Raw genomic sequence first — 894,321 nt, forward strand, 5'->3', positions numbered from 1 at the left:
CAGCTTGGAGACCTTGGCGCGGCTGGCGGCCATCTGGGCGACCAGGCCGCCTATCGAGTGGCCGATCAGGATTGGCGGCGTCTCGCAGGTCTCGATCAGACGCGCGATCTGGCGCGCATAGTCGCTCATCGAGACGCCGGCGGCGCTGCTGGTGCCATCGTGGCCGATCAGGTCGGGCGCCAGGACGCGGTGACCCGCCGCCTCGAACGGCGCGCGGAAGGCGTCGAAGGTCCAGCCGCCGCAGAAGGCGCCGTGGACCATGATCACGGGTGCGCGCATGGACGCCCTAAAGAAAACCCCGCCGACAAGCTCGTCGGCGGGGAACAGCCTACACGGTCTACTTCGCCTTGGGCGAGGTTTTGGCGGCCGCCTTTGTCGCAGGCGCCTTAGGGGCGGCCTTCGGAGCCGCGGCGGCCTTCGGCGCGGCCTTGGCGGTGGCCGGCTTCGCGGCCGGGGCCTTGGGAGCAGCCTTCGGCGCTGCGGTCTTGGCGGGAGCCGGAGCAGCCTCTGCCTTCGGCTGGGCCGGAGCCTTGGGCTTGGCGGCCGGAGCAGCCTTCGCGGCGGGCGCGGGTTTCGCGGCAGGCTTCGGAGCCGGCGCGGCCTTCGCGGGGGCTTTCGCAGCCGCCGGCTTGGCAGCCGGCTTGGGGGCTGCTGCGGCCTTGGCCGGAGCCTTGGCGGCAGGCGCAGCCTTCGCGGCGGGCTTCGGCGCGGCCTCGGCCTTGGCGGCGGGTTTCGCCGGAGCCTTGGGCGCGGCCTTCGGAGCCGCTTCGGCCTTCGGCTTGGCGGGGGCCTTCGGCGCAGCGGCCTTCTTCGGCGCGGGTGCGGGTTTCGCCGGAGCCGGAGCGGCCGCCACCGGGGTGGGCGCGGGAGCAGGAGCCGGAGCCGGTTCCGCCGCCTTCACGGGCGCGGGCGCGGGTTCGGGCGGCTTGGCCGGAGCCGGAGCCGGGGCGGGGGCCGGAGCCGCCGTCGCGGCCGGGGCTTTGGTCTTGCCCGTCAGCCAGGCGATCACGTCGTCGAGGATCTTCATCGTGTTGGGCTCGTCTATGAGATAATGGGCGTTGTTGGGATAGATCTTGAGGTCGGCGGTCGCGTACTTGCGGTCGAGACGTTGGACGTCGTCCAGTGGCGTGGTGCGGTCCAGGGCGCCGGCGTTGATCAGGATCGGCACGGTCACCTTGGTTTCGTCGACATAGGCCGTCTTGTGGACGTCCTTGTGCGGCCAGGCCAGGTCGGCCAGCACCTGGCCGCTGTCATAGACCATCGTGGCGTAGAGCGCGTCGTGACGCGCGGCCGGCACGGCGTTCATGACGCCGAACTTGAAGCCGGGCTTCCACATCTTGCCCGTCCGGGTCTCGGGCTTGTACTGCAGCGCCATGTTCAGGAAGGTGAAGACCGGCGAGAGCTTGGGCTTGCCGCGCGCGTCGGCCGGCGAGGCCGGGGCGAACAGCACCAGGGCCGACGCATGACCGGCCTCGGCGATCTTCTGGGCGATCAGACCGCCCATCGAGTGGCCGAAGACCAGCGGCTTCTGGCCGGTCTCCTTGGCCAGGGTCTGGGCCAGGGCGCTCATCTCGGCGACGTAGTCGGCCAGGGTGAGGCCGGCCAGGCCCGCGCGCGGACCCTCGACCGTGCGCACCGCCGATCGGATGGTTGGCGCCACCACGTTGTAGCCTTCGGCCTTCAGCCGTGCGGCGACAGGACCCCAGACGTCCCCCGCGCAGCCGTAGCCGTGAATCAGCAGAACTGTATCCGCCATTCGGTACTCCCCTGCGCGGGAGCTCAGCCGCCGCGCGCGAACCCCTGGAACGCGGCGACCACAACCTCGTAGACCCCGCGCTTGAAGGGTACGATCAGTTCGGGTGCTTCGTCGAGCCTGCCCCATTTCCAGGCGTCGAACTCGACGTGATCGTCCGCTTCCAGATCGATCTCTGCCTCTTCGCCGATGAAGCGATAGGCGAACCAGACCTGCTTTTGCCCAAGCCAGCCGCGCGAGCGCTTTTCGTTGGCCAGAACCTCGGGCGGGAAGTCGTATGTGATCCAGCCTTCGGTGCGGCCCAGCAGCGCGACGGAGCTGACGCCGGTCTCCTCGGCCAGCTCGCGGCGGGCGGCCGCCTCCAGGCCCTCACCGTCATCCACCCCACCCTGCGGGAACTGCCAGTTATAGGGCGGGGCTTGCTTGTTGCGCCGGCCCAGCCAGACGCGGCCGTCCCGATGGAACAGGACGACGCCGACGTTCGGGCGGTGCTTGGGATAGTCGAGCTCGGTCATGCCGAGCCTTTTTCCACGAGTTCTAGCGGCGCGCCACTCTTAGCGACGGGCGAGCGCGGAGGCCGGAGCCAGCTGGATGCCGCGCGCCTGCAGGCCGGCGGCCCAGACGCGCACCTGATTGATGGTCACCGGATAGGCGAAGCCCGAGCCCAGCGACTGGCCGCGACTGGCCGCGCCGGTCTCCAGAGCCTTGAGCTGGGTGTCGATGGCGGCGGCCGACAGCTCGTCGTCGATCACCCGGTCGGCGGAGGCGCGCGGGATCGGCCCGGCGCGGCGGGCAGCCAGGCCGTCGTCGACGAAGGCCAGGCCCCGCGACTTCAGCACGCCGTTGAAGGTGGCCATCGCCTGGTCGTTGTCGACGAAGCGGGCCCCCAGATAGTTCGACAGGCCGAAATAGCCGGTGGCGCGCGACATCAGCCACTCCAGCTTGCGCACGGTGTCTTCCGGCCGGTTGGCGGCGATCAGGGTGTAGGGACCCGGATCGTTGGCCGGATAGTCGGCCGGCTCCATCGGGGTCTCCAGCAGCACCTCGTGGCCGTGGGCGCGAGCCAGGTCGATCCAGCCCTGCAGGCCTTCGGCATAGGGCGCGAAGGACAGGGTGATCTCGCCAGGCAGGGTCTCGATCGCCGCGCGGGTGGTCTGGGCGTTGAGGCCGAGACCGCCGATGACCATGGACACCTTGGGGCGGCCGTTGGGCTGGAACGGGCGGGCATAGGCTTCGGCGGCGGTGCGGCCGTCGGCGCCGATGATCGGCAGCGGGCCGCCGCCGGGCCCCGGGGCGGTCAGGCCGGCGATCGGGGCCTGGGCCAGGCCAGGGCCCTGCTGGATCGGCGGCAGGTTCTGAAGGCCCTCGGCGGGCGGCGCCGCAGCCTCTTCCGGCTTCACCGGGGCGAAGGGATTGGCCGACAGGCCCAGCTGGCCGGGAACCAGCTCGGCCCCGTGCGGATCCTCGCCGCCCAGGCCCTCGCGCCAGCCGTCGGGTGCGTTCTTGGTGGCGCCGATCTTGGTCAGCTCCAGGCGAATCACCGGCGAACCGGCGTGCGGGTCGCTGGTGATCAGCACAAGCGTCGCCAGCGAGGCCAGGAACAGCAAGGCCGCGCCGCTGGCGCCGATGAAAGGATTGCTGACCGCGGCCATCAGCTTGGCGCGCAGGTCCCCGGACCCGCCCGGAGCGGGCGTGGCGGCGGCATAGGCGGGCTTACGCGAAAAGGAGACGGCCATGACCTCTTCAGCCTAGCGGGCAAGCTTCGAATATATGGTTAACGAGATGTGGCCGGATGAGGTCCTGATGGCCTTCGCGCCGCGGCGCGACGACGCGGGCGCCGCTGAAATTGGCGTTTTCTGCAAGCGCTGCAGGCGCTGGACGCTGAGAGCGGTCATGGGCGGTCTGATCGGTTGACGGGCGCGGTCCCGGCTCATTCCCTGGAGTCCTCTCGCGGGAGAGATCGGGCCCCGGCCCGGCGCTGAAGGCGAAACCGCCCCGGAAACGCTCAAGCAGAAGGACCGCGCGAGATGTTGAACGCTGGAAAGCAGGGCGCTTACCGCCCTCGCCGAAGGAGCAAGGCGACCGCCCGTCCGTCAGAGACGGGGCGCTGAATCTCTCAGGCCCAAGGACAGCGGGGGTGCGAAGGCGAGCCGTCCCGGCCCGCCCAGACCCACGCGTGCGCCAAATGCGGATTTAGAACTATTCCCATATCGATATAGTCAAACGTAATGAACGCGATCGTCGTGTGCGACTTTCGTGAGATTTCTATTAAATGTATAAAGTGACGATATTTGAATTGTTCATAAATCGGACATGGATGCGCAACGTTTCCACTTTGTGATTAAGTGGGCTCGGTCCTAGAAATTCTTAGTTTACCTGCGATGAAGTGTTGATGACGCTGAAGCCAGTCAAAATGATTGGGGATAGTCATGACCACTCGCATACCTGCCCGCGCCGCAACTCGTCTTAGGGCGCTGCTTCTCGCCGCCTCTGTCTTGGGGAGCGCGACGCCGGTCCTGGCCCAGGAAGCCGACAAGGCCGCCGAACTGGAAACGGTCGTGGTGACGGGCAAGCGCCTTTCGGAAGCCAGCGTCGCCATCGGCACCGACCACGCCACGGCCACCGTCTCGATCACCCGCGAGGCGCTGCTGTCGGCGCCGGCGGGCATCACCGGCCTGAAGATGCTGGAGAGCCTGCCGGGCTTCAACGTCCAGGCCAACGACGCCCTGGGCATGTACGAGTTCGGCAACTCGGTCTCGGTGCGGGCCTTCAACTTCCAGCAGATCGGCTTCCTGCTGGACGGCATCCCGATGGGCCGCAGCGACCAGTTCGGCGGCAGCCCGATCTATCGTTATGTCGACAACGAGAACCTGCTGCGGGTGACCGCCTCGGCCGGGGCCGGCGACGTCGCCCTGCCCAGCTACGCCTCGCTGGGACCCATCGTCGACTACTTCACCCAGGCTCCGTCGGAAGAGGCAGGCGGCGCGATCAGCCAGACCTTCGGCAGCGACAGCCTGCGCCGCACCTTCCTGCGCCTGGAGTCCGGCAAGGTGGGTCCGCTGTCGGGCTATGTCAGCGGCTCGTGGATCAAGGGCGACCTGTGGCGCGGCCCGGGCACGATCGATCGCAAGCACTATGAGGGCAAGCTGAAGTACGACCTGCCCAACGGCGGCGACATCAGCTTCCAGACGGTCCACAACGACTATTACGACTATGACAGCCCGTCGATCACCAAGGCCCAGTACGCCGGGACGGCGGGCGACGTGTTCGGCCGCCAGGGGCGCTATTTCGCCTATCTGGGCGCGGTGCCGACCTCGGTTCCGTTCGGAACGCCGCTGTCGATCCCGACGGGCAGCCTGCCCGAGGCCGTGGCGGGGGTTCCGTATTCCAACGCCAACTACGCGCAGTACTACAAGTTCGCGGTCAACAAGCGGAAGGACCACCTGTACGGCCTGACGCTGAACACCCCGATCACCGACAATTTCGACCTGACGACCACGGCCTATTACGAGGACAAGGGCGGCTACGGCGTCTCGCCCGAGGCCTATGCGACCTCACTGAGCAGCTACAACGCCGAGAAGGGCATCGTGGCCGGCATCGTGGCCCCGCGCGGCATCCAGTACGGCCTGTCGGGCATCGACGGCATCCGCAAGGGCGTCACCGCCAAGGTCGCCTGGCATCTCGGTTTCAACAAGATCGAGGCCGGCCTCTGGCTGGAGAACGACGACTATCATCGCACCCAGAACCGCTACAACGTCGAGAACGGCAATCCCGACGGCAAGCCCTTGTTCAACGAGCGGGTCCACGCCCAGCGCGACTACAAGTCGCTGCGCGAGACCAAGCAGTTCTTCGTCAAGGACACCGTCACCCTGCTGGATGCCAAGCTGAAGCTGGAGTTGGGCTTCAAGGCCACCGACATCGACTACAAGATCGCCGGCTATCGCAACCCGGCCGACTACATCAACAGCCGCCACCCGATCATCAAGGACAACTGGAAGGACAGCTTCCTGCCCCAGGTCGGCGCGGTCTACAACGTGACCGGCCGCGACCAGGTGTTCGCCTCGTACTCCGAGAACATGGCCCTGCCGCGCGGCGCCGACGACATCTTCTCGGCCGCCAGCCCGACCGTCGCCGGTCCCGATCCCGAGACCTCGACCAACTGGGAACTGGGCTACCGCGCCAACCACAAGACGTTCAACGCCTCGATCGTCGCCTACCAGACCGAGTTCAAGAACCGCCTGCAGGCCTTCGCCTCGCTGGTGCCCGGCGGCGGCGGCACGACCGAGACCTTCTACCAGAACGTCGGGGCGGTGAAGGCCAAGGGCGTCGAGTTCAGCGGCCAGTGGAAGCCGGAAGTCTTCGCCGGCAAGGCCTATTTCAACGCCAACGTCTCGTACAACGACGCCAAGTTCCAGGATGACGTCCTGAACTACCGCGCCAGCACCACGGCCGCGCCGATCACCCTGGCCGTCGCCGGCAAGAAGGTGCCGGACTTCCCCGACTGGGTGTTCCAGGGCGGCGTGACGCTGGAGCCCTTTGATGGCCTGCTGATGAATATTTCGGCCCGCCACCTGGAGAGCCGTTTCACCAACTTCGTCAACAGCGAGAAGGTCGGCGGTTACACCATCGTCAACGCCTATATCGACATCGGCGACGGCTTCGCGGCCGGTCCGTTCAGCCAGGTCAAGGCGCGGGTCAACATCGATAACCTGCTGGACAAGGACTATCTGGGCACGATCAGCACGACGGTGAACACGGCCGCCAGCTTCCGCCCGGCCTCGCCGCGCACGATCCAGTTCACGATCTCCGCAGACTTCTAGTCCCCGCCCTCCGGTCGGCCTCTGCAAGGGCCGGCCGGACCCTTTTCGAGCGTACCCATGACCCGTTTCCTCCTCGCCACGACCGCCGCCCTGGCCCTGGCCGCCGCCGCCGCGCCCATGACGGCCTGGGCCGCCGACCCGGCCGCCGCGCGCAAGCTGCACGAGAGCCTGCTGACCCTCGACACCCACCTGGACACCCCCGCCAACTTCGGTCGGCCCGGCTGGGACATTCTTGATCGCCATTCGGCCGACAAGGACGGCTCGCAGATCGACTATCCGCGCATGGTCGAGGGCGGACTGGACGGCGGCTTCTTCGCCATCTTCACCAACCAGGGGCCGCGCACGCCCGAGGCCACGCGCGCCGCCCGCGACGCGGCGATCATTCGCGGCGTTGAGATCCGTGAGATGGTCGCCAAGCACGGCGACAAGTTCGCCCTGGCCCTGAAGGCCGACGACGCCGAGCGCATCGCCGCCCAGGGCAAGCGGGTGGTCTTCGTCAGCGTCGAGAACAGCTATCCGATGGATGGCGACGTCACCCTGCTGTCGACCTTCTATGCGCTGGGTGTCCGCATCTCTGGCCTGGCCCATTTCAAGAACAACGACATGGCTGACAGCTCGACGGACACGCCCGAGTGGCATGGCCTGTCGCCGCTGGGGAAATCGTTCGTCGCCGAGGCCAACCGCCTGGGCGTCGTGCTGGACGGCTCGCACTCGTCCGACGAGGTGCTGGACCAGCTGATCGCGCTGTCGAAGACGCCGGTGATCCTGACCCACTCGGGCTGCAAGGCGGTGTTCAACCATCCGCGCAATGTCGACGACGCCCGCATCAAGGCCCTGGCGGCCAGCGGCGGCGTCATCCAGGTCGACGCCTATTCCAGCTATCTGATCGAGACGCCCAAGAACGCCGAGCGCGACGCGGCTGTGGCGGCGCTGCGAGCCAAGGCGGGCGCGCGGGCCAAGATGACCGAGGCCGAGCGCGCGGGCTTCATGGCCGAGATGAAGGCGATCGACACCAAGTACCCGGTTCAGAAGGCGACCTTCGAGGACTTCATGAACCACCTGAACCACGCCCTGAAGGTGGCCGGTGTCGACCATGTCGGGATCGGCATCGACTTCGATGGCGGCGGCGGGGTGACGGGGCTGAACGACGCCTCGGACTACTGGAAGATCAGCGAGCGCCTGCTCGCCGAGGGCTACACCCGCGATGACCTAGCCAAGATCTGGGGCGGCAACGTGCTGCGCCTGCTGCGCGCGGCCGAGGCGGCCAAGGCGGCGTAGGGGCCAACGAAAAGCGCCACCCCGGTTGCCCGGAGCGGCGCTGATCGGATCGAGGACGGCGGAAAGCCCTACTTGTTCTGGGTGACCGGCTTGCCGGACGCTGCGGCGGCCGCCTTGGCGGTGACCTCGGCGACCTTGGCCGCCGGCTTGGGCAGCTTGGGCGTATTGGCGACGCCGCCGGCGTTCAGCACGGCGATGGCGCGCTGCAGCTGGAAGTCGCCCTTCTTGTCGTCGAAGGCGGTCGGCGGGGCTTCGGCCGGGGTGTGGACCCCCACGCGGCTCTTGCCCTCGTCGGCGTTCAGCGCGTTCTTGAAGCTGGCCTCGCTGAACCAGACGCGGTTAGCGATGTCCTGGGCCTGGTCGCGGGTCTGGGCGACCTCGAGGTCCGGGGCGATGCCGGTCTTCTGGATCGAGCGGCCCGACGGCGTGAAGTACTTGGCCGTGGTCAGCTTCAGGGCGCCGTCGGCCCCGCCACGCAGCGGGATCACCGTCTGCACCGAACCCTTGCCGAAGCTGGTCAGGCCGACCAGTTCGGCGCGGTGACGGTCCTGCAGGGCGCCAGCGACGATTTCGGCCGCCGAGGCCGAGCCCTGGTTGATCAGCACGACCATCTTCATGCCGTTCAGCAGGTCGCCGGGACGAGCGTTGTAGCGCTGGATGTTGCGCGGATCGCGGCCGCGCTGGCTGACCACCTCGCCGCCGTCCAGGAACACGTCGGCGACGCCGACCGCCTGGTCGAGCAGGCCGCCCGGATTGTTCCGGAGGTCGAGGATCAGGCCCTTCATCTTCGGGTTCTTGGCCTTCAGCTCGTTGATCGAGGCGACCAGGGCGTCGGTGGCCTTCTCGTTGAAGCCGGGCAGGCGGACATAGCCGTAGTCGCCTTCCATGCGGGCGATGGCGGCCTTGGGCTTGATCACTTCGCGGATCAGCTTGACGTCGAATGGATCGGTCTTGTCGCGCGCGATGGTCAGGGTGACCGGCTCGCCGGCCGTGCCGCGCATCTGCTTGACCGCCTCGTTGACGGTCAGGCCCAGAACGCTCTGGCCATTGACGGCGGTGATGTAGTCGCCCGCCTGGACGCCGGCGCGCGAGGCCGGGGTGCCGTCCATCGGCGAGATCACCTTCACGACGCCGTCTTCGCTGGTCACTTCCAGGCCCAGCCCGCCGTATTCGCCGCGGGTGGTGTCCTGCATGTCCTCATAGGCGTCGGGCGCCAGGTAGCCCGAGTGCGGGTCGAGGCTGGTCAGCATGCCGTCCAGGGCCGCCTCGATCAGCTTCTTGTCGTCGACCTCGGTGACGTACTGGTCCTCGACCGTGCCCAGCACGTCGCCGAACAGCTCCAGCATCTTGTAGGTCTTGGTCTTAGGCGCGTTGTTCGCCTGGGCGATGGGACTGACATAGGCCATGGCCCCCGCACCGAGGACGAAGGCGGAAACGCCGATGAGCAGGTACTTGCGCATTAAGGCCCAGAAGGCTCCCTACGCGACGCGCGGCGCCGCAACCGAATTTAGCTCCACCCAACCCTGTCAGGGATCGGAGGTATAATTACGGCCACCATTACTGAAAAAGCCGTCTACCGCGACTCCTGTTTGAGCCAGCGCTCCGGATCGGCCGGGGCGCCGTTCTCGCGGACCTCCAGATAGAGTTCCGGCTCCGAGGATACATGGTCCGGCATCTTCCCGATGGGGGCGCCCGCCGCGACAGATTGTCCTTGGCTGGCCGTGATCTGGTCCAGGCCCGCGACGACCACGTGATAGGCGCCCTGGGTGCGCAGGATCAGCACCGCGCCCCAACCGTTCAGCGCGCCGGCATACTCGACGGTGCCGGCGGTCGGGGCGGCGATCGCCTGGCCCTTCTCGGTGCGCAGGGTCAGGCCGGGCGACTTGCCGCCGGCCGGCATCTCCTGGCCGAAGCGGCGGACGATCTCGCCGGCCGGGCGGCGCAGCACCAGCGGACCCGAGGTCTCGACCTTGCCGAGGCCGTCGGTCAGGGCGCCCAGGGTGCGCAGCTCGTTCTGCTGGGTCAGGGCCTCTTGGGCGAAGGCGCGCTCCAGCTGGGTCTTCTCGATGATCAGCCGCTCGATCTCGCCCTTGCGGTCGGCGACCGCGCTCTCGGCGGTGAACAGTTCGGCCGAGGCGGCGGCGGCCTCGCGGCGCAGGGTCCCGACCGCGACGGCCTGGCGGCCATAGGCGTCGGCGCGATGCTGCAGTTCGGGGGTCATGGCCCGGATCAGGATGGCGGCCCGCACCGCGTCGCGGGCGTCGGCCGGCGAGACCAGCAGGGCCGGCGGCGGGTCGCGGCGGAACAGTTGCAGGGCCGACAGCAGCAGGGACAGGCGCTGCCGGTTGCGGCCAAGGTCGGCCAGGATGGCGTTCTCGCGGGCGTTCAGGGTTTCCAGCCGGGCCCGCTTGGCGTCGACATCGCCGCCGGCGGCGATGCGTGCATGGTCCAGACGGTCCAACTCGGCGCGCAGATCCTGAATCTCGCGACGGGTGTCGATGGCGGTCTGGCGATCCCTGGCCCGCTGGTCTTCGACGACGCGATCCGCGCGCTGCCAGCCGACCACGGCCGTCGGAACGGCGAGGACCAGGGCGCAAACGGCGATGACGAGTCGCGAGCGGGACATCGCCAAACCTCTAGCCCTAATCGCGGTGGTAGGGCGAGCCCGACAGGATGGTGGCGGCGCGATAGACCTGCTCGGCCAGCATGGCCCGGGCCAGGGCGTGCGGCCAGGTCTGGATGCCGAAAGCCATGGTCTCGTTGGCCGAGGACAGGATCGAGGCGTCCAGCCCGTCGGCCCCGCCGATCAGGAACACCACGCGACGGTTCCCATCGTCGCGCAGCCGGGCGAGGTGGTCGGAGAAGGCGCGGCTCTTCCAGGCCTTGCCGTGCTCATCGCACGCCACGACATAGGCGCCGTCCAGGTGCGGGCGCAGCACTTCGGCCTCGGCCGCCTTGCCGGGCTTGCGGGCCTCGACCTCGACGATCTCGACCGGGCCCAGCGCCAGGGCGCGGCCGGACGCGGTGGCGCGGGACGCATAGTCCACGGCCAGCTGCGCCTCGACCATGCGGCCAAGCTTTCCGACGGTGAGGATGGTGATCTTCATTTCACCGAGCATGTGCCACGGCCGGGCCGTTTCGTCGCCACGAAAGCCCTGGTGGCTGTGACAAAGCAGTCCGGCGCGGTGAAGGCCAGGAAGTGCGGTCCGCCCTTGACGGTGGTCAACGCGATCGGTCCCGCCGCCTTCAGCGCCCCGACCTGGGCCGCGGCGCCGGCATAAGGCGTCTTCGGATCCATGTCGCCTTGCAGCACCAGGGTGGGCGGCAGCTTGGCGGGGCGCTTTCCGAACCAGGCGTCGCGCGGATAGGCGTCGGCCGCGCCGCCGACCAGCTGGCCGGGCAGGCTGCTGACGAACAGAAGGACCTTGGCCTCCGCCTCGACATCGGCCTTGGTCATGGCGGGGCGGGCGTTGTTTTCCGAGGCGCTGATCAGGGCCACCAGGGGAATCGACGGTGGCGACTGCGGGTAGGCTCCGAACGGTGCGCCGAAGGCTTCCAGGTCGGCCTCGGCCCTTTCCAGCGGCTTGGCGTCGCCGGCGCGCAAGGCGGCGATAAGATCGGGGATGCGGGCGCGCAGGGCCGGTGCGTCCAGCAGGGCGCCGAAGAACAGCTTGGGCTTGCCGCCAGGGACCAGGGCCGCCAGCTTCGGATCCTGCACGACCTGGCGGTAGGCCATCACCGCCGAGCCGCCGAGGCGGGCGCGGCAGGCGGCGTCGGCGTCGCACTGGGCCAGGACCTGACGGCCGACCCCATCAACGACGACCGAGCGGTGGCTAAGGTCGAGCGTCTTCGTGTCCTCCGGCGGGACCAGAGAGTCGAGGATCACGCCGTCCAGCCGCCTGGGCGGGGCGACCGCCAGGGTGCGCAGGACAAGCTGAGTGCCGTACGAGACGCCGTAGAGCAGCGTCGGCTTGTCGTCGCCGTAGCGGGCCATCAGCGCCGAGAGGTCGCGCGCGGCGTTGGTGATGGTGAAGGCCTTGGCGCGCGGGGTGTTCAGCGTCGGCAGGCAAGTTGCCCATTCCGCGCCGCGCAGGGCGGCACCGCCTGGGCTGTCGGGGCTCTCCTCGGTCGGGCACAGGCGCGTGGAGAAGCCGGCGCCGCGATGGTCGGGGATGATCAGATCGTAGCCAGGCAGCGCCGCCCGGAAGGTCTTCAGCAGCGGATAGAAACTGGCGCCGGACTCCCCGGGGCCGCCCGCGATCAGCCAGGCCTGGCCGCGCGAGGGGCCTTCGGCGGGAAAGCGCCGCACGAACAGGCTGGCGCGACCCAGAGCCGGAAAGGCGGCGGCCAGCGGCGTCTCGAAGCGGGCGCACAGGCTGCCGGCCAGGTCGCCTCGGGCGTCGGTACAGGGCTGGAAGGCGTCAGGGGACGACGGATCGGCGGCGGCGAACGCCGAGGGCGCGCCGGCTAGCACGGCGAGCCCGAACGCGGCGGCCGCGAAAATCTTGGATGTCATGAAGTTCCCCACACAGACGCGCATCATCTACGGCTGCACGCGCCGGCGCAGCTTAAGGTTTCGTCATGAGGGGATAGCGGTCGCCGCGACGGCCCCGCTGAATGGGGGACCGTCGCCGAGCCTTAAGATCAGTTCGCCGCGGTGCGGTGCGGGGCGTCGACCGCCCAGATCTTCTCGATGTTGTAGAAGGTGCGCACTTCGGGGCGGAACAGGTGGACCACGACGTCGCCGGCGTCGATCAGCACCCAGTCGCAGTGCGGCAGGCCTTCGACCTTCGCCCTGCCGTAGCCGTTTTCCTTCAGCGCCCGCAGCAGGTGGTCGGCCAGCGCGCCGACGTGACGGTGCGAGCGGCCCGACGCCACGATCAGGCTGTCGGCGACCGAGCTCTTGTCCGCCAAGTCGATGTGGACGATGTCCTGGGCCTTGTCGTCATCCAGACGTTCCAGGATCAGGCGCTCCAGCGCCTTGAGGTCGAGGGGCAGATTCAGGCCCTGGGATTCAGTCGAGGACTCGGCGCCGGCCAGGCCTTCGTGCGCACTAAGCGCGGGGTCGCTACGCAGCGGATTGCTCCTTATGGGTTCGCTGTGGATATCTTCCATAGCACGGAATTGAGCCGGAAGTGAGGGGGTGATGGCCGAACGGCGATTCGCCAGCGGCCCTGAGGCGTTCGCGCAACGCCAGAAAGCTTGGCCCTCAGCCCTTTTGCCTCGCCCGCATGGCCGTCGACGAGGCGAAGTTCAGCGGTCCGGTCAGGTACACCCAGGCCGGCGACTTGGCGTCCGGCAGCTTGGCGGCGGCGCTTGCGGGCCAGCGGGCGAAGGCGAAGCGGCGGGCGGCCGGCGAGGTGCGGGCCTTCAGCGCGATCCACGGGCGGGAGATCACGGCGACCGGAACCTCGCGCATGATCTGGGTCCAGCCGCGCCAGCGATGGAAGGTGGCCAAGCTGTCGGCGCCCATCACCCAGACGAACTTCACCCCAGGATAGCGCGCCCGCAGCACTCTCAGGGTGTCGATCGTGTACTGCGAGCCAAGGCGCGTCTCGGCGTCGGAGACGATCATGCCCGAGCCGCGCGCCCAGCGGCGGGCATTGGCCATCCGTTCGGCGACGGGGCGGGTCTCGTGGGAGGACTTCAGCGGATTCTGCGGCGACACCAGCCAGATGACGCGGTCCAGCTCCAGGCGGCGCATGGCCGTCTCGGCCACGTGGGCATGGCCCTCGTGCGCCGGGTTGAAGCTGCCGCCGAACAGGCCGACGCGCATGCCCGGCTCCAGGTGGAAGCCAAGACGCTGAGCGTTGGGCCGGCCGGCCTCAGGGACGAGTCTGGCCGGTCCCGCGAACCACATATTTGAACGTCGTCAGTTGCTCGGCCCCAACCGGGCCGCGGGCATGTAGCTTGTCGGTTGCGATGCCGATCTCGGCCCCGAAGCCGAACTCGCCGCCGTCGGCGAACTGGGTCGAGGCGTTGACCAGCACGATGGCGCTGTCGACCTCCGCCACGAAGGCGTCGGCGGCGCCGGCGTCCTCGGTGACGATCGCGTCGGTGTGGCCCGAGCCGTAGGCCGCGATGTGCCTGGCCGCGCCGACCACGCCGTCGACCACGGCCACGGCCAGGATCGGGGCCAGGTACTCGGTGGTCCAGTCCTCGGCGGTCGCCTTCTTCATCGTCGGCTCGATGGCGCGCGCAGCCGTGTCACCACGGAGTTCGCAGCCGGCCCGGATCAGGGCGTCGGCGATCGGCGGCAGCAGGCGTTCGGCGGCGGCCTTGTCGACCAGCAGGGTCTCGGCCGAGCCGCAGACCGACACCCGCCGCAGCTTGGCGTTGACGACGATGTCGACGGCCTTCTTCACGTCGGCGGCCGCGTGGACGAAGACGTGGTTCAGCCCTTCTAGGTGGCCCAGAACCGGGGCGCGGGCCTCGGCCTGGACGCGGGCGACGAGGCTCTTACCGCCGCGCGGAATGATCAGGTCGATGGCCTTGTCCAGGCCCGCGAGGATGGCGCCGACGGCGGCGCGGTCGGGGGTCCTGACGATCTGGACGGCGGCTGCGGGAAGGCCAGCGGCCTTCAAACCGCGTTCTATCGAAGCGTGAAGCGCGAGGTTGGAGTGGATGCACTCCGACCCGCCGCGCAGGATCACCGCATTGCCCGAGCGCACGCACAGCGCCGCGGCGTCGGCGGTCACGTTCGGGCGGCTCTCATAGATCATGGCGATCACGCCGATCGGGGTGCGAACGCGGCTGATGTCCAGGCCGTTGGGCCGCGTCCAGCGCGAGGTGGCGACGCCGACCGGATCGGGGATGGCGGCCACCGCCTCGACCCCGGCGGCGACGTCTTCCAGCCGCGCTTCGTCGAGGGCCAGGCGGTCCAGCATCGGGCCGGAGACACCGTTGGCCTCGGCGCGGCCCAGGTCCTTGGCGTTGGCGGTCAGGATGGCGACAGCGTCCTGCCGGATCGCGGCGGCCATGGCCTGGATGGCGGCCGTGCGCTGCTCTGGCGTGGCGAGGCGGAGCGCATGCGCGCCCTCGCGAGCCGTCCGGCCCATCCCCGCCATCGTCGCCTGCAAGCTGACGCCCGCGTCGTCCATCGTCCCCGTCCTAATCCTGGTAAGTTATGCTCAGGTTGAGGCTTACCTAGGCGCTTTCAGGGGAGGATGAAACCGGCTTCGTCTGAAAACGGACGGAGTTTTGTTGGAGCGGCCTTGCTCAGGATTAGTCGCCGGCCATCCAGGCCGGTATGTCGCTGGCGGCGTGCAGCACACGCCAGACGTCCGCCATGGCGCGCGGAATGACGTCCTTGGACTTCAAGAGCGGTCGCGAACCCGCGTCCGAAGCGCGTCGAAGTAGCTCGCATCCGCCTGGGCGCCAGACGGCGCGGTCGCGTCTGGCGACCTACGCAGCGTCCCACGCATAAGCCTTGTCCAGCCAGTCCCCGATCCGCCCGTCCGGCCGCGCCAGGGCGTGGATCCGGGTCATCTCGTCGTCGGACAGGTTGAAGTCGAGGATGTCGAAGTTCTCCTCGATGCGGGCCGGGTTCTTGGTGCGGGGGATGGCGATGATCCCCTGCTGGATGATCCAGCGCAGGGTGACCTGGCCGGGGGTCTTGCCGTGGGCGGCGCCGATCTCGACCAGTACCGGGTCTTGGGCGACCTTGCCCTGGGCCAGGGGCGACCAGGCGGTGATCGATGTCCCCAGCGCGTCGGCCTTGGCCTTCAGGGTCTTGAGCGACAGGTAGGGGTGGTACTCGACCTGGTCGTTGGCGATCGGGGCTTCCGACAGCCGCGAGGCTTCTTCCAGCAGGGCCGAGGGGAAGTTCGACAGGCCGATGGCGCGGGTCAGGCCGCGCGACTGGACCTCGTTCAGCGCCTTCAGGGTCTCGGCCAGCGGCACGTCGGGCTTGGGCCAGTGCAGCAGCAGCAAGTCGACATGGTCGACGCCCAGGCGCTCCAGACTCTTCTCGGCCGAGCGCTGCAGGTCGCCGTCGTGAAACTTGTCGATCCAGACCTTGGTGGTCAGGAAGATCTCGTCGCGCTTGACGCCGCTGGCCTTGATCGCGGCGCCGACGTCGCGCTCGTTGCCGTAGATCTGGGCGGTGTCGATGTGGCGATAGCCGACCTCCAGGGCCTTCTCGACCAGGGGCGTGGCCGTACCGTTCTCCAGCTGCCAGGTGCCGAAGCCGAGGGCGGGCATCAGGACGTCGCCCGAGCGGATGGCGGGAACGAGCTTGGACATGGAGAACTCCGGAAAAACGATCAGGCCGATATAGGCGCTGGCTTGCCCAGCGCCACCTTGGCTCGAACGCGCGAGAGGCCGATGAAGACCACGGCGACCAGAGCGAAGAACAGGCTCATCTCGACCATGGTCAACACCACGGCCGGATAGCCGCGCTTGGCGACGTTCATGAACGGGTATGGATAGAAGCCCGACAGCGCGCCATGGAGGAGGGTCCAGAGGCCGAACAGGGCCGGAAAGGCCATGGCCTTGGCGGCGACGATCCATCGGGGCCGGCCCTGGCCGCCGCGCAGGGCCAGGTCGACCAGATAGGCGGCGGGGGTGATGGTGTGCAGGATCGTGTCGGAGACCAACCGCAGGCCCTGCGGATGCCACTGCCAGGCCAGCAGGGTGTGATAGACCACCGCGGTGATGGTGAGGTAGGTGGCGATCGACGCGCGCGGGCCGCTGCGTTCGGCCCAGGCGGCGAAGGCGCTGGCGGGCGCGACCAGCGGAGCGGTGAGCGCCCCGGCGGCCAGCATGTTCGACAGGATGGTGAAGTAGCTGAAGAACTCGACCGACTTCACGGTGGCCGAGACCAGGGTCTCGTCATAGACCATCAGGCCGTACTGCAGGGCGGGGCCCAGGCAGGCGACGGCGGCGATCAGGATGCGCCAGGCTTTCAAGATGCGGTCTCCGTCGGATGGGCCTCGTCCCAGGCCTTCAGCACCTTCTTGGGCGCGGTCGCGCGCCACTGCCGGGTGACCAGCCGCTCGACCGTGCCCGGATGGGCGAGGGGCAAGCGGACCAGGACGTAGGGGTAGTTCTTGAAGTGGTCGGTGAAATGGAAGACGTCCGGCTCGGCCTCGACCAGCATCTCGCGCTCGTCGAACGGCACGGCCGGGCAGACCAGACTCTCGCCGTCCTCGAACAGCCGGGTCAGGAACTTGTCGTGCGCTTTCAGACAGGGCCGGCCATAGGCCGTGCCGTCCTCGACGCCGGGCAATTTGAACGCGAACGCTCTGACGTCGTCGTAGGTCATGGGCTCCTCACCTCAGCGCGACTATATGAGGGGAATGGACGCTGAGAACACCCTGAAGACGCCGGTCCTGGTGCTGGGCGCGACCAGCCTGATCGGCGGCCACCTGCTGGCGCGGCTGAAGGCCGAGAACCTGGACCCCACGGCGTTCAGCCGTCGTCCGCCGGTCGAGGAGACCTGCTGGATCGGCGGCGACCTGAAGGGCGCCGACCTGGACGAGCGCCTGCCGGTGGCGGCGACAGTGTTCGCCCTGTCGCCGATCTGGCTGCTGCCGACGGCGCTGCCGGCGCTGAAAAGCCGGGGCATGGAGCGGCTGATCGCTTTCTCCTCGACCAGCCGCTTCACCAAGGTCGACTCGCCGGACGAGGGCGAGCGGGCGGTGGCGGGGAAGCTGGCGCAGGCCGAGGCCGCGGTCGAACAGTGGTGCGCCGAGCATGGCGTCGCCTGGACGATCCTGCGGCCGACCCTGATCTATGACGAGGGCCACGACGAGAACGTCAGCCGCATCGCCCGCCTGATCCGCCGTTTCCACGTCATGCCGCTGTCGGGCGACGGCGCGGGCCTGCGCCAGCCGGTCCATGCCGAGGACCTTGCCGCCGGGGCCCTGGCGGCGGCCCATGCGCCGGCGACGAGAAACCTCGCCTATGACCTGGTGGGCGGCGAGACGGTGACCTATCGCCTGATGGTCGACCGGATCTTCGAAGGGCTTGGAAAGCGACCTCGCAGCCTGCCGATGCCGACCTGGCTTTTCGGCCTGATCATGCGGCTGGCCAAGCCGTTCTATCCGGGCGCGACCGTCGCCATGGGCGCGCGGATGGGCCAGGACCTGACCTTCGACAGCGCGGCGGCGACGCGGGACTTCGGGTGGGCGCCGAGAGCGTTCCGACCCAACTTCCAACGCGCCTAGTGCGCGTCAGACAGCACCATGGCGAACGGCGTCAGGCCGCCGTCGCGTTCGACATAGCCGCTGACCAGCTTGCGGTCGGGCGGCAGGACGCCCAGGTCGATCTCCTCGGTCGGAAACACCACGATGCGGCGGTCGCCGATGCAGACCACCAGCTCGTAGCCGTCCAGGGCCCGGCGGGACATGTTCTTGATGTAGGAATAGTACGGCTCGCGCCGCCAGCTGGCGGGCTTGCCGGCGTCGACGACCACATTAAGGCGCTTGCCGTCGCGGTCGCTGTACATCACGAAGCCGGCCTTGTCGGGCCGCCAGGCGTCGCCCAGCTTCTCGGACGTGATCCACAGGCACATGAAGCCCCGGCAGGCCTGGGGCCGCAGCTCATAGTTGCCGCAGCCGCCGCCCTTGCGGAAATGTGAGCACCAGACGCCGTCGGCCTTGTCCAGGGCCTCGATGGCCAGCACCTTGCAGCACAGGCCGCACGAGCCGCAGCTCTTGCCCGGCGCGGCCTGGGCATGGGGGAGCTCGTCGCGGATCTCTGGGGCGGTCGCGTCAGTCATGCGGCGAAGGTCCGGACGAGGCCAAGTTCGATGTCGCGGTCGGGACGGATCTCGAAGCCGCGCTGGCCGACCAGGACGTTCAGGGTCAGGCCGTCGGCGGCGCCGCGCGCGGCCCAGGTCCGCAGGGTCTGGTGATAGGGCGCCTTGCGCCAGGCCTCGGGACTGGCCGGATCGACCTCGACCACCATGCGCCGGCCCTGGTCCTCGCGGTGCAGGATGAAGCGCGCCCGGTCTGGCCGCCATTCGTCGCCCAGGCCCTCGCTCTTGAGCCAGTAGCAGGCGAAGTCGGCGCAAGACCTCGGGCGATCGGCATAGATCGCGCAGCCCGCGCCCTTGTGGAAATGGCCGCACCAGGCGTGCGGCGGCTTTTGCAAAGCCTCCACGCCCATCAGCTTGCAGCACATGCCGCAATCGCCGCAGCTCTTGTCGCCCATCCGCCCCTGCCCGAAGTGAGCTTAATCGTCAGGAGGCGGACATTAGCGACGCTGTGTGACGGTTTGATGCGGCGGCGTCACGCCGGGCAGGCCGACCGGGCCAGGTCGTAGCGTGCGAACGGCGCCTCCTTGGCCCCGCTCTTGGCGACGATGGTCCAGGTCAGTCGGTCGCCGTCGCGCCGCCAGCGATTGACGAAGCTGGCGTCCGGATAGGCATAGGCGATGTCGAACCCGCTGGGCTGGGCCGCGCCCTGGCCGACGGCGGTGAAGTCGCCGCCGAAGCTGTCGGACCAGAAGCCGGACACGCCGGTGGGCTGCCCGTCCTGGGGCGGCGCGCCCCGACCGCCGAACACCAGGTGGGCGGCGTAGCGATCCTTGGGGTCGGCCTTGGCGCGGCTGTCGGCGTCCACCGTCAGCATCGTTCCGAGCGCGACCGGCCTGGCGGCGAGGGTGATCTCGACCGCCTTGCCCATCACGTCGCCCACGCCGCGCCAGCAGCCTTTCAGCGCGCGCACCTCGGCGGGGACGGGCGCGGGCGGCGGATCCTCCGCCCGGGCGGCCCCGGCCGTCGCCAACACCAAAAAGCTGACGCTCGCCAGACGCATATCTACTCGACCCCCGTCGCGCTCCAAACGCCCAGCTCATTGCCCGACGGATCGGTGAAGTGGAAGCGGCGCCCGCCGGGGAAGCTGAAGATCGGGGCGGTGATCACGCCGCCGGCCTTGGTCACCTTGTCGAGCATGGCTTCCAGGTCATGGGCGTAGAGGATGACCAGCGGCCGATCGGTCGCGCCCTCCTGCGGCTTGGCGAACCCGCCATCGGCGCCCTGGCCCTCGAAGGCGACATAGTCGGGACCGTAGTCGACGAAGCTCCAGCCGAAGGCGGCCGAATAGAAGCTCTTGGTCGCCGGCAGGTCGCCGCCCGGCCATTCGATGTAGTCGATCTTGCCGTCTTCACGCATGGCGCGCTCCTCAAACATTGTTCTTTATTTGTTCTAAATCGCCGCTAAGGCAGAGTCCAGACGCTGGTGCGCTTCACGGCGAAATCCTCGAGCTCGCGGGTGGTCTCGACTTGGTACTCGGCCAGTTTCACCAGGTCGTCCTTGCGGAAGTAGGTGCGGCCCGGGTCGCCGATGAACACCGTCGCGCCGGCGGCCCGGCCTTTCCGCAGCCAGTCCATCACCGCCTCGGCCATGGGCTTTTCGTAGCAGATGTCGCCGGCCAGCAGGACGTCGGCTTCCGGCGGCGGAGCATCGAGCAGGTTGATGTCGGTAAAGGCCACCACGACGCCGTTGGCCTCGGCGTTCAGGCCGACGGCAGCCTCGCAGAAGACGTCGATGTCGGCGGCCAGCACGCTGGCCGCGCCGGCCTTCATCGCCGCGATGGCGACGATGCCCGAGCCTGTGGCGAAGTCGATGACCCGCTTGCCGGCGACGGTCTCGGGGTTGTCGAGGATGTAGCGCGCCAGGGCCTGGCCGCCCGCCCAGGCGAAGGCCCAGAACGGCGGCGGCAGGCCGATCTCCTCCAGCGCTTCCTCGGTCAGCGTCCAGATCGGGGTGATCTCGTCGGCCAGGTGTAGCGACAGCTCCGGCGCGTGTGGCGTCGCCTGGAAGCGCGTGTTGTCGCGGATGAAGGCGCGGCGGCCTGCCAGGGTCTGGACGATCATGGCCGCCTTAGACCACGGGGCGCTCTAGGCGGCGACCGGTTTGCTCGAGGCCGCTTTCAGCACGGTGAGGTAGCCCGGCGCGGTCAGCATGCCGGAGGTCAGGCCCTTCTTCTCCAGCAACTGGTGCGCCATCGGCAGGTTCCAGCACGGGGTGTGCATGAACAGGTGATGCTCGGCGTGGAAGTTGACGTGATAGGGCGCGATCAGGGCGCGCTCGATCCAGTTGGCGTTCGTGGTGCGGGCGTGGCGAAACGGGTCGGGCTCGTCCTTGGCCACCAGGGCGTGCTCGGCGATGTTGCGCAGGCGGGTGACCAGCGGGAACCAGGTCGCCATCGGCACGATCCACAGCGCCAGCCAGGCCCACCAGAGTCCCATCGCCGACAGCACGATCAGGATGCCGAGGTTCCACAGCAGGAATGGCCTCTGCCGGGCAATCTCGCCGGCGAAGATCGCGCCCTTGGGGGCGTCGCCCTTCATCTTTCCGAGCAACGGCCCGAAGCGCTGCTTGAAGAAGGTCTGGCCGGTCAGGTCGCGGACGATCTTCCGGCGGAGGGACTCCCGCGTGGTCGGGAAGGGGGCCGACAGGATCAGGTCCGGGTCCTCGGCCTGCTGGGCGTACTTGTGATGGGTCAGGTGATAGGGGCGGTAGCTGGCCAGGGACGCGCCGGTCGGGGCGGCGCACAGCCACTCGCCCAGCCAGTCATTGACCTTGAGGTTCGGATGCAGACCGCCGTGCGCGGCCTCATGCATCAGGATGGCCAAGCCCAGCTGCCGCGCCCCGATCAGCATCACGGCCAGCACGTAGGTCAGCGGATTGGGGAAGAAGACGAACAGCGCCCCGGCGCCGATGATCACGGTCCAGGCGTGGGCGACCATCCAAATGCCGCGCCAGGACGAGCGCGCGGAGATCCGCGTCCATTCGTCGGGCGTGAACAGGTCCTGCGGTTTGACGCGGGGTGCGACGGCCATGGAACGATCATCGCACATTCAGCTTAGGCCTGACAGGATGACCCTACGTCACATTTGGAGCCGCTCATGCGCCGACTGATCCCCGCTCTCGTTCTGACCGCTGTCTGCGCCGCCGCCGCCCCCGCCGCCGCCGCCAGCTTCGACTGCCGCAAGGCCCGTGCCGCCGACGAGAAGGCGATCTGCGCCAACCGCGACCTCAACGACCAGGACGTGCGGATGGACCAGCTCTACGGCATCACGCGCCACCTCGTGCCGATGGGCGGTCGCGGCGCTATCATGGACGACCAGCGCGCCTGGCTCGCGGCCCGCAAGGCCTGCGGCGGCAACCAGGCCTGCCTGGCGCGCAGCTACGACAACCGCATCCGGCAGCTGAACACGGTCATGGACCGCGTCTACAGCCAGGGGCCGTTCTAGAACCGCACCCCCGGCTTCCACAGCCCGGCGACCAGTCCGGCGAACACGATCAGCCCCGCCACGGCGTTGGACTTGAACAGCTTCAGCGCGCCTTGACCGTCGTCGACGCGGACGGCGGCCGCCTGGCGCGACAGGTGCAGGGCGAAGAAGGCCGCCAGCGGCAGGAACAGCGGCCCGATATTGCCAACCCAGCCGGCCGCGACCACGCAGACGAACGACGCCAGATAGAAGCCCGCCACGCCGATCTGGACGTGATCGCCCAGACGTCGGGTCGAGGACTTGATGCCGGCCAGGGCGTCGTCCTCGATGTCCTGGATCGCGTAGATCGTGTCGTAGCCCAGGGTCCAGAAGATCCCCGAAGCGTAAAGCAGGGCGGCCGACCAGGACAGGTGATGCGTGGCGGCGGCGTAGCCCAGCAGGGCGCCCCAATTGAAGGTCAGGCCCAGCCAGGCCTGCGGCCACCAGGTGATCCGCTTCATGAAGGGATAGCCGGCCACGAGGCCTAGCGACAGAACGCCCAGCCCGATCGCCACCCAGCCCAGGGTCAGCAGGATGAGCAGACTGACCAGGCTGCAGCCCACCAGGAACAGCCACGCCTGCTTGACGGTGATCAGCCCGGCCGGGATCGGGCGCATGGCGGTGCGGGCCACCTGGGCGTCGAAGTCGCGGTCGACGATGTCGTTGAACGCGCAGCCGGCGGCGCGCATCAGGGCCGCGCCGACGAACACCGCCAGCAGCAGCCACGGATTGGGCCAGCGGCCCTGCTCGGCGGCGGCCAGGGCGATGCCTTGCCAGCCCGGCAGCATCAGCAGCCAGATCCCCGCCGGCCGGTCGAACCGACCCAGCTTGAGCCAGGGCCGCAGGCGCTCGGGCGCGTGGCGGTCAACCCAGTTGGTCGCGACGGCGTCGGGGAGAATAGTGGTGGCGGTCATGCCGCGAGGCTTAACCCGCGCGCTCGAAGGCGTCCTATAGGGAAGATCGATCCTGTCGAGAAAAACGATCAATTGGATTTGTGAGGGCAATGAGGCGAAGGTCTTCCTGCAAGCCATTCGCAGGAGCGACCCTCATGACCACCGCCGCCATTCGCCTCTCCGGTTGGAGCCTGTTGGTCGCCGGCGTCGGGGCCGGCATCGTCCTGCCGCACCCGGTGACCACCCGCCTGTGGACCGCCGCCGGCAAGCTGTTCGCCCTCGCAGGCGACCACGGCATGGTCGCGCGCCTGACCTCGGCCACCAAGTTCGGCCCGAAGATCCGACGCGGCCTCAACACCCCTCCGCCGCGCCGCGTGGGCGGGGTCGCCGAGGCGTTCTAAGGCTTTGCGACCGTCTCGCAGGCGCGCTAGCGTCATCGCATGACTCCTGAGCCTCTCCGAAAGTCGCGCCGCCGCCTGAGCCGCGTCGAGCGCTGGGCGCTGGACGGACTGGGCGGGGCGCTGCTGGCCACGGGCGCGGTGGGGATCGTCACGCCGGGCATGCCGACCACGGTGTTCTGGATCGGCGCGGTGCTGTGCTTCCTGAAGACCCGCCCTCACGCCGTGCGGCCGATGCTGCGCGTGCCGGTGGTCGGGCCGGCGATCCTGTGGTTCCTGCGCTGGCGACCCTTCGGCGGCGGGCGCAAGCGCAAGCGGCGGGCCAAACGACAGGGCTGACTATGGGGCGGGAAACCACTATCTCCCCGCGATGACCGACGCTTTCGAGGATGAAGACGAGATCGGCGCCCGCAAGCGCGCGCTGTCCAACCGCCAGGTGCTGGGCTTCGTGGCCCGGTTCTGGAAGCGGCGGCCGGTCCTGTTTGGACTCGGCGTCAGTCTGACCCTGCTGGCGATCGCCTTCGACCTGGCCCTGCCCTACGCCTCGGGGCACCTGGTCGACACCGTCACCAGCAAGCCGCGCGGCGACGCCGGCGCCTGGCAGGCGCTGGGCGTCTTCGTCGGCGTCTATTTCGCCTTCGCGGTGATCCGCAACATCGCCCACCGGTTCTGGATCCCGCTGGCGGCCCGGAACATGGAGGAGATGACCAACGAGGGCTTCGCGAAGGTCCAGGCCTTCTCGTCCGACTGGCATGCTGACAGCTTCGCCGGCGCGACCGTGCGCAAGCTGACCCGCGCCATGTGGGGCTATGACAGCGTCACCGACGCGGTGACCATCTGGCTGGGGCCGGGGATCATCGTGCTGGTCGGCCTGTCGATCGGCATGCTGCTGCGCCAGCCGCTGGCCGGCGCGGTGTCGCTGGTCGTGGTGGTGGCCTATCTGTCGGTGAACCTGTGGATCACCGAGCGCTATGTGCGGCCCAGCAACCTGCGCTCCAACGCCCTGGACTCCCAGATCGGCGGAGCCCTGGCCGACGCCGTGACCTCCAACCCGACCGTCAAGAGCTTCGGCGCCGAACAGCGCGAGGCCGCGCGGCTGGCCGAGGTCACCGCCGCCTGGCGCGACGCGGTCATGGTCACCTGGAGCCGCTTCACCGACGTCTGGCTGGGGCAGAACCTGTTGCTGGTCGTGCTGCAAGCAGGCCTGACCGGCTCGATGGTCTGGGGCTGGACTCAAGGCACGGCCACGCCGGGCGACGTCGCCTTCGCCATCACCGCCTTCATGCTGATGAGCGGCTATCTGCGGAACTTGGGCGAGAACATCCGCATGCTCCAGAAGGGCATCGACGACACCGAGGATGTCGCGGCCTGGACGCGCCTTTCGCCGCAGATCGCCGACGCCCCCGGCGCGCCGGACTTCAAGCCGGGCGCGGGCGCGATCGAATTCCGCGATGTGACCTTCCGCTACAAGGCGGCGGGCGCGCCGCTGTACGACCACTTCAGCCTGAAGATCGCGCCCGGCGAGCGGGTGGCGCTGGTCGGGCCGACGGGCTCGGGCAAGTCGACCTTCGTCAAGCTGGTCCAGCGCCTGCATGACCTGCAGGACGGGGCGGTGGTGATCGACGGCCAGGACGTCTCGCAGGTCACCCAGGCCAGCTTGCGCCGCGCCATCGCGGTGGTGCCGCAGGACCCGGCCCTGTTCCACCGCTCGCTCTATGAGAACATAGCCTACGGCAAGCCTGGCGCGACCCGCGAGGAGGTCGAGGCGGCGGCGAAGAAGGCCCGCGCCCACGACTTCATCCTGCGCCTGCCCAAGGGCTATGACACTCTGGTGGGCGAGCGGGGCATCAAGCTGTCGGGCGGCGAGCGCCAGCGCGTGGCCATCGCCCGCGCCTTCCTGACCGACGCCCCCATTCTTGTCCTGGACGAAGCGACCTCGTCCCTGGACGTCGAGACCGAGGGCCAGGTCCAGGTCGCCGCCGAGGCGTTGATGGAGGGGCGGACCACGATCGTCATCGCCCACCGCCTGTCGACCGTGCGCGGCGCCGACCGCATCCTGGTCTTCCAGGGCGGCCGCGTCGTCGAGGAAGGCCGCCACGCCGAGCTGACGGCGCAGGGCGGGGTCTATGCCCGGCTGAACGCGATCAGCGCGGGGGTGGTTTAGGGCTTTGGCGTTAGGATCGTCCGTAGTTCGCCGCACCCCGGGTCGGCGGGCCGGATAGAGAGCCTCTTGCCGCCGACAATGAGATCGCGATGTTCTTCGGGATCGCTCAGTCGCGGAGCGTCGCTTTTGAGCCGTTCGGCCAAGCTGCCGACATCGCAAGCCGATGAGGCCTCGGCGATCTTGCGCCATGTGCCCGTCGTGTCAGCTTTGAAGATGTCGAACGACGCGCCAGCCCCGAGCAAAACCTCGTCCGTTCCATCGCCGTCGATATCAAGTAGCACGGCCGGGCATTCCGACCCGGAAGCGATGCAGGGAGAGCCGGTTTCCGCCGGCCAATCTTGCTTCCGGAAGCTTTCGGGAAGCACTTTGCCCGCCGGATAGACCGTGACCTTGGAGAATTCTGGCTTGTCCAGTTTCGGATAGGTTTTGGCGGTTAGGCTAAAAGCCTCGCGGGCGCGTTTGGCGACGTCGGCATTTGGATTTGCCTTCAGCCGCTCCAGCCCATCGCGCCCATACCGCCCGCTGTCGAAGCGCAGGAACTGGAAGTCGAACTCCTCGGCCGTGACCTTGCCGCTCTCTAGACGTTTGACCTGGCTGCCCACCGACAGTCGCGCCGGATCGGAGATCGGCGTGAACAGCGCGATCAGGAGCAACACCGAGACGGCGGCCATGATCAGGTTGGTCGGCTCCAGGGTCTTCATCCATGGGCCTGGCTTCAGAGCGGCGAGCGCGTAGCCGACCGTGAAGCCGATCGCGACCACCAGATAGGCCGTGGCGAACACCCGGTCGGGCGTCAGGCCATACTGGTCGACCCGCAGCCACAGGGCGTAGGCGGCCAGGATCACGATCGGGATCAGCAGCAGGCCCGCGATCCGCGCGGCCCAGCGCGGGATCGTCGAGGGCGGCTCGATCCCGTCCTGATAGGCGGCGTTGATCAGGATGATCAGGGCGGCGGCGGCCGACAGAAGCAAGCTCGCGGCGGCCTTGGTGCCCCATAGCGGCGCCAGGCCCGTGAAGGGGAGGGTGGCCAGGAAGCCGGCGGCGATCACCACCATCAGCGGCGACAGCCAGGCCAGCAGGGTCAGGCCGACGGTCCTCACGCCGCGCACCAGGCCGGCGCGGGCCTCGGTCAGTTGCACGGCCATGTGGACGGCGGCGGCGAACATCAGGCCGGTGGCCGGGAAGGCGAAGGCCGTCTCGCCGATCAGCTTCTGGATCGCCTGGACGCCGATCAGCTTGAACAGCGCCCCGGCCAGGAACAGCAGCAGCCAGAAGGCGCCGGTGAAGGCCAGCGAGAGGAACAGCCGGATGAGGTTGGTCCAGGCCAGATCGAAATAGTCCGCATAGGGCGCGACCGGCTTGCGGGCGGCGTCGGCCGGCTGGACCAGATGGTGGGCGATGAACAGCGGGGCGGCCGCGGCGATGAAGATCGGCGGCGATAGCGGGCCAGCGCCCAGGCGCTGGGGCTCGGCTCCCGTCCAGGCGGCGTGGACGGCCAGGATCGCGGTCAGGCCGGCCGCGAGGGCGGTCCAGGCGATCAGCGTCGCGCGCCGCATGGCCGAGAGCGCAGCCAGCGGAAGCAACGGGACCATCAGGACGCAGACCAGCAACGGCGCATAGAGCATCGGTACGGTCGCCGGCCACGCCTTGGACTCGTCGGCCTTCTGCAGCAGGAAGAGGGCGATGCCCTGGGCCAGGCCGATGGCCAGGCGGATCGCGGCCGCCTTGCGCGGCGTCGCGGCGTCGGTCGTGGTCATCCAGCGTTTCCCCTCATCGCGGGCACAGCATCACGCCCGCATGCGGTTGTGAAGCATTCCCGCTTGGCTTAGCAATTTCACCCTCTTTGGAGGGGTGAGTATGAAGCAGTCTTTCAGGGCCAGCGTAGCGGCCCTCTTTGTCGTCGCGGCGATCGGCGGCGCGCCCACGGCGTTCGCGCAGGAAAAGGGCGGTGACAAACCCGCCGCCGAGGCCAAGTCCGACCTGCCGGCGTTCCCGGCCGACAAGTCCGTCAAGCAGACGGCGACGATCGGCGGCAAGGTCGTCTCGTACACCGCGACGGTCGGCGTGCTGCCGGTGCGCGACGAGAAGGGCAAGAAGGTCGCCGAGGTGGTCTACACCTCCTACATCGTCGACGGCCCGCGCGACCCCAGCCGTCCGATCACGGTCGCCTTCAACGGCGGTCCCGGCGCGGCCTCGGTCTATCTGAACTTCGCCCTCGGCCCCAAGCGCGTGCAGTTCGGCGCGGAAGGCGACAGCCCCTCGTCGTTCAGCAAGCTGGAAGACAACCCCGCCAGCTGGCTGGACTTCACCGACCTCGTCTTCATCGACCCGGTTGGCACCGGCTTCTCGCGCTCGCTGGTCAGCGAGGAGGAGACCAAGAAACGCTTCTATGGCGTCAAGCAGGACATCGACTACCTGTCGCGCATCGTCTTCGACTACCTGGTCAAGACCGAGCGCCTGGCCTCGCCCAAGTATCTGGTCGGCGAAAGCTATGGCGGCTTCCGTGGCCCGCGTCTGGCCTATGAGCTGCAGACGGACCTGGGCGTCGCCGTGAAGGGCGTCGTGCTGGTCTCGCCGCTGCTGTCCAGCGCCGGCCGCGCCAGCCAGGAAGTCTCGCCCCTGCCGGCCATGTGGACCCTGCCGTCCATCGCCGCGGCCAAGCTGGAGCGCGACGGCAAGCTGACGCCCGAGAGCATCAAGGCCGTCGAGGACTATACGCGCGGCGAATACATGGTCGACCTGATGAAGGGCTCCGACCCCGCCGCCCTGGACCGCCTGACCACCAAGGTCTCGGCCATGACGGGCCTGGATCCGGTCTATGTCCGCCGCGCCGGCGGCCGCCTGGAGACCCAGTCGTTCCTGCGCGAGGTGTTCCGCGACAAGGGGCGCCTGGGCAGCCGCTACGACAGCAACGTCACCTCGCTGGATCCCTTCCCCAACGCGCCGGAGCAGGAGGTCAACGACCCGATCCTCGACGCGATCATCGCCCCGACCACCAGCGCCATCGTCGACTTCACCACCCGCATCGTCGGCTGGAAGCCGGAGGCCCGCTACGAAGCGCTGTCGGGCAACGTCAACCGCCTGTGGGATCGCGGTCGCGGCGCCGACACCGAGTCGGTCACCGACCTGCGCAAGGTCGTCTCGGTCGACCCGAAGCTGAAGGTGCTGATCGTGCACGGCTACAACGACCTGTCGTGCCCGTTCTTCGCCTCGCGCCTGATCGTCGACGCCATCCCGGCGACGGCCAACGGCCGCGTGACCCTGTCCAACTATCCGGGCGGGCACATGTTCTACAGCCGCCCCGACAGCGGCGCCGCGTTCCGCCGGGACGTCATGGCGCTGTACGCCGGGAAATAGCGATAGTGATGTCGGCGGGGGACAATCCCGGACGTCCTGAGTTCAATCGCCTGGATTCAAGCGACCGAGGACCACCCGATGATGAAACCCCCCGCCGCATCCATCGACGACTACCTGTCCAAGCTGCCCCTTGAGCAGCGGACGGCCCTGGAGACCCTGCGCGGCCAGATACGCGCGGTGGTCCCGCAGGCCGAAGAGACGATCAGCTATGGCCTGCCCACCTTCAAGCTGAACGGCAATCTCGTGCACTTCGGCGCGGCGGCCAAGCACTGCGCCTTCTATCCGGGGGCGGTGATGGATCATTTCGCCGACCGCCTTGCCGGCTTCGAAACCGCCAAGGGCACGATCCGCTTCCAGCCGGCCGCGCCGCTGCCGCCGGACCTGATCCACGACATCGTCGCCTTCCGCGTCGTCCAGAACCTGGAGATCGCCGCCGAGCGCGCGGCGCGGAAGGCGCGCTAGCGCGCCAGCCGCCCGTCCTTCAGCGCCGCCGGTTCGAACGAGAAGATCACGCTGGGATCCGGCTTGGCCACGCCCTTGATCAGCTTCTTGTCGCCAGCCGCGTGCAGCAGCCAGCGGATGACGTTGAGCCGGGCTTCCTTCTTGTGGTCGGCGCGAACGCAGATCCACGGCGCAACGTCGCTGTGGGTGCGCATGAACATCTCGTCGCGGGCCTTGGTGTAGTCGTCCCACTTTTCCTCGGCGACCTTGTCGAGGTCGCTGGTCTTGAAGGCCTTCAGCGGGTCCTCGCGGCGGACCTTCAGGCGTTCGGCCTGCTCCTCGCGGGTGATGTCGAGCCAGAACTTGACGTAGCGCAGGCCGTTCTCGACCAGCATCCGCTCGAAGGCCGGCACGTCGCGCAGGAACTGCTCCTGCTGCTCGGGCGTGGAGAAGTCCATCACCCGTTCGACCCCGGCCCGGTTGTACCAGGAGCGGTTGAAGATCACCGCCTCGCCGCAGGCCGGCAGGTAGTCGACATAGCGCTGGAAGTACCACTCGCTGCGCTCGCGATCGGTCGGCTTGGGCAGGGCCACGACCGTGGTCGCGCGCTTGGACAGGTGCTCGGTGACCCGGGCGATGGTGCCGTCCTTGCCGGCGGAGTCGCGGCCTTCGAACACCACCAGGATCTTCCAGCCATCCTTGATGGCCTTCATCTGCATGGCGATCAGGGCCAGCTGCAGCTGGGTGAGTTCGTTCTCGTAGTCGTCGCGCTTGCTCATGCGCGGAGCCTACCCCCAGAAATAAGAGTTGCGCTAGAAGAGCCGCATGATCCGTCTTTTCGTTCCCAATGACCTCTCCGCCGGCGCCGGCGTCGTGCCCACCGTCGACCAGTCCCGCTACCTGACTTCCGTCATGCGTCTGGGTGTCGGCGCCGAGGTGCTGCTGTTCAACGGCCGCGACGGCGAGTGGCGCGCGACCATCGTCGAGTCGACCAAGCGCGGCTGCCTGCTGAAGGCCGAGGAGCAGGCCCGGCCCATGGCGTTCGGACCCGACCTCGAGCTGATCATCGCCATGGTCAAGCGCAGCCGGGTCGAGACCATCGTCGAGAAGGCCGCCGAGCTGGGCGCGCGTCGCGTGCGGCTGGCCATCACCCGACGGACCAATGTCGACTTCGTCAAGCTGGGCCGCCTGGACGCCATCGCCATGGAGGCCGCTGAGCAGACGGGCCGCCTGGACGTGCCCGAGGTCGCCGATCCAGAGAAGCTGGACAAGATTCTCGACGGCTGGGACCCGGCCCGGCGCATGGTGTTCTGCGACGAGGGCGGCGACGCCCTGCCGGCGATCCAGGCCCTGGCGGGAACCGGTGATCCGGCCGCCATCCTGATCGGCCCCGAAGGCGGGTTCGCACCCGAGGAACGCGAGCGCCTGCGGGGGCTTTCCTTCGTCACGCCGGTGTCGCTTGGTCCTCGCATCCTGCGGGCCGACACGGCCGCCATCGCGGCCATGACCCTGTGGCAGGCGGCGGCCGGAGATTGGCGGTAAAAATATATGGCGAAGGTCGCCCCTTGAGGTTCGCAAAGAAAACGCCCAACTGGGCGTGACCGAGTTTCCGTCGGCGGAGAGATGGGCCTCTCCTCCCGTAGCACTACACCCTGGGGAGGGACGGCTTGCATGGCCGACACCACTAGCGTTCAAGATCGTCAGCTGACGCTCGCAGACCTGACCGACTATTTTGCTCAAGGGTCCAAGCCCAAGGAGCGTTTCCGCGTCGGCGCCGAGCACGAGAAGTTCGGCTTCTATCTCGGCGCCAACGCGCCGGTTCCGTACGAAGGCGACAAGGGCGTGCACGCCCTGCTGACGGGGCTTCAGCGCTTCGGCTGGAAGCCCGTCATGGAAGGCGAGGTCATTATCGGCCTGGAGCGCAACGGGGCCAATGTCAGCCTGGAGCCGGGCGGCCAGTTCGAGCTCAGCGGCGCGCCGCTGCTGACCATGCACGATATCTGCGACGAGACCGGCCAGCACCTGGACGAGGTCAAGACCGTCGCCGACGAGCTGGGGCTGGGCTTCCTGGGTCTGGGCTTCTCGCCGGTGTGGACGCGTGGCGAGGTGCCGATCATGCCCAAGGGCCGGTACGTGATCATGCGCAATTACATGCCCAAGGTCGGCAATCTCGGCCTCGACATGATGCTGCGCACCTGCACGGTGCAGGCCAATCTCGACTTCTCCAGCGAAGCCGACATGGTCGCCAAGTTCCGCATGAGCCTGGCCCTGCAGCCGATCGCCACGGCCCTGTTCGCCAATTCTCCGTTCACTGAAGGCAAGCCGAACGGCTTCCTGTCGGCGCGCGCCAACGTCTGGACCGACACCGATCCGAACCGCACCGGCCTGCTGGATTTCGTGTTCGAGGACGGCTTCGACTTCGAACGCTACGCCCGCTATTCGCTCGACGTGCCGATGTATTTCGTCAAGCGCGGCGACAAGTATATCGACGTGGCCGGACGATCCTTCCGCGACTTCATCGAGGGCAAGCTTCCCGAACTGCCGGGCGAGATCGCCACGATCAAGGACTTCGCCGACCACACGACCACGGCCTTTCCGGAAGTCCGCCTGAAGACCTATCTCGAGATGCGCGGCGCCGACGCCGGCCCGTGGAGCCGCCTATGCGCGTTGCCGGCGCTGTGGACCGGGGTGTTCTACGACGACGCGGCCCTGGCCGCCGCCTGGGACCTCTGCAAGGACTGGTCGCTCGAGGACCGCGAGGGCCTGCGTCGCGACGTACCGAAGCTGGGCCTGAAGGCGACCGTCGCCGGTCGCACCGCCCAGGACGTCGCCAAGGACTTCGTGTCCATCGCCAAGTCCGGCCTGAAGAACCGCGCCCATATCAACGGCGGTTTCCTCGACGAGACCATCTATCTGGGCGAGCTGGAGCAGATCGCCGACAGCGGGATCACCCCGGCCGAGCGCTTGCTCTCGCTCTACAATGGCGAATGGCAGGGCGATATCAGCCGCGTCTTCACCGACTGCGCCTACTGAAATCCCGCTCGGCGGGCCGCCCACGTCCGGCCCGCTCAGCGCGGAGGGGCAACGAATCACGGTCACGCGCCTCGGCGGCGCGGCCGCCACCAGCCACGCGCACTGAGTTTCGCGCTCTAGAAGATCGCGCGTACGCCGACGATGATCCCGACCCAAAGGCCTGCAGCGGCCCCAAGCGCGAAGAGCCGGCCCCAGGCAAGGCGGCGGAAGGGGTGGGTCGCGTGAACAGCCCGATCATATGAGACGTAGGCCATGGTTTCCTCCGTGCTCCTCTGGCGGGAGCTGACCGCAAGGTCACGCTCCCAACAGTTAACAAGGGCTTAAAGGCCCAACTAAAGCGATCCGACGCCCTTGTAGGGTTGGTCGACATCGCGCTCGGCGTCTTCGTCATCGGGCATGGGCACGTTCGGCGCCCAATGTTCGGCCTGGCTGGCGCCCGAACCGCTGTCGGTGTGGCGGACCACCTCGTCGACGCTCGCCGCTTCGAGCTGGGCGGCGGTGCGCTCGCCCAGCTCGAACGCGACGTGCTCGGGATAGAAGGCCACGCGATCAGCGATCCGCCCGACCGCCGAGAACGGGTCCTCGTAGGTCCAGACGGCGTTCTCGATAACCTTGGCGTCGCGATAGATGGTGAAGTAGTTGGCGTCGCCCTTGTAGGGGCAGTGGGTCACCTTGTCGGTCCGGCGCAGGAACGGCATCTGCACGTCCTCCCGCGCGAAGTAGTAGACCGGCGGATAGTTGGCCTCCTTCAGGACCAGGACGTCGTCGCTGTCGGCGATCTCGTGGCCCTCGAACAGCACGCGCACGTTGGTCGGCGCGCGTTCGAGGGTGATGGGGTGGCTTTCGTCGGGGATCTTCATGGCGGTTCCCGTCCTAAAAAGGGTTCGCTGAGGAAAACGCGCGGGACGGCGGCCAAGCTCCCAATCCAAACATGGGTCCGTTTAGGTCAGCGGCAAGCCGTTGCTTGTGAAACCGTCAGCCGCGTGATCTTCTCCCCGCCAAATTGGGGTCGATGGGGCGATTTGACCGGAGCGCGTCGGGCGAAAGTGTATACGGTTTCGCCCGTCGGACGCGCTCCAAACCTAACAACAGCGGCCTTCCGCTCGCGGAAGCCGTTGGGGGGTCAGGTCCCGTCTCTCGTCATGTTCAAGGCTAGCGTATGAATATCGTTATCGCCGCGGGGATCCTGGTCACGCTCGTGACCGGCATTCCCGTTCTGGTCCAGCTGCTGCGCGGGCACCCGCGTGGCCTGATCATCTGCTTCCTGGCCGAGATGTGGGAGCGCTTCTCCTACTACGGCATGCGCGCCATCCTGATCTTCTATCTGACTCAGCACTTCCTGTTCGACCCCAAGGCCGCGTCCGGCCACTACGGCTCCTACACAGCGCTGGTCTATCTGCTGCCGCTGATTGGCGGCTTCCTGGCCGACAAGTGGCTGGGCACGCGCAAGGCCGTCGCGTTCGGCGCGATCCTGCTCGTCGCGGGTCACCTAGCCATGGCGATCGAGGGCAAGCCCGCCGTGCAGACCCTGACCTATCAGGGCGCGACCTACGAATTCCAGGCCGAGGGCCGGGGACAGGACCGCGTGGCCAAGCTGGTGGTCGCGGGCAAGCCCTATGATGTCGCCGCGACCAAGGCTGGCGACTTCCAGATCAAGGACCTGCCGGCCGGCGCGCCTTTGCCCGCCGTCCTCCAGAAGGCCGACTACAAGCTGGACGTGACGGGCCGCGATCCGCTGTACCTGAACATCTTCTGGTTCTCGCTGTCGCTGATCATCCTGGGCGTCGGCTTCCTGAAGCCCAACATCTCGACCATCGTCGGCCAGCTGTACCCGCAAGGCGACCCGCGCCGGGATCCGGGCTTCACCCTCTACTACTACGGCATCAACCTGGGCTCCTTCTGGGCCTCGATCCTCTGCGGCCTGCTGGGCGTGAATGTCGGCTGGTGGGCGGGCTTCGGCCTGGCCGGCGTCGGCATGCTGGCCGGCTTCGTGGTCTTCGTGCTGGGCAAGCCCTGGCTGGAAGGCAAGGCCGAGCCGCCTCAGCCCAAGGTCCTGAAGGAAAAGGTCCTGGGTCCCATCAACCGCGAGCTGGCCATCTACGCCGTCTCCCTGCTGGGCCTGATCGGGATCTTCTTCCTCGTGCAGTTCAACGCCGTGGTCGGCGTCGCCCTGAACATCGGCATCCTGGCCTCGCTGGGCTACATCGGCTGGTTCATGTTCCGCAAATGCGGCAAGGAAGAGCGCGAGCGCCTCGCCCTGGCGGTGTTCCTGATCTTCGGCGCGGTGGTGTTCTGGACGCTGTTCGAGCAGGCCGGCTCGTCGCTGAGCCTGTTCGCCGCGACCAACGTCCAGCTGGACCTCGTCCGCGAGCCCGTCCGGCTGTTCAGCGGCGCGGTGACCCTGGCCACGCCAGAGCAGCTGTCCAAGGCCGGCATCGACGCGGCCTCGACCTTCTGGGTCAACACCAGCTTCAACGCCCCGCAGACCCAGGCCCTGAACGCCGGCTGGATCCTGATCTTCGCGCCGGTCTTGGCCGCGCTCTGGACCTTCCTGGGCGCGCGCGGCAAGGACCCCAATCCGGTCGTCAAGTTCGGCCTGGCCCTGATCCAGGTCGGCGCCGGCTTCCTGCTGCTGCAGTGGGGCTCCACCTTCGCCGACGGCGCGTTCAAGATGCCGCTTATCTTCCTGGTGCTGATGTACATGCTGCACACCACCGGCGAGCTGTGCATGTCGCCGGTCGGCCTGTCGCAGATGACCAAGCTGTCGCCCGGCGCGGTGGTGTCGTTCATGATGGCCGTCTGGTTCATGGCCGTGGCCATCGCCCAGTGGGTCGGCGGCAAGATCGCCGGCTTCGCGGCCACCGAGACGGTCGGCGGCCAGGTGCTGGACCCCGGCGCGGCGCTCGCCGCCTCGCTGAAGGTCTTCAACATCATCGGCCTGGTGTCGGTGGTGATCGGGATCGGCTTCCTGCTGCTCTCGCCGGTGCTCAAGAAATGGTCGCACGGCGCCGACGACACCACGGGTCCGACGGTCGCCGACGCTTCGGGGGCCTAGGCTGAAAAGGACCGAAGGGCCCCAGCATGGACTGGGGCCCTTCTCACGAGGCGCGGAGGGGCCGCGCCTCGACCCCAGGTGGGACCGTCCTTCGCGGTGGCTCAAACCGCGAAGTCCGTTTCCGCTCCTACCCGAAGCTCGTCGGTGAAACCGTCGAGCCAGGGTGGCGATCGTCTTGCCGCTAGGGAAGTTACAAGCCCGACAGGTGGATTAAACCTTTGCAAGGTTGCGCGGCCGGGCGCTGGCCCATAGGTCCGAGACCCGATGGAGGGCCCGATGACCGACCTTGTGAAGCCGCTGACCACCGACGACCTGACCGGTCCAGACGGCGAGGCCCTGCTGGCGCTGAACAATGACCACGCCGTCGAGCTGTCGTGGCTTGAGCCCGAGCGGATGGCGCATCTGGTCGCCGAGGCCTTCGTGGCTCGCCGCGTGGGCTTGGCGGATGCGCTGCTGCTGACCTTCGATCACTCCGCCGACTACGACAGCGTCAACTACCTGTGGTTCCGTGAGCGCTATTCGGCCTTCGTCTATGTCGACCGCGTGGTGGTGGCCGACAGCGCGCGGGGCAGGGGCCTGGCGCGCGCGCTCTATGACGACCTGTTCTCGGCGGCCCGGTCGGCCGGGCACGACCGCATCGTCTGCGAGGTCAATTCCGACCCGCCCAACCCGGCGTCGGACGCCTTCCACGCCGCGCTCGGCTTCGTCCCCGTGGGGACGGCGCAGATCCACGGCGGGAAGAAGACGGTGACCTATCTGGAGCGGCGGCTCTAAACGGCCGTCCCGCCCACCGTCAGGCCGGTGATCTTCAGGCTGGGCTGGCCCACGCCCACGGGCACGCCCTGGCCGGCCTTGCCGCAGACGCCGATGCCGGGGTCGAAGTCGAAGTCGTTGCCGATCATCGTCACCCGGGTCAGGGCCGAGGGGCCGTCGCCGATCAGGGTCGCGCCCTTGACCGGGGCGGTGATCTTGCCGTCCTCGACGAGGTAGGCCTCGGTGCACTGGAAGACGAACTTGCCGTTGGTGATGTCGACCTGGCCGCCGCCGAAATTGGCGCAGTAGAGGCCGCGCTTCAGCGAAGCGATCATCTCTTGCGGATCGTCGGCGCCCGCCAGCATGCCGGTATTGGTCATGCGCGGCATCGGCATGTGGGCGTAGGACTGGCGACGACCGTTGCCGGTGGCCTTCATGCCCATCAGGCGCGCGCTCATGCGGTCGTGCATGTAGCCGACCAGGACGCCGTCCTCGATCAGCACTGTCCGTTCGGTCGGGGTGCCTTCATCGTCGATGGTCAGCGAGCCGCGGCGGCCGGCCAGCGAGCCGTCGTCGAAGACCGTGACCCCCTTGGCCGCCACGCGTTCGCCGATGCGGCCCGAGAAGGCGCTGATGCCCTTGCGGTTGAAGTCGCCTTCCAAGCCGTGGCCGACGGCCTCGTGCAGCAGCACGCCGTTCCAGCCCGGGCCGAGCACCACGTCCATCTCGCCGGCCGGGCAGGCGACGGCGTCAAGATTGACCAGCGCCATGCGCAGGGCCTCGTCGACCTGGTCCTGCCACTTGTCGGGGCTGATCCAGGCGGCGAAGCCAGCGCGGCCGCCGGCGCCGGAGCTGCCGCTCTCGCGGCGACCGTCCTTCTCGACGGTGACCTGGACATTGACTCGCACCAGCGGGCGGACGTCGCGGAGCAGCTTGCCGTCGGCGCGCAGGATCTCGACCACGCGGCGCTCGCCGGCCATCGAGGCCATCACCTGCACGACGCGCGGATCGCGGGCGCGGGCGAAGGCGTCGATCTCCTGCAGCAGCGAGACCTTGTCAGAGAAGTCCGGCGAATTGACCGGATTGTCCTCGCCGTACAGCGCCTCGTTGGTCGAGCGCGGGCCCTCGGCGCTGACACCGGCATAGCCGCGCTTGGCGAGGCTGGCGGAGCCCGCGGCGCGCCGGATGGCGGCTTCGGAGATTTCGGCGGCGTGGGCGAAGCCGGCCGTCTCGCCGGCCACGACGCGCAGGCCGAAGCCTTCGGCGCTGTCGTAGGAGGCGCTTTTCAGGCGGCCGTCGTCGAAGACGAAGGCCTCGCTCTCGGAGCGTTCGAGGAACAGCTCGCCGTCATCGGCGCCGGCCAGGGCCTCGCTCAGGATCGCCTGGGCGCGTTCGCGATCGACGCCGGCGGCGTCCAGGATGGAGGTGGCGGCCAGGGCCGAGGCGGCCAGGGAGGAGGCGGAGAGCGGAGCGTTCATGTGCCTACAGGTAGGCTTTCCGAACGCGTCCGTCACCCCGCCCCCTTTGTCACAGGCGATCTGATCCGTGTGGGATCAGTATTCCCGGCGCACTTCGCCAGAGCCGGTGATCTCGGTGCTGACCGTCTTGGGTTCGGTGCGCAGTTCGACGTCGCCGCTGCCGGAGATGTCGATCTTGGCCTTGTTCGTGGCGAACAAGGCCCCGCCGCCGCTGCCCGAGACGTCGAACACCGCGTCCTTGGCCTTCAGGTCGGACAGGTCGACGGATCCAGATCCGGAATTGTCCACCACAAGGGTTTCGACCCGGCCCTGCGCCTCGACGTCTCCGCTGCCGCTGACTTCGACGGCGAAGGTCGGGTGGTCGTAGCGCCGAATGTCGAGGTCCCCGGAGCCGCGCAGGTCGAACTTGGTTACGTCCGGCGCGATGATCGTGATCTTCACGCGCTCGGAGTCGCTCAACACACGCACGCCGAAGGCATTGATCGTGACCTGGGTATGCTCGTCGCGCGCGCCGTCATCAAGGCTGATGCGGCCGCCCTCGACGCGGAGCCGGTCAAGATAGGCCTTGGGTCCCGAGGCGACGATCTTGGCCTCCGCCCCCTGGATGAACACCACGTCGACCGGCAGGTCGATCTGAAGCGCGTCCTTGCCGGTCCAGGCGAAGGTGCGGTCCACGTCGGCCTCCGACCGCTTGTTCGAGATGTTGAAGTGATCGCCGGTGCGGATCACCCGGCCGTTCTCGCGGATCACGACGGTCTCTTCGTGATCGAGCGGGAAGGTCCAGCCGTTCTTGAGGAACTCGGGGCCGGCCAGCGCGGCGACCCCGGCGAAGCAGCCGATGGCGAGCACGAAGCTGGCGCCGGCGACGATGAGCGTATTGCGGATCAACATGGTCCCCTCCGAGCCGCTTAGGCTTGTTCAATGGCCGGCTTCAGGAGCCGGAAGTGCAGCCGGGCGTACCAGACGACCGCGTTGAAGACCCCGACCGTGATCAGGGTGAGCAGGGCGCCCAGGCAGGCGGCCAGGCCCATCAGGCCAAGCCCCGCCAGGAAGGCGGTGATCGGGCCACCGGGCGGTCCGGTCAGCGGGCCTGCGGCGAACACGAAGCCGCCGGCGATGAAGATGGTCACGACCGCGACCAGCATCCCAAACAGCACGCCCAGCACGCCCATCAGCAGGGGCAGCAGGAACATCACGTCCAGGGCGCCCAGGCCCAGCAGGGCCAGGACGGCGGCCATGGCGTTGGAGGGGTTCTTCTTCTCCTCCCACTGCTTCAGACCGGCCTCGGCGCGCATCTCGCGGGCCAGGCGGTCGGGATCGCCGAGGGCCGCGGCCGTCTCGGCCTCGCTGCGGCCCGCGGCTTGCGCATCGGCGAAGTGCGCCTCGTGATCGGCGACGATGTCGGCGATGGTGGTCACCGGCAGACCGGCGAGACCCCGGCGCAGGCGGATGATGAACTCGGCGCGGGTCATGCGGCGGCTCCCACGATGCTGTTGACCGCTTGCGAGAACGCCGACCATTCGGCCTTCTGCTGCTCCAGGCTTTGGCGCCCGACCGTGGTCAAGCGGTAGTATTTGCGAGGCGGACCACTCTGGCTTTCAACCAGGTAGGTCTCGACCAGGCCATCCGACTGCATGCGGCGCATCAGCGGATAGATCGTCCCTTCCCCCATATCGATGTCCCTCGTCAGCCTGCTGGCGATCTCGTAGGCGTAGCTGTCGGCGTGCGAGAGCAGGGCCAGCACGCACAGCGCCAGCACGCCTTTCTTCAGTTGGATTTCAATCGTTTCCGGCACGGCGTCCTTGCCTCCGTTGATGCTCCCTTCTACCGACAGGTACTGAGTGGTGCAAGGTACCTACTCATGAATGATACGTAATGATGCGGACGGGCGTTTTGGGCGTTGATGAGAATGGCTCGCGACTAGAGCGCCCCAGGCCGGGGATAACGGGCATTCCCATGCCCAGCGTGTGGCCTCTGCCGCTTGGCAACCGCTAGGGATGCGCGTATGCAGCCTCCGGACCAGTCCTTTGGGGCGGGCTGCCGTCGACGCGCGATTTTATGAGCGCGAAGTCGATTGCGGAGCGCTCTGGGATCGTAATGTACAAGTCGGCGCGGGGCGGCCTTGATCGGGCTCAAACCGCCGCCGAAACGGGCCGTGAGGGATATGAAGGCGCAATTTTCGGGGATTCAGCGGATCATGACGGGCGCGTCTGCCCTCGCCGCTACGATGCTGTTCGCGGGGAACGCCCTCGCCGAGGATCTGCTGGGCCAGCCGACGCCGGGGGCCATCGACCTTCAGCCGGCCGCCTCGGTCCTGAAGCACGACGCGATCCGCTTCCACAACCTGGTGCTGATGCCGATCATCACGGCCATCACCCTGCTGGTTCTGGGCCTGCTGATCTGGATCGTCGTTCGCTACAATAAGAAAGCGAACCCGGTCCCGGCGAAGTTCAGCCACAACACCACGATCGAGATCATCTGGACGGTCGTCCCGGTGCTGATCTTGATGCTGATCGCGATCTTCTCGTTCCGCCTTCTGTTCGCCTACAACAACATGCCCAAGCCCTACATGACCGTGAAGGCCACGGGCTATCAGTGGTACTGGGGCTACGAGTACCCGGACCAGAAGATCAGCGAAATCGTCTCGCTGCCGCTGACCAAGGAACAGGCCGACGCCAAGAAGGTCCCGTACCTGCTGGCCGCCGACAAGGCGATGGTGGTTCCCGTCAACCAGGTCGTCCGCGTCCAGGTCACCGGCGCCGACGTGATCCACGCCTTCGCCCTACCGGCCTTCGGTCTGAAGATCGACGCCATCCCGGGCCGCCTGAACGAAACCTGGTTCAAGGCCGAGAAGACCGGCGTCTACTACGGCCAGTGCTCGGAACTCTGCGGCGTCGACCACTCGAACATGCCGATCGAGATCCACGTGGTCTCGCAAGGCGAGTTCAACGCCTGGGTCAAGGAAAAGGTCGCGCCGCCGGCTCCGGCCGCCGCGCCCGCGGCTCCGGCTGCCGCAACCGTGACCCCCGCTTCGGCGCCCGCCGCTCCCGCTTCCGCTCCGGCCGCGGCTCCCGCCGCGCCGGCGGCCTAAGATACGATCGTAGGATAGAAGTCCGATGGCTCACGCCGCAGACACTCACGACGCGCACGGCGGTCACGACGACGCCGACCACAAGCCGCCCTTCATCGCCCGCTGGTTCTTCTCGACGAACCACAAGGACATCGGCACGCTGTACATCCTGTTCGCCATCATGGCGGGCATCGTCGGCGGGGCCCTGTCGGGCCTGATCCGCTGGGAGCTGATGCAGCCGGGCATCCAGGTGTTCTCGGACACCGGCATGCTGGCGCAGATGGGCATCTTCAAGGGCAAGCACGGCTATAACGCCGTGGTCACCGCCCACGCCCTGATCATGATCTTCTTCATGGTCATGCCCGCCATGATCGGCGGCTTCGGCAACTGGTTCGTCCCGATCATGATCGGCGCGCCGGACATGGCCTTCCCGCGGATGAACAACATCTCGTTCTGGCTGCTGGTCGCCGCTTGGGTCCTGCTGGTCACCTCGATGTTCGTCGACGGCGGCCCGGGCCGCGGCTTCGGCGGCGGCTGGACGATCTATCCGCCGCTCTCGACCATCGGCCACAAGGGTCCGGCCATGGACCTGGCGATCCTGTCGCTCCACCTGGCCGGCGCTTCGTCGATCCTGGGCGCGATCAACTTCATCACCACGATCTTCAACATGCGCGCGCCGGGCATGACCCTGCACCGCATGCCGCTGTTCGCCTGGTCGGTGCTGATCACTGCCTTCCTGCTGCTGCTGTCGCTGCCCGTCCTGGCCGGCGCCATCACCATGCTTCTGACCGACCGTAACTTCGGCACCCACTTCTTCGACCCGGCCGCCGGCGGCGACCCCGTCATGTTCCAGCACCTGTTCTGGTTCTTTGGTCACCCGGAAGTGTACATCCTGATCCTGCCCGGGTTCGGCATCATCAGCCACATCGTCTCGACCTTCTCCAAGAAGCCGGTGTTCGGCTACCTGGCGATGGCCTACGCCATGGTCGCCATCGGCTTCGTCGGCTTCGTCGTGTGGGCGCACCACATGTACACCGTCGGCATGAGCATCAACCTGCGCGCCTACTTCGTGGCCGCCACGATGATCATCGCCGTCCCGACGGGCGTGAAGATCTTCAGCTGGATCGCCACGATGTGGGGCGGCTCGCTGGACTTCAAGACGCCCATGCTGTGGGCGATGGGCTTCATCTTCCTGTTCACCGTCGGCGGCGTGACCGGCGTGGTCCTGTCGAACGCCGGCATCGACTACAGCCTGCACGACACCTACTACGTGGTCGCCCACTTCCACTACGTGCTGTCTCTGGGCGCCGTCTTCGCCATCTTCGCGGGCTTCTACTACTGGTTCGAGAAGATGTGGGGCGTGAAGTACAACGAGTTCCTCGGCTGCGCCCACTTCTGGGTGATGTTCGTCGGCGTGAACCTGATCTTCTTCCCGCAGCACTTCCTGGGCCTGCAAGGCATGCCGCGTCGCTACGTCGACTATCCGGCCGCCTTCGAGACGTGGAACTACTGGTCGACGGTCGGCTACATGATCACCGTCGCCGGCGTCGGCATCTTCTTGATCATGCTGCTGGAAGCCGCGATCCGTCGCCGCCCGGCGGAAGCCAACCCGTGGGGCGAAGGCGCCACGACGCTGGAATGGACCCTGTCCTCGCCGCCGCCGTTCCACCAGTTCAGCGAACCGCCGGTGATCAAGGAAGACGGCCACCACTAAGGCCGGCTTCCAGGTTTGACCTGAAGCAAAAGGGGGCGCGGTCGGGATCCTTAAGGGTCCGGGCCGCGCCCTTCGCCCATTCAAGACCGATATATTCACCCCGATGTCGAAGACCCTCGCCATGACCCCGGAGACCGTTCAGCCCGACGTGTCGCAGCCAGACCTGTCTCAGACAGCGCGTTGGCAGGACTACTTCCAGCTGATGAAGCCGCGCGTCATGTCGCTGGTGGTGTTCACGGGCCTGACGGGCCTGCTGGCCGCCCGCGCGCCGATCCATCCGGTCCTGGGCGCCATCGCGGTGCTGTGCATCGCCGTCGGGGCCGGCGCCTCGGGCGCGCTGAACATGTGGTACGACGCCGACATCGACCAGCAGATGCGCCGCACGCGCGGCCGTCCGGTCCCGACCGGCAAGGTCAAGGGCGAGGAGGCCGCCTCGCTGGGCGTGGTGCTCTCGATCCTGTCGGTGATGTTCCTCGGCTTCGCGATCAACTGGTTCGCGGCCGCCCTGCTGGCCTTCACCATTGTCTTCTACGCCGTCGTCTACACGATGTGGCTCAAGCGCTGGACGGCGCAGAACATCGTCATCGGCGGGCTGGCCGGGGCCCTGCCGCCCGCCATCGGCTGGGCCGCGGCCACGGGCTCGGCCCCGCTGAACGCCTGGCTGATGGTCGCCATCATCTTCTTCTGGACCCCGCCGCACTTCTGGGCGCTGTCGCTGTACGTCACCACCGACTACGCCAAGGCCGGGGTGCCGATGCTGCCGGTGGTCAAGGGCGCCAAGGAAACCCGCAAGCAGATCCTGCTCTACAGCCTTGTGCTGATCCCGATCTGCCTGACGCCGGTGCTGACCGGTCTGGGCGGCCCGATCTACCTGGCCGTGGCCGGTCTGGGCGGCGCGGTGTTCCTGATCCTGGCCTGGCGCGTCTTCACCAGCAAGGCCGGCGACGCCGCCGACCCGCGCGTGACCGACCGCGCCCTCTACGAGGTCACCGAGGACGAGAAGGCCGCCGGCTCGAAAGCCGCCCGCAACCTGTTCGCCTTCTCGATTCTCTATCTCTTCGCCATGTTCGCCGCCCTGCTGGGCGAAGCCGTGTCGGGCGTGCACGCCCTGGAGCTGCTCAAGTGAATCAACCTCTAGACACTCAAGCCAACAGGGACGCCGCCAAGAAGGCGCGGGACGGGCGCAACATCGCGCTTGGCCTGGGTCTCGTGGCCTTCGTCATCATGGTCTTCGTGGTCACCCTCGTGAGGCTCGGCGCCAATGTCGCCCACCCGCACCCCTAAGAAACGCACCCCCAAGGCGGACCTGACCCCGCAGGAGCAGACCGCGCGCCGCAACGGCAAGGTGGCCCTGATCTGCGCCGCCGCCTTCTTCGGCATGGTCGGCGCGGCCTATGCGGCCGTCCCGCTGTACAAACTGTTCTGCCAGGCGACCGGCTTCGACGGCACGGTCCGCAAGGCCGAAGCCAAGCCGGACAAGATCCTGGACCGCAAGGTCACCATCCGCTTCGACGCCAATATCCGCGAGCTGCCCTGGAAATTCCAGGCGCTGCAGTCCAGCCAGGACGTGCGGATCGGCGAGACGGGCCTGGCCTTCTTCAAGGTCACCAATCCCACCGACAAGCCGATGACCGGCCGGGCGCTCTACAACGTGGTGCCGGAATCGGCGGGGCCGTACTTCCAGAAGCTGGAATGCTTCTGCTTCTCCAGCCAGACGATCCAGCCCCACCAGACGGTGGAGTTCCCGGTCGTCTATTTCGTGGATCCGCAATATGTGAAGGATCCCGAGACCGTCGGAAAGAACGAGATCACGCTCAGCTACACGTTCTTCCCCGCCGTCGATGACGGCAAGAAGACTAAAGTTGCGGCTGCGGCGACACCGCGCATCGTGGAACCCCTTGGCGGCGCACCGTCCAGGGGGCTATAGCGTTTCAGAACGACCACGGCGCGGGGGACCAGCGACCGTGATCAGAGGGATATAAGGGTTAGCAGCAACATGGCCGGCGCCGTCAAACACGACTACCACATCCTTCCGCCCAGCCCGTGGCCCTTCGTGGGCTCGGCCGCAGCCACCGTCATGGCCATCGGCCTGATCGGCTGGATCAAGGGCGGCGTTCTCGGCATCGAGAAGGGCAACTGGGCTATCTTCGCCGCCGGCATCGCGGGCGTGCTCTACACCATGTTCGGCTGGTGGTCGGACGTGGCCAAGGAAGCCAAGGCCGGCGACCACACCCCGGTCGTCTCGATCGGCCTGCGCTACGGCATGATCCTGTTCATCGCTTCGGAAGTGATGTTCTTCGTGGCGTGGTTCTGGATGTTCTTCGAGATGGCGCTGTTCCATCATCACCGCACCCTGTCGGCGATCGAGGAAGTCCGCACCGCCTGGGCCACCTGGCCGCCCGCCGGCGTCGAGACTGTCTCGCCCTGGCACCTGCCGCTGGTCAACACCCTGACCCTGCTGCTCTCGGGCACGACCGTCACCTGGGCCCACCACGCGCTGCAGGTCGGCGACCGCAAGGGCGCCAAGTGGGGTCTGATCCTGACCGTGCTGCTGGGCGCGCTGTTCACCTGCATCCAGGTGTACGAGTACAGCCACATCAACCACGAGCAGCTGTTCTATTCGGAAGCGGCCGTGAACTCGGGCCTCTATGGTTCGACCTTCTTCCTGGCCACCGGCTTCCACGGCTTCCACGTGTTCGTCGGCACGATCTTCCTGGTCGTCTGCCTGATCCGCCTCATGAACGGCGCCTTCACGCCCAAGCAGCACTTCGGCTTCGAAGCCGCCGCCTGGTACTGGCACTTCGTGGACGTGGTCTGGCTGTTCCTGTTCGCGTTCATCTACGTGATCTTCGGGGCCTCGCCCCACTAGAGCCCTCATGAGAGGGCTCTAGCCTCAAAGTTTGAGCGCGGCGACGCGCTCGGGGGTCGCAAGATCCTGAGGGGCCCGGAGCGCGGATCAGCGTTCCGGGCCTTTTTCGTTTCAAGGCTAGGCCTGACATGACCAAGACCAATCCCTATGCCGCCGGCGCGCGCGGCCTGTGCCCCAACTGCGGCGAGGGCCACCTGTTCGCGGGCTTTCTGAAGGTCGCCCCCTCCTGCGAGGCCTGCGGTTTCGACCTGGGCAAGTTCGAGACCGGCGACGGGGCGGCGACCTTCGTCATCCTGATCGCCGGATCGGTCTGCGCCTTCGGGGCGCTGTTCTCGATGTTCGCCTGGAACTGGCCGATCTGGGCGCTACTGATCGTCTGGTTGCCCGCCGTAGTGATCATCAGCCTGGGCCTGATGCGGCCGGCCAAGGGCCTTATGGTCGCCGCCCAGGTCGCCCACAAGGCCTCGGAGGCCGGCAGGGACCATGTCTGACGCCCTCAAGAAGCCCGGCTTCCCGATCGGCCTGACGATCGCCACGGCGATCGCCTTCGCCCTCCTCTGCGGCCTGGGCGCCTGGCAGCTCCAGCGCCTGCACTGGAAGGAGGGCATCCTCGCGCGGATCGAGACCCTGAAGACCGCGCCGGCCTTGCCGCTGATCCAGGCGCTGACGGCGCAGGCCCGCGCCGACGATCTGGCCTGGACCCGGGTGAGCGTCGATTGCGGCGACGTCGCCGGCCAGCCCCTGCCGCTGGTCTATGGCGTTCGAGACGGCGACGTGGTCTGGCGCGCCCAGGCCCCCTGCGCCGTCCTGGCCGGCCCCTACAACATGATCCTGGTGGACCGTGGCGTCGTCCCGGCCCTGACGGGCCAGGTCGCGCCGCCGCCGCGGTCCTTCGACGCGCCGCGCCGCGTCGTCGGCGTGCTGATGCCGATCAAGCAGCTGGGCGGCGACCGGGCCGAAATCCTGAAGCGCTTTCCCGGCCGCCAGCCCGCGCCCCTGGTCCTGATGGCCGAGAGCGAGGCCCCCGCGCCGGCCGGAATCACGCCTGCGCCGTTGCCGGCAGAAATTTCCAATCGGCACTTGGAATACGCTCTTACGTGGTTCGGTCTTGCCGTAACCCTGCTGTTTATCTATGCCGCCATGCTCTGGCGGAGAGTGAGACCCTGATGCGCTACGTGTCGACCCGCGGACAGTCCGCGCCCATCGGCTTCCTGGACGCGGTGCTGGCCGGCCTGGCCCCCGACGGCGGCCTGTACGTGCCCAACGAGTGGCCCAGCTTCTCGGCCGCCGAGATCGCGGGCTTCGCGGGCCAGTCCTACGCCCAGGTGGCCGCCGCCGTGGTCGGCAAGTTCGTCGGCGACGACATCCCCAAGGATGTCCTGTTGCAGATGTGCGAGGAGGCCTACGCCACCTTCGCCCACACCGCTGTGACGCCGCTGAAGCAACTGACCCCGAACCGCTACCTGCTGGAGCTGTTCCACGGTCCGACCCTGGCGTTCAAAGATGTGGCGATGCAGCTGCTGGGCCGCCTGTACGACTACGTGCTGGAACGCCAGTCGCGGAAGATGACCATCATCTGCGCCACCTCTGGCGACACCGGCGGCGCGGCCGTCGAAGCGTTCCGGGGCCGCAAGAACGCCCGCATCGTCGCCCTCTTCCCGGAGGGCCGCATCAGCGAGGTGCAGCGCCGGTTCATGACCACGGCCGTCGACGCCAATGTGGCCTGCATCTCGGTGCTGGGCTCGTTCGACGACTGCCAGGCCATCGTCAAGCAGGCCTTCCAGGACGACCAGTTCCGTCATGCCGTGGACCTGTCGGGTGTCAACTCGATCAACTGGGCGCGGATCGCAGCCCAGAGCGTCTACTACTTCACCTCGGCCGTCGCCCTGGGCGCGCCGAATCGCCAAGTGGCCTTCGTGGTGCCCACGGGCAATTTCGGCGACGCCTACGCCGCCTTCGTGGCCAGTAAGCTGGGTCTGCCGATCCACTCGGTGACCGCCGCCACCAATTCGAACGACATCCTGGCCCGCGCCATCGAGACGGGCCGCTATTCGCGCGGCGCCGTGGCCGCGACCCAGAGCCCGGCCATGGACATCCAGGTCGCCAGCAACTTCGAGCGCCTCTATTTCGAAGCCGTTCGCCGCGACGGCACCGAGACCGGCCGCGCCTTCCGCGCCTTCGCCGACACCGGTCTGCTGGACATCCCGCCGGGCGCCCACGCCTGGATGCGCGAGCTGTTCCGTGGCGCGTCGGTCAGCGAGGCCGACACCGCCAAGACCATGCTCTCGACCCTGAACGAGACCGGCGAGGTCATCGACCCGCACACCGCCGTCGGCCTGGCCGCCGCGCAGGGCGTGGACGTCCCGGCCTCAGTCCCGGTGGTGGTGCTGTCGACCGCCCATCCGGCCAAGTTCCCCGAAGCGGTCCAGGCCGCCACGGGCCTGGCCCCGGCCACGCCGCGGGCAACGCCGGACCTCTCGAAGAAGGCGGAAAAGTTCGAGCGCCTGCCGGCCGATAGGTCGTCCATCAAGGCCTTCGTGCGGACCTTCGCGGCCAATACTTGAGCCTGGGCTAGTGTTTAGGCGCGCGAGCGCCTAGATACCGCCGCTCATGACCACGATCCTCCGCACCCTGCCCAATGGCGTCCGCGTCGTCTGCGACCCGATGCCGGGCCTCGAAACCCTGGCCCTGTCCGTCGTGGCGGGGCGCGGGGCCGCCTATGAGGATCCGGCGCGGTCGGGCTGGTCGCACCTGCTGGAACACATGGTGTTCAAGGGCGCGGGCGGCCGCTCGGCGCGCGACATCGTCGAGGTCATCGAGAACCAGGGCGGCTCGATCAACGCCGCCACCGGCTATGAGCGCACCAGCTTCCAGGTCCGGGCGCTGAAGGGCGGCCTTGACCTCGGCATGGACGTCATCGCCGACCTCGTGCGCCGTCCGACCCTGGATCCGGCCGACCTGACCCGCGAGAAGCAGGTCGTCGCGCAGGAGATCGCCGAGGCCGCCGACGCGCCCGACGACTACGTCTTCGACCTGATCCAGCGTTCGGCGTGGGGCGACCACCCGGTGGGGCGTCCGATCCTGGGCAGCGACGCCACGGTCGAGGCCGCCACGGTCGAGGCCCTGTCCGACTGGCGCGCCCGGCTCTACGCCGCAGACCACCTGGTGGTCTGCGCCACGGGCGCGGTCGACGAGGCCGAGCTGATGGCCGCCGCCGAGCGCGCCTTCGGCGACCTGCCCGCCACGGCCGGCGCGCCCGTCCCGCAAGCCGCGGCCTTCATCGGCGGCCCCCAGGCCGAGACCCGCAAGCTGGAGCAGGCGCACCTGGTGTTCATGCTGCCGGCCTGCGGCGCGCGCGAGCAGGACTATTTCGCCCTCCGGATCTTCGCCGAGACCCTGGGCGGGGGCATGTCCTCGCGCCTGTTCCAGGAAGCGCGCGAGAAGCGCGGCCTCGCCTACAATATCGACGCCTATGCCGACACCTATGCCGACCACGGGGCGCTGGGCATCTATGCCGGCTGCGCCGCCGGCGACGCGGTCGAGACCGCCAAGGTCTGCGCCGAGGAATTGGTCAAGCTGGCCGAGCGCATCAGCGACGCCGAACTCGCCCGCGCCAAGGCCCAGCTGAAGGCCCACATGTTCATGGCCCGCGAGCAGCCGCTGTCGCGCGCGGAGCAGGGGGCAGGGCAGGTGCTGTTGTTCAACCGCCTCTATCCGACCTCGGAACTCGCGGCCGAGGTCGACGCGGTGACCCCCGCTGACGTCGCTCGCCTCGGCCAGCGCCTGCTGAGCGGTCGGGCCGCGACCGCCGTGCTCGGCGCCAAGTCGGCGTTGAAGGCCGGCGAGGCGTTCAGCAAAGCGTTGTCCTAGCCCGCTCGACGTCGGAAGGTGGCGGCGGTGACCAGATCAGAGCTTCGTCCTTGTCCGTCCTCCTGCCGTTCCTGAAAACCCGTCCCCGCCTGCAGCTTGAGGGCCGCGCCGTCTATCTGCGGCCGCCGCGTCCGCAGGACCATCGCGCCTGGGCCGCCCTGCGCGCCAAGTCCCGTTCCTTCCTGGAGCCTTGGGAGCCGACCTGGCCCGAGCACGACCTCACTCGCGGCGCCTTCCGGGCCCGACTCGCGGCCTATGCCCGCGAGCTGGAGCTGGGCGAGGCCTATCCGTTCTTCATTTTCCGTCGGTCGGACGACGCCCTGGTCGGCGCCGTGCGGCTTTTCCACGTGCGACGTGGCGTCGCTCAGACCGGCGCGATCGGCTACTGGGTCGGGCAGTCCTTTACACGGCAAGGCCTGATGAGCGACGCCGTCGAGACCTTGATCCGTTTTGCTTTCAGGGGTCTAGGGCTCCACAGACTTGAAGCGGCGTGCATGCCGCAGAACGCCGCCTCGGCCGCCCTGTTATTGAAATGTGGGTTTTCCGAGGAAGGATATGCGCCGGCTTATTTGAAAATTAACGGCGGTTGGCGAGATCATCGTCTGTTCGGCATGGTCGCGCCTGAGTAAGTGGCGTGACCCGACTGACGAGTTTTTGGGACGGGCATGTCTTTCAAGACCAGCGAGCGACGGATCTGGGACACCACCGCCACGCTTGAAGCGTTGGGCGGGGCCGACGTCGCGCTGTGGATCTGGGAGCCCGAAGCCGACCGCCTGCGCCTGAACGGCGCGGCGCGCGCCCTGGGCCTGGGTCCGCTGGCGCCCGAATGTTCCTCCGTCGCCTTCCGGGCGCTGGCCTTGCCGCAGGACCGCGCCCAGGCCGAGGAAGTGCTGAAGATGCGCGAGCCGGGTTCCGAGGTCGTCGCCCGTTTCCGGGTGCGCGGCGGCGAGACCTGCCTGTGGCGGGGCGTCTGGCTCGAGGAAGGCGTGCGCGCCGCCGGCGTCGTCGCCCCCGAAACGAAATTCACAGCCTCCGAGCGCTGCGAGCTCACGGGCCTGCTGGATCGCCGCAGCTTCATCGCCCGCGCTCGCGAACGCCTGCATCAGGACGGCATGCATGAACTGGTCGTGGCGGACCTCGATCGCCTGCGCCGCCTGAACGAGGCCTTGGGCCACGAACGCGCCGACCTGGTCCTGGCCGCCCTCGGCTCACGCTTGGCCGCCTCGTTCCCGGGCGACGCCCTGCTGGGCCGCATCGGCGAGGACGAGTTCGCCGTGCTGTGCGAGCCCAAGGGCTATGAGCCGGCCGAGATGCTGCGTTCGGCGCTGGAACAGCCGCTGCGCGTGGCCGGCTTCGACATCCACCCGACCCTGTCGATCGGCGCCGTCTCGGCCGAAGGCGGCCTGGACGCGCCGGACGCCGCCGAGCTGCTGCGTCGCGCCGAGCTGGCCGTCGAGGCTGCTTCGGCGGCGGGCCGTGGCGGCGCCGCCGCCTATGGCCGCTCCATGGAGACCGACGGTCTTTCGCGCCTGGCTCTGGAAGCCGACCTGCGCGGCGCCATCGGCCGGGGCGAGATCACGCCTTACTTCCAGCCGGTCGTGCGCCTGTCGACGGGCGCACTGTCGGGCTTCGAGGCCCTGGCCCGCTGGATCCACCCGCGCCGGGGCATGCTGCCGCCCGACGAGTTCCTCCCCCTGATCGAAGAGATGGGGCTGATGAGCGAGCTGGGCGCGCACATGATGCACACCGCCGCCAAGCAGCTGGCCGCCTGGCGCGACGACCATCCCGCGATGGGCGCCCTGACCGTCAGCGTCAACCTGTCGACCGGCGAGATCGACCGCCCGGGCCTGGTGGACGACGTGGCCGAGACCCTGCGCGTCAACCGCCTGCCGCGCGGCGCCCTGAAGCTGGAAGTGACCGAGAGCGACATCATGCGCGACCCCGAACGGGCCGCCGTGATCCTGAAGACCCTGCGCGACGCCGGCGCCGGCCTGGCGCTGGACGACTTCGGCACTGGCTTCTCGTCGCTGTCGTATCTGACGCGCCTGCCGTTCGACACGCTGAAGATCGACCGCTACTTCGTCCGGACCATGGGCAGCAACGCCGGCTCGGCCAAGATCGTCCGCTCGGTCGTCAAGCTGGGCCAGGACCTGGATCTGGAAGTCGTGGCCGAGGGCGTCGAGAACGCCGAGATGGCCCATGCCCTGCAGTCGCTGGGCTGCGACTACGGCCAGGGCTTCGGCTATGCGCCGGCGCTGTCGCCGCAGGAAGCCGAGGTCTATCTGAACGAGGCCTATGTCGACGGCGCCGCGCCGGTGAAAGCGCGCGGCTAGGCTCTGCCCGCCTGTGCCGACAGGTGGTCCGCACTGATTCCTAGCTTGGCCAGGGCCCGGGTCCACTTGTGTTCGTGGTCCTCGTCGAACAGCAGACCCTCGTCGGCGTCGCAGATCAGCCAGACATTGTCGCGCAGCTCCTGCTCCAGCTGTCCCGGACCCCAGCCGGCATAGCCGAGGGCCAGCATCGCCTTGCGCGGGCGGTTGACGCCGGCCATGGCGTCCAGCACGTCGCGGGTGGCGGTCAGGCCCAGGCCGTCTGCCACCGGCAGGGTCGAGTCCGGCGAGACGAAGTCGTCGGTGTGCAGCACGAAGCCGCGTTCGCGCTCCAAGGGACCGCCCAGGAGCACGAGGTCGCTCGGGGCCTGGATCTGCGACTTCACGCCCAACCGCGCCAGCAGTTCGAACACCGTCAGGCCCTCGACGGGGCGGTTGACCGCCAGGCCCATGGCCTGGTCCTCGTCATGGGCGCACAGATAGAGGACGGTGCGCTCGAAGCGAGGGTCCTCGATGCCGGGCATGGCCACCAGCAGCCGCCCGATCAGGAAGTCGCCGTCGTCGCCACCCGGGTCTTCGTCGATGAAGCTGTCCATGGTCCGAGCATTGGCCTTCGAGGTGACGGTTTCAAGTCGTTGAACGTCTCAAAGCGTGCTTGGCGTCCGCTCTCGCGAGGGATATTCGAACAGGCGCAATTTCACACGCACACGAGGAAACACGGCCCATGGCGATCAAGGTTGGCGACACGCTGCCCGCGGCGACTTTCATGACCAGCACGGCCGAAGGGCCAGCGCCGATCACCAGCGACGACATCTTCAAGGGCAAGACCGTCGCCCTGTTCGCCGTCCCCGGCGCCTTCACCCCGACCTGCTCGGCCAAGCACCTGCCGGGCTTCAAGGATCACGCGGCCGACCTGAAGGCCAAGGGCGTCGACACGATCGCCTGCGTCTCGGTCAACGACGTCTTCGTGATGAAGGCCTGGGGCAAGGATCAGGGCATCGACGGCGAAGTCCTGCTGCTGGCCGACGGCAATGGCGACTTCACCCGCACGGTCGGCCTGGACTTCGATGGTTCGAAGTTCGGCATGGGCGGGCGCTCGCAGCGCTACTCGCTGATCGCCAAGGACGGCGTCGTGACCCAGCTGAACGTCGAGGAAGCCGGCCAGTTCAAGGTCTCGTCGGCCGAGTACCTGCTCGAGCAACTGTAAGACGGTTTTGGTTCAGCTCCCGCGTTGAGGGGGCTGAACAGGAGGGGGCGCTGCGGCCGAGGCCAGCGACGCCCCCTCGGTCGTCGGCCTCCGGCGATGCCGGACCATGGACCGACAGACCCTCGGAAGGGGCGCGGCTGATCCGCTCCCGATCTCGTTACCGCAAAAAAGAATGGCGCGATAAATAAAGTCGTGGACATGGCCGCGCTGCGGGTCTAGAACGATTTTCATTGTCGCGGTAACAATTATCGCGGATCAGAAATGAGGGTCGATCCATGAGCCAGTCGAGTCAAGCTTCCCGCCGCGGTGTGATGACCGCCGGCTTCGGTCTCGCCGCCGTTGCAGCCGCTTCGCTGGGCCAGGGCGCCCAGGCCGCGACCGCCCCGAAGGGCGCCGCCGCGCCGCACGCCGCCAACAGAGCCCAGAGCGGCTTTGTCACCACCAAGGACGGCGTCCAGATCTTCTACAAGGACTGGGGTCCCAAGGACGCCCAGCCGGTCGTCTTCCACCACGGCTGGCCGCTCAGCGCCGACGACTGGGACGCCCAGATGATGTTCTTCCTGGGCAAGGGCTATCGCGTCATCGCCCATGACCGCCGCGGCCACGGTCGCTCGACCCAGACCGACACCGGCAACGAGATGGACACCTATGCGGCCGACGTCATCGCCCTGGCCGACCATCTGGACCTGAAGAACGCCTTCCACGTCGGCCACTCGACCGGCGGCGGCGAGGCGATCCACTACGCCGCCCGCGCCAAGCCGGGCCGCGTGGCCAAGGTGGTGCTGATCGGCGCGGTGCCGCCGATCATGCTGAAGACCCCCGCTAATCCGGGCGGCCTGCCGATCGAGGTGTTCGACGGCTTCCGCTCGGCCCTGCTGGCCAATCGCGCCCAGTTCTTCCGTGACATCCCGGAAGGTCCGTTCTTCGGCTTCAACCGTCCGGGCGCCAAGGTCAGCCAGGGCCTGATCGATAACTGGTGGCGCCAGGGCATGACCGGCGGCGCCAAGGCCCACTACGACTGCATCAAGGCCTTCTCGGAAACCGACTTCACGCCGGACCTCAAGAAGGTCGATGTGCCGGTGATGATCATGCACGGCGAGGACGACCAGATCGTCCCGATCGCCGACAGCGCCCACCTGGCCATCAAGCTGGTCAAGAAGGGCACGCTGAAGACCTATCCGGGCCTGCCGCACGGCATGGCGTCCACACATCCGGAGATCATCAACGCCGACCTGTTGGCCTTCTTCAAGGCGTAGGGGCCAAACGAAACCTCGCCCTTCGACAAGCTCAGGGTGAGGTTTCCACTGAATGGTCATTCGAAGTCGTCCTCACCCTGAGCTTGTCGAAGGGCGAGGGCGGCTTCGCGGCGTCTAAGCTCCCAGCACTTCCGGCGTCATCGCCTCGAGATCCGCCGCGCCCAGCATCACGCCGGCCGCCGCGCCCGGGACCTGGGCCAGGACCGATTCGGCGAAAACGCGGGCCAGGGCGCGCTTGCTCTCGGCCCAGGCCGCGTCCGCCTCGCCCGAGGCGGCCAGGGCGCCCTTGGCCAGCATCCAGCCGCCCACGACGTCGCCCAGCAGTTTCAGATAGGCCGTGGCGCCGCTGAGGGCGTCCGGCATCGACTTGGTCCGGCGGTCGACCAGCCAAGCCGTCGCCGAGGCGGCGGCGTCGAGGGCGGCGCCCAGGCGCAGGCCGACGGCCTTGAGGTCCGACGCGTTCAGGGCGTCGATGGTGTCGCGGATGTCGTCCATCAGGTCGGCGACGGCCTGGCCTTCGCCCATCGACAGCTTGCGGCCCACCAGATCGATGGCCTGGATGCCGTTGGTCCCCTCGTAGATCGGGGCGATGCGAGCGTCGCGATAGTGCTGGGCCGCGCCGGTCTCCTCGATGAAGCCCATGCCGCCGTGGATCTGCACGCCTTGCGAGGCGACCCAGACGCCGACATCGGTCGACCAGGCCTTGGCGATCGGGGTCAGCAGTTCCTCACGCAGCTTGGCGCTGGCGCGGGTCGTCTCGTCGGCGGCGGCGCGCGACAGGTCGGCGGCGACGGCGGTCGACAGGCAGATGCCGCGCGCGGCCTCGATATGGGCCTTCATCAGCACCAGCGAGCGGCGCACGTCCGGATGGTCGAACAGGCGCGAGGGATAGGCGCCGGTCCAGGCCGAGCGGCCTTGGGCGCGGTCCTGGCTGAAGGCGAGGGCCTGCTGATAGGCGCGCTCGGCGATGGCGACGCCCTGGGCCCCGACCTGCAGGCGGGCGGCGTTCATCATCACGAACATGTTCGGCAGGCCCTGGCCCAGGCCGCCGACCAGTTCGGCCTTGGCGCCCTCGAACAGCATCACGCAGGTGGGCGAGCCGTGGATGCCCAGCTTGTGCTCCAGCCCGCCGACACGCACGGCGTTGGCCTCGCCTAGCGAGCCGTCCTCGTTCACCAGCACCTTGGGAGCCAGGAACAGCGAGATGCCCTTCACGCCCGGAGGGGCGTCGGGCGTGCGGGCCAGGATCAGGTGGACGATGTTGTCGGTCGCGTCGTGGTCGCCCCAGGTGATGTAGATCTTCTGGCCGGTGATCCGCCAACCGCCATCAGTGTCGGACGTAGCCATGGTCGTCAGGGCCGCCAGGTCCGAGCCCGCCTGGGGCTCGGTCAGGTTCATGGTGCCGGTCCACTCGCCGGAGACCAGCTTGGGCAGGTAGGTGTGCTTCTGGCTGTCCGTGCCGCACAGCTCCAGGGCCTCGATGGCGCCCAGGCTCAGCATCGGGCACAGGCCGAAGGCCATGTTCGAGGCCTGGATCATTTCCAGCACCGCGACCTCAAGCGTCTTGGGCAGGCCCTGGCCGCCATGCTCGACCGGCGCGGCCAGGCTGGCCCAACCGCCTTGCGCGAACTGCTTGTAGGCGTCGGCGAAGCCCGGGGCGCAGCGGACCACGCCGTTTTCCAGCCTGGCGCCGACCTGATCACCGCCCCGGTTCAGCGGCGCCAGCACGTCGACGGCGAAGGCGCCCGCCGCCTCTAGCACAGCGGCCACCGTATCGGTGTCAGCCTCAGGGAAGGCGTCCGCCAGCCGCCCGAAGCCGGCCGCATGGCGCAAAGAGAAGGCGAGGTCGCGAACGGGCGCGCGAAAGGTCATGCGGAGAACTCCAGACTGTCGGCGACCTGTTTAGGCGGGGTGACGTTACGTCGCCAAGCCGGCCACAGCTTTCTGCGCAGGATCACGGTGTCGTGATCGCCGTCCCCTTCCATCGCATGATGGAGTTCTTAAGTCGCGGAAACAGTAACTAATGCTGTTTTAGTTTTAACTGGAGCAATCTCCCCGATGTCCCGTCCCTTCGCTTCCAAGCTCGCTTATGGCGCGCTCGCCGTCGCCCTCCTGACGGCCCCCGCCGCGCTGGCCGCGCCGGGCGTCTCCTCCACCAAGCCGGCCGACCTGCCCGCCGGCCACTATGTGCTCGACAAGACCCACGCCTCGGTCGTGGCCAAGATCAAGCACATGGGCTTCTCGAACTATCAGTTCCGCTTCACCAAGGTGGACGCCAGCTTCGACTACGATCCCAAGGCGCCCGCGGCGTCCAAGATCAGCGTGACCATCGATCCGGCTTCGGTCGACACCGCGACCGGCGCCGACGCCTTCGGCCTGAAGTTCAACAAGGAATTGGCCGGCGACGGTTGGCTGGAAGCCAACAAGTTCCCGACCGCCACCTTCGTCTCGACCAAGGTCGAGCCGGGCGCGGGCCAGACCGGCAAGGTCTATGGCGACTTCACCCTGCACGGCGTCACCAAGCCGGTCGTGCTGGACGTCACCTTCAACGGCGTCGGCTCCGGCTTTGCTCCGGGCAGCGTCAAGACCGGCTTCTCGGCCTCGACGACGATCAAGCGCTCGGAATTCGGCGTTTCGAAGTACGTTCCGCTGGTCGGCGACGATGTGCAGCTGAACATCGAAGTCGAGTTCGACAAGAAGTAAGACTTCAAGGGGATCTGGGAGATGTCCATGGCCGCAAGCCGTACGCGCTACACGACGGTGGCGATCGTCATTCACTGGCTGATCGCCGCGGCCCTCATCTTCCAGATCATCCTGGGCTGGCGGATGGGCGACGGGCCCAAGGGCCCGACGACCTACGCCCTGTTCCAGCTGCACAAGTCGATCGGCATCACCATCCTGCTGCTCAGCCTGGCGCGACTGGCCTGGCGGCTGTTCAACAAGCCGCCGCTCGCGCCCGAAGGCCAGCCCAAGTGGGAGCAGGTCGCCTCCAGGCTGGTCCACGTCGGCTTCTACGTCATCATGATCGGCCTGCCGCTGACGGGCTGGATCCTGGTCTCGACCAGCCGCGTACCGATCCCGACCCTGCTGTTCGGGGCGATCCCCTGGCCGCACATTCCGGGCCTGCCCGAGCTGGCGGCCGCTCCCAAGCACCTGTGGCATGAGATCGGCGAGCTGGGCCACGGCGTGCTGGTCAAGGTCACCTACTTGCTGCTGGCCTTGCACCTGGGCGCGGTGGCCAAGCACCAGATCCTCGACAAGGACGAGGTGTTCGCCAACATGGCCCCCGGCGCGCGTCCCGGCTGGAAGGAGCCGCGCGCCTGGCTGGCCGCCGCCGGTCTCGCCGCCGTGATCGCCGCGGGCTACCTCTACATGCCGGCGACCAAGGCCAAGCCCGCCGCGCCGGCGCCGGCCGCCGAACCGGCTCCGGCCGAAGCTCCGACCGCCGCCGCGACCCCACCGGTCGACTCCGCCGCCCCGCCCGCCGTCGAGGCCGCCGCCGCGCCGGTCGCCGAACTCAAGGACCCGGTCGCCTGGGTCGTCCAGAAGGGCTCGACCCTGGGCTTCAGCGCCACATGGTCGGAGAACGCCATCGAGGGCCGCTTCAAGACCTGGACCGCCGACATCCTGTTCTCGCCCGACGCCCTGGACCGCTCGAAGCTGACCGTGGCCGTCGACACCGCCTCGGTCGACACGGGCGACGCCCAGCGCGACACCAGCCTGCCCAGCGGCGACTTCTTCGACACCGCCGAGCATCCCAAGGCGACCTTCACCGCGAGCAAGTTCCGCAAGACCGGCGAGGGCAAGTTCGTCGCCGACGGGACCCTGGACCTGCGGGGCGTGAAAAAGCCGCTCAGCCTGCCATTCTCTTTGAAGATCGACGGCGACACGGCGACCGCCCGGGGTGTAACCACCCTCGACCGGACGACGTTTGGAGTTGGGCAGGGCGAATGGGCGTCGACGGACGAAATCGCGGCGAAGGTGAAGGTCAGCTTCAGCCTGACCGCCAAGAAGAAGTAGAGGCCGCCGCCGGCGCTCTGCGCGCCGGCGGCTTGGTCATCCTGCCGACCGAGACGGTCTATGGGCTCGGGGCCGACGCCAGCAACCCGGCGGCCGTGGCGGCGATCTTCGAGGCCAAGGGCCGTCCGCGCTTCAACCCGCTGATCGCCCACGTCGCCGACCTGGAGACCGCCGCGCGGATCGCCGAGCTCGACGACCGCGCCTACGCCCTGGCCCGTGAATTCTGGCCGGGGCCGCTGACCATCGTCGCGCCGATCAAGGACAGCGCCGCCGTCTGCGACCTGGCTCGCGCCGGCCTCGACACCGTGGCCATCCGCGTGCCGGGCCACCCGGTTTCGCACGCGGTGCTGGAAGCATTCGGCGGGGCGGTCGTCGCGCCCTCGGCCAACCGCTCGGGCCGTCCCAGCCCCACCACCTATGCCGACGCCGTGGCCGAGACCGGCGACAAGGCCGCCGCCGCCCTGGATGGCGGTCCGTGCGCCGTCGGCCTGGAATCGACCGTGGTCTCGGTCCTGGACGGCCAGGCGCGCCTGCTGCGGCCCGGCGCCGTGACCCGCTTCCAGTTGCAGCGGATCGTCGGGCCTCTGGCCGAAGCGGAAGACGACGCCAAGCGCTCGCCCGGCCGCCTGGCCCTGCACTACGCCCCCGACGCGCCGGTGCGCATCAACGCCAAGGCCCCAGAGGCCGGCGAGGCCTATCTGGCGTTCGGCGCCCTTCCGAACGAATTGGGGCCGGAGGGTCCTTACGTCTTCAACCTCAGCCCGTCAGGCGATCTGGCCGAAGCCGCCGCCAACCTCTTCTCATATCTGCGCGCCGCCGACCGTCTTGGCCCCTCGGCCATCGCCGTCGCGCCTATCCCGGAAGACGGCCTGGGCGAAGCGATCAATGACCGGCTGCGGCGCGCCGCCGGCTACGTAGGATAGACCGATGAAGAGCAAGACCCGGATCATGTATGTCGAGGACAAGTCCAAGGGCATCAACGGGCCGGCGCGGATCGGGCGGGTCGTCTCATCCAAGAGCGGCGAGACCCTGCACTATGCCGGCCAGACCTTCTTCGCCCTGCGCCACTCGGGCCTGAAGGCCAACTTCCAGGACAGCGAGACCGGTCATCCCTATTGGATCGCCCGGGCGCGCAAGGACGGCGCCGACCGATTGTTCAAGGGCGCGGGCGATCCGCCCGTGATCGACGACAATGTGCGCGAGGAATATTGGCGCGACATCCGGGGCCTGCCCGACCCGGCCTTGGGCTAGGTCCGCGAGAGTATTATACTGCGCCCATGACCAAGCCCGTCCCCGCCGATGTCGTCTCCCGGATCAAGGCCGTGCTCGGCGAGGGCGGCTGGAGTCAGGATCCGGACGTGCTGGCGCCGCACCTCGTCGAGTGGCGTGGTCGCTGGAGAGGTGAAACGCCGCTGCTGGTCACCCCCCGCACGACCGCAGAGGTCGCCGCCGTGGTCGGCATCTGCGCCGCCGAGGGCGTGGCGATCACGCCCCAGGGCGGCAACACTGGCCTCGTCGCCGGCCAGATCCCGCACGGCGAGATCCTGCTGTCGACCACGAAGCTGAAGGCTGTCCGCGACGTCGATCCCATTGACGACGCCATGGTCCTGGAGGCCGGGGTCACACTCTACGAGGCCCATCAGCAGGCCGCGCGGGTCGGTCGTCGCTTCACGGTCGGCGTGGCCTCGGAAGGCTCCTGCACAATCGGCGGGCTGATCTCGACCAATGCCGGCGGCACGGCCGTGCTGCGCTACGGCATGATGCGCGAGCAGGTTCTGGGCATCGAGGCGGTGCTGCCCAATGGCGAGATCTGGAACGGCCTCAAGCGCCTGCGCAAGGACAATACCGGCTACGACCTCAAGCAGCTGCTGATCGGCGCCGAGGGCACGCTGGGCATCGTCACCGCCGCCTCGCTGAAGCTGCACCCGCTGCTCGCCTCGCGGGCGGTGGCGATCGTCGGCCTGAACTCGCCGGCCGACGCCATCCAGCTGCTGGCCCGCGCCAAGGACGAGACCGGGGGCGGGGTCGAGGCTTTTGAGCTGATGGGCCTGCTGGGGTTCGCCCTGACCGTCCGCAACGTGCCCGGCCTGCGCGATCCGCTGCCGACCGAGCATCCCTGGTACGTGCTGATTGAGATCGCCAGCGGCGAGCCGGGGACGGCCGAGGCGGCGCTGGAGCGGCTGCTGGCCAAGGCCCTGGGCGATGGCTTGATCGCCGACGCCGCCGTCGCCCAGACCGAGACCCAGATGAAGACCTTCTGGCACATTCGCGAGGGCCACTCGGCCGGGCAGAAGCCCGAGGGTGCGGTCTGGAAACACGACATCTCGGTGCCGGTCTCGAAGATCCCCGCCTTTATCGAGCAGGCCGACGCGGCGCTGGAGGAGGCCTTCCCCGGCGTGCGGATCATCGCCTTCGGCCACGTCGGCGACGGCAATGTCCACTACGATGTGCTGAAGCCGGTCGGCGCGGACGACGACGCTCATGACGCCCAGCGCGAGCAGGGGGCCAGGCTCGTCCACGACATCACCGCTAGCTTCTCCGGCTCGATCAGCGCCGAGCACGGCCTGGGGGCGATGAAGACGGCCGAGGCCCTGACCTATAAGGATCCGATCGAGGTGGCGGCCCTGCGGGCTATCCGCGGGGCGCTGGACCCTCAGCGGATCATGAACCCCCGGATTCTCTTCTAGACGGACTTGGCCAAGGCGCGCCGCTTGCGGGCGCGCAGGGCCTGCAGGACCAGCACCCCGATCGCGCCCAGCGGGATCGTGGCCTTGTAGAAGCCGGCCTGCGAGCCGGGGCCCAGCACGTTGATGGCCAGCGGGATGAAGCCCCACCTGTCCGTGCCCTGCTGCATCCAGAACGCGCCGACGCCGACGAAGCACATCAGCGCCCACACGATGCGGAACTTCAGGGTCCGGTCGCGGGCGACCAGGAACGCGGCCACGACCATCGGCAGCGGCCAGGCGAGAGCGGCCACGAGGCCAAAAGTCTGGTTCATTCGGCTTTGCTAGAAGGACTTGGAGACCGCGTCCAGCGCGGCCTTGGCCTCCCGCCGCGCCTCGCCCGCTCGCCAGAAGGCCGCCAATGCGCCGATCGGCAGCGCGAATTTAAGCACGAACGGATAGAAGCCCATGAAGCCCTGGGTGGTCGCCCCCGCGCCGATCAGGGCCAAGGTGAGGGGCTGAAAGCCCCATTGTCCGGTGGTCCAGTTCAGGGTCGCCGAGCCCATCCCAACCAGGGCGGTGATCGCCCACAGCCACTTGCGCTTGAAACGCGGCGCCCGCAGCACGGTGATCAGCGCGGCCAGCATGGTCAGGGGTGACAGCGCCGTGAGCGCCATGAACACAAGATGGCCCGGGGGCTTGGCCAGTGTCAGGCGGTTCGTCTTGAGCTGGTCATCGGTGGCGCGCTGCAGGTGGAAGTACTCCGCGCGCCAGACGCCGCCCTTGGGGCGCTTCAAGCGGACATCATACAGCATGCCCTCGCCGGTATAGGTGAACTCATAGCGAAGCGAGAGGGTGTCCAGCGCGCCATACTGATAGAAGAAATTGATCAGGCGGCGACGCGAGGCCTCGCCCCGGGGCGTGTAGGCCTGCATCGCCTTGAACTGGCTGGCTGTGATCGCGGCCGAGGCCTCGGGGGTCAGCCGGGTTCGCAGCGCGCGCTCGTCGTTGGTCCGCACCGCCCGAAGGACATCCATGGCCACGGCCTCGGCCGCCGGGTCGGTCTTCAGATTGGTGCAGGCCGCCGTCAGACCCGCCGCCGCCAGAGCGGCGACGGTCGCCAAGATCCTGATCAAGCGCATGAACTCGTCTCCTGATTGGCGAGAAGGCTCGCCAAAGCCGGAGGTTTTGTCCAGCGGCTAAGCTTCGGGCACCCCCGCCATCATCGCCTTCAACGCCGCCAGGTGGCCCTTCAGCGCCTCGCGGCCAGGCTTCGAGAGCGACAGCCAGGTGCGTTGGCGGCCGTCGGAGGCGGCCTTGCTGACCTTGACGTAGCCGGCTTCCTCCAGGGTCTTCACGTGCTTGCTGAGCACCGACTCCGAGACGTCCAGCGCCTCGCGGACGGTGGCGAAGTCGATGGTGTCCACCGCCGCCAGCATGCAGCACATCTGCAGGCGATTGGGGGCGTGGATCACCGGGTCGAGATCGGCGCTCAAAGCGAGCCGCCGTTGCGCAGATCAGCGCGGAACGCCGCTTCCCACACGAAGCCGCCGATCGTGACGATCACGGCGACGATCGCGCCAAAGGCGAGCGGGGCATAGGTCAGCCCGCGTTCGCGGTCCAGCCATACAGCCAGCAGCATGCAGAGGGTGGTGATCGCCGCAAGGCCGACAGCGACCCAGCGCGTGCGCCCGGCGCGATAGCCGTTGATCCACATGCCGGTGTGCCGCTTGTACGCGCGTATCAGCAGGGAAAGGCCCGCCGCGAACACGAGATAGGCGGCGATCTTGCCCACGGTCGGCAGGCCTTGGACCGCCACCATGCCACCGATCAGCAGCCCCAGGGCTGGGTGGTACCAGGTCGGCGCCTTGGCGCGTTCGGCCAGGTCGGTATTGGCGGCTTCGACCTCGGCCAGCATCCGCAGGGTGTCTTCGTTTCGGGTCATCAAGACCTCCTTACTTTCCATTGCGGAAAGTCATAGCTCAACGCTTTCCGGATTGGCAAGTCAAAACTTTCCAACATGGAAAGTGTGGGCTCGACTCCGACACGCGCAGGGCCTTATCGCCGTCGCTCATGGGGACGTGCGGCGGCGTGTCGACTCAGGGGCATGACATAGCTGGCGCCGTCGCTCCTAAGTCTCTATCTCCCCGGCCATGCTGATGGTCATCTCGCCCGCCAAGTCGCTGGACTTCACCGCCCCCAAGGCTGTGCTGCCGCTCACCACGCCGGCGCTCAAAGCCCAGATCGTCGAGCTGGCCAAGGTCACGCGCAAGCTGACCGCGCCCGACCTCAAGCGGCTGATGCATATTTCCGACGCCCTGGCCAAGCTGAACCGCGAGCGGTTCCAGGCCTTCGACTCCGAGCTCGAGGACGGCCTGCAGGCGATCATCGCCTTCAACGGCGACGTCTATGGCGGCCTCGCGGCGCGCGAGCTGGATCGTCCGGCCCTGGAGTGGGCCCAGGATCACCTGCGGATCCTGTCGGGCCTGTATGGCGTGCTGCGCCCGTTCGACGCCCTCCAGCCCTACCGCCTGGAGATGGGCACGCGGCTGAAGACCAAGCGCGGGTCGAACCTCTACGACTTCTGGGGCGAGACGATCTCCAAGACCCTGAACGCCGCCGCCGAAGGCCATGGCGACCCGACCCTGGTGAACCTGGCCAGCCAGGAATATTTCGGCGCCGTAGACGCCAAGGTCCTGAAGCTGCCGGTGGTCACCTGTCACTTCAAGGAAGAGAAGGCCGGCGAGCTGCGGGTGCTGGGCTTCTTCGCCAAGAAGGCGCGGGGGCGCATGGCCCGCTACATCATCGACAACCGTATCGACCGCGCCGAGGGGCTGAAGGGCTTCAACCTGGACGGCTATGCGTTCAAGCCGAGCCTTTCGACCGAGGCCGACTGGGTTTTCGCTCGCCCGCAGCCCTGAATTCATCTATCGATGAATTTATAAAGGCTCGCTCTTCGCAATGGCGAGCTATATGTTGCGTCGCAACATTATTAGGGCGTCATCCAGGAGCGTTCCATGGCCGTTGACTTCGGTTTGCAGGGGCAGGTCGCTATCGTCACCGGCTCGACCAGCGGTATCGGTCACGCCTTGGCTGACGCGCTTGCGGCCCAGGGCTGCAACATCGTCATGAACGGTCTTGGCGAGATGAACGCCATCGAGCGCGCCCGCTCCGAGATGGCTGAGACCCATGGCGTCGAGGTGCTGTATCACGGCGCCGACATGACCAAGCCGGACCAGATCGCCGACATGGTTCGCGCCGCCAAGGCCGAGTTCGGCGAGCTGGACATCCTGATCAACAACGCTGGCGTCCAGCACGTGGCGCCGATCGAGGACTTTCCGGACGACAAGTGGGACCTGATCATCGCGATCAACCTGACCTCGGCCTTCCACGCCACCAAGGCGGCCGTGCCGATCATGAAGGAGCAGGGACGTGGGCGGATCGTCAACATCGCCTCGGCCCACGGTCTGGTCGCCTCGCCGTTCAAGTCGGCCTATGTCGCGGCCAAGCACGGCATCCTCGGCCTGACCAAGACCGTGGCCCTCGAGGTCGCCGAGCACGGCATCACCTGCAACGCCATCTGCCCGGGCTTCGTGAAGACCCCGCTGGTCGAGGCCCAGATCGCCGACCAGGCCAAGGCGCGAGGCATTTCGGAAGAGGCCGTGATGAAGGACGTGATCCTGGCTGCGCAGCCGACCAAGCAGTTCGTCACCTTCGAACAGCTGGGCGGCATGTTGCTGTATCTGGTCTCCGACGCGGGCGCTTCGGCCAATGGCGCGGCTTTCCAGATCGACGGCGGCTGGGTCGCGCAATAGGCTGGGCCGGTGCCCATCCCGCCCTTCACCAAGAAGAAGTCCGGCCCCCGGACGCTGAGCCTGGCCCTGCAGGGCGGGGGCTCGCACGGGGCCTTCGAGTGGGGAATCCTCGACCGGCTGCTGGAAGAGGACGACCTGGAGATCCGGGCGGTGACCGCCGCCTCGGCCGGCGCCATGAACGCCGTCTGCCTGGCCCAGGGCCTGATCGACGACGGCAAGGCCGGCGCGCGCCAGCGCCTCGAATCCTTCTGGCGACAGGTGAACCGGCAAGGCGGCCGCAACGTCTTCGGCGATACGTCGATCTGGACAAAGGCCTTCGGCGGCGGCGCAGACTGGCTGAAGAACACCCCCGGCTGGCGGATGGCCGAGACCTTCGCCATGTCGCTCAGCCCCTATGAGTTCAATCCGTTCAACCTGAACCCGCTGCACGACGCGCTGGAAGGCGAGATCGACTTCGGCCAGATCCGCGAGAACAGCCCGATCAAACTCTACATCGCCGCCACGGCGGTGCGGACCAGCAGGTCGGTGATCTTCCGCGAGACCGAGCTGACGTCCCGCCACATAATGGCCAGCGCCTGCCTGCCCCAGGTGTTCCAGGCCGTGGAGATCGACGGCGAGCCCTATTGGGACGGCGGCTTTCTGGCCAATCCGCCGCTGTGGCCGCTGTTCTATGACGACACCCCCGACGACATCCTGATCGTCAGCCTCAACCCGTTCGTCCGCGAGGAGACGCCCAAGTCGCCGGGCGAGATCATGGACCGGCTGAACGAGATCACCTTCAACGCCTCCCTGGTCTCGGAGCTGCGGGCCATCGGCTTCGTGCAGAAGCTGCTGGACGAGGGTCTGCTGAAGGACAACGCCCGGGGCCGCTACCGCCGGATGCTGGTCCACGCCATCACGGCCGACAAGCCGCTGGCGGACCTGTCGCTGTCGACCAAGTTCGACACTGAGTGGAGCTTTCTGACCGACCTCAAGGCGCGGGGGCGCGCGGCGGCGGAGGCTTGGCTGACCGACTGCGGAAACTGTATCGGTGTGAAGTCCAGCGTCGATCTGAAGGTCGGCTTTCCCTGAAAGACTTGGCCATGAACCATCCCGTGCCGACCGTCGGTGTCGTCTGCCTGCGCGGTGATGAGGTCCTGCTGATCCGGCGCGGCACGCCGCCCCGGCTGAACCAGTGGAGCGTGCCGGGCGGACGGTTGGAGTGGGGCGAGACGCTGCAGGTCGCCGCCCTGCGCGAGCTGAAGGAAGAGACCGGCGTCGAGGCTGAGCTGCTGGGCTTGCTCGACGTGGTCGACGGGGTGTTTCCAGCAAGACCGGGGGGCGAGATCACCCGCCACTACGTGATGATCGACTACGCCGCCCGCTGGACCGGCGGCGAGCCAGTGGCTGGCGACGACGCGGCCGAGGCGCGGTTCGTGACGCTGGACGAGGCCATGGCCCTGGTCGAGTGGGACGAGACGCGGCGGGTGATCGCGGAGACGTATCAGCGGTTCGGCGGCTAATTCTCCTCCCCCGCGATGCGGGGGAGGAGAAGCGCTTGCGCTGACGCTCAACCTCCGCAACATCCGCGTTCATGACCGTCCTCGAAGCCCGCGCCCCGCGTACGTCCCTCAGTCCCAACGCCCTGATCCTGATCGCCGCGTGCGTCGGCCTGGGCTGGGCCGTCGCCGCCCAGATACCCCCTGCGGGTCCGTTCACCTTCGCCTTCGTCGCCGCGACCTGGATCCTCAGCGTCGGGATCCACGAGTTCGGCCACGCCTTCGTCGCCCACAAGGCCGGCGACACGACCATCGTCGAGAAGGGCTACCTGACCCTCGACCCGCTGAAATATTCCGACCTCGTCACCACGATCATCTTTCCGCTGCTGGCCCTGGCCCTGGGCGGCATCGGCTTTCCGGGCGGGGCGGTCTATCTGCGCGAGGACCTGATGCGGTCGAGGGGCTGGCGGTCGCTGGCCTCGCTGGCGGGCCCGCTGGGGACCCTGGCGGTGCTGATCGCCCTGGCTGTCGCCCTGCCGTTCGTCGCCTCTGGCCCGCTGTACAACGCCCTGTCGCTGCTGGCCCTGCTGCAGGCCAGCGCCCTGGTCCTCAACCTGCTGCCGATCCCGGGCCTGGACGGCTATGGCGTCATCCGGCCGTTCCTGCCGGACGCCGTGCGCGTCAAGATGGTCAAGATCGAGCGGGTCGGCTTTCTGATCCTGTTCGCCCTGATCTTCTGGGTCCCCGGCGTCAGCGGCTTCATCTTCGGCGCGGCCCTGACGGTCACCGACCTGCTGGGCGTGTCGCGACCAGCGGTCGGGGCGGGCTGGCAGGCCTTCCACTTCTGGGGCTCTTGACCTTCCGCGCCTGACCCCCTCTCCTTCAAACAAGCGTTTCAGAGATCAGAGGGAGGTTCGCCATGGCCTACGCGCCGTTCAATCTGTCGGGCAAGGTGGCCCTGGTCACCGGCGGCAATCGCGGCATCGGCCTTGGCATGGCCAAGGCGATGGCTCAGGCCGGCGCCGACATCGTGATCTGGGGCTCCAATCCAGAGCGCAATCTCGAGGCCGAGAAGCAGCTGACCTCCCTGGGCGTGCGGGTGAAGGCCCAGACCGTCGATGTCTCCGACGAGGACCAGGTCCGCGAAGGCATGGAAGAGGCCGTGGCCGCCATGGGCCGGGTCGATAGCGTTTTCGCCAATGCGGGCATCGGCTTCGGCTCACCCTCGTTTGTCGAGATGAAGACCGAGACCTATCGCAAGGTGCTGTCGGTCAATCTGGACGGCGTGTTCTTCACCCTGCGCGAGGCCTGCCGCCACATGGTCGAACGGGCAAAGACGGGCGATCCGGGCGGTTCGCTGGTCGGGGTCGCCTCGCTGGCGGCCATCGAGGGCGCGGCGCGCAACGAGGCCTATGCCGCCACCAAGGGCGCGGTGATCTCGATGATCAAGTCGGTGGCCGTCGAGCACGCCCGCTACGGCGTGCGCGCCAACGCCATCCTGCCAGGCTGGATCGCCACCGACATGACGGCCGGGGCGCAAGGCAACGCCGCCTTCGCCGAGAAGGTCATTCCGCGCGTGCCCGCCCGCCGCTGGGGCGAGCCCGACGACTTCGGCGGCATGGCCGTCTATCTGGCCTCGGACGCCTCCAGCTATCAGTCGGGGACCACGATCGTCATCGACGGCGGATACTCGATCTTCTAGTGAGCTGATTTCTGGACTCTGAAGTCCAAAGAAAGCTCATGTAAAACAGGGCCTTGCGGAACCGACCGCGCGGTGAGAAGCTTTGCTTGTGGCAGTCCGGACATCAGATCCGGACGCCGACGAGGAAACGAGAGAACGATGACGCCCCAAGACGTTGTCAGCCTGGCTCCGCCGCGCGGCTTCCTGACGCTGATCGCCCTGGTCCTGACGGCCATGGCCAGCTGCTTCTGGACCGCCGAATCGGACGTCGAGACAGAGTTGGCCCGCCACCGCTAAGGCCGGGCTAACCTCGCGGCACGCTTGCCGGCGCGGGCGCGGCGCGAAACCCTCCCTGAAACAACGGGAGGACGGTCATGGGCCTGCGCACGCCGCTCTGCGATCTACTGCATATCGAGCATCCGATCCTTCTGGCCGGCATGGGCGGGGTGTCCTACGCGCCCCTGGCCGCCGCCGTGTCGAATGCGGGCGGCTACGGCGTGCTGGGCATGGCCGGGACCTCGCCGGACTTCATCCGCGCCCAGATGCGCGAGGTCAAAAGCCTGACCGACAAGCCGTTCGGCGTCGACCTTCTGGCCGCCACACCCGACGCCCTGACCGCCAGCGTCGAGGTCATCATCGAGGAGGGCGCCTCGTCCTTCATCGCCGGCCTGGGCGTGCCGCTGCCGATCATCGAACAGCTAAAGAAGGCCGGCCTGAAGGTCATGGTCGTCTGCGGGGCGGTGAAGCACGCGGTCAAGGCCGAGCAGGCCGGTTGCGACGCCGTCATCTGCCAGGGCGGTGAAGGCGGCGGCCACACGGGCCTGGTCGGGACCCTGCCGCTGGTCGCCCAGGCCGTGGAGGCCGTGAAGATCCCTGTGGTCGCCGCCGGCGGCCTGCACGATGGACGGGGCCTGGCCGCGTCCCTGGCCCTGGGCGCTCAAGGCGTCTGGATGGGCACCCGCTTCATCGCCAGCCATGAGGCCCATGCCGGCGACCTCTACCGCCAGGCGGTGGTCGAGGCGGCCGACGAGGATACGGTCCGCACCCGCTGCTACTCGGGCAAGCCCATGCGGGTGAAGAAGAACCCCTATGTCGACGACTGGGAGGCGCGGCCGGCCGACATCCAGGGCTTCCCGCAGCAGGCGATGGTCTCGATCCGGGCGGGGGCCATGGGCGGCATCGGCGGCCAGATCGAGGGGCTCGACCCGGCCAAGTCCTGCTTCGCCATGGGCCAGAGCGCCGGCGGCGTGCGCGAGGTGTTGCCCGCCGGCGAGATCGTGGCGCGGCTGGTCAGCGAGGCCGAGGCGGCGCTGGACCGGGCGTCGGCCTATCGGACCTGAATCTTAGCGCTTGTGCGGCGGCAGGATCCGCCCGAAGTGCGCCTCGACGGCCGCGTGGCACTCGCAGGCGCGCTTTTCCAGCCCCGGACGGTCCAGCACCTCGACCTTGCCGCGGCCGATGTGGATGACCTTCGCGTCCTGCAGGACGCGGGCGACGGCGCTGACCGTCGTACGCTGCACGCCCAGCATCTGGGCCAGGGTCTCCTGCGTCAGGCGGATAGGCTCCTTGCCCGAGCGGTCGTGGGCGAACAGCAGCCAGCGGCAGACGCGCTGCTCGATCGGGTGCAGGGCGTTGCAAGCCGCCACCTGCATCATCTGGGCGATGAAGGCGTCGGCGGCGCGATCGAACAGGTCGCCGACGCTGGCATGGCGGGCCTTGGACTCTTCCAGCTTGGCGGTCGAGAGACAGAAGGCTTGGCCGGGGACGCGGACCACGGCGCGGCCATAGGCGGGCTTGAAGCCGGCGCTGACCACGCCGCCGATCGCGCCCTCGAAGCCGATGCTGGCGGCCTCGATCTCCTGGCCGTCCGAGGTCACCACCAGCAGCGAGGCCTGGGTGGGGCCGCAGGGCAGGTAGGTGTGCTCGACGTCGTCGCCGACATCGAACAGCACGGCGTCGGCCGGCAGGTCGACGAGCACCAGATGCGCGGCCAGTTCGGCCAGGGCGTCCGGGCGCAGGGCGGCCAGCAGACGGTTGGAATCATAGGTCGGCGCGGCGTCGCCCTCGGCGGCGCTGCGGACGATGCGGGTGATGGCGGTCATGCGTGCCTCCCGTGAAGCTCGACTGCTTAAGCGCGTGGCGCACGGCTTAGTTTCCCGTGGACGGCGAGACTCTTCCGAAGCACCCTCCAGGCCGGGCTGGGAGGGGACCGATGATCGCCAAGCGACACCTGCGGCGGAGGCTGAGCCAGTATGGCGCGCTATGGCTCGCATCGTTCGTCGTCACCCTCTTCGTCATGGCCGCCATGGTCTTCGGCGTCAGGATGCCGCTGGCCGACACCGCCGATCTCGTCCTGCCGATCGCTCTGGCCCTGCTGGGCCTGGCGGTGATCGCCGGCGTGGGGATCACCTTGGCCAATGACGTCAGCCTGTCGACCAAGTCGCTGATCACGGCCCTGGCGCTGCTGCTGATCCTGCCCTTGCTGTGGGCTCCGGTCCTGGCGGTGATCGTCACGGCCGCCGTCGACGGGGCGTCGGTGGAATATTCCACGGCCTATGCCCAGTTCCGGATCACGGTCAGCCACCTGATCTACCCACTGGTGGCGATGCTGGGCGAGGATCCGCTGGTCGGCTTCGTCTGGCAGGCGTTCCAGGTCGTCGCGTCCGTGGTGGGCGCGGTCGCGTCGATCCTGCAGGTGTGGCGGGTCATCAAGCCGTTCCTGTACGGCGACGATGAAGAGACGGCCGAGGCCTAGCTGGACGGCGCCTAGCTCAGCGTCGTCGGGCCGGGCAGCACTCCATCCTCGTCCTGCTCGTGCAGCATCACGTGCAGGCCCAGGCCGGCCGGATGTTCGGCCAGGCGGCGGGCCGCGGCGCTGGCTTCGCCGCGCGTCTCGTAGGCGCCAAAGCGCAGGTTGTCGCCGATGATGGACCAGCGATCGCCGACCCGAACGACACCGTAATGCACCTCAGTCATGGGGGACCTCCTTGCAGTATCCACAGGGAACGCCCGATCTGTGGCGATCACAAGGCCCTTATTCTTCAAGCTTTTCTGACACCGGGGGACATTGTGTCCCCACGCGGGCCTTCGCCGCTCGCCCGTCAGGCGCGGGACGGTGACAGCCGCGCGAGGTTTGGCGATAACAGGCCCATGTCGCGTCCGTTTCTTATCGGTGTTCTTCTCAGCGCCCTCGTCGCCGCTCCGGTTCTGGCTCAGGAACGGGCCGTCGACGAGCGTCAGCGCCTGCTGGACCTGGCCTATACGCTGGGCGAGAGCCATGCCCTGCGCCAGGCCTGCCATGGCGTCGACGATCAGTACTGGCGCTCGCGCATGGTCCGCCTGACCGAGGTGGAACAGGCCGACCAGGCCTTCGATGTCCAGATGCGTGAGCGGTTCAACACCGGCTTCGCCTCGCGCCGCAGCGAATATCCGCTCTGCGACGAGGCCAGCCGCAAGGCCGAGCAGGCCACCGCCCGCAAGGGTCAGGCTCTGGCCCAAAAGCTCTCGCAGTCGATGCGTCCCGCGCCTCCGCCGGCTGGCCCGTCGGATTCCATGGCGGACGGCGAAGCGGCGCGCTAACCTCTACCCAGGTTTGTAAAGGAGCGTTGCTCTTGGGCACGTCCATCGTCGTTCTGGTCCTGCTGATCCTGGCCTTCGTGCTGGTAATGAGCGTCATCAAGATCGTGCCGCAGGGGCGCGAATTCACCGTCGAGCGGTTCGGCCGCTACACCCGGACCCTGAAGCCCGGCATCAGCATCCTGACCCCCTTCGTCGAGACGATCGGGCGCAAGGTGAACATGATGGAACAGGTGCTGGACGTCCCTCAGCAGGAGGTCATCACCAAGGACAACGTGTCGGTGAAGGTCGACGCCATCGTCTTCATCCAGGTGATGGACGCGGCCGCGGCCGCCTACCGGGTCGACAACCTGATCTACGCCATCACCCAGCTGGCCCAGACCAACCTGCGCACCGTCGTCGGTTCGATGGAGCTGGACGAGGTGCTGAGTCAGCGCGATGCGATCAACACCCGCCTGCTCTCGACCATCGACCACGCCACCGGTCCCTGGGGCGTCAAGGTGGCGCGGATCGAGATCAAGGATCTGACGCCGCCGACGGACATCACCAACGCCATGGCCCGCCAGATGAAGGCCGAGCGCGAGCGCCGCGCGGTGATCACCGAGGCGGAAGGCGAGAAGCAGTCCCAGATCGCCCGCGCCGAGGGCCAGAAGCAGTCGGCCATCCTGCAGGCCGAGGGCCGCAAGGAGGCCGCCTTCCGCGACGCCGAGGCCCGCGAGCGGGAAGCCGAGGCCGAGGCCAAGGCGACCACCTTCGTCTCCGAAGCCATCGCCAAGGGCGACGTCAACGCCATCAACTACTTCATCGCCCAGAAGTACGTCGAAGCCTTCGGCGAACTGGCCCGCAGCCCGCAGCAGAAGACGGTCATCGTGCCGGCCGACTTCTCGGGTCTGACCGGGACCGTCGCGGGCGTCGCCGAGCTGATCAAGAGCCTGGGCGCGGATACGCCGAAGGCGCCGCCGCCGTCGAGGAGCGCATCGACCGCCGCGCCGGTCAGTACGCAGGCCGGCCCGCCGCCCGCAAAGCGCGGAGCCTAGGTGATGGGGGCGATCGCCGGCTTCTACGCTTTGCAACCGTTCTGGCTGTGGCTGGCCGTCGCGGCCCTCTGCCTGGCCATCGAGGTCTCGACCGGCACCGGCTGGCTCCTGTGGCCGGCCGCCAGCGCCTTCGTCATCGGCCTGATCGCCCAGGCCCTACATCCGGGCCCGGTGCTGGAAATCGGCCTGTTCGCCGTCCTGACGATCGCCTCGACCTATCTGGCGCGGCGCTTCCTGCGGCCGGTGCTGGAGGCGAAGTCGCCGGACCTCAACGACCCGACGCAGCGGCTGATCGGCCAGCGCGGCCAGGTGCTGTCGACCTTCGAGCAGGGCCGCGGCCGGGTGTTCGTCGACGGCAAGGACTGGGCGGCCGAGACCGAGGAGCCTTTCCCGGTGATCAGCCAGGAAGTGGTGGTCATCGGCCTGGACGGCGCGGTGCTGAAGGTCCGCAAGATTCCCACCTGACGGAAACCTGCTGACAGAACGCGGCGCCGCCCCTGTTATCCGCCGACGGCGACACCATTTGAGCCCCGCATCAGCCAACTTGCAGGGCATGCGCGACTCTGAGCCTCGTATCGGGGCATCGTCGCGTTAGGGGAGACGGCGTGACTTCAATCATATCGGTAAAGGGTCTGACCAAGACCTATGCGTCCGGCCATCAGGCCCTCAAGACGATCGACCTCGACATCCGCAAGGGCGAGATCTTCGCCCTGCTGGGTCCGAACGGGGCCGGGAAGACCACGCTGATCAGCATCATCTGCGGCATCGTCAATCCCAGCCTGGGCGTCGTCCTGGCCGACGGCCATGACGTGGTGAAGGACTACCGCGCCGCCCGCTCCAAGATCGGCCTGGTGCCGCAGGAGCTGAATACCGACGCCTTCGAGACGGTCTGGGCCACGGTCAGCTTCTCGCGCGGCCTGTTCGGCAAGCCGCGCAATGACGCCCTGATCGAGAAGATCCTTCGCGACCTGTCCCTGTGGGACAAGAAGGACAGCAAGATCATGGCGCTGTCGGGCGGCATGAAGCGCCGGGTGATGATCGCCAAGGCCCTGAGCCACGAGCCGACCATCCTGTTCCTGGACGAGCCCACCGCCGGCGTCGACGTCGAGCTGCGCCGCGACATGTGGGAGATGGTCCGCCAGCTGCGCGAGAACGGCGTCACCATCATCCTGACCACCCACTATATCGAGGAGGCCGAGGAGATGGCCGACCGGATCGGGGTGATCAACAAGGGCGAGATCATCCTGGTCGAGGACAAGTCGGTCCTGATGCGCAAGCTGGGCAAGAAGCAGCTGACGGTGCACCTGCGCGAGCCGCTGACCGCCCTGCCGGCCGGCCTGGACGACCCCTCGCTGAGCCTGATCAATGACGGCGCCGACCTCGTCTACACCTTCGACACCCAGGCCGACGACACCGGCATCGCCGATCTGCTGAAGCGTCTCGCCGAGCACGGGATCGACTTCAAGGACCTCAAGACCGACCAGAGCTCTCTGGAAGACATCTTCGTCAGCCTGGTGAGGGCCCCGCAATGAACCTCTTCGCGATCAAGGCCATCTACCGCTTCGAGATGGCGCGGTGGTTCCGCACCCTGGCCCAGAGCATCATCGCGCCGGTGCTGTCGACCAGCCTCTATTTTGTGGTGTTCGGCTCGGCGATCGGCTCGCGCATGCAGTCGATCGACGGCGTCAGCTACGGCGCCTTCATCATCCCGGGCCTGATCATGCTGTCGCTGCTCAGCGAGAGCATCTCCAACGCCTCGTTCGGCATCTATATGCCCAAGTGGGCCGGCACGATCTACGAGCTGCTCTCGGCCCCCGTGGCCTGGTTCGAGGCGGTCACCGGCTATGTCGGCGCCGCCGCCACCAAGTCGATCTGCCTGGGCCTGCTGATCCTGGCCACCGCCCGGATCTTCGTGCCGTTCGAGATCGCCCACCCGTTCGTGATGCTGCTGTTTCTGGTCCTGACCTCGATCACCTTCAGCCTGTTCGGCTTCATCATCGGGGTCTGGGCCGACAACTTCCAGAAGCTGCAGATCGTGCCCGCGCTGATCGTGACGCCGCTGACCTTCCTGGGCGGCAGCTTCTACTCGATCAAGATGCTGCCCGAGGTCTGGCAGAAGGTCACCCTGTTCAACCCGGTGGTCTATCTGATTAGCGGCTTCCGCTGGAGCTTCTACGGCCAGTCGGACGTCGGCGTCGGCGTCAGCCTGGCCATGACCGCCGTGTTCCTGGTCTTGTGCCTGACGGCGGTGGGCTGGATCTTCAAGACGGGTTATCGACTGAAGGTTTGAGGCGAATCCATATTGAAAGTTGAGGAGCCGAAACCTCGTCCTTCGACAAGCTCAGGATGAGGTTTCTACTCGAACGCCAGCAACCGTCCTCACCCTGAGCCTGTGGAAGGGCGAGGACGGCCCCCCGGCGCTAGTCTTCGGTAGGCTCCCCCGCCTTGAGTCCCTGGACGCCGCCGCCCTTCACGCCCTTGCTGACCAAGGCCGCTTCGGCGGCCTTGACCATGGCGCGTTCGGCGTTGAAGGCCGTCAGGGTCTCGCACGCAGCGAAGAAGCCGGGATCGGTGTTGGTGTCGATCTCGGGCTGGGCCACGACCAGGTGCAGGTCGCGGGCCTTCAGCTTCAGCACCGCTTCCAGGAGGTCGGTGGTCGTGCCGGCCAGGGCGTGCAGGCTGAGCACCGCCAGGGTTCCGCCGGGCTGAAGCGCCGCCAGGGCCTTGTCGAGGCCCGGGCGGATGATGGCGTTGGTCAGGCACCGGTCGCTGAACACCTCCTGGCAGCCCAGCAGCAGCAAGCGCTCCTCCTGGACCGGGCTGAAGAAGACGCCCCTGACGGGCGGCAGGCGGTAGTAGCCGACGCGGTTCATCGCGTCGGCTTGGCAAACCCGGAGAGCCTTGGCGAGGACTTTCCGGGACCGCCCACAGCTTCTTAAGGAAGCAAGCTCGCCACAAGGGCCGAGATTGGCGTGGTGGGACGGCCGATCAGGGCCGACAGCTGATGGCCATCGTCGAACAGGCCGCCTTGCGACGCGCCGACGTCCGACTGGGCCAGGATCGCGGCGAAGGCGGCGGGCAGGCCCAGGCTCTCCAGGACCTTGGCGTACTCGGCCTCGGGCAGGTCGTTGTAGGGAATGGTCTTGCCGGCCTTGGCCGAGATCTCGGCGGCCAGCTCGGCCAGCGTGAAGGCGGTGTCGCCGGCCAGCTCGTAGGTCTTGTTCTCGTGGCCGTCCGTGGCCAGCACGACGGCGGCGGCCTGCGCATAGTCCGCGCGGGCGGCGGCCGAGATCTTGCCCTGGCCGGCGCTGCCGATCAGCGCACCCGACGCCACGGCGCCATGGATCGAGCCGGCATAGTTCTCAGCGTACCAGCTGTTGCGCAGCAGGGTGTAGGCCAGGCCCGAGGCCTTGAGCAGCGCCTCGGTGGCCTTGTGCTCGTCGGCCAGGACCAGGGGCGAGGCATCGGCGCGCAGGATGCTGGTATAGGCGATCCGCTTCACCCCGGCGGCCTGAGCGGCCTCGATGACGGCGCGGTGCTGGGGCAGGCGCTGGCCGACCTCATTGCCGGAGATCAGCAGCAGGGTGTCGACGCCTTCGAGCGCCGGGCCGAGGGTCTCGGCTTGCGTGTAGTCGGCGGCGCGGGCGGCCACGCCCATGTCGGCGGCCTTGGCCGGATCGCGGACCAGGGCGAGGATCTCGCCGGCCGGGACGCGCGTCTTGAGGCTTTCGACGACGAGGCGGCCTAGCTGGCCGGTGGCGCCGGTGATGGCGATGGTCATGATCGTTCTCCCGATGGGTATGACGGTCTCGATCTGGGCGCCTTGCTTACTTTTCGTAAGTACCCACATGAATGTAAGTATGAAAGAAACTTCGCCCCCTCCGATACCGCTTTCCGAGAAGCTGCTGCGCGGCGACCTGATGGCGCCCGACTGTCCGTCGCGGGCGGTGCTGCAGCACGTGACCAGCCGCTGGGGCGTGCTGGCGCTGATGGCCCTAGAGACGGGCACGCATCGTTTCAGCGAACTGCGCCGGGGGATCGGCGGGGTCAGCGAGCGGATGCTGGCCCAGACCCTGCAACAGCTGGAAGGCGACGGCTTCGTGCGCCGGGTGGCCTATCAGGTCGTGCCGCCGCACGTGGAGTACAGCCTGACGCCTCTGGGCCTGGAGGTCGCCGAGAAGGTGCGTGGCCTGGCCGACTGGATCGAACTCAATCTCGACCGGATTTTGGTGGGCGAGCCAGAGGAAGCGCCTGTCGCCTAACCTCTCGCGAATCGCGCCCGGTACGCGCCGGGCGTGGTCGAGAACTGGCGCCGGAAATGATGCCGCAGGGCCGGCGCGCCCAGGCCCACGGCCTGCGCGACCTGCTCGATCCCGGCCGGCGAGGTCTCCAGCAGGTCCCGAGCCCGGTTCAGCCGCTCGGCCAGCAGCCAGCGGGCCGGAGTCTCGCCGGTGGCGGCCTCGAACCGCCGCAGGAAGGTCCGTTCGCTCATCCCCGCGGCGCCGGCCAGGGCCTTGATCGTGTGGTCGCCGGCGAGATCGGCGCGCATGCGGTCGAGGATCGGCGAAAGGCGCGAAGCCTCGTGCGCCAGGGGCACAGGCCGCTCGACGAACTGGGCCTGGCCGCCGTCGCGATGCGGCGGCACGACAAGACGGCGGGCCACGGTATTGGCGGCCTCGGGTCCGAAGTCGCGGCGGATCAAGTGCAGGCCAAGATCGATGCCCGCCGCGCTGCCGGCCGAGGTCAGCAGGTCGCCCTCGTCGACGTAGAGGACGTCGGGTTGGACCGCGATCGCCGGATAGCGCTGGCGCAGCGCCTCGGCATAGCGCCAGTGGGTCGTGGCCCGGCGTCCGTCCAGCAGGCCCGTGGCCGCCAGCACGAACACCCCCGAGCAGATCGACATCAGCCGCGCGCCCTTGGCGTGCGCCTTCCGCAGCGCCTCGACCAGCGGGGCCGGCACCGGGTGATCCATTCCCCGCCAGCCCGGCGCGACGATGACGCTGGCCTGTTCCAGCAGCTCCAGCCCGCCGTCGCCGACGATCCGCACCCCGCCCAGGCCCCTCAGGTCGCCCGGCTCCACGGCGGCGGTGGCGAAGCGGTACCAGTCCGCGCCCATCTCCGGCCGCGGCAGGCCAAACAGCTCGACCGCCACGCCATATTCGAAGGTGCAAAGGCCGTCATAGGCCAGGGCGACGACGAGCGGCTGTGGTTTTGGCATGATCTTTACGGTCAATGTCGATCTCGCCAACTAACCCGCGTGGTGGCGCTAAGGCAAGTTTGTGGGCGTCAACCGTTGGAGACCGTCATGAGTTTCGTATCTGAGATTCCCGCCGCCGCCTCGCAGGTCGCCGCCGACCACTTCGCCGCGCGGCTGTCGCTGGAGACCGACTGCGCCGACGTCGCCGCCGCCCTGCAGGCGGACGAGGTCGATTTCGTGCTGCTGCATGTCGTCGGCTCGCCGCAGGCCTATGCCCGCCGTCACGTGCCGGGCGCGCTCCACCTGCGCCACGCCGACATGACCGCCGAGAGGATGGCGCAATGGCCCGCCGACACCCTGTTCGTCGTCTATTGCGCCGGCCCGCACTGCAACGGCGCCGACCGCGCGGCCCTGAAGCTGGCCAGGCTTGGGCGGCCCGTAAAGCTGATGATCGGCGGGATCACCGGTTGGGAGGACGAAGGCCTGCCGTTCGCGAGCGGCGAGGAGCCGGGTCGTCTCGGGGCCTAGAAGACCCTCGGATTGGCCTTGCGCAGGCCTTCATTCGCCAGGGCGTCGGCGCGTTCGTTCAGCGGATGGCCGGCGTGACCCTTGACCCAGCGCCAGTCGACGTCGTGCCGTTCGCGCGCGGCGTCGAGACGTTTCCAGAGGTCGTCGTTCTTGACCGGGCTCTTGTCGGCGGTCTTCCAACCACGGGCCTTCCAGCCCTTGATCCACTCCTGGATGCCCTTCATCACGTACTGGCTGTCGGTGTGCAGCTCGACCTTGCAGGGGCGGTTCAGGAGCTCCAGCGCCGAGATCGCGCCCATCAACTCCATGCGGTTGTTGGTGGTCGCGGGTTCGCCGCCGCAGATCTCTTTTTTCTTGTCGCCATAGAACAGGATGGCGCCCCAGCCGCCCGGACCTGGATTCCCCTTGCAGGCGCCGTCGGTATAGATCGTGACCTTCGGCGTCATGCGAACAGCACGAGTCCTTCGCGGTGGACGGCCAGCTTGCGCTCGTACTCCAGCGGGTCCTTCGGCTTGACCAGGGCGCCGGCGGGCGTCGAACCCCAGTCGGCCAGGCGGGTCAGGAAGAAGCGGATCGCCGCGCCGCGCGCCAGGATCGGCAGGGCTTCCTTCTCGGCCGGGCTCAGCGGGCGGCGGCGCTCATAGCCGTTCAGCAGGGCCTTGGCGGCGGTGATGTTGAAGCTGCCGTCGGGCTCGAAGCACCAGGCGTTCAGGGTCACGGCCACGTCGTAGGCGTAAGCGTCCTCGCAGGCGAAATAGAAGTCGATCGCCGCGGCGAACTTGCCGTTCGACTGGAAGAAGACGTTGTCCGGGAAGTAGTCGGCGTGGATCACGCCCGACGGCAGATTGCGCGGCCACATCAGGGCCAGCTGCGCCAGGTCGTTGTCGATGGTCGCCGACAGGCCCGGCTTTAGGTCCTCGGCGGCCTTGCGGTGCTTGGCGAACAACGGCGACCAGGCGCTCTGGCCAAGGTCGTTGGCGCGGCGGCCGGGATAGCCCTCGCCGGCCAGGTGCAGCCAAGCCAGGCCCTCGCCCGCCTCGCGACAATGGGCGACGGTGGGCTTGCGCACCGACAGGCCGGGCAGGAACTCGACGATGGCCGCCGACTTGCCGCGCAAGGTCGCCAGGGTCTTGCCGTTGCGGTCGGCGATCGGCCGGGCGCTGGGGTAGCCCTTGTCGGCCAGCCAGGTCAGCAGGTTCAGGAAATACGGCAGCTCGTCGGCCTTCACCCGCCGCTCGTAGACGGTCAGGATGTAGCGACCCTTCTGCGTCTCCAGCAGGAAGTTGGAGTTCTCCACCCCCTCGGCGATGCCCTTGAAGGCCAGGGGCAAGCCCAGGTCGTAGCCTTCGAGAAAGGCTTCGAGTTCAGCGTCGGTGATGTCGGTATAGACGGCCATGGCGTCGGGATGCTCGACGCGAGGCCTTCGGTCAAGCCGGCGTCTAGGCCGTCAGCAGTCTCGGCAGCTTGAACGTGATCGTTTCCCGCGCCTCGACCAGTTCCTCGACGGAGGTGTCGAAGCGCGCCGAGATGGCGTCGATGACGCCTTGCACCAGGTCTTCGGGGGCCGAGGCGCCGGCGGTGAGGCCCACGCGCGACACGCCATCGAACCAGGTCCAGTCGATGCCGCTGGCGTCGTCGATCAGGTGGGCGGCGGTGGCTCCGGCCTTCAGGCCGACCTCCATCAGGCGCACCGAATTGGACGAATTCTTCGACCCGACCACCAGCACCAGTTCCGAATGTTCGGCCAGGTGCTTGACCGCGTCCTGGCGGTTGGTGGTGGCGTAGCAGATGTCTTCCTTGTGCGGGGCGGCGATCCCCGGGAAACGCTCGCGCAGCAGGGCCACCATGTCCGCCGTGTCGTCGACCGACAGGGTCGTCTGGGTCAGGAAGGCCACGTTGGCGGCGTCCTTCGGCTGCCAGGTGGCGGCGTCCTTAATGTCCTCGATCAGAGTGACCGAGCCCTCGGGCAGCTGGCCCATGGTGCCGATGACCTCGGGGTGGCCGGCGTGGCCGATCAGCACGATCTCGCGGCCGGCGTCGAAATGCTTCTGAGCCTCGACGTGGACCTTGGAGACCAGCGGGCAGGTGGCGTCCAGATAGATCATCTGGCGCGATTGGGCCTCGGCCGGGACCGACTTGGGCACGCCGTGGGCCGAGAACACCACCGGGCGGTCGTCGGGGGCCTCGGACAGTTCCTCGATGAACACCGCGCCCAAGGCCTTCAGGCGGTCGACCACGTGGCGGTTGTGGACGATCTCATGGCGCACATAGACCGGCGCGCCGAACTTCTCGACGGCGCGTTCGACGATCTGGATGGCGCGATCCACGCCGGCGCAGAAGCCGCGCGGGCTGGCCAGCACGAGCGAGATCGGGCGACGAACCGGCATGGGGGCGGGCGTATGGGCGTTCATGCGCGGAAACTAGTCGTTCGGAGGGCCAGGCGCCAGGAGTCTGCGTCGTTGCGACGTCACGCATATGCCTTTATCAGGCTGCATGACGCCGACGGGGCTCCGTGGTCCCGCTTGGCTCTTCCTTTCTCGAACCGGACGTTTCATGCGCCGCACCTTGCCGCTCGCCCTCAGCGCCCTGATGGCCTTCTCGATCGCCGCGACGGCGACGACTGTTCATGCGCAGATGGGCCCCGGCGGCGGCCAGGGCGGCGGCGGCGCCGATGACGACGGCGGCGCGGCCAAGAAGAAGAAGCGCGACGAGGAATGGAACCAGCCCAAGGCGCCGCTGCAGCAACTGCGCAACGCTGGCCCGTGTCCCTATGTGAAGGTGCTGTACGACGCCAGCCGCTATGTCGAGTTCAAGGACGGCAAGGAGGCGGCCAACCAGGCCGGCTTTACCGGCGAGATCCAGAGCATCTCGTCGGGCTGCGCCTACAAGGGCCTGGAGCCGATCAAGATCCGCATCGAAGCCCTGTTCCAGCTGGGCCGTGGTCCGAAGGCCGAGGGCGAAAAGCACGTCTATCGCTACTGGGTCGCCGTCACCGAGCGGAACCAGTCGGTGATCGCCAAGGAATATTTCGACCTGCCGGTGACCTTCGCGGCCGGTCAGGATCGCGCCTACGCGACCGACACCATCGAGCAGATCACCATTCCGCGCGCCGACGACAAGGTCAGCGGCAGCAACTTCGAGGTTCTGCTGGGCTTCGACGTGACCCCGGAAATGGCCGCCTTCAACCGTGACGGCAAGCGCTTCCGGGTCAACGCCGGCCAGACCGTACAGGCTCAGCAAGCTGGGCAAGCAGGGAACACCACCAAGCAATGAGCGATTTGAAGCGGTCCCTGAGCGAGGCGGCCGCGGCCGCTTTCCAGGCCGCCGGACTGCCCCCCGAATTCGGACGCGTCACCGCCTCCGACCGTCCCGACCTGGCTGATTTCCAGTGCAACGGCGCCCTCGCGGCCGCCAAGAGCGCCAAGCGCAATCCCCGCGAGATCGCCGTACAGGTCGTCGATATCCTCAAGGGCGACCCGCGCCTGGCCTCGGTCGAGATCGCCGGCGTCGGCTTCATCAACATGCGCGTCAGCGACGAGGCCCTCTCGGCCCGCGCCCGCGAGATCGCCGCCGACGATCGCACCGGCGCCCAGCTGCTGGAGACGCCGCGCCGGGTGCTGGTCGACTATGCCGGTCCGAACGTGGCCAAGCCGATGCACGTGGGCCACCTGCGCGCCTCGATCATCGGCGAGTCGGTCAAGCGCCTCTATCGCTTCCGCGGCGACGACGTGGTGGGCGACGCCCACTTCGGCGACTGGGGCTTCCAGATGGGCCTGCTGATCAGCGCCATCATGGATGAGGACGCCTTCATCAACGCCTTGATGGAGAAGCTGCCCGAGGCTCCGCGCGGCTTCAGCGCCGCCGACGAGGCCAAGGTGATGGCCGAGTTCCAGAGCCGCATCACCCTGGCCGATCTCGACCGCATCTATCCGGCCGCCTCCGTGCGCCAGAAGGAAGATCCGGCCTTCAAGGAGCGCGCCCGCAAGGCCACCGCCGAGCTGCAGAACGGTCGGTTCGGCTACCGCCTGCTGTGGCGCCACTTCGTCAATGTCAGCCGCGTGGCCCTCGAGCGCGAGTTCCATGCGCTGGGCGTCGACTTCGACCTGTGGAAGGGCGAGAGCGACGTCAACGACCTGATCGAGCCGATGGTTCGCCAGCTGGAGGCCCAGGGTCTGCTGGTCGACGACCAGGGCGCCCGCATCGTCCGCGTGGCCCGCGAGGGCGACAAGCAGGACGTGCCGCCGCTGCTGGTGGTGTCGTCGGAAGGCTCTGCCATGTACGGCACGACCGACCTGGCCACCATCCTGGACCGCCGCAAGTCGTTCGACCCGCACCTGATCCTCTACTGCGTGGACCAGCGCCAGGCCCTGCACTTCGAGACCGTGTTCCGCGCCGCCTATCTGGCCGGCTACGCCGCCGACGGTTCGCTGGAGCACATCGGCTTCGGCACCATGAACGGCACGGACGGCAAGCCCTTCAAGACCCGCGCCGGCGGCGTCCTGAAGCTGCACGACCTGATCGAGATGGCCCGCGAAAAGGCCCGCGAGCGCCTGCGCGAAGCCGGCCTCGGCGCCGAGCTGACCGAGGAGCAGTTCGAGGACACCGCCCACAAGGTCGGCGTGGCGGCCCTGAAGTTCGCCGACCTGCAGAACTTCCGCGGCACCTCGTACGTCTTCGACCTCGACCGCTTCACCAGCTTCGAGGGCAAGACCGGCCCGTACCTGCTGTACCAGTCGGTGCGCATCAAGAGCGTGCTGCGCCGCGCCGCCGAGGCCGGCGCCGTCGCCGGCCGCATCGTGATCCACGAGCCGGCCGAGCGGGACCTGGCCATGCTGCTAGACGCCTTCGAGGGCGCCCTGCAGGAGGCCTACGACAAGAAGGCCCCCAACTTCGTGGCCGAGCACGCCTACAAGCTGGCTCAGTCGTTCTCGAAGTTCTACGCGGCCTGCCCGATCGTCAGCGCCGACACCGAGGAACTGCGGGCTTCGCGCCTGACCCTGGCCGAGACCACCCTGCGCCAACTGGTGCTGGCCCTCGACCTGCTCGGGATCGAAGCGCCGGAACGGATGTAGACCCGTCGGCCGTCTAATCAGGCGGCCAGGGCCCTTTCACAGTCCTTCAGGTCGAAACGGGCGACGAGCTGGGCCAACTGGCTGGCCTCCTGGGTCAGGCTGTGGCTGGCGGCCGTGGTTTGCTCGACCATCGCCGCGTTCTGTTGCGTGGCTTGATCCATCTGGCCGACCGCGGTGTTGACCTCGCCGAGGCTGGTGGCCTGGTTTCGCGCGGCTTCGGCGATTTTCTCGGCCAGATCCTGGATCTTGCCGAACTGTTCGACGACGTCGGTCAGTTCCTCGCCGACGCGGCCGACAAGGCCGACGCCGTTTTCGACGCTGCGCGATGCCTCCGAGACCAGGGTCTTGATCTCCTTGGCCGCGTCGGCCGAACGCTGGGCCAGCGCGCGGACTTCCTGCGCGACCACGGCGAAGCCGCGTCCGGCCTCTCCGGCCCGAGCGGCCTCGACGCCCGCGTTCAAGGCCAGCAGGTTGGTCTGGAACGCGATCTCGTCGATCACCGTGATGATCTGACCGATCTTGCGCGACGAGGTGTCGATATCCTCCATGGCCGTGACGGCCTGCTCGGCGACCTCGCTGGACTTGCTCACCAGTTCCCGACCGCGCGTGACCTCCTGCCGCGCCTCGCGGGCGTTCTCGGCGGTCTGCCGCACCGTGCTGGTCACGTCGTGCAGAGCCGCCGAGGTCTCTTCCAGCGTCGCCGCCTGCAGCTCGGTCCGGCGCGCCAGATCGTCGGCGGCGATCGTGATTTCCTTGGACCCCGCGCCAACAGCCGAGGCGCAGTTGACCACTTGGCCGATCGTGTCGCGAAGCGTCGCCACCGAGACGTTGAAATTGTCGCGAAGGCCTTCGAACTCCTCGGGAAAGGCCTGGTCGATGCGCTGCTTGAGGTCGCCGGCGGCCAGCCGGCGCAGGCCTTCGTCCAGCGACTGGATCATCTCTGACCGGCGACCGCGCGCGGACTGCTCGGCCTCCTCGCGGGCGCGTTCCCAGGTGGCCTGCTCGCGGGCGCGTTCGCCGGCGAGGGCGCTGCGGCGCTCGATCGCGGCGGCGCGGAACACCGAAATGGCGGCCGCCATCTCGCCGACCTCGTCGCGGCGGCCCAGCATCGGGGGCTCCTCCGAATAGTCCCCCGCCGCCAAGCGGCTCATATAGGCGGCGATGCGCGAGAGGGGGGTCACGATCCGGGCCTTGAGGCTGGCGACGCCCACGATCACCAGCGCCACCATCGCCACGGCCACGGCCGTAAGCAGGCTGATCACAAGCATGACGGACGACCTGGCCTCGGCGGCGGCGGCGTCGACCATGGCCCGCGCCTCGACCGTCAGGCCGTCGATGATCTTGCGGTGATTGTTGTAGCGGGCTTCCAGCTTGGCGATCGTCGTGTTGATTGCGATGACATCGCCCGACCGCACGGCCGGCGCGTAGGCCTGATCGATCAGGGTCCAGAAGCTCGTCACCTCGCGGTCCGACTGGTCCAGCATAGTCTTGGCCTTCGCCGTGATCGAAGCGGTCAGCCAGTAGGCGCGGCGGGTGTCGTAGTCGGCGCGCAGGCTCTTCAGTTTGGCGAGCGTGGCTTCGGCGCCTGAGGCGTCCTCGGCGCCCTGCCGCACGACCAGCATGGCCTCGACCAGATAGAGGGGCGGCGGCAGGATGTCGGCGACGAGGTCGTAGGCCTGGGTCTGCCGCTGCGAGACCGGCCCGCCTACGCGCAGGTGCATCAAGGCCAGGGCCGCGACAATCATGGCCACCATGAAGCCGGCCAATAGCGCGCCGCCGAAAAAGGCCCATCGCATCTTTAAAGCGCAAGGTCATCGTGCCGTCTCAAGTTGTGGATGGGTGGGTAAGCTTGACCTTAGGAATTCATCCTCTTCCGCGATCTATTAATCCGGCTGTAACTAGTTCTGCGGCGGAACGTCTCAGGCGCGGGTTCGCGGGGAAGCTATGAACAAGAAGATCATCGCCATGCTGATGGCCGGCGTCTGCGTCAGCGCGATCAACTCGCCGGCCCTCGCCGAGAAGGCCAAGTCCCCCGATAAGAAGTCCGACAAGTATGCCGACGCCATCGCCGGCCTAGAGCGCAAGGACGGCCTGCTGCCGGTCTTTGTCGACAAGAAGGATGGCAAGATCCTGGTGCTGCTGCCCAAGCCGGGCGCGGATGGGATCGCCGGACGTTATATCTACCAGACCTATCTGCGGGCCGGCCTGGGCTCGAACCCGACCGGGCTGGATCGCTCGGCCCCAGGCGACACCCAGATCATCGCCTTCCGCCGCGTGGGCGGCAAGGTGATCGCCCAGTACGAGAACTGGGGCTTTTCCGCCGCGCGCGGCTCGGTCGACGAGCAGAAGGCGGTGGCCGACTCGTTCCCGGTCTCCAGCGTCTGGTCGAACGCCATCGAGGCCGAGAGCCCGGACGGCGGCCTGCTGGTCGACGTGACCAGCTTCCTGACCCGTGACGCGCAAGGCGTCGCCAAGACCTTGAAGCGCAGCAAGCAGGGCGACTTTCGCCTGAACGACGGCCTGTCCTACGCCGACACGGGCGCCGTGAACGTCTTCCCGCTGAACGTCGAGCTGGAGGCGGTCGAGACCTTCGTCGGCGATGATCCGGGTTCGGAGGTTCGTGGCATCGTTCCCGATCCGCGCAACGTGACCCTGGCCCTGCACCACTCGCTCGTGGCCCTGCCCGAGCCGGGCTATCAGCCGCGCCAGAACGACCCGCGCGTGGGTGTCATCGACCACACCGTCGCCGACTATTCGGCGCCGCTGGGCGAGCCGCTGGTCTATCGGCTGGTCCACCGCTTCCGCCTGGAAAAGACCGATCCGAGCGCCGCCCGCTCGCCGGTCAAGAAGCCGATCGTCTTCTATGTCGACCGCGCCGCGCCGGAGCCGGTGCGCTCGGCCCTGATCGAGGGCGGCCGGTGGTGGAACCAGGCCTTCGAGGCCGCCGGCTTCATCGACGCCTTCAAGGTCGAGCTGCTGCCCGAGGGCGTCAGCCCGCTGGACGCCCGCTACAGCGTCGTCAATTGGGTGCACCGCCAGACGCGCGGCTGGTCGTACGGCCATGCTGTGGTTGATCCGCGCACGGGCGAGATCATCAAGGGCGACGTTCTGCTGGGCTCGCAGCGCGTCCGCCAGGACCGGATGATCTTCGAGGGGCTCGAGGGTGCGACCGCGACCGGCCAGGGCGGTCCCAACGATCCAATCGAGATTTCGCTGGCCCGCCTGCGTCAGCTGGCCCCGCACGAGATCGGCCACTCGATCGGCCTGCAGCACAATTTCGCCGCCAGCACCTATGGCGACCGGGCCTCGGTGATGGACTATCCGGCTCCCAGGATCGCCATCAAGGGCGGCCAGCTGGACTTCTCTGACGCCTATGGGCGCGGCGTGGGCGCCTGGGACAAGTTCGTGATCGACTGGCTGTACGGCGTCACCCCGGCCGGCGCCGACGAGAAGGCTTGGCTGAAGGCCAAGGCCGACAAGAGCCAGGCCGACGGCCTGCGCTATGTCTCCGACGAGGACGCCCGGGGCTCCGATACGCCGCATCCGGTCGGCGCGGTCTGGGACAACGGTTCCGATCCGGTCGTCGAACTCGACCATCTTATGGCCGTGCGCAAGATCGCCCTTGACCGCTTCGGCCTGGGCAACCTCCCCAAGGGCGGGTCGGTGGCCGACCTGCGCCGCGTGATCGTGCCGATCTACATCTTCCACCGCTACCAGGTCGACGCGACGGCCAAGCTGGTTGGCGGCGTCGACTTCACCTACGCCGCCGAGGGCGATGGCCATGAGGCCAGCAAGATCGTCCCGCCCGCCCGTCAAGCTGCCGCTATCGACGCCCTGCTGCGGACGCTGACGCCGGCCGCGCTGGATCTCTCCGACAAGACGCTGGACGTCCTGACCTCGGGCCAGTCGCAGGGCAATGACAAGGCCAATGATATCGAGACCTTCGGCCCTGGGCCGGTCTTCGACCTGCCGGCGACGGCGGATGTCGCCGCCGACCTCGTCTGGGGCGACCTGTTCGCGCCGGCGCGCCTGAACCGTCTGATGGAGGCCAAGCGTCGCGACGCCGCCCAGCCGGGCGTCGAGGGGCTGATGGACAAGGCGCTGGCCTTCGCCGCCTTTGACGGCCAAATGGCCGCTGGAAAGGCGGTCGGTCGCCAGGCCGAGCTGGCCCGCCGCGTCCGCCAGCGGATGGTGGTCAACCTGGCCAACGCCCTGGGCGACAAGGACCTGTCCCCGACTGCCGCCGCGGTGATCCGCGCGCGTCTGGCCGACTGGGGCAAGGGCCTTAAGGCCGTGGCCCCCGCCGACGCCGCCGATCGCGCCCAGGCCCGCGCCCTGGCCGGCGTCGTCACCGACGAGAGCGGCGATCGCCTGGCCGCGTTGATCGAGGACGGCAAGGCCAAGGTCGCCATCCCGCCCGGCCCGCCGATCGGCGAGGACGACTGGTTTGGAGGTATCGGCCTCTGACGTGGCAGGCCGTGCTTGACTCGCACGGCCGCCTCCCGCATCACCCCGACGACTCTCGCGGGAGACATCGGGATTCGTCCCGAGGCCGAAGGCGCAACCGCCCCGGAAACGCTCAGGCAAAAGGACCGCGCGGGTTTAGGAACGCTGGAAAGAAGCCTCCCGAAAGGGCGGCTCGCCGAAGGAGCAAGGCCATGCGAATGGCCGGAATCTCTCAGGCCTAAGGGACAGCGGGGGCGCGACCAGTCGGCGAGAGCCGACCGTCTCGCCGACCCCGTTTGGAGCCCGTCCAGTGTCCGACCAAGACCTCAAGAAGACCCCGCTCTTCGACGCCCACGTGGCGCTGGGCGCCCGCATGGTGCCGTTCGCGGGCTATTCCATGCCTGTGCAGTACAAGGACGGGGTGCTGAAGGAGCACCTGTGGACCCGCGAGCACGCCGGCCTGTTCGACGTTTCGCACATGGGCCAGGCCCGCCTGCGCTGTGCCAATGGTGACACGAGCCCGGCCAAGAGCTTCGAGAAGGTGGTCTCGGCCGACTACCAGGGCCTGAAGCCCGGCAAGCAGCGCTATGGCGTGCTGCTCAACGCGGAGGGCGGGATCATCGACGACCTGATGACCGCGCGTCCCGACGACGACGGCCTGTTCGTGGTGGTCAACGGCGCCTGCAAGGACAACGACTACAAGATCATCGCGCAGGCCCTGGCCGGCGAAGCCACGGTGACCCGCCTGGAGGACCGCGCGCTGCTGGCGCTGCAAGGTCCCGAGGCCGCCGCCGTTCTGGCCGCTCACGTTCCAGAAGCCGCCGGCATGGTGTTCATGGACACGCTGGCCCTGACCGCGTTCGGCGTCGACGCGATCATTTCGCGCTCGGGCTATACCGGCGAGGACGGCTACGAGATCTCGGTCCCGGCCGACGCCGCGACGCGCATCTGGAACACCCTGCTGGCCGACGAGCGCGTCAAGCCGATCGGCCTGGGCGCGCGCGACAGCCTGCGCCTGGAGGCCGGTCTGCCGCTGTACGGCCACGACCTGGACGAGACCGTCTCGCCGATCGAGGGCGGGCTGAACTTCGCCGTTGGCAAGTCGCGCCGCGAGGCCGGCGACTATCTGGGCGCGGCCCGGATCGCCAAGGAACTGGCCGGCGAACTGTCGCGCGTCCGCGTCAATCTGAAGGTGCTGGAAGGCGCCCCGGCCCGCGAAGGCGCCGAGATCGCTGACGAAGCAGGCAATGTCATCGGCAAGGTGACCAGCGGCGGCTTCGCCCCCAGCCTGGGCTTCCCCATCGCCATCGGTTTCGCCCCGCCGGCCTATGCCGCGATCGGAACCAAGTTGAAAGTCATCGTGCGAGGCAAACAGGCGGCCGCTGAAGTGGTCGCCACGCCGTTCGTGCCGAACCGTTACGTCCGCAAACTCTCATAAGGGCCGACAGAGATGCGTTTCACCAAAGATCATGAATGGGTCGTCGTTCAGGGCGACGTCGCCACGGTCGGCATCACCGCCTACGCCGCCGAGCAACTGGGCGACGTGGTGTTCGTCGAGGTTCCGGAAGCCGGCAAGACCGTGAAGCAGGGCGAGAACCTCGCCGTCGTCGAGAGCGTCAAGGCCGCCTCGGACGTCTACGCCCCGGTGTCGGGCGAGGTCGTTGAGGGCAATGCCGAGCTGGGCGATGCGCCGGAAACCGTCAACGCCCTGCCGGAAAGCGGCGGCTGGTTCGCCAAGATCAAGCTGTCGAACCCGGCCGAGGTCGACGCCCTGATGGACCGCGACGCGTACGAAGCGTTCCTGAGCACCCTCTAAAAACGTCCGCCTCCTCGCGAAAGCAGATCATGCGTTACCTCCCCCTGACCCCTGAAGACCGCGTCGAGATGCTCGGCGCGATCGGCGTCAAATCGATTGACGACCTGTTCGTGGACGTGCCGGCCTCGGCCCAGCGTTCCGGAACCGTCGACCTGCCGCTGCACGCCGGCGAGATCGAAGTCGAGCGCGAGATGGCGGGCCTGGCCCGTCGCAATCGCTCGGCGGGGGAGGGGCCGTTCTTCTGCGGGGCCGGCGCCTATCGCCACCACGTGCCGGCCACGGTCGACCACATCATCCAGCGGTCGGAGTTCCTGACCAGCTACACGCCCTACCAGCCGGAAATCGCCCAGGGCACGCTGCAGGTGCTGTTCGAGTTCCAGAGCCAGGTCGCGGCCCTGACTGGCATGGAGGTGGCCAACGCCTCGCTCTATGACGGTTCGACCGGCGCGGCCGAGGCCGTGATGATGGCCCACCGCATTACCCGCCGGACCAAGGCGGTGATGTCGGGCGGCGTCCATCCGCACTATGTCGAGACCATCGAGACCCTGGCCCACGCGGCCGGCGTCGCGACTGAGGCTCTACCCGCGGCCATCGACGCCGAGGATGCGGTGATCGCCGCTATCGACGCTGACACCGCCTGCGTCGTCGTCCAGACCCCCAACGTGTTCGGCACGGTCACCGACGTCACCAAGATCGCCGAGGCCGCCCAGGCCGCCGGCGCGCTGCTGATCGTGGTGACCACCGAGGCCGTCTCGTACGGCCTGCTGAAGTCGCCGGGCGAGATGGGCGCGGATATCGCCGTGGCCGAGGGCCAGTCGATCGGCAACGGCCTGAACTTCGGCGGCCCCTATGTCGGCCTCTTCGCCTGCAAGGAAAAGTTCGTCCGCCAGATGCCGGGCCGCCTGTGCGGCGAGACCGTCGACGCCGATGGCAAGCGCGGCTTCGTGCTGACCTTGTCGACCCGCGAGCAGCACATCCGCCGCGACAAGGCGACCTCGAACATCTGCACCAACAGCGGCCTCTGCGCCCTGGCGTTCAGCATCCACATGAGCCTGCTGGGCGAGACGGGGCTGCGCCAGCTGGCCGCCCTGAACCACCAGAAGGCGCTGGCCCTGCGCGACGCGCTGAAGGCCGTGCCGGGCGTCGAGATCCTGACCCCGCGCTTCTTCAACGAGTTCGCCATCCGCCTGCCGAAGAACGCCGCCGACGTGGTCGAGACCCTGGCCAACAACGGCGTCATCGCCGGCGTGCCGTTCTCGCGTCTCGACGCGGGCGCGGGCCTCGACGACGTGCTGCTGGTCGCGGCCACCGAAACCACGCTCGACATCGACATGACCTTCTTCGTCAAGATCCTCACCAAGGCGGTGGCCCAATGAGCATGAACAACGTCGGCCGCCCCACGCGCCCCGAAACCGCCAATGACGCCGCTCGCGGTCACGAGACCCTGACGGGCAACCGCGGCCTTCTCCAGAACGAGGCCCTGATCTTCGAGCGGGACGGCTGGAACAAGACCGGCGTCGACCTGCCCGAAGCCGCCGCCCCGTCGAGCGACCTGGCCGGCCTGCTGCGCGCCGAGCCGATCGGCCTGCCGGGCCTGTCGGAGCCCGAAGCTGTCCGCCACTATGTGCGCCTGTCCCAGAAGAACCATGCCATCGACCTGGCGCTGTATCCGCTGGGCTCGTGCACGATGAAGCACAACCCGCGCCTGAACGAGAAGATGGCGCGCCTGCCGGGCTTCTCGGACATCCACCCGCTTCAGCCGGAGTCCACCGTACAAGGCGCCTTGCAGCTGATGGACCGTCTGGCCCACTGGCTGAAGACCCTGACCGGCATGCCCGCCGTCGCGCTGAGCCCCAAGGCCGGCGCCCATGGCGAGATGTGCGGCATGCTGGCCATCCGCGCCGCCCACGAGGCCAACGGCCAGGGCCACCGCAAGACGGTGCTGGCCCCGACCAGCGCCCACGGCACCAACCCGGCCACGGCGGCCTTCGTTGGCTACACCGTCGTCGAGATCGCCCAGACCGAAGACGGCCGGGTCGACATGGCGGATCTGGAGTCCAAGCTCGGCGACCACGTGGCCGCCATCATGGTCACCAACCCCAATACCTGCGGCCTGTTCGAGCGCGACGTGGTCGAGATCGCCCGCCTGACCCACGCGGTCGGCGCGTACTTCTACTGCGACGGCGCCAACTTCAACGCCATCGTCGGCCGGGTGCGTCCGGGCGACCTGGGCGTCGACGCCATGCACATCAACCTGCACAAGACCTTCTCGACGCCCCACGGCGGCGGCGGTCCGGGCGCGGGTCCGGTGGTGCTGTCCGAGGCCCTGGCGCCGTTCGCGCCCACGCCCTGGCTGGTCCACGACGACAACGGCTTCTCGCTGGTCGAGCACGCGGGCGAGGCGGGGGCCGAGACGGCCTTCGGCCGCATGAGCGCCTTCCACGGCCAGATGGGCATGTATGTCCGCGCCTATGCCTACATGCTCAGCCACGGGGCCGACGGCCTGCGCCAGGTGGCCGAGGACGCCGTCCTAAACGCCAACTACGTCAAGGCGCGCCTGAAGGACGTGATGAGCCCGGCCTTCCCGGACGGTCCGTGCATGCACGAGGCCCTGTTCGACGACAGCTGGCTGGAGGGCACCGGGGTGACCACGCTCGACTTCGCCAAGGCGATGATCGACGAGGGCTTCCACCCGATGACCATGTATTTCCCGCTGGTCGTCCACGGCGCGATGCTGATCGAGCCGACCGAAACCGAGAGCAAGCAGGAGCTGGATCGCTTCATCGAAGCGCTTCGCCTGCTCGCCGGCGCGGCCAAGGCGGGCGAGACGGAACGCTTCAAGGGCGCGCCATTCCACGCCCCGCTGCGCCGCCTCGACGAGACCCTGGCGGCCCGCAAGCCCCGGTTGAGGTGGAAACCTGTGGCCGCGGCGCCACTAGCCGCTGAATAGCAAATTCCATACCCCCGTTGCGACGGCAGGGCGCCTTTACGGCGCCCTGTTGTCTCCACATATCGGGGGAGCGCATCCGGGCTGACTGGCTTTTCCAGGGAGCAAGCGGCGCGCAAGCCCGTTCGTCCTCCCATGACTGCTTTAGCCCTCGCCATGCCGCGCGCCCAACGCACCGCCGATGACCTCGCCCGCGAGCTCGTCGCGCGGTTTCTGCGCGTCATTTTGGTGACGCTGGGCGTGCTGCTGGTCATTGGCGGCATACTGATCGCGCCGCTGCCCGGCCCCATGGGGCTGCCGCTGACCGTGGTCGGCCTGATGCTGGTGCTGCGCAACTCGTTCAAGGCCCGCAAGCAGTTCGTCCGCTTCCAGCACGCCCACCCCAAGCTGATCTTCCCGCTGCGCCGCCTGCTGCGCCGCGAGCCGGAAGTCGTGCTGGTGGCCTGGCAGCAGACCCTGCGCGTCGAGCGCCTGATCGTGCCGCGCCGGTGGCGGATGGCCGTTCGCTGGCGCAAGTCCTTCAAGCAGCGCGCCGTGAAGCGCAGCCAAAGGTGAGCGCGGTCACCACGATCGACGACGATATAAAGCACAGGGTCCGGCGCCGCGCGCGCCTGGCCTTGCTGCTGCGCGAGTCCGCCGCCCGCGCCTTCCGCTGGATCGCCATCGGCTTCGGCACGCTGGTGATCCTGGCCGGCGCCGTGTTGACGCCGCTGCCGGGGCACCTGGGCCTGCCGCTGCTGGTTATCGGGCTGATGATCGTGCTGCGCTACTCGTTCGCTGCGCGGAAGACCTTCATCCGCTGGCAGAAGCGCCACCCCAAGCTGGTCTTCCCGATCCGCCGCCTGATGCGCCGCGAGCCCGAGGTGCTGCTGGTCGTCTGGCAGCAGATGCTCCGCACCGAGAAGATGATCCTGCGCCGCGCCCGCTGGCGCCTGCTGAAGAAGACCCGCAAGCGCGTGAAGAAGTACGTCGCGCGGAAGATGGCTCAGGCGGCTCCCCGCAAGGCTGCCTAGGAGGCCGTCTCGGCCGGTTTGCCGGCCGTATAGCGATAACCCTCGATCCCGACGTGCCGGGCGTTTTCCTCGCGCACCTGTGCGGCCGCCTCGTCGTACAGGAACGGCAGGAAGGCGTAGCGCTTGCCCTTCGTCACCTGCAAGGCCTCGTGCAACAGCGAACATGAGAATACGGCCGCGCCGCCGGTCGGGGCGCGATAGGTGCGGGAACCGAACTCGGGGAAGCGCAGGTCGCCGCCCTCGTACTGCTCCGCGTTCAGGTTGATGGTGACAGCGAAGCGGCGATGGGCGGTGCCCTTCGTCGTGTTGTCCCGGTGGGCCCGGAAGAAGGCGTTGTCCGCCGCGTCGTAGCAGGCGACCAGGTCGCGCTCCATTCGCGTGACCTGGAACTGGAAGGCCTTGGTGATCTGCGGAGCCAGGCGGCGCAGGATCCGCGCTCGCACCCCCTCGCGAAGCTCTCCGGGCGGCAGCACCAGGTCGCGGCGGATCTTGTGGCTGGCGTCATTGACCAGGACCGTCTTACCGGCAACCTCACGCATGAAGCCGGAGGCTGCGCCACCATCGGCGTCGTAGGCGGCGATCAGCGCCCGGCAGACATCAGGCTCGAACACGCGTGGCACGATCAGCACCGGCGCGAGCAGCTCGACGCTTGCATGGGCGGCGGGCGGCGGCAGGCTGGGCAGGGACTGATTCAGCCGCTCGGTGTCGGCGGCGGGCACGGTGGCCAGCACCCGGAAGTTCGGGTCGATCAGCAGCCAGCCCGACCAGGTCGGATCGCCGCTCAAGCCGCAGGCGGCTGTCGCCGAGCCGTCCTTGTCCAGCATCCAACGGGCGCCGGGCAGGCGATCCTCGGTGTGGGACCAGCGGTCGGCATCGCGCAGCAGGCTGAACATGGCCAGGTCCTCGCCGTCGATGCGCTGAGCGTGGGTGTCCAGCAGCCGCTCGATGGTGGCCATGAAAGTCTCGTCGCCGTCACCGACCACGGCCAGCAGCAGATAGCGCCCGGCGACGATGTCGAAGCCGTAGCGAGGGTTCTGGCGAGTGGCGGCGAAGAACGATGGGCCGGGATCCCCAGGCAGCAGCATTGATCCGTGTCCCTCCTCGACGCGACTGGGGGATTTTACACACCCGGCGGTAGTCAGCGCCACGACCGAGACCTCAAAAAGAAAGGGCGCGGACCTTGCGATCCGCGCCCTCTTGTCTTGTCCGATGGAGCTAGCCGCTATTGCAGCTTGGCGCCCATCTGGCGGATCGCGGCGTCGACCAGGCCGTCGTTCGTCGAACCGGCGAGGCGGGCGGCCAGGACGGTCTCGGCGGCTTGAGCGGCCAGATCGACCGCAGCGGCCTTCACGTCGGCGGCGGCTTGCGCCTCGGCCTGGGCGATCTTGCGTTCGGCCATTTCGGCGCGGCGCTTGATCTGCTCCTCGAGCTTTTCCTTGGCTTCCTCGGCCATCCGCTTGGCGTCGGCCTTGGCGGCTTCCATCATGGCGGCGGCCTGGCGCTCGGCTTCGTCGCGCTGGGCCTTGACGCCCGCGAGCAGGGCCTGGGCCTCTTCACGCAGGGTCTGGGCTTCGTCGAGCTCGGCCTTGATCTTGGCGGCGTAGCCGTCCAGCGCGCCGAACAGCGCGCCCGGCAGGACCTTCAGATAGACCAGCAGGCCGAAGAAGATCACCAGAGCGACCAGAACCCAGAACTCCGGGTTCGAGAGGCTGAACAGGGATTCGTGTTCCATCGTCAGCTCCTTAGGCCAGGGCCGACTTCAGCTCGGCGGCCGTGGCCGCCTTGCCGGTCAGCTTCTGGACGATCGCGCCGGCCGTGTCCTGCGCCACTTCGCGGACATGGCTCATGGCCGTGTCGCGAGCGGTCTGGATCGAAGCCTCGGCCGCGGCCAGCTTCTCGGCCAGGACGGCTTCTTCCTTGGCCTGACGCTCGGCGGCTTCGGCCGAAGCCTTGGCCTTTGCGTCGGCGGCCGTCTTCTGGGCCTTGGCGCGGGCCTCGGCCAGTTCGGCGGCGGCCGCGCGGGCCTGGGCTTCCGCCTCGTCCTTCAGACGACGGGCGTCGGCGATGTCGCCGGCGATCTTGGCGCCGCGCTCGTCGATCGCGCCGCTGACGCGGGGCAGCAGGCCCTTCGACAGCACCGCGTAGAGGACGGCGAAGATGAGCAGCAGCCAAACGATCTGACCGCCCCAGTGCTCGAACTGCAGCTGCGGAAGGCCGCCGCTTTCGTGCTTGGGGGCTTCAGTCGTCTCGACCGCGCCGTGATGTTCCGTCGCCATGGGCGAAGGCGCCTCTCAGCTAGTGCGCTTGAAGCGGACCGTCATCCGGCCCGCTCCAGAAAGCGCGAGAAAACAGAAAGCATGGAGCGCGTCGCTTCCGATGAAGCGCCGCGCTCCAGGGTCGGATTACGAGAACAGGATCAGGAAGGCGATGACCAGGGCGAAGATGCCCAGGGCTTCCGTCAGGGCCATGCCCAGGAACAGCATCGGGCGCTCTTGAGCGGCGGCCGTCGGGTTGCGCAGGGCGCCTTGGAAGTAGTTGCCGAACATCACGCCCAGGCCAACGCCCGCGCCGATCATGCCGAGCATGGCCAGGCCAGCGCCGATGTACTTAGCTGCAGCAGCGTCCATGATAGAGACTCCTTGGAAGGTATTTGTTGGAAAGGTTGATCAGTGGCTGTCGAGGTGCACGACGTCGTTGATGTAGACGCAGGCGAGCACCGCGAACACGAAGGCCTGCAGGAAGGCCACCATGAACTCTAGGGCCGTCAGGGCGACGACCGAGGTCAGGGCCAGGGCCGAACCAGCCCAGCCCAGGGCGCCGAGACCGCCCAGGGCGATCACGAAGCCGGCGAAGATCTTCAGCACCACGTGGCCGCCCAGCATGTTGCCGAACAGACGAAGGCCCAGGGTGATGGGGCGGATCAGGAACGACAGGATCTCGATCGGCACCAGCAGGAAGTACAGCGGCCACGGCACGCCCGACGGGGCGAACAGCTTGAAGAACTTGAGGCCGTTCTTGGCGAAGCCGACGGCGACCACGGTCAGGATGACCATCAGGCCCAGCGTCAGGGTCACGGCCAGCTGCGACGTGGCGGTGAACACCAGGAACATGCCCTGGATGTTCATGAACAGCACGAAGGCGAACAGCGTGAAGATGAAGGGCAGGAACTTCTTGCCGTCGTGGCCGATGATCGACTCCGCTAGCCCATCGACCAGTCCGTAGAGCATCTCGCCCACCGCCTGCAGGCGACCCGGGACGACGGCCTTGCGCGCCGCCAGGCTGTAGAACGTGATGACCAGCAGCGCCGCCAGCATCATCGCGAACACCGAGTTCGTGATCGACAGGTCGATAGCGCCGAGGCCGGGAACGGTCACGGTGGGCAGTTCCACGATCTTCTGGATCTGGAACTGGTGCATCGGATCGGCCATCGGCCCTAGTCTCTCTTCTGCTTGGGGGCGGTTGACCCGCCTCCCGTGTCTCCGTCGGCATTCCCTTGAGGGGACGGCGCCGACGCCTGCGCGCTCATTTTCGTCGCCTTGCGGACGACGGAGAAAATCGAGAGCCCCAAGCCGATCAGCAGACCGCCGACCATGCCCCAGGGGCTCGTGTGGACATAATGGTCGAGCAGCCAGCCGAAGCCGAGACCCACCAGTACGCCCCCGATCAAATCCGCCAGGAGGCGATAGCCGTCCTGGTTGGCCTTTTCGGACGCGGCTTTCGCCGGCTTTTCCGCCGCCTTCCTCGCCTCAAATGCGTCGAGCCGAGCGTCGAGGCTATCCAGAGCCTTGTCGTTCGGTTCGTCGGCCTTGGGCATGGGAGCGGCAGGTCCGAAAACGCCGCGGGCGCGCCAAAACAAGGCGCATTTCCGGCCGGCTTGATCGGCGCGGAACCTATAGACCTCGCTGCGGTGCGTCAAGGCGAGCGCTTCGTGGGCCAAGTGACGGGAATACTTAAGGATTTCGCCTTTGGCTTCAAGGAGGGGCAAAACCATCCCCTTTTCATTCGATTGGCCCTTGGCGCGCGGCCCTTTCGAAAGCGGGAACCGCTCCCTACATCTCACCCGTTCTTTCGGCGTCACACCCCCTAGGCAAGGTGTGGCGCGGCCCGATCACGCATTGATTTTTTCGCGGATTTGGGTTTTAGAGCCGCCGCCTCCAAACAACACGAAGATTCATGTCGCACCTGAAGAACACCGGATTCGCCGATCGTATCTCCTCGCAGCAGGAGGCCAAGAAGGCCATGCTGGCGAAGTTCAAGGCCAAGCCGACCGTCCAGGATCCCGATTTCGACAAGCGCGAGGAACTGCGCGCCGCCGAACTCGAGGCTGTCCGCGCCGCCCGCGCCGAAGCCAAGGAACTGGCCCGTCTTGAAGCCCTGGCCCGCCAGGAAGCGATCATGGCCGTCAAGCGCGCCGAGCGCAAAGAGCGCAAGACGATCGAAGCCGCCGAAATGCGCGTGCGCAAGGAAGAGAAAGCCAAGGAGCGCGACGAGCTTCGCGCCCTGGGCAAGACCAGCAACAGCAAGGCCAACCGCGCTCACGCGTGGGGCAGCCTCCTGGGCTGATCGCAGAAGGGGCCTTCCGGGGCCCCTTTTTCTTTGCCTGACGCCTCGAACCGGACCATGAGCCGATCATGGTTCACCTTGACGTCATCGCCAGCCTGTTCGTGGTCGCCGCGCTCGCCGGCGCGCTCGACGCCATAGCCGGCGGCGGCGGTCTTGTGACCCTGCCCGCCCTGCTGCTGGCGGGTCTGTCGCCTGTCCAGGCGCTGGGCACCAACAAGCTGCAAGGCGCGGTCAGCGCCCTGTCCTCGACGACAGCCTTCGCCCGACGCGGCCTGATCGACTGGAAGACCGCCTTGCCGGTGGCTGGCGCCGCCGTCATCGCTGGCCTGTGCGGCGCGCTTTGCGCGAGCCTGCTGTCGCCGCACCTGCTGCGGGCGATCGTGCCGCTGCTGCTGATCGCCATCGCCCTCTATTTCGGCTTCTCGCGCGCCCTGAAGGCCGAGGATGTCGCGCCGCGCATGGCGCTGATCCCGTTCGCCTGCTTCGTCGCGCCGCTGGTCGGCTTCTATGACGGCATCTTCGGGCCGGGCGCGGGGGCCTTCTACATGGTCGCGATCGTCACCCTGCTGGGCTACGGCGTGCTGAAGGCCACGGCCCACACCAAGCTGGCCAATGCCGCCAGCAATGTCGGCAGCCTGTGCCTGTTCATCCTGAAGGGCGCGGTCGTCTGGCCGGTGGGCCTGGCCATGGCCGCCGGGGCCTTCATCGGCGCCCAGGTCGGCTCAAGGCTGGCCATGCGCTTCGGACCCAAACTGATCCGGCCGCTGCTGGTGGTGATCTCGTGCGCCATGGCCGTGAAGCTGCTGGCGGACCCGAGCAATCCGATCCGGCAGGCGGTCGGGTTCTAGGGGAAGCGCCCCCTCCGTCACGATGCGTATCCGCATCGCGCCACCTCCCCCGTTTCACGGGTGAGGAGGATAGACTCTCGCTTCTCCTCCCCGCGTGCGGGGGAGGTGGATCGGCGCGAATACGCGACGAGACGGAGGGGGCGCTTCAGACGATCAGGCCGCGACCAGCTTCTCGGCCGTGCTCAGGTCAACGCTCACCAACTGGCTCACCCCCCGCTCGGCCATGGTCACCCCGAACAGACGGTCCATCCGGCTCATGGTCACCGGGTTGTGGGTGATGGCGATGAAGCGGGTCTGGGTGCGGCGGCGCATCTCGTCCAGCATGTTGCAGTAGCGGTCGACGTTCGCATCGTCCAAGGGCGCGTCGACTTCGTCCAGCACGCAGATCGGGGCCGGATTGGCCAGGAAGACGCCGAAGATCAGGGCGCTGGCCGTCAGGGCCTGCTCGCCGCCGCTCATCAGGCTCATGCTGGCCATGCGCTTGCCGGGCGGGCAGGCGAAGATCTCCAGGCCGGCTTCGAGCGGATCGTCGCTCTCGATCAGCTTCAGCTCGGCCTGGCCGCCGCCGAACAGGGCCTGGAAGAGGGTCTGGAAGTTGGCGTTGATCACGTCGAAGGCGGCCAGCAGGCGCTCGCGGCCCTCGGCGTTCAGCTCCTCGATGCCGGCCCGCAGCTTGCCGACCGCGCCCGACAGGTCGGCGCGCTCGACCCGCATGGTCTCCAGGCGGCCGGCATATTCCTGAGCCTCCTCTTCGGCGCGCAGGTTCACCGGGCCGATGGCGTCGCGCTCTCTCTCGAGCGCGAAGAGGTGAGCTTCTACGCCAGCGGCGTCCTTCGGCACGGCCACGGCCTCGCCGGCGACGTGGCGGCCCAACTCCTCGGGCTCCATACGGGCCTGTTCGCGGATGGCCGAGGCGACTTCGCCAAAGCGTTGGCGGGCGCCGTCCAGGTGGGCGACCAGGGCCGCGCGCTTCTCGCGGGCCTCGCCAGCGGCCTGCTCTGCGGCCCGGGCGGCGCGGTCGTTGTTGAGGCGGAGCGTCTCGGCGGCTTCCAGGGCGTCGCTGGCCTTGGCGCGGCGGGCCTCGGCGGCGGCGAACTCATCCAGCAGGACCAGCAGCTTCTCCTTCAGCGCCGCCGGCGCCTCGCGAGCGCTTTCCAGGGCGGCGGCCGCCTTAACGCGATCAGCCTCCAGGGACTCGGCGCGCTTGCCGGCGGTCTCGGCGCGCTTGGCCCAGTCGGCGCGGTCGCGCTCCAGGCTTTCCAGGCGGCGCTGGCGGCCCGCGCGTTCGCGGGTTTCGACGTCGAGGGCGGTGCGGGCGGCGCTGGCGGCCTCGCGGGCCTGGGCCGAAGCCTGACGGGCGGTGGCGAGTTGCGGCTGAAGGTCGCCCGAGGTCTGGGCGGCGGCGTGGGCTTCCCGGGCCTCCGCCAAGGCCGCGTCGACCTCGGTCTTGTCGGCCTCGAAGCGGGCGATGGTGTCGTCCAGCGACTGGGCGCGAGCGGCCCGCATCGCCTGCTCGCGCTCGAACTTGGCGACAGCCTCCCGCGCGCCGTTCAGCAGGCGTTCGGCGTCGGGCGGGCCGCGCCGCTTGTCGCGCAGCAGGTCCTCGACGGCCCGCATCCGGTCGGCGGCGGTCTTCAGGGCGGCGGCGGTGGCCTCGGCGCGGGGGGCCATGATGTCGATCTCGGTCTCGACCTCGGCCAGGCGCGTGCGCTGTTCCAGCCGCACGGCGGCGGGCTTGGGCGCGTCGGCGCGAGCCACGAAGCCGTCCCAGCGCCAGAGATCGCCTTCCTTGGAGACCAGGCGCATGCCGGGCTTCAGAGCGGCCTGCAGCTTGTCGCCGTCGGCGCGGGCGACGACACCGACGTGCGAGAGGCGGGCGGCCAAAGCGGGCGGGGCCTTGACCAGAGGGGCCAGCGGCTGCGCGCCCTCGGGCCAGGTCGGGTCGGGGGCCTCGGCGCCGCCCCAATAGGACGGGGCCTTGGCGTCGAGGGCGGCGTCCAGATCGTCGCCCAGCGCCGCCGCCAGGGCCGCGCCATAGCCCTTGTCCGGGGCGACGCTGTCGAGGGCAGGGGCGTGGCCGCTCTTGGAGCGGGGGGCGGTCAGTTGGGCCAGACCCCGGGCTTCCGTGCGCAGACGGCCCAGCTGATCCTCGACATTGCGGGCCAGCTGGCGAGCCTGGGCCTCCTGCTCGGCCGCCTTGACCCGTTCGTTTTCGGCTTCCTCCAGCGCCGCGCGGGCGGCGGCGAGGGCGGCCTGCGCATTGTCGAAGCGCTGGCGGGCGTCGGCGGCGGCCGGGTCGACCTCGGGACCGACGGCGGCGCGCTCGGCCTTGGCCTGGTCGAGAGCGCGGTTGGTGCGATTGGCGCGGGCCTCGGCTTCCGAGAAGCGCGCGGCGGCGGCGCGGAACTGGGCCTCCTCGGCGGCGACCCGGGCGGCCAGTTGCTCGACGGCGGCCTCGGCGGCGGCGCGGGCTTCCTCGGCGGACTTGGCGGCGGCTTCTAGCTCGGGACCCCGCTCCGGCGCGGCGGCGACCAGGGCGCGGACTTCGGTCAGCTCGGCGTCGATGCGGGCCAGGGCGGCGGCGGCGTCGTCCTTGGCCTGCGCCTCGCGCGCCAGGTCGGCGTCGATGCGCGCCAGGTCGCTTCCGAGACGTTCGAACTCGGCGGCGGCGGCTTCGGCTTCGCGTTCGGCGCGGTCCTTCTGGATGGCCAGTTGCCCCAGGATCGCCTGGGCGATGGTCGCTTCCTCGCGCAGCGGCGGCATCGCCGCTTCCGCCTCGGTGATGGCGACCTGGGCGGCGGCGCTGGCGCGGGCGGTCTCCTCGACCAGGCGGGCGGCGCTGGTGGCCTCGCTGGTGGTCCGCTCCAGCGTGTCGCGGGCCTCGGTCCAGCGGGTGTAGAGCACGGCGCCCTGCACGGCGCGGATCTCGGACGACAGGCGCTTGTACTTCTCGGCCTGACGGGCTTCGCGCTTGAGGCGGTTCAGAGCCGTCTCCAGCTCGCGGGCGACGTCCTCCAGCCGGGCCAGATTGTTTTCCGCGGCCCGCAGGCGCAGCTCGGCCTCATGGCGGCGGGTGTGCAGGCCCGAGACCCCGGCGGCCTCTTCCAGGATGCGGCGGCGGTTCTGCGGCTTGGCCCCGATCAGCTCGCTGATCTGGCCCTGGCGGACCAGGGCCGGCGAGTTGGCCCCGGTCGAGGCGTCGGCGAACAGCAGCTGGACGTCGCGGGCCCGCACCTCGCGGCCATTGATCTTGTAGGTCGAGCCCTCGCCGCGATCGATCCGCCGGACGACCTCCAGGACGGGATCGTCATTGAACTGGGCGGGGGCGGTGCGGTCCGAATTGTCGATGGTCAGGGCGACGTCGGCGTGGTTGCGGGCCGGCCGCGCGCCGCTGCCGGCGAAGATCACGTCGTCCATGCCGCCCGCCCGCATGGCCTTGGCGGAGTTGGCGCCCATCACCCAGCGCAGGGCTTCCAGCAGGTTGGACTTGCCGCAGCCGTTCGGGCCGACAATGCCGGTCAGCCCGGGCTCGATCCGGAACTCGGTCGGCTCGACGAAGGACTTGAAGCCCGAAAGGCGCAGGCGCTGGAACTGCACGCAGGCGGTCCCTTCCTGTCCTTTAGCCCTTCGCCGCGGCGGCGAAGGCCTTGGAGAGCACGGCGAAGTCGGCGCTGTGATCGTAGGGCGCGCCGTTGACGAAGAAGGTCGGCGTGCCCTCGATCCCGTCGGCCACCGCCTTGGCCATGCGGTCGTTGACGCCCTTCAGCGCCGCCGGGTCCTCCAGCGCCGCCTTGAACTGCGCGTCGGTCAGGCCGTACTGCTTGCCGATCGCCTGCAGGCCCTCGAACAGCTTTTCGCTGCGATAGATCTCTTCCTGCTTCTGGAAGATCGTGGTCAGCACCTCGAAGTACTTGCCCGGGATGCGGTGGGCCAGAATGAAGCCGGCGGCCGCGAACTCGGGCGGCGGGGTCAGGAACTCGCGGAACACCAGGCGCACCTTGCCTGTGTCGATGAAGGCCTTGCGGACCTCCGGCAGCACCGTCGTCCACCAGTGGGCGCAGTGCGGGCAGCTGGCCGAGGCGTAGACCACGAACTGGACCGGCGCCTTGGCCGAGCCCAGCACCATATCGCCCGGGACCGCCGGCAGCGGCGCGGCGCGCGCGCCGGAGGCCGTCGCCGCCAGGGCGAGACCCGAAACGATCAGCGCGCGCCGGTCGATCGCCATTACTTCGAAGCTTCCGCGATGGCGGCGTCCAGCTGGGCCAGGGTGACCTCGCCGCCGGATTCGCCGCCGACCTTCTTGCCGTTGACGATGAAGGTCGGGGTGCCTTCGATCTTGTCGGCCTTCATCGACTTCTCGATGCGCTCGGCCGACTTGGCGGCCTTTTCGTCGGTCAGGCAGGCGTTGAACTGGTCTTCGCTCATGCCGACCGCCTGGGCGATGGTCAGCAGCTCGCCGCGGATGTCGCCGGTCTGGAAGATGCTGGCCTGGGCGTGATAGATCGCGTCCGTCACCTGGAAGTACTTATCCTTGCCGGCGCAGCGGGCCAGCATGTCGCCGGCGTTGGCCAGGGTCGGCTCGCCTGTCAGGGCCGGGCGGGCGACATACTTGACCTTGCCGGTGTCGATGTACTTGGTCTTGAAGGCCGGGAAGACGTCAGCGTTCCACTTGGCGCAGTGCGGGCAGGCGACCGACGCGTACTCGACCACGGTGACCTTGGCGGCGGCGCTGCCCAGGGTCATGTCGTCGGCGGTGACCTTGGTTCCCGTGGGGCCGCAGGCGGCGAGCGCGCCCAGCGAGGCGGTGAGGGCGACGGCGGTCAGAAGCCGGCGGGTCAGCGGACGCATGGTCGATCTTCCTTGCAGTAGAACGGCGAAGTTAAGCGCGATTCTTAGAGGTGGCGAAAAGGGCGCCGATAAGGCCTGTGCAACAGCGCGATCAGGGTGGGGTTGTCAATCGGAAGGTCGGCGGATCGGGGGCTCAAGGATGGTCGCGCAGCACGCCTCGGCCCAGTTTCAGCAGGGCGTCCTTGAGGTCGCCGTCGGGCTGCCCCGCCAGGCTGTCGGAGAGCTGCTTCTCCTGCGCGGCGTCCAGCGGCGGCTTGCGGCGCGGACGCTGGGGCGCTTGCGCGGCGGCCGCCTTCACCGGCCCCTGGACGATGCGCAGGCGGGTGACCACGCCCTTGCCCAGCAGCATGTCGAGGCGCGCGGTGATCTGCGGCGCCTGATGCTGGATCAGCGAGGCAACGGGGCCGTCGACACGCAGCTCCAAAGCGCCGCCTTCGCCATTGCGGCCCTTGATGATGCGGACGGGCTCGGTCCGGCGCGCGAGGGTGTCGCCGACGATCTCGCGCCAGCGGGCCTGCAGCGCGGCGGGCCCCTTGCCGAAGCGCTCTTCCAGCGACTTCAGCAGCGGGGCCAGGCTCTTGCCGGCGGGCGGCGGCGGACGGCGCTGCGGGCGCGTGCGTTTGCTGCGCAGGATCGCGAGGGCTTCTTCCGCGGTGGGCAGGGGGCGGCGCATGCGAGGAAACTAGCATGCCGGGCTCGGTTCGCGGTAGGCGAGGGATGATGAAAGCCCAATCCCTTTCTCGTCGTGACGCGGTCCGCGCGGCCCTGCTGGCCTGGTACGACGCCCAGGCCCGTACCCTGGCCTGGCGCGTCTCGCCCGCCGACCGCCGCGCCGGCGTGCGCGGCGACCCCTACCGCGTCTGGCTGTCGGAGGTGATGCTGCAGCAGACCACCGTGCCGCACGCCACGCCGTACTTCCTGAGCTTCACCCAGCGCTGGCCGACCGTCTCGGACCTGGCGGCGGTGGAGGACGGCGACCTGATGGCCGCCTGGGCGGGGCTCGGCTACTACGCCCGGGCCCGCAACCTGCTGGCCTGCGCGCGGGCCGTGGCCGGCGAGCACGGAGGGGTCTTCCCGGACACCGAGGAGTCCTTGCGCGCCCTTCCCGGCGTCGGGGCCTATACCGCCGCTGCCGTGGCCGCGATCGCCTTCGACCGCGCCGCCAATGTCGTCGACGGCAATGTCGAGCGGGTGATGGCGCGGCTGTTCGCCGTCGAGGCGCCGATGCCGGACAGCAAGCCCGAGCTGAAGGCCCTGGCCGGCGACCTCGTCACCGACGATCGTCCCGGCGACTGGGCCCAGGCGCTGATGGATCTTGGGGCCACGGTCTGCAAGCCCAAGGCCCCGCTGTGCGACCGCTGTCCGATCTCGACCTGGTGCGCGGCCTACAAGGGCGGCGCGCCGGAGACCTATCCGCGCAAGACCAGGAAGGCCGACCGCCCGCGCCGGTTCGGCGTCGCCTATGTCCTGACGCGCGGCGACGAGGTCGCCCTGGTGCGCCGGCCTCCGAAGGGCCTGCTGGGCGGGATGCTGGGCCTGCCGACCAGCGACTGGCGCGCGACGTCGTGGTCAGATGCGGAGGCGGTCGAGGTCGCCCCGGTTGCCGGGGCCTGGCGCGACCTCGGCGCGGTCGAGCACGTCTTCACGCACTTCTCCCTGACGCTGCGGGTGTTCGCTGCCGCCAAGGAAGGAAATGGCGGCGCGAGCGCCGGCGACTTCGTCTGGACCCCGCGCGAGGGCCTGGGCGCGCTGCCTAGCGTGTTCCTCAAGGCGGCGCTGGCGGCGGAGCGGTTGCTGTAGGCGGGATGGCTACCGGCCTTTCAGGGCGGTGACCGCATCGACAAAATCATTGCCGAATATTTTCAGCAGAAAGGCCGCGATCACCAGGATCACCGAATAGCTCAGGGCGGAGATGACTCCTATCAGGATGTCCTTCCACAAGGGGCGGCCTTGCAGCAGTGCATCACGCTGGATGGAGGGCGTCTGATCTTCCAGCGTGATCTGGGCATAGGCGGATAGAGCGCCATCGGCGGTTTCGCGGAAGGCTTGCAGCGTCGTTGGCGTCCATTGCCGAGAAAAGCCACGCAGTTCGGCCATCGTTGGCGCTCGGCCTTCGCGGGCTCTGTGATCGAGCAGCCATTCCCGCTTGGCCTGCTTGTAGAGACCGTAGGCGATGAACCCTTCGATATCGTCCGAGGCGCGGACCAATTGGTCGAAGACCGGATTGTAGTCGGTCGTCGCCATGCGGGTGGGCTATTTCCTGGCCAGGACCGACTTGGCGCCGGCCAGGGCGCGTTCGTGCACGTCGCGGCTCAAGGCGACGACCTTGCTGCCGTCAGGGCGTCGGATTTCCTGCAGAACGCTGCCATTCCGCGCGCGGAAAGTGACGGCGCTTACGATCGCCCTGTTCGCGGATATCTTGCTGATGTGGACCATAAGGTGAACATTGCCGTCCCGCGTCCGGTCAGGCAAGGGCTCGGGGAGAAAATGAGCGCCTCAGTTCATCCCCGCCCGCACCTGGGCCCGCAGGACGTCGATCGGGGCCAGGCCCGCGTCGGTCTTGAAGTGCCAGTAGGTCCAGCCGTTGCAGGCCGGAGCCGACTGCACCAGGGCGCCGATCTTGTGGATCGAGCCCGACAGGTCGCCGACCGTGATCGAGCCGTCCGGGCGGACCTTGGCGGCGTGGTTGCCCTTGGAGCAGTACAGGGTGTCGCCCGGCGACAGCAGGCCGCTCTCGACGATGGTGCCGAACGGCACGCGCGGCTCGGCGCGCTTTGAGCCCATCACGTCCAGGTCTTCCGGCGCGATCGGCACGACCTTGGCGATGCGGGCCTTGGCGTGTTCGAGATATTCGGCCTCGCGCTCGATGCCGATGAACTTGCGGCCCAGGCGCTTGGCGGCCGCGCCGGTGGTGCCGACGCCGAAGAACGGATCCAGGATCACGTCGCCCGGCTTGGTGGTCGACAGGATCACCCGATAGAGCAGGGCTTCGGGCTTCTGGGTCGGGTGGGCCTTGTGGCCGTCCACGCCCTTGATGCGCTCCTCGCCGGTGCACAGCGGGATGGTCCAGTCCGAGCGCATCTGCACCTCGTCATTGGCCATTTTCAGGGCGTCGTAGTTGAAGGTGTAGCGCTTGGCGTTCTGGCTCTTCGACGCCCAGATCAGGGTCTCGTGGGCGTTGGCGAAGCGGGTGCCCTTGAAGTTGGGCATCGGGTTGGACTTGCGCCAGACGATGTCGTTGAGGATCCAGAAGCCCAGGTCCTGCACGGCCACGCCGACGCGGAAGATGTTGTGATAGCTGCCGATCACCCAGATCGCGCCGTCGTCCTTCAGCACCCGGCGGGCGGCCTTCAGCCATTCGCGGGTGAACTTGTCGTAGGCGGCGAAGCTCTCGAACTGGTCCCAGTGGTCGTCGACCGCGTCGACCTTGGAATTGTCGGGACGCAGCAGGTCGCCGCCCAGCTGCAGGTTGTAGGGCGGATCGGCGAAGATCAGGTCGACCGACTTCTCCGGCAGGGCGTTCATCTGCTCGATGCAGTCGCCCAGGATGATGGTTTCCGGCCCGAACTTCATGTCCCGCGTCCCTACAAAAGAGAGCGGAATCATGAGTCTTGCTGGTAAATGCGGAGTGATCAGACGTGGTTAGCGGGGCGTTAATGCGACCCTGGGACGACTATTTGAGTCCGACCAGACTCAAAACCTCTTTCGGATCAGAGGTCTAGGTCGTCGCCCAGCGCCAACTCACCGGCCAGGGCGGCCTTCACCGGGGCCCAGCCCATGCGGTGGATCGGCGAAGGGCCCAGCTTGCGCAGGCCCTCGACGTGGATCGGGGCGTGATAGCCCTTGTGGCCGGCGAAGCCGTAGCCGGGATAGACCGCGTCCATCTCGACCATGATCCGGTCGCGGGCCTCCTTGGCCAGGATCGAGGCGGCGGCGATCGAGCACGATAGGGCATCGCCCTTGACCACGGTCTTGATCGGGCAGGGCAGCTTGAAGGCGTAATTGCCGTCGACCAGCGCGATGGTCGGCGTCACCGACAGGCCCTCGATCGCCCGGCACATGGCCAGGCCCGTGGCGTGCAGGATATTCAGCTCGGCGATCTCCTCGATCGAGGCCATGCCCACGCCCCAGGCGATGGCGACGGCCTTGATCTCTTCCTCCAGGGCCGCGCGGGCCTTGGCGGTGAGCTTCTTGGAGTCGTTGAGGCCCTTGGGCACCCGGTCGGGATCCAGGATCACGGCGCCGGCGCTGACCGGTCCGGCCCAGGGACCGCGCCCAGCCTCGTCCACCCCGCAGACCGGCCCCGGTCCGCAGGCCAGTTCCAGCATCATGTCGGGTCCGGTGCGCATCGGCGGATGTCTAGGCCGGTTCGCGGTCCTGGAAAAGGAGTTTACGGGCGTAATAATTTCTCTTGACGGCTGGCGGGCGTCGCTACTCAATTGTTTACGAGTGTAATACGGGGGCGAGCATGGACCAGGCCTATCGGCGCGACATCGACGGCCTGCGCGCCGTGGCGGTGGCGGCCATCGTCATCCACCACGCCTTTCCGGGTCTGCTGCCGGGCGGCTTCGTCGGGGTGGACGTGTTCTTCGTCATCTCCGGCTTCCTGATCACCCGGCTGATCGCGCAAGCGCGGGACGCGGGGACGTTCTCGTGGGGCGGTTTCTACCTGCGCCGGGCCCGGCGGATCATTCCGGCCTACCTGCTGGTCGTGCTGGTCACCGCGGCCCTGGCGGTGGTGATCGAGATGCCGCGCCTGCTGGCCATGACCGGCGCGGCCACCGCCACCTCGGGCCTGTTCGCGGCCAATATGCTGTTCACCCAGACCGCCGGCTATTTCGCGCCGGGCGCCCAGCAGAACCCTCTGCTGCACCTGTGGTCGCTGGGCGTGGAGGAGCAGTTCTACCTGGTCTGGCCGGCGCTGATCGGCCTGCTGTCGTGGAAGCCTCTGCGCGGGATGCGGGCGACATTGGCGCTGGTCCTGCTGCTGGCCTCGCTGGTGCTGGCCCAGATCCTGGTCGGACGCGGCGCGACGACCTGGGCCTTCTTTGGCCTGCCGACGCGGGTCTGGGAGTTCCTGGCCGGCGGGGTCCTGGCCCTGGGCCTGGTCAAGCCGCCGGGGGACCGGACCACCGCCAATCTGGCCGGGATCATCGGTGGACTGATGATCGCCGGCAGCCTGGCCCTGCTGAACGAGGCCAGCGCCTTTCCGGGCCTCTCGGCCGTTCCGGTCTGTCTGGGGACGGCTCTGCTGATCTGGAGCGGCCTGGGCGCCGGCCCAGGTCTGGCCGTGCTGCGCCTGGCGCCGGTCGTCGGCCTGGGGCGGGTGTCGTACGCCCTTTATCTCTGGCACTGGCCGCTGCTGGTCCTGGCCGCCGACATCGGCCAGCAGCCGCTGACGACGCTCCAGCGCCTGGGCCTCCTCGCCCTGTCCCTGGCCCTGGCCGTCGTGACCTGGCGGCTGATTGAGCAGCCGTTCCGGCGCGGTCCGGTCGATCGGCCCTGGCGGCGCCTGGGCGTCCGGCTGCTGCCGCTGCTGGTCCCGATCGCCGCCGGCGCGGTGCTGTTCGTCAGCCACGGCCTGCCCCAGCGTCTGTCGCCGGCCGCCAGGGCGCTGGCCGACCTGGAGGAGACCGACGTCAACCCGGCCCGCAAGGCCTGTTTCGAGAAGGCCAGGACGGCCAAGCCCGAGGATTGTCGCTTCGGCGCCGCCCCGGGTCTTCAGGGCGACGACGTCCTGGTCTGGGGAGACTCCCACGCCGACGCCCTGACGCCCGGCGTAGTGGCATGGGCGACGCCACGCGGCTGGAGCGTCCGCGAGGCAGCGCGTGGCGGCTGCCCGCCGCTGGTCGGGGTCAATGTCCGCACGATGTACCGCTTCAAGCTGGAGTGCGCCGCCGCCGCCGACCAGGCCATGGCCCTGATCGCCTCAGACCCGAAGCTGAAGCTGGTGGTGTTGATGAGCCGCTGGCCGCTCTATCGCGACGCGCCGCCGTTCTACGACGTCAACTCGCCGCGCGTGACGATGGAGGTCATGGGCCAGCCCGGGAAGCGTCAGCGCGTGTCGACCGCCCTGAAGGCCACGCTGGACGCCATCGCCCGCTTGCGGCCCGACGTCCGGGTGCTGGTGGTCGGGCCGTTCCCGGAGCTGACCCTGGGCGCGCCCGAGTGCCTGGCCCAGCAGAAGCAGCTCGGCGGCCCGCCGGGGGTCTGCGCCAGCGTCGCCGCCGACCTGCCCCTGTCGCGAGCCCTGCCGGCCGAGGACGCCCTGCGCGCCGCCGTCCAGGATCGCCCAAACGTGGCGGTGGTGTTTCCGTCCGAGACCCTGTGCCGCAACGATCGTTGCCTGGCGATGATGGACGGGGAGCCGATCTATTTCGACGACGACCACCTCAGCGCCTCGGGCGCGCGCCGCCTGGCGCCAACGTGGCTGGAAACGGGTTGGTCACGCTTGGAGAAACCGGATCCGGCGCGTTTAGATGGGCCATGACCTTCAAGACCCTTGCTGTCGCCTTCGCCCTGCTGTCGACCGTCGCGCCAAGCCTCGCCCATGCCGATGAGGGCGGCTGGAAGCTGGTCTGGTCGGACGAGTTCGACGGCGACCGGCTGGACGACTCCAAATGGACCTACGCCGCCGACTGCGGCGGGGGCGGCAATGACGAGCGGCAGTGCTACGTGTTCAGCCCACAGACGGTGTCCGTCGGCGGCGGCGTGCTGAAGCTGACGACGATCAAGCGCAAGACCCAGGGCCTGACCAATCCGTGGGCCGGACCGACGGGGCCGATGAAGACCGGCGACTACGCCTCGGGCAAGATCCTGACCAAGGGCAAGGCCTCGTGGCGCTACGGGCGGATCGAGGCGCGGGCGCGCGTCCCCGGCGGCCAGGGCGTCTGGCCGGCGATCTGGATGATGCCGGAGCGCTCGGCCTATGGCGGCTGGCCGCGCTCGGGCGAGATTGACATCCTTGAGACGGTCAATCTGGGCGCGCCGTGCGGATCCTGCGAGGGCGGCCGCGAGAACCGGATCTTCGGCACGATCCACTTCGCCGGCGACGCGGCCGGCGCCCACAGGCAGGTCAGCACGGGCGCACCGATGCCGGCCTCCGCGACCGGCTTCCACGTCTACGCCGTCGAGTGGTCGCCCGAGGCCATCGTCTGGTTCGTCGACGGCCAGCGCTACGCCGAGGCCAAGGCGGCGCAGTGGAAGCGCGACGACCGCAACATGTCCGCCGCGCCGTTCGACCAGCCCTTCCACCTGATCCTCAACCTGGCCTTCGGCGGCCGCTGGCCCGAAGGCGCCAACGCCAAGGGCGTCGACGAAGAGGCGCTGCCGGCGACGATGGAGGTGGATTGGGTGCGGGTGAGCCAGAAACCCTAACGCATGTCGAGGGTCAGCCAGCGGACGGGCTAGTCGAAGGAGCTCGGGGGCCAAAGGCTTCCGCCAGATATGAAGCGCCAAGTCAGGGACAGCTTTCGACCCTAGTCGGACTCTCGCCCTCTAGTTACATTTGCGCATGGTCAAGTTCTGGAAGACCCTCGTTTTGGGCGTTCTTATCGTCCTGCCGCCCTTGAACGGCTCAATTGCGGCTGCGCCATCGACGGCGCGCGGCGAGTGGACCTTAAAGTGTATCGCGGGCAAGGACGAGTTCGCGTCAAACTGTGAAGCCGTGAAATTGACGCCCGGCTGGCGCGTGGAAATCAGCACGGGCGATAGCCAGCTATTCCTCGCGGTCGAAGCAATAGTTTGCCCAGCAGGGGGAGAACAAAAGTCGTGGTGGCGTGACGAGATAGCGGGTTTGAGTGCAGCTAAGCGCGCAGCAAAGCTCAATCAGGCGCTGGAACAAATGCGCCGTTCGGTGCGCCACCAATGTCCAAGCGCCTCGTCGAATGGCCCCAGCCTTGATCGATTTCCTGACATTGCCGTTCACGGTGATCCCTAAAAAGGCCGAGATCGCCAACGTCACCTCAGGACCGACAACCACCCTGAACAGCCCTTCGCCCGGTCCGCTCGCCGGCATGGCGCCCAAGGACCGGTCTCAGGCGCGGCCTTCATTTCCGCACCCGACCCTTCTCGGCCCCCAGCGATGTCCGCTCGCGGACGATTTGCCGGATGGGCGTTTGCACGCCTCAGGCGAAAGCTTGTTCGCCGCATTGTTGCTTGTGTTGGCCCTTATCTCGCGGGCGTTGGGGGCTCCGGCAAGTCCGGAGCGCTCATGTTTGTGAACGTCTCCTCAAGCTTTTCGAGCGTCTTCCTGAATGCGTCGGAGCTCAAAGGAGCCGCTTGCAATAGATATTCGCGCCAATCTTCTCTGGCTGCAAATCGTATCATGGATAACTTCATGTATACTTCCGGCATTTGGAATTTCTTAAAAACGCCGTTTTCTATGTCTTCGCGCAGAGCTTTCTCTATGGATTTAAGGGAATGATACCTGCCGACGAACTCGGGAATCAGGGTGTTCATGGTGGTAGTTAGATATTCCTTTTCGTCGCTGGAAAATTGTTTCAGCGAAAAAGGATACCGTCCGCCTTGGCGCATGGGAGATCGCATAACGATAGCGTAGCCACCCTTTGTCGAGAGTGCGCGTTGAAAGACTGACGAAACATCTCGATTTTCGGCATAGATGAATATTCCGACCTCAGGAGACCATCTTGCGCGCTCTAGGCTGATCTTGATGCAGATGTCGTTGCATTTTGCGGAAATTTCCTTAGACGTAAGCTTGCCTTTTTTTGCGTATTTAGCAACGCCCAGTGATAGATATTCCACCAAGTTATTCATCATATTTCAGCTTCCGCATTTAACGATATTCAACTCGAAGAACCGAAATCATGGCGAACGGGGAAAACGCGGCTGACGACTCTCCGAATTCCGCAATGTGGATTGAACAGCGTACGCGCAGCTTCTGGCAACGGACCATTGCACTCAAGCTAGTGAAGTCGACGTCCGCTCCCCCACCCTTCTCTGACCTCCGCGATGTCTGCTTGCGGGCCAAAGGTCAAATGTCCGGTTTTCGGGCGGCGGCCTGATTTCCGCTCCCCACCCTCAGCGGACCGTGAGGGCGGTGAGGGCTCGCCCTAAACCCGCGTCGCCATCGCCCGGCATTCCTCATGCCGATAGCACCCCACCAGGTGGTCATTGACCAGGCCGGTGGCCTGCATGAAGGCGTAGACGATCACCGGGCCGCAGAACTTGAAGCCCCTGGCCTTCAGGGCCTTGGCCATGTCGACGGCCAGCGGGGTCTGGGCCGGGACCTCGCCGGCGCGCCATTGGTTCTGGATCGGCGCGCCGCCGACCATGTCCCACAGGAGCTGGCCGAAGTCCTCGCCGCGCTCGCGCATGTCCAGATAGATCCGCGCGCCCGATATGGCCGCGTCGATCTTGCCGTTCGAGCGGATGATCCCGGCGTCGGCCATCAGTCGCGCCCTATCGTTCTCGTCGAAGCGGGCGACTTTCTCCGGATCGAAGTCGGCGAAGGCGGCGCGGAAGCCCTCGCGCTTGCGCAGGATGGTGATCCACGACAGGCCGGCCTGGAAGCCGTCCAGAACCAGCTTCTCCCACAGGGCGCGGCTGTCCCACTCGGGCACGCCCCACTCGTGGTCGTGATAGGCCTCGTAGAACGGGTCGCCGTTCATGCCTTTCCAGGTGCAGCGCGTGTGCTCGGTCATGCGGTGACGCTAGCAGAAGATCGCGGGCTGGCTAGAACTTTTCGGGAACATGAAAGCCGTAGCGACCGGATCGGCCGCTTCGTGCGTTGAAGGGATCAGAGGGAACAAACCAAGGAGCAGACGCCGATGAAGCGCCTGAAGACTCTCGCACTGTTGGCCCTGGCGACCGCGACGCTCGCCGCCACCCCTGTCCTGGCTCAACGCCACGACCGCGACGACAACCCGCCTGGCCCGCGTGGCGGCCCCGGCACCAACTGGGAGAACCCACCAGGCTGGCGTGGCGGTCCCGGCGCGTCTCCGGACCGGCGCTACTACCGCTGGAGCGGCAAGCGCGTCGAGTTCCGCTACAAGAACGGATACTACTACAACCGCGCCTACGGCTACTATCACCCGCGCTATGGCTGGTGGAACCAGCGCGGCAAATGCTGGCTCGACAATGACAACAACCCGCCCGGTCCGCGCGGCGGTCCCGGTACCAACTGGGAGAACCCGCCCGGTTGGCGCGGCGGTCCCGGCGCGTCGCCCGATCGCTTCCGCAGCTGCCGCTAGCTAGGGTCTAAGACAGCAGCCAGGCCGGTCGGTCCACCCGGACCGGTCGGCCGTCGGCGCTCAGGTCCGCGCCCTCGATGCGGTCGAGGCGCAGCAGGGCCATGGCCCGGCCGTCGCGGCCGCTCAGCACCTCGCCGGCCCGAAGCTCGCCGGCCAGCACCTCGGTCCCGAAGGCCGGGGCGGGGCCGTCGAAGACGATCGGCAACATGCGGTTCTTGATCACGCCACGCCGCTTCATGCGGCTGGTGGTTTCCTGGCCGACGAAGCAGCCCTTCTTGAAGTCGATGCCGGCCATCAGGTCGAAGTCGGCCTCGATCGGATAGGTGGTCTCGCTGCCCCAGTCGGCGGGGCCGGGAACGCCCAGCGCCAGGCGGTGGGCCTCGTAGGCGTCCTCGTCGGCGTTCGCCGGGCGGTCGTCATAGGCGCGCAGGCCCAGGCCCGGCAGGCGCGGGTCGGCATAGGGGCCGGCGGCGCCGTCGCCGAACACCGCCAGCACCGGCGTATCGCTGGCCTCCAGCGTCACCTTGGCGCGCAGGCGGTACATGATCAGCCGCGTCAGGATCGCCGCGCGGTGCTGGGCCGCCACGTCCAGCAGGGCGCCGTCTTCCGTCCCGGCCACGAACAGGTCGTAGAGCAGCTTGCCCTGCGGCGTCAGCAGGCCTGCGAAGCGCAGCTCGCCCGGCGCGAGGGTCTCGACGTCCTGGGTCAGCAGGCCTTGCAGGAAGCTCTTCCAGTCCGGGCCGGACACGGCGATGACGGCGCGGGAGGCGAGGTGGGCGACAACAAGCGTGCTCATGCCAGCGATATAGTCCCGACACGGGGTCGCCGCCACGCTGGGTTTCGCCGCGACGCCATGTCGCAGGACGCAGAAAGCTCAACCGTTAACGTGGGATGCGCCGACTCGCCGACTGATCTATGGATAGTCCGATGACACAGCGGGCCTTCCCGATTCTCTTCATCACGGCCACCCGCATCGGTGATGCGGTGCTTTCGTCCGGCCTTATCAAGATGCTGGCCGACCAGATCCCCAACGCGCGCTTCACGATCGTCGCCGGCCCGCTGGCCGCGCCGCTGTTCGCCCACGTGCCGGGCCTGGACCGCGTGATCGTCATGGAGAAGGGCAAGGGCAAGGGCCACTGGTTCAAGCTCTGGCGGCAGGTGCGCCACAAGAAGTGGAGCCTGATCGTCGACCTGCGCGGCTCGGCTACGGCCCTCTTCCTGCGCCGCGACAAGCGGGCGATCTGGAAGAAGCTGCCGGGCGAGGTGGTGCACAAGGTGGTCGACGCCGCCCGCACCCTGAAGCTGGAAGGCGATCCGCCCGCGCCGCACCTCTACATCACCCCCGACGTCCAGGCCCTGGCGGACGACCTGCTGGCCGGGGACGGGCCGATCCTGGCCGTCGGACCGGCCGCCAACTGGGTCGGCAAGGTCTGGCCGATCGAGCGCTTCACCCAGACGGCGGCCCGGCTGCTGGACAAGGACGGCCCGATGGCCGGCGGACGCCTGCTGATCCTGGGCGGACCGGAAGATACCCGCATGGTCGACGAGCTGCGCATGGCCTCCGCGCGCGGCCGGACCATCGACCTGACCGGCAAGGTCGACCTGCTGACCGCCTATGCCTGCCTGAAGCGCGCGCGGCTGTTCATCGGCAACGACTCGGGCCTGATGCACATCGCCGCCGCCGCCGGCGCGCCGACCCTCGGCCTGTTCGGCCCCTCGGACGAGCGCCGCTACTCCCCCTGGGGCGACCAAGCCGTGGCCGTACGTGGGCCTCGCACCTTCGACCAGTTCCTGGCCGTCGACCCCGATCTCTCCCAGGCCATCCGCCACATGAGCGACCTGCCGGTGGCCACCGTGGTCCGCGAAGCCAAGGCCCTGCTGCTCCGCACCGCCCCCGCCGCCGAGGTCTCGCCGCAGGAAGCGGTGGTCGAGGAGACGATCGCGGAGCAAGTCGCCGGCGTCGAGATCGCGCCGCCGACGGAGGAGCCTTCGCCAGAGCCCGTCGAGGCGGTGGTTGCCGAAGTCTCGTCTGAAGACGCCGTCGTCGAGGAAGCGCTGATCGAGGACCGTGAACTCGAAGAGGTCGCCCCCTCCGCCGCTCATCCCCGCGAAAGCGGGGACCCAAGCTGAGCGAGACGGTCTCACGCTGCTGATCTGGTCGGCCCCGTATGGGTCCCCGCTTTCGCGGGGATGAGCGGATAATGGTTGCGGGGTTTGAATAGGGCTCCTACGACCGCGAAAACCCCATCGCCAGGAGCCGTCCCATGACCCAGACCTTCGACCTGATCGTGCGCGGCGGCGAAGTGGTCAACCACGCGGGACGCGGGATCACCGACATCGGCGTCCGAGGCGGCAAGATCGTCGCCATCGGCGACCTGTCCCACGCCTCGGCCGGCGAGGTGTTCGACGCCACGGGCCTCACGGTCCTGCCGGGCGTGATCGACAGCCAGGTCCACTTCCGCGAGCCGGGCCTGGAGTGGAAGGAAGACCTGGAGAGCGGCTCGCGCGGCGCGGCCCTGGGCGGCGTGGTCGCCGTGTTCGAGATGCCCAACACCGAGCCGACCACCACCGATCCCGACGCCCTGGCCGACAAGCTGGCCCGCGCCAAGAACCGGATGCACACCGACCACGCCTTCTATGTCGGCGGCACCCACGAGAACGCCAACTTCCTGGGCGAGCTGGAGCGCCTGCCGGGCTGTTGCGGCATCAAGGTATTTATGGGCGCCTCGACCGGCTCGCTGCTGGTGCAGGACGACGAGGGCGTCGAGAACGTGCTGCGCCACGTCAACCGCCGCGCGGCGTTCCACTCCGAGGACGAATACCGCCTGGCCGACCGCCGCCACCTGGCCCGTCCCGGCGACTGGACCAGCCACCCGGAGGTGCGCGACGCCCAGGCCGCCCTGCAGTCGACCCACCGCCTGGTCCGCATCGCCAAGAACCTCGGCAAGCGCATCCACGTGCTGCACGTCACGACCAAGGAAGAGATCGACTTCCTGGCCCAGAACAAGGACGTCGCCAGCGTCGAGGTCACGCCCCAGCACCTGACCCTGGTGGCGCCCGAGGCCTATGAGCGCCTGAAGGGCTTTGCCCAGATGAATCCGCCGATCCGCTCGGCCGACCACGTGGCCGGCGTCTGGCGCGGGATCGAGGCCGGCATCGCCGACGTGCTGGGCAGTGACCACGCTCCCCACACCCGCGAGGAGAAGGCCCGCCCCTATCCGGCCTCGCCCTCGGGCATGCCGGGCGTGCAGACCCTGGTGCCGGTCATGCTGACCCACGTGGTCGACGGCAAGCTCAGCCTCGAGCGCTTCGTCGACCTGACCAGCCACGGCGTCAACCGCGTGTTCGGCCTGGCCGACAAGGGCCGCATCGCCGAGGGCTTCGACGCCGACTTCACCATCGTCGACATGAAGGCCCGCAAGGTCATCACCCACGACCAGATGGCCAACCGCGCCGGCTGGACCCCCTTCGACGGCTTCGAAGCCAAGGCCTGGCCGGTGGCGACCATCGTGCGCGGCATCGTGGTCATGCGCGACGACGAGATCGTCGCCGAAGGTCGTGGCGAGCCGGTGCGGTTCCTGGAGACGCTGAGCGGCTAGTCGGGGCGGGGAGGGCGCTCTTCCGGGGCGGAGAGGGTTCCGCTTCTCTCCTCCCCTCTTGGGGGAGGGGGACCGCCGAACGGCGGTGGAGGGGGAGGGCCGGATTGAACACCCCTATGAGCCGCGACATAACTTAGACCATGGACACTTCCGACTCCGCCCCCTTCCGCGACGCCCGCTACGCGCCCCGGGCGCTGGACGTCGAACGTCACGGCGACACCCTGATCCTGCGCAATCCGATGGCCTATTCGGACGCGGTGCGGACGACCACTCAGCCCCTGGCGCGCTGGGCCGTCGAGGCGCCGGACCGGGTCTGGCTGGCGGAACGAGACGGCGACGATTGGCGAAAGGTGAGCTACGGCGAGGCCAAGGCCAAGATCGAAGCCCTGGCCGGCGGGCTCGCGGGCCTGGGCCTCTCGCGCGGCCGGCCGCTGCTGATCCTGGCCCGCAACGGGATCGACCACGCCCTGATCGCCTATGCCGCCATGAGCCTGGGCGCGCCGGCCGCGCCGGTGTCGCCGCAGTATGGGCTGAAGGGTGCGGACCTGACCCGGCTGCAGCACGCCGTCGAGCGGCTGAAGCCCGCCGCCGTCTATGCCGACGACGCCGAAGCGTTCGGCGACGCCCTGGCCGCGCCGTTCCTGGCTGGCCTGCCGGTCGTGGTCAGCCGCAACGCGCGGCCGGGCGACGTGGCCTTCGACGACCTGCTGAAGAGCGCGCCGCTCTCGCCGGTCGCCCAGCCCGACGACATCGCCAAGCTGCTGCTGACCTCCGGCTCGACGGGGCGGCCCAAGGCGGTGGTCTGCACCCATGCCAATATCGCGCTGAACGCCGCCCAGATCGAAGCCTGCTACGCCGATCCCGAGCCGCCGGTGCTGGTCAATTCCGCGCCGTGGAGCCACAGCCTGGGGGCCAACGCCATACTGCATATGGTGCTGCATCGCGGCGGGACCCTGTACATCGACGCCGGCCAGCCCGTGCCCGGCCGTTTCGCCGAGACGGTGCGGAACCTCAGCGAGGTGTCGACGACCTATCACAACATGGTCCCCGCCGGCTGGGGGCTGTTCGTCGGCGAGCTGGAGCGCGATGAGGCGCTGGCGGCGAAGTTCTTCGAAAAGGTCCGGGTGCTGCAGTACGGCGGGGCGTCGATGGCCCAGTCGATCCTCGATCGCGTCCAGGCCGTGGCGGTGAAGACCGTCGGTGAACGGATCACCTTCGCCGCAGGCTATGGCGCGACCGAGACGGGGCCGACGGCCTGCAACATCCACTGGCTGAACGCGCGCTCGGGCATGGTCGGTCTGCCGACGCCGGGCACGGCGGTGAAGCTGGTGCCTGCCGGCGACAGCGGCAAGTTCGAGATCCGGGTGAAGGGGCCGCAGGTCTCGCCGGGCTATCTGGATCAGCCGGAAGCCACCATACAGGCCTTCGACGAGGACGGCTTCTATCGCCTGGGCGACGCCGCCCGGCTGGCCGATCCGGAGGATCCGGCGGCGGGGCTGGTGTTCGACGGACGACTGGTCGAGAACTTCAAGTTGGCCAGCGGCACCTTCGTGGCGGCGGGCGCCCTGCGGGTGGCGGCGGTGTCGGCGATCGGCGGTGTGGTCTCCGACGCGGTGGTTTGCGGCGAGGGCCAGGACGGGGTGGGCCTGATGCTGTTCCTCGACGCCAAGGCCTGCGAGCGGCTAAAAAACGAAAGAGAGGGTGACGGCGAAGCGGTGAGGGCCGCGATCGTCGATGGCCTCTCGCGGATGAACGCCTCGGCCAAGGGCGGCGGCGGCAAGGTGCTGCGCGCCCTGATCCTGGACGGCGCCCCCGACGCGGCCAGCGGCGAGCTGACCGACAAGGGCTATATCAACCAGGCGATGGCGCGGGACCGCCGGCCGAGAGAACTGGCGCGGCTGTTCGCGGAGAACCCCGATGCGGGGGTGCTGATCTTCTGATCCCACAAACCCCGCTCATCCCCGCGAAAGCGGGGACCCAAGCGGCGTTTCTAAAGATGCCTCGGTCAGCTCAGCTTGGGTCCCCGCTTTCGCGGGGATGAGCGGTTTGGGTGAGGTTTGGGGCCACCCCCAAACAGATCAGCAGCTGACCGAAATAGTAGAGTCCCCAGACCGCCAGGCCGGTGATCAGATTGTCCGGCAGCGGTCCCAGGCGGCCGAAGATCAGCAGGTCGGAGACCACGAACATCAAAGCGCCCAGGCCGACGGTCTTGAACGGGAAGCGGCTCATCAGCGCGGTGGCGGCCATCACCGCCAGGAACAGGCTGTAGGCCGTGACACCGTTGTCGCCGCTGGACAGCAGGCGGGAGGCCCAAACCACGGCGGGGGCCACGACTAACGGCGCTACCGAGCCTCCCCGGTAGTGGCGCAGGTAGAGGACACTGGCCACCACATGGCCCAGCAGGAACGACACCGCCCCAACCGTCAGGCCATGGGTCTCGAGCAATACGTCGCCGCCCGCGCCGAACGCCATGACCGCCGTCAGCAGCCAGCCGTCGAGCGACCGGGCTCGCAGCGCCGCATGGACCGCTAGCAGCGCCACGCCGGCGCCCTTCCAGGCGGTCTCGACACTCGGCGGCAGGGTCAGCCCCCAGGTCGCGACATAGCTGACGCCGGCGATGACGGACGCGATCAGCGTCCACCGCGCGGCCGTGCTCATCCCTGGCATGGTGCGTTTTCCCCCGATTTTGCCGATCAGACTGCAATGGCGACCGCCCGATACGCAACCGGGTTGGCGGCCTTGCCGAAATGTCGGAGACAGGAGGCATAAAAGCGGAGGAACTCATGAACGGCGCGGACGCCCTGATCACCACCCTGGCCGACAACGGGGTCGTCGCCTGCTTCGCCAATCCCGGCACCAGCGAGATGCAGTTCGTCTCGGCCCTGGACCGCGAGCCGCGCATGCGCTCGGTGCTGTGCCTGTTCGAAGGCGTGGCGACCGGGGCCGCCGACGGCTATGGCCGCATGGCCGGCAAGCCCGCCTGCACCCTGCTGCACCTGGGGCCAGGCTACGCCAACGGCGCGGCCAACCTGCACAACGCCCGGAGGGCGTACACGCCGGTGGTCAATGTCATCGGCGACCACGCCACCTATCATCGGGGCTTCGACGCGCCGCTGAACAGCGACATCGCCGCCCTGGCCGCTCCCAACGCGCTCTGGGTCCACTCGGCCGAGACCGCCGACAGCGTCGGCCCGCTGGCCGCCGAGGCGATCATCGCCAGCTATGGGACGCCAGGCGGCAACGCCTGCCTGATCCTGCCCGCCGACGCGGCCTGGAACGAGGCGACGGTCAAGGGACCGGTGGTGACGCCGCCGGCCTTCGCCGCGCCCGACATGGCCGTGATCGACACGGTCGCCAAGGCGCTCGGAAACGCCAAGACGCCGGTGCTGCTGGTGGGCTCGGGCGCTTGCGGCGAGGCCGCCCTGGCCGCCGCCGGGCGGCTGGCGGCGCACGGCGTCCGCGTGCTGACCGACACCTTCACGTCGCGCCAGGCCCGGGGCGAGGGCCGCTTCCGGCCCGACAAGCTGCCCTATTTCGGCGAACAGGCCCTGAAGGACCTCGACGGCGTCGACCTGATGGTCCTGGTCTCGACCCAGCGGCCTGTGGCCTTCTTCGCCTATCCGGACCGGCCCAGCGTGCTGGTCCCCGAAGGCTGCTCGGTCGAGACCCTGTGCGGTCGGGAGGTCGATGCGGCGGCGGCCCTGAACGCCCTGGCCGACGCGATCGGCGCGCCGGCGACGGCGGCGCTCGAGACCTATGCCGCGCCCGACGCCCCGGCCGGTCGCCTGGACGCCTGGGCGATCGGCGCCTCGGTCGCGCGACACATGCCGACGGACACGGTGATCTCCGACGACGCGGTGACCGCGGGCCTGCCGATCTTCACCCAGACCAAGGCGGCCCGGGCTCACGACTGGCTGTCCCTGACCGGCGGCGCGATCGGCCAGGGCATTCCGCTGGCGATCGGCGCGGCCGTGGCTTGCCCTGACCGCAAGGTCCTGGCCCTGACCGGCGACGGGGCGGGCATGTACACGGTGCAGGGCCTGTGGACGATCGTCCGCGAGCAGCTGGATGTCACCGTCGTGGTCTTCGCCAACCACGCCTACCGGATCCTCGGCATCGAGCTCTCCCGCACCGGGGCCGGCAATCCGGGGCCGGCGGCCTCGCGCCTGCTGGACCTGGGCGATCCGCGCATCGACTGGGTGAAGCTGGCCCAGGGCATGGGCATGGCGGCCGAGCGCGTCGAGACCGCCGAAGCCTTCGACGACGCCTTCGCCCGGGCCATGGCCGCGCCCGGCCCGCGCCTGATCGAGGCGGCGCTGTAGCCAAGAAAAAGGCCCGCCGGATCGCTCCGGCGGGCCTAGTCAATTAGAGATCAAGGACTGGGATCAGCTCTTGGTCTTGTTGGTCGGCAGCTTGCAGCCGCCGCCGATGCCCTTGGCCTGGGCGCAGGAGAGGAACTCCTTGGCCGCCGGCTTGGCGACGCCCGTCGGATAGCCCAACACCCAACCCGGCAGACCATCCGAGCAGGCGACTTCGACGAAGCCTTCGTTGTCGGTCGAGCCCATGATGCGGACGTCCGAGACCTTGCACGAGGCCTTGTTGAAGCCGACCAGGTCCTGGCTCAGGCGAGCGTACTGCGTGTCCTTCTTGGTGAAGGAGCAGCGATAGCCGTTGAACTCGGCCGTCAGGCAGTCGAACACCGTGCCGCCGGTGGCGGTGAACACGGCGATGGCGCCGACGTCGCTGTTCTTGCACTTCAGCTCGACGACTTCCTTCTTCGGGTCGGCGCTCGGCAGCATGCCGTACTTCTCGACGTCGCAGGGGAAGCCGGCCTTGGCCGACAGCTTGCTGTAGAAGCCGGCCTGCTCGGTCTGAGCGGCGACCGAGTCGGTCATCTTGCAGCCGCCGCCGACGAAGCTGGCCTGGGCGCAGGGGATCGACTTGACGAAGGCGCCGGTGGCCATCGTCTGCTGGTACATGTAGCCCTTGCCGTCCTGGCAGGCGACTTCGTAATAGCTGTCGGTCTTGGTGCTCAGGACGTAGCTGCGGTCCTTGATGACGCAGTTGTTGGCGGCCGCGGCGTTCAGGCCATCGACCAGCTGCAGCTGGGTCTGACGGTTGGTCAGCTTGCAGCTGACATTGCCGCCTTCTTCGTACAGCAGGCAGCTGTTGGCGACGACTTCGCCGTTCAGGCTCATCGGGTTCGTCGTCTGGACGATGTAGCCCGCGCCGCCCTTACAGGCGACTTCGAAGAACGAGTTCTTGGCGCCGGAGCCGATGGCGCGGGCGTTTTCCTGCTCGCAGGTCACGCCGGCCTTCTTGACGTAGGCGGCCAGTTGAGCGCCCGGGTTGGCGTTGCCGGGCAGCAGGCAGGCCAGACTGCCGACCTTGCCGTCAGGACCCGGCTGGCTCGATTCCAGGCAGGAATAGAGCTGCGGGGCGCCTTCCTTCTTGGCGATGACCGCGAAGCCCATGCCCTCGTTACAGGCGACTTCGTAGTACTTGTCGCCGGCCTTCTTGTCCTCGCCCAGGAACCGGGCGTCGGAGACGGTGCAGCTGGCGCCGCTGGCCTGAATGACGGCCGGGGCGTCCTTCTTGCCGATCTCGCGCGACTTGGCGTCGATGGCGGCGGGCTTGCCCTTCTCTTCCTTTGGCGCCGAAATGACGGCGGCCGGAATGAGAATGGCGACCGCGAGGGCGGCCGACAGGCCGATCGCGAAAGGCCTCATGGGTAACATCTCCTGGGTGGATTCCTCGCGCGGACATAAGCGCGTGCTTGTATCAGGGGTCAAGATACCGTCCGACCTAGGCACGACGATGACTGGGTTTCAGGGCAAAAAATGGGTTGGATCAACGATAAGCGCCGGTTGAACGGGGCCTGGGGAGAACGCAATGCGCGACGGATTTGAGGAAGAAGCGGCGCCCGAGGCGCCGGACGTCCGGAAGGCCGGGCGGCTGGTCTATCCGTTCGAGACCGCGCCCGAGGCCGGTTCGGGCGGCGCGGTCGAGGTCGCGCCGGGCGTCCTGTGGCTGCGTATGCCGCTGGGCGGCTCACTGCAGTTCATCAATGTCTGGGCCATCCAGGATGGCGAGGGCTGGGCGATCGTCGACACCGGCGTCCAGACCCGCGAGACCAGTCAGGCCTGGCGCGACGCCTTCGCCGGCGCGCTGGGCGGCAAGCCGGTCACCCGGGTGATCGTCACCCACCTGCACCCGGACCATATCGGCCTGGCCGGCTGGATCACCCGCAAGTTCGACTGTCGGCTGTGGATGACGCGGCTGGAATATTTCCAGTGCCGGATGCTGGTCGCCGACACCGGCCGCGAGGCGCCCGAGGACGGGGTGAAGTTCTTCCACGCCGCCGGCTGGGACGAGGACGCCATCGAGAACTACAAGGCCCGCTTCGGCGGCTTCGGCAAGGCGATCTACGCCCTGCCCGACAGCTACCGTCGGCTGTCGGACGGCGAGGACTTCGACATCGGCGGCAAGACCTGGCGGGTGGTGACGGGGCAGGGACACTCGCCCGACCACGCCTGCCTTTGGTGCCCCGAACTCAATGTGCTGATCTCCGGAGACCAGGTGCTGCCCCGCATCTCGTCCAATGTCTCGGTGTTCCCGACCGAGCCGGAGGCCGATCCGTTGAGCGACTGGTTGCGGTCGCTGGCCAAGGTTAAGGCGACGGTTCCCGACGACGTGATCGTCCTGCCCGCCCACAACGATCCGTTCGAGGGGCTGCACACTCGGATCGACGGCCTGATCTCCGGCCACGAGCGCGGCTTGGCGCGGCTGGAGAAGAAGCTGGCCGAGCCCAAGCGCGTGGTCGACACCTTCGGCGCCTTGTTCGCCCGGCAGATCGGGCCGGACCTTCTGGGCATGGCGACGGGCGAGGCGCTGGCCCATCTCAACTGCCTGGTCGGTCGCGGCAAGGTCCGGCGCGAGGTCGATGGCGAGGGCGTGGCCTGGTACGCGGCTTTTTCTAGTCTCGACTAGAAACGCTCGTTTGACATTTCGCATACGAAACATAATCTGCGGCCATGTCCGTGTCCGCCGACCGCCGTCTCATCTTCCTGCTCAACGCCGGCCATCGGCGCGTGCAGCGCTGGATCGAGGGCAAGATGGCGGCCAAGGGCGGCCTGACCGCCGCCCAGTCGGGGGTGCTGTTCTATCTGGGGGAGCAGGACGGCGCGCTGATCGGCGAGGCCGCCGACGCCCTGGACCTGGCCCCCTCGGCCATGACCGGCCTGATCGACCGCATGACCCGCGCCGAGCTGGTCGAGCGCCAGGCCGATCCCAAGGACGGCCGCGCCATGCGCCTGCACCTGACCGACAAGGGCCGCGCCGCCCGCCAGGCCGCGAAGGCGGGCCTCAACGGCGTCAACGCCCACCTGACCGAAGGCTTCACGGACGAGGAGATCGGCGTCGTCGCGCGCTGGCTCGCCAGTCTGCAGACCAAATTCCCCAAGGGAGAATGATGAGATGACCGACCCCGTTAGCTTCGGCCAGGTTAAGGTCGAGATCGACGCCGGCGTGATGACCATCACCCTGGCGCGTCCGGAAAAGAAGAACGCGCTCTCCAACGCCATGTACGGCGTGCTGGCCGACAGTCTGGAGGCCGCCGAGGCGGATCCCGCCGTTCGCGTCGTGGTCATCCAGGCCGACGGCGACAGCTTCACGGCGGGCAACGACCTGCAGGACTTCGCGGCCCAGGCCACCGGCGCCTTCACGGGCGAGCGGCATGTGCTCCGCTTCCTGAAGGCCCTGGCCAACGCCACCCGGCCGCTGGTCGCCGCCGTCCAGGGCCAGGCCGTGGGCGTGGGCACGACCATGCTGCTGCACTGCGACCTCGTGTTCGTGACGCCCGACGCGCGCCTGACCACGCCGTTCGTCAACCTGGCCCTGGTGCCCGAGGCCGCCTCCAGTTGGTTGCTGCCGGCCCGCATCGGCCACGCCCGCGCCTACGCGATGTTCGCCCTGGGCGAGGCGGTCGACGGTGCGACGGCCGTGGCCTGGGGGCTCGCCAACGGCTCGGCCGAGCTTGGCGATCTGCGGGCCCGCGCCCGCGCCGCCGCCGATCAGCTGGCCAAGCGTCCGCTGGGCGCCCTGACCGTCACCAAGCGCCTGATGCGCGACGCCGAGAAGATCGCCGCGCTGATGGACACCGAGGGCGCGGAGTTCGCCGCCCGCCTGCAGACCGCCGAGGCCCGTGAAGCTTTCATGGCCTTCGCCGAACGTAGGGCTCCCGATTTCTCGAAGGTGGGCTAAGCTCCACCGATAACAACACGATCTGGGAGGATCGCATGGCGGAACGGATCACCTCGCCCTTCGGGGCGAAGTCGACGGCGCGCGAGGTCGTCGCGGGACATGACCTGTCGGGCAAGGTGGCCATTGTCACCGGCGCTGCGACCGGCATCGGCGTCGAGACGGCGCGGGCCCTGGCCCTGGCCGGCGCGGAGGTGATCATCGCCGCCCGCAAGCCGGAGCTGGGCGAAGAGATCGCCAACCAGATCAATGAAGAGGCCGGTTCGAAGCGCGTCAGCTTCGGTATGCTGGACCTTTCCAGTCTCGAGGCCATCCGCCACTTCGCCCACCGCTGGGGCGATCGCCGGCTGAACCTCCTGATCAACAACGCCGGCGTCATGGCGTGCCCGCTGTCGCGCACGGCCGACGGGCTGGAGATGCAGATCGGCACGAACCACTTCGGCCATTTCCTGCTGTCGGTGCTGCTGGCGCCGAACCTGGTCGACGGCGCCGAGCACTCGGGCCACCGCTCGCGCCTCGTCTCGCTCTCCTCGATCGGCCACCGCCGCGCCGGGGTGAATTTCGAGGACCCGAACTACGAGCACCGCGACTACGACAAGTGGGAGAGCTACGGCCAGGCCAAGACCGCCAACAGCCTGTTCGCGGTCGGCTTCGACAAGCGGTTCAAGGACCAGGGCGTCAACGCCAACGCCGTCATGCCTGGCGGCATCATGACCCCGCTGCAGCGGCACATGTCGATCGAAGAGCAGCGGGCCATGGGCTGGCTGGACGAGAACGACAAGCCGCGCGAGGGCTTCAAGTCCACCGAGCAGGGCGCGGCGACAAGTGTCTGGGCTGCGGTCGGTGACGAGCTGAACGGCGTCGGCGGGCTCTATCTGGAGGACTGCAACCAGGCCGTCCCGTGGAGCCAGGAGCGCCCCTGGAACGGCGTCATGCCCCATGCCCTCGACCCGGACGCGGCCGAACGCCTGTGGGACCTTTCGGTGAAGACCACGGGCGCCGGCGCCTGATGGACGACCGGTCCGTCCTGCGTCTGGCGGGGGGCGCAGCGATCGTCGGCGCGGTGATCGACGTCATCGCGCCGTTCGTCATCTATCCGCACCTGGTCGAGCCGCAGCCGCATCTCGTTTACGTGACCATCGACCTGTTGCTGACCTTCGGCATGCTGGGCGTCTGGTCGGCGGGCCGGCGCACCGCGAGCCTTCTGGGCTTGGCCGGGTTTGTCGTGGCGCTGCTGGGCGTGATGCTGGTGCGGACCTCGTCGGCCAAGATGTTCGGCGAGGCCTCGTACATGATCGCCTCCAGCGTCTGGTCGATCGGCATGGTGGTCTGGGCTCTCGATCTCCTGCGGGCGAAGGCGTTTCGCATCCCGGCCGCCCTGTGGATCGCGGCCCTCGTCATCGGCCTTGTCGGCGCGGCCCTGAAGGATCACGGTCCCGTCGCGCACGTGGCGAAGATGAGCTTCATGCTCGGTTTCATCGTCGCCGGCGTCGACCTGATCAAAGCGCGTGGAGAACCCGCATGAGCCAAGCCAACAGTCTTCGGGGCAAGACCCTGTTCGTCACCGGCGCCTCGCGCGGCATCGGCCTGGCCATCGCTCTGCGCGCGGCGCGCGACGGCGCCAATATCGTCATCGCCGCCAAGACGGCCGAGGCGCACCCGAAGCTGCCCGGCACCATCTACACCGCCGCCAAGGAAATCGAGGACGCGGGCGGCAAGGCCCTGCCGCTGGTCGTCGACGTGCGCGAAGAGGCCAATGTCCAGGAGGCGGTCGAGAAGGCCGTCGCCCAGTTCGGCGGGATCGACATCTGCGTCAACAACGCCTCGGCCATCTCGCTGACTGGTGTGCTGTCGACCGACATGAAGCGCTACGACCTGATGCATCAGATCAATACGCGCGGCACGTTCGTCACCTCCAAGGCCTGCATCCCCTACTTGAAGAAGGCCGAGAACCCGCACGTCCTGATGCTGTCGCCGCCGCTGGACATGTCGCCGCGCTGGTTCGGCTCGCACGTGGCCTACACCATGGCCAAGTTCGGCATGTCGATGTGCGTGCTGGGCATGGCCGAAGAGTTCAAGAGCGACGGCATCGCCTTCAACGCCCTGTGGCCGCGCACCGGCATCGCCACCGCCGCCATCCAGTTCGCCCTGGCCGGCGACGAGGGGCTCAAGCACTGCCGGACGGTCGAGATCATGGCCGACGCCGCCCACGCGATCTTCTGCAAGCCGTCGCGGGAGTTCTCAGGGAATTTCCTGATCGACGATACGTTCCTGTACGGCGAGGGCGTCCGCGACTTCGATCAGTACAAGGTCGATCCGGCCGCCACCCTGATGCCGGACTTCTTCGTGCCGGAAAGCAGCGCGCCGCCGCCGGGGGTGAAGATCGGCTAGAGCCCTTTAGCTTTAGATGGAATCATCCAAAGCGTTCGAAAGGGCTCTAAATGTTTGATTCTAGAGCCTGTTTATCCCGTTTAGATGGTTCCGTCTAAACGGGACAGGCTCTAGCGTTGTTTCTTGGAGGTCGCTGCTTTGGCCGCGACCTCCAGCGATTTCCGCGACCATTCCAGCAGGATGTCCTGGTCGTCCAGCGCCTCGGCCGGCGCCACCCAGTAGGCCATGGGCTTGCCCTCGCCGAACGGGTCGAAGGCGTGGGAGCCGGCGGCCTCGAACTCGACCTTCAGCGCGTCGTCGCCCTTGAGGTAGAGGACGTCGTCGTCGATCAGGGCGAAGAACAGGCCGTTCGCATAGACGCCGACTCCGCCGAACATCCGCCGCGCGGTGATCTGGCCCAGCGGGGCCAGTTGCTCCAGAACGAAGTCCCGATAGTCCGCAGAGACCGCCATGTCCGTTTCCGTCCGCCCTGCCACGCCCGACGACGCGGGTCTGATCCACCAGTTCATCCTCGATCTGGCGGACTATGAAAAGCTGCTCGACACGGTGCAGGCGACGGAGGGCGATACGACGGCGGCCCTGTTCGGCTCTAACGCCCGCGCCTTCGCCGACATCGCCGAGATCGATGGCCAGCCGGTCGGCTTCGCTCTGTGGTTCTACAACTACTCGACCTTCGTCGGTCGGCACGGGATCTATCTGGAGGATCTGTTCGTACGGCCCTCCGCGCGGGGATCCGGCGCGGGCAAGGCGCTGCTGGCCAACCTCGCCAAGCGCTGCGTCGACGAGGGGCTGGGCCGCCTGGAATGGACGGTGCTCGACTGGAACGCCCCCTCGATCGCCTTCTATGACAGCCTGGGCGCGGCCGCGATGGACGAATGGATCATCCGCCGCCTGACCGGCGACGGGATCAGAAAGCTGGCGGGGCTCTAGGTCCTACTCCAGCCGGTCGGCCTTGCGCAGATCGGGGAACAGGAAGGCCCACAGGGCTGTGACCGCCATGGCCCCGACACCGCCGAACACCGCCGCGCCGATCGGTCCGAGCAGCCAGGCCATCGCCCCGCTCTCGACCTCGCCCAGCTCGTTGGAGGCGCTGATGAACACGCCCGAGACGGCGGCGACGCGGCCGCGCATGGCGTCCGGGGTGACGATCTGCACCAGGGTCTGGCGGACATAAACGGACAGCATGTCTGCGCCGCCCAGAACGGCCAGGGCGCCGACCGACAGCCACTCCAGCTTGGAGAGGCCGAATACCGCCGTGGCGAGGCCGAACACGGCCACGCCCGTGAACATGATCTTGCCGGCGTTGCGGCGGATCGGGTTGCTGGCCAGGTAGACGCCGACCAGGGACGCGCCGATCGCCGGCGCCGCGCGCAGCAGGCCGAAGCCGCCGGGGCCGATGTGCAGCACGTCCTTGGCGAACACCGGCAGCAGGGCCGTGGCCCCGCCCAGGATCACCGCGAACAAATCGAGCGAGATCGAGCCGAACACGATCTTGTTGTTCCAGACGTAGGACAGGCCTTCCTTGATCAGCTCCACGCGCGAGCCGGGCTGGGTTTCCGGCTTGGTGTTCTTGCGGATCGCCAGGGCCAGCAGGGCGGCGGCCAGGTAGAAGACCAGCGAGGTCCCGAAGGCCAGGGCCGGCGAGTGGATCAGCAGCAGGCCGCCCAGGGCCGGACCCAGGATCGAGCCGCCCTGCCAGGACAGCGAGTTCCAGGCGATGGCGCGCGGCAGCAGGGGGCGCGGCACAAGCATCGGCCCCATGGCGCTGCTGGCGGGCGACAGGAAGGCGCGGCTGGCCCCGAACATCACCGAGACGGCGAAGATCGGCCACAGCGCGTGCGAGCCCATCAGCGCCAGGACCAGCAGCACGCTGGCGCTGATCGCGTCCAGGCACAGGGTGGTGGCGACGATCAGCTTGCGGGTCCGGCGGTCGGCGTTCTCGCCGGCCACCAGGGTCAGCAGGAACAGCGGTACGAACTGCGCCAGGCCGATCATGCTGACCATGAAGGCCGACTCCCCGACCGAATGGGTCAGGCGGGCGATGGCGTAGACCTGCCAGCCCAGGGCCACCGACTGGATCTGCACCCCCAGGGTGGAGACGAAACGCGCCACCCAGAAGAGGAGGAAGTCAGGCTCCCGCAACAGGGCGCGGGTAGAGGTGTCGGGAGCGGGCGGCGCGGGTGAGGCAGGGTCGGACATCGGCCCGCAACATAGGCCGCGCTTCGCGCACCGCAACGTTATTGACCTGGGAAAGGCTTGGCCCTACAGCGCGCGCATCTTTTGAGGCCACGGAGCGTGATCAAGTCGCGCTCCGAATCCTTGGTAAGGAACCTTGGCGATGCCCCGCCTGCGACGAATGACGCGCGAACGCGCCACGATCTGACGCCCTCCCGGTCGCGCCTTCGCGTTGGGAGCCCCCGACGCCCTTTCGCATTACCCGAAGGCCGATGACCTCCGTTCAAAAGACCCTTTCTCCCGCTCCGTACCCGCCGCTGGTCTGTGAGACCCCGGCGATGGAGGCGGCTGTGACCCGCCTGATCGACCGGGTGTTCGGCCCTGGCCGTTTCGCCAAGTCGTCCGAGCGCCTGCGCGAGAGCAATACCCTGCTGCCCGACTGCTCGTTCGTCGCCCTGCGCGACGGTGAGCCGGTCGGCTGCTGCCGCATGTGGCCGGTGACGATCGGCGGCGAGCCCGTCGCCTTCCTGGGACCGTTGGCCGTGGATCCCGACGAGCGCAGCGCCGGCCTGGGTCAGGCCCTGGTCGAGAGCGCTGTGGAGGCCGCCCGCGCCGCCGGCTGGCGCGCGGTGCTGCTGGTCGGCGACGGCCCCTATTTCGGCCGGGTCGGCTTCACCAACGCCCACACGGCCGGCGTCGTCATGCCTGGTCCGGTGGATCAGCGCCGCGTGCTGCTGTTGCCGCTGAAGGAAGCCGGGGACGAAGGCCTCGCCGGCCTGGTCGCGATCGATCCTCGCGGTTGAGTGGCCGCTTCGGCTTGAGCCGGGAGGCCATACGGCCTAACTGATCGGCGATGACCGATGCTCCGAAGCCAGGCTTGGAAGGCGTCGCCCAGGCCGCGAAAGCGGCGGGGGCGCGCGGCCTGCCGCCGGTGCATCTGTGGAACCCGCCTCACTGCGGCGAGATCGACATCCGCATCCGCAAGGACGGGGTCTGGTTCCACGAGGGCACGCCGATCGGCCGCGAAGCGCTGGTGCGGCTGTTCTCGACCGTGCTGCGGCGCGATCCGGACGGCTATCACCTGGTCACGCCCGTCGAGAAGATGAAGATCACGGTCGAGGACGCGCCGTTCATAGCCACGCGGGTCGATCGTGAGGGCGAGGCGCTGGTCTTCCAGACCAATGTCGGCGACACGGTCGAGGCGGGTCCGGACAATGCGATCCGCGTCGAGATCGATGCCCAGACTGGCGAGCCGCGCCCCTATGTTCATGTCCGCCGGGGTCTGGAAGCGCTGATCGCCCGGCCGGTGTTCTACGAGCTGGCCGAGATGGCGCGCGAGCAGGATGGCGTCTGGGGCGTCAGCTCGAACGGCGCGTTCTTCCCGATCGCGCCGCCGGGAGCCGTCCCGGCATGACGCACTCGGAGATGTCGCGGCCAGACATGACGCGGGAAGAGCGCCGCGCCTGGATCACCGCCCGCCTGCATCCGATCTCGGACTACGACCCCAGCCTCGCCAATCCGAAGAAGTCCGACTACGATCTCAATCCCGGCTTGAGAGCCGATAATCCGCACGCCCTGCGTCCCGCCGCCGTGCTGGTCGGGCTGATCGAACACGAGGACGGCCTGACGGTCCTGCTGACCCGCCGGTCTGACACCCTGCGCAGCCACACCGGTCAGATCGCCTTCCCCGGCGGCCGCTGCGATCCGGGCGAGACGCCCTGGCAGACGGCCCTGCGCGAGGCGCAGGAAGAGGTGAACCTCGATCCGGCCCTGGTGACGGTGGTCGGCCTGCTGCACGGCTACCAGACGGTGACCGGCTTTCATGTGACGCCGGTGGTCGGGTTCATCGATCCGAAGGCGACCTTCGTCGCCAGCCCCGAGGAAGTGGCCGACGTCTTCGAGACGCCGTTCGCCTTCCTGATGGATCCGGTCAACCATCAGCGCCAGTCGCGTGAGGCTCCGGACGGAGCGCGACGTCACTTCTATGCGATGCCCTGGAACGATCGGTTCATCTGGGGGGCGACGGCCGGCATGCTCCGGTCGTTGTATGAGGCGCTTTACGACGAAAGCGGACGGGACCCCTCCGAATAGGGTGTTTCGCCGCTGGCGAAGTCGGGGTCTCCTGGCCTAACAATGTCGCCCCGTTTCAAGGGGCCAAGACGCGTACTTGTGGGAGTTCGGCGTTGAGCAGTGAATCGATCGGCGTTCAGCCGTGGATGGCGTTATCCGAGACAAAGGCTGTGTTCGCCGCCCTGGAGGCGCGCGGCTATCCCGGCTGCGCGCGCTTCGTCGGGGGCTGCGTGCGCAACGCCGTGATGGGCAAGCCCATCGACGATATCGACATCGCCACCATCCTGACGCCGGACCTGATCATCGACGCCCTGGAGCAGGCGGGCCTGCGCGCCATCCCGACCGGCGTCGATCACGGCACCATCACCGCTCTTTCGGGCGGCCGGCCCTATGAGATCACCACCCTGCGCAAGGACGTCTCGACCGACGGCCGCCGGGCTGTGGTGGCCTTCACCCAGGACTGGGGCCAGGACGCCGAGCGTCGCGATTTCCGCTTCAACGCCCTCTACGCCGATCTGGAAGGCCGGGTCTATGACCCGACCGGCGAGGGGATCAAGGACGCCCACGAGGGCCGCGTGGTGTTCGTCGGCGACCCCATGACCCGCATCCGCGAGGACTATCTGCGCATCCTGCGCTTCTTCCGGTTCCAGGCCTGGTACGGCAAGGGCGACGCCGACCAGAAGGCCCTGGCCGCCTGCAAGGCGCTGAAGGGCATGGTGTCGGGCCGCGCCGCCGAGCGCACCCAGAAGGAACTGATGAAGATGCTGGCCGCCGAGGATCCGCGTCCAGCCTTGCGTCTGATGGCGGCGACCAGCGTGCTGTCCTCGATCCTGCCGCAGGTGAAGTCGCTGGCCCGCTTCGAGGCCCTGGTCGCCATCGAGACCGAGCAACTGTTCGAGAACGACCCCGACCTGCGCCTGGCGGCCCTGATCCCGGACGACCCCAAGCTGGCCGCCGACCTGGCCGAGCGCCTTCGCCTGCCCAACAATGTCCGTGACCGGATCGTCGACGCCGTGGGCAAAAGCCCGCGCATCGTTTCGTGGATGAGTCCCCGGGAAGCGCGCCGGGCCGTCTACGGTTTGGGCGTTCGGACGTTCAGCGACCGGATCAAGCTGGCCTGGGCCGGTTCGGGCCGCGACTCGACGGCGCCGCAATGGCGGGCCCTGCTGGCCCTGGCCGAGACCTGGAACCCGCCGGCCTTCCCGCTGTCGGGCGACGAGGTCATGAAGGCCGGGGTGCCCAAGGGGCCGATGGTTGGGGAAGTGATGCGCGAGATCGAGATCTGGTGGATCGACCAGGACTTCATCGAGGACAAGTTCAGCGCTATCGAGCGGTTGAAGGCCGTCGCGCAGGGCATGGTCTACTAGGGGGCGTACGACGATGAAGATCGGCCTGCTCGAGACCGGCAATCCGCCGGGCGACCTCGCGGAGACCCACGGCAGCTATTCGGCGATGTTCGAGGCTCTGCTGGGGCCCGAGCACAGCTACCGCGTCTACGATGTCCAGAAGGGCGAACTGCCCGCCGATCCGGCCGAGAACGACGCCTATGTCATCACCGGCTCGGCGGCGGGAGTCTATGACCCGCTGCCCTGGATCGAGCCGCTGAAGGCCTTCCTGCGCGAGGCCAAGGGCGAGCAGCCGCTGGTCGGGGTGTGCTTCGGCCACCAGATCATGGCCGAGGCGTTCGGGGGCAAGGCCGAGAAGTCCGACAAGGGCTGGGGCGTGGGGCTTCAGGCCTATGAGGTCTCCGATCGCGAGGCCTGGATGGATGACGCGCCGCAGGTCGCCGTGCCGGGCTCGCACCAGGACCAGGTCACCGCCCTGCCGCCCGGCGCGCGGGTGCTGGCCGGCAGCGCGTTCACGCCCTACGGCATTCTGACGTACGACGACGCCAAGGCGATCTCGATGCAGTTCCACCCCGAGTTCTCGCCGGCCTACGCCAAGGCGCTGATCGAGGCGCGGCGCGGTACGCGGTTCACGGACGAGCAGGCCGACGCGGCGATCGCCAGCCTGTCGGCCGACACCGACGCCGCGCGAATGGCCCAATGGATCGGGCAATTCCTGAAGCAGGAAACCCAAGGCTAAGCTGGCGCGTTGCTCTCCTGGTGAAATCCGAGAGGTCCGTCCATGCGTATCGCTACCGTCGTGATCCTGGCCGGAACCCTGGCCGCCGCCGGCGCGGTCGTCGCCAGCGTCCAGGCCGCGCCTGATACCCAGGCGTCGGGGCCAGCGCCCGTGGCGCTGAAGACCGCCGCCAGCTTTCAGTCCATCAAGGATCCGGCCGCCCGGTCGCTCGCCCTGTTCCAGGAGGCCGGCAAGGTGATCCAGAGCCCGCGCTGCCTGAACTGCCACCCGGTCCAGCGCGCCCCGACGCAAGGCGACGACCTGCATCCGCACAATCCGCCGATGGTCGCCGGCGACAGCGGCCACGGCCCGGCCGGCATGCCGTGCTTCTCGTGCCATACCCAGGCCAACGTCCCGACCTGGGGCGCGGACATCAAGAGCATTCCCGGCGATCCGAAGTGGGCCCTGGCCCCGGCCGAGATGGCCTGGCAGGGCAAGTCGCTGGGCCAGATCTGCGCCCAGATCAAGAACCCCTCGACCAACGGCGGCAAGTCGATGGCCGAGCTGCACCACCACATGGCGCAGGATCACCTGGTCGGCTGGGCCTGGAACCCCGGCGCGGGCCGCGTCCCGGCCCCCGGCACGCAGGCGCAGTTCGGCGAGCTGATCAAGGCGTGGATCGACAGCGGGGCGAAGTGTCCTAAGGCGGCGTAGAAGCGCCTCGGACAAAGCGGTTGCTTGGATTGTCCGCGATGGGTGGGGAGCGGAAATCAGGCCGCCGCCCGCAAACTGACATCGCGAAGGTGAGAGAAGGGTGGGGAACGGAAGTTGAGATCCGCTAGGCCGACCGGAGGAGATCTTGTCCCGCGTCGGTCCAGACACCGCCACGCCCCGGTGGCGCCACGAGGCCGTGTTCCACGAGAAGCGCGATAGCCTTCTCGCCGGCGCTCATGCACTGGTGATCGAGCACGCCGCCCTCTTCGAGATACTGGGCACACATCTCGGCCAATGCGGCGAGGAGTTCTTGGTTAGCGTCTGGCATCTCACGATCATGTCCACACGAGCCGTCCTCGGCAATGTCCGACTAGGTCGAGAGCCGACCTCGGTCGGTGGCGATCCTTAAATCTCTTGGAGGCTGCAGCGTGCAGGGCTGATCAGGTCAGTCAAGGACCGCTCTCCGAGCGGCCGCTGCGCGGCGGCGAAGCCGTCCTTGAGTGACCTGATCAGCCCTGCGATCGTCTCGCCGTGAGATGTAAGGGGGGCGCTCTTCCGGGGCGGAAGGGCTTTTCACTGAGCGGGGGGCGCGCGCGCCTGAAACCCTCTCTCATAGAGAGAGGGAGGGGCCCGCCGCGTAGCGGTGGGAGGGTGAGAGGTTTCACCGGTGGCCGGTGAAGCCTGGACCGTTCCGCCGCGCGTTTCGTCGGCGCCTTGTCCGGAGAGGGTGTAACCTCTCACCCTCCCACGCCGCAGGCGTGGGCCCCTCCCTCTCTCAAAGAGAGAGGGTTTCAGAACGCGCCCTCGCGGGGATTGAGCGGCCTCTATCCCCGGCGTTCGCGGCGCCGAACCCCACGAAATCAATCGCTTCTCACTTTTTCGCGCCCCTGGATCATCGGCGTTCAACACCACCGCATACTCAACTTGTCCCCGTCGCGGGGGAGGGCGTTTGGATCCGGCCCAAAACGGCGGCGGGGGTAGGTTGAGCGGGGCCGCTGGCGGTTCCCGGAGGCTCGAAAGTCGCCCCGTCTGTACTCTTTAGGCAGATCGGTTGGCGAACGGGCAGTCTCCGGGGTTCAAGCCATCAGCGGAGCGACAGGGCGGTGATCGTACAAGCCGCCTATCGTGGATCGTCGGGGTCGAGACGGATGTAGCCGATCGACTTGGTCCGCGCCCGTCCGGGGGCAAATGGGGTCCCGAGCTGAAATACGCTCACGCCCCCCATCCTCACGGGCAAGAACAACCTGGCGGAGCGGTCTGCGAGCCGAAACACAACAAACCATTACGGTCCCCGGGTTCGCCCGGCCGCTCCGTCGCCTCCCCATACCCTTCAGCGGCTTCGCCGCGTGAAGCGGCGGACGCACGGCCGGAGCGAAGGGTTCAAAAACGTCCTAAGGCCACTTCACGGCCGGCGGCATCGAGCTGAGGATCGACTCGACATTGCCGCCGGTCTTGAGCCCGAACATGGTGCCGCGGTCGTAGAGCAGGTTGAACTCGACATAGCGACCGCGCTGGACCAGCTGCTGCTCGCGCTCGTCGGCGCTCCAGGCCTCGCCCATCCGGCGGCGGACCAGTTCGGGGTAGATTTCCAGGAACGCCCGGCCGACGTCCTGGGTGAAGGCGAAATCCCGGTCCCAGTCGCCGCTGTCGTGGTGGTCGTAGAAGATGCCGCCGATGCCGCGCGGCTCGTTGCGGTGCGGCAGGAAGAAATACTCGTCGCACCAAGCCTTGTACTTGGCGTGCCAGTCCGGATCGTGCTTGTCGCAGGCCCGCTGATAGGCGGCGTGGAAGTCGATGGCGTCCGGGAAGTCCTGCTGGCGCTGATAGCCGAGCAGGGGGGTGAGATCCCCGCCGCCGCCGAACCAGCTTGTCGTCGTGGCGATGAAGCGGGTGTTCATGTGCACGGCGGGCACGCGCGGATTGGTCATGTGCGCGATCAGGCTGATGCCGGTGGCGAAAAACCGGGGATCGTCGGTCGCGCCGGGCATGTTCTTGGCCATCTCGGGCGTGAAGGTCCCGTGCACCGTCGAGACGTGGACGCCGACCTTCTCGAACAGGCGGCCGTACATCATGCCCATGACGCCGCCGCCGCCGGCCTCGCGGTTCCAGGGCTTCTTCGTAAAGCGGCCGGGCGCGCCGGGATAGAGATCGGCCGGGGCCTCGTCCTCCAGGCGCTCGAATTCGGCGCAGATCTGGTCGCGCAGGCTTTCGAACCAGGCGCGGGCCCTGATCTTCTTGTCTTCGAGGGCCTTGTTGTCGTCGAGGGAGAGGTCGGTGCTCATGCCTGCCGATTAAGCCTACCCGCGTCCGTGTGCAAATAGGTCGCCGCGCCTAAGGCGAAACCGAAGGGCGGTATTCGACAAGATCGGGGCGACGACCCCATATAGATCAAGGTTTCCGCGCCTTCCGGAGTTCGTCCCATGCCCGCCGCCGCCAAGTCCTCCGCCGATGTCTGGATCGCCTCGGGCGTCCGCACCCCGTTCGCCAAGGTCGACGGGCCGCTGGCCTCGTATGACGCGATCGAGCTGTCCGTCCCGGTCGTGAAGGCCATGTTGGCAAAAGGCGCGCGGCCCGACTTCGCGGTCTGGGGCACGGTCATTCCGAACCTGACCTGGAGCAACCTGGCGCGCGAGGTTCTGCTGGACGCGGGCGCCGACCCGACCATTCCGGCCTTCTCGACCATCATGGCCTGCTCGACCAGCATGATCGGCGCGATCGAGGCGGCCGGCATGATCGACGGGCGCGGCCGCGACCTCGCTTTGGTCGGCGGCGTCGAGAGCATGAGCCGGGTGCAGATCGGCCTGTCGGTCGCGCTGTCGGACTGGATCCGCAAGTTCCAGGGCGCCAAGACCGGCCAGCAGCGACTGGCGGCCCTGGGCGCGCTGAACCTGAAGGATGTGAAGCTGTTCATCCCCAAGGTGGCCAACCGGGTCACGGGGCTTTCCATGGGCGAGCACACCGAGATCACCGCCAAGGAATGGAACCTGTCGCGCGCCGACCAGGACGCCCACGCCCTGGCCAGCCACCAGGGCGCGGTGAAGGGCTGGGAGGCAGGCTTCTTCGACGACCTCGTGATTCCGATCGGCGGCGCCAAGCGCGACAGCATCCCGCGCAAGGACTCGACGCTGGAGAAGCTGGCCAAGCTGGGTCCGGCCTTCGACAAGACCAGCGGCAAGGGCACGCTGACCGCAGGCAACTCCTCGCCGCTGACCGATGGGGCCGCGGCGATCTGGGTCGGGTCCGAGGCTGGCATGGCGCGCCTGCCGTCCGAGACCCCTAAGGTGAAGATCGTCGACTACGAGGTCACCTCGATCGACCTGCGCCATGAAGGCCTGCTGATGGCGCCGGCCTATGGCGTGCCGCGCCTGCTGGCCCGCAACGGCATGACCTATGCCGATGTCGGCCTGTGGGAGATCCACGAGGCCTTCGCCGCCCAGGTGCTGTCGCACATCGCCGCCTGGGAAAGCGCCAAGTTCTTGAGCGAGAAGGCCGGTGTCACCGCGCCGATGGGGGCTTTCCCGCGCGATCGCATGAATCCGTTCGGCGGCTCGCTGGCGCTGGGCCACCCGTTCGGGGCCACCGGGGCGCGGATCCTCAGCCAGGCGGTGAAGGAGCTGGCCGCCCGTCCGAAGGGCGAGCGCGCCATCGTCAGCATCTGCGCCGACGGCGGCCAGGGCACGATGATGCTGCTGGAGAGCGCTTAGGTTCGAGGAGCCGAAACCTTGTCCTTCGACAAGCTCAGGATGAGGTTTCTACTGCGACGTTTGATGTAGTCCTCACCCTGAGCTTGTCGAAGGGCGAGGGCGTATCCTAGGTCAGGGCCGTGAAGATCAGGGCCACGACGGCGACGTCGAAGATGCGGATGGCGACGGACAGCATTTGAAGACCCGTGGGCGATGAATTCACCAACGATTAAGCAAGACTGGCGCCAACCCTTCGGTTCCCAAAAGAGGCGGTTCTAGATGGCCCTCTTCTTCGACGCCGCCTGGTACGACGGGCGCCTCGCCGAGCGCGGTCTCAGCCGCACGATGCTGGCCGCCGCCGCCGGCTTAAGCGAGGTCGAGCTCGCCCTGGCTTTCAAGGACCAGCGCGAGCTGTCGATGCGGGAAGTCTCTGTCTTCGCCGAGCTTTTGGGCGTTGCGCCGGCCGAGGCGGCGTCTCGCGCCGGGGTTCGCCCGCCGCCGGCCAGCGACGCCCAGCGCCTGACGTCTCTGGAGGCGCGGGTCGCCGCGCTCGAGGCCGAGCTGACGCGCCTGAAGGGCTAGATCTTGGTCTTCTTCAGCAGGCCCGTTGGGGGACGGCGATCGGCCGGGCCGGAATATTCCGTCCCGAGATAGGTCGATCTGGCCGTATCCAGCACTTCCTGCCCACCACGCAGGCCGCGTTTCTGTCCAGGCTGACCCATGACATGCGCGGCGAAGGCGGCGAAGCCTCCCCGGCGCGGCGGGGGTTCCTGACGCGGTGGGGGGGCGTCTTCCTCCACGACGAATACGACCTCTTCTTCGGTCTCAGGACGCTCGCCATCGCGCGGCGCCGGCAAGGCGCGGCGCGCGGGACCAGGGCGTCGAAGAGGATCGATCGGGCCGCTCATGGTGAAGAGCCTAGGAGCCGGACGGTTAAGAACCGCTGGAGCGTCTTGGTTAAGGCGTGGGTTAGGGCTTGCTCGCCAGCTTGGCCAACTGCGCCTGCATGGCCTCCATCTGGCGTTTCAGGTCGGCCAGGGAGTCGTCGCTGGCGGGGGCGGGCGCAGGCGCGGGCTGAGGTTCGGCGGGCGCGGCGCCGCCGTCTTCGGGACGCACATAGGCGAACGGCGAGAACATCTTCATCGCCCGGTCGAACAGGGCCATGTTCTGGCGGATCTGCTCTTCATAGACGCCCATGCCAGGGATCTTGCCGGGGGCCAGGCCCGCGAACTGGCCGCGCATGCGCTCCTGCTGCTTGGAGAAGCTCTCCAGCGACATTTCCAGGTACGACGGCAGGAAGGCCTGCATCGAGTTGCCGTAGAAGCCGATCAGCTGGCGCAGGAACTGGATGGGCAGCAGGTTCTGGCCGCCGCCGCGGTTCTCTTCCTCGAAGATGATCTGGGTCAGGACCGAACGGGTGATGTCGTCATTGGTCTTGGCGTCATAGACCACGAAGTCGACGCCTTCCTTCACCATGTCCGACAGGTGTTCAAGGGTCACGTAGGACGACGAGGCCGTGTTGTAGAGGCGACGGTTGGCGTACTTCTTGATGATGACGCGCTGGCCGGTCTTGTCGTTGCCTGGCGCCTTCTCGGCGCCGGCCTTTTCAGTATTGACGGCCGCTTCGCCTTTTTCAGGGTTCTCGGACATTTCGTTCCCTAGAGCGTTTTCAGACGAAGTGGACACCGGTTCGTCGTCCGAAAACGCGTCCTGTGTAAAAGTGCCTGGATCATCGAGATGATCCAGGTGGGCGGTTACGCCCGCTTCTCGCACCGCACTATCGCTAATGCAAAGGCGGGGCGCCAGTGGTCTGATGACTTGGAGCTGTCGCCAAGCCGTGAAAATGTGCCCGTGACGAACGCCGTCGCGATGTGCATGCTGGATGTTGCATCGCAAAAGCACGGGCGCCGCAACCGCGAAGGCGTCACGTCAGAACCGTCACGGGAGCCTATCCATGAGCGACATCGTCATCGTCTCCGCCGCGCGCACGCCGGTCGGTTCGTTCAACGGGGCGCTGTCCAGCCTGCCCGCTTCGGACCTGGGCAAGATCGCGATCCAGGCTGCGGTCGAGCGCGCCGGCATCGCCCCGGCTGATGTCGACGAGGTGATCCTGGGCCAGGTGCTGCAGGCCGCCGCCGGCCAGGGCCCCGCCCGCCAGGCTTCGGTCAATGCCGGGATCCCGGTCGAGAGCCCGGCCTGGAGCCTGAACCAGCTGTGCGGCTCGGGCCTGCGCGCCGTGGCCCTGGCGGCCCAGCAGATCGCGGCCGGCGACGCCAAGATCGTCGTGGCTGGCGGCCAGGAAAGCATGAGCCAGGCGCCTCACGCCCAGAACCTGCGCAATGGCCAGAAGATGGGCGACCTGTCGTTCGTCGACACCATGATCAAGGACGGCCTGTGGGACGCCTTCCACGGCTACCACATGGGCCAGACGGCCGAGAACATCGCCAACCGCTGGCAGATCACGCGCCAGGACCAGGATGTCTTCGCCGTCGCCAGCCAGAACAAGGCCGAGGCCGCCCAGAAGGCCGGCAAGTTCGACGCCGAGATCGTTCCGGTCACCATCAAGGGCCGCAAGGGCGACACGATCGTCGACAAGGACGAGTTCATCCGCCACGGCGCGACTCTGGAAAGCGTCCAGGGCCTCAAGCCCGTGTTCGCCAAGGAAGGCTCGGTCACCGCGGCCAACGCGTCGGGCCTCAATGACGGCGCCGCCGCCCTCGTGCTGATGAGCGCCGACGAAGCCGCCAAGCGCGGTCTCAAGCCTCTGGCGCGCATCGCCTCGTGGGCCAATGCCGGCGTCGAGCCGGAGATCATGGGCACGGGTCCGATCCCGGCGTCGAAAAAGGCGCTGGAAAAGGCCGGCTGGACCGTCGCCGACCTGGATCTGGTGGAAAGCAACGAAGCCTTCGCCGCCCAGTCGCTGTGCGTGGTCCGCGAACTGGGCCTCGACCCGGCCAAGGTCAATGTGAACGGCGGCGCCATCGCCATCGGCCACCCGATCGGCGCCTCGGGCGCGCGGATCCTGACCACCCTGCTGCACGAGATGAAGCGTTCGGGCGCCAAGAAGGGCCTGGCCACCCTATGCATCGGCGGCGGCATGGGCGTGGCCATGTGCGTCGAGGCCGTCTGAGGTCCAACGACAACACGCTGAGTCACAAGACGTCACGCATCCCTGGCCGCGATCCGCGCGCTTCCTCTTGCTGAGGCGCGCGGATCACGCGAACCATAAGAAAACTGCGTTCGGGAGAGATCAGATGACCAGAGTGGCTTTCGTGACCGGCGGCACCCGCGGAATTGGCCGGGCGATCTGCGAGAGGTTGGTCGCCGACGGCCACAAGGTGGCGGCGGGCTATTCCGGCAATGAAGAAGCCGCGGCCGCCTGCGCCAAGTCGCTGGGCGTCATGGTGGTGAAGGGCAATGTCGGCTCCTTCGAGGATTGCGCCGCCGCCGTGAAGACGGTGGAGGCCGAGCTGGGGCCCGTTGACATCCTGATCAACAACGCCGGCATCACCCGCGACGGCATGCTGCACAAGATGACCTACGAGCAGTGGTCCGAAGTGATCCGGGTCAACATGGACTCGGCCTTCAACATGACCCGCCCGGTGATCGAGGGCATGCGCGAGCGCGGCTGGGGTCGCATCGTCAACATCAGCTCGATCAACGGCCAGAAGGGCCAGATGGGCCAGACCAACTATTCGGCCGCAAAGGCCGGCCTGATCGGCTTCACCAAGGCCCTGGCCCTGGAGAACGCCAAGAAGGGCGTGACGGTCAACGTCATCTGCCCGGGCTATATCGACACCGAGATGGTGGCGGCGGTGCCGGAGAACGTTCTGGCCCAGATCATCGCCGGCATCCCCGTCGGCCGGCTGGGCAAGGGCGAGGAGATCGCCGACATGGTCTCGTTCCTGTCGGGCGAGCGCGCGGGCTTCGTCACCGGCGCCACCCTCAGCCTCAACGGCGGTCAATACATGGCCTGACGCGGGCCTCGTCCACGTCTCTCGAAGCCGGAGCTTGACGCCGACTGTTGCGGTTTGGCCTCATGCCGCCGGCTTCGGGGTTTGGACGTTAACGCGTCCAAGATTCGCCCCAGTCGGCGGGCAGTACGGATCGCATGAAATTCTGTAAGGCGGAGTTGGCTCATCTGGGGACGCGCATGTCCCTGGCGATCGCGACTCTGATGGTCATGACGGCGTCCGCGAACGCCCAGCAACTGCACTCGCTGCGGGATGCTCTGCTCGGCCACAAGGGGCCGGCCGAGGCCCGCCGCGTCGCCGCCCCGCCGGTCGGGCGTTACGTCTCCGAAAGCGGCGGCGCCTTCATCTTCGACCAGGCCGCCCCCCAGCCGCTGATGAAGTTCGACAACAGCGCCGAGGTCTGGGTGCTGTCGGCCCAGCCGGCGTCGCGCGGAGATGTCATCTACCGCAACGATCTGGGCGAGCCCGTGCTGCGGGTGACCAAGCTGGGCGGCATGATCCTGTTCACGGACGACGCGCCGATGGGCGCGGCCGCCGCCCTGTCGGGCCGGGCCTCGTCGATCCAGCCGCCCGCGATCATGTCGTTCAAGGTCTTCGTCCAGCGCGTGACCATCGCCACCGCCCGCGCCAGTCGCGCGGCGCAACATGACATCGAGTTCTCGACCGTCGAGGACGTGCGGCCCGAGACCTCGGTCCTGGCCGCCGATTCCGCCACCGTGGTGGCCGAGGCCTTCGAGCGCATGGCCCGCAAGGGCGACCGCTCGCTCATTTCCAAGGTCTTCCGCGTCCTGCTGGCCGAGGGCCGCAAGCCAGCCGCGACCCTGAAGGACGGCTCCCTGACCGTCACCTATTCTCCGGATCAGGGCCTGGCCGGTCGGCCTTCGTCCAAGCGGATCATCAAGGTCATGAACCGCTGATCGTTCGCGACGAATCGTGGACTATGGCGAACATCGTTCTCCAAGCGTAACCATAAGCGCTCAGCGGCGGTTTACCCGTATGGTCTAGCTGGGTGACATACGCCTCCAACGGCGCCGCTCGGGCAGACTCGACCCGGAGTAGTGCGACGCCAGCGGGGCTTTTCGTGCATCCGCAAGGTTCTATTGTCTGCCCATGGATAGCCCCGAGCTCGCCGAGGTCCCTGAACGCGCACGGCTGAAGATGGCCGATATCGCCCGCATGGCTGGCGTGTCGATCTCGACGGTGTCGCGCGCCCTGGCCGGCAATCCGCTGATCCCCAAGACGCTGCGCGACCAGATCGTCGAGATCGCCCAGACCCACGGCTATGTCGTCAACCAGTCGGCGCGGTCTTTGCGCCTGCGCAAAACCGACACCATCGGCGTCATCATCCCCCTGGTCCACGAAGCCGGGCAGATGATCTCCGATCCATTCTTCCTGGAGATGTTCGGACGGCTGGCCGACGAGATCACCCGCCGCGACTATTCCGTCCTCCTGAACAAGGTGGTCGTCACCAAACCCGGCTGGCTGGACCGCATCATCCAGTCGCATCGCGCCGACGGCCTCGTCCTGATCGGCCAGAGCACCCAGCACGAGGCGCTAAACCTCGTCGCCGATACCTACAAGCCCATGGTGGTCTGGGGCGCTCAACAGCCGGGCCAGCGCTATTGCGCCGTGGGCAGCGACAATGTCCAAGGCGGGCGCCTGGCCGCCGCGCACCTGGCCGCCGCCGGCCGCAAGCGCATCGCCTTCCTCGGCGGCGTTCAAGCGCCCGAGGCCGCCCAGCGCTTCGAAGGCTACAAGCGGGGCCTCGCCGAGGCGGGTCTCCCATTCGACCCTGCCTTGGTCGTTCCTACGCCCTTCACGATGGATGAGGCGCAAGGCGCGATAGCGGCTTTCCTGGCGACGGACGTGGCTTTCGACGCCGTCTTCGCCTTCTCCGACGTCATCGCCCTGGCGGCGATCGGCGCCCTGACCGAGGCCGGCAAGAGCGTGCCGGGCGACGTCGCGGTGGTCGGCTTCGACGATATCGTCCTGGCCCGGCACAGCAATCCGCCATTGACCACGATCCGTCAGGACCTGGCGTCCGGGGCGCGGTCGATGGTCGATCTGCTCTTCCGCCGCATGGCCGGCGAGGACGCGCCCGCGACCTTCGCGCCGGTCGAGTTGGTGGTGCGCGGCTCCAGTGTCTAGGGCGCCTCGTCGACGGCGACCTACGTCGCTTCGACGCCGATCGACTTCAGTTCCTTGAGAAAACGGGCCAGGCTCTGGTGCGAACGCTTCAGGCCTTGCAGGACTTCGGGCTTGGCCAAGGCCGACTGCGGGACAATGAAGCCCTCGCGGCCGACGCGCTGGGCCATGCCCTTCTCCAGCATCTCGACGAAGCGGCGACGCACGGTCTCGTAGGGCAGGGCCAGCGAGTCGGCGACCTGGCGCACGGTCAGCGGGCGGCGCTCATGGTCCGGCGGCACCTCGTCGACGTCGGCGTAGAGGCCGCCGCGGATATGCGAGCAGTTGCCGGCCCAAAGGGTGGTGAAAACGAGGGCGTACAGGAGGTCCGAACCGTGGACTTCGTTGGCGATCTCGACCCAGCGCAGAATGTAATCCGTCGCGTAGCGGCTAGCCGCGCGAGCGTTGAAATACTCATCAGACATAGGTGACTCGGTTCCCCAGGGTCGTCGTTTTAACGCGACGTGAAAAGGATTGCATGGCTCGATGAACGACGCCATGCGACCAAGTTGCCCACTATGGGTACCCTATCTGAGCATCCGCGACCGGTTGACGCAGGTATGGGGGGCTAGAGCCTGTCCGTTTCTGATGGGACCATCAGAAACGGATAAACAGGCTCTATCTCAAACATTTAGAGCGTGGCAGGCGCCGAAACCGCTCACACTTTCGGCTGCCACGCTCTAGGTTTTCGAAGGGCTCCAGTCCGGCGCGGCCAGCTCGAAACCCTCGAAGCGGAAGCCCGGCGCGACGGTGCAGCCGACCAGGGTCCAGGCGCCCAGGCTGACAGCCGTCTGCCACCACAGTGTCGGAACCACCACCTGCGGGCGGCAGCCGGCGCGCAGGTCCGGACCTAGCACATAGGCCGTGGCGCCCTGGCCGTCGGGTGGCGACAGGGTGATCGAGATCGGCGCGCCGGCGTACCAGTGCCAGGTCTCGACCGCGTCGACCCGATGCCAGGCCGACATCTGCTCGGCCTCCAGCAGATAATAGATGCAGGTGAAATAGGCGCGGCCGTCCGGACCGGGTTCGTCTTCGAAGGTCCGCTTGTACCAGCCGCCCTCGGGATGGGGCTGCATGTCCAGCATGCGGATGATTTCCTTGGCGCCCAGGTCGCCGGCGATCCCCCGCCCGGTGTTGTTGGAGTCGATCACGCTACTCATCCCTTGAAGCTGTCCTTGGCGGCCCGGATCTCGGCGAAGGCCTGGGCGGGGGTCGGCGCGTCCGGCCGCAGCAAGGGCGCGCGCAGGAACGGGTTGGTCGCCTTCTCGGCGCCGATGGTGGTGGGCACGGTCGCTTCGCCGCGTTCGCGGGCCGCGAACACCGCCTTGGCGCGGGCCTTCAGGGCCGGGTCTTCGTCGACCGACAGGGCGAAGCGGGCGTTCGAGGCGGTGTATTCGTGGGCGCAGTAGACGACGGTGTCGTCGGGCAGGGCGGTGACGCGGGAGAGCGACTCCCACATCTGCTCGGCCGTACCCTCGAACAGGCGACCGCAGCCCAGGGCGAACAGGGTGTCGCCGACGAAAGCGACGCCGTCGGCGGCGTCGTGATAGGCGATGTGGCCCAGGGTGTGGCCGCCAGCGTCGATGACCGAGAATCGGGTCTCGCCCAGCAGCACGACGTCGCCGCCGCGCACAACCCGGTCCAGCGGCGCGATGCGGGTCACTTCGGCCGGGCCGGTGATGGACGCGCCCGTGGCCTTCTTAAGCGCCTCGTTGCCGCCGGCGTGGTCCGGGTGCCAGTGGGTGTTGAGGATCAGGTCCAGGCCCCAGCCCAGCTTGTCCAGTTCGGCCAGGATCGCCTCGGCGTCCGGCGTGTCGATGGTCGCGACCTTGCCGCTGGCCTCGTCGCGAACGAGGAAGCCGTAGTTGTCGGACAGGCAGGGGAACTGGTGAACGGTCAGGGGCATGACGGGCTTGCTCTATCGCGCCTCGGCCGGCGCGCCTACAAGGATGACCTCGACGCTCGGGAGACTCAATGCGCCGCGACGTGCTCGACCTGAGAGCCTTCTACGCCGCCCCGCTGGGGCGCGCGGCGCGCACCATGCTCACGCGCAAGGTGGAGGAGGCCTGGGGCAATACGCGGGACCTCGACGTGCTGGGCGTCGGTTACGCCACGCCGTTCCTGGACGCCGCTCGAGGCAACGCCCGTCGCGTGGTGGCCGCCATGCCGGCCCAGCAGGGCGTCGAGGTCTGGCCGCACGGTGGCCGCAACCAGGCCTGCCTGGTCGAAGAGACCGCCCTGCCGCTGCCCAACGCCATGTTCGACCGGGTCCTTGCCGTCCACGCCCTGGAAGAGGCCGACGACCCGGCCGCCCTGCTGGCCGAGATTGGGCGGGTCATGGCTCCCACGGGACGGCTGATCGTGGCGGTGTCGTCGCGCGATGGTGTCTGGACGGGGGCAGAGACCACGCCGTTCGGCCACGGCCGGCCCTATAGCCGCAGCCAGCTGGAATCGCTGATTCGCGAGGCGGACCTGGAACCGGCCGGCTGGACGCGAGCCCTCTATGTGCCACCGGTCGAGGCCATGGCGTCCTGGGCCGAGGGTTTCGAGCAGGTCGGCGCGCGCCTGTGGCCGCGTTTCGCCGGCGTGATCCTGATGGAAGCGATCAAGCAGACCTTCGCGGTCAAGCCGCGCGGCCATCGCGCCCGCGCCCGGGTGTTCGCGCCAGGCGTCCTGCTGCCCAGTCCGGCGGGACCTACCCCCGCGCGGCACGACGGCGGGCGGACCGTTTCAACTCATCAGGCGCCTGTTCCTCAGGCGCCAAGCAGTCGGGACGGCTGATCTTACTTGGAGCGAAGCGCTCGGACGCCTAGCTTATATCCCTAACAACCGTTCGCTCCCCGGGAACCGCGCCATGAAGATGATCGTCGCCGTGATTAAGCCGAGCCGCCTGGATGCGGTGCTCGAAGCGGTCACCGAGGCGGGCGCGTCGGGTTTGACTGTAACCGAGGTGCGCGGCTACGGCCGCCAGAAGGGCAAGACCGAGGTCTATCGCGGCGCCGAATACGAGGTGAAGCTGCTGCCGAAGGTCAAGCTGGAGATCGCCGTGCCCACCGACGTGCTGGAGCCCGTCATCGAAGCCCTGCAGCGCACGGCCAACACGGGCAAGATCGGCGACGGCAAGGTCTTCGTCATGGATCTGGAACAGGCCCTGCGCATCCGCACCGGCGAACGCGACGCGGCGGCCATCGCGGGATAAGACAAGCGGAGCCATGAGCCGCCCCGCGCGTTGTCGTGGTTCGCGACGATTTGGGGCGACATGGATCCGGGAACTTCCGTCTTCCAACCGGGATACAACTGCTGGCGGGTCGAGCCCGCCGATCGCGTTGCCCTGTTCATCGACAACGACGAGGCGTTCGACGCGCTGAAGCCGTTGATCCTGTCGGCCAGGAAGTCGATCTGGATCCTGGCCTGGGTGTTCGATCCCCTGACACGGTTGGATCCCGATCGGGTCAGACGCAGCCGCGATCCCAGCCGCGCCGACCGCATCGGCCTGATCCTGCGGCGGCAGGCGGCGCTGAACCCGGCGCTCGACGTCCGGGTGCTGACCTGGGACATGCCGTTCCCGATCGCCGCGTCGCAGCTGTTCGGCCCGCATCGCGGCGCGGCCTTCTTCGCCGGATCGCGGGTGAAGTACCGCCTGGACGCGACCCTGCCGGCCAGCGCCTGCCATCACCAGAAGGCGGTGATCGTCGACGGCGTAACGGCCCTCGTCAGCGGCGGCGACATCGGCGTCGACCGCTGGGATGACACCCGTCACCTCGACAACAATCCCCTGCGTCGCCTGCCGACTGGGCGACACTATCCGGCCCGGCACGAGGTCTCGATGCTGGTCGACGGCCGGGCGGGCGAGGCGATGGCCGACCTGTTCGTCGACCGCTGGAAAGCCTCGGGCGGCGATCCGATCGAGCGCCCGGACCGCCCCGACGAGACGCCCTGGCCCGACGGCCTTTTGCCCGACCTGCGCCGGATGCCCGTCGCGGTGGCCCGCACCTCGGCCGCGTGGCAGGGGAGGCCCGAGATCACGGAATGCCTGTTGCTGCACCTCTCGGCGATCCGGCGCGCGAAAGGGCTGATCTATCTGGAGAACCAGTACCTGACCTCGCCGATCATCGTCGAAGCCCTGGCCGAACGCCTGGCCGAGCCCGATGGGCCTGAGGTTGTCACGATCGGACCGGCGCGCAGTCCCAGCTATTTCGACCAGATGACCATGGACAGCGCCCGGACCTCGGCCATCAACCGCCTGCGCGAAGTCGACACCCATGGGCGTTTCTCGGCCTTCTCGGCCCATACGCCCAAGGGCGCGCCGATCATCGTCCACTCCAAGGTGGCGATCATGGATGACTGGATGCTGCGGATCGGCAGCGCCAACCTCAACAACCGCTCGATCGGTCTGGACAGTGAGTGCGACCTGGCCTTCGAGGCCAGGAGCGAGATCGAGCGCGAGACGGTGCGCGCCTTCCTGGGCCGCCTGGTCGGTCACTTCATCGACCGCTCCGCCCAGGACGTGCTGGAGGCGATCGAGCGCGAGGGCGGGCTGGGCGCGGCGATCAATGCGCTGGACGTCAAGGGCGGCCCGCCGCGCCGGCTGCAGCCCGTGCGGACGCGCAAGTTGAGCGGCGTTGAGAAGTTCATCGCCGACTGGAGCCTGGGCGACGCCATCGCGCCCGACGACGCCTGGCGCCCGTGGGGCCGTCGCGCTCGCCTGCGCCGTGACATCGCCCGGCTTACCCAGCCGCCGCCGGCGCCTCCCGGGCGGCTTCAGCCGTGATCTCCAGCTCGACCACCAGCGGCAGGTGGTCGGAGGCCACGCGGGCCAGAGGGCTGAACGGAGAGCTGACGCCGCGCGTCTCCAGGCCCTTGGTCAGGAACACGTGGTCGATGCGCATGAACGGGAAGCTGGACGGAAAGGTCGCCGTGGCGGGGCGCGGCCAGCTCGGCGTCGGCGCCTGGGCGTCGCGCAGGGCTGTCCGCAGCATCCGATAGGTCGCCGAATAGGGCGTGGCGTTGAAGTCGCCCAGCACCACGCCCGGGGCCAGCCACTCGTCCGCGCCCATCCAGTCGGGACCCAGCAGGGCGGCCGCCTGGCGCTTCTGTTCCTGCGGGATAAGGCCCAGGTGGGTGTTGATGATCTGAACCTTGGTTCCGCCGACCTCGACCTCGACCCACAAGGCCCCGCGCGGCTCCAGGCCGGGCACGCGCTTGTAGAGCGGCAGGCTCTTGGCCTTGACCCGCCGTTCGGGCAGGGCCGTCAGGATGGCGTCGCCGTAGAGTTCCTCCTCCACGGTCATGGCAGGATGGAAGTGGAAGCTCATCTTCAGCAGTTCGGCGAGGCGGTGGGCCTGATCGACGCCCTTGGTGCGGGCGCGCAGGACGTCCAGCTCCTGCAAGGCGACGACATCGGGCTTTTCAGCCGCGATGACCTCGGCCACACGCTCGACATCGAGCCTGCGGTCCGTGCCCACGCAGCGGTGGACGTTGTAGGTCATGAGACGAAGGGTCTTCATCCGTCGAAGAGATCGCCCGAGACGGGCGGAAGTTCCTTGTCGGACGACTTTCCGTGGGCCGTCGCGCCGTTGCGGCTGAGCATGAACAGGCAACTCTCGGCCCGCCAGTTCTCGAGCGCGCTGGCGGGGTTCATCGGCCGGGCCGGACCACTTCCGGCGAAGGCGGCGCAGGCGTCGACGCGCAGGTTCAGCTCGGCCGTCAGGGCCAGGAAGTCGGCCAGGGTGCAGAGGTGGATGTTCGGCGTCGACCACCACGGCATCGGCAGGGCCTTGGTCTCGGGCATCCGGCCTCGGCTCAGCAGCGACCAGCGCACCCGCCAGTGACCGAAGTTCGGGAACGAGACGATGGCCCGGTCGGCGATGCGCAGCAGCTCGTCCAGCACATGGCGCGGATGGCGCGTCGCCTGCAGGGTCTGGGACAGCACCGCGTAGTCGAATGAGCGGTCTGGGAAGTGGTCGAGATCCAGGTCGGCGTCGCCCTGCACGACCGACAGACCGCGCGCCATGCAGGCGGCTACGCCTGAAGCGCTGATCTCCAGCCCACGGCCGTCGACCTGCTTGTCGTGGCTCAGCAGGTCCAGCAGCGCGCCCTCGCCGCAACCGACGTCCAGCACGCGCGAGCCTGGGCGCACCAGGCGCAGGATCTCGCGGAAGTCCTCGCGGACTTTATTCTGGGAATTTGGTGTCAAATCAGCCCCCGGTCACGCTCGGCCGAACTCAGGAAGCCCGCCAGCGCCGCGTCCATCACGGGCTCGTCCAGCAGGAAGGCGTCGTGGCCCTTGTCGCTCTCGATCTCGGCGAAGGCGGCGCGGGCCCCGGCCGCGGTCAGCGCGCGGACCAGGTGACGGCTCTCGGCGGTGGGATAGAGCCAGTCGCTGGAGAAGCTGAGCACGCAGAAGCGCACGTCGCGCGCCCGGGTGAAGGCCTTGGCCAGCACCCCGCCGTGGCTGGCGGCGATGTCGAAATAGTCGGTGGCCCGCGTGATGTAGAGATAGCTGTTGGCGTCGAACCGGTCGACGAAGCTGGCGCCCTGGTGGCGCAGATAGCTCTCGACCTGGAAGTCGGCGTCGAAGCCCCATGACAGGCCATCGCGCTTCAGCTCGCGGCCGAACTTCCGTTGCAGCGCGGGCTCGGACAGATAGGTGATGTGCGCGGCCATCCGCGCCACGGCCAGGCCCTTGCCGGGCTGGACGCCGTGTTCCGCATAGGCGCCGCCGCGCCAGTCGGGATCGGCCATAATCGCCTGGCGGCCCACCTCGTGGAAGGCGATGTTCTGGGCCGAGTGACGGGAAGCGGACGCCAGCACGACGGCGCTGAACAGCCGCTCCGGATAGTCCACCGCCCACTGCTGGGCCTGCATGCCGCCCATCGAGCCGCCGATCACGGCGAACAGGGTCTCGATGCCCAGGGCGCTGACCAGCATCGCCTGGGCGCGAACCATGTCGGGGATGGTGATGACCGGGAACGCCAGGCCATAGACCTTGCCGGTCGCCGGATTGATCGAAGCGGGGCCGGTCGAGCCCATGCAGCCGCCGATCACGTTCGTGCAGATGATGAAATGCCGCGCCGGGTCCAGCGGCTTGCCGGGACCGATCATCCGCAGCCACCAGCCGGGCTTGCCCGTCGTCGGGTGCGGCGAGGCGACATACTGGTCGCCGGTCAGGGCGTGGCAGATCAGGACGGCGTTGGACTTGTCGGCGTTCAGCTGGCCATAGGTCTGGTAGCCGATCTCCAGGCCTTCAAGCATAGCGCCCGAATCGAGCCGCAGGGGTTCGTTCGCGGGAAACCGCCAGGTTCCCCCGCCGGCGGGTGTAACCAGATCGAGCGCAGCCATGGCCCGCCTTGGACCCCTTGGCGAACAAGGTGTCAACCACCGGCTTCCTGACAAGGCGAGGGACGGCTATGGAGGTCGCATGGAGCGACTGATCCTGATGCGCCACGGCAAGGCCGAGCGGCACGCCGCGAGTGGCGGCGATTTCGAACGCGCCCTGGCCGACAGCGGCCGGGCCGACGCGGCCGTCATGGGCCAGGTGCTGGCGCTGGCCGGCGTCGCGCCCGACCTGATGCTGGTGTCCTCGGCCCGCCGCACGCGTGAAACCGCCGAGCGTGTCGCGCCGAGCTTTCCCGCCGCGCAGGTCGAGCATCTGCGAGACCTCTATCACGCCGATCCGGAAGACGTCGTCCAGATGATCGAGGCGCACGCCGACAGCGCGGGCACGGTGATGGTGGTCGGGCACAATCCCGGCCTGCACGAGCTGGCCCTGCGCCTGGCCCTGCAAGGCGACGCCTCGCCGATCCACACCAACAAGCTGCGCAGCCGCTTCCCGACCTCGACCACCGTGGTGTTCGGCTGGACTGACAAGGGGCCGGCGCTGGAGCACCTCTTCTACGCACACGAGAACGGCGGAGCCGGCGGCGAATGACCCTGATCTACAAGATCCTGTCCCGCGCGGAGTGGGACGCCGCCAAGGCCGCCGGCCGCTTCGAGGGCTCGGCCGTGGACCATCAGGACGGCTTTATCCACCTCTCCGGGGCCGACCAGGCCCAGGAAACCGCCGCCAAGTACTTCAAGGACCAGCCGAACCTGGTTCTGCTGGGTGTCGAGGCCGAAGGCCTGGGCGCGGACCTGAAGTGGGAAGCCTCGCGCGGCGGCGCCCTGTTCCCGCACCTCTATCGCCCGCTTCTGGTCAGCGACGTGATCACCGAGGCCGATCTTGGTCTCGACGCCGATGGCGTTCCTCAGCTGGGCGATCACCTCGCATGAGCCTGCATGACATCGCCGCGCGCGCCCTGCACGCCCTGAACCCCGAGGACGCCCACGGCTGGGCCATCCGGGGCCTGAAGATGGGCCTGGGACCGCGCGAGAGCGGTCCCGAAGATCCGATCCTGGCGGTGAAGATCGCCGGCCTGGAGCTGTCCAACTGCGTGGGCCTGGCCGCTGGCTTCGACAAGAACGCCGAGGTCGCCGATCCCATGCTGGCCGCCGGCTTCGGCTTCGTGGAGGCCGGCACCGTCACGCCGCTGGCCCAGGCCGGCAATCCGCGCCCGCGCCTGTTCCGGCTCACCGAGGACCAGGCGGTGATCAACCGCATGGGCTTCAACAACGGCGGCCTGGATCCCTTCGCGGCGCGGCTGAAGGCGCGCCAAGGTAAGGGTGGTGTGGTCGGCGCGAACATTGGCGCCAACAAGGACGCCAGCGACCGTATCGAGGACTATGTCACGGGCCTGACCCGCCTGTGGGGGCTGTCGGACTATTTCACCGCCAACATCTCCTCGCCCAACACGCCAGGCCTGCGCGCCCTGCAGACCAAAGCGGCGCTGGAGGAGCTTCTGGGCCGCATCTCCGAGACCCGCGCGGCGATGAAGGTCGCCTCGGGCGCCGACTATCCGATCTTCCTGAAGGTCGCGCCCGACCTGGAAGACGGCGAGATCGAGGCCATTGTCGAGGCGGTGGTCGATGCGGGCCTTGACGCCATCATCGTCAGCAACACCACCATCGCTCGCCCGGCTACTCTGAGGTCGGCTCAGTCCAAGGAGAGCGGCGGCCTGTCCGGCGAGCCGCTGCTGGCGCCCTCGACCCTGGTGCTGAAGCGCTTCCACGCCGCCGCGGCCGGCCGGGTCGCCCTGATCGGCGCGGGCGGCATCGCCGACGGCGCCGGGGCCTACGCCAAGATCCGCGCCGGCGCGCGCGCCGTGCAGCTCTATTCGGCCCTGGTCTATGGCGGGCCGGGCCTGGTCACCCGCATCAAGCGCGACCTGGCCGCCCGTCTGCGCGCCGATGGCTTCGCCGCGGTCGAGGACGCGGTCGGCGCCGCATGACGCGTGAAAGGGTTTTGACGCTGCTGCGCCGCTTCGGCCCGCTCGCGGTCATCGTGATCCTGTTCGTGGCTGCCTTCGCCAGCGGGGTGACCGATCACCTGTCTCTGGAGGAGCTGCGCGTTCGGGGAACCGCGCTGCAGACTTTCGCGCGAGAGCGGCCGCTGCTCAGCGTGGCGATCTATCTGGCGATCTATGTCGGCTCGGTCGCCGTCTCCTTGCCTGGCGCCCTGATCCTGTCCCTGACCGGCGGCTTCCTGTTCGGCCCCCTGGGCGGCGGCTTCGCTGCGGTCACCGGCGCCACGGGCGGCTCGACCGTGACCTATCTGGTCTTCCGCACCGCGTTCGGCGACGTCCTGCGTCGCAAGCCCGACGCCTTCCTGGCGCGCGTGGCCGACGGGCTGCGAAAGGACGCCTTCAACTACCTTCTGACCCTGCGCCTGATCCCGGCCTTCCCGCTGCTGATCGTCAATGTCGCCGCCGGCGTGGCCAACATTCCCGCCCGCGCCTTCGTCCTGGCTTCGCTGCTGGGCATGATCCCGAGCTCCTTCGTCTATGCCGGCATCGGCGCGGGACTTGGCCATCTCTTCGCGCAAGGCGGGCCGGTGACCATGGAGACCCTCTTCTCGCCACGGATTTATCTTCCCATTGTCGGCATGGGCGTTCTGGCCTTTCTGCCGCCGTTGTGGCGCCATTGGCGCAAGCAGCGCCAAACAGCGCCCTTGCCACAGCCCTTGGACGAGAAGTAGCCGCCCCGGATGGTCGAAACGGTTTCGCCGTCAGAGACTGAGCCCGCCCCGCCAAGGAAACGATTTCCGTGGCCCGGCGGCCTGTCGGCGCGCCTGCTGCTGTTCACCGCCATCGTCGTCACCTTCGGCGGCCTGCTGATCCTGCCGCCGACCCTGGCGGCCTATGAGGAGCAGTGGCTGCTGGATCGCGTGCGGGCCGGGGAGCTGGCCTCGACCATCGCCGAGTCGGATCCGGACCTGCGGGTCAGCGACGCCGTCGCCAACCAGATGTTCGACCAGGCCGGGGCGGTCACCGTCGCCGTCCAGGCCGAGGGCGCGCGCCGCCTCGTCCTGCCGCCCAAGCAGCCGTTCAAGACGCCCTATCTCGTCGACCTCCGCCGCCAGAACCCCGGCTCGTGGTTGGCCGCGCCGTTCTTCACTCTGACCAGCCCCAAGGGCAGCATGGTCCGCGTGATGGCCGAGCCGCGCTTCCGCAAGGCCGAGTTCGTCGAGGTCGTGGTTCCGGACGCGCCTTTGAAGGCGGCCCTGGTCGAGTACTTCTGGCGGCTGGCCGGCGTGACCATGTTCGTCGCCGCCCTGGCCGGCCTGTTCGTCTACGCCTTCCTGAACGTCTTCCTGGTCCGGCCCATGCAGCGGATCACCCGCGCCATGGAAGCCTTTCGCGTCGACCCCGGCGATCCGGAGGCGCGCATCGCCGTTTCCAAGCGTCGCGACGAGATCGGCCGCGCCGAGGCCGAGCTGGACCGCATGCAGGTCGACCTGCTGGCGGCGCTGGCTTCCAAGGCCCGTCTGGCCGCCCTGGGCGAGGCGGTGGCCAAGATCAATCACGACCTGCGCAACATGCTGACCAGCGCCCAGATGGCCTCCGACCGCCTGGCCGCCCTCGGCGACCCCAAGGTGGCCCAGGCCCTGCCGCGCCTGGAGCGGGCCCTGGACCGCGCCATCACCCTGGCCTCGGACGTCATGGCCTATGGCAAGTCCAAGGAGCCCGAGCCGGTGACGCGGATTATCCCGCTGCGCCCAGCCCTGGACATGGCTGCGGAGGACGCCGGCTTGACCTCTCAGGGCGTCGCCCTGGAGACCGTCATCGGTCCGCGCGAGCTGCTGCTGGCCGATCCGGACCAGCTGCACCGCATCCTGACCAACCTGTTCCGCAATGCTCGCGAAGCCATCGAGGGCGCGACCGATCGGGGCGGCAAGGGCAAGGTGTTCGTGGAGCTGCGCCGCGACGTCGGCCACAGCATCCTGCGGCTGTCGGACGACGGCCCCGGCGTGCCCGAGCGCGCCCGCGCCAACCTGTTCCAGCCCTTCGTCGGCTCGGTGCGTCGCGGCGGCACGGGCCTGGGCCTGGCCATCGCCCGCGAGCTGGCCCAGGGTCATGGCGGCGACCTGGCCCTGGTCGAGACCGGACCGGGCGGCTCGGTGTTCGACCTGACCCTGGCCGGCGCGCCCGAACCGCTGCCGGAACCGGACGACAAGGCTGATGCGTCAGCGACCTAGGAGAGTCCGATGACGACCACCTGGACCATCGCGGTGAAGATCGGCGCTTCGGCCGACAGCGCGCCGATCCACGAGATCACGGTCGAGGCGCCCGACGTCCCGACCGCCCTGCGCCGCGTGGCGGCCATGGTCGCGGTGCAGGAGGCCTCCGACACCGAACTGCTCGTCGACGGCCAGGAGGAGGTCTTCTCCCGCGCCGAGGTCGAGGCGGGCCTGGAAGAGCATCAGGCCCGCACCTAGGTCTAGAGGGCCTTCAGAGCCCCTTGGCCACGCCTTCGCGGCGCGGGTCGGCGCCGCCCTCCAGCACATTGCCCGGCCGCACGATCACGCCGTGCAGGCCCGAGCCCTCGACCTGGCCGACCTTGATGTTGACGCCGCGCGCGTTCAGCGCCGACAGCATGGCGGGGCCGAACCATTCGGCGTCGCCGGAATAGCTGTCGCCCCGCGCCACGACGTTTGGCAGCGACACGGCCTCCTGCATGTTCAGGTTCCAGTAGAACAGCCCGACCATGGCCTTGAGATTATAGGACAGGATGGCGTTGCCGCCCGGTGAGCCGACGGCCGCCAGGAACTTGCCTTTCTTGTCCAGCACGATGATAGGCGACATCGACGAGCGCGGACGCTTGCCCGCCGCGATGGCGTTGGCGGCCGGCGCGCCGTCCTTCTCCTTGGGCGAGAACGAGAAGTCGGTCAGCTGGTTGTTGAGGAAGAAGCCGTTCACCATCCGGCCGTTGCCGAAGATGCTCTCGACCGTGGTGGTCATCGACACAACATTGCCGGCCGGATCGACCACCACCAGGTGGGTGGTGCCGCCCGGCTCCTTGGTCATGTCGACGCCGACCTTCGGCGCGCCCTTCGGCTTGCCGAATGGCGGGGCGGCGCCCGCCGTATCGGTGATCAGCTTGGCGCGCTCGGCGACGTATTTGGGATCCAGCAGGCCGTCGACAGGCACGGTCACGAACGAGGGGTCGCCGACATAGCGGTCGCGGTCGGCGTACATGACCCGCTCGGCCTGGGCCAGCTGGGTCCAGGCCACCGGATCGGTCGGGCCGCGCTTGCCGATGTCGGTATGCTCCAGCATCCGCAGCGCCTGGATCACGGCCAGGCCCGACGACTGCGGATTGGGCACGCAGACCGTATAGACCTTCCACGGCCGGCAAAGGGCGGGGGCCGCGCGCGGCTTGTAGTTCTTCAAGTCGGCCAGGGTGATGCTGCTGGGCAGCTCGCCCTCGTGCAGGCGGTCGACGATCGCCTGGGCGATCGGGCCGTCCAGCAGGGCCGCCGGGCCTTCGGCGGCGATCTTGCGCACTGTCGCCGCATAGGCCGGGTTCTTCAGCACGTCGCCGGCCTGATAGCGGGTTCCGTCCGGCTTGGTGAAGTACTTCAACGCGTCCGGCTGCGAGGCCTGCGGCGCGCGGCTGACGATCATGCCGGCCAGGCGCGGGCTGACGACGAAGCCGTCGTCGGCCAGTTTCTCGGCGTCCTTGAACAGCGTGTTCCAGGCGACCTTGCCATGTTCCTTCTGGGCTTGGGACAGCATGGCCACCGCGCCCGGCACGCCGGACGAGCGGCCCGACAGCAGCACCTTCACGAAGGGCAGGGGCTTGCCGTCCGGTCCCATGAACATGTCCGGCGAAGCGCCGCCCGGCGCGGTCTCGCGGCCGTCATAGGCCGTCACCTTGCCGGTCTTGGCGTCGTAGAAGACCATGAACGAGCCGCCGCCCAGACCCGAACTCTGCGGTTCGACTAGGCCCAGCACCGCCTGGATGGCCACGGCGGCGTCGACGGCCGAGCCGCCGTCGCGCAACACCCGCAGGCCCGCCTCGACCGCCAGCGGATTGGCCGCGGCGACCATGCCCTTGGCGGGCGTCGAGGTGGAGATCGGCCTGGCCTTCGGCATGCCCAGCGGGATCGACTCGGCGTGGGCGGCGGACACCGGAGCCAGCGCCAGTTGGAGTGACGCGGCGAGGGCGAGCAGGGAAACGAAACGACGCATACGGATCCTCTATGGCGGACGAGGGCGAACATTGGGGATGGCCTGCCCGCCGCCCCGAGGCGTTCCATGGACACCAATCAAGCGACGCTGTCACGTCCAGATCGTCTGCAAGCGGCCTCAATCCCACGCCCTGAACCGTTGCGCGGCAAGAGCGTTTCGCCGAGCGAACACTGGCGTGCGAAACTTTTCGAATTTTCCTGCGAACCGGGCTTGCGTTCCCGAAACGGACGGGCTACTTCCCCCGCCTCGCCGAAAGGCAATGCGCGCCCGTAGCTCAGCTGGATAGAGCATCAGACTACGAATCTGAGGGTCGGACGTTCGAATCGTTCCGGGCGCGCCATATCTTCCAATCACTTAAGCCCAGAGGGGCATGTGATTGAGGGCGGGATTTACAGCCTTTTACAGTCCTATTTACAGCGTGCGTTCACGTGGCGTTCTTTGCCCGCGTTCTCAATGCGCCGTGGACTTTTTCGCTTTTTGGATCTGCCTTGCTATCGCTTGGTCGATTTTGGCCTGCCCCGAGTTCGCCAACCCTCGCCGATCGGCTTGCCGTCGGTAGATTTCGGCCGCCCTGGTCGACGTATGCTCAAGCTGACTCATGATCTCGGCATCGCTGGCTCCAGCCGTCGCCAACTCGACGCCGCGCGTATGGCGCAAGCCGTGCAGCGTGAGGTTCGGCCGAATCTTGCCTGTCGTCGCTAGGGCGTCGATCAGGCGATCAATCGCCTGGTTGAGGGCACGTTCGTTGAAGGCTGCTTTTCGCGCGTTGTAGGCAATCGTCAGCGCTTGGTTGGGCGTGCTGTCTAGAAGCGCCGTCAGACGCGGGTCCTCGGGCTTGTCGCAAACCACCCGACGCTTTTCCGTAAGCCAGTAGAGTCTCGCTTCTTCTCGGCCTTGATCATCGAAGCCGCGCGTGCGGGCATTAAGCGGTAGCTTGCAGATCGTCCCTCTTCGGAACCCCCCGTAGCGCGCCAGCGCCAGGGCTCGCGCCAACCCAGGCATTTTGCGATCCAACGCCAGCTTCACGACGGCTTGGAATTCCCCTGTCTCCCAGATCGGATTCTTCTCCGGCTTGTCGTGCGGGCGCTTCACCTTCTTGATCAGTCGGAACGGGTCCTGGGCTAACCGGCCGTCGATGACGGCGGGAAGTAGCGCGTTCTTCAGCACCTGCATGTTCATGTTCGCCACCCTGTGGCCCCGGCGCGCCCAGACGTCATTCATGCCGTTGGTGAAGGCCAGGGTGACATCGCCGAGCAGCACATCGCCAAAGTCCGCTTCGATCTCGTCGATGCGCCGCTGATAGTCGCGCTGGGTGGCGCGGCTTAGGGCGAGGAAGTCGGTCGAGCGGTTGTAGGTGCGCAGCAAGCCGCCGATGGTGCCCGCAATCGGCGTTTGCGCGACATCCACGCGATCGAGCTCGGCGATAATCGCCACGACTTCCTCATGGAGCGCTTGCGAGCCGTCCGGGCTGTACAAGCGGCGCCTTATCTGGCCCCGGCGGAAGTAGAGGAGCTCACGGCCCCCACTCCTAACGCGCTGAACGTGGGGCGGTCCTTTTCTTTCGGTCATTTGGTCTACCTGCGTTGCGAGCAGCGCGCTGCTGCGCGCGCTCAAGGGCGTTGGATCGGCGCTGATGGCCGGCGATTTCGGCGGGAGCGGTTGGCTGGGTGTCAGCTGCAGTCGGCGTCCCTGACGACGTTTGGGCGCGCAAGGGCAGGCCTTCCACCCAGCTGTCGATGTCGGAGCGCTTCCATCGACGCACCCGAATGCCCAGGTCTATGGGAGGCACAGGGCAAATGGCGCGCAGCGCGGATTCGCTTAGCGATAGATAGGCGCAGAGCATCTCGCGCCCCATCAGCGCCGGCCAACTCGCAGGCAGTTGGGGCGTGAAATCCATCTCCCCGCTCATCTTTGTCGAGCTCCTCTCGCAGGCCCCATTTACCCCCGCACTCCAACACTCCAAACTCTATTGTGATTTCTACACACAATGGGGTTTGTTGCGCAAGGCATTTGGTGTAGGAATCACAATGCCCCCATTTCAGGGATCTGGAGAGATTCGAATGGCTCGCTTGCCCGGCCTAGTTCGCGCCATCGCTGAGCATGACAGGAGGGGCGAGAAGACCATCGCCCATATTGCTCGGCAGGTCAGAGATGCGGGGCTGATCTCATCGACCCGCCGTGGTGTGGGCGCATCCATCATGGCTTTTTCCGATGCCGCTACGCTTCTTATGGGCGTGTGTGGCGATAGCAGTCCTCAAGGCGCAGTTGCTGCGGTCCATCACCTACGCTCGCTCCAGCCGCTTCCTTGGGATCGGGTTGATCGGATGAAACGTGAGGATCTCGCGCCCTCACTGGCCTTTCTTCGCGATACAAAAGGCTTCGCCGGCACCCTTGAGAAGCTGATCGAGCATGCTCCGGAAGTTGAGCGGTGGCACGGGACGTATGCTGCGAAGGCTTCAGAACAAGAGGGGCTCTCTGAAGCTGAATTTTCGGCCCGCCGAGTGGCGAAGAAGCTGACCTCTGCCGTTAAGCGCGGCACCCCTGGCTACGGCAGATTAGTCCGCATCGTGTGCTACGTACCAGGCGTTGCGGCAGAGATTCATTTAGGAAACCCGTGGCTTAGTCTGGGCGAGGATGACGCCTTCCATGAATACTACGCGGTGCCCGACCGCGCCGCGGAGGACGCCGACGCTACCCTCATGGACTGCTCGATAACGATAGAGGTCGGACTACCGACACTGTTGGCTCTGCACGAAGCGGTCGTAAGGCCGTAACGCAGACCCCCATGACTTGAATTGTGTTCTTGACTCCTAATTCAGCGATCGGCACTTCTAATTGTGTGTTCAGCTCACAATAAGGAGGCGAGATGGCCCAGATTTCCGACACTCTGCCGCAGTGCGATGAGCCGCACCGGCATAAACCGTTGAATGCGCCACCAGCCGCAAACACGGCGGTCCACCGCCCTGATCGCCTCGAAGCGCTTCTGTTCGATGAAAGGCGCCGCCGAGATGAAGGCGAGCAGGGGAGCGCGATGAACGAGGATCAGCGCGCGCTATTACCCATGGCCTTGGCTTTGGCCCGCCTAGCCGCCCAGCGATCCGTGCTGTCAACGATGGGTGCGTGAACGTGGGGACATCAATGCCGCCTGCTGGAACGCGCGTGGGTATCTATGCGCGCTATTCCACTCAAAATCAGACTCAAGAGTCGATCGAGCGACAAGTCATCAATGCTGAGCGCTTTGCGGCTACCCGTGGGTGGATAGTCGCTGGAACGTGGGAAGACGCAGAGCGGTCGGGCACAACATTTGTGGGGCGGACCGGCTTCTTTCAAATGATGGCAGCGGCCGAGGAAGGGACCTTTCAAGTCCTTTTAGTGGAAGACATCAGCCGCCTTTCCCGAAAGTCCGGGGACACGCACGCCCTATTTGACGAGCTGGCTGAGCTTGGCATCGATGTCTGCACTGTCGCCGGCGGCCGATTGGTCGAGGGCGTCGATGTGATGGTTGGCGCCTTCAAGAACTCGAAGGATGTCGAGGAGGCCGCCTATCGCAGCCGTGGCGGGCAGGTGCGAGTGATCGAATCCGGCCGATCCTCTGGCAACGTCCCCTACGGTTATAGGAAGGTCTTTGGTCAGGACGGTCGTAACGGAGTTCGAGAGGCCGACCAGAAGAAGGCGCTCGTCGTTCAGCGCATCTTTGAGGAAACTGCAGCCGGGCTTTCGCCGAACCAGATCTGTTCAAACTTGAATCGGGAAGGCGTCCCTGGTCCGCGCGGAAAGGGTTGGCGTCCTGGCGCGCTTGTGGGGGCCAAGCAGATTGGCGGCGGCATCCTTCGCAACACGATCTACGTCGGCGAAATCCGTTGGGGTAAGACCGAACGGAAACGCAGGAAGGGCAAGATCGCCAACAAACAGGCTCCGGCGGAAAAAATCGTCACCGCGTTCGATCCCAGCTTGGCCATTGTCCAGCGGGACTTGTTCGACCAGGTTCAGGGACTGCTCGCAGGCAAGAAGAGCGCTTTCTTCAAATATAAGAAGGCTCAATATGTGTTCACCGGTAAGTACCGGTGCGGGCATTGCGGCGAGACAATGATCGTCTTGAGCGGCAGGCTCGCGTGCACCGGACGTAACGTTAAGGGCGCGGACTGCCAAAACCGTTGTCGCATTCCTCGCGAAGACGCTGAACGCGCAGTGCTTCAGGGGCTGTCCGAGAAACTCCTGCAGCCCGCGCTCATCGAGCCCTGCATCGACGCCTACCGCACGGAGGCCGAGAAAGCCTCTGGGGCCCTCCAGCAACAGAGGCTGGCAGGCGAGCGTAGGCTTGAGCAAATCGGCATCCAGATCGCGAACCTTTGGCCGATGATCAACGATAGCGCGACACCGCCGTTCGCAAAACAAGCGCTCCTGACGCAGCTCAACGCATTGGAGGAGGAGCGCCAGCGCTTGGAGCTGGAGCTGAAGCAGCGCCCGCCGGCATCACCCGCAGGCCTAGAGGCCGACGCAATTGTCGCTCGCCTTCGTGAGATGGTGTCCGACCTCTCAAATACCCTTCAAGGGGGCGAGCGAGACGCTGTGATCGCTCGTGACACGCTGCGTACTATGGTCGACGTCATCACGCTGAACCCGGATCTCGCGACGGCTGATCGTCGAGGAAGCGCGGTGGTGCACCTCACCGTCGAAGGCTCGCTTACCAAAATGCTGAGCCTGGCCGATGTCATCGTCGAACGCGACATCAAGCACCGTATGGGTCCGCGTACTACCCTTGATGTCGCGACTATCGGTTATGCGTTCTCATCAAAATTCTCTTACTATTCCGAGCGCTTAGCGGGCGTTCTCGCGGACATCCCGTTCATCACCCGTCTACTCGAACGCGCGCAGGCCCCGCTAACCAAGGCCCAGATGGTCAATGCGCTGCGCGATGACGAAGGTCCGTCGCAGGGCGATAAGCAACCTATCGAAGACCGCGTTCGCTACGTGCTGGATCAACTTCAGAAGCGTGGGGAGACCCACACCGTGCCGGTGCGCCAGACCTGGGGGTGGGTATTGAGCGATACGCCGGTGAGCGACGAGGAGTGGGTACGGCGCGCAAAACACCGGCCTGAAGAGGGAGCATTGCCGAGGATCATGAAAGGCTGGGCTCCGGAGGCCAGCGTCGTGGTGATCGGTGGCAGAGGATGAAAGCGAACCGAGTTTGCGCGACACAGGGGACTCCGCTGTTGACTCTTCTCTGACCTTGGGAAGGTCTGCATTTGAGCGGTCGAGCGGTTGGTTTCGACGCGGCTCCAGGCCTGCCTAGGCAGGGCGAGCGACAGCAAGCACGGTATCGACCAGAACGCTAACGGCTAAGGCCCCAGGCCCGTCTACCAGTATACCGCATTCCAAATTCGAATGCCGTGATCGCCGCAAAAGATTGGCGGAGCCAACGTAAGCGCTCACACCGTCAGCCAGGACGATTTTGGCGTGGAAGGTCTCGCCAAGAGCGGCCTCGTCCCCTTCCTAGAAAAAGCAATAATCAAATATCCCGGTGAGGAGGCTTTTCAGATGGATTCCGGGTCTCCCACACGCGCTCAACTGTGAGGCATCCCTAAGGATCAGCATCCGTTCTGTCGCCGTCGTCGCCTCAAAAAGCTCCACGGCCCATTCCGCACCCGCCCTGTCGATAAAGGGTATCATGATGACCAACCGGTCCACCGCGCGGCGCGCGACATGAGTGAAGGCGTCGTGAGTGTCGGTAAGCGTCGTGAAAGCTTCGCCGGCATGATGCTTCAGGGCATCTCCAAAGCGGCTCTGCTCGCCGGGAAGGGTTACAACAAGCCGTGTCGTTCCCTTTGGCGAGACGAGGTTTGTCGTTCTCACGTTCGTATCCGCGGATCGAAGAATCCGACAATGGGCTCCGCCGTCGCGGCTTCCCAGTTCGAGGCTGGTCCACCGCGCAAGACGGTGCGGGACAGAAGTTGGTTGGAGGCGATGCACGTGGTCTCGCTGACCATAATGCAGGCTGGACAGGCCCCGCCGCGGGCGTCGCAGAGCGATCCCGAGCCGCAGCGCAGAAGCCGGGGATCTATCGCGCGCCGCAGATAGTCCTCGGCGTGGTTTCGCCACATGGCGGAGATATTGCCGAGGTCCGGCGTCATCCCCTTGCGATAAAGGACGAACGCGAGGTCGGCCGGGAAGAGGTGTTCGCCGAGGCCGTCAGCGTCGAGGCCGGATAGGTCGGCCAGCGAGTGCATCAGCTGGTGGGCCAAGCTGTGAAGCAGGAGATAGACGTAGGCACCCAGCGATCTCGGCGTGCCGCCCCGCTCGCGGTCCTTGTAGTCCTCGAGAAACGGCCCGAAGTCCTGATAGGTCTCGATCAGGCGCTGACCGATATGAACCCCCTCGGGCGGCGTATCTGGGACCTGGTTCAGTTCGAGCCACTGCCGGACCTTGGCCTCGTCCAGCCGGAAATAGAGCGCTTCATTGCGTTGGCGCGTGACGTAGATCGGATGCTTGCGGGTACCCTGGACCGGTAGAGCGTCGAAGGCCTTGAGGCGCACAGGCATGGACACCGACCGCCCCTGGCTTTCCCGCTGGTAGATCGGGCCAGACGACACCCGCGAGTAGCCGAAGCTGAACTCACAGATCGGCAGTCCACGGATCAAGACCATCCGCTGAACGCCCATCCTGTCGAGGAGCGGTCCGATAGTGCCGCGATAGCGGGCAAGGGCGGCGGGATCGCCAGCAACATTGGAAAGCTGCGCGTCGGGCGTCATGACATCGACGGCCTCGAAGACCGGAAGCCGTTCGGCGATGTGCTCTTCGACAAAGGCGCTGTGCTGCAGCGCCAGGCGGATAGGATCGTAGCGGCGCGCCCAACCCTCCCGGTTCAGCGCCGCGCGGACCAGGGCCGGGCTCTGGACCTGCCCGCGGTCGACGACGCCGCTTTCGTACCAGGCCTCCCGAGCTTGGGTAATCGCGCCGCGCCAGCGGAGAATGCCTTCTTCCGACCCGCGCTCTTCCGCGCGCCGCAGCATGTCGACGAGATCCTGGTAATCGTCCCACTCCGTGGTCCGCCCCGCGTGGCGAAGCGCGGCCTCAATGTCGGCGTCGCTCGGTTCGGCGAACGGCACATCGTAGATGCGGGCAAGGGCGCGGGAGAGATCGAACCGCCGTCCTTCGGTCAGCAGGTCCACCACGTCGGCGTTGCGAAACTCGATGAAATTACCGCGCTGAGGATAGAATGCCGAGTTCGCCCGGTACGAGACCGGGAGCATGTTCACTTCAATGAACTCGTACTGCCGCCCGCCAGCCTGGCGATCGGCTTCCAGGATTTCGTAGGTGTCGTGGTCGGGTTTCTTCAGCTCCTTGGCGATGCCGCACTCGTTACAAACGAACCGCCATTCCGAGAAGACCGGCGCGCGGTTGTGCAGCGAGTAGTTCCGGGCCCCGCAGGTGCAGACATCGATGCGATGCACGCGAGAATCAGCAGGATCGAAGCGATAGCCGCTAGGGCTCAAAGGCTCGACGCTTCCGGACCAATGGGCATAGACGACGTCGACCTGGGCCCATCGACCGTCATGGTCGCCACAACGGCGCGGCAGGGGCTGACGGTCGAGTTCCTCGACCGAAGCGAACTCGCGGATGCGGCTGCAAACCCCGCACTGGAACATCAGCGGATAAGGCACGTAGCCCACCACGCTAGGGTCCGTGGTCTCGAAATGCTGGCGATCGATCTCAACTCGGCCCGTGCGGACATTGTAGAAATCGGAATCAAGCGCCAGGGCCGGGGCGACTTCGCCGGACGGACGGACGGACAGGGCTCGGGACTGCCAGTTCTCGGCGAACTCGCGGATGCCGTCGAAGATCTGGTTCTCTGTCGTCCGGTCCACCTGCACCGGCTTTCGGATCGGGACGGACCGACAGATGCCCTTGCCGCCCTCCCAGGTGAGTAGAACGCCCGGGGCGTAGGAGGTGGCGAGTTGGACCCGCGAGCGCACCATCTTCGGCGGCTCGAGATTGGGATTGGCGGGCGGTTCGAAGCCGCCGCGGATGGCGGCCGGGCGGCGGTCGCGCCAGCCGTCCTCCCGCTGCGGCGGACGGCCATTGGGCGGGCGGCTCACGCGTCATCTCCATCAAGCTCGGCGTCGGTTTCTGCAGCGGCGCCCCGCTGGCTGCGGATGGCGCGCATCACCCGCGCGAGGGCCGCCGGCTCAACCCGTGTATTGTTGGTCCTCGACGCCGGGTCGTAGGCGGAGCCTACTATCATGCCGGCCTCGTCCACGTCCCGCAGCGAGGTCATCGGCTTCTTGAAGACCGCGGTCTGGTCGATCCAGTAGTCACGCAGCCGACTCTCGGTGGATTGCGCCTTCATGGAGTTGGAAAACTCCTGTGAGGCCTTATCGACCAGGCGGCGATAGGGCTCGTCGTAGATGGGGCGGCCGACGTGATCTCGTCCGCGCCCCTCAAAGCCCGCGGCCCTTAGGATGAAGTTGCCGATCTCGTCGGGGAACCGAACGGGCTCCCGGCGCGCGTCGCCGCCGAGCCGGCCCACGTAGTCGAATTGTGGCGCCCGTTCCTTGGTCGCGTCGGCGGTGCGGATGAACTCGACGCCTTCCTTGGTGATCGCCCAGGCCTGGATGTAGGATGCGAACACCCGGCGGATGGCGTTCTCCGCCCAGCGCTCCACCGCCGGCGGCGCGATCATCCGCTCTAGGAATCGATGGAAGATGTCGTGGGTCTCGACTACGTAGCGGTCGCGGCGGCTCTGCGGCGTGGGCAGCAACATGACGAAGCCAACATGAGTCCGGCCGACTCGGCTCGACGCCTGGATGTATTCGGCGATGTCGGACGGCAAGCCGGCGAAGAACATGCTGTTGAAGCGGTCGACGTCGACGCCATGGCTGATGGCTGAGGTCGCGACGATGTTGCGGACCAAGCTATCGAGCGGCGGATATTCCTCTCCGGCGAAGCTGCGCTCAGCGTCACCCATGACGGTCTGAATATCCTTCATGTCGACACCGCCGGAGATCAGCCGGCTGTCGAAGTGCTCGATGGGCACACCAGCCGCCTGATGGCCTAACCGCACGGCGGCGTCGAGGGCGTCCATGATCTGGTCGCCGCCCTTCTTGTTTGTGACGTAGGCGAGCGCAATGCGGTGAAGGTCGACGACCGCCAGAACATCCTCATCGCGACCGTCAGCGACGCAACGGTCGATGGCGGCGCGGCGCCAGTCTCCGGCCCGGCCTGGGCTGATTCCCGCGCGGAGGCGGGCAACCGCTCTGGCGCGGGTCTCGTCAACGACGAGGTCGCACCAAAGCTCGCTGATCAGGGTGTGGAAGACTCCAAGCACATGGACCGAGGTCATCGTGTGGGTGGCGTCGTTGGTCATTAGCGAGACGTAGAGCCTCATCCAAGGCGACGTCGCTTCAGGCGCCTCCCAGGACGGAAGCGCCTCGGCCAGATGCTGCCGATCGGGATTGCGGGCCGGCGCGGGTGCCGGCTCGGCGAAGAATGAATGGTAGATGTCGGGACCCGGATACGGGAATCGAAGCGCGCGCCGCTGATAGAGGACTTCGATCTGCCGGTCAGGGTCGGAGATCGTGGCCGTCGCAGCGATAACCTTGGGCATGCGGGCTGCCGCCCAATCATCACCACTCCAAGCTCGCGCAAGCTGCAGGTCGTCGCCTGCGGCGGCGTCGATCTCCCGGAACACGTGCTCAAGGAGCGTGTCGAACAGACCGCTGAAGGTGCCGAGGCTTTCCTCGAGAAGGTGCGCCTCGTCCTGGATGATCAGGGCGGGGAACGGGTCATGGAAGATTCTCTGGCCGTTCCGATACGCAGGGAACACTGGCGCGTAGCCGGTGGCGGCCGGCCCGTCCCGCAGGTCGTCGGTCCGGCGCGGCGTGTCCAGGTGGCCGGTTGGTCCAACCCATCGCGCAAGGCCGAACATGCCGACCACCTTGGCCACCGTATTGGTGTCCTGTCCGAGCATCGCCAGCTTGTCGACGGTACCAAGCAAGACGGAGGGAGCCCGGGCGTAGATCGTGTCGTCCGTCAAAAGGAACGGGAGCGGCGTCAGCTGACCGTGGGCCTGATTCCAGGCGCAACGGCTATTGAAGCAGAGGATCGCAAGGCGTTTGGCCGTAGGTCCCTCGATCTCGTACCGACGGAGGCCCGTCTGCGAACCACAACACGGGCAGCTCGGGACCTTGTCATAGGCTGTCCGAAGCTCGCGATAGCGTCGTCCGCGATCTCGTATGGCGAGGGGCTCGTCCGCGCCGTCCTCCAGTCGCGCATCGTCCGCAAACTCGGCGTCGCCGGCGAGCGGCACGTCGGCACCGACGGCCGCATAGCGATTTGGGGTGTTCGACGCACCAACCCAGAAGCCGATCTCAAAGGGCCAGCTTCCGATGGCTTCTCGGTGTCGGATCAGCTCTGCGTTGATCAGAAGGCGGAGGAGGCGCTGGGCTTGCTGCAAGGTCAGGAGTCGCAATGGATAGCGGATCAGGACGCTTACGCCGCGGTCTTTGCCGCGCAGTCGGTCGAGGAAGAGCCCGAACAGGAGCGTCCCGTAGAACGCCTCCGACTTACCGCCGCCAGTGGGGAAGTAGAGGAGGCTGACCGTTTCCTCGTCCAGGCGCGCGTTGTAATAGGCTCGGTACTCCGGCATCCGCGACGCCAACGTCGGAATGTGGGCCAGGACGAACGCCAGCTGAAACAGGCGCCATCCTCGACCGGTGTCGGCACCATCGCGCTCGTAGAACGCGCGGTTCATCAAGAGCCACGCCTCGTAGGGTGCCGCCCGTAGTCGCAACGCCGCAGCGTTCGGCCCGTCTGGCGCCGCCGCCAGTTGCTGGGAAGCAGCCTGTGCCTCGACCAGGAGCTCAACGCCGCGACGGATGAAGCCAGCCTCATCCGACTGGCCGGCCTCGTCGACAGCGAGCCGCGCCGCTTCGATATCGGCGTCCTCGGGCGATAAGCCCTGGCGAACCTGGACGCGCAAACTGCTGACGTGGTCGCGGACCCAGGCGGTGTAAGCGGCCGGCAAGGCGTGGAGATCGCCGACGCGGAAGGTCCTATCCGCCAGGCGTCCAAATTGGGTCGGGATATCGGCGCTGCGCGGAATGATGCGCGGCTGGACGAAGCGAGGGGCCCAGGTGGTTGTGAGACAGACGGTCTCGGGACCGACTACGGCATCGACGCCGCAGTTCAAACCGATCGCCGGATACTCCAGAAAATGACGAAACCTGTACGACGGCTCCACGCGATCCAGCCGGAGTGGAAGGTGCGCCGCGCTGGGCAAATCCACCCGCAGCGCGCAGCCGAACAGGGCGTGGCAGCGCATCACCGTTTGGCGCAACGGGACATCCGGTGCCTGGTTGTCGAAGGTGACACGATAGGACTCCACCGTCGGATCGACGAAGTCACGTTGCCGCTCGACCGTGACAGTCAGCTGGGAGAGGTCCGGCGCCACGTCCGCTGCATTAACCGGAAGGGCCTGAGCCGCCGTTAGGAACGTGTTGTAGGCCACCTCGTTTTGCGCGTCTGCTGGCCGGATGACGACATTCCGCCAGACTGTGAGCCGGCCAGTTTCAGAGGCCAACCAGTCAGCCACGCCGGCCGCGGCGGCGAGGCGCAGTTGGTCGCGGTAGTCGTCGACCGCAACGGCCAGTGCATCCGCGCCATCCTCCAGCCGTATGTTCCCAGCCGGCAGCGTCAGCCGCAGCCGCACCCACTTGCCCGGTAGTTGCGCCGGATCGATGAGTCCGTAGGGGATGCGCCGGCCTTGCCGCAGCAAGGTCGCGATCCGAGGACGCGGCTCGGCTTCGGGCGCTTGCGCCGGATCAGGACCGGGCGGACCAGGTTCGGGCGGCATCTCCTCGACAATGGCGTCGTCCATATCGCCGCGCACGAGCTCGATATTCTGCGCGCGGTAAGCTTCGATCCGCACCTGTTCCTGGATTTCGGAGCGCCGGCGCCGCACTTCTGACCGGGCGGTCTCGGTCAAATCTCGCCAACGCGGCCGGTCGAGCCCCTGCTCGAGAAAGAGTTGCTGGCGGCGCGTGCGGATCGCCAGATCGATAGCTGCTTGGGTCGCCGTGTTGAGCCTAAAATCGATCTCGAGGCCGTTGCGAGGGTTCTGCAACTCCTCCCAGGTCGGCAGCGCTCGAATGTAGACCGCGGCGGAAGGCTGGATCGTCAGATCTCCGCCTGTGCCGGATCGCGTCGTGAAGTCGAGGCCGATGGCGGCGATGCGAATATCCGAGGTTTCGTCCTCCTGGCCGCTGTCGTCGAAGCGCGGCAGGAGCTGCCCAGAGAAAATTGCTCGCCGAGGTGACCGGCCGAAGATCACTCGTCCCTGCTCATCGGCACCCGACACCCGATCGACTATGAGATTGACCAGGGCGTCGCAGACGGCCTCCTTCACCTCCTCGCCGACGCCCCGCAGCTGGGTGGCAGAGTAGCCGTTGCTCATCCTCGGAATTCCCGGCGGCCTGTGACGGTGGCGACAAACTGTTCGGCGGCGGAGCGGACAGCCTTCACGCCGGATAGGCGATTGAGCTGGGAGGCGTCGGCGCCATGCGGGTCCACCAGGATGCTGCGGTAGGCGTCGTAGAGCACCGAGCCAACACGCTGGCGGACAGAGCGCTGTTCGATGACCGCCCAAGCCCAGAAACGGCGCGCCGTGCCCTCCGAGACGTCCAGGGCCTTCATGAACCGCAAGAAGGTATCGCGCTCACGCGGCGCGTGCGGCACGACATCGTGCAGTGCCTTGTCGACCTCGTCGTCGAGGGTGATCCAGTATCGCATCTTCGCGGGATCGACGCGCGGTTCGCCCATGCGCTCGGAGATGACTCGCAGGCGCGCTGAGATGGATTGGCCCGGAATGTCGCGAAACCTCTCCCGGACGACATCGTGGTAGTTGCGAATCTCCTCGGCAGCGACGGCGGAGATGTTCAGCAGCGGTCTCATCTTCTCGATGAAAGCCTGGCCCATAACGCAGATCTCGTCGCCTTCGCCCACCTTCGAAGCCTCGGTTTCCCCGTAGCTGACGAGCGCCTGGCTCGGCAGCCTGGACACGAGGCGCGTACGCGGACGGGCGATCACCCTCAGATCATTGGACAAGGTGAACTCGATCAGGTCGCGCGGCGTGCGCGAAGGGCCGGCCATATCGACTACGGTTCCCACTTGGAACTCGACGTCTGGAAGCGGCGCTTCAAGGGAGTCGAGTTTGATCTTGGCCCCGCCAAGGCGACCGGAAGTCTCGGCGGTCTTCTGAGCCAGCAGGCTCAAGCGGCGCTTCAACGGGGCGAACTCAGGATACTGCGACAACCGAAGAGCATCGCGGCTGGTCGCGCGCATCGTGTCCAGGTCGAGCAAGATCAGCAGCTCCTTCGGGAGCCATGGCTTGGCCAGCCAACCTAGTAATTGGGCGCGTGTCGGCCCAACCAAGATCAACCGATAAAACTGATTGCGCTCGCCATCCGGCAAGCTGGCGATGTCGGCAGCGCCCTGCAGGTCGGTGAAGTGGATCATGCCGTTGTCGACACGCGCCTCGAGGTCGGGCATCCGCGCGACCAGGTCTTCGTAGGCAAGCTCTGCGATCAGATCGCTCTGAAAGACGAAGAGACATTTGGAGCTGGAGCCGAGAAAGCGCTGCACGGCCTTTTCGAGAAGGCCGGACATCGGCGTAGCCGTGACCACGGTTTCGCGCAACGCCCGGGCCTTCACGATCGATGAGGTCAGGTCGTCGTGAGCGATCTGGGAAAGGACCGAGCCGACTTCGGTCAAATCCAAGATCAATGAATTGATTTCGTAGGACGCGACTTGCTCGGCGGCGACGGCGCGGCCCATCGCGGACGTGACGAAGTCGCTCAGGGCACCAAGCGAGGCCGGCAGAGACGCCGCGCTGCGCAGCCGTCCCATTAGTCGGCGGACGGTCTCGGCCCCTCGGGTGTCGCCCGCGTCGCTGGCGGTCGTCGCCAGAGCGCGAAGCTGCGCCAGTTCGGTGACGAGTTCGCCGCCGAAGCCTTCGACCGAGATGCGCTCGCAGCCTCGCCATTCGACCACTACTCCCTCGGCAGGGGCTGCCACGGCGCTGTCGGTGGCAAATACCACTTCCGAAGGGCAGACCTTGCGGTCGACCTTCCTGCGCATCCGGGTCTCCGTCGCCAAAGCGTCGAACCGGACAGCGTCGAACGTCCAGGGATCTTCGGTCAGGGCCACAACACCGATCCCGCGATGCGCCGCCTCGACCTTAGCGACGAGCTCACGGATCCTGTCGCGCCAGGTTAGCCCCAGGCGAGCTCGCCCCCGACGGGTCAGGTCGATCAACAGGACGTCGATCGGCAAGGTCGCGGCGTTGATCTTCGCGTTCGCCACATCGGCGGCACGAAGTGAAAACGAGAAGAAAGGCGCCGACTTTGGATCGTCGGCCAACCCCGTGCGGCTATGCACCCGTAGGTCGGTCTTGGCGCGCGCATGCCAAAGCAGATGACCGTGGTCCGGCACCGGGCCGTTCAATGGTCCACTGGCCACGACCTCGTCGAGGTTGGGATGGCGAAACTCGTCGTAGACCTGTCCGTCACGCGCCCTCCCAGTCAGGGTTTTCACGCGCGACAGCGCTTGGTGATAGTCGGCGAGTCCTGCCTCGGCCGGCTGGCGTATAGCTCGGGCATGGTGCCGAGTATGGCAACGGCCGATCGTGTCCTTGTCGGCGTAAACGTCCTTGAGTGGGCGATGCGCCATACTGGCGGCTGGGAACAACAGCGTGCGCAGACCGATCGGTGTCGACAGCGCCGAAACCGTCTCGCCGTTGCACGCCACCTGTATAGGCGTGGCGGAGAGGCAGTCGGCGAGACACGTCAAGACAGCGCCGGCGGCCAACGAGATTTCCGAGGCCGGCCAAAACAGCACCGTGCGCCGTCCACCTTCGCTTGCCGACTCGGCGATGATCTGTGCGAGCTTGCCATAGGCTGGCGAGACACCAAACGGTTGCTGGCTGCCGATCTGATGGAGGGGGAGCGTGCTCAGCGCTTGAGCGTAGGCGGCGGACGAGCGTTGGGCGCGCGGCGGCGGCGTGGCAGCCGCTACCCGTCTGGCAACGGAATCTGCCATTTGCTTGGCAAGTTGCCCCCTTTGGCCCGCCGCTTCTTGGCGTTGATCGAAACGCGCTTGAAACCCGGCCTTAGGCCCGCGACCCCGAGTATCCCAATCACGCGACATGGCGACCCGCGTGCAGAAGGGCGGAGGCTTCGTAGGCCGCGAGAGCGGCCTTTTCGGGGTCGGCGTAGACCTTTTCCGCCGCCGACAAACAGCCGGGTTTGGGCAGGTCAAGGGTGCGCAATAGCTGCACCGAAACCGCCGCCGTTCCTGACAGCGCTCGGTATCGCGCATCCACCGCTGCTGTGTTGAGGAGTTGGCAAACCTGGGTGACGTCGACCGCGCGATCCCCCATCAAGACAATGGTGTGGTTCTCCGTCACGAAGCCACCCCATTGGACATAGACCGCTGGGTCGACAACGGCTGCTACAAGCCGCCGGGGCTGTTTGTTATTGGTCGTCCTCTGCAGTACAGCCGCCGGCCGGCGGACGATTGATGTCGATTCCTCCTCGAAGGCGACGAAGTCCGCAGCCTTGCCGTCCTTGCCTCCAGGGCGACAGGTTTGGCCTGGCTTGACATTCTTGGCCCAGATCAGCGGGTAGACGTTGGATTCTTCGGCCTTGCGCAGGCGATCGCCCTCTCGGTTCCAGACGAAGTAGCCGGCCTTCGCTGTGATCCCGTAGTCAGCGAGCGTCGCGCCCCCGCGCGGCATGGCGTTTAGGGTCGGGCATGGCCAATGCTCATTCTGGTCCTCAGGCAGCGGATAGGCGCCGATGTCCGTGACCCCAACGATCGCATTGATGGTGCAGAAGCGGGTGTCAGCCCGTTCCGCCGCGCTGGTCTTGCGGAGGAGAAGCACGCTGACATCCTGGGCCACATCGGCGAAGACCTCGTCTCGAGGGCCGACATCGCCAACGCAAAGCACCTGGGCCTGGGCTTGCAAATAGCCGCGAAGCTTGGTGTAGAGCGGCCCGGTCCGAAAGCTCGATGGAATGACCAGGGCGACCAGGGCACCCGGCTTGGCGGCCCGCAGGCAGAGCTCAACGAAGACGGCGTATTTGTTGATGTTGCCGCTGTGGGCGACCTTCTTCCAGTGATCGCCTGTCAACACCGCTGGAGTGATGCGGCCGTAAGGCGGATTGGCCACCACCAGATCGAACTCGGGCTTCCAACGGCGCCGAAGTGCATCACCGACGTGTACGTCAATGGAGGAGGCGCCACGCAACCCTAGCCGATCAGCGATCAGGCCACGGGAGATCCGCGCCAGGCCAGGATCGATGTCCACCCCCCGGAGGCGGCCTGCGACTTGATCTGGCTTGGCACCAATGGACTTCATTCGCGCAGCGATGGTCGAGAGGAACGCGGCACCGCCGGCGGCCGGATCGAGCACAGATCCATTGTCGAGGTCGAACCCGTACTCGATGGCCAAGTCGAGCACGGCCTTGGCCAAATAGGGCGGTGTGAAGTAGGCGGCTTGGTCGCGCCTGACCTCGGCGGCGAGGAGCAGGGTGTAGAAGACGCCAACCCAATAGTGCCGCTCGTCGACGGTCAGGCCTGCTAGGACGCGAGAGAAACTTCCGTATTCGCCATCATCGCCACGCGATTCCAGGAGGTCACGGGCAAGACGTACGCGCTCGGCGTCCGCGCCGCTGAAGGCCTCTACCTCCTTCGCAGCCCGCCTCGCGTGCGCAAGAATTGCGCGTCCACCCTCTCGCCAAGTCACCATTCTGATTCACGCCCCAAGCGACAATTGCGCGGTCGATAGCTCGACGCAACTACTCCGCGCGCGGGGCGCGGCGATCAATCTCAACTTTGTGCCCGAAATTGGGGAACCAGGACTCTATGGACCAAGGTCTCGTGTCTGATGGTGGGCGGATGTCTGCTCCTGGCGTCGGCTGATCGGCGAAGGTGGTCGCCTGAATAGGCCGTCTGATCCGTTGCCCCAAAGCCAGTCTACTTCTGAAGGTGAAGTTCGGAAACGAAGAAGCTCCCAAGGCTCAATCGAGCCGATGAGGGATGATGCTCGAAGGTCGCCTTGCCGAAGGTCTGGCGCCACGGGGCGTCGGCTTGGCCGAGCGGCTCTTCGATAGTCGCGCGCCGACGCATCTCCGCAAGAACCCGCGCCTGGACGCCCTGCCGGATACGCACCGACCTGACGACACGATCGTCGACGATGAGGGGAGCGGGAAGGTCTAGGTGGATTTCCCGGCCGTAGTATTGCTCCCCGTCGGCCTGAAACCGTCGCCGGCTCGCGCGCGCCGCCAGCTCCGCTTGGGCGAGCCGTTCCTTTTCCGCGATTAATTCGACGCGTCGCCGTTCACTCTTGCCCTTTGTCGGACGAGACGAAGGGCTAGATCCAGACGGGGCGGACATGGATGAAGAAGTCGCACCAAACCCCGCCAAGCGAAGTGCGCGCGATGCCGTCGAGCGGAAGACCGCGTCGTCAGCGTACTCCAGTTGGTTCGCCGTCACCTCGAAGTCCTCTTCCTCGGCCGGCGGGTCTACGATTTTGAGAAGGCTCGTTTCCGCCCCGTCCTCCACGCCGATCGCCAGGCCGCACGCCAAGCGCTGGCCGGTGTGCCCTGGCGGGAAGATAATCGTTCGCTTCTGCGCCCGGGCGCCGGTCGGCGGGGGACCGGTTTCGCCAAGCTGCCTGTCGCGATAGGCAAGGCCGCTCTGGGTGCCCTTGCATTCCATGACGTGCCAAGTGCCCGCAGTGTCCTGGAAAACGAAGTCCGGCGACTTGTTTGGGCCGCGTTTGGCGGTCTTGACGGCGACGGCGCCCGTCGTGGCCGCGACGCGCTCGATGAAGTAGCGACCGTCACAGACGGTCTCGATCGGGAGCCGTCCCATCAGCCAATTGACCGGCACGCCCATGCCGAAGTCGTCGCTCAGGATTGTCTTCTGGTGCGCGTCCAGATCCCAGAAGCTGCGGGTCAGGCGCATATCCTGTGTGTCGGCAATCGCGTGGAGGTATCGCACCCAGGCCCAGAACTCGCTCAGGGACACGCCTGTGGCGTGCGAGGGAGTCGTCAGCAGGCCAATGGTTAGAAGGATCGACGGTAAGTTGACGCTCTCGACGCTGGCTCCGGCGGTGAACGTCGCCGGAAAGTGCGGCGGCCCCGGATTGGGCCAGCTTCCGCCATCGACTTCGACGTGCAGGTCTCTGTCCATGGATGCTTCTCGCCCAAATGTCCGCAGAGGAAAAACCGCTCTCCGAACTTAACCATAACAGGGGAGCAAGCTGTGTTGTCCAGCTATGCACGCTGGCGTTGCCAAATTTCGGTAGTCGGCACTCATCAACCATTGAGCGGCGGGTGGCCGAGTCCCAGGAATGTCGCGTTCCTGAAGGGGCGCCAACGGCGGCTATTGGCGCCGCTTAGATGTTTGGCATTTCTTTGGATCAGTGAAAGGGCCGTTCCAAATCCGCCTAGCCAGAAGCGTGTAATCAAAAGGAGGAGCTAGTGCCAAAGCTTAAGGCGGCGCGGGCCGTTGGACTGGACGACATCATGAGCTCGGCCTTCGTAGATGACGGCTCTTTGTTGGGGCCTGCTCTGAAGGGACACCTCGCCATACAGGCACTTTTGGTTGAGTTAATTCAGATTCGTATACCGGGTGACTCCGCCTGGGAGCTCAACTTTCCTGCCCAGACGAAGAAGGCGGTCGAGCTCGGCCTACTGCCAACACATCTCAAACTCGGGCTCGATAGTTTCAATCGGTTCCGGAATGCTTTTGCTCACGTATTCGGCCACCAGGTGCCGGTCGAAGACGTGCACGCCCTCGCTCGTGAACTAGAGGGCTACGGTGTAGATTTTAGCGACTCTGTCGGTAATCGCCCGCTAAAGGACGCCGTATCTGACTACAGTGGTGATCTGGGCCTTCTGCAGGAAGTCCTGTGGTGCTTGTGTTTTGAGGTTGCCTTTGCGCTGATGCAGGCTGGCGGCCGGGACTTGTTCAGCGACGGCTGACGATCGTCGGCGATTGCTTGCCGCCAGGGACCGACGCTGAATGTCGCGTTTCTGGATGTGCGCCAATGTCCGCCACTGGCGCGAGGCGGGCGTCTTCGCCGCCGTCGGGCACAGTGATTTGGACCGGACACGGCTGCGCCGCGCAATGGTACGCCGGCGCCTTGCGCCTCTGCATGGATCAGCCGGCGAATTCAGGTTGGCTTAGCCCTTGATGCGGCTTCGAGGAGCCCTAAGCGCCAATTCCTGAACGAGCGCTCCGAATGTTTCGGCCCCGACGATAGTGTCCTCGCCCGCGAAGGCGTGCTCAACCTTCTTTCGACTTGCCGAAAAGCGAACACGTCGCAGTGAACCGATTGCATCGGTCAGCGGCAGCCGAGAAAGTCCAAGGCCGTCTTCGATGGCGACGACATCGAACTGCTTCATACGCACCAGCTGATCCAGAGCAACCGCAAGAGGCCCATACTGACGCATAGGGACGATGAGGCCGAACGCGTCGTTTTCAACCCGCCAGCGCTGAGCTGCTGAGGTGTTGTTCACGATCACGAGAACGCAAGGGGAGGAGCGCTTGCGGTCGTTACGGCTTTGGATCCGCTCACCATTCAAATCCACGCGCAGCGTCGTTTTCCCGCCAAATAGCGCCTCGTTGAAAGCGCGAAGCTGATCTGCCGAGGCGCCAAGCGCAACCAGGCCGGCGCCAACGCACCAAGACGGCACCTGCTGTTCGAACTGGTCGTCGATCGCGCAGAACGTCAGACGTGACCACTGCGCCATCGTCATTTCTGACAAATATCGTCGGAAGAATTTCCCGGGGCTGGCGCCGCTCGCCATCGCGACCAGTTCGGCGTCTGTGATGTCGTAAAGCTCATCACGCCCGGCGTCGAGGTAGGCTACGACGCGTTGGTGCCACCGTTCCCACAGTTCCCATGTAATTTCGGGATCGAGCGTGAAGCTTCTATTGTGACTTGCGCGTAGGAAACGATCAAAGAAATCAAGCCAGACCGTGATCGCTTCTTGTGAACCTTGCAGCGGCGGCGCTTGCGGATCGGCGGGCGGCAGTTGTTCCAGTTTAAAGTCTGGACCAAGTAACTGAATAATTTCTGTGACTAAAGTCCGCTGAGTCGCGGCTCGACGACCGGCGACATTGCGCACCCAAGTGACGTTCAAAATCAGCGCGCTGATCCGCTGCCCATGTGCATCGAAAAGCTGTGCGAGTGCGGAAACGTGAGTGAGAATTTCGCCCGTATCGGCGGCGGCGAACCCATCGACCAAGGCCCTCTGAAGTTGGACGTTCGCTTGACCAAGGCGACGGCTAGTCATGGCTCCTGGCAAGACTGAAAGACCAGATAGCAGGTCCAGTGGAACGCGGGTTCGCGCGAAAAAGCGACGGCACGCCTCGATGAACTTGAGGGTTCGCCTAATATTGTGCTGCTCCGACGACGACAATTGATGGCCAGCATCGAGCGGAAGGCTTGCACCCCCTCGACCTCGAACATCGAAAAGAAAGCGCACCTTAGGCATCGCGGCTCACCAAGGCGGACGTGAAAGTTGGCAATACAGTCGCCCAAGGCTTGTTGGCGTCTGCTCCTGAGAGCAGACGCGCGCTGATGCGGGTCGTGTCTTCTAGATAGTCAAAAAGGGCGCTTAACCGATCTAGCAAGAAGGACAGCGTTGGCGCTGTCGGCGGGGTCGAACCCGCACCGCCACGAGCGGCCAGGTAGGTTCTTAAGCGGTCTTCGTCGTATTCGAATTCGGCCTCTTCGCGCTCCCAAGCGCCAACAGGCCAGTAGAGCGTGTCAACAAGATGCTGAAGGATTCCTGGGTCCTCCTCCAGACGCATCCGTGTCACGGGATCTTCGAACACCAGTTGAATTGCCAGTTGGAACGTCGCAGCCAATTCGCAATGAGGTCGATTGAGATCATCGCTCGTCGCGCGGACCTGATCGTTTACGTCGCAAGCACGGGCCAGCCTGCGCGTAACGTCGATAAAATGGGGACGCGCGCGCAGAACGGTCTCGAGCACGAGAATACGTTGGGCCCGCCTATCGATTTCCTTTTCCTCGCTCCCTGCGCTGTCATCCCATCGCGTGAGATTGCGCAGATGTTCTGTCAATTCTGGCGGCTCGTACGTGATGAGAAGACGATCGCTGAAGACTGTGTGTTCCACCGGGTAGGCGCTTGCATTTATGGCGAGACCCATTGCTTCAAAGCAATCTCTGTCAGTCAAGAAGCAAAAGAAGCCAAAATCGGTGACGATATGTTTTAGTTGCGTGAGCAGTTCGGCGATCTTCACTGCCGATTGTGGAATCTTATCCAACTCGTCCACGACGAAGACGGGAACCAGGCCGGCCGATTTTATCCGGTCAATCGCGAGAGGGAGTTCCCGATCTAGGGTCGCCACGGAGAAGTCGCGGATAAACGTATAGTCCCTGGCGCGCTTGCGGGTTGTGCGACGCGTGTCCGTCCAATTAAGCGCCAAAGTGCTTAGCAGGCCCGTCGCTAGGCCCAGCCCGATAATTTCGGTGAGGGAGCGTTGGTTTGCTTGGGCCAGTGCGCTGGCACCTACACCAAGGACGACCCCCATCAATTTGTTTGCGGCGCCCTTGAAGTCCAGACCACCCGTTGTCTTGGCCTCGATTTCACGCTCGAAGGCGTCCGAATTGGCTTCGGTCTGACTGGGCTTGCCGGCGCAGACCCGAAAGGCCTGAGCGGCGGTGGCGAGAGCTACGACCTCGCGAACGCCTTGATCGGCCGGCAAGCCGTCGAGACCAGCCGGAGGATCTGGCCAAAGCACGCCTGCGTTCAAGCGAGACAGCCGTTTCCAGAAATAACGGATCGTCGCGGGGTCTGGTGCCTGGTCGAGTTCCAGTTGAAGCTGACCTGCAAACTCCAAATGGTCGGTGCGGGGAACGACGGCTTGAGCATGAAGCTCGAACCCGGAGCCAATTTCCTGGGCAAAGGCGCGATACAGCGCCAGCGTGATCTGTATCAGAGCGCGATGAGCAGGCTCAGTAACGCTCTGGGGGTCTTCGCTGTCCTTGGATGGCAGCGACCCCCAAGTCGGTGCGATGAGGCTGGGACCGTGCAGCTTGACGATGAAAGGCCGCCTTGGCGCGTCTACGACGCCTCCGGCCGCCACGCTTTCGATCGCGTCCCAGCGCATATCGTTGACGACCTGCTCGACGAGCGCGGTCTTCCCTGCGCCGCGGTGGCCCGCGATAAGGAACGAGCGACCTCCGGCGGTTTGGCGCGCGACGTAGCGGTTAAGGCTGCGGCGTAGCACCCAATAGGCCGACGATTTAGCGAAGGCGCGGCGCGCTGGAATCGTCCAGGGGCCAACACCTCGGCCCACGCGCTCGATATCATCAATAACGATAGGCATCGTCAGCCCTTCGGCCCGGGGGGCACCGGCTTGGCGCTCGCGGTTGGCGTGGGCTTGCTTGACTGCGCCGGCTGCGGAGCCAGCATCGCAACACCAGAGGCGATGAAAATCAGCAGGAAAATAAGCGCTATCCCCGTGGGCGAGACGCGCCACCCTGCAACCCCGCCGCCTAGGCCGCCCCAATGATTTTCAAATTCAATGCTCTCGCCACGCTGGAGCGCTGATAGCAAGGCGCCGCCGAAGAGCAAGGCCAGCATGGCCAAGGCTAGGCCGAATGAAGCGCGCCCGATATCGATCATCTCCTCGCGGACGCCAGCATCGACCAGTGCCACCAAGACTGCAAACGCCACGAAGGTAAAACCGGCCAAGGTGCTGTTGCTAAACGTCGTCCAAGCAGAGCGTTCGCGGCTCGCCCAAAAAGTGCTCCACGCCGTGCGGCCGGCGGTAGCCGCCAAAACGCCAACCGCGATTCCCAAAGCTGCAACGCCTAGGGTGCTGGTCTGCAACTGGCCAAATCCGCCGATCCATAAAGCGATGGGCTTAGTTTGATTGCCGACAGTCCAGCCCAACAACAAACCGCATAGCAAAAGCCCAAGGCGCTGTGTCCAAATCCATCCGCGCGCCATCACGCCCCCTTTCGCATTGCCACGCTTTAGGGTTGCATGAGTATCCGTTTACCGTCCAGCCGCTCTTTGCCCCCGCGGTGTCGGGAATTATATTCCGACACTGGGCCAACTGACGGTAGGCGGATAAAGCTCGCCCTGTCGTCCCGTCCGGGCGATAGCGCAAACCGAATAAAGACCGTGTGGCCCTCGTGCGTCCTTGATGACCGCACATTTGCGCGTGACGGCCTAGGCTAACTGGTCAGCAAGTGCCCGTGGCAGACAAGATCAAGCGCGCGCCGCAGGGATCGTCTTGCAGCATCCGCTGGTTTACGGCGAAGCTTTCGACCAATAGCCCTGGCTCATGATGCATCCCAGCTGGTCGTCTTGGTGGTCGAACGCCGAGCGCGCGGCGCTGGCTTTTAAGGCCACCAGCCTAACCGGGTGCTGAATTTCCGCTTCTTGGAGGCATGCCAACGTCAGCTATTGGCGCTACTGCGAAGGCAGCTAACCTCCGTCCCGAGCTAGGGCCCGTTCGCGCAGCGCCTCGTAAAGGTTGCCCGGTCCCAACAGGATATCCAGCAGCTTCTCTCGCAGCGCCTCTGACGAGAGCACCTGCTGGCTCATGCTGGAGAACTGATCCTCGCTGCCGATCACCGCGTCTAGGAACTCGTCGCGGATCGTGGGGGAGGCGGCGAACTGTGCCTTGGTGTTCGCCATCGCTTGGGTCTGAAGATCCTCCGAACCCAGCATATGCCCCATCAGGACGCCGTTCAGGTAGATGAGCTGATTGTCGTCGGTGATCTCGCCCTCGAACAGGTCGTTCAGCTTGGCGATGATCTCGTCGAGCCTGGCCTTCTCCTTCTCGTGCAGGCCGCCCGAGCCTACCTCTGCCATGCCACTGAGCTTGGGAGCCTCGCTCGTGCCATACAGCAGGTCCTGCTGGCCCTTTGCCTTCAAGGCGTGATGCGTCAGGCGCAGGCCGGAGAGGTCGACCCCGGGGCGTTCGCGACCGAACTCAAGTAGGGGCAACAAGCGGCGGAAGAACAGCGAGCGCTTTTCAATCTCGGTATTGCCGTAGTCGAAGATCTGGCTGAGGAAGCTGTAGAGCCGCTGGAAGGCGGCCATGTCGCCTTTGAATAGCTCCAGCGCGTTCATGTGGTCCATCGCCTCGGCGGCGGCGCGTTCGTCATCCAGCGCCTTAGCGGTCACCCAGGCCTGCTTGGCGGCGGCGTAGGTCTTCACGAGGCGATCGGCGACGGGCTCCAGGGCGGCGATAAGGTCGCCCTGCTTGGCGCGTGGATCGAGTTCGACCCTGATCACCCGCTCGATCTCGTGATCGTCATAGTGGCCGGCGGCGTCGAGCTTGGCGCGGAGGTCAAAGATCAGGTTCGGATCGGTCGCCGCCTCCAGCTCCGCAGTCTCGTAGTAGGTGCGGAAGGCGGTCAGGATCTCCTCGGCGCTGTTGCAGAAGTCGAGGATGTAGGTGGTGTCCTTGCCCGGATGGGCGCGGTTAAGGCGGGACAGAGTCTGTACGGCCTGGATGCCGGCAAGGCGCCGGTCCACATACATGCCGCACAGCAGGGGCTGGTCGAAGCCGGTCTGGAACTTGTTAGCGACCAGCAGGAGATGAAAGTTCTCGGTCCTGAAGGCGTCGCGAATGTCGCGACCATTGAGGCCCGGGTTCAGCGCCGTGCTGGTCTCTGTGACGGCGCCAAGCGCCTCGTCCGGAACCTCGCCGGAGAAGGCGACCAGCGTCCCGAGCGGATAACCCATCTTCTGGATGTAGGCGTTGATCGCCACCGACCAGCGCACCGCCTCCTGACGGCTGCCAAGCACCACCATCGCCTTGGCCTTGCCGTCCAGCAGCGGCAGGACGTTCTCGCGATAGTGCTCGACGACGATCTGGACCTTCTGGGCGATATTGTAGGGGTGCAGCCGCACCCAGCGCATGATCCCCTTCAGCGCCGTGTCGCGCTCGACCTCGCGCTCGTCCCATTCCTGGCCGTCATTGGCGAGGCGGAAGGCCAGGCTGTAGGGCGTGTAGTTCTTCAGGACGTCGAGGATGAAGCCTTCCTCAATCGCCTGGCGCATCGAATAGACGTGGAAGGGAGCCGCCTGACCATCGTCGCCCGGGCGACCGAAGAGCTGCATCGTCTTAGCTTTGGGCGTGGCGGTGAAGGCGACATAGGTGATGGATTTGTCGCTGGCGGCGCGGCCAGCCATGTTGGCCATCAGCACCGCCTCGGTGTCGACCTCGCCGCCGTCCGCCAGTTCGGCGAGTTCGGCGTCAGACAGCATCTGCTTGAGCTTGGCCGCCGCTTCGCCGGTCTGGCTGGAGTGGGCCTCGTCGGCGACGACCGCGAAGGCCTTGCCCTGCGCCGCCGCCTGCTCGCGCACCGCTTCTAGCGCGAAGGGGAAGGTCTGGATCGTGCAGACGATAACCTTCTTGCCGGCGGCCAGGGCTTCGGCGAGCTGGCCGCTCTTGGAGCCGCTCTCGCTTTTGATCGTCGCTACCACCCCGGCGGTGCGTTGGAAGTCGAACAGCGCCTCCTGGAGCTGGGTGTCGATGACGTTACGATCCGAGACCACGATAACGCTGGCGAACAGCTTGTTGTCGGCGTCGTCGTGCAGCTCTGACAGGATATGCGCGGCCCAGGCGATCGAGTTGGTCTTGCCGGAGCCCGCCGAGTGCTGGATCAAAAACTTGCCGCCGGCCCCCTCGGCCAGCACCTGGGTGGCCAGCTTCCGGGTGGCGTCGAGCTGGTGATAGCGGGGGAAGACCGCGCTGGTGATGCGCTTCTTGGCGTCGCGCTTGGTCACCATGTAGCGACCCAGGATCTCCAGCCAGCTGTCGCGTGCCCAAACCTCCTCCCAGAGGTAGGCGGTGCGGTGGCCGTTCGGGTTCAGCGGATTGCCCTTGCCGCCGTGGTCGCCTTTGTTGAACGGCAGGAAGAAGGTGTCGCGGCCTTGCAGCTTGGTGGTCATGGCCACCTCGCTGTTGCTGACCGCGAAGTGGACCAGCGCCCCGCCGGGGAACGCTAGCAGCGGCTCCTCGCGCCCGCCCTTGGGCCGAGGGTCGCGGTCGCGCTTGTACTGGTCGATCGCGTCCTCGACGCTCTGCGTGAAGTCCGACTTCAGCTCGGCCGTCGCGACCGGCACGCCGTTGAGATAGAGCGCCAGGTCCAGGCAGTTCTCGTTGCCGAGCGCGTACTTCACCTGGCGCGCCACACGCAGGCGGTTGGCGCCGTAGCGGCGGACGATCTCGGGGTTCATGCCCATGGCGGGCTTGAACTGGGCCAGCTGGATTCGTCCCCGTGCGCCGAGCAGCTCAACCCCATTGCGCAGCACATCCAGCACGCCGCGCTCGTCCAGCGACTTGCGCACCCGGTCGGTTAGCACCTGAGCCGCTGCGGGGCCGTTGGCCCGGGTGAGGGCCTCCCAGGCCTCGGGCTGGCTGTCCTGCACCCAGGCGACCAGATCGTCGATATAGAGCGCCCGCGTCCGGTCATGGCGGTCTCCGGCCGCGCCGTCATACAGCCAGCCGTTCGCCGCCAGATGGGCGCAAATCTCGTCCTCGAAGCGGATCTCCTTGTGCAGGTCCATGCTCGCGCTCCTAGGCGTCTACGCCGGCCACGGGGGACCAAATCTGCTTGAGAGGGATCTTGGCGCGAGTTTCGTCCGTAAGCTGACCATAGCTGGCGAACAAAGCATTCAGCAGCTCGGGCATCTGCCACAGGCGCACCGAGAAGAACTCGCTGTCGATCAGCTTCTGGGCCGGGCCGTTGACGCCGGCGATGCTGACCAGCAGGCCGGTGCGGGCCTTGGCGGCCTGGACCGAGCCCATCAGCTTCAGCACCACCTCCTGGTTGGCGGGCGCGTCGCCGGACTTCACCTGCACGCAGATGCGGTCCTCGCCCAGGCCCAGCCGTCCGCCGGCCGCCAGGATGTCGACCCCGCCGTCGGGGCCGGGCGGCGAGACCTTGGTCACATAGCCCTCGATGCGCAGGATCTCGGCGACCAGATGGGCCAGGTCGTGGCCGGCGAAGGCCGACTTCACCAGGGCGATGATCTGCTGGCGGGCGATGTCCTCGACGTCCAGCTCGACATCCTCGGCCTCGGCGTCCTCGGTGGCGGCCTTGACCGCAACCACGCCCTGCTTGCCCAGTAGCGGGCCGGGGTCCCGGCCGGTGTTCAGCACCGCCTCGACCCGGGCCAGAGCCTCGTTCCGCTTGACCTCGCAGACGGTCATGAAGGCGCCCAGCGAGTGGCGCAGGTCCTGGGCGAAGGCCTCGCGCGGGACGGCTTCGTTCAGCCAGGTCACGGCCCGGGTGTGCGGGCAAACGCCGCCGGGCTGATAGACATAAGGCCCCGTCACGCGGCCGATGGCGACGCCGCTGGTGACCTTGCGCGGCAGCACCACCAGGTCCCCGACCGCGATGGTGTTGACGAACTGGTTCAACTGGGCGGCGAAGTTGCGCTGGGTGTTCTTGCCGCCCAGCGGATCGGCCTCCGCCAGCACGCGGCCGATGGCCTCGCGGTCCTTCAGGCCCGACAGATCGCCCAGCTCGTTGAAGCCAGGCAGCAGCTTGCCTTGGGTAATGGCCTCCAGCTCCCGCTCGCCATGGCGGCCGGCGCGGACGATCCACAGCCGGGTCATGCCGCCTCCGCCGTCTGGACGAGGCCCCGCACGTCGATCTTGCCGGTGACGGCGGCGGAGATCAGGGCGGCGCGGCGTTCTTGGAGAAGGGTGATGGCTGTCCTGGCCGTGCTGACCAGCGCATCAATCTCGTGAGCCTCACCCTCCAAGTACGTGGCGATCTGTTCCTGTTCAGCAATCGGCGGGAGAGCAACGGTAATTTCCCCGTAACGCGTCGGGTTAAGATTGCACTGGCCAATTGCAACAAAGGCTCTCGCTCGCGCCTGGCCAAGAACGTCTCGAGTATTCAGTAGCTTGGACATAAACTGCGGCGAACATGACGGGTTGAGGCGCAAACGGACCAGATATGAAGCGAACGACAATGGACATGAGGGCGGCTGCCGCAGAAGCCCCACCTTACCAATCTGATCCAAGCTGTTCGTTCGATTGAATAATAGGTCCAGCGGCCGGAGTAGAAGCGCCTCCTCAACCGAGGTAACATACTTCAAATCGGTCAGATCAATCTCGCCGTCCTGGATGTTCCCCATCCTCAAAACGGCCACGCCGTCATCTGCATCGAGTGAGTCCGAAATGCCGTAGTCAACCTCGCTGAAGGCCCTCTTCAGAAAGCAAACCTCCCAATGCGCGGGCACCTCGCCTAGCCATTCGACGCCGGAGTCCTTCATCGGGGCGGACGGGTCGAGACCCTTGGTGACGGCGTGGGAGATGACGGCCTGCCGCTTCTCCTTCAGTAGTTCGATCAGCCGCCGCTGCCCCTCCACTAGCGCGTCGATCTTAGCGACCTCTCTGTCGAGAAAGATCGCGATGGTGCGCTGTTCGCCCATTGAGGGGAAAATGCCGATCACTCGAACGAGGTTCTGGATCGAAAGGCGCGGCAACCCCGCGCCCTTTACAAACCGCGCCACCTGCTGCTGAACGAATTCAGATTGGCATAGGTGGTTCAAATAAGAGCAATCAAGCCGGTGTTGGTCAGGTCGGATTATTATCAGCGACGAAGCAACGACAAAATCCACCGCCTCAGACACGACTACAGTTCGACCTATAGTTCCATCCTTGCTGAACAATACATCCCCAATTTCGGGTTTACATCCGGCTTTGACCAGATACCTGTAATTTTCTTCAGACGTCTTCAAGCAGTTTTCAAAATCTATACCATTAATAGAAACGTTAACAGTCGAAACAAAGCAATACATACCATTTTCAGTGATTGGAGAAACGTGCGCTCCATCTGTTATTAGAGCGCAAAATCTCTTCAGAGCAGTCGTCTTCCAATGGAATGGAATACGTCCAAGCCACTCGACCCCACTCTCCTTGTAGCTCTCATAGGCCGGAAAACTCACGCCGCCAGCCCTTCGATCATCGCCTTGATCCGGTCGGTGACCAGCAACAGCTCAGCGTCGATCTCGGCCAGGTCGCGCGGCGGTTCGAACACATAGAAGTGGCGGTTGAAGGGGATCTCGTAGCCGGTCTTGGTCTTGTCGGCGTCGATCCAGGCGTCGGGGGCGTGGGGTAGGACCTCGCGGGAGAAATAGGTCTCGACGTCCTCGGACAACGGCACGTTCTCGGTGTCGCGGCGGGCGCTGTCGGCCAACGGCTTGCCCTTGGCCTTGCCCTTCTGGCCGACCACGGGCGCTCCGGCCTCGTCCAGCAGCGGCCGCTCGACCGTGATGGTGCGATAGCCGAAGGCTGCGTTGGCGAAGATCCGCGACAGCGGCGCCAGCTTGACCTTGCCGCCCTCGGGCGCGGCGGGCGGGGTTTCGCCGGAGCGGACCACGACCTTGCCGGCCTCCTTGCCGGCGGCGTCGACCAGGGTGGCGATCTGGGCATCCACGAAGTCGCCGAACAGCCGGGTGACCAGGGCGATGTCGTCCTCGCCCATCTCCTTGCGCTTGGAGCCCAGGGACTTGCGCATCTTCTTCCAGAAGCCGCTGGCGTCGATCAGCTGCAGCTTGCCCTTGCGGGCGGCCGGCTTCTTGTTGGAGACGATCCAGACATAGGTGGCGATGCCGGTGTTGTAGAACATGTCGGTCGGCAGGGCGATGATGGCCTCGACCAGGTCGTTCTCCAGCAAGTAGCGGCGGATCTCGCTTTCGCCGCTGCCGGCTCCGCCGGTGAACAGGGGCGAGCCGTTCAGGACGATGCCGAACCGGCTGCCGCCATCGACCGCCGGCCGCATCTTGGACAGCAGGTGCAGCAGGAAGAGCAGGGACCCGTCCGAAACGCGCGGCAGGCCGGGACCGAAACGGCCGGCGAAGCCCTGCTGCTCGTGCTCGGCGCGTACGATCTTCTCGACCTTCTTCCACTCCACGCCGAACGGCGGGTTGGACAGCATGTAGTCGAACTTCTGGGCGTGGTGTCCGTCGTCTGACAGGGTGTTGCCGAACGCGATGTTGTCGACGGGCTGGCCCTTGATCAGCATGTCGGCCTTACAGATGGCGTAGGACTCCGGGTTCAGCTCCTGGCCATACATCGAGAGCTTGGCGCCGGGATTGTGCTGCGCCAGGCGTTCCTCGGCGACGGACAGCATGCCGCCCGTGCCAGCCGTCGGGTCATAGATGGCGCGCACCGCGCCCGGTTCGCTGAGAGCGATGTCGTCCTCAACGAAGATCAGCTCGACCATCAAGCGGATGACCTCGCGCGGGGTGAAGTGCTCCCCGGCTGTTTCGTTCGATAGTTCGGCGAACTTGCGTATCAGCTCCTCGAAAACGAGGCCCATCTGGTGGTTGTCGACGACCTCGGGGTGGAGGTCGATCGCCGCGAACTTCTCGGTCACTAGGTAGAGAAGCTTCGCTTCGACCAGCGCGTCGATCTGAGCGAAGAACTTGAAGCGCTCGAAGATGTCTCTGACCGCTGGTGAGAAGGCTCGCAGATAGGCATTCAGGTTGGACTCGATGTTGTCCGGGTCACCCAGCAGGCGCTTCAGGTCTAACCTGTGCGTGTTGTAGAAACCGGCGCCTGAAGTCCGGCGCAGGAACGGGTCTGGATCGACGCCTTGGGCGACGCGCTTGTCGTGTTCTGCCAGTGTCGCGGCCTTGGTCGGTTCGAGTACGCAGTCCAGACGGCGCAGCACCGTGAACGGTAGGATGACCTTGCCGTAGTCCGCCTGCTTGAAGCTGCCGCGCAGGAGGTCGGCCACCGACCAGATGAAGGCCGACAAGGACTGTTGGTTCATGGATGGTACGCTCCCCAAGACAACGCCAGATAGACCAAGGCGCAGGTCTTCGCGCAAGGTCTAGGTGGCGTGCGCCAGCGTCAGATGCGGACGTGATATCAAGCCACGAAGACGTTGGCGCGATGATCGGCCATGTAGCGCGTCTGAGCTGACGCAAAGGCATTGGCGTTCCAGCTTGCCCCGACGTCCCCAAAGCCTGGCTGCCCCCAGTTCAAATGGTCGAGGCCTAGACGGCGCAGGTCTTCGCGATCGACCCGCGGCGAAACCAGAACTTCGCCGTCGTCGTGGAAGCTGATGAAGCCGCGGTCGAAGAGCAGATCGGCGTCCGGGGTAAGAAGCAAACCGTTCGCGCCATCGAGGCGCTCCTGGGCCGATGCGCAAAGGCGCCATGGCTTGATGTGGCTGGCGATCAGAAGGGCTGGATTGCTGACTCCAGTGAGTCTGCAGCACCGCTCCATCGCCTCGACATTTGCTCGGAACTTGCCTTGGCCGCGGCGGGCTTGGATCACGCTCCGCCTCACAGTGTCATCCAATGTCAGATCGCTAGCGATCCGCTGCTCAACGGTGTCCTCAAGCAGGTCGTTCACAACCTCAAAACTAAGGCTATTAGCGCCCGCGCGGTGCAGGGTGACGGCATCGAACGTTGTGACCGCTGTGATGGTGTCAAAGAGATCCTGCGCGATTTCGGCGAGGTACGCCTTCTGGTTTCCTGCTCCATTGCCAGGATTCAGAGGGGAATAGCGGCGGGGCAATAACGGGCGGATGACATCGATCATCGCCTTGGGGCTCACCGGACGCGCGAGCTGGACCCAGAACACTGGAAGGAGCCAACCCTCGTCACTCCAGTTTGACCCGGTCGTGCCGAACTCAGCAGGCTTGGGCGCGGTGAACGCAAAATCTGTAACGCGCCCAACATACCGAACGGCTTGGCCGGAGTAGGAGAGAACCAGATCGCCTGGAGAGGCGCGCCGCATGTTTTTATAGAATTCGCTGCGCGCGCCGTTGCTCTCGGTCTTTGGCGACCAGAGATACTGGCCCTCGACTTCCTGTCGCGCCGTCTGATTGTGGTTCACCCACCAGAATTGCATCGTCGCGCAGGCTATCGCGAAAATTGGCCTTAGCTAGAGCCAGGCCCGAGATTTCCGCGTTCAGCGGCGAGCGTTGAGTGCTGGGCACGGAAAATCTCAAGCTGGACTGCGCGACCTGCACCACGAGATAAAAGCCGGCAAAGCACGGCTCCGCGCCGCGCGCTTCGTTGCAGGCTCGGCATGCCGCGACCGTGTTCCACCAATTCCGCCGGCCGCCTCGGCTGCGCAGAATTAAGTGGTCTACGGTCGCAGTGTCTAATCCTGGTCCGTCCATAGCCATGACCCGCGCGCAATAGGCGCAGCGCCAGTTTTGAGCCTCGGCAAGGCGCAGTCGTAGGTAGCGCTTGTCAGCTTGGCGGGTCATGGCGTGGCGCTTAGAGGACCTGAGTCCGGATCGTATTCGCGTCGAACTCGATCCAGTTAGGCGCAGCGTCTATGGCCGGCGGAGTTCGCTGGTAGAGTGCTCCATAGTAGAGCAGGCGGCCTTCGCCGCTGAAGATGGCCGCGTGGCTCGGCTTTCGCCACGAGTGCCCGAGCGGTCCGAACTGCACCACCGTCTTGTTGGCGAGAACGTATCGCGGTCCGCTGCGTGCGAACTCCAGCTTCTGCCTCTCATACCCCGAGGTCTCAAGCTCCTCATAGCCTCGGTCATTGGGGAGCGGTGGGCAGACGAGAAGCCCGATCTCCAGGTTGTCGGGTAGCTCGGAACTCAGTCGCATGGAGAGGGCAGGGCCCAGGTCGACAGAGTATTGGTACGGGCGCTCGCGCTTCGCGTTGGTTGCGTTCCTTAGCAGCGCGCCGCCAGCCTTTCCGGGGACTTCAGTCATTCGGGTATCGCTATAAGTTGATGATGTTTCTAAAACAGCAACTCCGAGGGGTGATGTAAATTGTATCGAAATGAAACGTCGCTTTGGATGTAACAATCGAAAATATAGATAAGTGCTTCCGGGGATAAATGACGCTAATATTGTCACTCGATGGGCTCACTGACGCCATTCGCGTCATTCGATTTTCATTGCCGCCGATCTTGACATTCGTCATCACGCGCTTGTGATAATTAGAGCGTTTCGGCGGGATTGGACCGACGAGGCACGTAAAGTGCCCGCATATGGACAATTAACTCGATATTTTAGGTTTAAGTGGCCATATATGGCCGATGTTGCGGACTATCTCAGAGATTCAAGCGGATCTTGCCGGGCGCATCCGAGCCCGCCGTATCGGCCTGCAGCTAACGCAGCGCGCGGCTTCGGAACGCGCGGGCGTGGCTTATCGGACCTGGCGGAGGTTGGAAGCCGACGGCTCTGCTTCGATCGAAGACATGATCAGGGCCTCGTTAGCTTTGCGCTGTGAAGTGCCTATTGATGAGCTGTTCCCGCCAACAGTGGCCCAGAGTCTGGATGAGCTTTTGGCGCAGCAAGCTAAAGCCAAGGCGGCGCCAAAGCGCGTTCGAAAGGCGAGACAATCGTGAAGCTTCCCAGAGGGGCGCCGTTGCTGCTGGGGCTGCAGTTCTCGGACGCCGACGGCCCCACGCATGTTGGTCGAGTGGCTATGTCTGGCGGCCTCGCGCAGCTTGAATGGTCCAGCGATGTGGTTCGGGCGCAACTCCCTGTCGATCCCATCCTCTATCCGCCCGAGCCCGGCCTTGTTGCCGCGCGGGGGCGCAAGTTTGAGGGGCTCCACGGCTTTCTAGCGGATAGCTTACCAGAGGGCTGGGGGCGGCTGCTGATGCGCCGGCGACTCGCGGGGCTGGATTACGACATCGAGGATCTGACCCCGCTAGAGCGTCTGTCGCTCGTGGGGTCTCAAGGTCGCGGTGCGCTAGTGTTCCAACCGGAGACCACGCCCGCGAATGAGTTCGATGCCCTCGACTTGGACGAGCTTGCCGCAGCTTCGGCCGAGATCCTCAACGGTGAGGAGGCCGCACTTGAGTCCACACTAGCCGACCTAGCTGGAGCGTCGGGTGGAGCGCGACCGAAAATCCATGTCGGCTTCGATGGAGCGGGGCGCATCTCTGTAAGCCATGGCGAACCCGCCAGTGGGCACGAGGCTTGGATCGTAAAGTTTCGTGCGACGAATGACCCAGTAGATATTGGCCCCATCGAGGCTGCCTACGCCGCCATGGCGGTAGCGGCCGGACTGGAAGTCAGCGAATACCGACTGCTTTCGGCCCAGCAAGGCCCGGGCTACTTTTCTACACGCCGCTTCGACCGCCCAAGGCCTGGCGCGCGGCTGCACATGGTGTCCTTGGCTGGAGCGATCGAGGCCGAACCCTCGGCGCCGACAGTCAGCTACGACACATTCCTCCGGGCCACCCAGGCGATCACGCGGCATGCGGAAGATGTGAAGGCGGCGTACCGGCGAGCCGTCTTTAACGTGCTGGCCTCCAACCGGGACGATCATGCGCGTCAGCATAGTTATCTCATGGATGCGCAAGGTGTCTGGCGTTTGGCTCCCGCCTACGACCTGACCTTTTCTCGCGGCCCGGGAGGGGAGCACTACTTGGCTGTCGAGGGCGAGGGGCGAACGCCGACCCATGCGCATTTTGCGTCGCTCGGTGCGCGCCATGGTTTGAGCGCGGCTATCATCGACCAGATCGTTTCGCAGGCTCGGGAGGCTGTCGCCGGCTGGGATCGCTTCGCCACAGAAGCCGGCGTGGGGGGAGCTTCCCGTAGATCGATATCGTCGGTCCTGGCAGACGTAGATCGCTCGTTCCGATCCTAAAGGTCCGCAGACTAACGGGCTGGACTTAGAGAGAGTTTCTTGCTCATATTGGCTCGATCTTTCGGCGGGCGATATTTTCCCCAATTCTCCATACATGGAGAAAAATTACAGAGATCATTTAATTTACATTGATATCCGAGAAGTCTGTGAAAGAGATAGACTTGTCAGCAAACTACGAATCTGAGGGTCGGACGTTCGAATCGTTCCGGGCGCGCCATTTTCTCCCCGACATCGTTTGAAGGCGTTGCGGTCTCAATCATTGACCCGCTTTTTGCGCGTCGCCATCGTGGCGGTCGCGACTGGCTCGTCGGTGCTTGATGTCGTCCTCGGCGCATTCCCCTGGCCTCGCCTCCGATCGGATTTCCCCCGGTGTCGAGACGGCGGTTAGAGAAGCTTGGCCCGTAGGGAGGAAATCTTCCTTTCAATTCCCATTCAATAGGTAGGAATTATTCGGGCAAGACGACGCGTTTCTTTCCGCGTCGCCAAGGGGGATAGAGCGTTGATCAAGCGTCTTCTTATCGGAACCGCCGCGGGCGCCTTAGGCGCGGCTTTCGCGGGCGGGGCGTGGGCCCAGTCCGGCGTTCAGACGTCCGGCGACGCCGCAGTTGAGCAGGTGATCGTCACCGCTCAGCGTCGCGAGCAATCGGCCCAGGACGTCGGCGTGGCCCTGTCGGTGATCTCGGGCGAGCAGCTGGTCGCGCGCGGCGTCGCCACGGTTAACCAGTTGCAGTACGCTACGCCGAGCCTGGAGATCACGCCCCAGTTCGGAAGCGGTCAGCCCAGCTTCCGCCTGCGCGGCGTGGGCTTCGACGATTACGCCTCGAACAACTCCTCGACCGTCGGCGTCAGCGTCGACGAGGTGGCCTATCCGATCCAGGCCCAGACCCAAGGGTTGCTGTTCGATATCGCCCGCGTGGAAGTGCTGCGCGGCCCGCAGGGCACGCTGTACGGCCGCAACACCACCGGCGGCGCGATCAACTTCATCACCAACCGACCGACCAGCGCGTTGGCTGCCGGCGTGACCGCCGAATACGACAACAACGATGCGTTCAAGGCCGAGGGCTATGTGTCCGGTCCGCTCAGCGACACGCTCAGCGGTCGCGTGGCTTTCGTCACCGACCAGGGCGGCGGCTGGCAGAAGAACCGCGCCACGGGCCAGAAGCTGGGCGACAAGGACACCAGCTCGGTGCGCGGCCAACTGGCCTGGACGCCCAACGACAGGGCAGACTTCCTGCTCAGCATCCACGCCGGCTATGACAAGTCCGAGCCGACCGGACTCTATCTGTTCAATCCGCTGGGCTATAACGCCAGCCTGGCGACCATTCCGGCCGACGGCAGCCGCAAGAACACCGGCTGGGGCGGCTCGGCCGCCTTCGCGACGCTGACCGGCATCGCCGCCAACGCCAAGCCGTTCCACGACACCAAGAGCAGCGGAGCCTCGCTGCGGGCGCACGGCGAGACCGACGGCGTCGACCTGGTGTCGATCACGTCTTACGAAAAGCTGCACCGCAAGGAATACAACGACTGGGACGCCTCGCCCTACGCCTATGCCGGCACCTATTTCGACACCGACGCCAAGGTCTTCTCGCAGGAGCTGCGCGCCTCGTCGAAGACCGAGGGCCCGCTGCAATGGCTGGTCGGCGGCTACTATTCGCGCGAGACCATCAATGAGGCCTTCTATTCCGACTTCTACCAGTCGCTGCTGTTCGACACCCGCACGACCTACAGCCAGAAGGTCCGCTCGGCCTCGCTGTTTGGCCAGGTGGAATACGCGCTTAGCGATAGGCTGAAACTGGTGGCTGGCCTGCGCGGAGAAGACGAGAAGCGCCAGCAGTTCGACTTCGTCACGGCCGGCGTCTTCGCCCCCGGCGCGCCGCCGACCAACTTCAGCCCGACCGACGACAAGTCGCTGAAGAACAAGTCAGTGACCGGCAAGCTGGCTCTCGAGTACAGGCCGGTCGACGGCGTGCTGCTGTATGCCAGCGTCAGCAAGGGCACGAAGTCGGGCGGCTTCACGTCGTACAATCGTGGGGACGCCGCAGCCGTCGACGGCTTCAAGCCCGAGACCCTGTGGGCCTACGAGACCGGCTTCAAGTCCAGCTTCGCGGCCAACACGGTCCAGCTGAACGGCTCGATCTTCTACTACGACTACAAGAACCAGCAGATCCAGTCGGCGATCTACGACATCAACAACGGCCCGATCGGCGCCATCGTCAACGCTCAGAAGTCGCACCTGTACGGCGGCGAGCTGGAGCTGACCTGGCGTCCCGTTCCGGCCCTGCGGATCGGCCAGTCGCTGGGCTACAAGGCCGGCAAGTTCGACAAGTACCTGAACGACTTGGACATCCCCGCCAGCGTCGCGGCCAAGCGCGCTGTCTTTATTGACCGCACCGGCGCCAAGGTCGGCTTCCCGCCGCTCAGCTACGGCGGCGACATCGCCTACACCTGGGCGGTCGGCGACTTCGAGGTCGAGGCGCAAGGCAACTATGCCTTCCACGACAAGACCAAGCCGTTGCTGCTAGGCGCGCGCTACGACGTCGACAGCTACTGGCTGGCCAACGCCAGCGTGACGGTGTCGCCGGCCAAGGGGCCTTGGGCGCTGACCGCATTCGCGCGCAACGTCTTCAACACCAGGTACGACCTGACGCGGAACTTCTTCCTGCCGCTGATCGACATCGCCGCGCCCGGCCAGCCGGCGACCTATGGCCTTCGCGCCCAGTATCGCTTCTAGTCACGACCGTCGGGGAGACCGCCCATGTTGAAGACCCTGTTGCTGATCCTGGGCGGCCTCCTGGCCGTGATCGTGCTGGCCGGCTTTGTCGGCTGGCTGCTGCTGCGCGGCCCCGACATCCCCTATGAGAAACTCGAGGCCGAGTACGCCAGCAAGGCTTCGCACTATGCCGACCTGCCCGGCGGCGTTCGCCTGCACTACAAGGACGAGGGCAAGGCCGACGGGAAGCTGCTGGTGCTGGTCCACGGCTTTGGCGACTCCCACTTCTCGTGGGAGGGCTGGGTCGCGCGGCTCTCCGATCGCTATCGGATCATCACCGTCGACCTGCCGGGCCACGGCCTGACCCGGGCGCCCGTGGGCTACGTCGCGTCGGCCGACGGCTTCGCCGACCTGATCGAGGCCCTGGCCGCGAAGGAGAACCTTCCCAAGTTCGCCATCGCCGGAAACTCGATGGGCGGCGGCGTGGCCTGGCAGGTTGCCGTGCGCCATCCGGAACGCCTGAACGGCCTCGTCCTGGTCGACGCCGCCGGCTGGCCGGCGCAGACCCTGAAGAAGCCGCCCTTGGCCTTCAAGTTGCTGAAGTATTCGTGGGGCCGCGCCTTCCTGCGCTCGATCGACAACAAACCGCTGATCCGCTCGGGCCTGCGCGGCGAGGTCGGCGATCCGGCCGTGATCACCGACGCGTTCATCGATCGCTGGGCCGAGCTGCAGCGCGCCCCGGGTCACCGCGCCATCCTCATGTCGATCCAGCCCGGCAAGCACAGCCAGGCGACCCGCGAGGTTCTCTCCACGATCAAGGTCCCGACCCTGGTGCTGTGGGGCGAGATCGATCCGTTGATCGAGGTGGCCAGCGCCCACAAGTTCGCCGAGGCCATCCCGGGCGCCAAGCTGATCGTCTATCCGAAGGTCGGGCACCTGCCGCAGGTCGAGATCCCGCAGCGTTCGGCTGACGATACGGCCGCCTTCCTCGCCGAGGCTGGCGTCCGCTAGAGTACCCCCTATGCGTACCGACTATCTCGGCAACCCGGTCAGCCCGACACCAGACGCCGCCCTGGCGGCGGTGGACGGCTTCGTCGACGGCTTCCTCAGCTATGAGACCCGGGCGGCCGAAGTGATCGGGGCCGCCGAGGCCTATCCGGACTGCGCCCTGCTGAACGCCTATGCCGCGACGCTGTGGCTGCTGCTGGAGGCGCCGGAGGCCGCCGAACGCGCCGCGCCGTATCTCGCTCGAGCTCGGGCGGCGGCTGGTCAGGCCCACCCGCGTGAACAGGCCTTCGTCGAGTTCGTCACGGCCTGGTCGGCGGACGACATTCCCGGCGCCTTAGGCGTCGCCGACGCGATCCTGGCGGCGTGGCCGCGCGATCTGCTGGTGCTGAAGCTTCGGCAGTATCACGACTTCAACCGCGGCGACTTCCCGGCCATGCTGCGGGCGGCCAGCGCCGTCCTCCCGGCCGCCGAGGACGTGGCCCAGCTGCACGGCATGTTGGCCTTCGCCTACGAGCAGTGCCACCTGCTGGACGAGGCCGAGGCCGCCGCGCGACGCGCGCTGACCCTCAAGCGCAAGGAGCCGTGGGCCCAGCACGCTCTGGCCCATGTGATGCTGACCCAGGGCCGCATTGCCGAGGGCGTCGCGTTCCTGGAAGTCGTCCGCGACACCTGGACGGGCCTGAACTCGTTCATGGACACGCATCTGTGGTGGCATCTGGCGCTGTTCTATCTCAGCCAGGGCCGGTTCGACGCCGCCATGGCCGCCTATGACGACCACTGCTGGGCGCAGGCCAAGGACTACTCCCAGGATCAGGTCGGGGCCGTGTCGCTGCTGGCCCGGCTGGAGCTGGCTGGCGTGGATGTGGGCGAGCGCTGGAGCGATCTCGCCGATCACCTGTTCGTCCGCGCCCAAGATGTGGTCCAGCCGTTCCTGACCCTGCAATATCTCTACGGCCTGGCCCGGGCGGGCCGGCCCGAGGCAGGCGCCTTGCTGGCCGCCGTGCGTCGCGCGGCGCTGGAGGCGCCCGACTTCGTCCGCGAGACCTGGCGCGAGGTCGCCCTGCCGGCGGCGGAGGGTCTGGTCGCCTACGCGCGGGGCGACTATCCGGCGGCCTTGCGTGGCCTGCGCGCCGCCCTGCCGCGCCTGGCCGAGATCGGCGGCAGCCACGCCCAGCGGGATCTCTTCGAGCAACTGATCCTGGACGCCCTGATCCGCGCCGACCGGCTGTCGGAAGCCCAGCAGACGCTGGAGCTGCGGCGCGGCTTCGATCCCGACGGCGTCCCGCTCAATCGCGCCCTGGCGAGAGTCTACGACCGCCTGTGCCTGCCCGCCGAGGCCGCCAAGGCCCGGGCGCGCATCGCGTGAAGCTCCGCGCCCTTCTCGGTCTGGTGGCCGCCTGCCTGCTGGCGTTCGCGCCCGTCGCCCACGCCGCGCCCAAGGACACCCTGACCGTCGCGCTGCAGTTGGAGCCGCCCCACCTCGATCCCACGTCCGGCGCGGCGGTGGCGACCGACGAGGTGGTCTACCGCAACATCTTCGAAGGCCTTGTCCGCCTGGACGCCCAAGGGGCGGTCAGGCCGCTGTTGGCGACCTGGTGGGAGGTTTCGCCCGACGGCCTGACCTACACCTTCCATCTTCGAGAGGGCGTGCGCTTCCAGGACGGGACGCCGTTCGACGCCGGCATCGTCAAGTTCAGCCTGGAGCGCGCCCTTGGTCCGGCCTCGACCAATGTCCAGAAGCAGGCGCTGAGCGTCATCCGGCAGGTCGAGGTTATCGATCCGCGCACGGCGCGCCTGCATCTCTCCAAGCCCGACAGCAACCTGGTCTACACCCTGGCCTGGGGCGACAGCGTGATGGTCTCGCCGAAGTCGGCGGCGGGCCTGGCCACCACGCCGGTCGGCACCGGCCCGTTCAGGTTCGCCGGCTGGCGGCGCGGCGACGCCGTGAGCCTGGTCCGCAACGACGGCTATTGGGGCCAGCCCGCCAAGCTGCGTCAGGTGAGATTCAAGTTCATCGCCGATCCGGCGGGGGCCTATGCGGCGATCAAGACCCACGAGATCGACGCCTTCCCCGACTATCCGGCTCCGGAGAACTTGGCCCAACTGCGCGCCGATCCGGCCCTCAAGGTGATCACCGCCCCCAGCGAGGGCGAGGTGATCCTGGGCGTCAACAACCGTGCCGGCCCGCTGGCCGACGTGCGGGTGCGTCGCGCCCTGCAATACGCCCTGGACCGCCGGGCGATCATCGACGGGGCGATGTACGGCTATGGGACGCCGATCGGCAGCCACTTCCCGCCGCAGAATGCCGCCTATGTCGACCTGACCGGCCTCTATCCGCACGACGTCGCCAAGGCCAAGGCGTTGCTGGCGCAGGCCGGCTATCCCAACGGCCTGGACCTGACCCTGAAGCTGCCGCCGCCCAACTACGCCCGCCGTAGCGGCGAGATCGTCGCCGCCCAGCTGGTCCAGGCCGGCGTGCGGGTGAAGATCCAGAATATCGAGTGGGCCCAATGGCTGGACCAGGTCTATGGCCGCCACGCGTTCGACCTGACCATCGTCAGCCATGCGGAGCCGATGGACTACGCCATCTATGACAAGGCCGGCTATTATTTCGGCTATCACAGCGAGGCTTTCCACGGGCTGATGGAAGCCCTGACGGGCGCGACCGACGAGCGCCAGCGGGCGGCGATCCTGGGCCAGATCCAGCGCCGGATCGCCGATGACGCGGTGAACGGCTTTCTCTTTCAGTTCCCGCACCTGGGCGTGTTTGACGCACGCCTGAAGGACGTCTGGGTCAATTCGCCGACCCAGACCCTCGACCTGCACACGGCGGCGTTCGATGGCGCCGACGGGGCGGAGGCTATCACGAGCGGCAAGGCCGGTCCGGCCGGCGCCATCGTCACCGTGGTCCTGGCGCTCGCCGCGGTCGCTGGCCTGGCCTTGCTGGCCGTGCGCTTCGGAGCGGCCTATCTGGGCGGTCGGGCGATGGTGATGGTCCTGACCCTGCTGGCCGCCAGCGTCGTGGTCTTCGCCATCATCCAGGTCGTTCCGGGCGATCCGGCCGCCTACATGCTGGGGCTGAACGCCAGCCCAGAGGCCGTCGCCAATCTGCGCCAGCAGATGGGGCTGGAAGGTCCGGCGGCCCAGCGCTATCTCGCCTGGCTGCTGGGCATGCTGCACGGCGACCTGGGCGTCAGCTACACCTACCAGACCCCGGTCTCGGCTCTGGTCGCCGAGCGGATCGGCGTCTCGCTGCCTCTCGCCCTGCTGGCCCTGGCGCTGTCGGTCGCGGTCGGCGCGCCGATCGGCGCCCTGGCGGCGGCGCGGCGGGGCAGGGCGACCGACACGATGGTCATGGGCCTGACCCAGGTGGGCGTGGCCATTCCGAACTTCTGGTTCGCCGTACTGCTGGTCATGGTGTTCTCGATCGGCCTGCGCTGGGTGTCGGCCGGCGGCTTCCCCGGTTGGGACGCGGGCTTGATCCCGGCGCTGAAGGCCCTGGCCCTGCCGGCCATCGCCCTAGCCGCGCCGCAAGCCGCGATCATCGCCCGCGTCACCCGCTCGGCCCTGATCGACACCCTGGCCGAGGACTATATGCGCACTGCCCGCGCCAAGGGCCTGACGGCGAGCCAAGCGCTGTGGCGGCACGGCCTGCCCAACGCCTTGATCCCTCTGCTGACCATCCTCGGCCTGCAGTTCCCCTTTCTGCTGGCCGGCGGGGTGATCATCGAGAACGTCTTCTTCCTGCCAGGGCTTGGACGCCTCGTCCTGCAAGCCATCACCCAGCGCGACCTGATCGTGGTGCAGGGCGTGGTCATGCTGCTGGTCTTCGCCGTGGTGGCCACCACCTTCCTGGTCGACGTGGCCTATGTGCTGGTCGATCCCCGCCTGCGGAGGCGCGGATCATGAGCCGCGCCCGCCTTTCGCCTACGCTGATGGTCGGCGGCGTGATCAGCATCGCCTTCGTGGCCGCCGCGTTGGTGTCGCTGGTGTGGACGCCCTATGACGCGGCCAGCTTCGACATCGGCCACCGCCTGCAAAGCCCCACCGCCGCCCACTGGCTGGGGCTGGATCACTTTGGCCGCGACGTCGCTTCGATGATCCTGCTGGGCGCGCGCAACGCCCTGTCGGTTTCGCTGGTGGCCGTGCTGTTGGGCGCGGGCGTCGGCGTGCCGCTGGGCCTGCTGGCTGCCGCCCGCCGGGGCGTCGTCGATGAGCTGGTCATGCGCGCCTCGGACGTGGTCTTCGCGTTCCCGGCCCTGATCCTGGCGATCCTGATCACCGCCGTCCTGGGTCCGGGCGCGATCAACGCCGTCATCGCCATCGGCGTTTTCAACGTGCCCGTGTTCGCCCGCCTGACCCGAGGCTCGGCGCTCACTCTTTGGACCCGCGACTACGTCCTGGCCGCCCGCGCGGCCGGCAAGGGGGTGACGCGGATCTCGCTGGAGCACATCGCGCCTGGATTGCTCAGTGTGCTGATCGTACAGGCGACGCTGCAGTTCTCGCTGGGCGTCATCGCCGAGGCGGGGCTCTCCTATGTCGGTCTCGGCGTCCAGCCGCCGGCCGCCAGCTGGGGCAAGATGCTGGCCGACGCCCAGACCCTGGTCTCGGTCGCGCCGCTGCAGGCGATCTTCCCCGGCCTGGCCATCGTCATCACCGTGCTGGGCCTGAACCTGCTGGGCGACGGCCTGCGCGACCGACTGGACCCGCGCCTGGACGAGGAGCGCTAGGTGGCCCTGCTCGAGATCCACGACCTAAAGCTGACGCTGGGCGACCAGCCGATCCTTCGCGGCCTGTCGCTGACGCTGGAGGCCGGCCAGGTGCTGGGCATTGTCGGCGAGTCCGGCTCCGGCAAGTCGCTGACGGCCCTGTCGATCCTGGGCCTGCCGCCGCGTGGGGCGCGGGTCGAGGGCGCGATCCGCTTCGAGGACCGCGACCTCGTCGGCCTGCCCGACGACGAACTGTCCCGCCTGCGCGGCGACCGCATCGGCATGGTGTTCCAGGAGCCGATGACGTCGCTCAACCCTGTGATGACCATCGGCGCTCAGGTGGCGGAGGTCGTGCGCCTGCACCGCAAGGCCTCGCGTGCAGAAGCCATCGCCGCCGCCCGCGAGACGTTGGACCGCGTGGGCCTCGCCGACATCCCCCTGACGCGCTATCCGCACGAGCTGTCCGGCGGCCAGCGCCAGCGGGTCGCCATCGCCATCGCCGTCGTGCTGTCGCCCCGCCTGCTGATCGCCGACGAGCCGACCACGGCGCTGGACGTCACAACCCAGGCCGAGATCCTCAAGCTGCTGCGCCACCTGGTGCGCGAGGACGGCGCGGCCCTGATCCTGATCAGCCACGACCTGGCCCTGGTCGCCGAGGCCGCCGACCATGTGGCGGTGATGAAGGACGGCGAGATCGTCGAGCAAGGCGAGACTGGCGCCGTCTTCAAGGCCCTGGCCCATCCCTATACCCGCGCCCTGGCCGCCGACGCCGAGCGCCTGCCGGTCAGGACACGCACGCCGGACGCCCAGGCCGCGCCGATCCTGGAGGCGCGTGGCGTGGTCCGCGACTATACTGGTCCGCGCCGCTTCCTTCGCGCCGGGCCGCCGGTGCGCGTGCTGAGGGGCGTCTCGCTGGAGATCCGTCCGGGCGAGATCGTCGGCCTGGTCGGCGAGTCCGGCAGCGGCAAGTCGACCCTGCTGCGCGCCCTTCTGGCCCTGGATCCGGTCCAGGGCGGCGAGGTGCGGCTGGCTGGGGAGCCCTTCACACCCGCCTCGCCGCGCCGCCGTCGACGCGCCATCCAGCTGGTTTTCCAGGATCCGAATGGCAGTCTCGATCCGCGCTGGACGGTCGAGCGGCTGGTGGCCGAACCGCTGCACCTGCTGGACGTCAAGCTCTCCCCAACCGAACGCCGGGCCAAGGTCGAGGCCATGCTGGCCAAGGTCGGGCTGGCGGCCGAGGCCGCCGACCGCTATCCGCACCAGTTCAGCGGCGGCCAACGCCAGCGCATCGCCATCGCCCGCGCCCTGATCGTCGAGCCCGACGTCATCGCCCTGGACGAGGCGGTCTCGGCCCTGGACGTCACTGTCCGGGCAGAGGTGCTGGATCTTTTGGCGCGGCTCTCCGACGACCTGGGCGTGGCCTATCTGTTGGTGACCCACGACATGGGGGTGGTGCGCGGCCTGACCGACCGGGTGTTGGTCATGCGCGAGGGACAGATCGTCGAGGCTGGACCGACCGCCGAGGTCTTCGCCGCGCCAAAACATCCGTACACGGCGCAATTGATCGCCGCGACGCCGAATCTTGCCCGAGCGCTGGCCGCTCTCGGCTAGCCGCGCGCCGCGTAGACGCCTCGGGCGATGGCCCGCGCCAGGCAGTCGCCGGCGGCCGAGCCGAGGCGGGCGATGTGGCGCAGGCGGCCGGTTTCGCCCAGGTCGACGGCGCCCGAAGCGACCGCGAAGACCACGTCGCCGTCGAACGGCGTGTGGGCCGGACGCACCGCCCGTGACAGGCCATCCTGAGCCATCATCGCCAGGCGCTTGCACTCGGCGGCGGTGAGCGCCGCATTGACGGCGACCACGGCCAAGGTGGTGTTGGCGCCTTGCGTCAGCCGTCCCTGGCCGGCCAGGCGGGAGTCATCCGGCATCGGCTCGACCGCTCCGGCCGGCCCCGTGGGAATGCGCCCCCCGAACTCGCCGTCGATCTCGAACGGCCAGGCCCAGAAGGTCTCGCCGTCCGGCATGAACACCGAACCGACCGGATTCACCGCCGCCAGGGCGCCGACGATCAAGCCGTCGCCCAGGTCCAGGGACGCGGAGCCGAGCCCGCCTGGAACCAGGCCCGCCCGCGCGCCGCGTCCCGCCCCGACCGCGCCGAGCGCGAAGGTCGCGTCGGCCGCGGCCAAGGCTTCCTGGCCCAGGCGGCGGTACGGCGGCTCGAGCCCCCAGTCCTTGTCGCCGCCATTGCCCAGGTCGTACAGCACGGCGCCGGCCACGATCGGCGCTCTCGGCGCGCCGGGGCTGACCGGAAAGCCTTCCCCCGCTTGCGACAGAGCAGCCACGACACCGTCGGCCGCGCCCAGGCCGAAGACCGAGCCGCCGCTCAGCGTCAGGCCGTGCAGGCGCGCATAGCCATTCTCGGGCGACAGGGTTTCGGTCTCGCGCACGCCCGGCCCGCCGCCGCGCACGTCGACGCCGGCGCCCCAGCCGCCTGGGAAGCGCACGACGGTCACGCCGCTGCGCACCGCCTCGTCCGTGGCGTTGCCGACCGTCAGGCCGGGCACATCGGTGAGCAGATTGCGCGGACCAGGTCGAAGCAAGGCGATGTCCTTCCAGGGATTCGTGGGCACTCTAGCGAAGCCGCCCATGCTGAGCCTAGTCTTCCTGCATGAGCGAGCTTCCCGACCTGACCGCGACCGAACTCTCCCGGCTCTACGGCGAGGGCGGCGCGTCGCCGGTCGAGGTCACCCAAGCCGTGCTGGCGCGGATCGAAGCCTGTGAGCCGGACCTGGCCGCGACCTGGGCTCTGGACGCCGAGACAGCGCTCAATGCGGCCCGCGCGTCCGAGGGCCGCTGGCGGCGCGGAGAGGCGCTGGGGCCGCTGGACGGCGCGCCCGTCACGATCAAGGAACTGATCGCCACCCAGGGCGTGCCCAAGCCAATCGGCTCGGCCGCATCCGATCTTGTCCCCGAGCCGGTCGACGCCCCGCCCGCCGCCCGACTGCGCGAGGCCGGCGCGGTGATCCTGGCCAAGACCACCAACCCAGACTTCGGCATGCTGTCGTCGGGCCTGTCGAGCTTCCACGCCCTGTCGCGCAATCCGTGGGACCTGGCCAAGACGCCGGGCGGTTCTAGCGCGGGGGCGGGATCGGCGGCCGCCGCGGGCTATGGACCGCTGCACATCGGCACCGACATTGGCGGCTCCATTCGCCTGCCTGCCGGCTGGTGTGGGATCTTCGGCTTCAAGCCCAGCAACGGCCGCATCCCGATCGACCCGCCCTATATCGGCCGCTGCGCCGGCCCGATGACCCGCACGGTCGAAGACGCGGCCCTGGCCATGAGCGTGCTCTCCGCGCCGGATGAGCGGGACCATATGAGCCTCCCGCCGGCGTTGATCACCTGGGACGACCTCGATCTCGACCTGAAGGGCCTGCGGATCGGCCTGATGCTGGACGCCGGCGTCGGCCTGCCCGTCGAGCCCGAGGTCGCCGAGGCGGTGACCGCCGCCGCCCGGGCCTTAGAGGCGGCCGGAGCGATCGTCGAGCCGTTCGCGCCGTACCTCACCCGCGAGATGCTGGACGGCCTGGATCTCTTCTGGCGCACGCGGTCGCTGAGCGATCTCGACGCCCTACCGCCGGAGCGGGTCGAGCGCTGCCTGCCCTACATCCTCGACTGGGCGCGCGCGGCGCGCGGGGCCGACGGGCTGTCGGTCTATCGCGGCTTCAACCAGATCCAGCGCATGCGCGAAGCCGGCGCCAAGGCCTTCCAGCCGTTCGACTTCCTGCTCTCTCCCTCCGCGCCCATGCCGGCCTTCGATGCGCACCTACCGTCGCCGACCGACGACCCGGCCCGGCCGTTCGAGCACATCGGCTTCACCGTCGCCTTCAACATGACCGAGCAACCCGCAGCCTCGATCAACTGCGGCTATACCGCTGAGGGCCTGCCGATCGGGATGCAGATCGTCGGGCGACGCTTCGACGACCTGGGCGTCCTGCGACTGTCGCGCGCCTATGAGCGGCTGCGGCCGGTTCAGAGGCCCTGGCCGTCCAGGCCGTTCCACGACAGCCGAGGCTAAAGCTCAGGCGGCGGTTCTCCGTCAGCCGAACGTGAAGGCGTAGGCCTGGGCGCCGGCGTCGAGGAACTGGATCTCGAAGGTGCGGTCGCCGATCGCGCCCTTCTGCCGGATCAACTGATAGAGCCGCTGGCCGGTGATCACGCCATTGCCCTCCGCGTCGGTGTCCATGCCATGATCGGCGCCGGGCGGCTTGCCGTCTATCGTGACCCGGTAACGGACCTTGGCGCCATTGGCCGCCGGACCCAGCACCAGGTGCAGGTCGCGCGCGCGGAAGCGGTAGGCGATCTTGCCGCCGGGCGCTTTCAGGCCGGCCTGCTCGGCGCCGATGGTCCAGTCGCCGGCCAGGCCCCAGGCATTGAGCTTCAGTGGCCCAGCCAGCGCGTAGACGTGCCGGGCGTCGCGCACGGCGCCGCCGGCCGAGGCGAAGTTCTCGGCGCGGCCATAGCCGACATAGGTCTCGGGCGAGCCGACGTCCTTGCTGTTCGAGGCCGCCTGGGCGCCGGTGGCCTTGACCGCCACCAGGCCGCTTTCGATCTTGGCCTTGCCGGCCTCCGCCAGCAGTTGCTGGATCACCCGCTCGGACTGGTCGTAGCCGCCCTCGCCGAAGTGGTGGTGGCGCACCTGGCCGTTGGCGTCGATGAAATAGTGCGCCGGCCAGTACTGGTTCCCGAAGGCGCGCCAGATCGCGTAGTTGTTGTCGACCGCCACCGGGTAACCGATCTTCAGGTCGGCCACGGCCTTGCGGACGTTCTTGACGTCTTTCTCAAAGGCGAATTCCGGCGCGTGGACGCCGATCACCACCAGGCCCTGGTCCTTGTACTTCTCGGCCCAGGCGCGGACATAGGGGATCGCGCGCAGGCAGTTGATGCAGGAATAGGTCCAGAAGTCGACGACCACGACCTTGCCCTTCAGCTGGGCGGTGGTCAGGGGCGGGGAGTTCAGCCAGGTCACCGCGCCGTCCAGGGCGGGCGCGGCGCCTTCGACCGGCAGGGCTGTGCCCTGGCCGGGCTTGGCGCGCATCATCATCGCGCCGTCCGGAGCGCCATTGGCGGACATCATCGCGGGATTGGCGCTCATCATCGCCGGGTTGGCGGCCATCATGGCGGGGCTGCCGCTCATCGCGTCGCCGCTGGCGGGCAACAGGACCGACTCCTGCCGAGGATGCAGCTTGTTGACCAGGCCCTGCTCCAGCGCGGCCGTGCTGGTCTGCGAGACGCGGGTCAGGAAGCCGGTGTCGACGCCCAGGGCGATGGCCGCGACGGCGACCAGGATCACCGCGCCGACGCCGCGCCGGATCCACTCGCTGGCGCCGAGTGAGCGCTTCATGGCCGTGAAGACCTTGCCGCCGACCAGCAAGGCCAGGCCCAGCGAGGTCGCCGCGCCGGCCGCGAAGGCGACCAGCAGCAGGGTCGTCTGGGCGTTGGCGCCCTGCAGCGCCGCGCCGGTCAGGATCAGGCCTAGCACGGGGCCCGCGCACGGCGCCCAAAGCAGCCCTGTGGCGACGCCGAGCAGGGCGGAGGCGACGACGGTCGAGCCGCCGGCCGCCTCCTGTTCGTCAGCGCTCTGAGACAGCCGTCCGCCCAGGGCGACCAGCGGCCGGGTCAGGCGATCGGCCAGGCTCGGGACCAGCAGGGTCAGGCCGAAGAAGGCCATTAGCGCCGGGGCGACCCACCGGCCGTACTGGTTGACGTGCACGGCCCAACCGCCGCCGACCGCCGCCAGGGTGGCGACCAGGGCGAAGGTCACGGCCATGCCGGCCAGCATCGGCAGGCCGCTGCGCACGAACGGCTTGTCGGCTCGCGCGAACACGAACGGCAGGATCGGCAGGATGCACGGGCTGACAATGGTCAGCACCCCGCCCAGATAGGCCAGCAGGAAGAGGATCATTGGAATGGAGTCCTAGGCGGCCTTGAAGGTCAGGGCGACGCCGTTCATGCAGTAGCGCAGGCCCGTGGGCTTGGGACCGTCGTTGAACACGTGGCCCAGGTGACCGCCACAGCGTCGGCAGTGGATCTCCGTACCCCACAAGATGCTGCCGCCGGCGCTCTTGGCCGTGGCGTTGGGCAGGGACTGCCAGAAGCTGGGCCAGCCGGTGCCGCTGTCGAACTTGGTCGTCGACGAGAACAGCGGCAGGTCGCAGCCGCGGCAGCTGTACGTGCCCTTCTTGTAGTTCTTGTCGAGCGGGCTGGTGCCGGCGCGCTCCGTGCGGGCGTGGCGCAGGACCTCGTAGGCGTCCGGCGGCAGCATGCGCTTCCACTCGGCGTCGCTGCGGGTGACCTCGAACGTTTCGGCTCGCGCGCTGAAGCCGGCCAGGCCCAGGGCTGCGCCAAGGACCGAGAGGCCGCCGGTGGCCAGAAGGTGTCGTCGCGTCGTCATCGCAAATCTCCGTTTCGCCGCCCGTAATCAGATACGTCGCGGCGAGCGGAAAGGTTACGCGCCGATCGTTGATTTCGCCGCGTCTCATTTCGCGGGACGAAGGCCGCTCAGCCAGGCTTGCCGTACAGCTTGGTCAGATAGGCCTGGACTTGCTTGGCGTCGTCGTCGCTCAGCTCGGCGCCGTTGGCGCGCATGCGGTCGATGACGCTCGTCCATTCCTTGGCGGTGTGGCGGGCGTCGGTGACCATGCCCAGCTCGTGGCAGGACTGGCAGGCCTTGTCGACAATGGCCTTGCCGGGATCGACGCCCGCGTTCGCGGAAGGCGCGCTGGCCGGCGTGTCGGCGGTCGCCGCTGCGCCGGCGGCGGCAAATCCACAGGCCAGAGCCGCCCCGATCAGGAGCGCGTTTTTCAGAGACTTGCTGAACATGGTCTAACGGGTCTTCGCGTGATGGCTGCGCGGGACGGAGCGCCAGGTCCGCCCCCCGATCGCGCACCCGAGCATAGGACGATCGTCGCGCAAATCCATCGCGATTCACTGATGGTCCGACATGCGCCGCGCCTCATTCCGTAGCCACAGCTCGGCGACCAGCAGGTTGGGAACCCACGCCAGGAAAGAGATCGCGCGGTACCAGGGCAGGAACGGCAGGTCGAGGATCTGCACCGCCGGCAGGTAGAGCCGCAGGGTGACGGCGGCCAGCGTCAGCGCCCAGGAACGGATCATCCAGCGGCGGTGGTCGACGAAGCGCCGGTCCAGGGCCGCGCGCCAGCCCAACAGGGTGACGGCGATCCAGATCAAGGCCAGGCTTCCGAAGCCGGCGGTCGCGATTGGTCCGGCGAAGGACCCCGGCGCCAGGATCAGGCCGGCGACCCCGCCGACCAGGCAACCCAGCACATAGACGCGCCCGATCCAACGATGGCCGCCGATCTTGCGCAGGCCGGGCAGGAACTGCAGCGAGCCCAGCAACAGGGCAATGGCCGCGCCGGCAACGTGCACGACCAGCCAGGGAACCCCCAGCGGATTGCCCAAGGCTTCGGCCGAGGTGCGTGGCGGATGCAGAAGGTACCGCGCGGCATAGGCGACAATCCCGAGGCTCATGAGGGCGCCCAGGCTCCACAGGGCGCGGGCGGGCCAGCGGGGCGTCTTCGTCAGGGTCGTGGTGTTCACGGTCGGTCCTTCAGCGGTGTTCGCCGAACCTCGTTGCGGCGTGCGCGGCGTCTCGCTAGGCCTTGCTTCGCGAACGGCGCCAAGCTTGCGCGAACGGGACGGCATGGACGGGGAGGCGACGATTCAGCAGCGACAAGCCACCGCGCGGCGATGGGCGATCGATATCGCCCTGATGGCCGTGATCGGCCTGCTGATGGGCTTTCTGGGCCCCTTCGCCTCCGAGCGCGCGCCGATCGTCGGACGCTATGTCTACTGGATGATCTGCATGGTCGGCGGCGGGCTGATCGGCGTCGTGCTGGACGAACGGCTGGCGAGCCGCATGCCCGAGACCTGGCGACGCGTGGTGGTAGTCTCGGTGCTGATGGCGCCGCTGGTGTCGCTGCACGTGCTGGCCACCGAGCACCTCGTGATGGGCGGTCCGTTCGGCTGGGCGGGCTATGGACGGCTGCTCTGGCAAGTGTGGCCGATCTCGCTGGCGGTGATGGTCGTGCGGACCCTGGTCTGGCGACGCCTGCCGACGCGGGTCGAGACCCTGACCATCGTCGCCCCGCCGCTGCCCGAGGCCGAGGCGGCCTTCCGCAGAAGGCTCTCGGCCAGGCGACGCGGCGCGCGGCTGATCGCCGTCGAGGCCCACGACCACTATCTGAAGGTTCACACCGACGCCGGCGCGGAACTGATCACCCTGCGCTTCGCCGACGCCCTGGCCGAACTGGAACGCGCCCACGGCTGGCGCGTCCATCGCTCCTGGTGGGTGGCCGCCGAGGCGGTCGAGGCCGTCCGCTGGCGGCGCGGCGCCGGCGAGGTTCGTCTGGCGGGCGGCCTGGAGGCGCCGGTCAGCCGGACCTATGCGCCTATCCTGAAGGACGCTGGCTGGTTTTAGCCCCGGCGGACGGCAGCGCGATGGGGCCGGCTCAAGTCATTCGACTAAAGTTTTTACGCAACACAGGCTTCGTCAAGCTTCCAAAGCAATTGTCGGCGCGCGCCCGGCTCTGTAAGCAGGCCCCTTGCTGGTCGCCGTGAGGCGTTTTGGAAGGTCGCGAATGCCGAGTCCCTTGATGGCGGCGCTGAAGGATGTGGGAGACGGCGTTCGTCTCGCGCCCCTGTGGTGGCGGCTCGGCCTGGACCAGACGGCCTCGCGCTTCCAGAGGTCGATCCTGGGTCCGTTCTGGATGGCCTGCAACCTGCTGGTCGTCGCCTTCGCCCTGGCCTTCCTGGTCAGCGCCCTGATGGGCGTGGACATGTCGAAGAGCTATCCTCAGGTGGTCGCCGGCCTCTTGGCCTGGTCGCTGGTCGGCACCACGATCGCCGAGGCCCAGGCGATCTTCCTCTATAATTCCGGCCTGATGCAGAGCCAGCGCCTGCCGCTGACCTTCTACGTCTTCCTGCATGCGCAGAAGGCGGCGACGAACTTCCTGTTCCAGCTGATCGCCTTCTGGGCGGTGATGCTGGTCATCGGCCGGTTCGCCGTGCCGCACTGGACGCTGATCCCGGCCGTCGCGCTGATGCTGCTGGTCGTGTGTTTCCAGGGTTTCATCATCGCCATTCCGTCGACCCGCTTCCGCGACGTGGCCTACATGATGAGCTATGTCGTCCAGCTGCTGTTCTACGTGACGCCGGTGTTCTGGATGACGGCCAATGTCAGCGCCAAGCACCGCTGGGTGGTCGAGCTGAACCCGCTGGCTCACCAGGTCGAGCTGCTGCGCGCGCCGCTGACCGGCCATGCCCCCGCCACGATCGACTGGCTCTGGACGCTGGGGACGACCGGCGTCCTGGCGATAATCGCCCTCGCGCTGCTGGCCATGTTCCGCAAGCGCGTGGTCTTCTGGCTGTAGGAGACGGCGATGACGCATCAGATCAAGCTGACGAACGTCGATCTCGACTATTTCGTCTACAGCCTGCGCTCGCAGTCGCTGCGCAGCGCCGTGTTCAACCTCGCGGTCGGCGGCAAGATGTATAAGGCCGCCGGCGACGTCGCCGCGGTCAAGGCTCTGCACGACATCAATCTCGACATCGTCGAGGGCGACCGTATCGCCCTGGTCGGCCACAACGGCTCGGGCAAGACTACCCTGCTCAAGGTCATCGCCGGCATCTATTCGCCGACGCGGGGCGAGCTGTCGATCGACGGCGACATCACCTCGATGATCGCCATCAACGCCGGTATCGACATGGAGGCCACCGGCCTTCGCAACATCCACAAGCTGGGCCTGATGCGCCGGCTGCCGCGCAAGGTCATCGACAGCCGCGTCGACGCGATCGCCGAGTTCTCGGGCCTGGGCGACTTTCTGCATCTGCCGGTCCGCACCTATTCGGCCGGCATGCTGGCGCGCCTGATGTTCACGGTGGCGACCGAGTTCGAGGCCGACATCCTGGTGCTGGACGAGTGGCTCAGCGCCGGCGACGCCGCCTTCGTGCAGAAGGCCGCCGACCGCATGCAGCGCATGGTCGAGGACGCCAAGATCGTCGTCCTGGCCACCCATGACCACGACCTGGTCCGCCGGGTCTGCAACCGGGTCTGCGAGCTGCAGGCCGGCAAGATCGTCTTCCTCGGCTCAACCGAGGACTGGCTCGTCCACCGTGAGACCACTGCCGCATGACCCCCCGTCTTCTCGCCCACCAGGATCTTCGCGGCCTCGCGCCCGAGGTCTGGCTGGCGCGCCTGAAGCGCTCGGTCGTCGAGCGCGTCCAAAGCGGTCTCACCTATCCCGACTTCCCGTCGGCCGAGATCCAGCGCCAGTTTGTCGGCTCGGCCTATGAGGACGCCCTGGACGAGGCCGGCAAGTTCTACGCCTTCGCCCAGGAGGCCATGGCCGACCGCGCCTACAAGGGCTCGACGGGGCAGGGCTATCTGGACTTCGGCTGCGGCTGGGGCCGGATCGGTCGGTTCTTCCTGCGCGACTTCGACGCCAAGGACATGGTCGGGGTCGATATCGATCCGGACATGGTCGCCTTCTGCGCCGGGGCCGATCTGCCGGGCCGCTTCGAGGCCATCGCCAATGGCCAGCCGCTGCCGTTCGCGGACGGAACGTTCCGACTGGTCACCGCCTATTCGGTGTTCACCCACCTGCCGCCGCATCTGTTCCGCGCCTGGCTGGCCGAGCTGCTGCGCGTTCTGGCCCCCGGCGGACAGCTGGTGTTCACGGTCGAGCCGCCGCGCTTCCTGGACATGGTCGAGGCCATCGCGCCCGACGCCGAAAACGCCTGGATGGCGGCCTTGTCGATCTACAAGGAACAGCTGCCCAAGCTGCGCGCCGACCTCGCCAGCGAGGGCATCTGCTACCTGGCCTCGGGCGGCGGCGACTATCGCGAGCCTGACGTCTATGGCGAGGCGGTGGTGACGACGAAGTTCGTGGCCAAGGAAGCCGCCCCGCACGGCGGCGAAGTGGTGCGCTATGTCGATGATCCGGCCCAGTTCTGGCAGGCGGCGGTGGTGATCCGCAAACGCGACCCGAACGCGCCGAAGGGGTTCCTGGCGCGGACGATCGCGCGGTTGACGGGCAAGGCATGAGCACGCTGCCGCCTAAGGTGATGTCGGGCGGCCTCAAGCCCGGCCGCGACGTCACGGTCCAGGGCCTCGACGCCCAGGGCCGGACGATCCTGGCGGCGGCCGGCGGTGATCCGCAGATGGTCTGGACCCCGACCCGCGAGCAACGCGCGGGCTTACGCGCGGCCAAGGCCGTGCGGATCGACCTCAAGCTCGAAGCGACCGAAGGCGAGCTGGTCGGGCCGGCGCTGTATGCCGACTGGGGCGACGGCTTTTCCGAGGATTCCTACACGCGACTGAAGGCCGGGCCGGACGGCTGGTTCGCCTCGCTGCCGGCGCGCAGCTTCCAGCTGATCGGCGTGCGCCTTGACCCGTCCGAAGGCGCGTGTCGGTTCACCGTGTCCGACTTCAAGGTTACGCGCATCGGCGACCTGGGCAAGGATCCGCGCGGCCTGAAGGGCGCGGCGATCCAGGCGGTCAAGCCGTTGCTGGGCCCGTTGCGCAAGCCGGCCGGCGCGCTCTGGCGTCGCGGCCGGGCGGCGCTGCAGGGCTCGCGAGCGCCCTGCGTCGGCGGCGACGCCGGACCGGTGCAGGCGACCTACGCTCACGCGATCGCGGTGTCGAAGAACCTGCGCAGCCCACACTTCGCCGCCCCGATCGCCGCGCCGATCACCTTGCCGGCCGACGCGCCGAGGGTGGTGGCCTTCTATCTCCCGCAATTTCATCCGTTCCCGGAGAATGATGTCTGGTGGGGCAAGGGCTTCACCGAGTGGACCAACGTCTCCAAGGCCCAGCCCCAGTTCCTGGGCCACTACCAGCCGCGCCTGCCGGCCGATCTGGGCTTCTACGACCTGCGTCAGCGCGAGGTGCTGGCCCAGCAGATCGAGCTGGCCAAGGGCGCGGGCGTCTCGGCCTTCTGCTTCCACTACTACTGGTTCGCCGGCAAACGCCTGCTGGAACGGCCGATCGAGCTCTATCTGGCTGATCCGACCCTGGACCTGCCGTTCGCCCTCTGCTGGGCCAACGAGAACTGGACGCGGCGCTGGGACGGCGACGAGAGCGACGTGCTCATGGGCCAGGACCACTCGCCCGAGGACGACCGCGCCGTGTTCGAGGACATGGCCCGCTACATCCGCGACCCGCGCTACCTGAAGGTCGGCGGCAAGCCGGTGCTGGTGCTGTACCGCCCCGAGATCCTGCCGGACTCCAGGGCCACCACCGACCGCTGGCGCGCGCAGGCGCTAGCCATGGGCCTTGGCGAGCTGCACCTGTTGTGCACCACGGCCTTCGGCTTCCAGGACTATGCGTCGCACGGTTTCGACGGGATCATCGACTTCCCGCCCCACGCCATCGTCGAGGGCGAGATCACGCGCTCGGTCACGCCGCTGCACGCCAACTTCACCGGCAAGGTCTATGACTATCCCACCGTTGTGCAGTCCAAGCTGGACGAGCTGGCGGCGGTTCCGAACGCCTTCGTGCCGGGCGTCATGCCGGGCTGGGACAACCAAGCCCGCAAGCCGTGGGCCGGCCACGCCTTCCACAACGCCGATCCGGAAAGTTACCTGACCTGGCTGTCGGGCGCGTTGAAGCACGCGGAGGCCAAGCATCCGGCCGGCCAGGCGATGGTCTTCGTCAACGCCTGGAACGAGTGGGGGGAGGGCGCCTATCTCGAGCCCGACCGCTGGTTCGGCCACGGCTATCTGCACGCCACCCGCACGGCGCTGGCCGCCTATGCGCCACGCCTGACGGACGCCCATCCGCTGGTCGCGGCGGCTCAAGCCGGCTTCGTCAAGCGCGCCGAGGCGGTGACCCTGCTGCATCTCTTCTACCCGGAACTGATCGACTGGTTCGCCGAGCGCCTGGCCGCCACGACCGGGGTGCTGGACCTGATGATCACCGTGCCGGAGACCTGGGACGAGGCAAATCTGGCGCGGGCTCGTGAGGCGTTCCCAGCCGCGCACCTGGCCATCGCCGAGAACCGCGGCCGCGACATCCGGCCGTTCGTCGAGACCCTGCGTCGCGCCAAGGCTCTGGGCTATTCGGTGTTTTGCAAGCTGCACTCCAAGCGCTCGCCGCACCGCGCCAAGGGCGACCAGTGGCGGGCCGAGCTGGTCGATGGCCTGCTGGGCGGTGAGGCTGCGGCCCTGGCCTTGCGCGCCTTCGCCCAGGATCCTCAGCTAGGCCTGTTGGCCTCGTCGGAAGCGCGAATGCGGATCGGCGATCCGGACGTGATGGACAACAATCGCGTGGCCGTCGAGCGTCTGACCGCACGCATGGGCCTGAAGCCCCGGCCCGAGACGCCGTTCGCGGCCGGCTCGATGTTCTGGGGACGGACCGAGGCCTTCGCGCCGCTGTCCGACCTGACCGACGCCGAGATCGGCTTCGAGCCGGAGCTGGGCCGGGTGGACGGCACCACGGCCCACGCGATCGAGCGCCTGACCGCCGCCATCGTCGCCCGCGCCGGCTATCGCGCGAGCTTCGAACTGTGAGCAAGCTGGTCCGTCTCGCGCGCCAGGTGAAGCGTAAGCTGAAGGCCATGGTCCCCGAGCCGCGGCCGGCCCCGGGCGTGCCGCTGGCGGTGGTCGAGGAGCGGGCGGTCCTGACCCGCGTCGACGCCCCCATGGCCGGCCCGGCCGGCGTGATCGGTCCCGTCTTCGAACAGTCCGTGCTCGACGACCCCGAAGCCCGCGCACGGCTGGAAGGCAAGAGCGGCGGCGTCGATGCGCCCGCCTGGGCCGACGGTGTTGGCGGCGTCCTGCGCTCGGCCGTGGACCTCGTCCGCGTCGCGGACGTCTGGCACGCACCGGCCTTCGGCGCCGTATTCGATCAGGCCGGACAGGTCTTCAAGAGCTCGGTGCACGAAGCCCTCTACCTCACGCCGACCCTGGCGGCCCTGCCGCACACGCGTCGCGAGGGCGAGACCACGGTGTTCGTCCCGCCGGCGGACGCGCCGACCCTTCCGAGGGCCACGGTATTCATGGCCTGGGGAGGCCTGCACAACTATGGCCACTTCCTGATCGACTGCCTGCCGGCCCTGTTGGCGGCGGAGCAGGCCGGCGCGTTGGCCAGCCATCCGCCCGTCGCCCCGCCGTTGCTGCCCTGGCAGGCCGAACTTCTGGCCCTGCTGGGCCTGACGCCGGCCGTGATCGACGCACCGGTCGCGCGCCTAGGCGAGGCGGTGTTCACGACGCCGATGGATCACTTCCTGCACGCGCCCGGCCCGCCGCTGGACGCCGTGCGCGAGCGCGTCCTGGCCGCCTCGGCGATCACGGATGACCCGGCCGCTCCCAAGCGCCTCTACATCAGCCGCCTGGGCTCGCTGAAGCGGGTGCTGGTCAACGAGGCCGAGTTGGAGGCCGCCCTGGAAGCGCGAGGCTTTACGGTCGTGCGCCCAGAGACCTTGTCGGTCCGCGACCAAATCGCTCTCTTCCACCGCGCGGAGACCATCGTCGCCCCGGCCGGCGCGGCCCTGGCCAATGTGCTTTTCTGCAAGCCCGGCGCGACGCTGATCGAGATCGAGCCCAGCAACTTCACCGGCGTCTGGGTGCGCAACATCGCCCTGTTGGCCGGCGTCGACTGGCGGGGCTTCTTCGCGCCGTCGCCGCTCAGCGAGACCGAAATCCTGATGGAGGGCGAGCTTCGTCCGGCCTCGGAATTCCGCTGGCGGCTGGACCTGCCCGGGTTCCTGGCCTTCCTCGACGGCGCGTTCTAGGTCCATGGCCGCCTTCGTCGACATCTCGGCCGCCGACCGGGTCTCGATGGCGGAGGCGCTGAGCGGGGTTCACCGCGCCGCGCGCGTCAAGTTGATGGGCTCGAGCGGCCCGATCCCGCCGCGCCCGATGCTCTGGCCCTGCGCCGGCGACCTTCTGAACGCCATGCACGACCTGGACGGCCTGGTCGCGCCCGAGATCGACCTGCTGGTCGCGCACAGTGTTGTCGCTGGCGGCACCGGCGCGCACCTGAAGCTGGACGGACAGCTCGTCTATGCTGAGGGGCCATATCCCTTCTACATCCGCCACTGGTACGAGAACGACATCACGCGGGAGGCTTGGGACTTCCAGGCAAGGCCGCGCATCCGCCTCGACCGGGCCTTCGTGATCAGCCACTTCAACTATGTCTGGGGTCACTGGCTGACCGAGATGTATCCGAAGCTCTTCCTGATCCGCGCCCTCAATGCGGCCGGGATCACCGCCCCGCTGGTGCTGCCGTCGACCGCGCCGGGCTATGTCGCGCGGATCGTGCGCTCGATGCTGCCGGACCAGGAGATCGTCACCTACGACCATCGCGACGAGGCGGTCGAGATCGGCGCGGTCCTGCTGCCGCACATGCTGCACAAGGACTACCAGTTCCACGACTTCCTGCGTTGGGGGCTGGAGCGCGAGGTGCTGGCCTGGCCGCGCGCCGGCGCGATCGACAAGATCTTCGTCAGCCGGGGCGGGGTGCGTACGCCGCAATCGTTCCGCGAGATGGAGAACGAAGCCGAGATCGAGGCGGTCGCCCAGGACTTGGGCCTCACCCTGTTGCGGCCTGAAACCATCCCATGGGAGGAACAGGCCCGGATCTTTTCCCGCGCGCGGGTCGTGGCCGGCGAATTCGGCTCGGGCCTGCACAATGCTTTGCTGTCGCCGGAGGGCTGCCAGGTGGTGTCACTGAACTGGCTGGTCGAGGTGCAGTCGCGGATCGGCAACTTCCGCCGCCACGACATCGGCTACATCCTGCCCGCCGACGGCCGGGCGCGGCTGCACAGCATCGAGGCCCAGGCGCAGCCGTTCTCGATCGACCCCGACGCGTTCCGTCGCAAGCTGACGATCGCCGTCGAGCGCGCCGACGCCCAGCGGCCGATGGCGGGCTGGGACGACGCGCCAATGGCCATAGGGGAGCTGTTGCTGTGAAAGCTCTGCTGCTGGCCGTTCTGCTGGTCGCGACCCCGGCGATGGCCGTGCCGCGCGTGTCGCTGCTCAAGGCCTGCGAGACGCCGAAGGGGATCGAAGTCCAGGGCGGCGGCTATGGCGGTATCTCGGGCATCGACTACGATCCGCGCACCAGGCTCTGGGCCTTCATCAGCGACGACAAGTCCGAGCACGGCCCGTCGCATTTCTTCCTGGGCAAGCTCGACGCGCGGCCGGGCCAAGCCTGTGGCCCCGCACTGACGGCGATGGTCCCGCTGCGTCGCGAGGACGGCCTGACCTTTCCCGATCGCAAGGCCGGGACCGAGGCCGCGGACGGCGAGGCGATTCGCTTCGACCCGCTGAACGCGGAGCTCGTCTGGTCGACCGAAGGCGACTTCGACCACGGCTATCCGCCGGCCATCCGTCGCGTGAAGGCGGATGGGACGCCCGTCGCGCGGCAGGTCGTCCCCGACGCCCTGACCTTCCACGACGGCGGCAAGACCGGCGCGCGCAAGAACGCCACGACCGAAGGGATCAGCTGGTCCGCCGACGGACGATCCCTTTGGGTGTCGATGGAGTGGCCCCTGGTTCAGGACGGGCCAATCCCCTCGGTGGCCGAGGGCGGGCTGACCCGACTGAGCCGTCTGGATCGCGCGGGCAAGCTGGTGGCGCAGTACGCCTATCGCATTGACCCGGTGCAGGTCGCTTCGCCCGTGGGTGTCGGCGACAACGGGGTCAGCGAGATCCTGGCCCTGGACGATCATCGCCTGCTGGTGCTGGAGCGCTCGGGGATCAAGCAGGCCGATGGCCGCTACAGCTACCACGTCCGGCTCTACCTGGCCGACGTGGGCAAGGCTGAGGACGTGTCGAAGGTCGAAAGCCTGCTGGCGACGCCGGTTCGGCCGGTGGAGAAGCGGCTGCTGCTGAACTTCGACAGCCTCGGGATCCGGATCGACAACCTTGAGGCCATGGCCTGGGGACCGCGCCAGGCGGACGGCGCGCGGACGCTGGTGCTGGCCTCGGACGACAACTACGACGCCAAGCAGATCAACCAGATCCTGGTCCTGCGCTTTGAACGCTGAGGCGCCCAAGAGCCCCGCATGACCCTGGCGTGGCGATCAGGGCGCGGCGGCTCCCGGAGCCGCGCTTTCGCCGTGCAGGACCTGCCTGAGACGGTCCCGATCCAGGGCGCCTTCCCACCGCGCGACGACTAGGGTCGCCACCCCGTTGCCGACCAGATTGGTCAGGGCCCGGCACTCGCTCATGAAGCGGTCGACGCCGACCAGCACGGCCAGCGCCGCGATCGGGATATCGGGCACGACCGCCAGGGTCGCGGCCAGGGTGATGAAGCCCGCGCCCGTCACGCCGCTGGCGCCCTTCGAGGTCAGCATCGCCACACCCAGCAGGGCCAGCTCCTGGCCCATGGTGATATGGGTGTTGGTCGCCTGGGCCAGGAACAGGGTGGCGAGGGTCATGTAAATGTTGGTGCCGTCCAGATTGAAGCTGTAGCCGGTCGGAATGACTAGGCCGACCACCGAGCGGCGGGCTCCGGCGTTCTCCAGCTTCAGCATCATCTGCGGCAGCACGCTCTCCGACGAGCTTGTGCCCAGCACGATCAGCAGCTCTTCGCGGATATAGGCCAGGAAGCGCAGGATCGAGAAGCCGCACGCCCACGCGATCAGGCCCAGCACCACCAGCACGAACAGCAGCGAGGTGATGTAGAAAGTCGCCACCAGCGCGCCCAGCTGGATCAGCGCGCCAATCCCGTACTTGCCGATCGTGAAGCCCATGGCCCCGAACGCGCCCAGCGGCGCCAGGCGCACCACCACCTGGATGATGCCGAAGAACAGCTTGGCGGCGTCTTCCAGCACATTGGCGACCTTGTCGCCGAAGTCGCCCAGCCGCGTGCAGGCGAACCCCGTGAGGATGGCGATCAGCAGCACCTGCAGCAGGTTGCCTTCGGAGAACGCCCCGAAGAAGGTGTCCGGGATCAGGTGCAGCAGATAGGCGACCAGGCCCTCGCCGTGCTTGGCCTTCTCCAGATAGCCGGCGGCGATCGACGGATCGAGCGTCTTGGGGTCGATGTTGAAGCCGGCGCCGGGCTTCAGGGTGCGGCCGACCAGCAGGCCCAGCACAAGCGCGAAGGTCGAGACCACCTCGAAATAGAGCAGGGCCTTAACCCCCACCCGGCCGAACGCCTTGATGTCGCCCATCCGCGCGATGCCGCCAGCCACGGTGCAGAAGATCACCGGCGCGATCACCAGCTTGATCAGCTTGATGAAGCCGTCGCCCAGCGGTTTCACCGCTATCCCGACCTTAGGCCACAGCGCGCCGACCAGTATGCCGAGCGCGATGGCGATCAGAACCTGGACATAGATCGATTTCAGATGCCGCACCGCGTTCGTCCCCCGGAAGCTCCGCCCAAGCCGTGCGGACAGGCTTCGCACGCCCGCCATCTTGCGCTATTGACCCTGCGCCTCGCACGCAGAGGCCCAGTAGCTCAGCAGGATAGAGCAGCGCTTTCCTAAAGCGAAGGTCGGGGGTTCGAGTCCCTCCTGGGCCGCCAGTGGCCGTGTGTCGTTGCAACTTAACGCTGGCCTGACCCAAGTTGCAGCGACACGAACTTGCCGCCCTTTTCAATTTCAATAGGTTGCGCGGCCAGCGTTAAGTTGGCCCCACACGGCCGCCATAGAGAGGCAGGATGCGGGAAGCCGAAATTCGTTTCCAAGCAGTACGCGGTTCCTCTCAAGTCGACAGCATTATAAATTCAATAATATCAATTGCTTAGCTCTATGCTTCGAGGCTGGTCGGCAGTGAGGCGGCGGCGGAATTCTTCCAGCGGGATGGCGTTGCGTTCGTGGCCGGGTACGGCGATCACGGGCCTCGAAACGCGGGCGCCCAGCCGTCTCAATGTCTTTGGCGACTGGGTCTGGTAGTAGACGCGAACCGATCGGTTTCCCGCGTCGTCCACGAGGCTCATGAACATGAGCGCGCCGCCGGGCGGAACGTCGCCCGTGGCGTAACCGGGTGCGTCGAGCGTGGCGCCGAGCGCCGCCGCCATGGCCGTGACATTGGTGTCGTGGCCCATGAAAACGTCGACGCCGCCGGCTCCCGGCGCATCGAAGGCCTCGAGCACCCGCTTGCTCAGCGGGCCGGCCTGGCGCGCCGTCATGTAGGGCGAGCGCGTGAAGACGTCGAACAGCGCGGCGTGCAGCGCGCCCAGGCGCTTCAGGGCGCTGGGCTTGATGGCGCGCCAGCGCTTGTGGGCGGGCGACAGCCCCTCGACATATTGCAGGAGCAGCACCTGCGCTGTGCCGGAAGCGTCGCGCACCGGACCGGTCAGGTCTATCCCGCTTCCGTCCGCCGACGGGGTCACGGTGGAGGCGCGGCGGGGCGAGCAGGGCTTGGCCGCGCCGCAGTCCAGCACCTGGTCCAGTTCGTCGAGCGCCGGCTTTAGGCGCGCGGCCACGCGATCGACCCCGCCCGTATAGGCCTGGATCGAGGCGATGGCGGCGGCCGGATCGAACGGGGCGACGCCCGCGCGCAGAGGCTCGAACAGCGGATCGACTTCGCCTTGCGGGCGATGGCCGACACGGGTTCCGCATCCGGGCGTCAGGCCCTGGGCGAAGGCCTCGCCGCTGGCGATCGTGCGCTGGGCGGTGTTGGTCCAGATCCGCACCTGGCCCTCGGCGGGGCATCCTCGCGCGGGCAGGACCCCCAGGTCGGCAAGCCAGCGGCGGTCCGAGCGTCCCAGGATCTCGAGCGCCTTGGCACCGCGCGCCGTCAGGTGCTCGGGCGGAACCGGCCAGGTCGGCCAGGGGGCGCCGGTCTGGGTGTCCAGCGGCGCCTCGCCGATGATCGGCGCGCGCACGCCGTGGCGCATGATGATGACGACGCGCTCCACGCGCGGAGAGGCGGCCTGGCTGGCGTTGGCGCAGGCCAGGGCCGCGCAGGCGAGCAGAACTTGCGCCATCAGGCGGCGGGAGCGAAGGCCGAGCATGGGCAATCCTCTGCGGGGTCTGGTCCAAATGCAGCGATGCGCTCCTCGCGGGAGGAGCGCATCGCGTCTTCGTAGCGCCGGGGACCGTGGCGCCGTCAGAAGCTCTTCTTGAGCGTCAGCAGCGTGGTCCGGCCGGAGTCGACGACGTCCGACAGGGCCAGGCTGTCTTTGCCGATGTGCGACCAGTAGCTGTAGTTTTTCAGCAGGTTGGAGACCGAGAGGTCGAGCTTGAAGCCGTTGTCGAACGCATAGCCAACGTGCAGGTCGACGCGACGCATCGGGCGGACCCACAGGTTGTCCCACTCGCCGGGCTGATCCAGCACGTCATAGCCGGCCACGTAGGCGCCCGTGTAACGGTACATCACGTCGAAGCTGAAGCCGCCCTTCTGGTAGAACAGCTGGGCGTTGGCTAGCCAGTCGGGCGCGTTCTGGATGCGGTTGTCGACGCCGTCGCCCAGGTCGACGCTGGTCCACTGCCGGGTGACGTTGACGCCGGCGCCGAAGCCGCTGAGCAGGCCCGGCAGGTCCGAGAACTTCTGGCGCAGCTGCATTTCCAGGCCGTACACGTCGCCATTCCCGCCATTGGTCGGCTGGCTGATCGTGGTCTTGCCCTCGGCGTAGGTGTCGGTGTTCACCGAGCTGGAGCCGTTGTCGTACATGTAGTCCGACAGGCGCTTGTAGAAGCCGCCGAGCATGGCGTAGCCGCCCTTGCTGTTGCTCCACTCGCCCGACAGGTCGAGGTTGATCGCCTTGATCGGCTTCAGGTCAGGATTGCCCCGGGAGATCGAGACGCTGCCGTCGTCGCTGATCGAGCGGCGCTCGCCGCCGGCCAGCTGGATGAAGGCCGGGCGGGTGTACGAGGTCCAGACCGAGCCGCGATAGACGGCCGCGTCGTCGGGGCGCCAGGTCACGAACACGCTGGGCAGCACTTCATTATATTCGGTGTTGCTCTTGGCCCAATCGCCCGTCTGCTCGCCGGCGCTGGTGGTGGGGATCGCCCAATAGGTATTGTCGATCTTGCTGTGCTCGTAGCGCAGGCCCGGCGAAACCTCGACATCGCCGAACTGATAGTCGGCGACGGCGTAGATCGAGGCCACGGCCTCGTCGCCCTTCTGGGTGTTGCAGTTGTAGTTGTTGATCGCGTTGGAGCCGCAGGTGTCGAACGAGGCGGCGGTCTTGTACTTGTAGAAGTACTCGAACAGCTTCTCCTGGCTGACCTTCGGCACCCGCCACTCGTACTTACCCGGGAACACCGCGTCGTAGTAGCTGGTGGAGAGGCCGAGGCTCTGCCAGGTCAGGCCGCCCTGGCCGATCAGGTTGGCGAAGTGATCGTTCGTCCAGTCGCGGTTGGTCACCCGACGGTGGCTGTCGGCATATTTGCCGCCCAGCTTGATCCACTGCAGGGCGCCGCCCTCGAACACGCGCTTGGCGTCGAACTTGAAGCCGTACTTCTGCTGGCCGCTGTATTGCTCGGTCAGTTGGCCCGCGCGCCGCGCCAGCAGGGCGGTGTTGGCGTTGTTCAGATCGTCGTAGATCGTGGAGGTGAACAGCGGATAGGGCAGGTTGTCGGCATAGCCGATCGACAAGCCTCCAAGGGGACGATTGGAGCCGCTGTTGTACTTGTCGCTCTGGTTGATCCGCGCCGAGGCTTCGATGTGGTTCGGACGGTCGTTGGCGCCTTCGCTGTAGAAGACCTGGGGCGAGAGCGTCCAGGCGCCCAGCGTCTTGTCGAAGCCCGCCTGCAGGGTGGCCAGATCGGCCTCCTCGGGGTTGGTTTCGTACCAGACGCGGGTGGAGATGGCGTCGACGCTGAGAGCGTAGCGGCCGCTGCCGGCAACTGCCTCCTTGTAGCTCTTGCTGGTGCTGACGAACTGGCTGAGCGTCGAGTTCTGCTGGGTCTTGGCGTAGGCGTAGGAGCCGCGCAGATAGGCGTCCAGCGTGGCGTCCGGGCGCCAGTTCAGGGTGAAGTTGCCGCCCCAGCGCTCGGTGTAGCCGTTCGAGACGCCGAAGTTCACGCCCGTCTGGGTGATGTTCTTCTCGGGATTCAGGCCCGGATAGCTGGCGCCGGCAGCGTTGCGAACCAGGTAGCTCCAGCCGCCGTCGTTCTGGGCGGCCATGACGCCGGCCATCTCGCTGTTGGCGTAGTTCCGCTTGTCGTAGAAGGCGCTGGCATAGAGGCCGAAGCTGTTGTCCGGGCCGAATTTCTTGGCCAGTTCGGCCGACAGGCCGCCGCCCAGGCCCTTGTCGCCATAGTCGCGCGCGCGGCTTTCGACCCGGCCCGAGGCGGTGATCGAACCCGAGAAATCGTCGTGGAAGTCGAAGGCCGAGGGGGTGCGGAAGTCGACGGTGCCGCCGATGGCGTCGCCGTCCATGTCGGCGGTCGAGGTCTTGTTCAGCACGATCGTGTGCAGGCCCGAGGGCGGCATCAGGCTCAGCTGGACCTGGCGGCTGTAGGGCATGCCCTGCGCCACGGTCACGCCGTTGATCATATTGACGTTGAACTCGGCGTTCAGGCCGCGGATCGAGACGAACATGCCTTCGCCGCGCGAGGCGCCGTCGATGCCGCCGAAGAACGACGAGCCGGTGTTCATCACGTTGACGCTGGGCATCATGCCGAGGGCTTCGGCGACGTTGTGGACGGCCGTGTGTTCGAGATCTTCCGCCGACAGCACCGCGATCGCGTTCGCAGCGCGCATCTGCGTCTTGGCCGCGTCATTGCGCTTGGCGACGATCACGAGGGAGTCGATCGTGTCGGTCGGCTCGGCCGACGGCGCGGCCGCCTCGGCGTGGACTCCGCTCGCTCCGGCCAGGCCAAAGACCCCCGCCAACAGCGCCGCCTTGATCGACTTGCCTGCTTGCCCGCGCGGACGCTTGGCGCCCTCGCCAATCCACTCTTTCATGACCACACCCCTGACTTGGTTCGCTGTTCGCGACGGCGCGGCTCATAAGGGGCGGTTGAGACAGGGATGTGACATTTGTGCGCTATTTGTCACTCGTTCACACTTCGGCCTCGACAAAAGTCACATCATATCATCAGAATTACCACAAACGGTGTGCGAGCCGGCGACAGGGGGAATGGCATGCTCAGGCGTCAGGATCGTCAGCGCGAAATACTCCGCAAGCTGAAGCCCGGTGAAAGCCGGGCTATCGGTCGACTGGCCCAGGAGCTGGAAGTCTCCGAGGAGACGATCCGCCGCGAATTGCGGGTGCTCGAGGCGCGGGGCGCGGTGGTCTGGACGCACGGCGCGGTGCAGCTGGCGGCCGTCTCCAGCGAAGGGCCGCACGATCGGCGCATGCAGGAGAACCTGGCGGAGAAAACCCGTATCGCTACGGCTGCAGCGCCGTTCGTTCGAGATGGCGACACCCTGTTCATCGACGCAGGCACCACGGCCTGTTACGTGGCGCGCGCGCTGGCCGGCGTGCGCCGCGAACTGAAGGTGATCACCAATTCGCTGGTCGTCGCCCAGACCCTGGGCGGGCGCGACGGCAATAGCCTGTTCCTGGCCGGCGGCGAGCTGGACTACGACTACAAGGCTTTTTCCGACCACGTCGCCCAGGCCTATGTGTCCCAGTTCACGCCGCATCTGGCGATCCTGACCGTCGGCGGCGTCCATGCCGATCACGGCCTGACAGATCGGCACGCCCGCGAGGCGGCCATCAGCCGGATCGTTTACGAGCGCGCCGACCGGGTGCTGCTGGCCGCCGATCACACGAAGTTCGGTCGCCTTGGCCTCATCCGGACGGCCTCTGCGGAGGCGGTCGACATCCTGGTGACCGACAAGCCGCTGGATGCGCCGTTCGCCGAAGCCTTCCGTCGCGCGACCGTCGTCATCGCGGCCTAAGGAGGCCGCCATGCTCCGGAATATCTTGAAAGTCGCTCTGGCCGCCCTCGTCGCGATGGCTGTCCTTCCGGTCGCCGCGCAGGCCGCGCCGCCCTCGTTCTGGGTGATGAGCTACAACATCCGCTACGACAATCCTGACGACCGGCCCGATTGGCGCGCCCGTCTGGGGCCGATGGCGCGGCAGATCAGCTTCTTCTCGCCGGACATTCTGGGCCTGCAGGAAGCGCTGGCGCCGATGGTGGCGGACCTGTCAGCGGCGCTGCCGGACTACGCGCACTACGGCGTCGGGCGCGACGATGGCGACAAGGCTGGCGAAACCACGACCATCTTCTATCGCAGCGCCCGGTTCGAGCGACTGCTGGCGCAGACCCGGTGGTGCTCGCCGACGCCCGAGCGGCCGGGCAAGGCGTATGACGCGGCGCTGCCGCGAACCTATGCGCGGGTCGTGTTGCGCGATCGCGCCAGCGGCGTGCTGCTGGACGTGCGCAACGCCCATCTCGATCATGTGGGCGCGGAGTCGCGGCGGCTCTGCGCCCAGCAGATACGCGACCAGGCTGCCTGGCCCGGCGCGCGTCTGGTCGTGCTCGGCGATTTCAACAGCGCGCCTGGCGAGCCGCCGCACGAGGGCCTGACATCCGGCGTCGGCGGGCTGCGGGATGCGCGCGATGCGAGTCCCGTGGTCTTTGGGCCAGCGGGCACCTTCAACGACTTCTCGCCGGGCGTCCCGCCGACGGGACCTATCGACTACGTCTTCGTCGACCGCGCCTTGCGGGTTCTGCGCTTCGCCACCCTGACCGATACGGATGGCGGCCAGGCTATCTCTGACCATTTCCCGATCATCGCCCAGATCACCGCGCCCTGACGCATTGGTCCAGCCCAGGGCGCGCATAGGGGCGCTGTGGAATTGGCGGACGCCGATGTCCGCATTGGGAAACGAAACCCGCTCCTCTGTCGGCGCGACCTATCGGCGGGGCAGCAGGGCCTTGCAGAGGCTGTTGATGAGCGCTTCCGTCATCGCTCTGCGCCCCGACCGTGAGGATGAGGAACCTGGCGATTATTCTCAGTTTGTGTCCGGGCGGAACGCGATCCATGTCGCCCTCGGAGCCGCAAATCCGCCCGCATCCCGGCGGGCCGGAACGGGCCATTGCAAGGTCAGGCGCGGCGACGCGGCCGCCGGTTCGATCGGTAGCGGCGTTGCATTCCAGGAAAACAGGATTTGCGTGATCGTCGCGACGTCGATCTTTCGATCGCGCCCGTCCAACTCGCGCAACGTGATCTCTCCGGAAGGCTGGCAGAGGCGAGCGCTTGATTTCAACGTGCTGGAGTTCGGGTTGAAGTCCCGCAGGAAGGATCGAACCTTGCGATTGGCTTGACCGTCGTCAGCACCCAGGTGGACGGCCTGAACCTTGGCCTCGATCTTCGCGCCGCAGATGTTCTCGGTCCCGCTCATGACGACGCCGACATAGTCGCGCAGCACCGGGTGAAGCGGATCGCTCCGGTCGATGACCTCGACGGTGTTGTAGCGGGCTGCGGCGACCTTGATCAGGTCGAGCACGCGCGCCTGGCGGGGGTCGGCGCCGTTGATCGGCGACCAGGTCGAGAGCATCAGGCGGGCGCGGATCGCGGCCATTGACGTCCAGCGCAACTCGACGCCGATGGTCTGCAGAAGCGCGGCCCCAAAGGCTCCGTAGGGCGCTGCGAACGAGGTCGCCGCGTCCTTGGGATCGAACAGGGCGCCGCCGATATCCAGGGCGCCGATGGGCTCGCCCGGCGCGTAAAGATTGACCAGATCGGGGATCAGTCCCGAGTAGTTGGCCCGTCGGAGGTCCCGCGTGGCGGCGCCGACCACGACGGTCTGCTCTCGGATGACCGAGTCTCCGTTGGGGTTGACCAGGCACTGAGGGCAGGGCGCGTTGTCGATTTCGTCGTCGCTGAGTAGGCGCTGGTTCCCCGCGGGCAAGAAGAGCAGGTGCTTGCGAAAGATCAGATTGGACTTGATCGCGCTGACCAGGGAGTCCGAGGCGGACGAGTCGCTGATGTAACTCAGGTTCAGAATGTCGGCGCGACCGAGGAGATAGGTGAGCCCGTTCGTCATCTCCGCGTCGCCGATCACCGCCTTGTCGTCTGGGGAGCAGGTTTCCGGGGCCAGGCGATAGAATGCGACCTGAGGCAGAACGGGATCGAGGTCCGGAAAGGCCGAGCGCAACGGATAGCCGCTCGCCAGCGAGGTCACGACCGCGCCGTGACTGGCAAAACGTCGAGCATCCGGTGTCCAGCCGGACGTATTCAGCCCCGAAGCGCAGAGCGCCACGTCGCGCGAAGGTCCCAGGGCCCGAACGCCTGGGCGCGCGACGCCTGATCCCACACCGAACACCGCCACGGGATCGCTGTCGGCCACGCCGCTGTCGGGATCGGCGGCGGTCGCCGCGTCTTCGTCGGAAACGTAGAACATCGACGAGGAGAAGGGCGCGCCCCTTCGGTCCGCCAGCCCGATGTCCTCTACCCCGACCCTGCTCGCTGGCAGGAGCTTGGCCTTGGCCTTGAGCGCCGCGAGCAGCTTGGCGACCAGGACGGGGTCATAGGGCCACTGATCTGGGGCGACCTGCACATCGGGGGCCTGGGTCGGCGCGGGCGGTTGATCTTGACGGAAGGCCGCTGACAACCCGACTGGCGAGACCGTCCAGCGGGCAGGTATGAGCCGCGGCTGCGCGGCTTGGTCATGATTTTCCAGTTCCGATGGCGTCGGCGTCTTCGCCGGGCTTTCGGACTTGGGGGAGGGCGCGGCCGGGGCGATGGCGGGCTTCGTAGGCAGAGCCTTCTGGGACACCAGCACGCCGCGCTTCGCCAGGCAGTCCTCGGGCGGCTCCTTGCAGTACATCGCCTTGGCAACCAGCCCCACGAGCGCCTTGCGATCCGGGATCTGGGTGGGATCGACGGCGATGTCGGTCCATTCCGGAACCAGCGGCGCGGTGACGACGAGCTGGGGAATGGCGCTGGCGTTCAGGCTCTGGGACGCGCTGGTCGGCGCCGGCTTGAGCTTGAAGGTGCGCCAGCTCTGCGGCGCCAGGCCAAGGCGCACGGCGACCGGTTCGAGATAGTCGCCCTTGGCGATGCGCACCTGCACGCCGCGTCGAACCCGGAGGCAGGGCTGGGCCGTCACGACGGCTGCCCCGTCCTGATTGATCATGCGGTAGTCGCCGGCGTCGGGAACCCGGTCGCAGATCCTGTCGAAGAAATGCATCACCGTTTCGCCGGCCGGAAGCCGGTACTCAGTCGGTTTGGCGATCTTGCCGAACAGGGGGTTCAGTCGGTCGGCATATTTGGGATCGGCGCGAACCGCGTACTCGGTGGGCGGTGGCGTTTCGGCCGCGGCCAGCGATGGCGTCCCCCCGACCCAGAAGGCCAGTCCGGCGATGATAGCGCGCGAGCTCAGCGGCATAGGCTAGATCCGGGATTGCGTTCAAAACCACACGCTTTCAGCCGGTCTCCCAGCCAGCGCGTCGCCCATGTGCGAAAATCAGGCCCCCCGGTCGCGGACAACAGGGAGTCACGGTAACGGGTGCCGGTCTTGTTGTAGAAGGTGCGGGAATTGACCGCGATGATGGCCCGAAACTGGGTCACCGGACCATTTCCGCCGGTCAGAATGAACGCCGGCCCCCCACTGTCCCCGGGGCAGAGGTTGGCGTGAATGACGCTGTCGTCATAGACGGTGAACAGGTTGTTGTTCTCGACAGGCGCGTAGTACTCCGCGCCGCGACGCTTGGTGGCCGAGGCGGATGACTCGTCGATTTCCGCGTAGCCGATCTGATAGGCGCCATCGAAGTTCTGGGCGGCATCGACACGATCGCTGCGGCAGCCAAAGCCTGTCAGGAGCACGAACTTGTCCTTGCCGACCGCTGCGCTCATCGAGGCCTTCTGAATGCTCTCGTATTTGAACTGCTCGGGCGCGTTGAACGGCTTGTCGAGGATCTCGCACAGGGCGAAGTCGGCGGAAGGGTCATGGGGATAGGCTGGGTGGGGCGCGCATTTGGTCGTGTAACTGTCGCGGCCGAACTGGAATGAGACCGCACCCGATATCGGCAGGCAATGGGCGGCGGTCAGCATGACGCGCGGTCCGATCAGGGCCGCGGTGCAGGCTCGAGGGCCCTCCGCGGTGGAAAACTTGAAATAGAACGACGCCGGCCACTCGGTTGGGACGGCGTCCTGACCGCCGCGCAACTGCGGTCGATAGGCGTCGCCCAGCTGGGGTAGATCGAGGGCGGCCAGAAACGTGACGTCGCCTTGCGGTCGGGCGACTGGCGCGGGGCGACCAAGCTCGGACTCCGGCTCGGCCGCACAGGACCAGGCGCCAGCGACCATCCAGGCCGAGAGGAGCGCGACGAGGATTTTGCTGAGCGAGCCCATGACTCAGAGCGTCTTCATGTACTCGATTAGCTCCCAGCGCCGGGTCTCGCCGTCCGGGCCTTCGAAGATACCGGAGGCGTATGTGTGGCCCGTGTTGGAGTTGCCCGGCAGCTTGGTGTCGAAGGTGAAGTCGTTGCCGGGAGCCTGGGTGTAGACGTAGCCCACCTTCTTGGGATCGTAGGCCCTGGCGCCGACCAGGAAGGTCTTGGGCCGCTGGGCCTCGGGCAGCAGGAGGTCGTAGAGGGTTGGGACGCTGCCGTTGTGGAGATAGGGCGGGGTGGCCCAGATGCCGGTGAGTGGCCTGGCCTTGTAGCCCAGGATATTGCTCGCCTCGGTCAGGCAGCGTTGCTCCAGCCGCTGCTTTTCCGTCAGGGTCGCGGTCGGGGCGGTGATCCTGGCGGGGCGGTTGACGCCAAAGAAGCTGGCGGCCGCGGTTCTGACGATCGCCCCCTTCTGATCATACAGGGCGCCGGCGACGGTCGTGGCCAGGAGGCTGGAGAGCTGCTCTTCGTCTTCCAGCGGATCGCCGAAGAAGAACTTACCGGGCGTGCCCTTCAGGACGCCGGACGGCGCGGCCTTGGTGTAGGCGTTGCAGGCCATCCAGATGTCGGTCTTGGGCGGGTCGTCGCTCTTGAACAGAGACATCTTCGCCACGATCGGGGTCTTCAGGTCCGTCCGGTCGAGCATCGCGTGGCAGCTGGAACAGTGCTGGGTGAAGATCGCCCGCCCGTTCGAGACCATCTGGTCGTGGTTGGGCGCGACGCCGAAGACATCGGCGGGCCAGGCCGGCGGACGCAGGCCGCCCAGCTGCTGTTCGAACGCCGACAGATTGTGGACGTTGAGGCTCGAACGATAACCCTTCAGGTAGCCGGCGCGGGGCTGAACGTCGGCGAACACGCCGATCACCTCGCCGGCGTTTCGTCCGAGCGCCAGGATGTCGAACGGCTGGACGCCGGGCAGCGCCTTGTTGGGCGCAATGCCGTTCCACTGCACCACATCATGCTGGGTGACGTTCCACAGGAAGGGATAGCTGACGGGCGCGTCGGACGGCTGCGGCGGCGCATCCTTGCCGGCCACCACGTAAGCGACCTTGTTGTAGATGTGGCCGAAGGCGTCGAGCCGGCCGTAGCCATACTTCAAGTCTGTCTGATTGAGCTGGCCCAAGGCCAGCTCGTGGTCGACCAGCTTGGCCAGGGCCTGGCCAAGGCGATCGCGGTTCTCCGGCGTGTCGAGGGGGCGGCGTTCGGCGTCCTTGCCGGTCAGAACGGCCTTGGCGAAGCGATCGAACTTCGCCGGATCATCACGGGTTCGGACCAGCGCAGCGCGAAGGTCGGACATCAGCGTCTGGAAGTCGCCCAGGCCCTGACCGCCCTGGATGCGCAGGGACTTCCCGCCGTAGCTGACCTCTCCAGTATGGCAGGCCGAGCAATTCAGACCCAGCCAGGGTTCGGCCTCGGGCTGGTTGGCGCGCCACGTCATCGCTGTCCAGCTCAGTTGTTTTGAGGGCGTGCGATCTACGACGAAGCCGACCGGCAGGCCGGGCGTATCGGGATTGGGCAGGTAGCGCAGACGTTCGACGTGCGCGGCGCTGAGGAACGGCTCCGTGCCGTCGGCCATTTCCAACGCCCTGGCCCAGGACAGTGGCAGCAAGCGCGATCCCTGCGAGGCCTCGTACCAGACCTTGATCTGTTCAGGCGTCCAAAGCTGATCGAGGTCAGACCTGGCAGGCCCCGACTGATCGGTCGTGCAGGAACTTAGAACGGCCGCGGCGACCGCAACGGCGGCAAAAGGATAGAATGCGCGCATCCGATGCTCCCCCCGGAGATCCAAAGACCGGTGTTCTTTAAACGACATTCGTGGATTTATCAATTGTCAGTTGTGAAAACTGATCAATGCGCCTGAGGCGTGTTTTTGACGCTCGCGCGAAGTCAACGGTCGTGGAAAGCGATATCGACGAAGATCGTCGAGAGCGGAAAGTGGCCTGACCACTCTTTGGAAATTGACAGGCCAATCTCAATTGGCCATGGATGGACTAGCCGTGGGCGGCCCTGGGGGCAGGCGCGCTCGTTGCTCAGATAACAATCAAAGGGGCAGGAAGAACAGTGACTTGGCGCTCGGCGCGGCTGCGCATCCTCCTGCTGGTGATCGCCGGCACGATCATCAATTACATCGCGCGCAATTCGCTTGGCGTCCTGGCGCCGCAGCTGAAGCAAGACCTGGCGATCACGACGGAGCAATACAGCTACATCGTCGGCGCCTTCCAGCTGGCCTACACCGTCATGCAGCCGATCGCGGGGCTGCTGATCGACAAGATTGGCCTGACCGCGGGCTTCGCTCTGTTCGCCCTGGCCTGGAGCGTGGCCAACATGATGCACGGCGCGGCGAAGGGGTGGGCCTCGCTGGCGGCGTTCCGGGGCATGCTGGGCATGGCCGAGGCCGCCGCGATCCCGGCCGGCATGAAGTCGATCGGCGAGTGGTTTCCGGATCGCGAGCGCTCCGTCGCCGTCGGCTGGTTCAACGCCGGCACCTCGCTCGGCGCGGTGATCGCGCCGGTTCTGGTCGCCCTGGTCGCCAAGACCTGGGGCTGGCAGGCGGCGTTCTTCGTCACGGGCCTGATCGGCGTGGTGTTCGCCGGCGTGTGGTTCCGCTTCTACCGCTCGCCGGCCAAGGCAGGCTTCGTCTCGCCCGCCGAGCGCGCTGAGATCGAGGACGGCCAGCGCCCGGTCACCTCCAGCGCCTCGACCCTGAAGGCGATCGCCGCCACGCCCCGGTTCTGGGCGATCGCCGTGCCGCGCTTCCTGGCCGAGCCGGCCTGGCAGACCTTCTCGTTCTGGATCCCGCTGTACCTGGCCAAGGAGCGGGGCATGGATCTGACCCACATCGCCCTGTTCGCCTGGATGCCGTTCCTGGCGGCCGACGCCGGCGGCATCCTGGGCGGCTATCTCGCGCCGTTTCTGCAGAAGTGGCGAGGCCTGAGCCTGGAGGGCTCGCGCATCGCCGGCGTGGCCATGGGGGCCGTGCTGATGATCGCGCCGGGCTTTGTCGGCATCGTCGGCCACCCGATGGCGGCGATCGCCTTGCTGGCCATCGGCGGCTTCGCCCACCAGGTGATCTCCGTCCTGATCAACACCCTGTCGGCGGATGTCTTCCCCAAGGGCGACATCGCCAAGGCCAACGGCCTGGTTGGCATGGCGGGCTGGACCGGCGGCCTGCTGTTCTCGCTGGCGATCGGCCAGCTGGCCGACAAGATCGGCTTCGCGCCGCTGTTCGCCTGCCTGGGCGTCTTCGACCTGATCGGGGCCATCTGGCTGTTCGCCATGCGCCGCCATCTCATCGTGAAGGAAGCTTGATCGTGCGTAAGGCTAGTCTGGCCCAGCCGCCGCTTTTCGCCCTGGCCGAGCGCGAAGGCCCCCGCATGACCCTGCGCGCCGACACCGGCGCTGTCGCCCATGTCTTCGTGCTGGAAGAGGACGTCATCCGCGTCCTGCTGCTGGCCGATGGCGCGCCGACCTCGCCGCCCAGCTGGTCCATCGCCCCCGGACAGACCGACATCGCCGAGCCCGGCCGCGACCGCATTGACGTCTCGGGCTTCGCCGCGCCCGCCTTCACGCTGGAGGAGCAGGGCGGAGGCCTGGTCCTGGCGACCTCCCGTCTGCGCCTGGAGATCACGCTCGAGGGCTTCTTCTGCCGCTGGTCGCAACAGACGCCCGACGGCTGGCGCGTGATCGCCGAGGACCGCCCGACCCAGGCCTATAATTTCGGCTGGTGGGACGAGGGCGTCTATCACTACGTCAAGCGGACGCCGGGCCAGCGCTATTACGGCCTGGGCGAGCGGGCCGGGGCCATGGACCGCGCCGGGCGCCGGTTCCGCCTGACCAACTTGGATCCGATGGGCTACGACGCCTCGGCCGACGATCCGCTGTACAAGTCGATCCCCTACGTCCTGGTCGTCGACGCCGAGGGCGCGGCGCACGGGGTCTTCTACGACACGACCGCCGACCCGGTGTTCGACTTTGGCCACGAGCACGACAATTACCACCCGCACTACCGGTACATGCGGGCCGCGAGCGGCGACCTCGACTACTACATGATCGCTGGACCCGACGCCCGCGAGGTCACCCGCCGCTACACCTGGCTGACCGGCCGGCCGGCGCTGATGCCCCGCTGGGTGCTCGGCTATTCCGGCTCGACCATGACCTATACCGACGCGCCGGACGCGCAGAAGCGCATGGGCGAGTTCATCGCCGGCGTCAGCCGCCACGACATCCCGTGCGAGTCCTTCCACCTGTCGTCGGGCTACACCTCGATCGGCGACCGGCGCTACGTGTTCCACTGGAACCGCGACAAGTTCCCGGACGTGGAAGGCTTCGTGCGCGGCTATGCCGAGGCCGGCGTCGAGCTGGTTCCGAACATCAAGCCGGCCCTGCTGGTCACCCATCCGCGCTATGCCGAACTGGCCAAGAAGGGCTGGTTCGTCAGCGACGCCGACGGCGATCCGATCGTCTGCCAGTTCTGGGACGAGGTCGGCAGCTATGTCGACTTCACCCAACCCGCCGCCGTCGCCTGGTGGCGCGCCCAGGTGACCGAGCAACTGCTGGCCTACGGCATTCGCTCCACCTGGAACGACAACAACGAATACGAGATCTGGGATCGCCGGGCCCGCATCGCCGGCTTCGGAGCGCCGCGCGACGCGGCGGCCGAGCGGCCGGTGCAGACCCTCCTGATGATGCGCGCCAGCCGCGCGGCGCAGATCGCCTATCGGCCGAACGAGCGGCCCTATGTGGTCACGCGCAGCGGCATGGCCGGCATGCAGCGCTACGCCCAGACCTGGTCGGGCGACAACTATACCGCCTGGAAGACCCTGCGCTTCAATCAGAAGATGGGCCTGGGGCTGGCGCTGTCGGGCGTCTCCAACACCGGCCACGACATCGGCGGTTTCGCCGGACCCGCGCCGGAGCCCGAGCTGCTGCTGCGCTGGGTGCAGGCCGGGATCGTGATGCCGCGTTTCTCGATCCACAGCTGGAACACGGACGGCACCGTCAACGAGCCCTGGATGTATCCGGAGGTCACCCCGGCCATCGTCGAGACGCTGAAGCTGCGCCGGGCCTTGCAGCCGCTGCTGCACGATCTGCTGTGGCGCCACCATGCCGATTACGAGCCGGTGACCCGTCCGCTATGGCTGGACTTCGCGGATGATCCTCGGAGCTGGGAGGACGGCGACGCCTACCTGCTGGGGCCGGACCTGCTGGTCGCCCCCGCCCTGGACCAAGGCGTCGAGGCCGTGCGCGCCTATCTTCCGGCCGGCACCGTCTGGCGCGACCTGCGCGACGACAAGGCCTATGCAGGGGGCGAGGAACACGATCTCGCCGCGCCGCTCAGTGGTCTGCCGCCGATGCTGGCGAGAGAGGGTTCGGGCGTGTTCGTCGACCTCGCGCCGGCCGGTTTCGCCGCCGCTGCGCCGCGCCCCGGCGTGCTGCTCTATCCGCCGGCCGGCGCGGGGCAGATGAGCTGGAGCGGCTTCGATGAGAGCGACGCCGCGCCGCGCGATCCTGCGGCGCCGCAGGGCTGGACCCTCGAGGTCGAGGCCGACGCGGACACGCTGACGATCCAGGTGGGCTGGCGCGGAGAGGTCGCGCCAGCGGCCGACGCCCTGCGGCTGGTCCTGCCGCGCGGCGAGACCCGCCGCCTTGTCCTGAATGGCGCGGAGGTCACCGCCGAGCGGGAAGAGATCCTGGGGACCGAGCGTCTGGTCCTGGCCTGGATGGTCTGAACGAAAACGGCCGGCGCGGGGAACGCGCCGGCCGAACAGGACCTGTAGTGCCACCTCGGATCAGGGCGTCAGTTTCATCGCCTTCAGCCACAGGGCGTACTGGTCGAACCAGGCGTCGCTGGTCGTGCCTTGCGGCCGCGAGGCGAAGCCGTGCGCGCCCGCGCTGTAGAGATGGAGCTCCACCGAGGCGCCCGACTTGCGCCAGTTGTGGATCAGGCTGAGGTCCTGGGACCGGAAGAAGCGGTCGTCGGCGGCCAGGGCGGCGAACAGCGGCGGCGCGTTCGGCGGGACCACGTCCGACTGGGTCGGGCCGTAGATCATGCCGGCGAAGTCCGCCCGCGCGTCCGGCGCATTGGCCTGCAGGGCGCCCAGCACCGTCATCGCGCCGGCGGAGAAGCCGAGAACGCCCACGCGCTTGGGATCGACCCCCCACTCATGGGCATGATCGCGGACCGCGCGAATGGCGGCCTGGGCGTCGGCGACGGCGTACGGCGTCTGGCGGGTCCGCTCCTCGGCGCCTTCGCCGCGCTGGAATGTGCCGGCGAGCGCGGCCTTGAAGCCGTCGATGCTGTCGGGGAGGGGGATGGTCCGATATTTCAGGATGAAGACGCGCACGCCTAGCGGCGCCAGCCGCTTGGCCACGTCGTAGCCCTCGTTGTCCATGGCCAGGAACTGGAAGCCGCCGCCGGGGACCAGGATCACCGCCGGGGCGTCCTTGTCGGCCGCCGGGCCGCCCGGCATCAGGGTCAGGCTCGGCCGGGAGACGTTATAGACGAGGCGCTGGCTGGAATCCTGCCGCGCCCAGGCCTCGTGAGCGGGATTGGCCAAGGCGTTCGCCACGGGCAGGGCGAAGGCCGCAGGCTCCTTGGGCGCGGGGATCGGCAGCACGGCGTTGACCCAGCCGCCAGGCGCGGCCGGAGCGGGTTGAGCGGCGGGCGCGGCGTGGGCGGTCAAGGCGGCCAGGCAGGCCGCCGCGCCGGCCAGGAGGCCGAACAGTCTGCGGGAAGGGGCGTGGCTCATGGCGAGGTCTCCTGTGTCGCGACTTTGAATAAAAAAGGGGAGCAGGCCAGGCCCGCTCCCCATTGTAGGTTCGTCTGGGGAGGCGAGACCTAGAACTTGGTGTCGACCTTCAGGCCGAAGTAGCGGTCGCTGTCGCGCGACAGCACCTGGGTCACGAAGTGGACGCCGTACGAGCCGAAGCCGTCGCCGATGCCGCTCACGAAGTGCTCGTTGAGCAGGTTGTTGACGAACAGGGTGGCCTTGACGTCACCACGCGCCAGCGACGCCGAGGCGTTGAGCAGGCCATAGGCCTTCTGTTCGGCCAGCGGGTTGCCCAGCAGGTCGAAATTGACCTTGCTCTGGTACTGGTAGTTGACGGTGAAGACGCCCTTCAGGTCGCTGGCCAGATCACGCGTGACCGTGCCGCCCAGGTTGATCTTGAACTTCGGGCTGTTGGGCAGCTGGGTGTTCGAGCGGTCCTGAACATTGCCGAGGCCGACCGGGTTGGTCGACGGTCCGCAGCCCGTGCCCGTCTGGGCCTGGCCGGGATAGCAGGCCGCGTTCGGGAACGAGATCACTTGGGCGTCGGTATAGGCGGCCGAGGCGTCCAGGCGCAGCCACTCGACCGGCATGGCCTGGGCTTCGATCTCGACGCCCTTGGTGCGCAGCTTGCCGACATTGTTCAGCTTCTGCTGCAGGGCGCCGTTGATGTACTGCGACGACTGAGCCTGGAAGTTGTCGTAGTCGGTGTAGAAGGCCGCGAGGTTCAGCTGCACGCGGTTGTCGAAGAAGCGGCTCTTCAGGCCGGCCTCGTAGGACTTCGACTTCTCGGGCTGCACCGGGTTCTGGGTGCGCAGCGGCGTGTAGCCCGACGAGATGTCGTAGGCGAAACCCTTATAGCCGGTAGCCGCGCTGGCGTAGACCGAGACCCGCGGCGCCAGCTCCTGGTTCAGCGAAAGCTTCCAGGTGGCGACCGTGTCCTCGTTGCTGCCGGCGCACAGCTGGCTGCCCGCGCCGCAGGTGCCGATATTGGTCGGCGAAACATAGACCGTAGCGCTGGGCAGCAGATTTACGAAGCTGTCCTCGATCCGCTCGTTGTTGACGCGAACCGCGCCGCTGAAGGTGGTGTTGGTCGGGAACTTGTAGTCCACGCCCGCGAAGGCCGCGACGCTGCGCGTGCTCTGCCAGCCCGTCCATTTGGCCAGGAGCAGGGCGGGGCCGCGCTGGAAGTCGCGGGTCGTCTTGGCGTCTGCGTAGAAGGCGCCCACCACGTAGGAAAGCGGACCCTCGCCCTTGGAGGTCAGGCGCACTTCCTGGCTGAACGACTTGGAGTGATAAGGACCCGAATTGCTGACGCCGAGGCCCGGCTGGATCGGGCTGGTCACGTTCGGGGCCGTGCCGTTGACCGCCAGGTCGGTGCCATCGACGTCGGCCGCGAAGTTATACTTCCAGTCCTGATACGAGGTGACAGAGATCAGGTTGGCGAAGCCGAGATCATAGCTCAGCTTGCCGCTGAAGCTGGCCTGCTTGTTGTCGGTGAAGCCGACGTTGTCGACCCGGGTCTTGCGGTTGTTCGCGCCGGGCGTGATGCCGGCCAGGGCCGGTACGATCGAGACGCCGTTGAACTTGGGGATCACCGGCGTGGTGGAGCCCGCCGGAACGTAGTTCAGGTCGATGAGCCGCAGCGTCGCCGCGGTGCCGTCCGACTTGGACTTGGCGTAAGACCCGCTCAACGACATCACCAGCTTGTCGGTCAACTCGGACCGCAGCTTGCCACGGACGCCGTACGAGGTGTTGTCGTTCAGGCGTTGACCGTTGGCCAGGTTGCGGACGTTGCCGTCCCAGTGGTTGTAGTAGACGCCCAGGCGATAGCCCGTAGCGTCCGAGATCGGGCCGGAAATCGAGGCGTCGGCCTTGTAGCCCCGGTCGGTGGTGGCGGTGGCCGAGGCGTGGCCGCTGAAGGCGACCGAGGGATCGCGGGTGACGATGTTGATCGCGCCGGCGCTGGCGTTCTTGCCGAACAGCGTGCCTTGCGGGCCGCGCAGCACTTCGATGCGCTCGACGTCGGACAGGTTGTCGAAGGCCTGGGCCTGCTGGACCACCGGCACGTCGTCGATGATGACGGCCACGGAAGGCTCGACGCCGATCGAGAAGGCGTAGGTGCCGATGCCGCGCAGGATGATGGCGTTGTTCGGCGACGCCGTGCTCTGGGTCAGGGTCAGCGACGCGGCGGCGCGGGTGAGATCCCCGAACTCGTTGATGCGCTGGTTCTGGATCGTCTCGCCCGTGATGGCGGTGACGGCCACCGGAACGCTCTGCAGGTTGGCCGAACGCTTCGTCGCGGTCACGACGATTTCAGCCAGGCCGGTGGTCTGATTGTCCTGGGCCGCCGCCAGGCTCGGCATGGCCAGAACGCCGGTCGCCGCAGTGGCGAGCAAAATCAACTTTCGCATGATACCCTCCCTAAGTTATTGATTTTAATTTTGTTTAAGCTTGGCTACACCTTGCAAAAAGACTGGTCAAGCCAATTTCGACGAGTGGCTGAACAGTTTCGCGGAGCGGGGCTTTCATGTCTCACGGCCCGGAGGTTTCGGCGCGGGGCGCGGGCCGATAGAGCGTGCGGGCCACCGCATCGCGCCAGCCCTCCAGGCACTGTTCGCGCGACTGTGGCGTCATCTCGGGATCGAAGCGTCGATCCAGCCGCCAGCCTTCGGCGATAGCGGTCAGGCTGGGCCAGACGCCCGCGCCCAGGCCGGCCAGAAAGGCCGCGCCCAGGGCGGTGGTCTCGATATTGACGGGACGCTCGACGGGCGCGTCGATCACGTCGGAGAGGAAGGCGCACAGCCAGTCGTTGGCGGCCATGCCGCCATCCACCCGCAAGGCGCTGGGGCGCGAGGCGCCGTCGGCGAACATGGCCGCGATCAGGTCGTGGGTCTGGAACGCGACCGACTCCAGGGCGGCCCTGGCGATGTGGGCGGCCGAGGTGTCCAGGGTCAGGCCGTGGATCAGGCCCCTGGCGTGCGGATCCCAATAGGGTGCGCCTAGGCCGACGAAAGCCGGCACCATGTAGACGCCATGGCCGTCCGGCACCTGGGTCGCCATGCTCGAGGTGTCGGACGCCCGCACGATCAGGCCCATCTGGTCGCGCAGCCACTTGATCGCCGCGCCCGCCACGAAGATCGAGCCTTCCAGCGCATAGGTCGGCTGGCCGTCCAGCCGATAGGCGACCGTGGTCAGCAGGCGCGTGTTCGACGACACAGGCCGTGGACCGGTGTTCATCAGCATGAAGCAGCCGGTGCCGTAGGTGGCCTTGACCATGCCCTGATCAAAGCAGGCCTGACCGATCAGCGCCGCCTGCTGGTCGCCGGCCATGCCGCGGATCGGCACGGGCGCGCCGAAGAGGTCGGCCTGGGTCTCGCCGAAGTCGGCGCAGTTGTCGCGCACGTCCGGCAGCAGCGAGGCGGGGATGTCGAACAGCGCCAGCAGGTCTTCGTCCCAGACCTGGCGATGGATGTCGAACAACAGCGTCCGGGAGGCGTTGGTCGCGTCGGTCGCGTGCACGGCGCCGCCGGTCAGCCGCCAGAGCAGAAAGCTGTCGATCGTGCCGAACGCCAGCTCGCCCCGCTGGGCGGCCTGGCGGGCGCCGGGGACGTGGTCGAGAAGCCAGGCCAGCTTGCTGGCCGAAAAATAGGGATCCAGGCGAAGACCGGTGCGCGCCTGGACAAGGGATTCGTGACCGGCCTGCCGCAGGGCCCCGCAGCGATCGGCCGTCCGGCGGTCCTGCCAGACAATCGCCGGATGAACGGCCTGTCCGGTCCGCCGATCCCAGACCACGACGGTCTCGCGCTGATTGGCGATACCGATGGCGGCGACGGCGTCTGCGGCGACGCCGGCGCGGGCGAGGGCGGCGCGGGCGGTGTCGACCACGTCCCGCCAGATGGTCTCGGGGTCATGCTCGACCCAGCCCAGTTCGGGATAGCTCTGGGCGAACTCGCGCTGGTCGACGCCGACGACCGCGCCCTGAGCGTCGAAGATGATGCTTCGCGTGCTGGTCGTGCCCTGATCGATGGCCAGGATGTGGCGGCCGACGGTCATGCCTCCAGCGCCTCTACCGACGGCGTGACGCGGGCGCGATCCAGATAGGCTTCGAGGCGGACGGCCCCTTCCGGCGGTATGTGCAGGCCCAGCTTGCTGCGGCGATAGAGGACATCCTCGGCCGTGCGCGCCCACTCCTCGGCGACCAGATAATCGACCTCGGCGGCGTGCAGCCCCGCGCCGAAGTCCTCGCCGAGGTCGGCCAGGCTCCTGGCGTTGGCCAGGATACGTCGCGTCCGGGTGCCGTACGAGCGCGCCAGGCGGAGCGCGAGATCGTCCGGCAGGAATGGAAACTCGGCGCGCAGGGCGAGGGCCAGGGCGGCGCGGTCCAGGTCAGGCAGGTCGCCGCCGGGCAGGACGGCGCCCCGCGTCCAGGACGGACCGGCGTCGGGGAAGAACGCGCCGAGGCGGTTCATCGCCTGATCCGCCAGGTGGCGATAGGTGGTGATCTTGCCGCCGAACACCGACAGCACGGGGGCCTGCGCCTGCGGCGCGTCCACCTCCAGCACGTAGTCGCGGGTCACGGCCGAGGCGCTGTCGGCGTTGTCGTCGAACAGCGGACGGACGCCAGCATAACTCCATGTCACGTCGCGCGCCGTGATGGGGCGGGCGAAATAGCGATTGATGCTCTCGCAGAGATAATCGACCTCTTCGGCGGTGATCTGCGCCGGCCCCGGCGGGGCGTCCCAGGCCACGTCGGTTGTGCCCACCAGGGTGAAGCGATCCTCGTAGGGGATGGCGAACACGATCCGGCGATCGGGGTTCTGCAGCATGTAGGCGTGCTCGCCCTCGAACAGGCGCGGCACCACGATGTGGCTGCCCTTGATCAGGCGCGTTCCGCTGCCCGTCGAGACGTCCAAGGCGCCGCTCAGGACGTCGGAGACCCAGGGGCCGGCGGCGTTGACGATGGCGCGCGCGCGCACCGTACGCTCAGGGCCGTCCTGGGGCTTCAGCCGCGCTTCCCAGGCCGCGCCGACCCGGTGGGCCGAAACCAGCTTGGTGCGGGTCTGGATTACCGCGCCGCGCGCGTGGGCGTCCATGGCGTTGAGCGTCACCAGGCGAGCGTCGTCGACCCAGCAGTCCGAATAGGCGAAGGCCTTGCGGTATTGCGGACGCAGCGCCGCGCCCTCGGGCGAGCCCTTCAGCTTGAGCCCGCGCGACCCGGGCAGCCGGCGGCGTCCGCCGAGATGGTCGTAGAGGAACAGGCCCAGCCGGACCAGCCAGGCGGGACGGGTGGCGTGGGCGTGCGGAAGGACGAACCGCAGCGGCCAGATGATGTGCGGGGCCATGGCCAGGAGCGTCTCGCGCTCCTCAAGCGCTTCGCGGACCAGCTTGAACTCATAGTATTCGAGGTAGCGCAGGCCGCCATGCACCAGCTTGGTGCTCGCCGACGATGTCGCGCTCGCCAGATCGTTCTGTTCGACCAGCAGGACCGACAGCCCGCGACCGGCCGCGTCACGGGCCACGCCCGCGCCGTTCACGCCGCCACCGACCACCAGAAGATCGAACTCCACCCTGACGCTCTCCCTTATTTTGAGACCATGATTAGCGCCATTGACCGTAAATCGCAAATCCGAAAACAAAAAACGAAACCAGGTCGCGAAAAGCGCGCGCTCATCCGAAAGCGCCGCAAGCCGCGCTGGCCAAGAGCGAGCGCGGCGCGTTAAGCCGGGATCGGAGGTGGATTGATGGCTATCGAGCGACGTCACGAGGCGATTCTGGCGCTCGCCCGCAAAAGCGGACGCGTAACGGTCGAGGCCTTGTCCGATCAGCTCCAGGTGTCGCGTCAGACGATCCGCAAGGACCTCAACGATCTTTGCGACCAGGGTCTACTCAATCGCGTGCACGGCGGCGCGGTGATCGCCGGGGGCGGCGTTGACAACCTGGAGTACGAGGCGCGGCGCGTCCTGGCCCGAGAAGCCAAGGAGGCGATCGGCGCCGCGGCTGCGGCCCTGATCCCCGAAAAGGCCTCGCTCTTCATCAATATCGGCACGACCACCGAGGAGGTGGCCAAGGCCCTGCAAGGCCGGTCCGGCCTGCTGGTGATCACCAACAACCTCAATGTCGTCGACATCCTGGCGTCGTCGCCCGGCATCGAGGTCATCGTGGTCGGTGGACGCGTGCGAACCGCCGACCGCGCCTCCGTCGGGGCTCTCGCGGTCGACTTCATCCGCAACTTCAAGGTCGATTTCGCCATTATCGGCGCTTCGGCCATGGACGAGGACGGGTCGCTGCTCGACTTCGACATCAACGAGGTCCAGGTGTCCCAGACGATCATCCAGAGCTCCCGGCGGGTGATCCTGGTCGCCGACAGCCAGAAGCTTGGCCGGCCCGCGCCCGTGCGGATCGGTCACATCGGCGACGTCCACGTCTTCGTCACGGACCGGCTGGACAGCCCCAACCTGGCGGCGAGATGCGAAGCACAGGGCGTCCGTGTCATCGAGACGGGCGTGCGTTAAGAGGGTCCGACAGCCCGAGGTGCGCCCATCCGCCTGAGTTCATTATATCTTATTGTTTTAATTATATTTTCGAATGAAATTGAGATACCCGATCTGGGCAGCGCCGCCGTTATCATTAAGCTGAGCTTCACCTCCCCAGCAGACGTTGCGCCTCTCTTGTCAATGAACGCATACGGGGAAAAGCGGCATGCGGCTGAAGCTATCGGGCGCGATGAATTTGTTCGGCGCGGCCCTGTGGATTGGCCTCATTCTGCTGGCGGCGGGCTCGTGGAACGCGATCGCCACCCTGCGGATCGGTGGTCCCCTTTACGACCGTATCATCGCCGGCAAGGACCTCACCGCCGACATCCTGCCGCCGCCGATGTATGTGGTCGAGGCCTACCTCGACGCCGAGATGGCCTACTACATCCGTTCGCCCGAGAAGATCGAAGCCGCTACGCGCGAAATCCGTGACCGCCGCAAGGAGTACGAGGACCGGGTCACGCACTGGCGGACGGTCGAGATCGCGCCGGAGATCAAGAGCGTCCTGCTGGAGCAGTCAGATGCTCAGGCGCGCCGCTTCCTGGACGACGCTGAAGCCATGCTCGCGGCGCTAGGCTCCGGCGATCAGGTTCGGGCCGATGGTCTGCACGCTAGCATGATGAAAGCCTATGAGGCGCACAAGGCGCTGGTCAACCGCGCGACGCCGATGATCGCCAAGGACAGCGCCGCCGTCGAAGCCTTGGCGCACGCCAAGCAGCAGCTTGAACTGAGCCTGATGGCCGGCGTGACCCTGCTGCTGGCCGCGCTGATCGGTGGTGGGATCTGGGCCATGCGCCGCGCCATCGTTCGGCCGGTCGAGGCGATCACCCGCTACATGGGCGACCTGGCGGAGGGGCGCTACGAGGCGCCCGTGCCCTATGCCGGTCGTCACGACGAACTGGGCGAGATGGCGAAAGCCATCGCCGTCTTCCGGGAGAACGTGCTGGAGCGGCGCAGTCTGCGGGAACGGGAAGAAGGCGCTCGCGCCGAGGCCGAGAGCGAACGCCTTGCGGCAGATGCCGACCGTCGCGCCGCCGAGCACGACCGCCGCACCGCCCTGGACGCCTTGGCGGCGGGCCTGGAGCAACTGGCCGCAGGCGCGGTCGGCACGCGCCTGCACCAGGCCTTCGCCGCCGACTACGAACGCCTGCGCGGGGACTTCAACACGACGGCCGAGACTCTCAACGCCACGATGAGCGACATCGGCCGCTCGTCGCGCGGCGTCGGCGCTGGCGCGGCCGAGATCGCCGCCGCCACCGACAACCTGTCGCGGCGCACCGAACAACAGGCCGCCAGCCTGGAAGAGACCGCCGCCGCGCTCGGCGAAATCACCGGCGCGGTGCGCCATGCCGCAGATGGCGCGCAGAAGGCCAGTACGTTGGTCGACGCCGCTCGCTCCGAGGCCCGGTCGACGGAAACCTCGGTCCGCGACGCCGTGACGGCGGTGCGTGAGATCGAGACCGCCTCGGCCCAGATCGGCCAGATCATCGGGGTCATCGACGAGATCGCCTTCCAGACCAACCTGCTGGCCCTGAACGCCGGGGTCGAGGCGGCGCGCGCGGGCGAGAGCGGCAGGGGCTTTGCCGTCGTCGCTCAGGAAGTCCGGGCCCTGGCCCAACGATCCGCCGAGGCCGCCAAGGAAATCAAGACCCTGATCGGCGCGGCCACGAACAAGGTCGAGGTCGGCGTCGCCCTGGTCGATCGCACCGGCGTGGCCCTGGGCAGCATCATCGCGCGGGTCGGCGAGATCTCGACCATGGTCGCGGAGATCGCCGCCTCCGCCAAGGAGCAGGCCACGGGCCTGCGCGAGGTCAATGTCGCCGTCAATCAGATGGACCAGATGACCCAGCAGAACGCCGCCATGGTTGAACAGACGACCGCCGCGGCCCATGCCCTGAAGGGCGAGGCCTCCCGGCTGGGCGACCTGGTGAAGCGGTTCGACGTTCATCCCGGCGATCATCACGCCCGCGCGGCCTGAGCGTCCGCTACGTACGGGGCCAGCGCGCGGTAGAGCAAAATCGCGCGGCCCGCGCCGGAATCTCGCTTACATAGCGCCATGCCCGCCCGATCAGACCCCATCGCCGTCACCCTTCCGGATCGCGACGACGCGCGGGCGCGGGCGGTGGTCGCGGCCATGGATATCGTCGCGGGGCAGGGGCTGTCGGCGCTGTCGGTGCGCGACCTCGCCGCCGCGATCGGCAAGAGCACGACCGTCATCTTCAATCTCTTCCAGACCAAGGCCGGGGTGGTGGCCGCCATGGTCGAGGCGGCGATGGAGGAGGATCTCGCGTTCCATGACGCCTTTCTGTCCCAAGTCGACGGTCTGGTCCTGGATCATCGGAGAATGGTCGACATCACCGCGCGCTACGTCCTGGCGCGGGCCGAACCCTCGGCGCGCTTCGCCCGGATCTGGGAAGAGGTTCTGATCGATCCCGAGGCCGCCCAGGCCGCGCGCGAACCGCTGGCGCGATGGCTGGCGATGCGGCGAAGCAAGCTGGGCGGGCTGCTGGCCCGTGACGCGAAGCTGGCGGGCCTGGGCGCTGTCTATCTGCCCTATCTGCTGATGGAGGAGCTCTATGCCGCGGCCCTGGCGCGGCGGCTCGACTACGAACTGCTGCTGCGGGAGAGCCTGGAGGGGCTGGTGGCCATGGCGTTCGGCGAGCCGTCCGGCGGCGAGGCCAAGGTTGCGCAATGGTTCACCGACGCCCTGGTGCTGCCCGAGCCGCCCAGCAAGCGGTACGCCGAGCAGTCGGTGAAGATGCGTCTTCTGGACATCGCCGCCGACCAGATCCTGGAACGGGGGATCGGGGCGGTCACCAACCGCACCGTGACCCAGGCGGCCGGGGTCTCGACTTCGACCGTCCTCTACCATTTCGCCGACATGCGCTCGTTCCTGGCCGAGGCGATCTGGCACAGCGTGTTTCGCGAGATCCCCGACTATCTGGACACCCGCAGCCCGCGCGACCGCGAGCGGCCGGCGGACCTGGAGGGTCTGGCGGCGCTGCTGGCTCCGACATTGCGGCCAGGATCATCCGAGGACCCGGGACGCGCCGGCTTCTACGTCAAGTACGCCCGGCTGATCGCCCAGATCTGCCTGATCGCCCGCCGCGACGCCGCCTTCGAGAACATGGCCATGCTGCTGCGCGGTCCCGAGGGCGGCGGCACCTATGCGCGGCGCGACGCCGTCTGGCCGCCGATGTTCGACATGACCCGCCTCGGCGCCATGCGCTTCGCCATCTGGATCAAGGGCTCGGCCCTGTTGAGCGCGGCCTTCCCCGAGACCGAGGCTCAAGGGGCGGAGGCGCGGCTTGGCGCGGCTGCGCTAGCCCTGGTGCCGGTGACTGCGTAGCGCGTCGAACGAACGATATTATTCCAGCCGCTCAGTCGACTGTGTTTCCGCCCAGGAGTGCGTGAAAGAGTTCCTTTGCCGGGGCTTCATCAAAGCGACATGGGTCGCTCCTATATCCCTCTCGATGTCGAACAACTGATTTTTCCGGCCGCTTGTCGTCGGGAAGAGGGGGCGTGATGCGTGTACTGTCGAAAGTGAAATTCGTGGCTCTGCTGATGGGAAGCGCCGCGATCTTCGCGGGGCCGGCCATGGCGGCCGAGGCGGCCGCTCCGGCGGCGGACGAAGCTGTCTCCACCCGCCTGGACGAGGTCACGGTGACGGCGCGCCGCCGCGCCGAATCCGAACAGAAGGTCGCCGCCGCCCTGACCGTGGTCAGCGGCTCGGAACTGGACCGCCGCAACATCCAGACCGTCAACGACCTGGAGAACAGCGTCCCGAACCTGGAGGTCACCAGCCAGCTGGGCGGCGGCCAGCCACAGTTCCGCATCCGCGGCGTCGGCCTGACCGACTACGCCGCCAACAACACAGGCACCGTCGGCGTCTATATCGATGAGGTGGCCTATCCCTACGGCTCGATGACCCAGGGCGCGCTGTTCGACGTGGCCCGCATCGAGGTGCTGCGGGGTCCGCAAGGCATCCTCTACGGTCGTAACACCACCGGCGGCGCGGTCAGCGTCATCACCAACGCCCCGACCCAAACGTTCGACGCGGGCCTGACCGCTTCGTATGGCCGCTTCAATGCCGGCCATGTCGACGGCTTCGTCTCGGGTCCGTTGACGCAGACCCTGTCGGCCCGCCTGGCCATGACCACCGACCAGGGCGGCGCCTGGCAGTACAATCGCGACACCCACGAGAAGCTCGGCGACAAGGACCGCCTGGCCGCCCGCCTGAAGCTGGACTGGAAGCCCAGCGACGTCACCGAGATCGACGGCTCGCTGCGCTACAACCGCGACAAGTCCGACGGCCTGGGCCTGCGCCTGGTCACCCGCGCCTTCCAGTCGCACAACTACGCGCCGATCGGTAAGCTCTACCCGATCGACACCGACCCGCGGATCACCGGTTGGGGCATCACGCCCTATTTCGCCAACCTGATCGGCGCCTCGACCAACGCCAAGCCGTTCCGCGACAACGAGGGCGTCGGCGCCAATGTCCGCCTGCGCCACGACTTCGGCTGGGCCGCCCTGACGGCGGTGGTCGGTTACGAGACCTTCAAGCGCCGCGAGTTCAACGACTGGGACGCCACGGCCTCGAACGAAGCCGGCACCTTCTTCTTCAACGACATCGACACCCTGTCGCAGGAAGTGCGCCTGGCCTCGCGCGGCGACCAGTCGTTCCGCTGGCTGGCCGGCCTTTACCACTCCACGGAGTCGGTCGACGGCGGCTTCTATTCGGACTTCTCGGAAGCCTCGACCCTGAAGAACTGGTTCTCGACCACCTATAAGCAGGATGTCGAGACCACGGGCGTCTTCTTCAACCTCGACTACGACCTGACCAGCCGCCTCACCCTGTCGGGCGGCCTGCGTTACGAGGACGAGACCCGCGAGCTGAAGGGCTTCAAGACCCAGATCATCGCGCCGACCTACTCCCTGCTGGCCAACACCAACAAGGACCGCCACATGGGCGAATGGTCCGGCAAGGTCGGCGGCGAGTATCACTTCACCAAGGACGTGCTGGGCTACGCCAGCGTGGCGCGCGGCGTGAAGTCGGGCGGCTTCACGACCTATAACAGCGGCCTGCCCACCCAGCTGGACCCGTTCGATCCGGAAAAGCTGATCGCCTACGAGGCGGGCCTGCGCTCGGAGTTCTTCGACCGCCGCCTGCGCGTCAACCTGGCCGCCTTCTACTACGACTATCGCGACCAGCAGCTGCAGGGCGTGCTCTACACCCAGACCGGCCGGGTCGGCCGGATCATCAATGTGCCCAAGTCGCACATCGAGGGCGGCGAGCTGGAGATCACCTGGAAGCCGACGGCGCGCCTGACGATCAGCCAGTCGCTGGGCTACAAGTATGGCCAGTATGACGAGTTCTTCTTCGTCAACGCCACCGCCACCGAGGCCGCCAAGGACCCGGTGACTGGCCAGTACAACACGATCGTCTACAGCGACCGCTCGGGCGAGCGCCTGCCGTTCCCGCGCACCGACTACAAGGGCGCTGTCAGCTACGTGATGGACGTCGGCGCCTGGCAGGTCGAGGCCGAGACCAACTATAACTACCGCAGCGACATGTTCAGCACGTCGTCCAACTCGGTGATCGGCGACTACTGGCTGTTCAACGCCAGCCTCACGGCCCGCCCGGCCAACGGCAAGTACTCAGTGGGCGTCTGGGTCAACAACGCCACCGACGACTATTTCGAAGAGACCCGCAACGCCTTCATCTCGGCCGCGACGGCCTCGCCGCACGAGCCCCGGACCTATGGCGTTCGCGTAACCTGGCGCTATTGATCGACGGCCGTTTCCCCTTCGGCCATCGGCCTCGCTGCGGCGCGCGTTTTGCGCCGCGGCGAGGTTTCCGCGTTCTGGATAGGAGCTTGTCATGACGGTGGATCGCAGACAGGTCGTGGGGACGGGTCTGGCCCTGAGCGCGGCGGCCTTGGCCTCCGGCGCGGAAGCCGCTGAGATCGCCTTCCGTCACGGCGTGGCCAGCGGCGAGCCGGCCGCAGACCGGATGCTGCTCTGGACGCGGGTCACGGGTCTGGGCGAAGTCGACGGCCGCTGGCGGATCGCCACGGACCCGGCCATGCGCAAGGTCGTCGGCGAGGGGCGCTTCATCGCCCTGGCCGAGCGCGACTTCACGGTCAAGGTCATGGCGCAGGGGCTGAAGCCCGCGACCGACTACTGGTACCAGTTCGAGACCGGCGCCCAGCGCTCGCCGGTCGGTCGCACGCGCACCCTGCCCGTCGGACGGGTGGACCATCTCGACCTCGTGGTCGCCTGCTGCGCCATGTACACCATGGGCTATTTCCAGGCCTATCGGGCCATCGCCGAGCGGCCGAAGCTGGATGCGGTGCTGTTCGTCGGCGACTACATCTACGAATACGGCGCCTCGAACTATCCGGGTCTGCCCACCCTGCGGCCGGCCGATCCGCCGCGCGACACCGTCACGCTTGAGGACTATCGCCGCCGCTTCGCCCAGGCCCGGACGGACGCCGACCTTCAGGCCGCCCACCAGCGCGCGCCGTGGATCTGCACCTGGGACGACCACGAGATCGCCAACGACGACTGGACGGGCGGCGCTCAGCACCACGACCCGGCCAAGGACGGCGACTGGGAAGTCCGCAAGGCCGCCGCAGTCCGCGCCTATTACGAGTGGATGCCGATCCGCGATCCGGACCCGGCCGACCCCTACGCCATCCAGCGGGCGGTGGGGTTCGGCGACCTGGCCACCCTGATCGTGCCCGAGACCCGGCTGAAGGCGCGCGAGGCGCAGCTGGCCCTGCCAAAGGATCTGGACCGGCTGCCCGACCAGCGCCCCGACCTCGACGGCTTCCGCCGCAAGATCGCCGACCTCGAGCGCCGGATGCTGGGCCAGCAACAGGTGGACTGGATCGCCGCCGAGATGCGCGGCTCGGTCGCCGCCGGTCGGCCCTGGGTGCTGCTGGGCAGCGCCACGGTGATGGCCGACTACGCCTATCCGGACATGAGCCGCTGGGCGCCGGCCTCGGGTCCCCTGAAGGGTTTCTTCGAGTTGACCAAGCTCGACCTGCCGCTGCTGAACCTCGACGCCTGGTCCGGCTACGCGGCCGAGCGGCAGAGGGTCTATGACGCCATCCGCGCCAGCGGGGCGCGCACGGTGGTGCTGTCAGGCGACAGCCACATGGCCTTCATCAACGAACTGCACGACGCGCAAGGGCGGGTGGCGGTCGAGCTTTCGACCAGCACGCTCACCGGCCCGTCGCTGGGCGTGGTCCTGGCCATGAAGGACGCGCCGTTCGGCGAGCGTGTGGCCGAGCGTAACCGCGACATTGTCTGGTGCGATCATCTGGCGATCGGCTTTGTCGCCGTCCACGTCACGCGCGAGGCGGTCGAGGCCAGCTTCGTCAGCGTCACAAACCCGCGCGTCGCCGGTTCGCCCACCCCGGTGCAACGCCGCGTGCGCGCCGTCGCCGAGGCCAAGGGCGTCAGCGCCTGGTCCCAGCTCTAGGAGCCGTCATGTCTTCGCTTACCCTGAACCGCCGCGCGCTGCTGTCCGGCCTGGTCGTCGCCCCGGCCTTGCTGCGCTTCGGCCAGGCCCGAGCCGGCGGCGCCTATGTCTTCCCGCTCGGCGTGGCCAGCGGCGATCCGTCCCCCGACGGCATGGTGCTGTGGACCCGTCTGGCGACCGATCCCCTGGCTCCCGACGGCCTGGGCGGCATGGGCGCCGCCGTCCCCGTTCGCTGGGAAGTGGCCGCCGACGAGGCCTTCCGCCATGTGGTCACGGCCGGCGACACGACGGCCGAGCCCGCCGGCGCGCACAGCGTCCACGTCGAGGTCGCGGGCCTGCGCCCCGGCCGCCCGTACTGGTACCGCTTCACCGCGCTGGGCCAGCAGAGCCCGGTCGGCCGCACCCGCACCGCACCGGCCGCGAACGCCGACATCGACCGCCTACGCCTGGCCGTGGCCTCCTGCTCGCACTGGGAGCGCGGCTATTTCAGCGCCTATGGCCACATGGCCGACGAGAACCCGGACCTGACCCTGTTCCTGGGCGACTACATCTACGAATATTCGATGGGGCCGGACCGCAAGGACCAGGTCGTCCGCCCCTACGGCCTGGAAGAGGCCACCACCCTGGCGGGCTACCGCAACCGCTACGCCCTGCATCGCACCGACGCCAATCTGCAGCGCCTGCACCATGTCGCGCCCTGCCTGGCGACCTGGGATGACCACGAGATCCAGGACGACTATTCGGGGATCTGGTCCAAGACGCCCGGCGTCTCGCCGGATAGCTTCCGCCGCCGCCGGGCGGCCGGCTACCAGGCGTTCTACGAGGCCATGCCGATCCGCCGCACGCGTCTGGACGCGCGGCTGCAGATGCCGATCTACCGCCGGGTTCGCTACGGCAAGCTGGCCGAGTTCTTCATGCTGGACGGCCGCCAGTACCGCTCGCGCCAGCCTTGCGCCGACGGTCCGGGCGGTGGCAAGGGCCAGATCGTCACCGACGCGGCCTGCCCCGATCGTCGCGACCCGGCCCGCACCTTCCTGGGCTTCGACCAGGAGCGCTGGCTGTATGACGGCCTGGCCAACACCCAGGCGCGCTGGACGGTGCTGGGCCAGGACCTGGTGATGGCCGGCCTGCGCTTCGGCGACGGCGGCCCCGACACCAAGTTCTGGACCGACACCTGGGACGGCTTCCCCGGCGCCCGCGACCGCCTGGCCCAGGCGATCACGACGCTGAAGCCGCGCAACCCCGTGGTGCTGAGCGGCGACTACCACTCGTTCTGGACCAACGACGTCAAGCTGAACGCCGACGATCCGACCTCGGCCACCATCGCCACCGAGTTCGTCGGCACCTCGATCACCTCGTCGGGGCCGCCCTATGAAGGCCTGATGGCGGTCATGCCCAACAATCCGCAGATCAAGTTCTTCGACAGCCGGGTGCGCGGCTACATGTCGATCGACGTGGCGCGAGACCGGATGACGACCCGCTACAGGGTCATCTCTGACGTCCGCGACCCCCGCGCCACGGTCGCTACGCTCAACACCTGGGTCGTCGAGGACGGCCGCGCCGGCGCGACGAAGGTCTGAGGCCGCTCGCGACAACGCGCGGCGGGACAAGGCGCAAGCGATGATGGACGCGCGTCTAAGTTTGACGGAAAACCCGCGGCCGTGCATCGCAGAGGGGAAGACCCATAACAAGGCGGGGAAACGTGTCGGAAGGGCGCGCGCGCATCGTGGCGTGGCTGGGGCGGGAAATCCTGCCCCATGAAGCGGCCGTGCGCGTCTGGCTGCGGCGTTCGTTCGCCGCCGCCGGCGATGTCGACGATATCCTTCAGGAGACCTATTGCCGCTTGGCCGCTTTGAGCAACATCGACCACATCAGCGAGCCGCGCGGCTATTTCTTCCAGGCCGCGCGCAGCGTGGCCCTGGAGCAGATCCGCCGCGCCCGCGTGGTGCGCATCGAAACCGTCAGCGAGATCGAAGCGCTGGACCTGGCGCTCGAGGACCCGTCCGCCGAGCGCATCGTCTCGGGCCGGCGGGAGCTTGAGCGGGTGAGGGGCCTGATCGCGGCCCTGCCGGACCGGTGCCGCCGGATCTTCGAGTTGCGCAAGATCGAGGGCGTACCCCAGCGCGAGATCGCCCGACGGCTGGGCGTCAGCGAACACGTCGTCGAAAACGAGTCGGTGCGGGGGCTGCGCGCCATCCTCACGGCCATGACCGAACAGGATGCGTCGACAGGCGCGCACGGAGCCAGAGAGAAGACCGATGGTCGAACGCGAAAGCGCCGCTGACATCGAGGCGGACGCCGCCCGGTGGGTGGTCCGCGTCGACCGCGACGGCGAGGCCGTCCGCTCCGACCTCGACGCCTGGCTGGCCGGCGATCGCCGGCGTGTGGGCGCCTATGCCCGGGCCGAGGCCGGCTGGACCCGTCTGGACCGAGGCCGCGCCTTGGGGGGACAATCGCCGGCCGGAGCAGAACATGCGCGCCCGCGTCGTCGAGGCGTCCTGGCGGGCCTCGGCGCCATGGCCGCGGGTCTCGCAGGCCTGGTGGTCGCTCCGCGCCTGCTGGCCAAGCGCTACGACACGACCTTGGGCGAGATCCGCCGCGTGCCGATGTCCGACGGCTCGGTGGCGGCGATCAACACCAGCTCCGAGCTGGAGGTGAACATGCAGCCGAGACTTCGCGCCGTGAAGCTGCAGCGCGGCGAGGCCTGGTTCGCGGTGGCCAAGGACGTCGATCGTCCCTTCGTCGTCGAAAGCGGCCCGGTCCGCGTCCGGGCGGTCGGCACGGCCTTTTCGGTGCGCAAGCGCGAGGGCGGCAGCGACGTCCTGGTCACCGAAGGCGTGGTCGAGGTCTGGACCAAGGACGGTAAGACCCCTCCGCGCCGTGTCGCCGCCGGCGAACGGGTCTTCGCCAACAACGATACGGGGGTCTTGGTCCCGCCGGAGGCTGACGATGATCTGGCCCGGCGACTAGCCTGGCGTGACGGCCAGATCGTGCTGGACGGGCAGACGCTGACCGAGGCCGCGGCCGAGTTCAACCGCTACAACGACCGCAAGATCGAGATCGCCGACGCCCGTCTGGCGGACGCGCGCTTCGTGGGCTGGTTCCGCACCAACGACCCGGAAGGCTTCGCGCAAGCCGCCGCCGCCACCTTCAACGGCAAGGTCGCGCTTGGCGCCGACGCCATCGTCCTGCGGGGCCAATAGGGCCTCCTGCAAAAAAATTGACCGATGCCTGACGGAAACCGGTTTCCGCCGCATCGCTCCAGACAGGCGTTCCAAGAAGCGCCGTTTGAACCACAGAGGGAGGGGCGCATGCGGACGTCGCTGCGTACTTACGAAAAGTCCTGTTTGATGCTCGCGGCCGGCGCCAGCGCGCTTTTGGCCGCGTCCGGGGTTCACGCCCAGGTCCGCAAGTTCGACGTGCGCGAGCAGTCCGCCGCCACCGGCATTCCCCAGTTCGGCAAGCAGGCCGAGCTGCAGATCCTGGCCCCGCAGAGCGCGGTCGCCGGCAAGCGCGTCAACGCCGTGCAAGGCGCCTATACCGTCGAAGAGGGTCTGGCGCGCCTGTTGCGAGGCGCGGACCTGACCGTCGTGTCCAACAACGGTCGCACCGCGGTTCTGGGCCAGGCCGCCTCGCTGCAGCTGGCGTCCGCCGCCGCCGCGCCGATGATCGCCGTTCAGGCCGCTGATCCGGTCTCGGCGCCGCAGCAGGAGGCCTCGTCCGAGGTCGAGGCCGTGGTCGTCACCGGCTTCCGCGCCAGCCTGCAGAGCGCCATGAACCTCAAGCGTCGCGCCAGCGGCGTGGTCGATGTCATCAAGGCCGAGGACATCGCCGACTTCCCGGACGCCAACCTGGCCGAGTCGATCCAGCGCGTGCCGGGCGTCTCGATCGCCCGCGACGCCGGCGAAGGCCGCCAGATCACCGTTCGGGGCCTGGGTCCGCAGTTCACCCGCGTGCGCATCAACGGCGTCGAGGGGCAGAGCACCGCCAGCGGCACCGACAGCTCGGGCGGCGCCAACCGCAACCGCGCGTTCGACTTCAACGTCTTCGCCTCGGAACTCTTCAACAGCATCACGGTGCGCAAGACCGCCTCGGCCCAGACCGAGGAAGGCTCGCTGGGCGCCACCGTCGACCTGCAGACCGGCCGCCCGTTCGACTACAAGGGCGCGACCCTCGTGGTCTCGGCCCAGGAGGGCTATAACGACCTCTCCAAGTCGTGGGACCCGCGTTTCGCGGTCCTGGCCTCGAACACCTGGCTCGACGGCAAGCTCGGCGCGCTCGTCTCGGTCGCCTATACCGAGCGTGGCCTGCTCGAAGAGGGCCACGGTTCGGGCGGCTGGCTGAACGGGACGGAGGCCGGCGGCTTCAATCCCGCCTCCACCTTCAAGCCGGCCAGCACGGCCTCGGTCTTCACGCCCCGCTTCCCGCGTTACGGCCGTCTGAGCCATGAGCAGAAGCGCCTGGGCGTCACCGGTTCGGTCCAGATGCGGCCGGACGACAAGACCCTGATCGGCGTGGACGTCCTCTATTCGGACTTCAAGGCCACGCGCGAGGAGAACTGGCTCGAAGCCCTGTCCTTCGCCCGCAACGCCTCGCAGGGCGGCCGCCCCGAGATCATCGTCCGCGACGGCGTGGTCAATTCGAAGGGCGACATGGTCTACGGCCTGTTCGACGATGTGGACGTCGAGAGCGAAACCCGCTTCGACAAGCTGGACACCAAGTACAGCCAGGCCACGTTCACGGCCGAGCACCAGTTCGGCGACCGCTTCAAGCTGAGCGGCCTGGCGGGCTTCTCGAAGTCGGACTTCGACAACCCGATCCAGACGACGGTGATCCTGAACCGCGAGAACGCCGACGGCTTCTCGTATGACTATCGGGTCAATCCGAACCTGCCGGCGATGAACTTCGGCTTCGACGTCACCGATCCGTCGGCCTACAATTTCGGCGCGGCGCGGTCGGAGATCCGTCTGCGGCCGCAGGGCGTGACCAACAAGATCGCGACCGCCCAGCTGGACGGCGACTATCGTCTGAACGACGGCCTGAACCTGAAGGTCGGCGTCAACTTCAAGAAGTACAACTTCGACTCCTGGGCCCAGGCCCGGGTCAACGAGTCCGTCGTCCCAACCCTGCCGGCCGGCGTGACGCTGAACAGCCTGACCAAGTTGGTCTCGGGCTTCGGCCACAACCTCGGCGCCTCGGGCATCCCCACCAGCTGGGCCGCGCCGGACCTCGACGCCTTCGCCAAGCTGTTCAACATCTACAGCGGCACGGGCCTGTTCGAGCTGAGCGGCGCCTCCAACGCCAATGCGCGCGGCAATATCCGCAGCGTCGAGGAGAAGGACAGCGCCGCCTACGCGCAGCTGGACTTCCGCACCGACCACTTCGCCTGGCCGATCCGCGGCGATATTGGCGTCCGCTATGTGAAGACCGAGCAGAGCTCGACCGGCTATCAGCTGGTCGCCGGTGCGGCCCAGCAGGCCACCGTCAAGCGCGACTATGACGACATCCTCCCGGCGCTGAACGTCACGGCCGAGGTCACGCCCGACTTCCTGCTGCGTTTCGGCGCGGCCAAGGTGATGACCCGTCCGAACCTGGGCAGCCTGACGCCGGGCGGCAGCCTGTCGACGGTGGGCGTGTTCAGCGTCAGCTCGGGCAACCCGAACCTGAAGCCGATCCGCGCCACCACCTACGACCTGTCGGCCGAATGGTACTTCGCCAAGGATGCGCTGCTGTCGGTCGGCCTGTTCTACAAGGACATCGACACTTACATTCAGACCTCGCGCATCTCCCAGCCCTTCAACGCCTCGGGCCTGCCGCTGAGCCTGCTGGACGGCCTGGGCGTCTCGGCTGGCGACACCTTCCTGTTCAGCCAGCCTGTCAACACCAAGGGCGGTCCGCTCAAGGGCGTCGAGATCAGCTATCAGCAGCCGTTCAGCTTCCTGCCGGGCGTGCTGAGCCACACCGGCGCGATCTTCAACGTGACGGTGGTCGACTCCAAGATCGACTACATCTCGGCTCGCTCGCCGACCGGCTTCGTCCAGAACGACCTGGTGGGCCTGTCGAAGAACGCCTTCAACGCCACGCTCTACTACGAGGACGAGGCGTTCAGCGCCCGCGTCTCGGCGGCCTATCGCGACAAGTACCTGACCGCCGTGCCCAGCGGCACCAGCACCAACGACATCGACGGCGTGCGTTCGATCACCACCATCGACGCCTCGGCGTCGTATGCGATCAACAAGCAGTTGAAGCTGACGTTCGAGGGGCTGAACCTCACCGACGCCTTCAACAATCAGTACACGGACAGCAATCGCGATAGCGTCTACGTCTATTCGCACACCGGCCGTCAGTTCAACTTCGGCCTGCGGTACGCGTTCTAGACCAGCTATTCCTCCTTCCGAGGAATCTTGGGCGTCGGCTGTCCTCCCGGCCGGCGCCCGCCCCCTTTCGAAAGAGGCGTCATGTCGCAGATCTCTCCCTCGCGCCGCAGCGTCTTGGCGGGCGCGGCGCTGATGGTTCCGGGCGTCGCGATCGCCGCGCAGCGCTTTGACGCCGTGCTCTGGCGAGGGGAGGGGCGGCCTCCGGTCTCGGCCCCCGCCTATGCCAGTCTCTCGGCGGCGGTCGCGGCCGCGCCGGCCGACGGCAAGACGCCGTATCGGATCCTGGTCACCCGCGGCGTCTGGGACGAGCAGGTCGTCATCGACAAGCCGTTCGTCCACCTGATCGGCGAGGACCGCAAGGCCTCGGTGATCAGCCACCTTGCGGCCTCGGGCCTGACCGCCCCGGACGGCAAGCGTTGGGGCACCTTCCGCACCCCGACCCTGTTCGTGCGTGCGCCCGACTTCGCCGCGCGAAACCTGACCATCCAGAACGCCTTCGACGGCCTGGCCGAGATGAGCAAGCCGGGCGGGCTTCACTCGCATGACGGCGGCGGCCCGCAGGCCGTGGCCCTGATGCTGGACAAGGGCTCGGACCGCGCCCGCCTGACCGAGGTCGACATCCTGAGCTATCAGGACACGCTGTTCCCGGACGCCGGATCCAGCCTGTTCGAACGCTGCCTGATCACCGGCAGCTACGACTTCATCTTTGGCGCGGGGCGGGCCTATTTCGAGGGGTGCGAGATCCGCTCGCGGCCGCGTCCCGTCGACCCGGTCGACGGCTACATCGTCGCGCCCAGCACGCCGCTCAACCAGCCCTTCGGCTTCGTGTTCCAGGGATGCCGACTGACCAAGGAAGCCGGCGTCAAGACGGGGTCGGTCTATCTGGGCCGCCCCTGGCGCCCCTCCAGCCAGTTTCCCGACGGCCGCTACGGCGATCCGAAATACGTCGGCATGGCCGCCTTCCTCGACTGCTGGATGGACGACCACATCGCCCCGGCCGGCTGGACCGAGATGTGGTACACGGGCAAGGACGGCAATCCTCGCACCATGCTGCAGCCCGAGGACGCTCGCTTCTCGCAGTATCGGCCAACCGGGCCCGGCGCGGGCAAGCTGTCCCGGGGCCGCTGGCTGTCACGGGCGCAGGCGCGAGCCATGACCAAGGCCGCGGTGCTCGCCTGACGATCCTCGCGCTCGAGCCTCTATGGCGGTGGCAAAGCGACAAAGACGCATCCGGCTGAGCTTGGCGCGCGTAGATGGATCAGAGGTCCTTCTGCGGAGAACGCGCGATGCTACCGATGATCTTCGCCCTGGCCCTGAGCGCCGCGCCGGCGCCGCAATCCAACGCGATGGGGGGAGACTGGGTCGTCGATCTCTCCGCGAAGGAAAGCGAGCCCTACTTCAAGGGCATGAGTCTCGTTCTGGAGGCTGACGGTCGCGTCACGGGCAGCTTCTACGACAGCGCGATCGAGGCGGGCCGCTGGCGAGAAGCGCGCGGCCGCACGTGCGTCAGCTTCCGCACCAGCGAAGGCAAGGGTCCCTATCACACCAGCGCGTGCCTCAAGGGCGGCGCGGTCGAGGGGCAGACCTGGGCCGAGCACCGCAACTTTGTCTTCGTGTGGAACGCCCGGCGCGCCACGCCCGCCGACCGGGCCGCGCCGTGGTGGTGAGCGCCTAGGTTCGCCGGCAATGAAAGGCGCACATCGACCGAAAGCCGCCATAGCGCCTAAGATCTGCATGGCCTGCGGGCGTCCCTTCTCCTGGCGGCGCAAATGGGCGCGCGACTGGGAGCAGGTCAAAACCTGTTCGGAGCGTTGCAAGGGCGTGCTTCGGCAGGGCGCGCGCCAAGATTAGCGCCGCCCCCGCCCCCGCCGCCGCGACGTCACGCGATCGCGGGCATCTCCGCCAGCAGCTTGTCCAGCGTGACCGGATACTCCCGCACCCGAACCCCGGTGGCGTTGTAGATGGCGTTCGCCACGGCCGCCCCAACGCCGCAGATGCCCAGTTCGCCCACGCCCTTGGCCTTCATTGGTGAGGACATCGGGTCGGTCTCGTCCAGGAAGATCACCTCCTGGTGTGGGATGTCGGCGTGGACGGGCACCTCGTAGCCGGCCAGGTCGTGATTGACGAAGAAGCCGAGGCGCTTGTCGACGACCAGCTCCTCCATCAGGGCCGCGCCGGCCCCCATGGTCATGGCCCCGATCACCTGGCTGCGCGCGGACTTGGGGTTGAGGATGCGGCCGGCGGCGCAGACGGCCAGCATGCGGCGGATGCGGATCTCGGCCGTGACGCTGTCGACGCCGACCTCGACGAAGTGGCCGCCGAAGGTCGACTGCTGGTAGGTCTTGTCCAAGTCGCCATATTCCATGGTGTCCTCGACGACGAGCGGCGCATCGGCGGCGGCCTGGGACAGTGGCAGGCTCTGGTTGCCCAGCTTGACGCGGCCGTCGGAGAACTCGGCCGTGGCCGGATCGAGGCCGAGCTTGGTCGCTACGGCTTCGCGCAGCTTGACGCAGGCCGCGTAGACGCCCGCCGTCGAACTGTTGGCGCCCCACTGGCCGCCGGAACCGGCCGAGACCGGGAAGCTCGAGTCGCCCAGCTTCACCGTCACCTGGTGCAGGGGCACGCCCATCATCTCGGCGGCGGTCTGGGCGATGATCGTGTAGCTGCCTGTGCCGATGTCGGTCATGTCCGTCTCGACCACGACCTGGCCGCTACGCTCCAACCGCACGCGGGCCCCGGACTTCATGACCAGGTTGTTGCGGAAGGCGGCCGCCACGCCCATGCCGACCAGCCAGCGGCCATCGCGGACCTGGCCCGGACGTGCGCTGCGCTTGCTCCAACCGAATTTGTCGGCGCCGGTGCGCAGGCACTCGACTAGCTTGCGCTGCGAGAACGGCCGGCCGGGCTTCTCCGGATCGACCTGGGTGTCGTTGATCACGCGAAGTTCGACCGGGTCGAGGTTCAGCTTTTCGGCCAACTCGTCCATGGCGATCTCCAGGGCCATCAGGCCTGGGGCCTCGCCGGGCGCGCGCATGGCGTTGCCCTCGGGCAGGTCCAGGGTGGCCAGCCGCAGCTTCATCATCCGGCTGGGCGCAGCGTAGAGCAGGCGGGTCTGCTGGGTCGCGGTCTCAGGGCCGCCGCCGGGCAGGTCGCCGGACCAGCTCTCGTGGCCGATGGCGGTTAGCTTGCCGTCCGGCGTCGCGCCCAGGCGGATGCGCTGCACGGTGGCGGGGCGGTGGGTGGTGTTGTTGAACATCAGCGGCCGCTGCAGGGCGACCTTGACCGGACGGCCAGCGGCCTTGGCCCCCAGCGCGGCCAGGATCGCGTCGGCGCGGACGAACAGCTTTCCGCCGAAGCCGCCGCCGATATAGGGCGAGACCAGGCGGACCTTGTCCTTGGGAACGCCCAGCGTCTTGGCCACGTCGCCGTGGCCCCAGGCGACCATCTGATTGGAGGTCCAGACGGTCAGCTTGTCGCCCTTCCAGGCGGCGATGGTGGCGTGCGGCTCCATCATCGCGTGGGCGTGATCGGGCGTGGCGTAGGTGGCGTCCAGCTTGACCGGGGCCTCGGCGAACGCCTTGTCGAAATCGCCGACGGCGGTGTCGGGATTGTCCTTGCCGGCCGGCTGGGCGTCGTTCTTGCCGGCGGCCAGGTCGAAGCGGCCTTGCGCGCGGGCGTAGTCGACCTTGATCAAGGCAGCGGCGGCGCGGGCCTGTTCGAAGGTCTCGGCGACCACTAGGGCGACGGCTTGGTGATAGTGCTGGATCTCGGGTCCGCCCAGCAGGTTGGCGGTGTTGAAGTCGCCTTTGGTCAGCTTGCCGGCGCTCGCCGCGTTGACCACGGCCAGCACCCCGGGCGCAGCCTTGGCGCGGCTGATGTCCATCGAGACGATGCGGCCCTTGGCGATCGCCGCGCCCAGCACGTAGCCGTAGGCGACGTTCTCGAGGGCGTCATGGCGCTCATAGGCGTAGGGCGCTGCTCCCGTTGTCTTCAGCGGTCCGTCGATGCGGTCGGTCGGCTTGCCGATCACCTTCAACTGGTCGATCGGATTGGTCGTGGCGGGCTTGTCGAACTTCATGACTCTAGGCCCTCGCTTGGGTCATCGCCGCGCCCAGGGCGCGCTCGGCCAGGGTCAGCTTGAAGGCATTCTGCGCGGTGGTCTTGGCGCCGGTCAGCAACAGCTCTGACACCGGCTTGATCCCTTGCGGCAGGGCGCTCTCGGCCGCCTCGACCCGCCAGGGCTTATGGGCGACGCCGCCCAGGGCGACGCGACCCGAACCGTCCTTGTGCAGTATGGTCGCCACCGAGACGAGGGCGAAGGCGTAGGACGCCCGGTCGCGGATCTTGTGATAGGCGTGCGTCCCGCCGACAGGCCTGGGCAGGGTGACGGCGGTGATCAGCTCCCCCGGCGTCAGGGCCGTCTCGACGTGCGGCGTGGAGCCCGGCAGGCGATGGAAGTCGGCGATGGGAATGGTCCGGGTCGCGCCGTCCGGACGCACGGTCTCGACGCCGGCGTCCAGCACCCGCATGGCCACGGCCATGTCGGACGGGTGGGTGGCGATACAGGCCTCGCTGGTTCCCAGCACCGCCAGCGAGCGGGTGAAGCCGCCGATCGCCGAACAGCCCGCGCCGGGGTTACGCTTATTGCAGGGCATGTTGGTGTCGTAGAAGTAGGGGCACCGGGTCCGTTGCAGCAGATTGCCGGCGGTGGTGGCCTTGTTGCGCAGCTGGCCCGAGGCGCCGGACAGCAGGGCGCGCGAAAGAACGCCGTAGTCCTTGCGCACCCGCTTGTCGGCCGCCAGGTCGGTGTTGCGGACCAGGGCGCCGATGCGCAGGCCGCCGTCCGGAGTGGCTTCGATCCTGTCCAGCTTCAGGCCGTTGACGTCGATCAGCCGGCGGGGCGTCTCGATCTCCAGCTTCATCAGGTCCAGCAGGTTGGTGCCGCCGGCGATGAAGCGGGCGGTGGGGTCCTTGGCTACGGCCGCGGCGGCCTGGGCCGGGGTGCTGGCGCGCTCATAGGCGAAGGCTCTCATGCCATTTCCCCCTTGGAGAGGCCTCCCGCGACATCGGCGATGGCTTCGACGATGTTTGAGTAGGCTCCGCAGCGACAGATATTGCCGCTCATCCGCTCACGGAGTTCGGCCTCGGTCAGCTTCGGGTCTTTCGTGATGTCCTCGGTGACGTGGCTGGGCATGCCGGCCTTGATCTCCTCGAGTACCGCCTTGGCCGAACAGATCTGGCCCGGCGTGCAGTAGCCGCACTGGTAGCCGTCGTGCTTGACGAAGGCAGCTTGCAGCGGGTGCAGCCTGTCGGGCGTGCCCAGGCCCTCGATCGTGGTGACCTTGTCGCCCTCGTGCATGACCGCCAGGCTCAGGCAGGAATTGATCCGGCGTCCATCGACGATGACCGTGCAGGCGCCGCACTGGCCGTGGTCGCAGCCCTTCTTGGTCCCTGTCAGCTTCAGGTGCTCGCGCAGGGCGTCCAGCAGCGTGGTGCGGGTGTCCAGCGTCAGGGTCTGCTCGCGGCCGTTCACCTCGAAGGCGACCTTGACCAGGCTGGGGGCGTCGGCAGGGGCTGCGCTCGCGGCCTGCGCGGAGCCCGCCAGGGTCGCGGTCGCCGCGCCGGCGGCCATCAGATCGCGCCTCGACAAGCTGAGGTCTTCCACGTCGGCCATTCCATCCTCCGATCCTCCACCGCGCCCGACGCCATAAAGCGATAGGACGCGCCAGTGGTTGCGACACCAGCGTCACTTTCGGAGGTCAAGGCGTGTCCGCCCGTGAACTATGGAACTTTCGACGCAAGCTCGTAGGCCGCGCTCGTCGGTGGCCGATGCAGGCGCGTCCGCGCGTCAATGGAAGACGTTGTACCAGCCTATCAGCGCGATCATCACCCATCCGCTGAGCAGGCTGCCCGCGAAGTGACGCGACAGCCAGTTCCTGGTTTTGTTCAACGCTGACATGGAACACCCCTGACTAAACTGAACAGTACGCTGCCGGGTGATTCTATCCACAGGCAATCTCGTTCCGCGTGTTGCGGCAAAGTTTGTCGGAATTCGTGGTCTCGCCTTGTCCCCCACTGAAAGCAATGTGTGGCACCGTCTTCAGAGAGTTAAGAAATGGTTAACACACTTCCCGGGTTTAGTAGTCGGAATTTCGTTAAGCTTAAGTATGCCGGTCTGTTTTTTCTGTCCTTTTGACGCATTTCTGAAAATCCCAATGCGATGAAGTGCCGCATTACCCCGGTCTAATGCTGCGGGTACACATTGGTTAACCATGTTGAGTACACATTGGTTAAGCATACCGGTGGGGTATCCGTCGAGCTGAGGGGGCGTGCTTGGGCTTTGTCTTCACCCGTCAGGCCGCGTTCATGGTCGTGACCATGTTCATCGGCGGCCTGCTCGCACAGCCGGCCGGGGCCCAGGTGCTGGAGATCGGCGCCGACGGCGCGGTCACCCGCTTCGCCGGTCCCGCCGTCTTCACCGATGACGGCGCCAAGGCCTTGATCCAGGAAACGGTCGTGGCGGACGTCTCGAACGGCGCGGACGCTGTTCGCCAGCAGATCTCGACCGCCGCGAACGCCTACGCCCTCGACCCGAAGCTGGTCGAGGCGGTGGCCTGGCGCGAGAGCCGCTTCCATACCGGAGCCTTGTCGGCCAAGGGCGCGATCGGCGTGATGCAGCTGATGCCGGGCACGGCCCGCGATCTGGGCGTCGATCCGCACGACCCGGTCCAGAACATTCGCGGCGGCGCGCTCTATCTACGCCGGATGATGTCGGCGTTCGGCGGCGATGTCCGCCTGGCGCTCGCCGCCTACAACGCCGGCCCTGCCGCCGTTCGCAAGCATGGCGGGGTGCCGCCTTATGCCGAAACCCAAGCCTACGTGACCTCGATCCTTGGCCGCATGGCCACGACCGGGGCCGTTCTCGCCGTTCCCGTTCTCGGAGCCCCCCAGTGATGCCTAAAGTGATGCGTAAGATCTACCAGCCGAAAGCCGCCGCCCTGGCTACGGCCCTCATGGCAGCCGCCTCTCAGGCCCACGCCCAGGCCGTGCAGTCAGACCCGCAAGGCTCCAGCGCCCTGCTGGCCGGCGTCATGTGGCTGCAAGGCTCCCTGATGGGCAATGTCGCCACGGCCGTGGCGGTGATGGCTGTTGCCGCTGTCGGCTTCATGATGCTGACCGGCCGAATGAACTGGCGCTACGGCGCGACGGTCATCCTGGGCTGCTTCATCCTGTTCGGCGCCACGACGATCGTCAGCGGCATCCGCGCCGCCTCGGGCGCGGCGTAAGCCATGGCCGCCCCGCTGGATCGCGACGTGGTGTTCGGCGCCCTGACGCGCCCGCAGATGTTCGCGGGCGTGACCTACAGCTACTTCGTGATCAACGGGGTGGTGACGGCCGAACTCTTCCTGATCACCAAGTCGTTCTGGGCCATAGCGGCCGCGCTGGTGATCCACGCGATCGGCTACGCGGCGTGCCTGCGCGAACCGCGCATCTTCGATCTGTGGCTGACCAAGGTCAGCCGCTGTCCCCGCGTACCCAATTTCCGAGCCTGGCGATGCAACAGCTACAGCGCTTGAACCCCCGATCGATCAAGGCGAGCAAAGAGATCACGGCCGGCAAGCGCCTGCCGTACGCCCGCCACCTCGACGACGTCACGCTGGAGACGCGCGACGGCCTGCTGATGCAGGTGATCCACCTGGCCGGCCTGCCGTTCGAGACGGCCGACAGCGAAGAGCTGAACTACCGCAAGGCCGTCCGCGACGTGATGCTGCGGGGCCTCGCCAGCTCGCGCTTCGCCCTCTACCACCACGTGGTCCGCCGCCAGGTTGACGCCAGCACGCAAGGGGCGTTCCCGGACGCTTTCAGCGCCGCGCTGGACGCGACCTGGAGCGAGCGCCTGGCCGCGCGGAAGCTCTACGTCAACGACCTGTTCCTGACGATCGTCCGTCGTCCGTTGCAGGGCCATGGCGGCGTTATCGACGGTGTCCTGCGCGCCCTGAAGGGGACCGGCAAGGCCGAGGCCGCCGCCGTCCAGGCCGCCGACCGCCGCGAGCTGGACAGCGCCCGCGACAGCCTGATCTCGGCCCTGACTCCCTACGGCGCCCGCGTGCTGGGCGTCTATGACAGCGCCACGGGCCGCTGCTCCGAGCCGCTGGAATTCCTGTCCTGCCTCTACAATGGCGAGATGCGCCCGGTCCTCGCGCCGCAGGGCGACGCCGGCGAGTACCTGCCGTACCGCCGCGCCAGCTTTGGCCTGGAAACGCTGGAGCTTTCGCGCGCCGGCGCCCTGGCGCGCAGCTTCGGGGCCATGGTCTCGATCAAGGACTACCCCGCCCAGACCACGCCCGGGATGCTGGACGACCTGCTGCGCCTGCCGTGCGAAATGGTCATCACCCAGAGCTTCGGCTTCGTCGACCGCCAGCCGACCCTGGAGCGGATGAACCTGGCCCTGCGCCGCATGAAGGCGGCCGACGATGACGGCCTGTCGCTGCGCGCCGATCTGACCCGCGCCAAGGACGACGTTGTCTCGGGCCGCGCGGCCTTTGGCGAGCATCACCTGACGGTGCTGGTGCGCGGTGAGAGCCTGGATGGTTTGGACCGCTCGGCCGCCGAGGTGATGTCGGCCTTCACCGAGATGGGCGCCATCGCCGTGCGCGAGGACATCAATCTGGAGCCCGCCTTCTGGGCCCAGTTCCCCGGCAACTTCAAGGACATCGCCCGCAAGGCGCTGATCTCGACCGCCAATTTCGCCGGCTTCGCCAGCGGCCACAATTTCCCGGTCGGCCAGGCCGACGCCAACCACTGGGGTCCGGCCGTGACCTTGCTGGAGACCACGTCGGCGGGGCCGTACCACTTCAACTTCCACAAGGGGGACCTGGGCAACTTCACGGTCATCGGCCCTTCGGGCTCGGGCAAGACCGTGGTGCTGAACTTCCTGCTGGCTCAGGCCCGCAAGTACAGCCCGCGCATCGTGTTCTTCGACAAGGACCGGGGCGCGGAGATCTTCCTGCGCGCCATCGGCGGGCGTTACGAGAGCCTGCGTCCGGGCCAGCCGACGGGGTTCAACCCTCTGGCCCTGCCAGACTCGGCGGGCAACCGTCGCTTTCTCACGGAGTGGGTCGCCAAGCTGGCCGCGGTTCCAGGCGAGGCCCTGTCGGCCGACGACACCGCGCGGATCAAGGACGCCGTCGACGCCAGTTTCGACCAGGCCCCGGGCCTGCGCCGCCTGCGCTATTTCGCCGAACTGTTCCGAGGCGCCCGCCGTCCCGACGCCGCCGACCTCGCGGCCCGATTGGCGCCTTGGCACGGGACCGGCGAGCACGCCTGGCTGTTCGACAACGAGACCGACGGCCTCGACCTGGACGCCGCCACCCTGGGCTTCGACATGACCCAGCTGCTGGACGACCCCAGCTTGCGCACCCCGGCCATGATGTACCTGTTCCATCGCGTGGAGCAGCGCCTGGACGGCCACCCGACCCTGATCGTCATCGACGAGGGCTGGAAGGCCCTGGACGACGACGTCTTCGTGGCCCGCATCCGCGACTGGGAAAAGACCCTGCGCAAGCGCAACGGCGTGGTCGGCTTCGCCACCCAGAGCGCCCAGGACGCCCTGGAAAGCCGCATCGCCAGCGCCATCATCGAGCAGGCCGCCACCCAGATCTTCATGGCCAACCCCAAGGCCCAGGCCAAGGACTACTGCCAAGGCTTCGGCCTGACCCAGCACGAGTTCGAGCTGGTCAGGACCCTGCCAGACACCTCGCGCTGCTTCCTGATCAAGCACGGGACCGACAGCGTCGTCGCCCGCCTGAACCTGGCCGGTTCGCCCGAGCTGCTGACCGTGCTGTCGGGGCGCGAGACCAGCGTCCGCAAGCTGGACGCCCTGCGCGAACAGCTGGGCGATGATCCGAAGGCCTGGATGCCACATCTGGTGAAGGCCGCGTGATGGCGTCCTGCGCGCAACTCCCCGTCGACGCCCCGATGGTCCCGGGCCTGATCGGCTCGGTCGACTGCCGGGTTCATGACGTGGCCGAGAGCGGCTTCGCGGCTCTGGCCGGACCGGGATCGCCGGTCGGGTTGCTGCTGACCGGGCTGCTGACCCTCTATGTCGTGTTCGTCGGCTACCGCCTGATCCTGGGCCGCGGCGGACTTCGGGTCGGCGACGCGGCGCTGTCGATGCTGAAGATCGGCCTGATCGTCGCCCTGGCCACCAACTGGGGCCTGTTCCAGACCCTGGTCTACGACACCCTGACCAAGGCCCCGACCGAGCTGGGCGGCATCCTGCTGGACGGCCAGGCGCCGTTCGCCCGCTTGCAAGACGCCTTCGACGGCCTGCAGCAGTCGGCCACCCTGATGGCCAGCCGCGCCAGTGTTGGCGCCGCCGCCACGCAAGGCGGCCCGGGCTTCGGCGCCTTCGCGGTCAATACCGGCGGCATGACCCTGGTGCTGTCGACGCTGGGCGTACTGCTGGCGTCCAAGGTCGTGCTGGCCATCCTGCTGGCCCTGGCGCCTTTGGTCGTCGGCCTCGCCCTGTTCGAGGCCACGCGCGGCCTGGTCGAGGGCTGGCTGAGGGCGATGATCGCCCTGGCCATGACGCCGCTGGTCGCAACCCTGACCCTGTCGCTGGAACTGGCCATGCTGGCCCCGTCGCTGAGGGCGCTCGCCGAGGCCCGCGCGGCCCAGCAGTTCGCCCCCTTCGACATCAATCCTGCCGTGACGGTGCTGGTCCTGACCTCGGTCTTCGCCCTGGTCATGCTGCTGGCGATGATCGCCCTTTGCGTCGTCGCCGCCGGCCTGCGCCTGCCGCGCGGCCTGGCCGGCGCCGCGTGGTCGGATCGTAACGCCGCGTCGGAAGCGCCGCGCTACGCGACATCGCAGGTCGAGCCGATGAGCCGCGCCGCCACCATCGCCGCCGCCGCAGTGGCCATGGATCGCCGCGACCCCGCTGCTCCTTCATCCGACCCGGTGAGCACGCGGATGCTCAGCGTCGTCTCGGACCGCGCCTCAACCACGACCTCCGCCGCCCCGGCCGGTCCCGCCGCGCCGCTGGGTCAGACCTATCGCCGTACACCCGCCCCCCGCCGCGCCGCCTCCAGCGCCCGGAGAGACCAGTGATCCCCGCTTATCCCCGCACCCTTCTGGCCGCGCTGGCCGTGATCACCATTGGGGGCGTCGCCCTGGTCGGCCCCGCCCTGGCCACCGAGACCCCGCGCCCCGGCGCCGTCGACCCGCGCATCCGCACCGTCGCCTACGACCCCGACCAGGTCGTGCGCCTGACCGGCTATCTCGGCATCCAGACCATGCTGGAGTTCGCCGCCGACGAGCGGATCGAGAACGTCTCGATCGGCGACGCCATGGGCTGGCAAGTGACGCCGAACAAGAAGGCCAACCTGCTGTTCCTGAAGCCCCTGGACCGCACGGCCGTCACCAACATGACCGTGGTGACCGACCGCCGCCGCTATGTCTTCGAACTGGTCGTGGCGGGACCCAAGGCCTCGGCCAAGGACATGGCCTATGTTGTCCGGTTCCTGGTCCCGGCCCCCGCGCGGGTCGCGGTCATCGCGCCGCCGCCGGCTCCCCCTTCCGCGCCGGTGGCCCGCAACAGCGCCTTCACCCTGAAGGGCGACGCCGCCCTCCAGCCGACCCGCGTCTTCGACGACGGCGTCGCCACCTATTTCGCCTGGCCCGCCCAGGCCGACCTGCCGGCGGTGTTCGTGGTCGGCGCTGACGGGGTGGAGGGCCTGGCCAACGCGGCGGTCCGTGACGGCTACCTGGTCGTCGACCAGCTGGCCCCGCGCTTCATCCTGCGCTCGGGCAAGTCCAGCCTGACCGTGACCAACGCCGCCTTCAGTTCGCTTTCTCCGAAGGGGGAGGCGACCCGATGAGCGATCCCCGCCAGTCCGCCCAGGTCCAGCAGGACCTCGCCGCCGCCGACGCCCAGGCGCGTCCGGTGGTGGCCCGCGCTCACGCCGGCCTGCCGACGCCCGTGATCATGGCCGGCTTCGGCCTGCTCGGCGTCGGGGTTTTCCTGTGGATGACCGGCCACCGCGCCGACGCCCAGCCGCGTGCGCCGCGCAAGACCGAGGTCATCGCCGCCACCGCCCTGACCGCGCCCGTCGCCCCGCCGGCGGTCATCCCTGGTCCGCAGTTCACCGAGAACAATAGCCTGCCGCCGACCCCGGCCCAGGTCGCGGCGATGAACGCCGCGCCGCTGCCGCCGGCCCCGGCGGTTGATCTCGACCAGCGCCGCCGCGCCCCGACCCTGGTGGTCGACTTCGGCGGGGCTCCGACCCTGATCAAGGCTAGCGTCTCGACGGATCAAGCCACGCCGATGGTCGGCAAGGCCGCCGACACCGGCCTGAACGCCGACGAGAAGTTCGCCGATCGCGTCGGGACCAGCGACGCCGAGCCGGCCAAGGCCACGGCCATGCGCAATCTCGACGCCGTCATCCAGCAAGGCGCGGTGATCCCGGCGGTGATGGAGACGGCGATCAATTCCGACCTGCCGGGCCTGGCCCGCGCCATGGTCACCCGCGACATCAAGAGCTTCGACGGTTCCACCGTGTTGATCCCGCGCGGCAGCCGGGTGATTGGCCAGTACAAGTCGGGCGTGGCCATGGGCGCCTCGCGCGTCTTCGTGGTCTGGACCCGGGTGATCCGTCCGGACGGCGTCTCGATACAGATTGCGTCTCCGGCCGCCGACCCGCTGGGGCGCGGTGGCCTGGAAGGCAAGGTCGATCGCCACTTCTTCAGCCGTTTTGGCGGCTCGATCCTGATGTCGGTGCTGAACGCCGGTGTCGCTGCGATCGGCAACGCCCGCTCGACCTCGCAGATCTATATCGGATCGGCCTCCGAGGCCGCCAACCTGGCCGGCACGGTGATGAAGAGCGACCAGGTCGCCCCAACCATCCAGACGCCGCAGGGCGCGCCGGTGACGATCTTCGTGGCCCGCGACCTGGACTTCTCGGGTGTCCGCAAATGACCGCTCACGCCAAGCTTGGGGTCTATCTCGAGGCCTATCTGGCCCCGCTCGCGCCCTGGCTGGCCGAGCCGGCGGTGACCGACCTCTATGTGAACCGTCCGGGCGAGCTTTGGGTCGAGCGTCTCGGCGGCCTCGCCGAACGTGTCGAGGTCCCGGCCCTGGACGAGACCAACCTGTGGCGACTGGCCCGCCAGGTCGCCAGCCTGTCCAGCCAGGGCGTCAGCCGCGAGCATCCGCTGCTGTCGGCCGTGCTGCCCGACGGCGCGCGGGTGCAGGTCGTCGCCCCGCCGGCGACGCGCGAGGGTCTGGCCCTGGCGATCCGCAAGCACGTGGTCAGCGACCTCTCCCTGACCGACTACGCCGCGTCCGGCGCCTTCGACCAGGTCCTGGCGCCCAAGACCAACTCCGATGCGATCCTGCGCGCCTTCCTCGACGAGGGCGACATGCGCAGTTTCCTGGCCGGCGCCGTGCGGGCGGGCAAGAACATCGTCATCAGCGGCGGCACGTCGACCGGCAAGACCACCTTCCTCAACGCGCTCCTCAAGGAGGTCCCGCTCGACCAGCGCCTGGTGCTGATCGAAGACGTCCCCGAGATCCGCCTCATGCACCCCAACGCCGTCGGCCTGGTGGCCGTGCGCGGCGAGCAGGGCGAGGCGCGGGTCACGACCGAGGAGCTGCTGCAGGCCTCGCTGCGCCTTCGACCGGACCGCATTATCCTGGGTGAGCTGCGCGGGGCCGAGGCCTTCTCGTTCCTGCGCGCCGTCTCCAGCGGCCACCCCGGCTCGATGACCACAGTCCATGCCGACGATCCGGCGGGCGCGATCGACCAGCTGGCGCTGATGGCGCTGCAGGCCGGGGCCAATCTTCGCCGCGCCGACGTGGTCGATCACGTCCGGCGCGTCGTCGACGTCTTCATCCAACTTTACCGCCAGAACGGCGTCCGAGCGGTCAGGGAGGTCGTCTTCCAGGACCGCTAACCCCGCCTTTCCCTTCAACCTTTCCTGGTTTTCCAGCTTAAGGCGCGCTCGTCCTCGCGGCGCGTCAGGGACCTTGTCATGCGTAAGCAGTACTTTGGCTCGGCCGCTGCGCTGAGCCTGACTTTCTTCCTCGCGGCCTGTGGCGGCGGAGGTTCGAGCGGCACCGGATCGACCGACGGCGGCAAGCCGGCTTCGATCGCGACGGGCGGCAGCGGCGGCACATTTCCGTCTGCGCCCGAGCAATTTACCCGCGACGACGCCAGCCGCCTCGGCAAGCAGGCTAGCTTCGGGCCGACGCCCGAACTGATCGAGCACATCTACGCCCTGGGCGGCGCCGAGGCTTGGCTGAACGAGCAACTGGCGCTCTCGACCAGCACCTATGCCGACATCGCCGCCAAGCCGGTGCTGGGGAACGCCTGCTCGACTCTGACGGGTCAGGAGCTGACCAACTGTAACCGCGAGAACTTCTCGGCCACGCCGATGCAGATGCGGTTCTACGCCAACGCGATCGGCAAGGACGATCAGTTGCGCCAGCGGGTCGCTTTCGCCTTGTCGCAGATCGTGGTGGCCTCGGCCGTCGATGTCGCCAACACCGCCGGGCTGGCGACCTTCAACCAGATCCTGCTGGGCAACGCCTTTGGCAACTACCGGGACATCCTCAAGGCCGTCACCCTGAACCCGTACATGGGCGACTATCTCGACATGGCGGACAGCAACAAGACCCAGCCCAACGAGAACTACGCCCGCGAACTGATGCAGCTGTTCTCGGTCGGCACGGTGCTGTTGAATTCGGACGGCACGCCGCAGACCGACGGCGCCGGCGCGCCGATCGCCACGTACAGCAACACCGACGTCAAGGAAGTGGCGCGAGCGCTGAGCGGCTGGACCTATGCCCGACAGAATGGCGCCGCCCTGACCGACAACAACGCCCGCGACTTTACCCAGCCCATGGTGGTCGTCGCTTCTCGCTATGACACCGGCGCCAAGACCTTCCTGGGCAAGACCATACCGGCCAACGCGACCCAGCAGGCCAGCGTCGACGCGGTGGTGGACGCGGTGTTCAACCACCCCAACACCGGCCCCTACATCTGCAAGCGGCTGATCCAGCAACTGACCCTGGCCAATCCCACGCCGGCCTATGTCGGCCGCGTCGCCGCCGTCTTCGCCAACAATGGCGCGGGCGTGCGGGGTGACATGAAGGCGGTGGTCAAGGCGATCTACATGGACAGCGAAGCCCGCGCGGGCTCGCAGTTGCCGGGCAAGGTCAAGGAGCCTGTGCTGCTGGCCACCTCATTGGCCCGGGCGATCGGCTACACGACCGACGGCTACGCCTTCACCACTCGCGACGCCGGCATGGGCCAGGCCCCGTTCCGCGCGCCGTCGGTGTTCAACTACTACCCTTATGATTTCCCGCTGCCGCAAGGCGCGGGCCTGCTCAGCCCGGTCACCAAGCTGATGACCACGTCGACGATCACCGCCCGCCACAACTTCGTTTACGACTGGACCGTAGGCGGCGACGCCACGCGCGGCGAGTTCCAGAAGCCGGCGGCGATCACCTACGCCACCGGCACGGTTCCGAACTGGGCCAGCTGGGAAGCCAACGGCGCGGACGACGGCAAGACCATCACCCGTATAAACCTCGTCCTCCTGAACGGCACGATGACCGCCGCCCAGCGGCAGGCGCTGGTGACGGCCATGGCCGCCGTCAAGAACACCGACCCCGCCCTGCAGGCCCGCAAGCGCGCCCAGGTCGCCCTCTACATCGCGGCGTCCTCGCCGCTCTTCCAAGTCGATCGGTAGGCGTAACCATGACCGTTTCTCGTCGTGAAATCATGCAGATGGTCGCGGGCGGCTCGGCCGTCGCGGCCCTGGGTCAACTCGGCCTCTCCAGCGCCCTGGCGGCTGACACCGGCTCGTATCGCGCCATGGTCGGCGTCTTCCTGTTCGGCGGCAACGACGCCTGGAACATGGTGGCGCCCACCGACAGCCGTTACGCCGACTACGCCAAGCAGCGGGGAACGAGCCTCGCCCTCGCCCAAAGCAGCCTTGTGCCGCTGACGGGCACGGCCTTTGGTCTTCACGCGTCTATGAGCGCCCTCAAGCCGGTCTGGGATGACGGCGGCCTGGGTGTCGTGCTCAACACCGGCACCCTGTTCGCGCCCCTGACCAAGGCCCTGTACACCAGCCGCCCGGACCTGCGTCCGATCAACCTGATGTCTCACGAGGACCAGCAGAACCAGTGGCAAGGCATGAGCATGCGCGCCACGAACAAGGACGGCTTCATGGGGCGGATCAATGACCGCTCGGGCAGCACGTCCAACCTGCCGCCGCTGATCTCGATCGCCGGCTCGAACCTGGCCTTGATCGGCGACCGCACCGCACCGCTGATCCTGCCGTCCAGCGGCTCGATCGTTCGCAACGGCTACAACGCCGCCAGCACCGACGCGGCGGTGAAGGCCCGGCAGGCCGCCTTGGACGTCTTCGCCGACGCCGCGTCGTACGGGACGATCACCGACTTGACCGGGAGGGGCATGTCCTCGGCCTACGCCCAGGCCGTCCAGGCCAACGCCGTCGTCACCGCCACGACCTCGGCGGTGGACAAGTACTTCGTCAACCCGACCACGGGTGCGGCCCTCAACTCCGAGATTTCCCGCCAGCTGCTGCGCGCGGCCCGGATGATCGAGGCCCGCAATACTCTGGGTCACGCCAAGCAGACCTTCTTCGTCAGCCAGGGCGGCTACGACACCCACACCAACCAGTTGGCGTCGCATAACGGGCTCTACGCCGACCTCGCCAACGCCCTGGCCGGCTTCTACAACGCCATGAAGGCCCTGGGCCTGCAGGACAATGTCACGGCCTTCACGATGTCGGACTTCGGCCGGGTCTACAAAGGCAACGCCAGCGGCGGCAGCGACCACGCCTGGGGCTCGAACCACCTCGTGGTCGGCGGGGCGCTCGCCAACGGCAAGGTGCACGGACGCTATCCGGACGTGACTTTCGGCGGGCCGGAGGACGCCTCCAACGACGGCCGATGGATCCCCTCGATCGCCACCGAGGAATATGTCGGGGCCATCGCCCAATGGTACGGCGTCAGCGTCGCCGATCTGCCCTATGTGTTCCCAAATTGGAGCACATGGAACGGCGGCGGGCGCGGTCCCGTGCCGCTGTTCAGCTGACGGCTTGTCAGGCCGGGACGGGCGCCCTTAAGCAGGGAGCGTGTCTCGGCCCGGTTCAGCAGCGAATGGCTTCGATCACCTCCGGCTGATCGCGGCCGCGCTGGTGGTGATTCATCACGCACGCGTGCTGAACGGTGACGCGCCGTGGATGATCGGGTGGGGACCCGATCCGGGAACTCTGGGCGTCGGGATCTTCTTCGTGATCAGCGGCTATCTGGTGACCGCCAGCCTGCGCCGCACGCCCAGTGTCGGCGTGTTCCTGGCCAAGCGGTTGCTGCGCATCGCGCCGGGCCTGCTGGCCGCCCTGTCGCTGACCGCCCTCGTGCTGGGACCCTTGGTCAGCGGCCTGCCGGTCTCGGCCTATTTCGGCGGCGCCGCGCCGTTGCTCTATGTCCTGAAGAACCTCAGCCTCTACGCGGTGACCTACGACCTGCCGGGGGTCTTCGCGCACGCGCCGTATCCGAACGTGGTCAATGGCTCGCTCTGGAGCCTGCGGCTGGAGTTCACCGCCTATCTGGGCCTCGCGGCGTTGGGCGCGCTGAGGCTGGTCCGGGCGCCGGTGCTGGCGGGCTTGGCGCTGCTCGCGGCCGGGGCGTTCCTGGCCGTGCATCTCACCGGTCTGGACGCCCGCAGCGACCTGGCGCGGCTGGCCTCGCTGGCCACCTTGAACGGCTGGCTCTTCCTGTGCGGCGCGGCGCTCGAGGCGTTCGAGGTCAAGCCGCCGGCCTGGACGGCGATCGCGGGTCTTGTCCTTCTGCCGACGCCGGCCTGGTTCCTGGGATTGCCGCTGGCCGTCGTGGCCCTGGGCCGGATCACCGCGCCACGCCTGCCCGCCGACCTGTCCTACGGCCTCTACATCTACAGTTTCCCGCTGCAGCAGGTGCTGGCCGAGCACGGTCGCCTGAACCTGCTGACCTCGCTGGCCCTTGCCCTGCCGTTCGCGGCGGCGTCCTGGTTCCTGGTCGAGAAGCCGGCTCTGAAGCTGAAGGCGCGGCTGCCCGGCGCTGTTAGCCCCGCCTCCGCGCCGGTCGATCAGGCTCTCCCCTAAGCCCCGGGCTTGGCCAGCCGCAAGATCCCCATGCCGACCAGGGCCGAGGCCAGGGAGCCGGCCAGCACCCCGATCTTGGTCTCGTCGATCAGCAACGGGTCGGAGAAGGCCAGTCCGCCGATGAACAGGCTCATGGTGAAGCCGACGCCGCACAGCACCGCCACGCCGTAGAGCTGGCCCAGCGACGCGCCGCGCGGCAGTCGCGCCCAGCCCATCCGGACCAGGCCGAAGGTCACGCCGAACACCCCGACCTGCTTGCCGAGGAACAGCCCCAGCGCCACGCCCAGCGGCACGGGATCCAGCAGGGCCGAGAGGCCGATGCCGGCGAACGACAGCCCGGCGTTGGCGAAACCGAACAGCGGCGTGATGACGAAGGCGACCGGCTTGTGCAGGGCGTGCTCCAGCCGGTGGAGCGGCGAGTGGTCGTCGGCCCTCAGCGGGATGGTCAGGGCCAGGGCGACGCCGGCCAGGGTGGCGTGGATCCCCGACTTCAGCACCAGCACCCAAAGCACCGCGCCTAGCAGCAGATAGGGCCACAGGCTCAGCACCTTCAGGCGGTTCAGGGCGATCAGGACCAGCAGCACCGCCCCCGCGCCGGCCAGGGCCAGCAGGTGCAGCTGGGCGGTGTAGAACAGGGCGATGATCACGATGGCCGCCAGGTCGTCCATGATGGCGATGGCGGTCAGGAAGATCTTCAGCGAGGTCGGCACGCGCGGCCCCATCAGGGCCAGAACGCCCAGCGCGAAGGCGATGTCGGTGGCCGAGGGGATGGCCCAGCCGGCGATGCTGTCGGGGTGGCCGGCGTTGAAGCCCAGATAGATCGCCGCCGGCGCGATCACCCCGCCCAGGGCCGCCGCGCCGGGCAGCAGCACATCGGCGGGTCGGGATAGCTGGCCGTCCAGCACTTCGCGCTTGATCTCCAGCCCCACCAGCAGGAAGAACAGCGCCATCAGCCCGTCATTGATCCCGTGCTGCACGCTCATCGGCCCGATGGACTCGTGCAGCGCCGCGAAATAGGCCGGAGCCAGCGGGGAGTTGGCGACGACCAGGGCCAGGGCCGCGGCCGCCATCAGCACATAGCCGCCGGCCGCCTCGTCCTTCAGGAACGCGGCCAGCGCCCGGCGCGCACGCAGGCTGATCTTCAGCAGGGCCATACTCAAAGCCTCGACAGGAAACGGTTGGCGAAGAACAGGCCTACCAAACCGAGGCCGCAGGCGACATAGGCCCCTGACGCCAGGAACTGGCCCCAGGCGATATCGAAATGACCGAACGACTTCACCAGCAGCAGCGAGATGCTGCCCACATAGCCGAACGAGTCCGCCACATAGATCAGGAAGCCGGCGGTGCCGACCTTGCCGGTGGCGGCGATTATGCGGTCGAACAGCATGGCGTTGAAGGGCGTGTAGCCCATGTAGAGCCCGGCCCCGGCCAGGATCATCCACCAGACCGGCGGCAGCACGTGCAGCTGATAGGCCAGGGTCGAGGCGCCCAGCAGGATGAAGCCCAGGGCCACGAAGCCGATGTTGAAGGCCACCGCGCGGCGGTTGTCCTTGACCCCCATCAGGGCGGCCAGGCCGACCAGCACGATGGCCGCCACCGGCAGCTCCGACAGGGTGAAGATCGAGGCGGCGTTCGAAAAGCCCAGCTCGGCCCAGATCTCGGCCGAGAAGTTGTCGCGGACGTCGCGCAGGGCCGTCAGCATCACATAGACCGCGATCAGCAGGATCAGGGCCGGGGCGTGGGCGGCGAACAGGGCCGCGCGATCCTTGGCGTTCATCGGCGCGCGGCGCACGCGCTCGGCCTCGTCAGCCGGCGAGGGCGGCGGTAGCTGGGCCAGGGCGACCACGGCGATCAGCATCAGCGGCGCGAAGACCAGGCCCGACACGGCCGGCATCCACTTCTCGTCGACGTTGGACAGCAACAGCATCTTGCCGACCGACTTGGCCACGCCCGACGACAGGATGAAGCTGGCGCACAGCATGGCCCCCAGCACCTCGGTAAGACGACGGCCCTCGAGAAAGCCGAACACCAGGCCCCAGATCATGCCCAGGCACAGGCCGTTCAGGTACAGGGCCATCGGTCCAAGCGCCGTCGGCAGCAGGCCGAACAGCAGCAACGCCATCTGGGCCCCGAAGATCAGGGTGAGGATGGCGATGGCGCGGCGGCCAGCCTGCATTTCGGAGATCACCTTGACCCCGATGAACTTGGCGGTGGCGTAGCCGGCGACCTGGGCGATCACCAGGGCGATCTTGAAGTCGAAGGCGAACGGCCAGCCGTCGGGATGGGCGTAGGCGGCTGAGGTGAACGGCTTGCGATAGCCGAACATGGCGAAATAGACCGCGAACGACGAAAGACCGCCATAGAGGGCGAACACCCAGGGCGGGGCCGAGGCCAGAAAGCGGGTGACCGCGCCTTGCGGAAGGGTTCGATCGGCCGCTGCGTTCATGCTGTCCTACGTCCCGTGATCCTTCAGCTAGCCCGCTTCGTTCGGCGGGGGCAATCAAAGTCGACTGGCTGGCGACGCGCACAGGTAGGGGTTGAGTATCGCGAAGGTATGGGGATCGTCCGGCGCGGCGCATTGTCGCAACACTCGAGTATAATTAGGTTGTTCAGTATTCGGCGGCGATGAACAGTCGATGCCGACGCCATTTCCTCAAGACATCGACGCTCTGAAGGCTAGCGAGGCCTTCTTCCGTCTCCTGGCCGAGCGCGCGGGAGACATGATCAGTCGTCACCGGCTGTCCGGGTCCGACCACTATCTGTCGCCGGCCGTGGAACGGGTGCTGGGCTGGACGCCCGAGGAAGTCATCGGGGTGGGCTTCGAGTCCCTCTATCATCCAGACGATATCGCGACAGTTCGCGGGGGCTTCAAGCGGATGATCGAGGGGGTCCCGGAATGCAGCGTCTGCTACCGAGGCCAGGCCAAGGACGGGCGCTATGTCTGGCTGGAGAGCCATCTGCGCCTGGTGCGGGACGATGACGGCTCGCCGCTGGAGGTTGTCGCCGTCACGCGCGATATCGATGCACGGGTGCGCCTGGAAGAGGAAGCGCGACAGGCCCGCGAGGCCGCGCGTGAGACCCAGCAGCGGGCGATGCTGGTCGAGCAGGTCGCCAAGGTCGCTTTCTGGCGTGTGGACCTGATCACGAACGAGGTCACCCTGTCGCCGCGCTTCCGCGAGATCTACGGCTGGTCTGAAGACGAGCCGGTTACGCTGGGCGCGGTATTGAGCCGCTTCCATCCCGCGGACCGTCCCGCCGCGCGCGCCGCCGTCGCCGAGCATCTGCGAACGGGCGCGCCGTCCCGGAACCGCATGGACCGCATCTTCCGGCTGGACGGTGAAACCCGCCACATCGTGGGCAGCTTCGAGTTCGACCTCGACGAAGAACGACGCCCGATCGCCATGTCGGGAACCACGATCGACGTCACCGACCTCGTCGTCGCCCAGGAAGCCCTGGCCAAGACCGAGTCGCGCTTCCAGGATCTGGCCAAGGCGACGCGCGATGTCGCGATCGAGGTGGACAAGCGCGGTCGGATTCAGTTTGTCAGCTCGGCCGTCGACGCCGTGCTGGGCTATGGCGAGGACGAACTGCTCGGGCGCAAGGCCGCGCAGCTGGTCCATCCGGACGATCTGCCTGGCCTGGTCGCGGGCTTTGGCGCGCTCATGGACGATCCGAAGGCTGATCCCCCCCTATTGGAGGCGCGCGCGCGGCATGCGGACGGCCGGTGGATCTGGCTGCAAGGACGTCCCGTTCTCGAGCCCGAGGCGGGCCGCATCCACGGCGTGATCCGCGACATCACCGAATACAAGCGCGCCCGCGACGAACTGGCCGCCGAGCAGGCCCGAACCGAGCAGGCTCTGGAAGCCCGCTCGACGTTCCTGGCCAACATGAGTCATGAACTGAGAACCCCGTTGACGGCGGTGATCGGGTTCGCCGCCCTCGTCGAGGGGTTCGAAGACCTGCCGGAGAAGGCGCGCGACTATGTCGGCCGCATCTCCACCGCCGGCAAGGCGCTGCTCTCGGTGATCAACGACGTGCTGGAGGTCTCGAAGCTGGAAAGCGGGCAGGTTAAGGCCGAGCTCGCGCCGTGCTCCGTGGCGCCGTTGCTCGACGACACGGTCCGCATGTTCGCCCTGCACGCGGCCGAGAAGAGCCTCAAGATCGGCGTCCGCATGATCGATCCGCCGCCGCGCGTGTTGATGGTCGACCCCGACCGGGTCCGACAGGTGCTGATCAACCTGATCGGCAACGCCATCCGCTACACGGACGCCGGATCGATCACGGTCGAGGTGATCTGGCGCGGCGAACTGGAAGAGCTGTTCGTGGCCGTGAAAGACACGGGGATCGGCATCGACGCCGCGCAACAGGAGCAGCTCTTCAAGCGCTTTTCCCAGGTCGAGGCGTCGCGCGCGCGGTCGCGGGGCGGCTCGGGCCTGGGTCTGGCGATCAGCAAGGGACTGGTCGAGGCGATGGGCGGTCGCATCGGCGCCAGCAGTCGCCCCGGCGAGGGCAGCGTCTTCTGGTTCACGATTCCGGCCTCGGCGCCGCGGCGCGAGGAGCAGGCCGGGGGCGAGCCGGAGCCTGTCTTCGAGCCGTTGCGCAGTGGGGGCCGTATTCTGCTCGCCGATGACAATGCGCTCAATCGCGAGATGACGCGGGCGATTCTGGGCGTGTTCGACGCCGAGGTCGTCGAGGCGCGGGATGGTCAGCAAGCGGTGGAGGCGGCGCGGGAACAGGCCTTCGACCTGATCCTGATGGATATCCGCATGCCGGTCCTGGATGGGGTGGACGCCACGCGCGCCATCCGGACCGAGCCCGGTCCCAACCAGATCGCGCCCATCTTGGCCTTTTCGGCGGACATGGACTTCCAGGCCTCCGACATTTTCGACGGCGTCGTGCGCAAGCCGATCACCGCCGCGCAGCTGATCCACGCCGTGGCGGGCGCGCGGCGTGTGGACGGACCCTGAAGAGAACCATATAGGCCCAGAGTATAGTGAGCGCTCCGGCTCCGAGCGCCTGAACGCGATGCGCTCCAAACAAAAACGCCCTCCGTGAGGCGGAGGGCGTCTTCGTGTTCGTCGATCGCGGAGTCTGCCTAGGCGGCCGTCTTGACCAGTGACTTGGTCAGGATGCCGATGGCGGCGTCGCGGTCGATGCGCTCGATGGCGGCGACTTCGCGGGCCATGCGGTCCAGGGCCGATTCATACAGCTGGCGTTCCGAGTAGGACTGTTCCGGCTGGTTCTCGGCGCGGTGCAGGTCGCGGACCACCTCGGCGATCGAGATCAGGTCGCCCGAATTGATCTTGGCTTCGTATTCCTGGGCGCGACGCGACCACATGGTGCGCTTCACGCGAGCGCGGCCCTTCAGGGTGGTGAGGGCTTGCGAAACGGTGCCGCCTTCCGCCAGCGGACGCAGGCCGGCCGTCTTAGCCTTCTTGGTCGGGACGCGGAGGGTCATTTTCTCGTGGTCGAAGGTGATGACGTAGACTTCGAGCGAATAACCGGCCACTTCCTGGGTCTCGACCGCCTGAATGGTGCCCACGCCGTGCGCGGGGTAAACGACGTGATCGCCGACCGAGAATTCCAGACCAGTCTTGCTCATGTTCGTCCTCATCTATGCGGGCCCGCGGGGCCCGAACGCCGTGATCTTCCCCAAGTCAAAAATGACAGGTCCTTGCTCCGCGAAATCAGGTGCGCGGGGCTAAGCCTGTCAGGATTGGGAATAGATCTCTAAGACACCTTCGCCTTCGATCGGGCGGGCCGGCTCGAATAGCGTCTCGAACCGGCTTCTTCGACAAGACGGACCGTCGCGATTAGCCGCAACCGTCACGTCGGCACCGACAATAGCATAAAATTCAGCCCTATGAAAGGGTTGCGTCCGGCAGAACCGAGCTCACCGTCAAGCTTTCGCGTCTTGGCGGGGATCAAGCTCGAGAAATCGCCGAGGCGCGCGGCAGTCGAAAGTGTAAGCGTCCAAGCTGCTCGCGCCGGAAAACGAGCCCGCTGATCCGCTTCTGATATCCCATCAGAAACGAGCAGGCTGTCGAGCTTACGAACCCTTGCCCGGCTTTTCGCTGAAGTACTTTTCGAACTTGCCGGTCTCGCGCTCGAATTCCTCGCGGTCGGCGGGCGGCTCGCCCTTGACGGTGATGTTCGGCCAGACCTTGGCGTAGTCGGAGTTGATCTTCAGCCACTTGCCGTCCGCCTCGTCCTCGGTGTCCGGCTTGATGGCGTCGATCGGGCACTCGGGCTCGCAGACGCCGCAGTCGATGCATTCGTCCGGATTGATGACGAGGAAGTTCTCGCCCTCGTAGAAGCAATCGACCGGGCACACCTCCACGCAATCCATGAACTTGCAGCGGACGCAGGCGTCGGTGACGATGTAGGTCATCGATTTACTCGAATGATGTCGGACGGAGTTCGGCGCGCGCGTTTTCGAAGCCTGGGACCCGCTTGTCAATGCGGCTTGGCCGCGCGCGCGCTCAGGAATTCTCTAGGCGTGGCCAGTGTGCGACGCCTTTCTGACTCCGCGCATTCCGCATGACGCGACAATGCGCGCGGACGGTGTGCACCGGGCGCAAACACTTTCTTATCGAACGAACACCAATATGTGGGATTGGAAACGCTCAATAAAAACAAAGTCGGAAAGCCGACATACATGAAGATTGAAGCCTTGCCCGTCCAACCGATTCCGGAAGCGGACGCCCCCACGCGCGCCCTGGCCAAGGCGCGCGCCCGCGCGTTCGGCCAGTTCGTCGGTCAGATTCCGTTCGCCGCGGCCTTGCTGGACCGCGACCTGACGCTGGTCGCCTGCAGCCGCGAATGGGCGCGGCAAGGCATAGCGCCGGGCCTGACGCTCGGAGGCGACGCCGGAGCCGGCGGGTTGGTGGCGTTCGAGGACGTCGGGTCGCTGCTGATCTGTGCGGAGGCGGGGATCGCCTTCTCGCGCTATCTGCCGACCGTCGACGCCGAGGGCGTCCAACACGTCTGGCGCACCGAGTTCAGCGCCTGCCGGGATGGTCCTCCAGGAAGCGAAGAGACCTATGCGGTGATGATCACCGCGCGCGATGTCACCGGCTATGCCGACAGCGTGCTGCGCGCCGAGCGGGACAAGCAGCGCCTGACCATGGCCCTGGAGCTCGACGACCTGCTGGTCCGCGAATACGACCTGCGCACCAAGGAGGTCTATTTCTCGGGTCACGCCCCCGAGCTGCAGAAGTACTGCACGTTCAAGGATGATCCGCTGGAGATCGTCGATCCCGAGGACCGTCAGCGCTGCGCCGACCTAGTGGCCACGCGCAAGATCGGCGAGGCGCGGGTCTTCGAGTTCAAGCTCCACCGCGACGACGGGGTCGAGACCTGGGTCCGCTCGGTCGGCAAGGTGTTCGTCGGCGCCGACGGCAAGCCGGAGAAGCTGGTCAATCTCTTCAAGGACATCACCGACCGCCGCCGCCAGACCGAGGCGATCGAGACCCTGGCGTTCAAGGATCCGCTGACGGGCCTGCCCAACCGCGCCCTGTTCCAGCACCGCTTCCAAGAGGCGGTGACGGCGTCCGAGACCTTGGGCGAGATGTTCGGCCTGATCATGATCGACGTCGATCACTTCAAGGACATCAACGACACCCTGGGTCACGACGCCGGCGACGCCTTGCTCAAGCGCTTGGCCGGCATGCTGCAGCACGCTTTCCGGGCCGGCGATACGGTGGCGCGTCTGGGCGGCGACGAGTTCGCCGTGATCCTGCGCGGCCTGCACGGCGAGGCCGACATGCTGCCGCCGATCGCCAAGCTGCAAGACCTGCTGCGCCGGCCGATCGAACACGCCGGCCGCAGCTTCACGGCCAGCGCCAGCATCGGGGCCGCCTTGCACGGCGATCCGGACGCCGATCCCTCCCACATGATCAAGAACGCCGACATCGCGCTCTATCGCGCCAAGGAAACGGGCCGCAACCGCAGCATTGTGTTCGAGCCGTCGATGCGGTCCGAGGTCGAGCAGCGGATCGAATTGCTGCGCGACGTCCGCGCGGCCCTGACCGAGAACGAGTTCACGCTCTACTACCAGCCGGTCGTCGACATCCGCGAGAACAAGGTCGCGGGCTTCGAGGCGCTGATGCGGTGGATCCATCCCGAGCAGGGCGTGCTGACCCCCGCCCGCTTCATGCCGGCGTTCGAGGATCAGGACCTGTCCTTGAAGCTGGGCGACGTCGCCTTCGAGGCCGCGCTGAAGCAGATGCGCCAGTGGCTGGACGACGGCGTCGAGTTCGGCCGCGTGGCGGTCAATATCAGCTCGGCCCAGTTCCGCTCGGGCCGCCTGGCCGAGGAGATCCAGGAGCGCCTGGCCCGCTGGAACGTGCCGTGCGACCGCCTGACCATCGAGGTCACCGAGAACGTCTATATGGGCTGGGGCTCGGACCTCGTCAGCAGCACCGTCCGGCAACTGCACGACGCCGGGGTGATGATCGCGCTGGACGACTTCGGCACCGGCTACGCCAGCCTGGCCAACCTGCGCCAGTTCCCGATCGACCGGCTGAAGATCGACAAGTCCTTCGTCCAGAACGTCGAGGACGAGGCCATCGTCAAGGCGGTCATCACGCTGGGCACGTCCATGGGCATGAAGGTGGTCGCCGAGGGTGTCGAGGACGCCGCGCAGCTGAAGGCGCTGGAGCACTACGGCTGCGACCAGGTCCAGGGCTACCACTTCGGCCGGCCGATGCCGGCGGGCGAGGTGGCGGGCTTCCTGACGGGGTTCGGGGTCAACCCTTAGTGGCCTAGGGAGCGCGGCCTCGTATAGCCTCGGGACATGACTCTGACGATGGGTAAGGCGCCGTGGCGGTCTCGCGGCTTCGTGGGGCGCTCCATCTGGGTGGTGGTCGCCGTCGTGTTGGTGCAGCTTTGCGCCAGCGTCGCCTTCTATAGCGCCATCGATCGCCAGACCCTGCGCGAGGATCACGCGCGGCGGATCGGCGAGCTGCTGGTCGTCGGTCAGCGGGTCGCCAAGCTGGGGCAGGCCGATTTCGACAAGGTGATGACCTCGCACTACATGGCGGCCGAGGTCGCCATCTTGCCGCCGGAAGGGCCGCCACTCACGCGGCTCCAGATGGCCGAGGCCGAGGCCATCGCCGACTATGTCCGCCAGTGGGAGCCGGTCCTGGCCGCACGACCGCTGCGCCTGTGGTCGGAAAGCCGGCCCGAGGGCGGTCGCGACCTGGTCGGCGTGATGGGGCTGGAGGACGGTCGGTGGCTGACCTTCCGCTCGCGCAACTTCCCCCGGCCCTGGCCGATCGCGCTGCGCGCCGTGGCCACGACCCTGGTCTTCTCCCTGGCCTGCGTGGCCCTGGGCGCCTACGCCCTGCGGCAGTTGGGCGAGCCCCTGCGCCGCCTGACCGAGGCCTCGCGCCACGTCGGCGAGAGCCCGCCGTCGCCGATCCTGGTCGAGGGGCCCAACGACATTGTCGAGCTGGGCCGTGCCTTCAACGACATGCAGCGCCGCATCGCCGGCCTGATCGAGGACCAGGCCCGGGCCATGGAGGCGCTCAGCCATGACCTGCGCACCCCGCTGGCCCGCCTGACCCTGGCGGCGGACTATATCGAGCCGGACGACATCAAGGTCCTGGTCGCCGACAATGTCGCCGAGCTGGACGCCATGCTGCGGTCGCTGTCGGACTGGCTGCGCGCCCAGCACTCGGCCAGCACCGCCGAGGTCGTCGACCTGCCGTCCCTGATCCAGGGCGTGACGGCCCGCTGGCCGGACGCCGTGCGCTACGAGGGCGGCAAGGCCCTGGAGGTGACCACCCACCGGGGGCCGCTGGAGCAGGCGCTGATCCGCCTGGTGGACAACGCCGTGCGCTTTGGTGGCCAGGCGCGCGTTCGGCTGGTGGCCGACGGTCCGGCAGGGCCGATGATCGAGGTGCTAGACCAGGGACCGGGTCTGACCGCCGACGCCATGGCGCGGATCTACGAACCGTTCTTCCGAGGCGACGCCGCCCGCGCTCGCGACACCGGGGGCTTTGGCCTGGGCATTCCCACCGCCGAGCGCCTGATCAAGCGCTTCGGCGGGCGGTTGGTGATCGGCAACCGCGAAGGCGGCGGCGTCAGCGCCCGGGTCTGGCCACCGGTGGCGGTGTCGGAGGCTTAGACCTCCACCGCTTCGTAGAGCCCGCGCGCTTCGGTCGCCGGGCCTCGGCGTTCGCCGCAGTCCAGCACCCGCACGGCGATCAGGCGGCCGCCCAGGCCGAACACCACGAGGTCGCCGGGCTTCACCGTGCGCGAGGGCTTGTCGATGCGGCTCTCGGCTCCAGCGCGGGTCAGGCGGATGCGGCCTTCGTCGACGAACTTGGCGGCCAGGGAGCGGGTCTTGAAGAAGCGGGCGCGCCACAGCCAGATATCGGCGCGCACTGAGCCTTTGGCAGAGTCGCCGTGGGTGTCGGTCATGACGCGGCTTGCTTCGGCGCGGCCGGCGTGCGTCGGCGCGGCCGCTTGCGGCGCTCGGGCGGAGGCGGCGGTTCCGTCAGCTTGGCCAGGGCCGCGAACGGCGAGTCGGGGCGCGCCTTGACGGGTGTCTGGTCCAGCTTGGCGGCGCCGCGGCGCTTCCAGACGATCGGCTGATCGGGTTTGGCGCGGATGGCGGGGGTATAGTCGAGCGCGCGCAGGACGTTGGAGGCCTGCTTGGCGGTCCAGCCCAGCTTCTCCGTCGCCGCATCGGTCAGCACCACGCCGCCGTGCTGCTGCTCGGCGCGCAGCAGGGCGTCCAGTTCCTCCAGCGCTTCCACCGGGATGGTGAAGCCTGCCACCGACCGTAGACCGCTGGCCGACAGTTCGCGGGCAGAGGGCTCGGGCGAGGGCAGGGGTTCCAGCGTCGTCAGCGCGCCGCGCCAGCCGGTCGGGTTCAAGGCGCGCGCGGCGGCGATCGCCTCGGCCTTCAGAACGGCGGGGCAATAGAGGCTGAACGCGCCGATCCGCACGCCCAGGCTCTTGAGGGTGCGGCGCTCGGCTTGGCTCAGCGCCTTCAGTTCCGGATCCACGGGGCGCTTGTCCAGCACGCCGCCGGCTTCCAGCAGGCGGTGGGCGACGCCGCGCGGCAGGCCGCGAAGCTTGCCGCCGCCCAAGGCGCGCTCCAGCTTGCGCAGCGGGGCCAGGTGCTTGTCGACCTGCGAGGCCAGGAAGGCGTCCAGCCGCCGTTCGGCCCGCTCGCGAACGGCTGCGGCGCCCAGCTCGCCCAGCAGGCGGGCGCGGGGCGACAACAGGGGCAGGCCGTGGCGCACCGCGCCGGCCGCCTCGCCGCGCCACAGGATCGCGCCGTCCGGCGTCAGGGCGAAGGCGTCGTCGGGTTCGGACGCCAGCAGGCCCAGGCGCTTGGCGATCTCGGGGCCGACCGCGCGTTGTGCGGCGTTGCGCAGGGCCTTCTCCTCCAGGGGAGAGGCGGCCTTGACCGGGGTGAAGGCGACGCCCGACAGGTGGCCGACGACATGGCCTTCGACCGTCACCTCACCGTCCTGGCCGACGCCGGCATAGAGGGTTTCCCGCTCGCCCAACTGCTTCATCAGCACGCTGGTGCGCCGGTCGATGAACCGGGCCATCAGCTTTTCGTGCAGGGTGTCGCTGATCCGGTCCTCGAGCTGGCGGGTCAGGCCCTGCCAGTGGGCGGGATTGGCCACCCAGTCGGGACGGTTGGCGATGTAGCTGAGCGTGCGCACGCCTGACAGCCGTCCGGCCAGGCTGTCGATCTCGCCGTCGACGCGGTCCAGCGCCTTGTACTGGCTGTTGATCCAGTCCTCGGGCAGGCGCTTGCGGCCGGTGGTCAGGTCGTCGAACAGGGTGCGCGCCATGCGCTGGTGATCGTCGTCGGTGGTCTTGCGGAAGTCGGGCGTCTGGCAGACGTCCCACAGCCGCAGCAGGGCCGAGCGGTCGGTCTTGCAGCGCTTGATGATGTCTTCCTGCTGGGCCAGGGCGCGCAGGGTGCGCTCGTCCAGGGCTTCCTGCGACAGCGACAGGCCATTGCGCTTGGGCGTCTCGTTCAGCGAGCGCAGCAGGCCGGGCAGAGAGCCGAAGTCCAGCCGCGCGTTGCGCCACTCGGCGGCCTGGATCGGCTCGAAGGTGTGGCTCTCGACCGCTTCAACGAGATCCTCGTCGATCTCCTCGCAGTCGCCGGTGACGCCGAAGGTGCCGTCGCGGGTGTAGCGGCCGGCCCGGCCGGCGATCTGGCCGACCTCCTGCGGATAGAGCCAGCGGGTGCGCCTGCCGTCGAACTTGCGCAGGCCCGCGAAGGCCACGTGGTCGACGTCCATGTTCAGGCCCATGCCGATGGCGTCGGTGGCCACCAGGAAGTCGACCTCGCCGGACTGATAGAGCGCGACCTGGGCGTTGCGGGTGCGGGGGCTCAAAGACCCCATGACCACGGCCGCCCCGCCCCGCTGGCGCCGGATCAGCTCGGCGATGGCGTAGACCGCGTCGGTGGAGAAGGCGACGATCGCTGTGCGCCGGGGTAGACGGGTCAGCTTCTTGGAGCCGGCGTAGGAGAGGTTGCTGAACCGCTCGCGCCCGACGATCTCGGCGTCCGGCAACAGGCGGCGGACCAGCGGGGCCATGGCGCCCGAGCCCAGGAACATGGTCTCGAACTTGCCGCGCGCATGCAGCAGGCGGTGGGTGAAGATGTGGCCGCGCTCGGGATCGGCGCACAGCTGGATCTCGTCGACGGCCAGGAACTCGACCTCGCGGGCCAGCGGCATGGCCTCGACCGTGCAGACGAAATAGACCGCCCGCGCCGGGGTGATCTTTTCCTCGCCGGTGATCAGCGCCACCGAGGCCTTGCCGCGCAGCTTGACGACCCGGTCGTAGATCTCCCGCGCCAGCAGGCGCAGCGGCAGGCCGATCATCCCCGACCCGTGGGCCAGCATCCGTTCGACGGCCAGGTGAGTCTTGCCGGTATTGGTCGGACCCAGGACCGCGGTCAGCTTCGAAGGGGCCAGTCCGGTCGAACGGTCACTCATGGGTCCAAGGTGGGGCGGGAATCGTGGGGAGGCAAGCAGCGCTGCGCGGCAAGTCTCGACACGTCCGGTGGAGATGGACAAGTCGTGCGCGCTTCGGTAGCAAAAGATCAACGTTCTCGGGGCTAGAGCGTCGTGCAGCGTTTTCTATCGGCCAGATCGACCTTGTTCGGCGGGCTCGTCCTGGCGGCGCTCGTCCTGTTCCACATCGTCATCGGCTTGCCGCTACTGAGCGCGGGCCATCCCTACTGGGTCGAGCCGCGCGGCGACATGGCCACGATGATGGCCGGCCACTACGCGATCATCGACCATCCCTGGCGCTTCCCGCTGGGGGTGACGACCGCCCTGCGCGGCGAGGCCATTCCGACCGCGATCGTCTACACCGACAGCCTGCCCTGGCTGACCGTGGCCATGAAGGCGCTGGGGTTGGGGCGGGTGCTCAATCCACTCGCGCTGTTCCTGCTGATCGCCTATGTCGCCCAGCCCCTGGCCATGGTCGCACTGCTGCGGGCGTGCGGGGTGAATCGGACCTCGTCGCTGCTGCTGGGTGGGCTATTGGCTCTGTTCTTCCCGGCCTGGCTCACCCGGCAGTTCGGCCATATCGCGCTGGGTGGCCAATGGCTGCTGATCCTTGGCTTGGCCTGGGCCGTGCTCGTCGCCCGCTTCGGCCTTACCCGACGGAGGATCGTCGAGATCTCGGCGCTGGGCCTGGTGGTCGCCGGGACCCACGCCTACCACCTTGTGCCAGTCGCAGCCTGCCTGGGCGCGGGCCTGTTGTCGGAGCTCCTGCAGAAGCGGGCCAAGGCTTGGCTCCATGCGACGATTGCCTTGGTCGCCTTCGCGGTTGGTGTCGGCTTCGCGGCCTGGGTGCTGGGCTATGGCGGCGTCGGCCAGTCCGGCGGCGGCGGGGCGCTAGGCGTCTATTCGATGAACGTGCTGGGGCCGCTCTGGCCGCAAGCCTCGACCCTGGCCGGCCAGCGGTGGGACAATGTCTGGTTCACGGGCACGCTGAACGTCCCCGGCCAGACCTTCGAGGGCTACAACTATCTCGGCGCAGGCGTGCTGCTGGTCGTTATCGCGGCCGCCGCCTGGTGCGGCCTGGGCCTAGTGCGGGGCGAGAAGCCAGGCGCTGCGGCCTGGCGGCGCTTCGGCCCCCTGGCGCTGATGCTGGTGATGATGACGCTCTACGCCATCGGACCACGCCCCTATCTCGGGCCGCTGCTGATGTTCGACATTGGCCGGCCGCAGGGCGCGTTCGGCATGGTGCTGGGGCTGTTCCGGGCGCACGGGCGGTTCTTCTGGATCGTCGGCTATGCGGTGCTCGCCTTCTCCATCGCGCGGATCGACCGCCTGGAGTCGAGCCGCCTGCGCCTTGGCCTGCTGGGCCTGGCGCTGGCGCTGCAGGTCGCCGACATGAGCCAGGTGATCCGTGGCGTACGCACGATCTACGAGCCGACTGCGCCCTACTATGACGCGGTCATCCGCACCGATCCGGCCTTTGAGGGCCGGCCCTGGCGGTTCCAGCCGGTGATCGAGTGCGTTCAGGACTTTGACGCCTGGACAATGGTGCAGATGTCCCACCAGGCCCTGCGCCGGCATGGCGTCTCCAACTCCGGTCCGGTGGCCCGCGCCCTCAAGGTCAGTTGCGACATCGAACCCGCCGCCAAGGGCGATGCCGCGCCGGGCGATCGGACGATCACCGCCGTGATCGGCGATCCGGTGCAGAAGCCGGCCCTGTTCGAGACCTTCGCCCATCGCACGGACTGCTACCGCTTCGTGCGCGGACTGCTTTGTGGGCGGGGCCTGGCGCAGGTTCCAGGCCTCGAACCCTACGCCGCCGTTTCGGCCGAGGCGCTGGCAGCCGCGCCGGTGATCTACCTGAACAAAGGCGTGAAGCCGCCGGAGCTGGGCAAGGGCTGGGGCTTGCCCGAGCAGTTCGCCATCTGGAGCGACGGCAAGGCCGCCTGGCTGACCCTGGACACGCGGGGGGCGCGCGACTTCGTGCTGTTCCTCAACGTGATCGCCATCGGGCCGTCGAAGGACGACACCCAGGCGATCGAGGTGGTGTTCGACGGCAAGGCTCAGCGCCGCACCCGGATCACCCGGGGCGTATTCTCGGTCCGGATCCGGGGCGCGACGCCGGGACAGCCGGCCAGGGTCGAACTGCGCCTGCCCGAAGCGTCTGCGCCGCCGCCGTTCCACGGGATCCCGGATCCCCGCCTGCTGGGTATCGGGGTCAACGAGATCCGCGTGGTTCCGCTGGGGCGTTAGCGCGAGAACACCACCTTGCCGTCCACCACGGTCAGCACCGGCTGGGCGGTCAGGATCTCTTTGGGCTCGATGGTCATGAAGTCCTTGTCGAAGGCGGTGAGGTCGGCCTTCTTGCCGGCCTCCAGCGTGCCCAGCTCCTTGTCGCGGAACACGGCGTAGGCGGGGGCCAGGGTCAGCATCTTCAGAGCCTCGGCGCGGGTGACGGCCTCTTCAAGATGCCAGTCGGCATTGGCGAAGCCGTCCAGGCCGTGGCGATAGACGGCGGCGTAGAACTCGATGCGCGGGTCTCCGACCTCGACCGGGGCGTCCGAGCCGGCCGCGACCACGACGCCGGCGTTCAGGAAGTCCTTCCAGCGATAGCCCTCGTGCAGGCGGGCCTGGCCCAGGCGCGCGGGAGCGAAATAGAGGTCGCCGATGGCATGGCTGGGCTGCATCGAGGCGATGACGCCCAGCTTGGCGAAGCGCGGCACGTCGGTGTCGGCGACGATCTGCGAGTGTTCGATCCGCCAGCGGGCCTTGGTGTCGCCGCCCAGGCTTTGTTCGAACCAGTCCAGGGTCATGCGGTTGCCGCGATCACCGATGGCGTGCATGGCGACCTGGGCGTTCACTGCCTTGGCCTGCTTCATCAGCGCCAGACCCTTGTCCTGCGGGGTCAGCTGCAATCCAAGCCCTTCAGCATCGCTGTAAGGCTCGAGGAGCGCCGCGCCGCGCGAGCCCAGGGCGCCGTCCATATACAGCTTGATGCCGCGCGTGCGGATAAGGCCGGTGGCGTCCGTCTGCGGGCCCTTGCTCAGCACCTCGGCCGCGCCGCTGGGGTCCATGTAGTTGTCGACGCGGATGTGGAAGGCGCCCTTGGCGGCCTCGTCGCGCAGCAAGGCCAGGTCGTCGGCCATGACGCTCATATTATCGAGGCCGGTCCAGCCGCGCGCGGCGTAGAGCGCGCCGGCCTTGCGCAGGGCCTCGCGCTTCAGGGCCTCGCTGGGTGGGGGGATGACGTCCGCGATCAGGCTCTGGGCGTGGTCGATCAGCATGCCGTCGGGCTGGCCATCGGCGCCCAGCAGGATCTTGCCGCCGGCCGGGGCGGTGGTGGTCGCGGTCACGCCGGCCTTGGCGAGGGCGGCGGTCGAGGCGACGCTGGCGTGGCCGTCCGAGCGGCCCAGCACGATGATCCGCCCAGGGGCCGCGGCGTCCAGGTCGGCCTTGGTCGGGAAGCGCTTCTCGGGCCAGTGGGTCTCGATCCAGCCCCGGCCGTAGATCGCGCCGTCCGGATGGGCGGCGGCATAGGCCTTCACCGTGGCCACCAGTTCGGCCAGCGACTTGGTCTGGTCGAGATTGAGGGTCAGCTCGCGCAGGCCGATGCCGGTCAGGTGGGCGTGGGCGTCGACAAAGCCCGGATAGGCCGCCGCGCCCTTCAGGTCGATGTCGCGAACGTCCTTGGCGGCCTTGGCCTTGGCGGCTTTCAGGTCGCCGACGAACAGGATCCTGTCGTCGCGGACCAGCACCGCCTCGGCGGTCGGTTTGGCCTCGACGCCGGTGTGGATCGGACCGCCGTGGATGAGGAGGTCGCCGGCGTTCGCGGCCGTGAACGAGGTCGCGGCGAGCAGGGCGGCGAGTAGGATCCGGCGCACGAGCGACCTCCAAAGCTAGCAAGTTTCGGAAAACGTACGGCGCGCCCCTGCCAAGTCGCAACAGGCCTGCTAGTTTTTCCTCATGAGCGCCCAGCGTTTTGTTCTGTTCGACACGATCATCGGCCGTTGCGGCGTCGCCTGGGGCGAGCGCGGCCTGATCGGCGTGCAGCTTCCGGAGATCTCGCCGGGCGCGGCCTGGGCCCGGCTGCGCAAGCGGTTCCCCGATGCGGTCGAGAGCGAGCCGACCACCGAGATCGAGGCGGTCATCGAGCGGATTCGCGAGTTGCTGGCCGGCGGGCGCGATGATCTGGCGGACATCCCGCTCGATCTGGACGGCCAGTCGACGTTCAATCTGCGGGTCTACGAGATCGCACGGGCCATCACGCCGGGGGAGACCTCGACCTATGGCGAGGTGGCCAAGGCCATGGGCGAGCCTGGCGCGGCGCGGGCCGTGGGCAAGGCGCTAGGTGAGAACCCTTGGCCAATCGTGGTGCCCTGCCATCGCGTGTTGGGCCGCTCGGGCGCCATGGGTGGTTTTTCCGCGCCGGGCGGGGCCGAGACCAAGGCCAAGCTGCTGACCATCGAGAAGGCGCGGACCGATGCAGTCCCGACGCTGTTCGACCTGGAGTTCTCGGTCGCGCCTCGGCGCGGGGCCTAATTCCTCGAAGACCCTCCGAGTACGTCTCTTAACGCGCGGTAACGCTTCTTCGAACAGGGGCGAAACGAATCATGACCGAATCGGCGACGTCGGCCAATTCGGTGTTTGTTCCCTACAAGCTATTGTAGCTTAAGGCGGATTAACCACAAATTGGTTTCCGGAGGCGGCGCTACTTCGCCGCCGTTTCGCCGGCCTTTTCCGCCATTTTTTCTTCGGGGGCGCACTCGGCCGCGACGCGCTTGGCGTTCATGCTGCCGGCCAGGTTCATGCCGCTGATGGTCTTGATGTGGATGTCCATCTTGAAGCTCTCGGGCGTGTAGCTGCCCTCGGCCGTCACCGGCGAGACGCGGTCCTTCTTGTCGGTCCATGTGCCCTTCAGCTGGATCTTGCCGTCCTTGACCACATTGGTGGTGTAGTCGCAGCGATAGCGCCGGGTGCAGATGCCGCGCGAGAACTGCTCGGCGTCGGCCGGCTTGAGGCACTTGCTCTCGCTACTGACCGGGATCACGCCGACCTTGTAGTCGTACTCCCATTGGCCGGGGAGAATCGTCGCCTTGCTCGAGGCTGAGGCCTTGGCGGCCGCTGCGCGGACCGCCGGTTGGGCCAAGGCGACGCCTCCAACCACAAGAGCCAGAAAAGAAGCGGCGAGGGCGGTCGAACGCATGCGGCGGGTCTCCTTCATACCGCTCCTATATAGAGTGGCATATGAACCGTGCTTGAAGGCGGAGGTTGGGCGACCGGTTCCCCTGAACGGTCTATGCGCGGATGCAGGCATCCTTGGCCAGACGCCTTGACTCAGGGGCGACCCTTCGCCTATATCGCCCGCTCTCGCGCGGTCGGCCTGGTCCAGTCGCGTGTCCGAATTCATATCTTATCGGGACCAGGCTCTTCACCGAGCCAGACGGTTTCGCCCAAGCCAAGGTAGTCACTATGTCGCGCCGTTGCGAACTTACCGGTATCGGTCCGATGGTCGGCCACAATGTGAGCCACTCGAACATCAAGACCAAGCGCCGCTTCCTGCCGGCCCTGTCGCCCGCCACGCTCCAATCGGAGTCGCTGGGCCAGAGCTTCCGCCTGCGCATCAGCAACGCGGCTCTGCGTACGCTGGACTTCAAGGGCGGCCTGGACGTGTTCCTGCTGGGCGCCAAGGACGAGCAGCTGTCGCCGCGCGCCCTGAAGATCAAGACCCAGGTCAAGGCCAAGGCCAAGGCCGCCGCGACCGCCCAAGCCGCCTAAGGCTTTACGGTCTCGACCGACGATTGAAAGCCCGCCGGGAGCGATCCCGGCGGGCTTTTCGTCGTGGGCGGGGTGGCTTCGGCGCGAGTAGCGGCATGACAGCTGTCACTTGCCAGTGAGGGGCCGTATCGGCACACAGCGGCGATGGCCATTGACGACACCCTCGGGGAGGCGACCGGTCGCCCCAGATCACCGCAGCTCGCGGATCTTCTCTGGCTGTCGTTTCTCGCCCTCTATCTGACGCCCTGGCTGACGAGCGCGCCGCCGCCGCGGAATTGGGCCGCTGCGGGCTGCGGCACGCTGCTGTTCCTCGTCATCTTCCTGCACAGCTATTTCGTGTCGCCCCGCAAGCTGTTGCCTCATGTGCTGCTAACGGCGGCGATCGGCTTTGGCTTGGCCGGGTTCGGCGGTGTGTGGAACGTCTTCAACGTCCTGGCCGCCGCCATCGCCGGCAGGCTACAGCCGCGTCGCACCGCCATCATGGTGGCCGTCCTGCTGCAACTGACTCTGATCGGGTTCGGTCTCTTCAGTCGGATGACGCCCATCGCCTGGGTCTCCGGGGTCTATTTCGGCGTCCTCGCCGCCGGAACGACGCTGCTGCTGACCGAACTGGATCGTCGTAACCGTCAATTGCAGGCGGCGCAGGGCGAGATCCGTCGTCTCACCGTGGCGGCCGAGCGCGAGCGGATCGCCCATGATCTCCATGACCTGCTGGGGCGCAGCCTCACGGCCATCGCGCTGAAGGCCAACCTCGCCCGGCGCCTGGTGTCGCGTAAACCTGGCGAAGCCGAACAGGAAATGGCCGAGGTCGAGGCGGCGGCCCGCGAAACGCTGGTCGAGGTGCGCGGCGCGGTGTCCGGTATCACGGGACAGACCTTGGCGGCTGAGCTGGAGCGCGCCCAGGCCATGCTGGGCACGGCCGGGATCGAGACGTCCGTGAGCGCGGACGTCGGTCCAGTCAACGAAGCGGCGGAGGCGGCGGTGTCGATGGTGCTGCGCGAAGCGGTGACCAATGTGGTGCGCCACGCGGGCGCGGGACGGTGCGCCATCGACCTGAAGGCGTCGCGCGTCGATGGCGTAATCCTCGTCGTGACCGACGACGGAGCAGGCGGCCTATCCGAGGGTTTCGGCGTTTCCGGAATGCGGCGTCGCGCCCGCGCCGCTGGTGGAGAGGTCGCGATAGACAGCGGCCCGGCGGGGACGACCGTGAAGGTCAGGCTTCCGGGATCGGCCGAATGATCCGCGTCGTCGTCGCCGAGGATCAGGGGCTGGTCCTGAGAGCGCTGGTCGCGCTGATCGAGCTGGCGGGTGACATCGTCGTGGTCGGGAGCGCTTCGAACGGAAGCGAAGCGCTTTCGATGGTCGATGACCTGAAGCCGGATGTGCTGGTGTCAGACATCGAAATGCCCGGCCTGTCGGGCCTCGAGATCGCCGAGGCGCTGGCCCCTCGGAAAAGTAACACGCGGGTCCTGATCGTCACCACGTTCGGCCGGGCTGGCTATCTGCGGCGGGCGCTGGACGCTGGCGTGCGGGGCTACTTGCTCAAGGACAGTCCGGACGATGTGCTCGCCCACGCGATCCGCGTCATCGCGGCGGGCGGGCGCGCGATCGCGCCGGATCTCCGTGACGCCATCTGGGATACGCCCGTCGATCCACTGAATGCGCGGGAGCGGGCGGTGCTCAGTCACGCCGACAAGGGCGCGTCGACCGCCGAGATGGCGCGGGCGCTATCCCTGACCCCGGGTACGGTGCGCAACTACCTGTCCGAAGCCCTGCAGAAGCTGGGCGCTCGCAATCGCGTCGAGGCGGCCCGGATCGCTCGCGAAAACGGCTGGATTTAAGGCGCGCCCCCACAAGCAAAACCCGCCGCGACTGAGCCGCGGCGGGTTTTGAACGCTTGGTACTGGTAAGCTTGGTACTGTTACGCTGGGTACTAAAGCCTTGGGTCGCTTAGCGCGCGACGACGGCGCCCGAAGCCGGGTTGGCCGAGTTGAACGCGGTCAGGGCCGGGTTGTTGATCTTCGCAACGGCGTCGTTGACCGAGGCGCGGATGCAGGCCGGGTACAGGTAGCCGGCGAGGGCTTCACCGCGGATGTCCTGCCAGCAAACGGTCGAGGCGGCCTTGACGATTTCGGCGCGGACTTCGGCGGACGACTTGCCGGCGAGCTTGACGCGGACTTCAGCGGCCGAGGCCGGAGCGGCGGCGAACAGGGCGATGGCCGAGGCGGCCAGAACGATGGAGCGGATCATGTCGATGTTCCGAAAGAGGGTTGGGTTCAACCCCCTCCAGACGCGTTCCTCTGACGGCCCGTCCCCGGTCTATCGCCTGCTCAGCCCGTCGCGTTGTCTATAGCAACGTTATGTTGGGTTATCAACGATTATGTTGCGGCGCACCTAAGGTGGAGTAGGCGGTTGCTTCGCGTGCGAACAACCGATTGCAGACCCGAAAAAGCCCGCGAAACGGGGGTTTCGCGGGCTCTGTCGTGAATGCTGACCGCTCTTAGCGGGCGGCGACCTTCAGGAAATAGACGTCGCGGCCCTGGGCCTTGTCGTAGGCGATCAGGTCGCGGCTGTGGGCGCGGCTGATGGCGTCGCGGGCGACGTCGCGCACGCAGTAGGGGGCGATCTGGACGGCGTAGGGATTGCCGAAGAGGTCTTCCTGGCACAGTTGCTTGGCGGCCTGGACGATTTCGGCATGGACGGCGGCGGTGTCGCGGCCGGCGACCTTGACCTTGATTTCGCCAGCGTTGGCCGAGGTGGCGGCGGTGGTGGCCATGAGGGCCGTGAGGGCGATAACGAGCAGACGGATCATGTTGTGTAGTCCCGGAAAGGAGGTTGAGTTCAACCGCCTCCCGACGCGTTCCTCTGACGGCCCCCAGGATCTCGCCTCGTCGTCCGTCGAAGTCTTGAATATATGGTACCGGTACCTTTCGCAAGCGCGAAATCGGCCCGTGCGACAAAAAGTCCAATACAATCATATAGTTGGTAATGAAACCGTCTCGTCTGAAACGAAACGGCCTTAGCGCTTGCGAACAGGCTTGCGGACCGCCTTGGGCGGCATGGGCGCGGGCAGGGGCGGGGCCACCCAGTCGAAGGCCAGCAGCAGGGTGCGCTGGTTGGCGCCGATCGCCTGGTCGTCGGAGATCAGGTAGATGCGCGTCGCCCCGGCCGGCGCTCCGGGTGGGGCGGCGGTGATGGACACGCCCTCGAAGTTGTCGCGCGGCATGGCCCCCTCGATATGCAGCGCCGCGGCGGTGCGCTGGCGGGCGGCCGGCAGGGTTGGGTCGGAGATGAAGCGGACGACCGAGCGCCAGCCACGGACTGGATCATAGCCGCGATGCAGGGTGGCGATGGCCGCGCCCTGGAAGGGGGCGAAGCCCGTCAGGCCCCAGGTGAAGTCCGGCCCCGACTGCGGCGGCAGCGACCTGCAGTCGGCCGAAAGCTTGCACAGCCACACCTCGCCCTCCTCGCCACCGACGATATAGGCGTCGGGACCGGCGGCGGGGTAGGCCGAGATCGCCTCCATGCCCTCGTTGTCCGGGAAGATGGTGGCAGGCTTGGGCGCGGGGGCTGGCAGGCTCCACGTCCCATCGGGTCCGACCGCGTAGCGCCAGATGCGGTGGTCGCGCTCGAAGCTGACCAGGCGGTCGCCGTTGGGCAGCACGGCCAGGCCCTCGGCGTCGGCCTGCTGCTTGTTCTGAAGGGGCCGGCCGTCCAGGCCCTTCAGCGGCCACAGCTTGGTTTCGGTGAGGCCGACGAGCTTGCCGGCCGCGTCCAGCGCGACCTTGGCCTCGAAGACGTCGCCCTCGTCGCTGATCGCCGTCAGCCGGCCGTCGGCGGTGACCGACAGGTCCGACAGGCCATGCAGGCGCGACGTGGTCGCGCTGGTCAGCGCCAGGCCGCCTGCATAGGTAAAGCCGCCGTCCAGCGTGGTCTTGGCCGGATTGGACGCGTCCAGCGGCACCGGCGCGGCGGTGACGGTGATCTCCGGCCCGACCTTGACCGGCGCCGGCGGTGTGGCGACCCCCGGTGGCGGCTTACGCGGCGTGCACTGGGTGGCCAGGCCGCTCAGGCCGCCGACCATGCCCAGGACGAGCGCGGCGCGCAGACCGATCACGCGGAAACCTTACCGACCTTCGGTGTCTGAGGCGTCACGACCGGCGGCGGGGTCAGCAAGCCGCGCGTACGGGCGATCTGGCGTGGTTCTTCCTCGAACAGCGCGGCCAGCTGCTCGACCAGCACCCCGCCCAGTTGCTCGACATCGACGATGGTGACGGCGCGGCGGTAATAGCGCGTGACGTCGTGGCCGATGCCGATGGCGATCAGCTCCACGGGGCTCTTGCCCTCGATCTCACCGATGACCTGGCGCAAGTGACGCTCCAGATAGTGGCCCGAATTGACGCTCAGGGTGGAGTCGTCCACCGGCGCGCCATCGGAAATCACCATCAGAATGCGGCGAGCTTCGGGCCGGCCGATGATCCGCTGGTGGGCCCACATCAGGGCCTCGCCGTCGATGTTCTCCTTCAGGAGACCCTCGCGCATCATCAAACCGAGGTTCTTGCGGGCCCGGCGCCACGGAGAATCGGCGGCCTTGTAGATGATGTGGCGCAGGTCGTTCAGGCGGCCGGGGGCGGCGGGTTTGCCGGCCTTGATCCACTCGTCGCGGCTGGTTCCGCCCTTCCAGGCGCGGGTGGTGAAGCCCAGCACCTCGGTCTTGACCCCGCAGCGTTCCAGCGTGCGCGCCAGGATGTCGGCGCAGATCGCCGCCACCATGATCGGCCGTCCCCGCATCGAGCCGGAATTGTCGATCAGCAGGGTGACGACCGTGTCGCGGAACTCCTGGTCCTCTTCCTGCTTGAAGGAAAGCGGCGCGGTCGGGTCGATGATCACCCGCGTCAGGCGGGCGACGTCCAGCATCCCTTCCTCGAGATCGAAGGTCCAGGCGCGGTTCTGCTGAGCCAGCAGGCGGCGCTGCAGCTTGTTGGCCAGGCGCGAGACGACGCTGGAAAGCGCCGACAGCTGCTGGTCCAGATAGGCGCGCAGGCGCGTCAGCTCCTCGGCGTCGCACAGGTCCTCGGCGTCGACGACCTCGTCGTGGGCCGTGGTGAAGACCTTGTAGAGCGGCTCACCGCCCTGAGCGGCGCCGGGGTCGGGACGGGCGGGCTTGGCGCCGTCGCCCATCTCTGGCTGCTCGTCGGACTCCTCGGGCTCGCCCTCCTGGTCCGACTGAACCATCTCCTCGTCGCCGGCCTCGGTCTCGCGGTCGGAGGCCTCACTCTCCTGCGGCGAGGAACCCTCGGGCTGTTCGCCTTCGCCCTCGCCCTGATCCTCGTCGGAATTCTCGGTCGCGCCTTCCTCTTCGCCGTCGTCCTCGTCGGCGCTTTCGGTGGCGTCGGACATCTCCTCGCCAAGGTCCAGGTCGCGCAGGATCTCGCGGGTCACCCGCGCGAAGGCGGCCTGGTCGTCGATGGCGGCGGCCAGGCGGTCCAGGTCCTTGCCGGCCCTCATCTCGATGTCGTTGCGCAGGATGTCGACCAGGGCCTTGGCCCCGTCCGGCGGCGCGTCGCCGGTCAGGCGCTCGCGGACCATGAGGCCCAGGATCTCGGCCATCGGCGCCGACTGGCGGTCGGTAGCGACGGCGCGCGTCAGGCCCTGCTTTTCCAGCCGGGCCTCGAGAGCGGCGGTCAGGTTGCCGCGCACGCCGCCCAGGGCGTTGGCGCCGATCGCTTCCAGCCGCGCCTGCTCGATCGACTCGAAGGCCGCCTGGCCGTCGGGGGAGCTGGGGCGGGCGCGGGCGTGGGCGATCGGATCGTGGTGGGCCAGGCGCAGGGCCATCTGGTCGGCCAGGCCGCGGATGCGCGCGGCCTCCTTGGAGCTCAGGTCGCGCGGCGGGTGCGGCAGGATCGCGCGCTTGCCCAGAAGCTGCGGGCCATCGCCCGAGAACACGACCTCCAGGTCCGGCATTTCGGCAAGCGAGCGCGCGGCGTGCGCCAGGGCGCGCTTGAAGGGTTCGGTCGGGCTTTCGGGCTTGGAGGCCATGGCTTCGAGTTAGCGGCGCCGGGCGGCGAAAACAAGGAACGCCGTGCTCGGACGGGACGTTGATTTTCCAACAGCGCCGCCAAGGCGGTCCTCGGAGGAAACGCAGATGCTCAAGTGGGCCATTATTCTCGCCGTCGTCGCCCTGATCGCTGGGGCCCTGGGTTTCACTGGCGTGGCCGGCGCGGCGGCCGGTGTCGCCAAGATCCTGTTCTTCCTGTTCCTCATCGGCTTCGTGATCGTCGCCCTGCTGGGCGCGACCGTGTTCAAGGCGGCGGCAGGCCCGAAATAGCCGCCGCACGCCTTGCGCGGGCCGGAGCGGACGTCGACCCCGCCGCCGGCATCAGTGTGACGCTAGGACCCCGTGGGAGGGGTCCTAGCGTCCCGCGTAGGCCTTGGCTTGCCGGGCCACGAGCGCGTTCAGGTCGCCCATCTCCAGATTCACGTCGATCAGGTGCAGGCCCCAGTCCTTCAGCACATAGCCGCCGACCATGACGTCGCCAGCGATCTCATCGGTGCGCGGATCGGCCGGATCGGCGTTCACCTTGACCGACAGATAGGTGAAGTCGCCTTCGCTGACGCACTTGGCCGAGAGCAAGCCGGGCAGCGAAACGAACGGCGTCGAGACCTTCACATCCTTGGCGAACGGTTTCGGCTCTCCGCTCGACTGGAAGCTCTTGCTGCTCAGATAGCTGTGCACCGGGGTTTCGTCGGTGGAGGCCTTGCCGGCGACCAGGGCGGCGGGGTTCACGCAACCGGCGCGGTGGCCCTGCTCGTCGGTCTTGCCGAAGCGGCTGTTGGCAGGCGGCGGGCTGGAGGCGCGGAACGAGACGTAGGTCACCAGGCATCCGGCCTGATCGGCCTTGTCGCACAGCGGGATCGAGCCGAACTTGCCATCGGTCACCGGCGTGTTCATGCCGAGCACATAGGCCGAGATCATCTGCTTCTGGGCCGGTTTGCCGTCCACCTCGTTCTTCAGGAGGTCCAGCAGCATCCGCGAGCCCTGGCTGTGGCCCAGCAGCACAACACCCCTAGCCTTCCCATTGGGTCCCTTGTTCTCGTTGGCCAGGTACCAGCGCCAGGCGTCGCGCACGTCGCCATAGGCCAGGACGCCGTTGCCCGGCGAGGGCTGGCCCATCATCACCGCGCGCAGGGCCGCCAGGGTCACCTGGCGATACATCGGGGCGAACAGCCGGCATTGGCCGCCGAAGCGGGCCAGCTGCTGCTCGACCACGCGGCGCTCGGCCTCGTCGATGACCATGTCGCTGTTGCCGCCCGGATCGGTCGAGACGGTCGGATAGATGTAGAAGCAGTCATAGGCCGGGCTGGCGACCGGCTTGAACGCCTCGGTCGAGGTCTTGCCGTCGGCCTGGACGATGGTCGTGGTCTGGTCGACCGCGCAGGCGTCCTGGCGGCCCGGCAGGCATAGCCAGTTCTCTGTCTTGCCATAGTCGTTGGGCGTCACGCCCGTCGGGGCCTGGGCGCGAGCCGCGCCCGCCAGAGCCAAGCCGGCCATCAAGCCTAGAGCCGCCAGAGTCTTCGCCATCGTCTTCCCCTCCCGATGCGTTTCGAACGCTCGTTTGGCGCGGACAATGACGGAGAGAACACCACTCGCCAAGTGGGCTTGGAACGCCTTTGGCGCGAGGCTTGCGACGTCGACGGCGATTGTCCCGTCAAGGGACGCTCCTGCGTTCGTATCGAGGTCGGCCATGAGCCCCAAGACCCTTCTCCGCGTCGGCGTGCTGGCGGTTTTCGCTGGCCTTACCCTGGCTTCGCCCGTGCTGGCGGACGGCTATGAGCGCGCTCCGGTGCGCCAGCATCATGCGCCAAAACGGGTCACGACGCGCACCAAGGTGGTCTATGTCGACCGCGTGGTGGAGCGCCGCGTGCCGGTCTATGTCGACCGTCCCACCACCCAGATCGTCGAGAAGATTGTCGAAAAGCCGGTGATCATCGAGCGGCCGGTCGTGGTCGAAAAGCGTATCGAGGTGCCCGTCGAGAAGCTGGTCCAGGTTCCGGTCGAGAAGATCGTGGACCGGCCCGTCTATATCGACCGTCCGGTCGAGAAGATTGTCGAGAAGATCGTCGAAAAGCGCGTGGAAGTGCCGGTGGATCGTCCGGTCTATGTGGATCGTCCGGTTCCCGTGGATCGCCCCGTCCCTGTGGACCGTCCCGTTCCGACCCCGGCCCCGACGGTCACGCCGTGCCAGCAGGCCTGTTCAGGCCCGGGCGGTGAGGTGGTCGACAGGATCATTCAGGTGCCGGTCTACGTCTATGTCGACCGCCCGGTGGACCGCCCGGTCTATGTGCCGGTCCAGCAGCAGGGCGGCTGCCAGCCCCGCGTCTGCGGAGGCGCGGTCTACCAGCAGCAGTGCAGCCCTTGCGGCGGACAACGCTACGAGGACAGCTATTACGAGGAGAGCCGCGAGCGCTCGTCCTACGAGTATTCGAGCGACTATTCGGGCTCGCGCTATAGCGCAGGCGGCGGCTGGAACGCGGGTTCCGTCGGCAGCTCGGCGTGGGGCAACTATATCGAGCCGCCGCCCCTGCCGATGGGCTATGTCGGCGCGCAGTCGGGCGGGCGTGGCGGCGGTTACGGCGGTCCTGGCCTGGCAGGCGGTGGCGGCTATGCGGGCGGCTACGCCGGCAGCTCTTCGAGCGGCTATGCGTCGAGCTCGGCGTCGGCCTCAGCCTCTGCGTCGTCCTCGATCCACATCGGCGGCGGCTATCATGGCGGCGGCAGCAAGGGCGGCTGCGGCGCCTGCGGTGGCGGCGGCAAGCATCACTAGGGTCTAGAGCGAGAGCCAGCGCCTCGGGTTCTTGTCGCCCAGGGCGCGGGCCTCGCCGGGCTTGAGGCCCAGCTCACGCATCCGGTAGGCGACGATCTCGCGCAGCGCCTCGACGGGCTCCTGGCCTTTGACGGGGCTTGAGGCCACCGAGCCGGCGTTCATCGCCAGGTCCACGGCCGCCCACTCGGCCTGGGCGCGATCCGACTTTCCGACCGCGAAGTAGTGACGGACCGGCAGGCGCTCGCCCGCGACTTCGACCATCACGCCGATGACCCAGCCTTGAACGATCAGATCGGCGTCGGGGCGTTGGCGGAACATAGAGGCGCATGTAGCGCTCGCCAGGCCTCGCGGATAGGGCCTCTAGCCGATCAGCTGGAACGCTGCCTGGCTGACCAGGCCCAGCACAAGCCAAGCCGAGACGCCCACCAGGATGAGGCTGGTTCGCGACGCGCGGCGACGGCGCTGGGCGGGATACAAACGCACGAGCGACATTTCAGCCTCCATGCTCTGCAACGTGAGCGGAAGATTAACGTCGAACCTTCGCCTTGGTTCTCGCGCGTCACGGGAGTGTGAAACCGTCGTCATGCGGACAAAGAAAAAGGGCGGAGCCTCGCGGCCCCGCCCTCAATCATTTCAGCGTTTAGCCGACAGGACTTCTTAGAAATCCATGTCGCCCATGCCGCCCGGCATGCCGCCGCCCGGAGCGCCACCGGCGTTCTTCTTCGGGGCTTCGACGATGGCGGCTTCCGTGGTGATCAGCAGGCCGGCCACAGAAGCGGCGTCTTGCAGAGCGGTGCGGACCACCTTGGCCGGGTCGATGACGCCGTCGGCGATCAGGTCGACATATTGCTCGGTCTGGGCGTTGAAGCCGAACGAGGCGCTGGTGCTTTCCAGAACCTTGCCGACCACGATCGAGCCTTCGACGCCGGCGTTTTCGGCGATCTGACGGATCGGGGCCTGCAGGGCGCGACGGACGATGGCGATGCCAGCGGTCTGGTCGGCGTTGTCGCCGGTCAGGCCGGCCAGGGCTTGCGAAGCCTTCAGCAGAGCCGTGCCGCCGCCCGGGACGATGCCTTCATCGGCGGCCGCGCGGGTCGCGTTGAGGGCGTCGTCGACGCGGTCCTTCTTTTCCTTCACTTCGACTTCGGTCGAGCCGCCGACGCGGATGACCGCAACGCCGCCGGCCAGCTTGGCCAGGCGTTCTTGCAGCTTTTCCTTGTCGTAGTCCGACGTGGTGTCTTCGATCTGGCGCTTGATCTGGGCGATACGGGCTTCGATCGCGTCCTTTTCACCGATGCCGTCCACGATCGTGGTGTCGTCCTTGGTGATCGAGACCTTCTTGGCCTTGCCGAGCATGTCGAGCGACACGTTCTCGAGCTTGATGCCCAGGTCTTCCGACACGACTTGAGCGCCGGTCAGGATGGCCAGGTCTTCCAGCATGGCCTTGCGGCGATCGCCGAAGCCCGGAGCCTTGACGGCGGCGACGCGCAGGCCGCCACGCAGCTTGTTGACGACCAGCGTGGCCAGGGCCTCGCCTTCGACGTCTTCAGCGATGATGACCAGCGGGCGGCCCGACTGGACGACGGCTTCCAGCACCGGCAGCAGCGGCTGCAGCGACGACAGCTTCTTTTCGAACAGCAGGATGAGCGGCTCTTCGAGCTGAACTTCCATCTTGTCGGCGTTGGTGATGAAGTACGGCGACAGGTAGCCGCGGTCGAACTGCATGCCTTCGACGACGTCGAGTTCGGTCTCGGCGGTCTTGGCTTCTTCGACGGTGATGACGCCTTCGTTGCCGACCTTGTCCATGGCCTTGGCGATCATGTCGCCAACTTCCTTGTCGCCGTTGGCCGAGATGGTGCCGACCTGAGCGATTTCGGTGTTGGTGGTGACCTTCTTCGACGACGCCTTGATCTCGGCGACGACGATGGCGACGGCCTTGTCGATGCCGCGCTTCAGGTCCATCGGGTTCATGCCGGCGGCGACCGACTTCAGGCCTTCTTGCACGATGGCCTGGGCCAGGACCGTGGCGGTCGTGGTGCCGTCACCGGCCTTGTCGTTGGTCTTCGAGGCCACTTCGCGGATCATTTGCGCGCCGAGGTTCTCGAAACGATCGCTCAGTTCGATTTCCTTGGCGACCGAGACGCCGTCCTTGGTCGAGCGCGGGGCGCCGAAGGACTTTTCGATCACGACGTTGCGGCCCTTGGGGCCCAGGGTCACCTTCACCGCGTTGGCGAGGATGTTGACGCCGCGCAGCATCTTGTCGCGCGCGTCCGAAGAGAAATAAACGTCTTTAGCGGCCATGTGTATGAGCCCTTCTAAAAGAGAAACTAGGGGTCGAAAGCGAAGAGGACGGAGGAGGCTTAGGCCTCGACCACGCCCAGGACGTCGCTTTCCTTCATGATCAGGAGGTCCTGACCGTCGACCTTCACTTCCGTGCCCGACCACTTGCCGAACAGGATGCGATCACCAGCCTTCACGTCGAGAGCGACGACGTCGCCCTTGTCGTTACGCGCGCCGGGACCGACGGCGACGACTTCGCCTTCTTGCGGCTTTTCCTTGGCGGTGTCGGGGATGATGATCCCGCCCTTGGTCTTGGTTTCTTCTTCGACGCGCTTCACGAGGACGCGGTCGCCCAGGGGACGAAATTTCATGGGTGTTCTCCGTCGGAACGGTTTCAAATAAAGGCTGCGCTGGATCGGGGAGCGAGGCTGTTAGCAGTCGCTCCCATCGAGTGCCAACGCTGGGCGTGAGTTAGGCAGCGCGCTCGGTTGAGTCAAGGACAGGGTGGGCGAAGTTTTTGCGTCGCCTGACCAAGGGGAGACCGCTGATGTTCGATCATATGGGGCTTGGGGTGAGCGATTTCACCCGGTCGGCCGCCTTTTATGACGCCGCCCTGGCGCCGCTGGGGATCCGCCAGCTCTATGTCGTGCCCAAGGAATTCACCAACGGCGTCGACGTGGCGGGTTATGGCCGCGAGCGGCCGATGTTCTGGGTTTCCGGCCACGACACGACGCAGGGCAAGCTTCACGTCGCCTTCGCCGCGGAAACCCGCGCCCAGGTCGACGCCTTTTACGAAGCGGCGCTGAAGGCTGGCGGGAAAGACAATGGTTCGCCCGGACTTCGCCCACATTACGATAAGGACTATTACGGCGCGTTCGTTCTGGACCCGGACGGCTTCAACGTCGAGGCTGTCTGCCGCGCGCCCGAATAACGTCGAGAATAACAGGAGTTCCAAGGCCTATGTCGAGCTACGTCCTGTCGCTGTTCCTGGCGGTCCTGGCCTGCGTCATCGGCGGGAGCCTGGGCGGCATGATCCTGGCCCGGCCGCAGACCATGCTCGGCCTGGCGGGGCTGGCCGACGACGACACGCCCAAGCCGCCGCTGTTCGCCGAGGGCCGGGCCTTGGGCGGGGTGCTGATCGCCTCGCACGGCGTGGCGGCGCTCTATCTCGGCTACCAGCCGCGCATCGGAGCGGCCATGGCGTTAGCCTTGGCCGTCGCCTGGCTGGGCGCGGCGGCGGGAAGGGCGATCTCGGCGGCGATGGACGGCGAGGCCGGGCGCTACAACAGCGGCGCGATGGTGTTCAACGCCCTGATCGGCATCACGCTCAGCCTGCCGTTCTTCAATATCGGCCGCGTGGTGCTGGAAGGCGCGCGACTGGCCTAAAGCGCCTTCTCGTGCGCGAGCAGCCAGCGTTTGCGATCGATTCCGCCGCCGTAGCCGGTCAGCGCCCCGTCCATGCCGATCACCCGGTGGCAGGGCGCGACGATGCTGAGCGGGTTTGAGCCGTTGGCGTGGCCGGCGGCGCGGACCGCTAGCGGACGCCCGGCGCGACGGGCAAGCTCCGAATAGGTGATCGTCTCACCAGCCGGGATCCGCGTCAGGGCCGTCCACACCGCGTGCTGGAAGGCCGTGCCGTTGGTGACCCAAGCGAGGGTGTTCAGGGCTTCGAACTGGCCGGCGAAGTAGGCGGTGATGGCGTCGCGGATAGCGACCGGCGTCGCGCCAGGCTCGGGACGCAGCGGGCCGTAGTGCGTTTTCAGCAGGCGGTCGAGACGGTGCTCGTGGTCTTGGAAGTCCATCGCGCGCAGGGCGCCGGCCTCGTCGGTGACGATCAGCAACTCGCCGATCGGCGAGGGCGCGCGGTCCAGGAGCAGGCGAGCGGGGCGACTCATCGGGCGATCATCGCCGGGCGAGGCGAGGGTGTCCGCCCGGAATTTGCGGCGGTGAAGCCCCCTCCACCAGCTTCGCTGGTCCCCCTCCCCCATAAAGGGGGAGGAGAGTCCGTGATTGCTCCTCCCCCTTCATGGGGGAGGTGTCGCCGATAGGCGACGGAGGGGGCGGCGCTGACCTACCGAATCCCCGGCACGTGCAGAGCCGCTTCCTTCTCGGCCTTCTGCTTGTAAACGAGGTCGCCGTACTTGCCGTATTCCATGCGGGCGATCGTGCGCTGGTGCACCTCGTCCGGGCCGTCGGCCAGGCGCAGGGTGCGGATGCCGGCATAGGCCTTGGCCAGGCCGAAGTCGGTGGTCACGCCGCCGCCGCCGTGGGCCTGGATGGCGTCGTCGATGATCTTCAGGGCCAGGCGCGGGGCCGCGACCTTGATCATGGCGATCTCCAGACGGGCCGACTTGTTGCCGGCCTTGTCCATCATGTCGGCGGCCTTCAGGCACAGCAGGCGGCACATCTCGATGTCGATGCGGGCGTCGGCGACGCGCTCTTCCCACACCGAGTGGTCCGAGACGTACTTGCCGAAGGCCTTGCGGCTCATCAGGCGCTTGCACATCTTCTCCAGCGCGACTTCCGCCGTGCCGATGGTGCGCATGCAGTGGTGGATGCGGCCAGGACCCAGGCGGCCCTGGGCGATCTCGAAGCCGCGGCCCTCGCCCAGCAGCAGGGCGTCCTCAATCGGCACGCGCACGTCCTTGAGGATGACCTCGGCATGGCCGTGCGGGGCGTCGTCATAGCCGAACACCGGCAGCATGCGGACGATCTCGATGCCCGGCGCGTCCAGCGGCACCAGGACCTGGCTCTGCTGGGCGTGGCGGCTGGCGTTATCCGGGTCGGTCTTGCCCATGACGATGGCGACCTTGCAGCGCGGATCGCCCACGCCCGAGGACCACCACTTGCGGCCGTTGATCACATAGTGGTCGCCGTCGCGCTCGATGCGGGTCTCGATATTGGTGGCGTCCGAGCTGGCCACCGCCGGCTCGGTCATCAGGAAGGCCGAACGGATCTCGCCGTTCATCAGCGGGCGCAGCCAGCGCTCCTTCTGGGCCAGCGTGCCGTAGCGCATCAGCACTTCCATATTGCCGGTGTCGGGCGCCGAGCAGTTGAAGACTTCCGAGGCGAAGCCGACCTTGCCCAGCTGTTCGGCGATCAGGCTGTATTCGAGGTTGGTCAGTTGCACGCCCTCGAACTGGAACGTGTCGTCGACATGGGTCTGGCCGCTGTGCGGCGGCATGAAGAAGTTCCACAGGCCGGCGGCCTTGGCTTTCGCCTTCAGCTCCTCGACGACCTGGACGACCTTCCAGCGCTCGGCGCCGAGTACGTCCATCTCGGCCTCGTATCGCGGAATGGCCGGCACGATGTGCTCGTCCATGAACGCGGTGACGCGGTCCAGGAAGGCGCGCTGCGTGGGGGAGATGTCGAAGTCCATGGTCGTTCCCTCTACCCGGTTCTCAATGTGTCAAACGCTTGTTTGAAGTGTTTGTAGACCGGCTTCAGGCGGGCGGCAAGCGGGCAGGTGGGGACAGGCGTCGAAGCGGTTGTTCGAACTGGGTTGTCACGGCGGCGCTCCTGGCGGAAAACACGATCATGCTGAACCTGACCGCCGATACCCTGCAGGGCCGCTATGTGCGGCTGGAACCGATCACCATCGATCACCGCGAAGAGCTGCAGGGAGCCGTCGACTGCGATCCCGCTAGCTGGGAGATCATGTCGGTCAACGGCTGCGGCGAGGGCTTCGAAGACTTCTGGGGCGCGCTGCAGGGCGAGACCGACCGTGGCGAACGCATCGGCTTCGCCATCCGCCGCCTGTCGGACGGCAAGGTCGTCGGCACCTCCAGCTACCTCAATATCCGCCGCCTGCATGGCGGGCTGGAGATCGGCTCGACCTTCCTCAATCCCGACGCGCGTTCGGGTCCGGTCAATCCGGAGAGCAAGCGCCTGATGCTGGCCCACGCCTTCGAGAAGGCCGGGGCCATCCGCGTCGAGTTCAACATCGACGTCCGCAACGCCCGCAGCCAGGCCGCCGTCGGCAAGCTGGGGGCCAGCAAGGAAGGCGTGTTGCGCAACCACAAGGTCACCTGGACCGGCCACATCCGCGACACGGCGGTGTTCTCGATCACCGACTACGACTGGCCGGCGATCCGCGAACGGCTGGAATTCCGCCTCAGCGAAACCTTCGTCTAAAAAGGTTCCCCGGGGTCGCGAAATAAAACGGCGTTAGCTCAACGGTTGTAACCGTTCACAAAGCTTCGGCCTCTAACGTCCTATTCCATGACGGCCATCTGCTGCCTGCGCATCCTGTTCACCGTTGGCGAGAGCCAGCCGGGTGAAGTCCCCAAGCATAAGGCGCAGGGGGTGGCGGATGCGTTCCTGAAGGCCCGATGGCGCGCGCCGCGCAAGTGCGGGGCCGTGGCGCCTCTGGCCTTCGTCCTGGCCGATAACCGCGTCGAGACCCTCGATCCCACCGAGATGCAGGCCGTGGCGGCCGAGCTTGAGAAGGTGCTCTTCCCCGGGCGCCCGATCGGCCAGATCGCCCTGATGACCTTCGAAGGCGACGAACAGGCCGTCCTGAAATTCGCGGCCCTGACCCAGGCCGAGCTCGCGGGCCTGATGGCCGGCGAAGGTTATGAAGGCCCTCCCGGCCGCGTCCACGTGGTCACCGCCGACAGCGTCGAGCCTCGCCCCAGCACCCGGGCGGAAGCCAAGACCTTCGCCGAGGACAAGGCCAGCGCCAAGAAGCCGGGCCTGGCCGCCGCCACGACCGTGACGCCGCCGCCCAAGACCGCCGCGTCCGTTTCCACCGTCCCCGCGGCCGAACCGGCCAAGCCGGTCGCCGCCAAGGCTCCGCCGCCCGTCGCCGCAGCCGTCGCGCCGGAACCGCCCAAGGCTCAACCGGCCCCGCCGCCCACGCCTGCCGCCGCCAAGGTCGCGGCCCCGCCGCCGCAAGCCCAAACCGGCTGGTGGGGCGTCTATGACCTGGCGCACGGCGCCTTCGTCGGTTCGGCCATCGGCATGCGCGCGGACCTGATCGGTCCGCCGCCCGAGGACGACGGCAAGCTGCTGAAGCGCGACCTGATCTGCCTGACCGACACCCAGGCCGCCCTTAAGGCCGCCCCCTTCGGCGAGATCCAGGCCCCGTTCGGCTTCTGGAACCTGACCACCCCGGCCTCGCAGGAGGCCTATAAGAGCCGCCTCTCGCGTTATCCGCTGGATCAGCTGCCGCGCCTGACCGCCACGATCTACGCCACGCCGCGCGAGGCCTCGATCGGCATGCTGCAGCAGATGCGCCTGTTCCTGAAGGGCAGCTTCTCGCGGATGGACGTCCAGGTCTGCGACCCGACCTTCCCGATCTCGGGCCTGCCGCACGAACTGGTCGACAGCATCACCCTGGTGCTGAACGGCGAGACCGAGCACGACCGGTTGAAGCAGATCCTCAAGTTCGTCGAGCGCAAGGCCGCCTACGTCGCCAAGGGCGTGGCCCAGGCCGCGGCTAATGTCTGCTCGGCGGTCGAACTGGAAGCCTGCAAGGCTGGAGGGATCGCCTTCGTGCGCGGCCCCGCCGTCACCGACCTGCTGGAAAAGCCGGTCGCCAGCGCCGACGGCGCGACCCTGGCGGCGGCCAACGCGGCCTGAAGCCCGCTGATTTTAGGGCATTGACCCTCACGCCGCGTCAGACCTGACTGATCCTTCCATCGAAGAGGGAAGGTTCACCAAGGACACCGGATGAGCGTCTACACGGTCAAACAGATGGCGAAGCTGTCGGGCGTCTCGGTGCGGGCTCTGCACCACTACGACGCCATCGGCCTGCTGCGGCCGCGCGCCGTCGGGGCCAACGGCTATCGCTACTATGACCGCCAGGACCTGCTGCGCCTGCAGCAGATCCTGTTTCATCGCGCCCTGGAGACTCCGCTGAAGGACATCCAGGCCGCGCTGGACGACCCGGCCTTCGACCTCGCCGCCGCGCTTCACGCCCATCGCGAACGCCTGGTGGCCGAGGCCGAACGCTACGCCAAGCTGGTGGACATCGTGGACCGCACCCTCGCCGACCTCAAAGGAGACGAGACGATGGAAGACAAAGAGATGTTCAAGGGCTTCGACCCAGAGAAGCAGGCCCGGCACGAGGCCGAACTGGTCGAGCGCTACGGCGACGGCATGGCTGAGAAGATCGCCCATTCGAAGGCCGGCATGAAGAGCTGGGGGAAGGGCGACTGGGCCGGCTTCCAGCAGGAAGGCGCGGCGATCGAGCACGACATGGCCAAGGCCCTGAGCCAGGGCCTTCCGGCCGACAGCGACGTCGTGGCCGCGATCATGCGCCGACACTGGGCCTGGATCGCCAAGTCCTGGAACCGCGAACCGACCCCGGACGCGTTCACCGGGCTGGGGCGGCTCTATCTGGAGAATCCGGAGTTCACCGCCCGCTACGAAGCGATCGCGCCGGGGCTGACAGAGTACCTGGCCGAGGCGATGCGGGTGTTCGCTGAGAAGCGGGCGGCTTAGCGCCGCCCGAACAGCTTCTCGATGTCGGCCAGCTTCAGTTCCACATAGGTCGGGCGGCCGTGGTTGCACTGGCCCGAGTGGGGTGTGGCTTCCATCTCGCGGAGCAGGGCGTTCATCTCGGCCCCGTTCAGGCGGCGGCCGGCGCGGACGCTGCCGTGGCAGGCCATGGTCGAGCAGACCTCTTCCAGCCGCTCCTTCAGCGCCAGGGCCTGGCCGTTCTCGGCCAGGTCGTCGGCGATGTCGCGGACCAGGGCGGCGGCGTCGGTCTTGCCCAGCAGGGCCGGCGTCTCGCGCACCAGCACCGCGCCGGGGCCGAAGCTCTCGATAACGAGACCCAGGCTGGCCAACTCCTCGGACCGGGCGACCACGCGCTCGGCCTCGGCGGGATCCAGGTCGACCACCTCGGGCAGCAGGAGGGTCTGGCGGGAGACGCCGCCGGCGGCCATCTCGCCCTTCATGCGCTCATAGACCAGGCGCTCATGGGCGGCGTGCTGGTCGACGATGACCATGCCGTCGCGGGTCTGGGACACGATGTAGGTCTCGTGCACCTGGGCCCGGGCCGCGCCCAGTGGGAAGTCGACGGGGTCGAACGGCGCGGCGGACGCGTAGTCCGTGGCGGGACGGTCTTCGAAGGCGACGGAGCTGTAGGCCTCGCGCACCACCTCGGCCAGTTCGCCCCCGAAACCCGACGAGTAGCTGGGTTCGACCCGCGCCGAAACCTCGTTCAGGCCCGGCAGGTCCATGGGACGCTGGGTCGGCGGCGTCCAGCCGCCTTCACGCCAGGCCGAGAAGCCGGCGGGAGAAGGCCCCGGATTATACCCCGGGAACGGGCTCTGCTGGGCGCGGATGCTGTCTAGCGCCTGGGTGGCGACGGTGGTCGAGGCCCGGTGGCCGGCGCCGGCCAGGGCGTGGCGCAGGGCTCCGACGATCAGGCCGCGCACCAGGGCCGGGTCCCGGAAGCGCACCTCGGCCTTGGCCGGATGGACGTTGACGTCGACCTCGCTGGTGTCGAGCGTGACATACAGCGCCGCCGTCGGGTGGCGATCTCGCGCCAGGAAGTCGGCATAGGCGGCGCGCAGGGCGCCTTGCAGCAGCCGGTCGCGCACCGGGCGGCCGTTGACGAACAGATACTGGTGCGCGGCGTTGCCGCGGTTGTAGGTCGGCAGGCCGGCGAACCCCGACAGCCGCACGCCGTCGCGGACCTGGTCGATCTCGATGGCGTTGTCCTGGAAGTCGCGGCCCAGAACGGCGGCCAGGCGCGCCAGGCGACCTTGCGGACCGGGATGCTCGGGCGGCAGGCGCAGGATGCGGCGGCCGTCGATGTCCAGCGAGAAGCCGACGCTCTCATTGGCCATGGCCTGGCGCTTGAGTTCCTCGGTGATCGCCAGCGACTCGGCGCGCTCGGACTTCATGAACTTCAGGCGCGCGGGCGTGGCGTAGAACAGGTCACGCACCTCGATCCGCGCGCCGTGCGGGCCGGGGAAGGCGGCGGGCGCGACATCGCCGACCTGGCCGCCCTCGACCAGGATCGAATGGGCGTCGCTGGACCCCTTGGCGCGCGAGCTGATCGTCAGCCGCGCCACCGAGCCGATCGACGGCAGGGCCTCGCCGCGAAAACCCATGGTGTGGATGCGCAGCAGGTCCCAGAGGCCGTCCTCGTCGGGCGCCAGCTTCGAGGTCGCGTGGCGCTCGATGGCCACGGGCAGTTCCTCGGCCGAAAGGCCGCAGCCGTCGTCGGCCACCAGGATCCGGGTCAGGCCGCCGCCATGGGCCTCGACCTCGATGCGGGTCGCTCCGGCGTCGATGGCGTTGTCAACCAGCTCCTTGATCGCGCTCGCGGGCCGTTCGACCACCTCGCCGGCGGCGATGCGGTTGACGGTCTCGGGCGGCAGGCGACGGATGGGCATCAAACGGACTTTCGGACGGAGCGCGTCGGCGGCTAGCGCCACCATTGCGACTCCTTAATTTGACCGGGCGGAGGGCGGTCGGCCAAGCAAGGAACGCCACAGTATTTAGCGCGATTCCGTCGCCGTTCGAGGAACAGCCGTCTTGACCCTTCTCCGCATCGCCGCCGCCGGCCTGGCGCTGTCCGTCCTGATGGGGAGCTCGGCCCTGGCCCAGGCTCAGGGGAAGAACGAGGTCTCGATCCACCAGACCAAGCCGGTGGACCTGACGCCGGTCGACAGCCAGGCCAACCTGGTCGAGGAGCTGATCGTCAACGCCCGCCTGCCGGGACCGGCCTGGTGGAAAGTCACCGACGCCGACACGACCGTCTATGTAATGGGCATGCCGGCCTTCGCGCCGCAGAAACTGGACTTCGACCAGTTCGTGCTGCGCCGCCGCCTGGACGGGGCTAATGTGCTGATCATCGGCCAGGAGCCGGAGGTCCGGATCCTGAGCTTGCTGGCCCTTATCCCCGGGCGCGGCAAGCCCTTCATGACGGACAAGCCGATGCGCGAGACCCTGCCGCCCGAGCTGCGCGCCCGTCTGGAGGCGCGGCTGAAGGCGCGGGGAAAGCCGCTCAGCGAATACGACGAGATGAAGCCGGCGCTGGCGGGCTTCGTCATCGCCAATGATCGGGGGGGCGGCGCCTCCATCACCGTCGGCGACCTGAGCGACCGCATCCGCAACCTGGCCAAGAGCAAGGACGTCGCGGTCCAGCCTCGGGTCAAGAAGCTGGACGACTACGACCTGATCGGCATGGTCAAGTCGCTGGCCCAGGCGCCAGAGCCGCTGCAGGCGCTTTGCCTCGATGCCGGCCTGAGGGAGGCCGAGAACGGCCTGTCCAGCGTCCGCGAGACCGCCGAACAATGGGCCGAGGGGCAGGTGCGCGAGGTTGTCTCGGCCGAGCGCGGCTATCAGCGATGCCTGGCCTCCACGCCCTGGATCGCCCGTCAGTTCAAGGACGGCCAGGACGACGCCGTCAGCGCCATCACCTCGGCCCTGAAGAAGCCCGGCAAGGCCGTGGCGGTGATTGAGCTCCGGTCTTTGCTGACGGAAGGCGGCGTGCTGGATCGCCTGCGCGCCAAGGGCTTCACCGTCGTCGCGCCGGAATAGGGCCAAGCTTCGGCCATCAGCGTCCGCCAGGGTCGCGCTGGAGTTTGGGGGATTCAATGCGCGCTATCTTAACGGGCCTGGTCTTGGCCGCCGCATCCATGGGCGCTTCGGCGCGGGCCCAGGTGATCGACGACCCGCAGGCCAATGTGGTCGAGGCCCTCGTGGTCAGCGCCAAGCTGCCCGGTCCGGCTTGGTGGCGGGTGTCCGACGCTGACACCACCATCTATGTCCTGGGAACGCCGACCGCGCTCCCCAAAGGCCTGGCCTGGGACAAGTCGGTGCTGGAGCGGCGGTTGGACGGCGCCTTCGCGGTGATCACGCCGCCGGAGTGGCGCGCCGGCCTCACCGACATTCCCGGTCTCCTGAAGCTGCGCAAGCGTCTGAAGGGCGATGGCGACTGGGCCGAACGTTCGCCAGCCCTGGCCGCCCGGCTGCAACACGCCTGGAAGGCCGTCGAGCCCAAGGATCCCGACGGCTGGAAGGACTGGAAGCCGCTGTTCATCGCCCTGCAGTTGAACGGGAAGGCTGACCGGAAGGCCGATCTCCAGACCATGGAGCCGGAAAAGACGGTCAAGGCGCTGGCGCGCAAGCACGGCGGCAAGCCTCGCCCCGCTGCGGTCCACAAGGCCATGCCGATGCTGAAGACCCTGATCCGCGAGCACAGCGACGAGGCCGGGCAGGTCTGCCTGTCCGAAACCCTGGACACCCTCGCGGCGGGGCCAGGCGCGCGCCGCGCGGCGGCGCAAGCCTGGAGCCAGGGACGGGTCGGCGCGGCGCTGGCCGAGCCGCGCAGCGCCGAACGCTGCGAGTTGCTCCTGCCCGGCGTGGCCGACCTCAAGCGTCAATCGGTCGACGATGAGGTGGCGGCCCTGACCGATCTGCTGAAGACGCCCGGCCACGCGGTGGCGGTCTACTACCTGCGCGGCCTGGTGGCCCAGGACGGCGTGCTGGACAAGCTGCGGGCCAGGGGGATCACCGTCCGTACGCCGGGGGAGGGTTGAAACGAAAACGGCCCGGAACCGCGAGGTTCCGGGCCGTTTGATTGTCTTGGTATCGCGAGCCTTAGAGGCCCGGCAGCTTGATGCCGGTCTTCTTCTCGCGGGTGATGACCACGCCACCGGCGCCCACCAGCTTCTTCAGACGGGCTTCCTCGGCGGCGGCGTCGACCTCGGCCGGGGCGTTGGCGCCCGACTCGGCGGCGGTGGCGACGTTCGTCGTCTTGGGCTGGCCCTTCTTCCAGAACATCACCTTGCTGGCGAAGCTCTCGTCCTTGTGGGCCAGGTCGCCATTCTCGTCGTCGACCACGAAGCGGATCAGCGGATCGGCCTTGTCGGTGCCGGCGCGGGCGACCAGCAGCTTTTCACCTTCCGAACGACCGGCGGCGTTGCTCTGGCCGATCAGGGCGGCGCGGGCGGCGCTTTCCGGCTGCAGTTCCTGCGGACGCGGCTCGCCGGGCGCCGGCGGGCGCAGGGCGTAGTCCGGCGGCACGGCCAGCGGGGCCTTGCTGACGACGCGGAATTCGTCAGGCACGACCTTGTCCATGCCCAGGGCCTTCTTGGTCGAACCACAGCCAGTCAGACCGATAACGGCCACGACGGTCAGGGCGCTCACGGTCGCGACCCGATTGAAACTCATCAAACCATGCTCCAGCAGGCCGACCCCCGGCCCAAATTTTGGACGCTCTCGATACGACATCCTCGCCCGGGCGCCAATCTCCCACGCGAATGCGGCGTCATTCCGTCAAAAGGCCTTGGCGTCTTAAGTCTCTGTCGGCTCGACCAGCTTCTTCTCGCCATAGAGAAAGCTGTCGATCAGCAGCAGGGCCACCCCGATGTTGATCGCCGAGTCGGCGACGTTGAAAACCCACGGAAAGTTCAGGCGCGAGACGTCGATGAAGTCGACGACATAGCCGTACAGCACCCGGTCGATCAGGTTGTTGCCGATGGCGGCGCCGATGATCATACCGACACCCAGGGCGGGCAGCAGCTTGGTGGCCTTGCGGGCCCAGAACGACAGGCCGATCACCACGAGAATCGAAAAGCCGATCAGCAGCCAGCGGCCCCAGTCGTGGTCCTTCAGCAGGCCAAAGCTCATGCCGTAGTTATGGACCATGGTCAGGTAGAGCGGACCGACGGCGTGCAGCGACGCGCCCTGCTCGCGGCCCAGCAGCCCTAGAACCCAGAGCTTGGAGAACTGGTCCAGAACCAGGGTGGCGGCGGCGACGGCGTAGGCGGTCCAGCCGAGGCGGGTGATTTTCAAGGCCTTCTCCGTTCTTCCCTCCCCCTTGATGGGGGAGGGTAGGGTGGGGGTGATGCGGCGGTCGTCGCAAGCACGGCCAGCGCCGCGTCACCCCCATCCCCGGCCCTTCCCCCATCAAGGGGGAAGGGGGCTAGTTATGCGTCGCGTCCCAGTACGCCACAGCTTCAGCATCGCGAAGGCTAAGCTCCGGATAGCGGGGATCGGTTCCCACCTCCGGCAGGATGCGCCACGAGCGGGCGCACTTGCGGCCTTTGTCATACGCTGACGTAGATAGGACGTAGACGTACGGCTGGTCAGGCAAGCTAAGCGATGCTTCCGGCAGAGTACTCTCAACGCCATTGTTTGTAGCTGGGATGATATCCGCGACGCTGGTTAGGAACGTTTCAGCCGCATCGATCCCTTCAAAAGCAGACAGCAAATCCGGATCGATAATGTGGACCTCTAGAGAAGCCTCCAGCGCTGAACCGATTTTCTTATTGCGTCGTTGTTCCTCAAGGATCCCATTAACGACGCGTCTGACTTCTCGGACTCTATCCCAACGAAGCGCCTCGGCGTCGTTGCGCCACGCCGCCGGCGTTTCCGGGATCACCCGCAGGCTGTTGGAGCCCGCCTCGGGGAAGCGCGTCTGCCACGCCTCTTCCATGGTGAAGCTGGTCAGCGGCGACAGCCAGATGGTCAGGCGCTCGAACACATAGTCCAGCACCGTACGATAGGCCCGGCGACGCAGGGCGTTCGGCGCGTCGCAATAGAGGCTGTCCTTGCGGATGTCGAAGAACAGGGTCGACAGATCGCCCTGGCAGAACTCGATCAGCGGGCGGGTCACGTCGGCGAAGCGATAGGCCTCGTAGGCGGCGCGCACCTGGCCATCCAGTTCCCACAGGCGGTGCAGGATGTACTTCTCCAGTGGCGGGAAGTCGGCGTAGTCGGTGACCCGCTCGGCCTCATCGAAGCCGGCCAGGGCGCCCAGCAGGTAGCGCGTGGTGTTGCGCAGCTTGCGATAGGCGTCGGTGGTGGTGGCCAGGATCGTCTTGCCGATCCGCTGGTCTTCCGAATAGTCGACCATCGCCGCCCACAGACGCAGGATCTCGGCGCCGCTTTCCTTGGTGATGGTCTGCGGCTCGACGGTGTTGCCCTTGGACTTGGACATCTTCTCGCCGTTCTCGTCCTGGGTGAACCCGTGGGTGAGAACCGCCTTGTAGGGCGCGCGACCGCGGGTGCCGCAGCCTTCGAGCAAGGACGACTGGAACCAGCCGCGATGCTGGTCCGAGCCTTCCAGATACAGGTCTGCCGGCCAGTGGCTGTCGGCGCGGCCCTCGATCGTGAAGGCGTGGGTGCAGCCCGAGTCGAACCAGACATCCAGGATGTCGCCGACCTTCTCGTACTGGGCCGCGTCATAGGCCTCACCCAGGAAGTCGGCGTCGGGACGCGAGAACCAGGCGTCGGCCCCGCCTTCGCGGATGGCGGCCAGGATGCGGGCGTTGACCGCCGCGTCCATCAGCGGCGCGCCGGTGGTCTTGTCGACGAACATGGCGAGCGGCGTGCCCCAGGCGCGCTGGCGGCTGACCAGCCAGTCGGGACGCGTCTCGACCATCGAGCCGATGCGGTTGCGCCCGGCGTCGGGGTGGAAGGCGGTGTCTTTGATCGCCTGGATCGCCGTCTCGCGCAGGGTCTGGCCGCTGTCGAGCGGCTGATCCATGCGGATGAACCACTGCGGCGTGTTGCGGAAGATGATCGGCGCCTTCGAGCGCCAGCTGTGCGGATAGCTGTGCTCGACGCGGCCGCGCGCCAGCAGGTTTCCGGCCTCGATCAGCTTGTCCATCACCGCGCCGTTGGCCGGACCGAACTTGCCGGCCTTCTTGCCCTCCGTCTCGATGACCTTCAGGCCCGCGAACAGCGGCACGTGCGGGTAGTAGGCGCCGTCCGGGTCGACGGTGTCGGGGATGGAGTCCAGCGCATAGCCGCTCTTCAGCCACACCAGATAGTCATCCGCGCCGTGGCCCGGGGCGGTGTGGACAAAGCCGGTGCCGGCGTCGTCGGTCACGTGCTCGCCGGCCAGCAGCGGCACGTCGAAGCCGAAGCCCTCATCGAACTGAGCGAGAGGGTGAGCGCAGATCAGGCCCGTCGGATCGACGGGCTCGATCCGGCGCCAGGTCGCGACCTTGGCGGCCTTGCGGACGTCCTCGGCCAGCTTGTCTGCAATGATCAGGCGGTCGCCGGCCTTCGACCACGGGGCGAACTCGAGGTTCTCCTCCATGGCTTCCACCTCATAGAGGCCGTACTCGACCTTGGGGTTGAAGCTGATGGCGCGGTTGGCGGGGATGGTCCACGGGGTGGTGGTCCAGATCACGACGCTGGCGTCGTTGGGCGCCAGGCGGAAGACGTTATCGCCGGCCGGATTGCCCGACAGCGCGTAGTGCTCCTCGTCATAAACCTTGACCGGGAACTTCACCCAGATCGTGGGCGAGACGTGGTCATGGTACTCGATCTCGGCGTCGGCCAGGGCGGTGCGCTCCACCGGGCTCCACATCACCGGCTTGGAGCCGCGATAGAGCTGGCCACTGGCCGCGAACTTGTGGAACTCGGCGACGATCGTGGCTTCCGAGGTGAAGTCCATGGTGGCGTAGCGGTTCCACCAGTCGCCCAGGATGCCCAGGCGCTGGAACTCGGTCTTCTGGGCCTCGACCCAGCCGCCGGCATATTCGCGGCAGCGGGTGCGGAACTCCTCGGCCGGGACCTCGTCCTTGCGGCGGCCCTTGGCGCGGAACTCTTCCTCGATCTTCCACTCGATCGGCAGGCCGTGGCAGTCCCAGCCCGGCACATAGTCGACGTCGTAGCCCAGGGCGAAGCGCGAGCGGACCACGAAGTCCTTCAGCGTCTTGTTCAGGGCGTGGCCGATGTGGATGGCGCCATTGGCGTAGGGCGGGCCGTCGTGCAGCACGAACAGCGGGGCGCCGTCAGCCTGGCGCTTCGCACGGACAGCGCCGTACAGGCCCTTGTCGGAGAGGGCGGCCCAGCCCTCCAGGATCTCGGGCTCCTTCTTGGGCAGGCCCCCGCGCATCGGGAACGGGGTGTCGGGAAGGAAGACGGTTTCGCGATAGTCGCGGGCGGTCGTGGCGTCGTCGGCCATGGAATAGGTGTCCGGCTTGAAGGTATCGGAAGAGGGCGGGAAAACCCGGCGCGCGCTGGAGGATCGTCCGGCGGCGTCACGCCGGGCGGATAATTCGCGAAATCTTCCGAACGAAATTCATGGGCAGCGGGATAGCAGAGGGCGGGCCGGGGCGCAAAGGCTTCGGCTAAGCCCCTGGCTTCCGCAGCTTCGGCGTCACGGTCACGGTCATCAGGCGGGCGTTGCGGATGACCAGGAACGCGGTGGCGCGGCCGATGCTGTGGTGGTCTAGGGCGCGAAGCAGGTCGTCGAGGCCGGTCAGGATCTGGTTTCCCGCCGCGACCAGCAGGTCGCCTTCCTTGATCCCGGCCTTGGCGGCCGGTCCGCCGATGTCGACGTGGGCGACATAGACCGCATAGGGCTGCTGGACGCCCGTCGCCCGCGCCAGGGTCGGCGGGATCGGGGCCTGCTGGGCGATCAGGCCGATCGAACCGCGCCGCACATGGCCATGCTCCAAGAGTTCGGCGATCACGAAGCGGGCGGTGTTGGCCGCCACCGCGAAGCACAGGCCCTGGTAGCCGGCGATGATGGCGGTGGCGATGCCGATCACCTCGCCGGTCGAATTGACCAGCGGGCCGCCGCTGTTGCCGGGATTGAGCGCCGCGTCGGTCTGGATAAGGTCCTCGATCAGCCGGCCGCGCTCGCCGCGCAAGGACCGGCCCATGGCCGAGACGACGCCGGTGGTCACCGTGGCCTCGAAGCCCAGCGGCGCGCCGATGGCGATGACCAGCTGGCCGCGCCGCAGCTTCTTGGAATCGCCCAGCCGGGCCACCGGGATGTCGGCGGCCTGGTCGATCTTGATGACGGCCAGATCGGTGTCGGGATCGTCGCCGATGCAGCGGGCGGTGAAGTTTCGGCCCTCGGCCGTGATGACCACGAAGCGGCTGGCCCCCTGGATCACATGGCTGTTGGTCAGAATCAGCCCGCTTTCACCGATAGCGAAGCCCGAGCCGACGCCGGACATCCTGGGGTCTTCCAGCATCGGATGGATGCGCACCACGCTGGGGCCAACCCGTTCGACGGCGCGGACCACGGCGTTGGAATAGGCGTCCAGCAGGTCGCCGTCGGGCAGGGCGCAGTAGCCGCCCTCGACCTCGAGCGCCTTGCCCGTGTCGAACACGAACTGCGCGCCCTCGGGATAGGCCAGGATCTCGTGCGCCCGCGCCTTCACCGGCTGCCTGGCGCGCGCGAAATCCCGGTACTTGCGCCCCTTGAGCATGCGGTCCCCACCCAGCCGTTAAACAAGGTTAACGGGGCGGGGGCGGAGGGGAAAGGGTTTCGTGCGCCGCGCGATCCCCCTCCGCCGGCGTTCGCCGGTCCCCCTCCCCCAAGAGGGGAGGAGAGATATCTCCGCCACAGTCGTGGGGGCGGACAGACCACGCGGAGCGTGGTCAGGTGGGGGTTAGTGCTGAGTCAAAACCCCGGCGCGACGATCGCCCGCGCCGCCTGCTCGTCCTTGTGGATCTGCTCGATCATCAGCTCCAGGCTGTCGAACTTCAGTTCCGGGCGCAGGAAGGCGATCAGGTCGGTCTCGATGATCTGGCCGTAGAGATCCTCGTCGAAGTCGAACAGCCAGGTCTCCAGCCGGGTCTCGACCATGCCGGTGGTCGGGTTGTTGCCGAGATTGGCCACGCCCGGAACCTCGCGGCCGTCGGGCAGGCGGGTGCGGGTGGCGTAGACGCCGAGCTTGGGGACCACATAGTCCTCGACCTCGACATTGGCGGTGGGGAAGCCCAGCTGGCGGCCCAGCTGCTGGCCGCGCCGCACCACGCCCTCGATGGCGAAGGGGCGTCCCAGGATGCGGGCGGCCTGGTCTGGCTCGCCATGGCGCAGGGCGTCGCGGACGCCGGTCGAGGAGAACTTCTCGCCGTCACGGCTCGCTACGGGCTCGGCGATCGAGACGGTGAAGCCGTACTCCTCGCCATAGCGCTTGAGCAGGTCGCCGCTGCCGGTGCGGCCGCGGCCGAACGAGATGTCGAAGCCGGCGGCGACGTGCTTCACGGAGAGGCCCTCGACCAGCACCTTCTCGACGAACTCGCGGTCACCGAAACTGGCCATCTCGAAATCGAACGGCAGCAGGTACAGCAGGCCGACGCCCAGGGCGCCCAGGGCCCGGGCCTGCTGGGCGTGGGTCATCAGCTTGAAGGCCGGCTCGGTCGGTCGGAACAGGCGACGCGGATGCGGGTCGAAGGTGATCACGCCCAGCGGCGTGTGGTCGGCCAGCGCCGCTTTCGCGGCTTGCGCGATCACCTGCTGGTGACCGCGATGCACGCCGTCGAAATTGCCCAGCGCGACGGCGGCGCCGCGCTCTTCGGCGGGGAGGTTCTTCCAGGCGTTGACGATCTTGAGCGGCATCAGGCGACCTTGCGCGGAACCATGACCACGGCCTCGCCGTCGAGCACAGCCTTGCCATTGACCTTGCAGACGGTGGCGAGGGTGACCTGGGCCTTGGCCGCGTTGATCTCGGAGATGGTGACCATGGCGGTGACCTCGTCGCCGATCTTGACCGGACGCTTGAACTTCAGTGTCTGCGAAAGGTAGATCGCGCCGGGGCCGGGCAGGGTGGTGCCCAGCACCGCCGAGATGTAGCCGGCCGACAGCATGCCGTGGGCGATGCGCTCGCCGAAGCTTGTCGTGGCCGCGTAGTCGGCGTCCAGGTGCACCGGATTGGTGTCACCGGTGACAGCCGCGAACGCGACGAGGTCGGCCTCGCCGACGGTGCGGACCAACTGCGCCGACTGGCCGACGCTCAGCTCCTCGAGAAACTTGCCCTGCATCACGATCCCCCTTTTCTTGTCTTTGTGGGTTTTTCTTGCTTACCAGACCAGATCGCCGATGGCGTGGGTCGCGCCCACGGCCTCGGCGTCGAGCAGGGCCTGGACGGCTTCCGGGATCAGCTGGCCATCGGGACCGACGGCCGTCTCGCCATGGATGCCCTTGGCGATGAACAGGCAGGCCAGCTTCTGGTCGTGGGCGCCCTTCACGTCGGTGATGACGCCGTCGCCGATGCACAGCACCCGATCGCGGTCGACGGGACGGCCCAGCAGCTGCGCCGCCTCGGCCACGGCCAGGTCGTAGATCGCCGCATAGGGCTTGCCGGCCATGACCACCTTGCCGCCCAGGGCCTCATACAGATCGGCCAGGGCGCCGGCGCAGAAGATCAGCTTGTCGCCGCGCTGCACGACGCGGTCCGGATTGGCGCAGATGAACTTAAGGCCCCGGTCGGCGGCGACCTTCAGGCGGTCGCGATAGTCCTCGGGAACCTCGCTCTCGTCGTCATAGAGGCCCGAGCACAGGATGAAGTCGGCGTCCTCGGGACCGGCCAGGGTCAGGTCGAAGCCCGCCCATAGAGGACCGTCGCGCTCGGGGCCGATCTTCCAGACCTTGGTCCCGGTATGCGGCGTCAGCAACGCCCGGGTGGCGTCGCCCGAGGTGACGAAGCCCTGCCAGGCCGAGCGCGGCACGCCCAGGCTGTCGAGCTGGGCGACCACGTCGTACGACGGCCGCGGCGAATTGGAGATCAGCACCACCGGACCCTTGGTCTCGGCCCATTGGGTCAGCGCCGCGCAGGCGGCGGGGAAGCTCTCCACCCCGTTATGGATCACGCCCCAGACGTCACACAGAACTACGTCATAGCGGTCGGAAAGGGCGGAAAGGCCGGCGGGGAAGTCCATCATGGCGAGGGCGGTACCGAGTGAAGGGGCGGGCGTCAATCTCGCCCCGCCTTAGCTGTTCGCGAGGGGCGAGGATTCAAGGGCCAGAAGGCGAAGCTTTCGAAGACCGCCGTTCCGTGACTATCCTCCGCGCGAAGAGGAGTGGTCGATGACGATACTGATCCTGGGGCTGGCGTTGTTTCTGGGCGTCCACTCGACGCGGATCCTGGCCGCGCCGTTCCGCGCCGCCCAGGTCGCCGCCCATCCGGGGCGCTGGAAGGGGCTTTATTCCGTCCTCTCGGCGGTGGGGCTGGGCCTGATCATCTGGGGCTGGATCCAGTTCCGGCCGATGGCGCCGCAGCTCTATGATCCGCCGCCCTGGGGACGCCACGCGGCGATGGGCCTGGTTTGGGTGGCCTTCGTGCTGCTGGCCGGCTCGAACGGCCCGGTCGGACGGATCAAGGCGACCGTGCGCCATCCGATGCTGCTGGGAACCATCCTCTGGTCGGCCGGCCACCTGCTGGCCAATGGAGACCAGGCCTCGGCGCTGCTGTTCGGCGCGTTCCTGGTCTGGGCGGTCGCGGACCTGATCTCGGCGCTGAGACGCGGGGAGCCGGCGCCGGTCGTGACCAAGCCGATCGCGGACGTGATCGCGGTGGTCGCCGGCTCGGCGCTGTACGCGGTGTTCGTGTTCGTCCTGCACCGGCTGTTGTTCGGGGTCTCGCCGCTGGGTTAGGTCGCGTCGTGGAAGATCACGCCCAGGGTCCGCCGTCGGCCTGAGCGGATCTCGCTTACCCCATGCCGCAGCATCCTGCGGTGAACACCTCGCACGCCTTCCGCCGGCCGTTCGCGCACCGCGAAGATCACGCCCTCGCCTTGCCTTAGCGGCACGACCTGCGGCGCGGACTGCTGCCGGGGCCGCTGCTCGACGATCACGAACTCGCCGCCGTCGAAGTCGCGGCCCGGTTCGTCCAGCAGGAACGCCGCCTGCAGCGGGAAGACGTGCTCGCCATAGAGGTCCTGGTGCAGGCAGTTGTAGTCGCCGGGGCCGTAGGTCAGCAGCAGGGGCGTGGGCCGCGCCTGGCCGGCCTGCCGGCAGCGCGCCAGCATGTCGTCCAGCGCTTCCGGAAAGCGGCGGTCTTCGCCCAGGCGTTCGGCCCAGGCGTTGGCGATCGTCGACAGCGGTCCGTAGAGTCCCTGCCGGAGTCGCTGGACGACTTCCGGCAGGGGATAGCTGAAGTACTTGTACTCGCCGCGCCCGAAGCCGTGGCGGGCCATGACCACTCGACTACGGAAGCCCGCGTCCTGGGGATAGAGGTCGGCGATCCCCCGGCAGGTCTCGGGTTTCAGGATCGGACCGGTCAGGGCCCAGCCGCGGACGTCGAGCTCGGCGGTTATACGGGTCCAGTCCATCCGGGTCTGGGCGAGCGTCACGCCGGCTCCCGCGCCAGCAAGGCGCGCTTGCGCTCGACGCCCCAGCGGTAGCCGGACAGGCCGCCGTCGGCGCGGACCACGCGGTGGCAGGGCGTGATCACCGCCAGCGGATTGGCCCCGCAGGCCTGGGCCACGGCGCGGGCGGCGGTGGGCTGGCCGATGGCGCGGGCGATGTCGGCATAGGAGGCGGTCCGCCCGGCCGGGATCTCGCGCAGGGCGGCCCAGACGGCCTTCTGCAGCTCGGTCCCCTGAGCGTCGATCGGCAGGTCCAGGGCCTGGCCGGGATGGTCGACCAGATCGGCCACGGCCTTCAGGTCGGCGGCGAGGCCTTCCGGGTCCGAGACGATCCGGGCGTGCTCGAAGCGCTTTTCCAGGTCGTGGCGCAGCGCCTCGGCGTCATCGCCCAGGGTCAGCAGGCGCAGGCCGGCCTCGGAACGCGCGACCAGGGCCAGGCCCAGGCTGGTCTCGCCGACGGCCCAGCGCAGGGTCTCGCGGTTGAGGTCGGGCTTGCAGCGCAGGCAGGCGCGCAGGCCGGCGGCGCGGGCGTCTTCGCGCGTGGCGTAGAAGGCGACGTTCTGGCGCAGCGGACGGCCGCCGCAACTGGCGACGCAGTAGACGCCGGTGGTGCGCACGCCGATGTAGAAGACGCCCTCGGCGGCGCGATCCTTGGCGCGCATGGCGTCCCAGCGCGCGTCGTCATTGGGGTAGGTCGCAGCGATCATGGGGATCTCCTTTCGTGAGGAGATCGTGCGCCACGCCTCGGCCCCGGTCATTCCGAAGCTTGCGGCGAGGCGCCCAAAGCTGTCAGTAGTCTAGTGTCCCGATTCCGAAGTTCGCAAGCGCTTGTGGCAAGCTCCGACGAACTTCGGAATCGATAAGGACGCTAGTAAGCTTTTGTTTCTAGTGTGCTTTTTTGGATTTGAAGTTCGCTCAGAACCTGATCCAAGTGCGGGCGAACTTCAAATCCAGCACACTAGCGGCCTACCAGGCGACGGCGCGGCGACGCAGGGCCCCGCGCATGAAGTCCTGCGGCGGCTCGGCCTCGGCCAGGACGGCGTCACGAATGGCGCGCGGCTCGCCGAACAGGTGGCCTTGGCCGTAGCCGATGTCCAAGTCGAGAATGTCGACGATCTGCTTTTCGGCCTCGACCTTCTCGACGATGACCTCGATGCCGTAGCGGCGGGTCAGGGCGGCGAAGTCGGCGGCGTTCAGGTCGGGCAGCGAGGCGATGACCAGCTTGCCGTCCTGCTCTTCCAGCTGGTCCAGCATCATCTGGGCGCCGACCTTCAGGTAGCGGACATCGGCGCGGGCCAGGTCCTGGAAGTCCAGATCCAGGTCGCTGACCTTGTCGAGGCTGAAGCTGAAGCCCAGGCTGGCCAGGCGGGCCATGTGGCGGGCCTCGACGGGACCCCGGCGATCGAACGCCGCCTGGCCCAGCTCGAAGATCACCGCGCCGGCCAGGTCCTTGTTGGCCTGCATGAACTCCAGGAACTGCGGGAAGAAGCTCTCGTCGCCCAGGCTGGCCAGGGAGATGTTGCAGAATATCCCAACCTTGCGGTCCTGCTTGGCCAGGCGGCGGACGATCTGCACGCAGCGGAACAGCAGCAGGTTGTCGATGGCCGTCATCAGGCCCTCGGGCTCGGCCACGGCCAGGTATTCGGCCGGCATCATCACGCGGCCGGTCTCGTCGCGCAGGCGCGAGAAGCTCTCGTAGAAGACGGTCCGGCGCTGGGGCAGGCTGACGATCGGCTGCAGGTAGAGATCGACGCGGTTCTCGGCCAGGGCGTCCTGCACGACCTGCAGCATGTGGCTGGCGTGGGGCGCGCGCTCGCGTCCCAGATTGTGGCTGCGGGCCGAGGCGGCGGCGACCTGGTGGTTCAGCTGGTGCTCCAGCCGGTCGTTCATGCTGGCGATCAGGTCTTCCAGCTGGTGGACCTCGGTCGACAGCTCCTCCGTGCGGCGCTGGGCGTCGGCGGCGACCGATTCCACCAGATCCGACACGCGGGCGTCGACCTTCTCGATCTGGTCCAGGAGGATGGCGTGGGCTTCGCGCACGGTGTCGATGTCGCCTCGCAGGGCGGCCGCCAGGAAGGTCTGGCCCAGCACGCCGTGAAAGGCGAAGGCCAGGCCCAGGCTGCCGATGAAGGCTGAAACGCCGACAGCCGGAGTCGCGCCCATCCTCCAGAGGAAGAGGGAGACGATCAAAGCCAGACAAAGATAAGCCCCCGTCAGGAGCCACAGCATCAGCCTACGCATCATCCGCCCACACGAATCGTAAGACGCAATCAGACCGACCAGCGCGCCAAGAGTCTAATCTATTAACGACCCTGCGCCATTCGGTCCTAACAGCCCTTAAGGTGCATCATAACCCAAGACGCGCAGATCGCTGAATCGACATTGGTCTCTTCGACTGATAATCGTTCGCAATCTAATCGGAGCCATTATGTCCGAGGCGTTTGCATTGTCCTCTCCATTCAACCCAGCCGAGACCTCCGGCGTGCGTCCCCTGGCCACCGCCGGGCGGGGCGATCGCGGGGTGATCGTCAAGGTCACCGGCGTGTCGGGCGCGGCCGAGGCCGTGGCGGCGGAGGAGCTTGAGCGACGCCTTCTGGAGATGGGCTTCGTGGAGGGCGCCGCCATCGAGGTGCTGCACGAAGGCCTGTTCGGCCGCGACCCGATCGCCGTCCGCGTCGACGACACGCGCGTCGCCCTGCGTCGGCGTGAAGCCGGCGCCGTCACCGTGAAATTCGACGGACGCTAAGACCTTGGCTCTCGATACCGCCACGACCGCTCCCGACACCGCTTCGAAGTCCTTGGTCGCCGAGCCCGCCCGCGTCGCTCTGGTCGGCAACCCCAATTCCGGCAAGACCGCGCTGTTCAACGCCCTGACCGGCAGCCGCCAGAAGGTAGCCAACTACGCCGGCGTCACCGTCGAGCGGAAGGAGGGCGTGCTGACCACGCCGTCCGGCCGCCAGATGCGCGTGCTGGATCTGCCCGGCACCTATTCCCTACGCGCCCGCAGCCCGGACGAGGTGGTCACCCGCGACGCCGTGGTCGGCAAACTGGAAGGCGAGATCGCGCCCGAGGCCCTGATCTGCGTGGCCGACGCCACAAACCTGCGCCTCGTCCTGCGCCTGGTCCTGGAACTGAAGCAGGTGGGCCGGCCGTTCGTCCTGGCCCTCAACATGTACGACATCGCCCAGCGCCAGGGCCTGCGGATCGACCTGGAGCGCCTGTCGCAGGAACTGGGCGCGCCGATCGTCACCACCGTGGCGACCCGCAAGCGTGGCGTTCCCGAACTGCTGGAAAAGGTCGAGGCGCTGATCGCCGAACGCCGCGTGGCGACCGAGAACGTCTGGCGCGAGCCGACGGCCGGCGAGATCCGCGCCGCCCACGCCGAGGCCCAGCGCATCTTCAAGGCCTGCGTGAAGCCGCCCGAGCGCCCGGACACCGTCACCGGCAAGATCGACGACGTGCTGTTGCACCCCGTCGCCGGTGTCCTGATCCTGATGACCCTGCTGTTCGTGATGTTCCAGGCGGTGTTCACCTGGGCCACGCCGGTCATGGACGGCATCGACGGGGCCTTCGCGGCCCTGGTCGGCTGGACCAACGCCCACCTGCCGGCCGGGCTGGTGACCAGCTTAATCTCCGACGGCCTGATCGCCGGCGTCGGCAGCGTGCTGGTGTTCCTGCCGCAGATCTTGATCCTGTTCTTCTTCATCCTGCTGCTGGAAGACAGCGGCTACATGGCCCGCGCGGCCTTCCTGATGGACAAGATCATGGGCGGGGCGGGCCTGCACGGCCGGGCATTCATCCCGCTGCTGTCCAGCTTCGCCTGCGCCATCCCCGGCATCATGTCGACGCGGGTGATCGACAACAAGCATGACCGGCTGACCACCATCCTGGTCGCCCCGCTGATGACCTGCTCGGCGCGGATCCCGGTCTATACCCTGATCATCGGCGCCTTCATTCCCAAGCAGACCGTCTGGGGCGTGCTGTCGCTGCAGGGCCTGGTCATGTTTGGCCTCTATGCGGGCGGCATCGTCAGCGCCCTGCTGGTCTCGCTCGTCATCCGCCGCGTGTTCTGGCGGGGCGCGGTCGAGCCCTTCATGATGGAGCTGCCGACCTATCGCTGGCCCGAGCCGCGCAACGTCCTGATGAACCTGTGGACGCGCGCGCGGATCTTCATGACCCGCGCCGGCCGGATCATCCTGCCGCTGATGGTGCTGGTCTGGGTGCTGTCGACCTTCCCCTATCCGCCGGAAGGCGCGACGGGTCCGGCCATCGACTACAGCTTCGCCGGCCGCATCGGCGCCTTCATCGCGCCGGTCATGGCCCCCATCGGCTTCAACTGGCAGATGACCGTGGCCCTGATCCCGGGCTTCGCGGCCCGCGAGGTCGCGGTGGCGGCGCTGGGCACGGTCTACGCGGTGGGCGGCGAAGGCGACGCGGCCGCCACGACCCTGGGCTCGCTGCTCTCCCACCAGTGGTCGCTGGCCAGCGCCTTGTCGTTCCTGGCCTGGTACGTCTTCGCCCCGCAATGCGCGGCGACGCTGGGCGTGGTCAAGCGCGAGACCAACGGCTGGACCTGGCCGACGGTGATGTTCGTCTACATGACCAGCCTGGCCTATCTGGCCTCGTTCGTGACCTATCACGTCGCCGTGGCGATGGGGGCTGGCTAGAGTCCCTTAAGCCAGGCGAAGACGTCGTCGGGCCGCTCCTGAGCCGACAGGCCTTCCTGACGCGCCGCCTCGCCCAGCTTGCGCAGGCGGCCGGGCGTGACGCCGAACCGGGCCCGGAAGGCGCGGCTGAAGTGGGCGTCCGAGCGGAAGCCGTGGCGATAGCCCACCTCGGCCAGGGTCATCTGCTCGGCGCGGTCCTGCAGGATTACGTCGAAGGCCTGGTCCAACCGCCGCCGCTGAATGAAGGCGCTGACGCCGCCGGCGGGTTCGAACACCTTGTAGAGCTGGCTCCGCGACACGCCCAGGTGCTCACGCACCGTCTCCGGCGACAGGTCCGGATCGTCCAGCCGCTGCGCGACGAACTGCTGGCCGGCGCTCAGCAGCACCTTTTCCAGCGGGCGGGGATCGGCGCTCATCGGCTCGCCGCAGGCCAGGATCACACCACTCACCAGGGCGGCCGTGGCCTTGGCGGCCATGGGCGCTTCCGCCGAGGTCATCGCCTCGATCGATTCCCACAGGGCGCGCAGGTGCGAGGACAGCATCCTTCCCGACGGGCTGGCCTCGGACACCACTAGGCCGTGGAAGTCCAGGCTGGCGGCCTGTGGATCCAGCAGGCCGCGCGGCAGCATCAGGTAAAGGGTGACATAGGGGCTCCGGCTCGCGGATTCGTAGGGCCGCGCCATGTCCACCAGCCGGATTGCGCCCATGTCGCTGCTGGCCTCGCGTCCGTCATAGTCGGCGCGCCAGACGTTCTGTCCCAGGTCCAGCACCGCCATGACGGTGTCGGTCGCGTCGGCCATGATGTGGGTGAGCTTGCGCTCGAACCGCTGAGGAACGCCGACGCATCGCGCGAAGACAACGGGGCCCAGCTGATAGCCTTCCAGCCGGTTGTGGAACTCGGTCTCGGGCGACAGCAAGGTGATGTCGAACAGGTGCGCGCAGGCTTTGCGGTAGAGTTCCAGGGCGTCGGGCTGCTCGCGGGCGTCCAACACCCATAGATCCCGACTTAGACGCTCATTCACGCGGAAGCCTCAGCGAACGGCCGAGACTCATCCCGGCGAAAATTCCAGAGCAATAGAATGTGGATCGTCGGTCAATGACAGAGCCGCGACGCCGCGCGAGAACAAGGGGCATGTCGCGCGCCGGTGGGGTACAGGCGCGCCATGCCCAGTGCCTCCTCCTGTGCGGAAACCCAGGAGGCGGCTGGGGGCGGTTCGTCGGCGCGCACACTGGTCGCGCCGACGAAACGCTGGACCCTATCGGGTGACTTTAGCGGGTCGGAACCGGGACTTCGCCGCGATAGTCGTAGAAGCCGCGGCCGGTCTTCTTGCCCAGCCAGCCAGCCTCGACATACTTCACCAGAAGCGGGCAGGGGCGGTACTTGCTGTCGGCCAGGCCCTCGTGGAGCACGTTCATGATGCTCAGCACGGTGTCCAGACCGATGAAGTCGCCCAGCTCAAGCGGGCCCATCGGATGGTTGGCGCCCAGCTTCATCGCCGTGTCGATGGCGTCGACCGTGCCGACCCCTTCGTACAGGGTGTAGATCGCCTCGTTGATCATCGGCACCAGAACGCGGTTGACGATGAAGGCGGGGAAGTCCTCGGCGTTGCTGGTGATCTTGCCCAGCGACTTGGCGAAGGCCACGGCCGTTTCATAGGTCGGAACGTCCGTGGCGATGCCGCGGATGATCTCCACCAGCTTCATCAGCGGCACGGGGTTCATGAAGTGCAGGCCGATGAAGCGCTCGGGACGATCCGTGGCCGAGGCCAGGCGGGTGATCGAGATCGACGAGGTGTTCGAGGCCAGCAGCGTATCGGGCTTGAGGTGCGGCTGCAGGCTGCGGAAGATCGACTTCTTGACCTCCTCGTTCTCGGTGGCGGCCTCGATCGCAAGGTCGGTCGCGCCGATGGCCTCCAGGCTCTCGGCCGCCGAGATGCGGGCCAGGGCCGCCTTCATCGCGGCGTCGTCGATGATGCCGCGGCCGACCTGGCGGGCCATGTTCTTCTCGATCAGGGCCAGGCCCGCGTCGATCCGATCGCGCGAGACGTCATGGAGACGCACGTCGTAGCCGGCGAGGGCGACGACATGCGCGATGCCGGACCCCATCTGGCCCGCGCCGATGACGCCGACCGTCTTGATTTCACTCATAAAAGCCAAGCCTTCGCTTGAATTCGCGCCGGACCTGCGTGTCCGCGCCCTGGATGTGCCGACTTTTCTAGCACGAGAAACCGTGGCGCCGCCAAGGCTTTGCTGCGATGCAACGTGAGCGGGGTTGTCGGGCGGAGATCACGCCGTGGGCGGATAGGCGCGGACCACGCCGTCCGGGTCCTCGATCGCGTCCCCCCCGAGCCCCTTTGCGACATAGTTCGGTCCGACCGGGACCTTGCCGTGGCCGCCGGGGATGTCGAGGACATAGGTCGGCTGGGCCAGGCCCGAGACCGTTCCGCGCAAGGCTTTCATGATCGCCTGACCCTCGGCCAGCGTCGTGCGCAGGTGGGCGGTGCCCGGAGCGTGGTCGCCGTGGTGCAGGTAGTAGGGGCGGATCCGGGTCTCGACGAAGGCCCGCATCAGCTCGGCCAGCACCTCGGCGTCGTCATTGACGCCCCGCAGGAGCACCGTCTGGCTGACCATCGGGATCCCGCCGTCGACGATCCGGGCGCAGGCGGCGCGGGCGGCCGGGGTCAGTTCGCGGGCGTGGTTGGCGTGCAGGGCGACATAGACGGTCTTGCTTGAGCGCTTCAGCGCCGCGACCAGATCGTCGGTGACGGCCTCGGGATCGACGGCGGGCACGCGCGTGTGAAAGCGCACGATCCTGACGTGGGGGATCGCCTCCAGCCGGTCCATCAGATCGGCCAGGCGACGGGGCGACAGGACGAAGGGGTCTCCGCCCGTGACGATGACCTCCCAGATCTCCGGCCGGCCGGCGATATAGGCGAAGGCGGCGTCCAGCTGGGCCGGGGTCAGGTTCGCCAGACCCTCGGGCCCGACCATCTCGCGACGGAAACAGAACCGGCAATAGACCGCGCAAGTGTGGGTCGGCTTCAGCAGCACCCGGTCGCGATAGCGATGGACGATCCCCTCGACCGGGCTGTGGACGGCGTCACCGATCGGGTCGCCGTCCTCGCCAGGGCTGCTGACCAGCTCCTCGGGGGATGGGACGAACTGCCGGGCGATCGGATCATTGGCGTCGGCCGGATCGATCAACTCGGCCATCGCCGGCGTGATCGCCACGGCATAGCGCGCCGCCACCGCCTCCAGCGCCGGCAGGCGCTCGGGCGCGATCAGTCCGGCCTCGGTCAGGGACCGGGCGTCGCGGAGGGTTTTCGCCAAGGTCGAAGAGGGGGGCGGCATGAGGCGCGGGGATATGCGGGATTTCCGGGGCCGAGGCAAATTACGGGTCTGTTCAGCTCTGGCCCTTAACCCTGTTTAGGAAGGGGAGAGGACCATAGTGACCCAGGAACGCAACATCGTCCCGCTCGCGGCGGCCCTGGTCATGGCGCTGGTCTTTCTGTTTCTGCCCCAGGTGCTGAACGACGGCGACACCTACTGGCACATGGCCACGGGCGAATGGATCCTGGCCCATGGCCGCGTCCCCGACCACGATGTCTTCTCCTACACCCAGGCCGGTCGGCCGTGGGTGGCGCATGAGTGGCTGTCCGAGGCGCTGATGGCCCTGGCCGCGCGCCTGGCCGGCTGGTCCGGGGTGCTGGTCCTGTTCGCGGTCGCCGTGGGCGGCGCGACCTGGATGCTGGCCCGCCGGCTATCCTTGCAACTGGGCGGCCTGACCCTGATCACGACGACGATCCTGGCCCTGGCCTGCATGAGCGGCAGTCTTCTGGTCCGGCCGCATCTGTTCATGCTGCCGATGCTGCTGGCCTGGACGATCGAGATGCTGGCGGCCCGCGACGAAGACCGGGCGCCGCGTCTGATCTTCGCGCCGCTGATGATCCTGTGGGCCAATCTGCACGGCAGTTGGGTGTTCGGCCTGGTGGTCGCCGGCGCCTTCGGGCTGGAGGCGCTGGCCGCGCCGACCGCCGACCGCCTGAAGGTGCTGCGCGGCTGGGGCCTGTTCGGCTTGCTCAGCCTGGCCTGCGCCGCGATCACCCCGCACGGGCCGGCGGCGCTGCTGTTCCCGTTCCAGGTGACCAGCATGGCGGTGCTGCCGCACATCACCGAGTGGCGAGCCGAGGACTTCTCGCACCTCTCGACCTTCGCGATGGTGCTGCTGGCGACCCTGTTCGTCTGCCTGGGGCGAGGGGTGAAGATCCCAACGTTCCGCCTGCTGCTGCTGCTGGCCTTGCTGGTCATGGGCTTGCAGCACGTCCGCCACCAGTTGGTGCTGGCCGCCATCGCGCCGCTGCTGCTGGCCGGTCCTATGGCCGAAGCGCTGGGCCATGATCCGGCCAGGCCCAAGCCGTCACGGGCCCTGCTGGCCGGCTTCGGCGTCGCCTGCGTCCTGCTGCTGGGCGTGCGCCTGGCCTTGCCGCTGCACCGCATCGACGGCGTCAACAGTCCGGTCACGGCGCTGGACAGCGTGCCGGCCGAGCTGCGGACCCAGCCGGTGCTCAACGGCTACGGCCTGGGCGGCTATCTGATCTACAAGGGCGTGAAGCCGTTCATCGACGGCCGGGCCGACATGTACGGCGACGCGTTCAGCCAGCGCTACTTCCAGGCCGTCGAGCCCGATCCTGTCGCGCTCCGCAAGCTGCTGGCCGACTATCACGTGGCCTGGACGATCTTCACGCCCGACGACCCGGTGGTGGCGCTGCTGGACAAGGATCCGGCCTTGCGTCGGGTCCACGCAGACCCGTACGGCGTGGTCCATAAGCGCGTGAACTAGCCCTCCGCCACCGGCGTCCAGATCACGTCCTCGATCCGCCGCGCGCCGGTGGCCAAGAGGACCAGGCGGTCGAAGCCGAGCGCTGACCCCGACGCCTCGGGCATGTGCTCCAGGGCGGCCAGGAAGTCCTCGTCGAGCGGATAGCGCTCGCCGTAGATGCGGGCCTTCTCGTCCATCTCGATCATGAACCGGCGGCGCTGCTCGGCCGGGTCGGTGAGCTCTCCGAAGGCGTTGGCCAGCTCGACCCCGCAGGCATAGAGCTCGAACCGTTCGGCCACGCGCGGGTCGGCGTCCTTGGGACGGGCCAGGGCCGCTTCGGAGATCGGATATTCGCACAGCACCGTGGCGCGGCCTTCGCCGAGACGAGGCTCGACCTTCTCGACGATGATCCGACTGAAGACGTCGGCCCAGCCGTCGTCATCGGCCACCCGGATCCCGGCGGCGCGGGCGGCGGCGGCCAGGGCGTCACGATCGGTCGCGCCATCGGCGGCGACGCTGGCCAGGAGATCGACGCCGGCGTGGCGCTCGAAGGCCTCGGCCACGGACAGTCGCTCGGGCTCGGCGAACGGATCGCAGGCCATGCCCCGGAAGTTGAAGCGCGTGGTTCCCGCCGTCTCGGCCGCCAGGGCCAGCAGGGTCGCGCAGTCGTCCATCAGGGTCTGGTAGGGCGCGCCTGCCCGGTACCATTCCAGCATGGTGAATTCGAGATGGTGCAGCGGCCCGCGCTCGCGGTTGCGCCACACCTTGCCCAGGCTGAAGATCTTCTCCTCGCCCGCCGCCAGAAGCTTCTTGCAGGCGAACTCCGGCGAGGTGTGCAGGTAGAGCGGACTGGCCTCGCCCGAGATCGTCAGGGCCTGGGTGGCAAAGGCGTGCAGGTGCGCTTCGTTGCCCGGCGAGACCTGCAGGGCGGCGGCCTCGACCTCCTCGAATCCCTGGTCGTCGAACCAGGCGCGGAAAGCCTTGGTGATGCGGTTGCGGGCCAGCAGGAACGGGCGGCGGTCGGCGTGGACGTCGCCGCGCCACCACGTGGAAGAGGTCTGGGACAAGGACAGAAACCGAAGAAGCTGGAGATTTCGCCCCGATCGCTATAGGAGGGCGGGCACAGATCAATAGCATGATCGCGCCCGCGGCCTCGCGCGCGCTTTCTTCCAAGGACGGAATTTAAGTGAAGGTCGCAGCCAGCTCGCTCCGCAAAGGCGCCGTCGTCGACATGGACGGCAAGCTCTACGTCGTCCTGACGGTCGACAACATCCACCCCGGCAAGGGCACCCCGGTGACCCAGCTGAACATGCGCCGCATCTCGGATGGCGTGAAGGTTTCGGAACGCTACCGCACGACCGAGCAGGTCGAGCGCGCCTTCGTTGACCAGCGTGACCACACCTTCCTGTACCAGGACGGCGACGGCTATCACTTCATGAACCCGGAAACCTTCGACCAGGTCGTGGCCACCGAGGACGTGATCGGCGACGCCGCGCCGTACCTGCAGGAAAACATGATCGTGCAGCTGTCGACGCACAACGACGTGCCGATCGCCATCGAACTGCCGCGCACCATGATCCTCGAGATCGTCGACACCGAACCGTCGGTGAAGGGCCAGACCGCCTCGTCGTCCTACAAGCCGGCCCTGCTGAGCAACGGCGTCAAGACGACCGTCCCGCCCTACATCACGGTCGGCACTCGCGTCGTGATCCTGACGGAAGACAATTCGTATCAGGAACGCGCCAAGGACTAAGGTCCTCGGTTCTTCCGGACACAAGTAAGGCCCGGCGGGAAACCGCCGGGCCTTCTTCTTGGTCCTTCCTCGCCCTTCGACCAGCTCAGGGTGAGGACTACTTAGTTGCTGTATCCATGGAGAACCTCACCCTGAGCCCGTCGAAGGGCGAGGTTCTCGCTAGGCGCCGCCTTTAGAAATCCGCCGACAGCGTGACGAAGCCCATGCGCGGGGCTTGCGGGAAGGCCGTGTAGCCGCCCGAATTGCCCGTCACGCCGGCCGTCGAGACGCCCTTCTTGTCGAACAGGTTGGTGACGTTGCCCGTCAGGCGCAGGCCCTTCACGAAGCCCTTGTCCGTCATGTCGAAGGTGTAGCCGGCCTGCAGGTCGACCAGCATCATCGACTTGACCGACAGGTCGTTCAGGTAGGTGACGAAGCGCTTGCCGACATAGTCGCCGCTGATCTGGGCGTCGAAGGCGCCGTAGGTCATGCGGGCGATCGTCTTGTTCATCCACTTCGGCGTCAGCGGCACGTACTTGCCGCCGGTCGCCACGGTGACCGGCTGGGTCACGCCGCCCACGACCGTCGTGCCCGACTGGTAGTCCTGATCGTACTTGGATTCATTGTACGACAGGGCGTTGTAGAGCTGGAAGTGCGGGCCGAACTTCAGCGTGCCGGCCACGTCGACGCCCTTGGTGGTGACGCCGCCGACATTGGCCAGGATGGCCGGCGCCGGGTTGATGAAGTTGAACGGCGCGATGTTCAGCAGGCGGTTCTTGAACTTCACATTGTAGACGTTGATCTGGCCTTCGACGCCCGTGATCGGGCCGAGGCTGACCTCGCGACGGGTGCGCAGGCCGGCTTCATAGGTCCAGGCGGTTTCCGGCTTCACGGTCGTCTTGAACAGCTCGAAGGCGGCCTGGGTGCCCAGGCTCCACGGCGAGAAGCCGTAGAAGTTGCTGCCCGCGCCGTACGGGATGAACTGGCGCATGTTCTGCTGGACGTTGACGAACACCTGGTCGTTCTCGCTGGCGTCCCACAGCAGGCCGGCCTGCGGCAGGAACCACTTGTTCGAGGTGATGCTGCCGGTCGGATAGTGCACGGGCACCGCCGCCGTCGGCAGGTTCACCTGGTTGATCGGGAACTTGCCGGTGGCGTCCTGCAGGCTGGACTTGAAGCCCGCCTGCAACAGCAGCTTCGGCGTCACCCGCCATTGGTCCTGCAGGTGCAGCTGGACGTCGTTGGTGAAGAACTCGGCCGCGTACTGGACCAGGGCCTTCTTGCCGCGCGGCACGTCGTACGGCGTCAGGTCGTTGTTGTCGGCGGTGAAGGGGTACCAGGCGCGTTGCTGGGTCGGTTCGTTGTGCTCGAACCAGACGCCGCCCTTGATCTGGTGGTCGCCCAGGGTCCACTCGACCGTCGAAATCGCGCCCGGCCGGTTGATGTGGTACTCGGTCGTGCGCACCTCGTTGCCGCTGCCGCCAAACAGGTTGACCAGGTTCTGCAGGCTGCCGGCGCTGGTCGGCGAGCCGCCGACGATCAGGCTGGGATAGTAGGCGGCGAACAGCGCGGGCAGGCCGGCGTTGTTGACCGGGCCGGCGACGATGCCGCGGCCAAAATTGTAGTGGAAATAGACCTGGTTGGTCCAGGTGAAGCCCTCGACGGGGGTCCAGGCGTACTTGGCGTAGGACAGGATGTCCTCGCGCTGGGCGGCGCTGAAGCAGTTCGAGAAGTTGTTGCCCTGGGCCGGCGGCGGGGTGCCCGGACCGCCCGTCAGGGTGCTCGTGCAGGCCGCCAGGTTCGGATAGAGGAACGGGCGGCTATAGGGCGTGAAGCCGGCCGCTGCGGCGGTCTGCTGATTGCCCATCGCGGTGGCGTCCTCGTTCGGCTCAACCTTCATCTGCCAGTCGGCATAGAAGGTGAACACGCCGTGCTCGCCTTCGCGGACCAGCTTCAGGTTCACCTGGTGGCCGCGCTGATGGCCGTCGAAGTCCCAGGCCTTGGCGTCCTGGCGCAGGTACGAGATGTAGCCCTTCCAGCCATTGCCCAGATCGCCGCTGTCGAGGCGCACGAAGGTGCGGCTGGTCTCGTTGCTGCCGACCGTCTGACGGATGTTGAGGCCGCGCTCGGCCGACGGATCGCGGCTGAAGGTCTCGATCGCGCCGCCCAGGTTGCTGGTCGACGCCACGCCCAGCGAACCGGCGCCCGACGACAGCGTCACGCGCGACACGTTTTCGCTGGTGACGGCGCGCGAGACCGACAGGCCGTTATAATTGCCGTACTGCTGGTCGCCCAGCGGCACGCCGTCCATGGTGAAGCCCAGCTGCTGGGTCGAGAAGCCGTGGACGAACAGCGACAGGTTCTGCTCGTTGTTGCCCCACGGGTCAGCGGTCCGATAGACGACGCCAGGCAGGAACTGGATGGCCTTCAGGGGGCTGGCGCCGGGCAGGACGCGCTGGATCTGCTGGGCTTCCATGGCCACCGCCGAACGCGTCTCGCGCTGGCTGGTGATGATGACCTGCTCGACGCTGGTCGACTCGGTTTCGGGCGCGGCGGTTGGCGCCGGGTTGGCGGCGGCCGTCTCGGCGGCGTGAGCGCCCGTGGCCAGAAGGGCCAGCATGGCCGCGCCACACCACAGCCCGGCCTGACGCCTGGAAGTCTTCGAAATTTGCATTGTCCCCATTCCCCACAAGGATCCGATGGGGCGGGGATAGGGACGCCGTGAGACGGCTCCGCGACGGATGTGCGACGCGCGTGTGATGGTGGCGCCGAAGCCACAGCGGCCCAAAGTGCAGGGGGAAGCTTAGAGGCCGATGGCCTCCAGTTGTGCGGGGCTCATGGCGTCCAGTTGGGCGGCGGTGAGCTTGTTGACCTGGGCGCGTGACAGGCCGCTCAGCTGGCTTGGGCTGAAGGCGGCGATCTGTTCGCTGGTGAAGCCCGAGATCTGGCTGGGCATGATCTGGCCGATCTGATCGCCGGTCAGGCTGCGGATCGACACGGCCGGCAGCTGGCCGACCTGGGTGGTGGTCAGGGCTCCGAGCTGGGCGCCGGACAGACGCGCCAGGCCCTCGGCCCCAAACGCCGTCAGCTGTTCGCCCGAGAAGCCGCGCACCTGGGTCGCCGACAGGCTGCCGAACTGATCGTTGCTCATGCCGTTCAGCGCCGCCAGCGACAGCGCGCTGATCTGGGTGTTGGTCAGGGCCGCGACCTGGGTGCGGTTGAACTCGCCGATGTCGGTTGGGGTCAGGCCGCGCACCTGCACCGGCGTCAGCGCCGAGATCTGGCCGGCCGAGAGGGCCGCCACCTGGGTGATGTTCAGGGCCGAGATGTCGGCGGCTGAGAAGCTTTCCAGCTGGCCGGCGCCCAGGGCGCCGATCTGGCTGGCGGTGAACTCGCCGATGTCGGCGCTGCTGAACCGCTCGATCTGGCTGGTCGTCAGGCCGCGCACCTGGGCGGTGGTCAGGCGGGCGAACTGGGTGGCGTCCAGGGCCGAGAGAATGTCGCCGCTGACCGCGCCGATCTGCGTCCCGGACAACACGGCCACCTGGGTTGTGCTCAGCGCCCCGAAGGCGGTGGCGTCGAGGCTGGCCACCTGGGTAGTCGACAGGCCCGTGACCTGGCTGGTGGTCAGGCTGGTCAGGCGCGAGGTTCCCAGGGCCGCGAAGGCCGTGGGCGACAGGGCCCCCAGCTGGGTCGGGTTCAGGTTGGCGACCTCGGTCGAGGTGAGGTTGGCGATGAACGCGCCAGACAGGCCCGCCATCTGGGTGGCGCTGAGCGTCGACAGGCGGCCCTTGAAGACGCTGTCGGGCAACACCGCGAGCTGGGTCGGCGACAGGCCCGCGAACTGGGCGGCCGTGAGGTCCGCAATGGCCGTCGTGCTCAGGCCGCCGACGTTGGTTGTCGACAGCGCGCCCAGCTGCGAGGGAGTCAGGCCGTCGACCTGGGTGGCGGATAGCTCTGCGAAGTCGGTGGTCGACAGGCTTGCGATCTGGGTGGTGCTGAGGCTCTGCACCTGCGCCGCCGACAAGCGGGCCACCTGGGTGGCGCTGAGCGCGGCGAAGGCCGTGGGCGTCAGGGCCGACAGGAACGAACTGGAGAGGCTGCCGACCTGGGTGACGGCCAGGGCGGACAGCTGATCGCCGGTCATGCTCCCCGCCTGGGTGGTCGAAAGGCCCGCGAGCTGCGCCGAGGTGAACCCGGCCACCTGGGTGGCGCTCAGCGCCGGCAAGGCGTCGCTGGCCAGGGCCCCGACCTGGATCGAACTGAGCGACGCCAGCTGGGTGGCCGACAGCCCGCCGAGCTGGGTCGATTGCAGGGCCGAGATCTGCGACGGGACCAGGGCGCGGACCTGGGCGGTGCTCAGGGCGGCCAGCTGGTCGGGCTTGAGGGCCGCCACGTCCGTAGCCGAGAGGCCGCCCAGCTGCGACGCGGCGATGGCGCCAACCTGGGTTGTGCTGAGCTCGCCGATGTCCTCAGGCGTCAGGCCGCGCAACTGGGTGGCGTTCAGGCCGCCGATCTGCGTGGTGGTCAGGGCCGCGACACGCGCGGCGTCCAGGGCCGAGAAGGCGGTCGCCGACAGGCCGCCGATCTGGGCGGGGGTCAGCAGGCGCAGACGTTCCGTCTCGATCGCCGCCGCCGCCGTGCCGCTCAGGCCCGCCAGCTGGCTGGCGCGCAGGCCGGTCCACTGGGTGGTGCTGAGATAGGTGAGGTCGGTCGCGTCCAGGCCGCCCAGCTGAGTGGCGGTGAGGCCCTGCACCTGGGTGATCGCCAGCCCCGCCCATTGGGTGGCGTTGAGATTGCCGATCGTCTCCGGGCTCAGGGCCCCTAGCTGTATGCCGGTCAGGGCGGCGATCTGGGTGGGAGCCAGGACGCCGAACATCGTCGTCGCGAAACCCTTCAGCTGCGTCGACGTCAGGCCGCGCAACTGGGCGCTGGTCAGCTGCTGCAGGCTCTCGGGGCTCAAGCGGCCCAGATTGGTCACCGACAGCGCGCCCAGCTGGCTGGCGTTCAGGCTGCCCAGCTGGGTGGCGGTCAGGTTGGAGGCGACGTCGGACGGCAGACCGGCCATCTGGTCGGTGGTCAGACCGCGCAGTTGGGCGGCGCCCAGGGCCGCGATCTGGGCGGTGCTCAGGCTGTCCAGCGCCGTGGTCGACATCTTGCCGACCTGGGTGCTGCCCAGGATGCTGACGGCCGTGGTCGACAGGTGCGGGACCAGGACGCCGACCTGGGTCCCGTCCAGCGCGCCGATCTGGGCCGCGCTCAGCTCGTCGACGTCGCCGTCCGTCAGGCCCTTCAGCTGGGTGGTCGTCAGGCCGCGCATCTGCACGACGTTGAGCCGGGCCGACTGGGTGGCGTTCAGGGCCGACAGCGCCTCGGGCGTCAGGCCGCCGACCTGCGTGGCGCTCAGCGCGGCCACCTCGGTGGCGGTCAGCCGGCCGATGTCGGTGGGCGTCAGCGCCTTCATCTGCGTGGCCGTGACGCCCTTCAGCTGCAGACTGGTGAGCGAGGCGACGCTACGCAGCGTCGCGAACTGGGTTCCCGACAGGGCGCCGATCTGGTCGAAGGTCATGGCCCCGACCTGTTCGGACGTCATGGCGGCCAGGTCGCTGGTCGACAGCGCCTTCACCTGCAGCGGCAGCAGGGCCTTGATCTGGGTCGGGGTGAATGCGGCGAAGTTCTCGTCCGACATCGCCGCCAGCCGCTCGGGCGGCAGCTCGCGGATCTGGGCGGCGGTGAAGGCCTTCAGCTGGGCGCGCGTGAACTCGTTGAAGTCGTCGCCGTTCAGGCCCTTCAGCTGCTCGGTCCGCAGGCGGGCGATCTGGCTGGCGGTGAGCGCGGCCACATGGGTGGCGTCGAGACTGGAGAAGGCCGTGGCCGACAGCCCGCCGATCGCCACCGGGTCCATGGCCGCCAGCAGTTCGGGCTTGAGGGCGTCGACCGCGGTGACCGACAGGCCGCTCGTGTGGTTGCCGGTCAGGCCGGCGATCTGGGCCGGCGTCAGCTGGTTCAGGAAATCGGCCCCGGCGCGGCCGATCTCGGCGGAAGGCAGGGCGCGGATCTGGGCCGGCTTCAGCGCGGCGATCCGCTCGGGGCCCAGGGCCTTGAGCTGGCTGGCGGTCAGGGCCGACATCTGCAGGGTGCTGGCGGCGGCCCACTGTTCGGGGGTCGTCAGGGCGATGGCGTCGGCGCTCAGGCCTTTAAGGGTCGGCACCGACAGGCCGGCGAACTGGGCGGGGCTCAGAGCCTTGACCTGATCGGCCGACAGGCTGGCGAACTGCGTCTGGGTCAGGCCGCCGATCTGGGTGGCGCTGAGGGCCGAGAGCTGCTGGTTGCTGAACTCGCCGATGTCGGACGCGGGCAGCTGCCGCAGCTGGGTCGGGGTCAAGGACCGCACCTGGGCCAGCGACAGGCTCTGGACCTGGTCGCGCGACAGGGCCGAGACCGCCGCCGAGGACAGGGCGACGATCTGGGTCAGGGCCAGGCTGTCCAGAGTGGTGGTGCTGAGCTGCGCGATCGTCGTGCCCGACAGGGCCTGCACCTGAACGGCGTTCAGCAGTTTCAACTGATCGGCGCTGAAGGCGACGGCCGAGGACAAGCGCGGCAGCTGGGTAGTGGTCAGGGCCGACAGCTGGGTCTTGTCGAACCTGGCGAACTGCTCGGCGGTCAGGCCGCTTATGGCCGTAGCCGAGATCGCCGCGACCTGAGCCTTGGTCAGCTTGGCGAATTCAGACGGCGGAGCCTCGGCCAGGGCCGCGGCGCTCAGTGTCGCGATGCGGGCCGCGGGCAGGCTGGAGAGGGCCGAGCTATCGGAAACGCCGGCCACCATCGTTACTCCACCCACTCAACGCGCCGCGGGCGCCTCCAGCACGATTGCACGAATCGCCAGTCCACTTTAGGTGGAAACTCGTACAGTTTAAACTATATTCCGACTCTGGCATAGCGGGTCAAGCCGTCGACCAGGGCGTCGAAGACCAGCCGCACCCGGCGGACGTCCTTCAGATCCTCATGCGTGACCACGAAGGTCTCCAGGTCGATGGCGAAGGTGTCGGCCATCACCCGCTCCAGCATGGGATCGCGCGCGGCCAGGCCGACCTGGCAGATGCCCAGGCCCAACCCCGCCCGGATCGCCGCCAGCTGGGCCACGTCGTTGTCGGTGCGGAAGGCGAAATCCTCGACTCGCAGATCCACCCCAAGGCCCATGGCCTTGACCGCCCGAACGCCGATCGTCTCGCTCTCGTAGCCGATCAACGGCATCCCGCGCGCCTGTTCCATGGTCGTCGGCCGGCCCCAGGCGTCCAGCACGCGCTTGTGGGCGAACATGCCGAGGCTGATGGCGCCGACCCGCTTGGCGACCAGCGCCTCCTGGGTGGGGCGGACCATCCGCACGGCGATGTCGGCCTCGCGGCGCAGCAGGTCCTCGCTGCGATTGGTCAGGGCCAGCTCAAAGACCAGGCCCGGATGCGTCTCGCGCAAGTCGGCCAGGGTCGCGGGCAGCACTTCCATGCCGACCACCTCACTGGCGGTGATCCGCACCACGCCCGACGCCGCGCCCGCCTCGGCGGAGGCAGCGCGGGCCAGGGAGGCGGCGGCCAGCGCCATGGCCCGGGCGTGCTGGGCCAGGTCCTTGCCCAGCGTCGTCGGCGTCAGACCCGAGGGCGAGCGGGTGAAGAGGGCTACGCCCAGTTGGGCCTCCAGATCCTCGATCCGTCGCCGCACCGTGGGCTGGGCCGCGCCCAGCTGGCGGGCGGCGGCCGACAGGCTGCCGGTGTCGATCACAGCCAGGAAGGCGCGCTGGCGCTCCCAGTCAATGGCGTCGGGCGGATCAGGGTTCATTCATTTCTGATAGGCCGATCAATCATTCTCGGCAATTTCTATCAAGGAGCGCGCGGCGCATCTTCTGGTCATCGACATTCACGGAGACGCCCGATGACCCCCTCCAGCCGCATCGCTCTCGTCCTCGGCGCCAATGGCGGCGCGGGCGGAGAGACCGCCGCCGCCCTGGTCCGCCGCGGCTGGACCGTCCGCGCTCTGGTCCGCGACCTGAGCAAGGCCACGCGCCCGGACTTCGAGTACATCCAGGGCGACGTGATGGACCGCGCCGCCGTGGTCGCCGCGGCCAAGGGCGCGTCGATCATCGTCCACGCGGTCAACCCGCCCGGCTATCGCGGCTGGAAGAAACTGGTCCTGCCGATGATCGACAACAGCATCGCCGCCGCCCGCGCCAGCGGGGCGCGGATCCTGCTGCCCGGCACGATCTACAACTACGATCCGGCCGCCCACGCCCTGATCGACGAGACCACGCCGCAGCGCGCCTTCACCCGTAAGGGCAAGATCCGCGTCGAGATGGAGGCCCGGCTCGAAGCGGCCGCCGCCAGCGGCGTGCGCTCACTGATCCTGCGGGCCGGCGACTATTTTGGGCCGCGCTCAACGACGAATAGCTGGTTCGCCTCGGGCATGGTCACGCCGGGCAAGCCGGTGAAGACCATCCTCTATCCGGGCGACAAGGGCGTCGGCCATGCCTGGGCCTATCTGCCCGACGTCGGCGAGACCTTCGCGCGCCTGGCCGATCGGGAGGCCGAACTGCCGGCCTTCGCCCGCTTCCATTTCGGCGGGGTCTGGGACGCTGACGGGACCGCCGTGGTCGGCGCCATCGCCCGCGCGGCGGGTCTGAAGCGTCCCAACGTGTTCCGCCTGCCCTGGGGCCTGGTTCCGATCGTGGGACTGTTCAACGAGACCTTTCGCGAACTGACCGAGATGAGGCCGTTCTGGCGCGAACCCGTCCGCCTCGACAATCGCCGCCTGGTCGGCTTTCTGGGCGAGGAGCCCCGCACCCCGCTCGACGTGGCTGTGCGCGAGACGATGCGGGGGCTGGCTGTGCCGGTGGCGGAGGTGGGGGTGGCGCCGCGCCTGCAGCAAGCGGCTTGAGCTTGGCGCGGACGGTGTGCTCGGTTAGGGCTGCGGCGAAGGGTTTTCCGGAGTCGCCCTGTCGTCCGTCGTCGCCAAGCTCACGTCACAGGATATGCTCGAGGCTTGGCGGCTGCAGCTGCGCAAGAGCTTCATGATGCGGCTGTCGAGGCTCATGCCGGCGTTGCTGCTCGCGATCTTCCTCCTGCAGGCCTGGGGGACGGTGACCTACTACGGCTGGTCAGCCGTCTTTCAGAACGTCACCATTCTGGTCGTGGCCGTCCTGCTATTCGGCGCCAATCTCCTGCAGAGCCTTGTGCTGCTGCCGCGCCGCGCCAAGAAGATATTCGGCCAGCAGAAGGCATTCGGGAGCGAGATCACCTTTGCGTGGGATCAAGACGGCCTGCGTGTCACCAGCGACACGGGTCATAGCCAACTGGCCTGGGGCGACTACGTCCGCTGGCTGGAGGACGACAAGACCCTGGTGCTGTTCCAGAGCGACGCCATCCTGAACTTCCTGCCGAAGCGGCTCCTGACGGCCGAGCAAGCCGCCGAGATCCGCGAGCGCCTAACCGCCGCGATCGGTAAGGCCGGCGCCCGGAGGAAGAAGCTGAAGACCTAGACTCGCGCCCCGCCCAACAAGAAAGGCCCGGAGTTTCCTCCGGGCCTTTCGGTTATTCAGAAGCCTGTAGGGGCTGGGCTTACTTGCCCGCCGCCGTCAGGGCGTCCATCAGTTCCGGCACCGCCGTCTTGTAGTCGGCCACGAGGCCGAAGTCGGCGACCTGGAAGATCGGCGCGTCGGCGTCCTTGTTGATCGCGACGATCACCTTGGAGTCCTTCATGCCGGCCAGGTGCTGGATGGCGCCCGAGATGCCGATGGCGACGTACAGCGCCGGGGCGACGACCTTGCCGGTCTGGCCGACCTGGTAGTCGTTCGGGGCGTAGCCCGCGTCGACGGCCGCGCGCGAGGCGCCGACGGCGGCGCCCAGCTTGTCGGCCAGGGGCTCGATCACGCGCTGGAACTCCTCGGCCGAGCCCATGGCGCGACCGCCCGAGACGACGATCTTGGCCGCGGCCAGTTCCGGACGATCCGATTTGACCATCTCTTCGCTGACGAAGCGGGTCGTGGCGTCGGCGCCGCCCACGGTTTCCACCGAGGCGCTGCCGCCTTCCGCCGCCGCCGCGAAGGCGGTCGGACGGACGGTGATCACCTTCTTGGCGTCGGACGACTGGACGGTCTCCAGCGCGTTGCCGGCGTAGATCGGGCGCGTGAAGGTGTCGGCCGAGACGACTTCGACAATGTCCGAGATCGGGGCGACGTCCAGCTTCGCCGCGACGCGCGGGGCGAAGTTCTTGCCGCCCGAGGTGGCCGGAACCAGGATCGCGTCGTAGTTGCCCGCCAGGGCCAGAACGGCGTCGGCCTGGGCTTCGGCGATGCCGTGACCCAGGGCGTCGGACTCGGCCAGCAGCACCTTGCGGACGCCGGCGATCTTGGCCGCTTGGTCGGCCACGCCCTTGGCGCCCGAACCCAGGACCAGAACGTCGACGTCGCCCGAGATCTTCAGGGCGGCGGTGACGGTTTTATGGGTGGCGTCGCGCAGGTGCGCGTTGTCGTTATCGGCGACGACGAGAACAGCCATTACAGCACCCCCGCGGTGTTGAGCTTGGAGACCAGATCGGCGGCGGTTTCGACCTTGATGCCGGCCGAGCGCTTGGCCGGCTCGGTGACCTTGACCACCTTCAGGCGCGGCGCGATGTCGACGCCGTAGTCGGCGACCGTCTTGGAGACGATCTCCTTCTTCTTGGCCTTCATGATGTTGGGCAGAGACGCGTAGCGCGGCTCGTTCAGGCGCAGGTCGGCGGTGATCACAGCCGGAAGATCGACGTCCAGGACCTGCAGGCCGCCGTCGACTTCGCGGGTGACCTTGGCGGTCGCGCCCGAAACCTCGATGGCCGAGGCGTAGGTCGCCTGCGGCCAGCCCAGCAGGGCCGACAGCATCTGGCCAACGGCGTTGTTGTCGCCGTCGATCGCCTGCTTGCCCATCAGAACCAGGTTCGGATTCTCTTCAGCCACGACGGCCGCCAGCAGCTTGGCCACGGCCAGCGGCTCGGGATCGGCGTCGGTGGTGATCAGAACGCCGCGATCGCCGCCCATGGCCAGGGCCGTGCGGATCGTTTCCTGAGCTTGCGCCGGACCGATGCTGACGATGACGACCTCGGTCGCCACGCCCTTTTCCTTGAGACGCACGGCTTCTTCGACCGCGATCTCGCAGAAGGGATTCATCGACATCTTGACGTTCGCAAGGTCGACACCGGTCTGGTCCGCCTTCACGCGGGCCTTGACGTTGTAATCGATAACCCGTTTGACCGGGACTAGGACCTTCATCGGTTTCCACCGCCTCCAGGCTGCTTTTTATCCATGCTTGGCCTCCGACTTACCGCTTCGGCGCCGCAATGCAAGTTTCCCTTTGCGTAAGCGTAATACGTAAAGTCGGGTATGGTTCAAACGGTTGTACGATTTCAAGCGCTTCGCGAGTCGCCCGCATCGGCTGAGCCAATTCCCTTACGTGCGGAAAGGCGCTAAGGGGCGCCCATGAACAAGACTTTCACGCGCCTGAAGTACATCTTCCTGGGCCTGTTCGTGCTGCTGAGCGGCGCCGCCCTGACCTACCACGTCGTGTGGGTGTGGCCGAAGGCGAAGTGCGAGGAGCAGGGCCGTCCCTGGGCCGGGAAGTGGATGAAGTGCGGGCGGGTCTATTCGATCGAGACCCTGACGCGCCGCCCGCTGAACGTGCCGCCGATCAATGGCGAGGCGCCTGCCGCGCCCGCGGCGACCCCGGCCGCTCCTGCAAAGAAGTAGGCGCTACCGCGTCGCGCCCGGCTTCCACAGGACGTCGGCGCGGCCCTTGTCGTTGCTCCAGCGCGCGGCGACGAACAGAAGATCCGACAGTCGGTTCAGGTACTTGATCGCCGGCTTTCCGACGATCTCGCCCTCGGTTTCCGACAGCGCCACGCAGGTGCGTTCAGCCCGGCGGCAGACGGTGCGCGCCACGTGCAGGGCGGCCGCCGCCGGCGACCCGGCGGGAAGCACGAACGAGGTCAAGGCCGACATCTCGCCGTTCAGCAGGTCGATCTCCTGCTCCAGCCGCTCGACCTGGCCTTCGAGGATACGCAGCGGCTCCCATTCGGGCTTGCCGTGCTGCTCTGGCGTGGCCAGGTCCGCGCCCAGGTCGAACAGGTCGTTCTGGATTCGCTCCAGCATGGCGTCGAGCGTCGGATCGGCGCTGGTGTGCTGCCTCGCAACGCCGATCGTGGCGTTGGTCTCGTCGACCCCGCCATAGGCTTCGACCCGCAGCGAGGCCTTGCTGACCGGCGCGCCGGTGGCCAGGCGCGTCGAGCCGCCGTCGCCGGTGCGGGTATAGATGCGATTGAGCGTGACCATTCGTCGCGGACTCCGTTTCGGCGAAGCAGCCTACCTACGCGCCGCCACGCCGCCACCAGAACGCGGCGGCCACCAGTACGATGATGGCGATGAACTGCAGCAACACCCGCAGTCGCATCAGTTTGTTGGAGTACGAACGGCCAAAGTCGCCGCCGCGAAACAGGGCGTAAAGCCCCGCGGCCAAGGCGAGCAGAACCGCCAATAGCGCGGCTGGGACGAGGAAATCGAACAGGTGGCTCATGGCCTCGGAGAATAGGGCGTTGCGTCAAGCCGCGCCATAGCGACCGTAGCCATAAGGGGGCGTCAGTTGGAAAGCGCGGGGCGGTCACCGCTGCGAACGGCGACTTGGTTCGATGACCTCGGTCCGTTGAGTCAATTCGGCGAACCTGTTCGTTGAGCGGATTTGTCGCAGTGACGCTTTGAGAGCGCTCCCATATCTATATCCCGCGCCCCTTGTTCGGCGATTTGAGTTCATTTTCGCGGTTGCAATGGTCTCCCCCTAGCGTTATTGCGCCCGCTTCCTATTTTTCAGTGCGCGTTCGTTGAACATGATCAACCTCCCCCACCGCGGATCGTTCAACGCTTTTCACTCACCCCAGCGGGGGTAGGAGTTAACTGCAATGGCCCAGAGCGCTCTGCTCTCGACCAACGCTGCGCTCTCCGCGTCCGATCGCGAAGATGCCCTGGCCGAAGTCCACCAACTGATCACTGACCTGCGCGACGCCGCGCAGGATGGCCGTCAACTGGCCCGTCGTTACGCCGACGTCCTTCAGAATGTCGTCGACGAGTACTGCATCGAATTCGAGAAGCGCGCCGAAGCGGCTCTCGCCCGCCTGGAGGCCGCCGCATGAGCTTTGTGTCCGTAAACATCGAGTCCGCCACCGACTCTCCGGTGAAGCTGACCCGCCGGGCCCTCGCCAAGCAGCGCACCCGTGAACGCGTCCTGGCTGCCGCCCGCAGCCTGTTCAGCGAGCGCGGCTACGAAGGCGCGACCATCCGGGATATCGCTCAGGCGGCCGGCATGTCGACCGGCGCCGTGTTCGCCAGCTTCGCCGACAAGTCGGAGCTGTTCGAAGAAATCCTGACCGCCGACTACGAAGTCATCTATGCCCAGATGACCCAGGCCTCGCGCAACGCCAAGACCGTCGACGAAGCCCTGCTGGGCCTGTTTGGCGTCGCCTACGGCTTCCACGTCGAGCAACTGCCGCTGCTGCGCGCCAGCATCGCGGTGTCCTGGACCCGGTCGGAAGCCGCCGAGCGCCGCGCGCGCGGCGACATCAAGCACCTGTTCCGTCTGATCGCCGACGCCCTGCAACGCGGCATCGACCAAGGCCAGCTGAAAAAAGATATCGACGCCAAGCTCTTGGCTGAGATGAGCTGGGACGTGTATGTCGCCAACTATCGCCGCGCCGTCTACGACGGCTGGTCGGTGGAAGCTCTGCTGGCGCGCCTTTCGGATCAACTGAAGGTCATCTTCGCGGGCGCTCGCGCCTGACGAACGAAACTGGGCGCTCCGTTCGGGGGAACGGAGCGCCTTTGTAACAGCGACGCTAGCGTGTTCGAGGGGGACGTGCGTGGGCGTAAGAACTGATCAGAAGGCGGCGACCCGGGAACGGGTGCTTGAAGCCGCCAGGGACCTCTTCAACGAGGTCGGCTACGACGAGACGACCATCCGCGCCATCGCTGAGCGCGCGGGGGTCTCCGTCGGGAGCGTCTTCACGACCTTCGCCTCCAAGGCCGAGGTGCTGAGCCATGTGATGGACCACCGACTGGCCGAGCTCTATGCCGAGTTCGACCGCGTGGTGCCGTTCCTGCGCGGCAGCACGGCCGACAAGCTGTGCTCGATCTTCGCCATCCACTACGAGTACGAGACCCGGCGGGTGAAGCTGTTCCTCGCCCACGTGGCGGCCTCGTACAATCCGAACAACGATCCGGGCGTCACGCCCTACGGGCGCAATCCGCGCCTGAACCAGATGCTGCTCGACGTGCTGGAAGAGGGCGTGCGCAAGGGCGAGGTTCGTCCCGATCTCGAGCTGCAGCTCATCGTCGACACCTTGAAGGCCTCATACGCCTGGAACTATCGCATGGCGGCAGCGGCGGGCGGAAACCTGCCGGCGGCCCAGATGTCGGCGGCGATGGACAAGCAGATCGGGGTGATCGCCGAGGGCTGGAAGCCGCGCTAGGACGCCGAAGATCCGCGCGCCGGGAACAGGGCCGCCCGTCAGGAATTGTTAACGCGCCAGCCAGGAGCGTCGGCATGCGCGTCCCCACCTCGTCCGCAGTTCTTTTCGCCGCCCTCGTGGTGGGTTTCGCGGTTCTCGCTGCGACGCCGGCCCTGGCCTGTTCGGCGCGGGCCATGGCGGGCGAGACCGTCTCCGGACCGGTGCTCGAGGTTCCCGCCGCCGGCGTGATCTGCGTCGCCTTGGGACCCAAGCCTTCCGACTGGGTGCTGGTGCGGCTGGACGGCGGGGCGTCGATCGACCGCAAGATCCTCATGGCCGCCGCCTTTTCCCGGCGCGTCGACTGCGTGATGAGCGCCGAGGACCGAGGCCGCTGCAGCCTCGACGGCGCCGATGTCGTGACCCTGGCCCAGACGCCCACGGTTCAGCAGGCCGCGATCAGCTGGCGCTGAACGTCTTCCCCTACTGAGGCCCCGCGCCTGGGTTCTGGAACTCGAAGCCTGGATCCTTGCGGCCCTTGCCGGTCCCGAAGGTCCAGGCCAGGGTGATGCGGATATTGCGGGCGTCGGGGTCACGGACCACCAGGCTCTTGAGCGCGGGTGTGTCGATCACCTGCTTGTCGCGGTAGAGGCCAAGGGCGTCCTGGACGGAGACCAGCAGGGACAGCTGCTCGCTGATCTTGCGGCGATAGCCCAGGTCGATCCCCGAGAAGGGCAGGGCGTAGCCTTGCGGCGTAAGGCGCTTGCCGACCAGGACGCCGTTGACCTGCAGGAGATCCTTGGGCGTGGCCTGCCAGCTCAGGCTGGCGCGGCCCTGGGCCGTCGTGCCCGTGCGCTTGTCGGTAAAGCCCAGGTTCGAGCCGTCGAGCTGCGCCCAGAACAGGGCGCCGCTGAGGTTGTAGGTCAGCTTGGGCGTCAGTTTGCCGTTCAGGACCAGTTCCAGGCCGCCGTTGCGGGTCTGGGCGACATTGGCCTTGGTGGTGACGAAGACGCCGCCGCCTTGATCCGTGACGACGTCGGTCACCACCTTGTCGTTCTCGCGGTAGAACAGGGTGGCCAGGGCCATCACCGGCGCCTTGCGGTACTGCCAGCCCAGCTCGAACGAGTGGGTCTGCTGCGGCTTCAGGTTCGGGTTGCCGATCCGGTAGTTCAGCGGGTCCAGCAGGAACGGCACGGGATTGAGGTCGAACGGGCCGGGGCGCTGCAGGCGTTCGCTGTAGCTGGCGGTCAGTTTCTGCTGGTCGTTCAGCTTGTAGGACAGGTGCAGGCTGGGCATCAGCCGGGTGGTGTCGTTGTCGGTCTTGCGGCCCGTCGAGGAGAGATCAAGCTTCGACTGCTCGTAGCGCAGGCCAGCGAGCATCGTCAGGTCGCCGAGCGGGCGCTCGTAGGTGACATAGGCCTGGGATAGCTGCTGCTCGTAGAAGAACCTGTTGGTCAGGCCCGGATCGACGGTGAGGCCGCCCAGCGACCCGCCGCGAAGGCCGACATTGTCGTAGACGTTGTCGTCGAACTGCAGATCAAAGCCCAGCTTCAGCGTCTGGCCCGGACCCATCGGTCGGACATAGTCGCCCTTGAGGTCGGTCTGGCGGGTGTCGTAGCCCAGCCGCTGCTGGTCGTAGGCGCTGGACGCCGACGGGACGGTCGCCAAGGTGTGGCCCGTCCGCGTGCGGTTGTCGTCGGTGACGTCGTAGCTGAGCCGCAGCGACAGCTCGTGGCCGTCGCCGTCGAACTTGCGGCGCAGGCTACTGACGATCGCCGCGTTCTCGCGTTTCTGGCGGATCGAGAGGTCGCGCCGATAGGCCTGGATGAGCGCTCCGGCGGCGTTCTCGCGCGTGGTGTCGGCCGTGCTGTCGACCGCCAGGTTGAAGCGTGACAGCCGCGCCTCGCCGCCGATCCGCAGCTTGTCGGAGACGTCGTAGTCGACCGTGCCCTGGCCGGTCAGGCTCTCGAACTCGAACGCGGAGGCGCCTTTGGTCTCGCTGTCGAGACTGGCCTGCTGGCGGCGCTCGTAGTCGGCCTGGTCGGCGGTGTCCTTGCGGTAGTTCAGGTCGCCCGACGCCGCCAGCTTGCCGCTGTTGTAGCCGATATTCCCGGACAGGCCGCCGCGGCCGTGGTCGCCGCCGGTCACGCGGATCGAGCTGGTGCGGCCCGAGCCCTTGGCCTTCTTGGTGATCAGGTTGATGACCCCGCCCGTGCCGTCGGCGCGGAACTCGGCCGAGGGGTTGGTGATCACCTCGACGCGGTCGATGCGCTCGGCCGGCATCTGCTGCAGCGCCTGACCGCGCCCGTCGCCGCTGAACAGGCCCGAGGGCTTGCCGTCGATCAGGATGGTGACGTTGGGATCGCCGCGCATACTGACATTGCCTTGCACGTCGACCTCCACGGAAGGGACGTTGCGCAGGGCGTCGGCGATGCCGCCCGACTGCGCGGCCAGATCGCCAGAGACGCTGTAGCTGCGACGGTCGATCGAGGTGCGCACCGTCGGAGCGTCGGCCGTGATGGTCACGGCGCTGACGCCATTGGCGCCGTCGGCGGGCTTGGCGGCTGAGGGCTTCGCGGTCGGCGCTTGAGAGGCGGGAGGTTGCGCGGCGGGAGAGGCCGCGGCGGCGGCTTGGGCGGCGAACGCGATCCAGACGATACCGACAGGCACTGCGAAATTCCCCCTTAGGTCGCGAGCGTCAACAACGGACCAGGCAGGGATACAGCCGTATTTCTGGGCCAACTACAACTGTAATTTCCGTAATGTGGCGGGCGCACGTGGATTTCCGGCGCCGAGAGTCCGGTGGTGGAAGCGCCGTGGCGTTTCGGTCCGCCGACGCCGGAGGATGTCGTCGCGCGGGTCGGCGAAGCTCTCAGCGGTGATGGTCCGTCCTGAAGCGGCCAGGGGGGCCTTTAGCCTTCCTTGGTCAGCCTCAGGTCCTGATAGTCGAAGCTGAAGTCGGCCAGCGGCGAGACCGCGCGCACCAGGGCCGAAACCACCTTGCCGTCCCTCAGGTCGAAGCTGAAGAAGGCGTCCTCCTGGGTGCGGTCGTCGAACACCGTCTTGAAGGTCTCGCCGTCGAAGACCTCCAGCTTGCCCTTGAGCAGCGGGGTCTTGTCGAAGGCCACGTGAAGGCCCTGGGTCTTGCCTTTCCCGACCATCTTGATCGTCACCGTGCCGTACCAGGGATCGCGATAGACGCCGGCATAGGCGGCCAGCGGCAGGCTGGGCTTGGCGCCCGACGAGGGCGTGGTGGCCTTGGCCGCGTCCCGGATCGTATCGGCGTCGGCCTGGGCCTGGACGCGCTTGGACGAGGCGATCCAGTCGAAATCGCTATGGCCTTGCAGGCGGTCCGGGCCGCCATAGCGCAGCGACCGCAGCACCGGGTTCTCCTCGGCGTTGGTCATCACCATGATGCCGGACTTCCGTCCCGGCAGCAGACCCGTATAGGAGATGAAGCCGGCCAGGCCCCCGGTGTGCCAAAGCAGCCGCTCGCCGCGATGGTCCTGCACGAACCAGCCCAGGGCGTAGGCCTGGATCGACGGACGCGCCGGGTTCTCCGTGGTCGGACCATCGCTTGAGCTGGTGATGGTCTGGGGCTTCCACATCTCCTTGGCCGAGGCCTCGCTCCACAGGCGTTTGCCATTGGGCGAGAGGCCAAGGCCCAGCTGGACCATCATCCATTGGGCAATGTCCTTGGGCGTGGAATTGACCCCGCCGGCCGGACCCGCCGCATCAAAACTGCCGTCGAACGGCAGGACGGTCTGGGGGCCGAGGCCCCGCACCGGCGGACCCAGGCGGCAGTGCGGCTCGGCCCGGTGGGCGCGGTCGACCAGGGCCGGGCTGGAGACGGTGTCGTTCATGGCCAGCGGCTGGAAGATCCGGGTCTGGATGACCTCTTCCCACTTCTGGCCGGTGACCGTCTCGATCAACGCGCCGGCGGCGACATAGAGGACGTTGTCATAGGCGTAGCCGCCCCGGAACTGCCCGCCGATCGGCAGGTACTTCAGCCCTGCCACGATGTCGGCGCGGGTGTGGGTGGGGGAGGGCCAGATCATCAGGTCGCCGGCGCCCAGGGTCAGGCCGCTGCGGTGGACGAGGAGGTCGCGGACGGTCATCAACTTGGTGACCACCGGATCGCTCATCTGGAACGACGGCATGTACTGGGTGACCGGCGCGTCCCAGGCCAGCTTGCCTTCCTCGACCAGCATGGCGATCAGGGCGGCGGTCATGGCCTTGGTGTTGGAGGCGATGCCGAAGGCGGTGTTCTCGTCGACCTTGTCGGGAGCCCCCAGGCGCTTGACGCCATAGCCCTTGGCCAGGGTGACCTTGCCGTTCTCGACCACCGTGACGCCCAGGCCCGGCTGGTCGGGGAAGGCCGCCATCACCTCCTGGGCGAACCTGTCGACCGCCGCGCCGACCGCGCCGGTGTCCTGGGCGAAGGCCCTGTTGCCGAACGCCGCCAGGCCGCCGGTGGCGAGAGCCGAGACAAGGGCGGTGCGGCGGGTCGTGGCGAGCATGGGCGGTCCTTCGGCGTGAGGCAGGCACGCTAAGCTGATGCTCGTGGAGGCGGCAAGGGTGCTAAGCCTCAGTTCCCAGCATCCAGCAGCCGGCGCGCGATCACCTGGGCCTGGATCTCGCCCGCGCCCTCGAAGATGTTGAGGATCCGCGCGTCGGCCAGCAGGCGGCTGGCCACATATTCCATGGCGAAGCCGTTGCCGCCGTGGATCTGCAAGGCGTTGTCCGCCGCCGCCCAGGCCACGCGCGCGGCGATCAGCTTGGCCATGCCGGCCTCGAGATCGCAGCGCTTGTCTTCGTCCTTCTGGCGGGCGGCGTAATAGGTCAACTGGCGCACACCCATGATCTCGGCGGCCATCATGGCCAGCTTGTTGTGCACGCGCGGGAAGTCGAAGATCGCCTGGCCGAACTGCTGGCGGTCCAGGGCGTAGCCGAGGCCGGTCTCCAGCGCGGCTTGCGCGACGCCCACGGCGCGGGCGGCGGTCTGGATGCGGGCGCTCTCGAAGGTGGCCATCAACTGTTTAAACCCATGGCCGGGCGCGCCGCCCAGCAGATTCTCCGCCGGCACCGTGAAGCCGTCGAAGCCCAGCTCGTATTCCTTCATGCCGCGATAGCCGATCACCCCGATCTCGCCGCCCGTCATGCCGTCGGCGGGGAAGGGGGCCTCGTCCGTGCCGCGCGGCTTGGGGGCCAGCAGCATCGAGAGGCCGCGATAGTCGGTGGTGGCCGGGTCGGTGCGCACCAGCAGGGTCATGACGTCGGCGCGGGCGGCGTGGGTGATCCAGGTCTTGTTGCCGGTCACGACGTAGTTCCCGCCATCCAGCACGGCGCGGGTGCGCAGGGCGCCGAGGTCAGAGCCCGTGTTCGGCTCGGTGAAGACGGCCGTCGGCAGGATCTCGGCGCTGGCGATCTTCGGCAGCCAGTATTCCTTTTGAGCGTCGGTGCCGCCGGTCAGGATCAGTTCGCCGGCGATCTCCGAGCGGGTTGCCAGCGAGCCGACGCCGATCCAGGCGCGCGACAGCTCTTCGGAGACCACGCACATGGCGGTCTTGCCCATGCCGCTGCCGCCATATTCCTCGGGGATGGTCAGGCCGAACACGCCCAGCGCGCCAAGCTCTTCCACCAGCTCGATCGGGATCAGCTCGTCTTTCAGGTGCCACTCGTGGGCGAAGGGGGTGACCTTTTCCTCGGCGAAGGCGTGGAACTGGTCGCGGATCATCTCGAAGGTTTCCTCGAGGCCCGTCTGCTCCAGCGTCGGGCGACCGCGCGCCTCGGCCAGGCGCTGGGCGATGCGGGTCTTCACGGCCTGGGTGCCGCCCTCGACCATCAGCTTCATCAGGCCGTTGGAATAGAGCCGGTTCAGCACCGCGCGGTCCTCGACCAGATGGGCTGGGCGGACGATCTCGCCCTGGTTCATCGGCACGCCGCCCACTAGTTGGGCGCAGTATTCGGAGAACAGCAGCTGGGCCAGCAGGGCCTCGATCTCGCCGAAACGACCTTCGTCTTGTAGCCGCTCGGCCCAGCCGGCGACCTGGTTCAGCAGCTCGGCATAGGCGGCGTACCAGCCGTAGCCGTGGACGCGGTGCTGGTGGAGGTCGGCCAGCTTGCGGTCGATCTTGCCCCCCTCAGGCGCGATGTGGGCCAGTACGGCGGGCTTGGCCTCGGCCACGAAAAGCTGGGCCGCGTCGGCGGCCTCGCGCAGAAGGCCGGTCAATCCCGGGAGGACCAGGGTCTCGGTCAGGCTTGCCGTGTGCGTCATGCTTGCTCCCCTCGGCCAAACAAGTGTTCTTGGGCCAAACAGTTGTTTTCTTTTACTGTGGCTCCTTTCGCATCTGCGAGCAATGCCGCAGTGCAGCGCAAAATCACGAATAGGGAAGAAGCATGCTCACGGTTCACCATCTCAACGAGTCGCGGTCGCAGCGGATCCTGTGGCTGCTGGAGGAACTGAACCTCCCCTACGAGATCGTCTTCCACACCCGCGATCCCAAGACCCGCCTGGCGCCGCCGTCGCTGACCGCCATCCATCCGCTGGGCAAGTCGCCGGTGATCGTGGACGGAGATCTCACCATCATCGAGTCCGGCGCGATCATCGACTATGTCATCCGCCGCCATGCTGAGGGTCGCCTGGCCCCCGATCCGGCCAGCGCCGACTACGACCGCTACCAGCAGTGGCTGCACTATGCCGAGGGCTCGGCCATGCTGCCGCTGATGCTCAACATGTATGTCGGCCGCCTGGGCGAGGCCGGCGCGCCGCTGCACCCGCGCATCCAGGGCGAGATCGCCAACCACCTGGCGTTCGTCGACCAGCATCTGGCCGGGCGCGAGTTCTTCGTTGGCGAAGCCCTGACCGGCGCCGACATCCAGATGAGCTTCGTGCCCGAGGTCGCCAAGGCCATGGGCAAGCTGCCGGAATACCCGCACATGGCGGCCTGGATCGAGCGGATGCACGCGCGGCCGGCCTGGAAGGCGGCGCTGGACAAGAGCGGACCCTACGCCTTGGGGGCTTAAGCCGACTCAGCCGCCGACGGCGACGACTTCGATATCCAGCGAAGCGCCGCCGCCGGCGATCGCCAGCAGGCGGTCGACATTCGGATGCGCGCCAGGGCGCTCGCGCGCATCCGCCGTGTGCTCGGCGAACACGACCAGACCGTGTTCGGCCGCTGTGGCGTCCAGGCCGCCGAAGGTTTGCTTCAGATATTGATAGACGGCCACCGAGCCGTGCTTGCCCGGCTGGTTCTCGATGCTGGCGACCACGGCGCCCTGGGCGTCGATCAGGTCGATGCGCTGAACGCCGTCGATGGGCGGCAACTGCAGAAGGTTGTCCTTGAACGTCGCGCCCGGTTGAATCATCGCCCGCTTTCTCGAATGTCTAGGTCATCGCGGGCGGGCCTGTAGCACCGCTCGCGGATGTCCGCCACGGGCGCGCCAAGCCGCGTCCTCGAACTTTTTTCAACATGAACGAAATCTGCTGAAGCTGTCCGCGCAACCGTTCAGCTTGGCCCTGTCATGGTCTGTCTCACGGGGTTGCTGACCCCGGACACTTTCAAAAGGGACAAGAGACCATGACCATCAACACGAAGATCAAGACCATCGCCCTGACCCTGGGCGCCGCCGCCGCCACGCTGTCGCTGGCCGCCGCTCCGCAAGCCAGCGCCGGCGTCGTCGGCTGCAAGGCCTCGGGCTCCAAGCAGGAGGTCGGCGCGGTCCTGGGCGGCCTGCTGGGCGCGGTCGCCGGCAACCAGATCGCCGGCAAGGGCGATCGCGGCACGGGCACGGCCATCGGCGCCGTGGTCGGCGCGGGCGCCGGCTCGGCGGTCGGCTGCGGCATGCAGAAGAAGGACGCGGCCCAGGAGGTCGGCGGCATCTACAAGTCGGGCGGCTATCGCTACGCCCAGACCGTTCAGGCCGCTCCGCTGATCGCGACCAAGGGCAAGTACGTCGCCCGTTCGACCCTGAACCTGCGCGCCGCCGCCTCGACTCGCGGTGAACGTCTGGGCGCGGTCGCCTCGGGTGAGACCTTCCAGGCCCTGGGCCGCACCGGCGACGGCAAGTGGATCCTGGTCGGCCAGGACGGCGTCGGCGTCGGCTACGTCAGCAGCGCCTACGTCTACCGCGCCTAAAGAGGTCTGAGTTTCGGGGCGCGTCCGCTCCGTCCCTCTGGCCGCGCCTGCGAAGAGAGCCCGTTCGGTCGCCCCCATGACCGGACGGGCTTTTTCGTGAGCGTTAGGATAGGGCGCTGACCCCGCCCAGCCAGGTCTGCCAGATCACCACCAGCGCCCAGTGCAGGATCACCGCTGGCCAGATCGAGCCGGTCCGGCGCTTCATCATCGCGCAGCCCAGGCCCAGCACGGCGCAGCACAGCAGGAAGTCCGGGCGCAGGAAAACCGAGGCGGCGGACTTCAGGAAGGTGACCGCCTCGACGACATGCCATAGCGTGTAGAGGCCGGTGGAGACGGCGATCTCCAGCCTCGGGCGGGCGCTCTCCTTGGGGCCGGGCGTCAGCAGGCCCCGGAAGGGGATTTCCTCGCCGAGGGCGGGGATGAAGAAGACCACCAGCATCCGCAGGGCCAGACCCGGTTCGGTCGGCTGGAGCCGATAGAGGCCGGTGACGAAGCCGATGACCATCATCAGCGCCAGGGTGGCGGCGGAGGCGGCGAGGCAGAACATCCAGCCGCGCCGAGAGGGCAGGGTGCGGAGGCTGGTGAGGAGGCGGGTGCGGTAGATCGTCAGACTCAGCGCCATTTCCAAGCCCTCCTCTCGTTCGTCATTCCCGCCCTTGTGGCGGGAACCCCTTTATCCGCCGCAGGTGCGGGAGGGGCGACGTGCTCAGCACGTCGCTTGCGTCTCACCTGTCAGCTGAACCAGGGGTTCCCGCCACAAGGGCGGGAATGACGGTGGTTTTGGCCTAAGTCCGCCACCGCAGGGTCTGATCCTTCACCGGATTGACGAACGCCCGGCCCTCTTTCCGGCTCGCCGCCCACTCCCGCTTGCACTGGTGGTACCAGCGGGCCTGCTGGTCGGCGTCGCCCACCCACATCAGCGGCGGGTTCTGGCGCAGCCCCGGCGTCTGGGCCGCGACGATGGCGCCGTCCTGGCGCAGGAAAGCCCGCGCCGCCACGCGGATGATTGGATAGAGCGCCGTGAACGCCCAGTGATCCGACCACATGATCTGGTTCATGCGGGTCTTGTGGGCGTTGATCGGGGTCATGGCCGACAGCGCCAGCACCTGCTTGTCGCCGACCGTCACGTGCTCCCAGCGCAGGCCCGGCAGGCGGAAGGTGATCTCCGTCAGCGGCTCGCCGCCCAGGATGGCGTAGGCCTTGGAGTTCTTGGACGGCTCGTGCCGCACCATGGTGAAGCCGGCCTCGGACGGGCTGAAGGTCTTCTTCTTCTCGTGCTGGCTGGTCTTGGTCCGCCACCACCATTGCTGATGCACGAACGGCCCGTGGGCCGGGTCGATCAGGCCCAGCACGGCGTGGTCGATGTGGATGTCGTAGTCCAGATGGTCGACCAGCTTGGGCTTGCCGCCCACGACGCCCGGAATGATCGGCGGCGGCTCCGGCGGCTGGCCGTCGAAGCGCGGATCCGACGACATCCAGATCCAGATCATGCCCTGCTGTTCGACCGTCGGATACTTGCGCACCCGCACCTTGGAGATGTCGAAGTCGCTGTCGGCGGTCAGGGACGGGATCGCCTTGCAGGCGCCGTCCGGCCCGAAGCGCCAGCCGTGATAGGGGCACTCGACGCTGTCGGTCCCGTCGGCCTCGCGATGCACCCGGCCGGCCGACAGGGCGGCGGCGCGATGGGGACAGATGTCGCGGATGGCGTAGACCTCGCCCGACCGGGTGCGGCCCAGCAGGACGGGCTCGCCGAGATATTCGCGCTTCTCCATCTTGCCCGGCTTGAGGTCGGGCGACAGGGCGGCGACGTACCAGGCGTCCCAGACGAAGCCTTCGCCGAACTTGTCGATCGGCGGTTTGGCCGTCGGCTTGGCTTTCAGGAGCGGAACGTCGTCGGCGGGCATGGGGCGCTTCTAGCGGTTGGGTGGACGCTGCGATCGAAGGCGCGATGTCGCACGCCAATGCGACAGCCGTACTCAGGCTCGGGAAAGCGACAGCCAAAGTTGTGGGCGGGTTGCCCCCGCCAAGTCCCCCGACCGCGTTCCCCCGAACACGCCAGCGCCCGAAGAAGACGTCACCGCGACGCGGCGGTCTCCACCAGGCGCTGATAGAAGCGCACCATTCGCCCGACATTGTCCAGGCTGATGTGTTCGTCGGTGCCGTGGATGATCTTGGTCTCGTCGACCTTCAGCACCAGCGGCTGGAAGCGGTAGACGTCGCTGGCCACGCCGGTCAGGTAACGGCTGTCGGTGCCCGCCGTGACCAGGCCCGGCACGACCGGGGCCTTGCTCTCGTCGGCGGCCAGGCCCGCCAGGGTCTTCCAGGCGTCCGAACTGGTCGAGGAGATCGGCGAGGGCTCGTCGGTCTTGGTCCACGACAGTTCGACCGGCAGCTTGCCCACGGCGTCCTTGGCCCGCGCCATCACCTTGGTCGAGCTGTCGCCCGGCGCGATGCGGTAGTTGATCCAGGCGGTGGCGTCTTGCGGTAGGACGTTCTCCTTCGGCGAGCCCTTCAGCATGGTCGGCGCGATGGTGGTGTGCAGCATGGCCGCGCCCGCAGGCGTCTTGGCCGTGACCTTCACCAGCAGCGGCGCGAACAGCCAGGTGTTGGCCGCGAAGACCTTGACCACGGGCGAAGCGTGCGGGGCGATGGCCTTCAGCATGTCGGCGCCCGGGCCCTGGAACTTCATCGGGGCCTGGTGTGCGTCGATGGCCTGCACGGCCTTGGCCAGGGTCACCACGCCGCCACCATCGGCCGGCGGCGCCGAAGAGTGGCCGCCCACGGCCGGGGCCACGACCTTCATCGTGCCATAGCCCTTCTCGGCCGTGCCGATGATGGCGGCGGGCTTGCCGGTGACGGGATGGTCGGCGACCACGGCCATGCCCTCGTCCAGCACGAACTGGGCCTTGATATTGCGGGATTTCAGCAGCGCCGCGGCGGCGCGGGCCCCGACGCCGCGCACCTCCTCGTCATGGCCGCTAACCACGATGACGGTGCGCACGGGCTTGAAGCCGCTGGCGGCCACCGCGTCGATGGCCTCGAACAGGGTGACCAGCGAGCCCTTGTCGTCGATCGAGCCCCGGCCCCAGACCGCGCCGTCGGCGACCACGCCGTCGAACGGCGGATGGGTCCAGGCGCCCTCGCTGCCCGGCGTCACCGGCACCACGTCCTGGTGGGCCATCAGCACGATCGGCGGCAGGGCGGGGTTCGAGCCGGGCCAAGTGTAGACCAGGGTGTGCTCGGCCACGACCTCGCGGGTCATGGCCTTGTGGGCCTCGGGGTAGGTCGCCTGCAGCCAGGCGTGCAGCTTGTCCCACTCGGCCGGCTGGTCCTCGGCCCTGTCCTGGTGGCTGATGGTCTGGAAGCGGACGGCTTCCGCCAGATGGCCGGCGACCTTGTTGACGTCCAGCGGCCGTGCGGCGGCCAGCTTGACGCTGGCCGGATCGACCACGGCCGGCGCCTTGAAGGTGACGGTCCGCACCGCGACCACGGCCGTCAACGCCAGGACCAGACCCACGGCCGTCAGCGCGACCTTACCCCCGACACCCATCACGCACTCCCCAGGCTCTCTGGCCAAACACTTGTTGGAGGCGACTGTGCGTCGGGCGGGCGCGACTGGCAATGGCGCCGTTGGGGAGCCCTGAGGCTACCCCTCGCTCAGCTCCTGCACTTCTTCGAACGTCCGCAGGCCCGGCCGCTGGGCGCAGACCAGCACGGCCATGTTCCCGGGCAGGTGCTGGTTGGCCAGCATCTTCTCGTGGGCGGCGGGGATGTCGTTCCAGGGGAAGACTTCCGACAGGCACGGGTCGACGCGGCGGTCGATGACCAGTTGGTTGGCGGCGCTGGCCTGCATCAGGTTGGCGAAGTGGCTGCCCTGCACTCGTTTCTGGCGCATCCACAGGAAGCGGGCGTCCATGGTCAGGTTGAAGCCCGAGGTCCCGGCGCAGATGGCGACCATGCCGCCGCGCTTGACCACGAACACCGAGACCGGGAACGTCGCCTCGCCGGGGTGCTCGAACACCAGGTCCACGTCGCGGTTGCCGGTGATCTGCCAGATCGCCTTCCCGAACTTGCGGCTCTCCTTCATGTAGTCGGTGAACTCGGGGCCGTTGACCTTGGGCAGCTGGCCCCAGCAGTTGAATTCCTTGCGGTTCAGCACCGCCTTGGCGCCCATCGACAGCACGAACTCGCGCTTGTCGTCGTCGCTGACCACGCCGATGGCGTTGGCGCCGGCCACAGCGGCCAGCTGCACGGCGAAGACGCCGAGGCCGCCCGACGCGCCCCAGACCAGGACGTTCTGGCCGGGCTTCAGCTCATGCGGCTTGTGGCCGAACAGCATCCGGTAGGCGGTGGCCAGGGTCAGGGTGTAGCAGGCGGCCTCTTCCCAGGTCAGGTGCTTGGGGCGCGGCAGCAGCTGGCGCGACTGCACCCGGCAGAACTGGGCGAAGCTGCCGTCCGGCGTCTCATAGCCCCAGATCCGCTGGCTGGACGAGAACATCGGGTCGCCGCCGTTGCACTCCTCGTCGTCGCCGTCGTCCTGATTGCAGTGGATGACGACCTCGTCTCCCTGCTTCCAGCGCTTCACCTTGGCGCCGACCTTCCAGACGATGCCCGAGGCGTCGCTGCCGGCGACATGGAAGGGCTGCTTGTGGCCGTCGAGCGGGCTGATCGGTTCGCCCAGCGCGGCCCAGACGCCGTTGTAGTTGACGCCGGCGGCCATTACGAGGACCAGCACCTCGTCCTCGCCGATCTCCCAGGTGGGGACCACCTCGACCTGCATGGCCTGGGTCGGCTTGCCGTGGCGCTCCTTGCGGATGCTCCAGGCGTACATGGTCTTGGGCACGTGAAAGGCCGGCGGGATCTCGCCGATCTCGTAGAGGTCCTTCAGGACCGGCGTCGTCTCGACCGTCATGCAACTCCCCGTTTCTCTAGCGTCCTTCCGCGCTGCAACAACGCGTGGAGGCCAAACTCGGCTATGCGCCCGCTTGTTTTCGGGTCTGGGAAGCGAGGCTGAGACAACTGTTTGAAACTGGCAAGGAGAATCTTGTGCGTCGCAGCATGGCGGAAGGGAAGGTTGCCCGCCATGGCGTGGCGGGCCACGCTGGCGGCCATGATCCACCTGTCGCATCCGCAGCCCACCATCGCCCTCGTCGAACTGGACACCGCCCCCGCCAACGTCCTGGCCATGGCCGAGCGGGCGCGGCTGCTGGAGGCCTTCGCGGCGATCGAGGCGGACAGCGCGGTGCGGGTGGTGGTCCTGACCGGCCGCAATGGCGCGTTCTGCACGGGCGACGACTTGGCCGAGTCCCTGTCGCGCGATGTCCCGACCCAGACGGCGGCGATCCTGCACTTCCTGGCTATGTGCGATCGCGTCGCCGCCTGCCGCGTCCCGGTGATCGCGGCGGTCGACGGCTGGTGCATCGGCGGCGGGCTGGAACTGGCCCTGGCCGCCGACGTCCGCCTGGCTAGCGACCGCGCCAGCTTCGCCTGCTCAGCGGTGCGGATGGGTCTGACCGCCTCGGCCGAACGCCTGACGCGGCTGATCGGCGAGAGCCGCGCCAAGCCGCACCTGCTGACCGGCGCGCCGTTCGACGCGGCGCGGGCCCTGGCGGACGGCGCGGTGGCGGAGGTCCATCCGGCGGACGCCCTGCTGGACGCCGCCTTGGCCATGGCCCGCATCATCGCCTCCCGCGCGCCGCTGGCCATCGAGGCGACCAAGCGCGTGGCCTCTGGCGTCTCGACCACGGAAGCCGAGACCCCCGGCCTGGCCGCCACCGCCGACCACGCCGAGGCGCGGGCGGCGTTCATGGGCAAGCGGGCGGCGGTGTTCGAGGGACGCTGACCCGGTCTGACCCGTTCTAGTGCTCGTGCTTCGCCGCCGGCGCATGGGCGCTGGCGATGCCGCCGAAGCCGTCCGGGATGCCGATCGAGACGTTCTGCATCATGCCTTGGTCCTCGTGGTCCAGGATGTGACAGTGCAGGACGAACTCGCCGATGTAGCGCTCGTAGCGGGTGCGGGTGGTGACGATCAGGCCCGGCTTGACGAACAGGGTGTCCTTCCACTGGTCGATCATCCCGGCATAGTCGGGATCGAAGGACCCGCCCTTTGGATCGGTCACGTCCACGCCCGCCTTGGTCTTCACCGACACGACCTGGAACGGATTGACGTGGATGTGGAACGGGTGGCTGGCGGTGTCCGAGGTCAGATGCCACTCCTGCACGTCGCCCAGCTTCAGCTTGCGGTCGACGCGGGCCGGGTCGTAGGGCTCGCCATTGACCTCGAAGCGGGTGGTCTTGGGCGTCTGGACGATGTTGAACACCAGCTCCTGGTCCGGGGCGTTCAGCTCGGCCTTGTCGATCGTCTTATGCCAGACGAAGGCCGACAGGGTCAGGCTGGCCAGGTCGGCGATGACCTTGTCCTGCGTCGGCCCGGCCGGGATGTTGCGCTTGGCGGCGGCGACCATCATGTCACGCAGCGCCTTCTCCGTATCGAGGCCCTGGACGGACGGATCGTCCTCGACCTCGGCGATGGCCAGCACGCGGGCGGCCTCGGGCAACTGCGACGGGCTGCCCGCGGCGGGGGCGGCGGCGTCGACCACGCAGTAGCGGCCACCAGCCGGGAAGTTGACCACCAGGTCGGCGCGGTAGCCGGGCTGCAGCCGCGTGTCGGCGGCGCGGCGCACGGCCTGGCGGGTCAGGCCGTCCAGCGCGATCTCGAACAGCGGCACGGGCCGGGCCGTTTCGCAGTACTTGGCCATCCACGCGGCCTGGTCGGCGGCCTTCACCGTTCGGAAGTCCGGCGCGCCCGCCTTCAGCGGGAAGATCGAGAAGTCGACCGCTTCGCGCACCCCGCCGTGGATCAGCCGCCAGCGTTCGAAGCGGCCCGCCTTCAGGCCGCCGATCATCGGCTGGACGACGCCGTTGATCGAGGTGAAGCGGCCGGAATTGATCCAGTTGGCGCTGGGCGCGAACTGCTGCTTGTAGTCGCGGATCTCGCCGACCTGGCCCGGATAGCAGACCCAGGGCTGCTTGCCGTCGGTGGTCTGGATCTTCCCGTCCTTGTCGAAGCAGGCGTACTGCACCTGCTGGAACAGCAGCACCTTGTCGGCGATGGCGCGGTTGTCGGCGTCGGTCAGCAGGATGTCGATGTCGCCCGGCGTGACGGCGGTCGGCACGCGGTCGTCCTTGATGATCAGCGCGCCGTCCATGCCGCTGGACACCTGCAGCGCCGTCGAGCCGTGCTTGTGCGGGTGATACCAAAAGGTGCCCGCCGCGTGGTCGGCCGGGACGTTGTACTCGTAGTCGAAGGTGACGCCCGGATTGATCGAGATCAGCACATTGTCGCTGTTGCCGGTCGGCGAAACCCACAGGCCGTGCGAGTGCAGGTTGGTCTCGTTGAAGCAGTGCGGGACGTTGACGTCGTCGTGGACGCAGGGCTTGGGCGGCAGCGGCTTGCCGTCGGGACCCAGGTCGAACAGCTGGTTGGCCAGGCTGATGCGGACGGTCTGGCCCGGGCGCATGGTGATGGTCGGGGCCAGGAACGGCGTCTTCGGATCGACCTGCGCGCCGCGATAGGACCGCAGCCGCACCTTGTCGTTGCTGAGGGTCCACGGGTTGTAGATCTCGCCGTCGGTGAAGCGGATCTGGAAGCGGTACTGGATGGTGTCGCGCGGATCGACATAGCTGTCGGCCGCCTTCAGCGCGGATCCCACGCTGGGCGGGGCGACCCCCTGGGTCAGGCGCGGCGGCGTCGCGGCCGGAACCTCGGCTTCGGGCCGCTCGGCCGGCGGGTTGGCGAAGGACCGGTCGGCGGCCGAGCCGGCCTGGACGCCCTGGATCTTGGGGGCCAGCGCCTTGGCCTGCGTCTTGTCGGCGGCCTGGGCGGTGTTGGGGACGGCCCCGGCGGCGGTGATCGCCAGGACAGCGACGCCCAGCAGGAGGAAGGTGCGCGAGCGCATGCGACGGCCTTTCGTGGGGGTCAGATCGATTGCGGGAAGCGGAAGAGGTCGGCCGGGTCGGCGTGACGCTTGATGTCGGCCAGGCGCTCAAGGTTCAGGCCGTAATAGGCCTGCCGGTAGTCGGCCAGGGATGGGTCGGTGAAGTTCTGATAGGCGCCGCCGCCGGCCAGCGGCCGCATGCGGGCGTAGAAAGCGTCCTGCCAGGCGTGGGCGCGGGCCATGCGCCGCGCGTCCTCCTGGTCGTTCTGGTCCCAGTAGAGCCCGACCACCATCAGCCAGCGGCTGTCGCGGTGGACGAAGGCGGTGTCGCGCGCGCCCGGCGTGTTGACCGCCCCGCCGGTCTGGAAGAACCGCAGGTCGCAATAGCCGCTAACCGGCGGCTTGGCCCGCAGGTATTGCAGCGCCGCGCCCAGGTCGTCCTCGCCGAACGCTCTGGTCACGAAGGCCGAGCGCTCCTGGTACCAGGTGGTGTCGCCGTCCTCGTGCAGGAACGCCTGGGCCGGCCAGTAGTGGAATTCCTGGATTCCCCGGCCGGCGTTGGGCGGGCACAGGGCCACAACCGGGGCCAGAATGGCGTCCAGCTCGGCGCGCGGGCCGGCGTACTGGCCCAGCACGCTGATATTGACGTCGAAACCATTGTCCAGCTCGGCGGCCTTGACCGCCTCGAAGGAAACGCGCGAGCCCAGGCTGGGCGGCGCGGCGTCCAGAGCCGCCATCAGCTGGGCCCCCAGCCGCTCGACCGGGACCTTGCAGGGCGTGTCGGGATCGCGCGCCCACTTCAGGTCGAAGACGGTGACGCGCTGGCCACGGACGTCGAAGGTCTGCAGGTCGAACGACGTCGTGACGCCGAAATTGCCGCCGCCCCCGCCCTGGCTGGCCCAGTGCAGGTCGCGGTCCAGCTTGTCCTGGGCCTTGGGCGAGGCCCGGCGCAGGCGCGCGTCCGACAGCACGATCTCCGAGCCCAGCACCTGGTCGCCGCCCAGCCCGTGGGCGCGCATGTTGAAGCCGATGCCGCCGCCCAGCAGGAAGCCGGCCGCGCCCACCGACGGGCAGCGGCCGTGGGTCATGGCCCGGCCGTGCTGGCCTAGCAGGCGGTAGAGGTCGCGGTTGCGCGCACCGGCCCCGACCCGCAGCACGCCCCGCGCCGGGTCGTAGGCGGCGCGACTCATCAGGCTCGTCTCGAGCATCAGGCCGCGGGTGGTGGAGTAGCCGGCATAGGAATGGCCGCCGCCGCGCGTGACCAGCGGCACGTGGTGCTCGCGCGCCCAGGCGATGGCGGCCGCGACGTCGGCGGCGGACCCGCATCGGGCCACGCCCTGCGGGAGTACGTCATCGTAGCGGAGGTTGTTGGGCTGGACGATGGCGTGGAAGTCGGGGTCGTCGGGGCGCAGCAGCTGACCGTTGCGAAGGGCCTTGGCCAGCTGACTCCAGTCGGTCGGGGAAGCGCCGTCGCCCTTGGGGCGATGATGCTCGCGCCAGGCGCGGGGCGCGGCGACCGCCGCCTGTCCCGCGAGCATCAGCCCCGAGGCGCCGATCAGAAAGCCGCGACGCGGCAGCGCCAGATGCGATGTCGATTGAGCCATGCCGTCCTCCCCTAAGGCGACCATGGCCGATCCCCTATGAGATTAAAAGCGGCATAGTTGTATATATTTCAAATTCTCCCTTATCGAGAATTTGAGCCCAGGCACCTCCTTCCGCACCCGCGAACGCCATATTGCGTCGCAGCAAATCCCGGCTCATGATCACCGGTAAGCAAGGCCGCCAGAGCCGCCCGGGAGCCCGCCATGTCCTCGACGCCTTACCAGCACGCGCCCGATGCGCCGTGGATCTTCCGCACCTATGCCGGCCACTCGACGGCGGAGAAGTCGAACGCGCTGTATCGCGCCAATCTCTCCAAGGGCCAGACGGGGCTGTCGGTGGCCTTCGACCTGCCCACCCAGACCGGCTACGACCCCGACCACATCCTGGCGCGGGGCGAGGTCGGCAAGGTCGGGGTGCCGATCAGCCACCTGGGCGACATGTGCCAGCTCTTCAGCGAGATCCCGCTGGAGAAGATGAACACCTCCATGACCATCAACGCCCCGGCCGCCTGGCTGCTGGCGATGTATGTGGCCCTGGCCGACGAGCAGGGGGCGGATCGGGCCTTGCTGCAGGGCACGACGCAGAATGATCTGATCAAGGAATATCTGTCGCGCGGCACCTACATCTTCCCGCCGGGTCCGAGCCTGCGGCTGATCGGCGACATGATCGCCTGGTGCTATCGCGAGGTTCCCAAGTGGAACCCGATGAACGTCTGCAGCTACCACCTGCAGGAGGCGGGAGCGACGCCGGAGCAGGAGCTGGCCTTCGCCCTGGCCACCGCCATCTCGGTGCTCGACACCGTCAAGGCCGGCGGCCAGGTCCCCGACGAGGACTTCGAGATCGTCGCCTCGCGGATCAGCTTCTTCGTCAATGCCGGCGTGCGGTTCGTCACCGAACTGTGCAAGATGCGGTCGTTCACCCGGCTGTGGGACCAGATCCTGCTGGAGCGCTACGGCGTGCAGGACAAGAAGGCTCGCCGCTTCCGCTACGGGGTGCAGGTGAACAGCCTAGGCCTGACCGAGCAACAGCCCGAGAACAACGTCTACCGCATTCTCATCGAGGCCCTGGCGGTGACGCTCAGCAAGGACGCCCGCTGTCGCGCCCTGCAACTGCCGGCCTGGAACGAGGCCCTGGGCCTGCCGCGTCCGTTCGACCAGCAGTGGTCGCTGCGGCTGCAGCAGGTGCTGGCCTACGAGACTGACCTCCTCGAGTACGAAGACCTGTTCGACGGCTCCCACGTGGTCGAGGCCAAGGTCGCCGAGCTGTCGAAAGGCGCGCTGGAGCAGCTGGCCAAGATCGACGCCATGGGCGGGGCGCAGAACGCTATCGACTACATGAAGACCGAGCTTGTGGGCTCGAACGCCAAACGGGTGCGCTCGGTCGAGACCGGCGACCTGACCGTGGTCGGCGTCAACCGCTGGACCGACACCGAGGTCTCGCCGCTGTCGGCGGGCGAGAGCTCGATCGAGACGGTCGACCCGCGCCTGGAGGCCGATGTCGTCGCCCGCCTGAAGGCCTGGCGCGAGGCGCGCGACGACGGCGCGGCGCAGGCGGCGCTCGCCGACCTGAAAGCCGCAGCCCGCGACGGCCGCAACGTCATGGAGCCCTCCATCGTCGCCGCCAAGGCCGGGGTCACCACCGGCGAATGGGCCGGCGCCCTGCGCGAGGTGTTCGGCGAATATCGCGGCCCGACCGGCGTGGCGGTGGTGGTCTCCACCGGTGAGGCCGAGGACGTCGAGGCGGTGAAGGCCGAGGTCGAACGAGTGTCGGAACTGCTGGGCCGCACCCTGACCTACCTCGTCGGCAAGCCCGGCCTGGACGGCCACTCCAACGGCGCCGAACAGATCGCCACCCGCGCCCGCGCCTGCGGGATGGAGGTGGTCTATGACGGTATCCGTTCGACCCCGGAGGAGATCGTCCGCCGCGCCAAGGAAAGCCGCGCCCACGTGGTGGGCCTGTCGATCCTGTCGGGCTCGCACCTCGATCTGGTGCAGGAAGTTATCCGCGTGATGCGCGCCGAGGGTCTGGGCGACATCCCCGTGGTGGCCGGCGGCATCATCCCGCCCGAGGACGCCCTGATCCTCAAGCAGATGGGCGTGGCGCGGATCTACACGCCCAAGGACTTCAAGATCACGCAGATCATGGGCGACGTGGTGAAGCTGGTGGAAGCGACGGCGCTGGAGCGGGCTTAGCTCCGTCCCAGCCGCCAAGCCGCCGCGAACCCAACCACGGCCAGCGGCAGGAAAGCGCCGAACAGGATCAGCCCGTTGGTCGGGGCCAGCGCCAGGTCTACCCCGTGGCCGAAGCCGAGGACGTTGGCCATCGCGCCGGCGCCGGCCGAGCCCGCCGCGCCGCCGATCAGCTGGGCGGTGGGGACGGCGCCGGAGGCCGTGGCCTGTTCCTCGGCCGGGACGGCGGCGATGGCGCGGCGGGCGATGAAGGCGTGGCAGAGGCCAAAGCCGGCGCCCAGCACGGCGAAGGCCAGAGCGATCTCGATCAAGGTTCCGCGCGGCACGGCCCAGGCCGACAGGATCGCGCCCAGCAGGATCACCCCGGCCCCGAGGCGGACGAGTTGGCCGTCCTTGTCGGCCGGCGTATGGCCGACCAGCATGGCGCACAGCGTCCAGCCGGCCGCGATGGCGCCGGTGACATAGCCCGCGGTCAGGGGCGAGGCGTGGTGGATGACCTGGATGAAGGCCGGGCCATAGACGGTGAAGCCGATCACCGCAGTTTCACAGGCGAAGATCGTCAGCAGGCCCAGGCCCGTGGCGCTGCGCAGGTCGGCCGCCGTCCTCGGCAGCAGGCGGTCGTGGGTGCGGGCGTTGGCGGCCAGCATGGCGGCCATGCCGATGACGCCGGCGATCGCCAGGCCGATGGCCCAGCGGGGCGAAGCGACAACGCCCGCCGCGCCGATCAGGCTGACGCCGACGACCAGCAGGAAGAGTTGCAGGCTGGGAATCCGGCTCTGACCTTTGTCGCTCTTTTCGGCCGGCAGCATGATCATGACCGCGCCGACGAAGAGGATCGCCTGGACCACGAACAGCCAGAACGCCCCGCGCCAGAAGCCGGCGGCGGCGAACAGGCCGCCGAGCAGCGGACCCAGCAGGGTCGCCGCGCCCCACACTCCGGCCACGGCGCCATAGACGCGCGGCCAGAGGCTTTCGGGGAAGAGGGCGGTGATGGCGACGTAGCACAGGGCCACGACGGCGCCCGCGCCCAGGCCCTGGATCAGCCGTCCGAGGATGAAGGTGATGAACTCCGGCGCCAGGGCGCTCATCGCGCAGCCGACGGCGTAGACCAGGCCCGTCAGGGCTGTGGCGGTGCGCAGGCCCAGCGCCATGGAGAGCTTGCCCGAGCACGCCCCGGCGACGATCGAGCCGGTCAGATAGGCCGCCACCGACCAACCGAAATACTGGTAGCCGCCGATCTCGTTGGCGACGCTGGGCATGATCGTCGCCGTCACCAGGGTGTCGGCCGCGTTCAGCCAGATGCCCAGGCACAGCAGGGCGAAGCGCGGCGCCAGGGTCTTGTCGACCAGGCGCACGGAGGAGGCGGACGTGTTCATGCCCGGGCACATGGCCTTTTTCCGCGTCCTAGCCAAGCCCGGCGGCGCTCGGCGGTTGAACCCGTCGTGGAGCTTGTGCTTGGTGGCGGCGTTAACCTTTTCCCTCAAGGTCCTGCCCCGCTCCATGCGCTACCGCGTTCCGCATAATCCGCGCATCGAGCATGAAGTCCGTCATCGGGCGCGGCTGGCCCGCTACGCCGGCCTGGTCATCCTGTGGCTGATCGTGCTGCTGATGACCTTCGTGGCCGAGCGGAAGATCCCCGACCAGCACCTGCCGTGGAAGCCGCTCAGCGTCGTTGATCCGGTGGGCCTGGCCACCCGGGTCAAGGCGGCGCAGGCCGGCGCCGATCCCAAGCTGTGTCGCGGCATCATGGCCAAGGCCGGCGTGGTCTATGCCGAGGTTCCCGAGCGCACCGAGGGCGAGTTCTGCGAGCTGCGCGACGCTGTCCAGCTGCGCTCGGGCCTGGCCAGGCTGGAGCCGGCCGAGGCCCCGCTGGTCTGCAAGGAGGCCCTGGCCCTGACCATCTGGGAGCGCCAGGTGGTGCAGCCGGCCGCCGACGAGTTGCTGGGCCAGGGCGTCGTGGGCATCGAGCACTTCGGCAGCTATGCCTGCCGGCGGATGTACGGCCAGAAGGACGGCCCGGTCAGCGAGCACGCCCGCGCCGACGCCATCGACATCGCCGGCTTTCGGCTGACCGACGGCCAGGTGATCAGCATCGCCTCCGACTGGACCGATCCGGGGCCGCGCGGCCAGTTCCTGCGGCGGGTGCGCGACGGCGCCTGCCGGGTGTTCCTGACTACGCTGAGCCCCGACTACAACGCCGAGCACCGCGACCACTTCCACCTGGACATGAGCGGGTGGACGACGTGTTCGTGAGGCGCGGCTACAGCGTCGCCGCCAGCGCCGCCAGCTGATCCGCGACGATCCCCCAGCCCTCGTGGAAGCCCATCTGCTCGTGGGCGGCCTTGTCCTCGGCGCTCCAGTGGCGGACCACGGCGCGGTAGCGGGTCTTGCCGTCGCCCAGGTCCTCGAAGGTGACGATGCCGACCATGAACGGCTTGGCGGACGGCTTCCAGGTCTCGGTGAAGGCGTCGGTGAAAACGATCTTCTCGTTCGGCACGACTTCCAGATAGACGCCCGGCTGCGGCATGACCTCGCCGTTGGGGCCGTTCATCTCAAGATAGGAGTTGCCGCCGGTGCGCACGTCCATGCGGATGTTGGAGACGGTCCAGGGCTTGGGGCAGAACCACTGCGGCATCAGGTCCGGCGTGGTCCAGCATCTGTAGAGCTTCTCGCGCGGCGCATCGATGATCCGTTCAAGGACCAATTCGCGATCGGAAGGAAAATCGGCGGTGTCGAGCGGCATCGAGCGTCTCCTGTGTCTTGCTGTTCTCGCCCCAAGGACGGCCGCGATCCAGTCGTCCCGACAGCGGTCTCGAAAAATTCTCGAACCGCGCTGGGCGATCGGTTTCGACAAACGGCGGCGGCTTCGGCGGAGAGCCGGCGCGCGGAAGGCGCGATGTTGGCCTTCGACGGTCGGACGGTCCGACCCGCCAAGGAAAAGACCATGACCCGCAAGCTCGCCGGCGCGCTCGCCGCCCTGACTGTCTCCGCCCTGTTCGCCTCGACCTCGGCCCACGCGGTCGAGCCTTTCCCCGCCGGTTTCAAGGCCAGCGACATCGCCGTCAACGGCACGACCCTGCACGTCCGCGTCGGCGGGACGGGTCCGGCGGTGGTGCTGCTGCACGGCTTCGCCGACACCGGCGACATGTGGGCGCCCGTCGCCACGGCCTTGGCCAAGACCCACACCGTCATCGTGCCGGACCTGCGGGGCATGGGCCTGTCGGCTCATTCGGCGGGCGGCTATGACAAGAAGACCCAAGGCGAGGACATCGCCGCGGTGATGGACGCCCTGAAGGTCCAGAAGGCCCAGCTGGTCACTCACGATATCGGCAACATGGTCGGCTACGCCCTGGCCGCCCAGCATCCCGACCGCGTCACCAAGTGGGTGGTGATCGACGCCCCGCTGCCGGGCATCGGCCCGTGGGACGAGATCCTGAAGCTGCCGATGCTGTGGCACTTCAACTTCCGCGGCCCGGACATGGAGCGACTGGTCGCCGGCCGCGAGCGCATCTATCTGGACCGCTTCTACAACGAGCTGTCGTTCACGCCCGCCTCGATCACGGAAGAGACCCGCCAGCACTACGCGGCGCTCTATGCCCGCCCAGGCGCGATGCATTCGGCCTTCGAGCAGTTCAAGGCCTTCACCCAGGACGCCGTCGACAACCAGGCCTTCGCCGCCACGAGCAAGCTGCCCATGCCGGTGCTGGCCGTCGGCGCCGACCACTCGTTCGGCGAGCGCCAGGCCGAGGTGCTGCGCTTGGTGGCCAGCGACGTGACGGCCAAGGTGCTGCCGAACTCGGGCCACTGGGTGATGGAAGAGCAGCCCGCCGCGACCACGGCGATCATCACGGGCTTCCTGAACTAGCCTACGTCCGCGCCGATCCGACATTTCAAGGGTCGGCGCGGAACGACGATGATCGGGCGCCGTTGGCCTCAAGCATATCCACTGGAGACATCGTCATGCCCGAACGCGAAGACGCCCCGGAACGCGAAGACGCCTACGAACCGACCAGCGTCGAGGTCGAACGCAATATCCAGCAAGGCGGCGGTGTCGGCGCCCGCGATCTGGCCCGCCAGGCCGAGCCTAGTGTTGTCGTCCCCGAGGACGCCGACGACGATGACGCGACCGCCGAGCCGATCGGCCGGGCCCACCCGCACGAATAACCACAGGCGCGCCACCGCTTGACCGTTTGAAACGTCCGCCGCAGTGTGGTGGAAATTCAAACAAGCGTTTAGGGTGGCGCGCCATGAACCTCTTCGATCTCTCCGGCAAGGTGGCGATCATCACCGGATCTTCGCGGGGCATCGGCAAGGCGATCGCCGAGCGTATGGCCGAGCACGGAGCCAAGGTGGTGATCTCCTCGCGCAAGCTCGAGCCGTGCGAGGAGGTCGCCGCCGCCCTCAACGCCAGGCACGGCGCGGGGACGGCCATCGCGGTCCCGGCCAACATCGCTTCGAAAGAGGATCTCCAGAACTTGGTCGACGAGACCAGGAAGGCCTTCGGCCAGGTCGACATCTGCGTCTGCAACGCCGCCAGCAATCCTTATTACGGTCCGCTGGCCGGAATCAGCGACGACCAGTTTCGCAAGATCCTGGACAACAACATCATCAGTAATCACTGGCTGATCGGCATGGTCGCGCCGGAGATGCGCGAGCGGAAGGACGGCGCGATCATCATCGTCTCGTCGATCGGCGGCCTGCGCGGCAACGCCATCATCGGGGCCTACAACATCTCCAAGGCGGCCGACTTCCAGCTGGCGCGTAACCTGGCCCACGAGTTCGGGCCGGACAATGTGCGGGTCAACTGCATCGCGCCGGGCCTGATCAAGACCGACTTCGCCCGGGCGCTGTGGGAGAACCCCGAGACCTTGAAGCGCGCCACGACCGCCGTGCCGCTGCGCCGGATCGGCGAGCCGGACGAGTTGGCGGGCGCGGCCGTGTATCTCGCTTCCAAGGCCGGCAGCTTCATGACCGGCCAGGCGCTGGTGGTGGACGGCGGAGCAACCATCTGATCGCACACCATGGGCGGGGCGACCAAAAGCCGTGCAACCTGCACGGTTTGCTTAACTCCTCCTACATCTATCACATCGAGGGTGACCGTAGTCTTCAGGGAACCTGACTTGCGGCGCCTACTAGTCTTTCTCGCCCTGATCGGGTCCCTCGTAGCCGGCGCCGCGCACGCGCAAGGCGCCGCGCCCCTGGCTCAGCGCCTTGACCAGCTGGCTCAAGAGATCGGCGCCCATGAGGTCCGCAATCCGCCTCGCGACAATGAGGACATCGAACGGGCCGGCCGCCGCGCCTTGCGCGATCGCGGCCCGGCCCGGATCTATGGTCTGTGGCGCGTGCTCTACGCCTATAAGAGCAACCAGATCGAGGGCCGCTTCGACGCCTGGACCAGGCTGGCCCGCGAAGCGGCCGCCCGCGACCACGACACCCAGCTCGCCACGCTGGTCGATCTGGAGGCCCTGGCCTATCGCCATGAGACCCACGGGTTCCGCGCCTTCACCGAGGGTGACTGGCGCAAATATCTAAGCCAATCCGGCCCCGACATTCGCGTGATCGCCGGGGTGGAGCGCGTGCGGCACCTGGGGCAGATGGGCCGCTGGGCCGAGGCCGCGCGCCTGGCCGCCGATCTGCAGGTCGATATCGAGCGGCGCGGCCGCGTCGCCGCGCCGGTGCTGGCCGAGCTGCATCAGGTGCACAGCTACACGCTGTCGGACATCGGCGACAAGGAAGGCGCGCTGGACCACATGGCCCAGGCGGTGCGCCTGGACGAGCGCGACGCTTTCCACATCCGCAAGATCGAGCGGATCTACGACATCGCCTACACGGCCGCCGACCTGGGCGAGCTGGGCGCCGCCCAGCGCATGGCCGACCTGCACCACCGGATGGTCCTGGCGGATCGCGACAAGGACCTGCTGACCTGGGATCAGCACCTGTGCGCCCGCATCGCTCTGTTGCTGAACCAGCCGCGCAAGGTGCTGGCGTGTCTCAGCGGCGCCCAGGCCGAGATCGACAATCCCTCTCGCCGGCTGCAAGTCATTCTGCTGCGCCAGCGCGCCCAGGCGCGGGCCCAGCTGGGCATGGCCGTCGAGGCCCGCGCCGACCTGGAGCGGCTGAAGACGGTTCCGACCGTGCTGACCCAGCGCGATCCCAGCACCGAGGCGTTGGTGCAGGCCTATATCGACCAGGCGGAAGGTCGCGGCGACCTGGCTTTCCGAGAACTGGACGCCTGGCGGCGCGCCAACAGCGCGGAGACCGAGAAGGCCCATGCGCGCAGCGTGACCGAGATATCCTCCGCCCTCGACAGCGAACTGCGCGCCAAGCGCGACGAAAGCCGCCGCCTGACCGAAGAGGTTCGGCTGAGCCGCAGCCTGGCGCGGGCGTCGGTGGTCATCGCGCTCTTGCTCGGGGTGCTGGTCGCCGGCGGCGTGGCCTGGGCCTTCCACCAGCGCCGCGCCTCAAGCCGACTGAAGGGAGCCCAGGAACATGCCGAGGCCGCCAGCAAGGCCAAGTCGGCCTTCCTGGCGGTCATGAGCCACGAGTTGCGGACGCCTCTGAACGGCATGCTGGGCCTGACCCAGGCCTTGCGCGCCGGGACCCTGACGCAAGAGCAGCGCGAGCAGGTCGACCTGATCATGGACAGCGGCGACACGCTGCTGGTCCTGCTGAACGACATTCTCGACCTCTCCAAGATCGAGGCCGGCAAGCTGGAGATCGCGCCCACGGTCGGCGACCTGGTCCAGACCTGCGCCCGACTGGTCGGCGGCTATCAGCCGACGGCCCGCGAGAAGGGCGTGACCTTGACCTTCGCCCTGGAGAGCGAGGCTCCGGGGCCGCTGATGTTCGATGGGGTGCGGGTGCGCCAGTGCCTGACCAACCTGATCTCCAACGCCCTGAAGTTCACCACGAACGGCAAGGTCGAGGTGGCCCTGGCCTGCTATCCGGAAGAAGCGGGCAGGGTTCGCGTGCGCCTGCGTGTGGCCGACACCGGCATCGGCATGAACCCGTCCACGGTCGCCAAGCTGTTTCGGCCGTTCGTCCAGGCCGACGCCTCGACCACCCGCAACTTTGGCGGCACGGGCCTGGGCCTTAACATCACCCGCCGCCTCGTGGAAATGATGCGCGGCGAAATCCGCGTCGAGAGCGAGGAGGGCCGGGGGTCGATCTTCACCATCGAGATGCTGGTGGACGCCGCCGACGCTTCGGAGCTGCCGGCCTACCCGGACGAGGCCCGCGATGACGAGGTCCCCTTCGCCGCCCTGCATGGCCGCCGGGTGCTGGTGGTCGACGACCATCCCGTCAACCGCCGGGTCATCCGCCTGTTCCTCGAACCGTTCGAGTGCGAGCTGGTCGAGGCCGGGAACGGCCAGGAGGCGCTGGACGCTTTGGAACGCGCGCCTGTCGACCTGGTGTTGATGGACGTCAACATGCCGGTGATGGACGGGCTGGAGGCCACGCGGCGCTTGCGGGCGGATCCCCGCTTCGCGCGGTTGCCGGTGATCGCGCTGACGGCCGACGTGATGTCGGCCCAGATCAAGACGTGCCTTGAAGCGGGTTGCGACGCGCACGTCGCCAAGCCGATCGACCTGCGGAACCTGCTGTCGGTCATGGACACGTGCCTGGCGCGGGGCGTGGCGCGCGAGGTGATGGCGGGACTGGGCGCGCTTTAGCCTATGCGCTGAAAGCCGTCCGAGCCGCCGACAGGCGCTCCACCGCCGCGTCCAGTGTCCCAACGGCCTTGGCGAAGCAAAGCCGCACCACGTTGCGCACCGGATCCTCGGCGAAGAAGGCCGAGACCGGGATCGCCGCGACGCCGAACTCGACGACGGTCCGCTCGCAGAAGGTCACGTCGTCGACCGGAATCCCTGACGCCGTCAGGTCGACATTGAGGAAATAGGTCCCCTGGCTTTCCAGCACCACATAGCCCGCCGCGCGCAGGCCGTCGGTCAGGCGGTCGCGGGAGCGCTGCATTTCGGCGGGCATCTGATCGAACCAGGCGCGGTGGTTGTCGAGGCCCCAGGCCACGCCCGCCTGCAGGTTCGGCGGGGTGGTGAAGGTCAGGAACTGGTGGGCCGCCGCCAGGGGCCTGGTCATGGCGGGCGCGGCCATCAGGAAGCCGACCTTCCAGCCGGTCATGCCGAACAGCTTGCCGGCCGAACCGATCTTCACCGTCCGCTCGCGCATGCCGGGGAAGTTGATCAAGGGTCTGTGCCGACGGCCGTCGAACACCACGGCCTCCCAGACCTCGTCGCAGATGGCGATCGTGTCGTGCTTGACGCAGAACTCGGCCAGCAGGGCCAGGTCCTCGTCGGGCGTGACGACGGCGGCCGGGTTCAGCGGACTGTTCAGGACGACCATGCGGGTCCTGTCGCTGAACGCGGCCCCCAGCATCGCGCGGTCGAAGCGCCAATGCGGCGGGGCCAGGCGGATCAGTTTCGGCACGCCGCCCGCGCGGCGGACCAGCGGCAGATAGGCGTCGTAGAGCGGCTGGAACAGCAACACCTCGTCGCCGGGCGAGATCAGCGCCGTGAACGCCGCCGCCAGGGCCTCGGTGGCGCCAGAGGTGACGATGATCTCGCTGTCGGGATCAAGCGTCAGGTCCTGGGCGCGCGCATAGTGCCCGGCGACCGCGGCGCGCAGCTCCGGCAGGCCGCGCATCGGCGGATATTGGTTGGAGCCCTCGATCAGCGCCCGCGCCGCCGCCTCGCGGACGGGCAGGGGCCCCTGGTCGTCGGGAAAGCCCTGACCCAGATTGATCGCGCCGTGCTGACGGGCCAGGCCGCTCATGCGCTCGAAGATCGTGGTCGGCAGGTTGTCGAAGACGGGGTGAACCATGCCTTTGCCTAGAGCCTGTCTGTTTCTGATGGAACCATCAGAAACGGATAAACAGGCTCTATCTCAAACATCTAGAGCGTGGCGGGCGGCGAAACCGCTCACACTTTCGGCTGCCACGCTCTAGAGCCTGTCTGTTTCTGATGGAACCATCAGAAACGGATAAACAGGCTCTATCTCAAACATCTAGAGCGTGGCGGGCGCCGAGACCGCTCACACTTTCGGCTGCCACGCTCCAGCGCGGCGCGGAAATTCTGAAACCCGGCGGCTGCTCGCGCATTTCCATGGCTCAGCTTCCAAAGGAGGGCATCAGCATGCACGGCGTGGGTTTTATCGGAGCCATCATCATCGGGATCTTCGCCGGCTGGATCGCCGAGAAGATCATGAAGCGGGACCATGGCCTGCTGACCAACCTGATCGTCGGCCTGGTCGGCGCGCTGATCGGTGCGTTCCTGGCCGGAATGCTGGGCATCCACTTCTGGGGCTGGGTCGGCAGCCTGCTGATCTCGACCCTCGGCGCGGTGCTGCTGCTGTGGCTGCTGGGCCTGATCAAGAAGTCGTAGGCGCCGTCCTCCGACACGAAAAAGGCCGCCGTCCTTTCGGACGGCGGCCCAATCTTCGAAGGCTCGAGAAAGCCTACTCTTCCTTGACGCGACGCTTGCGGAACGACGGGTTCAGGATCTGCTTGCGCAGGCGGATGCTCTTCGGGGTCACCTCGACCAGCTCGTCTTCCTCGATATAGGCGATGGCCTGTTCGAGGGTCATGCGGCGCGGCGGGGTCAGGCGGATCGACTCGTCCTTGCCCGAGGCGCGGACGTTGGTCAGTTGCTTGGCCTTCATCGGGTTGACGTCGAGGTCGTCCTGACGGGCGTTCTCGCCGATGATCATGCCGAGGTAGCACTTCTCGTTGGCGCCGACGAACATCACGCCGCGCTCTTCCAGGTTCCACAGCGCGTAGGCCGCGGTTTCACCGTCCGAGTTCGAGATCAGCACGCCCTTGCGCTGTTGGTCGAAGGCGCCCTTGTACGGCTCGTAGTGGCTGAACACGCGGTTCAGCACGCCCGAACCACGCGTGTCGGTCAGGAACTCGCCCTGATAGCCGATCAGCGAGCGCGAGGGGGCGACCAGCTGGATGCGGGTCTTGCCCGCGCCCGACGGGCCCATGTCCTTCAGCTCGGCCTTACGCAGCGACAGCTTCTCGATGACGATGCCCGAGAACTCGTCGTCGACGTCGATCATGACGTCTTCCATCGGCTCCAGGCGCTTGCCGGTTTCCGGATCGGTCTGGAACACGACGCGCGGACGGCTGATCGACACCTCGAAGCCTTCGCGACGCATGTTCTCGATCAGGACGCCCAGCTGCAGTTCGCCGCGGCCCGACACTTCATAGGCGTCGCCTTCGGCCGTCTCGGTGACCTTGATGGCCACGTTCGATTCGGCTTCCTTCAGCAGGCGGTCGCGGATGACGCGCGACTGGACCTTGTCGCCTTCGCGGCCGGCCAGCGGGCTGTCATTGACCGAGACGGTCATCGAGATGGTCGGCGGATCGATCGGCTGGGCCGGCAGGGCCTCGGTCACTTCCAGGGCGCACAGGGTGTCGGCGACGGTGGCCTTCGACATACCGGCGATGGCGACGATGTCGCCGGCCTCGGCGCCTTCGTCGACCGGCGAACGCTTCAGGCCGCGGAAGGCCAGCACCTTGGTGATGCGGCCGCGCTCGATTTCCTTGCCGTTACGGTCGAGGGCCTTGATGGCCATGCCCGGGATGGCCTTGCCGCTCTCGATGCGGCCGGTCAGCAGGCGGCCCAGGAACGGGTCGCTTTCGATCAGCACGTTCAGGATCTGGAACGGCTCGTCCGTCTTGGCGATCTGCTTCGGTTCCGGCACGTGGCGGACGATCAGGTCGAACAGCGGGGCCAGGTTGTCGTTCGGGACGTTCATGTCCATCGTCGCCCAGCCGGCGCGGCCCGAGGCGTAGATGTGCGGGAAGTCCAGCTGCTCGTCCGTGGCGCCGATGGCGGCGAACAGGTCGAAGGCGGCGTTGTGGACCTTGTCCGGATCGGCGTGGGCGCGGTCGACCTTGTTGATGCAGAGGATCGGCTTCAGGCCCATCTTCAGCGCCTTGGTCAGCACGAACTTGGTCTGCGGCATGACGCCTTCTTCGGCGTCGACCAGCAGGACGCAGCCGTCGACCATGCCCAGGATGCGTTCGACTTCGCCGCCGAAGTCGGCGTGGCCGGGGGTGTCGATGATGTTGATGCGGGTTTCGCCCGCTTCACCGTTCCACAGCACGCTGGTGCACTTGGCCAGAATGGTGATGCCGCGCTCGCGCTCCTGGTCGTTGGAGTCCATGGCGCGCTCGGTGGTGGCTTCGTTGGCGCGGAAGACGCCCGACTGGGCCAGCAGCTGATCGACGAGGGTGGTCTTGCCATGATCGACGTGCGCGATGATGGCGATATTTCGCATGGACATGGGAGCGGACGGACTTTCGGGAGGAATAGGAGATGACGCTGTACGCGTCAGGCGCGCGGCTTTTACGCGACTGCGTCCGATTTATCCACCCCTGACCTTTGCAAAGACTTGTCGCAGGTAACCGGTGTCATCGACAAAGCCTTATGCGGCTTGGGTTTGCGAGGTGTTCTCAGTCGAGACCGTTTCAAACGCAACAAATTGTGCAGCGCAACATGCCTATATTTAGGGCAATTCGGAAGAGCGCCGTTCTGTGATCCTTATGGCGTAACGGGTTGCGCTATACCCCTGTCAAAAAATCGACATTAACGCCTACTTTTTTACTTGCCTGTTTTTGCGCCGCACCCTATAAACATTCCCGTGAGGCGGCGCTGCCGCCTCTGCCCTTCCTGGGCGTTTCCTCCCTAATGAACTGGCCCGGCGGTTTCGCCGGGCTTTTTTTTGGCCTGTGGCTCGGGAGGCGCGTCCAGCTCCTTGAAGCGTGATCCGGGGCTGGTTCTCAGGTCTTTGCGCCGGGGCGTGAGCTTGCCGAAGCGCGATCACAGACCGCCGAAACGAAACAGCCACCAGGCGTTCAACCTTTTCGTGCATTATGCTAGCCTTCTCATCTGGCGGGAGGGCTGGATGTCAGGCCGCGCCGGATTCGCGGGGGCGAGCGGGTATGAGGGACGAGAAGACGGCGGTGCGAGCCCGCGAGCCCGAAGCCGAAAGCATCGCTGGCAACGCGCTGGGCGACCAGCCGACGTCGGTCGATAGCCTGGGCTTCGCGCCCTATGTCGACGCCATAGCGCTTTTCCTCACCGCGCCGGCGACCAAACCGCCGTTCACGATTTCGATCGAGGGCGAGTGGGGAAGCGGCAAATCGTCGTTCATGCTGCAGCTGGAAAACGCCATCGGTGGGCGCCGGATCAAGTCGCCGTTCCTGGAGCGACTGCCCCGTTGGCTGGGCGGCCTGGGCGCCACGGCGCGATCTGTCGGCGACACTCAGGACAAGCCGCTGTCCGTCCGCTTCAACGCCTGGCGCCACGATAAGCAGGACGCGCTCTGGGCGGCCTTCGCCCTGGCCTTCGTGAAGTCGCTGCGCGAGGAGGTTGGCCTTGTCCGCGCCTGGCGAGGGGACATGCTGCTGTTTCTGAAGCGGCTAAAGGGCCTGGGGGCGTGGATCGAAGTCTTTCGCCTGCTGGCGTCGGTGCTGCTGTTGTTGGTCGGGCCCTCGTGGTGCGGGACGTCGCCCACAACCACCCCACGGGGCTGGGAAGCCTCTTCGGCTGGCTGCTGACGGGCGAGAAGGATTCGAAACTGGTCGAGCAGGGCCTGGGCCTTCTCGCCTCGACGGGGACGTTCGGCGCAACGGTGGCCCTCGGCCTGGCGGGCCTGCGCAAGGTCTATTCCTCGATCAAGCTGCCCCTATCCCTGAAGCTGGAGAAGTACATCGCCAGGCCCGACTACGAGGGGCATGTCGCGTTCATCGAGACCTTCCATCTCGACCTGAACCGGTTGATTGAAGTCTATGCCGGCGATCGGCGCGTCTTCATCTTCATCGACGACCTCGACCGCTGCGACGTGCCGCGCGCCGCCGATCTGATGCAGGCGATCAACCTGATGATCGGCGACTCCAAGAACCTGGTGTTCGTCATCGGCATGGACCGCGAAAAGGTCGCCGCCGGGATCGCCCAGAAATACAAGGATATCCTGCCCTTCCTTCGGGATAGCGCCCACTGGAAGCCGAACGACGAGAAAGACACCTATACGCCGCTGTACTTTGGCTACGGCTATCTGGAGAAGTTCATCCAGATCAGCTTCTCCCTGCCCATTGCGAACGAGAACGCGCTCGATAGTTTCTTCGCGGAAGAGCCCGCCACGGCGGCGCGCCCGGTATGGAGCATGAGGCTCCGGGAATACTGGACGGCGTGGTTCCGGACGGTCTGGCCAGGGGCCGCGCCGCCAACCGCCGAGGTCGCGTCCGACCCGGTCCAGCAAAGCCAGGTTGAGGTGGAAGCTCGGCGACGCAAGTTCCAGAGCAAGATGGAGCGGGATTCAGACCGGATACGCGAGGTCGTAAAGCTCGTCAGCGGGGTGTTCGAACACAATCCGCGACGCATTAAGCAGTTCATCAGCACGTTCCGCCTCGCCCTCTACATCGCCAACGATCAGGGGTTGTTCGACAGCCCGGACGATCGCGAGCCCGACATCACGCCGGAACAGATCGGCAAGTGCGTCGCCTTGCTCTTGCGATTCCCCGATCTTCGCTTCGTGCTGGAGCAAGACCGGGCGCTGTTGGGCAAGCTCCAGGCCGCGGCTCTGGGCGAGGTCGCCGCGCGTCCGGCGGCCTATCATTGGCTGGAGAAGCCCGGCGCGATCGAGCTGCTCACATCCAGGTGCCGCCTCGAGGATGCTTCCGACGCCTACTCGCTCGCCAATTTCGATATCCGCCGGCTTTTGTCGGTGCTTCCCCGCGTGCCGCGACCGGCGGACCCTGCCGATCGGGTGATCGCCGCCTTCGCCGAGCTCGGCCGCCGCTACGAGGCCATTCGGGCGGACGAGCCCGCGAGCGCGGCGCGAACCCGCAAGATGACGGCCCTGGTCCATGAGGCCCTTGCGCTGGCGGGAAGGTTGTCCGCCTCCGACCTGGCGCTGGCGCTAAGCACGCCCGACGACTCGGACGGCGCGCGCCTGATGCGGATCATGCTGGCGTCGATCGCTGTCAACGCGGCCAATCTCACATGGCTTCTGGGATACAATGGGACGTTCCGGACGCCCTTCGAGCACTACTGGTGCATCCGGGTCCTGACCGACTACGTGCCGGCGATGGACGAGGCGCAACGCGCTCGGGTCAACGCCGATCTCGGGGCGCGGTGGGCGGAGATCGCCACGGATCGCGGTCGCGTGGCGATGGCGCGTCGCCTGTTGGATATGACGAGCCCGAAGTCGAGCCCCGCGCGGCCCGCCACATCCGGCGGGCGGCGGTCGCGGGGCCAACACGAAACCGCCACCCTCCGGTGGTTCGAAGGCGGAAAGGGCCAGCTCCGCGACAAAGGCGGCCGCCCGGCCTGGAGCAAAGGTTCCTGCCGAGAAGAAGGCGGCGCCGGCTTAGAGGCGCGGCGGGGGGGCGGCCGTGAAGCGCGCGCCCTACTTCAACTCCGCTAGATCCATGCCCGTCAGCGCCCGGGTCAGCGTCTCGGCGTCGGCCGTTAGCCTCGCCAGGCCTTCGGTCGGCTCGCGGGTGGTCTCGTTCATGTAGAGCGCTCGGTTGATCTCGATCTGCAGGGCGTGGGTGCGCCGGGCCGGGCGGCCGTAGTGCTCGGTGGTGTAGCCGCCGGCATAGGGGGCGTTGCGGACCACGCGATAGCCCAGGGCCTCCAGCTCGCGCTCGACCAGGCCGGTCAGCTTGGGCGAGCAGGCCGCGCCGAAGCGGTCGCCCAGCACGATGTCGCAGGGGCCGCCGTTGCGGGTCCGCTGGCCGCGCGCGGCGGCGGCGGGCATCGAGTGCCAATCGATCAGGATCGCCGCCCCATGCGCCGCTCGCGCCGCCGCCAGCTGGCGGTCCAAAGCGTCGTGATAGGGGCGGTGGGTCAGCTCCACCCGCGCGCTGGCCTCGGCGAAGGTCAGCTTGCGGGCGTAGATCGGCCGGCCCTCGCTGGCGATGCGGGGGATCGTGCCCAGCCCCGCCGCCACCCGGGCCGAGCGGCCATGGGCGTAGTCGGGCAGGGCTTCGGCGTACATCGCCGGGTCCAGCTCCCACGGCTCGCGATTGAGGTCGACATAGGCCCGGGCGAAGCGGGCGCGGATCATGCTGGCTCCCAGGGCCGGCGCCCCGTCGATGATGCGGTCGACGAAGGCGTCCTCCGAAGCGCGCAGCGTCTCGACCGGCAGGCGGGCGGCGGCGATCATGTCCTCGGGGTAGATCCCGCCCGAATGGGGCGAGGCGAACACCAGGGCCGTCGGCGGCGGCGCCCCGGCCGGGGCGGCGCGCGTCACCTCGAACGCCGGACCGCCGAACGTCTCCAACGGCGCCGTCGCCGCGTCATTGGTCGTGAGGGGCCGCCAAGCGCTCATGCCGCGCATCATCGAAGCCCTGTGGCGCCGGGTCAAACGACAAACATCCGCGCGGCGGTTCGTCCACAGCCGCGACACTTAGGTTCATCCCCGATTTACGCTCATCGCGGTACAGTGCCTCTCCGATCGACGACTTTCCCTGGAACGTGACCTCATGGCCCGCATCCTCCTCGCCGAAGATGATGATTCCCTCCGCGGCTTCCTGGCCCGGGCGCTGGAGCGCGCCGGCTTCGAAGTCCAGGCCTGCGCGGATGGCGAGGAAGCCGTCCAGCACCTGGAACATCCCTGGGATCTGCTGCTGACCGACATCGTCATGCCGGGCATGGACGGCATCGAGGTGGCCCGCCAGGCCGCCGCGCGCGATCCGTCCCTGCGCATCATGTTCATCACCGGCTTCGCCGCCGTCGCCCTCTCGGCCCAGGACCGCGCTCCGGCCGGCTCCAAGGTGCTGTCCAAGCCCGTCCACCTGCGCGACCTGGTCGCCGAGGTGGAAAAGATGATGGCCGCATAAGGGGTTAGCGGCCCGGCTCGAAAAAAGTCAGGTAAAAGTTCCTGGGCGGGTTGCGCACCGGCCAAGCCGCCGCTATACCCCCACACCTTCCCGGCCGGGACGTCTTTTCGAAGGCGCTTCGGATCGCTTCGGCGGACGCGTAGCTCAGCGGGAGAGCACCTCGTTGACATCGAGGGGGTCACAGGTTCAATCCCTGTCGCGTCCACCATTCCCTTCCTCATAGAATTCGAAACCCACGACGATATCCGTCGGTGGATTTTCGAGGCTTCGCGCGCCGGTTCCAGCGTGAAGCGCTTTTGCGCCTAGAGGGCGCTGGCGCGGCGAAGATCGGTGCGCGGGGGCGGGGGGGAGGCCGCAACCCTGCGCGACGACGCCCTAGATGGGCTCGCCGATCGGTTGGAAGCTGCCAGGGTCCAGCCCCTCGTCGACGCCCTTCACGTAGAGGCCTTCGGCGTGATGGTGGTAGTCCTCGACCTCGTAGACCTGGCCAGAATAGACGCCAAGGTGCGGCAGGCTCATCCCGGTGCGCAGCAGCATGTCGCCCTGGCGGAAGATGCGTTCGCTCATGGTGGGTCCTCCTGTGACGACGGAGCGTGCGGCGCCGAGGGCGCTCACGCCAAGACACGAGTTCGTCAGCTTCCGGAACGCAACGCTTATCGGGCCCCGAGACGCTCGCGCAGCTGCCGGTTTTCCGCCTCCAGCGCGGCCACTTGCTCGCGCAGCGGCGCGACCGCGCGGGCGATCTCGAGCTCGGTGAAGCGCGGGACGATGTGCTGCGGGCAGTTCCAGTCGAAGGCCGCCAGTCGTAGCCGGAAGATCCGCTCGGGCCGGGCGCGATAGCCAGGGACCGCGACCCGCGCCAGAAGGTCGGGCTCGGCGTCCAACGCCAGGCGCTGGGCGTGGGCCAGGATCTTCAGGCGGGCGCGGCGGGGATAGTCGACCAGGATCAGGGCCACGCGGTCGTTGGCGTTCAGATTGCCGGTGCTGATGTACTGGCGGTTGCCCGCATAGTCGGCGAAGGCCAGGGTCGTCTCGTCCAGCACCTTCAGGAAGCCCGCCGGGCCGCCGCGATGCTGCGCATAGGGCCAGCCGGTCTCCGAGACGCTGGCCATGTAGAAACTGTCGCGCTCGGCGATGAAGGCGACCTCGTTCGGCGTGAAGGCTTCGGAGACGCGATCGACCGCGCCGGGCGTCCACAGCTGGTCGACGCCCATTTCGGCCTGGGCCGCGCGTACGCTGGGCGAACTGGCCAGGTCCAGGAAGCTGTAATGGCTCATGCGCGGTCTCCCGGCGTCCCGACTTCGGCGGGCGTGACGCCGGGAAGGATCCTACTCGATCAGGCTGGCGTCGAGGGTGATCTCGGCGTTGAGCAGTTTCGACACCGGGCAGCCGGCCTTGGCCTTGGCGGTCAGCTCATCGAACTGGGCCTGGTCCGCGCCGGGGATGCTGGCCTTGAGGGTCAGGTGCGAGGCGGTGATGGTGTAGCCGCCCTCGACCTGTTCCAGCGTGATCTTGGCCGAGGTGTCCATGTGGTCGGCCCTTAGGCCCGCTTCGCCCAGGATCAGCGACAGGGCCATGGTGAAGCAGGCCGAGTGGGCGGCTGCGATCAGTTCCTCGGGGTTGGAGCCGGGCTGGCCCTCGAAGCGGCTGGCGAAGCCATAGGGATAGTCCTGCAGGGCGCCGCTCTCGGTCGCGATCGAGCCCTTGCCGTCCTTGATGCCGCCGCTCCAGGCAGCCGAGCCGCTTCTGACGATCTTCATGTCGATGTCTCCAGGTCAGGGGAATGTCGAGGGACAGTCCACCACCGTCCGGCCGTGGCGGCTTGAAGGAAACGGCCCTTCTTGCGTCAGGCTCCGGCGCAGGCCTCGGTCTCGCCGGTCTCCAGATCCACCCGGAAGCACTGCTCACTTCCGGTGTCCTCGTCGCGGACAAGGATCGCAAGGCCGCCGCCCCCAGCGTCGCTATTGGGGATGTCGTGGGCAAAGTCCTCGACATAGGCGACCGCCGCCGCTTCCGGGCTGGTCTCGTCGATCAGGCGGGCGTGGTGGCCATGAAGATGCAGGGCGCGGGCGGTGAAGGTCATGCCAGTCTCCTTTGGCGACCAGGAGAAACGCGTGGGGCCGCTTTTGGATTCCCCGAACGCGAAACGGCGGCGAGCCCGAAAGCTCGCCGCCGCGTCTTGTCGTCGGAACCAGGCTTTCGCCTCAGGTCAGATTGTATTCCGGCTTGGCGTAGGTCCCGATCAGGTCGAGGCCATACACATTGTGTGTCACCTGGTCGGCGAAGAAGGCGTCGGCCGACTTGGCGTAGACGCCGATGTGCTCGGTCTCGGCCGCCGCCAACAGCCAGCCGACCATGGCGGCCTTGGTCCCCTGGCCGTTGACGCCGTCCTGGCCGTAGTATGCCAGATAGCCGGAGCGGGTCATGATCGAGCCGCCCACGGTGACGTTGGTGTCCAGCAGGTCTTGAACCTTCTGGTCGGTCGGGGTCAGACCGAAGATGGCCGCATAGGCCTTCTTGGTCGCGTCGAAGAGGCTCAAGGCCCCGTAGGTCGCCGTAAAGGCCGAGGCGCCTTCGCCGTTCTTGCCCAGATTGACCGAGAAGTTGATGAAGCGGTTCACCGTGTCGAACGACTGGTAGTAGGCGCCGTTCAGGGTGTTGGGGTTCGCGCCGTTCGGATCGACCAGATAGGCCATCCCGACGGTCGTCGGGGTCTTGCCCGTGAAGAACTGGTAGGAGAGGGCGGCCACGGCGCTGGTGTTCACCGTCGCCTTGATGACCAGGCCGATGGCGTCCGTGTAGCTGGTCCCGGAGGCCATGGCGCCGGCGATCGACTTGGTCATGGCGTCGGCGCCGGTGCTGAAAGTCTGCAGGCGCAGAACGCTGGCCATGGCCGAGGCTACGCGGCTGTCGACAAGGGCGACCGCGCGGTCCGAGAACTGCAGGCTCTCGATATTGATGGCGGTGTCGGCCCCGTCGGTTCCGGCGTTGTCCTTGATCTGCCACCCGCCATTGGCTTGGGCGGTGACGGCGTAGGACGCGAACTTGCCGGCATAGGCGGCGATGTCGAGGCCCGCGCCGCCGTCCAGGACGTCGTTGCCCGCGCCGCCGGTGATGCGGTTGGCCGCGGCGTTGCCGGTGATGGTGTCGACCGCCGATCCGCCGATGGCGTTCTCGATGACCGCGCCGATAGCGATGGTGACGTTGCCGGTCAGGCCGCCGACGCTGGAGAAGAAGCCTTCGCGCAGATCGATGGTCTGGGCGACCTTGTAGCCGGAGAAGTCGAAGGTGTCGGTCCCGCCGGCGTCCCAGGCGGCGAACACCAGCTTGGTCGATGACGAGGTCGCCGAGAACCAGTCGCGCTCGGCGGTCGCGTTGAAGCCGTAGACCGTGTCGCCCGTGCGGGTGGTCATGTTGGCGCCGTAGGCCAGCTGGGCCGCGGCGATGTCGTCCAGCAGCGGCGCGGAGGCGTAGGCGCCGCTGAACGATCCGCCGGTGTTGGACTCGCTGAAGTAGGACATCACCGTGTACTGGCGGCTGTCCTCGTAATAGCCGGCGTCGGCGTTGTAGGTGATGGCGGTGGCCGCGTCGCCCGCGTTGTACTCGGACGGGTGGGCTAGGCCGATGGCGTGGCCGATCTCGTGGACCAGGACCATGCCGCCGTAGTTCGAGCCGTTCGGGTTGCTGTTGTAGCCGAGGCTGGAATTGATCCAGACATCGCCCGACCGGCTGCTGGTCTGGGCATTGCCGGGATAGTAGGCGAAGGCGGCCGAGCCGGACTCGCCCGTGCTGTAGTTGCCGAACAGGATGGCGGCGTTGTCGCTGTAGGCCGCCGCGCCCGTGGTTCCGGTTCCGGCGCGCACGAACGTGACGTCGGCGACGTCCGACCAGGACTGCAGGGCCTTCTCGGCCTGAGCGATCTGGGCGCTGTTGAACTGGGAGAAGCCCGCGGTGTCGGTGGGCATGGTGGCGGGCGCGGTGGCGCGATAGGCGTAGGTCACCGTCGCGCCGACATGTAGGGCGGGACCCCAGCCGGGCTCGCCTCGCAGCAGTTGCGAGGCCGCTTGGTCCACGGTCAGGCTGTTCTTGCCCGCCACGACACCAACGCGCGCATCGGCGTTGACGAAAGAATTCGGTGTCTCGCCGCCCGTGATCATCACAAGTTCCGGGTCAGCCTCGGGAAACGCTTCAATGCTCACGGACATACTCCACTCGTCCCTGCCAGCAGTATGCAGGAATGAGATTCTCCTGCAATCTCGGCTATTTGCGACATGTGCGCGCAGGTCCTTCGGCCAAGCTAAGCGCTGCCGGAACGCCGGCTCGTCCGCGACCTTTTTACAAATGACGGCTCTTTGTGGCGCTTCTGCCACACCTGAATCCGCTGGGTGCGCGTTTGTCGTGCTGAGGTCCCGGGGACGTGTCGGGCCCGCGACATACGACAGAGACTAGAGAGGGTTTTAAAACATGAATATGCGGTTGCTTGCCGGCGTCGCCTTGATCGCGCTCGGCGCGGCCTCGGGCGCTTCGGCTCAAAGCGCCCTGAGCGGCTTCTATGTCGCGGGCGATGTGGGCTATCACCAGCCGAAGGACGTGAAGGCCACGTCTTCTAACGGCTATCAGTGGAATTTCGGTGGTGAGAAGGACTGGGCCGGCTTTGCTCGCCTGGGTTACAAGTTCACGCCGAACTGGCGCGTGGAAGCTGAATACGGCTATCGCCCCGGCGACCTGAACAGCGTCCGCGGCAACGGTCTGGCCGGCGCTCAGCCGATCGGCCTTTGCACCCCCGGCGTCGGCCGCTCGCCGGCCGCCCCGGATTGCGGTGAGCTGGACGGCAGCCTGAAGGCCACCACCCTTATGGCCAACGTGATCTTCGACCTGGCGCCGGGTGGCACGTTCAATCCGTATATCGGCGCTGGCGCCGGTACGGCCTGGGTGCACAACAAGGCCTATGGCCAGCTGTCGGGCGTTCCGGCCGGCGGCGCTCGCTTCCAGAACACCAACTTCGACGACGTCGACCAGGCCTTCGCCTATCAAGGCATCGTGGGCCTGGGTTGGAACTTCGCCCAGAACTGGTCGATGGACCTGACCGGCCGCTACCTGGAAACCAAGAACCTCAAGTTCGGTTCGGTGACCCAGAACACCGGTCCGGCCGGTGGCTCGATCACCGACGTCGGCACCTTCTCGGGCAAGTACAAGGACGCTTCGGTGACCTTGGGTCTGCGCTACACCTTCGGGTCGCCGCCGCCCCCGCCGCCCCCGCCGCCTCCGCCCCCGCCGCCCCCGCCCCCGCCCCCGCCGCCTCCTCCGCCCCCGCCGCCGATGCCGGCCGCTCCGGCCTATGAAGCGCGCGAGTTCGTGGTCTACTTCCCGTTCGATCAGTACGTGCTGACGCCGGAAGCCCAGGCGGTGGTCCAACAGGCCGCCGAGTACGCCAAGGGCGGCAACGCGACCAAGGTCGTCGTGACGGGTCACACCGACACCTCGGGTTCGGATCGCTACAACCAGAAGCTCTCGGAACGCCGCGCCAAGGCCGTTGCCGATGGCCTGGTCAGCCAGGGCCTGAACGCCACGGCCGTGGCGGTCGACTGGAAGGGCGAAAGCGCTCCGGCCGTTGCCACTGGCGACGGTGTCAAGGAACCGCTGAACCGCCGTTCGACGGTCTCGATCAACTTCCAATAAGGAAGACTTGATTGACGGAATTGGGGGCTGGCCGCGAGGCCGGCCCCTTTTTCTTTGCGCCCCGTGCGGGGGAGGGTTCGGTCGAGCCTCAAACGGAAAGACGCTCCCGATGGGGCGTCGGGAGCGTCCGATCCGGCGGACCAAGAGGGCGGAGGACCGCCGTCACGCAGGCCGGCAACAGGGGGCGCCAGCCTCATATAGACTTCAGCGGATTAGGGAGCGCGGGACGGCAAAGGGTCCGCCACACGCGCTCCGATAACCACGTTCGATTATACGCCGATGCCCGTGACAGGCGAGTCGAAACGGCGCGCTTCGACCAAGTGCGACAATTGGCGCGGCAGGGGCGAGGGATGGCCCAGCACCCTGGCGACCAGGTGCTCGGCGAGCAGAGGCGCGAGGCAGAAGCCGCGTGAGCCCAGGCCCGTCAGGACGATCAGGCCGTCGTCGCGAAGGCCGGCCAGGGGCAGGCGGTCGGGCGTGGTGGCGCGGAGGGCGGCGCGGCCGTCGAAGGTCTTGCCCGTCAGGCGGCTGGCCAGGTCCGGCAGCCCCTTGGCCAGGGTCTCGATATTGCGGGCGTGGTCCTCGGGACGGACATCGACGGCGATCTGGTCGCGGTCATGGGTGGCGCCGAACAGGACGCCATCGCGGGTCGGGACCGCATAGCCGCCGAACGCGGTCGCCACGGTTGTCTCGCCGGTCGTCCAGCTGGCCTGGCCGCGCACGGGCTTGAGACGGATGTCGGGGACAAGCTGGCCGCTGGCCGCGCCGCCGGCCAGGGCCACGCGGTCGGCGATCATGATCAGGTCGCCGGCCTCGTCCAGGAGGCGCCAGCCTTCGCCGTCGCGCTCCAGCCGGGCGACGCGGCGGCGGACGATGTCGCCGGTCCAGGCCTTGGTGACCACGGCGGGCTCGATGACCAGGGCGCGGGTCATGGCCAAGGCGTCGTCGCGCACGACCATCGTCTCGGGCTCGAACAGGTCCTGGCCGGCGACGGTGGCGAAGCGGGCCGGGTCGCGCTCGCTGGCCGGTAGTTGCAGGACCTCGCGGGCGATGAGCGCGCCGGGCTCGGCCTCGTAGAGCGCCGCTGCGCGGGCGAAGGCCTGGGCGTAGAGCGCCGCGCGCGGACCGCCGCCGGCGTCGAGCGCGGGGGTGACCAGGGCGGCGGGATTGCCGGAGGCCGCGACGCCTTCCGGGTCGTCGATGATGGTGACAGTCAGGCCTTCGGCGCGGGCGGCGCGGGCGAGGGAAGCGCCGGCAATGCCGCCGCCAATGACCGCGAGGGTCCGGGGGCGCGGTGCGGGTTCATCAGCGCCCAAATCGCTTGAGAGGCGCAGCCAGGCCTCCAGCCGCTCGCGCTTGCGGCCAAAGCCGGGGAGCTTGGCGATCTCGAAGCCGGCGGCTTGCAGGCCGCGCCTCACCGCTCCGGCCACGGTGAAGGTCGCTGCGCGAGCGCCCGGAGCCGAGCGGCGGGCGACGGCGGCCAGGACCTCCTCGCGCCACATGGCGGGGTTGAGGGCGGGCGAGAAGCCGTCCAGGAACCAGGCGTCGGCCGCGCCGTCCCAGGCTTCGAGCGCCGGGATAACGTCCATGACCGCCAGATCCAGCACGGCGTCGAAGCCGGGCAGGTCGACGCGGTGGAAGCCCCGGGCGCGACCGGGCCAATGGTTCAGCAGCACCTGGGCGGCGTCGCCCAGTTCCGGCCAGTGCGCCAGGATCCGGGCGGCCTCGTCGCGCGCCAGCGGATGGGCCTCGATCGAGAAGATGTGGAGCTTGCCGCCTTCCGGCTTCTCGCGCCGCCAGAGGTCGAGCAGGGCGGCGATGTTCAGGCCGGAGCCGAAGCCCAGCTCGCCGACGGTGAAGTCTGGTTGCGCCCCGAACCGCTCGGGAAGGCCGCAGCCCGTCAGGAACACCGCCTTCGTCTCGGCCAGGCCGTCGACGCTGGAGAAATAGACGTCGCCATACAGGCTGGACTGCGGCAGGCCGTCCTCGCGCCAGACGAGGGGCGAACCGTCGGTGGTGGCGGTGGGATCCATGCGGGTGCTAGAGCGCGGGCGGGCGGGGAGCGTCAACGAAAAAGGGCCGCCCCAATGGGACGGCCCCTAACCTCAACCGTCATCCCGCGACTTGTTCGCGGGACTCATTTGTCCGCCGCAGGTGCGGAGAACGCTCACGCTCTCACATGGAGGCTGAACCATGGGTCCCGCGCATGAAGCGCGGGATGACGGTTAGTGTGGTGTGCGAAAGCTAGTGACCCGCCTTCTTCTCTTCCGGCTTGGCGGCGGTGGCCGCGTCTGCGGCGGCGGTGGCCGAGGTCGCCGCCGGGGTCGAGGTCGCGCCGGTGGCCGCGGCGTCGTTGGCGGTCTGCGTGGCGGCATCCGCCGGATCGGCCGGGGCCGCGGCGGCGTCTGCGGCGGCCTTGTTGGCGTCGGCGGCGGCCTGGTCCTTGGCCGAGGCGGCGTCGGTCACCGTGGAGGCGTCGGCGGCGGCGGCCTTGGCGGCGGCGCTGTCGCCCTCGGCGTCCTCATGCTTGCCGCCGCAGGCGGCCAGCGACAGGGCCGAGACGGCCACGCCGGCGATGATAAGTTTGCGGATGGTGCTCATGAGGTGTCCCCTAAACGTCGTTGACGGCAAGGAATACCGGTTCGAAAGCGCGTGCAAGTTACGACGCGCTAACGTGCGCCTACTCGTTCGGGATCTGCGACAGCGCCTCTTCCAGCTCGGCGAAGCTGGGCTGGGCGGGCGAAGGCACGTTGCCGCGGCCGATCTCGACCGAGATCTGGGCGGCGTTGCCGTGCAGGTGGGCCACGAGAACGGCCTGGATGATCTTGTAGAAGGCGCCGTCCTCGTTGACGACGGCCTGCAGGCGCGTGGCCATCGGGCCGACGATGCCATAGGCGATGAACACGCCCAGGAAGGTGCCGACCAGGGCGCCGCCGATCATGCCGCCGAGGACGGCCGGCGGTTCGGTGATCGAGCCCATGGTCTTGATGACGCCCAGCACGGCGGCGACGATGCCCAGCGCGGGGAGCGCGTCGGCCATGTTTTGCAGAGCGTGGGCCGGCTCAAGCGCCTCGTGGTGGTGCTTCTCGAGCTGCTTCTCCATCGCGTCCTCGACCTGGTGGGGGTCCTCCAGGTTCATGGTCATCATCCGCAGGGTGTCGCAGATGAAGTCGACGGCGAAGTGGTCGTGGGTGATCTTGGGGTAGCGGGCGAAGATCGTGCTCTCGCCCGGCTTTTCGATGTGGCTTTCCAGGGCGATGACGCCCTTGGACTTCATCGTCTTGGTCAGCAGGAACAGCAGGGATAGCAGGTCGCGATAGTCAGACGGCTTCCACTTGGGACCCTTGAAGATCTTGCCGAAACCGCCGGCCGTGCCCTTGATGACGACCATCGAGTTGGAGATCAGGAAGGCGGCCACGGCCGCGCCCAGAATGGCCATCAGCTCGTGCGGGGCGGCTTCGATGATCACGTCCAGCTTGCCGCCACCCATCAGATAGCTGCCGAACACCATGCCGAAGAGCATGACGATGCCAATGATCTGGAACATGGTGGAGACCGACCCCGAGAATGAAGCCGCATGATCGCGGTTAATGATTAAGCCAAGGTTTTCACTCGGTCATCCTAACGTCTGTGATCCGCGACACATTGCGCTTGGGACCTAAAAATCGCGTCTATCGGGTTCTGATGCTTCCCTCGGAACGGGAGGCGGCCTAACAAGTGTTTGATGACTGGGGAGTCCAAAGAGGCCCGGGATAACCGGGCGCCGTTCGCGATCCTCTTTGGCGTGTCCGTGGCGACCGCCATGGGGAACAACGGCATGCTGTCGGTGCTTCCGGCGATTGGCCGCCAGATCGGCATCCCCGACGCCATGGTCGCGGCCATCTTCTCTCTGTCGGCGGTGCTGTGGGCGATCACCTCGCCGCTGTGGGCCCGCCAGTCGGACATCAGGGGGCGAAAGCCGCTGATCCTGCTGGGGCTTGCGGGCTTTTCCGTCTCGATGCTGCTTTGCGCCCTGGTGGTGTCGGCCGGGCTGCATCACCTAGCCCCGCCGATGGTGATCTTCGTCGCCTTCCTGCTGTGCCGGGCGCTGTTCGGGACCTTCGGTTCAGCGGCCAATCCGGCCACCCAGGCCTATATGGCCGAGCGCACCAGCCGCGAGGAGCGCACCCAGACCATGGCCACCCTGGCCGGGGCCTTCGGTCTCGGCACGGTGGTCGGCCCGCTGCTGGCCCCGCTGTTCGTGCTGCCGGGCGTGGGCCTGGCCGGGCCGATGTTCGCTTTCGCCCTGCTGGCGGCGGGCATGATGGTGGTCGTCCAGCGCGGCCTGCCCGAGACCTTCAAGCCCGGACGCGGCGAGACCCTGCCCCGCCGCGGGATGGGCCTGCCCTGGCGCGGCGGCGATGTGGCCCTGTGGCGGGATCCGCGTCTAAAGCCCTTCCTGATCTTCGGCTTCCTGGTCGCCGCCTGCCAGACCGCCCAGACCCAGACCCTGGGCTTCCTGATCATCGACAAGCTGGGCCTGCCGCCGGTCAAGGCTCAGGGCTTCATCACCCTGGCGATGGCGGCCGGCGCCGTCGCCGCGCTGCTGGCCCAGTGGGGCCTGATCCGCATGTTCCGCATGGGGCCGCGAGACCTGATGCGCTGGGGCGTCGGCTGCGCGGCGATCGGCAACATCGTCGTCGCCTTCGCGCCCGACTACGCCGCCGTCGCGATCGGCTACGCCATCGCCAGCCTGGGCTATGGCTTCGCTCGGCCAGGCTTCACGGCGGGGGCGTCGCTGTCGGTGGACTCCAAGGACCAGGCCGGCGCGGCCGGCGCCATCGCCGCGATCAACGGCCTCAATGTCGTGGTCGCGCCCCTGTTCGTCCTGCTCTACGAGCGCATCGGCTGGGGACCGTTCGTGCTGAACGCGGCGATCCTGACGGCCCTGGTCGTCTACGCTCTGCGCCAGGCGACCCTGCGCGCGGTCGACAAGACCGGCGCGCGGGAAGAGGCGACCATCGCGGGGCTGGAGCAGTCGGACGAGGGCGGGGTCTAATCGACCATCCGCTCCAGCGCCCGGCGATCCTTGAGCACCACGTGCCGGACGCTGGGCAGGGCGATCAGGCCTTCGTCCTGCAAGGCCGTCAGCGTTCGCGAGACGGTTTCGATGGTCAGGCCCAGATAGTCGGCCATGTCCTGGCGGCCCATCGGCACGTCCAGTTCGGCGCGGGCGTGGGTGCGTTCGGCGATGTCCAGAAGCAGGCCGACGACCCGCTCCTGGGCCGAGCGACGGCCGAGCATCAGCACGTGGTCCTGGCTGCGTTGCAGGACCTCGGCGGTGACGCGGAACAGGGCCCGGGCGGCGTCGCTGCGGGTGGCGGCCAGGTCGCTGAGCGCCCCGCGCCGGATCATCCGGACGCTGGCGTCGGTCAGGGCCTCGGCGGTGATGCGGTGGGTGGCGCCCATCTCCAGGCCGAAATACTCGCCGGCGAAGTGGAAGTCGTCGATCTGGCGGCGACCGTCGCGCAGGATGCGGTAGGTCCGCACCGCGCCAGACACCACCTGATAGACGTAGTCGGCGGCCTCGCCCTCGCCAAAGATCTCCTCGTCGCGCGAGAAGCGCGGGCAGGCGCCGGGAATGGCCAGCACGGTGTCGAGAGCGGTGGGAGCGGCGTCGATGCGAAGCGGAGACAGCATGGAAAGACCCTTCTGTTGGTAGGGTCATGCGCCTATTGCGGCCTTCGCGATATTCGGGAACCGCGCCTAAGGAAACCCCCTTACGCGAGCATGCGGTATCGACGGTTTGAGGCGGATCAATCCACCTGGACCGCCGACCCTGCACAATGGGATCATGACGGACCTCCCCCTCATCCTGCTGCTCGTCGAGGACGAGCCCCTCCGCGAGGCGCTTCGCTTCTCGTTGGAGACCGAGGGCTATGTGGTGGGCGTGCGGCCAGACGGGCGACCGGTGGCGGCAGTGGTCATCGACGACGCGCGGGACGAGTGGCCCGCTGTAGGCGAGAGCCCGACGATCGTGCTGACAGGGGACGTCGAGCGGCTGGTGCGCCGGGGCGTGCAAGGCGTATCTCTGGTGGAGAAGCCGCTGCTGGGGGACGCGCTGAGCGTGCGGCTGAGCGAAGTGATCAGGGCTAACCAAACATTCTCATCCCGGCCTTAGCGAAGCGGAGGTCGGGGCAGCGCTCAGCCGCCCCGCACCGACAGCGTCATCCGCACCAGCGCCGCCAGGTTGTCTGCCTGCATCTTGGTCATCAGCTTGGCGCGGTAGATCTCCACCGTCCGGGGGCTGATGCCCAGTTCGCGGGCGATGACCTTGTTGGCGTGGCCGGCGACGACACCGTCCAGCACCTGGCGCTCGCGTTCGGACAGGGTCTCCAGGCGGTGCAGGATCGCGGCCTGGTCGTCGGTGACCGGCGCGGCCTCGGCGGCCTTGATGGCGCGGGCCAGGGCGTCCAGCATCCGGGCGTCCGAGAAGGGCTTTTCGATGAAGTCGACGACCCCCGAGCGCATGGCCTCGACGGCCATCGGGATGTCGCCGTGGCCGGTGATCATCACGATCGGCATCTTGACCTTCAGGGCCGCCAGCCGCGCGACCAGCTCCTGGCCGCTCATCTCGGGCATGCGCACGTCGGTGATCACCACGCCGGGCTTGGCGTCCGGCAGGGCGTCGAGGAAGGCCGGGGCGCTGGCGTAGGCGATGACCTCGAAGTCGGCGGACTCCAGCAGGAAGGCCAGCGACTCGCGGGCGCTCTCGTCGTCGTCGACCACGTGCACGACGTGGGGCGCCAAGGGGGCGGCGTCAGTCATCAACGGACTCCTTGTTATGATCGGCGGGCGGCAGGGTGAAGCGGAACAGCGCCCCGCCGCCGGGATTGGCCTCGGCCCAGATGCGACCGCCGTGCGCCTCGATGATCGAGCGCGAGATCGACAGGCCCACCCCCATGCCCTGCGGCTTGGTGGTCATGAATGGCTGGAACAGGCGCTCCAGCACCTCGGGCGCGATGCCGGGGCCGGTGTCGGCGACGCTGACCTGCGACCAGCCCTGGTCGGTCACAGCGCTGGTGATGGTCAGGGCCTTTCGGCGCGCGCCGCCCTCCTGCATGGCGTCGATGCCGTTGCGGATCAGGTTCAGCAGCACCTGCTGCACCTGGACCCGGTCGGCATAGACGTCGTCAGCGGCGGGATCCAAAGACAGGCGCACGTCGACCTGGCGATCGCGTTCGCCGATCAGGGCGAGGGCCGAGGCCTCCTCGATCAGCTTGGACAGGCTCTCGTCGGCCCGCTCGCTTGCCCCGCGGCGGACGAAGTCGCGCATGCGGTGGATCACCTCGCCGGCCCTCAACGCCTGGGCGGCGGCGCGGTCGATGGCGTCGCGGACCTTGGCCTGGTCGGCCTCGCGGCCCCGGTCGATCAGGCGACGCGAACCGGTCAGCAGGTTGGCGATGGCCGACAGCGGCTGGTTCAGTTCGTGGGCCAGGGTCGAGGCCATCTCGCCCATGGCCGTCAGGCGCGAGACGTGGACCAGCTCGTTCTGCAGTTCCTGCAGGCGCGTTTCGGTCTCCTGGCTCTGGGTCAGGTCGCGGATGAAGCCAGTATAGGAGGGCGTCGAGCCCTTGGTCTCGCCGACCGCTAGTTCCATGGGGAAGGTCGAGCCGTCCTTGCGCTGTCCCACCACGACCCGGCCGACGCCGATGATTCGCCTCTCGCCGGTGCGATGGTAGCGCTGGATGTACTCGTCGTGGGCGGCCGCGTGCGGCTCGGGCATCAGCATCTTGACGTTCTTGCCCAGGACCTCGTCCGTGCTCCAGCCGAACATCCGCTCGGCGGCGGGGCTGAACGAGGTCATGATCCCAGCGCGGTCGATGACCACCACCCCGTCGGGCACGGTGTCGAGGATCGAGCGCAGATGGTCGTTGACCGCCGCCTCGCGCCGCCGCGCGGCATGGAACCAGCCGCCGCCCACGGCCATGCCGAATCCCACCGACAGGAAGATCGCCGCGCAGAGACCGCTGACCAGGTTGAACGGGATCTCGCGCGTCACCCACCAGACGCTGCTCCAGGCGAAGGTGGTGGCGAAGGCCCCCGGACCGAGGCCCCCGAGCGCGGCGCTGACCAGCACGGCCGGCACGAACAGCAGGAACGACGACGGCGCGGTGAAGTCCGCCGGCAGGTACAGGCGCGCGACCGCCGTCGCCATCACCGCCGCGAAGGCGGCGAGATAGGCGGTGGGGTGCGGGTCGCTGTAGAGCGTGGAGGACAGGCCCCGGGCAGGCTTCATCGGTGTTCCCAGTCTTGAGCGCCTTATAGCCGGCCGGGTTTGAGCCAGGTCAAGGCGCGATCATTGCGTAGGTCGGAGGCTGAGCGCTTCAAGCAAAGGGAGCGCTCCGATGTCGGGTGGGCAAATGGCGTATCTGGGTCTGGTGATCGCGTCGTTCACGGCGTTCGCCGTGGTTCTGTTCGTGACCTATATCCGGGTGAACATGAAGTAGCTGGGGCGCTCCCAAGTCGAGCTGGGAGCGTCCCATCGAGCCCGATTTCCCCTGCAAGGGCAGGGGCCAAGATCCATCCATGCCTTTTGGGTTTTCGCGACGGCCCTCGCGTCTAATCCTCAAGCGTTCGTGGGTTCGATCTGGGCTCCGGCCTTCGCCGGGGAGATCGGGTTTTTGTTTGCGTTCATCTCCACCCGTCGCCCACAGATCGCCGCTGGCGCCGCGCGGTGGCTGACCAGCACCAGGCCCTGGCCGGTGCGCTTCAGGCGGTCGCGTAACCTTTCCACCACAAGAGCCTCCGTCGCCGCGTCCAGCCCTTCGGTGGGCTCGTCCAGCAGCAGCCACGGCGCATCCCGCAGATAGGCCCGCGCCAAGGCCAGGCGCCGCCGCTCGCCGCCGGACAGGCGCTCGCCGTCGTCGCCGATAGAGGCGGCCAGGCCTTGCGGCGCGGCGCGGATGCGGTCGGCCAGGGCGGCGGCTTCAAGTACGTCCCACAGCTGAGCGTCGGTCGCCTTGGGCGCGGCCAGGCGCAGATTGTCGCGCACCGTGCCGGCGATCAGGCCGGCGTCCTGCGGCAGCCAGGCGAAGGCGAAACGGGGCAGGGCGGTTTGGCCGCGCAGGCCCAGCAGGGTCTCGATCGCGGTGGTCTTGCCGCAGCCGGACGGGCCGACGACCGCCAGGCGTTCCCCTGGCTTCAGGGTCTGGCCGAGGATCGTCAGGCCGGGCGGCGTCTCGGGCGCGGCTTCGGCCGGCCTGGCGCGATATTGCAGCACCGCATCAAGGCGCTCGCGCGCTTCCCGCGCCGCGCCGTCCTGGTCGAAGGCGTGGGCGAGGCCCGCCAGGGCGTCGATGCTCATGGCGGCGGCCAGACCGGCCAGGGCCGCCAGCGGCGCGCCGGCCGGGGCCGCGCTGGCGACGGCGGCGGCGACCGCGACGCCAAGCAGGGCGGCCTGGCTCATCAGGATCAGCCCCTGGGCGCGGGCGGCGGCCAGGCGCGCCGCGTCGAGTTCGGCGGCCTTGGCGTTCAGCGTCTCACCGGCCCAGGCGTCCAGGCCGTAGGCGCGAAGTTCGGCCGAGGCGGCGACGAGGGCGGCGGTGGTCTCCTTCAGCGCCCCGATCCTGGCCTGCACGGCGGCGCGGGCGGGCGTCGAGAAGCGCTTGGCCAGGGCGCGGGCGACCAGGATCGCGGCGCCGGCGGTCAGCAGGATCACGACGGCGGGCAGCCAGCCGGCCAGGGCGGCCAGGACCAGGCCCGAGCCTAGGCCTGCGACGGCGCTCCAGGGGGCGGACAGGCGGACGAAGCGGGTCTCGATTGCGTCGACGTCCTGGACGAGGCGGGCCGAGGCCTCGCCGCGCGACAGGGTCAGCGACTCCGAAGGCGGGGCGGCGGCCAGGCTCTCGAATACCGCGGGACGGATGACGGCCAGGGCGCGCAGGGCGGCGGCGTGTCCGGACAGGCGCTCGCCATAGCGCGCGGCGGTGCGCAGGATGGCCAGCAGGCGGATCATCGCGCTGGGGATCAGCACGTTGAACGTATGGGCCGCAGCCAGGCCCGCCAGGCCGGCGGCGGCGCTGGCGACGATGAACCAGCCGGACAGGCCCAGCAGGATGGTCGAGGCCGCGCCCACGACGACGGCGCTGGCGATGGCCAGCCGCAAGGCGTCGGCGCGCTCGCGCTTCTGGGCGCGGATCAGGGCGTCGAGGGGACTCGCGGGGTTCGTCACAGGCGTATCACTTGGTCGGCGAGGGCGGCGACGGCCTCGGAATGGGTGGCGATCAGGGTCGTGCGGCCCCTGGCGGCGACGCGGATGGCCGTCAGCAGTTCGGCTTCGGCCTTGGCGTCGAGATTGGCGGTCGGTTCGTCCAGCAGCAGGATGGGAGCTGACTTGAGCAGGGCGCGGGCCAGGGATAGGCGGCGACGCTCGCCGCCGGACAGGCCGCTGCCGCGTTCGTCCAGCCTGAAGTCGAGGCCGCCTTCGCGGTCGAGGATCAAGCCCACGGCGGTCGCCGCTGCCTCGATCTCCGTGCGGGTCGCGTCGCGGCGCGACAGGGCGATGTTCTCGGCGATCGTGGCCGGCAGGATCAGCGGCGACTGGCCCGCCCAGGCGATGTCGGCGACGCGAGGCGCGGCGCCGTCGACCAGGATCCGTCCGCCGCTCAGGGGCGCCAGGTCCAGCATCAGGTTCAGCAGCGAGCTCTTGCCCGCCCCGCTGGGGCCGACCAGGGCGCTGATGGTTCCGGCCTGGACAGTGAGGTCGAAGCCGTCGACCGCCGGCGCGTCGGCGTCCGGATAGCGGACCGTGACACCCTCGAAGCGGATGGTCGGAGCCTTGCTCAGCGGCGACGCCGTGGGCTTGGTTTCCGGAACCTCGAAGGTCGACAGGCTCGCGCTGGCGGACTCGGCGGCCTGGCGGTCGTGATAGGCCGCGGCCAGGCGGCGCATCGGCGCGTAGATCTCGGGCGCCAGGGCCAGGACGAAGAAGGCCCGCTTCAGGTCCAGGGTCTCGGGAACCGGGAAGGGCAGCAGGCGCAGCAGGTTGAAGCCGCAATAGACCGCCACCAGCGCCACCGACAGGGCCGCGAAGAACTCCAGGGCCGCCGACGAGATGAAGGCGACGCGCAGCACGCGGATGGTGCGCTCGGCCAGCTCGGAGGCCGAGCGGCGCAGGGCGGCGGTGGTCGTCCCCTCGGCCTGGAAGGCCAGCACGACCGGCAGGGCGCGGACGCGGTCGAGGAACAGGCCCGACAGGCGCTCCAGGGCCAGGAACTGGGCGCGGCTCTCGGCGGCCGCGGCCGTCCCGGCCAGGATCATGGCGGCGATGAAGGGAATGAGCGTGGCCAGCATGATGCCGGCGCAGATGGGGCTGGCGACGGCCGCGACGGCGATCATCACCAGCGGCAGGGCCGCGGCGGATAGTCGCGCCGGCAGGAAGCGGGCGAAGTGGCCGTCCAGCGCCTCGACGCCCTCGACCAGGGCGGTGGCGGCTTCACCGGCCGAGCGGCGCGGGCCGCCAAATACGGAGTGGGCGAGGTCGGCGCGAACGGCGGCCTTGGCCTGGGCGGCGGCCTGGGCTCCGGCCCCGGCGGCCAGGCGGGCCAGCAAACCCCGCAGGATTCCGGCCACGACGATCGCCAGCAGGGAGAGGCTCAGAACCAGAGGCCCGCGCTGGCTGGCGATAGCGTCGACGCCGAACGCCAGGCCCGCAGCGAAGGCGATCGCGGCTACGCCGTCGAGCAGAACGAACGCCCGCGCACGGCCGCTCGCGGGTCCGCCGCGACGGCTGGCTCGATCAAGCCACCGCTTTGGTGAAACGGAACCATCGTTCTGTACTATACTGGCGGCCATGGGTTGAGTGTAGGCTGCTTTCATTCGCAAGCCTTGATCCTAATCAAGGACCGGGCGGTCGCGACGGTCTAGGGAAAAGCCCTCGATCGGCGTGATCATCGGCCGTTCGTCTGGGAGCTTTTCATGGACCCCGCCGTCATCGACCTATCGCGCCTTCAGTTCGCGTTGACCGCCTTATACCACTTCCTGTTCGTACCGCTCACCCTGGGGCTCAGCTTCATGCTGGTCATCATGGAGAGCATCTATGTGATGACCAAGCGTCCCATCTGGCGGACCACCACCCGCTTCTGGGGCACGCTGTTCGGCATCAACTTCGTGCTCGGCGTCGCCACCGGCATCACCATGGAATTCCAGTTCGGCATGAACTGGTCCTACTACTCGCACTATGTCGGCGACATCTTCGGCGCCCCGTTGGCGATCGAAGGGCTGATGGCCTTCTTCCTGGAAGCCACCTTCGTCGGGCTGATGTTCTTCGGCTGGGACAAGCTCTCGCGCGTCGGCCACCTGTTCGTGACCTTCATGGTGGCCCTGGGCACCAACCTGTCGGCCCTGTGGATTCTGGTCGCCAACGGCTGGATGCAGAACCCGATGGGCGCGGCCTTCAACCCCGACACCATGCGCATGGAGGTCTCCAGCTTCCGCGACGTGCTGTTCAACCCGGTGGCCCAGGCCAAGTTCGTGCACACGGTCAGCGCCGGCTATGTGATCGCCTCGGTGTTCGTGCTGGGCGTTTCGGCCTGGTACCTCCTGAAGGGCAAGCACATCGGCGTCGCCAAGCGGTCGATGACCGTCGCCGCCGCCTTCGGTCTGGCCGCCTCGCTGTCGGTCGTCGTGCTGGGCGACGAGAGCGGCTACGCCCTGACCGACAACCAGAAAATGAAGCTCGCGGCCCTTGAGGCCATGTGGGAGACCGAACCCGCCCCGGCCGGCCTGACCGCCTTCGGCATCCCGGACCTGAAGGAGCGCAAGACCCACTACGAGATCAGGATCCCGTACGTTCTGGGCCTGATCGCAACCCGCAGCTTCGACACGCCGGTGGAGGGCATCTTCCAGCTGGTCGCCAAGGCGCAGGACCGCATAGAGAGCGGCGTCGTCGCCTATGGCGCGGTCGAGGCCCTGAAGGTCAATCCACAGGACATGACCGCCCGCGCCACCTTCGAGGCCCACCGCCGCGACCTGGGCTACGCCCTGCTGCTGAAGCGCTATGTCGCCGACCCGCGCCAGGCTAGCCCCGACCTTATTGCGAAGACGGCCTGGGATACGGTGCCGCCGGTGCCGGTGATGTTCTGGGCGTTCCGCATCATGGCCGGGATCGGCTTCCTGATGATCGCCATGTTCACCACGGCCTTCGTGCTGGTCACCCTGCGCAAGCACGACACCAAGTGGTTCCTGTTCATCGCCGTGGCGGCCATCCCGCTGCCGTGGATCTCGACCGAACTGGGCTGGGTGTTGGCCGAGGTCGGCCGGCAGCCCTGGGCGGTGGACGGCGTGCTGCCCACCTTCCTGGGCGCCTCCAGCCTGTCCGTGCCGCAGCTGCTGACCAGCATCGCGGCGTTCACCCTCCTGTACGGCTCGCTGGCCGTGGTCGAGATCGGCCTGATCCTGCGCGCCATCAAGAAAGGCCCGTTCGCTCAGCACGACCCCGTCCCCGACGGCGAGTTCGCTGAATCCGAACCGGCCGTGGCTTAAGGAGCGCTGAGTCATGGAACTCCCAATCGACTACGCCACCCTTCGTGTCCTCTGGTGGGCCCTGGTCGGGATCCTCCTGATCGGCTTCGCCCTGACCGACGGCTTCGACATGGGCGTCGGCGCGCTGCTGCCCTTCGTCGCCAAGACCGACAAGGAACGCCGGATGGTGATCAACACCGTCGGCGCGACCTGGGAAGGCAACCAGGTGTGGTTCATCCTGGGTGGCGGCGCGATCTTCGCGGCCTGGCCGTTCGTCTACGCCATCAGCTTCTCGGGCTTCTATCTCGCGATGTTCGTGGTCCTGGCGGCGATGATCATGCGGCCCGTCAGCTTCAAGTACCGCTCCAAGCGGCCGAACCCCAAGTGGCGGTCGTTCTGGGACTGGGGTCTGTTCGTCGGCGGCTTCGTGCCGGTTCTGGTGTTCGGCGTGGCCATGGGCAATGTGCTGCAAGGCGCGCCCTTCCGCCTGGATACCGACCTGCGGGCCTTCTATGAGGGCGCCTTCATCGGCCTGTTCTCGCCCTTCGCCCTGCTGTGCGGCCTGTTGTCGGTGTCGATGCTGGTTCTGCACGGCGCGGCCTGGCTGACCGTCAAGGCCGAGGAAGGCCCGGTCACCGAGCGCGCCCGTCGCATCGGCGAGATCGCGGGCCTGGCCAGCATCGTGCTGTTCGCGGCCGGCGGCTTCTGGGTGGCCTTCGGCGGCCTGGGCTTCCGGATCGAGGGTCTGGCCGATGCGGCAGGGCCCTCCAACCCGCTGCGCGGCGCCGCCGCCGTGCGGGCGCCGGGCGCCTGGCTGGACAACTATGGCCGCCATGGCTGGATGATCATCGCGCCGGTCCTGGGCTTCCTGGGCGCGGCCCTGGCGCTCGTGGGGATGCGGTTCAACAAGGCCTGGGCGGCGTTCGGCGGCTCGTCGGCCTCGACGGTCGGGATCATCGCCACGGTGGGTCTGTCGATGTTCCCGTTCATCCTGCCCAGCAGCTACGACCCGCGCTCCAGCCTGACGGTGTGGAACGCCTCGTCGACCCACCTGACCCTGTTCGTCATGCTGATCGTCACGGTGATCTTCCTGCCGCTGGTCCTGCTCTACACGACCTGGGTCTACAAGGTCCTGTGGGGCCGCAGCACCACGGCCGCCCTGGCCACCAACCCCGACCTGTACTGAGGAGACCAAGCCATGTGGTACTTCACCTGGATCCTGGGCCTGGGCCTGGCCGTCGCCTTCGGCGTGCTGAACGGCGTCTGGTACGAGTTCAACCTGGCCGACGACGGCGACGAAGGCCTGTCGGAGGAACTCTAAGACTCAGTTTGAGGGGGCGCGACAATCCGGCGCGCTCCTTCAAGCTCAGACTTAACGGTTGTTAAAGACGGTTCGGGGTCTTGTGGCAGGGAGCCCGAGAGCGCGTCGAACACGCCGCCCCGGGATCGCTGAATTAGACCCGGGGACACCGCCATGACCGACACCACCGCGCCCGCTCTGGAACTGATCTCGTTCTGCATCGGCGAGCAGGAATTCTGCATCGACGTGAAGACGGTCCGAGAGATCCGCGGCTGGACCCCGGCCACCCCGATCCCCCACGCCCCGGCCTATATGCGCGGCGTCATCAACCTGCGCGGCGCGATCATGCCGGTCATCGACCTGCGCAACCGCCTGGGCCTGGGCGTCACCATCCCCGAGACCCGCCACGTGATCGTGGTCGTCGAATGCCAGGACCGCCTGGCCGGCATCCTGGTCGACGCCGTGTCGGAAACCTTCACCGTGCCGCGCGACAGCCTGCAGCCGGCCCCGGACGTCGGCGTCGAAGAGCTGCGCTACATCCAGGCGATCATCTCGATGGAAAACCGCCTGATCACCTATCTGCGCATGGACGACGTGTTCCCGGCCGTGGTCCGCGAAGCGGCTTAAGCAGACACGCGTTTCTCCTCCCCCGCTTGGGGGAGGTGGATCGGCGCGAATACGCGCCGAGACGGAGGGGGCTGGTCAGGCCCGATAGCGCGGCGCTGTCCCCCTCCACCGCCGTTCGGCGGTCCCCCTCCCCCAAGAGGGGGAGGAGAGAAAACCCCAGATCAGCCCTTGCGGACGATCCGCGCCGCTGCGGCGTGGAAGCCGGCTTCGGCGGCGGCGAGATCAGCCACGGCGCCGTTGCGGTCGGCCGCGACGCCCATGTTGCTCGCCGCATAGCTCTCCGAGACCTTGCGGGCTTCCTGGGCGCGCAGGGCGGCGTTTGAGGCGGCGGTCTCGTGCCAGGTCGCCAGGCTCTCAGCGGTGACCTCGGCGTCGGCGTCCGGATGCGGCGCCACCTCGCCAAAGCCGATGGCCACGAAGCCGTGGATGACGCCGCCATAGTCCTCTTCCGACAGCAGGAAGGTGATCTGACGCTCCTCGGCCTGGCCGGTATAGGCGTCGTCTTCCGGATCGAACTCGCGCAGCACCAAGATGTCGCCGACCTTGAAGTCGCGGTCGTTGCGGCGGATCTCGAAGCGCTTCTGGCCCGAGCGCACGGCGGCGAAGTACTTGGGCCAGGTCTTGAGTTCGTGGCGGGTCATGGCGGGTGGACTTTCGAAACTAGAAAGCGGGCGGTTCTGGCGGCCGAAGCCTAGCGCAGGGTTAACCGCCCAAACATATCCCCAAATTCCGATTTCCCCGGCGAATGCCGGGGCCCAGATTCATCCGGGCCGGCTTGGGTGAGCGCGCCATCCGCCTCATCAGCTTCCGACGCGCTCGTGGGCTCGATCTGGACCCCGGCAGTCGCCGGGGAGATCGGATTATTGTTGTCTCACTCGTCGATGCAGAGCCGGACGATCTCGGCCCGCAACTCCGGCATGCCCAGGCCCTTTTCGGACGAGGTGGCCAGGACGCGGGGGAAGGCGGCGGCGCGCTTGGCGATGGCCTTCTGTGTCTCGGCCACGACCTTGTCGACCTCGTGGGGCTTGATCTTGTCGGCCTTGGTCAGGACGATCTGGTACGAGACCGCCGCCGTATCCAGGGCGTCCAGCGCCTCCATGTCGACCTTCTTCAGCCCATGGCGGGCGTCGATCAGCACGTAGACGCGCTTCAGGTTCGGCCGGCCGCGCAGATAGGCCCGGCCCAGGTCCTGGAACTTGTCGGCGATCGAGCGCGACACGCGGGCGAAGCCATAGCCGGGCAGGTCGACGAGGCGCACCTGCTCGGCCAGCAGGAAGAAGTTGATCTCCCGCGTGCGGCCCGGCTCGTTCGAGGCGCGGGCCAGATATTTCTGCCCCACCAGCCCGTTGATCAGGCTGGACTTGCCGACGTTGGAGCGGCCGGCGAAGGCCACTTCCGGCAGATCGGGCGCGGGCATGGTGTCCATGCGCACCGCGCCCATCATGAACGAGACCGGCTGGGCGAAGAACACCCGCGCCGTCTCGATCTGCTCGTCCGTGAAGTCGGCCGCGCCCGGCAGGACGCTGGGGAGTTCGGGCGGAAGGTTGGGTTCGTCGCTCATCAGGTGGCGTTAGCAGGTTTGCCCTGCAGGCGGGCGATGATCTTGTCGATCGGGTTCTCGACCTTGTAGCGGCGCATGATGATGTACTGCTGGATGATGGTCAGGATGTTGCTCCAGCACCAGTAGATCACCAGGCCCACGGCGAACTGCGACAGGGTGAAGGTGAAGACGATCGGGAACAGCTGGAAGATACGCTGTTGCATCGGGTCGCCCGCCGGCGGGTTCATCGCCGTCGTCAGCCACATGGTGAAGCCGTACAGCAGCGGCCAGACGCCGATGTGCAGGGTGGTCGACAGGAAGGCGCCGATCAGCGGGGCGTGGGCCGGGTCCCAGGGGATCAGGCCGAACAGGTTGAAGATCGTCGTCGGGTCACGCGCGGACAGATCGTGGATCCAGCCGAAGAACGGCGCGTGGCGCATTTCGATGGTGACGGTCAGCACCTTGTACAGCGAGTAGAAGACCGGGATCTGCACCAGCATGGGCAGGCAGCCCATCATGGGGTTGATCTTCTCCTTGGCGTACAGGGCCATCATCTCCTGCTGCTGTTTGGCGGGATCGTCCTTGTGCTTGGCCTTCAGCTTCTCGACCTCGGGGGAGATCTTCTTGATCTTGGCCATGCTCTCATAGCTCTTGTCCGCCATCGGATAGAGGATGAGCTTGAGCAGGACGGTCAGCGCCATGATGGCCAGGCCGAAGTTGCCGACCATCTTGTAGAAGATCTCCAGGATGTTGAAGATCGGGCGCGTGAAGAAGCGGAACATGCCCCAGTCGACGGCGTCGTCGAAGCGCGGGATCTCGGCCTTCGGGTTATTCCAGAACTCCCAGATGGCCGGAGCGGGCGTCGCGCCGTACTCGTACTTGCGCAGCAGCGGCACGGTCTTGGCGCCGGCGAACAGGCGGGTCTTCTGGGTCAGGGTCGCGCCCGGGTTCAGGGCCTGGGTCGGGCCGACGAAGTTGACGTCATAGATGTCGGTGCCGCCGGCCTGGGTGACGCGGTACTGGGCCTTGATGGTCTGGTCCTGGTTGGGGATCAGGGCCGCCAGCCAATACTTGTCGGTGATGCCGGCCCAGCCGCCGACCGAGTCGAAGGTCGAGAGCGGCTTGTCCTTCTTCCACTTGCCGTACTTGGCCATTTCCAGCTTCTGGTCCTTGCCGGAGCCCAGAACGCCGATGGCGCCTTCGTGGACGATCTGGGTCTTGCCCAGGTGGTCAGTGATGCCCTGGCGCTGGACGGTGGCGTAGGGGGCCAGCTGGAAGGCGGCGGTCCCGTTGTTCTTGACGCTGTCGGTGACGGTGAACATCGCCTGGTCGTCCACGCCGATCAGGCGCGTGAAGGTCAGGCCCATGCCGTTGTCATAGGTCAGGGTGACGGGAGAATTGGGACGCAGCACCTGGCCCGGCGCGGCGGTCCAGACGGTGCGGCTGTCGGGCAGGCCCGGCAGGTTGGCGCCGGCCCAGCCGAAATCGGCGAACCAGGCGTGCTCGGCGCCCTCGGGGCGGAACAGCTCGACCGGCGGCGAGCCCTTGTCGGTGGTCTCGGCGTACTTGCGCAGGAACAGGTCGTCGATGCGGCCGCCCTTCAGGGCGATCGAGCCCGACAGGGCCGGGGTGTCGACCACGATGCGCGGGCTCTGAGCCTTGGCGGCGTCGCGCGACAGGCGCAGCGGCGCCGGATTGCCGTTGGCGTCCAGGGTCACGCCAGGCTGCATCGCGGCCTGGACCTGGGCGGCCTTCTTGGCGCGCGCCTCGATCTCGGCGCGCTTTTGCTGCGGACCCAGGATGAAGAACTGGTACCCGATCAGGATCACGAACGCGCTGACGATGAACATCAGCGTGTTTTTGTTGTCGTTCTGCATGGAGCGCTTAACCGGAAACTCTGGGATCGGGTTGTTGGGAAGAGGCGTCTTTTGGCGGTGCGCCGAATGACGGGCGGGGAACCTTGGGTCCTCCGCGATCGTGCTCGGCGGCGAGGCTTATCAGCGCTGTTTTAACGTCGTCAAGCAAACGCCCCCATTCGCGGGCGGTGGTTCCGCCGCGCGCAATGAACACATAGTCGTGCGAAGGGCGCGCATGAAGGGGCAGGACCAGCCGGGCGGCCTCTCGGAGGCGGCGCTTGGCGCGGTTGCGATCGACGGCGCCGCCGATCTTCTTGGTGGCGGTGAAGCCGACCCGGACCGTGGGATCCTCGTCGGGGCGCTTGCGCATCTGGATGAACACCGCGCCGCGCGACAGGGCCGGGGCCTTGGCCGCCAGCAGGAAGTCGGGGCGCTTGCGCAGTCTCTCAAAGCGAAGAGGGGCGCACTTCAGGGCCGGGAGCTTTGAGGTTTGGGCTTCAGCCATGAAAAAAGCCGCCTTTCCGGCGAGAACCTGAAACCAGGTCTGTGGAAAAGGCGGCTTTGATCATCGTCTAACCTCCCGAGGGAGGAAGAGAAATTAGGCGGTCAGGCGCTTGCGGCCCTTGGCGCGGCGACGCGCGACGATCTTTTGACCGTTCTTGGTGGCCATACGCGCGCGGTAGCCGTGACGGCGGGCACGCACGAGCTTCGACGGCTGGAAGGTGCGCTTCACGACGTGGCTCCGAAATGCAAATACGTTGAACGCGGTGACTAGGTCCCCGCGAGTGAGGGGCGGTGGATAAAAGAACGGGCGAGGGATGTCAACCTGAGTCGGTTCAATCACTTGCCTGGCGGGTTCACGGAACGATCACCGCCTTGCCCACCACCTTGCGTTCGGCCAGCAGGTCGAAGGCTTCTCGCCAGCGATCCAGCGGCAACTCAGCGTGGACGTGGGGCCTTATGGCGCCCTCGTCGGCCATTTTCCAGATGGCCTCGGCGTTCTGCCGGCCCTTCTCGGGAAACTGCCGGCCGTATTCCCCGGCCCGCACGCCCATGACCGAAAAGCCCTTGATCAGCGGCATGTTGACCGAGACGTTCGGGATCCGGCCCGAGGTGAAGCCGATGACCAGCAGTCGGCCGTCGAAGGCGATGCAGCGGACGCTTTCGTCGAACACGTCGCCGCCCACGGGGTCGTAGATCACGTCGGCCCCGCAACCGCCGGTGATCGCCTTGACCTGCTCGCGGAAGCCTTCGGTGACGTTGACGATAGCGTCGGGAGCGTAGAGCGCCTGGACGGCCGCCAGCTTGTCGTCCGAGGCCGAGGCGGCGATCACCTTGGCGCCCAGCGCCTTGGCAAGGTCCACCGCCGCCAGCCCCACCCCGCCGGCCGCGCCGTGGACCAGCACCCACTCGCCGGGCTCGACTCGCGCGCGGCGGACCAGGGCGACATAGGCCGTGAGATAGGCCGCGCCATAGGCGGCGGCCTCCGCGAACGACAGACGCGCGGGCTTGGGCTTCAGCGCCTCGGCCGACAGCACGGCGTATTCCGCGAACCCGCCCAGCCGCGCCCCGCCGACCACGGCGTCGCCGATCTGGAAGCCGGTGACGCCCTCGCCCAGCGCGGCGACCTCGCCGGCGATGTCCAGCCCCGGCGTGAAGGGCAGGGGCGGTTTGAACTGGTACTCGCCGCGCGTCATCAGCAGGTCGGGGAAGTTGACGCTGGCGGCGCGCACGCGGACCAGCACCTCGCCGGGACCCGGCTGGGGCGAGGGGACGTCACGGACGGCGCAGCCGGCGAAGTCAGGGGCGAGGTCCTCGACGACGAGGGCGCGCATGCTTGTCGCGATCATGCCCCCTTCCCCCTTGGATGGGGGAAGGGTTGGGGATGGGGGTGACAGCGGTTCAGAAAGTGGCTCGGCGCGAAATCGTCAGGCGGGGTCACCCCCATCCCCGCCCTTCCCCCATCAAAGGGGGAAGGGAGAATGTCGGCGCGCATCGCTTAGGCCTTCGCCTGATCAAACGCCTGCCGCACCAGCCCCGCGATCTCGCGGCACGCGCCGTCGGCCGCCGGGATCGCGCCCGTGAAGGCGGTGAACCCGTGCGCCAGACTGTCGTAACAGCGATACAGCACCGGCACGCCGGCCGCCTGCAGGCGTTTTGCATAGCCCTCGCCCTGGTCGACCAGCGGATCGAAACCGGCGGTGGCGATCACGGCGGGGGCCAGGCCCGTCAGGTCGGCGGTCTTGTCGGGCGACAGGCGCGGGTCGGCCGGGTCGGCGTCGGCGCTCATATAGTGGCCCATGAACCAGTCCATGGTCGCGCGGGTCAGGGGATAGGCGTCTGCATAGGTAGTCATCGACGGCGTTTCGCTGGCCACGTCGACGGCGGGATAGATCAGGATCTGGAGCGCCGGTTGCGGCTCGCCCTTGCGCTGCATCTCCTGGGCGACGATGGCCGAGAAGTTGCCGCCCATGCTGTCGCCGCCGATGGCCGGCGGGACCGGCGCGGCGCCGAAGCGGCCGGTGTTGTCGCGCGCCCAGCGATAGGCCGCGAGCACGTCCTCCAGCCCAGCCGGGAACTTGTGCTCGGGGGCCAGGCGGTAGTCGACCGAGATCACCGCCGTGCGGGCGATCCGCGCCAGGATCGAACAGAAGGCGTGGCAGGACTCCAGGTCGCCGATCACCCCGCCGCCCATGTGGGCGTAGACGATCAGCGGCGCGCTGGAGTCCTGCCCGTCCGGCCGATAGGCGCGGGCCGGGATCGGACCGTTCGGACCTTCGATGGACAGGCTCTCGGTGCGCACGCCGGGCTCCAGCGGCCCTTGCACCGCGGCGAGGCCCCGGGCGCTGCCGGCCACGGCTTCGGCCGGCGACAACGTGGTCATGGCGGGCATCTTCTTGGCCGCGTTGGCGAAGAACTGGAAGCGGGGGTCCAGTGTTCTGCCGCCCTTGTAGACGACCCCGCCGCCCGACATGGCCCGCAGGATCGGGCTGGGCAGGGACATGATCAGCTTCAGGATGGTTTTCTGGGCGGCGTCGGAAGCCATGGTTTCCCCACTCTCTGCGTTCTTGTCGCTGGACTTGGTGTCTACAGTCTTGGCAGGGTGGGCAAGCCGCCCAGGATCAGCTTGACCGCGAAGTCCGCGGCGCCCTCGGTGTCGACGGGCCGCCGCTCCAGCATCTTGTCGCCGATCTCGCGGGCCACGGCGATGCAGGCGGCGGTCAGATAGTCGAGGTCGACCGGCGGGGCGTGAGTCTGCTCCAGCACCCGGGCGAAGGCCTCGCGCACCTCGTCGAACACGGCGGTCACCTCGGGCGACGGACGCGCGTGCGGGATCTGCTCGCCGGGCGGCCTGTTGATGCGCCAGCTCTCCTGCTCGGTGGCCACGAAGTTGAAATAGGCCAGGATCGCCCCGCGCACGAAGCTCTCGAAATCGGTCGCCTTCTCGGATTCGGCGCGCAGGAGGGGCCGGAAGCGCCGCGCGCCGTCATCGGCCAGGGCGTCGAACACCTCTTCCTTGGACTTGTAGTAGTTGTAGAAGGTGCCCGAGGCCAAACCCGTGCGGCGGATGATGTCGCGCACCGTGGCGGCGTCGTAGCCCAGCTCGCCGAACACCTCGCGCGCGGCGTCCAGGATCGCCTGGCGATTGGCGGTCTTGGTGCGCTCCCGCTTGCCCGGTCGCTGATCGACATGGGGCTTGGGGAAGTAGGCGATATTCGACATGGACCGCGACTCAGGAGCGGGACGTTCGTGACGCCCCGTCACGATCACAGCCTTACTCCGCGGCGACACGCAAGACTTTCGCCGCTCGCGGTTGAATCGGGAGGGGATTTCCTTCTCGCCCCGGCCCGCTTCAGGCCCTATTCCGGACGCGCTCACGTCGAAGAGGCAGACCCTGGGCAGGGCGAAGACGGCGGAGCCGGCGGCCATCGAGCGTCCTCCCGTCGCGGGTTACCGAGCGACTTATCGTTGTTCAGGAAGGATGCGCCCTTGGCGGGGAGCGTCAATGTTTACGCGAGGGGAAGTCAGAGCCCCTTGATCGGCTGCTCGATCTCGTAGACGGCCTCGCTGATCGCCTCCAGCTTCTCGCGGTACAGCGTCGAGGCGTCGTGGAGGCCCTGGTTGTAGTAGTGCGGCCCCAGCCGCTCGGTGATGAAGTCGAGCAGGAACTCGGCGTCGAAGCCTTTCACGTCCAGGTCCAGCTCGGTCCGGAGGTAGTCGGAGAGCCCGCCGACCAGCTTGGCGCGGGTGTCCTTGTCGAAGGTGATCTTGGCCATGGTGACTTTCTTCTCCCTTCCCCCTCGATGGGGGAAGGGCGGGGATGGGGGTGATGCGGCGTTGGCGACACCTCGCCCTTTTCGGCAGCGGTGTCACCCCCATCCCAAACCCTTCCCCCATCAAAGGGGGAAGGGCTTAGCTGGCCAGCAACGGCTCCATCCTGATCTCCGCCAGCGCCGGCACCGGCAGCTTGCCGCCCTGGCCCCGCGCGCGCGCCTCGCCCTTGGCGATCTCTTTCTTCAGGTCGGCGCAATAGACGTTGAAGTCGACCTGGATGGTGTGCCGGGCCGAGTCGTAGAACTGGCCGGTGTGGCGTTCCTCGTCCTTGGCCGTGATGCGGACCATCTCGGCGTCCGACGGCGGCGCGTACTTGCCCGCCAGATACCCGGCCGCCAGTTTGGCCTGCTGTTCGGCGAAGTTCACCAGGGTCGGCAACGGCTGGGCCAGGCCCATGAAGAACAGGTTGGGGGTCCCCGGTTTCATCATTCGCTTGAACAGCGGAAAGCGGTGGTCGGCGCCCGGCAGCAGGGCCGGGTCGTCGAAGAACGGGAAGCTGATCTTGTAGCCGGTGGCGAAGACGATGGCGTCGACCGCCTCGACGCTGTCGTCGGCGAAGCGCACCTGCTTGCCCTCCAGCGCCTTGATCGCCGGCTTGAACTTGATGTCGCCGCAGCCCGCGCGGGTCAGGAACTCGCCGGAGACCGACGGGTGGGCCTCCAGCGGCTCGTGGTCGGGCTTGGGCAGGCCGTAGTCTTCCATCTTGCCGATGGTCTTCTTGATCACCGAGCGGGCGAGGGAGAGCCCCAGCTTGCGCGGCATCCAGGCCGGCATGGCGCTCTTGTCCGCCGGCTTGCCGTTCAGGTACTTGGGGAACACCCAGACCCCGCGCCGGGCCGAGACCCAGAGGTTTTTCGCGATCGGCCGCTGGGAGAGCTCGCTGGCGATGTCCATGGCCGAATTGCCCATGCCGACCACCACGACGTTCTTGCCGCGCATGTCCACGGGATCGAACGGGTCGCTATAGGCGTGGGCGTGGAAGGCGGGACCGTCGAATTCGCCCGGATACTCGGGTGTGCGCGGGTCCCAGTGGTGGCCGTTGCAGACGAACAGGACGTCGTAGAGCCGCGTCTCGCCTGTCGACAGGGTCACCGACCATAGGCCGTCATCGGTGCGATGGGCGCGCTCGACCCGGGTGTTGAAGGTGATCGTCTCGCGCAGGCCGAAGTGGTCGACATAGTCCTTGAAGTACTGGAACAACTGCGCGTGGTGCGGGAAGTCCGGCCAGTCCTTCGGCACGGGGAAGTCCTCGAACGCCAGCCGCCACTTGCTGGTGTCGATATGCAGGCTCTCGTAGCAGGCCGACAGGCCATTGGGGTTCTTGAAGTACCAGTTGCCGCCGATCTCGTCGGACATCTCGAAGCAGTCGTACGGGACGCCGTGGTCCTTCAGCCGCTTGATCGTGGTGAAGCCGCTGCAGCCCGCGCCGATGACGCACGCTTTCGGGAGCTTTGCGGACATTCCACCCTCCTGACTTATCGTTGTTCAGGAGTGTACCGGTGTTATGCGGAGCGGCAAGCGGCCCTTGGGGAAGCTCAGCGCCCGAAGCGCGCCGGCGTATAGGTGGCCGTACAGGCGGCGTTGCACTGGGCCCAGCGGCCGCCGCAGCCGTCGTCGTCGCCGCTGGCCTGGCAGAAGTAGAGCGTCTTCGAACAGGTCGCCTTGCACTGCTGGGCGTCGCCGGCGGGCCGGCTCTGGGCCAGCGGGATCGGAGCGGGCAGGACAAAGCTGGTCGCGCCGACGGGGGCGGCGACGACCGTGACGGGCTTCTTGGCTTTCGGCGGGGCCGGGATCGTCGCCTGGCCGGCCAGGGCCGGGCCGGCCAAGGCGAGGATCAGCAGGACCAGAAGGGGGCGGCGCATGAAGCGACCCTAGCGCGCCGGGGTAAAGGCCCGATTAACCATGTTTCTCGGGTTCGGACCCTATCGGCGAACTGCGGAAGCGGAGCGCACTACCGCGTCGGGCTGACCCGCCACACCGCATTCCCCACGTCGTCGGCCACCAGCAGCGCGCCCAAGCTGTCCACCGTCACGCCGACCGGCCGGCCTTGAGCCTTGCCGTTGGCGTCCAGGAAGCCGGTCAGGAAATCCTCGACCCCGCCGGCGGGCTTGCCGTCGATGAACGGCACGAAGATCACCTTGTAGCCCGCCTGCGGATTACGGTTCCACGAGCCGTGCTGGCCGACGAACGTCCCACCCCAATATCGGGCCGGGAAGCTCTTGCCTGTATAGAAGGTCAGGCCCAGCGAGGCGGTGTGGGCGCCCAGGGCGTAGTCGGGGACGGTGGCGCGCTCGACGAGGTCGGGGCGGCGGTCCTTGTCCTTGACCCGCTTGTCGACGTGGCGGCCGTAGTAGCTGTAGGGCCAGCCGTAGAAACCGCCCTCGCGGACCGAGGTCATGTAGTCGGGCACCAGGTCGTTGCCCAGCTCGTCGCGCTCGTTGACGGCGGTCCACAGCTGGCCATTGGCCGGGTTCCAGGACAGGCCGACGGGATTGCGCAGGCCCGAGGCGAAGATCCGCTGCTGGCCCGTGGCGAGGTCGATTTCGTGGATCGCGGCGCGGCCCTCCTCGGCCGGGATGCCGTTCTCGCCGACATTGCTGTTCGAACCGACGCTCGCATAGAGCTTTGAGCCGTCCGCGCTGGCGATGATGTTCTTGGTCCAGTGGTGGTTGATCGGCCCGCCCGGCAGGTCGGCGACCTTGCGCGGCGGCGCCGAGATGCGGGTCGCGCCGGTCGTGTAGGGGAAGGCGACGACGGCGTCGGCGTTGGCGACGTAGAGCGTGTCGCCGACCAGGGCCATGCCGAACGGCGAGTGCAGGCCGGTCAGGAACGGGACCTTCATCTCCGCCACGCCGTCGTGGTCGGCGTCGCGCAGCAGGGTGATGCGGTCGGCGCTGGGCACGCCGGCCCCGGCCTTCTTCATCAGCTTGGTCTCGAAGAAGCCCTTCAGTCCCTTGGGCTTCTCGCCGTCGGAGGGTTTGTTGCTCTCGGCGACCAGCACGTCGCCGTTGGGCAGGACGAGCAGCCAGCGCGGATGGTCCAGGCCTTGCGCGAACGGCTGCACTTGGAAGCCGGCCGGGGCTTTGGGCGTCACGCCGGCCGGCCAGCCGACGACGTCGGAGACCTTGACGGTCGGGATCAGGCTCTTGCTGGGCTTGGGCAGTTGCGGATTAGGGCCGTAGCCGACGGCGCTGTTCTGTTGGCCATTGCTCTGGCCGCAGGCGGCGAGGGCGGTCAACGCCACACCGACGATCAAGATTTCGCGAAACCGACGCCGCATTGAACGCTTCCCTCTTCATCCTGCGTTCAACGCGCAGGGTGTTTGTTCTGTTCTTGTAGTTCATACGGTTCGTCGATGGTGAAGTTCCAGTCCCTCGCTTGGCAAACGTCCCTTTTGGGTCGCCGGCGGATTTTGGCCGGCCTCGCGGCGCTGGCCATGCCGGGCGCCGCGTTCGCGGACATGCGCAAAGGCAAGCCGCTGGCGAAGCCCGCGCCGCCGCCGGCTCTTCCGGTGGTCACGGTGCTGGGCGACTCGATCACGGCGGGTCTGGGTCTGGCGCAGGATCTCTCCATGCCGGCGCGCCTACAGGCGGCGCTGGAGCGGATGGGCGCGCCGTCGCGGGTGCGGAACCTGGGCGTGCTGGGCGACACCAGCGCCAACGGCCTGGCGCGCGTCGACCGCGTGCCCGCCGAGAGCCTGGTCTGCGTGGTGGCGCTGGGCGGCAACGACCTGCTGCTGGGCGTCGACCCGTCGATGACCAAGGCCAATCTGAGGGCCATCGTCCAGCACCTGAAGACGAAGAACATCCGCGTGGTGCTGGCCGGAGTCCGCGCCCCGGGCCTGCTGGGCGTCGACTATGCCCGCCGCTTCACCCAGCTCTATCCGGACCTGGCGAGGGAGCAAGGCGTGTTCTACGCGCCGGATTTCCTGACGGGCGTGATCGGGGTGTCGCGCTACATGCAGCGCGACGGGATCCATCCCAATGCCGACGGGGCCAGGATCATCGCCGACCGCCTGGCGCCGGTGGTGGCGCAGGCGCTGAAGGCTTAGGGACAAGATGCTCCCCGCGATGCGGGGGAGCTGTCACGGAGTGACTGAGGGGGCCTTCACGGCTAAGGCCCAGCTCGCCCCCTCCGGTCCTGCGGACCACCTCCCCCGCATCGCGGGGGAGGATACCTACTCGGCGATGTGAGGCTTCTTGGCCGCCACGTGGTGGTGGTTGCCGAACAGGCGGCCCATCAGGCGCTCGGAGCGCGTCTTCAGGCCGTCCATCAGGATGAACACCACCGGGATGTAGAGCAGCGACAGCAGGGTCGAGGTGATCAGGCCGCCGATGACCGCGATGGCCATGGGGGCCCGGAACTCGACTTCCGCGCCGAGGCCGATGGCGGTGGGCAGCATGCCCGCGCCCATGGCCACGGTGGTCATCAGGATCGGCCGGGCCCGCTTGTGCGCGGCGTCGATGATCGCCGTGCGCTTGTCCATGCCGTGTTCCTTCATGGCCATGATCGCGTACTCGACCAGCAGGATCGAGTTCTTGGCCGCGATGCCCATCAGCATCAGGATCCCGATCAGGGTCGAGATCGAGAAGCTGGAGTGGGCCAGCACCAGCAGGCCGAAGGCGCCACCGATGGCCAGCGGCAGGGCCACCATGATGGTGATCGGGTGGGCGAAGCTGCGGAACAGCAGCACCAGCACGACGTACATCAAGAGGATGCCGGTGATCAGCGCGCCCAGGAAGCCGGTGACCATCTCCTGGATGAACTCGGCGTCGCCGGCGGCCACTTCCTTGACCCCGTTCGGCAGGGTCTTGACCGAGGGTAGGGCGTGGACGCGCTTGGCGGCCTCGCCGACGACGATGCCGTCCAGCTCGGCGGTGATCGTGGCCACGCGCGCCCGGTCGCGGCGTTCGACCTGCGAGGGACCGGCGCCGAAGCGCACGTCGGCGACGGCGTTCAGCGGCACGGGGCCGTTGGGCGACGGCACCTGCAGGGTCTGCAGGACGGCGATGTCCTCGCGCGCGGTCTGGCTGAGGCGCAGGCGGATCGGCACCTGGCGGTCGCCCAGATTGTACTTGGGCAGGTTCTGGTCGACGTCGCCGATGGTGGCGACGCGCACGGCCTGGGAGATCGCCCCGGCCGAGACGCCGGCGCGGGCGGCCTGGTCGGCCTTGGGCGTGACGACGATCTCGGGACGGGCGATCGAGGCGGTGTTGACCACGTGGGCCAGGCCCGGAACGCCGCGCATCTCGGCCTCGACCTTGCGGGCCGCCGCTTCCAGGGCCGGGCCGTTGTCGCTGACCAGGCTCAGGGTGTAGCTGCCGCCGCTGGACGGGCCGCCGCCGTTGTTGCTGCCCGAGCCGATCCGCGCGCCGGGAACGGCGGCGAACTGGTCGACCATCTGGCGGCTGAACACCTTCTGGCTGATGCGTTCCTTCTTGTCGGTCAGGTCGGCGGTCAGGCTGGCCTTGTTGACGCCGCCGTCGCTGCCGACCGCGGCATAGACGCTGACCACTTCCTTGCGGGCCAGCAGTTCGCGGGTCACGCGCTGCACGATGGCGTCGGTCTCGTCCAGTGTGGCGCCGGGCGGCAGCTCGACCGAGAACTCGGCGCGGCCGCGATCGACCTGGGGCTGGAACTCGAACGGCAGGCGGGTGGCCAGCAGGATCGAGATGACGAACATCGGGATGCCCATCGCCAGCACCTTCCAGCGATTGCGCAGACCCCAGTTCAGCGCCTTCAGGTACGGACCCATCCAAGCCGGGTCCTTGTCCTCGTGCTTGTCGTCGGCCTTCAGCATGTAGGCGCCCATCAGCGGCGTCAGCAGGCGGGCGACCACCAGCGAGAACAGCACCGAGATACAGGCGGCCAGGGCGAAGGCCTTGAAGAACTGCCCGATGATGCCGGGCATGAAGCCTACCGGGGCGAACACCGCCACGATGGTGAAGGTGGTGGCCACGACGGCCAGGCCGATCTCGTCGGCGGCCTCCATCGCCGCCGCATAGGGGCTTTTGCCGCCGCGCATGTGGCGGACGATGTTCTCGATCTCCACGATGGCGTCGTCGACCAGGATGCCGACGGTCAGCGACAGGGCCAGCAGGGTGATGCCGTTCAGCGACTGGTTCAGCGGCGCCAGGATGGCGAAGGTCGGGAACAGCGACATCGGGATGGCCACCGCCGCCAGCAGGGTGGCGCGCCAGTCGCGCAGGAACAGCAGCACGACCAGCACCGCCAGGATCGCGCCGACGATCAGGGCTTCCATCGAGGCGACATAGCTCTCCTCGATGTATTTGACGTTCGAGGTGATCTCCTCGATCTCGATCTCGGGATGATCCTTGTCGAGCTTGTCGACGGCCTTGCGGATCTTCTCGGCGGTCTGCACCTCCGAGGCGCCGCGGCCGCGGACCATGTTGAAGGTGACGACTTCCTGGCCGTCATAGCGGGCGCGCGAGCGGGGCTCGGCCCAGTGGTCGGTGACCTGGCCCAGGTCGGCCAGGCGCACGGTGCCGCCGCTGGAGACGGGCACGCGGGTCTCGCGCAGCTGCTCGACCGAACCGGCCGCGCCCAGTGTGCGGATGGCGCGCTCGGCGCCCGAGATGGTCACGCGGCCGCCGGGCAGGTCGGCGTTCGAGGACACCAGGGCCTGGCTGACGGCGGCGGCGGTGACGCCGCGCGCGGCCAGGCGATCGGGATCGAGCGCGATCTCGATCTCGCGGCTGACGCCGCCCTGGCGGTTGACCTCGCGTACGCCCTTGATGGCCAGCAGGGCGCGGCTGACGTCGTTGTCGACGAACCAGCTGCGCTGCTCGGGCGTCAGGGTCGGGGCCTTGACGACATAGGTGATCAGGCTGCCGCCGGAGATGTCGACCCGGGTGACGATCGGCTCCTGCATGTCCTGGGGCAGGGAGCCGCGCAAGTTGGACATGGCGTTGCGTACGTCGTTTGTGACGCGCTCGTGGTCGACCCCGAGCTCGAACTCGATGACGGTGGTCGAAGCGCCGTCGACGACGGTGGAGTTGATATGGCGCACCTGGCCCAGGCCCGCGATCGAGTCCTCGATCAGGCGGGTGACCTGGGTTTCCAGCTCCTGTGGCGCGGCGCCGGGGCGCACGGCCGTGACGACGACGTACGGCAGGTCGACGTCGGGATTGTTGTTGATCCGCATGCTCTTGAAGCCGACGATGCCGGCGAAGCAGAGCAGTATGAACAGCATGATGACGGGGATCGGGTTCTTGATCGCCCAGGAGGAGATGTTGCGCATCGGTCTGTCGTCCTCAGCGCGCGGTCTTGATGGCGGCGCCGACGCGGACCAGGTCGCCCTCGCCCAGGAAGCCGGCGCCCTCGACCACCACCTGCTCGCCCGCGTTCAGGCCGGTGGCGGCGACGCGGTCGCCGGTGCTGGTCAGGATGGCGATGCGGCGGAAGTGAACCCTCTTGGCGGCGTCGACCACGAACACGCCGGGGCGGTTCTCGCGGTACAGCACCGAGGCCGACGGTACGACCAGGGCGGGCTGGTCGCCGGCGTCGATCGTGGCGCGGGCGAACATGCCCGGACGGAAGCCGCCCATCGACGACAGGGCGATCCGCGCCGTGCCGATGCGGGTCTGGGCGTTGACTTCAGAGGTGACGATACGGACGCGGCCGGTCATCTCGCCGACCTTGTCGGAATAGATCTTGGCCGACATGCCGGCCTTGACCGCGCCGAGGTCGCTCTCGGGGATGTCGGCGTCCAGTTCCAGGCGGCTGTCGCGGACGATGCGGAACAGCTCCGAACCGGTGCTGACGATCTGGCCCTTGGTGACGCTGCGACGGCTGATCAGGCCGCCGACCGGGGCGCGGATCGAGGTCTGGGCCACGCGCGCGGCGGTCTCGCCCCGGCCCGCCTCTGCGGCGGCCAGGTTGGCGGCGGCGGTGCCTTGGCGCGCCGTAGCGGTGTCGAGGCCGGCCTGGCTGAGATAGCCCTTAGCCTGCAGCTCCTTGGCGCGGTTGAGGGCGGCGCTGGCCTCGGCCAGGGTGGCCTTGGCGCTGGCGACGGCGGCGTCCTGCTGGCGCAGCTGGGCGCTGATCAGCGCGCTGTTCAGTTGGACCAGGATCTGGCCCGCCTGAACGGTCTGGCCTTCCTCGGCGTTGACGGCGACGGCGGTCAGGCCGCCGGTCTCGGCGCCGACCGGCACCTCTTCCCACGGCGAGATCGTGCCGGTGGCGTTGATCTGGCGGGCGATCGGCTGGCTGGAGACCGTGGCGAGGCTGACCGTCGCCGAAGCGCTCGGCGCGGCCCGCGTCTTTTTCTCCGGCTTTTTCCCGCATCCGGCCAGAGCGATCGCGCTCACGCCCAGGACCAAGACCAGCGCGCTCAGAGTCGGGCGGCGCCCATTGATCCCGTTCAGCACGAAAATTCCCCCAGCAACAAATAGAGCCCGACGGCCTTCTAGCCGACAAACCTCGGGTCGCTGAGTTAATTTGCCGTAAGACGATAAGAAGAGCGGTTCCTCCCTCTCGAAGAGGGAGGGTTCAACTACAGTCGCTCGACGATCGTCACGTTGGCCAGCCCGCCGCCCTCGCACATGGTCTGCAGGCCGTAGCGCGCGCCGCGGTCCTGCATCGCATGCACCAGGGTGGTCATCAGCTTGGCGCCGGAGCCGCCCAGCGGGTGGCCCAGGGCGATGGCGCCGCCGTGGACGTTCAGCCGGTCGGGATCGGCGCCGATGACCTTCAGCCAGGCGGTCGGCACCGAGGCGAAGGCCTCGTTGACTTCGTAGAGGTCGATGTCGCCGATCTTCAGCCCCGCCCGTTCCAGCGCCTTCTCGGTGGCGGGGATCGGGGCTTCCAGCATGATCACCGGGTCGTGGCCGATCACGGTCATGCTGTGGATCCGCGCCAGCGGCTTGACGCCCAGAGCCTTGAGCCCGCGCTCGTTGACGATCATCACGCCGGCCGCGCCGTCGCAGATCTGGCTGGAGGTGGCGGCCGTCAGGCGGCCGTCCTCGGTCAGCAGCTTCACCGAGCCGATCGACTCCAGGGTGGCGTCCCAGCGGATGCCCTCGTCGGCGGCGTGGATCTCGGTCGCGCCGTCCGCCAGCGCGACCTCGATCGGCACGATCTCGGCGGCGAACTTTCCGCCCTTGGTAGCGGCCATGGCCCGCTGGTGGCTGGACAGGGCGTAGGCGTCCAGCTCAGCTCGCGACAGGTCGTACTTCTTGGCGATCGTCTCGGCGCCGGCGAACTGGCTGAACTGGATGCCGGGATAGCGCTCTTCCATGCGCGGGCTCTTGTAGGTCCCGAAGCCGTTCTTGTAGGGCAGGGCGGAGGACAGCCCCATCGGCACGCGGCTCATGCTCTCGACGCCGCCGGCGATGACCACGTCCATGGCGCCCGACATCACGGTGGCGGCGGCGAAGTGGATGGCCTGCTGCGACGAGCCGCACTGGCGGTCGACCGAGGTGGCCGGCACGCTCTCGGGCAGGCTGGAGGCCAGCACCGCGTTGCGGGCGATGTTGATGGCCTGTTCGCCGACCTGGCCGACGCAGCCCATGATCACGTCCTCGATAAGGGCCGGGTCGGCGCCGCTGCGCGCCACCAGGGCGTCCAGCACGGTCGCGGCCAGATCGGCTGGATGCCAGCCCGAGACCTTGCCGCCCTTGCGCCCGCCGGCCGTCCGCGCGGCCGCCACGATATAGGCTTCGCCCATGGGATCCTCCTGTTGTTGGGAGGAGTGAAACAGGCGTTCGAAGGCCTGTCAGCGGTGACGCGGCGTCAGGGGCTGGGCGTCATGATCCAGGATGTCGTGGCGCGAGGCTTTCCGCTGGAGGTTTGGCCCGCCGACGCGGCAGCGCGCCGCAGAACAGCGCCGCCATGGCCAGGTAGCTGAAGAGGCCGCCGCCCGCGATATAGCCGGCGCGGTTGGAGAGCTTGTGATCGGCCAGGCTGGCCAGGACCAGGATCAGGGTCAGGCCATGAAAGCCGCAGGCCCACATCGGCCACCAGCGATCCGAACGCAGCGCGATAGCCAGCAGCACCAGCATCAGGGCCATGTCGACCAGGATCACTGCGGTCTGGGGGCCAAACCGCTGCAGGCTGTTGTAGAACAGCGCGGTGGCGAACCAGGCCAGGATCATGGCGACGGCGGCCACGCGTTCAGGCCAGCCGCCACGCCACAGGGCCACGCCGGTCGCGATCAGCAGCGCGGCGAGGCTGACCCATTGATAGAGGAAGCCCAGGGACATCACCCTACGGTGGCGCCATTCTTCCAGATTGCAACGACCCTCGCCGAGACAGACCGGCGAGGGTCGCGCTTTGGGGTCCTAGGCGGCCACGGTCAGGCGACCGCTGGTGTTGGTTTCGATCAGGCCCGCCGGCTTGACGGCGCCTTCGCCGAACGAGACAGCTGACAGGCCGATGTCGTGCTGGGCGACCGACAGGTGCTTGTGGGTGACCACGATGCCTTCGCGGGCCGCGCCCAGGGCCTGCATGGTGGTGATCGCCGCCATCAGGGCGTCCTGGCCCACCAGGGCCGAGAGGTTGGCGTCCTGGCGGGTGGTCGGCATCAGCCCGGCCAGGGCGGCGGTGCTGGTGATTGCGGCGTCGATGGCCTTTTCAGCGGCGAACAGGGCTTCGGCCACGGATTCGGCGGCTTGGCGGCGTTGCTTGAGCATACGAAGTCTCCCTCGCGCCGAAGGGTGTCGGCGCGTTGCCAGATGTTGATGAGATTTTTTGGGGTTCGCCCGACGCCGCGGGCGTCGAACTTAAGGAAACAAGCCTTGCAGCGCGTGTAGCCCCGCCAGGATCGAACCGAACGCGAAAGCGGTCACGATCATCACGGCCGCGATGAAGGCCAATCGGAAGGGCAGGCTCAGATGATTGGGCCGTCCGCCGCCGAGTCCGAAGAAGACAAGTCCGACAGGAACGTCTCGTCCATCACCGCGCTGGCGATGCACAGGATTTCCCGCATCACCAATTCGCTCGGCTTGAACGAAGCCTGCTTGCGGGTGGCTTCCACCAGGTCGTGCACCATCGATGCGCCGTTCGGGGTGACCGACAGGCTCTTCAACTGGCGCTCGAGCTCGCTCCACGTAATCGGAGGCAGGGTCTCGGCCGAATTCAGCAGAGGCCACGTGTGCTGGAAGCTCTTCACTTCCTGGCGCAGGTGCGTGGCTCGGCCGATCGCGTCCTTCTGGTGGGGGGTCAACTCGTTCACTGGGAACTCCTTCCTCAACGCGGTCAGCAAACCGGGATGAAGGATGTTCGCCTAGCCGAGCCGTGTCGGACCCTGATGCGATAGGAGGGGGGCGCCCCCATGATCGGGGCCCCGATGATGGGGGCTATGATCGGGAACCCCCTGATAGGCCCGGTCGAAGACGCGGCGCGCGGCGTCATAGCGGTCGGCCGCGCCCAGGCGCCGGCGCGCCTTGTCCAGATGCCAGTCGACGGTGTGCTTGGAGAGACCCAGTTCGCGGGCGATCTCCTTGGAGCTCATGTGGCGATCGACGAGCCGAAGGCATTCGCGCTCACGCTCGGTGAGGCGTTCCAGGCCGTCGGCCTGGCCAGGCAGGGTGTGAGCGCCCTTATCCATCGTCGGGAACTTTAGGCGAACTGGAGGCCGCGACAAGCCGCCGCAACATTAAACCTTTGGTATTATGTCCGGGGCAGGTCGCCTGTCGCCAACCGCGAGGACACCTTCCACAGATCGACGCCGCCTTCCGAGGCATGGCGGTCGATCCGCGCGAGTTCGTCGGCCGAGAAGTCCGGGGCGTTCAGCGCCGCCAGGGAGTCCTCGAGCTGGGCTACCGTGCGGGCTCCGATCAGGGCCGAGGTGACGCGCGGATCGCGCAACGTCCAGGCGATCGCCATCTGGGCCAGGGTCTGGCCGCGCGCCTGCGCGATCCCGTTCAGCGCCTTGATCCGATCCAGGTTGTCCTCCGTCAGCAGGTGGCCGCCGAACGAGCCGTCCTTGGCCACGCGGGAGTCGGCCGGCACGCCGTCCAGGTATTTGCTGGTCAGCAGGCCCTGGGCCAGCGGCGAGAAGGCGATGCAGCCGACGCCGAGGTCGCCCAGCGTGTCGAGCAGTTCGTCCTCGATCCAGCGATTGACCATCGAATAGGACGGCTGGTGGATCAGCAGCGGCACGCCCTCGCTCTTGAGGATCGCGTGGGCCCGGCGGGTCAGCTCGGGCGAGTAGGACGAGATCCCCACGTACAGCGCCTTGCCCTGGCGATGCAGGTGGGCCAGGGCGCCCATGGTCTCCTCCAGCGGCGTCGTGGGGTCGACGCGGTGCGAGTAGAAGATGTCGACATAGTCGACGCCCATGCGCTTGAGACTCTGGTCGCAGCTGGCGATCAGGTACTTCCGCGATCCGCCTATGCCGCCATAGGGGCCTGGCCACATGTCCCAGCCGGCCTTGGTCGAGATCACCAGCTCGTCGCGGTGGGCCTTGAAATCGGTCCCCAGAACCTTGCCGAAGTTCTCCTCGGCCGAGCCGTAGGGCGGGCCATAGTTGTTGGCCAGATCGAAGTGAGTGACCCCCAGGTCAAAGGCCCGGCGCAGGATGGCGCGGCCGGTTTCGAACACGTCGGCGCCGCCGAAGTTCTGCCAGAGGCCCAGCGAGATCGCCGGCAAATCAAGGCCGCTGCGGCCCGTGCGACGATAGGGCATGGCCGCGTAGCGGTCGGTGGCGGCGACATAGGGAATCTGCATCGGGTGTTCCTTGAAGCGGATGCGAATACAGCCGCGCCGCGGCCTTTCGGCAAGCGTGTTCAGGTCTTAGGTCCGGCGCGGCCGCCTCAATCGGCCTGGCCCTGGAACCGTTCAATCAGGAAGGCCGTGGCCGGACCGGGCGGGGTGTCGCTGCGATAGATGGCGTGCAGCGCGTAGACCGCGTCGCTCAGGTCCGGCATGTCGAGGCGTTTCAGGCGGCCGGCGGCGATGTCCTCGCGGACCATGGGCTCGGGCATGTTGCCCCAGCCGAAGCCCTCCTTCAGCAGGAGGTGCTTGGCGCCCAGGTCGGCCAGCCGCCACGTGTGGACGCTGCCGACGGCGAAGTCGCGTCCCTCGGTCAGCTTCGAGCGGTCGGTCAAGACGAGCTGGGTGTGGCCCCGCGCCGCGCCGGGCCGGTTGCGGCCCTCGGCCAGCGGATGGTCCGGCGCGGCGACAGGGATCAGCAGGGTCGAGCCGACCGCTATGGTCTCCAGGGCGTCGCCGCCGTTGACGACGTCCAGCGGCCCCGCAACGCCGATCGTGGCTCGACGGTCCAGCACCATCTGGGTCACCGCGCCCAGGCCCTCGACATAGAGGCGCAGGGTCACGGTCGGGAAGGCTTCGCGAAAGGCGCGCAGGGCGTCCACTACACGGGCGGTGGGCAGCATGACGTCGAGCACCAGATTGACCTCGGCCTCCAGTCCCTGGATCAGCCCCTTGGCCTGTGCGCGCAGGGACGCCACGTCGCCGGCGATCACGCGGGCCTGGGCCAGCACGACCCGGCCGGCCTCGGTCAGCACCGGCGTCTTGGCCGCGTCGCGATCGAACAGCGTCAGGCCCAGCTGCGCCTCCAGATTGGCGATGGCGTAGCTGACCACCGAATTGGCCCGGTTCATCCGCCGCGCCGCGCCCGCGAAACTGCCGGCCTCGACCACGGCCAGGAACACCGACAGCTGGTCGAGGGTGGGACTGCCGGGCTCGGTCGTCATGGGCTCACCGATCGAAAATCTCGAACATAATAGACGATTTTATTCGGCTGTTTCGCAAGCCCAAGCGGCGCCAAAAGACGCGCCAACGACGGGGCATGACGCTTCCGCCAAGCAAGACACCGAGGGTTCGCCGTCATGGCCAAGGTTCTGGTTCTCTACTATTCGTCCTACGGTCACCTGGAGACGTTGGCCAAGGCCGTCGCCGAGGGCGCACGCGAAGCCGGCGCGACCGTCGACATCAAGCGCGTGCCGGAAACCGTACCGCTGGACATCGCCAAGGGCGCCCACTTCAAGCTCGACCAGGAAGCCCCGGTCGCGGCGGTCGAGGATCTGGCCAACTACGACGCCATCATCGTCGGCGCGCCGACCCGCTTCGGCCGCATGGCCTCACAGGTCGCGGCGTTCTTCGACCAGGCCGGCGGCCTGTGGGCGCGTGGCGCGCTGCACGGCAAGGTGGCCGGCGCCTTCACCTCGACCGCCACCCAGCATGGCGGTCAGGAAACGACGCTGTTCTCGATCATCACCAACCTGCTGCACTTCGGCACGACCATCGTGGGCATGGACTATGGCCACGCCGGCCAGATGACCCTGGATGAAGTCACCGGCGGCAGCCCGTACGGCGCCACCACCATCGCCGGTGGCGACGGCTCGCGTCAGCCCAGCGAGAACGAGCTGACCGGCGCCCGCTACCAGGGCCGCCGCATCGCCGAAACGGCGATCAAGCTGCACGGCTGATCCCAGCTGTCCGGCCTTAGCCGGTCACATCTCTAGCGACCGGCAGTGAGGGGCCGGCCGGCTCCTTCCCCCTCCCGGGGAGCCGGTCGGCCCTTCTTTCGTTGATCTGGAAAACAAGGAGTCTCGCCATGCGTCGCCGCAACAGCCTTTTCGCCGACCTCTGGAGAGGTTTCGTCTTCATCGTGACCATCCGGGCGATCGCCAAGCACTATCGCTCGCGCCGTCTGTACCTGGCCGGCCGCTGACCCCGGCTCGGCCGCGCCGCGTCCGGCTCCCTGGTGTGAACTGGGGAGGCCGGATGCAGCGCACGCAGGATTGTCGAGTGATGGCTGATTGAACTTGAGATGTATCATTTTGATACAAAGTATTGTTTCTCGATTATTCAAATTCAACGTTGCTTCGTTATTAATGGTTATCAAAATAGTTTGAGTTGTTAATTATAGAATACTGAAAATTAAACGAAGGCGTAAGCTCGTTGTGCGAGGGTCGTGTTGGGCAAAACGCCCACCGGTCGTCAAAATGACGCCGGAATACCTCGAATAGGAGTTATTTCGTTATGGCGCTGAACAGCATCAACACGAACTCGGGCGCTCTGATCGCCCTGCAAAACCTGAACTCGACGAATGCCGAACTGGGCAACGTCCAGCAACGCATCAACACCGGCAAGAAGGTTGGTTCGGCCAAGGACAACGGCGCGATCTGGGCCATGGCCAAGACCCAGTCGTCGAACTCGTCGTCGCTGAACTCGGTCAAGGACTCGCTGCAACGCGGTCAGTCGACCATCGACGTGGCCCTGGCCGCCGGCGACACCATCACCGACCTGCTCGGCAAGATGAAGGAAAAGGCCCTGGCCGCTTCCGACACCTCGCTGAACACCTCTTCGTTCAACGCGCTGAAGGCTGACTTCAACTCGCTGCGCGACCAGGTCCAGAAGGCCGCCGACAACGCCAAGTTCAACGGCGTCAGCCTGGCCGACGGCAAGGTCAGCAAGATGACCTTCCTGGCCAACTCGGATGGCTCGGGCTTCACTGTCAACGCGAAGACCCTGGGTCTGGCCGGCATCGGTCTCTCGGCCGGTTCGACCTTCGCCAGCGCCAGCGCGGCCAAGACGATGATCGCCAGCATCGACAGCGCCATCGGCACGGCCACCAACAAGCTGGCCTCGCTGGGCACGGCCTCGACCGGTCTCGACACCCACCTGACCTTCATCGGCAAGCTGCAAGACAGCCTGGACGCCGGTGTCGGCAACCTGGTGGACGCCGACCTGGCCAAGGAAAGCGCCAAGCTGCAGTCGCTGCAGACCAAGCAGCAGTTGGGCATCCAGGCCCTGTCGATCGCGAACTCCTCGAGCTCGTCGATCCTCAGCCTGTTCCGCTAAGCCGGACTTCGTCGACTTAAAGGTCGTCGAAAGGGCGAGTCTCCGGACTCGCCCTTTTTCTTTGAGCCCAGTTTCTCAGAGTCTAGCTCGAGGCCGTGAGGTGCAGTGAGAGTCCTTTAACTGTGTGCCAATTTGGGACACTTTCCGAAATCTAGTAATGAGTCCTAACGTGCGGGGCGCGCTTCTTAAGGAAGTAATTTGGTGATTCAACCAAAGGGCCTTCTGCATCAACTATATTGAAAGAGCGGGTGGCATAGTGTCGCGGTGGGCAAAACGCCCGCCGGCCGTCAAAACGACGCCGGAACACCTCGAATAGGAGTTGTTCGTCCCATGCCGTTGAACAGCATCAACACGAACTCGGGCGCGCTGATCGCCCTGCAAAACCTGAACACCACCAACAGCGAGCTTCAGGTCACTCAGCAACGGATCAACACCGGCAAGAAGGTCGGCAACGCCAAGGATAACGGCGCTGTCTGGGCCATGGCCAAGAACCAGTCGTCGAACTCCACGGCGCTGAACTCGGTGAAGGACTCGCTGCAACGCGGCCAGTCGACCATCGATGTGGCCCTGGCCGCCGGCGACACCATCACCGACCTGCTCGGCAAGATGAAGGAAAAGGCCCTGGCCGCTTCCGACACCTCGCTGAACACCTCTTCGTTCAACGCGCTGAAGTCGGACTTCGACTCGCTGCGCGACCAGGTCCAGAAGGCCGCCGACAACGCCAAGTTCAACGGCGTCAGCCTGGCCGACGGCAAGGCCACCAAGATGACCTTCCTGGCCAACACCGACGGCTCGGGCTTCACCGTGAAGGCCCAAACCCTGGGTCTGGGCGGCATCGGCCTGTCGGCGGCTTCCAGCTTCGCCACGGCGACGGCCGCCAAGACGATGATCGGCAGCATCGACAAGGCCATCGGCACGGCCACCAACAAGCTGGCCTCGCTGGGCACGGCCTCGACCGGCCTCGACACCCACCTGACCTTCGTCGGCAAGCTGCAAGACAGCCTGGACGCCGGCGTCGGCAACCTGGTGGACGCCGACCTGGCCAAGGAAAGCGCCAAGCTGCAGTCGCTGCAGACCAAGCAACAGCTGGGCATCCAGGCCCTGTCGATCGCGAACTCCTCGAGCTCGTCGATCCTCAGCCTGTTCCGCTAAGCAGCAGAACGCTTTCGACCGCCACTGCGGTCGCGACCTTTGGGGCGGACCTTCGGGTCCGCCCTTTTTTGTCTTCAGCTTGGATTTCTTCAAAGGTGGTCCACGAAAGTGGTCTGACCACTTGCCTCCGCGACCTTCGTCATGACAACGTTGTCCAAGACGTTTCAAAAGCGCGCGGCGACTTAGCCGTCGAACAAGAAGAGTTGGGGAGTATGAACACCAGGACCCTCTGCGCCGCCCTGTTGGCGTCGACCTTTCTGGCCGGCGCTTCGCTGGCCGCCGAAACGCCGCAAGCGACCGCCCACGCGGCCCAGTGGCCAGCCGCCAAGAGCCAGGGTCTCGTCGATCCCACCACCGAGACCTTCGTCGACGGCCTGCTGGCCAAGCTCACCCTCGAGGAGAAGGTCGGCCAGCTGATCCAGGCCGACATCGGCCAGATCAAGCCCGAAGACCTGAAGATCTATCCGCTGGGCTCCATCCTGGGCGGGGGCAGCTCGCCGCCGCTGGGCGCGCCGGACCGCTCGCCGCAAAAGCCCTGGGTCGACACCGCCAGGGCCTTCCGCGAAGGCGCCGCGCAGCGCCCGGGCGGCACGCACATCCCGTTGATGTTCGGCATCGACGCCGTGCACGGCAACAACAACGTCATCGGCGCGACGCTCTTTCCGCACAATATCGGCCTGGGCGCGGCGCACGATCCCGAGCTGATCCGCCGCATCGGCAAGGCCACCGCGTTCGAGACCTCGGCCGCCGGCTTCGACTGGGCGTTTGGCCCGACCCTGGCCGCGCCGCGCGACGACCGATGGGGCCGGACCTATGAGGGTTATTCCGAGGACCCGGCGATCATTCGCGAATATGCCGGCCAGATGATCCTCGGCATCCAGGGCGCCGTATCTCAAGGCGGGGTTCTGCAACAGGGCCACGTCGCCGCCAGCGCCAAGCATTTCCTGGGCGACGGCGGCACGGAGAACGGCCACGACCAGGGGGATACGAAGGTCTCGGAAGACGACCTGATCCGCCTGCACGCCCAGGGCTACGCCCCCGCCATCAACGCCGGCGCCGTGACGATCATGGCCTCGTTCTCCAGCTGGAACGGGACCAAGATGCACGGCAACAGGAGCCTGCTGACCGACGTGCTGAAGGGCCGGATGGGATTCGACGGCTTCGTGGTCGGCGACTGGAACGGCCACGGCCAGGTCCCGGGCTGCAAACCCACCGACTGCCCGCAGTCGATCAATGCAGGCCTGGACATGTTCATGGCCCCGGACAGCTGGAAGGCGCTGTACGAGAATACCCTGGCCGAGGTGAAATCGGGGGTCATCCCAATGGCCCGCCTCGACGACGCCGTCCGCCGCATCCTGCGGGTTAAGGCCAAGCTTGGTCTCTTTCAGGCCGCCCGCCCGTTCGAGGGCCGCGAGGGCGTGATCGGCTCGGCCGAGCACCGCGGCATCGCCCGCGAGGCCGTGCGCAAGTCGCTGGTGCTGCTGAAGAACGACGGCGTTCTGCCGGTGAAGGCCAGCGCGACCGTGCTGGTCGCCGGCTCGGGCGCGGACGACATCGGCAAGCAGTCGGGCGGCTGGACCCTCTCGTGGCAGGGCACGGGCAACACCAATGCCGATTTCCCCAACGCCGAGTCGATCTGGTCGGGCCTGAAGACGGCGGTCGAGGCCGGCGGCGGCCACGCGACCCTGGCGGTCGACGGCAAGTTCGACAAGAAGCCGGACGTCGCCATCGTCGTCTTTGGTGAAAATCCGTATGCGGAAGGTGTCGGCGACCTGAAGACGACTTTGGAGTATCAACCGGGCGCCAAGGCCGACCTCGCCTTGCTCAAGAGTCTGAAGGCCAAGGGCGTGCCGGTGGTGGCGGTGTTCCTCAGCGGCCGTCCGTTGTGGGTCAATCCCGAGCTCAACGCCTCCAACGCCTTCGTCGCCGCCTGGCTGCCGGGTTCGGAAGGCGGCGGGATCGCCGACGTGCTGATCGGCGACAAGGCCGGCAAGCCGCGCACCGACTTCCACGGCAAGCTGTCATTCAGCTGGCCCAGGACCGCCGCCCAGTTCAGCCTGAACAGGGGCGACAGGGCCTACGACCCGCTGTTCGCCTATGGCTACGGCCTGACCTACGCCAGGCCTGGCAAGGTCGGGACTTTGTCAGAAGTCTCGGGCGTGAAGCCGGTGGCCGACAACGCGACGAACTACTTCATCGCCGGCAAGACGCCGGCGCCGTTCGAGTTCAAGGCCTCGCCCTCGTCGTCGGTGCAGATCGTCCCGGTCGACGCCGGCAACATCCAGGAAGGCGGGCGCCAGGTCACCTTCGCCGGCGACAAGCTGGGCCGCGTCACCATCGTCGGCGAAAAGCCGCTGGACCTGACCTTCCACACCAATGCCGACATGGCGTTGAGCTTCGCGTACCGGATCGACGCGGCGGCGACCAAGTCGGTGATCCTGGCCATCGGCGCGGGCAAGCTGGACGTCACCCCGCCCGCCGGATCGCCGACCGGTCAGTGGGCCAGCGTCAAGATCCCGCTGAAGTGCTTCCAGGCCGCCGGAACCGACGTGACCAAGGTCGCCGCGCCATTCGACCTGGGCACGGCCGGGACCTTCCAGGTCTCGATCGCCAATGTGAAGCTGACAGCGGATCCGGCCGGAGCGGTGTGTCCGGGGAGGGCTGCTCAGTAGATCCTCCCCCGCAGCGCGGGGGAGGTGGCCTCCCCGGGTCGCGCGGAGCGCGCGCCCGAGGATAAACTCCGGGCCGGAGGGGGCCAACTCGGCCTATTCAGCATTGGCCCCCTCAGTCGCTACGCGACAGCTCCCCCGCAGCGCGGGGTGAGCATCTACCCGAAGCTACAGCACGAAAGCCTGGTGAACGCCGCGTTAACCAGCAACCCCTTGTTCCGGCGAGCCATTTGAACCCCCGAAAGGAGTTCGCCCGGTGGAGTACGACGAGCGTCAAGCGTGGATCGCCCTGTGGACCGCCGTCTTCGGCGAGCCGCCGCCCGTGGAGCCCGATCGGGAACCGACATCGCGGATCCTGGTCGAGCATCTGCCGCCGACGCTCCCCTACGAGATCAAGTCCCGAACTGAGTGAACGGCACGCGGTTGAAGAATTCGCGCTCAGCCCCGCGCGGGTCGTCCTCCAGCCGCGAGGTGTTGTCGAACACCATGGTCTGGCGGCGGGGCAGGGTGTAGGGCTCCCACTTCGGCAGGGCGCCGCCATTGGGATCGCCCGTGCTGGCGAAGCGCACGAAGGCGTCGCTCATCGTGTTGGACATGGCGACCGAGTCCGGTCCCGTCCCGACGATCGAGCCCTTGGCGTCCAGCGTGCCGAACACCAGGCCGATGTCGATGGTGTGCGGCGCGCCGAAGATCCCGCCGTCCTTGGGCGACTTCCAATTGACCTGATAGGCGAAGGCGGGGGCGCCGGCCTTGGCGCGTTCCTCGTCCTGGATGATCGCCGCCTTCCAAGAGCGGCCGGCGGTCGAGGCGGCGAAATAGACGTCCGAGGGCGAGTAGGTCGGATAGGTCTTGCGATAGAAGGCCACCACCGTCTCGGGATCGATGTCGATGCGGGCGTTGAACTGGCCCGGCAGGCGAGCGATCACCTCGTCCCAGCTCTTGGGGAACGCCCCGGCGTCCCAGCCGATGAAGCCCTTGGTCTCGTCGTGGGTGTTGCCACACATCATCGGCACAGAGAGGCTCACGGGCGAGGCGTCGGGGAAGAACGGGTGGCGGTCCAGGGTCCGCTCGTCCAGCACCGGGCCCATATAGACCCCGCCCGATCCGGCGATCGGATCGACCGCCCGCAGGCCTTCGACGATCTTGTCGGCGGGCAGGGCGCGCAGGGCCGCCAGGTCCTTGGCGCCGACCTTGTCCCCAAGAGCCTTTTCAATGAAAGCCTTAGCGCGCTTGGTGGCGTTAAACGGGCCGCTGGCGGTGACCTGCTGGCCGCTCATGGTGGCCGCGCGATGGAACAGGCCCTTGGCGTTCGGCTGGGCCAGCAGGGTGGCGATCTTGGCCCCTCCGCCGGATTGGCCGAACAGCATCACCCGGCCAGGATCCCCGCCGAAGGCGGCGATGTTGTCGCGCACCCATTGCAGGGCCAGGACCAGGTCCAGCTGACCGGCATTGCCGCTGTCGGCCACCGACGGATCGTTGAACAGGCGCGCCAGATAGAGATAGCCGAAGGCGTTCAGGCGGTGGTTGACCGTGACCACCACGACGTCGCCGCGCCTGGCCAGCTTCGTCCCCTCGTACCACGGGTGGCTGCCCGAGCCGGTGTTGTAGGCGCCGCCGTGGATATAGACCATGACCGGACGCTTCTGGCCGTCGGCGAGCCCGGTCTTGGACGCCTTGGCGGGAGTCCAGACGTTGAGGAACAGGCAGTCCTCGCCTTGCGTCTCCTCCTCGCCCTTACCCTGGGGGCAGGACGCGCCATAGGTCAGGGCGTCCCTGACGTCGGTCCAGGGCTCGGGCTTCACAGGCGCGGCGAAACGGCGCGCGCCGCCGGTGTCCTGGCCATAGCGCAGGCCCTTGAACACGCTGACCTCGCCATCGACATAGCCGCGCACCTTGCCGGCGGTGGTCGCCACGACCGGCGAGCGCTTCTGCGCCGCATAGCCGGCTTGGGGCAGGGCGGCATAGGCGACCAGGGCGGCGGCGCCGGTGATCAGGGTGCGGCGGGTGGCGGTGTGCACAGCGGGTCCTCCAGCGCTTTCTTGGCGCGCTTTCCGGTAGCGGTAGCACGAGTGACACCGGTGACAATCCCCTTTCGACGGTGGTGCGAGCCGTCGGGCTGGGCCGCTCGCTAGAGCCCTCGCACCGCCGCCGCGTGCTCGGCGATCACCGCCAGGGTCGCGACGTCGGTGTCGAAGACGCCGTAGAGGCCCTGCTCCTCCTGGGGCGGATCGCCGACGAAGCTCTTGTCGCCATGGGCGAACCAGGCGTCGGAATGCTGGGCGCGGCCTTCGCCGTTCCAGGCCCAGAAGTTGGTCCCGGCCGTCGGGCCGCCGGCCTTCATGTCGTCCAGGGCCAGGCCGTAGATCGTCCGGTAGAAGCGGTCCTTGTCGGCCGTGGCCGAGCCGGGGACGAAGGCGCGGGCGTCGCGGACCAGGCCGAACTCCTCAATGACCAGCGGCTTGTTCAGCGACCTGGCCAGGGCGATGTGGCGGGTCACGTACTCGCGGCAGCGGGCCTCGCCTTCCGCATAGGTGGCCGGCTGGTTCTTGGGGTCGATCCAGCTCCAGTTGTTGGGCCAGACGTGGGCTGTGACATAGTCGATGGTCGCGGGCCTGTGGGCCTCGACCACGCAGGCCTCGCTGCGCAGGCATCCCATGCTGCCCTCGCTGCCGGTGCAGACCAGATGGCGCGGATCCAATGACTTGATCAGGGCCGAGGTCTCGCGGATCCAGGCATAGTAGGGCGGCAGCAGCGTGTCGGCCTTGGCTTCGGTCCCGCCCGGACGGGGCTCGTTGGCCAGTTGCCAGGCCATGATCGTCGGGTCGTCGCGATAGGCCTTGCCGGTGACGCTGTTGGTCCGCTGGACTAGGCCGGTCAGGTAGCGGCGGAACAGGGTGTTGGCCCTGGCGTCAGCATAGAACCGGGCCGAATAGTCCGGATATTCCGGCCACGGATGTTCAGGGTCGCCCGCCTCGAACCAGGGGCCATCGCCGGTCCAGTTCAGATAGGCCGGCATGCCGCCTGACCAGTCCCAGAAGTTGTTGACGTAGATCACCGCCTTTATGTCGCGACGGGCCATTTCGGCCAGCAGCCAGTCGAGGCCGTTCAGCAGGTCGGCGCTGTAGACGCCCGGTTCCTCCTGCATCGTCGGCGACACGGCGGCCTTGGCTGGCGAGCGCTCGCCCGCCCCCAGCACCCGCAGATTGGTGACGCCCAGGGCCTTCAGACGATCCAGCTCGCGCCCCAACCGCGCGCGGTCGCCGGTAGCGCCGGGCGCGCCCAGCCAGGCCCCGTACCAGAGATTCGCGCCGACGAAGCGGTAGGGCTTGCCATCCAGCGCGAGACGGCCGTCCTTCACGGCGACGAAGCCCTTGGCCGGCGCGGCGGCCGCGCCAAGCGCCGGCAGGGCGGCGAGGCCGGCCAGCAGCTGGCGGCGCGAGGCGGTCATTTTTTCGCCGCGTGGGCGACGGTCCAATCCACGATCGTCGCCAAGGCGACCGGGGCGATGGTTTCCTCGATCGCGCCGTAGTCGGTGGGCCGGTGGCTTCCGACGGTCTGGAAGAGGTGGTTGAGACCGGGCAGGGCGGTGGTGGTGACGTCTGGGCTCTGGACGAGGGCGGCCTTGATCGCAGGCAGGTTCACGGCGGCCGAGACGTTGCCGTCCTTGTCGCCACCCAGGGCCAGGACCGGACAGCGTACCTGGCGCAGGGCGGGGGTGGGGTCCAGCAGGATGAAGTAACGATACCAGGCCTGGGTGAGGAACTGGCTCTGCGCGGCGGCGGCTTGGGCGGGGGCGCCGGCCTTGGTGAAGAGGTCGACGATCCGCGTCTGGGCCTTGGTCGGGTCGGCTTCCTCGCGAACGATGGCGTTGGCGGCGGCCAGCAGGTCGGCGTTCTTCTGGGCCTGGGCGGCCGAGGCGCCGGCGCCCATCGCCAGGTCGCGGGCCTGCTGGTTCATCACCTGTTCGCCGGGCACGCCGGCGCCGGCCAGCAACACGAGGAAGGCGATCTTCGGATCCTTGGCCGCGACGATCGGGGCGATGATCCCGCCCTCGCTGTGGCCGATCAGGCCGATACGGGTTGGGTCGATGTCCTTGCGCCCGCGCAGAAAGGCCACGCCCGCCTCGACGTCGGTGACGAAGTCGGCCGTGGTAACCTTGGAGAGATCGCCCGCCTGGGAGCCGCCCGCGGCCCGATCGTCGACGCGCAGCACCGCCACGCCGCGCTTGGTCAGGGCGTCGGCGATCAGCAGGAACGGCTTGTGGCCTTCGATCGTCTCGTCGCGGTCCTGCGTGCCAGAGCCGCTGATCAGCAAGGCGACCGGATAGGGGCCAGAGCCCTGCGGCAGGGTCAGGGTCCCGGCCAGCTTCAAACCAGAGGCTGGATTTAGGTAGCTGACCTCCTCGACCCTGTAGTTGAACGGCGGCAGGGGCGTCTGCGGGCGCTTGGGGGCTGGAGCCGCCGCCGGCGCGGTGCGGGTCATGGTCAGCGGCGCGCCGCCGCCGTTCTGGCCCCATTTGCCGAGTAGGCTTTGGCCATCGGCCGACACGGTCCCCTCGAAGGCGGCCGGGATGGCCTGGAGGGCGACCTTGATCTTGCCGTCCGTTAGGGTGGCGGTCGCGACCAGTCCCATGGCGGACTGGGCGGGGCTGTCCAGCGTGGCCGAGCCGTCCGGCTTGATGTGGAAGACCACGGGCAGCTTCTGGCCGCCGGCCTGGATGGTCCCATACCAGTCCCCGACGATCGGCCCGACCTGAGCCGAGGCGATCGCGGGCGCGAACAGGGCGGCGGCGACGACCGCGCGAGGCAGGAAACGCATGTGATCCGAAACTCCCTAACTCTTGTCGGGAAGCTTAGGCGCTACGCGTGACGGTTGTGAAGGTAGGCCATTCAAGATTCAGGGGCACTGTCTAACGGTCCTCTAGGCTGTGCCAGATTCGGGTGACGGTCACATGGGAGCCACTGACGCGATAGCGGATGATGTAGGCGTCGCGACCGAACGGAACCTTGATCTCACGTGTCGTGGGTCCTGTGATGCGGCCCCGCAGAGGCATTTCGGTCAAGCTGTCGAACGCCTTCATCAGCGCCATGCCCAGGCGTTCGGCCGCTTGAGGGGCGGAGGCCGAGAGCCAGTCATCAAGACGCGAAGCGTCCCTCTCGGCCTGCTCGGAAACCGAGACGGTGAAGGTCAATCACGACCGCCGAAACGGCGTAGCCGTTCGCGAAATTCCGACAGAGGAATGGAAGGCATATCGCCCCGTTCAACGGCGTCGGCGATGGCTTCGTCTATGGCAGGGTCCGGGTCGATGATCCTTGGCGGCGCGCCGGTCAGACCGGCCTCGATGAGAGCCAAGGCGTACTCGGACACCGACATGCCGAATTTTTCCGCCCCAGCCTTCAACTGGGCAGCCTGCTCGTTGTCGATATGGATATCGAAGCCATCGGCCATGGGCGCAGAGTCTCGCCGACGGCCGATGGCGTCAAGTCCTACAGATTCAGCAACGCCGGGTCGCCGCCCTGGGCGGTGATGTTGACGCTGACGGCGCGCTCGACCGCGAAACGCAGCAGGGCGTGGGGTCCGCCGGCCTTGGGGCCGGTGCCCGACAGGCCCTCGCCGCCGAACGGTTGGACGCCGACCACGGCGCCGGTCATCGAGCGGTTGACGTAGGCGTTGCCGGCCGGGACCAGGCGCTGGACGTCGGCCGCGAAGCTTTCGATCCGCGAGTGGACGCCCAGGGTCAGGCCGTAGCGACGGGCGGCCAGGGCGCCGGCGACCTGTTCGAGGGTCTCCGGCTTGTAGCGCACGACGTGCAGAACGGGTCCGAACACCTCGCGCTCCAGGAAGTCGGCGGCGGGAATCTCGGCCAGGACCGGGGCGAAGAAGGTGCCGCCGTTCGGAGCGGTCAGGACGTGCAGGACCTTGGCGTCCTGCATCAGGCGGTCCTGGTGCTTTTTCAGCGCGTCACGGGCCTCGGCGTCGATGACCGGGCCGACGTCGGTGACGGCCAGGGCAGGATCGCCGACGACCAGGGCGTCCATCGCGCCCTTCAGGCCATCGATGATCCCATCGGCGGTGTCTTCCGGCAAGAACAGCAGGCGCAGGGCCGAGCAGCGCTGGCCGGCCGAGCCGAACGCCGAGACGATCACGTCGTCGATGACCTGCTCGCGCTGGGCGGTGGTGTCGACGAACATGCCGTTGAGGCCGCCGGTCTCGGCGATGAACGGCACGATCGGACCTTGGCGGGCCGCGAGCGTCTGGTTGATCCTCCAGGCGGTGTCGGTGCCGCCGGTGAAGGCGACGCCGTCCAGGCCCTCGTGGCTGGTCAAAGCCGCGCCGACGGTCTCGCCGCGACCCGGCAGCAGGGCCAGCAGGCGCGGGTCCAGGCCGGCGGCGTGATACAGCTTCACAGCCTCACTGGCGATCAGCGGGGTCTGCTCGGCCGGCTTGGCCAGCACGGCGTTGCCGGCGGCCAGGGCGGCGGCGATCTGGCCGGTGAAGATGGCCAGCGGGAAGTTCCACGGGCTGATGCAGACGAAGACGCCGCGACCGGCCAGCGTCAGCGTGTTGGTTTCGCCGACCGGACCCTTCAGCAGCTCGCCGTCGCCGAATTGATCCTCGGCCAGCACCGCATAGTAACGGCAGAAGTCGACGGCCTCGCGGACCTCGGCGATGCCGTCGCTCAGGGTCTTGCCGGCTTCGCGGGCCAGGATGGCGATCAGGCGGTCGATATCGGCTTCCAGGGCGTCGGCCATGGCGCGCAGCACCTTGGCGCGGGCGGCGCCGCCGGCGCGGTCCCAGGCGGGTTGCGCGGCGCGGGCCAGGCGGAAGGCTTCGTCGATCTGCGAGGCCTGGGCCTCGGAGACCGCGCCGACCACCTTGTGCTCGTCGGCCGGGGCGACCACCGGCAGCGGCGGGGTCCCGGCGCTGACCTTGCCGTCGATCAGCGGGCCGGCCGACAAAATCCCGCTAGTTTGGGTCACGCCGTCCAGCGCGGCGACAGCCGCTTGCAGGCGTTCGCGGTCGGCCTTCACCGAGAGGTCGAGGCCGGCGCTGTTGCGGCGGCGAGGCCCATAGACCTCGATCGGGGTCGGGATCTTGGCGTGGCGGTCGGGGTGGGCCTCGACGGTGTCGATCGGGTCGGTGACCACCTTCTCGACCGGCACCCGCTCGTCCAGCAGGGCATGGACGAACGAGGTGTTGGCGCCGTTCTCCAGCAGGCGGCGAACCAGATAGGGCAGCAGGTCCTCGTGACCGCCGACGGGGGCATAGGCCCGCAGGGTGATGCCGTCATAGAGATCGTCGGCGGCCTTGTAGAGCGCCTCGCCCATGCCGTGCAGGCGCTGATGCTCGATCTTGACGCCGGCGTTCTTGGCCATGCGCACCACGGCCGCCAGGGTGTGGGCGTTGTGGGTGGCGAACTGGGCGTAGAGGTGCGGGGCCGCGGCGATCAGGGCCTTGGCGTTGACCAGGTACGACAGGTCGGTGGCCGGCTTGGTGGTGTAGACCGGATAGTCCGGACGGCCGGCGACCTGGGCGCGCTTGATCTCGCTGTCCCAATAGGCGCCCTTCACGAGGCGGACCATCAGGCGGCGGCCGGTTTCCTTGGACAGGGCCTCCAGGCGGGCGATCACCTCGCCGCAGCGCTTCTGGTAGGCCTGGACGGCCAGGCCCAGACCTTGCCAGTCGCCCAGCTCCGGCTCGCGGCACAGGCGGTCCAGCAGCTTCAGCGACAGGGCCAGCCGGTCGGCCTCTTCGGCGTCGATGGTGAAGTTGAGGTTGTGCCTCGCGGCGATCTTGGCCAGGCGCAGAGTGCGGGGATAGAGCTCCTCCCACACGCGGTCCTCGTGGGTGGCTTCATAGCGCGGGCACAGGGCCGAGAGCTTGACGGACACGCCGTGGCCCTTCTCGGGACCGGCGCCGTTCGACAGCTTGCCGACCGTCTGAATCGCGTCGGCATAGGACTTCTCGTAACGCTCGGCGTCGGCGGCGGTGCGGGCGCCTTCGCCCAGCATGTCGAAGCTGCACATGTCGCCTTCGGCTGCGGCGCGCTTGATGGCGGCCTCGATCGTCCGTCCAAGGACAAACTGCTCGCCCATGATGCGGATGGCCTGGCCCACGGCGGCGCGGATGACGGGTTCGCCCAGGCGTCCGGCCAGCTTCTTGACGAAACCGGGCAGGTCCTTCTTGGGCTCGTCGTCGGGCTCGACGATCTTGCCGGTCAGCATCAGGCCCCAGGTCGAGGCGTTGACGAACAGGCTGTCGCTGCCGCCCAGGTGCGAAGCCCAGTCGGCCGAGCCGATCTTTTCGGCGATCAGCTTGTCGCGGGTGTCGTCGTCGGGGGTGCGTAGCAGGGCCTCGGCCAGGCACATCAAGGCCAGGCCCTCGCGGGTGCCCAGGCTGAACTCCTGCAGGAAGCTCTCGACCACGCCCTGCTTGCGGACGCTGCGGCGGGCGCCTCGGACCAGGGCCTCGGCCTCGGCGCGAACGGCGGCGCGGTCTTCACTGGAGAGAGGCTTGGCGGCCAGCAGGTCGGCGATCACCGCGGCTTCGTCGCGATACTTGCCGTTGTCGAGGCTGTCCCAGTGGGCCAAGTCGGTCATGGTCGGTCCTGTGGTTTTGGATATCGTCGGTTTAACAAGCCTTCGGGCAAAGGTGCTTCGTTTGTCGCGCGGCGGCGCTGTATCTTCTTCGGTCGAGGCGCCGGAAATGATCGTCTGCTCCAGCGCGGAAAGCTGACGCGGTTAACGCGAGCGAAGGATGCGCTGGAAGTCTCGCAAGGGGAATGGGGAGGGAGGAAGGGGCGCGTGCTGGGGGAGTATCGCGCCCCTTCCTCTCTTGCGCGACGCCCGGTTAGGGGGGGAGGGGCGAGCGTCGCGTGTGTTCCGCCCTACGGCTTGGCCGTGTCACCGGGCGCCTTTAAGGAGGGGGAGGGCGCGGGGCGGGCTGGAACGATCGAAGGTGTAACGCTAAGCTTTCCGAATGTGCTACGTTTGTGACAATTAAATCTCGAAGCTTATTCGGCGAAAGATCGATATGGCCATTTCTGCTCTGGATGACACCGATCGCAGGCTGTTGAAGGTTCTGCAGGCCGACGGCCGCATCACCAACGCCGAGCTGGCCAAGCGCTGCAACCTGTCGCCGGCCGCGACTTTCGACCGCGTGCGACGTCTGCGCGAGCGCGGCTACATTCTCGGCTACGCCGCGCTGCTGGACCCGGCCAAGGTCGACCGGGCGCTGCTGATCTTCGTCGAGGTGGTGCTGGACCGCACGACCGGCGAGGTGTTCGAGGACTTCGCCGCCTCGGTGCGCCGCGCGCCCGAGATCCTGGAGTGCCACATGGTGGCCGGCGGCTTCGACTACCTGATCAAGGCCCGGGTGCGCGATATGGAAGCCTATCGCGGCTTCCTCGGCGATATCCTGGTGAAGATGCCCGGCGTGCGCGAGACGCGGACCTATGCGGTGCTGGAAGAGGTCAAGAGCACGGTGCAGCTGCCGCTTTAGGGGCGCTGCGGCCCAACCCAGTGGGTGGAAGGGCGCCTCCAGGGATGGGGGGAGGAGACGCCCTTCCGTTCGCGACCATCGGGGGGTGGGGGGATGATGGCCAGCGAACTTCCCCGGCTCGCGGCCGGGGAAGCTTGTGAAAACCCTCAGGCGGCGGGCGCGCCGCCGCCGAGGGTCTTGTAGAGGGTGACCAGGTTGGTCGCCCGCGCCAGGCGCGCCGTGATCAGGCCCTGCTGGGCCGAATACAGGGTGCGCTGGCTGTCCAGCAGGGTCAGGGCGCTGTCGAGGCCGGCGTCGCGACGCTGCTGCGACAGGCGCTGGCTGTCGGTGGCGGCCACGACCAGGCGCTCCTGGGCGGCGAGGCGCTCGCCGACCGTGTCGCGCACCGACAGGGCGTCAGAGACTTCACGGAAGGCCGTCTGCACGGTCTTCTCATAGGTCGCCACGGCGATGTCGCGGTTGGCCTTGGAGACGTTCAGGTTCGCCACATTGGACCCGCCGGCGAAGATCGGCAGGCTGATCTGGGGCGTGAAGCTCCAGGCCTTGCTGCCGCTCTTGAATAGGTCGCCCAGTTCGGTGCTGCTCGAGCCCAGCGAGCCGGTCAGGCTGATGCGCGGGAAGAAGGCCGCGCGGGCCGCGCCGATATTGGCGTTGGCGCCTTGCAGGCTGTGCTCGGCCGAGAGCACGTCGGGGCGACGGGCCAGCACGTCCGAGGGCAGGCCCGCCGGCAGGTCGGCCAGGATCTGGGCCGAGGCCAGGCTACCGGATGGCAGCAGGTCGGCCGGCACGTCCGTCCCGACCAGCAGGGTCAGGGCGTTGCGGTCCTGGGCGACCTGGGCGGCGTAGACCGCCACGTCGCTGCGGGCCGTCTCGGCCTGGACCTGGGCGTTGCGCAGGGTGGCCAGCGAGCCGACGCCGCCGTCGACCTGCTGCTGGGTCAGGCGCAGCGAGTCCTCGCGGGTGGCCAGGGTGTCCTTGGCCAGGGTCAGGCGTTCCTGGTCGGCGGCCAGGGTCAGCCAGGCGTTGGCGGTCTCGGCGATCAGGCTGATGCGGACCGAACGGCTGGTCTCCTGCGTCGCGAAGAAGCTCTGCAGGGCTTGGGCGTTCAGGCTTCGCACGCGGCCGAACAAATCCAGTTCGTACGAGGTGAAGCCGATGGTCGCGCTGTAGACCTCGGTGTCGATCGATCCGGTCGCGCCGGGAACCTGCGAGACCGCCGCCGGGGAGTGGCTGCGCTGCTCGCTGAGCGTTCCGTTGATCCCCGGGAACAGGGCCGAGCGCTGGACGCCGTACTGAGCGCGGGCCTTCTCGATGTTCAGCACCGCCACGCGCAGGTCGCGGTTCTGCTTGAGGGCCAGGTCGACCACGCCTTGCAGGCGCGGATCGACCAGCACCTGGCGCCAGTCGAGGTCGGCGGCCGTGACCGAGCCGGTGGGCTCGAGGCTCGGCGTGGACCAGGTCTGGGCGACCGGCAGGGCCGGACGCTCGTACTTCGGCGCCAGGGTGCAGGCGCTGACCGCCGTGGAGGCCAGCAGGATCAGGGTGAGGTTGCGGAACATGGTCAGTGGGCCTCCGTCGACGTGGGCTCGCCTTCGGCGGCCGGCGCGTCATGCCCGTTTGAGCTTGGGCCTTGGTGCTTGGGTTTGAAGATCTTTTCGACCACCACGAAGAACAGTGGGACGAAGAAGATCGCCAGGAGGGTGGCCGAGATCATGCCGCCGATCACGCCGGTGCCGATCGCGTGCTGGGCGCCGGAGCCGGCTCCGTTGGAGATCGCCAAGGGCAGCACGCCGAAGACGAAGGCCAGCGAGGTCATGACGATCGGGCGAAGGCGCAGGCGCACGGCCTCCAGCGTCGCTTCGATCAGGCCCATGCCCTTCTCGTAGAGGTCCTTGGCGAACTCGACGATCAGGATGGCGTTCTTGGCCGCCAGGCCCATGGTCGTCAGCAGGCCGACCTGGAAGTAGATGTCGTTGTTGAGGCCGCGAGCGAAGGTCGCCAGCAGCGCGCCGATCACGCCCAGCGGGATGACCATGATGACGGCCAGCGGGATCGACCAGCTCTCATAGAGGGCGGCCAGCAGCAGGAACACCACCAGGATCGAGATGCCGTACAGGGCGGGGGCCTGGTTGCCGGCCTCCAGTTCCTGGGCCGACAGGCCGGTCCACTCGTAGCCGACGCCTGGGGGCAGCTTGGCCGCGATCTTCTCCATCGCCGCGATCGCGTCGCCCGAGCTCTTGCCCGGGGCGGGCGAGCCCTGGAGGTTCACCGACGACAGGCCGTTATAGCGTTCCAGACGCGGCGATCCGTAGGTCCACGACGAGGTGGCGAAGGCGGGGAACGGGACCATCTGGCCGCTGCTGTTGCGCACGTACCAGCGGTTCAGGTCTTCCGGCGTCATGCGGTAGGGCGCGTCGGCCTGGATGTAGACCTTCTTGACCCGGCCGCGATCGATGAAGTCGTTGACGTACGACCCACCCCAGGCGGCGCTGAGGGCGCTGTTGATGTCGGCGGTGGTCAGGCCCAGCGCGCCGGCCTTGGCCTGGTCGACCTCGATCTTCAACTGCGGGGTGTCGTCCTGGCCGTTCGGGCGCACGCCCACCAGGTTCGGATCCTGGGCGGCCATGCCCAGCATCATGTTGCGGGCGTTCATCAGGGTCTCGTGACCGACGCCGCTGACGTCTTGCAGCTGGAAGTCGAAGCCGGACGAGTTGCCCAGTTCCGACACGGCCGGCGGCACGATCGCGAACACCATGGCGTCGCGGAACTGCGCGCCGAAGGCGCCCATGGCGCGACCGGCCACGGCCTGGGCCTTCAGGTTGGCGGCCTTGCGCACGTCGAAGTCCTTCATGCGCACGAAGGCGAGACCGGCGTTCTGGCCGGCGCCGGCGAAGCTGAAGCCAGAGACGGTGAACACCGACTGGACCGCGTCCTTCTCGCCGACCAGGAAGTGCTCGCGCACCTTGTCCAGCACGGCCAGGGTCTTTTCCTCGGGCGCGCCGGCGGGCAGCTGGACCAGGGTGAACATGGTCCCCTGGTCTTCTTCCGGCAGGAAGGCGCTTGGCAGGCGGACGAACAGCAAGCCCATGGCGATGATGATCGCGGCGTAGACGGCCATCCAGCGGCCGCTCTTGCCCAGGATCTTGCGCACGCCGCCTTGGTAGCGGCCGCTCATGTCGTTGAAGCTGCGGTTGAACCAGCCGAAGAAGCCGGTCTTCTCGTCGTGGTGACCGGCCTTGACCGGCTTCAGCATGGTGGCGCAGAGGGCCGGGGTCAGGACCAGGGCCACGACCACCGACAAGGCCATGGCCGAGACGATGGTGATCGAGAACTGGCGGTAGATCACGCCCTGCGAGCCGCCGAAGAAGGCCATCGGCACGAACACCGCGGCCAGCACCAGGGCGATGCCGATCAGGGCGCCGGTGATCTCGTTCATCGACTTGCGGGTGGCTTCCTTGGGCGAGAGGCCCTCCTCGCTCATCACGCGCTCGACGTTCTCGACCACGACGATGGCGTCGTCGACCAGCAGGCCGATGGCCAGCACCAGGCCGAACATGGTGAGCGTGTTGATCGAGTAGCCGAAGGCCGCCAGGACGCCGAAGGTGCCCAGGAGGACGACCGGCACGGCGATGGTCGGGATCAGGGTCGCGCGCCAGTTCTGTAGGAACAGGAACATGACGATGAACACCAGCACGATGGCTTCGATCAGCGTCTTGACCACTTCCTCGATCGACAGCTTCACGAACGGCGTCGAGTCGTAGGGGACGACGTACTTGTAGGTGGCCGGGAAGTTCTTTTCGAGCTGGGCCATGCGGGCCTTGACCGCCGCGGCGGTGTTCAGCGCGTTGGCGCCGGGGGCCAGCTTGATGGCCATGCCGGCGGCCGGGTGGCCGTTGAACTTGGCGGTCGAAAGATAGCTTTCCGAGCCCAGCTCGACGCGCGCGACGTCGCCCAGGCGGACGGTGGCGCCGCCGGTGGTGTTCTTCAGGATGATCTGGCGGAACTGCTCGGGCGTCTGCAGGCGCGACTGCGCCGTGATGGTGGCGTTGAGGCCGGTGCCGGGAAGGTTCGGGGTCCCGCCGATCTGGCCAGCCGAAACCTGGGCGTTCTGGGCCTTGATCGCGTTCGAGACGTCCGCCGGGGTCAGGCTGAAGCTGGCCAGCTTTTGCGGGTCCAGCCAGATGCGCATGGCGTACTGCGCGCCGAACAGCTGGATGTCGCCAACGCCGTCTACGCGGCTCAGCGGATCCTGGATGTTCGAGGCCAGGTAGTCGGCGAGGTCGGTGCCGGTGGTCTTGGGGTTCTCGGAATAGAGACCCACGACCATCATGAAGTTGCGCGCCGACTTGGCGACCGTCAGGCCTTGCTGCTGCACTTCCTGCGGCAGCAGGGCTGTGGCGGTCTGCAGCTTGTTCTGGACCTGGACCTGGGCGATGTCGATGTCGGTGCCGGCCTTGAAGGTCAGGGTCACCGTGGCCGAACCCGAGCTGTCGCTGGCCGAGGACATGTAATCCAGGCCGTCCAGGCCCTTCATCTTCTGTTCGATGACCTGGGTGACGCTGTCCTCGACGGTCTTGGCCGAGGCGCCGGGATAGTTGGCCGAGATCGACACCTGCGGCAGGGCGATTTCAGGATATTGCGCGATCGGCAAGGACCGGATGGCGAGCGCCCCGGCCAGCATGATCACGATGGCGATGACCCACGCGAAGATGGGCCTGTCGATGAAGAAGCGTGAAAGCATCGGAGGCTGGCCTTAGCGCTGGGCTTGAGCGGCGGGAGCGGCGCCGGCGGGCACGGCCTTGATCGGCGCGCCGGGGCGCACCTTCTGCAAACCCTCGACGATGACCTTGTCGCCGGCGTTGAGGCCGCTGGTGACCAGCCACTTGTCGCCGACCGTCTGGCCCAGGGTGATGGGGCGCGGCTCGGGGCCCTTGGCGCCGACCAGAGTCACCGTCGCGGCGCCCTTCGGGTCGCGGCTGACGGCGGTCTGGGGGATCAGGATCCCGCCCGAGGCGACGCCTTGCGTCAGGCTCGCGCGGACGTACATGCCCGGCAGCAGGACGCCGTTCGGGTTGGGGAATACCGCGCGCAGGGTGACCGAGCCGGTGCCGGCGTCGACGGTGACGTCGGAGAATTCCAGCGTGCCCGGGGTCGGATAGGTCGAACCGTCCTCAAGCTTCAGGGTCACCTGGGCCGAGTTGGTCCTGCCCAGCTTGCCGCTGGCGAACTGTTGCCTGAGCTTCAGCAGCTCGGCCGAGGTCTGGGTCAGGTCGACATAGACCTTGGACAGGTCCTGCACCGTGGCCAGGGCGTTCGCCTGGCTGGCGGTGACCAGGGCGCCGGGGGTCACCGAGCTCTTGCCGATGCGGCCCGAGATCGGCGCGGCGACCTTGGTGTAGTTCAGGTTGATGCGGGCGTTGTCCAGGGCGGCCTTCTGGACGGCGACGCCGGCGGCGCCCTGCAGGGCGGCGGCCTGGGCGTCGTCATTGTCCTGCTTGGACACGGCGCCGGTCTCGACCAGGGTCTTGTAGCGGTCGGCCTTCAGCTTGGCGGCGGTCGCCGTGGCTTGGGCCTGGGCGAGGGCGGCGGCGGCGCTGTTGACGCTGGCCTGATAGGTGGCCGGATCGATCTGGTAGAGCGACTGGCCGGCGCGCACGTAAGAGCCTTCCTGGAACAGGCGCGACTTGATCACGCCGCTGACCTGCGGGCGCACGTCCGAGACCAGGAAGGCCGAGGTGCGGCCCGACAGTTCGGTGGTCAGGCCCACGGTCTGGGTCTGGGCGACGATGTAGCCGACCTCGGTCGGACCGCCCATGCCCATGCCGCCAGCGCCTCCCTTGCCCTGACCGCAGGCGGCGAGGGTGAGAGCGACGGCGGAGAGCCCTACGGCCGTGATCACGGCCGAGCGTTGGAATTGCATATTTGACCCCGGATGCGGTGGTCTCGCGGGCTATTGCCCTTGACGAAACCGGCATGATGAACAATTTGAGAATGAACGTTCATTCTCAAGCGGGCTGGACATAGGTGCGGTACTGTCGCAAGTCAACCTCCGCACACGATGGCTTCGACTGACCTAACGGAAATGTAATGCCGAACCGGAATTTCCCAAACGGGACCTTCAATGTCTGACGAGCCGCATTCGAACCGACCGTCGCCGGAATCGCGTCGTCAGCAGATTCTGGACGCGGCGTGCGAGCGCGTGCGGCAGTCGGGCTTCCACGGCGCCAGCATGGCGGACATCGCCAAGGCGGCCGGTCTGAGCGTTGGACAGATCTATCGGTATTTCGAGAACAAGGAGGCGATCATCGCCGCCATCGTCGCCCAGGACCTGGCCGAGATGCGCGACAAGTTCGCCGAGATGGAGAGCCAGCCGGGCGACCTGCTGGACGCCATCGAGGAGCATATGCCGGAAGGCATCGACAAGTGCTTCGACCCGCGCCGCGCGGCCCTGGCCCTGGAAGTCGTGGCCGAGGCCGCCCGCAATCCCAAGGTCGCCGCCATCGTCCGCGCCGCTGACGAGCAGGAGCGCGCCCTGGCCAAGACCATGATGGAGCGCGGCCGCAAGCCCGAGTGGAGCGAGGCCGAGTTCCAGGCCCGCTGCGAGGCGGTCGGCATGATCTTCGACGGCCTGCTGATGCGCGGCGTCAACCACCCGGATCTCGACCGCGAGGCCCTGGCTGCGGTGCTCCGGTCGACCGTGCGGCACCTGCTGGGTTAGCGAAACCCTCGTCCATCAATTCAAGGCATTCGTCTGGGCTTCGCGGCGAAAGGCCGCGGGGCGCGGCGTCCGGGGCTAGCTGGATCTTTGGTCGCCCGCTAGGCTGGCTTCGATCTGAGGTTGTGGGGGCGGGGCGTGAGGCGCTTGTATCTCGGGGTGCTGTTCGCGCTCCTGCTGCGGACTGCGGCGAATGCAGAACCCGTCCGCTACGCCCTGTCGCCGGTCGTCGAGAACGGCGCGCTGAAGGTCCTGGCGGTCGACATCGATTTCAAGGGCGACGCCGACGGCCTGACCGTCCTGAAGTTCATCGACAGCTTCCAGGGCGACACCCGGCCCGGCCGCTTCGCTGAAGGACTGGAGATCACCGGCGCCAAGTCCGTCACGCCCAGGCCCGAGGGCGGAGCCTTGATCCACGCCGCGCCCGGCGCCGCGCTGCACGCCCGCTACCGAATCCGCTCGGGCTACGACAAGGCGCCGACCACCCAGGACGAGACCCAGACCAAGCCGATCGTCCTGCCCGACTGGTTTTACGTCTCCGGCGAGCTGGTCTTCGCCTATCCCGAAGGGCGCCGCGACACCACGGCGACCTTCCGATGGGACGCCAAGGCGTCGGGCTTCCGTTTTGCCTCGGATCTCGAACAACTGGCAGCACGCCACGGAACGGTCGACGACATGCTGGACAGCATCATGATCGGCTCGCCGCGCCTGCGGATCACCGAGGGAACGGGCGCTGATGCGGGCCTGCGCCTCGCCGCGCTGGGCGCCTTCGACGCCTATGACGACCCTGCGTTTTCCGGGATGGCTTTCCGCTTGATTCTGGCCGAGCGCGCCTTCTGGGACGACGGCCCGACGCCATTCCTGGTCACTTTGGCCCCGCTGGAGACCCGGTTCGGCGAGAGCTATAGCGGCGCGGGTCGCTCGGACGCCTTCGCCCTGTGGGTTGGGCAGACCCTGCCGCTGGCGGATCTTCGCCGGCTCCTGGCCCACGAATACTTCCATACTTGGAACGCCGGTCAATTGGGGCGGCAGGGCCCGCAGCGGCGCAGCGCCTGGCTGTCCGAAGGTTTCACGGACTTCTATGCTCGCCGGCTTCTGCTGCGGTCCGGAGTGTTCAGCCTGGCCGACTATGTCGCCGCCTGGAACGAGGATCTGCTGGGCTACGGCGTCTCGCCGGCCCGTAACGCCGACGAGGAAGCGATCGCCAAGGGCTACTGGCAGGACCACGCGCTGGAGGAGGTCACCTACAAGCGCGGGGCTCTGATGGCGGCGCTGTTCGAGGCCCAACTCCGCAGGGACGGGCTGGGCCTCGACGCGGTCATGCGCGCCATGCGCGGGCTCTATCGCCGCGATCCCAAGAGCGCGCTGCGCGCCAATTTCGAGACGGCTTTCAAGATTGTGTCCGGCCGCTCGCCCGTGGCTGAAATCGACCGGCATCAGACACGCGGCGAGACCCTGACCCCGGCCGATGGGGACTTCGCGTGCCTAACCATACGGACGGTCACCCAGCCGGGCTGGAGCCTCGGGTTCGACCCGGACGCCACGGCGGAAAAGGGCGCCTTCGCCGGCGTCGATCCCGCCGGGCCGGCCTATGCAGCCGGTCTGCGCGACGGCATGAAGCGGATCAAGCGCGAGGGCGGGGCAATGAACGACTCCAGCGTCGAGATCGCCTACACCGTCAGCGACGCCTCGGGCGGGCAACGGGTGATCCGCTACCGGCCCGAGGGCAAGGGCAGCGTCAGCTTCCAGCGCCTCTCGATCCCGCAGGACCTTACGCCGGCCCAGGAGGCGGCCTGCGTGAGGACCTTGTCGGGTCTTTAGGGCAGCAACTGGCTTCCCAACTCCGGAACCGCCTCCGCCAGCGCCTTCGCGACCATGGCCGAGAACATGTCCGCGCCCTCGGGGCCCAGGTGGGTGTAGTCGAAGACCGGCTTGAAGCTGGCCATCGCGCCCGCCGGTGTCGTTGGCGCGCCAACGATCCTGTCCGCCAACCGAACGCTCATGGGTTCGATCTGGGCCCCGGCATTCGCCGGCGAGAGCGGTGGTTGGTGGCTCAGTCCAGCGCCCGGTACTGGAAGTTCCGGAACCGCGCCGAGCCCTTGCCGGCCGCATAGAGGCCCGGCTTCAGCATCAGGAAGCCGCCGCGCACATTGTGGTGGTAGCCCGAAACCTCCATGCCCCGGTCGAACCGCTTCCAGGTTTTTCCCCCGTCACCGCTGGTGTGGAAGCTAACGATGTGGCGGGTGTTGATCACCTTCATCAGCATCCGCGAACCATGCGGATTGGCCGGCCGGCCGCGCTCGATGCCGTACTGGTGAGTGACGAAGGTCTTCTCGTCGAAGCCCAGGCCGCAATAGAGCTGGCGGTCATAGAACAGGATCAGGCCGGCGCGGGTCTCGGGATCGATCTCGATGTCGCAGGTGATCTCATAGGCCTGGTCGCCATTGACGAAGATCAGCGGCGCGCCGCTGGACGGGGCCTCGCCGGCGCCCTTCAGGGTCATGACGCCATTCGCGCGGCTGATGCGGCCCTGGTCGGTGGGCTTGGGATCGAAGAACGCCCACTGCACGCCGTACTTGTCTGTGCTGAAGTCGTCCGACAGCGCCTTGCCGTGCGGACCGGGCTGGCCGCCTTTTGGTTTCTTGATGGGCTGCGAGAGATCGCCGCCGCCGACCTCGAACCAGCCGTCGGCGGTCCAGGTGACCGGGGCCAGCAGGGTCTGGCGGCCCAGCGTGTAATAGCCGTTCTCGTAGCCGTGATAGACCGTCCACCAATCGCCGCCGGGGCCCTCGATGAGGGTGGCGTGGCCGCGCGACCACCACTTTTCGCTGTTGTCGACGGTGCGCACGACCGGGTTCCGCGGATGGTCCTCCCACGGGCCGGCCAGCGACTTGCTGCGCGCGACGATGACCATGTGGCCGGTCGGCGGGCCGGCCGTGCCGCCCACGGCGGTGACCAGGTAGAAGTAGTCGCCGCGCTTCATCACCTTGGGACCCTCGGGCGAGAAGCCCTCGACATCCCAGTCGTCCGGATAGCGCCACGGGTTATAGACGTGCTCGGGCTGGCCGACGGTCGACAGGCCGTCCGGGGCCAGCTTGATGCGATCGCCGCCCGACAGGAATAGCCAGCGCTCGCCGTGTTCGTCGACGACGTGGCCGGGGTCGATATAGCGCGGCAGCTTCAGGTCGATCGGCTCGGACCACGGGCCTTCGATCCTGTCGGCCCAGATCACGTAGCTGGTGTTGTTGTTGGGCTGCTTGGCCGGCAGGTAGATGTAGTAACGGCCCTTGTGCTTGCAGATCTCTGGGGCCCAGATCGAGCCGACATTGGTCTTCAGTGTCGTGACGACCGGCGTCCAGTTCACCAAGTCCCTGGAGTGCCAGATCAGCAGACCCGGATAGGCGTCGAACGAGCTGTGGGTCATGTAGTAGTCGTCGCCGTCCTTCAGGATCGACGGGTCGGGATGGTCGCCGGCCAGGATGGGATTGAGGAACGTGCCGTCGCCGAGGTCGGCCTTGCGCTGGCCTTCTATCCCCTTGGCCCAGGTCGGGCCGGTGACGGTCTTGGCGGGCAGCTGGCCCATCTGGGCCGCCTCGCTGGCGGCGGGAAGGGCGGCCAGGCCTGCGCCGGTCAGCAGCGAACCCAGCGCGCCGCGGCGGTTGATATCGACCATGGTAATGCCTCCCGAGCCTTGCGCCTGCCTTGCACGGAGAGGCGCTCGTTGCCGCTAACCTAGCGGCGAGGCGAAGGCGCTGTCCACCGGTGTCATTCTTTGTCTCGCTCGGGGAAACGGCAAAGATAAAGCCCGGGAGGCAAACCTCCCGGGCTTCTGCGTTTAGATGCTCCCCTGCATCGCGGGGGAGCTGTCGCGGAGCGACTGAGGGGGCGAATGCGGCGTAGGTCCAGCTAGCCCCCTCCAGCCCTCCGGGCCACCTCCCCCGCATCGCGGGGGAGGATCACTAGCCCTCCATCGCCTCCAGCTCCTTGCCGCGCGTCTCGTCGATCAGCTTCTGGACCAGGAAGAACGAGATCACGGCGCAGACGGCGTAGAAGCCATAGGTCGCCGGCAGGCTGGCCTTCCTCATGATCGGGAAGCTGAACGAGATCGCGAAGTTGGCGATCCACTGGGCGAAGCCGCAGACGGCCAGGGCCGAGCCGCGCATCTGGTTGGGGAACATCTCGCCCAGCATGACCCACATGACCGGACCCCAGGAGAGGTTGAAGAAGATCACATAGAGGTTGGCGGCGATCAGGGCGATCGGGCCGACGCTGGCGTCTAGGTGCAGGGCGCCGTTGATGGTGGTGGCGGTCGAGAAGCACCAGGTCATCACGCCCAGGGTCACAGCCATGCCGGCCGAGCCGATCAGCAGCAGCGGCTTGCGGCCGATCTTGTCGATCAGGCCGATCGCCAGCAGGCAGGCCAGGATCGACAGCCCGCCCGACAGGATGTTGATCTTCAGGCTGTCATCCTCGGTGAAGCCCACCGACTGCCACAGCACCGAGCCGTAGTAGAAGACGATGTTGATGCCGACCAGCTGCTGGAACACGGCCAGGACCAGGCCGGCCCACAGGATCAGGCGCAGCTTCTTGGTGGTGGGATCCAGCAGGTCCGAGAACTTCGGCTGGTGGTCGGCGGCCAGCGAGGCGCGGATCTCCGCGACCTTGGCGGCGCCCTGACCGGGGCCGAAAAGGCGCGACAGGATGGCTTCGGCCTGGGCGTCCTTGCCCTTGGCGACCAGGAAGCGCGGGCTCTCCGGGATCACCAGTAGCGCGAAGAAGAAGATGCCGGCCGGAATGACCTGCATCCAGAACATCCAGCGCCAGGCGGGCAGGCCCAGCCAGAACTCGGCGGTCGAGCTGCCGGCGGTGTGGGCCAGGGCGTAGTTGGCCAGGAAGGCGCCGGTCAGGCCGGTGATGATCATGATCTGCTGCACGGACGACAAGCGGCCACGGATATTGGCCGGCGTGACTTCCGAGATGTAGACCGGGCACAGCACCGAGGCGGCGCCGACCCCCAGGCCGCCGATCAGGCGGAAGATCACGAAGACCAGCGAGGTGTGGGCCGCGCCGGTGCCGATGGCGCTGACCAGGAACAGCAGGGCCGAGATGATCATCACGGTGCGGCGGCCCCAGACGTCGGCCAGGCGGCCGGCGGCGAAGGCGCCGAAAGCGCAGCCCAGCAGAATGGCGGCCACGTTGAGGCCTTCGCCGGCTTCCGTCAGGTTGAAGGCGGCCTTCAAACCCGTCTGCGTGCCGTTGATGACGCCGCTGTCGTAGCCGAACATGAAGCCGCCGATGGTGGCGACGGCGACGATCGCGGCGATGAAGGCCATGTTGACCTTCGCCCCATCGGCGCTCATGCCGGCGCTCGGACCGGCGTTGATGACTGAAGCCACAGGTTTCCTCCCCATGGGGCCTGCCGGCCCGTTTGATGCCCTCGCGGTCCTTGTCAGACCTCTGGTTGACGGCGACACTAGTGTTACCGGTATCAGCGCGCAAGCGGTGGTTCTGACGACCACATCCCCTACGCGCGGGACTCACCCCTGCGAGCCTTCGATAGCAGACGCGCGACGGTTTACGCGACGCCCGTGTGGTAGGACGCGCGGCGTCTTCCTCCGCACAGCGACCTGGATTCACTACGCTTGGCGGGCCAAAGCGTCCGCCCGCCATGTCAGCGCCGTAACGCCGTGGTGATGGCCATCCAGCACTGCGTGCTTCGCACCTCCGCCTCCGCGGAACCCAACTCAGTGGCCATCCTCATAGGGGGCAATCTCGGCGCCGAGGCCCAGGGCGCGGCGGCCCGTCTTCACGATCAGCAGGGTCAAGGCGACGAGGGCGGCGGGAACCAGGGCCAGCAGCCAGACCATCGCGACCAGGCCGAGCTGAAGCACGGTCGTCAAGACCACCAGGGTCGGCGACTCGCGGTCCTCTCTTAGGGCTGGGCTCAACCACGGCATGAAGTACGAGCTCGATAACGTAGGCCCCGAAGGCGCAACATAGACCCGATTTGGGTTTCAACCCAGAAGAGAATTTTACATTTGACTGCAAGTTTCTCAAGGAATTGTTAAGCAATTCAAGGACTGCAGGACAAGACTCGTCCGCTCCAGGCCCGAATAATCCCCCTCACTGGGAAGAGCATCGCGGCCGAGGCGATCCGTCATGGCGCGAAGAACAAAAACGCCGCGACCAGCCCTTCGCTGTCGCGGCGTTTCCTTCGGTACGACCCTATCGGGTCCTAATGGTTATGCCGGGGCAGTTTCGACGCCAGGTCCTGGTACTTCACCGCGAACTCCAGCACCCCGCCGGTTTCCAGCTGACCCGTGTGGGCGCGGTAGATTTCCTGCCAGGGGGTCATGGTCGCCGGGACGGCGGGGATGCCCTCCTTGCGGCGTTCGGCGATCGTGGCCTCGTCCACCAGGGCGTCGCAACGGCCGGTGTTGAGGTCGATGCGGATGGTGTCGCCGGTGCGCAGCCACGACAGGCCGCCGCCGATGGCGCTTTCCGGAGAAGCGTTGAGGATCGAGGGGCTGTCGGCGGTGCCCGACTGGCGGCCGTCGCCCAGCGTCGGCAGGCTCATGATCCCGCGCTTCAGCAGGGCGTCCGGCGGCTGCATGTTGACGACCTCGGCCGAGCCGGGCCAGCCGATCGGACCCGCGCCCCGGATGACCAGGATGCAGTGCTCGTCGATCTCCAGCGCCGGGTCGTTGATCCGGGCGTGATAGTCGTCCGAGCCGTCGAAGACGATGGCGCGGGCCTCGAAGATATCTTCCTGGCCCGGCTGGCTCAGATAGCGGGCCCGGAAGTCGGCGCCGATGACGCTGGACTTCATGATCGCGAAGTCGAACAGGTTGCCCTTCAGCACCAGGAAGCCGGCCTTCTCGGCCAGCGGCTGGGCATAGGGGAAGATCACCTCGCGGTCGTGGGTCTCGCGGCCTTCCAGGTTCTCGGCCATGGTCTTGCCGGTCACGGTCAGGACGTCGCCGTGCAGGCGACCCTGCTGCAGCAACTCCCACAACACGGCGGGCGCGCCGCCGGCCCGGTGGAAGCGCTCACCCAGATACTTGCCGGCCGGCTGCATGTTGACGATCAGCGGGATGTCGTAGGCCGCGCGCCAGTCGTCGGCGGTGATTTCCAGGCCGGCGTGGCGCGCCATGGCCGCGATGTGCGGCTGGGCGTTGGTCGAGCCGCCCGCCGCCGCCACCAGGGCGATGGCGTTCTCGAAGGCCTTCTTGGTCAGGATGTCGAGCGGCTTTACGTCTTCATAGGCCAGGTCGACGATGCGCTGGCCGGTCCTGTAGGCCATCTGGCCCCGCTCGCGGTAGGGAGCCGGGATGGCGGCGCAGCCGGTCAGCGACAGGCCCAGGGCCTCGGCCACGGCGTTCATGGTCGAGGCCGTGCCCATGGTGTTGCAGTGGCCGGCCGAGGGGGCCGACGAGGCGGCCCGGTCGATGAACTCTTCCTCGGTGATCTCGCCGGCCGCCAGCTTGCGGCGCGAGCGCCAGATCACCGTGCCCGAGCCGACCAGCTCGTTCTCGTGCCAGCCATCCAGCATCGGGCCGCCCGACAGCACGATGGCCGGGATATTGACCGTGGTGGCGGCCATGATGCCGGCCGGCGTGGTCTTGTCGCAGCCGGTGGTCAGGACCACGGCGTCGATCGGATAGCCGTGCAGGGTCTCGACGAGGCCTAGATAGGAGAGGTTCCGGTCCAACGCGGCCGTCGGGCGACGGCAGTTCTCGAAGATCGGGTGGACCGGAAACTCCATGGGGATGCCCCCGGCGTCGCGAATCCCGTCGCGCACCCGGCTCACCAGATCGAGGTGGATGCGGTTGCACGGCGAGATGTCGCTGCCGGTCTGGGCGATGCCGATGATCGGCTTGCCGCTGCGCAGCTCCTCCGGCGTGATCCCGTAGTTCATGAAGCGCTCCAGATAGAGCGCCGTCATGTCGATATGGTCGGGATTATCGAACCAATCGCGGGACCGGAACCGGCGGGGCGTGCGATCAGGCAAGGCGGACCTCATGTTGGCGCTGGCCCGCGATATTGACCCCGATGGCGAACAGGCCGCCGGCCAGCGGATACTGGGCCAGGGTCTCTTCGCTGAGGCCTTTGCGAGCGGTGGTGAAGAATAGGGTTTTCAGATCCGGTCCGCCGAAGCAGACCTTGGTGACGTTGGGCGCGGGCAGTTCGATGCGGCCCACGATCTCGCCGGCCGGGGACACGCGGATTACGCCAAAGCCGCCCCACAGGGCGATCCACAGGCAGCCTTCCGAATCGACGACCGTACCGTCCGGATAGATGTCGTCGCCCAGCTTCACCTGGACGAACGCGCGCTTGTTCGACAGCGTCCCGTCCTCGGCCAGGTCATAGGCCCAGACCGTCTTTTCCAGGGTGTCGGTGTGGTAGAAGGTCTTGCCGTCGGGCGAGACGCACGGGCCGTTGGTGATGCAGATGTCCTTGTCCATCCGCGCCACGCCTTCGGCGTCCATGCGGTAGAGCGAGCCGCTCTTGTTCTCTTCGCCGTCGTGCATGGTGCCGAACCACAGGCGGCCGTTGGCATCGACGGTGGCGTCGTTGGGGCGGTTGTCCAGCGCCGGATCCTCGACCTCGATCAACGAGCGGAAGCCCGTCGCCGGATGGAACCGATGGATGCCGCCCTTAAGCCCGACCACGAACCCGCCGCGATCCGGCAGGGGCGCCAGGAAGGCGACCTGATCGGGGGCGGCGAAGCTGAAGTGGTCGCCGGTCGCCGGATCGTAGTTGTGGATCTTGCGGCCCTTGATGTCGACGAACCATAGCGCGTCGCCATGCCAGATGGGGCCCTCGCCCAGCGTGGCCTTCAGATCCCAGACGCAGGTGGCTTGAGCGGTCATATCATCCTCTTCAGATCCCTCCCCCTCGATGGGGGAGGGTAGGGTGGGGGTGAATAGGACATCGGCGGCCGAACCGCCACATCACCCCCATCCCCAACCCTTCCCCCATCGAGGGGGAAGGGAGCAACCCCTAACGCCAGCCCGCGTCGATCCAGTATTCGTGACCGGTGCACAGGGCGGCGTCGTCCGAGGCCAGGAACAGCACCAGCGAGGCGACGTTCTCGGGCACAAGGCGGCCTTTCAGGCACTGGGCCTTGACGATCTCGGCCTCGCCTTCGGGCGTGTACCACTTCTCCTGGCGCTTGGTCTTGACGTTGCCGGGCACCACGCAGGTGACGCGGATGTCGTCGGGACCCAGCTCGCGGGCGAGCGCCCGGGTCATGCCCTCGATGCCGGCCTTGGCGGTTTCGTAGAGGACCAGGTCTTCCAGGCCCAGGTGCCAGCTGATCGAACCGAAATTGATCACCGCCCCTCCGCCGCGCTTGGCCATGCCCGGCGCGACGGCCTGGGTGCAGAACAGCATGTGGCGCAGGTTGACGTTGATCCGCTCGTCCCAATAGGCGCCGGTCACGTCGCCCAGCTTGTGGCGGTCGTCATTGCCGGCGTTGTTGACCAGCACGTCGATGTCGCCGATCTCGGCGAAGACCGCCTTGATCGCATCCAGGCTCATCAGGTCGCAGCGCTTGTAGACCGGCGGGATGGGCGAGCCGGCAAGTTCGGCTTCCAGCGCCTTGGAATCCGCGTCGGCGATGTCGAGGAAGATCACTTCGGCGCCCTGCCGCGCGAAGCCGGTGGTGAGGCCGGCCCCGATGCCCGAGCCGCCGCCGGTGATGACGACGCGCTTGCCCTTCAGGCTGGGATAGATGGCTGACGACATGCTGCTTAGGACCACGAGTAGGAGGTTTTGGTCTGGGTGAAGAACTCGACCGCCGCGAAGCCTTGTTCGCGCGCGCCGTACGAGCTGCTCTTCGAGCCGCCGAACGGCACGTGATAGTCGACGCCGGCCGTGGCCAGATTGACCATGGTCATGCCGGCCTTGGCGTGGCGCTGGAAATGGCGGGCGTATTTCAGCGAGGTCGTGGCGATGCCGGCCGACAGGCCGAACTCGACGCCGTTGGCGACCTCCAGGGCCTCTTCGTACGACCCGACGCGGATGGTCGAGGCGACGGGGCCGAAGACCTCCTCGTTGTTGATCCGCATGCCGGCCTGCGTGTCGGCGATCAGGGTCGGCTGCACGTACCAGCCGGGATTTTCCAGCTTCAGGCGCTCGCCGCCGGTGACGACGCGGCCGCCTTCCGAGGTGGCGATGTCGATATAGCGGTACGAAGTCTCCATCTGGTCTTCGGAGACGGCCGGGCCGATCTGGGTGTTCGGATCCAGCGCATCGCCGACCCGCAGGGCGGCGACCTTCTCGGCCAGCAGGGCCACGAACTTGTCGTGGATGCCGTCCTGGACGATCAGTCGCGAGCTGGCGGTGCAGCGCTGGCCGGTGGCGAAGAACGAGCCGTCCAGGGCGATGGCGACGGCGCGCTCCAGGTCGGCGTCGTCCAGGATGATCAGCGGGTTCTTGCCGCCCATCTCCAGCTGCACGCGGGCCTGGCGGGCCACGGCGGCGGCGGCGACCTGCGCGCCCACGCCCTGCGAGCCGGTGAACGAGACGCCGTCGACATCCTTGTGCTTGATCAGGGCGTCGCCCATCGAGCCGCGGCCGAACAGCATGTTGAACACGCCGGCTGGCGCGCCGCATTCCATCATGATGTCCGCCAGCACGTTGGCGGTGGCCGGGGTCGGGCCGGCCGGCTTGATCACCACGGTGTTGCCGAAGGCGAGAGCCGGAGCCGCCTTCCAGGCCGGTATGGCGATCGGGAAGTTCCAGGGCGTGATCAGACCGAACACGCCGACGGCCTGGCGATAGGTCTGGACCTCGACGCCGGGACGGGTGCTTTCCAGGTTCTGGCCGTGGCGGCGCAGGGCCTCGCCGGCGAAGTACTTGAAGATGCGGCCGGCGCGGACGGTCTCGCCGATCCCCTCGGCGACCGTCTTGCCCTCTTCGCGGGCCAGCAGGCGGCCGATGTCGGCGCTGCGGGCGATGATGGTCGAGCCGACCTTGTCCAGCAGGTCAGAGCGGACTTCAGGCGAGGCTTCCGACCACGACGGGAACGCTTTCTTGGCCGCGTCGACAGCGGCGTCGACCTCGGCCTGGCCGCCCATCGGGACCTTGGCGACGACGTCGTTGGTGTTCGACGGGTTCAGGCTCTCGGCTGGGGCGTCGGCGGCGACGCGTTCGCCGCCGATGTAGTGGCGCAGGGTGTCGGTCATCGCCGAGCTCCTTCGATCTGGATTAGAGCAGGCCGCGGCCGGCCAGGTTGCGGATCAGGGCCGAGATGCCGAACGTCCATGGCTTGGCCTTGTCGCAGGTCGTGACCTCGTTCTCGAGCACGCCCAGCTTGGGGGTCGAGACGCGCACGCGGTCGCCGACCTTGTGGGTGAAGCCCTGGCCGGGGGTGTCGCGGTCCTGGATCGGCGCGAACATGGTGCCCAGGAACAGGGCGAAGCCGTCCGGATACTGGTGCTGCTTGCCGAACGCTTGCCCCGCTAGGACAGCGGGATCGCGGCTGATCAGGCTCATGTTCGACTTGCCGTCGAGCACGAAGTTGTCGCGGCCGGTGATTTTCAACTCGACCTCGGCCGAACGCACGTCATCCAGCGAGAAGACGTCGTCGAATAGGCGGAAGAACGGGCCGATGGCGCACGAGGCGTTGTTGTCCTTGGCTTTGCTCAGCAGCAGGGCCGAGCGGCCTTCGAAGTCGCGCAGGTTGACGTCGTTGCCCAGCGAGGCGCCGCGGATCTGGCCCGAACCGTCGCACAGCAGCACGACTTCCGGCTCGGGATTGTTCCAGTGGCTGTCGTAGCGGACGCCGACATGGTCGCCCCAGCCCATCGACGACAGGGTCGGACCCTTGGTGAAGATCTCGGCGTCGGGGCCGATGGCGACCTCGAGATATTGCGACCACAGGCCGTCCTTGATCAGGGTCTGCTTCAGGCGCTCGGCGCCCTCCGAGCCCGGGTTCACGCTGCGCAGGTCGCCGCCCATGCTCTCGGCCAGCTGCTCGCGGATCTTCAGGGCCTCGGCGGCGTCGCCGCGCGCGCGTTCCTCGATCACCCGCTCCAGGGTCGAGACGGCGAAGGTCACGCCGGCGGCCTTCAGGCATTGCAGGTCGACGGGGGCCAGCAGCTTCACGGCCGCGGCGCCGTCGGCGTCTTCCCAGACGGGGCGGATGTCGAGGGCTTCCAGCGGACCCTTGTCCTCGCCGCGCGGGATCACCGAACCGGGCGGATAGGCGTTCATCAGGTCGGCGACGGTGGGAGCGATCTTCGAGACGTCCTCGACACGACCGCCGCGCACCAGCACGGGCGTCGGGCCATCGCCGAAGTCGATGCGGCCCAGCAAGGTCGCGTCTTTCCAGTCTTCCGGAAGGAATTCACTCACGCCCACGGCGTCGTCTCCCCAAGTTCGAGCGTCTGGAAGCTGCCGACACGGCGGCGCTCGTTGATCAGGCACTTGGTAGCGCTAACATGTCTAAGCCGCAAGCGACTTGTCAGACCAATCCTTTGAACACCCTCACGGGCTTCGCGCGGACCCCTTCGTCTCTCTCTGTGAGAGGGGGATCTACTCGCTGACCGGCCCGCTGGAATCCCGCACGATCAGGGTGTGGGGATGGATCAGCTGCCTCGGCTCGCCGCTGCCGTCGCGCTTGCGGCGGATTTCCTCCAGCACCAGGTCGACGGCGGCGCGGGCCATGGCGGCGATGGGCTGGTGGACGGTGGTCAGGGCCGGCCAGATGTTGTCGGCGATCGAGGTGTCGTCGAAGCCGACGATCGAGACGTCGCCCGGCACGTCGAGGCCCAGGCGGTGAGCAAGACCCTCGGTGGCGGCGGCCATGTCGTCGTTGGCGGCGAAGATCGCGGTCGGGCGCGGCCCGGCCGATAGCAGGCGCTCGGCCGCCTCCAGGCCCGAGCGATAGGTGAAATAGCCCTGCTCGACCCGGATGTCCTCCATCGGGATCCCTGCGGCCTTGAGGGCGGACATGAAGCCGTCCAGGCGCTGCTGGCTGACGGTCTGGTTTGGGTGGCCCTTGATGAAGCCGAAGCGTTTGTGACCCAGATTGATCAGGTGCTGGGTCAGTTCATAGGCGGCCGCCTCGTTGTCGATGCGGATGGTGGCCATGTCAGCGCTGGCCATGCCTGGGGCCACGGCCACGGCGGCCGCGCCGGCGGCCTTCACCTCGGCCAGCACCTGCGGCGACTCGCACAGCGGCGGCGGCAGGATCAGGCCGTCGACGCCGGTCTTCAGCAGGCGGGCCAGGGTGGCGCCGGCCAGCTCGGGCTCGGCGCATTTCTCGATGACGATCTGGGCGCCGGTGCGGCTGCTCTCGTCCAGGGCCCCGACCAGGAACTCCGACAGGTAGCCGGTCGACGGGTTGTCGTAGAGCAGGCCGATGCGGAAGGGCGCGCTGCCGGCCAGGCTGCGGGCGGCGGGATTGGGGGCGTAGTTCAGCTCGGCGATGGCCTGTTCGACCAGGGCGCGCGTCTCTTCCTTGACGGTGCTCTCGCGGTTGATGACGCGCGAGACGGTCATCGGCGAAACGCCCGCCCGGGCGGCCACGTCGCGGATGGTGGCGCTCTGGGTCGTACGACGACGCTGGCGCTCGACAGGCTGGCTCATTCTTATTTCGGTCCCTTTGCGGCGCGGATGCTAGACCGCTTCGGGGCGGGGTTGGAAGACCGCTGGAAAATCCTGGTAAGGCCAGTTCATGAGCAGTCTCGGCGCCATCATCCTGTGCGGCGGCGCGTCCCGACGGATGGGGCGCGACAAGGCCGTGCTCGACTGGGACGGCGCGCGGGCGGTGGACCGGGTGGCGGCCTTGGCGAGGGCGGTCGGCGCGGAGGCGCTGGTGACGGCGGGGGCGGACCTTGGCCTGCCTTGGGTCGCCGATGACGCGGCGTTCGCCGGACCGGTCGGCGGGGTGCTGGCCGGGGCGCGGGCGCTGGGGTCGACGCGGCTGCTGGTGCTGGCGGTCGATGCGCCGACCGTGCTGCCGGAGGACCTGGCGCCGTTGTTGGTCGGCGGCGGCTATTACGAGGGCCTGCCTGTGCCGATGGTGGTCGAGGCGCGCGCGCTGCCGGCCGACGCCGAGGCCGGTTGGCCGCTGCGGCGGCTGGTGGAGCGGGCGGGACTCGTAGCCGTGTCCGCGCCGGAGGCGGCGATGGCCCGGCTGCGCGGGGCGAATACGCCGGACGAGCGCGAGCGCTTGTTGCGCCGACCTTAGCGCCTCCCAGCTCGGCGACGTCCGATTTGGGCAAGGTGTCAGCCAAGCAAAAAGGCCCCGGAGTTTCCTCCGGGGCCTCTTCGATGTGCAGAGCCTTGGAAGGCTTAGGCTTTCGGCGGGGCCGTCGCGCCACCTGCGGCCGGAGCGGCCGGAGCGGCGGCGGCGCCAGCGGCGGGAGCCGTCGTGCCGCCCGGAGCAGCCGGGGCCGCGGCGTCGGCGGCAGGCGCGCCAGCAGCAGCCGGAGCAGCGGCGGCGGCCGGACGCGGCGGCGGGACCGGCAGCTTCGAGCCGAGGCTGTGCAGGTAGGCGATGACCGCGATGCGATCTTCCGGCTTCTTCAGACCCACGAAGGTCATGTTGGTGCCGGGGACGTCCTTACCGGGCGCCTTCAGGAAGGTGTACAGGGCGTCGTAGTCCCACACGGGCTGCTTGCCCGAGAAGTCCTTCATCGCGCCCGAATAGTTGAAGCCCGGGTGGCCGGCCGGCTTGCGGCCGACGACGTCCCAAAGGCCAGGGCCGGTGGCGTTGGCGTTCGAGGCGTCCAGCTTGTGGCAGGCCGCGCACTTGGCCGAGACGGCTTCACCGGCGGCGATGTTGGCCGGGGTCAGGACCGCATTCCAATCGGGCGGGGTGTCGGCCGCAGCGGCGCCGCCGCCGGCGGACTCTTCCTGGACTGCGATCTCGTAGCCGGCCTTCTCGACTTCATGCTTCTTGAAGACGATGTCCGACGCTTCTCGCAGACCAAAGATGATGAGGCCGGTCAGCAGCACGCCGCCAGCGATCTTGTTGAACGTCAGGTCGCTCATTTCAGCCTAGTCAGCCTCTTGTCGGCCCACCCCAGGGCGGGCTTTGAACCAGCGCCTCGGACTCGCGATACGAGTCTCCAGCGCACGTCATGTTGCGCTCGCGTCTCTTACACGCTACCGCCCCTCGCGCAACAGGGCGGCGGAGATTTGAACCCATGAACCCCCTCATTCTGATCCCCGCGCGCATGGCCGCCGCACGGCTTCCCGGCAAGCCGTTGGCGGACATCGGCGGTGTTCCGATGATCGTCCGGGTTCTGCGCCAAGCTCTGAAGGCGGACATCGGTCCCGTGGCCGTGGCCGCGGGCGACGCCGAAATCGTCGAAGCGGTTCAACAGGCTGGCGGGATCGCGGTACTGACCGATCCCGGGCTGCCGTCGGGATCGGACCGGATCCAGGCCGCGCTCGCCCAACTCGATCCGGGGTTCGAGCATGACGTCGTGATCAACCTGCAGGGCGACATGCCGTTCGTCGACCCGGCCGTGCTGAGCGACTGCGCGCGGATACTTAAGGAGTTCAACGACGCCGATATCGCCACCGTCGTCGCCCCGGAAGCCTCGATCGCCGACCGCGCCAACCCGGACGTCGTCAAGGCCGTGCTGGCCATGGAGGATGACGGCCAAAGCGGCCGCGCGCTCTATTTCACCCGCTCGACCCTCTATGGCGACGGGCCGGTCTGGCGCCACATCGGCATCTATGGCTATCGCCGCGAGGCGCTGGTGGTGTTCAACGACGCCGCCCCCTCGGCCCTCGAGAAGCGCGAGAAGCTGGAGCAGCTGCGCGCCCTGGAGCTAGGCCTGACCATCCGCGCGGCCGTGGCGACGAGCGCCCCCATCTCGGTCGACAATCCCTCCGACCTCGAAGCGGCCCGTAAGCAGGCCCAGGAAACCGCATGAGCATCCTCAAGAAGATCGCCTTCCAGGGCGAGCCCGGCGCCAACAGCCACGAGGCGTGCCGGACCTACTTCCCGGACTACGAGGCCTATCCCTGCAAGACCTTTGAAGAAGCGTTCGAGGCCATCAAGACCGGTGTCGCGGCCCTGGGCATGATCCCGATCGAGAACTCGATCGCCGGCCGGGTCGCAGACGTCCACCACCTGCTGCCGGCCTCGGGCCTGAAGATCATCGGCGAGCGCTTCAAGCCGATCCGCTTTCAGCTGATGGCCAACAAGGGCGTCAAGCTGGAGGACGTGAAGGTGGTCAGCTCGATGCCGATCGCGCTCAGCCAGTGCCGCAACAGCCTCAAGCGCCTGGGCGTCGAGACGGAAGCCGCCGGCGACACGGCCGGCGCGGCCAAGGCCCTGGCCCTGAAGCCCAATCCGACCCACGGCGCCGTCGCCCCGGCCCTGGCGGCCGAGATCTACGGCCTGGACATCCTGGCCCGCGACATTGAGGACGAGCGCCACAACACCACCCGCTTCCTGGTGATGACGGCCGACAAGACCCCGCCGGCCCCGGACTTCACCCATCGCTGCGTGACCAGCTTCGTGTTCCGCGTCCGCAACCTGCCGGCCGCGCTGTACAAGGCGCTTGGCGGCTTCGCGACCAACGGCGTCAACATGACCAAGCTGGAAAGCTACATGGAAGGCGGCAACTTCACGGCGACCTTCTTCTACGCCGAGGTCGACGGCCGGCCCGAGGACCGCTCGCTGGCCCTGGCGCTTGACGAGCTGAAGTTCTTCTCCGAGCGGTTCGAGATCCTGGGGGTCTACCCGGCTGATCCGTTCCGGGATCGGGGGGCCTGATACGTCCTCCCCCGCGACGCGGGGGAGGTGGCCCAGAGAGCCGGAGGGGGCCAGCTAGGCCGACCTCCAGCTCGCCCCCTCAGTCGCTCCGCGACAGCTCCCCCGCATCGCGGGGGAGCATCTATCCCCAACGTCACGCTTCCGATATCGACGTTATCCGCTTACCCTCCTCGCAAAAGACGGGGAGGGTTCACGTGAATAGTTCGATGATCGCGCCGGTGATGGCGTTGGTGGCTTGGTCTCTGGTGATGTGGGTCTGGATGTACGTCCAGCGCATCCCGGCGATGCAGAAGGCCGGGGTCAAGCCTCAGGACGCCCGGTTCCCGGGCTCGCTGGACATCCTGCCCGACGGCGCGCGGCAAGCGGCCGACAACTACAATCACCTGATGGAGCAGCCGACCATCTTCTACGCGGCGGCCCTGGCTATCCAGGTCGCGGGCCACGCCGACGGCATGGCGGTGCATTTCGCCTGGGTCTATGTCGGCGTGCGGGTGCTGCACAGCCTGCTGCAGATCAGCATCAATCTGGTGCCCCTGCGCTTCCTGCTGTTCGTGATTTCGACGGGCGTCCTGGCGGCGATGGTCGTGCGGGAGCTGATGAAGGTCTTCTGAGGCGGCGAGCGGCCGAACCCTCTCCCCTTGCTGTTCAGCCGGGAGGGGGGGGCGGCTGTCAGCCGGGCGTGAAAAAGGGGCCGCCCGCGCGACCCCTCATCCGTCGACGGCGTCGACACCTTCTCCCGCAAGGGGAGAAGGAAGGTTCTAGCTCAGCGGGCTGACGTACGGGCTCACCAGGCCCAGCGGCACGGCGGTCGAGTTCTTGACGCCGCGGATGACGATGCGGCTCTCGATATTGCTGACCAGACCCAGCGACAGCAGCTTCTCGCGCAGGAACTCGTCGAAGGCGTGCATATCGCGGGTGACGATGCGCATCTCGTAGTCGGCGGCGCCGGTGACGGTGGCGCACTGCACGACCTCGGCCCACTTGGCGACGGCCTGTTCGAAGGTGTCCAGATTTTCCTTGGTCGGAAGGGACAGCTTGACGGTGCAATAGACTTCGAAGCCCAGACCCAGCTTCTCGCGGTCCAGGATCGTGACGCGACGCTGGATGACGCCGGCGTCTTCAAGGCGCTTGATCCGGCGCCAGCACGGGCTGGACGAGAGGCCGACACGTTCGGCGATCTCCGCGACGGACAGTCCGGCGTCGTGTTGGATGAGATCCAGGATCTTGGCATCCACGGCGTCGAGTTGTTCGGACAAGAAATTCCTCCCCCAAGTGGGCGTTGACGCTCCAATTTTGCGCAAAGGGGGCCTGAGTCGGGCACGCCTTGGGCAAACAATTTCCGCGCTTCTATAAGATATTGCGTTACGGGCGAGAAGACCCCGGAGGAAAATTTTTGCCATGCGGCACTCTGAAGTCACTCTCGACGACAAATACGTGCTCGAAAATGGTCGAGCCTTCATCACGGGCGTGCAAGCGCTGCTGCGGGTCCTGCTGGATCGCAAGCGCCTGGATCGCCTCGCGGGCCTGAACACCGGGGGTTATCTTTCCGGCTATCGCGGCTCGCCGCTGGGCGGTCTCGACCAGCAGGCCGCGCGCATCAAGAAACTGCTGACCGCGCACGACGTGGTCTTCCAGGAAGGCCTCAACGAGGACCTCGCCGCCACGGCCGTGTGGGGCAGCCAGCAGGCCAACCTGTTTCCCGGCGCGCTTTATGATGGCGTGTTCGGCATGTGGTACGGCAAGGCGCCCGGCGTCGACCGCACCGGCGACGTCTTCAAGCACGCCAATTTCGCGGGGACCTTCCCGACCGGCGGCGTGCTGGCGGTGGCCGGCGACGACCACGCCTGCAAGAGCTCGACCCTGCCGTCGCAGTCGGAATTCGCCTTCCAGGACTTCGAGATGCCGGTGCTGTCGCCGGCCGACGTCCAGGAAGTGCTGGACTACGGCATTCTCGGCATCGCCATGTCGCGGTTCTCGGGTCTGTGGACCGGCATGATCGCCCTGGCCGACACCATGGACAGCGGCGTGACCATCGACGTCTCGCTGGATCGCCACCAGGCCGTCATTCCCGACTTCGCCTTCCCGCCCGGCGGCCTGGGCATCCGCCAGAAGGACCAGCCGATGGAGAAGGAGCGGCGGATGCGGCTCCACAAGCTCCCGGCGGCCCTGGCCTTCGCCCGCGCCAACCATATCGACCGCGTGGTGCTGGGCGCCTCGCACGTGAAGGTCGGCAAGGCCCGCCTGGGCATCGTCTGCCAGGGCCAGGCCTACAAGGACGTGCTGGAGGCCTTCACGGCCATGGGCATGACCCTGCAGGAAGCCGCCGACCTGGGCGTCTCGATCTACAAGGTCGGCATGCCGTGGCCGCTGGAGCCGCTGGGCCTGCGGGCCTTCGCCGCCGGTCTTGAGACCCTGATGGTCATCGAGCACAAGCGCGGCCTGATCGAGCCCCAGGCGCGCGCGGCGCTGTATGACCTTCCCGCCCAGGCCCGCCCCCGCATCATTGGCAAGGTCGACGAACGCGGCGCTCCGCTGCTCTCGGAGCTGGGCTCGCTGTCGGTGGCCGAAATCGCCCTGGCCATCTACGACCGCCTGCCGGACGGCCCGCACATGGAGCGGGCTCGCGCCTATCTGAACCGCGTCTCGGCCGCCGGCGTCGCCGCCGTCAGCCTCGCCGCCGACCAGGCCCGCAAGCCGTTCTTCTGCTCAGGCTGCCCGCACAACAGCTCGACCAAGCTGCCCGAGGGCTCGCGCGCCCTGGCCGGCATCGGCTGCCACTACATGGCCGGGTTCAATGACCCGATGACCGACCTCAACACCCACATGGGCGGCGAGGGCCTGACCTGGGTCGGCGCGGCGCCATTCACCTCGGAAAAGCACGTCTTCCAGAACCTGGGTGACGGCACCTACAATCACTCCGGTTCGCTGGCCATTCGCGGCGCGATCGCGGCCAAGACCAACATCACCTACAAGCTGCTCTATAACGACGCCGTCGCCATGACCGGCGGCCAGCGCGCCGAGAGCGGCTTCACCCCCGCCCAGATCACTCGCCAACTGGCGGCCGAGGGCGTGACCAAGACCGTCATCGTCGTCGACGAGCTGAACCGCTACGAGGGCGTCAACGACCTGGCCCCCGGCGTCGAGGTCTTCCCCCGCTCGGACCTGATGCGCGTGCAGGAGATGCTGCGCGACACGGCAGGCGTGACGGTGCTGCTGTACGACCAGACCTGCGCCACCGAAAAGCGCCGCCGCCGCAAGCGCGGCTCCATGCCCAAGGCGACGCAGCGCGTGTTCATCAATCCGCTGGTCTGCGAGGGCTGCGGCGACTGCTCGGTGAAGTCCAACTGCGTCTCGGTCGAGCCCCTGGCCACCGAGTTTGGCCGCAAGCGCAAGATCAACCAGTCGTCCTGTAACCAGGACTACAGCTGCATCGAGGGCTTCTGCCCCTCGTTCATCACTCTGGAAGGCGCGGAAAGCGCCAACGCCAAGAAGCTACCGGCGGCGCTGACCGCAGAGTCGACGCCGCTGCCCGAGTTCGAGCCGCTGACCGGCGTGCGCAAGATCCTGTTCACGGGCGTCGGCGGCACCGGCGTCACGACCGTGGCCTCGATCCTGGCCATGGCCGCCCACATCGACGGCCGCGCCGGCAGTGTCGTGGACATGACGGGCCTCGCCCAAAAGGGCGGCTCGGTGTTCAGCCACGTCAAGATCGGCGAGACCGAAGAGACCATCGTCGGCGGCCGTGTGCCGGCCGCCAGCGCCGACGTGCTGATCGCCTGCGACCTGCTGGTGGCGGCCTCGCCCGAAGGCCTGTCGCTCTACGCCAAGGACCGCACGCGGGCTTTCGGCAACAGCGACTTCGCCCCGACCGCCGACTTCGTCACCAGCCGCGACGTGAAGTTCGACTCGAGCGCCATGGCCCGCCGGGTGAAGGGCGCGACCAACACCTTCGACGCCTGTCCCGCCCAGCGCCTGGCCGAGACCGAGTTCGGCGACGCCATCTACGCCAACATGATCATGGTCGGTTTCGCCTGGCAGCGCGGGGTGATCCCGGTCTCCAGCCGCGCCCTCTATCGCGCCATCAAGCTGAACGGCGTCGATGCGGAGGCCAACCTGCAGGCCTTCGAACTGGGCCGCCGCGTGGCCCACGACCCGACCTCGATCGCCGTGAAGGAAGACAAGGTCGCCACTCCCGAGACCTTGCCGCTGGACGCGCTGATCGCCCACCGCACCAAGGAGCTGACGGCCTACCAGAACGCCGCCTACGCCCAGCGCTACGCCGACAAGGTGGCCAAGGTCCGCAGCGCCGAAGCCGCCATCGGCGGCGAGGCCCTGACCCGGGCGGCGGCGGTCAATCTGTACAAGCTGATGGCCTACAAGGACGAGTACGAAGTTGCTCGTCTGTATACGGACGGTCGCTTCAAGGCCGAGCTGGCCGGGACCTTCAAGGGCGGCAAGGCCAAGGTCTGGCTCGCCCCGCCGCTGCTGGCCCCCAAGGGGCCGGACGGCAAGCCCAAGAAGATCGCCTTCGGCGGCTGGATGCTCGACGCCGCCTTCCCGATGATGGCCAGGATGAAGTGGCTGCGGGGCGGCGCGCTCGACATCTTCGGCCACACCGAAGAGCGCAAGATGGAGCGCGGCCTGATGGCGTCCTACGAGACGACCCTCGACCGCCTGGCTGCCGGCCTCTCCCAGGAGAGCCTGCCCTTGGCGGTGAAGATCGCCGAGATCCCTCAGCAGATCCGCGGCTACGGCCACGTCAAGGACGCCTCGGTGGTCACCGCCAAGGCAGCCGAGGCGAAGCTGTGGGCGCAGTGGGGCGGTAGCTAACCACCGTATCGTGGCGGGAAGTCTGTGCTAGGCTTCCCGCCATGAACAAGCCGGTTCGACATCCCGATAGGCACTTCATCCCGCCGTCTCTCGCCGAGCGCTTCCAGCCGGCGGTCGAAGAAGGCGTTTTCGAGAGTGTCGGCGAGGCCGTTTTCGTGGCGGCGGAAGCCTTCGCGGATCGCCTTGAGTTCGGCGTCACTGATGATGTTGAGGCCATCCGCCTGTCGATCGAGAAGACGATCGAGGAAGATGACTACCAGGACGCTGAGGTGGTGTTCGCCGAACTTCGCGAACGCTTCGGCGGGGGCGAGGATTGAAACGTCTTCGTTTCTCGCGTCGCGCGAAACTCGACCTTTTGAACATCGTTGGCTGGATCGCTTCCGATCGCCCGCTCGCGGCGCGTCATGTCGTTGGTCGACTGATCGAGCGGACGGAGGCCTCGCGAGAGACGCCCGAGATGGGGCCGCACTATTCCGTTTATGGCGCGGGGGTCAGGGGCTTTCCGTCAGGCCTTAAATCATTCTCTACCGTGTCTCGGACGAAGACGTCTTCATTGAGCGCGTCATCCATGGCGCCCGCCTTCCCAAGAATATCCGCTGAGCGCTTGTCTCCACGCCGTGGCGCGGCTGCTACTACGTGCTAGGTTCTCCGCCATGACCAACTCCGCCAAGCCCGTGACCGTCACCCTCAACGCCGAGGACGCCGCCGACCTGCAGGCGCGGGTCGAACGGGGCGAGTTCACTTCGCTGGATGAGGGCGTGGCCGCGGAACTGGCCGAGCTGAACTATCGCCGGGCGGCGGAGATCGTCGGCGGTCCGGAGAAGCTGGAGGCCCTGCTGGACAAGCTCGAGGTGGTCGAGACGCAGGACCCCGCCGACTGGATCGGCGGCAAACGCTCGCTGTCCGACATGCTGGCGGACCTGAAGGCGCAAGCCGGGTCGTAGGCGCCGCCATGACCGATTTCGATTTCGACGCTGTCGTCGTCGGGGCCGGCGCCGTGGGCCTGGCCTGCGGTTACGCGCTGGCGAGGCGGGGCCTGATCGTCGCCGTGCTGGAGAGCGAGGGCCACATCGGACAGGGCGTCTCTTCGCGCAATTCGGAGGTGATCCACGGCGGGCTCTACTATCCGACCGGCTCGCTGAAGGCGCGGCTGTGCGTGCAGGGGCGGCGGCTGCTGTACGCGTTCCTCGACACGCACAACGTCGCCTACAAGCGCTGCGGCAAGCTGGTGGTGGCGACGTCGGACGATGAGATCCCGCGCCTGGACGCCATCTGGGACCAGGCCTTGGCCAATGACGTCGAGGGCATGGAGCGGCTGACCGGCGCGCAGGCCCGGGCGATGGAGCCCGGCCTCAACGCCCACGCGGCGCTGCTGTCGCCGGAGAGCGGGGTGTTCGCCAGCCACGACTACATGCTGGCCCTGCAGGGCGAGATCGAGGCCGGCGGCGGGGCGGTGGTGCTGGGCACGCCGTTCGAGGGCGCGGCAACTCTGGCGGGTGGCGGCTTTACCGTGCGGGCCGGCGGCGCGGACCCCACCAGCCTGACCTGCCGCCTGCTGGTCACCGCGCCGGGCCTGTCGTCGCAGGACGTCGCCGGGCGGATCGAGGGCTATCCGACAGATCACATCCCCAAGGCCCACTACGGCAAGGGCGTCTATTTCCGCCTGACCGGCAAGGCGCCGTTCCAGCGTCTGATCTACCCGCCGCCGATCCACGGGGCGCTGGGCACCCACTACCGCAACGACCTGGGCGGCCAGGCGGTGTTCGGGCCGGACCTGGAATATGTCCCCGCGCCCGACTATTCGGTCGATCCGGCCAAGGCGGATGTCTTCGCCGCCTATATCCGCAAGTTCTGGCCGGGCCTGCCCGACGGCGCCCTGCAGCCCGACTACGCCGGGGTGCGGCCCAAGCTGCACGGGCCGGACGAGCCGCAACCCGACTTCCAGCTGCGCGGCGTCGAGGACCATGGCTTGGAAGGCCTGATGGCCCTGTTCGGCATCGAGAGTCCGGGCCTGACCAGTTCCCTGGCGATCGGCGAGACGGTCGCCGCGCGGCTGCTGGGGGAGCCGGCCCTCTAGCTTCGCGTTGACACCGGATCGGCCCGCGCCGATGGTCCGCCGCCGTACAGCTTCCCCTGGAGTCCGCCTTGACCAACCTGCTGCACGCCATGCTGGGCAAGGGTTTGGGCGGACTGGAGCAGGTCTTCCTCGACTATCAGCCGATCCTTGAAGCCTGGGCCGCCAAGCGCGGCGGCCAGTGCGTCGGCGTGGTGCGCAAGGGCGGCAAGGTGGCGCTGGCCCAGGCCGGACGCACGCCGCCGCTGACTGAGATGCCCGCCTTTACCGACTGGGATCCGATCACCCTCGGCGCGGCGCGGGCGGTAGTCCGGGCGAGCAAGCCGGCGATCATCCTCAGCCACGGCCAGCGCCCGGCGCGGCTGTTCGCCAAGGCGGCGTCGGCCGACGTGATCCAGGCCGTCTGCGTGCACAAGCCCAGCTTCGACGTGACGCCGGGGACCCACTATCTGTGCGTCGGTCAGCACCTGGCCAACCTGGCTCTGGAGCGCGGCGCGCCGGCCGATCATGTCCACGTCGTGCAGAACGCGGTGAAGCCGCCAACGGTGCAGGCCCAGCCCTTTGTGGACGAGGAGGCGCCGGTGAAGATCGTCGCCGCCGGCCGGCTGCATTCCAAGAAGGGCTTCGACGTGCTGATCCGCGCGGTCGGCAAGCTGCGGTCCTGGGACCTCGACGTCACCTGCGAGATCGCCGGCGAGGGCGACGAGCGCGCCGACCTGGAGGCGCTGATCCAGGAACTGGACCTCGAACCGTGCGTGAAGCTGACGGGCTGGACCGACGACGTCGCCGGCTTCCTGGCTACGGGCGACCTGTTCGCCTTCCCCTCGCACCAGGAAGGCTTCCCGCTGGTCCTGCTGGAGGCCATGGCCGTCGGCCTGCCGGTGGTGGCGACCGAGATCGACGGGCCGGTCGAGATCCTCAAGGAAGGTATCACCGGCCGTCTCGTGCCCGACGATGATCCCGACCGCCTGGCCGAGGCCCTGGGCGAGCTGATCAGCGACCGCCCCGCCGCCCGGCGCCTGGGCGCGGCGGCCCGCGAACTGGTGCTGCGCGACTATGGCCCCGATGCGCTGGCGCGGCGCCTGGAAGCGGCGCTTGATGGAATGCTTTCGTAAAGGGCGTCAGGCGAAACTGTGCGCGGTTTCGCCGCCAGACGCGCGTCGACTCTAAGGCTTGATGCGAAGCGCGCTCGGGAGTATGACCCCCGTCCGTCCTGGCGATGGCTGGGTAGCTCAGATGGTTAGAGCGGTGGATTCATAACCCACAGGTCGGCGGTTCGATCCCGCCCCCCGCCACCAGGACGGAATTCTTTCTCCTTAGAATTCAAACTCCTCCAAGCTAGGCGCAGACAGCCTTCTTGAGGATTTCGTTCGCGCGGCTCTGCCATCCCGGGCCGCCTGCGCGCAGCTTCTCGATCACCTCTTGGTCCAGGCGCAAGGTGACCTGCTTCTTGGGATTGTCGGATTTCGGGCGGCCAGGCCGCGTCAGCGTGCCATTGGCGGGCCGGATGACCTTGCCCCCAATGCTGAACTGAGCACGAGCGAACTGGTCTTCGGTCCATTCGGGCGCGTCATCGGGATCAACCCACGAGCTTTCCGAATTTCCTTTGTTCTCGGGCATTGCATTTCCTCATCGAGATGATGCGCCGCGCATTTCCGCGTCGCGTCCAAATGACCATGATCAGGCGTCCGTGTAGTCGGCCGACTGTCTGAAAGCGATTTTCTCCATAGTCCTCGCGGTCGTCGAGAGATGTAAGCTCTGGCCCGTCGAACACTGAAGCCGCATCCGCGAAATCCAAGCCGCGATGCTCCAGCGTTTGGCGGCGTTTCTCCTCATCGAATTCGATATCCATGTCGGAAGCGTTCCTCCGACACGACTATCTCATAGATTGTACTAATCTTGACTATCGCCATTTGCGATATCGTATTTCTGTAGCTACAAAAATAGCGCGGTCGGTCCGGTTAGGCAACGGCTTCTCGGCGTCGCCCGTTCTCGCTCCATGGCGCGCGCGCTCAAGGTCTTTACGTGGTCGGACGGCTTCCATCGCTATACGGTGGCCGAGACCTCGCGCGCCAAGGCCCTGGCGGCCTGGGAGACGGATCGCGATCTGTTCAAGGAAGGCGTCGCTCAGGAGGCGCCCGATGCGCCCGACGCGAAGGCCGCTTTGGCCGCGCCGGGCGCGGTGATCCGGCGGGCCGAGGGCGGGTTGAAGTCGGCGGTCGACAAGTTGCCGAAGGCCAAGCCGAAGCCGAATGTCGACGACCGGGCCGAGATCGAGCGGAAACGCGCGCTAGCGGAAGCCGAGGCCGCGCTCAAGGCGGCCGAGACAGAACAACGCGACGCCGCAGCCGACCTCGAACGCCGCCGCCGAGACCTTGACGCCGAGGCCGCCGCGCTCAGCGGCTCCTGGGCGAAGCGGCGGTCGGCTCTGGAGAAGACGATCGCGCGTCTGCGACGGTGATCGTCGCGCCGCCGCGCAGGCCCTGGCCGTTCAGATAGTCGAGCAGCGCGGCCGGATAGTCGGTCTGGACGACGCTGACCCCCTGGGCGATCAGGCCGCCCCAGGCCTTGCCAGGATCGGTCAGGGCATGGCTGTCGCCGGCCGCGTCGGGCAGACCCTTCAGACCCTTGCCGGTCAGGCTGTTGGTCCAGACGCGGACGCGGGCGGTGCGGGCCGCCTCGCGCACGGCCACGAAGCTGTCCTTCTTCAGGGCGTCCATCTCGATGGCCGGGATCGCGCGCCCGCCGGAGGCCTGGGCGGCGGTGATCGCGGCCAACTGCTCGGCGCGCCGACCGCCCTTGCCGCCGACGATCGGCATGAAGGCCAGGGTCTTGTAGAGCGGCTGGTCGGCGATCGGGGCGTCGCCCAGATCCGCGCGCGCCTTGAACAGCACCCAGTCGTCGGCGCCGACGTCGTGAACCACTCGGGCGACCTGGGCCGACAGCGGGCCTTCCTTGATGTCGAGATTGACCAGGATGCGGCCGCGGGCGGCCCTGAGGAAGGCGCACAGGGTCGGTGGCGCGGCGTCGGTGGCCTGGCCGTCAGCCTTCAGGCGAAAGGCCTGCAGTTCGCCGAGGGACAGGTCCGCGACCTTGCCCTTGCCGGTGGTGGTGCGGTCGATCTTGTCGTCATGCATGAGGACCAGGGCGCCGTCCTCAGTGCGGCGCACGTCGATCTCGACGACGTCGACGCCCAGAGCGATGCAGCGCTCCAGGGCGGCGATCGAGTTCTCGGGGAGGGCGCTGGTCAGGCCGCGCGACGGGGCCGGCGCATGGCAGGCGCGGTGGGCCACGACCATGACACCGTCGGCCGGATCATAGAGGCGGTCTCGCAGGTCGGCGGCATGAGCCGAACCGGCCGCGGCCGAGATGGTCATGGCGATCGAAAGCGCACGAAGTCGCATGGTCAAGCCCCCCAGCCCTTCCCACTGCATCGCTGATTCAGGCGACAGGCGTGCGGCGGTTCGGACTCATTGGGATGACGCCGCCGAGGCGCGTGCGCCTCAGGCTTTCAGTGCGACAAGCTGTAAACAGCTTAGATCTTCCGGAAGCCGCGCAGGACGTTGGCCTCGGTGCTCAGCTGCAGCTTGGCGTAGTCGATGCGCGGCGTGTCCGAGAAGATCAGGTAGTAGTACTTCATCTGCTCGGACCACCAGTAGCCGGGGCAGTTGTCGCCCTGGGTCATCGGCTTGGTCGTGATGTCCTTCAGCGCGGTGTAGCCATAGGCCGCGCGGCTGGTCGCCTTCATCTCGCGATAGTGGATCGCGGTCAGCTGGCGATAGCGGTCGTCGCGGTCCAGCAGCCACAGGTTCAGGCAGGCGTCGGCATATTCGGGACGCAGGCCGGTGGCCTTGCGGCGCGCCTGGCGGGTGGCGACGTCGATCGATTCCGGGATGACGCCGTAGGTCGCCTGCATCTCGGTGAACGAGGCCAGGTAGTCGTCGCCCTCCTTCTTGAACCCGACCTGGGCCAAGAGGCCGGCATAGTAGGCGGCCAGCTCGCTCTGCGACGTGTTCAGCACCGCGCCGGTCTCGTAGTCGACCATCGGGAACCACAGGCGGCCGTCATAGCGCTTGGCCTGGTGGGCTAGCTGGGCGGCGGTGACCTCCTGCGCCCAGCGCTTGCAGTCCTCGTCGCCGAACAGCTCCCAGGCGTCCCACAGATATTCGTAGAAGCTGTCGGCATAGATATCGATGCTGGCCGTGCGGCTGATCCACTCGCCCGTACGCGCATCAATGTTGGCGGCCATCAGGCCGATCTTCGAGCGCTTGTCGAGCGCATGCTTCATCGCCTTCTTGGCGACGTCGAAATAGCGCTTGTCGCCGGTCAGCTGGCTCAGCACCCCGAACTCGGTGATGTAGGTGCCGATCTCGGCCAGGTTGGTCTCCGGATCGCGCACCGCGCCGGTCTTCAGGTTCACATAGCGCCAGGGCAGGCCGTGGGGCGAGGCGTCGAACGCCTTCAGCAGGCGGTCGGCCAGGTTCTTGGCCTTGGCCAGCAGCACGGGGTCGCCGCAGGCCAGGTGAGCCGAGATCAGGCCGCCGACCAGGCGGATATTGGTCTCGAAGACCTGGGCCTCGCCGTTGACGTCGAAGTTCAGCGACGACTTCACCCAGTCGACGCCGGCCTGGAACTCGGCGTCCAGGCCCATGATCCACAGGGTGTCCAGCGCCTCGACCAGCGACAGGCCAAGGTCGTGGCCCTCGACGAAGAACGACTGCGACGTGCCGCTGACGGGATTGATCTCGTCCTTGCCCCAGGCCTTGGCGACATAGCCCTGCCAGGCCCACTGGAACTCCTTGCGGACGTCGGCGGCGAGAGCCTTCCAGTCCTCTTTCGGCTGGCTCTTCTTGGGAGCGGCCAGGGCCAAGCCAGGCGCGAGGCCGGCGGCGGCGAGGGCGGCGAAGGCGGAGCGGCGGGTGAGTCGGGCGAGCGTCATGGAACCCAACCTAACGGCGACCGCGAGCCTGGGCGAGAGGGCGCCTCACCTAGGTGGGCGAGGTCTCGGTCGCCGGGTTGTCGGGCAGACGGGCGCGCAGGATGCAGCTCAGGCCTTCGGGGCGGTAGTCCATGGTCGCCGCGCCCTTCAGCTCGCCGCCCAGGCTGCGCTCGATCAGGCGTGAGCCGAAGCCCTTGCGGGTGGGCGGTGTCACGACGGGGCCGCCGGTCTCGGTCCAGAGGAGTTCCAGCGCGCGGCTATCGGGGTCGTAGGTCCAGGACAGCGACACCCGCCCCCCGGCGTTCGACAGCGCCCCGTACTTCAGGGCGTTGGTGGCCATTTCGTGCAGGATCAGCGCCATGGTCAGGGCCCCGCCCGGCTGAAGGCGCACGGCCGGACCCTCGATAGTGAAGCGCGCGCTGGCCTGGTCGAACGGGCGCAGGGCGCGCTCGACCACCTCCCGCAGCTCGGCGCCGTGCCAGCTCTCGCGGGTCAGGATGTCGTGCACGCCCGACAGGCCGAGCAGCCGCGCCTCGAACTTCTCGAAGGCCACGACCGGGTCGGGCTCGTTGCGCAGGGTTTGGGCGGCCATCGACTGCACCGTGGCCAGGGTGTTCTTGACCCGGTGATTCAGCTCGTTGATCAGCAGGCGCAGCTGGCTCTGGTGGCGCGCCTGGGCGTTCTCGGCCTCCTTGCGGACGCTGATGTCGGAGATGATCGCCAGGATATAGGCCGGCTGGCCGTCGACGCGAACCATCGAGGCCGTCAGGTGGATCCAGAGGTCGCTGTTGCCGACCAGGAACCGCCGCTCGGCCGCGCAGGTCTCGATCTCGCCCGACAGCAGGGCCGCGCTGGACAGGAGCGTCTGATCCAGCACGTCCGGATGCACCAGGCTCTGCAGCGACACACCCAGCAGGGCATCGCGGTCGCGCCGCAGCAGGGCGCAGAAGCTGTCATTGGCTTCCAGGATCTCGCCGGTGGGCGTCAGGCGCGCCACGCCCATGGCCGCCTGGTCGAACACAGCGCGGTAGCGGGCCTCGGCGGCCTCCAGCTTCAGTCGCGCCTCGATGTTGGCGGTGACCACCTCGGTGTAGAGCACCAGGCCGCCGATCTCGCCGGCCCCGTTGTCGGTGGGGTCCGTGCGCCAGGGCGCCATCGACCAGCGGATCCATTCGGTGCGGCCGTCGCGGTCGACATAGGGGTCGCCCTCGTGGCGCAGCTCGACGCCCTCGGCCAGGACCCGGGCGTGCAGGTCGCGCCACTTTTGCGGGATCTCGGGGAAGACCTCGTAGTGGCGCCGGCCGATCAGCGGCATGTCGGGGGGCAGGTGCTGGTCGGTCAGATACTGCCGCGAGGCGGCCAGGTAGCGCATCTGGTTGTCGAAGATCGCGATGCCCAACGGCGCGTGCTTCAGCGCCGTGGTGACGCTGGGCGACCCTGACAGAGGCGGCGCTTCATTGATCATCGCCGCCCATGGTAGCGCTCGCGGCGGCAGTCTGGGCTGAACTTCCCGTGACAGGTTATCGGACGAATTGCCGCACCCTGAGGTAGGCGGGCTCAGCCCGCCACCGGGAACACCCGCGTTTGCTTGACCACGCCATAGGCGAAGCTGGTGTCGATCGAGGCGATGCCGGGGATGGCGTGCAGCTTGCGCCGCATGAAGGCCTCATAGGCCTCCAGGCTGTCGACGATCACCCGCAGCAGATAGTCGTCGCTGCCGGCCAGCAGAAAGCAGTCCAGGATCTGGTCGATGCGCTGCACCTGGGCCTCGAAGCCGGTGATCAGGTCCTGGCTGGGACTGTTGAGGCGTACGCGGACGAAGACGGTGATGGGCAGGCCGTAGGCCTTCTGGTCGACTAGGGCCGTGTAGCCGGTGATGACCCCCTCGGCCTCCAGGTTGCGCACCCGGCGCAGGCAAGGGGAGGGCGACAGGTTCACCCGCTCGGCCAGCTCCTGGTTCGTCAGGCGGCCGTCCTTCTGCAGCTCGCGGATGATCTGGCGGTCCTTGGTGTCCATGAGGCGTCTCTTGAGCAGAATCTGCCAAAACTGAAGGCCATTGTAGCAGACTTCGCAATCCGCGCCGTCCAGCTTCGCGCCACTCTCGCGTGACAGGGAGTGAGACATGCGCAACGACCACGGCGGCTTTTCCACGCGGGCGATCCATGCGGGCTACGATCCCGCCGACGAGCACGGGGCGCTGACGCCGCCCGTGCACCTGACCTCGACCTTCGCGTTCGAGAGCGCCGAGGCCGGCGGCGAGATGTTCGCCGGCACGCGGGAGGGCCACTTCTATTCGCGGATCTCCAACCCGACGACCGATCTGCTGGAGCGCCGCCTGGCCAGCCTGGAGGGCGGCGAGGCGGCCGTCGCCACGGCCTCGGGCATGGGGGCGATCACCGCCACGCTGTGGAGCTTCCTGCGGGCCGGCGACGAGGTCATCACCGACCAGACGCTCTATGGCTGCACCTTCGCCTTCCTGCGCGACGGCCTGACCCGGTTCGGCGTGACGGTGCGGACGGTCGACATGACCCGGCCCGAAGCCCTGGCCGGGGCGATCTCGAACAAGACCCGGATCGTCTATTTCGAGACCCCTGCCAATCCGAACATGCGCCTGGTGGACATCGCCGCGATCAGCCGGATCGCCCGCGACGCCGGCGCCAAGGTGGTGGTCGACAACACCTACGCCACGCCGGTCCTGACCAGGCCGCTCGCCCTGGGCGCGGACATCGTCGTCCACTCGGCGACCAAGTATCTGGGCGGCCACGGCGATCTAGTGGGCGGTATCGCCGTCGGCGGCGTCGAGGACATGGCCCGCGTGCGGCTGGTGGGCGTCAAGGACATGACCGGCGCGGTGATGTCGCCGTTCACCGCCTTCCTGGTGATGCGGGGCCTGAAGACCCTGGCGCTGCGCATGGCGCGCCACAGCGAGAGCGGGGCGGCGGTCGCGCGCTCGCTGGAGGCGCATCCGGCCGTCGCGCGGGTGTTCTATCCGGGTCTGCGGAGCTTTCCGCAGTACGCCTTGGCCGAACGCCAGATGCGCGCCGGCGGCGGCATGATCGCCTTCGAACTGAAGGGCGGCCATACGGCCGGGGTCGCAATGATGAACCGCCTGTCGATGATCCGCCGGGCCGTGTCGCTGGGCGACGCCGAGACCCTGATCCAGCATCCAGCCAGCATGACCCACTCGCCCTATTCGCCCGAAGAGCGCGCGGCGGCGGGCATCGGCGAGGGACTGGTGCGGCTTTCGGTCGGTCTCGAGGACGTGGCCGATATCCTTGAGGATCTGGAAGGGGCGCTGGAAGCTGTGCGGGTGGAGGCGCTGGCCTAGAGCATTTTCCGATCCAACTGGATCGGTGAAATGCTCTAGGTCTCTGTTTTAACGCATTTTCTGACGACGAACCGGTGCCCACTTCGTCGGAAAATGCTCTAGCAGTCCAGAAACTTCACCTCGTTGGCCGCGTATTTCATGTCGCTCGCCGTGAAGAGCCCCGACAGGCCCAGCAAGGTGCAGCGTCCGCGCGTCAGATAGACCGGGATGTCCTTCAGGTAACCGCTCATCCGCCCCTTGTCCTCGAACCGGCGGCCAAAGGCGGCGGTGTCGAGCAGGCTATCGACGCGCTCCGTCAGCGGGCTGTTGATGTAGATCCCGCCGCGTGCGGCGAACATCAGGGCCGCGTCGCCCGCGAAGGCCCCGAGCAAGCCGCTGAAGATCGACAGGGCTTCGCGCGCCAGGGCGTCGCCGTCGCGGGCGCGCGACAGGATCAGATCGTCGCCGTCGACCTCGCCGCCGCTCACGTTCGTCGGCCGGAGGGCGGCGTGGATGTCGACCAGGCCCGCCTGCGACAGGAAGTGCTCCACCGAGACGCGGCCGTACTTGGCCTGCAGGGCGTCGAAGACCGGAACCTCGCGCGGCTCGCCGGGCATGAAGTCGACGTGGCCGCCCTCGCTGACCACGGGCGTCCAGCCGTCGAGTCGGTGCGGCGTGAGGGCGGCGACGCCGAGGCCGAGATTGGGACCGATCACGGCGATCTGGGCGGCCTTGGCCGGCTTGCCGTCGCGGATCACGGTCATGGCCGAGGGTGACAGGCGCGGCGCGCCGAGGGCGCAGGCGGCGAAGTCGTTGAGCAGGGCCACGCGCGGGGTCTTCAGCACGGCCCGCAGCCAGGATTGCGTGACGGTGAAGTCGCCCGCTGTCAGCGCGATCGCGCCGTCGATCTCGGGACCCGCCCCACAGATCGCCGCGCCGATCAGGTCGCTGCGTCCACCCAGGGTCTCGGTCAGATGCTGCTCCAGCTCGCGCAGCGAGGCGCAGGGCAGTTCGCGATGATCACGCGGAGGATCGCCGGGACGGACCACGGCCACCGCCAGGTCGCGGCCGTTCACGTCGGCCAGAAGCACCGAGCCTTTCGCCATGGGTCGTTTCCTCTTGCGCCGGCTTTTATCCGTGCGCGCCTATTGTACCGGTAACATTGTTCCACGAAATGCGCCTAGCGTCGCGAGGTTGCATAATGACAGGGCTGTCATCGTGCGCACGCCAAGCGGGCGATACTGGCGCGGCGCCTCCTCGCGTTAACCTTTACGACTAAAATCCTAAATTTAGACGGCCGATTAACCGCGGCGTGCGTTTATCCCCGCATGGCGAAGTACGCGTCAGGCGGCGAACAAGATCGACGGACAACCGTCCGTATCCAGACACACCGGTCGGGCAAGATCCTGTGCGGCGCGTTCGCGTGGGACTGCGTGATCAGGGACCTGTCGAGCAGCGGCGTGCGCATCCAGATGCTGTCCGGCGCCGCCCCGCCGGCAAAGGCGCAATTGGTCGATCTGGTGGCCGGCCTGGCCCACGACGTGACGGTGGCCTGGCAACGGGATCGCGAGATCGGCGTGCGCATCACCAAGACCTACGACCTGCGGGGCCTCACCCCCGCTGTCGCGGGCGCCGCCAAGCGAATCTGGTTGGCATCGCAATCGGACGCGCCAACCGGCTAGGCTATTTTCCGCGTTAAGACAGAAGTGCTCCGGATATGAAAAAGACCTCGGCCCCCCAGCCGAGGTCTTCTCATGTGTCGCTAGAGAGGGGCGCGCTTGAGCGGAGCGCGCTTGGCCTCAGGCGGTTTCGCGAGAGGCTTCGTCGGCCATCGCGCGCACCAGGTCCAGAACCTGGCGACGGACGCGGCCGCGGCCGATGCGCGGGAACACCTCGGCCAGTTCCAGGCCTTCCGGCGTGGTCAGGAACTCCTGGACCACCTTTTCGGCGTGTTGGGCGGCGTCATCGACTTCCGCGCCGCTCATCGGATCGGCCAGGCCGTCGAAGAAGAACGAGACCGGGACCTGAAGGGTCTTGGCGATCTCGTACAGCTTGCTGGCGCTGACGCGATTGGCGCCGCGTTCGTACTTCTGCACCTGTTGGAAGGTCAGGCCCAAGCTGTCGGCCAGCTGTTCCTGGCTCACGCCAAGCAGCTTGCGACGCATGCGGACACGGCCGCCCACGTGCAGGTCGACAGGGTTGGGGCGTCGGCCTTCGGTTTCTTCGCTCATCTGTTTTCCGCCTCCAACGGTTGTTCGGGGAAAATGACACGACCGTAACGTCGGCGGAAGCTGGGGCGTTCATGGCGCGGCGTTACGTCGCGATGGCTTAGCTAGCCTCCCGATCCGGGGAAGATTAGTCGCCGAGCGGACGATTCGCCGCCAACCGAAGAGCGATCCGCTGCCGTCACGCGCGAGTAGACCACAGTCCGACCATCGCCGCACGCCGCAAATCCTAGGCTTGAAGGCGCGACCCGCCTGCGCGGCCGTTCCAGATGCGCCGCGCCTCGCCGCTGTTGTCATGCAACCGGAACAAGGTCTCGGCCGCCAGGGTCTCGTCGCGCGGGGCGCCGGCGGAGAGCTGCGGCGTCATGGCCCGGGTCACCTGCCGCTGCACCGAGGCCAGATCGCCGAACGCCATCAAGTCCAGGGCGTCGATTTCGTAGCCGATCGGCGACTCCCGGCCGATCGCTTCCAGCACGCGATCCAGCAAATCCCGCGAAACGGCGATCTCGGATCCGGCGACCACGCCGTAGGCGTAGGGACGGGGAACGCCAACCAGGCGGGTGTCGATCGGCGAGTTCAGGATTCCCGGATAGAGCTGCATGTCGATCATGCCGACGAAGCGGGTCACGCCGTGGCGCAGGGCCAGCTCGAAGGCGGCGGCCCAGCACTCGAACACGCGCTCGCCGCGACCCGGGCCTTTGCGCTTGCGATAGACCTCGGTGGTGAACAGGCGGGAGGCCTCCCAGACGTCGGCACCCTTCTTGGGCGTTTCGCCCGGCGCGATCAGGTGGGCGAACTTGTCGGCCAGCATGCAGCGGTCGTCGGTGGGCCGCAGGCGCAGGCCGACTTCCAGCTCTAGGGCGTCGTTGAAACCCAGCAGATAAATGGCGCGGTGGTCGTCATAGTCGTCGATCTCGCCGCCCTCCAGCACGACCAGGTCGACCCAGCCGTTCTTCTCGACGCACTGGCGCCGACGCTCCTCGTGCATGGCCCACAGCTGCGGGCCGTAGAGATGACGGTTCTCGGAAGTGATGATGTGGATCATGGCCGGCCCCCTTACTGGCTTGGACGGCCGGCATTAGGGGACATGATCCAATCGGCGCACGATAGGCCAAAAGGCCTAGGTCATGCGCGCGGAGGATGCTTGCCAGGGCGGCGGGGGTCTGGATCAGAGCTTGCTGAGCAGGCCCAGCTCTCCGGCCTTCAGCACGGCCTCCTGGCGCTTGACCACGCCCAGGCGTTTCTTGGCGGCCTCGATGTGGTGGTGGACCGTCCGCGGCGACAACTCCAGGATCGCGCCGATCTCCCAGTCGGTCTTGCCGCGACTGGCCCAGTAGAGGCACTGAGCCTGGCGTTCGGAGATGATCCCGTAGCCGGGATTGTCGTCCTGCATTTCCCAGTGCTTGAGCATGATCGTGCCGAACACCGTGGCCAGGCTGTCGATGACGGCGCGCGCGGTCGGATCGGTGTCCCGCGCCTCGGTCGACATGCGGATCAGCACTTCCTGGCCGGCCGGGCCGAAGACGCGCACGACATAGCCGTCGTTCATGCCCAGCTCCGAGGCCTCGCCCCACATGGACTGGGCTCGGCCGTCGCCCAGCGGCTTGGCGTCGGTCCAGGCGAACGAGCGGGGCGATTTCAGCAGCAGCTTCACGCACGGATCGTGGACCACGTAGCGCTCGCTCCAGTAGCGCTGGTCCCAGCCGTCGAAGTCCCGACGGCTCAGCGTGGGCGGCTCCTTGCCGTAGTGCTCGGCATTGACCAGGGTGGCGCAGAACCGGTCGTAGCCGAAGGCCCCGATCGCCTGGGCGAAATGGGTCTCGACCTCATGGGCCGAGCCCAGGTGCGGCGCCTGGCTGAGAAACGCCCAAGCCTGTTGTTCCGCCGTATTCAGCACGCACGCCGCTCCGTACTCACGCGAGAAGCGAGGCTAGGCTTGGATACGCCTCGGCGCCAAGTGTGTGCTATCCAGGGTAGCGGCGGAAACCGGTTTCCAATTGTCGCGGGAAAAGTCGGGAGGCCGCCTTTTAGGCCGCGGCTTCCTCGCCGCCTTCGTCTTCGTCTCCGCCCAGCAGGGCGCTTAGCACGGTGGCCAGGCGCTCGGGCTTGATCGGCTTTTCGACCACGTCCTGCATGCCGGCGGCGATATAGGTCTGGACGTCGGCCGGATCGGCGTTGGCGGTCAGGGCCACGATCGGCACGCCGCCGACGCGACCGCCCACTTCGCGGATGGCGCGGGTGGCGGCGATGCCGTCCATGCGCGGCATCTTTATGTCCATCAGCACCAGGTCGAAGCGGCCGCTCTTGGCCATCTCGACCGCCTCGACGCCATCGACCGCCTGTTCCGAGGTGCACTCGAACATGTCGCACAGCGCCTCGGCGACCATGCGGTTGGTGGCGTTGTCGTCGACGATCAGGATGTGGGCGGCGCGGCTGGCGACGGCCTGGTCCTCATGGACCTCGGCTTCGGTGGCGGCGGGGGCGAGCGTCAGGCCGAAGCCGACGGTCAGGCCCGAGCCGCGATTGGCCTCGGCGTGCAGAGGACCGCCCATGGCGCGCAGGACGCGGTGAGCCAGGGCCAGACCCACGCCCAGGGCCATCTCGTTGCGGTCCTGCTGGCTGGTCGTGCCCAGCGGGTCGCCGATGAGGGGCAGGCGCTCGTCGGCGTGGCCCTCGGTATTGTCGCGCACCAGGCCGTCCAGTTGGACATGGTCGCCTTGGCAGCGGGCCGTCAGGCGGGCCTCGATCATGCCGCGGCCGGCGGCCAGGGCGTTCTCGATCAGGATGTCGAACACCTGCAGCAGGCGCTCGCCATCGACCTCGACCCCACACTCGGGATCGCCGTCATAGGAGACCAGCAGGGTGGAGCCGCCCTCGTGGGCGCGTTCGGCCCAGCGCGCTTCGACGGCGTCGGCCAGATCGCGCAGGCGGGTCGGGGTCGGGGTGAAGAGCAGTTGGCCCTGGCTTGAGCGGTGCAGGTCGATGGCCCGGCTCAGCGTCGCGCTCATGTCGCGGCTGGTGTCGCCGATGGCGCGCACGAACGCCGAGGCGTCGGGGGTCAGGCGCTGCTGCTCGAGGCGTTCGGTGATGGCGAGGACGCCGTCCAGGTGGGCGCCGATGTCGACGGCCATGCGCTCGACCAGGCCCATGGCGTCGCTGGCGTCGCGTTGGCGGCGACGGTGAGAGGCGAGCAGCGAGCCGAGGCCGCCGACGCCGACATAGCGGCCGGCCTCGTCCACGGCGATATAGGCGGTGCGGAAGACGGGCGTGGGGCTGTCGGCCAGGGCGTTGACGAAGCTGTTGGAGTCGGAGGCCGCCGCGACAATGCGCGGCGTGGCGTCCATGACCTGGGAAACCGGCTTGTCGGCCAGGGTCTCTGCGGCCACCCGCATCATGCCCTGGAGTACGTCGCGATAGATCAGGCCGACGGGCGTCCCGGCCTCGACGACCGCGATCGCCGACAGGGCCGGATCGGCGTCGAACATCGCGGCGACCTCGGCGCAGGCGGCGCCGGGGGCGATTGGGTCGCTCAGATCGATCAGGCGGTAAAGCGTGTCCATGCGGCGCTTCGCTGGGATTTGGAGCTCCAACTTGCCCCGGCTCGCCTTGCGGAGTCGTTAAGTTGGGCGCGGCGACGGCGTGGTAATCGCGGGAAATCGCTCATCTTTCCGCCAGCCCCCTAGGCGCGGGACGAGAAAGGGGCGTCGGATGACCCGACGCCCCCTCCATTTTCTTGCTTAACTGGACTTACCAGGACTTGGAGATCGACACGCCGTAGAGGCGCGGCTCGGCGGTTATCACATTGGTGAACAGGCCGGAGCTGTCGTCGGTGGTGTAGGCGTCGACGATCGGCGTCTTGTTGCCGATGTTCTTCACATAGGCGTCGATCGAGACACCCCATTCCGCCTTTTCGAGCTTCAGGGTGAGGTTGCCGTTGTCCCACGACTTCAGGCGGTCGTACTCGGTGTTGTAGACCCGAGCGAACTGCTGGCTCTGGCGGTAGTAGTCGCCGCGCAGGGTGGCCGACCAGCCGGAGGGCAGGTCGAAGCGGTACTGGGCGCCGATAGAGGTGGTCCAGTGCGGCGAGTTGGGCAGCTCGTTGCCCGACAGGTTCGCCGCCGTGCCTTCGATCGAGTAGCCGGCCCCGTAGGTGTAGAGGCCCGTGGCGTTGGCCAGGAACGCCGCCGTGGGGGCGGGGAGGCCCGCGCCGCCGGCCGCGGCCGGGGCCGAAAGGAAGGCCTGATAGGCCGCCGCGCCCGAGCAGGCCCAGGGCAGGGTGCCCCCGGCCCCGGCGCCCAGGATGGTGGCGACGCCGGCGCTGGCCAGCACGCAGTTGGCGCCGACGGACGAGGCGTTCGGACCCACCTTCACGACCGTATAGGCAGAGTTGGACTGGGTCCGGTTCATCGTGTCGATCGAGGTGACGCCGTTGCCGATCTTGGTGTGCAGGTAGCCGATATTGGCGTTCAGCTTCAGGTTCCGCACCGGCGACCAGATGCTTTCCAGCTCGAAGCCGTAGACCTTGGCGTCGACGTTCTCGTTCACCGAGGTGCGGTTCACGATCTTGGAGATCTGATAGCCCTTGTAGTCGTACGAGAAGCCCGTGGCGTTGATCAGAACACTGCCGCCGGCCAGGGTGTTCTTGGCGCCGATCTCGATGGCGTTGACGAATTCGGGATCGAAGGTCTGGCTGATGCCGACCGCGCCCGCCGGAACGCCCGGATTGATGCCGCCGCCCTTGTAGCCCTTGGAATAGAAGGCATAGAGCAGGGTGTCGTCGGTAAAGCCCAGATGGGCCTTGTAGTCGAAGCCGACGCGGCCCGTGGTCTCGCTGAAGCGGGCGCGCTGGTCAGGATTGGTCGGGTTCAGGGTCAGGCCGTAGCCAGGGGCCAGCAGCACGGTCGAGTAGTTCTTGACCGCCTTCTTGTCGCGGGTCTGGCGCAGGCCCAGGGTGAACTTCAGGTCGTCGTTCAGCTGATAGTAAACCTCGCCCATGACCGCGTCCGACACCAGGGTGTAGGGCGTGCGGTTGTCATAGTAGTTGTGGCCGTCGCCGGTCGGGTCGGCCGCCGTGTCGATGCCGATGCAGTTGGCGGTGGTCGCCGGGTTGCAGGTGGGCGACAGGCCCTTGGAGGCGTTCAGCGCCAGCGACGACAGGGTCAGCGAGTTGCCGATCACGTAGTAGTCGGTCAGCGTCCGGTAGGTGAAGTGGATGGCGCCGACGGTAAAGTTCAGCGGGCCGGCATAGGCCGACTGCAGGCGAAGTTCCTGGCTGAACTGTTCCGAGCGGCCCGACGAGACGTCGATCGTCGTGAACTTGTTGGTGTTGCCGACCTGCGGGTCGTTGAAGAAGCCGCCCGGCGTGAAGGGCGTGTTGTTGAAGGCGACCGGCGAGACGTTCCGGTTGTAGTCCTGCTTCGTATAGACGCTGCCCTTGCTGTAGGCGGTCATCGAGGTGGCCGTCAGCTCGTCGGTCAGGTCGTAGGCCAGGGTCAGCTGGTAGACGTTCGAGCCCGAGCGGTAGAGCGGATCCAGCGCCGTCTCGATCTCGCGCAGGTTCGTCGAGGTGGTGTCACCCAGGTTGGTGTCGCCCGAGGTGAAGCCGAAGATGTTGCCCAGCAGGCCCGTCAGGGTGCCCGAGGTGTTGACCGTGCCGTAGGCGCTGGAGCCGTACAGCGAGGCCGGCAGACAGCCCTGGGTCAGGAAGCCGCGCGCCGCGCCGGTCGGCACGCCGCCGACCGTGGCCGGGCCGTTGTCCTTGGTGCATAGCTGCTTGCCGGTGCGCGCGCGGTTGTCGTTCTCGTGGAAGCGTTCCCACAGGAAGTTGGTGCGCAGCTTGTCAGTCGGATTGAACATCACCTGGACGCGGGTCGAATAGAGGTCCCGGTCGTCGACGACGTGATTGTTGAAGGTGTTGGTGACGAAGCCGTCGCGCTTCAGCGAGGCACCCGACAGGCGGACGGCCAGCTTGTCGCCGAAGATCGGCACGTTGACCATGCCGCGCAGCTTGATCGAATTGTAGTTGCCGTATTCGGCCCGGACATTGGCCTCGAACTGGTCGGTCGGCTTGGCGGTGATGACATTGACCACGCCGCCGGTGGCGTTGCGGCCGTAGAGGGTGCCCTGCGGGCCGCGCAGCACTTCGACGCGCTCCACGTCGTAGAACTCGGCCTCGAACAGGTTGCCCGACTGCATCGGTGCGTTGTTCAGGTGGACGCCGACGCCCTGGTCGGCCGAGGCGCCGACGGCCTTGGCCCCGATGCCGCGGATCTGGAAGTTGAAGCTGTTGGTGAAATTGCTCTTGGCGAAGGTGACGTTCGGGATCGCCTGCTGAAGGTTGGGACCGCCGTCGATCTTCTGGGCTTCAAGCGAGTCCTGGCTGAACGCCGACACGGCGATCGGCACGTCCTGCAGCGCTTCTTCTTTCTTCTGGGCGGTGACGACCAGCTCTTCGATGACGGTGGAGCCCTGGGCCGGCTTGGCGGCCTGTTGAGCGAACGCGGGGACGGCGAAGCCGGAGATCGCGACCGCAGAAGCGCCCATGATCAATAGGCTCCGCATACGCAGAGTTTGCGACATTGAATTCCCTCCCTGGACCCGCAGCGGCGCCTTATGGGTGGAGCCTGCGAGGGTCGGTGTTTCCTCGGCGCCGTACTGTTCTCACTACGCGGGCTTACGGCGAGCCCATCGCAGCATTCTGAGATTGCATACTTGCGTTTGAAAGCTGTCAACTGGCCGATGCGTAAGTGAACAGCGATAGGTTACGCCTTTTCACTTTCCGGGAGGTGGTGTTCTCCTGATGCGGGTAAGCTTCCATCGAATTAGAAGATCGGGTTTGGAGCTTCCGTAACGGAACTCGACGCCGGTGGCGGTGAAAATATCTCGCAGCAGCGAGATATGGCTATGGTTCGTGGGCGAAAGACTTCGTCCATGTTCGTGGATCGAGTATCGCGTGAGTCGGCTGTCCGCGCCCGCGATCCCGCCCCGGCGGTTCCGGCTTGGCCTTGCCTCGTGTAGAGGAGGGGCCATGTTCCCCCTTTTACACCTTGAGAGGCTCGCATGAGCCCGAACACCGCCACTGGCGCGCTTGTCCTGTTCTCCGGCGGCCAGGACAGCAGCGTCTGCCTCGCCTGGGCCCTCGAGCGCTATGAGCGCGTCGAGACGGTCGGCTTCGACTATGGCCAGCGCCACTCCATCGAGATGGACGCCCGCCAGGCCGTGCGCCGCGAGGTGGCCGCCCGCTTCCCGCAATGGGCCGACCGCCTCGGTGAAGACCACGTCCTCGACATCCGGAGCTTCGGCCAGGTGGCCCAGTCGGCCCTGACCGCCGACCGCGCCATCGAGATGACCGAGCGCGGCCTGCCCTCGACCTTCGTGCCGGGCCGCAACCTGGTGTTCCTGATCTACGCCGCAGCCCTGGCCGACCGCCGGGGCGTCGACGCCCTGGTCGGCGGGATGTGCGAGACCGACTTCTCGGGCTATCCCGACTGTCGCCGCGACACGCTGGACGCCCAGCAGAACGCGCTGAACCTCGGCATGGACCGGAACTTCCGGGTCGAGACGCCGCTGATGTGGCTGACCAAGGCCCAGACCTGGGCCCTGGCCAAGACGCTGGGCGGCGAAGATCTGGTCCAACTGATCATCGAGGAAAGCCACACCTGCTACCAGGGCGAACGCGGCGTGCTGCACGCCTGGGGCCATGGCTGCGGAACCTGCCCGGCGTGCGAGCTGCGCGCGAAGGGCTATGTCGAGTGGGACGCAGCGGGGCGCGAGGCGCTGCCCAAGGAGGCGCCGGCGCAATGAGCATTTGCTCTACAGCTCCCTCCCCCTTGATGGGGGAGGGTAGGGTGGGGGTGATGCGGCGGTTCCGCCCGCGCTCCGTCCTGACGCGCTGTCACCCCCATCCCCAACCCTTCCCCCATCAAAGGGGGAAGGGGGCATGACCTATTCCGTCAAGGAAATCTTCCTCACCCTCCAGGGTGAGGGCGGCCAGGCGGGCAAGGCGGCGGTGTTCTGCCGGTTCTCCGGCTGCAACCTTTGGACCGGCCGCGAGCAGGACCGGGCCAAGGCCGTCTGCACCTTCTGCGACACCGACTTCGTGGGGACCGACGGCGAGAACGGCGGCAAGTTCGCCACGGCGCAGGACCTGGCGGCGGCGGTCGAGGCCCAGTGGACCGGCGGGCCGGACGACCGCCTGGTGGTCTGCACCGGCGGCGAGCCGTTCCTGCAACTGGACGACGCCGCGATCGAAGCCCTGCACGCGCGCGGCTTCCAGATCGCCTGCGAGACCAACGGCACGATCGAGGCCCCGGCCGGCATCGACTGGATCTGCGTCAGCCCCAAGGCCGACGCGCCCGTGGTCCAGACCTCGGGCCAGGAGCTGAAGCTGGTCTATCCGCAGGACAAGGCCCTGCCGGAGCGCTTCGCGGGCCTGGATTTCGAGCGGTTCTATCTGCAGCCGATGGACGGGCCGGATCGTGACCGCAATACGCAGCTGGCGGTCGCCTACTGCCTGGCCCATCCGCAATGGCGCCTGAGCGTCCAGACCCACAAATATCTGGGCCTGCCCTGAGGCCGCTACGTCTTAGCGACGATCGTTGTCCCGATCGTGGTTCTTCTTGCCGTCGCCGGGGATCACCGCCTTGCCGGTGGCCACGACGGCCTTGCCCGCGCCGCCGACGACCGCGCCGGTGACGCCGATCGCCGTGCCGGCCACGGTCCCCACGGCGGCCGCCGCGAGGCAGCCGGTCTGGGAGAGCGCGACCATCGTGAGAATGGCGGCCAAGGGCGCGAGGCGGGAAGGGGGCGCGAGGCGGCGGAGGGTCATGGTGAAGCTCATAAAACGCTGTTCACCATCTTCTACCGGTCGAAAGGTTTAAATTCTCCGCGTCGGATGGCCGCGCTCGGTCCGCGGGTCGTCGACATAGAACGCCTGCTTGTCGTCCTCGCGCCGCCGTTCGCCCCGGTAGCGTGGGTCGTCGCGACGTCGGCGGTCGGGGCCGAAATAGTCGCCAGCGCGAACGAACGGCCGGGGATTCTCGATCAGCAGGGTCAGGCGATGGATGACGCCGCGCGCCGTGATCGGCTTGGTCAGGAACTCGTTGACGCCGGCGTCGCGGGCCTCATGCACCCGGCGCTCGGTCGAGTGGCCGGTGATCATGACGATCGGCACGAACGGGTTGGGACTGTCGGGCGATTGGCGGACCAGCTGGACGAAGTCGATGCCGTCCAGGCCGTTCATCGACAGGTCGGTGAACACCACGTCGATCGCGGTGGAGCGCAGGATCGTCAACGCCTCGGCGCCGTCCATGGCTTCGAAAACATGGCGCACGCCGATCGCCCGCAGGATCTCGGTCAACAGCATCCGCATGTGCTGGTTGTCGTCGACCAGCAGGATCTTCAGGAGATCGAACCGCACGCGCCGAGCCCCCTTCGTCTTCGCGCAACATATCGCAACCCTGGCGTGTGTTAGCCGCACGTCAGGGTCTGCGTCGCTCGAGCCTTACCGCTGCAATCGTGTGCACGTCAACTCGAAAGCTGAGCCTAATCAGTGCTCAGGGTTGCAAAACCTTGTTTTGTGAACGCTGGTCGCTCTATGGACGGCTCTCGCCAGGCGAGAACACGTGGCCGCCGGTCTGGCCGCGATGGCGCAGGAAGGCGTCGGCCAGCACGCAGGCGGTCATGGCCTCGACCACCGGCACGCCGCGGATGCCGACACACGGATCGTGGCGGCCCTTGGTGCGCAGATCGATCTCCTGGCCGGCCTCATTGAGGGTCTGGCGCGGGATCAGGATCGAGGAGGTCGGCTTGAAGGCCACGCGCGCCACCACCGGCTGGCCGCTCGAGATGCCGCCCAGCACGCCGCCGGCGTGGTTGGACAGGAACACCGGCTCACCGTTGTCGCCCAGGCGCATGGCGTCGGCATTGTCCTCGCCGGTCAGGGCGGCGCTGGCGAAGCCGTCACCGATCTCGACGCCCTTGGCGGCGTTGATCGACATCAGGGCGGCGGCGAGTTCGGCGTCCAGCTTGCCGTACAGCGGCGCGCCCCAGCCGGCGGGCACGCCGACGGCCTCGACCTCGACCACGGCCCCGGTCGAGGAGCCGGCCTTGCGGATCGTCTCCAGGTGCTCTTCCCAGACGGGGATGATCGCTGCGTCCGGCGACCAGTAGGGATTCTGCTCGGTCTGGGTCCAGTCCCAGTTGTCGCGGTTGATCGCGTGCGGACCGATCTGCACCAGGGCGGCGCGAACGGACACGCCGGGGATCACCAGTCGGGCCACCGCGCCGGCCGCCACGCGGGCCGCCGTCTCGCGCGCCGAACTGCGCCCGCCGCCGCGATAGTCGCGCACGCCGTACTTGGCGAAATAGGGATAGTCGGCGTGGCCCGGGCGGAAGGCCTGGGCGATCTCGCCATAGTCCTTGGACCGCTGGTCGGTGTTCTCGATCATCAGGCTGATCGGCGTGCCGGTGGTGCGCTGGCCGTCGGTGCGTTCGTCCTCGAAAACGCCCGACAGGATGCGCACCGCGTCCGGCTCCTGGCGCTGGGTGACGAACTTGCCGTTGCCGGGGCGGCGCTTGTCGAGGAACGCCTGGATCATCTCGGCCGTCAGGGCGATGCCGGGCGGCACGCCGTCGACGACGCAGCCGAGCGCCGGGCCGTGGCTTTCGCCCCAGGTGGTGACGCGGAACAGGTGACCGAAGGTGTTGTGCGACATGGGGCGGCTTCTAGCGGAAACGCGCGGCGCGGCAAAGTCGCGGGTCCCAAAGCCCAAGCTCGAATGCTCGTTTGAATCGAATAAATCTATAAAAAACTTCTAAGTTGTATTTCGGAAAAGGACTGGTACCTTGTTGCGCGGCGTCGATCCCCGGAACCGGGGCGCGCCTATCGCTCACGAAAAAACGATGGGAGAAGCAAATGACCGGTGGTGTGGCGAATTTTTCGGGTGATTGCGGCGAATGCTCCGACCGGGGCAAGTACCATACGGCGACCGCCGCCGGCGGCATGCAGGTGGGCCAATCGGCGACGGTGAACGGCAACTCTCCGCAGAACTGCGTCGTGGCCAATGACAAGGGCACGGTGTTCGGGATCGAGCTGCTGGCGAACGCCGGCTTCTACAGCTACCAGGTTCGCGTCGACGCCCAGGGGCCCAGCGGCGCTTTCAGCGGCTCGATGTACCTGGCCTTCGAGGACGCGACCCACGACGTCTACTATCTGAGCATCTATTCCTCGCGGCGTGAGTCCCACACCGTGTCGTTCAACAGCAGCTCGCCGAATATCATCGCGATCTACTGGAGCGACTACGACTTCACGGTGAAGACCGGCGACGCGGCGCGTCCCAAGGCCGACTTCAAGGTGCTCAGCCCGGCTGAATGACCCGGCGCGTCCGCGCGGCCTGGCCGCCTGAACGCGCCGCGCGGACGCTGCTTGTCCTATCCCCGCTGTCTTTCCTATCGCCGATGTCTGGCTGCGTCGGCCATATAGAGTTCCAGGTTCGTCCAGCCCGAGCCGTCCTTGGCCAGGGCCGCGCCGTCGGCCCTGCGAGGATCGAAGCCGTGGGCCTTTTCCCAGGCGTCGGGCATGCCGTCGCCGTCGGTGTCGAGAGCCGCCTTGCCCGCAGGCAGGACCGGCCAGCCGCCGACCTCGGCCTGGGTGTCGATCACCTTGCCGGTGCGGGTTTTCACGCCCTCGACGATCCGCCGGTCGACCGGATCGCGCCAGACCGAGGCGCCGGCGTCGGCCAGCACGCGGGCATAGGCCTTGTCGGCGCGCTCGGGCGTCACCGGCGCCACCTCGACCGGCGCCACGAGGCGATAGCCGGTGGGCTCTGGAATGGTGAAGGTCACCAGGCTCCACGGATCGGCCGGGACCACGCCGTCCATGCTGTTGCCGGCGAAATAGGCCTTGGCCAGCGCATCGCTTTCCTTGAAGGCGAAGCGCTTCTCCGAGTTAGGGCCGGGGACATAGGCGTTGTCGACGAAGTTGTAGGCCGACAGCGTGGCGGCGTCCGCGTTGTAGCCCGCCCGGTCGTGACCCCAGTTGTAGAAGACGTTCGAGCGGAAATCGAAGAACGCCCCGATCGGGTCCTTGTCCGGCCCCTCGTAGTTTCCGGGGCGCGGCATGCGGGCCATGTGGTTGGCCCAGAGATTGTGGTGAAAGCTGATCCGGCTGCCGTTGCCGCCCCGGATCAGGCTGCCGTAACCGTGGTCACCCTTGACGTGGATCGAGTGGGCGAGGCTCTCGGCGATGATCGACCACTGGACGGTCAGGTCGTAGAATCCCTGCCCCGCCTTGTCGTAGCGGGCCGAGGCCGACAGGGTCTCGTCCACCGACCAGCTAGCCGAGACGTGGTCCAGGATGATCCGCCGGCCGCCCGAAATCCAGATCGCGTCGCCCTCGACCTTGCTCTCGGCCCCCAGGCGCGAGCGGATGAAGCGGATGACCACATCGTCGGCGCTGACGATCAGGGTCTGGTCGCGCAGGGTGACGCCGCCGCCCGGCGCGGTCTGGCCGGCGAGGGTGATCTGTCCGTTGCTGATCTTCAGCGGGGTCTTGAGCTGGATCGTGCCGGCGACGTCGAAGACCACCGTGCGCGGGCCCTTGGCCTCGACCGCCGCCCGCAGGGAGCCTGGGCCGGAGTCGTTCAGGTTGGTGACATGGAGCACCGCGCCGCCCCGGCCGCCGGTCGCCAGCCGTCCCGCGCCCTCTGCCCCCGGAAAGGCCAGGACTTCCCGGGCGAAGGCCGGTCCTGCGAACAGGGTCAGCGCCAGGGCGCCGGCGGCGCGGTGAAGTCGGCGGTCCAGCATGTCCGTCCCCGAGGGTGTGGCGACGGTCTGCGGCGTCGCCTTCAATCGGGACAAAGATGCGGGGCGACACAGGCTTTGTCCACCGGTGTCATTTCGCTGTCCCGAGGCTAGACGCTAGGCTTCATGATGATGTTCAGCGTCACCTGCGAGCGGTCATTGACCATCCGGTTGACGACCTGGACCTGACTGATCGCCCCGCGCGGCAGGGTGGTCGGATCGAAGCCGGGCGGCGGGGTCTGGCCGTTCAGCAGCACGATCGTCGCCGGGGCGCGCAGACGGCCGCGCACCTCGACATTGCCGTGATAGGTGGAGGTCTGGCCGTCAGGAACCTTCAGCCGGCCATTGATCAGCTCGGCGTTGCTCACCCGCACATAGTCCGAGCGGATGTCGACATACTGGCCGCTGGTGTTGTCGGTGATCACGGTGCGGGTGTTGCTGTGCGGCTCGGCCTGCTGGGCCAGGGCGATCGAGGCTCCGGCGGCCAGGGCCATGGCCAGCAGGCCAGCCAGGCCCAGCAGGGTCCGGCGGGCGAAGCTGGCGGGGTCGCGGGGATCGGTGATGGCTGTCAGGCGCATGGCGGTGGGTTTCCTTCCCTTGCCGGTGAAGGCGGGATGCAGGGCGGGCGCGGCGCGGTGGCGCAGCACCTCGATCAGGGTCTCGGCATAGCCGCGACGGTCGGTGGGGCTGGCGCCGTCCAGGGCCAGGGCGTCGCTGAGTTCCTCGCGCACGGCGGCGGCGCGGGCGCGGATCAGCGCGAACGGCGGGACCATCCACAGCAGGCCGCCCAGCAGGTGCTCGAACAGCAGCCGCCAGTTGTCGCCGCGCTTCAGGTGGGCCAGCTCGTGGGCGCAGATCGGCGCCAGGCGCTGGACGTCCAGCCGCGCGACCATGTCGGCGGGCAGCAGGATCGTGGGCGTCGTGAGGCCGGCCAGCATCGGCTGGTCGATGTCGTCGCTGATCTTGACCTCGGGACGGAGGGTGTCGAGGCGGCGAGCGGCGGCGCGGACGGCCAGGGTCAGATCCTGCGAGGCCGGGCGGGCCTTGGCGACGATGTGCTTCAGACGCGCCCGGCCGATCCCCTGCCGCACCCCCGCCACCGCCAGGCCGCCCAGCGCGCCGAGGATCAGGATCGCGCCCGCCGCCTCGACGCCGTCTATGCCCGAGAGGGCCCGGGCCGAGGCCTCGGTCATCGCCGCCCCGGCCGAGGCGACGGTCTTGGAGGCCAAGGCGACCTGGTAGACCGGATCGGTGGCGACCTTCGGCAGGGCCGCGATCCCGACCATCAGGCCCAGCACCGTCGGCGGCAGGGCCACCGCGCGGTTCCAGGCCGTGGCGCGGGTCAAAGGGTCGTCGGTCAGCCGGTCGGCGGCCTTGCCGAGCATCCAGCCCAGCCCGCTGGCCGGCCAGGCGGCGACCAGACCCAGGGCGGCGGAGGCGAAGAGCGCGTTCATGGGGTCACTCCACGAGCTGGCGGTTATTTCTGCGGATCGTTCAGCGTGATGTTGAGGACGGGATCGCCGGCCTTGGCGTTGATCACCTCCAGGCGCCCAATGGCGCCGTCGCGCAGGTCTTGCGGCTGGAACCACGCCGCGGCCCTCACGCCGTTGACGTTCACGACCACGTTCACCGGGTTGATGCGACCCCGGACGGTGACCGAGCCCTGGAAGATCGTCTTGTCTTCCTTCTGGTAGGTCTCCTGCGAGTCCGCCGCGATCTCGATTGGATCCAGTCTCGACTTCCCTGCGGCATTTGGATTGGCGTTCGGGTTCGAGTTCGGGTTGGGGTTGGGGCGGGGATCTGGCGTGGGATTGGGCTGAGGGGTCGGACCCGACGACACGCGCAGCGGAGCCATTGCCGGAGCGGCGGCCGAGGGGAGCGCGGCCATCGGCGCCGCCATGGGGGCCACTGGCGCCAGCGCAGCGGGCGCGGCTTCGGAAGCCGGCGCCGCCTCCGCCGCTGGGGCGGCTTCAGCGGCGGGCGCGGCCTCGGCGGCCACCGCAGCGACGGTCTCGGGCGAAGGCGGCGGGGCGATGCGGCGGGCCTGGTCGGCCAGGGCCAGCGAGCCGGCCCCGGTGGCGGCGGTCAGGGCGCCGCCCAGGGCGAAGACCAGACCCACGCGCAGGGCCGAAGCGCGGCCTCGCGGCTGCAGGATCGCCGACAGGCGCAGGGCGGCCAGGTTGCGGTCGCGGCCGGTAAAGGCCGACTCGAAGGCCAGCTGAGACGAGGGCTGGGCGTTCATCTTCAGGGCCTCCACAAGGGCGCGGGCATAGTCGCGGCGGGCCTCGGGGGCGGCGCCGTCCAGGGCGGTCAGGTCGCAGACGGCCTCGCGGGCGGCCAGCATCCGGCCGCGCAGGGCCTTGACCGGCGGGACCAGCCAGAAGAGGCCGGACAGGGCTTCCTCGGCCGGGATTCGCCAGTTGTCGCCGCGTCGCAGGTGGGCCAGCTCGTGGCCGCAGACCAGCTCCAGCCGGCGGGTGTCGGCGCTCTGCGCCAGCGCCTTGGGCAGCAGGATCACCGGGCGGCGGACGCCGGCCAGCAGCGGCTCGGAGACGGCGGCGCTGATCCGCACGCGCGGCGCGCTGACCCGCAGGCGGCTGGCGCGCAGGCGGACGGCCTCGACCAGAGCCAAGTCCTGACACGGCTCGGCGGCGGCGCGGACCTGGGCCAGACGACGACGGCCCCGGTTCCAGCGCCAGCCGCGTGTCAGAAGGCCGGCGGCCGAGAGCCCCACCAGGCCCCAGGCCAGGCCGTTGATCAGCGCGGGCGAGGGCGACCACGCCTGAACGACCGGCGCCGGTCGAGCGTCGGCGGTCATCTCGACCATGGCCATGCGGACCGGTCCGGGAACGATCGCGGCGGCCGGCGCGGCCGGCTTGATCACCGCAGGGGCGAAGGTCAGGGCCACCGTGGCGGCCAGGGCGCCGGCGGGCAGGGCGTAGGCCAGGCTCCAGGCGGCGGCGCGCGGGCGCGGGTCGTCGGTCAGGCGCTCGACCAGGCGGCCCAGGCCAAAGCCCAGGGCGCCGACGGGCCAGGCGGCGATCAGGCCCAGCGCGGTGGAGGTCAGCAGCGGATGCATCACTTGTCCTCCCCAATGGCCTTAGAGCCTGCGGTGTTGAGCAGGGCTTCCAGTTCCTCGATCTCGGTCTCGGACAGGATCTGGCTGCCGGCGAAGGCCGAGGCGGGCAGGCGGCCGTTGATCTCCAGCAGGCCGCGCAGGCGGTTCAGCACGCCGCCGATCACGTCGACCTTGGCCGTCCGCGCCTCATAGACCGCCAGGCCGTGGACCGAGCGGCGCACCAGCAGGCCCTTGGCCACCATCCGCTCCAGCACGGTGCGGGTGGTCGAGGCGCTCCAGCCCAGCTCGGGCTCGATCAAGCCTTGCGCCTCGCGCGCGCTCATCGCGCCGCCGCGCCAGAAGGCCTTCAGCACTTCCAGTTCCAGGTCGGAGGGTTCGCTCATGGGGTGTCGCCTCAGTGATGTCGCGAGTACGCTACAAATGTCACGAGCTTGCGTCAAGCGTGGTGATCAGTGTTCTCCCGCGTGACAACCGCAGAATTCTGATTTACGCCTGTACTCTTGATTTACATACGTGAGTTTTGGCATGGCGACGGAGCAGGTTCGTATCGGCAAACTGCCCCTGGAAGGGCGGGCGCCAAGTCGGTGGCGCTGGGTGGCGATCGCCCTCGGCTTCGCGGTCCTGATCGGGGTGGGCTTTGAGGTCATGCAGCGCCACGACCGTGCGGTTCAGGCTCAGCGTGACGCGTTCTGGCGCGTCGACGGCCCGCCCTGCCCGCCGCTGGAGCCGCTGATCTTCAAAAGCCTCCGCAGGCTACCCCAGGCCACGCCCTACGACGACGTGTTGTTCCGGCGGCTGGGCGGGACGATGACCTGCACGCATCTGATCGACCGGGCGGGCGGCGCGGCGGTGCGCTATCCGATCTGCAAGTTCAACGCGCCCGACTACCTCGTCGTGTCCATTGGCCGGCGCAATCAGTTCTACGACCTGACCGGAGGTCGGGCGGCCGCGGTCGATGTGAGGGACGGCCAGGTGCGCTGCGCGGTCATCCCGCCTTTCCGGATGTAGGCCCGCTTGCGTCTCCAACAATCTCATAGCAAGCTATATAGCGCGCTATGAAGATGGAGGCGGTTATGGAGAACGATCTGCTGGCGGGGTTTGGCGTGGGGTTCCTGGGCAGCCGGCTGAAGCGGCTGGCCGAGCGGATGCAGGCTGACGCCGCCGAGGTCGCGCGCGCGCTGGATTTGCCGGTGCAGCCGGCCCAGATGTCGCTGCTGATGACCATCCGCCTGCACGGCCCCATCGCCGTGGGCGAGCTGGCCCAGCGGCTGCAACTGGCCCAGCCGACCGTAACCCGCGCCCTCGGGACCCTGGAGCGCGACGGCTTCGTCGAGGCGCGCCGCACGCCGGGCGACGGCCGCTCCAAGCGCTTGGCGCTGACGGCGGCCGGGGAGGCGCTGATGGTCCGGGTTCAGACCGAACTCCTGCCGCGCATCGAGCCCGCCGCCGCCGAACTGGTCGAGGGACTGGAAGGCGATTTCATGCGGGGCCTGGCCAAGGTGGAGGCTCGACTGGACGAGGCTTCGCTGCTGACCCGGATCCAGGCGGCTGGCCCGCCGGCCCTGTGGGCCCGCGACTTCTCCGACGACCTGCAAGAGGCCTTTTACCGGATCAACGCCGAGTGGATTCAGGCCATGTTCGCCCTGGAGGACAACGACATCGCCCTGCTGTCACGGCCGCGCGAGCTGATCCTCGACAAGGGCGGGGTGGTGCTGTTCGCCGAGACGGCGGAGCTGGGCGTGGTCGGAACCTGCGCCCTCATGGTGTCCAAGGACGGCTGGGTCGAGTTGACCAAGATGGGCGTTCTGGAGAGCGCCCGGGGTCTGAAGGTCGGCGAGTTCCTGCTGGCCAAGACCCTGGAGCGCGCCGCCAGCCTGGGCATGGACAAGGTCTATCTGCTGACCAACCGCAAATGCGCCGCGGCCATCCACCTCTACGAGAAGCTGGGCTTCGTCCACGACGCCGAGATCATGCGGACTTTCGGGGCGCGCTATGAGCGTTGCGACGTGGCGATGGCGTATCGGCCGCGAGGCTAGGGGCGGGGACGGCGAGGCCCTCGAGCAGGGGGCGGGCGATCACATAGCCCTGCACCAGCTCGACGCCCAGGTCGCGCAGGACGGCCAGTTCGCCCTCGGTCTCCACGCCTTCGCAGACGGTCGTGACGCCAAGGTCGGTCAGCATGGCCAGCAGGTGCGAGACGATGGCGCGCCGCGCGCGATCGCGGTCGATGTCGCGGATCAGCTCCATGTCCAGCTTGACGATATCGGGCTGGTACTTGGCCAGCAGGTTCAGGCCCGCATAGCCGGCGCCGAAGTCGTCGATCGCGGTCTTGAAGCCCATGGCGCGATAGGTGCGCAGGATGTTGAGTATGTGCTGGGTGTCGAGTTGCTCGTTCTCGGTGAACTCGAAGATCAGCTTGTCCAGCGGGAAGCCCGTGCGCATCGCCGTCGCCAGAGTCAGGCGGATGCAGGCGCGCGGCTCATACACGGCGTTGGGCATGAAGTTGATCGACAGGTGCGCGCCGGTCTCGGCCATGCCTAGGCTGGTCGCCAGCTCGATCGCCTTCACCCGGCACTGCTGGTCGAAGACGTAGCGGTTGTGTTCTGAAACCGTCGACAGCACCGACCCGGCGCCCTCGCCGGCAAGGCCGCGGACCAGGGCCTCGTGGGCGAACACCTGGCCGCTGGCCAGGTTCACGATCGGTTGGAACGCCATCGAAAAGGGCGTTTCGAAATCCTGGCCGTCCCGGCAGCCGCTGCACCCTTTAGTCACGGTCCATCTCCATCGCGATTGCACAGGATGCGCGAGAAGGGTTGAGGTCGGGTTTAGAAGCGTGGCTTTAGAGTATTCCCTTCCTCAAAGAGGATTCAGGGGCGAGCCTAATCCACCCGCGCCAGCACCGACCGGATCGTCTCGACCATCCGGTCGATGTGGCTCTTCTCCAGGATCAGCGGCGGCGACAGGGCGATGATGTCGCCGGTGACGCGGATCAACAGGCCTTCGTCGAAGCAGGTCTCGAACACCTCCATGGCCCGCGCCGTGGCCGCGCCGGGGCGGGGCGAAAGCTCGATCCCGGCGACGAGGCCCAGGTTGCGGATGTCGATGACGTGGCGGGCGTCGGCCAGGCTGTGCATGGCCTCCTGCCAATAGGCCTCCATCGATGCGGCGCGATGGAAGAGGTCGTCCTCCTGATAGGTCTCCAGGGTCGCCAGGCCCGCCGCGCAGGCCAGGGGGTGGGCCGAATAGGTGTAGCCGTGGAAGAGCTCGATCGGCGCGTCGGCGCCCTCGAGCATGGCGTCATAGATCTTGGTCGAGGCCGCTACCGCGCCGCACGGGACAGTGGCGTTGGTCAGGCCTTTGGCCATGCAGATCAGGTCGGGCGTGACGCCGAAGCGGTCGGCGGCGAACGGGGCGGCCAGGCGTCCGAAGCCGGTGATCACCTCGTCGAAGATCAGCAGGATATCGTGCTTGTCGCAGATCGCCCGCAGGCGCTCCAGATAGCCCTTGGGCGGAACCAGAACGCCGGTCGATCCGGCCACGGGCTCGACGATCACCGCGGCGATGTTGGAGGCGTCGTGCAGGGCGACGATCCGCTCCAGCTCGTCGGCCAGGTGCGCGCCGTGTTCGGGCTGGCCCTTGGCGAACTGGTTGCCGGCTACGCCGTGGGTGTGGGGCAGGTGGTCGACGCCGGTCAGCAAGGATCCGAAATACTTGCGGTTGGTGGGGATGCCGCCGACCGAGATGCCGCCGAAGCCGACGCCGTGATAACCGCGCTCGCGCCCGATCAGCCGGGTCTTGGTCCCCTTGCCCCGGCCGCGGTGATAGGCCAGGGCGATCTTCAGGGCGGTGTCGACCGACTCCGAACCGCTGTTGGTGAAGAAGATCCGGTCCAGGCCCTTTGGCGTGATCTGCGCCAGGCGCGAGGCGAACTGGAAGGCCAGAGGGTGGCCCATGTTGAAGCAGGGGGCGTAGTCCATCTCGGCCGCCTGGCGCTGGATGGCCTCGCGGATCTTCGGCCGGTCGTGACCGGCGTTGACGCACCAGAGCCCCGAGGTGGCGTCCAGCACCTCGCGCCCCTCCGGCGTCTTGTAGATCATGCCCTTGGCCGACGAGAGCATCCTCGGATGCGCCTTGAATCGCCGGTTCGGCGTGAACGGCATCCAGAAGGCGTCGAGGTCGTTGGCGCTGGTCATGGGCGGTCCTTCGCGAGAGCCTTGCATTGTGATCGCAATTGAGCCCCTCTCGTAAAGAGAGCTTTTGTGGCGGGGCTTGGAGGCGCGGTGGAAAAGATGGTCCAGACCCGCGTTCCGCTGGCCGACCAGACCGCCGTCCACGACCAGGTCTATGAGGCGATCAGCCAGGCCTTGATCACCGGCCGGATCGCGCCGGGCAAGGGCGTGTCCCTGCGCAGCCTGGCCGCCGAGCTCGGGGTGTCGCCAATGCCGGTGCGCGACGCGGTCCGCCGTCTGGTCGCCGAGCGGGCCCTGGCGATCAACCCGGCCAACAAGCGCCTGTCCGTCCCTTCCCTGACCGCCGACCGCCTTGAGCAGCTTTCCATGGCCCGCCTGTGGGTCGAGCCGGAGCTGGCCGCCAGAGCCGTCGCGAGCGCCGCCGAAAAGGCCGACGCCGGCCTTGTGCGCCAACTTCAGGCCATCGACGCCGATGTCGACGAGGCCCTGCGGCTGGGCGATGTCGACCGCTACATGACCGCCAACCACGCCTTCCACTTCGCCCTGTACGAGCGGGCGGGGGCGGAGGTGCTGTTGTCGATGGCCGGCGGCCTGTGGCTGCAGGTCGGTCCGTTCATGCGGGTGGTGTTCGGTCGGGTCGGGGCCGACGGCCTAGTCGCGGATCGCCACGCCGAGGCCATCGACGCCCTGAAGGCCGGCGACGCGGACGGCGCCCGCCGCGCCATAGCCGCTGACCTGTCCGAAGGCATGGAAAAGATGCGCGTCGCGGTAGACGCGGCCCCATAAAGTCAGATGCTTGACACTTCCGGTGGTCAGGCAAACTGTGATCACAATCAGTACGGATATCCCGCGTGACCTTGCCCGCCGACATTGCCGAGCGTCTCGCCCGACTGGAGCTGCCCTGCCTGGCGGTGATCGACGGCGCGCGGGTCGAGGCCGTCACGGGCGCGACCTTCCACAATGTCTCGCCGCGCGATGGCCAGGTGCTGAACCTGGTGGTCGCCTGCCAGAGCGAGGACGTGGCCCTGGCCGTGTTCAGCGCCCGCACGGCGTTCGAGGACGGCCGTTGGCGCGACCAGGGGCCGCGCCAGAAGAAGAAGGTGCTGTTCCGCTTGGCCGAACTGATGGAGCGGGACGCCGAGGATCTGGCCCTGCTGGAGAGCCTGGACGTCGGCAAGCCGATCAGCGACGCCCGCAATGTCGATATCCCGCTCGCGATCAACACCTGCCGTTGGTACGCCGAGGCGCTGGACAAGGTGTATGGCGAGGTCGGGGCCTCGCCCGCCGACCGCCTGAGCTACGCGGTCCACGAACCGCTGGGCGTGATCGGGGCGATCGTGCCGTGGAACTTCCCGCTGCACATGGCGATGTGGAAGGTCGCGCCGGCCCTGGCCATGGGCAATTCGGTGGTGCTGAAGCCCGCCGAGCAGTCGCCGCTGACCGCCCTGAAGCTGGGCGAGCTGGCCCTGGAAGCAGGGCTCCCGGCAGGGGTGCTCAACGTGGTTCCGGGTCTGGGCGGCGAGGCGGGCGAGGCGCTGGCGCTGTCCAAGGACGTCGACATGATCGCCTTCACCGGCTCGGGTCCCGTGGGCCGCAAGCTGATGGAATATTCCGCCCGCTCGAACCTGAAGCGGGTCAGCCTGGAGCTGGGCGGCAAGTCGCCCCAGATCGTCTTCGCCGACTGTCCCGACCTGGACGCCGCCGCCCAGGCCGCCGCCTGGGGCGTGTTCTATAACCAGGGCGAGGTCTGCACCGCCGCCTCGCGCCTGCTGGTCGAGGCCTCGATCAAGGACGAATTCCTGGAGAAGGTCGTGGCCGTGGCCAAGGGCATGGTCGTCGGCGATCCTCTGAATCCGGCCACCCAGTTCGGGGCCATGGTCAGCGAGCGGCAGATGAACACCGCGCTCGACTACATCGCCACCGCTGACAGCCAGGGCGCGCGCCGCGTGCTGGGCGGCCAGCGCATCCGCCGCGAGACCGGCGGGTTCTATGTCGAGCCGACCATCTTCGACCGCCTGGAAGCCGACCACACCCTGGCCCGCGAGGAGGTGTTCGGTCCCGTGCTGGGGGTGATCAGCTTCAAGTCCGAGGACGAGGCGCTGCAACTGGCCAACGACACCGTCTATGGCCTGGCCGCCGGCCTGTGGACGTCCGACATCAACCGCGCCCTGCGCGGCGCGCGCCGGCTGAAGGCGGGGCTGGTCTGGATCAACGGCTGGGACGCCTGCGACATCACCATGCCGTTCGGCGGCTTCAAGCAGTCGGGCTTTGGCCGCGACCGCAGCCTTCATGCGTTGCACAAGTACGCCGACCTGAAGTCGGTGTCCGTGACGTTGAGGTAGCCCGCTCATGACCCATTCTTCCCGCCTGAATCTCGTTGAAACCGAAGCCTTCATCGACGGCCTGTGGATCGAGGGCGACGCGACCTTCGAGGTGCTGAATCCGGCCGACGGGACGGTGATCGCCAACGTGGCCGACCTGGGCGGCGGCGAGACGCGGGTGGCCATCGAGGCCGCTCACCGCGCCTTCCCGACCTGGGCCGCCAAGACCGCCAAGGAACGCGGGGCGATCCTCCGCCGGTGGAGCGACCTTATGCTCGCCCACGCCGACGACCTGGCCCGGCTGATGACGGCCGAGCAGGGCAAGCCGCTGGCGGAGTCGAAGGGCGAGGTCGCCTATGGCGCGGCATTCATCGACTGGTTCGCCGACGAGGCCAAGCGCGCCTACGGCCACACCATCCCGACCCCGATGCCGGGCAAGCGCCTGGTCTCGATCAAGCAACCGGTGGGCGTGTGCGCGGCGATCGCGCCGTGGAACTTTCCGATCGCCATGATCACCCGCAAGGTCGGGCCGGCCCTGGCCTCGGGCTGCACGGTGGTGGTCAAGCCGGCCGCCGAGACGCCGCTGTGCGCCCTGGCCATCGCCCGGCTGGCGGTCGAGGCGGGCGTGCCGGCCGGGGTGCTGAACGTCGTCACCGGCAAGGATTCCAGCGCCATCGGCAAGGCCCTGTGCGAGGACAGCCGGGTGCGCAAGCTGTCGTTCACCGGCTCGACCCCGATCGGAAAACTCCTCTACGCCCAATGCGCCGGCACGATGAAGAAGCTCAGCCTGGAGCTGGGCGGCAACGCGCCCTTCATCGTCTTCGACGACGCCGACCTGGAGGCCGCCGTCGACGGCGCGATCGCCAGCAAGTACCGCAACACCGGCCAGACCTGCGTCTGCGCCAACCGGCTGATCGTGCAGTCGGGCATCCACGACGCCTTCGCCGCGCGGCTCGCCGAGAAGGTCGCGGCGCTGAAGGTTGGTCCAGGCACGGGCGACGGCGTCCAGATCGGTCCGCTGATCAACGACAAGGCGCTGTGCAAGGTCGACCGGCTGGTGACGGAGGCTGTCCGTGACGGGGCCAAGGTGCTGACCGGCGGCGACCTGCACGGCCTGGGCGGCCTGTTCTACATGCCGACGGTGCTGGTCGACGCCACGCCGGACATGGCGCTGTTCCAGGAGGAGATCTTCGGCCCGGTCGCCCCGATCGTGAAGTTCGAGACCGAAGCCGAGGCCATCGAGCTGGCCAACGCCACGCCGTTCGGCCTGGCGTCCTACTTCTACAGCCGCGACGTCGGCCGCTGCTGGCGGGTGGCCGAGGCCATCGAGGCCGGCATGGTCGGCATCAACGAAGGCCTGATCTCGACCGAGGTCGCGCCGTTCGGCGGGGTCAAGGAGTCGGGCCTGGGCCGCGAAGGCTCGTCCGAGGGGGTGGACGAGTATCTGGAGACCAAATATCTGTGCTTTGGCGGGGTGGGATGATCGCCGAACTCACCCGCACGCTCCCCGACCTGCTCGCCAGCGAACGCAGCCGCTTCCTCGCCGAGCACCCGCGCTCGATCGCCATGGCCAAGGCCGCCTCGGCGGTCTGGCGCGGCGGGGCGCCGATGCACTGGATGAACGACTGGGCTTCCCCAAGCCCGATCTTCGCGGCGCAAGGCGTCGGGGCCCAGGTCACCGATGTCGACGGCAAGCTCTATGACGACTTCTGCCTGGGCGACACGCCGGCCATGTTCGGGCACGGCGACGCCTCGGTGGCGGCCGCCGTCGCCGACCAGATCAAGCGCGGGGCGGGGTTCATGCTGCCGACCGCCTCGGCGGTGATCGTCGGCAAGCTGCTGGCCGAGCGCTTCGGCCTGCCGCTGTGGCAGACGGCGACCACGGCCAGCGACGCCAATCGCGCGGCGATCCGCTGGGCGCGGGCGGTGACGCAGCGGCCGGTCGTGCTGGTGTTCGACGGCTGCTACCACGGCATGGTCGAGGACGCCTTCGTGGTGCTGAAGGACGGCGCTGCGGCGATGAAGCCCGGCCTGCTGGGCCAGGTCCACGACCTGACGGCCACCACCCGCGTCGTGCCGTTCAACGATCTCGAAGCCCTGCGGGCCGCGCTCGCGCCGGGCGATGTCGCCGCCGTGCTGGCCGAGCCGGTGATGACCAACTGCGGCATGATCCTGCCCGAGCCCGGCTTCCATGACGCCCTGCGCAAACTCACCCGTGACGCCGGGACGCTGCTGATCATCGACGAGACCCACACGATCTCGACCGGACCCGGCGGCTACATCAAGGCCTATGGCCTGGAGCCCGACGTCTTCGTGCTGGGCAAGGCCGTCGCCGGCGGCGTGCCGGCCGCCGTCTGGGGCGTCACCGCCGAACTCTCGACGCGGATGGACGAGGCGCAGCTGCGGATCGGTCCGGGCCAGTCGGGCATCGGCACCACGCTGTCGGGCAATGCGCTCGCCATGGCCGCCATGCGGGCCATGCTGTCCGAGGTGATGACCGACGCGGCCTATGCCAAGATGCTGGCCGGGGCCGAGCGACTGGTCGCGGGTCTGAAGGCCGTGATCGCCGCGCGCCGCCTGCCGTGGTCGGTGGCTCACGTCGGCGCCCGGGTGGAGCTGGTCTTCGCCGATCCTCCGCCGAAGAATGCCGCCCAGATGCGGAAAGTGCTGGACCATGAGGCGGTGGAAGCGCTGCACTTGTGGCTGATCAACCGGGGCGTCCTGATCGCGCCCTTCCACAACATGATGCTGGTTTCGCCCGTCACCGACGACGCCGCGATCGACCGGCTGGTCGCGGCCGTGGACGGCTTTGCGATCGCGATGGGGGAGCACGACGCATGAAGGTTATTCACTTGCCCTCCCCCTTGGATGGGGGAGGGGCAGGGGTGGGGGTGAAACGGTCAGCGGGCTTCGGCTCGGCCGCGCCACATCCTGAACCTCTGTCACCCCCATCCCCGACCCTTCCCCCATCGAGGGGGAAGGGGGAGTTCTCCGCATGACCGCCGCCGTAGCCGATATCCAGGAATGCCGCGATTTCCTCGCCGCCAACCCGCAGGTGAAGTTCGTCGAGGTGTTCTTCACTAGCATGACCGGCGTGCCGCGCGGCAAGCGACTTCGGGTGCATGAGCTGGAGGCGATCTACGAATATGGCCGCTTCCTGCCGGGCTCGGTGCTGGTGGTCGACACCAACGGCGCCGACTGCGAGGACACCGGTCTCGTTTGGGAGGACGGCGACGCCGACCGCCGCGCGCGGCCCGTGCCCGGCACGCTGACCCTGGCGCCCTGGCTGGGTCCCGATGTCGCCCAGGTCATGCTGTCGATGTACGAACTGGACGGGACGCCCAACGACCTCGACCCGCGCCACGTGCTGCAACGGGTGCTGGACCGCTACGCCGCCGATGGCCTGACGCCGGTCGCCGCGTGCGAGCTGGAATACTACCTCGTCGACCTGCAGCGCGGCCCGAACGGCGAGCTGCAGCCGGCCAAGTCGATGCAGACAGGCCTGCGCCCCACGGGCATCCAGGTCTACGGCCTGCCCGAGCTGGAGGCCCACGCCCCGTTCCTGCGCGAGCTGTGGGACACCGCCGACGTGCTGGGCGTGCCGCTGGAAGGCGCGATCTCGGAGTTCGCCCCGGGCCAGGTCGAGCTGACCCTGAAGCACAAGCCCGACGCCCTGCGCGCGGCCGACGACGCGGTGCTCTACAAGCGCGCCGCCAAGGGCGTGGCCTTGCGCCATGGCTGCGAGGCGACCTTCATGGCCAAGCCTTGGGCGGAGCGGGCCGGCAACGGCTTCCACGTCCATCTCAGCGTCAATGACGCGGACGGAAACAACCTGTGCGCCGCCGAGGATCTGGAAGGCTCGCCGCTGCTGAAGCAGGCCATCGCCGGCATGAAGGTGCTGCTGGGCGAGGGCATGGCCATCCTGGCGCCGAACGCCAACAGCTATCGCCGCTTCAAGGCCAACAGCTACGCGCCTGTCGCCCCGACCTGGGGCGTCAACAACCGCACGGTGTCCTTGCGCGTGCCGGCCGGTCCGCCCAAGACCCGCCACGTGGAGCACCGCGTCGCCGGGGCCGACGGCAATCCGTATCTCGTGATGGCGGTGCTGCTGGCCAGCGCCCACCACGGCATCGCCAACAAGCTCGATCCCGGCCCGGCGGTGGTCGGCGACGGCTACGCGGCGGCGGCCAAGGAGAACATCCGGCTGCCGTCCAACTGGTTCGCGGCGGTCGACCTTTTCGAGAAATCCGAGGTCCTGCGCGACTATCTCGGCGACCGGTTCGTGGACATGTTCGTCTCGGTCAAGCGCACGGAACAGGCGCGCTTCTTCGAGGTCGTCACCGAACTCGATTTCGACTGGTACCTCCGCAACGCCTGATGGTGGTGTGGTGAATAGGGTTTCTCCCTTCCCCCTCTGATGGGGGAAGGGTTGGGGATGGGGGTGACAGCGGTTCAGGATGTGGCGCGAGCAGAGCGCTACCGGCCGACCGTGTCACCCCCACCCCTGCCCCTCCCCCATCCAAGGGGGAGGGATCTAGATTGTGCAGCGGTCGTGATGTCCGTCATCGGACGTCCTAGAGGGAGATAGGGACCATGAGCACCATCACTCAGAGAGGCGCGAACCGGCGCTCGCTTCTGACGGCCTTCGGGGCGGCGGCCATCGGCCTGTCGTTCACGGCCTGCGGCGAGAAACCCAAGGCGGCCGGCGCGAACGGCGAAGAGCCCAAGCTGAACTTCTACAACTGGGACACCTATATCGGCGAGACCACGCTGGGCGACTTCAAGAAGGCGACCGGCGTCGACGTGAACATGAGCCTGTTCGCGACCAACGATGAGTTGTTCGCCAAGCTCAAGGCGGGCAATCCGGGCTTCGACGTGATCGTGCCGTCGAACGAGTTCGTCACCCGCATGGGCCAGGCCGGCATGCTCGAGGTGCTGGATCACGCCAAGATCCCGAACATGAAGAACCTGGATCCGTCGTTCCTGAACCCGGACTTCGACCCGGGCCGGAAATACTCGATGCCCTACACCTGGCTGCTGCTGGGCATCGGCTATCGCAAGAGCAAGGTCCAGGGCGTGCCCGACAGCTGGAAGTGGCTGTTCGACAGCGACAAGTACAAGGGCCGCATCGCCCTGCTGTCGGAAAGCGCCGACCTGGTGCGCCTGTCGGCCAAGTATCTGGGCCACAGCGTCAACGACATCCCCGCCGACATGCTGCCGAAGATCGAGCAGATGCTGATCAAGCAGAAGCCGTTCGTGAAGGCCTTCCACGACGACAACGGCCAGGACCTGCTGGTCTCGGGCGAGGTCGACCTGGTGCTGGAATATAATGGCGACATCGCCCAGGTGATGAAGGACGATCCGGACCTCGACTTCGTGGTGCCCAAGGAAGGCAGCTTGATCAACAGCGACACCCTGTGCATCCCGAAGGGCGCGCCGCGGCCCAACAACGCCCACGCCTTCATCAACTATCTGCTGGACGCCCAGGCGGGGGCCGAGATCACCAAGACGATCCTCTACCCGACCCCCAACGCGGCGGCCAAGGCGCTGATGCCGGAGAGCTACCGCGAGAACAAGGTGATCTTCCCGCCCGCCGACGTGATGGCCAAGTGCGAGTACGGCGCCTTCGAAGGGGCCGAGAAGGCCAGCCTGTACGAGGAAATCATCACGCGGGTGCGGGCGGCTTAGGCATAGCGCCCTTCCCCCTTGATGGGGGAAGGGTTGGGGATGGGGGTGACACCCACGGCGGACGTCACCCCGGCCTCACTCAATCCTGAACCGCTTTCACCCCCAACCCCGCCCTTCCCCCATCAAGGGGGAAGGGAGAGATCCACCCCATGGAACAATCCTGGAAACAGGCCAAGGCCGTCTTCGCCGCCGCGTTGGGACCGCCGCTGGTGTGGCTGGTGGTGTTCTTCCTGGCGCCGATGGCGATCGTCTGGGCCTACAGTTTCGGCCACAACGAGGGCCTGACCGAGATCGCCATCACCGGCACGTTCCACAACTACGCCCGGGCGATCGAGCCGCTGTACCTGAAGATCTTCCTGAAATCGGCCTGGGTGGCCGGGCTGACGACATTCCTGTGCCTGGTGCTGGGCTTCCCGGTGGCGCTGGCCATCACCTTCGCGTCGGACAAGGCCAAGGCCTGGCTGCTGCTGATGATCATGCTGCCGTTCTGGACCAACCTCCTGATCCGCACCTACGCCCTGATCGCCGTGCTGCGCACCGAGGGCTACGTCAACCAGGGCCTGGAGTGGCTCTGGAAGGGCGGCAGCGGGTTCGCGGCGCTGGTAGGCCTGCAGCCGCTGGGCGACTTCCAGCCGCTGGGGCTGCTGCACAACAATTTCGCGGTGATCCTGGGCCTCGTCTACGTGCATCTGCCCTTCATGGTGCTGCCGCTCTATTCGGCCCTGGATCGCCTCGACAAGTCGCTGCTGGAGGCCAGCCTCGACCTCGGCGCCGGGCACATGCGGACCCTGTTCAAGGTGGTCGTGCCGCTGGCCTTGCCGGGCATCGCCTCGGGGATCCTGATCACCTTCATCCCGGCGCTGGGCGCCTATCTGACGCCGGACCTGCTGGGCGGCCCCGACAGCCAGATGATCGCCAATATCATCGAGCGCCAGTTCAAGCGCGCCAACGACTGGCCCTTCGGCGCGGCCATGTCGTTCGTGCTGATGTACCTGACCTTCATCGCCATCGCGATCCAGGCGGTGCTGGCGAAGCGCACGCCGGAGGCCAAGGGATGACCAAGAAATCGCCCCCCGGTCCGCTCGAATACCTCCGCCGCTGGCCGATGCAGGCCTGGCTGGCGATGGTGGGGATCTTCCTCTACGCGCCGCTGGTCGCCCTGATGGCGTTCAGCTTCAACGACAGCCGGCGCAACATCGTCTGGAAGGGCTTCACGCTCAAATATTACGACAAGCTGTTCCACGACTCCGCCCTGCTGGAGGCGTTCGGCAACAGCCTGACGATCGCGGCGGCCTCGACGGTGATCAGCCTGATCCTGGGCGCCTCGGCGGCCCTGCTGCTGTGGCGCTTCCGCTTCCCGGGCAAGACGGCCCTGGACGGGGCGCTGGCCCTGCCGATCGTGGTGCCCGAGATCTGCATGGGCGTGGCGATGCTGGTGTTCTTCGCCCGGGTCATGCCCTGGCCGCAGGGCCTGGCCTGGCCGCTGAACCTGGGGGCGATCATCATCGCCCACGTGTCGTTCTCGTTCCCGTTCGTGGCGGTGGTGGTGCGCGCGCGCATGGCCAGCTTCAACCGCGAGATGGAGGAGGCCGCCCGCGACCTCGGCGCCGGCGAGTTCCGCACCATCAAGGACGTGATCCTGCCGCACATGGCCCCGTCGCTGGTGGCCGGGGCGCTGCTGGCCTTCACGCTGAGCCTGGACGACTTCGTCATCACCTTCTTCACCGCCGGGCCCGACACGGTGACCTTCCCGGTGAAGGTCTATTCGATGGTCCGCTTCTCGGTGACGCCGGAGGTCAACGCGGCCTCGACGGTGCTGATCGTGCTGACCGTGCTGCTGACCGCGGCGGCGCTGAAACTGCAGGGGGATCCCGCCGCCACAGCGGGGCATGGGGCGGGGGACGCTAAATGAGCAAGCCGATCATCACCTTCGAGAACGTCACCAAGCGCTTCGGCAAGCTGGCGGCGGTCGACAATGTCTCCCTGACCGTGACCGAGGGCGAGTTCTTCGCGCTCTTGGGGCCGTCGGGCTGCGGCAAGACCACCCTGCTGCGGATGCTGGCCGGCTTCGAGACGCCCACCGAGGGCCGGATCCTGATCGACGGCCAGGACATCTCCAACGTGCCGCCCAACAAGCGGCCTGTGAACATGGTGTTCCAGTCCTACGCCGTGTTCCCGCACATGACCGTGGCCGACAACGTCGCCTACGGCCTGGTGGTCGACAAGGTCGGCAAGGCCGAGCGCGACCGCCGCGTCGAGGAGGCGCTGGAGTTGGTGCAGCTGGGCGGCTATGGCGGCCGCAAGCCCGACCAGCTGTCCGGCGGCCAGCGCCAGCGCGTGGCCCTGGCCCGGGCGCTGATCAAGCGTCCGCGCGTGCTGCTGCTGGACGAGCCGCTGTCGGCCCTGGACGCCAAGCTGCGCGAGCAGATGCGCACCGAACTCTGCACGCTGCAGGAGAAGGTCGGGATCACCTTCATCATGGTCACCCACGACCAGGACGAGGCCCTGGCCCTGGCCACCCGCTGCGCGGTGATGAGCAAAGGCCTGCTGCAGCAGGTGGCCTCGCCGAACGACCTCTACGAGTTCCCCAACAGCCGGTTCGTCGCCGACTTCATCGGCCAGGTGAATCTGTTCGAAGGCGTGCTGGCCGTCGACGAGCCCAGCCACGCGGTGATCCGCTCGCCGGACCTGCCGGTGGACATCTTCCTGGACCACGGCGTCACCGGCGCGCGCGGCGGCACGGTCTGGGCGGCGATCCGTCCCGAGAAGATCGAGCTGCACAAGAAGGACGGCGATACGCCGCCGAACCTCGGCGACTGCCCGCAAGGCACCAACGCCATCGCGGGCGTCATCAAGCACGAGGCCTATCTGGGCGGCCAGTCGACCTACGAGGTGGAGATCGAGGGTGGGCGTCGGATCAAGGTCCAGCGCTCGAACCTGACCCGCTGGGACCAGGAAGACTTCAAGCCGGGCGAGACCGTCTGGCTGTGCTGGCACGCCTGCTCGCCGGCGGTGTTGTTGAGCTAGCGAGTTTCCCTCCCCCTCGATGGGGAGGGGCAGGGGTGGGGGTGATGCGGCGGTTCGGCCGAGCTGAGGTCGGACGCGCTGTCACCCCCATCCCCAACCCTTCCCCCATCCAAGGGGGAAGGGGGCCGTAAAACGAAAAGAAAATATCGTCAGGAGCCACCGATGACCGTCCCGATCCGCAACCACGACATCGCCGAACTCCGACGCCTGGACGTGGCCCACCACCTGCCGGCCCAGGCCGACCACAAGGTCATCGCCGAGCTGGGCGGCAGCCGGATCATCACCCGCGCCGACGGGGTCTATATCCACGACGGCGACGGCCACCAGATCCTGGACGGCATGGCCGGCCTGTGGTGCGTCAATGTCGGCTATGGCCGCAAGGAGCTTGCCGAAGCCGCCTATGAGCAGATGCTGGAGCTGCCGTACTACAACACCTTCTTCAAGACCGCGACGCCGCCGACCGTGACGCTGGCGGCGAAGATCGCGAGCAAGATGGGCGGCCATCTGAGCCACGTGTTCTTCAACTCGTCGGGGTCGGAGGCCAACGACACGGTCTTCCGCCTGGTCCGTCACTACTGGAAGCTCAAGGGCGAGCCGAGCCGGACGGTCTTCATCAGCCGCTGGAACGCCTATCATGGCTCGACCGTGGCCGGGGTGTCGCTGGGCGGGATGAAGCATATGCATGTGCAGGGCGACCTCCCAGTCCCCGGCGTCCATCACGTGATGCAGCCGTATCAATTCGGCGACGGCTTCGGCGAGGATCCGGCCGCCTTCCGCGACCGCGCCGTGAAAGAGATCGAGGACAAGATCCTCGAGGTCGGGCCTGAGAACGTCGCGGCCTTCATCGGTGAGCCCGTGCAGGGGGCGGGCGGGGTGATCATCCCGCCGGACGGCTACTGGCCCGCGGTCGAGGCCCTGTGCCGCAAATACGGCATCCTGCTGGTCTGCGACGAGGTGATCTGCGGCTTCGGGCGGCTGGGCCAATGGTTCGGCCACCAGCACTACGGCATCAAGCCCGACCTGATCGCCATGGCCAAGGGGCTGTCGTCCGGCTACCTGCCGATCTCGGCCGTCGGCGTCGCCGACCACATCGTCGCCGAGCTGCGCGAGAAGGGCGGCGACTTCATCCACGGCTTTACCTATTCGGGCCACCCGACCTGCGCGGCCGTGGCGCTTAAGAACATCGAGATTATCGAGCGTGAGGGCCTGGTCGAGCGCACCCGCGACGACACCGGCCCCTATCTGGCCAAGGCCCTGGCGACCCTGAACGACCATCCGCTGGTCGGCGAAACCCGCTCGCTGGGTCTGATCGGCGCCGTCGAGATCGTGCGGGAGAAGGGGACCAACCATCGCTTCCTCGACAAGGAAGGCGAGGCCGGCCCGATCGTGCGGGACCTGTGCATCAAGAACGGTTTGATGGTCCGCGCCATCCGCGACAGCATCGTCTGCTGCCCGCCGCTGATCATCACCCACGCCGAGATCGACGAGCTTGTCGCCATCATCCGCCAGTCTCTGACCGAGGCCGAGCCGGTGCTCCGCGCCCTGAAACCGGAGGCGGTGTCATGAGGTTAGATTGGGCGACGGGCGCCGTGGCGGACGCTGCCGATGACGACCATGTCGCCGACAACGCGATAGCGCAGCACGTAGGGCGGGATGGCCGCGATCTCGCGACGTCCTCTCGTGCTGAGGCGGCCTCGTTCAGGATGGTCAGCCAAGCTTTCGCCGGAAGCGAACAACCGACTTCCCAGGCGCTGGGCTGCAATGGGCCGAGATTGACTGGAGATGTAGGCGACGATGGCCTCGATATCGGCCAGCGCCCGGTCAGTCCAGATTACTTGCGCCACGAATATGGCGTGGGAAGTTGGTTAGGCGTACCCAGGGACTTCAGCCACTCCACCACGCGCTCGTGCGGAACGACTCTGCCAGCTGCAAGATCGGCGTCCGCGGCTGCGTCGGCAGCCAATTCAGCCTCGTCTTCCAGGGCGTCGAAGATGTCGGGTTCGGGCTCGGCCATGCCTTACGATAGCAGAAACTTTCCGAGAACAAATCGGGAAAAACCGAGCTTTTGGAGTGCGTCATGAAGCCCAAGCACAACAAGGCCAAGCGCGAGACCACGCTCAATCGGGGCGTCGCGTCGCTGGAGGAGGCCCAGGCCTGGTTCGCGCGCCAGAACATCGAGGAGATCGAGTGCGTGGTGCCGGACCTCGCCGGCGTGGCGCGCGGCAAGATCATGCCGGTGCGCAAGTTCTTAGGCACGCCGTCGATGAACCTGCCGCTGGCGGTGTTCTACCAGACCATCACCGGCGACTTCCCCGAGTTCGAGGGGGCGGTCAGCGCCGTGCAGTCCGACACCGACATCTTCCTGACCCCGGACTTCGCCACCTTGGCCGCCGTGCCGTGGGCCCAGGACCCGACGGCCCAGGTGATCCACGACGCCTTCCACCCCGACGGCCGGCCGGTCGAGGAGGCCCCGCGTCAGGTGCTGCGGCGGGTGCTGGCGCTGTATGCCGAGAAGGGCTGGGTCCCGATCGTGGCGCCGGAGATCGAGTTCTATCTCGTCGACAAGAACACCGACCCCGACTACCCGCTCAAGCCCCCCATCGGCCGCTCGGGCCGGCCCGAAACAGGGCGGCAGGGCTATTCGATCAGCGCGGTCAACGAGTTCGATGCGCTGTTCGAGGACATGTACGAATATTCCGAGCGCCAGGGCCTGGAGATCGACACCCTGATCCACGAAAGCGGCGTGGCCCAGATGGAGATCAACCTGCGCCACGGTCCGCCGCTGGAACTGGCCGACCAGGTGTTCATGTTCAAGCGCACCATCCGCGAGGTGGCGCTGGAGCACGAGATCTACGCCACCTTCATGGCCAAGCCGATGGCCAGCGAGCCCGGCAGCGCCATGCACATCCACCAGTCGATCGTCGACAAGGACGGCAAGAACCTGTTCTCGGACAAGAAGGGCGAGGAGACGGCGCTGTTCCACGGCTTCATCGCCGGGCAGCAGACCTATCTGCCGGCGATCATGGCCATACTGGCCCCCTACGTGAATTCGTATCGGCGGATCGCCAAGGACTCGGGCGCGCCGGTCAACACCCAGTGGGGCTATGACAACCGCACCTGCGGCCTGCGGGTGCCGCCGTCCGACCCGGCCAACCGCCGGCTGGAAAACCGCATCCCCTCGTCCGACGCCAATCCGTACCTGGCCATCGCCGCGTCGCTGGCGGCCGGCTATCTGGGCATGACGCAAGGCCTGACGCCCAGCGCCCCGGTCGCCACCGACGCCGGCGCGGCCGGGATCCAGCTGCCGCGCAGCCTGTCGGAATCGCTGAAGCTGTTCGAGCAGTGCGAGCCGCTGGTCGAGATCCTGGGCCCGATCTTCTGCCAGGCCTATGACCACGTGAAGCAGGCCGAGTACGAGACCTTCATGCGCACGATCAGCCCGTGGGAGCGGGAGTTCCTGCTGCTGAATGTGTAGCGCCTTAAAGCCCTTCGCCCTGGACGGGGGAAGGGGATGAGCTGGTATGAGGCCACGGTCACCGACCGTCCCGAGCTGCCGCCGCTCAACGGCGACACCCACGCCGACGTCTGCATCGTCGGCGCGGGCTTCACCGGTCTCGGGGCCGCCCTGGCGCTGGGCGGCAAGGCCATTGTGCTGGAAGCCGGCCGCGTCGGCTGCGCCGCGACGGGGCGCAACGGCGGGCAGGTCCATACCGGCCAGCGGCGTGACCAGGCCTGGCTGGAGAAGACCGTCGGCCGCGACGACGCCCTGGCCCTGTGGCGGCTGGCCGAGGATGCGCGGGCGCACTTCAAGACCCTGACGGCCACGATCGCCTGCGACTGGCGGCCAGGCATGATCCACGCGCGCCACAAGCCGAACGGCGAGGCCGAGGACGCCGCCTATGCCGCGTTGATGGCCGACCGCTACGGTTACGACCAGCTGGCCTTGATTGACCAGGCCGACCTCGCCGCTGAGCTGGGAACCGACGTCTATCACGGCGGCCTGATCGATCGCGGCGGCGGGCACGTGCATCCGCTGAAGCTGGCCCTGGGGATAGCTCGCGCGGCGATGGCGGCGGGGGCGGTGATCCACGAAAACACCCGCGCCGAAAGCTGGACGCGCCAGGGCGGCCGGATCATCGTCGAGACCGCGACCGGCCGGGTGACCTGCGACCAACTGATCCTCAGCGGCGACGGCCTGCTGAACGCCATGGCGGGCAAGGCGCGCGCCCGGGTGATGCCGATCAACAACTTCATCGCCGTCACCGCGCCGCTGGACGACGTGGCTGAGACGATCATCCGCTCGAACGCGGCGGTGTCGGACAGCCGCTTCGTCGTGAACTATTTCCGCAAGACGCCCGACGGCCGGCTGCTGTTCGGCGGCGGCGAGAACTATCGGCCGGGGTTTCCCCGCGACATCGCGAGCCTGGTCCGCAAGAACCTCGCCAAGGTCTATCCGCGCCTGGCCGACGTCCCGCTGACCCACGCTTGGGGCGGGACCCTGGGCATCACCCTGAGCCGCATGCCGTTCGTCGGCGAGGTCGCGCCGGGTGTGCGGGTCGCTTCGGGCTATTCGGGGCAGGGGGTGATGCTGGCGCCGTATGTGGGAAAGCTGCTGGCCGATGCGGCGTTGGGTGAGGCGGGGGGCGTCGACCTGCTCTCGCGGCTCCCCACCCCGCCGTTCCCGGGCGGGCGCCTTCTGAGGTGGCCACTGACCGTGGCTGGGCTGAGTTGGTACGCGTTGCGGGATCGGCTGTAGCGCGCGCGTCGCGAGCCGGATTGACACGCTCCCCGGCGCTCCGCTCTCCTCGTCGCATGACCACCACGACCGCCCAGCCCGCCATGAGTCTCGCCGCGGCGCTCGAACACGCCGAGCGGTTGCTGGAGGTCGATCCGCGCCTGGCGGCCGAGCAGGCCCGGGCGATCCTGGAGGTCGTGCCGCGACACGCCGACACCACCCGCGTCCTGGCCGCCGCCTTGCGGCTGTCGGGCGATCCCGAAGCCGCCGCCGCGACGGTCCAGCCCCTGGCCCAAGCCCTGCCGAACCTGCCCCTGGCCCAGCTGGAGCTGGGGCTCAGCCTGGAGCAGCTGGGCCGCACCGCCGAGGCCGCCCGCGCCTTCGACCGGGCCAGCGCGCTGGAGCCGCGCCTGTCGGAGGCCTGGCGGGGGCTGTCCGAGAACCTGGAGCTGCTGGGCGACAGCGCCGGCGCCGAAAAGGCCCTGGCCCGCCAGCTGCGCGCCTCGACCCGCGATCCCCTCCTGGTCGAGGCGGCGACGGCGCTGTCCGACAATCGCCTGGGCGAGGCCGAGCGGCTGCTGCGCGAACGGCTGAAGCAAGACGCCGGCGACGTGGCCGCCATCCGCATGCTGGCCGAGACCGGCGCGCGGCTGGGCCGCTATGCCGACGCCGAGGGCCTGCTGACCCGCTGCATCGAGTTGGCCCCTGGCTTCGCCGCCGCGCGGCACAATCTGGCGACCATGCTCTATCGCCAGAACAAGAACCTCGAGGCCCTGGCGCAGATCGAGATGCTGACGGCAAAGGACGACCGCCATCCGGGTTACGCCAACCTGCGCGCGGCGATCCTGGCGCGCCTGGGCGAATATGACCGCGCCATCGCCGTCTATGACCGGGTGCTGGCCGACTATCCCAATCAGCCGAAAGGCTGGATGAGCTATGGCCACGCGCTGAAGACGGTGGGACGCCAGGCCGACTGCGTCGCCGCCTACCGCAAGGCGCTGGAGCTGCAGCCGACCCTGGGCGAGGCCTGGTGGAGCCTGGCCAATCTCAAGACGGTCAAGTTCACCGCCGCCGACCTCGCCGCCATGACCGAGGCCCTGGATACGCCGGACCTGTCGGATGAGGATCGCCTGCACCTGGACTACGCCCTGGGCAAGGCCTTGGAGGACGCCGGCCGCTGGGACGAGTCGTTCGCGCGCTACGCCGAAGGCGCGGCGATCCGCCGGGCCCAGCTGGGCTACGACGCCGCGGACAACGCCGCCGACACCGCCCGCACCAAGGCGGTGTTCACCCCCGGCTTCCTGGCCGCGCGGGCGGGGCAGGGCTGCGCCGCGCCCGACCCGATCTTCATCGTCGGCCTGCCGCGCTCGGGCTCGACCCTGGTGGAGCAGATCCTGGCCAGCCACTCGATGGTCGAGGGCACGATGGAGTTGCCCGACCTGATCGTCATGGCCCGGCGCCTGGGCGGAAAGACCGCCACCCGCGCCGAGTCTTCCTATCCGGAGAGTCTCGCCGACCTGTCGCCCGCCGACCTGGAGGCCCTGGGCGAGGAGTTCCTGGAGCGCACCCGCGTCCAGCGGAAGACGGACCGGCCTTTCTTCATCGACAAGATGCCCAACAACTTCGCGCACGCGGGCTTCATCCACCTGATCCTGCCGAACGCCAGGATCATCGACGCTCGCCGCCATCCGCTGGGCTGCTGCTTCTCGGGCTTCAAGCAGCACTTCGCCCGGGGGCAGGCGTTCAGCTACGACCTGACCGACATCGGCCGCTACTACGCCGACTATGTGGCGCTGATGGCCCACTTCGACGCGGTGCTGCCGGGACGCGTCCACCGGGTGATCTACGAGCGCATGATCGAGAATCCGGAAGCCGAGATCCGCGCCCTGCTGGACCATTGCGACCTGCCGTTCGAGGCCGCCTGCCTGTCGCCGCACGAGAACGACCGCGCCGTCCGCACCGCCAGTTCAGAGCAGGTCCGCCGTCCGATCTTCAAGGACGCGGTCGAACACTGGCAGAAATTCGAATCGCACCTCGGCCCGCTGAAGCAGGCATTGGGACCGGTCCTAGACGCCTATCCGGATGCGCCCGTTATTTGACCATCTGCCCGGCGTCCTCCGCCGCGCCTGCCATTTCTGCAACACTTCAAGGAATTGACATCAAACTGAAATTTCCAATCTTGCCGGACGCTTGAGGCAGGCCGAACCTCGTTCGATCAAGACCTCAAGGGGAGCGACTATATGTCGTCGGGTTCGGTCCGTTTGAAGAAGGTCGGCATGTGTTCCGCCGCCTTGTTCGCATCTACAATGTTCACCACCGTCGCCTACGCTCAAGCGCAGGCGCCGCAATCGTCGACCGCTTTGGAAGAAGTGGTCGTCACCGCGCAGAAACGATCGGAAAACCTGCAGGATGTGCCTGTCAGCATCCAGGCGATCGGCGGCGAGAAGCTGGAGCAGCTGCAGGTCGCGTCCTTCGTCGACTATGTGAAGTACCTGCCCAGCGTGTCGTTCACGACCTCGGGCCCGGGCTTCGGCCAGGTCTATATGCGCGGCGTGGCCAGCGGCGGGGACGGCAACCACTCCGGCTCGCTGCCCAGCGTCGGCGTCTATCTGGACGAACAGCCGGTCACCACCATCCAGGGCGCCCTGGACATCCACGTCTATGACATCGCCCGGGTCGAGGCCCTGGCCGGTCCGCAGGGCACGCTGTACGGCGCCAGCTCCCAGGCCGGCACGCTGCGGATCATCACCAACAAGCCGACGACCACCGGCTTCAAGGCCGGGGTCGACGTCGAGGCCAACAAGGTCGACCACGGCGGCACGGGCCACACGGTCGAAGGCTTCGTCAACATTCCGCTGTCGGACAAGATGGCCGTGCGCGTGGTCGGCTGGGACGTCCGCGACGCGGGCTATATCGACAACGTGGCCGGCACGCGCACCTACACGCGCGGCGACACCGATCCGACCAATGACGTGACGATCAACAACAAGGCCCGGGTCAGGAACAACTATAATTCCGTCTACACCCAGGGCGGCCGCGCGGCCCTGCGCATCGAGGTCGACGACAACTGGGTGATCACGCCCACGGTCATGGGCCAGGTGCAGAAGGTGGGCGGCCTGTTCGCCTTCGATCCCAAGGTCGGCGACCTGAAGGTCTCGCACTTCTACCCGGAAAGCAGCAAGGACAAGTGGATCCAGGCGGCCCTGACCATCGAGGGGCAGATCGCCAATCTCGACGTCACCTATGCCGGCTCGTACCTGAAGCGTAACGACGTCACCAACTCGGACTACACCGACTACTCGTACTTCTACGATCAGGTCGGCTACGGCTTCTACTGGACGGACAACGCCGGCAACCTGGTGAACCCCTCGCAGTACATCCAGGGCAAGGACCGGTACCGCAAGGAGAGCCACGAGATCCGGATCGCTTCGCCGCAGGACCAAAAGCTGCGGTTCGTGGTCGGCGGCTTCTACCAGAAGCAACAGCACCACATCTTCCAGAACTACAAGATCGACGGCCTGGGCAGCACCCTGTCGGCGCCGGGACATACGGGCACCATCTGGCTGACGGCGCAGCAGCGGATCGATCGGGACAAGGCCGTGTTCGGCCAGGCCGAGTACGACATCACCGAGAAGCTGATGCTGACTGCCGGCATACGGTTCTTCAAGTCGAACAACACCTTGGCCGGCTTCTTCGGCTATGGGGCCGGCTATGGCTCGACCGGCGAGCGCGCCTGCTTCGCCTCGACGGTCAAGGTCGACGACGCCCCCTGTATCAACCTGGACAAGGGCACGAAGGAGAGCGGCAACTCGCCGAAGGTGACGCTGACCTACAAGCTCGACAGTTCGAAGCTGGTCTACGCCACCTATTCCAAGGGCTTCCGGCCGGGCGGCATCAACCGCCGCTCGACCCTGCCGCCCTATCGCGCCGACTATCTGGAGAACTACGAGGCGGGCTGGAAGACCACCTGGCTCAACAACAGCTTCCGCTGGAACGGCGCGGTGTTCATGGAGGACTGGAAGAACTTCCAGTTCTCGATCCTGGGCGCCAACGGCCTGACCGAGATCAAGAACGCCAACCAGGCCCGCATCAAGGGCGTGGAAAGCGACATCACCTGGGTCCCGGCTCACGGCCTGACGATCAACGCCTCGGCCGCCTATACCGACGCGAAGCTGACCGCCAACTACTGCGGCTTCACCGATGCCTCGGGCAATCCGGTCAGCACCTGCGCCTCGCCGCAGGCGCCGGACGGCACGGTCCTGCCAGTGACGCCGAAGTACAAGGGCAACCTGACGGCGCGCTACGAGTTCAGCCTCGCCGACTGGGACGCCTTCGCCCAGGGCGCCGTCGTCGGCCAGTCCGGCAACTGGACCGACCTGCGCTTGAAGGAGCGCGCCATCATCGGCCGGCAGAAGGGCTACGCGACCGCCGACTTCTCGGCGGCGTCGACAAGGATGGCCTGTCGATCTCGATCTATCTGAGAAACGCCTTCGACAAGCGGGCCAGCCTGAACCGCTACGCCGAGTGCGCGGAAAGCGTCTGCGGAGCCCAGTACTACATCGTCCCGAACCAGCCCCGCACCTTCGGGGTCAAGCTCGGAAAGACGTTCTAGGATCCGTTCAAAGTCTGGGGGGCGGCTCGCGAGGGCCGCCCCTTTTCGTATGCGTCAGGGGGAAACATGGCGGCGTCGAGCGCCCGACCGCTAGGCCTGTGGATGTGCACGGCCCTGGTCGTGGGCAACATGATCGGCTCGGGCGTCTTCATGCTGCCGGCCTCGCTGGCGCCCTACGGCTGGAACGCCGTCATCGCCTGGATGCTGACCATCGGCGGGGCGCTGTGCCTGGCCTTCGTCTTCGCCCGGCTGGCCGAGGCCTTTCCCCGCGCCGGCGGGCCGCTGGCCTATACCCAGGAAGCGTTCGGACCGACGGCCGGCTTCATGGTCGCCTGGGCCTACTGGATCTCGATGTGGGTCGGCAACGCGGCCATCGCGACCGGCGGGGTCAGCTATCTGTCGGTGTTCTTCCCGGCCCTCGGCAAGGTCCCGGGGCTGGCCGCGCTGGTCACCGTCGCCGTGGTCTGGGCGCTGACGGCGGTCAACTGCTGGGGCTCCAAGTCCGCGGGGCGCCTGCAAGTGGTCGCCACGATCCTGAAGCTCTTGCCGCTGATCGCCGTGGCCGGCCTGGCGGTCGTCATCCTGGCGCGCAAGGGCGGAGCGGCCGTGACGCCGTTCGAGCCGTCGCAGCTGTCGGCCGGCGGGATCACCGCCGCCGCCACGCTCACCCTTTGGGCTCTGCTGGGCCTGGAGTCGGCCACTGTGCCCGCCGACAAGGTGCACGAGCCGACCCGGACCATTCCGCGCGCCACCCTCTACGGCACGGCGTTCACGGGCCTGATCTATCTGGTCGTCTGCTCGGCGGTGGTGGTGCTGTCGCCCGCCGACCTGCTGAAGACCTCCAACGCCCCGTTCGCGGACTTTGTCGGCTATCACGGCGGCGGCGACCTGCGGCTGGTGCTGGCCGCCTTCGCCGCGATCAGCGCGTTCGGAGCCCTGAACGGCTGGGTGCTGCTGCAGGGCGAGATGCCCTACGCCATGGCCCGCGACGGCGTGTTCCCGGCCTGGCTGGGCAAGGTCGGCAAGCGTGGGACGCCGGTGCGGGCCCACGTGTTGTCCAGCGCCCTGCTGACGATCCTGGTGCTGATGAACTACGCCAAGTCGATGGCCGACCTGTTCACCTTTATCGCCCTGCTGGCCACCTCGGCCAGCCTGTTCACCTACCTGTTCAGCGCCCTCGCGGCGTTGCGCCTGCAGCAGAAGCATCGGATGGACGCCTCGATGCTGCTGACCGTGCTGGCCATTATGGCGGCGGTCTATTCGATCTGGACGCTCTACGGCGCCGGGGCCTCGGCCAGCCTGTGGGGCGTGGTGCTGCTGCTGGCCGGCCTGCCCGTCCGCTTCCTGACCGCCCGCGCGGCGCGTCCTGTTCTGCCGGAGACTGTCTCGTGAAGCTCAAGTCCTTCGCCCTGCTGGCCGCCCTGGTCCCCACGATCGCCAGCGCCCAGGTCTCTTACGTCCGCGCCGGCAAGCTGGTCGACCCGCAGGCCGGCAAGGTGCTGACCGACCAATTGATCCGCATCGAGGGCGAGAAGATCACCGCCGTCACGCTTTGGAAGGCCGCGCCCCCCAATGGACCTGGGGATGGTCCGGTGACCGACTGGAGCAAGCTGACCGTCCTCCCCGGCCTGATCGACATGCACACCCACCTGGTCGACCAGGAGCAGACCGAGAACATCGCCGAGCCGCTGCTGACCACGGCCGCCTATCAGTCGTTCATCGCCGCCGATCACGCCCGCAAGACCCTGATGGCCGGCTTCACCAGCGTCCGCGACGTCGGGACCTGGCGGGCGTTCGGCGACGTGGCCCTGCGCGACGCGATCAACAACGGCCTGGTGCCTGGACCGCGCATGTCGGTGGCCGGCGCCTATATCACTGTCCCCGGCGGCGGCGGGGAGGTCACCGGCATCGCCGCAGACGTCGGCATCCCGGCCGAGATGCGGGTGGGCGTGGTCGAGGACGCTGCGGACACGCATCGCAAGGCGGCGAACATCCTGGCTCACAAGGCCGACTTCCTGAAGCTGATCGCCACGGGCGCGGTGCTGACCGTGGGCACCGAGCCCGGTCAGTTGGAGCTGTCGGAAGACGAGATCCGCGCCGCCGTCGAGGAGGCCGCCAAGCGGGGGACCTACGCCACCGCCCACGCCCACGGGGCCGAGGGCATGAAGGCCGCCATGCGGGCCGGCGTCCGCTCGATCGAGCACGGCTCGCTGATGGACGACGAGGCCATCGCCATGATGAAGGCCAAGGGCGTCTATCTGGTCGCCGACATCTATGACGGCGACTGGATCGACGAATACGGCAAGGCCCACGGCTGGCCGGCCGAGACCCTGCGCAAGAATTATGAGACCACCGAGGCCCAGCGCGAGGGCTTCCGCAAGGCGGTCAAGGTCGGGGTCAAGATCGCCTACGGCACCGACTCCGGGGTCTATCCCCACGGCCTCAACGCCCGCCAGCTGCCCTACATGGTCAGGTACGGCATGACGCCGATGCAGGCGATCCAGTCGGCGACGACCGTGGCGGCCGAGCTGATGAGCAAGACCGGCAAGGTCGGCTGCGACGCGGCCGGCTGCTACGCCGACCTGATCGCCGTGCCGGGCGATCCGCTGGCGGACATTTCGACCCTGACGCGCGTGCCAAAAGTGATGAAGGGCGGCGTCATAGTGAAAAACGAGCCGTGATCTTGCCTCAAAGGCGGTGAAAAAGCGCACAGCGCGTCGTGGCCCGGACCATGCATTGTGCATTGCAGCGCAATTTGATTGTGCGATAGCGAAACAACTGTCATGTCGACGTGGTTAGTAACACGTTGAGTAGGTCCAAGGAGGTCTCCATGACCGAGAATCACTATTACGTCCGCCCGGTCGCCGGTGTGTGGCACGTGACCTGGAACGACTCGGCTGAACTGATCGGCTGCTATTCCTCGCAACACGAAGCCGAGTCCCTGGCCCAGCTGCTGGCCCGCCACATGCGCGAGCAGGGCCGCAAGGGTCAGGTTCACGTCGACGAGCCGGAAGTCCGCACGCCCTCGTGGGGCCGCAACCGCGCGGCGCACCAGGCGGCCGCCGCCTAAGCTAGCCAGCTCTCCAGCGCGCGCGTTACGATCGCGCGCGCCTCGTCCGGGCTGAAGGTCGCCGGATCCAGGCACAGCTCCAGCCACAGGCCGTCCACCGTCGCCGTCAGGGCGATGGCGGCCAGGCGGGTCTCGGCGACGTCCGCTTCGCGCAGCAGTTTCTCCAGTCGCGCCCGGAAGTCCGCGTAGGACGCCGCGTGGATCGCTGCGATGCGCGGCTTGGTCTTCACCAGGCTCCAGAACCCGATCCAGGCGGCCAGCAGCTGCGGGTCCAGCACCGGCGGCGCGAAGCTGGCCCCGAGATAGGCCAGCAATCGCTCGCGGGGCGTCGGTCGGCGGCGTCTCCAGCGCGGAGTCGAGCGCTGCATCGATCCGCTGACCGACGGCCTCGTAGGCCGCCGCGATCAGGTCATCGACCCCCTCGAAATAGTGGCGCAGCAGGCCCGGCGAGACCCCGGCCTCGGCGCAGATGGTGCGCACCGAGGTTCCCCCGACGCCCTCGCGGGCCAGGACCGTCTCGGCGGCGGCGACCAGGGCCTGGCGGCGGACATCGGCGGTCTCGCGGGTGAAGGCGGCGCGCTTGTGCGCCCCCTCCGTCACGGCGCGTATCCGCGCCGCGCCACCTCCCCCGCAGGCGGGGGAGGAGAAGGGCGCCTCATCCTCACCCGTGCAACGGGGGAGGTGGATCGCTGCGGATACGCAGCGAGACGGAGGGGGCGCTCTGCAATCCTCACCACCCCTCCGGCGGCCTTGCCATCCGAGCTTCCGGGATCAGCGCCCGCATCTTGCGGCCGAAGCTGCGCAGGCTCACCTCGCTGGTGGCCAGCGGTCCCGCCGTGAAGGTCAGCGAGGCCATGCCCTGCTGCACCCGCGCGACCAGCTCGGTGTCCTCGGTATTGACCTGGCGGTTGATGCGCCAGTTCAGATACCGCGCCGCTTTCATCTCGCGCCGCTCGTCTGGCAGGGCGTAGGCGATCTCGCGGATCATGGTCTGGGTGGCCGAGACCGGGATGAACTGCATGAAGTCCACCTGGTCCGGATAGATGTCGAAGGCGAAGTTCGGCCACAGCTTGAAATAGGTCCACAGCCGCTTGCGGTCGTCCGGCAGGTGCGGGACGTCGGGAAGCAGGTCCTGATAGAGCCGCTCGGACGGGCTCTCCGATGGCTCGTCGATCAGCTGGCCCACATCTTGTCGACGAAGGTCTCGGCCTCGACGCCATAGCCCTTGCCGAACAGCCGGGTCAGGCCGGGGTGGGCGACGGGGATGTGCAGGCCGTCCGAATAGTTGTCGCTGATGTTCTTCCAGTTCACGTCGCGCGGCCGCAGGGTGACCCGGCCGAACGGCTGCAGCTCCTCGAAGCGGTAGTGTGCAACCTCGTCCTCGTAGGGCGCCATCATGGTGGCAACCGACGGCCCTTCCCCCTCGATCCGCACGAAGACGAAGCCGCGCCAGATCTCGGTCTCGATACTGGCCAGCCCCTCCTTGGCCATGTCCAGCGCCGGATAGTCGTCGCGCATCGGCACGCCGATCAGCCGGCCTTCCAGGTCGTAGGTCCAGGCGTGGTAGGGGCAGACGATCCTTCCCCCGCAGCGGCCGACCGGTCCGTCCAGCAGCCGCGCGCCCCGGTGGCGGCAGACATTGGCGAAGGCCCGCACGCCGCCGTCCTTGCCGCGCAGCACCACCAGGCTCTCGCCCACGAAGTCGAAGGTGTGGAAGTCGCCGCCGGCCTTGGGGATGTCGTTCAGGTGGCAGACGATCTGCCACGACGGCCGGAAGATCTTGTCCTGCTCCTCGCGGAAGAACCGCTCGGAGCCGTAGATCCAGCCGGGCAGGCCCCAGTCGGCTTGGGGATCTTCGTTGGAGAGGGCGGTCATCGCGGAGAGCCTCCGATGAAAACGCTCTCCCTCCCCCTTGGATGGGGGAGGGGCAGGGGTGGGGGTGACCCGGTTTCAGGAGAGGGCGCGGCCAGCTCAGCAGCCACCCCCATCCCCAACCCTTCCCCCATCCAGGGGGAAGGGGGCATGAACACGCTCACCGCCCACCACCGACAGCTTCACGGCCGTCGCGAAGTCCTTGTCCCTCAGGATCTCCCGCGCCGCGTTCCGCCCCGGATTGCCCGACACGCCGCCGCCGGGATGCGTGCCCGCGCCGCACATGTAGAGCCCGGCTATCGGGGCGCGGTGGCTGGCGTGGCCCAGGAACGGACGGGTCGCCCACAGCTGATCCAGCGACATGTGGCCGTGCATGATGTCGCCGCCGATCAGGCCGAACTTCCGCTCCAGGTCCAGCGGCGACAGGATCGTGCGACCCAGCACCGAGGCCTTGAAGCCCGGCGCCCATTTCTCGACAGTGTCGATGATCAGGTCAGCGGCCGCTTCACGCTCGTCGTCCCAGGAGCGGCCGTTCGGCAGGGTCGGGGCGAACTGCTGGCAGAACAGGCTGGCCACGTGCTGGCCGGGCGGGGCCAGGGACGTGTCGATGGTCGAGGGGATCAGCATCTCGACGATCGGGGCCTTGCTGATCCCGTCCCCTTTCGCATCGCGATAGGCGGCGTCCATGTAGTCGAGGCTCGGTGCGATCACGATCCCCGACTGGTGGTGCTCGGCGGTCTCCCGACCCGGCAGGCAGGTGAAGCTGGGCAGCTCTGACAGCGCCACGTTCATGCGGAAGGTGCCCGAGCCGTTCTTGTAGCCGTCGACGGTCTTGCGGAAGTCGGCGGTCAGGGCCGAGGGCGCGACCAGCTTCTTGTAGAGCAGGGCCGGATTGACGTTGGCGCTGACGATCGGGGCCATCACCTGGCGGCCGTCGACCAGCTGCACGCCGACCGCTTTCGCTCCATCGACATGCACGGCCTCGACGGGCGCGTTCAGCAGGATCTCGACCCCGGCCGCCTCGCAGGCCTTGCCCATCGCCTGGGTGATCGCGCCCATGCCGCCGACCGCGTGGCCCCAGGCGCCCTTCTTGCCGTTCACCTCGCCGAAGGTGTGGTGCAGCAGCACATAAGCCGAGCCCGGCGAGTCCGGGCTGGCGAAGTTGCCGACCACGGCGTCGAAGCCGAAGGCGGCCTTGACCGCGTCGCTCTCGAACCAGCCGTCCAGCACGTCGCGGGCGCTCTTGGTGAATAGGTCCAGCAGGTCGCGCTTCCTCTGCCGGGAGAGCATGGCCAGGCGTCCGCCCTGGCGCAGGCCCGCAGCAGACCGGGCAGGCCGTCGCCCAGGTTTGGCGGCGTCTCCTGGGCGAAGTCGCGCAGCACGTCGCCGATCTCGTCCAGCATGGCGTAATAGGCCGGCAGCACCTCGGCGTCGCGATAGCTGAACTTGCGGAACGCTTCCTGGGTGCGCTCAAGCCCGCCGCCCAGCTTCAGATAGCGGTCGTTGCTGATCGGCAGGAAGTTCGAGATCGGCCTCTCTAGAAACGTCAGGCCATAGTCGTGCAGGCCCATGTCGCCGATCACCCGCGGGTTCAGCAGGCTGACCGTGTAGCTGGCCACCGAGTTGCGGAAACCGGGATGGAACTCCTCGGTCACCGCCGCCCCGCCGACCACGCCCCGCGCCTCGCACACCGTGACCTTCAGTCCGGCCTTAGCCAGGTAAAAGGCGCAGACCAGGCCGTTGTGACCGCCGCCGATGATCACGGCGTCGCGGGTGGTGGTCTCGGCCATGGTGGTGCTCCCCCAGAGTAGATAGGGAGAGTGTTGCTGTACGATCGTATAATAGGCAAGGCTTCTCCCTTCCCCCTTGATGGGGGAAGGGCCGGGGATGGGGGTGATGCGGCGGTTCAGCCGCCTACTCCCTGCTCACCCCCACCCAACCCTCCCCCATCAAGGGGGAGGGCTCAGTCTTGCTTCCCCCGCGCCGTCAGCCAGTACATCACCGGCGTCGCCACGCGGCTCAGCAGGGTGCTGGTGATCAGCCCGCCGATGATGGCGATGGCCAGGGGCGAGTAGAGGCCTGAGCGCTCGAGCGCCAGCGGCAGCAGCCGCCGATCGCCGTCACCGAGGTCAGCAGCACGGGCAGGAAGCGCACCTCGCCGGCCTTTTCGATGGCGTCGTGCAGGTTCATGCCTTCACGGCGCAGCTGTTCGGTGAAGTCGACCAGCAGGATCGAGTTCTTGATCTCGATGCCGATCAGGGCGATCACGCCGATCGTGGCGGTGAACGACAGCGAATAGCCGGTCAGGGCCAGGGCCAGCACCGCGCCGAACACCCCGAACGGGATGATGCCGGCGACCACCAGGGCGGTCTTGAACTTCTGGAATTCCAGGACCAGCACGGCCAGGATCCCGAACACCGCCACCAGCACGCCGCGCCGAGGCCCGCGAAGCTTTCCGACGCGGCCTCGGCCTCGCCGCCCAGCGACAGGCGGTAGCCCGGCGGCAGGGGCAGGTCCTTGTTCAGCCGCGCCAGGGCGTCCTGGGTGACGCCCGACGCGAGAAAGCCGGTGCGGACCCACGAGCTGACGGTCACCGTCCGCTCGCGGTCGAAGCGGTCGATGCGCGAGGGGCTGGACTTCAGGCGCGGGGTGGCGATGGCGTCCAGCGGCGCGGCCAGGCCGTCGGCGGTCGGGACATAGACCCCCTTCAGGGCCGAAAGCGGATTGCGCGCCGCGCCGTCGGCCTGGGCCATGGGCAGCCGGACCTTGACCGCGTAGTCGTCGCCGTCCGGGTCGCGGAAGCGGGCGGTCTCCTCGCCGGACAATGCCAGGCGGGCGATGCGCCGCGTGGCGCCGGCCGGCACGCCCAGGGCGGCGGCCTTGGCCTCGTCGACGCCGAGGTCGAGGTCGGTGCGGTCCAGGCGGACGGGGTTGGTCACGTCGCGTGTTCCGGGCGTTGTCTTGAGGATCGCCTCGGCGCGGGCGGCCAGGGCCTTGAGCACGTCGAGGTTCTGCCCCGTCAGGCGCACGGCGACCGGCGCGTCGATCGGCGGGCCGTTCTCGAAGGTCTGCACGCTGATCCGCGCGCCGGGATAGTCGGCGAACTGCTTGCGCAGACGATCCAGCACCTGCTCGCTGCGGCCGGGCTCCCAGCGTTTCAGGCTGACAAACACCTCGGCGAAGGTCGTGGCGCTCTCGCGCTGGCTCTTGTTGTAGAAGATCTGCGGATTGCCGCGACCCAGGTTGGCGGCTTCCCAGATGACGTCCGGCTCGGCCCGCACGCGCTGCTCGACATAGCGCAGCACCTGGTCGGTGCGGGCCAGGGACGTGCCGTCGGGCGCCTCGATGCGGATCAGGAACTGCGGGGTCTCGGCGGCAGGGAACAACGACGAGCCGACCAGCTTCACCAGCGGGAAGGTGGTCAGGCAGATGGCCAGCAGGATGGCCATGGCGACCCACGGCCGGGCCAGGGCGCGGTGCAGAACCGGCCGATAGAAGCGGTGGATGCCGGTGTTGACCGCCCGCAGCAGGGCGTTGCCCTCGGGGTCGGAGTGCTTGTCCAGCAGGCGGCTGGCCAGGAACGGGATGATGGTCATCGAGACCAGCAGCGAGGCGGCGATGGTGCACAGCACAGTCACCGGCAGCGACTTGATATAGGCGCCCGAGCCGGCCGGCAGGGCCATCAGCGGCAGGAAGGCCAGCATCAGGGTCGCCGTGCAGCCCAGCACCGCCAGGCTGATCTGCCGGGTGCCGTTGATGGCGGCGTCGACCCGGTCCTCGCCCTCGCGCACGCGGCGGGCGATATTCTCGGTGATGACGATGCTGTCGTCGACCAGCAGGCCCAGGGCCAGCACGAAGCCGGCGATCGACAGCTGGTTCAGGGTGAAGCCCAGCGCCTGCAGCATGGTCAGGCCGATCAGCAGGGACAGCGGGATCGACACCATCACCACCAGGCCGGCGCGCGGACCCAGCGGCAGCAGGGTGATCAGCACCAGGACCAGGGCGATGCCGAAATCGCGGAACAGGTTGTGCAGGCGGTGCTTGACATTCTCGGCCTGGACGAAGCCGCGTTCCATCTTCACCCCGGCGGGCAGGGTCTTCTCGTAGTCGTCCAGCACCCGCTGCACGCCCTTGGTGATCGTGGCGACGTCCTGGCCGTCCTTCTGGTTGACGGTCAGGAAGATGGCGCGCTTGCCGTTGAAGCGGGTCAGGTGCGTCGGCTCGGCCTGGGCCCAGGCCACCTGGGCGACGTCGCGCACGCGGGTCACCTGGCCGCCCAGCGAGCGGACGGGCGTGTCGCCGATGGTGGCCAGATCGTGGAAGGCTCCGCCGGACTTGACGTTGAAGCGGCGCTCACCGGCCTGCACGGCGCCGATCGGCGCCTCGGCGCCGGCCGCCTTCAGGGCGTCGACGACGGCGGTGGGCGGCAGCTTCAGGGCCGATAGGCGGGCCAGGTCCAAGGTGACCTGCACCTCGGACGGCGGCGCGCCCCAGTACTTGGCCTCGCGGACGCCGGGCACCCGGTCCAGCCGTTCGCGCAGGCGGTCGGCGGTCTTTTCCAGGCGGCGCATCGGCAGGATGTCGGAGGTCAGGGCGACCTGGACGATCGACACCTCGGTGGTGCGGATCCGCTCGATCTCCAGCCGCTGCACGCCGGCCGGCAGGTTGCCCCGGATGGCGTTCACCTCGCGCACCACCTGGTCGAACTTGCGCTCGGTGTCGACGTCCCAGGTGAAGTGGACGCGGATCACCGCCGCGCCGTCCACGGCGGTCGACTCGACCTTGTCGATGTCGTCGAGGCCGTCGACGGCGTCCTCGATCGGGTCGACGATCAGCTGCTCGATCTCCGACGGCTCGGCTCCGGGCAGGACCGCCCGGACGATGACGATGGGCGTCGGGAAGTGGGGGTCTTCCGAACGCGGCACGTTCAGGAAGGCGTTGATGCCCAGCATGGTCAGCAGGCCGAAGGCGACCAGGGTGAACTGCCAGCGGCGGACGGCGAAGGTCGCGAGATCGAACTTCACGGTCCTATTGTCCCTTGGACGCGTCGAGGCGCTTGGGATCGATGACCCGCACGGTCTCGCCGTCGGCCACGAAGCCGGCCCCCGCCGTGATCACCTGGGCGCCGTCGGGCAGGCCCGAGACGAGGGCGTCGTCGCCGTCGAAGCCGCCGAAGCCCACGGCCATGCGCCGGGCCTTGCCCTGGTCGAACCGGTAGACGAAGGCGCGCTGGCCGTTGGCCTCAAGCACCGCCTCGGCGGGGATGCGGGCGAAGGCCGTCGTGGCGCCCGGCGCGGTGCGAACCGACAGCGTGGCGTGAGCGACCTGGCCGCTGCGCAGGGCGGCGGGCGGGGCGGAGAGCTCGATCTCGACGCTGATCGCGCCGGTGCGGGTGTCGGCGGCCTCGCCCACGCGCGTGACGCGGCCGTTGAGGGCTTGGTCTCCAAAGTCCTCGACCCTGATCTGGGCGACGTCGCCGACCCGCACCCGCGCGGCTTCGCGAGCGGAAAGCGGCAGGCGAAGGATCAGCGGGCTGGAGAGGTCGGCGATCCGCGCCACCACCTGGCCGGCTGCCACCACTTCGCCCGCCTGGGCGCGGCGCTCCAGCACCACGCCCGAGGCCGGCGAGACCAGGCTGGCCCAACGGCGGTCGAAGCGGGCGGCGTCATAGGCGGCCTGGGCGGCCTTCAGCGCGCTCGTGCGGTCGTCGATGCGCTGGCGGCTGACATAGCCCTTCTCGAACAGGGTCTTGTCGCGTTCGATGTCGCGGCGGGCGCGCTCCAGGTCGGCCATGGTCTGCTGCTGGCGGGCGTCGACCCCGGCCGGATCGATGGCGGCGACCAACTGGCCGGCCGAGACGCGGTCACCGGCCTCCACCTTCATGGACGTCAGCACGCCGGGGATGCGGAACGACAGCGCCATCTCGCGGCGGCGCTCAAGCGTGCCGGCGCCAGTCACCGCGCCGGCCGCGCCGGGCGCGGCGACGCGGGCGGCCTCGACCGGCGTCGGCGGGGTCGCCGCCTCGGTCGCGGGCTTGCCGCCACAGGCCGCGAGCGCCGTCGTCATCAGCAGCGCCGCCAGGGGAGGAAGCGGGGTCCGCCACATAAGCTGTTCCAAATCGATCAATGATAAGTTATCAGTGATTGATAGCGTTTGCTTGTCAAGCTTGGATAGCAGTGTTCAACGACCCGAGATGAAGTCTCCCCAGATCCGTTCCCCGCGTAAGCCGAAGGGCCAGGGCGCCGAGCGCCGCGAGGAGATCCTCGATGCCGCCCAGGGCTTGTTCGCCCAGAAGGGCGTCCACGCCGTCTCGACCCGCCAGATCGCCGAGATCGCCGGCATCTCGCAGCCGGCCCTCTACGCCTATTTCACCACCAAGGACGATATCGCCGCCGAGCTGTGCGTGCGGGCCTTCGCGATCCTGGGCCAGCGGATGGCCGACGCGCGGGTCGGCTACACCCCGACCACCGAGAATTTCGACCGCTGCCTGCGGGTCTATATCGACTTCGGGCTCGACCATCCCGATGCGTACCGGGTGGCGTTCATGCTGGAGAAGAGCGTCGACGGGTCATTTCTGGAAAAGACCGGCGGAAAGCCGATGGCCGCCGGCTACCAAGTTTTCCAAGTGTTCGTCGAGATGGTCGGCGAGCTGCACGCCGGCGGGCTGATGGCCGGCGACGACGTGATGGCCGCGACCCAGTCGCTGTGGGCGGGCCTGCACGGCCTGGTCTCGCTGCTGATCGCCCGGCCGGAATTCCCGTGGATCGACCGCGAGACGCTGATCGCCACCCATGTGGCCATGCTGCGCAGAGGCGCGCTCAAATAGGCGGGGCGTTGAAGTAGAGGGCTCGGACCTCTAAGTGAGCGCCTCGCTCTTTCGGGAAGGATCCCCCATGGCCCAGCTCCTGCCGCTCCAATCGTTCAGCCTGCAGGAAACCGACGACGGCTACCGCCTGCTGGTCTCGGCCATCGGCGGCGAGTCGCTCTACGTCTCGATCACCCCCGACCAGATGGACGACATCATCGACAGCCTCGAGAACGCCATGGGCGGCGAGGGCGAAGGCGGCAGCGAAGTCGAGGACGACGAAGAGTACTGACGCTCGACGCCGCCCTCTGTCGGCTATTTGTCCTCGCCGTCGAGGAAGACGTAGATCACCGCGATCCGGCCGTCGCGGACCAGGATGAAGTCGTGGCCGGCATAGCGCGGCGGCTCGCCGGCCGGCCCGGAAACCCACGACAGGCGGCCGGCGTCGTGGCTGGCCTGGGCCGGTGAGGTCTCGGTATAGGCGAAGGTCGGGTGGCCGGCCCGGATGATCCCGGCGATCCGGTCGATCGCCTCGCGCCCATGATGGCCTTCGCCATCCGGACCGTAGAAGACGGCGTCCTCGGCGTAGAGTTCGTCGATCGCGGCGCGGCGTCGGGCCGGATCGCCCTCGCCGAACACCTCGTGGAGGTTGCGGATCAGCAGTTGTTCGATGGTCATCTCATTTCTCCTCAGACTTGGGTCATGCCGCCGTCGACGAACAGTTCGGCGCCGGCGATGAACGCGGCGTCGCTGGACGCCAGGAAGGTCACGGCCTTGGCGATCTCGCCCGGGTCGCCGACGCGGCCCAGGGGGACTTGGCTGGCCATGGCGTCCAACAGGCCTTGCTGAGCGGCGGCGTCCGTCCCGGCCAGTTCGACCAGACCCGGCGTCTTGACCGGCCCCGGCGAGACGACATTGACGCGGATCTGGCGGTCCTTCAGGTCGGTGGTCCAACCCCGCGCCAGGTTGCGCACAGCCGCCTTGCTGGCGCTATAGACGCTGAAGGCCGGCGTGCCCTGAACGCCCGCGGTCGAGCCGATCAGCACGATGGCGCCGCCGTCGCGCAGCAGGGGCAGGGCCTTCTGCACGGTGAAGATCACGCCCTTAACGTTGCGGCCGAAGATGTCCTCGTAGTGGGCTTCGGTGATCGCGCCCAGGGGCAGCATCTCGCCGCCGCCGGCGTTGGGCACCAGCACGTCGATATGGGCGTGGCGCTGCTGGATGGTGTCATACAGCGTGTCCAGATCGGCCAGCTTGGAGGCGTCGCCCCGCACGCCGGTCACGTCGCCGCCAATCGCCTTCACGGCGGCGGCCAGTTCGGCCTCGCGGCGGCCGGTGACATAGACCGAAGCGCCCAGTTCGGAAAAGCGCTTGGCCGTGGCCAGGCCGATCCCGCTGGCGCCGCCGGTCACCACCACCACCTTGCCGTCGAAAGTCTTGCTCATCGTCTGTCTCCGTTGGATTGGCCCGGCGGCTCTTCCGTCGGTGACAAAACAGATGCATCCGCAACGAAGATCGGAGTAGAGAGGTAAAACGGCTCTCAGCGTTCCATTAGTGAGACAATCCATGGCCGTCGACCTCAACGACTACGTGCTGTTCGCCGAGGTGGTGGCGCATGGCGGCTTCGCGGCGGCGGGCCGGGCGCTGCGCCAGCCGAAGTCGACCTTGAGTCGCCGGGTCGCCGCCCTGGAGGCCCGGCTGGGCGTGCGGTTGATCGAGCGCTCCACCCGCCGCTTCCGGGTGACGGAGGTCGGCCAGGCCTTCCACGAGCGTTGCCGCCTATTGATGCTCGACGCCCAGCAGGCCGACGCCGTGGTCGCCGAAGCGCTGAGCGAACCGCATGGCCTGGTGCGCTGCAGCTGTCCGGTCGGCCTGGTCGAGGCGCTGTCGCCGACCTTCCAGGCCTATATGGCCCGCTATCCGAAGGTGAGCCTTCAGGTCGTGGCCGTCGACCGGCCCATGGACCTGATCAGCGAGCGGATCGACGTGGCCATCCGCGTGCGCCTGTCGCTGGACACCGACGCGGCCCTGACCTTGCGCACCCTGGGCCGCTCGACCCGGATCCTGGTGGCCGATCCGAAGCTGGCCATGCGCTGCGCCGGCCAGCCGCTGACGGCCTTGGCGGACCTGCCGACCCTCAGCCCGACCGACCAGATCGGCGAGCTGGAATGGGAGCTGCTCGACACGGCGGGCGAGGCGCGGACGGTCAAACACACGCCGCGCATGACCTGCGGCGACTTCGGGGCCCTGCGCGATGCGGCCGCCGCCGGCCTGGGCGTGGCCTTCCTGCCCGACCACGCCTGCCGCGACCTGCTGGAGGCCGGGCGGCTGGTGCGCGTGTTCTCTGACTGGAGCAGCCGGGCCGGTATCGTCCACGTGGTCTTCACCACCCGGCGCGGCCTGCCGCCGGCGGTGCGGTCGCTGATCGACCAACTGGCGGACGCATTCCGGCGGGGCGGGGTGACGGAGTAGGGCCATCCCAAAAACCCGCTCATCCCCGCGAAAGCGGGGACCCAAGCCGAGTCAGCGACTTTGTCACAACTGCGCCACTTGCCTGAGATTCAGCTTGGGTCCCCGCTTTCGCGGGGATGAGCGGTGGTGGGGGCGTTAGGTCTAGAAACAAGCGTGCTTAGCGCCGTCAGCGCCCTGCCCAAGGTCGCCCGCTTGGCCGCCGCCCCCAACGACACCCGCAGGCCTTCGCCCACCGCGCCCGGCGCGCGGAAGGCCTCCGCACCCACCAAAGCCAGCCCACGATCCCTCGCCGCTGGTGTCGCCGTCGCGCCGGGCAGCCAGACGTGCAGGCTTTCGGTCCCGCCCACCGCCGCCGGCAGCAGCTCGGCCGCCAGGGCGCGGCGGGCCACCACCTCCTCGCGCACGCCTTCCAGGATGCGAGTTGCGACGCCGTCGCGGATCCAACTGGTGACCACGGCCGCCATCAGCGGCGCCGGCATCTGGGCGATGGCGTGCAGAGCCCCTGCTGCGCCCTCCGCCGCTCCCGGCGGGGCGACGATGTAAGCCACCCTTAGGCCGGGCGACAGCGTCTTGGCGGTGGTGGCGACGTGGAGCACCCCCTCCGGCCACAGGGCGGCGAGGGCGGGGAGGGGCGCGGCCGGCAAGAGGCCATAGGCGTCGTCCTCGATGATCGTCACGCCAACGGCGCGGGCGATGGCCACGACCGCCTCGCGCCGCGCCAGGCCCATGGTCGCCGCCGTCGGGTTCTGGAAGGTGGGCGTGCAGCACAGCAGGCGCGGACGATGCTGGGCGATCAGCCGCGCCAGGGCCTCCGGCTCCAGCCCCTCGGCGTCCATCGGGCAGGCCGCGACGCTGAGGCCGCGCCGGGCGGCGGTGGCCAGCAGGCCCGGATAGGCGAAGGCTTCGGCCAGGATCACCTCGCCCGGCCGCGTCAGGTGGTCCAGCAGCGCCGACAGCGCCGTCTGGGCGCCGCTGGCGACGATCACCCGCGCGGGATCGACCTCGCCGAGGTTGGGCGCCAACCAGGCCGCGCCGGCCGTGCGCTGGGCCAGGGAGCCGGCGCCGGGGTGATAGGCCATCAGGGTCGCCGGATCGGTGCGGGCCAGGATCGCGCCGGTGGTCTCGCGCAGCAGGGCCGCCAGGTTCAGGCCAGCCGGCGGCGGCGGCAGGTTCATCGACAGGTCGACCAGCCCGGCCTCGTCCTCGTGGGTCCGCGCGCGGATGAAGGTGCCGCGCCCGGCGGTCCCCTCGATCAGGCCCCGCTCGCGGGCCAGGGCGTAGGCGCGGGTCACGGTGGTGAAGTCGATTCCGACACGACGGGCGACCTCGCGCTGTGCGGGGATCTGGTCGCCGGCCTGCAGCTCGCCCTCGGCCACGGCCTGCTCCAGGGCCGTGGCGAGACGGCGATAGGCGGGGCCGTCCAGGGCCTCGATGCGACGCAACCACGCAGCGGCGGGATTCGGTGATCCCTTAGTTGCGGACATGGGACGATTTCCATACATTATCTGCACAATGTATGGATCAATCCTGCGATTGTAGGAAGGGGCCTCCGATGGCCGACTATGAAGTTTACGACTCCCCGACGCCGATCGAGGCCGGCTTCAAGTGCTGCTGCCCGCGCTGCGGCGAGGGAAAGCTGTTCGGCGGCTTCCTGAAGCTGGCGCCGAAGTGCGACCGCTGCGGCCTCGACTACAGCTTCGCCGATCCGGCCGACGGTCCCGCCTTCTTCGTGATGAGCGGCATCGGCATCGTGGTGATCGGCGTCTTCGCCTGGGTGGAGGTGACCTATCACCCGCCGCTGTGGGTGCACCTGGTCACGGTGTTCCCGGCCTTGATCATCGGCTGCCTGGCGACCCTGCGCCCGGTGAAGAGCTGGCTGGTCGCCTCGCAATATATCAACAAGGCCGAGGAAGGCCGCTTCGAGAGCCTGGGCCGCCACGACTTCGACTCGCGGCGGCTCTGAGGGGCTGGGGGTTAAACCCCCAGCGTCCCTGCGACCTGACGCGTGGCGGCGTTCAGGCGGTTCCAGACATTGATCGCCGAGATGCTGATCAGCAGGCCGGCCAGCGCCTTCTCGTCATAGTGACGGGCGGCCTCGTTCCAGACCTCGTCCGACACCGGGTCGGCCTTGTCGGCGACGCGGGTCACGGCTTCGGCCAGCGCTAGCGCGGCGCGTTCGGCCTCGGTGAAGTAGGGCGTATCGCGCCAGCCGGCGACGGTGGCCACGCGTTCAGGGCTCTGGCCGGACTTCAGCGCGGCGCGAGCGTGCATCTCCAGGCAGACGCCACAGCCGTTGATCTGGCTGACGCGCAGGTGCAGCAGTTCGTGCAGGGTCTCGGGCACGCCCTCGACATGGGCGGACTTGGACAGCGCCATCATCGCCTTCATGGCGTCGGGCAGCAGGTAGGCGGGCTGGGTCATCCTGGCTTGCATCGGTCTCTCCTTGCGGTTTGCTGACGCCGCCGGTCACATCCGGCGGCTTGTGTTCGTCGAAGAGGTGACGAAGCCCGACGGAGCGATGTGACCGATGCCCCAAGAAAATTATCCAGCGGACAAGTTCGAGGCCGCCAGATTTGAGCAGGAAAGGTCGCGTTTGCGCGGTGTGGCCTATCGCCTGCTGGGCTCGCTGCCCGAGGCCGAGGACGCGGTGCAGGAGGCATGGCTGCGGCTCAGCCGCGCGGACACCAGCAGCGTCGACAACCTGTCGGCCTGGCTGACGACCGTGACCTCGCGGGTTTGCCTGGACATGCTGCGGTCGAGGAAATCCCGCCGCGAGGACGCCTTCCTTGACGGCGCGCCCGAGCCGGCCGTGACCGCCGAGGAGGCGGTCGAGCGCGAGACGATCCTGGCTGACTCCGTCGGCCTGGCCATGCTGGTGGTGCTGCGGACCCTGAGCCCGGCCGAGCGGATCGCCTTCGTACTGCACGACCTGTTCGACCTGCCGTTCGACCAGATCGCCCCGATCGTCGAGCGCACGCCCGACGCCGCCCGCCAGCTGGCCAGCCGGGCCCGCCGCCGGGTGCGCGGCGGCGACAGTCTCGACGCCGGCCAGGTGGCGCAGAAGAGCGTGGTCGACGCCTTCCTCACCGCCTCGCGCACCGGCGACCTGGCGGGGCTGATGGCCGTGCTGGATCCGGACGTGGTGGTCCGCTCCGACGTCCTGGGCGGCGGTGGTCAGGTCCGCGAGCTGCGCGGCGCCGAGAAGGTGGCCAATTTCTACAACGGTCTGGCCCAGACCGCCCGCACGGCCCTGATCGACGGCGTGATCGGCGCGGTGGTGGCGCCGCTGGGCCGGCTGACCCGCGTGCTCGACTTCCGTGTCGAAAACGGCCGGATCGTCGAGATCTTCGTCGCCGGCGATCCGGATCGTCTGGGCGCCGTCGAACTGGCGATGGTCTAGCCTACTTCAGCAGCGTCTGGCCGCGCCGGGTCAACTCGTCCTTGATCTTGCCGGCGGCCATGCCCAGCAGGCCGGGCAGGCTGATATCGAGGCGGGCGTGATCCTCCAGCACCTGGACGACGCCGGTGATGGTCGAGCCCATGGCCACCGCCGAGAAGTTCAGCACGTCGCCGGCCCAGCTCTGGGTGAAGCCCTTGGCGTCGCCGCCGGGGATCTGGCCGGCCAGTTGCGCCAGGCCCTGTTCCAGCCGCCGTTTGGCCTCGGCCGCGCCCAGCTGGTGGGGAATGTTGATGCTGACGGTCTTGGCCATGGTCGGTCCTCTCGAAGTTCTTCGGCGAAACGCGGTCAACCGAGGCCTGGCTGCATACGTCCGATTCTGGCGCAAGGCCAGACCAAGGTCACCGTCATCCGATGAGGCCCCTCATCTGACCGGGGAAAAGACATGACCGACTTCGCCATGACCCAGCCGTTCGCCCGCCGTCCCCGCTTCGTGCGTCCGGGCCGCCCCGGCGGGGTGCTGGGCGCCATCAACTATGCCGGCGTGCTGCTGGTCTGGCTGGCCGTGTTCGTCGTCGACCGTCAGTTGGCCCTGAAGGTGATGGCCGAGCGCCGCGCGGACTCGCCGATCCCCCGTCGCTGGGGCTGGTAATTTGGGGGGCTGGTAGGAACCTTCGAACGGCGCCATCCCTTCGGCATGTCGATCGCCGTCTCCGCCCGCCCGGTTTCGCACCTGCTGAAGGCCCCGTTCCGCATCTCGCGCGGGGTCAAGACCGCCGCCGAGGTGGTCGAGGTTATCGCCTCGGCCGACGGCCACGTCGGGCGCGGCGAGAGCGTGCCCTACGGCCGCTACGGCGAGACGGTCGACAGCGTGCTGGCCCAGCTGGCGCCGGCCCTGGCCTCGAGCGATGTGGAGGCCGCCTGCGCCGCCCTGCCGCCCGGCGCGGCCCGCAACGCCCTTGATCTGGCGCTGTGGGACCTGCGGGCCCGGCGCACAGGGGTCAGCGTCGCGGCCGTCACCGCCCTGCCGGTCCCGTCCGCCCTGGTCACCGCCGTGACCGTCAGCCTCGACACGCCCGAGGCCATGGGCGCGGCCGCCCGCGCGGTGGCCGACGCGCCGCTGATCAAGATCAAGCTCTCGGCCGAGGACCCCGCCACGCGCTTGCGCGCCGTGGAGGCCGCCGCGCCCGATTCGCGCTTCATCGTCGACCCCAACGAGGGCTGGACCTTCGAGATCCTTGACGGGTTGAAGCCCCTGCTGGCCGACCTGCCGATCGCCCTGGTCGAGCAGCCGCTGCCGGCCGACGCCGACCATGCGCTGGAAGGCTGGGACCCGCCGTTCACGGTGTGCGCCGACGAGTCCGTCCATGTCGGCGGCGACCTGGCGGCGTTGAAGGGCCGATACCAGGCGGTGAACCTCAAGCTCGACAAGACCGGCGGCCTGACCGAGGCCGTCGCCATGCTGAAGAAGGCCAAGGCGCTGGGCTTCCAGGTGATGACCGGCTGCATGGTCGCTTCGTCCCTGGGCGTCGCGCCGGCGCTGCATCTGGGGGGAGCCAGCGACTTCGCCGACCTCGACGGGCCGTGGTGGCTGGCGACCGACCATCCCGGCGGCCTGCGGGTCGAGCGCGGCCGGATCACGCCGCCGAAACCCGGCTTCTGGGGCGATGCGGCGACGGCCGAAGGGCTCTGGCTGTAGCAAGACCCGTCCGTCGCTTGGTCTGGTGCGTATCTTGGTGACCCCGCTGGAGGTCTCGACATGCCGCTCCTCACCCTTCTCGCCATCAACGCCGCCGTTTCGGCGGTCGCCTTCCTGGCGCTTTGGATCGTCAGTCTACGGATCAAGGACGTCAGCTTCATCGACGCCTGGTGGGGACCGGGCATGGCGCTGCTGGCCTGGAGCACCTTGGCCCAAGCCCCGGCGACGCCGCATGGCCTGCTGCTGACGGGGCTGTGCACTCTGTGGGCGGCGCGGCTGGGCGGCTATCTTTTCTGGCGCTGGCGCAAGCACGGGGCCGACCGACGCTATGTCTCGATGATCGACCATGCCGAAAAGCACCGTGGCTGGAGCTTCGCCAAGACCGCCCTGCTGCTGGTGTTCTCGCTGCAGTTCGCGCTTGGGTTCGTGGTGGCTCTGCCGGTGCAGCTCGGCCAGCAGGCCGGGCCGCTGGGTCCTCTGGCCTTTGCGGGCGCGGCCCTGGCGGTTTTCGGCATCCTGTTCGAGACCATCGGCGACTGGCAGTTGACCCGCTTCAAGGCTGACCCGGCCAATGCCGGCAAGGTCATGGACCAGGGGCTTTGGCGCTACACCCGCCACCCGAACTATTTCGGCGACGCTTGCGTGTGGTGGGGGCTCTACCTGATCGCCGCCGAAACCGGCCTGGGCGCCTGGAGCCTGCCGGGCCCGATCCTGATCACCGTGCTGCTGACCCGCTGGAGCGGCGTGCCGACCACCGAGGGTAAGATGCGCAAGTCCAAGCCGGGGTACGAAGAGTATGTGGCGCGGACCAGCGGCTTCGTGCCGTGGTTTCCGAAGAAGCCTTGAAGAAAACCCTCTCCTTTAGGGAGAGGGCGGGGCCCGCTGCGAAGCAGTGGGAGGGTGAGGGGTTACGAGAGCTGACGGCGTGCCGGCACTCCGTCGACCGCTATAACCCCTCACCCCAACCCTCTCCCTATGGTGTTCAGACCGGAGACATGGGTGACAGGTGTTCGGAGACATCCGTGACACATGAGGAAGATCACGTTGGGTCGTTAAGGTCGAGGGTGGCGATTGTCTTGGACCGGAAGATGATGTCGTAAACGCCGTCATGGTGGGTATGGCGTAGGGCGATGGTCTTTCCGGAGAAGGCCTTCGGGACGCGGATCTGGCGGGCGTTGAAGTGGATGCGGCCGTCCTGGACCTTTCGAGGGATATCGTCGGGCCCGTATTCGAAGGGGGCGATGGGCTCGCGATAGGTCCGCGGGCTGGGCGCGTAGCGTTCGACGGGCGTGGCCATGCCCAGAGCCTCGTGAGGGCGCTGGGTGTTGTAGACCGTCCGCCAGGCGCTGAGGTGACGGGCGGCGGCGTCGAGGTCGGCGAAGGGCGGTCCCGACAGAGCCTCGGCCTTGAGGGTGCGGTGGAAGCGCTCGTCCTTGCCCTGGGTCTGGGGGGGGGAAGGGACGTGAGTGGCCCAAGGCGATGTCCTGCTCCAGCAGCCAGACGCCCAGAGCCGTCCAGGTCCGTTCCACGCCCTGGCCCTTCATGCCTGCGCCCCAGGGCGGGCCGTTGTCGGCGGTGATGCGGCGGGGCAGGCCGTAGCGCTGGAAGGCCTTGATCAGGCTGGACTTCACCGTCGCGCGCTCCTGATCGCCGCAAGCCTCCAAGACCAGGCAAAAGCGCGAATGATCGTCGAGCACGGTCAGGGGATGCAGGCGTCCGCTCCGGCCATCGAGCGACACATAGCCCTTGAAGTCCATCTGCCAGAGGTCATTGGGCGCGGCGTGCTCGAAGCGGATAAACGGCGCGGCTCCACCACCGAACCCGCCCAGGGCCACGCCGTGGCGGCGCAGGATCTGGGTCACGGTCGAGGGCGATGGCGCCTCCAGCCCTTGGCGCCGCAGCACCGCGGCGATCTTGCGTCCGCCCCAGGCCGGATGCTCGGCCCGCACCGCTAACACCGCTGCCTCGATCGCCGCCGATGTTGTCCGGGGCGAGCCGCAAGGCCGTCGTGATCGCTCGACCAGCCCGGCTTCGCCCTGCGCCGCGTAACGCGACAGCAGCCGATAACCCAGCGTCGGGCTTACCCCGAACCGTCTGCACAGCTCGCGCCTGTTGGCCCCTTCAGCCTGCGCTAGCCGCACGAACTCAAGCTTGCAATCCATCGCAGAGACTCCCGTGAACGGCATCTCCGACCTCCCTTCGAGATCAGAAAATGTGTCACGGATGTCTCCGAACACCTGTCACCCATGTCTCCGGTCTGAACAATAGAGAGAGGGAGTCACGCCCCCAGCTTCTCGATCAGCGCCATCGCCGCCGCCGGGTTGCGCACCTTGGCCCCCGCGATGAAGTAGGCGAACACGTCGCCGCGTTCGGCCCAGGCGCGGGCCTGCTTCACCACCCCGTCCAGCTCCTCCGAGCTCATCCCGGTCGGCTCGTCCGGCTTGCTGGACATCAGCCGCGCATAGGTGAAGTCCGCCGTCGGCTGGTCGATGCAAGGCCAGGTCGGCTCCTCGTCGTCGACGGCGTAGACGATGGCCGCGCCGTACTTGGCGGCCAGGTCGTAGAATTCCTGGCAGGCGAAGGTCGGACTGCGAACTTCCAGCGCGTGGCGCAACCGCACGCCCTTCTGTTCCTTCGGCAGTAATTTCAGGAAGCCCTCGAAATCCGCCGGATCGAACTTCTTGGTCGCCATGAACTGCCAGTTGATGGGACCCAGCTTCGGACCCAGTTCCTCCAGCCCCTGCGACAGGAATTTCGTCAGGGAGTCGTTGTTCTCCGACAGCACCTTGCGGTTGGTGCAGAAGCGGCTGGCCTTGACCGCGAACACGAAGTCGTCGGGCGTCTCGTCGCGCCACTTCTGCCAGCTGTTGGGCTTGAAGGTCGAATAGTAGGTGCCGTTGATCTCGATGCTGGTCAGCTTGGACGACGCATATTTCAGCTCGTCCTTCTGCTTGACGTCATCGCCATAGAAGGTCCCGCGCCAGGGCTCGAACGTCCAGCCGCCGATGCCCGTCCGGATCACGCCCTTGGCCATGTTTGTTCCCTTCCTGTTCCCGGCGAAGCTAGTCGAGGAAGGGGCGGGCGTCGAGCCGGAAACCGGCTTAGTGCGTGGATTTGTACTGATCGATTTCGGCCTGATCGTGCGAGCACTTTCCGGTCTGCTTTATCCATGCCCCGCCGCCGTCGAGGCAGGCATCGACGGTCAGCCATTCACGGACCATGGGGACAATGATGAAGGCGGCGGCCAAGGCGAGCGTGACCGCGAACCAGATCACTCTGCGGCGCGACATCAGCACTCCACGCGGTTCACCGACAGGCCCACGGCCAGCCCGCCCATCGAGGTTTCCTTGTAGATCTCGTTCATGTCCTCGCCGGTGCGCTTCATCGTGGCGATGACCTTGTCGAGCGACACGGAATGCTGGCCGTCGCCCAGCAAAGCCAGGCGCGCGGCGTCGATGGCCTTGATGGCGCCCATGGCGTTGCGCTCGATGCAGGGGATCTGCACCAGGCCGCCGATCGGGTCGCAGGTCAGGCCCAGATTGTGTTCCATGCCGATCTCGGCGGCGTTCTCGATCTGGGCGTTGGTTCCGCCCAGGGCGGCCGCCAGACCGGCGGCCGCCATCGAGCAGGCCACGCCCACCTCGCCCTGGCAGCCGACCTCGGCCCCGCTGATCGAGGCGTTGCGCTTGTAGAGCGCGCCGATGGCGGCGGCGGTCAGCAGGAACACCCGGATCTGCTCGGGGCTACCCTTGTGGAAGCGCACGAAGAACCGCAGCACGGCCGGGATCAGGCCCGCCGCGCCATTGGTCGGGGCGGTGACGACGCGGCCGCCGGCGGCGTTCTCCTCGTTGACCGCCATGGCCCACAGGTTGACGAAGTCCATGGCCGCCAGCGGATCGCTCATCTGGCGCTCCATGCGGCCGAGGATGGTCTGGTGGATCTGGTGGGCGCGGCGCTTGACGGCCAGGCCGCCGGGCAGGACGCCGTCCTGGCGCATCCCCCGGTCGATGCAGGCTTCCATGGCCCCGAAGATCCGGTCGAGGCCGGCGTTCATCGCGCCCTCGTCCATGCGGGCCATCTCGTTGGCGGCCATGACCTGGGCGACGGTCAGGCCGGCCTGGGCGGCCCGGTCCAGCAGGTCGGCGCCGCTCTCGAACGGGAAGGGGACGGCGGGGCCTTCGTCCGGCGGGGCGTTGCTGCCCATCTCGCGCTCGTCGCGGACAAAGCCGCCGCCGATCGAGAAGTAGGTGCGCTCGGCGATCGGAAAGCCCGAACGATCGAAGGCCGTGAAGGTCAATCCGTTGGGGTGTTGCGGCAGCCGCTCATGGCCCAGCCAGACGATGTCGCGGGCCTCGTCGAACTGGATGTCGATCTCGCTGTCCAGGAACAGCGATTGCGTCGATTTGGTCTCCAGCAGGGCCGCCTCGCCGGCGTCGGGGTCGAGCGTCGCGGGCACGAAACCCATCAGGCCCAGGATCACCGCGCGGTCGGTGGCGTGGCCCCGGCCGGTCAGGGCCAGGGAGGCGTAGAGCTTGATCTCGACCCGGGCGACGTCCGGCAGCCGGCCGGCGTCGCGCAGGCGCTGGACGAACCGCCCAGCAGCCGTCATCGGCCCCATGGTGTGGCTGCTCGACGGGCCGACGCCGAGTTTGAAGAGGTCGAAGACGGAGGCGGTCATGCACAAACTCCCGCTCATCCCCGCGAAAGCGGGGACCCAAGCGGCGATTCAGAATGGGTCCCCGCTTTCGCGGGGATAAGCGGTGTTTTTGTTACTTCCGCTGCGCGGCGGTCTTGTCGCGCAGGGCCTTGAACTCCGAGCCCGCCTGCCACTGCGGCCAGACGCGGCTGTTGGCCAGGTCGTGGCCCATTTCGTAGACGAGGCCCAGGTCCATGGCCTGGCCCGACAGGTCCCAGTCGGCCGACCATTCGTCCGCCGGCTGGTGGTAGCGCTTGTCGGTATAGTCGGCCTCGGCCTTCTCGCCGGCTTCCTTGCCGCCCTTCACCAGGTCGTTGCCCGAGCCGATCGAGATGGCCGGCACGCCGCGCTTGGCGAACGGGAAGTGGTCCGAGCGATAGAAGTGGCCGGCCTGCGGGACGGGGTCCGGCGTGAAGTAGCGGCCGTGCAGCTTGGCCTTGGCGACCAGCATGTCCTGCAAATCAACCTTGCCGTCGCCCGAGGTGCCGATATCCTTGGCCGGACCGGCGGCCGACAGGGCGTCGATATTGATGTCGCCGACCGTGGTGGCCAGCGGGAACAGCGGGTTGGCCGAATAGTATTCCGAGCCCAGCAGGCCCTTCTCCTCGGCGGTCACGGCCAGGAACATGATCGAGCGCTGCGGCGCGGGCTGGCTCTTGAAGGCGCGGGCCAGTTCCAGCAGGGCGGCGATGCCGTCGGCGTTATCGATGGCGCCGTTATAGATCTTGTCGCCGCGCGCGTCGGGCGCGCCGACGCCCAGGTGGTCCCAGTGGCCGCTATAGATGAGCGTCTCGTTCGGGAACTTGGTCCCGACGATGCGGCCGGCGACGTTCTTGGAGATGATCACCTCGTGCTTGACCTTGTAGTCGGCCGAGAAGGTGACGCCCTTCAGTTCCACCGGCTTGAAGTCGCGGGTCTGGGCCTGCTTCTTCAGGGCGTCGAAATCCAGGCCCGACTTCTTGAACAGGTCGACGGCCGTGTCGCGCTGGATCCAGGCTTCCATCGACGGGTGCGACTTGGCCGGCTCCTTGCGGACGATGTCGAACATGACGTTGGTGTTGGAGTTCTTGACCGTGTTCCAGCCGTAGGAAGCCGGCGCCGTCTCGTGGACGATCAGGATGCCGGCCGCGCCCTGGCGAGCGGCTTCCTCGTACTTGTAGGTCCAGCGGCCGTAATAGGTCATGGCCTTGCCGCCGAAGTCCCCGGAACCGGTCTCGAAGTCCGGATCGTTGATCAGCACGACCAGGATCTTGCCCTTCAGGTCCATGCCCTTGAAGTCGTCCCAGTTCCGCTCCGGCGCCTTGACGCCATAGCCGACGAAGACCAGCGGGGCGTCCTTGATCGAGACGCTGTCGACATTGGTCATGGCCGCGCGGATGGCGACCTGCTCGCCCTGGGTCATGGTCTGCTTGGCGCCGCCGACCGTGACGCTGGCCGCGACCGGGCCGGTGATCTCGAACTTGCCCAGCGGCACGTTCTGGGTCCAGGCGCGCTTGCCGTCTTTCTGGAGGTCGCCGGCGGGGGTCAGGCCGATGGCCTTCATCTGATCGACGATGTAGCCGACGGCCTTCTTCTCGCCGGCGGTGGCCGGGCCGCGGCCCTCGAACGCGTCCGACGACAGCACCTTGATGTGGGCCGACAGCCTGGCGGGGTCGATCTTGGGCGCATCGGCCGCGTGCGCCAGCATGGGCGCGGCGATCAGGGCGGTGGCGAGCAGCAGGCGTTTCATCTCGAGCCCCTCCAGGAGCAAATCTTGTCGTTGGGCGCGGACCCTAGAGGGAGACCCGGCGGCCGTCCACCGGCCAGCGTTCCAGCTTTTCGCCGTCCCAGACGTGCAGGGCGTCATAGAGATTGATGGTCGGATCGCAGTGGCCGGGCTGCAGCCAGACGAGGTCGCCGACCTTGGGGGCGTCGAGCGGCGTGGCGCGGTCCGGATCGGCGTCGGCGGCGGCCACGGCGCGGTCGAAGCCCAGCGGATCGCGGCCGCCGGCCTTCAGCACGTCGATCAGGGCCGGATGGGCGATCATGCCGTGCTCATCGCCCATCGGCCGCCACAGCGAGCCGGGCGCGGCGCCGGCGACCACGCGGGCCGGCGGACCGTCCATCGACACGGCCTTGAAGCCGGCGTCGACGGTGACGTGGCTCTTGTGGTTGGCCGAGACGACGGTGGAAGCGATGAACAGCGCCGGCTCGAACGTCCAGTCGCCGTCCGGTCCGCCGCAGGCGTCGTACTCGACGTCCATCACCGCATAGGAGCCAGCCTGAAGCTCGGTATAGACGCCCGAGGCCAGGTCGTAGGCATGCGTGCCGGTGCCGCCGCCCGTCACCACCGGCGGGGCCAGGCCGGCGGCGGTCAGCTCGGCGACCAGGGCCTTCAGCGTGGCGTGGGCGGCCTCGTCGGCGGTCTGGCGCAGGGCCAGGTCGTCCATGTGCTGCAGGTGGCCGAGATAGGCCTGGATCCCCGCGAAGCGCAGGCCTGGCGCGGCGTCGGCGGCGCGGGCCAGCTTGAGGGCGCCCTTCGGATAGGCCCCGGCGCGGTGGGTGCCGAGGTCGAGGTCGACGACGAGGTCGAGGATCACGCCGGCCGCGACGGCGGCGTCGGACAGCCGGTCGATCTGGCCCTCGTCATCGGCGACCACGCCGACGGTTGCGCCGGTCTTGGCCAGAGCGGCCAGGCGCGCCGGACCCCAGGGCGGGACGGGGGCGGTGACGAGGACGTCGGTGATCCCGCCGGCGACATAGGCCTCGGCCTCGCCGACCGTCTGGCAGCACAGGCCGACCGCGCCGCCCTCGATGATCAGCCGCCCAAGCGTCGAGCACTTGTGGGTCTTGCCGTGGGCGCGCAGGCGCACGCCGGCGGCGTCGCACAGGGCCTGCATGCGGGCGAGGTTGCGGGTCAGGGCCGCCCGGTCGACGACGAGGAGGGGCGTCTGGGGGAGGTGATCGGTGCTTGGAAAGTTCACTTTTGTTCCCATCCCTCATCGTCATCCCGCGCTTTATGCGCGGGACCCATTTGTCGGCCGCAAGGGCGAAAGAAAGCTAGCCCTCACGTGCGAGCTGAACCATGGGTCCCGCGCATAAAGCGCGGGATGACGGCGGAATAGCGGAGCTAGATCTCGCCCCGCAGCACCTGCGCGAACAACCCCGGATCGACATTGCCGCCCGACAGCACGATCGCCGCCGTCTGGCCCTTCAGGTCGACCTTCCCGGTCAGGGCCGCCGTCAGCGCCACGCAGCCGCCCGGCTCGACCACCAGTTTCAGCACCGAGAAGGCATAGCGCATCGCCTCGGCGACCTCGGCGTCGGTGACCGCGACGATGCCGGAGAGGTTTCGCTGGTTGATCGGCCAGGTCAGCTCGCCGGGGATCGGGGTCAGCAGGGCGTCGCAGATCGAGCGGGCGTCCTTGTCGATCGTCTCCCGCTGGCCGCTCTCCAGCGAGCGGCGGGTCTCGTCGAAGCCGGCGGGCTCGACGCCCCAGACCTCGGTGGTGGGCGACAGGGCCTTCACCGCCGTCGAGGTCCCGGCGATCAGGCCGCCGCCGCCGACGCAGCAGACCAGGGTGTCGAGCCTGGCGTCCCGGGCGGCGGCCTGCTCGACGATCTCAAGGCCCAGCGTGCCCTGGCCGGCGATGATGTGCGGATCGTCGTAGGACGGTACGACCGTGCAGCCCCGTTCGGCCGCGATCTGGTCGGCGATGGCGATGCGGTCCTCGGTGAAGCGGTCGTAGAAGCGGATCTCGGCCCCGAAGCCCCGGGTGCCCTCGACCTTCACGGCCGGCGAGTCCGACGGCATGACGATCAGGGCGGGGATCTCCAGCAGCTGCGCCGCCAGGGCCACGCCCTGGGCGTGGTTGCCGGACGAGAAGGCCACGACGCCGCGCGCCTTCTCCGCGTCGCTCAGCTGGCTGAGCCGGTTGTAGGCGCCCCGAAACTTGAAGGCCCCGGCCCGCTGCAGGGTCTCGGGCTTGAGGAAGATCCGCCCGCCCAGGCGTTCGTTCAGCGCCGGGCTCTCGATCAGCGGCGTCTCGACGGCCAGGCCCTTCAGGCGTCCGGCGGCGGCTTGGATGTCGGCGAGGGAGATGGTCATACCCCCAGGTTTAGGGGTTGCGGCGGCGCTTTTGAAGCACTGCCGCCACATCGGGGCAAAACCGTTCAAGCGCGGCGTCTGAAACAGTTTGCGACCTTCGCCGTTCAATCCATATAGGGATGGGCTGACTGTTCAGGACGACGCTATGAAGACCGCCATGTTCGCCGCCGCGGCATCCCTTCTGCTTGGGAGCGTCGCGCTGGGGTGCGCCGCCCCCGCCATGGCCGAAGAGGCTTTCGTCGGGGTCTACAAGCACGACGTGACCTTCATCGGCAACGCCGTCGGCCTGGGCGCCGCCGGGCGCGAGGGTGGCGCCGACATCCATCTGGGCTATCGCACCGAAAAGCTGGAAAACCTGCGTTGGCTGGGCAAGCCGCAGGTCCACGCCATGGTGTCGATCAACACCAAGAACACCTCGAACTTCGTGGCCGCCGGCTTCGACTGGAAGATTGAGCTGGGCCAGCCGGGCGGCTTCTATTTCCGTCCTGGGATCGGCCTGGCCTACACCGACGGAAAGGCCGGCCTGCCGCCCGCCAACGCGCCGGGTCTGACCCAGGCCGAGCGCGATCGCCGGACCTATCTCTATTATCACCGCATCGATTTCGGCTCGCACGTGCTGTTCGAGCCGGAGCTGGCCCTGGGCTACCAGGTCAACGACAAGGTGTCGGTGGAGCTTTCCTACACCCACCTGTCGAACGGCCAGATCTTCCACCAGGGCAAGAACCAGGGGCTTGACGACGCGGGGGTCCGACTGGTTTACGCCTTCTGACTTCGCTTCCTCCTCGTGAGGAAGCCGCCGCCCACAATTGACTAAACGTCCGCAGCCGAGTCCTGTCGAAGGGCCGCGTGACGTCACCGGGCAGGTGACAAGGCATATCTCTATCATGGCCAATGTGACCGTCGTCGGCGCCCAGTGGGGCGATGAAGGCAAGGGCAAGATCGTCGACTGGCTCAGCAACCGAGCCGATGTGGTCGTGCGCTTCCAGGGCGGCCACAACGCCGGCCACACGCTGGTGGTGGACGGCAAGGTCTACAAGCTGGCCCTGCTGCCGTCGGGCGTCGTGCAGGGCAAGCTTTCGGTGATCGGCAACGGCGTGGTGGTCGATCCCTGGCACCTGCTGGGCGAGATCGCCAAGATCGCCGAGCAGGGCGTGATCATCGGTCCCGACCTGCTGGTGCTGGCCGATAACGCCACCCTGATCCTGCCGCTGCACAAGGACCTGGATCAAGGTCGTGAAGCCGCGTCCAGCCAGAAGATCGGCACCACCGGTCGCGGCATTGGCCCGGCCTATGAAGACAAGGTCGGCCGCCGCGCCATCCGCGTCGCCGATCTGGCCGATCCCGAAGCCCTGAGGCCCAAGATCGAGCGCCTGCTCAGCCACCACGGCGCCCTGCGTCGCGGCCTGGGCCTGCCCGAGGCCGACGGCGAGGCGCTGTTCAACCAGCTGATGGAGATCGCGCCGCAGATCCTGGCCTATGCCCAGCCGGCCTGGCGCCTGCTGGACCAGGCCTACAAGGCCGGCAAGCGGATCCTGTTCGAAGGCGCGCAGGGCGCCCTGCTGGACGTCGATCACGGCACCTACCCGTTCGTCACCTCGTCCAACACCGTCGCCGGTCAGGCCGCCGCGGGTTCGGGCATGGGTCCGAAGGGGCCGGGCTATGTGCTGGGCATCGTCAAGGCCTACACCACCCGCGTCGGCGAGGGGCCGTTCGCCTGCGAGCTGGACGATGAGGTCGGCAAGCACCTGTCGACGGTCGGCCGCGAGGTCGGGGTCAATACCGGCCGCGCGCGCCGCTGCGGCTGGTTCGACGCGGTGCTGGTGCGCCAGTCCGTGGCCATCAACGGCATCGACGGCATCGCCCTGACCAAGCTGGACGTGCTGGACGGCCTCAAGACCCTGAAGATCTGCGTCGGCTATCGGATCGGCGACCGCGAGGTCGACTATCTGCCGGCCGGGATGCGCGACCAGGCCGCCGCCGTGCCGATCTACGAGGAGATGGAAGGCTGGAGCGAAAGCACCGCCGGCGCCCGCTCGTTCAAGGACCTCAACGCCAACGCCATCAAGTATGTGCGCCGGGTCGAGGAGCTGATCGGCGCGCCCGTCGCCCTGCTGTCGACCAGCCCCGAGCGCGACGACACCATCCTGATGCGCGACCCCTTCCAGGGTTGATCGCTCTACCGGGCTGATCCCAAGGGCGCCGCTCCATACTGGGGACGCGGCGCCCGAAAAGGCGCGAAGCTAGGCTGCCCAGTAAATGCTTGTGAACCTTGTTCGTCGAAACTCCCCCGTAGAATCACCATGAAAGGGTGACCGTGGGGCTGCGCGAGTTTCTTGAGGACGGACAGGAAGGCGCGACGCTCGTCATGAGCCAGCGCAGCTGGGTCGCGCGCCTGTCCGTCGTCGCCCTGGTCGGCGGTCTGCTCGCCTTCAATTTCGGCCTGAAGCCCGTCCTTCTTTGGGGCGGGGCCCATCTCATCCTGGAAAGCTGGCTGTTTTACATCCAGCGGACGTTCAAGCCGCGCGAGAGCGGTCGGACCGCCTTGCTGAGGCGGGTGGGACCGCCGGCGGCCTTCACCGCGGTCTGGTCCATCATGGCCTGCTGGAGCGCGCTGCACGGTCCGATGTCGATGCGGTTCGCGGCCCTGATCATTCTGTTCGGCATTATCGTCGAGGGCCTGAAGTACGCCACGGTCAGCTGGTCCACGATGCTGACCTTTCTGCCTGCCCCGATCATCGCCCTGATCATGGCGCCGTTGCTGGCCCCGCGCTTCACGGTCTGGGACAAGGTCGTGGCCTTGGCGACGGTCGCGGGTCTGCTGGGCTACGCCTTCGACGCCGTGCGCGTCATGCGAAGCTCGGCCAAGGCGCGAGAACGCGCCGAGGCCCAGGCGCTGGACGCCAGTCGCGCAAAGTCGGCCTTCCTGGCGATGATGAGCCATGAGCTGCGCACGCCGATGAACGGGGTGCTGGGCCTGGCCCACGCCCTGCGCGGCACCAACCTCGACGCTCGCCAGGCGGAGTATCTGGACGCGATCGAGCAGTCGAGCCACGGCCTGATGACCATTCTCAACGACATCCTCGATCTGTCGAAGGTCGAGGCCGGCAAGCTGACCCTCGTCGTCGCGCCATTCGACATCCGCAAGTCGGTTTCCCAGATCCGCCTGGTCTGGCGCGAGACGGCGCTGTTGAAGGGCGTCGAGCTGGCCGTCGAGATCGATCCGGCGACGCCGGCCTGGCTGGCGGGCGACGACATTCGCGTACGCCAGATCCTGCGCAATCTGATTTCCAACGCCCTGAAGTTCACCGACGCCGGCCGGGTCGTCATCCGCGTCGCGCCGAATGGCGCGGGCGACGGGATCGCCGTGTCCGTGTCCGACACCGGCGTGGGCATGGACGCCGAGCAGGTCGCCAAGCTTTTCACCCCGTTCGTCCAGGGCGACCGCACGACCGCCCGCCGGTTCGCCGGCACCGGCCTGGGCCTGGCGATCTGCCGACGCCTGGCCGAACAGATGGGGGGCCAGATCGACGTGGAGAGCACGCTGGGCGAGGGCTCGACCTTCACCGCCCGCCTGCCGCTGCCCGCCGCGGCGGCGCCGGGGGACGCGTCGAATGACGTGGCCGCCGACCTGACCGACGCGCGGGTGCTGGTCGTCGACGATAACGCCGTCAACCAGACCGTGGCCCGCGCCATCCTCGAAGCCGCCGGGGCCCTGGTGGCGACCGCCGCCGACGGCCATACGGCCCTGGCCCGCCTGCGGGTCGAGGACTTCGACGTCGTGCTGATGGATGTCCACATGCCGGTGATGGACGGTGTCGAGGCCGTGCGCCGCATCCGGGGGGGCGAGGGCGGCCGCGTCGATGTGCCGGTGGTGGCCCTGACCGCCGACGCCATGGTCGGCGACGCCGAGCGGCTGCTGGCCCAGGGCTTCGACGACGCTCATCCCAAGCCCATTCAGCCGGCCGGCCTGCTGATGACCGTGGCGAGGCTGCGCGGCGCGCCGTCGGCGCCCGAAGCGCTGAAAGCCGCGAGCTAACGCCTATCCCTCGATATAGCCGGCCAGTTCTTCCGGTGCGCCGGTCGGAAAGGCTGTCTTCAGATGCTCCAGGAAGGCGGCGACACGGGCGCTGAGCAGCCGCCGGGACGGGTACAGCGCCCAGAGCGCGATCTCCGATCCGGCGACGTCACCCCAAGTCGCTAGCCGGCCGGCGTCAAGGTCGTGACCGACCAGGGAAATGGGCAGGCGCGCGATCCCCACGCCCGCCCGTACGGCGTCGCGGACCATGATCAGCGACGAAAGCCGCAGGACGGGCTCGACCGCGATCCGGAACGGACCTTGCGAGGTCACCGTGTCCCAGGTCTCGGCGTCGTCCCCGCCTCCGCGCACCACGGCGCGAACCGGCGCGGCGTCATGGGGACGGGCCAGGTCCGGATGGCCGACGACCACCAGCCGATCGCGCAGGATGATGCGGCCGATGAGCCCCGCGTCGGGGTTCGGGTTTACCCGGATCACCAGGTCGTAGCCCTCCTCGACCATGTCGACCGGACGATCGTCGGTCGTCACTTCCAGCCGCACCTCCGGGAAGGCGCGTGCGAATTCAGCTGCCAGCCGGCCCATGGCGGTCTGGGAGAACAGCAACGGCGCGCTGACCCGAAGGCGGCCGCGCGGCGTCCCGCCGCCAGAAGCGATCGCGGCGGCGGCCTCGTCCAATTCGGCGAGCAGGGCGCCCGTGCGGGCGAACAGGGCCCGCCCTTCCTCCGTGAGCTTCAGCGTGCGACCGCCACGTTCGAACAGGCGCAGGTCGAGGCCGGCTTCCAGGTCTGACACCCGCCGCGACAGCGTGGCCTTGGGTCGGCCGGTCTCGCGCGCGGCGCGGCCGAAGCCGCCATGGCGAGCAACCAGGTTAAAATCGGCGAGGGCCAGCAAGTCCATCTGTTCCACCAATGAGACGGTGTGTCTAGATATAGCGACTATTGGTCCGTCTGTGGATCGATCATTTCTGTGGGCGTCAAACGACTTCAACCCCGGAGATTTTCCCATGACCATCCTCGTCACCGGCGCCACCGGCCGTGTCGGCCGCCACGTCGTCCAGCAACTGATCCAGCGCGGCGCCAAGGTCCGCGTCCTGGTTCGCGATCCGGCCAAGGCCGACGTCCCGAACGGGGTCGAGATCGCCAAGGGCGACCTGCTCGACATCGAATCCCTGCGCGCGGCCTTCAAGGGCGTGCGAACGGTGTTCCTGCTCAACGCCGTCGCGGGCGACGAATTCACCCAGGCGCTGATCACCCTGAACATCGCCCGGGAGTGCGGCGTCGATCGGATCGTCTACCTGTCGGTGCTGCACGCCGATCGCTTCGTGAACGTGCCGCATTTCGCCGTGAAGTTCGGCGCGGAGCGGATGATCGAGCAGATGGGCTTTTCCGCCACGATCCTGCGGCCAGCCTACTTCATCGACAACGACCTGACGATCAAGGACGTGGTCCTGAACCACGGCGTCTATCCGATGCCGGTCGGCGGCAAGGGCGTCGCCATGATCGACGCGCGCGACATCGCCGAGGTCGCCGCGATCGAGCTGATCCGCCACGACCAGGCGCCGGAGAAGCTGCCGGTCGAGACCCTCAACCTGGTCGGTCCCGACACGCTGACGGGCGCGGACGTGGCGGCGATCTGGTCGGACGTTCTGGGCCGCCCGGTCGTGTATGGCGGCGATGACCCCAGCGGGTTCGAGCAGACCGCGTCGGCCTTCATGCCCAAGTGGATGGCCTATGAGATGCGCCTGATGGCCGAACGCTTTGTCAGCGACGGCATGATCCCCGAAACGGGCGACGTCGAGCGTCTGACCCGCATCCTGGGTCGCCCGCTGCGCGCCTATCGTGACTTCGCGGCGCGTATCGCCGCGGCGACCTGACCTCTAAGCGCGGCATTGGGGGCGTGGAATGTGGGGCGAGCTCTGGAACCTCGTCCCCACTTCCGGTTGCGTGTGATTGATCGAACATCGTTTGGTTAGCGTTTGTTAGCCACCCCGGGCTTATGACGGCTTGTCTACACAAGGGGTTTCCGTGTCCGCAATCGCGCGTCGCCGCCAGCTGAAGCCGATCCACAAGTCCGATCGGATGATGCGCAGCCTGCGCGCCCTGGAGCGCACGGCCTCGACCAGCCGTGTCCTGAACCTGCTGGCCGTCGAGGCCGAGAGCGCGCATCGGCCCGAATACGCCCAGGCCCCGCTGTTCCGGAACCGGACCCTGAACACCGCCATCGTGCTGAAGCACCGCCTGCGCAACGACGACATCTACCTGTTCGACGAAGCTCGGCCGACGGCGACCAAGATCATCATCCCGTTCGACCGCAAGGACCTGGGCCTGGGCGGCCAGTCGGTGTTCGTCGGCCAGCGCGGCTGGGCCGACCTGGTGGTCGGGGCCTGCAACGCCGCGGGCGACATGAGCCGCGATCTGGCCACTCTGCGCCTGATCGATATGTTGCCGTCGCTGGATCCGTTCCTGTTGCGCGAGCACCTGCGCCGCCACGGCGTGCTGGTCGCCAACTGTTATTTCGCCCTGTCGATGGCCGACTACGAGAACATGCAGGGTTTCGTGACCCTGGAAATCTCGCGGCTGATCGAACTGGCCTATCGTGGATCCAGCAGTGTCGGGGTCGGCCGCGCCCACGCCGCGCGCCTTGTCGAAGCCCTGTTGTCGACCGACGTCGACGAGCGCCTGGAGCCGCTGCGCGACACCCTCGTCATGGAGGGCGAGAGCTTCAAGGAAGGCGTCTTCAGCTGGAAGGGCTTCCTCTACTACAAGTGGATGCTGACCAAGCTGTGGCCGCAGCTGACCACGGTGGGCCGGGAGATCGGCCGCCTGATCGTCACCGGCAACCGGGACGCCGAGACCGCCAAGTTCCTGGATGACTCCCGCCGTCGCCTGCAGGGCGCGGTGCTGGTCGAGCGCTCGGCGATCATGCGCACGCTGAAGGTCTATGACGACGCTTTCGAGGACCTGATCGAGAATGGCCGTCCGACAGCCTTCCGCGACTTCCTGCTGCGGGCGCCGGAAATGTTCCTGTCGCTGGGCGAGCGGGTGGGGGTGATCTCCCACATCTCCAGCTACTGGCGTTACCGCTTCCCGCAGAATGAGCCGCTGACGATCGACGTCGAGGAGGCCATCGATATCCTGATGGACTTCGAGGCGGGCCTGTCGGTGCCCTTGGCCATCTAGGGGCGCCTGGCGAACCGATGCGCTCGATCGTGATCAATCCTAAGCGGATTTTTACATTCTGGGTCTAACGGTCGATGTCTAGTTTCGAGGAGTCTGTCGTCCGTGTTCGACGGTAACGTCCGCACAATCCAGCGTGTCGCCGCCAAGGTGCAGCGCGTGATGGTCGTCGACCCCAACCCGGCGACGGCGCGCCTGCTGGCCGAACATCTGCGTCCCCTGGGCGGGGTGCAGATCTTCGCCGCCCCGTCGGCGGAGAAGGGCTACGCCATGGCTCGCGCCACGGACCCCCAGCTCATCTTCGTCGAGCACAATCAGGGCGGCGTCGACGGCCTGGCCTTCACCCGCAAGATCCGCCGCAGCGACCTGATGTGCCGCCAGGCCCCGGTGATCATCTGCACGGCCGAAGCCACCGCCGAAGCGATCTTCGGCGCGCGCGACGCCGGGGTGCACGAGTTCATGCGCAAGCCGTTCAATCTGGGCGACCTTGAGCGCCGTCTGGAGGCGGTGACCCTGAAACCGCGCGACTGGATCGAGGCCGTGGCCTATGTCGGCCCCGACCGCCGCCGCTTCAACTCGGCCGACTACAAGGGTCCGCGCAAGCGCAAGGCCGATGGGGCCGGCACGCCCGCCGCGCGCCTGTCCCAGGCCCTGCGCATCGTCAAGTCCGCCGCCACCGCGCTGGACAGCGATCCGGCCCAGGCCCGCCGAGCCCTGGTCGCCCAGGCGGTCGAGCTGCGCAAGGTCGGCGAGGCCGTCAAGGATAGCCGCCTGATCGAGGCCGCTGCGGCCCTCGAGACCTGCATGGGCGCCGACATGTCCGGAACCGCCGCCCGCGGCGAACTGGTCAAGCGTATCGACGCCCTGCTGGGCTTCATGACCGGCGAAGGCGCCGTCCGAGCGGCCTGAGATCTTCCCCCGTTGCTTGGGAGAAGCAAACACATGCAAAGGCGGCGTCCAGCGGGCGCCGCCTTTGTTGTTTTCTGGTTTGTGGCGGAACCCTGTCAAATTATGTCGTCATAAAGGCGTCATTGTTTCGTCGCGGAGACGAGACGCCCGGCCGCTAAGGCCTCCCTCACAGAAGCTCGAAAGTCGCGCGAAGTCGCGACGGCACTGGGGGTACTCATGACCATCCGCACCCGAGCGGCGCTGCTGCGCCGCGCAAGCATCCTGTCGCTCATGCTGGTGGCCGTGGCCGGCGTTGCGCACGCCGAAGACGTCGCCAAGGCCAATGAGGCCGACACCACGGTCAGCGACATCATCATCACCGGACGTCGCCCGCTGGCCGAGAGCCAGGCCGTGGCGCTGCAGATCCAGAAGAACTCGGACTCGCTGGTCAGCGTGCTGTCGGCCGACGCGGTCGGCGCGCTGCCCGACCAGAACATCGCCTTCGCCGTCGGCCGCCTGCCGGGCGTGGGCGTCGAGCGCGACCAGGGCCAGGCCCGCTACATCAACCTGCGCGGCGCGCCGGTCTACTGGACGACGCTGTCGTTCGACGGCCTGTCGGTGGTCAGCCCCGAGGGCCGCGCCACGCGCTTCGACAACATCCCCTCGGCCATCGCCAGCCAGATCACGGTCGAGAAGGCCATCGTGCCGTCGATGCCGGGCGACACCGTCGCGGGCAATGTCGACATCCGCACTCGCCGCGCCTTCGACTACAAGGGCCAGCGGATCACCGGCAAGCTGGGCTGGGGCCGCGTCAAGCTGGGCGGCGGCGACGAGGTCGACAGCAACCTCGTCTATTCCAACGTCTTCGGCGACAAGCTGGGCATCGTGGCCCAGGGCTCGTACTATTCGCGCGAGATGGCGACCGACAACTGGGAAACCGATCCGTATCTCAGCAACACCGTCGCGCCGGACAAGCACTTCGCTCGCGAGCACGAAAACAAGCACTACCGCCTGACGCGCAAGAACATGTCGGCGTCGATCCGGCTGGACTACAAGTTCGACGAGAACAACTCGATCTTCGCCAGCACGATCAATACGTACTATCACGACGACGAACTGCGCGATAACTTCATCTTCCGCCTGGACCAGGGCACGGATGCCGCCGGCAACAGCTACACCAGCGCCGCCTATATCAACGCCAACGACCCGACCTTCGGCACGAGCTACGGCGCGCGCATCAACGGCCGCATCGACTACCGCAACACCAAGGAAGCCATGTCCACCAACACGGTGGGCGGCGAGCACAAGTGGAACAAGTTCAGCGCCTCGTGGCGGCTGAACTACACCTACACCCAGGACGGCCGCGACACCCCGGTGACCATGGCGTTCCAGAGCCCGTCCAGCTTCCTGTTGCGTCCGACCGTCGAGTACGACTTCCGCAACGGCGACGTGAACACCGTCAAGCTCTTCCAGACCGGCGGCGTGACCGGGGCTCGCACCCGCGGCGCCCAGGTGACCAACATCGAGGACTTCCAGTTCCCGCTGACCAGCGCCGGCAACCTCAAGGGCGGCGACTTCACCAACGCCCTGACCGCCAAGGCCGACTTCGACTACGAGGCCGAGCTGGGCGGTCATGAGACCAAGTTCGAGTTCGGCGGCCTGTGGACCGACCGCACCAAGAAGTCGCGTGAAAGCGCCTTCAGCCAGGCCTTCTCGGGCGCGACCGCGCCGGCCTGGGCGCAGTTCGCCACCAACATCGGCTACCTCGGCAGCCAGAACCTGAACTACACCTTCCGCTACACCGACAAGGACTACACGACCAACTTCGTGAAGGGCCTCGTGGCCGCCGGCACGGCGACCAAGACCGACACCACCGCCAACTACTGGCGCGTGGGCGAGACGATCACCGCCGGCTACGCCATGGGCACGACCCGCTTCGACTGGGGCAATGTCGTCTACGGCGTCCGCGTCGAGCACATCGAGAACGAAGGCCAGGCCTATGTCAGCTTCCCGGCTGCGGGCGCGACCCCGGCCGGCGTGCGGCTGGTCAAGACCAAGAGCGATGACACGCTGTTCTATCCCAGCGCCCACCTGAACTGGAACCTGCAAGAGGACCTGAAGCTGCGTGTCGGCGTCACGACCTCGGCCTCGCGCGCCGACTTCGACGACCTGCGCCCGAACTTCACCTTCAGCGACAGCAACCAGACGGTCTCGGGCGGCAATCCCAACGCCAAGCCCGAGCGCCAGATCGGCCTCGACACCTATCTGGAATGGTACGCCGGCCAGGAGACCTTCGTGTCGGCGGGCTTCTTCTACAAGGACCTGAAGGACGTCCTGGTCCAGACCTCGCGCACGTTCGGCGACAGCTCGCTGAACAGCAATGGCGTCGACCGCTCGGGCTATGCCTACAGCAGCATCGACAACGCCGGCGAAGGCCACCTGCAGGGCGTCGAGCTGTTCTTCAGCGGCACCGCCAAGACCTTCGTCGAGCAGCACAGCCTGCCCGATTGGCTGGGCGGCTTCGGCACGCGCCTGTCGGGCACCTGGACTTCGTCGAAGGTCACCCTGCCGTCGGTCGGCGGCGTGCCGGCCCGCACCATCTCGGTGCTGGGCACCTCGGACGCCGTCTACAACGTCCAGGCCATCTACGAAAAGTACGGCATGACCCTGCGTCTGGCCTACCAGTACCGCACGCCGTGGGGCCAGTCGGTTGGCGCCTATCGCGTCGTCAACGGCGGCACCTATCCCACCGACAACGGCGACATCTTCTGGGACAGCGACGAGGAGATGGACTTCTCGGCCCGCTATCAGGTCAACAAGCACCTGGAAGTGTTCTTCGACGCCAGCAACCTGACCAACCAGGGCGCGCGCCGCTATGGCGACCAGTCGCGCTACCCGATCGAGTACGAGAAGTTCGGCCGCCGCTATGTCGGCGGGGTGCGCTTCAACTTCTAAGGTCTGGATTTGGGTCCGACCTGCAAGAACCTCCCCGGTCCGTCCGGGGAGGTTTTTTGTTTAGGTTCAATGGCCGGGAAATCCTCGTCCTTCGACAGGCTCAGGATGAGGATTTTGCGCGAACCGGTCTTCCAGTCGTCCTCATCCTGAGCTTGTCGAAGGACGAGGACAGTGTCCTTAGCGCTTGCCGGCGGGGCGTTGCAGCCAGTGGCGCAGCGCCCCGTTCACCGGCCCGGGGGCCTCCATCGGCGTCATGTGGCCGGTGTTGGGAATGACCAGCAGGTGCGAGCAGCCGATCGCCGCGGCCATCGCGCGGTGGCCTTCGGCGGGGGTGATCTGGTCGTTCTCGCCGACGATGACCACCAGCGGCACGCGCAACGCCCGCAGCGCCGCCTCGCCGTCCTCGCGCTCCAGGCTGTTCTGGCGCAGGAACACCTCGCGGCCCAGGCGCTGGGTCATGTCGACGATGCGGCCGGTCAGGTCGGCGTCGTCCAGGCGCGAGGCGTCGACATAGCTCTTCATGATCGCCTGGCCGATGCCTAAGAACGTCCCGCCCTTGGCGGCGGCCTTGTTCAGCGCCCGGCGCTGGGCGGCGCGCTCGGGCGTGTCGACGCGGATCGAGGTGTCCAGCAAGGCCAGCCGCTCGATGCGCTCCGGCGCGATCCGGGCGATCTCCTGGGCCACATAGCCGCCCATCGAGAACCCGGCCAGGGCGAAGCTCGGTTCGGCCTTTTCCAGCACGCTCAGCGCCATCTCGCGGATCGTGGCGTAGGGCGTCAGGTCGGGAACCCACGGCCGGGCGACATCGGCAAGCCCGCTGATCTGGTCCCGCCACAGCGCGGCGTCGTTGAGCAGGCCGGGCAGGAGGATCAGCTGGGGGAGGGGGGCGTCGGTCATCCTGGCGTTCATAGCGCCGGACGCGGACATTCTGGAAGTCTGTTCGGGGGAGGGGCGGCTGCTTGCTCCCTCTCCCATAGGGAGAGGGCTGGGGGTGAGGGGTTACAGCGCTCGACGGAGTGCCGGCACGCCGTCAAACCTCGTAACCCCTCACCCTCCCACCGCTACGCGGCGGGCCCCTCCCTCTCCCTAAAGGAGAGGGCCCGCGAAGCACAGTCACCCCTGCGGCAGGTCGCCCTCCGTCGGGGTCGGGGCTTCCGCCGCCTCGTTCTCTTCGGGCTCGAACGACGGCAGCGCCGTCGGCTGTTCGATGCGGGCGCGGATTTCAGGATCCTTCAGCAGGGCCACGCGCATCACCTCGCGGGCGCGGGGCGCGGCGGCGCTGGAGCCGAACAGGCCGCCGTGCTCGACCAGGACCGACATCGCGTAGCGCGGATTGTCGTAGGGCGCGAAGGCGATGAACAGATTGTGGTCCTTCAGCCGCCAGGGGATGCCCTGGTTGCTGCGCGATCCGGTCTGGGAATACTGGCGGACCTGGGCCGTGCCGGTCTTGCCCGCCATCAGCACGTCGGCCAGTCCAAGCTGGCTCTGCTTGTAGGCGCCGCCCGTGGGATCGTTGGCCACCGCCGCCATGCCGTCGCGGACGATGGCCAGGTGCTCGGCCGGGATCGGCAGGTCGGCCACGGCGTCGCCGTGCGGCTGGTCGATCCCGCCGATCGACTTGACCAGGCGCGGGTTCAGCGCCCGTTTGCCGTTGGCCAGGCGCGCGCACATCACCGCCAGCTGCAGGGCGTTGACGTTGATATAGCCCTGGCCGATCCCGTACGGCACGGAGTCGCCGGGGTGCCAGGTCGGGTCCTTCTTGAAGGCCTTCTTCTTCCAGTCGCGCGAGCCGACCAGGCCCTTGCGCTGGCCGGGAATTCCGAGGTCGAAGGTCTGGCCGAAGCCCATGGCAGTCGCCGTCGTGTGGATCGGGTCCGGCCCGATGCGCAGCGCCATCTGGTAGAAATAGACGTCGCAGGAGTTCTTGATGGCGTCGTGCATGTTCTGAGAACCATGCCCGCCCTTCTTGTGGCAGTGCCAGGTGCGGCCGCCGAAGTACCAGCCGCCCGTGCAGACCACCCGCTCGCTGGGATTGACGCCCGCGCTCAGCGCCGCCAGCGCCACCGTCGGCTTGAAGGTCGAGCCCGGCGGGTAGACGCCGGTCATGGTCTTGTCGAGCAGGGGCTTGCGCTCGTATTCGGCCAAGGCGCGATATTCGGGACCTGACAGACCCTTGACCAACTGGTTGGCGTCGAAACTGGGCGCCGAGGCCATGCACAGCAGGTCGCCGTTGCGGCAATCGACCATGACGATCGCGCCGCTTTCCTCGCCCATCACCTCCAGGGCGCGGTTCTGGATGTCGGCGTCCAGGGTGAGACGGATCTCCTTGCCGGCTGTGGCGGGGATGTCGCCGGCGGGATCCAGGCGCACCACGCGCCCCTGGGCGTCGACCTCGGTCTTGGTGGCGCCGGCGCGGCCGCGCAGGGCCGTGTCGAAGGCCTTCTCGACGCCCTGCTTGCCGATCCGGAAGCCGGGATTGTGCAGTAGGACCTGGTCCTGGGTGCTGTCGCCCTCGGCGGCCTTCAGATCCCGGTCCGACGCCTTGGCGACATAGCCGATCACGTGGGCGAAGGCGCCGCCGAACGGATAGACCCGCACCTCGCCCATGTCGGCGGTGACGCTGGACAGTTCCGGCGCGCGGATGTTGACGCGGCTGAACTCCTCCCAGGAGAGGTCCTCCATGACCACCACCGGAGCCTTGCGCGGCGCGCGGTCCAGCTCCTTGAGCACCCGGGCGCGACGGGCGGCGTCGATCGGCGCGAGCTTGGCCAGGTTGTCGATGACGGCCTCGGCGTCGAGGCCCTTGTCCTTGTTGATGATCAGCCGGAAGTTCGGGCGGTTGGAGGCCAGGGATACGCCGTTGCGGTCCAGGATCAGGCCGCGCGGCGGCGGCACCAGGCGGTAGTTGAACTGGTTGCCGGCCGAAAGCTTCTGATACCGCTGGGCCTCGACCAGCTGCAGCTGCGCCAGCCGTCCGCCCAGGGCCAGCAGGCCGCCGCCCGTGAGCCCGCCCAGCAGGAACGCGCGCCGGTGGAAGACCCCCTGACGCTCATTGACCTCGAAGAAAAATATTGAAGGTTCGCTCATCCCGACTCAACCGCACCTTGTCGCGACGACATCACACCGCTGGTCGGTCTCAAAGGACGTTTCGCGGCTGGCGGACGGTTTCCGTCAGGCGGCGAGAAACCAGGGCGGAGAACGAAAAAAGGGCGCTCCGAAGAGCGCCCTTTTCCGTCTCACAGAGGTGAGCTCAAGTCTTATGCGTCGACCATGTTCTTGGCGATGGCCGCCTCGCGCATGGTCTTCTGCAGCTTCTCGAACGCGCGGACCTCGATCTGGCGGACGCGCTCGCGGCTGACGCCGTACTGGGCGGCCAGCTCTTCCAGCGTGGTCGGGTCGTCCTTCAGGCGGCGTTCCGTCAGGATGTGACGCTCGCGGTCGGTCAGCTCGACCATCGCTTCTTCCAGAAGCGACATCCGCAGCGACTTCTCCTCGTTCTCGGCGACGACGGTCTCTTGCGACACCTGGTCGTCGTCGGCCAGCCAGTCCTGCCACTCGCTTTCGCCGTCGACGCGCAGCGGCGCGTTCAGCGAGGCGTCGGGGCCCGACAGGCGGCGGTTCATCGAGATGACCTCGCTGTCCAGCACGCCCAGCTTGGTGGCGATGTAGCTGACCTGGTCAGGACGCAGGTCGCCTTCCTGGAAGGCGGCGATCTGGCTCTTGGCCTTGCGCAGGTTGAAGAACAGCTTCTTCTGCGCGGCGGTCGTGCCCATCTTCACCAGCGACCACGAGCGCAGGATGTACTCCTGGATCGAGGCGCGGATCCACCACATGGCGTACGTGGCCAGGCGGAAGCCCTTGTCGGGCTCGAACTTCTTCACCGCCTGCATCAGGCCGACATTGCCTTCGGAGATCACCTCGCCGATCGGCAGGCCGTAGCCGCGATAGCCCATGGCGATCTTGGCCACGAGGCGCAGGTGCGACGTCACCATCTTGTGGGCGGCGGCGGAGTCCTGATGCTCTTTCCAGCGCTGGGCGAGCATGAACTCCTCGTCCTTGGGCAGCATCGGGAACTTGCGGATCTCGGTGAGATAACGCGACAGGCCGCCGTCCGGCGACATCACCGATAGAGAATTCACGGCCATACTTCTTATATCCCCTTGCGTGCGGATCCGCTGCTCAAGTGCGCGCGATCATCCCTCACACGAGGGACTAGATAGTTCGCGAAGCGGCGGTTGGAAGAGTGGTAACGCATTTGTAATGTCCGAGTTGCCCGCTTGGATATTGTACGAATGCGCCGCGACTTTGACCGGACGCACGATTGGGCCAATCTTTCCCCCGAGTTCAGAGGGAGTCGCGCCGCATGTTCCGTTTCATCTTCCGCATCCTGATCGCCGCCGCCGGCCTGTGGCTGGCCGCGCGCATCGTGCCCGGCGTCACCGCCGACGGCTGGCCCACCCTGCTGATCGCCGGCTTCCTGCTGGGGGTCGTCAACGCCATCGTCCGGCCGGTGGTCACCGTCCTGACCTTCCCGCTGACCCTGCTGACCCTGGGCCTGTTCTTGCTGGTGGTGAACGCGGCGATGATCGGGCTGGTGGCCTGGCTGCTGGACGGCCTGGCGGTCCATGGCCTGCTGGCGGGGATCGAGGCGGCGATCGTCACGGGCGTCGTCAGCTGGGTCGGGCAGGTCGCGATGGGGGATGCGAAGCGCGAGCGGGACTAAGGCCTCGCGGGCGCCTCGGGCGAAGATCGCGGCCGGTCTGACGGCGGGCCGCGACTTCAGGGATAGCGGGCGCCAGGTCCAGGTCACCCTTCAGGGTAGCCAGGCACAGTAAACGCCCTTGCAAACACTGTGACAGCGTCATGAAGTTTTGGCGAAATGGCTAGCCCTCAGGAGCGCCATTAGCACCTCATTAGCGCAGAAATGGTCCTTCCTCGGTTGAGTGGAGGCGTAACCATGTTCACCCTGCGGGACACCGTTTCTTCCCTGACGCCCGCGCGCCAGGACGATCTGGGCAAGACCCTGTACGAGCGGTTCCGCGAGGAGCCCGATACCCTGATCGTGCCCGTCGTCGACGCCGACAACCGCCCGATCGGCCTGGTCGAACGCAACGCCTTCTTCCTGCGCATGGCCGCCGAGTACGGCCGCGCCCTCTACGCTAACCGCCCGATCTCGACGCTGATGGACCGCGAGCCGCTGGTCGTCGACGCCGGCATGGCCCTGGCCGAGTTCACCACCGACAGCCTGTCGTACCGGGCGTCCGACCTGCTGCGCGGCTTCATCGTCACCGAGGGCGGCCGGTATCTGGGCGTCGGCACGGTGCTGGGCCTGCTGCAGGCCGCCAACGAGACCAACCGCCGGGGCGTGGCCGATCTGGCCGCCGCCAAGGCCGATGTCGAGCGCGCCCAGACCTTCATGACCGCCATCGTCGAGGCCATGCCCTCGATGGTGTTCGTCAAGCGCGCCGACGACCACCGCTACGTGCTGCTGAACCGCGCTGGCGAGAAGATGCTGGGCCGGTCCCGCGCCGAGGTGGTCGGCAAGACCGACGCCGACTTCCATGACGCCGAAATGGCCGCCCTCTATGTCGAGCGCGACCGCGAGGTGCTGCAGTCGGGCGAGGTCCGCGTGATCGAGGAAGACCACGTGCCGCGCAAGGACGGCGGCATGGCCATCCTCCGCACCAAGAAGATCGCCCTGCGCAACGCCGAGGGCCAGGCCGAATACCTGCTGGGCGTCTCGGAAGACATCGCCGAACGCAAGCGCGCCGAGGCCCAGATCGCCCGCCTTGCCCACTACGACCCGCTGACCGAGCTGCCCAACCGCGTGCTGTTCCAGCGACACCTGTCCGAGGCCCTGGCCCGCCGCGCGCGCAAGGGCGACCGGCTGGCGGTTCACTTCATCGACCTGGATCGCTTCAAGACCGTCAACGACACCCTGGGCCATCCGCTGGGCGATGAGCTGCTGCGCGTCGCCGCCGAGCGCCTGCGCGGCTGCGTGCGCGAAGGCGACACCGTGGCCCGCCTGGGCGGCGACGAGTTCGCCGTGGTCCAGACCGGCCTGACGGACATGAAAGGCGCCACGCGCCTGGCCGAGCGCATCGTCGAGGCGATGTCCGCGCCGTTTGACCTGCAAGGCCACCAGGTGGTGATCGGCGCCAGCGTCGGCGTCGCCGCCGCGCCCTCGGACGGCGAGGACGCCGACGAGCTGCTGAAGAAGGCCGACATGGCCCTCTACCGCGCCAAGGCCGACGGTCGCGGCGCCTTCCACTTCTTCGAACGCGCCATGGACGAGCAGCTCCAGGCCCGTCGCGCCTTGGAGCTGGACCTGCGCCGCGCCCTGACGGCCGGCGAGTTCGAGCTGTTCTACCAGCCGCTGTACAATCTGGGCGACGAGCGGGTGACGGGCTGCGAGGCCCTGCTGCGCTGGCGCCACCCCGACCGGGGCATGGTCTCGCCCGCCGACTTCATCCCCCTGGCCGAGGAGATCGGCCTGATCGTCCCGCTGGGCGAGTGGGTGCTGCGCACGGCCTGCGCCGAGGCCGCCCGCTGGCCCGACCACGTGCGTCTGGCGGTGAACCTGTCGCCGGCCCAGTTCCGCGACCGGGGACTGGTGCGCACCGTCGTCTCGGCCATCGCCGCCTCGGGCCTGCCGGCCCAGCGCCTGGAGCTGGAGATCACCGAGTCGGTGCTGCTACAGGATAGCGCCGCCAACATGTCGATGCTGCACGACCTGAAGGCCCTGGGCGTGCGGATCTCGATGGACGACTTCGGCACGGGCTACAGCTCGCTGAGCTATCTGCGCAGCTTCCCGTTCGACAAGATCAAGATCGACCAGACCTTCGTCCGCGACATCCTGGAAGACAGCGACGCCATGGCCATCATCAAGGCCGTGCTGGACCTCGGCTCGTCCATGGGCATCGTCACCACGGCCGAGGGGGTCGAGACCCTGGAGCAGCTCAACGCTCTGCGCGGCCAGGGCTGCGCCGAGATCCAGGGCTATTTCATCAGCCGCCCGGCCCCGGCCAGCGAGATCGCCAAACTGCTGGGCATCACCGAGACGAGCGCCAGCGCGGCGGCTGCTGAGGTCGTGGCTTTCGCTCAAGCAGAAGCGACGCCAAAGATCCTCCCCCGCGATGCGGGGGAGGTGGCCCTGAGGGCCGGAGGGGGCTAACGCGGCTAGCGTCCAGCTCGCCCCCTCAGTCGCTCCGCGACAGCTCCCCCGCAACGCGGGGGAGCAGCTGCCTCACCGAACCCGCTGCAGCGCCGCGCCCAGGTCTTCGACCATTTCCGGCGTCGTCGCCCATGAGCACATGAAGCGCACAGTGCCATCGAGGAAGCGGTAGACGAACCAGCCTTCGCCGCGCAGGCGTTCCAGCGTGGGCTCGTCCATCTCGACGAAGATGCCGTTGGCCTCGACCGGGTGCTTGATCTGAAACGGCATCAGGGCGGCCAGCTTCTGGGCCATGGCGTTGGCGTGGGCGGCGCGGGCGGCCCAGGGGCCCGTCCCGCCGTCCTCGCCCAGCAGGCCCAGCCATGGGGCGGCCAGGAAGCGGCCCTTGGACACCAGTTGGCCGGCGTGCTTGAGCCGCGCATCAAGACGGCGGGCGTGGGCGGGGTTGAGGAACACCACGGCCTCGGTCGGGGTCGAGCCCGCCTTGGTGCCGCCCATCACGAGGATGTCGACGCCCATCCTGGCTACGCTCTTAAGGTCGAAGCCGGCGGCCACCGCGTTGGCCAGACGCGCGCCGTCCAGGTGGACGCCATAGCCCTTGGCCTTCACCGGCGCGATCAGCGACCGAAGGTGTTCTTCCGAATAGACCGTGCCGTACTCGGTGGCGGTGGTCAGCGATAGGGCGTTGGCGGGCTGGTTGTACGAGACCTCGGGCCGCGCCAGGGCCGCCTCCAGACCCGCCAGCGCGATCTTGCCCGACGCGCCCGGCAGGCCGATCAGCCCGCCGCCCTGGCTGAAGAACCCCGGCGCGCCGGTCTCGTCGGTGCAGATGTGGGCGTGCTCGTGGGCGAGAACCGCCTCGTGCGGGGCGGCCAGCAGGGTCAGGGCGAAGGCGTTGGCGGCTGTGCCCGAGGCGGCGAACTTGACCTCGGCGTCGGCGTCGGCGTCCAGCAGGGCGCGGATGCGGTCGCCGGCGGCCTTGCTGACGTGGTCGGTCCCGTAGCCCGAGGCCGTCCCGGCATTGGCGGCGATCAGGGCCTCCATGACCTCGGGCATGGCGCCGGCGACGTTGTCAGACGCGAAATCGTAGCGGGCCATGGGCGCACCTTTGAAGAAACTTGAGTGCGGGATGCCATGGCTGAACAGGCTCGTCCAGAAGCTCCCTTCCCCCTTGATGGGGGAAGGGGTGGGGATGGGGGTGATGCTGAGTTGGACGCCGCACTTGGCATCGACCGCCGTAGTCACCCCCACCCCTGCCCCTCCCCCATCAAGGGGGAGGGGTTAGAGTTCCTGAGCCCAATTTCTCAGATCCTCCACGAACAGCCCCGGCTCCTCCATCGCCGCGAAGTGGCCGCCGCGCGGCATCTCGCTCCAGCGGGTGATGTTGTAGGCCCGGTCGGCCCACGAGCGGGGCGGGGGCTTGTAGATGCTCTCGCCGGGGAAGTTGGCGAAGGCGGTCGGGGTCTCGCAGCGCTGGCCCTGCGCCAGGACGGGGCCGCCTTCCTCCAGCATCGCCCGGTAGTACCAGGCGCCGGTCGTGAAGCTCCCCGTCATCACATAGAGCATCAGGTTGGTCAGCAACTGGTCGCGGGTGAACACCTGCTCGAAGGGCTTGGTCGAGAGGTCGGCCCAGTCGTGGAAGCGCTCCAGGATCCAGGCGGCCTGGCCGACGGGGTTGTTGGCGCCCAGCCACGCCACCGACTGCGGCTTGCTGGCCTGCAGGCGGAAATAGGCGCCCCAGAGGTCCATCTGGGCGCCGAAGCCGGTGATCCAGGTGATCTCCTCGGGCGTCGTCGGCGGTCCGGCGGGGCGCAGGCCGATCATGTTCAGGTGGATGGCCTTCACATACGCGGCGTGGTCCAGCCCCAACCACGAGGTGACGAGGCCGCCCCAGTCGCCGCCCTGGGCCAGATAGGTCGGATAGCCGAGGACGTCGGTCATCAGCGTGTCGAAGATCCGCGCGGTGGCGCGCTGGCCGAGCGGACGCTTGGGCTTTCCGGAGAAGCCGAACCCCGGCAGCGACGGGATGACCAGGTCGAAGGCGTCGGCCGGATCGCCGCCGTGGCGCGACGGGAAGGCCAGGGGCTCGATGGCGTCCCAGAACTCGAAGTGACTACCCGGCCAGCCGTGGCTGATCAGCAGCGGCCGCTTGCCGCCCGCCTCGCCGACCACGTGGACGAAGTGGATATCGAGGTCCTCGATCGTCGCCGTGAACTGCGGGAAGCGGTTGAGGTTGGCCTGGGCCGCCGCGACGTCGAAGCCGTCGGTCCAGTAGGCGCAGAGCGCTTTCAGGAAATCCGCGTCGCAGCCATAGCCCCAGCCGCCGCCTTCCGGGGCGGGCGGGAACTCATAGGCGCGAACCTGGGCGAGGACCTTGTCGATCTGCTCGCGGGTCCAGTTCACCTCGAACGGCGTCATGGCGGCCTCCCTGTTTTGAGGCAGGGTCAGGCGGGTGACGCGGGGGAGGTCAACCTAAACTCACCTGACTTTCAACCGTCATCCCGCGACGTGTTCGCGGGACCCATTTATCCGCCGCAGGTGCAGAGCCAGCTCACGCTCCCACACGGAAGCTGAACCATGGGTCCCGCGCATAAAGCGCGGGATGACGGGGTTGGTATTTAGGAAGCTCAGGCCGGCGCCAGGAACTTCGTCCGCACCTTCGGCCACAGCATGTTCACCGCCAGGCCCGTCAGCACCAGCGCCGCGGCGATCAGCTTCCAGGCCGGCAGGCCCTCGCCCAGGATCAGGGCCGAGGCGCTCATGCCGAACACCGGCACCAGCAGGGCCATCGGAGTCACGGTGGCGGCCGGGTGGCGGGCCAGCAGCCAGCCCCAGGCGGCATAGCCGAACATGGTGTTGCCCACGGCCTGCCAGGCCACGGCGAGCCAGGTGCCGAGGCTGGCGCTGGTGACGCCGTGGACGATGGCCGGCCAGCCCTCCAGCCACAGCGACATGAGAAACAGCGGCGGGATCGAGAACAGACTGGCCCAGACGACATAGCCCAGCATGTTCACCGGCCCGGCCTGGCGCGCGACGATGTTGCCGCCCGACCAGCTGAGCGCCGCCAGCAGGCCCAGCATCACGCCCAGCGGCGTGGCCGCCCCTCCGCCATGCGCGGCGATGACCACGATGCCGGCGACGGCCAGCAGCAGGGCCACGACCTGGAAGCCCTGGATCCGCTCCTTGCTGATCCACATGGCCATGCCGATGGTGAAGAACACCTGGGTCTGCAGGATCAGCGAGGCCAGCCCCGGCGAGATGTGGCCCTTCATCGCCACGAACAGCAGGCCGAACTGCCCCGCCCCGATCAGCAGGCCATAGGCCGCGAGGTTCTTCCACGACACCGCCGGCCGCTTGACGATGAACACCATCGGAACCAGCACCATGCAGAAGCGCAAGGTCGCGAACAGCAGCGGCGGCAGGTGGTTCAGGCCGATGCGGATGACCACGAAGTTCGTCCCCCAAACCGCCACCACGGCCAGGGCCAGCAGGAAGTGGCGCAAGGGCAGGGGGGCGTTGGCGGTCATGGCGGTTCCAATCGCAAGCTGGACTAGACCCGACCTGAACCCTCGCGCCACGCGTCGCAACGGAAACATTGTCCCGATGACAATCCCCCCGCTCCACAGCGCGCCGCAGTGTCCGCGGTCAAACGCGCGTTTGACTTGCCGCGCGGCCTCCCGCTAACTCCGTCCAAACAGAGTTGGGAGGCCCCGCATGGCCTGGGATTTCGTCGTCGCCAAGGGCGACCTGCGCCGCACCGAGTTCCGCGACGCCGCGCCCGCGCCGCTGAACGATGGCGAGGTCCGCCTGGCCATCGAGAGCTTCGCCCTGACGGCCAATAACATCACCTACGCCGTGTTCGGCGAGATGATGAAGTACTGGGACTTCTTCCCTGGTCCGGACGGCTTTGGCCGCGTGCCGGTCTGGGGCCACGCCCGGGTCGAGGCCTCCGCCCATCCCGACATCGCGGTCGGCCAGCGCTTCTACGGCTATTGGCCGATGTCGACGCATCTGACGGTTCTGGCCAAGCCGGGCAAGACCGGCTTCACCGACGCCGCGCCGCACCGCCAGCACCTGGCGGTGGTCTACAACCAGTATCAGGCGGTGGGCGACGACGATGGCCTGGAGGCGCACAAGGCGCTGCTGCAGCCGCTGTTCATCACCTCGTTCCTGATCGAGGACCAGTTCGACGAGAACGGCTTCTACGGCGCGGCCAGCGTGATCCTGTCCAGCGCCTCGTCCAAGACGGCGATCGGCCTGGCGGCGCTGCTGAAGCGGCGCGGCGGGGTCAAGATCGTCGGCCTGACCTCGCCCCGCAACAAGGCGTTCGTCGAGGGGCTGGGGTTCTACGACGCGGTGGTGCTTTACGACGACCTGGCGAGCGCGCCGATCGAGGGGCCGGCGGCGTTCGTCGACTTCGCGGGCGATGCGGCGGTGCTGGCGAGCGTGCACAACCGGTTCGCCGATGATCTGAAGGCCTCGATCCTGGTCGGCGGCACCCACTGGGAGGCGCCGCGCGCCCAGGCCGCTCTGCCCGGTCCGACACCGGCCTTCTTCTTCGCGCCGGACCGGATGGCCAAGCGCCGTCAGGACTGGGCGCCGGGTGAGTTCGAGCGGCGGTATGGCGCGGCTTGGTCCGGCTTCGTGGCGGATGCGCCGCAGTGGTTGACGGTGGAGACCGGACAGGGACGCGAGGCGGTTCAGGCGGCTTACCTGGCGCAGGTTGACGGCGGAACGCCGGCGGATGTGGGGGTCGTGCTGCGGCCTTAGAAGACGCGCGGGAGCTCTCTCTCCTCCCCCTTTATGGGGGAGGGGGACCGCCGAACGGCGGTGGAGGGGGTCTGCGCCGCCCCATTGAGTCATGACTAGCCCCCTCCGTCTCGCCGCGCTTCGCGGCGATCCACCTCCCCCATAAAGGGGGAGGAGAGATCAAGCGGCTGCCCGCCCCTCATCCTCCAGGCTGACCCCCAGCCGCTCCCGCAACGCCAGCGCCCCCTCCGGCGTCACCCTGACCGCCCGGCCCTTGGCCTCCAGCGCCAGCCAGCCGCGCGCGGTCATGGCTTCCTGCAGCTTCACCCCCAGCGGCCCAGCCAGGTGATGCCGCCGCTCGGTCCAGTCCAGGCACTGGCGGGCGACGCCGCGGGGCGAGTGCAGGGCGTCCACGGCGACGCCCAGGTCCTCGAACCAGACCCGGCCCTCGGCCGTGACGTCGTAGAGCTTGCCCTCCGCCGGCCGGAGCAGGTCGCGCTCGACCAGCGCTTCGCAGACCTTCACGCCCAGGCGCCCCGCCAGGTGGCCGTAGCAGCATCGCGCGTCCCGCAGCGCCCGGGCCTTGGGCGAGCGCGGGATCTCCAGCGACCGCACCGGCGCGGCCAGCACCGACAGCGCCTCGATCGCATGGGCCACCTCGGCGCTGGCCAGGCGGTAGTAGCGATGCCGCCCCTCGCGCTCGACCGCCAGCAGGCCGCCGTCGACCAGCTTGACCAAGTGGTTGCTGGCCGCCTGGGCGGTGACGCCTGCGGCCCAGGCCAGGGCGCTGGCGGGCTGGGCGCGGCCGTCCTGCAAGGCCTGCAGCATGGCCGCGCGGGTCGGGTCGCCGATCAGGGCGGCGGGGGAGGCGATATTGGCGTCCATGGCGGGCATCTTAGACCGATCGCCGCCGGAATGGTTCATCGGCGCGTGTAGCAATCGGGCGCCGGACCGGGGCATGACGACGACCATGAGCACCGCGTCTTCTCCCGCTTCCCGCCTGCCCCTGATCACGACCGCCGCCAGCTTCGGCCTCCTGGTCACCCAGCTGGACGTGACCATCGTCAATGTCGCGCTGGACGCCATCGGCACGGCGTTCGACGCCCCGACGGCGCAGCTGCAATGGGTGGTCGACGCCTATGTGCTGGCCCTGGCGGCCATGCTGCTGTCGGCCGGGGCGATCGGCGATCGGGTGGGGCCCAAGCGGGCGTTCATGGCGGGTCTGGCGCTGTTCGGGCTCGCCTCGGCGGCCTGCGGCTTCGCGGGAAGTCCGCTGGCCCTGATCCTGGCCCGCGTGGTCCAGGGCGCGGCCGGAGCGCTGCTGATCCCGTCGTCCCTGGCCCTGATCGCCCACGCCGCCCACGGCGACCACAAGGCGCGCGCGGCGGCGGTCGGCTGGTGGACCGCCGCCGGCGGGGTGTCGATCGCCGCCGGACCGGTGCTGGGCGGCCTGCTGGTCGAGGCGGTCGGCTGGCGCTGGGTGTTCTTTGTCAACCTGCCGCTCTGCCTGATCGGCGCGGTGCTGACCCAGGTCGTGGCGTCGGCGACGCCGCCCAAGCCCAGGGTTCCGTTCGACATCCCCGGCCAGGTCCTGGCCGTCGCCGCCGTGACCCTGCTGGTGGGCGGGCTGATCGAGGGCGGACATCGCGGCTGGAACGGCGGACCGCTGGCCGCCCTGGTCGCCGGCGTGCTGCTGGCCGTCGCCTTCGTGCTGGTCGAGCGCCGCTCCAAGCATCCGGCCATGCCGCTGGCGGCCTTCCGCAAGCGTCCGGCCTGGACGGCGGTGGCGGTCGGATCGGCGCTGAACTTCACCTACTATGGCCTGATCTTCGTGCTGGGCCTCTACATGCTGCGGACCCTGCATTGGGCGCCGGGCAGGGCCGGGATCGCCTTTCTGCCGCTGACGGCGACCTTCGTGCTGTCGAACCTCGTCAGCGGCGGCCTGGTGGCGCGGCTGGGGGCGCGTACGGTGACGACGGGCGGGCTGCTGATCGCCGCCTGCGGCTACGCCCTGACCGCCCGGCTGGGCGCGGACAGCGGCCTGCTGGAGATGCTGCCCGGCTTTGCCTTGATCCCCGGCGGCATGGGCCTGGCCATTCCGACCCTGACCAGCGGCCTGCTGGCCAGCGTCGACCGCCACGACGCCGGCGCGGCCTCGGGCACGCTCAACGCCTGCCGCCAGGTCGGCGGGGCAGCCGGCGTGGCGATCTTCGGGGCGTTGGCCAGCGCGGACATCGTCTGGGGGCTTAGGATCTCGGGCGTCGTGGCAGCGGCTCTGCTGGTCGCGGCCAGCGCCCTCACGGCCCGCGTCGACAGGGCGGCTTGACCTCGGGGCGGGGTTCGCCGCCTGCTGGCGGTCCGGCGAATCTCGCCCGACCAAGGCTCCGCGATGCACGAATCCAGCAAGTCCGTCTTCCACAAGATCAAGGATTCGCGCTACGCGACCCGCTACATCGTCGGCGACGGCATCGACATCGGGGCCGGCGAGGATTCGATCGGCCAGTACTACGAGTTCTTCCCGCTGATGAAATCGTGCCGTGGCTGGGACCTGCCCGACGGCGACGCCCAACTGATGGCCAGCGTGCCGGACGCGACCTTCGACTTCGTCCACTCGTCCCACTGCCTGGAGCACATGCGCGATCCCAGGGAAGCGCTGGAGAACTGGCTGCGGATCCTAAAGCCTGGCGGCCACCTGGTGTGCCTGATCCCCGACGAGGATCTCTACGAGCAGGGCGTGTTCCCCTCGACCTTCAACACCGACCACAAGCACACCTTCACGATCTTCAAGAAGGCCTCCTGGTCCAGCGCCAGCATCAACCTGACGCAGCTGCTGGCCAGCCTGTCGGCCGATGTCGAGATCAAGAAGATCGAGCTGATGGACGCCACCTTCCGCTACGACTTCAACCAGCGGATCGGCGTGGACCGCTTCGACCAGACCCGCACGGCGGTCGGCGAGTGCGCGATCGAGTTCGTGCTGAAGAAGCTTTAAATGAGCTCCCTTCCCCCTTGATGGGGGAAGGGCGGGGATGGGGGTGACACGGCGGTTCCGCCTGCACGGCCCTGCCCACCCCCACCCAACCCTCCCCCATCCGCCGACGGGAGGGCTCAAAGCAAAACGCCCGCCCCGGTCTCCCGGGGCGGGCGCTTCAAAACTCAGACCTCAGCCTCGCCTCAGATCAGCGAGCCGTGGCACTGCTTGAACTTCTTGCCCGAGCCGCAGGGGCAGGGGGCGTTGCGGTTGGTGCGTTCCCATTCTTCCGGCAGGGACGAGATCGGCAGGCCCTGGCGCTGTTGCGGCGACAGGCCGTCCGGGATGGCGCCGGCGACGGCGGCGTTCTCGCCGGTCAGCGGGTCCAGGTGGACCTCCTGGAGGCCCTCCAGCGACGCGTGCGGGATTTCCGGCTCGGCATAGGCGATCTCGACCGTCATCAGCCAACGGGTGGTGTTGGTGCGCAGGTCGCCCAGCAGCTTCTCGAACAGCGAGAAGGCCTCGGTCTTGTACTCGTTCAGCGGATCGCGCTGGCCGTAGCCGCGCAGGCCGATGACGTTGCGCAGGTGGTCCAGGTGCATCAGGTGCTCGCGCCACTGCAGATCGATCATCTGCAGCAGGAAGTTCTTCTCGACCGAGCGCATCTGCTCGGGCGTGATGATCACTTCGCGCTGGGCGGCGTACTCGTCGGCCGCCTTGGTCAGGCGGTTCTTGATCTCTTCGTCGGCGATGCCTTCCTCGGCGGCCCAGGCCTCGATCGGCAGGTCCAGGCCCAGGATCGACTGGACGCGTTCCTTCAGGCCCTCGATGTCCCACTGCTCGGCATAGGCCTTGGGCGGCAGGTGGCGGGCGATCAGGTCGTCGATCGTGTCGTGACGCATCTCGACGATGATGTCCGAGAGGTCGCTGGACTCCATGAACTCCTGGCGCTGCTCGAACACGGCCTTGCGCTGATCGTTGACGACGTCGTCGTACTTCAGGAGGTTCTTGCGGATCTCGTAGTTGCGCTGCTCGACGCGCTTCTGGGCGGTGGCGATGGCGTTGTTCAGCCACTTGTGGGTGATCGCCTCGCCTTCCTGGACGCCGAAGGTGCGCATGATCGCGTCCAGGCGCTCGCCGGCGAAGATGCGCAGCAGGTCGTCCTCGCACGACAGGAAGAACTTCGACCGGCCCGGGTCGCCCTGACGGCCGGTGCGGCCGCGCAGCTGGTTGTCGATGCGACGGCTTTCGTGGCGCTCGGTGCCCAGCACGAACAGGCCGCCGGCGGCCAGGGCCTTTTCCCGGGCGACGACGATTTCGGCCTCGAGGCGCTTGCGCTCCTCGACTTCGTCCTCGTGGCTGATCTCCAGCCCCATGCCCTTCTGCTGCTGGCGCCAGTTGGCCAGGCGCATGTCGATATTGCCGCCCAGCTGGATGTCGGTGCCGCGGCCGGCCATGTTGGTGGCGATGGTCACCGCGCCGGGCACGCCCGCGTCGGCGACGATGCCGGCTTCCTGTTCGTGGAAGCGGGCGTTCAGCACCTGGTGCGGGATGCCCTTCTGCTTCTTGCCGTTGTTCTCGAACGCGAAGCTGGACAGCAGCTTGGACAGTTCCTCGGACTTCTCGATCGACACGGTGCCGACCAGGATCGGCTGGCCGCGCACGTGGCAGTCGGCGATCTGCTTGAGGATGGCCTCGTTCTTCTCGCGCTCGGTGCGATAGACCTCATCGTCGTCGTCGATGCGCTTGATGACGCGGTTGGTCGGGATTTCCGAGACGCTCATCTTGTAGATGTCGTCGAATTCCTGGGCTTCCGTCGACGCCGTGCCGGTCATGCCCGACAGCTTCTTGTAGAGGCGGAAGTAGTTCTGGATGGTCACCGAGGCCAGGGTCTGGTTCTCGGGCTGGACGTCGGCGCCTTCCTTGGCCTCGATGGCCTGGTGCAGGCCTTCCGACAGGCGGCGGCCCGTCATCATGCGGCCGGTGAACTCGTCGATCAGGATGACCTCGCCGCCCTTGACGATGTAGTCCTTGTCGCGCGTGTACAGCACGTTGGCGCGCAGGGCCTGGTTGACGTGGTGGACCACCGAGACGTTGGCCGCGTCGTAGAGGCCCGCCGAGTCCTCGGCCAGGTGGCCGCCCGACATCAGGATCTCTTCGATCTTCTCCTGGCCGTCCTCGGTCAGGATGACCTGCTTCTGCTTCTCGTCGTGGTCGTACGTGCCCTTGTCCTGGATCAGCTGCTTCACCAAGACGTCGATCGTCTTGTAGAAGCTGCTGCGGTCCTCGGTGGGGCCCGAGATGATCAGCGGGGTGCGGGCTTCGTCGATCAGGATCGAGTCCACTTCGTCGACGATGACGAAGTTGTGGCCGCGCTGGACCATTTCCTCGACGCTGTAGACGAGGTTGTCGCGCAGGTAGTCGAAGCCGAATTCGTTGTTGGTGCCGTAGGTGATGTCGCTGCGATAGGCGCGCTGACGCTCACCCTGGCTCAGGCCGTTGACGATCACGCCATAGCTGAGGCCCAGGAAGGTGTAGATCTGGCCCATCCAGTCGGCGTCGCGGCGGGCCAGGTAGTCGTTGACGGTAATGACGTGGACGCCCTTGCCTTCCAGGGCGTTGAGGTAGGTCGGCAGGGTGGCGACCAGGGTCTTACCTTCGCCCGTGCGCATTTCCGAGATGCCCGAGAAGTGCAGCACCATGCCGCCGACCATCTGGACGTCGAAGTGGCGCATGCCCAGCACGCGTTTGCCGGCCTCGCGCACCACGGCGAAGGCCTCGTTCAGCACGTCTTCGAGCGTTTCACCCTTTTCAAGGCGGGCCTTGAATTCGGCGGTCTTGCCCCTCAGCGCCTCGTCCGAGAGGGCCGCGTATTCGGGTTCCAGAGCGTTGATCTTGGCGACCCGCGCGGCGAAGGCCTTGACCTTGCGTTCGTTGGAAGAGCCGAAGAGCTTTTTGGCGAGACCAAGCATGCGGGGGGAATCCGGTAGGACGGTTTGACGAGGAGGCCGGCGCTAAGGCTGTGCGGCCTCGACTACGGTAGATGAAGTCGCGCTGGATTAGCGGATAAATCCGCTATTCCGGTGCGGCCGGAGACTTAAGCACCGACCCTCATGGTGTCAACGCGAAGACCCCGGCGTTAGTAAGGCTTCTCGGGCCCTTAGTGTCCGTACTGCCTCAGTTTTCGCGAGCTCGAACGCTTTCGGCGCCGAAGCCGTTTCCTCTTGGCGAAAAACCGCGCTAGAGCGGCTTCAGCAAAGCCGGAGATCTTGGCCTTGAAGACCACTTCCCGCCTGATGAGCGCGCTCAGCGTCGTCGCCTGCGTCCTGGTGCTGGCCGCGTGCGGCCAGAACAAGGTCGCCGACAAGCCGCCGGAGCCCGGCGACACGGCCGTGGCGCGCGTCAACGGCCAGGTGATCTGGGCCTCCGACGTGAAGCGCGAGGCCGTGGCCCAGGGCCTGATCAGCGAGGGCGAACCGCTGGACATCTCCAGCGAGGTGTTCCGCCAGCGCCTCGACGAAGTCATCGACCAGAAGCTGCTGGCCTCCGAGGCCATCAAGCGCAAGATCGACAAGGAGGCTGTAGCCCAGCGCCGCCTGGCCGCCGCCCGCGAACGCATCCTGGGCGACATGCTGGTCGAGGGCGTGGTCGAGAAGGCCGTCACCGAGGACGCCATCCGCAAGCTCTATGCCGAGCAGCAGAAGCTTTCGAAGCGCTCGGAAGAGATCCGCGCCCGCCAGATCATCGTCGGCAGCCAGGCCGAGGCCGACAGCATCAAGAAGCTGCTGGCCTCCGGGGCCTCGTTCGACGCCCTGGCCATGGAGCGCTCGACCGACCAGGCCACCCGCTTCAACGGCGGCGACCTGGGCTATTTCACCCTGGACGTCATGCCCGAGCCCTATGGCGTGGCCCTGAAGGACGCCCAGAAGGGCGCGCTCGTCGGTCCGTTCGCGGCCGAGGGCGGCTGGGTCATCGTCAAGGTCGAGGACAAGCGCACCGAGGAGCCCATCACCCTGGAGGCGGCCCGCCCGCAGATCGTGCGCTTCCTGACCTATGATCAGGTCCGCGACGTGCTCGAGAAGCTGCGCGGCTCGGCCAAGGTCGAGATGCTGGTCGGCAAGCCCCAGGACGTGTCCGGCGCGGCCGGCGCTCAGGAGCCGGCTTCCGCCCCGGCGGAGCTGCAAGGCGCCGCGCCGGCCTCGGCGCCGGCCGCGCCGCCCGCCCAACCTACCCAACCCGCCAAGAAGTAAGAGCGGCCCATATGACCAAGACTCCCCAGAAGGCCGACAAGACTTCGGGCAAGACCACCGTCGCGAAGGCCCCCGAGGCCGCCCAGGGTTCGGCCAATCCCGTCGCCGCCGCCGGCGCCGCCCTTGAGCGCGCCCTGGTCGACCCGCTGACCTCGGCCTTGAAGCGCGCCGGCCTGCGCCGCGGTCAGAAGTCGGCCGGCGAGGTCGCGACGCCTCCGGCTGCTCCGGCGCCCGCCAAGCCTGTCTCAGGGGGCGCGGGCAAGCCCGGCCTGGCGATCTCGCCCCTGGCCGTGCCGTTCCCGGTGATCCCGCCGATCGCCGGCGTCGAGATCGCCACTGGACGCGCCGGCTTCTACAAGCACGAGCGCGAGGACCTGGTCCTCATGCGCTTCGCCGAGGGAACCTCGGCGGCGGGGGTCTTCACCCGGCACGGCGTCGGCTCGGCGCCCGTTGACTGGTGCAAGCGCCAGCTGGCCGCGTCCGGCGGCGCGGACGTCCGCGCCCTGGTCGTCAACGCCGGCTGCGCCAACAGCTTCACCGGCCGTCCCGGCGCGGACGCCGTGCGCCGCGTGGCCACGGCCGTGGGCAAGCGCCTGGACTGCCGCCAGCGCGACGTGATGATGGCCTCCACCGGCGTCATCGGCGTCATCCTGGACGACAGCAAGATCACCGCCCGCCTGCCCGAGGTCGAAGCCCGCCTGACGGCCGACGCCTGGGCCGAGGCTGGCCGCGCGATCATGACCACCGACACCTTCCCCAAGGGCGCCTACGCTACGGCGATGATCGACGGGCATGAAGTGAAGATCGCCGGCATCGCCAAGGGCTCGGGCATGATCGCGCCCGACATGGCGACCATGCTGGCCTTCGTCGCGACCGACGCGGCCATCGCGCCCGCGGCGCTGCAGACCCTGGTCAGCCTCTATACCCGCACGACCTTCAACTGCGTGACGGTGGACGGCGATCGCTCGACCAACGACACCCTGCTGTTGTTCGCCACCGGCCAGTCGGGGGCGCCCAAGATCCACCGCGCCGGCGACAAGCGCCTGGCCGACTTCCGCGAGAAGCTGGAAGCGGTGTTGCTGGATCTGGCGCTGCAACTGGTCAAGGACGGTGAAGGGGCGACCAAGTTCGTCAAGATCACCGTCAACGGCGCGCAGAGCCCCGCCTCGGCTCGCAAGATCGCCCGCACCATCGCCGAGAGCCCGCTGGTCAAGACCGCCTTCGCCGGCGAGGACGCCAACTGGGGCCGGATCGTCATGGCCGTGGGCCGCGCCGACGAGCCGGTCGCCCGCGAGAAGATCAGCGTCAAGTTCGGCGACCTCTATGCCGCCCGCGACGGCCTGATATCGGCCGAATACGACGAGGCCAAGATGAGCGCCTACGTCAAGAACCAGCAGTTCGAGGTCAGCGTCGACGTCGGCGTCGGCAAGGGCTCGTCCACGGTGTGGACCTGCGACCTGACCAAGCAGTACGTGGCGATCAACGGCGACTACCGGAGCTAGGCCTTTCTCCCTCCCTCAAAGAGGGAGGGAGCTCGCCTGGCCGCTAGTTGGCGTCCAGCCCGATATCCAGCACCGGCGCCGAGTGGGTCAGGGCGCCGACGCTGATCACGTCGACGCCGGTCTCGGCGATGGCGCGGACGGTGGTGAGGTTCACCCCGCCCGAGGCCTCCAGCACCGCGCGGCCCTTGGCCAGGCGGACGGCGGTCGCCAGATCGGCGAGGCTGAAGTTGTCGAGCATCACCACGTCCGGCCCGTGCTTTAGGGCCTCGTCCAGCTGGTCCAGGCCGTCGACCTCGACCTCCACCTTGACCAGGTGGCCGGCATGGGCGCGGGCTCGCCTCACGGCTTCGCCCACCCCGCCGCAGGCGGCGACGTGGTTGTCCTTGATCAGGATGGCGTCATCCAGGCCGAAGCGGTGGTTGACCCCGCCGCCGCAGCGGACGGCGTACTTCTCCAGGGCGCGCAGGCCCGGCGTGGTCTTGCGTGTGTCGACGATGGTCGCCCCCGTGCCCTCGACCAGGCGGACATAGGCCCGCGTGAGGGTGGCGATGCCCGACAGGCGACCCAGCAGGTTCAGGCCGGTGCGCTCGGCGGCCAGCACGGCGCGGGCGTTCCCCTCGGCGCGGGCCAGGATCGCGCCCGGCATGACATCTGAGCCGTCTGGCGTCACCACCTCGAAGGTCGCGGTCGGGTCGAGCGCCGCCAGCGACAGGCGCGCGCAGGACAGGCCCGAGACCCGGCCGTCCTGCCGGCTGGCCCAGACCACCGACAGCCGGGCGTCCGGATCGATGCAGGCCTGGCCGGTGATGTCGCCAGCCCGGCCCAGGTCCTCGGCCAGGGCGTGATCGACGATCGGGCGGACGAGGATGTCGTCCAGAGGTTGGATAATCATTCGGCGGCGTAGCGGACGGCGGCGTCCGCGCTCGTAAGGGTGACGAAGGTGCGGACCGGCTCGGCCGTGGCCGGGAAGTCGCGGCGATAGTGGCCGCCTCGGCTTTCCTGGCGGGCCAGGGCGGCGTCGACGATGAGCCGGGCGGCGACCAGCGGCGGGCAGGGGCCATAGGCGGGCTCCAGGGCGTCGATCTGCTCCAGCAGGCGGGTCAGGCCCGCCTGGTCGCGGATCACCCCGGCGTCGCGGCTCATGGCCTTGCGCAGGATCTGGAAGGCGGCGTCGGGCAGGTCGGGCAGGGGCGTCAGGCTGAGCGGCTCGCCGCCCGCCTGACCCTCGGACGCCGCCGCGTGGCCGGCGCGGGCGCCGAACACAGCCGCTTCCAGCAGGCTGTTGGACGCCAGGCGGTTGGCGCCCTGCACCCCGGTCGAGGCGCACTCGCCGGCGGCGTAGAGGCCCGGCAGGCTGGCGCGGCCGTCCAGATCCGTGGCGACGCCGCCCATGTGGTAGTGAACCGCTGGCACGACCGGGATCATCTCGCGGCGGGGGTCGAGGCCGCCGGCGCGGCAGGCCTCGAACACGGCCGGGAATTCCTTGGGGAAGTGCGGGCCGACGGCGGCCACGGCGTCCAGGAACGCGCCGCGCCCGGACTCGCGCTCGGCATGGATGGCGCGGGCCACCACGTCGCGCGGGGCCAGCTCCTTGGCCGGGTGGTAGTCGGCCATGAAGGCGCGGCCGTCGGTGTTGCGCAGGATCGCGCCCTCGCCACGCAGGGCCTCGGTGGCCAGGGGGGCGGGATCGCGGCCGATGTCGATGGCCGTGGGGTGGAACTGCACGAACTCCGGATCGGCGATGGTCGCGCCGGCCAGGGCGGCCAGGCCCAGGCCCTCGCCGCGCACTTCCTTCGGCGTGGTGGTGACGGCATAGAGGCCGCCGATCCCGCCGGTGGCCAGGATCACGCTGTGGCTGCGGATCTCGACCAGCGCGCCTTCGATCTCGGCGAGAACCCCGACCACGCGACCGGTCGCGTCTTGCAGGAGCCGGCGGGCGCGGGCGTTCTCGCGGACCTCGATGGTCGGGGCGGCGCGGACGGCGGCGATGACGGCGGCCATGATCGCCGCGCCGGCCCCGTCGCCGCCGACCCGGGCGACCCGGGCCTTGGCGTGGGCGGCTTCGAGGCTGAGCACGAAGTCTCCGCCCGTCTTGCGGTCGAACGGCGCGCCGAGGGCGGCCAGGTCGCGCACGGCCTGCGGACCTTCGCGGGTCAGCAGCTCGACGGCCTTGGGATCGCACAGGCCCGCGCCGGCGGCGATGGTGTCGGCGGCGTGCAGCGCGGGGGTGTCGTCGGCGGCCAGGGCGGCCGCCATGCCGCCCTGCGCCCAGGCGCTGGAGCAGCCGGTGGCCAGCGGCGTCGGCGACAGCACCAACGCCTTGTGCGCGGCCAGGGCGGCGCTGAGGCCGGCGAGACCGGCGCCGATGATGACGGGGCCGTCGAAGGTGATGCGCTGGATCATCTTACACTCCACTCCCTTCCCCCTTGATGGGGGAAGGGTAGGGATGGGGGTGAACACAGCGGTTCAGCCATCCAGGAAGACGAAGGACGGGGTGGAAGCGGATCGGCCGCGTCACCCCCATCCCCAACCCTTCCCCCATCAAGGGGGAAGGGGGCTCTTTAGATCAGCTCGACATTCACGTGATGCCGGGCCTTCACCAGGTCGTAACGCGCCGGTACGGCCGGCGGCGGCAGGTCGATCATCCGCTGCACGGCCAGGCGGGCGCGGTCGAGGATGTCGGCGTCGACCGTGACCTCGAACTGCTCGTAAACCAGGGCGTCATAGATGTTCTGCAGCGTGATCCGCTTCATGTGCGGACACATGTTGCAGGGGCCGATGAACTGGGTCGCCGGGCTTTCGGCCTGGACGTTGCTGGCCATCGAGCACTCGGTGATCAGCACCACCTGGGCCGGCTTGTGCTGGGCCACATAGTCGTTCATCGCCGCCGTCGAGCCGGCGAAGTCGGCGGCTTCCAGGATCTCGGCCGGGCACTCGGGGTGGGCCAGCACCTCGGCGCCCGGCCAGGCCGCGCGCATGTCGGCGATGTCCTGGGCGGTGAAGCGCTTGTGCACCTCGCAGTGGCCGGCCCAGGCGATGATCTTGACGTCGGTCTGGCGCGCGACGTTGCGGGCCAGATATTCGTCAGGGATCAGGATGACCTTGTCGACACCCCATTCCCTGGCCGCCCATTCGACCACCTGCACGGCGTTGGCGCTGGTGCAGCAGATGTCGGTCTCGGCCTTCACGTCGGCGGTGGTGTTGACATAGGTAACCACCGGGATGCCCGGATAGCGCTGCTTGATCAGTCGCACGTCGGCGCCGGTGATCGAGGAGGCCAGGCTGCAGCCGGCCTTCAGGTCCGGGATCAGGATCTTCTTCTGGGGCGAGAGCACCTTGCTGGTCTCGGCCATGAAGTGGACGCCGGCCTGGACGATGATCTGGGCGTCGCTCTTGGCGGCTTCCTTGGCCAGGGCCAGGCTGTCGCCGACGAAGTCGCCCACGCCGTGGAAGATGTCCGGCGTCATGTAGTTGTGGGCCAGGATGGCGGCGTTCTTCTCGCGCTTGATCCGGTTGATCTCGGCGATCAACGGAGCCTGGACGCGCCACTCCATCGGCGTGACGTGGTGCTTGACCTTGTCCCAGACGCCGGCGGTTTCCGCCTCGACCTGGGCGGTGAACTCGAGCGGACCAGCAAACCCGTCAGCCATCTGATACTCCGTTATGCTCAAAGTGAGCATTTCCAGGGCCTCAAAAAACGCCGGAGCCTGCTTGAGCGTTCCCCGCAGGGGAAGCCCTCGGCCCTCGGCGTCCGGGTTATGCTGAAAGTGAGCATAACCGACCCGTCACATATAGACCTTGCCGGAGCGATTGCAAACCCCGCCCAAAGAAAAGCCCCGGAGCTTGCGCTCCGGGGCCAGAAGAGTGTCCGGCCAGCGAACCGGCCGGACGGGGGAGGAAGGGTTATTTCAGCTTGGCGCTGAGCGAGACGCCGACGATGCGGGGCTCGTTGTAGACGGCGGCCATGTAGTTCTCGATCACGCCCTTGAGGTTCTTCTCGTTCGTGATGTTGCGGCCGAACAGGGCGATCTCGTAGCCCTTGTCGAGGTTTTCGTAGCCCAGCTTCAGGCCGCCTTCGAACGAACCCTTCGAGTAGAACTCGCGGGTCTTGTAGAGCACGAAGTTGGTGTAGCCCTGGACGTTCCAGTCGGTGGCGACGAACACGCGGCCCGCCTCGCCGACCGGGATGTCGTAGCGGCCCGTGAAGTTCAGGTTGTACTTCGGCGCGTTCGGCAGCGGCTGGCCGTCGATCTGGGCGAAGGTGTTGGCGCCCACCTTGATCGTCGGGTTTTCGACGGTGCAGACCACCACGCCGTTCAGCGCGCAGACCTGGGCGTAGACGCGCTTGTCCTTGATCTCGCTGTGCAGGTAGCTGGCGCCGGCCGTCAGCAGCAGGTTGCGGACCGGGCGCCATTCCATGTCGGCTTCGACGCCGTAGGCCTGGGCCTTGTCGGCGTTGAACAGCACGCCGTTGCCGTTGCTGTCGTTGCCGTTCAGCTGGATGTCCTTGACCTCATAGGTGAAGGCCGAGGCGTTGAAGCGCAGGGTGTTCTCGAGCAGGAAGCTCTTGAAGCCCACTTCGTACGACTGGATCGTTTCCGAGTCGGCCGTGGTGAAGTCGGCGTTGAACACCGCCGAGCGGCCCTGGATGGTCGGGCCACGGAAGCCCTTGGCCGCGCGGGCATAGACGCTGACGTCCGGATTGACCTGGTAGTTGGCCGACAGGTCCCAGCTGACCTGCTCGTCGGCCATGCGCACGTAGCGGCGGCCGCCGTAGGTTGAGACGCCGGCGGCGTTGTTCGAGGTCTTCACCAGGACGGTCTTCTTGGCGTCGTAGGTGTCGCGCAGGCCGCCCGTGATCGTCAGGGCGTCGGTCAGCTGGTAGCTGACCTGGCCGAACACCGCCCACGAGGTGTTCAGGTTGTTCAGGCGCACCCAGTTGTTGGGGTTGTAGCCGGCCGAGGTCGGCAGCAGGAAATAGCCGCGCTGATAGAAGTCGGTGGTGTCGCGCGAGTCGAAGTACAGGCCGCCGACCTGCCACTTCAGCTTGCCTTCGCCGTTGCTGGCCAGGCGGATTTCCTGGGTCAGCTGGTCGAGGTCGCGGATCTGGCCTTGCGATTGGCCAAAGCCGTTCGGCACGCCATTGACCGGGAAGTTGGCCGCCGCGCCGCCGTCGGTGTCGCCACGGCTGTAGCCGCTGGTCGATTCATAGGCGCTGATCGAGGTCAGGGTGACCGGACCGAAGTCGTAGTCGATGTGGGCCGACGTGCCGTAGGTCTTGTAGGCCTGCGGGTTGTTGTTGGCCTCGTCCAGCGCCACGCTGTCGCGCGGGGCGGTTGACTTGTTGCTGCCCTTGGTCAGGGCTTGGCGCAGGAACAGGGTCGAGGTGCCGTTGTAGTCGCGGGCGTGGGCCGAGACCAGGACCGACAGCTTGTCGTTCGGCTTGGCCAGCACCTGGATGCGGGCGTCCTTTTCGTCGAAGCCGCCCATGGCGTTCTTCTTCGGCGAGACGGTGCCGTCGGCGCTGGCGCCGGCATAGGTGTTGTCCACGTAGTCGTCGCGGTGCTGATACAGCACCGAGGCGCGGAACATCAGGCCGTCGGCCAGCGGGCCGCCGACGCCGCCGTCGAAGGTGGTGGTGCCATAGGTGCCGTACGAGGCCGAGAAGCGGGCGTTGAAGTCTTCGCTCGGCTTGATGGTGTCGAACTTGACGATGCCGGCGGTGGTGTTGCGGCCGAACAGCGAGCCTTGCGGGCCGCGCAGCACTTCCACCTGGCCGATGTCGAACAGCGGGTTCGACTTCAGGACCACGTGTTCCATGATCACGTCGTCATGGATGATCGACACCGGCTGCGAGGCGCCGAGGTAGAAGTCGATGTTGCCCAGGCCGCGGATATAGAAGCGCGGGAAGATCCGGCCCGTGGTGGTCTCGGCATAGAAGCTGGGGACCTTGCCCGACAGGGCCAGGATGTCGCTGCCGTCGGCGGTGATGGCGCGCAGCTGCTCGCCGGCCACGGCGGCGACCGACAGCGGCACCTTCTGCAGGTTTTCCGAGCGGCGCTCGGCGGTGACGACGACTTCGTCCAGCGCCGTCGAGTTGGCGTCGGCGGGGGCGGCCTGCTGGGCGTGGGCGGCGCCGGCGATCAGGGTCGCGGCGGCCGCGCCCAGAAGCAGGGCGAGTTTATGGGTTTGGGGAGTGCGCATGGTGTTGGAGAGACCCTCGTTCGCGGCCTTTGTGGCCGTCTAAGACGCATCGGCGGCGAGGGAGCAAACCTCCCCGCGCCCGAGCGCTGAGGCGCTATAGCGGGAAATCGATGTCAGTTCAGTGAAAGATTACTTACTTCTGGCGGGGTGTGGCTTTGGCGCCGATCAGCGGGCGCGGGGCGTATTTCACGCCCGCGCGCCCGCCACTTGAGCGCTCAGGGGCCGCGTGGAGGCGTCTAGTCGACCGCGGGAAACTCGATCTCGCCTGTATAGCCCAGGCCCCTGGCCTTGGCGGCCAGCTGGTCCAGCAGACCCTGAGTGGGCTTGGCGCGGGTGTAGAGGAACACCTTCTTGAGCTTGGGGTCGGCGGCGATGAACCAGGCTCCGGCCGGATCGCGGTCGAGCACGTCGTAGCGCCAGGTGATGAACGGCGCATAGTTGACCTTGAGGCGGCGGTTGACCGGCGCGTCCTCGATGACGCCCTTGCCGCGAATGGCGCGCCGCTTGCCGCTGGGGCTGCCCTGGCGGCAATCGTCCTCGACGGCGACGTGGGTGGCGTCTTTCATCTCATACCGCGTCGTTCCCGCCACGCAGCCGTTGGTCAGGCCCATGGGCGTGCGGCCGACCTCGAGCCAGACGCCGGAATAGTGCGACGCCGCGTCGATCGGCGCCGACCGGTCTTGCGCCGCCACCGAGGTCGCCAGGCCCAGGGTCATCGCGGCGGGCAGAAGAAATTTCAGCATGAGTTGGTCCTCCGCCAAAGGTACGTTCGGCGTGGCGTCGCGGATGTGAGGGGGTTGTCGCTTTGCGATGATGGTCGCGAACGGTAGATTGCGGCCGCCAAGGAGAACGATCGCTTGTCCAGAACCAAGGGCGCCCGGGATCTCGACTATGACGCCAAGCGCCGCGACCTGCTGGAGAAGATGACTCTTCAGCTGATGCGGCGCGAGGGCGAACGCGCCAGCTTTCGCGATCTGGCCGCCGCCGCCGGCGTGTCGGGACCTACCCTGCGGCACTATTTCGGCGACCGGCGCGCGGTGATCGGCGCGGTTCTGGAAGAGTGCCTGCGGCGCGGACGCCCCGGCCTAGACTCGCAAAAGTCGACTCAACTGCCGCTGGACGCCTCGATCCGGGCCTATTCCCTCGATCTGGTCTCCGCCCTGACCGCCGACAAATCCGTCCGACTGGGTGACATCTTCGCGCTCAGCCTGGCCGAGGGCCTGATCGACCCGGCCTATGGTCGTCCCGCGCTGGAACACATTCTGGAGCCGACGCTGCAGGTGCTGGAAGCGCGGCTGGAACAGCACATCGCGCGCGGTGAGATGCGTCCGGATACGGACGCGCGGGCGGCGTCGCTGCAACTGGTGTCTCCGCTGCTGCTGGCCTGCCTGCACCAGAACCAGCTGGATGGCCTCCAGGTCCGGCCCCTGTCCCTCGAGCGTCTGGTCGACGACACGTGCGAGGCGTTCATGCGCGCCTACCAGGCCTCGCCGGAAACGACCTCCAGCGCGCGTCCGTCTGCCGGTCGCATATCCGTGAACGCGATTTGAGGGCGTTCAGGCTTTTCTATATTCCAAACGAGATATAGAAAGATCCCGACGGCGACAAACGCCGCGGGAGAAAGTCCATGGCCGATGGCATGATCGAAGTCCCCAAGGCGGACCGGTCGACGACACAGCGCCCGTCGCGTGAAGAGGCTGAGGCGGCCGTCCGGTGCCTGATTTCCTGGGCGGGCGATGATCCGGATCGGGAAGGCCTCCTCGATACGCCGGCCCGGGTGGCGCGGTCCTATGCCGAACTGTTCGCCGGCTATGACGAGGATCCCAGAAGCCACCTGCTGCGCACCTTCGAAGAGGTGGGCGGCTACGAGGACATGGTCGTCCTGACCAACATCCGGGTGGTCAGCTGCTGCGAGCACCACATGCTGCCGGTCGTCGGCCGGGCCCATGTCGGCTATCTGCCGCGCAATCGCGTGGTCGGAATCTCCAAGCTGGCGCGGGTGGTCCAGGGCTTCTCGCGCCGCCTGCAGATCCAGGAAAAGCTGACGTCCGACATCGCCGAGGCCATCGCCGACACGCTCGATCCCCTGGGCGTCGGCGTGGTCATCGAGGCCGAGCACAGCTGCATGACGCTTCGCGGGGTCGACACGCCGGGATCCAGCCTGACCACCAGCCGCCTGCTGGGCCAGATCCGCGACGACGATCGCCTGCGGGCCGAGTTCCTTGATCTGGTGAGGCGGTCGCGGTGACGGCGGCGGCCGGCGCCCCACAAAGGATGATGACCGCGCTGGGCGTCCTGGGGCTCATCCCCTTCGTCGCCGCGCCGTTGCGGTTGATGGACGGCTTCGGTCCTGGCCTGGCCTGGACCAGCCTGCAGGCCATCTATGCCGCGGTGATCCTGGCCTTTCTCGGCGGCGTGCGCGCGGCCCACGCGGCCTTCGCGGTCGAGAGCGACACGCGCGTGATCGTCGCGGCCATGGCCCCGCCGCTGGTGGGCTTCGGCCTTGGCGCGGCGGCGACGTTCAATCCGGCCAGGACCGACATCACGGCGGGCGCCTTGCTGGGCCTGGCCCTGGCGCTGGCCGTCCAAGGCGCCTGGGACGTGAACGCCAGGACGCTGCCGGACTGGTACCGTCGCCTGCGTATTCCCCTGACCGTGGTCGCCTGCCTGGCCCTTGCCTCGGGCGCGCTGCTGGCGGGGATCCTCGCATGAGCCCGCGTATCGCCGTCGTGGTCGGGGCCAGCGGCGGGCTTGGCCGCGCGCTCGTCTCCGAACTGCTGACGGAGCCGGGCTGGGGGCTGGTGGTCGGGGTGGGACGGCGCAAGCCCTCTGACTGGCCAGACGATCCGCGCACGCCCTTCCTGACCGCGGACCTTCTGGACGAAGTCGCGCTGAGCAAGCTGGCCGGCGAGATCGCCGCGCTCGGGACGCCGGGCCTGGTGATCATCGCCACCGGCCTGCTCCATGCCGAGGGCCTGAAGCCGGAGAAGGCGATGCGGGCGGTTTCCGCCGCGTCGATGACGCGCCTGTTCGAGGTCAACGCCATCCTGCCGACCCTGGTCGCCAAGCATCTGGCGCCGCTGCTGCCCAAGGACGAGCCCAGCGTGCTCGCCGCGCTTTCGGCCCGCGTCGGCAGCATCGGCGACAATCGCCTGGGCGGCTGGCACGCCTACCGGGCCAGCAAGGCCGCGCTGAACATGATGTTCCGCTGTCAGGCCATCGAGCTGGCGCGCGAGCGTCCCCTGGCGGTCTGCGTCACCCTGCACCCCGGCACCGTGGCGACGCCGCTGAGCGCGCCGTTCGCGAGGTCGTCCAGCACAGTCCTTGAGCCCGTCGAGTCCGCCAGACGGTTGCTGAAGGTCCTTCATCGCCTGGAACCCGCCGACAGCGGCGGCTTCTTCGCCTACGACGCCAGCCGGGTGTCCTGGTGATTCCCTTCGGCCCGGCCATGACCAGGAAGTCCAACGGATGATGATCCCCGCTGACGTGGGCCGGGCGGTGCGCCGATCGGCCACCACCTTCGTGCTGAACTGGATCGATGCGCGGCAGCGCGCGCTCGACCTCGACCCGCTCGAGTTCTTGATCGTCCACACCATCGCGGCCGCGAACCTGCAGCACCTGCCCTTGAACCGGCGTCGCGCCCTGGCGGACCCGGAGACGCCCGCCGAACGTCACGCGGTGTCGATGGAAGGGGTAGGGGCGGCGCTGAACGTTTCCAGCGAGACCGTCCGCCGACGGCTGAAGGCGCTGATCGCCCGAGGACTGGTCGAGCGCCTGGGTCCGATCGAGGACGAGGACGCCGATCGCACGGGTGTCAGCGCGGGCCTGGCGGTCAATCTCGGAGCGCTTGAGAGCCCCGCGATGCGCCAATCCCTGAGCCTGGAGCTGTCGCAGCTGTGGCGTCTGCTGCTGTCCCTGGAAAATCTGGGCGTCATCCGGATCAATCGCGAGCGGATGGGCCAGCTGGCGGCCTGAGCGTCGACGCGCTCAGCCACCACCACTTCGGCGTAGCCGCCGAGCACCAGCGGCAGAGCGACCCGCCACGCGTGAAAGCCCGCTACGCGATCCCGCCAATGTCCGTCGGCTGGAAAAGGTTAGGCTTGGCTCGCGCTTGGCCCAACCGCCGGCGCGGCGTCGGCTCGCGTCAAGTCCCGCAGAAGGCGGCGCTGGCCAGCCTGTAGGACAGACCCGACCCCTGCCAGATTTCCCCGAAATCGATCCCCGCGCTGTCGGCGAACACCACCAACGCCCGCCCACGTTCGGGCGCCAGGAGGTTTCGCACCTCCACGCCGCCGATCTCCCCACGCCTTTCGACCAGCTTGACGGGCTTGTCGCATCCGCGAAGCGACGCGGGATAGCTCCAGACCCCGAAGGCGACATAACCAAGCTTGGGGTCGCCGGCCCAGGCCTGGGCCCGGGCGGCGGGGGAAAGGAGCTGGCCGCGAAGCAGCGCCTGGTCGAACCGGACAAGGTCGATGGCCTTGCCGTAGACCGCGCCGGCCGCCCCGAATGTCGACAGCTCGAAGTCCGGCTCGCGGACGCCGTTCTCAAGATAACCCGGCGCAAGGCGGGGCCGGGCGCGACCAGCCTCGGCCACGTCGATGCTCTTGAGCCCCGCGGCCCGGCCCAGACGCTGACGGACAAGCGTGCGGTAGGGCTGGCCGTAGATCCGCTCAAGCACCGCGCCCAGAACGATGTAGTCGCAGTTGTTGTAGGCGAAGCCCTGTCCTGGCTCGGCCTTGGGCGCGCCGGCGCAGTAGCCAAGGGCGTCTGATCCCGCGCCTTTCGTCCGGCGGTAGAAGTCGGGGAAGTCGCCAGCCTGGCGCACCTGACTGTCGTCGGGATTGGGCAGGCCCGAGGTGTGGGTCAGCAGAGCGGCGATGGTGATCCTGGCCGCCGTCTGGCCCTTGAAGGCGGGCAGGGCCTTGTCCAGCGTATCGGAGGTCGCCAGACGCCCCTCATCGACCGCCTGCATGATCAGCGTGGCGGTCAGCTGCTTGCTGACCGAGGCCCAGCGCCACAGCTCGCCGGCGTGATGCGGGCGGTCCGGTCGCGAGGCCACATGGTGGGCCAGGACCCGATCCTTGTCGGCGACATAGATCTCACCGGCCAGACCGGCCTCCCGCGCCAGGGGCGCCAGGTCGTTCACGGTCGGGGCGGCGATCGACATCGCCCCCAGCATGGCGATCGCCGCGATCATTGGCCGGCCTTTCCGCCGGTCACCCGGCCGTACGTCGTGTCAAACGTCATCTGTCACTCCCATGGCCCGCCGAAGGGCGTTCGCGCGTTGGCGGAAGGCCTGGCGGTCGGCCTCGGCCATCTTCTCCAGCGTCTTGAGCGGCATGGTCATGCGGCCATTGCCCGCCAGCCGGCCGGCGTTACGGTCGATGAAGTCCCAGTAGAGGGCGTTGAACGGACAGGCGTTGTCCCCGACCCGCGCCTTGACGTCGTAGCGGCAGGATCGGCAGTAGTCGCTCATCCGGTCGATATAGGCCCCGCTGGCCGCATAGGGCTTGGAGCCGACAATGCCGCCGTCGGCGAAGGTGGCCATGCCGCGCGTGTTGGGCATCTCGACCCACTCATAGGCGTCGGCGAACCCGACCATGTACCAGTCGTCCACGGCGTCGGGGTGTACGCCCAGCAGCATGGCCAGATTGCCCGTCACCATCAGGCGCTGGATGTGATGGGCGTAGGCGTGATCGCGCACGGCGCGCACGGTGTCGGCGACACAGGCCATGTCGGTCTGGCCCGACCAGTAGAACCACGGCAGCTTGCCTTGCGCGTCCAGGGCGTTGCGCAGGCCGTATTCCGGCATCTTCAGCCAGTAGATCCCACGCACGAACTCGCGCCAGCCCAGGATCTGGCGGATGAAGCCCTCGACCGCGTTGAGCGGCGCGCGGCCCTCGCGCCACGCGGCCTCGGCGCGGCGGCAGATGTCCAGCGGATCGAGCAGGCCGATGTTCAGCGCCGGGGAGATCAGGGCGTGCCACAGGAACGGGCGGTCCCAGCTCATGGCGTCCTGCCAGTCGCCGAACCCGGGCAGCATGTCGGCGATGAAGTGGTCCAGGGCGGCCTGGGCTTCGTCCGGATTGGTCGGCCAGCCGAACGCGGCCAGCTCGCCAAAATGATCCTCGAACCCCTGTCCGACGCGCTGGATCAGAGCCTGGGTCACCGGATTGGGCGGTGTGCGCAGGCGCTCGGGCGGGCGCAGGCCTGACGGCAGTTTGCGGCGGTTCTCGGCGTCAAAGTTCCAGCGCCCGCCGGCCGGCTGATCGCCGTCCATCAGCAGACCCGTCTTGCGCCGCATCTGGCGATAGAAGAACTCCATCCGCAATTCCTTGCGGTCGGACGCCCAGGCGGCGAACTCGGCGCGCGAGCACAGGAAGCGGTCGTCCTCGCGGGTCTCGATGGCGACCGGCAGGTCCAACGCCAGCAGATGCGCCTCCAGGCCCCACTTGCCGCAGGCCGTGCGGATGATCTTGGCGAACGGTCGCTCGGCCAGGGCGCGACGCAGCTCGCCGTCGATCGTGCCGGTATTGTCCGGATCGTCCAGCGTGACGTAGCGGACCTGAAAGCCCCGGTCCGCCAGGCGCTGGGCGAACTGGCGCATCGCCGACCAGACCAGAACGAGCTTCTGCTTGTGATGCTTCCAGGCGGTGGCCTCGGCGCGGCTCTCGACCATCAGCACCCAGTCGCGCGCGGGGTCGGCGCCGGCCAGGGCCGAGAGATTGTCCGAAAGCTGATCGCCCAGCACCAGGCGAAGCGCGCCGAGGTCCTGGGCGGCCTGTGTCATCGGCCCCGCCTAGAGGCGGACGAAGGGGGCCAGCACCCGGCCAAGCCAGCCGGGCAGGGCGATCTGGCCGTCCAGCGCGGCCACGCAAAGGCAGGGCTCGGCCGAGACCACGCGCGGCTGGTGGGTGATGCTGGGATCGGCCTCTTCGAAGTCGCCGGGCGAGAACACCCCGTCTTCGGTGGCGTAGGCGCCTTCGATGACGCAGGTCAGTTCGACGCCCGAATGGGTATGGCGCGGCGCGGACTGCCCCGGCGCGATGCGCAGCAGGATCACCCGGCAGTCGCCGTCGCGCGGACCCAGCACGTCGCGGACGTGCACGCCGGGTCCCAGCCAGCGCCAGGGTCCCAGATCGAACAGGGCGAGCGGCGCGGGCAGACTGGGGTCGGTGCGGCCGGTCGAGGCGGCGATCGGGGGCGGCTCAGGCGCGTCCAGGCGGGCCAGGGTCAGGTCCAGGGCGTCCGGGTCCAGCGTGCTGGGCTCCACGTCGTCGAGGACCGCCCCGCCCACGGCCTCGGCCAGCGCCGTCCAGGCGCGGGTCTGGGGACGCAGCGCGAGATGGGTGGCCACGACCACGGACTCAGGCGCGCTCAGGGTGCCGGCCGCGAAAGCCAGCAACCGCTCTTCGCTGGGTTGGCGGCGGGCGCTCATTCTGGACCTCTCGTCTCTCGCTCGATGATGGCGCGAAGCTTCAACATGCCAAACCGGATCCGCGCCTTGATGGTGCCCAGCGGCACGCCCAGGGCCTGGGAAATCTCGGTATGGGTCTGCTCGTGGAAAAAGGCCATTTCGATGGCGCGCGCCTGGTCTGGGGTCAGGGCGCGCATGGCCGCGCGGACAAGGCGGGCGTCTTCCAGGCCGCTGAGAATGCTGTCGGGCTGGGGCGGATCCTGCGCGCCGAAGTGCGGGTCGAAGGCGTGCAGCGCCGTCGAGCCGCCCCGATGGCTGCTGATCTTCAGATTGCGGGCGATCGTGAAGATCCAGGCCGCCGCCGAGGCGCGGTCGGCGTCGAACAGTTCGGCCTTGCGCCAGACCATCAGCATGGTTTCCTGGGCCAGTTCCTCGGCCGCCGACGGCGTGGACCCGCTGCGCATCAGCAGCGTCTTGATCCGGGGCGCGAAGTGCTCGAACAGCGCGGCGAAGGCGTCGCGGTCGCGCGACCGCGCCACGGCGGCGACAAGCCGCGCGCTTTCCTGAGGCGTCAAGCTCATCGAGCGAGCGCCTTGCCAACGGACCTGCATCTGTCGCATCGCATGCATGTCCCTAATACGACGGATCACCGCGTGCGGATGAGGTCCTTGTGCGAGAAGCCCAAAAAAGTTTGTCGCGACGTGGATGAAGGGGGCTGAAGAGGCTGCCTCCAGCGCCTCGGCGCGGGCGTGGATCGCTAGCTGGCGCGAGAGAACTGTGCGACGGCGGCTGGCTTCGCAGGGCGTCCAGCGGCTCGGGTTCCCGCGGTCTTCAGCGTGAACCGTGAGACGACCGTGGCCAGGTCGCCGGCCTCGCCGGTCAGGGCGTGGCTGGCGGCGGTGGCCTGCTCGACCATGGCCGCGTTCTGCTGCACGACCTGATCCATGTGATTGATGGCCGTGTTGACCTCGACCAGACCGGTCGATTGCTCTTGGGCCGAGACGGTGATCTCGGCGACCAGGGCGTCGATTTCCGCCACCTTGCCCACGATGAATTGCAGGGCCTTGCCGGTCTGGTTGACCAGGCCCACCCCGCGCTCGACCTGCTGGGTCGAGTTTGAGATCAGAGCCTTAATCTCCCTTGCGGCTTCGGCGGATCGCTGGGCCAGGGCCCGCACCTCCTGGGCGACGACGGCGAAGCCGCGCCCGGCTTCGCCGGCCCGGGCCGCTTCGACCCCGGCGTTGAGCGCCAGCAGATTGGTCTGGAAGGCTATTTCGTCGATCACCCCGATGATCTGGCTGATCTGCTGGGAGGACGCCTCGATCTGCGCCATGGCTTCGACCGCCCGGTCGACCACGCGGCCGGACTCTTCGGCCTCGGTGCGGGTCAGGGAGACGGTGGCGTTGGTCTGCTGGGCGCTTTGCGCGGACCGCCTGACGGTGGCGGTGATCTCATCGAGCGCTGCTGCGGTCTTTTCCAGGCTGGCGGCCTGCTGTTCGGTGCGCCGCGACAGATCATCAGAGGCTTGCGCGATGTCGTCGGCGCCAGAGTGGATCGCCGACGATCCCGAGGCGACCTGTGCCAGGGCTTCGTGCAGGGCTTCGGCCGCAGCGTTGAAGTCGACCCGCAGTTGGTCGAGGGACGGTATGAGGTTTTGCTGCACCCGTGCGGTCAGGTCGCCTTCGGCCAGCTTCGCCAGCGCCGCGCCGATAAAGGCGACATTGGCCATGCGGCTCGTCAGGTCGGTAGCGAACTTGACGATCTTGGTGATGTTGCCGTCGGCGTCGAACACCGGATTGTAGGACGCCTCCATCCAGATCTCCCGCCCGTTCTTGCCCAGGCGGCGGAACTCGTCGGCCAGAAACTCGCCGCGCGCCAGCTTCTTCCAGAACTCTGCATAGGCGGGACTGGCCGCGTAGGCGGGCTCGGCCAGAATGCGGTGGTGGTGACCGACCAGCTCGTCGCGACGGTAGCCCGTGACCGCCTCGAAATTCTCGTTCGCCTCCAGGATGATGCCGTTCAGGTCGAACGCGATCACGGCCTGGGAGCGGAAGATGGCCTGCAGGATGCTGGCGTCCTCGGCCGACTTCTGCTTGGCCTGGGTGATATCCAGGGCCAGCTTGACGATCTTGGTGACCTTGCCTGCGGCGTTGCGGACTGGCGTGTAGGACGCTTGCAGCCAGACTTCGCGGCCGCCTTTTCCGAACCGCTTGTATTCTGCGGAGTCGAACTGGCCGCCGTCGAGCCGCGCCCAGAAATCTCTGTAGGCTTGGGTCTGCGCCTCGACCGGATCGACAAACAGGCTGTGATGTCGGCCCTGGATCTCCGACAGGCTGTAGCCGACGGTCTGGCAGAAGAGCGCATTGGCGGTGATGATCTTGCCGCCCGGCTCGAACTCGATGATCGCGAACGACTGCCTCAGCGCGTCCAGGGTCGCCCCGGCATCGTTCGACCACGGAAAGTTCGCCATCGCAGTGCCTCGCCTCTCGCCGCGCGGCGTCAGGGCTCGGCGGCTGTGTGTTGGCCCAGGGACGGAGGTTTCCATCCCGGCCCGACCATGCTTAGGCGCCAACGATTAACGGGCGGAATTCTCAAACCCACGAAACGCGGGATCTGGCGGCGACATAGTGTCGCCCCGACGGGGCCATGACTCTTGTGAGCGCCCAGGTCGACGCGTGAAAAAGGCGGGCCGCAGTGCGACCCGCCGTCTTCAAGTCCGTAGAATAGCCTGTCGGCTTAACCCACATCCTCGGTCGTCGACTCCGCCGGCTGGCTGCCGCCAAAGGCCTCGCCGGAGCACTCCCACCAATAGGGCTGGCGGACGCGCTTGCCGGTGTCGACCTCGTTCAGTGTCGCCGGGTCGTAGAGGCGGCCGCCCAGCATCACGCGGTTGATCTTGTCGCTGTTGCGGATGTCGACCGTGGGGTCGGCGTCCAGCACCAGCAGGTCGGCGAGTTTTCCGGCCTCCAGCGAGCCGACGTCCTTGTCGTAACCCAAGGAGCGGGCCGAGCTGATGGTGCCGGCCGCCAGGGCCTCCACCGGGCTCCAGCCGCCGCGCACGAACGACCACAGCTCCCAGTGCGGACCCAGGCCCGCCTGCTGGCCGTGGGCGCCGATGGCCACCTGCACGCCGCGGTCGGCCAGCTTCTTGGCCTCGCGGGCGGTGGCGCCGTCGACATAGTCCTCCTCCGGCGCGGACGCGCGGCGGACGTTGCGCGCGGCCAGCAGGGCCGGCGGGGCGTGCTTGGACAGCAGCGGATGCTTCCAGACGTCCATGTGCTGGCGCCAGTAGGGATCGCCGGCCAGGCCGCCATAGGCCACCACCAGGGTCGGGGTGTAGTTGGTCTTGGTCTGGGCCCAGAAGCTGACGATGTCGTCGTAGAAGCGGTCGACGGGCAGGTTGTGCTCCAGCGTCGAATTGCCGTCCTGCACCAGGGTGACGTCCATGCTGTAGAGCGAGCCGCCCTCCGGCACGACCTCCATCCCCTCCTTCTGGGCGGCGACCACCACCATCTGGCGCTGTTCGCGGCGGGGCTGGTTGTAGTTCTTGACGCTGTGGGCGCCCTGCGACTTCAGCCGGCGGACGTGGGCCAGGGCGTCGTCCAGCGTGTTGATCTCGGCATAGACCTCCGGCGACTTGGCCCCGTAGATGATCTCGCCGGTCGAGAAGGTGCGCGGGGCCAGGATCTTGCCGGCTCGCTGCATCTCGCCGGCCACGAAGATCTCGGCGGCGCGGGCCGACGGATCGTGGATCGTGGTCGAGCCCATGGCCAGGTTGACCATCGACGACCAGTTCTGTTGCGGCACCAGGTCGTCCTCGCCCTGCGGCCCGTGGGCGTGGGCGTCGACCAGGCCCGGGATGATGGTCTTGCCGGCCAAGTCGATGACCTTGGCGCCGGCGGGGATCGAAGCGCCGGCCTTCGGGCCGACTGAAACGATGCGGTCGCCCTTGATGACGATGACGCCGTCGTCGATGACGCCGCCGTCCTTGCTGGCCATGGTGACGATGCGCGCGCCGGTCAGGGCCACGACGCCGGTCGGCTTGTCGGCGGCGACCTCCATGGATAGGGAGATGCCCGTGGCGACAGGCTTGAACTTGCCGGAGTCCTTCGAGGCGTCTTTCGGGGCGTCCTTCGGCGCTTCAGCCGGGGGCGCATTGGCGTAGACCGCCTCGGTGTTGGCCGTGAACAGGGTCGGGCCCATGCTCCAGTGGATCTGTTGTCCGCCGTTCGACCAGTTGATGAAGTCCGCGCCCTCGGCGCTGACCCGGGTGACGGGCAGGGCGCCGCCCTTCTGGTCGACCGAGACGTCCTGCGCGCCCGGCAGCAGCGGCATGACGAAGGCTTCGTAGTTCTGGCGGAAGGCCACGTTCTGGCCGTCGGGCGCGACCTGGTAGTCGTTGACCATCTCGCCGCTGGCGTGGACGTGCTTGGCCTCGCCGTCGAGATTGGTGCTGACCAGCTGGCGCTTGCCCTTCTCGGACATCAGCATGAAGACGCGGTCGTTGCTGGCCCCGAACTGCGGCTCGGAGCCTTCACGGGAGACCCGCACCGGGGTCCCGCCGGTCGCGGCCACACGATAGACGCCCGGGTTCTGCGACCAGCGCGGCGAGGTCAGGCCGCCGCTGCGACGCAGCTCGAACACGATCGTCTTGCCGTCCGGCGAGAACTGCGGAACGCCGAAGTGGCCCGGCTGGCTCATCACGTCCTTGGCCGCGCCGCCGGCCGCCGAGACGGTGCGGAGGTGGCCTAACCCAGCATCGGTCCAGCCGACGAAGACCACGGTCTTGCCGTCGCGCGACCAGGCCGGATAGAGCTCGAACGCGGCCTCGTCGCTGGTCACCAGGCGACGGGCATTGCCGCCCGCCGTCGGCTTGATCCACAGCTTGCCGAGGGTCTCGAACACCACCGACTTGCCGTCCGGCGAGACGCTGGCCCAGCGCGGCATCTTGGTCTGGAAGCGATCGGGAGCGATCTCGACCTGAGGGTGGATGGCGTCGATGACCACGCGGGTGTCGTCGATCTTGAACGGGATCACGCTATTGGCCCCATCGGCCACGGCCACGCGGCGGATCTTGCCGCCGGCCCAGAACACCACGCTGGCGCCGTCGGGCGTCCAGGCCATGTTCGGATAGACGCCGGTGACCGCCCAGGTCTCCTGCACGTCCTGATCCAGGGCGTCATAGACCTTGCGCTCCTCGCCCGAGGCCAGGTCCTTCACATAGAGCTTGGACTTGGTCCGCTCGCGGCGGACGAAGGCGATCTTCTTGCCGTCGGGCGACGGGGTCGGGCGCACCGAGCCGCCGACGCCCGAGACGACGGTGGTCACCTCGCCGGTCTCCAGGTCGTAGCGCTCGATGTCGAACAGGTCGGTGTTGGAGTCCTGCGCGTATTCGAAGATCGGCCCCGAGGTGACGTTGCGGACATAGAAGATGCTCTTGCCGTCGGCGGCGTAGATCGGCTCGCCCAGCTCCTTCTGCAGCACCTCGCTGGCGCGCTTGACCAGCGGCACGCCGCCGCCGCCCGACACGTGGTAGATCCAGACCTCGCCGGTGCCCAGCGAGCGGCCGGTGGTGAAGTGCTTCTTGGCGACGATGAAGCGGCCGTCCGGGCTCCAGCTGGGCTGGTTCAGAAGGCGGAAGTCCTCCTTGGTCACGGCTCGCTTGTCGCTGCCGTCCAGGTTCATCACCCAGATGTTGTCGCCGCCGCCGCGATCCGAGGTGAAGGCGATGCGCTTGCCGTCCGGCGAGAAGCGCGGCTGGTGATCATAGGCCAGGCCCTCGGCGATCCGGGTCGGCGTCCCGCCGGCGATCGGCATCGTGTAGATGTCGCCCAGCAGGTCGAAGGCGATCAGCTTGCCGTCGCGCGAGACGTCGACATTCATCCAGGTGCCGTTGTCGACGGCGATGCGGATCTCGCGGGTGGCCACGCCGGGCGGGGCGTTGATGTTCCACTTCTCGGGCTTGTCGGTCTTGGCGGCTTCTTGGGCCGCACCGGCGGCGGGAGCAGCGGGCGCGGGCGGCGCGGTCTGCGCCAGAGCCGAACCCGACATCAACAACAAGGCGACCAGCGCCGTCAGCCGACGATCCATTCCCACTACCCCCTCAGACGCAATCCGTACGCGCGGACGCGGAGCGTATGAGGGAACCCGCCAGGAGTCACGGTGGCGGTTGGAAGGTTTTGGCAGGCGGAAGTCTGCGAGGGCCACGCCGCCCTCGAAGTCCCCTAATGCGGCCGCGCCTGGGCCAGGGCTTGCGCCAGGCTCTCCAGGGAGAACGGCTTGCTCAGGAAGGGCCAATCCCCGGCTCGGGCGCGGCCTTGATCGCCGCCGGTGTAGCCCGAGCACAGCACCACCGGCAGGCCGGGGCGGTCGGTGGCCAGTTGCTCGGCCAGGTCCACGCCGCTCTTGCCGCCGGGCATGATCACGTCGCTGAGCACCAGCTGGATGCCGTCGTCCTGGGCCAGGCGGGTCAGGGCCTCGTCGACGCCGCCGGCGCGGACCACCGAGTGACCCAGGTCGTGCAGCATGACCCCGACCAGTTCGGCGACCTGGGGGTCGTCCTCGACCAGCAGCACGCGCGAGGGGACCTGGGCCTGGACATGGTCGACGGCCGGGATCGTGTCGGCGACCGGCGCGCCTTCGTCGATGGGCAGCAGCAGGGCCACGGTCGCGCCCTGGCCGGGCTTGCTCTCGATGTCGACCGAGCCGCCCGACTGCCGCGCGAAGCCGTAGACCTGGGACAGGCCCAGCCCCGTGCCCTCGCCGGGCGCCTTGGTGGTGAAGAACGGCTCGACCGCGCGGGCGATGGTGGCCGCGTCCATGCCCATGCCGGTGTCGCGCACGGCCACGCGCAGGTAGGGGCCGGGCTCCAGCTCGCCCTGCTTCTTGGTGATGACGACGGGGCGGCTCTCGATGGTGACCTCGCCGCCGGGCGGGGTGGCGTCGCGGGCGTTGACCACCAGGTTCAGCAGGGCCGCCTCGAACTGGCCGGCGTCGATCCTGGCCGAGCGAACCCCGCCGCCGAGGCGGAGGTTGAAGGTGTAGGCGTCGCCCAGGGCGCGCTTGAGCAGGCCCTCGGACTCGGCGATCAGGCGGTCGACACGGCAGACCTCGGGTTTCAGCGGCTGGCGGCGGGCGAAGGCCAGCAGGTGCTGGGTCAGCTTCTCGCCCCGCTTGGCGGCGGCCAGGGCGGCGCTGACCATCCGCGTGCGCCGGCGTTCGTCGTCCGGGTTGCGCTCGACCACGTCCAGGGCCCCGATGATCACGGTCAGCAGGTTGTTGAAGTCGTGGGCCACCCCGCCGGTCAGCTGGCCGATCGCCTCCAGTTTCTGCGACTGGAGCAGGGCGGCCTGGGCGGCGTCGCGCTCGGCCACGGCCGCCTCGACGCGCTCTTCCAGCAGTTCGTTGATCCCGGTCAGCTTGGCCTCGGCCTGCTTGGCGTCGGTCGTGTCGAAGGCGATGCCGACGAACCCGGCGAACTCGCCCGCCGCATCGAAGCGCGGCTGCGAGAACGACTTCAGCCAGCGCCACGCGCCGTCGGCCCGGCGATAGCGGCCCTCGAGTTGGAAGGGCTGGCGCGAGGCCTCGCCCTGGGACTGGGCCTTGAGGATGCTGGGCAGGTCTTCGGGAAAGAGGCGCGTGCGCCAGTCCAGGGTGACCGCCGTCTCGTAGTCCAGGCCGGCGAACTCTACATAGGCGCGGTTGACGAACTCGCGGACGCCGCCGGGCCGCGTGACCCACATCAGGGCCGGCGCGCTGTCGGCCAGCGCGCGGAAGCGGGCCTCGCTTTCGCGCACGGTCTCCTCGGCGCGTCGCCGGTTGGTGACGTCGAAGTTCAGGCCGATCATGCGAACGGGTTTGCCGTCCTCGTCGCGGACCACCTCGCCGCGCCCGTGGATCCACCGCTCGCCCTTGCTGGTGTCGGCAAGACGGTATTCGACCTCGTAGTCCTCGAAATCTCGCAGGGTGCGCTGGATCCGTTCGCTCATCATGGCGCGATCGTCCGGGTGAACGTAGCGAGGGACATCGTCCAGCACGATCGTCGCGGTGTCGGAGATGCCCATGTTTCGCCGCGCGCCGGGCGACACGTAGAGCTCGCCGGTCACCAGGTCGTAGTCCCAGGGACCCACCCCCGCCGCGCTCTGGGTGACCCGCAGGCGGGCCTCCGCCTCGGCCCGTTCCTCCCGCGCCTGGGCCAGGCCCCGCATCGCCCCGCGCAGGCCCTCGGCGGCGACCAGCACCATGACCGCGCAGAGCAGGTAGATGACCATGGTGGCCAGCTCGTCCTCGGACATCGGCGCGACGCCCTGGTCGCTCCACAGCCAGGCGGCGAAGCCCGCGCCGGCGGCCATGGGGACCAGACCCCAGCGCCAGCCGGCGTACAGCGTCACCAGCATGATGGGTGGAAAGAAGGGCTGGGTGGCGCCGACGCCGCCGTGCAGGCCGAGCAGCGCAATGCGCATCAGCACGGCCATGGCCACGCCGATCAGCGCAGCGACGGCGCATCGCCACGCCGGCGGTGGAACCGGAGGGATGAGCCAAGCGCTAACTAGAGCATGGATTCGACGGTGCTCGTCGGAAGCCAAGTTCGGGGCGTCTCTCTTCTCCACCTTCGCTCCCCGCAAAGATGTCTTGTCATGAGCATGGACACGCTTACCTAGAGCACGCAACACGGGAGATCAGTGATGGCCGATACCTTGAACACCGGATTGAGCGCCAAACAGCGCGCCGACATCGCCGCGACCCTGAACAAGGTGCTGGCAGACAGCTATGCGCTCTATCTGAAGACGCACGGCTATCACTGGAATGTTCGCGGCCCGAACTTCCAATCCCTGCACGTTCTGCTGGAAGGTCAGTACCAGGAGGAATGGGCGGCGCTGGACGACATCGCCGAACGCATTCGCGCCCTGGGCGAGCTGGCCCCGCAGGGCTACGCCGCCTTCGGCAACCTCTCGAGCATCAAGGACGGCAATCCCGAAAATGAGTGGGAGGCCATGCTGAGCGAACTGAAGGCTGACAACGAAACGGTTATCCGCACCCTGCGCGACGCCTTCCCGGTCGCCGACGAGGCGGGCGACGAGGCCACGGCCGACCTTCTGACCCAGCGCCTCCAGGCCCACGAGAAGCACGCCTGGATGATCCGCTCGACCCTGGGCGGCAAGTAAGCTGACTGGGGACAGGGTGGGGACCCTGGGAACGCACCAGGCCTGGAAGGCCGCCGCGACCGTGCTGGTCGTCGGCGGCCTTTCCGCGTGCGCCACCTATTACGTGCCGTCCGGGTCGGGGCGCGAGGCCGGCCTGATGCGGGTGACCGGCAGCTTCACCGAGCGGGGCTTGCGTCACTATGTCGCGGACTTCGACCCGGCCATGCTGGCCCTTGCCAAGCGTCACGACCCGCGTCCGCACAAGGACTACTGGGGCCGCGTCGAGGGCTGGGAGGTCATCAACCTGAAGGCCATCCCGCGCCTGGGCGACCGCGCGCCGGACTTCGACGAGGCGCGGGTGATCAACGCCCTGCGGCCGGCGGTCCCGGAAGAGCTGGAGGTCGCCAAGCCGTTCGTGCTGACGGGGACCGCCGACGCTCGCGCCAAGGCGCTGAACTGCCTGACCCAGGCGGTCTATTACGAGGCCGGGTTCGAGCCGGGCGAGGGCCAGATGGCCGTGGCCCAGACGGTGATCAACCGCATGCGCCACCCGGGCTATCCGAAGTCGATCTGCGGGGTGATCTACGAGGGCGCGGCGCGCGCTACCGGCTGCCAGTTCAGCTTCGCCTGCGACGGCTCTCTGGCCCGTGTTCCGCCGCCGGTGCTGTGGGCCAACGCCCAGGCCGTGGCCAAGCGGGCGCTGAGCGGCTTCGTGTTCAAGCCGGTGGGCGTGGCCACGCATTACCACGCTGACTATGTCTCGCCGTACTGGGCCCCGACCCTGGTCAAGCTGAAGCAGTTCGGCCAGCACATCTTCTATCGCTGGACGGGGCCAGCCGGCACGCTGAAGGCCTTCAACGGCCGCTATTCCGGCAATGAGACGGTCAGCGCCGACATCCTGATGGCCGCCGATCCGCGCACCCTGGAAGCGGCCACGCCCGAGATCCTGGCCGCCCAGAACGCGCCGGCCGCCCCGGCGGCGACGGGCGCCATGGCCCAGATGCTGGGGGTCTCGAACCTGGCCCTGCCCGACGCCAAGCTGGTCTCAGTGCCGGACGAGAACTCGCCGACCGGCGAGCGCCTCACCATGCAAGGCACGGTGGCGGGGCGACGGATTCCGACGGCCGACGAGATCGCAAGGATCAACAAGGCGCTGGAAGCGGTCAGCGAGCCCCCACCGGCGACCGTGCCGGCCCCGGCCGCACCGCCGCCACCGCCGCCAAAACCGAAGGCGCGGCCGCCGAGCTTGCTGAACCCGCTGAATTGATGCTCCCCCGCGATGCGGGGGAGCTGTCGGCGAAGCCGACTGAGGGGGCGAACTGGACGCATGCCGCGCTGGCCCCCTCCGGCCCTCTGGGCCACCTCCCCCGCATCGCGGGGGAGGATCTAGTTCAGATCACCAAACCCCAATTTTATTGGCCTCGGCATGGCTGATCGGATGGTGTGCGGCCTTGTGGTCTTCCTCGGCCAGGAAGCGCACGGCCTCCAGCGCGGCCATGCAGCCCATGCCGGCGGCCGTCACCGCCTGGCGGTAGACGTCGTCGGTCACGTCGCCGGCGGCGTAGACGCCCTCGATCGCGGTCGAGGCCGAGCCCGGCTTGACCTTCAGATAGCCGCCCGGACCCACTTCCAGCTGGCCGGCGAACAGCTCCGACGACGGGGCGTGGCCGATGGCGATGAACACGCCGTCGGCGGCGATCTGCGTGGTCTCGCCGGTCTTGATGTTCTTCAGGCGCGCGCCGGTGACGCCCATGGGATCGCTCGTGCCGGTGACCTCGTCGATGACGCTGTCCCACACCACCTCGATCTTCGGGTGGGCCAGCAGGCGCTCCTGCAGGATCTTTTCGGCGCGCAGCTCGTCCTTGCGGTGGACCAGGGTCACCTTGCTGGCGAAGTTGGTCAGGAACAGCGCCTCTTCGACGGCGGTGTTGCCGCCGCCGACCACGATGACGTCCTTGTTGCGATAGAAGAAGCCGTCGCAGGTGGCGCAGGCGGAAACGCCGAAGCCCTGATATTTGCTCTCGCTTTCCAGGCCCAGCCACTTGGCCTGGGCGCCGGTGGCGATGATGATCGTCTCGGCGATCCAGTCCTGGCCGCTGTCGGTCTTCACCGCGAACGGACGCTTGGACAGGTCGACTGAGGTGACGATGTCGCCGACGAACTCGGTGCCGACATGCTCGGCCTGGGCGCGCATCTGGTCCATCAGCCAGGGGCCCTGGATGACGTCGGCGAAGCCCGGATAGTTCTCGACATCGGTCGTGATGGTCAGCTGGCCGCCGGGCTGGATGCCCGCGATCAGCACGGGCTTCAGCAGCGCGCGGGCGGCATAGATGGCGGCGGTGTAGCCGGCGGGGCCCGAACCAATGATCAGGCAGCGGGTCTGGCGGGGAGCGGTCGTGGACATGGCGGATATCTAGGCGCGATTCCGCTCCGGCGCTATATTGTGGGGTCCGGTTGAAGCCGTTTGGGTTCTAAATTCCGTGACTGAAATGCCTGTTGGGCGCCGGAATCTTGCGGCCTTCCGCGCGGGCGTGGCTCATCCAGTCTTCGATCGCCGCGCGAACGTTCCGCAGCGCCTCGACTTCGGTTTCACCGTCTGACATGCAGCCGGGAAGATCGGGCACGGTGGCCAGGAACCCTCCACCGTCTTCGATGGAGAGCGGTTCGACAACGATGCTGTAGCCGTCGTCAGGCATCGTTCGCGGGTCCCGTCACACGTCCAAGGTAGGTCACGAGCTGTTTGATGTACACCGGCTTGATCGGACGGCGCGCCGGAATCGTAAGGATTCCAACGCTCGAAGGGTGCGACAGCGTATAGTGAGAACCGCCGGACGGCGCTCTGCAGGTCACGCCAAAATGACGGCAGACCGCTTCGACGTCACCGATACGCCAATCGCCCTTGGGGTTCGCCGCCATCGCCGCCAACAGCTTCGCGCCCTGAGACAAGGTTCCTCCGTCAATACGGAGAACAAATTGAGCACGAAAAGGCTGTTCTGTGCAATTGACTCAATCATGAGTTTTGTATCGCGCCGGCGGCGATTGACGCCTCATCCACCTTTCCGGGGTTAAACTGGCGGCAACCACGTTTTCGGGTGACAGGACCCAAGGACCAAGCCATGTCCGCCCCCTTCATCGAGATCGCCGGCCGCAAGATCGGCGCTGCCTTCCCGCCGTATGTGATCTGCGAGCTGTCGGGCAATCACAATGGCAGCCTCGACCGCTGTCTTCAGATGGTCGACGCCGCCGCCGACACCGGCTGCGACGCCATCAAGATCCAGACCTACACCGCCGATACCATCACGCTGAACGTCGACCGTCCGGAGTTCAGGATCCACGGCGGCCTGTGGGACGGGCGCACGCTCTACGAACTCTACCAGGAAGCCCAGACGCCGTTCGAGTGGCACGCGGCGATCTTCGAGCGCGCCCGCCAGCGCGGGGTGACGATCTTCTCCAGCCCCTTCGACGAGACCGCCGTCGACCTGCTGGACGGGCTGGACGCACCGGCCTTCAAGATCGCCTCGTTCGAGGCTGTCGACCTGCCGCTGATCAAGTACGCCGCCTCCAAGGGCAAGCCGCTGATCATCTCGACCGGCATGGCCAACCTGCAGGAGATGCAGACGGCGCTGGACACCGCTCTGGGCGCGGGCGCGGCGGGCGTGCTGCTGCTGCACTGCGTGTCGAGCTATCCGGCGACCTTCGCCGACGCCAATGTGCGCAATGTTCCGGACATGGCCGCCCGCTTCGGCTGCCCGATCGGCCTGTCGGACCATACGCCGGGCACGGCCGCATCGGTGGCGGCGGTGTCGCTGGGCGCCTGCGTGATCGAGAAGCACTTCACCCTGGCCCGCGCCGACGGCGGCCCCGACGCCGCCTTCAGCCTGGAGCCCGCCGAATTCAAGGCCCTGGTCGACGACACCAAGAACGCCTGGGCCTCGCTGGGCGCGGCCCACTACGACGTGCTGGGCGCCGAGCAGGGCTCGTTGCTGTTCCGTCGCTCGCTCTATGTCACCGTCGACATCAAGGCTGGCGAGACGCTGTCTCGCGCCAACATCCGCTCGGTCCGCCCCGGCAACGGCCTGCCGCCGGGCGAGCTGGACAATGTCCTGGGCAAGACCGCGACCCGCGACATCGCGCGCGGCGAGCCGCTGGACTGGTCGATGGTCGGTTAGGCCGCGACGGTCACCGGGATCCGCAGGAAGACGTTCCCCGCTGCGGTGGGCTCGGGCAAGGCGCCGGCGCGGATGTTCACCTGCAGCGAGGGCAGGATCAGGGTCGGGGCGGCCAGGGTGGCGTCGCGGGCCTGGCGCAGGGCTACGAAGGCCTCCTCGCTGACATCGCCGCCCACGTGGACGTTACGGTCCCGCTCCTCGGCCACGGTGGTTTCCCAGCGATAGTCCGAACGGCCCTCTGGCAGATAGTCGTGGCCGACGAAGATCCGCGTTTGCGCTGGCAGCTCCAACACCTTGCGGATCGAGCGGTACAGCGTGCGCGCGTCGCCGCCCGGGAAGTCGGCGCGGGCGGTGCCGTAGTCGGGCATGAACAGGGTGTCGCCGACGAACGCCGCGTCGCCGATAAGATAGGTCAGGCAGGCCGGGGTGTGGCCGGGCGTATGCAGGGCGCCGATGGTCAGCTCGCCCAGCGGCAGGCTGTCGCCCTCGTTCATCAGCACGTCGAACACCGCGCCGTCGGCGGCGATCTCCGCCTCGAACACCGGGATGAAGGTTTTCTGCACCTCGACGATGCTGGCGCCGATGACGATCTTCGCGCCGGTCTGGCGGCGCAGGTAGTCGGCGGCGGTCAGGTGGTCGGCGTGGGCGTGGGTCTCCAGCACATAGGCCAGGGTCAGGCCCTGGGCCTGGACGGCCGCGAGCAGGGCGTCGGCCGAACGCGTCGAAAGCCGCCCGGCCTTGGGCTCGAAGTCGAGAACCGGATCGATGATGGCGGCCACGCGCGTGGCGGGATCGGTGACCAGATAGCTGACCGTGAAGGTCGCCGGATCGAAAAACGCTTGAACCTCGGGTCGCATCGTTTGAGCCTCCAAATGAGCGGGGCCTTCATATAAGGACTTGCTAATTTAGCATAAGCTAATATATGGCGCTCATGTTTGATCTCTCGCGTTTCGACGTCGGCCAGTTCGAGGCCAGCGCCGCGGAAGCCGCCCGGCTCCTGCGCGCCCTGGCCAATGAGCGGCGGCTGATGATCCTTTGCCAGCTCGCCGAGGGCGAACGGTCGGTGGGGCAGATCCAGCCCCTGGTCGGCCTGTCGCAGTCGGCGCTCTCGCAACACCTGGCGGTGTTGCGGGATGAGGGGGTCGTGGCTGCGCGCCGCGAAGCCCAAACGGTCTGGTACCGGATCGCCGATCCCGCCGCTCTGAAGGTGGTTGGCGTCCTCGCGGAGATCTTCTGTCCCCCAGCAGAGAGCGCCGCCCATGACCTCCCCGATACTGACGTCACTGACGCCTGACGACGTCGCCCAGCGCCTGCTGGACGGCCGAGCCGTCCTCGTCGACATCCGCGAGCCCGACGAGTTCGCCCGCCGACGCGCGCGGGGCGCTCTGTCGCGGCCTGTCTCGACCCTGGACGCCAAGGGCCTGAGCCTGCCGGACGCCCGGGAGGTGGTCTTCACCTGTCGTTCGGGCATGCGTACGACGGCCAACGCCCAACGCCTGGCCACGGCCTGCGGCGCGCGCGCCTATGTGCTGAACGGAGGGCTCGACGCCTGGGACGCCGCCGGCCTGCCGGTCGAGCGGGACCTGAAGGCGCCGCTGGAAATCATGCGCCAGGTGCAGATCGCCGCCGGCCTGCTGGTGGTGCTGGGCGTCGTGCTGGGCCTGACCGTCTCGCCGCTGTTCCTGGGCGTCGCAGCCTTTGTCGGGCTGGGCCTGACCTTCGCGGGCGTCACCGGCTTCTGCGGCATGGCGCGCCTGCTGGCCCTTGCGCCCTGGAACCGCCCGGCGTCGGCGTAAGGCGATGGACATCAGCTTGCTCGCGGCCCTGCTCAGCGGGGCGCTGGTCGCCCTGCTGCTGACCCTGTTCGGCGGCGGCGGGTCGGTGCTGGCCACGCCCCTGCTGCTGTATGTCGTCGGGGTCAGGGACCCGCACGTGGCGATCGGAACCTCGGCGGCCGCCGTGGCGGTCAACGCGGCGGCCGGCCTGGCGGCCCAGGCCCGCGCGGGCAGGGTCAAGTGGCCCTGCGCCCTGACCTTCGGCGCGCCCGGCCTGGTCGGCTCGCTGGTCGGCGCGCACCTGGCCAAGGCTGTCGCGGGCCAGCACCTGCTGCTCGGGTTCGCCGCGGCCATGGCCGCCGTGGGCCTGTCGATGTTCCGCGCCCCCGGCTCGCCCGGCGATCCCGACGTGCGTATCGATCCGGCCAAGGCTGTCCGCCTGGTCCCTATCGGAGCGGCCACGGGACTGGCGGCCGGCTTCTTCGGGATCGGCGGCGGCTTCCTGATCGCACCGGGCCTGATGGCGGCCACCGGCATGACCCTGGCCAATGCGGCGGCCTCGTCGCTGGTGTCGGTCACCCTGTTTGGCGCGGCCACCAGCGTCAGCTACGCCGCCTCTGGCCTGGTGGACGGACGCCTGTTCCTGGCCCTGGTGGTCGGCGGCGCTTTCGGCGTTGTCGCGGGCGCGCGCCTGGCCCCGCGCCTGGCGGCCAGGGCGGGCCTCGCCCGTCGCTTGTTCGCGGCGATGATCGTCGCCACCGCCGCCTATGTCGCCTGGCGGGCCTTGAGCTAGTTCGCGATCAATCCCAGCCGCTTGGCCGTGATCTGGTCCAGCGTCCGCTTCGGCAGGATCTCCGTCATCAGCACCTGCATCGGCGAGGGCGAGACGACGTAACGGACCTTGGGCCTCCGGGCCGTCAGCGCCGTGTGGATGACCTCGCCGATCTTCTCCGGCGCCAGGCCGGACTTGCCGATCGACAGCATATAGGTCCTCAGGCGCTCCAGGGCCGGGGCGTAGACGGTGTTGGCGTAGCGGGTGGTGTCGATCTGGTCGGCCTTGTCCCAGATCGGGGTGGCGACCGCGCCGGGGGCAACGATCACGACGTCGACACCGAAGGGCATCAGCTCGCGGCGCAGGGATTCCGACAGGCCCTCCAGCCCGAACTTGGTCGTGCAGTAGGGGGCCATGAACGGGTTGGCGTTGCGGCCGCCGACCGACGAGATGTTGACGATCCGGCCAGGGTCCTTGACCGGCCCGCCGCCCGCGCCGAGCAGGGGCGCGAAGGTCTGGGTGGCGATGACCACGCCGGTCAGGTTGACCTCCAGCTGCTGGCGCCACTCGTCGACAGGCAGGTACAGCAGCGGTCCGGCCACGGCGACGCCGGCATTGTTGACCAGGCCCGCCAGAGTCGCGCCGGCCAGGGCCCTCTCGACCTGACGCGCGGCGGCCCGGGCCCCGGGGCCGTCGGTGACGTCGAAGATCAGTGGCGTGAAGGCCTCGCCGAACTCGGCCTGCAGCCGGTTGGCGTCGGCCTGCTTGCGGACGCTGCCGAAGACGCGGAAGCCGTTGCCGATCAGAACCTTGGCGGCCGCCCAGCCGATCCCGGTCGATACCCCGGTGATCACCACCGATTTCTTCTGCGCCATGTCGCCCCCTCGCTTGGTTACGGCCAAGATAGGGGCAGGCGAACGCTGTTCGCTAGAGGGTTTGGTTGTCGCATATGGCGAGGAACGCTTCCGCCGCCCGATCCGCGCCCCCTCCGTCGCAGACGGCGGCGCTGGCGGTCGACAGGGCCGCGCGCTTGTCGGCGTCGGCCAGCAGCGCTTGCACCGCGTCGACGAAGGCAGTTTCGAAGTCGAACGCATCGACCGCCAGGCACGGCGTGACCCCGGCGGCCTCCAGGGCGCGCGCGGCGGCGACCTGATTGTCGGCCAGGATCAGGGTCAGGGCGGGCAGGGCCAGGACGCAGCGCTCCCAGGTCGTCGAGCCGCCCGCCCCGATGGCCAGGTCGGCGTCGAAGACCAGTTCCGGCATGTGCTGGGTGTCGACGTGAAGCGCCAGGCGCGGGTCGTCGGCCGCCAGGGCCCAGAGGTCCGCGAGGCTGGGCGCGCCGCCGCCCAGGACGACATCCAGCGTCACCGCCCCGATGATCGGGCGCAGCAGGCCGACCACGCGGCCGGTGATCCCGCCGACGTCGGTCAGGCCCAGCGAGACCAGGATCCGGCGCACGGGCGCGCGCTCGGCGCGGCGGGCCAGGGCGGCCTCCCGCAAGGCCGCGAAGGCCGGGCGGACGGGGGCGTAGCCGGGGCCGAGCAACAGCCTGGCGGCCGGCGGGACAAGGCCGGCATAGTCCTCAGCAGTCCGCGCTGGGCCGGAGTCCAGGACGAGATCGGCGGCCAGCGGACGGTTGGCCAGGTCGTCGATGACCAGGCTCGGGCGACCCTTGGCGACCGCGCGGTGGTCATCGGCGGTGAGGGCGTAGCTGTCGAACACCAGGGCGTCGAAGTCGTCGTCGCTGTTGACCCGCGCCATGTCCGGCGCAAAGGCGTCCAGCACCTTGGCGACCTCGGGCGAGTCCATGAACGCGCAGCCCGCCCCGCGCGCCTCCAAGGCTCGCGCCAGGGTCAAGGACCGCATCACATGGCCGCCGCCGACAGCGGGACCGGCCGCGCAGACGAATAGGATGCGGGTCATGTCAGCGGTCGCCGCCGTAGGAGGCTAATTCCGGATGAGTTGCGCGAAGAGTGGCGAGGGTCAGCGGCGATCGCTGCGCATAGAAAGCCAGAACACCACGAACGCGGCGGCGGCGAACGCCAAGCCCATGAGGGCGAACTGAACGAGAGGGTCCATTTTAGTCCTCCACTTGCCTTAAAATGTAGTGGAGTACGATCTGGAGGGCAACGACCACGGCGCTGATGACAAGAGCGCCCAGCAGGTTGAAACGACCGGCCATGAGCGGTTGAAGGCCCGCCGAAATGAATAGGGCTACAGACAAGGCGTTGCAGGTGGCAGCGAACGCTTTCCGGCGCTCGTTCCGCGCGGCCTTGCTGATCAACCGTGAGTCTTCACTCTCAACCATGTCGCGAACATAACGCGAACATTCGCGCGCTCGCAAGCAGCAAAAATCAGGTTTTTTCTTTTGCCGCCCGGGGCTTCCTAGGCTTCGGCGCGGGTTTTTCGGTGGGCGTTTCCGCACCCCTCTCGACCGTTTTCGCCCGAGGCTTGCGCTTCGGTTTCGGCGCGTCCGCGACCGCTGCGGCCTCCGCCTCGACCACCGGCTGCGGGATCTCCACCCCGATCCGGCCCAGCACTTCCCGCGCCGCGCGGTCGGTCTCGTTGACCGGAGCGTAGGTCCAGCCGTGGAAGGCGCCGCCGTAAGGCCGCGCCGCGCCCTGGCTTTCCAGCTCCTCGTGGAACATGCGGAACTTCAGGCTGGAACCGTCCATCTTCAGCACGAACACCGGCTTGCCCGTCGAGGCCGCCTCGGTGGCCATGTTGGTCGAGTCCTCGGTGACGAGGATGTAGTCGGCGCCGGCCAGGAAGGCAAAATAGGGGTTCGGCCCCTCGCCATCCCAGACCACGCCCGGCAGGTGGCGCAGACGAGCGGTCATCAGGGCGCGGGCCGGCTCGGGCGTGCGCCGCGAGAAGGTCATGAGCAAGGACCCGCCGTCCTGCTCCAGCGGGATCTGGATCGAGTGGGCGATCTGGGCCGCGCGCTCGCTGGAAAGGTCAAAGGCCTTGGACTTGCCGCCGACCAGCACGGCCACGCGCGGATGGGGCAGGGGATCGATGACGTCCGCGAAGGCCGCGTATTCGGTCTCGAGCCGGGCGGCGGTCACGCGGTGCGGCGATCCGGTGATCGGCAGGATGTTGTCGCCGGTCAGGCGGTCGTGCTTGGGCGGAATCACCAGGTCGAACATGGTGGCCGGCACGCGGGGGTCCTGGATCTGGACCACGAAGGTCTTGCCGCCAGACCAGCGTTTGGCGCGGATCGACAGCGGCAGGGTGGCGCGGCCGGCGGCGATCCACAGGTCCGGCCAGTCGCCGTCCTTGGCTTGGGGAATGCCGCTTTCCGGCGTCAGCCAGCGCTTGGGCAACAGGTTCAGCCACCACGGCAGGCGGCCGATATTGCCGCTCCAGCCCACGCGCTTGACGGTGACCTCGCAGGGAACCAGGCGCGCGATCGCCTCCGACAGGCCCACGACCTGGGCCTCGATGCCGGCCCGGCCGTCGGACACGGCCCACACTTTCAAGGGAGGTTTCGGCGTTTCGGCCAAGTGGCGACCCCGGGAACACGCAAACGAAACGAGGCCGCTCTAAAAAGCAGCCTCGCTCCATTGTACTCGATTTATGGCGCAGCTGGGGCGAACCGCCTTACAGCCACTCCACCTTGGTGATCTCGTAGGCCTTGGTGCCGCCGGGGGTGTTGACCTCGACCACCTCGCCGACTTCCTTGCCGATCATCGCGCGCGACAGCGGCGAGGACACGGAAATCCGGCCCGACTTCACGTCCGCCTCGTGCTCGCCGACGATCTGGTAGCGAGCCGAGTCCTCGGTGTCTTCGTCGATCACCGACACGGTCGCGCCGAACTTCACCTGCTTGCCCGACAGTTTCGACACGTCGATCACCTGAGCGCGCGCGATCTTGTCCTCGATCTCGGCGATCTGGCCTTCGATCCAGCCCTGACGTTCTTTCGCGGCGTGATACTCCGCGTTTTCCGACAGGTCACCATGCTGGCGCGCCTCAGCGATAGCGGCGATAACCGCCGGCCGTTCCACGGTCTTCAAACGCTTCAGTTCTTCGTCGAGGGTTTGATACCCACCGACGGTCATCGGCACTTTTTCCATTGCGGATTTTAGCTCGGACGCCTTGGGAGGAAAATTCTTCCGGTCGAGGGCGCTCACAACCGGGGGCTGGGAGGATAGGCGCCCAGCTCCGTAGACGCAAGGGGGGCGGCCAGCTTGTCCCCGAAGGCCGTGCGTCAGGCCCGGCGGCGGATCGGGCCAGCGTCGCGCGGCAGCTCGAACTGGCCCACCAGATCGGCCAGCAATGCGGCGTCGGCGTTAAGGGTCTGGGTGGCGACCGAGGTCTGCTCGACCATCCCGGCGTTCTCCTGCAGCACCTGATCCATCTGGTTGACGGCGCTGTTCACCTGGGAGAGGCCGTGGGCCTGGCTCTGCGCCGAGCTGGCGATCTCCGAGACCAGGGCGTCGATCTCGGCGATCTGGGCCACGATCTTCTCAAGCGCCGACCCCGTGCGGCCGACGAGACCGACGCCGGCGTCGACCTGCTGGGTCGAGGCGGTGATCAGGGCCCTGATTTCCTTGGCGGCCTCGGCGGAGCGTTGGGCCAGGGCCCGGACTTCCTGGGCGACGACCGCGAAACCCTTGCCGCTGTCGCCGGCGCGGGCGGCTTCGACCCCAGCATTGAGGGCCAGAAGGTTGGTCTGGAAGGCGATCTCGTCGATGACCGAGATGATATTGTTGATTTCCTGAGACGAGCTCTCGATGGCGGTCATGGCCGCGACGGCCTGCTGCACCACCTCGCCCGAGTCGCGGACATCGTCCCGCGTGCGGGCGACGACGTCGGCGGCCTTCTTGGCCCCGGAGGCTGTCTGGCCGACCGTGACGGTGATCTCGTCCATCGCCGCGGCGGTCTCTTCCAGGTTGGCGGCCTGGCGCTCGGTGCGGCGCGCCAGGTTGACCGAGGCGTCGGCGATCTGGTCGGAGCCGGCGCGCACGCCGTCTACGCGGCCCTCGATCACGCTCAGGGCGTCGGCCAGCTTGGCGGCGGCGGTGTTATAGTCGGCGCGCAAGGCCTCGTAGGCTTCGGCGAAGCGCTGGTCCAGGCGGGTGGTCAGGTCGCCGCGCGCCATGCGCGAAAGGGCCTGGCCGATCGCAGCGATGGCGGCGTCGCGCTGCGCCTCGGCGCGCTCGCGCGCGGCCGTGTTGACCGCGCGGCTCTCTTCCTCGGAGCGACGGGCGCCCTCTGCGGCGTCATTGGCGGCCCGGGCTTCGCCGACGGCGTCCTCGGCCTTGGCGCGCGCGGTCTGGGCGACGGAGAACATCGAGTTGACGCTGGCGGTGACGGCGATCAGCGCCCCGGCCTCGACGATCAGGATCACCGCGTGGACGATGACGCGGCCCAGGCTGGCCGAGCCGGGGAACACGGCGTTGGGCAGAAGATACGACAGGCCCAGGTGATGGACCGCGACGGTGGCGGCGGCGGCGGCGATGACGATCCAGTCGCAATAGACGACCAACAGAGCCAGGGCCGCGAAATAGGCCATGTGCATGTCGGTCTGCCAGGCGTGGCCGCCCAGGGCCGAGACCAGCAGCGACACTTGCGCCATCAGGGCCACGCCGACCAGCGAGCGGCCGGCCGAGGTCTCGCCGCCGAAGCGCCACGCCAGGGTCGCCCCCGTCGCCGTCAACACCGAGGCGACGGCCAGGCCGACGAGGTTCCCGTGCACGGTGAGGCGCGCGGCCAGCACCACGGGGATCATCAACCAGGCCAGGGTAGAGACCAGCTTGCCGCCAACCCGGCGTTGGGCGTCGAGGTTCGAGAAGGCGAGGTTCATGACGAGGACTTACTCACGGAAAAGGCTTGGATCGGACGCGCGCAGGCGCCGGCGAGAGCGGGATCGAACAGGGCCAGAGCGCCGGCGGACCGGGCGCGCTGGGAGAGGTCGGCGGGCGTCTTGGTGTCCGAAGAGGCGCGCAGGATGACGATGAAGGGAACGGCGCCCACGCCGGCGATGTCGCCGGCCGAACCGGCCGCGCCGATCACGCGGGCCGGGCTCCACCAGGGCGGGAATACGGCGGCGACCCGTCCAGGCGTGCGGGGTTGCGCGTCCACGGCCGCCGCAGCGACCAGGCCAAGCGCGGCGCCGAGGATCGACAGAGCGACCGCGCCAGCGACGGCGGCCGGGTGGCGCGTCACGGGGGGCTGGATCGTCAAGGCGGGCGGTCTCCCTTGCGCCCTGGACTGAAGCAGGTGGGCGCACAGGGAGACTGTTGGGACGGACGTGGTTGGCGAAGTCTTAAGATCGGTTGATGGCGTCGGTTGGCCGCAGGCAGCGGCGCCTCACGCGTAGGCGTAGGGCCCGCCCTTCTGCAGCGCGCGTTGATAGGCGGGGCGGGCGTGGATCTTGGTCAGGAAGGCCTTCACGTGGGGACGGGTGTCCGCGCCGGCGCGGGCGGCGCCGGCTTCCAGAGGGAAGCTCATCATGATGTCGGCGGCGGTGAACTCGGCGCCCGCAAACCACGGGGTCTTGGTCAGCTCGGCCTCCCAGTAGTCGACATGGGCCTTCAGCTGCGGGTCGACGAAGCCCTGCTGGGCCCTGCTGGCGATCGACCTGACCAGGCCCTTCAGCAGGCCCGGCGCGCGGTCGGGCAGGGCGGTGAAGACCAGCTTCAGCAGCAGGGGCGTCATGGCCGAGCCCTCGGCATAGTGCAGCCAGTAAGTATAGCGCAGGCGCTCAGGACTGCCGGCGGCCGGGATCATCCGCCCCTGGCCGTAGGTCTCGATGATGTACTCCACGATCGCCCCGGTCTCGGCGATGACCTTGCCGCCCTCGGTGATCACTGGAGACTTGCCCAGCGGGTGGATCGCCTTCAGCTCCGGCGGCGCCAACATGGTCTTGGCGTCGCGCTCATAGCGCTTGACCTCGTAGGGAACGCCCAGCTCCTCGAGCAGCCAGAGCACGCGCTGGCTGCGCGAATTGTTGAGGTGATGGACGACGAGCATCGGGCGTTTTCCTCATTTGGATAACTTGATGCGAACGATGGTCGCCTGTTCAGCGTTCGGCAAGGTTTAGCTCTTCTTCTCTCGCCCTAGTCGAGTCGGGGGTGCGTAGGATGACCGGAGCGTTCAAGCGGTTGTCTTTGGCGGGGAAGCTGATGGCCGCGGGCGGCGCCGCCCTGGGCGTGCTGCTGCTGGTCGCCTCGCTGTTGATCAGCGTCAGCAGCGGCCAGGCCGTGCGGACCCTGGCCGAGCGCTACGCCGCCAGCCTGACCAGCGAAACCGCCATGGGGGTCAAGAACGACCTCGACGACGCCGATGCGGTGGTGCGCGCCGCCGCCGGCCTGTTCTCGGCCACCTACGCCGCCGGCCAGCGCGACCGCGCCGTCTACATGGCCCAGCTGAAGCCCATGGCCATCGCGTCCAAGGGGATGCTGGGCGGCTGGCTGATGTTCGAGCCCAACGCCCTGGGCGACGACGCCGCCGTGTCGGGCAAGGCCGAGCTGGGCTCGACCCCGCGGGGCCGCTTCATCGGCTACTGGGTGCGCGACGGCGAAACCCTGACGGCTGAACAAGGTGAAGATGGCGAGTTCAACGAGGCCTTCTTCACCACCAGCTTCACCAGCGGCAAGCCGGCGATCCTTGAGCCCTATTCCGACAATGTCGCCGACGGCGGCCAGCAGAAGCAGGTGCTGATGACCTCGATCACCTATCCGGTGGTCGCGGGCGGCAAGACCGTGGGCGTCATGGGCGCCGACCTTGCCCTGGGCGACATCGCCAGCCGCCTGAACGCCCTGAAGCCCTTCGACGACGGCCGCGCCATGCTGGTCTCGCCGGCCGGCCTGTGGGTCAGCCACCCCGACGCGGCCTTGCGGATGAAGGCCTATGCCGATCCTGGTCTCGACGTGGTCAAGCAGGTGATGGCCGACGGCAAGCCGGCCCTGATCCAGGGCGTCAAGCTGAACGGCCACAAGGCCCAGCGCCTGGTGGCCCCGGTCAGGCTGGCCTCGGGCGCGACCTGGGCGGTGGTGGCCGATGTCAGCGAGGCGGCCCTGCTGGCCCCCGCCCGCAAACTGGCCCTGGGCCTGGCGATCGGCGGCTTGGTGCTGCTGGCCGCCGCGCTGTCGGTGCTGGCCATCGCCTCGCGCAAGCTGATCGCCAAGCCGCTCCTGGGCCTTCGCGCCTCGGTGGGCGAGCTGGCCGAGCACCGCTATGACCAGCCCGTGGCCGAGACCGATCGCGCCGACGAGATCGGGGCCATCGCCCGCGCCCTTGAGACCCTGCGCGCCGAGCTGGCCAAGGCTCAGGCCCTGCGCGACCAGCAGGACGCCCTGCGCCGCGCCGCCGACGCCGACCGCGACCGCGCCGCCGCCTTGACGATGTCGATCGACGAGCAGACCGACGTAGTCCGTCAGGTCGGCGAGGCCCTGGCCGCCGTGGCCGAGGGCGATTTGTCCCGCCGCATCGCCGGCCCGTTCGCGCCGGTCTATGAGCCGCTGCGCGCCGACTTCAACACCGCCGTTCAGAGCCTGGAGCAGGCCATCGGCGAGATCGCCCAGGCCGCCGACGCCATCGGCGCGGCCAGCGACACCCTCAGCCGCTCCTCCACCGAACTGGCTCACCGCACCGAGCGCCAGGCCCAGGGGCTGGAGCGGGCCTCCGGCTCGCTGAACGCGGTGACCGGGGCCATGGGCGAGGCCGCCGCCGGAGCGGACGAAACCCGCCGCCTGGTCGCCTCGGCGCGGGGCGAGGCCGACGAGGGCGGCGGCGTGGTCGCCGAGGCCGCCCGCACCATGGGCGAGATCGACGCCTCCTCGCGCCAGATCGGCGACATTGTCGGCCTGATCGACGAGATCGCCTTCCAGACCAACCTGCTGGCGCTGAACGCCGGCGTCGAGGCCGCGCGCGCGGGCGAGGCCGGTCGCGGCTTCGCGGTGGTGGCCCAGGAGGTCCGGGCCCTGGCCCAGCGCTCGGCGGACTCAGCCAGGCAGATCAAGGGCCTGATCGTACAGTCCAACACGCGGGTCGAGGCGGGCGTGGCGCAGGTCGAGCGCACCGGCGCGGCCCTGCACGGCGTCGCGGGGCGCATGGCCGGCATCGACGCGGCCGCCACCCGCATCGCGTCGTCCGTGCGCGAGCAGGCCCAGGACCTGACCTCGGTCAATGCCGAGGTCGCGGCGATAGAGCGCTTCACGCAAGAGAACCTGGCCATGGTCGACCAGGCCCGCGTCGCCGACGCGGCGCTGGCGGGCCAAGGCGCGCGGTTGATGGAACTGGTCGGCCGCTTCCGCCTGGGCCGTGGCGGCGCTCGCCAGGTCGCCTAGAGCGCCGCTCAATCCCCGCGCAGCACCGGCGCGGGACGTTGTGACAGCGCCAGGCTGGCCGCGATCAGTCCGCCCAGGGTCGCCAGGCCTGTTGCGCCGAACAGCAGCGCCAGCACGCCGCTCCAGTCGACGCTCCAGCTGGCCTGGAACACCTTGACCACCACCGGCCAGGCGGCGGCGAAGCCGAAGGCCACGCCGGCCGCGCCCGCGATCAGGCCCACCGCGCCATATTCGATGACATAGGCGACCAGGATCTGGCCGCGCGTGGCGCCCAGCACCTTCAGCGTCGCGGCCTCGCGGGCCCGAGCCCTGGCCCCGGCGGCGATAGCCCCGGCCAGCACCAGCAGGCCCGCCAGGCCCGCGACCGCCGCCGCGCCGCGCACGGCGAGCGCCAGGCGGTCGAACAGGGCCGCCGCCGCGTCCAGCTGCTCGCGGACGCTGATCACGTTGACCCCCGGAAACACCTCGCCGAGCTTGCGGGTCAGGGCGGCTTCCTTGGTCCTGTCGAGGCGGGCGATGGCGACGCTGCGCAGCTCCGCGCCCTCCAGCGTGGCGGGGTTGAAGATCAGGTTGAAGCTGGGGCCGAAGCCGCCGAAGTCGATCTTGCGCAGCACGGCGACCTTGGCCTCGATCTCGCGGCCGAGCATCAGCACGGTGATGGTGTCGCCGACCTTGAGGCCCGCCGCCTGGGCGATCTCGGCGCTGAGGGCGACCTTGGGCGGCCCGGCGTCGTTCGCGGGCCACCAGCGGCCGGAGACGATGCCGGCGCTCTTGGGCTCCTTCGCCAGCAGCGACAGGCTGAGGTCGTTGTCGAAGGCCCAGCGTTCAGAGCTATTGATGGTCTTCACGTCGACCGGCTTGCCCTTCAGGGCGATGATCCGGCCGGTGGCGAACGGCATCCGCAGATAGGCGTCCTCGCGGAGCGGGCCGATCACGCCGGCCACGGCGGCGTCGAAGGCGGTGGCGCGGTCGCCGGGGATCTCGGTGAAGACCATGGCCGGGGCGGTGCGCGGGGCCACGTCGCTGACCTGGGCCAGCAGCGCCGACTGGATCAGCACTACGCAGGCCAGCAACGCCACGCCCAGGCCGATGGCCGGGCTGGCGGTCCGCGCCGCCGAGCCGGGACCCGCCAGATTGGCCAGGCCCAGCTTGACGGGACCGCGCGTCAGGCCGCGCGCCTTGCCCGCCAGCCACGCGGCCGAGCGGCCCAGAACGGTCAGCAGGCCGAAGGCGACGGCGACGCCGGCGATCATGATCGCCGCCGCCATCGGGGTCGGGGCGGTGGCGACCGCAAGGGCGGCCAGGCCCGCGCCGGCGACGACCGCGCCGATCGTCTCCAGGCCCAGCGGCAGGCGGGCCTTGGGCGCGCGGCGGAACAGGGCCGAGGGCGGGGTGACCCGGGCGCGGGCCAGCGGGATCAGCGAGAAGGCCGCCGCCGCCAGGATCCCGAACAGTCCGGCCTTGGCCAGCGGCCAGGGATAGACCTTGAACAGGGCGGGGATCGGCAGGCTCGAGCCGGCCAGCTGGCCCAGCACCAGGGGCGCGACGGCCCCGACCGCCAGGCCGATGGCGACCCCCAGCAAGGCCAGCACCCCGATCTGGATCAGGTGCAGGTCGCGGATCAGGCCGCTCTCTGCCCCCAGGGCCTTGAGCACGGCGATGGCTGGCTCGCGGGTCGATAGATAGGCCGATACGGCGCCCGCCACGCCCAGGCCGCCGGCCACCAGCGAAGCCAGGCCGATGAAGCCCAGGAAGTATTCCAGTTGGTCGATCAGCCTCCGCGCGCCCGGCGCGCTGTCCAGGCGGTCGCGGACTCGCAGGTGGGCGTCCGGCAGCGCCGCCTGCACGGCCTTGCCGATCGCGCGCGGATCCTCGCTGGGCTTCAGCGCCACGCGGACGGTGCGACTGGTGAGGCCGCCCGGCGCGAGCAGGCCGGAGCGCTCCAGCACCTCGCTACGGATCAGCACGCGCGGGGCCATCGAGAAGCCGCGCGACAGGCCGTCGGGCTCGCTGACGAGACGGGCGCGCACGACCAGAGTCATCGGGCCGGCCTCGAACCGGTCGCCGATCTTCAGGTGCAGGCGGTCCAGCAGCGCCGGCTCGACCGCCGCGCCGGGCAGGCCGTCGCGGTCGGCGAGGGCGGCGGCCAGGTTCGGCGCGCCCTCCAGGGTCACCGTCCCGGCCAGCGGGAAGCGCCCGTCGACGCCGCGTAGGCTGACCAGCCGGCGGTCGCCGGTGGGGGCTTGCGCCATGGCGCGGGCCACGGCGGCGTAGGTCGTGACGCCCAGCTTGTCGAAGGCGGCGCGCTCCTTGTCGGTGAAGTCGCGGTTCTCGACCGAGAACGACAGGTCTCCGCCCAGGATCTCGCGCGCCTGGCTGGCCAGGCCCTGGCGGAAGGCCTCGGCCGTCGAGCCGGCGGCGGCGATGGCCGCCACGCCCAGCGCCAGGCAGGCCAGGAAGATGCGGAAGCCGCGCACGCCCGAGCGCAGCTCGCGACCCGCGAGGCGGAAAGAGAGAGGCATGTTCACGAGGCGATGCGCCCGTCGGCCATACGCACGATGCGGTCGGCGCGGGTGGCGAGACTCGGGTCGTGGGTGACCATGACCAAGGCGGCCCCGACCTCGGCGACCAGGTTGAACATCAGGTCGGCGACCGAGGCGGCGGTCGCGCCGTCCAGGTTGCCGGTCGGCTCATCGGCGAACAGCAGGGCAGGACGGGCGGCCAGGGCGCGGGCCAGGGCCACGCGCTGCTGCTCGCCGCCCGACAGCTGGTGCGGATAGTGGGTCAGGCGTCCGGACAGGCCCACGCGGCCCAGCCAGTCGCGAGCGGTGGGCAGGGCGTCGCGGGTCCCGGCGATCTCCAGCGGGGTGGCGACGTTCTCCTCGGCGGTCATGTTGGGCAGCAGGTGGAAGGACTGGAACACCAGCGCCGCCCGGCCGCGCCGCAGGCGGGCCCGGCCGTCCTCGTTCAGCTTGGACAGGTCCTGGCCGAACAGGCGCACCGTCCCGGCGGTCGGCTCCTCCAGCCCGGCCCCGACCGCGATCAGCGACGACTTGCCCGAGCCCGACGGACCGACCACGGCCACGCGCTCGCCGGCGTTCACCACCAGGTCGACGCCGCGCAGGATGTTCACGGGGCCGGCGGAGGAGGGCAGGGTCAGGGCGACGGCGTCTAGAACGAGAGGCGAGGCGTCGTCGGTCATGGTGTTTCCCGCAAGGCCGGTCCTTGTTCGGCCGGCAGCCTGACTACATAGGAAGGCATGACCCTGACCGCACAGCGTTTTCCAAGCCGTCGCCACATTTTGACGGGCTTGGGGCTATTGCCCCTCGCCGCCGCCGCGCCCAAGCCGCAAGTCGTCACCGTTTTGGGCGACTCGATCACGGCGGGCTTGGGCCTGCCGGCGCGCGAGGCCATGCCGGCCCAGCTGCAGGCGGCGCTGGGCAAGCTGGGCGTGTCGGCCGTGGTCCGGGCGGCCGGCGTCTCGGGCGACACCAGCGGCGGCGGGCTGGCGCGGGTCGGCTTCAGCGTCGCGGCCGACACCCGGGTCTGCGTCGTGGCGCTGGGCGGCAACGACCTGCTGCAAGGCGTCGAGCCGGCCCGGACCAAGGCCAATCTGCGCGGCGTCCTCCAGAAGCTTAAGAGCCGCGGCATCGGCGTGGTGCTGGTCGGCGTCGGCGCGCCGCCGGCCATCGGGGCGTCCTACGCCCGCGAGTTCAACGCCCTCTATCCCAGCCTGGCGCGGGAGTTCGGGGTTCCTCTGTACGCCAACATCCTGGCCGGGGTGGGTGGCCATTCGGCCCTGCTGCAGCGCGACGGCATCCATCCCAACGCCGTCGGGGCCAAGAAGATCGGCGAGGCCCTGGCCCCGGTCGTGGCCAAGGCCCTGAAGGGTCGGTGACAACCCGCGCCCGGGCCTGAAACCGCCTCAGGCCTGGATTGAGGCGTCTTGACTTGAGGTTATTTAAGGTTGAGCGTCCGGGCTTGTACTACGAACGCCAATGGGAGAGCGTGGCTTGGGTATTCGGGTGAGATCGTGGGCCGTGATGGCCGCTCTGGGGGTGCTGGCGGCGTCGAGTGCGCAGGCCGCCGACAACAACGCGGCCAAGGGCGCGGAAAAGCTGGCCAAGCTGCTCGAAGGGCGCACCGCCGGCGCGCCGGTCGACTGCATCGAGACGCGCAAGATCATCACCACCGAGATCTTCACCGGCACGGCCATCGTCTACCGCCTGCGCGGCAGCCAGACGCTTTATGTGAACACCCCCACGGTCGGCGCCGAGACGCTGAGCTCGAGCATCCAACTCCAGACGCAAGGCTCGCCGACCCTGTGCGCCCAGGCCCCGCTGCTGGGCATGGACAACGGCGGTCGCGGCGCGGGCCCCAGCTTCAACGGCGGCGTGACGCTCGGGACCTTCATCCCGTACGACAAGCCGTAGCCGGTATCTAAAAGTCCCGTCGCGCGGGTGGATGGGCCAGCGGCTTCAGATCGGGGTCCACCCACCAGCGGCGGGCCTCGACCGAGAACAGCCGCGCGCGCGACCAGTGGGTCAGCGGCCAGTCCTTGTCGCCCAGCGGCGTGGCCAGCAGCAGGGCGACGGCCTCGGCGTCGGACGTGCCGGGCGGCAGGCCCGCCTCGAAGGCGCGGATCGCGGCCAGATAGGCCTGGGTGATTGTCTCGTGATAGCCGGCCGTGTCGGTATTCTGGCCGCCGACCGCGACATTGTAGGTGCGGATCACCCACGGCAAGTCGCGCTCCAGGTTCGCGTCGCGCAGACGGACCAGGCGCAGGGTGGCCGTCAGGTGCGCGGCGTGGGTCCACTGATCCTTGGGCAGGCTGCGGTCCAGCAGCCCCTCGGCCAGGGCGGCGATCTGGGCGTCGGTGTAGCTCATGGGGTCGGGGTTTAGCGGAGTGTGGGCTGGGTGTGTAGCCGGAGGCCAGAATCCCTCTTTCAAAGCTCCAATGTCCGGTTTCGGGCGGCGGCCTGATTTCCGCTCCCGACCCAAGTCGGACGTAGCTCAGCAGTCTGTCAGGTACGACGGCTTAAGTTCAGGATAGGTGTCGATAATCGGAAGCATCAGGTCGGTGAAAATAAGACCGGCGATCTCACCTGTTGCGGCGCGGACCGTTCGCCTCGATGCCGGATCGGCGAGTGTCTCGCAGATTTTCATAATCTCGTTGATTGCCCACGTAGCCTTGACGCAGCTCGCCATCACGTCGGTCGCCTGATCTTGTGTCCACACCGACGGCGTCACGTCACTCATACTTGACCTCATGTATCGAGCTAGAAGCTAGGCCCGAGCTTGTCCGTTGAACGGACATCAACTTCAAGCGGTAAGGTCCGCTCCCCACCCCCTAGCCGACTGCGGGATGGTCCGCTCCGAGGCAGCGAGCGCCGAGATTTTCCCTCTCCCCCTGCGGGAGAGGGTGGCCGCCGGAGGCGGTCGGGTGAGGGGGCGCGCTGCGCTATCTGGACAGGCCTTTCGACCCCTCATCCGTCAGCTCCGCTGACACCTTCTCCCGCAGGGGGAGAAGGACGCCAGACGCCTCCGCCCACGACTCAGAATGCATTGCTCCAACGCACCTGCTCCGGCAGGGGCAGGCTGGCCTCGAACACCAGCCCCTCCGGCCGGAAGTCGAACCTGGCCTGGCCCTTCTGTTCGCGGCGGATCGAGCTTTCGATCAGGCGGGTGCCGAAGCCCGATTGCGTGGGCGGGGTCACGGGCGGGCCGCCGACGTCGCGCCAGGTGAAGAGCAGGTTGTCGGTGACCGGATCGCGCTTCCAGGTCAGCTCGACCCGGCCGCTGGCTGCGGACAGGGCGCCGTACTTGGCGCTGTTGGTGGCCAGTTCGTGGAACACCATGGAGAGGCCCACGGCGGTGTGCGGGGCCAGGGCCACCTCGGGGCCGGAACGGTCGACACGCTCGACGTGCGCGCCCAGGCTGGCCTCGATCAAGGCGGCCATGTCGGCCTCGCGCCAGCCGGTGCGGGTCAGCAGGTCATGGGCCCCCGAGAGCGCGATCAGCCGGTCGGTGAACACCTCGAGCGGCGCGCTTCCGTCCGCGGAATTCGGGGTCTTGGCGAAGGTCTGGCGGGCCAGGGCCTGGACCGTGGCCAGGGTGTTCTTCACCCGGTGATTCAGCTCGTTGATCATCACCCCCTGGCGCTCTTCGCGGGTCTTCAGCTCGTGGGAGGCCTGGCGCAGGGCGGCGTGGACGGCGGCGATCTCTTCCAGGCTGTCGGGATCGGCGGGCGGCAGGGTCTCGCCGCGACCGATGACGCGGGCGTCGGACACCAGGCGTCGGATCTCCTGGTTGATGCGTCGCGAATAGACCAGGGCCAGGGCGACGCCCAGCACCAGCAGCAGCAGGAAGACCCCGGTCCCCAGGGCCACGGCGCGGTTGACCGTGCTGGCCAGGTCCTCGCGCGGGATGGCCACCACCAGCGTCCAGCCGGTCTGGGGCGAGCGGGTATAGGCGACCCTGGTCGGCACGCCTTCCAGGGAGACGCTCTTGCTGACGCCTTCGGTCGAGTGGCGGAGGTTCTCCTCCATGTCCTTGGAGGCCAGGCGGCCGGTGAAGGTCTCGTTCCGCCGTGAGCGGGCGATCACCCGGCGGTGGTTGTCCAGCACGGTGGCGACCCAGCGGTCGGGCACCCGCTGCTGCCGGAACACCGAGGCGAACGAGGCCGCGTCGACCACGTAGGACAGGACATAGAACTTGCCCTTGACCACGATCGGCGTCCCGACCGTGATCACCGGCTTGCCGGCGACGGGGCCGTCCAGCAGGTCCGAGACCTTGCTGCGCCCGGCCGAGAAGGCGGCGGCCTCCTCGCGGGTGCGCTTGATGCGGGGCAGGGACGCGCCATAGGGCTTGAGCGTGTTGACCACCTGCTGGCCGTTCTGGTCGGCGACCACGATCCAGCCGGCGCGGCGCTCGGTGGCGCGCAGGGCGCGGGCGTGGAAGGCGGCCCAATCGCCGTTGATCAGGGCCTGGTCGGTGGCCAGGGTCTCGGCCACCGAGACGCCCACCGCCGCCTGGCGGTCGACGGCGCCGCTCAGGGCCCGGGCGGTGGTGACCAGCTGCTGGTAGAGCTGTCCGCGCGACTCGCGGTCGGCGCTGGCCAGCAGGAAACCCATCGACAGCAGGGCCGGAACCAGCAGGCTGATGGTCAGGAGCACCAGCCGGCCGCGAACCGAGCTGGCGCGACGCCGACGCCTGAAGCCTCGCTGATCCCGGTCTTGCATGCCTGGGCCGGCCCGCCATGACGAGCGCCTCGCCGCTCTTCGAACCTGTATAGCGAAGCGAGTCGCGCCCGGCGTCTCAAAAATCGGAGGTCTCGGTTAAAGCGCGTCAGGCAAAAGTGTGAGCGGTTTTGCCGCCCGGACGCGCTTCAAGACCTTAAGACTAGAGCCTTCCCATGAAGGCTCTAGCGCCTGGCGGTATCCCAGAGCGGGGTTTGTGCGTTATGAACAGCGCCATGAAGAACCTGCCCAATATCCTGACCGGCTCGCGCCTCGTGATGGCGCTGTTCATGTTCGTCGCCCTGGCGGCCGCGGCGGGGGCCGTGCCGTATCTGAGCGAGACCCTGACGGCGGACGCCCAGCTGCGGCTGGAGCGCTGGGCCTTCTATGCCTTCGTGGTCGCCTCGGTGACCGACTTCTTCGACGGCTGGCTGGCGCGCAAGCTGGACGCGGTCAGCGTCTGGGGCGCGATCCTCGACCCGATCGGCGACAAGATCCTGGTCTGCGGCGCCCTGCTGGGCCTGATGGCCCTGGGCCCCAACGCCATGGTCGTGCTGCCGGCCGGCCTGATCCTGTTCCGCGAGTTCGCGGTCAGCGCCCTGCGCGAGGTCGGCGCCGGCAAGGGCGTCAAGCTGCCGGTGACCCTGCTGGCCAAGTGGAAGACGACCTTGCAACTGGTGGCCATCGGCGCGGAGCTGATCCTGGCCAGCTGGGGCGCGTTCGGCCTGCCGCCTGAGCCGAGTGTCATGGGCGGCTTCACGATCGTGGCCCACGGCCTGCTGTGGCTTGCGACCCTGGTGACCCTGATCACCGGCGCGCAATACTGGGAAGCGGCGCGCAAGGCGCTGGTCTAGGGGCCTAAGCGCCCCCTCCGTCACGTCGCCTATCGGCGCCGCGCCACCTCCCCCGCGGGCGGGGGAGGAGAGGGAGCGTCTTCTCCTCACCCGTGAAACGGGGGAGGTGGATCGCTGCGAATACGCAGCGAGACGGAGGGGGCGCTGAACCATCTTCGGCCTTGCCCCGTTCCCCCCCAAGCACAGCTTCGGGGAACTCCACACGTGACACTGCACCAAGGCCTCGCGTTCGCTCTGATCGCGGGCACCATCGCCGCGTTCGTCTGGGGACGGTGGCGCTATGACCTGATCGCCCTGGGCGCGCTGGCGGTCGGCATGGCCATCGGCCTGATCCCGGTGAAGGACGCCTTCGACGGCTTCGCCAACGACATCGTCATCATCATCGCCAGCGCCTTGGTGCTGAGCGCGGCCGTCGCCCGCTCGGGGATCGTCGACCTGGTCATGGCCCCTCTGCTGCCCAGGCTGAAGGACGAGCGCACCCAGGTGCCCGTGCTGGCCGGGACGACGGCGGTGCTGTCGATGGCCACCAAGAACGTCGGCGCCCTGGCCCTGATGATGCCCAGCGCCTTGCAGATCGCCCGCCGCACCGGCGTGTCGCCCGGACGCCTGCTGATGCCGATGAGCTTCGGCTCGCTGGTCGGCGGGCTGGCGGTGCTGGTCGGCACCTCACCCAACATCATCGTCTCGGAGGTGCGCCAGGAGGCCCTGGGCCAGCCGTTCCGGATGTTCGACTTCTTCCCGGTCGGCGGCATACTGACGGTCATCGCCATCGCCTATCTGACCTTCGCCTACCGGCTGCTGCCGCGCGACCGCAAGGCGGCTATCGACGTGGACGCGGCCCTGGCGGCCAGCGCCTATGTCACCGAGGTCGAGGTCCCCGAGGGTTGGAGCTTCCACGCCGGCAGCGTCGGCGCCCTGAAGAAGGCCGCCGAGGGCGCGGTCTTCGTGGTCGCCATCCTGCGCGGACGCAAGCGCATCGAGTCCCCGCACGCCAACCAAAAGATCCTTGCCGGCGACGTCCTGCTGCTGGAAGGCGAGCAGCAGGAGCTGAACCAGCTGATCGTCGCGGCCAAGCTGCGTCTGCGCGACGCCGATCGGCCGGTTGCCATGAACGAACCGACCGAGGAGGTCCGCGTGGTCGAGGCGGTGATCGGTGGGGAGAGCGACCTGATCGGCCAGTCGGCCCGCAGCGTCACGCTCAGCCACACCCACGGCGTCAACCTGCTGGGCGTGTCGCGAAGCGGCCACCGCATGGCCGGCCGCCTGGCGACTATCCGCCTGAAGGCCGGCGACATCCTGGTGCTGCAGGGCGCCGAGCAGTCGCTGCCGGGCGCCTTGCAGGCCCTGGGTCTTCTGCCGCTCGCCGAGCGCGAGGTGCGCCTGGGCGGGGTGCGGCACGCGGTGATGCCGGTGGCGATCCTGGCGGTGGCCATGGCCCTAGTGGCCACGGGCGTCGTCCCCGTCGCGGCCGGCTTCTTCGGCGCGGCGGTGCTGGTGGTGGCCGTCGGCGCCTTGCGGATGCGCGAGGCCTATGCCGCCCTCGAGGCGCCGGTGCTGGTGCTGGTCGCGGCCCTGATCCCGGTCAGCGACACGGTGCAGAAGACCGGCGGCGCCGACCTGATCTCGGCCTGGCTGTCGGGCGCCTTCCACGGCCTGCCGCCGATCGCCACCCTGACGGCGATGATGGCCGTGGCCATGGCTGCTACGCCGTTCCTGAACAACGCCGCCACGGTGCTGATCGCCGCCCCGATCGGCATGGGCGTGGCCCAGCGCCTGGGCCTGTCGCCCGACCCGTTCCTGATGGCCGTGGCGGTCGGGGCGGGCTGCGACTTCCTCACGCCGGTCGGCCACCAGTGCAACACCCTGGTCCTGGGGCCGGGCGGCTACCGGTTCGGCGACTACGCCCGGCTGGGCGCGCCGCTGACCGTCCTGATCCTGCTGATCGCGCCGTGGCTGATCGCCTGGATCTGGCCGTTCGCGACGTAGGGCGCGGGGAAAGACTCTCCTCCCCCGCGATGCGGGGGAGGTGGCCCAGAGGGCCGGAGGGGGCTAGCTGGATCGAGGCCGCATTAGCCCCCTCAGTCACTCCGTGACAGCTCCCCCGCATCGCGGGGGAGCATCCACTGTTCCAGCGCCTCATGCCTCTCAGGCTCGGGCGTCCCGTCCAGCGGCGCTAACCGCTCTTCCGGCTCCCGCTCGGCCCGCATCATCGACGCCAGCCAGCTGGCGCCTGTCTCCCGCAGAACCATCGTCGTCTCCTCGCGATGATGTTCTTGAGAATGAATTGCAATTACGAGTCCCGCAAGGCCGATTTCGCGCTGATGGCGGTCTTGGAGCGGGCGGCGCGCCTGCGCGAGTCCTCGCGCTCCAGCGGCGTCATCACCTCGGCCACCTGGCGGCGCTGGGCGGGGGTGCCGGTGACGTCCAGCCGCCGGGCGTTGGACAGCAGGGTCTTGAGCTCGGTGTCGCTGAGGGTGGGAATCTTCTCGATCAGGGTCATGCCAAGCTCCGGAGGTCGGGCGAACGGTAGGGCCCGCCTGACGAGGCAACGCTTGAAGCCCAACTGGGGTCCGGGATTCCCGTTAAGTAGACCGGAAATTCCGGCCTTGATTTCTGAAATAAAATCGCCGATCATGAGCTATCGAATTCGCTGCCGCTCGGCCTGCTATTCCTTGCTCCCGTGGTGGAGCGCCGGACGCGCCTTCCGAACTTCCAACGAAATTTGATCGTCGATCGGGACGTTTTCGGCCGACGAACACACTTGTCTACAAGGATACTCACCATGGCTACTGGCACCGTGAAGTGGTTCAATTCCACCAAGGGCTTTGGCTTCATTCAGCCGGACAACGGCGGCGCGGACATCTTCGTGCACATCTCGGCCGTCGAACGTGCGGGCCTCGGCTCGCTGAACGAAGGTCAGAAGATCTCGTTCGAGCCGGAAGTCGACCGCCGCAGCGGCAAGACCTCGGCCGGCCAACTGCAAGCGGTCTAATCGACCCTCGCAGTCGGACCCACGGGTTCAACGGAACAGGCCAGCGCTTGCGCTGGCCTGTTTTCGTTTGGGGATTGGCTGGAGTCAGCGCCCCCTCCGTCGCGATACGTATTCGCATCGCGCCACCTCCCCCGTTTCACGGGTGAGGAGAAGCAGCTGTACTCCTCCTGCCCCGCTTGCGGGGGAGGTGGCGCGGCGCCGATAGGCGACGTGACGGAGGGGGCGCTCGCGCTTGAGCCCCCTTGACGCCGCCCCGCTGTGCAGCTTTCCAATCTCCGATGGCCAGGCTTCTCGCCCTTCTCTTCGCCGTGCTGACCCTGGCCGCCTGCGGTTCGCTGCCGCGCGACCGGTTCACGGTCAACGACCTGGCGGGCGAGGCGCCGCAGGGGCTGGCCGACATCCGCTTCAACGCCAGCGACGCCGACGCCAGCATCCGCTTCGCCGACGCCGCCCGCACGCGTCGCGCCCATCAGAAGACCTTCGACGTCCTGGCCATTTCGGGCGGCGGCTCGAACGGGGCCTACGGGGCCGGCGTGCTGGTGGGCTGGACCAAGACCGGCCAGCGACCCGAATTCGACATCGTCACTGGCGTCTCGACCGGCGCCCTGACCGCGCCCTTCGCCTTCCTGGGTCCCGACTGGGACCGTCGCCTGACCGAGGCCTATACCAGCGGGGCCGCCGCCAAGATCCTGGAGCGGCGAGGCATCGACCTGCTGTTCCGGCCGGGCTTCTACGACACCAAGGCGCTGCGCGGCCTGGTGGAGAAATATGTGGACCCGCCGATGCTCTACGCGATCACCATGGAGCAGGCCAAGGGCCGGCGCCTGCTGATCGCCACCACCAATCTCGACACCGAGGAGACGGTGATCTGGGACATGGGGGCCATCGCCGCGCGTGGCGACGAGGCCTCGCTGAAGCTGTTCCAGGACGTGCTGGTGGCCTCGGCCAGCATCCCCGGCGTCTTTCCGCCGACCCTGATCCAGGTCGAGGGCAAGGGCCGGCGGCTGTCGGAGATGCATGTCGACGGCAGCGTGACGATCCCGTTCTTCGTGGCCCCGGAGTCGCTGTTGCTGTGGACCGCGCCCAAGACCGGCGAGGCGCGGCCGGGACGGATCCGGGTGATCGTCAACGGCAAGGTCGGCGGCGCCTTCGGCTTCACCAAGGGCGGCACCCTGTCGGTGGTCGGCCGCTCGTGGCTGACCATGAGCAAGGCCCTGCTGCGCACCCATCTGACCGCCAGCGCCGCCTTCGCCCGGCGCAACGGCGGCGGGCTGGTCTATGCGGCCATTCCCGACGACGCGGCGGTCGACACCTCGGGCCTGGATTTCAGCGCCGACAATCGCCTGACCCTGTTCGAGCTGGGCCGCCGGCGGGCCGAGATGGATGTCGCCTGGACCGAACCGGCGATCCCCGAGGCCGCGACGCCGACCGCTCCCGTCGCCGCCGCGCCGTCAGGGGCGGCGCGCCTTGCGCCGTCTCGTCCTGTGGGCTGATCCGAGACGCGCTCCTTGGCCTCGCGCCCGTCGCTCCGCGCGGCCGCCGACGGGGACGAAATGGCGCGAACCCCGTTCGCTGGGAACCCGTCAGGCTTCATGCCTAAGTTCCGGGGTTGCGCGGGACCGACTCCGTCTCTAAACGGGCGGCTTAACCTGCAAGATGGTCGACAGCGGGCGCGCGGATGTGCGCGACCGTGTCTTTGCGCGAGTTAGCCATGCCCAAGAGAACAGACCTTTCCTCGATCCTGATCATCGGCGCGGGCCCGATCGTCATCGGTCAGGCCTGTGAGTTTGACTATTCGGGCGTCCAGGCCTGCAAGGCGCTGCGCGCCGAGGGCTATCGCATCATCCTGGTCAATTCGAACCCGGCCACGATCATGACCGATCCGGACGTGGCGGACGCGACCTATATCGAGCCGATCACCCCGGAGATGGTCGCCAAGATCATCGAGAAGGAGCGCCCCGACGCGCTTCTCCCGACCATGGGCGGCCAGACCGCTCTGAACACCGCCCTGGCCCTGGAAGCCGACGGCACGCTCGCCAAGTACGGCGTCGAGATGATCGGCGCCAAGGCCGAGGTCATCGACAAGGCCGAGGACCGCCAGAAGTTCCGCGACGCCATGGACAAGCTGGGTCTCGAGAGCCCCAAGTCCAAGGCCGCCCACAACATGGACGAGGCCCGCGAAGGCCTGGCCTTCGTCGGCCTGCCGGCGATCATCCGTCCGTCGTTCACCCTGGCCGGCACCGGCGGCGGCATCGCCTATAATGTCGAGGAGTTCGAGGAGATCGTCGAACGGGGCCTGGACCTGTCGCCGACCACCGAAGTCCTGATCGAAGAGAGCGTTCTGGGCTGGAAGGAATACGAGATGGAAGTGGTCCGCGACACGGCGGACAACTGCATCATCGTCTGCTCGATCGAGAACATCGACCCGATGGGCGTCCACACCGGCGACTCGATCACCGTCGCCCCGGCCCTGACCCTGACGGACAAGGAATATCAGTGGATGCGCGCGGCCTCGATCGCCGTGCTGCGCGAGATCGGCGTCGAGACCGGCGGCTCGAACGTCCAGTTCGCCCTGAACCCGGCTGACGGCCGCATGGTTGTCATCGAGATGAACCCGCGCGTGTCGCGCTCGTCCGCCCTGGCCTCGAAGGCCACCGGTTTCCCGATCGCCAAGGTCGCCGCCCGCCTGGCCGTCGGCTACACCCTGGATGAGCTGAAGAACGACATCACCGGCGGTGCGACCCCGGCCTCGTTCGAGCCCAGCATCGACTACGTCGTCACCAAGATCCCGCGCTTCGCCTTCGAGAAGTATCCGGGTTCGGAGCCCCTGCTGACCACGGCCATGAAGTCGGTCGGCGAGGTCATGGCCATCGGCCGCACCTTCAAGGAAAGCGTCCAGAAGGCCCTGCGCGGCCTGGAGACCGGCCTGTCGGGCTTCGATGAAGTCGAGATCCACGGCGCCGACGATCCCGACACCGGCAAGGCCGCGGTGATCCGCGCCCTGGGCACGCCCACCCCCGACCGCCTGCGCGTCATCGCCCAGGCCTTCCGCCACGGCCTGACCGTGGACGAGGTCAACGCCGCCTGTTCCTACGAGCCGTGGTTCCTGCGCCAGATCGCCGAGCTGATCCGCCAGGAAGGCTGGGTCCGCGCCGGCGGCCTGCCCAAGGACGCCGCCGGCTTCCGCGCCCTGAAGGCCCAAGGCTTCTCCGACGCCCGCCTGGCCAAGCTGACCGGTCAGACCGAGAGCGCCGTGCGCAGCCTGCGCCAGGAGCTGAGCGTCCGCCCGGTCTTCAAGCGCATCGACAGCTGCGCCGGCGAGTTCCTGGCCAGTACGCCCTACATGTACTCGACCTATGAGACCGGCGCCCTGGGCCAGATCCCCGAGTGCGAGAGCGATCCGTCCGACCGCAAGAAGGCGGTGATCCTGGGCGGTGGTCCCAACCGGATCGGCCAGGGCATCGAGTTCGACTACTGCTGCTGCCACGCGGCCTTCGCGCTCGACGCCATCGGCATCGAGTCGATCATGGTCAACTGCAACCCCGAGACCGTCTCGACCGACTACGACACCTCAGACCGCCTCTACTTCGAGCCGCTGACGGCCGAGGACGTGCTGGAGCTGCTCCACGTCGAGATGAGCAAGGGCACGCTGGCCGGCGTCATCGTCCAGTTCGGCGGCCAGACCCCGCTGAAGCTGGCCCATGCGCTGGAAGAGGCCGGCATCCCGATCCTGGGCACCAGCCCGGACGCCATCGACCTGGCCGAGGATCGCGAACGCTTCCAGCAGCTGCTGAACGGCCTGAACATCGCCCAGCCGGAAAACGCCATCGCCCGCACCTGGGACGAGGCCCGCGCCGCTGGCGAGGAGATCGGCTTCCCGTTCGTGATGCGTCCGTCCTACGTGCTGGGCGGCCGGGGCATGGAGATCATCCGCGATCACGAGCACCTGGAACGCTACATCGCCAACACCGGTGAGATCTCGTTCGAGCACCCGATCCTGCTGGACCACTATCTGAGCCGCGCCACCGAGGTCGACGTCGACGCCCTGTGCGACGGCAAGGACGTGTTCGTGGCCGGCGTGCTGGAGCACATCGAGGAAGCCGGCGTCCACTCGGGCGACAGCGCCTGCTCGATGCCGCCCTTCTCGCTGAAGGCCGAGACCATCGAGGAGCTGAAGCGCCAGACGGTGCAGATGGCCCTGGCGCTGAACGTCCGTGGCCTGATGAACGTGCAGTTCGCCATCGAGGAGCCGCACTCGGCCAATCCGCGCATCTATGTGCTGGAAGTGAACCCGCGCGCCTCGCGCACCGTGCCGTTCGTGGCCAAGACCATCGGCCAGCCGGTCGCCGCCATCGCCGCCAAGATCATGGCCGGCGAGACGCTGGCCAGCTTCGGCCTGGTCGACAAACCGTACGACCACATCGCGGTCAAGGAAGCGGTCTTCCCGTTCGCCCGCTTCGCCGGCGTCGACACGGTGCTGGGCCCGGAAATGCGCTCGACCGGCGAGGTCATGGGCCTGGACTGGAAGCGTGAGGGCGAGGCCGACATGGCCCCCGCCTTCGCCCGCGCCTTCGCCAAGAGCCAGCTGGGCGGCGGCGTGAAGCTGCCGCGCAAGGGCACGGCCTTCGTCTCGGTCAAGGAAAGCGACAAGCCCTGGATCGTCGAGCCGGTGAAGCTGCTGCAAGCGGCCGGCTTCACGGTGCTGTCGACCGAGGGCACGCGCGCCTATCTGGCGACCCAGGGCGTCAAGGTCGACCACGTGAAGAAGGTCCTGGAAGGCCGTCCCAACATCGTCGACGTGATGAAGAACGGCGGCGTCCAGCTGGTGTTCAACACCACCGAGGGCAAGCAGGCCCTGGAAGACAGCTTCGACATCCGCCGCACCGCGCTGATGATGAAGGTGCCGTACTACACGACCTCGGCCGGGGCCCTGGCGGCGGCGCAAGCCATCGCCGTGGCGCCTGAAGAGGTCTTGGACGTGCGCCCGCTGCAGAGCTACGCTTGACGCTGAAAGGCCCTCTTCCTTAGCGGGAGAGGGCCTTTGTGTTTCCGGGGGCGACGCGCTCCGGGTGGCGAGACGAGGGGGAGGCCTTAGGCCGCCCGCAGACGCTCAAGGATCAGCGGATAGAGGTCCTGGTTGCTGGCCAGGATCGACTTGCCGGCGACCACGTCGTGGTCGTTGTCGTCGATCGTGGTGACCTTGCCGCCTGACTCCTGGACCATCAGCACGCCGGCGGCGACGTCCCACGCATTGAGGTTGCGCTCCCAATAGCCGTCGAAGCGACCGGCGGCGACCCAGGCCAGATCCAGGGCGGCGGCGCCGAAGCGACGGACGCCGGCGACCTTCTGGCTGACCTGGTGCAGCTCCTTCAGGAACTGGCCGTGGCCCGGCTTGCCGGCGAACGGCACGCCCGTGGCCAGGACGCTTTCGTCCAGGTTCCGGCGGGCGGCGACGCGGAGGCGCTTCTCGGCGCCCAGGAACGCGCCCTTGCCCTTTTCGACCCAGAACAGGTCGTTGGTGATCGGGTTGTAGGTCACGCCGGCCACGACGCCTTCGCCCTCGCGCTGCAGGGCGATGTTGACCGCGAAGTGCGGGATGGCGTGCATGAAGTTGGTAGTGCCGTCCAGCGGGTCGACGATCCAGGTGTGGGTCTTGTCGGTGCCCTCGATCATGCCGCGCTCTTCGCCCAGGAAGCCGTAGCCCGGGCGGGCCTTGGTCAGGATCTCGAACAGGGTCTGTTCGGCCTTGAGGTCGGCATTGGTGACGAAGTCGGCCGCGCCCTTCTTGGAGACCTGCAGTTCCGTGACTTCACCGAAGTCGCGGGCCAGGCCGCGGGCGGCCTTCCGGGCCGCGTCGATCATGACGTTCAGAAGGGCGGAAGGCGTAGCCAAGGCGTGTAATCCTCATGGAATGCCGTCGACGCCCGCCGGAAGGTCCGGCGGCGGAGCGGTAGGTCGACGGTGTGAAAGAACGGGCGCGGAACCTAGTCGTCCACAGGCGCGATGGCAAGATGGGAGCCGAAGCTGTCATCCCGGGTCGACGCTGCGCTCCGCCCGGGATGACAAGCGATGGATCGCTTAAGGCAGCTCCACCTTCGGCAGGGTGTCCTTGGTCTCGCAGAGCAGCTTGCCGGCCTTGCCGACGGCGCCGGAGATGTCTTCGATCTTGGCTTCCTTGCGCCAGCCCTTGGGCAGGCCCTTGGAGCCGTCGAAGTCCATGCCCAGGTCCATCCACTTGTCGACAGCGCAGTCCAGCGCGAAGACCAGGATCGGACCCTTGCTGGCGGGCCAGTTCTTGTAGGGGCCGTTGGGCTTGCCCTCGGCGACGCGGGTCACGATCAGCCCGGTGGCCTGGTCCACGCGGGTGAAGTCCGCGTCGTAATAGGACTTGGTGTCTCCCGGCGCCTGCTTCCAGGTCTCGGTAGTCGCAGCCGTGGCAAGCGCCAGGACCGTTACGCTAAGCAAACACAACTTGAGTCGCTTCATGAGCGTCCTCCCCCGTTTATCGTTGTTCGCTGCGGGGGAAGCTATGCCGTTGTGCGGCGCGTCACAAGGGAACGCCGTTATTTCGCCTTATTCGCCGGTGGCGGCCGATCTGGCGCTCAAGCCCTCGGCGATGGCGGCGTTCAGCGCGGCGACGGCCGCGTCGGGACCTTCGGGATAGGCCCAGACCCCGGCCGAGACGGCCAGGAAGTCCGCGCCGGCCGTGGCCAGGGGCGCGGCGTTGGCTGCGGTGATGCCGCCGATGGCCACGCATGGGATCTCCATCGTCTCCTGCCAGATGGTCAGGATCTCCGGCTCGGCGATGGTGGGGGCGTCCTTGGTCGTGGTCGGGAAGAAAGCCCCGAAGGCGACGTAGTCGGCGCCGCCCTCCGACGCCTCCATGGCCAGGTGGCGGCTGTCGTGGCAGGTGACGCCGACCATCCGCTGGCCCATCAGCTTGCGCGCGTCCTTCAGGGCCATGTCCGACTGGCCGACATGGACGCCGTCGACCGGTAGGCGAGCGGCGAGGTCGGGGCGGTCGTTGAGGATCACGGCGACGTCGTGGGCCAGGGCGATCGGGGCCAGGGCCTCGACGGCGGCGGCGATCACGTCGTCCGGGGCGTCTTTCAGGCGGATCTGCAGGGCGGCGACATCGCCGCCGTCCAGGGCCTTGGCCAGCTGGCGGCCGAAGCCGGCGAGGTCGGTCAGGGCGGGCGGGGTGATCAGGTAAAGGCGGCAGGCGGCGGTCATAGCGGGGGGACATAGCACGAGCGCCCCCTCCGTCACGATGCGTATCCGCATCGCGCCACCTCCCCCGCTTCGCAAGGGAGGAGGAACAGCGTCTCCTCACCCGTGAAACGGGGGAGGTGGATCGACGCGAAGCGGCGAGACGGAGGGGGCGCTGCCCCGCGACGCCGCGCCGCTGCTAGCCAGAGTGAGAGTCAGTTGCAAAAGGCTCTGAGAGTCGCTAATTGAGAATGACACTCAATCGGGTAGGGCGTTCTGTCTTGTACGTCTGCAATTGTAACGGCATCCGCGAGCGCGAAGTGCGCGCCGCCATCGACGCTGGCGCGACGCGCCCGGCGGATATCTTCCGTCACAAGGGCTGCCAGGCCCAGTGCGCCAAGTGCGTCTGCGAGATGCGCCAGATGATCCAGGACAATCGCGAAGCCCTGGCTTTCGCTGCGGAATAACCTCCGAAGCGGGAGCAAAATCAGCGCTCGCGCGGATTTCTGTGAGAGCGCGAGACACTCGCACACATTCAGGTTGAAGCCCCTTTCGGCTTGCCCCAGGTTCCGCCCGAACACGTGACTCTCAAGGAGGCCGCCATGCAGGGCGATCCCGGCATCATCCGACTGCTCAACGCGGTGCTCACCAACGAGCTGACGGCGGTCAACCAGTACTTCCTGCACGCGCGGATGTACGACAACTGGGGCTTCAAGCGCCTCGGCAAGATCACCTACGACGAATCGATCGGCGAGATGAAGCACGCCGACAAGCTGATCAACCGCATCCTGTTCCTGGAAGGGCTCCCGAACCTCCAGGACCTGCACAAGCTGAAGATCGGCGAGACCGTGCCCGAATGCCTGGCCAGCGATCTGGCCGTGGAGGTCGGCGGCCGCGAGACCCTGATCCCCGGCATCATCCAGTGCGAACAGGCCCGCGACTATGTCAGCCGCGAGCTGCTGCGCGAGATCCTCAGCGACACCGAGGAGCATATCGACTTCCTCGAGATGCAGCTGGGCCTGGTCAAGGCGCTGGGCGAGCAGAACTACCTGCAGTCGGCGGTCGGCGAACTGCCGGCCTAAGTCGCTGTTCGCCTTCGGGTCTGCGACGACAATCGGTCGCACGAGGCCCGAAGGCGTTTTAGCTGGCGCGCGGCGCGGATCAGGCCATCATGGGCCAGAGGTCCCGGTCGCGCTGGAACCAAGGTTCAGCTGGGCTGTTTGACCTTGCGAGTTCACGAGGGAGTCCCGCCATGCATATCGCCAACGGAAAGTCGCGCGAGCGCGCCTTGGCTGGACGCGAGGCGTTCGAGCTGGATCGGCGGGAAGGCCACCATCCCGCAGCGCAGATCGCTGTCGGCGCGGCCCTGGCCGGCGGCGCGATCATCGCGGCCATCGTCATGGGGCGCCGCCACGAGCAGGTGCTGGACGACGAGATGTACGCCGTCGAGTTCGCCGAGATGCACGAGCCGGTCGCCCATCAACCCAAGCCGTTGACCAGCCTGCTGCTGCCGCCGCTGTTCATCGCCATGACCCTGTCGGGCCTGCGCACCTGGAACGCGCCGGCCAGCCCCGCCCGCACCCGCGCCCTGACGATCTGGAGCCTGGTGCAGGGCTTCAACGCCCTGTGGCTGGGCCTGGGCGCCAAGCGCCTGGACGGCCAGCTGGGCGCGGCCACGGCCTCGCTGACGGCCTCGGCGGCCTATGCCATCGAGGCCCGCAAGGTCGGCGGCGGCGTCGCCCCGGACTTCGGCTGGCTCGGCATCGCCAACGCCCTGACCTCACAGCTGTGGCGTCGGCCCGTGCCGCGCATGCCCACCATCCATTGACGGCCGGCTACGCGCTGCTCGCCGGCGCGATCTTCCTGATCGAGGTCGTGATCGCGCTTTGGTGGCGTGACGGCTTCGTGCGGCCGTATCTTGGCGACGTCCTGGCGGTGGTCCTGGTCTATCTGGCGCTTCGTGCGACCACGCGTCTGGACAAGATCGGCGCGGCGGGCGTCGCTTTCGCCATCGCGGTGGCCATTGAGTTGGGCCAGCTCATCCATGTGCTGGACGCCGTGGGCCTGGCCGGAAATCGCCTGGCCCGCGTGGTGCTGGGCGGCGTCTTCGATCCTGCCGACTTGCTCTGCTACCTGGTCGGCGCGGTCGTGGCCCTGGTCCTCGACCTGGCCTGGCTCAAGCGATCTTCAGCACCCGGTCCAGGCTGAACCGGCCGCCGCCGCGCGCGATCAGGAACAGCAGCAGGGCGGCCCACGACAGGTGGGTCGGCCAGGCGTCGGGATAGACGAAGATCTCGATCACCGCCGTCATGCCCAGGAAGGCCAGCGCGGAGAGCCGGGTGAACAGGCCCAGCACCAGCAGGATCGAGAACAGGTGCTCCGAATAGGTCGCCGCGTGCGCCGCCACATCCGGCGACAGCAGCGGCACGTGGTACTCGGTCTCGAACAGGGAATAGGTGCTGTCCTTGATGTGCAGCAGCCCGTCGACCTTGGTGCGGCCCGATTGGAAGAAGATCGCCGCGACGCCGAGGCGGGCGACGAGGGTCAGGATGTCCTCGGGCAGAACCTTGCCGGCGATCCGGGCGAAAGCGTCGAAGGGGGCGCGGAGAGCAGCGGTCATTGGTCGATGTCCATGAAGGCGCCGTCGGCGATCAGGCCGGCGAACAGCGGCGCGAGGTCGGCGGCGGGATGAGTTGTCAGGACGCGCTCGGCGGCCTGGGCGGTCGTCTGGCCTTCGCGACAGGCGCGGAGGAACTCGGTTTCGGCCTCGCCGATCACCTGATGCCGGACCGCGCCGTGGGGGCGGACGCAGAGCAGCGCTTCGGGCTGGTCGGAGAGCTCAAGCTCGTCATGGCCCGCGCGGGCCGCTGCCCACAGGCTGGGCAGGCCGGCCTCGAACGCGGCGAAGCGGACGCTGGGATGCAGGGCCAGGCGCGTCTCGGCCAGGGTCTCGGGCGCCAGCGCGGCCAGCGTCTCGGCGGTCAGGACCGGCGCCTCGGCGGCGAACAGGGCCTCGGTCCACAGGCGGTCCAGATGGGCGACGCCGACCAGATAGGGCAGGTCCTGGGCCGGCGGGAAGCGTCCCAGCCAGGCGGGAAAGGCCTCGCCATAGTCCTGTAGGGCCGCGCCAGTCGGCGGCGCCGCGCGGGCGAAGACGGCGGCGGCGGCGCGGAACCAGTCCTCGCCGACCATCGACAGCACGGTCGGAAAGTTGGCGGCCAGAGCGTCGACGCAGCCCTTGGCGATGGTGTTGCGATAGACCGACAGCCCCGCCTCGCCGGCGCCGGGCGCGAGCCAGGGCGACAGGGCCGAACGCTCGCCGGCCAGCGCCGCGACGAAGGCGTCCTGGAAGTCCAGCAGCTCAGGCATGAACGGGCTCCAGGACAGGCGCCAGCATCGCGGCGGCGCGGTCGCGCTCGGTCATCAGCGTCGCGAAGTCGGGGATGTCGTCGTCGCGCTCGATCAGGGTCGGGCGCGGGCCGATGCGGTCGATCAGGCGGCGATAGAGCGCCCAGACGGGCTCGGCTACCGGCGCGCCGTGGGTGTCGATCAGCAGGTCGGAGCCGCCTTCATCGGCGCCGTGGCCGGCCAGGTGGATCTCGCCGATCGCCTCGGCGGGCAGGGCGTCCAGATAGGTCTCGGCGCGATAGCCGAGGTTGCTGGCGCTGACGAAGACGTTGTTGACGTCGACCAGGAGGCCGCAACCGGTTTTGGCGACCAGGGCCTTCAGGAAGTCGACCTCATCCAGGTCGTGGCCGGTCAGGGGCAGGTAGAGCGAGGGGTTCTCGATCAGCACGATGCGCTCAAGGGCGTCCTGCATTCGGCCGATATTGTCGGCGATGCGGGCGAGGGCGGCGCGGGTGCGGGGAAAGGGCAGGAGGTCGGGCTGGTGCTGGCCTCGGTGCGTCGACCAGGCCAGGTGCTCGGAGACCACGAACGGCTCGAACCGATCGACCAGGCGCTTGAGGGCGGCCAGGTGCGCGACGTCCGGATCGGCGTCGGCGGCCAGGGACAGGCCCACGCCGTGCAGCGACAGCGGCCGGCGCGCGCGGATGGCCTCCAGCGCCGAAAGGCGCGGCCCGCCTGCCGACATGTAGTTCTCGGGATGGACCTCGAACCACAGGCCCTGCGCCTCGCACGCGAGCGCGTCGGCATAGTGCTGGGGCTTGAGGCCGAGGCCGGCGGTGGGGGTCATGGTTGTCATTCAACAAAACCCGATCTTCCCGGCGAAGGCCGGGAAGATCGGAAGAAGAGGGATCAGGCCTTCGGGGTCAGCGAGCCCATGCCGTTCGGGGTCTTCATGGTGACGCACGAGCCCTTGGCGACGTGCTTCCAGGCGTCGCCCTGGTAGTCGACCTTCGAGGTGCCGGCGCACGAGGTGCCCGCGCCCGCCTTGCAGTCATTCTGGCCGGCCTTGGCCACGCCGTAGCACTTTTCCATTTCGACCTTGGCGCCGCTCTTCATGTGCTCGTCGGCGGCGGAGGCCATCGAGACGCCGGCCGAGAGGGCGAGGACGGCGGCGAGGGCGGCGGTGGTGGCGGTGCGGTTCATGGGGTTTCTCCTTGGTGCGTTCTTCGGGAAGACTTGGGATCGTTGCGGCCGAAGCGGCGTGTCGTCGCCCGGTCAGTGGGGAATACGAAGCCTCGGCGGTGAAGGTTACACTGTTCGCCCAACAAAATTTCGGCGCGGCGTTTTCCACCCGTTCCGGCGCGGCGCGACACCGTGTAACCATCGGCCCTTCCCGCGCGAATAGGGGTGTGCGTGACGGATACCGAGACCCGTTTGAAGGCGCTGATGCTGCGCGGGCTGGACGGCGACGCCGCCGCCTATCGCGAGTGTCTGGCCGTTCTTGGCGTCCGGCTGCGCGCCTATTTCGCGCGACGGATGTCCGGCGCGCCCGGCGATGTGGAGGATCTTGTGCAGGAGACGTTGCTGGCGGTGCATCTGAAGCGGTCGACGTGGGACTCGTCCCAGTCGTTCACCGCCTGGGCGCATGCGGTGGCGCGCTACAAGCTGATCGACCACTGGCGCCGGCGAAAGGTCCGCCAGACCCTGCCGATCGAGGACCACATCGAATTCCTGGCCGCCGACGAGCCTGATCCGGGCGTCGGGCTTGAGCTGGACCGCGCCCTCGCCACCCTGCCCGACAAGCAGCGGATTCTCGTCTCCGACGTCAAGCTGACCGGCCTGTCCCTGGCCGAGGCCGGCGCGAAGGCGGGCATGACCGAAGGGGCGGCCAAGGTCGCCCTGCACCGGGCGCTGAAGGCCCTGGCCGAAAGGATGCGCCGTGCGAACGGATGATCTGATCGACGCCCTGGCCTCGGACACGGGTCCGACGCGCGCCCCGCCGAAGCGGTTGGCCACGGTCGGCGGCCTGGGCGCCCTGGCGGCCCTGCTGCTGGTGCTGGGCTGGCTGCACACGCGCCACGACCTGATGCCCGCCATGCGCGGCGGCATGTTCTGGATGAAGGCGCTCTACACCGCCCTGCTGGGCCTGGCGGGCTACCTGGCCGTCGAGCGGCTGGCGAGGCCGACCGGATCGGGCCGGCGGGGCTGGATCCTGGGCCTGTCGGTGCTGGCGGTCTTCGTGGTCGCGGGCCTGGTCCAGGCGATGATGAGCCCCGACATCCAGATGGCGCTGCGGATGCTGCGCGGCGGGTCCTGGCACGTCTGCAGCCGCAACATCCTGGTGCTGGGCCTGCCGATGCTGGCCCTGGGCCTGTGGGCCGTGCGCGGCATGGCGCCGACCCGGCCGACCCTGGCGGGCCTGGCGACCGGGCTGTTCGCGGGTGGGGTGGCGGCGACGGTCTACGGCCTGCACTGCCCGGAGAACACCTTCACCTTCGTGGCGCTGTGGTACAGCCTCGGGGTTCTGGCCCTGGCCGCCCTCGGCGCGATTATCGGGCGTTGGGCGCTGCGCTGGTAGGCAAGGGCGGCCTTGACGGCCTATCCTGAGGTTTAGCGAAAATAAGTTTCGCGTCGTCGCCTTCCGGTCGATTGACAAACCATCGTTCCCCCACTGAAGTGCTGGCGTTTTCGCGAATGAGACGCGATAAGCGTTCCGCCATACGGCTCTTTGGGGAGAGGCGCGTGACCATCGACGACACCGTCGTCTCCCTGAAGGATGGGGGGGCGCCCATCTGGTCGGCCGCGACCCTGCCGTGGCGCCTGGTCGAGGTCGCCGCCGCCGGCGCCTTGACGGGCGTGCTGATCATCCTGACCTGGCTGGACGTGCGTCCGGACCTGCCGGTGGCCGCCGCCCAACCCTTCTTCTGGATCAAGGCCGCCTATCCCGCGGCGGCGGCCGGCTGCGCCATGGTCGCGGCCACGCGGATGGCGCGCTGCAGGTCGGGCGGCGTCTGGGCCCTGGCCGGCGCGGGCGCCGTGGCCTGCGCCATGCTGATCGCCGCCGTCCTCCAGACTCTCGGCATGAGCGGCGCTGCGCTGGCGGCTCTCTATTGGCCGAACGCCGCCGTCTGCCTCGGCAATATACTGGTCATCGCCGCGCCGATGCTGGCCCTGGTCGCGGCGGGTCTGCGCGATGTCGACCTGGAGCGGCCCGCGCCCACTGGCTTCGCCTGCGGCCTGTTTTGCGGGGGCGTCGCGGCGACGGTCAACGGCTTGCACTGCTGGCAGGGAACCTACGCCTTCGTGGGGCCCTGGTTCACCCTGGCCATGCTGCTCTGCGGCGCGGTCGGAGCCGGCGCCATCAAGCTGCTGGCCCGCCGCCGCCGCTTTCTCGCCGCGGCGGAGTAGCCGGCACGAAAAAGGCCTCCCGGATCGCGCCGGGAGGCCTCTTCGTCTTCAAGGGATCGACGCCTACTCTGCGGCGGCCTTGGCCGCGTCGCCGCCGAACTTGGCGTGCAGTTCGCCGGAGGCGTAGCGCTTGCCCATGGTCGCGGTCGACAGCGCCTTGATCTTGTCGGCGTGGCCGGCTGAGCCGAACTCGACGAAGCGGGCCTGGCAGACCTTGCGCATGGCTTCCTTTGCGGGCTTCAGATAGGCGCGCGGGTCGAACTCGCCCGGCTTTTCCATCAGGATCTTGCGGATCGCGCCGGTGATGGCCATGCGGTTGTCGGTGTCGACATTGATCTTGCGCACGCCGTGCTTGATGCCGCGCTGGATCTCCTCGACCGGCACGCCCCAGGTCTGGGGCATCTCGCCGCCGTACTGGTTGATGATGTCCTGCAGGTCCTGCGGAACGCTGGAGCTGCCGTGCATCACCAGGTGGGTGTTGGGCAGGCGGCGGTGGATTTCCTCGATCACGTTCATGGCCAGGACGTCGCCGTCCGGCTTGCGCGTGAACTTGTAGGCGCCGTGGCTGGTGCCCATGGCGATGGCCAGGGCGTCGACGCCGGTCTGGGCGACGAAGTCGACCGCCTGATCCGGATCGGTCAGCAGCTCGTCGTGGCTGAGCTTGCCTTCGAAGCCGTGGCCGTCCTCGGCCTCGCCCATGCCGGTCTCCAGCGAGCCCAGCACGCCCAGCTCGCCTTCGACCGAGACGCCGCAGCTGTGGGCCATCTGGACAACCTTGCGGGTGACCTCGACATTGTACTCGTAGGAGGCCGGGGTCTTGGCGTCCTCCATCAGCGAGCCGTCCATCATCACCGAGGTGAAGCCGTACTGGATCGCCGTGGCGCAGGTCGCCGGGCCGTTGCCGTGATCCTGGTGCATGCACACAGGGATGTGCGGATAGATGTCGACCAGCGCGTCGATCATCTTGGCCAGCATGATGTCGTTGGCGTAGTTCCGCGCCCCGCGCGAGGCCTGGATGATGACCGGCGAATTGACGGCGTCGGCCGCCTCCATGATCGCCAGGCCCTGTTCCATGTTGTTGATGTTGAAGGCGGGCAAGCCGTACTCATGCTCGGCGGCATGGTCCAACAGCTGGCGCAGCGTGATGCGAGCCACGTAGTTCTCTCCTGCAAGCGTTAAGTGGTTGGGTCGTTTCTTGTTTTTGGGGCCGTGACGCTTGTGCGTTCTCTGCCCGGGTCAGTCTCACAGAGGCTAAACGCGGATCTGCACGATCCGCGCCAGCTGAATATCTCAGGATTCGAGCGCCGCGACGCCGGGAAGCGTCTTGCCCTCCATCCATTCGAGGAACGCGCCGCCGGCGGTCGACACGAAGGTGAAATCGGCCGACACGCCCGCGTGGTTCAGTGCAGCGACAGTATCACCGCCGCCCGCGACGGCCACGAGTTTACCCGACTTGGCCAACGATGCTGCATGTTTCGCCGCCGAAACGGTCGCTTCATCGAACGGCGGGACTTCGAAAACACCAAGCGGACCATTCCAGATCAGGGTGACACTTGCGTCCATGGCGGCCAGCAGGGTCTTCACCGTCTCGGGGCCGGCGTCCAGGATCAGGTCGTCGGGCTGGACGTCATAGACATTGCGGGTCTCGGCGTGGACGCCCGGCTTGACGCTCTTGGCCACCACCACGTCGGTCGGCAGCAGCAGCTTGCAGCCGGCCGCGCCGGCCAGGTCGATGATCTCCAGGGCGGTGTCGGCCAGGTCGGGCTCGCACAGCGAGGCGCCGACATCGATCTTGGCCGCGTGCAGGAAGGTGTTGGCCATGCCGCCGCCGATGGCCAGATAGTCCAGCTTGGTCACCAGGTTGCGCAGCAAATCCAGCTTGGTCGAGACCTTGGAGCCGCCGACGATGCCGATCACCGGCTTCTTCGGGTTGCCCAGGGCGGCGTCCAGGGCTTCCAGCTCGCGCTGCATGGCCAGGCCCGGATAGGCCGGCAGCAGGTGGGCCAGGCCTTCGGTCGAGGCGTGGGCGCGGTGGGCGGCGCTGAAGGCGTCGTTGACATAGACGTCGCCATTGGCGGCCAGGGCCTTGGCGAACTCGGGATCGTTCTTCTCTTCGCCGGCGTGGAAGCGGACGTTCTCCAGCAGGGCCACGCCGCCGTTTTCCAGGGCGTCGACGACCTTGGCGGCTTCAGGGCCGATGGCGTCCGAGGCGAAGGCGACCGGCTGCTCCAGCAGCGCCGACAGCGGCTCGGCCACGAAGGCCAGGCTCATCTCCGGCGTGACCTTGCCCTTGGGACGGTCGAAGTGGGCCAGCAGCACGACCTTGGCGCCTTGCTGGGACAGGTAGTGGATGGTCGGCAGGGCCGCGCGCAGGCGGGTGTCGTCGGTGATCTTGCCGCCGTCGACGGGCACATTGAAGTCCACCCGGACCAGGGCGCGCTTGCCGGCGAGATCGGCGGTGTCGAGGGTGCGGAAGGTCATGGCCGGATCCTGAAAGTCTGTGCGTTGAACCTCGCCCTTCGACAAGCTCAGGGTGAGGTTCAAGGGGAAGGCCCAAGAAATCGGGCCTAGTAGTAGCCCTCATCCTGAGCCTGTCGAAGGACGAGGGCGGCCCCACCGGGCCAAGGAAAACCCCGCTCCTTGCGGAAGCGGGGTTTGGTGGTTCGTTCCTTACAGGAACTTCGCCATTTCCAGAGCGGTGTCGCTCATGCGGGTCGCGAAGCCCCACTCGTTGTCGTACCAGCTGAGCACGCGGACCAGCTTGCCCTCGATGACTTGCGTCTGGGGCAGGGCGGCGGTCGAGCTGGCGGCGATGTGGTTCAGGTCCGACGAGACCAGCGGGTCGGTCGTGGTGAACAGCACGCCCTTCATCGGACCATCGGCGGCGGCCTGCAGGGCGGCGTTGACCTCGGCGGCGTCGGTGTCGCGCGTCGGCACAACCTTCAGATCGATGACCGAGACGTTCGGGGTCGGGACGCGGATCGAGCTGCCATCCAGCTTGCCCTTCAGTTCCGGCAGAACCAGGCCCAGGGCCTTGGCGGCGCCGGTCGAGGTCGGGATCATGGAGAGGGCCGCGGCGCGGGCGCGGTAGAGGTCCTTGTGCATGGTGTCCAGCGTCGGCTGGTCGCCGGTGTAGCTGTGGATCGTGGTCATGTAGCCACGCTCGATGCCGACCAGGTCGTGCAGGACCTTGGCGACCGGGGCCAGGGCGTTGGTGGTGCACGAGCCGTTCGAGACGACGATGTCGTCGGCGGTCAGGGTCTCGTGGTTGACCTTGTAGACGATGGTCTTGTCGGCGCCGTCGGCGGGGGCCGAGACCAGCACGCGCTTGGCGCCGGCTTCCAGGTGCAGGGCGGCCTTGTCGCGGGCGGTGAAGATGCCGGTGCACTCGAACGCGATGTCGACGTTCAATTCCTTGTGCGGCAGGTCCTTCGGGTCCCGGATCGCCGTGACCTTGATCTTGCCCATGCCGACGTCGATCCAGTCCTCGCCCGAGGTGACGACGCCCGGGAAGCGGCCGTGGACGCTGTCGTAGCGCAGCAGGTGGGCGTTGGTCTCGACCGGACCCAGGTCGTTGATGGAGACGACCTCGATGTCGCGGCGGCCATGCTCGGCGATGGAGCGCAGGACCAGACGTCCGATGCGGCCGAAGCCGTTGATGGCGACGCGAATAGCCATGGGTCGTTCTCCTGTTATGACCGCGCGATCGAGTTCGATCGGCGTTCCCTATTTGGGCGCCGTTTTGCGGGGGATAGGCGCGAAGTCAAGGCCCTAGAAACTGACACGGCGTCGGGAAATGCTGCTATGGGCTCCCCGCCGCCCAAATGTCGCCCTGACGACTGGCATAGACGGGGCTCATCTATATGTTGCGTCGCATGATTGGAAATCGCCGATGATCCCGGCCGACGGTACGGCCCTCGACCTGGCCGTGCGCCGTCTGGAGCGCGCGGTGGCTCAGCTTGAGCAGCGCCAGGCGGCCCGGGCCGCCGAGGTCGAGCGCGCGCTCGCGGTCGCCGCGGCTGCGCCTGTCGCGTCTTCGTCGCCCGCCGAGCCAGGCCTCTTCGATGACGAAGAGCGCGTCCGCCTGGTCGCCGACCTGGAAGCCGCCCGCGAGCGCGAGAGGGCGCTGGAGGAAGCCGGCGAGCAGGCCTCCGCCGCCCTGGGCCGCGCCATCGCGGAGATCCGCTCCGCGCTCGGCGATGAGTTCGTGGCCAATGACGACCACGCGCATGACGACGAAGCCGAAGAGGCCGACGCGCTGGTCCAGGACGACGACCTGTTCGACGCGCCCAAGGCAGGCGATCCCAAAGTCCGCGATTTGGGGGAGGCCTGACGCATGGCCCAGGTGACCATCCACGTAAACGGCCGGCCCTACATGGTCGGCTGCGAGGACGGCCAGGAGCCGCACCTGTCTGAACTGGCGCGACTGTTCGACCGCCAGGTCCGCCAGGTCAGCTCCGACGTCGGCCAGCTGGGCGAGACCCGGCTGTTCCTGATGGGCGCCCTGCTGCTGGCCGACGAGCTGTCGGACATGAAGCTGCGCCTGGCCCACGCCAACGCCGAGATCGCCCGCCTCAACCAGGACGGCACCAAGGCCGAGATCGCCGCCATCCGCGCGCTGGACGCGGCCGCCGAGAAGATCGAGAAACTGGCGGCGGAGTAGAGGCGCTACGCTCTCGCTATAACTTGAGGTTGTTCTCTCCGCTGTATTCCCTATCGTCGGGACCTGGTTCGGAAGAGGGCTCTCGATGAGATTGCTGGCGACGTTTGGGCTTCTGGGCTTGGCCTGGAGCGGCCCCGCCTTGGCGGCGGATTCCACTGCCGCCGCGTTCGGCGCGCGCGAATATATCCAGCAGATCAGCCTGTCGCCCGACGGCCAGAAGGTGGCGATGATCGTGCCGACCGCTGGGCGCGGCGTCCATCTGGAGGTCGTCGACACAGCCGCTGCCGGCCCGCCCAAGGCGATCCTCGCCTCCAACGGTAGCCCCGAACGACTGACGAGCTGCCGTTGGTCGACCAATACGCGCCTGGTCTGCCAGATCTATGTCGTCGTGAAGGACGCCCAGAACCGGCTGGGCTTCACCCGCCTGATCGCGATCAACAGCGACGGCGGCGACCTGAAGGTGCTCAGCGCACAGACAAACGACCGCTCGTTGCGGATGTCGCAGAACGGCGGCGTGGTGATCGACTGGGCGACCGACGACGCGCCAGGTGGGATCCTGATGACCCGCGACTACGTGCCGGAGCGCGGCACTGGCACCCACCTTGCCAAGGAAGATGACGGTCTGGGCGTCGATCGCGTCGACACAACAACCTTGGCTCGCCGGTCCGTCGAGAAGCCAAACCTCAACGCCATCGAATATATCGGCGATGGGCGCGGGACCGTCCGGGTGATGGGCGTTCGGCCGACGCGGTCGTCGGGCTACGCCAGCGACAAGATTCTCTATTTCTATCGCCAGCCTGAACGCCGCGACTGGCTGCCGTTGGGCCAGCTGACCCTCGGCGCCACGGGCTACAGCGGCTTCAGCCCCGAAGCCGTCGATCCCAAGCTCAATGTCGTCTACGGCTTTGACGCCAAGGACGGCCGCCTGGCCTTGTACAAGACGGCGCTGGACGACAGCCTCAAGCGCGACCTGGTGCTGGCGCGACCGGACGTCGACGTTACGGGCCTGGTGCGGATCGGTCGCCAGAACCGCGTGGTCGGCGTCTCCTACGTCACCGACAAGCGCGAGACCGAATTCTTCGATCCCGACTTGCGCAAGCTGGGTCTGGCCCTGGGCAAGGCCCTGCCGGGTCGCCTGGTCACCTTCGTCGACGCCTCGGCCGACGAATCGAAGCTGCTGCTGTTCGCCGGCAGCGACAGCGATCCGGGCCTTTACTACCTCTATGACAAGACTACCCGGAACCTGCAGGAGCTGATCGCCGCACGGCCCCAGCTTGAGACGTTCAAGCTAGCCACGGTGAAGGCGGTGACCTATCCGGCCGCCGACGGCACGCAGATCCCGGGCTACCTGACCCTGCCGCCGGGCAGCGACGGCAAGAACCTGCCGACGATCGTCATGCCGCACGGCGGTCCCGGCGCGCGCGACGAATGGGGCTTCGACTGGCTCGCTCAGTATTTCGCCCAGCAGGGCTACGCCGTGCTGCAACCCAACTATCGCGGCTCGGCCGGCTATGGCGCGGACTGGTTCCAGAAGAACGGCTTCCAGTCCTGGCGCACGGCGATCGGCGACGTGAACGACGGCGGCCGCTGGCTCGCCCAGCAGGGGATCGCCGCGCCGGGCAAGCTGGCCATCGTCGGCTGGTCGTACGGGGGATATGCGGCGCTGCAGTCGGCCGTGCTGGATCCGGACCTCTTCAAGGCCATCGTGGCGATCGCGCCGGTCACCGATCTGGAGACCCTGCGCGCCGAGTCGCTGAACTTCACCAACTACCTCCAGGTCAGTGAATTCATCGGCAAGGGCCCGCACGTGACCGAGGGCTCGCCCGCCCAGAACGCCGCGAAGATCAAGGCGCCGGTCCTGCTGTTCCATGGCGACCTCGACGCCAATGTCGGGATCGGCGAGTCGCGGCTGATGGAGCGCAAGCTCCGCGACGCCGGCGGCAAGGTCGAGCTGGTCGAGTTCAAGGGATTGGACCACCAGCTCAACGACGACACGGCGCGAACCGAGATGCTGGCCAAGACCGACGCCTTCCTCAAGGCGTCGCTGGGCCGCTGATTGTCGCCTGCGACGCGGGCGCCTCTATCGCTGGGGCGCCCGACCCCCTATATTGATCGACGGCGGGTCTTGCTGTGGCCCTCGTCGAAGATTTCTATTCCCAGGGACCTTAATCTCTCTATCGGGACCTGTTCCCTCCCGTGGCCGTGGCTGCGGGAACACGGGGCCCACCTGTAACTAACAGGTTCGAGTGGATTGAAACGTCTTCACGGTTCTTCGCGGCGCCGCCACCTTTCTTCTATAAGCCGGGGTCTTCTATAAGCGATGGATGACCATCGCCGACCCCCTCGCGGCCAAGATCGCGCTGCGCGTCTTCCTGCGGAACCAGCGCAAGCAGCTGGCCCTCGAACATCCCGAAGCTGACTGGATGATCGCCGAAGTGGCGCGCGGGCCGCTGGCCACGCTGTTCCCGAACCCGGAGGGCAAGATCGCCGCCGTGTATCACGGCCTGGGCTCGGAGGTGTCGCCCCACATCCTGGCCGACCAGCTGGCGGAGGCGGGCTGGGACTTGGCGCTGCCCGCGGTGCTGGACAAGGACGAGGGCGAGATGGTGTTCCGACTTTGGGATCGGCAGACGCCCCTGGTCCATGACGCCATCGGCCTGCGCGGTCCCCCGCCACAGGCCTTGGGGGTTAAACCCGATCTGGTCATCACGCCGTTGCTGGCCTTCCAGCGAGACGGCCTGAGGCTGGGGCAGGGCGGCGGCTATTACGACCGGGCGCTGGAGGCGCTGCGCGCACAGAAAGAGGTCTTCGCCCTGGGCTTGGCCTATAGCGGCCAGCAGGTGGAGAATTTGCCGCACGAGCCGCACGATCAAAGGCTGGACGCTATTCTCACAGAAAAAGAGTATATCGCGGTCAATGACATGAGCCGCTGACGGCTCGATCCACACCTTTCCTTGGACCTATCGATGCGTTTCGCCTTCTTCGGCGATGTCGTCGGCAAGTCGGGCCGTGACGGCCTGGCCGACCATCTGCCCGACCTTCGCCGCCGGCTCGGCCTCGAGTTCGTGATCATCAACGCCGAGAATGCGGCCGCCGGGTTCGGCATCACCGAGAATACCGCGCGCGAGCTGTTCGAGGCCGGCGCCGACTGCCTGACCCTGGGCAATCATAGCTGGGACCAGCGCGAGGCCCTGACCTACATCGTGCGCGAGCCGCGCCTGATCCGCCCGGCCAACTACCCGATCCTGTCCGACGCGCCGGGCCGGGGCAGCCATCTGTTCCAGACCGACTCGGGCAAGACGGTGTTCGTGGTCAACCTGCTGGGCCGGGTGCACATGGACGCCATGGACGACCCGTTCGCCGCCGCCGATCGCGAGCTGGACAAGGCCCCGCTGGGCCAGGTGGCCGACGCGGTGATCGTCGACATGCACTGCGAGGCGACGTCCGAGAAGATGGCCATGGGCCACTATTGCGACGGCCGCGCCTCGCTGGTGGTCGGCACCCACACCCACGTTCCGACCGCCGACTGCCAGGTCCTGCCGGGCGGCACGGCCTACCAGACCGACGCCGGGGCCTGCGCCGACTATGACAGCGTCATCGGCAATCAAAAGGAAGAGCCGCTGCGCCGGTTCACCACCAAGATCAGCGGAGGGCGCTACACGCCGGCCTCGGGTCCGGCGACGGTGTGCGGCGTGTTCGTCGAGACCGACGACCGCACGGGCCTGGCGACGCGCGTCGAGCCTATCCGCGTCGGCGGCCGTTTGCAGCAGAGCATCCCCGAAGTCTGACACGATTGCTTTCGTCATGCGTTGAGGGTTGGCTGTCTTCAGCCAACCCTCAGGAGCTTGCCATGACCGACGCCATCTACACCGCCCACGCCCACGCCGTCGGCGGCCGCAACGGGACCGCCAAGTCCGATGACGGCCATCTGGACGTCAAGCTGGCCTTCCCCAAGTCGATGGGCGGCGACGGTAACGGGACCAATCCCGAGCAACTGTTCGCGGCCGGCTATTCGGCCTGTTTCCTGGGCGCGCTGGGCCTGGTGGCCCGCAACCAGGGCGTCAAGCTGGGCGAGCACAGCCTGGACGCCGAGGTCGACCTGATCAAGGACGACACCAGCTTCCACGTCGGCGTGCGCCTGAAGCTGACCGCCCCGGACCTGGACCGCGAGACCGCCGAGAAGCTTCTGCACGCCGCCCACGAGGTCTGCCCGTACTCCAAGGCAACGCGCGGTAACGTCGATGTGGCGCTGGAAGTCGCCTAGGCCGCCGGGAAGTACTGGAAGAACGGTTCGGCCTCGGCCAGCACGCGCTGGACCGAGGGCCGGGCCTTCAGGCGCTCCAGATAGGCCAGGCTCAGCGGCCAGCGGTCCCCAAATGGCGCTTCTGGCGCCTGGACCTTGTCGGCGTAGAACAGCGCCGGCATGGCCGCGCAGTCGGCCAGGCCGAAGTCGCCGCACATCCAGTCGCGGCCGTCGGCCAGTTGCTTTTCCAGGTGATCGCAGGCCGTGGCCAATTGGGCGTAGGACTCCCGGACGCCGTACGGGTCCTTGCCGGCGTCCGCCGGTCGGATGCGGTCGGCGACGATGCGCTGCATCGGGTGATGGACGTAGTGGTCGAAGAACCGGTCCCAGAACCGCACTTTCCAGGCCAGGTCCGGATCCCGCGGCACGAAGCGCACGGGTCCGGGATAGCGCAGGTCCAGATAGTCGAGGATGACGCTGGTCTCGAGCACCGTCTCGTCGCGGAGCTCATCGCGCAGCGCCGGCATCTTGCCCATCGGCGATAGCGTCAGGAACGCCGCGCGCCCGGCCGGATCGCCCAGGTTGACCATGGCGTTCTCGAAGGCGATGTCGTTCTCGTAGAGGCCGATCAGCACCTTCCAGCAGAACGACGACAGCGGGTGGGCGTGCAGGGTCAGGCTCATCGGTCGCTTCTGGATCGTTGACGGATCGCCCAACTATTGTCGAGCCGGGGCAAAGCACAAGCCTGGGTCGAAGCCCCTTGGGGGTGACAAAACCCGCCCTCGGGGGCTAGAAGCGCCCACACTCCATTTTTCAGATCAGAGACAGAGCCTCCGAATGGCCGGCCACTCGAAATTCAAGAACATCATGCACCGCAAGGGCCGCGCCGACGCCGCGCGCTCCAAGCTGTTCTCCAAGCTGTCGCGGGAAATCACCGTCGCGGCCAAGACCGGTCTGCCCGACCCGGCCATGAACCCGCGCCTGCGCCTGGCCGTGAACAACGCCAAGGCCGAAAGCCTGCCCAAGGACGTCATCGACCGCGCGATCAAGAAGTCGCAGATGGGCGACGCGGCCGACTACTCGGAAATCCGCTACGAAGGCGTCGCCGCCGGCGGCGTCGGCATCATCGTCGAGGTGCTGACCGACAACAAGAACCGCGCCGCCGCCAACGTCCGGTCCTACTTCACCAAGATCGGCGGCAACATGGGCGCCACCGGCTCGGTGACCTTCAACTTCGATCACGTCGGCCAGATCACCTATCCGGCCAAGGCCGCGTCGGAAGACGACATGATGGAAGCCGCCATCGAGGCCGGCGCCGACGACGTCACGTCGGACATGGACGAGGACGGCGAAGGCCACACCATCTACACCGCCTTCGAAAGCCTGAACGAGGTGGCCGCCGCCCTGGAAGCCAAGTTCGGCGCGGCGTCGAACACCAAGATCGCCTGGCGCCCGAAGATGCAGGTGCCGGTCACCGGCGACTCGGTCGCCACCCTGATGAAGCTGCTCGACCTGCTCGACGACGACGACGACGTCCAGAACGTCTATTCGAACGAAGACATCAGCGACGAAGACCTGGCCAAGCTGGGCTGACGCGTCCTTGGGGAGGTCCGATGGGCCTCCCCTTCCTGTTTCCAGTCTTTCCAGCGACGAGGCCCCGGTGACCTTTTCCGCCCCGAACGCCCTGGACGTGGTCGACCTGCCCGGCCTGCCCAACCACTATCGCGGTAAGGTGCGGGACAACTACGACCTGCCGGACGGCCGCCGGGTGATCGTCGCCTCGGACCGCCTCAGCGCCTTCGACCGCAACCTGTGCGCCGTGCCCTACAAGGGCCAGGTGCTGACGGAGACGGCGCGCTACTGGTTCGACGCCACCGCCGACATCTGCCCCAACCACGTCGTGGCCTATCCGGACCCGAACGTGCTGATCGGCCGGCGTCTGGAGATGCTGCCGGTCGAACTGGTGGTGCGCGGCTATCTGGCCGGGACCACCTCGACCTCGATCCTGACGCTCTACAACAAGGGCGAGCGCCAGATGTACGGCGTGACCCTGCCTGACGGCCTGCGCGCCAACCAGCGCCTGCCCGAGCCGATCCTGACCCCCACCAGCAAGGCCGCCGACGGCGACCATGACGCGCCGCTCTCGCCCGCCCAGATCCTGGAGCAGGGCCTGCTGACGGCCGACCAGTGGGACAAGCTCAGCGCCTACGCCCTGGCCCTGTTCGCGCGCGGCCAGGCGCTGGCCGCCGAGCGGGGGCTGATCCTGGCCGACACCAAGTACGAGTTCGGCCTCGACGCCGACGGCGCGATCGTGCTGGCCGACGAGATCCACACCCCCGACAGCAGCCGCTTCTGGAAGGCGGCGACCTACGACGCGCGCTTCGAGGCGGGCGAGCGCCCCGACAGCTTCGACAAGGACTTCGTCCGCGCCTGGGTCGCCCAGCGCTGCGATCCCTATAACGACCCGATCCCGGAAATCCCCGCGGACCTGATCCGGCAGACCTCTGACGTCTATATCGAGGCGTTCGAGACGATCACGGGGCACACGTTCCAGCGGCCGGACGCGGACGAGCCGGTCTTGGCCCGCGTGAAGCGCAACCTGGACGCCTACCTGGCGGGGTAGGGCGGGCGTCGCGAGCGCCCCCTCCGTCACGTCGCCTGTCGGCGCCGCGCCACCTCCCCCGCAAGCGGGGCAGGAGAGAGCGGCCGCTTCCTCCTCACCCGTGCAACGGGGGAGGTGGCGCGATGCGGACACGCATCGTGACGGAGGGGGCGTCTGTCCGTGCTTGCCACCTTCTCGCGGTCACACCGCGCGGCTAGACTGCGCCGCATGGTCCTGCGGGTTCACATCGACACCGATTGCGGCGTGGACGACGCCCTGGCGCTGGCCCTGCTGGCCCGCGCGCGACACGCCGTGGACGTGGTCTCAGTCTCGGCCGTGTTCGGCAACACCTATGTCGATCAGGCCGCCGCCAACGCCCGGGGCGTGCTGCGGCTGGCCGGCTGCGGGGCCGAGGTCTATATCGGCGCCGGCTCGGGCCTGGCCCGCCGCCGGGTCGAGCGGATGCGGCCCGCCCACGGGGTCGACGGCCTGAACGGCGCGGGCTTCTCGCAACGCTGGAAACTGCCCGAACTGGAGCGCGGCCACTCCGCCAACTTCCTGGCCTTCGCCGCGCGTCGCAAGGTGACGGGCCTGTTCCTCGGGCCTCTGACCAACCTGGCCAAGGGCCTGCTGGAGGACCCCGCGGCCTTTCGCGACTGGCGTCCGACGATCATGGCCGGCGCCTTCGAGGTGGCCGGCAAGGCGACCGGCGGCGCGGACTTCAACAGCTGGAGCGATCCGGAGGCCCTGCAGCGGACCCTGGAGGGCGGGGTCATGCCGCGCCTGATGCCGATGGACGCCTCCCACCAGGTGTCCGTCACCGCCGACGACCTGGCCAAGGGCGCGATCTGCTGCGGCTCGCCCCTGTCGCAGCGCCTGACCAAGGCCGCCGGCCCCTATATCGCCTTCCACCAGCAGGTCTGGGGCGGCGAGGGGTGCCGGCCGCACGACGCGGTGGCGGCCGCCAGCCTGGTCGCGCCCGAGCTCTTCACCTTCACCCCCGCGCGCCTGCGGGTGATCATCGACGGCGAGCGCCAGGGCCGCGTCGACCGCGTCGACGGCGCGCCCAACGCCGAGGTCTGCACGGGCCTGGACGTCGACGCCGTCAAGCGCCTGATCCTGGGCGGGCTGTTCGGCGGCAGCGCGGTCGAGGCGGCTTGAGCGCCCTGAGCGCCTTGGGGGGGGGCGGAATGAAGCTGAAGGTGTAGGATGTTTGCCCCAGAGCTTCAGTGCGGCTGGCCCCATTGGGCCGCGCGTTCCCGCACCAGGTCGCGCATGAACTGGTCCAGCTCGGCCAGGCGGCGATCCATCTCGGCCACCGGCACGCCGTTCCAGACGGCGTGGTCATAGGCCGAGCGCGCTTCCCGCAGGTTCTCGCCGGCCTGGTAGCGCTCGGTGATGTACAGGGTCTCGAGAAGCCTGGTGGGTCGGTCGAGCTTCTCGTGCTTCATCGACCAGTAGCTGACCATGTACTCGGTCAGAATCCCATCGTCCGATGTCTCGACCATCGTCCGTCTCCCTATACGCTGGAGCGGAGATAGGGACGCCGCGAGACCGTTCCAGCCCGCGTCGCCAAATTCAAATCCCGCTATCCCGGACGCCTCCGTTCGGCGCCCGGGATAACGGGAAGGCGAGAGATCCGCTCCGTCGGCTGAACCCTATTTCGCCGGGTCCTTCTTCCAGCCCCAGGCGTCCATCATCACGTCGAACAGGTGCGTGTTGGGGAAGTAGCCGCGCACGCGCTCGGCCCCGGGGCCGGTCGCCAGGGCGACGACCTCCTCGCCCGTGTGGCTGCGGTTGACCATGACGTTCTTGAGGCGGATGAGGTCCTCGTCCTTACCACCCGGCTTCTGGCTGGCCTTCCAGGCGTCATAGCCTTCCAGCAGCGGCTCGCCGCGCCGGCCGCCGTCGACCTGCAGGCCGAAGGAGTGGTCGGCGGTGAACACCAGCAGGGTGTCCTTGAGGTCGACGCGCGACTCGATCTCGGCGATGAGCTTGTCGAAATCGACGATGTGCTGGAGGCCCTCGCGCGGGTCGTCGGTGTGGGCGTCCCACTCGACCACCAGCAGGTAGCCCTTGGGCGAGCCCTTCAGCAGGTCCAGGGCCCGCAGCGTCGCGGCGCGGGTGTCGATCTCGCCTTCGGCCACGACCACGGGCCGCATGTTCGTCGCGGGTGCGTCCTCCAGCCGGGCGTAGATGGGACGCCCATGCGCCTTGGCGATCTGGTCGAAGCCGGTTCCGGCTGCGGCCAGTTGCTGGCCGATCCTGGCGCGGCCGGTCCCGAACAGCACGTCGACCCCGTCGCCATAGCGCGGGGTGAAGGCCTGCTGGAAGATCTCGCCCCATTTCCCGCGATCGTTCGAGTGGGCGTAGGTCGCCGCCGGCGTGGCGTCGGTGATCGGCTGGGACGTGACGACGCCGGTGCGCAGGCCGCGCGCCTCGGCATATTCCAGCAGGGTCTTGGTCGGCTCGCCGTCGGTCTTGCCGCGCACCGCGGCGGGAGACTGGCTGATCACGCCGTTGCGGGTCTTCACGCCGGTCATGATCGCCGACATGCCGTTGGCCGAGTCCGACACGAACTGGTCGACGGGCGAGGTCTCGCTGAGGCCCAGATTGGGCCAGTGCTGGACATGCAGCTTCAACGGTTCGCCGTAGCCCAGCAGGCTGGCGGCGTTCACCGACGCGACGCCGCCCGCGTCCGCAAGGAAGACGATGATGTTCTTTGCTCTTTGCGGTTGGGCTTTCTGCGGAGGCGCGGGCTGCGCCAGGGCGGGTGACCCGATCGCCAGGGACAGGGCGGCGGCGACCAAAAGACCTTTGAACATAGGCGTCTCCCAAGGCGGACATCGTGTCATGGGGACGGCTTCTAGCCGCTACGCGGCGCGGCTTGTGTGAAACAAGTGCGACAGCCGCCGCCTACTCCCGTGCGCCGCCTCGCGTGGTGTAGCAGTGCCGCTTTCCGGCCTCGCTGCCGCAGAAACCCGGCTCCAGGGTTCCCGCGTGCAGGGCCACATACGGGTCGCGGCGGCACTCGAACCAGGCCTTCTGGAAGACGACGTGCTCGACGTCCTGGTGGAACACCGGCTTCTGGTCGACCGTATAGAAGCGCACCATGCTGGAGAGGCCGCCGAAGCTGCCGCGGCCGTTGACCAGGCCGCAGATCTGGCCGGTGCGGGTGGACCACACCGCGCCCAGCTCCAGCGGCAGGGTCTGTTTCAGCCGCGCGTCGAGATTGGCCCGCACGATTCGCCACTCGGCCTCTGCCGCCGGGCGGGCCCGGGCCAGCTCCGGGCCGGACGGCGGGGGCAGGGCGCCCTGGGCCAGCTCGAACCGGGCCAGGTCGAAGCCGGTGAAGACGAAGGCCGCCAGGGTCCCGCACACGGCGATGGAGGTGATGATCAGCGGCGTCCACAGCCGCCGGCTCCTGCGCGTCCCATAGTCCTGCACCGCCATCACGTCTCTCCCTGGGCAACGGAACGAGGTTGGCGGAGTGATGGGAAATTACAAGCATAAACTATAGCTGCAACCTCAGGCGGCGTCCGGGGATGCGCTGCGCCAGGCTTCGATGCTAAGCAGTGCCCTCAACACTCGGGGGAGCGCATGATTCCGTTCAGGGCCGACTTCAAAGCCGATCGGGGCCAGATCCTGTTCGCCCTGGCGGCGACGCTGATCCCCGTCGTTCTGTGCGGCTTCATGTTCGGCTTCGACATCGCTTCGGCCCACGCGGAATTCTGGGGCCGGCCCAAGGGCGACATGGCGGTGATGACCGCCTCGTACGAGGCGTTCATCCGCCAGCCCTGGCATTGGCCGCTGACCACGGTGACGGGGCTGGGCGACAAGCCGATCTCGATCGTCTTCACCGACAGCATCCCCTGGCTGGCGATCGTCCTGAAAGCCACCGGCCTGTCGCATCTGTTCAACCCGCTGGGCCTGTTCCTGCTGCTGTCCTATCCGCTGCAGGTCTGGAGCATGATCGGCCTGCTGCGGGCCCTGGGCGTCACCGACCGCTGGGTGCTGCTGCTGGGCGGCCTGGCGTCGCTGATGCTGCCGGCCTGGATCGCCCGCCAGTTCGGCCATGTGGCGCTGTCGGGGCACTGGATCATCCTGGTCGGCCTGACCCTGTCTGTGCGCTCGATCCGCGAGGGCCTGACCTGGAAGCGCGCGGCCTGTTTCGCGGGCCTGTTCGCCCTGATCGTCGGGATCCACGCCTATCACCTGCCGCCGGTCGCCGCCGCCTTCGGCGCGGCCCTGCTGGCCGAGCTGCTGCAGCGCCGGGCCGGGGGCTTGATCCGCGTGCTGGGCGCGGTCGCCATGGCCATCGCCGCCCTGGCGGTCTCGACCTGGATCCTCGACTACCAGGACGGCCGCGGCCTGACCGGCGGGGCGACGGCCCTGGGCGTCTATTCGATGAATCTGGTCGGCCCGTTCTGGCCGCAGGCCTCGAAGCTGGCCGGCCAGCTGTGGACCGGCTCCTGGTACACCGGCGTGGTCGACGCCAACGGCGCCCAGTCTTTCGAGGGTTACCAGTATCTCGGCGGCGGCTTTCTGCTGCTGATCCTGGCCATGGCCGGATTCCAGCTGGTCGCGGCCGTTCGCCGGCGCGGCGTCTCCAAGGCCTTCTGGGCGCGCTGGACGCCGATGATCCTGGCCATGATCGCCCTGACGGTCTGGGCGGTGGGCTGGTCGGCCTACGCCTTCAAGACCCACGTCTACGACCTGCCCAAGCCCAAGGGCGGACTGGCCGAGATCGTCGGCGGCTTCCGCGCCCACGGCCGGTTCTTCTGGGCGGTCGGCTACCTGCTGCTGGCCCTGGCCATCACCTGGGCCAGCCGCCTGCCGCGTCGGACGGCGCTGGCGGTGCTGGCCGCGACCCTGGCCGTGCAGGCCGTCGACACCAGCCTGCTGCGCCATGGCGTGCGCCAGATCTTCGGCTGGGCCGACCCGCAGGCCTATCCGGTCGCGCTGACCGCCAGCCCGAAGACCGCCAACCGCCACTGGACCTTCGCGCCGACCTACTACTGCACGCCGAACTACGGCGACCTGACGGTCATGCGGCAGCTGTTCCACGCCATCGTCCGCAACGGCGGCTCGGCCAACACCTATCCGACCGCGCGCAGCAGCGATCCGCCCTGCGTGGTCACCCGGCCGGAGACCTTCGTCGACGCCGCGCCCGGCGATCGCCGCATCACCATCGTCATGGCCAACGGCCAGGCGAAGGGCGGCTTCCTGGATCCGATCGCCAAGCGCACCGACTGCTATCGCTTCGGCGCCGGCGTGGCCTGCGGACGCGATCTTGACGGAATCAGCGGCCTGACGCCCGTGAAGGCGGGCGAACTGGCGGGCGCGCCCTGAGGCTTCGGCCACAGGGCTTTGTCATGGACTGAACACCGCGCGTGGGGACGCGCGGTCATTGCTTGAGGGGTGGGGAAGATGGGCGCTAGGAACACCAAGTGGATGTGGGGCGTCGGCGCGGCGCTCTGGTGCCTGCTGCTCGCCGGCCTGCTATCGACCGACCGCCTGCTGTCGCTGTCGGTGGACAGCTCCTACCACCTGCAGGTCATGGAGGTCGTGCGCCACGCCTTCCTGATCCCGCAGAAGGGCCATGAGTTCATGGCCGAGATGTTCATCTATCCCAAGCTCAGCCACCGGTTCGCGGCCCTGTTCGCCACCCTGGGCTGGTCCGAGCTGAACGCCCTGCTGATGGCCGGGGTGCTGTCGGCGGCGGTGGTGTGGATCGTGCTGTTCGACCAGGCGCGGCGGGTGTCGCTGACCTATCTGGTCGCCAGCCTCGGCTTCATGCTGGTCAACATCTTCGCCGTGCGCGGGGCGTTCGGGGCCGAGCTGGTCGACAACTTCTTCTTCCCGCAGATCGTGGGCGAGGCCGTGGCCATGCTATGCTTGGTCGGCGGCGCGGCGCTGCTGCCCCGCTCGCGCCCGCTCTATGTCGTCTACGCCACCGCCGCGGTGCTGTTCTGCGGCTGCTTCCACCTGGTGCCGACCCTGAAGCTGGCCGGCGCCCTGATGGCCATGCTGGCCCTGGCCTGGCTGCGCGACCTGATCCACGCCCGCCGCTTCGACTGGGTCGGCCTGGTCGGCCTGCTGGCCATCGCCGGCGGCGTCGTCGGCAGTCCCTATTTCTGGCGGATGCGCTGGATGGCGGCCAACAACGGCAGCCTGCACCTGGCCAGCGACATGCCACTGAACGGCCTGGCCGCCGCCGCCATCGTGCTGACCCTGCTGTCGGCCTGGGTGCTGCTGGTCGAGCTGCGCCGCGATCCCGGCGCGGTCGAGGACGCCGCCGGCCCGACCGCCGCCACCGTGCTGCTGGCCTGCCTGGGCGCGGCCGCGGCCCTGGCCTCCCTGGCCCAATACGGCATGTACGTGTTCAAGGGCGACGGCTCGGAATACGCCGTCCTCAAGCACAGCTTCGGGGTCTTCACCCTGTTGGCCTTCGTCGCCCCGCTGTGGTTCCTGACCGTGCTGGGCGTGCGCGCGCCTGCCGGCGAGGCCGCCTCCGACAAGATCGCGCCCGCCTGGCTCGCCGCCATCGGCCCGGCCCCGGCCTTCGCCGCCCAGCTGGTGGTGATGCTGTGCCTGTTCCTGCGGCCCAGCGCCCTGGACGTCCACAGGCTGGACGCCATCCTGCACGACGTGCGCGAGGTGCGCCTGACGCGCGGCATCGAGGGCGAGAAGGTGATGTTCTCGGCCTCGGACGTAAAGCCGGTCACCACCTACATGGCCACCATCGCCATGCTGCGCTCGCCCCACGGCGGCAATGTGCTGAGCCTGCTGGGGGACGGTCGACCGGACCGCCCGGGCGACGTGGACTACATCGTCACCCTGCCGGGCGACACCTATGACAAGCCCGGCTGCCGCTCGGGCAAGCCGGTGGGCCTGGTGGTGGTGATGGTCGGCCCGTGCGTCGAGCCGCCGTCGCTGCTGTTCAAGGCTGGTGGGAGCGGGGTGCCCTATCTGCGCGAGGGCTGGTCGGGTCCCGAGGCCGCCGGCGTCTGGTCCGATGACTATCGCGCGACGGTGGAGATCCCGATCTCCCCGGCCCAGCGCACCCTAGCCAGCGCCTCGCTGCAGGTCGCCGCCTTCGGCTTCTTGCCGCCGGAATCGCCGTTCCGCACGGCCACGGTCTCGGCCGCCGGCGTGTCGGAGACCTACAAGCTGGGCCTGACCACGTCCCTGCGCCACGACTTCCTGCTGAACCTGCCGCCCGAGGCGCTGAAGGGCGACAAGCTGGTGGTGACCTTCGACATCCCCGACGCCAAGACCCCGCAGGAACTGGGCCTCAGCAAGGACGACACCCGCCGCCTGGGCGTCGGGCTGGAAGCGATCCGGATCATCCCGACGCCGGTGATGCGGTAGGTGTTCTCGCAACGCCCACAGCCGCCGTCATTCCCGCCGTCGTGGCGGGAACCCCTCTGTCCGCCGCAAGGGCGGGCGGGGCGGATCGCTGGCGATCCGCTTGCATCTCACGTGTCAGCTGAACCAGGGGTTCCCGCCACAAGGGCGGGAATGACGGTGGGTTTGAATCGGTGGCCGCCCCGTCGGTTTCGCTAAACCTTGCGCGCGATCACCGCGATCGACAGGCCGAAGGGCAGGCCGCCGCCGACGGCGAGGGGGGCCTCCAGCGAGAACACGCCGGCCAGGGCCTTGTTGAGCCAGGACGGCGGCATGGCGTCGTCGGCGCTGTTGTCCTTCAGCAGCTTCTTGACGGTGCGCTGCACGGCGGCCAGCGGGAACAGCAGGCTGTTGAAATAGGTCGCGGTCTCGACCTTCAGGCCCGCTTCCTCGAACAGGGCGCGGTACTGGGGCAGCAGGTAGCGGCGCTTGTGGTGGTGCAGCACGTCGTGGTGGCTCCACATCCACTGATAGGCCGGCACCGTGGTCAGGATCGCGCCGCCGGGCTTGACCAGCCGGGCCAGGGCTCTCACCGAGCCGGCGTCGTCATCGACGTGCTCGACCACGTCGAAGGCGCAGACCAGGTCGAAGGTCTCGGGCGCGTAGGGCAGGCCGTCCGGCAGCAGGCCGGTGTCGATCGCCAGGCCCAGGCGCTCGGCGGCGTAGGCGCGCGACTCGTCGTCCGGCTCCAGGGCCTTCACGTCGCCGAACTCGCGCAGCAGCGGGACATTGCCGCCCGCGCCGCAGCCGACCTCCAGGATCCGGGCGCCGGCCGGCGGGGCCAGGCGCTGCAACAGGCCGCGCAGGATCTTGCGGCGTCCGACGAACCACCAGTGGTCGGTCTCCAGCTCGCGGATGCGGTCGTAGATCAGGCGGTCCATGCGGCGTCCCGGTCGGTCGTGGTCGGTTGGTGGGCGAAGACCCAGAAATGGCTCAGCAGGAAGAGCGCGGCGGTATAGCTGGCCACGGCCGCGCCCTGGGCGGCGACGTCGAACAGGGCGCCGTGCGGCAGGATCAGACGCGCCAGGGTCAGCACGCCCTGGTTCAGGGCGAAGGCCACGGCCACGGCCACACCGTAGCGCAGCGGGGCCGAGCGCGCGGCGCGGCGGGCCTTGAACACAAAGAGCTTGCTCAGCGCGAAGCTGACGCAGACCCCGACCGCATAGCCGATGGCGTTGGCGATGTGCGGGTCGACATGCAGCCCGACATCCAGGGCCAGGATGATGGTCAGGCCGACCAGGGTGTTGGCGACCCCCGCCACGCCATAGCGCAGGGCCGAGACCAGGAATTCGCGCCGCGCCGGGGTCAGCAGGGCGCTCACGTCTCGGAAGCCCGGGCGTCGAAGCCGTAGCGGTCCATGATCACGTACAGCGGCCGGCCCTTCACTTCCTGATAGATGCGGGCGACGTACTCGCCTAGCGAGCCGATGGCCAGCATCTGGATGGCGAAGCCCGACAGGATCACCACCATCAGCGACGGGTAGCCGGGGACCTTGTTGCCTTCCAGCAGGGTGCGCAGCACCAGGAACACGGCCGCCGAGGCCGCCAGCAGGCCGGCGATCAGGCCGACATAGCTCCAGATCCGGATCGGGGCGGTGCTGAACGAGGTGATGCCGTCGAGGGCGAAGTTCCAGAGCTTCCAGTAGCGGAACGAGCTGGTCCCGGCCGCGCGCTCGGGGCGGGCATAGGGGATCGGCGTCTGCTTGAAGCCGACCCAGGCGAACAGGCCCTTCATGAAGCGGTTGCGCTCGGGCAGCTGGCGCAGCACCTCGACGACGCGCTTGTCCATCAGCCGGTAGTCGCCGGCGTTGTAGGGCAAGTCGACGTCCGACATCCGGTTGAAGGCCTTGTAGAAGCCCTGGGCCGTCAGGCGCTTGACGAAGGTGTCGCTGCTGCGGTCGACCCGCACGCCATAGGCCACGTCGGCACCGGACTCCCAGGCCGCGATGAACTGGCCGATCAGCTCCGGCGGGTCCTGCAGGTCGCAGTCGATCGGCACCACCATGTCGCCGGTCACCGCGTCCAGGCCGGCCGACAGGGCGACCTCCTTGCCGAAGTTGCGGGCCAGGTTGATGACCTTGATGCGCGGGTCGCGCTGATGGTGTTTCAGCAGCACCGCCAGGGTGTGGTCGCGGCTGCCGTCATTGACGCAGACGATCTCGTAATCGACCCCCAGCCGCGCCAGCTCGGCGTCGATGCGGTCGAAGAACATGTCCAGCACCTCCTGCTCGTTAAAACAGGGCGCGACGATCGACAGCGTCTTGCCGACGCGCGAGCGCGTAGCGACGGGATCGGCTTGGAGCGCGAGGGGGGGCGCGGCGATGACGGACGCGGACGACTGAACCATGAGGCAGGGTTTAGCCGGGTTACGCGCGAAGGGGGAGGGGAAAGCGCGGCCGGCATTTCCACAACGCCGCTCATCCCCGCGAAAGCGGGGACCCAAGCTGATTTTCCCCATCCCCGTCATCCCGCGCTTCATGCGCGGGACCCATGGTTCAGCTTGCGCGTGAGCGATCAGGTCCGCACTTCACTTGCGGCGGACAAATGGGTCCCGCGCATGAAGCGCGGGATGACGGGATATGGTGGGATTGTTCGGATACGCCGTTTGGGTCCCCGCTTTCGCGGGGATGAGCGGATAAAAGGAAGCGTCAGGAAGCCTCGGCTTCCGTCTCGGTCTCGTCGGCCCCGTCGCGGAATTCGTCCGCCGTCAGGAACGCGATGCCTTCCTCGTCCAGCATCCAGGCGCCCAGGAAGGCGGCGTGGCTGGGATCGACCTCTTCGTCGATCAGGTCGCCTTCATAGAGGCCGACATGGCTGTAGTCGAAGTCCAGCGACAGCTGGTTGGCCATGCTGAGCATCTCGTCGGCCATGCGGCGCGAATAGCCCAGGGCTTCGATGTCGCTGCCGAATTCATCGGCCAGCGAGCTGACCTCCGCCGCATCGCTGCCTTGGGTCGCACTGGTCGTGACGATGGTGAAAGCGGGCATGGCAAGGGTCTCTCTTCAGTCTGGAGCCCCACCCCTAACCCGTTCGGCCGGGGGAAGGGTCCAAATTCTGAGAGAACATCGTGCGGCGAGGCGGCCCGTTCAGCGATCGGCGCCGCCGCGCACGTCCTTCTTGGTGGCGCGATAGACCTTTTGCAGCCCGCCCTGGCGGCGGCGCTCGGCGTCCCGGGCCAGGCGCTCGGTCTTCTGCTCCATGGCGGCCAGCTCCAGGCCCAGCTTCTGGAAGTGCGCCCAGCGGTCGGGATCCAGCGCGCCGCTCTCGATCGCCTCGCGCACCGCGCAGCCGGGTTCGTTGGCGTGGGTGCAGTCGCTGAACTTGCAGGCCCCCGTCAGCTGCTCGATGTCGTCGAACACCACGCTGACGCCTTGCTCGGCGTCGACCAGGCCGATCTCGCGCACCCCGGGGGTGTCGACGATCAGCCCGCCGCCGGGCAGCAGGACAAGCTCGCGGTGGCTGGTGGTGTGGCGGCCCTTGTCGTCGCCCTCGCGGACGTCCGCCGTGGCCATGCGCTGCTCGCCCAGCAGGACGTTGACCAGGGTGGACTTGCCGACCCCGGACGAGCCGATCAGCACGCAGGTCTCGCCCGGCGCCAGGTGGGCCAGCAGGGCGTCCAGGCCGACCCCTTGCCGCGCCGAGATGCTGACGACCGGGCAGCCGGCCGCCAGGGCCTCGATCTCGGCGGTCTGGGGTCCGGTCTCGGCGACGAGGTCCGACTTGGTCAGCACGATCACCGGCCGCGCGCCGCTCTGCCAGGCGGCGGCCAGATAGCGCTCGATCCGGCGCGGATTGAGGTCGCCGTTCATCGAGGTGACGATGAAGGCCAGGTCGACATTGGCGGCGATCACCTGCGGCGACTGCAGGCTGTCGGCGGCCCGGCGGATGAAGGCGGTGCGGCGCGGCAGCAGGGCGTGGATGGTGGCGCTGCGCTCGGCGGCGTTGACCGACATCGCCACCCAGTCGCCGACGGCCGGGTGGCCGATCTCGCGGGCCTCGTGGCGCAGGCGGCCGGAGGGCTTGGCGCGCAGCTCGCCCTTGTCGGTGGCCACCAGATAGCCGTTGCGCTGCTGGACGACGACGCGCCCGGGCACATAGCCGGCGCGGGCGTGCGGCTTGAAGGCCTGCGCCAGCGCGTCGGACCATCCGTATTGCGTGATCAAGTCGAGGCTTTCAAACGCCAGGGCTCCTTGAGGCGGTTCTGCGGGTGCGGGTCGTGGTGAACCATTCTAGAGGCGCCGACGGGTAACGGCCAGCCGTCCCGGCACCGCCCCGCAGTAGCGAGCCGCCGCGAAAAGCGGCATACCCTGCGGTATGGCGAAAGACATGACCTACGCGCGCTATCTGGCGCTGGACGAACTGCTCGCGGCCCAGAAGCCGCAGAGCGACCGGCACGACGAACTGCTGTTCATCGTCATCCACCAGACCAAGGAGCTGTGGCTCAAGGAGATCATCCACGAGGTCGAGCTGGCCAAGCGGCTGATCGCGGCCCACGACGTCGAGCCGGCCTACAAGGCCCTGGCGCGGGTGTCGCGGATCCAGACGGTGATGACCCTGTCGTGGGACGTGCTGGCGACCATGACGCCGGCCGACTACCTCAGCTTCCGGGGCGACCTGGGCTCGTCCTCGGGCTTCCAGTCGCACCAGTTCCGGACCCTGGAATACCTGCTGGGCCTGAAGGACCAGAGCTTCCTGAAGTTCCACGAGGAAGGCTCCTCAGCCTTGGGCCAGCTGCAGGCCGCGCTCGATGCGCCCAGCCTGTACGACGTGGCCATCGCCCAGCTGCCTCGCCACGGCCTGACCGTGCCCGACAGCGCCCTGAACCGCGACTTCAGCCAGACCTACGCACCGTCCGAGGGCGTCGAGGCCGCCTGGCTGGAGGTCTATCGCGACCCGCAGCGCTATTGGGAGCTGTACCAGCTGGCCGAGAAGCTGGTCGACCTGGACGACGCCCTGGTCACCTGGCGCCACAAGCACGTGCTGACCGTCGAGCGGATCATCGGCGGCCGGCCGGGGACGGGCGGCACCGATGGGGTGGGGTATCTGGCCAGCACCCTGCGCCGTCGCGCGTTCCCCGAGCTGTGGTCGCTGAGGACCAAGCTCTGATGTCGGCCCGCAAGAACCTGTTCTCCAAGGCCCTGTCCGTGCCGGGCCGGCTGCACATGGCCGCTCACAGCCACCACCTGTGGCCCGACGCCACCCTGGCCGGGCAGGTCGAGGCCTGGGAGGACGCCGTCGTCCTGGCCGACCACAAGTGGGACAAGGCGCTGGGCCAGGTCTATCCGGCCGCCCAGGGCCTGGTGGCCCGCGAGCTGAACCTGCCGTCCCCAGAGAGCGTGGTCTTCGCGCCCAACACCCACGCCTTGCTGGCGGTGCTGATGTCGGCGATCGAGCGCCCATCGGCCAACCAGCCGATCCGCGTGCTGTCCACCGACGGCGAGTTCCACTCGTTCCGCCGCCAGGCCCAGCGCTGGGCCGAGGCCGGCCAGATCGAGCTGACCCTGGTCGAGACCGACCGTCCCGACTTCGTCGAGCGGTTCCTGTCGGCCGCCAGGACCGGGACCTACGACCTGATCTTCGTCAGCCACGTGTTCTTCAAGACCGGCTTTGTCTTCGACCGCGTCTGGGAGCTGGCCGAGCTGGCCCGGCCCGAGGGGCCGTGGATCGTGGTCGACGGCTATCACGGCTTCCGCGCCGTCCCGGCCGACCTGTCGGCGGTGGCGGACCGAATCTTCTACGTCGCCGGCGGCTACAAATACGCCATGGCCGGGGAGGGCGCGGCCTTCCTGCACGCGCCGGAGGGCTATGGCCCGCGCCCGGTGCTGACCGGCTGGTACGCCGAGTTTGGCGACCTGGAAGGCCCGCCCGGCGGGGTCGGCTATGTCCGCGACGCCGGCCGCTTCATGGGCGCGACCTTCGATCCCTCGGGCCTCTACCGCTTCGTGGCGGCGGGCCGGATGCTGGAGGCTGAAGGCCTGAGCACGGCGGTGGTCGTTGCCCATGTCGGGCGCCTGCAACGGCTGTTGCTGGACCAGATCGCCGACGGCCAGGCCGGCCCGCTGAAGGACGCCGTGGTGCTGAACCCGCCGGGCGAGGGACCGCAGGCGCGCTTCCTGGCCCTGCGACACGAAAAAGCCAGCGCCTGGAAACAGGCGCTGGCTGAAAAGGGCGTGGTGACCGACGTCCGCGACGACGTGCTGCGCGTGGGGCTGTCGATCTATCACGACGAGGCGGACGTGGCGGCGTTCTGCGGGGTGTGTCGGGGGCTGACCTAGTCTCCTTCTCCCCTTGCGGGAGAAGGTGTCAGCGCAGCTGACGGATGAGGGGTCGCACAAACGAAAGCCGCCGCGACAGCGGTTAAGCCGTCGCGGCGGATCCTGTCTTCAACCCCTCACCCGACCCGCTTCGCGGGCCACCCTCTCCCGCAAGGGGAGAGGGGAGGGGCTCTAGCCTCTAAGCCGACAGGCGTTCCAGCGCGTGCAGCATCGAGCCCATGGCCTCGTGCACCGGCTTGCCGTCGCGGTCGTAGCTGCCGGTCTCGAAGATCTGGACCAGGTCGGCGCGGGCGCGGCTGACGCGGCTCTTCACCGTGCCGACGGCGACGCCGATGATCTCGGCCGCTTCCTCGTACGAGAAGCCGCCGGCGCCGATCAGGATCAGCGCCTCGCGCTGGTTCTCGGGCAGCATCAGCATCGCCTGGCGCAGGTCGTCCAGGGCGATGGCGCCGTCGAAATTGGTGTTGGCCACCAGGGTGCGTTCGGCGGTTTCCTGATCCAGGCCCACCGAGCGCCAGCTGCGGCGCTTTTCCGAATAGAACTGGTTGCGCAGGATCATGAAGGTCCAGGCCTTCATGTTGGTGCCCATGGCGAAGCTGTTGCGGCTGGCCCAGGCCTTGGCCACGGCCTCCTGCGCCAGGTCGTCGGCGGCGGTGGCGTCGCCGCACAGCGAACGGGCGAAGGCGCGCAGATGCGGAATCAGCGCGACCAGATCGCGCTCGAAGGTCTTTTGGTCCTGATGGTCCATGACGGTCCCCGCTTGAAGATACTCAAGCTATCAAACGGGGCTGGAACGGTTTGGTTGCGCCGGAGAACGGTGTTCTTTGGTGGCGTCTCTTTCAGATGGCGGAGAGGGCGGCGGCGTCGATGGTCACGCGCTCGACCATCTCGACGCGCACGCCCAGGCGATGCTGACGCAGCAGGTCGCAGCTCGCGGTAACAAATCCTTTGAGAATCGGGTCCTAGCTTTGCCGCAGCGTCAAATTGGGGGATGCATGATGCCGCGATTTCAGCCACCGGTATCGGCACGCCTTAGACGACGAAGCTGCCCCTAGTGTCCTGGACATCGATGAACGCCTGTGCGATAGCGCTCCCATGAGGCCGACCTGCATCGATCTTTTCGCCGGCTGCGGTGGGCTTTCGCTTGGCCTGGGCGAGGCCGGCTTCTCCACGCTCTTCGGGGTCGAAGCCCACGCCCACGCCTTCTCCACCTACAAACATAACCTGCTGGACGGTGCGAGCGAGCGTCATCGCTGGCCAGACTGGCTCGAACAGCGCGCCTGGTTGGCGCAAGACGTCCTTCAGGAGCACGCGGCCGAGTTGTCATTGCTCCGCGGCAAAGTCGACCTGATCGCGGGCGGGCCTCCCTGCCAAGGCTTCAGCATGAATGGACTGCGAAGGCCCGACGATCCCCGCAGCCAAATGGTCGACGTCTACCTGCAGTATGTCGCCAAAGTCCGCCCGCGCCTTGTGCTACTAGAGAACGTAGTCGGCTTCCGCTCGATGCGGCACAAGACCGGCGGGACCTATTGCGACTACGTCGTCCGCGAATTCAAGAAGCTTGGTTACGATACTTGGTACGACACGCTGCGCGCGGCGGATTGGGGCGTGCCTCAGCGCCGTCCTCGCTTTGTGCTGATCGCGGCGATCGAGGGATCGCTCCCTGGCATCGATCCGATCCAGCGCCTCCGCGTGATGCGCAAGTCGTTCCTCGAAACACATGGCCTTGGCCCCGGCCCCACGACGGCGAAAGCAGCGCTGTCAGACCTCGAGGAGCGTGACGAAAGCGAACTGCTCCCCGACGCGGAATGGGGAAACCAGGGCTTCAAGGCGCTGCGGCGCGCCCGTCAACCAAAGAGCCCTTACCAGAAATTGATGCGCGCGCGCAGTTCGGACCAAATCTCCGACGTGCGGCTTCCCCGGCACAACGCCACTTCCGCCAAACGCATGCAGGACATTCTAGACAGTTGCGAGCGAGGTGTTTGCCTGCGCGCCGAGGACCGCGCCCGGTTCGGGATCAAGAAGCGCGCCACGACCGCGCTGGACCCCGAGGCACCGTCGCCAACGATCAGCACGCTGCCCGATGACTTGGTCCACTATTCGCGGCCAAGGTCGATGACCGTACGCGAGCACGCGCGGCTCCAGTCTTTTCCGGACTGGTTCTCGTTCCAGGGTCCCTACACGACGGGCGGAAAGCGCAGGAAAGACGCTTGCCCTCGCTTCACGCAGGTTGGAAATGCCGTCCCCCCGTTGTTCGCCGAAGCCATCGGCGAGGTCCTCACCGGCCTACTTCTGGTCCAGAAGCCCAACGAGCTCGCCCATTTCGCGGAAGGCGTCAATATGGGTCGCGAAGCTTTGCCGCAGGTCGGGGAAGTCGTTGACGCTCATCTCGTCGCTGCCCTGTAGCGCCCAACCTGTCGGCCCCTGCACCTCGACAACGTGACCGAGGATGTTCCGCTTGTGCAGGACCCCGGTGTTGTACTGAGCGCTGATCTTCCTCAGTTCCCTAAGACGCTCAACCTGGTCGGCCGTCAGGCCAAATATAGTGGGACCGGCCGCCGCTACCTTCGTGAGCCGCCGGAAATGCTTGAAGAGCTTGGCGCTATCGACCGCCCTCGTATCCAGCCGACCAGCAAGGTCTCCCGTCGTTGCAACCTCATAGCCCGCCTTTAGGCCATCCAGGAAATCGAGCACGTCATCGTCCAGGTCGCCCATCTTGGCGTTGCAGGCCGGATCGCGCGCGCACATCGACAGCATCGCGTCGCGCATGAGCGCATCGCATTCGGCCACCACGCGCATCGCCAGTCCACGCATGCCCGACAGGCGATCGAGAGCGCGGGCGGTCTGGTCGATCAGGCCGCCAGTCCTCTCGATGAACCGCTCCCTGGCGCTACAGTATACGCCTTCAACCTGCTTTTCAGCGATCATCCTCCGGAGTTCGTTTTCCTGGTAATTTCCTGAATAAAACAGGATCGTCGTTGACGGGAATAGAATTCGGATTTTTGGCGCCAACTCATCGCCATCCTCGTCCTTCAATTTGTAGTCGAGGAGGATAATATAGTATCGGTGATATAGTTGATGTTCGCGCGCGAGCTTCTCGATGCCGGCACCGTTTTCGATCGCCTCGATCCGCGCGATGAAGCCCGCATCCCGGACCCGTCGCTTGAGGGTTTCCTCCTCTTCCGGACTAAAGGAGTCTTCAATCCAGAGGATTCCGAAGTCGAGGTTCATGCATCGCCCCCCGGGATCACGATCTCGAAGTCCGCGCGCGTCCCGTCGCCGACCAGCTCAATCGTCCCACCCATATCCTGTATGATCTGCCGGACCGTGTAGAGGCCAAGCCCGGTCCCGTTGGTCGATCCCGAATAGCCCCGCTCGAAGATCTTGGCGGTATCCACCTTGCGTTCATCAATCCCAACGCCGTCGTCCGTCACGCTGATGATGACAGGACCCTGCCCTTTGCGACTGGCCTTGAATTCGATGTGTTTGGCTCTCGCCTTCCTCGCGTTGTCCTGAAGGTTGTCGATCAAGACCGCGACATCGACGGGGGAGAACTCCCTATGCAACGAGAGCCCTGCAGCGTCGAACGTGGCCGTGGGCATCCCCGGGACACCAGCCAGACGCACCTCGAAGTATTCGCCGAAGAACTTGAGCAGGTCGCCGCGCACCTTGTCCGTCTGGAGATCGACGCGAATGTTGGGGGCGAAGGATAGGACTGTGCGTAGGCGTTCACCGGAGAGGTTCGCGCCCGCGATGGAGGCTGATGCCCGCCTCGCGGACTGACGGATGCTCGCCAGAAGATCTTCGAAGTCATCAATGTCCAGGCCGTCCTCCGGCGCAGAAGCCGAGGCGAGCACATTCCGCAGCTCGTGGGACACGTTGGCAATTGCGGACCGCACATGGCCCAGATGGATGGTGGCCTGGTGCATCAACAGCTGCACGCGCTCGACGTTCACGTCCCGGCTGCTGCCGAGAAACGCCGCCTGCTGCTCCAGCCTCTCGATGCGGGCATCCGCGCGCTGCCGCTCCTCGATCGCGCGCTGGGCGACTTCGCGGGCCTCTTCGCGAGACGCGCGCAGCTCATCGATCCGGCGTCGGGCGTCCTCGATTTGCCCGAGCAGTGCGGTATCGCCGTTGCTCTCCGCCACCTCGGCGATGGACTTCAGCGTGTTGTCGGTGATTTGGTCAGGATCGTCCGAGACTCTTACGATATCGGGATCATAGTAGACGATCTCGACATCCTTGGAGCGCGCCAACCCGCCGACGATCGAGAGGATACGTTCACGGGCGCTGTCCGTTTCCAGTCCCTCGGCGGTGTCGCGGTCCTGGTCACGTTTGTCCTTCCAGTTGACGCCGACGACATACCGCTCAAGACGGAAGATCATGTGCCGCTTGATCGCGTCATAGAGCGCCCGGCTGCGGGCGTCGTCGACCAGACCGGCATCCCTGCTGGACACCTCGCGGAACATCTTTGGTCGCGCCGTCACGTCGACCCGCCCGATCAGGTCGCGCGTACCAAGATAACGCGATTGTCCCTGCTGCTTCCGGCGGTTCAAGCCAAGCGTGTCGTCAAGTTCTTCGCCGATCGGGAAAATACGGAACCCGTTCAAGAACAAGAAGACACTACCGAATTCTACGGGGCGGACGCCCATTTGGACTGTAAAATTGTGCTTCGCCGCACGATTCAGGAAATATATGTTCCCCTGTACACGGCTGTCTCCAAGATCTTCGTAGGGCGACGGCTCCTTGATTGAATATATTCTTCTGCCTCGGTCAAACAGGGTTGTTTCGACCATGCCGGAATGAATCACGACGTCGATGCGACTTGTCTTGTCCTGAAGAAGGTCGGCGATCTGGTTCCCGACCGGTCCATCGACGCCCTCGACCTGCGTCTCGTCCCCGTCGGCTAACCATGTCGAAACCACGACATTCTTGGTCGTTCCGAAGGGATCGATCAGCTTCGCAAGATCCTTGCGCAGCTTTTTGATCGTTACCTCATCCCAATGGTGGCGCGTGTCCTTGATCAAGAGAACAGTGCCATGCTCGATGGGGACACTGGCGTTGTGGATCTCGGGAAATTCCAGCGCGTCCCCAAGAGTGACGTCGACGGCCTGGAACTCTTCCTTGCTGTCCTTCTCGAACAGGGTCCAGTCTATCTCGAGCTTGGAGATCTTGCTGGAGCCGCGCGTGCGGCTGTAGAGATCAAGGCTGGAGCCAAGGGTGTCGCAGGCAAAGCGTCCAATACCCTTGCTGCCGGCGAATTGGCCCGCAGGCCGGATTCTGTCGCGGTAGTTTTCGGGCCCCGCGAGGGCCTTTTCCGAATAGGCAACGAAGAGCCACTTGTCCCGAATATCGGCTGCCGACATGCCTTGGCCATCATCGACAATCGCGATGCTGCTTTCGTCGGGATCAAATTCGATGTCGACGCGCGTCGCGCCGGCGTCGAACGAATTCTTGACCAATTCGAAGATGGCCACGAACTCGTTGGTCACGAGATCGCGTCCTATGATGTCCTTGAGGTGAGAACTGACTCGAAAGGTCTCAGGTGCAGCCATGCTTACGCTTTAACCTGTTTTATTCTATGGTGAAATAGATCCTGCAAAGTGAGGTGACTTGCCTGGCCTCAGCCTCAAGCTGAACCTCCGGGGCCTCGGCGATCATGGGCGGCACTTCGCCATTGCCGCACGAACATGACAAGCGCGGCTGTGATCGGGCCTCTCGCCTGCAGGATCCCCGTCGTCGCGGCGTGCAGCCTAACCCCCCTCACCCCTTCCTGAAAAACCCATGGATCCGCTCGGCCAACGCCAAGCTGACCCCCTCGACCTTGACCAGGTCCTCCACGCTCGCCCGGCCGACGCCCTTCGCCGAGCCGAACGCGTGGAGCAGGGCCTTCTTGCGGCCCGGGCCGACGCCTTCGATCTCGTCCAGCGGGTTCTTCTTCATGTCCATGCTGCGCCGCGTGCGGTGGGCGCCGATGGCGAAGCGGTGGGCTTCGTCGCGGAGGCGTTGCAGGTAGTAGAGCACCGGCGACTTGGGCTCGAGCATGAACGGGGTCTGGCCGGGGATGAAGAAGCGCTCCAGACCGGCGTCGCGGTCAGGACCCTTGGCCACCCCAACCACGGCGATGTCGTCGACGCCGAGGTCGGCCATGATATCCAGGGCCGCGTCCAGCTGGCCCTTGCCGCCGTCGACCAGGACGAGGTCGGGGCGGTTGTCGCTGTCGCCGTCCTCCTCCTCCTTGACCAGGCGGGCGAAGCGGCGCTTCAGCACCTCCTTCATCATGCCGTAGTCGTCGCCGGGGGTGAGCTCAGTGCTCTTGATGTTGAACTTGCGGTACTGGCCCTTCATGAAGCCTTCCGGGCCCGCCACGATCATGCCGCCGACGGCGTTGGTGCCCTGGATGTGGCTGTTGTCATAGACCTCGATCCGCTCGGGCGGGGCCTCCAGCTTGAAGGCCTCGGCGACGCCGGCCAGCAGCTTGGTCTGGGCGCTGCCCTCGGCCATTTTTCGCCCAAGGGCCTCACGCGCGTTGGTCAGGGCGTGCTGGACCAGGTCGGCCTTCTCGCCGCGCTTTGGGGTGGCGATTTCGACCTTGCGGCCGCTCTTCAGGGCGAAGGCCTCGGCCAGCAGCGCGGCCTCGGCCGGCTGGAGGTTGGACAGGATCAGGCGCGGGATCGGCTTGTCGTCGTAGAACTGGCCCAGGAAGGCGGTGAGGATGCGCTGCTCCTCGGTGGTGGTTTCGTCGGTCTCTTCCACATTGCCGGTGACGCGCGGGAAATAGGCGCGGTTGCCCCAGTTCTGGCCGGCCCGGAAGAAGAACACCTGCACGCAGGCCTGGCCGCCCTCGACGTGCAGGGCCACGACGTCGGCCTCGTCCACGGTCTCGGGGTTGATCTGGGTCTCCTGGGCGACGCTGGAGAGGGCGCGGATGCGGTCGCGCAGGCGGGCGGCGCGCTCGAACTCCAGCTCTTCGGCGGCCTCTTCCATCTGCTTGGCCATGCTGGACATCACCGCGCGGGACTTGCCGCGCAGGAAGGCCTCGGCCTGGTCGACGAGGCCCTGGTAGTCCTCCTTGCCGATCAGGCCGGTGCAGGGGGCGGCGCAGCGCTTGATCTGGTGCAGCATGCAGGGCCGGTCGCGGCTCTCATAGACGCTGTCGCTGCATGAGCGGAGCAGGAAGGCCTTTTGCAAGGTATTCAGCGTGCGGTTCACCGCCCAGGCGCTGGCGAACGGTCCGAAATAGTCGCCCTTGATCGTGTGGGCGCCGCGGTGCTTGCGCAGCTGCGGGGCGTCGTGGTCGCGGCGGATGACGATCTCGGGGAAGCTCTTGTCGTCGCGCAGCAGCACGTTGAAGCGCGGCTTCAGCTGCTTGATCAGGTTGATCTCGAGCAGCAGGGCGTCGGCTTCGGTGCGGGTGGTGATGAACTCCATCGACCGCGTGGCGTCGACCATGTTGGCGATGCGGTTGGTGTGGAAGCGGCCTTGCGCGTACTGGATGACGCGCTTCTTCAGGCTCTTGGCCTTGCCGACGTACAGCACCTCGTCGGCCTCGCCGATCATGCGGTAGACGCCGGGCGCGTCGGGCAGGCGCGTGACCTCGTCCTTGATCAGGGCGGCGCCGGACAGGCGGGGCGAGGCGGGGGTGTCGGTCGTCGTATCGGTCACGGGGGAGATATAGGCGAGTCCGGCGCGTTCAGCGACGTTCGAGGCTGTGTCGGATGCGCGCGATGACGACGGCGTCCCCGCGGACCAGATATTGGACGACGTACTGGTTCGAATGGAACGCGATGTAGCGTTCGCGATAGCGGCCGTCGCGACTGACGGGCGCGCGTCCCGGAAAATCGATCAGCCCTTCGATGGCGTCTACAAGCTCCAGGCCGAGACCGCGAGCATAGGGTGCGCCGCGCTCGATAAGCCAAGCTTCAAGCCTGTTGATATCGTATCCGCCAGCTCGGTGAAAACGATCCGGCGCACGCGTCAGCGAGGCTGGCCGAAGTTTCGCAGACGCGCCCGCACCTGCTCCCAGGGGACGCCGCCGGTGCGCTCGGCCTCGTCGCAGATCCGCTCGATATAGTCGGAATAGGCTTTGGAATTCTGGTCGAGGTCGTCTTCGGGCGGGCGGGGCGGCAAACGGCTGTCCCATCGGGCTTCGCTCTCCGCGAGGCCTGGCGGGTCGACGTCACGCCGCAGGATATCGTGCGCGTACGCTTCCACGCTCAGCCCTGCCGCCTCGGCGCGAATGCGCAGGCGCTCGGCAAGCGCCGCGTCGAGGGTCAGGATCAGATCGTCGGCGGCCATGTTCCGACTATGTTCCGCCCAGCGGGCGGCGTCAATCACGCCGGGAAGGTGGCCGTCACGGTGTAGGTCGCCGGACCATCATGCACCGCCACCACGTCCGTGGCGCCGCAGGCGCGCTGGATGGCGATGTAGCCGGTCAGCTCTTCTTCGGGAACGCCGGTCCGGACTTCCTGCCGGGATCCGCTCGCGGCGGCGGTCGTCGTGTTGGGCATGGTTGGCTCCTCTAGTTGAAGGACGCATCCTTTTGCTTCACGCAGGCGGCGACGATCGCGCGCTGAGTGGCCGCCTCGGGCGTGCCATCGTTGACGATCTTGTTGAGGTCCGAGAGCGTGGCGGTCGCGCCGCCCGGAGGCGGAACGCAGCTCAGCAGGGTCGCTTGGTGCGTTGCGTTGATCGTCTTCCCGTCGGTCAGCCAGTAGTTGAACAGGCTCTTGTGCGTGGCGTCGACGGCGTACTTGACCGTCGTGACGTTGGTGATGCGCTGCTGAGCGGCGTCGCTCTTGACGCCAGCGTCCTTGGAGATCTGGTTCAAGGCCCCGTTCAAGGTGCCGGAGGTGTAGTAGTCCTGCAGGTCGGCCAGGGCCGCCATCAGCGGATAGCTGGCGTCGGGCTGGGCCAGGCCTTCCTCGATCTTGGCGAGCACCGTCTTGCGCGAGGCGTCCATCTGGGTGACCACGGCCGGCAGGGTCTTGCTGTAGAAGACCTCCTTGTCGACCGTCGAGCGCACGCCCAGCACTGCGCTGGCGTAGGTGGTCAGGTGGGTCTTGGTGGTGGCGCTCTTGGCCAGGGTGGCCGCGCCGGTCAGGCCGGCGGCGACCACGTCCGAGCCAATCGCGAAGGCTTTCTGCTGACCGGTCAGCCCGCGGACGAAGTCGTCGTAGTTGACGTCGATCGCATAGAGCCGCGCGCGGACGATCTGATCCCGCCTGGCTAGCCGCTGAGTGGGGTCGGTGAGGGCGACATAGGCGGTGACCGCTGCCGGCTGGGTGTCGGCCCTGACCATGCCGAGCGCCTGTGCGCGGGTCTCCAGGGGTTGCGGATAACCCTCCAGCGACTGGCAACCGACCAGGCCGGCGGCCAGCAGCGGCATGCAGAGAAAGACGGCGCGCATCCTGGTCCCCCCGGATCATGGATTGAGATGCACATCATGCGTGAATTTAATTCAAATGCAATTATAAAGAGTGAGTTGAGCGCCGCGTTTCCGCCCGCGCCTTTGCCCTCTTGCTCCGCCGGCGCTATGACGCCCCTCATGACCACGCGCAGCCTCTTCGTCACCCCGCTCTATGAAGCCAGCCTCGCCAGCGACAAGGACGCCGAGGCGTTCATCGACGAGCTGCACGACGCCTGCATCGCCATCGCCGAGGACGACGAGGCCGGCCAGGCCTGGGCCTATAACAAGGGCTATCTGGGCTACACCTCCTACGCCTCGCTGAACGACCTGCCGCAGCGAGACAGCCTGTTCGAGACGCTGAAGAAGAAGCTGGACAAGCACGCGGTGGCCTTCGCCAAGGACCTTGCCTTCGACCTGGCCGGCGGCAAGCTGGTCATGGACAGCCTGTGGATCAACATCCTGGAGCCGGGCGGCTCGCACAGCGGCCACATCCACCCGCACAGCGTGATCTCCGGCACGGTCTACATCACCATCCCGCCGGGCGCCTCGGCCCTGAAGTTCGAGGACCCGCGTCTGCCGATGATGATGGCCGCCCCGACCCGCGCCGAAGGCGCGCCCGAGACCCTGGCGCCGTTCATCTACGTCAAGCCGTCGGCCGGCGCGGTGCTGATGTGGGAAAGCTGGCTGCGCCACGAAGTGACCACCAACCAGGCCGACGAGCAGCGCATCAGCGTCAGCTTCAACTACGCCTGGCGGTAAGCCGGACTACCAGCCGCTGCAGCCGGGGGCGGACCCGCAGGAAGCGGACATAGAGCGCCTCCAGGACCTTCAGCGCCCAAGGGCGCCGCGCCAGGACCCCGAGCGGCCGCAGCACCGGAACCGCCCGCCACATGGCCGCGAAGGCCGCCGCGCCTGACAGCAGCTGGCCGTCCTCGCGCGCATGGAAACGGGCCAGCAGCTCGGCGCGGTCGATCGGGCAGGCCGTCTCGCCGTCGGCGACGTCGATGAAGGCGATCGCCCCCCGCCGGTCCAGCCGTCGCATCAGCGCGATCTCGCGCAGGCACAGCGGACATCCCCCGTCGTACCAGACGGTCAGGCGCGGGGCGGGAGCAGCGGCGGTCATGGCGCTGATATGGACCTGCGCGAGGGGAGCGGGAAGGGCGTAGGAGCCCAAGGCGGCTTAGTGCCGCGCCGCCGCTTCCAGGGCCTCGACCGCCCGGCGCGCGCGCTCGGGACCGGCGCAGACCTCGACCAGGGCCAGACCGTCCAGCAGGGCCAGGATCGCCGCCGCCGCGCCGGGCGGGTCGGGCGTCGTCGCCGGGTCCAGCCGGGCCTCCAGCCACGCCAGGAAGCCGCCGCCGATCTGGCGGGCGATGTCGACGAACGGCGCTTCCCCCCGCGCCGCCGCCGCCACCGCTTCGATCCACAGCCGCATGAAGGGCCGGTAGGCGTCGTCGATGACCAGCCGCGCGGCGCGGGCGCTGAGCACGGCGGGCGACAGGCGCTCGGTCTCGGGCAGGGCGGACGCCAGACGGCCCGCCATGTCGGCGGCAAGGCGCGCCATGGCCTGGGCCAGCACCTCGGTCTTGTCGGCGAAATAGTACAGCAGCATCCGGTCGCTGACCCCGGCCGCCGCCGCCAGCTGGCGAAGGCTTGCCTGGGAAAGGCCCGTGCGCAGCAGATGATCGGCCAGGGCAGCCGCCACCCGCTCCCGCTGTTCGTCCCGAACGTTCATGCCGCCTTTCCGATTGTAGCAACTGCTACAATGCGCTATGCCTGTAGCGACTGCTACAGGAGATCTCCATGCCTGAGCCCGTGTACGCCATCCTGCCCGCCGGCGCAGCCCTGGGCCTGCTGCTGGCCCTGATCGTCATGGCCGTTCGCCCCCAGCTTGGCCCGCGCGCCTGGGTCGTTCCCGCCGTGCTGTCGGCGGCGTTTCTGATCGTCAGCCTGGACGTGGTCGCCAAGGCCGGGCCGCTGGGCTTCTGGAACGAGCACCTGCGCGGCCCCTGGGGCGCGCAGATCTGGTGCGACCTGCTGCTGGCCGCGGGAACCGCCCTGGCCATGCTGCTGCCCCGCGCCCGCGCCGTGGGCATGCGCGCGCCGCCGTGGATCGTGCTGGTGGCCGCCACCGGCTCGATCGGCCTTCTGGCCATGATGGCCCGCTGCCTGTTCCTGGAAAGCCGGGCGGCGTCGAGCGCCACCCTGGAAGCGGAGACCGCCCGATGACCCTGTTTCGCCTGTTCCTGCTGGCCTGCCTGCTGGTGATCGCCGGCTACACCAGCGTCACCATCGCCCATCATGGCTGGAATCTGCTGCCGGTGTTCTTCGGCGACATGGCCGCCATGAGCTGGCCCGGGCAATTCAACCTGGACTTCTTCTGCTTCCTGCTGCTGTCGGGCCTGTGGACCGCCTGGCGCGGCGGCTTCAGGCCGGCGGCGATCGGCCTGGGCGTCGTCGCCGTGTTCGGCGGGATGCTGTTCCTGTCAGCCTATCTGCTGATCCTGCTGGCGGCGACGCGGGGCGACATCCGGCGGGTCCTGCTGGGCGTGCGCGCCTGAGGCGCTTCAGGCCGAGGCGGATTCCAGGTCGCCCAGCCGTTCGTGTCGCCAGCCCTTCTCCAGGCTCCAGGCGGCGATGGCCAGCCACAGCAGGCCCAGGAACGCGTGGCCGCGCTGCCAGTAGCCGACGTCATAGCCGGTGCGGACGTTCCACACCCCGGTCAGCAGGGCGAAGACCAGCAGCAGGCCGAAGAACCAGCCCAGCGAGAAGTGGGCCAGCCGCCGGTAGCCCGGCTTGCCCCATAGCGCCCAGGCTGTGAACAGCGGCGCGAACTGCATGGCCAGGCCCACCCCGCAGGCGCGGTGCATGGGATCGGGCCAGTGGAACACCCCGGCGAAGAAGGCCCCGAGGCCCGTCAGCGCCACGAACAGGCCGGCGAAGGCCGAGACCCGCCGCCGGCCGCCGGCCTCTTCCAGCGCATGGGCGAAGCCGGCGCCGGCCAGCAGGCCCGCCAGGCCGGCGATCATCATGCCGTAGTTGAAGATCTCGGGCAGGGGCGCCTTGGGCCCGCCCAGCTCGCTGATGAACTGGGCGCCGGCGTCGAAACCCGGGAACAGCCGCTGGGCCAGCCACACGTCGGCCACCATGATGGCCGGCGCGATCACGCCGATCTTCAGGAAGGCGCCGGTGCGGGCGGTCACGGGGCGAGGATATCCGGTCGAAAACGAGAGAGGGCGGCAGAATCCCTTCCGCCGCCCTCCGGGTCAATAACTCTATCCCGATTTTCCCGGCGAATGCCGGGACCCAGATCTCAAGGCGCTTGGGATGATTGGAAGAGCGCGGCGTTCCTGGAGCCAACGCCAGCGCTCTTCCATCTGGGCCCCGGCATTCGCCGGGGAAATCGGATATTGGAGGACCTACTTCGCCACAATCACTTGGCGGAAGACGGATGCCCCGCCGGGGCGAACGTGCCGCCGAAGAAGTCGCCCTTCTTCCAGACCGGGCGGGCCGGGGTGTTGGCCAGTTCACGGGCGATCTCGTAGTTGACCAGGGCGAACTTGGCGGCCGCCTGGTAGTCGATCGGCTGGTTCAGGTCGTCGCCCGGGTGGTGGTAGTTCCCCTTCAGGAAGCCCTTGAAGGCCGCCTCGCCGCCGTTCTGGAAGCCGGTCATCAGGAACACCGACGGGATCCCCTGCTCGACGAAGCGGTAGTGGTCCGAGCGGGTGAACAGGCCTTCTTCCGGCATCGGGTCGCCGGACAGCGCGATGCCCACGCGGCCGGCGGCGTGCTTGACGGCCTCGCCGATGGTCGAGCGGTCGGCGCCGAACGCGATGACGTCGGTGAACGGGTACAGCAGCACCGGCATGTCCAGGTTCACGTCGGCGGCGATGTCGGTCTTCTTCACCGTCGGGTTGTTGGCGAAGTAGTCCGAGCCGACCAGGCCCTTCTCCTCGCCCGTGACGGCCAGCAGGATGATCGAGCGCTTCGGGCGGGCCTTGCTGTTCTCGAAGCCGCGCGCGACCTCCAGCAGGGTGGCGATGCCCGAGGCGTTGTCGAGCGCGCCGTTGTTGATCTTGTCCTCGCCCGGCTTGGCGTTCTCGCGCATGCCGATGTGGTCCAGGTGGGCCGACAGGATGATGGTCTGGGCCTTCAGGGTCGGGTCAGAGCCCTCGATCAGGCCGACGACGTTGCTGCTCTCGCGCTTCTCGATCTCGGTCTTGACGTTGATGCTGGCCTTGGTCGCCAGGGCGAAGCCCTTGATCGCGCCTTCCGGCTTTTCGGACTCGGCCAGCACGTCGGCCAGCGGCGTCGGGGCGCCGGCGAACAGCTTGGCCGCGCCGGCCTGGCTGATCGACAGCAGCGACGGCGCGCCCGGCGCGCGGATGGCGCCGACGTCGTTGGCGTCGCGCCAGATCACCCGCCAGCCGCGCATCATGCCGGCCCCGGCCGCGAACGGACGGCGCTTCTCGGCGCTGGGCCCCGACATGGTGATCACGCCGACGGCGCCGCGCTTGGCGGCTTCCTGGCGCTTGGTGTTGGGGTTGCTGAAGTGGGCGCGTTCCTCGGTCTGCAGCGACGACGGCGCGCCGTTCAGCATGACGACGATCTTGCCCTTCACGTCCAGGCCCGCGTAGTCGTCGCGGCCCGTGGCCGGATTGACCAGGCCATAGCCGACGAAGACCAGCGGCGCGGCGACCGTCAGGTCGGCCGACTGGGCCTGCGGGTTGGGCAGATAGTCCTCGCCGTACTTCAAGGCGGCGGTCTGGCCGTCGGCGCCGGTCAGGCCGAACGAACCCTCACCGGCCCCGCGGAAGGCGATCAGCGGCACGTGCTGCTGGTACGAGACCCCGGTGGCGGTCTTGTCGCCGGCCGGCTTGACGCCCAGCAGGGCGTATTGGGCGGCGACATAGTTGGCGGCGATGTCGTAGCCGCGCGTGCCGGTCTCGCGGCCCTCCATCAGGTCGTCGGCCAGGAAGGTCATGTGGGCCTTGATGGCTTCGGGCGAAGGCGCGAAATCCGAGGCGGGCGCGGCCTTCTTGCCAGCCTTCTGAGCGGCGGCGGCAGGCTTGGCGGGTGTGGCCGCGAAGACCGGTTGCGCCACCATGAGCAGGGCGGCGCTGGCCAGCGCGATACGACGCGTGAACGACATTTCTAGAGAGACTCCCGGGAAGCGGACCGCCCCCCGGCCCGCGAAGGGGCGAACCATGTCGGGACGATGACAGCTTGTCGATACGGCGGAGTCTGAACGTTTCGTAATGTTGGGGCGAGGGGGCGGACCCCCTCGAAAGGTTAACGGCCGCTAGAAAAGATGACCAAGCCGTGAATTTTACCATTTTCGATGGCGAGGGCTTAACCCAACCGGCCGGATAACCAACGTCAAGACCACCAAGCCCTGACGGAGGCATCCCATGCAGGCTATCTCGATCTCCGCGTCCGGAATGATGGCCGCCGCCGACCGCCTCAGCGCCTCGGCCCAGCGGGTGGCCGCTTCGGACGCCCAGGTGGAAAAGACCTCCGAGACCAAGGACGTCGACTATGTCGGCGAACGTGTCGCCCAGATCGGCGCGGCCACCGACTTCAAGGCCAATGCGGCGGTCCTCAAGACCGCCGACGAGATGAACAAGCGTCTTCTCGACCTCAAGGTCTGAGGTCCGCGTCTCCGACCTCAAGAGCGTGAGCCCGCCCGCCCTCGGTGCGTCACCCGAACCGGCCGGCTCCCCCGCCAGACGCCCGACGCGCCCCCTGTAGAGGGCGTCTGGCCGCCGCCTCCCGCTATGCCCCCTAGTCTTGCGGGAGGCGGCCCCCCACGACAGAAAGACGCCCGCGTCACCGAGTGACGCGGGCTTTTCTTTGTTCTTCCTCCCCCTTTATGGGGGAAGGGGGACCGCCGAACGGCGGTGGAGGGGGGCAGCGCCGCGCCAATAGGCCTGACCAGCCCCCTCCGTCTCGCCGCGCTTCGCGGCGATCCACCTCCCCCAGAAGGGGGAGGAGCGAAGTAAGCGCCTAGGCGCTTACTTCGCCTTGTCCATCAGCCCCGCGAAGCGTTCGAACAGGTACAGGCTGTCTGTCGGGCCGGGCGAGGCTTCCGGGTGGTGCTGGACGCTGAACACCGGCTTGTCGGCCAGCTGGATGCCGGCGTTCGTGCCGTCGAACAGCGAGACGTGGGTTTCCTGCACCGGAGCCGGCAGGCTCTCGCTGTCCACGGTGAAGCCGTGGTTCATCGAGACGATCTCGACCTTGCCCGTGGTCAGGTCCTTGACCGGGTGGTTGGCGCCGTGGTGGCCCTGTTCCATCTTCACGGTCTTGGCGCCCAGGGCCAGGGCCAGCATCTGGTGGCCCAGGCAGATGCCGAACACCGGCTTGCCGCTCTGCACCAACTTCTGGATTTCCGGCACCGCATAGGCGCCGGTCGCGGCCGGGTCGCCGGGGCCGTTGCTCAGCAGCACGCCGTCCGGGTTGCGGGCCAGGATGTCCTCGGCCGAGGTGTTGGCCGGGACCACCGTGGCGCGGGCGCCGACATGGGCCAGGGCGCGCAGGATGTTGCGCTTCACGCCGTAGTCGATGACGACCACTTCGTACTTCGGCTTGTCCAGCTTGGCGTAGCCTTCCGGCCACGACCACAGGCCCTCGTCCCAGGTGAAGGTCTGGGTGGTCGAGGCGTCCTTGGCCAAATCGAGGCCTTCGAGGCCGGCCCAGGCCTTGGCCTTGGCGACCAGGGCGGGCAGGTCGAACTTGCCGTCCGGTGAATGGGCGATGACGCCGTGCGGCATGCCGGTCTCGCGGATCTTGCGGGTCAGGGCGCGGGTGTCGATCCCGGCCAGGCCGATGACGCCGCGCGCCTTCATCCAGGCGTCGAAGTCGCTGTTGGCGCGCCAGTTGGCCTGCACAGTCGGGATCTCGCGGAACAGCGCGCCGCGCGCGGCCGTCTCGGCCACGCCGGTGATCTGCTCGACGTCCTCGACGTTCGTGCCGACATTGCCGATGTGCGGGAAGGTGAAGGCGACGATCTGGGCCATGTAGGACGGGTCAGTCAGGATCTCCTGATAGCCCGTCATGGCGGTGTTGAAGCACACCTCGCCGACCGCGTCCCCGACCGCGCCGCAGCCCACGCCTTGCAGGATGGTGCCGTCGGCCAGGGCCAGAACGCCGGTAACGCCGGGGAGAAGGTCTTGGGACATTCTGTGGAGCGCTCCTAACGCGTGCGGTTGGCTGTGTATTTTCGCAAAAAGGCGGGCCAGGGGTAACCCCCAACCCGCCGCGCAAACGGCGGGGTGTCTAGGGGGTCTGGGGGAGGGGGTCAACCCCCGCTGATCACGCGAATCTGGCTTGTTTCCACATTCCCGTGATCGGCGAACGCGCACCCTCGCGCGAGGGGCTCAAAAGCCCTTATGGTACAAGGCTTCCAGACCCAAACACGCGAAGCGTCAAACGAACACGGGAGGACGGCCCCATGCTCGAACTGCGCCCCAACTGCGAGTGCTGCGACGCGGACCTGCCGCCGGCCAGCGCCGCGGCCCGAATCTGCACCTTCGAACACACCTTCTGCGCCGACTGCGCGGACATCCGCTTCGACGGGGTTTGTCCCGACTGTGGCGGCGGCCTGGTGGCGCGGCCAATCCGGCCCGAGCAGCAGCTGCACCGCTACCCGGCCTCGCTGCGCCGGGTGAACAAGGGCCACCGCTACGCGCCGACTTCGCGCCGGCAACCGGAAGGACCGGCCGGCTGGGTTTAGTTTAAGCGCCGCAGCGCCCCCTCCGTCACGTCGCCTATCGGCGCCGCGCCACCTCCCCCGCAAGCGGGTGAGGAGGGGGTCACCTGACAACTTGTCGCAGCGAGCGGTACGTTCAAGATTCAGGATCATTAACCGGTCAGGGTGCAAGCTACAGCGTGCAAGGAGCACCCGCCATGACGCCAGCCGCCGCCCCGTTCAAGCTGCCCAGCCGCTCGGTCTTCAACCTGACCGAGACCGTGCTGCACATGGCGCTTTCGGCGGCGATTCCGATCAGCGCGGTGGTGTTCGTGGTGCTGAGCTTCTAGGGCTTTCCGGCCCCCAGCCCCCAGCCCCCAGCCCCCAGCCCCCAGCCCCCAGCCCCCAGCCCCCAGCCCCCAGCCCTAGTCCTCGCCCACCAAGGCTCGCCGCAGCGCCAGCACGCGCGTGTTCAGCTCGGTGATCTGCGGCACGGTCAGGCCGGACTTCGCTAGCAGGGTCGAGGTCAGGCAGGTGGCGTCGGCGCGCAGGTCCAGGCCCTTCTTCGACAGCCGCACCCGCACCTGGCGCTCGTCGATCGGGTCGCGCTGCCGGTCGACGAAGCCGGCGTGCTCCAAGCGCTTGACCAGGGGCGTGATGGTGCTGGGCTCCAGCGACAGCCGGGTCCCGATCGCGCCGATCGTCTGGCCGTCGTCTTCCCACAGCGCGCTCAGCACCAGGTACTGCGGATAGGTGATGCCCAGGGCGTCCAGCATCGGCTTGTAGGTGCGGTTGATCGCCAGGGTGGTGGCATAGAGCGAAAAGCACAGCTGGTTATCCAGCGGAATGAATTCGGGGCCGAGGGCGGACGAGGACATCGAGCGCGAACTCCTTGGGCGGCGGGCGTCGTCAGCTTTTATCATCAAAAAGCTTATCGCGATAAGTAGGTTGTTCTGAGGGCGGATCAAGCCCCTCGACGGTCCGGCGAGGCGTTGTGACCTCAGCCGATCGGCGGCAGGCCGTCCATGATCGCCGTCAGGGCCAGCACGGTCTGGGCTTCCATGGCGCTGTGGCCGGCATTGGTCTTGACGTAGCTGGCCGGGGTCGCACCCGCCGCCGCCATGGCCGCGATCAGCCGCGAGGCCTGGGTCAGCGGGCAGACCTGGTCGAAGCGGCCGTGGACGATGTGGGTCGGGATGGCGGCGATCCTGTCAACGTTACCGACGATGTAGTCCGGCTCCAGGAACAGGCCATTGGCGAAGAAGTGGGCCTCGATCTGGGCGAAGCACAGGGCGAAGTCGGCCTCGCCGAACTTGCCCGGGTCGCTGGCGTGCGGGACCATGTTCGAGATCGTCCCTTCCCAGACCGACCAGGCCACGGCGGCGCGCAGCTGGCGGGCGCGGTCGGCGTCGGTCTTGGCCTCCATGTCGAAGATCGCCTTGTAGGCGGCCATCATGTCGCCGCGCTGGTCCGCCGGGATCTCCTCGACGAAGGCCTTCCACTCGTCGGGATAGGTCACGTAGCTGCCCGGCTCGGTCAGGGCGTAGGGCGCTTCGGCGAAGGTCGCCGCATTGCCCTGGTACATGTAGAGCAGGTCCTCGCTCGCCCCCAGGAAGATGCCGCGCAGGATCAGCGAGGCGACCTTGTCCGGGTGGCGGATGGCGTAGACCAGGGCCAGGGTGCTGCCCCAGCTGCCGCCGAACACGTGCATCTTGCCGGTGACGCCCAGAGCGTCGCGGAGCCTATTGATGTCGTCGACCAGATAGTCGGTGTCGTTGCGGGTCAGGGCGACCTTGGGGCCGTGGGTCGCGACCGTCGGCTCGCTCTTGCCGCAGCCGCGCTGGTCGAACAGGATCACCCGGTAGCGCTGGGGATCGAAGAACCGCGACATCACCGGCGCGCACGCCCCGCCCGGACCGCCGTGCAGGAACATCACCGGCTCGCCGTCCGGATTGCCGTATTCTTCCCAATAGAGCTTGTGGTCCGGCCCCTGGTCGACCTGCAGCAGCCCCGAACGATTGGCCGGCTTCAGCGGATACTTCCACTCGGTGGTGACAGTGCTGACGGCCTGCAGCTTCGAGAAATCCATGGGGCTCACCTTCGGGTTCGACAGCTCTGGCCTAGCGCGATGGAAAGCGCAGCGCCAGTAAGGCTCTCCTTCTCCCCTTACGGGAGAAGGTGGCCCGAAGGGCCGGATGAGGGGTTGAAAGCCCTGTCGGAAAGGTCCGTGCGACCCCTCACCCGACCCACTGCGTGGGCCACCCTCTCCCGCAAGGGGAGAGGGCGCCAAATCTACCCCGCCCGGCTCGACACAAGATTGGCGCGCGCGCGGGTGTGGATGGCGTCGGCGCCGTAGACCATGGCCGGGGCGCGCAGGAGCTTTTCGATCGCCCGGCGGGTGGTGGCCTCGCGGTCATAGGCGGCGCGCAGTTCGGCGGCGCGCTGGGCCACGCGGGGCGGGCGGCGCTCCTCGGGGGTCTGGAAAAGACCCAGGAAATCGCCGAGGCGCGGCTGCGACAGGAAGAGGGCCAGCGGGGCCGACAGGATCAGGCCCAGATAGACCGGGCTGGACCACCAGAACATCACCGGGTCCAGGGCGAAGACCAGGGCCGCGGCGACGCCGCCGATGCCCATGTGGGCGCGGTGGACGCGCCAGGCCTCGAGATGGCTCAGGCGGCCGGGGTCGCGCTGCTGCGTCGCCCAGCCGGCGTCGCGGCCGATCAGGACCTGCAGCACCGACACGCTCTGCATCAGCATCAGCACCGGCGCGACCAGGGCCGACAGCACGATCTCCATCAGCATCCCGGCGACGAAGCGACAGCCGCCGCCGAACGCCTGGCGCTGGGCGCGGCGGCGCAGGACCAGGGCGCCGGCCATCAGCTTGGGGGCGATCAGCAGGGCCATGGTCAGGCCCCACAGCCAGGCCGCCGCGTCGGCGCGGATCAGCGCCGTGGCCCCGCCTTGCTCCATCCACACCCCGGCCCCGGCGATCAGCAGGAACAGCCAAAGCGGCGAGGTGGCGTAGGACAGCACCCCGCGCAGCAGGTGCAGGCGGCTGATCCAGTGCAGGCCCTTGGCCCCGATGACGCCCAGGTGCTGCAGGTTGCCCTGGCACCAGCGGCGGTCGCGGATGGCCATGTCGAGGATGGTGGGCGGGGTCTCCTCGTAGGATCCGGTAAGGTCGGTCGCCAAGCCGATCTTCCAGCCGCCCCGGCGCATCAGGGCCGCCTCGACGAAGTCGTGGCTCATGATGTGGCCGCCGAACGGGCGCGGCCCCGGCAGGTGCGGCAGGCCCGCCTGCTCGGCGAAGGCCCGCGTGCGGATGATGGCGTTGTGGCCCCAGTAGTTGCCCTCAGCGCCCGACCACCAGTCCTGGCCGGCCGCCAGCATCGCCCCGTAGGCGCGCGAGGCGAACTGCTGCAGCCGCGCGAACGGCGTCTCGCCATTGATGATCGAGGGCGAGGTCTGCAGGAGGCCCAGCTTCGGGTCGCGCTCCATCCGGTGGGTCAGGCGGATAAGGGTGTCGCCGGTCATCAGGCTGTCGGCGTCCAGGATCACGAACTGCTCATAGGCCCCGCCGAAGCGCTCGACCCACGCGGCGATGTTGCCGGCCTTGCGGTCGGTGTTCTGGACGCGGCGGCGATAGAAGATCCGCGCCTTGGGGCCGAGGCGCGCACGCAGCCGCAGCACACCGACCGCCTCCTCGCGGGCGACGCTCTCGACCCGCGTGTCGCTGAGCACGAAGACGTCGTACAGCTCGGCCACCTCGCGCTGGTCCAGGTCTTCGTACATGGCCTGGATGGCGGCCAGGATGCGGCCGGGATCCTCGTTATAGGTCGGGGCCAGCAGGGCGGTGCGGGTCAGGATCACCGGCTGCGGCTGCTCGCGGCCCTCGGTCATGCGCCAGCAGGTCCAGAAGCCGCCGACCGCGCTCATGAAGGCGAAGGCCACCCAGGCGAACAGCAACACGAACAGACCAAACGCGATCCCGTCCACCAGGCTGAAGCCGCCGGGCGAGAACAGCAGCGCGGTGATCACCGCCGTGACGGCGGTCAGCGCGCCCGAGCCCAGCAACAGGATCCAGCGGCGGCCGGCGATGTCCGGACTGGCCACCGGCGTCAGCCGGCCCTCGCTCAGACTCTGCGCGGGCATGGCCAGGGGCTTCTCCGCCGGCACGAACGCGGCGAACGAGGCGGGCGCGGGCCGGGCCGGCGGCGGGGCCAGCTTCAGCGCGGGGAGGGGGCGGGCGCCGGCGCGCCGCTCGGAGGACAACAAAGCCACTAACTCTGGGTTCGGGGAGGCGGGGAGCCGTCGGCAGGCCAAGCTCGCGACGGCGCGGTTGGTTTCACGGCGCGGACGGAAAAATCAGCGCCGTCCAGGTTTCGCTCAACGCGCGACCCTTCTGCCTCAGGACGACGCGCACATCGGCCGGTTCCGCGCCATCGCACACGACGTCGAAGGTCACGCGCCACAGGGCGTCGGTCTCGGCTTCGTGGCGGGCGCCGGGATAGTGCGAGAGCAAGCGGATCTGGCCGTTGCGGGCGGTGACGTCGGCCTCGATGTCGATGGCCGTGCGCAGGGCCAGGAGGTTCTTGCCCCGGAACTCGATCGCGACCTTGCGGCCTTGCGCGGCGGTGTCGCGTCCCGGCTCGCCCGGGCGGCCCGAGCGGGTGGCCACCACCTTGGCGAGGTCGGTGTCGGGCGCGTCGGCTGTCCAGCGCAGGCGGTAGCTCAGGGTGATCTTGCTCCCCGCCTTGACCTGCGCGTCCGGCGTCCAGAAGGCGACGATGTTGTCGTTGGTCTCGCTGTCGGTGGGGATCTCGACCAGGCGGACCGACCCCTTGCCCCAGTCGCCGATCAGCTCGACCCAGACGCTGGGCCGGCGCTCGGCCTTGGCCTGGTCGTCGTGATAGTGCTCGAAGTCGCGGTCGCGCTGGATCAGGCCAAAGCCCTTGGGGTTCTCGTCGCTGAACACGCTGGTGACCACGCGCCGGGGGCTGGACAGTGGCCGCCAGATCCGCTCGCCCGCGCCGGTCCAGATCGCCAGGCCGTCGGAGTCGTGGATCTCGGGCCGCCAGTCGACCGCCGGGTTGGCGCGGTCCTCGCCGTACCAGAACATGCTGGTCAGGGGCGCGAGGCCCATCTGGTCGAAGGCCCGGCGGAAGAACACGCTGGCCTGCACGGTCTGGGTCAGGGCCAGGCCGTCGCGGTCGTTGACGAACCGGTAGGCGCCGACGATCCCCGGGCTCTCCATCAGGGCGTGGATGACCAGCCGGCCTTGCGCGTCGCGCTCCAGCCAGACCTCGCGCCAGTCGGGAAACTCCTCGGGCTGGACGGCGTAGGTGTCGGCGGCGATGGCGCGGGCCGACAGGCCGTACTGGCCGAACGGCGCGGGCGAGCGGAAGTACGAGGCGCCGTGGAACACCAGCCACTCGCCGCGATCGTCGCGGCTGATGGCGCGAAAGCCCGAAAAGCCGGCCGTGGCGGGCAGGGCGCGCAGCGGGCTGTCGGCCGGCGAGGAGAACAGAGCCGGGTCATAGGCCAGCGGCCGGGCGCGGCCGTCCTCGACCAGGTGAATGGCCACGGTCTTGGAGACGCCCCGGCTGAGCGGGAACAGCTCGATCCCCCAGTCGCCGCCCCACAGTGGGATCTTCTCGCGATAGAACCCCACAGCTTGGGCGGCGTCATAGTCCATGGCCGCGACCTCGGCGGGCGGCGGCGGCGGGGCGACATAGGGGCGGTTGGCCAGGGCGCGGGCGCGCGCCTGCACGGTCTCGAAGGAGAAGCGCGCGGGCCGCGCATGAGCTTGTCCGGGCGCCAGGGTGGCGGCGGCGACGCCCCCGGCCAGGAGCGTCAGGGCGGCGCGGCGATCAAGCAAGGACAATCGAAAACCTCGGGCGGATACCGACGGGTGCGCGGATTTGGGCGCGCCGATTAAACGGAACTTGCGGCGGAAATGGTTCAACCGGGCCGACCAGAATCCGCGCTTCCGGTCAGAAATATCCTCCGGCGGTCAGGCTGACGACCTTGCGGGCGCGGTGGCGCTATCCCGCCACCCAACCCCCGCCCAGCGCGCGGATCAGGTCCACGCTGGCCGCGAGCCGCCTTGTCCGCAGGTCCTGGGCTTCACGCCGCGCTTGCAGTTCCGCCGTCTGGGCCGTGACCACGTCCAGGTAGCTGGCCGCGCCTTCGCGGTAGCGGGTGGTGGCCAGGGCGGTGGTGCGGGCGGCGGCGGCGAGGGCTTCGTCCTGGCGGTCTTGGGCGGCGGCCAGGCGGTTGGCGAGGACCATCTGGTCCTCGACCTCGCGGAAGGCGTCCAGCACGGTCTGGCGATAGCCGGCGGCGGTCTCGTCGAACACCGCGCGGCTGCGGGCGACCTCGGCCTTGCGGGCGCCGCCGTCGAACAGCGGCAGGGCGGCGGCCAGCGGACCCAGGGCCCAGACGTGGTTGGCGGCGCTCAAGAGCTCGCCGCCATTGGACTGGTAGCCACCGGCGGCGGCCAGGGTCACGCTTGGGAACCAGGCGGCGCGGGCGACGCCGACGCGGGCGTTGGCGGCCGCCATCCGGCGCTCGGCCGCGGCGATGTCGGGCCGGCGCTGCAGCAGGGTCGAGGGCGCGCCGACCGGGGTGACCGGGGCCTCCGTCAGTTGCGGCGCGGCGGCCAGGGTGAAGCTGGAGGCCGGCTCGCCGACCAGCACGGCGAGGGCGTGTTCAAGCAGGGCCCGGTCGGCCACCGCCTGCTCATACTGCGCCTGGGTCGCCGCCAGCTGGGTCTGGGCCCGGCCGGTGTCGAGCCCGCTGGCCGCGCCGCCGGCCTGGCGGCGGTTGGTCAGGTCCAGCGCCTGGCGATAGGCCTCTACCGTCGAGGCCAGCACCGCGATCTGTGCGTCGGCCCCGCGCAGGCTGAAATAGGTATCGGCCAACTGGGCCTGCAGGCTGAGCCGCACGCCGGCCAGGTCGGCGGCGCTGGCTTGCGCGTCGGCCTGGCCAGCCGCGACCAGGTTGCGCACCCGGCCCCACAGGTCCAGCTCATAGGCGGCGCTGGCCGCCAGGGTGGCGGTGTCGTAGCGGCCATTGGCCGGGGTGCGCTGGCGCTCGACGCTCCCCTGCGCCCCGACGCGGGGCAGCAGGGCGCTGGAGGCCTGCCGCGACAGGGCGCGGGCCTGGTCGTAGCGGGCCAGGGCGGCGGCGAGGTTGGCGCTGCCTAGCTCCAGCTTGCGCTCAAGGCCATCGAGCGTCGGGTCCTTGAACACGGCCCACCAGGTTCCGTCGCGGACGGCTTCCGCCGGCGCGGCCGGGGTCCACGGGCCGGTGTCGCGGAAGGCGACGGGCGCGGCCGGCGTCGGCGGCGCATAGGCCGGGGCCATGGAACAGCCGGCGAGGCTCAGGCCCGCCAGGATCAGGAGACTAGCCCTTCGCACCGGCGGCTCCCGTCTTGGCCTTGACGACGTTGACGTGGTCGCCGGTGGCGATGGCGTCCGGCGGGCTGGTCACGATCCAGTCGCTGGCGGCGACGCCGCTGGCCAGTTCCAGCTCGGCGCCGTCGTCGCGGGCGATCTTGACCGGACGGATCGAGACGGTGTTGTCGCCGCCGACCACGGCCACGGCCGTGCCTTCCTTGCGGAACAGCAGGGCGTTGGACGGGATCCGCACCGCGCTGGCCGTGGTGGGGCTCGCCGTCTTCAGGTCCAGGCTGACCTGGGCGTAGGCGCCGGGCTTGAGGGCGCCGGCGGCGTTGTCGACCTCCAGCTGGATCAGCATCGCGCCCGACTGGGCGTCGACCGCGTCGGCCGTGCGCACCACGCGGGCGTTGAAGGTCTGCCCCGGCAGGTCGGGCGAGGCGAAGGTGGCGCTCATGCCCGGGCGGATCTGGCCCGCCAGGCTCTGCGGCACGCTGACATAGAGGCGCAGGCGGCGGGTGTCGGACACCGTGAACAGCGGCGAAGGCCGCGCGCCGCCGGCGCTGATCAGGGCGCCCTGGTCGGTGTCGCGGCTGGTCACCACCCCGTCGAACGGGGCGACGATGCGCTTGAAGGCGGTGAGGCTCTCCAGCCGGCGGACATTTGCCAGCGCTTCGTTGCGCATGGCTTCACGGGCGGCCAGGTCGCCGGCGCGCTCGTCGGCCTCCTGTTGCGAGACGGCGTTCTCGCCGACCAGGCGCTTCCAGCGGGCGGCGGTGGTGGCGGCCAGATCGCGCTGGGCCTGGGCCGTGGCGAGGGCGGCGCGGGCGGCGACCAACTGCTGGTCGACTTCGGGGGCGTCGATCTCGGCCAGCACCTGGCCCGCCTTCACCGGCTGGCCGATGTCGACGTACCAGCGGCGCAGATAGCCGTCGGTGCGGGCGTAGACCGGGGCCTCGGCCCAGGCCTGCAGCCGGCCCGGCAAGACGAGGTCGGCGCTCTCGCCGCCGCCCGGCTGGATGACGTGGACCGTGGTCAGGGCGCTGGCCTGGCTGGTCTTCTTCAGGTCCTGGCTGGCCATCAGCCGCGAGGCCGTACCGGCGGCCAGGATCAGCACGAAGCCTGCGCCGCCGATCAGGGCCAGGCGTCGCAGGCTTTTTGGGCTGGTCTTGGGGTAGTCGCCGGCGGGGGGCGGGGGGGACTCAGACATGGGCGACGCCTTCGGGGGAGGCGGCTTCCGCGCGGGGGCGGGCGCCGTGAACGATGGAGAAGATGGTGGGGACGAACAGCAGGGAGGCGCAGGTGGCGAAGATCAGGCCGCCGATCACCGCGCGGCCCAGCGGGGCGTTCTGCTCGGCGCCTTCGCCCAGGGCCAGGGCCATCGGCGCCATGCCGATGATCATGGCCAGCGCCGTCATCAGCACCGGACGGAAGCGGGTGACCCCGGCCTCGAACGCGGCCTGGACCGCGTCGCCGGTGGCCGCCAGCCGCTCGCGGGCGAAGCTGACCACCAGGATCGAGTTGGCCGTGGCCACGCCCATGCACATGATCGCCCCGGTCAGGGCCGGCACCGACAGCGGCGTCCCGGTGGCGAACAGCATCCAGGCGATGCCGGCCAGGGCGGCGGGCAGGGCCGAGATGATCACGAACGGATCCAGCCAGGACTGGAAGTTGATGACGATCAGCAGATAGATCATCACCACCGCGCCCAACAGGCCCCAGCCCATGCCGGAGAAGGCGGTGTTCATGGTCTGGAACTGGCCGCGCAGGTTGACCTTGACCTTGGCGGGCTTGTCCTTCTCCAGCTTTTTCAGGGCCTTCCGGATGTCGGCCGCCACGCCGCCCAGGTCGCGGCCTTGCGTGGCGGCGAAGACATTGACCATCGGCTGGATGTTGTACTGCGACACCACGGCGGCGGTGGAGCCCCGGCTGAGCGTCCCCAGCCCGCCCAGCACCTGCGGCGCCGCGTCGGTGGCGCGGGTGCCGGTGACGGGCAGCGACCGCAGCTTGTCGAAGCTGTCCAGCATGTATTCCGGCGTCTGGGCGACGACGGGATAGGAGACGCCGTTCTTCGGGTTCAGCCAGAACACCGGGGCGGTCTGCTGGCTGCCGGCCACGGCGCCGGCCACGCTGGCGGTGACGTCGCGCTCGTCCAGGCCCAGGGCCTGGATGCGGGTGCGGTCGACCTCGAAGCGCAGCTCCGGCGCGGCGGCCGGCTGCTGGATGCGGACGTCGGCTATGCCCCTGATGCTGCGGATCTCGCGCAGGATCTTCTGGGCGTAGGCCTGGTTGGTCGCCGCGTCGCCGCCGGTGACCTGGATGTCGATCGGGGCCGGGCTGCCGAAGTTGAGGATCTGGCTGGTCACGTCGGCCGGCAGGAACGAGAAGGTCGCGCTGGGGAAGGCCTTGGGCAGCTCCTCGCGCAGGGCCTTGATGTAGCCCTCGGTCGGACGATGGCCCGTCTTCAGGCTGATCAGGATGTCGCCGTCCTGCGGGCCGATGGTCCCCGAGGCGTTGTAGGCGGTGTTGATGCCGCTGGAGGAGAGGCCGATGTTGTCGACGATGGTCTCGACCTCGTCGGCCGGGATCACGGTGCGGACGTGTCGCTGGATGCGGTCGAACAGGGCCGCGGACTCCTCGATCCGCGTGCCGACCGGGGCGCGGACGTGCAGGGCGATCGAGCCGGAGTCCACCGCCGGGAAGAAGTTCTGGCCCAGGAACGGGACCAGGGCCAGGCTCAGCAGGGCGAACGCCAGGAAGCCGACGACGAACACGCCGCGCGCGTCCAAAGCAAAGCCCAGCAGGCCGGCATAGGCGTCGCGCACCTTGGAGAAGCTCCGCTCGAAGCCACGCTGGAAGCGCACGAAGCGGTTGGTCGACGGGGCCTCCTCGTCGTGCGGGACGTGGGGTTTGAGCAGGTAGGCCGCCATGGTCGGCACCAGGGTCCGCGACAGCAGGAACGAGGCGATCATCGCGAACACCACCGACAGGGCCATCGGCACGAACAGGAAGCCCGACACGCCCGGCAGGAAGAACATCGGCACGAAGACGATGCAGATGCACAGCAGGGACACGAAGGCCGGGGTGACGATCTGGGCCGCCCCGTCCAGGATCGCGGTTTGGACGTCCTTGCCGTGCTCCAGGTGCCAGTTGATGTTCTCGATGGTGACGGTGGCGTCGTCGACCAGGATGCCGACGGCCAGGGCCAGGCCCCCCAGGGTCATGACGTTCAGGGTCTGGCCGAACGCCGCCAGGGCCGCGATCGCCGCCAGCACGGCCAGCGGGATCGACACGGCGATGATCACGGTCGAGCGCCAAGAGCCCAGGAACAGCAGGATCATCAGCGAGGTCAGCACGGCGGCCAGGGCGCCTTCGTGGACCACGCCCTCGACGGCGGCCTTCACGAAGGTCGACTGGTCGTTCAGCGGCGTAACGGTCAGGGCGGGCGGCAGCTGGGCCTTCAGGTCGGGCAGGGCGGCGCGGACCCCGTCGACGATGGCGATGGTCGAGGTGGCGCCCGACTTCAGCACCGTCATCAGCACCGAGCGCTGGCCGTCGACATGGACGATGTTCTGCTGCGGGGCCGAGCCGTCGCGCACGTGGGCGACGTCGCCGATGCGGATGGTCGCGCCATTGACGGTCTTGACGGGAAGGGCGTTCAGCTCCTCGACCGTGCCGGGGGCGTTGTTCAAGCGAAGGCTGTATTGGAACTCGCCGATCTTGACGAAGCCGGCCGGGGTGATCTGCGTCTGGGCCGCGATCGCCGCCCCGACGTCGGACGCCGACAGGCCCTTGGACAGCAGGGCCTGCGGGTCGATGTCGACCTGGATCTGGCGGGTCCGGCCGCCAAACGGCAGGGGCACGGCCGCGCCGGGCACGGTGACCAGGCGCGTGCGGATGACATTGACGCCGAAGTCCGACAGCTGCTGCTCGGACAGGCCCTGGCCGGCCAGGGCCAGCTGCAGGATCGGCACGGTCGAGGCGTTGTAGTTGAGGATCAGCGGCGGGGTCACGCCCGGCGGCATCTGGCGCAGCAGGGTCTGCGAGATGGCGGTGATCTGGGCGTTGGCCAGGCGCACGTCGGCCCCCGGCTGGAAGTAGATCTTCACCACCCCGACGCCCTGCAGCGAGGTCGCCTCGATATGGTCGATGTCGTTGACGGTAGTGGTCAGGGTCCGCTGGTACGGCGTCAGGATCCGCCCCGACATGTCGGCCGGCGACAGGCCGCCATAGGTCCAGGCCACGGCGACGACGGGCACGCGGATATTGGGGAAGATGTCCGTGGGCGTGCGCAGGATCGCCAGGACGCCGACGATCAGGATCATCGCGGCCATCACGACGAAGGTATAGGGACGCCCCAAGGCCGTCCGCACAAGCGAGATCATACTGAATTCCGTCGTTGCGGAGGGGGAGCTTGGGCCCGGTCTAGCAAGGCCAAGAAGTCCGCAGCCTGACGGCCAACTGACAAGATGGTCAGGGAGGGTCAAGGGCCCTCTCGCGACCGGAGCGCCGGTTTTCCATTCCTGCCCCAATCCGCACCACCGTCGGCTATGGGGTTTCCCGTGCTCGGGGATTTATGGCCAGAGACACGCCCGCGGCGCCGCCGGCGTCGTACGCCTCTGGCGACACCAAGCGGGCCGCGCGGCGCACGGTCTCCAGCTTCAGGTCGAGCCTTTCGAGTTCGGCGTCAACGACCGCCGACTTGAGGACAACAAGATCGCGTCCGGCGTCGTTGTTGGCCCGGTCTCGCCCGGCCTTCATGGCGGTCAGTTTTTCCGCGATGGATGTGACCATGCCCAGGGTGAAGGACGCGTTCGCCATGTGTCGGTCCTGATGCCGAAACCGCTGATAACTGGCGCTCGTCTTGTAGCGGCCAAGCTCGGACCGCACGGCGCTATCGATCAGCTCGGTCAGGTAGTGCGCGGCTTCGATATCGGCGCGGAGACCAAAGAAGACGTATCGCGGATCGCCCGTGGGGGCCTTCTCGCGCCAGACGCGACAGTCGCAGAAGCTGGCGACCGCCCCGATGCACTCTTCCAGCGGTATGCGCTTGTTGTGGCGGGTCTCGTATTCGCGCCGCTCGCACGACGCTTCACGGATCTCGACGTCGGTGAGCGACAGGTCGTAGCGGTCGAGCAACTCCGCGACCTTGGCGGCGGCGGACAAGGCTTCGGCTTCGGTGCAGCCGTTGTCCGTCGTCTTGGCGCGCAGTCCCTGGATGCGCGCCTTGAGCTTATCAAGGGCGGTGGGATCGGGGTTTGGGTTCACGGATGCGTCCGAAAAAGTCGGCGGCTGTTGCGGTCGGGGTCTGAGTACGCGAAAAGTGAAGTCAGGCAAGTCGCTTGATTTTCTTCGCCGGGTTGGCGCGATGCGAACAATAAAAGATCAATGAATACAATCACTACCGTTGGCGTCGACGCCGATGACACCCTGTGGCACTGCGAGAGCAAGTTCCGGCTGTCCCACGCGCGGTTCCTGGACCTGCTGTCCGACCACGGCGACGCCGAGAAGATCGAGCACCAGCTGCTGGCCGTCGAGAAGCGCAACCTTCGGGTCTATGGCTATGGGGCCAAGGGCTTCACCCTGTCGATGATCGAGACGGCGCTGGAGGTCACCGACGGCCGGGTCGACACCCGGGTGATCCGCGAGATCCTGGCCGTGGGCCGCGAGATGCTGACCGAGCCGATCGAGCCGCTGTCGGGCGTCGACAAGGCCCTGGCCGAGCTGTCGGACCGCTACCGCCTGATCCTAATCACCAAGGGCGATCTGCTGCACCAGGAGCAGAAGCTGGCCTCCTCCGGGCTGGGCGACTACTTCGTGGCGGTCGAGATCGTGTCGGAGAAGGACGCGGGCACCTATCGCCGGGTGTTCGACCGCTATGGCACCGGCGCCGAGCAGGCAGTGATGGCCGGCAACTCGATGCGCTCGGACATCCTGCCGGCGCTCGAAGCCGGCTGCTGGAGCGCGCTGATCCCCTATCCCCTGGTCTGGTCGCACGAGGCGGCCGAAGCGCCGGTCGGGCATGAGCGGTATGCGGAACTGGGGAGCATCAGCGAACTGCCGGGGTGGGTGGATCGGATCACGCAGGGCTGATCCCGGCATTTTGAATCCCTCTCTCATGGAGAGAGGGAGGGGCCCACCGCGAAGCGGTGGGAGGGTGAGTGGGTACGCCGGTAGACGGCGTGCCGGCACTCCGTCAGACCTCGTAACCACTCACCCCAACCCTCTCTCTAAGAGAGAGGGAGCTCGCTCAGCGCTTGCCCAGCTTCGCGATCCAATCCCGCGCTGGCCGTTCGAACCCGATCAGCGACAGATACGCCACCGGGATCAGCAGCACGATCCACGCCAGGCACCACAGCCGCATCGCGTCGCCGTTCAGGCCCCACATCCCCAGCCCCACCCAGTTCAGGGCGATCTTCAGCGCGATCGGGTGCAGCAGGTAGAGGCTGAAGCTGAGCTGCGCCCACGGCGCCAGGGCCTTGCTGAACCCGCCCTGGACGCCCGCCGCGTCGGCCGCGACGCCGGCCAGGCCGACGGCGTAGATCAACAGCAGCAAGCTCGTCCGCGAGGCGCCGGCCCACGAGGCGACGAAGAACGCCGCCAGCAGGGCCCACATCACGAAACGGGCGAAGGGCAGCCTGGCCAGCTGGTCCTTCAGCTGGAACGCCAGCATGCCCAGCATGAAGCCCGGCACGGCGCGGGCGACGCCGAAATTATAGGTCCACTGCGAGAAGGTCTCGCCGGTGCGCGAGATCCACAGCAGCAGCGCCAGGCTGCCGAAGGCGACGATAGCAGTCGCCCACCAGCCTCGGGCGGTGATCCAGAACAGCAGCGGCAGGGCGATGTACATCCCCATCTCGGCGCTGATCGCCCAGCTGACGAAGTTCCAGGTCTGGGCGTGGCAGGTCCCCCAGGCGTGGATGAACAGGACGTTCTGGGCGATGCACGAGACGTCGTAGCGCGACGGGTCCCGCTCGTTCAGCACGCCCGCCCAGCCGAGAGCGGCGATGGCCACGAACACCAGCAGGGTCGCCCAGTGCAGCGGTCCCAGGCGCGCGACGCGCTTCTGCAGGAAGTCGCGGTACTTGGCGAAGGTGGTGATCCGGCCGGTATAGATCGCCGCCATCACGTAGCCGGAGATCAGGAAGAACAGGTCCACGATCAGGCTGAAGCTCTTGATCGTATCGTCAGCGGCCTGCCAGCGGCCGTCCAGATTGATGAAGCGGTTGAAGTGGAACACCACGATCATCAACGCCCCGACGATGCGCAGGGCGTCCAGGTGCAGCATCTGGTCGGAGTCGGGTTTCAGGGCGGGTAGCTTCAGCATGGTGAAGGAGTGGCATGGGACGGGCGCGGCGCCCAGATGGATGCTCCCCCGCGTTGCGGGGGAGCTGCCGCGAAGCGGCTGAGGGGGCCTTCACGGCGTAGGTAGAGCTGGCCCCCTCCGGCCCTCTGGGCCACCTCCCCCGCATCGCGGGGGAGGAGCTAAAGCTAAATCGCCACCCTTTTCGCGATGGCGTTCCGTCTCGCCTTCGTCTCCTGCTGGGCCTTCTGTACGGCCTCGGTTTCGGTGGCGTGCAGCAGGTGGTCGATCACCCGTTCCAGGTGGTCGCGCATCGCCTGGCGGGCCGCCGCCGGATCGCGGGCCTTCAGGGCGTCGACCACCCGGCGGTGCTCGACGATGCGGGGCTCCAGCCCCATGCCGCGGGCGCGGGCCAGGATGTTGCGGGCCAGGGACGAGCGGTTGCGCCAGTCCCAGAGGTTCTCGATCGTGGCGATGATCGCGCCGTTGCCGGTGGCCCGGGCGATGGTCAGGTGGAAGTCGCGGTCGGCGTCCTCGCCCCGGATCTCCTCCTCGACGCGCATGCGCTCCAGCAGGCCTTCCAGCTCGCCGATCTGCTCGTCGGTGATCGAGGTGGCGGCCAGGGCGGCGGCCTCGCCCTCGAACAGGCGGCGGGCCTCGATCAACTCGAAGGCGCCGATCTCGAAGTCGATTTCGGCCGACGGGGCCTGGGGGCGGACATTACCGGTGACATAGATCCCCAGCCCGTGGCGGGCCTCGATCATGCCCAGCATTTCCAGGGCGATCATCGCCTCGCGCAGGGTGGGGCGCGAGACGCCGAACTGCTCGGCCAGCTCGCGCTCGGTCGGCAGGCGGTCGCCGATCTTGTACTGCCCCGCCTCGATGGCGTCGGCCACGGTGTCGGCGATCTTGCGGTAGAGCTTGACGTTGTCTGACATGGGAGGCGGAGGCTCGAAAGGACGCGTGCGCCCAGATGGGGCGGTGTCGGGACCCTGGTTTCCTAACACGGAGACCGGGGCGAATTGTCCTATTTTTCGCGCTGTCCGCTCCGGAGGTCAGGCTTGTCCAGTCCGATGGTCTGGTCTCCAAGCCTGACCATGGCCCTCACCAGTCGTGCATCGAGCCGTCCAGGCGGCGGGCGATCGGCAGATAGGCGCGCTGGTAGGGGTATTTGGCCGCCAGGTCCTCGTCGATATCGACCCCCAGGCCCGGCGCGTCGCCCGGGTGCAGCATGCCGTCGCTGAAGGTGTAGGCATGGGGGAACACCGCGTCGGTCTCGGGCGTGTGGCGCATATATTCCTGGACGCCGAAATTGGGGATCGACAGGTCGAAGTGCAGGGCTGCGCCCATGCAGACCGGCGACAGGTCGGTGGCCCCGTGGCAGCCGGTCCGCACGTGGTGCAGGTCGGCGAAACTGGCCAGCTTCTTCAGGTGGCTGATGCCGCCGGCATGGACGACCGTGGCGCGGATATAGTCGATCAGCTGCTCCTCGATCAGCTGCTTGCAGTCCCAGACCGAGTTGAAGATCTCGCCGACGGCCAGCGGGGTGGTGGTGTGCTGGCGGATCAGGCGGAAGCTGGCCTGGTTTTCGGCGGGGGTGGCGTCCTCCATCCAGAACAGGCGGTAGGGCTCCAGGTCCTTGCCCAGGCGGCCGGCCTCGATCGGGGTCAGGCGGTGATGGACGTCGTGCAGCAGGTGCAGATCATCGCCCAGGCGGGCGCGGGCGGCTTCGAACAGGGCCGGGGTCGAGCGCATGTAGCGCTCGGTCGACCAGATCGTCTCCTTGGGCAGGTCGCTGTCGGCCGGCTCATAGAACATCTTGTCCTTGGAGACGCCGTAGGTGCCGCTCATGCCGGGAACGCCCGTTTGCAGCCGGATGGCCTTGTAGCCCTGCTCGGCATAGTGGGCGGCGTTGTCGAGGGTCTCTTCGATCGTCTCGCCATTGGCGTGGCCATAGACCATGACGCCCGTGCGGCAGGCGCCGCCCAGGAGTTGATACACGGGCAGGCCGGCGATCTTGCCCTTGATGTCCCACAGCGCCGTGTCGACGGCGGCGATGGCGGCCATGGTCACCGGGCCTCGACGCCAATAGGCCCCGCGATACAGGAACTGCCAGATGTCCTCGATCTGGTGGGCGTCGCGGCCGATCAGGCAGGGGATGACGTGCTGGGTGAGATAGGCCTCGACGGCCAGCTCGCGACCGTTCAGCGTGGCGTCGCCGATGCCGTAGACGCCTTCGTCGGTGATGATCTTCAGGGTGACGAAGTTGCGCCCCGGGCAGGTGACGATGGTCTTGGCGGCGATGATTTTGGGCATGGGACGCGAGGACCTTGAAGGGCGCTGGGTTTGAAACCGGGGACCAAAGATCGAGCACGCGCTGTCGTCGCGGCGCGGCGTCCATCTTCCTCCCCGCCTATCGGTGTACCGGTACCATAAGGGTTGTCAATCCAGTGGTCTGACCACTATGACTCAGGTCACCCGACCTTTTCGAAGTTGGGGCAGGGAGTGAAACGATGCGTTTTCTGGCGCTGATCCTGGGGCTGGTCCTGATCGCCCCCGCCGCCCGGGCGGAGGACGGCTACGACCTTTGGCTCCGCTATCGGTCCTTGCCGGCGACCCTGCGTTCCGAGCCGCGTGTCGTTGAGCCTATACCCCCGTCCGTCCAGACTCCGACCTTGACGGTAGCTCTGGTTGAGCTGAAACGCGGCCTGACTGGTCTGAACCCCGACGAACCGGGCCTGGATGCGCCGACGATTGTTTTAGGCACGCCGAAGAGCTCGTCCATCATCGCCGCGTCAAATCTGCCGCTAAAAGGCGTTGGCGAGGAGGGCTACGTTATCCGTACCCTGACCGACAACAAGACCACGGTCATCGCCGCCAACAGCGACATCGGCGTTCTGTACGGCGTCTTCCACTACCTGCGCCTGATCCAGACGGGACAAAGCGTCGAGAGCCTCGACCTGACCTCAAGCCCCAAGGTCAAGCTGCGAATGCTGAACCATTGGGACAACCTGAACCGCACGGTCGAGCGCGGCTATTCGGGGCAGTCGATCTTCGATTGGTGGCGGCTGCCCGGCCATGTCGATGCCCGCATGGTCGACTACGCCCGCGCCAACGCCTCGATCGGCATCAATGGGACCGTGCTGAACAACGTCAACGCCAAGGCCGACAGCCTGACCCCGGCCTATATCGCCAAGGCCGCCGCGCTTGCCGACACGTTCCGGCCCTATGGGATCAAGGTCTACCTCTCGGCCCGCTTCTCCGCGCCCATGGAGATCGGCGGGCTCAAGACCGCCGACCCGACCGACCCCGCCGTCGCCGCCTTCTGGAAGGCCAAGGCGAATGAGATCTACAAGGCCATTCCCGACTTCGGCGGTTTCCTGGTGAAGGCCAATTCGGAAGGCCAGCCCGGTCCGCAGGACTATGGGCGCACCCATGTCGACGGGGCCAACATGCTGGCCGACGCGGTGGGTCCCCACGGCGGCGTCGTGATCTGGCGGGCCTTCGTCTATTCGCACGAGCAGCCCGACGACCGCGCCAAGCAGGGCTATAGCGAGTTCAAGCCGTTCGACGGTCAGTTCCGCGACAATGTCGCCATCCAGGTCAAGAACGGCGCCATCGACTTCCAGCCGCGCGAGCCGTTCCACCCGCTGTTCGGGGCCATGCCGAAGTCCAACCTGGGCATGGAGTTCCAGATCACCAAGGAATATCTCGGCTTCTCCACCCACCTCGTCTATCTCGGCCCGCTGTTCGAGGAGACCCTGCGCTCGGACACCATGGCCCACGGCAAGGGCTCGACCGTGGCCAAGGTGGTCGACGGATCGCTCGACAATCGCAAGCTGACGGTGATGGCGGGCGTGGCCAATATCGGCTCCGACCGCAACTGGAGCGGCTCGCAGTTCGACCAGGCCAACTGGTACGCCTTCGGGCGCCTGGCCTGGGATCCGGAGGCCTCGGCCAAGGCCATCGCCGCCGACTGGACGAAGATGACCTTCGGCAATGACCCGCGCCTGGTGAAGCCGGTCGTCGACATGATGATGGGCTCGCGCGAGGCGGCGGTGGACTACATGACCCCGCTCGGTTTGCACCACCAGATGGGGCGCAGCCATCACTATGGCCCGGGTCCCTGGGTGGCCGGCGGCCCGCGCGCCGACTGGACCAGCGTCTACTACGCCAAGGCCGGCCCGGACGGCGTCGGCTTCGACCGCACCCCCTCGGGCAGCAACGCCACGGCCCAGTACGCCCCGGCGGTCGGAGGCTGTTTCGCCGACCTCAAGTGCGTCGACGAGAAGGACCTGCTGTGGTTCCACCACCTGCCCTGGGACTACCGCCTGAAGTCCGGCGACACCCTGTGGGACGGCATGGTCAAGTCCTACGGCCGGGGCGTGTCGTACGTCGACGGCATGGAGAAGACCTGGGCGGGCCTGGCGCCGTACGTGGACGCCCAGCGCCACGCCGAGGTCGCCGACTACCTGAAGATCCAGCGGAACGAGGCCCAATGGTGGCGCGACGCCTCGGTGGCCTGGTTCGGCAGCTTCTCGAAGAAGCCGCTGCCGGCGGGGGAAAAGGCTCCGGCCAAGTCGCTGGAGTACTACGAGAGCCTGGAGTTCCCGTGGGCGCCGGGGAATGGGCAGTAGCGAGGGCCTCTCCTCCCCCGTTGGGGGAGGGGGACCGCCGAAGGTGGTGGAGGGGGACAGCGCCGCGCCATTTTAGGTCCGCCCCACCCCCCTCCGTCACGGCGCGTATCCGCGCCGCGCCACCTCCCCCAAAAGGGGAGGAGAGGAAGAGTAGCGGTTGAGATGGACTCATGCGTCAGTCAGGGGACTCACCGCCCTCGAGACCCCGCATGAAACTCCTCGCTGCCACGGCGATCGCCGCGTTCCTGGCCACCGCCGCCTACGCCGCGCCCCTCAATGTTCCCGCGACGTTGAAGACCATCGACGCCCAGCTGAACCGCGACTACCCGTCGCTGGACGCGCTATACAAGGACATCCACGCCCATCCGGAGCTGGGCTTCCAGGAGGTCGAGACGGCCAAGAAGCTCGCCGCCCAGATGCGGGCGCTCGGCTTCACCGTCACCGAGGGCGTCGGCAAGACCGGGCTCGTGGCGGTGTTCAAGAACGGCGAGGGTCCCAAGATCCTGGTCCGCACCGAGCTGGACGGCCTGCCGATGCAGGAGAAGACGGGCTTGCCCTATGCCAGCCAGGGCACCGCGACCTATCGCGACGAGAAGACCTTCGTCGCCCACTCGTGCGGCCACGACATCCACATGGCCGCCTGGGTCGGCACGGCCAAGCAGTTGGTCGCCCTGAAGGCCAAGTGGAAGGGCACGCTGGTGTTCATCGCCCAGCCCTCGGAAGAGACCACCGGCGGCGCGCGGGCCATGCTGGCCGACGGCCTGTTCGACAAGATCGGCGGCAAGCCGGACTACGGTTTCGCCCTGCACGTCGGCAACGGTCCGGCCGGCGAGGTCGCCTGGAAGGCCGGGGTGCTGACCTCGACCTCGGACGGGCTGGACATCACCTTCAACGGTCGAGGCGGCCACGGCTCGATGCCGGCCACGACGATCGATCCGGTGCTGATGGCCGCCCGCTTCACCGTCGATGTCCAGAGCGTGATCAGCCGCGAGAAGGACCCTTCGGCCTTCGGCGTGGTCACGGTGGGCTCGATCCAGGCGGGCAGCGCCGGCAACATCATCCCCGACAAGGCCCGCATCCGCGGCACCGTCCGCACCCAGGACAACGCGGTGCGCGAGCGGATCCTGGACGGCGTCCAGCGCACGGTGAAGGCCGTGACCGACATGGCCGGCGCACCGCCCGCCGACGTCAAGATCACGCCGGGCGGCAAGATGGTGGTCAATGATCAGGCCCTGACCGACCGCACGGCGGTGGTGTTCAAGGCCGCTTTCGGCAAGAACGCCGTGGTCCAGGACAGGCCGGGCTCGGCGTCCGAGGACTATTCGGAATTCGTGATCGCCGGCGTGCCGTCGGTCTATTTCGGCATCGGCGGCTACGACCCGGCCGAGGTCGCCAAGGCCAAGGCCGAGGGCCGTCAGCTGCCGTCCAACCACTCGCCGTTCTTCGCCCCCACGCCCGAGCCGACCATCCGCACGGGCGTCGAGGCCATGACCCTGGCCGTGCTCAACGTCGCGGGGAAGTAGACGAAGATCAGCTGGCCAGTTTGTGCGCCAGCCCCTGCGCGAGGGGGCTGGCCGCGATCAAGGCGTGGGCCGGCTGGGCCAGGATGATCAACCCCACGCCCCAGAAGTACGCCGGGTGAACCTTGCGGCGCGTGGCCAGGTCGAACAGCGGCCCGACCAGCGCCAGCAGGATCAGCAGGCCGATCGAGGCGGGGATGATGTTGGCCATCCCCAGGCCGCGCAGCGGGATCAGCCGCCCCAGCGCCGGCCAGGTCAGCAGCACCGTGGCGCACAGCATCAGACGCTTGTGCCAGGCGCCTTGCCGCCGCAGCAGGATCGCCGCGACATAGAGCCCGACGAACAGGAAGATGTCGGTGAAGTCGGCCGCCATCATCTCGGCGGGGGTGAAGAACGGCGGCGTCGCGCCCCTCTTGATGGCCAGCAGGTTGGTGGCCAGACCCAGCGGGACCATCGCCACGACCAGGCCGATCGACAGCCAGCCCAGACGCCGGTGCAGGGCCAACGACCGCTTGCTCACCAGCCACGCCTGGACGGCGAACAGCAGGATCCAGGCGGTCATGGCCGCGCCGTGCAGGTGAACCCAGAACGGCAGGCCGGGCGGGGGCAGGCTGGCGGCGTAGCTGGGACCAAAGCCGCTGGCCACGACGACGGCGACGACGCCGGCCATGATCGTGAAGAACCGCCGGTCCGCGCCCGGTCTGGACCAGCCTTGGATATCCACCGTCGTCATGCGTCAGCCCCCGCTGCTCGGCGCAGCTTACACGAAACGCCCCGGACGCAACCCCCGGAACAGGGGGTGTCCCTGTAACGGTGTTCCGTGAAGGTTGCGGCGGCGCCGGTCCTGCCCCAAGGTCCGGCGGTCCTCAACCGTTTCCGTAAAGGCCGCATGCGCGCCTCTTCCCCCACCACCCTGTTGCTCGGCGTCGTCCTGCTGTGCGTGGCGACGGCGCTGATCGGCGTGTGGATGGCGATGACGCCGGCCTGGCTGGGCGCGGACTTCACCGCCAGGCCCGACGGGGCGGTGGTGATCACCCGTCTCACGCCTGGCGGGCCGCTGGACCGCGTCGGGGCCAAGGTCGGCGATCGCTTGGCCGGGGTCGGGGGCGACCGCGCCGCGCCCGCCCTGCGGGCTTCCGAGATCGGCGGCCTCGAGACGGCCGCCACCCAGACCCAGGCGCGCGAGCAGGCCCGCCGCGAGGACGCCTTCGCCCGAGCCCTGAGCGCCGAGCCTCGGGTGCTGCGCCTGGCGGGTCAAGACGGCGTCCAGCGGGTCGTCACCCTGGACAGCCGCGTCCGGCCGCTGACCCGCCTGGGCGCGGAGTTCTGGGCCAATCTGGCGTTCGGCCTGATCGCCGCCCTGATCGTCGGCTGGGTCTGGGCCCTGCGGCCGCGGGAGCTGTCCACCCAGCTCTTCTCCCTGACCGGCCTGTCGATGCTGGCCTTCACCTTCGGCTGGGCGGTCAATTCCAGCGTCGAGCTGGTCATGGACGGGACGCTGGCGACGATCGTCGCGCGGCTGAACATGGCCGGAGCGGTGGCCTATGGCGGGGCGATGATCGCCTTCTTCCTGGCCTATCCCAAGCGGGTCACCAAGCTGCCGATCATGCTGCTGGCGCCGCTGTGGGTGCTGGCCTGGGCGCTGACGCCGCTGTTGCCCGGCAATCCGTCGGTCGAGAGCATGGGCCAGGCGATCACCTCGATCGAGATGGCCCTGATCATCGTGGCCATCGCCGTCCAGGCCTTCGCCAGCCGCAAGGACCCCGCCGCTATGGCCGCCACCCGGTGGCTGGGCCTGTCGGTGATCGTCGGGGCGGGGGCCTTCATCGGTAATGTCGCCGTGCCGATCGCGCTGGGGATGCGGCCGTTCCTGGACCCGCGCTTCTCGCTGGGCTTCTTCGTGATCATCTATGTCGGCATGGCCGTGGGCCTGCGCCGCCACCGCCTGTTCGAGCTGGACCAGTGGGCGTTCCGGATCCTGTTCTATCTCAGCGCCGGCGCGGCCCTGCTGGCGCTGGACGGCCTGCTGATCACGGCCATGGGGACCAGCCCGCAGGCGGCGCTGGGCGTGTCGCTGCTGGTCGTCGCCTTCGCCTACCTGCCGTTCCGCGACGTGCTGTGGCGGCGGACCCTGGGCCGCAAGACCCTGAAGGACCACGAGATGTTCGCCGCCGTGGCCCAGGTCGCCCTGATCCACGGGCCCGAGGCGCGGGCCGACGCCTGGAAGGCCTTGCTGTCCAAGGTCTATGAGCCGCTGGAGATCACGCCGGCCCTGGCGAGCAACGCCAAGGCCGAGATCCTTGACGAGGGCGTGGCCCTGGGCCTGCCCGCCGCCGCCGGGACCTCGGGTCTGACCTTACGCTTCCCGTTCCGGGGGCGAGGGCTGTTCGGCACGGCCCAGGCCCAGTTGGCCGACCAGCTCGTCGGGCTGCTCAGCCAGATCGAGGAGGGCCGCGACGCCTATGCCCGTGGCGTGGTCGAGGAGCGCCTGCGCATCGCCCGCGACCTGCACGACGACGTCGGGGCGCGGCTGCTGTCAGGCCTGCACCGCCAGGACCTGCCCCAGACCCGTGAGGCCGTGCGCGGGGCGATCGGCGACCTGCGGGCCATCGTCTCGGGCCTGTCCGGGCAGGACCTGCCGCTGGAGGCGGCGCTGGCCGACCTGCGCCACGAGACCGCCGAGCGGCTGGAGGCGGTCGGTCTCGCCCTGGACTGGCCGCCGGTCGAGCTGGCCGATCCGGGCGTCACCGCGCCCTATCGCGTCTACAAGAACCTGACCTCGGCCGTGCGCGAGGTGATCTCCAACGCCATCCGCCACGCCGGCGCGACCACGGTGGCCGTCACCGTCCACGAGGACGCCGGCCGGCTGGAGCTGACCCTCAGCGACGACGGCGTCGGCCTGCCGCGCGAACCGGGCGGACGCCGCAGCGGCCTGGCCAATCTGGAGCGGCGCCTGGGCGAGATCGGCGGCACGGTGGACTTCCCTGAAACCCCGAAGGGTACGGTGGTCCGCCTGTCGACGCCCGTCGATGCGAGCGCCCCGGCATGACCCTGCCTCCCAACGCCCCAACGACCGCGCTTGTCCTCGAAGACCAGTCCGAGACTCGCGAGCACCTGCTGGCGGCCCTGTCCGAGGCGTTCCCCGGCGTGGTGGCGCGCGGCGCGGCGGACCTGGCCGAGGCGCGCTCGTTCCTGTCCGACGGCGCGCCGGACCTGGCCCTGGTCGACCTGGCCCTGCCGGACGGGCGGGGCGTCGACTTCCTGCGCGATCTGGCCGAGCGCTCGGGCGGGGCGACGCGGTCGGTGGTGGTGACCATCTATGCCGACGACCACCACCTGTTCGACGCCATCGCGGCGGGGGCGGGGGGCTATCTGCTCAAGGACATGGGCCGCGACGAGCTGGTCCGCTATCTGCGCCGCCTGGAGGCGGGCGAAACCCCGCTGTCGCCGGCCGTGGCCCGGCGGATGCTGGACTACTTCCGCGCCCGGCCGGTTCTGATCCAGACGGTGGAGCCCGAGGCGGCCCTGACCCCGCGCGAGACCGAGGTGCTGCGCCTGATCGGCCGGGGGCTGCGCTCGGGCGAGGCGGCCAAGGTCATGGGCGTCACCGAGCTTACCGTGGCGGGGTACGTCAAGGCGATCTACCGTAAGCTCAACATCTGCTCCCGGGCCGAGGCGGCGCTGGAGGCGCAGAAGCGAGGGCTGGTCTGAGGCTCTCGCATCCAACCAAACTCCGCTCATCCCCGCGAAAGCGGGGAGCCAAGCCGAGTCAGCAGAAAGCCCACGACCGAGCCACATCCTGGACATCAGCTTGGGTCCCCGCTTTCGCGGGGATGAGCGGTTTGGGGAAGGCGAAATTTCGCCGCGAAGTTCCGCTCAAGGATGGCTACGGTGTCGCTCACTGACACCAGCGTTCGAAAGACCCTTGATGCGCCTTCTCGCCTCCATGGCCGCCCCAATGGCTGCAATGACCTTCCTCGCCGCCGGCGCGGCCCACGCCCAGGTCACGCCGACCGCCCCGCCGCAGATGGCCGCCGCGCCCTCGGCCAACGCCCTGGCCGGCAAGACCTTCCTGGCGACGAACGCCAAGGCTCCGGGCGTCGTCACCCTGCCGTCGGGCCTGCAGTACAAGGTCGTGACCTCGGGCCCGAAGACCGGCCCGTCGCCCAAGCTCGGCGACATCGTCAAGGTCCACTACGAGGGCAAGCTGCTGGACGGCATGGTGTTCGACTCGAGCTTCGCGCGCGGCAAGGCGGCGATCATGCCGGCCGACGGCCTGATCCAGGGCTGGCTGGAAGCCCTGCCGAAGATGAAGGTCGGCGACGAGTGGACCCTCTACATTCCCTCGGAGCTGGGCTACGGCCCGCGCGACATGGGCGAGATCCCGCCGGACAGCGTGCTGGTGTTCCGCCTGCAGCTGATCGGGATGCTGGCGGTGGATTAATGAAGATGCTCCCCCGCGATGCGGGGGAGCTGTCACGGAGTGACTGAGGGGGCCTTCACGGCCTAGGCAGAGCTAGCCCCCTCCGGCCCTCTGGGCCACCTCCCCCGCAGCGCGGGGGAGGATCTAGTTGCGCGACTTCATCAGCGGCTGGATCTTCTCCCCGAAGTCCTCGACGCCCTTCACGAAGTCGTCGAAGGTCAGCAGCACGCCGGCCGTGCCCGGGACCGCGGCGATCTCGTCCATCATCCGGGCGATGCTCTCATAGCTGCCGACCAGCGTGCCCATATTCAGGTTCACCGCCGATTCCGGCGCGGCCAGCTGGGTGGTGTTGGTGGTGGCGCCGGCCTTGGCGTTCGGGGCCGCCTGCTGGGTCAGCCAGGCCAGGGCCTCCTGGTCGGCGCCGTCGCGATAGGACTGCCACTTGGCCATGGCCTTCTCGTCGGTCTCGTCGGCGATGATCATGAACAGGATGAACGACTGCACGTCGCGGCCAGTCTTTTCGGCGGCCGCTTCCAGCCGCTTGTTGACCGAGGCGAAGGCGGTCGGCGTGTTGGTCCCCTTGCCCAGGGCGAAGCTGTAGTCGGCATATTGCGCGGTGAAGGCCAGGCCCTCGTCGGACGAGCCGGCGCAGATCAGCTTGGTCTCCTTGGGGTGCGGGCTGACCCGGCAGTCCTCCATGGTGAAGTACTTGCCCTTGAAGTCCGAGACGCCGGTCTCCAGCAGGTCCTTCAGCACGGTCGTGTATTCGGCCAGGTAGTTGTAGCGGTCGGTATAGTGCTCTTCGCCCGGCCACAGGCCCATCTGGCTGTACTCGGCCTTCTGCCAGCCGGTCACCAGGTTGATGCCGAAGCGCCCCGGGGCGATCGAGTCGATGGTCGAGGCCATGCGCGCCACGATGGCCGGCGGGATGGTCAGGGTGGCGACGGTGGCGAAGACCTTGATCTTCGAGGTCACAGCGGCCAGGCCCGACATCAGGGTGAAGCTCTCGAGATTATGCTCCCAGAACTGCGTCTTGCCCCCAAACCCGCGCAGCTTGATCATCGAGAGCGCGAAGTCGAAGCCGTACTTCTCCGCCTTCTGGGTGATCTCCTTGTTCAGCTCGAAGCTGGGCATGTACTGCGGAGAGTTCTCCGAGATCAGCCAACCATTGTTGCCGATGGGGATGAAGACGCCGACCTGCATGGAGTTAGTTCCCCTCTAGAAACCTGATGAGACCCTCGTTGAAGGTCTCGGGATCGGTGACGGTGAAGCCGTGGCCGCCCCAGGCGGCGACCTGGTAGTCGGCGTTGGGCAGGCGGCCGGCCAGGCGCTGGGAGCAGCTCACCGGCACCAGCATGTCGTCGGCGCTGGCGCTGATCAGCACCCGGTGAGTGATCTCGTCCAGACGGGCGTCGACGTCGAAGGCCAGCAGGGCGTTGATCCGCGCCAGCATCACCTCGCGCGGCGGAAAGCCGGCGACATGGTGGTCCTCTTCGGCCTCGAGCTGGGCGTGGTTCCGCGAGATCCAGTCGGCCGGATAGAGGAAGATCGGCTGGGCGTGGACATAGGCTCTGGGGCCGCTGTCCTTCAGCAGGTGGAGGCGGGTGGTAAAACAGCGCCGGATGTGCGGATCCGGCCGCGACCAGCCGTTGACGACCACCAGCTTGCCGAGGCGGTCGGGATGCGACAGGGCCAGAGCCAGACCCGCATTGCCGCCGGCTGCGTGGCCGACCACATGCGCCTGGGGCAGGGCGAGAGCGTCCATGACCTTGACCATGTCGTCGGCCATGTCCTGGACGCTGTAGGGTGAAGGAAGTTCGCGGACGCTGCGCCCCGTGCCGCGATGGTCATACAGCACCACCGGCCAGCGCTCGGTCAGGGCCGCCATCTGCGGCCCCCAGAACGCGCCCGAACCGCCCAGGCCGGACGACAGCAGCACGACCTCGCGACCGGCGACCGGACCGCCGTGCAGTTCGTAGTGGAGGCCGTCGACTGTGCCGGAGGTCATGACCTCACCCCCATCCGCTCTTCCCCGCGAAAGCGGGGACCCAAGCTGACTGTCGGGGTTTGGCGCGGCCGAGCCACGTTCCGCTGACTCGGCTTGGGTCCCCGCTTTCGCGGGGATGAGCGGGGGAGGGAAGTCATTGGTCAGCGCTTCCCGATATGAGCAACGCTAGCGATCTCGACCACGAAGCCGGGCTTCACCAGGCCGCACTGGATGCAGTAGCGGGCCGGTTTGTCGCCGGGGAAGTACTCGGCATAGACCTTGTTCATCGGCGCGTAGTGGGCCCAGTCGGTCAGGAAGATGTGGTTCATGGTCACGTCCTCCATCGTGCCGCCGGCGGTCTCGATCACCGACTTGATGGTCTCCAGCACCTGGCGCGTCTGGGCCTCGGCGTCGTCGGGGAAGGCGACGTTGTTGTCCTTGTCGAAGGCCAGGGTGCCCGAGACATAGACGATCCCGTCGGCCAGCGTGCCGGGCGAGAACGGGGCGATGGGGACGCCCGTGCCGGGCGGGGTGATGACGGTCTTGGGCATCTCAAATCTCCCTAGGTTTCCGGCGCCAGTTGCCCGAACGCCCCCTTGAAATCGGCCGTCGTCGAGACCCAGCCGAAGAAGCTCTCGATGTTGAACAGCGCCGCCTTCTGCACGAAGTCCGGACCCGCCTGGTGGGTGGCGTCCTCCAGCACGGTCCCGAAATATTCGAGGAAGAAGCCGTCCCTCAGGGTCGACTCGACGCAGACATTGGTGGCGATGCCGACGAAGACGAGATGGCGGATGCCGCGCGCCCGCAGCACGCTGTCCAGCTGGCTGTTGAAGAAGCCGCTGTAGCGGGTCTTGTGCAGCTGGATGTCGCCGGGCTCGGGCTTGAGGTCGTCGACCAGCTCATAGTCCCATTGGCCCCGCGCCAGCAGCTTGCCCTGCAGCTCGGGCCGGGCGCGCATGGTCTTCAGGGCGTTTGACTTCCACCAGTTGGGCGAGCCCGGACCGCCGGCCTCGACATACTGGTCGTCCCAGCCGTTCTGGAAATAGATCACCTGCATGCCGGCCGCGCGGGCCACGGGCAGGATGGTCTTGATCTCCTGGATCACCTTCGCCGCGCCCGAGATGTCGAAGCCGGCGAGGTCGAGATAGCCGCCCTTGGAGGCGTAGGCGTTCTGCATGTCTATGACGATCAGCGCGGTGGTTTTCGGGTCCACCGGGATCGGCTCGGGCCGCGCCGGCAGCATGATCGCACCGGGCGAAAGCGGGGTGATGGGAGAGCTCATCGACGCGGCGCCTTGTGATGTCCAGACGGCATGGAATACCATTCGGAAGAACGTTGCAATCCGAACCGTTCGGTCCATGTTTGACCAAATGGTCCAAGTTCGAGAGCGCATGACCGACGCCGCCGCCACCACCGTCAAGCCGCCGCGCAAGGCCGTGGGCAAACAGGCCTCCGGCGCCCGCAAGCTGGTCAAGGCCGCTCAAAGCGTGGGCGCCATCGCGGCGACCGAAGCGCCCAAGGGCCGCCGCGACCCGGGTCCTCGCGAAAGGGCCGGCGAGGCCCGCAAGGCCGCGATCCTGAAGGCCGCCCTCGGCGTGTTCGCGCGCCTGGGCTTGGACGGCGCCAGCGTCGAGGCCATCGCCCAGGCGGCCGGGATCTCCAAGGCCAACCTCCTCTACTACCACCCGACCAAGGACGCCCTTTACCTGGCGGTGCTGGAGCAGGGGCTGTCGCTGTGGCTGGCCCCGCTGAGCCGCTTCACCGAGGGCGACGACCCCGCCGAGGCTATCGCCGCCTTGATCGACGCCAAGCTGGCGCTCAGCCGCGACCACCCCGAGGTCTCGCGCCTGTTCGCCCTGGAGATGCTGCGCGGCGCCCCGCTCCTGAAGCCGGTCCTTGCGGGTCCTCTGAAGGCGGTGTTCGACGCCAAGGTGGCGGTGATCCAGGCCTGGATCGCGGCGGGCAAGCTGAACCGGGTCGATCCGTCGCACCTGATCTTCGCGATCTGGGCCCTGACCCAGCACTATGCCGATTTCGCCGTCCAGGTGCGGGCGCTGAGCGGCAAGACCTTGTCCGACAAGGGGTTCATGGACGAGACCCGCGCCGCCCTGACCGCCCTAGTGCTGGACGGGGTAAGGGTTCGTTAGCCATGCGCTGCGGCGCCGCGTCACCTGTCGGGAAAAGCCATTCGCCCTCAGGGTGGCTCCGACATGGCGCCGCTCTCATCCTCCCTGCAAGCCGATGCGCGGCCGATGCGCCTGATCCACGGGATCGTCGGCGCGGCCGCGGTGCTGGTGGTCGTCTCGATCCTAGGCAGCCTGGCCCTGATGCTGCTGGCCGCCCGCTCGGTGGACCGCAGCGACGACACTCACAACGTCGCCCTGGTCCGTCGCACGGTCTCGCGCACCCTGGACCGCCTGGAGCGCGAGCTGACCTCCGCGACGGTGTGGGACTCGGCCTATGTGGCGATGGGCTGGAAGCCCGACCTGGCCTGGGGCGACACCAATTTCGGGACCTACTACCGTCAGCAGTTCGGCCACGACGTCACCTTCGTCATGCAGTCGGGGCAGGTGGTCTACGCGGCCGAGGCCGGCCAGCGCGTCCCGGTGCGAGCGCTGGGCGACTTCCCGGGTGAGGCCGCCCGCGTGGTCGCCGACGTGGCCGCCAAGGCCCGGATCGCGCGCCGCGAGGGGCGCGTCAGCATTGCCGGGGAAGTCACGCAAACCGGTCTGATGCGCGCCGACGGCCAGGTCTATCTGGTGGCCATCGCCGCCGTCACGCCCGAGAGCGTGGCCGGATCCCATCGCTACGACGGTCCGCCGGCCGTGGTCGTGACCGCGCGCCGCCTGGACAAGGCCTTCGTGCACGGCTTCGCCACCGACCTCGATCTGAAGGGCCTGGTCTTCGTCGACCAACCGCGCGACGCGACGCCGCGCGTGGCGCTCGACGATATCTACGGCCGCCCGATCGGCGCCCTGGCTTGGGCGGCGGAGCATCCTGGCCTGTCGCTGCTGAAGGGCTTGGCCCCCTGGATCGCCGCCGGCTTCCTGGTGCTGGCCGCCGCCGGCGCCATGCTGACCCACCGGGTACTGGAGGCTCTGCGCAAGCTGGAGGCCGGGCGTCTGGACCTTCTGGCCGCCAAGGACGAGGCCGAGGCCGCCAACGCCGCCAAGACCCGCTTCCTGGCCAATATGAGCCACGAGGTCCGCACCCCGCTGAACGGCGTGCTGGGCATGGCCCAGGTGATGGCCGCCGACACGCTGAGCGACACCCAGGGCCGCCGCCTGAAGATCCTGCAGGAGTCCGGCCAGGCGCTGCTGGCCCTGCTCAACAGCATCCTCGACATCGCCCGCCTCGAAGCCGGCGCGGTGCGGCTGCGGACCGAGACCTTCGACCTGGCCGCCCTGGTCGAGGCCTCGTGCGCGGCCTTCTCCGGCGCGGCCATGGCCAAGAACCTCGAACTGACCGCCGACATCGCCCCCGAGCTGCGCGGCCGCTGGGTAGGCGACCCGATGCGCCTGCGCCAGGTGCTGGGCAACCTGATCGCCAACGCCGTCAAGTTCACCGACGACGGCGGCGTCACCGTCCGCGTCCGCCCCACGGCCAAGGGCCTGCGCTTTGAGGTCGAGGATACGGGCCTGGGCATCGCCGCCCAGGATCTGCCCGAGCTGTTCAAGACCTTCTCCCAGGTCGACAGCTCCCTGACCCGCGCCCACGACGGGGCCGGCCTGGGCCTGTCCATCTGTCGCGAGCTGGTCGAACTGATGGGCGGTACGATCGACGTCAACTCGACGCTGGGGCTGGGGTCCAGCTTCCACTTCGTCGCGCCGCTGATCCAGGCCGCGGCCGACCGGCCGACCTTGCGGGTGGTGGGGTAGGAGGACGGGCCAAGCCTATACCCACCCCTATCGTCATTCCCGCCCCTGTGGCGGGAATGACGAGGAAATAGGAAGCTAGGTGTCGTCTTCGCTGCCTGCACAGTTCGCACGCAGCCGGATCATCCTTATGCCGAGAAATCGAGGTCTTTGACGTCAAGGCTTGCTGAGCACCCCGCCACCCCTCGTCCAAACGCCCACCCCTGCTAGCCCTTAGCCACACCGTCGGATTCGACGGTTCTGTCGGGGACGGGCTTTCAATGGAATTGGGTGCCAGAAACACTGGGGTTGGGGCGCCAACCAGGCGTCAGCTTCTATCGGCCATCGCCAAGGTCGGCGGCACGGCAGCGCTGTACCAGGCCATGACCACGCTGGGCCACGCGGCCGAGACCCAGTTCCATGGCCCGCCCAACCTGCAAGGCGCGCGGCCCGGCGCTTCGGTGATCGTGCTGGGCGCGGGCCTGGCCGGGATGCTGGCGGCGTTCGAGCTGACCAAGGCCGGCTACAAGGTCAAGATCCTGGAATTCCAGAACCGCGCCGGCGGCCGCAACTGGTCGCTGCGGGGTGGGGATACCTACACTGAGCTGGGCGGGGCGACCCAGAAGGTGGCCTTCTCGCCGGGCAATTACCTGAACCCCGGCCCCTGGCGGATCCCGCACCATCACCGCACCCTGCTGCACTACTGCAAGCAGTTCGGCGTGGCTCTGGAGCCGTTCATCCAGTTCAACCACTCCGGCTGGGTTCACTCGTCCCAGGCCTTCGACGGCAAGCCGGTGCGCTTCAACGCCGCCGCCGCCGACTTCGAGGGCAATATCGCCGAGCTGCTGGCCAAGTCGGTCAACGCCAAGGCCCTGGACGACACGGTCACCCAGGAAGACCGCGACAAGCTGCTGGAGGCCCTGAAGGGCTGGGGCATGCTGGACAACAACTACAAATATTCGGCCGGCCTGAAGGCTTCGGGCCATCGTGGCTTCGAGCGTCCGCCGGGTGGCGGCGTCAATGGCGCGCCGATCCCGTCGAAGGAGCTCTACAAGCTGCACGACGTGCTGGACCCGCAGGTCTGGACCTCGATGGCCTTCTTCATGGGCCACGAGATGCAGACCACCATGTTCCAGCCGGTGGGCGGCATGGACATGATCGGCAAGGCCTTCGCCAAACAGGTCGAGAGCCTGATCACCTACGGCGCCAAGGTCAGCAAGATCGCCCAGGACGACAAGGGCGTGGTGGTGACCTATGCCGACACCGTCACGGGCAAGACCACCGACGCCAAGGCCGACTGGTGCGTCTGTACGATCCCGCTGGGCGTGCTGGGCCAGATGGACCTGCAAGTGACCGACGAGATGATGGCCGCCATCAAGGCCGTGCCCTATTCGGGCCAGGTCAAGATCGGCCTGGAGATGAAGCGCCGCTTCTGGGAAGAGGACGACTACATCTACGGCGGCCACAGCTTCACCGACCAGGAGATCGCCCTGATCTCCTATCCGAACAACAACATGTTCAAGGACGGGCCGGCGGTGCTGCTGGGGGCCTTCGCCCGCGAGATGGGGGCCTATCGCCTGGCCGGCATGACGCCCGAGCAGCGGATCGAGGTGGCCCTGGCGCAGGGCTCGGTGATCCACCCCAAGAGCTACCGCCAGGAGTTCGCCAGCGGGGCCTCGGTGGCCTGGAGCCGGGTGCCCTGGACCCTGGGCTGCTGCGCCCGCTGGAGCGACGACGTCCGCAAGGAGCACTACCAGACCCTGGTCGGCATGGACCGCCGGATCGTGCTGGCCGGCGAGCACGCCAGCTATGTCGGCTGCTGGATGGAGGGCGCGCTGCTGTCGTCCATCGACGCCATCACCCGTCTGCACAAGCGCGCGCTGGAGGCTTGAGGATCATGCGGAAGCTCATCTTGACGGCCGCGCTGGCCGTGGCGCTCCCCGCCGCGGCCCAGACCCCGGCCCAGGCCCCCGTCTCTGGCGGCGGCGACACCGGCGGCGGCATCGTCCGGGCGGTCAAGCCGGTGACCGGCGAGCAGGTCTATGGCGCGGTCTGCCAGGCCTGCCACATGGCCGACGCCAAGGGCGCGACGGGGGCGGGGACCATTCCGGCCCTGGCCAACAATCCGAAACTGGCCGGGGCGGCCTATCCGATCATGATCGTGACGGGCGGCAAGGGCGCGATGCCGGGCTTCGTCGGGACCTTGAGCAACGCCCAGATGGCCGAGGCGGTGACCTATGTCCGCACCCACTTCGGCAATGCCTACGCCAAGCCGGTGACCGAGGCGGATGTCGCGAAGCTGGCCAAGCCGCCGAGCGCCGGGGGGCACTGAGGCTTAGATGCTCCCCCGCGCTGCGGGGGAGCTGTCGCGGAGCGACTGAGGGGGCCAATGCGGCCTATTTCCAGCTAGCCCCCTCCGGCCCTCTGGGCCACCTCCCCCGCGTCGCGGGGGAGGATCTTGAAGGCTCCGGCCTAGGCCAGCTTCACCTTCCCATCGACCCGGCGAGCGATGCCCAGCGGATTCTCCGTCCGCAGCTCCGCCGGCAGCAGGGCTTCCGGCAGGTTCTGGTAGCTGACCGGGCGCAGGAAGCGCGCGATGGCCAGGGTGCCGACCGAGGTGGTGCGGCCGTCCGAGGTCGACGGGAACGGGCCGCCGTGGACCATGGCGTTGGCCACTTCCACCCCGGTGCCGAAGCCGTTGACCAGGATGCGGCCGGCCTTCAGCTCCAGCGCCGGCAGCAGGGCGGCGGTGATGGCGTGGTCGGCCTCTTCCAGGTGGATGGCGATGGTCAGTTGGCCTTCCAGGGCGTCGATGACCTTGGCCAGTTCGGCCTCGTCAGACGCGCGGACGACCACCGAGGCGGCGCCGAAGACCTCCTCGTGCAGGTGCGGATTGGCCAGGAAGTCGGCGGCCTTGACGCTGAACAGGGCCGCGCGGCCGGTGTGGCTGCCGTCCGCGCCGGGCAGGCCGCGCGCCACGGTGGTGACCGCCTTGTCCTGCGAGAGGGCGTCGACGCCATGGGCGAAGGCCTGGCATATGCCGGGGGTCAGCATGACGGCGGCCGGGGCGGCCTCCACCACCTTGCCGGCGGCCTCGACGAAGGCGTCCAGCTCGGGGCCGTCGATCGCCAGGATCAGGCCGGGATTGGTGCAGAACTGGCCCGCGCCCAGGGTCAGGGCGGCCACGAAGTCCGGGGCGATCTTGTCGCCGCGCGCCTTGAGAGCGGCCGGCAGCAGGATCACCGGATTGATGCTGCTCATCTCGGCATAGAACGGGATCGGCTCGGGCCGGCCCTGGGCGACGGCCAGCAGGGCCAGACCGCCCCGGCGCGAACCGGTGAAGCCGGCGGCCTTGACGCGCGGATCGGCGACCAGGGCGACGCCCATCTCGTAGCCGCTGTCGTGGATCATCGAGAACACGCCCGGGTGCAGGCCGACCGAGGCGACGGCGGCCTGGATGGCGCGGCCGATCAGCTCCGAGGTCCCGGGGTGAGCCGGGTGGGCCTTGACGATGACCGGGCAGCCGGCCGCCAGGGCCGAGGCGGTGTCGCCGCCGGCCACCGAGAAGGCCAGCGGGAAGTTGCTGGCCCCGAACACGGCCACGGGACCCAGCGGCACGTTGCGCAGGCGCAGGTCGGGACGCGGCAGCGGCTTGCGGTCCGGCATGGCCGGGTCGATGCGGGCTTCCAGGAAGCCGCCGTCGCGCAGCACACTGGCGAACAGGCGCAGTTGGCCGGTCGTGCGACCCCGCTCGCCTTCGAGGCGGGCGCGGGGCAGGCCGGTCTCGGCCATGACGCGGACGATCAGGTCATCGCCGATCGCCTCGATATGCTCGGCGATGGCTTCGAGGAAGGTGGCGCGGGTCTCGTAGGGCAGGGCCCGGTACGGCCCGAACGCTTCGGCGGCCAGGGCCGCGGCCTGGTCGATATCGGCCTTGGTCGCGCCGCCGAACGCGGGCGCCAGGGTCTCGCCGGTCGCCGGATTGACGCCCTTGATTTCGCCGTGGGTTCCCTTGCGGCTTTCGCCGCCGATCAGAAGCTCGCCCGTCAGATGCACGTTCGTCGTCCCGCAGTGATTGGTTTCAGTCGGTATAGATGGGAGCGCTAACATGACAAGTCCATGCGCGCATCGGCGGGATCAGGCGTAGAAGGGGCTGAACCGTGCCGGAGGTGCCCTTGAAAGCCCGTTTCGCCGACGCCGCCAAGGCCTTGTTCGAGATTCCCGGCGGTCCCCACGTGGATTTCACGAAACCGGCGGGCGAGCCGGCCCTGGCCGCGCCGGACTCGGTGTCGTGGCGGGTGTTCAAGAACCCCGTGGCGCTGTTCGTCGGCGGGGTGACGGCGGTGATCCTGGAACTGGCCGAGCCGCGCGTGCGGACAGGGGTGTGGGAGCATTCCAGCTTCCGCGCCGACCCGATGACCCGGCTGAAGCGCACGGGTCTGGCGGCCATGGTCACGGTCTATGGCGCCCGCTCGACCGCCGAGGCGATGATCGCCGGGGTTGGCCGCCAGCACGCGCGGGTCGGCGGTGTGACGCCGGGCGGGGAGGCCTACCAGGCCTCCGACGTGGCGCTGCTGGACTGGGTGCAGGCCACGGCCAGTTTCGGGTTCCTGAGCGCCTATCACACGCTGGTCGCGCCGCTTTCGACTGAGGACCGCGACCGGTTCTACGCCGAGGCGGGGCCGGCCGCGCGGCTCTACGGCGCGTTGGGCGCCCCGGCGTCCGAAGCCGCCTGGGAGGCCCAGCTGGCGGCGATGCTGCCGAGGCTGGAGCGGTCGGACATCGTGCTGGAGTTTCTGCACCTGATGCGCGGGGTGAAGGTCGCTGGGCCGCTGAGCCGCCTGCAGCATCCGCTGATACGGGCGGCCGTGGGGCTCGTGCCGGAGGAGGTGAGGGCGGTGCTGGGGCTGGGGCGGGAATGGCTGCCGAGGCCGCTGGAATTCCCGGTGATCCGCGCGGCGGCGAGGCTCGCTGATAGGACACCGATCCCCGGCGCGCCGCCGTGGGAGGCGAGTGTGCGGATGGGGCTGCCAGGGAACTGGTTGTATCGGCGCTGAGGCCCAATAGATCCTCCCCCGCGATGCGGGGGAGGTGGCCCCGAGGGCCGGAGGGGGCGAGCTCTGCCTATGCCGTGAAGGCCCCCTCAGTCGCTCCGCGACAGCTCCCCCGCAACGCGGGGGAGCATCTCTTAGATCGACTGCCCGTCGTCCACGGTGAACACGCTGCCGGTCACCGCCCGCGCGGCGTCGGAGCACAGGTAGAGGGCCGTCGCGGTCAGGTCCTCCTCCTCCATCAGCCGCCGGCGCGGGAAGCCGGCGACCAGCTTTTGGCCGCCCTCGCTGTCGAACCAGTCGCTGTTCAGCTCGGTGCGGATATAGCCGGGGCAGAGGACGTTGACGTTGATGCCCTTGCGGATCCACTCCCGCGCCAGGCTCTTGCCCAGCATGGCGGTGGCGGCCTTGGACGTGCAGTAGGCCGTCAGCCCCGGCAGCGCCTTGTGCGCCCCGATCGAGGCGACCAGCAGGATCCGCCCGCGCGCGCTCGCCTCCGATCCAGCCTTGATCATCCGCCGCGCGCCCTCGCGGGCGGTCAGGAACACGCCCCGGGTGTTGACGCCCATGACCTTGTCGAAATCCTCGGCGGCGATGTCCAGGGCCAGGCCCTGGATGCTGATGCCGGCATTGGCGATCACCGCGTCGGGCGCGCCCAACCGGGCCTCGATGGCGTCGTAGCCGGCGATGATCGAGCCCTCGTCCTCGACGTCCATGGCGAAGGCGGCCGCGTTGGGGCCGATTTCGGCGACCAGGTCGGCCAGCCGGTCGGCGCGACGGGCGGCCACGGCGACCCGGGCCCCGGCGGCGGCGGCGCGGCGGGCCAGATGCGCCCCGATGCCGGACGAGGCCCCGGTGATCAGCACGGTTCTTCCGCTGAGGTCGGTCATGGTCGCTCCCTTTTTCCCTCAGGGTGGCCGGCCGGCGTGGCTCTGTCGAGCCGCCCCTGGCGTCAAGCACGGGGATTGAAGCCGCTGGATCCCCGGCGTTGGCGAAACGGAAAGCCGTGAAATCAACGGCTTGTCACTTTTATGGTCCGCTGGATCATCGGAGCCCGCTGGCGCCGTACCTTTGTGTCATGGCCGAAAGAAGCGAAGAGATCGAAGCCCTGCTGGTCGCGGTCGAGGACATGGTGGCGGCGTTCTACGCTGTTTCCGTGGTCGAAGCCGTCGACGCCGCCGAGGGCAAGTCGGGCGAGGCCCGCGTGAAGGCCGCCGGGGAGATCTCCAAGGCCGGCCGTTACCTGAAACTGTTCCGTGGGACCGGGACGCGGGCCGTGAAGGCCATCGCCGCCCTGCCGGGTCGCCAGCGCGACACCGCCCCGGACGCCGAGGAGAGCGCGATGAATGATGACGACTCCCGATGGACTCCCGAGCGTATCGCCGAACTTCACGCCAAGGTGCGCGAGCGCATGGACAAGTTTGTCGGATCCCTCGAGTTTAAACGCATGGCTTCTCGCGAGCTCGCCAAGTCTGATCGAGCGGTGGCTGCCGACCCTGCGGTTCAGGGAAAACCATCAACTCCCGCCCCCTGACGCCTGGGCGACCTGGCTGTTCCTGGGCGGACGCGGCGCGGGCAAGACCTTCGCCGGCGCGGCCTGGATGATCGAGCAGGCGGAGACCGGCGGACGACTGGCCCTGGTCGGGCCGACCTTTCACGACGTGCGCGAGGTGATGATCGAAGGCCCGTCCGGTCTTCGCGCCTTGTCGCCGCCGGACGCGCGCCCCCGCTGGGAAGCCTCCCGCCGGCGCCTGGTCTGGCCCAATGGCGCGACGGCCTACGCCTTTTCGGCGGAGGATCCCGACAGCCTGCGCGGGCCGCAGTTCCACGCCGCCTGGGCCGACGAGTTCTGCGCCTGGCCCAAGCCCGCCGAGACCCTGGCCATGCTGCGCTTTGGCCTGCGGCTGGGGGAAGATCCGCGCCTGGTCGTCACCTCGACGCCGCGGCCGATCCGGGCGCTGAAGACCCTGATCGCCGAGCCCGGCGTGGCCATGACCCGGGCCGGAACCAGCGCCAACGCCGGCAACCTGGCGCCGGCGTTCCTGCGAACGCTGGAGACCCTCTACGGCGGCACGCGCCTGGCCGCCCAGGAGCTGGACGGGATCATCGTCGAGACCGACGGCGGCCTGTTCCGGGCCGAGGACTTGGCGCGCTGCCGGGCGGCCAGGCCCGCGCGCTTCGACCGCGTGGTGGTGGCGGTGGACCCGCCGGCCACCGCCACCGGCGACGCCTGCGGGATCGTGGTGGTGGGACGGCGCGACGACCGCGCCTTCGTGCTGGCCGACGAGACCGCGCGGGGCCTGTCGCCCGCCGGCTGGGCCGCGAAGGCGGTGGCCGCCGCGCGCGCCTGGCCCGCCGACGCCCTTGTGGCCGAGGCCAACCAGGGCGGCGACATGGTCCGCTCGGTCCTGGCCCAGGCCGATCCGCCGTGCCGCGTGAAACTGGTCCGCGCGAGCGTGGGCAAGCGGGCTCGCGCCGAGCCGGTGGCGGCCCTGTACGAGCAGGGCCGCGTGCTCCACTGCGGCGCGTTCGTGGCGCTTGAGGAGGAGCTGATGGCCCTGGGCTCGGGGGATCTCGAGCACAGTCCCGATCGGGCGGATGCCCTGGTCTGGGCGGTGAGCGAGTTGATGCTGGGTGGACGGAAGGCGCCGAGGTTGAGGGCGCTCTAAGATCCTCCCCCGCGTTGCGGGGGAGGTGGCCCAGAGGGCCGGAGGGGGCGAGCTCTGACGTACTCCAGTATTCGCCCGGATCCGCCCCCGGTGGATTCCAGTATGTCCCGAGCCGCAATGCGCAGAGTGTCGATCCCTCGCTGGGCGAACCAGGCATCGCGCTTGGCGTCCCGCGCGGGATGCTCGTCGAGTGCGTGCTGTTCGCCATCGACTTCGACGGCCAGCCTCAGCGTCTGGCAGTAGAAGTCCAGAATGTAGGGACCAACTGGATGCTGACGGCGAAACTGTAGGCCATTCAGTCGACGACCTTTCAGCTCTTGCCACAGCAAAACCTCCGGGAGCGTCAGCTCTCGCCGAAAGCGCTGGGCTGTGAGGCGCCGTTCGAGAGGGGGTCTCAAGACTATCTCCTGTGCTCGCCCCCTCCGGCCCTCTGGGCCACCTCCCCCGCATCGCGGGGGAGGATCTGGGTTGCGCGCCGCGCCGAGCGCCACTCTACATTGTTCTCTATTCGTTCTCAATCATTTCGGGAGCATCCATGCCCCTCTTCAAACCCCGACCGCCGGAGCGCAAAGACTCCCGCGCGGCGCGCCTGATCGCCCTCACCACCGGCGGCAGGCCGCAGTGGACGCCGCGCGACTATGGCGCGCTGGCCAGCGAAGGCTTCGCCAAGAACCCCGTGGCCTATCGCTGTGTCCGGCTGATCGCCGAGGCCGCCGCGTCGACGCCGTTGGCGGTGTTCGTCGACGGCCAGCGGGCCGATGATCATCCGCTCAAGCGCCTGCTGGACCGGCCCAATCCGGAGCAGGGCGGGCCGGATTTGATGGAGGCGTTCTTCGGAAGCCTGCAGGTGGCCGGCAACGCCTATCTGGAGGCGGCGGGAGACACCCAGCCCACGGAACTCTACGCCCTGCGCCCCGACCGGATGACCCTGGTCCCGGGACCGCGCGGCTGGCCTCTAGCCTATGACTACCAGGCGGCCGGCCGCACGGTGCGGATCGCCCGCGACGCCGACGGCTGGCTGCCGGTGCTGCATCTGAAGCTGTTCAACCCGACCAATGACCACTACGGCTTCTCACCGCTGGAAGCCGCGGCCTTCGCGATCGACGTCCACAACGCCTCCAGCGCCTGGAACAAGGCCCTGCTGGACAACTCCGCCCGGCCGTCCGGGGCGCTGGTCTATTCGTCGAAGGACGCCGGCGACCGGCTTTCCGACGAGCAGTTCGACCGGCTGAAGACCGAGCTGGCCAACGCGCACTCCGGCCAGGCCAATGCCGGCCGGCCGCTGCTGCTGGAAGGCGGCCTGGACTGGCGGGCCATGTCGTTGACGCCGGCCGAGATGGATTTCACCGAGGGCAAGCACGCCGCCGCCCGCGAGATCGCCCTGGCCTTCGGGGTTCCGCCGCAACTGCTGGGCATCCCCGGCGACAACACCTACGCCAACTATCGCGAGGCCAACGCCGCCTTCTGGCGCGGCACGGTGGTCCCACTGGCCGAGCGGGCGGCGCGGGCCCTGACCGGCTGGCTGGCCGGCAAGTTCCCGGGCGCGAGAATCGCGCCGGACCTCGACGCGGTCCCGGCCTTGTCGGCCGAGCGCGACGCCCTGTGGAGCCGGCTGCAAGCGGCGTCCTTCCTCACCGACGCCGAGCGCCGGCGCATGGCGGGGCTGGAGCATTGAGCCCCGCCGTGAACCGCTGGCGGTTCGACCGGCAGGTGTCGCTGGGTCTCTGCATCACCGTCTTCCTGCAGGCCGCCACCGCCCTGATGTGGGCCGGTCGCGCCTCGGCTCGGATCGACGACATGCAGCGCCGCCTGGAAGCCCAGGCCCCGGTCGCCGAACGCCTGGCGCGGCTGGAGGAGCAGGCCACCGCCACCCGCCAGTCGCTGGACCGCATCGAGGCCAAGCTGGAGCGATCGCGATGAGTGATGACCTGAAGATCGAAGGCTACGCGTCCCTCTTCTGGACCCGCGACCTCAATGACGACGTCACCGCCGCCGGGGCCTTCGCCGAGAGCCTGGCCGCCGGCGCGCCCGTGGCGATGCTGCACCAGCACGACGAGGCCGAGCCGGTCGGGGTCTGGGACGAAGTGGTCGAGGACGCCAAGGGCCTGTTCGTCCGGGGGCGGATCCTGCGCGCGACCCCGAGAGGAAGACTGGTCGCCGCTCTGGTCGAGGCCGGCGCCCTGGACGGGCTGTCGATCGGCTTCCGGCAGGTGAAGGCCCGCACCCAAGGCCGCCTGCGCGTGCTGTCCCGCGTCGAGCTGTGGGAGGTGTCGATCGTGACGTTCCCGATGCTGCCGCAAGCGCGGCTGACGGTGGCGTGAAGATCCTCCCCCGCGATGCGGGGGAGGTGGCCCAGAGGGCCGGAGGGGGCCAGCTCGGCCTACGCCGCGACGGCCCCCTCAGTCGGCTCCGCCGACAGCTCCCCCGCATCGCGGGGGAGCATCTGTTCTTCTCAACGGAGATCCCCATGAAGGAAACCAAACACGCGGCCTCGCCCGAGGCCCGCGCGGCGCTGGCTGACGTCTTGTCGGCGTTCGAGAGCTTCAAGGCCGCCAACGACCAGCGGCTGGCGGCCATCGAGACCAAGCGGGCCGATGTGCTGCTGGAGGAGAAGGTCGGCCGCATCGACGACGCCGTCGCCCGCGCCCAGGACCGTCTCGACCGGCTGATGAGCGACCTGCGCCGGCCGTCTCTTTCGGGTGAAGCGCCGCTGGCGCAGGTGGACGAGCGCAAGGCCGCGTTCGACCGCTATGTGAAGACCGGCGAGACGGCTGCGAGCCTTCTCGAAGCCAAGGGCCTGTCGGAAGGCACGGCCACGGCCGGCGGCTATGTCGCCCCGCCGGAGCTGGAGCGGCTGATCCTGCGTCGCCTGGCCGCGACCAGCCCGATGCGCGAGATCTGCCAGGTCCGCACCATCGGCGCCGGGACCTTCCGCAAACCCGTCAGCCCGACGGGCCTGGCCGCCGCCTGGGTGGCCGAGACCGCCGCGCGGCCCGAGACCACGGCCCCGACCCTGGACGTCATCGACTTCCCGGCCGGCGAACTCTACGCCAGCCCGGCCGCCACCCAGTCCCTGCTGGACGACGCCTATGTCAGCATCGACGAGTGGCTGGCCGAGGAGGTGCAGGACGCCTTCGCCGCCCAGGAGACCACGGCCTTCGTGACCGGCGACGGCGTCAACAAGCCCAAGGGCCTCTTGGCCTACACCGCCGCGCCCGACGCTTCGTACGCCTGGGGCCAGGTCGGCTATCTGGCCACCGGCGTCGCCGGCGGCTGGCCGGCGTCCAATCCGACCGACAAGCTGATCGACCTGATCTACGCGGCCAAGACCCAGTACCGCCAGAACGGCCGCTTCGTCATGAACCGCCGCACGGTCAGCGCGGTGCGCAAGTTCAAGGACGCGCAGGGCAACTACATCTGGAACGCGGCCCTGCAGCCGGGCCAGTCGGCGTCGTTGCTCGGCTTCCCGGTCACCGAGATCGAGGCCATGCCCGACGCGGCCGCCACCACCTGCCCGATCGCGTTCGGCGACTTCGAGAAGGGTTATCTGATCGTCGACCGCGCCGGCGTGCGGGTGCTGCGCGACCCGTACTCGGCCAAGCCCCACGTGCTGTTCTACACCACCAAGCGCGTCGGCGGCGGGGTGCAGAACTTTGATGCGGTGAAGCTGCTGAAGTTCGCGGCGTCGTAGCGGCTTAGCGCCCCCTCCGTCTCGCTGCGTATTCGCAGCGATCCACCTCCCCCGCAGGCGGGGGAGGAGATCAGTCCCCTCTTTCCTCACCCGTGAAACGGGGGAGGTGGCGCGGCGCGGATACGCGCCGTGACGGAGGGGGCGCACCTTTCCAGGACCCCCCCCATGCCCCAGTCCCTCACCCTGGCCGAGGCCAGGGCGTTCCTGCGCGTCTCCGACGCCGCGGAGGACGCGCTGCTGACCCTGCTAATCGAGGCCGCCGAGGCGCGGGTCGCGGCGGCCTCGGGGCTGGCGCTGACGCCGGCCAGCCCCGCCCCGCTGCGGCTCAGCGTGCTGATCCTCGCCGCCCACGCCTACGAGCATCGCGCCTCGGTCGACGAGGCCGAGCCTTCCCTGGCCCTCGTCGAGCCCTGGCTGGCCCCTTACCGAAAGGCGCGGCTGTGAGCGACAAACCCCTGATCGACGCCCTGGTCGCCAGCCTGAAGGCCACCTCCGCCGTCACCGCGATCGCCGGCCAGCGGATTCACGCCAGCCCGCCGCGCCTGCCGACCTATCCCTGCGTCGTCGTCACCCGGTCGGAAGGCCGTCCTGTGGGCGAGAACGACGCCGTCGAGCACCTGCTGACCCTGACCTGCGCCAGCCGCTTCGGCGGGCCGGAGGAGGCGCGGGCCCTGGTGGCCGCCGTTCGCCTGGCGCTGCACGACGCCAGGCCCGCGCTGAGCGGCCGGCAGCTGGTCAATCTGCGCGTGCCCTATGCCGACGTCTTCACCGGCGCCGACCGCGAAACCACCCTCGGGATCGTCCGCGTGCGGGCGGTGACCGAACTTCCTTAGACGAGGAGAACCGCCATGGCCGCTCAAGCCGGCAAGGACATCCTGCTGAAGATCAGCGACGGAGCGTCCGGCTTCGTCACCGTCGCGGGCCTGCGCGCCCGGACCATCAGCCTCAACGCCAAGACCATCGACGCCACCGACAGCGACAGCGCCGGCCGCTGGCGCGAATTGCTCGCTGGGGCCGGGGTGCGCTCGGTGGCCGTTTCGGGCTCGGGCGTGTTCCGCGACGCGGCCTCCGACGCCCAGGTGCGGACCAGCTTCTTCGACCAGTCGGCCCGCACCTGGCGCCTGATCGTGCCAGACTTCGGCCAGCTGGAGGGGCCGTTCCTGGTGGCGGCCCTGGAATATGCCGGCGACCACGACGGCGAGGCGGCCTTCGCGCTGAGCCTAGCCTCGGCGGGGGCTGTGACGTTCACGGCGATCTAAGTCAGCACAGGCCTCCACCTGACCTGCTGGCGCAGGTCTGTCCGCCCCCAAGCGGGGCGGAGAACCACTCTCCTCCCCTCTTGGGGGAGGGGGACCGCCGAACGGCGGTGGAGGGGGACAGCACAGGAAGAAAAATGCAAATGCTCCCTCCCAACTCCGCCCGCGGCGAGGTCGTGGTCACCCTGGCCGGCGCGCCGCGACGCCTGTGCCTGACGCTGGGCGCGCTGGCCCGCATCGAGGCGGCGCTCGGCCTTTCCGACTGGTCGCAGCTGCCCGACCGTATCGCCACGCTGAGCGCCGGCGACCTGACCGCCGTGCTGGCGGCGCTGCTGGACGGCGGCGGCGAGCCGGCGGACATCGCCGCGCGGGCCACAGTCCCCGAAGCCGCCAGTGCGCTGGCCGCCGCCCTGGCCGCGTCCGCATGAGCTGGGGCGAGCCGTTGCGGCTGGCCGTCCGGCTGGGCGTCGCGCCCGAGGCCTTCTGGCGGTTGTCGCTGGTGGAGTGGCGGGCGCTGACCGAGGCGCCGGCCTCGCCCGTCCTGACCCGCACAGGCCTGAAAGACCTGATCGCCCGCTATCCCGACGAGGAGATCCCATGAGTGTTGAGCAAGATGGCCTGTCCGCCGTCCCCGCCCGTGCCGCCGAGGCCGCCGCGTCGCTGGAGGCCCTGAAGGCGCCGGCCGAGCGCGCGGCCCGCTCGATCGACGAGGCCTTCGCCCGCGCCGGGACGTCGCTGGCGCGCTCACTGGCTCGCGCCGCGTCGGATGGCCAGGTGTCGCTGGCGGAACTGGCGAGGGCTGTGCTGGGCGCGGCCGGGGCGGCGTTGAAGGGCGGCGGTCTCGGCGAGGCGCTGACCAAAAGCTTTTCCGGCGCTCGAGCCGACGGCGGGCCGGTGCTTCCCGGGGGGAGCTATCTGGTCGGAGAGCGTGGGCCGGAGGTGTTCCGTCCGGCCGCCGCCGGGAGCATCGAGCCGGCCGGGGCGGGCGGGATCTCGGTGACGGTCAATGTTCAGGGCGGGGAGGTTGGTGGCCTTGTACGGTCTGACGCTCAGTTGGCTCAAGCTCTGGCCCGAGCCGTTTCACTGGGCGCCCAAAAACTATGAACCCTCCCCCTTGATGGGGGAGGGCAGGGTGGGGGTGATAGAGCGGTTGATGCCGGTCACCGCGTCCAACTCAGCGGTCACCCCCATCCCCGACCCTTCCCCCATCCGCCAACGGGAAGGGGGGATTAGATCGCCACTGCCGCGACGTTGATCGGGGCCGCGCCGTACTTGTTCTCGCGCGTTTCGCCGCTGCTGCAGCCGACCCACAGGGTGAAGGCCAGCCACACCGCGAAGGCGATGAAGCACGAGATGAAGAAGCCGCCCAGGGCCGTCAGGGCCGACAGTTCCGGCTCGCCGTTGGTGACGGCCGCGATGGCCGGCAGCACGCCGATCGACAGGGCCGAGCCCATGATCAGCAGGGGGCCGAACACCCAGGGCAGCACCTGCCACCAGCCGGTCTGACCCATGTCGTGCAGGCGCTTGGTGTGGATGCAGACGCTGGAATAGATCGTGCCCAGCGCGATGATGTGGCCCACCAGCGGCACCCAGCCCACGGCGATGTTCACGCCCAGCAGGACGAGCCAGCCGATCCAGAACGACTGCCGGCCGATGCGGCCCTCAGGCGACAGGAACAGGGTCTTCCAATCCATTTCGGTCTCCAATCTCGACCCCATACGTAGGGCCGGGCGACCCGGCGTTGAAGTGAAAAGCGGGTCATGACGCAGACTTAATGGCGTTCGCCCGCGAATAGCTCCGCTTGGCCGCCGGATTTTCCGCAAACCTTTTCCTGGAAGGAGCCGCCATGAGCGAGTTCCATGAGGCGCGCCTGCCCGCGCGCCTGGCGTTCGGCTGCACGGGCGGGATCGAGCGGCGCACCGAGGTCGTCGGCCTGGCGTCCGGCTTCGAGCGCCGGACCAGTTCGTGGTCGCAGGCGCGCCGCCGCTACCTGATCGCCACCGCCGCCCGGCCGCTGGACGAGATCGCCGAGCTGACCGCCTTCTTCGAGGCGCGGGGCGGGCGGCTGGCGGGCTTCCGCTTTCGCGACCCGGCCGACTTCAAGTCGTGCCCGCCTTCGGCCCAGCCCAGCGCGAGCGACCAGCCGCTCGGCGTCGGCGACGGGGCGCGCAAGGCGTTCCAGCTGGTCAAGGCCTATGGAACGGTGGCGCGGACGATCGCCAAGCCGGTGGCCGGGACGGTGAAGGTCGCCGTGGCGGGCGTGGCCGCGCCCTTCACGGTCGATACGACGACGGGCGTGGTGACCCTGGCCACGGCGCCGGCCGTCGGGGCGGCGGTGACGGCGGGCTTCGAGTTCGACACGCCGGTGCGCTTCGACCTCGACCGGCTGGACGTGACGCTTGAGGGCTTCGCCGCCGGCCGGGTGACCGCCTGCGCCCTGGTCGAGGTGCGGGTCTGATGCGCGTGCTTCCGGAAGGGCTGGACGAGGCCCGCCTGTGCCGCGCCTGGATCGTGATCCGGCGCGACGGGGTGAGGCTGGGCTTCACCGATCACGACCGCGACCTGGTGGTCGACGGCGTCACCTGCCGGGCCAGCGGCGGCTGGAGCCCCGGCGCGCGCGACGCGGCCGCCGGCTACGCGGCCGGCCAGGGCGCGGCGCTGGGCGTGCTGGACGACGCGGGGATCACCGAGGCCGACCTGGCGGCGGGACTCTATGACGGCGCGCGGGTCGCCGAACTGCGCGTCGACTGGAGCGCGCCGGGGCGTCTGGTGCGGCTGTGGACGGCGACGATCACGGCGGTCAGCCGCGAGGGCGAGGCGTTCAAGGCGACCCTGGCCGGTCCGCTGGCCGCGCTGGACCGGATGGCGGGGCGAACCTTCACGCGGCTCTGCGACGCCCGGCTCGGTGATGCGCGCTGCGGGATCGCCGCGCCGGCCGGAGCGACCTGCGACAAGCGCTGGGCGACGTGTGTCCGGACCTTCGGCAATGGCGCGAACTTCCGAGGCTTCCCGACCGCGCCGGGCGAGGACTTCCTGACGCTGTATCCGGTCGAGGGCGAGCGGAATGACGGGGGGAGGCGGTGAGTGCGCCGCCAAGCTGCTCCCCCGCGATGCGGGGGAGCTGTCGCCCCCGGGACCGACCGAAGGTCGGCCCGAGGATAAACTCCGCGACTGAGGGGGCGAGCTGGACGCAAGTCGCACTAGCCCCCTCCGGCCCTCTGGGCCACCTCCCCCGCATCGCGGGGGAGGATCTGGTTGCACACGCCCGCCTCTGGCTCGGCACGCCCTACCGCCACCAGACCTCGACCCTTCACGCCGGCTGCGACTGCCTGGGCCTGGTGCGTGGCGTCTGGCGCGCCCTGCATGGGACCGAGCCCGAACCGCCGCCGCCCTATCGTCCCGACTGGGCCGAGACCGGCGGGCGCGAGCTGCTGCTCGAGGCCTTCGCCCGCTGGCTCATCCCCATCGACGCTCCAATCCCCGGCGACGTCCTGGTCTTCCGCATGGCCCCCGGCGCGGTCGCCAAGCACTGCGCGATCCAGTCCGCGCCCGACCGCATGATCCACGCCTACTGGGGCCGGGCCTGCGTCGAGAGCGCGCTAGGCCGCTGGTGGCGCGAGCGCCTCGTGGCGGCGTTCCGCTTCCCCCAAATCTGAAGGAGGCCGCATGGCCCAGGTGATCCTCTCCAGCGTCGGCGCGGCGATCGGCGGTCCTCTGGGGGCCGTGGCGGGCGCGGCGCTGGGCGCGATGGTCGACCAGGCGGCGATCAATGCGCTCAGTCCCACGCGTCAGGTCGGGCCGCGCATTCCCGAACTGCGCCTGACCGGCGCGGCCGAGGGCGCGGCGCTGCCGTGCGTGTTCGGCCGCGCGCGGGTGGGCGGGCAGGTGATCTGGGCCGCCCGCTTCCGCGAGAAGCGGGTCGAGGGCCGCGTCGGCGGCTCCAAAGGCCAGAAGACGGCCAGCTACGCCTACAGCCTCTCCTTTGCGGTGGCCGTTGCCGAGGGGCCGATCGACGGCCTGGGCCGCGTGTGGGCCGACGGCAAGGTCATGGACATGACCGGCGTGACGATGCGCCTGCATCGCGGGACCGAGGATCAGGAGCCCGACCCGCTGATCGCCGCCGTGGAAGGCGAGGCCCCAGCCTATCGCGGCGTGGCCTATGTGGTGTTCGAAGACCTGGCTCTGGACGCGTTCGGCAATCGCCCGCCGCAGCTCTCGTTCGAGGTTTTCCGCCGGCCGCGCGCGCCAGGGACCGTGGGCTTGGAAGAGCGGCTGAAGGGCGTGTGCCTGATCCCCGGCGCCGGCGAGTTCGTCTACGCCACCGAGGCCGTCTTGCGCCGCGACGGCCTGACCCGCACGGCCTCCGAGAGCGTCCACAACGCCGAGGGGCGGCCGGACCTGGTGGTGGCGCTGGACCAGCTGCAGGCCCAACTGCCGGCCGTCGATCATGTCACCCTGGTCGTCGCCTGGTTCGGGACCGACCTGAACTGCGGCCTGTGCGAGATCCGTCCCGGGGTCGAGCAGGCGGCTAAGGACACCCTGCCGATCACCTGGAGCGTGGCGGGCGTCGATCGCGGCGGCGCGCATCTGATCTCGCTGAAGGACGGCGCCCCGGCCTACGGCGGCACGCCGGCCGACGCGGTGGTGCTGCAGGCCATCGCCGAGCTGAAGCGGCGCGGGCTGAAGGTGACGCTGTATCCGTTCATTCTGATGGACGCCCCGACCTATCCCTGGCGCGGCCGGATCACCTGCGAGGCCGGAGCCGACGGGACGGCGGCGGCGACCAGCCAGGTGAACGCCTTTTTCGACGGGGAGTGGGGCTTCCGGCGGATGGTGCTGCATCAGGCGTCGCTGGCCGCACAAGCCGGCGGCGTCGACGGCTTCATCCTCGGCTCGGAGCTGCTCGGCCTGACCACCGTGCGCGGCGCGGGCGGGACCTATCCGGCGGTCGCGAAGCTGAAGAGCCTGGCCGCCGAGGTCCGCGCGGTGGTGGGGCCTGCGACCAAGCTGGGCTATGCGGCCGACTGGAGCGAATATTTCGGCCACCAGCCGGGCGGGGGCCACGCGGTCTTCCATCTGGACCCGCTGTGGGCCGATGCGAACATCGATTTCGTCGGCGTCGACTGGTATCCGCCCGTCACCGACTGGCGCGAGGGCGAGGTCCATCTCGACGCGGACGCCGGGTTCCTGGGCTCGCGCGATCCGGCCTATCTGCGGGCCGGGCTGACGGGGGGCGAGGGCTTCGACTGGTACTACGCCAGCCCCGCCGATCGCGACGCGCAGGTGCGCACCCCGATCACCGACGGGGCCCATGGCGAGCCCTGGATCTGGCGGGCCAAGGACCTCAAGTCGTGGTGGAGCAACCCGCATCACGACCGCCCGGGCGGCGTGCGCGCGGCGACGCCGACGGCCTGGGTCCCGATGTCCAAGCCGATCCGCCTGACCGAGTTCGGCTGTCCGGCCGTCGACAAGGGCGCCAACGCCCCCAACCTGTTCGTCGATCCGAAAAGCGCCGAGAGCGGCCTGCCGCCCTATTCGACCGGCGAGCGCGACGACTTCGGCCAGCGGCGCTATCTGGAAACCGTGCTGGCCTGGCTGGAGGAGCCCGCCGCCAATCCGGTCTCGCCGCTGTATGGCGGGCCGATGATCGAGAGCGCCAGCGCCTGGTGCTGGGACGCGCGGCCGTTCCCCGACTTCCCCGCCCGCTCGGACGTGTGGAGCGACGGCGAAAACTGGACCCTGGGCCACTGGCTGACCGGCCGGGCCGGCATCGCGCCGCTGCCGGAGCTGATCGAGGCCCTGGGCGCGCGGGCCGGCGTGGCGATCGATCCGGGCGAAGCGGGCGGCAGCGTCGGCGGCTATGTCGTCGACCGGCCGATGCGGCTGCGCGACGCGCTGGCGCCCCTGACCGAGGCCTTCGCCCTGGATCCGGTCGAGCGCGGCGATCACGTGAAGATGCTGGCCCGCGCGGGCCGCGCTGTCGGGGCGCTGGCGCAGGACGACCTGGCCCTACCCGACGACGCGCCGGCCGAGACGCAGACCCGCACGCTCGACCCCGCCGCCGAGACCCTGCGCCTGCGGTTCCTGGACGCCGCCCGCGACTATCAGGTCGGGGCGCTGATCGTTCGCCGCGAGGCGGGGCAGGGGACTCGCGACGCCGACGCTCCGATCGTGCTGGCGGCCTCCGAAGCCGAGGCCGTCGCCCACCGGATGCTGGCCGCCGACGCGGCGGCGCGCAGGTCGCGGATTGTCCACTTGTCGCCCTCGGCGGGCCTGCGCTTCGAAGCTGGCGACCGTCTCGCCCTGGACGGCGCGACCTGGCGCATCCAGCGGCTGGACCTCGACGAGCGGCCCCGCGCTACCCTGGTTCCGACCTTGGCCGAGGTCGGCGTCAGCGGTCGCGTGGACTGGACGCCGGCCCCGCCGCGCGAGCCGCCGGCGCCGCCCGTGCTCCATGTGCTGGACCTGCCCAGCGACGGGAGCGACGACGGGCGGCCCCGCGTCGCGGCGGCGGCCGAACCCTGGCGGCCGCTGGAAGTCCATGCCGGCGCCTCGGCGGCCCTGCTGAGCGTTCGCGCGCGCCTGATCGCGCCGGCCACCCTGGGCCAGACACTGGAGGCCCTGGCGCCGGCCTCGCCCCATCGCCTGGACCGCGCGGCGACCCTGACCGTGCGCATGGAGGGCAGGAACCTGTCCTCAGCGCCGCTGGCCGCCGTCCTGGCCGGCGACAACGCCCTGGCGATCCGCGCGCCGTCGGGCGACTGGGAGGTCATCGGCTTCCAGGCCGCCGCGCTGATCGCGCCGGATATCTGGCGGCTTTCGGGCCTGCTGCGCGGTCAGCGTGACGGCGTCGTCGGCCCGGCGACCGTCCCAGCCGGCGCGCCGGTGGTGTTGCTGGACGCGGCGGTGGTCCCGATGGAGGTCGCCGCGTTCGAGCGTGGTATCCCGCTGGTGGTGCGCGCCGCGCCGGCTGGCGGGCCGCCTTCGGGCGCGGCGATGAGCGAGCTCACGACGACCTGGAGCGCCCGCGCCTTGCGACCGCTGGCGCCGGCGCACCTGCGCGCGCGCTGGATCGGCGACGATTTCCGCGTCAGCTGGATCCGCCGGACCCGCGTCGGCGGCGACGTCTGGGACGGTGAGGTTCCCCTGGAGGCCGGGGCCGAGCGTTTCCGCGTCCGGGTGCTGGACGGCGCGGCCGTGCTGCTGGAGGTCGAGATGGCGGGGCCGGCGTTCGTCTACCCGGCGGCCTCGCGCGCGGTCCATGCGCCGTCGCCGGATGCGCGGATCGAGGTCGCCCAAGGCTCCGCCCTCTATGGCTGGGGCGCGCCAGCGACAACAGGGTTGTGGTAAATTAGCCACATCGGGACTTGCGCAGCGCGCTGGACGTTCTAGATGGAGGGCGTTACCCCAACCCACCGACTTCTCAGAGGACCTTCCTTGGCGCGCGACCCCTATCAGGAACTCGGCGTTTCCCGCACCGCGACCGCGGACGAGATCCGCAAGGCGTTCCGCAAGCTCGCCAAGGCCCACCATCCGGACGCCAATCCGGGGGACAAGAAGGCGGAAGAGAAGTTCAAGACGGTCAGCGCCGCCTTCGACATCGTCGGCGACCCCGAGAAGCGCAAGAAGTTCGACCTGGGCCAGATCGACGCCGATGGTCGCGAGACCGCGCGCGGCTTCGGCGGCCAGCCGGGCAACGGTCCGTTCAACGCCGGCGGCTTCGGTCGCGGCGGCTTCCACCGCGACGAGGGCCCGGAGATCGATCTCTCGGACCTGTTCGGCGGCATGTTCGGCGGCGCCCAGGCCGGTGGACGCGGTCCGTTCGGCGGCGGCGGCCAGCCCGGCGGCGGCTTCTCGGCCAAGGGCGCCGACATCAAGGCCCGCCTCGACATCGACCTGGAAGACGCCATCCAGGGCGGCAAGAAGCGCGTGGCCTTCTCGGACGGCCGCACGATCGACGTCACCATCCCGACCGGCGCTCATGAAGGCCAGACCCTGCGCCTGAAGGGGCAGGGCAATCCCGGGCGCGGCGGTCAGGGCGACGCCCTGATCGAGCTGTCGATCAAGCCGCACCCGATCTATCGCCGTGAGGGCGACGCCCTGGTCATGGACCTGCCGATCTCGATCCCCGACGCGGTGCTGGGCGGCAAGGTCGAGGCCCCGACGCCCGACGGCAATGTGATGCTGAACGTCCCCAAGGGGTCCAACAGCGGCCAGACGCTTCGCTTGAAGGGCAGGGGCATGCCCGACGCCAAGGGCAAGCGCGGCGATCTGCTGGCCAAGCTGGTGGTGACCCTGCCGGAAACGGTCGACCCGGACCTGGAAAAGTTCGCCGAAGCCTGGCGAGATCAAAAGCCCTACACGCCGAAGCGGAAGTAGGGCGGTCGCCTGAACTCCGCTCACCCGAAAGGGGAGGAGAGGCGCAAAGCTTCTCCGGCCGTGACAGAACGTCGCGGCCCGTTCATAACCCGCACGTTCAGTCTCCATTCAGCCGCGATCCTTTAGACCGGAGAGCATGAAAACGATCCGCGCCATCATCGTCGCCGCCGCGCTGGCCGCAGCCCTTCCGGGCGCGGCCTCGGCGCAGCATCGTCCTGACTCGCTGGGCGCCGACTGGCGCGCGCAGTCGGACCAGGCGCGGGGCGGCGTGCAGTCGGGTCAGCTGGTGCCGCTGTCGCGGGTGATCGACATGATCGGCCGCCGCGTGCCGGGCCGCGTGCTGGACGCCGGCCTCGAAGGCTCGAACTATCGCGTGCGCTGGGCCGCCGCCGACGGCCGCCGCATCGATTTCATCGTCGACGCGCGGACCGGGCAGATCATCAGCGGCGGCTAAGGAGTCTTCATGCGTATCCTGCTCGTCGAGGACGATCCCGACCTGTCGCGTCAGCTGAAGCTGACCCTGGGCGACGCCGGCTATGCCGTCGACCACGCCCCGGACGGCGAGGAAGCCCAGTTCCTGGGCGAGACCGAGCCCTATGACGCGGTGATCCTCGACCTGGGCCTGCCCAAGGTGGACGGCGTGTCGGTGCTGGAGCGCTGGCGCCGGGGCAATGTCGCCACGCCCGTGCTGATCCTGACCGCGCGCGGCGCCTGGAGCGACAAGGTCGCCGGCTTCGACGCCGGGGCCGACGACTACCTGGCCAAGCCGTTCCACACCGAGGAACTGCTGGCCCGCCTGCGCGCCCTGCTGCGCCGCTCGGCCGGCCATGCCGCGCCCTCGCTCTCCTGCGGCGCATTGCGCCTGGACCCTCGCGCCGCGCGGGCCAGCGTCAATGGCGAGCCGCTGCGCCTGACCTCGCTGGAATACCGCCTGCTGCACTACATGATGATGCACCAGGGGCGGGTGATCGGCCGCACCGAGCTGGTCGAGCACCTGTACGACCAGGACTTCGACCGCGACTCAAACACCATCGAGGTGTTCATTGGCCGTCTTCGCAAGAAGCTGGGCGCCGACCGCATCGAGACCGTTAGAGGCCTGGGCTATCGCCTGACGCCGCTGGCAGGCGAAGAGGCAGTCTAGGCCTTTGCTGGACCTGCGCCGTCGCTCGCTGGTCCGCCGCCTGGTCCTGATCGCCGGGATCTGGACCCTGCTGGTCGTGCTGATCGCCGGGGTGTTCCTGACCGCCCAGTTCCGCAGCGCCGCCATCCGGCGCTTCGACCAGTCTCTGGCCGTGCTGACCGACGACCTCTATGCCGGCTCGACTGTCGAGGAGGGCCAGCTGCGCGCGCCGGTGCTGACCGACATCCGCGCCACCCGCGCCTATTCCGGCCGCTACTGGGTGATCCTGGACAAGTCGCCGGAAGGGGCGATGCGGCCGGTCGAGCGTTCGCGCTCGCTGTTCGACAGCGACCTGATGCTGTCGTCCAAGCAGATCGACCAGCTGGACGCCGCCCCGGGCCAGACCCAGTACTTCAACATGCGCGGCCCGCAGGACAAGCCGCTGCGGGCGGCCGCCATCCTGGCCCGCCTGCCGGGCTATGCCGACCCGGTGGTGTTCCTGGCCGCCGAGGACCGGACCCCGATCGACGCCGACGCCGACCGCTTCGCCGGGGTCACCGCCATCGCCCTGGCGATCCTGGCCGGCGGCCTGATCCTGGCCACGGTGGTGCAGGTGCGCTTTGGCCTGCAGCCTTTGTTCCGCCTGCGCCGCGAGGTGGCCTCGGTGCGCCGCGGCAAGTCCGAGCGGCTGGCCGACGACTATCCCGAGGAGCTGGAGCCGCTGTCTCGTGAACTGAACGCCCTGCTGGCCCATAACCAGGAAGTCGTCGAGCGCCAGCGCACCCACGTCGGCAACCTGGCCCACGCCCTGAAGACGCCGCTGTCAGTCATGCTGACCGAGGCCTCCCAGCAGCCGGGCCAACTGGCCGAGGTGGTCGAGCGCCAGGCCCAGACGATGCGCGAGCAGGTCGATCACCATCTGCGCCGGGCCCGCGCCGCCGCCCGCTCCCAGACCTCGGGCGAACGCACGCCGGTCGAGCCGATCCTGGACGAACTGGCCGTCACCCTGGAGCGGATCTTCCAGGACAAGTCGGAGGGGCGGGGGATCGAGATCGACTGGCGCTGCCCCGAGGACCTCTGCTTCCAGGGCGAGAAGCAGGACTTCATGGAACTGGCCGGCAACGTCATGGAAAACGCCGGCAAGTGGTGCCGGGGCAAGATCCGCGCCGAGGCGACGCCGTCGGGCGAGGCGCGGATGCTGCTGACCGTCGACGATGACGGTCCGGGCCTGCCGCCAGAGGAGCGCGCCCAGGCCCTCAAGCGGGGGCAGAGGCTGGACGAAAACGCCCCGGGGTCGGGTCTGGGCCTGTCGATTGTCGACGAATTGACCCGGGCCTATGGCGGATCGGTGCAGCTTGGTGAATCGCCGATGGGCGGATTGCGCGTAACGCTGGATCTGCCGCGGGCTGAAGCCTAACTTCCGGTTGTTCTCAATTGTTACGGGGCAGGCTTTGTCGCACCAATGATACCGGTGACTTAAACTTCTGGTAGATAAAGGCTTTCCAACCGCGGCATCTGGATGCGGTCCGCGTGAATTTTACGCGATTTCGGAAATCCTTAACCTCGTTCCGAACATGGTTGACGCCTGTCGGAATCGGTTGCGCCGACACGGGGGACCATGGCCGCCATCGCCGCGCATAAATTGCAGATCATCCGGACGCTGGTGGAAACCGCTCCGGACGCGGCCCTGCGCAGTCTTGAACTGGCGCTGTCGGGCGCCGGCGCGACCGGCTCGCTGGCTTCCGTGCGGGGCCTGGTCGAAGACGAGACCGCCAGCCGCTTCGTGCGCAACAACATCCTGGCTCCGATCGTGCCGCTGTGCGCCACGCGCCGCGAAGGCCAGATCCAGTTCCCCTCGGCCGCGCTGCCGCGCCTGTGGCGGGCGCTGAAGGCCGAGGTACCGTCGCGGATCGAAGACGCCGCCGCCAAGTGCAATCCGTGGGATCTCGAACAGGGCGTGCCAGAGGTGTTCGACGATCTGTGCAAGATCGCCGCCACCGGCCTGCGCGATCCGGAGAACGCCGCCTTCGACAGCGTTCGGTCGATCTGCGATCCCGAGCAGCTGGCCATGTGCCTGCAGCTCTCGACCATCACCCGCTCGTGCCTGCCCAAGCTGTCGGAATGGGTCAGCCGCATGTCGGACGAGCGCGGCGCCGCCGCGCGCCTGGCCTACCGCGACGCCTGCCGGATCAGCGAGGACGCCGGACCGCTGTTGCTGGACATCCTGTCGGCCCACCTGCCGGACGACTGGCGCATCCTGCGCGTGATCTCGGCGGTCATGGATCGGCCCAGCGACCGCTATCTGGCCTCGTCCGAGGTCAAGGAATTCGGCGAGCGCATTCTCGCCGAGATCGACGCGGCCATCGTCGAGGTCGAGACCTTCAACTTCTCGGACGGCGAGCGGGTCGGCCGCGCGGCAGCCCAGACCGCCCACAAGGTCCAGCTGCAGATTGTCGAGTTTCAGCAGTCGGTCGACGTCGCCAAGGACGGCCCTTGGGGCAAGCGTCTGGCGCGCCACAAGCAGGCCATGGCCAAGGCCTGCGAAATCCGGATGGACCAGGCCGACAAGGTTCTGGAAGCGGCCCTGCCGCTGCGGTCGATCTCGATGATGTCCAAGAAGGCCAGCAAGGGCGCGGCCCGGCTGACCGAAGAGCCGGACGAGGCGTTGATCCGCCGCGCCCAGTCGGCGCTGGCCTTCATCGCCGAACTGCGCTCCTGCGCCGACAAGGCCGGCTACGGCACGTCGCGCAATAAGGTCCTGGAAAAGCTCAACAGCCGTCTCGACCCCTATATCGAGGACGTCCTGCACGTCGCCCGCACCGGCGACGGCGGCGACTCGGGCCTGGCCGTGAAGTACCTGGACGTCGCCGCCGGCTTCATCGCCTACACCCGCGACGACAAGACCGCCGAGATCGTGCGTCGCCGGGCGGCGGCGGCGATCGCGGCTTAGCGGCTCAAGCCCCCAAACCCCGTTCTTCCCGGCGAAGGCCGGGACCCAGATCCATCCTGAGCGTCTTGGGTGTTCGCGCCTTTCGACGGCGTCCACCTCTCGATCGTTCGTGGGTTCGATCTGGGCCCCGGCCTTCGCCGGGGAGATCGGAGAGGGGATAGGACCCACTTAAGCGCTTTTTCCGCTAACGGCCGGGGCTGGAACACGCTACCACGCGGCCATGATCGCTTTCTGGATCGCTGCGGCGGGGCTGTCGGCCGCGACGGCGGGGCTGGTGCTGCGGGGCGCGGCGCGCGCCCGGCCCGTCGACGACGCCCAGGCCCGGCTTGAACCGCATCGCCGCCGTCTGGCCGAGGTCGAGCGCCTGGCCATCGACGGCCTGTTGGCGCAGACCGAACTCAAGGCCGCCCGCGCCGAGGCCGGGCGAGGCCTGCTGGCCGCCGCCGACCAGGCCGAGACCTGGGCGCGTGATGGCGCAACGCCTCGCAAGGCGGTGGTGATCGCCGTCGGCGCGGCCTGTGTCGCCGCTGTCGGCCTCTATGTCGCCGTGGGCAAGCCCGAGATGGCCGACCAGCCCTACGCCAAGCGCGTGGCGGAATGGAAAGCCGCCGATCCGTCCACGCTCGAGCCCGCCAAGATCGCCGCTGTGCTGGAAGGCGTCGCCGCCGAGCGGCCGACCGATCCCGAACCCCTGGCCTTCCTGGCCAAGGCCCGCGCCGCCGCCGGCGACCTGCCCGGCGCCGAGGCCGCTCTGCGCAAGGCCGTCCGCCTGGCGCCCAAGCGCGGGGACCTCTGGAGCCTGCTGGGCGAGACCTTCGTCATGGAGTCCAAGGGGCAGGTGGGCGCCGACGCCAAGCTGGCCTTCGGCGAGGCGCTGAGGGTCGCGCCGAACGACATTCGCGCTCGCTACTATCTGGGCCGCGGCAAGGTCGCCGACGGCGACGTGGCCGGCGGTGTCGCCGACTGGCGCGCCCTCGCAGCCAGCCTGCCGGCCAACGACCCGGGCCGCGCGGCGCTCGCCCAGGAGATCGCCCAGGTCGAAGCCTCGGGCCGCCTGCCCAGCGACCAGCAAGCCGCGAACGAGAACCCGCAGGTGCAGGGCATGATCGCCGGCATGGTCGAAGGCCTGGCCGCGCGCCTGGCCCAGTCTCCCGACGATCCTGACGGCTGGGTCCGCCTGGTCCGCGCCTATGCCGTGCTGGGCGAGAGCGCCAAGCGCGACGCGGCGCTGGCCTCGGCGACCGCCCGCTTCAAGGACCAGCCCAAGGTGCTGTCGGCCCTGCGCCAGGCCGCCGACACGCCTCCGCAGAAGATCACCACGCCATGAGTTTCTGGCCCAAATCCCGCAAGGCGCGTCGTCGCCTGACCATCCTGCTGGCCGTGGCGCCCGTGCTGGCCCTGGCCGTCGGCCTGGCGCTGTACGGCCTGCGCGACAACATCTCGCTGTTCTACACGCCGGCCCAGGCCCAGGAGGCGCACGTCGCGCCCGGTCGCAAGGTGCAGCTGGGCGGCCTCGTCCAGCACGGCAGCGTGGTCAAGCATCCCGGCGGCGATGTCGACTTCGTGGTCGCCGACCACAAGGCCACGGCCAAGGTGAGCTATCACGGCGACCTGCCCGATCTGTTCCGCGAAGGGCAGGGGATCGTCGCCGAGGGGACGTTCAATGAAAGCGGCGTCTTCGTCGCCAAGCAGGTGCTGGCCAAGCACGACGAGCGCTACATGCCTCGCGACGTCGCCAAGGCGCTGAAGAAGCAGGGCGAGTGGCGCGGCGAGGGCGCGCCGCCTCCGAACTATGGCGCTCCGAGCTACGGGAGCCAGAAGCCATGATGGCCCTCCGTGTTCCTTCTTCCCTTGCGGGAGAAGGTGGCCTGCGAAGCAGGTCGGATGAGGGGTTGAAAGCCCTATCTGGCAAGGCCTGCGCGACCCCTCATCCGTCGCTGCGCGACACCTTCTCCCGCAAGGGGAGAAGGGGATGATCGTCGAACTGGGCGCCTTCGCCCTGATCCTGTCGCTGATGCTGTCGGTCGCCCAGACCGGCCTCTCGGCCGTCGGCGGCGCGCGGCGTTCGCCGGTGCTGGCCGGGGCCGGACGCGGCGCGGCGGTGGCGACCTTCGTCGCCGTGGCCGTGGCCTTCGCGGCTTTGATCCACGCCTTCGTGGTCTCGGACTTCTCGGTGGCCAACGTGGCCGCCAACTCCCACACCGCCAAGCCGCTGCTCTACAAGGTGGCCGGCGCCTGGGGCAGCCACGAGGGCTCGATGCTGCTGTGGTGCCTGGTGCTGACCGGGTACGGCGCGGCCATGGCTTTCTTCGGCGACAGCCTGCCGCCGCGCCTGCGGGCCTACGCCATCGCCATCCAGGGCGCGCTGGGCGTGATGTTCCTGGCCTACACCGTCTTCGCCTCGAACCCGCTGGCCCGTCTGATCGAGGTCCCGGTCGAGGGGCGGTCGCTCAATCCGCTGCTGCAGGACTGGGCGTTGGCCGTGCACCCGCCGTTCCTCTACAGCGGCTATGTCGGTTTCTCGGTGGTCTATTCGCTGTCGCTGGCGGCGCTGATCGAGGGCCGGATCGACGCGGCCTGGGCCCGCTGGGTGCGGCCCTGGACCCTGGCGGCCTGGAGCCTGCTGACCGTCGGCATCACCCTGGGCGCCTTCTGGGCCTATTACGAGCTGGGCTGGGGCGGCTGGTGGTTCTGGGATCCGGTCGAGAACGCCAGCTTCATGCCGTGGCTGATCGGCGCGGCCCTGCTGCACTCGGCGATCGTCACCGAGAAGCGCGGCGCGCTGCCGGGCTGGACGGCGTTCCTGGCCCTGGCGGCCTTCACCTTCTCGATGCTGGGCGCTTTCCTGGTGCGCTCTGGCGTTCTGACCAGCGTTCACGCCTTCGCGGTCGACCCGACGCGCGGCGTGCTGCTGCTGATGATGATGGGCGTCGCGGCTGGCGCGGGCTTCCTGCTGTTCGGCCTGCGCGCCGGCAGCCTGAACCCCGGCGGCCAGTTCAGACCCGTCAGCCGTGAGAGCGCCATCGTGCTCAACAACATCCTGCTGTCGACGGCGACGGCGGTGGTGCTGCTGGGCACGCTTTATCCGCTGATCCGCGAGGCCATGGACGGCGAGGCTGTCTCGGTTGGCACGCCGTTCTTCAACCTGACCTTCGTGCCGCTGATGATCCTGGCGTTCTGCGTCCTGCCGGCCGGGCCGCTGCTGGCCTGGAAGCGCGGCGATGCGCGCGGCGTGGCCCGCAAGCTGTGGGTCGTGCTGGCCGCCGCCGCAGCGCTGGGCCTCGTGGCCTACGGCATCGTCCAGCCGCGCAAGGCCCTGGCCAGCGCCGGTCTAGCCCTGGGCTTCTGGTTGCTGGGCGGCGCGCTGCTGGAGATGGCCGAGCGCCTGAAGCTGTTCCGCGCGCCCGCCGCCGAGAGCATCCGTCGCGCCAAGGGCCAGCCGCGCGGGGCCTGGGGCACGACCCTGGCCCATGCCGGCCTGGGCGTCTTCGTGCTGGGGGCCTCGTTCGAGACCGCCTGGCGCGTCGAGGCCGCCCAGGCGCTGAGCCTCAATGAAAGCCACGCCCTGGGCGCCTACACCCTGACCCTGACCGATGTCGGCACGGTCGAGGGCCCGAACTACCTGGCCGAGCGCGGGATCGTGAAGGTGCTCAATAAGGCTGGCAATGAGATCTGCCATGCCGAGCCCGAGCGCCGTTTCTATCCGACCGGCTCCCAGACCACCTCGGAAGTCGCCATCTGCCCGCGCATGCTGGACGACATCTATGTCGTGCTGGGCGAACGCCGGGCGGGCGAGGGCGGCAAGCCGGCCTGGCTGGTGCGCGCCTATGTGAACCCGTGGGTGCGGCTGATCTTCCTGGGCCCGCTGATCATGGCTCTGGGCGGGGTGGTGTCGCTGTCCGACCGCCGCGTACGCCTGGGCGTCGGCCGCCGCGCCGGCGAGGTCGTGTCGTGAGCCGCGTCCGCGCTCTGCTGGTGGCCGTCGCCGCCGTCGCCCTGATGGGCAGTGCGTCGGAGCCCACCGAGCGTCTGCCCGATCCGGCGCAGGAAGCCCGCGCCCGCGACCTCTTCAAGGAAGTCCGCTGCCTGGTCTGCCAGAACGAGTCGATCGACGACTCCGAGGCTCAGCTGGCCGGCGACCTGCGACGTATTGTCCGCGAACAGGTCAAGGCTGGGCGCAGCGATGGCGAGATCCGCGCGTTTCTTGTGCAGCGTTACGGCGAGTTCGTGCTGCTGAAGCCGCGCTTTTCGGCCGGCAACGCCGCGCTGTGGCTGGCTCCGGTGGGGGTGCTGCTGATCGGCGGCGTCCTGATGGTCGGCTTGCTGCGGCGTCGCGAGACGGTCGAGACAGAGCTTTCGCGGGACGAAGAGGACCGCGTCGCTAAATTGCTGCAAGACGATTGACACGATTGCGCCGAAATGGAGCCGCAAGAAGCGAGTCCAATGACGCAAAGGTAATCCGAGAACCATTGCACCTTTCGCCGTCACGACTAGGTTCTCAGATCCACAAGGGACCGCGCGTAGGACGCGCGGGTGAGGAAAGCAGAGAATGACCGCTAGGAAGTCGGGTTTCGTTGTGGGCGCCATCGCGGGCGCGGGCGTGGCTTGCGCCGCTCTGGCTGGTGTGGGCATGCGCATGGGAACGGCGGCCGCCGAGGCTCCCGTGGCCCGTCCCGCCGTGGCCGGTGCGCCGTCGTTCGCGCCGCCGCCGGGCGCGCCGATGTCGTTCGCCGACATCTTCGAGAAGGTCTCGCCCGCGGTCGTCCAGATCAACGTGACCTCGAAGGCCTCGCCGCAGGCGCTGCGCATTCCGGGCCTGGAAGGTTTCGACATCGTGCCGCGCGGCCAGAAGGGCAAGCCGGGCCAGGGCCAGGACGGTGAGGACGGCGATTCGCCGGCCACGCCGAAGCAGCAGTCGGCCGGTTCGGGCTTCTTCATCTCGGCCGACGGCTACATCGTCACCAACAACCACGTCGTGGCCGACGCCGACGACATCCAGGTGGTGATGAAGGACGGCCGCGAACTGAAGGCCACCCTGGTCGGCCGCGACGAGGGCACGGACCTGGCGGTCATCAAGGTCATCGACCCCAAGGCCAAGGGCGCGGACTTCCCGTATGTGAACTTCGAGAACCAGGCCAAGCCGCGCGTCGGCGACTGGGTCATCACCATCGGCAACCCGTTCGGCCTGGGCGGCACCGCCACGGCCGGCATCATCTCGGCCTACAACCGCGACCTGGGCGACAACACCTCGTCGTTCGTCAACTACATCCAGATCGACGCGCCGATTAACCGGGGCAACTCGGGCGGTCCCAGCTTCGACATCTATGGCCGGGTGATCGGCGTCAACAGCGCCATCTACTCGCCGTCGGGCGGCTCGGTCGGCATCGGCTTCGCCATCCCGGCGGACATCGCCGAAGCCACCGCCAAGCAGCTGATCTCGGGCGGCAAGGTCGTGCGCGGCTATATCGGCGTCACCATCCAGGACTTCAGCGCCGAGTCGGCCGAGGCCCTGGGCCTGAAGGACGTGAAGGGCGCGATCGTCGCCGAGCTGGTCCCGGGCGGTCCCGCCGCCAAGGCCGGCCTGCTGCCGGACGACATCCTGACCGGCGTCAACGGCGTGACGATCGCCAACCGCTCGGAACTGACCCGCGAAGTGGCCAAGGCCCGTCCGGGCGAGAGCATCAAGATGTCGATCATCCGCGATGGCAAAACGCGCGTCGTCGACGTCAAGTCGGGCACCCGTCCGGCCGAGAACGCCCTGGGCCTGAACGACGACGATGACGACAAGGACGGCGGCGCCGCGCCGACCCCGGACAAGCCCGTCACCCAGAAGGTCGACTCTCTGGGTCTGACGCTCGGCCCCATCGATCCGGCCTCGCGCCAGACCTACAAGATCGACAGCGAGATCAAGGGCCTGCTGATCACCGGCGTGAAGGGCGACAGCGACGCCGGCGAGAAGGGCCTGGCCAAGGGCGACGTGCTGGCGAACATCAACGGCGTGGCGGTGGCCAGCGTCGTCGACGTCAACAACGCCGTGGCCTCGGCGAAGAAGGCCGGCCGGACCAGCGTGCTGGTCAAGGTGATCCGCCAGAACCGCCCGGTCTTCGTGCCGCTGAAGATCGCGCCGTAAGGCCGGCGCACCGCTAGACGACAAAGCCCCGCTTCGGATCTCCGGAGCGGGGCTTTTTCTGTCCAAGGTTTAAGTTACGGCGCTCGCCGAAACCGCTATTGCAAGAGCAACTATCGCGCGATGCGTGGAATCGGGGGAACGTCGATCGTTCCGCCATTCCGCCCGAGCGCATGAGGGGCTCTGACGATGCGTATTCTGATTATCGAGGACGACCTGGAGGCCGCCGCCGCCATGGCCCACGGCCTGACGGAGGCCGGCTACGATGTGCAGCACGCGCCCGACGGCGAGGCTGGTCTGGGCGAGGCCCAGAAGGGCGGCTACGACGTCCTTGTCGTCGACCGCATGATGCCGAAGATGGACGGCGTCCAAGTCGTCGAGACCCTGCGCCGTGAAGGCGACCAGACGCCGGTGCTGTTCCTGTCGGCCCTGGGCGAGGTCAATGACCGGGTGGTGGGCCTGAAGGCCGGCGCCGACGACTATCTGGTCAAGCCGTACGCCTTCCCCGAGCTGATGGCCCGCGTCGAGGCCCTGTCGCGCCGCCGCGAGACCGGCGCTGTCGCCACCACCCTGAAGGTCGGCGAGCTGGAGATGAACCTGATCAACCGGACGGTCCATCGCCAGGGCAAGGAGATCGACCTGCAGCCGCGCGAATTCCAGCTGCTGGAGTTCATGATGCGCCACGCCGGCCAGTCGGTGACCCGCACCATGCTGCTGGAGAAGGTCTGGGAATACCACTTCGACCCGCAGACCAACGTCATCGACGTCCACATCTCGCGCCTGCGCAGCAAGATCGACAAGGGCTTCGACCGGGCCATGCTGCAGACCGTGCGCGGCGCTGGCTACCGGCTCGATCCGTAGGCGATCGCGGGGCGGCGTGGTAGGATCAGACCATGAACAAGCCTGCCAAGCCTGAGGCTGATGATTTCGATGATCTGGAGCCGTTCGATGACGGCCTGGGTCCCATCCCGACCGAAGCCGAGAGGGACGCGTGGTTCGAGCGCAATCGCGAGGCCATCGGCCAACTGGTGGATGAGGCTTGGGCCGAGATCGAGCGCGGTGAATACGACGAACGAAGCTTCGCCGAAATCATTGCTGAAGGTGTTGCGAGACACAGCGCCAAGGGCTGAATGAGGGATCGACGGGTGGGGCGCGTTGTGAAGGCCGGACTAGTTGGTCGCGACCTCGATCGGATTTTCAGCGCTATTTCCGAAAACAACGGCTTGAACGTAGCGACGGCTCAAGTGAGCCGCATCGAGAATGCACTTCAGCGCTTAGGGGCGTTTCCTAATCTGGGCCGAAATCGCTCGGACCTGAGACCGGCGCTTCGGACCTTGTCGGTAAAGCCTTGGACGGTGCTGTACCGCGTGAAGGGAGAGGACGTGATCATTCTTCGGGTTCTCGATGAGCGACCTGATCTCGCCGCCCAATTCGGCAAAAAGACCTGAAGCCCATGCGTCTGCCGCGCCTTCTCCGCACCACGCCGTTCCGGCTGACCCTGCTGTTCCTGGTCCTGTTCGCGGCGGCCGCCAGCGCGTTCCTGGGCTATATCTACGTGGCCACGGCGGGCGAGGTGAACCGCCGCTCGCAGGCCGAGATCAGCCGCGAGTTCGAGAGCCTGGAGGCGGCTTATCGCCAGGGCGGCGTCGACGCCCTGAACCAGACCATCGTCGAGCGGGCGACGGGCGAGCGGCCGTTCCTGTATTTCCTGGCCGATAAGGCCGGTAAGCGCATCTCGGGCTCGATCGAGGAGTCGCCGGTCAGCGACTTCACCGGCGACGGCCCGACCTGGGCCAGCTTCAAGGTCACCGAGACCGACCTGGACGGGGCCGAGGTCAAGGCCGCCGCGCGCGGGGTGCAGCAGCGGCTGGACCACGGCGAGATCCTGTTCGTCGGGGCCGATGTCGACGCCTCCGAGGCCTATGTCCGCAAGATCGTCCGGGCCCTCTGGGGCGCCGCGGTGCTGGTCATTCTGCTGGGCCTGTCGGGCGGCGTCCTGATCAGCCGCAATGTCAGCCGCTCGATGCAGGGGCTGGTCGACGTGGTCAACGATGTCCGCGCGGGGGACCTGCACGCCCGGGCCAAGATCCGCGGCGCGCGCGACGAGTATGACGAACTGGCCGAGGGCCTGAACGACATGCTCGACCGGATCGAGCGCCTGATGGGCGGCCTGCGCCACGCCGGCGACGCCATCGCCCACGACCTGCGCTCGCCGCTGACTCGCCTGCGCGCCCGGATGGAGGTCGCCCTGATCGACGCCGAGAACGGCAAGGGCGACCCGGTGGCGGCGCTGGAGACGGCGCTGCAAGACGCCGACGGCGTGCTGAAGACCTTCAACGCTGTGCTGGCCATCGCCCGCCTGCAGGCCGCCGGCTCGGCCCCCGACCAGCGCGTTTTCGACGCCTCCGAACTGGCCAGCGACATGGCCGAGCTCTACGAATTCGCGTGCGAGGACAAGGGGCTGGACTTCAAGGCCGAGATCGTCCCGGCCCTGACCATCAAGGGCAACCGCGAGTTCCTGGCCCAGGCGCTGGCCAACCTCCTCGACAACGCCATCAAATATACGCCCGAGGGCGGAGCGATCATGCTGCGGGCGCGGCGCACCTCGTCCGGTGAGCTGGAGTTCTCGGTCACCGACACCGGCCCCGGCGTGCCCGAGGCCGACCGCCCCCGCGTGGTCCAGCGCTTCGTGCGCCTGGAAAACAGCCGCAGCGAGCCCGGCGCGGGCCTGGGCCTGTCGCTGGTCAGCGCCGTCGCCGTCTCGCACGGCGGCCGGCTGGAGCTGGCCGAGGGGCCCGGCGAATACAACGGCATGGGTCCCGGCCTCCGGGTGGCCTTGGTGCTGCCCCGGGTGGAGTAGGCAGGCTAGGGCAGCTTCCAGCCGTGCTCGGCGCTTGGGACGTAGAGCGCGTCGGGGGCCATGGCCAGCGAGTCGAAACCGCGCGGCGCCATGGTCCACACGCCTACGAAGGTGGCGATCGCGAGGATCGGCAGGAGCACGTAGCCGGTGATCTGGCGACGGACGCTGGGCTCGCTCCGGCCTAGAAATCCGACGCGCAGCACCAGGGGATGGGTTCCCCAGCCGCAGGCCAGGGGCGAGGCGACGCCGAAGCGCGAGACCTTCAGCAGCGCCCGCGCGTAGTCGGCGCGGATGTCGTTGCGCAGGGCCAGCACTGTGGCGTCGCAGGCCAGCTCCTGGTCGATGCGGACGAAGGCGGCGCCGAGGTGGATCATGGGATTGCACCAGCCCGCCACGCGGCAGCCGGCCACGATGAGGTTGGCGACCGGATCGCCCCGGCGGATGTGGGTGCGCTCGTGCCGCAGGATCAGGTCGCGCTCGCGGGCGCTGAAGCGGGACTCGAAATCGGCCGGCAGCACCAGGCGGGGCCACAGGGCGCCCACGACGGCGGGACCGGCCTGGCCCCGTTCGGCCCGGCGGCGGAAGGCGCGCTCCTGCAGCATCATGACGCCAGCGAGGAGCGCCGCCCCCATCGCCCAGGCCAACAGCAGCTTCAGCGCCAGGCTCGGCCCCAGCGGCTCGGCGGCGACGCCGGCCCGGGTGGTCTCGGCGAGACTGGGAAACAGGCCGGCGATGGCGGCGGTCGGGACCAGCATCCACAGGCCATACGCCAAGCGCGGTCCCAGCAGCCAGCGAACCGGCAGGCGCAGCAGGAGCACGGCCAGCACGCCGACAGCGGCGGCGATCTGCACGCGCATCAAGGCCAGCACCAGCAGATCGATCATCGCTGTTCTCCCCTGGCTAGGGCGCGGCTCAGCGCTCGACCTTCACCCAGATGATCGCGCCGGTATAGGGATCCATCCGCGCCACCACGCCGGGATTGAGGTCGGTGGCGTTGGGGCCGCGCGGGGCGATGCTCCACACCGTGCCCATGGCCGCCAGCGCCAGGAAAGTCATCGTGAGGAAGCCTGTGATGTCGCGGGTCAGGCTGGGCTCGCGGCGGTTCAGCAGCGACACGCGCAGGATCAGCGGGTGGGTGGCCCAGCCGCAGGCCAAGGGCGAGACGGACGCGTTCATCTGGGCCTTCATCAGCGCCTTGGCATAGTCGGCGCGGATATCGGAGCGCAGGGCCACGACCGTGGCGTCGCAGGCCAGTTCCTGGTCGATGCGCACCAGGCCCGACGCCAGGTAGATCATCGGATTGCACCAGCCCAGCACGCCGATCACGGCGACGACCAGGTTTGCGATCGGATCGCCGCGATTGATATGGGTGCGCTCGTGCAGCGTGATCATCTCGCGCTCACGGGTGTCGAAGCGCTCGGCGAAGTCGGACGGCAGGATAATGCGCGGCCACAGGGCGCCGACGACGGCCGGCCCGGCCTGTCCCTGGTCTATGCGACGGTGGAACAGGCGTTCGCGCACCACCAGAACAACGGTGGCGACCGCGCAGCCGGCCAGCCACAGCAGGACGAGCTTCGAAGCCAAGGCCCCCCACGGGCGGGCGGGATCGCCGATCTGCATGGTCTCGGCCAGGCTGGGGAAGAAGGCGGCGGCGGCGGCGGCCGGCACGATGGCCCACAGGCCATAGGCGCGGCGCGGTCCAAACAGCTGGCGCGCCGACGGGCGCAGCAGCACGACCAGCAGCACCGCGGCGGCGGCGGCGATCTGGGCCCGGACCAGGGCGAGGGCGAAGAGCTCGATCATTGTCGGAGCGGTTCCTGCCGTTTCCTCTGGTTGAATGGTTACAACTGTAATTTCCAACGTCAAGGGCGAGTCTTGTTCCTGGGGAAAAGGCGGGTCACGGTGCCGGCATGACTCGCCTTGCTGCCCCCTCGCTTTCTGGCCGCCTCGTCCCCTGCGGCCCGATCCTCGACGCCAAGGCCGCCGAGCGGGCCCATGAGATGATCGCCAAGCGGACCGGCGAGGCCATGGCCGGCGTCGACGCGGCCTGGGAGGCCCTGGCGCCGGTGTTCGGCGCCTCGCCCTATCTGGCCAGCCTGGCGCGGCGCGACGGCAAGCGCCTGCCGATGATCCTGGACGGCGATCCGGGGGAGACCCTGGCCGCGACCCTGGCCGCCGCCGAGGCCGTCGCCGCCGAGCCGGATTTCGAGACCGCGCGGCGGACCTTGCGCGAGCTGAAGGCCGACCTGCACCTGCTGACCGCACTGTGCGACCTGGGCGGGGTCTGGGACCTGGACCAGGTGACCGGCGCTCTGACCCGCTTCGCCGACGCCACCCTGAAGGCCGCCCTAGCCCAGGCGGTTCGCCAGGAGGTCGATCGCGGCGCCCTGACCCACGTCGGCGAGGGGGAGGACGGCCCCGCGCCGGGCCTGTTCTGCATCGCCATGGGCAAGCACGGCGCGTTCGAGCTGAACTATTCCAGCGACATCGACTTCTCGATCTTCTACGCGCCGGAGAAGCTGCAGGTGGCCGACGGCGTCGAGCCCCAGGCCGTGGCGGTGCGGATCGCCAACCACCTGGGCCGGGTGCTGCAGGAGCGGACCGCCGACGGCTATGTCTTCCGGATCGACCTGCGCCTGCGACCCGACCCGTCCTCGACCCCCCCGGCCATCCCGGTCGACGCGGCCATGGACTACTACGAGAGCGTCGGCCAGAACTGGGAGCGGGCGGCCCACATCAAGGCCCGGATCGCGGCGGGCGACCTCAAGGAGGGCGCGGCCTTCCTGGAAGGGCTGCAGCCCTTCATCTGGCGGCGCAATCTGGACTTCGCGGCCATCGCCGACATCCACTCGATCAAGCGCCAGATCCACACCTACAAGGTCGACGACCGCCTGACCGCCAAGGGCGCGGACCTGAAGCTGGGGCGCGGCGGCATCCGCGAGATCGAGTTCTTCGTCCAGACCCAGCAACTGATCCTCGGCGGCCGTCAGCCGGACCTGCGCGGGCCGCGCACCCTGGACGCCCTGCTGGCGCTGGCGACCGCTGGCCACGTGACCCTGGAGGACGCCGGCTGGCTGTCCAAGGCCTATCAGGACCTGCGGGCGCTGGAGCACCGCGCCCAGATGATCGCCGACGACCAGACCCACAAGCTTCCAGAGTCCGACAACGACCGCAAGAAGGTCGCCGCCCTGTGGGGCCAGGACAATCTGCGCAGCTTCGATGCCTCGGTCGGCAAGATCCTCAAGGGCGTCAACCAGCGCTACGGCCGCCTGTTCGCGGGGGAGGAAGAGCTGTCCTCGCGGTTCGGCTCCCTCGTCTTCACCGGCGTCGAGGATGATCCGGAAACCCTGGCCACGCTGAAGCGCATGGGCTTCTCCAGCCCCGAGCGCGTCGCCGCCACCATCCGTGGCTGGCACCACGGCCACATCGCGGCCACGCGCACGGAGCGGGGGCGAGAGCTGTTCACCCGCCTGGCCCCGCGCCTGCTGGACGCGGCCAACGCCACGGGCGCGCCGGACCAGGCCTTCAACCGCTTCGCCGACTTCTTCGCATCGCTGAGTTCGGGCGTGCAGATCCAGTCGCTGTTCCTGGCACAGCCGCGCCTTTTCGAGCTGATTGTCGAGGTCATGGCCTTCGCCCCGCGTCTGGCCGCGACCATGGCCAAGCGGCCCACGGCGTTGGACGCCCTGCTGGATCCCAGCTTCTTCGGCCCCATCGAGACTCCTGCAGTCGCCCCCTGGGACCCGACCGATTTCGAAGGCGCGATGGACGCGGCCCGGCGGCTGTTCCGCGACCAGAGTTTCCGCATCGGTGTGCGGGTGATGAGCGGCAGCGCCGACGCCCGCGACATCGGCCGGGCCTTCGCCGAGCTGGGCGACCTGATCATCGGCGGTCTGGCCCCGGCGGCCCTGGCTGAGACCGAGCGCCTGGGCGGCGCTTTCCCGGGCCAGGTGGCGGTGGTGGCCCTGGGCAAGGCCGGCTCGCGCGAGATGACGGCCAAGTCCGACCTGGACCTGATGACGCTCTACGTCGCCGATGGGCCAGCGGCCCATTCGGCCACAAGAGAATGGAGCGCCGACACCTTCTATGCCCGCTTCACCCAGCGGATGATCGCGGCCCTGTCGGCCCCTACCGGCGAGGGGACGCTGTATGCGGTCGACATGAAGTTGCGTCCGTCCGGCGCCAAGGGGCCCGTCGCGGTCAGTTTCGCGGCGTTCGAGGACTATTACGAACGCGAGGCCGAGACCTGGGAGTTGCTCGCCCTGACCCGCGCCCGGGTGGTCTGGGCCAGCTCGCCGGACTTCAAGGTCCGAGCCGAGTGGGCGATCGAGGCGGCCCTGCGCCGGCCTCGCGACTGGAAGAAGACCGCCGCCGACGTCGTCGAGATGCGCGAGCTGATGGAGCGCGAGCGGCCAGGCAACGGCGACTGGGATCTGAAGCTGGTCCCTGGCGGCCTGGTCGATATCGAGTTCGCCGCCCAGTTCCTGCAGCTGGCCCACGCGGCCAAGGGCGGTCCGTTGCGCCAGAACACCGGCGAGGCCCTGGCGGCCCTGCGCGAAGCCGGCCTGGCCGACGCCGGCGCCCTGACCCGGCTGGAGACCGCCTGGCGGCTGGAGCAGGACCTTTCCCAGCTGATCAAGGTGGCGCTGGAGGACGGTGGCGACCCCGAGGCCGAGCCCAAGGCCTTCAAGGCCCTGATGGCCAGGGCGGGCCATGTCAGCCAGTTCAAATCGCTGAAACCCAAGCTGGCCAAGGCCAAGGCCGAGGCCCGCGCGGCCTATTGCGCGATCGTGAAGGCACCAGGCTAAGTTTCGCAAAAGCTGGCGACGGAATCCCCGCCGTCGCGCGTTCAGTCTGATGGGACGGGCCTTCCCCAATGGAGACCTTGAGACTGATGATCGTACGCACCCTGATCGCCGCCGGCGCCGTTCTGGCGCTGGCCGGCCCCGCCTTGGCCCAGAACGCGCCGGCGAAAGCCGCGCCCGCAGCCACTGACGGCATGACCCTGCAGCAGTTCCAGGCCAGGAACGGCGACAAGCTGTTCGCGCGGCTGGACACTAACAAGGACGGCAAGATCTCGCCCGACGAGTTCGCCGCCTATCGCAAGCAGAACGCTGAGGTCGACGCAAAGGCGTCGGGCAAGGCCGGCAAGCGCGGCCAGAAGCTGTTCCAGCGCTTCGACACCGACAAGGACGGCATGCTGTCGCGCACCGAGGCCGACGCCCTGCTCGCCTGGCGCTTCAAGCGGATGGACACCAACAATGACGGCGTCCTGACGCTGGAGGAATTGCAGGCCAAGCCCGGCAAGGCCAAGGTCGGGGTCTGATGGCGACGTGCGCGGTAGATTGACGGTTGGCCTCCGACGGGAACGACCCCGACGAAGCCTTGCTGGCGGGGGTGGGCCGGGGCGACCCGTCCGCCGTCCGCACGCTGCTGGACCGACGCCTGCCGCGCATTCTGGCCTTGGCCAGGCGCATGCTGAACGACTCGGGCGAGGCCGAGGACGTCGCCCAGGAGACCTTCCTGCGCGCCTGGAAGCAGGCGCGGGGGTGGAAGCCAGGCGCGGCCAAGTTCGACACCTGGCTGCACCGTGTGGCGCTGAACCTCTGTTACGACCGGCTACGACGACGGCGCGAGATCGCGACGGATACGCCGCCGGAGCAGATCGATACCGGTCCGGCCCCGGATGCGGGTCTGATCGGCGCGGACCTGTCAAAACGCGTCGAGGCGGCGCTGGCGGCCTTGCCGTCGCGCCAGCGCGAGGCGATCGTGCTCTGCCACCACCAGGGGTTGGGCAATATCGAAGCTGCGGGACTGATGGGGATCAGCGTCGAAGCGCTGGAGAGCCTGCTCTCTCGCGGGCGTCGGGCGCTGAAGGCGTCGCTGGCGGATCTACAGGGGGCGGGCGGATGAAGGACGCATGGTCATGATGACGCTCGATAGGTTCGAGGACCTGACCGAGATTTATGGCGGCGAGATCGCGCGCTGGCCGGAAGGCGAGCGCGAGGCCGCGCGCGCCCTTCTGGCGTCGAACGCGGCGCGCCTGTCGCCGGTGCTGAGCGCCGCCGCGAAGCTGGATCGCCTGCTGGACCTGGCGCCAGCTCAGAGCGCCGACGCCGCCCTGCTGGGCCGGCTGATCGCCGCCGCGCCGCAAGCGCCCAATACCGCCCGTCGCTGGATCGCCGGCCTGGGCGCCGCCCTGGGCCTGTCGGCCGCGGCCTTCGCCGGGATCGCTGTGGGCGTGGCCGTCGGTCGTCCGCAAGCCGTGGCGCCGATCGTCGTGGCCGAACAGCCCGTTGTCACGGCCGTCGACACCTCGTCGGCCCTGCAGGACGCTCTCGCGGAGCCCTCCGAACTATGACGTCGCAGCCCTGGATCATCGCCCTGGCCGCCTCGGCGGTGGTCAATGTGTTTCTGGTCGGCGGCTTGGCCGGCATGGGCTATGCGCGCCTGACGGCGCCGCCGGTTGCGCCGACCGTCGCGACCGCCCCGGCTCCCCGTATCGTCGCGCCGACCATCCCCGCGACAGCCGCTCCCGTGGCGCCGACCGAGGCGCCGTCCAAAGCGGCGCATCACGCGACGACCAGAGCGCAGCCGGCCGTGCCTGTCATGACTCCGCCCGTCTCGCCCCCCGCCTCGCCCGCGCCCCCCGCCTCGCCCGCGCCGCCCGTCGAGGACGCGACGCCGACCGCCCCCGCCAGGCCGCCCCTGATCTCGGCCGGCGACGTGCTTTCGCCTGACAGCCGCAAGGCGTTCCGAAAGGCGTTGGGTGAGGCCAACAAGAAGAACAAACCGCTGGCTCAGCAGGCCCGTGCAGAACGGCAGGCGGCGCTGGCCGCGCTGGGCTCACCGGGCTTCGACGCCGCCGAGGTGGCCAAGCGGCTGAGCACGGCGCGCGCCCTGGATCTGCAGGCGCGCGGCAATGTGGAGGCCGCCCTGGCCAGCTACGCCGCCACCCTGACCCCGCCCGAGCGAGCGGCGCTGGCCGACGGGCTGGCGCGCGTCTACACCCCGGCGGCGGCGCGAAGGGCGGCCTTCGAGGGACCGCCCCGCTAGAGCACTATTTAGCCGCGACGCTCTTGGCGTAGGCCTGGGCGCCGGCGACCAGTCGCAGCACATTGCCGCTCCAGATCGCCTGGATGTCAGCGTCGCTATAGCCTTCGGCTTTCAGCCGAGCGGTGATCTTGGGCAGGTCGGCCACGTCCTCCAGCCCCTCGACGCCGCCGCCGCCGTCCCAGTCGGCCCCGACGCAGACGGCCTTGGGGCCGGCGATCTTCAGGGTGTGCAGCATGCTGCTCATGAAGATCTCGAAGTTGGCGCGGGCGGGGAACTGATACTTGGCCTTGAGCTCCGCCATCTTGACCATCCTGGCCTTGACCTGCGCCTCGGTGGCCTCGTCGTCGAGCGGACCCAGGGCTTTCAGCGCGGCCATGAGTTCCGCGCTGGGCTGCTCCGAGGCCTTCAGATAGACCGAGTTGATGCAGACCGCGCCGCCGCTGTCGGCGATCTTCTTGATGCGGACGTCATCCAGGTTTCGCGGATGGTCGAAGATCGCCTTGGCGCCGGAATGCGAGGCGATGATCGGCGCCTTGGACAGGGCGATCGACTGGTCGACCACGTCGTCGCTGGCGTGGCTGACATCGACGAGGATCCCCAGACGATTGGCCTCGGCCAGCCAGCGCAGGCCCAGCGGGGAATAGCCGTGCCAGATCTTGCCCTTGGGATCGGTCGAGCTGTCGGCGAACTGGTTGTTCAGGAAGTGGACCGGCCCGGCCATCCGCACACCGGTAGCGTAGAAGGTCTGCAGCAGGGTCAGGTCCTCGCCGATCGGCCAGGAGTTCTCGATACTCTGGAAGACAAAGCTCTTGCCGGCCTTGTTGATCCGCGCGGCGTCGTCGGCCGTGTAGGCCAGCTCGAACTGATCAGGGTGGGCGGCGACCATCTCACGGATCTCGGTCGCGCGGTTCAGGGCGAAGTCGCGGGCCTTGCGATAGCCCTCGGCCGTCAGGTCGCCCTGGCCGGTGTAGATCACGTAGAAGCCGCCATCCAGGCCGCCGGCCTTCATGCGGGGCAGATCGACCTGGGTGCCGTCCTCGGTGACGGCGTGGCGATCGATCATCGACCAGCCCTGACGTGAAAAGTGCTCGGGCGTGTCCAGGTGGGTGTCCAGGGTCAGGAAGCTGTCGTGCAGCGTCTTGATCGCCTTCGGGATGTCGCCGGGCTTCTCACCAGCCTTCTTCGTGTCGGCCGCGTGAGCGACGCCAGTCAGCAGAGCGGCCGAGCCGAGGAGAACGGTGAGCAGGCGACGCATGCGGGGACTCCGGAGCAACAGGAGCCGCGACGCTAAGGTCTGGAGGCAAGCCGTCAAGCCAAGCTGGCTGATCCTGCCGAGAAATGAGTGTCCTGATCCGGTGTCCGCCTCATCTACATCAGTCCCAGCGCCTTGAAGCTCGCCACGCCCTCGCGGCCGACCACCAGGTGGTCGTGGACGGCGATCTTCAGCGCCTTCCCCGCTTCGACGATCTGCTTGGTCATGTCGATGTCCGGCCGCGACGGGGTTGGGTCGCCTGACGGGTGATTGTGGAGGATGATGATGTTGCTGGACGACAGCTCCAGCGCCCGCCGCATGACCTCGCGCGGATAGACAGGCGCGTGGTCGACCGTGCCTCGGTTCATCACCTCGTCGGCGATCAGCTGGTTCTTCTTGTCGAGGAACAGCACTATGTCTTCACACGTTTTCGGAAAACGGGTGTGCGGCGATAAGCTGTTGATTGGGTTGGGAAAAGTCAGGGCATGAAAAAGGCCGCTGCGAGGAGCAGGCGGCCCTAGGGAGTGCGTTTTCAAACGCAATGGAACTGCGACAATATGCCGCAGGAACCATTCATTGTCTTTAGCAAATGGTTAAGGTATTCTGTAAGGTGCATAGACCCAAAAGCAGGCTGCAATCCTGCTCGCGGGTCGCCCCATCAACCCTGCCCACACTCGGGGCTGCGATCGAAAGGAGGACGCCTCATTCACAACGGTGTTCTAAACTACCTTAGTCGGTCGTTATGTCAAGTGTGGGTTTAATTTATGGAACCTACAAACTATGTCCTACCTGACCGACGATCAAAAGCCTGTCGCTAAGTTGGCTCTCGAAATGGGTTACTGGCAGCATGAAATTGCCGCCTACTACTCCATCAATCAGGGTCGCATTTCCGAATTCAAGAACTCCGTGGAGTTCAAGAAGACGGCTTCCGCGCCGGGCTTGCCGACGGACTTCCCTGTCCGTCACTAAGCTGACAGAGGCTCTGACCCCGCTGGTTCCAGCGGGGTCATCCTCGCGGTTTGCGTGGTTTCACCTGGCCTATGACAAAGACCCATCCCGACCCAGGAACCACGCCTTGGATTATTCGCCCGTGCCGCGACCGGCCGCGCTGGAGTTCTGTCAGGTGGGGTAGAGAGTTAGGACCAGTCGAACAGGTCCGAATTCGTGTGGGTCGGTGGATCGAGCTGCGCTGACTTAGCAGCGGTTCGGAACGCGCTCGGGCGCTCACCTTCGAACTTGCTGATCTCGAACCATTCGCCCGCGTAAGCGGCGACGCGGCTGTCTGCATCGACCAAGATGCCGTCATTCGTTTCGACCTTCGCGAAGGGCCTTGGCTGGATCAGGAACGTGATCGCGCCGCAGCCTTGCGTCAGCCCGTAACAGTCCATGCCAACCGCCATGATCGTCGCCACTCGGCTGTACGTCTTGGCGTCGGTGATTTCCTTGGCGAGCGGGAAGACGACCGCGATGGTGTTGCCTGCCTTGCCCTCGGTCTCGATGACATAGTTGGCCCAGGCGATGTCCTGGGCTTCACGCCTGACCTGATCCGCGATGTCGTCGGGGTATTCGAGAACGATGGCGCTGGCGCTGCTGATAGCGTCGCTGCGATGGACCGACTTGTAGTCGCTGAAGCCCCATAGATGCGGCTGGCCGGCGGTGTCGCGCTGCATCTGGACCAAAGCATCCATGCCGTCTTCGATGCTGATGTCTTCGGCCGGTAGTTGGTAGGCGTCGTAAACAGTCGCTGCCTTGTGTGCCTGCTTGAAGCGCGTGAGTGTGATGTTCGGATTAGTCATGTCCGTTCCTCCTGTTAGGTTATGCGGTTCTGTTGCCGCACCTGTATTTAGCGGAATTCAGGAAAAACGGGCTCAAACGGCTGCGCTTGGGCCGCGTGCTAAATAAGTGCGTGGGACTAGTCATCTCCACGCTCTATTAGGTTAGGTTTCTGTTGGGCCCAGATCGTCTCCCGCGATCTGGGTTCTTCCGCGACTAAGTAGGTGGTGGGCGCATTCAACTCGTTTGGTGCTGCTCAAGCCCACAGGCCCCGGCTCAGCGCCGGGGCCATTTTCATGACCCGCCGAACGCGAGCTTGAACAAGAGCGCGTCGGCCGCGCGTGCTGGCGAAAAGAACCAGTACGCCACTGTTATCCGGCCAAGCACGAGAGGGTATTTCTCTTCGAACATGTAGGCGTCATCTGCCTTGAACGTGCGGGTGCGGACCCAATCGACCATCGGCTGGATGGCGTCGCAGTAGGGCTTCACGAGGCCAGGATGCGGGTTGTCCGACGTGTAGTCGTAGGACCAAGGGTGGCACGGCAGGACCGTCGTGATGACCGTATAGCCTTCCAACTCAGAGATCGGCTTGGCGTATGCAGCATCAAGCACCAAGGGCTTCATGCGGCCACTCAGCTTGCGTGCTCGCGTCCAAGACGGAAAGCGGCGGGGCCAGTGAGCGTTCATGCCTGGACGAGCCTTCCCTTGTAGTCAGGAGCCTTCGAGTTGGTGGCGGTGTTCACGGCGAACGTGGCCTCGTAAATGTCGGGGCCGTTGAACAGGACCGCGCTCTTTACCGCTTGGCCCTCCCAGAGCAGCGCCACGAACATCTGCGGAAAAATGCCAGTTTCGCGGTTCTTGGACGTGAAGACCGGCGATGCCGCGAACCGATGGGCGGGGCTGTCATAACTGATCTGGCGACGCGACATCGGGACCACGATTTCTTCCGCCACCCGATCACCGAAAGACCAATCGCCGGGCTCGCGCCGGGCTTGCGACAATCGCTCTTCAGCGCCCAGGACGCCCGAGAAGTTCAGCCAGTACCGCGCGCCGTTGAATTGCAGCTCGCCGCGACATGTGGATATGCCGTCGCACCAGATGTCGATTGCCGCTCCCGTACCCAGCCTCACAGACGCCTGGAGAGGCCCCTGGGGCCGTTTGCTGGTGTCACGTGCGACTGCCTTGTCGCCAAGCTCCATGAGCCCTTGCAGGGCGTTCTCGCGTACCGCTAGGCGCTCTTCCTTGGTCCAGTCCTGCGCCGTGTTGAAATGAGCGCCAAGCGCTCGATCTCTCTGGATCTCTTCCGAAGTGGTGACGCGATCATATCCCAGGCGCGATAGCGCCTCTGCTGCTGGTATCTCTTGGTCTTCACGAAGTGGACTTCCACTTCCAACGATCATTTCCAAGTTCTGATCTGGACCGCGAGCGACGAGCGAGTGGTCTTGTCGTAGAGTTTCGTTCCGTTTCGTTTCGTTTCGTTCCGTAAGGAGGTCACAACCACTTACGGCATAAGGGTTTGAAGGGTCTTCAGGTGTGAAAGCGGTGTGAAAGCGGTGTGAAACAGGTGTGAAAGTGGTGTGAAAAGGCTGCGAAACAGGTGTGAAACCGGGATGATTTGCGTGTGCTTCCTGGACTTCATTTTCGAGGTCTGGTGACGCGCGACGAAGGTAACGAAGCTGGTTCTTGGTGAGGCGGATAGGGCCATGCCACGTGAAGTCGTGGTGGCCGGGTACGCGGCGGCGGATGTTGCCGATGAAGGCTTCCGCCTGCTTCTCGGAGAGGGGCACGCCCTTGTGAAGGGTGCGGATGATGCCTTCCATGACGGACAGCATGGTGGAGTTGGCGCGGACGCTGCGCTGCTCGTTGGCGGCGCTGCTAAGGACCTTGTCGCATAGCTCGATCCAACGGGGATTACGGTGGGGGCTCATTGGAGGCTCCTGAAAGAAAAAGACCCACTGCGCGGGGTCGAAGACGCGCAGCGGGCTCAGGCTTTTTCATCAGGACGAAGACCAGGGACGCTGCCGAAGCGGCAGCTTTCGACCCTGACGCTTCATCCGTATTTATAAAGAACGCCGTTATTCAGCGTCATTATTCATGGGCAGGACGATCAATCCTCGTCGCCCCACGTTCTGCATAGGGTCCAGAACTCGTCATCGTGCTCGCTGAAGCAGTCGAACAAATCGACAAGCTCGCGGACATCGTTGGCGGCATACCGGGTGAACTCAACGCGGGTCTCGCCATCGGCGCAGGGCGTTTCGCGGAGATCGAAGGCCATTGAGCCGTCACCGCCTTCTTTCCGCACAACATCGCGGTCATCGACAATGGCGTAGGTCCAACCATTGGCCGCCGCTGTTTTCTTAAACTCGTCCAGGCTCATCGGAGTCCGGGTCATGTATTCGGTGCTCATATTCAGCTCGTAAATTCGGGTGTCGGGTTGCTCCCGGCCGAAGCCGGGAGCACGGCGGCGCTGTTAGGTCTGGTGCTCGACCTCGCCGAAGAGGCGTTCCAGAACGTCGTACTGCTGCTGCCACGGGACGCACTGGTGTTGCGGCTCGTCTTCCCACGCGGTCTTCATGATGAAGCCCAGCTGGTTCAGCACGAGAGGGTCAGGGATTGGCTTACCCGCCCGCTTCAGCTTCTTGTCACGGGTGAACCGCCAACGGTCCTGCTTCTCGCGCGCTTCTCGCGCGATCTTGAGGCCAGGGATGGACCCAGTGTCGAAGGTCTCGTGGATGGACTGGCGCTTGAAAGCGTCCTTGTCGGGAACGACAGCCCATAGCGGCTTCATGATCAGCTCATGCTTGGCATAGAGCGCCGCCTCCGCAGCGACCTTGGCCTCGCGCTGGGCTTTGTTTCGCTCCGCCATGATCCAGACCTGACCAGCGTCCTTCCAGAATTGGAGTGCGGCCTCCCAAAAAGCCCACGCCTCATCTGTACACGCGACCAGCGCGCCTTTCAGACGTGCCGCCTGGGCGGTCGCGTCTGCAACCGCCTGCTGATAGTCCGCGAAGTCATCGGCGCTGAGTATGCGCCGCATGTCGGACTCGCTGAGCAGGGCGGCTTTTTTCGTCACCGCCTCATATGCGAGGCGGTTCTGAATCGCTGCGAGATCGGGGAAGTCGACCATTACGCCTCCTCCCCACCGGTCACGGAAGCCCGCAGGGCCGCCATGGACGCGGCCTGCTTCTCAGCTTCGGCCATGATCGCGCGAGACACGCCGATGCTCTGAGGCTTGGTTGCGCCGTACTTGGCTGCCGCTGCCTTCGCCGCCTGCTCACTGTTGCTGACCACGCCGCCAAGATGAACCACGCCGTTCTCGACGTAGGCCCAGACCATGCGGAGACCAGTTTCCTGGGCCGCGCCTTCCACCTCGTGAGCCGGTCGGGTCTTCACATCTTCGATGGCGACCTTGACGAACGCCTCACTCGGCTTGGCGCGGGTCTTACCGTTTTTCTTCCGGTCCTCCGCCAGGATGGCGGTCAGGCCGCCCGGAAACGCGAGGATTTTGGCCTCAGCTTCGTCGGGGTGGGTCTGGCTCTGGAAGAGCCAGCGGTGGACGCCTGCATAGCGGCTCCAGCCTTCGTTGCGCCGGAACTTGGTCAGGTCGTCGTGACCGTTGAAGCTGACCTTGGGCGCTGCCGGGTCGAACCGTCCCGACAAGAGGCGCATGACCGGAAGGCATGCGTTGTCATCTGCGCCAGCGCCGGGGATTTGCGCCTGGACGAGGGCGGTAGCGAGTTCAACGGGATCGCCAGCGCCGATGAGGTAGTGGTGGGAAAAGCGGTACTGATAAGCCAGCACGCGGGCGCGGAATTCATCCACGCTGAGGTGGAACTTGGCGACCGCGCCATTGATCGACTTGATCTGCTCCATGATGGGAGCGGCGGTGTCGAACAGGTATTGCATCAAGAAGTCTCCTTGCGGAGACGACTGTCGAGAAGGGCTGGTTGGACGCACCATACACGAGCACCTTCCCTGACTGTCGTCAGGGTTGGTGCTCCATTGCAGGGGAGCGAAAGTGGAAGCAGCGATGACCGCTTCCTACCGGGTCCTAGGGACCCCACCCCGGATAACAGGTGCGCTGTTATCCTTCGGACCGATACCGGCCTTGTCCTTTTCCAGGCGGCGTTCCTGAGCCTCAATTAGCTCATCGGCCATCCAGTGGGCTTCCCGCTCCTGTTAAGGGGCGGCGGACGATTGAGTAATCGCTGGTGCCACTGGTCCAGCGATCTGCAATAACGAACCTGTAGCTCAACTTATCTGCGCTGGCAAGAACTATTTTCTAACTATGCTTAATTCCCGGAAAGCATACTTCGGAATTCTTAGCCTTATCACCACTGTTAGTGAACTGTCGGCGCGTCGAGGCGTTGGAGGAAGCGCAAGATGTCGTTTGCCGCGCGTTCCCAATGCTGGCTCGCTTCTTCCTCGCTCTCAGCGGTCTCCATGTTGGCCGTAGCGATCTCGACCCGAGCTGAAAGCTCAGCGTAGTCGCGGCGAATTTGCTCGTCGCAACGCCCGTGGTCGTAGTCGTCGAAGAAGCGAAGAAGCCGCGATAGCAGCGGGCCGGACTGGATCATGCACCCGCGATAACCCCAGTCGCCGGGTGCGTCCAGATATACTCGCGCAAAAGACGAGTAAGCTGTAGGCTGGGCGCGTCAGGGAGGAAGGAAATGCGTACACGGACAGTCGTCGCGGGCTCTTCAGCTCTGTCCGTCGTCTGCTTTGCCGTGTCTGTCGCGCAGACGCTGAGCCCCTTGCAGGGGTCAACAGCGCCCGAAGCGACCCAGCCAGCAGGCCAAGGCTATTATCTGGAATTAGGGCGCTTCCAGAGCGTCGAGAAAGCCAGCCGCGCTATCGACAAGGGCATGAAGCTCTTGGGCGTGCAGACGGGCTCGATCATCGAAACTGACGGCCGGGGCGGCGTGAACCGGGCGATCATATCGGCCTTTCCAACCATGCCCCAGGCGCAGGCCGCTTGCGCGAAGCTCATCCAGGCCGGTAGGTCTTGTGAAGCTAAGCCGATCTATCCTTAGCGGGGGCAATGAAATGAAGAAGATCGCGTTCGCGCTGGCCATGTCAGCGCTGCTAAGCGGCTGCTCACGCAATCCGGCGATCTTCCCGCTCAATCCATTCCCGACGATGACGGCCATGAGCTGCGAGCTGAAGGCTGTCCATGAAGGCGCGCTGAACCCGGACTATCAGCGTGGCAAGGCGGGCTTCGCGATGAAGCTGACCATCACCAACCTCGACCAACAGTCGGGGACCGCTCAGGTGATCGGCAACGTCGGAACCGCTGAAGTCCGGTTCACTCGCTTGGGTGATCAGATGCAGTTCTTGGAACAGACGCCCGCTGGAAACCTGACCCTCCTGACCGTCTACACGCCGCCCGAAGCTGGCAAACCGCTTCCGGCCGCATACTCGCGCCACATCCTATCAACGCCCGCCAACGTCTCGATCTCGCAGTATGCGGGCTCCTGCCAGCCGAAGGTCTAAGCGCATGAAACTCGTGTCGGGCCTGCTGGCCATCGCCGTCATAGCGGCTGCATCCCAGGCGAACGCCGGAACCATCGCCGCGTGCGGTCCTCAGAAGGGTCACGCCTATTATCCGGCTGCTGGTCTGGTGAAAAAGGGACAGGATGGCTGGGAGGACGACCAGATATCGGGTGGGTCCACCACCCTGACCCAGAACGACAAGGGCGAACTGGACGTGCTGTTCAAGGACAGCCGGGGCGAGATTGTCTCTTCGCGCGACGATGGCGGCCAGATCATTCCGCTGCGGATGAGTTCGAAGGAAATCACGGTACTGGTGGCCTACCCTGAAGGCATCCAAGCGGCCGAGATCTACTCGTTCGTTCGCGAGGTCGATGGGAAGGCGAAGATGCTCCAGCTCTCCAGCAAGAGCGCGGTCATGATCCCCAAGGCGGCAGTCTATGTCGCCGACTGCACGACCCTGAACCTCCCGGAGAAATGACAACGCCCCTCCGGGTGACCGAAGGGGCGCGCATCTGAGCGGAAAAGGGGAAAACCAAAGCCGCCCTGATTACTCCGCGCGGTCGCCCATGGTGGCGAGCGTTTCCGCGACATGCTGCAAAGCCTCGGTGATCTTCAGGAGGCTGTCGCTGTTTTCCCGATTGGTGGCGGTCCAGTCCGTGTTGATCGCGCGCACCTGTTCCTGGGCCTCGCGAACGGCTTCCTGAGCGTCCGTGACCATCTTGTCGTAACGGTCGTCTTTGTCCTTCACCATCGCGTCAAAGCGCTCGGTCGCGGCCTTGCGGTCGCCCGCACCGGCCTTTGCTTCAGTCCACCAACCGAAGCCGCATCCAAGGGTGACGACGAGGGAGAAGTAGACCATTGGGCTCGCCCCCGCGAGACCGCCGATCAGGGCGTTGACGATGCTAGCCAGTGCTTCCATGACGCGGAGCCTTTCGTGCTGAACAGGCTCTTCCCGACTCTTTTAGGCGATTGCACTGTTGGTGAAGCCGCTCGATCGCCGCATCTAAAAGGACGCGCTGCGGGTCTAGAGGGCGGGTTACTAGGGTGAGCGAGGGGTCTGTAATCACGTCGCCCCTTTCGATGTCTGAGACCAAATCCGAGCCCATATTTAGCTTGGCCTCACAGGGGCGCCGGAAGCAGGAGCTTGTGGGTACGGCAGCACGGGCTTGAGGCTTGCCCGCACGGACATGGCCGCGTCGAAGTAGGCCTGGACGCGATCAGCGACGTTCGGATCGTCCTTGTGCATGAACCCGCTGAGCGGCGAATTCAGGATGTGCGTGAGCGTGGACTTGGCTTCGTCGGGCGTCTTGTTCCAGAGCTGCCGATAGAACGCGCTGTAGGCTCCGCGCCCCTCGTTGAAGAAGTTACCGACGTTGTGGATCGGCTTTCCCATGAGGACCGCATAGAGGCCCATTTCGGTAGTCGTGCAGGCGTAAACCCGTTCAGCGCTAACCAGGCAGGCGTCGCCGCTGAGCTTGGGGTCGAGGACGCGGTAGTGGCCGAAGATGCTGCATAGCTCGGCGATCAGCTTCCCGTCGCTCAGCGGGTGCGGCTTGATCACCAGTTCTTCGTCTTCAAACATGGCCCGCGACAGCGCCTCGCGCGACACCATGTCGTGGAACATGTTGGTGCCTGGAATGAACGCGACCGATTTGACGTTCAGCTCGCCGCTGGCCTGCTTGTACTTGTCCAAGGTGCCGCGCTCTTCGCGCTGCGCTAGGACCGCGCTCGCTGCGTCAAAGCCCTGGTCGGAATACTCGAGAGCCATCTGAACGAGACGAGCCGACGCTTCGGGAGATTGAGGGCTGACAAGCAGGCCAGCGCCCAGACATTCCGTGTAGGTGAACTCATGGAAAAAGGGCTGCTGCCCTCGGTTCACGTCGTAGCTCGCGAGCAGCGGAGCCTTCTCGCGGATGATGGCTTCGACGCCTGACAGTGCTGATAGGTGGCCGCCGCGCATGGCCGCGAAGTCGCGGCCGATCTTCTTGTTCTGGATGGCCGGATCGCCCAACAGCTCGCCGGAAAACGGAGGACGAACTGTCACCATGTCGTGTCCCTCGCTGTGATCTGCGAGGTCGTTCGCGACGTGTTGTAGTTGGTCTGCCAGCTATCCGAATACGAGGTGGTCCAGGTGCTCGTGTAGCTCGTTGTCCATGAGCTAGAGTACGTCGTCGTGTAGCTGGTGTTCCAGTAGTCCCACCAATAGCTGGTGTAGCTGACCAGCCAGGACGTGTCGTAGTAGCTCGTATAGCCGACCAAGACCGACGTGGTTTGGGAGTAATTGTTGTAGCCCGACACCGTGGCGCTGGTCTGCTGGGTGTGGGTGATGTCGGTGTTGTAGTAGCCGTCAATGACGAAGAACGACGAGTTGTAGGTAGTGTTGAAATACGTGTCCCAGCCCTCGTCCGAGAACTTGAAATAGGTGTAACGGCTGGTCTCCGATTGATAGGAGACCGTCGTGTTATGGCCGTAAGGTCGGTCGCCGGGACCCCAGGAGTGCCACTCGGTCGTGTAGGATGACTGATAGCTGTAAGGCACGCTCCATTCGGTCGTCCAAGAGGTCCAACGGCTACCCGAAACGCTGGTCGTGCGAGAGGTCCAATAGGAGACATTGGCGCTGCGATAGACCGCTGTCTCGCGCGTTCCCGTGCCCTGCCATGACACCGACGTAGAGCGCGACGCGGGCGCGCTCGTGGACCAATAGGTCACGTAGTTGGTCTGGTGCCCGGTCTGGAACGTCGTGTCCCAGGCCGTCGAATAGTTGGTGGCGTGCATGCCACCCATGCGGAGGCGACGGGAAGCGGTCATTAGACGGTCGCTCCCGAGAAGAACACGTTGACCCGCGAGCCCGCGTTCAGGGTCGCCATCGACATGAAGTTATGAGCGCCCGCGTTGCTGAGCAGGGTTGGCGCGGTGCCGCCTGGGAACTTGAATGTGGTGGTGTTCCACGAGACCGATGAACCGCCTGCACCGACCAGAACCAGCGTCCACGACACCATGCCGCTCGGGCAGTTCGTGACGTTGATCGACGTGATGTTGGCGTTCCAAGAGACGTTGAACACCGATCCCAACGACAGGTCCAACGTCAGGACACCGCCGGTAATCGCCGGGGTGACGATCACCTGACGATCCGACTTCAGGGCGTCGCCATCTGCGACCTTGCCCGCAAGTGCGCTGCTCAGGCCGGTGACTTGGGCCTGGGTGATAGCTGCTACGCCGATGGCCTGAGCCGTCTTCGCAGGGGTCATGTACTTGGTGTCGTCGGTGCCTGCGGTCGCTTCGCCGGCAGTCGCTTTGCTGGAGATCGCCAACTTGGCGTCTAGGGCGGTTTGGGTAGCGGTGCTGATAGGCTTGTTGGCGTCGGACGTGTTGTCCACGTTGCCTAGGGCCACGTCAGCAGCGGTGATGACGACGAAGCCTTTTCGGCCGTTCAGCGAACGAACCGCGTCGGTAAGGTCGAGCTTGTTGTTTAGAGCGGTGTTGAGGCCTGTGATGTCCGTGAAAGCGTGGCCGTGAACCGATGGCGGGAACGTGCTCGGCTTACCGGTCATGAAGTCCCACTGAACATCGAGGAACCCAGCATCGATCTTGCCGACGCCGTTGAGGCCTGCGTAGCCGTCTGGCTGGCCCTTTTGGTTCTTCGATTGGTAGGTACTGAACTTGCCGAAAATCTGATCGCCGAAGGCCTGGAAGTCGGTGATATCGGCGAGGACGTGATTGTGTGCCGAAGGCGTGAAAGTCGATGGCTTGCCGCTGATGCCACTCCAGTTCAGGTCAAGTTGTGCAGCTGGGACCTTGCCGTTGCTGTCTAGGGACGCGAGGCCGTTTGCGACGCCCTTCTCCGTGGCGTCGAGCTTCAGCACCAGAGTTTCGGTCAGGTTCGTCACCTGAGATTGGGTGATGGTCGCGCCGTTGATCGCCGCCTTGGTCTTGGCTGCGGTCATGTACTTGGCGTCGTCGGTGCCCGTGGTCGCGTCGGTGTTGTTCGCCTTGCTCGCGATGTTGAGCTTCAGGTCGAGCGCGGCTTGTGTAGCCGTCGAGATCGGCTTGTTGGCGTCCGAGGTGTTGTCGACATTGCCAAGGGCAACGTCGGCCTTCGTGAGCGTGATGTCGCCGGTCTTGTTGTTGACCTTCAGGACTTGGTTGGTCTGGTCGAGCTTATGCCAGAACTGGCCGTTCGACATGATCAGGTCGCTGACCTGCCAGTCGGTGATGCCATCCACGTTGGTCGTGCCGCTCGTCGCGACGATGAAATACTGACCCTTGTTGGCGATGCTGGCCGCTGGAATGGCTGGCGTGTTCGTCGCCGCGTTCCACGTGCCCTGATAGTTCAGACCGCCCAGGACAGCGGTATCGAGCTGCGACAGCGGCACTTTGCCGTTCGCATCCAGACCCGCGTAACCGTTGGGCTGACCCTTGGCCGACTTGAGCTGATAGTCCGTGATGTCGAAGCCTACCGTTTGAGCGGCCTGTAGCGCTGCCGCTTCAGCAGCGAGCTTCGCGACCACCGCATCGTCACGAGCAGTCTCGCTCAGCGCCTGGGCGTCTTCAGCATCGTTGGCCGCCTCGATGGCGGCGTCTCGGGCGTCCTCGGCTTCAGTGATCAAGCCCTGGACTTGCGTGACGGCTTGCTGGGCCACGATCACGGCATTCACTGCGTCGCGCTTGGCCCAACCGGCTTGCTGCTGGGAGTCGTAAGCGTTCGCTTCAGAGGTTGCCGCGTTGGCGGCAGCGGTTTCGGCCGCTGTCTTCGCGGCGATAGCTTGGTTCTTGTAGGTGTTCGCCAAGTCCCGCGCGTTCATCGCGGCTGTGGCTTCGACGTTGGCTCCGGCCGCGTTTTGCTGAGCCTGCTCGCCATAGAACTGCGCCGTCGTGGCCGACGCAGCGGCCTGGGTCGCGCTCGCTGCTGCTGACGTTGCACTACCGGCCGCCGCATCTGCGGAAGCCTGCGCTTCGGCGGCCTTGGTGACTGCCGTGGCGCGGGCGGTCTCAGCGTCGGTCTTCGCGGACACGGCGGTCGCTGCTGCTGCCTGGGCGATGTTCCTAGAAGTGGTGACATCGGCTTGAACCAGACCCGCTGCATCGCGAGCCGCTTCAGCCGCGATCTTGGCGGCCTCGGCTGCGGTCTTCGCAGTCACCGCGGCTGATTTGGCGCCATCTGCGTCGGTGGCCGATAGGGCCGCTGCATCGCGTGCGGCCTCTGCCGCGAGCTTGGCGGCCTGAGCAGCTAGCTCGGATGCCTTCGCGGCCAGTTCAGAGTTGTGGGCGTTGGTTTCGGATAGCGCTGCTGCGACCTTGGCGGCTTCGGCCTGGGTCTTGGACGTGGCTGCAGCCGTCTCCGAGGCCTTTGCGGCTAGCTCTGAGGCCTTGGCCAGTGCCGCGCTCGCGGCGGAATTGTCGGTGTTCTCAAGGAACGAGGCGAGCGCAGCTTCCGCGCGCTCAGCGTACTCCTTGGCGAGGCTTTCAGAGCCGTACAGCGGGTCGATGATGCGGGCGATACATGGCCACATGACCGTGCCGCCAGTGACCAGCTTGATAGGGTACATGCCGTCATGGTTCGGACCACCATTCACGGTGCCCGTCGCCCAATCGTAGATGCCCTTCTTGAGGTCGTTGCTCTCTTCGATGAACTTGCCTTGCCGGTCGGCAAGGTCGGGGTTCGACACGCCATAGGCGTTGTTCAGGTCGGCCCACTGAGTTTTGAACTCGGGCTGAGTGATCGTCGTGCTGAGTAGCTTAGTGATAAGCTCCGCTGATTGAGCGCTATACTGCGCCTTTGTGACCGCCATTCGTGACACCTACTGTTAGTTGTCACGTATTTATTTTGATGGGTTCAGGTCTCTGGTGAGCCGTACAGCTCGTCGAACTCTTCGACGGTTGCTGGAATGCGGCTGTCGATCACCGAACCAACGTCGGACAAGGGCGTGTCATCCAGAACGCGGATGTAGGTGTCTGGCTTGCCCTCGAAGAGAGGCATGTTGAGTTGGACGTTGAACTCATCACCACTGATAAGCTGGGTGCCATCTGGCTTGTAGATAAGGACGATCATTTCTTCAGCTCCGTGAGCAGGACATACGTTCGGTTCGCGCGGACAGCGCCGGAACCGGGAGTGGCTTGGTAGGCAATGCGGTAGGTGTGGACGCCAACGCCTGGATTGCTCTTCGACGGGATGGTCACGCCTTTCTGACCCCAGAGCGGAGTGCAGTAGTCAGCACCGCTGTTGAGGGCGACGCCGTCGCAGTAGATGCGGTAGACGCCACCAGCGGCGGCGTTCGTCGTCGTGCCGATCTCGCAATAGACGCTCAGCGAGACTGCACCGCCTTCACAATAGTAGTTGAAGGTCAGGTGGTTCATTTCGGAGAAGGCGTCGAAGCTCGTCCACGTACCGGTCTCAAAGATGAGCTGGTTGGTGATCGCGCCGCCGACGATCTTGTCAGCGGTGATAGTGCCCGCACCGATGTTTCGTGCGACCACGTTGTCCATGTAGACGGTGCCGCCCGAGACGTTGAACGGCAGAACCGAAGTGCCGCCGCCGGTCTGGATGATGCCGAAGTTGTTCGCCTCGAACATGACGGTGCCGGTCGCGCCGTTCATCTTCAGGCCGGTCACGCGCCCGTTTACGGCGGCCAAAATGCCGATGGTCGCGGAGTTACCGTTCGTCGCGTTCAGCGCGATGGTCGCGTTGGAATTCGCCCCGTTCGCTGTCGTCTGAACGCTGTTGATCTGCGACGCGATGGACGAGTTGGGACCGGTATAAGCCGTGACTTGGCTGTCCACGTAGGCCACGGACGGCTTGCCGTTCACGCTGCTCTGGAGGTTGGTAAGGCGCGTGGCGAGACTTTCACCGCCACCGATGTTGACCTTGCTGCTATCCAGAATCCAGGCGCTGCCGTTGTTCAGCGTCACGCCCATTTGCTGGAGCGTGGTGACGGCCGACGAGGCGTTTGACGCTGCCGTGTTCGCGGTGCTCAGCAGATAGCTTGAGCTGTTACCGGCGAAGCGGCTTTCGATCAGGCTGTCGCGCTGTGACCAGGTGGTTGTCGCGTCGATATAGACCTTGCTCGTGTTCAGCGTGATCGACTGACCATCGCCACGCATCACGCCCACAGCTTGGTCGAACGAGGCCAGCGCCGAGGTCTGGTTCGACACGTTCGTGAAGTTCTGGGTTGTGGTCGTCTTGAAGCCGTTGAAGTCGGTGACGAGTGCGAACTTGCTGTTCGCTTCCGACTTCACCGCGTCGGTCGCGACCGTAATTTGAGAGATCGCGTCGGCCTTGGCCTGGGCCGTTTCCGCCGACAGCGATGTGAACTTCTGGGACAGGCTCTGCGAGGGCGCGACCAGCACCTTGTCGGTGTTCAGTGTGATCGCCGTGCCCTGAGCGTTCTTCACGCCCAGGATTTGGTCGAACTGCGCTAGGGCCGCGTTGGAACTGGAGTTGGACGTGAAGTTCTGCTGAACCTGCGTCTGATAGTCCGCGAAGTTGGTGAGCAGGACGAACTTGCTGTTCGCCTCTGCCTTGGTCGCGTTCGTGGCAATCGTGATCTGCTGGAGCGCATCGGCCTTGGCCTGCGCTGTCTCCGCCGACATGGATGTGAACTTGTCGGCGAGGCTCTGAGACGGCGTGACCAACACCTTGTCGGTGTTGAGAATGATCGCGCTGTTGGTGCCGTTCTTGACGCCTAGCAGGCTGTCGAATTGGGCGAGTGCCGAGTTGGCATCCGACACCGATTGGAACTGCTGTCCAACCGACGATTGGAAGTCGCCGAACTCAGTCTGGAGGGTGAACTTGCTGTCCGCTTCGGCGCGTAGTTCGCTGGCCGTGAGGGTGATTTGGTCGAGGGCGTCGGCCTTGGCCTGATCGGTCTTGGCCTCCATGAATTCGAGCTTCTGGGCGACGCTAACGCCGTCCTGCACGAACACCTTGTCAGTGCGGAGAATGACCGACTGACCATCAGCCGCCTTCACCGCAATCAGGTTGGTGGTCTCGACCAGATCGTCAGTGCGCGTGATTTCGTTGACGACGACGGAGCCCAGCGGCTTGTCAGCCAGATAGGTCGCGTCGATGCGCTCCGAGGTCTCCTTGACCCCTTGCATCTGGTTTTGGAGGAGCGTTTCGCCGAGCTGTTCAAACTGCTCGCCGAGGGCCAAGCCATCCGCGAGCATGTCGTTCACACGCTCTTCGGTCTCGGCAATCGTCTCTAGGGCTTCTTCGACCCGATCACCGAACAGGTCTTCCAGCTCACCGATCTTGGTATCGACGACTTCCTGAAGCTCATCGACCTCATGTCGGATTTGGTCGAGCTGGTCGAAGACATCCGTCCAGTCGCCGTTGTAGGTCGAGATGGCCTGCGGGGTTGTCCAGACGAGGCTGTCTTTTCCGAACTCGTCGTAGGCAGCGAAGCGAGCCCAATAAGTCTGGACCGCGCTATTGATCGGGACCGTGAACGCATTGCTCGTGCTGTCGAAAATGATGTGGGCTTCAGGGTCGAAAACCTCGACCGGACTGACCGCCATAAGGTAGCCCGCAAGGTCGCCATCAACGGGACGCTGGATCGTGACCGCGACGCTATCGAGCTGCGGAGTAACGACGGGCTGGGTGTTGATGACGGGGGGCGGATTGATCGCCTCGACCAGCGTATAGCGGTTGGAAACGTGACCATCCGCGCTGATCGTTCGGAGCTTCAGCTTGGGCTTACGGGTGATCCCTGCGCCCGACATTTCGCCGTAGGTGAACACCGAGTGGTAGTGACGAATTCCGTCTGCATCTTCGGAGATGAAGTCGGCCTGCGCGGTGCTCTTGATTAGCGTCTTGTCCGCGCACTCGCATTCAATCTGATACCAACCCGCACCGATGTTCAGCGGGTTCTCTTTGAACGCTACCGGGAGGTCTCTACCTACAAATTCTACCTTCGCCACTCATCGCCTCAGAACAGCCCCTCAAAGATCGGCGGTTCAAGGTCGAGAGTGTCGTCGCTGTTCAGGTCGAAGACCGCTTCTGCATACTCGCTTGTTGCGCCGACCGTATTTATTGACCGCACCCTCACGCGGTACTGGCCGGGCTCGCCGTTCTTGATCGTGTAGATGGTCGTATAGACACGCTCCCAAGCGCGGAGCGTTGCGTCGCCTGGACCGCTCCACTGCACTTCGTAGCCCAGCACCTTCGTTGGCGTGCTGTTGACCCCAGCGGGCGGCTGATACGGGAACCAGCTTGCTTCCAGATCGAAGATCGTTCCCAGCACGTCATCTGCGCGGTGATTGGCGCGGATGGATAGGCCTTCTGGTTTCGGTGCCTTGATCGAGATTTCGGTTGTCGGCGGGATGACGACAGGGACGTTCTGTTCGACCCAGCCGAACTTGCCCTCGTGGTAGAGCTGACCCGTGACCGTGTACTGGCCTGGGCTCTTCTCGGCGATGTCGATGACGCGATAGACGACCGGCTGAGCACCAGCGCCGACCTGAACGATACCCACGGGTTGCTCCTCAATGAGGCCGTGGTCATGCAGCGTGATCGTCGCCGTCTTGGTGTCCACCGCGAAGCCCTGAAGGGGCTTCATCGTCTGGCCTTCGTTGTTCGCGATCCTGAGCTTGTAAACGGCTGCGCCCTTGAACTCGAAAGGCGCGTCTAGCTCAAAGGTGTTGGCGTCGATGACGCGCTTAACGGTGCCGACCTTGGACTTGCCGGTCTTGTTCCAGTCGTCGATTTCCATGAGCTGACCGGGGGCGAAGTTCGTCGCGCCAACGGGCATGTCGAAGGTGATCGTCTTGTATTCGTTCTGGCTGATCCAAACGAGGAGACGCGCGTAGTCGTAGGCCTCCTGGGCGTTCGTGCAGCCGATCTTGTAGACCGTCTTCGTGACCACGCCGCCGTTCGGGAAACCGGCCGCTGCCAACTTCGCAATCGCCACCTCATCGCGGTAGACGACCTCGGCTGTCTCATAGTGCTGAGCAGGATTGTCCCACTGGACGACGATTTCGTTGAAGCGGGCCTGGGTCTCAACGGTGTCCTCAACGAACTGCCCGTTCAGGACCATGGCGTTGTTGACGTAGTGATTGACGAAGCCCTGCGGCTTGTCCTGAACGAGCAAGACCTGATCGCCGCCGAAGAACACGTTGGCGCGGAACGTCTTCGCCAAATCGCTCAGCAGCTCGGGAAGCGACTGGTCGTCGGTGAATTGCTTGTTCAGGGTGTAGCGAGGACGGCCGTTGACGAGCTGGTCGCAGAACTTGGCGCAGTCGAGCAGGCTGAACTTGTTGAAGTAGCTATCAGCGATGCCGCCGCCAACAACGGGATCGGTCGCAAGCTCCAGCCAGTGCCAGACCGGATTGTCCGTGTGGGCTCGCTTCCAAGTGCCATCCCAGAACTCGCCGTAGGCGCGGGTCTCAGGGTCGTAGATGGTTGGAACGCGGCACAAGCGGCCTTCCCAGATAGCAGCGACTTCCGGCGGCTGGTTGATATCGAATAGCGAGTTGTCGACCGCCATTGCGAACAGGGCAGTCGCGGGCGCGCCTTGGGTGCCGTCGTAGGACAGCTCCTTGTCGATGGTTTCGGTCCAGCCGCCGAACGAGCTTTCGTTCTGCAGCTTGTCATCGGTGCTATCGGCGGTGATGCGCTGGACTTTGAATTCCCAGAGCTGATCGCCCGCGCCCTCTGGCGCATTGACGATCATCTCCGATTGGACGGCGCTGCTGCTCTTACCCTTCCAGTGCCACGTGCCGTACTGGACCCAGCTACCACCTGGCAGTCGGGTCATGACGGCGATGTCCATGTCCGTCTCTTTTTGGTTGTTCTTCTTGTCGTTAGCGACAAGCGCCATGGCCACGCGGATTTTGACGCGGGCGACGTTGGGGCCTGAGACAGCGCGGATGATCGAACCGTCGGTGCCCGCGACAGTCTGCTTCACCAGAGCTTGGTTCTCGTTGATGACGTTGGAGACGCCGGGCGTAATGGCGATGACCGATTGGCCTGGGACGCCTGGACGCTCAGCCCATGACACGCCGTCGTAGGTCGAGCGGTTCTCAGCCGCGTTCCAAAGAGGCATGCCGTTGATGAAGATGTTGGCCATCTTCTCCTGATCGGTCGTGCCCTTGATGCCTGCGACTGGACCGGCCGCGACAGCGCCCTGCATTTTCATTTTCGCGTATGACATCATGTTGTCGGCACGGGTCTTGCCGCCGCCCTTGGAGCCGAACAGCTCTGGGAAGAGCACGTTCAGGATCGCGCCGCCCTTGATGTCTTCGCCGTACAGGCCGCCGCTAACACCGGCTCGGGTAGCGCCTGGGCCAGGGGTGAATGTCGGAGATAGGCCGCTCTGAAGAACCTCAACGTCGGTCTCGATGAAGTTGCAGCCAGCAAGCGCGGTGCCCGCCAGATAGGGCAGAACGACACCTTCTTGCTGGACGTTCAGGCCGCTGCTGTAGAGCGCGGACTTGCGCTTGTTGCCGCTGGTCTTCTCACCGACTGGAAATAGCGCGTTGGTGATCAGGGTGACGCCAATCGAGATAGCTGACGTGACCAACGCGGTGATGATCATGGCCGAAGTGATTTCGGAGCCGAACACCGCAGGGACGATATGAAGGGTGGCGTCTTGGTCGCCGTTGATGCCGCACAGACGCCCGTTGCTGACTTCCTCCAGCTTGAGCTTGCGGGCTGCTTTGAGGGTCCGACCTAGGCGGAACTCCGCTCCGCTCTTCCAAAGATCGCGGGTGATGGGGAAGAGCTGATCGAGAGCGGCGAGAACTTCTGGAACGCTGTTAGCGTGAAGCTGGAGGCCGTTCTTTTGGTACTTCGCTGGTAGTTGTTCGGCGAGTTTTCCGTACAGTTTAACTCGTAGCATTGCTCCCTTTCAGCCGGTAGAACTTGGCACTCATGTTCGTGTAAAGCGTGGTCTCGTTATTTACCGTCCACTCACTTGAGGCTTGGTCGCGGGGCTGGTGCAGGAGCTTGGAGTTGCCGAGGTAGATGGCGCAGTGGTTGGGGACGTGATCGCGCCAGCAGAGCGTCACGAAGTCGCCAGGGCGTCGGTCCAGCCAGCTATCCAGCGGCTCGAAACCAACTGAAGGCGGGTAGAACCTGAACGGGCTGCTTTGGGGATGGCCTGACGGATAGAGCGACGGGTCACGACTGCGCGGCACGTCCTTCAGCTCGTGTCCCTTGAGCCGGTAGTAGTCGCGGCAGACCGACCAGCAGTCGCGGACGCCCCAGAGGTAGCGACGGCCGAGAAGCGGCGGGATCGGAACCGCATCGCCCCAGAACTCAGGATAGCCGACGCTGAACACCTCGCCGGTCTCAGGCAGGCCATGGACAACCGAAATTCCCCAGGTCCATCCCGTTGACAGTGCTGAGATGGTGTCCGCGTCCGAGGGCTCCTGATTGCCGTTCGGATGGCTGTGGATCAGGGCAAGCGGCGGATTGGTGGCCAGCTCGGCTTTGTCGGCAAAGGACAGGTCGAAGTGCCGTAGAGGGTCAGCAGCGGTGTTTTCAAGCTCCCGCCACGTCATGTCGGGCATGACCGCAACAATGCCCTCACAGGGGAAACGGAGGGCGAATACAGGGGCGATCTGCGCCCACACGTCGTCAGAGATAAGGCCCATGGGCGCTTACCTCTGCGTCGCTGGTCCAAGCCCAGGATAGTCGGTGCGCTTCATGCGGTAGCTTGGAATCGACGTGTTGGTGTCGAGGACGTGGGTCAGCTCCAGCGTGACTTTGAAGCCCGGGACGCTCTGGTGCTTGGCCAGTGTGTAGCGCTCGGTCGAGAGCGGGACGCCAAGTCCGAGGGACTTGTAGCGGGTGATCTGGATGCCAGGGGCGCCATCGTAAGTGTCGAAGGTCGTGGAGATCAGACTTTCCACATCGGGAATGACGATCCTCGGCTTGTCCGACTTCTCACCGCGTCGCCAGGATGCGCTCTCAAGGGGAACAGCCGTCCAGCTTTCACCCTGCCAAGAGACGTTGCCGAAGAACGCGCCCACCGGCTCGCTGTCAGGCAAGCTGCTGTTCACGATGCGATACTGCTGGCCGCCGTAGGGCGTGAAGTCGATCACAACCCACTCCACCAGACCTTCGTATTGGGAGACGTAGAGGTTGCCGGTCATCACAGCTTCCTCACGTCAACGGTCAGCCTGGATTGGTGCCCTGCATGGGCTTCCACGTAGCTGACGTTCTCGCCGGTCGGACGGACCAGGCAGGGGCCTTCTTGGAGGTCCGTGTAGCTGTAGGTCCCGTTGTAGGCCTTGCTCGCGAACTCGGACATGACGGCCTTCGCGTCGTCGCGGTTCAGGCCGAACCACTCAAACGTGGAGGTCCATTCCATCGGGTTGAGGCCGATAGGCTGCGTCAGGCGCAAGCTGCCGGTCTGCATGGTCTCAGCGTTCAGCTTGCCCGCCCAGCGAGGCATCTTCAGTTTGTTTTCGAATGGTAGCGGCGTGGCCATTACCTGATCCCCCTTCTGGAAAGTGCGAGTGAAACGGCGTTGTCGATTTGCTTTTGCTGCTGAGCGACGACCGCCAGACCGATCTTGTTTGGATCCCCGTTCCCCTGGACCGTGATGTGGTTCACGAAGCCGCCCATGCTGATCGACGTGCCGCCAGCGGAGCCGCCGCCGAGTGCGTGGTTCGGGATGATCGTTCCCGAGCGACCTGGGGCGAACAGCTCAGGGCCCTTCTCACCGACGAGGTAGAAGTTGCTGCCGCTGACGCCGCCGCCGCCCGCACGAGCACCGCCGAACGCTGCGCCAATCGCGGTCTTCAGGATGCCGCCAATGCCACCGCCGCCACCGGCCTGAGCCATCGTGTTCTTCAGGATGGTCGCTTGCGCGATGCTCTGGAGAAGGCTGGACAGGAACGACGAGAAGAACGAGCGCATGGCCGCTGTCGGGTCGTCCCAGAGCTGCGTCAACAGGCTCGAAAGCTGCTGCGTCTTCTGGAGCATGGCGTCAGCGTTATCGAGGTCAGCTTGCTTGTAGATCGTCGCTTCCTGGCCATCGGTGCGCTTCTGGTCGCGCGCGTGATCGGCCTTCAGCTCCTCAATGTCCTGAGCTGCCTTGCGGGCCGCTTCCGTGCCGACGCCTAGCAGACGCAGTTCGTCTTCCAGGGCCTTCAGACGGATTTGGAAAAGCGCTTCCTGGTGGGTGCGCTCTTGGTTCACCTCGTCCAGATGGATTTGCTTGATGCGGTCGCGCTTCTGCTGGTCCGTGATCCTGCCTGCCGCCGCTTCCTGCTCGATCTGGCGGATAGCGTCGGCGTTCTTTCGGCTGGTTTCGTCGGCCGCGAGCTGCTGGTCGGCCTCCAACATGCGAGCCTTAAAGTCCGCGATGTCACGGGCGCGCGTGCGCTCCTTGTCGGCGAACTCGCGAGCAGCTTCGTCCTTGTCCTGAAGCGCGCGACGGAACTGTTCGCTGTCCTCGCCGTAGGTCTTCTTGATCAGCTCCGCTTTCTCGTTCTCGATGCGGAGTTGTTCGGTCGCGTTGTCGCGAGCGGCCCTTTGTTGGGCTTCCAAATTGTCGAGCTGTTCGCGTAGCCCGTCCTGGGCGAGCTTCTTTTTCAGCTTGCCGATGTTGTCGATGATCGTGGTTTCGTCGGTCGATCCGGCACGGACCAGCTTCTTCTTGGCCTCCCAGAACGCCAGTTCTGCCTTGGTGCTGTCCTTGAAGTAGAAGGCCTCCGAAGCGAGCATTCGCTTCAGCTCTTCCTCCCACGCCTTCATCGCGTCGGACTTGCCGCTACCGGTCTTCTTCTTTTTGCCGTCTGGAGCCGTGGCCGTCGCTGGACCGGCCTTGTCGCTGACCGTGCCCTTCTGCTCGGCGGCCTTGGCCTTGTTCTGGCGAGCACGCGCAATCGCGGCATCACCAAAGGCCTTTGCCGCGCGCTCGGTCGCGCCTCGGCTGTCGTTCCAGTCCTTCGTGAGACCGCGCACCAGAGCAGCGGCCTTGCCGATGCTGTCGTTCTGGAGGCCCATCATCTTCACGGGCGCAAGCTCGATGCCTGGCACCTTGTTGAGCAGGCCGATGACCTTGTTGACGCCGCCCTCGAACGTGCTGACGAGGTTGTTCACCGCCGAAATGGCGATGTCCTTGATTGCGGGGACCAGACCGTTCCAAACGGTGATGATCGCCTTCACAGCGAACACCCAATTGTCGATGATCGTGGTGACGTAGGTCTTCACGAAGTTGGCGATGGCCACCATGACCTTGCCAACAGCGGCTTGGAATCCGCTGGTCGCGGCCGAGGCGTCGCCCATTGCCGACTTCCATGCGTTGGAGAGGAAGTCCGCGGCGGTTTTGATGTAGTCGCCGATCACGCCGAACGCGCCGCCCACGGCATCCTTGAGCGAGACAGCTCCGTCCGATGTGACCTCGATGTCGTCACCGAACGCCACGAGAGCGACGCCGGCGGCTGCAATGCCGATAGCGAGAAGGCCGAACGGGTTAGCGGCTAGGGCCAGGGTGAATTCGATCACGCCCGCTGTAGCTGCTGCGATGGCCGCGCCGATCTGAGGACCGAACGCAACCAGCATCGCGACGCCAAGAGCGCCAGCCGAAGCGGCTACGACATCCATGTTCTGACCGACGATGGTTAGGGCGTTCGCGACTGCCGTGCTGACGCCTGTGGCCTTGTCGAAGTCACCCAGGAACTTCGTGAAGTTGTTCTTCACGGTGGTCAGGCTGTCGCTGATCGTTGGGGTGAGCTTGGTGAACTCGGCCGCAATCTGGGGCGCTTCCTTCTTCAGGGCGTCCGTGATGGCCTTGGCCGTGATCTTGCCTTCGCCACCCAGCTTGCGGAGCTGACCAACCGAGATGTTCATGCCCGCCGCAATCGCGGTCGCGAGGCGTGGCATGTTCTCGAGGACGGAATTCAGTTCGTCGCCGCGCAGCGTTCCAGAGGCGATACCCTGTGCAAGCTGACGGATGCCGTTGGCCGCCGTCTGCGCGTCGGTGCCTGAGACCTTGATCGCCTGATTGATCGTCTCGGTGATGCCGATGAGGTCTTTCTGGGAAAGGCCTAGCTCTTTCGAGGAGCGGGCGAACGAGCCGTAGAGGTCGGTGGTAGCTTCGAAGCTCGATCGGGTGCGGTTGGAGACGCCAAACAGCGCGTCCATGACGCCGGTCAGGTTCTGCGTGTCAGTGGTGACAAGGCGCAGCCTGTTTTGGATGTTGGTGTATTCGTCGGCGGTCTCGGCAAGCTCTTTGGCCCCGAGTGCGATGCCGAGGCCTGCTGCTGCGCCCTTAAGGCTGTCCAGCGCCTTGCCGACGCCATCAACACCCTTGGAGGTGCCGCTTAGGCGCTCAAGGTCGCGGATAGCGCCGTTGAGGAAGCCAGCCTTTGGGGCTGCGCTTGAGATGCCTTGGAGGGAGGACCTGACCCGGCTGCTGTTCTTGTCAGCGCCGCTAGAGAGGCGAGTGAACGAACTTAGGAGACTGTCGAAGTCGCGGAGAACCGCTTTGATGTTTGTATCAAAGTCGATCCCTAGTGAGAGTGCTTCTGCCATTATCCTCCTGCGAGCAACACGGTTTCTTCGCCGTATTTACTCGCCGTGGAGGTTGGGCTTCTCAGCTCCCAAAGACCTCAGTCCATGCCTTGCTGAAGTCTTCAGCGGTCTCGATGCGTGAAGGTGGTTCCTCGTTAGCGAGGATGATGAGGAGATATTCAGCCCAGGTCATCGCAAGCGCTTCGCTGGGCTGAATTCCACTTCTAACGAGGTTAGCAAAGGCGACCTCAGTCCGGCCTAGACGCCATCCTTTTTTTGGGCGTCACCAGACTGTGGTAGTTGTTCTGCAATGCGAAGGCCGAACATGGTGACAAGCGCTTTAGCGACCTGATCCTTGACCCCTTCATCGTTCTCCATGAACGCTGTCAGATCACCGAACAGCCAGTCGTAAATCTCGTCTGCTGAGTGATCCGAATTGACCTGCATATAGTACAGAAGCTCGGCAATGCCTGGATGCTTCTTCGCTTGTAGCTGGTCGGCCGCTTCGATGCCGTCGCAGCCCTTCTCCAATCCGAGACGATTGAGAGCGCTTAGCGTAGCGCTGACTTCCAGGGTTTCACCGACGTAGTTGATCTTGCCAGTGCCGATACGTGTGCTTTTTAGCATTCTTGTTTTCCCCTTTACGTATCAGCTTACGGCGTGGTGTCTTGGTATGGCTGATAGGCGCGAGCAGCACGCTTCACCTCGCCAGCAGCTTCCAAGCTCAGGGTGACTTCCATCACGCCCTTGGTTTCCGCCTTCACGCTCTCTTCAACGACGATGAAGTCGCCTTCTAGGAGGATCGCTGGTGGCGTGGTCCAGCCGGAGCCGTTTTGGTTTGCAACTGCGCCCGTGACGTCGCGGATTTGCAGCCAGACAGGGTCTTGCGTGCCGACGACGTTACGGATCAATTGGAGTTGCATGTCATTGTAGAGGGTTTGTGCAGTCAGCTTCAGAGTGATCTCGGTGAAGCCTGCGAGCGAGACGTAGTTTGGCGAAGCCTTGGTGGCCGCCTTCTCGCTTTCGGTCTTTGACGACCATTCGAGCGACACGTCATTGACGACGCCAGCTACGCCGAATGTGTCGTCCTTATTTTCTGGAGCAGCGTCGCGCGATGCCGTGCTTGCAGCAAACAGGCGGATTTTGTCACCGCGTTGGATATTTTGGACTAGTGCCATATGTTGTGCCTCGTTAAGTGGTTGAATGGGCACAACTATTTATTATAGGCACTTCGCCGCGGGCTTGGCCTAGCCGAGGTAGGCAACCACGTTGAATAGAGCGCAGTAGAGCTGGGGCTCATTGCGGGGGACGTAACCAGCGGTGCTGTCGAGCAGCTTGGAAGACCTGTTAAGCGCGTCCTTGAGGGCTTCTGCGAGGTTGAGGAATTTCAGGTAATCGCCGTCCTCAAAGGCCCACAGTTTGAGGGTCATCGGGTAGCGCTTCAGCTTGTCGTCATCGAGGTAAGGGCCGTCGATGCGGACCACAGGAGCGTCCACAAGAAGGCCGGGTTCAGGTGGAAGACCGAAGTCCAACCAGTCACCTGAGCCAAGGAGTGTGCTCGCTTCTGGAGACGCTGCTACGGCGTCGTAAATGTCAGCAAGGAGAGGTTCGAAGCGGGTCATTTCAGGTGGTCCTTTAGCTTGGTGCGAATGCGCGCTGACAGCTTGTTTCGGGTCTTCGCAATCGCTGGTGCGAGGTAGGGCTGAGCAGCCATCTTGCTCGTGCCTTCTTCGACCGCTCGGGCATGTTCAGCGGTGGCGAACAGGCGGACTTGCTGCTCGTTGGCAGCACCGCCGATGCTGTCGCGGAGTTCACCGGTTCGGACTGGTGCGAGCTGCTGAGCAGCGGGAATTGCGTCTTGCTCAAGCCACTCTTCACCCGCTTCCTGAAACAGCTCAGGAGCGTTCTCGACGGCACGTCGGATGGAGCCCAGGCGGCGCTTGAATACGTCCGCGCCCTTCATGTCAGCGTCACCTTCTGGAACGCTGCATCGTCGGCAGAACCGCCGATGTTTTCGGACGTGGCGATCTTGCGGGGTAGGCTACCTTTGACGGTCAGGGAAGCGCCGATAAGGCTGCGCTCCGTCGCAGGTAGAATTGCGGTCGTGGTCTGGACGATTGCGCCGTTGATACGCTCCGTCCGGTTCGTGATGATGGTTCGGACGGTCTGTGTCGTCGGTGCGGCGGTCGCACCGGTGCGGCTCAAACCACCGGCCGCAGGCCAGTGAATAATCGCGTCCTGTGCGAAGCGTCCCTTCAGTTGTTGAGCTACAGCCTTGGCGAACGCATTAGCCACGCGCACCGCCCGGCGCGCTCATGTGCGAGCCAATGAACTTGCCCCATGGTGCGAGACGCTGGCGAACCGACATGATGCGAGACACCGCATTCACTTGGTCCACCTTCAGGGTGTCGATTTGGACCTGGGTGTTATCGCCCTTGTTGTCCTCCCAGATGGTCACGCCCTTGGTGAAGAGCGCCGCCAAGATCGCCTGTGCGACCTTCACGTTCCTGGGAATTTCATCGTTTGGCAGGGTTGCTTCGGCCAACAGGCCCGGTGCTTCCCACATCACGTGATGGGCTAGGTCCGCATACGAGGTGTCGAGGTGCGGATAGGCTCGGTTGAACCAGCCAGGACCCGGCTTTTGGCGGCCGAGCGTCACATTCGTTCGCGGCCATGCGAGGTTCTGCAGAGGGTGCGTCTTGTGGCCCAGGAACGACCAATAGGTGCTGATCGCGTGCGCGGCCTCGATGAGCTGAGGAATGTGGGTAGCGTTTAGCTGCGCTGGTCCGTTCGCATCGTTCAGCTCGGGGTCATAGACTTCCAGAAGAAACAGGTTTGCTTCTTCCAGGCTGGCGATGAAGCTGTTCGCGTCTAGACCTTCTGTTGTTAGTTCAACTGCCAATGTCGGATACCTCGATAGCTAATGCTGTCGGGTATTTATTCAGGTCAGCAAAAGACCCCGCTGTTGCCAGCGGGGTCTCTGTTTACGTACCTACAAGTGGCTTAGGTGCCAGCCTTGTTGGTCAGTGCGCGCATTGCTTGGAAGTCGGTCAGACCCGAGCCTTGGCGCATACGTGCGTGGTACTTCACGCGACGCAGGTCGGTGATTGGGTCGAAGACCCACGACACACCAGCCTGTTCGGTGATCAGGTACTTGGAGAAGTCGCCGTACAGGACGGTGACAGCGCCGTTAGCGGCGGTGTTGATGTCGGGCATGAAGTCCGAAACCGCATATTCCTTGCCACGAATGGTAGCTGGACCGCCTGCGATTGCTTGGTTCAGAGCCCAAACGTAGTTGCCGTTTCCATCCTTCAAGGTGAACAGCTGGGTCTCAAGCTCCGAGCCAAACAGGTACTTGGCGTTGCCGCTGTAGTTGCTGTGGAGCGAGGCTTGCAGCTTGATCAGGTCGTCAAAGGTGACGGCCTTGTTCGCAGCCGACATAACGCCGCCCAGCTTACCAACATCGTTGGTGAAGCGGTTTGCGTTGGCGCTGACGCCCAGGGTCAGCAGACCTGAGTTGACCAGGACTGCGGTTGGCGTTGGGCCATACTTGATGGTGTTCTGAGTGGTGCCGAGCAGGTGCTCTTGGGCTTCCAGTTCAGCCAGACCAGCCAGGATGTCCTTCTTCGCTTGAGCGGCGAAGTCGATTGGGCTGTCGCCGTCCAGGGTCCAGATCGAGAGCGCAGCGTTCTCGTAGAATTCGGCCGAACCGAAGGTAATCTCGTTGTAGGTCGAGACCTGACCATCGGTGACAGCGCCGCCTTCAGCACGCTTCGAAGCGGCTGGCTTGCTGTTCTTTGCGAGGTGGACATAACCCATTGGAGCGCTGATGACGCGGGCCATCGAGCGGACAGGGCTGGTCTGACGCAGCAGTTCGCCAATTTCAGGATCGACAACGCGAGGGATGGTGAAACCACCAGCTTCGCCGGTCAGGAAGTTCGCTTCAGCAGCAGCCTTGCGGTGCAGTTCGTTCTTTGGGTCGAAGCCCTTGACCATGAAGTTAGCGAAGGCTTCAGCAGCTTGTTCGCGTACATCTTGTGCGTCGTGACGTGGAGCCGACTTAGCAGCGAGGTCATCACGCAGGGACTTCAGCTCGGCTTGCAGCTCTGCAACACCGGTAGCGTAGGTAGCCTTGTCAACGACATCGGCACTTGCGGCCTTCTCGCGAACGAGGTCGGTCAGTTCGGTCAACTGACCCATGATTTCTTGAGACATTTTCTGCCCTCTTTTTGTTATTGTTTTGGGCGGCAGACGGAGTGCTGGTGAGCGGGTCCTTCTTCCAAGCAGCGGGTCCGGCGTTGCGGAGTGCTGACGTGCAGGCATGGAAAAGCCCGCCGATATTTTATTTATCAGCGGGCTCTAGTAGCTTGGTGTTATGCGCGCTTACGCAGGGTCTTCAGCGCGGCTTCTAGCTTTAGACTGAACAGCGCTTCGCTGAACGCCTTGCTGACCTCATCAACCGTGGTGTCGATCTGCTTTTCCGCTTCGTCATCAGCCGCCGCATCTTCGTCTTCAATCTCTTCGGAAGCCGCATCATCGTTCGCGGCTGCTTCGTCGAGCTGCTTGGTGAGAAGGAATGCGCCGAACTGATCCAGCAGGGCCTGATTAAGTTCGTTGAGCACAGGCTTGTCGCTTTCGGACTTAACAGCGGTGACAACGGCCTGCTCATTTGCAGGGAAGGTCACGAGGCTGAATTCGTATAGCTTCACTTCTTGAAGGCGGTTGATGACGCGGCCATCATCCGTCTTGTCGGCCTTCGTCTTCATCGGAAGGAAGCCGATTGAGAAGCTGTCAAGGACGCCTTCCTTGACTTCAGTCCGAGCCTCTTGGCCTGCGACTGTGCTGGAGAACACGGCTTTGACCCACAGGCCTTTTTCGTCTTCCCTGATCTCCGTGACCTTGCCGATTGGCTGATTGGGGTCGTGGAATTTCAGGAACTTGATGCTGCCTGAACGGGCCTTCAAAGTGCGCGTAAAGGCGCCTTTTTCAACAACGTCGCCATAAGCATCGACGTTGCCAAAGGTGGAGGCGTAACCGGCGACGTAGTTGTCACCAATATCCTCAGCTTTGAAGTTAGCGTACTTGACGTCCTTTGTTTTCATTCGGCTCCTGTCGCATCCGCGTGTTTGTTCTTTTTGTTATTTATTTCGCGAGCGACTTCGAGCCGTTACGGCGTGAGGTATCTGCGTTTGGACTTACTTCCTTCGGCTTGTCGGTCTCGGTGTCCGCGGCCTCCTTGGGAGCGTTCATGGGCTTGGCTAATTCGTCGCCCTTGGCGATGGGCGGATAGCCCATCACGTCGCGGATTTCGTTGATGGTGAAGACGCCTTGCTGGGTCATTCCAGCCGCCTTTTCCAGGCGGTCGTCTTGGAGGTAATTGACCTCCGTCTCATCGATACCGAGTTCCAGGGTGGGGTCGAAATCACGACGCAAGTTCGCTTCAAGTTGCTTCATCAGCCAAAGCGCGCGAGGCTTCACCCAGCCAGTGTAGTAGATGCGGTCAGCGCCACGTTGGTTGGCGTAGCTGCTCTCGCCAGCGAGGTTCAGGAACACGGCTGGAACACCGAAACCGCTCGCGATCGCGCGCGTCAGGCTGTCGATGGTGGCGACCAGATCAAGGTCGGTGAACGACAGTTGCGCGGTGATAAAGTCGGTGTCGACTAGGACCTTAGCATCGCTGCTATTCAGGTCTTCCATGGACTTCTTGTAGGTGGCTCGCTGCTCATCCGTTTCGAGAGGAGGAGCCTTGAAGTAGCCTTCGACCCTACCGTTCGCGGCCATGCGGTCGCGGATCATGCGTGTGGCTTGAATGTAGGCTTCGACGAGGGGCTGAACTGCGTCACCGGCACCGCTACCCTCGGCGCTGGCCAGCGGGTTGTGCTCCATGATGTGGAAGAGGCTTCCGGGCTCGGAAACCCACTTGGGCGACTGCCTTGAACCGTGGTTGCGCTCAACCAGCTTGCAGCGGTCGCCTTCCATGGTGAAGCGCAGGAATGGCGGGGTCTTGTTGTCGAGTTTGCCTGGATCGTAGGTGACAATCGTGCGGCCGGTGCCTCGTTCGGGCTCCTGGCGCATGACGTGACCCCCATTTCTCATCCAGCCATAACGAGAGTCCTGGGTTGATTTGAGCCTTGGTGTTGGTGGGTGGCAAGAGGCCGGTGCGCGGAGCTATCAGCCTGCGCAGCGTGCCGGCCGGTCTCTCCGCAGAAGGCGCTGGCGTACTCCCTGGGCGTCATCCAGCCGAGCTTGGAGTGGGGCCGGTGCTCGTTGTAGTCGCGCCGCCAGGTCTCCAGCACGGCGCGGGCGTGCGGCAGCGACCGGAACAGGGTCTCGTTCAGCAGTTCGTCGCGTAGCCGGCCGTTGAAGCTCTCGTTGTAACCGTTCTGCTGGGGCTTGCCCGGCGCGATGTAGTGCCAGCCCACGCCGCTGTCGTCGGTCCAGGCCAGGATAGCGTTGGACGTGTATTCGGTCCCATTGTCGCTGACGATGGTGTCGGGCCGACGTCCACGCTGGGCGATGATGGCGTCCAGCTCACGCGCCACCCGCCGGCCTGACAGCGAGGTATCGGCCACCAGGGCCAGGCACTCGCGCGTGCAGTTGTCGATCACCGTCAGGATCCGGAACCGGCGGCCGTCGGTCATCTGGTCGGACACGAAGTCCAGGCTCCAGCGCTGGTTGGGCGTCAGCGGGACCTCCAGGGGCCGCCGCGTGCCGACCGCCCGTTTGCGTCCGCCGCGCCGGCGCACGGTGAGCTTCTCCTCGCGATAAAGCCGCTGGACCCGCTTCTTGTTGACCGCGTGCCCCTCGCGCCGCAGCAGCACGTGCAGCCGGCGATAGCCGAACCGGCGGCGCTCCTGGGCCAGGGCCTTGAGCCGCTCGCGCAGGACACCGTCGTCGGGCCGCGTGGCTTGGTAGCGCACGCTGCTGCGATCCACGCCCAGGACCCGGCACGCCCGCCGCTCGCTCATCTCGTAGGCCGACCGCAGATAGGCTGCGGCCTCCCGATGCGCGGCGGGCGTCACCACTTTTTTCCCAGCAGATCCTTCAGCGCGACATTGTCGAGCATCGCGTCGGCCAGCATCCGCTTGAGCTTGGCGTTCTCGTCTTCAAGCGCCTTTAGCCGCCGCGCCTCCGACACGTCCAGCCCGCCGTACTTGGCCTTCCACTTGTAGAAGGTCGGCGAGCTGAGCCCGTGCTTGCGGCACAGGTCCGCCACCGGGACGCCCGCCTCCTGCTCACGCAGGATCCCTATGATCTGTTCTTCCGTGAACCGTGATCGCTTCATTCGTCCGTCCCTTTCCTGGGGCGGACTCTAGTTATTCCTGGAGGAGTTTCAGGGGGTCACGTCAGGTCGAAGTCGGCGTATTGGAGATAGGCACCGGTCGCAGTTCGGGTCAGGTGGCGTTTGGTTCTGATGTCGCTCATAGCCACTCCCTTCCGGTCTTGCCGTGGTAGAAGCGCTTCAGGTCGCGTAGGTCGGCCTTCTGTTGTGCGACGGTTTCTCGGAGGCGTTTGTTCTCCGTTGATCGCCTGAACAGCGCCTTGTTCATCTTCCTGATTTCGGTGTTCTGAGCAGCCTCGTTCGTGACCAATTGGTCGAGGATCGAAATGACCTTATTCAGCCCTTCTTGGAGGTTGTTCAGAGCCGCTGGGGTGTTCTTGGTGGCCTGGAAGAGTGCCTGAGCCTCGGCGGTTTTCCGCTTGTCCCTGAGCGTTCGGACGCGGTTCTCGCCGACTTGCAGCGTGGTCGCGACCTTCTTGATCGACATGCCCTCGGCAAACAGTTCAATCGCTCGTGCTTCCTGCTCTTTCGTCAGCTTGGGCGTGATGGGGTGGCCGTAGAAAGTGGGGACTGGTTTTGGGGCCTGATCGGTCATGCCAGCCCCCATTCCTTGAGGATGGCAGCGCGATCATCGGAGAAATGCTGAGCGTCCCTGATGTAGCTTTCGTGCCTGTCAGAGAACGCTTGCCACGTTGTGACGTGTTCTGGGTTCAAGCAAACTCGGTTCATCGCCAATACGAACGACGCTAGAGCGCTGCTCGTCGGAAGGTCGAGGGCAGAAATCAGAGGGAAGAAGACGTTCAGCAGCTCGTTCAGGTGGAGCTGTAGCTGCTTTTCCATCTGGAAGCCGCGCATGGCGTCTCTCGCGTTCTTGGTGGCCACGATTTCGCGCATGAGGGGCGGCAGGGATAGGCGCAAAAATGAGTTAGGAAGTGAGTGTGCTGGGGTGCTCATTCGGCACCGTCCGTGTCAGCGGCGTCAGCGATATCCGAGACAGCGCGGGCAGCCATTAGAAAGACCTCTTGATAGAGGCTCTTCAGGTGGGCGACTTCTTGTCGGAGGTCTTCAACTTCGGTCTTTGAGGCATAGATGCTCGCGAGCTTTACGTCAGCGAACTTCACCTTGCCTGAATCGATGATGAAGGGGCTCCCGTTGTTCAGCGTCACCCCCATTTGCTTGAGTGTGTTCGCTGCGTCTGTCGCGTTTGACGCAGCGGCATGAGTGAGCGTGTTTGCCTTAGTTTGGTCTTCCATTGGTTTCCCCAATTGTTGTTTTTCTGTGTGAGCAAATTGCTCACACATCTATTTAGCAAGCGGGGTCATTGGAGAGCGCTGTAAGGCTGACCTTCTTCAACTCTGTGGTCGTAATTTCCTACGGTGGCTTTAGAGCGATGGGACAAGGAGATTGTCCCATGAAGGCACCGATCAAGGATCAGGAAGAAGTCACTAAGCTGCTCGATTTTGCAGAGCGCATGGAGCGTCCTGCGATGTACCGCTTTCTGCTCGCACTGAGCTTCGACTACGGGCTTCGTCCTATGGAGCTTGCGGGTCTCGACAGCTCTTGGTTCCGCACCACGGAGCTTCGTATTCCTATCGGCCACTCCAAGCGCAAGTCTGGCCGCTCACTGACTATCGAGCCAAGCATCCATGAAATGCTTGCTGCTCACATGCAGGGCCGCACCGGTCGCGTATTCCTGAATGTGCAGGGCAATCCCTTCACGCCAAGAGGCATTAGCGATGCGTTTCAACGCCTGTATCGCCTCGCCGACATTGAAGGGTCCTGCTACTCCGGTCGTCGTAGCCTAGCGACGAAGATGGTTGACCGGGGTGATAGCATCTTCATCATCCAGAAGGTCCTAGGGCACGCCCATGTTAATACAACCATGGAATACGTCTCTGTCACCGACAACATGATGCGCCGTGCATTGCGTGGTGCTGCCTTCATTGGTTGACGCAGCTTCAAACTGGATTCACTTCGGATCAACAGCGCAACCGCGCAACTCAGGAGAGACAAGATGGACTGGAAGACCTTGGCCAAGCCCGTTTCGGAATTCTCGGAATTCAAGGGTGGCAGCGCCAACAAGAAGACTGCCAAGCAGATCATCGCCGCCAACATCGACAAGCAAGTTGCCCTGATCGGGCAGGCCGAGGGCGGCGGTCGTCGTTGGTTCAAGGTGAAGGGCGAGAACGCCGCTTTCACCGTCCGTCACGGCGGTAAGGCGATCAAGCTGCTCAACGACGAGACGGAACTGGTTGTCCCGACCAAGCAGCTCGCGGGCGTCTATGGGGCGATCAAAGCCGATCTGCTCACCGGCCAATTCGATCCGGCCATCGCCGAGATCGACAAGGAAGTCCAAGCGATGATCCAGAAGCGCGCCGCAACGCGCGGGGCGAGCGCTCCGAAGAAGCGCGGTCGCAAAGCTGCCTAGCAGCGTCGACAAGCCCTCTACGCAAAACGGCCCCTGCAAAGGGGCCGTTTCTGTATCTGGGCACTAGGCCTGTCCGGCGCCTCTTTCGCCCCTGTACGAGCCCTTCTAGGGGCTTGGCTGGGACAGTCGCAGCACTTCGGCTTGGTTCCTCGCCAGGAAGTCACCGAGGGGAGCGACGAGATACTGGCCTGTCGTGGTCTGGTAGGTCGCATGACTGCCGAGCGTGAACGCTGGGTTGGTCGGTAGGGCCACGTACCAGCCTACGCGGTTGATCTTGAAGCACACCAGCGAGAGGTCGTCTGGTCCAGCCGATACGGCAGCTTGCTCCAGCCAGGCATCTAGTTGCGGGCACGCGCTCAGCAGTTGGTGGAATCGGAAGTCCTTGTAGAACTTCGCCTCGATAACAAGGCGGGGCATGTGGTCGGGCGGAATGATATCGCCCTTGGATGCGCGCACCTGTCCCGCTGACATGGTGGCCATCCGGCTCGCGTTTTTGCCGCCCGTGAACGCGCCGCTGTTTGGGACGCGGATGAACGACCCAGCGAAAGTGTCAGCGAGGATGCGGCACAGCTCTCGTTCCCCTGCGTTGCCCTTTGACTTGCTCATGCAGCTACTTAGCTAGTCATGGAGAAGCCCCGACGAGCGGGGCTTCTAAGGGCTGGGCTAGTATTCTTCGCCGAGCATCACCGTCAGGATGCGGTGGCATTTGGCCGGATCGGACGGGTCTTCGCTGCCGTGCTGTAGGTCTGGATCGAAGTAGTCGATCTTCCAGAGCACCGTTTCACCATCGACCTCCATGCGGCCCAGGTCGTGTTCGCGGTGCGGATCGTTGCCGTTGTTGAATTGGTCGAACTCCCTGACTGCGCGGCAAGCTCGCTGCACGAACAGCACGCCCTTGTCGTTGACGCCTCGGGTCATGACCCAGCGCCCCAGGCTGAAATCCATGTCTTTGCGGAAGCGGTCGTTCAGCGTGCGGATAGGCGTCGCATCAATCGTCGTCATTGGTCCCTCAAGAGCCGCGGAATGCGGCCCTCGGACCAACTAATAAGACTTTGAATAGACGTCATCCGAATAGTCTGGTGCGACTTCAGATATTTCTGAGTTAGGTCGTATTCTTCGGTCGTAACCTAGAACACAGGCTGTATCTCCATTGAACAAGGAGATGCACATGCAAACGCAAGCCGAAGACTTCCTGGACGCGCTGGTCGACCAAATGGTTCAGGACTTCTCGCCCGAGGGCGCTTTGGTGCAGCGCAAGTCGGGTGAAACCTGCTTCCGTGGCGTGTGGGTCTACTACAAGCGCCAACGGGACCTGCTGGTGCTGATCGTCAACGAGGAACGCTTCGAGCTGCCGCTGTTCTAAGTCGCGTCCACAGCGCGTGTCGCTTTACGCGGCTTTGCTCTTCCGAGATGTCCTGCGCTGATCTTCGCGCGCGTTTCAGCGCTGAGGCTTCGCCCCGTCAGCTTTGCACTAATCGCTGCCCTGGCCTCGGGGCTTAGGGTCTTACCTTTACGTCGTGCGCTGAGCTTCGCGCGCTGATCGTCGCTCAGGCTCCGCAGTCGCAGCGCACGAACGACGTCCTTTGGCGGCGATGGGATTGAGGCCCTCAGCTCTGGCTTGGCCTCACTGCACCTCGGGGAACAGGCGCGCCAGCGGCAAACGTAAGCGTCTACTTCGACCATTCTTCGGCAGTTCGGGCAGATCAGGAGCAGTTGGGTCATGCTCCTACTTATCTGCGCTGTTATCCCTGCTTCTCGCGCCGGATTAGGTCGGTCAGGTGCTTCTCGGTCTTAGCGTCGCCCCACGCGAAATTCTCCATGTCGTCGTCATCCTCGATCTCATCGAGGAAGTTCTGTTCCATCAGAACCCGACCCTCGTCCGTGATGACCGCGATGTACGAGCTTGAAGTCAGGTGGAGCGCGAACGTCTTGTGTTCCTCGCCCTCCCACTCGTTTGCCCCGTTGCACCACACGACATCGACGTAGCTCTTAAGCGCCTGCATGACCCGGAGCCGCGCAGCCACCCGCGTTTCCTTGTCCTCGTGCGTGATGCTGTCTCGGACCTCTAGGACCCGCCGACGGTGCTCGTCAGCGCTCACAGAGCCCCTTGCACGAAGCAGGCGCTGTTCGGCGTCCCGAAGGGCGCTCTGGGCCTCTGTGAGCCCTTGCTTGAGCCCTGGGATGCGGGCTTCAAATATCTCGGGGTTCGCACCATTGATGATCTGGTCAACAGCGCGGTCGAGTCGGGCCTGCGCTTCGTCCAACTCGTTCTTCCGTTCCGCCACTTCCACGGTCAGCGGATAGGTGTCGTCGGCGCGGCTGAAATACCTGTCGTCCAGAACGCGGGTGAGGATCAGGTCGAGCGCTTTGTCCTCGAACGGCTGATACATGAAGTAGCTGGAGTTCGTGCAGCCTCGTCGGGCTTGCCAGTTGGCGCAGTGAAACTGGTGGACGCCATGGAAGTTGGTCAGGCGCATCGGCTTTTCGCATTGCTGACAGCGCACCACGCCACGGAACAGGTTCACGACATTGCTGGTGTCCCGACCGCCGGTCAGTCTCCGTCCATCCACCGCAGCACGAGCCCTGGCCACCAAGTCGGCGTCCACGATCTCGGGGAAATAGTTGTCGATCCGTCGTCCAGGGTCTTTGACCTTCTTGGGTGCAGCGGCCCCGACCACATAGTGGCCTTCGACCGCTTCGCTGGTCAGCAACCACCTGACCGTCGTGGCGTCCCAACCACCACCTAGCTTGCGACGCGCGCCACCCCACGACAGCACACCACGTTCGTTCAGCTCCTTCGCGATCCAGCGGCTTCCTTTGCCCTCGGCAGCGGCCTCGTAGATCATCTGGACGACCGCGATCCGATCTTCCTTCCGTATCCACGTCATGCGGTCCTCAGACAGCTCCAGCCAGCCGGGGCACTTCTTGCTGATCTTGGGACCGCCGTTACGGGCCTTTTCGATGCTGTCGTTATAGGCCTTGCTCACCCGGTCGCTGATCTTGTCCGAGTGCGCCTTGTCGGCTTGGCCTTCCAGCAGAATGCGGATCACGCTGATGGTGTCGCGCATCGTCTCCTGGGTGAAGACGTGGTTGTCCTGGGTGATGACGTTCAGGCCCTTGCGCGTCATGTCGCGCAGCCAGTCGAACAACTCCTCCCAACCCTGGCGGCTTAGCCGGTCGGTCTTTTCCGCGATCAACCAACTGCCAGGTGCGATGTCCCCGGCCCGAACCCGGTCGCTGAATTTGCCTAGCTCGCCACCATTCAGGTGCTTGCCCTTCCAGGCCGACTTGCCGAGGTCTTCAACCGTCTCGACTAGGGTCCAGCCCTTCTCGGCAATGAGGCCCATGCCGCCTTTGTACTGGCGTTCGTAGCTGTGACCGTCTTCCTGGGAAGGGGTCGAGAAGCGGATATAGATGTAGGCGTCAGTCATGCGTTCCAGCCCAGCTTTCGGGGCGGAAGCTATGTTCAGAAAACGTGTGAGTAAAGCACCCGGAACTGCTCGCGCGACTCATTGGCCAGGGCGACGCGGACATAGCCGAGCAGGGCGCTCCACGAGCTGATCACCGGTCGCTTGAAGATCTTGTCGCGGCCGGCCCGCAGCGTGGCCTCGTGCAGCAGCTTGATATCCATGGCCGCCGTCTCGCCGACGCCGGGCACGGTAGCTAGCTCCTCGATCGTCGCGCCCAGCACCGCCCCCAGCGAGCCGAAGCGGGCCAGCAGGCTCTTGGCCAGCGGTTTGACGTCGCCGCGCGGATAGGTCCGGAAGAGGTAGAGCTCCAGCAGCTCGTAGTCGGGCAGGGCCACGAAGCCGCCGAGCTTGGCGCGTGTTCGCAGCCGCTCGCGGTGGCCAGCGTGGTGGGCGTGGGCGGACTTGCGGGATCGCTTGGCGGCGGCCTGGACGGGTTCGTCCGGCGCGACGTCGGAAACGACCAGGGATGTGACGCTGACCATGCCGCCCCTCGACCTCAGGGGAGCATCTTGGCGGTATCGCGCCAGGGTTGTCTAGAGGGGCAATGCGTCCTTCGAGGCGCGCTCGCTTAGCGGGCCTCGAAGGACGCCGTGAAGCTCAGCCCAGGATCGGCGGCTGGAACAGCCCGGCCGGCGAGGCGGTAAAGATCTCGTAGCCGTCTTCCGTGACACCGATGGAGTGCTCGCACTGGGCCGACAGCGACTTGTCGCGGGTCACGGCGGTCCAGCCGTCGTTCAGCACCTTCACCGCCGGCTTGCCCAGGTTCACCATCGGCTCGACGGTGAAGAACATGCCGGGCTTGAGCACGGCGCCCTGGCCGGGACGGCCGAAGTGCAGGATGTTCGGGGCGTCGTGGAACACGCGGCCCAGGCCGTGGCCGCAGAAGTCGCGGACGACCGAGCAGCGCTGGGCCTCAACGTAAGACTGGATGGCGTGGCCGATGTCGCCCAGCGTGGCGCCCGGCTTCACGGCGTCCAGGCCGCGCTTCATGCCCTCATAGGTGATCTCAACCAGGCGACGGGCGCGCGGACCCACCTCGCCGACGCCGTACATGCGCGAGGTGTCGCCGTGCCAGCCGTCGACGATGACGGTGACGTCGATATTGACGATGTCGCCTTCCTTCAGGCTCCAGTCGCCAGGAATGCCATGGCAGACCACGTGATTGCGCGAGATGCAGACCGTCTTGGGGTAGCCGCGATAGTACAGGCAGGCCGGCAGGGCGCCATGATCCAGGATGAACTCGCGGGCCAGGGTGTCCAGGTGATCCGACGACACGCCCGGCTGCACGTGCGGGATTAGCATGTCCAGGCACTCGGCCGCCAGCTTGCCGGCCTTGCGCATGCCCTCGAAGTCGGCGGCCGTGTGGATCTTGATCTGGCCCGTGCGGGTTTCGGCTTCGATCTCGAGGGTGTCGTCTAGGGTCATGCTCTGCTCGGGCGTCGCCGCCGCGTTTCGGGCGGCGATCTGGTCGGCTGAAGGGGCGTATCTGCCTATCGTAGCACAGATTTCAACCCCAAGCCCGCTTTCAATGGCCCGCCTTCACCGAGGATTGATCCGTCGCACCGTGTCCGTGGCCGGGCGGATCTCCTTGACGAAGGCCGCGTCCAGGGTCGTGGGCTTGTCGCGGCGCACGTGGCAGACGCCCTTGTAGCGCGTCACCCGGCCGGTCTCCTTCTCGGTCAGGTCCGCCGTGAACTTGACGTCCCATTCGCCGGGCTTGCCCGTCGAGACAGGGTCCATGTCGTTGGAGGTGACGCTGGAGATCGTCTTAAGGCCGAAGCGGTCCTCCAGCTTTCCGGTGCAGGCCTTGAAGGCGAAGATCGCCCGCAGACCCGTCATCATGCCGCTTTCGGACTTGCCGGGCTCGCTAGGGCCGCACCCACACAGGGCGAGCGTCAGAACGGCCAGGGCCAGGACAGTCTTCTTCATGCGATCCCCACAGTTCGCGAGCCCGGACGGGGTAGCGAAATGCGAGCGAATTGCAGCTTAAATCGCTGTTAGGTGCGCGTTGCTCCAACGGATCCGCCGCGTGATCCGAACGGCCTCGGTGCTCATGGCGCAGGCGTAGACCAGCACCTCGACGCCCGCCTTGGCCGCGGCGTCCAGGCCGGCCGTGAATTTCGGGTCGAGGTCGGCGCAGGCCTGGAAGGTCTCGCAGTCCTCGCGCTGGACGACGAACAGCACCACGGCGCGGTGGCCTTCGGCGACCTGGGCGGCCAGGTCGGACAGGTGGCGTGTCGAGCGCTCGGCCTTGCAGTCGGGGAACTCGGCCAGGCCCGGCGTGCGGCTGAAGTGACAGTTTTTGACCTCCAGCCAGCAGGGCGGGCGGTCCTCGTGGGTCAGCAGGAAGTCGACGCGGCTAGCCTCGGCGTACTTCACCTCGGGGCGGATGGTCGCGTAACCGGTCAGTTCCGGAATGGCGTCCGCCGCCAGCGCTTCGGCGACCAGCCGGTTGGGCAGCAGGGTGTTGACGCCGACCAGCGCATTGCCTTGCTCGACGCATTGCAGGGTCCAGGCCAGCTTGCGCTTGGGATCGTCCGACCACGACACCCAGGCGCCCTGGCCGGCGTCCTTCACCCCCAGCATGGCCCCCGGATTGGGGCAGTGAGCGGTGATCTCCCGTCCGTCGTCCAGTATGAGGTCGGCGAAGAAGCGCTTGTAGCGACTGACTAGCCGGCCATGAACGAGCGGTTGCGGGAGCAGCATGCTGGGCCTAAGTCGGAGAACAAGAGCGACAGGCGATGTAAGGGATCAAACGCATGACCACCACCCAAGGCAGGGTTGGCGAGCGCGTGACAGCCGCCGTGATGATCATCGGCGACGAGATCCTCTCGGGCCGGACCCAGGACGTGAACCTGTCGGCCATTGCCAAGTACCTGGCGACCTACGGCGTCGACCTGTGCGAGGCCCGCGTGGTCCCGGACATCGAGGACGAGATCATCGCCGCGGTCAACGCGCTGCGGAGCCGCTACGACTACGTCATCACCACCGGCGGCATCGGCCCGACCCACGACGACATCACCGCCGACTCGATCGCCAAGGCCTTTGGCGTCACGGCCCCCGAGCATCCCGAGATCATGGCCATGCTGCGCGAGCGCTGGGGCGAGCCCAACGCCGCCCGCCGCCGCATGGCCCACGTGCCGGAAGGCGGCAGCCTGGTGAAGAACCCGGTCCAGGGTCCGCCCGGCTTCCAGAAGGACAATGTCTTCGTACTGGCGGGCGTGCCGGCGATCATGCGCGGCATGCTGGAGGACGTCGGCCCGCGCCTGCGCACCGGCGCCGTGGTGCTGGCCAAGACCGTGCGCGTCACCGGCACGGGCGAGGGCGCGATCGCCGCGCCGCTGGAAGCGGTGGCCAAGGCCCATCCGGAGATGTCGCTGGGCAGCTATCCGTTCTTCAGCCCGCCGGACGTCTACGGCGCCAACCTCGTGCTGCGCGGCCGCGACGCCGCCGAACTGGACGCGGCGGTCGCCGAACTCATCGCCGCCCTGACCGAGGCCAAGGCGCAAAACATCGAGCTGCTGGCCGATCCGGCCTAAAGGTTAGCGGAGGGCGCTAGTCCTCGCCGGCGATGGCCTTGGCCAGGTCCACCAGATGCTTGCGCATGCCGGTGGACGCGATCGCCACGTAGGACCGCGCCAGTTCCGGGCCGCCGGGCAGCGACCAGAACTGGGCCATCTCGTTGGCCAGGTCGGCGGCGGTGGTGTCCGCCTCTTCCGGATCGTCCAGGCCCTCGAAGAAGAAGCCGATCGGCGTCTTCAGGAACATGGCGGTGGCCTGCAGCTTGCTGGCGCTGATCCGGTTGGACCCGCCCTCGTACTTCTGCACCTGCTGGAAGGTCAGTCCTAGCGCGTCGGCCAGGGATTGCTGGGAATAGCCCAAATCCTTGCGGCGCATGCGCAGGCGACGACCGACATGAATGTCGACGGGATCAGGGGTCTTGTCTTCAGCCATGCTCACAAACTCGGACGCGACGGTGGGGGAGGAAACGACTCATCGAGTGGCGATACGCGAACGCCATGCTGATCTTGAGCGGAGTCGAGGTCCCAAGAAACGTATAATCTATGCGAAATGTCGTATTCACGCACGGCGGGAAGACCCTCGCGGCGTACGCCTTTCGGTCACATCGCGCGGTGCGGGTTTCGAGTTCGAGCTGCAACCGCTCCCGCGCCGGGCGTCTGTCGATGGTAGGGACGGTGGGACTCGAACCCACACGGATTGCTCCAACGGATTTTAAGTCCGGTGCGTCTACCATTTCGCCACGTCCCCATGCCCGTGGCGTAGGGGTTTTCGGCCGCGATCACAAGGCGGTGGCCGATCTGAAGTCCAGGAGCTCCGCGAGCCGTAGATGGGTTCAGCGCCGCCCGTGGGTCTCCAGGAGCGACAGAACGGAGCGGTTGAAGGCCGCCGGCGCCTGCCACGGCGCGAAGTGGCCGCATCCGGCCAGGACCTCCAGTTCCGCCCCGGGAATGGCGCGCGCGATCCAGGCGGCATGGGTTGGAAGGATGAACGCGTCGTGCTCAGCCGGGGCGATCCTGACCGTCGCGCGGCCAGCGCCCTTTGTGCCGGCGGTGACCACGGCGCGGACGCCTTCGAATTCACGGTGATCGGCGGACATCAGGCGATCTCCAGGCCTGAAATGGCCTCGCCGTCCAGCTTGAAGCGGAAGGCGAAGGGGAGGGGGCTGCCCGGGAAATCGCCGGCGGTGGTCCCATCGACGATCAGCGCGCCGTCATCTTCCTCGCGCCAGGCTTCGGGGGTGAAGACCGCGCGCGCGGCGATGGTCGCCGACTGGATCCAGGGCCTGATCTCGGCGTGCCCGCGATGCTCGCGCGCCTCGTCCTTGACGACGGCGTCGGGGGCGAAGGCGGCGAGCATGCCGTCGACGTCAAGGCGGGCGTTGGCTTCCACATAGGCGGCGATGGGGCGGGGGAGGTTGGTGGACACCGAGGGTCTCCGGGTCAAGGTTGCTGTCCGACCCAAACTGTGAACACCCTCCCGAAATGACAAGAACGGACGAAAAAGTAAGGTACGCACCTGAAAGTAAGCGGGTGGCCTATACGGCGGATACCGCGTCGCTGAGCATCCAGAATGTCATCCGGGTGCTGGAAGGGCGGTGGAAGCTGGTGATCCTGTTTCAGCTGTTCGGCGGCCGGGTGCAGCGGTTCTCGGATCTGGAGCGCGCCATCCCCGGCGTGTCCCAGAAGATGCTGATCCAGCAACTGCGACAGCTGGAGGCCGATGGGGTGGTGACGCGGATCGTCCACCCGCAGGTGCCGCCGAAGGTCGAGTACCATCTCACCGCGTGGGGACAGTCGCTGTGCCCCGCTCTGGACGCCCTGCTGGTCTGGGCCGAGACCGCGCCCGCCGAGCAGCGCGCGCGGTTGATCTCCGAGGGTCAGTAGAGGGGCGTCGCCCCGGCTCCGCGACACCGAATTTCTGATCGTGCGTTGACTGGTGTGAAAGCCAGGAGACCTGAACCATGCCCGCCAAATCCGCCGCCCAGCAAAAGGCCGCCGGCGCCGCCCTCTCCGCCAAGCGCGGCGACACGCCCAAGAGCGAGCTCAAGGGCGCGTCCAAGTCGATGCTGTCGATGAGCGAGAAGCAGCTCGAGGACTTCGCCCACACCCAGCGCAAGGGTAAGCCCGAGCACGCTGACGACCGGTGAGGTTGCCGCGCCCTCGCCTCGCCGCCCTGACGCTGCTGCTCGGCTGCGTCGCCTGTCAGCCCCTGGCCGATCTCGGCTTCGATCGCCGACCGGTCTACATCAGCGAGCCGATCGATGGCTCCACGCGCGGGCGGCTGTTGAACGCGGTGGGCGAGCCACAGGCCTGCAAGGCGTGGTTGGCGACGGCGGGGCTAAGCTTCCGGCCGGTCGCGGACCGGACTGAGGGGAGCTACTGCCAGGTGACGGGGGCCGGAAACCTGGTCGACGCCACGCCCAGGATCGATGCTTCCCTGTCCCCGGCGCGACCGATGATGGCCTGTGACCTCGCCGCAGCCGTGGCCATCTGGCGGCGGCAATCGGTAGGGCCGGCCGCCCGGGAACTGTTGGGCTCTGAGGTTCGCCAGATCGACCATCTGGGAGTCTACGCCTGTCGTGGCGTCGGCGATCCGATCACCGGCCGGCCCAGCGCCCACGCGCGAGCCGAGGCCATCGACATCGCCGGCTTTCGCCTGACCAACGGCCGGCGCATCACGGTCGACAAGGACTGGGACGGGCAGGGGGCCGAGGCGGCCTTCCTGCGCCGGGTGCGCGACGACGCCTGCCGGGTGTTCGGCGTCACCCTGTCGCCAGACTACAACGCCGCTCACGCCAACCACCTGCATTTGGAAGCGGGGCGCGGAGCGTTGTGCAGCTAGGTCGCCATCCACCCACGGCGGGAGACGATCCCCCGCAGCGCTGCATCCACAGCGCAAAATCCCGGTTGGCGCGACGAGGCCGTGAACTCCGAAGCCTCTTAGGTGTTCAGCCAGGATGAAAGCTCTTTCCCTCGTTCCCTCCGCCTTGATCGGTGTCGTCGCCAGCGCACGCTCCATGACGCCCATGGCCGCCCTGGCGACCGCCCGGCTGGCGGGGCGCGCCACGCCTGGCCAGCTTGTCCTGCTGGACCAGCCCCTCTTCAAGTTCGGCGCCCTGGCCATGGGCGTAGGCGAGCTGTTTGGCGACAAGATGAAGTCGGCGCCGGACCGGACGGTGTTCCTGGGGCTGCTAGCCCGGGTGATGAGCGCCGGTATCGCGGGCGCCGCTCTGGCGCCCCGGGGCCGCGAACGCGCCGGCGCGGCGATCGCGGTCACGACTGCGGTCCCTCTGGCCTATCTGACCCTGGCCGGTCGCAAGCGTGGCATGGCCCGCATCGGGCAGACGCGCAGCGGCCTGATAGAGGACGCGCTGGTGGTCGCCGCGGGCGCCGCCGTCGTGGCTCTGACCGTCGGGCGCGAGCGTCGCTGGTTTCCGCGCGCCGCCTGAACCCAGTCGAGGGCCGCCCCACACTCGCGGGGGCGGCCTTCGGGATGAGCCCTAACGAGGGCGCGCACACCGCGCCGCTGACGTCACGCGCGCCTTTCGGAGAGTCCCATGCCAGCTTCTCGAGGGATCAGAGCCACGCTGCTCCATCCCGTCCACGCCATCCTCCTCGCCTTCCCCGTCGCCCTGTTTTCAGCGGGGCTCGCCTCGGATGTCGCCTACCTGAAGAGCGCGGCCGTCCAGTGGACGAACTTCTCGTCCTGGCTGATCGCTGGCGGATGTTTCTTCGGCGGACTGGTGCTGGCCTGGGCCATCGTCGCGGCCGTCTTCCCAGGACGCGCGGTGCGCGGGCGGGCGCTGGCCTATCTGGCGGCGGTGGCCGTGATGTTCATCGCCGGCCTCGTCAACGCCTTCCAGCACAGCCACGACGGCTGGAGTTCGGTGGGATCGCTGGGCCTGACCTTGTCGATCGTCTCGACCGTGGCGGCGCTGGTCGCCGGGCTGATCGGCTATTCTGAACAACGCGTCGAAGGACTCGCTCGATGAGCAAACGCTTGCTTCTCCTCGCCGCCGCCGCAGTCACCCTGCAGGCCTGCGGCCGCAGCGATCCGGGCCTCGACCAGACGGGCGCCGGCAAGCCGCCGCTTCCCGATCAGCAGCAGACCCTGCTGCCGCCGATGAAGATCGCCAAGCCGACCGGCTGGGACAACGCGACGCCGGTCGCGCCGAAGGGCTTCATCGTCACGGCCCTGGCCACGGACCTGAAAATCCCGCGCCAGATGCTGGTGCTGCCCAATGGCGACATCCTGGTGGCCGAGGGCTCGGGCGGGGCGCAGGCGCCGAAGGTCCGCCCCAAGGACATCATCGCCGGCTATATCAAGGCCCAGGGCAAGACCAAGGTGAAGGGCGGCAACCGCGTCACCCTGCTGCGCGACGCCGACGGCGACGGTCGGGCCGAGGTCAAGGAGACGCTGATCGAGGGCCTCAACGCCCCCTATGGCCTGGCCTTCGTCGACGGTCAGCTCTATGTCGCCAACCAGGACGCCCTGCTGCGCTTTGCCTTCCAGCCGGGCCAGACCCGGATCACCGAAAAGGGCGTCGAGGTCACCAAGCTGCCCTCGCGGATCAACCACCACTGGACGAAATCGCTGGCCGCCAGCGCCGACGGGACCAAGCTCTATGTCGGCATCGGCTCCAACAGCAATATCGGCGAACGCGGCCTGGACGTCGAGGAAGAGCGGGCGGTGGTCTGGGAGATCGACCGCCTGACCGGCGCCCACCGCACCCTGGCGCGCGGCATCCGCAACCCGACCGCCCTTGCCATTGAGCCACAGACCGGCGCCCTGTGGGCCGTGGTCAACGAGCGCGACGAACTGGGCCCGCAGCTGGTGCCAGACTACCTGACCTCGGTGCGCGACGGGGCCTTCTACGGCTGGCCCTACAGCTACTGGGGCCAGAACGTCGATCCGCGCGTCCATCCTCAGAAACCGGACATGGTGGCCAAGGCCATCGCGCCCGACTACGCCCTGGGCTCGCACGTGGCGGCGCTGGGCGTCAGCTTCGCGCGCGACGGCGGCTTCGGCGGGAACTTCCGTGAGGGCGCTTTTGTCGGCGAGCACGGCAGCTGGAACCGCCAGGATCTGTCCGGCTACAAGGTCGTCTGGGTCCCGTTCGCGGGCGGGCGTCCGAACGGCAAGCCCGTCGACTTCGTCACCGGCTTCCTGGACGGCAAGGGTCATGCGCGCGGCCGTCCGGTGGGCGTGGCCTTCGATCCGGCCAAGCGCATCCTTCTGATCGCCGACGATCTCTCCAACACCGTCTGGCGCGTGGCGCCGGCGCGGTAGCTAGCTCAGCCAGGCCGGCGCCGATTGCCAGAGGATCGCGACGCCGGCCAGGGCCGCCCCCAGGGCGGAGACATGATGACGGAAGGCCGCGCCGGGCTCCTCGGCGCGGCCTTTTCGCCATCCGGCCACCGCCAGGAACGCCACTGCCGCGAGGCAGGCCAGGGTGGTGACGCTGTGGGCGATGGCCAGGGTCGCGGGCGGGGCGGCGCCGATGGCGCCCAGGCTGGGCAGGGCGTAGACGATTGCGAAGTGCAGCAGCCAGATGGCCAGCCCCGCCAGCAGGCCGCGCCAGGCCCTCATGCTGGGATCGCCGCGAACAGGCGCGGGACGGCCAGGGTGATCAGGCCCTGGACAGCCACATAGGCCTGGAACAGCCCCACCAGCTGCACGGTCGCTGGACGGTCGGGGCCGACATAGCCGAACAGCCAGCGCAGCACGACATAGCCGGCCATGATCGCGCCGATCACGACGAAGAAGCCCTGCCAGGCCTGCATGGCGTGGACGATCGCGCCCTGCGCGCTGAGATCCGGCGCCAGGCCCGAGGCGCGCCAGGTGGTCAGGTCCAGGCCCCAGGCCGCCGCGCCCAGCGCGCCGGCCGCGACGGCCAGCAGAACGGTGAGACGCGGGCTGCGGGCCAGGACCCGGCTGGCCAGCCAGGCCGAAGCGATGGCCGCCAGGTTCATGATCGCCACGGCCAGGGTCTCGAGCCCTATCGGCGCGGCCCATGGCGTGGAGGCGCGGCTCCACAGGAAGACGTAGGAGAAGACGCTCATGGTCAGCACCATGCCGGCCACCACCAGGGTGATGACCATCGCCCACCAGCCGGTGCTGGACGGTCCGCTGGCGTAGGTCCGCAGCATCAGGCCGGCGCCGACGTCGACTTCGCGCAGGGGCTGGGGGTGATCCAGAAACCAGCACCAGCGGATCACGCAATAGGTGGCCAGGAGCCCGCTGATCACCGAGGCCGCATAGGCCTGCACGGTCAGCAGCAGGAAGAAGCCCGCCGTGAACACCGCCGCCCAGACATGCCAGCCAGAAGGCTTGGGCATGGGCAGCAGGTGCTGCGGCTCTGCCTCGATCGGACTGGTGACCAGGGTCTCGCGCCCGCCGGTCGGCGCGCCGGGCAGGAAGTAGCGGCCCGCCTCGACGTCGCGCGCCAGGTTCTTCTGGTCCCACAGCGGATACAGCGACGTTACGACCGGAATGCTGCGGACCGAGTAGAGCTCGGACGGCAGCCACTCCAGGCCCGGCCCATCGTGTATGTTCCCCGCGCTCGCCCCGAACGGACGGAAGTTGCGGGCCATGTCGAAGATCCAGACCAGCACCCCGGCGGCGAACACGAAGGCGCCGACGCTGGAGATCAGGTTCGGCCATTCCAGGTCGCGGCCGGGCGCATAGGTCCACACCCGGCGCGGCATGCCCATCAGGCCCGACAGGTGCATCGGCAGGAAGGCGAGATGCATGCCGCCAAACATCAGCCAGAAGGTCCAGCGTCCCAGTCGCTCGCTCAGCGGCCGGCTGGAGACCATCGGCGTCCAGTAATAGATCGCCGCGAACAGCGGGAAGACCATGCCGCCGATCAGCACATAGTGCAGGTGGGCGACGATGAAGTAGGTGTCGTGGGCCTGCCAGTCGAACGGCACCATGGCGGCCATCACCCCGGTCAGTCCGCCCATGACGAAGATCAGCAGCGAGCCCAGCACGAACAGGCCCGGGGTGTTGAACCGCATCTTGCCGCTGGCGACCGTGGCGATCCAGGCGAAGACCTGAACGCCCGCCGGCAGGCTGACCGCCATCGAGGCGGCCGCGAACACCCCGACCGAGGCGCCGGGCAGGCCCGTGGTGAACATGTGGTGGGCCCAGACGCCGAAGCTGATGAAGCCGGTGGCCAGGAAGGCCAGCACCACCATCCAGTGGCCGACCAGCCGCGTGCGCGCCACCGCCGGGACGATGGTCGACATCGCGCCCGCCGCCGGCAGGAAGATGATGTAGACCTCCGGGTGGCCGAAGAACCAGAAGAGGTGCTGCCAAAGCATCGGATCGCCACCGCGCGTGGCGTCGAAGAAGGGCCAGTTCAGGGCCCGCTCCAGCTCCAGCAGCGTCGTGGCCAGGATCACCGACGGGAAGGCGATGATGATCATGCCGGCGAAGACCAGCATGGCCCAGGCGAAGACCGGCAGCTTGTCCAGGCTCATGCCCGGGGCGCGGGTCTTCAGGACCCCGACGATGATCTCGACGGCCCCCGCGATGGCCGAGATCTCGATGAAGCCGATGCCCAGCAGCCAGAAGTCGGCGTTGATCCCCGGCGAATAGGTCGTCGAGGTCAGGGGCGGATACATGAACCAGCCGCCATCGGGCGCCAGGCCGAAGAACAGCGAGCAGAAGAAGGCCAGCCCGCCGATCAGATAGGCCCAGAAGGCGTAGGCCGACAGGCGCGGGAAGGGTAGGTCGCGCGCGCCCAGCATCTGCGGCAGCAGCAGAACGCCCAGCGCCTCGACCGCCGGCACGGCGAACAGGAACATCATCACCGTGCCGTGCATGGTGAAGACCTGGTTGTAGGTCTCCTGCGGCAGCACCCCGTTCAACGGCAGGGCCAGCTGGACGCGCATGACCAGGGCCAGGACCCCGGCCAGCACGAAGAACAGCATGGCCGCGCCGACATAGTAGACGGCGACGAAGTTGTTGTTGATCGCGGTGATCCACTGCCAGCCCTTGGGCGCGCACCAGATCTCTTCCAGCGCCTCGGCCTCGCCCTTGGGCCGCCGGCCCTTGGTGGGAAAACGGTCGTAGAGGGAACGGTCTAAGCCGGTCTCGGAGCCTTCGCTCTTCGGAGGAGGGCTCACTTCAGGCTCTCCAGATAGGCCGAGACGGCCCGCAGGTCCTGGCCGCTCAGCACCGGATAGGCCGGCATGCGGTTGCCGGGCTTGATCGCCTGGCTGTCGGCGATCCAGCCGCCCATCGTTCCGGCGTTGTTGGGCAGCACGCCCGCGCCCAGGGTGCGGCGCGATCCGACATGGGTGAGGTCCGGTCCGGCCACGCCGGTGGCCGAGGTCCCTCGGATCGTATGGCAGGCGCCGCAGCCGCTCCGTTCGAACACCGCCGCCCCGGCCGCCTGCTGGGGAAGAGCAGCGGCTGGACGCGCCGCGCGCTCGCGCCAGCGGACATAGTCCTCGGGCGCGTGGGCGATGACGACGAAGGCCATCAGGGCGTGGGCGCCGCCGCAATATTCGGCGCATTGGCCGCTATAGGTTCCAGGGCGGTCGGCCTGGATCCGCAGGACGTTGCGCCGGCCGGGGATCATATCCAGCTTGCCGGCCAGGCGCGGCACCCAGAAGCTGTGGATGACGTCCGTGGACTCCAGTTCCAGCGCGATGGTCCGCCCGACCGGGACGTGGATCTCATTGGCGTCCTGGAAGAGCTCGCGGCCGGCGGCGTCCAAATAGGCCACTCGCCACCACCACATCTCGCCGGTCACCCGCACGCGCAGATCGCCCGGCTGCGGCGCTTCGGACAGGCGCGACGTCAGGGACAGACCCCAGACCAGCAGCGCGCTCAGCACCACGACCGGAAAACCCAGCCCCGCGATCCAGATCAGCCGCTCGCCCCCCAGGCGCTGTCGCCAGGCGCGCGGCGCGAAGAGCGCGATGGCCAGGGCGACCAAGACCACGGCCATGACCAGGACAGCCATGGCCAGAAGGCCCCAGGTCAGGGTGTTGAGCGGCGCGGCGAACGGCCCGGCCGGATCCAGCACCGGCGGCGGCCAGCCCTTGAAGCTCTCGTCGGCGGCGGTCCTAGTCGTCATGGAGCGTGTAAAGATAGGCCGCGATGTCGCGGGCTTGCGTCTCGGTCAGGTTCGAGGCGGGCATGCCCGTGTCCGGCGATAGGGCCGGCGGGTCGCGCAACCAGCGCACCAACACATCGGGCTGGTTGGGGTGGCGGCCGGCGATCAGGGTCCGATCGGCGAAGCCGGCCAGCGCGCCGCCGACCTGCCCACGCGGCCACGCCACGCCCGGGATCTGGTGACAGGCGCCGCAGCCCTGGGCCTCGATCAGCGCCAGGCCTCGTTCGGGATCGGCGCCGGAGATCGCGCGGACGGTCGGCTTTTCGGCGCAGGCGGCCAGGGTCGCCAACCCGATCATCGCGCCCATCATGTTGGGGCTCGCCGTTCTCGATCCGCTGGTCACGCCATCCCCGAAGCCGCCTTCGGAGGCTCAACCCGTCCGCGCGCTCAAGGTTCCGGGGAACCGCGCTCCCGGCCGCCGGTTTAGCCGCTGTGCGCCGCCTTCCGCTCCTCCTCGCCCTGGCGGCCTTGTCCGCCTGCGACCGCCCCGTCAGCCAGACCGATCAGGCGCTGAGCGCCACCGGCCGGACGATCGCCATGAGCGGCGGCGCGGGCGGCGCGGCCAAGGCCTGCTTCTCATGTCACGGCCTGGACGGGGCCGGCGACGGCGTGTCGACGCCGAGACTGGCCGGGCTGGACGTCGGCTACCTCCAGAAGCAGATGGAAGACTACGCCGCAGGCCTGCGCCTGGACCCGGTGATGACGCCGGTGGCCAAGCCGCTGGACGACCAGGCGCGACGGGCGGTCGTCGCCTACTACGCCGGGCTGCCGTCGTCTGACGGGGGCGGCCTGGCGGGACCCGCACCGGCGCTGTGGCGCGACGGTGATCCGGCGCGCGGCCTGGCGCCCTGCGCCGCCTGTCACGGTGACCAGGGGCAGGGCGTCGGTGGCGGCCAGCCCGCCCTGGCCGGTCAGCCGCCGGCCTATATCCGCGAGCAGATGGACCGCTGGCGGCTGGCCAAGCGGCGCAACGATCCGCGCGGCGCCATGGGCGATATCGCCCGCAAACTCACGCCCGCCGAAGTCGACGCCATAGCGGCCTGGTTGCGGCGGCAACCCGCTTCTCCATCGCCCGCCAGCGACGCTGCCAGCGCGTCCGGCGCGGCGGCAGCTGCGGCGCGATCGGCAGCATCCCGTGAAGGACGTCGTCTCGATCGATGAAGTGGTGCTTGAGCACGGCTCCGGCGTGGATCGGGATCAGCGCCGTCAGGCTGACGACGAAACCCCAGTGCAGCCACTCCGCCGCCGCCTCGATGGCCCACAGCGTCGGATGGGAGAGCTCGCCCAGCGGCATCAGCGGCCAGGGGATGACGCCCAGCAGGGCCAGGTCCGTCTCGCGCGCCGTCGCCGAGACCATCGCCCAGCCGCTCAGCGGCAGGCCCAGCAGGCAGGTGTAGAAGACATAGTGGGTGACATGGGCGGCCACGCTCTCCCAGCCCGGCTTGTCGGCGTCGTTGATGGTGTCCGGCGCGAACAGCCGCCAGCCCAGGCGGCCCAGGGCCAGGACCAGCATCAGGATCCCCACGGCGTAGTGGACCTCATAGGCGGCCGCCATCGTCGCCCCGGCGGGCGCGCGGCCCATCCACAAGCCCCAGCCCAGCTGGAAGAACGCCAGGGCCGCCATCGTCCAGTGGAAGACGATGGCCACCGGCGAATAGCGACCCTCGTCGGCATGGCCGGCGGCCCATTCGAAGATGTTGGCGATCAGCCGGTCGATCATGCGGGGCGCGCCACGGGACGAGGGCGCAGCACCCCGGCCAGGATCGACAGCGCCGAGCCCAGATAGACACCCGCAGCCGGTATCCACATGATCAGGCCGGCGATCTGCTGATCGTCCAAGGGGCTAAGGCCCCAGGCGAGCGTGGTCAGGGCGTGGGGGGCGTAGAGGGCGCGCGGCGCGAAGGTCAGGATCGCGCCCAGCAGGCCCATCAGGACGGTGGTGGCGAGCAGCGCGGTGATCGCGCCGCCCGGCCGCGCCGCCCGAACCGCGCGCCACGCCCCCGTCGCGGTCGCCAGCAGGCTGGCCTGCATCAGGGCGTAGACCAGATCGTTCGACATTGCCGCGGCGTAGGCGGCCGGCGCATGCCAGACCCAGAACACGGCGACGAAGCCGCTCGTCCAGACGGCGAGATGGGGCGCTCGCGCGGGCCGGGGCAGGGCCCAGGCGATCAGCGGCGCGACGGCCGCGACCAACAGCACGTGATGGACGGTGCGGGCCGAAAACAGCGCCGAACTCAAGGCGCAGAGCGGCGAGACGAAGGTGATGGCCAGGATCAGCACGGCCCCGGCCGCGAGCCCCCGGCGCTCTGTCGACACCGCCGCCAGCAGCCCGGCCACCAGCGCCAGGAGCGTCAACGCCACCGGGTCGAGGTTCCACCGCGTCCATAGCTCGGCCGGGATGGGACCCGCGCCGCAATAGGGCGACCAGAGGCGATCGGCGTTGGACATATGTCGGTTCCGGTGGCGTTCCAGCTTGCAAATCCCTAGCGGGCGGCGACGTTCCCAAGCGGCGGCCAAGCCTGAACCGGGCCCCGCCATCACCGAAGCCTCGACACCGCGCGCCCGGGTGCTAGCGTCACCGGCTCAAGTTTGTGACGGGGACGAGAACGACATGCATGTGGGGATCAAGGCTGCGGCTCTTGCCGCGGGTATCGGGGCGGTGGGCGTTCTGGCGGCGGGAACGGCGAGCGCCGCCCAGGTCGAGGCGGTCAGCGCCGCGCGGCTGCTGGACGTGGCCAGCGGCAAGTATGTCGACAATCCGCTGGTGATCGTCACCGACGGCCGCATCACCAGCATCGGCAAGAAGGGCGACGCGGTTCCCGCCGGCGCCAAGGTCGTCGACCTGCCGGGCGCGACCCTGCTGCCGGGCCTGATCGACATGCACACCCACATCGACGGCCTGGCCGAGATCGGCGGCTATAACAGCCTGGAATACAGCGACCGGTTCTGGAGCGTGGTGCAGGTCGCCAACGCCAGGAAGACGCTGGAGGCGGGCTTCACGACCATCCGCAATGTCGGCTCAGCCGACTTCGACGACGTGGGTCTTCGCGAGGCGATCGATGGCGGCTACGTGATCGGGCCGCGCATCGTCACGGCGACCTGGGCGATCGGGGCGACTGGCGGCCACTGCGACTCGACCTTCTTCCCGCCGTCGATGGACGAGAAGGGCCCCTACAACATCGACAGCCCAGACGAGGCGCGCAAGGCGGTCCGGACGCTGAAGAAGTACGGCGCCCAGGTGATCAAGATCTGCGCGACGGGCGGGGTGTTCTCGCGCGGCGACGAGCCGGGCCAGCAGCAACTGACCTATGACGAGATGCACGCCGTGGCCGACGAGGCCCACATGGCCGGCATCAAGGTCGCCGCCCACGCTCACGGCGCGGCGGGCATCCGCGAGGCGATCAAGGCCGGCATCGACACCATCGAGCACGCCAGCCTGGTCGACGACGAAGGCATCAAGCTGGCGGTCCAGCACGGGACCTACTTCTCGATGGACATCTACAACACCGACTACACCCAGGCCGAGGGCAAGAAGAACGGCGTGCTGGAGGATAACCTGCGCAAGGACCGCGACATCGGCGAGATCCAGCGGCAGAACTTCAAGAAGGCTCTGAAGGCCGGGGTGAAGATGGTCTACGGCACCGACGCCGGGGTCTATCCGCACGGCGACAACGCCAAGCAGTTCGCGGTCATGATCCGCTATGGCGCGACGCCGCTGCAGGCCATCCAGTCGGCGACGATCACCGCCGCCGAGGCGCTGGGCCAGACCAAGGACGTCGGCCAGGTCGCCGTCGGCCGCTGGGGCGACATCATCGCGGTGGCGGGTGACCCGCTGGCCGACGTGACGACGCTGGAAAAGCCGGTGTTCGTGATGAAGGGCGGCGCGGTGGTGAAGCAGCCGTAGGGCCCTAAGCCTCCTTCAGAGGCTATGCGGGGCCGCCGGAAGCGCTGAGCTTGCGGCGGTCCCGGCTTTCCGCAGCGCTGCGACCAGAAGGACCGTCAGGTTAGGCCGAAAGCCGAGGTTTCCCGACCGACACGATGTTGCGGTCAAGAAACCGAATTCCGCCGACTTGCGCAAAAAATGGTGCGCGATCTCGGTGCTTGCCGCGAAATTGTGACTAAATTCGGTTCCCTTTCCGCTATGGGGTGCATAATCATGCCTCCCGTTCGGCGCGCCGGTTCAACGCCGCGCCTCAAGTGAGGGGCCCCTGCATGTTCCAGACTTCCTTCCGGCGCCGCGCGATCGCGCTGGCCGCCTCGGTCGCCTTTTCGGCGCTGTCCGTCGGCGCGGCCTGGTCGGCCGATGGCTACCAGACCCCGCCCGCGCCGATCGCCCAGATCCTGGACGCCGCACCGACCCCTGGCGTGAGCGTCAGCTCGGACCGCAAGACCCTGGCCCTGCTGGGCCGCGAGAACCTGCCCTCCATCGCCGCCGTCTCCGAGCCGATCCTGCGCCTGGGCGGCAGCCGCATCAATCCGCGCACCAACGGCCCGATCGAGGCGCGCGCCATGTGGCTGAACAGCCTGTCGTTCGAGGACGTGGCGACGGGCAAGGTCCGCGCCGTGAGCCTGCCCGCCGGCGCCCGTTTCCTGTCGCCCAGCTGGTCGCCGGACAGCTCGAAGATGGCCTTCGTGCTGGACGCCAAGGCCGGCCTGGAGCTGTGGGTTGTCGACGTGAAGACCGCCGCCGCTCGCAAGGTCACCGAACCGGTCGTCAACGCCGTGTTCGGCTCCGGCTATGACTGGCTGCCGGACGGCTCGGGCCTGGTGGTCCAGACCATCCTCACCGGCCGCGGCGCCGCTCCGGTCCAGACCGTCACGCCGACCGGTCCGACGGTCCAGGAGTCCAAGGGGCGCACCGCCGCGATCCGCACCTATCAGGACCTGCTGGCCAACGCCCATGACGAGGCCCTGTTCGACTACTACTTCACCTCGCAGCTGACCCGCTACGACCTGGCCGACGGCAAGGCCACGGCGATCGGCAAGCCAGGCGTGATTTCCAGCGCCTCGATCTCGCCGGACGGCAAGTACATCCTGACCAACCGCCTGAAGCGGCCGTACAGCTATCTGGTGCCGGCGGGCCAGTTCCCGACCGAGATCGCGGTCTCGACCATTGACGGCCAGCCGGTGAAGACCCTGGTCGACCGGCCGCTGGCCGACACCTTGCCGCCGGCCTTCGACGCGGTGTCGACGGGCGTGCGCTCGGTCAGCTGGCGCGCCGACGCCCCGGCCACCCTGGTCTGGGCCGAGGCCCAGGACGGCGGCGACCCGCGCAAGAAGGTGACGATCCACGACAGCGTGTTCTCGCTGGCCGCGCCGTTCAGCGCCGCCCCGACCAAGATCATCGACCTCGAGCAGCGCTATCGCGGCATCGACTGGGGCAAGAGCGACTTCGCCCTGCTGACTAGCCGGTGGTGGCAGACCCGCAACCAGAAGCTCATCGCCATCGATCCGTCCAAGCCCGGTTCGGGCCGCGTGATCCTCGAGCGCAACTACCAGGACCGCTACAACGACCCGGGCCAGGCCGTCAGCCGCCGCAACGCCCAGGGCGAGGACGTCCTGCACTTCACGCCAGATGGCAAGGCGGTGTTCGTCACCGGCGCGGGCGCGTCGGCCAAGGGCGAGTTCCCGTTCGTCGGCCGCATGGAGCTGGCCGACGGCAAGACCACCAAGTTGTGGCAGGCCGAAGGTCCATACTACGAGGTCCCCGTGGCCATGGCCGACGAGGCCGGCAAGTCGGTGATCACCCGTCGCGAAAGCGCCAAGGACCAGCCGAACTACTACATCCATGCCGTGGCCAAGGGCGCCAAGGCCAAGGCGCTGACGAGCTTCCCGGACCGCGCCCCGCAGTTCGCCGGCGTGACCAAGCAGACCATCACCTACAAGCGCGCCGACGGCGTGACCCTGTCGGGCGTGCTCTATCTGCCGGCCGGCTATGACAAGGCCAAGGATGGCCCGCTGCCGCTGTTGATGTGGGCCTATCCGGCCGAGTTCACCGATGCGGCCGTCGCCGGCCAGACGGTGGACGAGGGAAACCGCTTCACCCGTCCGGCAGGCATCAGCCACCTGTTCCTGCTGACCCAGGGCTACGCGATCCTCGACAACCCCTCGTTCCCGATCATCGGCCAGAACGGGGCCGAGCCGAACGACACCTATGTCGAGCAACTGACCGCCGACGCCAAGGCGGCCGTGGACGCCGTGGTGGCGCTGGGCGTGGCGGATCGTGACAAGATCGCCGTCGGCGGCCACAGCTACGGCGCGTTCATGACCGCCAACCTGCTGGCGCACACCCGCCTGTTCCGGGCCGGCATCGCGCGCTCGGGCGCCTACAACCGCACCCTGACGCCGTTTGGCTTCCAGGCCGAGCAGCGCACCTACTGGGATGCGACCGACACCTATACGAAGATGAGCCCGTTCACCTACGCCACGGCGATCAAGGACCCGATCCTGCTGATCCACGGCGAGGCGGACGACAACTCCGGCACCTTCCCGATCCAGAGCGAGCGTTTCTACGCCGCGTTGAAGGGGGCCGGTGCGACGGTCCGCTACGTCACTCTGCCCAACGAAGCCCACGGCTATCGCGCGCGGGAATCCACCGGCCATACCCTGTGGGAGATGTCCCAGTGGATGGACAAGTACGTGAAGAACGCTCCGCCGCGCGCGAAGTAGTTCGGATCAAGGGGTGAATGTCGGAGGGGCGGGCGGTCTTCAAGGAGCGCTCGCCCTTCTTACGTTTGCTTGACCCTTCCGGCCGCGTGAGCGATCACCCAGCCCCGCTTCCAAAGGACCCCTGCGCCCGTGATCGCCTTCGAGGCCGTTTCCAAGATCTATTCCGCCCAAGGCGGCGCCAAGGGCGCCGCCAGCGGCCACGCCGCCTTAAGTCAGGTCTCGCTGTCGGTGCAGGCCGGCGAGGTGTTCGGCGTGATCGGCGCCTCGGGCGCGGGCAAGTCGACTTTGATCCGGCTGATCAACGGCCTGGAGACGCCGACCGGCGGCAAGGTCGTGGTCGACGGCGATGACGTCGCGGCCCTGGGCGTCGAGGGCCTGCGCGCCCTGCGCCGCCGGGTCGGGATGATCTTCCAGCACTTCAACCTGCTGTCGGGCAAGACGGTGGCTCAGAACGTCAGTTTTCCTTTGAGGCTGGCTGGCCGTCCGGCCAGCGAGGTCAAGGCGCGAACGGCCGAGCTGCTGGAGCGCGTCGGCCTGACCGCCCACGCGAACAAGTTCCCCGCCCAGCTTTCGGGCGGCCAGAAGCAGCGCGTCGGCATCGCCCGGGCGCTGGCCACCAACCCCAAGGTCCTGCTGTGTGATGAGGCCACAAGCGCCCTCGACCCAGAGACCACCGAACAGATCCTCGACCTGATCTCGGGCCTGAACCGCGAGCTGGGCCTGACCATCGTGCTGATCACCCACGAGATGGACGTGGTCCGCCGCGTCTGCGACCGCGTCGCCGTGCTCGAAGCCGGACGGGTCGTGGAGGAGGGCGCTGTCGAGCAGGTGTTCCTGCATCCGGCCAGCGACACCGCCCGCCGTTTCGTGCGCGAGGCGGATGGTGAAGTGACGGCCGCCGCCGGCGTCGATGGCCGCGTGGTGCGCCTGACCTTCCGGGGCGAGGCGACCTACAGGCCGGTGCTGGGCGAGGTCGCACGGACCACCGGCGTCGACTATTCGATCCTGGGGGGACGCATTCACCGCCTGCGCGAGACGCCCTATGGCCAGCTGACCCTGGTCCTGACCGGCGGCGACGTCGCCGCGGCCATCGCCCAGTTCCAGGCGGCGGGCGTGCGCGTGGATGAACTTTCCGGGGAGACCGCCCGATGAGCGCCTCGAATATCGACTGGCCCGAGATCGGCCAGGCGACCGTCGACACTCTGTCCATGCTGGGCGGTTCGCTGGTGCTGACCATCGCGCTGGGCCTGCCGCTGGGGGTGATCCTGTTCCTGACCGGCAAGGGCCAGATGCTGGAGAACAAGGTCGCCAACGGCTTGCTGTCGCTGCTGGTCAACGTGCTGCGCTCGGTGCCGTTCGTGATCCTGCTGATCGTGATGATCCCGCTGACCGTGGCCCTGGTGGGCACGTCGCTGGGCGTGGCCGGCGCTATCCCGCCGCTGGTGGTGGGCGCGGCGCCCTTCTTCGCGCGGCTGGTGGAGACGGCCCTGCGCGAGGTCGACAAGGGCGTGATCGAGGCCAGCTTCGCCATGGGCGCCAAGCGGCGTCAGGTGGTGCTTGGCGCGCTGCTGCCCGAGGCCTTGCCGGGCTTGGTCGCCGCCGGGACCGTCACCGCCGTGGCCCTGGTCTCCTACACCGCCATGGCCGGCGTGGTCGGCGCGGGCGGCTTGGGCGACCTGGCGATCCGCTTCGGCTATCAGCGTTTCCAGACCGACGTGATGATCGTCACCGTCGTGCTGATGCTGGTGCTGGTCCAGGTGCTGCAGATGATCGGCGATGCGGTGGTGCGCCGCGTTTCGCACAAGTAGGCTTCAAGAGATGACCGACGATACCGACACCGACCTCCACTGGGACGCCGCCTTCGCCAAGAGCATGCTGGGCAAGACCCTGCTGATGAACCTGACTTTTCTCGACGAGGACGGCGAGGTGGCCGAGCGCCAGCAGTTCTTCGGTGTGGTCATCGACGCCACCGAGGACGAGGGCATCGTGCTGGACCTGCTGGGCGAGCACGACGGCGACACCTACACCCTGCCGCCGCAGACCTCGGCCATCGCGGCGGCCGAAGCCGGCGTCACCACCCTGGCCGGCGAGTCGCCCGACTTCGTGGCCAACTGGGTTGTCCACGGCGAGCCGGACGTGCCGGAGCCCGCCAACGACGAGGACTAGATCTGGTACTAAGCCTGGTCGAAGGGGTGCGGCAGGCGGCCGGCCTTGAACAGGATGTCCGGGTTCTCGTCGTAGTCGCCCAGCTCGACGTCGGCGCTGGCCGAGAAGGCGACGACGCCTTCGCGCAGCGGGGCCAGGCGCTCGGCCTTGCGGCGCGCCTCTTCCGCCGTCTTGCAGCCGATCTGCTGCTCGGCCTTCAGGCCCTTGCCGCGCCCGGCGATGTAGGCTTGGACGATGTGGACGGTTTCTTTGGCCATCCCCACTCAAGCGGCCTGTTTGGAGGCGGGGTCAAGCAAACTCCAGGCGGCGGCTTCGTAAGCGCTCGACGCACCCTCAGGAAATCTGATTTCCTCCAACACGGCTGAGCGGGCAAAAGCCTACCTGTCAGATCGATTTATGGAGCCGTTCATGGCCGCCCGCCGCGCTTTCCTCGTTCTCGGCCTCGCCGCCATGGCCCTCGCTGCCTGCGGTCCGAAGGAGCCCAAGGCCAGCGCGCCGAACACCCTGACCGTGGCCGCCACCGCGATCCCGCACGCCGAGGTGCTGGAGTTCATCAAGCCGAAGCTGGCCGCCGAAGGGCTGAACCTCGAGATCAAGGTGTTCAACGACTACGTCCAGCCCAACACGCAGGTGGCCGAGAAGCGCATCGACGTGAACTACTTCCAGACGCTGCCCTATCTGAACGAGTTCAATCGCGAGAAGGGCACGAACCTGGTGACGATCACCGGCGTGCACGTCGAGCCGATCGGGGCCTATTCGTCCAAGTGGAAGTCGATCGCCGAGGTCCCGAACGGCGCGACCGTGGCCATTCCCAACGACGCCAGCACCGAGGCTCGGGCCTTGATCCTGCTGGCCAAGAACGGCGTGATCGGCCTGAAGAACGCCAGCGACCTGTCGACGCTGAAGGACATCACCAGCAACCCGAAGAACCTGAAGTTCAAGGAGCTGGAGGCGCCGGCCCTGCCGCGTATCCTCAATCAAGTCGACCTGGCGGTGATCAACACCAACTACGCCCTGGACGCCAAGCTGAACCCGTCCAAGGACGCGCTGATCGCCGAGGACAAGACCAGCCCGTATGTGAACTATCTTGTCGGTCGTCCGGACAACAAGGACGACCCGCGCGTCAAGAAGCTGGCCGCCGCCCTGACCTCGCCGGACGTGAAGGCGTTTCTGGCGACCAAGTACAACGGCGCGGTGGTGCCGGCGTTCTAGCTAGTCCACCGCCCCGCTTTGCGGGGGCGGACGTGACTAGAAATGTCTGACATTTCACACTACCTATCAGCGACCGCCGCTCACGGATCGCCCATGGCCTCGCCTTCGCTCAACGCCGCTCGCACCCTGGTGCTGGACGTCGCCAACTCCTCGGGACTCGAGGATTGGTCGCCGGACCTGCAGAAGACCAAGGTCTATGAGCGGATCCTGCTGGACCTGATCCTGGGCGCGCTGCCGGCCGGATCGCGGCTGGACGAGCAGTCGCTGGCCGCGCACTACGACACCGGCCTGGCCGGGGTGCGCGACGCTCTTGGCCGCCTGGCCCTGGAGGGTCTGGTGATCCGCCGGGCCCGCTCGGGCACCACAGTCGCGCCGCTGGACCTGGTCGAGCTGCGCCAGGGAGATGAGGCCCGGGTGCTGATCGAGCCGCACTGCGCCAGCTTGGCCGCCAAGCACGCCTCCAAGGCCGAGGCCCAGGCGATGTACGAGGTTTTCGCCGAGGGCGAGGCGGCCGCCAGGACCTGCGACCTGCCGGCGCTGGTGGCCATGGACCTGCGTTTCCACGCTTTGGTCGCCCGCGCCTCTGGCAACCTGGCCCTGGCCCGGATCCTGATCCCGCTGCAGCACAAGGCCGCCCGTTTCTGGGTGTTCTCGTTCAACGGCGCCACCGAGCAGGAACTGCTGGACGAGATCGAGGAACACCGTTTGGTCGCCCGCGTCATCGCCGGCGGCGACGCCGAGGCCTCGCGCAACGCCATGCTGCGGATCCTGAACGTTCAGCCCGAGGCGCAGACGCGACCGCACGTAGGCGCGGCCTAGCCCCATCAAACCTGCGTCTTTCCTGCCACAGCGCCTTCGCAATCCTAACTGAAATGTCAGAAGACCTTTTGACCAAGATCAAGACATACCCAGATATCGGACCTTGACCGCAGGGCCTTTCCGCCTCGCGGCGTGAAGGCCGAAACTCCGATGTCGTCCAGAAGCGCTCTACTGTCCGCCAGCGTCTTGGCTCTTTCGAGCATGACTGCCTTGGCGGCGCATGCGGAAGACCAGTTGGCCGATCAGGTCGATGCGGTGATCATTGTGGCGCGCGACAAGGCGGGCCTGCTGGAGAAACAGCCAAGCACCACCGTGTTCGGCGTCGCCAAGCCGCTGATCGAGACGCCGCGTTCGGCCAGCCTGGTCAGCGACGTGACCCTGGAGCGCTACGGGGTGCTGACCCTGGACGGCGTCACCAAGGTCTCGCCGGGGACCCATACCGCCAGCTTCTACGGCGTCCCCGGGTCGCTCAACATTCGGGGCACCCTGGCCGAGAACTACTTCCGCGGCTTCAAGCGCGTGGAGAACCGCGGGACCTATTCGACCCCGATCGGCGGGGCCTCGCGCATCGAGATCCTGCGCGGACCGCCAACCCCGGTCTATGGCGCCGGCAAGGTTGGCGGCCTCGTGAACTTCATCCCCAAGTCCGCCCGCGATGAGGGCCGCTTCCTGGCCGAGCCGGAAGGCGAGATCACCGCCACGGTCGGCAGCTACAACAAGAAGCTGATCACCGGCCAGTTCGGCGCGCCGGTGAACCTGGGCGCGGTAGAGGGCGGCGTCCATGTCTATGGCGAGGCCGAGGACAGCCACAGCTACTACAAGGGCATCTATCCGCGCCGACAGATCCTGGAGGTCTCGTCCGACTTCGATCTCGGAAACGGCTGGAGCACGGCGCTGGGCGGCATGGTGTTCCACTCGTCCGGCGACGTGCAGACGCCCGGCTGGAACCGCCTGACCCAGGACCTGATCGACAACCGGACCTACATCACCGGCCGCGACACCTCGCTGGTCGACGCCGACCGCAACGGCAAGCTGACCCCCAACGAGGTGGGCTCCTACCCTTACGCCAGCGCGCTCTACATCCCCTACTACGGCTTCCCCAGCACCGACGCGGCCCACACCCTGGACACCGGCGTCGGCATGACGAAGCTGGATCGCCGGACGGTCTATATCAGCGCGGCCGACTTCTCGAAGACCAACACCCAGACGCTCTATTTCGATCTGGCCAAGGACCTGGGCGAGGACCGCTCGATCAAGCTGCAGCTGTTCCACGATCGCCTGGAGAACCGCCGCTTCGTCTCCTACGGCTACCCGGCCACCACCGACGCCAAGGTCAGCGAGATCCGCCTGACCTCCGCCTTCCCGACCGATGTCGGCGCCGTCCACGCCCGCACCCTGGTCGGCGGCGCGCACCGCTGGTTCGAGGGCCGCCGCCGGGAGAGCTTCAACAGCGGCCTGATCGCTCTGGACCGCCGCGACATCAGCTTCGGCGCCACGCCGACCGACACCATCGACAGCCCGTTCGACATCGAGCCTGGCAATGTCGGCCTGCAATGGGAGAACGACAACCGTTCGACCTGGAAGCAGACCGGTGTCTTCTTCACCTCCGACATCGAGGCCGGGCGTTTCAACCTGGTGCTGGGCGGCCGCTGGGACCACTACAGCGTCGGGAGCCAGGACACCGGCGTTCTCAGCTACGTCATCGCCGGCAAGCAGGCCGACGACCGGAACAAGGCGACCTGGAACGCCAGCCTGACCTACAGGCTGCCGATCGGGCTGATGCCCTATGTCAGCTACGCCAAGGCCGCGGCGCTGGAGATGAGCCAGGCGGGCGACGTCGCGCCGAACTTCGTGGCCGACGGCTCGTGGCTGTCGCGCTCGGACCTGACCGAGGCCGGCGTGAAGTTCCAGCTGCTGCGCGGGACGCTGATCGGCTCGGTCGCCGCCTACAGGCAGAACCGCACCCAGGTGACCGGCGCCATTGCTCCGCCCGTGGTGCAGGGCACGCGCGCCAAGGGCGTCGAGGTCGAGGTTCGCTGGCTGGCGTCGGAGCATCTGTCCTTCACCTTCGCCGGCAACAGCCAGCGCACGACCATCAAGGGTCCGGACGCTTCGTTCCAGTACATCCCGGCCTATACGGCGGGCGTCCCTGGGGCCCAGGGCTATGGCGGCTCCTACGTCGTGTGGAGCTTCGCCGGACTGCCCGGGAGAAGCGGCGACTACGCCTACACCCTGATCCCGAAGTCGGTGGTCAGCCTGTATGGGACCTACACGAGCAAGGGCTATGACTGGGGGCAGGCCGGGGCGACGGTTGGCGTCAGCCATGTCAGTCGCACGGCGGGCACGGTGCAGAACGCCGTGCGCTATCCGTCCTATTCCCTGGTCAACGCTTCAGCTTTCGTGAACCGTGGGCCGTACACCCTGTCGGTCAACATCGATAACCTGCTCAACAAGTTCTATTTTACCCCCGACGCCGACACCTACGCCAACCTCGGCGCCTTGCCGGGCAAGGGGAGGGAGTGGCGCGCCACCCTGAAGCGGACGTTCTGATCGTGACGACACCTTTGTCTGAAGCTCTCCCGCGAGGCGGGCGAGTGGCCTCTGACGACCGCTTCCGCCCGTGGCTGCTGCTTGCGGCGTTCAGCCTGCTGCTGTTCCTGATCACCGCCTCGACCTACGGCTCGCTGGGCGTCGTGCTGCCGGCCATGATCGGCGAGTTGAAGTGGAGCTTCACCGAGGCCTTCCTGGGCTTCGCGGTGCTGGGCGTCTTCACCGGCGCCTCTTCGTGGCTGCCGGCGATCCTGATCCGCCGAATCGGCGTGCGCGGCACGCTGCTGCTAGGCGCGGCGGTGCTGGCGGCCGGGTTCCTGGGCTTGGCCAATTCCGAGAGCCTGCTGAGCTATTATGTCGGCGCGGCGGCGTGCGGCGTCGGCTTCCAGATGGCGGCCCTTATTCCCGGCACCCACGTGCTGTCGTCGCTGTTTCGCAAGCGCGCCCTGCCGTTCGGCGTCTATTTCACCTTCGGCTCGCTGGGCGGCGTGGCCGGGCCGTGGATGACCCTGACCCTGATGGGCATGAGCGGCAATGACTGGCGGGCCTATTGGATCGTTCAGGCGGTGCTGGCCGCCGTCGTCGGCCTGGTCTGCGCCCTGATGGTCGGCGGCTCCAAGTGGCTGAGCGACGCCGCGCACGAGGTCGATCTGGAAGTCGAGCAGGAGGCCCGCGAGGCGCCGGCCAACGCCCGCGTCTACCGCACCCCGTACGAGTGGACCGTGCCCCAGGCCCTGCGCACGCCGCAGTTCTACATTCTGGTCGCCGCCTATTTCAGCCATCTGCTGGTGGGCGTGACCGTGGCCAGCGTCTCGGTGACCCATCTGACGGAACTGGGCGTCGCTGCGGGCGTGGCCTCGGTCACTGCGGCGGCGATCGCCGCCAAGATGCTGAGCCTGGAATCGCTGATGCAGACACTGGCCCGCCTGGCCGGTGGCGCGCTGGGCGACCGGGTCGATCCGCGCTGGCTGCTGATCTTCGCCCAAGGGATGCTGGTCGTCGGCCTGCTGGCCTTGGCCAAGGCCGCGAGCCCAGCCCTGATGCTGCTCTACGCCATCGGCACGGGCGTGGGCTTTGGCCTGACCGTCCTGGCCGTGACCGTGCTGCTGCTGAACTATTACGGCCGCCAGTCGAACCTGGAGCTGTTCTCCCTGACCTGCCTGGTCGGCGCGGTCTCGGCGGCGGGGCCGTTCATCGCCGGCGCGATGCGTGACCGGCTGGGGAGCTTCTCGCCGACCTTCGAACTGTTCGCGGCGGTGACGGCGGTGGTGTTCGTCGCCGTCCTGACCATGCGGCCGCCCAAGGCGCCGGCCTGACCGACAAAGAACCTGGCAGACCAAGAAAAAGCCGCCCCGGCGAACCGGGGCGGCTTCGTCTTTTCGTCTCTAAGCTCGAGCGAGCTTAGAACGCGGCCTTCAGGCTGACGGCCACGCGGCTGTCATAGATCTTGCCGAGGCCATGTTCGTCGGTATCGTGGTAGCGCACGTCGACGGTCAGGTTTTCACCGACCAGGTAGCCGACGCCGACATTCCAGGTGTTGTAGCTGGTGTAGTTCTCGATTTCCTGGTGACCGACGGCGCCCGAGACGGTGAAGCGCTTGGTCAGCGGCAGGGCGGCGTTACCTTCGACGTAGGTCGCGTCGCCACCCTTGCCCGGCCATTCCGGCGAGTAGTAGACGGCGGCGCCCAGGGTCGCCGGACCGAAGGTGTGCGAGGCGGCGGCCTTCAGCTCGGTGTAGCTGTTGGCGCCCGGCGCACCGTTCTTGTCCTTGCGGTAGCCGTAGTACAGCACGCCGAAGTCGAACGAGGTGTCGCCCAGGGTCGGCTTCACGCCGGCATAGATGTCGACTTCCAGGTCCGGATCCTTCACGCCGAAGTCGACGTTCGAGCCCCAGACGCCGGCGTAGAACGTGCCGTAGGTCAGATCCAGGCCGCCTTGGATGGCGGGATCTTCCTGGGTCTGGCTGATGCCGCGGAAGACGTAGTCGCTGGTGAAGGCGATGTTCGGCGAGAGCTTCAATTCTTGGGCCATGGCGGCGCCCGAGAGGGCGACGGTGGCGGCGGCCGCGACGAGCGCGATCTTCATGGTTTTCATTTTCTATCCCCTTATCTGTGTCGTTCCCCCGGGCTGTGGACCCGGAACCCCGACGCGCGCCTGCAAGCGCTTGCGTCCCCAAGGATTAGTTGAGGGCGTATGCTTTGTTGCAACCGAGGGACTCGAAGCGCCAGCAAGATCGGCGCCCAAAGCTCAAAGTTTGAGCGCGGTGTGACGCTTTTGCTTCAGAATTGGCGTATGGAAGTCACAGGTGCTCAAAAAGCAGTTCCGACTTGTCCTGTGTCTTTACCGCATTGAAAGACTTGCGCCGCCCAGGTGCAGACCCGCGTCGACCAGCAGCGTCTCGCCCGTAACGTGCCGAGAAGCGGGGCTCGCCAAGAACACGGCGGCTCCGGCGATGTCCTCGGCCGTCGAGGCGACCTTCAGGGGCGTGGCCGCCGCGGCGCCGGCCCGCAGGCGCTCCAGCGACTCATCGGGCATGTTCTTGAACCAGGGCGTGTCGATGAAGCCCGGATTGACCGCGTTGACCCGGATGCGCGGGCCCAGGGCCCTGGCCAGCGACAGGGTCATGGTCGTCATCGCGCCCTTCGAGGCGGCGTAGGGCACCGAAGAGCCGTTGCCGACCACGCCGGCGATCGAGGCGGTGTTGACCACCGCGCCCGGGGCCGGGGCGGCCTCGAGCAGGGCGCGGGCGGCGCGGACCATCTGGAAGGCCCCCACCACATTGACCGAATAGAGCTTCAGGAAGTCCTCGGCGTTGACCGCGTCGAGGTCGGCGTGGTTCGGCGCGAACTTGGTCATGCCGGCGTTGTTGAACAGGGCGTCGATGCGGCCTGTCGGTTCGGCCGCGGCGACGATCTTCTTGCAGTCCTCGTCGTTGGCGACGTCGCCCTGCACGAGGACGGCCTTCGAGCCCTCGGCCTCGACCAGGCGGCCCGTCTCGGCGGCCTCGTCGGCGCTGCGGGCGTAGTTGACGACCACCAGCCCCGCGCCGCGCCGGGCGACCTCCACCGCGATCGCGCGGCCGAGGCCCGTGGAGGCCCCTGTGATCACAACCGTGAAGCCGTCGAAGTCCCGTCCCGACATGGATCTTTCTCCTAAACCATTTGGCGAACAGTTGTTTGCGACGTTGTAGCGGGGGGCGCGCGGCTTGTCTCGCAAGCTTGGGAAGCCTAAATCGCGGCGATGACCGATCTCAACGTCACCCAACTGGGCCGCGTCGTCGACGCGCCCGACAGCCCCGAAGCCGCCGTCCTTGAGCGCGTGCCCAATCCGCAGCATGACGTGCTGTATCTGGCCCGCTTCGTCGCGCCGGAGTTCACCTCGCTGTGTCCCGTCACCGGCCAGCCGGACTTCGCCCACCTCGTGATCGACTACGCGCCGGGCGACTGGCTGATCGAGAGCAAGTCGCTGAAGCTCTATCTGACCAGCTTCCGCAACCACGGCTCGTTCCACGAGGATTGCACGGTGAAGGTCGCCCGCAAGATCGTCGAGGTCGCCCAGCCCCGCTGGCTGCGCATCGGCGGTTACTGGTACCCGCGCGGCGGCATCCCGATCGACGTCTTCTGGCAGACCGGCCCGGCGCCGGAGGGCCTGTGGGTCCCCGACCAGGGCGTGGCCCCGTATCGCGGCCGAGGCTAAAAAGGCGTCGCCGCACCTTTGAGGCGCGGCGACGAAGTCTGTTTTGGAGATGACCGTCCCGAACGGGGCGTGCTCGTGCGAGGGATTTGCCGGGCGTCGCCTGATGTCCGGGACGGTCGCCTCCTCATCGGCCGGTTGAGCCGCTCTGTCGGGTCGCATGCGACCGGGCCGCCTGCACTGGCGGCGGAGCGACGAAAGCCGACGCCGGCGCGTCCGACGCGGGCTGCGCTTTTTCCGCCTTCGGCTAGACTGCCGGCATGACCGATCCGGACGCCGGCTCACGATCCCATCTCTCGCAGCCGCATCTCTCCAGGCAGGCGGCGATCCTGACCCTGGGCGTCTGGGGTCTGGACACGCTGCTGTTCAGCCTGCCTTACCTCGCGGCTGGCAAGGCCCCGCCGAGCGGCATGATCGCCAGCTTCCTGCTGTTCATGGTCGCCGGCCTGTTCATGTCCGTGCTGGTCTACCGCCGCGCCGCCCGCACGGAGCGGGATGAACAGCCCGCGCGCTTCACGGCCATGCTGCCGACCCTGCTGGTCGCCGCGCTCACCATGGCCGTGTTCGACATGCTGGCGGGCGGCCAGGCGCGCCTCATCCTCGACGGCGCCCATCCCACGGCCCGGCTAATCGCCAGCCGCTTCGCCAGCCAGTTCATGGTCGCCGGCTGGATGTTCGCCCTGCTGAGCGCGCTATATCTGATGATGATCGCCGTGCGGGTGACGCGCGAGCGTGAGCGCCAGCTGGCCGACGCCCGCGCTCAGGCCCTGGCCGCCGAGGCCCAGGCCAGCGCCGCGCGGCTGGCGGCTCTGCGCTATCAGCTCAATCCGCACTTCCTGTTCAACACCCTGAACGCCGTCTCGGCCTCGGTGATCACCGGCCGTAACGACGAGGCCGAGGCGATGCTGGCGCGCCTCGCCGAGTTCTTGCGTCTGACCCTGGCGGCCGATCCCCAGGCGATCATCCCGCTGGAGGACGAGCTGGCCACCTTGCAGGCCTATCTCGAGATCGAGAGCGTGCGCTTTCGCGACCGCCTGGGCGTCGAGTTCTCGTGCCCCAACGAGCTGCGCGGGGCGTTGGTCCCGAGCTTCGTGCTGCAGCCGCTGATCGAGAACGCGGTCAAGCACGGCGTCGCCCCGACCAGCCGGCCGGTGACCATCCGCCTGGAGGCCTCGCGAGACGGCGACGACCTGGTGGTGATCGTCGAGGACGACGGCGAGGCATCAAACCCCGTGGGGACCCACGCGGCGGGCGGCATGGGCGTGGGGCTGACCAATGTTCGCCAGCGGCTGGAGGTGCTGTATGGCGCGCGGGGCGTCTTGCAGGCGGCCCCACGCGAGCGCGGCTTCCTGGTGCTGATGCGCATTCCGCTAGCGATGGAAGCCCAGGCGAGGGCGGCTTGATGCGGCTGAAGGTCCTTCTGGTCGACGACGAGCCCGCCGCCTTGGAGCGGCTGACGGCCCTGTTCGATCAAATCCCCGACACCGAGCTGGTCGGCGTGGCCCGCAATGGCCGCGAGGCGGCCGAGGCCATAGCCGACCTCTCGCCCGATCTCGTGATGCTGGACATACAGATGCCCGAGCTGAGCGGTCTGGCCCTGGCCTCGGAACTGCCGGCCGAACGCCGGCCCGAGATCGTGTTCGTCACCGCGTTCGAGGTCTATGCCGCTGACGCCTTCGCGGTGGAGGCTGCGGACTATCTGCTCAAGCCCGTGCGCTTCGATCGCCTGCGCCAGGCTGTCGAGCGCGCCCGGCGTCGCCACACCTTGCAGAAGGTCTTCGAACAGGCCGAGGCGGCGACCGCGCCGGTCCGCGAGAATGATCTGGACGGCATCTGGGTCGCCACTCGCCACGGCCATGTCCGCGTGGCGGTCAGCGAGATCGACTGGATCGAGGCGGCCAAGGACTATGTCCTGCTGCACACCGCCACCCGCAGCCACATCCACCGCATCACCATGAGCGCCCTGGAGCAGGGCCTGGATCCCAACAGGATGATCCGCGTCCACCGCTCGGCGTTCGTCAGCCCCGACCGGGTCGAGGCGGTCAATCGCCTCGGCAAGGGGCTGATCGCACTGGTGCTGCGGGACGGTGTCGCCGTGCCGGTAGGGCCGACCTATGTGAAGGTCGTGCAGGCGCGGTTGGGGCTGGCGGTCGAGGCCTAGCCCTTGGCCAGGCGCCGCCTGTTGGCCCGCACCTTCTTGCGCAGATGCGCGAGAGAGCGCGCGGCGATCGCGGGCCCGGACGCGCCCAGCTGGCCGGTCATGGCCAGCATCGGCAAGGTCACGCTGGTCGCGACCTTCTCGCCGACCATCAGCTGGGCCTCCGCCTGGGCGGCCGCGCCGCCGGCGGCGAGCTTCATCATGCGCAGGCCGATCACGGTCGAGGCTTCCAGCCCCAAGGACCAGGAATCGAAGGCCAGGCTCGTCCAGGGGTCTCTACGCTTGGCCATGGGGTGTCCTCGTTGTGCGGAAGCAACGCGGCGAGCCTAGTTAGGGCTCCATTCCGTGGTGATCGCCCCCACATCGGGGCGCACGCGCTCCTGCGGCGGCTCGGTCGCCGTGCCCAGATAGAGGTAGCCGGCGACCTGCTCGCCTTCGGCCAGACCCAGGATCGCCGTCGCGCGCGGGTCGTAGCTGTACCAGTCGGTGATCCAGTTGGCCCCCCAGCCGAGCGCGGCGGCGGCCAGCAGCATCTGGTGGCAGACCGCCGAGGCGCTCTGGCGCTGTTCCCACTCGGGGATCTCGCCGGGCATGAAGCGCGAGATCACGGCGACGGCGACCGGCGGGCGGGTCAGCTTGCGCAGGGCGGCGTTCGCCTTGGCCGGGTTGGCCTGGCTGTCGGCCAGTTGGGTGATCTGCTCGGCGAACGTGTTCTTGGCCGCGCCTCTCAGGATCACGAACCGCCACGGGGCCAGCTTGCCATGGTCGGGCACCCGGGCGGCGATGCGCAGGAGGTCGGCCAGTTGGATGTCGTCCGGCCCCGGGGCGGCCAGGCTCATGGCCGAAGCCGAGCGGCGCTTGGCCAGGAAGGCGACGACTTCGGGCGACGCCTCGATCGGCAGCGTCTCGGCGAATTCGGGGGCGGCGGGAACGGAAGCGGCCAAGACGATGTCTCCGAAGCGTTATAAGCCCGATCAACTATGGCCGCCGAGCGGCCGCCACAAGTCGCGAGCCCTCGCATGTCCGAAAAGCCCGGCCCTCCTAAGCCTATTTGGCTGAAGCCGCACGGAAAGCCCTGGGGCGTCTCGTCCCGTCAAGTCGTGTACGACAACCCGTGGATCACCCTGACCGAGTATCAGGCCATCGCCCCGACGGGCCGGCCGGCGCTATACGGCAAGGTGGGGTTCAAGAACCAGGCGATCGGCGTCGTGCCGCTGCACGCGGACGGCACGGTGACGCTGGTCGGACAGAACCGCTTCTCGCTCGCCAACTACAGCTGGGAGCTGCCCGAGGGCGGTGCGCCGCACGGCGAGGATCCGCTGGACGGGGCCAAGCGCGAACTGGCCGAGGAGGTGGGCCTTCAGGCCGCCGACTGGCGTCAGATCCTGCGGATGGAGCTTTCCAACTCGGTGACTGACGAGATCGCCTACGGCTTCCTGGCCATGGAGCTGTCGCCCACCCAGACCGCGCCGGACGAGACCGAGGACCTAGCCGTCGCCCGCGTGCCGTTCGGCGAGGCGCTGGAGGCGGCGGTCGCCGGCCACATGCCGGACGCAATTACGGTGGCGTTACTGCTCCGGACGCACCATATGGCCGTTCGAGGGGAACTGCCGGCCGAGTTGGCGGCTCTCATCCTGGAATAGCCGGCGTTCGTCGCGTCGGGGGAGCATTTCTTATCAAGATGCTCTATGAGTACCGCCTGCTGGGCCTGTCCGGTCAGATGAAATCTGAACCGGATAAACAGGCCCAAGTTTTTAGGTCGGAGCGCATGTCGAAACCGCTCGCGGTTTCGCTTATGCGCTCGGGGAAGGGAGAGCCCGATGGCCAAGCCTCTGGAAGTCGTGACGTCGGAGACGGACACCCCCGTCTGGGTGGCGCTGCGCAACCAGGCCGAACACGCGGCCAAGGCCGAGCCGGCCCTGGCGTCGCTGCTGAACGCGGTGATCCTGAGCCACGATAATCTGGCCGACGCCCTGACCTTCCAGCTTGCCCGCAAGCTGGGCGACCAGGAGATGCGGGCGATGACGGCGCGCGAGTTCGCAGCCGACGCCTTCAAGAGCGATCCCAGCCTGGTCGAGGCCGCCGAGGCCGACCTTCGCGCCGTGTTCGAGCGCGATCCGGCCTGCAAGGGCTATGTCCAGCCGTTCCTGTTCTTCAAGGGCTTCCTGGCCCTGCAGACCCATCGCGTGTCGCACTGGCTGTGGAACGAGGGTCGCGAGACCCTGGCCTTCTATCTGCAGAGCCGCGCCAGCGAGATCTTCCAGGTCGACATCAACCCGGCCGCCAGGATCGGCAAGGGCGTGTTCATCGACCACGGCACCGGCATCGTCATCGGCGAGACCGCGGTGGTGGGCGATGACGTCTCGATGCTGCACGGCGTGACCCTGGGCGGCACCGGCGCCGAACGCGGCGACCGTCACCCCAAGATCGGCAACGGCGTCCTGTTGGGCGCGGGCGCCAAGGTGCTGGGCAACATCACGGTCGGCGACTACGCGAAGATCGCCTCGGGCTCGGTGGTGCTGCGCCCCGTGCCGGCCCACTGCACCGCGGCCGGCGTGCCCGCCCGCCTGGTCAACTGCCCCACCTGCGAGGAGCCGGCCCGGACCATGGACCACACCCTGGCTGAGACCGTCTATTCGTACGAAATCTGATTGGGCGAGATCTCTGTGCGATCCCTCCTGCGTAGCCTGAACGGCCTCGTCCTCGCCGCTGCTCTTCTGGTTGGCGCGCCCGCGCTCGCCGCCACCGCGCCGGTCGGCGGCTACACCGTCGTGAAGGCCTATCCGCACGATACCGCCGCCTTCACCGAAGGTCTGTTCTACCGCGACGGCTTCATCTTCGAGAGCACGGGCCTGAAGGGCCGGTCGTTCATTCGCAAGTGGAACCTGGAGACCGGCGTCTCCGAGCAGGAGCGCATCGTCGACAGCCGCTATTTCGGCGAGGGCATCGTCGACTGGAAGAACCGGCTCTACGAGCTGACCTGGACCGATGAGACCGGGATCATCTACGACATCGACACCTTCGAGCGGATCGGCGAGTTCAGCTATCCGGGCGAGGGCTGGGCCCTGACCCGCGACGACAAGCGGATCATGATGAGCGACGGCACCTCGTTCATCCGGTTCCTGGATCCTGAAACCCTGAAAGAGACCGGCCGCATCGAGGTCACCGACCATGGCGTGCCGGTGCGCAATCTCAACGAGCTGGAATGGGTGAAGGGCGAGCTGCTGGCCAATGTCTGGCAGACGACCCGCATCGCCCGCATCGACGTCAAGACCGGCAATGTCACGGGCTGGATCGAACTGGCGGGCCTGCTGAAGGAGGCCGGGGTCACGGGCACGCGCGACGATGTGCTGAACGGCATCGCCTATGACGCCGCCGGCGACCGCCTGTTCGTCACCGGCAAGCTGTGGCCCAAGCTGTTCGAGATTAAATTGTCGTCGCCGCAATAGCTGGCGGAACCACGTTCGAGGGCTGGCGTTTATCTCATGTCCGCCCCTCTACGCCCCCCCGACCTAGTGGGCGGACCTGGGCCCCGGCAGCGTAACGCGCCGGGGCCCACCCCTATGTGGGGTATGGTTTCTTCTCGATCAGCCCTGCTTGGCGCAGGCGACGAGGGCGGGTTTCTTCAGTGAGATTTCATCGACCTGCGACGGCCGCTTGGCTGTGACGCCGTAGATCACCCCCGTCCAGATCGCCATCAGGGCCAGGACTTGGAGCAGGGTGATGCGGTGCGGGGCGGCGGCGGGCATGGGCGCGACTATCCATCGGTTGCGCGCGCTCGGATAACGACTTATCGGTCGGGCTTCTGTGAGGTTTAATCACATGGCCCGCCGTCAGCTCCCCTCCCTGAACGCCTTGCGCGCCTTCGAGGCGTTTGGCCGCCACGGCCGAATGACCCTGGCCGCCGACGAGCTGTGCGTGACCCACGGCGCGGTCAGCCGCCAGATCCGCCAGCTGGAAGAGCATCTGGGCGTCGCCCTGACCGAAGGGCCGCGTACGCGACTGCGCATGACCGAAGCCGGGCTGAAACTGGCCCAGGCCCTGTCGCCGGCCTTCGACCAGATCGAGGCGGCCGTACCACGTCCGGTCCAGGCCGGCCCCAGGCCGCTGGTCGTCTCCTGCCTGCCGACCTTCGCCATGAAGTGGCTGATCCCGCGCCTGCCGGTCTTTCAGGCGGCGCATCCCGACATCCCGGTGCGGGTGGCTGAGTCCAATGGCCCCTTCGACTTCAAGGGGGACGGCGTCGACCTGGCCATCCGCATGCGGTTCCTGGGCGACCACCATTCCGACGACTCCGAGGTCACGCCCTTCATGGAGCACTTCCACGGCCCGGTCATGGCCCCGGAGCTGGCGCGCAAGGGCATGACCCTGGACGAGATCTGCGCCATGCCGCGCCTGTTGACCCGCACCTTCGTCGAGAGCTGGTCCGACTGGACCCGAAACCGGGATCTCGCATCGATCCCCGATCCGGTCAGCACCCAGGAGTTCGACCACTACTTCTACATGCTCGAAGGTGCGGCGGCTGGCCTGGGCGTTGCCATCGGCCCGTGGTCGTTCGTACAGCGCGATCTGGCCAGCGGACGGCTGGTCGCGCCGCTTGGCTTCACGCCCGGACGGTCCAGCATCGTGGCCCTGACGCCGCTCGATGGGGCGGGTGAGGGAGCCTTGTTGTTCCGCGACTGGCTGCTAGCGGAAGGAGCGTCCACACCTCATCCGCCGGAAGCGCTTGCGCCCCACGCCCCGGACGCTAGTTTCGCCCCGATCACGCGCTCCCGGGCGCACAGCTAGAACAAGAGGCCCCCCGTGGACGCCAACGACATCGCCAAGCTCGAAAAGCACCTGAAGCGCACCTTCGGCAACCCGCACATCGCCGTGAAGCCGCGCCCCAAGCAGAAGGACTCGGCCGAGGTCGAAGTCGCCGGTGAGTTCATCGGCGTGCTCTTCCAGGACGAAGACGAAGACGGCTCGTTCATGTTCGAAATGGCCATCCTGGCCGAAGACCTGGACTAAGCGTCTCTGATCGCCGCGCGCCTCAGGCCAGGGCTGGCTTGGGGACCGCGCGGCGGATCATCAGCGACGCCACGCCGGCGACGAGGCCCGCCGCGCCCGCGATGATGAAGGCCTCGACATACTGGCCCTGGCTGGCGCGGATCATGCCCGCGCCGATGGCCGCCGTGGCCGCGCCGATCTGGTGGCCGGCCGCGATCCAGCCGAACACGATGGGGCCGTCACGCTCGCCGAAAGCCTGGGTGGCCAGGCGCACGGTCGGCGGCACGGTAGCGATCCAGTCCAGGCCGTAGAACACTGCGAACGCCGACAGGCTGATCACCGAGAAGTCCGAGAACGGCAGGTAGATCAGCGAGAGCCCGCGCAGCACGTAGTAGACGAACAAGAGCTTGCGGCTGTCATAGCGGTCGGTCAGCCAGCCCGAAGCCGTCGTGCCGAACAGGTCGAACAGCCCCATCAGCGCGAGCAGGCCGGCGGCCTTGACCTCGGGCATGCCCCGGTCGCCGCAGAAGGCGATCATGTGGACGCCGACCAGGCCGTTGGTGGTCAGGCCGCAGATGAAGAAGCCCAGGAACAGCAGCCAGAACGTCCGCGTCTTGGCCGCCCGCCCCAGGGCCTGGAAGGCGTAGGCCAGGGCGTTGGCGCCGTTCAGCGGGGCGGGGGCCTCGTAGTCGTCCGGCGCGCCATAGGGTCTCAGGCCGACATCGGCGGGGCGCTCGGGGATCAGCAGCCAGACCAGCGGGGCCAGGACCAGGCAGACGATCGCGACGGTGATGACGACCGGCTTCCAGCCGCCGTGGTCGGCGATCAGGGCCATGCCAGGCAGGAAGATCAGCGAGCCGGTGGCCGTCGAGGCGGTCAGCAGCCCCAGCATCAGGCCGCGCCGGGCGACGAACCATCGGTTCACCACCGTCGCGCCCAGCACCATGGCCACCGCGCCGCTGCCAAAGCCCGCCAGTACGCCCCAGGTGGCGACGTACTGCCAGGACGCAGTCATGAAGGCCGAAAGCCCCGTCGAAGCCGCCATTAGCAGCAGGGCCAGGGTCACCGTCTTGCGGAGGCCGAACGACTGCATCAGCGCCGCGGCGAAGGGACCCGTGAGACCATAGAGGAAGATGCCGACGGCGGCGGCCAGCGAGATCACGCCACGGTCCCAGCCGAAGGCCTTCTCCAGCGGCAGGATCAGCACGCCCGGCGCGGCCCGGAGGCCAGCGGCCGCGAGCAAGGCCAGGAAGATCGCGCCGGCGACCACGAAGGCGTAGTTCTGCCCGAACGGGCGGCGGTTGGCCTGACGGCTGGCGGTGGTCATGCGGCGTCTCTATGTAACCGATCGGTACGGGGTTGTTCGGCTACATACGTACCGGTAAGTAACATCGTCAAGAGCCATGTCAGATCGAACGCCCGAAGAAATCCTCAAAGGACCCTATGGTCCGACCCCGCGCGCGGCCGAACGCATCTTCGACACCGCCCGCGAGCTGTTCTATCGCGAAGGCATCCGCGCGGTCGGGGTGGACGAGATCGTCACCAAGGCCGGCGTGACCAAGCCCAGCCTCTATCGCAGCTACAAGTCCAAGGACGAGCTGGTCGCGGCCGTGTTGCGCGAGGTCGAGGTCGGCTTCTGGGAGCGGTTCGAGGCGGCCGAGGCCCTGTATCCGAACGACGCCAGGGCCCAGATGGTCGCCTATTTCAGTGTGTTGTCCGACCGCTCGGGCGGGGACGACTATCGCGGCTGCAACCTGTCCAACGCCGTGGTCGAATATCCCGACCGGCAGCACGCCGGCCGGCAGGTGTCTCAGGTCCACAAGCAGGTGCTGCGCGATCGCCTGCGGGCCAAGGCCGTCGAGATGGGCGCGTCCGATCCCAAGGCGCTGGGCGACGCCATGATGCTACTGATCGAGGGCGTCTTCACCTCCAGCCAGATGTTCGACGGCGACGACAAGCCGGCCAAGGCCGTGGTGGGCGCCGTCAAGGCGTTGATCGCCGCCTATTGTCCCGCTTGAATGGACGCATGACCGCTCACGTCCTGGATCGTCCCGCCATAGCCACCCTGACGGGACGTCAGCAACACCTGGCCATCCAGCGCGGCGGGGCGATCCGGATGCATCCGGACTTTGGCCTGTTCGCCGGGACGCTGGATGACAGCCCCGAGAGCCTGGCCGACCTGGGTGCGCTGGTCCGCGAAATGGGGACCGTCGGCCTGATCGCGCTGACCCCGCCGCCGGCGCCGCCCGGGACGCGGATCGTCTCCAGTTCCCCGTGCCTGCAGATGGTCGCCGAGACCGTCGCGCCAGCCTGGGACGCACCCTTCGACATGCTGCCGCTGGGCGATGTCGACGCCGCCGAGATGCTGGCCCTGGCTACCCTGACCAAGCCCGGCCCGTTCTTTTCGCGCACCCACCAGTTGGGCGACTTCATCGGCGTGCGGGTGGCGGGGCAGCTGGTGGCCATGGCCGGCCAGCGGATGCGGCCCGACGGCTTTACCGAGGCCAGCGGCGTCTGCGTCCACCCCGACCATCGCGGCCAGGGCTACGCCGCCCGACTGTTGCGCGAGGTGACGGCCACCATCCTGGCGACCGGCGAGAAGGCCTTCCTGCACAGCTACGCCGACAACGCCACGGCCATCGGGCTCTACGAGTCGCTGGGCTATCGGGGGCGGTCGGAGGTGATGTTCACGATCCTGGCGGCGGCCTGATCGGCAAGAAAAAGGGCGGGGGCCTGTCGGCCGCCCGCCCTCTGACTTGGTCTCGTTAGCCTAGACCTAAGCCTCGGCCGTCTTCTTGGCCGCGCCGCGCGCCCAGTTGTAGAGCCCGAACACCACGATTGCCGCGGCGACCAGGGACAGGATCATGCCGATGTGCTCGGACGGCGCGAACGGCAGGGCCAGGGGCTCGCCCTTGCCGGAGCCGACGATCAGGCCGGCCAGGGCGACGTTGAACAGGCTCTCGCCGACGATGAAGCCCGAGGCGACCAGCACGCCGAGACGCTTGGCGGCCTCGCCGGTGGCGTCCTTGTCGACCAGCTTGTCATAGACCCAGCCGACGACGGCGCCGACCACGACGGGGGCGGTGACGGAGCTGGGCAGATAGATGGCCAGGCCCACGCCCAGGGCGGGCAGGCTGTAGCGGCCGGCCGAGGTCTTGCGCAGGGTCTCGTCGACAGCGACCAAAGCGAGGCCGATCAGGGCGCCGATCCCCAACAGGCTCCAGTTAAGGTCGCCGCCCAACACGCCCTTGGCCAGGGTCGAGATCAGGGTGGCTTGAGGCGCGGCCAGCGGGTCATTGGCGATGGCGTTCAGGTTCGGGGCGCCGGCGAAGCCGTTCGACAGGTTCAGCAGCTCCAGCACGAAGGGGATGACCACGGCGCCGGAGATGACGCCGATGATCAGGCCAACCTGCTGCTTCCACGGGGTGGCGTCGACCAGCTGGCCGGTCTTCAGGTCCTGCAGGTTGTCGTTGGCGACCACGGCCACGGCCAGGACGACAGTGGTGACATAGAGGGCGAAGGCGACCAGGGCCTTGGTGACGTCCGGGCCGATGAGGCCGCGGCCGACCGCGCCGACCATCAGCGAGGCGCCCAGTACGGTCAGGATGGCGATGCCCGAGACCGGGCTGTTGGACGAGCCGATCAGGCCGGCCATGTAGCCGCAGACGGCGGCGGCCAGCAGGCCGGCGATCAGGACATAGCCGATGCCGATGGCGACCAGCGGGACCGTCAGGTGGGCGATCGGGCCGCCGACCAGGAAGTGGGCCAGGAACCAGCCGGCCGGGGCCAGCAGCAGCAGCGAGACCAGGCCGACGATGGTGATCGGGATGTCCTGTTCGATCCGGGGGATGACGCCACCGGCCTTGCGGGCCTTGCCGGCGTCCAGCGACGAGACCAGACCGCTCCAGATCGGGGCGGCCAGCTTGCCGAGAGTCCAGATGGCGGCCGCGCCGATGACGCCAGCGCCCATGAAGCGCACTTCGGTCTTCCAGACGGTCAGGGCGTGGGTGGCCGCGTTGGCGCCGGGGATCTGGTGGATCGTGGTCATGATCGGGACCAGCACGCCCCAGGCGATGGCGAGGCCGGCGAACATGGCGATGCCGACGGTGATGCCCATCAGGTGGCCCGCGCCCATCAGGGCCAGCGAGCTGGAAGCGCCCAGGCCCGTCGCGCCGGCGCCGGCCTTGAAGTAGCCGGCCACTTCGGCGGCGAAGATCTTGGCGGCGGCCAGGGCGCCAAAGGCGGCCGAGGCCAGGGTGCCCAGGGCGACGGCGACCAGGCCGGCCTTGCCCTCGGCGGCGCCTTCACGCGAGCCGGTGCCGACCTTCAGCACCTCGGCGGCGGCGACGCCTTCCGGGTAGGGCAGGTTGGAGTTGGTGACCAGCGCCCGGCGCAGCGGGATCGTGTACATCACGCCCAGGATGCCGCCGACGGCGCAGGCGCCGAAGGTGGGCAGGAACGGAACGTGCGCCCACCAGCCGATCATCAGCAGGCCCGGCAGCACGAAGATCACCGACGACAGCGTGCCCGCCGCCGAAGCGATGGTCTGGACGATGTTGTTTTCCTGGATGGTCGCCGTCTTGAACGCCCGCAGCAGGGCCATCGAGATGACGGCGGCGGGGATCGAGGTGGCGAAGGTCAGGCCGACCTTGAGGCCCAGATAGACCTGGGCGGCGGTGAAGACGAGCGTGATCAGGACGCCGAGGAGGATCCCTCGCAGGGTCAATTCTGAGCGCGGCGCTACGGGGTCGGCCATGAACGAGTCCGGAAAAGTTAAGACGGCGGACCTTGCACGTCCTGCCGCCTGCAACTCAAGCTCGGATTTCGGGGCTCAAGAGCCCAAAGGCCCCCGTTCCGGATCGAAACGGGGGGCCCCAGGGAAACGTTCGTGCTTAATGAAGGGCTAGAGGACGCCCAGCATCTCCGCGACCAGCGGGTGGCGGACGATGTCGCGGTCGGCCAGGCGGACGACGGCGATATTGGCGACCGCCTCGAACCGCGCCGCGACGTCGGCCAGGCCCGAGATCCCGGGCAGCAGGTCCGACTGGTTCGGGTCGCCGGTGACGACCATGGTCGAGCTCCAGCCCAGGCGGGTCAGCAGCATCTTCAGCTGCATGTAGGTGCAGTTCTGGGCCTCGTCGATGACCACGAAGGCGTTGTTCAGGGTGCGGCCGCGCATGAAGCCGACCGGGGCGATCTCGATCGCGCCTTCAGCCATCAGGGCGCGCATGCGCTTGACCGACAGGCGATCGGTCAGGGCGTCGTAGAGCGGGCGCAGATAAGGCGCCAGCTTGTCCTCCATGTCGCCCGGCAGGTAGCCGATCGACTCGCCGGCCTCGACGGCGGGGCGCGACAAGACGATGCGACCAACCTTGCCGGCCTCCAGCGCCTCCACGGCCTTGGAGATGGCGATATAGGTCTTGCCGGTGCCTGCCGGACCCAGGGCCATGACCAGGTTCTTCTCGTCGATGGCTTCCATCAACTGCGCCTGGCCTGGCGATTTGGGTTTTATGGTTTTCAGGTAGCTCTGATCGCGCTCGGGATTATTCGGCGCGCCGTCATGCCCAAGGGGATTCCAGCTGTTCCCCCGTTCGCGAACATCGATCGGCAGGCGACGCACCTTGGCGTCATCACCATATTGGCCGGTCTCATACGCGCCTTCGCGCGCCATCCGCTTCAGGGCTCGCTTGGTCATCAAAGCCTCCATGAGGGCAATAAAAAAGGACGAGGCCAAAAGGCGTCGTCCTTGGATGTGAGCTGGAAGATAGAGACGAAGTCGCGTGCGCGGCGGGGCGGCCCGGAGGGGCTTCCAATAGGCGGTGCTGTACGCCGGAACGCCAAGAGCTACACCTTCTTCGTCAGCGGGTGGGCCGATGGCGGTGGTCGCCCCCGACCCGTACGAGATAAGAATCATCCCCGCGTGAGGAAGGTTCCCTCTCGAATCGCCTGACTACAATGGCGCATTATGGTTTCCGGGGTGTTAACCGGAAAATGGCGCGCAAGAAAACGAGGCATACGGATGACTGTCTATTCCCTGGGCGCCGTGACGCCGACGCTCCCCCCGCAAGGCGAATACTGGATCGCTCCCACGGCCAGCGTGATGGGCAATGTGATTCTCAAGAAGAACGCCAGTATCTGGTGGGGTTCGGTGCTGCGCGGGGACAACGATCCGATCACGATCGGCGAGAACAGCAATGTCCAGGACGCCTCTGTTCTTCACACCGATGCTGGCGTTCCCTTGACCATCGGCGCCAACGTGACCATCGGCCACATGGTGATGCTTCACGGCTGCACGATCGGCGACGGCTCGCTGATCGGCATCGGCGCGGTGGTGCTGAACGGCGCAAGGATCGGGAAGAACTGCCTGATCGGCGCCGGCGCCCTGATCACGGAGGGCAAGGAGATCCCCGATAACTCGATGGTCATGGGCGCGCCGGGCAAGGTGGTGCGTGAAGTGTCGGAGCACCACACCATGATCCTGCAGGGCTCGGCCCTGCACTATGTCGAAAACTGGAAGCGCTACGTCCGCGACCTGAAGGTGGTCGCGGAGTAGCGCCGAAACCTCAGGGAGCGCCGCCCGCCTTGTTTGGGGGGATGCGATGCGGCGCTCCCGCTCCTCGCGCAGGCATGTAAGCGCGAGAAGAACTCGCCACGCCCAAAGGCGTCGCGTGGCGAAACGGCGCGGGCGAACCCGCTTCCATTTCGTCTCAGGGTAGTATTGGCACGGTTCGGGTTGAGTGTGAACGCACAACAGGCGTTTTCCTTCAACGACGTCGTGAGGGAACCTTGCGCGGCGATCGATCCCGGATCACTCTCTGCCTTAACAATGATAACCTTCCAGGGAGGGCGTCGGGGCCATGGCCAGCGAACGCTTTGATTACGTCGTCATCGGCGCCGGTTCGGCCGGCTGCGTGCTGGCCGCGCGGCTGACGGAAGACCCTAATATCAAGGTCCTGCTGCTGGAGGCTGGCGGCAAGAACAACTCCATCCTGGTCAAGATGCCGGCTGGCGTGGGTCAGCTGATCAAGGACAAGGGCGAGCAGAACTGGGGCTTCTGGACCGAGCCCGAACCCCACCTCGACAACCGCAAGCTCTGGTGGCCGCGCGGCAAGGGCCTGGGCGGCAGCTCGGCCATCAACGGCATGATCTATATCCGCGGCCACGCGCGCGACTACGATCAGTGGCGGCAGATGGGCCTGTCGGGCTGGTCGTACGAAGAGGTGCTGCCCTATTTCAAGCGCTCGGAGACCCATCATGCCGGCGGCGACGCCTATCACGGCGACAAGGGTCCGCTGCACGTGTCGAAGGGCGAGAGCGACAGCCCGTTCTATTCGACCCTGGTCGAGGCCGGCCGCCAAGCGGGCCACAAGACGACAAAGGACTTCAACGGCTTCCAGCAGGAGGGCTTCGGCCCCTACGATCTGACCATCCGCGACGGCCAGCGCTGGAGCGCGGCCATGGCCTATCTCAGCCAGGCGTTGTCGCGTCCGAACCTGACCGTCGTGACCGAGGCTCGCACCACGCGGATCATCGTCGAGAAGGGCCGCGCGGTCGGCGTCGACTACGTGGTCGGCAAGGCCGCCGAGAAGAAGACCGCCCATGCCGACGCCGAGGTGCTGCTGAGCGCCGGCGCGGTGCAGTCGCCCCACATCCTGCAGCTGTCGGGCATCGGCGCGCCGGAGGACCTCAAGGCCCACGGCGTCGCGGTGGTCCACGAGTCCAAGGGTGTCGGCGCCAACCTGCAAGACCACCTGGACGTCTGCGTTTCGTGGACAGCGAAGAACCTCAAGACCGCCTATTCGGCCAACAAGGGCCTGAACAAGCTGGGCGTTGGCCTCAACTACATGATCTTCGGCAAGGGCCTGGGTCGGCAGCAGTTCCTCGAGAGCGGCGCGTTCCTGAAGTCGCGGCCCGATCTGGACCGCCCCGACCTGCAGATCCACGGCGTGCTGGCCATCATGCAGGACCACGGCAAGACGGTGATCGAGAAGGACGGCTTCACGCTGCACGTCTGCCAGCTGCGTCCGGAAAGCCGCGGCAAGGTTGGCCTGCGCTCGGCCGATCCGTTCGACGATCCGACTATCCTGGCCAACTATCTGGCCACGGATGAAGACCGCCGCGCCATCCGCGAGGGTGTGCGCATCGCGCGCGACACCGTCGCCCAGGCCGCCTTCGATCCCTATCGCGACGCCGAATACGCCCCGGGCGCGGATGTGAAGACCGACGCCGACCTCGACGCCTGGATCCGCTCGAAAGCCGAGACCATCTACCACCCGGTCGGCACCTGCCGCATGGGCGTCGCCGGCGATCCGCTGGCCGTGGTCGACGATCAGCTGAGGGTGCAGGGCCTGGCCGGCCTGCGGGTCATCGACGCCTCGGTCATGCCCAATCTGGTCGGCGGCAACACCAACGCCCCGACCATCATGATCGCCGAGCGGGCCTCGGACCTGCTGCTGGGCAAGGCGCCCTTGGCCGCGCTGGACGTTCCGGTGTTCGAGGACGGACGGGCGGTCGCGGCCGAATAGAGGAAGCTCGCATGCGTCATCGCCCCCTCGGCCGCTCCGGCCTTTCGACCGCGCCGCTCGTTTTCGGCGGCAACGTGTTCGGCTGGACGGCGGACGAGGCGACCTCGCACCGGCTGCTGGACGCCTTCGTCGACGGCGGCTTCAACGCCGTCGACACGGCCGACGTCTATTCTGCCTGGGCTCCGGGCCACGAGGGCGGCGAGTCCGAGAGCGTGATCGGCCGCTGGCTCAAGGCGAGCGGCAAGCGCGACAAGGTGCTGATCCTCACCAAGGTCGCCATGTGGCCCAAGCAGCCGGGCCTGTCTGCGGCCAATATCGAGGCGGCGGTCGAGGGTTCGCTCAAGCGCCTGCGGACCGACTATATCGACCTCTACCAGTCGCACCGGGACGATGCCGAGACGCCGATCGATGAGACCCTGGAAGCCTTCGACCGCATGGTGAAGGCCGGTAAGGTGCGGGCGATCGGGGCGTCGAACTTCTCGCTCGAGCGGCTGAAGGCCAGCCTCGACAGGTCGAAGGTCAAGGGCCTGGCGCGCTACGAGACCCTCCAGCCGAAGTTCAACCTGTTCGACCGAGACCAGGTCGAAGGCGCGGTGGCCGAGCTGACCCAGGCCGAGGGCGTGGGGATCATCCCGTTCTACGGCCTGGCCGCTGGCTTCCTGAGCGGCAAGTACCGGACCGAGGCCGACTTCGAGGGCAAGGCGCGGGCGGCGACGATCCGGCGGGACTACTGGAACGACAAGGGCCGTGCGGTGCTGGCGGCCCTGGATGAGGCGGCGGCGCGGGTTGGCGCGTCCCAGGCCCAGGTCGCCCTGGCCTGGATCATGGCCCACCCGCTGATCACCGCGCCGCTGGCCAGCGCGACCTCGGTCCAGCAACTGGACGAACTGATGTCCGCCGCCCGGCTGGAATTGCCGGGTGGGGTGTGGAAACGGCTGGATGAGGCAGGGCGTTAGTTAGTCTTCATCCGTTCTTCCCGGCGAAAGCCGGGACCCAGATCTCGGAGCGCTTGGGCTGATTGGAAGGGCGCGGCGTTCATAGAACCCGCCACAACGCACTTCCATCTGGGCCCCGGCCTTCGCCGGGGAAAACGGTTTCTTGGGGGGCTTTAAGCGATCCGCCGCCCGTCCAAGGTCGCCAGGCGCAGCCGTGGCATGTCGGTGTTGCCGTCGCCCAGCGGCTTGATCTCGCGAAGGCCCAGCTCGTAGGCGGGGCGGCCCATCAGCCGGGCCATCATGGCGATCGGCTGGTAGAGGCCCAGGAACCGGTCGGTCTCCCCGGAAGCCCCTTGCAGTGGCGCGAACAGCACTTCCATGCCGACGCTGGGCACGCCGTGGGCGCGGATGTCGGCGGTGACCACTACCGGCGTGCGACGCTTGCGCGCGACGTCGAGGGCGCTCTTCAGCTCCAGGCGGTGCGCCAGGGCCCACAGCGACAGGGCGTCCTGGCCGCGCAGGTCGCGGGCGTGGAGCTCGGTGACGAAGCCGCCGGCCAGGCGGAACGGCAGCTTGCCGCCGTCACGGCCCAGGACGAAGACCTGGGGCAAAAGCTCGAGGAAATCGCCCGGATTGATGTCGGCGCGGCGGGGCAGGGCGGATTCACCCTTTTTGTCGCGCCAATAGTCTATCAACCGTTCCGTGCTTGGATGGAACATCGTCGTCCCCTGGCGGGTCCTGTCGCGGCTGTTTTCGACCGCATGGACCTTGCTGGGAGAACCGGGCCAAGGGCTCGACCGTCCCATTCTGGCGCAATCCAGGCGGAGCGGCGGGCTCGGCCCGATTCTTGCTTAACCAAAAGCGAGACGACCCGATGTGAAGGGAACCGCCGGATGAAGGCGCCGAAACTGAACCTGCGCGGACTGCTGATCGGCCTGAGCGTGCTGCTCGGCGGCCTGACGATCGGCGGCATCGCGGTGGCCTGCACCACGGGTTGCCCGGCCCCGCCGACCTGCTGCTCGCCGCCTCCGGCCCCGCCGAAGCCGCCCGCGCCGCCGACGGGCTGCTGCGGCGGTGGCGGTGGTGGTCACCACGTCAACATTCCCGGCGTCAATGTGAACATCGGCGCGACCGTGATCGTGAACGCCAATTCCAGCGCCTCGGCGGTGGCCAATTCGGGCGCCAGCTCGGGGTCGAGCTCCGGCGCCGGTTCGCTGGCCGGTTCGGCCGCGGGCGTCACCAACTACTACGGTGGCGGCGGTCACGGCGGCTACTATTCCGGCCCGATGGCCAGCGGCTACATCCAGGGCCTGAACGTCGAGGGCGGCGAGGCCCGTCGGCGTCAGTCCTATGAAGCCACCCGCACCCGGACGCGCCGCGTGATCATCCGCGCCGTCTGCCTGGACGACCGCGACATCCCGCACCCGGCCTCGCAGGTCACCCCCGACCGCGACATCGACGACGCCTATGACGGCGAGCTCTATCGCTGCATCGCAGGCTCGCGCATGCAGTACGTGATCGCCGACTATTCCGGCCAGATCGACATCTCGACCGGCGGCGCCGGCCAGACCTTCATCTGCCAGAAGAACGAGTCGCTCTATCACAGCCCCGGCTCGGGCCTGGCCGGCGGCCCCAACGGCGCCCAGTCGGGCGGCCAGGGCAGCATCTCGTGCCGCCCGCAACGTCCGGCCCGCGACTGCAACGAGCGCTCGCTGCTGCGTCGCTTCGGCGCCGGCGTGAAGATCCTGACCATTCTGACGACCGAGACCTACACCGCCTACCGCGAGGAGACGGTGCAGGAGCGCCAGACTCTGACGACCAGCTTCAGCCTGGATGGCGGGGTTGGCGGGGTGGTCTACTAGGGCGCTCTCACCCAGCCGCAATTGAAAAGGCCCTCCCGATCGGGAGGGCCTTTTTGTTGGGTGCTACTTCGCCGCTGTCGCGGTGGCTTCCGGCTTCACCAGCAGTAGCCACGACTGGTCGTCGCCGAGGTAGGTCCTGGCCGCCTTCTGGACGTCGGCCGGGGTGACGCGGGAGAGGCCCGCCAGCACCGAGCGGGTGGCGTCCAGCAGGCGTGGGTCCTCCTGAGCGCCCGACAGTGCGCCGAGCCAGTACTCGTTGGTCACGCGGGCCTTCTCGATCTGGTCGATGCGCGGTTTCTTGGCCCGCTCCAGTTCGTCGGCGGTCACGGGCTTGTCGCGCAGGTCGGCGGCGATCTTGCGGATCGAGGCGACGACGCCGTCCAGTTTCTCGGGCGGCACTTCCATGCTGACGGCCAGATAGCCCCAGTTCTTGAAGGTGACATTGGCCGTGGCCGAGGCGTTGGGCGAGTAGGTCGCGCCCTGCTTCTCGCGCAGTTCGTCGATCAGGCGCAGCTGCAAGACCTGGCTCAGGATCGAGACATCGCGCGAGCGCTGCAGGTTCGAGAACAGGTCGTCCGTCCGCCAGACCATGAACAGAGCGGCCTGGTCGGGGCGGCCCTTGTGGGTACGCAGCACCGGCTGTGCCGACGGGGCGGGGAACGGGGCCTTGTCGGCGCCGGCCAGCGGCGGTTCGCCCGGACGCTTGGGCAGGGCGCCGAAGGTGTCGGCGACGGCGGTGATGGCCTTGTCGACCGTGGTGTCGCCGACGATGACGATCTCCAGGTCGCCCTGAGCCAGCGGATTGGCGACGGTGGCCTTCAGCTGTTCCAGCGACGCGCCGGCGATCTGTTCGCGTGACGGGAAGGTCCAGCGCTGGTCGCCGCCGTGCATCAGCCCGCCCAGGTCGCGGCTGAGGACGCCGCCGGTCGTGCTTTCCAGCTGGTCATGGAAGGTGGCGTAGCTGGTCTTGACCCGGTTGAAGGCCTCCGGACGCCAGCCGGGTTCGGTCGCATAGGCGGCCAGGACCTGCAGTTCGGTCGAAAGGTCTTCGGGGCGCGTGCGACCGCTCAGCGCGAAGGCGTCGTCCTCGACGCCGAGGCCGGCGTTCCAGATCTTGCCGGTCAGCACGCGCTCCATGTCCGAGGCGCTGATCTGCTTGAGGCCGCCCTCGATGAAGGCGCTGGCTGACCACAGAGGGCTCTGGGCGTCGGACGGCATGTCCAGCAGGCCGTGGCCGGTGCGGACCTTCACCACGACCTGATCGTCGCGGAACTTGGTCGGCTTCACCGTCAGGCGCACGCCGTTCTCGAAGCGCACGAAAACGGCGTCCAGATCGGTGACGTCCTTCTGCTCGACGACCTTGCCGGTGGGGCCGAAGGTGGAATAGGGCCAGACGCTGACGCCCGGCGCGGCCGGCGGGGTGACGGGCTGGTTCCTCAGCTCGTCATAGGCCTTGAGGATCGCCGCCTCGCCGCCGTCGATATTGCTGGGCGCGGCGACGACCAGCAACGGACCCGAGCCGGCGAAGGCGCTCTTCAGCACGGCGTTGACCCGCTCGGCGGTCAGGCCCTTCACCAGGACATCGTAGGCGGCCAGGTTCTGGCTGGGAGAGGTAATGACCTCCGCGTCGCCCAAGGTGTTGAGCAACTGGTTGGCCAGGGCGGGCGTCCGCTGCGTGGCTTCGCCGGCCGCGGCGGCGACCAAGCCGGCGCGGAAGGTGGCGATCTCGCGATCCAGTTCGTCCTGGCGCACGCCGTATTGCACGGCGCGGCGCTGCTCGGCGTCGAGCGCGCTCATCGCCTCGCGCCAGCGGCTCGGCTGCGCGGTGGCGCCGAAGGTCGTCACCCGCACCGCGCCATACTGGTCGCCCTTGAAGGCCCCGCCGGCGATGAACGGCGGCTCGGCCGAGCGGCCGATGGCTTGCAGGCGGCGGTTGATCACCGCGAAGGCCAGGTTCTCGATCATGTCGCGATCGTCGACGGCCTTGGTCTCCAGCAGGCCGTCGGGCTTGCGCATCCAGGTCATCTGCACCGACCACGGGGCGCCGGTCTCGACCAGCAGCTTGGCGGTCGGACCGCGCTTGGCCACTGCGCCGACGTCGGGGTTCTTGCCGGGCTGGCCCTTGCCGGCCCAGTCGCCGAACTTGGCCTTGATCTTGGCTTCCATGGCGTCGACATCGAAGTCGCCGACGGCCACCAGCACCGCCCGCTCGGGACGGTAATAGGCCTCGTAGAAGTCGCGGATGCGCTGGGCCGGAGCGGTCTTCAGGATCTCGGTCTTGCCGATCGGGATCCGCTTGGGCGGCAGTTGGCCTTCCATCTGGGCCGACAGGGTGGCGATGGCGACGCGGTAGCCGGGCGTGTCGCGATTGCGCTGCTCCGACAGGACCACGCCGCGCTCGCGGTCGACGGCGTCGGGGGCGATGGTCAGCTCTCCGGCCGCCTCGCGCAGCAGCATCAGCGAGGTGTCGACCGTGTCGTCGTCGGCCTTGGGCAGGTCCAGCTGATAGGCGGTCTCGTCGAAGCTGGTCTGAGCGTTGGTGTCGGCGCCGAAGGCCAGGCCGTGACGCTCCAGGATCTTGACCATGTCGCCTTCCGGCACGTTCTTGGAGCCGTTGAAGGCCATGTGCTCCAGGAAGTGGGCCAGGCCCTGCTGATCGTCGGCTTCCATCAGCGAGCCGGCGTCGAACCACAGGCGAACGGAAGCCTGCCCGGGCGGGGTGGCGTTCTTGCGGATGGCGTAGCGCATGCCGTTGGACAGCGTCCCGAAGCGCCAGGACGGATCGGGCGCGACGTCGGACAGTTCCTGCGCCCACTGGCCCGGCTTCAGGTCGGCGATCCTGGGGCCGGCCAGGGGCGGGGCCTCCGGGATCTTCGGCGCGGACGCGGCCGGCTTGTCGCCCCCGTCCTTGCTCATGAACGGGATGGAAGGCTTGGGGAGGTGCGAGCAGGCGGCGACCGAGAGGCCGGCGGCGGCGACGAGCGCCAAGCGCGAAGCGCTGATCATCTAGAATCCAGGGCAGGAGAATAAGAGGGCGGCACCTTGGCCGTCGGACATGGCGCACGCAAGGCGCGCGAGCGGCCGGTTTTCGCCTTAATGCTCAAGGTCGGGGCCTTGGGCGGCGGCCCTAAGCCGCGGCGACGTCGCCGGTCGTGCGACGCAGGCGCCAGAAGCGGATCGTGCGCAGAGCCGACTCCCGCGGCAGGGCGGCGTACAGCTCGCCGTACGCCTTGGCCTTCGTCATCACGTCGTCGCTCTGTTCGAGGATCAGTAGCGCGAAGGTCAGGAATAGCGAGCGGTCGAAATCGGCCGCCTTGCAGATCACCGACAGGGCGTCCATCTCGCGCCGCTCCACGATCTTGCGGGCGGTGTGGAAATCGACATCGGCCATGTCGGCCAGGGCCACCAGGAACAGCGTCGTCTTCTTGGCGCGCAGCATGTTGGCCAGGATCTGCGGCGAGATCCGCGCCTTGGCCCGCAGGGTGCGGAATTCCTTCTCGGCCTCGGCGAAGTCGGCGGGCAGGGCGCCGTCCTCGACCGCGACGCGTTTGCGCCCCGCGGTCAGGGCGGCCTCCAGCATGGCGGGATCGACGCCGGCGTTCTTCTCCATGATCCGGTCGCGGAGGCGCGCCTCGACCATGAAGTACATCTCGTTCAGCAGGTCGACCGGCAGGCTGTTGCGGTCGATGACCGCCTCGTGCAGCGAAGGGTTGGCGGCGGCGCGATCGACGACGGTCTCGTGCGCCTCGCGCGACAGCACCGCGCCCTCGTTGCGCAGCAGGACGCCCAGCGTGGTGTCGTCACCGCGTGCGACGATCGCGTCCGAGACGATGCTGGACACACTTTGACGTTGCGAGATGGCGCGAAGGTGGTCCTGCCCCTGGGTGCGGGCCACGTGCAGCAGATCTTCGTCGGTCAGGGCGCTGGAGTTGCGCAGGATCGGAGCGGCGACGGTGATCGTGTCCGAAGCCAGGGTGCGCGACAGGCCGCGCGGCGGAGCCGGCGCCTCGCCGAGACGCTGGGCCAACTCGACCTTGACCGCCTCTTCCATCTCACCGGCCAGCTGGCTCATCACGTCGTCGAACAGGCCCATCTCGACGGCGTTGTGGCCCTCGCCCGAGAAGAACATGTCGGTGACGCCGCGCAGCAGCTCCCGGCGCTTGACGCTGGAGGGCTCGTTGGCGAGCGAGATAAGATCGTGAAGCCGCGACTGCATTATTGCCCGCTCTCCTTCTCGGGCTTGGCCGACCACTCGCCGTTGCCCTCCTCGCGCGGCTTGTCCTCGTCCAGCGTCGGCGGGGCGGTGATCAGGACCACGCGCGGGGGACCGGCGGCGGGGATGGGATCAGGGGCCATGCCGAACTGGCGGCCGACGGAATAGGTGCGCGCGCCGATCTGGCCGTCGCGGAAGCGCGGCGCGGGCTGGGCCGGCGCGGAATAGGCGGCGGGAACCGGCGCGGCTTGGGGCGCGGGGGCGTCGTAGATGTTGCGTGGCAGGGCTGCGCTTGGGGCCTGCGGGGCTTGCGGCGCGTAGGCCGGAGCGGGCGGCTGATAGGCCGCTCGTGCGATCGGCGGTTGCTGGGCTTCCCGCGCTTGCTGAGCCCACCAAGGCTGGACCTGGGCGGCGGCCTGGGCCTGAGGGGCGGCGATCTCGCGCTTGCCGCTCCAGCCCAGGGCGCGACCGCCGTAGGTCGAGCCGGTATAGCCGGGGGCGCGGCCGTTGACCGGCGTCGGCGCGCGTTCGGGCGCGGGGCCATAGCGGCTCTCCTGGCGGGTCTCCGCATGCGCGCCCGCGCACGCCAGGGGGGCGCAGGCAAGGGCGGCGATGAGGAAGGCGGCGCGCATGGACCGTTCCGATGAATTCTCTATCGAACTGCCATGGTAGAGCCCGTCGCCTTAATCTCGCGCTAACGTCCGCGCCAAGAGTTGAGAAGTCGCCGTTCGATCGCTTCCATTAAGGCGTGCAAGGCAACGCCGAGTACAGCCAGAGACACGAGTGCGGCGAAAACCTTGGCGGTCTGCAGGCGATTATAGGCCTCCAGGATACGCCAGGCCAGGCCTTGGGACCCACCGGAACCCGCCACGAACTCGGCGACCACGGCGCCGATAATGGCCAGACCGGCCGCGACCTTGTGGCCTTCCAGGAGGGCTGGCACGGCGGACGGCAGGCGCAACCGGACCAGGCGCTGCCAGGGATTGGCGCCATAGAGGTCGAACAGGCGGGCCAGATCCGGATCGACCGCCTTCAGCCCCGACAGGGCGCCGGAGAAGATGGGGAAAAAGGCCACCACGGCGGCCAGGCCGATCACCGCCCGCTCGGGATGGTCGATGCCGGCCCAAATGGTGACCAGCGGGGCGATGGCCACGAGCGGTGTCACCTGCAGGGTGACGGCGATCGGCCTAACGGCATCTTCCAGAACGCTGTTCAGACTGACCGCCAGCGCCAGGCCGCAGGCGACCAGGCTGGCGATGACCAGGGCCAGCAGGGCGGTCGACAGCGTCGCCCAGGCCGAGCCCAGCAGCAGGGGCCAGGACTCGGCGAGAGCGCGGGCCACGGCGCTGGGTGCGGGCAACAGATAGGGCGGCACGGCCAGGGCGCGGCAGGCGATCTCCCATCCGCCCAGCAGGACGGCGATCAGGATCGCGGGGGCGAGTATGCGCTTCACGCCGCGCGCTCCGTCGCGTGCGCGAGCAGGGAGGACACCGCCTCGGCGGCGGCGCGGAAGGCCTCGGTGGTGCGGAAGCCGGCCGGGCGGACGACGGGTCCGTCGATGGCCACCTCGCCGGCGATGCGGCCGGGACCGGGGGTCATGACCACGACGCGGCGGGCCATGTAGACGGCCTCCTCGACATTGTGGGTCACGAAGACGACGGCGGGCTTCAGGTCCTCGACCAGGGCCAGGACGTCGTCGGCGAGGGCGCGGCGGGTGATCTCGTCCAGGGCCGCGAAGGGCTCGTCAAGCAGCAGCAGGCGCGGTCGAGTGACCAGGGCGCGCGCCAGCGAAGCGCGCATGGCCATGCCGCCGGACAGTTGGGCGGGGCGGGCGTTGAGGGCGGAGCCGAGGCCAACCTGGCTTAAGGCTTCGTCGGCCGCGGCGCGGGCGGCGGACTTGGCCATGCCCGCCAGTTCCAGGGGCAGGGCGACATTGTCCCGCGCCGAGAGCCACGGGGCCAAGGTGTGCGACTGGAAGACGACCGAGGTCTCGCCCTTGCCGGCGGCGCGGGTCACGATCCCGCGCGTCGGCGCCTCCAGACCGGCCAGTAGCCGCAAGGCCGTGGACTTGCCGCAGCCTGAGGGCCCAACCAGGGCGACGATCTCGCCGCCCGCCAGCGTAAGGTCGACCGGCCCCAAGGCGCGGCCGCGCGCATAGTCGACCTCGACGGCCGCGAGGCTGGCGACGGGAGCGCTCATTGGCCCTTGGGCAGGAACTGCAGCGTGTAAGCCTTCTTGAAGTCCCCGTCCTTCGGATAGACGCCCTGCGCCCTGGCGTCCTTGAAGAACGCGCTCCACCGCTCGTCGGTCATCAGGCCGATGTCGCCGTCACCGTTCTTGGCGCTGATCACGCCGTAGGACCGCATCTTGTCGCGCGCCTGGTCGAGGACGTCCTGGGTCATCTCCGGATTGTCCTTCAGGATCGCCGCGTCGCCCGGCTTGGGATCGCCGTAGAGGTAAGACTTCCAGCCCGCCGCGGTGGCCTCGACGAAGGCCTGCACGGCCGCCGGGTTCCTGGCGATCAGGCTGTCATTGACCAGGGCCATCGAGCCGTAGGCCGGATAGCCGCTGTCGGCCAGCAGGAAGACCTTGGGTTTAACCTTGCCTTCCTTCTCGATGAGGTACGGCTCGCTGGTCACATAGCCCTGCTGAACGATGCGTTTGTCGGCCAGGAACGGGGCGGTGGAGTAGTTGTACTTGCGGACTTGATCGTCGGTGAAGCCGTACTTGGCCTTCAGCCAGGCCCAGTAGCCGTTGATCGAGGCGTCGGACAGCAGGACCGGATGGCCCTTGATGTCGGCGATGGTGTCGACGCCCTGGTCGGGGTGGGCGATCAGCGACCAGGGGTCCTTCTGCATGAAGGCCGCCACGGCCTTCACCGGCGCGTTCTCCTTGATCAGGTTCATGACCACGTAGCTGTTGGAGCCGACGCCGACATCGACCGCGCCGGTCGCCAGCAACTGGGGCACGTTCACCGCCGGGCCGCCCTGGATCAAGGTCACGTCCAGGCCGCGCTTCTTGTACTCGCCGGTCGCCAGGGCCTGATAGTAGCCGCCCAGCTCCGCCTCAGCGCGCCAGTCGGTGGCCAGCTTGAGCTTCGTCACGCCGGCCGGGGCGGCCGTCTCCTTCTTGGCCGGCGAGCAGCCGGCCAGCAGGGCCATCAGGCCCCAAGCGGCACAGGAGGCGGCAAAGGCGCGGCGCTGCATGGATGAGGCTCCCCGATTGTTCGCGGTCAAGTTAGGGGGGAGCGGACTGAGTTCCAAGTCTCCATGATCCACGGTTTGGGGCAGTCTAGATCTCGGGCGCCGCCTTGCGGTTCAGCCAGCGCTCGACCTTGGCGTACAGCACCTCGCGCTGGATGGGCTTGGCGATGTGGTCGACCATGCCGGCGGCGTAGCAGCGCTCGACCTGGCGGGGCAGGGCGTCGGCGCTCATGGCGATGATCGGGGCCTTTCCTGGACGGCCGGGCAGCGCCTTGATCGCCCGGGTCGCCTGCAGCCCGTCCATCTGCGGCATGTGAATGTCCATCAGGATGATGTCGTAGTCGCCGCTCGCGGCGCGCTCGACCGCCTCCTTGCCGTTGTCGGCGACGTCGACCTTGCAGCCGACCAGGGTCAGCAGGGCCGCGCCAATCTCCAGATTGATCGGGTGGTCGTCGACGATCAGGATCTTGGCCGCGCCCGGCGCCGCGGCCTTGGGCCGCTCGGAGACGGCGATCGGCTCGGCGGTTGGGGCCGAAAGCTCGATCCAGAAGCAGGAGCCGCGACCGGCCACGCTGTCGACACCGATCTTGCCGCCCATCACGTCGATCAGCGCCCGGCAGATGGCCAGGCCCAGGCCCGCGCCGCCGTGCAGCCGCCTCATCGAGCTGTCGGCCTGGGAGAAGCGCTGGAACAACAGGGCCTGCTTGTCGAGGTCGATGCCGACGCCGGTGTCGATGATTTCGAACCGCAGGCGATCCTCCAGGTCGCCCGGCTCGACGATCAGGCGCGCGTCGATGCGGCCTTGATCGGTGAACTTCACGGCGTTGTTCAGCAGGTTGATCAGGATCTGGCGCAGACGATCGGCGTCGAGATCGTGCAGGGCCTGAACCGGGTCGATGATCTCCAGGGCCAGGGTCAGGCCCTTGGCGCGGGCCTCGGGCTCCATGATCGCCACGGTGTCGCGCAGCAGGCCGGCGGCCGAGGTCGGCTGGGGCAGCAGCTCGATCTGGCCGGCCTCGACCCGCGAGAAGTCCAGGATGTCGTTGACCACGGTCAGGAGGGCCGCGCCGGCGCTGTCGATCAGGTTGACCTGCCGGCGGGCGTCGGGCGGCAGGTCTTCGCGGGCGGCCAGGAGCTGGGCGAAGCCGAGCACGCTGTTCAGCGGCGTGCGGATCTCGTGGCTCATGGTGGCCAGGAACTCGGTCTTGGCCTCGGTGGCGGCGAGCGCCCGGGCGCGGGCGGCGCGGGTCAGCTGCTCGCGGCGCATGAGGAGGCGCTTGAGCCGGTCCTGCTGGGCCAGGGCCAGGCCCGCCGCCAGGCAGGTGTAGAACAGCACCAGGATGAACACCTGGATGGTCCGCGCCTGGGCCGTGGGACCGAGGATCGCATTGAAGCGCGGGGAGGCGCCGGCCATGGCGATCGGTAGCGTGATCACGGCCACGACCAGCGAAGCCATGGCCGCGCCACGCGCGCCCAGGCGATAGGCGGTGATGAGGGCGACCGGGAAGATCAGGAACGGCGGCAGGCCGCAAGCCGGATGGGCGCACAGCAGGGTGATCGCGCCGACCCCGAACATCAGGGCCAACTGCTCGCGCCAGGTCCGGTGGAACGAACGGCGGTGCTCGGCGTCGATCAGGACAAGGGTCGCGGGCAGAGCGATGGCCAGGCCCAAGGCCCCGCGCAGGAACCAGTCGAACAGCACGCTCCAGAACGGCGCGCCGAACCCAAGCGCCAGAATTCCCGCGCAGAGGATAGCGGAGCCGGCAGCGATCGGGGTGGTGATGGCCGGCAGCATGATCAGCGCGCGCAGGGTGCGGATGCGGGGCGTGCCGCCCCAGATCCGCAGGCAGACGGCCCAGACGGCGAGCGCCTCCAGCGTGTCGATCCCGGCGTGGAGCAAGGCGCGCGCGGGGCTGTCGCCGACCAGCAGGTCAAAGGCCAGGTGGAAGGCGACGAAGACCGTGGTCAGCGATACGCGACGCCAGCCGCCCAGGGTGATCAGGCCGGCGGCCAGCAGGGCGTTGGCAGGCCAGAAGGCGGCGACGCCAAGGACAGAGCGGCTCAGATAGTCGCTGAACGCCAGGCTGGCGACGATGGCGACCGACAGACCCAGCAGCAGGGCGGTCTGCCGTCTTTTTTCCTGCTGGGCCAGCCCGTGCGGCATGCCGTTTCCATCCCCCAGGGTCGAGCGTCGAGGGCCGAAGGTTCGGAAGACAACGCCGTGATCACCGCGTCATCCGCAAGCAATCGCCAGGCGAGCTTGAGGATGACGTAACCCTTCAATACGCCCGCGCACGGCCCGGTTGCTGCTCTATCGCAGGATGTGTCGTTTGGTCGCAGGACGACCGCGCGACATCGACACCCCTAAGCGATTGTATTTCCAGGCCTGAGAGCGAGTGCTGCTGAGAATGCATGGCGGGACCCCCAATTCAAGAGGGCGGGGCCGACCTCGGCGTCGCGCCGCCCGCGGGTCCGATGACGCGATCAGCTTTTCGGCATTGCGACGCGCGTGAAGCGATCCCCGGATCAGCCGGCCAGATTTTCCCTCTTCTCTTCCAGTTCCAGCCACTCCATCTCGGCCTGCTCCAGATCGGCGCGGGCCTTGTCGAGGGCCTTCATGGTCTTGTCGAAGGTCGTCGGATCGCGGCTGTAGAGGTTCGGGTCGGCCAGGGTCTTTTCGAAGCCGGCGATGATGGCCGGGCTCTTGGCGATCAGGGCTTCACACTCCTCGAGACGGCGCTGGTCCTTGAAGGTCAGCTTGCCGGCCTTTTTCGCCGGCGGGGCCACGGGCGCGGGAGCCGGTGCGGCGCCCTTGGTGGTCCGCGCTACAGGCGTGAACGACGAGCCGACGCTGGCCCCACGGGCTCCTTTGAAGAAGTCCGGGCTCTGGTCGATCAGGTCGGTCCAGCCGCCGGGGGTCTCCAGCACCTTGCCGTGACCGTTCATGGCGATGGTCGAGGTGGCGAGGCGATCGATGAAATCGCGATCGTGGCTGACCAGAATCAGCGTGCCCTCGAAGTCGGCCAGCAGGTCCTCCAGCAGGTCCAGCGTGTCCATGTCCAGGTCGTTGGTCGGCTCATCCAGCACCATCAGGTTGGTGGGATTGGCCAGCGCTCTGGCCAAGAGCAGGCGGTTGCGCTCGCCGCCCGACAGGCTGGTCACCGGCTGGCGCAGCTGGGCCTCGGTGAACAGGAAGTCCTTGGCGTAGCCGGCCACGTGCTTGGGCTGGCCGCGCACCAGGATGGAGTCGCCGCCCCCGGGGGTCAGGAAATCCCACAGGGTGATCTTGTCCGACAGAGCCATGCGACCCTGGTCGATGTAGGAGACCTCCAGGTTGGTGCCCAGCTGCACCGTGCCGGCGTCGAGCTCGAGTTCTCCCAGCAGCAGGCGGACCAGCGTGGTCTTGCCGGCGCCGTTGGGGCCGACCAGGGCCACGCGGTCGCCGCGCAGGATGCGGGTCGAGAAGTCCTCGACGATCACGCGGTCGCCGAACTTCTTGGTCAGGTGCTTGGCCTCGATCACCTTCTTGCCGGACGTCGTGGCGCTCTCGACGGCCATGTACATCGAGCCGCGTTTGTCGCCCTGCAGGTCCTTCTTCTGGGCGCGCAGGTCCATCAAGGCGCGCCGGCGGCCTTCGTTGCGGGCCCGGCGACCTTGGACGCCGCGCGCCAGCCACGCGTTCTCACGCTCCAGCACCTTGTTGAGGCGACGCTCTTCCTCGGCCTCGGCGGCCAGGACCTGTTCGCTCCAGATCTCGAACTCCGCGAAGCCCTTGTCCAGGCGGCGCACCTTGCGGTGCTCCAGCCAGTAGGTGCGCTGGGTGACGCGGTTCAGGAAGGCGCGATCGTGGCTGACGATCAGGGCCGCGCACTTGGAGCTGGCCAGCTCTTCTTCCAGGGTCTGGATCGCGAAGATGTCCAGGTGGTTTGTCGGCTCGTCCAGCAGCAGCACGTCGGGCTGTTCGGCGAACGCCCGGGCCAGCGCGGCGCGGCGCTTCTCGCCGCCCGACAGGCCTTGCGAGCTCTTCTCCGGATCCAGGCCGAAGTCGGCCAGGGCGGCCTGGGCCTCGTAGTCCTCGGCGCCGCCGGCGGTGCAATAGTCCAGCAGGGTGTCGCCGGTGATCTCCGGCTCCTGGCTGACGAAGATGATCTTGGCGCCCGGTTGCACGGCGCGCTCGCCGCTGTCGGGCTCGACGCCCTGGGCGGCCAGAATCTTCAGCAGGGTGGACTTGCCCGCGCCGTTACGGCCGACCAGGCAGGCGCGCACGCGCGGCTCCAGGGCGAGGTCGACGCCGTCGAACAGGGGCTTGGCGCCGTCTGCGAGACGGACGTCCTTGAGGGCGAGAACGGGCGCGCGGGTCGGGGAGGCCATGATCGTTCAATACTAAAGCGGCGGTATGTCGCGGAGATGAGGGCCGTATAGCAGGCCGCGCGCCGAGGAAACGTCAAAATCGCCGCCTGGTTTGGGTTGATCCCGCCAGGGCCTGACATGGCCCCTCGGCCGCGTCGTTACGCACGCCGGAACCCACCGCTCGGCAGCTTCGTTCAGCGAAGCAAGGCGCGGCCATGGATGCAGAGCGCCCTTTCATTCCCAGCAAGGGGCTTCCCGCCATGCGATCGATCCTACTCGTGCTTCTGGGGGTTCCCCTCCCCGTCATTCTCCTCCTGGCCTTCTGCACGCACCACTTTTGAGCCGGAGGAGCACCGCCATGGCGTACGGAGCCGAACTTTCGACGGCCGACATCCCCGACGAGCACCAGTCGCCCGTCAGCTGGGACTCGATCCTGGCCGGCGCCGCGGCGACGGTCGCCATGCTTTTCGTGCTGGTCTCGCTCGGCGCCGGCTTCGGCCTGAAGATGTCGCCGCGCTGGCCCGCGGGTCTCGAAGCGCGTGACTTCACGCCGACGATCGGCGCGGTCTTCATCGCCTGCCAGGTGGCGGCGAGCATGCTGGGCGGCTATCTGGCCGGGCGGCTGCGCACCAAGTGGCTGCATATCCACGATCATGAGACCTATTTCCGGGACACCGCCCACGGCCTGCTGGCCTGGGCCGCCAGCATCGTCGGTCTCTTGGTGCTGGGCGCGTTGAGCGTCCAAACCTCCGCCGCGCCGATCGGTGAGCCGTCGGCCGCCGAGATGATCCGGGTCGGCCAGATCGGCGCCCAGATCTCGTTGTTCCTGGGGATCGGCGCTCTGACCAGCGCCTTCGCCGCCAGTGTCGCCGCCACGATCGGCGGCATGCGGCGCGACGACATGCATAGGCTGCACCGCGTCGTGAAGTCCTAGGCTCTGTCGTTGGCCGGAGCGGAGCGCATGCGCTCCGCTCAACCTAGTACCCCGGCGAGGTGACGTTGAAGCTGGCGTTGTTGCCGATGGCGGTCGAGATGCCCGTCACCTGCCGGCCGGAATTGACCGTCGTGCTGGAGCTGGCGCCGATGTCGGCCGTGTTGGTCTGGTTGTTGGTCACGGTCATCCGGCCGTTGCACTTCGAGCAGGCATAGCCCGTCACAGCATTGCCCATGGCCGTGGCCGAGGTCACGGTGTCGTAGCCTTCTTGGCCCTGGAAGCTGGCGACCGCTCCGACCCCGCCGCCTTCATTGGTCTGCAGGTTGTCCAGCGTCAGCTCGGGGCCGACATTGTTCACCTGTGAGGAGTTTCCGACCGCGTAGGCGCTCGTCTGTGCAGCGCTGAATTGGTACGAGCTTGCATCCGCCTGGCCGCGAACGCTTGAGGTATTCCACTGGTGGGACGTCACGTCCGCCAAGGGGCCCTCGTTCTGGACCGCCAGGTTGTTGCCGGTCGCCGTGGCCACCGTCGCCGACAGGTAGCTATTCCCATAGGCGGTGACCTTGCTGGCCTGGGTGAGCTCGGCCGTATTGGCCTGGTCGGTGATGGCGCGAACGGCCGACTGATTGCCGCCGTTGATATTGATGTTGTTACCGGCGGTGGTCGCTGTCACCGCGCTGGTCCCCGAGACGTAGCCGACGGACGCGCCGCCGTCGGCCATCACGTTGGCCGTGGTCGACTGGCTGATCCGCACCCCGGCCGAGCCATTGTCGAGATCGACGCCCTGGCTGTTGCCCATGGCCAGGCTGGAGACGGTCAGATCCTTGACCGACGCCTCGCCCGCCTGGACCTGGCCGCGTGCGGTCACCTCGTTCGAATTAACCTGGGCGACGCGGGCCGAGACGGTGCCGTTGGACGCGGAGAGGGCGCCGGAATTGCCGACCGCCGTGGCGCGTGCAGCGGAGGCCGCGCCCGCGTAGTCCTCGATACTCACGATGCCCTGGGCCGAGACCTTGCCTTGGTTTTCCTGGTTCGAGTTCGCCGAGGCGTCGGCATTGGTCACGCCGATCGAGACGCCGTTGGCCTGGGCCGTCGTGCTGGCCGTGACGCCGTCCGACAAAGTCTGAACGTTGAGGCCCTGCTCAGAGAAGATCTCGCCCAGATTGATCTGGTTGTTGAGAACGGGGCTCGGCGTGGTCGCCTGGGCGTGGACGGGCTGGCTAGTAGCGACCGCGCTTAGAATCACGAATATCGGGATCACGCTTAGCGTTCCAGCGAGACGGGTCGTCGCGGGTTTGCGCATTGTTCGTTCCCAGATTGTCGTAGGCCGGAGTGAAGGCGCCGGTCTGGCCGACCGTGGCGTCGCCGAACGGATCGTAGCGCAGGCAGCTTTGCGGACCGGGCATGCCGTAGAGGTTGGCGCTCATCTCGACAACGGCGCGTTCGATCAGCGCGCGCACCGCCAGCTGCATGGGCTCGAGCGCCCCGCGACCGGCCGAGATGTCGAAGATGTTGCCGTTCAGGAAGTCGAAGATGCCGGCGCTGACTTCGCGGCCGACCACCTGCTTCTGATAGGAGATGACGTCCACCACCTCGAGCGTGCGGGTGTTCACCAGCCGCAGGTCCAGCGCGATGTTCATGATGAAGACGCGGCGGCGGAAGTTGCCCTTCAGCCCGTCGGTGTCCTTGTCGCCGACATAGGCGTCCACGCCCTGCGAGCGAATGTTGTAGTTCAGTTCGGTGATGCCGCCGACCACGTAGAAGTCCGAGCCCGGCACTTGGCCGGCCAGGATCTTGCGGTACTCCGCCGGCGCATCGGGCGCGGGGTTCGGACGGTCCGAGATCAGCTTGTTGTTGGCGTATTTCAGCTCGAACTCCGACACCGAGGTGTCGAAACGCTCGACCATCGGCATGCCGGCCTTGGCGAAGGCCGAGGTCGCCATCAGCGAGGCGCCTTGCGTCACCTTGCGGCCAGAGCCGTCAGACTCTTCCTTGCCGGTATAGTCGGCGATGCGGCCGATCGCGATGCGCGGCGCGGCCACGTGGTTGGCGCGGGCGTACTGGTTCAGACAGACCAGGGCGGCCGAATAGTCGGTCGGGTTGGCCGTGACCGGCGCGCTTCCGATCGGCTGGGCGTAGTTGCCGGCCGTCGACGCTACCGGCACGCTGCCGCATCCGGCCAGGGCCGTCGCGCCCATCAGGGCCAGGATCAGGCCTGTAGGTTTGAAGCTCATTGCGGGGTTCCCGCCTTCACCACGTTCGAGCCGGCGGTGACGTTGCCGTTGTTCACCTGGCTGGAATTGACGATGACCGTGTTGTTGTTGCCCTGGGTGATGACCGTCAGGTTGTTGCCGATCGCTGTCGAGCCGGCATAGCCGCCCACGCCGCCGACGCCCGAATAGGCGTCCAGCGAGCCGGACGAACGGCTCGACGAATATACGCTCTGGTCCGAGCCGGTCAGCATGACGCCATCGACGATGACCCGGTTGCCGTTGGCGTCGCGGGTCGAATACTCGACCATGCGATTTTCCTGGCCCGCGCTGCGGCCATAGCCGGCGTTCATCGAGGCCGAGTTCGTCGACATCGATTGCGCGGCGGCGACGCCGCCCACGCCCAGAGAGATGACGACGGCGGCGCCCGTCGTGACGCTCATCTTCTTCTTCCGATGCCAGGCCATGAAAGGCTCCGCGAACTGCAGACACGGAGCGCAAGCAACACCCGTGCCAAAAAGATACAGATCGACGTGTAGACCCCAGGTCGAGAAAAAATGGTTAAGCGCCATTCGGAGCGCTGGCCGGTGGTTCGAATCGCCGTCGGACGCCCTAGATACAAGGTCATGAGCGAGCAGCGTCCCGAGCCGATCTTCAACGCGCCCTGGCCCGCCCTGTTGGCGGCGGCCTCGATCCTGGTCCCGCATGTGCTGCTCCTGCGCGCCAGCGACGCGACCGTCGAGTCGCTGGCCCTGGTCCCGCGCGACTTCTGGAACGGGGCCTGGACGGGGCCCGTAACCATGATGTTCGTGCATGGCGGCTGGGTTCACGCCCTGATGAACAGCGCGTTCGCCCTGGCCTTAGGCGCCCCCGTGGCCCGGCTGCTGGGACTAAACGGCCGGGGAGGGGGCATATTCTGCCTCTTCTATCTAATCAGCGGCGCGCTTTCCGGTGTCGGCTATGCCGCCATCCACCCCGACAGCGCCAATGCGGTGATCGGCGCGTCCGGCGCCGTCTCGGCCCTGATGGGCGCGGCCGCCCGGACCATGGACTACGAAGGGCGGGTCGGGCCGATCCTCGGGCCGCGCGTCCTGTCGCTGGGTCTGGGCTGGCTGATCGTCAATCTGGTGATGGCTGTGACGGGCAGCCTGCTGACCATGGGGACCGGGGCCGTGGCCTGGGAGGCGCACCTCGTGGGCTTCGCCGTCGGCGTCCTGCTGATCGGTCCGTTCGCCCGCTGGGCCGGCGTTCAGCCGCGGACGCCGGAAACTGATTGATCGCACGGTCTCTTTGCGAGACCCTTGTTCCCTAAAAACCATAAGGGAGAGGCGCGGTGCTGGTTTCTCAGATCCTGAAAGACAAGGGTGATCTCGTGTTCACGGCCTCCCCACAGGAGACCATCGGCGCGGCGGCCGCTCTGCTTCATACAAGACGTGTCGGGGCCATGGTGGTGGTCGACGCCGAGGAAGCGGTGGTGGGCATCCTCTCGGAGCGTGACATTGTTCGGGCCATCGCCAAGGAAGGCGCGGGCGCGCTGACCAAGCCGGTCAGCAACTGCATGAGCACCACCGTGGTGTTCGCTCAGCCGGACGAGACGATCGACGCCCTGCTCGAGCGCATGACCGACCGTCGGATTCGACACCTGCCCGTGGTCAGGGGCGGGCGCTTGGCCGGGATCGTCTCGATCGGCGACCTCGTGAAGTACAAGATCAATGAGGCCCAGGCCGAGGCCGAGGGGCTGAAGGCCTATATCGCCGCCGGCTGAACCGTCGGGTCTCTCTACTCTATATGTCCGCTGAAGATGGCCGACCGTCCCTTGGGGATGGGCGGTCGTCTGGCGCCTTGCCCCTGGGGCGAGATCGCGGCCCCTCGCCCCCGTCTCTATAGAGTGTGCGTCTATAGAGAGAGTATCAGCCCTCGATCAGTTCGGCGCCTGCGCCTTGGGCCGCGTCGGCGACGCTGTAACCTTCCAACACCGCGGCGGTCGCGTCACGAGCTCGCAGCAGGGCCTCGCGCAGCGCGCAGGTGACCAGGTCCCGGCAGTCCTCACAGCGGCGGAAGGCGGTGCGGCTGACGCAGGGGGTGAGCGCCAGGGGGCCGTCGACCAGGCGAATGATCTCGGCGAAGCTGATGTCCTGGGCCGGACGGCCCAGTATATAGCCGCCGAACTTGCCGCGCCGGCTGATCACCAGGCCCTCGCGTGAGAGGGACAGCAGAATGGCTTCCAGGAACTTGCGGGGAGCGTCGGCGCGCTCGGCCAGCTCGCCAGCGGTCACCTGGGTATCCGCGCGCGCCAGTTCGATCATCGCGCGCAGGGCGTAGCGGGCCTTTTGAGACAACATGGACGCCGGTCACCTTATGTAAGCGCGCCTATATATAGAGGCGACGCCTTCGAGAGCGTTGCAGCCGAAAGGGGATGCCGGTGTCGGCAACCGCCACGCTCTCAATCTAACGCGATCGAGCCTGCTATCCGTTTCGGATGGGCCACCCGAAACGGACAGGCTCGAAGTGCTCAGCCTTCTGGGGGAGGCTTGGGCCTCGTGCAAGTCCTGGATCACATTGTTCGTGCACAGGGGAATGGTCAGTCTGGGGATGAATCCGCGATTCCCCGCTTGCCGGGTGGGGAATGGGCCTCTAGAAGCCGCCCCTCGCTTCGGGGCCACGGCCCACCGGACGAAACCTTGGCCTTCGGGGCTTGCGTTTTGGAAAGTGGATCGCTAAGTTCCGCAGCCTCAATCGAATCTCTTCTGACTTACGGCGCTCCTAGCGGCGCGCCTCGGTCACCTTTTGCGCTCTGAACTGGCTCTGGCCTCCAAGAAAACAAAAGTGAAAAGGTTGGTTGACCTGGGAGTTCTGCTTCGTTAGAAGCCGCCCTCCAAGAAATGCTAGAGAGTTCTTCGGGGCTTTTGAGTATTTCGGCCGGGATAGCTTCGAAGTTTTCTTCGAGAAATAGCTTGACTGGTTTCGGTGGTTTCTTTAGAAGCTGCCGGCTCTGCCGAAGACCTCCGGGTTGGTTGGCGGTGAGGTCGGAAAGTTTTGAAAAAAACGATTTGACACGGAATTCGAGGTTCGCTAGATAGCCGCCTCCGCCGACACCGGGCGCTAAACGGTGGGGCCGCTCCGGCGGTTCGGGTCTTTGACATTGTTGATTTGGAAAGAGAAACGCAGGCGGCGGCGCTCTGGCGATGGACTGAAAGGTTCATCTTCGACGCTGACAAATGCGGTCTCTTGAAGACACCATGAATATCATGGACTGGAAACTTCGGTTTTCAATTCATCGATGTGATTGGGAACTCGTCAAGATACTATGCAAACCAGATACCTGGTTCTGGGTTTTCCCCCGGGACTGGAAGTCTGATGTCAATGTCAACTCAACCTGAGAGTTTGATCCTGGCTCAGAGCGAACGCTGGCGGCAGGCCTAACACATGCAAGTCGAACGGATCCTTCGGGATTAGTGGCGGACGGGTGAGTAACACGTGGGAACGTGCCTTTTGGTTCGGAACAACTCAGGGAAACTTGAGCTAATACCGGATAAGCCCTTCGGGGGAAAGATTTATCGCCATTAGAGCGGCCCGCGTAGGATTAGCTAGTTGGTGGGGTAAAGGCCCACCAAGGCTACGATCCTTAGCTGGTCTGAGAGGATGATCAGCCACATTGGGACTGAGACACGGCCCAAACTCCTACGGGAGGCAGCAGTGGGGAATCTTGCGCAATGGGCGAAAGCCTGACGCAGCCATGCCGCGTGAATGATGAAGGTCTTAGGATTGTAAAATTCTTTCACCGGGGACGATAATGACGGTACCCGGAGAAGAAGCCCCGGCTAACTTCGTGCCAGCAGCCGCGGTAATACGAAGGGGGCTAGCGTTGCTCGGAATTACTGGGCGTAAAGGGAGCGTAGGCGGACTGTTTAGTCAGAGGTGAAAGCCCAGGGCTCAACCTTGGAATTGCCTTTGATACTGGCAGTCTTGAGTACGGAAGAGGTATGTGGAACTCCGAGTGTAGAGGTGAAATTCGTAGATATTCGGAAGAACACCAGTGGCGAAGGCGACATACTGGTCCGTTACTGACGCTGAGGCTCGAAAGCGTGGGGAGCAAACAGGATTAGATACCCTGGTAGTCCACGCCGTAAACGATGAGTGCTAGTTGTCGGCATGCATGCATGTCGGTGACGCAGCTAACGCATTAAGCACTCCGCCTGGGGAGTACGGTCGCAAGATTAAAACTCAAAGGAATTGACGGGGGCCCGCACAAGCGGTGGAGCATGTGGTTTAATTCGAAGCAACGCGCAGAACCTTACCACCTTTTGACATGCCCGGACCACCAGAGAGATCTGGCTTTCCCTTCGGGGACTGGGACACAGGTGCTGCATGGCTGTCGTCAGCTCGTGTCGTGAGATGTTGGGTTAAGTCCCGCAACGAGCGCAACCCTCGCGATTAGTTGCCATCAGGTTTGGCTGGGCACTCTAATCGTACTGCCGGAGTTAATCCGGAGGAAGGCGGGGATGACGTCAAGTCCTCATGGCCCTTACAAGGTGGGCTACACACGTGCTACAATGGCGACTACAGAGGGCTGCAATCCCGCGAGGGGGAGCCAATCCCTAAAAGTCGTCTCAGTTCGGATTGTTCTCTGCAACTCGAGAGCATGAAGTTGGAATCGCTAGTAATCGCGGATCAGCATGCCGCGGTGAATACGTTCCCGGGCCTTGTACACACCGCCCGTCACACCATGGGAGTTGGCTTTACCCGAAGGCGCTGCGCTAACTCGCAAGAGAGGCAGGCGACCACGGTAGGGTCAGCGACTGGGGTGAAGTCGTAACAAGGTAGCCGTAGGGGAACCTGCGGCTGGATCACCTCCTTTCTAAGGATGCTTCTCCAGCCTCTCACGAGGTTATTGAAGCTCCAATTAGTGCGCTAGACGCACACAAATGAGCGGATCGCCGCCGTCTTCGTTTCTCTTTCCACTTGTTCTGGACCGTCGAGGTTCAGGACACGATCGCGAGCCCTGGAGCGGGTCCTCATTTGAGGGTCTGATCTGAGCGGCCTATGGGCCCGTAGCTCAGTTGGTTAGAGCGCACGCTTGATAAGCGTGAGGTCATAAGTTCAAGTCTTATCGGGCCTACCACTCTTCCATCCTACGGATCCGCAACCGACCAGTTCCCCGCTGGGCAAGCAACTCACACCGAGTGTGAGGGGCCATAGCTCAGTTGGTAGAGCGCCTGCTTTGCAAGCAGGATGTCGTCGGTTCGAATCCGTCTGGCTCCACCATCTCCCTGTCATCGGACAGGTCGAGATATCGCGATCGAGGAATGATCAAGTTTGCGCTGGCTCTTAAGCCAGTTGCGAAATGACATTGTGAAGGCAGGGTTCCTCCGCCAACCGTAGCTCACCCCTGGGATACGGACCTGGTTTAAGGATGGACTTAAGAAGACATCATTGTCTGACTAAGGGTAGAGCTCATGCTCGATCTCTTCTCACGTGAGTGACAAGAGACGATTATGCATGGGTTTTGCTGAGAACGATCAAGCGCATAAGGGCTTCTGACGGATGCCTTGGCATTGAGAGGCGATGAAGGACGTGGCACGCTGCGATAAGAGCCGGGGAGGCGCGAGCACCCTTTGATCCGGCTATCTCCGAATGGGGAAACCCACCTTTATGGTCACCCAACTTAGTCTCGCCTTCGGGCGGGGCCAGGATTGGTTGATCAGAAGAGGTATAATGACCTGAATACATAGGGTTCATTAAGCAAACCCGGGGAACTGAAACATCTCAGTACCCGGAGGAAAGGACATCAACCGAGACTCCCGTAGTAGTGGCGAGCGAACCGGGACCAGGCCAGTGCTGTCGTGACATAAAGCTGAATGTGCTGGGAAGCACAGCCATAGTGGGTGATAGCCCCGTAAGCGTCAAATAGCGACAGACTCGAGTAGGGCGGGACACGTGAAATCCTGTCTGAACATGGGGGGACCACCCTCCAAGCCTAAGTACTCCTCAATGACCGATAGCGAACAAGTACCGTGAGGGAAAGGTGAAAAGCACCCCGACAAGGGGAGTGAAACAGATCCTGAAATCGGAAGCCTACAAGCAGTCGGAGCCACCGAGCGTGGTGACGGCGTACCTTTTGTATAATGGGTCAGCGACTTCATGTGCCGTGCAAGCTTAAGCCGTTAGGTGTAGGCGCAGCGAAAGCGAGTCTGAATAGGGCGAATAAGTACGTCGCATGACGACCCGAAACCAGGTGATCTATCCATGAGCAGGATGAAGGTAAGGTAACACTTACTGGAGGTCCGAACCGGTGAATGTTGAAAAATTCTCGGATGACTTGTGGATAGGGGTGAAAGGCCAATCAAACCTGGACATAGCTGGTTCTCCGCGAAAACTATTTAGGTAGTGCCTCGGACGTATTCCTTGGGGGTAGAGCACTGAATGGATGCGGGCGGCGCGAGCTGTACCAATTCTAATCAAACTCCGAATACCCAAGAGAACTATCCGGGAGACACACGGCGGGTGCTAACGTCCGTCGTGAAAAGGGAAACAACCCTAACCATCATCTAAGGCCCCCAAGTACTGGCTAAGTGGGAAACGATGTGGGTTTGCTTTGACAACCAGGATGTTGGCTTAGAAGCAGCCATCATTTAAAGAAAGCGTAACAGCTCACTGGTCAAGCGAACCTGCGCGGAAAATGTAACGGGGCTTAAGCCAGTCGCCGAAGGTATGGGTGTGCACTCTGTGCACGCGGTAGCGGAGCGTTCCGTAAGCCGATGAAGGTGAGGCGTGAGCCTTGCTGGAGGTATCGGAAGTGAGAATGCTGACATGAGTAGCGATAAAGAGGGTGAGAGACCCTCTCGCCGAAAGCCCAAGGGTTCCTGCGTAAAGCTAATCTGCGCAGGGTTAGTCGGCCCCTAAGGCGAGGCCGAAAGGCGTAGTCGATGGGAATCAGGTGAATATTCCTGAACCAGTTGGAAGTGACGGATCTGGTAAATTGTCGGGGCTTATTGGATTGCTCCCGGCAGTGAACAGGTCCCTGGAAATAACTCCAACGGAGACCGTACCCGAAACCGACACAGGTGGGCAGGTAGAGTATACCAAGGCGCTTGAGAGAACTGTGCTGAAGGAACTCGGCAAATTGCACGCGTAACTTCGGGATAAGCGTGACTCTCTTTTGGGCAACCAGATGAGAGTGGCACAAGCCAGGGGGTAGCGACTGTTTATCAAAAACACAGGGCTCTGCGAAGCCGCAAGGCGACGTATAGGGTCTGACGCCTGCCCGGTGCCTGAAGGTTAAAAGGAGGGGTGCAAGCTCTGAATTGAAGCCCAGGTAAACGGCGGCCGTAACTATAACGGTCCTAAGGTAGCGAAATTCCTTGTCGGGTAAGTTCCGACCTGCACGAATGGCGTAACGACTTCCCCACTGTCTCCAGCACAGGCTCAGCGAAATTGAATTCCCCGTGAAGATGCGGGGTTCCCGCGGTCAGACGGAAAGACCCTATGAACCTTTACTGCAGCTTCGCCTTGGCGTTAGCAACAACATGTGTAGGATAGGTGGGAGGCTATGAAACCGGGGCGCCAGTCTCGGTGGAGCCATCCTTGAAATACCACCCTTATTGTTGCTGACGTCTAACCGCGGCCCGTTATCCGGGTCCGGGACATGGCGTGGCGGGCAGTTTGACTGGGGCGGTCGCCTCCCAAAGTGTAACGGAGGCGCGCGATGGTGGGCTCAGACCGGTCGGAAATCGGTCGTCGAGTGCAATGGCATAAGCCCGCCTGACTGCGAGACTGACAAGTCGAGCAGAGACGAAAGTCGGCCATAGTGATCCGGTGGTCCTGCGTGGAAGGGCCATCGCTCAACGAATAAAAGGTACTCTAGGGATAACAGGCTGATTTTGCCCAAGAGTCCATATCGACGGCAAAGTTTGGCACCTCGATGTCGGCTCATCACATCCTGGGGCTGGAGCAGGTCCCAAGGGTTCGGCTGTTCGCCGATTAAAGTGGTACGTGAGCTGGGTTCAGAACGTCGTGAGACAGTTTGGTCCCTATCTGCCGTGGGTGTACGAGACTTGAGAGGATCTGTCCCTAGTACGAGAGGACCGGGATGGACACACCTCTGGTGGACCTGTCATGGCGCCAGCTGTGCAGCAGGGTAGCTAAGTGTGGAATAGATAACCGCTGAAAGCATCTAAGCGGGAAACTAACCTCAAAACAAGGTCTCGCTGAGAGCCGTGGAAGACCACCACGTTGATAGGCCGGGTGTGGAAGTGCGGCGACGCATGGAGCTTACCGGTACTAATAGCTCGATAGGCTTGATCGTTCTTCAGTCAAACCCATGCAATCGCATGGCTCTACTTCAGACACTGATGTCTTCTTCACAATCCTCACCCCAATGGGCTTAAACCCAACGGGATGAGCGATATCCTTTTCGCTGACCTGGTGGCTTTGCCGGGGGTTCCCCACCCGATCCCATTCCGAACTCGGTCGTTAAGTCCCCCTGGGCCAATGGTACTTCGTCTCAAGGCGCGGGAGAGTAGGTCGCCGCCAGGTCCGCCAAAAGGATATCGTCTTCAAGTCCACAAACCCTGCATCACAATCTCACAACACCCTGACGCGGGGTGGAGCAGCCCGGTAGCTCGTCAGGCTCATAACCTGAAGGTCACAGGTTCAAATCCTGTCCCCGCACCCAAGGCCTAGACCGCTATACCACCCACCCTGTCCGCGCGCGGATAGGGCTTTTTTGTATCTAAACGTGCAATCATAAGTGGCATAAACGCAACGCTCGCTGCCTGAAGCGCGAATTTTTGTGGACTTCGCCGCCTTACAGCCGATTTTCTCCGTTCAAAGCCCATAGCGCATGACGCGGTTTTGCGTCATGACTTCCGTCGGAAGGACGCGGGCCGACTATCAGCCCGTCGATTGAGGTGTTTGAGGATAATATGGCGAACGGTGTCGTTAAGTGGTTCAACCCGGCCAAGGGCTTTGGTTTCATTCAGCCCGAGGACGGCGGCCAGGACGTGTTCGTCCACATCGCCGCGGTTGAACGTTCGGGCCTGGCTGGTCTGAATGAAGGTGACCAGGTCAACTACGAGCTGGAAGAAGATCGTCGCTCGGGCAAGACCTCGGCCGGCAACCTGCGCGTCACGGGCCAAGGCGCCGTGCCGGCCGGTGGCGGCGCGCGTGGTGGCCCCGGTGGCGCTCGTCCGCCGCGCAGCTTCGACGCCCCGCGTGGCGGCGGCTACGGTGGTGGCGGCGGCGGTGGCGGCGGTGAAGCCGGCACGGGCGTCGTGAAGTGGTTCAACACCACCAAGGGCTTTGGCTTCATCCAGCCGGACAACGGCGGTGGCGACATCTTCGTGCACATCTCGGCCGTGGAACGCGCCGGCCTGCGCGGCCTGAACGAAGGTCAGCAAGTCGGTTACGAGCTTGAACAGGACCGCCGCTCGGGCAAGACCTCGGCCGGCAACCTGCGCATCCTCTAAGACGCGCTAGCGAAAAGGCCGCCCGGACGGACGGCCTTTCGGACACTTTTGAGGGGCCCCGCCGACGGTAAACGTCGGACGGGGCCTTTCGGCGTTTTGGGTAAGCTTCAGTAGCGGCTTCCCTGGCGCCCTCCGGTCCTGAAAAAGGCCGCCCATCTGGGCGGCCTTTCAGCATTCCGGATCTGGCTTCGGCGGCCGTCAGGTTGCCTGACCCGCCCGTTCCGAAGCCGCCTGATTCACGCTGAGCGCCGTCAGGTTGACGATGCCGCGCGCGGTGACACTGGGCACCAGTACGTGCAACGGCCTGCTCATGCCCAGCAGGATCGGCCCGACCAGCAGGGATTCCGTGGCGGCGCTCAGCAGGGTCAGGGCGATATTGGCCGCGTCGAGCGTCGGCATCACCAGCAGGTTGGCCGAGCCCTTCAGCGGGCTGTCGGCGACCATGCGATCCCGCAGATGCTGGCTGAGGGCGGCGTCGGCGTGCATCTCGCCGTCGACCTCGAGATCCGGCGCCTGCTCGCGCAGGATCGCCAGGGCCTCGCGCATCTTTCGAGCGGTCGGCGAGTTGCTGGCGCCGAACGAGGAGTGCGAAAGCAGGGCGGCCTTGGGCGTCAGGCCGAACCGCCGCACGGCCTCGGCGGCCAGCTGGGTGCATTCGGCCACCTGTTCGGCGGTCGGATCCACGTTCACGTGGGTGTCGCAGAAGAACAGCGTGCCGTTGTCGAGGATCAGGGTCGACAGTGCGTAGACGCGGCTGACGTTCTCGCGGCGCGGAATGATCGGCAGGGCGTAGGTCATGTGCTGCCACCAGTCGCCGCTGCCGCCGACCAAGGCGGCCTCGACATAGCCCGACGACAGCAGCATCGAGGCGGCCACGGTGCGGCGGCCCTCGACGCGGCGCTCGGCGGCCGTTGGCGGGACGCCGCGGCGACCCACCAGTTTCTGGTAGTCGGCGACCAGCGGACCGAACAGCTCCTTGTCGGTATAGGGATCGACGATCTCGACCTTGCCGCCCAGGTCCAGGCGCAGGCCCATCTCGGCGACCTTGGCCTTGATCACTTCGCGGCGGCCGACCAGCACGGGGTGAGCCAGGCCTTCATCGACCACGGTCTGGACGGCGCGCAGCACGCGCTCGTCCTCGCCCTCGGCATAGGCGACCTTGACCGGGGCCTTGCGGGCCCGCTCGAACACCGGCCGCATCAGCTGGCCCGAGCGGTAGACGAACAGCTCCAGCTCGGCCTGGTAGGCGTCGAAGTCGGTGATCGGCCGGGTGGCCACGCCGCTATCCATGGCCGCCTTGGCGACGGCCGGCGCGATCTGCAGGATCAGGCGCGGGTCGAATGGCTTGGGGATGATGTATTGCGCGCCGAACACCGGGGCGACGCCGCCATAGGCCGTGGCCACGACTTCGGAGGCCTCGGCGCGGGCCAGTTCGGCGATCGCCTCGACGGCCGCGACCTTCATCGCCTCGTTGATCTCGCTGGCGCCGACATCCAGCGCGCCGCGGAAGATGAAGGGGAAGCAGAGGACGTTGTTGACCTGGTTGGCGTAGTCGCTGCGGCCCGTGGCCATGATGGCGTCGGGGCGGGCGGCATAGACCAGTTCGGGCAGGATCTCCGGCTCCGGGTTGGCCATGGCCAGGATCAGCGGGTTCGGCGCCAGCAGCGGCAGCCACTCGGCCTTGAACACGCGCGGAGCCGAGAGGCCCAGGAAGATGTCGGCGCCGGCGATCACCTCGGACAGGGTGCGAGCGTCGGTCTGGCGCGCATAGCGGGCCATGTTGTCGAGCATGTCGTCGTCGCGACCGGCGTAAACGACGCCCTTGATGTCGGTCAGGGTGACGTTCTCGACGGGCAGGCCCATCGAGACCAGCAGGTCGACGCAGGCCAGGGCGGCCGCGCCGGCCCCCGAGGTGACGAGCTTGACGTCCTTCAGCATCTTGCCCTGCACGAGCAGCGCGTTGCGGACGGCGGCGGCGCAGACGATGGCGGTGCCGTGCTGGTCGTCGTGGAAGACCGGAATGTTCATCCGCTCGCGCAGGGTGCGCTCGATGATGAAGCACTCAGGGGCCTTGATGTCCTCGAGATTGATGCCGCCGAAGGTGGGCTCCAGCGCCGCCACCACCTCGATGAAGCGGTCGGGGTCGTCGGCGTCGACCTCGATATCGAACACGTCGATGCCGGCGAACTTCTTGAACAGGACGGCCTTGCCCTCCATCACCGGCTTGCTGGCCAGCGGACCGATATTGCCCAGGCCCAGCACGGCGGTGCCGTTGGAGATCACGGCCACCAGATTGCCGCGCGCGGTGTAGTCGCGGGCCTTGTCGGGATCGGCGGCGATGGCTTCGCAGGGCGCGGCGACGCCGGGGGAATAGGCCAGGCCCAGGTCGCGCTGGGTGGCCATGCGCTTGGTGGCCTCGATGGCCAGTTTCCCGGGCCGCGGCAGACGGTGGTAGTCCAGGGCGGCTTTACGGAAATCCTCGTCCATAGATCGTTCCTCTGGGCGGCCTGCGCGGCGCGTTGGCAAGCGTGACGGCCGAAGGGGATATCGGTTTCGGCGGCCGTCACGCGTCTTGGTTTTTGATCGGCGCCTGGCTTTCGGACAGGCCCCAGCGGCTTCATCTCACTGCGAAGCGTCGGAACCTTTGCTAACGGTGTTGGCCCGGCAATTCCAACCCTTCGCCGCCTCACACGCGATTTTTGTTGGTAGCGGTACCAATTGGCACGGTCATTCCAGCGCAATTCCGGCTCTCATAAGTAATAAATCTATTATATATTGCCTGTGCTTCGGGCGCCGTCCGCCCCGTTCCTCGGCGCTCCTCCTTCCTGGGCGGCCTAGAGGGGCATGGTGCTGGACAGGGCGCCCCGAGCAACCGAGCATCGACTCGGCAATGAGATCCGAGGGCGGAGCATGAGCGGACTGACGACACACATCCTCGACCAGGCGGCCGGGAAGCAGGCGGCTGGTGTGACGGTCCGGGTGTCACGGCGTGAAGGCTCTGACCTTTCGCTGCTGGCGGAATTCCGCACCGATACCGACGGCCGTGCGCGGCTTGTCGCCGGCGAGGACTTGGAGGTCGGCGCCTACCGCCTGGAATTCGCGATCGGAGACCATTTCGCGGCCTCCGGCCTGCCGGTCACCGACCCGCCGTTCCTGGATGTGGTGGTTATCGATTTCGCCGTCTCGAACGTCGAGCAGCACTGGCACGTGCCGCTGCTGGTGTCGCCGTACGGCTATTCCACCTACCGGGGCAGCTGATGGGCGAGACGATCCGCTTTCTGCTGGACGGCGAGGCGCACGAGGTTCGCGGAGCTAACCCGACGACGACCTTGCTGGAGCACCTGCGCGGGCCGATGCGCCGGACCGGGACCAAGGAGGGCTGCGCAGAGGGCGACTGCGGCTCCTGCACGGTGCTGGTCGGCGAGGCGGACGGCGACGCCGTCTCCTGGCGGGCGGTGAACAGCTGCATCCAGTTCCTGCCCATGCTGCACGGCAAGGCGCTGCTGACGGTCGAGAGCCTGGCTAAAGGTGGCGCGCTGCATCCGGTGCAGCAGGCCATGGTCGACAAGCACGGCTCGCAATGCGGCTTCTGCACCCCGGGCATCGTCATGTCGCTGTACGGCCGAGCGATCGCGGCCAAGGGAGCGTCCGCGCCGGTCGGTGAGGTCTTGGCCGGGAACCTCTGCCGCTGCACAGGCTATGGCCCGATCATCGAGGTGGCCAAGGGCGTGGCGACCGAGGCGGCGCCGGCGGTCGATCTGTCGGCCGTGCGCGATGAGACGTTGCTGAGCCTCACCTACGGGGACGAGATTCACGGCGTCACCCGGACGTGGCTGTCGCCGCGCACCGTCGATGAGCTGGCCAAGGCCTATCTGGACCATCCGGACGCGACGATCGTGGCCGGCGCCACCGATGTCGGCCTGTGGGTCACCAAGCAGCGGCGTCCGCTGCCGACCCTGATCAGCGTGTCCGAGGTCGCTGAACTGAAGGTGCTGGAGGAGACCGCCGAAGGCCTGCGGATCGGCGCGGGCGTTCGCTATGTGGACGCCATCGAGGCGGTGGCCAGGCTGTATCCGGATCTCGGCGCCATGATGCGGCGGCTGGGCTCTACTCAGGTGCGCAACAGCGGCACGATCGGCGGCAACATCGCCAACGGCTCGCCGATCGGCGACATGCCGCCGGCGCTGATCGCGGCGGGGGCGACGCTCGTTCTGCGGCGGGGCGAGGCGCGGCGCGAACTGGCGCTGGAGGATTTCTTCCTCGACTACGGCAAGCAGGACCGCCGGCCGGGCGAGTTCGTCGAGGCGGTGATCGCGCCGAAGTTGGCGGCGGACCGGATCTTCAAGGTCTTCAAGCTGACCAAGCGTTTCGACCAGGACATCTCGGCGGTGTGCGGGGCGTTCTCGATGGCGATCGCGGGCGGCCTCGTCACCGATGCCCGCATCGCGTTCGGCGGCATGGCCGGCACGCCCAAGCGGGCCAAGGCCTGCGAGGCGGCGCTGGTGGATCAGCCTTGGACCGAGTCGACCGTCGAGGCCGCCATGGCTGCGCTCGAGACCGACTACGCGCCGATGAGCGACATGCGCGCCTCGGCCGCCTACCGGTCCCTGACCGCGCGGAACATGCTGCGCAAGGTGTTCCTGGAGAGCCAGGACGCCGGCGCTGAAACGCGCGTCATTCCAGAAAGTGTCGGGCCGGAGAGCGCCCATGGCTGACTCCGCCGCGACCGCACCTGTGCAGAGCAGCGCCTTCCAAGGCGTGTCCGCCCCGATGCCGCATGACAGCGCCGCGCGGCACGTCGCGGGCTCGGCGGTCTATATCGACGACATGCCCGAGCCTGCGGGCCTGCTGCACGTTGCCTTGGGTATGAGCACGAAGGCGCACGCCAGGATCACGAAGATGGACCTCTCGGCCGTCCGCGCCGCGTCCGGCGTGGTGCTGGTGCTGTCGGCCGATGACATTCCCGGCGAGAACGACGTGAGCCCGGTCCTCCACGACGACAAGCTGTTCGCTGAAGGCGAGGTCTATTGCGTCGGCCAGAGCCTGTTCGCCGTGGCGGCCACCTCGATCGCCGCCGCCCGCGCTGCCGCCGCCAAGGCCGTCGTCGAGTACGAAGACCTGCCGGTCGCCGTCGACATCGCCGCCGCGCGTGCGATGGACCTGACGATCGAGGCCAGCCAGCGCATGGCGCGGGGCGACGCCCAGGCCGCGCTGGCGACCGCGCCGCGCCGCGTCCAGGGTCGGTTCGCGATCGGCGGCCAGGACCACTTCTATCTCGAAGGCCAGGTCGCGCTGGCGACGCCGGGCGAAGATGGCGACGTCCACATCTGGTCCTCGACCCAGCACCCCAGCGAGGTCCAGCACCTGGTCGCTCGCGTGCTGGATCGCCCGCACACCGCCGTCACCGTCGAGGTGCGGCGCATGGGCGGGGGCTTCGGCGGCAAGGAGACGCAAGCCTCGCTGTTCGCCGCCGCCGCCGCCCTGGTCGCGGTGAAGACCGGCCGCGCCGCCAAGTGCCGTCCAGACCGCGACGAGGACATGGTCATGACCGGCAAGCGGCATGACTTCGAAGTCGCCTACGATGTCGGCTTCGACGACGACGGCCGGTTGGCGGGCCTGTCGCTGGAACTGGCCTCGCGTTGCGGGGCGACGACCGACCTGTCGATGGCGATCAACGACCGGGCGATGTTCCACGCCGACAACACCTACTTCCTGCCGGCGGTCGAAATCCTGTCGCACCGCTTCAAGACCCACACGGTCTCGAACACGGCCTTCCGGGGCTTTGGCGGACCGCAAGGCATGCTGGCCATCGAGCGGGTGATGGACGCGGTCGCCGCCGCCACCGGGCTCGACCCGCTGGAGGTGCGTCGCCGCAACCTCTATGGCGGCGAGGGTCGCAACCTGACGCCCTACCACCAGGTGGTCGAGGACAATGTCGCGCCGCAGCTGATCGACGAGCTGGCCGCCTCCTGCGCCTATGTCGCCCGTCGCCGCGAGATCGAGGCGTTCAATCGGACCAGCCCGGTGCTGAAGAAGGGCATTGCCCTGACGCCCGTGAAGTTCGGCATTTCGTTCACGACGACGCACCTGAACCAGGCCGGGGCGCTGATCCACCTCTATGCCGACGGCTCGATCATGCTGAACCACGGCGGGACCGAGATGGGACAGGGGCTGAACATCAAGATCGCCCAGATCGTCGCCAACGCCTTCCAGGTCGAGATCGGCCGCGTGAAGATCACCGCGACCGTGACCGACAAGGTGCCCAACACCTCGGCTACCGCCGCCTCGTCGGGGGCGGACCTGAACGGCATGGCGGCCCTCAACGCGGCCGAGACCATCAAGGCGCGGCTCGTGGAGTTCGCCGCCGCGAAGTGGGGCGTCGCGCCGCACGATATCGCCTTCACGCCGGACGGCGTTCGCGTCGGCGCGGAAACGTTCGAGTTCGGCTGGTTAGCCCGCCAGGCCTATCTGGCGCGGGTGTCGCTGTCGGCGACTGGCTTCTACGCCACGCCCAAGATCCACTACGACCGCGCCACGCATACGGGCCGGCCGTTCTACTACTTCGCCTATGGCGCGGCCTGCAGCGAGGTGCTGATCGACACCCTGACCGGCGAGATGAAGGTCACCCGCGCCGACATCCTGCACGACGTCGGCAAGTCCCTGAACCCGGCCATCGACCTGGGCCAGATCGAGGGCGGCTTCATCCAGGGCATGGGCTGGCTGACGACGGAGGAGCTGGTCTACGACGCGCAGGGGCGGCTGCGGACCCACGCGCCCTCGACCTACAAGATCCCGACCATCGGCGACCGCCCGGCGCATCTGGACGTCCGCCTGTGGAAGGCTGGCCGCAATGTCGAGGCGACAGTGCACCGCTCCAAGGCCGTGGGCGAGCCGCCGCTGATGCTGGCGATCTCGGTCTACAGCGCGATCAACCACGCTGTCGCCAGCGTCGGAGGCTACCGGGTGTTTCCCCAGCTGGACGCGCCCGCCACGCCCGAGGCGATCCTGATGGCCTGCGAGGATGTGCGGGTGAGGGCGGCGAATGCTTAGCGCCCCCTCCGTCTCGCTGCGTATCCGCAGCAATCCACCTCCCCCGCAGGCGGGGGAGGAGAGGAGCGTCTTCTCCTCCCCCGTGAAACGGAGGAGGTGGCGCGGTGCGAATACGCGCCGCGACGGAGGGGGCGCATGAGCCGGAACTGGGCGCGTGCGGCCTTGGCCAGGCTGGATGCGCACGACGAGGCGGCCCTGGTCACCGTGCTGGCCACCGAGGGCTCGGCCCCGCGCGAGGCCGGGACCAAGATGGTCGTCTGGCGGGGCGGGCAGTCCGGCACGATCGGCGGCGGCAATCTGGAATATCGCGTCGCCGACCAGGCCCGGCGGATGCTGGATGCCGGCCAGGCCCATTTCGCGATCCAGGACTATCCGCTGGGGCCGTTGCTGGCCCAGTGCTGCGGCGGCCGAGTGCGCCTGTTGCTGGAGCGCCTGAACGACAACAGCCGCGACTGGTTGACCGAAGCCGCCAGGCGGATGGACGCCGCTCAGCCGTTCGAGGTACGCACCCGCTTCGACCCCGGCCTGCTGACCAAGGTGGTCACGCCGATCCTGGCCACGGATGGCGCAGGACCCGCGGTCTCATTCGGCAAGGCCCCGGCCACCGCGCGCGGGGCGCGACCGGAGCTGGGCGAGGTGATGGTCGAGCGCGCCGACGCGCCGCGTCCGCCGCTGCTGCTGTTCGGCGCCGGCCATGTCGGCCAGGCGATCGCCAGGGCCTTCGAGCCGCTGCCGTTCCGCCTGGCCTGGTATGACACCCGTCCCGAGACCGCCGACATCCCCGGCGTCACGGTGCTGGCGCCCGCCGAGGTGGCCGCCAAGGCCATGGGCGCGAGCCCCGACGCCTACGGTCTGGTTCTCACCCACGACCACGCCCTCGACTATGCGCTGGTCTCGGCTGGCCTGGCCGGCGGCGGATTTTGTTTCTTCGGCGTCATCGGTTCGAAGACCAAGCGCGCCAGGTTCATGAGCCGGTTACGCGATGATGGTTTCTCGGAGGCGGTGCTGACCCGCCTGACCAGTCCCATCGGCCTGCCGCAGTTGAAGAGCAAGGCGCCGGAGGTGATCGCGGTCTCGGTGGCGGCCGACCTTCTGATGCGCCAGGAAGCGGCGCGCATTCGAAACGACGAGAACGCCAGTGCAAGCTTATAGGGCGTCGATCCTCCACCTCGTGGATGATCCGACCAAGAACGCGGAGGCCGTGGCCTTCCACGAGGACGGCCTGTTGCTGGTCGAGGACGGCCGCGTCGCCGGCTGCGGCGCCTATGCCGAGCTGTCGCCGTGGCTGGGCGACGCCGAACTGCACGATCTGACCGGGCATCTGATCACGCCGGGCTTCATCGACACCCACATCCACTTCCCCCAGGTCGACGTCATCGCCGCCCACGGCAAGCAGCTTCTGGACTGGCTGGAGCAGCACACCTTTCCGGCCGAGGCGGCCTTCGCCGATCCCAAGCACGCGACCGACACGGCGGCGTTCTTCATCGACGAGCTGCTGCGCAACGGCACCACCACGGCGCTGGTGTTCGGCTCGGTGCACAAGCTCTCGGTCGACGCCCTGTTCGACGAGGCCTATGAGCGCGACATGCGGTTGATCGCCGGCAAAGCGCTGATGGACCGCAACGCGCCGGACGGCCTGACCGACACGGTCGAGAGCAGCCGCGCCGACATGGAGCAGTTGATCGCCGACTGGCACGGCAAGGGCCGCCTCGGCTACGCCGTCACCCCGCGCTTCGCGATCAGCTGTAGCGACGAGCAATTGGCCATGGCCGGCGAGGTCCTGGCGGCGCATCCCGATGTCTGGATGCAGACCCACCTGTCGGAGAACATCCACGAGATCAAAGAGACGGCCCGCCTGTTCCCGGCGGCCAAGGACTATCTCGACGTCTATGACCGCTTCGGCCTGCTGCGCGAGCGTTCGGTCTTCGCCCACTGCGTCCATCTGAAGGGCGAGGCGTTCCGTCGGCTGGCGGCCAAGGGCGGGGCGGTGGCCTTCTGCCCGACCTCGAACCTGTTCCTGGGGTCTGGCCTGTTCCCGCTGGAGGAGGCCTGCTCGCACGGGGTGAAGGTCGGCATGGGCACCGACGTCGGCGCCGGCACGACCTTTTCGATCCTCCACACCCTGGGCGAGGCCTACAAGGTCGGCCAGCTGCGCGGTGACGCGCTGGATCCGTTCCACGCCCTATACCTGGCGACCCTGGGCGGGGCGCGGGCGCTGGATCTGGGCGACAAGATCGGCAATCTGGAGCCCGGCAAGGAGGCCGACTTCGTGGTGCTGGATCTGGCCGCGACGCCGCTGCTGGCGCGACGGCTGGCCGGGGCGAAGAGCCTGGAGAACAAGCTCTTCGCGCTGACCGTGCTGGGCGATGACCGGGTAGTGGCCCGGACCTATCTGGCGGGCGTGGAGCGGTACAGGCGCTAAGCGCCCATCGTCTCCGCGTAGAGCTTCAGAAGCCGCGCGCCATCGACCGCCACGGTCGCGGCCTGGATCGGCTGGTCGTCCCAGGCCGACGGCCCGAACAGCTCGCCTTCCGGCGCCTGGCAGGTCTGGCCCAGGGCCACGCCCTCGGTCACCACGCGCACCGAACCGCGGCGCACCTTGAACAGCGTCGGGTCGATCACGAAGGCCACCGCCGCGGCGTCGTGCACGCAGCAGCCGACGATGCCGTCGCGACCGCCGTAGAACGCCGCATAGGGCTTGGAGATCGCGTTGAGGAATTCGCCGGCATCGCTGCCCGTGGCGGCCAACGCCTCCATATAGTCCGGCGACATCACCACCTGGGTGGTCACGTCCAGGCTGACGGCGGTCAGGTTCCAGGGGGCGGTGAACACCTGGTCGGCGGCTTCCGGGTCATTCCAGATATTGGCCTCGGCCACCGGCGTGACATTGCCCGGCTTGCCGGCCACGCCGAACGCGCCGCCCATGATGACGACGGACTTCAGCAAGGTCGCGACCTCGGGATCGGCCTTCAGCGCCAGGGCCAGGTTGGTCAGCGGACCGACGGCGCACAACACCACCTCGCCCGGATACTGGCGGGCCAGGTCGATGATCGCCTGGTGGGCCGGCTTGGCTTCCGGCTGGGCGGGGACAAGGCCCGTCAGCTCGACATCGCCCAGGCCATTCTCGCCGTGCACGAAGGTCGGCGACGGATTGCGCGGCCGGGTCAGCGGCTTGTCGGTCCCCTTGTAGACCGGGGCCTTCAGACCGAAGCGGTCCTTCAGGTACAGCGCATTGCGCGTCGTGGTCTCGATGTCGGAATTGCCGAAGATGGTCGTCACCGCGATCAGGTCGAGGGCGGGGCTCGCCTCGATGAACAGCAGCGCCATGGCGTCGTCGATGCCGGGATCGGTGTCGAAAATGATCTTGGTCGGGGTCGTCATTCGCGGGCTCTAGCGCTTTTCTTCGTTTGAGGCGAGACGCTGGTCGGCCCCGCCTTGCATCAGGGACACGTGCGCCGAGGCGACCTTCCAGCCGTCCTGGGTGCGGATCCAGGTCTGGCTCTGGCGGCCGATCTTGCCGCTGTCGTCGCGGCGGAATTCGACATGGGCGACGGCGACGTCCGCGCCGAAGGTGGTGATCTCCGTGCGCAGGCGGGTGCGCGGCGGCGAGCCGCCGGCCCGGCCGACGCGGAAGGCGGCGATCTCGTCGAAGCTCCACAGGTTCTCGGCCACGCCCAGCCGCACCGTGTGGGGCGAGTTCCAGAAAGCGCCGTCCAAGGCCTCGACGTCGTTGCTCATCAGCGCCGCCTCATAGGCGTCGACCAGAGCCGTCACCTCGGCCAGCACGGCGGGATCGTTGACGATCATAGGGCGCCCTTCGGGGGATGGGCGGCCACGACGCCCTCGCGCTGCAGGCGCAGGGCGGCGGCGAAGGCCAGGTCCTCGCGCCAGGCCGGGGCGATGATCTGCACGCCGATCGGCAGTTGGCCCGGCCGGTTCACCGGCGCGGCCACCACCGGTAGGCCGATATAGCTGATCGGCTGGGTGAAGGCGCCCAGGTTCTTGCGCACTGAGACGGGTACGCCATCCATCTCCATGGTCGCCTGGCCGATCGGCGGGGCGGGACAGACCGACGACGGGGCCAGCAGGATGTCGTAGCGCTGGAAGGCCTCGCGAACCTCGTCGCGGAAGATCGTGCGGAAGCGCTGGGCCGCCTCGTGCACGCCTTCCGGCAGCAGGGCGCCGGCCAGCAGGCGGTCGCGGACCGCCGGGTCGTAGTCCATGGCGCGGCGGGCGAGGTCGTCATGATGCAGCTCGCCGCCCTCGAAGGCGGTCAGGCAGAAGGCCGCGGCCCGGGCGGCGACCGCGTTCGGCAAGGTGACGAGGTCATCGGCCTTCAGCGCCGAGCCGACACGGGCCAGGGCCTCGAGCACCTCGGGGAAGGCGCCCTGCTGGAACCAGCCGCCCAGCACGCCGAACCGCAAGGGGCGCTCGGCCAGGTCGTCGAGCCGACCGGCCAAAGGCTCGGCGTCGCGGACGCAAAGGGGGTCGCCTTCGGGATCGGGGCCCTGCAGCACGTCGTAAGCCAGGGCCAGGTCCTCGACCGATCGCGCGAACGGGCCGACATGGTCCAGGCTCTCGACGAACGGGAACACCCCTTGGCGCGACAGGCGGCCATAGGTGGGCTTCAAGCCGAACACGCCGCACAGGCTGGCAGGGATGCGGATCGAGCCATTGGTGTCCGAACCAAGGGTCAGGGGAACCAGCCCCGCCGCCACCGCCGCCGCCGAACCGCCCGACGATCCGCCAGCGATCCGGCTGGGGTCGTGTGGGTTGTGAACCGGCCCGTCATGAGCGTTCTCAGTGACGAAGCCGTAGGCGAACTCGTCCATGTTCAGCGCCCCGACCAGGATCGCTCCGGCGGCGGTCAGGCGTCGGACCAACGTCGCGTCGTGGGCGGGCGGCGCGGCGGCGCGGCGGATCTTCGAGCCGGCCAAGGTCGCCAGACCCTCGATGTCGAACAGGTTCTTCACCGCCACGGGCACGCCGGCCAGCGGACCGACCGGACGGCCGGCGGCGATCTCGGCGTCGACCGCCTCGGCGGCGGCCAAGGCGCGCTCGGCGGTCACGGCGGTGAAGGCGTTGATCCCCCCGTCCAGGCGCTGGATGCGCGAGAGGGTGGCCTCGGTCACAGCCCGGGCGGTGACGCGGCCGGCGCGGACTTCGCCGGCGATCTCGACGACGCTGCAGAAGCTCACGGCTGGAAGGTCTCCGGCGGCTCGCCGGCGAGCTCACCGAGCGCCGACACGAACAGGGACGCCTGGGTGCGCAGCAGGGCGACGTTGTCGATCACGTTCGGCAAGACGTCCGGCGACAAGGTCAGCTCACGCGCGGCGGCGCGGGCGGCCGTCCAGGGCGCGATCTCAGGATCTTTGAGGTCCAGGAAGGCCTTTGTGTCCGCGTCCAACGCCATGCGGTCTCCCCCTCGAAAGGCAGCAAGTAAGAAAAAACTTCATACACCCGTGTTCGCGGGAGTCGCCAGCCCCGGCGGCTCCGGAAGGCCGCAGCGCCCAAGCCCGCGTCATCCGAGGCCAGGATCGCCCGCGTCGCGAGCAGGCAGGGACGATCGAGTCTCCCACCGTCCGTCAGCCCTAGCCGCTGAGCCCCTACCGAAGCGAGATGCGCTTGTAATAAGGAACTTACTTGATGGCGCATCACCGGCTGGCTTCCACCCCCGACACCGTCCGCTTCGGCATGTTCGACGCGGCCTTCGATCCCGTGCTGACGGTAAACTCGGGCGACAGCGTCACCTTCGAGTGCGTCTCGGGCGGCGTCGAGGTCATGCCGCCGCCAGGTTCGCCGCTCGTTGTGCCGCCCGCGCTTCGGGCGATCCACGACAGCAATCCGCCGAGGATCGGCCCGCACATCCTGACCGGCCCCGTTGCCATCGCCGGCGCCGAACCGGGCGATACGCTGGAGGTGCGGATCGAGGCGATCGCGCCGAACAACGACTGGGGGTACTGCGCCGTCCGCCCCCTGGCCGGGACGATCCCCGAGGATTTCCCCGAGCGCTATGTCAGCCACATCGCCGTCGATCGCGCCGCCGGAACCTGCAAGCCCGAGTGGGGCCCAGAGCTGCCGCTGGCGCCATTCTTCGGCACCATGGGCGTCGCCCCGCCGGCTAGGTACGGCCGCCTCTCCAGCCGCGAGCCCCGTGAGCACGGCGGCAATATGGACAACAAGGAGCTGGTCGCCGGCTCGACTCTCTATCTGCCGGTGTGGGTCCCGGGCGCGAACTTCTCGGTCGGCGATGGCCATGGCCGTCAGGGCGACGGCGAGGTCTGCGTCAACGCGCTGGAGATGGGCCTGACCGGGACCTTCACCTTCTTGCTGCACAAGGCTGGCGTGCTGCACAAGGCTGGCGAAACCTTCGAATGGCCGCGCGCCGAGACGCCGACCCACTACATCCTGATGGGCTTCAACGAGGATCTCGACCTGGCCATGAAGCAGGCCCTGCGCCAGACGATCGACTTCATCACCGCCCGCTCGACCCTGACGCGCGTGCAGGCCTATCAGTTCTGCTCCCTGGCCGTGGACTTCCGCGTGACCCAGACCGTCAACGGCGAGAAGGGCGTCCACGCGCTGCTGGCCAAGGGGCTGTTGTTCTAGAACGAAACGACCGCGCCGTTCTGGCACAGCTTTAACCCTTAATATTCCCGCAAAGGCTGAAAGCGCTCTGGCCCGCACCTTGCACTCGCTAGATCGCGCTGAGGTTGCAGTGTGTGGCGAGGGGTTGAGGCAATGGACTTTCGGGGCACGGAAGGCGCGGACGTTCTGAACGGGACCAGCGGGGATGACGTCATCTACGGCTTCGGCGGCAACGACACCCTGAAGGGCGGCGCGGGCGACGACGTCCTGGCCGGCAACGACGGCGCCGACATCCTCCAAGGCGGCGACGGCGACGACTACCTCCAGGGCGGCGCTGGAAACGACACTATCGACGGCGGCGCCGGCAGCGATTGGGCGGGTTACGATGACGCCACGGCCGGCGTGAAGGTCGACCTCAACATCACCGGCGCGCAGAACACAGGTGGCTCCGGGACCGACAAGCTGGGCGGGATCGAGAACCTCCACGGCTCGGCCTTTAACGACACGCTCATCGGCGACGCCAAGGACAACGTCATCATTGGCGACGCCGGCGCCGACACGATCAGCGGCGGCAAGGGCGACGACACCCTGTGGGGCTCGGCCGGCGCCGACGCGCTGGACGGCGGCGACGGCGACGACTGGCTGGTCGGCGGGACAGGAGACGACGCGATCAAGGGCGGCGCGGGCGTTGACTGGGCCTCCTACGAGGACGCCACGGCGGGCGTGAAGGTCGACCTGACCAAGACCTCGGCCCAGGACACGGTCGGCGCGGGCAAGGACACCTTGAGCGGAGTCGAGAACCTATGGGGCTCGGCGTTCGACGACACCCTGACGGGCGACGCGGGCAGCAACACCCTGTTTGGCGCGGCGGGGAATGACATTCTGACCGGCGGCGTGGGCGACGACTATCTGTCGGGCGGCGTGGGCGTGAACGTGCTGAACGGCGGCGACGGCAACGACACGATCGACTATGCGATGAGCGCCGTCGGGGTCGAGGTCGATCTGTCGCGCAACACCGCCACCAGCCGCACCGACGCGACGATCAAGGACACACTGTCCTCGATCGAGCTGGTGACGGGCTCGACGCACGACGACACCATCGTCGGCAACGACGCCGATAACTATCTGTTCGGCGATGCGGGCAACGACGTCCTCACCGCAGTGGGCGGTCACGACACTCTGGACGGCGGCGATGGCGACGACATCCTGCGGGGCAGCTTCCGCAAGCCTGGCGACATGCTGCTGGGCGGCGCGGGCAATGACACTGCCATTGTGTGGATCGGGCCGGGCAGCGAGGGTCTGACGACGGCCGACGGCGGCGCGGGCGTAGACCTCCTGTCGTTCGCGGCTGTTTACGACATCACCTTCGACCTGGGGAACACCGGCGATCAGCTGATCGCGCCGGGCGTTCACATGGAGGCGCGGAACTTCGAGAACGTCACGGGCGGCGCGGGAAACGATCGCCTGACCGGCGACGCGGGCGGCAACATTCTGAGCGGCGGCGCCGGCAATGACGTGCTGGACGGCGGCGCGGGCTTCGACATCGCCTCGTACGAGGGCGGCCCTGGCGTCAGGGTGGACCTTTCCAAGGCCGGCGCGCCGCAGGACACCCACGGCGCGGGCATGGACACCCTGATCAATATCGAAGGGCTCCGGGGCTCCAGCCTGGACGACATCCTGATCGGCGACGCCAAGGACAACACGCTGGAAGGAAGCTCGGGCAACGACATCCTGGACGGCGGCGCCGGTGTCGACACCGCGATCTTCTGGGGCGAGGCGAAGGACTACACCTGGACGCTGAACACCAACGGGACCTGGACGGTGAAGGGTCTGGACGGCGTCGACACCCTGCTCAACGTCGAGAAGCTGCAGTTCAACGACAAGACGGTGACGCTGTCGCCGTCGGCGACGACGGTGACGGTGGATGATCTGATCGCCGGCGCGAAGGTGCTGACGGTGTCGGAAGCAGGCGTCAAGGACGCTATTCTCTCGGCGGACGGCCAGACCGCCTATGTCGCGACAGCCGACGGCCACGTCAAAGCGATCGACACCATCACAGGCAAGGTGCGCGCCGACATCAGTGTCGGGACCCAACTGGGCGGCATGGATGTCTCGGCCGACGGCCGCTATCTCGTCGTTACGGAAGGCAAGGTCATCGATCGTGGCTCGGCGTCCCCGATGGCCGCCATACACGTGGTCGATCTGACGACGGGCGTGGTCAAGGACTACACGACGTTGGTGAACGAGTGGGTAACCAACTTCGTGGACGCCGCCTTCACCAGCGACGGCAAGATCATCCTGACGCAGAACTTCGACGTGTTCGGATATACGCCGACCACGGTGCTGGATACGGCGACGCAAACCTTCACGCGCGGAACCTACGGCTATACGGAAAGCGGCGTGCTGTCGGTCACCGACAATCATTCGAAGGTCTTACTGGCGCCAGTCGGCAATGTCTGGGGCGAACTCTTCGTCCTGGTCCCGGGTGCGGTCCAGACGGCCCAGCACAACGCGTCCGGCGCCGATGCCCCGCCCAGGGTCAACACAGGCATTCAGGCCATCGCGGGCGACGGTTCCAAGATCGCCCAATTCATCACCTCCGGCCAGATCAACCTCTATGACGGGGCGCTGAAGTATCTGGGGCAGCTGAACGACTACATTCCGTACACCATGAACGTGCACGGCATGGACTTCAGCGCCGACGGCAAGCACCTGTTCATCGTCGATGCGGTCAAGGACCAGATCCTGGACGTCTCGACCGAGACCTGGTCGCTGAACGAGGTCTATGCGATCGGCGCGGACATCACCGAAGCCACAGGCGCCCTGACCGCGGGCGCGGCCTATGGTGATCGCGTCACGTTGAGCAACGACGGCCAGCGCATGATCATCATGGACGACAACAAGGTCGTCTCGCTTAACATGTCGATGCTGAAGCTCGCCGGCGGGACCGATGCGGCCGACACGCTGCAAGGCGGCTACGGCGCCGATCTCCTGCGCGGCTACGGCGGCGACGACGCGATCAAAGGCGGCGGCGGCGCCGATACTCTGATCGGCGGCGCGGGCGCCGACAAGCTGACCGGCGGCGATGGCGACGACACCTTCGTCTTCGCCAAGGGTGACACCACCTGGTCGCCCAACGGCGATGCCGGCGTCGACGTGATCACCGACTGGGAGGCCACTGACAGGCTGTCGTTCGGTCCGCACAGCGAGTTCATCCACTACGCCGAGCAGACCTCGAGCAGCTGGCTCGCGGCCGCGACCACCGCGCCGCAGATCATGGGCTCGCAGCACCTGTCGTACCTAGCCATGCAGGTCGGCCCCGACGTCTACGTGTTCGCCGCCACCAGCGGCGCGCAGAACGGCGCGGTCGAGAACGTCGTCAAGCTGGCTAACACCACGCTGGACAAGATCAGCGCCGACAACTTCGTGCCGGTCGGCGACGACAGCGCCAACATCCTGGTGGGCGGGGCGCTGAACGATACGATCTATGGTTACGGCGGCAATGACACCATCAAGGGCGGCCAAGGGCCGGACGTCCTGTTTGGGGGCGCGGGCGCCGATACCTTCGTCTTCGAGGTGGGCGATACGACCCTGACGACTTCTAACAATACCGGCATTGACGTGATCATGGACTGGGAGGTCGGCGACAAGCTTTCGTTCACGTCGCTTGGCGGAGGCTTCGAGCTTCGCAAGGGGACGGCAAGCGCTTGGCAGGAGGCCGTGTCCGACGCCGGGCAGTCCATTGGAGCCGGGAATCCGGCTTACCTAGCCTACCAGGTCGGAAACGACGTCTATGTGTTCTACAAGCCGAATGGTTTGTCGGGAACTATAGAGAACACTGTTCGGTTGGCGAACACCGCGCTCGACGAGATCGATGAGAAGACCTTTAGCCCCGCCGCGACGGTCCCCCTAAGAGGCGACGACAGCGCCAACATCCTGACGGGCAGCGCGCAGGACGACCTGATCTACGCCTATAGCGGGAACGACATCATCACGGGCGGCAAGGGCAACGATGTCATGGCCGGCGGTCCTGGCGCGGACGTGTTCAAGTTCCTGGCTGGCGATGGCCTGTTCAACCCGCAGCTCCAGAACTTCGACACGATCACGGACTTCGGCTCCGGTGACAAACTGGCTTTCAGCAATGCTCCGACGGTAGTGACGGGAAACGACGTCCTGCACTTCAACGCGTTCATGAATCCGGACGGCACGATGAGCGCTTCGTCCCAGTTGACGATCGAGGCCTACAACAACGGAGCCCTGAGCGGCACCTATAGCCAAAAGTACCTGATCGTCGGCGCTGGCGCGGACACCTATATCGTCGCCAATACCGACGGGGTCGCGGGGTTCGACCAAGTCGTCCTGCTCAAGAATGTCTCTTCGTCCCTGGTGACGGACGACATGTTCATGGCCGCCTAGCCCGCACCTTCCGCAACCGCTGTCGGGTCCCCTACGTTGACGTTTCGTCGGCGTAGGGGCCTCTTGCTCCGGTCAGACGCCCGGCGCGACGATCGGGCTGCTTGGAGGGAAGCGTATGAAATCGATCCTGCCCGTGGTCGCGCTGCTCGCGGTGGCCGCCTGTTCGCCGCAGCCCGCGGCCGACAAGAAGGCCGACGCGCCCGTCGTCGCCGCCCCGGCGGCGACCGCGCCCAAGCCGCCCAAGGCCGACGTCCCCGCTGGCGCCTACACCCTGGACAAGTCGCACGCGACGCTGGTGTTCCGGGTCAGCCACCTGGGCTTCTCGAACTACACGGCCGCCTTCGCCGACTTCGACGCCAAGCTGAATTTTGACCAGAACAACGCCGCCGCCAGCACGCTGGAAGCGACGATCAATCCGAGGTCGCTGACCCTACCTGCGCCGCCGGAGGGCTTCCTGGCCGAGCTGGTCGGGCCACAGTGGCTGAACACGGCGACCTATCCGGTCATCACCTTCAAGTCGACCAAGGTCGAGACCACCGGTCCCGACACCGGCAAGGTCACCGGCGACCTGACCCTGCATGGCGTCACCAAGCCGGTCGTGCTGGATGTGACCTATAACGGCGGCTATCCGGGCCACCCGATGGATCCTCACGCCCGCATCGGCTTCTCGGCCAAGGGCGCGTTCAAGCGCTCGGACTTCGGCATCGCCTATGGCGTTCCCGCGCCGGGCACGACCATGGGCGTCAGCGACGAGGTCCTTGTAACGATCGAGGCCGAGTTCAGCGGTCCGCCGCTGGCGAAGGCTCCGGCCGCCGCCGCCGCGCCGAAACCTTAGCGCGCGCCACGCGTGAGATAGGCTTCGAGCAGTCCCAGGGCGTGGTCCAGCCGCGCCTTGCGCCACTCGGGGGCGCTCATGTCGGTGTCCAGCGTCGCCGACAGCGAATAGCCATTGGCCAGGTGGAACCGGCTCATGGCCGCGATGGTCACGTAGATCTGCACGGGGTCGAGGTTCGGACCGAAGATCCCTTGCCGCTGGCCGCTCTCGATCAGCTTCTCGATCGTGCGGCGCAGAGGGAAGGCGGTCTCGGTGACCACGCGCGACTGGGCGGCGAACTTGCCGTGCTGCAGGTTCTCGTTGCGCAGCAGCCCCTCGAAGCGCGGGTTCTTCTCGAAATAGTCGAAGGTGAAGCGCTGCAGCTCCAGAAAGCCGTCGAGCGGCTTTTCGAAGTCGATCTTCAGCTCGGCCTCGCGGGTGCGCAGGTCCATATAGGCGCTTTCGAGGACGGCCATGTACAGGCCCTTCTTGTCCCCGAAGTAGTGGTACAGCATCCGGATGTTGCACTTGGCGGCCTTGACGATCCGCTCGATGCGCGCGCCCGCGAAGCCAGCCTGGGCGAACTCCTTCAAGGCCGCGGCGAGGATCGCCTTGCGCGTGCGCTCGGCGTTGCGCTTGCGAGGCGCGTTCTCCGCGTCGGTCTTCGTGGTTGCGTCCAGGACGGCGTCGGTCACGGGATCTTGGCTCCCTGATTGATCCAGGCGCCCAGCTGGGCGCGCTCCTCTACAGTCAT

820 protein-coding genes, 8 tRNA genes, 3 rRNA genes, 28 pseudogenes and 2 riboswitches (2 of these 861 only partly in view) are annotated in these 894,321 nt (G+C 67.7%); of the genes and pseudogenes, 418 read left to right on the forward strand and 441 right to left on the reverse strand.

What is annotated here, in order from left to right; translation table 11 throughout:
- The 4 genes in view from CSW62_RS01400 to CSW62_RS01415 are tightly spaced (at most 58 nt apart) and all read right to left on the reverse strand, a layout consistent with a single transcriptional unit that may run on beyond the window.
- Positions 1-279, reverse strand: the start of a protein-coding gene (locus CSW62_RS01400) for an alpha/beta fold hydrolase (RefSeq protein ID WP_099575437.1). It extends 471 nt beyond the left edge of the window; only the first 279 of its 750 coding nucleotides appear in the window; its start codon is at positions 277-279; its stop codon lies off the left edge, out of view.
- Positions 280-337: 58 nt separating this feature from the next.
- Complete coding sequence (locus tag CSW62_RS01405; protein WP_099575438.1) at positions 338-1,756, reverse strand: alpha/beta hydrolase; 1,419 nt, start codon at positions 1,754-1,756, stop codon at positions 338-340.
- Between the two features lie 23 nt (positions 1,757-1,779).
- Entirely contained in the window at positions 1,780-2,268 is a 489-nt protein-coding gene (locus tag CSW62_RS01410; protein ID WP_099575439.1) for an RNA pyrophosphohydrolase, read from the reverse strand.
- A 39-nt stretch (positions 2,269-2,307) separates the two neighbouring features.
- Complete coding sequence (locus tag CSW62_RS01415; protein WP_099575440.1) at positions 2,308-3,489, reverse strand: divergent polysaccharide deacetylase family protein; 1,182 nt, start codon at positions 3,487-3,489, stop codon at positions 2,308-2,310.
- A 291-nt stretch (positions 3,490-3,780) separates the two neighbouring features.
- Positions 3,781-3,895: riboswitch (glycine riboswitch) on the forward strand.
- Between the two features lie 275 nt (positions 3,896-4,170).
- Here CSW62_RS01415 and CSW62_RS01425 point away from each other — a divergent pair.
- Together CSW62_RS01425 and CSW62_RS01430 are read left to right on the forward strand one after the other, a co-directional pair.
- Positions 4,171-6,573, forward strand: a complete 2,403-nt coding sequence (locus CSW62_RS01425; protein ID WP_099575441.1) for a TonB-dependent receptor — start codon at positions 4,171-4,173, stop codon at positions 6,571-6,573.
- 57 nt (positions 6,574-6,630) lie between these two features.
- Entirely contained in the window at positions 6,631-7,851 is a 1,221-nt protein-coding gene (locus CSW62_RS01430; protein ID WP_099575442.1) for a dipeptidase, read from the forward strand.
- Positions 7,852-7,919: 68 nt separating this feature from the next.
- Here the strand turns inward: CSW62_RS01430 and CSW62_RS01435 are convergent, their stop codons facing one another.
- The 10 genes from CSW62_RS01435 to CSW62_RS01480 all read right to left on the reverse strand — a co-directional run bounded on the left by CSW62_RS01435 (position 7,920) and on the right by CSW62_RS01480 (position 17,116).
- Positions 7,920-9,311 carry a S41 family peptidase gene (locus CSW62_RS01435; protein WP_099575443.1) on the reverse strand — a complete coding sequence of 464 codons (1,392 nt, stop codon included), beginning with the start codon at positions 9,309-9,311 and terminating at the stop codon, positions 7,920-7,922.
- Positions 9,312-9,424: 113 nt separating this feature from the next.
- On the reverse strand, positions 9,425-10,477 hold the full coding sequence (locus tag CSW62_RS01440; RefSeq protein ID WP_099575444.1) for a murein hydrolase activator EnvC: 1,053 nt from the start codon (positions 10,475-10,477) through the stop codon (positions 9,425-9,427).
- Positions 10,478-10,493: 16 nt separating this feature from the next.
- Positions 10,494-10,958: a 23S rRNA (pseudouridine(1915)-N(3))-methyltransferase RlmH gene (rlmH, locus tag CSW62_RS01445; protein ID WP_099575445.1), complete on the reverse strand. Its 465-nt coding sequence runs from the start codon at positions 10,956-10,958 to the stop codon at positions 10,494-10,496.
- Positions 10,955-12,367: an alpha/beta hydrolase gene (locus CSW62_RS01450; RefSeq protein ID WP_199170492.1), complete on the reverse strand. Its 1,413-nt coding sequence runs from the start codon at positions 12,365-12,367 to the stop codon at positions 10,955-10,957. The genes rlmH and CSW62_RS01450 overlap by 4 nt, the downstream gene beginning before the upstream one ends.
- Before the next feature lie 128 nt (positions 12,368-12,495).
- Positions 12,496-12,927 carry a ribosome silencing factor gene (rsfS, locus tag CSW62_RS01455; protein ID WP_099582129.1) on the reverse strand — a complete coding sequence of 144 codons (432 nt, stop codon included), beginning with the start codon at positions 12,925-12,927 and terminating at the stop codon, positions 12,496-12,498.
- 133 nt (positions 12,928-13,060) lie between these two features.
- Entirely contained in the window at positions 13,061-13,711 is a 651-nt protein-coding gene (locus CSW62_RS01460) for a nicotinate-nucleotide adenylyltransferase (protein ID WP_099575446.1), read from the reverse strand.
- Positions 13,677-14,951, reverse strand: a complete 1,275-nt coding sequence (locus CSW62_RS01465) for a glutamate-5-semialdehyde dehydrogenase (RefSeq protein WP_099575447.1) — start codon at positions 14,949-14,951, stop codon at positions 13,677-13,679. The genes CSW62_RS01460 and CSW62_RS01465 overlap by 35 nt, the downstream gene beginning before the upstream one ends.
- A gap of 304 nt (positions 14,952-15,255) precedes the next feature.
- On the reverse strand, positions 15,256-16,095 hold the full coding sequence (locus CSW62_RS01470) for an aldo/keto reductase (protein ID WP_099575448.1): 840 nt from the start codon (positions 16,093-16,095) through the stop codon (positions 15,256-15,258).
- A gap of 20 nt (positions 16,096-16,115) precedes the next feature.
- A complete protein-coding gene (locus CSW62_RS01475) occupies positions 16,116-16,760 on the reverse strand; it encodes a Pr6Pr family membrane protein (protein WP_233206588.1) in 645 nt (214 codons plus the stop codon).
- Complete coding sequence (locus CSW62_RS01480) at positions 16,757-17,116, reverse strand: MmcQ/YjbR family DNA-binding protein (protein WP_099575449.1); 360 nt, start codon at positions 17,114-17,116, stop codon at positions 16,757-16,759. The genes CSW62_RS01475 and CSW62_RS01480 overlap by 4 nt, the downstream gene beginning before the upstream one ends.
- Positions 17,117-17,150: 34 nt before the next feature.
- Between CSW62_RS01480 and CSW62_RS01485 the strand changes: the two genes are divergently transcribed.
- Entirely contained in the window at positions 17,151-18,020 is an 870-nt protein-coding gene (locus CSW62_RS01485; RefSeq protein WP_099575450.1) for an NAD(P)-dependent oxidoreductase, read from the forward strand.
- On the opposite strand, the gene CSW62_RS01490 is transcribed toward CSW62_RS01485, so the two are convergent.
- From CSW62_RS01490 to CSW62_RS01515, 6 genes are all read right to left on the reverse strand, one after another.
- Positions 18,017-18,574, reverse strand: a complete 558-nt coding sequence (locus CSW62_RS01490) for a YkgJ family cysteine cluster protein (protein WP_233206589.1) — start codon at positions 18,572-18,574, stop codon at positions 18,017-18,019. The genes CSW62_RS01485 and CSW62_RS01490 overlap by 4 nt on opposite strands.
- Complete coding sequence (locus CSW62_RS01495; protein WP_099575451.1) at positions 18,571-19,008, reverse strand: zinc/iron-chelating domain-containing protein; 438 nt, start codon at positions 19,006-19,008, stop codon at positions 18,571-18,573. The genes CSW62_RS01490 and CSW62_RS01495 overlap by 4 nt, the downstream gene beginning before the upstream one ends.
- Positions 19,009-19,085: 77 nt before the next feature.
- Positions 19,086-19,613, reverse strand: a complete 528-nt coding sequence (locus tag CSW62_RS01500) for a hypothetical protein (protein ID WP_099575452.1) — start codon at positions 19,611-19,613, stop codon at positions 19,086-19,088.
- Between the two features lie 2 nt (positions 19,614-19,615).
- Positions 19,616-19,969: a VOC family protein gene (locus CSW62_RS01505; protein ID WP_099582132.1), complete on the reverse strand. Its 354-nt coding sequence runs from the start codon at positions 19,967-19,969 to the stop codon at positions 19,616-19,618.
- Between the two features lie 44 nt (positions 19,970-20,013).
- The gene (locus CSW62_RS01510) at positions 20,014-20,673 is read right to left on the reverse strand and encodes a methyltransferase (RefSeq protein ID WP_099575453.1); all 660 of its coding nucleotides are present in this window, start codon (positions 20,671-20,673) and stop codon (positions 20,014-20,016) included.
- 24 nt (positions 20,674-20,697) lie between these two features.
- Positions 20,698-21,642, reverse strand: coding sequence for a fatty acid desaturase family protein (locus tag CSW62_RS01515; protein WP_099575454.1), 945 nt, complete (start codon positions 21,640-21,642; stop codon positions 20,698-20,700).
- A gap of 66 nt (positions 21,643-21,708) precedes the next feature.
- On the opposite strand from CSW62_RS01515, the gene CSW62_RS01520 reads away from it, so the two are divergent.
- Positions 21,709-22,056: a lysozyme inhibitor LprI family protein gene (locus CSW62_RS01520; protein ID WP_099575455.1), complete on the forward strand. Its 348-nt coding sequence runs from the start codon at positions 21,709-21,711 to the stop codon at positions 22,054-22,056.
- On the opposite strand, the gene ubiA is transcribed toward CSW62_RS01520, so the two are convergent.
- On the reverse strand, positions 22,053-22,988 hold the full coding sequence (gene ubiA / locus CSW62_RS01525) for a 4-hydroxybenzoate octaprenyltransferase (RefSeq protein WP_099575456.1): 936 nt from the start codon (positions 22,986-22,988) through the stop codon (positions 22,053-22,055). The two genes, CSW62_RS01520 and ubiA, sit on opposite strands and share 4 nt — an antisense overlap.
- Before the next feature lie 134 nt (positions 22,989-23,122).
- Between ubiA and CSW62_RS01530 the strand changes: the two genes are divergently transcribed.
- Genes CSW62_RS01530 through CSW62_RS01540 form a run of 3 tightly spaced genes read left to right on the forward strand, consistent with a single transcriptional unit; the run spans position 23,123 to position 25,529 of the window.
- Positions 23,123-23,368, forward strand: a complete 246-nt coding sequence (locus tag CSW62_RS01530) for a hypothetical protein (RefSeq protein ID WP_099575457.1) — start codon at positions 23,123-23,125, stop codon at positions 23,366-23,368.
- Positions 23,369-23,407: 39 nt separating this feature from the next.
- Positions 23,408-23,704: a DUF454 family protein gene (locus tag CSW62_RS01535; protein ID WP_099575458.1), complete on the forward strand. Its 297-nt coding sequence runs from the start codon at positions 23,408-23,410 to the stop codon at positions 23,702-23,704.
- Positions 23,705-23,735: 31 nt separating this feature from the next.
- Complete coding sequence (locus CSW62_RS01540) at positions 23,736-25,529, forward strand: ABC transporter ATP-binding protein (protein ID WP_099575459.1); 1,794 nt, start codon at positions 23,736-23,738, stop codon at positions 25,527-25,529.
- On the opposite strand, the gene CSW62_RS01545 is transcribed toward CSW62_RS01540, so the two are convergent.
- Positions 25,526-27,286 (reverse strand): DUF4153 domain-containing protein, encoded by a 1,761-nt coding sequence (locus CSW62_RS01545; RefSeq protein ID WP_099575460.1) that lies wholly within the window; start codon positions 27,284-27,286, stop codon positions 25,526-25,528. The two genes, CSW62_RS01540 and CSW62_RS01545, sit on opposite strands and share 4 nt — an antisense overlap.
- A 100-nt stretch (positions 27,287-27,386) precedes the next feature.
- Here CSW62_RS01545 and CSW62_RS01550 point away from each other — a divergent pair, with 100 nt between their 5' ends.
- Entirely contained in the window at positions 27,387-28,886 is a 1,500-nt protein-coding gene (locus CSW62_RS01550; protein WP_099575461.1) for a S10 family peptidase, read from the forward strand.
- Between the two features lie 78 nt (positions 28,887-28,964).
- A complete protein-coding gene (locus tag CSW62_RS01555; RefSeq protein ID WP_099575462.1) occupies positions 28,965-29,348 on the forward strand; it encodes an iron chaperone in 384 nt (127 codons plus the stop codon).
- On the opposite strand, the gene ppk2 is transcribed toward CSW62_RS01555, so the two are convergent.
- Positions 29,345-30,106, reverse strand: coding sequence for a polyphosphate kinase 2 (gene ppk2 / locus CSW62_RS01560; protein ID WP_099575463.1), 762 nt, complete (start codon positions 30,104-30,106; stop codon positions 29,345-29,347). The genes CSW62_RS01555 and ppk2 overlap by 4 nt on opposite strands.
- A gap of 46 nt (positions 30,107-30,152) precedes the next feature.
- On the opposite strand from ppk2, the gene CSW62_RS01565 reads away from it, so the two are divergent.
- The gene (locus tag CSW62_RS01565) at positions 30,153-30,869 is read left to right on the forward strand and encodes a 16S rRNA (uracil(1498)-N(3))-methyltransferase (protein ID WP_099575464.1); all 717 of its coding nucleotides are present in this window, start codon (positions 30,153-30,155) and stop codon (positions 30,867-30,869) included.
- 129 nt (positions 30,870-30,998) lie between these two features.
- A complete protein-coding gene (locus CSW62_RS01570) occupies positions 30,999-32,360 on the forward strand; it encodes a glutamate--cysteine ligase (protein WP_099575465.1) in 1,362 nt (453 codons plus the stop codon).
- Between the two features lie 116 nt (positions 32,361-32,476).
- Here CSW62_RS01570 and CSW62_RS26500 read toward each other — a convergent pair whose 3' ends face one another.
- Positions 32,477-32,614, reverse strand: coding sequence for a hypothetical protein (locus CSW62_RS26500; RefSeq protein ID WP_099575466.1), 138 nt, complete (start codon positions 32,612-32,614; stop codon positions 32,477-32,479).
- A gap of 78 nt (positions 32,615-32,692) precedes the next feature.
- Positions 32,693-33,220, reverse strand: a complete 528-nt coding sequence (locus CSW62_RS01580) for a DUF427 domain-containing protein (protein ID WP_099575467.1) — start codon at positions 33,218-33,220, stop codon at positions 32,693-32,695.
- 81 nt (positions 33,221-33,301) lie between these two features.
- On the opposite strand from CSW62_RS01580, the pseudogene CSW62_RS27350 reads away from it, so the two are divergent.
- The 3 genes and pseudogenes from CSW62_RS27350 to CSW62_RS01590 form a co-directional block, all read left to right on the forward strand.
- A pseudogene (locus CSW62_RS27350) lies at positions 33,302-33,379 on the forward strand (hypothetical protein); the annotation flags it as partial.
- Positions 33,380-33,519: 140 nt separating this feature from the next.
- On the forward strand, positions 33,520-35,415 hold the full coding sequence (locus CSW62_RS01585) for a peptide MFS transporter (protein ID WP_099575468.1): 1,896 nt from the start codon (positions 33,520-33,522) through the stop codon (positions 35,413-35,415).
- A gap of 276 nt (positions 35,416-35,691) precedes the next feature.
- The gene (locus CSW62_RS01590) at positions 35,692-36,189 is read left to right on the forward strand and encodes a GNAT family N-acetyltransferase (RefSeq protein WP_099582133.1); all 498 of its coding nucleotides are present in this window, start codon (positions 35,692-35,694) and stop codon (positions 36,187-36,189) included.
- On the opposite strand, the gene tldD is transcribed toward CSW62_RS01590, so the two are convergent.
- The 4 genes from tldD to CSW62_RS01610 all read right to left on the reverse strand — a co-directional run bounded on the left by tldD (position 36,186) and on the right by CSW62_RS01610 (position 39,441).
- A complete protein-coding gene (gene tldD, locus CSW62_RS01595) occupies positions 36,186-37,646 on the reverse strand; it encodes a metalloprotease TldD (RefSeq protein WP_099575469.1) in 1,461 nt (486 codons plus the stop codon). The genes CSW62_RS01590 and tldD overlap by 4 nt on opposite strands.
- A gap of 75 nt (positions 37,647-37,721) precedes the next feature.
- Positions 37,722-38,537, reverse strand: a complete 816-nt coding sequence (locus tag CSW62_RS01600) for a GIN domain-containing protein (protein ID WP_099575470.1) — start codon at positions 38,535-38,537, stop codon at positions 37,722-37,724.
- A 17-nt stretch (positions 38,538-38,554) separates the two neighbouring features.
- Entirely contained in the window at positions 38,555-39,118 is a 564-nt protein-coding gene (locus tag CSW62_RS01605; RefSeq protein WP_099575471.1) for a DUF1700 domain-containing protein, read from the reverse strand.
- On the reverse strand, positions 39,115-39,441 hold the full coding sequence (locus CSW62_RS01610; RefSeq protein ID WP_099575472.1) for a PadR family transcriptional regulator: 327 nt from the start codon (positions 39,439-39,441) through the stop codon (positions 39,115-39,117). The genes CSW62_RS01605 and CSW62_RS01610 overlap by 4 nt, the downstream gene beginning before the upstream one ends.
- Positions 39,442-39,810: 369 nt before the next feature.
- Between CSW62_RS01610 and coxB (CSW62_RS01615) the strand changes: the two genes are divergently transcribed.
- The 12 genes from coxB (CSW62_RS01615) to CSW62_RS01670 all read left to right on the forward strand — a co-directional run bounded on the left by coxB (CSW62_RS01615) (position 39,811) and on the right by CSW62_RS01670 (position 51,502).
- Positions 39,811-40,737 carry a cytochrome c oxidase subunit II gene (coxB, locus tag CSW62_RS01615; protein WP_099575473.1) on the forward strand — a complete coding sequence of 309 codons (927 nt, stop codon included), beginning with the start codon at positions 39,811-39,813 and terminating at the stop codon, positions 40,735-40,737.
- 25 nt (positions 40,738-40,762) lie between these two features.
- Positions 40,763-42,430, forward strand: a complete 1,668-nt coding sequence (gene ctaD / locus CSW62_RS01620; RefSeq protein WP_099575474.1) for a cytochrome c oxidase subunit I — start codon at positions 40,763-40,765, stop codon at positions 42,428-42,430.
- A 103-nt stretch (positions 42,431-42,533) separates the two neighbouring features.
- Complete coding sequence (cyoE, locus tag CSW62_RS01625; RefSeq protein ID WP_099575475.1) at positions 42,534-43,556, forward strand: heme o synthase; 1,023 nt, start codon at positions 42,534-42,536, stop codon at positions 43,554-43,556.
- Positions 43,553-43,714 carry a hypothetical protein gene (locus tag CSW62_RS01630; RefSeq protein ID WP_099575476.1) on the forward strand — a complete coding sequence of 54 codons (162 nt, stop codon included), beginning with the start codon at positions 43,553-43,555 and terminating at the stop codon, positions 43,712-43,714. The genes cyoE and CSW62_RS01630 overlap by 4 nt, the downstream gene beginning before the upstream one ends.
- Positions 43,692-44,357, forward strand: coding sequence for a cytochrome c oxidase assembly protein (locus CSW62_RS01635; RefSeq protein WP_099575477.1), 666 nt, complete (start codon positions 43,692-43,694; stop codon positions 44,355-44,357). The genes CSW62_RS01630 and CSW62_RS01635 overlap by 23 nt, the downstream gene beginning before the upstream one ends.
- Before the next feature lie 69 nt (positions 44,358-44,426).
- Positions 44,427-45,299, forward strand: a complete 873-nt coding sequence (locus tag CSW62_RS01640; RefSeq protein ID WP_099575478.1) for a cytochrome c oxidase subunit 3 — start codon at positions 44,427-44,429, stop codon at positions 45,297-45,299.
- A 128-nt stretch (positions 45,300-45,427) separates the two neighbouring features.
- On the forward strand, positions 45,428-45,790 hold the full coding sequence (locus tag CSW62_RS01645; protein ID WP_099575479.1) for a DUF983 domain-containing protein: 363 nt from the start codon (positions 45,428-45,430) through the stop codon (positions 45,788-45,790).
- Positions 45,783-46,466: an SURF1 family protein gene (locus tag CSW62_RS01650; protein ID WP_099575480.1), complete on the forward strand. Its 684-nt coding sequence runs from the start codon at positions 45,783-45,785 to the stop codon at positions 46,464-46,466. The genes CSW62_RS01645 and CSW62_RS01650 overlap by 8 nt, the downstream gene beginning before the upstream one ends.
- Positions 46,466-47,863 (forward strand): threonine synthase, encoded by a 1,398-nt coding sequence (gene thrC / locus CSW62_RS01655; protein ID WP_099575481.1) that lies wholly within the window; start codon positions 46,466-46,468, stop codon positions 47,861-47,863. Before CSW62_RS01650 ends, thrC begins: the two co-directional genes overlap by 1 nt.
- 46 nt (positions 47,864-47,909) lie before the next feature.
- Positions 47,910-49,169, forward strand: a complete 1,260-nt coding sequence (locus CSW62_RS01660) for a pitrilysin family protein (RefSeq protein ID WP_099575482.1) — start codon at positions 47,910-47,912, stop codon at positions 49,167-49,169.
- A 50-nt stretch (positions 49,170-49,219) separates the two neighbouring features.
- Positions 49,220-49,798, forward strand: a complete 579-nt coding sequence (locus CSW62_RS01665; protein ID WP_099575483.1) for a GNAT family N-acetyltransferase — start codon at positions 49,220-49,222, stop codon at positions 49,796-49,798.
- 36 nt (positions 49,799-49,834) lie between these two features.
- Positions 49,835-51,502: a bifunctional diguanylate cyclase/phosphodiesterase gene (locus CSW62_RS01670; RefSeq protein ID WP_099575484.1), complete on the forward strand. Its 1,668-nt coding sequence runs from the start codon at positions 49,835-49,837 to the stop codon at positions 51,500-51,502.
- Here CSW62_RS01670 and CSW62_RS01675 read toward each other — a convergent pair.
- Positions 51,499-52,095, reverse strand: a complete 597-nt coding sequence (locus CSW62_RS01675; protein WP_099575485.1) for a YqgE/AlgH family protein — start codon at positions 52,093-52,095, stop codon at positions 51,499-51,501. The genes CSW62_RS01670 and CSW62_RS01675 overlap by 4 nt on opposite strands.
- A gap of 128 nt (positions 52,096-52,223) precedes the next feature.
- Between CSW62_RS01675 and CSW62_RS01680 the strand changes: the two genes are divergently transcribed.
- Together CSW62_RS01680 and CSW62_RS01685 are read left to right on the forward strand one after the other, a co-directional pair.
- Entirely contained in the window at positions 52,224-52,706 is a 483-nt protein-coding gene (locus tag CSW62_RS01680; RefSeq protein ID WP_099575486.1) for a peroxiredoxin, read from the forward strand.
- 275 nt (positions 52,707-52,981) lie between these two features.
- A complete protein-coding gene (locus CSW62_RS01685; RefSeq protein ID WP_099575487.1) occupies positions 52,982-53,962 on the forward strand; it encodes an alpha/beta fold hydrolase in 981 nt (326 codons plus the stop codon).
- A 114-nt stretch (positions 53,963-54,076) separates the two neighbouring features.
- Here CSW62_RS01685 and CSW62_RS01690 read toward each other — a convergent pair whose 3' ends face one another.
- A complete protein-coding gene (locus CSW62_RS01690) occupies positions 54,077-55,834 on the reverse strand; it encodes an acyl-CoA dehydrogenase (RefSeq protein WP_099575488.1) in 1,758 nt (585 codons plus the stop codon).
- A 186-nt stretch (positions 55,835-56,020) separates the two neighbouring features.
- Here CSW62_RS01690 and CSW62_RS01695 point away from each other — a divergent pair, with 186 nt between their 5' ends.
- Genes CSW62_RS01695 through CSW62_RS01715 form a run of 5 tightly spaced genes read left to right on the forward strand, consistent with a single transcriptional unit; the run spans position 56,021 to position 60,669 of the window.
- On the forward strand, positions 56,021-56,665 hold the full coding sequence (locus CSW62_RS01695; RefSeq protein ID WP_099575489.1) for a YceI family protein: 645 nt from the start codon (positions 56,021-56,023) through the stop codon (positions 56,663-56,665).
- Positions 56,666-56,692: 27 nt separating this feature from the next.
- Positions 56,693-57,982, forward strand: a complete 1,290-nt coding sequence (locus CSW62_RS01700) for a YceI family protein (protein ID WP_099582134.1) — start codon at positions 56,693-56,695, stop codon at positions 57,980-57,982.
- Positions 57,913-58,905 (forward strand): L-threonylcarbamoyladenylate synthase, encoded by a 993-nt coding sequence (locus CSW62_RS01705; RefSeq protein ID WP_099575490.1) that lies wholly within the window; start codon positions 57,913-57,915, stop codon positions 58,903-58,905. The genes CSW62_RS01700 and CSW62_RS01705 overlap by 70 nt, the downstream gene beginning before the upstream one ends.
- A 4-nt stretch (positions 58,906-58,909) precedes the next feature.
- Positions 58,910-59,233, forward strand: coding sequence for a 1-deoxy-D-xylulose-5-phosphate synthase (locus tag CSW62_RS01710; protein ID WP_099575491.1), 324 nt, complete (start codon positions 58,910-58,912; stop codon positions 59,231-59,233).
- 26 nt (positions 59,234-59,259) lie between these two features.
- Positions 59,260-60,669, forward strand: coding sequence for an FAD-binding oxidoreductase (locus CSW62_RS01715; RefSeq protein WP_099575492.1), 1,410 nt, complete (start codon positions 59,260-59,262; stop codon positions 60,667-60,669).
- Here CSW62_RS01715 and CSW62_RS01720 read toward each other — a convergent pair.
- The 4 genes from CSW62_RS01720 to CSW62_RS01735 are packed head-to-tail and all read right to left on the reverse strand — an operon-like array spanning position 60,666 to position 62,590.
- Positions 60,666-60,980 (reverse strand): hypothetical protein, encoded by a 315-nt coding sequence (locus tag CSW62_RS01720; protein WP_099575493.1) that lies wholly within the window; start codon positions 60,978-60,980, stop codon positions 60,666-60,668. The two genes, CSW62_RS01715 and CSW62_RS01720, sit on opposite strands and share 4 nt — an antisense overlap.
- Positions 60,981-60,989: 9 nt before the next feature.
- Entirely contained in the window at positions 60,990-61,787 is a 798-nt protein-coding gene (locus CSW62_RS01725) for a hypothetical protein (RefSeq protein ID WP_099575494.1), read from the reverse strand.
- 57 nt (positions 61,788-61,844) lie between these two features.
- Complete coding sequence (locus tag CSW62_RS01730) at positions 61,845-62,141, reverse strand: transcriptional regulator (RefSeq protein ID WP_099575495.1); 297 nt, start codon at positions 62,139-62,141, stop codon at positions 61,845-61,847.
- A complete protein-coding gene (locus tag CSW62_RS01735; RefSeq protein ID WP_099575496.1) occupies positions 62,138-62,590 on the reverse strand; it encodes a hypothetical protein in 453 nt (150 codons plus the stop codon). The genes CSW62_RS01730 and CSW62_RS01735 overlap by 4 nt, the downstream gene beginning before the upstream one ends.
- A gap of 208 nt (positions 62,591-62,798) precedes the next feature.
- Here CSW62_RS01735 and yaaA point away from each other — a divergent pair, with 208 nt between their 5' ends.
- From yaaA to CSW62_RS01770, 8 genes are all read left to right on the forward strand, one after another.
- Positions 62,799-63,566, forward strand: a complete 768-nt coding sequence (gene yaaA, locus CSW62_RS01740; protein WP_099575497.1) for a peroxide stress protein YaaA — start codon at positions 62,799-62,801, stop codon at positions 63,564-63,566.
- A gap of 96 nt (positions 63,567-63,662) precedes the next feature.
- Positions 63,663-64,460, forward strand: a complete 798-nt coding sequence (locus CSW62_RS01745; RefSeq protein ID WP_099575498.1) for a 3-hydroxybutyrate dehydrogenase — start codon at positions 63,663-63,665, stop codon at positions 64,458-64,460.
- Positions 64,461-64,469: 9 nt separating this feature from the next.
- Entirely contained in the window at positions 64,470-65,531 is a 1,062-nt protein-coding gene (locus CSW62_RS01750; protein WP_099575499.1) for a patatin-like phospholipase family protein, read from the forward strand.
- 11 nt (positions 65,532-65,542) lie between these two features.
- Positions 65,543-65,962 carry an NUDIX hydrolase gene (locus CSW62_RS01755; RefSeq protein WP_099575500.1) on the forward strand — a complete coding sequence of 140 codons (420 nt, stop codon included), beginning with the start codon at positions 65,543-65,545 and terminating at the stop codon, positions 65,960-65,962.
- Positions 65,963-66,033: 71 nt separating this feature from the next.
- The gene (locus tag CSW62_RS01760; RefSeq protein WP_099575501.1) at positions 66,034-66,795 is read left to right on the forward strand and encodes a site-2 protease family protein; all 762 of its coding nucleotides are present in this window, start codon (positions 66,034-66,036) and stop codon (positions 66,793-66,795) included.
- Between the two features lie 62 nt (positions 66,796-66,857).
- On the forward strand, positions 66,858-67,640 hold the full coding sequence (locus CSW62_RS01765; RefSeq protein WP_099575502.1) for an SDR family NAD(P)-dependent oxidoreductase: 783 nt from the start codon (positions 66,858-66,860) through the stop codon (positions 67,638-67,640).
- Positions 67,641-67,778: 138 nt separating this feature from the next.
- On the forward strand, positions 67,779-67,916 hold the full coding sequence (locus CSW62_RS26505; RefSeq protein ID WP_199170493.1) for a hypothetical protein: 138 nt from the start codon (positions 67,779-67,781) through the stop codon (positions 67,914-67,916).
- 77 nt (positions 67,917-67,993) lie between these two features.
- The gene (locus CSW62_RS01770) at positions 67,994-68,959 is read left to right on the forward strand and encodes a nitronate monooxygenase family protein (protein WP_099575503.1); all 966 of its coding nucleotides are present in this window, start codon (positions 67,994-67,996) and stop codon (positions 68,957-68,959) included.
- Between the two features lie 3 nt (positions 68,960-68,962).
- Here the strand turns inward: CSW62_RS01770 and CSW62_RS01775 are convergent, their stop codons facing one another.
- Positions 68,963-69,721 carry a Crp/Fnr family transcriptional regulator gene (locus CSW62_RS01775; protein ID WP_099575504.1) on the reverse strand — a complete coding sequence of 253 codons (759 nt, stop codon included), beginning with the start codon at positions 69,719-69,721 and terminating at the stop codon, positions 68,963-68,965.
- 110 nt (positions 69,722-69,831) lie between these two features.
- On the opposite strand from CSW62_RS01775, the gene CSW62_RS01780 reads away from it, so the two are divergent.
- On the forward strand, positions 69,832-70,374 hold the full coding sequence (locus CSW62_RS01780) for a hypothetical protein (RefSeq protein WP_099575505.1): 543 nt from the start codon (positions 69,832-69,834) through the stop codon (positions 70,372-70,374).
- Between the two features lie 11 nt (positions 70,375-70,385).
- Here the strand turns inward: CSW62_RS01780 and CSW62_RS01785 are convergent, their stop codons facing one another.
- Positions 70,386-70,595 carry a hypothetical protein gene (locus tag CSW62_RS01785; protein WP_099575506.1) on the reverse strand — a complete coding sequence of 70 codons (210 nt, stop codon included), beginning with the start codon at positions 70,593-70,595 and terminating at the stop codon, positions 70,386-70,388.
- Between the two features lie 174 nt (positions 70,596-70,769).
- Here CSW62_RS01785 and CSW62_RS01790 point away from each other — a divergent pair, with 174 nt between their 5' ends.
- The 5 genes from CSW62_RS01790 to CSW62_RS01810 all read left to right on the forward strand — a co-directional run bounded on the left by CSW62_RS01790 (position 70,770) and on the right by CSW62_RS01810 (position 74,522).
- Entirely contained in the window at positions 70,770-71,198 is a 429-nt protein-coding gene (locus tag CSW62_RS01790; RefSeq protein WP_099575507.1) for a TIGR02301 family protein, read from the forward strand.
- A gap of 86 nt (positions 71,199-71,284) precedes the next feature.
- Positions 71,285-72,232, forward strand: coding sequence for an SPFH domain-containing protein (locus CSW62_RS01795; RefSeq protein ID WP_199170698.1), 948 nt, complete (start codon positions 71,285-71,287; stop codon positions 72,230-72,232).
- Complete coding sequence (locus tag CSW62_RS01800) at positions 72,233-72,697, forward strand: NfeD family protein (protein WP_099575508.1); 465 nt, start codon at positions 72,233-72,235, stop codon at positions 72,695-72,697.
- Positions 72,698-72,795: 98 nt separating this feature from the next.
- Complete coding sequence (locus CSW62_RS01805; RefSeq protein WP_099575509.1) at positions 72,796-73,764, forward strand: ABC transporter ATP-binding protein; 969 nt, start codon at positions 72,796-72,798, stop codon at positions 73,762-73,764.
- The gene (locus CSW62_RS01810; protein WP_099575510.1) at positions 73,761-74,522 is read left to right on the forward strand and encodes an ABC transporter permease; all 762 of its coding nucleotides are present in this window, start codon (positions 73,761-73,763) and stop codon (positions 74,520-74,522) included. The genes CSW62_RS01805 and CSW62_RS01810 overlap by 4 nt, the downstream gene beginning before the upstream one ends.
- Before the next feature lie 29 nt (positions 74,523-74,551).
- Here CSW62_RS01810 and CSW62_RS27355 read toward each other — a convergent pair.
- The 3 genes and pseudogenes from CSW62_RS27355 to CSW62_RS01820 form a co-directional block, all read right to left on the reverse strand.
- Positions 74,552-74,646 (reverse strand): annotated as a pseudogene (locus CSW62_RS27355) (hypothetical protein); the annotation flags it as partial.
- 6 nt (positions 74,647-74,652) lie between these two features.
- Positions 74,653-75,105, reverse strand: a complete 453-nt coding sequence (locus tag CSW62_RS01815; RefSeq protein ID WP_099575511.1) for a recombinase family protein — start codon at positions 75,103-75,105, stop codon at positions 74,653-74,655.
- Between the two features lie 62 nt (positions 75,106-75,167).
- Positions 75,168-76,013 carry an SDR family oxidoreductase gene (locus CSW62_RS01820; protein ID WP_099575512.1) on the reverse strand — a complete coding sequence of 282 codons (846 nt, stop codon included), beginning with the start codon at positions 76,011-76,013 and terminating at the stop codon, positions 75,168-75,170.
- 67 nt (positions 76,014-76,080) lie between these two features.
- Between CSW62_RS01820 and CSW62_RS01825 the strand changes: the two genes are divergently transcribed.
- Complete coding sequence (locus tag CSW62_RS01825) at positions 76,081-76,494, forward strand: winged helix-turn-helix transcriptional regulator (RefSeq protein ID WP_369827410.1); 414 nt, start codon at positions 76,081-76,083, stop codon at positions 76,492-76,494.
- Here the strand turns inward: CSW62_RS01825 and ftrA are convergent.
- The gene (ftrA, locus tag CSW62_RS01830; protein ID WP_099582136.1) at positions 76,491-77,450 is read right to left on the reverse strand and encodes a transcriptional regulator FtrA; all 960 of its coding nucleotides are present in this window, start codon (positions 77,448-77,450) and stop codon (positions 76,491-76,493) included. The two genes, CSW62_RS01825 and ftrA, sit on opposite strands and share 4 nt — an antisense overlap.
- Positions 77,451-77,537: 87 nt before the next feature.
- On the opposite strand from ftrA, the gene CSW62_RS01835 reads away from it, so the two are divergent.
- Positions 77,538-77,957: a rhodanese-like domain-containing protein gene (locus CSW62_RS01835; RefSeq protein ID WP_099575514.1), complete on the forward strand. Its 420-nt coding sequence runs from the start codon at positions 77,538-77,540 to the stop codon at positions 77,955-77,957.
- On the opposite strand, the gene rnhA is transcribed toward CSW62_RS01835, so the two are convergent.
- Genes rnhA through ispH form a run of 3 tightly spaced genes read right to left on the reverse strand, consistent with a single transcriptional unit; the run spans position 77,954 to position 80,344 of the window.
- Positions 77,954-78,403: a ribonuclease HI gene (gene rnhA / locus CSW62_RS01840; RefSeq protein WP_099575515.1), complete on the reverse strand. Its 450-nt coding sequence runs from the start codon at positions 78,401-78,403 to the stop codon at positions 77,954-77,956. The two genes, CSW62_RS01835 and rnhA, sit on opposite strands and share 4 nt — an antisense overlap.
- On the reverse strand, positions 78,400-79,353 hold the full coding sequence (thrB, locus tag CSW62_RS01845; protein ID WP_099575516.1) for a homoserine kinase: 954 nt from the start codon (positions 79,351-79,353) through the stop codon (positions 78,400-78,402). Before thrB ends, rnhA begins: the two co-directional genes overlap by 4 nt.
- A 43-nt stretch (positions 79,354-79,396) precedes the next feature.
- Positions 79,397-80,344 carry a 4-hydroxy-3-methylbut-2-enyl diphosphate reductase gene (ispH, locus tag CSW62_RS01850; RefSeq protein WP_369827411.1) on the reverse strand — a complete coding sequence of 316 codons (948 nt, stop codon included), beginning with the start codon at positions 80,342-80,344 and terminating at the stop codon, positions 79,397-79,399.
- 166 nt (positions 80,345-80,510) lie between these two features.
- Between ispH and CSW62_RS01855 the strand changes: the two genes are divergently transcribed.
- Both CSW62_RS01855 and argS read left to right on the forward strand, forming a co-directional pair.
- Entirely contained in the window at positions 80,511-81,230 is a 720-nt protein-coding gene (locus tag CSW62_RS01855; protein ID WP_099575518.1) for a Tat pathway signal sequence domain protein, read from the forward strand.
- A complete protein-coding gene (gene argS / locus CSW62_RS01860) occupies positions 81,227-83,029 on the forward strand; it encodes an arginine--tRNA ligase (RefSeq protein ID WP_099575519.1) in 1,803 nt (600 codons plus the stop codon). Before CSW62_RS01855 ends, argS begins: the two co-directional genes overlap by 4 nt.
- Positions 83,030-83,046: 17 nt before the next feature.
- Here the strand turns inward: argS and CSW62_RS01865 are convergent, their stop codons facing one another.
- The gene (locus tag CSW62_RS01865) at positions 83,047-84,825 is read right to left on the reverse strand and encodes a methyl-accepting chemotaxis protein (RefSeq protein ID WP_099575520.1); all 1,779 of its coding nucleotides are present in this window, start codon (positions 84,823-84,825) and stop codon (positions 83,047-83,049) included.
- A 148-nt stretch (positions 84,826-84,973) separates the two neighbouring features.
- Between CSW62_RS01865 and CSW62_RS01870 the strand changes: the two genes are divergently transcribed.
- The 7 genes from CSW62_RS01870 (at position 84,974) to CSW62_RS01900 (ending at position 93,251) form a co-directional block, all read left to right on the forward strand.
- Complete coding sequence (locus CSW62_RS01870) at positions 84,974-87,496, forward strand: zinc-dependent metalloprotease (protein ID WP_099575521.1); 2,523 nt, start codon at positions 84,974-84,976, stop codon at positions 87,494-87,496.
- A gap of 48 nt (positions 87,497-87,544) precedes the next feature.
- Positions 87,545-87,634, forward strand: a riboswitch (glycine riboswitch).
- A 151-nt stretch (positions 87,635-87,785) separates the two neighbouring features.
- On the forward strand, positions 87,786-88,913 hold the full coding sequence (gene gcvT / locus CSW62_RS01875; protein ID WP_099575522.1) for a glycine cleavage system aminomethyltransferase GcvT: 1,128 nt from the start codon (positions 87,786-87,788) through the stop codon (positions 88,911-88,913).
- Between the two features lie 12 nt (positions 88,914-88,925).
- Complete coding sequence (gcvH, locus tag CSW62_RS01880; protein ID WP_099575523.1) at positions 88,926-89,291, forward strand: glycine cleavage system protein GcvH; 366 nt, start codon at positions 88,926-88,928, stop codon at positions 89,289-89,291.
- A 29-nt stretch (positions 89,292-89,320) separates the two neighbouring features.
- Positions 89,321-90,667 (forward strand): aminomethyl-transferring glycine dehydrogenase subunit GcvPA, encoded by a 1,347-nt coding sequence (gcvPA, locus tag CSW62_RS01885; protein ID WP_099575524.1) that lies wholly within the window; start codon positions 89,321-89,323, stop codon positions 90,665-90,667.
- A complete protein-coding gene (gene gcvPB, locus CSW62_RS01890) occupies positions 90,664-92,241 on the forward strand; it encodes an aminomethyl-transferring glycine dehydrogenase subunit GcvPB (RefSeq protein ID WP_099575525.1) in 1,578 nt (525 codons plus the stop codon). The genes gcvPA and gcvPB overlap by 4 nt, the downstream gene beginning before the upstream one ends.
- A gap of 132 nt (positions 92,242-92,373) precedes the next feature.
- Complete coding sequence (locus CSW62_RS01895) at positions 92,374-92,793, forward strand: hypothetical protein (RefSeq protein ID WP_099575526.1); 420 nt, start codon at positions 92,374-92,376, stop codon at positions 92,791-92,793.
- Positions 92,790-93,251, forward strand: coding sequence for a hypothetical protein (locus tag CSW62_RS01900; protein WP_099575527.1), 462 nt, complete (start codon positions 92,790-92,792; stop codon positions 93,249-93,251). The genes CSW62_RS01895 and CSW62_RS01900 overlap by 4 nt, the downstream gene beginning before the upstream one ends.
- On the opposite strand, the gene CSW62_RS01905 is transcribed toward CSW62_RS01900, so the two are convergent.
- From CSW62_RS01905 to CSW62_RS01930, 6 genes are all read right to left on the reverse strand, one after another.
- Complete coding sequence (locus CSW62_RS01905) at positions 93,248-94,336, reverse strand: 2OG-Fe(II) oxygenase (RefSeq protein ID WP_099575528.1); 1,089 nt, start codon at positions 94,334-94,336, stop codon at positions 93,248-93,250. The two genes, CSW62_RS01900 and CSW62_RS01905, sit on opposite strands and share 4 nt — an antisense overlap.
- Positions 94,337-94,473: 137 nt before the next feature.
- Complete coding sequence (locus tag CSW62_RS01910; RefSeq protein ID WP_099575529.1) at positions 94,474-94,983, reverse strand: F0F1 ATP synthase subunit B; 510 nt, start codon at positions 94,981-94,983, stop codon at positions 94,474-94,476.
- A 10-nt stretch (positions 94,984-94,993) separates the two neighbouring features.
- The gene (locus tag CSW62_RS01915) at positions 94,994-95,527 is read right to left on the reverse strand and encodes a hypothetical protein (protein WP_099575530.1); all 534 of its coding nucleotides are present in this window, start codon (positions 95,525-95,527) and stop codon (positions 94,994-94,996) included.
- A 126-nt stretch (positions 95,528-95,653) separates the two neighbouring features.
- Positions 95,654-95,878, reverse strand: coding sequence for a F0F1 ATP synthase subunit C (locus CSW62_RS01920; protein ID WP_004615714.1), 225 nt, complete (start codon positions 95,876-95,878; stop codon positions 95,654-95,656).
- A 39-nt stretch (positions 95,879-95,917) separates the two neighbouring features.
- A complete protein-coding gene (locus CSW62_RS01925) occupies positions 95,918-96,679 on the reverse strand; it encodes a F0F1 ATP synthase subunit A (protein ID WP_099575531.1) in 762 nt (253 codons plus the stop codon).
- A 5-nt stretch (positions 96,680-96,684) separates the two neighbouring features.
- Complete coding sequence (locus CSW62_RS01930; protein ID WP_099575532.1) at positions 96,685-97,065, reverse strand: AtpZ/AtpI family protein; 381 nt, start codon at positions 97,063-97,065, stop codon at positions 96,685-96,687.
- A gap of 359 nt (positions 97,066-97,424) precedes the next feature.
- On the opposite strand from CSW62_RS01930, the gene CSW62_RS01940 reads away from it, so the two are divergent.
- Complete coding sequence (locus CSW62_RS01940) at positions 97,425-97,814, forward strand: DUF6481 family protein (protein ID WP_099575533.1); 390 nt, start codon at positions 97,425-97,427, stop codon at positions 97,812-97,814.
- A gap of 68 nt (positions 97,815-97,882) precedes the next feature.
- Positions 97,883-98,662, forward strand: coding sequence for a TSUP family transporter (locus tag CSW62_RS01945; protein WP_099575534.1), 780 nt, complete (start codon positions 97,883-97,885; stop codon positions 98,660-98,662).
- Between the two features lie 4 nt (positions 98,663-98,666).
- Here CSW62_RS01945 and CSW62_RS26730 read toward each other — a convergent pair.
- From CSW62_RS26730 to CSW62_RS01965, 5 genes and pseudogenes are all read right to left on the reverse strand, one after another.
- Positions 98,667-98,807: pseudogene (locus CSW62_RS26730) on the reverse strand (hypothetical protein); the annotation flags it as partial.
- 8 nt (positions 98,808-98,815) lie between these two features.
- Positions 98,816-102,259, reverse strand: a complete 3,444-nt coding sequence (gene smc, locus CSW62_RS01950) for a chromosome segregation protein SMC (protein WP_099575535.1) — start codon at positions 102,257-102,259, stop codon at positions 98,816-98,818.
- 22 nt (positions 102,260-102,281) lie between these two features.
- Complete coding sequence (locus CSW62_RS01955) at positions 102,282-102,887, reverse strand: thioredoxin domain-containing protein (protein WP_099575536.1); 606 nt, start codon at positions 102,885-102,887, stop codon at positions 102,282-102,284.
- Positions 102,887-103,510, reverse strand: coding sequence for a DsbA family protein (locus CSW62_RS01960; protein WP_099575537.1), 624 nt, complete (start codon positions 103,508-103,510; stop codon positions 102,887-102,889). The genes CSW62_RS01955 and CSW62_RS01960 overlap by 1 nt, the downstream gene beginning before the upstream one ends.
- Positions 103,511-103,643: 133 nt before the next feature.
- Positions 103,644-104,183 carry a DUF721 domain-containing protein gene (locus CSW62_RS01965; protein WP_099575538.1) on the reverse strand — a complete coding sequence of 180 codons (540 nt, stop codon included), beginning with the start codon at positions 104,181-104,183 and terminating at the stop codon, positions 103,644-103,646.
- A 47-nt stretch (positions 104,184-104,230) separates the two neighbouring features.
- Here CSW62_RS01965 and mutY point away from each other — a divergent pair, with 47 nt between their 5' ends.
- Complete coding sequence (mutY, locus tag CSW62_RS01970) at positions 104,231-105,310, forward strand: A/G-specific adenine glycosylase (RefSeq protein WP_099582137.1); 1,080 nt, start codon at positions 104,231-104,233, stop codon at positions 105,308-105,310.
- Between the two features lie 9 nt (positions 105,311-105,319).
- Here mutY and CSW62_RS01975 read toward each other — a convergent pair whose 3' ends face one another.
- The 3 genes from CSW62_RS01975 to CSW62_RS01990 all read right to left on the reverse strand — a co-directional run bounded on the left by CSW62_RS01975 (position 105,320) and on the right by CSW62_RS01990 (position 107,859).
- Positions 105,320-105,754, reverse strand: coding sequence for a hypothetical protein (locus CSW62_RS01975; RefSeq protein ID WP_099575539.1), 435 nt, complete (start codon positions 105,752-105,754; stop codon positions 105,320-105,322).
- A gap of 252 nt (positions 105,755-106,006) precedes the next feature.
- A complete protein-coding gene (ccrM, locus tag CSW62_RS01985; RefSeq protein ID WP_099575541.1) occupies positions 106,007-107,083 on the reverse strand; it encodes an adenine-specific DNA-methyltransferase CcrM in 1,077 nt (358 codons plus the stop codon).
- 137 nt (positions 107,084-107,220) lie between these two features.
- On the reverse strand, positions 107,221-107,859 hold the full coding sequence (locus tag CSW62_RS01990; RefSeq protein ID WP_099575542.1) for a ribonuclease HII: 639 nt from the start codon (positions 107,857-107,859) through the stop codon (positions 107,221-107,223).
- A gap of 119 nt (positions 107,860-107,978) precedes the next feature.
- Between CSW62_RS01990 and CSW62_RS01995 the strand changes: the two genes are divergently transcribed.
- From CSW62_RS01995 to CSW62_RS26020, 3 genes are all read left to right on the forward strand, one after another.
- Positions 107,979-110,000, forward strand: a complete 2,022-nt coding sequence (locus CSW62_RS01995; RefSeq protein ID WP_099575543.1) for an acyltransferase family protein — start codon at positions 107,979-107,981, stop codon at positions 109,998-110,000.
- A complete protein-coding gene (locus tag CSW62_RS02000) occupies positions 109,997-110,887 on the forward strand; it encodes a family 16 glycosylhydrolase (protein WP_099575544.1) in 891 nt (296 codons plus the stop codon). The genes CSW62_RS01995 and CSW62_RS02000 overlap by 4 nt, the downstream gene beginning before the upstream one ends.
- 136 nt (positions 110,888-111,023) lie before the next feature.
- Positions 111,024-111,449, forward strand: a complete 426-nt coding sequence (locus CSW62_RS26020) for a hypothetical protein (RefSeq protein WP_143324318.1) — start codon at positions 111,024-111,026, stop codon at positions 111,447-111,449.
- 230 nt (positions 111,450-111,679) lie between these two features.
- Here the strand turns inward: CSW62_RS26020 and CSW62_RS26025 are convergent, their stop codons facing one another.
- Positions 111,680-112,288, reverse strand: coding sequence for a hypothetical protein (locus tag CSW62_RS26025; protein ID WP_143324319.1), 609 nt, complete (start codon positions 112,286-112,288; stop codon positions 111,680-111,682).
- Between the two features lie 293 nt (positions 112,289-112,581).
- Positions 112,582-113,172, reverse strand: a complete 591-nt coding sequence (locus CSW62_RS02010; protein ID WP_099575546.1) for a DNA-3-methyladenine glycosylase I — start codon at positions 113,170-113,172, stop codon at positions 112,582-112,584.
- A gap of 126 nt (positions 113,173-113,298) precedes the next feature.
- Here CSW62_RS02010 and CSW62_RS02015 point away from each other — a divergent pair, with 126 nt between their 5' ends.
- Positions 113,299-113,721, forward strand: a complete 423-nt coding sequence (locus CSW62_RS02015; protein ID WP_099575547.1) for a hypothetical protein — start codon at positions 113,299-113,301, stop codon at positions 113,719-113,721.
- Between the two features lie 7 nt (positions 113,722-113,728).
- Here the strand turns inward: CSW62_RS02015 and CSW62_RS02020 are convergent, their stop codons facing one another.
- Positions 113,729-114,517 carry a folate-binding protein YgfZ gene (locus tag CSW62_RS02020; RefSeq protein ID WP_099575548.1) on the reverse strand — a complete coding sequence of 263 codons (789 nt, stop codon included), beginning with the start codon at positions 114,515-114,517 and terminating at the stop codon, positions 113,729-113,731.
- A gap of 131 nt (positions 114,518-114,648) precedes the next feature.
- Between CSW62_RS02020 and CSW62_RS02025 the strand changes: the two genes are divergently transcribed.
- On the forward strand, positions 114,649-115,851 hold the full coding sequence (locus CSW62_RS02025) for a glycosyltransferase family 9 protein (RefSeq protein ID WP_099575549.1): 1,203 nt from the start codon (positions 114,649-114,651) through the stop codon (positions 115,849-115,851).
- 134 nt (positions 115,852-115,985) lie between these two features.
- The gene (locus CSW62_RS02030; RefSeq protein ID WP_099575550.1) at positions 115,986-117,320 is read left to right on the forward strand and encodes a dihydroorotase; all 1,335 of its coding nucleotides are present in this window, start codon (positions 115,986-115,988) and stop codon (positions 117,318-117,320) included.
- A gap of 46 nt (positions 117,321-117,366) precedes the next feature.
- On the opposite strand, the pseudogene CSW62_RS27360 reads toward CSW62_RS02030, so the two are convergent.
- Positions 117,367-117,432, reverse strand: a pseudogene (locus CSW62_RS27360) (hypothetical protein); the annotation flags it as partial.
- 28 nt (positions 117,433-117,460) lie between these two features.
- On the opposite strand from CSW62_RS27360, the gene CSW62_RS02035 reads away from it, so the two are divergent.
- Positions 117,461-119,260 (forward strand): feruloyl-CoA synthase, encoded by a 1,800-nt coding sequence (locus CSW62_RS02035; protein ID WP_099575551.1) that lies wholly within the window; start codon positions 117,461-117,463, stop codon positions 119,258-119,260.
- Between the two features lie 70 nt (positions 119,261-119,330).
- Here the strand turns inward: CSW62_RS02035 and CSW62_RS02040 are convergent, their stop codons facing one another.
- Positions 119,331-119,987, reverse strand: a complete 657-nt coding sequence (locus CSW62_RS02040) for a lysoplasmalogenase (RefSeq protein WP_099575552.1) — start codon at positions 119,985-119,987, stop codon at positions 119,331-119,333.
- Positions 119,988-120,103: 116 nt separating this feature from the next.
- Between CSW62_RS02040 and CSW62_RS02045 the strand changes: the two genes are divergently transcribed.
- Positions 120,104-121,642 carry an acetolactate synthase large subunit gene (locus CSW62_RS02045; RefSeq protein WP_099575553.1) on the forward strand — a complete coding sequence of 513 codons (1,539 nt, stop codon included), beginning with the start codon at positions 120,104-120,106 and terminating at the stop codon, positions 121,640-121,642.
- 63 nt (positions 121,643-121,705) lie between these two features.
- Here CSW62_RS02045 and CSW62_RS02050 read toward each other — a convergent pair whose 3' ends face one another.
- Complete coding sequence (locus tag CSW62_RS02050) at positions 121,706-123,058, reverse strand: hypothetical protein (RefSeq protein ID WP_099575554.1); 1,353 nt, start codon at positions 123,056-123,058, stop codon at positions 121,706-121,708.
- Between the two features lie 154 nt (positions 123,059-123,212).
- On the opposite strand from CSW62_RS02050, the gene CSW62_RS02055 reads away from it, so the two are divergent.
- From CSW62_RS02055 to CSW62_RS02080, 6 genes are read left to right on the forward strand one after another with little or no spacing between them, the layout of a single operon-like run.
- Positions 123,213-124,310 carry an MBL fold metallo-hydrolase gene (locus tag CSW62_RS02055; RefSeq protein WP_199170494.1) on the forward strand — a complete coding sequence of 366 codons (1,098 nt, stop codon included), beginning with the start codon at positions 123,213-123,215 and terminating at the stop codon, positions 124,308-124,310.
- A gap of 44 nt (positions 124,311-124,354) precedes the next feature.
- Complete coding sequence (locus tag CSW62_RS02060; RefSeq protein WP_099575555.1) at positions 124,355-124,792, forward strand: MarR family winged helix-turn-helix transcriptional regulator; 438 nt, start codon at positions 124,355-124,357, stop codon at positions 124,790-124,792.
- A 4-nt stretch (positions 124,793-124,796) separates the two neighbouring features.
- On the forward strand, positions 124,797-125,582 hold the full coding sequence (locus CSW62_RS02065) for an enoyl-CoA hydratase-related protein (RefSeq protein ID WP_099575556.1): 786 nt from the start codon (positions 124,797-124,799) through the stop codon (positions 125,580-125,582).
- Between the two features lie 35 nt (positions 125,583-125,617).
- Positions 125,618-126,589, forward strand: coding sequence for an SDR family NAD(P)-dependent oxidoreductase (locus CSW62_RS02070; RefSeq protein ID WP_099575557.1), 972 nt, complete (start codon positions 125,618-125,620; stop codon positions 126,587-126,589).
- Positions 126,589-127,104, forward strand: a complete 516-nt coding sequence (locus tag CSW62_RS02075) for a hypothetical protein (protein ID WP_099575558.1) — start codon at positions 126,589-126,591, stop codon at positions 127,102-127,104. Before CSW62_RS02070 ends, CSW62_RS02075 begins: the two co-directional genes overlap by 1 nt.
- Positions 127,101-127,970, forward strand: coding sequence for an NAD(P)-dependent oxidoreductase (locus CSW62_RS02080; RefSeq protein ID WP_099575559.1), 870 nt, complete (start codon positions 127,101-127,103; stop codon positions 127,968-127,970). Before CSW62_RS02075 ends, CSW62_RS02080 begins: the two co-directional genes overlap by 4 nt.
- A 110-nt stretch (positions 127,971-128,080) precedes the next feature.
- Here CSW62_RS02080 and CSW62_RS02085 read toward each other — a convergent pair whose 3' ends face one another.
- Positions 128,081-128,479 carry a TfoX/Sxy family protein gene (locus CSW62_RS02085; RefSeq protein WP_369827416.1) on the reverse strand — a complete coding sequence of 133 codons (399 nt, stop codon included), beginning with the start codon at positions 128,477-128,479 and terminating at the stop codon, positions 128,081-128,083.
- Here CSW62_RS02085 and CSW62_RS02090 point away from each other — a divergent pair.
- Positions 128,421-128,900 carry a GNAT family N-acetyltransferase gene (locus CSW62_RS02090; protein WP_099575561.1) on the forward strand — a complete coding sequence of 160 codons (480 nt, stop codon included), beginning with the start codon at positions 128,421-128,423 and terminating at the stop codon, positions 128,898-128,900. The genes CSW62_RS02085 and CSW62_RS02090 overlap by 59 nt on opposite strands.
- 3 nt (positions 128,901-128,903) lie before the next feature.
- On the opposite strand, the gene CSW62_RS02095 is transcribed toward CSW62_RS02090, so the two are convergent.
- Complete coding sequence (locus CSW62_RS02095) at positions 128,904-130,169, reverse strand: MFS transporter (RefSeq protein ID WP_099575562.1); 1,266 nt, start codon at positions 130,167-130,169, stop codon at positions 128,904-128,906.
- Between the two features lie 139 nt (positions 130,170-130,308).
- Here CSW62_RS02095 and CSW62_RS26510 point away from each other — a divergent pair, with 139 nt between their 5' ends.
- The 7 genes from CSW62_RS26510 (at position 130,309) to CSW62_RS02125 (ending at position 134,993) form a co-directional block, all read left to right on the forward strand.
- Positions 130,309-130,353 carry a hypothetical protein gene (locus tag CSW62_RS26510; RefSeq protein WP_199170699.1) on the forward strand — a complete coding sequence of 15 codons (45 nt, stop codon included), beginning with the start codon at positions 130,309-130,311 and terminating at the stop codon, positions 130,351-130,353.
- Positions 130,354-130,417: 64 nt separating this feature from the next.
- Complete coding sequence (locus tag CSW62_RS02100; protein ID WP_099575563.1) at positions 130,418-130,948, forward strand: GNAT family N-acetyltransferase; 531 nt, start codon at positions 130,418-130,420, stop codon at positions 130,946-130,948.
- Positions 130,949-130,998: 50 nt separating this feature from the next.
- Complete coding sequence (locus tag CSW62_RS02105; protein ID WP_099575564.1) at positions 130,999-131,559, forward strand: DUF1285 domain-containing protein; 561 nt, start codon at positions 130,999-131,001, stop codon at positions 131,557-131,559.
- A 26-nt stretch (positions 131,560-131,585) separates the two neighbouring features.
- Positions 131,586-132,236: a CoA pyrophosphatase gene (locus CSW62_RS02110; protein ID WP_099575565.1), complete on the forward strand. Its 651-nt coding sequence runs from the start codon at positions 131,586-131,588 to the stop codon at positions 132,234-132,236.
- Between the two features lie 92 nt (positions 132,237-132,328).
- Positions 132,329-133,582 (forward strand): CCA tRNA nucleotidyltransferase, encoded by a 1,254-nt coding sequence (locus CSW62_RS02115; RefSeq protein WP_099575566.1) that lies wholly within the window; start codon positions 132,329-132,331, stop codon positions 133,580-133,582.
- Between the two features lie 13 nt (positions 133,583-133,595).
- Positions 133,596-134,300, forward strand: a complete 705-nt coding sequence (locus tag CSW62_RS02120; RefSeq protein WP_099575567.1) for a GMP synthase — start codon at positions 133,596-133,598, stop codon at positions 134,298-134,300.
- Between the two features lie 42 nt (positions 134,301-134,342).
- Positions 134,343-134,993: an Isoquinoline 1-oxidoreductase subunit gene (locus tag CSW62_RS02125; RefSeq protein WP_099575568.1), complete on the forward strand. Its 651-nt coding sequence runs from the start codon at positions 134,343-134,345 to the stop codon at positions 134,991-134,993.
- Between the two features lie 1,391 nt (positions 134,994-136,384).
- Here the strand turns inward: CSW62_RS02125 and hemF are convergent.
- Positions 136,385-137,275: an oxygen-dependent coproporphyrinogen oxidase gene (gene hemF / locus CSW62_RS02140; protein WP_099575570.1), complete on the reverse strand. Its 891-nt coding sequence runs from the start codon at positions 137,273-137,275 to the stop codon at positions 136,385-136,387.
- A gap of 138 nt (positions 137,276-137,413) precedes the next feature.
- Between hemF and CSW62_RS02145 the strand changes: the two genes are divergently transcribed.
- Positions 137,414-138,697 carry an acetyl-CoA C-acyltransferase gene (locus tag CSW62_RS02145; RefSeq protein ID WP_099575571.1) on the forward strand — a complete coding sequence of 428 codons (1,284 nt, stop codon included), beginning with the start codon at positions 137,414-137,416 and terminating at the stop codon, positions 138,695-138,697.
- Between the two features lie 106 nt (positions 138,698-138,803).
- Here CSW62_RS02145 and CSW62_RS26030 read toward each other — a convergent pair whose 3' ends face one another.
- A complete protein-coding gene (locus tag CSW62_RS26030) occupies positions 138,804-138,869 on the reverse strand; it encodes a hypothetical protein (RefSeq protein WP_125155815.1) in 66 nt (21 codons plus the stop codon).
- Between the two features lie 86 nt (positions 138,870-138,955).
- On the opposite strand from CSW62_RS26030, the gene CSW62_RS02150 reads away from it, so the two are divergent.
- Positions 138,956-139,258, forward strand: coding sequence for a helix-turn-helix transcriptional regulator (locus CSW62_RS02150; protein ID WP_099575572.1), 303 nt, complete (start codon positions 138,956-138,958; stop codon positions 139,256-139,258).
- Here CSW62_RS02150 and CSW62_RS02155 read toward each other — a convergent pair.
- Complete coding sequence (locus CSW62_RS02155; protein ID WP_099575573.1) at positions 139,255-139,584, reverse strand: hypothetical protein; 330 nt, start codon at positions 139,582-139,584, stop codon at positions 139,255-139,257. The genes CSW62_RS02150 and CSW62_RS02155 overlap by 4 nt on opposite strands.
- Positions 139,585-139,645: 61 nt before the next feature.
- On the reverse strand, positions 139,646-140,326 hold the full coding sequence (phaR, locus tag CSW62_RS02160) for a polyhydroxyalkanoate synthesis repressor PhaR (protein WP_099575574.1): 681 nt from the start codon (positions 140,324-140,326) through the stop codon (positions 139,646-139,648).
- Positions 140,327-140,630: 304 nt separating this feature from the next.
- Between phaR and CSW62_RS02165 the strand changes: the two genes are divergently transcribed.
- The 4 genes from CSW62_RS02165 to CSW62_RS02180 all read left to right on the forward strand — a co-directional run bounded on the left by CSW62_RS02165 (position 140,631) and on the right by CSW62_RS02180 (position 144,798).
- Positions 140,631-141,806 carry an acetyl-CoA C-acetyltransferase gene (locus CSW62_RS02165; protein WP_099575575.1) on the forward strand — a complete coding sequence of 392 codons (1,176 nt, stop codon included), beginning with the start codon at positions 140,631-140,633 and terminating at the stop codon, positions 141,804-141,806.
- A gap of 124 nt (positions 141,807-141,930) precedes the next feature.
- Positions 141,931-142,653 carry a beta-ketoacyl-ACP reductase gene (locus CSW62_RS02170; protein WP_099575576.1) on the forward strand — a complete coding sequence of 241 codons (723 nt, stop codon included), beginning with the start codon at positions 141,931-141,933 and terminating at the stop codon, positions 142,651-142,653.
- A 134-nt stretch (positions 142,654-142,787) separates the two neighbouring features.
- Positions 142,788-143,567: a DUF4908 domain-containing protein gene (locus tag CSW62_RS02175; protein WP_199170496.1), complete on the forward strand. Its 780-nt coding sequence runs from the start codon at positions 142,788-142,790 to the stop codon at positions 143,565-143,567.
- Between the two features lie 241 nt (positions 143,568-143,808).
- On the forward strand, positions 143,809-144,798 hold the full coding sequence (locus CSW62_RS02180) for a LacI family DNA-binding transcriptional regulator (RefSeq protein ID WP_233206775.1): 990 nt from the start codon (positions 143,809-143,811) through the stop codon (positions 144,796-144,798).
- Positions 144,799-144,818: 20 nt separating this feature from the next.
- On the opposite strand, the gene CSW62_RS02185 is transcribed toward CSW62_RS02180, so the two are convergent.
- The 3 genes from CSW62_RS02185 to gloB all read right to left on the reverse strand — a co-directional run bounded on the left by CSW62_RS02185 (position 144,819) and on the right by gloB (position 146,740).
- Entirely contained in the window at positions 144,819-145,259 is a 441-nt protein-coding gene (locus CSW62_RS02185; protein WP_099575578.1) for a hypothetical protein, read from the reverse strand.
- A 255-nt stretch (positions 145,260-145,514) separates the two neighbouring features.
- On the reverse strand, positions 145,515-145,985 hold the full coding sequence (locus tag CSW62_RS02190; protein ID WP_369827417.1) for a cupin domain-containing protein: 471 nt from the start codon (positions 145,983-145,985) through the stop codon (positions 145,515-145,517).
- A gap of 5 nt (positions 145,986-145,990) precedes the next feature.
- A complete protein-coding gene (gene gloB / locus CSW62_RS02195) occupies positions 145,991-146,740 on the reverse strand; it encodes a hydroxyacylglutathione hydrolase (RefSeq protein ID WP_099575580.1) in 750 nt (249 codons plus the stop codon).
- Between the two features lie 68 nt (positions 146,741-146,808).
- On the opposite strand from gloB, the gene CSW62_RS02200 reads away from it, so the two are divergent.
- The 3 genes from CSW62_RS02200 to CSW62_RS02210 all read left to right on the forward strand — a co-directional run bounded on the left by CSW62_RS02200 (position 146,809) and on the right by CSW62_RS02210 (position 149,605).
- Positions 146,809-147,615 (forward strand): class I SAM-dependent methyltransferase, encoded by an 807-nt coding sequence (locus tag CSW62_RS02200; RefSeq protein WP_099575581.1) that lies wholly within the window; start codon positions 146,809-146,811, stop codon positions 147,613-147,615.
- Between the two features lie 73 nt (positions 147,616-147,688).
- Positions 147,689-148,033: a P-II family nitrogen regulator gene (locus CSW62_RS02205; protein ID WP_010918409.1), complete on the forward strand. Its 345-nt coding sequence runs from the start codon at positions 147,689-147,691 to the stop codon at positions 148,031-148,033.
- A gap of 60 nt (positions 148,034-148,093) precedes the next feature.
- Complete coding sequence (locus CSW62_RS02210; RefSeq protein WP_099575582.1) at positions 148,094-149,605, forward strand: phospholipase D-like domain-containing protein; 1,512 nt, start codon at positions 148,094-148,096, stop codon at positions 149,603-149,605.
- Here CSW62_RS02210 and CSW62_RS02215 read toward each other — a convergent pair.
- Genes CSW62_RS02215 through CSW62_RS02225 form a run of 3 tightly spaced genes read right to left on the reverse strand, consistent with a single transcriptional unit; the run spans position 149,562 to position 152,175 of the window.
- Positions 149,562-150,341: an endonuclease/exonuclease/phosphatase family protein gene (locus tag CSW62_RS02215; protein ID WP_099575583.1), complete on the reverse strand. Its 780-nt coding sequence runs from the start codon at positions 150,339-150,341 to the stop codon at positions 149,562-149,564. The two genes, CSW62_RS02210 and CSW62_RS02215, sit on opposite strands and share 44 nt — an antisense overlap.
- A complete protein-coding gene (gene metW / locus CSW62_RS02220; RefSeq protein ID WP_099575584.1) occupies positions 150,338-151,030 on the reverse strand; it encodes a methionine biosynthesis protein MetW in 693 nt (230 codons plus the stop codon). Before metW ends, CSW62_RS02215 begins: the two co-directional genes overlap by 4 nt.
- On the reverse strand, positions 151,027-152,175 hold the full coding sequence (locus CSW62_RS02225; RefSeq protein WP_099575585.1) for a homoserine O-acetyltransferase: 1,149 nt from the start codon (positions 152,173-152,175) through the stop codon (positions 151,027-151,029). The genes metW and CSW62_RS02225 overlap by 4 nt, the downstream gene beginning before the upstream one ends.
- A 79-nt stretch (positions 152,176-152,254) precedes the next feature.
- Here CSW62_RS02225 and CSW62_RS02230 point away from each other — a divergent pair, with 79 nt between their 5' ends.
- From CSW62_RS02230 to CSW62_RS02255, 6 genes are read left to right on the forward strand one after another with little or no spacing between them, the layout of a single operon-like run.
- The gene (locus tag CSW62_RS02230; protein WP_099575586.1) at positions 152,255-152,764 is read left to right on the forward strand and encodes a histidine phosphatase family protein; all 510 of its coding nucleotides are present in this window, start codon (positions 152,255-152,257) and stop codon (positions 152,762-152,764) included.
- The gene (locus CSW62_RS02235; protein ID WP_099575587.1) at positions 152,761-153,105 is read left to right on the forward strand and encodes a DUF952 domain-containing protein; all 345 of its coding nucleotides are present in this window, start codon (positions 152,761-152,763) and stop codon (positions 153,103-153,105) included. The genes CSW62_RS02230 and CSW62_RS02235 overlap by 4 nt, the downstream gene beginning before the upstream one ends.
- Positions 153,102-154,160 carry a quinone-dependent dihydroorotate dehydrogenase gene (locus CSW62_RS02240; protein ID WP_099575588.1) on the forward strand — a complete coding sequence of 353 codons (1,059 nt, stop codon included), beginning with the start codon at positions 153,102-153,104 and terminating at the stop codon, positions 154,158-154,160. The genes CSW62_RS02235 and CSW62_RS02240 overlap by 4 nt, the downstream gene beginning before the upstream one ends.
- Positions 154,157-154,906 carry a TVP38/TMEM64 family protein gene (locus CSW62_RS02245; RefSeq protein ID WP_099575589.1) on the forward strand — a complete coding sequence of 250 codons (750 nt, stop codon included), beginning with the start codon at positions 154,157-154,159 and terminating at the stop codon, positions 154,904-154,906. The genes CSW62_RS02240 and CSW62_RS02245 overlap by 4 nt, the downstream gene beginning before the upstream one ends.
- Positions 154,907-154,915: 9 nt before the next feature.
- The gene (locus CSW62_RS02250) at positions 154,916-156,406 is read left to right on the forward strand and encodes a HAMP domain-containing sensor histidine kinase (RefSeq protein ID WP_099575590.1); all 1,491 of its coding nucleotides are present in this window, start codon (positions 154,916-154,918) and stop codon (positions 156,404-156,406) included.
- Positions 156,407-156,415: 9 nt separating this feature from the next.
- Complete coding sequence (locus CSW62_RS02255; protein ID WP_099575591.1) at positions 156,416-156,646, forward strand: hypothetical protein; 231 nt, start codon at positions 156,416-156,418, stop codon at positions 156,644-156,646.
- 13 nt (positions 156,647-156,659) lie between these two features.
- Here the strand turns inward: CSW62_RS02255 and ggt are convergent, their stop codons facing one another.
- Complete coding sequence (gene ggt, locus CSW62_RS02260; protein WP_099575592.1) at positions 156,660-158,402, reverse strand: gamma-glutamyltransferase; 1,743 nt, start codon at positions 158,400-158,402, stop codon at positions 156,660-156,662.
- Between the two features lie 263 nt (positions 158,403-158,665).
- Here ggt and CSW62_RS02265 point away from each other — a divergent pair.
- Positions 158,666-158,742, forward strand: a tRNA-Arg gene (locus tag CSW62_RS02265).
- A 110-nt stretch (positions 158,743-158,852) separates the two neighbouring features.
- Here the strand turns inward: CSW62_RS02265 and CSW62_RS02270 are convergent.
- Positions 158,853-159,878 carry a tyrosine-type recombinase/integrase gene (locus tag CSW62_RS02270; protein ID WP_233206590.1) on the reverse strand — a complete coding sequence of 342 codons (1,026 nt, stop codon included), beginning with the start codon at positions 159,876-159,878 and terminating at the stop codon, positions 158,853-158,855.
- 410 nt (positions 159,879-160,288) lie between these two features.
- Between CSW62_RS02270 and CSW62_RS02275 the strand changes: the two genes are divergently transcribed.
- From CSW62_RS02275 to CSW62_RS02285, 3 genes are all read left to right on the forward strand, one after another.
- Positions 160,289-161,176: a hypothetical protein gene (locus CSW62_RS02275; RefSeq protein WP_143324320.1), complete on the forward strand. Its 888-nt coding sequence runs from the start codon at positions 160,289-160,291 to the stop codon at positions 161,174-161,176.
- A gap of 92 nt (positions 161,177-161,268) precedes the next feature.
- Positions 161,269-161,526, forward strand: a complete 258-nt coding sequence (locus CSW62_RS02280; protein ID WP_099575594.1) for a hypothetical protein — start codon at positions 161,269-161,271, stop codon at positions 161,524-161,526.
- Positions 161,527-161,561: 35 nt separating this feature from the next.
- Positions 161,562-163,577, forward strand: coding sequence for a recombinase family protein (locus CSW62_RS02285; protein WP_158235378.1), 2,016 nt, complete (start codon positions 161,562-161,564; stop codon positions 163,575-163,577).
- 114 nt (positions 163,578-163,691) lie between these two features.
- Here the strand turns inward: CSW62_RS02285 and CSW62_RS27365 are convergent.
- From CSW62_RS27365 to CSW62_RS02315, 7 genes and pseudogenes are all read right to left on the reverse strand, one after another.
- A pseudogene (locus CSW62_RS27365) lies at positions 163,692-163,859 on the reverse strand (hypothetical protein); the annotation flags it as partial.
- A gap of 36 nt (positions 163,860-163,895) precedes the next feature.
- A complete protein-coding gene (locus CSW62_RS26520) occupies positions 163,896-164,255 on the reverse strand; it encodes a hypothetical protein (protein ID WP_199170498.1) in 360 nt (119 codons plus the stop codon).
- Positions 164,252-166,498 carry a hypothetical protein gene (locus CSW62_RS02295; protein WP_199170499.1) on the reverse strand — a complete coding sequence of 749 codons (2,247 nt, stop codon included), beginning with the start codon at positions 166,496-166,498 and terminating at the stop codon, positions 164,252-164,254. The genes CSW62_RS26520 and CSW62_RS02295 overlap by 4 nt, the downstream gene beginning before the upstream one ends.
- Positions 166,495-170,853: a DEAD/DEAH box helicase family protein gene (locus CSW62_RS02300; RefSeq protein ID WP_099575596.1), complete on the reverse strand. Its 4,359-nt coding sequence runs from the start codon at positions 170,851-170,853 to the stop codon at positions 166,495-166,497. Before CSW62_RS02300 ends, CSW62_RS02295 begins: the two co-directional genes overlap by 4 nt.
- Complete coding sequence (locus CSW62_RS02305) at positions 170,850-173,603, reverse strand: hypothetical protein (RefSeq protein WP_143324322.1); 2,754 nt, start codon at positions 173,601-173,603, stop codon at positions 170,850-170,852. Before CSW62_RS02305 ends, CSW62_RS02300 begins: the two co-directional genes overlap by 4 nt.
- Positions 173,593-175,206: a class I SAM-dependent DNA methyltransferase gene (locus CSW62_RS02310; protein ID WP_099575598.1), complete on the reverse strand. Its 1,614-nt coding sequence runs from the start codon at positions 175,204-175,206 to the stop codon at positions 173,593-173,595. Before CSW62_RS02310 ends, CSW62_RS02305 begins: the two co-directional genes overlap by 11 nt.
- A gap of 227 nt (positions 175,207-175,433) precedes the next feature.
- Complete coding sequence (locus CSW62_RS02315; protein ID WP_199170500.1) at positions 175,434-176,654, reverse strand: hypothetical protein; 1,221 nt, start codon at positions 176,652-176,654, stop codon at positions 175,434-175,436.
- A gap of 290 nt (positions 176,655-176,944) precedes the next feature.
- Here CSW62_RS02315 and CSW62_RS02320 point away from each other — a divergent pair, with 290 nt between their 5' ends.
- The gene (locus CSW62_RS02320; protein ID WP_099575599.1) at positions 176,945-177,448 is read left to right on the forward strand and encodes a hypothetical protein; all 504 of its coding nucleotides are present in this window, start codon (positions 176,945-176,947) and stop codon (positions 177,446-177,448) included.
- A 201-nt stretch (positions 177,449-177,649) separates the two neighbouring features.
- Here CSW62_RS02320 and CSW62_RS02325 read toward each other — a convergent pair whose 3' ends face one another.
- The 10 genes and pseudogenes from CSW62_RS02325 to CSW62_RS02370 all read right to left on the reverse strand — a co-directional run bounded on the left by CSW62_RS02325 (position 177,650) and on the right by CSW62_RS02370 (position 191,176).
- A complete protein-coding gene (locus CSW62_RS02325; protein WP_099575600.1) occupies positions 177,650-178,765 on the reverse strand; it encodes a hypothetical protein in 1,116 nt (371 codons plus the stop codon).
- A 193-nt stretch (positions 178,766-178,958) separates the two neighbouring features.
- Entirely contained in the window at positions 178,959-180,827 is a 1,869-nt protein-coding gene (locus CSW62_RS02330) for an ATP-binding protein (protein ID WP_099575601.1), read from the reverse strand.
- A 2-nt stretch (positions 180,828-180,829) separates the two neighbouring features.
- Entirely contained in the window at positions 180,830-181,453 is a 624-nt protein-coding gene (locus tag CSW62_RS02335) for a hypothetical protein (protein WP_099575602.1), read from the reverse strand.
- A gap of 765 nt (positions 181,454-182,218) precedes the next feature.
- Positions 182,219-185,035 (reverse strand): annotated as a pseudogene (locus tag CSW62_RS02340) (type I restriction endonuclease subunit R); the annotation flags it as partial.
- Positions 185,036-185,045: 10 nt separating this feature from the next.
- Positions 185,046-186,089: a restriction endonuclease gene (locus tag CSW62_RS02345; protein WP_099575604.1), complete on the reverse strand. Its 1,044-nt coding sequence runs from the start codon at positions 186,087-186,089 to the stop codon at positions 185,046-185,048.
- On the reverse strand, positions 186,086-187,429 hold the full coding sequence (locus CSW62_RS02350; protein ID WP_099575605.1) for a restriction endonuclease subunit S: 1,344 nt from the start codon (positions 187,427-187,429) through the stop codon (positions 186,086-186,088). The genes CSW62_RS02345 and CSW62_RS02350 overlap by 4 nt, the downstream gene beginning before the upstream one ends.
- Complete coding sequence (locus CSW62_RS02355) at positions 187,426-189,261, reverse strand: class I SAM-dependent DNA methyltransferase (RefSeq protein WP_099575606.1); 1,836 nt, start codon at positions 189,259-189,261, stop codon at positions 187,426-187,428. Before CSW62_RS02355 ends, CSW62_RS02350 begins: the two co-directional genes overlap by 4 nt.
- Positions 189,262-189,359: 98 nt before the next feature.
- A complete protein-coding gene (locus tag CSW62_RS02360; RefSeq protein WP_099575607.1) occupies positions 189,360-190,349 on the reverse strand; it encodes an HNH endonuclease in 990 nt (329 codons plus the stop codon).
- Positions 190,240-190,713: an HNH endonuclease gene (locus CSW62_RS02365; RefSeq protein ID WP_099575608.1), complete on the reverse strand. Its 474-nt coding sequence runs from the start codon at positions 190,711-190,713 to the stop codon at positions 190,240-190,242. The genes CSW62_RS02360 and CSW62_RS02365 overlap by 110 nt, the downstream gene beginning before the upstream one ends.
- 10 nt (positions 190,714-190,723) lie before the next feature.
- The gene (locus tag CSW62_RS02370) at positions 190,724-191,176 is read right to left on the reverse strand and encodes a hypothetical protein (protein ID WP_099575609.1); all 453 of its coding nucleotides are present in this window, start codon (positions 191,174-191,176) and stop codon (positions 190,724-190,726) included.
- Between the two features lie 661 nt (positions 191,177-191,837).
- Between CSW62_RS02370 and CSW62_RS02380 the strand changes: the two genes are divergently transcribed.
- The 7 genes from CSW62_RS02380 to CSW62_RS02410 all read left to right on the forward strand — a co-directional run bounded on the left by CSW62_RS02380 (position 191,838) and on the right by CSW62_RS02410 (position 203,108).
- Positions 191,838-193,070 carry a type II toxin-antitoxin system HipA family toxin gene (locus tag CSW62_RS02380; RefSeq protein WP_233206591.1) on the forward strand — a complete coding sequence of 411 codons (1,233 nt, stop codon included), beginning with the start codon at positions 191,838-191,840 and terminating at the stop codon, positions 193,068-193,070.
- Between the two features lie 499 nt (positions 193,071-193,569).
- Positions 193,570-195,801, forward strand: coding sequence for a TonB-dependent receptor (locus tag CSW62_RS02385; RefSeq protein ID WP_099575612.1), 2,232 nt, complete (start codon positions 193,570-193,572; stop codon positions 195,799-195,801).
- Positions 195,802-195,825: 24 nt separating this feature from the next.
- Positions 195,826-196,791, forward strand: a complete 966-nt coding sequence (locus tag CSW62_RS02390) for an alpha/beta fold hydrolase (RefSeq protein ID WP_099575613.1) — start codon at positions 195,826-195,828, stop codon at positions 196,789-196,791.
- A gap of 10 nt (positions 196,792-196,801) precedes the next feature.
- Positions 196,802-198,154, forward strand: a complete 1,353-nt coding sequence (locus tag CSW62_RS02395) for a tetratricopeptide repeat protein (RefSeq protein ID WP_099575614.1) — start codon at positions 196,802-196,804, stop codon at positions 198,152-198,154.
- Positions 198,151-200,697: an ABC transporter substrate-binding protein gene (locus tag CSW62_RS02400; RefSeq protein ID WP_099582142.1), complete on the forward strand. Its 2,547-nt coding sequence runs from the start codon at positions 198,151-198,153 to the stop codon at positions 200,695-200,697. The genes CSW62_RS02395 and CSW62_RS02400 overlap by 4 nt, the downstream gene beginning before the upstream one ends.
- Positions 200,694-201,518: an ABC transporter permease gene (locus tag CSW62_RS02405; RefSeq protein WP_099575615.1), complete on the forward strand. Its 825-nt coding sequence runs from the start codon at positions 200,694-200,696 to the stop codon at positions 201,516-201,518. The genes CSW62_RS02400 and CSW62_RS02405 overlap by 4 nt, the downstream gene beginning before the upstream one ends.
- Positions 201,519-203,108 carry an ABC transporter ATP-binding protein gene (locus CSW62_RS02410; RefSeq protein ID WP_099575616.1) on the forward strand — a complete coding sequence of 530 codons (1,590 nt, stop codon included), beginning with the start codon at positions 201,519-201,521 and terminating at the stop codon, positions 203,106-203,108.
- Here the strand turns inward: CSW62_RS02410 and CSW62_RS02415 are convergent.
- Positions 203,105-204,094, reverse strand: coding sequence for a P1 family peptidase (locus CSW62_RS02415; protein ID WP_099582143.1), 990 nt, complete (start codon positions 204,092-204,094; stop codon positions 203,105-203,107). The two genes, CSW62_RS02410 and CSW62_RS02415, sit on opposite strands and share 4 nt — an antisense overlap.
- 68 nt (positions 204,095-204,162) lie before the next feature.
- Between CSW62_RS02415 and CSW62_RS02420 the strand changes: the two genes are divergently transcribed.
- Positions 204,163-205,569, forward strand: a complete 1,407-nt coding sequence (locus CSW62_RS02420) for an amidase (protein ID WP_099575617.1) — start codon at positions 204,163-204,165, stop codon at positions 205,567-205,569.
- 21 nt (positions 205,570-205,590) lie between these two features.
- On the opposite strand, the gene CSW62_RS26735 is transcribed toward CSW62_RS02420, so the two are convergent.
- The 4 genes from CSW62_RS26735 to CSW62_RS02440 all read right to left on the reverse strand — a co-directional run bounded on the left by CSW62_RS26735 (position 205,591) and on the right by CSW62_RS02440 (position 209,111).
- Complete coding sequence (locus CSW62_RS26735) at positions 205,591-207,456, reverse strand: cytochrome c biogenesis protein DipZ (protein ID WP_099575618.1); 1,866 nt, start codon at positions 207,454-207,456, stop codon at positions 205,591-205,593.
- A 12-nt stretch (positions 207,457-207,468) separates the two neighbouring features.
- Entirely contained in the window at positions 207,469-207,945 is a 477-nt protein-coding gene (gene msrB, locus CSW62_RS02430; protein WP_099575619.1) for a peptide-methionine (R)-S-oxide reductase MsrB, read from the reverse strand.
- Positions 207,946-208,052: 107 nt separating this feature from the next.
- Entirely contained in the window at positions 208,053-208,373 is a 321-nt protein-coding gene (locus tag CSW62_RS02435) for a cytochrome c (RefSeq protein WP_099575620.1), read from the reverse strand.
- Positions 208,374-208,478: 105 nt separating this feature from the next.
- The gene (locus CSW62_RS02440; protein ID WP_233206592.1) at positions 208,479-209,111 is read right to left on the reverse strand and encodes a DUF2306 domain-containing protein; all 633 of its coding nucleotides are present in this window, start codon (positions 209,109-209,111) and stop codon (positions 208,479-208,481) included.
- Positions 209,112-209,196: 85 nt separating this feature from the next.
- Between CSW62_RS02440 and CSW62_RS02445 the strand changes: the two genes are divergently transcribed.
- The 8 genes from CSW62_RS02445 (at position 209,197) to CSW62_RS02480 (ending at position 218,563) form a co-directional block, all read left to right on the forward strand.
- A complete protein-coding gene (locus CSW62_RS02445) occupies positions 209,197-209,991 on the forward strand; it encodes a LytTR family DNA-binding domain-containing protein (RefSeq protein WP_233206593.1) in 795 nt (264 codons plus the stop codon).
- 160 nt (positions 209,992-210,151) lie between these two features.
- On the forward strand, positions 210,152-210,943 hold the full coding sequence (locus tag CSW62_RS02450) for an ABC transporter permease (protein WP_099575622.1): 792 nt from the start codon (positions 210,152-210,154) through the stop codon (positions 210,941-210,943).
- A gap of 9 nt (positions 210,944-210,952) precedes the next feature.
- Entirely contained in the window at positions 210,953-211,705 is a 753-nt protein-coding gene (locus tag CSW62_RS02455; RefSeq protein WP_099575623.1) for an ABC transporter ATP-binding protein, read from the forward strand.
- On the forward strand, positions 211,702-212,616 hold the full coding sequence (locus tag CSW62_RS02460) for a class I SAM-dependent methyltransferase (protein ID WP_099575624.1): 915 nt from the start codon (positions 211,702-211,704) through the stop codon (positions 212,614-212,616). The genes CSW62_RS02455 and CSW62_RS02460 overlap by 4 nt, the downstream gene beginning before the upstream one ends.
- Positions 212,613-215,081 carry a glycoside hydrolase family 99-like domain-containing protein gene (locus tag CSW62_RS02465; protein ID WP_099575625.1) on the forward strand — a complete coding sequence of 823 codons (2,469 nt, stop codon included), beginning with the start codon at positions 212,613-212,615 and terminating at the stop codon, positions 215,079-215,081. The genes CSW62_RS02460 and CSW62_RS02465 overlap by 4 nt, the downstream gene beginning before the upstream one ends.
- Positions 215,078-216,304, forward strand: a complete 1,227-nt coding sequence (locus CSW62_RS02470) for a DUF563 domain-containing protein (protein ID WP_099575626.1) — start codon at positions 215,078-215,080, stop codon at positions 216,302-216,304. Before CSW62_RS02465 ends, CSW62_RS02470 begins: the two co-directional genes overlap by 4 nt.
- A gap of 4 nt (positions 216,305-216,308) precedes the next feature.
- Entirely contained in the window at positions 216,309-217,484 is a 1,176-nt protein-coding gene (locus tag CSW62_RS02475) for a DUF563 domain-containing protein (protein ID WP_099575627.1), read from the forward strand.
- Positions 217,481-218,563 (forward strand): esterase-like activity of phytase family protein, encoded by a 1,083-nt coding sequence (locus tag CSW62_RS02480; protein WP_233206594.1) that lies wholly within the window; start codon positions 217,481-217,483, stop codon positions 218,561-218,563. Before CSW62_RS02475 ends, CSW62_RS02480 begins: the two co-directional genes overlap by 4 nt.
- 36 nt (positions 218,564-218,599) lie before the next feature.
- Here the strand turns inward: CSW62_RS02480 and CSW62_RS02485 are convergent, their stop codons facing one another.
- Entirely contained in the window at positions 218,600-219,868 is a 1,269-nt protein-coding gene (locus tag CSW62_RS02485; RefSeq protein WP_199170701.1) for a dicarboxylate/amino acid:cation symporter, read from the reverse strand.
- A 102-nt stretch (positions 219,869-219,970) separates the two neighbouring features.
- Between CSW62_RS02485 and CSW62_RS02490 the strand changes: the two genes are divergently transcribed.
- Positions 219,971-220,047: transfer RNA gene (locus tag CSW62_RS02490), tRNA-Arg, on the forward strand.
- A gap of 210 nt (positions 220,048-220,257) precedes the next feature.
- Here the strand turns inward: CSW62_RS02490 and CSW62_RS02495 are convergent.
- Together CSW62_RS02495 and CSW62_RS02500 are read right to left on the reverse strand one after the other, a co-directional pair.
- Positions 220,258-221,481: a histidine-type phosphatase gene (locus tag CSW62_RS02495; protein WP_099575629.1), complete on the reverse strand. Its 1,224-nt coding sequence runs from the start codon at positions 221,479-221,481 to the stop codon at positions 220,258-220,260.
- A gap of 95 nt (positions 221,482-221,576) precedes the next feature.
- Entirely contained in the window at positions 221,577-224,381 is a 2,805-nt protein-coding gene (locus CSW62_RS02500; RefSeq protein WP_099575630.1) for a TonB-dependent receptor, read from the reverse strand.
- A 180-nt stretch (positions 224,382-224,561) separates the two neighbouring features.
- On the opposite strand from CSW62_RS02500, the gene CSW62_RS02505 reads away from it, so the two are divergent.
- Both CSW62_RS02505 and CSW62_RS02510 read left to right on the forward strand, forming a co-directional pair.
- Positions 224,562-225,323 (forward strand): DeoR/GlpR family DNA-binding transcription regulator, encoded by a 762-nt coding sequence (locus CSW62_RS02505; protein ID WP_099575631.1) that lies wholly within the window; start codon positions 224,562-224,564, stop codon positions 225,321-225,323.
- A gap of 10 nt (positions 225,324-225,333) precedes the next feature.
- On the forward strand, positions 225,334-226,185 hold the full coding sequence (locus CSW62_RS02510; RefSeq protein ID WP_099575632.1) for an endonuclease/exonuclease/phosphatase family protein: 852 nt from the start codon (positions 225,334-225,336) through the stop codon (positions 226,183-226,185).
- Between the two features lie 198 nt (positions 226,186-226,383).
- Here the strand turns inward: CSW62_RS02510 and CSW62_RS02515 are convergent, their stop codons facing one another.
- The 3 genes from CSW62_RS02515 to CSW62_RS02525 are packed head-to-tail and all read right to left on the reverse strand — an operon-like array spanning position 226,384 to position 231,581.
- On the reverse strand, positions 226,384-228,762 hold the full coding sequence (locus CSW62_RS02515) for a S8/S53 family peptidase (RefSeq protein ID WP_099575633.1): 2,379 nt from the start codon (positions 228,760-228,762) through the stop codon (positions 226,384-226,386).
- Positions 228,753-229,727, reverse strand: coding sequence for a trypsin-like serine protease (locus tag CSW62_RS02520; protein ID WP_099575634.1), 975 nt, complete (start codon positions 229,725-229,727; stop codon positions 228,753-228,755). The genes CSW62_RS02515 and CSW62_RS02520 overlap by 10 nt, the downstream gene beginning before the upstream one ends.
- A 3-nt stretch (positions 229,728-229,730) precedes the next feature.
- Entirely contained in the window at positions 229,731-231,581 is a 1,851-nt protein-coding gene (locus CSW62_RS02525) for a di-heme-cytochrome C peroxidase (protein WP_369827418.1), read from the reverse strand.
- Between the two features lie 248 nt (positions 231,582-231,829).
- Here CSW62_RS02525 and CSW62_RS02530 point away from each other — a divergent pair, with 248 nt between their 5' ends.
- Both CSW62_RS02530 and CSW62_RS02535 read left to right on the forward strand, forming a co-directional pair.
- Positions 231,830-233,077, forward strand: coding sequence for an MFS transporter (locus tag CSW62_RS02530; protein WP_099575636.1), 1,248 nt, complete (start codon positions 231,830-231,832; stop codon positions 233,075-233,077).
- A gap of 2 nt (positions 233,078-233,079) precedes the next feature.
- Entirely contained in the window at positions 233,080-235,497 is a 2,418-nt protein-coding gene (locus tag CSW62_RS02535) for a TIM-barrel domain-containing protein (RefSeq protein WP_099582146.1), read from the forward strand.
- Positions 235,498-235,557: 60 nt separating this feature from the next.
- Here the strand turns inward: CSW62_RS02535 and CSW62_RS02540 are convergent, their stop codons facing one another.
- The 4 genes from CSW62_RS02540 to CSW62_RS02555 form a co-directional block, all read right to left on the reverse strand.
- The gene (locus tag CSW62_RS02540) at positions 235,558-236,517 is read right to left on the reverse strand and encodes an alpha/beta hydrolase (protein WP_099575637.1); all 960 of its coding nucleotides are present in this window, start codon (positions 236,515-236,517) and stop codon (positions 235,558-235,560) included.
- An 89-nt stretch (positions 236,518-236,606) separates the two neighbouring features.
- Positions 236,607-238,949 carry a TonB-dependent receptor gene (locus tag CSW62_RS02545; protein WP_099575638.1) on the reverse strand — a complete coding sequence of 781 codons (2,343 nt, stop codon included), beginning with the start codon at positions 238,947-238,949 and terminating at the stop codon, positions 236,607-236,609.
- A gap of 121 nt (positions 238,950-239,070) precedes the next feature.
- A complete protein-coding gene (gene glpK, locus CSW62_RS02550) occupies positions 239,071-240,591 on the reverse strand; it encodes a glycerol kinase GlpK (RefSeq protein ID WP_099575639.1) in 1,521 nt (506 codons plus the stop codon).
- Positions 240,588-242,105, reverse strand: a complete 1,518-nt coding sequence (locus CSW62_RS02555) for a glycerol-3-phosphate dehydrogenase (protein WP_099575640.1) — start codon at positions 242,103-242,105, stop codon at positions 240,588-240,590. Before CSW62_RS02555 ends, glpK begins: the two co-directional genes overlap by 4 nt.
- 174 nt (positions 242,106-242,279) lie before the next feature.
- Between CSW62_RS02555 and CSW62_RS02560 the strand changes: the two genes are divergently transcribed.
- The 12 genes from CSW62_RS02560 (at position 242,280) to CSW62_RS02615 (ending at position 258,788) form a co-directional block, all read left to right on the forward strand.
- Positions 242,280-243,050, forward strand: coding sequence for a DeoR/GlpR family DNA-binding transcription regulator (locus tag CSW62_RS02560; RefSeq protein ID WP_099575641.1), 771 nt, complete (start codon positions 242,280-242,282; stop codon positions 243,048-243,050).
- Between the two features lie 187 nt (positions 243,051-243,237).
- Positions 243,238-245,049 (forward strand): HAMP domain-containing methyl-accepting chemotaxis protein, encoded by a 1,812-nt coding sequence (locus CSW62_RS02565; RefSeq protein ID WP_099575642.1) that lies wholly within the window; start codon positions 243,238-243,240, stop codon positions 245,047-245,049.
- Positions 245,050-245,127: 78 nt separating this feature from the next.
- Positions 245,128-246,420, forward strand: coding sequence for a TetR family transcriptional regulator (locus CSW62_RS02570; protein WP_099575643.1), 1,293 nt, complete (start codon positions 245,128-245,130; stop codon positions 246,418-246,420).
- Between the two features lie 176 nt (positions 246,421-246,596).
- Complete coding sequence (locus CSW62_RS02575) at positions 246,597-248,861, forward strand: TonB-dependent receptor (protein ID WP_099575644.1); 2,265 nt, start codon at positions 246,597-246,599, stop codon at positions 248,859-248,861.
- 91 nt (positions 248,862-248,952) lie between these two features.
- Positions 248,953-250,560: an alkaline phosphatase gene (locus CSW62_RS02580; RefSeq protein ID WP_099575645.1), complete on the forward strand. Its 1,608-nt coding sequence runs from the start codon at positions 248,953-248,955 to the stop codon at positions 250,558-250,560.
- An 8-nt stretch (positions 250,561-250,568) separates the two neighbouring features.
- A complete protein-coding gene (locus CSW62_RS02585; RefSeq protein ID WP_099575646.1) occupies positions 250,569-252,140 on the forward strand; it encodes an alkaline phosphatase in 1,572 nt (523 codons plus the stop codon).
- A 122-nt stretch (positions 252,141-252,262) separates the two neighbouring features.
- Complete coding sequence (locus CSW62_RS02590; protein ID WP_099575647.1) at positions 252,263-252,844, forward strand: RNA polymerase sigma factor; 582 nt, start codon at positions 252,263-252,265, stop codon at positions 252,842-252,844.
- Positions 252,819-253,763, forward strand: a complete 945-nt coding sequence (locus CSW62_RS02595; RefSeq protein ID WP_099575648.1) for a FecR family protein — start codon at positions 252,819-252,821, stop codon at positions 253,761-253,763. Before CSW62_RS02590 ends, CSW62_RS02595 begins: the two co-directional genes overlap by 26 nt.
- Positions 253,764-253,871: 108 nt before the next feature.
- A complete protein-coding gene (locus CSW62_RS02600; protein ID WP_099575649.1) occupies positions 253,872-256,937 on the forward strand; it encodes a TonB-dependent receptor in 3,066 nt (1,021 codons plus the stop codon).
- An 81-nt stretch (positions 256,938-257,018) separates the two neighbouring features.
- Entirely contained in the window at positions 257,019-258,116 is a 1,098-nt protein-coding gene (locus CSW62_RS02605) for a pectinesterase family protein (RefSeq protein WP_099575650.1), read from the forward strand.
- 107 nt (positions 258,117-258,223) lie between these two features.
- Entirely contained in the window at positions 258,224-258,604 is a 381-nt protein-coding gene (locus tag CSW62_RS02610) for a hypothetical protein (protein WP_099575651.1), read from the forward strand.
- 19 nt (positions 258,605-258,623) lie between these two features.
- A complete protein-coding gene (locus tag CSW62_RS02615) occupies positions 258,624-258,788 on the forward strand; it encodes a DUF2256 domain-containing protein (RefSeq protein WP_099575652.1) in 165 nt (54 codons plus the stop codon).
- A 28-nt stretch (positions 258,789-258,816) separates the two neighbouring features.
- Here CSW62_RS02615 and paoC read toward each other — a convergent pair whose 3' ends face one another.
- From paoC to paoA, 3 genes are read right to left on the reverse strand one after another with little or no spacing between them, the layout of a single operon-like run.
- The gene (gene paoC / locus CSW62_RS02620) at positions 258,817-261,015 is read right to left on the reverse strand and encodes an aldehyde oxidoreductase molybdenum-binding subunit PaoC (RefSeq protein WP_099575653.1); all 2,199 of its coding nucleotides are present in this window, start codon (positions 261,013-261,015) and stop codon (positions 258,817-258,819) included.
- 4 nt (positions 261,016-261,019) lie between these two features.
- Positions 261,020-261,970: a xanthine dehydrogenase family protein subunit M gene (locus CSW62_RS02625; protein WP_099575654.1), complete on the reverse strand. Its 951-nt coding sequence runs from the start codon at positions 261,968-261,970 to the stop codon at positions 261,020-261,022.
- Positions 261,967-262,611: an aldehyde dehydrogenase iron-sulfur subunit PaoA gene (paoA, locus tag CSW62_RS02630; RefSeq protein WP_099575655.1), complete on the reverse strand. Its 645-nt coding sequence runs from the start codon at positions 262,609-262,611 to the stop codon at positions 261,967-261,969. The genes CSW62_RS02625 and paoA overlap by 4 nt, the downstream gene beginning before the upstream one ends.
- A gap of 659 nt (positions 262,612-263,270) precedes the next feature.
- Here paoA and CSW62_RS02635 point away from each other — a divergent pair.
- The 11 genes from CSW62_RS02635 (at position 263,271) to CSW62_RS02685 (ending at position 275,117) form a co-directional block, all read left to right on the forward strand.
- Positions 263,271-263,891, forward strand: coding sequence for a lytic transglycosylase domain-containing protein (locus CSW62_RS02635; protein ID WP_199170501.1), 621 nt, complete (start codon positions 263,271-263,273; stop codon positions 263,889-263,891).
- Between the two features lie 11 nt (positions 263,892-263,902).
- On the forward strand, positions 263,903-264,223 hold the full coding sequence (locus CSW62_RS02640) for a TrbC/VirB2 family protein (protein WP_099575656.1): 321 nt from the start codon (positions 263,903-263,905) through the stop codon (positions 264,221-264,223).
- 3 nt (positions 264,224-264,226) lie between these two features.
- The gene (locus CSW62_RS02645) at positions 264,227-264,514 is read left to right on the forward strand and encodes a type IV secretion system protein VirB3 (RefSeq protein ID WP_056045755.1); all 288 of its coding nucleotides are present in this window, start codon (positions 264,227-264,229) and stop codon (positions 264,512-264,514) included.
- Positions 264,493-266,880, forward strand: a complete 2,388-nt coding sequence (locus CSW62_RS02650; RefSeq protein WP_099575657.1) for a VirB4 family type IV secretion/conjugal transfer ATPase — start codon at positions 264,493-264,495, stop codon at positions 266,878-266,880. Before CSW62_RS02645 ends, CSW62_RS02650 begins: the two co-directional genes overlap by 22 nt.
- Positions 266,880-268,049 carry a type IV secretion system protein gene (locus CSW62_RS02655; protein WP_099575658.1) on the forward strand — a complete coding sequence of 390 codons (1,170 nt, stop codon included), beginning with the start codon at positions 266,880-266,882 and terminating at the stop codon, positions 268,047-268,049. The genes CSW62_RS02650 and CSW62_RS02655 overlap by 1 nt, the downstream gene beginning before the upstream one ends.
- Positions 268,046-268,819: a TrbG/VirB9 family P-type conjugative transfer protein gene (locus CSW62_RS02660; RefSeq protein ID WP_199170502.1), complete on the forward strand. Its 774-nt coding sequence runs from the start codon at positions 268,046-268,048 to the stop codon at positions 268,817-268,819. The genes CSW62_RS02655 and CSW62_RS02660 overlap by 4 nt, the downstream gene beginning before the upstream one ends.
- On the forward strand, positions 268,816-269,916 hold the full coding sequence (locus CSW62_RS02665; protein WP_099575659.1) for a TrbI/VirB10 family protein: 1,101 nt from the start codon (positions 268,816-268,818) through the stop codon (positions 269,914-269,916). Before CSW62_RS02660 ends, CSW62_RS02665 begins: the two co-directional genes overlap by 4 nt.
- A complete protein-coding gene (gene virB11, locus CSW62_RS02670; protein WP_099575660.1) occupies positions 269,913-270,893 on the forward strand; it encodes a P-type DNA transfer ATPase VirB11 in 981 nt (326 codons plus the stop codon). Before CSW62_RS02665 ends, virB11 begins: the two co-directional genes overlap by 4 nt.
- 78 nt (positions 270,894-270,971) lie before the next feature.
- On the forward strand, positions 270,972-272,693 hold the full coding sequence (locus CSW62_RS02675; protein WP_099575661.1) for a DUF1800 family protein: 1,722 nt from the start codon (positions 270,972-270,974) through the stop codon (positions 272,691-272,693).
- Positions 272,694-272,701: 8 nt separating this feature from the next.
- Positions 272,702-274,069, forward strand: a complete 1,368-nt coding sequence (locus tag CSW62_RS02680; protein ID WP_099575662.1) for a DUF1501 domain-containing protein — start codon at positions 272,702-272,704, stop codon at positions 274,067-274,069.
- A gap of 40 nt (positions 274,070-274,109) precedes the next feature.
- Positions 274,110-275,117, forward strand: a complete 1,008-nt coding sequence (locus CSW62_RS02685; protein WP_099575663.1) for an acyltransferase — start codon at positions 274,110-274,112, stop codon at positions 275,115-275,117.
- Here the strand turns inward: CSW62_RS02685 and nhaA are convergent.
- Positions 275,114-276,271, reverse strand: a complete 1,158-nt coding sequence (gene nhaA / locus CSW62_RS02690) for a Na+/H+ antiporter NhaA (RefSeq protein WP_099575664.1) — start codon at positions 276,269-276,271, stop codon at positions 275,114-275,116. The genes CSW62_RS02685 and nhaA overlap by 4 nt on opposite strands.
- A gap of 2 nt (positions 276,272-276,273) precedes the next feature.
- The gene (locus tag CSW62_RS02695) at positions 276,274-277,563 is read right to left on the reverse strand and encodes a DUF5690 family protein (protein WP_099575665.1); all 1,290 of its coding nucleotides are present in this window, start codon (positions 277,561-277,563) and stop codon (positions 276,274-276,276) included.
- Positions 277,564-277,753: 190 nt separating this feature from the next.
- Between CSW62_RS02695 and CSW62_RS02700 the strand changes: the two genes are divergently transcribed.
- Positions 277,754-280,084, forward strand: a complete 2,331-nt coding sequence (locus CSW62_RS02700; protein ID WP_099575666.1) for a PAS domain S-box protein — start codon at positions 277,754-277,756, stop codon at positions 280,082-280,084.
- Positions 280,085-280,212: 128 nt separating this feature from the next.
- Here the strand turns inward: CSW62_RS02700 and CSW62_RS02705 are convergent, their stop codons facing one another.
- Both CSW62_RS02705 and fdxA read right to left on the reverse strand, forming a co-directional pair.
- Positions 280,213-280,719: a CarD family transcriptional regulator gene (locus CSW62_RS02705; protein WP_099575667.1), complete on the reverse strand. Its 507-nt coding sequence runs from the start codon at positions 280,717-280,719 to the stop codon at positions 280,213-280,215.
- Positions 280,720-281,166: 447 nt separating this feature from the next.
- Positions 281,167-281,508 carry a ferredoxin FdxA gene (gene fdxA / locus CSW62_RS02710; protein WP_099575668.1) on the reverse strand — a complete coding sequence of 114 codons (342 nt, stop codon included), beginning with the start codon at positions 281,506-281,508 and terminating at the stop codon, positions 281,167-281,169.
- Between the two features lie 267 nt (positions 281,509-281,775).
- On the opposite strand from fdxA, the gene CSW62_RS02715 reads away from it, so the two are divergent.
- Together CSW62_RS02715 and CSW62_RS02720 are read left to right on the forward strand one after the other, a co-directional pair.
- Positions 281,776-283,878 carry a bifunctional diguanylate cyclase/phosphodiesterase gene (locus tag CSW62_RS02715; RefSeq protein WP_099575669.1) on the forward strand — a complete coding sequence of 701 codons (2,103 nt, stop codon included), beginning with the start codon at positions 281,776-281,778 and terminating at the stop codon, positions 283,876-283,878.
- A 36-nt stretch (positions 283,879-283,914) separates the two neighbouring features.
- A complete protein-coding gene (locus tag CSW62_RS02720; RefSeq protein ID WP_099575670.1) occupies positions 283,915-285,249 on the forward strand; it encodes an ATP-binding protein in 1,335 nt (444 codons plus the stop codon).
- Here the strand turns inward: CSW62_RS02720 and CSW62_RS02725 are convergent.
- A complete protein-coding gene (locus CSW62_RS02725) occupies positions 285,246-285,545 on the reverse strand; it encodes an RNA-binding S4 domain-containing protein (RefSeq protein WP_099575671.1) in 300 nt (99 codons plus the stop codon). The genes CSW62_RS02720 and CSW62_RS02725 overlap by 4 nt on opposite strands.
- The gene (locus tag CSW62_RS02730; RefSeq protein ID WP_099575672.1) at positions 285,542-288,100 is read right to left on the reverse strand and encodes a helicase-related protein; all 2,559 of its coding nucleotides are present in this window, start codon (positions 288,098-288,100) and stop codon (positions 285,542-285,544) included. The genes CSW62_RS02725 and CSW62_RS02730 overlap by 4 nt, the downstream gene beginning before the upstream one ends.
- Positions 288,101-288,232: 132 nt before the next feature.
- Between CSW62_RS02730 and CSW62_RS02735 the strand changes: the two genes are divergently transcribed.
- Positions 288,233-290,368 carry a hypothetical protein gene (locus tag CSW62_RS02735; protein WP_099575673.1) on the forward strand — a complete coding sequence of 712 codons (2,136 nt, stop codon included), beginning with the start codon at positions 288,233-288,235 and terminating at the stop codon, positions 290,366-290,368.
- On the opposite strand, the gene CSW62_RS02740 is transcribed toward CSW62_RS02735, so the two are convergent.
- Positions 290,365-291,996, reverse strand: coding sequence for an amidohydrolase (locus tag CSW62_RS02740; RefSeq protein ID WP_099575674.1), 1,632 nt, complete (start codon positions 291,994-291,996; stop codon positions 290,365-290,367). The two genes, CSW62_RS02735 and CSW62_RS02740, sit on opposite strands and share 4 nt — an antisense overlap.
- 82 nt (positions 291,997-292,078) lie before the next feature.
- Between CSW62_RS02740 and CSW62_RS02745 the strand changes: the two genes are divergently transcribed.
- Positions 292,079-292,654 (forward strand): methylated-DNA--[protein]-cysteine S-methyltransferase, encoded by a 576-nt coding sequence (locus CSW62_RS02745; RefSeq protein WP_099575675.1) that lies wholly within the window; start codon positions 292,079-292,081, stop codon positions 292,652-292,654.
- A 169-nt stretch (positions 292,655-292,823) separates the two neighbouring features.
- Here the strand turns inward: CSW62_RS02745 and CSW62_RS02750 are convergent, their stop codons facing one another.
- The gene (locus CSW62_RS02750) at positions 292,824-293,318 is read right to left on the reverse strand and encodes a DUF3617 family protein (protein WP_099582149.1); all 495 of its coding nucleotides are present in this window, start codon (positions 293,316-293,318) and stop codon (positions 292,824-292,826) included.
- Between the two features lie 266 nt (positions 293,319-293,584).
- On the opposite strand from CSW62_RS02750, the gene rpmB reads away from it, so the two are divergent.
- The 3 genes from rpmB (at position 293,585) to CSW62_RS02765 (ending at position 295,731) form a co-directional block, all read left to right on the forward strand.
- Positions 293,585-293,890: a 50S ribosomal protein L28 gene (rpmB, locus tag CSW62_RS02755; RefSeq protein ID WP_099575676.1), complete on the forward strand. Its 306-nt coding sequence runs from the start codon at positions 293,585-293,587 to the stop codon at positions 293,888-293,890.
- 144 nt (positions 293,891-294,034) lie between these two features.
- Positions 294,035-295,129 (forward strand): sensor histidine kinase, encoded by a 1,095-nt coding sequence (locus CSW62_RS02760; protein ID WP_099575677.1) that lies wholly within the window; start codon positions 294,035-294,037, stop codon positions 295,127-295,129.
- Positions 295,126-295,731, forward strand: coding sequence for a response regulator transcription factor (locus tag CSW62_RS02765; protein ID WP_099575678.1), 606 nt, complete (start codon positions 295,126-295,128; stop codon positions 295,729-295,731). Before CSW62_RS02760 ends, CSW62_RS02765 begins: the two co-directional genes overlap by 4 nt.
- A gap of 109 nt (positions 295,732-295,840) precedes the next feature.
- On the opposite strand, the gene CSW62_RS02770 is transcribed toward CSW62_RS02765, so the two are convergent.
- From CSW62_RS02770 to cobT, 4 genes are all read right to left on the reverse strand, one after another.
- Positions 295,841-296,140, reverse strand: a complete 300-nt coding sequence (locus CSW62_RS02770; protein ID WP_099575679.1) for a hypothetical protein — start codon at positions 296,138-296,140, stop codon at positions 295,841-295,843.
- A gap of 250 nt (positions 296,141-296,390) precedes the next feature.
- Positions 296,391-296,702 carry a hypothetical protein gene (locus tag CSW62_RS02775; protein ID WP_199170503.1) on the reverse strand — a complete coding sequence of 104 codons (312 nt, stop codon included), beginning with the start codon at positions 296,700-296,702 and terminating at the stop codon, positions 296,391-296,393.
- A 207-nt stretch (positions 296,703-296,909) separates the two neighbouring features.
- Positions 296,910-298,007, reverse strand: a complete 1,098-nt coding sequence (locus tag CSW62_RS02780) for an esterase-like activity of phytase family protein (protein WP_099575680.1) — start codon at positions 298,005-298,007, stop codon at positions 296,910-296,912.
- Positions 298,004-299,929, reverse strand: coding sequence for a cobaltochelatase subunit CobT (gene cobT, locus CSW62_RS02785; protein ID WP_099575681.1), 1,926 nt, complete (start codon positions 299,927-299,929; stop codon positions 298,004-298,006). Before cobT ends, CSW62_RS02780 begins: the two co-directional genes overlap by 4 nt.
- A 106-nt stretch (positions 299,930-300,035) precedes the next feature.
- On the opposite strand from cobT, the gene CSW62_RS02790 reads away from it, so the two are divergent.
- Positions 300,036-300,218, forward strand: a complete 183-nt coding sequence (locus CSW62_RS02790; RefSeq protein ID WP_099575682.1) for a DUF1328 domain-containing protein — start codon at positions 300,036-300,038, stop codon at positions 300,216-300,218.
- An 84-nt stretch (positions 300,219-300,302) separates the two neighbouring features.
- On the opposite strand, the gene CSW62_RS02795 is transcribed toward CSW62_RS02790, so the two are convergent.
- Positions 300,303-301,472: a DUF3089 domain-containing protein gene (locus CSW62_RS02795; protein ID WP_099575683.1), complete on the reverse strand. Its 1,170-nt coding sequence runs from the start codon at positions 301,470-301,472 to the stop codon at positions 300,303-300,305.
- A 163-nt stretch (positions 301,473-301,635) separates the two neighbouring features.
- On the opposite strand from CSW62_RS02795, the gene CSW62_RS02800 reads away from it, so the two are divergent.
- Positions 301,636-302,715, forward strand: a complete 1,080-nt coding sequence (locus CSW62_RS02800; protein ID WP_099575684.1) for an IMCp domain-containing protein — start codon at positions 301,636-301,638, stop codon at positions 302,713-302,715.
- Positions 302,716-302,718: 3 nt separating this feature from the next.
- Here the strand turns inward: CSW62_RS02800 and CSW62_RS02805 are convergent, their stop codons facing one another.
- The 4 genes from CSW62_RS02805 to groES form a co-directional block, all read right to left on the reverse strand.
- Entirely contained in the window at positions 302,719-303,033 is a 315-nt protein-coding gene (locus tag CSW62_RS02805) for a hypothetical protein (RefSeq protein WP_099575685.1), read from the reverse strand.
- 42 nt (positions 303,034-303,075) lie between these two features.
- Entirely contained in the window at positions 303,076-303,207 is a 132-nt protein-coding gene (locus CSW62_RS26740) for a hypothetical protein (protein ID WP_233206596.1), read from the reverse strand.
- Between the two features lie 165 nt (positions 303,208-303,372).
- Positions 303,373-305,016: a chaperonin GroEL gene (gene groL, locus CSW62_RS02810; protein WP_099575686.1), complete on the reverse strand. Its 1,644-nt coding sequence runs from the start codon at positions 305,014-305,016 to the stop codon at positions 303,373-303,375.
- A gap of 59 nt (positions 305,017-305,075) precedes the next feature.
- Entirely contained in the window at positions 305,076-305,366 is a 291-nt protein-coding gene (gene groES, locus CSW62_RS02815; RefSeq protein ID WP_010918572.1) for a co-chaperone GroES, read from the reverse strand.
- 176 nt (positions 305,367-305,542) lie between these two features.
- On the opposite strand from groES, the gene CSW62_RS02820 reads away from it, so the two are divergent.
- On the forward strand, positions 305,543-305,926 hold the full coding sequence (locus CSW62_RS02820; protein WP_099575687.1) for a VOC family protein: 384 nt from the start codon (positions 305,543-305,545) through the stop codon (positions 305,924-305,926).
- A gap of 29 nt (positions 305,927-305,955) precedes the next feature.
- Entirely contained in the window at positions 305,956-306,381 is a 426-nt protein-coding gene (locus CSW62_RS02825; protein WP_099575688.1) for a DUF4345 family protein, read from the forward strand.
- Here the strand turns inward: CSW62_RS02825 and CSW62_RS02830 are convergent.
- Together CSW62_RS02830 and CSW62_RS02835 are read right to left on the reverse strand one after the other, a co-directional pair.
- A complete protein-coding gene (locus CSW62_RS02830) occupies positions 306,378-306,890 on the reverse strand; it encodes a methylated-DNA--[protein]-cysteine S-methyltransferase (protein WP_099575689.1) in 513 nt (170 codons plus the stop codon). The two genes, CSW62_RS02825 and CSW62_RS02830, sit on opposite strands and share 4 nt — an antisense overlap.
- A 176-nt stretch (positions 306,891-307,066) precedes the next feature.
- Entirely contained in the window at positions 307,067-308,374 is a 1,308-nt protein-coding gene (locus CSW62_RS02835; RefSeq protein ID WP_099575690.1) for an acyl-CoA dehydrogenase family protein, read from the reverse strand.
- A 158-nt stretch (positions 308,375-308,532) separates the two neighbouring features.
- Between CSW62_RS02835 and CSW62_RS02840 the strand changes: the two genes are divergently transcribed.
- The 3 genes from CSW62_RS02840 (at position 308,533) to CSW62_RS02850 (ending at position 311,442) form a co-directional block, all read left to right on the forward strand.
- Positions 308,533-309,129 carry a GNAT family N-acetyltransferase gene (locus CSW62_RS02840; protein ID WP_099575691.1) on the forward strand — a complete coding sequence of 199 codons (597 nt, stop codon included), beginning with the start codon at positions 308,533-308,535 and terminating at the stop codon, positions 309,127-309,129.
- A gap of 87 nt (positions 309,130-309,216) precedes the next feature.
- On the forward strand, positions 309,217-310,578 hold the full coding sequence (locus tag CSW62_RS02845; protein ID WP_099575692.1) for a hypothetical protein: 1,362 nt from the start codon (positions 309,217-309,219) through the stop codon (positions 310,576-310,578).
- A 90-nt stretch (positions 310,579-310,668) separates the two neighbouring features.
- Positions 310,669-311,442 (forward strand): MerR family transcriptional regulator, encoded by a 774-nt coding sequence (locus CSW62_RS02850; protein ID WP_099575693.1) that lies wholly within the window; start codon positions 310,669-310,671, stop codon positions 311,440-311,442.
- Here CSW62_RS02850 and mutL read toward each other — a convergent pair.
- On the reverse strand, positions 311,439-313,349 hold the full coding sequence (gene mutL, locus CSW62_RS02855) for a DNA mismatch repair endonuclease MutL (RefSeq protein ID WP_099582150.1): 1,911 nt from the start codon (positions 313,347-313,349) through the stop codon (positions 311,439-311,441). The two genes, CSW62_RS02850 and mutL, sit on opposite strands and share 4 nt — an antisense overlap.
- A gap of 105 nt (positions 313,350-313,454) precedes the next feature.
- Between mutL and CSW62_RS02860 the strand changes: the two are divergent.
- Both CSW62_RS02860 and CSW62_RS02865 read left to right on the forward strand, forming a co-directional pair.
- Positions 313,455-314,499 (forward strand): annotated as a pseudogene (locus CSW62_RS02860) (TraB/GumN family protein); the annotation flags it as partial.
- Positions 314,500-314,555: 56 nt separating this feature from the next.
- Positions 314,556-315,500, forward strand: coding sequence for a TraB/GumN family protein (locus CSW62_RS02865; protein ID WP_099575695.1), 945 nt, complete (start codon positions 314,556-314,558; stop codon positions 315,498-315,500).
- A gap of 61 nt (positions 315,501-315,561) precedes the next feature.
- Here CSW62_RS02865 and CSW62_RS02870 read toward each other — a convergent pair whose 3' ends face one another.
- The 7 genes from CSW62_RS02870 to CSW62_RS02900 all read right to left on the reverse strand — a co-directional run bounded on the left by CSW62_RS02870 (position 315,562) and on the right by CSW62_RS02900 (position 323,601).
- Positions 315,562-316,134, reverse strand: a complete 573-nt coding sequence (locus CSW62_RS02870; protein WP_099575696.1) for a DUF3035 domain-containing protein — start codon at positions 316,132-316,134, stop codon at positions 315,562-315,564.
- A 123-nt stretch (positions 316,135-316,257) separates the two neighbouring features.
- On the reverse strand, positions 316,258-316,788 hold the full coding sequence (gene lspA / locus CSW62_RS02875) for a signal peptidase II (RefSeq protein WP_199170702.1): 531 nt from the start codon (positions 316,786-316,788) through the stop codon (positions 316,258-316,260).
- A 100-nt stretch (positions 316,789-316,888) separates the two neighbouring features.
- The gene (gene ileS / locus CSW62_RS02880; RefSeq protein WP_099575698.1) at positions 316,889-319,885 is read right to left on the reverse strand and encodes an isoleucine--tRNA ligase; all 2,997 of its coding nucleotides are present in this window, start codon (positions 319,883-319,885) and stop codon (positions 316,889-316,891) included.
- A 166-nt stretch (positions 319,886-320,051) separates the two neighbouring features.
- The gene (locus tag CSW62_RS02885) at positions 320,052-321,143 is read right to left on the reverse strand and encodes a S1C family serine protease (protein ID WP_099575699.1); all 1,092 of its coding nucleotides are present in this window, start codon (positions 321,141-321,143) and stop codon (positions 320,052-320,054) included.
- Positions 321,144-321,337: 194 nt separating this feature from the next.
- Positions 321,338-322,279 (reverse strand): bifunctional riboflavin kinase/FAD synthetase, encoded by a 942-nt coding sequence (locus CSW62_RS02890; protein ID WP_099575700.1) that lies wholly within the window; start codon positions 322,277-322,279, stop codon positions 321,338-321,340.
- Complete coding sequence (locus tag CSW62_RS02895) at positions 322,279-322,704, reverse strand: MaoC family dehydratase (RefSeq protein WP_199170504.1); 426 nt, start codon at positions 322,702-322,704, stop codon at positions 322,279-322,281. The genes CSW62_RS02890 and CSW62_RS02895 overlap by 1 nt, the downstream gene beginning before the upstream one ends.
- Before the next feature lie 36 nt (positions 322,705-322,740).
- A complete protein-coding gene (locus tag CSW62_RS02900) occupies positions 322,741-323,601 on the reverse strand; it encodes a TIGR01459 family HAD-type hydrolase (RefSeq protein ID WP_099575702.1) in 861 nt (286 codons plus the stop codon).
- 145 nt (positions 323,602-323,746) lie between these two features.
- On the opposite strand from CSW62_RS02900, the gene CSW62_RS02905 reads away from it, so the two are divergent.
- Entirely contained in the window at positions 323,747-324,313 is a 567-nt protein-coding gene (locus CSW62_RS02905; RefSeq protein ID WP_099575703.1) for an NnrU family protein, read from the forward strand.
- Here CSW62_RS02905 and CSW62_RS02910 read toward each other — a convergent pair.
- From CSW62_RS02910 to CSW62_RS02920, 3 genes are all read right to left on the reverse strand, one after another.
- Entirely contained in the window at positions 324,310-324,990 is a 681-nt protein-coding gene (locus CSW62_RS02910; protein WP_099582151.1) for a 2OG-Fe(II) oxygenase, read from the reverse strand. The two genes, CSW62_RS02905 and CSW62_RS02910, sit on opposite strands and share 4 nt — an antisense overlap.
- A 17-nt stretch (positions 324,991-325,007) precedes the next feature.
- A complete protein-coding gene (locus tag CSW62_RS02915; protein ID WP_099575704.1) occupies positions 325,008-325,733 on the reverse strand; it encodes a methylated-DNA--[protein]-cysteine S-methyltransferase in 726 nt (241 codons plus the stop codon).
- A 259-nt stretch (positions 325,734-325,992) separates the two neighbouring features.
- A complete protein-coding gene (locus CSW62_RS02920; protein WP_099582152.1) occupies positions 325,993-327,267 on the reverse strand; it encodes an EAL domain-containing protein in 1,275 nt (424 codons plus the stop codon).
- A 187-nt stretch (positions 327,268-327,454) separates the two neighbouring features.
- Between CSW62_RS02920 and CSW62_RS02925 the strand changes: the two genes are divergently transcribed.
- Positions 327,455-327,772, forward strand: coding sequence for a FeoA family protein (locus CSW62_RS02925; protein WP_099575705.1), 318 nt, complete (start codon positions 327,455-327,457; stop codon positions 327,770-327,772).
- A 52-nt stretch (positions 327,773-327,824) separates the two neighbouring features.
- Entirely contained in the window at positions 327,825-329,693 is a 1,869-nt protein-coding gene (feoB, locus tag CSW62_RS02930) for a ferrous iron transport protein B (RefSeq protein ID WP_099582153.1), read from the forward strand.
- On the opposite strand, the gene CSW62_RS02935 is transcribed toward feoB, so the two are convergent.
- The 3 genes from CSW62_RS02935 to CSW62_RS02945 form a co-directional block, all read right to left on the reverse strand.
- Positions 329,690-330,685, reverse strand: a complete 996-nt coding sequence (locus CSW62_RS02935) for a helix-turn-helix domain-containing protein (RefSeq protein WP_233206597.1) — start codon at positions 330,683-330,685, stop codon at positions 329,690-329,692. The two genes, feoB and CSW62_RS02935, sit on opposite strands and share 4 nt — an antisense overlap.
- 277 nt (positions 330,686-330,962) lie before the next feature.
- Positions 330,963-331,841: a 3-hydroxybutyryl-CoA dehydrogenase gene (locus CSW62_RS02940; protein WP_099575707.1), complete on the reverse strand. Its 879-nt coding sequence runs from the start codon at positions 331,839-331,841 to the stop codon at positions 330,963-330,965.
- A 138-nt stretch (positions 331,842-331,979) separates the two neighbouring features.
- Positions 331,980-333,044, reverse strand: a complete 1,065-nt coding sequence (locus CSW62_RS02945; protein ID WP_099575708.1) for a lysine-2,3-aminomutase-like protein — start codon at positions 333,042-333,044, stop codon at positions 331,980-331,982.
- A 97-nt stretch (positions 333,045-333,141) separates the two neighbouring features.
- On the opposite strand from CSW62_RS02945, the gene CSW62_RS02950 reads away from it, so the two are divergent.
- Entirely contained in the window at positions 333,142-334,533 is a 1,392-nt protein-coding gene (locus tag CSW62_RS02950; protein ID WP_099575709.1) for a hypothetical protein, read from the forward strand.
- Here CSW62_RS02950 and epmA read toward each other — a convergent pair.
- Positions 334,530-335,579: an EF-P lysine aminoacylase EpmA gene (gene epmA / locus CSW62_RS02955; protein ID WP_369827419.1), complete on the reverse strand. Its 1,050-nt coding sequence runs from the start codon at positions 335,577-335,579 to the stop codon at positions 334,530-334,532. The two genes, CSW62_RS02950 and epmA, sit on opposite strands and share 4 nt — an antisense overlap.
- A gap of 119 nt (positions 335,580-335,698) precedes the next feature.
- Between epmA and efp the strand changes: the two genes are divergently transcribed.
- Entirely contained in the window at positions 335,699-336,265 is a 567-nt protein-coding gene (efp, locus tag CSW62_RS02960; protein WP_099575711.1) for an elongation factor P, read from the forward strand.
- Positions 336,266-336,437: 172 nt separating this feature from the next.
- Here the strand turns inward: efp and CSW62_RS02965 are convergent, their stop codons facing one another.
- The 3 genes from CSW62_RS02965 to CSW62_RS02975 all read right to left on the reverse strand — a co-directional run bounded on the left by CSW62_RS02965 (position 336,438) and on the right by CSW62_RS02975 (position 344,077).
- Complete coding sequence (locus CSW62_RS02965) at positions 336,438-338,918, reverse strand: TonB-dependent receptor (protein WP_099575712.1); 2,481 nt, start codon at positions 338,916-338,918, stop codon at positions 336,438-336,440.
- Between the two features lie 129 nt (positions 338,919-339,047).
- Positions 339,048-343,070, reverse strand: a complete 4,023-nt coding sequence (locus CSW62_RS02970) for an ice nucleation protein (RefSeq protein WP_099575713.1) — start codon at positions 343,068-343,070, stop codon at positions 339,048-339,050.
- A 92-nt stretch (positions 343,071-343,162) separates the two neighbouring features.
- Positions 343,163-344,077, reverse strand: coding sequence for a LysR family transcriptional regulator (locus CSW62_RS02975; protein ID WP_099575714.1), 915 nt, complete (start codon positions 344,075-344,077; stop codon positions 343,163-343,165).
- A gap of 93 nt (positions 344,078-344,170) precedes the next feature.
- On the opposite strand from CSW62_RS02975, the gene CSW62_RS02980 reads away from it, so the two are divergent.
- Both CSW62_RS02980 and CSW62_RS02985 read left to right on the forward strand, forming a co-directional pair.
- Positions 344,171-345,169 carry an NAD(P)H-binding protein gene (locus CSW62_RS02980; protein WP_099575715.1) on the forward strand — a complete coding sequence of 333 codons (999 nt, stop codon included), beginning with the start codon at positions 344,171-344,173 and terminating at the stop codon, positions 345,167-345,169.
- A 94-nt stretch (positions 345,170-345,263) separates the two neighbouring features.
- Entirely contained in the window at positions 345,264-345,770 is a 507-nt protein-coding gene (locus tag CSW62_RS02985) for a YcxB family protein (protein WP_099575716.1), read from the forward strand.
- A 79-nt stretch (positions 345,771-345,849) separates the two neighbouring features.
- Here CSW62_RS02985 and CSW62_RS02990 read toward each other — a convergent pair whose 3' ends face one another.
- Complete coding sequence (locus CSW62_RS02990) at positions 345,850-346,788, reverse strand: electron transfer flavoprotein subunit alpha/FixB family protein (protein ID WP_099575717.1); 939 nt, start codon at positions 346,786-346,788, stop codon at positions 345,850-345,852.
- Positions 346,788-347,534, reverse strand: coding sequence for an electron transfer flavoprotein subunit beta/FixA family protein (locus tag CSW62_RS02995; RefSeq protein WP_099575718.1), 747 nt, complete (start codon positions 347,532-347,534; stop codon positions 346,788-346,790). The genes CSW62_RS02990 and CSW62_RS02995 overlap by 1 nt, the downstream gene beginning before the upstream one ends.
- 207 nt (positions 347,535-347,741) lie before the next feature.
- Between CSW62_RS02995 and CSW62_RS03000 the strand changes: the two genes are divergently transcribed.
- On the forward strand, positions 347,742-348,008 hold the full coding sequence (locus tag CSW62_RS03000) for a hypothetical protein (protein ID WP_099575719.1): 267 nt from the start codon (positions 347,742-347,744) through the stop codon (positions 348,006-348,008).
- A gap of 3 nt (positions 348,009-348,011) precedes the next feature.
- Here the strand turns inward: CSW62_RS03000 and CSW62_RS03005 are convergent, their stop codons facing one another.
- Complete coding sequence (locus CSW62_RS03005; RefSeq protein WP_099575720.1) at positions 348,012-348,590, reverse strand: cob(I)yrinic acid a,c-diamide adenosyltransferase; 579 nt, start codon at positions 348,588-348,590, stop codon at positions 348,012-348,014.
- Between the two features lie 34 nt (positions 348,591-348,624).
- Positions 348,625-348,831, reverse strand: coding sequence for a twin transmembrane helix small protein (locus tag CSW62_RS03010; RefSeq protein ID WP_099575721.1), 207 nt, complete (start codon positions 348,829-348,831; stop codon positions 348,625-348,627).
- 379 nt (positions 348,832-349,210) lie between these two features.
- Between CSW62_RS03010 and CSW62_RS03015 the strand changes: the two genes are divergently transcribed.
- From CSW62_RS03015 to CSW62_RS03030, 4 genes are all read left to right on the forward strand, one after another.
- Entirely contained in the window at positions 349,211-349,441 is a 231-nt protein-coding gene (locus CSW62_RS03015; protein WP_099575722.1) for a hypothetical protein, read from the forward strand.
- Entirely contained in the window at positions 349,438-350,085 is a 648-nt protein-coding gene (locus CSW62_RS03020) for a TetR/AcrR family transcriptional regulator (RefSeq protein ID WP_099575723.1), read from the forward strand. Before CSW62_RS03015 ends, CSW62_RS03020 begins: the two co-directional genes overlap by 4 nt.
- A 79-nt stretch (positions 350,086-350,164) precedes the next feature.
- Positions 350,165-350,773: a TetR/AcrR family transcriptional regulator gene (locus tag CSW62_RS03025; RefSeq protein ID WP_099575724.1), complete on the forward strand. Its 609-nt coding sequence runs from the start codon at positions 350,165-350,167 to the stop codon at positions 350,771-350,773.
- A 74-nt stretch (positions 350,774-350,847) separates the two neighbouring features.
- Positions 350,848-351,222: a hypothetical protein gene (locus CSW62_RS03030; protein ID WP_099575725.1), complete on the forward strand. Its 375-nt coding sequence runs from the start codon at positions 350,848-350,850 to the stop codon at positions 351,220-351,222.
- 10 nt (positions 351,223-351,232) lie between these two features.
- Here CSW62_RS03030 and CSW62_RS03035 read toward each other — a convergent pair whose 3' ends face one another.
- The 3 genes from CSW62_RS03035 to CSW62_RS03045 form a co-directional block, all read right to left on the reverse strand.
- Positions 351,233-353,419 carry an outer membrane beta-barrel family protein gene (locus CSW62_RS03035; RefSeq protein ID WP_143324323.1) on the reverse strand — a complete coding sequence of 729 codons (2,187 nt, stop codon included), beginning with the start codon at positions 353,417-353,419 and terminating at the stop codon, positions 351,233-351,235.
- A gap of 242 nt (positions 353,420-353,661) precedes the next feature.
- Positions 353,662-355,269 carry a serine hydrolase gene (locus CSW62_RS03040; RefSeq protein WP_099575727.1) on the reverse strand — a complete coding sequence of 536 codons (1,608 nt, stop codon included), beginning with the start codon at positions 355,267-355,269 and terminating at the stop codon, positions 353,662-353,664.
- Positions 355,270-355,337: 68 nt separating this feature from the next.
- The gene (locus CSW62_RS03045; RefSeq protein ID WP_099575728.1) at positions 355,338-357,026 is read right to left on the reverse strand and encodes an acyl-CoA dehydrogenase family protein; all 1,689 of its coding nucleotides are present in this window, start codon (positions 357,024-357,026) and stop codon (positions 355,338-355,340) included.
- Positions 357,027-357,148: 122 nt separating this feature from the next.
- Here CSW62_RS03045 and CSW62_RS03050 point away from each other — a divergent pair, with 122 nt between their 5' ends.
- Entirely contained in the window at positions 357,149-357,775 is a 627-nt protein-coding gene (locus CSW62_RS03050; RefSeq protein WP_099575729.1) for a glutathione S-transferase family protein, read from the forward strand.
- A gap of 6 nt (positions 357,776-357,781) precedes the next feature.
- Here the strand turns inward: CSW62_RS03050 and CSW62_RS03055 are convergent, their stop codons facing one another.
- On the reverse strand, positions 357,782-358,117 hold the full coding sequence (locus tag CSW62_RS03055; RefSeq protein ID WP_099575730.1) for a DUF2322 family protein: 336 nt from the start codon (positions 358,115-358,117) through the stop codon (positions 357,782-357,784).
- A gap of 212 nt (positions 358,118-358,329) precedes the next feature.
- On the opposite strand from CSW62_RS03055, the gene CSW62_RS03060 reads away from it, so the two are divergent.
- On the forward strand, positions 358,330-358,887 hold the full coding sequence (locus CSW62_RS03060) for an SH3 domain-containing protein (protein WP_099575731.1): 558 nt from the start codon (positions 358,330-358,332) through the stop codon (positions 358,885-358,887).
- Between the two features lie 103 nt (positions 358,888-358,990).
- On the opposite strand, the gene CSW62_RS03065 is transcribed toward CSW62_RS03060, so the two are convergent.
- The gene (locus CSW62_RS03065) at positions 358,991-359,509 is read right to left on the reverse strand and encodes a type II CAAX prenyl endopeptidase Rce1 family protein (RefSeq protein ID WP_099575732.1); all 519 of its coding nucleotides are present in this window, start codon (positions 359,507-359,509) and stop codon (positions 358,991-358,993) included.
- On the opposite strand from CSW62_RS03065, the pseudogene CSW62_RS27370 reads away from it, so the two are divergent.
- Positions 359,490-359,661, forward strand: a pseudogene (locus CSW62_RS27370) (hypothetical protein); the annotation flags it as partial. The gene CSW62_RS03065 and the pseudogene CSW62_RS27370 overlap by 20 nt on opposite strands.
- Positions 359,662-359,672: 11 nt before the next feature.
- Here the strand turns inward: CSW62_RS27370 and CSW62_RS03070 are convergent.
- The 3 genes from CSW62_RS03070 to ccrA form a co-directional block, all read right to left on the reverse strand.
- On the reverse strand, positions 359,673-360,791 hold the full coding sequence (locus CSW62_RS03070) for an aromatic ring-hydroxylating dioxygenase subunit alpha (RefSeq protein WP_099575733.1): 1,119 nt from the start codon (positions 360,789-360,791) through the stop codon (positions 359,673-359,675).
- A gap of 170 nt (positions 360,792-360,961) precedes the next feature.
- Positions 360,962-362,437 (reverse strand): M20 family peptidase, encoded by a 1,476-nt coding sequence (locus tag CSW62_RS03075; protein ID WP_099575734.1) that lies wholly within the window; start codon positions 362,435-362,437, stop codon positions 360,962-360,964.
- Between the two features lie 96 nt (positions 362,438-362,533).
- On the reverse strand, positions 362,534-363,799 hold the full coding sequence (gene ccrA / locus CSW62_RS03080) for a crotonyl-CoA carboxylase/reductase (RefSeq protein WP_099575735.1): 1,266 nt from the start codon (positions 363,797-363,799) through the stop codon (positions 362,534-362,536).
- A gap of 198 nt (positions 363,800-363,997) precedes the next feature.
- Between ccrA and CSW62_RS03085 the strand changes: the two genes are divergently transcribed.
- The gene (locus tag CSW62_RS03085; protein WP_099582154.1) at positions 363,998-364,729 is read left to right on the forward strand and encodes an enoyl-CoA hydratase/isomerase family protein; all 732 of its coding nucleotides are present in this window, start codon (positions 363,998-364,000) and stop codon (positions 364,727-364,729) included.
- Between the two features lie 16 nt (positions 364,730-364,745).
- Here the strand turns inward: CSW62_RS03085 and CSW62_RS03090 are convergent, their stop codons facing one another.
- A complete protein-coding gene (locus CSW62_RS03090) occupies positions 364,746-366,845 on the reverse strand; it encodes a multicopper oxidase family protein (RefSeq protein ID WP_099575736.1) in 2,100 nt (699 codons plus the stop codon).
- Between the two features lie 20 nt (positions 366,846-366,865).
- A complete protein-coding gene (locus CSW62_RS03095; RefSeq protein ID WP_099575737.1) occupies positions 366,866-368,428 on the reverse strand; it encodes an FAD-binding oxidoreductase in 1,563 nt (520 codons plus the stop codon).
- 201 nt (positions 368,429-368,629) lie between these two features.
- On the opposite strand from CSW62_RS03095, the gene CSW62_RS03100 reads away from it, so the two are divergent.
- A complete protein-coding gene (locus CSW62_RS03100; RefSeq protein ID WP_099575738.1) occupies positions 368,630-370,618 on the forward strand; it encodes a protein meaA in 1,989 nt (662 codons plus the stop codon).
- Here the strand turns inward: CSW62_RS03100 and CSW62_RS03105 are convergent.
- The gene (locus CSW62_RS03105) at positions 370,615-371,991 is read right to left on the reverse strand and encodes an MFS transporter (RefSeq protein WP_099575739.1); all 1,377 of its coding nucleotides are present in this window, start codon (positions 371,989-371,991) and stop codon (positions 370,615-370,617) included. The genes CSW62_RS03100 and CSW62_RS03105 overlap by 4 nt on opposite strands.
- Before the next feature lie 124 nt (positions 371,992-372,115).
- Between CSW62_RS03105 and CSW62_RS03110 the strand changes: the two genes are divergently transcribed.
- Entirely contained in the window at positions 372,116-372,868 is a 753-nt protein-coding gene (locus CSW62_RS03110; RefSeq protein WP_099575740.1) for an extensin family protein, read from the forward strand.
- Between the two features lie 7 nt (positions 372,869-372,875).
- Here the strand turns inward: CSW62_RS03110 and CSW62_RS03115 are convergent, their stop codons facing one another.
- Positions 372,876-373,358 carry an SRPBCC family protein gene (locus CSW62_RS03115; RefSeq protein WP_099575741.1) on the reverse strand — a complete coding sequence of 161 codons (483 nt, stop codon included), beginning with the start codon at positions 373,356-373,358 and terminating at the stop codon, positions 372,876-372,878.
- A 201-nt stretch (positions 373,359-373,559) separates the two neighbouring features.
- Between CSW62_RS03115 and CSW62_RS03120 the strand changes: the two genes are divergently transcribed.
- The 4 genes from CSW62_RS03120 (at position 373,560) to CSW62_RS03135 (ending at position 378,288) form a co-directional block, all read left to right on the forward strand.
- Positions 373,560-374,480 carry an alpha/beta fold hydrolase gene (locus tag CSW62_RS03120; RefSeq protein ID WP_099582155.1) on the forward strand — a complete coding sequence of 307 codons (921 nt, stop codon included), beginning with the start codon at positions 373,560-373,562 and terminating at the stop codon, positions 374,478-374,480.
- A gap of 95 nt (positions 374,481-374,575) precedes the next feature.
- A complete protein-coding gene (locus CSW62_RS03125) occupies positions 374,576-374,779 on the forward strand; it encodes a hypothetical protein (protein WP_099575742.1) in 204 nt (67 codons plus the stop codon).
- 83 nt (positions 374,780-374,862) lie between these two features.
- Positions 374,863-375,627: an SDR family oxidoreductase gene (locus tag CSW62_RS03130; RefSeq protein WP_099575743.1), complete on the forward strand. Its 765-nt coding sequence runs from the start codon at positions 374,863-374,865 to the stop codon at positions 375,625-375,627.
- A 108-nt stretch (positions 375,628-375,735) separates the two neighbouring features.
- On the forward strand, positions 375,736-378,288 hold the full coding sequence (locus tag CSW62_RS03135) for a response regulator (RefSeq protein ID WP_099575744.1): 2,553 nt from the start codon (positions 375,736-375,738) through the stop codon (positions 378,286-378,288).
- 1 nt (position 378,289) lies between these two features.
- On the opposite strand, the gene CSW62_RS03140 is transcribed toward CSW62_RS03135, so the two are convergent.
- Positions 378,290-379,453 carry an aminotransferase gene (locus tag CSW62_RS03140; RefSeq protein ID WP_099575745.1) on the reverse strand — a complete coding sequence of 388 codons (1,164 nt, stop codon included), beginning with the start codon at positions 379,451-379,453 and terminating at the stop codon, positions 378,290-378,292.
- Positions 379,454-379,764: 311 nt separating this feature from the next.
- On the opposite strand from CSW62_RS03140, the gene CSW62_RS03145 reads away from it, so the two are divergent.
- Positions 379,765-380,013, forward strand: coding sequence for a GlsB/YeaQ/YmgE family stress response membrane protein (locus CSW62_RS03145; protein ID WP_099582156.1), 249 nt, complete (start codon positions 379,765-379,767; stop codon positions 380,011-380,013).
- 73 nt (positions 380,014-380,086) lie between these two features.
- Here the strand turns inward: CSW62_RS03145 and typA are convergent, their stop codons facing one another.
- Positions 380,087-381,922 carry a translational GTPase TypA gene (gene typA, locus CSW62_RS03150; protein WP_099575746.1) on the reverse strand — a complete coding sequence of 612 codons (1,836 nt, stop codon included), beginning with the start codon at positions 381,920-381,922 and terminating at the stop codon, positions 380,087-380,089.
- A gap of 658 nt (positions 381,923-382,580) precedes the next feature.
- Between typA and CSW62_RS03160 the strand changes: the two genes are divergently transcribed.
- On the forward strand, positions 382,581-383,198 hold the full coding sequence (locus CSW62_RS03160; RefSeq protein WP_099575748.1) for a P-loop NTPase fold protein: 618 nt from the start codon (positions 382,581-382,583) through the stop codon (positions 383,196-383,198).
- The gene (locus CSW62_RS03165) at positions 383,138-385,066 is read left to right on the forward strand and encodes a P-loop NTPase fold protein (RefSeq protein WP_158235380.1); all 1,929 of its coding nucleotides are present in this window, start codon (positions 383,138-383,140) and stop codon (positions 385,064-385,066) included. The genes CSW62_RS03160 and CSW62_RS03165 overlap by 61 nt, the downstream gene beginning before the upstream one ends.
- Here CSW62_RS03165 and CSW62_RS03170 read toward each other — a convergent pair.
- A complete protein-coding gene (locus tag CSW62_RS03170) occupies positions 385,049-385,975 on the reverse strand; it encodes an N-formylglutamate amidohydrolase (protein WP_099582157.1) in 927 nt (308 codons plus the stop codon). The genes CSW62_RS03165 and CSW62_RS03170 overlap by 18 nt on opposite strands.
- A 154-nt stretch (positions 385,976-386,129) precedes the next feature.
- On the opposite strand from CSW62_RS03170, the gene cpdR reads away from it, so the two are divergent.
- Positions 386,130-386,486: a cell cycle two-component system response regulator CpdR gene (gene cpdR, locus CSW62_RS03175; RefSeq protein ID WP_099575750.1), complete on the forward strand. Its 357-nt coding sequence runs from the start codon at positions 386,130-386,132 to the stop codon at positions 386,484-386,486.
- A gap of 133 nt (positions 386,487-386,619) precedes the next feature.
- Positions 386,620-386,694, forward strand: a tRNA-Val gene (locus CSW62_RS03180).
- 167 nt (positions 386,695-386,861) lie between these two features.
- On the opposite strand, the gene CSW62_RS03185 is transcribed toward CSW62_RS03180, so the two are convergent.
- The 5 genes from CSW62_RS03185 to CSW62_RS03205 all read right to left on the reverse strand — a co-directional run bounded on the left by CSW62_RS03185 (position 386,862) and on the right by CSW62_RS03205 (position 390,685).
- A complete protein-coding gene (locus CSW62_RS03185) occupies positions 386,862-387,053 on the reverse strand; it encodes a hypothetical protein (protein ID WP_099575751.1) in 192 nt (63 codons plus the stop codon).
- An 86-nt stretch (positions 387,054-387,139) separates the two neighbouring features.
- Positions 387,140-387,763, reverse strand: a complete 624-nt coding sequence (locus CSW62_RS03190; protein WP_099575752.1) for a pyridoxamine 5'-phosphate oxidase family protein — start codon at positions 387,761-387,763, stop codon at positions 387,140-387,142.
- Between the two features lie 51 nt (positions 387,764-387,814).
- Complete coding sequence (locus CSW62_RS03195) at positions 387,815-388,246, reverse strand: OsmC family protein (protein WP_099575753.1); 432 nt, start codon at positions 388,244-388,246, stop codon at positions 387,815-387,817.
- 86 nt (positions 388,247-388,332) lie between these two features.
- Complete coding sequence (locus tag CSW62_RS03200) at positions 388,333-388,569, reverse strand: DUF5961 family protein (RefSeq protein ID WP_099575754.1); 237 nt, start codon at positions 388,567-388,569, stop codon at positions 388,333-388,335.
- A 121-nt stretch (positions 388,570-388,690) separates the two neighbouring features.
- Positions 388,691-390,685 carry a M10 family metallopeptidase gene (locus CSW62_RS03205; protein WP_304441769.1) on the reverse strand — a complete coding sequence of 665 codons (1,995 nt, stop codon included), beginning with the start codon at positions 390,683-390,685 and terminating at the stop codon, positions 388,691-388,693.
- A 265-nt stretch (positions 390,686-390,950) separates the two neighbouring features.
- Between CSW62_RS03205 and CSW62_RS03210 the strand changes: the two genes are divergently transcribed.
- The gene (locus CSW62_RS03210; RefSeq protein ID WP_099575756.1) at positions 390,951-392,165 is read left to right on the forward strand and encodes an OmpA family protein; all 1,215 of its coding nucleotides are present in this window, start codon (positions 390,951-390,953) and stop codon (positions 392,163-392,165) included.
- A gap of 269 nt (positions 392,166-392,434) precedes the next feature.
- Here CSW62_RS03210 and mnmD read toward each other — a convergent pair whose 3' ends face one another.
- The 3 genes from mnmD to motA form a co-directional block, all read right to left on the reverse strand.
- Positions 392,435-394,198: a tRNA (5-methylaminomethyl-2-thiouridine)(34)-methyltransferase MnmD gene (gene mnmD / locus CSW62_RS03215; RefSeq protein WP_099575757.1), complete on the reverse strand. Its 1,764-nt coding sequence runs from the start codon at positions 394,196-394,198 to the stop codon at positions 392,435-392,437.
- Between the two features lie 211 nt (positions 394,199-394,409).
- Positions 394,410-394,766, reverse strand: a complete 357-nt coding sequence (locus CSW62_RS03220; protein ID WP_099575758.1) for a hypothetical protein — start codon at positions 394,764-394,766, stop codon at positions 394,410-394,412.
- Between the two features lie 79 nt (positions 394,767-394,845).
- Positions 394,846-395,712 (reverse strand): flagellar motor stator protein MotA, encoded by an 867-nt coding sequence (gene motA / locus CSW62_RS03225; RefSeq protein ID WP_099575759.1) that lies wholly within the window; start codon positions 395,710-395,712, stop codon positions 394,846-394,848.
- 177 nt (positions 395,713-395,889) lie between these two features.
- Between motA and CSW62_RS03230 the strand changes: the two genes are divergently transcribed.
- Positions 395,890-397,203, forward strand: a complete 1,314-nt coding sequence (locus tag CSW62_RS03230) for an MFS transporter (RefSeq protein WP_099575760.1) — start codon at positions 395,890-395,892, stop codon at positions 397,201-397,203.
- On the opposite strand, the gene CSW62_RS03235 is transcribed toward CSW62_RS03230, so the two are convergent.
- The gene (locus CSW62_RS03235) at positions 397,200-397,844 is read right to left on the reverse strand and encodes a helix-turn-helix domain-containing protein (protein WP_099575761.1); all 645 of its coding nucleotides are present in this window, start codon (positions 397,842-397,844) and stop codon (positions 397,200-397,202) included. The two genes, CSW62_RS03230 and CSW62_RS03235, sit on opposite strands and share 4 nt — an antisense overlap.
- Before the next feature lie 154 nt (positions 397,845-397,998).
- Between CSW62_RS03235 and CSW62_RS03240 the strand changes: the two genes are divergently transcribed.
- The gene (locus CSW62_RS03240; protein ID WP_099575762.1) at positions 397,999-398,325 is read left to right on the forward strand and encodes a nucleoside transporter; all 327 of its coding nucleotides are present in this window, start codon (positions 397,999-398,001) and stop codon (positions 398,323-398,325) included.
- Between the two features lie 23 nt (positions 398,326-398,348).
- On the opposite strand, the gene fixJ is transcribed toward CSW62_RS03240, so the two are convergent.
- The 4 genes from fixJ to cydD form a co-directional block, all read right to left on the reverse strand.
- Positions 398,349-398,972 carry a response regulator FixJ gene (gene fixJ / locus CSW62_RS03245; protein WP_099575763.1) on the reverse strand — a complete coding sequence of 208 codons (624 nt, stop codon included), beginning with the start codon at positions 398,970-398,972 and terminating at the stop codon, positions 398,349-398,351.
- Entirely contained in the window at positions 398,965-400,443 is a 1,479-nt protein-coding gene (locus CSW62_RS03250; protein ID WP_099575764.1) for a PAS domain S-box protein, read from the reverse strand. Before CSW62_RS03250 ends, fixJ begins: the two co-directional genes overlap by 8 nt.
- Before the next feature lie 330 nt (positions 400,444-400,773).
- Complete coding sequence (locus CSW62_RS03255; RefSeq protein ID WP_099575765.1) at positions 400,774-402,378, reverse strand: amino acid ABC transporter ATP-binding/permease protein; 1,605 nt, start codon at positions 402,376-402,378, stop codon at positions 400,774-400,776.
- The gene (cydD, locus tag CSW62_RS03260; RefSeq protein WP_099575766.1) at positions 402,375-404,000 is read right to left on the reverse strand and encodes a thiol reductant ABC exporter subunit CydD; all 1,626 of its coding nucleotides are present in this window, start codon (positions 403,998-404,000) and stop codon (positions 402,375-402,377) included. Before cydD ends, CSW62_RS03255 begins: the two co-directional genes overlap by 4 nt.
- A 123-nt stretch (positions 404,001-404,123) precedes the next feature.
- Between cydD and CSW62_RS03265 the strand changes: the two genes are divergently transcribed.
- The 4 genes from CSW62_RS03265 to CSW62_RS03280 all read left to right on the forward strand — a co-directional run bounded on the left by CSW62_RS03265 (position 404,124) and on the right by CSW62_RS03280 (position 407,595).
- A complete protein-coding gene (locus CSW62_RS03265; protein ID WP_099575767.1) occupies positions 404,124-405,689 on the forward strand; it encodes a cytochrome ubiquinol oxidase subunit I in 1,566 nt (521 codons plus the stop codon).
- Positions 405,690-405,702: 13 nt separating this feature from the next.
- Positions 405,703-406,854, forward strand: a complete 1,152-nt coding sequence (cydB, locus tag CSW62_RS03270; protein ID WP_099575768.1) for a cytochrome d ubiquinol oxidase subunit II — start codon at positions 405,703-405,705, stop codon at positions 406,852-406,854.
- 12 nt (positions 406,855-406,866) lie between these two features.
- Positions 406,867-406,989 carry a cytochrome bd-I oxidase subunit CydX gene (cydX, locus tag CSW62_RS03275; protein ID WP_099575769.1) on the forward strand — a complete coding sequence of 41 codons (123 nt, stop codon included), beginning with the start codon at positions 406,867-406,869 and terminating at the stop codon, positions 406,987-406,989.
- Between the two features lie 153 nt (positions 406,990-407,142).
- Entirely contained in the window at positions 407,143-407,595 is a 453-nt protein-coding gene (locus CSW62_RS03280; protein WP_099575770.1) for a chemotaxis protein CheW, read from the forward strand.
- 161 nt (positions 407,596-407,756) lie between these two features.
- Here the strand turns inward: CSW62_RS03280 and CSW62_RS03285 are convergent, their stop codons facing one another.
- From CSW62_RS03285 to CSW62_RS03340, 12 genes and pseudogenes are all read right to left on the reverse strand, one after another.
- Entirely contained in the window at positions 407,757-408,236 is a 480-nt protein-coding gene (locus tag CSW62_RS03285) for an ASCH/PUA domain-containing protein (protein WP_099575771.1), read from the reverse strand.
- A 230-nt stretch (positions 408,237-408,466) separates the two neighbouring features.
- Positions 408,467-409,156, reverse strand: coding sequence for a ribosome biogenesis GTP-binding protein YihA/YsxC (gene yihA / locus CSW62_RS03290; protein WP_099575772.1), 690 nt, complete (start codon positions 409,154-409,156; stop codon positions 408,467-408,469).
- Positions 409,156-411,012, reverse strand: coding sequence for a membrane protein insertase YidC (yidC, locus tag CSW62_RS03295; protein WP_099575773.1), 1,857 nt, complete (start codon positions 411,010-411,012; stop codon positions 409,156-409,158). Before yidC ends, yihA begins: the two co-directional genes overlap by 1 nt.
- A gap of 7 nt (positions 411,013-411,019) precedes the next feature.
- Positions 411,020-411,496 (reverse strand): ribonuclease P protein component, encoded by a 477-nt coding sequence (gene rnpA, locus CSW62_RS03300; RefSeq protein ID WP_099575774.1) that lies wholly within the window; start codon positions 411,494-411,496, stop codon positions 411,020-411,022.
- A 93-nt stretch (positions 411,497-411,589) separates the two neighbouring features.
- Positions 411,590-411,724 carry a 50S ribosomal protein L34 gene (gene rpmH / locus CSW62_RS03305; RefSeq protein WP_012284717.1) on the reverse strand — a complete coding sequence of 45 codons (135 nt, stop codon included), beginning with the start codon at positions 411,722-411,724 and terminating at the stop codon, positions 411,590-411,592.
- 124 nt (positions 411,725-411,848) lie between these two features.
- On the reverse strand, positions 411,849-412,841 hold the full coding sequence (locus CSW62_RS03310; RefSeq protein ID WP_199170505.1) for an NADPH:quinone oxidoreductase family protein: 993 nt from the start codon (positions 412,839-412,841) through the stop codon (positions 411,849-411,851).
- A gap of 149 nt (positions 412,842-412,990) precedes the next feature.
- A pseudogene (locus CSW62_RS03315) lies at positions 412,991-414,052 on the reverse strand (alpha/beta hydrolase); the annotation flags it as partial.
- A gap of 26 nt (positions 414,053-414,078) precedes the next feature.
- Entirely contained in the window at positions 414,079-414,714 is a 636-nt protein-coding gene (locus CSW62_RS03320) for a TetR/AcrR family transcriptional regulator (protein ID WP_099575776.1), read from the reverse strand.
- A gap of 302 nt (positions 414,715-415,016) precedes the next feature.
- The gene (locus tag CSW62_RS03325; RefSeq protein ID WP_099575777.1) at positions 415,017-415,268 is read right to left on the reverse strand and encodes a DUF2164 domain-containing protein; all 252 of its coding nucleotides are present in this window, start codon (positions 415,266-415,268) and stop codon (positions 415,017-415,019) included.
- A gap of 136 nt (positions 415,269-415,404) precedes the next feature.
- Positions 415,405-416,787 (reverse strand): NAD(P)/FAD-dependent oxidoreductase, encoded by a 1,383-nt coding sequence (locus tag CSW62_RS03330; RefSeq protein WP_099575778.1) that lies wholly within the window; start codon positions 416,785-416,787, stop codon positions 415,405-415,407.
- Between the two features lie 74 nt (positions 416,788-416,861).
- Positions 416,862-417,188, reverse strand: a complete 327-nt coding sequence (locus CSW62_RS03335; RefSeq protein ID WP_099575779.1) for a hypothetical protein — start codon at positions 417,186-417,188, stop codon at positions 416,862-416,864.
- A gap of 89 nt (positions 417,189-417,277) precedes the next feature.
- Positions 417,278-418,606: a sorbosone dehydrogenase family protein gene (locus CSW62_RS03340; protein WP_099575780.1), complete on the reverse strand. Its 1,329-nt coding sequence runs from the start codon at positions 418,604-418,606 to the stop codon at positions 417,278-417,280.
- A gap of 156 nt (positions 418,607-418,762) precedes the next feature.
- Here CSW62_RS03340 and CSW62_RS03345 point away from each other — a divergent pair, with 156 nt between their 5' ends.
- Positions 418,763-419,377, forward strand: a complete 615-nt coding sequence (locus CSW62_RS03345) for an arylesterase (protein ID WP_233206600.1) — start codon at positions 418,763-418,765, stop codon at positions 419,375-419,377.
- A gap of 126 nt (positions 419,378-419,503) precedes the next feature.
- Here CSW62_RS03345 and CSW62_RS03355 read toward each other — a convergent pair whose 3' ends face one another.
- From CSW62_RS03355 to CSW62_RS03390, 9 genes are all read right to left on the reverse strand, one after another.
- Positions 419,504-422,587: an efflux RND transporter permease subunit gene (locus CSW62_RS03355; protein ID WP_099575782.1), complete on the reverse strand. Its 3,084-nt coding sequence runs from the start codon at positions 422,585-422,587 to the stop codon at positions 419,504-419,506.
- 13 nt (positions 422,588-422,600) lie between these two features.
- Positions 422,601-423,716: an efflux RND transporter periplasmic adaptor subunit gene (locus CSW62_RS03360; protein WP_099575783.1), complete on the reverse strand. Its 1,116-nt coding sequence runs from the start codon at positions 423,714-423,716 to the stop codon at positions 422,601-422,603.
- A gap of 125 nt (positions 423,717-423,841) precedes the next feature.
- Positions 423,842-425,014, reverse strand: a complete 1,173-nt coding sequence (locus tag CSW62_RS03365) for an acetyl-CoA C-acetyltransferase (protein ID WP_099575784.1) — start codon at positions 425,012-425,014, stop codon at positions 423,842-423,844.
- Between the two features lie 79 nt (positions 425,015-425,093).
- Positions 425,094-425,549: a hypothetical protein gene (locus CSW62_RS03370; protein WP_099575785.1), complete on the reverse strand. Its 456-nt coding sequence runs from the start codon at positions 425,547-425,549 to the stop codon at positions 425,094-425,096.
- Positions 425,550-425,627: 78 nt separating this feature from the next.
- Positions 425,628-425,978 (reverse strand): hypothetical protein, encoded by a 351-nt coding sequence (locus tag CSW62_RS03375; RefSeq protein ID WP_099575786.1) that lies wholly within the window; start codon positions 425,976-425,978, stop codon positions 425,628-425,630.
- 197 nt (positions 425,979-426,175) lie between these two features.
- On the reverse strand, positions 426,176-426,520 hold the full coding sequence (locus CSW62_RS26750) for a hypothetical protein (RefSeq protein WP_233206601.1): 345 nt from the start codon (positions 426,518-426,520) through the stop codon (positions 426,176-426,178).
- Positions 426,521-426,571: 51 nt separating this feature from the next.
- The gene (locus CSW62_RS26755) at positions 426,572-426,895 is read right to left on the reverse strand and encodes a helix-turn-helix transcriptional regulator (protein WP_233206602.1); all 324 of its coding nucleotides are present in this window, start codon (positions 426,893-426,895) and stop codon (positions 426,572-426,574) included.
- 62 nt (positions 426,896-426,957) lie between these two features.
- Entirely contained in the window at positions 426,958-428,016 is a 1,059-nt protein-coding gene (gene mgrA / locus CSW62_RS03385) for an L-glyceraldehyde 3-phosphate reductase (RefSeq protein ID WP_099575787.1), read from the reverse strand.
- Positions 428,017-428,102: 86 nt separating this feature from the next.
- Positions 428,103-429,005 (reverse strand): LysR family transcriptional regulator, encoded by a 903-nt coding sequence (locus CSW62_RS03390; RefSeq protein ID WP_099575788.1) that lies wholly within the window; start codon positions 429,003-429,005, stop codon positions 428,103-428,105.
- 135 nt (positions 429,006-429,140) lie between these two features.
- On the opposite strand from CSW62_RS03390, the gene wrbA reads away from it, so the two are divergent.
- The 5 genes from wrbA to CSW62_RS26300 all read left to right on the forward strand — a co-directional run bounded on the left by wrbA (position 429,141) and on the right by CSW62_RS26300 (position 435,351).
- The gene (gene wrbA / locus CSW62_RS03395; RefSeq protein WP_099575789.1) at positions 429,141-429,740 is read left to right on the forward strand and encodes an NAD(P)H:quinone oxidoreductase; all 600 of its coding nucleotides are present in this window, start codon (positions 429,141-429,143) and stop codon (positions 429,738-429,740) included.
- 556 nt (positions 429,741-430,296) lie between these two features.
- Positions 430,297-431,118, forward strand: coding sequence for a flagellin (locus CSW62_RS03400; RefSeq protein ID WP_099575790.1), 822 nt, complete (start codon positions 430,297-430,299; stop codon positions 431,116-431,118).
- A 330-nt stretch (positions 431,119-431,448) separates the two neighbouring features.
- Positions 431,449-432,270 carry a flagellin gene (locus tag CSW62_RS03405; RefSeq protein ID WP_099575791.1) on the forward strand — a complete coding sequence of 274 codons (822 nt, stop codon included), beginning with the start codon at positions 431,449-431,451 and terminating at the stop codon, positions 432,268-432,270.
- Between the two features lie 203 nt (positions 432,271-432,473).
- Positions 432,474-434,942, forward strand: a complete 2,469-nt coding sequence (locus CSW62_RS03410) for a glycoside hydrolase family 3 protein (RefSeq protein WP_199170506.1) — start codon at positions 432,474-432,476, stop codon at positions 434,940-434,942.
- Positions 434,943-435,195: 253 nt separating this feature from the next.
- Entirely contained in the window at positions 435,196-435,351 is a 156-nt protein-coding gene (locus CSW62_RS26300) for a hypothetical protein (protein ID WP_158235381.1), read from the forward strand.
- On the opposite strand, the gene CSW62_RS03415 is transcribed toward CSW62_RS26300, so the two are convergent.
- From CSW62_RS03415 to putA, 6 genes are all read right to left on the reverse strand, one after another.
- Positions 435,332-436,957 carry a carboxylesterase/lipase family protein gene (locus CSW62_RS03415; RefSeq protein ID WP_099575793.1) on the reverse strand — a complete coding sequence of 542 codons (1,626 nt, stop codon included), beginning with the start codon at positions 436,955-436,957 and terminating at the stop codon, positions 435,332-435,334. The two genes, CSW62_RS26300 and CSW62_RS03415, sit on opposite strands and share 20 nt — an antisense overlap.
- A 110-nt stretch (positions 436,958-437,067) precedes the next feature.
- Entirely contained in the window at positions 437,068-438,387 is a 1,320-nt protein-coding gene (locus tag CSW62_RS03420; protein ID WP_099575794.1) for a mannanase, read from the reverse strand.
- A complete protein-coding gene (locus CSW62_RS03425) occupies positions 438,384-439,757 on the reverse strand; it encodes a S9 family peptidase (protein WP_099575795.1) in 1,374 nt (457 codons plus the stop codon). The genes CSW62_RS03420 and CSW62_RS03425 overlap by 4 nt, the downstream gene beginning before the upstream one ends.
- Positions 439,758-439,848: 91 nt before the next feature.
- Positions 439,849-440,130 (reverse strand): type II toxin-antitoxin system RelE/ParE family toxin, encoded by a 282-nt coding sequence (locus tag CSW62_RS03430; RefSeq protein WP_099575796.1) that lies wholly within the window; start codon positions 440,128-440,130, stop codon positions 439,849-439,851.
- Entirely contained in the window at positions 440,127-440,387 is a 261-nt protein-coding gene (locus tag CSW62_RS03435) for an antitoxin (protein WP_099575797.1), read from the reverse strand. Before CSW62_RS03435 ends, CSW62_RS03430 begins: the two co-directional genes overlap by 4 nt.
- A gap of 38 nt (positions 440,388-440,425) precedes the next feature.
- The gene (gene putA / locus CSW62_RS03440) at positions 440,426-443,530 is read right to left on the reverse strand and encodes a bifunctional proline dehydrogenase/L-glutamate gamma-semialdehyde dehydrogenase PutA (RefSeq protein WP_369827539.1); all 3,105 of its coding nucleotides are present in this window, start codon (positions 443,528-443,530) and stop codon (positions 440,426-440,428) included.
- Positions 443,531-443,972: 442 nt separating this feature from the next.
- On the opposite strand from putA, the gene CSW62_RS03445 reads away from it, so the two are divergent.
- Complete coding sequence (locus CSW62_RS03445; protein WP_099575799.1) at positions 443,973-444,440, forward strand: Lrp/AsnC ligand binding domain-containing protein; 468 nt, start codon at positions 443,973-443,975, stop codon at positions 444,438-444,440.
- Positions 444,441-444,586: 146 nt separating this feature from the next.
- Here CSW62_RS03445 and CSW62_RS03450 read toward each other — a convergent pair whose 3' ends face one another.
- From CSW62_RS03450 to CSW62_RS03460, 3 genes are read right to left on the reverse strand one after another with little or no spacing between them, the layout of a single operon-like run.
- On the reverse strand, positions 444,587-445,999 hold the full coding sequence (locus CSW62_RS03450) for an efflux transporter outer membrane subunit (RefSeq protein ID WP_099575800.1): 1,413 nt from the start codon (positions 445,997-445,999) through the stop codon (positions 444,587-444,589).
- 2 nt (positions 446,000-446,001) lie between these two features.
- Positions 446,002-449,181 (reverse strand): efflux RND transporter permease subunit, encoded by a 3,180-nt coding sequence (locus CSW62_RS03455; protein ID WP_099575801.1) that lies wholly within the window; start codon positions 449,179-449,181, stop codon positions 446,002-446,004.
- Positions 449,182-449,193: 12 nt separating this feature from the next.
- On the reverse strand, positions 449,194-450,360 hold the full coding sequence (locus CSW62_RS03460; protein ID WP_099575802.1) for an efflux RND transporter periplasmic adaptor subunit: 1,167 nt from the start codon (positions 450,358-450,360) through the stop codon (positions 449,194-449,196).
- A 201-nt stretch (positions 450,361-450,561) separates the two neighbouring features.
- On the opposite strand from CSW62_RS03460, the gene CSW62_RS03465 reads away from it, so the two are divergent.
- Entirely contained in the window at positions 450,562-451,158 is a 597-nt protein-coding gene (locus CSW62_RS03465; protein WP_099575803.1) for a TetR/AcrR family transcriptional regulator, read from the forward strand.
- A gap of 135 nt (positions 451,159-451,293) precedes the next feature.
- Entirely contained in the window at positions 451,294-452,976 is a 1,683-nt protein-coding gene (locus tag CSW62_RS03470; RefSeq protein ID WP_143324324.1) for a M61 family peptidase, read from the forward strand.
- Here CSW62_RS03470 and CSW62_RS03475 read toward each other — a convergent pair.
- The 10 genes from CSW62_RS03475 to CSW62_RS03520 all read right to left on the reverse strand — a co-directional run bounded on the left by CSW62_RS03475 (position 452,973) and on the right by CSW62_RS03520 (position 464,754).
- Complete coding sequence (locus CSW62_RS03475) at positions 452,973-453,158, reverse strand: hypothetical protein (protein WP_369827420.1); 186 nt, start codon at positions 453,156-453,158, stop codon at positions 452,973-452,975. The genes CSW62_RS03470 and CSW62_RS03475 overlap by 4 nt on opposite strands.
- A 50-nt stretch (positions 453,159-453,208) precedes the next feature.
- Positions 453,209-454,828: a family 43 glycosylhydrolase gene (locus CSW62_RS03480; RefSeq protein WP_099575805.1), complete on the reverse strand. Its 1,620-nt coding sequence runs from the start codon at positions 454,826-454,828 to the stop codon at positions 453,209-453,211.
- Between the two features lie 286 nt (positions 454,829-455,114).
- Entirely contained in the window at positions 455,115-456,551 is a 1,437-nt protein-coding gene (locus CSW62_RS03485) for a sugar porter family MFS transporter (RefSeq protein ID WP_099575806.1), read from the reverse strand.
- A gap of 348 nt (positions 456,552-456,899) precedes the next feature.
- Entirely contained in the window at positions 456,900-457,112 is a 213-nt protein-coding gene (locus CSW62_RS03490) for a hypothetical protein (protein WP_099575807.1), read from the reverse strand.
- A 278-nt stretch (positions 457,113-457,390) separates the two neighbouring features.
- Complete coding sequence (gene xylD, locus CSW62_RS03495) at positions 457,391-459,166, reverse strand: xylonate dehydratase XylD (RefSeq protein WP_199170507.1); 1,776 nt, start codon at positions 459,164-459,166, stop codon at positions 457,391-457,393.
- Positions 459,159-460,028 carry an SMP-30/gluconolactonase/LRE family protein gene (locus CSW62_RS03500; RefSeq protein ID WP_099575809.1) on the reverse strand — a complete coding sequence of 290 codons (870 nt, stop codon included), beginning with the start codon at positions 460,026-460,028 and terminating at the stop codon, positions 459,159-459,161. The genes xylD and CSW62_RS03500 overlap by 8 nt, the downstream gene beginning before the upstream one ends.
- Before the next feature lie 130 nt (positions 460,029-460,158).
- Entirely contained in the window at positions 460,159-460,905 is a 747-nt protein-coding gene (gene xylB / locus CSW62_RS03505; protein WP_099575810.1) for a D-xylose 1-dehydrogenase, read from the reverse strand.
- Between the two features lie 5 nt (positions 460,906-460,910).
- Complete coding sequence (locus CSW62_RS03510) at positions 460,911-462,347, reverse strand: aldehyde dehydrogenase family protein (RefSeq protein ID WP_099575811.1); 1,437 nt, start codon at positions 462,345-462,347, stop codon at positions 460,911-460,913.
- A gap of 22 nt (positions 462,348-462,369) precedes the next feature.
- Complete coding sequence (locus CSW62_RS03515) at positions 462,370-463,524, reverse strand: fumarylacetoacetate hydrolase family protein (RefSeq protein ID WP_099575812.1); 1,155 nt, start codon at positions 463,522-463,524, stop codon at positions 462,370-462,372.
- Positions 463,525-463,698: 174 nt separating this feature from the next.
- Positions 463,699-464,754, reverse strand: a complete 1,056-nt coding sequence (locus CSW62_RS03520) for a LacI family DNA-binding transcriptional regulator (protein WP_099575813.1) — start codon at positions 464,752-464,754, stop codon at positions 463,699-463,701.
- 88 nt (positions 464,755-464,842) lie between these two features.
- On the opposite strand from CSW62_RS03520, the gene CSW62_RS03525 reads away from it, so the two are divergent.
- On the forward strand, positions 464,843-465,358 hold the full coding sequence (locus tag CSW62_RS03525) for a molybdenum cofactor guanylyltransferase (RefSeq protein WP_099575814.1): 516 nt from the start codon (positions 464,843-464,845) through the stop codon (positions 465,356-465,358).
- A gap of 104 nt (positions 465,359-465,462) precedes the next feature.
- Here the strand turns inward: CSW62_RS03525 and CSW62_RS03530 are convergent, their stop codons facing one another.
- Entirely contained in the window at positions 465,463-466,164 is a 702-nt protein-coding gene (locus tag CSW62_RS03530) for a cytochrome c family protein (RefSeq protein ID WP_099575815.1), read from the reverse strand.
- 155 nt (positions 466,165-466,319) lie between these two features.
- Between CSW62_RS03530 and CSW62_RS03535 the strand changes: the two genes are divergently transcribed.
- The 3 genes from CSW62_RS03535 (at position 466,320) to CSW62_RS03545 (ending at position 468,516) form a co-directional block, all read left to right on the forward strand.
- On the forward strand, positions 466,320-467,057 hold the full coding sequence (locus tag CSW62_RS03535; RefSeq protein WP_099575816.1) for a 3-deoxy-manno-octulosonate cytidylyltransferase: 738 nt from the start codon (positions 466,320-466,322) through the stop codon (positions 467,055-467,057).
- Complete coding sequence (locus CSW62_RS03540; protein WP_099575817.1) at positions 467,054-467,905, forward strand: prephenate dehydratase; 852 nt, start codon at positions 467,054-467,056, stop codon at positions 467,903-467,905. Before CSW62_RS03535 ends, CSW62_RS03540 begins: the two co-directional genes overlap by 4 nt.
- A 194-nt stretch (positions 467,906-468,099) precedes the next feature.
- The gene (locus CSW62_RS03545; RefSeq protein ID WP_099575818.1) at positions 468,100-468,516 is read left to right on the forward strand and encodes an MAPEG family protein; all 417 of its coding nucleotides are present in this window, start codon (positions 468,100-468,102) and stop codon (positions 468,514-468,516) included.
- A 147-nt stretch (positions 468,517-468,663) separates the two neighbouring features.
- Here the strand turns inward: CSW62_RS03545 and CSW62_RS03550 are convergent, their stop codons facing one another.
- Entirely contained in the window at positions 468,664-469,161 is a 498-nt protein-coding gene (locus CSW62_RS03550; RefSeq protein ID WP_099575819.1) for an Lrp/AsnC family transcriptional regulator, read from the reverse strand.
- A gap of 142 nt (positions 469,162-469,303) precedes the next feature.
- Between CSW62_RS03550 and CSW62_RS03555 the strand changes: the two genes are divergently transcribed.
- The 7 genes from CSW62_RS03555 (at position 469,304) to CSW62_RS03580 (ending at position 476,107) form a co-directional block, all read left to right on the forward strand.
- Entirely contained in the window at positions 469,304-472,735 is a 3,432-nt protein-coding gene (locus tag CSW62_RS03555) for an indolepyruvate ferredoxin oxidoreductase family protein (protein WP_099575820.1), read from the forward strand.
- Between the two features lie 41 nt (positions 472,736-472,776).
- The gene (locus CSW62_RS03560; RefSeq protein ID WP_099575821.1) at positions 472,777-473,052 is read left to right on the forward strand and encodes a hypothetical protein; all 276 of its coding nucleotides are present in this window, start codon (positions 472,777-472,779) and stop codon (positions 473,050-473,052) included.
- On the forward strand, positions 473,049-473,378 hold the full coding sequence (locus CSW62_RS27375; RefSeq protein WP_143324325.1) for a type II toxin-antitoxin system RelE/ParE family toxin: 330 nt from the start codon (positions 473,049-473,051) through the stop codon (positions 473,376-473,378). Before CSW62_RS03560 ends, CSW62_RS27375 begins: the two co-directional genes overlap by 4 nt.
- A 10-nt stretch (positions 473,379-473,388) precedes the next feature.
- Positions 473,389-473,679 carry a hypothetical protein gene (locus CSW62_RS03565; RefSeq protein WP_099575822.1) on the forward strand — a complete coding sequence of 97 codons (291 nt, stop codon included), beginning with the start codon at positions 473,389-473,391 and terminating at the stop codon, positions 473,677-473,679.
- An 8-nt stretch (positions 473,680-473,687) separates the two neighbouring features.
- Positions 473,688-474,812, forward strand: a complete 1,125-nt coding sequence (locus tag CSW62_RS03570) for an NAD(P)/FAD-dependent oxidoreductase (protein ID WP_099575823.1) — start codon at positions 473,688-473,690, stop codon at positions 474,810-474,812.
- Positions 474,813-474,880: 68 nt separating this feature from the next.
- On the forward strand, positions 474,881-475,924 hold the full coding sequence (locus CSW62_RS03575) for a glycosyltransferase (RefSeq protein ID WP_099575824.1): 1,044 nt from the start codon (positions 474,881-474,883) through the stop codon (positions 475,922-475,924).
- Positions 475,925-476,030: 106 nt separating this feature from the next.
- A tRNA-Met gene (locus CSW62_RS03580) sits at positions 476,031-476,107 on the forward strand.
- A gap of 40 nt (positions 476,108-476,147) precedes the next feature.
- Here CSW62_RS03580 and CSW62_RS03585 read toward each other — a convergent pair.
- Together CSW62_RS03585 and CSW62_RS03590 are read right to left on the reverse strand one after the other, a co-directional pair.
- Positions 476,148-476,429 (reverse strand): BrnA antitoxin family protein, encoded by a 282-nt coding sequence (locus CSW62_RS03585; RefSeq protein ID WP_099575825.1) that lies wholly within the window; start codon positions 476,427-476,429, stop codon positions 476,148-476,150.
- Positions 476,389-476,661, reverse strand: coding sequence for a BrnT family toxin (locus CSW62_RS03590; protein ID WP_099575826.1), 273 nt, complete (start codon positions 476,659-476,661; stop codon positions 476,389-476,391). The genes CSW62_RS03585 and CSW62_RS03590 overlap by 41 nt, the downstream gene beginning before the upstream one ends.
- Positions 476,662-476,808: 147 nt before the next feature.
- On the opposite strand from CSW62_RS03590, the gene CSW62_RS03595 reads away from it, so the two are divergent.
- Positions 476,809-477,270, forward strand: a complete 462-nt coding sequence (locus CSW62_RS03595; RefSeq protein WP_099575827.1) for a hypothetical protein — start codon at positions 476,809-476,811, stop codon at positions 477,268-477,270.
- On the opposite strand, the gene CSW62_RS03600 is transcribed toward CSW62_RS03595, so the two are convergent.
- The 4 genes from CSW62_RS03600 to CSW62_RS03615 form a co-directional block, all read right to left on the reverse strand.
- Positions 477,206-478,213: a glycerophosphodiester phosphodiesterase family protein gene (locus CSW62_RS03600; RefSeq protein ID WP_233206603.1), complete on the reverse strand. Its 1,008-nt coding sequence runs from the start codon at positions 478,211-478,213 to the stop codon at positions 477,206-477,208. The genes CSW62_RS03595 and CSW62_RS03600 overlap by 65 nt on opposite strands.
- A gap of 131 nt (positions 478,214-478,344) precedes the next feature.
- Positions 478,345-479,748: a glycoside hydrolase family 47 protein gene (locus CSW62_RS03605; RefSeq protein ID WP_099575829.1), complete on the reverse strand. Its 1,404-nt coding sequence runs from the start codon at positions 479,746-479,748 to the stop codon at positions 478,345-478,347.
- 49 nt (positions 479,749-479,797) lie between these two features.
- Positions 479,798-481,213, reverse strand: coding sequence for a sensor histidine kinase (locus CSW62_RS03610; RefSeq protein ID WP_099575830.1), 1,416 nt, complete (start codon positions 481,211-481,213; stop codon positions 479,798-479,800).
- A 92-nt stretch (positions 481,214-481,305) separates the two neighbouring features.
- Complete coding sequence (locus tag CSW62_RS03615; protein WP_099575831.1) at positions 481,306-481,764, reverse strand: Lrp/AsnC family transcriptional regulator; 459 nt, start codon at positions 481,762-481,764, stop codon at positions 481,306-481,308.
- A gap of 106 nt (positions 481,765-481,870) precedes the next feature.
- Here CSW62_RS03615 and CSW62_RS03620 point away from each other — a divergent pair, with 106 nt between their 5' ends.
- Positions 481,871-483,076: a methionine gamma-lyase gene (locus tag CSW62_RS03620; RefSeq protein ID WP_099575832.1), complete on the forward strand. Its 1,206-nt coding sequence runs from the start codon at positions 481,871-481,873 to the stop codon at positions 483,074-483,076.
- A 98-nt stretch (positions 483,077-483,174) separates the two neighbouring features.
- Here the strand turns inward: CSW62_RS03620 and CSW62_RS03625 are convergent, their stop codons facing one another.
- On the reverse strand, positions 483,175-484,161 hold the full coding sequence (locus tag CSW62_RS03625) for a glucokinase (protein WP_099575833.1): 987 nt from the start codon (positions 484,159-484,161) through the stop codon (positions 483,175-483,177).
- A 222-nt stretch (positions 484,162-484,383) separates the two neighbouring features.
- On the opposite strand from CSW62_RS03625, the gene CSW62_RS03630 reads away from it, so the two are divergent.
- Entirely contained in the window at positions 484,384-484,737 is a 354-nt protein-coding gene (locus CSW62_RS03630; RefSeq protein WP_099575834.1) for a PilZ domain-containing protein, read from the forward strand.
- Positions 484,738-484,854: 117 nt separating this feature from the next.
- On the opposite strand, the gene CSW62_RS03635 is transcribed toward CSW62_RS03630, so the two are convergent.
- The 5 genes from CSW62_RS03635 to CSW62_RS03655 form a co-directional block, all read right to left on the reverse strand.
- Entirely contained in the window at positions 484,855-485,286 is a 432-nt protein-coding gene (locus tag CSW62_RS03635; protein ID WP_099575835.1) for a helix-turn-helix domain-containing protein, read from the reverse strand.
- Positions 485,287-485,509: 223 nt separating this feature from the next.
- A complete protein-coding gene (locus tag CSW62_RS03640; protein ID WP_099575836.1) occupies positions 485,510-486,325 on the reverse strand; it encodes an acyl-homoserine-lactone synthase in 816 nt (271 codons plus the stop codon).
- A gap of 123 nt (positions 486,326-486,448) precedes the next feature.
- The gene (locus CSW62_RS03645; RefSeq protein WP_099575837.1) at positions 486,449-487,177 is read right to left on the reverse strand and encodes a LuxR family transcriptional regulator; all 729 of its coding nucleotides are present in this window, start codon (positions 487,175-487,177) and stop codon (positions 486,449-486,451) included.
- Between the two features lie 130 nt (positions 487,178-487,307).
- Complete coding sequence (locus CSW62_RS03650; RefSeq protein ID WP_099575838.1) at positions 487,308-488,840, reverse strand: response regulator; 1,533 nt, start codon at positions 488,838-488,840, stop codon at positions 487,308-487,310.
- A 187-nt stretch (positions 488,841-489,027) separates the two neighbouring features.
- Positions 489,028-491,859, reverse strand: coding sequence for a TonB-dependent receptor (locus CSW62_RS03655; protein WP_099575839.1), 2,832 nt, complete (start codon positions 491,857-491,859; stop codon positions 489,028-489,030).
- 480 nt (positions 491,860-492,339) lie between these two features.
- Between CSW62_RS03655 and queC the strand changes: the two genes are divergently transcribed.
- Together queC and queE are read left to right on the forward strand one after the other, a co-directional pair.
- A complete protein-coding gene (gene queC / locus CSW62_RS03660) occupies positions 492,340-493,083 on the forward strand; it encodes a 7-cyano-7-deazaguanine synthase QueC (protein WP_099575840.1) in 744 nt (247 codons plus the stop codon).
- A gap of 136 nt (positions 493,084-493,219) precedes the next feature.
- The gene (gene queE, locus CSW62_RS03665; protein ID WP_099575841.1) at positions 493,220-493,852 is read left to right on the forward strand and encodes a 7-carboxy-7-deazaguanine synthase; all 633 of its coding nucleotides are present in this window, start codon (positions 493,220-493,222) and stop codon (positions 493,850-493,852) included.
- A 12-nt stretch (positions 493,853-493,864) separates the two neighbouring features.
- On the opposite strand, the gene CSW62_RS03670 is transcribed toward queE, so the two are convergent.
- The 3 genes from CSW62_RS03670 to aroC all read right to left on the reverse strand — a co-directional run bounded on the left by CSW62_RS03670 (position 493,865) and on the right by aroC (position 495,995).
- The gene (locus CSW62_RS03670) at positions 493,865-494,107 is read right to left on the reverse strand and encodes a hypothetical protein (protein WP_099582159.1); all 243 of its coding nucleotides are present in this window, start codon (positions 494,105-494,107) and stop codon (positions 493,865-493,867) included.
- Positions 494,108-494,155: 48 nt separating this feature from the next.
- Complete coding sequence (locus CSW62_RS03675; RefSeq protein ID WP_099575842.1) at positions 494,156-494,698, reverse strand: response regulator; 543 nt, start codon at positions 494,696-494,698, stop codon at positions 494,156-494,158.
- Positions 494,699-494,873: 175 nt separating this feature from the next.
- Positions 494,874-495,995, reverse strand: coding sequence for a chorismate synthase (aroC, locus tag CSW62_RS03680; protein WP_099575843.1), 1,122 nt, complete (start codon positions 495,993-495,995; stop codon positions 494,874-494,876).
- A 200-nt stretch (positions 495,996-496,195) separates the two neighbouring features.
- Between aroC and CSW62_RS03685 the strand changes: the two genes are divergently transcribed.
- Positions 496,196-496,654: a hypothetical protein gene (locus tag CSW62_RS03685; protein ID WP_099575844.1), complete on the forward strand. Its 459-nt coding sequence runs from the start codon at positions 496,196-496,198 to the stop codon at positions 496,652-496,654.
- A 74-nt stretch (positions 496,655-496,728) separates the two neighbouring features.
- Here CSW62_RS03685 and CSW62_RS03690 read toward each other — a convergent pair whose 3' ends face one another.
- The 4 genes from CSW62_RS03690 to CSW62_RS03705 all read right to left on the reverse strand — a co-directional run bounded on the left by CSW62_RS03690 (position 496,729) and on the right by CSW62_RS03705 (position 501,543).
- Positions 496,729-498,084, reverse strand: a complete 1,356-nt coding sequence (locus tag CSW62_RS03690; RefSeq protein ID WP_099582160.1) for a pectate lyase — start codon at positions 498,082-498,084, stop codon at positions 496,729-496,731.
- A 107-nt stretch (positions 498,085-498,191) separates the two neighbouring features.
- Positions 498,192-499,535 carry a M56 family metallopeptidase gene (locus tag CSW62_RS03695; protein ID WP_099575845.1) on the reverse strand — a complete coding sequence of 448 codons (1,344 nt, stop codon included), beginning with the start codon at positions 499,533-499,535 and terminating at the stop codon, positions 498,192-498,194.
- 23 nt (positions 499,536-499,558) lie between these two features.
- The gene (locus tag CSW62_RS03700; protein WP_099575846.1) at positions 499,559-501,160 is read right to left on the reverse strand and encodes a M56 family metallopeptidase; all 1,602 of its coding nucleotides are present in this window, start codon (positions 501,158-501,160) and stop codon (positions 499,559-499,561) included.
- Positions 501,160-501,543, reverse strand: a complete 384-nt coding sequence (locus CSW62_RS03705) for a BlaI/MecI/CopY family transcriptional regulator (RefSeq protein ID WP_099575847.1) — start codon at positions 501,541-501,543, stop codon at positions 501,160-501,162. Before CSW62_RS03705 ends, CSW62_RS03700 begins: the two co-directional genes overlap by 1 nt.
- Before the next feature lie 142 nt (positions 501,544-501,685).
- Here CSW62_RS03705 and CSW62_RS03710 point away from each other — a divergent pair, with 142 nt between their 5' ends.
- Complete coding sequence (locus tag CSW62_RS03710; protein ID WP_143324326.1) at positions 501,686-502,168, forward strand: hypothetical protein; 483 nt, start codon at positions 501,686-501,688, stop codon at positions 502,166-502,168.
- A gap of 65 nt (positions 502,169-502,233) precedes the next feature.
- Complete coding sequence (locus CSW62_RS03715) at positions 502,234-503,196, forward strand: bifunctional helix-turn-helix transcriptional regulator/GNAT family N-acetyltransferase (protein WP_099575849.1); 963 nt, start codon at positions 502,234-502,236, stop codon at positions 503,194-503,196.
- On the opposite strand, the gene CSW62_RS03720 is transcribed toward CSW62_RS03715, so the two are convergent.
- Positions 503,129-503,875, reverse strand: coding sequence for an EAL domain-containing protein (locus CSW62_RS03720; RefSeq protein ID WP_099575850.1), 747 nt, complete (start codon positions 503,873-503,875; stop codon positions 503,129-503,131). The two genes, CSW62_RS03715 and CSW62_RS03720, sit on opposite strands and share 68 nt — an antisense overlap.
- Before the next feature lie 164 nt (positions 503,876-504,039).
- On the reverse strand, positions 504,040-505,380 hold the full coding sequence (locus tag CSW62_RS03725) for an aspartate aminotransferase family protein (RefSeq protein ID WP_369827421.1): 1,341 nt from the start codon (positions 505,378-505,380) through the stop codon (positions 504,040-504,042).
- 69 nt (positions 505,381-505,449) lie between these two features.
- Here CSW62_RS03725 and CSW62_RS03730 point away from each other — a divergent pair, with 69 nt between their 5' ends.
- The 10 genes from CSW62_RS03730 (at position 505,450) to CSW62_RS03775 (ending at position 517,952) form a co-directional block, all read left to right on the forward strand.
- A complete protein-coding gene (locus tag CSW62_RS03730; RefSeq protein WP_099582161.1) occupies positions 505,450-506,136 on the forward strand; it encodes a GntR family transcriptional regulator in 687 nt (228 codons plus the stop codon).
- Positions 506,137-506,192: 56 nt separating this feature from the next.
- Complete coding sequence (locus CSW62_RS03735) at positions 506,193-507,692, forward strand: aldehyde dehydrogenase (protein ID WP_199170704.1); 1,500 nt, start codon at positions 506,193-506,195, stop codon at positions 507,690-507,692.
- Positions 507,693-507,699: 7 nt separating this feature from the next.
- Complete coding sequence (locus tag CSW62_RS03740; protein WP_099575853.1) at positions 507,700-509,154, forward strand: NAD-dependent succinate-semialdehyde dehydrogenase; 1,455 nt, start codon at positions 507,700-507,702, stop codon at positions 509,152-509,154.
- On the forward strand, positions 509,151-510,512 hold the full coding sequence (locus tag CSW62_RS03745; RefSeq protein WP_099575854.1) for an aspartate aminotransferase family protein: 1,362 nt from the start codon (positions 509,151-509,153) through the stop codon (positions 510,510-510,512). Before CSW62_RS03740 ends, CSW62_RS03745 begins: the two co-directional genes overlap by 4 nt.
- A gap of 154 nt (positions 510,513-510,666) precedes the next feature.
- A complete protein-coding gene (locus tag CSW62_RS03750; RefSeq protein WP_099575855.1) occupies positions 510,667-512,049 on the forward strand; it encodes a glutamine synthetase family protein in 1,383 nt (460 codons plus the stop codon).
- Positions 512,050-512,264: 215 nt separating this feature from the next.
- Complete coding sequence (locus CSW62_RS03755; protein WP_099575856.1) at positions 512,265-513,359, forward strand: PotD/PotF family extracellular solute-binding protein; 1,095 nt, start codon at positions 512,265-512,267, stop codon at positions 513,357-513,359.
- A 149-nt stretch (positions 513,360-513,508) separates the two neighbouring features.
- Positions 513,509-514,417 carry an ABC transporter permease gene (locus CSW62_RS03760; protein WP_099575857.1) on the forward strand — a complete coding sequence of 303 codons (909 nt, stop codon included), beginning with the start codon at positions 513,509-513,511 and terminating at the stop codon, positions 514,415-514,417.
- On the forward strand, positions 514,414-515,271 hold the full coding sequence (locus tag CSW62_RS03765) for an ABC transporter permease (RefSeq protein WP_099575858.1): 858 nt from the start codon (positions 514,414-514,416) through the stop codon (positions 515,269-515,271). The genes CSW62_RS03760 and CSW62_RS03765 overlap by 4 nt, the downstream gene beginning before the upstream one ends.
- Positions 515,268-516,386 carry an ABC transporter ATP-binding protein gene (locus CSW62_RS03770; RefSeq protein WP_099575859.1) on the forward strand — a complete coding sequence of 373 codons (1,119 nt, stop codon included), beginning with the start codon at positions 515,268-515,270 and terminating at the stop codon, positions 516,384-516,386. Before CSW62_RS03765 ends, CSW62_RS03770 begins: the two co-directional genes overlap by 4 nt.
- Before the next feature lie 162 nt (positions 516,387-516,548).
- Positions 516,549-517,952, forward strand: a complete 1,404-nt coding sequence (locus CSW62_RS03775) for an aspartate aminotransferase family protein (RefSeq protein WP_099575860.1) — start codon at positions 516,549-516,551, stop codon at positions 517,950-517,952.
- Positions 517,953-517,954: 2 nt separating this feature from the next.
- Here the strand turns inward: CSW62_RS03775 and CSW62_RS03780 are convergent, their stop codons facing one another.
- Positions 517,955-518,230, reverse strand: coding sequence for a type II toxin-antitoxin system RelE/ParE family toxin (locus CSW62_RS03780; RefSeq protein WP_099575861.1), 276 nt, complete (start codon positions 518,228-518,230; stop codon positions 517,955-517,957).
- Positions 518,218-518,400 (reverse strand): antitoxin, encoded by a 183-nt coding sequence (locus CSW62_RS03785; RefSeq protein ID WP_099575862.1) that lies wholly within the window; start codon positions 518,398-518,400, stop codon positions 518,218-518,220. The genes CSW62_RS03780 and CSW62_RS03785 overlap by 13 nt, the downstream gene beginning before the upstream one ends.
- Positions 518,401-518,463: 63 nt before the next feature.
- Between CSW62_RS03785 and CSW62_RS03790 the strand changes: the two genes are divergently transcribed.
- The 7 genes and pseudogenes from CSW62_RS03790 to CSW62_RS03820 all read left to right on the forward strand — a co-directional run bounded on the left by CSW62_RS03790 (position 518,464) and on the right by CSW62_RS03820 (position 528,803).
- Entirely contained in the window at positions 518,464-519,861 is a 1,398-nt protein-coding gene (locus tag CSW62_RS03790; protein ID WP_099575863.1) for a glutamine synthetase family protein, read from the forward strand.
- 36 nt (positions 519,862-519,897) lie between these two features.
- Entirely contained in the window at positions 519,898-521,142 is a 1,245-nt protein-coding gene (locus CSW62_RS03795; protein WP_099575864.1) for an FAD-binding oxidoreductase, read from the forward strand.
- A 56-nt stretch (positions 521,143-521,198) separates the two neighbouring features.
- Positions 521,199-523,220 carry a tetratricopeptide repeat-containing sulfotransferase family protein gene (locus CSW62_RS03800; protein WP_099575865.1) on the forward strand — a complete coding sequence of 674 codons (2,022 nt, stop codon included), beginning with the start codon at positions 521,199-521,201 and terminating at the stop codon, positions 523,218-523,220.
- A 141-nt stretch (positions 523,221-523,361) separates the two neighbouring features.
- A pseudogene (locus CSW62_RS03805) lies at positions 523,362-525,733 on the forward strand (TonB-dependent receptor).
- Positions 525,734-525,799: 66 nt separating this feature from the next.
- Complete coding sequence (locus tag CSW62_RS03810) at positions 525,800-527,125, forward strand: amino acid permease (RefSeq protein ID WP_099575866.1); 1,326 nt, start codon at positions 525,800-525,802, stop codon at positions 527,123-527,125.
- On the forward strand, positions 527,122-528,414 hold the full coding sequence (locus CSW62_RS03815; RefSeq protein WP_099575867.1) for an amidohydrolase family protein: 1,293 nt from the start codon (positions 527,122-527,124) through the stop codon (positions 528,412-528,414). The genes CSW62_RS03810 and CSW62_RS03815 overlap by 4 nt, the downstream gene beginning before the upstream one ends.
- 149 nt (positions 528,415-528,563) lie before the next feature.
- A complete protein-coding gene (locus CSW62_RS03820) occupies positions 528,564-528,803 on the forward strand; it encodes a hypothetical protein (RefSeq protein WP_099575868.1) in 240 nt (79 codons plus the stop codon).
- On the opposite strand, the pseudogene CSW62_RS03825 reads toward CSW62_RS03820, so the two are convergent.
- Positions 528,800-529,337 (reverse strand): annotated as a pseudogene (locus tag CSW62_RS03825) (TetR/AcrR family transcriptional regulator). The gene CSW62_RS03820 and the pseudogene CSW62_RS03825 sit on opposite strands and share 4 nt — an antisense overlap.
- Before the next feature lie 21 nt (positions 529,338-529,358).
- On the opposite strand from CSW62_RS03825, the pseudogene CSW62_RS27380 reads away from it, so the two are divergent.
- Positions 529,359-529,433, forward strand: a pseudogene (locus CSW62_RS27380) (hypothetical protein); the annotation flags it as partial.
- 100 nt (positions 529,434-529,533) lie between these two features.
- Here CSW62_RS27380 and CSW62_RS03835 read toward each other — a convergent pair.
- The 4 genes and pseudogenes from CSW62_RS03835 to CSW62_RS03850 form a co-directional block, all read right to left on the reverse strand.
- Positions 529,534-530,678 (reverse strand): annotated as a pseudogene (locus CSW62_RS03835) (aromatic ring-hydroxylating dioxygenase subunit alpha).
- Positions 530,679-530,840: 162 nt separating this feature from the next.
- Positions 530,841-532,465 (reverse strand): annotated as a pseudogene (locus CSW62_RS03840) (phytoene desaturase family protein); the annotation flags it as partial.
- A gap of 173 nt (positions 532,466-532,638) precedes the next feature.
- Positions 532,639-535,699 (reverse strand): annotated as a pseudogene (locus CSW62_RS03845) (efflux RND transporter permease subunit).
- Positions 535,700-535,703: 4 nt separating this feature from the next.
- Complete coding sequence (locus CSW62_RS03850) at positions 535,704-536,792, reverse strand: efflux RND transporter periplasmic adaptor subunit (protein WP_199170705.1); 1,089 nt, start codon at positions 536,790-536,792, stop codon at positions 535,704-535,706.
- Positions 536,793-536,868: 76 nt separating this feature from the next.
- Here CSW62_RS03850 and CSW62_RS03855 point away from each other — a divergent pair, with 76 nt between their 5' ends.
- Complete coding sequence (locus tag CSW62_RS03855) at positions 536,869-537,501, forward strand: TetR/AcrR family transcriptional regulator (protein WP_099575871.1); 633 nt, start codon at positions 536,869-536,871, stop codon at positions 537,499-537,501.
- Positions 537,502-537,568: 67 nt separating this feature from the next.
- Positions 537,569-537,772, forward strand: a complete 204-nt coding sequence (locus CSW62_RS03860; protein WP_099575872.1) for a hypothetical protein — start codon at positions 537,569-537,571, stop codon at positions 537,770-537,772.
- Between the two features lie 23 nt (positions 537,773-537,795).
- Here CSW62_RS03860 and CSW62_RS03865 read toward each other — a convergent pair whose 3' ends face one another.
- Both CSW62_RS03865 and CSW62_RS03870 read right to left on the reverse strand, forming a co-directional pair.
- Entirely contained in the window at positions 537,796-538,158 is a 363-nt protein-coding gene (locus CSW62_RS03865) for a nuclear transport factor 2 family protein (RefSeq protein ID WP_099575873.1), read from the reverse strand.
- A gap of 11 nt (positions 538,159-538,169) precedes the next feature.
- Positions 538,170-538,925 carry an SDR family NAD(P)-dependent oxidoreductase gene (locus CSW62_RS03870; protein WP_099575874.1) on the reverse strand — a complete coding sequence of 252 codons (756 nt, stop codon included), beginning with the start codon at positions 538,923-538,925 and terminating at the stop codon, positions 538,170-538,172.
- A 121-nt stretch (positions 538,926-539,046) separates the two neighbouring features.
- Between CSW62_RS03870 and CSW62_RS03875 the strand changes: the two genes are divergently transcribed.
- Positions 539,047-539,952 carry a LysR substrate-binding domain-containing protein gene (locus tag CSW62_RS03875; protein WP_099575875.1) on the forward strand — a complete coding sequence of 302 codons (906 nt, stop codon included), beginning with the start codon at positions 539,047-539,049 and terminating at the stop codon, positions 539,950-539,952.
- 89 nt (positions 539,953-540,041) lie between these two features.
- Here the strand turns inward: CSW62_RS03875 and CSW62_RS03880 are convergent, their stop codons facing one another.
- Complete coding sequence (locus CSW62_RS03880; protein ID WP_199170508.1) at positions 540,042-541,454, reverse strand: PLP-dependent aminotransferase family protein; 1,413 nt, start codon at positions 541,452-541,454, stop codon at positions 540,042-540,044.
- A gap of 50 nt (positions 541,455-541,504) precedes the next feature.
- Between CSW62_RS03880 and CSW62_RS03885 the strand changes: the two genes are divergently transcribed.
- Complete coding sequence (locus tag CSW62_RS03885; RefSeq protein WP_099575877.1) at positions 541,505-541,915, forward strand: DUF983 domain-containing protein; 411 nt, start codon at positions 541,505-541,507, stop codon at positions 541,913-541,915.
- Between the two features lie 11 nt (positions 541,916-541,926).
- Here CSW62_RS03885 and CSW62_RS03890 read toward each other — a convergent pair whose 3' ends face one another.
- On the reverse strand, positions 541,927-542,385 hold the full coding sequence (locus tag CSW62_RS03890; RefSeq protein ID WP_099575878.1) for a carboxymuconolactone decarboxylase family protein: 459 nt from the start codon (positions 542,383-542,385) through the stop codon (positions 541,927-541,929).
- A gap of 94 nt (positions 542,386-542,479) precedes the next feature.
- Here CSW62_RS03890 and CSW62_RS03895 point away from each other — a divergent pair, with 94 nt between their 5' ends.
- Complete coding sequence (locus tag CSW62_RS03895) at positions 542,480-543,352, forward strand: sigma-70 family RNA polymerase sigma factor (RefSeq protein ID WP_099575879.1); 873 nt, start codon at positions 542,480-542,482, stop codon at positions 543,350-543,352.
- A gap of 1 nt (position 543,353) precedes the next feature.
- Here the strand turns inward: CSW62_RS03895 and CSW62_RS03900 are convergent, their stop codons facing one another.
- Positions 543,354-543,662, reverse strand: coding sequence for a polyhydroxyalkanoic acid system family protein (locus CSW62_RS03900; protein WP_099575880.1), 309 nt, complete (start codon positions 543,660-543,662; stop codon positions 543,354-543,356).
- A 132-nt stretch (positions 543,663-543,794) separates the two neighbouring features.
- On the opposite strand from CSW62_RS03900, the gene didA reads away from it, so the two are divergent.
- Genes didA through CSW62_RS03915 form a run of 3 tightly spaced genes read left to right on the forward strand, consistent with a single transcriptional unit; the run spans position 543,795 to position 545,894 of the window.
- Entirely contained in the window at positions 543,795-544,001 is a 207-nt protein-coding gene (gene didA, locus CSW62_RS03905) for a DNA damage-induced SOS-independent cell division inhibitor A (protein WP_099575881.1), read from the forward strand.
- A gap of 45 nt (positions 544,002-544,046) precedes the next feature.
- Positions 544,047-545,048, forward strand: coding sequence for a dipeptide epimerase (locus tag CSW62_RS03910; RefSeq protein ID WP_099575882.1), 1,002 nt, complete (start codon positions 544,047-544,049; stop codon positions 545,046-545,048).
- 60 nt (positions 545,049-545,108) lie between these two features.
- A complete protein-coding gene (locus CSW62_RS03915) occupies positions 545,109-545,894 on the forward strand; it encodes a DUF1295 domain-containing protein (protein WP_099575883.1) in 786 nt (261 codons plus the stop codon).
- 15 nt (positions 545,895-545,909) lie between these two features.
- On the opposite strand, the gene CSW62_RS26760 is transcribed toward CSW62_RS03915, so the two are convergent.
- From CSW62_RS26760 to CSW62_RS03955, 8 genes and pseudogenes are all read right to left on the reverse strand, one after another.
- On the reverse strand, positions 545,910-546,068 hold the full coding sequence (locus CSW62_RS26760) for a hypothetical protein (protein WP_158235382.1): 159 nt from the start codon (positions 546,066-546,068) through the stop codon (positions 545,910-545,912).
- A 19-nt stretch (positions 546,069-546,087) separates the two neighbouring features.
- Positions 546,088-547,234, reverse strand: a pseudogene (locus CSW62_RS03925) (IS481 family transposase).
- A gap of 92 nt (positions 547,235-547,326) precedes the next feature.
- The gene (locus CSW62_RS03930) at positions 547,327-548,082 is read right to left on the reverse strand and encodes a DUF72 domain-containing protein (RefSeq protein WP_099575884.1); all 756 of its coding nucleotides are present in this window, start codon (positions 548,080-548,082) and stop codon (positions 547,327-547,329) included.
- Between the two features lie 67 nt (positions 548,083-548,149).
- Positions 548,150-548,338, reverse strand: a complete 189-nt coding sequence (locus CSW62_RS03935; protein WP_099575885.1) for a hypothetical protein — start codon at positions 548,336-548,338, stop codon at positions 548,150-548,152.
- On the reverse strand, positions 548,338-549,726 hold the full coding sequence (locus CSW62_RS03940) for an L-serine ammonia-lyase (RefSeq protein ID WP_099575886.1): 1,389 nt from the start codon (positions 549,724-549,726) through the stop codon (positions 548,338-548,340). Before CSW62_RS03940 ends, CSW62_RS03935 begins: the two co-directional genes overlap by 1 nt.
- 91 nt (positions 549,727-549,817) lie before the next feature.
- Positions 549,818-551,473: a M28 family metallopeptidase gene (locus CSW62_RS03945; RefSeq protein WP_099575887.1), complete on the reverse strand. Its 1,656-nt coding sequence runs from the start codon at positions 551,471-551,473 to the stop codon at positions 549,818-549,820.
- 43 nt (positions 551,474-551,516) lie between these two features.
- A complete protein-coding gene (locus tag CSW62_RS03950) occupies positions 551,517-552,719 on the reverse strand; it encodes a DSD1 family PLP-dependent enzyme (RefSeq protein ID WP_099575888.1) in 1,203 nt (400 codons plus the stop codon).
- A gap of 134 nt (positions 552,720-552,853) precedes the next feature.
- The gene (locus CSW62_RS03955; protein WP_099575889.1) at positions 552,854-553,831 is read right to left on the reverse strand and encodes a threonine/serine dehydratase; all 978 of its coding nucleotides are present in this window, start codon (positions 553,829-553,831) and stop codon (positions 552,854-552,856) included.
- 145 nt (positions 553,832-553,976) lie between these two features.
- Between CSW62_RS03955 and CSW62_RS03960 the strand changes: the two genes are divergently transcribed.
- The 3 genes from CSW62_RS03960 (at position 553,977) to CSW62_RS03970 (ending at position 557,867) form a co-directional block, all read left to right on the forward strand.
- Positions 553,977-554,600 (forward strand): acyloxyacyl hydrolase, encoded by a 624-nt coding sequence (locus CSW62_RS03960; protein ID WP_099575890.1) that lies wholly within the window; start codon positions 553,977-553,979, stop codon positions 554,598-554,600.
- A gap of 115 nt (positions 554,601-554,715) precedes the next feature.
- The gene (locus tag CSW62_RS03965) at positions 554,716-556,002 is read left to right on the forward strand and encodes an adenylosuccinate synthase (RefSeq protein ID WP_099575891.1); all 1,287 of its coding nucleotides are present in this window, start codon (positions 554,716-554,718) and stop codon (positions 556,000-556,002) included.
- 194 nt (positions 556,003-556,196) lie between these two features.
- Positions 556,197-557,867, forward strand: a complete 1,671-nt coding sequence (locus CSW62_RS03970) for an ATP-binding protein (RefSeq protein WP_233206604.1) — start codon at positions 556,197-556,199, stop codon at positions 557,865-557,867.
- A 3-nt stretch (positions 557,868-557,870) separates the two neighbouring features.
- On the opposite strand, the gene CSW62_RS03975 is transcribed toward CSW62_RS03970, so the two are convergent.
- Positions 557,871-558,764 (reverse strand): LysR family transcriptional regulator, encoded by an 894-nt coding sequence (locus CSW62_RS03975; protein WP_099575892.1) that lies wholly within the window; start codon positions 558,762-558,764, stop codon positions 557,871-557,873.
- 106 nt (positions 558,765-558,870) lie between these two features.
- On the opposite strand from CSW62_RS03975, the gene CSW62_RS03980 reads away from it, so the two are divergent.
- From CSW62_RS03980 to CSW62_RS26765, 5 genes and pseudogenes are all read left to right on the forward strand, one after another.
- A complete protein-coding gene (locus tag CSW62_RS03980) occupies positions 558,871-559,740 on the forward strand; it encodes an SDR family oxidoreductase (protein WP_099575893.1) in 870 nt (289 codons plus the stop codon).
- Between the two features lie 205 nt (positions 559,741-559,945).
- The gene (locus CSW62_RS03985; RefSeq protein WP_099582163.1) at positions 559,946-561,046 is read left to right on the forward strand and encodes a hypothetical protein; all 1,101 of its coding nucleotides are present in this window, start codon (positions 559,946-559,948) and stop codon (positions 561,044-561,046) included.
- Positions 561,047-561,205: 159 nt separating this feature from the next.
- Entirely contained in the window at positions 561,206-561,952 is a 747-nt protein-coding gene (locus CSW62_RS03990; protein ID WP_099582164.1) for a response regulator, read from the forward strand.
- A 216-nt stretch (positions 561,953-562,168) separates the two neighbouring features.
- A complete protein-coding gene (locus CSW62_RS03995; protein WP_099575894.1) occupies positions 562,169-564,886 on the forward strand; it encodes a TonB-dependent receptor in 2,718 nt (905 codons plus the stop codon).
- A 56-nt stretch (positions 564,887-564,942) separates the two neighbouring features.
- Positions 564,943-565,058: pseudogene (locus CSW62_RS26765) on the forward strand (hypothetical protein); the annotation flags it as partial.
- Between the two features lie 5 nt (positions 565,059-565,063).
- Here the strand turns inward: CSW62_RS26765 and CSW62_RS04000 are convergent.
- On the reverse strand, positions 565,064-565,783 hold the full coding sequence (locus CSW62_RS04000) for an alpha/beta fold hydrolase (RefSeq protein WP_369827423.1): 720 nt from the start codon (positions 565,781-565,783) through the stop codon (positions 565,064-565,066).
- 39 nt (positions 565,784-565,822) lie between these two features.
- Between CSW62_RS04000 and CSW62_RS26770 the strand changes: the two are divergent.
- Positions 565,823-565,976: pseudogene (locus CSW62_RS26770) on the forward strand (hypothetical protein).
- A gap of 23 nt (positions 565,977-565,999) precedes the next feature.
- Here CSW62_RS26770 and mrdA read toward each other — a convergent pair.
- Together mrdA and rpoH are read right to left on the reverse strand one after the other, a co-directional pair.
- Positions 566,000-567,973 (reverse strand): penicillin-binding protein 2, encoded by a 1,974-nt coding sequence (gene mrdA / locus CSW62_RS04010; protein WP_099575896.1) that lies wholly within the window; start codon positions 567,971-567,973, stop codon positions 566,000-566,002.
- Between the two features lie 170 nt (positions 567,974-568,143).
- Positions 568,144-569,040, reverse strand: coding sequence for an RNA polymerase sigma factor RpoH (gene rpoH / locus CSW62_RS04015; RefSeq protein ID WP_099575897.1), 897 nt, complete (start codon positions 569,038-569,040; stop codon positions 568,144-568,146).
- Between the two features lie 209 nt (positions 569,041-569,249).
- On the opposite strand from rpoH, the gene CSW62_RS04020 reads away from it, so the two are divergent.
- On the forward strand, positions 569,250-569,609 hold the full coding sequence (locus CSW62_RS04020; protein WP_099575898.1) for a phage holin family protein: 360 nt from the start codon (positions 569,250-569,252) through the stop codon (positions 569,607-569,609).
- A gap of 234 nt (positions 569,610-569,843) precedes the next feature.
- Positions 569,844-572,060, forward strand: coding sequence for an EAL domain-containing protein (locus CSW62_RS04025; protein WP_199170509.1), 2,217 nt, complete (start codon positions 569,844-569,846; stop codon positions 572,058-572,060).
- Positions 572,061-572,132: 72 nt separating this feature from the next.
- On the opposite strand, the gene CSW62_RS04035 is transcribed toward CSW62_RS04025, so the two are convergent.
- From CSW62_RS04035 to CSW62_RS04045, 3 genes are all read right to left on the reverse strand, one after another.
- Positions 572,133-573,158: a beta-eliminating lyase-related protein gene (locus CSW62_RS04035; RefSeq protein ID WP_099575899.1), complete on the reverse strand. Its 1,026-nt coding sequence runs from the start codon at positions 573,156-573,158 to the stop codon at positions 572,133-572,135.
- 183 nt (positions 573,159-573,341) lie between these two features.
- The gene (locus CSW62_RS04040) at positions 573,342-574,478 is read right to left on the reverse strand and encodes an epoxide hydrolase family protein (protein WP_099575900.1); all 1,137 of its coding nucleotides are present in this window, start codon (positions 574,476-574,478) and stop codon (positions 573,342-573,344) included.
- A 209-nt stretch (positions 574,479-574,687) separates the two neighbouring features.
- Positions 574,688-575,656, reverse strand: coding sequence for an EamA family transporter (locus CSW62_RS04045; RefSeq protein ID WP_199170510.1), 969 nt, complete (start codon positions 575,654-575,656; stop codon positions 574,688-574,690).
- A 118-nt stretch (positions 575,657-575,774) separates the two neighbouring features.
- Here CSW62_RS04045 and CSW62_RS04050 point away from each other — a divergent pair, with 118 nt between their 5' ends.
- Positions 575,775-576,830: a DUF2855 family protein gene (locus CSW62_RS04050; protein WP_099575902.1), complete on the forward strand. Its 1,056-nt coding sequence runs from the start codon at positions 575,775-575,777 to the stop codon at positions 576,828-576,830.
- A gap of 159 nt (positions 576,831-576,989) precedes the next feature.
- On the opposite strand, the gene CSW62_RS04055 is transcribed toward CSW62_RS04050, so the two are convergent.
- Complete coding sequence (locus CSW62_RS04055) at positions 576,990-577,694, reverse strand: helix-turn-helix transcriptional regulator (protein WP_099575903.1); 705 nt, start codon at positions 577,692-577,694, stop codon at positions 576,990-576,992.
- 85 nt (positions 577,695-577,779) lie between these two features.
- Between CSW62_RS04055 and CSW62_RS04060 the strand changes: the two genes are divergently transcribed.
- Positions 577,780-579,135, forward strand: coding sequence for an MFS transporter (locus CSW62_RS04060; protein WP_369827540.1), 1,356 nt, complete (start codon positions 577,780-577,782; stop codon positions 579,133-579,135).
- A gap of 63 nt (positions 579,136-579,198) precedes the next feature.
- A complete protein-coding gene (locus tag CSW62_RS04065; RefSeq protein ID WP_099575904.1) occupies positions 579,199-579,798 on the forward strand; it encodes a methyltransferase domain-containing protein in 600 nt (199 codons plus the stop codon).
- Between the two features lie 182 nt (positions 579,799-579,980).
- On the opposite strand, the gene secA is transcribed toward CSW62_RS04065, so the two are convergent.
- The gene (secA, locus tag CSW62_RS04070; protein ID WP_099575905.1) at positions 579,981-582,749 is read right to left on the reverse strand and encodes a preprotein translocase subunit SecA; all 2,769 of its coding nucleotides are present in this window, start codon (positions 582,747-582,749) and stop codon (positions 579,981-579,983) included.
- Between the two features lie 297 nt (positions 582,750-583,046).
- Between secA and CSW62_RS04075 the strand changes: the two genes are divergently transcribed.
- The gene (locus CSW62_RS04075) at positions 583,047-584,027 is read left to right on the forward strand and encodes a peptidyl-prolyl cis-trans isomerase (protein WP_099575906.1); all 981 of its coding nucleotides are present in this window, start codon (positions 583,047-583,049) and stop codon (positions 584,025-584,027) included.
- Positions 584,028-584,038: 11 nt separating this feature from the next.
- Positions 584,039-585,529, forward strand: a complete 1,491-nt coding sequence (argJ, locus tag CSW62_RS04080; protein ID WP_199170511.1) for a bifunctional glutamate N-acetyltransferase/amino-acid acetyltransferase ArgJ — start codon at positions 584,039-584,041, stop codon at positions 585,527-585,529.
- Between the two features lie 43 nt (positions 585,530-585,572).
- Here argJ and nadC read toward each other — a convergent pair whose 3' ends face one another.
- The 5 genes from nadC to CSW62_RS04105 all read right to left on the reverse strand — a co-directional run bounded on the left by nadC (position 585,573) and on the right by CSW62_RS04105 (position 592,476).
- The gene (nadC, locus tag CSW62_RS04085) at positions 585,573-586,421 is read right to left on the reverse strand and encodes a carboxylating nicotinate-nucleotide diphosphorylase (RefSeq protein ID WP_099575907.1); all 849 of its coding nucleotides are present in this window, start codon (positions 586,419-586,421) and stop codon (positions 585,573-585,575) included.
- Positions 586,418-587,932 carry an L-aspartate oxidase gene (locus CSW62_RS04090; protein ID WP_099575908.1) on the reverse strand — a complete coding sequence of 505 codons (1,515 nt, stop codon included), beginning with the start codon at positions 587,930-587,932 and terminating at the stop codon, positions 586,418-586,420. The genes nadC and CSW62_RS04090 overlap by 4 nt, the downstream gene beginning before the upstream one ends.
- A 158-nt stretch (positions 587,933-588,090) precedes the next feature.
- A complete protein-coding gene (gene nadA, locus CSW62_RS04095; protein ID WP_199170512.1) occupies positions 588,091-589,179 on the reverse strand; it encodes a quinolinate synthase NadA in 1,089 nt (362 codons plus the stop codon).
- 253 nt (positions 589,180-589,432) lie between these two features.
- A complete protein-coding gene (locus CSW62_RS04100) occupies positions 589,433-591,733 on the reverse strand; it encodes a TonB-dependent receptor (RefSeq protein ID WP_099575910.1) in 2,301 nt (766 codons plus the stop codon).
- Positions 591,734-591,969: 236 nt separating this feature from the next.
- Positions 591,970-592,476, reverse strand: a complete 507-nt coding sequence (locus tag CSW62_RS04105) for a lipocalin family protein (RefSeq protein ID WP_099575911.1) — start codon at positions 592,474-592,476, stop codon at positions 591,970-591,972.
- A 114-nt stretch (positions 592,477-592,590) separates the two neighbouring features.
- Between CSW62_RS04105 and CSW62_RS04110 the strand changes: the two genes are divergently transcribed.
- The 5 genes from CSW62_RS04110 to CSW62_RS04130 all read left to right on the forward strand — a co-directional run bounded on the left by CSW62_RS04110 (position 592,591) and on the right by CSW62_RS04130 (position 595,708).
- Entirely contained in the window at positions 592,591-593,283 is a 693-nt protein-coding gene (locus tag CSW62_RS04110; protein ID WP_233206606.1) for a TetR/AcrR family transcriptional regulator, read from the forward strand.
- A gap of 77 nt (positions 593,284-593,360) precedes the next feature.
- Positions 593,361-593,981 carry a GTP cyclohydrolase I FolE gene (gene folE, locus CSW62_RS04115; RefSeq protein WP_233206607.1) on the forward strand — a complete coding sequence of 207 codons (621 nt, stop codon included), beginning with the start codon at positions 593,361-593,363 and terminating at the stop codon, positions 593,979-593,981.
- A gap of 26 nt (positions 593,982-594,007) precedes the next feature.
- Complete coding sequence (locus CSW62_RS04120) at positions 594,008-594,445, forward strand: DUF3429 domain-containing protein (protein ID WP_099575912.1); 438 nt, start codon at positions 594,008-594,010, stop codon at positions 594,443-594,445.
- Positions 594,442-595,164 carry an SDR family oxidoreductase gene (locus CSW62_RS04125; RefSeq protein ID WP_099575913.1) on the forward strand — a complete coding sequence of 241 codons (723 nt, stop codon included), beginning with the start codon at positions 594,442-594,444 and terminating at the stop codon, positions 595,162-595,164. The genes CSW62_RS04120 and CSW62_RS04125 overlap by 4 nt, the downstream gene beginning before the upstream one ends.
- 37 nt (positions 595,165-595,201) lie before the next feature.
- Positions 595,202-595,708, forward strand: a complete 507-nt coding sequence (locus CSW62_RS04130; RefSeq protein ID WP_099575914.1) for a hypothetical protein — start codon at positions 595,202-595,204, stop codon at positions 595,706-595,708.
- Between the two features lie 169 nt (positions 595,709-595,877).
- Here the strand turns inward: CSW62_RS04130 and CSW62_RS04135 are convergent, their stop codons facing one another.
- From CSW62_RS04135 to CSW62_RS04165, 7 genes are all read right to left on the reverse strand, one after another.
- On the reverse strand, positions 595,878-596,933 hold the full coding sequence (locus CSW62_RS04135) for a serine hydrolase (protein WP_099575915.1): 1,056 nt from the start codon (positions 596,931-596,933) through the stop codon (positions 595,878-595,880).
- A gap of 39 nt (positions 596,934-596,972) precedes the next feature.
- Positions 596,973-598,526 (reverse strand): cryptochrome/photolyase family protein, encoded by a 1,554-nt coding sequence (locus tag CSW62_RS04140; RefSeq protein ID WP_099575916.1) that lies wholly within the window; start codon positions 598,524-598,526, stop codon positions 596,973-596,975.
- Positions 598,527-598,535: 9 nt separating this feature from the next.
- A complete protein-coding gene (locus CSW62_RS04145; RefSeq protein WP_099575917.1) occupies positions 598,536-599,174 on the reverse strand; it encodes a ChrR family anti-sigma-E factor in 639 nt (212 codons plus the stop codon).
- Positions 599,171-599,734, reverse strand: a complete 564-nt coding sequence (locus CSW62_RS04150; protein WP_233206608.1) for a sigma-70 family RNA polymerase sigma factor — start codon at positions 599,732-599,734, stop codon at positions 599,171-599,173. Before CSW62_RS04150 ends, CSW62_RS04145 begins: the two co-directional genes overlap by 4 nt.
- A gap of 176 nt (positions 599,735-599,910) precedes the next feature.
- Complete coding sequence (locus tag CSW62_RS04155; protein WP_143324327.1) at positions 599,911-601,623, reverse strand: PAS domain-containing methyl-accepting chemotaxis protein; 1,713 nt, start codon at positions 601,621-601,623, stop codon at positions 599,911-599,913.
- Positions 601,624-601,889: 266 nt separating this feature from the next.
- A complete protein-coding gene (locus tag CSW62_RS04160; protein ID WP_099575920.1) occupies positions 601,890-605,243 on the reverse strand; it encodes an amidohydrolase family protein in 3,354 nt (1,117 codons plus the stop codon).
- Positions 605,244-605,377: 134 nt separating this feature from the next.
- Positions 605,378-607,777 (reverse strand): PAS domain-containing sensor histidine kinase, encoded by a 2,400-nt coding sequence (locus CSW62_RS04165; RefSeq protein ID WP_099575921.1) that lies wholly within the window; start codon positions 607,775-607,777, stop codon positions 605,378-605,380.
- A 60-nt stretch (positions 607,778-607,837) separates the two neighbouring features.
- Here CSW62_RS04165 and CSW62_RS04170 point away from each other — a divergent pair, with 60 nt between their 5' ends.
- A complete protein-coding gene (locus tag CSW62_RS04170; RefSeq protein WP_099575922.1) occupies positions 607,838-608,317 on the forward strand; it encodes a Dps family protein in 480 nt (159 codons plus the stop codon).
- A 16-nt stretch (positions 608,318-608,333) separates the two neighbouring features.
- Positions 608,334-609,563, forward strand: coding sequence for a cell wall hydrolase (locus tag CSW62_RS04175; protein WP_099575923.1), 1,230 nt, complete (start codon positions 608,334-608,336; stop codon positions 609,561-609,563).
- A 129-nt stretch (positions 609,564-609,692) separates the two neighbouring features.
- On the opposite strand, the gene trxB is transcribed toward CSW62_RS04175, so the two are convergent.
- The 3 genes from trxB to CSW62_RS04190 form a co-directional block, all read right to left on the reverse strand.
- The gene (trxB, locus tag CSW62_RS04180) at positions 609,693-610,700 is read right to left on the reverse strand and encodes a thioredoxin-disulfide reductase (protein WP_099575924.1); all 1,008 of its coding nucleotides are present in this window, start codon (positions 610,698-610,700) and stop codon (positions 609,693-609,695) included.
- Between the two features lie 67 nt (positions 610,701-610,767).
- On the reverse strand, positions 610,768-610,992 hold the full coding sequence (locus tag CSW62_RS04185) for a type II toxin-antitoxin system HicB family antitoxin (protein ID WP_099575925.1): 225 nt from the start codon (positions 610,990-610,992) through the stop codon (positions 610,768-610,770).
- On the reverse strand, positions 610,985-611,242 hold the full coding sequence (locus CSW62_RS04190; RefSeq protein WP_099575926.1) for a hypothetical protein: 258 nt from the start codon (positions 611,240-611,242) through the stop codon (positions 610,985-610,987). Before CSW62_RS04190 ends, CSW62_RS04185 begins: the two co-directional genes overlap by 8 nt.
- 170 nt (positions 611,243-611,412) lie before the next feature.
- Here CSW62_RS04190 and pseI point away from each other — a divergent pair, with 170 nt between their 5' ends.
- Entirely contained in the window at positions 611,413-612,465 is a 1,053-nt protein-coding gene (gene pseI, locus CSW62_RS04195; protein WP_099575927.1) for a pseudaminic acid synthase, read from the forward strand.
- Here the strand turns inward: pseI and CSW62_RS04200 are convergent.
- On the reverse strand, positions 612,462-613,322 hold the full coding sequence (locus tag CSW62_RS04200) for an MBL fold metallo-hydrolase (protein WP_099575928.1): 861 nt from the start codon (positions 613,320-613,322) through the stop codon (positions 612,462-612,464). The two genes, pseI and CSW62_RS04200, sit on opposite strands and share 4 nt — an antisense overlap.
- Before the next feature lie 74 nt (positions 613,323-613,396).
- Between CSW62_RS04200 and CSW62_RS04205 the strand changes: the two genes are divergently transcribed.
- The 3 genes from CSW62_RS04205 to CSW62_RS04215 are packed head-to-tail and all read left to right on the forward strand — an operon-like array spanning position 613,397 to position 615,033.
- Positions 613,397-613,759 (forward strand): helix-turn-helix transcriptional regulator, encoded by a 363-nt coding sequence (locus CSW62_RS04205; protein WP_199170706.1) that lies wholly within the window; start codon positions 613,397-613,399, stop codon positions 613,757-613,759.
- Complete coding sequence (locus CSW62_RS04210) at positions 613,725-614,261, forward strand: rhodanese-like domain-containing protein (RefSeq protein WP_099575930.1); 537 nt, start codon at positions 613,725-613,727, stop codon at positions 614,259-614,261. The genes CSW62_RS04205 and CSW62_RS04210 overlap by 35 nt, the downstream gene beginning before the upstream one ends.
- Positions 614,262-614,265: 4 nt before the next feature.
- Positions 614,266-615,033: a sulfite exporter TauE/SafE family protein gene (locus CSW62_RS04215; protein WP_099575931.1), complete on the forward strand. Its 768-nt coding sequence runs from the start codon at positions 614,266-614,268 to the stop codon at positions 615,031-615,033.
- On the opposite strand, the gene CSW62_RS04220 is transcribed toward CSW62_RS04215, so the two are convergent.
- From CSW62_RS04220 to CSW62_RS04255, 8 genes are all read right to left on the reverse strand, one after another.
- Positions 615,030-615,887: an SDR family NAD(P)-dependent oxidoreductase gene (locus CSW62_RS04220; protein WP_099575932.1), complete on the reverse strand. Its 858-nt coding sequence runs from the start codon at positions 615,885-615,887 to the stop codon at positions 615,030-615,032. The two genes, CSW62_RS04215 and CSW62_RS04220, sit on opposite strands and share 4 nt — an antisense overlap.
- A 52-nt stretch (positions 615,888-615,939) precedes the next feature.
- Positions 615,940-616,935: a UDP-2,4-diacetamido-2,4,6-trideoxy-beta-L-altropyranose hydrolase gene (gene pseG, locus CSW62_RS04225; RefSeq protein ID WP_099575933.1), complete on the reverse strand. Its 996-nt coding sequence runs from the start codon at positions 616,933-616,935 to the stop codon at positions 615,940-615,942.
- Positions 616,936-617,092: 157 nt separating this feature from the next.
- Positions 617,093-617,296, reverse strand: a complete 204-nt coding sequence (locus tag CSW62_RS04230; protein WP_233206610.1) for a hypothetical protein — start codon at positions 617,294-617,296, stop codon at positions 617,093-617,095.
- Between the two features lie 70 nt (positions 617,297-617,366).
- Positions 617,367-618,518, reverse strand: a complete 1,152-nt coding sequence (locus CSW62_RS04235; protein ID WP_099575935.1) for a mitochondrial fission ELM1 family protein — start codon at positions 618,516-618,518, stop codon at positions 617,367-617,369.
- A 97-nt stretch (positions 618,519-618,615) separates the two neighbouring features.
- Positions 618,616-619,089: a transcription elongation factor GreA gene (greA, locus tag CSW62_RS04240; RefSeq protein ID WP_099575936.1), complete on the reverse strand. Its 474-nt coding sequence runs from the start codon at positions 619,087-619,089 to the stop codon at positions 618,616-618,618.
- A gap of 134 nt (positions 619,090-619,223) precedes the next feature.
- Entirely contained in the window at positions 619,224-620,822 is a 1,599-nt protein-coding gene (locus tag CSW62_RS04245; RefSeq protein WP_099575937.1) for a methyl-accepting chemotaxis protein, read from the reverse strand.
- Entirely contained in the window at positions 620,819-621,202 is a 384-nt protein-coding gene (locus CSW62_RS04250; protein ID WP_099575938.1) for a hypothetical protein, read from the reverse strand. The genes CSW62_RS04245 and CSW62_RS04250 overlap by 4 nt, the downstream gene beginning before the upstream one ends.
- A 126-nt stretch (positions 621,203-621,328) precedes the next feature.
- Positions 621,329-621,991 carry a glutathione S-transferase family protein gene (locus CSW62_RS04255; RefSeq protein ID WP_099575939.1) on the reverse strand — a complete coding sequence of 221 codons (663 nt, stop codon included), beginning with the start codon at positions 621,989-621,991 and terminating at the stop codon, positions 621,329-621,331.
- Between the two features lie 110 nt (positions 621,992-622,101).
- On the opposite strand from CSW62_RS04255, the gene CSW62_RS04260 reads away from it, so the two are divergent.
- Positions 622,102-624,309 (forward strand): methyl-accepting chemotaxis protein, encoded by a 2,208-nt coding sequence (locus CSW62_RS04260; protein ID WP_099575940.1) that lies wholly within the window; start codon positions 622,102-622,104, stop codon positions 624,307-624,309.
- A gap of 8 nt (positions 624,310-624,317) precedes the next feature.
- On the opposite strand, the gene CSW62_RS04265 is transcribed toward CSW62_RS04260, so the two are convergent.
- Positions 624,318-626,831 carry an ABC transporter permease gene (locus CSW62_RS04265; RefSeq protein WP_099575941.1) on the reverse strand — a complete coding sequence of 838 codons (2,514 nt, stop codon included), beginning with the start codon at positions 626,829-626,831 and terminating at the stop codon, positions 624,318-624,320.
- A 2-nt stretch (positions 626,832-626,833) separates the two neighbouring features.
- Positions 626,834-627,511, reverse strand: coding sequence for an ABC transporter ATP-binding protein (locus tag CSW62_RS04270; RefSeq protein WP_099575942.1), 678 nt, complete (start codon positions 627,509-627,511; stop codon positions 626,834-626,836).
- A gap of 57 nt (positions 627,512-627,568) precedes the next feature.
- Here CSW62_RS04270 and CSW62_RS04275 point away from each other — a divergent pair, with 57 nt between their 5' ends.
- Together CSW62_RS04275 and CSW62_RS04280 are read left to right on the forward strand one after the other, a co-directional pair.
- The gene (locus CSW62_RS04275) at positions 627,569-628,207 is read left to right on the forward strand and encodes an arylesterase (RefSeq protein ID WP_099575943.1); all 639 of its coding nucleotides are present in this window, start codon (positions 627,569-627,571) and stop codon (positions 628,205-628,207) included.
- Positions 628,208-628,349: 142 nt separating this feature from the next.
- The gene (locus CSW62_RS04280; RefSeq protein ID WP_143324328.1) at positions 628,350-628,742 is read left to right on the forward strand and encodes a hypothetical protein; all 393 of its coding nucleotides are present in this window, start codon (positions 628,350-628,352) and stop codon (positions 628,740-628,742) included.
- 7 nt (positions 628,743-628,749) lie between these two features.
- Here the strand turns inward: CSW62_RS04280 and CSW62_RS04285 are convergent, their stop codons facing one another.
- The 3 genes from CSW62_RS04285 to CSW62_RS04295 all read right to left on the reverse strand — a co-directional run bounded on the left by CSW62_RS04285 (position 628,750) and on the right by CSW62_RS04295 (position 631,550).
- Positions 628,750-629,196: a hypothetical protein gene (locus tag CSW62_RS04285; protein ID WP_099575945.1), complete on the reverse strand. Its 447-nt coding sequence runs from the start codon at positions 629,194-629,196 to the stop codon at positions 628,750-628,752.
- Between the two features lie 126 nt (positions 629,197-629,322).
- Entirely contained in the window at positions 629,323-629,568 is a 246-nt protein-coding gene (locus tag CSW62_RS04290) for a hypothetical protein (protein ID WP_099575946.1), read from the reverse strand.
- A gap of 296 nt (positions 629,569-629,864) precedes the next feature.
- Positions 629,865-631,550 (reverse strand): sensor histidine kinase, encoded by a 1,686-nt coding sequence (locus CSW62_RS04295; RefSeq protein WP_099575947.1) that lies wholly within the window; start codon positions 631,548-631,550, stop codon positions 629,865-629,867.
- 233 nt (positions 631,551-631,783) lie between these two features.
- Here CSW62_RS04295 and pgsA point away from each other — a divergent pair, with 233 nt between their 5' ends.
- Positions 631,784-632,401: a CDP-diacylglycerol--glycerol-3-phosphate 3-phosphatidyltransferase gene (pgsA, locus tag CSW62_RS04300; protein WP_099582169.1), complete on the forward strand. Its 618-nt coding sequence runs from the start codon at positions 631,784-631,786 to the stop codon at positions 632,399-632,401.
- Positions 632,402-632,605: 204 nt separating this feature from the next.
- A complete protein-coding gene (locus CSW62_RS04305; protein ID WP_099575948.1) occupies positions 632,606-634,387 on the forward strand; it encodes an SLC13 family permease in 1,782 nt (593 codons plus the stop codon).
- Between the two features lie 304 nt (positions 634,388-634,691).
- Here the strand turns inward: CSW62_RS04305 and CSW62_RS04320 are convergent, their stop codons facing one another.
- Complete coding sequence (locus CSW62_RS04320; RefSeq protein ID WP_099575949.1) at positions 634,692-634,901, reverse strand: hypothetical protein; 210 nt, start codon at positions 634,899-634,901, stop codon at positions 634,692-634,694.
- Positions 634,902-635,183: 282 nt separating this feature from the next.
- On the opposite strand from CSW62_RS04320, the gene CSW62_RS04325 reads away from it, so the two are divergent.
- The 3 genes from CSW62_RS04325 (at position 635,184) to carB (ending at position 640,398) form a co-directional block, all read left to right on the forward strand.
- Entirely contained in the window at positions 635,184-635,393 is a 210-nt protein-coding gene (locus CSW62_RS04325; RefSeq protein WP_099575950.1) for a cold-shock protein, read from the forward strand.
- A gap of 278 nt (positions 635,394-635,671) precedes the next feature.
- Positions 635,672-636,886, forward strand: a complete 1,215-nt coding sequence (locus CSW62_RS04335; protein ID WP_099575952.1) for a patatin-like phospholipase family protein — start codon at positions 635,672-635,674, stop codon at positions 636,884-636,886.
- A gap of 218 nt (positions 636,887-637,104) precedes the next feature.
- Positions 637,105-640,398, forward strand: a complete 3,294-nt coding sequence (gene carB / locus CSW62_RS04340) for a carbamoyl-phosphate synthase large subunit (protein ID WP_099575953.1) — start codon at positions 637,105-637,107, stop codon at positions 640,396-640,398.
- 86 nt (positions 640,399-640,484) lie between these two features.
- Here carB and CSW62_RS04345 read toward each other — a convergent pair whose 3' ends face one another.
- The 3 genes from CSW62_RS04345 to thiE form a co-directional block, all read right to left on the reverse strand.
- A complete protein-coding gene (locus tag CSW62_RS04345) occupies positions 640,485-641,285 on the reverse strand; it encodes an inositol monophosphatase family protein (RefSeq protein WP_199170513.1) in 801 nt (266 codons plus the stop codon).
- Between the two features lie 186 nt (positions 641,286-641,471).
- The gene (locus CSW62_RS04350; RefSeq protein ID WP_099575955.1) at positions 641,472-641,879 is read right to left on the reverse strand and encodes a hypothetical protein; all 408 of its coding nucleotides are present in this window, start codon (positions 641,877-641,879) and stop codon (positions 641,472-641,474) included.
- 87 nt (positions 641,880-641,966) lie between these two features.
- The gene (gene thiE, locus CSW62_RS04355) at positions 641,967-642,626 is read right to left on the reverse strand and encodes a thiamine phosphate synthase (protein WP_099575956.1); all 660 of its coding nucleotides are present in this window, start codon (positions 642,624-642,626) and stop codon (positions 641,967-641,969) included.
- A 257-nt stretch (positions 642,627-642,883) separates the two neighbouring features.
- On the opposite strand from thiE, the gene CSW62_RS04360 reads away from it, so the two are divergent.
- The 4 genes from CSW62_RS04360 to CSW62_RS04375 all read left to right on the forward strand — a co-directional run bounded on the left by CSW62_RS04360 (position 642,884) and on the right by CSW62_RS04375 (position 644,810).
- On the forward strand, positions 642,884-643,069 hold the full coding sequence (locus CSW62_RS04360) for a bacterioferritin-associated ferredoxin (RefSeq protein WP_099575957.1): 186 nt from the start codon (positions 642,884-642,886) through the stop codon (positions 643,067-643,069).
- 135 nt (positions 643,070-643,204) lie between these two features.
- A complete protein-coding gene (gene bfr / locus CSW62_RS04365; protein ID WP_099575958.1) occupies positions 643,205-643,684 on the forward strand; it encodes a bacterioferritin in 480 nt (159 codons plus the stop codon).
- Between the two features lie 170 nt (positions 643,685-643,854).
- Positions 643,855-644,430 (forward strand): tryptophan-rich sensory protein, encoded by a 576-nt coding sequence (locus tag CSW62_RS04370; RefSeq protein WP_099575959.1) that lies wholly within the window; start codon positions 643,855-643,857, stop codon positions 644,428-644,430.
- Entirely contained in the window at positions 644,427-644,810 is a 384-nt protein-coding gene (locus CSW62_RS04375; RefSeq protein WP_099575960.1) for a DUF2809 domain-containing protein, read from the forward strand. The genes CSW62_RS04370 and CSW62_RS04375 overlap by 4 nt, the downstream gene beginning before the upstream one ends.
- Here the strand turns inward: CSW62_RS04375 and CSW62_RS04380 are convergent.
- The 4 genes from CSW62_RS04380 to CSW62_RS04395 form a co-directional block, all read right to left on the reverse strand.
- A complete protein-coding gene (locus CSW62_RS04380) occupies positions 644,779-645,222 on the reverse strand; it encodes a DoxX family protein (RefSeq protein ID WP_099575961.1) in 444 nt (147 codons plus the stop codon). The genes CSW62_RS04375 and CSW62_RS04380 overlap by 32 nt on opposite strands.
- Complete coding sequence (locus tag CSW62_RS04385) at positions 645,219-645,971, reverse strand: DNA-binding domain-containing protein (protein ID WP_099575962.1); 753 nt, start codon at positions 645,969-645,971, stop codon at positions 645,219-645,221. Before CSW62_RS04385 ends, CSW62_RS04380 begins: the two co-directional genes overlap by 4 nt.
- Positions 645,964-646,797: a DUF692 domain-containing protein gene (locus CSW62_RS04390; protein WP_099575963.1), complete on the reverse strand. Its 834-nt coding sequence runs from the start codon at positions 646,795-646,797 to the stop codon at positions 645,964-645,966. Before CSW62_RS04390 ends, CSW62_RS04385 begins: the two co-directional genes overlap by 8 nt.
- A gap of 62 nt (positions 646,798-646,859) precedes the next feature.
- A complete protein-coding gene (locus CSW62_RS04395) occupies positions 646,860-647,153 on the reverse strand; it encodes a DUF2282 domain-containing protein (protein ID WP_099575964.1) in 294 nt (97 codons plus the stop codon).
- 210 nt (positions 647,154-647,363) lie between these two features.
- On the opposite strand from CSW62_RS04395, the gene CSW62_RS04400 reads away from it, so the two are divergent.
- From CSW62_RS04400 to CSW62_RS04410, 3 genes are all read left to right on the forward strand, one after another.
- The gene (locus CSW62_RS04400; protein WP_099582170.1) at positions 647,364-647,903 is read left to right on the forward strand and encodes a sigma-70 family RNA polymerase sigma factor; all 540 of its coding nucleotides are present in this window, start codon (positions 647,364-647,366) and stop codon (positions 647,901-647,903) included.
- Complete coding sequence (nrsF, locus tag CSW62_RS04405) at positions 647,890-648,528, forward strand: anti-sigma-F factor NrsF (protein WP_099575965.1); 639 nt, start codon at positions 647,890-647,892, stop codon at positions 648,526-648,528. The genes CSW62_RS04400 and nrsF overlap by 14 nt, the downstream gene beginning before the upstream one ends.
- Before the next feature lie 164 nt (positions 648,529-648,692).
- The gene (locus CSW62_RS04410; protein WP_158235383.1) at positions 648,693-649,358 is read left to right on the forward strand and encodes a DUF1109 domain-containing protein; all 666 of its coding nucleotides are present in this window, start codon (positions 648,693-648,695) and stop codon (positions 649,356-649,358) included.
- A gap of 63 nt (positions 649,359-649,421) precedes the next feature.
- On the opposite strand, the gene fba is transcribed toward CSW62_RS04410, so the two are convergent.
- The 3 genes from fba to gap form a co-directional block, all read right to left on the reverse strand.
- Complete coding sequence (fba, locus tag CSW62_RS04415; RefSeq protein ID WP_099575967.1) at positions 649,422-650,513, reverse strand: class II fructose-bisphosphate aldolase; 1,092 nt, start codon at positions 650,511-650,513, stop codon at positions 649,422-649,424.
- 135 nt (positions 650,514-650,648) lie between these two features.
- Positions 650,649-651,839 (reverse strand): phosphoglycerate kinase, encoded by a 1,191-nt coding sequence (gene pgk, locus CSW62_RS04420; protein WP_099582171.1) that lies wholly within the window; start codon positions 651,837-651,839, stop codon positions 650,649-650,651.
- Between the two features lie 189 nt (positions 651,840-652,028).
- The gene (gap, locus tag CSW62_RS04425; protein WP_099575968.1) at positions 652,029-653,036 is read right to left on the reverse strand and encodes a type I glyceraldehyde-3-phosphate dehydrogenase; all 1,008 of its coding nucleotides are present in this window, start codon (positions 653,034-653,036) and stop codon (positions 652,029-652,031) included.
- A 214-nt stretch (positions 653,037-653,250) separates the two neighbouring features.
- Between gap and CSW62_RS04430 the strand changes: the two genes are divergently transcribed.
- The 6 genes from CSW62_RS04430 (at position 653,251) to CSW62_RS04455 (ending at position 658,285) form a co-directional block, all read left to right on the forward strand.
- On the forward strand, positions 653,251-653,691 hold the full coding sequence (locus CSW62_RS04430; protein WP_099575969.1) for a hypothetical protein: 441 nt from the start codon (positions 653,251-653,253) through the stop codon (positions 653,689-653,691).
- 3 nt (positions 653,692-653,694) lie between these two features.
- Entirely contained in the window at positions 653,695-654,021 is a 327-nt protein-coding gene (locus CSW62_RS04435) for a cell division protein ZapA (protein WP_099575970.1), read from the forward strand.
- 85 nt (positions 654,022-654,106) lie between these two features.
- A complete protein-coding gene (locus tag CSW62_RS04440; RefSeq protein WP_099575971.1) occupies positions 654,107-656,077 on the forward strand; it encodes a S9 family peptidase in 1,971 nt (656 codons plus the stop codon).
- 268 nt (positions 656,078-656,345) lie between these two features.
- Positions 656,346-656,954, forward strand: coding sequence for a 5-formyltetrahydrofolate cyclo-ligase (locus tag CSW62_RS04445; protein WP_099575972.1), 609 nt, complete (start codon positions 656,346-656,348; stop codon positions 656,952-656,954).
- Positions 656,955-656,975: 21 nt separating this feature from the next.
- Positions 656,976-657,809, forward strand: a complete 834-nt coding sequence (locus CSW62_RS04450; protein ID WP_099575973.1) for a TIGR00282 family metallophosphoesterase — start codon at positions 656,976-656,978, stop codon at positions 657,807-657,809.
- A gap of 62 nt (positions 657,810-657,871) precedes the next feature.
- Complete coding sequence (locus CSW62_RS04455) at positions 657,872-658,285, forward strand: organic hydroperoxide resistance protein (RefSeq protein ID WP_099575974.1); 414 nt, start codon at positions 657,872-657,874, stop codon at positions 658,283-658,285.
- Here CSW62_RS04455 and CSW62_RS04460 read toward each other — a convergent pair.
- Positions 658,282-658,947, reverse strand: a complete 666-nt coding sequence (locus tag CSW62_RS04460) for a glutathione S-transferase family protein (RefSeq protein WP_099575975.1) — start codon at positions 658,945-658,947, stop codon at positions 658,282-658,284. The genes CSW62_RS04455 and CSW62_RS04460 overlap by 4 nt on opposite strands.
- Before the next feature lie 154 nt (positions 658,948-659,101).
- Between CSW62_RS04460 and CSW62_RS04465 the strand changes: the two genes are divergently transcribed.
- Together CSW62_RS04465 and CSW62_RS04470 are read left to right on the forward strand one after the other, a co-directional pair.
- Positions 659,102-659,857 carry a YebC/PmpR family DNA-binding transcriptional regulator gene (locus CSW62_RS04465; protein WP_099575976.1) on the forward strand — a complete coding sequence of 252 codons (756 nt, stop codon included), beginning with the start codon at positions 659,102-659,104 and terminating at the stop codon, positions 659,855-659,857.
- A gap of 67 nt (positions 659,858-659,924) precedes the next feature.
- Positions 659,925-660,887 (forward strand): phosphoribosylaminoimidazolesuccinocarboxamide synthase, encoded by a 963-nt coding sequence (locus CSW62_RS04470; protein ID WP_099575977.1) that lies wholly within the window; start codon positions 659,925-659,927, stop codon positions 660,885-660,887.
- A gap of 26 nt (positions 660,888-660,913) precedes the next feature.
- Here CSW62_RS04470 and CSW62_RS04475 read toward each other — a convergent pair whose 3' ends face one another.
- Positions 660,914-661,057, reverse strand: coding sequence for a hypothetical protein (locus CSW62_RS04475; protein WP_233206779.1), 144 nt, complete (start codon positions 661,055-661,057; stop codon positions 660,914-660,916).
- Positions 661,058-661,094: 37 nt separating this feature from the next.
- Here CSW62_RS04475 and CSW62_RS04480 point away from each other — a divergent pair, with 37 nt between their 5' ends.
- Entirely contained in the window at positions 661,095-662,027 is a 933-nt protein-coding gene (locus tag CSW62_RS04480) for a nucleoside hydrolase (RefSeq protein ID WP_099575979.1), read from the forward strand.
- Between the two features lie 65 nt (positions 662,028-662,092).
- Here the strand turns inward: CSW62_RS04480 and CSW62_RS04485 are convergent, their stop codons facing one another.
- The 3 genes from CSW62_RS04485 to CSW62_RS04495 all read right to left on the reverse strand — a co-directional run bounded on the left by CSW62_RS04485 (position 662,093) and on the right by CSW62_RS04495 (position 664,319).
- Positions 662,093-662,374 carry a hypothetical protein gene (locus tag CSW62_RS04485; RefSeq protein WP_099575980.1) on the reverse strand — a complete coding sequence of 94 codons (282 nt, stop codon included), beginning with the start codon at positions 662,372-662,374 and terminating at the stop codon, positions 662,093-662,095.
- A gap of 150 nt (positions 662,375-662,524) precedes the next feature.
- On the reverse strand, positions 662,525-663,691 hold the full coding sequence (locus tag CSW62_RS04490; RefSeq protein WP_233206611.1) for an alkaline phosphatase: 1,167 nt from the start codon (positions 663,689-663,691) through the stop codon (positions 662,525-662,527).
- Between the two features lie 91 nt (positions 663,692-663,782).
- Entirely contained in the window at positions 663,783-664,319 is a 537-nt protein-coding gene (locus CSW62_RS04495; protein ID WP_099575982.1) for a hypothetical protein, read from the reverse strand.
- A 147-nt stretch (positions 664,320-664,466) separates the two neighbouring features.
- Between CSW62_RS04495 and CSW62_RS04500 the strand changes: the two genes are divergently transcribed.
- Complete coding sequence (locus CSW62_RS04500; protein WP_099575983.1) at positions 664,467-666,218, forward strand: DUF6311 domain-containing protein; 1,752 nt, start codon at positions 664,467-664,469, stop codon at positions 666,216-666,218.
- Between the two features lie 78 nt (positions 666,219-666,296).
- On the forward strand, positions 666,297-668,240 hold the full coding sequence (locus CSW62_RS04505) for a hypothetical protein (RefSeq protein WP_099575984.1): 1,944 nt from the start codon (positions 666,297-666,299) through the stop codon (positions 668,238-668,240).
- Between the two features lie 191 nt (positions 668,241-668,431).
- On the opposite strand, the gene CSW62_RS04510 is transcribed toward CSW62_RS04505, so the two are convergent.
- The 5 genes from CSW62_RS04510 to rsgA form a co-directional block, all read right to left on the reverse strand.
- Positions 668,432-669,157 carry a bifunctional 2-polyprenyl-6-hydroxyphenol methylase/3-demethylubiquinol 3-O-methyltransferase UbiG gene (locus CSW62_RS04510; protein WP_099575985.1) on the reverse strand — a complete coding sequence of 242 codons (726 nt, stop codon included), beginning with the start codon at positions 669,155-669,157 and terminating at the stop codon, positions 668,432-668,434.
- Positions 669,145-669,597: a GtrA family protein gene (locus CSW62_RS04515; RefSeq protein WP_099575986.1), complete on the reverse strand. Its 453-nt coding sequence runs from the start codon at positions 669,595-669,597 to the stop codon at positions 669,145-669,147. The genes CSW62_RS04510 and CSW62_RS04515 overlap by 13 nt, the downstream gene beginning before the upstream one ends.
- Entirely contained in the window at positions 669,594-670,622 is a 1,029-nt protein-coding gene (locus tag CSW62_RS04520) for a glycosyltransferase family 2 protein (protein WP_099575987.1), read from the reverse strand. The genes CSW62_RS04515 and CSW62_RS04520 overlap by 4 nt, the downstream gene beginning before the upstream one ends.
- Positions 670,623-670,923: 301 nt before the next feature.
- A complete protein-coding gene (locus CSW62_RS04525; protein ID WP_099575988.1) occupies positions 670,924-671,262 on the reverse strand; it encodes a hypothetical protein in 339 nt (112 codons plus the stop codon).
- Between the two features lie 99 nt (positions 671,263-671,361).
- On the reverse strand, positions 671,362-672,438 hold the full coding sequence (gene rsgA, locus CSW62_RS04530; RefSeq protein ID WP_099575989.1) for a ribosome small subunit-dependent GTPase A: 1,077 nt from the start codon (positions 672,436-672,438) through the stop codon (positions 671,362-671,364).
- Positions 672,439-672,589: 151 nt separating this feature from the next.
- On the opposite strand from rsgA, the gene CSW62_RS04535 reads away from it, so the two are divergent.
- Together CSW62_RS04535 and CSW62_RS04540 are read left to right on the forward strand one after the other, a co-directional pair.
- Positions 672,590-673,381: a tryptophan 2,3-dioxygenase gene (locus CSW62_RS04535; protein WP_099575990.1), complete on the forward strand. Its 792-nt coding sequence runs from the start codon at positions 672,590-672,592 to the stop codon at positions 673,379-673,381.
- Positions 673,357-674,550 (forward strand): aminotransferase class V-fold PLP-dependent enzyme, encoded by a 1,194-nt coding sequence (locus CSW62_RS04540; protein ID WP_099575991.1) that lies wholly within the window; start codon positions 673,357-673,359, stop codon positions 674,548-674,550. Before CSW62_RS04535 ends, CSW62_RS04540 begins: the two co-directional genes overlap by 25 nt.
- Positions 674,551-674,728: 178 nt before the next feature.
- Here the strand turns inward: CSW62_RS04540 and CSW62_RS04545 are convergent, their stop codons facing one another.
- Positions 674,729-675,298: a sigma-70 family RNA polymerase sigma factor gene (locus CSW62_RS04545; protein WP_099575992.1), complete on the reverse strand. Its 570-nt coding sequence runs from the start codon at positions 675,296-675,298 to the stop codon at positions 674,729-674,731.
- Positions 675,299-675,645: 347 nt separating this feature from the next.
- On the opposite strand from CSW62_RS04545, the gene CSW62_RS04555 reads away from it, so the two are divergent.
- Positions 675,646-676,956, forward strand: coding sequence for a DNA cytosine methyltransferase (locus CSW62_RS04555; protein WP_099575993.1), 1,311 nt, complete (start codon positions 675,646-675,648; stop codon positions 676,954-676,956).
- Here CSW62_RS04555 and CSW62_RS26045 read toward each other — a convergent pair.
- The 7 genes from CSW62_RS26045 to CSW62_RS04575 form a co-directional block, all read right to left on the reverse strand.
- The gene (locus CSW62_RS26045) at positions 676,837-677,781 is read right to left on the reverse strand and encodes a response regulator (RefSeq protein WP_143324329.1); all 945 of its coding nucleotides are present in this window, start codon (positions 677,779-677,781) and stop codon (positions 676,837-676,839) included. The genes CSW62_RS04555 and CSW62_RS26045 overlap by 120 nt on opposite strands.
- Complete coding sequence (locus CSW62_RS04560) at positions 677,778-680,042, reverse strand: sensor histidine kinase (RefSeq protein ID WP_199170514.1); 2,265 nt, start codon at positions 680,040-680,042, stop codon at positions 677,778-677,780. The genes CSW62_RS26045 and CSW62_RS04560 overlap by 4 nt, the downstream gene beginning before the upstream one ends.
- A gap of 271 nt (positions 680,043-680,313) precedes the next feature.
- Positions 680,314-682,224 carry an excinuclease ABC subunit UvrC gene (gene uvrC / locus CSW62_RS04565; protein WP_233206780.1) on the reverse strand — a complete coding sequence of 637 codons (1,911 nt, stop codon included), beginning with the start codon at positions 682,222-682,224 and terminating at the stop codon, positions 680,314-680,316.
- 19 nt (positions 682,225-682,243) lie between these two features.
- Positions 682,244-682,609: a type II toxin-antitoxin system RelE/ParE family toxin gene (locus tag CSW62_RS27385; RefSeq protein ID WP_369827541.1), complete on the reverse strand. Its 366-nt coding sequence runs from the start codon at positions 682,607-682,609 to the stop codon at positions 682,244-682,246.
- Entirely contained in the window at positions 682,528-682,848 is a 321-nt protein-coding gene (locus tag CSW62_RS26780; RefSeq protein WP_233206612.1) for a hypothetical protein, read from the reverse strand. Before CSW62_RS26780 ends, CSW62_RS27385 begins: the two co-directional genes overlap by 82 nt.
- Before the next feature lie 35 nt (positions 682,849-682,883).
- On the reverse strand, positions 682,884-683,060 hold the full coding sequence (locus CSW62_RS26310; RefSeq protein ID WP_158235384.1) for a hypothetical protein: 177 nt from the start codon (positions 683,058-683,060) through the stop codon (positions 682,884-682,886).
- 11 nt (positions 683,061-683,071) lie between these two features.
- Entirely contained in the window at positions 683,072-683,959 is an 888-nt protein-coding gene (locus CSW62_RS04575) for a hypothetical protein (protein ID WP_099575997.1), read from the reverse strand.
- A 138-nt stretch (positions 683,960-684,097) separates the two neighbouring features.
- Between CSW62_RS04575 and CSW62_RS04580 the strand changes: the two genes are divergently transcribed.
- Complete coding sequence (locus CSW62_RS04580) at positions 684,098-684,718, forward strand: TIGR02466 family protein (protein WP_099575998.1); 621 nt, start codon at positions 684,098-684,100, stop codon at positions 684,716-684,718.
- Here CSW62_RS04580 and CSW62_RS04585 read toward each other — a convergent pair.
- Together CSW62_RS04585 and CSW62_RS04590 are read right to left on the reverse strand one after the other, a co-directional pair.
- On the reverse strand, positions 684,699-685,082 hold the full coding sequence (locus tag CSW62_RS04585; RefSeq protein WP_099582172.1) for a thiol-disulfide oxidoreductase DCC family protein: 384 nt from the start codon (positions 685,080-685,082) through the stop codon (positions 684,699-684,701). The two genes, CSW62_RS04580 and CSW62_RS04585, sit on opposite strands and share 20 nt — an antisense overlap.
- Before the next feature lie 57 nt (positions 685,083-685,139).
- Positions 685,140-685,694 (reverse strand): TetR/AcrR family transcriptional regulator, encoded by a 555-nt coding sequence (locus CSW62_RS04590; RefSeq protein ID WP_099575999.1) that lies wholly within the window; start codon positions 685,692-685,694, stop codon positions 685,140-685,142.
- A 68-nt stretch (positions 685,695-685,762) separates the two neighbouring features.
- On the opposite strand from CSW62_RS04590, the gene CSW62_RS04595 reads away from it, so the two are divergent.
- Both CSW62_RS04595 and CSW62_RS04600 read left to right on the forward strand, forming a co-directional pair.
- Positions 685,763-686,188 (forward strand): hypothetical protein, encoded by a 426-nt coding sequence (locus tag CSW62_RS04595; protein ID WP_099576000.1) that lies wholly within the window; start codon positions 685,763-685,765, stop codon positions 686,186-686,188.
- Positions 686,185-686,520, forward strand: coding sequence for a hypothetical protein (locus CSW62_RS04600; protein ID WP_099576001.1), 336 nt, complete (start codon positions 686,185-686,187; stop codon positions 686,518-686,520). The genes CSW62_RS04595 and CSW62_RS04600 overlap by 4 nt, the downstream gene beginning before the upstream one ends.
- A gap of 6 nt (positions 686,521-686,526) precedes the next feature.
- On the opposite strand, the pseudogene CSW62_RS04605 reads toward CSW62_RS04600, so the two are convergent.
- A pseudogene (locus tag CSW62_RS04605) lies at positions 686,527-687,229 on the reverse strand (DUF998 domain-containing protein).
- Positions 687,230-687,392: 163 nt separating this feature from the next.
- Entirely contained in the window at positions 687,393-689,111 is a 1,719-nt protein-coding gene (locus CSW62_RS04610; protein WP_099576002.1) for a M28 family peptidase, read from the reverse strand.
- A gap of 259 nt (positions 689,112-689,370) precedes the next feature.
- On the opposite strand from CSW62_RS04610, the gene CSW62_RS04615 reads away from it, so the two are divergent.
- Together CSW62_RS04615 and CSW62_RS27390 are read left to right on the forward strand one after the other, a co-directional pair.
- Positions 689,371-689,610 carry a flagellar basal body rod C-terminal domain-containing protein gene (locus CSW62_RS04615; protein ID WP_099576003.1) on the forward strand — a complete coding sequence of 80 codons (240 nt, stop codon included), beginning with the start codon at positions 689,371-689,373 and terminating at the stop codon, positions 689,608-689,610.
- A gap of 44 nt (positions 689,611-689,654) precedes the next feature.
- Positions 689,655-689,770, forward strand: a pseudogene (locus tag CSW62_RS27390) (hypothetical protein); the annotation flags it as partial.
- A 203-nt stretch (positions 689,771-689,973) separates the two neighbouring features.
- Here the strand turns inward: CSW62_RS27390 and carA are convergent.
- A complete protein-coding gene (carA, locus tag CSW62_RS04620) occupies positions 689,974-691,140 on the reverse strand; it encodes a glutamine-hydrolyzing carbamoyl-phosphate synthase small subunit (RefSeq protein WP_099576004.1) in 1,167 nt (388 codons plus the stop codon).
- Between the two features lie 272 nt (positions 691,141-691,412).
- Between carA and CSW62_RS04625 the strand changes: the two genes are divergently transcribed.
- Together CSW62_RS04625 and CSW62_RS26790 are read left to right on the forward strand one after the other, a co-directional pair.
- Entirely contained in the window at positions 691,413-691,694 is a 282-nt protein-coding gene (locus CSW62_RS04625) for a DUF1272 domain-containing protein (RefSeq protein ID WP_099576005.1), read from the forward strand.
- Positions 691,695-691,867: 173 nt separating this feature from the next.
- Positions 691,868-691,999: a hypothetical protein gene (locus CSW62_RS26790; protein WP_233206613.1), complete on the forward strand. Its 132-nt coding sequence runs from the start codon at positions 691,868-691,870 to the stop codon at positions 691,997-691,999.
- A 75-nt stretch (positions 692,000-692,074) separates the two neighbouring features.
- Here the strand turns inward: CSW62_RS26790 and CSW62_RS04630 are convergent, their stop codons facing one another.
- The 8 genes from CSW62_RS04630 to CSW62_RS04665 form a co-directional block, all read right to left on the reverse strand.
- Complete coding sequence (locus CSW62_RS04630) at positions 692,075-692,527, reverse strand: MarR family winged helix-turn-helix transcriptional regulator (RefSeq protein WP_099576006.1); 453 nt, start codon at positions 692,525-692,527, stop codon at positions 692,075-692,077.
- A gap of 122 nt (positions 692,528-692,649) precedes the next feature.
- A complete protein-coding gene (gene pip, locus CSW62_RS04635; RefSeq protein ID WP_099576007.1) occupies positions 692,650-693,738 on the reverse strand; it encodes a prolyl aminopeptidase in 1,089 nt (362 codons plus the stop codon).
- A gap of 203 nt (positions 693,739-693,941) precedes the next feature.
- The gene (mdoH, locus tag CSW62_RS04640; protein WP_199170515.1) at positions 693,942-695,930 is read right to left on the reverse strand and encodes a glucans biosynthesis glucosyltransferase MdoH; all 1,989 of its coding nucleotides are present in this window, start codon (positions 695,928-695,930) and stop codon (positions 693,942-693,944) included.
- A 64-nt stretch (positions 695,931-695,994) separates the two neighbouring features.
- A complete protein-coding gene (locus tag CSW62_RS04645; protein WP_233206614.1) occupies positions 695,995-697,527 on the reverse strand; it encodes a glucan biosynthesis protein in 1,533 nt (510 codons plus the stop codon).
- A gap of 166 nt (positions 697,528-697,693) precedes the next feature.
- Complete coding sequence (locus CSW62_RS04650; RefSeq protein WP_233206615.1) at positions 697,694-699,070, reverse strand: efflux transporter outer membrane subunit; 1,377 nt, start codon at positions 699,068-699,070, stop codon at positions 697,694-697,696.
- On the reverse strand, positions 699,057-700,259 hold the full coding sequence (locus CSW62_RS04655; RefSeq protein WP_099576010.1) for an efflux RND transporter periplasmic adaptor subunit: 1,203 nt from the start codon (positions 700,257-700,259) through the stop codon (positions 699,057-699,059). Before CSW62_RS04655 ends, CSW62_RS04650 begins: the two co-directional genes overlap by 14 nt.
- Positions 700,252-703,434: an efflux RND transporter permease subunit gene (locus CSW62_RS04660; RefSeq protein WP_099576011.1), complete on the reverse strand. Its 3,183-nt coding sequence runs from the start codon at positions 703,432-703,434 to the stop codon at positions 700,252-700,254. Before CSW62_RS04660 ends, CSW62_RS04655 begins: the two co-directional genes overlap by 8 nt.
- Positions 703,435-703,597: 163 nt before the next feature.
- On the reverse strand, positions 703,598-704,317 hold the full coding sequence (locus CSW62_RS04665) for a DUF2786 domain-containing protein (RefSeq protein WP_099576012.1): 720 nt from the start codon (positions 704,315-704,317) through the stop codon (positions 703,598-703,600).
- Between the two features lie 120 nt (positions 704,318-704,437).
- Here CSW62_RS04665 and CSW62_RS04670 point away from each other — a divergent pair, with 120 nt between their 5' ends.
- Positions 704,438-705,142, forward strand: a complete 705-nt coding sequence (locus tag CSW62_RS04670; protein ID WP_099576013.1) for an HAD family hydrolase — start codon at positions 704,438-704,440, stop codon at positions 705,140-705,142.
- A 157-nt stretch (positions 705,143-705,299) separates the two neighbouring features.
- Here the strand turns inward: CSW62_RS04670 and CSW62_RS04675 are convergent, their stop codons facing one another.
- From CSW62_RS04675 to manD, 3 genes are all read right to left on the reverse strand, one after another.
- Positions 705,300-706,376 (reverse strand): acyltransferase, encoded by a 1,077-nt coding sequence (locus CSW62_RS04675; RefSeq protein ID WP_099576014.1) that lies wholly within the window; start codon positions 706,374-706,376, stop codon positions 705,300-705,302.
- A 164-nt stretch (positions 706,377-706,540) separates the two neighbouring features.
- On the reverse strand, positions 706,541-707,290 hold the full coding sequence (locus CSW62_RS04680) for a FadR/GntR family transcriptional regulator (RefSeq protein WP_099576015.1): 750 nt from the start codon (positions 707,288-707,290) through the stop codon (positions 706,541-706,543).
- Between the two features lie 166 nt (positions 707,291-707,456).
- Positions 707,457-708,668 (reverse strand): D-mannonate dehydratase ManD, encoded by a 1,212-nt coding sequence (manD, locus tag CSW62_RS04685; protein ID WP_099576016.1) that lies wholly within the window; start codon positions 708,666-708,668, stop codon positions 707,457-707,459.
- Positions 708,669-708,865: 197 nt separating this feature from the next.
- Here manD and CSW62_RS04690 point away from each other — a divergent pair, with 197 nt between their 5' ends.
- Together CSW62_RS04690 and CSW62_RS04695 are read left to right on the forward strand one after the other, a co-directional pair.
- The gene (locus CSW62_RS04690) at positions 708,866-710,989 is read left to right on the forward strand and encodes an alpha-glucuronidase family glycosyl hydrolase (RefSeq protein ID WP_099576017.1); all 2,124 of its coding nucleotides are present in this window, start codon (positions 708,866-708,868) and stop codon (positions 710,987-710,989) included.
- Positions 710,990-711,198: 209 nt separating this feature from the next.
- The gene (locus tag CSW62_RS04695; protein WP_099576018.1) at positions 711,199-712,512 is read left to right on the forward strand and encodes an amidohydrolase; all 1,314 of its coding nucleotides are present in this window, start codon (positions 711,199-711,201) and stop codon (positions 712,510-712,512) included.
- A 7-nt stretch (positions 712,513-712,519) separates the two neighbouring features.
- Here the strand turns inward: CSW62_RS04695 and CSW62_RS04700 are convergent, their stop codons facing one another.
- Positions 712,520-713,242, reverse strand: a complete 723-nt coding sequence (locus CSW62_RS04700; RefSeq protein ID WP_099576019.1) for a hypothetical protein — start codon at positions 713,240-713,242, stop codon at positions 712,520-712,522.
- A gap of 156 nt (positions 713,243-713,398) precedes the next feature.
- On the opposite strand from CSW62_RS04700, the gene CSW62_RS04705 reads away from it, so the two are divergent.
- The 3 genes from CSW62_RS04705 to CSW62_RS04715 all read left to right on the forward strand — a co-directional run bounded on the left by CSW62_RS04705 (position 713,399) and on the right by CSW62_RS04715 (position 716,953).
- Entirely contained in the window at positions 713,399-715,558 is a 2,160-nt protein-coding gene (locus CSW62_RS04705; protein WP_099576020.1) for an ATP-binding protein, read from the forward strand.
- On the forward strand, positions 715,555-716,220 hold the full coding sequence (locus CSW62_RS04710; RefSeq protein ID WP_099576021.1) for a response regulator: 666 nt from the start codon (positions 715,555-715,557) through the stop codon (positions 716,218-716,220). Before CSW62_RS04705 ends, CSW62_RS04710 begins: the two co-directional genes overlap by 4 nt.
- A 217-nt stretch (positions 716,221-716,437) precedes the next feature.
- Positions 716,438-716,953, forward strand: coding sequence for an FKBP-type peptidyl-prolyl cis-trans isomerase (locus tag CSW62_RS04715; protein ID WP_099576022.1), 516 nt, complete (start codon positions 716,438-716,440; stop codon positions 716,951-716,953).
- A gap of 123 nt (positions 716,954-717,076) precedes the next feature.
- On the opposite strand, the gene rutA is transcribed toward CSW62_RS04715, so the two are convergent.
- The 4 genes from rutA to rutB all read right to left on the reverse strand — a co-directional run bounded on the left by rutA (position 717,077) and on the right by rutB (position 720,201).
- Entirely contained in the window at positions 717,077-718,135 is a 1,059-nt protein-coding gene (gene rutA / locus CSW62_RS04720; RefSeq protein ID WP_099576023.1) for a pyrimidine utilization protein A, read from the reverse strand.
- A gap of 4 nt (positions 718,136-718,139) precedes the next feature.
- Positions 718,140-718,940: a pyrimidine utilization protein D gene (gene rutD, locus CSW62_RS04725; RefSeq protein WP_099576024.1), complete on the reverse strand. Its 801-nt coding sequence runs from the start codon at positions 718,938-718,940 to the stop codon at positions 718,140-718,142.
- A 140-nt stretch (positions 718,941-719,080) separates the two neighbouring features.
- The gene (gene rutC, locus CSW62_RS04730) at positions 719,081-719,470 is read right to left on the reverse strand and encodes a pyrimidine utilization protein C (RefSeq protein WP_099576025.1); all 390 of its coding nucleotides are present in this window, start codon (positions 719,468-719,470) and stop codon (positions 719,081-719,083) included.
- An 11-nt stretch (positions 719,471-719,481) separates the two neighbouring features.
- A complete protein-coding gene (gene rutB, locus CSW62_RS04735; RefSeq protein ID WP_099576026.1) occupies positions 719,482-720,201 on the reverse strand; it encodes a pyrimidine utilization protein B in 720 nt (239 codons plus the stop codon).
- A gap of 109 nt (positions 720,202-720,310) precedes the next feature.
- On the opposite strand from rutB, the gene rutR reads away from it, so the two are divergent.
- The 4 genes from rutR to CSW62_RS04755 all read left to right on the forward strand — a co-directional run bounded on the left by rutR (position 720,311) and on the right by CSW62_RS04755 (position 725,105).
- The gene (gene rutR, locus CSW62_RS04740; RefSeq protein WP_099576027.1) at positions 720,311-721,066 is read left to right on the forward strand and encodes an HTH-type transcriptional regulator RutR; all 756 of its coding nucleotides are present in this window, start codon (positions 720,311-720,313) and stop codon (positions 721,064-721,066) included.
- A gap of 63 nt (positions 721,067-721,129) precedes the next feature.
- Positions 721,130-722,797, forward strand: a complete 1,668-nt coding sequence (locus tag CSW62_RS04745; protein ID WP_099576028.1) for an ATP-binding protein — start codon at positions 721,130-721,132, stop codon at positions 722,795-722,797.
- Between the two features lie 257 nt (positions 722,798-723,054).
- Complete coding sequence (locus tag CSW62_RS04750) at positions 723,055-724,665, forward strand: flavin monoamine oxidase family protein (RefSeq protein ID WP_099576029.1); 1,611 nt, start codon at positions 723,055-723,057, stop codon at positions 724,663-724,665.
- Positions 724,666-724,670: 5 nt separating this feature from the next.
- Positions 724,671-725,105 carry a cytochrome c gene (locus CSW62_RS04755; RefSeq protein ID WP_099576030.1) on the forward strand — a complete coding sequence of 145 codons (435 nt, stop codon included), beginning with the start codon at positions 724,671-724,673 and terminating at the stop codon, positions 725,103-725,105.
- Positions 725,106-725,245: 140 nt separating this feature from the next.
- Here CSW62_RS04755 and CSW62_RS04760 read toward each other — a convergent pair whose 3' ends face one another.
- Complete coding sequence (locus CSW62_RS04760; RefSeq protein WP_233206616.1) at positions 725,246-726,829, reverse strand: aldehyde dehydrogenase (NADP(+)); 1,584 nt, start codon at positions 726,827-726,829, stop codon at positions 725,246-725,248.
- A 119-nt stretch (positions 726,830-726,948) separates the two neighbouring features.
- On the opposite strand from CSW62_RS04760, the gene CSW62_RS04765 reads away from it, so the two are divergent.
- Positions 726,949-727,830 carry an oxygenase MpaB family protein gene (locus tag CSW62_RS04765; protein WP_099576032.1) on the forward strand — a complete coding sequence of 294 codons (882 nt, stop codon included), beginning with the start codon at positions 726,949-726,951 and terminating at the stop codon, positions 727,828-727,830.
- Positions 727,831-727,961: 131 nt separating this feature from the next.
- Here the strand turns inward: CSW62_RS04765 and CSW62_RS04770 are convergent, their stop codons facing one another.
- Positions 727,962-728,714, reverse strand: coding sequence for an SDR family NAD(P)-dependent oxidoreductase (locus CSW62_RS04770; protein ID WP_099576033.1), 753 nt, complete (start codon positions 728,712-728,714; stop codon positions 727,962-727,964).
- A 459-nt stretch (positions 728,715-729,173) separates the two neighbouring features.
- On the opposite strand from CSW62_RS04770, the gene CSW62_RS04775 reads away from it, so the two are divergent.
- Positions 729,174-730,493 carry a DNA-packaging protein gene (locus CSW62_RS04775; protein ID WP_099582174.1) on the forward strand — a complete coding sequence of 440 codons (1,320 nt, stop codon included), beginning with the start codon at positions 729,174-729,176 and terminating at the stop codon, positions 730,491-730,493.
- Here the strand turns inward: CSW62_RS04775 and CSW62_RS04780 are convergent.
- Positions 730,490-730,984, reverse strand: coding sequence for an endonuclease domain-containing protein (locus CSW62_RS04780; RefSeq protein ID WP_233206619.1), 495 nt, complete (start codon positions 730,982-730,984; stop codon positions 730,490-730,492). The two genes, CSW62_RS04775 and CSW62_RS04780, sit on opposite strands and share 4 nt — an antisense overlap.
- Here CSW62_RS04780 and CSW62_RS04785 point away from each other — a divergent pair.
- The 8 genes and pseudogenes from CSW62_RS04785 (at position 730,896) to CSW62_RS04815 (ending at position 735,443) form a co-directional block, all read left to right on the forward strand.
- Positions 730,896-732,168 (forward strand): annotated as a pseudogene (locus CSW62_RS04785) (phage portal protein). The gene CSW62_RS04780 and the pseudogene CSW62_RS04785 sit on opposite strands and share 89 nt — an antisense overlap.
- Positions 732,165-732,413: a hypothetical protein gene (locus tag CSW62_RS04790; RefSeq protein ID WP_099576036.1), complete on the forward strand. Its 249-nt coding sequence runs from the start codon at positions 732,165-732,167 to the stop codon at positions 732,411-732,413. Before CSW62_RS04785 ends, CSW62_RS04790 begins: the two are co-directional and overlap by 4 nt.
- Positions 732,410-732,814: an HK97 family phage prohead protease gene (locus CSW62_RS04795; RefSeq protein WP_099576037.1), complete on the forward strand. Its 405-nt coding sequence runs from the start codon at positions 732,410-732,412 to the stop codon at positions 732,812-732,814. The genes CSW62_RS04790 and CSW62_RS04795 overlap by 4 nt, the downstream gene beginning before the upstream one ends.
- A gap of 146 nt (positions 732,815-732,960) precedes the next feature.
- On the forward strand, positions 732,961-734,184 hold the full coding sequence (locus tag CSW62_RS04800) for a phage major capsid protein (RefSeq protein ID WP_099576038.1): 1,224 nt from the start codon (positions 732,961-732,963) through the stop codon (positions 734,182-734,184).
- A 6-nt stretch (positions 734,185-734,190) separates the two neighbouring features.
- Positions 734,191-734,330: pseudogene (locus tag CSW62_RS26800) on the forward strand (hypothetical protein); the annotation flags it as partial.
- A 19-nt stretch (positions 734,331-734,349) separates the two neighbouring features.
- On the forward strand, positions 734,350-734,628 hold the full coding sequence (locus tag CSW62_RS04805; protein WP_099576039.1) for a head-tail connector protein: 279 nt from the start codon (positions 734,350-734,352) through the stop codon (positions 734,626-734,628).
- Entirely contained in the window at positions 734,625-735,017 is a 393-nt protein-coding gene (locus CSW62_RS04810) for a DUF3168 domain-containing protein (RefSeq protein WP_099582175.1), read from the forward strand. Before CSW62_RS04805 ends, CSW62_RS04810 begins: the two co-directional genes overlap by 4 nt.
- Before the next feature lie 15 nt (positions 735,018-735,032).
- The gene (locus tag CSW62_RS04815; protein WP_099576040.1) at positions 735,033-735,443 is read left to right on the forward strand and encodes a phage major tail protein, TP901-1 family; all 411 of its coding nucleotides are present in this window, start codon (positions 735,033-735,035) and stop codon (positions 735,441-735,443) included.
- Between the two features lie 56 nt (positions 735,444-735,499).
- Here CSW62_RS04815 and CSW62_RS26805 read toward each other — a convergent pair.
- Positions 735,500-735,583: pseudogene (locus CSW62_RS26805) on the reverse strand (hypothetical protein); the annotation flags it as partial.
- On the opposite strand from CSW62_RS26805, the gene CSW62_RS04820 reads away from it, so the two are divergent.
- The 3 genes from CSW62_RS04820 to CSW62_RS04830 are packed head-to-tail and all read left to right on the forward strand — an operon-like array spanning position 735,584 to position 736,544.
- Positions 735,584-735,868 carry a GTA-gp10 family protein gene (locus CSW62_RS04820; protein ID WP_099576041.1) on the forward strand — a complete coding sequence of 95 codons (285 nt, stop codon included), beginning with the start codon at positions 735,584-735,586 and terminating at the stop codon, positions 735,866-735,868.
- The gene (locus tag CSW62_RS04825; RefSeq protein ID WP_099576042.1) at positions 735,865-736,041 is read left to right on the forward strand and encodes a phage tail assembly chaperone; all 177 of its coding nucleotides are present in this window, start codon (positions 735,865-735,867) and stop codon (positions 736,039-736,041) included. The genes CSW62_RS04820 and CSW62_RS04825 overlap by 4 nt, the downstream gene beginning before the upstream one ends.
- The gene (locus tag CSW62_RS04830) at positions 736,038-736,544 is read left to right on the forward strand and encodes a phage tail tape measure protein (RefSeq protein WP_099576043.1); all 507 of its coding nucleotides are present in this window, start codon (positions 736,038-736,040) and stop codon (positions 736,542-736,544) included. Before CSW62_RS04825 ends, CSW62_RS04830 begins: the two co-directional genes overlap by 4 nt.
- 125 nt (positions 736,545-736,669) lie before the next feature.
- On the opposite strand, the gene CSW62_RS04835 is transcribed toward CSW62_RS04830, so the two are convergent.
- Entirely contained in the window at positions 736,670-737,134 is a 465-nt protein-coding gene (locus CSW62_RS04835; protein WP_099576044.1) for a DUF805 domain-containing protein, read from the reverse strand.
- Positions 737,135-737,286: 152 nt separating this feature from the next.
- On the opposite strand from CSW62_RS04835, the gene CSW62_RS04840 reads away from it, so the two are divergent.
- The 11 genes from CSW62_RS04840 to ccmE all read left to right on the forward strand — a co-directional run bounded on the left by CSW62_RS04840 (position 737,287) and on the right by ccmE (position 749,716).
- Entirely contained in the window at positions 737,287-737,898 is a 612-nt protein-coding gene (locus CSW62_RS04840; protein ID WP_099576045.1) for a DUF2460 domain-containing protein, read from the forward strand.
- Positions 737,898-738,524: a DUF2163 domain-containing protein gene (locus tag CSW62_RS04845; RefSeq protein ID WP_099576046.1), complete on the forward strand. Its 627-nt coding sequence runs from the start codon at positions 737,898-737,900 to the stop codon at positions 738,522-738,524. The genes CSW62_RS04840 and CSW62_RS04845 overlap by 1 nt, the downstream gene beginning before the upstream one ends.
- A gap of 26 nt (positions 738,525-738,550) precedes the next feature.
- On the forward strand, positions 738,551-739,096 hold the full coding sequence (locus tag CSW62_RS04850; RefSeq protein ID WP_099576047.1) for an NlpC/P60 family protein: 546 nt from the start codon (positions 738,551-738,553) through the stop codon (positions 739,094-739,096).
- Between the two features lie 10 nt (positions 739,097-739,106).
- Positions 739,107-742,790 carry a glycoside hydrolase/phage tail family protein gene (locus CSW62_RS04855; RefSeq protein ID WP_199170516.1) on the forward strand — a complete coding sequence of 1,228 codons (3,684 nt, stop codon included), beginning with the start codon at positions 739,107-739,109 and terminating at the stop codon, positions 742,788-742,790.
- A gap of 87 nt (positions 742,791-742,877) precedes the next feature.
- A complete protein-coding gene (locus CSW62_RS04860; RefSeq protein WP_099576048.1) occupies positions 742,878-743,819 on the forward strand; it encodes a DnaJ C-terminal domain-containing protein in 942 nt (313 codons plus the stop codon).
- A gap of 136 nt (positions 743,820-743,955) precedes the next feature.
- A complete protein-coding gene (locus tag CSW62_RS04865) occupies positions 743,956-744,273 on the forward strand; it encodes a PepSY domain-containing protein (RefSeq protein WP_099576049.1) in 318 nt (105 codons plus the stop codon).
- A gap of 9 nt (positions 744,274-744,282) precedes the next feature.
- The gene (locus CSW62_RS04870) at positions 744,283-744,960 is read left to right on the forward strand and encodes a response regulator transcription factor (protein WP_099576050.1); all 678 of its coding nucleotides are present in this window, start codon (positions 744,283-744,285) and stop codon (positions 744,958-744,960) included.
- A 4-nt stretch (positions 744,961-744,964) separates the two neighbouring features.
- A complete protein-coding gene (locus CSW62_RS04875; protein ID WP_099576051.1) occupies positions 744,965-746,356 on the forward strand; it encodes an ATP-binding protein in 1,392 nt (463 codons plus the stop codon).
- A 201-nt stretch (positions 746,357-746,557) separates the two neighbouring features.
- Positions 746,558-747,889 (forward strand): hypothetical protein, encoded by a 1,332-nt coding sequence (locus tag CSW62_RS04880; protein ID WP_199170517.1) that lies wholly within the window; start codon positions 746,558-746,560, stop codon positions 747,887-747,889.
- Positions 747,890-748,109: 220 nt separating this feature from the next.
- Positions 748,110-749,216: a c-type cytochrome biogenesis protein CcmI gene (gene ccmI, locus CSW62_RS04885; protein WP_099576052.1), complete on the forward strand. Its 1,107-nt coding sequence runs from the start codon at positions 748,110-748,112 to the stop codon at positions 749,214-749,216.
- Positions 749,213-749,716, forward strand: a complete 504-nt coding sequence (ccmE, locus tag CSW62_RS04890; protein WP_099576053.1) for a cytochrome c maturation protein CcmE — start codon at positions 749,213-749,215, stop codon at positions 749,714-749,716. Before ccmI ends, ccmE begins: the two co-directional genes overlap by 4 nt.
- A gap of 13 nt (positions 749,717-749,729) precedes the next feature.
- Here ccmE and CSW62_RS27395 read toward each other — a convergent pair.
- Positions 749,730-749,849 (reverse strand): annotated as a pseudogene (locus CSW62_RS27395) (hypothetical protein); the annotation flags it as partial.
- 12 nt (positions 749,850-749,861) lie between these two features.
- On the opposite strand from CSW62_RS27395, the gene CSW62_RS04895 reads away from it, so the two are divergent.
- From CSW62_RS04895 to uczS, 7 genes are all read left to right on the forward strand, one after another.
- On the forward strand, positions 749,862-751,844 hold the full coding sequence (locus CSW62_RS04895) for a heme lyase CcmF/NrfE family subunit (protein ID WP_099576054.1): 1,983 nt from the start codon (positions 749,862-749,864) through the stop codon (positions 751,842-751,844).
- Positions 751,841-752,293: a cytochrome c-type biogenesis protein gene (locus CSW62_RS04900; protein WP_099576055.1), complete on the forward strand. Its 453-nt coding sequence runs from the start codon at positions 751,841-751,843 to the stop codon at positions 752,291-752,293. The genes CSW62_RS04895 and CSW62_RS04900 overlap by 4 nt, the downstream gene beginning before the upstream one ends.
- A gap of 145 nt (positions 752,294-752,438) precedes the next feature.
- The gene (locus CSW62_RS04905; protein ID WP_099576056.1) at positions 752,439-754,019 is read left to right on the forward strand and encodes a Do family serine endopeptidase; all 1,581 of its coding nucleotides are present in this window, start codon (positions 752,439-752,441) and stop codon (positions 754,017-754,019) included.
- 186 nt (positions 754,020-754,205) lie between these two features.
- Positions 754,206-754,877 (forward strand): two-component system response regulator UczR, encoded by a 672-nt coding sequence (gene uczR, locus CSW62_RS04910; RefSeq protein WP_099576057.1) that lies wholly within the window; start codon positions 754,206-754,208, stop codon positions 754,875-754,877.
- A 32-nt stretch (positions 754,878-754,909) separates the two neighbouring features.
- Positions 754,910-755,146 (forward strand): hypothetical protein, encoded by a 237-nt coding sequence (locus tag CSW62_RS04915; RefSeq protein ID WP_099576058.1) that lies wholly within the window; start codon positions 754,910-754,912, stop codon positions 755,144-755,146.
- Positions 755,147-755,161: 15 nt separating this feature from the next.
- On the forward strand, positions 755,162-755,464 hold the full coding sequence (locus tag CSW62_RS04920) for a type II toxin-antitoxin system RelE/ParE family toxin (protein WP_099582178.1): 303 nt from the start codon (positions 755,162-755,164) through the stop codon (positions 755,462-755,464).
- Between the two features lie 5 nt (positions 755,465-755,469).
- On the forward strand, positions 755,470-756,876 hold the full coding sequence (gene uczS / locus CSW62_RS04925) for a two-component system sensor histidine kinase UczS (protein WP_099576059.1): 1,407 nt from the start codon (positions 755,470-755,472) through the stop codon (positions 756,874-756,876).
- 5 nt (positions 756,877-756,881) lie between these two features.
- Here the strand turns inward: uczS and CSW62_RS04930 are convergent, their stop codons facing one another.
- Together CSW62_RS04930 and CSW62_RS04935 are read right to left on the reverse strand one after the other, a co-directional pair.
- The gene (locus CSW62_RS04930) at positions 756,882-757,760 is read right to left on the reverse strand and encodes a M56 family metallopeptidase (protein ID WP_099576060.1); all 879 of its coding nucleotides are present in this window, start codon (positions 757,758-757,760) and stop codon (positions 756,882-756,884) included.
- A gap of 28 nt (positions 757,761-757,788) precedes the next feature.
- A complete protein-coding gene (locus CSW62_RS04935) occupies positions 757,789-758,679 on the reverse strand; it encodes a M56 family metallopeptidase (protein ID WP_099576061.1) in 891 nt (296 codons plus the stop codon).
- Positions 758,680-758,786: 107 nt separating this feature from the next.
- Between CSW62_RS04935 and CSW62_RS04940 the strand changes: the two genes are divergently transcribed.
- The 5 genes from CSW62_RS04940 to CSW62_RS04960 all read left to right on the forward strand — a co-directional run bounded on the left by CSW62_RS04940 (position 758,787) and on the right by CSW62_RS04960 (position 763,932).
- Positions 758,787-761,684 carry a bifunctional [glutamine synthetase] adenylyltransferase/[glutamine synthetase]-adenylyl-L-tyrosine phosphorylase gene (locus tag CSW62_RS04940; RefSeq protein ID WP_099576062.1) on the forward strand — a complete coding sequence of 966 codons (2,898 nt, stop codon included), beginning with the start codon at positions 758,787-758,789 and terminating at the stop codon, positions 761,682-761,684.
- Positions 761,685-761,770: 86 nt separating this feature from the next.
- Positions 761,771-762,202 carry an EF-hand domain-containing protein gene (locus CSW62_RS04945; protein ID WP_099576063.1) on the forward strand — a complete coding sequence of 144 codons (432 nt, stop codon included), beginning with the start codon at positions 761,771-761,773 and terminating at the stop codon, positions 762,200-762,202.
- A gap of 26 nt (positions 762,203-762,228) precedes the next feature.
- Positions 762,229-762,789 (forward strand): RNA polymerase sigma factor, encoded by a 561-nt coding sequence (locus CSW62_RS04950; RefSeq protein ID WP_099576064.1) that lies wholly within the window; start codon positions 762,229-762,231, stop codon positions 762,787-762,789.
- Positions 762,790-762,802: 13 nt separating this feature from the next.
- Entirely contained in the window at positions 762,803-763,237 is a 435-nt protein-coding gene (locus CSW62_RS04955) for a hypothetical protein (protein ID WP_099582179.1), read from the forward strand.
- On the forward strand, positions 763,234-763,932 hold the full coding sequence (locus tag CSW62_RS04960) for a periplasmic heavy metal sensor (protein WP_099576065.1): 699 nt from the start codon (positions 763,234-763,236) through the stop codon (positions 763,930-763,932). The genes CSW62_RS04955 and CSW62_RS04960 overlap by 4 nt, the downstream gene beginning before the upstream one ends.
- Before the next feature lie 4 nt (positions 763,933-763,936).
- On the opposite strand, the gene CSW62_RS04965 is transcribed toward CSW62_RS04960, so the two are convergent.
- Together CSW62_RS04965 and CSW62_RS04970 are read right to left on the reverse strand one after the other, a co-directional pair.
- Positions 763,937-765,187, reverse strand: a complete 1,251-nt coding sequence (locus CSW62_RS04965) for a dipeptidase (RefSeq protein ID WP_099576066.1) — start codon at positions 765,185-765,187, stop codon at positions 763,937-763,939.
- 113 nt (positions 765,188-765,300) lie between these two features.
- Positions 765,301-765,597: pseudogene (locus tag CSW62_RS04970) on the reverse strand (RadC family protein); the annotation flags it as partial.
- Between the two features lie 367 nt (positions 765,598-765,964).
- Here CSW62_RS04970 and CSW62_RS04975 point away from each other — a divergent pair.
- Complete coding sequence (locus CSW62_RS04975; RefSeq protein ID WP_099576067.1) at positions 765,965-766,153, forward strand: hypothetical protein; 189 nt, start codon at positions 765,965-765,967, stop codon at positions 766,151-766,153.
- A gap of 167 nt (positions 766,154-766,320) precedes the next feature.
- Here CSW62_RS04975 and CSW62_RS04980 read toward each other — a convergent pair whose 3' ends face one another.
- The 7 genes from CSW62_RS04980 to CSW62_RS05010 all read right to left on the reverse strand — a co-directional run bounded on the left by CSW62_RS04980 (position 766,321) and on the right by CSW62_RS05010 (position 771,534).
- Positions 766,321-766,980 (reverse strand): hypothetical protein, encoded by a 660-nt coding sequence (locus tag CSW62_RS04980; RefSeq protein WP_099576068.1) that lies wholly within the window; start codon positions 766,978-766,980, stop codon positions 766,321-766,323.
- Positions 766,981-767,251: 271 nt separating this feature from the next.
- On the reverse strand, positions 767,252-767,581 hold the full coding sequence (locus CSW62_RS04985; protein ID WP_099576069.1) for a hypothetical protein: 330 nt from the start codon (positions 767,579-767,581) through the stop codon (positions 767,252-767,254).
- Positions 767,582-767,640: 59 nt separating this feature from the next.
- Entirely contained in the window at positions 767,641-768,885 is a 1,245-nt protein-coding gene (locus CSW62_RS26055) for a hypothetical protein (protein WP_143324330.1), read from the reverse strand.
- 179 nt (positions 768,886-769,064) lie between these two features.
- Complete coding sequence (locus tag CSW62_RS04995) at positions 769,065-769,364, reverse strand: hypothetical protein (protein ID WP_099576071.1); 300 nt, start codon at positions 769,362-769,364, stop codon at positions 769,065-769,067.
- Positions 769,365-769,427: 63 nt separating this feature from the next.
- Entirely contained in the window at positions 769,428-770,084 is a 657-nt protein-coding gene (locus CSW62_RS05000; RefSeq protein ID WP_099576072.1) for a hypothetical protein, read from the reverse strand.
- Positions 770,084-770,863 (reverse strand): hypothetical protein, encoded by a 780-nt coding sequence (locus CSW62_RS05005; RefSeq protein WP_099576073.1) that lies wholly within the window; start codon positions 770,861-770,863, stop codon positions 770,084-770,086. Before CSW62_RS05005 ends, CSW62_RS05000 begins: the two co-directional genes overlap by 1 nt.
- 434 nt (positions 770,864-771,297) lie before the next feature.
- The gene (locus tag CSW62_RS05010) at positions 771,298-771,534 is read right to left on the reverse strand and encodes a hypothetical protein (RefSeq protein ID WP_099576074.1); all 237 of its coding nucleotides are present in this window, start codon (positions 771,532-771,534) and stop codon (positions 771,298-771,300) included.
- 93 nt (positions 771,535-771,627) lie between these two features.
- Here CSW62_RS05010 and CSW62_RS05015 point away from each other — a divergent pair, with 93 nt between their 5' ends.
- The 3 genes from CSW62_RS05015 to CSW62_RS05025 are packed head-to-tail and all read left to right on the forward strand — an operon-like array spanning position 771,628 to position 772,928.
- Positions 771,628-771,990, forward strand: a complete 363-nt coding sequence (locus tag CSW62_RS05015; protein WP_099576075.1) for an SPOR domain-containing protein — start codon at positions 771,628-771,630, stop codon at positions 771,988-771,990.
- Between the two features lie 13 nt (positions 771,991-772,003).
- On the forward strand, positions 772,004-772,450 hold the full coding sequence (locus tag CSW62_RS05020; protein ID WP_099576076.1) for a hypothetical protein: 447 nt from the start codon (positions 772,004-772,006) through the stop codon (positions 772,448-772,450).
- 13 nt (positions 772,451-772,463) lie between these two features.
- Positions 772,464-772,928, forward strand: coding sequence for a hypothetical protein (locus CSW62_RS05025; RefSeq protein ID WP_143324331.1), 465 nt, complete (start codon positions 772,464-772,466; stop codon positions 772,926-772,928).
- A gap of 69 nt (positions 772,929-772,997) precedes the next feature.
- Here the strand turns inward: CSW62_RS05025 and CSW62_RS05030 are convergent, their stop codons facing one another.
- From CSW62_RS05030 to CSW62_RS05145, 24 genes are all read right to left on the reverse strand, one after another.
- The gene (locus CSW62_RS05030; protein WP_099576078.1) at positions 772,998-773,369 is read right to left on the reverse strand and encodes a hypothetical protein; all 372 of its coding nucleotides are present in this window, start codon (positions 773,367-773,369) and stop codon (positions 772,998-773,000) included.
- Positions 773,370-773,558: 189 nt separating this feature from the next.
- Positions 773,559-774,497: a hypothetical protein gene (locus CSW62_RS05035; protein WP_099576079.1), complete on the reverse strand. Its 939-nt coding sequence runs from the start codon at positions 774,495-774,497 to the stop codon at positions 773,559-773,561.
- On the reverse strand, positions 774,491-775,258 hold the full coding sequence (locus CSW62_RS05040) for a hypothetical protein (RefSeq protein ID WP_099576080.1): 768 nt from the start codon (positions 775,256-775,258) through the stop codon (positions 774,491-774,493). The genes CSW62_RS05035 and CSW62_RS05040 overlap by 7 nt, the downstream gene beginning before the upstream one ends.
- Positions 775,258-778,239, reverse strand: a complete 2,982-nt coding sequence (locus CSW62_RS05045) for a hypothetical protein (protein WP_099576081.1) — start codon at positions 778,237-778,239, stop codon at positions 775,258-775,260. The genes CSW62_RS05040 and CSW62_RS05045 overlap by 1 nt, the downstream gene beginning before the upstream one ends.
- Before the next feature lie 44 nt (positions 778,240-778,283).
- Positions 778,284-778,499: a hypothetical protein gene (locus tag CSW62_RS05050; RefSeq protein ID WP_099576082.1), complete on the reverse strand. Its 216-nt coding sequence runs from the start codon at positions 778,497-778,499 to the stop codon at positions 778,284-778,286.
- Positions 778,496-781,366, reverse strand: coding sequence for a hypothetical protein (locus CSW62_RS05055; protein WP_143324332.1), 2,871 nt, complete (start codon positions 781,364-781,366; stop codon positions 778,496-778,498). Before CSW62_RS05055 ends, CSW62_RS05050 begins: the two co-directional genes overlap by 4 nt.
- A gap of 8 nt (positions 781,367-781,374) precedes the next feature.
- Positions 781,375-784,284 carry a phage tail protein gene (locus tag CSW62_RS05060; RefSeq protein WP_099576084.1) on the reverse strand — a complete coding sequence of 970 codons (2,910 nt, stop codon included), beginning with the start codon at positions 784,282-784,284 and terminating at the stop codon, positions 781,375-781,377.
- Positions 784,271-785,041, reverse strand: coding sequence for an NlpC/P60 family protein (locus CSW62_RS05065; RefSeq protein ID WP_099576085.1), 771 nt, complete (start codon positions 785,039-785,041; stop codon positions 784,271-784,273). The genes CSW62_RS05060 and CSW62_RS05065 overlap by 14 nt, the downstream gene beginning before the upstream one ends.
- A gap of 6 nt (positions 785,042-785,047) precedes the next feature.
- Positions 785,048-785,542 (reverse strand): hypothetical protein, encoded by a 495-nt coding sequence (locus CSW62_RS05070; RefSeq protein WP_099576086.1) that lies wholly within the window; start codon positions 785,540-785,542, stop codon positions 785,048-785,050.
- Positions 785,542-785,880: a hypothetical protein gene (locus CSW62_RS05075; protein ID WP_099576087.1), complete on the reverse strand. Its 339-nt coding sequence runs from the start codon at positions 785,878-785,880 to the stop codon at positions 785,542-785,544. The genes CSW62_RS05070 and CSW62_RS05075 overlap by 1 nt, the downstream gene beginning before the upstream one ends.
- Positions 785,880-788,933: a tape measure protein gene (locus tag CSW62_RS05080; protein ID WP_099576088.1), complete on the reverse strand. Its 3,054-nt coding sequence runs from the start codon at positions 788,931-788,933 to the stop codon at positions 785,880-785,882. The genes CSW62_RS05075 and CSW62_RS05080 overlap by 1 nt, the downstream gene beginning before the upstream one ends.
- A gap of 237 nt (positions 788,934-789,170) precedes the next feature.
- On the reverse strand, positions 789,171-789,539 hold the full coding sequence (locus tag CSW62_RS05085; protein ID WP_099576089.1) for a hypothetical protein: 369 nt from the start codon (positions 789,537-789,539) through the stop codon (positions 789,171-789,173).
- A gap of 26 nt (positions 789,540-789,565) precedes the next feature.
- The gene (locus tag CSW62_RS05090) at positions 789,566-790,090 is read right to left on the reverse strand and encodes a hypothetical protein (RefSeq protein ID WP_099576090.1); all 525 of its coding nucleotides are present in this window, start codon (positions 790,088-790,090) and stop codon (positions 789,566-789,568) included.
- Positions 790,091-790,159: 69 nt separating this feature from the next.
- The gene (locus CSW62_RS05095; protein WP_099576091.1) at positions 790,160-790,534 is read right to left on the reverse strand and encodes a hypothetical protein; all 375 of its coding nucleotides are present in this window, start codon (positions 790,532-790,534) and stop codon (positions 790,160-790,162) included.
- Positions 790,531-790,875, reverse strand: a complete 345-nt coding sequence (locus tag CSW62_RS05100; protein ID WP_099576092.1) for an HK97-gp10 family putative phage morphogenesis protein — start codon at positions 790,873-790,875, stop codon at positions 790,531-790,533. Before CSW62_RS05100 ends, CSW62_RS05095 begins: the two co-directional genes overlap by 4 nt.
- Entirely contained in the window at positions 790,872-791,207 is a 336-nt protein-coding gene (locus CSW62_RS05105; protein ID WP_143324333.1) for a hypothetical protein, read from the reverse strand. The genes CSW62_RS05100 and CSW62_RS05105 overlap by 4 nt, the downstream gene beginning before the upstream one ends.
- Entirely contained in the window at positions 791,200-791,814 is a 615-nt protein-coding gene (locus CSW62_RS05110) for a hypothetical protein (protein ID WP_099576094.1), read from the reverse strand. The genes CSW62_RS05105 and CSW62_RS05110 overlap by 8 nt, the downstream gene beginning before the upstream one ends.
- A gap of 101 nt (positions 791,815-791,915) precedes the next feature.
- Positions 791,916-793,127: a phage major capsid protein gene (locus CSW62_RS05115; RefSeq protein WP_158235386.1), complete on the reverse strand. Its 1,212-nt coding sequence runs from the start codon at positions 793,125-793,127 to the stop codon at positions 791,916-791,918.
- Positions 793,128-793,285: 158 nt separating this feature from the next.
- On the reverse strand, positions 793,286-794,014 hold the full coding sequence (locus CSW62_RS05120) for an HK97 family phage prohead protease (RefSeq protein WP_099576096.1): 729 nt from the start codon (positions 794,012-794,014) through the stop codon (positions 793,286-793,288).
- Positions 794,015-794,054: 40 nt separating this feature from the next.
- Positions 794,055-794,987, reverse strand: coding sequence for a phage portal protein (locus CSW62_RS05125; protein ID WP_158235387.1), 933 nt, complete (start codon positions 794,985-794,987; stop codon positions 794,055-794,057).
- Positions 794,988-795,004: 17 nt separating this feature from the next.
- Positions 795,005-796,197 (reverse strand): IS3 family transposase gene (locus CSW62_RS05130; protein ID WP_099576098.1). Its coding sequence is split into 2 segments (ribosomal slippage): positions 795,005-795,939 and positions 795,939-796,197, totalling 1,194 coding nucleotides; the frame shifts between segments, so codons are not numbered across the junction.
- 136 nt (positions 796,198-796,333) lie between these two features.
- Entirely contained in the window at positions 796,334-796,789 is a 456-nt protein-coding gene (locus tag CSW62_RS05135; protein WP_143324334.1) for a hypothetical protein, read from the reverse strand.
- On the reverse strand, positions 796,786-797,148 hold the full coding sequence (locus CSW62_RS05140) for a hypothetical protein (RefSeq protein ID WP_143324335.1): 363 nt from the start codon (positions 797,146-797,148) through the stop codon (positions 796,786-796,788). Before CSW62_RS05140 ends, CSW62_RS05135 begins: the two co-directional genes overlap by 4 nt.
- Complete coding sequence (locus tag CSW62_RS05145) at positions 797,145-797,447, reverse strand: hypothetical protein (RefSeq protein WP_143324336.1); 303 nt, start codon at positions 797,445-797,447, stop codon at positions 797,145-797,147. The genes CSW62_RS05140 and CSW62_RS05145 overlap by 4 nt, the downstream gene beginning before the upstream one ends.
- A gap of 158 nt (positions 797,448-797,605) precedes the next feature.
- On the opposite strand from CSW62_RS05145, the gene CSW62_RS05150 reads away from it, so the two are divergent.
- Together CSW62_RS05150 and CSW62_RS05155 are read left to right on the forward strand one after the other, a co-directional pair.
- Entirely contained in the window at positions 797,606-798,145 is a 540-nt protein-coding gene (locus CSW62_RS05150) for a site-specific integrase (protein WP_158235389.1), read from the forward strand.
- Positions 798,146-798,208: 63 nt separating this feature from the next.
- Complete coding sequence (locus CSW62_RS05155) at positions 798,209-798,622, forward strand: hypothetical protein (protein ID WP_199170518.1); 414 nt, start codon at positions 798,209-798,211, stop codon at positions 798,620-798,622.
- 105 nt (positions 798,623-798,727) lie between these two features.
- Here the strand turns inward: CSW62_RS05155 and CSW62_RS05160 are convergent, their stop codons facing one another.
- Together CSW62_RS05160 and CSW62_RS05165 are read right to left on the reverse strand one after the other, a co-directional pair.
- Positions 798,728-799,228, reverse strand: coding sequence for a hypothetical protein (locus tag CSW62_RS05160; RefSeq protein WP_099576103.1), 501 nt, complete (start codon positions 799,226-799,228; stop codon positions 798,728-798,730).
- A 57-nt stretch (positions 799,229-799,285) separates the two neighbouring features.
- A complete protein-coding gene (locus tag CSW62_RS05165; protein WP_099576104.1) occupies positions 799,286-799,624 on the reverse strand; it encodes a DUF3768 domain-containing protein in 339 nt (112 codons plus the stop codon).
- 166 nt (positions 799,625-799,790) lie between these two features.
- On the opposite strand from CSW62_RS05165, the gene CSW62_RS05170 reads away from it, so the two are divergent.
- Positions 799,791-799,985, forward strand: coding sequence for a hypothetical protein (locus CSW62_RS05170; RefSeq protein ID WP_099576105.1), 195 nt, complete (start codon positions 799,791-799,793; stop codon positions 799,983-799,985).
- Between the two features lie 379 nt (positions 799,986-800,364).
- Here the strand turns inward: CSW62_RS05170 and CSW62_RS05175 are convergent, their stop codons facing one another.
- The 5 genes and pseudogenes from CSW62_RS05175 to sfsA form a co-directional block, all read right to left on the reverse strand.
- Entirely contained in the window at positions 800,365-802,053 is a 1,689-nt protein-coding gene (locus tag CSW62_RS05175; RefSeq protein WP_099576106.1) for a recombinase family protein, read from the reverse strand.
- Between the two features lie 50 nt (positions 802,054-802,103).
- Positions 802,104-802,574 (reverse strand): annotated as a pseudogene (locus CSW62_RS05180) (hypothetical protein); the annotation flags it as partial.
- 115 nt (positions 802,575-802,689) lie between these two features.
- Positions 802,690-803,517: a type I methionyl aminopeptidase gene (gene map / locus CSW62_RS05185; RefSeq protein WP_099576107.1), complete on the reverse strand. Its 828-nt coding sequence runs from the start codon at positions 803,515-803,517 to the stop codon at positions 802,690-802,692.
- A 114-nt stretch (positions 803,518-803,631) separates the two neighbouring features.
- Positions 803,632-804,021, reverse strand: a complete 390-nt coding sequence (locus tag CSW62_RS05190; protein ID WP_099576108.1) for a hypothetical protein — start codon at positions 804,019-804,021, stop codon at positions 803,632-803,634.
- Positions 804,022-804,078: 57 nt separating this feature from the next.
- A complete protein-coding gene (gene sfsA, locus CSW62_RS05195) occupies positions 804,079-804,798 on the reverse strand; it encodes a DNA/RNA nuclease SfsA (protein WP_099576109.1) in 720 nt (239 codons plus the stop codon).
- A gap of 53 nt (positions 804,799-804,851) precedes the next feature.
- Between sfsA and CSW62_RS05200 the strand changes: the two genes are divergently transcribed.
- Positions 804,852-805,631, forward strand: coding sequence for a competence/damage-inducible protein A (locus CSW62_RS05200; protein ID WP_099576110.1), 780 nt, complete (start codon positions 804,852-804,854; stop codon positions 805,629-805,631).
- A gap of 16 nt (positions 805,632-805,647) precedes the next feature.
- On the opposite strand, the gene CSW62_RS05205 is transcribed toward CSW62_RS05200, so the two are convergent.
- From CSW62_RS05205 to CSW62_RS05220, 4 genes are all read right to left on the reverse strand, one after another.
- Positions 805,648-806,046 carry a helix-turn-helix domain-containing protein gene (locus tag CSW62_RS05205; RefSeq protein WP_099576111.1) on the reverse strand — a complete coding sequence of 133 codons (399 nt, stop codon included), beginning with the start codon at positions 806,044-806,046 and terminating at the stop codon, positions 805,648-805,650.
- Between the two features lie 231 nt (positions 806,047-806,277).
- Positions 806,278-806,361: transfer RNA gene (locus CSW62_RS05210), tRNA-Leu, on the reverse strand.
- Between the two features lie 85 nt (positions 806,362-806,446).
- Complete coding sequence (locus tag CSW62_RS05215; RefSeq protein WP_099576112.1) at positions 806,447-806,710, reverse strand: alpha/beta fold hydrolase; 264 nt, start codon at positions 806,708-806,710, stop codon at positions 806,447-806,449.
- The gene (locus CSW62_RS05220) at positions 806,710-807,039 is read right to left on the reverse strand and encodes a nuclear transport factor 2 family protein (protein ID WP_099576113.1); all 330 of its coding nucleotides are present in this window, start codon (positions 807,037-807,039) and stop codon (positions 806,710-806,712) included. Before CSW62_RS05220 ends, CSW62_RS05215 begins: the two co-directional genes overlap by 1 nt.
- Positions 807,040-807,143: 104 nt before the next feature.
- Here CSW62_RS05220 and CSW62_RS05225 point away from each other — a divergent pair, with 104 nt between their 5' ends.
- From CSW62_RS05225 to CSW62_RS05250, 6 genes are all read left to right on the forward strand, one after another.
- On the forward strand, positions 807,144-807,497 hold the full coding sequence (locus CSW62_RS05225) for a helix-turn-helix domain-containing protein (protein WP_233206620.1): 354 nt from the start codon (positions 807,144-807,146) through the stop codon (positions 807,495-807,497).
- A 77-nt stretch (positions 807,498-807,574) separates the two neighbouring features.
- Complete coding sequence (locus tag CSW62_RS05230) at positions 807,575-807,760, forward strand: DUF3008 family protein (protein ID WP_099576115.1); 186 nt, start codon at positions 807,575-807,577, stop codon at positions 807,758-807,760.
- 2 nt (positions 807,761-807,762) lie between these two features.
- Positions 807,763-808,455 carry an extensin family protein gene (locus CSW62_RS05235; protein ID WP_199170519.1) on the forward strand — a complete coding sequence of 231 codons (693 nt, stop codon included), beginning with the start codon at positions 807,763-807,765 and terminating at the stop codon, positions 808,453-808,455.
- Positions 808,456-808,570: 115 nt separating this feature from the next.
- Positions 808,571-809,062: a hypothetical protein gene (locus CSW62_RS05240; protein ID WP_099576117.1), complete on the forward strand. Its 492-nt coding sequence runs from the start codon at positions 808,571-808,573 to the stop codon at positions 809,060-809,062.
- A 108-nt stretch (positions 809,063-809,170) separates the two neighbouring features.
- Positions 809,171-809,605: a DUF2231 domain-containing protein gene (locus CSW62_RS05245; RefSeq protein WP_099576118.1), complete on the forward strand. Its 435-nt coding sequence runs from the start codon at positions 809,171-809,173 to the stop codon at positions 809,603-809,605.
- On the forward strand, positions 809,602-810,903 hold the full coding sequence (locus CSW62_RS05250) for a sorbosone dehydrogenase family protein (protein ID WP_099576119.1): 1,302 nt from the start codon (positions 809,602-809,604) through the stop codon (positions 810,901-810,903). Before CSW62_RS05245 ends, CSW62_RS05250 begins: the two co-directional genes overlap by 4 nt.
- On the opposite strand, the gene CSW62_RS05255 is transcribed toward CSW62_RS05250, so the two are convergent.
- Genes CSW62_RS05255 through CSW62_RS05270 form a run of 4 tightly spaced genes read right to left on the reverse strand, consistent with a single transcriptional unit; the run spans position 810,904 to position 815,054 of the window.
- A complete protein-coding gene (locus tag CSW62_RS05255) occupies positions 810,904-811,203 on the reverse strand; it encodes a hypothetical protein (protein ID WP_099576120.1) in 300 nt (99 codons plus the stop codon).
- Positions 811,200-813,746: a cbb3-type cytochrome c oxidase subunit I gene (locus tag CSW62_RS05260; RefSeq protein ID WP_099576121.1), complete on the reverse strand. Its 2,547-nt coding sequence runs from the start codon at positions 813,744-813,746 to the stop codon at positions 811,200-811,202. The genes CSW62_RS05255 and CSW62_RS05260 overlap by 4 nt, the downstream gene beginning before the upstream one ends.
- Positions 813,743-814,705, reverse strand: coding sequence for a cytochrome c oxidase subunit II (gene coxB, locus CSW62_RS05265; RefSeq protein WP_099576122.1), 963 nt, complete (start codon positions 814,703-814,705; stop codon positions 813,743-813,745). Before coxB (CSW62_RS05265) ends, CSW62_RS05260 begins: the two co-directional genes overlap by 4 nt.
- Positions 814,695-815,054 (reverse strand): cytochrome c family protein, encoded by a 360-nt coding sequence (locus CSW62_RS05270; RefSeq protein WP_099576123.1) that lies wholly within the window; start codon positions 815,052-815,054, stop codon positions 814,695-814,697. The genes coxB (CSW62_RS05265) and CSW62_RS05270 overlap by 11 nt, the downstream gene beginning before the upstream one ends.
- A gap of 227 nt (positions 815,055-815,281) precedes the next feature.
- Between CSW62_RS05270 and CSW62_RS05275 the strand changes: the two are divergent.
- A pseudogene (locus tag CSW62_RS05275) lies at positions 815,282-815,734 on the forward strand (cytochrome c); the annotation flags it as partial.
- 19 nt (positions 815,735-815,753) lie between these two features.
- Here CSW62_RS05275 and CSW62_RS05280 read toward each other — a convergent pair.
- Both CSW62_RS05280 and CSW62_RS05285 read right to left on the reverse strand, forming a co-directional pair.
- Complete coding sequence (locus CSW62_RS05280; protein WP_233206621.1) at positions 815,754-816,464, reverse strand: cytochrome b; 711 nt, start codon at positions 816,462-816,464, stop codon at positions 815,754-815,756.
- On the reverse strand, positions 816,461-817,192 hold the full coding sequence (locus CSW62_RS05285; protein ID WP_099576125.1) for a cytochrome c oxidase assembly protein: 732 nt from the start codon (positions 817,190-817,192) through the stop codon (positions 816,461-816,463). Before CSW62_RS05285 ends, CSW62_RS05280 begins: the two co-directional genes overlap by 4 nt.
- A 163-nt stretch (positions 817,193-817,355) precedes the next feature.
- Here CSW62_RS05285 and CSW62_RS05290 point away from each other — a divergent pair, with 163 nt between their 5' ends.
- From CSW62_RS05290 to CSW62_RS05310, 5 genes are all read left to right on the forward strand, one after another.
- Positions 817,356-818,648: an amidohydrolase family protein gene (locus CSW62_RS05290; RefSeq protein WP_099576126.1), complete on the forward strand. Its 1,293-nt coding sequence runs from the start codon at positions 817,356-817,358 to the stop codon at positions 818,646-818,648.
- A gap of 308 nt (positions 818,649-818,956) precedes the next feature.
- Positions 818,957-821,413 (forward strand): prolyl oligopeptidase family serine peptidase, encoded by a 2,457-nt coding sequence (locus CSW62_RS05295; protein WP_099576127.1) that lies wholly within the window; start codon positions 818,957-818,959, stop codon positions 821,411-821,413.
- A gap of 129 nt (positions 821,414-821,542) precedes the next feature.
- On the forward strand, positions 821,543-822,565 hold the full coding sequence (locus tag CSW62_RS05300; protein WP_099576128.1) for a methionine ABC transporter ATP-binding protein: 1,023 nt from the start codon (positions 821,543-821,545) through the stop codon (positions 822,563-822,565).
- Positions 822,562-823,221, forward strand: a complete 660-nt coding sequence (locus CSW62_RS05305; protein WP_099576129.1) for a methionine ABC transporter permease — start codon at positions 822,562-822,564, stop codon at positions 823,219-823,221. Before CSW62_RS05300 ends, CSW62_RS05305 begins: the two co-directional genes overlap by 4 nt.
- A 10-nt stretch (positions 823,222-823,231) precedes the next feature.
- Positions 823,232-823,579 carry a hypothetical protein gene (locus tag CSW62_RS05310; RefSeq protein WP_099576130.1) on the forward strand — a complete coding sequence of 116 codons (348 nt, stop codon included), beginning with the start codon at positions 823,232-823,234 and terminating at the stop codon, positions 823,577-823,579.
- A gap of 8 nt (positions 823,580-823,587) precedes the next feature.
- On the opposite strand, the gene CSW62_RS05315 is transcribed toward CSW62_RS05310, so the two are convergent.
- Complete coding sequence (locus CSW62_RS05315) at positions 823,588-823,836, reverse strand: hypothetical protein (protein ID WP_099576131.1); 249 nt, start codon at positions 823,834-823,836, stop codon at positions 823,588-823,590.
- A gap of 139 nt (positions 823,837-823,975) precedes the next feature.
- On the opposite strand from CSW62_RS05315, the gene CSW62_RS05320 reads away from it, so the two are divergent.
- From CSW62_RS05320 to CSW62_RS05335, 4 genes are all read left to right on the forward strand, one after another.
- On the forward strand, positions 823,976-824,791 hold the full coding sequence (locus CSW62_RS05320) for a MetQ/NlpA family ABC transporter substrate-binding protein (protein WP_199170520.1): 816 nt from the start codon (positions 823,976-823,978) through the stop codon (positions 824,789-824,791).
- A 93-nt stretch (positions 824,792-824,884) separates the two neighbouring features.
- Positions 824,885-825,610 (forward strand): GntR family transcriptional regulator, encoded by a 726-nt coding sequence (locus tag CSW62_RS05325; RefSeq protein ID WP_099576132.1) that lies wholly within the window; start codon positions 824,885-824,887, stop codon positions 825,608-825,610.
- A 132-nt stretch (positions 825,611-825,742) separates the two neighbouring features.
- Positions 825,743-828,160, forward strand: coding sequence for a TonB-dependent siderophore receptor (locus tag CSW62_RS05330; RefSeq protein WP_099576133.1), 2,418 nt, complete (start codon positions 825,743-825,745; stop codon positions 828,158-828,160).
- Positions 828,161-828,204: 44 nt separating this feature from the next.
- Entirely contained in the window at positions 828,205-829,476 is a 1,272-nt protein-coding gene (locus tag CSW62_RS05335; protein ID WP_099576134.1) for a CynX/NimT family MFS transporter, read from the forward strand.
- Between the two features lie 85 nt (positions 829,477-829,561).
- Here the strand turns inward: CSW62_RS05335 and CSW62_RS05340 are convergent, their stop codons facing one another.
- Both CSW62_RS05340 and CSW62_RS05345 read right to left on the reverse strand, forming a co-directional pair.
- Positions 829,562-830,254: a TorF family putative porin gene (locus CSW62_RS05340; protein ID WP_099576135.1), complete on the reverse strand. Its 693-nt coding sequence runs from the start codon at positions 830,252-830,254 to the stop codon at positions 829,562-829,564.
- A 246-nt stretch (positions 830,255-830,500) separates the two neighbouring features.
- Positions 830,501-831,301 (reverse strand): SDR family NAD(P)-dependent oxidoreductase, encoded by an 801-nt coding sequence (locus CSW62_RS05345; protein WP_099576136.1) that lies wholly within the window; start codon positions 831,299-831,301, stop codon positions 830,501-830,503.
- 99 nt (positions 831,302-831,400) lie between these two features.
- Here CSW62_RS05345 and queF point away from each other — a divergent pair, with 99 nt between their 5' ends.
- From queF to CSW62_RS05360, 3 genes are all read left to right on the forward strand, one after another.
- On the forward strand, positions 831,401-831,856 hold the full coding sequence (gene queF / locus CSW62_RS05350; protein ID WP_099576137.1) for a preQ(1) synthase: 456 nt from the start codon (positions 831,401-831,403) through the stop codon (positions 831,854-831,856).
- A gap of 257 nt (positions 831,857-832,113) precedes the next feature.
- On the forward strand, positions 832,114-833,256 hold the full coding sequence (locus tag CSW62_RS05355; protein WP_099576138.1) for a sensor histidine kinase: 1,143 nt from the start codon (positions 832,114-832,116) through the stop codon (positions 833,254-833,256).
- A complete protein-coding gene (locus CSW62_RS05360) occupies positions 833,256-834,014 on the forward strand; it encodes a LytTR family DNA-binding domain-containing protein (protein ID WP_199170521.1) in 759 nt (252 codons plus the stop codon). Before CSW62_RS05355 ends, CSW62_RS05360 begins: the two co-directional genes overlap by 1 nt.
- Here the strand turns inward: CSW62_RS05360 and CSW62_RS05365 are convergent.
- The gene (locus CSW62_RS05365; protein WP_099576139.1) at positions 834,011-834,301 is read right to left on the reverse strand and encodes a hypothetical protein; all 291 of its coding nucleotides are present in this window, start codon (positions 834,299-834,301) and stop codon (positions 834,011-834,013) included. The genes CSW62_RS05360 and CSW62_RS05365 overlap by 4 nt on opposite strands.
- A 36-nt stretch (positions 834,302-834,337) precedes the next feature.
- Positions 834,338-834,955 carry a nitroreductase gene (locus tag CSW62_RS05370; protein ID WP_099576140.1) on the reverse strand — a complete coding sequence of 206 codons (618 nt, stop codon included), beginning with the start codon at positions 834,953-834,955 and terminating at the stop codon, positions 834,338-834,340.
- A 36-nt stretch (positions 834,956-834,991) separates the two neighbouring features.
- Here CSW62_RS05370 and CSW62_RS05375 point away from each other — a divergent pair, with 36 nt between their 5' ends.
- The 3 genes from CSW62_RS05375 to CSW62_RS05385 all read left to right on the forward strand — a co-directional run bounded on the left by CSW62_RS05375 (position 834,992) and on the right by CSW62_RS05385 (position 837,460).
- Positions 834,992-835,654, forward strand: a complete 663-nt coding sequence (locus CSW62_RS05375) for an NUDIX domain-containing protein (RefSeq protein ID WP_369827429.1) — start codon at positions 834,992-834,994, stop codon at positions 835,652-835,654.
- A 177-nt stretch (positions 835,655-835,831) separates the two neighbouring features.
- Positions 835,832-836,662, forward strand: a complete 831-nt coding sequence (gene cysE / locus CSW62_RS05380) for a serine O-acetyltransferase (protein WP_099576142.1) — start codon at positions 835,832-835,834, stop codon at positions 836,660-836,662.
- 15 nt (positions 836,663-836,677) lie between these two features.
- Positions 836,678-837,460 carry a glutaminyl-peptide cyclotransferase gene (locus CSW62_RS05385; RefSeq protein WP_099582182.1) on the forward strand — a complete coding sequence of 261 codons (783 nt, stop codon included), beginning with the start codon at positions 836,678-836,680 and terminating at the stop codon, positions 837,458-837,460.
- A 138-nt stretch (positions 837,461-837,598) separates the two neighbouring features.
- Here the strand turns inward: CSW62_RS05385 and CSW62_RS26315 are convergent, their stop codons facing one another.
- Positions 837,599-837,760, reverse strand: a complete 162-nt coding sequence (locus tag CSW62_RS26315) for a hypothetical protein (protein ID WP_158235390.1) — start codon at positions 837,758-837,760, stop codon at positions 837,599-837,601.
- Positions 837,761-837,833: 73 nt separating this feature from the next.
- On the opposite strand from CSW62_RS26315, the gene CSW62_RS05390 reads away from it, so the two are divergent.
- A complete protein-coding gene (locus tag CSW62_RS05390; protein WP_099576143.1) occupies positions 837,834-838,799 on the forward strand; it encodes a LysR substrate-binding domain-containing protein in 966 nt (321 codons plus the stop codon).
- 15 nt (positions 838,800-838,814) lie between these two features.
- The gene (locus tag CSW62_RS05395; RefSeq protein WP_099576144.1) at positions 838,815-839,021 is read left to right on the forward strand and encodes a DUF3126 family protein; all 207 of its coding nucleotides are present in this window, start codon (positions 838,815-838,817) and stop codon (positions 839,019-839,021) included.
- A 22-nt stretch (positions 839,022-839,043) separates the two neighbouring features.
- Here CSW62_RS05395 and CSW62_RS05400 read toward each other — a convergent pair whose 3' ends face one another.
- On the reverse strand, positions 839,044-840,327 hold the full coding sequence (locus CSW62_RS05400) for an MFS transporter (protein WP_099576145.1): 1,284 nt from the start codon (positions 840,325-840,327) through the stop codon (positions 839,044-839,046).
- Positions 840,328-840,403: 76 nt separating this feature from the next.
- On the opposite strand from CSW62_RS05400, the gene CSW62_RS05405 reads away from it, so the two are divergent.
- Together CSW62_RS05405 and CSW62_RS05410 are read left to right on the forward strand one after the other, a co-directional pair.
- Positions 840,404-841,018, forward strand: a complete 615-nt coding sequence (locus tag CSW62_RS05405) for a TetR/AcrR family transcriptional regulator (protein WP_099576146.1) — start codon at positions 840,404-840,406, stop codon at positions 841,016-841,018.
- Positions 841,019-841,026: 8 nt separating this feature from the next.
- Complete coding sequence (locus tag CSW62_RS05410; protein ID WP_099576147.1) at positions 841,027-841,710, forward strand: GNAT family N-acetyltransferase; 684 nt, start codon at positions 841,027-841,029, stop codon at positions 841,708-841,710.
- Positions 841,711-841,776: 66 nt separating this feature from the next.
- On the opposite strand, the gene CSW62_RS05415 is transcribed toward CSW62_RS05410, so the two are convergent.
- On the reverse strand, positions 841,777-843,756 hold the full coding sequence (locus CSW62_RS05415; protein WP_099576148.1) for an OPT family oligopeptide transporter: 1,980 nt from the start codon (positions 843,754-843,756) through the stop codon (positions 841,777-841,779).
- 147 nt (positions 843,757-843,903) lie between these two features.
- On the reverse strand, positions 843,904-844,707 hold the full coding sequence (locus CSW62_RS05420; protein ID WP_099576149.1) for a PhoH family protein: 804 nt from the start codon (positions 844,705-844,707) through the stop codon (positions 843,904-843,906).
- A 312-nt stretch (positions 844,708-845,019) separates the two neighbouring features.
- Between CSW62_RS05420 and CSW62_RS05425 the strand changes: the two genes are divergently transcribed.
- The 3 genes from CSW62_RS05425 (at position 845,020) to CSW62_RS05435 (ending at position 848,481) form a co-directional block, all read left to right on the forward strand.
- Positions 845,020-845,553: a gamma carbonic anhydrase family protein gene (locus CSW62_RS05425; RefSeq protein WP_099576150.1), complete on the forward strand. Its 534-nt coding sequence runs from the start codon at positions 845,020-845,022 to the stop codon at positions 845,551-845,553.
- A gap of 304 nt (positions 845,554-845,857) precedes the next feature.
- Positions 845,858-847,525, forward strand: a complete 1,668-nt coding sequence (locus CSW62_RS05430; protein WP_099576151.1) for a choline dehydrogenase — start codon at positions 845,858-845,860, stop codon at positions 847,523-847,525.
- An 11-nt stretch (positions 847,526-847,536) separates the two neighbouring features.
- Positions 847,537-848,481, forward strand: a complete 945-nt coding sequence (locus CSW62_RS05435; protein ID WP_099576152.1) for an aldo/keto reductase — start codon at positions 847,537-847,539, stop codon at positions 848,479-848,481.
- A 152-nt stretch (positions 848,482-848,633) separates the two neighbouring features.
- Here the strand turns inward: CSW62_RS05435 and CSW62_RS05440 are convergent, their stop codons facing one another.
- Positions 848,634-849,179, reverse strand: a complete 546-nt coding sequence (locus CSW62_RS05440) for a PAS domain-containing protein (protein ID WP_099576153.1) — start codon at positions 849,177-849,179, stop codon at positions 848,634-848,636.
- A 174-nt stretch (positions 849,180-849,353) separates the two neighbouring features.
- On the opposite strand from CSW62_RS05440, the gene CSW62_RS05445 reads away from it, so the two are divergent.
- The gene (locus tag CSW62_RS05445; protein WP_099576154.1) at positions 849,354-850,322 is read left to right on the forward strand and encodes a hypothetical protein; all 969 of its coding nucleotides are present in this window, start codon (positions 849,354-849,356) and stop codon (positions 850,320-850,322) included.
- Positions 850,323-850,385: 63 nt separating this feature from the next.
- On the opposite strand, the gene CSW62_RS05450 is transcribed toward CSW62_RS05445, so the two are convergent.
- From CSW62_RS05450 to CSW62_RS05485, 8 genes are all read right to left on the reverse strand, one after another.
- Positions 850,386-853,328 carry a pitrilysin family protein gene (locus CSW62_RS05450; protein ID WP_099576155.1) on the reverse strand — a complete coding sequence of 981 codons (2,943 nt, stop codon included), beginning with the start codon at positions 853,326-853,328 and terminating at the stop codon, positions 850,386-850,388.
- A 121-nt stretch (positions 853,329-853,449) separates the two neighbouring features.
- Positions 853,450-854,538, reverse strand: a complete 1,089-nt coding sequence (locus CSW62_RS05455) for a DUF2336 domain-containing protein (protein WP_099576156.1) — start codon at positions 854,536-854,538, stop codon at positions 853,450-853,452.
- A complete protein-coding gene (locus CSW62_RS05460) occupies positions 854,538-855,167 on the reverse strand; it encodes a hypothetical protein (RefSeq protein ID WP_099576157.1) in 630 nt (209 codons plus the stop codon). The genes CSW62_RS05455 and CSW62_RS05460 overlap by 1 nt, the downstream gene beginning before the upstream one ends.
- A gap of 62 nt (positions 855,168-855,229) precedes the next feature.
- Positions 855,230-855,988, reverse strand: a complete 759-nt coding sequence (locus tag CSW62_RS05465; RefSeq protein WP_099576158.1) for an ABC transporter permease — start codon at positions 855,986-855,988, stop codon at positions 855,230-855,232.
- The gene (locus tag CSW62_RS05470) at positions 855,985-856,734 is read right to left on the reverse strand and encodes an ABC transporter ATP-binding protein (RefSeq protein ID WP_099576159.1); all 750 of its coding nucleotides are present in this window, start codon (positions 856,732-856,734) and stop codon (positions 855,985-855,987) included. The genes CSW62_RS05465 and CSW62_RS05470 overlap by 4 nt, the downstream gene beginning before the upstream one ends.
- Positions 856,731-857,741 carry an ABC transporter substrate-binding protein gene (locus CSW62_RS05475; protein WP_099576160.1) on the reverse strand — a complete coding sequence of 337 codons (1,011 nt, stop codon included), beginning with the start codon at positions 857,739-857,741 and terminating at the stop codon, positions 856,731-856,733. Before CSW62_RS05475 ends, CSW62_RS05470 begins: the two co-directional genes overlap by 4 nt.
- A gap of 85 nt (positions 857,742-857,826) precedes the next feature.
- A complete protein-coding gene (locus CSW62_RS05480; RefSeq protein WP_099576161.1) occupies positions 857,827-859,902 on the reverse strand; it encodes an MASE1 domain-containing protein in 2,076 nt (691 codons plus the stop codon).
- Between the two features lie 362 nt (positions 859,903-860,264).
- Complete coding sequence (locus CSW62_RS05485; RefSeq protein ID WP_099576162.1) at positions 860,265-862,109, reverse strand: ABC-F family ATP-binding cassette domain-containing protein; 1,845 nt, start codon at positions 862,107-862,109, stop codon at positions 860,265-860,267.
- A gap of 337 nt (positions 862,110-862,446) precedes the next feature.
- Between CSW62_RS05485 and CSW62_RS05490 the strand changes: the two genes are divergently transcribed.
- On the forward strand, positions 862,447-863,022 hold the full coding sequence (locus CSW62_RS05490; protein WP_099576163.1) for a hypothetical protein: 576 nt from the start codon (positions 862,447-862,449) through the stop codon (positions 863,020-863,022).
- 43 nt (positions 863,023-863,065) lie between these two features.
- Here the strand turns inward: CSW62_RS05490 and hfaD are convergent, their stop codons facing one another.
- The 3 genes from hfaD to hfaA are packed head-to-tail and all read right to left on the reverse strand — an operon-like array spanning position 863,066 to position 865,699.
- Positions 863,066-864,325 (reverse strand): holdfast anchor protein HfaD, encoded by a 1,260-nt coding sequence (hfaD, locus tag CSW62_RS05495; RefSeq protein ID WP_099576164.1) that lies wholly within the window; start codon positions 864,323-864,325, stop codon positions 863,066-863,068.
- Complete coding sequence (hfaB, locus tag CSW62_RS05500) at positions 864,243-865,256, reverse strand: holdfast anchoring protein HfaB (protein WP_099576165.1); 1,014 nt, start codon at positions 865,254-865,256, stop codon at positions 864,243-864,245. The genes hfaD and hfaB overlap by 83 nt, the downstream gene beginning before the upstream one ends.
- Positions 865,253-865,699 carry a holdfast anchoring protein HfaA gene (gene hfaA, locus CSW62_RS05505; protein WP_099576166.1) on the reverse strand — a complete coding sequence of 149 codons (447 nt, stop codon included), beginning with the start codon at positions 865,697-865,699 and terminating at the stop codon, positions 865,253-865,255. The genes hfaB and hfaA overlap by 4 nt, the downstream gene beginning before the upstream one ends.
- Positions 865,700-865,858: 159 nt before the next feature.
- Here hfaA and CSW62_RS05510 point away from each other — a divergent pair, with 159 nt between their 5' ends.
- Positions 865,859-866,509: a rhomboid family intramembrane serine protease gene (locus CSW62_RS05510; RefSeq protein WP_099576167.1), complete on the forward strand. Its 651-nt coding sequence runs from the start codon at positions 865,859-865,861 to the stop codon at positions 866,507-866,509.
- A gap of 56 nt (positions 866,510-866,565) precedes the next feature.
- Positions 866,566-866,997, forward strand: a complete 432-nt coding sequence (locus tag CSW62_RS05515) for a CBS domain-containing protein (RefSeq protein WP_099576168.1) — start codon at positions 866,566-866,568, stop codon at positions 866,995-866,997.
- Positions 866,998-867,142: 145 nt separating this feature from the next.
- Here the strand turns inward: CSW62_RS05515 and CSW62_RS05520 are convergent, their stop codons facing one another.
- Positions 867,143-867,574, reverse strand: coding sequence for an Rrf2 family transcriptional regulator (locus CSW62_RS05520; protein ID WP_099576169.1), 432 nt, complete (start codon positions 867,572-867,574; stop codon positions 867,143-867,145).
- Between the two features lie 1,030 nt (positions 867,575-868,604).
- On the opposite strand from CSW62_RS05520, the gene CSW62_RS05530 reads away from it, so the two are divergent.
- The 8 genes and pseudogenes from CSW62_RS05530 to CSW62_RS26815 all read left to right on the forward strand — a co-directional run bounded on the left by CSW62_RS05530 (position 868,605) and on the right by CSW62_RS26815 (position 874,699).
- Positions 868,605-870,090: ribosomal RNA gene (locus CSW62_RS05530) — 16S ribosomal RNA — on the forward strand.
- Between the two features lie 187 nt (positions 870,091-870,277).
- Positions 870,278-870,354 (forward strand) — tRNA-Ile (locus tag CSW62_RS05535).
- A 67-nt stretch (positions 870,355-870,421) separates the two neighbouring features.
- Positions 870,422-870,497 (forward strand) — tRNA-Ala (locus CSW62_RS05540).
- 252 nt (positions 870,498-870,749) lie between these two features.
- Positions 870,750-873,537, forward strand: a 23S ribosomal RNA gene (locus tag CSW62_RS05545).
- 115 nt (positions 873,538-873,652) lie between these two features.
- A 5S ribosomal RNA gene (rrf, locus tag CSW62_RS05550) occupies positions 873,653-873,767 on the forward strand.
- Together the 16S, 23S and 5S rRNA genes with 3 tRNA genes alongside form the textbook arrangement of a ribosomal RNA operon.
- Positions 873,768-873,829: 62 nt before the next feature.
- Positions 873,830-873,906: transfer RNA gene (locus CSW62_RS05555), tRNA-Met, on the forward strand.
- Between the two features lie 250 nt (positions 873,907-874,156).
- Positions 874,157-874,360, forward strand: a pseudogene (locus CSW62_RS26810) (cold-shock protein); the annotation flags it as partial.
- Between the two features lie 144 nt (positions 874,361-874,504).
- Positions 874,505-874,699 (forward strand): cold-shock protein, encoded by a 195-nt coding sequence (locus CSW62_RS26815; RefSeq protein ID WP_233206781.1) that lies wholly within the window; start codon positions 874,505-874,507, stop codon positions 874,697-874,699.
- A gap of 198 nt (positions 874,700-874,897) precedes the next feature.
- Here CSW62_RS26815 and CSW62_RS05565 read toward each other — a convergent pair whose 3' ends face one another.
- A complete protein-coding gene (locus CSW62_RS05565; protein WP_099576171.1) occupies positions 874,898-877,186 on the reverse strand; it encodes an NADP-dependent malic enzyme in 2,289 nt (762 codons plus the stop codon).
- A 423-nt stretch (positions 877,187-877,609) separates the two neighbouring features.
- On the opposite strand from CSW62_RS05565, the gene uraH reads away from it, so the two are divergent.
- From uraH to guaD, 5 genes are all read left to right on the forward strand, one after another.
- The gene (gene uraH / locus CSW62_RS05575; RefSeq protein ID WP_099576172.1) at positions 877,610-877,957 is read left to right on the forward strand and encodes a hydroxyisourate hydrolase; all 348 of its coding nucleotides are present in this window, start codon (positions 877,610-877,612) and stop codon (positions 877,955-877,957) included.
- Entirely contained in the window at positions 877,957-879,414 is a 1,458-nt protein-coding gene (gene xdhA, locus CSW62_RS05580) for a xanthine dehydrogenase small subunit (protein ID WP_099576173.1), read from the forward strand. Before uraH ends, xdhA begins: the two co-directional genes overlap by 1 nt.
- Entirely contained in the window at positions 879,407-881,749 is a 2,343-nt protein-coding gene (xdhB, locus tag CSW62_RS05585; protein WP_099576174.1) for a xanthine dehydrogenase molybdopterin binding subunit, read from the forward strand. The genes xdhA and xdhB overlap by 8 nt, the downstream gene beginning before the upstream one ends.
- A gap of 135 nt (positions 881,750-881,884) precedes the next feature.
- On the forward strand, positions 881,885-882,901 hold the full coding sequence (gene xdhC / locus CSW62_RS05590) for a xanthine dehydrogenase accessory protein XdhC (protein WP_099576175.1): 1,017 nt from the start codon (positions 881,885-881,887) through the stop codon (positions 882,899-882,901).
- A complete protein-coding gene (guaD, locus tag CSW62_RS05595; RefSeq protein WP_099576176.1) occupies positions 882,888-884,171 on the forward strand; it encodes a guanine deaminase in 1,284 nt (427 codons plus the stop codon). The genes xdhC and guaD overlap by 14 nt, the downstream gene beginning before the upstream one ends.
- On the opposite strand, the gene CSW62_RS05600 is transcribed toward guaD, so the two are convergent.
- The 4 genes from CSW62_RS05600 to CSW62_RS05615 are packed head-to-tail and all read right to left on the reverse strand — an operon-like array spanning position 884,168 to position 887,162.
- Entirely contained in the window at positions 884,168-885,130 is a 963-nt protein-coding gene (locus CSW62_RS05600) for a nucleoside hydrolase (RefSeq protein WP_099576177.1), read from the reverse strand. The genes guaD and CSW62_RS05600 overlap by 4 nt on opposite strands.
- Positions 885,131-885,139: 9 nt before the next feature.
- Positions 885,140-885,556 (reverse strand): oxalurate catabolism protein HpxZ, encoded by a 417-nt coding sequence (gene hpxZ / locus CSW62_RS05605; RefSeq protein WP_099576178.1) that lies wholly within the window; start codon positions 885,554-885,556, stop codon positions 885,140-885,142.
- A complete protein-coding gene (locus CSW62_RS05610) occupies positions 885,553-886,947 on the reverse strand; it encodes an AtzE family amidohydrolase (protein ID WP_099576179.1) in 1,395 nt (464 codons plus the stop codon). The genes hpxZ and CSW62_RS05610 overlap by 4 nt, the downstream gene beginning before the upstream one ends.
- Entirely contained in the window at positions 886,944-887,162 is a 219-nt protein-coding gene (locus CSW62_RS05615) for a hypothetical protein (protein ID WP_099576180.1), read from the reverse strand. Before CSW62_RS05615 ends, CSW62_RS05610 begins: the two co-directional genes overlap by 4 nt.
- A 230-nt stretch (positions 887,163-887,392) precedes the next feature.
- Here CSW62_RS05615 and CSW62_RS05620 point away from each other — a divergent pair, with 230 nt between their 5' ends.
- The 3 genes from CSW62_RS05620 (at position 887,393) to CSW62_RS05630 (ending at position 893,588) form a co-directional block, all read left to right on the forward strand.
- Positions 887,393-888,358 carry an acetamidase/formamidase family protein gene (locus CSW62_RS05620; protein ID WP_199170522.1) on the forward strand — a complete coding sequence of 322 codons (966 nt, stop codon included), beginning with the start codon at positions 887,393-887,395 and terminating at the stop codon, positions 888,356-888,358.
- Between the two features lie 132 nt (positions 888,359-888,490).
- The gene (locus tag CSW62_RS26820; protein ID WP_099576181.1) at positions 888,491-892,753 is read left to right on the forward strand and encodes a hypothetical protein; all 4,263 of its coding nucleotides are present in this window, start codon (positions 888,491-888,493) and stop codon (positions 892,751-892,753) included.
- 115 nt (positions 892,754-892,868) lie between these two features.
- Positions 892,869-893,588: a YceI family protein gene (locus CSW62_RS05630; RefSeq protein ID WP_099576182.1), complete on the forward strand. Its 720-nt coding sequence runs from the start codon at positions 892,869-892,871 to the stop codon at positions 893,586-893,588.
- On the opposite strand, the gene CSW62_RS05635 is transcribed toward CSW62_RS05630, so the two are convergent.
- Complete coding sequence (locus CSW62_RS05635; RefSeq protein ID WP_099576183.1) at positions 893,585-894,262, reverse strand: TetR/AcrR family transcriptional regulator; 678 nt, start codon at positions 894,260-894,262, stop codon at positions 893,585-893,587. The genes CSW62_RS05630 and CSW62_RS05635 overlap by 4 nt on opposite strands.
- On the reverse strand, positions 894,259-894,321 hold the 3' portion of the coding sequence (locus tag CSW62_RS05640) for a urate hydroxylase PuuD (RefSeq protein ID WP_099576184.1). 1,125 nt of this gene lie beyond the right edge of the window; the window shows 63 of its 1,188 coding nt (coding positions 1,126-1,188); the start codon falls outside the window, past its right edge; the stop codon is at positions 894,259-894,261. Before CSW62_RS05640 ends, CSW62_RS05635 begins: the two co-directional genes overlap by 4 nt.

It is taken from the genome of Caulobacter sp. FWC2 (genome assembly GCF_002742625.1).
GTDB lineage: Bacteria > Pseudomonadota > Alphaproteobacteria > Caulobacterales > Caulobacteraceae > Caulobacter.

What these genes read in the sequence shown, in the direction of transcription:
- CSW62_RS01815 (WP_099575511.1), bottom strand. Translation starts at nt 75,105, where the DNA reads ATGAACCGCGTCGGCTACTACCGCCTGCCGCCCGTCAGGGGCGTCTTC.
- CSW62_RS04260 (WP_099575940.1), top strand. Translation starts at nt 622,102, where the DNA reads ATGACCGGAGCGTTCAAGCGGTTGTCTTTGGCGGGGAAGCTGATGGCC.
- CSW62_RS01765 (WP_099575502.1), top strand. Translation starts at nt 66,858, where the DNA reads ATGGCCTACGCGCCGTTCAATCTGTCGGGCAAGGTGGCCCTGGTCACC.
- CSW62_RS02865 (WP_099575695.1), top strand. Translation starts at nt 314,556, where the DNA reads ATGCGCGCTATCTTAACGGGCCTGGTCTTGGCCGCCGCATCCATGGGC.
- rutC (WP_099576025.1), bottom strand. Translation starts at nt 719,470, where the DNA reads ATGCCCAAGACCGTCATCACCCCGCCCGGCACGGGCGTCCCCATCGCC.
- CSW62_RS04150 (WP_233206608.1), bottom strand. Translation starts at nt 599,734, where the DNA reads ATGAGCTTGACGCCTCAGGAAAGCGCGCGGCTTGTCGCCGCCGTGGCG.
- CSW62_RS01820 (WP_099575512.1), bottom strand. Translation starts at nt 76,013, where the DNA reads ATGACCATCGCCATCACCGGCGCCACCGGCCAGCTAGGCCGCCTCGTC.
- CSW62_RS04525 (WP_099575988.1), bottom strand. Translation starts at nt 671,262, where the DNA reads ATGCCCGCTTTCACCATCGTCACGACCAGTGCGACCCAAGGCAGCGAT.
- CSW62_RS01770 (WP_099575503.1), top strand. Translation starts at nt 67,994, where the DNA reads ATGGGCCTGCGCACGCCGCTCTGCGATCTACTGCATATCGAGCATCCG.
- CSW62_RS04825 (WP_099576042.1), top strand. Translation starts at nt 735,865, where the DNA reads ATGAGCTGGGGCGAGCCGTTGCGGCTGGCCGTCCGGCTGGGCGTCGCG.
- CSW62_RS01715 (WP_099575492.1), top strand. Translation starts at nt 59,260, where the DNA reads ATGACCAAGCCCGTCCCCGCCGATGTCGTCTCCCGGATCAAGGCCGTG.
- CSW62_RS01795 (WP_199170698.1), top strand. Translation starts at nt 71,285, where the DNA reads ATGAGCGTCATCAAGATCGTGCCGCAGGGGCGCGAATTCACCGTCGAG.
- CSW62_RS01905 (WP_099575528.1), bottom strand. Translation starts at nt 94,336, where the DNA reads ATGCTGCTGCCTGGGGATCCCGGCCCATCGTTCTTCGCCGCCACTCGC.
- CSW62_RS01785 (WP_099575506.1), bottom strand. Translation starts at nt 70,595, where the DNA reads ATGACTGAGGTGCATTACGGTGTCGTTCGGGTCGGCGATCGCTGGTCC.
- CSW62_RS02675 (WP_099575661.1), top strand. Translation starts at nt 270,972, where the DNA reads ATGCGTAAGCAGTACTTTGGCTCGGCCGCTGCGCTGAGCCTGACTTTC.
- CSW62_RS05630 (WP_099576182.1), top strand. Translation starts at nt 892,869, where the DNA reads ATGAAATCGATCCTGCCCGTGGTCGCGCTGCTCGCGGTGGCCGCCTGT.
- CSW62_RS05165 (WP_099576104.1), bottom strand. Translation starts at nt 799,624, where the DNA reads ATGACGACGATTGATGCGACGCCTATCCGCACGCTGAACGACCGCTTC.
- CSW62_RS01920 (WP_004615714.1), bottom strand. Translation starts at nt 95,878, where the DNA reads ATGGACGCTGCTGCAGCTAAGTACATCGGCGCTGGCCTGGCCATGCTC.
- CSW62_RS02390 (WP_099575613.1), top strand. Translation starts at nt 195,826, where the DNA reads ATGTTGAAGACCCTGTTGCTGATCCTGGGCGGCCTCCTGGCCGTGATC.
- CSW62_RS04590 (WP_099575999.1), bottom strand. Translation starts at nt 685,694, where the DNA reads ATGAACGTTCGGGACGAACAGCGGGAGCGGGTGGCGGCTGCCCTGGCC.
- CSW62_RS03480 (WP_099575805.1), bottom strand. Translation starts at nt 454,828, where the DNA reads ATGGTCGATATCAACCGCCGCGGCGCGCTGGGTTCGCTGCTGACCGGC.
- CSW62_RS05010 (WP_099576074.1), bottom strand. Translation starts at nt 771,534, where the DNA reads ATGATCCAGTCCGGCCCGCTGCTATCGCGGCTTCTTCGCTTCTTCGAC.
- CSW62_RS02100 (WP_099575563.1), top strand. Translation starts at nt 130,418, where the DNA reads ATGACCTCCGTTCAAAAGACCCTTTCTCCCGCTCCGTACCCGCCGCTG.
- xdhC (WP_099576175.1), top strand. Translation starts at nt 881,885, where the DNA reads ATGAGCCGGAACTGGGCGCGTGCGGCCTTGGCCAGGCTGGATGCGCAC.
- CSW62_RS04105 (WP_099575911.1), bottom strand. Translation starts at nt 592,476, where the DNA reads ATGCTGAAATTTCTTCTGCCCGCCGCGATGACCCTGGGCCTGGCGACC.
- CSW62_RS02990 (WP_099575717.1), bottom strand. Translation starts at nt 346,788, where the DNA reads ATGGCTGTTCTCGTCGTCGCCGATAACGACAACGCGCACCTGCGCGAC.
- cydB (WP_099575768.1), top strand. Translation starts at nt 405,703, where the DNA reads ATGGAACTCCCAATCGACTACGCCACCCTTCGTGTCCTCTGGTGGGCC.
- CSW62_RS01585 (WP_099575468.1), top strand. Translation starts at nt 33,520, where the DNA reads ATGAATATCGTTATCGCCGCGGGGATCCTGGTCACGCTCGTGACCGGC.
- CSW62_RS01470 (WP_099575448.1), bottom strand. Translation starts at nt 16,095, where the DNA reads ATGTCCAAGCTCGTTCCCGCCATCCGCTCGGGCGACGTCCTGATGCCC.
- argJ (WP_199170511.1), top strand. Translation starts at nt 584,039, where the DNA reads ATGACCAAGACTCCCCAGAAGGCCGACAAGACTTCGGGCAAGACCACC.
- CSW62_RS01410 (WP_099575439.1), bottom strand. Translation starts at nt 2,268, where the DNA reads ATGACCGAGCTCGACTATCCCAAGCACCGCCCGAACGTCGGCGTCGTC.
- CSW62_RS03985 (WP_099582163.1), top strand. Translation starts at nt 559,946, where the DNA reads ATGATGCGCAGCCTGCGCGCCCTGGAGCGCACGGCCTCGACCAGCCGT.
- CSW62_RS02045 (WP_099575553.1), top strand. Translation starts at nt 120,104, where the DNA reads ATGAACGGCGCGGACGCCCTGATCACCACCCTGGCCGACAACGGGGTC.
- CSW62_RS03435 (WP_099575797.1), bottom strand. Translation starts at nt 440,387, where the DNA reads ATGGCCGATGGCTTCGATATCCATATCGACAACGAGCAGGCTGCCCAG.
- CSW62_RS04695 (WP_099576018.1), top strand. Translation starts at nt 711,199, where the DNA reads ATGAAACTCCTCGCTGCCACGGCGATCGCCGCGTTCCTGGCCACCGCC.
- queC (WP_099575840.1), top strand. Translation starts at nt 492,340, where the DNA reads ATGAGCCCGAACACCGCCACTGGCGCGCTTGTCCTGTTCTCCGGCGGC.
- CSW62_RS04380 (WP_099575961.1), bottom strand. Translation starts at nt 645,222, where the DNA reads ATGACCGCTGCTCTCCGCGCCCCCTTCGACGCTTTCGCCCGGATCGCC.
- CSW62_RS04285 (WP_099575945.1), bottom strand. Translation starts at nt 629,196, where the DNA reads ATGAGCTACACCGACGCCCAGATCGCCGCCCTGGCCGAGGGGCTGCTG.
- CSW62_RS03950 (WP_099575888.1), bottom strand. Translation starts at nt 552,719, where the DNA reads ATGGGAACAAAAGTGAACTTTCCAAGCACCGATCACCTCCCCCAGACG.
- CSW62_RS04350 (WP_099575955.1), bottom strand. Translation starts at nt 641,879, where the DNA reads ATGAAGCGACTCAAGTTGTGTTTGCTTAGCGTAACGGTCCTGGCGCTT.
- trxB (WP_099575924.1), bottom strand. Translation starts at nt 610,700, where the DNA reads ATGTCCACGACCGCTCCCCGCCAGACCCGCTGCCTGATCATTGGTTCG.
- CSW62_RS03775 (WP_099575860.1), top strand. Translation starts at nt 516,549, where the DNA reads ATGACCGTCCCGATCCGCAACCACGACATCGCCGAACTCCGACGCCTG.
- CSW62_RS03190 (WP_099575752.1), bottom strand. Translation starts at nt 387,763, where the DNA reads ATGAGCCATTACAGCTTCCTGGACCTGGCCAGTTCGCCCAGCGTACGC.
- CSW62_RS03000 (WP_099575719.1), top strand. Translation starts at nt 347,742, where the DNA reads ATGAACAAGACTTTCACGCGCCTGAAGTACATCTTCCTGGGCCTGTTC.
- CSW62_RS01695 (WP_099575489.1), top strand. Translation starts at nt 56,021, where the DNA reads ATGTCCCGTCCCTTCGCTTCCAAGCTCGCTTATGGCGCGCTCGCCGTC.
- CSW62_RS02280 (WP_099575594.1), top strand. Translation starts at nt 161,269, where the DNA reads ATGGCCCAGATTTCCGACACTCTGCCGCAGTGCGATGAGCCGCACCGG.
- CSW62_RS05200 (WP_099576110.1), top strand. Translation starts at nt 804,852, where the DNA reads ATGACCACCACCCAAGGCAGGGTTGGCGAGCGCGTGACAGCCGCCGTG.
- CSW62_RS01685 (WP_099575487.1), top strand. Translation starts at nt 52,982, where the DNA reads ATGAGCCAGTCGAGTCAAGCTTCCCGCCGCGGTGTGATGACCGCCGGC.
- CSW62_RS04850 (WP_099576047.1), top strand. Translation starts at nt 738,551, where the DNA reads ATGCGGGGGAGCTGTCGCCCCCGGGACCGACCGAAGGTCGGCCCGAGG.
- CSW62_RS03725 (WP_369827421.1), bottom strand. Translation starts at nt 505,380, where the DNA reads ATGCAAGGCTCTCGCGAAGGACCGCCCATGACCAGCGCCAACGACCTC.
- CSW62_RS05410 (WP_099576147.1), top strand. Translation starts at nt 841,027, where the DNA reads ATGACCGCTCACGTCCTGGATCGTCCCGCCATAGCCACCCTGACGGGA.
- CSW62_RS02500 (WP_099575630.1), bottom strand. Translation starts at nt 224,381, where the DNA reads ATGAAAGAGTGGATTGGCGAGGGCGCCAAGCGTCCGCGCGGGCAAGCA.
- CSW62_RS04060 (WP_369827540.1), top strand. Translation starts at nt 577,780, where the DNA reads ATGAGCACCGCGTCTTCTCCCGCTTCCCGCCTGCCCCTGATCACGACC.
- CSW62_RS02900 (WP_099575702.1), bottom strand. Translation starts at nt 323,601, where the DNA reads ATGATGGACTTCCCCGCCGGCCTTTCCGCCCTTTCCGACCGCTATGAC.
- CSW62_RS01675 (WP_099575485.1), bottom strand. Translation starts at nt 52,095, where the DNA reads ATGGACAGCTTCATCGACGAAGACCCGGGTGGCGACGACGGCGACTTC.
- CSW62_RS02985 (WP_099575716.1), top strand. Translation starts at nt 345,264, where the DNA reads ATGCTCGAGGCTTGGCGGCTGCAGCTGCGCAAGAGCTTCATGATGCGG.
- CSW62_RS05020 (WP_099576076.1), top strand. Translation starts at nt 772,004, where the DNA reads ATGAAGAAGATCGCGTTCGCGCTGGCCATGTCAGCGCTGCTAAGCGGC.
- CSW62_RS03510 (WP_099575811.1), bottom strand. Translation starts at nt 462,347, where the DNA reads ATGACCGACACCCTGCGCCACTACATCGGCGGCGAACGCGTCGCCGCC.
- CSW62_RS01930 (WP_099575532.1), bottom strand. Translation starts at nt 97,065, where the DNA reads ATGCCCAAGGCCGACGAACCGAACGACAAGGCTCTGGATAGCCTCGAC.
- cysE (WP_099576142.1), top strand. Translation starts at nt 835,832, where the DNA reads ATGGCCAAGCCTCTGGAAGTCGTGACGTCGGAGACGGACACCCCCGTC.
- CSW62_RS01545 (WP_099575460.1), bottom strand. Translation starts at nt 27,286, where the DNA reads ATGACCACGACCGACGCCGCGACGCCGCGCAAGGCGGCCGCGATCCGC.
- ccrA (WP_099575735.1), bottom strand. Translation starts at nt 363,799, where the DNA reads ATGACGGTCGAGACGACGCCGGTCCTGAAGGACCTCTACGAGATCGGC.
- CSW62_RS05420 (WP_099576149.1), bottom strand. Translation starts at nt 844,707, where the DNA reads ATGGAGGCTTTGATGACCAAGCGAGCCCTGAAGCGGATGGCGCGCGAA.
- CSW62_RS02655 (WP_099575658.1), top strand. Translation starts at nt 266,880, where the DNA reads ATGGCGTCCTGCGCGCAACTCCCCGTCGACGCCCCGATGGTCCCGGGC.
- CSW62_RS03690 (WP_099582160.1), bottom strand. Translation starts at nt 498,084, where the DNA reads ATGCTGGACCGCCGACTTCACCGCGCCGCCGGCGCCCTGGCGCTGACC.
- CSW62_RS02145 (WP_099575571.1), top strand. Translation starts at nt 137,414, where the DNA reads ATGCCCGCCGCCGCCAAGTCCTCCGCCGATGTCTGGATCGCCTCGGGC.
- CSW62_RS02125 (WP_099575568.1), top strand. Translation starts at nt 134,343, where the DNA reads ATGCGTATCGCTACCGTCGTGATCCTGGCCGGAACCCTGGCCGCCGCC.
- rutB (WP_099576026.1), bottom strand. Translation starts at nt 720,201, where the DNA reads ATGAGCTCTCCCATCACCCCGCTTTCGCCCGGTGCGATCATGCTGCCG.
- CSW62_RS02975 (WP_099575714.1), bottom strand. Translation starts at nt 344,077, where the DNA reads ATGAACCCTGATCCGCCCGACGCCATTGACTGGGAGCGCCAGCGCGCC.
- CSW62_RS01645 (WP_099575479.1), top strand. Translation starts at nt 45,428, where the DNA reads ATGACCAAGACCAATCCCTATGCCGCCGGCGCGCGCGGCCTGTGCCCC.
- wrbA (WP_099575789.1), top strand. Translation starts at nt 429,141, where the DNA reads ATGGCCAAGGTTCTGGTTCTCTACTATTCGTCCTACGGTCACCTGGAG.
- uczR (WP_099576057.1), top strand. Translation starts at nt 754,206, where the DNA reads ATGCGTATTCTGATTATCGAGGACGACCTGGAGGCCGCCGCCGCCATG.
- CSW62_RS05320 (WP_199170520.1), top strand. Translation starts at nt 823,976, where the DNA reads ATGGAGCCGTTCATGGCCGCCCGCCGCGCTTTCCTCGTTCTCGGCCTC.
- CSW62_RS04465 (WP_099575976.1), top strand. Translation starts at nt 659,102, where the DNA reads ATGGCCGGCCACTCGAAATTCAAGAACATCATGCACCGCAAGGGCCGC.
- CSW62_RS05600 (WP_099576177.1), bottom strand. Translation starts at nt 885,130, where the DNA reads ATGACGACCCCGACCAAGATCATTTTCGACACCGATCCCGGCATCGAC.
- CSW62_RS02240 (WP_099575588.1), top strand. Translation starts at nt 153,102, where the DNA reads ATGAGCCTGCATGACATCGCCGCGCGCGCCCTGCACGCCCTGAACCCC.
- CSW62_RS04675 (WP_099576014.1), bottom strand. Translation starts at nt 706,376, where the DNA reads ATGCTGAAGCTACCCGCCCTGAAACCCGACTCCGACCAGATGCTGCAC.
- CSW62_RS04960 (WP_099576065.1), top strand. Translation starts at nt 763,234, where the DNA reads ATGACGTCGCAGCCCTGGATCATCGCCCTGGCCGCCTCGGCGGTGGTC.
- CSW62_RS02805 (WP_099575685.1), bottom strand. Translation starts at nt 303,033, where the DNA reads ATGTTCCGCCAACGCCCCGACGCCGATCTGATCGTTCAAGGCTGGGTC.
- CSW62_RS02640 (WP_099575656.1), top strand. Translation starts at nt 263,903, where the DNA reads ATGCGTAAGATCTACCAGCCGAAAGCCGCCGCCCTGGCTACGGCCCTC.
- CSW62_RS03185 (WP_099575751.1), bottom strand. Translation starts at nt 387,053, where the DNA reads ATGAGCGAACGCATCTTCCGCCAGGGCGACATGCTGCTGCGCACCGGG.
- CSW62_RS03720 (WP_099575850.1), bottom strand. Translation starts at nt 503,875, where the DNA reads ATGGCGTTCCAACCGATCGTGAACCTGGCCAGCGGCCAGGTGTTCGCC.
- CSW62_RS03600 (WP_233206603.1), bottom strand. Translation starts at nt 478,213, where the DNA reads ATGCGACTTCGTGCGCTTTCGATCGCCATGACCATCTCGGCCGCGGCC.
- CSW62_RS01415 (WP_099575440.1), bottom strand. Translation starts at nt 3,489, where the DNA reads ATGGCCGTCTCCTTTTCGCGTAAGCCCGCCTATGCCGCCGCCACGCCC.
- groL (WP_099575686.1), bottom strand. Translation starts at nt 305,016, where the DNA reads ATGGCCGCTAAAGACGTTTATTTCTCTTCGGACGCGCGCGACAAGATG.
- CSW62_RS02525 (WP_369827418.1), bottom strand. Translation starts at nt 231,581, where the DNA reads ATGTCGTTTAAAGAACACCGGTCTTTGGATCTCCGGGGGGAGCATCGG.
- CSW62_RS02040 (WP_099575552.1), bottom strand. Translation starts at nt 119,987, where the DNA reads ATGCCAGGGATGAGCACGGCCGCGCGGTGGACGCTGATCGCGTCCGTC.
- CSW62_RS01705 (WP_099575490.1), top strand. Translation starts at nt 57,913, where the DNA reads ATGGGCGTCGACGGACGAAATCGCGGCGAAGGTGAAGGTCAGCTTCAG.
- CSW62_RS03455 (WP_099575801.1), bottom strand. Translation starts at nt 449,181, where the DNA reads ATGCTTTCACGCTTCTTCATCGACAGGCCCATCTTCGCGTGGGTCATC.
- CSW62_RS05415 (WP_099576148.1), bottom strand. Translation starts at nt 843,756, where the DNA reads ATGGCCGACCCCGTAGCGCCGCGCTCAGAATTGACCCTGCGAGGGATC.
- CSW62_RS02750 (WP_099582149.1), bottom strand. Translation starts at nt 293,318, where the DNA reads ATGCGTTCGACCGCCCTCGCCGCTTCTTTTCTGGCTCTTGTGGTTGGA.
- CSW62_RS03765 (WP_099575858.1), top strand. Translation starts at nt 514,414, where the DNA reads ATGACCAAGAAATCGCCCCCCGGTCCGCTCGAATACCTCCGCCGCTGG.
- ccmI (WP_099576052.1), top strand. Translation starts at nt 748,110, where the DNA reads ATGATCGCTTTCTGGATCGCTGCGGCGGGGCTGTCGGCCGCGACGGCG.
- fixJ (WP_099575763.1), bottom strand. Translation starts at nt 398,972, where the DNA reads ATGACTGACGCCGCCCCCTTGGCGCCCCACGTCGTGCACGTGGTCGAC.
- nhaA (WP_099575664.1), bottom strand. Translation starts at nt 276,271, where the DNA reads ATGGCCCTGCTGAAGATCAGCCTGCGTGCGCGCCGGGCGCTGGCCGCG.
- CSW62_RS02455 (WP_099575623.1), top strand. Translation starts at nt 210,953, where the DNA reads ATGACGCATCAGATCAAGCTGACGAACGTCGATCTCGACTATTTCGTC.
- CSW62_RS04385 (WP_099575962.1), bottom strand. Translation starts at nt 645,971, where the DNA reads ATGCCTGAGCTGCTGGACTTCCAGGACGCCTTCGTCGCGGCGCTGGCC.
- CSW62_RS26740 (WP_233206596.1), bottom strand. Translation starts at nt 303,207, where the DNA reads ATGTCGCTCGTGCGTTTGTATCCCGCCCAGCGCCGTCGCCGCGCGTCG.
- thrB (WP_099575516.1), bottom strand. Translation starts at nt 79,353, where the DNA reads ATGGCCGTCTATACCGACATCACCGACGCTGAACTCGAAGCCTTTCTC.
- CSW62_RS05565 (WP_099576171.1), bottom strand. Translation starts at nt 877,186, where the DNA reads ATGGACGAGGATTTCCGTAAAGCCGCCCTGGACTACCACCGTCTGCCG.
- CSW62_RS04205 (WP_199170706.1), top strand. Translation starts at nt 613,397, where the DNA reads ATGTTTGATCTCTCGCGTTTCGACGTCGGCCAGTTCGAGGCCAGCGCC.
- CSW62_RS03125 (WP_099575742.1), top strand. Translation starts at nt 374,576, where the DNA reads ATGCCCGAACGCGAAGACGCCCCGGAACGCGAAGACGCCTACGAACCG.
- CSW62_RS03855 (WP_099575871.1), top strand. Translation starts at nt 536,869, where the DNA reads ATGAAGTCTCCCCAGATCCGTTCCCCGCGTAAGCCGAAGGGCCAGGGC.
- CSW62_RS03375 (WP_099575786.1), bottom strand. Translation starts at nt 425,978, where the DNA reads ATGCTCAAGCAACGCCGCCAAGCCGCCGAATCCGTGGCCGAAGCCCTG.
- CSW62_RS01720 (WP_099575493.1), bottom strand. Translation starts at nt 60,980, where the DNA reads ATGAACCAGACTTTTGGCCTCGTGGCCGCTCTCGCCTGGCCGCTGCCG.
- gap (WP_099575968.1), bottom strand. Translation starts at nt 653,036, where the DNA reads ATGGCTATTCGCGTCGCCATCAACGGCTTCGGCCGCATCGGACGTCTG.
- CSW62_RS05375 (WP_369827429.1), top strand. Translation starts at nt 834,992, where the DNA reads ATGGCCGCCGAGCGGCCGCCACAAGTCGCGAGCCCTCGCATGTCCGAA.
- CSW62_RS01895 (WP_099575526.1), top strand. Translation starts at nt 92,374, where the DNA reads ATGACTGCTTTAGCCCTCGCCATGCCGCGCGCCCAACGCACCGCCGAT.
- CSW62_RS04025 (WP_199170509.1), top strand. Translation starts at nt 569,844, where the DNA reads ATGTTCACCCTGCGGGACACCGTTTCTTCCCTGACGCCCGCGCGCCAG.
- CSW62_RS04795 (WP_099576037.1), top strand. Translation starts at nt 732,410, where the DNA reads ATGAGTGATGACCTGAAGATCGAAGGCTACGCGTCCCTCTTCTGGACC.
- CSW62_RS02680 (WP_099575662.1), top strand. Translation starts at nt 272,702, where the DNA reads ATGACCGTTTCTCGTCGTGAAATCATGCAGATGGTCGCGGGCGGCTCG.
- CSW62_RS03105 (WP_099575739.1), bottom strand. Translation starts at nt 371,991, where the DNA reads ATGAACACGTCCGCCTCCTCCGTGCGCCTGGTCGACAAGACCCTGGCG.
- pseI (WP_099575927.1), top strand. Translation starts at nt 611,413, where the DNA reads ATGTCCGCCCCCTTCATCGAGATCGCCGGCCGCAAGATCGGCGCTGCC.
- CSW62_RS05355 (WP_099576138.1), top strand. Translation starts at nt 832,114, where the DNA reads ATGACCGATCCGGACGCCGGCTCACGATCCCATCTCTCGCAGCCGCAT.
- CSW62_RS02035 (WP_099575551.1), top strand. Translation starts at nt 117,461, where the DNA reads ATGGACACTTCCGACTCCGCCCCCTTCCGCGACGCCCGCTACGCGCCC.
- CSW62_RS04265 (WP_099575941.1), bottom strand. Translation starts at nt 626,831, where the DNA reads ATGCCTCTCTCTTTCCGCCTCGCGGGTCGCGAGCTGCGCTCGGGCGTG.
- greA (WP_099575936.1), bottom strand. Translation starts at nt 619,089, where the DNA reads ATGGAAAAAGTGCCGATGACCGTCGGTGGGTATCAAACCCTCGACGAA.
- CSW62_RS03865 (WP_099575873.1), bottom strand. Translation starts at nt 538,158, where the DNA reads ATGACCATCGAACAACTGCTGATCCGCAACCTCCACGAGGTGTTCGGC.
- CSW62_RS05230 (WP_099576115.1), top strand. Translation starts at nt 807,575, where the DNA reads ATGCCCGCCAAATCCGCCGCCCAGCAAAAGGCCGCCGGCGCCGCCCTC.
- CSW62_RS04945 (WP_099576063.1), top strand. Translation starts at nt 761,771, where the DNA reads ATGATCGTACGCACCCTGATCGCCGCCGGCGCCGTTCTGGCGCTGGCC.
- CSW62_RS03370 (WP_099575785.1), bottom strand. Translation starts at nt 425,549, where the DNA reads ATGTCCCTGGGCTTCCTCTATCAATGGGTCAGCCTCGCCGCGCTGCTG.
- CSW62_RS04495 (WP_099575982.1), bottom strand. Translation starts at nt 664,319, where the DNA reads ATGGCGGTGCAGGACTATGGGACGCGCAGGAGCCGGCGGCTGTGGACG.
- CSW62_RS02065 (WP_099575556.1), top strand. Translation starts at nt 124,797, where the DNA reads ATGACCGACCCCGTTAGCTTCGGCCAGGTTAAGGTCGAGATCGACGCC.
- CSW62_RS04290 (WP_099575946.1), bottom strand. Translation starts at nt 629,568, where the DNA reads ATGAGTGACGTGACGCCGTCGGTGTGGACACAAGATCAGGCGACCGAC.
- CSW62_RS02840 (WP_099575691.1), top strand. Translation starts at nt 308,533, where the DNA reads ATGCTGAACCTGACCGCCGATACCCTGCAGGGCCGCTATGTGCGGCTG.
- CSW62_RS03560 (WP_099575821.1), top strand. Translation starts at nt 472,777, where the DNA reads ATGAACAAGCCGGTTCGACATCCCGATAGGCACTTCATCCCGCCGTCT.
- CSW62_RS01635 (WP_099575477.1), top strand. Translation starts at nt 43,692, where the DNA reads ATGTCGCCCACCCGCACCCCTAAGAAACGCACCCCCAAGGCGGACCTG.
- CSW62_RS02080 (WP_099575559.1), top strand. Translation starts at nt 127,101, where the DNA reads ATGAGCCAAGCCAACAGTCTTCGGGGCAAGACCCTGTTCGTCACCGGC.
- CSW62_RS03005 (WP_099575720.1), bottom strand. Translation starts at nt 348,590, where the DNA reads ATGGTCACGCTCAATCGCATCTATACCCGCACCGGCGACGGCGGCTCG.
- CSW62_RS04390 (WP_099575963.1), bottom strand. Translation starts at nt 646,797, where the DNA reads ATGACCCCCACCGCCGGCCTCGGCCTCAAGCCCCAGCACTATGCCGAC.
- CSW62_RS04580 (WP_099575998.1), top strand. Translation starts at nt 684,098, where the DNA reads ATGACCACGCGCAGCCTCTTCGTCACCCCGCTCTATGAAGCCAGCCTC.
- CSW62_RS02105 (WP_099575564.1), top strand. Translation starts at nt 130,999, where the DNA reads ATGACCGATGCTCCGAAGCCAGGCTTGGAAGGCGTCGCCCAGGCCGCG.
- CSW62_RS02095 (WP_099575562.1), bottom strand. Translation starts at nt 130,169, where the DNA reads ATGTCCGACCCTGCCTCACCCGCGCCGCCCGCTCCCGACACCTCTACC.
- CSW62_RS26045 (WP_143324329.1), bottom strand. Translation starts at nt 677,781, where the DNA reads ATGAACCTCGACTTCGGAATCCTCTGGATTGAAGACTCCTTTAGTCCG.
- CSW62_RS01710 (WP_099575491.1), top strand. Translation starts at nt 58,910, where the DNA reads ATGAAGAGCAAGACCCGGATCATGTATGTCGAGGACAAGTCCAAGGGC.
- CSW62_RS04320 (WP_099575949.1), bottom strand. Translation starts at nt 634,901, where the DNA reads ATGACCCTGATCGAGAAGATTCCCACCCTCAGCGACACCGAGCTCAAG.
- CSW62_RS03110 (WP_099575740.1), top strand. Translation starts at nt 372,116, where the DNA reads ATGCGCTACCGCGTTCCGCATAATCCGCGCATCGAGCATGAAGTCCGT.
- uraH (WP_099576172.1), top strand. Translation starts at nt 877,610, where the DNA reads ATGAGCGGACTGACGACACACATCCTCGACCAGGCGGCCGGGAAGCAG.
- CSW62_RS01530 (WP_099575457.1), top strand. Translation starts at nt 23,123, where the DNA reads ATGACCACCGCCGCCATTCGCCTCTCCGGTTGGAGCCTGTTGGTCGCC.
- CSW62_RS05485 (WP_099576162.1), bottom strand. Translation starts at nt 862,109, where the DNA reads ATGGCCTCCCCGACCCGCGCGCCCGTTCTCGCCCTCAAGGACGTCCGT.
- CSW62_RS03885 (WP_099575877.1), top strand. Translation starts at nt 541,505, where the DNA reads ATGGCCGACTATGAAGTTTACGACTCCCCGACGCCGATCGAGGCCGGC.
- CSW62_RS26790 (WP_233206613.1), top strand. Translation starts at nt 691,868, where the DNA reads ATGACGCCAGCCGCCGCCCCGTTCAAGCTGCCCAGCCGCTCGGTCTTC.
- gcvH (WP_099575523.1), top strand. Translation starts at nt 88,926, where the DNA reads ATGCGTTTCACCAAAGATCATGAATGGGTCGTCGTTCAGGGCGACGTC.
- CSW62_RS02450 (WP_099575622.1), top strand. Translation starts at nt 210,152, where the DNA reads ATGCCGAGTCCCTTGATGGCGGCGCTGAAGGATGTGGGAGACGGCGTT.
- CSW62_RS05250 (WP_099576119.1), top strand. Translation starts at nt 809,602, where the DNA reads ATGAGCAAACGCTTGCTTCTCCTCGCCGCCGCCGCAGTCACCCTGCAG.
- hfaB (WP_099576165.1), bottom strand. Translation starts at nt 865,256, where the DNA reads ATGAGCTTCAAACCTACAGGCCTGATCCTGGCCCTGATGGGCGCGACG.
- CSW62_RS04705 (WP_099576020.1), top strand. Translation starts at nt 713,399, where the DNA reads ATGCGCGCCTCTTCCCCCACCACCCTGTTGCTCGGCGTCGTCCTGCTG.
- CSW62_RS04575 (WP_099575997.1), bottom strand. Translation starts at nt 683,959, where the DNA reads ATGCGCGCCGTCTTTCTCTGCATGCCGCTGCTGGCCGCCGGCCTGGTC.
- CSW62_RS03570 (WP_099575823.1), top strand. Translation starts at nt 473,688, where the DNA reads ATGACCGATTTCGATTTCGACGCTGTCGTCGTCGGGGCCGGCGCCGTG.
- CSW62_RS04125 (WP_099575913.1), top strand. Translation starts at nt 594,442, where the DNA reads ATGAGCCCGCGTATCGCCGTCGTGGTCGGGGCCAGCGGCGGGCTTGGC.
- CSW62_RS05365 (WP_099576139.1), bottom strand. Translation starts at nt 834,301, where the DNA reads ATGGCCAAGCGTAGAGACCCCTGGACGAGCCTGGCCTTCGATTCCTGG.
- CSW62_RS01960 (WP_099575537.1), bottom strand. Translation starts at nt 103,510, where the DNA reads ATGCGTCCGCTGACCCGCCGGCTTCTGACCGCCGTCGCCCTCACCGCC.
- CSW62_RS03530 (WP_099575815.1), bottom strand. Translation starts at nt 466,164, where the DNA reads ATGAGCGACCTGACGTTCAACAAGATCGCTGGCGGCGTGCTGCTGACC.
- mgrA (WP_099575787.1), bottom strand. Translation starts at nt 428,016, where the DNA reads ATGCAGATTCCCTATGTCGCCGCCACCGACCGCTACGCGGCCATGCCC.
- CSW62_RS04145 (WP_099575917.1), bottom strand. Translation starts at nt 599,174, where the DNA reads ATGAGCGCCCGCCGCCAACCCAGCGAAGAGCGGTTGCTGGCTTTCGCG.
- CSW62_RS01535 (WP_099575458.1), top strand. Translation starts at nt 23,408, where the DNA reads ATGACTCCTGAGCCTCTCCGAAAGTCGCGCCGCCGCCTGAGCCGCGTC.
- CSW62_RS03895 (WP_099575879.1), top strand. Translation starts at nt 542,480, where the DNA reads ATGCCCCAAGAAAATTATCCAGCGGACAAGTTCGAGGCCGCCAGATTT.
- virB11 (WP_099575660.1), top strand. Translation starts at nt 269,913, where the DNA reads ATGACCGCTCACGCCAAGCTTGGGGTCTATCTCGAGGCCTATCTGGCC.
- CSW62_RS02365 (WP_099575608.1), bottom strand. Translation starts at nt 190,713, where the DNA reads ATGACCCGCCAAGCTGACAAGCGCTACCTACGACTGCGCCTTGCCGAG.
- secA (WP_099575905.1), bottom strand. Translation starts at nt 582,749, where the DNA reads ATGCTTGGTCTCGCCAAAAAGCTCTTCGGCTCTTCCAACGAACGCAAG.
- ppk2 (WP_099575463.1), bottom strand. Translation starts at nt 30,106, where the DNA reads ATGAGCAAGCGCGACGACTACGAGAACGAACTCACCCAGCTGCAGCTG.
- CSW62_RS02570 (WP_099575643.1), top strand. Translation starts at nt 245,128, where the DNA reads ATGCCCGCCCGATCAGACCCCATCGCCGTCACCCTTCCGGATCGCGAC.
- CSW62_RS04090 (WP_099575908.1), bottom strand. Translation starts at nt 587,932, where the DNA reads ATGATCCAGCGCATCACCTTCGACGGCCCCGTCATCATCGGCGCCGGT.
- CSW62_RS02585 (WP_099575646.1), top strand. Translation starts at nt 250,569, where the DNA reads ATGTCTTCGCTTACCCTGAACCGCCGCGCGCTGCTGTCCGGCCTGGTC.
- CSW62_RS03195 (WP_099575753.1), bottom strand. Translation starts at nt 388,246, where the DNA reads ATGAAGATCGTCAGAAGCGGCTCGGCTGCCTGGAGCGGCGGCATCAAG.
- CSW62_RS04245 (WP_099575937.1), bottom strand. Translation starts at nt 620,822, where the DNA reads ATGAACCTCGCCTTCTCGAACCTCGACGCCCAACGCCGGGTTGGCGGC.
- rnpA (WP_099575774.1), bottom strand. Translation starts at nt 411,496, where the DNA reads ATGGCTGAAGCCCAAACCTCAAAGCTCCCGGCCCTGAAGTGCGCCCCT.
- CSW62_RS02980 (WP_099575715.1), top strand. Translation starts at nt 344,171, where the DNA reads ATGACCCCCTCCAGCCGCATCGCTCTCGTCCTCGGCGCCAATGGCGGC.
- CSW62_RS05075 (WP_099576087.1), bottom strand. Translation starts at nt 785,880, where the DNA reads ATGGCCACGCCGCTACCATTCGAAAACAAACTGAAGATGCCTCGCTGG.
- CSW62_RS03145 (WP_099582156.1), top strand. Translation starts at nt 379,765, where the DNA reads ATGCACGGCGTGGGTTTTATCGGAGCCATCATCATCGGGATCTTCGCC.
- CSW62_RS05280 (WP_233206621.1), bottom strand. Translation starts at nt 816,464, where the DNA reads ATGATCGACCGGCTGATCGCCAACATCTTCGAATGGGCCGCCGGCCAT.
- CSW62_RS04935 (WP_099576061.1), bottom strand. Translation starts at nt 758,679, where the DNA reads ATGATCGAGCTCTTCGCCCTCGCCCTGGTCCGGGCCCAGATCGCCGCC.
- CSW62_RS02775 (WP_199170503.1), bottom strand. Translation starts at nt 296,702, where the DNA reads ATGATCCGTCTGCTCGTTATCGCCCTCACGGCCCTCATGGCCACCACC.
- CSW62_RS02070 (WP_099575557.1), top strand. Translation starts at nt 125,618, where the DNA reads ATGGCGGAACGGATCACCTCGCCCTTCGGGGCGAAGTCGACGGCGCGC.
- CSW62_RS03980 (WP_099575893.1), top strand. Translation starts at nt 558,871, where the DNA reads ATGACCATCCTCGTCACCGGCGCCACCGGCCGTGTCGGCCGCCACGTC.
- CSW62_RS04295 (WP_099575947.1), bottom strand. Translation starts at nt 631,550, where the DNA reads ATGCAAGACCGGGATCAGCGAGGCTTCAGGCGTCGGCGTCGCGCCAGC.
- CSW62_RS03060 (WP_099575731.1), top strand. Translation starts at nt 358,330, where the DNA reads ATGACCATCAACACGAAGATCAAGACCATCGCCCTGACCCTGGGCGCC.
- fdxA (WP_099575668.1), bottom strand. Translation starts at nt 281,508, where the DNA reads ATGACCTACATCGTCACCGACGCCTGCGTCCGCTGCAAGTTCATGGAT.
- CSW62_RS04750 (WP_099576029.1), top strand. Translation starts at nt 723,055, where the DNA reads ATGGAATTGGGTGCCAGAAACACTGGGGTTGGGGCGCCAACCAGGCGT.
- CSW62_RS02060 (WP_099575555.1), top strand. Translation starts at nt 124,355, where the DNA reads ATGTCCGTGTCCGCCGACCGCCGTCTCATCTTCCTGCTCAACGCCGGC.
- CSW62_RS02495 (WP_099575629.1), bottom strand. Translation starts at nt 221,481, where the DNA reads ATGCTCGGCCTTCGCTCCCGCCGCCTGATGGCGCAAGTTCTGCTCGCC.
- CSW62_RS05155 (WP_199170518.1), top strand. Translation starts at nt 798,209, where the DNA reads ATGGACTGGAAGACCTTGGCCAAGCCCGTTTCGGAATTCTCGGAATTC.
- CSW62_RS02150 (WP_099575572.1), top strand. Translation starts at nt 138,956, where the DNA reads ATGGCCCTCTTCTTCGACGCCGCCTGGTACGACGGGCGCCTCGCCGAG.
- CSW62_RS02965 (WP_099575712.1), bottom strand. Translation starts at nt 338,918, where the DNA reads ATGCAAATTTCGAAGACTTCCAGGCGTCAGGCCGGGCTGTGGTGTGGC.
- CSW62_RS02845 (WP_099575692.1), top strand. Translation starts at nt 309,217, where the DNA reads ATGACGGCCATCTGCTGCCTGCGCATCCTGTTCACCGTTGGCGAGAGC.
- CSW62_RS03335 (WP_099575779.1), bottom strand. Translation starts at nt 417,188, where the DNA reads ATGCGCCGCCCCCTTCTGGTCCTGCTGATCCTCGCCTTGGCCGGCCCG.
- CSW62_RS03220 (WP_099575758.1), bottom strand. Translation starts at nt 394,766, where the DNA reads ATGAGCACCATCCGCAAACTTATCATCGCCGGCGTGGCCGTCTCGGCC.
- CSW62_RS03210 (WP_099575756.1), top strand. Translation starts at nt 390,951, where the DNA reads ATGAATATGCGGTTGCTTGCCGGCGTCGCCTTGATCGCGCTCGGCGCG.
- CSW62_RS02325 (WP_099575600.1), bottom strand. Translation starts at nt 178,765, where the DNA reads ATGACTAGCCGTCGCCTTGGTCAAGCGAACGTCCAACTTCAGAGGGCC.
- CSW62_RS04535 (WP_099575990.1), top strand. Translation starts at nt 672,590, where the DNA reads ATGGCGAAAGACATGACCTACGCGCGCTATCTGGCGCTGGACGAACTG.
- CSW62_RS05470 (WP_099576159.1), bottom strand. Translation starts at nt 856,734, where the DNA reads ATGAGCGCTCCCGTCGCCAGCCTCGCGGCCGTCGAGGTCGACTATGCG.
- CSW62_RS04335 (WP_099575952.1), top strand. Translation starts at nt 635,672, where the DNA reads ATGGCCAGGCTTCTCGCCCTTCTCTTCGCCGTGCTGACCCTGGCCGCC.
- CSW62_RS02945 (WP_099575708.1), bottom strand. Translation starts at nt 333,044, where the DNA reads ATGCCGCCCCCCTCTTCGACCTTGGCGAAAACCCTCCGCGACGCCCGG.
- CSW62_RS04155 (WP_143324327.1), bottom strand. Translation starts at nt 601,623, where the DNA reads ATGGCGAACTTTCCGTGGTCGAACGATGCCGGGGCGACCCTGGACGCG.
- CSW62_RS02910 (WP_099582151.1), bottom strand. Translation starts at nt 324,990, where the DNA reads ATGGACTGGACCCGTATAACCGCCGAGCTCGACGTCCGCGGCTGGGCC.
- CSW62_RS03800 (WP_099575865.1), top strand. Translation starts at nt 521,199, where the DNA reads ATGACCACCACGACCGCCCAGCCCGCCATGAGTCTCGCCGCGGCGCTC.
- CSW62_RS04040 (WP_099575900.1), bottom strand. Translation starts at nt 574,478, where the DNA reads ATGACGCCGTTCGAGGTGAACTGGACCCGCGAGCAGATCGACAAGGTC.
- CSW62_RS02010 (WP_099575546.1), bottom strand. Translation starts at nt 113,172, where the DNA reads ATGACCGAGCACACGCGCTGCACCTGGAAAGGCATGAACGGCGACCCG.
- CSW62_RS02610 (WP_099575651.1), top strand. Translation starts at nt 258,224, where the DNA reads ATGCTACCGATGATCTTCGCCCTGGCCCTGAGCGCCGCGCCGGCGCCG.
- map (WP_099576107.1), bottom strand. Translation starts at nt 803,517, where the DNA reads ATGACCCTAGACGACACCCTCGAGATCGAAGCCGAAACCCGCACGGGC.
- CSW62_RS02905 (WP_099575703.1), top strand. Translation starts at nt 323,747, where the DNA reads ATGACGATACTGATCCTGGGGCTGGCGTTGTTTCTGGGCGTCCACTCG.
- CSW62_RS03590 (WP_099575826.1), bottom strand. Translation starts at nt 476,661, where the DNA reads ATGGATATCGAATTCGATGAGGAGAAACGCCGCCAAACGCTGGAGCAT.
- CSW62_RS05065 (WP_099576085.1), bottom strand. Translation starts at nt 785,041, where the DNA reads ATGGGCCTTATCTCTGACGACGTGTGGGCGCAGATCGCCCCTGTATTC.
- CSW62_RS01430 (WP_099575442.1), top strand. Translation starts at nt 6,631, where the DNA reads ATGACCCGTTTCCTCCTCGCCACGACCGCCGCCCTGGCCCTGGCCGCC.
- CSW62_RS05205 (WP_099576111.1), bottom strand. Translation starts at nt 806,046, where the DNA reads ATGGCTGAAGACAAGACCCCTGATCCCGTCGACATTCATGTCGGTCGT.
- CSW62_RS02645 (WP_056045755.1), top strand. Translation starts at nt 264,227, where the DNA reads ATGGCCGCCCCGCTGGATCGCGACGTGGTGTTCGGCGCCCTGACGCGC.
- CSW62_RS03710 (WP_143324326.1), top strand. Translation starts at nt 501,686, where the DNA reads ATGGCGACGGAGCAGGTTCGTATCGGCAAACTGCCCCTGGAAGGGCGG.
- CSW62_RS01515 (WP_099575454.1), bottom strand. Translation starts at nt 21,642, where the DNA reads ATGGCCGTCGCACCCCGCGTCAAACCGCAGGACCTGTTCACGCCCGAC.
- xdhA (WP_099576173.1), top strand. Translation starts at nt 877,957, where the DNA reads ATGGGCGAGACGATCCGCTTTCTGCTGGACGGCGAGGCGCACGAGGTT.
- CSW62_RS04445 (WP_099575972.1), top strand. Translation starts at nt 656,346, where the DNA reads ATGACCATCGCCGACCCCCTCGCGGCCAAGATCGCGCTGCGCGTCTTC.
- rutA (WP_099576023.1), bottom strand. Translation starts at nt 718,135, where the DNA reads ATGCAGGTCGGCGTCTTCATCCCCATCGGCAACAATGGTTGGCTGATC.
- CSW62_RS01735 (WP_099575496.1), bottom strand. Translation starts at nt 62,590, where the DNA reads ATGACCCGAAACGAAGACACCCTGCGGATGCTGGCCGAGGTCGAAGCC.
- CSW62_RS04915 (WP_099576058.1), top strand. Translation starts at nt 754,910, where the DNA reads ATGAACAAGCCTGCCAAGCCTGAGGCTGATGATTTCGATGATCTGGAG.
- CSW62_RS03445 (WP_099575799.1), top strand. Translation starts at nt 443,973, where the DNA reads ATGGCCATTTCTGCTCTGGATGACACCGATCGCAGGCTGTTGAAGGTT.
- CSW62_RS01835 (WP_099575514.1), top strand. Translation starts at nt 77,538, where the DNA reads ATGAGTTTCGTATCTGAGATTCCCGCCGCCGCCTCGCAGGTCGCCGCC.
- ggt (WP_099575592.1), bottom strand. Translation starts at nt 158,402, where the DNA reads ATGCGTCGTTTCGTTTCCCTGCTCGCCCTCGCCGCGTCACTCCAACTG.
- CSW62_RS02695 (WP_099575665.1), bottom strand. Translation starts at nt 277,563, where the DNA reads ATGAACGCAGCGGCCGATCGAACCCTTCCGCAAGGCGCGGTCACCCGC.
- rnhA (WP_099575515.1), bottom strand. Translation starts at nt 78,403, where the DNA reads ATGACGCCGAAGGTCACGATCTATACCGACGGCGCCTGCAAGGGGAAT.
- CSW62_RS02820 (WP_099575687.1), top strand. Translation starts at nt 305,543, where the DNA reads ATGTTCGATCATATGGGGCTTGGGGTGAGCGATTTCACCCGGTCGGCC.
- CSW62_RS03630 (WP_099575834.1), top strand. Translation starts at nt 484,384, where the DNA reads ATGGCGAAGTACGCGTCAGGCGGCGAACAAGATCGACGGACAACCGTC.
- CSW62_RS01745 (WP_099575498.1), top strand. Translation starts at nt 63,663, where the DNA reads ATGGCCGTTGACTTCGGTTTGCAGGGGCAGGTCGCTATCGTCACCGGC.
- CSW62_RS05145 (WP_143324336.1), bottom strand. Translation starts at nt 797,447, where the DNA reads ATGGAAGACCAAACTAAGGCAAACACGCTCACTCATGCCGCTGCGTCA.
- manD (WP_099576016.1), bottom strand. Translation starts at nt 708,668, where the DNA reads ATGCCCAAAATCATCGCCGCCAAGACCATCGTCACCTGCCCGGGGCGC.
- CSW62_RS04485 (WP_099575980.1), bottom strand. Translation starts at nt 662,374, where the DNA reads ATGGTCGAGACATCGGACGATGGGATTCTGACCGAGTACATGGTCAGC.
- CSW62_RS04940 (WP_099576062.1), top strand. Translation starts at nt 758,787, where the DNA reads ATGACTCGCCTTGCTGCCCCCTCGCTTTCTGGCCGCCTCGTCCCCTGC.
- CSW62_RS02520 (WP_099575634.1), bottom strand. Translation starts at nt 229,727, where the DNA reads ATGGGCTCGCTCAGCAAAATCCTCGTCGCGCTCCTCTCGGCCTGGATG.
- CSW62_RS01760 (WP_099575501.1), top strand. Translation starts at nt 66,034, where the DNA reads ATGACCGTCCTCGAAGCCCGCGCCCCGCGTACGTCCCTCAGTCCCAAC.
- CSW62_RS03995 (WP_099575894.1), top strand. Translation starts at nt 562,169, where the DNA reads ATGACCATCCGCACCCGAGCGGCGCTGCTGCGCCGCGCAAGCATCCTG.
- CSW62_RS05115 (WP_158235386.1), bottom strand. Translation starts at nt 793,127, where the DNA reads ATGTCTCAAGAAATCATGGGTCAGTTGACCGAACTGACCGACCTCGTT.
- CSW62_RS05305 (WP_099576129.1), top strand. Translation starts at nt 822,562, where the DNA reads ATGAGCGCCTCGAATATCGACTGGCCCGAGATCGGCCAGGCGACCGTC.
- ccmE (WP_099576053.1), top strand. Translation starts at nt 749,213, where the DNA reads ATGAGTTTCTGGCCCAAATCCCGCAAGGCGCGTCGTCGCCTGACCATC.
- CSW62_RS04020 (WP_099575898.1), top strand. Translation starts at nt 569,250, where the DNA reads ATGTTCCGTTTCATCTTCCGCATCCTGATCGCCGCCGCCGGCCTGTGG.
- CSW62_RS03490 (WP_099575807.1), bottom strand. Translation starts at nt 457,112, where the DNA reads ATGCCGTGGTTGAGCCCAGCCCTAAGAGAGGACCGCGAGTCGCCGACC.
- CSW62_RS02395 (WP_099575614.1), top strand. Translation starts at nt 196,802, where the DNA reads ATGCGTACCGACTATCTCGGCAACCCGGTCAGCCCGACACCAGACGCC.
- CSW62_RS04845 (WP_099576046.1), top strand. Translation starts at nt 737,898, where the DNA reads ATGCGCGTGCTTCCGGAAGGGCTGGACGAGGCCCGCCTGTGCCGCGCC.
- CSW62_RS04185 (WP_099575925.1), bottom strand. Translation starts at nt 610,992, where the DNA reads ATGCCTGACGACGGCTACAGCATCGTTGTCGAACCGCTCTCCATCGAA.
- CSW62_RS04655 (WP_099576010.1), bottom strand. Translation starts at nt 700,259, where the DNA reads ATGTCTGAGTCCCCCCCGCCCCCCGCCGGCGACTACCCCAAGACCAGC.
- ispH (WP_369827411.1), bottom strand. Translation starts at nt 80,344, where the DNA reads ATGCCGGTTCGTCGCCCGATCTCGCTCGTGCTGGCCAGCCCGCGCGGC.
- CSW62_RS05135 (WP_143324334.1), bottom strand. Translation starts at nt 796,789, where the DNA reads ATGACCGATCAGGCCCCAAAACCAGTCCCCACTTTCTACGGCCACCCC.
- msrB (WP_099575619.1), bottom strand. Translation starts at nt 207,945, where the DNA reads ATGACGACGCGACGACACCTTCTGGCCACCGGCGGCCTCTCGGTCCTT.
- didA (WP_099575881.1), top strand. Translation starts at nt 543,795, where the DNA reads ATGACCGACTTCGCCATGACCCAGCCGTTCGCCCGCCGTCCCCGCTTC.
- xdhB (WP_099576174.1), top strand. Translation starts at nt 879,407, where the DNA reads ATGGCTGACTCCGCCGCGACCGCACCTGTGCAGAGCAGCGCCTTCCAA.
- CSW62_RS03460 (WP_099575802.1), bottom strand. Translation starts at nt 450,360, where the DNA reads ATGCAATTCCAACGCTCGGCCGTGATCACGGCCGTAGGGCTCTCCGCC.
- typA (WP_099575746.1), bottom strand. Translation starts at nt 381,922, where the DNA reads ATGTCCATGCGAAATATCGCCATCATCGCGCACGTCGATCATGGCAAG.
- CSW62_RS05045 (WP_099576081.1), bottom strand. Translation starts at nt 778,239, where the DNA reads ATGGCGGTCACAAAGGCGCAGTATAGCGCTCAATCAGCGGAGCTTATC.
- CSW62_RS03970 (WP_233206604.1), top strand. Translation starts at nt 556,197, where the DNA reads ATGAGCCAGCGCAGCTGGGTCGCGCGCCTGTCCGTCGTCGCCCTGGTC.
- CSW62_RS01965 (WP_099575538.1), bottom strand. Translation starts at nt 104,183, where the DNA reads ATGCGCCGCCCCCTGCCCACCGCGGAAGAAGCCCTCGCGATCCTGCGC.
- CSW62_RS02745 (WP_099575675.1), top strand. Translation starts at nt 292,079, where the DNA reads ATGAGCGCCCAGCGTTTTGTTCTGTTCGACACGATCATCGGCCGTTGC.
- ileS (WP_099575698.1), bottom strand. Translation starts at nt 319,885, where the DNA reads ATGGCCGACGACGCCACGACCGCCCGCGACTATCGCGAAACCGTCTTC.
- CSW62_RS26820 (WP_099576181.1), top strand. Translation starts at nt 888,491, where the DNA reads ATGGACTTTCGGGGCACGGAAGGCGCGGACGTTCTGAACGGGACCAGC.
- CSW62_RS03070 (WP_099575733.1), bottom strand. Translation starts at nt 360,791, where the DNA reads ATGCCCGCCGACGACGTTCCGCTCCTGAAAGCCAAGCCGACGGCCAAA.
- CSW62_RS04625 (WP_099576005.1), top strand. Translation starts at nt 691,413, where the DNA reads ATGCTCGAACTGCGCCCCAACTGCGAGTGCTGCGACGCGGACCTGCCG.
- CSW62_RS03230 (WP_099575760.1), top strand. Translation starts at nt 395,890, where the DNA reads ATGACTGGGGAGTCCAAAGAGGCCCGGGATAACCGGGCGCCGTTCGCG.
- CSW62_RS03860 (WP_099575872.1), top strand. Translation starts at nt 537,569, where the DNA reads ATGGCCCAGCTCCTGCCGCTCCAATCGTTCAGCCTGCAGGAAACCGAC.
- CSW62_RS05450 (WP_099576155.1), bottom strand. Translation starts at nt 853,328, where the DNA reads ATGATCAGCGCTTCGCGCTTGGCGCTCGTCGCCGCCGCCGGCCTCTCG.
- CSW62_RS04140 (WP_099575916.1), bottom strand. Translation starts at nt 598,526, where the DNA reads ATGACACAGGCCGCCCAGGACCTCGGCGCGCTTCGCCTGGTGCTGGGC.
- CSW62_RS02545 (WP_099575638.1), bottom strand. Translation starts at nt 238,949, where the DNA reads ATGCGAAAGTTGATTTTGCTCGCCACTGCGGCGACCGGCGTTCTGGCC.
- CSW62_RS03090 (WP_099575736.1), bottom strand. Translation starts at nt 366,845, where the DNA reads ATGCGCTCGCGCACCTTCCTCCTGCTGGGCGTCGCTGTCCTGGCGATC.
- CSW62_RS04905 (WP_099576056.1), top strand. Translation starts at nt 752,439, where the DNA reads ATGACCGCTAGGAAGTCGGGTTTCGTTGTGGGCGCCATCGCGGGCGCG.
- CSW62_RS03785 (WP_099575862.1), bottom strand. Translation starts at nt 518,400, where the DNA reads ATGGCCGAGCCCGAACCCGACATCTTCGACGCCCTGGAAGACGAGGCT.
- CSW62_RS26735 (WP_099575618.1), bottom strand. Translation starts at nt 207,456, where the DNA reads ATGATCCTCTTCCTGCTGGCCTATCTGGGCGGGGTGCTGACCATTGTC.
- CSW62_RS01990 (WP_099575542.1), bottom strand. Translation starts at nt 107,859, where the DNA reads ATGCGCACCGGACCCGACATGATGCTGGAACTGGCCTGCGGACCGGGG.
- CSW62_RS04455 (WP_099575974.1), top strand. Translation starts at nt 657,872, where the DNA reads ATGACCGACGCCATCTACACCGCCCACGCCCACGCCGTCGGCGGCCGC.
- CSW62_RS01540 (WP_099575459.1), top strand. Translation starts at nt 23,736, where the DNA reads ATGACCGACGCTTTCGAGGATGAAGACGAGATCGGCGCCCGCAAGCGC.
- CSW62_RS04220 (WP_099575932.1), bottom strand. Translation starts at nt 615,887, where the DNA reads ATGGCGCAGAAGAAATCGGTGGTGATCACCGGGGTATCGACCGGGATC.
- ccrM (WP_099575541.1), bottom strand. Translation starts at nt 107,083, where the DNA reads ATGAAGTTCGGGCCGGAAACCATCATCCTGGGCGACTGCATCGAGCAG.
- CSW62_RS03875 (WP_099575875.1), top strand. Translation starts at nt 539,047, where the DNA reads ATGGCCGTCGACCTCAACGACTACGTGCTGTTCGCCGAGGTGGTGGCG.
- queF (WP_099576137.1), top strand. Translation starts at nt 831,401, where the DNA reads ATGACCGATCTCAACGTCACCCAACTGGGCCGCGTCGTCGACGCGCCC.
- CSW62_RS01915 (WP_099575530.1), bottom strand. Translation starts at nt 95,527, where the DNA reads ATGGCGACGGAACATCACGGCGCGGTCGAGACGACTGAAGCCCCCAAG.
- CSW62_RS04200 (WP_099575928.1), bottom strand. Translation starts at nt 613,322, where the DNA reads ATGCGACCCGAGGTTCAAGCGTTTTTCGATCCGGCGACCTTCACGGTC.
- CSW62_RS04130 (WP_099575914.1), top strand. Translation starts at nt 595,202, where the DNA reads ATGATGATCCCCGCTGACGTGGGCCGGGCGGTGCGCCGATCGGCCACC.
- CSW62_RS04065 (WP_099575904.1), top strand. Translation starts at nt 579,199, where the DNA reads ATGCACGAATCCAGCAAGTCCGTCTTCCACAAGATCAAGGATTCGCGC.
- CSW62_RS05615 (WP_099576180.1), bottom strand. Translation starts at nt 887,162, where the DNA reads ATGGCGTTGGACGCGGACACAAAGGCCTTCCTGGACCTCAAAGATCCT.
- CSW62_RS03020 (WP_099575723.1), top strand. Translation starts at nt 349,438, where the DNA reads ATGAGCTTTGTGTCCGTAAACATCGAGTCCGCCACCGACTCTCCGGTG.
- CSW62_RS04660 (WP_099576011.1), bottom strand. Translation starts at nt 703,434, where the DNA reads ATGATCTCGCTTGTGCGGACGGCCTTGGGGCGTCCCTATACCTTCGTC.
- CSW62_RS02995 (WP_099575718.1), bottom strand. Translation starts at nt 347,534, where the DNA reads ATGAAGGTCCTAGTCCCGGTCAAACGGGTTATCGATTACAACGTCAAG.
- CSW62_RS04980 (WP_099576068.1), bottom strand. Translation starts at nt 766,980, where the DNA reads ATGACTAATCCGAACATCACACTCACGCGCTTCAAGCAGGCACACAAG.
- CSW62_RS01550 (WP_099575461.1), top strand. Translation starts at nt 27,387, where the DNA reads ATGAAGCAGTCTTTCAGGGCCAGCGTAGCGGCCCTCTTTGTCGTCGCG.
- CSW62_RS05140 (WP_143324335.1), bottom strand. Translation starts at nt 797,148, where the DNA reads ATGAGCACCCCAGCACACTCACTTCCTAACTCATTTTTGCGCCTATCC.
- CSW62_RS04755 (WP_099576030.1), top strand. Translation starts at nt 724,671, where the DNA reads ATGCGGAAGCTCATCTTGACGGCCGCGCTGGCCGTGGCGCTCCCCGCC.
- CSW62_RS01570 (WP_099575465.1), top strand. Translation starts at nt 30,999, where the DNA reads ATGGCCGACACCACTAGCGTTCAAGATCGTCAGCTGACGCTCGCAGAC.
- CSW62_RS02110 (WP_099575565.1), top strand. Translation starts at nt 131,586, where the DNA reads ATGACGCGGGAAGAGCGCCGCGCCTGGATCACCGCCCGCCTGCATCCG.
- CSW62_RS04555 (WP_099575993.1), top strand. Translation starts at nt 675,646, where the DNA reads ATGAGGCCGACCTGCATCGATCTTTTCGCCGGCTGCGGTGGGCTTTCG.
- CSW62_RS03160 (WP_099575748.1), top strand. Translation starts at nt 382,581, where the DNA reads ATGAGGGACGAGAAGACGGCGGTGCGAGCCCGCGAGCCCGAAGCCGAA.
- CSW62_RS03065 (WP_099575732.1), bottom strand. Translation starts at nt 359,509, where the DNA reads ATGGCGCTGAGTCTGACGATCTACCGCACCCGCCTCCTCACCAGCCTC.
- CSW62_RS02510 (WP_099575632.1), top strand. Translation starts at nt 225,334, where the DNA reads ATGCTCCGGAATATCTTGAAAGTCGCTCTGGCCGCCCTCGTCGCGATG.
- CSW62_RS03760 (WP_099575857.1), top strand. Translation starts at nt 513,509, where the DNA reads ATGGAACAATCCTGGAAACAGGCCAAGGCCGTCTTCGCCGCCGCGTTG.
- sfsA (WP_099576109.1), bottom strand. Translation starts at nt 804,798, where the DNA reads ATGCTGCTCCCGCAACCGCTCGTTCATGGCCGGCTAGTCAGTCGCTAC.
- gcvPB (WP_099575525.1), top strand. Translation starts at nt 90,664, where the DNA reads ATGAGCATGAACAACGTCGGCCGCCCCACGCGCCCCGAAACCGCCAAT.
- CSW62_RS05175 (WP_099576106.1), bottom strand. Translation starts at nt 802,053, where the DNA reads ATGACTGACGCCTACATCTATATCCGCTTCTCGACCCCTTCCCAGGAA.
- CSW62_RS04035 (WP_099575899.1), bottom strand. Translation starts at nt 573,158, where the DNA reads ATGGCCCGCTACGATTTCGCGTCTGACAACGTCGCCGGCGCCATGCCC.
- CSW62_RS03820 (WP_099575868.1), top strand. Translation starts at nt 528,564, where the DNA reads ATGACCGAGAATCACTATTACGTCCGCCCGGTCGCCGGTGTGTGGCAC.
- uczS (WP_099576059.1), top strand. Translation starts at nt 755,470, where the DNA reads ATGCGTCTGCCGCGCCTTCTCCGCACCACGCCGTTCCGGCTGACCCTG.
- CSW62_RS02405 (WP_099575615.1), top strand. Translation starts at nt 200,694, where the DNA reads ATGAGCCGCGCCCGCCTTTCGCCTACGCTGATGGTCGGCGGCGTGATC.
- CSW62_RS02595 (WP_099575648.1), top strand. Translation starts at nt 252,819, where the DNA reads ATGGTCGAACGCGAAAGCGCCGCTGACATCGAGGCGGACGCCGCCCGG.
- CSW62_RS04210 (WP_099575930.1), top strand. Translation starts at nt 613,725, where the DNA reads ATGACCTCCCCGATACTGACGTCACTGACGCCTGACGACGTCGCCCAG.
- CSW62_RS02460 (WP_099575624.1), top strand. Translation starts at nt 211,702, where the DNA reads ATGACCCCCCGTCTTCTCGCCCACCAGGATCTTCGCGGCCTCGCGCCC.
- glpK (WP_099575639.1), bottom strand. Translation starts at nt 240,591, where the DNA reads ATGACCGTCGGCCGCCACATCCTGGCCATCGATCAGGGCACGACCAGC.
- CSW62_RS04480 (WP_099575979.1), top strand. Translation starts at nt 661,095, where the DNA reads ATGGTCCTGCGGGTTCACATCGACACCGATTGCGGCGTGGACGACGCC.
- CSW62_RS26500 (WP_099575466.1), bottom strand. Translation starts at nt 32,614, where the DNA reads ATGGCCTACGTCTCATATGATCGGGCTGTTCACGCGACCCACCCCTTC.
- CSW62_RS04965 (WP_099576066.1), bottom strand. Translation starts at nt 765,187, where the DNA reads ATGCGTCGCCTGCTCACCGTTCTCCTCGGCTCGGCCGCTCTGCTGACT.
- rlmH (WP_099575445.1), bottom strand. Translation starts at nt 10,958, where the DNA reads ATGAAGATCACCATCCTCACCGTCGGAAAGCTTGGCCGCATGGTCGAG.
- CSW62_RS02800 (WP_099575684.1), top strand. Translation starts at nt 301,636, where the DNA reads ATGAGCCCCAAGACCCTTCTCCGCGTCGGCGTGCTGGCGGTTTTCGCT.
- cpdR (WP_099575750.1), top strand. Translation starts at nt 386,130, where the DNA reads ATGGCCCGCATCCTCCTCGCCGAAGATGATGATTCCCTCCGCGGCTTC.
- CSW62_RS03635 (WP_099575835.1), bottom strand. Translation starts at nt 485,286, where the DNA reads ATGAGCGAAGAAACCGAAGGCCGACGCCCCAACCCTGTCGACCTGCAC.
- CSW62_RS01865 (WP_099575520.1), bottom strand. Translation starts at nt 84,825, where the DNA reads ATGCGATGGGCCTTTTTCGGCGGCGCGCTATTGGCCGGCTTCATGGTG.
- CSW62_RS04160 (WP_099575920.1), bottom strand. Translation starts at nt 605,243, where the DNA reads ATGGATCGTCGGCTGACGGCGCTGGTCGCCTTGTTGTTGATGTCGGGT.
- mutL (WP_099582150.1), bottom strand. Translation starts at nt 313,349, where the DNA reads ATGCCCATCCGTCGCCTGCCGCCCGAGACCGTCAACCGCATCGCCGCC.
- CSW62_RS03640 (WP_099575836.1), bottom strand. Translation starts at nt 486,325, where the DNA reads ATGATCCACATCATCACTTCCGAGAACCGTCATCTCTACGGCCCGCAG.
- CSW62_RS03425 (WP_099575795.1), bottom strand. Translation starts at nt 439,757, where the DNA reads ATGCGTTTCCTGCCTCGCGCGGTCGTCGCCGCCGCCCTGTTCGCGCCC.
- yidC (WP_099575773.1), bottom strand. Translation starts at nt 411,012, where the DNA reads ATGCAGAACGACAACAAAAACACGCTGATGTTCATCGTCAGCGCGTTC.
- CSW62_RS02090 (WP_099575561.1), top strand. Translation starts at nt 128,421, where the DNA reads ATGTCCGTTTCCGTCCGCCCTGCCACGCCCGACGACGCGGGTCTGATC.
- CSW62_RS04120 (WP_099575912.1), top strand. Translation starts at nt 594,008, where the DNA reads ATGATGACCGCGCTGGGCGTCCTGGGGCTCATCCCCTTCGTCGCCGCG.
- xylB (WP_099575810.1), bottom strand. Translation starts at nt 460,905, where the DNA reads ATGTCGTCAGCCATCTATCCCAGCCTGAAGGGCAAGCGCGTCGTCATC.
- CSW62_RS02335 (WP_099575602.1), bottom strand. Translation starts at nt 181,453, where the DNA reads ATGGCGCGCGGATGGATTTGGACACAGCGCCTTGGGCTTTTGCTATGC.
- CSW62_RS02715 (WP_099575669.1), top strand. Translation starts at nt 281,776, where the DNA reads ATGAAGATTGAAGCCTTGCCCGTCCAACCGATTCCGGAAGCGGACGCC.
- CSW62_RS03365 (WP_099575784.1), bottom strand. Translation starts at nt 425,014, where the DNA reads ATGGGCGAAGCCTATATCGTGGCGGCCGCGCGGACGGCCGGCGGGCGC.
- CSW62_RS04370 (WP_099575959.1), top strand. Translation starts at nt 643,855, where the DNA reads ATGCATATCGCCAACGGAAAGTCGCGCGAGCGCGCCTTGGCTGGACGC.
- CSW62_RS04800 (WP_099576038.1), top strand. Translation starts at nt 732,961, where the DNA reads ATGAAGGAAACCAAACACGCGGCCTCGCCCGAGGCCCGCGCGGCGCTG.
- CSW62_RS03120 (WP_099582155.1), top strand. Translation starts at nt 373,560, where the DNA reads ATGACCCGCAAGCTCGCCGGCGCGCTCGCCGCCCTGACTGTCTCCGCC.
- CSW62_RS03730 (WP_099582161.1), top strand. Translation starts at nt 505,450, where the DNA reads ATGGTCCAGACCCGCGTTCCGCTGGCCGACCAGACCGCCGTCCACGAC.
- CSW62_RS02730 (WP_099575672.1), bottom strand. Translation starts at nt 288,100, where the DNA reads ATGAGTGACCGTTCGACCGGACTGGCCCCTTCGAAGCTGACCGCGGTC.
- CSW62_RS05290 (WP_099576126.1), top strand. Translation starts at nt 817,356, where the DNA reads ATGCATGTGGGGATCAAGGCTGCGGCTCTTGCCGCGGGTATCGGGGCG.
- CSW62_RS03085 (WP_099582154.1), top strand. Translation starts at nt 363,998, where the DNA reads ATGATCCACCTGTCGCATCCGCAGCCCACCATCGCCCTCGTCGAACTG.
- CSW62_RS05315 (WP_099576131.1), bottom strand. Translation starts at nt 823,836, where the DNA reads ATGGCCAAAGAAACCGTCCACATCGTCCAAGCCTACATCGCCGGGCGC.
- CSW62_RS02720 (WP_099575670.1), top strand. Translation starts at nt 283,915, where the DNA reads ATGACTCTGACGATGGGTAAGGCGCCGTGGCGGTCTCGCGGCTTCGTG.
- CSW62_RS03795 (WP_099575864.1), top strand. Translation starts at nt 519,898, where the DNA reads ATGAGCTGGTATGAGGCCACGGTCACCGACCGTCCCGAGCTGCCGCCG.
- CSW62_RS03030 (WP_099575725.1), top strand. Translation starts at nt 350,848, where the DNA reads ATGCGCGTCCCCACCTCGTCCGCAGTTCTTTTCGCCGCCCTCGTGGTG.
- CSW62_RS04435 (WP_099575970.1), top strand. Translation starts at nt 653,695, where the DNA reads ATGGCCCAGGTGACCATCCACGTAAACGGCCGGCCCTACATGGTCGGC.
- cobT (WP_099575681.1), bottom strand. Translation starts at nt 299,929, where the DNA reads ATGGCCTCCAAGCCCGAAAGCCCGACCGAACCCTTCAAGCGCGCCCTG.
- CSW62_RS01605 (WP_099575471.1), bottom strand. Translation starts at nt 39,118, where the DNA reads ATGACCCGCGCCGAGTTCATCATCCGCCTGCGCCGGGGTCTCGCCGGT.
- pseG (WP_099575933.1), bottom strand. Translation starts at nt 616,935, where the DNA reads ATGACCCGCATCCTATTCGTCTGCGCGGCCGGTCCCGCTGTCGGCGGC.
- CSW62_RS03940 (WP_099575886.1), bottom strand. Translation starts at nt 549,726, where the DNA reads ATGACCGCCTCCGTCTTCGACCTCTTCAAACTCGGCGTCGGCCCGTCG.
- CSW62_RS02885 (WP_099575699.1), bottom strand. Translation starts at nt 321,143, where the DNA reads ATGCTCAAGGGGCGCAAGTACCGGGATTTCGCGCGCGCCAGGCAGCCG.
- CSW62_RS03670 (WP_099582159.1), bottom strand. Translation starts at nt 494,107, where the DNA reads ATGACCCTCCGCCGCCTCGCGCCCCCTTCCCGCCTCGCGCCCTTGGCC.
- CSW62_RS01460 (WP_099575446.1), bottom strand. Translation starts at nt 13,711, where the DNA reads ATGTGGTTCGCGGGACCGGCCAGACTCGTCCCTGAGGCCGGCCGGCCC.
- CSW62_RS02795 (WP_099575683.1), bottom strand. Translation starts at nt 301,472, where the DNA reads ATGGCGAAGACTCTGGCGGCTCTAGGCTTGATGGCCGGCTTGGCTCTG.
- CSW62_RS01670 (WP_099575484.1), top strand. Translation starts at nt 49,835, where the DNA reads ATGTCTTTCAAGACCAGCGAGCGACGGATCTGGGACACCACCGCCACG.
- CSW62_RS01690 (WP_099575488.1), bottom strand. Translation starts at nt 55,834, where the DNA reads ATGACCTTTCGCGCGCCCGTTCGCGACCTCGCCTTCTCTTTGCGCCAT.
- CSW62_RS05070 (WP_099576086.1), bottom strand. Translation starts at nt 785,542, where the DNA reads ATGACCGGCAACCTCTACGTCTCCCAATACGAAGGTCTGGTGGAGTGG.
- CSW62_RS02315 (WP_199170500.1), bottom strand. Translation starts at nt 176,654, where the DNA reads ATGGACAGAGACCTGCACGTCGAAGTCGATGGCGGAAGCTGGCCCAAT.
- CSW62_RS03990 (WP_099582164.1), top strand. Translation starts at nt 561,206, where the DNA reads ATGGTCGTCGACCCCAACCCGGCGACGGCGCGCCTGCTGGCCGAACAT.
- CSW62_RS04865 (WP_099576049.1), top strand. Translation starts at nt 743,956, where the DNA reads ATGAAAACGATCCGCGCCATCATCGTCGCCGCCGCGCTGGCCGCAGCC.
- carA (WP_099576004.1), bottom strand. Translation starts at nt 691,140, where the DNA reads ATGTCCCAAGACCTTCTCCCCGGCGTTACCGGCGTTCTGGCCCTGGCC.
- CSW62_RS01680 (WP_099575486.1), top strand. Translation starts at nt 52,224, where the DNA reads ATGGCGATCAAGGTTGGCGACACGCTGCCCGCGGCGACTTTCATGACC.
- hfaA (WP_099576166.1), bottom strand. Translation starts at nt 865,699, where the DNA reads ATGGCCTGGCATCGGAAGAAGAAGATGAGCGTCACGACGGGCGCCGCC.
- CSW62_RS02770 (WP_099575679.1), bottom strand. Translation starts at nt 296,140, where the DNA reads ATGATCCGCTCCATCGTTCTGGCCGCCTCGGCCATCGCCCTGTTCGCC.
- CSW62_RS01640 (WP_099575478.1), top strand. Translation starts at nt 44,427, where the DNA reads ATGGCCGGCGCCGTCAAACACGACTACCACATCCTTCCGCCCAGCCCG.
- mutY (WP_099582137.1), top strand. Translation starts at nt 104,231, where the DNA reads ATGAAAGCCCAATCCCTTTCTCGTCGTGACGCGGTCCGCGCGGCCCTG.
- CSW62_RS05480 (WP_099576161.1), bottom strand. Translation starts at nt 859,902, where the DNA reads ATGCCGCACGGGCTGGCCCAGCAGGAAAAAAGACGGCAGACCGCCCTG.
- CSW62_RS04055 (WP_099575903.1), bottom strand. Translation starts at nt 577,694, where the DNA reads ATGGACGCCAATATCGCCTCCCCCGCCGCCCTGATCGGCGACCCGACC.
- CSW62_RS03555 (WP_099575820.1), top strand. Translation starts at nt 469,304, where the DNA reads ATGCGGCACTCTGAAGTCACTCTCGACGACAAATACGTGCTCGAAAAT.
- CSW62_RS05430 (WP_099576151.1), top strand. Translation starts at nt 845,858, where the DNA reads ATGGCCAGCGAACGCTTTGATTACGTCGTCATCGGCGCCGGTTCGGCC.
- CSW62_RS01790 (WP_099575507.1), top strand. Translation starts at nt 70,770, where the DNA reads ATGTCGCGTCCGTTTCTTATCGGTGTTCTTCTCAGCGCCCTCGTCGCC.
- CSW62_RS03745 (WP_099575854.1), top strand. Translation starts at nt 509,151, where the DNA reads ATGATCGCCGAACTCACCCGCACGCTCCCCGACCTGCTCGCCAGCGAA.
- CSW62_RS02540 (WP_099575637.1), bottom strand. Translation starts at nt 236,517, where the DNA reads ATGAGCCACGCCCCTTCCCGCAGACTGTTCGGCCTCCTGGCCGGCGCG.
- CSW62_RS03585 (WP_099575825.1), bottom strand. Translation starts at nt 476,429, where the DNA reads ATGCCCGAGAACAAAGGAAATTCGGAAAGCTCGTGGGTTGATCCCGAT.
- CSW62_RS02760 (WP_099575677.1), top strand. Translation starts at nt 294,035, where the DNA reads ATGGCCATTGACGACACCCTCGGGGAGGCGACCGGTCGCCCCAGATCA.
- CSW62_RS03625 (WP_099575833.1), bottom strand. Translation starts at nt 484,161, where the DNA reads ATGGCGAAAGGCTCGGTGCTTCTGGCCGACGTGAACGGCCGCGACCTG.
- CSW62_RS03955 (WP_099575889.1), bottom strand. Translation starts at nt 553,831, where the DNA reads ATGACCATCTCCCTCGCCGACATCCAAGCCGCCGCCGGACGCCTGAAG.
- CSW62_RS01700 (WP_099582134.1), top strand. Translation starts at nt 56,693, where the DNA reads ATGGCCGCAAGCCGTACGCGCTACACGACGGTGGCGATCGTCATTCAC.
- CSW62_RS04670 (WP_099576013.1), top strand. Translation starts at nt 704,438, where the DNA reads ATGAATACAATCACTACCGTTGGCGTCGACGCCGATGACACCCTGTGG.
- CSW62_RS05310 (WP_099576130.1), top strand. Translation starts at nt 823,232, where the DNA reads ATGACCGACGATACCGACACCGACCTCCACTGGGACGCCGCCTTCGCC.
- CSW62_RS02075 (WP_099575558.1), top strand. Translation starts at nt 126,589, where the DNA reads ATGGACGACCGGTCCGTCCTGCGTCTGGCGGGGGGCGCAGCGATCGTC.
- CSW62_RS26310 (WP_158235384.1), bottom strand. Translation starts at nt 683,060, where the DNA reads ATGCCCAACACGACGACCGCCGCCGCGAGCGGATCCCGGCAGGAAGTC.
- CSW62_RS05215 (WP_099576112.1), bottom strand. Translation starts at nt 806,710, where the DNA reads ATGTCCGCCGATCACCGTGAATTCGAAGGCGTCCGCGCCGTGGTCACC.
- CSW62_RS02025 (WP_099575549.1), top strand. Translation starts at nt 114,649, where the DNA reads ATGACACAGCGGGCCTTCCCGATTCTCTTCATCACGGCCACCCGCATC.
- CSW62_RS05170 (WP_099576105.1), top strand. Translation starts at nt 799,791, where the DNA reads ATGCAAACGCAAGCCGAAGACTTCCTGGACGCGCTGGTCGACCAAATG.
- CSW62_RS01755 (WP_099575500.1), top strand. Translation starts at nt 65,543, where the DNA reads ATGAACCATCCCGTGCCGACCGTCGGTGTCGTCTGCCTGCGCGGTGAT.
- CSW62_RS04170 (WP_099575922.1), top strand. Translation starts at nt 607,838, where the DNA reads ATGGCCGATACCTTGAACACCGGATTGAGCGCCAAACAGCGCGCCGAC.
- bfr (WP_099575958.1), top strand. Translation starts at nt 643,205, where the DNA reads ATGCAGGGCGATCCCGGCATCATCCGACTGCTCAACGCGGTGCTCACC.
- CSW62_RS04715 (WP_099576022.1), top strand. Translation starts at nt 716,438, where the DNA reads ATGCGCCTTCTCGCCTCCATGGCCGCCCCAATGGCTGCAATGACCTTC.
- CSW62_RS03100 (WP_099575738.1), top strand. Translation starts at nt 368,630, where the DNA reads ATGTCCTCGACGCCTTACCAGCACGCGCCCGATGCGCCGTGGATCTTC.
- CSW62_RS02565 (WP_099575642.1), top strand. Translation starts at nt 243,238, where the DNA reads ATGCGGCTGAAGCTATCGGGCGCGATGAATTTGTTCGGCGCGGCCCTG.
- paoA (WP_099575655.1), bottom strand. Translation starts at nt 262,611, where the DNA reads ATGGCCGACGTGGAAGACCTCAGCTTGTCGAGGCGCGATCTGATGGCC.
- CSW62_RS03345 (WP_233206600.1), top strand. Translation starts at nt 418,763, where the DNA reads ATGCCGGGCGCCGCGTTCGCGGACATGCGCAAAGGCAAGCCGCTGGCG.
- CSW62_RS02925 (WP_099575705.1), top strand. Translation starts at nt 327,455, where the DNA reads ATGTCCGAGGCGTTTGCATTGTCCTCTCCATTCAACCCAGCCGAGACC.
- CSW62_RS05000 (WP_099576072.1), bottom strand. Translation starts at nt 770,084, where the DNA reads ATGGTCGACTTCCCCGATCTCGCAGCGATTCAGAACCGCCTCGCATAT.
- CSW62_RS04930 (WP_099576060.1), bottom strand. Translation starts at nt 757,760, where the DNA reads ATGATCGATCTGCTGGTGCTGGCCTTGATGCGCGTGCAGATCGCCGCC.
- CSW62_RS02765 (WP_099575678.1), top strand. Translation starts at nt 295,126, where the DNA reads ATGATCCGCGTCGTCGTCGCCGAGGATCAGGGGCTGGTCCTGAGAGCG.
- CSW62_RS04000 (WP_369827423.1), bottom strand. Translation starts at nt 565,783, where the DNA reads ATGACCGACGCCCCCCTCCCCCAGCTGATCCTCCTGCCCGGCCTGCTC.
- CSW62_RS05285 (WP_099576125.1), bottom strand. Translation starts at nt 817,192, where the DNA reads ATGTCCAACGCCGATCGCCTCTGGTCGCCCTATTGCGGCGCGGGTCCC.
- CSW62_RS02915 (WP_099575704.1), bottom strand. Translation starts at nt 325,733, where the DNA reads ATGATCGCTGCGACCTACCCCAATGACGACGCGCGCTGGGACGCCATG.
- CSW62_RS05005 (WP_099576073.1), bottom strand. Translation starts at nt 770,863, where the DNA reads ATGCAATACCTGTTCGACACCGCCGCTCCCATCATGGAGCAGATCAAG.
- CSW62_RS03450 (WP_099575800.1), bottom strand. Translation starts at nt 445,999, where the DNA reads ATGTTCCGCAACCTCACCCTGATCCTGCTGGCCTCCACGGCGGTCAGC.
- CSW62_RS01505 (WP_099582132.1), bottom strand. Translation starts at nt 19,969, where the DNA reads ATGCGTGAAGACGGCAAGATCGACTACATCGAATGGCCGGGCGGCGAC.
- CSW62_RS02830 (WP_099575689.1), bottom strand. Translation starts at nt 306,890, where the DNA reads ATGAGTCGCCCCGCTCGCCTGCTCCTGGACCGCGCGCCCTCGCCGATC.
- CSW62_RS02825 (WP_099575688.1), top strand. Translation starts at nt 305,956, where the DNA reads ATGTCGAGCTACGTCCTGTCGCTGTTCCTGGCGGTCCTGGCCTGCGTC.
- yihA (WP_099575772.1), bottom strand. Translation starts at nt 409,156, where the DNA reads ATGAGCGACGAACCCAACCTTCCGCCCGAACTCCCCAGCGTCCTGCCG.
- CSW62_RS02015 (WP_099575547.1), top strand. Translation starts at nt 113,299, where the DNA reads ATGAAGCGCCTGAAGACTCTCGCACTGTTGGCCCTGGCGACCGCGACG.
- CSW62_RS03900 (WP_099575880.1), bottom strand. Translation starts at nt 543,662, where the DNA reads ATGGCCAAGACCGTCAGCATCAACATTCCCCACCAGCTGGGCGCGGCC.
- groES (WP_010918572.1), bottom strand. Translation starts at nt 305,366, where the DNA reads ATGAAATTTCGTCCCCTGGGCGACCGCGTCCTCGTGAAGCGCGTCGAA.
- CSW62_RS05460 (WP_099576157.1), bottom strand. Translation starts at nt 855,167, where the DNA reads ATGCGCGCCGCCTTCCTCATCGCCGCCCTTGCCTGCGCCCCCCTGGCG.
- CSW62_RS03240 (WP_099575762.1), top strand. Translation starts at nt 397,999, where the DNA reads ATGACGGACCTCCCCCTCATCCTGCTGCTCGTCGAGGACGAGCCCCTC.
- folE (WP_233206607.1), top strand. Translation starts at nt 593,361, where the DNA reads ATGGCCGATGGCATGATCGAAGTCCCCAAGGCGGACCGGTCGACGACA.
- CSW62_RS02180 (WP_233206775.1), top strand. Translation starts at nt 143,809, where the DNA reads ATGGCCGATATCGCCCGCATGGCTGGCGTGTCGATCTCGACGGTGTCG.
- CSW62_RS03975 (WP_099575892.1), bottom strand. Translation starts at nt 558,764, where the DNA reads ATGGACTTGCTGGCCCTCGCCGATTTTAACCTGGTTGCTCGCCATGGC.
- CSW62_RS05455 (WP_099576156.1), bottom strand. Translation starts at nt 854,538, where the DNA reads ATGCAGTCGCGGCTTCACGATCTTATCTCGCTCGCCAACGAGCCCTCC.
- CSW62_RS03050 (WP_099575729.1), top strand. Translation starts at nt 357,149, where the DNA reads ATGCTCACGGTTCACCATCTCAACGAGTCGCGGTCGCAGCGGATCCTG.
- CSW62_RS04615 (WP_099576003.1), top strand. Translation starts at nt 689,371, where the DNA reads ATGCAGGCTATCTCGATCTCCGCGTCCGGAATGATGGCCGCCGCCGAC.
- cydD (WP_099575766.1), bottom strand. Translation starts at nt 404,000, where the DNA reads ATGGCCGCCAGTATAGTACAGAACGATGGTTCCGTTTCACCAAAGCGG.
- CSW62_RS01405 (WP_099575438.1), bottom strand. Translation starts at nt 1,756, where the DNA reads ATGGCGGATACAGTTCTGCTGATTCACGGCTACGGCTGCGCGGGGGAC.
- CSW62_RS26780 (WP_233206612.1), bottom strand. Translation starts at nt 682,848, where the DNA reads ATGGCCGCCGACGATCTGATCCTGACCCTCGACGCGGCGCTTGCCGAG.
- CSW62_RS03890 (WP_099575878.1), bottom strand. Translation starts at nt 542,385, where the DNA reads ATGCAAGCCAGGATGACCCAGCCCGCCTACCTGCTGCCCGACGCCATG.
- CSW62_RS01870 (WP_099575521.1), top strand. Translation starts at nt 84,974, where the DNA reads ATGAACAAGAAGATCATCGCCATGCTGATGGCCGGCGTCTGCGTCAGC.
- CSW62_RS02305 (WP_143324322.1), bottom strand. Translation starts at nt 173,603, where the DNA reads ATGTCGCGTGATTGGGATACTCGGGGTCGCGGGCCTAAGGCCGGGTTT.
- CSW62_RS03755 (WP_099575856.1), top strand. Translation starts at nt 512,265, where the DNA reads ATGAGCACCATCACTCAGAGAGGCGCGAACCGGCGCTCGCTTCTGACG.
- CSW62_RS02580 (WP_099575645.1), top strand. Translation starts at nt 248,953, where the DNA reads ATGACGGTGGATCGCAGACAGGTCGTGGGGACGGGTCTGGCCCTGAGC.
- CSW62_RS04610 (WP_099576002.1), bottom strand. Translation starts at nt 689,111, where the DNA reads ATGTCGTTCACGCGTCGTATCGCGCTGGCCAGCGCCGCCCTGCTCATG.
- CSW62_RS05425 (WP_099576150.1), top strand. Translation starts at nt 845,020, where the DNA reads ATGACTGTCTATTCCCTGGGCGCCGTGACGCCGACGCTCCCCCCGCAA.
- CSW62_RS03075 (WP_099575734.1), bottom strand. Translation starts at nt 362,437, where the DNA reads ATGGGTGTCGGGGGTAAGGTCGCGCTGACGGCCGTGGGTCTGGTCCTG.
- CSW62_RS02250 (WP_099575590.1), top strand. Translation starts at nt 154,916, where the DNA reads ATGGTCGAAACGGTTTCGCCGTCAGAGACTGAGCCCGCCCCGCCAAGG.
- CSW62_RS02615 (WP_099575652.1), top strand. Translation starts at nt 258,624, where the DNA reads ATGAAAGGCGCACATCGACCGAAAGCCGCCATAGCGCCTAAGATCTGC.
- CSW62_RS04100 (WP_099575910.1), bottom strand. Translation starts at nt 591,733, where the DNA reads ATGCGCACTCCCCAAACCCATAAACTCGCCCTGCTTCTGGGCGCGGCC.
- CSW62_RS03170 (WP_099582157.1), bottom strand. Translation starts at nt 385,975, where the DNA reads ATGAGCGCTTGGCGGCCCCTCACGACCAATGACGCGGCGACGGCGCCG.
- CSW62_RS01555 (WP_099575462.1), top strand. Translation starts at nt 28,965, where the DNA reads ATGATGAAACCCCCCGCCGCATCCATCGACGACTACCTGTCCAAGCTG.
- CSW62_RS05030 (WP_099576078.1), bottom strand. Translation starts at nt 773,369, where the DNA reads ATGGAAGCACTGGCTAGCATCGTCAACGCCCTGATCGGCGGTCTCGCG.
- CSW62_RS01945 (WP_099575534.1), top strand. Translation starts at nt 97,883, where the DNA reads ATGGTTCACCTTGACGTCATCGCCAGCCTGTTCGTGGTCGCCGCGCTC.
- CSW62_RS03500 (WP_099575809.1), bottom strand. Translation starts at nt 460,028, where the DNA reads ATGACCGCTCAAGCCACCTGCGTCTGGGATCTGAAGGCCACGCTGGGC.
- rutR (WP_099576027.1), top strand. Translation starts at nt 720,311, where the DNA reads ATGACCGACGCCGCCGCCACCACCGTCAAGCCGCCGCGCAAGGCCGTG.
- CSW62_RS05520 (WP_099576169.1), bottom strand. Translation starts at nt 867,574, where the DNA reads ATGTTGTCTCAAAAGGCCCGCTACGCCCTGCGCGCGATGATCGAACTG.
- CSW62_RS05245 (WP_099576118.1), top strand. Translation starts at nt 809,171, where the DNA reads ATGCCAGCTTCTCGAGGGATCAGAGCCACGCTGCTCCATCCCGTCCAC.
- pgk (WP_099582171.1), bottom strand. Translation starts at nt 651,839, where the DNA reads ATGACCTTCCGCACCCTCGACACCGCCGATCTCGCCGGCAAGCGCGCC.
- paoC (WP_099575653.1), bottom strand. Translation starts at nt 261,015, where the DNA reads ATGAAGTTCGACAAGCCCGCCACGACCAATCCGATCGACCAGTTGAAG.
- CSW62_RS05390 (WP_099576143.1), top strand. Translation starts at nt 837,834, where the DNA reads ATGGCCCGCCGTCAGCTCCCCTCCCTGAACGCCTTGCGCGCCTTCGAG.
- CSW62_RS03015 (WP_099575722.1), top strand. Translation starts at nt 349,211, where the DNA reads ATGGCCCAGAGCGCTCTGCTCTCGACCAACGCTGCGCTCTCCGCGTCC.
- CSW62_RS04835 (WP_099576044.1), bottom strand. Translation starts at nt 737,134, where the DNA reads ATGGATTGGAAGACCCTGTTCCTGTCGCCTGAGGGCCGCATCGGCCGG.
- CSW62_RS05490 (WP_099576163.1), top strand. Translation starts at nt 862,447, where the DNA reads ATGGCGTACGGAGCCGAACTTTCGACGGCCGACATCCCCGACGAGCAC.
- CSW62_RS02185 (WP_099575578.1), bottom strand. Translation starts at nt 145,259, where the DNA reads ATGTCTGATGAGTATTTCAACGCTCGCGCGGCTAGCCGCTACGCGACG.
- CSW62_RS03540 (WP_099575817.1), top strand. Translation starts at nt 467,054, where the DNA reads ATGAGCATCCTCAAGAAGATCGCCTTCCAGGGCGAGCCCGGCGCCAAC.
- CSW62_RS03770 (WP_099575859.1), top strand. Translation starts at nt 515,268, where the DNA reads ATGAGCAAGCCGATCATCACCTTCGAGAACGTCACCAAGCGCTTCGGC.
- CSW62_RS04700 (WP_099576019.1), bottom strand. Translation starts at nt 713,242, where the DNA reads ATGACGACGGTGGATATCCAAGGCTGGTCCAGACCGGGCGCGGACCGG.
- CSW62_RS02700 (WP_099575666.1), top strand. Translation starts at nt 277,754, where the DNA reads ATGCCGACGCCATTTCCTCAAGACATCGACGCTCTGAAGGCTAGCGAG.
- CSW62_RS03340 (WP_099575780.1), bottom strand. Translation starts at nt 418,606, where the DNA reads ATGCGGCGTCGGTTTCGCGAAATCTTGATCGTCGGTGTGGCGTTGACC.
- CSW62_RS03915 (WP_099575883.1), top strand. Translation starts at nt 545,109, where the DNA reads ATGCCGCTCCTCACCCTTCTCGCCATCAACGCCGCCGTTTCGGCGGTC.
- CSW62_RS04830 (WP_099576043.1), top strand. Translation starts at nt 736,038, where the DNA reads ATGAGTGTTGAGCAAGATGGCCTGTCCGCCGTCCCCGCCCGTGCCGCC.
- CSW62_RS02790 (WP_099575682.1), top strand. Translation starts at nt 300,036, where the DNA reads ATGCTCAAGTGGGCCATTATTCTCGCCGTCGTCGCCCTGATCGCTGGG.
- CSW62_RS01440 (WP_099575444.1), bottom strand. Translation starts at nt 10,477, where the DNA reads ATGTCCCGCTCGCGACTCGTCATCGCCGTTTGCGCCCTGGTCCTCGCC.
- CSW62_RS02355 (WP_099575606.1), bottom strand. Translation starts at nt 189,261, where the DNA reads ATGAACCAACAGTCCTTGTCGGCCTTCATCTGGTCGGTGGCCGACCTC.
- CSW62_RS01660 (WP_099575482.1), top strand. Translation starts at nt 47,910, where the DNA reads ATGACCACGATCCTCCGCACCCTGCCCAATGGCGTCCGCGTCGTCTGC.
- rpmB (WP_099575676.1), top strand. Translation starts at nt 293,585, where the DNA reads ATGTCGCGCCGTTGCGAACTTACCGGTATCGGTCCGATGGTCGGCCAC.
- hpxZ (WP_099576178.1), bottom strand. Translation starts at nt 885,556, where the DNA reads ATGATCGTCAACGATCCCGCCGTGCTGGCCGAGGTGACGGCTCTGGTC.
- CSW62_RS05345 (WP_099576136.1), bottom strand. Translation starts at nt 831,301, where the DNA reads ATGTCGGGACGGGACTTCGACGGCTTCACGGTTGTGATCACAGGGGCC.
- mrdA (WP_099575896.1), bottom strand. Translation starts at nt 567,973, where the DNA reads ATGAGCGAACCTTCAATATTTTTCTTCGAGGTCAATGAGCGTCAGGGG.
- CSW62_RS02920 (WP_099582152.1), bottom strand. Translation starts at nt 327,267, where the DNA reads ATGCGTAGGCTGATGCTGTGGCTCCTGACGGGGGCTTATCTTTGTCTG.
- CSW62_RS03705 (WP_099575847.1), bottom strand. Translation starts at nt 501,543, where the DNA reads ATGAGCGAACCCTCCGACCTGGAACTGGAAGTGCTGAAGGCCTTCTGG.
- CSW62_RS04595 (WP_099576000.1), top strand. Translation starts at nt 685,763, where the DNA reads ATGCCTGAGCCCGTGTACGCCATCCTGCCCGCCGGCGCAGCCCTGGGC.
- CSW62_RS05445 (WP_099576154.1), top strand. Translation starts at nt 849,354, where the DNA reads ATGAAGGCGCCGAAACTGAACCTGCGCGGACTGCTGATCGGCCTGAGC.
- CSW62_RS04880 (WP_199170517.1), top strand. Translation starts at nt 746,558, where the DNA reads ATGGCCGCCATCGCCGCGCATAAATTGCAGATCATCCGGACGCTGGTG.
- CSW62_RS02230 (WP_099575586.1), top strand. Translation starts at nt 152,255, where the DNA reads ATGGAGCGACTGATCCTGATGCGCCACGGCAAGGCCGAGCGGCACGCC.
- CSW62_RS05060 (WP_099576084.1), bottom strand. Translation starts at nt 784,284, where the DNA reads ATGCTACGAGTTAAACTGTACGGAAAACTCGCCGAACAACTACCAGCG.
- CSW62_RS26055 (WP_143324330.1), bottom strand. Translation starts at nt 768,885, where the DNA reads ATGAGCCCCCACCGTAATCCCCGTTGGATCGAGCTATGCGACAAGGTC.
- CSW62_RS04500 (WP_099575983.1), top strand. Translation starts at nt 664,467, where the DNA reads ATGATTCCGTTCAGGGCCGACTTCAAAGCCGATCGGGGCCAGATCCTG.
- CSW62_RS02515 (WP_099575633.1), bottom strand. Translation starts at nt 228,762, where the DNA reads ATGCCGCTGAGCTCGCGCGCTATCATCGCCGGACTGGCCTTCTGGGTC.
- CSW62_RS05100 (WP_099576092.1), bottom strand. Translation starts at nt 790,875, where the DNA reads ATGAAGGGCGCGGACGTATTCAAGCGCCGCCTGGGCTCCATCCGACGT.
- CSW62_RS02705 (WP_099575667.1), bottom strand. Translation starts at nt 280,719, where the DNA reads ATGAGCAAGACTGGTCTGGAATTCTCGGTCGGCGATCACGTCGTTTAC.
- CSW62_RS03320 (WP_099575776.1), bottom strand. Translation starts at nt 414,714, where the DNA reads ATGTCGAATATCGCCTACTTCCCCAAGCCCCATGTCGATCAGCGACCG.
- CSW62_RS02940 (WP_099575707.1), bottom strand. Translation starts at nt 331,841, where the DNA reads ATGAGTGAAATCAAGACGGTCGGCGTCATCGGCGCGGGCCAGATGGGG.
- CSW62_RS01775 (WP_099575504.1), bottom strand. Translation starts at nt 69,721, where the DNA reads ATGACCGCCATCACCCGCATCGTCCGCAGCGCCGCCGAGGGCGACGCC.
- CSW62_RS01650 (WP_099575480.1), top strand. Translation starts at nt 45,783, where the DNA reads ATGTCTGACGCCCTCAAGAAGCCCGGCTTCCCGATCGGCCTGACGATC.
- CSW62_RS02560 (WP_099575641.1), top strand. Translation starts at nt 242,280, where the DNA reads ATGGCTATCGAGCGACGTCACGAGGCGATTCTGGCGCTCGCCCGCAAA.
- CSW62_RS05240 (WP_099576117.1), top strand. Translation starts at nt 808,571, where the DNA reads ATGAAAGCTCTTTCCCTCGTTCCCTCCGCCTTGATCGGTGTCGTCGCC.
- CSW62_RS03810 (WP_099575866.1), top strand. Translation starts at nt 525,800, where the DNA reads ATGGCGGCGTCGAGCGCCCGACCGCTAGGCCTGTGGATGTGCACGGCC.
- CSW62_RS03880 (WP_199170508.1), bottom strand. Translation starts at nt 541,454, where the DNA reads ATGTATGGAAATCGTCCCATGTCCGCAACTAAGGGATCACCGAATCCC.
- CSW62_RS01580 (WP_099575467.1), bottom strand. Translation starts at nt 33,220, where the DNA reads ATGAAGATCCCCGACGAAAGCCACCCCATCACCCTCGAACGCGCGCCG.
- CSW62_RS03405 (WP_099575791.1), top strand. Translation starts at nt 431,449, where the DNA reads ATGCCGTTGAACAGCATCAACACGAACTCGGGCGCGCTGATCGCCCTG.
- CSW62_RS03535 (WP_099575816.1), top strand. Translation starts at nt 466,320, where the DNA reads ATGAACCCCCTCATTCTGATCCCCGCGCGCATGGCCGCCGCACGGCTT.
- CSW62_RS01500 (WP_099575452.1), bottom strand. Translation starts at nt 19,613, where the DNA reads ATGCGTCTGGCGAGCGTCAGCTTTTTGGTGTTGGCGACGGCCGGGGCC.
- coxB (WP_099576122.1), bottom strand. Translation starts at nt 814,705, where the DNA reads ATGACGACTAGGACCGCCGCCGACGAGAGCTTCAAGGGCTGGCCGCCG.
- CSW62_RS03945 (WP_099575887.1), bottom strand. Translation starts at nt 551,473, where the DNA reads ATGAAACGCCTGCTGCTCGCCACCGCCCTGATCGCCGCGCCCATGCTG.
- CSW62_RS05295 (WP_099576127.1), top strand. Translation starts at nt 818,957, where the DNA reads ATGTTCCAGACTTCCTTCCGGCGCCGCGCGATCGCGCTGGCCGCCTCG.
- gloB (WP_099575580.1), bottom strand. Translation starts at nt 146,740, where the DNA reads ATGCCCCTGACCGTTCACCAGTTCCCCTGCCTGTCCGACAACTACGGC.
- hfaD (WP_099576164.1), bottom strand. Translation starts at nt 864,325, where the DNA reads ATGCGCAAACCCGCGACGACCCGTCTCGCTGGAACGCTAAGCGTGATC.
- aroC (WP_099575843.1), bottom strand. Translation starts at nt 495,995, where the DNA reads ATGTCGCACAACACCTTCGGTCACCTGTTCCGCGTCACCACCTGGGGC.
- CSW62_RS04215 (WP_099575931.1), top strand. Translation starts at nt 614,266, where the DNA reads ATGGACATCAGCTTGCTCGCGGCCCTGCTCAGCGGGGCGCTGGTCGCC.
- CSW62_RS02085 (WP_369827416.1), bottom strand. Translation starts at nt 128,479, where the DNA reads ATGAACTGGTGGATCAGACCCGCGTCGTCGGGCGTGGCAGGGCGGACG.
- CSW62_RS01940 (WP_099575533.1), top strand. Translation starts at nt 97,425, where the DNA reads ATGTCGCACCTGAAGAACACCGGATTCGCCGATCGTATCTCCTCGCAG.
- CSW62_RS26025 (WP_143324319.1), bottom strand. Translation starts at nt 112,288, where the DNA reads ATGATGAATAACTTGGTGGAATATCTATCACTGGGCGTTGCTAAATAC.
- CSW62_RS02850 (WP_099575693.1), top strand. Translation starts at nt 310,669, where the DNA reads ATGAGCGTCTACACGGTCAAACAGATGGCGAAGCTGTCGGGCGTCTCG.
- CSW62_RS04255 (WP_099575939.1), bottom strand. Translation starts at nt 621,991, where the DNA reads ATGCTCGTCGTCCATCACCTCAACAATTCGCGCAGCCAGCGCGTGCTC.
- nadA (WP_199170512.1), bottom strand. Translation starts at nt 589,179, where the DNA reads ATGGCTGACGGGTTTGCTGGTCCGCTCGAGTTCACCGCCCAGGTCGAG.
- CSW62_RS02210 (WP_099575582.1), top strand. Translation starts at nt 148,094, where the DNA reads ATGGATCCGGGAACTTCCGTCTTCCAACCGGGATACAACTGCTGGCGG.
- yaaA (WP_099575497.1), top strand. Translation starts at nt 62,799, where the DNA reads ATGCTGATGGTCATCTCGCCCGCCAAGTCGCTGGACTTCACCGCCCCC.
- CSW62_RS03285 (WP_099575771.1), bottom strand. Translation starts at nt 408,236, where the DNA reads ATGACCCGCCACGAACTCAAGACCTGGCCCAAGTACTTCGCCGCCGTG.
- CSW62_RS02505 (WP_099575631.1), top strand. Translation starts at nt 224,562, where the DNA reads ATGCTCAGGCGTCAGGATCGTCAGCGCGAAATACTCCGCAAGCTGAAG.
- CSW62_RS03650 (WP_099575838.1), bottom strand. Translation starts at nt 488,840, where the DNA reads ATGGACACGCTTTACCGCCTGATCGATCTGAGCGACCCAATCGCCCCC.
- CSW62_RS04840 (WP_099576045.1), top strand. Translation starts at nt 737,287, where the DNA reads ATGAGCGAGTTCCATGAGGCGCGCCTGCCCGCGCGCCTGGCGTTCGGC.
- CSW62_RS02170 (WP_099575576.1), top strand. Translation starts at nt 141,931, where the DNA reads ATGACCAGAGTGGCTTTCGTGACCGGCGGCACCCGCGGAATTGGCCGG.
- cyoE (WP_099575475.1), top strand. Translation starts at nt 42,534, where the DNA reads ATGTCGAAGACCCTCGCCATGACCCCGGAGACCGTTCAGCCCGACGTG.
- CSW62_RS04895 (WP_099576054.1), top strand. Translation starts at nt 749,862, where the DNA reads ATGATCGTCGAACTGGGCGCCTTCGCCCTGATCCTGTCGCTGATGCTG.
- CSW62_RS04510 (WP_099575985.1), bottom strand. Translation starts at nt 669,157, where the DNA reads ATGGACCGCCTGATCTACGACCGCATCCGCGAGCTGGAGACCGACCAC.
- CSW62_RS05095 (WP_099576091.1), bottom strand. Translation starts at nt 790,534, where the DNA reads ATGACCCGCTTCGAACCTCTCCTTGCTGACATTTACGACGCCGTAGCA.
- CSW62_RS02030 (WP_099575550.1), top strand. Translation starts at nt 115,986, where the DNA reads ATGACCCAGACCTTCGACCTGATCGTGCGCGGCGGCGAAGTGGTCAAC.
- CSW62_RS04805 (WP_099576039.1), top strand. Translation starts at nt 734,350, where the DNA reads ATGCCCCAGTCCCTCACCCTGGCCGAGGCCAGGGCGTTCCTGCGCGTC.
- CSW62_RS04045 (WP_199170510.1), bottom strand. Translation starts at nt 575,656, where the DNA reads ATGTTTCCGTTGCGACGCGTGGCGCGAGGGTTCAGGTCGGGTCTAGTC.
- CSW62_RS03525 (WP_099575814.1), top strand. Translation starts at nt 464,843, where the DNA reads ATGAGCAGTCTCGGCGCCATCATCCTGTGCGGCGGCGCGTCCCGACGG.
- CSW62_RS03700 (WP_099575846.1), bottom strand. Translation starts at nt 501,160, where the DNA reads ATGCATCCGCTGCTGACCTCCACCGCGCTGGGCCTGATCGCCGCCTGG.
- CSW62_RS01855 (WP_099575518.1), top strand. Translation starts at nt 80,511, where the DNA reads ATGCGCCGCACCTTGCCGCTCGCCCTCAGCGCCCTGATGGCCTTCTCG.
- CSW62_RS03200 (WP_099575754.1), bottom strand. Translation starts at nt 388,569, where the DNA reads ATGACCTTCACCGCCCGCGCCCTGCATCTTCATGGCCACCACGCCCGC.
- CSW62_RS01600 (WP_099575470.1), bottom strand. Translation starts at nt 38,537, where the DNA reads ATGTTGATCCGCAATACGCTCATCGTCGCCGGCGCCAGCTTCGTGCTC.
- CSW62_RS02435 (WP_099575620.1), bottom strand. Translation starts at nt 208,373, where the DNA reads ATGTTCAGCAAGTCTCTGAAAAACGCGCTCCTGATCGGGGCGGCTCTG.
- CSW62_RS26505 (WP_199170493.1), top strand. Translation starts at nt 67,779, where the DNA reads ATGACGCCCCAAGACGTTGTCAGCCTGGCTCCGCCGCGCGGCTTCCTG.
- gcvPA (WP_099575524.1), top strand. Translation starts at nt 89,321, where the DNA reads ATGCGTTACCTCCCCCTGACCCCTGAAGACCGCGTCGAGATGCTCGGC.
- CSW62_RS02215 (WP_099575583.1), bottom strand. Translation starts at nt 150,341, where the DNA reads ATGAAGACCCTTCGTCTCATGACCTACAACGTCCACCGCTGCGTGGGC.
- CSW62_RS03610 (WP_099575830.1), bottom strand. Translation starts at nt 481,213, where the DNA reads ATGATCAATGAAGCGCCGCCTCTGTCAGGGTCGCCCAGCGTCACCACG.
- CSW62_RS02255 (WP_099575591.1), top strand. Translation starts at nt 156,416, where the DNA reads ATGACGACCACCTGGACCATCGCGGTGAAGATCGGCGCTTCGGCCGAC.
- CSW62_RS04395 (WP_099575964.1), bottom strand. Translation starts at nt 647,153, where the DNA reads ATGAACCGCACCGCCACCACCGCCGCCCTCGCCGCCGTCCTCGCCCTC.
- CSW62_RS02345 (WP_099575604.1), bottom strand. Translation starts at nt 186,089, where the DNA reads ATGACCCGGCTGTGGATCGTCCGCGCCGGCCGCCATGGCGAGCGGGAG.
- CSW62_RS02310 (WP_099575598.1), bottom strand. Translation starts at nt 175,206, where the DNA reads ATGGTGACTTGGCGAGAGGGTGGACGCGCAATTCTTGCGCACGCGAGG.
- CSW62_RS01825 (WP_369827410.1), top strand. Translation starts at nt 76,081, where the DNA reads ATGAATGTAAGTATGAAAGAAACTTCGCCCCCTCCGATACCGCTTTCC.
- CSW62_RS03715 (WP_099575849.1), top strand. Translation starts at nt 502,234, where the DNA reads ATGGAGAACGATCTGCTGGCGGGGTTTGGCGTGGGGTTCCTGGGCAGC.
- CSW62_RS04855 (WP_199170516.1), top strand. Translation starts at nt 739,107, where the DNA reads ATGGCCCAGGTGATCCTCTCCAGCGTCGGCGCGGCGATCGGCGGTCCT.
- CSW62_RS03695 (WP_099575845.1), bottom strand. Translation starts at nt 499,535, where the DNA reads ATGAACGCGCTCTTCGCCTCCGCCGCCCTGGGTCTGGTCGCCGCCTGG.
- CSW62_RS02235 (WP_099575587.1), top strand. Translation starts at nt 152,761, where the DNA reads ATGACCCTGATCTACAAGATCCTGTCCCGCGCGGAGTGGGACGCCGCC.
- CSW62_RS03465 (WP_099575803.1), top strand. Translation starts at nt 450,562, where the DNA reads ATGTCTGACGAGCCGCATTCGAACCGACCGTCGCCGGAATCGCGTCGT.
- CSW62_RS26760 (WP_158235382.1), bottom strand. Translation starts at nt 546,068, where the DNA reads ATGTCTCCGAACACCTGTCACCCATGTCTCCGGTCTGAACACCATAGG.
- CSW62_RS02465 (WP_099575625.1), top strand. Translation starts at nt 212,613, where the DNA reads ATGAGCACGCTGCCGCCTAAGGTGATGTCGGGCGGCCTCAAGCCCGGC.
- argS (WP_099575519.1), top strand. Translation starts at nt 81,227, where the DNA reads ATGAGCGATTTGAAGCGGTCCCTGAGCGAGGCGGCCGCGGCCGCTTTC.
- CSW62_RS05325 (WP_099576132.1), top strand. Translation starts at nt 824,885, where the DNA reads ATGGCCTCGCCTTCGCTCAACGCCGCTCGCACCCTGGTGCTGGACGTC.
- mnmD (WP_099575757.1), bottom strand. Translation starts at nt 394,198, where the DNA reads ATGGATCCCACCGCCACCACCGACGGTTCGCCCCTCGTCTGGCGCGAG.
- CSW62_RS03355 (WP_099575782.1), bottom strand. Translation starts at nt 422,587, where the DNA reads ATGCGCAACATCTCCTCCTGGGCGATCAAGAACCCGATCCCCGTCATC.
- CSW62_RS03475 (WP_369827420.1), bottom strand. Translation starts at nt 453,158, where the DNA reads ATGAGCGTTCGGTTGGCGGACAGGATCGTTGGCGCGCCAACGACACCG.
- CSW62_RS02890 (WP_099575700.1), bottom strand. Translation starts at nt 322,279, where the DNA reads ATGCCGCTCAAGATCGTCAACGCCTGGAAGAACCTCCCCGCCGAAGAG.
- CSW62_RS01480 (WP_099575449.1), bottom strand. Translation starts at nt 17,116, where the DNA reads ATGACCTACGACGACGTCAGAGCGTTCGCGTTCAAATTGCCCGGCGTC.
- CSW62_RS04275 (WP_099575943.1), top strand. Translation starts at nt 627,569, where the DNA reads ATGACCCTGACCGCACAGCGTTTTCCAAGCCGTCGCCACATTTTGACG.
- CSW62_RS02155 (WP_099575573.1), bottom strand. Translation starts at nt 139,584, where the DNA reads ATGAGCGGCCCGATCGATCCTCTTCGACGCCCTGGTCCCGCGCGCCGC.
- CSW62_RS01995 (WP_099575543.1), top strand. Translation starts at nt 107,979, where the DNA reads ATGGACCAGGCCTATCGGCGCGACATCGACGGCCTGCGCGCCGTGGCG.
- CSW62_RS04520 (WP_099575987.1), bottom strand. Translation starts at nt 670,622, where the DNA reads ATGGTTCAGTCGTCCGCGTCCGTCATCGCCGCGCCCCCCCTCGCGCTC.
- CSW62_RS01565 (WP_099575464.1), top strand. Translation starts at nt 30,153, where the DNA reads ATGATCCGTCTTTTCGTTCCCAATGACCTCTCCGCCGGCGCCGGCGTC.
- CSW62_RS02475 (WP_099575627.1), top strand. Translation starts at nt 216,309, where the DNA reads ATGGCCGCCTTCGTCGACATCTCGGCCGCCGACCGGGTCTCGATGGCG.
- CSW62_RS03250 (WP_099575764.1), bottom strand. Translation starts at nt 400,443, where the DNA reads ATGAAGCCTGCCCGGGGCCTGTCCTCCACGCTCTACAGCGACCCGCAC.
- nadC (WP_099575907.1), bottom strand. Translation starts at nt 586,421, where the DNA reads ATGATTATCCAACCTCTGGACGACATCCTCGTCCGCCCGATCGTCGAT.
- CSW62_RS04955 (WP_099582179.1), top strand. Translation starts at nt 762,803, where the DNA reads ATGATGACGCTCGATAGGTTCGAGGACCTGACCGAGATTTATGGCGGC.
- CSW62_RS01435 (WP_099575443.1), bottom strand. Translation starts at nt 9,311, where the DNA reads ATGCGCAAGTACCTGCTCATCGGCGTTTCCGCCTTCGTCCTCGGTGCG.
- CSW62_RS04440 (WP_099575971.1), top strand. Translation starts at nt 654,107, where the DNA reads ATGAGATTGCTGGCGACGTTTGGGCTTCTGGGCTTGGCCTGGAGCGGC.
- CSW62_RS02575 (WP_099575644.1), top strand. Translation starts at nt 246,597, where the DNA reads ATGCGTGTACTGTCGAAAGTGAAATTCGTGGCTCTGCTGATGGGAAGC.
- CSW62_RS02165 (WP_099575575.1), top strand. Translation starts at nt 140,631, where the DNA reads ATGAGCGACATCGTCATCGTCTCCGCCGCGCGCACGCCGGTCGGTTCG.
- phaR (WP_099575574.1), bottom strand. Translation starts at nt 140,326, where the DNA reads ATGTCCGAGAACCCTGAAAAAGGCGAAGCGGCCGTCAATACTGAAAAG.
- CSW62_RS03750 (WP_099575855.1), top strand. Translation starts at nt 510,667, where the DNA reads ATGACCGCCGCCGTAGCCGATATCCAGGAATGCCGCGATTTCCTCGCC.
- CSW62_RS05080 (WP_099576088.1), bottom strand. Translation starts at nt 788,933, where the DNA reads ATGGCAGAAGCACTCTCACTAGGGATCGACTTTGATACAAACATCAAA.
- CSW62_RS04770 (WP_099576033.1), bottom strand. Translation starts at nt 728,714, where the DNA reads ATGACCGACCTCAGCGGAAGAACCGTGCTGATCACCGGGGCCTCGTCC.
- CSW62_RS01955 (WP_099575536.1), bottom strand. Translation starts at nt 102,887, where the DNA reads ATGGCGATCGACCGGCGCGCGCTGATCGTTTCGGGTCTCGCCCTGGCG.
- CSW62_RS04820 (WP_099576041.1), top strand. Translation starts at nt 735,584, where the DNA reads ATGCTCCCTCCCAACTCCGCCCGCGGCGAGGTCGTGGTCACCCTGGCC.
- ftrA (WP_099582136.1), bottom strand. Translation starts at nt 77,450, where the DNA reads ATGCCAAAACCACAGCCGCTCGTCGTCGCCCTGGCCTATGACGGCCTT.
- CSW62_RS03280 (WP_099575770.1), top strand. Translation starts at nt 407,143, where the DNA reads ATGACCGACACCACCGCGCCCGCTCTGGAACTGATCTCGTTCTGCATC.
- pgsA (WP_099582169.1), top strand. Translation starts at nt 631,784, where the DNA reads ATGAAGAACCTGCCCAATATCCTGACCGGCTCGCGCCTCGTGATGGCG.
- CSW62_RS03615 (WP_099575831.1), bottom strand. Translation starts at nt 481,764, where the DNA reads ATGGACACCAAGGACCGCCAGATCATCCGCGAGCTGCAGAAGGACGGC.
- coxB (WP_099575473.1), top strand. Translation starts at nt 39,811, where the DNA reads ATGAAGGCGCAATTTTCGGGGATTCAGCGGATCATGACGGGCGCGTCT.
- CSW62_RS04135 (WP_099575915.1), bottom strand. Translation starts at nt 596,933, where the DNA reads ATGATCGCGGCGATCGCCATGCTGGGGGCGATGTCGATCGCCGCCCCG.
- CSW62_RS26755 (WP_233206602.1), bottom strand. Translation starts at nt 426,895, where the DNA reads ATGGATAAGGGCGCTCACACCCTGCCTGGCCAGGCCGACGGCCTGGAA.
- CSW62_RS01780 (WP_099575505.1), top strand. Translation starts at nt 69,832, where the DNA reads ATGATCGCCAAGCGACACCTGCGGCGGAGGCTGAGCCAGTATGGCGCG.
- CSW62_RS04975 (WP_099576067.1), top strand. Translation starts at nt 765,965, where the DNA reads ATGTCCTACCTGACCGACGATCAAAAGCCTGTCGCTAAGTTGGCTCTC.
- hemF (WP_099575570.1), bottom strand. Translation starts at nt 137,275, where the DNA reads ATGAGCACCGACCTCTCCCTCGACGACAACAAGGCCCTCGAAGACAAG.
- CSW62_RS03115 (WP_099575741.1), bottom strand. Translation starts at nt 373,358, where the DNA reads ATGCCGCTCGACACCGCCGATTTTCCTTCCGATCGCGAATTGGTCCTT.
- CSW62_RS04270 (WP_099575942.1), bottom strand. Translation starts at nt 627,511, where the DNA reads ATGACCGACGACGCCTCGCCTCTCGTTCTAGACGCCGTCGCCCTGACC.
- CSW62_RS05150 (WP_158235389.1), top strand. Translation starts at nt 797,606, where the DNA reads ATGAAGGCACCGATCAAGGATCAGGAAGAAGTCACTAAGCTGCTCGAT.
- CSW62_RS02600 (WP_099575649.1), top strand. Translation starts at nt 253,872, where the DNA reads ATGCGGACGTCGCTGCGTACTTACGAAAAGTCCTGTTTGATGCTCGCG.
- CSW62_RS05125 (WP_158235387.1), bottom strand. Translation starts at nt 794,987, where the DNA reads ATGCGCCAGGAGCCCGAACGAGGCACCGGCCGCACGATTGTCACCTAC.
- CSW62_RS01810 (WP_099575510.1), top strand. Translation starts at nt 73,761, where the DNA reads ATGAACCTCTTCGCGATCAAGGCCATCTACCGCTTCGAGATGGCGCGG.
- CSW62_RS03655 (WP_099575839.1), bottom strand. Translation starts at nt 491,859, where the DNA reads ATGTCGCAAACTCTGCGTATGCGGAGCCTATTGATCATGGGCGCTTCT.
- CSW62_RS01725 (WP_099575494.1), bottom strand. Translation starts at nt 61,787, where the DNA reads ATGCGCTTGATCAGGATCTTGGCGACCGTCGCCGCTCTGGCGGCGGCG.
- CSW62_RS01490 (WP_233206589.1), bottom strand. Translation starts at nt 18,574, where the DNA reads ATGACTGACGCGACCGCCCCAGAGATCCGCGACGAGCTCCCCCATGCC.
- CSW62_RS01925 (WP_099575531.1), bottom strand. Translation starts at nt 96,679, where the DNA reads ATGGCCGATCCGATGCACCAGTTCCAGATCCAGAAGATCGTGGAACTG.
- CSW62_RS03965 (WP_099575891.1), top strand. Translation starts at nt 554,716, where the DNA reads ATGGCCAATGTGACCGTCGTCGGCGCCCAGTGGGGCGATGAAGGCAAG.
- CSW62_RS02420 (WP_099575617.1), top strand. Translation starts at nt 204,163, where the DNA reads ATGAGCGAGCTTCCCGACCTGACCGCGACCGAACTCTCCCGGCTCTAC.
- CSW62_RS04680 (WP_099576015.1), bottom strand. Translation starts at nt 707,290, where the DNA reads ATGTCAGACAACGTCAAGCTCTACCGCAAGATCGCCGACACCGTGGCC.
- CSW62_RS02020 (WP_099575548.1), bottom strand. Translation starts at nt 114,517, where the DNA reads ATGAGCACGCTTGTTGTCGCCCACCTCGCCTCCCGCGCCGTCATCGCC.
- CSW62_RS03140 (WP_099575745.1), bottom strand. Translation starts at nt 379,453, where the DNA reads ATGGTTCACCCCGTCTTCGACAACCTGCCGACCACGATCTTCGAGCGC.
- CSW62_RS02650 (WP_099575657.1), top strand. Translation starts at nt 264,493, where the DNA reads ATGCAACAGCTACAGCGCTTGAACCCCCGATCGATCAAGGCGAGCAAA.
- rutD (WP_099576024.1), bottom strand. Translation starts at nt 718,940, where the DNA reads ATGACCTCCGGCACAGTCGACGGCCTCCACTACGAACTGCACGGCGGT.
- ctaD (WP_099575474.1), top strand. Translation starts at nt 40,763, where the DNA reads ATGGCTCACGCCGCAGACACTCACGACGCGCACGGCGGTCACGACGAC.
- CSW62_RS03045 (WP_099575728.1), bottom strand. Translation starts at nt 357,026, where the DNA reads ATGACGCACACGGCAAGCCTGACCGAGACCCTGGTCCTCCCGGGATTG.
- CSW62_RS04995 (WP_099576071.1), bottom strand. Translation starts at nt 769,364, where the DNA reads ATGAGCACCGAATACATGACCCGGACTCCGATGAGCCTGGACGAGTTT.
- carB (WP_099575953.1), top strand. Translation starts at nt 637,105, where the DNA reads ATGCCCAAGAGAACAGACCTTTCCTCGATCCTGATCATCGGCGCGGGC.
- CSW62_RS04430 (WP_099575969.1), top strand. Translation starts at nt 653,251, where the DNA reads ATGATCCCGGCCGACGGTACGGCCCTCGACCTGGCCGTGCGCCGTCTG.
- CSW62_RS03330 (WP_099575778.1), bottom strand. Translation starts at nt 416,787, where the DNA reads ATGTCCGCAAAGCTCCCGAAAGCGTGCGTCATCGGCGCGGGCTGCAGC.
- CSW62_RS03325 (WP_099575777.1), bottom strand. Translation starts at nt 415,268, where the DNA reads ATGGCCAAGATCACCTTCGACAAGGACACCCGCGCCAAGCTGGTCGGC.
- CSW62_RS02605 (WP_099575650.1), top strand. Translation starts at nt 257,019, where the DNA reads ATGTCGCAGATCTCTCCCTCGCGCCGCAGCGTCTTGGCGGGCGCGGCG.
- CSW62_RS04710 (WP_099576021.1), top strand. Translation starts at nt 715,555, where the DNA reads ATGACCCTGCCTCCCAACGCCCCAACGACCGCGCTTGTCCTCGAAGAC.
- CSW62_RS03265 (WP_099575767.1), top strand. Translation starts at nt 404,124, where the DNA reads ATGGACCCCGCCGTCATCGACCTATCGCGCCTTCAGTTCGCGTTGACC.
- CSW62_RS03520 (WP_099575813.1), bottom strand. Translation starts at nt 464,754, where the DNA reads ATGAGCCAGCCTGTCGAGCGCCAGCGTCGTCGTACGACCCAGAGCGCC.
- CSW62_RS02205 (WP_010918409.1), top strand. Translation starts at nt 147,689, where the DNA reads ATGAAGATGATCGTCGCCGTGATTAAGCCGAGCCGCCTGGATGCGGTG.
- CSW62_RS03790 (WP_099575863.1), top strand. Translation starts at nt 518,464, where the DNA reads ATGAAGCCCAAGCACAACAAGGCCAAGCGCGAGACCACGCTCAATCGG.
- CSW62_RS04585 (WP_099582172.1), bottom strand. Translation starts at nt 685,082, where the DNA reads ATGACCGCCGCTGCTCCCGCCCCGCGCCTGACCGTCTGGTACGACGGG.
- pip (WP_099576007.1), bottom strand. Translation starts at nt 693,738, where the DNA reads ATGGATTTCTCGAAGCTGCAGGCCGTCAGCACTGTCACCACCGAGTGG.
- CSW62_RS04985 (WP_099576069.1), bottom strand. Translation starts at nt 767,581, where the DNA reads ATGAAGCCCTTGGTGCTTGATGCTGCATACGCCAAGCCGATCTCTGAG.
- CSW62_RS04325 (WP_099575950.1), top strand. Translation starts at nt 635,184, where the DNA reads ATGGCTACTGGCACCGTGAAGTGGTTCAATTCCACCAAGGGCTTTGGC.
- ubiA (WP_099575456.1), bottom strand. Translation starts at nt 22,988, where the DNA reads ATGACCGCCACCACTATTCTCCCCGACGCCGTCGCGACCAACTGGGTT.
- CSW62_RS26315 (WP_158235390.1), bottom strand. Translation starts at nt 837,760, where the DNA reads ATGCCCGCCGCCGCCCCGCACCGCATCACCCTGCTCCAAGTCCTGGCC.
- CSW62_RS03910 (WP_099575882.1), top strand. Translation starts at nt 544,047, where the DNA reads ATGTCGATCGCCGTCTCCGCCCGCCCGGTTTCGCACCTGCTGAAGGCC.
- CSW62_RS03095 (WP_099575737.1), bottom strand. Translation starts at nt 368,428, where the DNA reads ATGGCTCAATCGACATCGCATCTGGCGCTGCCGCGTCGCGGCTTTCTG.
- CSW62_RS01495 (WP_099575451.1), bottom strand. Translation starts at nt 19,008, where the DNA reads ATGGGCGACAAGAGCTGCGGCGATTGCGGCATGTGCTGCAAGCTGATG.
- CSW62_RS02835 (WP_099575690.1), bottom strand. Translation starts at nt 308,374, where the DNA reads ATGGACTTCGACATCTCCCCCACGCAGCGCGCCTTCCTGGACCGCGTC.
- CSW62_RS05040 (WP_099576080.1), bottom strand. Translation starts at nt 775,258, where the DNA reads ATGACCGCTTCCCGTCGCCTCCGCATGGGTGGCATGCACGCCACCAAC.
- CSW62_RS05090 (WP_099576090.1), bottom strand. Translation starts at nt 790,090, where the DNA reads ATGGCACTAGTCCAAAATATCCAACGCGGTGACAAAATCCGCCTGTTT.
- CSW62_RS05255 (WP_099576120.1), bottom strand. Translation starts at nt 811,203, where the DNA reads ATGAGGGCCTGGCGCGGCCTGCTGGCGGGGCTGGCCATCTGGCTGCTG.
- CSW62_RS01465 (WP_099575447.1), bottom strand. Translation starts at nt 14,951, where the DNA reads ATGGACGACGCGGGCGTCAGCTTGCAGGCGACGATGGCGGGGATGGGC.
- CSW62_RS03400 (WP_099575790.1), top strand. Translation starts at nt 430,297, where the DNA reads ATGGCGCTGAACAGCATCAACACGAACTCGGGCGCTCTGATCGCCCTG.
- CSW62_RS05440 (WP_099576153.1), bottom strand. Translation starts at nt 849,179, where the DNA reads ATGTTCCATCCAAGCACGGAACGGTTGATAGACTATTGGCGCGACAAA.
- CSW62_RS02055 (WP_199170494.1), top strand. Translation starts at nt 123,213, where the DNA reads ATGCGCGACGGATTTGAGGAAGAAGCGGCGCCCGAGGCGCCGGACGTC.
- CSW62_RS03055 (WP_099575730.1), bottom strand. Translation starts at nt 358,117, where the DNA reads ATGATTCAACCGGGCGCGACGTTCAAGGACAACCTTCTGCAGTTGCCG.
- CSW62_RS03565 (WP_099575822.1), top strand. Translation starts at nt 473,389, where the DNA reads ATGACCAACTCCGCCAAGCCCGTGACCGTCACCCTCAACGCCGAGGAC.
- CSW62_RS05190 (WP_099576108.1), bottom strand. Translation starts at nt 804,021, where the DNA reads ATGAAGAAGACTGTCCTGGCCCTGGCCGTTCTGACGCTCGCCCTGTGT.
- CSW62_RS04815 (WP_099576040.1), top strand. Translation starts at nt 735,033, where the DNA reads ATGGCCGCTCAAGCCGGCAAGGACATCCTGCTGAAGATCAGCGACGGA.
- CSW62_RS05015 (WP_099576075.1), top strand. Translation starts at nt 771,628, where the DNA reads ATGCGTACACGGACAGTCGTCGCGGGCTCTTCAGCTCTGTCCGTCGTC.
- CSW62_RS01510 (WP_099575453.1), bottom strand. Translation starts at nt 20,673, where the DNA reads ATGATCGTCCAGACCCTGGCAGGCCGCCGCGCCTTCATCCGCGACAAC.
- CSW62_RS03935 (WP_099575885.1), bottom strand. Translation starts at nt 548,338, where the DNA reads ATGTCGCGCCGCAGAGTGATCTGGTTCGCGGTCACGCTCGCCTTGGCC.
- CSW62_RS05510 (WP_099576167.1), top strand. Translation starts at nt 865,859, where the DNA reads ATGAGCGAGCAGCGTCCCGAGCCGATCTTCAACGCGCCCTGGCCCGCC.
- CSW62_RS05475 (WP_099576160.1), bottom strand. Translation starts at nt 857,741, where the DNA reads ATGCAGCGCCGCGCCTTTGCCGCCTCCTGTGCCGCTTGGGGCCTGATG.
- CSW62_RS01975 (WP_099575539.1), bottom strand. Translation starts at nt 105,754, where the DNA reads ATGGCGACGACCGACTACAATCCGGTCTTCGACCAATTGGTCCGCGCC.
- CSW62_RS03010 (WP_099575721.1), bottom strand. Translation starts at nt 348,831, where the DNA reads ATGAGCCACCTGTTCGATTTCCTCGTCCCAGCCGCGCTATTGGCGGTT.
- queE (WP_099575841.1), top strand. Translation starts at nt 493,220, where the DNA reads ATGACCTATTCCGTCAAGGAAATCTTCCTCACCCTCCAGGGTGAGGGC.
- CSW62_RS02225 (WP_099575585.1), bottom strand. Translation starts at nt 152,175, where the DNA reads ATGGCTGCGCTCGATCTGGTTACACCCGCCGGCGGGGGAACCTGGCGG.
- CSW62_RS03235 (WP_099575761.1), bottom strand. Translation starts at nt 397,844, where the DNA reads ATGCTGTCTCCGCTTCGCATCGACGCCGCTCCCACCGCTCTCGACACC.
- CSW62_RS01910 (WP_099575529.1), bottom strand. Translation starts at nt 94,983, where the DNA reads ATGGAACACGAATCCCTGTTCAGCCTCTCGAACCCGGAGTTCTGGGTT.
- CSW62_RS03620 (WP_099575832.1), top strand. Translation starts at nt 481,871, where the DNA reads ATGCGCAACGACCACGGCGGCTTTTCCACGCGGGCGATCCATGCGGGC.
- CSW62_RS04460 (WP_099575975.1), bottom strand. Translation starts at nt 658,947, where the DNA reads ATGAGCCTGACCCTGCACGCCCACCCGCTGTCGTCGTTCTGCTGGAAG.
- CSW62_RS05405 (WP_099576146.1), top strand. Translation starts at nt 840,404, where the DNA reads ATGTCAGATCGAACGCCCGAAGAAATCCTCAAAGGACCCTATGGTCCG.
- CSW62_RS01520 (WP_099575455.1), top strand. Translation starts at nt 21,709, where the DNA reads ATGCGCCGACTGATCCCCGCTCTCGTTCTGACCGCTGTCTGCGCCGCC.
- CSW62_RS26020 (WP_143324318.1), top strand. Translation starts at nt 111,024, where the DNA reads ATGGTCAAGTTCTGGAAGACCCTCGTTTTGGGCGTTCTTATCGTCCTG.
- motA (WP_099575759.1), bottom strand. Translation starts at nt 395,712, where the DNA reads ATGTTCCAGATCATTGGCATCGTCATGCTCTTCGGCATGGTGTTCGGC.
- CSW62_RS03040 (WP_099575727.1), bottom strand. Translation starts at nt 355,269, where the DNA reads ATGCTCGCCACGACCCGCCGCACCGCCCTTGTCTCGGCTCTCGCCACC.
- CSW62_RS03740 (WP_099575853.1), top strand. Translation starts at nt 507,700, where the DNA reads ATGACCCATTCTTCCCGCCTGAATCTCGTTGAAACCGAAGCCTTCATC.
- CSW62_RS02360 (WP_099575607.1), bottom strand. Translation starts at nt 190,349, where the DNA reads ATGCAATTCTGGTGGGTGAACCACAATCAGACGGCGCGACAGGAAGTC.
- CSW62_RS03390 (WP_099575788.1), bottom strand. Translation starts at nt 429,005, where the DNA reads ATGACGACCGAGCCCGGCAGTCCCACCCTCGACCAGCTGTCGGTGTTC.
- CSW62_RS03685 (WP_099575844.1), top strand. Translation starts at nt 496,196, where the DNA reads ATGACCGGTGGTGTGGCGAATTTTTCGGGTGATTGCGGCGAATGCTCC.
- CSW62_RS04775 (WP_099582174.1), top strand. Translation starts at nt 729,174, where the DNA reads ATGACGACTCCCGATGGACTCCCGAGCGTATCGCCGAACTTCACGCCA.
- CSW62_RS04630 (WP_099576006.1), bottom strand. Translation starts at nt 692,527, where the DNA reads ATGTCCTCGTCCGCCCTCGGCCCCGAATTCATTCCGCTGGATAACCAG.
- CSW62_RS02175 (WP_199170496.1), top strand. Translation starts at nt 142,788, where the DNA reads ATGAAATTCTGTAAGGCGGAGTTGGCTCATCTGGGGACGCGCATGTCC.
- CSW62_RS05160 (WP_099576103.1), bottom strand. Translation starts at nt 799,228, where the DNA reads ATGAGCAAGTCAAAGGGCAACGCAGGGGAACGAGAGCTGTGCCGCATC.
- CSW62_RS04490 (WP_233206611.1), bottom strand. Translation starts at nt 663,691, where the DNA reads ATGTTCAAAGGTCTTTTGGTCGCCGCCGCCCTGTCCCTGGCGATCGGG.
- CSW62_RS02330 (WP_099575601.1), bottom strand. Translation starts at nt 180,827, where the DNA reads ATGCCTATCGTTATTGATGATATCGAGCGCGTGGGCCGAGGTGTTGGC.
- CSW62_RS03310 (WP_199170505.1), bottom strand. Translation starts at nt 412,841, where the DNA reads ATGATCGCGACAAGCATGCGCGCCCTCGTCGTCGAGGACCTCGCCCCT.
- CSW62_RS02870 (WP_099575696.1), bottom strand. Translation starts at nt 316,134, where the DNA reads ATGAGTTTCAATCGGGTCGCGACCGTGAGCGCCCTGACCGTCGTGGCC.
- CSW62_RS02120 (WP_099575567.1), top strand. Translation starts at nt 133,596, where the DNA reads ATGAAGATCGGCCTGCTCGAGACCGGCAATCCGCCGGGCGACCTCGCG.
- CSW62_RS02625 (WP_099575654.1), bottom strand. Translation starts at nt 261,970, where the DNA reads ATGAGAGCCTTCGCCTATGAGCGCGCCAGCACCCCGGCCCAGGCCGCC.
- cydX (WP_099575769.1), top strand. Translation starts at nt 406,867, where the DNA reads ATGTGGTACTTCACCTGGATCCTGGGCCTGGGCCTGGCCGTCGCCTTC.
- thrC (WP_099575481.1), top strand. Translation starts at nt 46,466, where the DNA reads ATGCGCTACGTGTCGACCCGCGGACAGTCCGCGCCCATCGGCTTCCTG.
- CSW62_RS04600 (WP_099576001.1), top strand. Translation starts at nt 686,185, where the DNA reads ATGACCCTGTTTCGCCTGTTCCTGCTGGCCTGCCTGCTGGTGATCGCC.
- CSW62_RS03930 (WP_099575884.1), bottom strand. Translation starts at nt 548,082, where the DNA reads ATGGCCAAGGGCGTGATCCGGACGGGCATCGGCGGCTGGACGTTCGAG.
- CSW62_RS03870 (WP_099575874.1), bottom strand. Translation starts at nt 538,925, where the DNA reads ATGAGCAAGACTTTCGACGGCAAGGTGGTGGTGGTGACCGGCGGCGCC.
- CSW62_RS04545 (WP_099575992.1), bottom strand. Translation starts at nt 675,298, where the DNA reads ATGGACCATCAGGACCAAAAGACCTTCGAGCGCGATCTGGTCGCGCTG.
- CSW62_RS01590 (WP_099582133.1), top strand. Translation starts at nt 35,692, where the DNA reads ATGACCGACCTTGTGAAGCCGCTGACCACCGACGACCTGACCGGTCCA.
- CSW62_RS04690 (WP_099576017.1), top strand. Translation starts at nt 708,866, where the DNA reads ATGCGTTTTCTGGCGCTGATCCTGGGGCTGGTCCTGATCGCCCCCGCC.
- CSW62_RS04050 (WP_099575902.1), top strand. Translation starts at nt 575,775, where the DNA reads ATGGCCTGGGATTTCGTCGTCGCCAAGGGCGACCTGCGCCGCACCGAG.
- CSW62_RS05035 (WP_099576079.1), bottom strand. Translation starts at nt 774,497, where the DNA reads ATGGTGACAGTTCGTCCTCCGTTTTCCGGCGAGCTGTTGGGCGATCCG.
- CSW62_RS03130 (WP_099575743.1), top strand. Translation starts at nt 374,863, where the DNA reads ATGAACCTCTTCGATCTCTCCGGCAAGGTGGCGATCATCACCGGATCT.
- tldD (WP_099575469.1), bottom strand. Translation starts at nt 37,646, where the DNA reads ATGAACGCTCCGCTCTCCGCCTCCTCCCTGGCCGCCTCGGCCCTGGCC.
- CSW62_RS03960 (WP_099575890.1), top strand. Translation starts at nt 553,977, where the DNA reads ATGAAGACCGCCATGTTCGCCGCCGCGGCATCCCTTCTGCTTGGGAGC.
- CSW62_RS02000 (WP_099575544.1), top strand. Translation starts at nt 109,997, where the DNA reads ATGACCTTCAAGACCCTTGCTGTCGCCTTCGCCCTGCTGTCGACCGTC.
- CSW62_RS05050 (WP_099576082.1), bottom strand. Translation starts at nt 778,499, where the DNA reads ATGATCGTCCTTATCTACAAGCCAGATGGCACCCAGCTTATCAGTGGT.
- CSW62_RS02050 (WP_099575554.1), bottom strand. Translation starts at nt 123,058, where the DNA reads ATGTTACCCATGAGGCCTTTCGCGATCGGCCTGTCGGCCGCCCTCGCG.
- CSW62_RS04870 (WP_099576050.1), top strand. Translation starts at nt 744,283, where the DNA reads ATGCGTATCCTGCTCGTCGAGGACGATCCCGACCTGTCGCGTCAGCTG.
- CSW62_RS02725 (WP_099575671.1), bottom strand. Translation starts at nt 285,545, where the DNA reads ATGACCGACACCCACGGCGACTCTGCCAAAGGCTCAGTGCGCGCCGAT.
- CSW62_RS05400 (WP_099576145.1), bottom strand. Translation starts at nt 840,327, where the DNA reads ATGACCACCGCCAGCCGTCAGGCCAACCGCCGCCCGTTCGGGCAGAAC.
- CSW62_RS01450 (WP_199170492.1), bottom strand. Translation starts at nt 12,367, where the DNA reads ATGACATCCAAGATTTTCGCGGCCGCCGCGTTCGGGCTCGCCGTGCTA.
- CSW62_RS05360 (WP_199170521.1), top strand. Translation starts at nt 833,256, where the DNA reads ATGCGGCTGAAGGTCCTTCTGGTCGACGACGAGCCCGCCGCCTTGGAG.
- CSW62_RS02370 (WP_099575609.1), bottom strand. Translation starts at nt 191,176, where the DNA reads ATGACTGAAGTCCCCGGAAAGGCTGGCGGCGCGCTGCTAAGGAACGCA.
- CSW62_RS05085 (WP_099576089.1), bottom strand. Translation starts at nt 789,539, where the DNA reads ATGCTAAAAAGCACACGTATCGGCACTGGCAAGATCAACTACGTCGGT.
- thiE (WP_099575956.1), bottom strand. Translation starts at nt 642,626, where the DNA reads ATGACCGCCGCCTGCCGCCTTTACCTGATCACCCCGCCCGCCCTGACC.
- CSW62_RS04745 (WP_099576028.1), top strand. Translation starts at nt 721,130, where the DNA reads ATGGCGCCGCTCTCATCCTCCCTGCAAGCCGATGCGCGGCCGATGCGC.
- CSW62_RS02245 (WP_099575589.1), top strand. Translation starts at nt 154,157, where the DNA reads ATGACGCGTGAAAGGGTTTTGACGCTGCTGCGCCGCTTCGGCCCGCTC.
- CSW62_RS05435 (WP_099576152.1), top strand. Translation starts at nt 847,537, where the DNA reads ATGCGTCATCGCCCCCTCGGCCGCTCCGGCCTTTCGACCGCGCCGCTC.
- CSW62_RS03605 (WP_099575829.1), bottom strand. Translation starts at nt 479,748, where the DNA reads ATGACGCTCGCCCGACTCACCCGCCGCTCCGCCTTCGCCGCCCTCGCC.
- CSW62_RS03420 (WP_099575794.1), bottom strand. Translation starts at nt 438,387, where the DNA reads ATGACCGCCTCGCGCCGCCAGCTGCTGGCCGGCCTCGCCGCCCTGCCG.
- CSW62_RS02970 (WP_099575713.1), bottom strand. Translation starts at nt 343,070, where the DNA reads ATGGTGGCCGGCGTTTCCGATAGCTCGGCCCTCTCCAGCCTGCCCGCG.
- CSW62_RS03595 (WP_099575827.1), top strand. Translation starts at nt 476,809, where the DNA reads ATGGCGCGCGCGCTCAAGGTCTTTACGTGGTCGGACGGCTTCCATCGC.
- CSW62_RS05340 (WP_099576135.1), bottom strand. Translation starts at nt 830,254, where the DNA reads ATGAAAACCATGAAGATCGCGCTCGTCGCGGCCGCCGCCACCGTCGCC.
- CSW62_RS05270 (WP_099576123.1), bottom strand. Translation starts at nt 815,054, where the DNA reads ATGATGGGCGCGATGATCGGGTTGGCGACCCTGGCCGCCTGCGCCGAA.
- CSW62_RS02200 (WP_099575581.1), top strand. Translation starts at nt 146,809, where the DNA reads ATGCGCCGCGACGTGCTCGACCTGAGAGCCTTCTACGCCGCCCCGCTG.
- CSW62_RS02300 (WP_099575596.1), bottom strand. Translation starts at nt 170,853, where the DNA reads ATGAGCAACGGCTACTCTGCCACCCAGCTGCGGGGCGTCGGCGAGGAG.
- CSW62_RS05120 (WP_099576096.1), bottom strand. Translation starts at nt 794,014, where the DNA reads ATGAAAACAAAGGACGTCAAGTACGCTAACTTCAAAGCTGAGGATATT.
- CSW62_RS02665 (WP_099575659.1), top strand. Translation starts at nt 268,816, where the DNA reads ATGAGCGATCCCCGCCAGTCCGCCCAGGTCCAGCAGGACCTCGCCGCC.
- CSW62_RS01485 (WP_099575450.1), top strand. Translation starts at nt 17,151, where the DNA reads ATGGACGCTGAGAACACCCTGAAGACGCCGGTCCTGGTGCTGGGCGCG.
- CSW62_RS04505 (WP_099575984.1), top strand. Translation starts at nt 666,297, where the DNA reads ATGGGCGCTAGGAACACCAAGTGGATGTGGGGCGTCGGCGCGGCGCTC.